Source organism: Pseudomonas sessilinigenes, from assembly GCF_003850565.1.
In the GTDB taxonomy this organism is placed as follows: Bacteria; Pseudomonadota; Gammaproteobacteria; order Pseudomonadales; family Pseudomonadaceae; genus Aquipseudomonas; species Aquipseudomonas sessilinigenes.
This window is the reverse complement of sequence record NZ_CP027706.1, coordinates 169,417-1,083,584: the sequence shown is the minus strand read 5'-3', so window position 1 is coordinate 1,083,584 and position 914,168 is coordinate 169,417. Positions and strand designations below refer to the sequence as shown.

812 protein-coding genes, 10 tRNA genes, 3 rRNA genes, 1 other RNA gene, 9 pseudogenes, 2 CRISPR repeat arrays and 1 riboswitch (2 of these 838 only partly in view) are annotated in these 914,168 nt (G+C 63.0%); of the genes and pseudogenes, 402 read left to right on the top strand and 433 right to left on the bottom strand.

All coding sequences use genetic code 11. The features are described from left to right. The 6 genes from C4K39_RS04940 to C4K39_RS04915 all read right to left on the bottom strand — a co-directional run. A protein-coding gene (locus C4K39_RS04940; protein ID WP_068584035.1) for an ExbD/TolR family protein crosses the window boundary here: on the bottom strand, positions 1-193 show its 5' portion. 215 nt of this gene lie to the left of the window's left edge; only the first 193 of its 408 coding nucleotides appear in the window; it begins with the start codon at positions 191-193; its stop codon lies off the left edge, out of view. A 168-nt stretch (positions 194-361) separates the two neighbouring features. After that, on the bottom strand, positions 362-1,351 hold the full coding sequence (locus C4K39_RS04935; RefSeq protein ID WP_124345783.1) for a FecR family protein: 990 nt from the start codon (positions 1,349-1,351) through the stop codon (positions 362-364). Next, complete coding sequence (locus C4K39_RS04930) at positions 1,348-1,923, bottom strand: RNA polymerase sigma factor (protein ID WP_068584041.1); 576 nt, start codon at positions 1,921-1,923, stop codon at positions 1,348-1,350. Before C4K39_RS04930 ends, C4K39_RS04935 begins: the two co-directional genes overlap by 4 nt. 14 nt (positions 1,924-1,937) lie before the next feature. Beyond that, a complete protein-coding gene (locus C4K39_RS04925; RefSeq protein ID WP_068584046.1) occupies positions 1,938-2,264 on the bottom strand; it encodes a DUF3325 domain-containing protein in 327 nt (108 codons plus the stop codon). Beyond that, positions 2,265-3,842 carry a PepSY-associated TM helix domain-containing protein gene (locus tag C4K39_RS04920; protein WP_124345782.1) on the bottom strand — a complete coding sequence of 526 codons (1,578 nt, stop codon included), beginning with the start codon at positions 3,840-3,842 and terminating at the stop codon, positions 2,265-2,267. Then, positions 3,839-4,144 carry a DUF3649 domain-containing protein gene (locus tag C4K39_RS04915; RefSeq protein ID WP_068584052.1) on the bottom strand — a complete coding sequence of 102 codons (306 nt, stop codon included), beginning with the start codon at positions 4,142-4,144 and terminating at the stop codon, positions 3,839-3,841. Before C4K39_RS04915 ends, C4K39_RS04920 begins: the two co-directional genes overlap by 4 nt. 212 nt (positions 4,145-4,356) lie before the next feature. On the opposite strand from C4K39_RS04915, the gene C4K39_RS04910 reads away from it, so the two are divergent. The 3 genes from C4K39_RS04910 to fecA all read left to right on the top strand — a co-directional run bounded on the left by C4K39_RS04910 (position 4,357) and on the right by fecA (position 8,414). Next, positions 4,357-4,845 (top strand): sigma-70 family RNA polymerase sigma factor, encoded by a 489-nt coding sequence (locus tag C4K39_RS04910; RefSeq protein ID WP_124345781.1) that lies wholly within the window; start codon positions 4,357-4,359, stop codon positions 4,843-4,845. A gap of 8 nt (positions 4,846-4,853) precedes the next feature. Continuing rightward, positions 4,854-5,819: a FecR domain-containing protein gene (locus C4K39_RS04905; RefSeq protein ID WP_124345780.1), complete on the top strand. Its 966-nt coding sequence runs from the start codon at positions 4,854-4,856 to the stop codon at positions 5,817-5,819. A gap of 234 nt (positions 5,820-6,053) precedes the next feature. Further along, the gene (fecA, locus tag C4K39_RS04900) at positions 6,054-8,414 is read left to right on the top strand and encodes a TonB-dependent Fe(3+) dicitrate receptor FecA (protein ID WP_124345779.1); all 2,361 of its coding nucleotides are present in this window, start codon (positions 6,054-6,056) and stop codon (positions 8,412-8,414) included. A 62-nt stretch (positions 8,415-8,476) separates the two neighbouring features. On the opposite strand, the gene C4K39_RS04895 is transcribed toward fecA, so the two are convergent. Beyond that, positions 8,477-8,884 (bottom strand): HPF/RaiA family ribosome-associated protein, encoded by a 408-nt coding sequence (locus tag C4K39_RS04895; protein WP_031320917.1) that lies wholly within the window; start codon positions 8,882-8,884, stop codon positions 8,477-8,479. A 212-nt stretch (positions 8,885-9,096) separates the two neighbouring features. After that, positions 9,097-10,044 carry a LysR substrate-binding domain-containing protein gene (locus C4K39_RS04890; RefSeq protein WP_068584064.1) on the bottom strand — a complete coding sequence of 316 codons (948 nt, stop codon included), beginning with the start codon at positions 10,042-10,044 and terminating at the stop codon, positions 9,097-9,099. A 135-nt stretch (positions 10,045-10,179) separates the two neighbouring features. On the opposite strand from C4K39_RS04890, the gene C4K39_RS04885 reads away from it, so the two are divergent. From C4K39_RS04885 to C4K39_RS04875, 3 genes are all read left to right on the top strand, one after another. Next, positions 10,180-11,556 carry an L-serine ammonia-lyase gene (locus C4K39_RS04885; protein WP_124345778.1) on the top strand — a complete coding sequence of 459 codons (1,377 nt, stop codon included), beginning with the start codon at positions 10,180-10,182 and terminating at the stop codon, positions 11,554-11,556. A gap of 63 nt (positions 11,557-11,619) precedes the next feature. Next, positions 11,620-12,921 carry a serine/threonine transporter gene (locus C4K39_RS04880; RefSeq protein WP_124345777.1) on the top strand — a complete coding sequence of 434 codons (1,302 nt, stop codon included), beginning with the start codon at positions 11,620-11,622 and terminating at the stop codon, positions 12,919-12,921. Positions 12,922-13,140: 219 nt separating this feature from the next. Further along, positions 13,141-13,458, top strand: a complete 318-nt coding sequence (locus tag C4K39_RS04875; RefSeq protein ID WP_124348315.1) for a DUF3509 domain-containing protein — start codon at positions 13,141-13,143, stop codon at positions 13,456-13,458. On the opposite strand, the gene C4K39_RS04870 is transcribed toward C4K39_RS04875, so the two are convergent. Next, on the bottom strand, positions 13,455-13,955 hold the full coding sequence (locus C4K39_RS04870) for a phosphate-starvation-inducible protein PsiE (RefSeq protein ID WP_068584076.1): 501 nt from the start codon (positions 13,953-13,955) through the stop codon (positions 13,455-13,457). The two genes, C4K39_RS04875 and C4K39_RS04870, sit on opposite strands and share 4 nt — an antisense overlap. A 281-nt stretch (positions 13,956-14,236) precedes the next feature. Here C4K39_RS04870 and C4K39_RS04865 point away from each other — a divergent pair. Beyond that, positions 14,237-14,491 (top strand): annotated as a pseudogene (locus C4K39_RS04865) (YebG family protein); the annotation flags it as partial. 186 nt (positions 14,492-14,677) lie between these two features. Here C4K39_RS04865 and C4K39_RS04860 read toward each other — a convergent pair. After that, complete coding sequence (locus C4K39_RS04860) at positions 14,678-14,932, bottom strand: hypothetical protein (protein WP_124345776.1); 255 nt, start codon at positions 14,930-14,932, stop codon at positions 14,678-14,680. 103 nt (positions 14,933-15,035) lie between these two features. After that, positions 15,036-16,055, bottom strand: coding sequence for a Leu/Phe/Val dehydrogenase (locus C4K39_RS04855; RefSeq protein WP_068584084.1), 1,020 nt, complete (start codon positions 16,053-16,055; stop codon positions 15,036-15,038). Positions 16,056-16,237: 182 nt separating this feature from the next. Here C4K39_RS04855 and C4K39_RS04850 point away from each other — a divergent pair, with 182 nt between their 5' ends. From C4K39_RS04850 to C4K39_RS04840, 3 genes are all read left to right on the top strand, one after another. Further along, positions 16,238-17,041 (top strand): SirB1 family protein, encoded by an 804-nt coding sequence (locus tag C4K39_RS04850; RefSeq protein ID WP_124345775.1) that lies wholly within the window; start codon positions 16,238-16,240, stop codon positions 17,039-17,041. Positions 17,042-17,113: 72 nt separating this feature from the next. After that, entirely contained in the window at positions 17,114-17,929 is an 816-nt protein-coding gene (locus C4K39_RS04845; RefSeq protein ID WP_124345774.1) for a class I SAM-dependent methyltransferase, read from the top strand. Positions 17,930-17,985: 56 nt separating this feature from the next. Beyond that, positions 17,986-18,453 (top strand): GNAT family N-acetyltransferase, encoded by a 468-nt coding sequence (locus tag C4K39_RS04840; protein WP_068584092.1) that lies wholly within the window; start codon positions 17,986-17,988, stop codon positions 18,451-18,453. 7 nt (positions 18,454-18,460) lie between these two features. On the opposite strand, the gene C4K39_RS04835 is transcribed toward C4K39_RS04840, so the two are convergent. The 4 genes from C4K39_RS04835 to hmgA form a co-directional block, all read right to left on the bottom strand. Beyond that, positions 18,461-19,831 (bottom strand): MFS transporter, encoded by a 1,371-nt coding sequence (locus tag C4K39_RS04835; RefSeq protein WP_068584094.1) that lies wholly within the window; start codon positions 19,829-19,831, stop codon positions 18,461-18,463. A gap of 148 nt (positions 19,832-19,979) precedes the next feature. After that, on the bottom strand, positions 19,980-20,618 hold the full coding sequence (gene maiA / locus C4K39_RS04830; RefSeq protein WP_124345773.1) for a maleylacetoacetate isomerase: 639 nt from the start codon (positions 20,616-20,618) through the stop codon (positions 19,980-19,982). A 12-nt stretch (positions 20,619-20,630) separates the two neighbouring features. Continuing rightward, positions 20,631-21,935 carry a fumarylacetoacetase gene (gene fahA, locus C4K39_RS04825; protein ID WP_068584099.1) on the bottom strand — a complete coding sequence of 435 codons (1,305 nt, stop codon included), beginning with the start codon at positions 21,933-21,935 and terminating at the stop codon, positions 20,631-20,633. 3 nt (positions 21,936-21,938) lie between these two features. Then, positions 21,939-23,243, bottom strand: coding sequence for a homogentisate 1,2-dioxygenase (gene hmgA / locus C4K39_RS04820; protein ID WP_068584102.1), 1,305 nt, complete (start codon positions 23,241-23,243; stop codon positions 21,939-21,941). Between the two features lie 167 nt (positions 23,244-23,410). On the opposite strand from hmgA, the gene C4K39_RS04815 reads away from it, so the two are divergent. Next, complete coding sequence (locus C4K39_RS04815; RefSeq protein ID WP_068584105.1) at positions 23,411-24,211, top strand: IclR family transcriptional regulator; 801 nt, start codon at positions 23,411-23,413, stop codon at positions 24,209-24,211. A 490-nt stretch (positions 24,212-24,701) separates the two neighbouring features. On the opposite strand, the gene C4K39_RS04810 is transcribed toward C4K39_RS04815, so the two are convergent. From C4K39_RS04810 to C4K39_RS04790, 5 genes are all read right to left on the bottom strand, one after another. Beyond that, positions 24,702-25,613 (bottom strand): SDR family oxidoreductase, encoded by a 912-nt coding sequence (locus tag C4K39_RS04810; RefSeq protein WP_068584108.1) that lies wholly within the window; start codon positions 25,611-25,613, stop codon positions 24,702-24,704. A gap of 127 nt (positions 25,614-25,740) precedes the next feature. Beyond that, positions 25,741-26,643 (bottom strand): alpha/beta fold hydrolase, encoded by a 903-nt coding sequence (locus C4K39_RS04805; protein ID WP_068584112.1) that lies wholly within the window; start codon positions 26,641-26,643, stop codon positions 25,741-25,743. Beyond that, positions 26,643-27,425, bottom strand: a complete 783-nt coding sequence (locus tag C4K39_RS04800) for a class II aldolase/adducin family protein (RefSeq protein ID WP_124345772.1) — start codon at positions 27,423-27,425, stop codon at positions 26,643-26,645. Before C4K39_RS04800 ends, C4K39_RS04805 begins: the two co-directional genes overlap by 1 nt. Before the next feature lie 143 nt (positions 27,426-27,568). Beyond that, the gene (locus C4K39_RS04795; RefSeq protein ID WP_053134186.1) at positions 27,569-28,255 is read right to left on the bottom strand and encodes an LrgB family protein; all 687 of its coding nucleotides are present in this window, start codon (positions 28,253-28,255) and stop codon (positions 27,569-27,571) included. Further along, a complete protein-coding gene (locus C4K39_RS04790; RefSeq protein WP_124345771.1) occupies positions 28,245-28,631 on the bottom strand; it encodes a CidA/LrgA family protein in 387 nt (128 codons plus the stop codon). The genes C4K39_RS04795 and C4K39_RS04790 overlap by 11 nt, the downstream gene beginning before the upstream one ends. Before the next feature lie 98 nt (positions 28,632-28,729). Between C4K39_RS04790 and C4K39_RS04785 the strand changes: the two genes are divergently transcribed. Continuing rightward, complete coding sequence (locus tag C4K39_RS04785; RefSeq protein ID WP_068584121.1) at positions 28,730-29,626, top strand: LysR family transcriptional regulator; 897 nt, start codon at positions 28,730-28,732, stop codon at positions 29,624-29,626. On the opposite strand, the gene C4K39_RS04780 is transcribed toward C4K39_RS04785, so the two are convergent. Then, positions 29,607-30,062, bottom strand: a complete 456-nt coding sequence (locus C4K39_RS04780; protein WP_124345770.1) for a flavodoxin — start codon at positions 30,060-30,062, stop codon at positions 29,607-29,609. The two genes, C4K39_RS04785 and C4K39_RS04780, sit on opposite strands and share 20 nt — an antisense overlap. Positions 30,063-30,216: 154 nt before the next feature. On the opposite strand from C4K39_RS04780, the gene C4K39_RS04775 reads away from it, so the two are divergent. Together C4K39_RS04775 and C4K39_RS04770 are read left to right on the top strand one after the other, a co-directional pair. Further along, positions 30,217-30,690, top strand: coding sequence for a PAS domain-containing protein (locus C4K39_RS04775; protein WP_068584125.1), 474 nt, complete (start codon positions 30,217-30,219; stop codon positions 30,688-30,690). Between the two features lie 53 nt (positions 30,691-30,743). Then, positions 30,744-31,349: a hypothetical protein gene (locus C4K39_RS04770; protein ID WP_068584128.1), complete on the top strand. Its 606-nt coding sequence runs from the start codon at positions 30,744-30,746 to the stop codon at positions 31,347-31,349. A gap of 17 nt (positions 31,350-31,366) precedes the next feature. On the opposite strand, the gene C4K39_RS04765 is transcribed toward C4K39_RS04770, so the two are convergent. Then, positions 31,367-32,323, bottom strand: a complete 957-nt coding sequence (locus C4K39_RS04765; RefSeq protein WP_068584131.1) for a MerR family transcriptional regulator — start codon at positions 32,321-32,323, stop codon at positions 31,367-31,369. Between the two features lie 211 nt (positions 32,324-32,534). On the opposite strand from C4K39_RS04765, the gene C4K39_RS04760 reads away from it, so the two are divergent. From C4K39_RS04760 to C4K39_RS04735, 6 genes are all read left to right on the top strand, one after another. Further along, a complete protein-coding gene (locus C4K39_RS04760) occupies positions 32,535-33,104 on the top strand; it encodes a putative antibiotic biosynthesis monooxygenase (protein WP_068584134.1) in 570 nt (189 codons plus the stop codon). A 117-nt stretch (positions 33,105-33,221) separates the two neighbouring features. Continuing rightward, on the top strand, positions 33,222-33,932 hold the full coding sequence (gene folM / locus C4K39_RS04755; protein WP_068584137.1) for a dihydromonapterin reductase: 711 nt from the start codon (positions 33,222-33,224) through the stop codon (positions 33,930-33,932). Positions 33,933-33,953: 21 nt separating this feature from the next. Continuing rightward, a complete protein-coding gene (gene folE / locus C4K39_RS04750) occupies positions 33,954-34,514 on the top strand; it encodes a GTP cyclohydrolase I FolE (protein ID WP_068584140.1) in 561 nt (186 codons plus the stop codon). Further along, a complete protein-coding gene (folX, locus tag C4K39_RS04745) occupies positions 34,515-34,886 on the top strand; it encodes a dihydroneopterin triphosphate 2'-epimerase (protein WP_068584143.1) in 372 nt (123 codons plus the stop codon). A 94-nt stretch (positions 34,887-34,980) separates the two neighbouring features. After that, positions 34,981-35,277, top strand: a complete 297-nt coding sequence (locus tag C4K39_RS04740) for a DUF1244 domain-containing protein (RefSeq protein WP_068584146.1) — start codon at positions 34,981-34,983, stop codon at positions 35,275-35,277. Continuing rightward, complete coding sequence (locus tag C4K39_RS04735; RefSeq protein ID WP_068584149.1) at positions 35,270-35,611, top strand: HopJ type III effector protein; 342 nt, start codon at positions 35,270-35,272, stop codon at positions 35,609-35,611. The genes C4K39_RS04740 and C4K39_RS04735 overlap by 8 nt, the downstream gene beginning before the upstream one ends. Positions 35,612-35,710: 99 nt before the next feature. On the opposite strand, the gene trxB is transcribed toward C4K39_RS04735, so the two are convergent. Next, positions 35,711-36,673: a thioredoxin-disulfide reductase gene (trxB, locus tag C4K39_RS04730; protein WP_068584152.1), complete on the bottom strand. Its 963-nt coding sequence runs from the start codon at positions 36,671-36,673 to the stop codon at positions 35,711-35,713. Between the two features lie 310 nt (positions 36,674-36,983). Here trxB and cysZ point away from each other — a divergent pair, with 310 nt between their 5' ends. Then, positions 36,984-37,739: a sulfate transporter CysZ gene (gene cysZ / locus C4K39_RS04720; protein ID WP_068584155.1), complete on the top strand. Its 756-nt coding sequence runs from the start codon at positions 36,984-36,986 to the stop codon at positions 37,737-37,739. A gap of 14 nt (positions 37,740-37,753) precedes the next feature. Here the strand turns inward: cysZ and C4K39_RS04715 are convergent, their stop codons facing one another. Then, on the bottom strand, positions 37,754-38,749 hold the full coding sequence (locus C4K39_RS04715) for a GlxA family transcriptional regulator (RefSeq protein WP_068584158.1): 996 nt from the start codon (positions 38,747-38,749) through the stop codon (positions 37,754-37,756). 121 nt (positions 38,750-38,870) lie between these two features. On the opposite strand from C4K39_RS04715, the gene C4K39_RS04710 reads away from it, so the two are divergent. After that, positions 38,871-39,581 carry a DJ-1/PfpI family protein gene (locus C4K39_RS04710; protein WP_124345769.1) on the top strand — a complete coding sequence of 237 codons (711 nt, stop codon included), beginning with the start codon at positions 38,871-38,873 and terminating at the stop codon, positions 39,579-39,581. A 39-nt stretch (positions 39,582-39,620) separates the two neighbouring features. Then, a complete protein-coding gene (locus tag C4K39_RS04705) occupies positions 39,621-40,892 on the top strand; it encodes a glycosyltransferase family 4 protein (protein WP_124345768.1) in 1,272 nt (423 codons plus the stop codon). Here the strand turns inward: C4K39_RS04705 and C4K39_RS04700 are convergent. The 3 genes from C4K39_RS04700 to C4K39_RS04690 form a co-directional block, all read right to left on the bottom strand. Continuing rightward, a complete protein-coding gene (locus C4K39_RS04700) occupies positions 40,889-41,992 on the bottom strand; it encodes an NADH:flavin oxidoreductase (RefSeq protein WP_124345767.1) in 1,104 nt (367 codons plus the stop codon). The two genes, C4K39_RS04705 and C4K39_RS04700, sit on opposite strands and share 4 nt — an antisense overlap. A 213-nt stretch (positions 41,993-42,205) precedes the next feature. Beyond that, positions 42,206-42,688, bottom strand: a complete 483-nt coding sequence (locus C4K39_RS04695) for a glutathione peroxidase (RefSeq protein ID WP_068584168.1) — start codon at positions 42,686-42,688, stop codon at positions 42,206-42,208. A 117-nt stretch (positions 42,689-42,805) separates the two neighbouring features. Continuing rightward, positions 42,806-43,291 (bottom strand): FKBP-type peptidyl-prolyl cis-trans isomerase, encoded by a 486-nt coding sequence (locus tag C4K39_RS04690; RefSeq protein WP_022642345.1) that lies wholly within the window; start codon positions 43,289-43,291, stop codon positions 42,806-42,808. On the opposite strand from C4K39_RS04690, the gene C4K39_RS04685 reads away from it, so the two are divergent. Genes C4K39_RS04685 through yihG form a run of 3 tightly spaced genes read left to right on the top strand, consistent with a single transcriptional unit; the run spans position 43,260 to position 46,662 of the window. Then, positions 43,260-43,598: a DUF3565 domain-containing protein gene (locus C4K39_RS04685; RefSeq protein ID WP_124345766.1), complete on the top strand. Its 339-nt coding sequence runs from the start codon at positions 43,260-43,262 to the stop codon at positions 43,596-43,598. The genes C4K39_RS04690 and C4K39_RS04685 overlap by 32 nt on opposite strands. A gap of 58 nt (positions 43,599-43,656) precedes the next feature. Further along, positions 43,657-45,756, top strand: coding sequence for a phosphate acetyltransferase (gene pta / locus C4K39_RS04680; protein ID WP_068584171.1), 2,100 nt, complete (start codon positions 43,657-43,659; stop codon positions 45,754-45,756). After that, positions 45,757-46,662: a 1-acylglycerol-3-phosphate O-acyltransferase, YihG family gene (gene yihG / locus C4K39_RS04675; RefSeq protein ID WP_124345765.1), complete on the top strand. Its 906-nt coding sequence runs from the start codon at positions 45,757-45,759 to the stop codon at positions 46,660-46,662. A 114-nt stretch (positions 46,663-46,776) separates the two neighbouring features. Here yihG and cysN read toward each other — a convergent pair whose 3' ends face one another. From cysN to C4K39_RS04655, 4 genes and pseudogenes are all read right to left on the bottom strand, one after another. Beyond that, a complete protein-coding gene (cysN, locus tag C4K39_RS04670; RefSeq protein WP_068584177.1) occupies positions 46,777-48,675 on the bottom strand; it encodes a sulfate adenylyltransferase subunit CysN in 1,899 nt (632 codons plus the stop codon). A gap of 53 nt (positions 48,676-48,728) precedes the next feature. Continuing rightward, a pseudogene (locus C4K39_RS04665) lies at positions 48,729-49,070 on the bottom strand (four helix bundle protein). Positions 49,071-49,174: 104 nt separating this feature from the next. Beyond that, the gene (gene cysD / locus C4K39_RS04660; protein WP_022642340.1) at positions 49,175-50,092 is read right to left on the bottom strand and encodes a sulfate adenylyltransferase subunit CysD; all 918 of its coding nucleotides are present in this window, start codon (positions 50,090-50,092) and stop codon (positions 49,175-49,177) included. Between the two features lie 213 nt (positions 50,093-50,305). Then, positions 50,306-51,064: a Nif3-like dinuclear metal center hexameric protein gene (locus tag C4K39_RS04655; RefSeq protein WP_124345764.1), complete on the bottom strand. Its 759-nt coding sequence runs from the start codon at positions 51,062-51,064 to the stop codon at positions 50,306-50,308. Positions 51,065-51,167: 103 nt separating this feature from the next. Between C4K39_RS04655 and algW the strand changes: the two genes are divergently transcribed. The 3 genes from algW (at position 51,168) to C4K39_RS04640 (ending at position 55,252) form a co-directional block, all read left to right on the top strand. Beyond that, on the top strand, positions 51,168-52,322 hold the full coding sequence (gene algW, locus C4K39_RS04650) for a Do family serine endopeptidase AlgW (RefSeq protein WP_068584184.1): 1,155 nt from the start codon (positions 51,168-51,170) through the stop codon (positions 52,320-52,322). An 83-nt stretch (positions 52,323-52,405) separates the two neighbouring features. Beyond that, entirely contained in the window at positions 52,406-54,511 is a 2,106-nt protein-coding gene (locus C4K39_RS04645; RefSeq protein WP_124345763.1) for a TonB-dependent siderophore receptor, read from the top strand. A gap of 12 nt (positions 54,512-54,523) precedes the next feature. Continuing rightward, positions 54,524-55,252, top strand: a complete 729-nt coding sequence (locus C4K39_RS04640) for a DUF4198 domain-containing protein (RefSeq protein WP_068584190.1) — start codon at positions 54,524-54,526, stop codon at positions 55,250-55,252. An 89-nt stretch (positions 55,253-55,341) separates the two neighbouring features. Here C4K39_RS04640 and hisC read toward each other — a convergent pair whose 3' ends face one another. The 10 genes from hisC to C4K39_RS04590 all read right to left on the bottom strand — a co-directional run bounded on the left by hisC (position 55,342) and on the right by C4K39_RS04590 (position 63,325). Beyond that, positions 55,342-56,394 carry a histidinol-phosphate transaminase gene (gene hisC / locus C4K39_RS04635; protein ID WP_124345762.1) on the bottom strand — a complete coding sequence of 351 codons (1,053 nt, stop codon included), beginning with the start codon at positions 56,392-56,394 and terminating at the stop codon, positions 55,342-55,344. Positions 56,395-56,396: 2 nt separating this feature from the next. Beyond that, complete coding sequence (gene hisD, locus C4K39_RS04630; RefSeq protein WP_124345761.1) at positions 56,397-57,725, bottom strand: histidinol dehydrogenase; 1,329 nt, start codon at positions 57,723-57,725, stop codon at positions 56,397-56,399. Positions 57,726-57,879: 154 nt separating this feature from the next. Further along, positions 57,880-58,515, bottom strand: a complete 636-nt coding sequence (gene hisG, locus C4K39_RS04625) for an ATP phosphoribosyltransferase (protein ID WP_068584199.1) — start codon at positions 58,513-58,515, stop codon at positions 57,880-57,882. A gap of 125 nt (positions 58,516-58,640) precedes the next feature. Next, complete coding sequence (murA, locus tag C4K39_RS04620; RefSeq protein ID WP_124345760.1) at positions 58,641-59,906, bottom strand: UDP-N-acetylglucosamine 1-carboxyvinyltransferase; 1,266 nt, start codon at positions 59,904-59,906, stop codon at positions 58,641-58,643. Between the two features lie 22 nt (positions 59,907-59,928). Continuing rightward, a complete protein-coding gene (locus tag C4K39_RS04615; protein ID WP_022642333.1) occupies positions 59,929-60,168 on the bottom strand; it encodes a BolA family protein in 240 nt (79 codons plus the stop codon). A 113-nt stretch (positions 60,169-60,281) separates the two neighbouring features. Next, on the bottom strand, positions 60,282-60,590 hold the full coding sequence (locus tag C4K39_RS04610; protein WP_124345759.1) for an STAS domain-containing protein: 309 nt from the start codon (positions 60,588-60,590) through the stop codon (positions 60,282-60,284). Further along, positions 60,587-61,240: an MlaC/ttg2D family ABC transporter substrate-binding protein gene (locus C4K39_RS04605; RefSeq protein ID WP_068584209.1), complete on the bottom strand. Its 654-nt coding sequence runs from the start codon at positions 61,238-61,240 to the stop codon at positions 60,587-60,589. Before C4K39_RS04605 ends, C4K39_RS04610 begins: the two co-directional genes overlap by 4 nt. An 11-nt stretch (positions 61,241-61,251) precedes the next feature. Beyond that, on the bottom strand, positions 61,252-61,719 hold the full coding sequence (mlaD, locus tag C4K39_RS04600) for an outer membrane lipid asymmetry maintenance protein MlaD (RefSeq protein ID WP_011059277.1): 468 nt from the start codon (positions 61,717-61,719) through the stop codon (positions 61,252-61,254). Beyond that, positions 61,719-62,516 carry a lipid asymmetry maintenance ABC transporter permease subunit MlaE gene (gene mlaE / locus C4K39_RS04595; protein ID WP_068584211.1) on the bottom strand — a complete coding sequence of 266 codons (798 nt, stop codon included), beginning with the start codon at positions 62,514-62,516 and terminating at the stop codon, positions 61,719-61,721. Before mlaE ends, mlaD begins: the two co-directional genes overlap by 1 nt. Beyond that, entirely contained in the window at positions 62,516-63,325 is an 810-nt protein-coding gene (locus C4K39_RS04590) for an ATP-binding cassette domain-containing protein (protein ID WP_068584214.1), read from the bottom strand. The genes mlaE and C4K39_RS04590 overlap by 1 nt, the downstream gene beginning before the upstream one ends. A gap of 263 nt (positions 63,326-63,588) precedes the next feature. Here C4K39_RS04590 and C4K39_RS04585 point away from each other — a divergent pair, with 263 nt between their 5' ends. The 10 genes from C4K39_RS04585 to C4K39_RS04540 all read left to right on the top strand — a co-directional run bounded on the left by C4K39_RS04585 (position 63,589) and on the right by C4K39_RS04540 (position 70,693). Further along, positions 63,589-64,563, top strand: coding sequence for a KpsF/GutQ family sugar-phosphate isomerase (locus C4K39_RS04585; RefSeq protein WP_068584217.1), 975 nt, complete (start codon positions 63,589-63,591; stop codon positions 64,561-64,563). Beyond that, the gene (locus C4K39_RS04580) at positions 64,564-65,088 is read left to right on the top strand and encodes a KdsC family phosphatase (protein ID WP_068584220.1); all 525 of its coding nucleotides are present in this window, start codon (positions 64,564-64,566) and stop codon (positions 65,086-65,088) included. A 9-nt stretch (positions 65,089-65,097) separates the two neighbouring features. After that, positions 65,098-65,670: an LPS export ABC transporter periplasmic protein LptC gene (lptC, locus tag C4K39_RS04575; RefSeq protein ID WP_068584223.1), complete on the top strand. Its 573-nt coding sequence runs from the start codon at positions 65,098-65,100 to the stop codon at positions 65,668-65,670. Beyond that, entirely contained in the window at positions 65,657-66,202 is a 546-nt protein-coding gene (gene lptA / locus C4K39_RS04570; RefSeq protein ID WP_068584226.1) for a lipopolysaccharide transport periplasmic protein LptA, read from the top strand. The genes lptC and lptA overlap by 14 nt, the downstream gene beginning before the upstream one ends. Then, a complete protein-coding gene (lptB, locus tag C4K39_RS04565) occupies positions 66,202-66,927 on the top strand; it encodes an LPS export ABC transporter ATP-binding protein (protein ID WP_058436531.1) in 726 nt (241 codons plus the stop codon). The genes lptA and lptB overlap by 1 nt, the downstream gene beginning before the upstream one ends. Positions 66,928-67,109: 182 nt before the next feature. Beyond that, positions 67,110-68,603: an RNA polymerase factor sigma-54 gene (locus C4K39_RS04560; protein ID WP_068584229.1), complete on the top strand. Its 1,494-nt coding sequence runs from the start codon at positions 67,110-67,112 to the stop codon at positions 68,601-68,603. Positions 68,604-68,761: 158 nt separating this feature from the next. After that, positions 68,762-69,067 (top strand): ribosome hibernation-promoting factor, HPF/YfiA family, encoded by a 306-nt coding sequence (gene hpf, locus C4K39_RS04555; protein ID WP_011059268.1) that lies wholly within the window; start codon positions 68,762-68,764, stop codon positions 69,065-69,067. A gap of 12 nt (positions 69,068-69,079) precedes the next feature. Next, positions 69,080-69,544, top strand: coding sequence for a PTS IIA-like nitrogen regulatory protein PtsN (gene ptsN, locus C4K39_RS04550; RefSeq protein ID WP_068584232.1), 465 nt, complete (start codon positions 69,080-69,082; stop codon positions 69,542-69,544). A gap of 2 nt (positions 69,545-69,546) precedes the next feature. Then, a complete protein-coding gene (gene rapZ, locus C4K39_RS04545) occupies positions 69,547-70,404 on the top strand; it encodes an RNase adapter RapZ (RefSeq protein ID WP_068584234.1) in 858 nt (285 codons plus the stop codon). A gap of 16 nt (positions 70,405-70,420) precedes the next feature. Then, positions 70,421-70,693, top strand: a complete 273-nt coding sequence (locus C4K39_RS04540; RefSeq protein WP_060837549.1) for an HPr family phosphocarrier protein — start codon at positions 70,421-70,423, stop codon at positions 70,691-70,693. A gap of 16 nt (positions 70,694-70,709) precedes the next feature. Here the strand turns inward: C4K39_RS04540 and C4K39_RS04535 are convergent, their stop codons facing one another. Genes C4K39_RS04535 through C4K39_RS04515 form a run of 5 tightly spaced genes read right to left on the bottom strand, consistent with a single transcriptional unit; the run spans position 70,710 to position 74,490 of the window. Next, entirely contained in the window at positions 70,710-71,603 is an 894-nt protein-coding gene (locus C4K39_RS04535; RefSeq protein ID WP_124345758.1) for a ZIP family metal transporter, read from the bottom strand. A 33-nt stretch (positions 71,604-71,636) separates the two neighbouring features. Further along, positions 71,637-72,248 carry a superoxide dismutase gene (locus C4K39_RS04530; RefSeq protein WP_068584241.1) on the bottom strand — a complete coding sequence of 204 codons (612 nt, stop codon included), beginning with the start codon at positions 72,246-72,248 and terminating at the stop codon, positions 71,637-71,639. Position 72,249: 1 nt separating this feature from the next. Further along, positions 72,250-72,699, bottom strand: a complete 450-nt coding sequence (locus tag C4K39_RS04525) for a DUF2753 family protein (RefSeq protein WP_068584242.1) — start codon at positions 72,697-72,699, stop codon at positions 72,250-72,252. A gap of 26 nt (positions 72,700-72,725) precedes the next feature. Further along, the gene (locus C4K39_RS04520) at positions 72,726-74,102 is read right to left on the bottom strand and encodes a class II fumarate hydratase (protein WP_068584245.1); all 1,377 of its coding nucleotides are present in this window, start codon (positions 74,100-74,102) and stop codon (positions 72,726-72,728) included. Next, positions 74,095-74,490, bottom strand: coding sequence for a FagA protein (locus C4K39_RS04515; RefSeq protein WP_068584248.1), 396 nt, complete (start codon positions 74,488-74,490; stop codon positions 74,095-74,097). Before C4K39_RS04515 ends, C4K39_RS04520 begins: the two co-directional genes overlap by 8 nt. A 661-nt stretch (positions 74,491-75,151) precedes the next feature. On the opposite strand from C4K39_RS04515, the gene C4K39_RS04510 reads away from it, so the two are divergent. From C4K39_RS04510 to C4K39_RS04495, 4 genes are all read left to right on the top strand, one after another. Continuing rightward, positions 75,152-75,688 (top strand): fimbrial protein, encoded by a 537-nt coding sequence (locus tag C4K39_RS04510; protein ID WP_124345757.1) that lies wholly within the window; start codon positions 75,152-75,154, stop codon positions 75,686-75,688. Between the two features lie 165 nt (positions 75,689-75,853). Further along, positions 75,854-76,636 carry a fimbrial biogenesis chaperone gene (locus tag C4K39_RS04505; RefSeq protein WP_124345756.1) on the top strand — a complete coding sequence of 261 codons (783 nt, stop codon included), beginning with the start codon at positions 75,854-75,856 and terminating at the stop codon, positions 76,634-76,636. Positions 76,637-76,656: 20 nt separating this feature from the next. Continuing rightward, the gene (locus C4K39_RS04500; protein WP_124345755.1) at positions 76,657-79,230 is read left to right on the top strand and encodes a fimbria/pilus outer membrane usher protein; all 2,574 of its coding nucleotides are present in this window, start codon (positions 76,657-76,659) and stop codon (positions 79,228-79,230) included. Between the two features lie 78 nt (positions 79,231-79,308). Next, on the top strand, positions 79,309-80,304 hold the full coding sequence (locus C4K39_RS04495) for a fimbrial protein (protein WP_124345754.1): 996 nt from the start codon (positions 79,309-79,311) through the stop codon (positions 80,302-80,304). A gap of 67 nt (positions 80,305-80,371) precedes the next feature. Here the strand turns inward: C4K39_RS04495 and pmbA are convergent, their stop codons facing one another. Next, on the bottom strand, positions 80,372-81,718 hold the full coding sequence (pmbA, locus tag C4K39_RS04490; protein WP_068575796.1) for a metalloprotease PmbA: 1,347 nt from the start codon (positions 81,716-81,718) through the stop codon (positions 80,372-80,374). 108 nt (positions 81,719-81,826) lie between these two features. On the opposite strand from pmbA, the gene yjgA reads away from it, so the two are divergent. Further along, positions 81,827-82,348: a ribosome biogenesis factor YjgA gene (gene yjgA, locus C4K39_RS04485; protein ID WP_068575794.1), complete on the top strand. Its 522-nt coding sequence runs from the start codon at positions 81,827-81,829 to the stop codon at positions 82,346-82,348. 52 nt (positions 82,349-82,400) lie between these two features. Here yjgA and tldD read toward each other — a convergent pair whose 3' ends face one another. From tldD to mreB, 8 genes are all read right to left on the bottom strand, one after another. Then, a complete protein-coding gene (gene tldD, locus C4K39_RS04480; protein ID WP_068575792.1) occupies positions 82,401-83,843 on the bottom strand; it encodes a metalloprotease TldD in 1,443 nt (480 codons plus the stop codon). Between the two features lie 26 nt (positions 83,844-83,869). Further along, entirely contained in the window at positions 83,870-84,709 is an 840-nt protein-coding gene (locus C4K39_RS04475; RefSeq protein ID WP_124345753.1) for a carbon-nitrogen hydrolase family protein, read from the bottom strand. A 58-nt stretch (positions 84,710-84,767) separates the two neighbouring features. After that, positions 84,768-88,571, bottom strand: a complete 3,804-nt coding sequence (locus C4K39_RS04470) for a YhdP family protein (protein WP_124345752.1) — start codon at positions 88,569-88,571, stop codon at positions 84,768-84,770. 75 nt (positions 88,572-88,646) lie between these two features. Beyond that, positions 88,647-90,104 (bottom strand): ribonuclease G, encoded by a 1,458-nt coding sequence (rng, locus tag C4K39_RS04465; RefSeq protein ID WP_068575787.1) that lies wholly within the window; start codon positions 90,102-90,104, stop codon positions 88,647-88,649. Between the two features lie 56 nt (positions 90,105-90,160). Next, complete coding sequence (locus tag C4K39_RS04460) at positions 90,161-90,757, bottom strand: Maf family protein (RefSeq protein WP_124345751.1); 597 nt, start codon at positions 90,755-90,757, stop codon at positions 90,161-90,163. 43 nt (positions 90,758-90,800) lie between these two features. Beyond that, a complete protein-coding gene (mreD, locus tag C4K39_RS04455) occupies positions 90,801-91,292 on the bottom strand; it encodes a rod shape-determining protein MreD (RefSeq protein ID WP_068575782.1) in 492 nt (163 codons plus the stop codon). Next, positions 91,292-92,374, bottom strand: coding sequence for a rod shape-determining protein MreC (gene mreC / locus C4K39_RS04450; protein ID WP_124345750.1), 1,083 nt, complete (start codon positions 92,372-92,374; stop codon positions 91,292-91,294). Before mreC ends, mreD begins: the two co-directional genes overlap by 1 nt. A gap of 142 nt (positions 92,375-92,516) precedes the next feature. Then, positions 92,517-93,554: a rod shape-determining protein MreB gene (gene mreB, locus C4K39_RS04445; protein ID WP_068575778.1), complete on the bottom strand. Its 1,038-nt coding sequence runs from the start codon at positions 93,552-93,554 to the stop codon at positions 92,517-92,519. Between the two features lie 211 nt (positions 93,555-93,765). Between mreB and gatC the strand changes: the two genes are divergently transcribed. From gatC to C4K39_RS04415, 6 genes are all read left to right on the top strand, one after another. Continuing rightward, positions 93,766-94,053, top strand: coding sequence for an Asp-tRNA(Asn)/Glu-tRNA(Gln) amidotransferase subunit GatC (gatC, locus tag C4K39_RS04440; RefSeq protein ID WP_022642307.1), 288 nt, complete (start codon positions 93,766-93,768; stop codon positions 94,051-94,053). Positions 94,054-94,069: 16 nt separating this feature from the next. Next, complete coding sequence (gene gatA, locus C4K39_RS04435; protein WP_124345749.1) at positions 94,070-95,521, top strand: Asp-tRNA(Asn)/Glu-tRNA(Gln) amidotransferase subunit GatA; 1,452 nt, start codon at positions 94,070-94,072, stop codon at positions 95,519-95,521. Positions 95,522-95,531: 10 nt separating this feature from the next. After that, positions 95,532-96,977: an Asp-tRNA(Asn)/Glu-tRNA(Gln) amidotransferase subunit GatB gene (gene gatB, locus C4K39_RS04430; protein ID WP_068575774.1), complete on the top strand. Its 1,446-nt coding sequence runs from the start codon at positions 95,532-95,534 to the stop codon at positions 96,975-96,977. Positions 96,978-97,058: 81 nt separating this feature from the next. Continuing rightward, positions 97,059-97,466 (top strand): septal ring lytic transglycosylase RlpA family protein, encoded by a 408-nt coding sequence (locus tag C4K39_RS04425; RefSeq protein WP_068575772.1) that lies wholly within the window; start codon positions 97,059-97,061, stop codon positions 97,464-97,466. A 51-nt stretch (positions 97,467-97,517) separates the two neighbouring features. Continuing rightward, positions 97,518-98,582 carry a calcium/sodium antiporter gene (locus tag C4K39_RS04420; RefSeq protein WP_124345748.1) on the top strand — a complete coding sequence of 355 codons (1,065 nt, stop codon included), beginning with the start codon at positions 97,518-97,520 and terminating at the stop codon, positions 98,580-98,582. Continuing rightward, positions 98,579-98,959 (top strand): carboxymuconolactone decarboxylase family protein, encoded by a 381-nt coding sequence (locus C4K39_RS04415; RefSeq protein ID WP_124345747.1) that lies wholly within the window; start codon positions 98,579-98,581, stop codon positions 98,957-98,959. Before C4K39_RS04420 ends, C4K39_RS04415 begins: the two co-directional genes overlap by 4 nt. Positions 98,960-98,994: 35 nt before the next feature. On the opposite strand, the gene C4K39_RS04410 is transcribed toward C4K39_RS04415, so the two are convergent. Continuing rightward, a complete protein-coding gene (locus tag C4K39_RS04410) occupies positions 98,995-99,936 on the bottom strand; it encodes an AEC family transporter (protein ID WP_068575765.1) in 942 nt (313 codons plus the stop codon). Between the two features lie 214 nt (positions 99,937-100,150). Between C4K39_RS04410 and C4K39_RS04405 the strand changes: the two genes are divergently transcribed. After that, the gene (locus C4K39_RS04405) at positions 100,151-101,791 is read left to right on the top strand and encodes a phospholipase (protein WP_124345746.1); all 1,641 of its coding nucleotides are present in this window, start codon (positions 100,151-100,153) and stop codon (positions 101,789-101,791) included. A 13-nt stretch (positions 101,792-101,804) separates the two neighbouring features. Then, entirely contained in the window at positions 101,805-101,996 is a 192-nt protein-coding gene (locus tag C4K39_RS04400) for a hypothetical protein (RefSeq protein WP_124345745.1), read from the top strand. A gap of 67 nt (positions 101,997-102,063) precedes the next feature. Here the strand turns inward: C4K39_RS04400 and C4K39_RS04395 are convergent, their stop codons facing one another. The 3 genes from C4K39_RS04395 to C4K39_RS04385 all read right to left on the bottom strand — a co-directional run bounded on the left by C4K39_RS04395 (position 102,064) and on the right by C4K39_RS04385 (position 105,702). Next, positions 102,064-103,791, bottom strand: coding sequence for an ABC transporter ATP-binding protein/permease (locus tag C4K39_RS04395; RefSeq protein WP_124345744.1), 1,728 nt, complete (start codon positions 103,789-103,791; stop codon positions 102,064-102,066). A gap of 95 nt (positions 103,792-103,886) precedes the next feature. Further along, positions 103,887-104,447 (bottom strand): response regulator transcription factor, encoded by a 561-nt coding sequence (locus tag C4K39_RS04390; RefSeq protein ID WP_068575759.1) that lies wholly within the window; start codon positions 104,445-104,447, stop codon positions 103,887-103,889. Next, a complete protein-coding gene (locus C4K39_RS04385; protein ID WP_068575758.1) occupies positions 104,440-105,702 on the bottom strand; it encodes an ATP-binding protein in 1,263 nt (420 codons plus the stop codon). The genes C4K39_RS04390 and C4K39_RS04385 overlap by 8 nt, the downstream gene beginning before the upstream one ends. A 259-nt stretch (positions 105,703-105,961) precedes the next feature. Here C4K39_RS04385 and C4K39_RS04380 point away from each other — a divergent pair, with 259 nt between their 5' ends. The 10 genes from C4K39_RS04380 (at position 105,962) to C4K39_RS04330 (ending at position 118,838) form a co-directional block, all read left to right on the top strand. After that, positions 105,962-106,681, top strand: coding sequence for an SIMPL domain-containing protein (locus C4K39_RS04380; protein ID WP_068575756.1), 720 nt, complete (start codon positions 105,962-105,964; stop codon positions 106,679-106,681). 218 nt (positions 106,682-106,899) lie between these two features. Then, positions 106,900-107,463, top strand: coding sequence for a helix-turn-helix domain-containing protein (locus tag C4K39_RS04375; protein ID WP_068575755.1), 564 nt, complete (start codon positions 106,900-106,902; stop codon positions 107,461-107,463). 672 nt (positions 107,464-108,135) lie between these two features. After that, positions 108,136-109,761 (top strand): ABC transporter substrate-binding protein, encoded by a 1,626-nt coding sequence (locus C4K39_RS04365; RefSeq protein WP_068575754.1) that lies wholly within the window; start codon positions 108,136-108,138, stop codon positions 109,759-109,761. Positions 109,762-110,065: 304 nt separating this feature from the next. Continuing rightward, entirely contained in the window at positions 110,066-111,667 is a 1,602-nt protein-coding gene (locus C4K39_RS04360; RefSeq protein WP_124345742.1) for an ABC transporter substrate-binding protein, read from the top strand. Positions 111,668-111,834: 167 nt separating this feature from the next. Further along, positions 111,835-113,211 (top strand): OprD family porin, encoded by a 1,377-nt coding sequence (locus C4K39_RS04355; protein ID WP_068575752.1) that lies wholly within the window; start codon positions 111,835-111,837, stop codon positions 113,209-113,211. A 78-nt stretch (positions 113,212-113,289) separates the two neighbouring features. Then, positions 113,290-114,885, top strand: coding sequence for an ABC transporter substrate-binding protein (locus C4K39_RS04350; protein ID WP_124345741.1), 1,596 nt, complete (start codon positions 113,290-113,292; stop codon positions 114,883-114,885). A 72-nt stretch (positions 114,886-114,957) separates the two neighbouring features. After that, positions 114,958-115,968 (top strand): ABC transporter permease subunit, encoded by a 1,011-nt coding sequence (locus C4K39_RS04345; RefSeq protein WP_068575749.1) that lies wholly within the window; start codon positions 114,958-114,960, stop codon positions 115,966-115,968. Between the two features lie 11 nt (positions 115,969-115,979). Further along, positions 115,980-116,891, top strand: coding sequence for an ABC transporter permease subunit (locus C4K39_RS04340; protein ID WP_068575747.1), 912 nt, complete (start codon positions 115,980-115,982; stop codon positions 116,889-116,891). A 10-nt stretch (positions 116,892-116,901) separates the two neighbouring features. Continuing rightward, the gene (locus C4K39_RS04335; protein WP_068575745.1) at positions 116,902-117,870 is read left to right on the top strand and encodes an ABC transporter ATP-binding protein; all 969 of its coding nucleotides are present in this window, start codon (positions 116,902-116,904) and stop codon (positions 117,868-117,870) included. After that, a complete protein-coding gene (locus C4K39_RS04330; protein ID WP_068575744.1) occupies positions 117,870-118,838 on the top strand; it encodes a peptide ABC transporter ATP-binding protein in 969 nt (322 codons plus the stop codon). Before C4K39_RS04335 ends, C4K39_RS04330 begins: the two co-directional genes overlap by 1 nt. A 105-nt stretch (positions 118,839-118,943) precedes the next feature. On the opposite strand, the gene C4K39_RS04325 is transcribed toward C4K39_RS04330, so the two are convergent. Next, positions 118,944-119,183: a hypothetical protein gene (locus C4K39_RS04325; protein ID WP_178083950.1), complete on the bottom strand. Its 240-nt coding sequence runs from the start codon at positions 119,181-119,183 to the stop codon at positions 118,944-118,946. 235 nt (positions 119,184-119,418) lie between these two features. Then, complete coding sequence (locus tag C4K39_RS04320) at positions 119,419-121,002, bottom strand: peptide chain release factor 3 (protein WP_068575740.1); 1,584 nt, start codon at positions 121,000-121,002, stop codon at positions 119,419-119,421. Positions 121,003-121,444: 442 nt separating this feature from the next. Between C4K39_RS04320 and C4K39_RS04315 the strand changes: the two genes are divergently transcribed. The 5 genes from C4K39_RS04315 to C4K39_RS04295 all read left to right on the top strand — a co-directional run bounded on the left by C4K39_RS04315 (position 121,445) and on the right by C4K39_RS04295 (position 126,754). After that, positions 121,445-122,161, top strand: coding sequence for an ABC transporter permease (locus tag C4K39_RS04315; RefSeq protein WP_068575738.1), 717 nt, complete (start codon positions 121,445-121,447; stop codon positions 122,159-122,161). Positions 122,162-122,184: 23 nt separating this feature from the next. Beyond that, positions 122,185-123,078: a glycine betaine ABC transporter substrate-binding protein gene (locus tag C4K39_RS04310; RefSeq protein WP_124345739.1), complete on the top strand. Its 894-nt coding sequence runs from the start codon at positions 122,185-122,187 to the stop codon at positions 123,076-123,078. 12 nt (positions 123,079-123,090) lie between these two features. Beyond that, positions 123,091-123,759 carry an ABC transporter permease gene (locus tag C4K39_RS04305; protein WP_068575734.1) on the top strand — a complete coding sequence of 223 codons (669 nt, stop codon included), beginning with the start codon at positions 123,091-123,093 and terminating at the stop codon, positions 123,757-123,759. Then, positions 123,756-124,913, top strand: coding sequence for an osmoprotectant ABC transporter ATP-binding protein OsmV (locus C4K39_RS04300; RefSeq protein WP_068575732.1), 1,158 nt, complete (start codon positions 123,756-123,758; stop codon positions 124,911-124,913). Before C4K39_RS04305 ends, C4K39_RS04300 begins: the two co-directional genes overlap by 4 nt. Before the next feature lie 677 nt (positions 124,914-125,590). Further along, the gene (locus C4K39_RS04295; RefSeq protein ID WP_068575730.1) at positions 125,591-126,754 is read left to right on the top strand and encodes a type III PLP-dependent enzyme; all 1,164 of its coding nucleotides are present in this window, start codon (positions 125,591-125,593) and stop codon (positions 126,752-126,754) included. Positions 126,755-126,838: 84 nt separating this feature from the next. Here C4K39_RS04295 and C4K39_RS04290 read toward each other — a convergent pair whose 3' ends face one another. The 4 genes from C4K39_RS04290 to C4K39_RS04275 are packed head-to-tail and all read right to left on the bottom strand — an operon-like array spanning position 126,839 to position 128,901. After that, entirely contained in the window at positions 126,839-127,117 is a 279-nt protein-coding gene (locus tag C4K39_RS04290; protein WP_068575728.1) for a type II toxin-antitoxin system RelE/ParE family toxin, read from the bottom strand. Next, positions 127,114-127,377 carry a CopG family ribbon-helix-helix protein gene (locus C4K39_RS04285; protein ID WP_083236103.1) on the bottom strand — a complete coding sequence of 88 codons (264 nt, stop codon included), beginning with the start codon at positions 127,375-127,377 and terminating at the stop codon, positions 127,114-127,116. Before C4K39_RS04285 ends, C4K39_RS04290 begins: the two co-directional genes overlap by 4 nt. 54 nt (positions 127,378-127,431) lie before the next feature. Next, complete coding sequence (locus tag C4K39_RS04280) at positions 127,432-128,217, bottom strand: tetratricopeptide repeat protein (protein ID WP_124345738.1); 786 nt, start codon at positions 128,215-128,217, stop codon at positions 127,432-127,434. 3 nt (positions 128,218-128,220) lie between these two features. Further along, the gene (locus C4K39_RS04275; RefSeq protein WP_068575723.1) at positions 128,221-128,901 is read right to left on the bottom strand and encodes a Fe2+-dependent dioxygenase; all 681 of its coding nucleotides are present in this window, start codon (positions 128,899-128,901) and stop codon (positions 128,221-128,223) included. Positions 128,902-129,109: 208 nt separating this feature from the next. Between C4K39_RS04275 and C4K39_RS04270 the strand changes: the two genes are divergently transcribed. Together C4K39_RS04270 and C4K39_RS04265 are read left to right on the top strand one after the other, a co-directional pair. Further along, the gene (locus tag C4K39_RS04270; protein ID WP_124345737.1) at positions 129,110-131,410 is read left to right on the top strand and encodes a TonB-dependent receptor; all 2,301 of its coding nucleotides are present in this window, start codon (positions 129,110-129,112) and stop codon (positions 131,408-131,410) included. 152 nt (positions 131,411-131,562) lie between these two features. After that, on the top strand, positions 131,563-134,094 hold the full coding sequence (locus tag C4K39_RS04265; RefSeq protein WP_124345736.1) for a PepSY domain-containing protein: 2,532 nt from the start codon (positions 131,563-131,565) through the stop codon (positions 134,092-134,094). Between the two features lie 111 nt (positions 134,095-134,205). Here the strand turns inward: C4K39_RS04265 and C4K39_RS04260 are convergent, their stop codons facing one another. The 11 genes from C4K39_RS04260 to ptsP all read right to left on the bottom strand — a co-directional run bounded on the left by C4K39_RS04260 (position 134,206) and on the right by ptsP (position 154,123). After that, positions 134,206-135,747, bottom strand: a complete 1,542-nt coding sequence (locus C4K39_RS04260; protein ID WP_068575717.1) for an alkaline phosphatase D family protein — start codon at positions 135,745-135,747, stop codon at positions 134,206-134,208. 230 nt (positions 135,748-135,977) lie between these two features. Continuing rightward, positions 135,978-136,906: a CRISPR direct-repeat array (repeat unit 29 nt; unit sequence TTTTCTTAGCTGCCTATACGGCAGTGAAC). Positions 136,907-137,036: 130 nt separating this feature from the next. Continuing rightward, complete coding sequence (gene cas6f / locus C4K39_RS04255) at positions 137,037-137,600, bottom strand: type I-F CRISPR-associated endoribonuclease Cas6/Csy4 (RefSeq protein WP_124345735.1); 564 nt, start codon at positions 137,598-137,600, stop codon at positions 137,037-137,039. Between the two features lie 3 nt (positions 137,601-137,603). Continuing rightward, on the bottom strand, positions 137,604-138,626 hold the full coding sequence (gene csy3, locus C4K39_RS04250; protein ID WP_124345734.1) for a type I-F CRISPR-associated protein Csy3: 1,023 nt from the start codon (positions 138,624-138,626) through the stop codon (positions 137,604-137,606). Positions 138,627-138,654: 28 nt separating this feature from the next. Continuing rightward, positions 138,655-139,644 (bottom strand): type I-F CRISPR-associated protein Csy2, encoded by a 990-nt coding sequence (csy2, locus tag C4K39_RS04245; protein ID WP_124345733.1) that lies wholly within the window; start codon positions 139,642-139,644, stop codon positions 138,655-138,657. Next, on the bottom strand, positions 139,637-140,983 hold the full coding sequence (gene csy1, locus C4K39_RS04240) for a type I-F CRISPR-associated protein Csy1 (RefSeq protein WP_124345732.1): 1,347 nt from the start codon (positions 140,981-140,983) through the stop codon (positions 139,637-139,639). The genes csy2 and csy1 overlap by 8 nt, the downstream gene beginning before the upstream one ends. Positions 140,984-141,116: 133 nt before the next feature. Further along, positions 141,117-144,503 (bottom strand): type I-F CRISPR-associated helicase Cas3f, encoded by a 3,387-nt coding sequence (gene cas3f / locus C4K39_RS04235; RefSeq protein WP_124345731.1) that lies wholly within the window; start codon positions 144,501-144,503, stop codon positions 141,117-141,119. Then, positions 144,500-145,477: a type I-F CRISPR-associated endonuclease Cas1f gene (cas1f, locus tag C4K39_RS04230; protein WP_124345730.1), complete on the bottom strand. Its 978-nt coding sequence runs from the start codon at positions 145,475-145,477 to the stop codon at positions 144,500-144,502. Before cas1f ends, cas3f begins: the two co-directional genes overlap by 4 nt. Positions 145,478-145,716: 239 nt before the next feature. Continuing rightward, positions 145,717-146,884: a CRISPR direct-repeat array (repeat unit 28 nt; unit sequence TTTCTTAGCTGCCTATGCGGCAGTGAAC). Between the two features lie 364 nt (positions 146,885-147,248). After that, the gene (locus C4K39_RS04225; RefSeq protein ID WP_124345729.1) at positions 147,249-147,626 is read right to left on the bottom strand and encodes a DUF6124 family protein; all 378 of its coding nucleotides are present in this window, start codon (positions 147,624-147,626) and stop codon (positions 147,249-147,251) included. Positions 147,627-148,551: 925 nt separating this feature from the next. Continuing rightward, positions 148,552-150,309, bottom strand: coding sequence for a PTS fructose-like transporter subunit IIB (locus tag C4K39_RS04220; protein WP_124345728.1), 1,758 nt, complete (start codon positions 150,307-150,309; stop codon positions 148,552-148,554). Between the two features lie 11 nt (positions 150,310-150,320). After that, a complete protein-coding gene (gene pfkB, locus C4K39_RS04215) occupies positions 150,321-151,262 on the bottom strand; it encodes a 1-phosphofructokinase (RefSeq protein WP_124345727.1) in 942 nt (313 codons plus the stop codon). Beyond that, positions 151,262-154,123: a phosphoenolpyruvate--protein phosphotransferase gene (ptsP, locus tag C4K39_RS04210; RefSeq protein ID WP_124345726.1), complete on the bottom strand. Its 2,862-nt coding sequence runs from the start codon at positions 154,121-154,123 to the stop codon at positions 151,262-151,264. The genes pfkB and ptsP overlap by 1 nt, the downstream gene beginning before the upstream one ends. Positions 154,124-154,421: 298 nt before the next feature. Between ptsP and cra the strand changes: the two genes are divergently transcribed. Both cra and C4K39_RS04200 read left to right on the top strand, forming a co-directional pair. Further along, positions 154,422-155,417: a catabolite repressor/activator gene (gene cra / locus C4K39_RS04205; protein ID WP_124345725.1), complete on the top strand. Its 996-nt coding sequence runs from the start codon at positions 154,422-154,424 to the stop codon at positions 155,415-155,417. 3 nt (positions 155,418-155,420) lie between these two features. Beyond that, complete coding sequence (locus tag C4K39_RS04200; protein WP_068585414.1) at positions 155,421-156,212, top strand: TatD family hydrolase; 792 nt, start codon at positions 155,421-155,423, stop codon at positions 156,210-156,212. On the opposite strand, the gene C4K39_RS04195 is transcribed toward C4K39_RS04200, so the two are convergent. The 5 genes from C4K39_RS04195 to C4K39_RS04175 all read right to left on the bottom strand — a co-directional run bounded on the left by C4K39_RS04195 (position 156,198) and on the right by C4K39_RS04175 (position 162,627). After that, positions 156,198-156,569 carry a hypothetical protein gene (locus C4K39_RS04195; RefSeq protein ID WP_124345724.1) on the bottom strand — a complete coding sequence of 124 codons (372 nt, stop codon included), beginning with the start codon at positions 156,567-156,569 and terminating at the stop codon, positions 156,198-156,200. The genes C4K39_RS04200 and C4K39_RS04195 overlap by 15 nt on opposite strands. Positions 156,570-156,734: 165 nt before the next feature. Then, a complete protein-coding gene (locus tag C4K39_RS32145; protein WP_416220674.1) occupies positions 156,735-157,439 on the bottom strand; it encodes a methyl-accepting chemotaxis protein in 705 nt (234 codons plus the stop codon). 1,502 nt (positions 157,440-158,941) lie between these two features. Then, complete coding sequence (ampE, locus tag C4K39_RS04185) at positions 158,942-159,778, bottom strand: regulatory signaling modulator protein AmpE (RefSeq protein WP_124345722.1); 837 nt, start codon at positions 159,776-159,778, stop codon at positions 158,942-158,944. Then, on the bottom strand, positions 159,775-160,335 hold the full coding sequence (gene ampD / locus C4K39_RS04180; RefSeq protein WP_068585425.1) for a 1,6-anhydro-N-acetylmuramyl-L-alanine amidase AmpD: 561 nt from the start codon (positions 160,333-160,335) through the stop codon (positions 159,775-159,777). Before ampD ends, ampE begins: the two co-directional genes overlap by 4 nt. Before the next feature lie 63 nt (positions 160,336-160,398). Continuing rightward, entirely contained in the window at positions 160,399-162,627 is a 2,229-nt protein-coding gene (locus C4K39_RS04175) for a DUF1631 domain-containing protein (protein ID WP_124345721.1), read from the bottom strand. A gap of 363 nt (positions 162,628-162,990) precedes the next feature. On the opposite strand from C4K39_RS04175, the gene nadC reads away from it, so the two are divergent. Further along, positions 162,991-163,839 carry a carboxylating nicotinate-nucleotide diphosphorylase gene (nadC, locus tag C4K39_RS04170; RefSeq protein WP_124345720.1) on the top strand — a complete coding sequence of 283 codons (849 nt, stop codon included), beginning with the start codon at positions 162,991-162,993 and terminating at the stop codon, positions 163,837-163,839. 63 nt (positions 163,840-163,902) lie between these two features. Here the strand turns inward: nadC and C4K39_RS04165 are convergent, their stop codons facing one another. The 18 genes from C4K39_RS04165 to rlmE all read right to left on the bottom strand — a co-directional run bounded on the left by C4K39_RS04165 (position 163,903) and on the right by rlmE (position 181,116). Next, positions 163,903-164,199 (bottom strand): DUF6388 family protein, encoded by a 297-nt coding sequence (locus C4K39_RS04165; protein ID WP_031320853.1) that lies wholly within the window; start codon positions 164,197-164,199, stop codon positions 163,903-163,905. A 434-nt stretch (positions 164,200-164,633) separates the two neighbouring features. Next, a complete protein-coding gene (locus tag C4K39_RS04160) occupies positions 164,634-165,155 on the bottom strand; it encodes a hypothetical protein (RefSeq protein WP_124345719.1) in 522 nt (173 codons plus the stop codon). A 454-nt stretch (positions 165,156-165,609) separates the two neighbouring features. After that, a tRNA-Thr gene (locus C4K39_RS04155) sits at positions 165,610-165,685 on the bottom strand. 128 nt (positions 165,686-165,813) lie between these two features. Next, a complete protein-coding gene (gene pnp / locus C4K39_RS04150; protein ID WP_068581177.1) occupies positions 165,814-167,919 on the bottom strand; it encodes a polyribonucleotide nucleotidyltransferase in 2,106 nt (701 codons plus the stop codon). Between the two features lie 198 nt (positions 167,920-168,117). Further along, positions 168,118-168,387 (bottom strand): 30S ribosomal protein S15, encoded by a 270-nt coding sequence (gene rpsO / locus C4K39_RS04145; protein WP_060837491.1) that lies wholly within the window; start codon positions 168,385-168,387, stop codon positions 168,118-168,120. A 140-nt stretch (positions 168,388-168,527) separates the two neighbouring features. Then, complete coding sequence (truB, locus tag C4K39_RS04140) at positions 168,528-169,445, bottom strand: tRNA pseudouridine(55) synthase TruB (protein ID WP_068581174.1); 918 nt, start codon at positions 169,443-169,445, stop codon at positions 168,528-168,530. A gap of 3 nt (positions 169,446-169,448) precedes the next feature. Beyond that, positions 169,449-169,850, bottom strand: a complete 402-nt coding sequence (gene rbfA, locus C4K39_RS04135; protein WP_068581172.1) for a 30S ribosome-binding factor RbfA — start codon at positions 169,848-169,850, stop codon at positions 169,449-169,451. A 159-nt stretch (positions 169,851-170,009) separates the two neighbouring features. Further along, complete coding sequence (gene infB, locus C4K39_RS04130) at positions 170,010-172,523, bottom strand: translation initiation factor IF-2 (RefSeq protein WP_068581169.1); 2,514 nt, start codon at positions 172,521-172,523, stop codon at positions 170,010-170,012. 26 nt (positions 172,524-172,549) lie between these two features. After that, positions 172,550-174,031, bottom strand: a complete 1,482-nt coding sequence (gene nusA, locus C4K39_RS04125; RefSeq protein ID WP_068581166.1) for a transcription termination factor NusA — start codon at positions 174,029-174,031, stop codon at positions 172,550-172,552. 47 nt (positions 174,032-174,078) lie between these two features. Continuing rightward, the gene (rimP, locus tag C4K39_RS04120) at positions 174,079-174,537 is read right to left on the bottom strand and encodes a ribosome maturation factor RimP (protein WP_068581161.1); all 459 of its coding nucleotides are present in this window, start codon (positions 174,535-174,537) and stop codon (positions 174,079-174,081) included. Between the two features lie 130 nt (positions 174,538-174,667). Then, positions 174,668-174,744, bottom strand: a tRNA-Met gene (locus tag C4K39_RS04115). Positions 174,745-174,840: 96 nt separating this feature from the next. After that, a tRNA-Leu gene (locus C4K39_RS04110) sits at positions 174,841-174,926 on the bottom strand. 29 nt (positions 174,927-174,955) lie between these two features. Then, complete coding sequence (gene secG / locus C4K39_RS04105) at positions 174,956-175,339, bottom strand: preprotein translocase subunit SecG (RefSeq protein WP_083235775.1); 384 nt, start codon at positions 175,337-175,339, stop codon at positions 174,956-174,958. A gap of 4 nt (positions 175,340-175,343) precedes the next feature. Then, positions 175,344-176,099 (bottom strand): triose-phosphate isomerase, encoded by a 756-nt coding sequence (tpiA, locus tag C4K39_RS04100; RefSeq protein ID WP_124345717.1) that lies wholly within the window; start codon positions 176,097-176,099, stop codon positions 175,344-175,346. A gap of 66 nt (positions 176,100-176,165) precedes the next feature. Continuing rightward, positions 176,166-177,503 carry a phosphoglucosamine mutase gene (gene glmM / locus C4K39_RS04095; protein ID WP_068577797.1) on the bottom strand — a complete coding sequence of 446 codons (1,338 nt, stop codon included), beginning with the start codon at positions 177,501-177,503 and terminating at the stop codon, positions 176,166-176,168. Between the two features lie 16 nt (positions 177,504-177,519). Further along, the gene (gene folP / locus C4K39_RS04090) at positions 177,520-178,371 is read right to left on the bottom strand and encodes a dihydropteroate synthase (RefSeq protein ID WP_124345716.1); all 852 of its coding nucleotides are present in this window, start codon (positions 178,369-178,371) and stop codon (positions 177,520-177,522) included. 8 nt (positions 178,372-178,379) lie between these two features. After that, positions 178,380-180,284: an ATP-dependent zinc metalloprotease FtsH gene (gene ftsH, locus C4K39_RS04085; protein WP_068577793.1), complete on the bottom strand. Its 1,905-nt coding sequence runs from the start codon at positions 180,282-180,284 to the stop codon at positions 178,380-178,382. Positions 180,285-180,486: 202 nt separating this feature from the next. After that, a complete protein-coding gene (gene rlmE / locus C4K39_RS04080; RefSeq protein WP_068577791.1) occupies positions 180,487-181,116 on the bottom strand; it encodes a 23S rRNA (uridine(2552)-2'-O)-methyltransferase RlmE in 630 nt (209 codons plus the stop codon). 105 nt (positions 181,117-181,221) lie between these two features. On the opposite strand from rlmE, the gene C4K39_RS04075 reads away from it, so the two are divergent. Further along, positions 181,222-181,530: a YhbY family RNA-binding protein gene (locus C4K39_RS04075; RefSeq protein WP_068577789.1), complete on the top strand. Its 309-nt coding sequence runs from the start codon at positions 181,222-181,224 to the stop codon at positions 181,528-181,530. A 12-nt stretch (positions 181,531-181,542) separates the two neighbouring features. Here the strand turns inward: C4K39_RS04075 and C4K39_RS04070 are convergent, their stop codons facing one another. From C4K39_RS04070 to grpE, 8 genes are all read right to left on the bottom strand, one after another. After that, positions 181,543-181,947: an MFS transporter gene (locus tag C4K39_RS04070; protein ID WP_068577787.1), complete on the bottom strand. Its 405-nt coding sequence runs from the start codon at positions 181,945-181,947 to the stop codon at positions 181,543-181,545. A gap of 28 nt (positions 181,948-181,975) precedes the next feature. After that, complete coding sequence (gene greA / locus C4K39_RS04065) at positions 181,976-182,452, bottom strand: transcription elongation factor GreA (RefSeq protein WP_068577785.1); 477 nt, start codon at positions 182,450-182,452, stop codon at positions 181,976-181,978. Beyond that, the gene (gene carB / locus C4K39_RS04060) at positions 182,449-185,670 is read right to left on the bottom strand and encodes a carbamoyl-phosphate synthase large subunit (protein WP_124345715.1); all 3,222 of its coding nucleotides are present in this window, start codon (positions 185,668-185,670) and stop codon (positions 182,449-182,451) included. Before carB ends, greA begins: the two co-directional genes overlap by 4 nt. Before the next feature lie 129 nt (positions 185,671-185,799). Then, positions 185,800-186,936, bottom strand: a complete 1,137-nt coding sequence (gene carA / locus C4K39_RS04055) for a glutamine-hydrolyzing carbamoyl-phosphate synthase small subunit (RefSeq protein ID WP_068577776.1) — start codon at positions 186,934-186,936, stop codon at positions 185,800-185,802. Positions 186,937-187,192: 256 nt separating this feature from the next. Beyond that, complete coding sequence (gene dapB, locus C4K39_RS04050; RefSeq protein ID WP_124345714.1) at positions 187,193-187,999, bottom strand: 4-hydroxy-tetrahydrodipicolinate reductase; 807 nt, start codon at positions 187,997-187,999, stop codon at positions 187,193-187,195. A gap of 10 nt (positions 188,000-188,009) precedes the next feature. Next, entirely contained in the window at positions 188,010-189,134 is a 1,125-nt protein-coding gene (gene dnaJ / locus C4K39_RS04045; protein WP_068577773.1) for a molecular chaperone DnaJ, read from the bottom strand. A gap of 321 nt (positions 189,135-189,455) precedes the next feature. After that, a complete protein-coding gene (dnaK, locus tag C4K39_RS04040; protein WP_068577772.1) occupies positions 189,456-191,372 on the bottom strand; it encodes a molecular chaperone DnaK in 1,917 nt (638 codons plus the stop codon). A 102-nt stretch (positions 191,373-191,474) separates the two neighbouring features. Next, positions 191,475-192,041 carry a nucleotide exchange factor GrpE gene (gene grpE, locus C4K39_RS04035; RefSeq protein WP_068577771.1) on the bottom strand — a complete coding sequence of 189 codons (567 nt, stop codon included), beginning with the start codon at positions 192,039-192,041 and terminating at the stop codon, positions 191,475-191,477. 251 nt (positions 192,042-192,292) lie between these two features. Here grpE and recN point away from each other — a divergent pair, with 251 nt between their 5' ends. Further along, positions 192,293-193,966, top strand: a complete 1,674-nt coding sequence (gene recN, locus C4K39_RS04030) for a DNA repair protein RecN (protein WP_068577769.1) — start codon at positions 192,293-192,295, stop codon at positions 193,964-193,966. 98 nt (positions 193,967-194,064) lie between these two features. Here the strand turns inward: recN and fur are convergent, their stop codons facing one another. After that, positions 194,065-194,469, bottom strand: coding sequence for a ferric iron uptake transcriptional regulator (gene fur, locus C4K39_RS04025; protein WP_011059185.1), 405 nt, complete (start codon positions 194,467-194,469; stop codon positions 194,065-194,067). 98 nt (positions 194,470-194,567) lie between these two features. Here fur and C4K39_RS04020 point away from each other — a divergent pair, with 98 nt between their 5' ends. Beyond that, positions 194,568-195,092, top strand: a complete 525-nt coding sequence (locus C4K39_RS04020) for an outer membrane protein assembly factor BamE (protein WP_068577765.1) — start codon at positions 194,568-194,570, stop codon at positions 195,090-195,092. 70 nt (positions 195,093-195,162) lie between these two features. Here C4K39_RS04020 and C4K39_RS04015 read toward each other — a convergent pair whose 3' ends face one another. From C4K39_RS04015 to C4K39_RS04005, 3 genes are read right to left on the bottom strand one after another with little or no spacing between them, the layout of a single operon-like run. Beyond that, positions 195,163-195,471, bottom strand: coding sequence for an RnfH family protein (locus tag C4K39_RS04015; RefSeq protein WP_124345713.1), 309 nt, complete (start codon positions 195,469-195,471; stop codon positions 195,163-195,165). Next, positions 195,464-195,898, bottom strand: a complete 435-nt coding sequence (locus C4K39_RS04010; protein ID WP_068577761.1) for a type II toxin-antitoxin system RatA family toxin — start codon at positions 195,896-195,898, stop codon at positions 195,464-195,466. Before C4K39_RS04010 ends, C4K39_RS04015 begins: the two co-directional genes overlap by 8 nt. A 7-nt stretch (positions 195,899-195,905) precedes the next feature. Continuing rightward, positions 195,906-197,309, bottom strand: a complete 1,404-nt coding sequence (locus tag C4K39_RS04005; RefSeq protein WP_068577759.1) for a sodium-dependent transporter — start codon at positions 197,307-197,309, stop codon at positions 195,906-195,908. A 116-nt stretch (positions 197,310-197,425) separates the two neighbouring features. Here C4K39_RS04005 and smpB point away from each other — a divergent pair, with 116 nt between their 5' ends. Further along, the gene (gene smpB, locus C4K39_RS04000) at positions 197,426-197,908 is read left to right on the top strand and encodes an SsrA-binding protein SmpB (protein WP_022642145.1); all 483 of its coding nucleotides are present in this window, start codon (positions 197,426-197,428) and stop codon (positions 197,906-197,908) included. A gap of 81 nt (positions 197,909-197,989) precedes the next feature. Here the strand turns inward: smpB and C4K39_RS03995 are convergent, their stop codons facing one another. Continuing rightward, complete coding sequence (locus C4K39_RS03995) at positions 197,990-198,757, bottom strand: GntR family transcriptional regulator (protein WP_068577757.1); 768 nt, start codon at positions 198,755-198,757, stop codon at positions 197,990-197,992. A 260-nt stretch (positions 198,758-199,017) separates the two neighbouring features. Between C4K39_RS03995 and C4K39_RS03990 the strand changes: the two genes are divergently transcribed. From C4K39_RS03990 to C4K39_RS03955, 8 genes are all read left to right on the top strand, one after another. After that, on the top strand, positions 199,018-200,712 hold the full coding sequence (locus C4K39_RS03990; protein ID WP_068577755.1) for a lactate permease LctP family transporter: 1,695 nt from the start codon (positions 199,018-199,020) through the stop codon (positions 200,710-200,712). Positions 200,713-200,848: 136 nt separating this feature from the next. Beyond that, positions 200,849-201,673 carry a (Fe-S)-binding protein gene (locus C4K39_RS03985; RefSeq protein WP_124345712.1) on the top strand — a complete coding sequence of 275 codons (825 nt, stop codon included), beginning with the start codon at positions 200,849-200,851 and terminating at the stop codon, positions 201,671-201,673. After that, positions 201,670-203,124 carry a LutB/LldF family L-lactate oxidation iron-sulfur protein gene (locus C4K39_RS03980; protein WP_022642142.1) on the top strand — a complete coding sequence of 485 codons (1,455 nt, stop codon included), beginning with the start codon at positions 201,670-201,672 and terminating at the stop codon, positions 203,122-203,124. Before C4K39_RS03985 ends, C4K39_RS03980 begins: the two co-directional genes overlap by 4 nt. After that, positions 203,124-203,795, top strand: a complete 672-nt coding sequence (locus tag C4K39_RS03975; RefSeq protein ID WP_068577748.1) for a LutC/YkgG family protein — start codon at positions 203,124-203,126, stop codon at positions 203,793-203,795. Before C4K39_RS03980 ends, C4K39_RS03975 begins: the two co-directional genes overlap by 1 nt. Beyond that, on the top strand, positions 203,792-206,602 hold the full coding sequence (locus C4K39_RS03970) for an FAD-binding and (Fe-S)-binding domain-containing protein (protein ID WP_124345711.1): 2,811 nt from the start codon (positions 203,792-203,794) through the stop codon (positions 206,600-206,602). The genes C4K39_RS03975 and C4K39_RS03970 overlap by 4 nt, the downstream gene beginning before the upstream one ends. 134 nt (positions 206,603-206,736) lie before the next feature. Further along, the gene (locus C4K39_RS03965; protein WP_068577741.1) at positions 206,737-207,024 is read left to right on the top strand and encodes a PA2433 domain-containing protein; all 288 of its coding nucleotides are present in this window, start codon (positions 206,737-206,739) and stop codon (positions 207,022-207,024) included. 87 nt (positions 207,025-207,111) lie between these two features. Then, positions 207,112-207,505, top strand: a transfer-messenger RNA (tmRNA) gene (gene ssrA / locus C4K39_RS03960). A 410-nt stretch (positions 207,506-207,915) separates the two neighbouring features. Further along, positions 207,916-208,485, top strand: coding sequence for a hypothetical protein (locus tag C4K39_RS03955; RefSeq protein WP_068577503.1), 570 nt, complete (start codon positions 207,916-207,918; stop codon positions 208,483-208,485). Positions 208,486-208,670: 185 nt separating this feature from the next. Here C4K39_RS03955 and C4K39_RS03950 read toward each other — a convergent pair whose 3' ends face one another. The 6 genes from C4K39_RS03950 to C4K39_RS03925 are packed head-to-tail and all read right to left on the bottom strand — an operon-like array spanning position 208,671 to position 214,851. Then, positions 208,671-210,185 (bottom strand): ABC transporter substrate-binding protein, encoded by a 1,515-nt coding sequence (locus tag C4K39_RS03950; protein ID WP_068577501.1) that lies wholly within the window; start codon positions 210,183-210,185, stop codon positions 208,671-208,673. Positions 210,186-210,213: 28 nt separating this feature from the next. Beyond that, the gene (locus C4K39_RS03945) at positions 210,214-211,185 is read right to left on the bottom strand and encodes an ABC transporter ATP-binding protein (RefSeq protein WP_124345710.1); all 972 of its coding nucleotides are present in this window, start codon (positions 211,183-211,185) and stop codon (positions 210,214-210,216) included. Continuing rightward, positions 211,182-212,168 (bottom strand): ABC transporter ATP-binding protein, encoded by a 987-nt coding sequence (locus tag C4K39_RS03940; RefSeq protein WP_124345709.1) that lies wholly within the window; start codon positions 212,166-212,168, stop codon positions 211,182-211,184. The genes C4K39_RS03945 and C4K39_RS03940 overlap by 4 nt, the downstream gene beginning before the upstream one ends. Continuing rightward, positions 212,165-213,016 carry an ABC transporter permease gene (locus tag C4K39_RS03935; RefSeq protein WP_124345708.1) on the bottom strand — a complete coding sequence of 284 codons (852 nt, stop codon included), beginning with the start codon at positions 213,014-213,016 and terminating at the stop codon, positions 212,165-212,167. Before C4K39_RS03935 ends, C4K39_RS03940 begins: the two co-directional genes overlap by 4 nt. Further along, positions 213,013-213,960, bottom strand: coding sequence for an ABC transporter permease (locus C4K39_RS03930; protein ID WP_124345707.1), 948 nt, complete (start codon positions 213,958-213,960; stop codon positions 213,013-213,015). The genes C4K39_RS03935 and C4K39_RS03930 overlap by 4 nt, the downstream gene beginning before the upstream one ends. Before the next feature lie 3 nt (positions 213,961-213,963). Continuing rightward, positions 213,964-214,851: a proline iminopeptidase-family hydrolase gene (locus C4K39_RS03925; protein ID WP_124345706.1), complete on the bottom strand. Its 888-nt coding sequence runs from the start codon at positions 214,849-214,851 to the stop codon at positions 213,964-213,966. A 164-nt stretch (positions 214,852-215,015) separates the two neighbouring features. On the opposite strand from C4K39_RS03925, the gene C4K39_RS03920 reads away from it, so the two are divergent. Together C4K39_RS03920 and C4K39_RS03915 are read left to right on the top strand one after the other, a co-directional pair. Further along, positions 215,016-215,777, top strand: coding sequence for a LuxR family transcriptional regulator (locus C4K39_RS03920; protein WP_068577489.1), 762 nt, complete (start codon positions 215,016-215,018; stop codon positions 215,775-215,777). Positions 215,778-215,867: 90 nt separating this feature from the next. Next, the gene (locus tag C4K39_RS03915; RefSeq protein WP_124345705.1) at positions 215,868-216,773 is read left to right on the top strand and encodes a proline iminopeptidase-family hydrolase; all 906 of its coding nucleotides are present in this window, start codon (positions 215,868-215,870) and stop codon (positions 216,771-216,773) included. A 52-nt stretch (positions 216,774-216,825) separates the two neighbouring features. Here the strand turns inward: C4K39_RS03915 and C4K39_RS03910 are convergent, their stop codons facing one another. After that, complete coding sequence (locus tag C4K39_RS03910) at positions 216,826-217,443, bottom strand: helix-turn-helix domain-containing protein (RefSeq protein WP_068577485.1); 618 nt, start codon at positions 217,441-217,443, stop codon at positions 216,826-216,828. A 164-nt stretch (positions 217,444-217,607) separates the two neighbouring features. On the opposite strand from C4K39_RS03910, the gene C4K39_RS03905 reads away from it, so the two are divergent. From C4K39_RS03905 to C4K39_RS03895, 3 genes are all read left to right on the top strand, one after another. Then, positions 217,608-218,744, top strand: a complete 1,137-nt coding sequence (locus C4K39_RS03905) for an NAD(P)/FAD-dependent oxidoreductase (RefSeq protein ID WP_124345704.1) — start codon at positions 217,608-217,610, stop codon at positions 218,742-218,744. Positions 218,745-218,771: 27 nt separating this feature from the next. After that, entirely contained in the window at positions 218,772-219,149 is a 378-nt protein-coding gene (locus C4K39_RS03900) for a RidA family protein (protein WP_124345703.1), read from the top strand. 101 nt (positions 219,150-219,250) lie between these two features. Then, a complete protein-coding gene (locus C4K39_RS03895) occupies positions 219,251-220,306 on the top strand; it encodes a YkvI family membrane protein (protein ID WP_124345702.1) in 1,056 nt (351 codons plus the stop codon). 244 nt (positions 220,307-220,550) lie between these two features. On the opposite strand, the gene C4K39_RS03890 is transcribed toward C4K39_RS03895, so the two are convergent. After that, positions 220,551-221,261, bottom strand: a complete 711-nt coding sequence (locus C4K39_RS03890; protein WP_124345701.1) for a hypothetical protein — start codon at positions 221,259-221,261, stop codon at positions 220,551-220,553. Positions 221,262-221,290: 29 nt separating this feature from the next. On the opposite strand from C4K39_RS03890, the gene C4K39_RS31470 reads away from it, so the two are divergent. Continuing rightward, positions 221,291-221,443: a hypothetical protein gene (locus C4K39_RS31470; protein ID WP_164487255.1), complete on the top strand. Its 153-nt coding sequence runs from the start codon at positions 221,291-221,293 to the stop codon at positions 221,441-221,443. Positions 221,444-221,492: 49 nt separating this feature from the next. On the opposite strand, the gene C4K39_RS03885 is transcribed toward C4K39_RS31470, so the two are convergent. Beyond that, the gene (locus C4K39_RS03885; RefSeq protein WP_068577476.1) at positions 221,493-224,651 is read right to left on the bottom strand and encodes an efflux RND transporter permease subunit; all 3,159 of its coding nucleotides are present in this window, start codon (positions 224,649-224,651) and stop codon (positions 221,493-221,495) included. A gap of 12 nt (positions 224,652-224,663) precedes the next feature. After that, positions 224,664-225,824, bottom strand: coding sequence for an efflux RND transporter periplasmic adaptor subunit (locus C4K39_RS03880; protein ID WP_225926557.1), 1,161 nt, complete (start codon positions 225,822-225,824; stop codon positions 224,664-224,666). A 132-nt stretch (positions 225,825-225,956) separates the two neighbouring features. Between C4K39_RS03880 and soxR the strand changes: the two genes are divergently transcribed. Together soxR and C4K39_RS03870 are read left to right on the top strand one after the other, a co-directional pair. Then, on the top strand, positions 225,957-226,442 hold the full coding sequence (soxR, locus tag C4K39_RS03875) for a redox-sensitive transcriptional activator SoxR (RefSeq protein WP_068577471.1): 486 nt from the start codon (positions 225,957-225,959) through the stop codon (positions 226,440-226,442). A 179-nt stretch (positions 226,443-226,621) separates the two neighbouring features. Beyond that, a complete protein-coding gene (locus C4K39_RS03870) occupies positions 226,622-227,560 on the top strand; it encodes a cyclase family protein (RefSeq protein ID WP_068577466.1) in 939 nt (312 codons plus the stop codon). Between the two features lie 68 nt (positions 227,561-227,628). Here C4K39_RS03870 and C4K39_RS03865 read toward each other — a convergent pair whose 3' ends face one another. From C4K39_RS03865 to C4K39_RS03855, 3 genes are all read right to left on the bottom strand, one after another. Then, a complete protein-coding gene (locus C4K39_RS03865; RefSeq protein ID WP_068577465.1) occupies positions 227,629-228,078 on the bottom strand; it encodes a GNAT family N-acetyltransferase in 450 nt (149 codons plus the stop codon). A gap of 66 nt (positions 228,079-228,144) precedes the next feature. Continuing rightward, positions 228,145-229,785, bottom strand: coding sequence for an ArnT family glycosyltransferase (locus tag C4K39_RS03860; RefSeq protein ID WP_124345700.1), 1,641 nt, complete (start codon positions 229,783-229,785; stop codon positions 228,145-228,147). Positions 229,786-229,897: 112 nt separating this feature from the next. Beyond that, positions 229,898-230,770: an EamA family transporter gene (locus C4K39_RS03855; protein WP_068577461.1), complete on the bottom strand. Its 873-nt coding sequence runs from the start codon at positions 230,768-230,770 to the stop codon at positions 229,898-229,900. Between the two features lie 115 nt (positions 230,771-230,885). Here C4K39_RS03855 and C4K39_RS03850 point away from each other — a divergent pair, with 115 nt between their 5' ends. Continuing rightward, entirely contained in the window at positions 230,886-231,668 is a 783-nt protein-coding gene (locus C4K39_RS03850) for an AraC family transcriptional regulator (RefSeq protein WP_124345699.1), read from the top strand. Positions 231,669-231,720: 52 nt separating this feature from the next. Here the strand turns inward: C4K39_RS03850 and C4K39_RS03845 are convergent, their stop codons facing one another. Further along, a complete protein-coding gene (locus C4K39_RS03845) occupies positions 231,721-232,038 on the bottom strand; it encodes a hypothetical protein (RefSeq protein ID WP_124348314.1) in 318 nt (105 codons plus the stop codon). Between the two features lie 363 nt (positions 232,039-232,401). Here C4K39_RS03845 and C4K39_RS03840 point away from each other — a divergent pair, with 363 nt between their 5' ends. Continuing rightward, positions 232,402-232,890 (top strand): hypothetical protein, encoded by a 489-nt coding sequence (locus tag C4K39_RS03840; protein WP_225926556.1) that lies wholly within the window; start codon positions 232,402-232,404, stop codon positions 232,888-232,890. A gap of 4 nt (positions 232,891-232,894) precedes the next feature. On the opposite strand, the gene C4K39_RS03835 is transcribed toward C4K39_RS03840, so the two are convergent. Next, the gene (locus C4K39_RS03835; RefSeq protein ID WP_124345698.1) at positions 232,895-233,929 is read right to left on the bottom strand and encodes a zinc-binding alcohol dehydrogenase family protein; all 1,035 of its coding nucleotides are present in this window, start codon (positions 233,927-233,929) and stop codon (positions 232,895-232,897) included. A 106-nt stretch (positions 233,930-234,035) separates the two neighbouring features. Here C4K39_RS03835 and C4K39_RS03830 point away from each other — a divergent pair, with 106 nt between their 5' ends. From C4K39_RS03830 to C4K39_RS03820, 3 genes are all read left to right on the top strand, one after another. Then, a complete protein-coding gene (locus tag C4K39_RS03830) occupies positions 234,036-234,386 on the top strand; it encodes a winged helix-turn-helix transcriptional regulator (RefSeq protein ID WP_068577450.1) in 351 nt (116 codons plus the stop codon). Positions 234,387-234,400: 14 nt separating this feature from the next. Further along, positions 234,401-234,769 (top strand): hypothetical protein, encoded by a 369-nt coding sequence (locus C4K39_RS03825; protein ID WP_178083949.1) that lies wholly within the window; start codon positions 234,401-234,403, stop codon positions 234,767-234,769. Between the two features lie 135 nt (positions 234,770-234,904). Beyond that, positions 234,905-236,371 carry an ArnT family glycosyltransferase gene (locus C4K39_RS03820; RefSeq protein WP_068577449.1) on the top strand — a complete coding sequence of 489 codons (1,467 nt, stop codon included), beginning with the start codon at positions 234,905-234,907 and terminating at the stop codon, positions 236,369-236,371. A 57-nt stretch (positions 236,372-236,428) separates the two neighbouring features. Here C4K39_RS03820 and C4K39_RS03815 read toward each other — a convergent pair whose 3' ends face one another. Next, positions 236,429-236,761 (bottom strand): hypothetical protein, encoded by a 333-nt coding sequence (locus C4K39_RS03815; RefSeq protein WP_068577446.1) that lies wholly within the window; start codon positions 236,759-236,761, stop codon positions 236,429-236,431. A gap of 317 nt (positions 236,762-237,078) precedes the next feature. Here C4K39_RS03815 and C4K39_RS03810 point away from each other — a divergent pair, with 317 nt between their 5' ends. Then, the gene (locus C4K39_RS03810) at positions 237,079-237,462 is read left to right on the top strand and encodes a transcriptional regulator (RefSeq protein ID WP_068577444.1); all 384 of its coding nucleotides are present in this window, start codon (positions 237,079-237,081) and stop codon (positions 237,460-237,462) included. Positions 237,463-237,560: 98 nt separating this feature from the next. On the opposite strand, the gene pmrG is transcribed toward C4K39_RS03810, so the two are convergent. Continuing rightward, positions 237,561-238,223 carry a lipopolysaccharide core heptose(II)-phosphate phosphatase PmrG gene (gene pmrG, locus C4K39_RS03805; protein ID WP_225926578.1) on the bottom strand — a complete coding sequence of 221 codons (663 nt, stop codon included), beginning with the start codon at positions 238,221-238,223 and terminating at the stop codon, positions 237,561-237,563. 507 nt (positions 238,224-238,730) lie between these two features. Here pmrG and C4K39_RS32140 point away from each other — a divergent pair. The 3 genes and pseudogenes from C4K39_RS32140 to gliR form a co-directional block, all read left to right on the top strand. After that, positions 238,731-239,609, top strand: a pseudogene (locus C4K39_RS32140) (methyl-accepting chemotaxis protein); the annotation flags it as partial. Next, entirely contained in the window at positions 239,598-240,515 is a 918-nt protein-coding gene (locus tag C4K39_RS32135) for a methyl-accepting chemotaxis protein (protein ID WP_416220673.1), read from the top strand. The pseudogene C4K39_RS32140 and the gene C4K39_RS32135, both read left to right, overlap by 12 nt. Positions 240,516-240,747: 232 nt before the next feature. After that, a complete protein-coding gene (gene gliR, locus C4K39_RS03795) occupies positions 240,748-241,776 on the top strand; it encodes an AraC family transcriptional regulator GliR (RefSeq protein WP_124345695.1) in 1,029 nt (342 codons plus the stop codon). Between the two features lie 6 nt (positions 241,777-241,782). Here gliR and C4K39_RS03790 read toward each other — a convergent pair whose 3' ends face one another. The 9 genes from C4K39_RS03790 to mdaB all read right to left on the bottom strand — a co-directional run bounded on the left by C4K39_RS03790 (position 241,783) and on the right by mdaB (position 252,180). Next, the gene (locus C4K39_RS03790) at positions 241,783-242,151 is read right to left on the bottom strand and encodes a glyoxalase superfamily protein (RefSeq protein WP_124345694.1); all 369 of its coding nucleotides are present in this window, start codon (positions 242,149-242,151) and stop codon (positions 241,783-241,785) included. 117 nt (positions 242,152-242,268) lie between these two features. Further along, positions 242,269-243,735 (bottom strand): N-acyl-D-amino-acid deacylase family protein, encoded by a 1,467-nt coding sequence (locus C4K39_RS03785; protein ID WP_124345693.1) that lies wholly within the window; start codon positions 243,733-243,735, stop codon positions 242,269-242,271. A 1-nt stretch (position 243,736) separates the two neighbouring features. After that, the gene (locus tag C4K39_RS03780; RefSeq protein ID WP_068577434.1) at positions 243,737-244,597 is read right to left on the bottom strand and encodes a MurR/RpiR family transcriptional regulator; all 861 of its coding nucleotides are present in this window, start codon (positions 244,595-244,597) and stop codon (positions 243,737-243,739) included. After that, a complete protein-coding gene (locus C4K39_RS03775; protein ID WP_053136819.1) occupies positions 244,598-245,947 on the bottom strand; it encodes a GntT/GntP/DsdX family permease in 1,350 nt (449 codons plus the stop codon). A gap of 215 nt (positions 245,948-246,162) precedes the next feature. Further along, positions 246,163-247,608 carry a SulP family inorganic anion transporter gene (locus tag C4K39_RS03770; protein ID WP_124345692.1) on the bottom strand — a complete coding sequence of 482 codons (1,446 nt, stop codon included), beginning with the start codon at positions 247,606-247,608 and terminating at the stop codon, positions 246,163-246,165. 157 nt (positions 247,609-247,765) lie between these two features. Beyond that, complete coding sequence (gene ggt, locus C4K39_RS03765; RefSeq protein ID WP_124345691.1) at positions 247,766-249,433, bottom strand: gamma-glutamyltransferase; 1,668 nt, start codon at positions 249,431-249,433, stop codon at positions 247,766-247,768. 135 nt (positions 249,434-249,568) lie between these two features. Beyond that, on the bottom strand, positions 249,569-250,462 hold the full coding sequence (locus tag C4K39_RS03760) for an NAD-dependent epimerase/dehydratase family protein (RefSeq protein WP_124345690.1): 894 nt from the start codon (positions 250,460-250,462) through the stop codon (positions 249,569-249,571). Positions 250,463-250,588: 126 nt separating this feature from the next. Further along, positions 250,589-251,500, bottom strand: coding sequence for a LysR family transcriptional regulator (locus C4K39_RS03755; RefSeq protein WP_068577428.1), 912 nt, complete (start codon positions 251,498-251,500; stop codon positions 250,589-250,591). An 80-nt stretch (positions 251,501-251,580) separates the two neighbouring features. Continuing rightward, positions 251,581-252,180 (bottom strand): NADPH:quinone oxidoreductase MdaB, encoded by a 600-nt coding sequence (gene mdaB / locus C4K39_RS03750; RefSeq protein ID WP_068577426.1) that lies wholly within the window; start codon positions 252,178-252,180, stop codon positions 251,581-251,583. A gap of 206 nt (positions 252,181-252,386) precedes the next feature. Here mdaB and C4K39_RS03745 point away from each other — a divergent pair, with 206 nt between their 5' ends. After that, a complete protein-coding gene (locus C4K39_RS03745; protein WP_124345689.1) occupies positions 252,387-252,698 on the top strand; it encodes a putative quinol monooxygenase in 312 nt (103 codons plus the stop codon). On the opposite strand, the gene C4K39_RS03740 is transcribed toward C4K39_RS03745, so the two are convergent. Beyond that, the gene (locus C4K39_RS03740; RefSeq protein ID WP_124345688.1) at positions 252,688-253,452 is read right to left on the bottom strand and encodes a sulfite exporter TauE/SafE family protein; all 765 of its coding nucleotides are present in this window, start codon (positions 253,450-253,452) and stop codon (positions 252,688-252,690) included. The two genes, C4K39_RS03745 and C4K39_RS03740, sit on opposite strands and share 11 nt — an antisense overlap. A gap of 108 nt (positions 253,453-253,560) precedes the next feature. On the opposite strand from C4K39_RS03740, the gene C4K39_RS03735 reads away from it, so the two are divergent. Genes C4K39_RS03735 through C4K39_RS03725 form a run of 3 tightly spaced genes read left to right on the top strand, consistent with a single transcriptional unit; the run spans position 253,561 to position 255,506 of the window. Further along, on the top strand, positions 253,561-254,442 hold the full coding sequence (locus tag C4K39_RS03735) for a LysR family transcriptional regulator (protein WP_068577421.1): 882 nt from the start codon (positions 253,561-253,563) through the stop codon (positions 254,440-254,442). 56 nt (positions 254,443-254,498) lie between these two features. Continuing rightward, the gene (locus C4K39_RS03730) at positions 254,499-255,074 is read left to right on the top strand and encodes an NAD(P)H-dependent oxidoreductase (RefSeq protein WP_124345687.1); all 576 of its coding nucleotides are present in this window, start codon (positions 254,499-254,501) and stop codon (positions 255,072-255,074) included. 60 nt (positions 255,075-255,134) lie between these two features. Further along, entirely contained in the window at positions 255,135-255,506 is a 372-nt protein-coding gene (locus C4K39_RS03725) for a MerR family transcriptional regulator (RefSeq protein WP_068577417.1), read from the top strand. A 21-nt stretch (positions 255,507-255,527) separates the two neighbouring features. Here the strand turns inward: C4K39_RS03725 and C4K39_RS03720 are convergent, their stop codons facing one another. Then, positions 255,528-256,931: an amino acid permease gene (locus tag C4K39_RS03720; protein WP_068577415.1), complete on the bottom strand. Its 1,404-nt coding sequence runs from the start codon at positions 256,929-256,931 to the stop codon at positions 255,528-255,530. A gap of 120 nt (positions 256,932-257,051) precedes the next feature. Next, complete coding sequence (gene kynU, locus C4K39_RS03715) at positions 257,052-258,302, bottom strand: kynureninase (RefSeq protein ID WP_068577413.1); 1,251 nt, start codon at positions 258,300-258,302, stop codon at positions 257,052-257,054. Between the two features lie 185 nt (positions 258,303-258,487). Between kynU and C4K39_RS03710 the strand changes: the two genes are divergently transcribed. Then, positions 258,488-258,961, top strand: a complete 474-nt coding sequence (locus C4K39_RS03710) for an Lrp/AsnC family transcriptional regulator (protein WP_124345686.1) — start codon at positions 258,488-258,490, stop codon at positions 258,959-258,961. A 14-nt stretch (positions 258,962-258,975) separates the two neighbouring features. Here the strand turns inward: C4K39_RS03710 and C4K39_RS03705 are convergent, their stop codons facing one another. Further along, positions 258,976-259,977, bottom strand: a complete 1,002-nt coding sequence (locus tag C4K39_RS03705) for an AraC family transcriptional regulator (protein ID WP_068577410.1) — start codon at positions 259,975-259,977, stop codon at positions 258,976-258,978. A gap of 405 nt (positions 259,978-260,382) precedes the next feature. Here C4K39_RS03705 and antA point away from each other — a divergent pair, with 405 nt between their 5' ends. The 5 genes from antA to C4K39_RS03680 all read left to right on the top strand — a co-directional run bounded on the left by antA (position 260,383) and on the right by C4K39_RS03680 (position 266,178). Continuing rightward, the gene (gene antA, locus C4K39_RS03700; RefSeq protein ID WP_068577408.1) at positions 260,383-261,768 is read left to right on the top strand and encodes an anthranilate 1,2-dioxygenase large subunit; all 1,386 of its coding nucleotides are present in this window, start codon (positions 260,383-260,385) and stop codon (positions 261,766-261,768) included. Between the two features lie 2 nt (positions 261,769-261,770). Next, a complete protein-coding gene (gene antB / locus C4K39_RS03695) occupies positions 261,771-262,262 on the top strand; it encodes an anthranilate 1,2-dioxygenase small subunit (protein WP_068577404.1) in 492 nt (163 codons plus the stop codon). Positions 262,263-262,279: 17 nt separating this feature from the next. Then, positions 262,280-263,302: an anthranilate 1,2-dioxygenase electron transfer component AntC gene (gene antC, locus C4K39_RS03690; RefSeq protein ID WP_124345685.1), complete on the top strand. Its 1,023-nt coding sequence runs from the start codon at positions 262,280-262,282 to the stop codon at positions 263,300-263,302. Positions 263,303-263,380: 78 nt separating this feature from the next. Beyond that, positions 263,381-264,781 carry an amino acid permease gene (locus C4K39_RS03685; RefSeq protein WP_068577400.1) on the top strand — a complete coding sequence of 467 codons (1,401 nt, stop codon included), beginning with the start codon at positions 263,381-263,383 and terminating at the stop codon, positions 264,779-264,781. Positions 264,782-264,969: 188 nt separating this feature from the next. Further along, complete coding sequence (locus C4K39_RS03680; RefSeq protein WP_068577398.1) at positions 264,970-266,178, top strand: benzoate/H(+) symporter BenE family transporter; 1,209 nt, start codon at positions 264,970-264,972, stop codon at positions 266,176-266,178. Between the two features lie 8 nt (positions 266,179-266,186). On the opposite strand, the gene pdxR is transcribed toward C4K39_RS03680, so the two are convergent. The 3 genes from pdxR to kynB form a co-directional block, all read right to left on the bottom strand. Beyond that, entirely contained in the window at positions 266,187-267,686 is a 1,500-nt protein-coding gene (pdxR, locus tag C4K39_RS03675) for a MocR-like pyridoxine biosynthesis transcription factor PdxR (RefSeq protein WP_124345684.1), read from the bottom strand. 171 nt (positions 267,687-267,857) lie between these two features. Beyond that, a complete protein-coding gene (gene kynA, locus C4K39_RS03670; RefSeq protein WP_068577394.1) occupies positions 267,858-268,709 on the bottom strand; it encodes a tryptophan 2,3-dioxygenase in 852 nt (283 codons plus the stop codon). A 91-nt stretch (positions 268,710-268,800) separates the two neighbouring features. Further along, on the bottom strand, positions 268,801-269,442 hold the full coding sequence (kynB, locus tag C4K39_RS03665) for an arylformamidase (protein ID WP_124345683.1): 642 nt from the start codon (positions 269,440-269,442) through the stop codon (positions 268,801-268,803). A gap of 283 nt (positions 269,443-269,725) precedes the next feature. Between kynB and C4K39_RS03660 the strand changes: the two genes are divergently transcribed. The 3 genes from C4K39_RS03660 (at position 269,726) to C4K39_RS03650 (ending at position 271,172) form a co-directional block, all read left to right on the top strand. Further along, positions 269,726-270,070 carry a cupin domain-containing protein gene (locus C4K39_RS03660; protein ID WP_124345682.1) on the top strand — a complete coding sequence of 115 codons (345 nt, stop codon included), beginning with the start codon at positions 269,726-269,728 and terminating at the stop codon, positions 270,068-270,070. Positions 270,071-270,171: 101 nt separating this feature from the next. After that, positions 270,172-270,657, top strand: coding sequence for an Xre family toxin-antitoxin system antitoxin (locus C4K39_RS03655; RefSeq protein ID WP_083235739.1), 486 nt, complete (start codon positions 270,172-270,174; stop codon positions 270,655-270,657). Next, on the top strand, positions 270,654-271,172 hold the full coding sequence (locus tag C4K39_RS03650) for an RES family NAD+ phosphorylase (RefSeq protein WP_068577389.1): 519 nt from the start codon (positions 270,654-270,656) through the stop codon (positions 271,170-271,172). Before C4K39_RS03655 ends, C4K39_RS03650 begins: the two co-directional genes overlap by 4 nt. Positions 271,173-271,289: 117 nt before the next feature. Here the strand turns inward: C4K39_RS03650 and mmsB are convergent, their stop codons facing one another. Together mmsB and C4K39_RS03640 are read right to left on the bottom strand one after the other, a co-directional pair. Next, the gene (mmsB, locus tag C4K39_RS03645; RefSeq protein ID WP_124345681.1) at positions 271,290-272,177 is read right to left on the bottom strand and encodes a 3-hydroxyisobutyrate dehydrogenase; all 888 of its coding nucleotides are present in this window, start codon (positions 272,175-272,177) and stop codon (positions 271,290-271,292) included. A 10-nt stretch (positions 272,178-272,187) separates the two neighbouring features. Beyond that, the gene (locus C4K39_RS03640; protein WP_068577385.1) at positions 272,188-273,714 is read right to left on the bottom strand and encodes a CoA-acylating methylmalonate-semialdehyde dehydrogenase; all 1,527 of its coding nucleotides are present in this window, start codon (positions 273,712-273,714) and stop codon (positions 272,188-272,190) included. A 147-nt stretch (positions 273,715-273,861) separates the two neighbouring features. On the opposite strand from C4K39_RS03640, the gene C4K39_RS03635 reads away from it, so the two are divergent. After that, positions 273,862-274,812: a LysR family transcriptional regulator gene (locus tag C4K39_RS03635; protein ID WP_068577383.1), complete on the top strand. Its 951-nt coding sequence runs from the start codon at positions 273,862-273,864 to the stop codon at positions 274,810-274,812. Positions 274,813-274,896: 84 nt separating this feature from the next. Here C4K39_RS03635 and yfiB read toward each other — a convergent pair whose 3' ends face one another. The 13 genes from yfiB to aptA all read right to left on the bottom strand — a co-directional run bounded on the left by yfiB (position 274,897) and on the right by aptA (position 295,464). Then, the gene (gene yfiB, locus C4K39_RS03630; RefSeq protein ID WP_068577381.1) at positions 274,897-275,391 is read right to left on the bottom strand and encodes an outer membrane lipoprotein YfiB; all 495 of its coding nucleotides are present in this window, start codon (positions 275,389-275,391) and stop codon (positions 274,897-274,899) included. Between the two features lie 14 nt (positions 275,392-275,405). After that, on the bottom strand, positions 275,406-276,674 hold the full coding sequence (gene dgcN, locus C4K39_RS03625; protein WP_068577379.1) for a diguanylate cyclase DgcN/YfiN: 1,269 nt from the start codon (positions 276,672-276,674) through the stop codon (positions 275,406-275,408). Then, positions 276,671-277,252 (bottom strand): regulatory sequestration protein YfiR, encoded by a 582-nt coding sequence (yfiR, locus tag C4K39_RS03620; protein ID WP_068577377.1) that lies wholly within the window; start codon positions 277,250-277,252, stop codon positions 276,671-276,673. The genes dgcN and yfiR overlap by 4 nt, the downstream gene beginning before the upstream one ends. A gap of 105 nt (positions 277,253-277,357) precedes the next feature. Then, positions 277,358-279,439, bottom strand: a complete 2,082-nt coding sequence (gene recD, locus C4K39_RS03615; RefSeq protein WP_124345679.1) for an exodeoxyribonuclease V subunit alpha — start codon at positions 279,437-279,439, stop codon at positions 277,358-277,360. Further along, the gene (gene recB / locus C4K39_RS03610; RefSeq protein WP_124345678.1) at positions 279,436-283,125 is read right to left on the bottom strand and encodes an exodeoxyribonuclease V subunit beta; all 3,690 of its coding nucleotides are present in this window, start codon (positions 283,123-283,125) and stop codon (positions 279,436-279,438) included. The genes recD and recB overlap by 4 nt, the downstream gene beginning before the upstream one ends. Further along, positions 283,122-286,574 (bottom strand): exodeoxyribonuclease V subunit gamma, encoded by a 3,453-nt coding sequence (recC, locus tag C4K39_RS03605; RefSeq protein WP_124345677.1) that lies wholly within the window; start codon positions 286,572-286,574, stop codon positions 283,122-283,124. The genes recB and recC overlap by 4 nt, the downstream gene beginning before the upstream one ends. A gap of 163 nt (positions 286,575-286,737) precedes the next feature. Then, positions 286,738-286,853, bottom strand: a 5S ribosomal RNA gene (rrf, locus tag C4K39_RS03600). Positions 286,854-286,988: 135 nt separating this feature from the next. Further along, a 23S ribosomal RNA gene (locus C4K39_RS03595) occupies positions 286,989-289,880 on the bottom strand. A gap of 218 nt (positions 289,881-290,098) precedes the next feature. Then, positions 290,099-290,174: transfer RNA gene (locus C4K39_RS03590), tRNA-Ala, on the bottom strand. Positions 290,175-290,184: 10 nt separating this feature from the next. After that, positions 290,185-290,261: transfer RNA gene (locus C4K39_RS03585), tRNA-Ile, on the bottom strand. A 123-nt stretch (positions 290,262-290,384) separates the two neighbouring features. Next, positions 290,385-291,921: ribosomal RNA gene (locus C4K39_RS03580) — 16S ribosomal RNA — on the bottom strand. Together the 16S, 23S and 5S rRNA genes with 2 tRNA genes alongside form the textbook arrangement of a ribosomal RNA operon. Before the next feature lie 625 nt (positions 291,922-292,546). Beyond that, on the bottom strand, positions 292,547-294,040 hold the full coding sequence (locus C4K39_RS03570) for a CoA-acylating methylmalonate-semialdehyde dehydrogenase (RefSeq protein WP_068585441.1): 1,494 nt from the start codon (positions 294,038-294,040) through the stop codon (positions 292,547-292,549). A 74-nt stretch (positions 294,041-294,114) separates the two neighbouring features. Next, entirely contained in the window at positions 294,115-295,464 is a 1,350-nt protein-coding gene (gene aptA, locus C4K39_RS03565) for an omega-aminotransferase AptA (protein WP_124345676.1), read from the bottom strand. Positions 295,465-295,587: 123 nt separating this feature from the next. On the opposite strand from aptA, the gene C4K39_RS03560 reads away from it, so the two are divergent. The 3 genes from C4K39_RS03560 (at position 295,588) to C4K39_RS03550 (ending at position 298,024) form a co-directional block, all read left to right on the top strand. After that, positions 295,588-296,508 (top strand): LysR family transcriptional regulator, encoded by a 921-nt coding sequence (locus C4K39_RS03560; protein WP_068585447.1) that lies wholly within the window; start codon positions 295,588-295,590, stop codon positions 296,506-296,508. A gap of 261 nt (positions 296,509-296,769) precedes the next feature. Beyond that, positions 296,770-297,438: a TetR/AcrR family transcriptional regulator gene (locus C4K39_RS03555; RefSeq protein ID WP_068585449.1), complete on the top strand. Its 669-nt coding sequence runs from the start codon at positions 296,770-296,772 to the stop codon at positions 297,436-297,438. Positions 297,439-297,442: 4 nt separating this feature from the next. Next, positions 297,443-298,024, top strand: coding sequence for an IMPACT family protein (locus tag C4K39_RS03550; protein ID WP_124345675.1), 582 nt, complete (start codon positions 297,443-297,445; stop codon positions 298,022-298,024). A 356-nt stretch (positions 298,025-298,380) separates the two neighbouring features. On the opposite strand, the gene C4K39_RS03545 is transcribed toward C4K39_RS03550, so the two are convergent. After that, complete coding sequence (locus tag C4K39_RS03545; protein WP_068585501.1) at positions 298,381-298,818, bottom strand: hypothetical protein; 438 nt, start codon at positions 298,816-298,818, stop codon at positions 298,381-298,383. A gap of 84 nt (positions 298,819-298,902) precedes the next feature. On the opposite strand from C4K39_RS03545, the gene C4K39_RS03540 reads away from it, so the two are divergent. The 4 genes from C4K39_RS03540 (at position 298,903) to C4K39_RS03525 (ending at position 302,637) form a co-directional block, all read left to right on the top strand. Continuing rightward, complete coding sequence (locus C4K39_RS03540) at positions 298,903-299,253, top strand: MerR family transcriptional regulator (protein WP_068585456.1); 351 nt, start codon at positions 298,903-298,905, stop codon at positions 299,251-299,253. A 25-nt stretch (positions 299,254-299,278) separates the two neighbouring features. Next, positions 299,279-299,962, top strand: coding sequence for an SDR family oxidoreductase (locus tag C4K39_RS03535; RefSeq protein ID WP_124345674.1), 684 nt, complete (start codon positions 299,279-299,281; stop codon positions 299,960-299,962). A 197-nt stretch (positions 299,963-300,159) separates the two neighbouring features. After that, positions 300,160-301,518, top strand: a complete 1,359-nt coding sequence (locus tag C4K39_RS03530) for an 8-oxoguanine deaminase (protein ID WP_124345673.1) — start codon at positions 300,160-300,162, stop codon at positions 301,516-301,518. Between the two features lie 282 nt (positions 301,519-301,800). Further along, a complete protein-coding gene (locus C4K39_RS03525) occupies positions 301,801-302,637 on the top strand; it encodes a formylglycine-generating enzyme family protein (protein WP_225926555.1) in 837 nt (278 codons plus the stop codon). Here C4K39_RS03525 and C4K39_RS03520 read toward each other — a convergent pair. After that, the gene (locus C4K39_RS03520) at positions 302,634-303,722 is read right to left on the bottom strand and encodes a calcium:cation antiporter (RefSeq protein WP_068585467.1); all 1,089 of its coding nucleotides are present in this window, start codon (positions 303,720-303,722) and stop codon (positions 302,634-302,636) included. The two genes, C4K39_RS03525 and C4K39_RS03520, sit on opposite strands and share 4 nt — an antisense overlap. 267 nt (positions 303,723-303,989) lie before the next feature. Between C4K39_RS03520 and C4K39_RS03515 the strand changes: the two genes are divergently transcribed. Continuing rightward, the gene (locus C4K39_RS03515) at positions 303,990-304,943 is read left to right on the top strand and encodes an adenosine deaminase (protein ID WP_053132184.1); all 954 of its coding nucleotides are present in this window, start codon (positions 303,990-303,992) and stop codon (positions 304,941-304,943) included. A gap of 85 nt (positions 304,944-305,028) precedes the next feature. On the opposite strand, the gene C4K39_RS03510 is transcribed toward C4K39_RS03515, so the two are convergent. Next, positions 305,029-306,399 (bottom strand): MFS transporter, encoded by a 1,371-nt coding sequence (locus C4K39_RS03510; RefSeq protein ID WP_124345671.1) that lies wholly within the window; start codon positions 306,397-306,399, stop codon positions 305,029-305,031. A 174-nt stretch (positions 306,400-306,573) separates the two neighbouring features. Further along, entirely contained in the window at positions 306,574-307,485 is a 912-nt protein-coding gene (vimR, locus tag C4K39_RS03505; RefSeq protein WP_068585471.1) for a transcription regulator VimR, read from the bottom strand. A gap of 117 nt (positions 307,486-307,602) precedes the next feature. Between vimR and C4K39_RS03500 the strand changes: the two genes are divergently transcribed. The 3 genes from C4K39_RS03500 (at position 307,603) to C4K39_RS31465 (ending at position 309,262) form a co-directional block, all read left to right on the top strand. Next, the gene (locus tag C4K39_RS03500; protein WP_068585474.1) at positions 307,603-307,896 is read left to right on the top strand and encodes a putative quinol monooxygenase; all 294 of its coding nucleotides are present in this window, start codon (positions 307,603-307,605) and stop codon (positions 307,894-307,896) included. A 31-nt stretch (positions 307,897-307,927) separates the two neighbouring features. Continuing rightward, entirely contained in the window at positions 307,928-308,941 is a 1,014-nt protein-coding gene (locus C4K39_RS03495) for a zinc-binding alcohol dehydrogenase family protein (RefSeq protein WP_124345670.1), read from the top strand. 144 nt (positions 308,942-309,085) lie between these two features. After that, complete coding sequence (locus C4K39_RS31465; protein WP_164487263.1) at positions 309,086-309,262, top strand: hypothetical protein; 177 nt, start codon at positions 309,086-309,088, stop codon at positions 309,260-309,262. 1 nt (position 309,263) lies between these two features. On the opposite strand, the gene C4K39_RS03490 is transcribed toward C4K39_RS31465, so the two are convergent. After that, a complete protein-coding gene (locus tag C4K39_RS03490; RefSeq protein WP_124345669.1) occupies positions 309,264-310,460 on the bottom strand; it encodes a multidrug effflux MFS transporter in 1,197 nt (398 codons plus the stop codon). A gap of 93 nt (positions 310,461-310,553) precedes the next feature. Then, entirely contained in the window at positions 310,554-310,751 is a 198-nt protein-coding gene (locus C4K39_RS03485; protein ID WP_124345668.1) for a heavy-metal-associated domain-containing protein, read from the bottom strand. A 146-nt stretch (positions 310,752-310,897) separates the two neighbouring features. Between C4K39_RS03485 and C4K39_RS03480 the strand changes: the two genes are divergently transcribed. The 3 genes from C4K39_RS03480 to cueR all read left to right on the top strand — a co-directional run bounded on the left by C4K39_RS03480 (position 310,898) and on the right by cueR (position 314,218). Continuing rightward, positions 310,898-311,281, top strand: a complete 384-nt coding sequence (locus tag C4K39_RS03480; RefSeq protein ID WP_068585484.1) for a hypothetical protein — start codon at positions 310,898-310,900, stop codon at positions 311,279-311,281. Between the two features lie 139 nt (positions 311,282-311,420). Further along, on the top strand, positions 311,421-313,817 hold the full coding sequence (locus tag C4K39_RS03475) for a heavy metal translocating P-type ATPase (RefSeq protein ID WP_124345667.1): 2,397 nt from the start codon (positions 311,421-311,423) through the stop codon (positions 313,815-313,817). After that, on the top strand, positions 313,814-314,218 hold the full coding sequence (cueR, locus tag C4K39_RS03470; protein WP_068585490.1) for a Cu(I)-responsive transcriptional regulator: 405 nt from the start codon (positions 313,814-313,816) through the stop codon (positions 314,216-314,218). Before C4K39_RS03475 ends, cueR begins: the two co-directional genes overlap by 4 nt. A gap of 170 nt (positions 314,219-314,388) precedes the next feature. Here the strand turns inward: cueR and C4K39_RS03465 are convergent, their stop codons facing one another. Together C4K39_RS03465 and C4K39_RS03460 are read right to left on the bottom strand one after the other, a co-directional pair. Then, positions 314,389-315,285: a PA4780 family RIO1-like protein kinase gene (locus C4K39_RS03465; protein WP_068585493.1), complete on the bottom strand. Its 897-nt coding sequence runs from the start codon at positions 315,283-315,285 to the stop codon at positions 314,389-314,391. A 131-nt stretch (positions 315,286-315,416) separates the two neighbouring features. Continuing rightward, positions 315,417-315,692 (bottom strand): annotated as a pseudogene (locus C4K39_RS03460) (acetyl-CoA C-acetyltransferase); the annotation flags it as partial. A 244-nt stretch (positions 315,693-315,936) separates the two neighbouring features. Between C4K39_RS03460 and C4K39_RS03455 the strand changes: the two are divergent. Continuing rightward, positions 315,937-316,413 (top strand): annotated as a pseudogene (locus C4K39_RS03455) (MaoC/PaaZ C-terminal domain-containing protein); the annotation flags it as partial. A gap of 6 nt (positions 316,414-316,419) precedes the next feature. Here the strand turns inward: C4K39_RS03455 and C4K39_RS03450 are convergent. After that, a complete protein-coding gene (locus C4K39_RS03450) occupies positions 316,420-316,869 on the bottom strand; it encodes a DMT family transporter (RefSeq protein ID WP_068585498.1) in 450 nt (149 codons plus the stop codon). Positions 316,870-317,280: 411 nt separating this feature from the next. On the opposite strand from C4K39_RS03450, the gene C4K39_RS03445 reads away from it, so the two are divergent. Next, complete coding sequence (locus C4K39_RS03445) at positions 317,281-319,056, top strand: collagen-like triple helix repeat-containing protein (RefSeq protein WP_124345666.1); 1,776 nt, start codon at positions 317,281-317,283, stop codon at positions 319,054-319,056. Between the two features lie 192 nt (positions 319,057-319,248). Further along, positions 319,249-320,922, top strand: a complete 1,674-nt coding sequence (locus tag C4K39_RS03440; RefSeq protein WP_124345665.1) for a ShlB/FhaC/HecB family hemolysin secretion/activation protein — start codon at positions 319,249-319,251, stop codon at positions 320,920-320,922. A gap of 141 nt (positions 320,923-321,063) precedes the next feature. Here C4K39_RS03440 and C4K39_RS03435 read toward each other — a convergent pair whose 3' ends face one another. The 3 genes from C4K39_RS03435 to C4K39_RS03425 are packed head-to-tail and all read right to left on the bottom strand — an operon-like array spanning position 321,064 to position 322,004. Continuing rightward, complete coding sequence (locus C4K39_RS03435) at positions 321,064-321,477, bottom strand: response regulator (protein ID WP_068577121.1); 414 nt, start codon at positions 321,475-321,477, stop codon at positions 321,064-321,066. A 57-nt stretch (positions 321,478-321,534) separates the two neighbouring features. Next, the gene (locus tag C4K39_RS03430; RefSeq protein ID WP_068577196.1) at positions 321,535-321,741 is read right to left on the bottom strand and encodes a Flp family type IVb pilin; all 207 of its coding nucleotides are present in this window, start codon (positions 321,739-321,741) and stop codon (positions 321,535-321,537) included. A 56-nt stretch (positions 321,742-321,797) separates the two neighbouring features. Then, positions 321,798-322,004 carry a Flp family type IVb pilin gene (locus C4K39_RS03425; RefSeq protein WP_124345664.1) on the bottom strand — a complete coding sequence of 69 codons (207 nt, stop codon included), beginning with the start codon at positions 322,002-322,004 and terminating at the stop codon, positions 321,798-321,800. Between the two features lie 328 nt (positions 322,005-322,332). On the opposite strand from C4K39_RS03425, the gene cpaB reads away from it, so the two are divergent. From cpaB to C4K39_RS03385, 8 genes are read left to right on the top strand one after another with little or no spacing between them, the layout of a single operon-like run. Then, positions 322,333-323,271 (top strand): Flp pilus assembly protein CpaB, encoded by a 939-nt coding sequence (gene cpaB, locus C4K39_RS03420; RefSeq protein WP_124345663.1) that lies wholly within the window; start codon positions 322,333-322,335, stop codon positions 323,269-323,271. Positions 323,272-323,290: 19 nt separating this feature from the next. Continuing rightward, positions 323,291-324,544: a type II and III secretion system protein family protein gene (locus tag C4K39_RS03415; RefSeq protein WP_068577127.1), complete on the top strand. Its 1,254-nt coding sequence runs from the start codon at positions 323,291-323,293 to the stop codon at positions 324,542-324,544. Next, a complete protein-coding gene (locus C4K39_RS03410) occupies positions 324,541-325,728 on the top strand; it encodes a CpaE/TadZ family protein (RefSeq protein ID WP_124345662.1) in 1,188 nt (395 codons plus the stop codon). Before C4K39_RS03415 ends, C4K39_RS03410 begins: the two co-directional genes overlap by 4 nt. Further along, on the top strand, positions 325,725-326,999 hold the full coding sequence (locus C4K39_RS03405) for a TadA family conjugal transfer-associated ATPase (RefSeq protein WP_124345661.1): 1,275 nt from the start codon (positions 325,725-325,727) through the stop codon (positions 326,997-326,999). The genes C4K39_RS03410 and C4K39_RS03405 overlap by 4 nt, the downstream gene beginning before the upstream one ends. 16 nt (positions 327,000-327,015) lie before the next feature. After that, positions 327,016-327,897 (top strand): type II secretion system F family protein, encoded by an 882-nt coding sequence (locus tag C4K39_RS03400; protein ID WP_124345660.1) that lies wholly within the window; start codon positions 327,016-327,018, stop codon positions 327,895-327,897. A gap of 1 nt (position 327,898) precedes the next feature. Beyond that, the gene (locus C4K39_RS03395) at positions 327,899-328,783 is read left to right on the top strand and encodes a type II secretion system F family protein (RefSeq protein ID WP_068577136.1); all 885 of its coding nucleotides are present in this window, start codon (positions 327,899-327,901) and stop codon (positions 328,781-328,783) included. Positions 328,784-328,793: 10 nt separating this feature from the next. Continuing rightward, on the top strand, positions 328,794-329,528 hold the full coding sequence (locus tag C4K39_RS03390) for a tetratricopeptide repeat protein (RefSeq protein WP_124345659.1): 735 nt from the start codon (positions 328,794-328,796) through the stop codon (positions 329,526-329,528). Continuing rightward, entirely contained in the window at positions 329,528-329,800 is a 273-nt protein-coding gene (locus C4K39_RS03385) for a DUF3613 domain-containing protein (RefSeq protein WP_068577139.1), read from the top strand. The genes C4K39_RS03390 and C4K39_RS03385 overlap by 1 nt, the downstream gene beginning before the upstream one ends. A 44-nt stretch (positions 329,801-329,844) precedes the next feature. Here C4K39_RS03385 and C4K39_RS03380 read toward each other — a convergent pair whose 3' ends face one another. Beyond that, a complete protein-coding gene (locus C4K39_RS03380; RefSeq protein WP_068577140.1) occupies positions 329,845-330,636 on the bottom strand; it encodes a response regulator transcription factor in 792 nt (263 codons plus the stop codon). Positions 330,637-330,761: 125 nt separating this feature from the next. Further along, on the bottom strand, positions 330,762-331,232 hold the full coding sequence (locus C4K39_RS03375; RefSeq protein ID WP_124345658.1) for a prepilin peptidase: 471 nt from the start codon (positions 331,230-331,232) through the stop codon (positions 330,762-330,764). 74 nt (positions 331,233-331,306) lie between these two features. On the opposite strand from C4K39_RS03375, the gene C4K39_RS03370 reads away from it, so the two are divergent. Beyond that, entirely contained in the window at positions 331,307-331,744 is a 438-nt protein-coding gene (locus C4K39_RS03370) for a TadE/TadG family type IV pilus assembly protein (protein WP_068577145.1), read from the top strand. After that, positions 331,741-334,509, top strand: coding sequence for a PAS domain-containing sensor histidine kinase (locus tag C4K39_RS03365; RefSeq protein WP_124345657.1), 2,769 nt, complete (start codon positions 331,741-331,743; stop codon positions 334,507-334,509). Before C4K39_RS03370 ends, C4K39_RS03365 begins: the two co-directional genes overlap by 4 nt. Here C4K39_RS03365 and C4K39_RS03360 read toward each other — a convergent pair. From C4K39_RS03360 to C4K39_RS03340, 5 genes are all read right to left on the bottom strand, one after another. Continuing rightward, positions 334,494-336,488 (bottom strand): pilus assembly protein TadG-related protein, encoded by a 1,995-nt coding sequence (locus C4K39_RS03360; protein ID WP_124345656.1) that lies wholly within the window; start codon positions 336,486-336,488, stop codon positions 334,494-334,496. The two genes, C4K39_RS03365 and C4K39_RS03360, sit on opposite strands and share 16 nt — an antisense overlap. A gap of 168 nt (positions 336,489-336,656) precedes the next feature. Further along, positions 336,657-337,214, bottom strand: a complete 558-nt coding sequence (locus tag C4K39_RS03355) for a DUF4136 domain-containing protein (protein WP_068577149.1) — start codon at positions 337,212-337,214, stop codon at positions 336,657-336,659. 21 nt (positions 337,215-337,235) lie between these two features. Beyond that, entirely contained in the window at positions 337,236-337,853 is a 618-nt protein-coding gene (locus tag C4K39_RS03350; protein WP_068577151.1) for a DUF4136 domain-containing protein, read from the bottom strand. Positions 337,854-337,864: 11 nt separating this feature from the next. After that, entirely contained in the window at positions 337,865-338,614 is a 750-nt protein-coding gene (locus C4K39_RS03345; RefSeq protein ID WP_124345655.1) for a methyltransferase, read from the bottom strand. Then, entirely contained in the window at positions 338,611-338,916 is a 306-nt protein-coding gene (locus tag C4K39_RS03340; protein WP_068577155.1) for a MazG-like family protein, read from the bottom strand. The genes C4K39_RS03345 and C4K39_RS03340 overlap by 4 nt, the downstream gene beginning before the upstream one ends. Before the next feature lie 189 nt (positions 338,917-339,105). Here C4K39_RS03340 and C4K39_RS03335 point away from each other — a divergent pair, with 189 nt between their 5' ends. Both C4K39_RS03335 and C4K39_RS03330 read left to right on the top strand, forming a co-directional pair. Beyond that, positions 339,106-339,399, top strand: a complete 294-nt coding sequence (locus C4K39_RS03335) for a hypothetical protein (RefSeq protein WP_068577157.1) — start codon at positions 339,106-339,108, stop codon at positions 339,397-339,399. A gap of 85 nt (positions 339,400-339,484) precedes the next feature. Then, entirely contained in the window at positions 339,485-340,831 is a 1,347-nt protein-coding gene (locus C4K39_RS03330) for an MATE family efflux transporter (RefSeq protein WP_124345654.1), read from the top strand. 94 nt (positions 340,832-340,925) lie between these two features. On the opposite strand, the gene speA is transcribed toward C4K39_RS03330, so the two are convergent. From speA to C4K39_RS03310, 4 genes are all read right to left on the bottom strand, one after another. Further along, a complete protein-coding gene (speA, locus tag C4K39_RS03325) occupies positions 340,926-342,839 on the bottom strand; it encodes an arginine decarboxylase (RefSeq protein ID WP_068577161.1) in 1,914 nt (637 codons plus the stop codon). Positions 342,840-343,061: 222 nt separating this feature from the next. Next, a complete protein-coding gene (locus tag C4K39_RS03320) occupies positions 343,062-343,433 on the bottom strand; it encodes a translation initiation factor Sui1 (protein WP_015634001.1) in 372 nt (123 codons plus the stop codon). Positions 343,434-343,629: 196 nt separating this feature from the next. Next, positions 343,630-344,166 (bottom strand): NUDIX hydrolase, encoded by a 537-nt coding sequence (locus C4K39_RS03315; RefSeq protein WP_068577162.1) that lies wholly within the window; start codon positions 344,164-344,166, stop codon positions 343,630-343,632. Between the two features lie 3 nt (positions 344,167-344,169). After that, positions 344,170-345,237 (bottom strand): DUF2333 family protein, encoded by a 1,068-nt coding sequence (locus C4K39_RS03310; protein ID WP_068577163.1) that lies wholly within the window; start codon positions 345,235-345,237, stop codon positions 344,170-344,172. A gap of 288 nt (positions 345,238-345,525) precedes the next feature. Here C4K39_RS03310 and C4K39_RS03305 point away from each other — a divergent pair, with 288 nt between their 5' ends. From C4K39_RS03305 to C4K39_RS03225, 17 genes are all read left to right on the top strand, one after another. Then, positions 345,526-347,196, top strand: coding sequence for a response regulator (locus C4K39_RS03305; protein ID WP_068577164.1), 1,671 nt, complete (start codon positions 345,526-345,528; stop codon positions 347,194-347,196). A 53-nt stretch (positions 347,197-347,249) separates the two neighbouring features. After that, positions 347,250-349,211: a methyl-accepting chemotaxis protein gene (locus C4K39_RS03300; RefSeq protein WP_068577166.1), complete on the top strand. Its 1,962-nt coding sequence runs from the start codon at positions 347,250-347,252 to the stop codon at positions 349,209-349,211. 297 nt (positions 349,212-349,508) lie between these two features. Continuing rightward, positions 349,509-349,961, top strand: coding sequence for a type II 3-dehydroquinate dehydratase (aroQ, locus tag C4K39_RS03295; protein ID WP_068577167.1), 453 nt, complete (start codon positions 349,509-349,511; stop codon positions 349,959-349,961). A 48-nt stretch (positions 349,962-350,009) separates the two neighbouring features. Then, positions 350,010-350,471, top strand: a complete 462-nt coding sequence (gene accB, locus C4K39_RS03290) for an acetyl-CoA carboxylase biotin carboxyl carrier protein (RefSeq protein ID WP_068577169.1) — start codon at positions 350,010-350,012, stop codon at positions 350,469-350,471. 17 nt (positions 350,472-350,488) lie between these two features. Next, positions 350,489-351,847: an acetyl-CoA carboxylase biotin carboxylase subunit gene (gene accC, locus C4K39_RS03285; protein WP_124345653.1), complete on the top strand. Its 1,359-nt coding sequence runs from the start codon at positions 350,489-350,491 to the stop codon at positions 351,845-351,847. Positions 351,848-351,913: 66 nt separating this feature from the next. Next, positions 351,914-352,774: an EI24 domain-containing protein gene (locus C4K39_RS03280; protein WP_068577173.1), complete on the top strand. Its 861-nt coding sequence runs from the start codon at positions 351,914-351,916 to the stop codon at positions 352,772-352,774. A 34-nt stretch (positions 352,775-352,808) separates the two neighbouring features. Beyond that, positions 352,809-353,687, top strand: a complete 879-nt coding sequence (prmA, locus tag C4K39_RS03275) for a 50S ribosomal protein L11 methyltransferase (RefSeq protein ID WP_068577175.1) — start codon at positions 352,809-352,811, stop codon at positions 353,685-353,687. Positions 353,688-353,717: 30 nt separating this feature from the next. After that, entirely contained in the window at positions 353,718-355,043 is a 1,326-nt protein-coding gene (locus C4K39_RS03270) for a DUF3426 domain-containing protein (protein WP_124345651.1), read from the top strand. Between the two features lie 195 nt (positions 355,044-355,238). Continuing rightward, the gene (gene dusB, locus C4K39_RS03265; protein WP_068577179.1) at positions 355,239-356,252 is read left to right on the top strand and encodes a tRNA dihydrouridine synthase DusB; all 1,014 of its coding nucleotides are present in this window, start codon (positions 355,239-355,241) and stop codon (positions 356,250-356,252) included. Continuing rightward, complete coding sequence (fis, locus tag C4K39_RS03260; protein WP_003186237.1) at positions 356,249-356,569, top strand: DNA-binding transcriptional regulator Fis; 321 nt, start codon at positions 356,249-356,251, stop codon at positions 356,567-356,569. Before dusB ends, fis begins: the two co-directional genes overlap by 4 nt. An 82-nt stretch (positions 356,570-356,651) precedes the next feature. Next, a complete protein-coding gene (gene purH / locus C4K39_RS03255) occupies positions 356,652-358,259 on the top strand; it encodes a bifunctional phosphoribosylaminoimidazolecarboxamide formyltransferase/IMP cyclohydrolase (protein ID WP_124345650.1) in 1,608 nt (535 codons plus the stop codon). Between the two features lie 154 nt (positions 358,260-358,413). After that, the gene (gene purD, locus C4K39_RS03250; RefSeq protein WP_124345649.1) at positions 358,414-359,703 is read left to right on the top strand and encodes a phosphoribosylamine--glycine ligase; all 1,290 of its coding nucleotides are present in this window, start codon (positions 358,414-358,416) and stop codon (positions 359,701-359,703) included. 99 nt (positions 359,704-359,802) lie between these two features. Continuing rightward, positions 359,803-362,589, top strand: a complete 2,787-nt coding sequence (locus C4K39_RS03245; protein WP_124345648.1) for a hybrid sensor histidine kinase/response regulator — start codon at positions 359,803-359,805, stop codon at positions 362,587-362,589. 41 nt (positions 362,590-362,630) lie between these two features. Beyond that, complete coding sequence (locus C4K39_RS03240; RefSeq protein ID WP_022642054.1) at positions 362,631-363,227, top strand: MarC family protein; 597 nt, start codon at positions 362,631-362,633, stop codon at positions 363,225-363,227. 26 nt (positions 363,228-363,253) lie between these two features. Continuing rightward, positions 363,254-363,712: a hypothetical protein gene (locus C4K39_RS03235; RefSeq protein WP_124345647.1), complete on the top strand. Its 459-nt coding sequence runs from the start codon at positions 363,254-363,256 to the stop codon at positions 363,710-363,712. 22 nt (positions 363,713-363,734) lie between these two features. Further along, positions 363,735-364,277, top strand: coding sequence for a CPCC family cysteine-rich protein (locus C4K39_RS03230; protein WP_124345646.1), 543 nt, complete (start codon positions 363,735-363,737; stop codon positions 364,275-364,277). Then, complete coding sequence (locus C4K39_RS03225; RefSeq protein ID WP_068577191.1) at positions 364,274-364,702, top strand: SMI1/KNR4 family protein; 429 nt, start codon at positions 364,274-364,276, stop codon at positions 364,700-364,702. The genes C4K39_RS03230 and C4K39_RS03225 overlap by 4 nt, the downstream gene beginning before the upstream one ends. A gap of 72 nt (positions 364,703-364,774) precedes the next feature. Here the strand turns inward: C4K39_RS03225 and cobJ are convergent, their stop codons facing one another. The 4 genes from cobJ to cobG are packed head-to-tail and all read right to left on the bottom strand — an operon-like array spanning position 364,775 to position 369,237. After that, positions 364,775-366,484 carry a precorrin-3B C(17)-methyltransferase gene (cobJ, locus tag C4K39_RS03220; protein ID WP_124345645.1) on the bottom strand — a complete coding sequence of 570 codons (1,710 nt, stop codon included), beginning with the start codon at positions 366,482-366,484 and terminating at the stop codon, positions 364,775-364,777. After that, positions 366,484-367,218: a precorrin-2 C(20)-methyltransferase gene (locus C4K39_RS03215; protein ID WP_178083948.1), complete on the bottom strand. Its 735-nt coding sequence runs from the start codon at positions 367,216-367,218 to the stop codon at positions 366,484-366,486. Before C4K39_RS03215 ends, cobJ begins: the two co-directional genes overlap by 1 nt. Beyond that, complete coding sequence (locus tag C4K39_RS03210; RefSeq protein ID WP_068577108.1) at positions 367,215-367,841, bottom strand: precorrin-8X methylmutase; 627 nt, start codon at positions 367,839-367,841, stop codon at positions 367,215-367,217. The genes C4K39_RS03215 and C4K39_RS03210 overlap by 4 nt, the downstream gene beginning before the upstream one ends. Further along, positions 367,834-369,237 carry a precorrin-3B synthase gene (cobG, locus tag C4K39_RS03205; protein ID WP_124345644.1) on the bottom strand — a complete coding sequence of 468 codons (1,404 nt, stop codon included), beginning with the start codon at positions 369,235-369,237 and terminating at the stop codon, positions 367,834-367,836. The genes C4K39_RS03210 and cobG overlap by 8 nt, the downstream gene beginning before the upstream one ends. A 48-nt stretch (positions 369,238-369,285) precedes the next feature. Here cobG and C4K39_RS03200 point away from each other — a divergent pair, with 48 nt between their 5' ends. From C4K39_RS03200 to ureC, 26 genes are all read left to right on the top strand, one after another. Next, the gene (locus C4K39_RS03200) at positions 369,286-370,530 is read left to right on the top strand and encodes a bifunctional cobalt-precorrin-7 (C(5))-methyltransferase/cobalt-precorrin-6B (C(15))-methyltransferase (protein WP_068577106.1); all 1,245 of its coding nucleotides are present in this window, start codon (positions 369,286-369,288) and stop codon (positions 370,528-370,530) included. After that, positions 370,523-371,620: a cobalt-precorrin-5B (C(1))-methyltransferase gene (locus C4K39_RS03195; RefSeq protein WP_068577104.1), complete on the top strand. Its 1,098-nt coding sequence runs from the start codon at positions 370,523-370,525 to the stop codon at positions 371,618-371,620. Before C4K39_RS03200 ends, C4K39_RS03195 begins: the two co-directional genes overlap by 8 nt. Beyond that, a complete protein-coding gene (locus C4K39_RS03190; protein ID WP_124345643.1) occupies positions 371,617-372,345 on the top strand; it encodes a cobalt-precorrin-6A reductase in 729 nt (242 codons plus the stop codon). Before C4K39_RS03195 ends, C4K39_RS03190 begins: the two co-directional genes overlap by 4 nt. 177 nt (positions 372,346-372,522) lie before the next feature. Continuing rightward, the gene (locus C4K39_RS03185; protein ID WP_068577099.1) at positions 372,523-372,825 is read left to right on the top strand and encodes a type II toxin-antitoxin system RelE/ParE family toxin; all 303 of its coding nucleotides are present in this window, start codon (positions 372,523-372,525) and stop codon (positions 372,823-372,825) included. Positions 372,826-372,828: 3 nt separating this feature from the next. Then, positions 372,829-373,119 (top strand): addiction module antidote protein, encoded by a 291-nt coding sequence (locus C4K39_RS03180; protein ID WP_124345642.1) that lies wholly within the window; start codon positions 372,829-372,831, stop codon positions 373,117-373,119. A gap of 99 nt (positions 373,120-373,218) precedes the next feature. Then, a complete protein-coding gene (locus C4K39_RS03175) occupies positions 373,219-373,617 on the top strand; it encodes a DUF2946 domain-containing protein (protein WP_124345641.1) in 399 nt (132 codons plus the stop codon). Positions 373,618-373,666: 49 nt separating this feature from the next. Further along, the gene (locus tag C4K39_RS03170; protein WP_068577093.1) at positions 373,667-374,161 is read left to right on the top strand and encodes a copper chaperone PCu(A)C; all 495 of its coding nucleotides are present in this window, start codon (positions 373,667-373,669) and stop codon (positions 374,159-374,161) included. A 22-nt stretch (positions 374,162-374,183) separates the two neighbouring features. Continuing rightward, positions 374,184-374,630: a DUF2946 domain-containing protein gene (locus C4K39_RS03165; RefSeq protein WP_225926554.1), complete on the top strand. Its 447-nt coding sequence runs from the start codon at positions 374,184-374,186 to the stop codon at positions 374,628-374,630. 88 nt (positions 374,631-374,718) lie between these two features. Continuing rightward, the gene (locus C4K39_RS03160; protein ID WP_124345640.1) at positions 374,719-376,851 is read left to right on the top strand and encodes a TonB-dependent copper receptor; all 2,133 of its coding nucleotides are present in this window, start codon (positions 374,719-374,721) and stop codon (positions 376,849-376,851) included. 171 nt (positions 376,852-377,022) lie between these two features. Beyond that, positions 377,023-378,405 (top strand): PepSY-associated TM helix domain-containing protein, encoded by a 1,383-nt coding sequence (locus C4K39_RS03155; protein WP_124345639.1) that lies wholly within the window; start codon positions 377,023-377,025, stop codon positions 378,403-378,405. 153 nt (positions 378,406-378,558) lie between these two features. Then, complete coding sequence (locus C4K39_RS03150; RefSeq protein WP_124345638.1) at positions 378,559-380,688, top strand: TonB-dependent receptor; 2,130 nt, start codon at positions 378,559-378,561, stop codon at positions 380,686-380,688. A 37-nt stretch (positions 380,689-380,725) separates the two neighbouring features. Continuing rightward, positions 380,726-381,514, top strand: coding sequence for an ABC transporter ATP-binding protein (locus C4K39_RS03145; RefSeq protein ID WP_068577086.1), 789 nt, complete (start codon positions 380,726-380,728; stop codon positions 381,512-381,514). Further along, positions 381,511-382,470 carry an ABC transporter substrate-binding protein gene (locus C4K39_RS03140; protein ID WP_068577085.1) on the top strand — a complete coding sequence of 320 codons (960 nt, stop codon included), beginning with the start codon at positions 381,511-381,513 and terminating at the stop codon, positions 382,468-382,470. The genes C4K39_RS03145 and C4K39_RS03140 overlap by 4 nt, the downstream gene beginning before the upstream one ends. Continuing rightward, entirely contained in the window at positions 382,467-383,477 is a 1,011-nt protein-coding gene (locus C4K39_RS03135; RefSeq protein ID WP_085595418.1) for a FecCD family ABC transporter permease, read from the top strand. The genes C4K39_RS03140 and C4K39_RS03135 overlap by 4 nt, the downstream gene beginning before the upstream one ends. 65 nt (positions 383,478-383,542) lie before the next feature. After that, a complete protein-coding gene (locus tag C4K39_RS03130) occupies positions 383,543-383,842 on the top strand; it encodes a 7(1) septoil knot domain-containing protein (RefSeq protein WP_068577081.1) in 300 nt (99 codons plus the stop codon). A 221-nt stretch (positions 383,843-384,063) separates the two neighbouring features. After that, positions 384,064-385,329 (top strand): urea ABC transporter substrate-binding protein, encoded by a 1,266-nt coding sequence (gene urtA, locus C4K39_RS03125; protein WP_068577079.1) that lies wholly within the window; start codon positions 384,064-384,066, stop codon positions 385,327-385,329. Between the two features lie 116 nt (positions 385,330-385,445). Continuing rightward, the gene (urtB, locus tag C4K39_RS03120; protein ID WP_164487262.1) at positions 385,446-386,942 is read left to right on the top strand and encodes an urea ABC transporter permease subunit UrtB; all 1,497 of its coding nucleotides are present in this window, start codon (positions 385,446-385,448) and stop codon (positions 386,940-386,942) included. A gap of 129 nt (positions 386,943-387,071) precedes the next feature. Beyond that, positions 387,072-388,151, top strand: coding sequence for an urea ABC transporter permease subunit UrtC (gene urtC / locus C4K39_RS03115; RefSeq protein WP_124345636.1), 1,080 nt, complete (start codon positions 387,072-387,074; stop codon positions 388,149-388,151). Further along, positions 388,148-389,008: an urea ABC transporter ATP-binding protein UrtD gene (gene urtD / locus C4K39_RS03110; protein ID WP_124345635.1), complete on the top strand. Its 861-nt coding sequence runs from the start codon at positions 388,148-388,150 to the stop codon at positions 389,006-389,008. The genes urtC and urtD overlap by 4 nt, the downstream gene beginning before the upstream one ends. A 185-nt stretch (positions 389,009-389,193) precedes the next feature. Continuing rightward, positions 389,194-389,892 (top strand): urea ABC transporter ATP-binding subunit UrtE, encoded by a 699-nt coding sequence (gene urtE / locus C4K39_RS03105; RefSeq protein ID WP_124345634.1) that lies wholly within the window; start codon positions 389,194-389,196, stop codon positions 389,890-389,892. Positions 389,893-389,922: 30 nt separating this feature from the next. Continuing rightward, positions 389,923-390,762: an urease accessory protein UreD gene (locus tag C4K39_RS03100; RefSeq protein ID WP_124345633.1), complete on the top strand. Its 840-nt coding sequence runs from the start codon at positions 389,923-389,925 to the stop codon at positions 390,760-390,762. 43 nt (positions 390,763-390,805) lie between these two features. Beyond that, positions 390,806-391,108, top strand: coding sequence for an urease subunit gamma (locus tag C4K39_RS03095; RefSeq protein WP_068577065.1), 303 nt, complete (start codon positions 390,806-390,808; stop codon positions 391,106-391,108). Positions 391,109-391,117: 9 nt separating this feature from the next. Next, the gene (locus tag C4K39_RS03090) at positions 391,118-391,651 is read left to right on the top strand and encodes a GNAT family N-acetyltransferase (RefSeq protein ID WP_068577064.1); all 534 of its coding nucleotides are present in this window, start codon (positions 391,118-391,120) and stop codon (positions 391,649-391,651) included. Positions 391,652-391,658: 7 nt separating this feature from the next. Next, the gene (locus tag C4K39_RS03085) at positions 391,659-392,192 is read left to right on the top strand and encodes a GNAT family N-acetyltransferase (protein ID WP_068577062.1); all 534 of its coding nucleotides are present in this window, start codon (positions 391,659-391,661) and stop codon (positions 392,190-392,192) included. Continuing rightward, positions 392,189-392,494, top strand: a complete 306-nt coding sequence (locus C4K39_RS03080) for an urease subunit beta (RefSeq protein WP_068577059.1) — start codon at positions 392,189-392,191, stop codon at positions 392,492-392,494. Before C4K39_RS03085 ends, C4K39_RS03080 begins: the two co-directional genes overlap by 4 nt. Positions 392,495-392,615: 121 nt before the next feature. Further along, entirely contained in the window at positions 392,616-394,316 is a 1,701-nt protein-coding gene (gene ureC, locus C4K39_RS03075; protein ID WP_068577057.1) for an urease subunit alpha, read from the top strand. A gap of 160 nt (positions 394,317-394,476) precedes the next feature. On the opposite strand, the gene C4K39_RS03070 is transcribed toward ureC, so the two are convergent. Next, positions 394,477-394,779 (bottom strand): chaperone modulator CbpM, encoded by a 303-nt coding sequence (locus C4K39_RS03070; RefSeq protein ID WP_068577054.1) that lies wholly within the window; start codon positions 394,777-394,779, stop codon positions 394,477-394,479. A gap of 23 nt (positions 394,780-394,802) precedes the next feature. After that, complete coding sequence (locus tag C4K39_RS03065; protein ID WP_068577051.1) at positions 394,803-395,741, bottom strand: DnaJ C-terminal domain-containing protein; 939 nt, start codon at positions 395,739-395,741, stop codon at positions 394,803-394,805. A 299-nt stretch (positions 395,742-396,040) separates the two neighbouring features. Here C4K39_RS03065 and C4K39_RS03060 point away from each other — a divergent pair, with 299 nt between their 5' ends. Further along, on the top strand, positions 396,041-397,306 hold the full coding sequence (locus C4K39_RS03060) for an Hsp70 family protein (RefSeq protein WP_124345632.1): 1,266 nt from the start codon (positions 396,041-396,043) through the stop codon (positions 397,304-397,306). Between the two features lie 96 nt (positions 397,307-397,402). Here the strand turns inward: C4K39_RS03060 and C4K39_RS03055 are convergent, their stop codons facing one another. From C4K39_RS03055 to C4K39_RS03045, 3 genes are all read right to left on the bottom strand, one after another. Continuing rightward, on the bottom strand, positions 397,403-398,413 hold the full coding sequence (locus C4K39_RS03055) for an AI-2E family transporter (RefSeq protein WP_068577047.1): 1,011 nt from the start codon (positions 398,411-398,413) through the stop codon (positions 397,403-397,405). A 337-nt stretch (positions 398,414-398,750) separates the two neighbouring features. Further along, on the bottom strand, positions 398,751-399,050 hold the full coding sequence (locus C4K39_RS03050; protein ID WP_068577044.1) for a PsiF family protein: 300 nt from the start codon (positions 399,048-399,050) through the stop codon (positions 398,751-398,753). A 71-nt stretch (positions 399,051-399,121) separates the two neighbouring features. Further along, on the bottom strand, positions 399,122-399,910 hold the full coding sequence (locus tag C4K39_RS03045; RefSeq protein ID WP_068577042.1) for an AraC family transcriptional regulator: 789 nt from the start codon (positions 399,908-399,910) through the stop codon (positions 399,122-399,124). Positions 399,911-400,006: 96 nt separating this feature from the next. On the opposite strand from C4K39_RS03045, the gene C4K39_RS03040 reads away from it, so the two are divergent. Next, the gene (locus C4K39_RS03040) at positions 400,007-400,894 is read left to right on the top strand and encodes a DMT family transporter (RefSeq protein ID WP_068577039.1); all 888 of its coding nucleotides are present in this window, start codon (positions 400,007-400,009) and stop codon (positions 400,892-400,894) included. 17 nt (positions 400,895-400,911) lie between these two features. On the opposite strand, the gene C4K39_RS03035 is transcribed toward C4K39_RS03040, so the two are convergent. The 3 genes from C4K39_RS03035 to C4K39_RS03025 all read right to left on the bottom strand — a co-directional run bounded on the left by C4K39_RS03035 (position 400,912) and on the right by C4K39_RS03025 (position 402,865). Then, positions 400,912-401,802 carry an esterase/lipase family protein gene (locus C4K39_RS03035; protein WP_068577037.1) on the bottom strand — a complete coding sequence of 297 codons (891 nt, stop codon included), beginning with the start codon at positions 401,800-401,802 and terminating at the stop codon, positions 400,912-400,914. Between the two features lie 109 nt (positions 401,803-401,911). Next, entirely contained in the window at positions 401,912-402,217 is a 306-nt protein-coding gene (locus tag C4K39_RS03030; protein ID WP_124345631.1) for a DMT family transporter, read from the bottom strand. Between the two features lie 9 nt (positions 402,218-402,226). Beyond that, a complete protein-coding gene (locus C4K39_RS03025; RefSeq protein ID WP_124345630.1) occupies positions 402,227-402,865 on the bottom strand; it encodes an FMN-dependent NADH-azoreductase in 639 nt (212 codons plus the stop codon). 137 nt (positions 402,866-403,002) lie between these two features. On the opposite strand from C4K39_RS03025, the gene C4K39_RS03020 reads away from it, so the two are divergent. After that, the gene (locus C4K39_RS03020; RefSeq protein ID WP_068577032.1) at positions 403,003-403,914 is read left to right on the top strand and encodes a LysR substrate-binding domain-containing protein; all 912 of its coding nucleotides are present in this window, start codon (positions 403,003-403,005) and stop codon (positions 403,912-403,914) included. 123 nt (positions 403,915-404,037) lie between these two features. After that, on the top strand, positions 404,038-404,568 hold the full coding sequence (locus C4K39_RS03015) for a ferritin-like domain-containing protein (RefSeq protein ID WP_068577030.1): 531 nt from the start codon (positions 404,038-404,040) through the stop codon (positions 404,566-404,568). 54 nt (positions 404,569-404,622) lie between these two features. Here the strand turns inward: C4K39_RS03015 and C4K39_RS03010 are convergent, their stop codons facing one another. After that, entirely contained in the window at positions 404,623-406,698 is a 2,076-nt protein-coding gene (locus C4K39_RS03010; protein WP_068577028.1) for an AsmA family protein, read from the bottom strand. A gap of 384 nt (positions 406,699-407,082) precedes the next feature. Here C4K39_RS03010 and C4K39_RS03005 point away from each other — a divergent pair, with 384 nt between their 5' ends. The 7 genes from C4K39_RS03005 to C4K39_RS02975 all read left to right on the top strand — a co-directional run bounded on the left by C4K39_RS03005 (position 407,083) and on the right by C4K39_RS02975 (position 412,372). Then, positions 407,083-407,634, top strand: coding sequence for a hypothetical protein (locus C4K39_RS03005; protein ID WP_068577026.1), 552 nt, complete (start codon positions 407,083-407,085; stop codon positions 407,632-407,634). A 163-nt stretch (positions 407,635-407,797) separates the two neighbouring features. After that, positions 407,798-408,430 carry a TetR family transcriptional regulator gene (locus C4K39_RS03000; RefSeq protein WP_068577024.1) on the top strand — a complete coding sequence of 211 codons (633 nt, stop codon included), beginning with the start codon at positions 407,798-407,800 and terminating at the stop codon, positions 408,428-408,430. Between the two features lie 270 nt (positions 408,431-408,700). Then, positions 408,701-409,201 carry an urease accessory protein UreE gene (gene ureE, locus C4K39_RS02995; protein WP_068577021.1) on the top strand — a complete coding sequence of 167 codons (501 nt, stop codon included), beginning with the start codon at positions 408,701-408,703 and terminating at the stop codon, positions 409,199-409,201. Beyond that, positions 409,198-409,872, top strand: a complete 675-nt coding sequence (locus tag C4K39_RS02990) for an urease accessory protein UreF (protein ID WP_068577019.1) — start codon at positions 409,198-409,200, stop codon at positions 409,870-409,872. The genes ureE and C4K39_RS02990 overlap by 4 nt, the downstream gene beginning before the upstream one ends. Positions 409,873-409,895: 23 nt before the next feature. Continuing rightward, positions 409,896-410,510: an urease accessory protein UreG gene (gene ureG / locus C4K39_RS02985; RefSeq protein WP_068577017.1), complete on the top strand. Its 615-nt coding sequence runs from the start codon at positions 409,896-409,898 to the stop codon at positions 410,508-410,510. 36 nt (positions 410,511-410,546) lie between these two features. After that, positions 410,547-411,119, top strand: a complete 573-nt coding sequence (locus C4K39_RS02980; protein WP_124345629.1) for a HupE/UreJ family protein — start codon at positions 410,547-410,549, stop codon at positions 411,117-411,119. A gap of 113 nt (positions 411,120-411,232) precedes the next feature. After that, the gene (locus C4K39_RS02975) at positions 411,233-412,372 is read left to right on the top strand and encodes an AGE family epimerase/isomerase (protein WP_124345628.1); all 1,140 of its coding nucleotides are present in this window, start codon (positions 411,233-411,235) and stop codon (positions 412,370-412,372) included. 25 nt (positions 412,373-412,397) lie between these two features. Here C4K39_RS02975 and C4K39_RS02970 read toward each other — a convergent pair whose 3' ends face one another. The 9 genes from C4K39_RS02970 to amaB all read right to left on the bottom strand — a co-directional run bounded on the left by C4K39_RS02970 (position 412,398) and on the right by amaB (position 423,467). Beyond that, entirely contained in the window at positions 412,398-413,303 is a 906-nt protein-coding gene (locus C4K39_RS02970) for a cation diffusion facilitator family transporter (RefSeq protein WP_068577011.1), read from the bottom strand. A gap of 275 nt (positions 413,304-413,578) precedes the next feature. Beyond that, a complete protein-coding gene (locus tag C4K39_RS02965) occupies positions 413,579-414,346 on the bottom strand; it encodes an SDR family oxidoreductase (protein ID WP_124345627.1) in 768 nt (255 codons plus the stop codon). Between the two features lie 816 nt (positions 414,347-415,162). Next, entirely contained in the window at positions 415,163-415,879 is a 717-nt protein-coding gene (locus tag C4K39_RS02960) for an ABC transporter ATP-binding protein (RefSeq protein WP_124345626.1), read from the bottom strand. Continuing rightward, positions 415,876-416,748, bottom strand: coding sequence for an ATP-binding cassette domain-containing protein (locus tag C4K39_RS02955; RefSeq protein WP_124345625.1), 873 nt, complete (start codon positions 416,746-416,748; stop codon positions 415,876-415,878). Before C4K39_RS02955 ends, C4K39_RS02960 begins: the two co-directional genes overlap by 4 nt. Next, the gene (gene livM / locus C4K39_RS02950) at positions 416,745-418,040 is read right to left on the bottom strand and encodes a high-affinity branched-chain amino acid ABC transporter permease LivM (protein ID WP_068577002.1); all 1,296 of its coding nucleotides are present in this window, start codon (positions 418,038-418,040) and stop codon (positions 416,745-416,747) included. Before livM ends, C4K39_RS02955 begins: the two co-directional genes overlap by 4 nt. A 2-nt stretch (positions 418,041-418,042) precedes the next feature. Then, entirely contained in the window at positions 418,043-418,957 is a 915-nt protein-coding gene (locus C4K39_RS02945) for an ABC transporter permease subunit (RefSeq protein ID WP_058433480.1), read from the bottom strand. A gap of 161 nt (positions 418,958-419,118) precedes the next feature. Further along, a complete protein-coding gene (locus tag C4K39_RS02940) occupies positions 419,119-420,255 on the bottom strand; it encodes an ABC transporter substrate-binding protein (RefSeq protein WP_068577000.1) in 1,137 nt (378 codons plus the stop codon). Positions 420,256-420,618: 363 nt separating this feature from the next. Then, positions 420,619-421,902 carry an L-pipecolate oxidase gene (amaA, locus tag C4K39_RS02935; protein WP_124345624.1) on the bottom strand — a complete coding sequence of 428 codons (1,284 nt, stop codon included), beginning with the start codon at positions 421,900-421,902 and terminating at the stop codon, positions 420,619-420,621. 74 nt (positions 421,903-421,976) lie between these two features. Further along, positions 421,977-423,467, bottom strand: coding sequence for an L-piperidine-6-carboxylate dehydrogenase (gene amaB / locus C4K39_RS02930; RefSeq protein WP_068576996.1), 1,491 nt, complete (start codon positions 423,465-423,467; stop codon positions 421,977-421,979). A gap of 170 nt (positions 423,468-423,637) precedes the next feature. Here amaB and C4K39_RS02925 point away from each other — a divergent pair, with 170 nt between their 5' ends. From C4K39_RS02925 to nadE, 3 genes are all read left to right on the top strand, one after another. Then, a complete protein-coding gene (locus C4K39_RS02925) occupies positions 423,638-424,531 on the top strand; it encodes a LysR family transcriptional regulator (protein ID WP_068576994.1) in 894 nt (297 codons plus the stop codon). A gap of 128 nt (positions 424,532-424,659) precedes the next feature. After that, complete coding sequence (gene pncB / locus C4K39_RS02920; protein WP_068576993.1) at positions 424,660-425,874, top strand: nicotinate phosphoribosyltransferase; 1,215 nt, start codon at positions 424,660-424,662, stop codon at positions 425,872-425,874. Positions 425,875-425,877: 3 nt separating this feature from the next. Then, the gene (gene nadE / locus C4K39_RS02915; RefSeq protein WP_124345623.1) at positions 425,878-426,705 is read left to right on the top strand and encodes an NAD(+) synthase; all 828 of its coding nucleotides are present in this window, start codon (positions 425,878-425,880) and stop codon (positions 426,703-426,705) included. 54 nt (positions 426,706-426,759) lie between these two features. Here the strand turns inward: nadE and azu are convergent, their stop codons facing one another. Beyond that, positions 426,760-427,206, bottom strand: a complete 447-nt coding sequence (gene azu, locus C4K39_RS02910; RefSeq protein ID WP_068576988.1) for an azurin — start codon at positions 427,204-427,206, stop codon at positions 426,760-426,762. Between the two features lie 350 nt (positions 427,207-427,556). Here azu and C4K39_RS02905 point away from each other — a divergent pair, with 350 nt between their 5' ends. Continuing rightward, entirely contained in the window at positions 427,557-428,144 is a 588-nt protein-coding gene (locus C4K39_RS02905) for a cytokinin riboside 5'-monophosphate phosphoribohydrolase (RefSeq protein ID WP_124345622.1), read from the top strand. A 30-nt stretch (positions 428,145-428,174) separates the two neighbouring features. On the opposite strand, the gene C4K39_RS02900 is transcribed toward C4K39_RS02905, so the two are convergent. The 10 genes from C4K39_RS02900 to rnr form a co-directional block, all read right to left on the bottom strand. Further along, positions 428,175-428,636, bottom strand: a complete 462-nt coding sequence (locus C4K39_RS02900) for a hypothetical protein (protein WP_124345621.1) — start codon at positions 428,634-428,636, stop codon at positions 428,175-428,177. Next, positions 428,633-429,565, bottom strand: coding sequence for an Ssp4 family T6SS effector (gene ssp4 / locus C4K39_RS02895; protein ID WP_053132331.1), 933 nt, complete (start codon positions 429,563-429,565; stop codon positions 428,633-428,635). The genes C4K39_RS02900 and ssp4 overlap by 4 nt, the downstream gene beginning before the upstream one ends. A gap of 178 nt (positions 429,566-429,743) precedes the next feature. Continuing rightward, entirely contained in the window at positions 429,744-432,041 is a 2,298-nt protein-coding gene (locus C4K39_RS02890; protein ID WP_124345620.1) for a YgiQ family radical SAM protein, read from the bottom strand. A 181-nt stretch (positions 432,042-432,222) separates the two neighbouring features. Further along, entirely contained in the window at positions 432,223-433,620 is a 1,398-nt protein-coding gene (gene dnaB, locus C4K39_RS02885) for a replicative DNA helicase (RefSeq protein WP_068577111.1), read from the bottom strand. Between the two features lie 123 nt (positions 433,621-433,743). Next, positions 433,744-434,190 carry a 50S ribosomal protein L9 gene (rplI, locus tag C4K39_RS02880; protein WP_007921484.1) on the bottom strand — a complete coding sequence of 149 codons (447 nt, stop codon included), beginning with the start codon at positions 434,188-434,190 and terminating at the stop codon, positions 433,744-433,746. Between the two features lie 21 nt (positions 434,191-434,211). Beyond that, positions 434,212-435,111, bottom strand: a complete 900-nt coding sequence (locus tag C4K39_RS02875; RefSeq protein WP_124345619.1) for a hypothetical protein — start codon at positions 435,109-435,111, stop codon at positions 434,212-434,214. Between the two features lie 36 nt (positions 435,112-435,147). After that, on the bottom strand, positions 435,148-435,378 hold the full coding sequence (gene rpsR, locus C4K39_RS02870) for a 30S ribosomal protein S18 (RefSeq protein WP_002551829.1): 231 nt from the start codon (positions 435,376-435,378) through the stop codon (positions 435,148-435,150). Positions 435,379-435,406: 28 nt separating this feature from the next. Continuing rightward, the gene (gene rpsF / locus C4K39_RS02865; protein WP_022641809.1) at positions 435,407-435,832 is read right to left on the bottom strand and encodes a 30S ribosomal protein S6; all 426 of its coding nucleotides are present in this window, start codon (positions 435,830-435,832) and stop codon (positions 435,407-435,409) included. Between the two features lie 241 nt (positions 435,833-436,073). Further along, on the bottom strand, positions 436,074-436,829 hold the full coding sequence (gene rlmB, locus C4K39_RS02860) for a 23S rRNA (guanosine(2251)-2'-O)-methyltransferase RlmB (protein ID WP_068576981.1): 756 nt from the start codon (positions 436,827-436,829) through the stop codon (positions 436,074-436,076). Next, positions 436,826-439,426, bottom strand: coding sequence for a ribonuclease R (gene rnr, locus C4K39_RS02855; protein ID WP_124345618.1), 2,601 nt, complete (start codon positions 439,424-439,426; stop codon positions 436,826-436,828). Before rnr ends, rlmB begins: the two co-directional genes overlap by 4 nt. Before the next feature lie 224 nt (positions 439,427-439,650). Here rnr and C4K39_RS02850 point away from each other — a divergent pair. The 4 genes from C4K39_RS02850 (at position 439,651) to C4K39_RS02835 (ending at position 442,772) form a co-directional block, all read left to right on the top strand. Beyond that, positions 439,651-439,737: transfer RNA gene (locus C4K39_RS02850), tRNA-Leu, on the top strand. 182 nt (positions 439,738-439,919) lie between these two features. After that, positions 439,920-440,006 (top strand) — tRNA-Leu (locus C4K39_RS02845). Positions 440,007-440,187: 181 nt separating this feature from the next. After that, complete coding sequence (locus tag C4K39_RS02840; protein WP_124345617.1) at positions 440,188-441,213, top strand: extracellular solute-binding protein; 1,026 nt, start codon at positions 440,188-440,190, stop codon at positions 441,211-441,213. After that, positions 441,213-442,772, top strand: coding sequence for an ABC transporter permease (locus C4K39_RS02835; RefSeq protein ID WP_124345616.1), 1,560 nt, complete (start codon positions 441,213-441,215; stop codon positions 442,770-442,772). The genes C4K39_RS02840 and C4K39_RS02835 overlap by 1 nt, the downstream gene beginning before the upstream one ends. Positions 442,773-442,823: 51 nt before the next feature. Here the strand turns inward: C4K39_RS02835 and C4K39_RS02830 are convergent, their stop codons facing one another. The 12 genes from C4K39_RS02830 to C4K39_RS02775 all read right to left on the bottom strand — a co-directional run bounded on the left by C4K39_RS02830 (position 442,824) and on the right by C4K39_RS02775 (position 457,168). Then, complete coding sequence (locus tag C4K39_RS02830; RefSeq protein ID WP_031320654.1) at positions 442,824-444,758, bottom strand: methyl-accepting chemotaxis protein; 1,935 nt, start codon at positions 444,756-444,758, stop codon at positions 442,824-442,826. A 139-nt stretch (positions 444,759-444,897) separates the two neighbouring features. Continuing rightward, positions 444,898-446,190 (bottom strand): adenylosuccinate synthase, encoded by a 1,293-nt coding sequence (locus tag C4K39_RS02825; protein WP_068576425.1) that lies wholly within the window; start codon positions 446,188-446,190, stop codon positions 444,898-444,900. Between the two features lie 54 nt (positions 446,191-446,244). After that, a complete protein-coding gene (locus tag C4K39_RS02820) occupies positions 446,245-447,432 on the bottom strand; it encodes an ATP phosphoribosyltransferase regulatory subunit (protein ID WP_124345615.1) in 1,188 nt (395 codons plus the stop codon). Positions 447,433-447,724: 292 nt separating this feature from the next. Further along, complete coding sequence (gene hflC, locus C4K39_RS02815; RefSeq protein ID WP_068576430.1) at positions 447,725-448,594, bottom strand: protease modulator HflC; 870 nt, start codon at positions 448,592-448,594, stop codon at positions 447,725-447,727. Then, entirely contained in the window at positions 448,594-449,772 is a 1,179-nt protein-coding gene (gene hflK, locus C4K39_RS02810) for an FtsH protease activity modulator HflK (protein WP_068576434.1), read from the bottom strand. Before hflK ends, hflC begins: the two co-directional genes overlap by 1 nt. 96 nt (positions 449,773-449,868) lie before the next feature. After that, positions 449,869-451,170: a ribosome rescue GTPase HflX gene (gene hflX / locus C4K39_RS02805; RefSeq protein WP_068576435.1), complete on the bottom strand. Its 1,302-nt coding sequence runs from the start codon at positions 451,168-451,170 to the stop codon at positions 449,869-449,871. 12 nt (positions 451,171-451,182) lie between these two features. Further along, positions 451,183-451,443 (bottom strand): RNA chaperone Hfq, encoded by a 261-nt coding sequence (gene hfq / locus C4K39_RS02800; protein ID WP_007921378.1) that lies wholly within the window; start codon positions 451,441-451,443, stop codon positions 451,183-451,185. Between the two features lie 94 nt (positions 451,444-451,537). Beyond that, complete coding sequence (gene miaA / locus C4K39_RS02795) at positions 451,538-452,509, bottom strand: tRNA (adenosine(37)-N6)-dimethylallyltransferase MiaA (protein WP_068576436.1); 972 nt, start codon at positions 452,507-452,509, stop codon at positions 451,538-451,540. Next, a complete protein-coding gene (mutL, locus tag C4K39_RS02790) occupies positions 452,509-454,422 on the bottom strand; it encodes a DNA mismatch repair endonuclease MutL (RefSeq protein ID WP_068576438.1) in 1,914 nt (637 codons plus the stop codon). Before mutL ends, miaA begins: the two co-directional genes overlap by 1 nt. After that, complete coding sequence (locus tag C4K39_RS02785) at positions 454,419-455,846, bottom strand: N-acetylmuramoyl-L-alanine amidase (RefSeq protein WP_206600595.1); 1,428 nt, start codon at positions 455,844-455,846, stop codon at positions 454,419-454,421. Before C4K39_RS02785 ends, mutL begins: the two co-directional genes overlap by 4 nt. 3 nt (positions 455,847-455,849) lie before the next feature. Further along, positions 455,850-456,320: a tRNA (adenosine(37)-N6)-threonylcarbamoyltransferase complex ATPase subunit type 1 TsaE gene (tsaE, locus tag C4K39_RS02780; protein ID WP_124345614.1), complete on the bottom strand. Its 471-nt coding sequence runs from the start codon at positions 456,318-456,320 to the stop codon at positions 455,850-455,852. Next, positions 456,308-457,168, bottom strand: coding sequence for an NAD(P)H-hydrate dehydratase (locus C4K39_RS02775; RefSeq protein ID WP_124345613.1), 861 nt, complete (start codon positions 457,166-457,168; stop codon positions 456,308-456,310). The genes tsaE and C4K39_RS02775 overlap by 13 nt, the downstream gene beginning before the upstream one ends. Positions 457,169-457,232: 64 nt before the next feature. Between C4K39_RS02775 and queG the strand changes: the two genes are divergently transcribed. Continuing rightward, a complete protein-coding gene (queG, locus tag C4K39_RS02770) occupies positions 457,233-458,312 on the top strand; it encodes a tRNA epoxyqueuosine(34) reductase QueG (RefSeq protein ID WP_068576446.1) in 1,080 nt (359 codons plus the stop codon). Here queG and C4K39_RS02765 read toward each other — a convergent pair. Both C4K39_RS02765 and orn read right to left on the bottom strand, forming a co-directional pair. Further along, positions 458,294-458,908, bottom strand: coding sequence for a trimeric intracellular cation channel family protein (locus C4K39_RS02765; protein ID WP_169893104.1), 615 nt, complete (start codon positions 458,906-458,908; stop codon positions 458,294-458,296). The two genes, queG and C4K39_RS02765, sit on opposite strands and share 19 nt — an antisense overlap. A 102-nt stretch (positions 458,909-459,010) precedes the next feature. Further along, entirely contained in the window at positions 459,011-459,553 is a 543-nt protein-coding gene (gene orn / locus C4K39_RS02760) for an oligoribonuclease (RefSeq protein ID WP_068576449.1), read from the bottom strand. A gap of 108 nt (positions 459,554-459,661) precedes the next feature. Between orn and rsgA the strand changes: the two genes are divergently transcribed. Continuing rightward, positions 459,662-460,693, top strand: a complete 1,032-nt coding sequence (gene rsgA, locus C4K39_RS02755; protein ID WP_068576452.1) for a small ribosomal subunit biogenesis GTPase RsgA — start codon at positions 459,662-459,664, stop codon at positions 460,691-460,693. A 52-nt stretch (positions 460,694-460,745) separates the two neighbouring features. Here rsgA and motB read toward each other — a convergent pair whose 3' ends face one another. Both motB and motA read right to left on the bottom strand, forming a co-directional pair. Then, a complete protein-coding gene (gene motB, locus C4K39_RS02750) occupies positions 460,746-461,864 on the bottom strand; it encodes a flagellar motor protein MotB (protein ID WP_124345612.1) in 1,119 nt (372 codons plus the stop codon). Positions 461,865-461,867: 3 nt separating this feature from the next. Next, positions 461,868-462,719, bottom strand: coding sequence for a flagellar motor stator protein MotA (motA, locus tag C4K39_RS02745; RefSeq protein ID WP_068576455.1), 852 nt, complete (start codon positions 462,717-462,719; stop codon positions 461,868-461,870). 166 nt (positions 462,720-462,885) lie between these two features. Between motA and C4K39_RS02740 the strand changes: the two genes are divergently transcribed. The 3 genes from C4K39_RS02740 to asd are packed head-to-tail and all read left to right on the top strand — an operon-like array spanning position 462,886 to position 466,162. Beyond that, positions 462,886-464,424 carry an HDOD domain-containing protein gene (locus tag C4K39_RS02740; protein ID WP_124345611.1) on the top strand — a complete coding sequence of 513 codons (1,539 nt, stop codon included), beginning with the start codon at positions 462,886-462,888 and terminating at the stop codon, positions 464,422-464,424. Positions 464,425-464,467: 43 nt separating this feature from the next. Then, on the top strand, positions 464,468-465,283 hold the full coding sequence (rhdA, locus tag C4K39_RS02735) for a thiosulfate sulfurtransferase (protein ID WP_068576459.1): 816 nt from the start codon (positions 464,468-464,470) through the stop codon (positions 465,281-465,283). Between the two features lie 18 nt (positions 465,284-465,301). After that, the gene (asd, locus tag C4K39_RS02730) at positions 465,302-466,162 is read left to right on the top strand and encodes an archaetidylserine decarboxylase (RefSeq protein WP_068576461.1); all 861 of its coding nucleotides are present in this window, start codon (positions 465,302-465,304) and stop codon (positions 466,160-466,162) included. 73 nt (positions 466,163-466,235) lie between these two features. On the opposite strand, the gene serB is transcribed toward asd, so the two are convergent. Beyond that, complete coding sequence (serB, locus tag C4K39_RS02725) at positions 466,236-467,450, bottom strand: phosphoserine phosphatase SerB (RefSeq protein WP_068576462.1); 1,215 nt, start codon at positions 467,448-467,450, stop codon at positions 466,236-466,238. 134 nt (positions 467,451-467,584) lie between these two features. Between serB and C4K39_RS02720 the strand changes: the two genes are divergently transcribed. Beyond that, entirely contained in the window at positions 467,585-469,114 is a 1,530-nt protein-coding gene (locus tag C4K39_RS02720) for an AhpA/YtjB family protein (RefSeq protein ID WP_068576464.1), read from the top strand. A 283-nt stretch (positions 469,115-469,397) separates the two neighbouring features. Here C4K39_RS02720 and C4K39_RS02715 read toward each other — a convergent pair whose 3' ends face one another. The 9 genes from C4K39_RS02715 to C4K39_RS02675 all read right to left on the bottom strand — a co-directional run bounded on the left by C4K39_RS02715 (position 469,398) and on the right by C4K39_RS02675 (position 478,659). After that, a complete protein-coding gene (locus C4K39_RS02715; RefSeq protein WP_068576466.1) occupies positions 469,398-470,108 on the bottom strand; it encodes a PqiC family protein in 711 nt (236 codons plus the stop codon). 167 nt (positions 470,109-470,275) lie between these two features. Next, the gene (parC, locus tag C4K39_RS02710) at positions 470,276-472,534 is read right to left on the bottom strand and encodes a DNA topoisomerase IV subunit A (protein ID WP_124345610.1); all 2,259 of its coding nucleotides are present in this window, start codon (positions 472,532-472,534) and stop codon (positions 470,276-470,278) included. Positions 472,535-472,541: 7 nt separating this feature from the next. Further along, a complete protein-coding gene (locus tag C4K39_RS02705) occupies positions 472,542-473,063 on the bottom strand; it encodes a retropepsin-like aspartic protease family protein (RefSeq protein ID WP_022641349.1) in 522 nt (173 codons plus the stop codon). Then, positions 473,060-474,043 (bottom strand): esterase-like activity of phytase family protein, encoded by a 984-nt coding sequence (locus C4K39_RS02700; protein WP_124345609.1) that lies wholly within the window; start codon positions 474,041-474,043, stop codon positions 473,060-473,062. The genes C4K39_RS02705 and C4K39_RS02700 overlap by 4 nt, the downstream gene beginning before the upstream one ends. After that, the gene (gene parE / locus C4K39_RS02695) at positions 474,043-475,947 is read right to left on the bottom strand and encodes a DNA topoisomerase IV subunit B (protein ID WP_124345608.1); all 1,905 of its coding nucleotides are present in this window, start codon (positions 475,945-475,947) and stop codon (positions 474,043-474,045) included. The genes C4K39_RS02700 and parE overlap by 1 nt, the downstream gene beginning before the upstream one ends. A gap of 43 nt (positions 475,948-475,990) precedes the next feature. Next, positions 475,991-476,599 carry a YqiA/YcfP family alpha/beta fold hydrolase gene (locus C4K39_RS02690; RefSeq protein WP_068576474.1) on the bottom strand — a complete coding sequence of 203 codons (609 nt, stop codon included), beginning with the start codon at positions 476,597-476,599 and terminating at the stop codon, positions 475,991-475,993. Between the two features lie 65 nt (positions 476,600-476,664). Next, on the bottom strand, positions 476,665-477,480 hold the full coding sequence (gene cpdA / locus C4K39_RS02685; protein ID WP_124345607.1) for a 3',5'-cyclic-AMP phosphodiesterase: 816 nt from the start codon (positions 477,478-477,480) through the stop codon (positions 476,665-476,667). Positions 477,481-477,598: 118 nt separating this feature from the next. After that, positions 477,599-478,051, bottom strand: a complete 453-nt coding sequence (locus C4K39_RS02680; protein WP_068576476.1) for a DUF1249 domain-containing protein — start codon at positions 478,049-478,051, stop codon at positions 477,599-477,601. After that, a complete protein-coding gene (locus C4K39_RS02675; RefSeq protein ID WP_068576477.1) occupies positions 478,042-478,659 on the bottom strand; it encodes an NUDIX domain-containing protein in 618 nt (205 codons plus the stop codon). The genes C4K39_RS02680 and C4K39_RS02675 overlap by 10 nt, the downstream gene beginning before the upstream one ends. A gap of 226 nt (positions 478,660-478,885) precedes the next feature. On the opposite strand from C4K39_RS02675, the gene C4K39_RS02670 reads away from it, so the two are divergent. After that, on the top strand, positions 478,886-479,632 hold the full coding sequence (locus C4K39_RS02670; protein ID WP_124345606.1) for a DUF3298 domain-containing protein: 747 nt from the start codon (positions 478,886-478,888) through the stop codon (positions 479,630-479,632). Here the strand turns inward: C4K39_RS02670 and cytX are convergent. Next, the gene (cytX, locus tag C4K39_RS02665; protein WP_068576540.1) at positions 479,601-480,887 is read right to left on the bottom strand and encodes a putative hydroxymethylpyrimidine transporter CytX; all 1,287 of its coding nucleotides are present in this window, start codon (positions 480,885-480,887) and stop codon (positions 479,601-479,603) included. The genes C4K39_RS02670 and cytX overlap by 32 nt on opposite strands. A gap of 117 nt (positions 480,888-481,004) precedes the next feature. After that, positions 481,005-482,894: a phosphomethylpyrimidine synthase ThiC gene (thiC, locus tag C4K39_RS02660; protein WP_068576481.1), complete on the bottom strand. Its 1,890-nt coding sequence runs from the start codon at positions 482,892-482,894 to the stop codon at positions 481,005-481,007. Between the two features lie 165 nt (positions 482,895-483,059). Further along, a riboswitch (TPP riboswitch) is annotated at positions 483,060-483,164 on the bottom strand. Positions 483,165-483,360: 196 nt separating this feature from the next. Here thiC and C4K39_RS02655 point away from each other — a divergent pair. Next, complete coding sequence (locus C4K39_RS02655) at positions 483,361-484,803, top strand: TolC family outer membrane protein (protein ID WP_124345605.1); 1,443 nt, start codon at positions 483,361-483,363, stop codon at positions 484,801-484,803. 66 nt (positions 484,804-484,869) lie between these two features. On the opposite strand, the gene waaA is transcribed toward C4K39_RS02655, so the two are convergent. Further along, entirely contained in the window at positions 484,870-486,150 is a 1,281-nt protein-coding gene (gene waaA / locus C4K39_RS02650) for a lipid IV(A) 3-deoxy-D-manno-octulosonic acid transferase (protein ID WP_124345604.1), read from the bottom strand. A 22-nt stretch (positions 486,151-486,172) separates the two neighbouring features. Next, positions 486,173-487,063, bottom strand: a complete 891-nt coding sequence (locus tag C4K39_RS02645) for a LysR family transcriptional regulator (RefSeq protein WP_068576487.1) — start codon at positions 487,061-487,063, stop codon at positions 486,173-486,175. Positions 487,064-487,167: 104 nt separating this feature from the next. On the opposite strand from C4K39_RS02645, the gene C4K39_RS02640 reads away from it, so the two are divergent. From C4K39_RS02640 to C4K39_RS02625, 4 genes are all read left to right on the top strand, one after another. Further along, positions 487,168-487,500 carry a DMT family transporter gene (locus tag C4K39_RS02640; protein ID WP_068576489.1) on the top strand — a complete coding sequence of 111 codons (333 nt, stop codon included), beginning with the start codon at positions 487,168-487,170 and terminating at the stop codon, positions 487,498-487,500. 112 nt (positions 487,501-487,612) lie between these two features. Then, complete coding sequence (locus C4K39_RS02635; RefSeq protein WP_124345603.1) at positions 487,613-488,788, top strand: NAD(P)/FAD-dependent oxidoreductase; 1,176 nt, start codon at positions 487,613-487,615, stop codon at positions 488,786-488,788. Further along, positions 488,785-489,597 (top strand): aldo/keto reductase, encoded by an 813-nt coding sequence (locus C4K39_RS02630; RefSeq protein ID WP_124345602.1) that lies wholly within the window; start codon positions 488,785-488,787, stop codon positions 489,595-489,597. The genes C4K39_RS02635 and C4K39_RS02630 overlap by 4 nt, the downstream gene beginning before the upstream one ends. A 41-nt stretch (positions 489,598-489,638) precedes the next feature. Further along, positions 489,639-490,610, top strand: a complete 972-nt coding sequence (locus C4K39_RS02625; protein WP_068576496.1) for a metal ABC transporter ATPase — start codon at positions 489,639-489,641, stop codon at positions 490,608-490,610. Positions 490,611-490,815: 205 nt separating this feature from the next. Here the strand turns inward: C4K39_RS02625 and hldE are convergent, their stop codons facing one another. The 4 genes from hldE to msbA all read right to left on the bottom strand — a co-directional run bounded on the left by hldE (position 490,816) and on the right by msbA (position 495,645). Beyond that, positions 490,816-492,249, bottom strand: coding sequence for a bifunctional D-glycero-beta-D-manno-heptose-7-phosphate kinase/D-glycero-beta-D-manno-heptose 1-phosphate adenylyltransferase HldE (gene hldE / locus C4K39_RS02620; protein ID WP_068576498.1), 1,434 nt, complete (start codon positions 492,247-492,249; stop codon positions 490,816-490,818). A 106-nt stretch (positions 492,250-492,355) separates the two neighbouring features. Then, positions 492,356-492,964: an adenylyl-sulfate kinase gene (gene cysC, locus C4K39_RS02615; protein WP_124345601.1), complete on the bottom strand. Its 609-nt coding sequence runs from the start codon at positions 492,962-492,964 to the stop codon at positions 492,356-492,358. After that, positions 492,957-493,661, bottom strand: a complete 705-nt coding sequence (locus C4K39_RS02610) for a sulfotransferase family 2 domain-containing protein (protein ID WP_124345600.1) — start codon at positions 493,659-493,661, stop codon at positions 492,957-492,959. The genes cysC and C4K39_RS02610 overlap by 8 nt, the downstream gene beginning before the upstream one ends. A gap of 178 nt (positions 493,662-493,839) precedes the next feature. Beyond that, complete coding sequence (msbA, locus tag C4K39_RS02605) at positions 493,840-495,645, bottom strand: lipid A export permease/ATP-binding protein MsbA (protein ID WP_068576504.1); 1,806 nt, start codon at positions 495,643-495,645, stop codon at positions 493,840-493,842. Positions 495,646-495,802: 157 nt separating this feature from the next. On the opposite strand from msbA, the gene C4K39_RS02600 reads away from it, so the two are divergent. Beyond that, a complete protein-coding gene (locus C4K39_RS02600; RefSeq protein ID WP_124345599.1) occupies positions 495,803-497,632 on the top strand; it encodes a bifunctional O-antigen ligase/aminoglycoside phosphotransferase family protein in 1,830 nt (609 codons plus the stop codon). 86 nt (positions 497,633-497,718) lie between these two features. Here C4K39_RS02600 and C4K39_RS02595 read toward each other — a convergent pair whose 3' ends face one another. The 15 genes from C4K39_RS02595 to glnE all read right to left on the bottom strand — a co-directional run bounded on the left by C4K39_RS02595 (position 497,719) and on the right by glnE (position 516,144). Next, positions 497,719-498,603, bottom strand: a complete 885-nt coding sequence (locus C4K39_RS02595) for a glycosyltransferase (protein WP_068576508.1) — start codon at positions 498,601-498,603, stop codon at positions 497,719-497,721. Continuing rightward, a complete protein-coding gene (locus C4K39_RS02590; protein WP_068576510.1) occupies positions 498,603-499,754 on the bottom strand; it encodes a glycosyltransferase in 1,152 nt (383 codons plus the stop codon). The genes C4K39_RS02595 and C4K39_RS02590 overlap by 1 nt, the downstream gene beginning before the upstream one ends. Positions 499,755-499,756: 2 nt before the next feature. Further along, positions 499,757-500,635, bottom strand: coding sequence for a DUF6625 family protein (locus C4K39_RS02585; protein ID WP_124345598.1), 879 nt, complete (start codon positions 500,633-500,635; stop codon positions 499,757-499,759). A gap of 52 nt (positions 500,636-500,687) precedes the next feature. Further along, the gene (locus C4K39_RS02580) at positions 500,688-502,100 is read right to left on the bottom strand and encodes a PIG-L deacetylase family protein (protein ID WP_124345597.1); all 1,413 of its coding nucleotides are present in this window, start codon (positions 502,098-502,100) and stop codon (positions 500,688-500,690) included. 8 nt (positions 502,101-502,108) lie between these two features. Further along, entirely contained in the window at positions 502,109-503,005 is an 897-nt protein-coding gene (locus C4K39_RS02575) for an antimicrobial resistance protein Mig-14 (RefSeq protein WP_068576516.1), read from the bottom strand. Next, complete coding sequence (locus C4K39_RS02570) at positions 503,005-504,135, bottom strand: glycosyltransferase (protein ID WP_124345596.1); 1,131 nt, start codon at positions 504,133-504,135, stop codon at positions 503,005-503,007. The genes C4K39_RS02575 and C4K39_RS02570 overlap by 1 nt, the downstream gene beginning before the upstream one ends. Beyond that, positions 504,119-505,876, bottom strand: a complete 1,758-nt coding sequence (locus tag C4K39_RS02565; RefSeq protein WP_068576519.1) for a carbamoyltransferase family protein — start codon at positions 505,874-505,876, stop codon at positions 504,119-504,121. Before C4K39_RS02565 ends, C4K39_RS02570 begins: the two co-directional genes overlap by 17 nt. 235 nt (positions 505,877-506,111) lie before the next feature. Further along, positions 506,112-507,566, bottom strand: a complete 1,455-nt coding sequence (locus tag C4K39_RS02560) for a lipopolysaccharide kinase InaA family protein (protein ID WP_068576521.1) — start codon at positions 507,564-507,566, stop codon at positions 506,112-506,114. Further along, on the bottom strand, positions 507,566-508,318 hold the full coding sequence (locus tag C4K39_RS02555) for a lipopolysaccharide kinase InaA family protein (RefSeq protein WP_124345595.1): 753 nt from the start codon (positions 508,316-508,318) through the stop codon (positions 507,566-507,568). Before C4K39_RS02555 ends, C4K39_RS02560 begins: the two co-directional genes overlap by 1 nt. Further along, complete coding sequence (locus C4K39_RS02550) at positions 508,315-509,049, bottom strand: lipopolysaccharide kinase InaA family protein (protein WP_068576525.1); 735 nt, start codon at positions 509,047-509,049, stop codon at positions 508,315-508,317. Before C4K39_RS02550 ends, C4K39_RS02555 begins: the two co-directional genes overlap by 4 nt. After that, positions 509,049-509,855 (bottom strand): lipopolysaccharide core heptose(I) kinase RfaP, encoded by an 807-nt coding sequence (rfaP, locus tag C4K39_RS02545; RefSeq protein WP_068576526.1) that lies wholly within the window; start codon positions 509,853-509,855, stop codon positions 509,049-509,051. Before rfaP ends, C4K39_RS02550 begins: the two co-directional genes overlap by 1 nt. Continuing rightward, positions 509,852-510,976 (bottom strand): glycosyltransferase family 4 protein, encoded by a 1,125-nt coding sequence (locus C4K39_RS02540; protein WP_124345594.1) that lies wholly within the window; start codon positions 510,974-510,976, stop codon positions 509,852-509,854. Before C4K39_RS02540 ends, rfaP begins: the two co-directional genes overlap by 4 nt. Then, the gene (gene waaC / locus C4K39_RS02535; RefSeq protein WP_124345593.1) at positions 510,976-512,037 is read right to left on the bottom strand and encodes a lipopolysaccharide heptosyltransferase I; all 1,062 of its coding nucleotides are present in this window, start codon (positions 512,035-512,037) and stop codon (positions 510,976-510,978) included. The genes C4K39_RS02540 and waaC overlap by 1 nt, the downstream gene beginning before the upstream one ends. Before the next feature lies 1 nt (position 512,038). Next, positions 512,039-513,073 carry a lipopolysaccharide heptosyltransferase II gene (waaF, locus tag C4K39_RS02530; RefSeq protein WP_068576533.1) on the bottom strand — a complete coding sequence of 345 codons (1,035 nt, stop codon included), beginning with the start codon at positions 513,071-513,073 and terminating at the stop codon, positions 512,039-512,041. 131 nt (positions 513,074-513,204) lie between these two features. Next, positions 513,205-516,144 (bottom strand): bifunctional [glutamate--ammonia ligase]-adenylyl-L-tyrosine phosphorylase/[glutamate--ammonia-ligase] adenylyltransferase, encoded by a 2,940-nt coding sequence (gene glnE / locus C4K39_RS02525; protein ID WP_124345592.1) that lies wholly within the window; start codon positions 516,142-516,144, stop codon positions 513,205-513,207. A gap of 380 nt (positions 516,145-516,524) precedes the next feature. On the opposite strand from glnE, the gene aceE reads away from it, so the two are divergent. From aceE to msrA, 4 genes are all read left to right on the top strand, one after another. Beyond that, complete coding sequence (aceE, locus tag C4K39_RS02520) at positions 516,525-519,170, top strand: pyruvate dehydrogenase (acetyl-transferring), homodimeric type (protein ID WP_124345591.1); 2,646 nt, start codon at positions 516,525-516,527, stop codon at positions 519,168-519,170. Positions 519,171-519,181: 11 nt separating this feature from the next. Then, a complete protein-coding gene (gene aceF, locus C4K39_RS02515) occupies positions 519,182-521,179 on the top strand; it encodes a dihydrolipoyllysine-residue acetyltransferase (RefSeq protein WP_124345590.1) in 1,998 nt (665 codons plus the stop codon). A 310-nt stretch (positions 521,180-521,489) separates the two neighbouring features. Beyond that, positions 521,490-524,183: a sensor domain-containing phosphodiesterase gene (locus tag C4K39_RS02510; RefSeq protein WP_068581526.1), complete on the top strand. Its 2,694-nt coding sequence runs from the start codon at positions 521,490-521,492 to the stop codon at positions 524,181-524,183. A 69-nt stretch (positions 524,184-524,252) separates the two neighbouring features. Next, the gene (gene msrA / locus C4K39_RS02505; RefSeq protein ID WP_124345589.1) at positions 524,253-524,900 is read left to right on the top strand and encodes a peptide-methionine (S)-S-oxide reductase MsrA; all 648 of its coding nucleotides are present in this window, start codon (positions 524,253-524,255) and stop codon (positions 524,898-524,900) included. Between the two features lie 69 nt (positions 524,901-524,969). Here msrA and C4K39_RS02500 read toward each other — a convergent pair whose 3' ends face one another. Continuing rightward, the gene (locus tag C4K39_RS02500) at positions 524,970-525,815 is read right to left on the bottom strand and encodes a 23S rRNA (adenine(2030)-N(6))-methyltransferase RlmJ (RefSeq protein WP_068581520.1); all 846 of its coding nucleotides are present in this window, start codon (positions 525,813-525,815) and stop codon (positions 524,970-524,972) included. A 256-nt stretch (positions 525,816-526,071) separates the two neighbouring features. Between C4K39_RS02500 and C4K39_RS02495 the strand changes: the two genes are divergently transcribed. Next, positions 526,072-527,343: an O-acetylhomoserine aminocarboxypropyltransferase/cysteine synthase family protein gene (locus tag C4K39_RS02495; protein ID WP_124345588.1), complete on the top strand. Its 1,272-nt coding sequence runs from the start codon at positions 526,072-526,074 to the stop codon at positions 527,341-527,343. A 129-nt stretch (positions 527,344-527,472) separates the two neighbouring features. Continuing rightward, on the top strand, positions 527,473-527,967 hold the full coding sequence (locus C4K39_RS02490) for a DUF2165 family protein (RefSeq protein WP_124345587.1): 495 nt from the start codon (positions 527,473-527,475) through the stop codon (positions 527,965-527,967). 231 nt (positions 527,968-528,198) lie between these two features. On the opposite strand, the gene putP is transcribed toward C4K39_RS02490, so the two are convergent. Beyond that, positions 528,199-529,683, bottom strand: a complete 1,485-nt coding sequence (gene putP / locus C4K39_RS02485) for a sodium/proline symporter PutP (protein ID WP_068581512.1) — start codon at positions 529,681-529,683, stop codon at positions 528,199-528,201. A gap of 461 nt (positions 529,684-530,144) precedes the next feature. On the opposite strand from putP, the gene putA reads away from it, so the two are divergent. Further along, positions 530,145-534,098 carry a trifunctional transcriptional regulator/proline dehydrogenase/L-glutamate gamma-semialdehyde dehydrogenase gene (gene putA, locus C4K39_RS02480; RefSeq protein ID WP_124345586.1) on the top strand — a complete coding sequence of 1,318 codons (3,954 nt, stop codon included), beginning with the start codon at positions 530,145-530,147 and terminating at the stop codon, positions 534,096-534,098. A gap of 253 nt (positions 534,099-534,351) precedes the next feature. Continuing rightward, entirely contained in the window at positions 534,352-536,154 is a 1,803-nt protein-coding gene (locus C4K39_RS02475) for an acyl-CoA dehydrogenase (protein WP_124345585.1), read from the top strand. A 90-nt stretch (positions 536,155-536,244) separates the two neighbouring features. Here the strand turns inward: C4K39_RS02475 and C4K39_RS02470 are convergent, their stop codons facing one another. After that, positions 536,245-536,547, bottom strand: a complete 303-nt coding sequence (locus C4K39_RS02470) for a cell division protein ZapA (RefSeq protein WP_068581499.1) — start codon at positions 536,545-536,547, stop codon at positions 536,245-536,247. Beyond that, positions 536,544-536,774 carry a hypothetical protein gene (locus C4K39_RS02465; RefSeq protein ID WP_068581496.1) on the bottom strand — a complete coding sequence of 77 codons (231 nt, stop codon included), beginning with the start codon at positions 536,772-536,774 and terminating at the stop codon, positions 536,544-536,546. Before C4K39_RS02465 ends, C4K39_RS02470 begins: the two co-directional genes overlap by 4 nt. Before the next feature lie 310 nt (positions 536,775-537,084). Here C4K39_RS02465 and C4K39_RS32130 point away from each other — a divergent pair. The 7 genes and pseudogenes from C4K39_RS32130 to selO form a co-directional block, all read left to right on the top strand. Then, positions 537,085-537,855: pseudogene (locus C4K39_RS32130) on the top strand (MCP four helix bundle domain-containing protein); the annotation flags it as partial. Further along, positions 537,838-538,710, top strand: a complete 873-nt coding sequence (locus tag C4K39_RS32125; protein WP_416220672.1) for a methyl-accepting chemotaxis protein — start codon at positions 537,838-537,840, stop codon at positions 538,708-538,710. The pseudogene C4K39_RS32130 and the gene C4K39_RS32125, both read left to right, overlap by 18 nt. 212 nt (positions 538,711-538,922) lie before the next feature. Then, a pseudogene (locus tag C4K39_RS32120) lies at positions 538,923-539,693 on the top strand (MCP four helix bundle domain-containing protein); the annotation flags it as partial. Further along, entirely contained in the window at positions 539,676-540,548 is an 873-nt protein-coding gene (locus C4K39_RS32115) for a methyl-accepting chemotaxis protein (RefSeq protein WP_437179376.1), read from the top strand. The pseudogene C4K39_RS32120 and the gene C4K39_RS32115, both read left to right, overlap by 18 nt. Positions 540,549-540,713: 165 nt before the next feature. Continuing rightward, the gene (locus C4K39_RS02450; RefSeq protein ID WP_068578618.1) at positions 540,714-542,456 is read left to right on the top strand and encodes a potassium/proton antiporter; all 1,743 of its coding nucleotides are present in this window, start codon (positions 540,714-540,716) and stop codon (positions 542,454-542,456) included. Between the two features lie 68 nt (positions 542,457-542,524). After that, on the top strand, positions 542,525-545,851 hold the full coding sequence (gene mscK / locus C4K39_RS02445; RefSeq protein WP_124345582.1) for a mechanosensitive channel MscK: 3,327 nt from the start codon (positions 542,525-542,527) through the stop codon (positions 545,849-545,851). Positions 545,852-545,920: 69 nt separating this feature from the next. Beyond that, positions 545,921-547,384: a protein adenylyltransferase SelO gene (gene selO / locus C4K39_RS02440; protein ID WP_124345581.1), complete on the top strand. Its 1,464-nt coding sequence runs from the start codon at positions 545,921-545,923 to the stop codon at positions 547,382-547,384. A 1-nt stretch (position 547,385) separates the two neighbouring features. On the opposite strand, the gene C4K39_RS02435 is transcribed toward selO, so the two are convergent. Beyond that, entirely contained in the window at positions 547,386-547,787 is a 402-nt protein-coding gene (locus tag C4K39_RS02435) for a helix-turn-helix domain-containing protein (protein WP_022640300.1), read from the bottom strand. Continuing rightward, entirely contained in the window at positions 547,784-548,080 is a 297-nt protein-coding gene (locus C4K39_RS02430) for a type II toxin-antitoxin system HigB family toxin (RefSeq protein ID WP_124345580.1), read from the bottom strand. Before C4K39_RS02430 ends, C4K39_RS02435 begins: the two co-directional genes overlap by 4 nt. A gap of 228 nt (positions 548,081-548,308) precedes the next feature. Between C4K39_RS02430 and trxC the strand changes: the two genes are divergently transcribed. Continuing rightward, positions 548,309-548,743, top strand: a complete 435-nt coding sequence (trxC, locus tag C4K39_RS02425; protein ID WP_068578626.1) for a thioredoxin TrxC — start codon at positions 548,309-548,311, stop codon at positions 548,741-548,743. 51 nt (positions 548,744-548,794) lie between these two features. On the opposite strand, the gene C4K39_RS02420 is transcribed toward trxC, so the two are convergent. Beyond that, complete coding sequence (locus C4K39_RS02420; protein ID WP_068578628.1) at positions 548,795-549,565, bottom strand: ParA family protein; 771 nt, start codon at positions 549,563-549,565, stop codon at positions 548,795-548,797. Positions 549,566-549,876: 311 nt separating this feature from the next. On the opposite strand from C4K39_RS02420, the gene C4K39_RS02415 reads away from it, so the two are divergent. The 22 genes from C4K39_RS02415 (at position 549,877) to C4K39_RS02310 (ending at position 569,117) form a co-directional block, all read left to right on the top strand. Continuing rightward, complete coding sequence (locus C4K39_RS02415; protein ID WP_124345579.1) at positions 549,877-550,605, top strand: beta-ketoacyl synthase chain length factor; 729 nt, start codon at positions 549,877-549,879, stop codon at positions 550,603-550,605. Next, entirely contained in the window at positions 550,581-551,402 is an 822-nt protein-coding gene (locus C4K39_RS02410) for a lysophospholipid acyltransferase family protein (protein ID WP_124345578.1), read from the top strand. The genes C4K39_RS02415 and C4K39_RS02410 overlap by 25 nt, the downstream gene beginning before the upstream one ends. Further along, complete coding sequence (locus C4K39_RS02405) at positions 551,371-551,643, top strand: phosphopantetheine-binding protein (protein ID WP_068578634.1); 273 nt, start codon at positions 551,371-551,373, stop codon at positions 551,641-551,643. Before C4K39_RS02410 ends, C4K39_RS02405 begins: the two co-directional genes overlap by 32 nt. A gap of 9 nt (positions 551,644-551,652) precedes the next feature. Beyond that, entirely contained in the window at positions 551,653-551,907 is a 255-nt protein-coding gene (locus tag C4K39_RS02400) for an acyl carrier protein (RefSeq protein WP_068578636.1), read from the top strand. Next, a complete protein-coding gene (locus C4K39_RS02395; RefSeq protein WP_124345577.1) occupies positions 551,904-552,449 on the top strand; it encodes a COG4648 family protein in 546 nt (181 codons plus the stop codon). The genes C4K39_RS02400 and C4K39_RS02395 overlap by 4 nt, the downstream gene beginning before the upstream one ends. Continuing rightward, the gene (locus C4K39_RS02390) at positions 552,446-554,119 is read left to right on the top strand and encodes an acyl-CoA synthetase family protein (protein ID WP_124345576.1); all 1,674 of its coding nucleotides are present in this window, start codon (positions 552,446-552,448) and stop codon (positions 554,117-554,119) included. Before C4K39_RS02395 ends, C4K39_RS02390 begins: the two co-directional genes overlap by 4 nt. Before the next feature lie 19 nt (positions 554,120-554,138). Further along, entirely contained in the window at positions 554,139-554,873 is a 735-nt protein-coding gene (locus C4K39_RS02385) for a glycosyltransferase family 2 protein (protein WP_124348310.1), read from the top strand. Then, positions 554,870-555,814, top strand: coding sequence for a lysophospholipid acyltransferase family protein (locus C4K39_RS02380; protein ID WP_068578645.1), 945 nt, complete (start codon positions 554,870-554,872; stop codon positions 555,812-555,814). Before C4K39_RS02385 ends, C4K39_RS02380 begins: the two co-directional genes overlap by 4 nt. Further along, positions 555,795-557,339 (top strand): HAL/PAL/TAL family ammonia-lyase, encoded by a 1,545-nt coding sequence (locus C4K39_RS02375; protein ID WP_124345575.1) that lies wholly within the window; start codon positions 555,795-555,797, stop codon positions 557,337-557,339. Before C4K39_RS02380 ends, C4K39_RS02375 begins: the two co-directional genes overlap by 20 nt. Further along, positions 557,332-557,757, top strand: a complete 426-nt coding sequence (locus C4K39_RS02370) for an acyl-CoA thioesterase (RefSeq protein WP_068578649.1) — start codon at positions 557,332-557,334, stop codon at positions 557,755-557,757. The genes C4K39_RS02375 and C4K39_RS02370 overlap by 8 nt, the downstream gene beginning before the upstream one ends. Continuing rightward, positions 557,754-558,359, top strand: a complete 606-nt coding sequence (locus tag C4K39_RS02365) for an outer membrane lipoprotein carrier protein LolA (RefSeq protein WP_068578651.1) — start codon at positions 557,754-557,756, stop codon at positions 558,357-558,359. Before C4K39_RS02370 ends, C4K39_RS02365 begins: the two co-directional genes overlap by 4 nt. Then, the gene (locus C4K39_RS02360) at positions 558,343-560,685 is read left to right on the top strand and encodes an MMPL family transporter (protein ID WP_124345574.1); all 2,343 of its coding nucleotides are present in this window, start codon (positions 558,343-558,345) and stop codon (positions 560,683-560,685) included. The genes C4K39_RS02365 and C4K39_RS02360 overlap by 17 nt, the downstream gene beginning before the upstream one ends. Then, positions 560,679-561,869, top strand: coding sequence for a sodium:proton antiporter (locus C4K39_RS02355; RefSeq protein ID WP_124345573.1), 1,191 nt, complete (start codon positions 560,679-560,681; stop codon positions 561,867-561,869). The genes C4K39_RS02360 and C4K39_RS02355 overlap by 7 nt, the downstream gene beginning before the upstream one ends. After that, positions 561,856-563,103 carry an NAD(P)/FAD-dependent oxidoreductase gene (locus C4K39_RS02350; protein ID WP_068578657.1) on the top strand — a complete coding sequence of 416 codons (1,248 nt, stop codon included), beginning with the start codon at positions 561,856-561,858 and terminating at the stop codon, positions 563,101-563,103. Before C4K39_RS02355 ends, C4K39_RS02350 begins: the two co-directional genes overlap by 14 nt. After that, positions 563,100-563,861 (top strand): class I SAM-dependent methyltransferase, encoded by a 762-nt coding sequence (locus C4K39_RS02345; RefSeq protein WP_068578659.1) that lies wholly within the window; start codon positions 563,100-563,102, stop codon positions 563,859-563,861. Before C4K39_RS02350 ends, C4K39_RS02345 begins: the two co-directional genes overlap by 4 nt. Continuing rightward, entirely contained in the window at positions 563,858-564,343 is a 486-nt protein-coding gene (locus C4K39_RS02340) for a DUF3261 domain-containing protein (RefSeq protein WP_124345572.1), read from the top strand. Before C4K39_RS02345 ends, C4K39_RS02340 begins: the two co-directional genes overlap by 4 nt. After that, entirely contained in the window at positions 564,340-565,536 is a 1,197-nt protein-coding gene (locus tag C4K39_RS02335; protein WP_124345571.1) for a beta-ketoacyl-[acyl-carrier-protein] synthase family protein, read from the top strand. Before C4K39_RS02340 ends, C4K39_RS02335 begins: the two co-directional genes overlap by 4 nt. Next, entirely contained in the window at positions 565,533-566,006 is a 474-nt protein-coding gene (locus C4K39_RS02330; protein ID WP_068578665.1) for a hotdog family protein, read from the top strand. The genes C4K39_RS02335 and C4K39_RS02330 overlap by 4 nt, the downstream gene beginning before the upstream one ends. Beyond that, a complete protein-coding gene (gene fabG / locus C4K39_RS02325; protein WP_068578667.1) occupies positions 566,003-566,731 on the top strand; it encodes a 3-oxoacyl-ACP reductase FabG in 729 nt (242 codons plus the stop codon). Before C4K39_RS02330 ends, fabG begins: the two co-directional genes overlap by 4 nt. After that, complete coding sequence (locus tag C4K39_RS02320; protein WP_124345570.1) at positions 566,731-567,957, top strand: beta-ketoacyl-ACP synthase; 1,227 nt, start codon at positions 566,731-566,733, stop codon at positions 567,955-567,957. The genes fabG and C4K39_RS02320 overlap by 1 nt, the downstream gene beginning before the upstream one ends. Before the next feature lie 19 nt (positions 567,958-567,976). Further along, positions 567,977-568,423, top strand: coding sequence for a hypothetical protein (locus C4K39_RS02315; RefSeq protein WP_068578672.1), 447 nt, complete (start codon positions 567,977-567,979; stop codon positions 568,421-568,423). A gap of 202 nt (positions 568,424-568,625) precedes the next feature. Then, positions 568,626-569,117: an excinuclease gene (locus tag C4K39_RS02310; RefSeq protein WP_124345569.1), complete on the top strand. Its 492-nt coding sequence runs from the start codon at positions 568,626-568,628 to the stop codon at positions 569,115-569,117. Here the strand turns inward: C4K39_RS02310 and C4K39_RS02305 are convergent. Continuing rightward, positions 569,085-569,984 carry a LysR family transcriptional regulator gene (locus tag C4K39_RS02305; protein ID WP_068578677.1) on the bottom strand — a complete coding sequence of 300 codons (900 nt, stop codon included), beginning with the start codon at positions 569,982-569,984 and terminating at the stop codon, positions 569,085-569,087. The two genes, C4K39_RS02310 and C4K39_RS02305, sit on opposite strands and share 33 nt — an antisense overlap. A 152-nt stretch (positions 569,985-570,136) precedes the next feature. Between C4K39_RS02305 and C4K39_RS02300 the strand changes: the two genes are divergently transcribed. Continuing rightward, positions 570,137-571,372: an MFS transporter gene (locus C4K39_RS02300; RefSeq protein ID WP_437179375.1), complete on the top strand. Its 1,236-nt coding sequence runs from the start codon at positions 570,137-570,139 to the stop codon at positions 571,370-571,372. Positions 571,373-571,462: 90 nt separating this feature from the next. Here the strand turns inward: C4K39_RS02300 and C4K39_RS02295 are convergent, their stop codons facing one another. The 12 genes and pseudogenes from C4K39_RS02295 to pilM form a co-directional block, all read right to left on the bottom strand. Continuing rightward, a complete protein-coding gene (locus C4K39_RS02295; protein WP_068578680.1) occupies positions 571,463-571,810 on the bottom strand; it encodes a YgiW/YdeI family stress tolerance OB fold protein in 348 nt (115 codons plus the stop codon). Positions 571,811-571,945: 135 nt separating this feature from the next. Beyond that, the gene (gene hemE, locus C4K39_RS02290) at positions 571,946-573,013 is read right to left on the bottom strand and encodes a uroporphyrinogen decarboxylase (RefSeq protein WP_068578682.1); all 1,068 of its coding nucleotides are present in this window, start codon (positions 573,011-573,013) and stop codon (positions 571,946-571,948) included. Positions 573,014-573,200: 187 nt separating this feature from the next. Beyond that, on the bottom strand, positions 573,201-574,619 hold the full coding sequence (locus tag C4K39_RS02285; RefSeq protein ID WP_124345568.1) for an FAD-dependent oxidoreductase: 1,419 nt from the start codon (positions 574,617-574,619) through the stop codon (positions 573,201-573,203). A gap of 122 nt (positions 574,620-574,741) precedes the next feature. Continuing rightward, positions 574,742-579,190 (bottom strand): glutamate synthase large subunit, encoded by a 4,449-nt coding sequence (gene gltB / locus C4K39_RS02280; RefSeq protein WP_124345567.1) that lies wholly within the window; start codon positions 579,188-579,190, stop codon positions 574,742-574,744. A 348-nt stretch (positions 579,191-579,538) separates the two neighbouring features. Continuing rightward, the gene (locus C4K39_RS02270) at positions 579,539-581,137 is read right to left on the bottom strand and encodes an AAA family ATPase (protein WP_124345566.1); all 1,599 of its coding nucleotides are present in this window, start codon (positions 581,135-581,137) and stop codon (positions 579,539-579,541) included. 9 nt (positions 581,138-581,146) lie between these two features. Then, positions 581,147-582,247, bottom strand: coding sequence for a 3-dehydroquinate synthase (aroB, locus tag C4K39_RS02265; RefSeq protein ID WP_068576281.1), 1,101 nt, complete (start codon positions 582,245-582,247; stop codon positions 581,147-581,149). 142 nt (positions 582,248-582,389) lie between these two features. Beyond that, a complete protein-coding gene (gene aroK / locus C4K39_RS02260) occupies positions 582,390-582,908 on the bottom strand; it encodes a shikimate kinase AroK (RefSeq protein WP_068576283.1) in 519 nt (172 codons plus the stop codon). 4 nt (positions 582,909-582,912) lie between these two features. Continuing rightward, positions 582,913-584,178 (bottom strand): annotated as a pseudogene (locus C4K39_RS02255) (type IV pilus secretin PilQ); the annotation flags it as partial. A 106-nt stretch (positions 584,179-584,284) separates the two neighbouring features. Next, a complete protein-coding gene (locus tag C4K39_RS02250) occupies positions 584,285-584,806 on the bottom strand; it encodes a pilus assembly protein PilP (RefSeq protein WP_124345564.1) in 522 nt (173 codons plus the stop codon). Then, positions 584,803-585,426 (bottom strand): type IV pilus inner membrane component PilO, encoded by a 624-nt coding sequence (locus C4K39_RS02245; protein ID WP_124345563.1) that lies wholly within the window; start codon positions 585,424-585,426, stop codon positions 584,803-584,805. The genes C4K39_RS02250 and C4K39_RS02245 overlap by 4 nt, the downstream gene beginning before the upstream one ends. After that, positions 585,423-585,983, bottom strand: a complete 561-nt coding sequence (locus C4K39_RS02240) for a PilN domain-containing protein (RefSeq protein ID WP_124345562.1) — start codon at positions 585,981-585,983, stop codon at positions 585,423-585,425. The genes C4K39_RS02245 and C4K39_RS02240 overlap by 4 nt, the downstream gene beginning before the upstream one ends. Further along, a complete protein-coding gene (gene pilM, locus C4K39_RS02235; RefSeq protein WP_124345561.1) occupies positions 585,983-587,038 on the bottom strand; it encodes a type IV pilus assembly protein PilM in 1,056 nt (351 codons plus the stop codon). Before pilM ends, C4K39_RS02240 begins: the two co-directional genes overlap by 1 nt. A 217-nt stretch (positions 587,039-587,255) precedes the next feature. On the opposite strand from pilM, the gene C4K39_RS02230 reads away from it, so the two are divergent. Further along, positions 587,256-589,688: a penicillin-binding protein 1A gene (locus tag C4K39_RS02230; protein WP_416220670.1), complete on the top strand. Its 2,433-nt coding sequence runs from the start codon at positions 587,256-587,258 to the stop codon at positions 589,686-589,688. A gap of 112 nt (positions 589,689-589,800) precedes the next feature. Here the strand turns inward: C4K39_RS02230 and C4K39_RS02225 are convergent, their stop codons facing one another. The 3 genes from C4K39_RS02225 to rpmE all read right to left on the bottom strand — a co-directional run bounded on the left by C4K39_RS02225 (position 589,801) and on the right by rpmE (position 592,305). Next, a complete protein-coding gene (locus C4K39_RS02225) occupies positions 589,801-591,069 on the bottom strand; it encodes a malic enzyme-like NAD(P)-binding protein (RefSeq protein WP_068576296.1) in 1,269 nt (422 codons plus the stop codon). 187 nt (positions 591,070-591,256) lie between these two features. Continuing rightward, positions 591,257-592,042, bottom strand: a complete 786-nt coding sequence (locus C4K39_RS02220) for a thermonuclease family protein (protein WP_124345560.1) — start codon at positions 592,040-592,042, stop codon at positions 591,257-591,259. 41 nt (positions 592,043-592,083) lie between these two features. Further along, positions 592,084-592,305 (bottom strand): 50S ribosomal protein L31, encoded by a 222-nt coding sequence (gene rpmE / locus C4K39_RS02215; RefSeq protein WP_011058815.1) that lies wholly within the window; start codon positions 592,303-592,305, stop codon positions 592,084-592,086. Between the two features lie 277 nt (positions 592,306-592,582). Here rpmE and C4K39_RS02210 point away from each other — a divergent pair, with 277 nt between their 5' ends. The 10 genes from C4K39_RS02210 (at position 592,583) to C4K39_RS02165 (ending at position 605,491) form a co-directional block, all read left to right on the top strand. Then, positions 592,583-594,802 carry a primosomal protein N' gene (locus tag C4K39_RS02210; RefSeq protein WP_068576299.1) on the top strand — a complete coding sequence of 740 codons (2,220 nt, stop codon included), beginning with the start codon at positions 592,583-592,585 and terminating at the stop codon, positions 594,800-594,802. 181 nt (positions 594,803-594,983) lie between these two features. Beyond that, complete coding sequence (gene argS / locus C4K39_RS02205; protein ID WP_124345559.1) at positions 594,984-596,720, top strand: arginine--tRNA ligase; 1,737 nt, start codon at positions 594,984-594,986, stop codon at positions 596,718-596,720. A 1-nt stretch (position 596,721) separates the two neighbouring features. After that, positions 596,722-597,429, top strand: coding sequence for an SPOR domain-containing protein (locus tag C4K39_RS02200; protein WP_068576304.1), 708 nt, complete (start codon positions 596,722-596,724; stop codon positions 597,427-597,429). Between the two features lie 195 nt (positions 597,430-597,624). Continuing rightward, positions 597,625-598,155 carry an ATP-dependent protease subunit HslV gene (gene hslV, locus C4K39_RS02195; protein ID WP_007968352.1) on the top strand — a complete coding sequence of 177 codons (531 nt, stop codon included), beginning with the start codon at positions 597,625-597,627 and terminating at the stop codon, positions 598,153-598,155. 78 nt (positions 598,156-598,233) lie between these two features. After that, positions 598,234-599,577 carry an ATP-dependent protease ATPase subunit HslU gene (hslU, locus tag C4K39_RS02190; RefSeq protein WP_068576306.1) on the top strand — a complete coding sequence of 448 codons (1,344 nt, stop codon included), beginning with the start codon at positions 598,234-598,236 and terminating at the stop codon, positions 599,575-599,577. Between the two features lie 139 nt (positions 599,578-599,716). After that, complete coding sequence (locus tag C4K39_RS02185; protein WP_068576308.1) at positions 599,717-600,094, top strand: gamma-butyrobetaine hydroxylase family protein; 378 nt, start codon at positions 599,717-599,719, stop codon at positions 600,092-600,094. A gap of 256 nt (positions 600,095-600,350) precedes the next feature. After that, a complete protein-coding gene (gene phaC / locus C4K39_RS02180) occupies positions 600,351-602,030 on the top strand; it encodes a class II poly(R)-hydroxyalkanoic acid synthase (protein WP_068605710.1) in 1,680 nt (559 codons plus the stop codon). Between the two features lie 127 nt (positions 602,031-602,157). Then, positions 602,158-603,018: a poly(3-hydroxyalkanoate) depolymerase gene (phaZ, locus tag C4K39_RS02175; RefSeq protein WP_068576316.1), complete on the top strand. Its 861-nt coding sequence runs from the start codon at positions 602,158-602,160 to the stop codon at positions 603,016-603,018. Positions 603,019-603,126: 108 nt separating this feature from the next. Continuing rightward, positions 603,127-604,809 carry a class II poly(R)-hydroxyalkanoic acid synthase gene (gene phaC / locus C4K39_RS02170; RefSeq protein ID WP_124345558.1) on the top strand — a complete coding sequence of 561 codons (1,683 nt, stop codon included), beginning with the start codon at positions 603,127-603,129 and terminating at the stop codon, positions 604,807-604,809. 61 nt (positions 604,810-604,870) lie between these two features. Then, positions 604,871-605,491 carry a TetR/AcrR family transcriptional regulator gene (locus C4K39_RS02165; RefSeq protein ID WP_068589298.1) on the top strand — a complete coding sequence of 207 codons (621 nt, stop codon included), beginning with the start codon at positions 604,871-604,873 and terminating at the stop codon, positions 605,489-605,491. 69 nt (positions 605,492-605,560) lie between these two features. Here C4K39_RS02165 and C4K39_RS02160 read toward each other — a convergent pair whose 3' ends face one another. The 3 genes from C4K39_RS02160 to C4K39_RS02150 all read right to left on the bottom strand — a co-directional run bounded on the left by C4K39_RS02160 (position 605,561) and on the right by C4K39_RS02150 (position 607,314). Next, on the bottom strand, positions 605,561-606,403 hold the full coding sequence (locus C4K39_RS02160; protein WP_124345557.1) for a phasin family protein: 843 nt from the start codon (positions 606,401-606,403) through the stop codon (positions 605,561-605,563). 10 nt (positions 606,404-606,413) lie between these two features. After that, complete coding sequence (locus C4K39_RS02155) at positions 606,414-606,836, bottom strand: phasin family protein (protein ID WP_083235673.1); 423 nt, start codon at positions 606,834-606,836, stop codon at positions 606,414-606,416. A gap of 202 nt (positions 606,837-607,038) precedes the next feature. Next, positions 607,039-607,314: a polyhydroxyalkanoic acid system family protein gene (locus C4K39_RS02150; RefSeq protein WP_068589307.1), complete on the bottom strand. Its 276-nt coding sequence runs from the start codon at positions 607,312-607,314 to the stop codon at positions 607,039-607,041. 155 nt (positions 607,315-607,469) lie between these two features. Here C4K39_RS02150 and ubiE point away from each other — a divergent pair, with 155 nt between their 5' ends. From ubiE to C4K39_RS32105, 11 genes and pseudogenes are all read left to right on the top strand, one after another. Continuing rightward, positions 607,470-608,240 carry a bifunctional demethylmenaquinone methyltransferase/2-methoxy-6-polyprenyl-1,4-benzoquinol methylase UbiE gene (gene ubiE, locus C4K39_RS02145; protein WP_068589310.1) on the top strand — a complete coding sequence of 257 codons (771 nt, stop codon included), beginning with the start codon at positions 607,470-607,472 and terminating at the stop codon, positions 608,238-608,240. Then, a complete protein-coding gene (locus C4K39_RS02140; protein WP_068589313.1) occupies positions 608,240-608,863 on the top strand; it encodes a ubiquinone biosynthesis accessory factor UbiJ in 624 nt (207 codons plus the stop codon). The genes ubiE and C4K39_RS02140 overlap by 1 nt, the downstream gene beginning before the upstream one ends. Further along, the gene (gene ubiB / locus C4K39_RS02135; protein WP_124345556.1) at positions 608,860-610,464 is read left to right on the top strand and encodes a ubiquinone biosynthesis regulatory protein kinase UbiB; all 1,605 of its coding nucleotides are present in this window, start codon (positions 608,860-608,862) and stop codon (positions 610,462-610,464) included. Before C4K39_RS02140 ends, ubiB begins: the two co-directional genes overlap by 4 nt. A gap of 80 nt (positions 610,465-610,544) precedes the next feature. Beyond that, on the top strand, positions 610,545-610,937 hold the full coding sequence (gene hisI / locus C4K39_RS02130; RefSeq protein WP_068589318.1) for a phosphoribosyl-AMP cyclohydrolase: 393 nt from the start codon (positions 610,545-610,547) through the stop codon (positions 610,935-610,937). Position 610,938: 1 nt separating this feature from the next. After that, positions 610,939-611,271, top strand: coding sequence for a phosphoribosyl-ATP diphosphatase (locus tag C4K39_RS02125; protein WP_068589321.1), 333 nt, complete (start codon positions 610,939-610,941; stop codon positions 611,269-611,271). A gap of 25 nt (positions 611,272-611,296) precedes the next feature. Next, complete coding sequence (locus C4K39_RS02120; protein ID WP_068589324.1) at positions 611,297-611,578, top strand: twin-arginine translocase TatA/TatE family subunit; 282 nt, start codon at positions 611,297-611,299, stop codon at positions 611,576-611,578. A 10-nt stretch (positions 611,579-611,588) separates the two neighbouring features. Beyond that, positions 611,589-611,999, top strand: a complete 411-nt coding sequence (tatB, locus tag C4K39_RS02115) for a Sec-independent protein translocase protein TatB (protein WP_124345555.1) — start codon at positions 611,589-611,591, stop codon at positions 611,997-611,999. Next, positions 611,996-612,790: a twin-arginine translocase subunit TatC gene (gene tatC / locus C4K39_RS02110; RefSeq protein ID WP_068589331.1), complete on the top strand. Its 795-nt coding sequence runs from the start codon at positions 611,996-611,998 to the stop codon at positions 612,788-612,790. The genes tatB and tatC overlap by 4 nt, the downstream gene beginning before the upstream one ends. Continuing rightward, entirely contained in the window at positions 612,787-613,494 is a 708-nt protein-coding gene (locus C4K39_RS02105; protein WP_068589334.1) for a 16S rRNA (uracil(1498)-N(3))-methyltransferase, read from the top strand. The genes tatC and C4K39_RS02105 overlap by 4 nt, the downstream gene beginning before the upstream one ends. 136 nt (positions 613,495-613,630) lie before the next feature. Next, positions 613,631-614,644, top strand: a pseudogene (locus C4K39_RS32110) (methyl-accepting chemotaxis protein); the annotation flags it as partial. Positions 614,645-614,674: 30 nt separating this feature from the next. Continuing rightward, positions 614,675-615,547: a methyl-accepting chemotaxis protein gene (locus C4K39_RS32105; protein WP_416220669.1), complete on the top strand. Its 873-nt coding sequence runs from the start codon at positions 614,675-614,677 to the stop codon at positions 615,545-615,547. 168 nt (positions 615,548-615,715) lie between these two features. Here the strand turns inward: C4K39_RS32105 and C4K39_RS02095 are convergent, their stop codons facing one another. The 15 genes from C4K39_RS02095 to hutC form a co-directional block, all read right to left on the bottom strand. Then, complete coding sequence (locus C4K39_RS02095) at positions 615,716-616,450, bottom strand: amino acid ABC transporter ATP-binding protein (protein WP_068589338.1); 735 nt, start codon at positions 616,448-616,450, stop codon at positions 615,716-615,718. After that, the gene (locus C4K39_RS02090) at positions 616,443-617,402 is read right to left on the bottom strand and encodes an amino acid ABC transporter permease (protein ID WP_068589588.1); all 960 of its coding nucleotides are present in this window, start codon (positions 617,400-617,402) and stop codon (positions 616,443-616,445) included. Before C4K39_RS02090 ends, C4K39_RS02095 begins: the two co-directional genes overlap by 8 nt. A 137-nt stretch (positions 617,403-617,539) precedes the next feature. Continuing rightward, entirely contained in the window at positions 617,540-618,337 is a 798-nt protein-coding gene (locus C4K39_RS02085; RefSeq protein WP_068589340.1) for a transporter substrate-binding domain-containing protein, read from the bottom strand. A gap of 216 nt (positions 618,338-618,553) precedes the next feature. Beyond that, positions 618,554-621,124, bottom strand: coding sequence for a glucans biosynthesis glucosyltransferase MdoH (gene mdoH / locus C4K39_RS02080; protein WP_068589343.1), 2,571 nt, complete (start codon positions 621,122-621,124; stop codon positions 618,554-618,556). Beyond that, entirely contained in the window at positions 621,117-622,967 is a 1,851-nt protein-coding gene (locus tag C4K39_RS02075) for a glucan biosynthesis protein G (RefSeq protein ID WP_124345553.1), read from the bottom strand. Before C4K39_RS02075 ends, mdoH begins: the two co-directional genes overlap by 8 nt. 276 nt (positions 622,968-623,243) lie before the next feature. Then, on the bottom strand, positions 623,244-623,681 hold the full coding sequence (dtd, locus tag C4K39_RS02070) for a D-aminoacyl-tRNA deacylase (RefSeq protein WP_068589346.1): 438 nt from the start codon (positions 623,679-623,681) through the stop codon (positions 623,244-623,246). Beyond that, on the bottom strand, positions 623,678-624,649 hold the full coding sequence (gene pip / locus C4K39_RS02065) for a prolyl aminopeptidase (RefSeq protein ID WP_124345552.1): 972 nt from the start codon (positions 624,647-624,649) through the stop codon (positions 623,678-623,680). Before pip ends, dtd begins: the two co-directional genes overlap by 4 nt. A gap of 180 nt (positions 624,650-624,829) precedes the next feature. Continuing rightward, on the bottom strand, positions 624,830-625,633 hold the full coding sequence (gene hutG, locus C4K39_RS02060; protein WP_068589351.1) for an N-formylglutamate deformylase: 804 nt from the start codon (positions 625,631-625,633) through the stop codon (positions 624,830-624,832). 10 nt (positions 625,634-625,643) lie between these two features. Continuing rightward, positions 625,644-626,849 carry an imidazolonepropionase gene (gene hutI, locus C4K39_RS02055; RefSeq protein ID WP_124345551.1) on the bottom strand — a complete coding sequence of 402 codons (1,206 nt, stop codon included), beginning with the start codon at positions 626,847-626,849 and terminating at the stop codon, positions 625,644-625,646. Positions 626,850-626,860: 11 nt separating this feature from the next. Further along, positions 626,861-628,273 carry an amino acid permease gene (locus C4K39_RS02050; protein WP_124345550.1) on the bottom strand — a complete coding sequence of 471 codons (1,413 nt, stop codon included), beginning with the start codon at positions 628,271-628,273 and terminating at the stop codon, positions 626,861-626,863. A gap of 100 nt (positions 628,274-628,373) precedes the next feature. Continuing rightward, positions 628,374-629,912 (bottom strand): histidine ammonia-lyase, encoded by a 1,539-nt coding sequence (hutH, locus tag C4K39_RS02045; RefSeq protein ID WP_124345549.1) that lies wholly within the window; start codon positions 629,910-629,912, stop codon positions 628,374-628,376. Between the two features lie 250 nt (positions 629,913-630,162). After that, positions 630,163-631,626 carry a purine-cytosine permease family protein gene (locus C4K39_RS02040; RefSeq protein ID WP_068589360.1) on the bottom strand — a complete coding sequence of 488 codons (1,464 nt, stop codon included), beginning with the start codon at positions 631,624-631,626 and terminating at the stop codon, positions 630,163-630,165. Between the two features lie 116 nt (positions 631,627-631,742). After that, the gene (hutU, locus tag C4K39_RS02035; protein WP_124345548.1) at positions 631,743-633,425 is read right to left on the bottom strand and encodes a urocanate hydratase; all 1,683 of its coding nucleotides are present in this window, start codon (positions 633,423-633,425) and stop codon (positions 631,743-631,745) included. Between the two features lie 427 nt (positions 633,426-633,852). Next, positions 633,853-634,425 (bottom strand): HutD/Ves family protein, encoded by a 573-nt coding sequence (locus C4K39_RS02030; protein WP_068589366.1) that lies wholly within the window; start codon positions 634,423-634,425, stop codon positions 633,853-633,855. Then, positions 634,422-635,090 (bottom strand): histidine utilization transcriptional repressor HutC, encoded by a 669-nt coding sequence (gene hutC, locus C4K39_RS02025; protein ID WP_241110101.1) that lies wholly within the window; start codon positions 635,088-635,090, stop codon positions 634,422-634,424. Before hutC ends, C4K39_RS02030 begins: the two co-directional genes overlap by 4 nt. A 218-nt stretch (positions 635,091-635,308) precedes the next feature. Here hutC and C4K39_RS02020 point away from each other — a divergent pair, with 218 nt between their 5' ends. Beyond that, on the top strand, positions 635,309-636,673 hold the full coding sequence (locus C4K39_RS02020; protein ID WP_068589372.1) for a formimidoylglutamate deiminase: 1,365 nt from the start codon (positions 635,309-635,311) through the stop codon (positions 636,671-636,673). A 97-nt stretch (positions 636,674-636,770) separates the two neighbouring features. Here C4K39_RS02020 and C4K39_RS02015 read toward each other — a convergent pair whose 3' ends face one another. After that, entirely contained in the window at positions 636,771-637,340 is a 570-nt protein-coding gene (locus C4K39_RS02015; RefSeq protein WP_068589375.1) for a lipocalin family protein, read from the bottom strand. A gap of 32 nt (positions 637,341-637,372) precedes the next feature. After that, positions 637,373-637,627, bottom strand: coding sequence for a hypothetical protein (locus C4K39_RS02010; RefSeq protein ID WP_068589378.1), 255 nt, complete (start codon positions 637,625-637,627; stop codon positions 637,373-637,375). Positions 637,628-637,907: 280 nt separating this feature from the next. Here C4K39_RS02010 and C4K39_RS02005 point away from each other — a divergent pair, with 280 nt between their 5' ends. After that, positions 637,908-639,800 carry a methyl-accepting chemotaxis protein gene (locus tag C4K39_RS02005; protein WP_217884166.1) on the top strand — a complete coding sequence of 631 codons (1,893 nt, stop codon included), beginning with the start codon at positions 637,908-637,910 and terminating at the stop codon, positions 639,798-639,800. Between the two features lie 138 nt (positions 639,801-639,938). Here the strand turns inward: C4K39_RS02005 and C4K39_RS02000 are convergent, their stop codons facing one another. The 5 genes from C4K39_RS02000 to C4K39_RS01980 all read right to left on the bottom strand — a co-directional run bounded on the left by C4K39_RS02000 (position 639,939) and on the right by C4K39_RS01980 (position 649,429). Next, positions 639,939-640,541, bottom strand: a complete 603-nt coding sequence (locus tag C4K39_RS02000) for a DUF924 family protein (RefSeq protein WP_124345546.1) — start codon at positions 640,539-640,541, stop codon at positions 639,939-639,941. A gap of 3 nt (positions 640,542-640,544) precedes the next feature. Then, positions 640,545-641,555 (bottom strand): class 1 fructose-bisphosphatase, encoded by a 1,011-nt coding sequence (locus C4K39_RS01995; RefSeq protein WP_068589392.1) that lies wholly within the window; start codon positions 641,553-641,555, stop codon positions 640,545-640,547. A gap of 187 nt (positions 641,556-641,742) precedes the next feature. After that, complete coding sequence (locus C4K39_RS01990; RefSeq protein ID WP_068589395.1) at positions 641,743-643,122, bottom strand: DUF3999 domain-containing protein; 1,380 nt, start codon at positions 643,120-643,122, stop codon at positions 641,743-641,745. Beyond that, positions 643,119-646,769, bottom strand: coding sequence for a DUF2339 domain-containing protein (locus C4K39_RS01985; protein ID WP_124345545.1), 3,651 nt, complete (start codon positions 646,767-646,769; stop codon positions 643,119-643,121). The genes C4K39_RS01990 and C4K39_RS01985 overlap by 4 nt, the downstream gene beginning before the upstream one ends. A 209-nt stretch (positions 646,770-646,978) precedes the next feature. Beyond that, the gene (locus tag C4K39_RS01980; RefSeq protein WP_068589401.1) at positions 646,979-649,429 is read right to left on the bottom strand and encodes a glycogen/starch/alpha-glucan phosphorylase; all 2,451 of its coding nucleotides are present in this window, start codon (positions 649,427-649,429) and stop codon (positions 646,979-646,981) included. 269 nt (positions 649,430-649,698) lie between these two features. Between C4K39_RS01980 and C4K39_RS01975 the strand changes: the two genes are divergently transcribed. Then, positions 649,699-650,142 (top strand): YkgJ family cysteine cluster protein, encoded by a 444-nt coding sequence (locus C4K39_RS01975; RefSeq protein WP_068589404.1) that lies wholly within the window; start codon positions 649,699-649,701, stop codon positions 650,140-650,142. 270 nt (positions 650,143-650,412) lie between these two features. Here the strand turns inward: C4K39_RS01975 and typA are convergent, their stop codons facing one another. Together typA and thiI are read right to left on the bottom strand one after the other, a co-directional pair. Then, positions 650,413-652,233, bottom strand: a complete 1,821-nt coding sequence (gene typA, locus C4K39_RS01970) for a translational GTPase TypA (RefSeq protein ID WP_068589407.1) — start codon at positions 652,231-652,233, stop codon at positions 650,413-650,415. Between the two features lie 139 nt (positions 652,234-652,372). Then, on the bottom strand, positions 652,373-653,827 hold the full coding sequence (thiI, locus tag C4K39_RS01965; RefSeq protein ID WP_068589410.1) for a tRNA uracil 4-sulfurtransferase ThiI: 1,455 nt from the start codon (positions 653,825-653,827) through the stop codon (positions 652,373-652,375). 331 nt (positions 653,828-654,158) lie between these two features. Between thiI and glnA the strand changes: the two genes are divergently transcribed. From glnA to C4K39_RS01945, 3 genes are all read left to right on the top strand, one after another. Further along, positions 654,159-655,565 carry a glutamate--ammonia ligase gene (glnA, locus tag C4K39_RS01955; protein ID WP_053132545.1) on the top strand — a complete coding sequence of 469 codons (1,407 nt, stop codon included), beginning with the start codon at positions 654,159-654,161 and terminating at the stop codon, positions 655,563-655,565. 150 nt (positions 655,566-655,715) lie between these two features. Then, positions 655,716-656,264 (top strand): chorismate mutase, encoded by a 549-nt coding sequence (locus C4K39_RS01950; RefSeq protein WP_124345544.1) that lies wholly within the window; start codon positions 655,716-655,718, stop codon positions 656,262-656,264. A 61-nt stretch (positions 656,265-656,325) separates the two neighbouring features. Then, the gene (locus C4K39_RS01945; RefSeq protein ID WP_124345543.1) at positions 656,326-656,775 is read left to right on the top strand and encodes a DUF4124 domain-containing protein; all 450 of its coding nucleotides are present in this window, start codon (positions 656,326-656,328) and stop codon (positions 656,773-656,775) included. Here the strand turns inward: C4K39_RS01945 and C4K39_RS01940 are convergent. Next, a complete protein-coding gene (locus tag C4K39_RS01940; protein ID WP_124345542.1) occupies positions 656,744-657,877 on the bottom strand; it encodes a bifunctional transcriptional activator/DNA repair enzyme AdaA in 1,134 nt (377 codons plus the stop codon). The two genes, C4K39_RS01945 and C4K39_RS01940, sit on opposite strands and share 32 nt — an antisense overlap. Positions 657,878-658,240: 363 nt before the next feature. Here C4K39_RS01940 and glnL point away from each other — a divergent pair, with 363 nt between their 5' ends. Beyond that, positions 658,241-659,326 (top strand): nitrogen regulation protein NR(II), encoded by a 1,086-nt coding sequence (gene glnL / locus C4K39_RS01935; RefSeq protein WP_068589422.1) that lies wholly within the window; start codon positions 658,241-658,243, stop codon positions 659,324-659,326. After that, positions 659,323-660,759, top strand: a complete 1,437-nt coding sequence (gene ntrC, locus C4K39_RS01930; protein ID WP_068589425.1) for a nitrogen regulation protein NR(I) — start codon at positions 659,323-659,325, stop codon at positions 660,757-660,759. The genes glnL and ntrC overlap by 4 nt, the downstream gene beginning before the upstream one ends. Before the next feature lie 508 nt (positions 660,760-661,267). Here ntrC and C4K39_RS01925 read toward each other — a convergent pair. Beyond that, entirely contained in the window at positions 661,268-661,708 is a 441-nt protein-coding gene (locus C4K39_RS01925) for a hypothetical protein (RefSeq protein WP_124345541.1), read from the bottom strand. Here C4K39_RS01925 and trmL point away from each other — a divergent pair. Then, positions 661,707-662,162: a tRNA (uridine(34)/cytosine(34)/5-carboxymethylaminomethyluridine(34)-2'-O)-methyltransferase TrmL gene (trmL, locus tag C4K39_RS01920; RefSeq protein ID WP_068589431.1), complete on the top strand. Its 456-nt coding sequence runs from the start codon at positions 661,707-661,709 to the stop codon at positions 662,160-662,162. The two genes, C4K39_RS01925 and trmL, sit on opposite strands and share 2 nt — an antisense overlap. A 167-nt stretch (positions 662,163-662,329) precedes the next feature. On the opposite strand, the gene secB is transcribed toward trmL, so the two are convergent. The 3 genes from secB to C4K39_RS01905 are packed head-to-tail and all read right to left on the bottom strand — an operon-like array spanning position 662,330 to position 663,521. After that, positions 662,330-662,812 (bottom strand): protein-export chaperone SecB, encoded by a 483-nt coding sequence (secB, locus tag C4K39_RS01915; protein WP_068589434.1) that lies wholly within the window; start codon positions 662,810-662,812, stop codon positions 662,330-662,332. Positions 662,813-662,853: 41 nt separating this feature from the next. Next, entirely contained in the window at positions 662,854-663,108 is a 255-nt protein-coding gene (gene grxC, locus C4K39_RS01910; RefSeq protein ID WP_068589437.1) for a glutaredoxin 3, read from the bottom strand. Next, positions 663,108-663,521, bottom strand: coding sequence for a rhodanese-like domain-containing protein (locus C4K39_RS01905; RefSeq protein WP_068589440.1), 414 nt, complete (start codon positions 663,519-663,521; stop codon positions 663,108-663,110). Before C4K39_RS01905 ends, grxC begins: the two co-directional genes overlap by 1 nt. A 150-nt stretch (positions 663,522-663,671) precedes the next feature. Between C4K39_RS01905 and gpmI the strand changes: the two genes are divergently transcribed. The 4 genes from gpmI to C4K39_RS01885 all read left to right on the top strand — a co-directional run bounded on the left by gpmI (position 663,672) and on the right by C4K39_RS01885 (position 668,873). Then, the gene (gene gpmI / locus C4K39_RS01900) at positions 663,672-665,201 is read left to right on the top strand and encodes a 2,3-bisphosphoglycerate-independent phosphoglycerate mutase (protein ID WP_124345540.1); all 1,530 of its coding nucleotides are present in this window, start codon (positions 663,672-663,674) and stop codon (positions 665,199-665,201) included. Positions 665,202-665,336: 135 nt separating this feature from the next. After that, complete coding sequence (locus C4K39_RS01895; RefSeq protein ID WP_124345539.1) at positions 665,337-666,623, top strand: murein hydrolase activator EnvC family protein; 1,287 nt, start codon at positions 665,337-665,339, stop codon at positions 666,621-666,623. Positions 666,624-666,654: 31 nt separating this feature from the next. Next, positions 666,655-667,965: a S41 family peptidase gene (locus tag C4K39_RS01890; RefSeq protein ID WP_124345538.1), complete on the top strand. Its 1,311-nt coding sequence runs from the start codon at positions 666,655-666,657 to the stop codon at positions 667,963-667,965. Positions 667,966-668,063: 98 nt separating this feature from the next. After that, positions 668,064-668,873, top strand: a complete 810-nt coding sequence (locus C4K39_RS01885; protein WP_068589452.1) for a divergent polysaccharide deacetylase family protein — start codon at positions 668,064-668,066, stop codon at positions 668,871-668,873. Between the two features lie 77 nt (positions 668,874-668,950). Here the strand turns inward: C4K39_RS01885 and C4K39_RS01880 are convergent, their stop codons facing one another. From C4K39_RS01880 to C4K39_RS01850, 7 genes are all read right to left on the bottom strand, one after another. Continuing rightward, positions 668,951-669,706 carry a substrate-binding periplasmic protein gene (locus C4K39_RS01880; RefSeq protein ID WP_068589455.1) on the bottom strand — a complete coding sequence of 252 codons (756 nt, stop codon included), beginning with the start codon at positions 669,704-669,706 and terminating at the stop codon, positions 668,951-668,953. A gap of 63 nt (positions 669,707-669,769) precedes the next feature. After that, positions 669,770-670,540 (bottom strand): imidazole glycerol phosphate synthase subunit HisF, encoded by a 771-nt coding sequence (hisF, locus tag C4K39_RS01875; RefSeq protein WP_068589458.1) that lies wholly within the window; start codon positions 670,538-670,540, stop codon positions 669,770-669,772. A gap of 87 nt (positions 670,541-670,627) precedes the next feature. Then, positions 670,628-671,365 (bottom strand): 1-(5-phosphoribosyl)-5-[(5-phosphoribosylamino)methylideneamino]imidazole-4-carboxamide isomerase, encoded by a 738-nt coding sequence (hisA, locus tag C4K39_RS01870; protein ID WP_068589461.1) that lies wholly within the window; start codon positions 671,363-671,365, stop codon positions 670,628-670,630. 102 nt (positions 671,366-671,467) lie between these two features. Next, complete coding sequence (locus C4K39_RS01865) at positions 671,468-671,728, bottom strand: DUF2164 domain-containing protein (protein ID WP_068589463.1); 261 nt, start codon at positions 671,726-671,728, stop codon at positions 671,468-671,470. Continuing rightward, positions 671,729-672,367 (bottom strand): imidazole glycerol phosphate synthase subunit HisH, encoded by a 639-nt coding sequence (hisH, locus tag C4K39_RS01860; protein WP_068589465.1) that lies wholly within the window; start codon positions 672,365-672,367, stop codon positions 671,729-671,731. Further along, on the bottom strand, positions 672,367-672,960 hold the full coding sequence (gene hisB, locus C4K39_RS01855) for an imidazoleglycerol-phosphate dehydratase HisB (RefSeq protein ID WP_010453482.1): 594 nt from the start codon (positions 672,958-672,960) through the stop codon (positions 672,367-672,369). Before hisB ends, hisH begins: the two co-directional genes overlap by 1 nt. 182 nt (positions 672,961-673,142) lie before the next feature. After that, entirely contained in the window at positions 673,143-674,804 is a 1,662-nt protein-coding gene (locus C4K39_RS01850) for an OFA family MFS transporter (RefSeq protein WP_068589470.1), read from the bottom strand. Between the two features lie 493 nt (positions 674,805-675,297). On the opposite strand from C4K39_RS01850, the gene C4K39_RS01845 reads away from it, so the two are divergent. From C4K39_RS01845 to C4K39_RS01830, 4 genes are all read left to right on the top strand, one after another. Next, the gene (locus C4K39_RS01845; protein ID WP_068589472.1) at positions 675,298-677,523 is read left to right on the top strand and encodes an AsmA family protein; all 2,226 of its coding nucleotides are present in this window, start codon (positions 675,298-675,300) and stop codon (positions 677,521-677,523) included. Further along, a complete protein-coding gene (mutY, locus tag C4K39_RS01840) occupies positions 677,520-678,587 on the top strand; it encodes an A/G-specific adenine glycosylase (RefSeq protein ID WP_068589475.1) in 1,068 nt (355 codons plus the stop codon). Before C4K39_RS01845 ends, mutY begins: the two co-directional genes overlap by 4 nt. Beyond that, the gene (locus C4K39_RS01835) at positions 678,584-678,856 is read left to right on the top strand and encodes an oxidative damage protection protein (RefSeq protein ID WP_068589478.1); all 273 of its coding nucleotides are present in this window, start codon (positions 678,584-678,586) and stop codon (positions 678,854-678,856) included. The genes mutY and C4K39_RS01835 overlap by 4 nt, the downstream gene beginning before the upstream one ends. Positions 678,857-678,962: 106 nt before the next feature. Next, positions 678,963-679,038, top strand: a tRNA-Phe gene (locus C4K39_RS01830). A gap of 194 nt (positions 679,039-679,232) precedes the next feature. Here C4K39_RS01830 and C4K39_RS01825 read toward each other — a convergent pair. From C4K39_RS01825 to C4K39_RS01805, 5 genes are all read right to left on the bottom strand, one after another. Beyond that, positions 679,233-679,757 carry a P-loop nucleotide/nucleoside kinase family protein gene (locus C4K39_RS01825; RefSeq protein ID WP_068589481.1) on the bottom strand — a complete coding sequence of 175 codons (525 nt, stop codon included), beginning with the start codon at positions 679,755-679,757 and terminating at the stop codon, positions 679,233-679,235. A 34-nt stretch (positions 679,758-679,791) separates the two neighbouring features. Then, positions 679,792-680,811, bottom strand: coding sequence for a MerR family transcriptional regulator (locus C4K39_RS01820; protein ID WP_124345537.1), 1,020 nt, complete (start codon positions 680,809-680,811; stop codon positions 679,792-679,794). A gap of 86 nt (positions 680,812-680,897) precedes the next feature. Further along, positions 680,898-681,353 (bottom strand): hypothetical protein, encoded by a 456-nt coding sequence (locus C4K39_RS01815; RefSeq protein ID WP_068589597.1) that lies wholly within the window; start codon positions 681,351-681,353, stop codon positions 680,898-680,900. A 232-nt stretch (positions 681,354-681,585) separates the two neighbouring features. Beyond that, positions 681,586-682,167 carry a hypothetical protein gene (locus C4K39_RS01810; RefSeq protein WP_124345536.1) on the bottom strand — a complete coding sequence of 194 codons (582 nt, stop codon included), beginning with the start codon at positions 682,165-682,167 and terminating at the stop codon, positions 681,586-681,588. Positions 682,168-682,282: 115 nt separating this feature from the next. Beyond that, entirely contained in the window at positions 682,283-682,603 is a 321-nt protein-coding gene (locus tag C4K39_RS01805) for an isochorismate lyase (protein WP_068589490.1), read from the bottom strand. A gap of 120 nt (positions 682,604-682,723) precedes the next feature. Here C4K39_RS01805 and C4K39_RS01800 point away from each other — a divergent pair, with 120 nt between their 5' ends. From C4K39_RS01800 to C4K39_RS01790, 3 genes are all read left to right on the top strand, one after another. Then, positions 682,724-683,053, top strand: coding sequence for a hypothetical protein (locus tag C4K39_RS01800; RefSeq protein WP_124345535.1), 330 nt, complete (start codon positions 682,724-682,726; stop codon positions 683,051-683,053). A 40-nt stretch (positions 683,054-683,093) separates the two neighbouring features. Further along, positions 683,094-684,068: an alpha/beta hydrolase family protein gene (locus C4K39_RS01795; protein ID WP_124345534.1), complete on the top strand. Its 975-nt coding sequence runs from the start codon at positions 683,094-683,096 to the stop codon at positions 684,066-684,068. Positions 684,069-684,202: 134 nt separating this feature from the next. Continuing rightward, positions 684,203-684,613, top strand: a complete 411-nt coding sequence (locus C4K39_RS01790) for a hypothetical protein (RefSeq protein WP_124345533.1) — start codon at positions 684,203-684,205, stop codon at positions 684,611-684,613. A gap of 80 nt (positions 684,614-684,693) precedes the next feature. Here C4K39_RS01790 and C4K39_RS01785 read toward each other — a convergent pair whose 3' ends face one another. After that, on the bottom strand, positions 684,694-685,014 hold the full coding sequence (locus C4K39_RS01785) for a hypothetical protein (RefSeq protein ID WP_068589502.1): 321 nt from the start codon (positions 685,012-685,014) through the stop codon (positions 684,694-684,696). A gap of 381 nt (positions 685,015-685,395) precedes the next feature. Continuing rightward, positions 685,396-686,787, bottom strand: coding sequence for a GABA permease (gabP, locus tag C4K39_RS01780; RefSeq protein WP_068589504.1), 1,392 nt, complete (start codon positions 686,785-686,787; stop codon positions 685,396-685,398). A gap of 555 nt (positions 686,788-687,342) precedes the next feature. On the opposite strand from gabP, the gene C4K39_RS01775 reads away from it, so the two are divergent. From C4K39_RS01775 to C4K39_RS01750, 6 genes are all read left to right on the top strand, one after another. Next, a complete protein-coding gene (locus C4K39_RS01775; protein ID WP_068589507.1) occupies positions 687,343-688,116 on the top strand; it encodes an ABC transporter ATP-binding protein in 774 nt (257 codons plus the stop codon). Positions 688,117-688,129: 13 nt separating this feature from the next. Continuing rightward, positions 688,130-688,891, top strand: coding sequence for an ABC transporter substrate-binding protein (locus C4K39_RS01770; protein ID WP_068589510.1), 762 nt, complete (start codon positions 688,130-688,132; stop codon positions 688,889-688,891). Between the two features lie 73 nt (positions 688,892-688,964). Then, complete coding sequence (locus tag C4K39_RS01765) at positions 688,965-689,660, top strand: ABC transporter permease (RefSeq protein ID WP_068589513.1); 696 nt, start codon at positions 688,965-688,967, stop codon at positions 689,658-689,660. Next, positions 689,657-690,346 (top strand): ABC transporter permease, encoded by a 690-nt coding sequence (locus C4K39_RS01760; protein ID WP_068589516.1) that lies wholly within the window; start codon positions 689,657-689,659, stop codon positions 690,344-690,346. The genes C4K39_RS01765 and C4K39_RS01760 overlap by 4 nt, the downstream gene beginning before the upstream one ends. A gap of 48 nt (positions 690,347-690,394) precedes the next feature. Continuing rightward, positions 690,395-691,606, top strand: coding sequence for a methyltransferase (locus tag C4K39_RS01755; RefSeq protein ID WP_124345532.1), 1,212 nt, complete (start codon positions 690,395-690,397; stop codon positions 691,604-691,606). A gap of 192 nt (positions 691,607-691,798) precedes the next feature. Further along, positions 691,799-693,430, top strand: a complete 1,632-nt coding sequence (locus tag C4K39_RS01750) for a BBE domain-containing protein (RefSeq protein ID WP_124345531.1) — start codon at positions 691,799-691,801, stop codon at positions 693,428-693,430. 353 nt (positions 693,431-693,783) lie between these two features. Here C4K39_RS01750 and C4K39_RS01745 read toward each other — a convergent pair whose 3' ends face one another. Continuing rightward, on the bottom strand, positions 693,784-695,367 hold the full coding sequence (locus C4K39_RS01745; protein ID WP_124345530.1) for a zinc-binding metallopeptidase family protein: 1,584 nt from the start codon (positions 695,365-695,367) through the stop codon (positions 693,784-693,786). Between the two features lie 303 nt (positions 695,368-695,670). On the opposite strand from C4K39_RS01745, the gene C4K39_RS01740 reads away from it, so the two are divergent. From C4K39_RS01740 to C4K39_RS01700, 9 genes are all read left to right on the top strand, one after another. After that, the gene (locus C4K39_RS01740) at positions 695,671-696,588 is read left to right on the top strand and encodes a LysR substrate-binding domain-containing protein (RefSeq protein ID WP_068589532.1); all 918 of its coding nucleotides are present in this window, start codon (positions 695,671-695,673) and stop codon (positions 696,586-696,588) included. 171 nt (positions 696,589-696,759) lie between these two features. Then, complete coding sequence (locus C4K39_RS01735; protein WP_124345529.1) at positions 696,760-697,851, top strand: ABC transporter ATP-binding protein; 1,092 nt, start codon at positions 696,760-696,762, stop codon at positions 697,849-697,851. A 198-nt stretch (positions 697,852-698,049) separates the two neighbouring features. Then, the gene (locus C4K39_RS01730) at positions 698,050-699,162 is read left to right on the top strand and encodes an ABC transporter substrate-binding protein (protein WP_124345528.1); all 1,113 of its coding nucleotides are present in this window, start codon (positions 698,050-698,052) and stop codon (positions 699,160-699,162) included. Between the two features lie 10 nt (positions 699,163-699,172). Next, positions 699,173-700,009 (top strand): ABC transporter permease, encoded by an 837-nt coding sequence (locus C4K39_RS01725; protein ID WP_068589540.1) that lies wholly within the window; start codon positions 699,173-699,175, stop codon positions 700,007-700,009. Between the two features lie 7 nt (positions 700,010-700,016). Beyond that, positions 700,017-700,835 (top strand): ABC transporter permease, encoded by an 819-nt coding sequence (locus C4K39_RS01720; protein ID WP_124345527.1) that lies wholly within the window; start codon positions 700,017-700,019, stop codon positions 700,833-700,835. A gap of 371 nt (positions 700,836-701,206) precedes the next feature. Further along, the gene (locus tag C4K39_RS01715; protein WP_022639215.1) at positions 701,207-701,683 is read left to right on the top strand and encodes a formate dehydrogenase subunit gamma; all 477 of its coding nucleotides are present in this window, start codon (positions 701,207-701,209) and stop codon (positions 701,681-701,683) included. Beyond that, the gene (locus C4K39_RS01710; protein ID WP_437179346.1) at positions 701,683-703,233 is read left to right on the top strand and encodes a formate dehydrogenase beta subunit; all 1,551 of its coding nucleotides are present in this window, start codon (positions 701,683-701,685) and stop codon (positions 703,231-703,233) included. Before C4K39_RS01715 ends, C4K39_RS01710 begins: the two co-directional genes overlap by 1 nt. Further along, the gene (fdhF, locus tag C4K39_RS01705; protein WP_124345525.1) at positions 703,230-706,127 is read left to right on the top strand and encodes a formate dehydrogenase subunit alpha; all 2,898 of its coding nucleotides are present in this window, start codon (positions 703,230-703,232) and stop codon (positions 706,125-706,127) included. The genes C4K39_RS01710 and fdhF overlap by 4 nt, the downstream gene beginning before the upstream one ends. Further along, the gene (locus C4K39_RS01700) at positions 706,124-706,345 is read left to right on the top strand and encodes a formate dehydrogenase subunit delta (RefSeq protein ID WP_124345524.1); all 222 of its coding nucleotides are present in this window, start codon (positions 706,124-706,126) and stop codon (positions 706,343-706,345) included. The genes fdhF and C4K39_RS01700 overlap by 4 nt, the downstream gene beginning before the upstream one ends. A 49-nt stretch (positions 706,346-706,394) precedes the next feature. Here C4K39_RS01700 and C4K39_RS01695 read toward each other — a convergent pair whose 3' ends face one another. Continuing rightward, positions 706,395-707,039 carry an amidase gene (locus C4K39_RS01695; RefSeq protein WP_124345523.1) on the bottom strand — a complete coding sequence of 215 codons (645 nt, stop codon included), beginning with the start codon at positions 707,037-707,039 and terminating at the stop codon, positions 706,395-706,397. Between the two features lie 217 nt (positions 707,040-707,256). Here C4K39_RS01695 and C4K39_RS01690 point away from each other — a divergent pair, with 217 nt between their 5' ends. The 7 genes from C4K39_RS01690 (at position 707,257) to C4K39_RS01660 (ending at position 715,398) form a co-directional block, all read left to right on the top strand. Continuing rightward, positions 707,257-708,642 carry a sodium:solute symporter family protein gene (locus C4K39_RS01690; RefSeq protein ID WP_124345522.1) on the top strand — a complete coding sequence of 462 codons (1,386 nt, stop codon included), beginning with the start codon at positions 707,257-707,259 and terminating at the stop codon, positions 708,640-708,642. 28 nt (positions 708,643-708,670) lie between these two features. After that, positions 708,671-709,627: an agmatinase gene (speB, locus tag C4K39_RS01685; RefSeq protein WP_124345521.1), complete on the top strand. Its 957-nt coding sequence runs from the start codon at positions 708,671-708,673 to the stop codon at positions 709,625-709,627. Positions 709,628-709,733: 106 nt separating this feature from the next. After that, on the top strand, positions 709,734-710,525 hold the full coding sequence (locus C4K39_RS01680; protein WP_124345520.1) for a LuxR family transcriptional regulator: 792 nt from the start codon (positions 709,734-709,736) through the stop codon (positions 710,523-710,525). 167 nt (positions 710,526-710,692) lie between these two features. Then, positions 710,693-712,120, top strand: coding sequence for an APC family permease (locus C4K39_RS01675; protein ID WP_124345519.1), 1,428 nt, complete (start codon positions 710,693-710,695; stop codon positions 712,118-712,120). Between the two features lie 15 nt (positions 712,121-712,135). Next, positions 712,136-712,729 (top strand): DUF3156 family protein, encoded by a 594-nt coding sequence (locus tag C4K39_RS01670; protein WP_068589568.1) that lies wholly within the window; start codon positions 712,136-712,138, stop codon positions 712,727-712,729. Positions 712,730-712,834: 105 nt separating this feature from the next. Next, positions 712,835-713,878, top strand: a complete 1,044-nt coding sequence (locus C4K39_RS01665) for an alcohol dehydrogenase catalytic domain-containing protein (RefSeq protein WP_068589571.1) — start codon at positions 712,835-712,837, stop codon at positions 713,876-713,878. 47 nt (positions 713,879-713,925) lie between these two features. Then, positions 713,926-715,398 (top strand): aldehyde dehydrogenase family protein, encoded by a 1,473-nt coding sequence (locus C4K39_RS01660; RefSeq protein ID WP_124345518.1) that lies wholly within the window; start codon positions 713,926-713,928, stop codon positions 715,396-715,398. A 66-nt stretch (positions 715,399-715,464) separates the two neighbouring features. Here C4K39_RS01660 and C4K39_RS01655 read toward each other — a convergent pair whose 3' ends face one another. From C4K39_RS01655 to C4K39_RS01645, 3 genes are all read right to left on the bottom strand, one after another. After that, on the bottom strand, positions 715,465-715,875 hold the full coding sequence (locus C4K39_RS01655) for an SRPBCC family protein (protein ID WP_124345517.1): 411 nt from the start codon (positions 715,873-715,875) through the stop codon (positions 715,465-715,467). Between the two features lie 85 nt (positions 715,876-715,960). Beyond that, positions 715,961-716,971 carry an aldo/keto reductase gene (locus tag C4K39_RS01650; RefSeq protein WP_103324651.1) on the bottom strand — a complete coding sequence of 337 codons (1,011 nt, stop codon included), beginning with the start codon at positions 716,969-716,971 and terminating at the stop codon, positions 715,961-715,963. A gap of 159 nt (positions 716,972-717,130) precedes the next feature. Beyond that, complete coding sequence (locus C4K39_RS01645) at positions 717,131-718,027, bottom strand: LysR substrate-binding domain-containing protein (protein WP_068589583.1); 897 nt, start codon at positions 718,025-718,027, stop codon at positions 717,131-717,133. A gap of 127 nt (positions 718,028-718,154) precedes the next feature. Between C4K39_RS01645 and C4K39_RS01640 the strand changes: the two genes are divergently transcribed. The 8 genes from C4K39_RS01640 (at position 718,155) to C4K39_RS01605 (ending at position 724,138) form a co-directional block, all read left to right on the top strand. Further along, positions 718,155-718,946, top strand: a complete 792-nt coding sequence (locus tag C4K39_RS01640; protein WP_022639205.1) for an SDR family NAD(P)-dependent oxidoreductase — start codon at positions 718,155-718,157, stop codon at positions 718,944-718,946. A gap of 130 nt (positions 718,947-719,076) precedes the next feature. Then, positions 719,077-719,152 (top strand) — tRNA-Thr (locus C4K39_RS01635). A gap of 299 nt (positions 719,153-719,451) precedes the next feature. Further along, positions 719,452-720,435: an AraC family transcriptional regulator gene (locus C4K39_RS01630; protein WP_124345516.1), complete on the top strand. Its 984-nt coding sequence runs from the start codon at positions 719,452-719,454 to the stop codon at positions 720,433-720,435. A gap of 136 nt (positions 720,436-720,571) precedes the next feature. Next, positions 720,572-720,904, top strand: coding sequence for a hypothetical protein (locus tag C4K39_RS01625; protein WP_225926553.1), 333 nt, complete (start codon positions 720,572-720,574; stop codon positions 720,902-720,904). Between the two features lie 164 nt (positions 720,905-721,068). Beyond that, positions 721,069-721,629, top strand: coding sequence for a hypothetical protein (locus C4K39_RS01620; RefSeq protein ID WP_068580256.1), 561 nt, complete (start codon positions 721,069-721,071; stop codon positions 721,627-721,629). Continuing rightward, a complete protein-coding gene (locus tag C4K39_RS01615; RefSeq protein ID WP_068580253.1) occupies positions 721,598-722,197 on the top strand; it encodes a hypothetical protein in 600 nt (199 codons plus the stop codon). Before C4K39_RS01620 ends, C4K39_RS01615 begins: the two co-directional genes overlap by 32 nt. A gap of 391 nt (positions 722,198-722,588) precedes the next feature. Next, the gene (locus tag C4K39_RS01610; protein ID WP_068580251.1) at positions 722,589-722,975 is read left to right on the top strand and encodes a c-type cytochrome; all 387 of its coding nucleotides are present in this window, start codon (positions 722,589-722,591) and stop codon (positions 722,973-722,975) included. 32 nt (positions 722,976-723,007) lie between these two features. Beyond that, a complete protein-coding gene (locus C4K39_RS01605; RefSeq protein WP_068580249.1) occupies positions 723,008-724,138 on the top strand; it encodes a lysozyme inhibitor LprI family protein in 1,131 nt (376 codons plus the stop codon). 70 nt (positions 724,139-724,208) lie between these two features. Here C4K39_RS01605 and C4K39_RS01600 read toward each other — a convergent pair whose 3' ends face one another. From C4K39_RS01600 to C4K39_RS01580, 5 genes are all read right to left on the bottom strand, one after another. Continuing rightward, a complete protein-coding gene (locus tag C4K39_RS01600) occupies positions 724,209-724,904 on the bottom strand; it encodes a tetratricopeptide repeat protein (RefSeq protein ID WP_068580247.1) in 696 nt (231 codons plus the stop codon). A gap of 5 nt (positions 724,905-724,909) precedes the next feature. After that, entirely contained in the window at positions 724,910-725,575 is a 666-nt protein-coding gene (locus C4K39_RS01595; RefSeq protein WP_225926552.1) for a hypothetical protein, read from the bottom strand. A gap of 156 nt (positions 725,576-725,731) precedes the next feature. Then, positions 725,732-727,018: an OprD family porin gene (locus tag C4K39_RS01590; protein ID WP_068580243.1), complete on the bottom strand. Its 1,287-nt coding sequence runs from the start codon at positions 727,016-727,018 to the stop codon at positions 725,732-725,734. A 238-nt stretch (positions 727,019-727,256) separates the two neighbouring features. Further along, positions 727,257-727,646 (bottom strand): nuclear transport factor 2 family protein, encoded by a 390-nt coding sequence (locus tag C4K39_RS01585; protein WP_068580240.1) that lies wholly within the window; start codon positions 727,644-727,646, stop codon positions 727,257-727,259. A 27-nt stretch (positions 727,647-727,673) separates the two neighbouring features. After that, positions 727,674-728,369, bottom strand: a complete 696-nt coding sequence (locus tag C4K39_RS01580; RefSeq protein WP_124345514.1) for a DsbA family protein — start codon at positions 728,367-728,369, stop codon at positions 727,674-727,676. Positions 728,370-728,653: 284 nt separating this feature from the next. Between C4K39_RS01580 and C4K39_RS01575 the strand changes: the two genes are divergently transcribed. Further along, a complete protein-coding gene (locus tag C4K39_RS01575; protein ID WP_068580237.1) occupies positions 728,654-730,744 on the top strand; it encodes a TonB-dependent receptor in 2,091 nt (696 codons plus the stop codon). A gap of 68 nt (positions 730,745-730,812) precedes the next feature. On the opposite strand, the gene C4K39_RS01570 is transcribed toward C4K39_RS01575, so the two are convergent. The 4 genes from C4K39_RS01570 to C4K39_RS01555 all read right to left on the bottom strand — a co-directional run bounded on the left by C4K39_RS01570 (position 730,813) and on the right by C4K39_RS01555 (position 736,428). Then, the gene (locus tag C4K39_RS01570) at positions 730,813-731,013 is read right to left on the bottom strand and encodes a hypothetical protein (RefSeq protein ID WP_068580235.1); all 201 of its coding nucleotides are present in this window, start codon (positions 731,011-731,013) and stop codon (positions 730,813-730,815) included. Between the two features lie 246 nt (positions 731,014-731,259). Then, entirely contained in the window at positions 731,260-732,366 is a 1,107-nt protein-coding gene (gene aguA / locus C4K39_RS01565; protein ID WP_068580233.1) for an agmatine deiminase, read from the bottom strand. A 5-nt stretch (positions 732,367-732,371) separates the two neighbouring features. Further along, positions 732,372-733,250, bottom strand: coding sequence for an N-carbamoylputrescine amidase (gene aguB, locus C4K39_RS01560; protein WP_124345513.1), 879 nt, complete (start codon positions 733,248-733,250; stop codon positions 732,372-732,374). Positions 733,251-733,509: 259 nt separating this feature from the next. Next, positions 733,510-736,428 carry an aminotransferase gene (locus tag C4K39_RS01555; RefSeq protein ID WP_124345512.1) on the bottom strand — a complete coding sequence of 973 codons (2,919 nt, stop codon included), beginning with the start codon at positions 736,426-736,428 and terminating at the stop codon, positions 733,510-733,512. A 237-nt stretch (positions 736,429-736,665) separates the two neighbouring features. Between C4K39_RS01555 and rfbB the strand changes: the two genes are divergently transcribed. The 7 genes from rfbB to C4K39_RS01520 all read left to right on the top strand — a co-directional run bounded on the left by rfbB (position 736,666) and on the right by C4K39_RS01520 (position 743,922). Further along, positions 736,666-737,748 carry a dTDP-glucose 4,6-dehydratase gene (rfbB, locus tag C4K39_RS01550; protein ID WP_068580226.1) on the top strand — a complete coding sequence of 361 codons (1,083 nt, stop codon included), beginning with the start codon at positions 736,666-736,668 and terminating at the stop codon, positions 737,746-737,748. Further along, positions 737,745-738,620 carry a glucose-1-phosphate thymidylyltransferase RfbA gene (gene rfbA / locus C4K39_RS01545; protein WP_124345511.1) on the top strand — a complete coding sequence of 292 codons (876 nt, stop codon included), beginning with the start codon at positions 737,745-737,747 and terminating at the stop codon, positions 738,618-738,620. Before rfbB ends, rfbA begins: the two co-directional genes overlap by 4 nt. Continuing rightward, on the top strand, positions 738,617-739,162 hold the full coding sequence (gene rfbC / locus C4K39_RS01540) for a dTDP-4-dehydrorhamnose 3,5-epimerase (RefSeq protein WP_124345510.1): 546 nt from the start codon (positions 738,617-738,619) through the stop codon (positions 739,160-739,162). Before rfbA ends, rfbC begins: the two co-directional genes overlap by 4 nt. After that, positions 739,159-740,040, top strand: a complete 882-nt coding sequence (rfbD, locus tag C4K39_RS01535; RefSeq protein WP_124345509.1) for a dTDP-4-dehydrorhamnose reductase — start codon at positions 739,159-739,161, stop codon at positions 740,038-740,040. Before rfbC ends, rfbD begins: the two co-directional genes overlap by 4 nt. Positions 740,041-740,132: 92 nt before the next feature. Continuing rightward, a complete protein-coding gene (locus tag C4K39_RS01530) occupies positions 740,133-741,941 on the top strand; it encodes a sensor histidine kinase (protein ID WP_124345508.1) in 1,809 nt (602 codons plus the stop codon). Between the two features lie 79 nt (positions 741,942-742,020). Next, positions 742,021-743,427: a sigma-54-dependent transcriptional regulator gene (locus tag C4K39_RS01525; protein ID WP_124345507.1), complete on the top strand. Its 1,407-nt coding sequence runs from the start codon at positions 742,021-742,023 to the stop codon at positions 743,425-743,427. 39 nt (positions 743,428-743,466) lie between these two features. Then, positions 743,467-743,922 carry a YiiD C-terminal domain-containing protein gene (locus C4K39_RS01520; RefSeq protein WP_124345506.1) on the top strand — a complete coding sequence of 152 codons (456 nt, stop codon included), beginning with the start codon at positions 743,467-743,469 and terminating at the stop codon, positions 743,920-743,922. 36 nt (positions 743,923-743,958) lie between these two features. On the opposite strand, the gene cysQ is transcribed toward C4K39_RS01520, so the two are convergent. Then, on the bottom strand, positions 743,959-744,786 hold the full coding sequence (gene cysQ / locus C4K39_RS01515) for a 3'(2'),5'-bisphosphate nucleotidase CysQ (protein ID WP_124348308.1): 828 nt from the start codon (positions 744,784-744,786) through the stop codon (positions 743,959-743,961). An 8-nt stretch (positions 744,787-744,794) separates the two neighbouring features. Further along, positions 744,795-745,361 carry an ADP compounds hydrolase NudE gene (gene nudE, locus C4K39_RS01510; protein WP_124345505.1) on the bottom strand — a complete coding sequence of 189 codons (567 nt, stop codon included), beginning with the start codon at positions 745,359-745,361 and terminating at the stop codon, positions 744,795-744,797. A 152-nt stretch (positions 745,362-745,513) separates the two neighbouring features. On the opposite strand from nudE, the gene yrfG reads away from it, so the two are divergent. Beyond that, a complete protein-coding gene (gene yrfG / locus C4K39_RS01505; RefSeq protein ID WP_068580205.1) occupies positions 745,514-746,182 on the top strand; it encodes a GMP/IMP nucleotidase in 669 nt (222 codons plus the stop codon). A 52-nt stretch (positions 746,183-746,234) separates the two neighbouring features. Here yrfG and lysM read toward each other — a convergent pair whose 3' ends face one another. Further along, a complete protein-coding gene (lysM, locus tag C4K39_RS01500; protein ID WP_068580204.1) occupies positions 746,235-746,675 on the bottom strand; it encodes a peptidoglycan-binding protein LysM in 441 nt (146 codons plus the stop codon). Positions 746,676-746,810: 135 nt separating this feature from the next. Here lysM and C4K39_RS01495 point away from each other — a divergent pair, with 135 nt between their 5' ends. From C4K39_RS01495 to C4K39_RS01485, 3 genes are all read left to right on the top strand, one after another. Next, positions 746,811-747,698 carry a LysR family transcriptional regulator gene (locus C4K39_RS01495; RefSeq protein WP_068580202.1) on the top strand — a complete coding sequence of 296 codons (888 nt, stop codon included), beginning with the start codon at positions 746,811-746,813 and terminating at the stop codon, positions 747,696-747,698. Between the two features lie 267 nt (positions 747,699-747,965). Beyond that, positions 747,966-750,314 carry an FdhF/YdeP family oxidoreductase gene (locus C4K39_RS01490; RefSeq protein WP_068580200.1) on the top strand — a complete coding sequence of 783 codons (2,349 nt, stop codon included), beginning with the start codon at positions 747,966-747,968 and terminating at the stop codon, positions 750,312-750,314. A gap of 204 nt (positions 750,315-750,518) precedes the next feature. After that, entirely contained in the window at positions 750,519-750,992 is a 474-nt protein-coding gene (locus C4K39_RS01485; protein WP_124345504.1) for a glycine zipper domain-containing protein, read from the top strand. A 170-nt stretch (positions 750,993-751,162) separates the two neighbouring features. Here C4K39_RS01485 and C4K39_RS01480 read toward each other — a convergent pair whose 3' ends face one another. The 5 genes from C4K39_RS01480 to C4K39_RS01460 all read right to left on the bottom strand — a co-directional run bounded on the left by C4K39_RS01480 (position 751,163) and on the right by C4K39_RS01460 (position 757,423). Continuing rightward, positions 751,163-751,597 (bottom strand): acyl-CoA thioesterase, encoded by a 435-nt coding sequence (locus C4K39_RS01480; protein ID WP_124345503.1) that lies wholly within the window; start codon positions 751,595-751,597, stop codon positions 751,163-751,165. 56 nt (positions 751,598-751,653) lie between these two features. Next, on the bottom strand, positions 751,654-752,880 hold the full coding sequence (locus C4K39_RS01475) for a 3-hydroxyacyl-CoA dehydrogenase (protein WP_124345502.1): 1,227 nt from the start codon (positions 752,878-752,880) through the stop codon (positions 751,654-751,656). A gap of 103 nt (positions 752,881-752,983) precedes the next feature. After that, positions 752,984-754,918: a RecQ family ATP-dependent DNA helicase gene (locus C4K39_RS01470; RefSeq protein ID WP_124345501.1), complete on the bottom strand. Its 1,935-nt coding sequence runs from the start codon at positions 754,916-754,918 to the stop codon at positions 752,984-752,986. A 137-nt stretch (positions 754,919-755,055) separates the two neighbouring features. Then, entirely contained in the window at positions 755,056-756,186 is a 1,131-nt protein-coding gene (locus tag C4K39_RS01465) for a polysaccharide deacetylase family protein (RefSeq protein WP_124345500.1), read from the bottom strand. A gap of 64 nt (positions 756,187-756,250) precedes the next feature. Then, a complete protein-coding gene (locus tag C4K39_RS01460; RefSeq protein WP_124345499.1) occupies positions 756,251-757,423 on the bottom strand; it encodes a YfaP family protein in 1,173 nt (390 codons plus the stop codon). A 209-nt stretch (positions 757,424-757,632) separates the two neighbouring features. On the opposite strand from C4K39_RS01460, the gene C4K39_RS01455 reads away from it, so the two are divergent. Beyond that, a complete protein-coding gene (locus tag C4K39_RS01455) occupies positions 757,633-757,986 on the top strand; it encodes a DUF1493 family protein (protein WP_068580187.1) in 354 nt (117 codons plus the stop codon). Positions 757,987-758,027: 41 nt separating this feature from the next. Further along, the gene (locus C4K39_RS01450) at positions 758,028-758,882 is read left to right on the top strand and encodes an EamA family transporter (RefSeq protein ID WP_178083978.1); all 855 of its coding nucleotides are present in this window, start codon (positions 758,028-758,030) and stop codon (positions 758,880-758,882) included. Positions 758,883-759,015: 133 nt separating this feature from the next. Here the strand turns inward: C4K39_RS01450 and C4K39_RS01445 are convergent, their stop codons facing one another. Then, positions 759,016-760,557 (bottom strand): phosphoenolpyruvate carboxykinase, encoded by a 1,542-nt coding sequence (locus tag C4K39_RS01445; RefSeq protein ID WP_068580183.1) that lies wholly within the window; start codon positions 760,555-760,557, stop codon positions 759,016-759,018. A 179-nt stretch (positions 760,558-760,736) separates the two neighbouring features. After that, entirely contained in the window at positions 760,737-761,639 is a 903-nt protein-coding gene (hslO, locus tag C4K39_RS01440; RefSeq protein WP_068580182.1) for an Hsp33 family molecular chaperone HslO, read from the bottom strand. 101 nt (positions 761,640-761,740) lie between these two features. On the opposite strand from hslO, the gene C4K39_RS01435 reads away from it, so the two are divergent. After that, positions 761,741-762,553: a phosphatase PAP2 family protein gene (locus C4K39_RS01435; protein ID WP_068580180.1), complete on the top strand. Its 813-nt coding sequence runs from the start codon at positions 761,741-761,743 to the stop codon at positions 762,551-762,553. Between the two features lie 58 nt (positions 762,554-762,611). Here C4K39_RS01435 and C4K39_RS01430 read toward each other — a convergent pair whose 3' ends face one another. Next, a complete protein-coding gene (locus C4K39_RS01430) occupies positions 762,612-763,022 on the bottom strand; it encodes an RNA-binding S4 domain-containing protein (protein WP_068580178.1) in 411 nt (136 codons plus the stop codon). Positions 763,023-763,412: 390 nt separating this feature from the next. Here C4K39_RS01430 and rimB point away from each other — a divergent pair, with 390 nt between their 5' ends. Both rimB and rimK read left to right on the top strand, forming a co-directional pair. Continuing rightward, complete coding sequence (gene rimB, locus C4K39_RS01425; RefSeq protein WP_068580177.1) at positions 763,413-763,895, top strand: retropepsin-like aspartic endopeptidase RimB; 483 nt, start codon at positions 763,413-763,415, stop codon at positions 763,893-763,895. Next, positions 763,892-764,797 carry a 30S ribosomal protein S6--L-glutamate ligase gene (rimK, locus tag C4K39_RS01420; protein ID WP_007931744.1) on the top strand — a complete coding sequence of 302 codons (906 nt, stop codon included), beginning with the start codon at positions 763,892-763,894 and terminating at the stop codon, positions 764,795-764,797. The genes rimB and rimK overlap by 4 nt, the downstream gene beginning before the upstream one ends. Positions 764,798-764,865: 68 nt before the next feature. Here rimK and C4K39_RS01415 read toward each other — a convergent pair whose 3' ends face one another. Continuing rightward, entirely contained in the window at positions 764,866-766,179 is a 1,314-nt protein-coding gene (locus C4K39_RS01415) for an ATP-binding protein (protein WP_068580175.1), read from the bottom strand. 101 nt (positions 766,180-766,280) lie between these two features. Further along, positions 766,281-767,021, bottom strand: a complete 741-nt coding sequence (gene ompR / locus C4K39_RS01410; RefSeq protein ID WP_022644207.1) for an osmolarity response regulator transcription factor OmpR — start codon at positions 767,019-767,021, stop codon at positions 766,281-766,283. Positions 767,022-767,369: 348 nt separating this feature from the next. On the opposite strand from ompR, the gene C4K39_RS01405 reads away from it, so the two are divergent. From C4K39_RS01405 to tauD, 7 genes are all read left to right on the top strand, one after another. Next, a complete protein-coding gene (locus tag C4K39_RS01405; protein ID WP_124345497.1) occupies positions 767,370-769,694 on the top strand; it encodes a Tex family protein in 2,325 nt (774 codons plus the stop codon). Next, positions 769,694-770,077 carry a PaaI family thioesterase gene (locus tag C4K39_RS01400; RefSeq protein ID WP_068580171.1) on the top strand — a complete coding sequence of 128 codons (384 nt, stop codon included), beginning with the start codon at positions 769,694-769,696 and terminating at the stop codon, positions 770,075-770,077. The genes C4K39_RS01405 and C4K39_RS01400 overlap by 1 nt, the downstream gene beginning before the upstream one ends. Before the next feature lie 215 nt (positions 770,078-770,292). After that, positions 770,293-771,876: a glutamate--cysteine ligase gene (gene gshA, locus C4K39_RS01395; protein WP_124345496.1), complete on the top strand. Its 1,584-nt coding sequence runs from the start codon at positions 770,293-770,295 to the stop codon at positions 771,874-771,876. A gap of 206 nt (positions 771,877-772,082) precedes the next feature. Further along, positions 772,083-773,060: a taurine ABC transporter substrate-binding protein gene (gene tauA / locus C4K39_RS01390; protein WP_068580162.1), complete on the top strand. Its 978-nt coding sequence runs from the start codon at positions 772,083-772,085 to the stop codon at positions 773,058-773,060. Positions 773,061-773,090: 30 nt separating this feature from the next. Beyond that, positions 773,091-773,882, top strand: a complete 792-nt coding sequence (gene tauB, locus C4K39_RS01385) for a taurine ABC transporter ATP-binding subunit (RefSeq protein WP_068580161.1) — start codon at positions 773,091-773,093, stop codon at positions 773,880-773,882. Continuing rightward, positions 773,879-774,715: a taurine ABC transporter permease TauC gene (gene tauC / locus C4K39_RS01380; protein WP_124345495.1), complete on the top strand. Its 837-nt coding sequence runs from the start codon at positions 773,879-773,881 to the stop codon at positions 774,713-774,715. Before tauB ends, tauC begins: the two co-directional genes overlap by 4 nt. Positions 774,716-774,808: 93 nt before the next feature. Next, entirely contained in the window at positions 774,809-775,648 is an 840-nt protein-coding gene (tauD, locus tag C4K39_RS01375; protein ID WP_068580268.1) for a taurine dioxygenase, read from the top strand. Between the two features lie 58 nt (positions 775,649-775,706). On the opposite strand, the gene lpdA is transcribed toward tauD, so the two are convergent. From lpdA to C4K39_RS01360, 3 genes are read right to left on the bottom strand one after another with little or no spacing between them, the layout of a single operon-like run. Continuing rightward, positions 775,707-777,161, bottom strand: a complete 1,455-nt coding sequence (gene lpdA, locus C4K39_RS01370) for a dihydrolipoyl dehydrogenase (RefSeq protein ID WP_124345494.1) — start codon at positions 777,159-777,161, stop codon at positions 775,707-775,709. Next, the gene (locus tag C4K39_RS01365; RefSeq protein ID WP_124345493.1) at positions 777,158-778,084 is read right to left on the bottom strand and encodes an alpha/beta hydrolase; all 927 of its coding nucleotides are present in this window, start codon (positions 778,082-778,084) and stop codon (positions 777,158-777,160) included. The genes lpdA and C4K39_RS01365 overlap by 4 nt, the downstream gene beginning before the upstream one ends. 54 nt (positions 778,085-778,138) lie before the next feature. Continuing rightward, positions 778,139-778,468 carry a hypothetical protein gene (locus C4K39_RS01360; RefSeq protein WP_068580156.1) on the bottom strand — a complete coding sequence of 110 codons (330 nt, stop codon included), beginning with the start codon at positions 778,466-778,468 and terminating at the stop codon, positions 778,139-778,141. 363 nt (positions 778,469-778,831) lie between these two features. On the opposite strand from C4K39_RS01360, the gene C4K39_RS01355 reads away from it, so the two are divergent. Next, positions 778,832-779,878, top strand: coding sequence for a GlxA family transcriptional regulator (locus C4K39_RS01355; RefSeq protein ID WP_225926551.1), 1,047 nt, complete (start codon positions 778,832-778,834; stop codon positions 779,876-779,878). 10 nt (positions 779,879-779,888) lie between these two features. On the opposite strand, the gene C4K39_RS01350 is transcribed toward C4K39_RS01355, so the two are convergent. After that, complete coding sequence (locus C4K39_RS01350; RefSeq protein WP_068580154.1) at positions 779,889-781,484, bottom strand: DHA2 family efflux MFS transporter permease subunit; 1,596 nt, start codon at positions 781,482-781,484, stop codon at positions 779,889-779,891. Between the two features lie 76 nt (positions 781,485-781,560). Here C4K39_RS01350 and C4K39_RS01345 point away from each other — a divergent pair, with 76 nt between their 5' ends. Then, the gene (locus tag C4K39_RS01345; protein ID WP_124345491.1) at positions 781,561-782,748 is read left to right on the top strand and encodes an HlyD family secretion protein; all 1,188 of its coding nucleotides are present in this window, start codon (positions 781,561-781,563) and stop codon (positions 782,746-782,748) included. A gap of 80 nt (positions 782,749-782,828) precedes the next feature. On the opposite strand, the gene mgrA is transcribed toward C4K39_RS01345, so the two are convergent. After that, positions 782,829-783,866, bottom strand: coding sequence for an L-glyceraldehyde 3-phosphate reductase (gene mgrA, locus C4K39_RS01340; protein ID WP_124345490.1), 1,038 nt, complete (start codon positions 783,864-783,866; stop codon positions 782,829-782,831). Between the two features lie 912 nt (positions 783,867-784,778). Beyond that, positions 784,779-785,669, bottom strand: a complete 891-nt coding sequence (locus tag C4K39_RS01335; RefSeq protein WP_124345489.1) for a LysR family transcriptional regulator — start codon at positions 785,667-785,669, stop codon at positions 784,779-784,781. 133 nt (positions 785,670-785,802) lie between these two features. On the opposite strand from C4K39_RS01335, the gene C4K39_RS01330 reads away from it, so the two are divergent. Both C4K39_RS01330 and C4K39_RS01325 read left to right on the top strand, forming a co-directional pair. Continuing rightward, positions 785,803-786,543: a glucose 1-dehydrogenase gene (locus C4K39_RS01330; protein WP_124345488.1), complete on the top strand. Its 741-nt coding sequence runs from the start codon at positions 785,803-785,805 to the stop codon at positions 786,541-786,543. 70 nt (positions 786,544-786,613) lie between these two features. Beyond that, complete coding sequence (locus C4K39_RS01325; protein WP_124345487.1) at positions 786,614-786,877, top strand: hypothetical protein; 264 nt, start codon at positions 786,614-786,616, stop codon at positions 786,875-786,877. A gap of 45 nt (positions 786,878-786,922) precedes the next feature. Here C4K39_RS01325 and betT read toward each other — a convergent pair whose 3' ends face one another. Beyond that, positions 786,923-788,884 (bottom strand): choline transporter BetT, encoded by a 1,962-nt coding sequence (betT, locus tag C4K39_RS01320; RefSeq protein ID WP_164487344.1) that lies wholly within the window; start codon positions 788,882-788,884, stop codon positions 786,923-786,925. 425 nt (positions 788,885-789,309) lie between these two features. Further along, complete coding sequence (gene epsC, locus C4K39_RS01315) at positions 789,310-790,236, bottom strand: serine O-acetyltransferase EpsC (RefSeq protein ID WP_068580140.1); 927 nt, start codon at positions 790,234-790,236, stop codon at positions 789,310-789,312. Positions 790,237-790,426: 190 nt separating this feature from the next. Here epsC and C4K39_RS01310 point away from each other — a divergent pair, with 190 nt between their 5' ends. From C4K39_RS01310 to C4K39_RS01260, 11 genes are all read left to right on the top strand, one after another. Beyond that, on the top strand, positions 790,427-791,422 hold the full coding sequence (locus C4K39_RS01310) for a D-cysteine desulfhydrase (RefSeq protein ID WP_068580139.1): 996 nt from the start codon (positions 790,427-790,429) through the stop codon (positions 791,420-791,422). 282 nt (positions 791,423-791,704) lie between these two features. Next, positions 791,705-792,502 carry a cystine ABC transporter substrate-binding protein gene (gene tcyJ / locus C4K39_RS01305; RefSeq protein ID WP_068580138.1) on the top strand — a complete coding sequence of 266 codons (798 nt, stop codon included), beginning with the start codon at positions 791,705-791,707 and terminating at the stop codon, positions 792,500-792,502. Then, positions 792,502-793,167: a cystine ABC transporter permease gene (tcyL, locus tag C4K39_RS01300; protein ID WP_022644179.1), complete on the top strand. Its 666-nt coding sequence runs from the start codon at positions 792,502-792,504 to the stop codon at positions 793,165-793,167. Before tcyJ ends, tcyL begins: the two co-directional genes overlap by 1 nt. Positions 793,168-793,171: 4 nt before the next feature. After that, on the top strand, positions 793,172-793,921 hold the full coding sequence (gene tcyN / locus C4K39_RS01295) for an L-cystine ABC transporter ATP-binding protein TcyN (RefSeq protein WP_053132714.1): 750 nt from the start codon (positions 793,172-793,174) through the stop codon (positions 793,919-793,921). A gap of 427 nt (positions 793,922-794,348) precedes the next feature. Next, complete coding sequence (locus C4K39_RS01290) at positions 794,349-795,590, top strand: SfnB family sulfur acquisition oxidoreductase (protein ID WP_124345486.1); 1,242 nt, start codon at positions 794,349-794,351, stop codon at positions 795,588-795,590. 39 nt (positions 795,591-795,629) lie between these two features. Then, entirely contained in the window at positions 795,630-796,829 is a 1,200-nt protein-coding gene (locus C4K39_RS01285; protein WP_124345485.1) for an SfnB family sulfur acquisition oxidoreductase, read from the top strand. After that, a complete protein-coding gene (locus C4K39_RS01280) occupies positions 796,829-798,196 on the top strand; it encodes an LLM class flavin-dependent oxidoreductase (protein ID WP_124345484.1) in 1,368 nt (455 codons plus the stop codon). Before C4K39_RS01285 ends, C4K39_RS01280 begins: the two co-directional genes overlap by 1 nt. Positions 798,197-798,322: 126 nt before the next feature. Then, on the top strand, positions 798,323-799,132 hold the full coding sequence (locus tag C4K39_RS01275) for a MetQ/NlpA family ABC transporter substrate-binding protein (RefSeq protein ID WP_068580135.1): 810 nt from the start codon (positions 798,323-798,325) through the stop codon (positions 799,130-799,132). Position 799,133: 1 nt separating this feature from the next. Continuing rightward, positions 799,134-800,258 (top strand): methionine ABC transporter ATP-binding protein, encoded by a 1,125-nt coding sequence (locus C4K39_RS01270; RefSeq protein WP_124345483.1) that lies wholly within the window; start codon positions 799,134-799,136, stop codon positions 800,256-800,258. After that, entirely contained in the window at positions 800,248-800,892 is a 645-nt protein-coding gene (locus C4K39_RS01265) for a methionine ABC transporter permease (RefSeq protein WP_068580131.1), read from the top strand. The genes C4K39_RS01270 and C4K39_RS01265 overlap by 11 nt, the downstream gene beginning before the upstream one ends. A gap of 179 nt (positions 800,893-801,071) precedes the next feature. Further along, positions 801,072-801,698: a class I SAM-dependent methyltransferase gene (locus C4K39_RS01260; RefSeq protein ID WP_124345482.1), complete on the top strand. Its 627-nt coding sequence runs from the start codon at positions 801,072-801,074 to the stop codon at positions 801,696-801,698. Positions 801,699-801,722: 24 nt separating this feature from the next. Here C4K39_RS01260 and C4K39_RS01255 read toward each other — a convergent pair whose 3' ends face one another. From C4K39_RS01255 to C4K39_RS01240, 4 genes are all read right to left on the bottom strand, one after another. Next, on the bottom strand, positions 801,723-803,978 hold the full coding sequence (locus C4K39_RS01255; RefSeq protein ID WP_124345481.1) for a glycoside hydrolase: 2,256 nt from the start codon (positions 803,976-803,978) through the stop codon (positions 801,723-801,725). 103 nt (positions 803,979-804,081) lie between these two features. Further along, entirely contained in the window at positions 804,082-807,147 is a 3,066-nt protein-coding gene (locus C4K39_RS01250; RefSeq protein ID WP_124345480.1) for an efflux RND transporter permease subunit, read from the bottom strand. Then, positions 807,144-808,214, bottom strand: coding sequence for an efflux RND transporter periplasmic adaptor subunit (locus tag C4K39_RS01245; protein ID WP_124345479.1), 1,071 nt, complete (start codon positions 808,212-808,214; stop codon positions 807,144-807,146). Before C4K39_RS01245 ends, C4K39_RS01250 begins: the two co-directional genes overlap by 4 nt. Continuing rightward, complete coding sequence (locus C4K39_RS01240; protein WP_124345478.1) at positions 808,211-809,305, bottom strand: efflux RND transporter periplasmic adaptor subunit; 1,095 nt, start codon at positions 809,303-809,305, stop codon at positions 808,211-808,213. Before C4K39_RS01240 ends, C4K39_RS01245 begins: the two co-directional genes overlap by 4 nt. 237 nt (positions 809,306-809,542) lie before the next feature. Between C4K39_RS01240 and C4K39_RS01235 the strand changes: the two genes are divergently transcribed. After that, positions 809,543-810,739, top strand: a complete 1,197-nt coding sequence (locus C4K39_RS01235) for an AAA family ATPase (protein WP_068580121.1) — start codon at positions 809,543-809,545, stop codon at positions 810,737-810,739. Positions 810,740-810,844: 105 nt separating this feature from the next. Here the strand turns inward: C4K39_RS01235 and C4K39_RS01230 are convergent, their stop codons facing one another. From C4K39_RS01230 to C4K39_RS01175, 12 genes are all read right to left on the bottom strand, one after another. Further along, positions 810,845-811,729, bottom strand: coding sequence for a transporter substrate-binding domain-containing protein (locus C4K39_RS01230; RefSeq protein ID WP_124345477.1), 885 nt, complete (start codon positions 811,727-811,729; stop codon positions 810,845-810,847). Next, entirely contained in the window at positions 811,726-812,508 is a 783-nt protein-coding gene (locus C4K39_RS01225; RefSeq protein WP_022644163.1) for an amino acid ABC transporter ATP-binding protein, read from the bottom strand. The genes C4K39_RS01230 and C4K39_RS01225 overlap by 4 nt, the downstream gene beginning before the upstream one ends. Then, positions 812,505-813,164 carry an amino acid ABC transporter permease gene (locus tag C4K39_RS01220; RefSeq protein WP_058438797.1) on the bottom strand — a complete coding sequence of 220 codons (660 nt, stop codon included), beginning with the start codon at positions 813,162-813,164 and terminating at the stop codon, positions 812,505-812,507. The genes C4K39_RS01225 and C4K39_RS01220 overlap by 4 nt, the downstream gene beginning before the upstream one ends. Beyond that, positions 813,145-813,810, bottom strand: coding sequence for an amino acid ABC transporter permease (locus tag C4K39_RS01215; RefSeq protein WP_068580113.1), 666 nt, complete (start codon positions 813,808-813,810; stop codon positions 813,145-813,147). Before C4K39_RS01215 ends, C4K39_RS01220 begins: the two co-directional genes overlap by 20 nt. 448 nt (positions 813,811-814,258) lie before the next feature. Beyond that, positions 814,259-815,041, bottom strand: coding sequence for a MetQ/NlpA family ABC transporter substrate-binding protein (locus C4K39_RS01210; protein WP_053132753.1), 783 nt, complete (start codon positions 815,039-815,041; stop codon positions 814,259-814,261). A 443-nt stretch (positions 815,042-815,484) separates the two neighbouring features. Beyond that, complete coding sequence (locus C4K39_RS01205; protein WP_068580111.1) at positions 815,485-816,405, bottom strand: sigma 54-interacting transcriptional regulator; 921 nt, start codon at positions 816,403-816,405, stop codon at positions 815,485-815,487. 58 nt (positions 816,406-816,463) lie between these two features. Continuing rightward, positions 816,464-817,045, bottom strand: coding sequence for an alpha/beta hydrolase (locus tag C4K39_RS01200; protein ID WP_068580109.1), 582 nt, complete (start codon positions 817,043-817,045; stop codon positions 816,464-816,466). A 296-nt stretch (positions 817,046-817,341) separates the two neighbouring features. After that, positions 817,342-817,743 carry an ExbD/TolR family protein gene (locus C4K39_RS01195; RefSeq protein WP_053132759.1) on the bottom strand — a complete coding sequence of 134 codons (402 nt, stop codon included), beginning with the start codon at positions 817,741-817,743 and terminating at the stop codon, positions 817,342-817,344. A 1-nt stretch (position 817,744) separates the two neighbouring features. Beyond that, positions 817,745-818,470, bottom strand: a complete 726-nt coding sequence (locus C4K39_RS01190; protein ID WP_068580107.1) for a MotA/TolQ/ExbB proton channel family protein — start codon at positions 818,468-818,470, stop codon at positions 817,745-817,747. Between the two features lie 41 nt (positions 818,471-818,511). Next, positions 818,512-819,327: an energy transducer TonB gene (locus C4K39_RS01185; protein WP_124345476.1), complete on the bottom strand. Its 816-nt coding sequence runs from the start codon at positions 819,325-819,327 to the stop codon at positions 818,512-818,514. A gap of 406 nt (positions 819,328-819,733) precedes the next feature. Further along, complete coding sequence (locus C4K39_RS01180; protein ID WP_068580103.1) at positions 819,734-820,057, bottom strand: hypothetical protein; 324 nt, start codon at positions 820,055-820,057, stop codon at positions 819,734-819,736. A gap of 178 nt (positions 820,058-820,235) precedes the next feature. Next, complete coding sequence (locus tag C4K39_RS01175; RefSeq protein ID WP_124345475.1) at positions 820,236-821,084, bottom strand: LysR substrate-binding domain-containing protein; 849 nt, start codon at positions 821,082-821,084, stop codon at positions 820,236-820,238. A 106-nt stretch (positions 821,085-821,190) separates the two neighbouring features. On the opposite strand from C4K39_RS01175, the gene C4K39_RS01170 reads away from it, so the two are divergent. From C4K39_RS01170 to C4K39_RS01135, 8 genes are all read left to right on the top strand, one after another. Beyond that, positions 821,191-821,853, top strand: a complete 663-nt coding sequence (locus C4K39_RS01170) for an ankyrin repeat domain-containing protein (RefSeq protein ID WP_124345474.1) — start codon at positions 821,191-821,193, stop codon at positions 821,851-821,853. Positions 821,854-821,881: 28 nt separating this feature from the next. Continuing rightward, a complete protein-coding gene (locus C4K39_RS01165) occupies positions 821,882-822,343 on the top strand; it encodes a nucleoside deaminase (RefSeq protein WP_068580097.1) in 462 nt (153 codons plus the stop codon). After that, complete coding sequence (locus tag C4K39_RS01160; RefSeq protein ID WP_124345473.1) at positions 822,330-823,535, top strand: CynX/NimT family MFS transporter; 1,206 nt, start codon at positions 822,330-822,332, stop codon at positions 823,533-823,535. Before C4K39_RS01165 ends, C4K39_RS01160 begins: the two co-directional genes overlap by 14 nt. Before the next feature lie 312 nt (positions 823,536-823,847). Then, positions 823,848-824,426 (top strand): hypothetical protein, encoded by a 579-nt coding sequence (locus tag C4K39_RS01155; RefSeq protein ID WP_068580093.1) that lies wholly within the window; start codon positions 823,848-823,850, stop codon positions 824,424-824,426. A gap of 9 nt (positions 824,427-824,435) precedes the next feature. Next, on the top strand, positions 824,436-824,642 hold the full coding sequence (locus C4K39_RS01150; protein ID WP_022643915.1) for a helix-turn-helix domain-containing protein: 207 nt from the start codon (positions 824,436-824,438) through the stop codon (positions 824,640-824,642). Between the two features lie 87 nt (positions 824,643-824,729). Then, positions 824,730-825,401: a hypothetical protein gene (locus C4K39_RS01145; protein WP_068580091.1), complete on the top strand. Its 672-nt coding sequence runs from the start codon at positions 824,730-824,732 to the stop codon at positions 825,399-825,401. 105 nt (positions 825,402-825,506) lie between these two features. Next, entirely contained in the window at positions 825,507-825,935 is a 429-nt protein-coding gene (locus C4K39_RS01140; protein WP_164487261.1) for an SMI1/KNR4 family protein, read from the top strand. Continuing rightward, the gene (locus C4K39_RS01135; protein WP_068580089.1) at positions 825,932-826,273 is read left to right on the top strand and encodes a hypothetical protein; all 342 of its coding nucleotides are present in this window, start codon (positions 825,932-825,934) and stop codon (positions 826,271-826,273) included. Before C4K39_RS01140 ends, C4K39_RS01135 begins: the two co-directional genes overlap by 4 nt. Positions 826,274-826,309: 36 nt before the next feature. Here the strand turns inward: C4K39_RS01135 and C4K39_RS01130 are convergent, their stop codons facing one another. Then, positions 826,310-827,650, bottom strand: a complete 1,341-nt coding sequence (locus C4K39_RS01130; protein ID WP_124345472.1) for an aryl-sulfate sulfotransferase — start codon at positions 827,648-827,650, stop codon at positions 826,310-826,312. 64 nt (positions 827,651-827,714) lie between these two features. Further along, positions 827,715-830,087, bottom strand: coding sequence for a TonB-dependent receptor (locus C4K39_RS01125; RefSeq protein ID WP_124345471.1), 2,373 nt, complete (start codon positions 830,085-830,087; stop codon positions 827,715-827,717). 153 nt (positions 830,088-830,240) lie between these two features. On the opposite strand from C4K39_RS01125, the gene C4K39_RS01120 reads away from it, so the two are divergent. Continuing rightward, positions 830,241-831,185: a LysR family transcriptional regulator gene (locus C4K39_RS01120; protein WP_085598095.1), complete on the top strand. Its 945-nt coding sequence runs from the start codon at positions 830,241-830,243 to the stop codon at positions 831,183-831,185. Positions 831,186-831,314: 129 nt separating this feature from the next. Continuing rightward, positions 831,315-832,931 carry an alkaline phosphatase family protein gene (locus tag C4K39_RS01115; protein ID WP_124345470.1) on the top strand — a complete coding sequence of 539 codons (1,617 nt, stop codon included), beginning with the start codon at positions 831,315-831,317 and terminating at the stop codon, positions 832,929-832,931. 201 nt (positions 832,932-833,132) lie between these two features. Here C4K39_RS01115 and C4K39_RS01110 read toward each other — a convergent pair whose 3' ends face one another. Next, positions 833,133-834,038 (bottom strand): TauD/TfdA dioxygenase family protein, encoded by a 906-nt coding sequence (locus C4K39_RS01110; RefSeq protein ID WP_068580079.1) that lies wholly within the window; start codon positions 834,036-834,038, stop codon positions 833,133-833,135. Between the two features lie 184 nt (positions 834,039-834,222). On the opposite strand from C4K39_RS01110, the gene C4K39_RS01105 reads away from it, so the two are divergent. After that, complete coding sequence (locus C4K39_RS01105) at positions 834,223-835,143, top strand: LysR family transcriptional regulator (RefSeq protein ID WP_068580077.1); 921 nt, start codon at positions 834,223-834,225, stop codon at positions 835,141-835,143. Between the two features lie 34 nt (positions 835,144-835,177). Here C4K39_RS01105 and C4K39_RS01100 read toward each other — a convergent pair whose 3' ends face one another. Next, on the bottom strand, positions 835,178-836,200 hold the full coding sequence (locus C4K39_RS01100; RefSeq protein ID WP_068580075.1) for an ABC transporter substrate-binding protein: 1,023 nt from the start codon (positions 836,198-836,200) through the stop codon (positions 835,178-835,180). Between the two features lie 336 nt (positions 836,201-836,536). On the opposite strand from C4K39_RS01100, the gene C4K39_RS01095 reads away from it, so the two are divergent. From C4K39_RS01095 to C4K39_RS01085, 3 genes are read left to right on the top strand one after another with little or no spacing between them, the layout of a single operon-like run. Next, entirely contained in the window at positions 836,537-838,129 is a 1,593-nt protein-coding gene (locus C4K39_RS01095; protein WP_124345469.1) for an ABC transporter permease, read from the top strand. Further along, on the top strand, positions 838,126-838,941 hold the full coding sequence (locus C4K39_RS01090) for an ABC transporter ATP-binding protein (protein ID WP_124345468.1): 816 nt from the start codon (positions 838,126-838,128) through the stop codon (positions 838,939-838,941). The genes C4K39_RS01095 and C4K39_RS01090 overlap by 4 nt, the downstream gene beginning before the upstream one ends. A gap of 14 nt (positions 838,942-838,955) precedes the next feature. Continuing rightward, positions 838,956-840,566: an arylsulfatase gene (locus tag C4K39_RS01085; protein ID WP_124345467.1), complete on the top strand. Its 1,611-nt coding sequence runs from the start codon at positions 838,956-838,958 to the stop codon at positions 840,564-840,566. 95 nt (positions 840,567-840,661) lie between these two features. Here the strand turns inward: C4K39_RS01085 and C4K39_RS01080 are convergent, their stop codons facing one another. Then, a complete protein-coding gene (locus C4K39_RS01080; RefSeq protein ID WP_124345466.1) occupies positions 840,662-841,735 on the bottom strand; it encodes a fatty acid desaturase in 1,074 nt (357 codons plus the stop codon). Positions 841,736-841,835: 100 nt separating this feature from the next. Here C4K39_RS01080 and C4K39_RS01075 point away from each other — a divergent pair, with 100 nt between their 5' ends. After that, positions 841,836-842,840, top strand: coding sequence for an AraC family transcriptional regulator (locus tag C4K39_RS01075; RefSeq protein WP_068580065.1), 1,005 nt, complete (start codon positions 841,836-841,838; stop codon positions 842,838-842,840). An 85-nt stretch (positions 842,841-842,925) separates the two neighbouring features. Here C4K39_RS01075 and C4K39_RS01070 read toward each other — a convergent pair whose 3' ends face one another. Beyond that, positions 842,926-843,615 (bottom strand): Crp/Fnr family transcriptional regulator, encoded by a 690-nt coding sequence (locus tag C4K39_RS01070; RefSeq protein ID WP_124345465.1) that lies wholly within the window; start codon positions 843,613-843,615, stop codon positions 842,926-842,928. Positions 843,616-843,715: 100 nt separating this feature from the next. Between C4K39_RS01070 and C4K39_RS01065 the strand changes: the two genes are divergently transcribed. Then, positions 843,716-844,240: an Mpo1 family 2-hydroxy fatty acid dioxygenase gene (locus C4K39_RS01065; RefSeq protein WP_068580061.1), complete on the top strand. Its 525-nt coding sequence runs from the start codon at positions 843,716-843,718 to the stop codon at positions 844,238-844,240. A 101-nt stretch (positions 844,241-844,341) separates the two neighbouring features. Here the strand turns inward: C4K39_RS01065 and C4K39_RS01060 are convergent, their stop codons facing one another. From C4K39_RS01060 to dibA, 6 genes are all read right to left on the bottom strand, one after another. Then, a complete protein-coding gene (locus C4K39_RS01060) occupies positions 844,342-845,331 on the bottom strand; it encodes a sulfate/molybdate ABC transporter ATP-binding protein (RefSeq protein WP_068580058.1) in 990 nt (329 codons plus the stop codon). 3 nt (positions 845,332-845,334) lie between these two features. Next, positions 845,335-846,204 (bottom strand): sulfate ABC transporter permease subunit CysW, encoded by an 870-nt coding sequence (gene cysW / locus C4K39_RS01055; protein ID WP_124345464.1) that lies wholly within the window; start codon positions 846,202-846,204, stop codon positions 845,335-845,337. Positions 846,205-846,217: 13 nt separating this feature from the next. After that, positions 846,218-847,036 carry a sulfate ABC transporter permease subunit CysT gene (gene cysT, locus C4K39_RS01050; protein WP_022643505.1) on the bottom strand — a complete coding sequence of 273 codons (819 nt, stop codon included), beginning with the start codon at positions 847,034-847,036 and terminating at the stop codon, positions 846,218-846,220. A 90-nt stretch (positions 847,037-847,126) separates the two neighbouring features. Then, a complete protein-coding gene (locus C4K39_RS01045; RefSeq protein WP_068578886.1) occupies positions 847,127-848,137 on the bottom strand; it encodes a sulfate ABC transporter substrate-binding protein in 1,011 nt (336 codons plus the stop codon). A 157-nt stretch (positions 848,138-848,294) separates the two neighbouring features. Continuing rightward, positions 848,295-848,477 (bottom strand): sulfur starvation response protein OscA, encoded by a 183-nt coding sequence (gene oscA, locus C4K39_RS01040; protein WP_022643503.1) that lies wholly within the window; start codon positions 848,475-848,477, stop codon positions 848,295-848,297. A 265-nt stretch (positions 848,478-848,742) separates the two neighbouring features. Beyond that, positions 848,743-850,662, bottom strand: a complete 1,920-nt coding sequence (gene dibA, locus C4K39_RS01035; protein WP_068578888.1) for a phosphodiesterase DibA — start codon at positions 850,660-850,662, stop codon at positions 848,743-848,745. 145 nt (positions 850,663-850,807) lie between these two features. Here dibA and desA point away from each other — a divergent pair, with 145 nt between their 5' ends. From desA to C4K39_RS01020, 3 genes are all read left to right on the top strand, one after another. After that, a complete protein-coding gene (gene desA, locus C4K39_RS01030) occupies positions 850,808-851,992 on the top strand; it encodes a delta-9 fatty acid desaturase DesA (protein ID WP_068578890.1) in 1,185 nt (394 codons plus the stop codon). 201 nt (positions 851,993-852,193) lie between these two features. Then, a complete protein-coding gene (locus C4K39_RS01025) occupies positions 852,194-853,186 on the top strand; it encodes a GGDEF domain-containing protein (protein ID WP_068578892.1) in 993 nt (330 codons plus the stop codon). A gap of 69 nt (positions 853,187-853,255) precedes the next feature. Further along, a complete protein-coding gene (locus C4K39_RS01020) occupies positions 853,256-853,504 on the top strand; it encodes a hypothetical protein (protein ID WP_068578894.1) in 249 nt (82 codons plus the stop codon). A 6-nt stretch (positions 853,505-853,510) separates the two neighbouring features. Here the strand turns inward: C4K39_RS01020 and C4K39_RS01015 are convergent, their stop codons facing one another. Beyond that, positions 853,511-854,725: a response regulator gene (locus tag C4K39_RS01015; protein ID WP_068578896.1), complete on the bottom strand. Its 1,215-nt coding sequence runs from the start codon at positions 854,723-854,725 to the stop codon at positions 853,511-853,513. A 348-nt stretch (positions 854,726-855,073) separates the two neighbouring features. On the opposite strand from C4K39_RS01015, the gene C4K39_RS01010 reads away from it, so the two are divergent. The 6 genes from C4K39_RS01010 (at position 855,074) to C4K39_RS00985 (ending at position 863,343) form a co-directional block, all read left to right on the top strand. Continuing rightward, positions 855,074-857,251 carry a TonB-dependent receptor gene (locus C4K39_RS01010; RefSeq protein ID WP_124345463.1) on the top strand — a complete coding sequence of 726 codons (2,178 nt, stop codon included), beginning with the start codon at positions 855,074-855,076 and terminating at the stop codon, positions 857,249-857,251. A 65-nt stretch (positions 857,252-857,316) separates the two neighbouring features. Then, complete coding sequence (locus C4K39_RS01005) at positions 857,317-858,693, top strand: alanine racemase (RefSeq protein WP_124345462.1); 1,377 nt, start codon at positions 857,317-857,319, stop codon at positions 858,691-858,693. A gap of 27 nt (positions 858,694-858,720) precedes the next feature. Then, positions 858,721-859,719: an ornithine cyclodeaminase gene (locus tag C4K39_RS01000; protein ID WP_124345461.1), complete on the top strand. Its 999-nt coding sequence runs from the start codon at positions 858,721-858,723 to the stop codon at positions 859,717-859,719. Next, positions 859,716-861,140 (top strand): MATE family efflux transporter, encoded by a 1,425-nt coding sequence (locus tag C4K39_RS00995; RefSeq protein ID WP_217884165.1) that lies wholly within the window; start codon positions 859,716-859,718, stop codon positions 861,138-861,140. Before C4K39_RS01000 ends, C4K39_RS00995 begins: the two co-directional genes overlap by 4 nt. Beyond that, complete coding sequence (locus C4K39_RS00990; protein ID WP_124345459.1) at positions 861,137-862,273, top strand: aminotransferase class I/II-fold pyridoxal phosphate-dependent enzyme; 1,137 nt, start codon at positions 861,137-861,139, stop codon at positions 862,271-862,273. Before C4K39_RS00995 ends, C4K39_RS00990 begins: the two co-directional genes overlap by 4 nt. Positions 862,274-862,329: 56 nt before the next feature. Further along, complete coding sequence (locus tag C4K39_RS00985; protein WP_217884164.1) at positions 862,330-863,343, top strand: PLP-dependent cysteine synthase family protein; 1,014 nt, start codon at positions 862,330-862,332, stop codon at positions 863,341-863,343. A gap of 74 nt (positions 863,344-863,417) precedes the next feature. On the opposite strand, the gene gabT is transcribed toward C4K39_RS00985, so the two are convergent. The 8 genes from gabT to C4K39_RS00945 form a co-directional block, all read right to left on the bottom strand. Continuing rightward, positions 863,418-864,698, bottom strand: a complete 1,281-nt coding sequence (gabT, locus tag C4K39_RS00980; RefSeq protein WP_068578908.1) for a 4-aminobutyrate--2-oxoglutarate transaminase — start codon at positions 864,696-864,698, stop codon at positions 863,418-863,420. Between the two features lie 175 nt (positions 864,699-864,873). Further along, positions 864,874-866,316 (bottom strand): NADP-dependent succinate-semialdehyde dehydrogenase, encoded by a 1,443-nt coding sequence (gabD, locus tag C4K39_RS00975; protein ID WP_068578910.1) that lies wholly within the window; start codon positions 866,314-866,316, stop codon positions 864,874-864,876. Between the two features lie 375 nt (positions 866,317-866,691). Continuing rightward, complete coding sequence (locus C4K39_RS00970; protein WP_068578911.1) at positions 866,692-867,006, bottom strand: RebB family R body protein; 315 nt, start codon at positions 867,004-867,006, stop codon at positions 866,692-866,694. Between the two features lie 56 nt (positions 867,007-867,062). After that, positions 867,063-867,377 (bottom strand): RebB family R body protein, encoded by a 315-nt coding sequence (locus C4K39_RS00965; protein ID WP_068578913.1) that lies wholly within the window; start codon positions 867,375-867,377, stop codon positions 867,063-867,065. A 103-nt stretch (positions 867,378-867,480) separates the two neighbouring features. Then, positions 867,481-867,984 (bottom strand): hypothetical protein, encoded by a 504-nt coding sequence (locus C4K39_RS00960; protein WP_124345457.1) that lies wholly within the window; start codon positions 867,982-867,984, stop codon positions 867,481-867,483. A 139-nt stretch (positions 867,985-868,123) separates the two neighbouring features. Then, entirely contained in the window at positions 868,124-868,756 is a 633-nt protein-coding gene (locus C4K39_RS00955) for a hypothetical protein (RefSeq protein ID WP_225926550.1), read from the bottom strand. A gap of 24 nt (positions 868,757-868,780) precedes the next feature. Continuing rightward, the gene (locus C4K39_RS00950) at positions 868,781-869,008 is read right to left on the bottom strand and encodes a RebB family R body protein (RefSeq protein WP_031321382.1); all 228 of its coding nucleotides are present in this window, start codon (positions 869,006-869,008) and stop codon (positions 868,781-868,783) included. A gap of 118 nt (positions 869,009-869,126) precedes the next feature. Further along, a complete protein-coding gene (locus C4K39_RS00945) occupies positions 869,127-869,669 on the bottom strand; it encodes an RNA polymerase sigma factor (protein WP_225926549.1) in 543 nt (180 codons plus the stop codon). Between the two features lie 188 nt (positions 869,670-869,857). Between C4K39_RS00945 and C4K39_RS00940 the strand changes: the two genes are divergently transcribed. The 3 genes from C4K39_RS00940 (at position 869,858) to C4K39_RS00930 (ending at position 871,375) form a co-directional block, all read left to right on the top strand. Beyond that, a tRNA-Arg gene (locus C4K39_RS00940) sits at positions 869,858-869,934 on the top strand. Between the two features lie 144 nt (positions 869,935-870,078). Continuing rightward, positions 870,079-870,930, top strand: coding sequence for a hypothetical protein (locus tag C4K39_RS00935; RefSeq protein WP_068576208.1), 852 nt, complete (start codon positions 870,079-870,081; stop codon positions 870,928-870,930). Further along, on the top strand, positions 870,914-871,375 hold the full coding sequence (locus C4K39_RS00930) for a hypothetical protein (RefSeq protein ID WP_022643479.1): 462 nt from the start codon (positions 870,914-870,916) through the stop codon (positions 871,373-871,375). The genes C4K39_RS00935 and C4K39_RS00930 overlap by 17 nt, the downstream gene beginning before the upstream one ends. Before the next feature lie 18 nt (positions 871,376-871,393). Here C4K39_RS00930 and C4K39_RS00925 read toward each other — a convergent pair whose 3' ends face one another. The 5 genes from C4K39_RS00925 to C4K39_RS00905 form a co-directional block, all read right to left on the bottom strand. Then, a complete protein-coding gene (locus C4K39_RS00925) occupies positions 871,394-871,576 on the bottom strand; it encodes a hypothetical protein (protein ID WP_124345456.1) in 183 nt (60 codons plus the stop codon). Positions 871,577-871,648: 72 nt separating this feature from the next. Beyond that, the gene (locus tag C4K39_RS00920) at positions 871,649-872,344 is read right to left on the bottom strand and encodes a hypothetical protein (RefSeq protein ID WP_124345455.1); all 696 of its coding nucleotides are present in this window, start codon (positions 872,342-872,344) and stop codon (positions 871,649-871,651) included. Then, positions 872,341-872,922, bottom strand: coding sequence for an RNA polymerase sigma factor (locus C4K39_RS00915; RefSeq protein ID WP_124348305.1), 582 nt, complete (start codon positions 872,920-872,922; stop codon positions 872,341-872,343). Before C4K39_RS00915 ends, C4K39_RS00920 begins: the two co-directional genes overlap by 4 nt. Positions 872,923-872,959: 37 nt before the next feature. Beyond that, entirely contained in the window at positions 872,960-874,708 is a 1,749-nt protein-coding gene (locus C4K39_RS00910; RefSeq protein WP_124345454.1) for a vWA domain-containing protein, read from the bottom strand. An 87-nt stretch (positions 874,709-874,795) separates the two neighbouring features. After that, entirely contained in the window at positions 874,796-875,356 is a 561-nt protein-coding gene (locus C4K39_RS00905; protein ID WP_068576218.1) for a YbhB/YbcL family Raf kinase inhibitor-like protein, read from the bottom strand. A gap of 436 nt (positions 875,357-875,792) precedes the next feature. Between C4K39_RS00905 and C4K39_RS31935 the strand changes: the two genes are divergently transcribed. From C4K39_RS31935 to C4K39_RS00890, 3 genes are all read left to right on the top strand, one after another. Continuing rightward, a complete protein-coding gene (locus tag C4K39_RS31935; protein WP_124345453.1) occupies positions 875,793-877,019 on the top strand; it encodes a PAAR domain-containing protein in 1,227 nt (408 codons plus the stop codon). Positions 877,020-877,024: 5 nt separating this feature from the next. Next, positions 877,025-877,486, top strand: a complete 462-nt coding sequence (locus C4K39_RS00895) for a hypothetical protein (RefSeq protein ID WP_124345452.1) — start codon at positions 877,025-877,027, stop codon at positions 877,484-877,486. Positions 877,487-877,570: 84 nt separating this feature from the next. Beyond that, a complete protein-coding gene (locus C4K39_RS00890; protein WP_124345451.1) occupies positions 877,571-878,164 on the top strand; it encodes a DUF4291 domain-containing protein in 594 nt (197 codons plus the stop codon). A gap of 965 nt (positions 878,165-879,129) precedes the next feature. Here C4K39_RS00890 and C4K39_RS00880 read toward each other — a convergent pair. The 3 genes from C4K39_RS00880 to C4K39_RS31650 form a co-directional block, all read right to left on the bottom strand. Continuing rightward, positions 879,130-879,342 (bottom strand): hypothetical protein, encoded by a 213-nt coding sequence (locus tag C4K39_RS00880; protein WP_124345449.1) that lies wholly within the window; start codon positions 879,340-879,342, stop codon positions 879,130-879,132. A 249-nt stretch (positions 879,343-879,591) separates the two neighbouring features. Next, the gene (locus C4K39_RS00875; protein WP_124345448.1) at positions 879,592-879,942 is read right to left on the bottom strand and encodes a hypothetical protein; all 351 of its coding nucleotides are present in this window, start codon (positions 879,940-879,942) and stop codon (positions 879,592-879,594) included. Positions 879,943-879,950: 8 nt separating this feature from the next. Further along, positions 879,951-881,288, bottom strand: a complete 1,338-nt coding sequence (locus C4K39_RS31650) for a VENN motif pre-toxin domain-containing protein (protein WP_178083947.1) — start codon at positions 881,286-881,288, stop codon at positions 879,951-879,953. An 83-nt stretch (positions 881,289-881,371) separates the two neighbouring features. Here C4K39_RS31650 and C4K39_RS32030 point away from each other — a divergent pair, with 83 nt between their 5' ends. Beyond that, a complete protein-coding gene (locus C4K39_RS32030) occupies positions 881,372-881,482 on the top strand; it encodes a SymE family type I addiction module toxin (RefSeq protein WP_164487260.1) in 111 nt (36 codons plus the stop codon). 65 nt (positions 881,483-881,547) lie between these two features. On the opposite strand, the gene C4K39_RS00860 is transcribed toward C4K39_RS32030, so the two are convergent. The 19 genes from C4K39_RS00860 to C4K39_RS00770 form a co-directional block, all read right to left on the bottom strand. After that, positions 881,548-881,913 (bottom strand): hypothetical protein, encoded by a 366-nt coding sequence (locus C4K39_RS00860; RefSeq protein WP_124345446.1) that lies wholly within the window; start codon positions 881,911-881,913, stop codon positions 881,548-881,550. Between the two features lie 4 nt (positions 881,914-881,917). Next, positions 881,918-882,202 carry a hypothetical protein gene (locus tag C4K39_RS00855; RefSeq protein WP_124345445.1) on the bottom strand — a complete coding sequence of 95 codons (285 nt, stop codon included), beginning with the start codon at positions 882,200-882,202 and terminating at the stop codon, positions 881,918-881,920. Positions 882,203-882,437: 235 nt separating this feature from the next. Continuing rightward, complete coding sequence (locus tag C4K39_RS00850) at positions 882,438-882,800, bottom strand: hypothetical protein (protein WP_124345444.1); 363 nt, start codon at positions 882,798-882,800, stop codon at positions 882,438-882,440. A gap of 4 nt (positions 882,801-882,804) precedes the next feature. After that, a complete protein-coding gene (locus C4K39_RS00845) occupies positions 882,805-883,371 on the bottom strand; it encodes a hypothetical protein (protein WP_124345443.1) in 567 nt (188 codons plus the stop codon). Positions 883,372-883,710: 339 nt separating this feature from the next. Next, entirely contained in the window at positions 883,711-884,091 is a 381-nt protein-coding gene (locus tag C4K39_RS00840) for a hypothetical protein (RefSeq protein WP_124345442.1), read from the bottom strand. Next, positions 884,091-897,506: a hemagglutinin repeat-containing protein gene (locus tag C4K39_RS00835; RefSeq protein ID WP_124345441.1), complete on the bottom strand. Its 13,416-nt coding sequence runs from the start codon at positions 897,504-897,506 to the stop codon at positions 884,091-884,093. Before C4K39_RS00835 ends, C4K39_RS00840 begins: the two co-directional genes overlap by 1 nt. Before the next feature lie 27 nt (positions 897,507-897,533). After that, a complete protein-coding gene (locus C4K39_RS00830) occupies positions 897,534-899,267 on the bottom strand; it encodes a ShlB/FhaC/HecB family hemolysin secretion/activation protein (protein WP_068576653.1) in 1,734 nt (577 codons plus the stop codon). A gap of 587 nt (positions 899,268-899,854) precedes the next feature. After that, on the bottom strand, positions 899,855-900,367 hold the full coding sequence (pgaD, locus tag C4K39_RS00825) for a poly-beta-1,6-N-acetyl-D-glucosamine biosynthesis protein PgaD (protein ID WP_068576655.1): 513 nt from the start codon (positions 900,365-900,367) through the stop codon (positions 899,855-899,857). Next, complete coding sequence (pgaC, locus tag C4K39_RS00820; RefSeq protein WP_124345440.1) at positions 900,367-901,716, bottom strand: poly-beta-1,6-N-acetyl-D-glucosamine synthase; 1,350 nt, start codon at positions 901,714-901,716, stop codon at positions 900,367-900,369. Before pgaC ends, pgaD begins: the two co-directional genes overlap by 1 nt. 3 nt (positions 901,717-901,719) lie before the next feature. Continuing rightward, entirely contained in the window at positions 901,720-903,717 is a 1,998-nt protein-coding gene (gene pgaB / locus C4K39_RS00815) for a poly-beta-1,6-N-acetyl-D-glucosamine N-deacetylase PgaB (RefSeq protein WP_068576230.1), read from the bottom strand. Between the two features lie 12 nt (positions 903,718-903,729). Further along, on the bottom strand, positions 903,730-906,207 hold the full coding sequence (gene pgaA / locus C4K39_RS00810) for a poly-beta-1,6 N-acetyl-D-glucosamine export porin PgaA (RefSeq protein WP_124345439.1): 2,478 nt from the start codon (positions 906,205-906,207) through the stop codon (positions 903,730-903,732). 284 nt (positions 906,208-906,491) lie between these two features. Beyond that, the gene (locus C4K39_RS00805) at positions 906,492-907,994 is read right to left on the bottom strand and encodes a YdgA family protein (RefSeq protein ID WP_068576234.1); all 1,503 of its coding nucleotides are present in this window, start codon (positions 907,992-907,994) and stop codon (positions 906,492-906,494) included. A gap of 217 nt (positions 907,995-908,211) precedes the next feature. After that, positions 908,212-908,847, bottom strand: coding sequence for an NADH:ubiquinone oxidoreductase subunit N (locus C4K39_RS00800; protein ID WP_068576236.1), 636 nt, complete (start codon positions 908,845-908,847; stop codon positions 908,212-908,214). Between the two features lie 90 nt (positions 908,848-908,937). Next, positions 908,938-910,383 (bottom strand): efflux transporter outer membrane subunit, encoded by a 1,446-nt coding sequence (locus C4K39_RS00795; RefSeq protein ID WP_124345438.1) that lies wholly within the window; start codon positions 910,381-910,383, stop codon positions 908,938-908,940. After that, positions 910,380-911,270 carry an efflux RND transporter periplasmic adaptor subunit gene (locus C4K39_RS00790; RefSeq protein ID WP_068576241.1) on the bottom strand — a complete coding sequence of 297 codons (891 nt, stop codon included), beginning with the start codon at positions 911,268-911,270 and terminating at the stop codon, positions 910,380-910,382. Before C4K39_RS00790 ends, C4K39_RS00795 begins: the two co-directional genes overlap by 4 nt. Next, positions 911,267-911,476 carry a DUF1656 domain-containing protein gene (locus C4K39_RS00785; RefSeq protein WP_022643266.1) on the bottom strand — a complete coding sequence of 70 codons (210 nt, stop codon included), beginning with the start codon at positions 911,474-911,476 and terminating at the stop codon, positions 911,267-911,269. Before C4K39_RS00785 ends, C4K39_RS00790 begins: the two co-directional genes overlap by 4 nt. Then, a complete protein-coding gene (locus C4K39_RS00780; RefSeq protein ID WP_124345437.1) occupies positions 911,473-913,560 on the bottom strand; it encodes an FUSC family protein in 2,088 nt (695 codons plus the stop codon). Before C4K39_RS00780 ends, C4K39_RS00785 begins: the two co-directional genes overlap by 4 nt. Beyond that, positions 913,557-913,985, bottom strand: coding sequence for a MarR family winged helix-turn-helix transcriptional regulator (locus C4K39_RS00775; RefSeq protein WP_068576245.1), 429 nt, complete (start codon positions 913,983-913,985; stop codon positions 913,557-913,559). The genes C4K39_RS00780 and C4K39_RS00775 overlap by 4 nt, the downstream gene beginning before the upstream one ends. A 131-nt stretch (positions 913,986-914,116) precedes the next feature. Continuing rightward, on the bottom strand, positions 914,117-914,168 hold the 3' portion of the coding sequence (locus tag C4K39_RS00770) for a type II toxin-antitoxin system RelE family toxin (RefSeq protein WP_124345436.1). Its footprint extends 230 nt past the window's final position; 52 of the gene's 282 nt are visible here — the last part of the coding sequence; the start codon falls outside the window, past its right edge — the gene reads right to left on this strand; its stop codon occupies positions 914,117-914,119.

Here is a 914,168-nt window from a genome sequence, read left to right as displayed (position 1 = left end):
TGATGACCGCCTTGTTTTGCGGTTTCAACTGTTGCGCGGTGCTGGCGACCGGCAACTGCGTCTTGATCCCCACGGCCGGGATCACGTTGAGACTGATGAGTACGAAGAACACCAAGAGAAACATCATCACATCGATCATCGGGATGATTTCGATATGGGCTTTTTTCTTTTTAGCTACATCCCAGCTGCGCATCGACTTGCTCCTGCTTCAGCCATCCCTCCCCTACGAGAGCTGAATCACAACCCTCTCCGATCCTGACCATGTACTCAGGAATGCGCAGATCATCCGCGCCTCGTGTAACGGTTTGGTGACAGAACGAAGTGATATCGATGAATGTTCGGGAGCTCTGGGACAGGCTTCTCAGCGCAGGACGATGAACCGGCCGAGCATCTTGTGCTGTTTGAAACCCAATACCGCCTGCAGGGAGTCCAGGACTGCCTGTGGGTCCTTGCTGGAGAAACTGCCACTGATCCGCCGCGAGCCCAGCTCATCGTTGAGCAGCAGGATGCGTCCGGGAAAATACCGGCGCAGGTCAGCGACCACCTCGGCCAGGGGCGCGTGATAGTAGTTCAACCAGCCCTGGCGCCAGGCCAGTTGTGTCGCGCTGTCGGCGGCGTGCAACGGATCGGCCTGGCCCTGGCCGTAGGCCACCTGCTGGCCGGCGCCGAGCACCTGCTGGGGCGCGCCCTCGGCCGGCGTGACCCCGACCCGCCCGGACAGGACCGTGACCTGGGCACCCCTGGGTTGCAGGCGAACTTCGAACTCGGTGCCCAGGACCCGGGCCTCGCCCTGCTCGGCACTCACCACGAAAGACTCGCCGGTATGGCTGACCTTGAAGAAAGCGACGCCGCGCCGCAGTTGGACATGCCGCTGGCCGTGGTTGAAATCCACGGCGATGGCGCTGTCGGCGTCCAACGTGACTTCACTGTGATCGGCAAGGACCACCGTGCGCACCTGCCCCTGGGACGAAACGTAGTCGGCCCCCAGGTCGTCGACCCAGTGGCGCGGTTGCCAGCCAGCTCCCAGGGCCACTGCCAACAGCACACTGGCAGCCATCGCCAGCCCCACCGACCAGCGTCGGCGGGCATGCCCCTTGGCCCCATCCATGCGCTGCAGCAAGCCTTGCAGGGCCTGGGCGTCTTCGGCGGCCAGGGTACGTGCCGGCTGTTCGCTCAACTCCCACAACACCTGGGCCTGGGCATAGGCCTCGACATGGGCCGGGTCGGCTTGCAACCACTGGCTGAAGGTGGCCTGGTCGCCACTGCTGGGCTGGTCGTGGAGCAGGCTCAACCAGGCCAGGGCGGCCTGTTCCTGGGCGGGCGTCGGGGTGACGGTGGAGCGCTGGTTCACGGGGCATTCCTTGGCGTACGCGTGGTCGAGGGTTCCCGCAGGCTGGCCTTGCAGGCTTCGAGGGCGCGCATCATATGTTTTTCCACGGCGCTTTGGGACAGGTCCATGGCCTTGGCGATCTCGGCGTACTTGCGTCCGTGGATACGATTGAGCAGGAAGATCTGTCGGGTGCGCTGGGGCAGGTTGCGCAGGGCAGCCTCCACATGACGCAAATCGTTGCCGGCCTCCAGCACGGCCTGGGGCTCCAGGCCATGCTGGTCCTGCTGCTCCGGGACCCAACCGGCGCTGACGCGCACCCGCGCGCCCTCGCTGCGCAAATGGTCGATGGCGATGTTGGCGGCGCAGCGCAACAGGTAGGTGCTCAGCTCCTCGACCTGCACCAGGGGGCGACGCCAGAAACGCAGGAACAGGTCCTGCACCAGGTCCGCGGCGGTCGCCCGGCAGCCGACCCGACGGCTGACCAGGGCTTCCATCTGCGAGCGTTGGGACAGGAATACCTGGAGAAAATGCGCGCGGCTTCCCAGGGGATCGTGGTGATCCAGCTTGCCGGGTTCCGGAGGCAGGGCATTCATCGGCTAGCTCCCGGTCAGAGCTGGGCCAGGGCCGCGAGCGGGCTGGCCAGCAAGCTGGCGCCCGCCATCGACAGCACCAGCCGCGGGCGGTACGGCAATAGCAGGACCAACAGCAAGGCACTGCACATCAACACCGCGCACCACTGCACCAGCCCCAGGCTCCAGCCGGTGCCCTGCACGGCAGCGACCAGGGACAACCCCAGCAGCAGCCAGCCGCCCAGGCGCAGCCCATGACGGCGACGGGGCGTCGGCTTGCTGCCCAGCAACTCGCCGTGGTGCCGATCCAGGGACAGGCACAAACCGGTGAAACCGGCATAACAGAGCAACAGCACCAGGAGCATTCAATCCACCTCGGTATCAATCAGCCGCGAACGAGCACGCCGCTTGTGGGAGTCGGGCGTCGGGGTTGCGCGCTGCATCTTGCGCGCCGCCCAGCCCAGGAACAGGCCACTGACCAGGCAAGCGAGGTCGAAGCCGGCCAGGGTCCAGTCTCCCCGGCTGAGGAAACCATCGGCCAGGTGTGGCCCTGTCAAGGCATCCAGCAACGGGATGCCGGCCAATAGCAAGGCCGCCAGGCTCAACTGCTCGATCCAGGCACGACGACCGCGGCGCACCAGGGCGTGCAGCAGGCTCAGGCCCCAGGCAATGAAGAAAGCGTTGACCTCCCAGTCCGCGCGACCGGCAAGACTCACCGGTAACAGGCGGTTGGCCCAGAAAAAGGCCGCCACCGCCAGCACCAGCCCAGGCATGCTGGCGATGTTCAGCACCTCCACCAGGCGCAGTTCGAAGGGCATGGCTGGGCTCTTGGCATGCTTGAGCTGGCGCTTGCCGAGCCAGATCACCAACCCGGTGCCGATCATCGCGGTGCTGGCCAGGCCGCAGATGAAGTACAGCCAGCGCAGCACCGGTCCGGCGAACACCCCCATGTGCAACCCATAGAAGCTGCCGCCAATGGCCTTGGGCAGCGACTGCCCGGGACTTTCCGACAATGGCTGGCCGGTGACGCCGTTGAACGCCAGCGCGCTGCCGAAGTTGCGGGCCACCTGGTCGGCCCCATGGCGCATGACCTGCACCGAGGCGTTCGCGTCTCCCGGATGGTTCACCACCACCCGCTGCGCACGCCCTCCCGACCAGTGCTGCAAGGCTTGCCTGAGCATCGGTTGCAAGGGCGCCAGCGGCGCCGGTTCACCTGCAGCCGGGGTGTTGCGCGCGGCCGGTTGCAGGTCCTGGAAGAAGGCATTGTTGTCACCCTTGTAGGCGATCAGGACACCCGCCGGCATGACCATGGACATGAAGATCACCAGGCTGCTGTAGGTGATCATCAGGTGGAACGGCAGCACCAGCACGCCCAGTGCGTTGTGCCCATCGAGCCAGGTGCGCTGGCCCTTGCGCGGGCGGAAGGTGAAGAAGTCCTTGAAGATCTTCTTGTGGATGATGATGCCGCTGACCAGGGCAACGAACATCACCATGGCCGCCATGGTCGACAGCCAGCGCCCCCATGGGTAGGGCATCTGCAATTGGAAATGGAAGCGATAGAAGAACTCGCCGCCCCGGGTCTCTCGCGCATGCAGCTCGCTGCCCGTGGTCGGGTCCAGCAGCTTCTCGCTGAAAGCGCCGCGCTCGCCCGGTTTACCCGGTGCCTGCCAGGCCACCGACAGGGCCGGCTCACGGGCATCGGGTAGGCCGATGAACCAGCGCTGCGCGCCCTGGCCATGCTGCTCCAGGTAGCGCTGGGCCAGACCCAGGCTGGCCTCGACATTCACCGCCCGCGCCGGGATCTCGGGCTGCATCCAGTGGCTGATCTCGTGCTTGAAATAGGACAGGGTCCCGGTGAGGAAGATGGCGAACAGCAGCCAGCCGAACAACAACCCGGTCCAGGTGTGCAACCAGGCCATGGACTGGCGCAAACCCTCTTTCATGGCAGGGCCACCCAATAGGCGCTACCGGCCACCAACGCCAGTAGCAGGCAAGGCAGGAGCAAGCCGAACCAGGCGTGCCAGGCCGTACGACAGGCGAAGCACCAGATCACCGCCAACAGGTAGAACAGGAACGAACTCATCATCCCACTGAGCACCGCGTCGACCTTGGACAACGGCAGCAGCAGGGACAGGCAGGCAGTGACCAGGGCTGCCAGCAGATAGCCGCCCAGGACCGCGGCGCAAACCCGCGATGCCACCGCCAGGCGATAGGAAGCGGAGATCCCGCCGGCCTTGCTTTTCATGTTCGGACCTTGCAGCGAAAGAAAGCCCGGACGCGCATGCCCGGGTACAGAAGGCGGACAATACTAATGATAAATATTCTCATACGCAAAAAGCGCTGAGGGTCACCGCCCTGCCCGTCCATCCGCGCCAATTGCCGAAGTTCATATCGCCCCACTACAATGCGAACAATTCTCGTTACCTTATGCGTCTTGTCAGTGCAGGAGCGTCCGGCTTGTCCCATTCCGCTACCGTCGAAGGCCTCTACCTGGCCCATCACAGTTGGTTGAACACTTGGTTACGGCGCCGCCTCGGCTGCCCCGACAGCGCCGCCGATCTGGCCCAGGACACTTTCATCCGGATCCTGGGCGCCCGGGAAACCCCGGCCCTGATCGAACCCCGGGCCTTCCTCACCACCATCGCCAAGCGCGTGCTGTGCAATCACTACCGGCGCCAGGACCTGGAACGCGCCTATCGGGAAGCCCTGGCGCAGTTGCCCGAGCAGGTCGCGCCATCGGAAGAAGAACGAGCGATCATCCTGCAGACCTTGCAGGAGCTGGACAGCCTGCTCGATGGCCTGCCAGCCCAGGTCAAGCGTGCGTTCCTGCTGTGCCAACTGGATGGCCTGGGCTACGCCGAGATCGGCCGCGAGCTGGGCATTTCCATCGCCACGGTCAAGCGCCACCTGAACAAGGCGGCCATGCGCTGCTACTTCGCCCTTTGAGAGCGCCGATGAATCCCCACCTCAATGCCCAAGCTGAGTTCAGCAACCAGGTCGCCGAGCAGGCGGTGCACTGGTTGATCGAGATGCAGGACGGCCCGTTGGACCCGCGCCAGCAGCAGGCCTGGCAGCAGTGGCACGACGCCCACAGCGAACATCAGCGGGCATGGGCCCATATCCTGCGGGTCAACCAGCGTTTGCGCGGCTTGCCCTCGCCCCTGGCCCATGCGGCCTTGAATGCCCCGAGGTCCAGCGGCCGACGCCAGGCTCTCAAGTTGCTGCTGGTCCTGGGGGTCGGTTCCGCGGCGGCCTGGAACCTGCGCGAGCACAACCCGCTACCGCCGTTGCTGGCGGACTACAGCAGCACCCGGGGCCAGCGGCGCAAGCTGCAGCTGAGCGACGGCAGCCAGTTGCAGCTCAACACCAGCAGCGCGGTGGATGTGCGCTTCGACAGCCAGCAACGGCTGATCCGCCTGCTGGAAGGCGAGATCATGCTCAGCGCCGGCAAGGACCCGCGGCCACTGCTGGTGCAAAGCGCCGAGGGCCTGGTGAAAACCAGCGCCGCGCGCTTGAACCTGCGCCAGTTCAGGGGCCACAGCCAACTGGCGGTGTATGCCGGCATCGCCCGTGTGGAACCCGGCACCTACAGCGTTGCGCCTCCCCAGGTAGCGGCCGGGCAGCAACTGGACTTTCGCCGCGATGGCTGGGACGCTCCCCACGCCCTGGAGGCCGGCAGCGGCGCCTGGAGCGAGGGCATGCTGGTGGCGGCCCATATGCGCCTGGAGGACTTCCTCGCCGAACTGGGACGTTATCGTCGGGGCCGCTTGCATTGCGATCCCCAAGTGGCGGACCTGCTGATTTCCGGCAGCTATCCCCTGGATGACAGCGAACGAATCCTCGACCTGTTGCAGGTCAGCCTGCCAGTCCGGGTGCGACGCTTCACCCGTTACTGGGTCAACGTCGAGGCTCGCGCCTGACCCCTGTAGCCGCTGTCGAGCCCCGGCGAGGCTGCGCACGGGCGCGCAGCGGCCGCCAAATCCAGCGGCTCGTGCCGAACCGTGCGCAGCTGCGGCAGCGGCTACACGAAGCGATAGGCAACAGCCGTCTGTACACACTGGCACATTTTTTTGATGAGACATGAGCCGTTTTGCCAGGCTCGGGTGACAAGAAGGGAAAGCCACCTTGATTCCTCCTTCTCAGGATCGCCATCGATGACTCAGCAACCCTCTCGCCCCACGCCCCTGGCCCGCTCACTGCGTCACCTGCTACTGGGGGCCAGCCTGGGCCTGGCCAGCCTGTCCCAGCTCCAGGCCGCCGAGGTAGCGGGCAAGTCCTACCACATCGCCCCGATGTCCCTGGAAAGCGCGCTGAACCAGTTCGGCCGTGAAGCAGGCGTGCTGATTTCCTTCGGCTCGCAAATCACCCATGGCGTGCAGAGCCACGGCCTGGATGGGCAGTACAGCACCGAACAGGCCTTGCAGATCCTCCTGCAGGGTACTGGTCTGCAAGCCCGGGCCGAGGGCGGCAATGCCTTCAGCTTGCAACCGGCAACAACCGGCGCAGCACCGGCCACCCTGCAACTGGGCGCCTCCAGCGTGGTTGGTGATTGGCTGGGCGATGCCCGCCAGGTCGATGTCTTCGAGCATGCCGGGGCGCGGGACGTGATCCGCCGTGAGGAATTCGAGCGCCAGGGCGCCACCCAGGCGCGGGACGTGCTCAACCGGATTCCCGGGGTCAACGCGCCGGACAACAACGGCACCGGCAGCCATGACATGGCGCTGAACTTCGGTATCCGCGGGCTCAACCCACGCCTGGCTTCGCGCTCCACGGTGCTGATGGATGGCATCCCGGTGCCGTTCGCCCCTTATGGCCAGCCCCAGCTCTCGTTCGCGCCCATCAGCATGGGCAACATGGACGCCGTGGACGTGGTGCGCGGCGGCGGTGCCGTGCGCTACGGCCCGCAGAACGTCGGCGGCATCGTCAACTTCGTGACCCGGGCGATTCCCGAGACGCCGACCTTCAAGGGCGGCTTCCAGACCGAGACCAGCCCCTCCTCCAGCCATGACGGCTTCAAGACCAACGCCAACCTGCTGGCTGGCGGCACTGCCGACAATGGCCTGGGCGGCGCGCTGCTGTACTCCGGCACCCGCGGCGGCGATTGGCGCGAACATAGCGGTACGCGGATCGACGACCTGATCCTCAAGGGCAAGTACCAGATCGACGAGGCCAACAGCCTCAACGCCATGGCCCAATACTATGAAGGCGAGGCCGACATGCCCGGCGGCCTCAACGTGGCGGACTACAAGGCCAACCCTTATCAATCGACCCGCCCCTACGACAAGTTCTGGGGCCGGCGGACGATGTTCAACCTCGGCTATCGCTACCAGGAGGATCGCCGCGAATTCACCGTCAACAGTTTCTTCACCAAGACCCTGCGCAGCGGCTACCTGGACCAGGGCAGCTTCCTCTCCCTGTCGCCCCGGGAATACTGGGTGCGCGGCCTGGAGACGCGCCTCGCCCAGGGTTTCGACCTGGGCAACAGTAGCCACGAAGTCGGGATCGGCTATCGCTACATCAACGAGGCCGGACACGAGCTGCGCTACCGCACGCCCATCAGCGCCAACCAGCAGTTGCCCACCAGCAACAGCCGCAACGACCGCGACACCCGTGGCGGCACCGAGGCCCATGCATTGTTCGTCGACGACCGCATCGATATCGGCAAGTGGACCCTGACCCCGGGCATCCGCTACGAAATGATCGAGTCGCAGCAAAGCAACAACCTCAGCAACGTCAAGTACAAGGGCAACTACAACACCGCGCTGCCAGCCTTGAACGTGATGTACCACGTCGACGAAAACTGGAATCTCTACGCCAACACCGAGGGCTCGTTCGGCAGCGTGCAGTACAGCCAGATGCCCAACCGGGTGGCCAGCGGTGAGGTGAAGCCGGAAAAGGCCCGTACTTGGGAAATCGGCACTCGCTACGACAATGGCACCCTGCGCGCGGAGTTGGGCGCCTTCCTGATCAATTTCGACAACCAGTACGACAGCAACCAGACCAACGATACGGTGATCGCCCGTGGGCAAACGCGGCACCAGGGCATAGAGAGCAGCATCAACTACGCCCTCGACGGCCTGGATCCGGCATTGGCCGGGTTCAATGTCTATGCCACCTATGCCTACGTCGACGCCACCATCCGCGAGGACGGGCCGAACAAGGGCAATCGCGTGCCCTTCTCGTCCAAGCACAAGGGCACCCTGGGGGTGAGCTACACCGAAGGTCCGTGGAAGCTCAACTTCGACAGCAGCTACCAGAGCAGCCAGTTCGCCGACAACGCCAACACCTCCCGCGAAAGCCTCGACGGCAGCAATGGACGCATTCCCGGCTACATGCTGTTCAGCACCCGCGCCGGCTATGACTTCGGGCCGCAACTGTCGGACCTGAACGTGGCGGTGGGGGTGAAGAACATCTTCAACCACCAGTACTTCACCCGCTCCTTCGACGACAACAACAAGGGCAAGTACGTAGGTGAGCCGCGGACCCTGTATGTGCAGACGTCGGTCGCGTTCTAAGGCCCCACAAAAGAAAACGGGCCTGCAATGCAGGCCCGTCGGGTTGAGGGAAAATCCAGCTATCAGCTATTGAGCGCAGCTTGCTGGTTTTCCAGGAATTCTTCTTCGAGCAGGGCGTCCGCCTCACTGCCGTCATTGTCGGACACTGCTGCCGGGCGCTTGGCGCGCAACTTGCCGAACATGTGCTCCAAGGCACTTTCCAGCTTGACGGTGGCGCCGTCGATGGCCTGCTCCAGGGTATCGGCCTTGTGGGTCACGGAAATCGGCTGGTGCCCCTTGGGCCGGGCCTCCAGCTGGCAACGCAGGTCATCGGGACCCGATTTGCCGCCGTTCTCGTCACGCAGATGGACCACCACTCGGGTCAGGTCTTCCTCGTAACGTTCGAGCGTGCTTTCAACGGTGCTGCGCACCCACTCCTCCATCCGAAGGCTGCTTTGAATATGGTTATCGCTATGGACTTGGATTTGCATAGTTCTTCCCTTATTTCAGCTTGCTCGCAAGAGGCCTGGAACCTGGCTTTGACCAGCATTTCGTGACCTCTTGATTACACAATTAGGCACGGCGAAGAACATTTCAACCCCTGGAAAAATATAAATATTCATACTCAAATAAAGCCGGACAAACCGCCAGGGCGCTGTTAGTGTGGGGAGTCAGCCGCGCTTGCGACACGACGCGAAACAGCTCATTCCTGCCCCTCTCCCAGGGGGTGCAGACCACGAAATATCTCCGCCTCCTCCACCAACCAGTCATGCACCGCCCGCACCCCGGGATGGCTCAGCGCACCGGGCGCATAGAGCAGCACATAGCGCTTGTGATTGGGCACCGCGACACCGAATGGCACGATCAGGGTGCCGCGCTCCAGCTCGTCGTTGAGCAGGGTGCGCCGGGCGATCGCCACCCCCATCCCGGCGATCGCCGCCTCGATGGTCAGGTGGTTACGGTTGAAGGTATGGCCACGACGCACATCCGCCCCCTCGAAGCCGATGGCATTGAGGTAGAACTCCCATTCGGCATATTCGTAGCTGCCACGCCAGGCGGTGATGTCGTGCAGCAGCGGAAAGTGCGCCAGGTCCGCCGGACCATGCAGCGGTGGTCGCCCGCGCAGCAGGCTCGGCGCGCACACCGGGAAGATCTGCTCGTCCAGCAAGGCCGTGGATTGCAGGCCCGGATAGCTGCCGTCGTTCAGGTCGATGGCCAAGTCGAAGTCGCCCTCGTGCAGGGCCACGCTGCTGTCTTCCGCCACCAGCCGCAGCTGGATCTCCGGATAGCGCTGCTGCAAGCGCGGCAAACGCGGGGTCAGCCACTTGCCAAGGAACGACGGGATCGAGCGCAGGCGCAAGGTACCGCCGATCATGCCCGCATCCAGGCGGCGCAATTCGGCATCGATGCTGCCGTAGGCCTCGCTCACCGTAAGGGCCAGGCGCTGGCCCTCGGCGCTCAGCTCCACCCCCCGGGCCCGGCGGTGGAACAGGCGAAACCCCAGGCGTTCTTCGAGCTGGCGGATCTGCTGGCTCACCGCCCCGGGAGTGATGTGCAACTCTTCGGCGCAGCGGGTGAAGGACAGGTGCCGCGCGGCACAGGAAAACACATGCAGCCAGACGTAGGTCTGGGCATGAAACTGACGACTCATCGTTTAGCCCTGCTAAAGGATCTCTTAGGAAATTTCGTTGGTCACTGCTGAATGACCGAGGCAGTATCGCCGACATTGCGCTTGGCCTACAAAAAATGGCAGCGATCTACCTTCCATTGCTTGTAAGGCTTTAGCATGGCTATCAGTGTTTTCGATCTATTCAAAGTTGGCATCGGTCCGTCCAGTTCCCATACCGTCGGCCCGATGCGCGCCGCCGCGACCTTTGCCCAGGCGCTGTTCGAGCAGGGCCTGCAAGGGCAGGTGCGGCGCGTGCAGATCCGCCTCTACGGCTCCCTCTCCGCCACCGGTGTCGGCCACGCCACCGACCGCGCCAGCGTCATGGGCCTGATGGGCGAATGGCCGGACAGCATCGACCCGCGCAGCATCGGTCCACGGATCCAGCAACTGCGCGAAAGCGGCCAACTGCTGCTGGGCGGTCGCTCGAGCATCGCCTTCGATTGGCAGCAGGACTTGCTCCTGCTGGACGAAAGCCTGCCCTACCACCCCAACGCCATGACCCTGGTCGCCCTGGGCGAACACGGCACCCTGCTGGAGCAGACCTACTACTCGGTGGGCGGTGGCTTCATCGTCGAGGCCGCGCAAGTCGAGGCCGGGACTGACGCCGGCGCCAGCGTGCAACTGCCCTACGACTTCAACAGCGCCGCCGAACTGTTGGCCCTGTGCAAGACCCACGACCTGCGGGTCGGCGAGTTGATGATGGCCAACGAGCGGGCCTGGCGCAGCGACGCCGAGATCCGCAGCGGCCTGCTGCATATCTGGTCGGTGATGCGCGAATGCGTGGAACAGGGCCTGAGCCACGAAGGCATCCTGCCCGGCGGTCTCGACGTGCCACGCCGCGCCGCCAAGCTGCATCGCAACCTGCTGGAGATCGGCAAGCCCAACGTCATCACCTCGACCCTGTCGGCCATGGAGTGGGTCAACCTCTATGCCCTGGCGGTGAACGAAGAGAACGCCGCCGGCGGACGCATGGTTACCGCGCCCACCAATGGCGCGGCAGGGATCATCCCGGCGGTGCTGCACTACTACATGAAATTCAACCCACAAGCCTGCGACGACGATGTCGTGAACTTTTTCCTCGGCGCCGCTGCGGTGGGCATCCTGTGCAAGAAGAACGCCTCGATCTCCGGCGCCGAAGTCGGCTGCCAGGGTGAAGTGGGTTCGGCCTGCGCCATGGCCGCAGCCGGCCTGGCGGAAGTCCTGGGAGCCACCCCGGAACAACTGGAAAACGCCGCCGAGATCGGCCTGGAGCACAACCTCGGCCTGACCTGCGATCCGGTGGGCGGCCTGGTGCAAGTGCCCTGCATCGAGCGCAACGCGATTGCCGCGGTGAAGGCGATCAACGCCACCCAGATGGCCCTGCGCGGCGACGGCCAGCATTTCATTTCCCTGGACCGGGTGATCCGCACCATGCGCGATACCGGCGCCGACATGCACGACAAATACAAAGAGACTTCACGGGGCGGCCTGGCGGTGAGCTGGGTGGAATGCTGAGGAGCGTTCCCTGACCGTCCGTAACACGTGAGCCCGAGCAAGAATAATAACGAGGCGATACCGATGACCGATGTACCCACACCTGCTACTCAAAATCCTGCCGTAGCGACACCCCGCGACAGCGCACCAGCCTCCCGGGGCTGGAGCAAGCACGACACCACCTGGATGCTCGGCCTGTATGGCACCGCCATCGGCGCCGGCACCCTGTTCCTGCCGATCAACGCCGGGGTCGGCGGCTTCTGGCCGATGATCGTACTGGCGCTGCTGGCCTTCCCCATGACCTTCTTCGCCCACCGTGGGCTGACCCGCTTCGTCCTGTCCGGACGCTCCGGGGACATCACCGAAGTGGTGGAGGAACACTTCGGGGTCGGCGCCGGCAAGCTGATCACCTTGCTCTATTTCTTCGCCATCTTCCCGATCCTGCTGGTGTACAGCGTGGCCCTGACCAACACCCTGGGCAGCTTCATGGAGCACCAGCTGCACATGGCCCCGCCACCGCGAGCGGTGCTGTCGTTGCTGCTGATCCTGGGCCTGATGGCCATCGTGCGCTGCGGCCAGGGCGTGATCGTGCGGGCCATGAGCCTGCTGGTCTACCCCTTCGTCGCCGCCCTGCTGTTGCTGGCCCTGAGCCTGATCCCCAATTGGAACGGCGCGTTCTTCGCCTCCGCCGGCGACGGCATGTCCATGCCGCTGTTCCTCAAGACCCTGTGGCTGGCAATCCCGGTGATGGTGTTCTCGTTCAACCACTCACCGATCATCTCGGCCTTCGCCGTGGACCAGAAGCGCCACTATGGCCAGCTGGCCGAGCGCAAGAGCAGCGGCATCCTGGCCATGGCCCACGGCATGATGGTGCTGACGGTGATGTTCTTCTGCTTCAGTTGCGTGCTGGCCCTGTCGCCGGCGGACCTGGCCGCGGCCAAGGCGCAGAACATCTCGATCCTGTCGTACCTGGCCAACCACTTCCAGACCCCGGTCATCGCCTACGCCGCGCCACTGATCGCGCTGGTGGCCATTACCAAGTCGTTCCTGGGCCACTACATCGGCGCCAGCGAGGGCTTCCAGGGGCTGATCGTGAAAAGCCTGCGCGGTCGCGGCCGCGCCCTGTCCTCCAGCCACCTGGAAAAGCTCACCGCGTTGTTCATGGTGCTCAGCTGCTGGGCAGTGGCGACCTTCAACCCGAGCATCCTGGGCATGATCGAGACCCTGGGCGGCCCGGTGATCGCCTGCCTGCTGTTCCTGATGCCGATGTATGCGATCCAGCGCGTACCGTCGCTGCGCCAGTACTCGGGCCAGCTGTCGAACCTGTTCGTGGTGTTGATCGGGCTGATCGCCCTGTCGGCGATCATCTTCTCCTTCCTGCCCTGAAACGGGGCGACAACGAAAAAGCGGACCTTGCGGTCCGCTTTTTTTTGCTCCCGGATTCATTGGTCGGCGCCGGCCGCGGCATGCCCCTTGCTTGATCACGCATGAGGAATACGGACGTTGGCAAGCCTCGACGAACGACCGGCCGACGGTCTGCAATCACGAACTAATTTCGCCCCAGGCCGGTCAATGACTGCACGATCCCAGCAGGCGGTGACCCTCATGGACAATCCATTGCAACTGATTACCGACACCTTCACCCCGCAGTATCAGGTCAACCTGAGCATCCAGGGCCTGGATGGCAACCTCATGCTGACCTTGTCCCAGGCGGGTCGGGTCGTGGCCAAGCGCATGATCAGCGCCGCCCAGCGCAACGATCCACGGCGTGTCGAGCGCCTGGTACAGAGCATTGCCTTCGGCATCGCCATCGAGCAGGGGCACAGCGCCATGGCCATCCTCGAAGCCATGACCAACGGCGACCCACTGCCCTTGCCGCCCGCGGCGGGACCGCAGGAGGCTCCCCGGGCATCGCGGCTCTAGAGTTCGCCCTTCTCCACTTCAGGATGCTCGCTGGAGCCCGCACCGAGCTTGCGCTGTGGATGCTCGATCTTCACCGAGGGAAACTGCGAAGAGGCGTAGCGCACCACCAGGATGGCAAAGGCCAGCAGCAGGATGCCGCCACACAGGTAGATGATCCCCAGGTCCGGCGGGTTGTGATGGGAAACGTTGGAAATCAGCAGGCGGGTCAGCGCCGTGATCGCCACGTAGATCAAGAAACGCACCGGCATGTGGTTGGTCTTGAAGTAGATACCGACCATCGCCCCCAATTCCAGGTAGATGAACAGCAGCAGGATGTCGTCGATCTTGATGTGGCCCGCCTCGATCATCTGCAGGAACTCCATCACCGCCGCCCAGGCGGTCACTGCGCCGATGGCGAACAGCGCCAGGTAGTGGAACGACTCGACGAACAGGTTACCCAGGGACTCGGCCAGCTGATGAACGCTCTGGCGCAGGTTTTCGGCCCAATTGATTTTCACGGTGATTATTCCTTAGGTCGTTTCGACCGGATGATGCGGATGGGACGTGACGGTTGTTCTGCATGCAGAAAAAAGGCCAGGGACACCTCGGTAAGATGGCGGTCATCACAGGCGAGGCACGTGCACCTGGCCCCAAGGAGCGGGAGGCACAACTCGGGGAAAAATTCCGTCTACATTAAAAAGCCACTATCCAAGGGAAATAGTTTCGCCTATTCTCTCGACCTGTATATGGATACAGTATTTGTACCGACCCATTATCGTGAAGGCATGTGAGGTGGTGAATGGCCGTCGAAGTGGTATACCGCAGCAGCCGAGATCTGGAGCGCTTGTTCATGGATAAAGCCGAAGCTGACCGTCATGACAAGATGCTCGAACTGGCTGAAGTGCTGGCGCAAGTGTTGCAAAAGGCTGTGCCATCGCTGACTGAGCAGCAAGTGGAAGAAGCCGGGATCTACATGGCCAAGAACCGCGATGTGTTCGCCAGGGCCTTCAAGAGCCAGCCAGACGCACTGGCCGAGCTGCTCAGCGAGCCGGCGCCAGTCGTGGAGACGGTCGAAAAAGAGCAACCTGCCGAAGCCGAGGCGCCGGTCAAGCCTGCGAAAGCGACCAAGGCCACCAAATAGGCAGCCCCTGATCGAACAAGCCCTGTGCCAATGGCACAGGGCTTTTTTCATGCCTGGCGACCGAGCTTGCGCCAGGCCACCTGGGGGCACGCATAACGGTCATCGTGGGGTGTCCCACACCCTGCAACCTGCCGGGCAATACCCGGATGCGATGTCCATGGCTTCCAGGATTCGGTCTTCCACGGCATCAACAGCGCCAGCCCTGGCCTGACCCAGATAGCGGTACACCGCCTGCGCTGAAAATCCCTTGCCCCTGTACAGCTCCAGCACCTGGCGAATCGCCTCAAGATCCGCGGCACCGTGCAATACGCAAGACAGCTGTTCGTCCAGCTCAGCATCCAGCACTTCAGGCATCGTCCAGTTCATTCCCGTGGTGGTTGAGCACTCCAGTGGCTGGCCTTCGCATGCCAACCCTCCAGGTGCCGATGTTACATAGACAGGGGCCGGGTGCGCGGACCTAGCGATAGAGCACTCGCTCCGCCAGTTCGTCGGCGATCCGTGCCGGTGAACGTTTTTCTGCCTGGGCATGGCCGAAGATCTCCGTCAGGCGCAGGCTGATCTGCGACAGATGGGCGGTGATCACTGGCAGCTCTTCGTTGTGATGCTTGAGCGACACGTAGATCAGCCCTCCGGAGTTGATCACGTAGTCCGGGGCATAGAGGATGCCGCGCCGCTCCAGCTGGTCGGCAACCTGCAGGTTGGTCAGTTGGTTGTTGGCAGAACCTGCCACCGCCGAGCAACGCAGTTGCGCCACGCTGCGGCTGTTGAGCACCGCTCCCAGGCCACAGGGCGCGAGAATATCGCAAGGTGTGCTGAGCAAGGCATCGTTGGCGATCGGGTGCGCACCCAACTGCTCCATGGCCAGTTGCACCTTGCCAGGATCGATATCACTGACCAGCAACTCGGCGCCAGCGGCATGCAGCTGTTCGGCCAGGGCATAACCGACATTGCCCAGGCCCTGGATCGCCACCCGCAGGCCCTCCAGGTTGTCGCTGCCCAGGCGCGCCATGGCGGTGCTGCGAATACCGGTGAACACGCCCATGGCCGCATGCGGGGCCGGGTCGCCAGCGGCACTGGTACTGGTGACGTAACGAGTCTCTTGGGCAATGCAATCCATGTCGGCTACCGAGGTGCCGCTGTCGATGGCGGTGATATAGCGCCCGTCCAGTTGCTCGACACAACGACCGAAGGCCTCGAACAACGCAGCGCGGCTTTCCACATGGGCCGGTCGGATGATCACGGCGGTCCCGCCGCCCTGGGGCAAACCGGCCAGCGCGGCCTTGTAGCTCATGCCCTGGGCCAGGCGCGCGGCATCGCCCACAGCGCTGGCATCGTCCGGATAGGGCAAATAACGACAACCGCCCAGGGCGGGCCCCAGGCGGTTGTTATGGATGGCGATCACTGCCTTCAACCCGGTTCGAGGGTCGACGCTAAGATGCAGCGATTCAAGGCGGGTGCTGTGCATGAGAGCGAACATCGACGGGCTCCCGAATCACTTCTTGTAGTCGCCAGTATAGGCTTGCGCCTGAAAATTGCTGCGCCACGCAGGAATAAGCCGCGCCGTCTTGCAACCCAGGGGAAATAACCCGCTACCCACTGCGCAGAGACTGGACGAAGCACGACGACGGGGCTAAAACGAGGCATCCGTCGGAGGTTGCCATGAAACCGCGTCAAGCTTTCTTCGCCTGCCTGCACCGCTCACCGCCTGCCTTGCTGGAGGCAGCGTTATGGATTGGTGCCGAGCATGAGCCAGCTCTGGTGCCCGGCCTGCTATTGGAAGAGTTCAGGCACATCCAGCAACAGGTCGGAGGCAGCCTGCCGTCACTGCCAGCCAACGAACTGGGACAACCGTTGTTGCGCCTGATGAACGACCTGGGGTTCCAGCAGGACGAATTCCTGCCGCTCAGGCCCCAGGCAGCCTTGATGGACAAGGTCCTGGAGCGGCGCCGGGGGCAGCCCCTGGCCCTGGCCCTGATCGCCCTGGAACTGGCGCAGCGGCTGCACATTCCCCTGGTCGGCGTGAATTTTCCCGGGCACTTCCTGCTCCGGGTACCCGGCACCGATTACCTGCTCGATCCCTGCGGCGGACGCCGGCTGTACCCCAACGATTGCCGCGAATTGCTGCAACGCCAATATGGCGCCCATCTCAAGCTCAACGCCGAGCACCTGCTCACCGCTGAACCACGCCAGATGTTCCAGCGCCTGTCGCGTAACCTGCGTCAACTGCACTTGTCCCATGACGATCACCTCGGCGCCCTGATCGACGCCGAGCGGGTACTGGAATTGGGCGATGGCAGCGCCGCCGACTATCTGGCCCGGGCCAGTCTCTACCAACGCCTGGAGTGCCCCAACGCCGAGCGCTTCGACCTGGAGCGAGCACTGCTGCTCAGCGACGATCCGATCCAGCGCCTGCGCCTGACCGAGCGCCTGGGGCACCTGCCGCCGAACAAGGTGGTTCACTGATTCCAACCTTGAATACGGCCCCGGTACTCTTGTGCCTTTGTCTAAAGCCCGCGCTTCAAGGATGAACAAAAAATGAACCCAGTCGAACGGTTTCTCCAAGACTTCCACCAGCGTCACCCTGGCACTACGCCGCTCGTGTTCTCCGCACTGGAGCTTCCAGGACGAGGCTCCTCCTACGACATACTGGCGAGCACCTTGCATAGCACTGCATCCAGCAAGTCACAATTACTGGATCTGGGCTGTGGCGATGGTTTCCTGCTCGATCTGCTGGCCAGGAAGTTTCCCCAGGCACAGCTATTCGGAATAGACATGAGTCCCACCGAACTGAAGGCTGCGCGCATTCGCCTGGGGCAAACCGGCACGCTGCTCAATGAACGGGCCCAGGAACTTTCCCTGAGCGACGACAGCATCGATGCGACGGTTTCACATCTATCCCTAATGCTCATGAGCGATATCGAGAAAGTGCTACAAGAAGTCCATCGGATACTGGTTTCGGGAGGGCAGTTCTCGGCTATTGTCGGTCGGGAATTTCTTCTGGGCGAGTTAGGGCCCTGCTACCTACGAGCCTTTCGTAATGCTGCTCATCGTGACCGATTGCCAACTCTACCGTTGGTGGATCCACGCACTCACACGCAAAGTGGGTGGCGACGACTGCTGGAAGATCATTTCACCTCGTTGCAGTTTGAAGAACTCAACCTGGAGTGGACTCCCGACTTCGACGAGTTATGGGAATCGCTGGCATACACCTACGACCTGGATCGTCTGACACCTACCAGTCAGACCCTAATGAAAAACGAGCTGCACAGCGCCACCCAGCCATTGCTGCGGGCAGATGGCACTCTGGTAACCGGCTGGGGGCTGCTACTGATTCAAGCCAAGGCCAAATGACAACATTTCCAGTTCTCTGGCAGGATGAGCGGCTCACTCCAGGGAACGGACACGCCATGCTGATCAGGAAAGCCCACGGCGAAGACGCACAACGGGTCTTCGACATTCGCAACCAGGCCATCAACCATCAATGCGCGGGGTACTACCCGGCTGCCGACCTGCAAGTGTGGACCGCTGGCAACCTTGGCCAGCCCTTCATCGAATGGCTGGAAAGCAGCGGGCATGTGGCGGTCATCGACGGCCAGGTCGCCGCCAGTGCCATCCTCGACCTTGAGTCAGGACAGGTCGACGCGGTCTTCGTCGACCCGGCCTACATGGGCCGTGGAATCGGCCGGCAGATGATGAACTACATCGAACAGCAGGCCGTGCAGGCCGGCTTGTCGCACCTGATCCTGGACTCGACCCTGAATGCCGCGGACTTCTACCGCCAGTGCGGCTTCGTCGGCGAACGCATCGCCCAGTACCAGTCGCCCCGTGGCCTGACCCTGGCCTGCGTACCGATGATCAAGCACCTGGCCTGCTGACCCCGCCTCAGGACTTGAGCGGTGCCTGCAACGGTTGCGCCGCGCCTGTGCCGCCGCCGGTCCCTTCGGAGGGTGCACGCACCCGGATGATCAGCAACGCGGCCAGCACGGCGGGCACCGCGCAAAAGAAGAAAATCTGCTGCACCGGGATATGCATCGCCAGCAGCATGCTGCCCAGCAGCGGCCCGAGGATCGAACCGAAGCGCCCTACCCCCAACGCCCAGCCGGTGCCGGTGGCGCGCACCTGGGCCGGATAGAAGTTACTGGCGAAGGCATTCAGGGTCAGTTGCCCACCAATGATGCAGAACCCCGCCGCGAATACGAACACCACCAGGTAGCGCGGATTGTCGTGGTTCAGCCCCAGCAGGACGGTACACAACGCCGCCACCGCCAGCACCGCCGACAACAGCCGCACCTTGCGCTTGAGGCGATCGGCGAGCCAGGCCATGCAAATGGCCCCCAGGGTGCCGGCGAACAGGAACATCGACGTCACCAGGTTGGCCTGTTTCAGGGCCAGGCCGCTTTCCAGCAACAGGGTCGGCAGCCAGCTGATCATGAAATACAGCAGGATCAGGCTGACGAAAAAGGTCGACCAGATCAGCAGTGTCGGCCGCGCATACCCCTGGCGGAACAACTCCACCACCGTGAATTTGCCAGCAGCCTGTTGCTGACCCTCATCGCCAGTCGCCGCTGGTGGCTGCCAGTCCGGCAACATCCGCGCGCTGACCTTGCGCAAGCGCGCATAGGGCGGAGCATCACGCAACAGCCGCGGCAGGGATTCGGGCAACCACCAGAACAGGAACGGAAACAGCAGCAACGGCGTTACGCCGCCCGCCAGGAACACCGCCTCCCAGCCGAACTGGTCGATGAAACCGGCCGCGACGAAACCACCGGCCGCGCCACCGAAGGAGAAACCGCAGGCAGCCAGGGTCACCATCAGGGTGCGCAGGCGCGGCGGGGAATATTCAGACATCAGCGCCATGGCACTGGGCATCGCCCCACCCATGCCGATGCCGCAGATAAAACGCGCGGCCATCAGGCTGTCCAGGGATTGGCTGAACACCATCAGCACCGTCAGGCTGGCGTAGATCAGCACGCAACACAGGAGGATCCGGCGTACGCCAAAACGATCCGCCAGGGGTGTCACTGCCAGGGAGCCCAGGGTCAGGCCCAGCAGGTTGGCACTGAACACCGGGCCGAAAGCGGCTTTTTCCAGCCCCCAGTCCTGGGCCAGGGCCGGCACCACGTAGCCCAGGACCTGGGCGTCATAGCCGTCGGTGACCAACAACAAGGCGAGCAGCAACAATAGCGACCACTGGTAGCCGGACACCGGGCGGGCGTCGAGCGCAGCACGAAAGCTGGCAATCTGGTTTTGCATCGCAAGGTACCTGTTCGGTTTCTTATGGTTATGGAAGGTGATGCGAGAGGCGCCTGGGCAGATCCTCTGATGGTGGGACTCAAGATCCTGCAGCCGCTCTAAGGCGGCTGCAGGGGCCGGGTGCGCCCTGGATCAGGGCGTCCAGGGGTCAGGCCGGAGTGTCGGGCTGGTTGGCCGGGTGGGCGGCCTGGAACGCCGGGTGCTTGGCGGCCAGCGCCGCTACCCGGAGAATCCGTGGATAGGCTTCCAGCGACACCTTGAAGCGCTCGGCGGCGTACAACTGCGGGATCAGGAACACATCGGCCAGCCCCGGCTGCTCGCCGAAGCAGAAGCCTTCATCGCCGATCAGCTGTTCCAGGGCCGCCAGGCCCTGGCTGATCCAGTGATCGATCCACACCAGCAGTTGCGCTTCCTCATGGCCCCACTCCCGCAGCAGGTTCTGCGTGCTGGAGTTATGCAGCGGATGCACGTCGCAACCGATGATTGCCGCCACTGCCCGGGCGCGGGCACGGCCGACCAGGTCCTCGGGCAACAACGGCACCTGTGGATAACGCTCCTCCAGGTACTCGATGATCGCCAGCGACTGGATCAGCAGGTCGCCCTCGTCGGTGCGCAGGGCCGGGACCCGGCCCTGGGGATTGATCTCCAGGTACTCCGGCAGGCGGTTGGCGCCGCCCTTGGGCACCAGCAGGTTGACCGGGACAGCCTGGTAGTCCAGGCCCTTGAGGCCCAAGGCGATGCGCACCCGGTACGACGCGGTGGAACGGTAGTAGGTATAGAGCTCCATGCTGCACTCCCCTTAGCGGGCTGGCTGGACGGTGCCCCGGCATTCGCCGAAGCCGATGGAGGCGAAGCCTTCGCGGCGGCAGCGCCCGCGCAAGATGATCTCGTCGCCATCCTCCAGGAACTTGCGTACCTCGCCAGAGGCCAGCTCGACCGGCTTCTTGCCACCCTCGGTGATCTCCAGCAGGCTACCGAACTGGCCGCTCTGCGGGCCGGACAAGGTACCCGAGCCGAACAGGTCGCCAGCCTGCAATTGGCAACCGTTGACGCTGTGGTGAGCCACCATCTGGGCCACGGTCCAATACATGTACTGGGTATTGCTCAGGGTCAGGCGATGGGCCGGCAAGCCCTGCTCGCGCATGGCCTGGGTGATCAGCAGCACCTCCAGTTCGATATCGAAGGCGCCTGCGGCCTGGTCACGCTTGTCCAGCAGATAGGACAACGGCTGCGGGTCGCCTTCGGGGCGCGCCGGCTGGGCCTGGCGGAAAGGTTCCAGGGCCTCGGCGGTCACCACCCAGGGCGAGATGCTGGTGATGAAACTCTTGGACAGGAACGGCCCCAGCGGCTGGTATTCCCAAGCCTGGATATCCCGTGCCGACCAGTCGTTGAGCAGGCAGAAACCGGCGATGTGCTCGGCGGCATCGCCGATGGCGATCGACTCGCCCATCTCGTTGCCCTGGCCAATCCAGATCCCTAGTTCCAGTTCATAGTCCAGGCGTGCGCAAGGGCCGAAGGTCGGCTCGCTCTGCCCCGCCGGCAGGGTCTGGCCCTTGGGCCGGCGCACGTCGGCACCGGAGGCGCGGATGGTCGAGGCCCGGCCGTGGTAGCCGATCGGCACGTACTTGTAGTTGGGCAGCAAGGGGTTGTCGGGGCGGAACAGCTTGCCGACGTTCTGCGCATGCTCGATGCCCACGTAGAAGTCGGTGTAGTCGTTGATCCTGGCCGGCACATGCATCTGGCAATCAGTGGCCTGGGGCAGCAGCTTCGCCCCCAGGGCCTGGATCTTGCCTTGCAGGCTGCTGCCTTCGGCCAGCAGTTCCAGCAGGCGCTCGCGCAGGGCCACACGAGCCGGGCGACCGAGCTGGAAGAAGGCATTCAACTGGCCGCCACGGGTAGCCTCCACCGCGGATTTGGCCAGGCCCTCGAACAGGCCGGCGTCCAGCGCCGCCTCCAGGTCCAGGATCTGCTCACCGATGGCCACGCCGCTGCGGGGGGCCGAACCCTGGGTGCTGAAGACGCCCAGGGGCAGGTTCTGCAACGGGAAGTCGGGGTGACCGTTGGCAGACTCGACCCAGCTACGGGTGATGGTGGACAAGGTCATGGGTTATCTCCGATTCGGGTTGAAGGTGACGGGCAGCGAAGCCCAGCAAGCATCGTAGTCGTTCTGCAGTTGCGCGCATTCCAGGGCGAAGCCGCTCGGGCGCAGCACCTGACTGGTCTCGAACATGAAGGCCATGGTGTTGTCGATCTTGGCCGGCTGCAACTCGACGTTGATCGCCTTGGTGCAAGTCTCGCCATCCGGGCCGTGGGCACTCATGCAGCTGTGCAGCGAAGCACCGCCGGGCAGGAAGCCCTCGGCCTTGGCGTCGTAGGCCCCCTGGATCAGGCCCATGAACTCGTTCATCAGGTTGCGGTGGAACCATGGTGGACGGAAGGTGTTCTCGGCCACCATCCAGCGCGGCGGGAAGATCACGAAGTCCAGGTTGGCCATGCCCGGCACGCTGGTGGGCGAGGTCAGGACGGTGAAGATCGACGGGTCGGGGTGGTCGAAGCTGACGGTGCCGATGGTATTGAAGCGGCGCAGGTCGTATTTGTACGGCACGTTGTTGCCGTGCCAGGCCACCACGTCCAGCGGCGAGTGGTCCAGCTCGCAACCCCAAAGCTCGCCGAGGTACTTCTGCACCAGGGCGGTGGGCTGGCGCAGGTCTTCGTAATGGGCCACCGGGGCCAGGAAGTCCCGGGGGTTGGCCAGGCCGTTGCTGCCGATCGGCCCCAGGTCGGGCAGGCGCAGCGGCGCGCCGTGGTTCTCGGCAATGTAGCCACGGGCTTGCGGGTCCAGCAGCTCGACGCGGAACTTCAGGCCGCGCGGCAGCACGGCGATCTCCAGCGGTTCGAGCTCCAGCACGCCCAGTTCGGTGACGATGCGCAGGCGGCCCAGTTCGGGCACCAGCAGCAACTCGCCGTCGGCGTTGAAGAACACTCGCTCCATGGAGCGGTTGGCGCGGTAGTGATAGACGCTGATACCCGCAGGTTTCTGCGCGGGCGAGTTGGCCACCATGGCCACCAGGCCATCGATGAAATCCGTCGGCTGCGCGGGGATCGGCAGCGGGCTCCAGCGCAGGCGGTTGGGCGTCACTTCGCCCAGCTCGCCACCGGCCAATTGGCGTTCCAGGCGGGCGAAAGCCGGATGCTTGGCCGAAGGCTGGATACGGTACATCCAGGTACGCCGGGCTTCGCTGCGGGTCATGGTGAACGCGGTGCCGGAAAACAGCTCGGCATACAGGCCGTAGGGGGCTTTCTGCGGGGAGTTCTGGCCGATGGGCAATGCGCCCGGCAGGGCTTCGCTGGAAAATTCGTTGCCGAAGCCGGATTGGTAGCTGAGGGCGGACGCCGAAGAATCGAGGTTCATGGAGCCTCCTGGAAGTTGGAGTAGGCAGGGGCCCACCACTCCCTCACAAGAGTTATCGGCACGCCTGGGTTATTTTTATCGTAATCCAATTACGCATAACGTAATTTGATTGCCCGGGAGCGTCAAGCTATAAAGACCGCCACTTGTCACGGGACCCCTACACCTCCATGGAAAAATCGCCCAGCAGCAGCGATAGCAACGGTAAACAGAAAGTCCGCTCGGCCGAGGTCGGGACCGACATCCTCAAGGCCCTGGCCGAACTGTCGCCGAGCACCTCCCTCTCGCGCCTGGCCGAACATGTGCAGATGCCCGCGAGCAAGGTTCATCGCTATCTGCAAGCGTTGATCGCCAGCGGTTTCGCCGAACAGAACAGTGCCACCAACCACTATGGCCTGGGGCGTGAAGCCCTGCGGGTGGGCCTGGCGGCCCTGGGCAGCATGGATGTGCTGAGAGTCGCCGCCCTGCCCCTGGCGGAACTGCGCGATGAATTGAACGAAACCTGTTTTCTCGCGGTGTGGGGCAACCGCGGCGCCACCGTGGTGCATATCGAACCGGCGGTGCGCGCGGTGACCGTGGTCACTCAATTGGGTTCGGTTCTGCCCCTGCTCAGCTCGTCCACCGGGCTGGTGTTCAACGCCTACCTGCCGCAGCGGGAAACCCTCGATCTGCGCCAGCAGGAATTGGCCGAAGCCAGTTCCCACACCCTGGCCGAGACACAGGCCCACGATGCCCTGGCCGAACAGATCCGCCAGCGCGGCCTGCATCACATCCATGGCCTGCTGATGCCCGGGGTCGATGCCCTGTCGGCGCCGGTGTTCGATGCCACCGGCAAGATCGCCGCCGTCCTGACGGTGGTCGGGCCGACATCGCTGTTCCATGCCGACGAGCATGGTCCGGCGGCGCAACGCCTGCTGGCGGCCTGCCGCGCCGCGAGCTGGCGCATGGGTTACCAGGCCCAGCCGGAATAACCCCCCAGCCCACTCGCCAGCCTCGGCACCTGGCCCCTGCTGCCAGGCCATCCACCGACTTCTGCACACGGGCGGTGGCGCCTGGCAAACAGCCTCGGCGCGCACCTGCCGAGCACCACGACTATTGCTCTGGCTGTAATAGTCCTTGTCCTGAATCGCTATTTTTCCAATACCGGCCAGGGCTTATTCTTCTTTCGCAGTCAGGGCAAACAGCCTGGCTCCACCCCCGATGAAAGTGCTGTCCAGGGCTTTTCGGCAACAGATTTCGGCAGGCTTGAAACGACCCGGTTCAAGCCGCCCACCCAGGTTCACCGACGTTGATTTTGTAGCTCCTTGATCTAACGTCTTACTTCGGCCGCTGCTCTTGCAGCGGCCTTTTTTATGCCTGGGAAATGACCGGGCAGGACGCCCGAGAAGAGCAATCGCGGCCGCCGTTCCAGAGAACTGGCGCGGCCTGCAAGAGAGTGTTCGAAGCGGCCGCCATGGGCACTCAGATCGCGTACTTTTGCAGATTCTGCATCATCTGCCCGAGCGCCTCGATGTTGTCCTTGGGGTGGACCGCGCCGTCGAAATCGCAGATCTCTCGCCAATGGGCCGCGACATCCTCCGGCGAGAAACCCTGGCGCGGATCGAAACCGGCCCCCAGGCTGCGCTCCCAGCGCACCTTGCCGATCCAGCCACCACCGACTTCGAACAGTCCGGAGGTTTCCTGGCACTGTTCGCTGCCCAGGTACACCACCAGCGGGCTGACCAGCTCCGGCTTGAGCTGCTCGAACACCTGGGGCGGAATCAGCCCCTCGGTCATCCGCGTGCCACCGGTGGGGGCAATGGCGTTGACCAGGATGTTGTTCTTGCGCCCTTCCAGCGCCAGGGTCCGGGTCAGGCCGTACAGGCCCAGCTTGGCCATGCCGTAGTTGGACTGGCCGAAGTTGCCGTAGATACCCGAGGTGGAAGCGGTAAAGATCACCCGCCCGTAGCCCTGTTCGCGCAGGTGCGGCCAGGCAGCGCGAGTGACCTTGTAGGCACCCTCCACGTGTACCCGGTACACCAGGTCCCAATCGGTATCGTCCATCTTGTGGAAGGTCTTGTCCCGCAGGATCCCGGCGTTGTTGACCACCACATCGACCCGGCCAAAGGCATCCAGCGCGTTCTGCACGATCTTCTCGCCATCGGTGACCGAGTCATGGTTGGCCTCGGCGATCCCTCCGGCCTCGCGGATCTGCGCCACGACCCGATCGGCCGCCGAGGCACTGGCGCCCTCGCCCTGGGCCGAACCACCTAGGTCATTGACCAGTACCCTGGCGCCGTGGCGAGCGAACAACAACGCATGAGCCCGTCCCAGGCCCCCGCCGGCCCCGGTGATGATCACTACTTTATCTTCCAAGCGCACAGACTCACTCATACCGAACTCCAGCAGGGCCAATGGACAAGGCCCTGAGTGTCAGGCAGCCGGCCGATGCCCACAACGAACACGCCCAGAGCTGAATGGTGCGCGATAAGACAGCGGGATAGTCGCCCCAACTGGCCGCTCAGGAGCCCACGACACGCTGCGCCGGGACCAACAGGCCGCCGCGAAAGGCCAAGTAGTGCTTGAGCACTGCCAGGGGCGCCTCGATCTGCGGGTAGTGGCCAATACCTGGCAGCAGCACGGTATCCGGTCGCGGAACCAGTTGCCGGTAGCGCTCCACCATATGCGCCCCGGAGATCGGATCATGGGCGCCGTCGATCACCCGCAACGGCACCTCGCCGCGCTGCATGGCCTCGACCCAGCGATCACGCCGCTGCCTGCGCTCAGGGATGTAGCCGATCAGCTTGTGCAGGATGCGCGGGCCATCGTTGCTCTGCACCAGGCTCCAGAAGTCGTCCAGTACCGTCTCGCTGGGACGGTTTTGCGGGCCCGAGATCTGGCGCAGGCTCCTGGCCAGCCCCTCGCGACTGAAGACCCGTCCGAGCATCCAGCCCAGCGGGCTGAGCAGCAGTTTCTGGGTCAACACCGGGCGATGGGTTTCCGGAAACAGGCCGCCATTGAGAAACACACAACTGGCGATCTCCAGGCGCTCCTCGTAGTGACGCGCCAGCAGTTCCTGGGCAACGCTGTCGCCATAGTCATGAGCCAACAGGTGCAGCGGCTCGACAATCCCCAGGTGCGCCAGCAGGGCCTGCTGCAGGTCCGCCTGTTCCAGCAGGCTGTAGTCATGCTCCAGGGGCTTGGCCGAATCGCCGAAACCGAGCATGTCGCAGGCGATCACCTGATAGCGCCGCGCCAGGGGTTGCCACAGGTAGTGCCAGTCCCAACTGGCGGTGGGGAAACCATGGATCAACAGCAGCGGCTCTCCCTGCCCTGCTACCCAATAGCGGATGGCCTGGCCACGGAACACGAAGTCCTGTCCGTGCGTACGCCAGACACTCAGGGGGATCTCGGCGATAGGCATCAGGATTTGTAACCTGTATCGAGTTGATCGAGCTTGCGCAGCAGGGCCGGCCAGGCCAGCACCCCGCCCATGCCCTGGGCACTGCGGGTGACTCCGGCGATCATTGCCTTGGCCCCGCTCAGGACCGGCGCGGGAATGGCAATCAACTCGGCACCGCCGTTCTGTGCCAGCACCTGGATCTCACAGGCACGCTGGAAGATGAACATCATCAGGAAGGTGTCGGCGATGCTCGCACCACAGGTGAGCAGGCCATGGTTGTGCAGCATCAGGAAATTGTTGTCGCCCAGGTCCGCCTGCAATCGGACCTTCTCCTCGGGGTTCAGGGCCACGCCCTCGTAGGGGTGGTAGCCGAGGCTGGCAAGGACGAACAGCGACTGCTGGCTGATGGGCAACACGCCCTGCTGCTGGGCCGATACCGCCACCCCTGCCGCGGTGTGGGTATGCAGCACGCAGAGCACATCGTGGCGCACGGCATGGACCGCACTATGGATGGTGTAGCCCGCCGGATTGATCTCGTAGGGGCTGTCCATCAGCTTGTTGCCGGCCTGGTCGACCTTCACCAGGCTGGACGCAGTGATCTCATGGAACATCATGCCGAACGGATTGATCAGGAACTCGTCGGTGCCCGGCACCTTGGCCGAGATGTGCGTGAAGATCAGGTCATCCCAGCCATGCATCGCCACCAGTCGGTAGCAGGCGGCCAGGTCCTGGCGGGTTTGCCACTCCAGGGCGCTGACCTGGTCTTTGACGCTCGCGGTGGATTGAACGGGGGCTAGGCTCACGGCAGGGACCTCATGTTGGCTTTTATTGGAAGGAGGACCCTCGGAGTCTAGACACCCCAGCCACACCACGGAGTCGCCTTGGCAGCCAGCTTGATGACCGAGCGGGTCAGCCGGCGGCCGGGTTGCGCCACGGCGCCTTCACGTCAAAGCAGCGACGCCAGCAAAGGAGCGGCAAACAGATTCAACAACCCGGTGAGCACCATCACCAGCCCCGCTACCGACCCTTCCTCACCACCGACTTCGTGGGCCCGGCTGACCCCGGCGCCATGGGCACCGACCCCGAACAGGGCGCCCCGGGCCAGGGCACTGCGCAAGGGCAGCCAACGCAACAGCACGCCACCGAGCATCGCTCCGAACACCCCGGTGAACATCACGAATACCGCCGTCAGTTCGGGTACGCCGCCCAAGTCATGGGCCAGGGGCATGGCGAATGGCGTGGTGATCGAGCGCGGCACCAGCGACAGGGTTACCGAACTGTCCAGGGCCAAGAGCCGGGCCAGGCCGAAGGAGCTGCCGATGGACGCCGCGCTACCGGCCAGCATGCCCAGCAACAGCGCCGACCAATGGCGCATCAGCAACTGGCGCTGCTGCCAGATGGGAATGGCGAAGGCCACGGTCACCGGACCCAGCACCAGCATCAGCCAGTGGGTATTGGCGGCATACTCGGCGTAGGCCGTATGCAGCGGCACCGCCACCGCCAGCAGCAACGCCGGCACCAGGATCAGCGGCGACAACAGGTAGCGCCCGGTGCGACGGTAGATCCAGCGGCTGAACAGATAGGCGCCAAGGGTCAGCGCCAGCCAGAACATCGGCATCGCCTCAAGCTTCATGGCGCATCCTCCAGCGGCACACCAGCTCCACGGTCAGCGCGGTCACCAGCATCACCAGCAAGGTGCTGACGCCGATCACCAGCAGGATCCGCCAGCCGTCCTGGCGCAGCAGGCCGCCGTAGTCCAGCAGGCTCATCAGCGCCGGGATGAAGAACAGCAGCATCTCCGCCATCAAGAGGCCAGCGCCCAGTTGCAGGGCCGCCGGCTTGACCCAGCCCAGGGCGAAGGCCAGCAACAGCATGGCCAGGCCGATGACCCCGCCGGGAATCGGCCAGGGCAACCAGGTAGCCAGTTGGCAGCCGAGAAAATAGATGGCCAGCAGCACCGCCAGCTCGCACAGCAGGCGGCCAAGGCGTTTGAAGGTGGGAATGTTCATGGGGGTTCGGTCCTCTCAGGGGCCTATTTTATGAAAAGCCCCGCCATCACCGAAGCGAATTGTTAGACTGGAAGCCATTCCAAACTGGAATTCCAACCATGGATTTCAAGCAACTGCGCAGCTTCGTCGAAGTGATCCACCAGGGCGGCTTCACCCAGGCCGCCAAGACCCTGCATATCAGCCAGTCGGCGGTGAGCAAGCAGGTCGCCCAGCTGGAACAGAGCCTGGGCACGCCGTTGCTGGAGCGCCAGGGCTCGCACATTCATCTCACTGCCGCTGGCAACGTGGTGCTGCAACGGGCCGAGGGCATGCTGCGCCTGCGCAACGAGTTGCTCAGCGAACTGGACGACCTGAGCCACATGACCCGGGGCGAGTTGCGCCTGGGCCTGCCGATGCTGGGCAGCGATACGCTGTTCGCCAGTCGCTTCGCCGAGTACCGGCGGCGCTATCCGAATATCCAGGTGCATTTGCTCGAGGGCGGCAGCCTGAACGTCGAGCAGGCGGTGCGCAGCGGCGAGCTGGAACTGGGCGGCAGCCTGACCCCCAAGGACCCGGCCTTCGCCTACCAGCCGTTCTGCGATGAGCCGCTGGATGCCCTGCTGCCCGCCGATCATCCGCTGGCGATGAATGCCAAGGTGCGCCTGGAGGAACTGGCCGATACCCCGTTCCTGCTGTATCAGCGCAGCTTCGTGCTCAACGACCGCCTGCTCCAGGCCTGCCAGCAAGTGGGCTTCACCCCCAGGGAAGGCGGGCGCAGCGGCCAGGCGGACTTCCTCGCGGCGCTGGTAGCGGCCGGCCAGGGTGTGGTGCTGCTGCCCAGCGTGGTGGCGCGGGCCCTGGTGCGCCCGGGGGTGGTGCGCCTGACCTTGACGGCCCCGCAATACCTGCGCTGGGACATCGCCTTCATCTGGCGCGAAGGCGCCTATCTGTCCAAGGCTGCACAGGCCTGGCTGGCGCTGCTACGGGAACAGCCGGTCAGCCCCGCAGTGCGCTGACCAGTTGTGCCAGCCAAGGCTCGGCGTCGGTTTCCGGGGTCACGCTCTCGCTGGCGTCCAGGCGTAGCATCGGCAACACCTCCTGCACACCCAGTTCGGCGAACAGTTCGCGCATCTGCTCGCCGCCGCCGCAGAAGGTGTCGCCATAGCTGGAGTCGCCCAGGCCGATCACCGCCCCGGGCAAACCGCGCCAGGCCGCTGGCAACTGATCGCGAATGCTCGAGTACAGGGGTTGCAGGTTGTCCGGCAACTCACCCATGCCAGTGGTGGAGGTCACCGCGAGAAATGCCTGGGGAGCGAATGCCTGGACATCCGCCAGGGTCGCGCGCGGATTGTGCCAGGCCTCGAAGCCCGCGGCGTCGAGAAGCTTGGCGGCATGCCGGGCGACTTCTTCAGCCGTGCCGTACACCGTGCCGGAAAGGATGGCGACTTTCATCAATCTGATCCTGAAGCTGACTAAAAGCCTGGGATATTAACAGCTACGGAGTAAAATCCCGTCGCTGGCGTGTCGTGCACTGCAAAGCACCTGTAGACACAATGCCAGCATGCCTTAGAATCCAGCCCTCGCCGATCGATGACGGACCCTCGGAATGATCAATGCACACTTGCTGCAACGGATGATCAACGCCTCCAACGACGGCATCGTGGTCGCCGAACAGGAAGGCGAGGACAACATCGTGATCTATGTGAACCCGGCGTTCGAACGACTGACCGGCTACAGCGCCGATGAAGTGCTCTACCAGGACTGCCGCTTCCTGCAGTCCGGCGATCGTGACCAGCCAGCCCTGCAGGTGATTCGCCAGGCGTTGAGGGAAGGCAGGCCGTGCCGCGAGGTGCTGCGCAACTATCGCAAGGACGGCAGCCACTTCTGGAACGAGTTGTCGATCACCCCGGTGTTCAACGATGCTGATCAGCTGAACTATTTCATCGGTGTGCAAAAAGATGTCAGTGTGCAGGTCAAGGCACAGCAGCGCTTGTTGCAACTGGAACAGCAACTGGCCGCAGCCCAGGCCGAACTGGCCGCCCTCAAGGCGACCAACGGCGCTAATAAGTCGCAGGTTTAGTGGTCTGTAGGGGTATCTCCTGCGGATCTGTCTTTCACCTTTCGAGCATCATCATGCAGCGCGACGCCCTTCTCACCCAGGATGAGCTGGACTTCATCCGGACCATGCAACACAACCCGCACCTCAATGTGCGCGACACCACCTCCAGCCTGCTGGTCAACGGCGGCTCGCAGATCCGTGACTTGCTGACCCGCCTGGCGGCCAACGAAAAGGTCACCATCCAGGCTCATTTCGACAATCAGCAGATGACCTTCCCCCTGCACCTGGTGGAGGACGAGTTCCACGCCCTGCACCTGCGCCTGGGGGTGCCCAGTATTTTCGAGGAAGGTCCCATGGTGCGGCCATGGCGCCTGGCGCTGCCGGAGCCCGTGGCCCTGGAAAACGCCAAGGGCCAGCCCGGGCGCCTATGGGTGCGTGAAGTGTCGTTCAAGGGCGTCCTGCTGGAAATCCGCAACAAAACCCGACCACCTCGGCAGTTCGCCCAGTGGTTCAGCCCTTCGGGATATGAGCGGATTGCCCTGCACGGGCAGTTCGAACGGGCGACCGAGGCCGGCTTCTATGCCTATCGCCTGGACCAGAGCGATACCGAGGAAACCGAGCGCTTGCGCCAGTTCATCCTCCAGCAGCATCGCCATACCCATCCTGCCCTGCACGCCTGAGACCAGCCGACTCGGCCTCAGGTATCCAGGTACCCGCCGAGAAACTGCCGCAGGCGCTGCTGCATCACGCGCCCTTCGCTTCCCAGGCACACCACCGGCGAATCGATGAAGCTGTCCTGGGCCAGGTCCGCGGCATCACCTGCCAGCATCAATGGACAATCCAGCGTCAGCGCCAGGCGCTTGAGACGCTTGGGCAACTCCGTCGTGGGTGCGTGGTTGGAAAACACCACCAGGGCTTGGGGCTTGAGCTGTTCACAGACCAGGGTCAGCTCCTGTAATGGCACGCCGGGCCCCAGCACGCGCACGCCCAATTGGTCATGCCCCAGCAACAGCGCTGCCACCAGCAGTTCCAACTCGCGACATTGCTGGTTGAATGCCGTCAGCAACAGGTGCTGCGGCGTCGCCCGTTGCAGTGCCAGGCGTTGCAGGATCCGCCCGCGCAAGAAGCCATCCAGGAACAGCCACTCGCTGGTTTGGCCAAACACTTCCCGATCCTGCAGCAACTGCTTCCAGAACGGCAGGAAGATTTCCTGGAACACCACCGGCAGCGCATAGCAGGAAAACACCTGGCCATAGAGGCGATCCAGTTGCGCTTCATCGAAGGCGCTCACTGCCAACTTCAACTGATCGCGCCACCGGCCGTATTCGCCCAGCAGCCCTTCATTGACAGGTGCCAGGCACTGGGACTGGGCCATCCGGCTCTTGGCCAGGATCTTGCCGACCTTGCTCACCGCCACGCCACGTTCGATCCAGCCGAGGATCTCGCGCACTGCCTCAACATCGTGCATGGAATACAGGCGATGCCCACTTTCGGTGCGTGTCGGCTGGATCAGACCGTAGCGTCGTTCCCAAGCCCGTAGAGTCACCGGGTTGATCCCGGTCAGGCGTGCAACTTCGCGAATCGGAAACAGCGCCTCCGGTCGAAGGGGATCGGGCGCTTGAGCGGCGACGGCAAGTTCAGTGGTGGCGGGCATCTGGAGGAGAAAACACCGGTAAACAAAATGGTCGCCATTCTACTCTGCCCGGGTAGCGATGCTTCAAGCATGGGAAAATCCGACCATTGTCTTTGGTACTCCAGTGCCAATCAGGAATAATCCTTGCTTGTCCCGAACGCGGCCCGACACCCCGGTGCCCCGTCAGCGATTGCCTTACCCAGGCAACGCATTGGTTTTACGGAGATACATGATGTCTACCTCACCTGTCACCCTGATGGTGGCCCGGCGCGTTGCCGACGGCCGCTACCAGGACCTGATCGCCTGGCTGCGCGAAGGCGAACAACTGGCCACCGACTTTCCCGGCTACCTGGGCTCCGGCGTCCTGGCCCCACCGCCCGGCGATGATGAATTCCAGATCATCTTCCGCTTCGTCGACGAACAGACCCTGCATACCTGGGAACACTCCGCCTCTCGCACCGCCTGGCTGGCCCGGGGTAGCGACCTGTTCGCCCATCCTTCGGAGCACCGGGTCAGCGGCATCGATGGCTGGTTCGGCGCCGCCGGACAACGCCCACCACGCTGGAAACAGGCCGTAGCCATCTGGCTGGCGTTCTTTCCGGTCTCGCTGTTGTTCAACTTCGTCCTCGGGCCGCTGCTCAACGACCTCGGCATGCTGGCACGGGTATTCGTCAGCACCCTGGCCCTGACCCCGCTGATGGTCTATTTCTTCATCCCGCTGTCCACAAGGTTGCTGGCCAACTGGCTCAACGCCGCCCCGGCCCGCCCACTGCCGGCGACACCCTCGACGCAGAACCCGTAAAGCCTGGTGCAGGCCGGTGCCACACCGCATGTGGCGGCACCGGCCCTCCAGCGATCCACCCCACGGCGCAGCACCGCCGCTGGTATAGTTCGGCTCTACCCGCGACGCGAGCCCACCATGAACGCCTCCACTGCCCCGATCCTGATCACCGGCGCCAGCCAGCGTGTCGGCCTGCATTGCGCCCTGCGCCTGCTGGAGGACGGGCATCCGCTGATCGTCACTTATCGCAGCCAGCGCCCGGGGCTCGAGACCCTGCGCGACAAGGGCGCGACCCTGCTGTTCGCCGACCTCTCCAGCGAGAACGGGATCATGGCCCTGATCGCCGAGCTCAAGCGGCACACCGATCGGCTGCGGGCAATCATCCACAATGCCTCGGAATGGCTGCCGGAAAACCCGGGCCAGGAGAGCGACGCCTTTGCCCGGATGTTCGGCGTGCACATGCTGGCGCCCTACCTGATCAACCTGCATTGCGCCGAGTTGCTGCAACACTCCAGCCCGGCGGACATCATCCACATCAGCGACGACGTGACCCGCAAGGGCAGCAGCAAGCACATCGCCTACTGCGCCAGCAAGGCAGGCCTGGATAGCCTGACCCTGTCCTTCGCCGCGAAATATGCACCGCAGATCAAGGTCAACGGCATCGCCCCGGCCCTGCTATTGTTCAATGCCGACGACGATGCGCAGTACCGCGCCAAGACCCTGGCCAAGTCCGCGCTGGGGATCGAACCCGGCGCCGAGGTGGTCTACCAGAGCCTGCGTTATCTGCTGGACAACCCCTACGTCACCGGTACCACCCTGACCGTCAATGGCGGGCGGCACGTCAAGTAGACCGCCCCGCGAGGACCTTGCATGAGCCTTTCCCTGTCCCAGCACTACCGCGCCATCCTCAAGGGGCTCGGTGAAGACCCCGAGCGCGAAGGCCTGCTCGATACCCCCAAGCGCGCGGCCAAGGCCATGCAGTACCTGTGTCATGGCTACAGCCAGTCCCTGGAAGAAATCGTCAACGGCGCGCTGTTCGCTTCCGACAGCGACGAGATGGTGATCGTCGCCGACATCGAGTTGTACTCACTGTGCGAACATCACCTGCTGCCCTTCATCGGCAAGGCCCATGTGGCTTATATTCCCACCGGCAAGGTGCTGGGCCTGTCGAAGATCGCACGGATCGTCGACATGTTCGCCAGGCGCCTGCAGATCCAGGAAAATCTCACCCGGGAAATCGCCGACGCCGTACAAAGCGTAACCCAGGCCGCCGGCGTCGCGGTGGTCATCGAAGCCAAGCACATGTGCATGATGATGCGCGGCGTCGAGAAACAGAATTCCACCATGCATACCTCGGTGATGCTCGGCGCCTTCCGCGACTTGAGCACCACTCGCCAGGAATTCCTGCAATTGATTGGACGGAGCAAGTAAATGCCACAACTTCAGCCTGGAATGGCTCGTATCCGAGTCAAGGACCTGCTCCTGCGGACCTACATCGGAATCAACGAGGAAGAGATCCTCAACAAGCAGGATGTGCTGATCAACCTGACCATCCTGTATCCGGCCCAGGATGCGGTGCGCGACAACGACATCGATCACGCGCTGAACTATCGCACCATTACCAAGGCGATCATCGCCCATGTCGAAGGCAACCGCTTTGCGCTGCTGGAACGACTGACCCAGGAATTGCTGGACCTGGTGATGGGCAATGCCTCGGTGCAGTACGCCGAGGTCGAAGTCGACAAACCCCACGCCCTGCGCTTTGCCGAATCGGTGTCCATCACGTTAGCGGCAAGTCGCTAGCGGCAAGCGGCAAGTAAAAGCGGTTCGGCTTTGACTTGCCGCTCGTAGCTTGTAGCTTGCAGCTGTTCCCACCCCTCTATGTGCAGAGAGTCTTATGTCCCCTCAACAACGCCTGGAACTGGAAGCGGCGGCCTTTCGCCGTCTGGTGGCCCATCTGGACAACCGCAAGGACGTGCAGAACATCGACCTGATGAACCTTGCCGGGTTCTGCCGCAACTGCCTGTCCAAGTGGTACAAGGCCGAGGCCGACCAGCGCCAGATCGAAGTGAGCCTCGATGAGGCCCGTGAAGTGGTGTATGGCATGCCCTATGCCGAATGGAAAAATCTCTACCAGAAAGAAGCCAGCGCCGAGCAGCAAGCGGCGTTCGCCAAAGGAAAACCCAATGACTGACCTCAACACCCTGCGCGCCAGCCTGAACAGCGGCGAACACCCGTTTGCCGATACCCTGGCCTTTGTCGCCAGCGGTTATGACTACCAGCCCCAGGCCTTCAACAACGGCGGCGTGGACAATGCCGCCGGGCAGAACGAAGGCTCGTGCAAGACCCTGGGCCTGGCCCTGCTCGAAGGCCTGAGCGACCAGGAGGCCTTGCTGGCCTTCGGCGAGCACTACCGCTCGGTACTGGCCACCCCTGAGGGCAGCGACCACGGCAATATCCGCGCCCTGATCGCCCATGGCCTGGCCGGAGTGAAGTTCAGCGCCCAGCCCCTGGTGCGCAAGGCCTGATCCGGCTACCACGCGCTGCCGGGCCTGCGGCAGCTGCGCGAGGCTTTCCATGAGGCATGAAAAAACCGGCTTGCGCCGGTTTTTTTCATTTCAGGACGATCAGAACGAAGCGTTCTGCAGACCGTCCAGGTAACGCTCGGTGTCCAAGGCTGCCATGCAACCGGCGCCGGCCGAGGTGATGGCCTGGCGGTAGACGTGGTCGGCCACGTCGCCGGCGGCGAAGATACCCTCGACGCTGGTGGCGGTGGCATTGCCTTCACGGCCACCTTGTACCACCAGGTAACCGTCCTTGAGCTCCAGCTGGCCTTCGAACAGCGAGGTGTTCGGGGTGTGGCCGATAGCGATGAACACACCGTCGACTTTCAGCTCGTCGAAGCTGCCATCGTTGTTCTTCAGGCGGGCACCGGTCACGCCCATGTTGTCGCCCAGCACTTCGTCCAGGGTAGCGTTGAGCTTGAGTTCGATCTTGCCTTCGGCAACCCGGGCGTGGAGCTTATCGATCAGGATCTTCTCGGCGCGGAAGGTATCGCGACGGTGGATCAGGGTGACCTTGCTGGCGATGTTGGCCAGGTACAGGGCTTCCTCGACAGCGGTGTTGCCGCCGCCGACCACGGCAACCGGCTTGTTGCGGTAGAAGAAACCGTCGCAGGTGGCGCAGGCCGAAACGCCCTTGCCCATGAACGCCTCTTCCGATGGCAGGCCCAGGTAGCGAGCACTGGCGCCGGTGGCGATGATCAGGGCATCACAGGTGTAGGTGCCGCTGTCACCGGTCAGGGTGTAGGGCTTGGCGGCGAAGTCCACGGCATTGATGTGGTCGAAGACGATTTCGGTTTCGAAACGCTCGGCGTGCTCGCGCATCCGCTCCATCAGCGCCGGGCCGGTCAGGCCGTGCACGTCGCCGGGCCAGTTGTCGACTTCGGTGGTGGTGGTCAGCTGGCCGCCGGCCTGCATGCCAGTGATCAGCAGTGGCTTCAGGTTGGCGCGGGCGGCATAGACCGCGGCGCTGTAACCGGCAGGGCCGGAACCGAGAATAATCACACGCGAATGACGTACATCAGACATGACTCACTCCTATCGACCGGCCCGGATGCCCTGGCGCGGAACGCCGGATTGCCGGCTGGAATAAAAAAGGACGGCGAAACCTTGGGGAAGGCTAAAACTCGTCCGTCCAAAAAATAATGGGTGCAGCGTATAGAGGGGGCGAAGATTAAGGAAATACGGTTTAACAATCCAGCTCATAGGCGGTCTCTATTCTCTGGCCATCTATTTGAAAGGGTCTTTGTTACCGTTGATGTCGCCCTGTGCGCCGTGCTTTCGCCCCTTGTGCAAAGCCGGTAAGGTCGGCGCGTTTTCCTTCTGCTCGGAGCCTTCTATGCCCGCCCCTGTCCTGTCCGGCCCGCAATACCTGCGCGAGGGCCTCAAGTTGATCCTCACGCCCGGCCTGCGCCTGTTCGTGCTCTTGCCACTGCTGGTGAACCTGGTGCTGTTCGTCGGCTTGATCTACTTCGCCGGCCACCAGTTCAGCCTCTGGGTCGACGCCCTGATGCCAACCCTGCCGCAGTGGCTGAGCTTTCTCAGCTACATCCTGTGGCCGCTGTTCGTGGTGCTGGTGGTGCTGATGGTGTTCTTCTCCTTCACCATGTTGGCCAACATCATTGCCGCTCCGTTCAACGGATTCCTCGCGGAAAAGGTCGAGACCGTGGTGCGTGGCACCGATGACTTTCCACCGTTCAGCTGGGGGGAGCTGCTGGCGATGATCCCTCGGACCCTGTCCCGGGAAATGCGCAAGCTGGGGTATTTCCTGCCCCGGGCCATCGGCCTGTTCATCCTCTCGCTGATTCCGGTGGTCAACCTGGTGGCCGCACCGCTGTGGCTGCTGTTCGGCATCTGGATGATGGCGATCCAGTACATCGACTACCCGGCGGACAACCACAAGATGAGCTGGCAGGACATGCTCGCCTGGCTACGCCAGAAGCGCTGGCAGAGCCTGGGTTTCGGCGGCATCGTCTACCTGGCGCTGATGATTCCCTTCGTCAACATCCTGATGATGCCCGCCGCCGTGGCCGGGGCGACGCTGTTCTGGGTCCGCGAGCGCGGTGTGGATAACTTGCCGGGCCAGCCACGCTGACCCCATCTTGCACCTCAGAGAACCTGCGCTTTGGCCTCATCGCGAGAGCTGAAGCGCTGGCGGTAATCCTGGGCGTTGATGCCGAAAACTCGCTGGAATGCACGACGGAATGTCGCCTCGCTGCCCAGGCCGCAACGCAGGGCGATCCGCTTGAGCGGCCACGGGGTTTCATCCAACAACTGCCGTGCCGCCTCCACCCGGATCCGCTCCACCGCCTTGGCCGGCGTAGTGCCGGTCTGCTCTCGGTAGTGACGCAGGAAACTGCGCTCGCTCATTCCCATCCGCTGCGCCAGCACCGCCACTGACAGATCCTGGGCGACATGTTCGGTGATCCAGGCATGCAACTGGGCAAAACCACCAGCACGATGCTGCAGGAACAGCGGCACACTGAACTGCGCCTGGCCGCCTGGACGCTTGAGGAAAACCACCAGGTAGCGGGCGATTTCCAGGGCCAGCTCATGACCCAGGTCCTCTTCCACCAGGGCCAGGGCCAGGTCGATGCCGGCCGTGACCCCGGCTGAAGTCCAGATCGGCCCGTCGTTGACGAAGATCGAATCGGGCTCGACCCGGACCAGGGGAAAGCGCCGGGCCAGCGCCTCGCAGCGGCTCCAGTGGGTCACGGCACGCCGGCCATCGAGCAGCCCGGCGGCCGCCAGCAGAAAGGCGCCATTGCAGATCGACACCAACCTGCGGGCCACCGGTGCCCGCTGTCCGATCCAGCGAGGCAGGGCGCCATCCCGGCAGGCCGCCCCCACTCCCTGGCCACCGATCACCAGCAAAGTGTCGCAAGGCGACTGGACATCAGGTAATGGCAGCGGGTTGAACTCCAGCCCCTCGCAAGACAGCAACGGTGCCTGGGCAGCAATCACAGTGACGTCATAGGCCGCGGCTTGGCCGGCAAATGCCAGCAACTCATTGGCGGTAGCGAACACCCGCAGGGGGCCCGATAGATCGAGCATGTTCACTGCGGGAAACACCAGAAACTGAATGAGCCTGGGTGGCTGCGACATGACCTGGATACCTGGAAGGAGTTGGCGTGAATTGTCGCATTTTTGGCAAAAACGCCAAGTGCAGGCTGATTAAGGTACATCCAGCCCGGCCCCCGCCGCGGCCCAATCCAAGGAACCTCAGATGCTGCTCGAACCAGGTACACCTCTAAAAGTCGGGATTCTCATCGCCCCGGGGTTCGCCCTGATGGATATCGCCGGCGCCCACTCGGTGTTCGGCATGGCGCCCAATACCGAACTGCATGTGCTGTGGAAGGATCGCCATCCGGTCATGGCCATGCCGGACTTCCCCTGCCATGCCAGCACGACGTTCGACGAATGCCCGCCCGACCTCGATGTGCTGGTGATAGGCGCAGTGGGCACATCAGCGATCGAAGACCCGCAATTGATCCAGTTCCTGCGTAAACAGTGCCCGCGTACGCGCTTCGTCATTTCCATCTGCGCCGGCGCCCTGCTGCTGGGCGCCGCCGGTTTCCTGCAGGGACGCCGGGCGACCACCAACCTGCACCTGATCCATACCCTGGAGGCATTCGGTGCCACGGCGATCAGCGGTGGCGAAGTGGTGATCGACGGCCCGCTGTACAGTGCAGGCCCCGCCACCGGCTCCTTCGAGACGGCGTTGATGGTTCTGGCCCGCTTGCGGGGCGAGCAGATCGCCAAGCTGTTGGAGCTGACCATCGAGTACCACCCTCGCGCGCCTTTCAATGTCGGCACCCCGGAGCTGGCCGGCCCCGAACTGACCCGCCAGACCCTGGAGTTGTACGCGGACTTTTTCCGCCGGAGCACCGAGACCGCCCTGGAGCACTATCGCAGCGCTCTGGAACCGCAGCGCTGAGCGGTCATAAATCCATCACTGCGAAGTCACAATGACGACATGGCCCCAGCCGACACTGGGGTCATGAGCCCAGCCCTGCATATCACCCTCATCACCGAGACCTTCCCGCCGGAAATCAACGGCGTGGCCAATACCCTTGGCCGCCTGTGCGATGGCCTGCGGGCCCGTGGACACCAGGTGGAACTGGTGCGCCCGCGCCAAGGCTGCGATCAGAGCCGGAGCAGCGACGAAGCCCTGCTGCTGTGCCGAGGTTGGCCACTGCCGGGGTATCCGGGGCTGCAATGGGGCCAGTCATCGATGCACAAGCTGCTACGCCGCTGGAAACGCCAGCGCCCGGATGTGCTCTATATCGCCACCGAAGGACCGCTGGGCCTGTCCGCGCTGCGGGCGGCCAAACGCCTGGGAATCTCGGTGGTCAGTGGCTTCCATACCAACTTCCAGCAGTACTCCAGCCAGTACGGCCTGGGCCTGCTGACACGCCTGCTGACCCACTACCTGCGTTGGTTCCACAACCGCTCGAAGCTGACCCTGGTACCCAGTGCCAGCCAGTGCCTGGAACTGGAGCGCCGCCACTTCGAGCGCCTGGCGCTGCTCTCCCGCGGGGTCGACAGCCAGTTGTTTCACCCGGCCAAGCGGGTCGCCGAACTGCGGGCCAGTTGGGGGCTGGATAACGACGACCTGGCGGTGATCCATGTCGGGCGCCTGGCACCGGAGAAGAACCTGGGCCTGCTCAAGCGTTGCTTCGAGCGCCTGCAAGCGAGTTATCCACAGCAGAGGATGAAACTGATCGTGGTGGGCGATGGCCCGCAGCGGGCGGCCCTGGAGAAAAGCCTGCCCGATGCGTTGTTCTGCGGTAGCCAGCGAGGCGAGGCGCTGGCGGCACACTATGCCTGCGGCGACCTGTTCCTGTTTCCCAGCCTGACCGAGACCTTCGGCAACGTGGTACTCGAAGCACTGGCCTCGGGGTTGGCCGTGGTGGCTTACGATCAAGCAGCAGCGGCTCAGCATATCCGCCACGGCTACAACGGCGTGCTGGCGATGCCGGGGGATGAAAATGCGTTCTGCGATGCCGCCAACTGGCTGCTCGAAGAAACTGAAACCTTGCGCCGGGTGCGCCTCAACGCTCGCCAGCATGCCAGCCGCCAAGGCTGGCCTGCGGTGATCGAGCAGTTCGAGGATCAACTGCGCAGCGCCTGCCAGCACTCGCTGGCGCCTTCCGGTACCAGCAGCATCGAGACCTCGGCCAGCGCCCTTGGCAAGCTCGGTGCGGCAAGGGGCTTGCCACCCTCGCCGCCCGGCAGCGCGCGTTAGACCAGGGTCATCAAGGCTTCGCGGCTGAACGGCCGGATGTCCTGCTCGCGACCTTCACGAACCTTCTGCGCCCAGTCCGGATCGACCAGCAGCGCGCGGCCCACGGCCACCAGGTCGAACTCGTCGTTGCCCAGGCGCTGCAACAGGTTCTCCAGGCTGGCCGGCTGGGCCACCTTGTCGGTATTGACCATGAACTGCAGGAACTCGCCATCCAGGCCAACGCTACCGACGGTGATGGTGGGCTTGCCAGTGAGCTTGCGGGTCCAGCCCGCCAGGTTGAGATCGGAGCCTTCGAACTCCGGCTCCCAGAAACGCCGGGTCGAGCAGTGGAAGATATCTACGCCAGCCGCCACCAATGGCTTGAGGAATGCCTCCAGGGCCTCTGGTGTCTGTACCAGCCGGGCAGTGTAGTCCTGCTGCTTCCATTGGGAGAAACGCAGGATAATCGGAAAATCCGCACCCACGGCGGCGCGGACCGCCTGGATCAGCTCGATGGCAAAGCGCGAGCGCTGGGCCAGGTCGCCGCCGTACTCATCGGTGCGCTGGTTGCTGCCTTCCCAGAAGAACTGGTCCACCAGGTACCCGTGGGCACCGTGGATCTCCACGCCATCCATGCCAATGCTCTGGGCGTCCTTGGCAGCCTGGGCGAACGCTGCGATCACCTCCTGGATATCCTGGTGGGTCATGCCGTGCACCACGACCTTGCCATCCTTGAGCTTCTCGCTGGGACCGTAGCCCGGCACGCTGGCATCCGGCTCGGTGCCCAGGCGCCGCACGTTGCCCACATGCCACAGCTGCGGGACGATCTTGCCGCCCTCGGCATGCACCGCATCCACGACTTTCTTCCAGCCCGCCAACGCGGCTTCGCCATGGAACTGCGGCACATTGGGATAGCCATTGGCCGCCTGGTGCCCGACGGTGGTGCCTTCGGTGATGATCAGGCCGACACCTGCCGCCGCCCGTCGACGGTAGTATTCGACGACTTTCGCATTGGGCACGCCACCCGGGGAGAACGACCGGGTCATCGGGGCCATCACGACTCGGGAGGGCAATTCCAACGCGCCCAGCTGAAAGGGTTTGAACAAGGCTTGGACAGACATGCTGCACTCCGACAGGAAAGGACTGGAGTCGAGAATCGACGCACAAGGCAACGCCAGGCCGGGGCCCGACGCACTTATGATGAGGATAATATTCTTCACTCAAGACCCTGCACAGCACTATTGATTTGAGTGATCTTGGCGCAAAAACGCCGCCATACGGCGGCGTGGATGAGGCGCGAACAGCGGGCGCGGCGACAAGCCCGCCAGGTCGCTTCAGCTCAAGGCTTTCTCGATGGCCTGGACCACCGTGGGGTCATCGGGAGCGGTACGCGGTGAAAAACGCGCCAGGACCCGGCCATCCTTGCCAAGCAGGAACTTCTCGAAGTTCCAGGTGATGTCCCCGGGAAACTCGGCGCCCTCGCCCGCCAGCAGGCGGTACAGCTGGTGGCGCTCCGGGCCGTTGACCTCGAGCTTGCTGCTCAGTGGAAAGCTCACTCCGTAGTTAAGGCTGCAGAACTCCTGGATCTCCTGTTCGGTACCAGGCTCCTGTCCGGCGAACTGGTTGCACGGCAGGCCCAGCACACTGAACCCCTGGCCCTTGTACTGCTGGTAGAGGTTCTCCAGCGCCGCATACTGGGGAGTCAGGCCGCACTTGGAGGCGACGTTGACCACCAGCACGACTTGTCCCTTGAAGGGCGCGAGCGGCAGTTCCTGACCATCCAGGGCTTTCAGTTTAAGGTCGTGAAAAGCACTCATGACGAACTCCAAATTCCCGTGTTCTTAAGACAGCCTCTCGACAGTACAGCCAAAAGCCGCGGACTAAAAAGGCGCCCTCGGGCGCCTTTCCAGCAATCTTGAGCTTAGCGCAGAAACTCAGTGGTGATGACCACCTTCGCCATGGACGTGGCCATGGGCAACTTCTTCCTGGCTGGCATCACGGATGGCAACGACCTTGACCTGGAAGTTCAGGCGCTGGCCGGCCAGTGGGTGGTTGCCGTCGACAGTCACGTCGTCGCCGTCCAGATCGCGAATGGTCACGATCTGCATCTGGCCGTCCGGAGCCGAAGCGTGGAACTGCATGCCCACTTCCAGTTCGTCGACGCCTTCGAACATGCTGCGGCTCAGGGTACTGACCAGCTCGGCGGCGTATTCGCCGTAGGCGTCTTCAGGCTCCACGGCGACCTTCAGCTCGTCACCGACCTGCTTGCCTTCCAGGGCCTTTTCCAGGCCCGGAATGATGTTGCCTGCGCCATGCAGGTAGACCAGCGGGGCGCCGCCGGCAGAGCTGTCGATGACCTCACCAGCGTCGTTGGTGAGGGTATAGTCGATGGAGACAGCCTTATTGGCGGCGATCAGCATGGGGCGGGACCTTTTGCATAAGAATGAAGAACGTCCAAGTTTAGCGAAGCAATCGCTCGAAAGCGAACGGAACCCGGACAAACGGAATCAGAAGCAGCCCTCGACAATCTGCGGCTTTCACCAGGATGAGGACGGCCACTGGGTGGTCGAACTGTCCTGCGGCCATACCCAGCACCTGCGCCACCAGCCGCCATGGCAATCACGTGCCTGGGTGCTGGACCCAACGCAGCGGGCAGAAAAAATAGGTCGCCCCTTTGCGTGTGGCTGGTGTGCTCAAGACGCGGGAAACGATAACCTTAGCCCCTGACTATCGCGGTAGGCGGCCATGGACCGTCGCCCTTGCCATGCACCCTTCGAGAATTCGCATGCAAACTTTCTTTATCGCGCCCACCGACTTTGGCGTGGGCCTGACCTCTATCAGCCTCGGGCTGGTACGCACCCTGGAACGCGCCGGCCTCAAGGTCGGTTTCTTCAAGCCCATTGCCCAACCACACCCTGGCGACACCGGTCCGGAGCGCTCCACTGAACTGGTGGCGCGGACCCACGGCCTGAAGCCACCACAGCCCCTGGGCCTGGCCCACGTGGAACGGATGCTGGGCGATGGCCAGCTGGACGAGCTGCTGGAAGAAATCATCACCCTCTACCAGCAGGCTGCCATCGGCAAGGACGTGCTGGTTGTCGAGGGCATGGTCCCGACCCGTGCCGCCAGCTACGCGGCCCGGGTCAACCTGCACCTGGCCAAGAGCCTGGATGCCGAGGTGATCCTGGTATCGGCCCCGGAAAACGAAGTGTTGACCGAGCTGTCCGGGCGGGTCGAGTTGCAGGCGCAGTTGTTCGGTGGCCCACGGGATCCGAAAGTGCTGGGGGTGATCCTCAACAAGGTGCGTACCGACGAAAGCATCGAGGCGTTCAGCGCCCGCCTGAAAGAGCATTCGCCACTGCTGCGCAGCGGTGACTTCCGCCTGCTGGGCTGCATCCCGTTCCAGCCGGAACTCAATGCTCCGCGCACCCGTGACGTGGCAGACCTGATGGGCGCCCAGGTACTCAACGCCGGGGACTACGAAAACCGGCGCATGACCAAGATCATCATTTGTGCGCGCACCATGCGCAACACCGTGGAGCTGCTCAAGCCCGGAGTGCTGGTGGTGACCCCGGGCGATCGCGACGACATCATCCTCGCCGTAAGTCTGGCGGCCATCAACGGCGTGCCCCTGGCCGGCCTGCTGCTGACCAGCGGCACCCTGCCCGATCCGAAGATCATGGAGCTGTGCCGTGGCGCCCTGAATGCCGGCCTGCCCGTGTTGTCGGTGAGCACCGGCTCCTACGACACCGCCAACCAGCTCAACGGCCTGAACAAGGAAATCCCCATCGATGACCGCGAGCGCGCGGAAATCATCACCGACTTCGTCGCCAGCCACCTGGATGCCGACTGGCTGCACCAGCGTTGTGGCACCCCACGGGAAATGCGCCTGTCGCCCGCGGTGTTCCGCTACCAGCTGATCCAGCGCGCCCAGCAAGCCGACAAGCGCATCGTCCTGCCCGAGGGCAGCGAGCCGCTGACCGTGCAAGCTGCTGCCATCTGCCAGGCCCGTGGCATAGCCCGCTGCGTGCTGCTGGCCAAGCCGGACGACGTGCACGCCGTGGCCAGGGCCCAGGGCATCGAGCTGCCCGAGGGCCTGGAGATCCTCGACCCGGACCTGATTCGCGAGCGTTATGTCGAGCCCATGGTGGCCCTGCGCAAGAGCAAGAGCCTCAACGCCCCGATGGCCGAGCAACAACTGGAAGACCCGGTGGTGATCGGCACGGTGATGCTGGCCCTGGACGAGGTCGACGGTCTGGTCTCCGGGCTCGTCCACTCCACCGCCAACACCATCCGCCCTGCCCTGCAACTGATCAAGACCGCGCCGGGCTGCACCCTGGTGTCCTCGGTGTTCTTCATGCTGTTTCCCGAGCAGGTGCTGGTCTACGGCGACTGTGTGATGAACCCGCACCCCAGTGCCAGCGAACTGGCAGAGATCGCCCTGCAGAGCGCCGATTCGGCGGCGGCCTTCGGCATCCCTCCACGGGTCGCGATGATCAGCTACTCCAGCGGCGACTCGGCCAGTGGCGAAGAGGTGGAGAAGGTCCGCGAGGCCACCCTGCTGGCCCATGAAGCCCAGCGCTCGCTGTTGATCGACGGCCCGCTGCAGTACGACGCCGCCGCCAACGAGAACGTCGCCCGGCAACTGGCTCCCAACAGCCAGGTGGCGGGCAAGGCCACGGTGTTCGTGTTCCCCGACCTGAATACCGGCAACACCACCCACAAGGCCGTGCAGCGCAGCTCCGACTGCGTCAGCCTGGGGCCGATGCTGCAAGGCCTGCGCAAGCCGGTGAACGACCTGCCCCGCGGGGCCCAGGTGGACGATATCGTCTACACCATCGCCCTGACGGCGATCCAAGCCGCCAACCGACCCATGGATGCCTGAATGCTGGACTTTCTACCGGGTGCCGTACGCGGCACCATCGCGTCGCTGTTGCTGGCGCTCAACACCATTTTGCTGTGCTCGTTCCTGTTCTGCGTGGCGATCTTCAAGGCCCTGCCCTTTGCCTTCACCCAGCGTTTCACCCACTGGCTGATGAACCATACCCATGAGGCCTGGATCAGTAACAACAAAGCCTGGATGCAGCTGGTGTGCCGCACTCGCTGGCATGTGCAGGGCCTTGAAGGCCTGGACTACCAGCACTCCTACCTGGTCACCAGCAACCACCAGAGCTGGGTCGATATCCTGGTATTGCAGTACGTGCTCAACCGACGTATCCGCCCATTGAAGTTCTTCCTCAAGCAGGAACTGATATGGGTGCCGGTGATCGGCCTGGCCTGGTGGGCCCTGGGCTTTCCCTTCATGAAGCGCTACTCCAAGGCCTACCTGGAGAAGCATCCGGAAAAAAGGGGCAAGGACCTGGAAACCACCCGCAAGACCTGCGCGAAATTCCGCAGCAATCCGGTGGGTATCTTCAACTTCGTCGAGGGCACGCGCTTCACCGAGGCCAAGCATGCCCAGCAGCAATCGCCATTCAAGTACCTGCTCAAGCCCAAGGCCGGCGGCATCGCCTTCGTGCTGGATGCCATGGGCGAGCAGCTGCAATCGATCGTCGACGTGACCATCCACTACCCTGCCGGCCGTCCCGGCTTCTGGGACTTGCTCAGCGGCAAGGTCAGGGAGGTGGTGGTGCATTTCGAAGAAGTACCGATTGCGCAGCAGTTCATCGGACGCAACTATGAACAGGACGCGGTTTATCGGCAGGCCTTCCAGGACTGGATCAACCAGCGCTGGCAAGCCAAGGATGCGCTGCTGGAGCAACTGCACCAGCATTATCCAGGCAAGCGATGAAGCGCCTGTAAGGGCCTCTTCGCGTTCGAACAGACACAAAAAGCCCGCAGACAGTCACCTGTCCGCGGGCTTTTTCTTGCAGCTTGCAGCTAGAAGCTCGCCGCTGCCCTTACCTTAGATCGCGCCACGGCTGCGCAACAGGTCCAGCACCTGCTTGACGCCCTCGTCCACGGTCAGCGCCTGGGTATCGATCACCAGGTCGGCATCCAGCGGCACGTCATACGGGAAGGACTCGCCCGGGATGTTATCGCCACCGGCCGCGTACAGGCCTTGGGGATCACGCTGGGCACAAACCGTTGGCGAGGCCTGGACATAGACCGTCAGCAGACGCTCCTTGCCGATCAAGTCCCTGACCTGCTCGCGCCCTTCGGCACTTGGGGCCACGAACGCTGCCAGGGTCAGCAGGCCGGCTTCGTTGAACTGACGGGCAACGTGAGCCGCACGCCGCCAGTTCTCGGTACGTCCGGCACGATCCTGGGGCAGCCCCTTGTTCAGGTCGTGACGCAGGTTCTGGCCGTCGAGGACGAACACCGCACGCCCCATATCGAACAGCTTGCGTTCCACGGCATAGGCCAGGGTGCTCTTGCCGGCGCCCGACAAGCCGCTGAACAGCACGGTGGCTGGCTGCTGGCCAAAGCGCTGGGCACGCTCCTGGGTGGCGACATGGGCCAGCTTGCCATGGTGGGTAGCGCTGCCGTGGGCCACTGGCTGGGCGATGATCATGCCCGCGCCGACGGTGCCGTTGGTCAGGCGATCGATGACGATGAAGGCGCCCGTGGTGCGATTGCTTTCGTAACCGTCCAGGGCAATCGATGCATCGAGGCTGACCTTGACCTTGCCGATCTCGTTCAGTTGCAGGGCACTGGCCGCGCCCTCTTCCAGGGTGTTCACATCGACCTTGTGAACAATGCTGGCGATCGAACCCGGCACATAGCTGGTGGCGCGCTTGATGTCGTACTTCTTGCCCGGCAGCATCGGCTCCTCGGCCATCCACACCAGCATGGCTTCGAAGTTATCGGTCACCGGTGGCACGCTGTCGGCGTGCACCAGCAAATCGCCCCGGGAGATATCGATCTCGTCTTCCATGGTCAGGGTCACGGCCTGGCCGGGCCCGGCCTGTTCCAACTCGCCCTCGAAAGTGACGATGGACTTGACGCGGCTGCTCTTGCCCGAAGGCAGCACCACCACTTCGTCGCCCTTGTGCACGATGCCGCTGGCCAGGGTGCCGGCGAAACCGCGGAAGTTCAGGTTCGGACGGTTGACGTACTGCACCGGGAAACGCAGGTCGGTGAGGTTGCGGTCGCCGGAGACCTCAACGGTCTCGAGAATTTCCATCAGCGACTGGCCGGTGTACCACGGCGAACGCTCGCTGCGGTTCACTACGTTGTCGCCCTTGAGTGCCGACATCGGCACGAAGTGCAGGCTGGTGGGCTGGATCTTCAGGCCCTTGGCGAACTGCAGGTAGTCGGCCTTGATCGACTCGAACACATCCTGGTCGAACCCCTTGAGGTCCATCTTGTTGATGGCCACGACGATGTGCTTGATCCCCAGCAGGGAGGCGATGTAGCTGTGCCGGCGAGTCTGGGTCTGCACGCCGTAGCGGGCGTCCACGAGGATGATCGCCAGGTCGCAGGTGGAGGCACCGGTGGCCATGTTGCGGGTGTACTGCTCATGGCCCGGGGTGTCGGCGATGATGAACTTACGCTTGGCGGTGGAGAAGTAACGGTAGGCCACGTCGATGGTGATGCCCTGCTCGCGCTCGGCCTGCAGGCCATCCACCAGCAAGGCCAGGTCGATGTCGTCACCGGTGGTGCCGACCTTCTTCGAGTCACGGGTGATGGCTTCCAGGTGATCTTCGTAGATCATCTTCGAATCGTGCAGCAGGCGCCCGATCAGGGTGCTCTTGCCGTCATCCACGTTGCCACAGGTAAGGAAGCGCAGCAGTTCCTTGCGTTCGTGCTGGCCCAGGTAGGCGAGGATGTCCTCGCTGATCAGATCGGATTGGTGGCTCATAGCGTTCAAGCTCCAAGCTGTAAGCTTCAAGCGGCAAGCTTGTCGGCGTACAGCTAGTCAGAAATTTTTTTGATCAAGCCGCTGAGCATCTTCGATAGCTCGCGGGTTTCTTTAATCCAATTCTCAGCCAGCGGGTTCGCGATGTAGGCAATTTCACGAGCGATAAGGATTTGAGTCCGGAGTTCGCCGCAGGAAGCTTTCGCGATCCAGAGAAAATGGACTTTTTCTCTATTGCTACGACGCTCCATGCCCTCGGCAATATTGGAAGGCACCGAAAGAACAGAGCGAGTGATCTGGTCCTTGAATCCAAAGTCCCCACACTACGCAAACTCTTTATAAATCCCCACCGCCAAAGCTTTGCTTCGCTGCCAAACAATCAGTTTCTCGAAATCCATGACGAGTGTTCCGATTCCGGCTCGCAACAACCGGCTGCAAGCAACAAACCACGACGTTACGCATACCGCCTTTAACTTGCTGCTTGCCGCTTGTAACTCGAAGCTTAAAAGTACCCTTGGCGTTTTTTGTCTTCCATCGAGCCTGCGCCATCGTGGTCGATGACCCGGCCCTGGCGCTCCGACGTACGGGTCAGGAGCATTTCCTGGATGATGTCGGTCAGGGTCTCGGCTTCGGACTCGACCGCGCCCGTCAACGGGTAGCAGCCCAGGGTACGGAAACGCACTTTCTTCTTGACGATGCGCGCCTTCTCCTCATCGCTGAGGTGCTCGAGGATGCGCTCGTCGTCGATCATGATCAGGGTGCCATTCTTCTCGATCACTTCGCGCTCGGCGGCGAAGTACAGTGGCACGATCGGGATACCTTCCAGGTAGATGTATTGCCAGATGTCCAGCTCGGTCCAGTTGGACAGCGGGAACACGCGGATCGACTCGCCCTTGTTGACCTTGCCGTTGTACACGTTCCACAGCTCGGGACGCTGGTTCTTCGGGTCCCAGCGGTGCTTGCTGTCGCGGAACGAGTAGACGCGCTCCTTGGCGCGGGACTTCTCTTCATCGCGGCGAGCCCCGCCGAACGCGGCGTCGAAACCGTGCTTGTCCAGGGCCTGCTTGAGGCCCTCGGTCTTCATGATGTCGGTGTGCTTGGCGCTGCCGTGGGTGAAGGGGTTGATGCCCTGGGCCACGCCATCGGGGTTGACGTGGGTAATCAGGTCCAGGCCCATTTCCTCGACCATGCGATCGCGGAACTTGTACATCTCCTGGAATTTCCACCGGGTATCGACGTGCATCACCGGGAACGGCAGCTTGCCGGGGAAGAACGCCTTGCGGGCCAGATGCAACATCACCGCGGAGTCCTTGCCGATGGAATACAGCATCACCGGATTGTCGAACTCGGCCGCCACCTCGCGGATGATGTGGATGCTTTCCGCCTCCAGCTGTTTCAGATGCGTCAGTTTGTCGACCATGGCTACTCACGAAAGCTTTCTTATGGACGGCCTGCGGGCCGTGTTCGAGCGGGGCATGCTAGCACAGCGACCTGCTTCTAATCAGGGAGCCAACTAGAACGAAACGGTATATGAATATACCCGCCTGTTTGCTGGATTCACGCCCTGCAACAGCGCCCCTGGCTGCGCAAGGACGCTCCTTCGAAGCCCCGGCGCAGCGGCGATGAAGCGCCCTCAGATCGGGTTCGGGCAATCGATGAACAGGTGCTCCAGGGCAAAGCGCCGGGCCAGGTAGTCACCCAGCGCCTGAACGCCATAGCGCTCGGTGGCGTGGTGCCCCGCGGCGATGAAGCTGATGTCGTTTTCCCGGGCACTGTGGAACGTCTGCTCCGAGGCCTCGCCACTCAGGTACAGGTCGACACCGGCCAGCACCGCCTGGTCGATGTAGCCCTGGCCGCCACCGGTACACCAGCCGACCCGACGAATCATCTCGCTGCCTTCGATCAGCAGCGGTTCGCGGCCCATCACCTCTTGTACCCGCCGGGCAAAGTCCCGCGGACTCATGGGTTCTTCCAGAGACCCGACCAGACCGACGACCTTGGGATTTTCCGGGTCCAGCGGGCCTTCCACGGTGATATCCAACTGCCGGGCCAGTTGCACGTTGTTACCCACCTCAGGGTGCAGGTCCAGGGGCAGGTGGTAGGCCAACAGGCTGATATCGTGCTTGAGCAGGGTTTTCAACCTACGCTGCTTCATACCCGTGACGCAGGGGTCTTCCCCCTTCCAGAAGTAACCGTGGTGCACCAGTACCAGGTCGGCCTTGGCCTCCACCGCGGCATCCAACAGGGCCTGGCTGGCAGTCACGCCGCTGACGATACGCATCACCTGCGGGCGCCCTTCGACCTGCAGGCCATTGGGGCAATAGTCGGCGATTCGCGAACTGCCCAGGTAGCGGTCCGCTTCTTCTACCAGTGTGCTCAGGGCAACGGCCATGAAAGACTCCTAAATATCCCGTCCAGAGGCACGTGCGGCCTCGTATAATGCGCGACATTATGGGGCCGTGCGCAGCCCTTCGTAACCACCCAGGACTTGCCCGATGCTCAAGGCTCTGCGTTTTTTCGGCTGGCCATTACTGGCCGGCGTGCTTATCGCGTTATTGATTATTCAGCGTTACCCGCAATGGGTCGGCCTGCCCAGCCTGGATGTGAATCTGCAACAAGCGCCACAAACCACCAGCACCCAACAGGGGCCGGTGTCCTACGCCGATGCGGTGGTCATCGCTGCCCCTGCGGTGGTCAACCTGTACACCACCAAGGTGATCAATAAACCGGCCCACCCGTTGTTCGAGGACCCGCAGTTCCGGCGCTTCTTCGGTGACAACCTGCCCAAGCAGCAACGCATGGAGTCGAGCCTGGGTTCCGGGGTGATCATGAGCCCCGAAGGCTACCTGCTGACCAACAACCACGTGACGTCCGGCGCCGAGCAAATCGTGGTGGCCCTCAAGGACGGCCGGGAAACCCTGGCTCGGGTCATCGGCAGCGACCCGGAAACCGACCTGGCGGTGCTCAAGATCGACCTGAAGAACCTGCCCTCGATCACTGTCGGTCACTCGGAAAACATCCGCGTCGGCGATGTCGCCCTGGCCATTGGCAACCCGTTCGGGGTGGGCCAGACCGTAACCATGGGCATCATCAGCGCCACTGGCCGCAACCAACTGGGCCTGAACAGTTACGAAGACTTCATCCAGACCGACGCAGCGATCAACCCGGGCAACTCCGGTGGTGCGCTGGTGGACGCCAACGGCAACCTGACCGGTATCAACACCGCGATCTTTTCCAAGTCCGGTGGCTCCCAGGGCATCGGCTTCGCCATCCCGATCAAGCTGGCCATGGAAGTGATGAAATCGATCATCGAACACGGCCAGGTCATCCGTGGCTGGCTGGGCATCGAGGTGCAACCGCTGACCCAGGAGCTGGCGGAGTCCTTCGGGCTGGCCGGACGCCCGGGCATCGTGGTGGCGGGCATCTTACGTGATGGCCCGGCGCAAAAGGCCGGCATGCAACTGGGCGACGTGATCCTCAGCATCGATGGCGAACCCGCCGGCGACGGTCGCCGCTCGATGAACCAGGTAGCCCGGATCAAGCCCACCGAGAAGGTGGCGATCCAGGTCATGCGTAATGGCAAGGAGCTCAAGTTGACTGCCGAGATCGGCCTGCGACCGCCCCCCGCGCCCGTCAAGGAAGAGGAATGACGTGAGCCCGGCCATGCCGGGCTAACAATATACATTCTCATTAGTCATGTTATATTGTTTCAATATCGCTATTGGAACAACCCATGACGCCCCGAAGAATCCTCCCCCTGGCAGGCCTGGCCCTGGGCCTGCTGACCGATCCTGTGTACGCCGAAGAACCGCAGCCGGTGGAACTGGAGACTATTCGCATCAGCGGCGAATCAGAATCCGCCACGGGTCCGGTCAAGGGCTACCGGGCCACCCGTTCCGCCAGCGCCACCAAGACCGATACGGCGATTCGCGAAATCCCGCAGTCCATCAGCGTGATCCCTGCCAGCGTGCTCCAGGATCTGGGCAGCAGCAATGTCGAGCGGGCCCTGGACTTCGCCGGCGGCGTGTCGAAGCAGAACAATTTCGGCGGCCTGACCCTGTATGAGTACAGCATCCGCGGCTTCACCACCTCGGAGTTCTACAAGGATGGTTTCAGCGCCAATCGTGGCTACCCCAGCACCCCGGACGCGGCCAGCATCGAACGTATCGAAGTACTCAAGGGCCCGGCCGCCAGCCTCTACGGACGCGGCGATCCCGGAGGCATGGTCAACATCGTCACCAAGAAGCCCCAGCCACAGGCCTTCGCCACCCTGCGCACCCGAGCCGGTAGCTGGGATCGCTACCGCACCGAACTGGACCTCAACAGCCCCCTCGACCACCAGGGTGACCTGCTGTCGCGGGTCAACCTGGCGGTGGAGGACAACCACAGCTTCCGAGACCACGTCGACAGTCGCCGGGTATTCGTCGCCCCTTCCCTGAGCTGGCAGTTGAACCCGGACACCAGCCTGCTGGTGGAAAGCGAGTTCGTCCGCCACAGCTCGACCTTCGACCGCGGCATCGTCGCCCCCGGCAACCGCTGGAGTGGCGTATCGCGCTCGACCTTCCTCGGCGAGCCCAGCGACGGCAACATCGACAACCACAACAACATGCTCCAGGCCAGCCTGGAACATTACCTCGACGACAACTGGAAGCTGCGCCTGGCCAGCCACTACAAGGAGGGCAAGCTGTGGGGCTTCGCCTCGGAAACCCGCCCCCTGAATGCCGAGCTGCATACCGTTGACCGGCGCTACCGCGAACGCGACAACAACTGGCACGACAGCATCACCCAACTGGAACTGCATGGCCTGTTCGACCTCGGCAGTTGGCAGCACGAACTGCTGCTAGGCAGCGAATACGAAAACTACCGCAAGAACGAGCGAGTCACCGCCATGGCCGGCAGCCCCTACGCCATCGATATCTACAACCCGATCTACGGTCAGGCCAAACCCAACGGCAAACGTTCCGGCACTGACTTTTTCGAGCACGTCGAAAGCCGCGCCCTGAACCTCCAGGACCAGATCATCTTCAGCGAACGCCTGCGCGGCATGCTGGGCGCGCGTTTTGAACATTTCGAGCAACGAATCGACGACCACGCCACCGGCCAGCGCAGCCGCCAGAACCACGATGCCCTGACCCAACGCGCCGGGCTCCTGTATCAACTGACTCCGCAGCTCGGCCTGTTCGCCAACGCCTCCACCTCGTTCAAGCCCAACAACGGCCTGGACGCCGCCGGCAAATCATTCAAGCCAGAAGAAGGCGTCGGATATGAAGTGGGGATCAAGAGCGAACTGTTCGACGAGCGCTTGAGCGCGACCCTCGCCGCTTTCCATATCGACAAGGAGAACGTGCTCGCCCTGGACCCGGGCACCGACTCCAGTCGCGCCATGGGCAAGGCCCGCAGCCAGGGCTTCGACTTGCAATTCAGTGGGCAGTTGACCGACGCCGTACGGGTGATTGGCGCTTATGCGCTGGTCGACGCCGAAGTCACCAAGGGCGACCAGGCAATTCCCGCCGGCAGCCGCATTCTCGGGGTGGCCAAGCACAGTGGCAGCCTGCTGGGGGTCTATGAATTCCAGGACGGTCGCCTCAAGGGCTCGGATATCGGCGCGGCCCTGACCTACGTCGGCGACCGTTCGGGCGAGGCCGGAGGCCGCTTCGAACTTCCCGCCTACCGCACCCTGGACCTGCTGGCCCACTACAAGGCCAGCGACAACCTGACCCTGGGTCTGAACCTGAACAACCTGTTCGACGAGAAGTACTACGAGCGCTCCTACAGCAACTACTGGGTCACCCCGGGAGAGCCACGCAACTTCACCGTCAGCCTGACACTCAACCTGTAGAAGAGAACCGCCATGCAACCTTTGCAAACCATTGCCCTGCTGGGCCTGCTCGGCACTCTGGGGGCCACCCAGGCCGTGGCCCATGGCCTGTGGACCGAACAGCGACGCGGCAACATCGAGGTGGTGTACGGCCACGGCGCCGAGGACGATGCCTTCAAGCCGAGCAAGATCAGCGGCGCCTGGGCCTATGACAGCCAGGGACGGATGATCCCGGTGACGGTGCAGCGCCTTGCCGATCACGCCCGGCTGCAACCGCTCAAGCACCCGGCCGTAATGGCCGTGGCCCTGGACAACGGGCCCTGGTCGCAAACCGCCGACAAACAGTGGGTCAACCAGGGGCGCAGCCAGGTGCCTGGTGCCATCGCCTCGACCCATACCTTCAAGTACAGCCTGGCGATCTATCAGCCTGGAGCGAAGCTGCCCAACCTCGAGCAGCTCAAGCTGGTGATCCTGCCCGAGACCGACCCGCTCCTTGTGGGGCCCGGCAAGAGCCTGCCAGTACGAGTCCTGCTCGACGGCCGACCTGCTGCGGGAGTGAAGCTGGTGGGGGATTACCGCAATGCACCCAATACCCTGAGCACCGAGACCGATGCCCAGGGTCGCGCCCAGGTGTTGGTGCGCAACGAGGGCTTGAATGTGATCGCCGCGCAGGTCGAGGTGCCCCTCAAGGACAACCCCGACGCTGCCTCCCGTGGCCTGTTCAGCTCCCTGACCTTCCTGGGAGAACCGCACCACGAATAAGCGCAGCCGCAGGCTGCAGTGGCAAGCGGCAAGCCTTTAGCTGCAAGGAAGAAGCCCCAGGCACATGCTCAGGGCTTCCAGCTTGCCGCTTAGAGTTGCCCCAATCCGTCGACCAGGGCCTGGTTCTGCTCCGGCGTGCCGATGCTGATCCGCAGGAACTGGGCGATCCGCTGCTGCTTGAAGTGACGCACGATCACGCCTTGCTCCCGCAGCTTGGCGGCCAGGCCCGCGGCATCGTGTTGCGGGTGGCGGGCAAAGATGAAGTTGGCCGCCGAAGGCAACACCTCGAAGCCCTTGGCCTGCAACTGCGCCACCAGCCATTCGCGACTTTCAATTACCTGCTGGCACGTCTTCTGGAAGTATTCGCGGTCCTCGAAGGCCGCGGCCGCACCGACGATCGCCAGGCGATCCAGGGGGTAGGAGTTGAAGCTGTTCTTGACCCGCTCCAGGGCCTCGATTAGGTCCGGATGCCCTACCGCCAGGCCCACCCGCAACCCCGCCAGGGAACGGGACTTGGACAGGGTCTGGGTCACCAGCAGGTTCGGGTAGCGGTCCACCAGGCTGATGGCCGTCTGGCCGCCGAAGTCGATGTAGGCCTCATCCACGACCACCACCGAATCGGGGCTGGCCTTGAGGATTTGCTCCACCGCCGCCAGGGCCAGCAGGCAGCCAGTCGGCGCGTTCGGGTTGGGGAAAATGATGCCGCCATTGGGCTTGGCGTAGTCGGCCACGCGGATCTGGAACTGCTCGTCCAGCGGCACCGCTTCGAAATCGATGCCATACAGGCCGCAATACACCGGATAGAAGCTGTAGCTGATATCCGGGAATAGCAGCGGCAGGTCCTGTTGCAGCAAGCCATGGAAGATATGCGCCAGGACTTCGTCGGAGCCGTTGCCGAGGAACACCTGGTTGGCCGGCACCCCGTAGTAGCTGGCCACCGCCTGCTTGAGCAGGTCGCTGTTGGGATCGGGGTACAGTCGCAGGTTGTCATTGAGCTCGGCCTGCATCGCGGCCAGGGCCTTGGGCGACGGACCATAGGGGTTTTCGTTGGTGTTGAGCTTGACCAGCTTGGTCAGCTTGGGTTGTTCGCCCGGCACGTAGGGCACCAGGTTCTTGACGAACGGACTCCAGAATTTGCTCATGCTCATTGCCCCTGATCTTGGTCGTCGACGATGCGGTATTCGGCGCTGCGGGCGTGGGCGGTCAGCGACTCGCCACGGGCCAGTACCGAGGCCGTGCGGCCCAGTTCGGATGCGCCCTGCTCGGAACAGAAGATGATCGACGAGCGCTTCTGGAAGTCATACACCCCCAACGGCGAGGAAAAACGCGCAGTGCCGGAAGTCGGCAGCACGTGGTTCGGGCCGGCGCAGTAGTCGCCCAAGGCTTCCGAAGTGTGGCGCCCCATGAAGATCGCCCCGGCGTGGCGGATCTGCCCCAGCCAGGCTTGCGGGTCGGCCACCGACAACTCCAGGTGCTCGGGAGCGATGCGGTTGGCCACTTCGATGGCTTGCTGCATGTCGCGGACCTGGATCAGTGCGCCCCGGCCATTGATCGAGGTGTTGATGATCTCGGCGCGCTCCATGGTCGGCAGCAGCTTGGCGATGCTTGCAGCTACCCGATCGAGGAACTCGGCATCCGGGCTGACCAGGATCGCCTGGGCATCTTCGTCGTGCTCGGCTTGGGAAAACAGGTCCATGGCGATCCAGTCCGGATCGGTCTGGCCGTCGCACACCACGAGGATCTCCGAGGGACCGGCGATCATGTCGATACCGACCTGGCCGAATACATGACGCTTGGCGGTGGCCACATAGATGTTGCCCGGGCCGACGATCTTGTCCACCTGGGGCACGCTCTCGGTGCCATAGGCCAGCGCGGCGACAGCCTGCGCACCACCAACGGTGAAGACCCGGTCGACCCCAGCAATGCAAGCAGCGGCCAGCACCAGCTCGTTGACCTCGCCACGAGGAGTCGGCACCACCATCACCACCTCGGAGACACCGGCGACTTTCGCCGGGATCGCGTTCATCAGCACCGAGGACGGATACGACGCCTTGCCGCCTGGCACGTACAAGCCGGCGCGGTCCAGGGGCGTGACCTTCTGGCCAAGCACGGTGCCATCGGCCTCGGTGTACTGCCAGGAGTCCTGCTTCTGGCGCTCGTGATAGACACGCACGCGATTGGCGGCCTTTTCCAGGGCCTCGCGCTGTACCGGGGTGATGCGGGTCAGGGCCAGCTCCAGGCGGGCACGATCGAGAATCAGGTCATCGATGACCTTGGCCTCGACGCCATCGAAGCGCTGGGTGAACTCCACCAGCGCCGCGTCACCGCGCTCGCGTACGGCCTTGATGATATCGAGCACACGCTGGTTGACCGCGTCGTCGGACACGCTTTCCCAGCTCAGCAGATGATCCAGATGTCGGGCGAAATCCGCATCGGCAGCGTTGAGTCGGCGAATTGCAGTGGGAGCGGTCATAGCGAAGGCCTCATTGATTGGCGAATGCACAAAAGGACAAGCTTGGTTTTGCATGACTCAGGCGCCGCAAGACTACCAGGCCATCCGCGTGGGCACCTGAGCATTCTGGTTATGACGCGGATAGATGGGCGCGGCTCGGGGCCACGCATGTGAGTCAGCCGCGGTGTCGCGATTCCACTGCCTTGCGCAGGGTATCGATCAGCGTTTGGATACGCGCGTGCTGCATCTTCATGGATGCTTTGTTGACCACCAGGCGGGAGCTGATGGTGGCGATCATTTCCTGGGGTTCCAGGCCGTTGGCCCGCAGGGTGTTGCCGGTATCGACCACGTCAATGATCTTGTCCGCCAGGCCGATCAGCGGGGCCAGCTCCATGGAACCGTAGAGCTTGATGATGTCCACTTGCCGGCCTTGTTCTGCGTAGTAACGCTTGGCCACGTTGACGAACTTGGTGGCGACCCGCAGGCGGCCCTTGGGCTCCTCGGCGCCGATGGCACCGGCGGTCATCAGCTTGCACTTGGCGATCTGCAGATCCAGCGGCTCGTAAAGGCCCTGGCTGCCGTACTCCATCAGGACGTCCTTGCCAGCCACGCCGAGGTCGGCAGCGCCATGCTCGACGTAGGTCGGCACATCAGTGGCCCGCACGATCAACAGGCGTACATCTTCCTGGGTCGTGGGAATGATCAGTTTGCGGCTCTTGTCCGGATTCTCGGTTGGCACGATGCCCGCTTCAGCCAGAAGCGGCAGCGTGTCGTCGAGGATACGGCCCTTGGACAGTGCGATGGTCAACATGAGTAACGTAAGTCCTTATGCGGCGACTGATGCCCGGACGCAAATGGCGCCAGACATGCGTCGAGCCTGAAGACAGGCTCGACGTGAAACAAAATCGTGTGGCACCTCCCTGTGCCCTTGGCAGGTTAGCCCGGTACGCGGCGAATCTTCGCGCCCAGCATCTGCAGTTTCTCTTCGATGCACTCGTAGCCACGGTCGATGTGGTAGATGCGATCGATCAGGGTGTCGCCTTCGGCCATCAGGGCCGAGATCACCAGGCTGGCCGAAGCCCGCAGGTCGGTCGCCATCACGGGCGCACCCTTGAGGATTTCAGCGCCGGTGACGATGGCCGTGTTGCCTTCGACCTGGATCTTGGCGCCCATGCGGTGCAACTCGTACACGTGCATGAAGCGGTTTTCGAAGATGGTCTCGATCACAGCGCCAGTGCCTTCGGCAATCGCGTTCAGGGAAATGAACTGCGCCTGCATGTCGGTCGGGAACGCCGGGTATGGAGCGGTACGCACGTTGACCGCCTTGGGGCGCTTGCCGTGCATGTCCAGCTCGATCCAGTCGCTACCGGTGGTGATCTCGGCCCCGGCTTCCTTGAGTTTTTCCAGAACGGCCTCAAGGATGGTCGGATCGGTGTCCTTGACCTTGACCCGGCCACCGGTGACAGCGGCAGCTACCAGGTAGGTACCGGTCTCGATACGGTCGGGCATGACTTTGTAGATAGCCGAGTGCAGACGCTCGACGCCATCGATGGTGATGGTGTCGGTGCCGGCGCCGGTAATCTTCGCGCCCATGGCGATCAGGAAGTTCGCCAGGTCCACCACTTCAGGTTCGCGAGCGGCGTTCTGCAGTACGCTGCGGCCCTTGGCCAGGGCAGCCGCCATCATGATGTTCTCGGTACCGGTCACGCTCACGGTATCGAAGAAGAAGTTAGCGCCGCGCAGGCCGCCTTCTGGCGCCTTGGCCTTGATGTAGCCACCTTCGACATCGATCTGCGCGCCCATGGCCTCCAGGCCGCGGATGTGCAGGTCCACTGGACGCGAACCAATGGCGCAACCGCCTGGCAGCGCCACTTCGGCTTCACCGAAGCGCGCGACCATAGGGCCCAGCACCAGGATCGAGGCGCGCATGGTCTTGACCAGCTCGTAAGGCGCCACCAGGGTCTTGATGCTGCGCGGGTCGATCTCGACGCTGAGCTTCTCGTCGATCACAGGCTCGATGCCCATGCGACCGAACAGCTCGATCATGGTGGTGATGTCGTGCAGGTGCGGCAGGTTGGCCACGGTAACCGGGCCATCGCACAGCAGGGTTGCCGCCAGGATAGGCAGCGCGGAGTTCTTGGCCCCGGAAATGCGGATCTCGCCATCAAGGCGAGCGCCGCCGGTAATAATCAATTTATCCATAAGAGTCTCGACGCCCTTGGGCTCAGGTGCGCTCGGCCCAGGCCGCGCGGCTGAAAAATTTCATGGTGATCGCGTGGATGCTGCCATTGGCAATCCATGGGTTCAAATGGGCATAGATGCTCTGCTGACGCTTAACCGGGCTCAAGGCCGACAGTTCGTCGCTAATCACGTTCAGCTGAAAGTTGCAGCCTTCGCCCTCAACTTCTACCTGAGTTCCGGGCAGCTTTCCCTCGAGAAAGCTCTTCACTTCGTTGGCCTGCATGCTCAACCTCAATCGGCGCCCTGTGCGCGCGGGTCGGACATCATACAAAAAAGCCCCGCGCCTGCGAACCCCGCATAGCAGGACTCTGACGGGGGGCTTCCATGTTTCTGGAGTCACTGGGGTTGCGCGAGAATCTCGGTAACGCCGGAAACCTCGGCAATCTCTTTCATGCCGTCGGGCAATGCACGAATGCTGACATTCTTGCCCAGGCCCTGGGCATCGCGCATGAAGGCCAGCAGCAAGGCCAGGCCGACACTGCTGGAGCGCTGGACCGCCGAGCAATCGAGCACCAAGGCTGGCGCCTTGCTCGACTTGATCAGCGCCTGGCCCTGCTTGCGCAGGCCCGGGCCACTGCGGTAGTCCAGCACGCCGCTGATCAGCAGCTCCCCAGCCTCACCCAGACGTACGCCCGCCTCGCTCATTGCTCGGCCTTTGGCGCAGCGTTATCGGTGGCTTCCTTGGCCTTGGCCACTTCGCCGGCCCAGCCGTCGATGGTCTTGTCCAGGTTGTTACCGTTGCGCTGCATCGCATCGGCGAACTGATCGCGGAACAGCTTGCCGATATTGATGCCATTGATGATCACGTTACGAATCTTCCATTCGTCGTTGATCTTCTCCAAGGTGTAGGACACCGGGTAGATCGCCCCGTTATTGCCTTTCACCTGCATGTCGACGCTGGTACGGGTGCCGCTTTCATCCTTGGGAGGAGAAATGGTGATGCCCTGGTTGTTGTACTCCAGCAACGCATTGCCATAGAACTGGATCAGGCTGCGCTTGAAGTTCTCCTGGAAGCGCGACATCTGCTCCGGGGTGGCCTTGCGCGAATACTTCACCGTCATGATGCTGCGGGAAATCCCGTCGGCATCCACCGCCGGGCCGACAATGCCGTTCAGGGCGTTATAGAAGTCGGATGGGCTTTGCTTGTACTTCTCTTTATTGGCTGCCAGATCGGCCAACAACCGATTGGTAGTGTCCTGCACCAGGTCATGGGCGGACGTGGGGCTCGCCGCATTTGCCAGCAACGGCAGGGCAGCGAGCAGCACCAACAGGCCACGTCGCAAGATAGAAATCATCGAAAAACTCCTCATTTGGCGTCTTTGCTAACGGTATTGAGCAGGAATTTACCGATCAGGTCCTCCAGCACCAGCGACGACTGGGTGTCGTGGATGGTTCCACCATCCTTGAGCAGAGCCTCTTCCCCACCCACGCTGATACCGATGTATTTCTCACCCAACAGGCCAGCAGTCAGGATAGATGCAGTGGAGTCGGTCGGCAGGTTATCCACGCGCTTTTCCAGTTGCATCGTCACCCGGCCGGTGAAGCTGTCACGGTCCAGATCGATCGCCGTGACCTTGCCGATGGTCACGCCGGCCATGGTCACTTTGGCTCTGACCGTCAAACCGGCGATATTGTCGAAGTAGGCGTAAAGTTTATAGGTATCGGTGCTAGCCGTCGGAGACAGGCCACTGACTCGCAGGGCAAGCAACAGCAAAGCCAGGATGCCAGCCAGCAGGAAAAGGCCGACACCGATTTCCAGGGTGCGGTTTTGCATCAGAAATCTCCAAACATCAAGGCGGTCAGAATAAAGTCCAAGCCGAGTACGGCCAACGAGGCATACACCACGGTCTTGGTAGTGGCACGGCTGATCCCCTCTGAGGTGGGCTCACAGTCGTAGCCTTGGAATACGGCGATCCAGGTCACTACAAATGCAAAGACAATGCTCTTGATCACACCATTGAGCACGTCGCTGCTGAAGTTCACGCTGTTCTGCATGTTCGCCCAGTAGGAACCTTCATAGACCCCCAGCCAGTCGACAGCCACCCACGAACCGCCCCAGATACCCACGACACAAAAGATCATCGCCAACAGCGGCAGGGAAATGAAGCCAGCCCAGAGGCGCGGGGCAATGATGTACTTGAGCGGATCGACACCGATCATCTCCAGGCTGGAGAGTTGCTCGGTGGACTTCATGTTGCCGATTTCGGCCGTCAGCGCCGAACCGGCTCGCCCGGCGAACAGCAACGCAGTCACCACCGGCCCCAGCTCACGCAGCAGGGTCAGGGCAACCATCTGGCCCACCGCCTGCTCCGAACCATAGCTGGAAAGGATATTGAATCCCTGCAGTGCCAGCACCATGCCGATGAAGATCCCGGACACGACAATGATCACCAGTGACATCACGCCCACTGAATGCAGTTGCTTGACCAGCAGGCCGAATCCGCCGCCGATGCTGCCGCGCCCGAGCAGCGCGTGAAACAGGAACAGGGTGGAACGCCCCAGTACCGCCAGGACATCGATGCCTGAGCGACCGAAGAGACGAACCCTTTCGATTAGCGATATCTTGCGCATCAGCGCTTCCCCAGAAGATCTGCGCGGTAATCCGGCGCTGGAAAATGAAACGGCACGGGACCGTCGGGATCGCCCTTCATAAATTGACGAATACGCGGATTGTCGGAGTCCATGAGCTCGGCAGGAGTTCCCTGGCCCAGTACCTGGCCATCACCCACTACATAGAGGTAGTCGGCGATGCTTGCGGTCTCGGCCAGATCATGGGAAACCACGATACTGGTGATACCCAAGGCATCGTTGAGCAGCCGGATCAGGCGTACCAGCACCCCCATGGCAATAGGGTCCTGGCCCACGAACGGTTCGTCGTACATGAGGATCTGCGGGTCCAGGGCAATGGCGCGAGCCAAGGCGACCCGACGCTTCATCCCACCCGACAGCTCGTCGGGCATCAGGTCAATGGCTCCTCGCAACCCCACAGCCTGTAGCTTGAGCAGGACGATGTCGCGAATCATTTCGTCAGGCAGCTGGGTATGCACCCGCAGCGGAAAGGCTACGTTTTCGAAGACATCCAGATCAGTGAACAGCGCACCGCTCTGGAACAGGACGCCCATCTGCTTGCGAGCATCGAACAGGTCACTGCGCGAAAGCTTCGGCAGATTCTGGCCGTTGACCCACACTTCACCAGCGCTAGGCCGCAATTGCATGCCCATCAGGCGCAGCAGGGTTGTTTTCCCGCAGCCGGAAGGTCCCATGATGCCGGTGACCTTGCCCCGCGGAATCTGGATATCCACGTTATTGAATATGCTGCGCGTACCGCGCTTGAAGGAAACGCCCTTCAGCTCGACCGCGTAAGCGTTATCGGCACTCATCTAAACTCCTTGCGATGCAACCTAACACTCGGACGCTAGGCTCCCTCCCGGGAGCTCGTGCCTCTGGGCAGGCCGAACTGGCGGCGAACTATATCACTGCTGATGCTTAGCCCCCAAGGCCGAAGCCGTCACCGTTCAGGTCGACGACAGGCAAAATAGTTCGATTCCTGGCAACAGTCGGCAAAGGCTGACGAACTTGCGTGAGGGATTTGTTCATTACCGCTATAATCGCCGCCTTTTCATCGGGCTATACGATTTCAGACATGAGCCAAACCAGCGACCTGATTCAATCAGCACAGCGCACCATCCGCCTCGAAATACAGGCCGTAGAAGGCTTGCTGCCCCATATCGACGCAGATTTCGTGCGCGCCTGCGAGATGATTCTGGCCAGCAAAGGCCGAGTGGTAGTGGTCGGCATGGGTAAGTCCGGGCATATCGGCAACAAGATCGCCGCCACCCTGGCCAGTACGGGAACCACGGCTTTTTTTGTCCACCCGGCTGAAGCCAGCCATGGCGACATGGGCATGATTACCCGCGAAGACGTGATCCTGGCCCTCTCCAATTCCGGCTCCACCAATGAAATCGTGACCCTGTTGCCGCTGATCAAGCGCCTGGGCATCCAGTTGATCAGCATCACCGGCAACCCGGACTCACCGCTGGCCAAGGCCGCCGACGTCAATCTCAACGTGCATGTCGAGCAAGAAGCCTGCCCGCTGAACCTGGCCCCCACCTCTTCGACCACCGCCGCCCTAGTCATGGGCGACGCCCTGGCCGTGGCACTGCTGGAGGCCCGCGGCTTCACCGCCGAAGACTTCGCCTTCTCGCACCCCGGTGGCGCCCTGGGACGTCGCCTGCTGCTGAAGGTCGAGAACGTCATGCACGCCGGCGAACAACTGCCTCAGGTCCAGCGTGGCACCCTGCTTCGCGATGCCCTGATGGAGATGAGCCGCAAGGGCTTGGGCATGACCGTCATTGTCGAGGCGGACGGGCGCCTGGCCGGGGTCTTCACTGACGGCGACCTGCGCCGCACCCTGGACCGCAGCATCGATATCCACCACACCACCATAGACGAAGTCATGACCCTCCACGGCAAGACCGCACGTGCCGAGATGCTGGCGGCCGAAGCCCTGAAAATCATGGAAGACAATCGAATCAACGCACTGGTCGTCGTCGACCAGGAGGATCGCCCCATAGGCGCGTTCAACCTGTCCGACCTGTTGCGCGCAGGAGTGATGTAAATGAATGAGAACCTGCTGCAGCGCGGCAAGAACATCAAGCTGGCGGTTTTCGACGTCGACGGCGTGCTGACCGACGGTCGCCTGTACTTCCTCGAGGACGGCAGCGAATTCAAATCCTTCAGTACCCTCGACGGCCAGGGCATCAAGATGCTCATGGCCGCCGGAGTACAAACCGCGATCATCACCGGGCGCAAGACCCCCGTGGTCGAGCGCCGGGCCAAGAACCTGGGAATCCCCCACCTCTACCAGGGCCGCGAAGACAAGCTGGTCGTACTGGACGAGCTTCTTGCACAACTGGGCCTAAGCTATGAAGAGGTCGCCTACCTGGGCGACGACCTGCCCGACCTACCCGTGATCCGTCGTGTCGGCCTGGGCATGGCAGTCGCCAATGCCGCCGCCTTCGTTCGCGAGCACGCCCACGGCATCACCGTGGCCCGCGGCGGCGAAGGAGCGGCTCGCGAATTTTGCGAACTGATCCTGCATGCCCAGGGCCGCCTCGAAGCAGCCAATGCCGCTTATCTATAGAGTCCGCCAATGCTGAGTAAAAAGATTCGCAACATACTGATCTTCGGGACCATTGCCTTGCTATTCGCTGCGGTGGGCTACTGGAATATCAGCCCCGAGCGCTTCCTCGACAAGCCGGTGGTCCAGGTCGATGAAAGCGCCATCGACTATTTCGCGATCAATGCCCACAGCGTGCAGTACCTGCCCGATGGGAAGCTGCAATACGAGATGACCTCGGACAAGGTCGAGCACATCAAGGCCAGCCAGGTAACCCTGCTGACCCAGCCGGACCTGCACATGTACCGTGGCACCGCCTATCCGTGGCACGTCCAGAGCGAACGCGGCGAAGTCAACCCGGATGGCACTCAGGTCGAACTCATCGACTCGGTACGGGTTTCGCGCACTGACGAGAAGAATCGCAACCTGCTGATCACCAGCAGTCGCATGACAGTATTCCCACAGAAGCAATATGCGCAAACCGAGCAAGCCGTTAGAATCGACGGCGCCGACGGCGTGACCACGGCTACGGGAATGAAAGCGTATTTGAAAGACGGCAGGATGGACCTGCTATCGAACGTAAGAGGACAGTATGAGGCTCATTAAAACCCTCCCTATTTTGCTCAGTCTGGGCGCAGCACTGGGAAGCGTGAGCGCCTGGGCTCTGCCGAACGATAGCCAACAGCCGATCCGCATCCAGGCCGACGATGCCCAGCTCGATGACAAGAATGGCGTAGCCACCTATAAAGGCGACGTGATCATCACCCAGGGCTCGATGAAGATCACCGGCAACACCGTGACCATCACCCGGGCCAAGAGTGGTGAAATCGACGTCGTGACCTCGGTGGGCAACCTGGCCTACTTCGAGCAACTGCAGAAGCAGACCGATCCCAAGCCGGTCCAGGCCTACGCCGTGACCATCCAGTACCACGCCCAGCAAAACCGCGTCGTACTGATCGACAAGGCCAAGGTCATCAACGACGGTAATACCACCGAAGGCGAGAAGATCATCTACGACACCGTCAAGCAAGTGGCCAATGCCGGTCGCGCCAACGGCAGCTCGATTACCGCTCCCCGTCCGCGGATCGACATGGTCATCCAGCCGAAAAAGAAAACCGACGAGCAAAAGGCCCAGTAATGGCAACTCTGAAAGCCCAGCACCTGGCCAAGAGCTACAAGAGCCGACAGGTCGTGCGCGACGTCAGCCTGTCCATCGACAGCGGCCAGATCGTCGGCCTCCTTGGCCCCAACGGTGCAGGCAAGACCACCTGTTTCTATATGATCGTCGGCCTGGTCCAGGCCGACCAGGGCCGGGTGCTGATCGACGACCTGGATGTCAGCCATCAGCCCATGCACGGGCGCGCTCGCGCGGGCATCGGCTACCTGCCCCAGGAAGCCTCGATCTTCCGCAAGCTGTCGGTGGCCGACAACATCATGGCTATCCTCGAGACCCGCAAGGAACTCGATAAAGCAGGTCGTCGCCAGGAACTGGAAAGCCTGCTGCAGGAGTTCCACATCAACCATATCCGCGACAACCTCGGCATGAGCCTGTCCGGCGGCGAGCGTCGTCGCGTGGAGATTGCCCGCGCGCTGGCCACCGCACCCAAGTTCATCCTGCTGGACGAACCGTTCGCAGGCGTGGACCCGATCTCCGTCGGCGACATCAAGCAGATCATCCATCACCTCAAAGCCAAGGGCATCGGGGTACTGATCACCGACCACAACGTCCGCGAAACGCTGGACATCTGCGAAACCGCCTACATCGTCAATGACGGGCAACTGATCGCCGAAGGCGATTCTGCGACTATCCTGGCCAATGAGCTGGTCAAGGAAGTCTACCTGGGCCACGAATTCCGCCTGTAAAGGCTGACGTGTTGGGCTAGTAGCCAGGGCGCCGAAAACAGTAAATCCCTACAAAGTTTATTGTTACGACGCTCTAGGCAAACACTTCAGTTTCAGGCATATAATTTGCTTATGTTTGGCGCTTCGGCGCCCTGTAGTGGATGGCGCATGTGCGCCGGCAATTAAGGTGTTAAGCCCCTGCCATGAAACCATCGCTAGTCCTGAGAATGGGCCAGCAGCTGACGATGACACCGCAGCTGCAACAGGCCATCCGCCTGCTCCAATTGTCGACCCTGGACCTGCAACAGGAAATTCAGGAAGCCCTGGAGTCCAACCCGATGCTCGAACGCCAGGAAGATGGCGACGACTTCGACAACAGCGACCCCCTGGCCGACAACACCGAGTCCAAACCCAATACCGAAATCCAGGAACCCTCCTACCAGGAAACCGCCCCAACGGTGGACAGCCTCGAGGATGGCGAATGGAGCGAACGCATTCCCAACGAACTCCCGGTGGATACCGCCTGGGAAGATGTCTACCAGACCAGCGCCAGCAGCCTGCCCAGCAGCGATGATGACGAGTGGGACTTCACCACCCGCACCTCCGCTGGCGAAAGCCTGCAGAGCCACCTGCTCTGGCAACTGAACCTGGCCCCGATGTCGGACACCGACCGCTTGATCGCGGTGACCCTGATCGACAGCATCAACGACCAGGGCTACCTCGACGAGACCCTTGAAGAAGTCCTCGAGGCCTTCGACCCCGAACTGGATATCGAGCTGGACGAAATCGAAGCAGTCCTGCATCGCATCCAGCAATTCGAACCCGCCGGCATCGGTGCTCGCAACCTGGGTGAATGCCTGCTGTTGCAACTGCGCCAGCTACCGACCAAGACGCCTTGGCTGAGCGAAGCTCAGCGCCTGGTCAGCGACTACATAGACCTGCTGGGCAGCCGCGATTACAGCCAACTGATGCGGCGCATGAAGCTCAAGGAAGACGAACTGCGCCAGGTCATCGAACTGGTGCAAAGCCTCAACCCGCGCCCGGGCTCGCAGATCGAATCCAGCGAAGCCGAGTACGTGGTCCCGGACGTCATTGTGCGCAAGGACAACGAACGCTGGCTGGTGGAGCTGAACCAGGAGTCGGTACCACGCCTGCGAGTCAATGCCCAATATGCGGGCTTTGTACGTCGTGCCGACACCAGCGCAGACAACACCTTCATGCGCAATCAGCTGCAGGAGGCCCGCTGGTTCATCAAGAGCCTGCAAAGTCGCAACGAAACCCTGATGAAAGTCGCCACCCAGATCGTCGAGCATCAGCGCGGCTTTCTCGAGTATGGCGACGAGGCGATGAAGCCCCTGGTCCTGCATGACATCGCCGAAGCGGTGGGCATGCACGAATCGACGATTTCCCGGGTCACTACGCAGAAATTCATGCACACCCCACGGGGTATATATGAACTGAAATACTTTTTCTCCAGCCACGTCAGCACCTCGGAAGGCGGTGAATGCTCATCCACCGCGATCCGCGCAATCATCAAAAAACTGGTGGCGGCGGAAAATCAGAAAAAGCCGTTGAGTGACAGCAAGATCGCTGGTTTACTGGAGGCACAAGGTATTCAGGTAGCCCGCCGTACCGTCGCCAAGTACCGCGAATCCCTTGGGATCGCGCCTTCTAGCGAACGTAAGCGGCTGATGTAGCCGTAGGGCTGGCCACAGCGTTTCGGAGTGTGTCTGAATGCTCGCCAAACGGCGACCAGGCAAACCGCCTGATCGATGCGCAGCAGGCTTCAGACACGGTCCAGGTGGCAGGCAAAATGGCCTGCCGCGTCATGCACTGGCAACGAAGGAGAAGCTGTATGCAAGTCAACATCAGTGGACACCAACTCGAAGTGACTGAACCTCTGCGCGTCTACATCGGCGAAAAACTCGACCGACTGGAACGCCATTTTGACAAGATTACCAATGTGCAGGTCACCATGGCCGTCGAGAAGCTGAAGCAGAAGATCGAGGCTACGCTGCACATTCACGGTGGGGAGGTCGTCGCCAATGCAGAACATGACGATATGTATGCCGCAATCGACCTGCTCACGGACAAGCTTGACCGCCAACTGAAAAAGCACAAGGAAAAGCAACTCCACCTTCTCCAAGGCACGGGTCGCTGATACTCCCCTCCCATGATCCGACTTGAAAGCATCCTGACCCCCGGCCGTTCCCTGGTGAACGTGCCGGGAGGCAGTAAAAAACGTGCCCTCGAACAAATTGCCAACCTGATCAGCCGTGAAGTGCCCGATCTGGAGATGCAGGATGTCTTCGAGAGCCTGATTGCCCGCGAAAAACTCGGCTCCACCGGTTTTGGCAACGGCATCGCCATTCCTCACTGCCGCCTAAAGGGTTGCGAATCGCCCATCAGCGCACTGATGCACCTGGACGCTCCGATCGACTTCGACGCCATCGATGGCGCTCCGGTGGACCTGCTGTTCGTTCTGCTGGTCCCGGAAGCTGCGACCGATGCGCACCTGGAACTGCTTCGGCAGATCGCCAGCATGCTCGATCGCAAGGAGGTTCGTGACCGGTTGCGCAGTGCTACCAGCAACGAAGCCTTGTATCAGGTCGTCCTGGACGAGCAAAACAGGCAGTAACCATGCGCTTGATCATCGTCAGCGGCCGTTCCGGCTCAGGCAAAAGCACCGCCCTCGATGTTCTTGAGGACCACGGCTACTACTGCATCGACAACCTGCCCGCCGGCCTGCTCCCAGAGTTGGCCGAACGTGCCTTGATCCACACCGAGCTGGCCCAGCCGTTGGTCGCGGTCTCCATCGATGCCCGCAACTTGCCCAGCCATCTGTCACGTTTCCCCGAGTTGCTCGAGGAAGTGCGCAGTCGGCATATCCAGTGTGATGTGCTCTATCTGGACGCCGACGAAGAAACCCTGCTCAAGCGCTTCTCGGAAACCCGGCGCCGCCATCCACTCAGCAGCGCCAACCGTTCCCTGGCCGAGGCCATTCGCGACGAGACCCATCTGCTGGGCCCCATCGTCGACCTGGCCGACCTCAAGGTCAACACAACCAACCTGAACCTCTATCAACTGCGCGACACCATCAAGCTGCGGCTGTTGAACCAGCCAGAACCCGGCACCGCCTTTCTGGTGGAGTCCTTCGGTTTCAAGCGTGGCATGCCCGTGGATGCCGACCTGGTGTTCGACGTGCGCTGCCTGCCCAACCCGTACTGGAAACCCGAGCTGCGCGCCCAATCAGGGCTGGATGCCCCCGTAGCCGAGTACCTGGCCGCCCAACCTGATGTCGAGGAGATGTTCCAGGATATCTCCAGCTACTTGCTCAAATGGCTGCCACGATTTGCCGCCAGCAACCGTGCCTATGTGACCATTGCCATCGGCTGCACCGGTGGGCACCACCGCTCCGTCTACCTGACGGAGCGCCTGGGCCAGGTCCTGCAAAAATCCCTGAAGAACGTCCAGGTTCGCCACCGCGACCTTAGCTGAAAGGACCCACCCCGCGATGCCAGCTTTGGAAATCGAGATCATCAACAAACTGGGCCTGCATGCCCGTGCCTCGGCCAAGTTCGTCGGCGTGGCCGGCCAGTTCCCCTGCCAGATCCGCGCCGGTAGAACGCCTGAGAGCATGGTCGATGGCAAGAGCATCATGGCCATGATGATGCTCGCCGCCGGCAAGGGCACCAAGATTCATCTCAAGACCGAAGGTGAGCAGGAGCAGGAAGCACTGGACGCACTGGTAGCCCTGATCAACAACTACTTTGACGAAGGCGAATGACGTCTTCGTACGGCACTCAAGAGAGCGCCGTATCCATCACCATCATCAGGCAGAAGCCGATACACAAGCCGAGACTGGCCAGTTTTTCGTGACCGTTGCGTCGGGACTCGGGAATCACCTCATGAGTCACCACCAGCAACATGGCACCAGCGGCCAGTGCCAGCCCCAAGGGTAGAAGCAACTCCGCCAGGCTCACCAGCCACGCACAGAGCAACGCGAATACCGGCTCTACCAGGCCTGAGGCAGCGCCGATCAAGAACGCCTTGGCGCGCGACACTCCTGCCCCTGCCAACACCAGGGCAATAACCAAGCCTTCCGGCACATCCTGCAAGGCGATGCCCATGGCCAGGCTATCCGCATCCGGCATGCCTCCACCGGCCGACACCCCCACCGCCATGCCTTCAGGAATGTTATGGGCAATGATGGCAAAGACAAACAACCAGATACGTGGGGCAATCACTGGATGCTCAGGTGTCCCAACAAGAGTTTCCGGGTTGCCGCCGGACACCTTGAGGTCCACGAGAAACAGGCCAAAAGCCCCGAGCATGATACCCACGCAGACCAGGCCGCTAGCTCCCCAGGCGGACAGCCCCAACCCCTGTGCCGCAGCAATGCCCGGTACGATCAACGAGAATGCCGTTGCGGCCAACATCACCCCAGCCCCAAAACCCAGCAAGGTGTCGCCTACGGCGATGGGCATCTTGCGAATCACCAACACCGGAACGGCCCCCAGCGCCGTACCCAGCGCGCAGATCGAGCCGCCCTGCAAGGCTCGCAGCAGCCTGGGCTCCAGGTTCAACCAGCTCAATCCTTGAGCCACCAGCAACGCGGTGCCCGCCAATAACAGGAGCGAACCGAAGGCGTAGCGAAACATTCGCCCACTGCTGATCGCCAATGTCTCAGTGCCCATAGTCGGCCTTATTGATTGTTTTCCAAGGAGGGATCAGGCCACCGCTGCCTGATAGCGCAGGGCGACTTCCGGCCAATTGATGACGTTATAGAACGCATTGATGTATTCCGGCCGACGGTTCTGATAACGCAGGTAATAGGCGTGCTCCCAGACGTCCAGGCCAAGAATTGGCGTATTACCCTTCATCAGGGGACTGTCCTGGTTGCCACTGCTCTCGACCACCAGTGTTTTCTCAGGCGTCACGCTGAGCCAGGCCCAGCCACTACCAAAGCGAGTCAGTGCGGCCTTGGTGAAGGCCTCCTTGAAACGCTCGAAACCACCGATATCCTGTTCGATCGCTTGCGCCAGCGCGCCACCGGGCTTGCCGCCTCCCGTCGGGGTCATGACCGCCCAAAATAGCGAATGGTTGGCATGCCCTCCTCCCTGATTGACCACTGCGGCCTGCAGTTGCTCTGGCAGCTGCTGGACACTGGCCACCAGCTTCTCCACTTCCCACTCGGCCCACTCAGTACCTTCCACCGCAGCGTTGAGATTGTTGATATAGGTCTGGTGGTGCTTGGTGTAGTGAATCTCCATGGTTTGCGCATCGATGTGCGGCTCCAGGGCATCGTAGGCATAAGGCAAGGCAGGCAAGGTAAAGGACATATCAGTGCACTCCATAAGAGGGGCTGCCGGGAAGCGAGCCATCGCACGACAGGCGCACGATGCTGCTCTCCAGCAAACGGTGGGAACGTGGGTATTCGCCGTGCTCACCAATGAAATTGAGCAGCTCGACATAGGTCTTGCTGCTTTGGCGCAAGGCAGCCTCGCGCAACATCAGGGGTAACCGGCCGTCCTGCATCGTCTGCAACAGGCGCTGGTGGATCGCACAGAGGTACTCCGCGCTTTCCTCCGGCTGGTTCAACTGCAAATGCAAGTCCGCCAGGTTGTGATGGGAAATCACACAGGCCGCCACTGCTTCATCGGCATTGGGCCAGCGCTCGAACAACACCTGGGCCAAGGCCAGTGCCTGCAGATAGCACTCACGGGCATCGACCAGCTCGCCCTGCATGAACAGGCGATTGGCCCTTTCGATCGTGCGTTTCCAATGTTCCATGGTGAGCCTCCAGAGCAGTAAGGGGGTTACACGCCACCCGCCGTAAGCTTCTCCGGGTCCAGCAGGACTTCAAGCTGGCTGCGGGGCAGGTCGGTATGCTCAAGCGCAACGTCTATCACCGGGCGCCCCTGCTTGTAGGCGGTCTTGGCGATTTCCGCTGCCTTCTGGTAACCAATGATCGGGTTCAAGGCCGTCACCAGGATCGGATTGCGCGACAGTGCTTCCTTGAGCTTGGGTTCGTTGACCTTGAAACTGGCAATCGCCTTGTCCGCCAGCAGGCGGCTGGAGTTGGCCAGCAACTCGATGCTACTCAGCAGGTTCTGGGCAATGATCGGCAACATCACATTGAGCTCGAAGTTGCCCGACTGCCCTGCCACCGTGATGGTGCTGTCGTTGCCAATGACCTGGGCCGCCACCATCGCCGTGGCTTCCGGGATCACCGGGTTGACCTTGCCTGGCATGATCGACGAGCCCGGCTGCAACCCTTCCAGCTCGATTTCCCCCAACCCGGCCAATGGCCCCGAGTTCATCCAGCGCAAATCGTTGGCGATCTTCATCAACGATACCGCCGTAGCCTTGAGCTGCCCGGAGACAGTCACCGCAGTGTCCTGGGAGCCAATCAGGGCGAACAGGTTCTTGCCCGGAGTGAATTGCACCTGGGTGAGCTTGCTCAACTGCTGACTGAAGCGCCCGGCGAACTCCGGATGCGCATTGATCCCGGTACCTACCGCCGTGCCGCCCTGGGCAAGAGACTGCAGGCTCGGCAGCAAGTCCTGCAGGTGCGCGATATTGGCCTTGAGCTGCTGCGCCCAGCCCTCAAGGACCTGGCTCATGCGCACAGGCATGGCATCCATCAGGTGAGTACGCCCTGTCTTGATAAAGGGGTGCACCTGCAGCGCCTTGTGCTCGATGACCTCCACCAGATGCACCAACGCTGGCAACAACTGCTCATGCAGGGTCAACGCAGCACTGACATGGATGGTGGTGGGAATGATGTCGTTACTGCTCTGGCCACAATTGACATGGTCATTGGGGTTGACTGCCTCACCCAGCAGGCGACTGGCCAGGGTTGCCAGCACTTCGTTGGCGTTCATATTGGAGCTGGTGCCGGACCCGGTCTGGAAGATATCCACCGGGAAGTGCTGCATGAAGTCCCCCTCCAGCAACCCTTGGGCGGCATCGACGATGGCCTTGCCCTGGGACTCGCTGAGCTGCCCGAGTTCGACGTTGGCCTTCGCCGCGGCAGCCTTGGCCAGGATCAGCGCCCGGATGAAGGCCGCCGGCATCCGTTGCCCACTGATGGGAAAGTTATCCACTGCACGCTGGGTCTGTGCGCCATACAGCGCCTGCTCCGGGACCTGCAATTCGCCCATGCTGTCGCGTTCGATACGGGTATTACTCATCGGGAAATCCTTGCACCAGTTCAATCAGAGGAATGGAAGGCAACAGCGAACACGTCGCCAATCGCCAGGCATGGCTTTGCCAACGCTCAAGTCGGCACTTGCACAGCGACAAACGCTCCATATCGCGCAGCGGACGCCAGGCCTGGTCCAGGCACAGGCTGCGCCAATGCCAGGGCAACGCGGTATCGGTAGCGGTATCGATCAATAAACGGAAGGAGGTTTCGGCAACGGTCCAGGCGGACATGGCAGTGCAACAGGCCAGGTATCGTCCCTCGGCCAGGTAATGCTCGATCAGACGCGGCTCGTCGGGATCCAGTGCGCAGCGGATCTGGCGGCTCATCCAGCGCCAGCTTTCAAGGTACGGCTGCTCGTGCAAGGCAGTGCTCATGACCTGGGCTCATTGAATAATGATTTTCATTATTAAATGATATTGAGAATCAACGCAATCTGGCTGTACGAATTTTGTCCATGTTTGCAACCGCCACCCTCGTGATTGGCCTAACGGCTGAAGCCCCTCGATTCATGCCGCCACGCTGAGCCCTACGCCCCTCCCATCCCATCCCATCCCATCCCAACATCCTGCAACAGAGCACGCAGCCGAGCAGACCACCGATTCAATGCCTGCGTCAGGACACCCACACCAACGACGTTATTCAGAGCAGGGGCTAGAGGCTTATCAAGGCAACCTCTGGCTCGATGAATTTTGATGCGCGACGCAAAAGTTCAACCTGAGTTTGCTGTGAAACATCCGCTTTAGTTTTGCCCTACGTTGCTTACAGCCTTTCGAGGAAAGTTCTACTCAAACATAAAGAATCGCCTCATATCGATAAAACAATAAAACCTCGATTCTTTCACCGCATCCAGACAGGCAGTTTAAAACACACTAAAAGCCCAGACTCTTCCATTACCAAATCAAAACTAAAAAGACATTTAAGTCCCTGCCTACAGAGTCATTCCCACCAACGAAACAAGCCATTTCCCAGGAGAAGTACACGCCATAGAACTTACCCTTCAAACCCACCCCAAGAACTTAATACGTCGAGAAAAAAATGAAGAAGCTCCTTATCACCAAACTTTCCGCCACCGCAGTCATTGCTCTCTTGTCACAAACAGCCTTTGCTGCCGACGGAACGATCAACTTCTTTGGAGAAATCGTCGATGCCCCATGCTCGATCTCTCCCAACAGCCAAGTCATGACTGTTCCACTAGGCAAAGTTTCACGTACTACCCTGGATGGCGGTGCGGGCAAGAAAGCCACACCGGCACGCTTCAACATTGAGTTGCTGAATTGCGGCGCAAGTGCCAAAGGGGCGACACTGACCTTTAACGGAACCACCGATACGACCGTAACAGACAATCTGCGCGTTGGCGTCGGTGAAACGGCAGGCGGGGCAGCCACTGGTGTAGCGATAGAACTCGGTGACTCCGCTGGCACCAAAATCCCGGTAGGTTCCGAATCGACCCAATACACCCTGGTCCAGGGTGACAACCCTCTGAAGTTCCAAGCGGTCTATGTTTCCACTGCCGAAAAAGTAACGGTCGGTACTGGTAACGCAACGGCGCAGTTCACAGTTAACTACAAGTAATACCGTATTCGCCCAGTTGTCTCGCAGACGACTGGGCGTTTTTTTGCGTATTAACAAGTACACACTTTCGCCAGATCGCTTTAACAAGTGGATATATAGCAACCCAGGAACCTTAACTCCTGCGATGACGCGTGTTTGGCGGCCAGCAACTATCGGGATAGATTCATGCTGAACAAGAATGGCTTGAGATTGGCCAACAAACTTTTATTGGGTGCCAGCTTAGTAGTTTGTGCAGCAGCACCTGTTTTCGCAAGCGTGACGCTTGGCGGTACACGAGTGATTCTCGGCGAGCAGGATCGAGAAGCCTCCATTCCGGTAAAGAACGCTGGTCGAGCACCCTATGTGATACAGGCATGGGTCGATGCCGGCGAAGGAAAGACCAAGACTCCATTCGTAGTCACCCCTCCGCTGTCACGCCTTGATCCAGGAATGGAGAACATTCTACGGATCATGCGGATCTCAAATAACCTGCCAACCGATCGAGAGTCCGTATTCTGGTTGAACGTCAAGGAAATTCCAGAAAAAGCAAAGGAAGACAACGTTCTTCAAATTGCAATGCGCACACGTATCAAATTGTTCTACCGACCATCAGCACTAGAAGGAAAACCTGCAGAATCACGCCATCAATTAAAGTGGGCAGTCATTCCCGGGAATAGCAGCACTGGCTCAGTACTTAAAATAGAAAACCCGACCCCTTATTACATTACATTCACCAGTTTTAAGATCAATCAGGGGCAGCAGGAAATCAATGCGCAGATGGTGCCACCCAAAGGGGAGTCTGTTTATTCATTAAGTTCCGTAAACATACAAAAAGACATCGACGTCAGATTTACCACCATTAATGACTATGGAGGAGAAACACCCGAAGAGCGGGCAACAGTACCTGTTGCAGTCCATCCGATTGTCCTACCACTAGAGCCGGTCAAGACACTGACCGTTAAACAATGACGGTTTGCAAGGTCATGGCGATGACCTCTTATCTCAGCCCTTGCTCCTCACGCACGGTGGGATTGCCGCTATGTGCCCTCGTCGTCGCAATGGCCAGTCCAAGTGCATTCGGCAAGAATCAGGCAGGAACTGTATTCAACGAACAGTTCCTCAACATCGGTGGCGACCAGCCAAGTGCCGACCTGTCGGTGTTCTCGTTTGGCAACCGCGTCCTACCGGGCACCTACACCGTGGATACGGTGCTCAACGACAGCAACATCGGGCAAAACGAAGTGCGCTTCAACAAACAGGCGGACGACGCACAAGATGCGACGCCTTGCCTGACGCCAGCCCTGCTCGACGATTGGGGCGTGAAGACGAGTGTCTTCCCCGCATTGGCAAACAGCTCGCCAGAGACCTGCGTTGATCTGGGCAAGGTCATTGCACAAGCCACTGTAAGTTACGACCCAGGTAACCAGCGTCTTTTCCTGAGCATCCCGCAAGCAGCCCTCAAGCGCTCTGCACGCGGTGCCATCAGCCCGGATCGCTGGGACAAAGGCATCAATGCGGCCATGTTGGATTATCAGCTCAGCTTCTCGCGCTACGACGGTAACAACCTGCGCGGAAATACAGTGAGCCCTGTGCAGCAAAATGTTTTCGACAATACATCGGCGCCTAACAAGTTGGAGCGCGATACTTACTTCGGCGGATTGCGTGGCGGCTTCAACATAGATGATTGGCGCTTCCGGCATTTCTCGACTTATAACCGCAGCCTGGATGGGCAGGGTCGCTGGCAAGCCATCAATACCTATTTGCAACGTGATATCGCATCAATTCGCGGTCAGTTGCTCATTGGCGACGGCAACACACCCGGCAACTTCTTTGACAGTGTGCAGTTTCGTGGCGTGCAGGTTAGTTCCGATGACGCGATGCTGCCGGACAGTCAACAGGGGTACGCGCCGACCATCCGAGGCGTGGCACAAACCAATGCGCGGGTAGAAGTACGCCAGAACGGCTACCTCATCTACAGCACCTATGTCGCCCCCGGGCCTTTCGTCCTGGACGACCTCTACCCTACTTCGTCGAGTGGTGACCTCGAAGTCATCATCACTGAATCCGATGGGCGCGAAACGCGTTATGCACAGGCATTTTCCGCCGTGCCAACACTGTTACGCGAAGGCACCTGGCGCTACAGCGCCACAGCTGGCCAGTATCGGAGTGGCTACGGGTCATCGCGAGGCAAAGAACGCCCATCTCTCGTACAGGGCACTCTGGCCCGCGGCCTGGCACAGGACTTCTCGATCTATGGTGGGACCATCCTCGCGGATAAATATCAATCCGCATTGTCTGGGGTAGGTAAGAACCTGCGCAGTTTCGGCGCACTCTCGCTCGACATCTCCCATGCCCGCACTACTGACCGAGATGACCAAACGTTCAACGGCCAGTCGTTGCGTTTTTTGTACGCCAAGACGTTCGAGAAGACCAATACCAACTTCCGCGTGGCCGGCTATCGATATTCCACCAGTGACTACCGCACGCTCCAGGAAGCGGTTCAGATGCAGGATATGCTGGATGGGCGCCCCTTCAACAACCGTCGCAACGAATTGCGTTTTGAACTGGCGCAATCGCTGGGCCAATGGGGAACGCTTCACACTTCGGCTCGCCAGCAGAGCTATTGGAACAGCAACTCCAGGGATCGCCTGGTCCAGATCGGTTACTCCGGCTCCTACCAGAAGCTGAACTTCAACCTGTTCTATAACCACAGTACCAACCTGGACGCTGCCTCCAATCGCCAGCTCATGCTGACACTGTCCATTCCACTGGGCGATACACGTGCCAGCGCGCAGTACATGGTGATGAAGGACAACAACGACCAGCTCGTCCAGCAGGCGAGCGTGTACGGCTCGGCCCTTGACGATAATCGCCTGACCTACAACGTGACGGGCGACGACTCGAATCAATCGGGCACCAGCAGTAGCGCGAACATGAGCTACCTCTCATCCATTGGCCGGCTTGACCTTGGACGCTCGCAAGGCCGTGGCTACGGCCAGACCACCGTAGGCATGGCCGGAGGTGTGCTGGTGCACGGCGATGGCCTGACTCTTTCCCAGCCACTGGGTGAAACCATTGCATTGGCCCAGGCTCCCAAGGCCAATGATGTCGGCTTCGAGATCCGCCCTGGCGTGCGTACCGACAAATCCGGTGATGCCGTGATTCCCAACCTGAGCCCATACCGAGTCAACCGCCTGGCACTGCTGACCGGCGATTTGGGCGACGAGGTAGAAGTCAAGAATGCGGCCCTGGACGTAGTACCGACCCGAGGCGCCGTGGTGAAGGCCAAGTTCGCTACATCGGTCGGCTACCGCCTGATGATGACACTGACAAACAAGGACGGCTCGCCGTTGCCATTCGGCTCCAAGATCGAGAATGAACTCGGGCAGGAAGTTGGGATTGTCGGTCCAGAGGGACAAGCCTTCGTTACCGGTGCGGGCGAGAAAGGAAAGTTAAGGGTGGTGTGGGGCCGCAACGAGAAAGATCAGTGCACGTTAGCATACCAACTGCCTAAGGAAGAGAGTTCAAAGCCGATTCGCGAGTTGAACGAGCAATGTGGCTGAGCATCTCGCACCAGAGTTTAGCTTTTCAATATAAAACCATTAAAACATTAATCTGATTTACACCAAGGCACCAATAAAATGGGTAATTTAATAATCAAATACTCAAAAGAAATTGCATTGCTTTTTTTTACCCTCATCGGAGCTGCTAGCGCTAATGCGAGTCCGGGCTGCTACTTATTCCAAAACTGGAAAATGAAAACGGTAACAATGGACATTGGAAGACTTAGCGTCTCCCCTTATTCAAAAGTAGGAGATGTCTTACTAAAAAAATACTTCTATCCATTTGACACCTACGAGACTGTATTTATCTGTGGTAGCGGAGGCCGATTTTCATTCAGATTAACCAAAGGTTATGGACTAGCACCAGGATTTCAAGATGTATACACAACAGATATCCCTGGAATTGGCGTTCGTCTTTCCTGGTTTACGGGAGTAGACTCACCAATACCATTTGACATATATTCATCTACATATCGAGTATATAAACCAGATCAAAAAACCAGCATTGAGATAATAAAAACTTCAAATCAGACAGGCTCTGGCTCGTTAGCGGCAGGTGTATATGCTGAACAGTTCGGCAACGGTGATAACAAGGTTGCTGTGCGATTAATGCTGGGAGGCGGAACCTCGTCAGTCATCGTCACCCCCGCATGCAGCGTACCCGATGGTTCAAAATTTGTTTCAGTTCCACTAGGTAAAGTTCCTCAGTCCGCGTTCAATGGTGTGAACAGTACCGCCGGAGGAAGCAACTTTAAAATCCGCTTACAGTGCAACACCAACTCCAGCGCGGTCATCAGCACGGTCTACTTAAAATTCGATGCCAATAAAAAAGACCCCAACGGCAGGGATGGCGTTATCTTGCTGGATGAAAGCCAAGCAAGTGCAAAAGGCGTGGGAATTCAAATATCAGACGCCCAACAGATCCCCATCAGGTTTGGGCAGGATATTCTAGTTGGCTCATCCACAGTCAACACATACGAGCTCAACTACACCGCAAAGTACATTCAAACACTCAGCTCAATTTCACCCGGTGAGGCAAAGGGCACAGCTTCCTTCACCATCGAATATAAATAGCCTGAGCCGGGCCGAATAAAAAACGCCACCTGCAAAGGTGGCGTTTGTTTATCGAGGCTTGCCGCAATCAACTACCGGCGACGGTCATGCGCTCGATCAGCACCGAGCCGGTGCGGATATTGCTGCGCAGCTCCAGGTCGTTACCCACGGCCACGATCTGCTTGAACATATCCCGCAGGTTGCCGGCAATGGTCACTTCCTGCACCGGGAACTGGATTTCCCCATTCTCGACCCAGAACCCCGCGGCGCCACGGGAGTAATCCCCAGTGACCATGTTCAAGCCCTGCCCCATCAGCTCGGTGACCAACAGCCCGCGCCCCATGCGTCGCAGCAGGGCTGCCTGGTCTTCATCGCCATGGGTGACGAACAGGTTGTGCACCCCACCGGCGTTGGCGGTGCTTGGCATGCCCAGCTTGCGTCCCGAATAAGTGCCCAATACATAGGACACCAGCTCGCCATCCTTGACGAAGGGCTTGGCGTAGGTGGCCAGGCCATCACCGTCGAATGCCGAGCTGCCCATGGCACGCAGCAGGTGCGGGCGCTCATCGATAGTCAGCCATTGCGGGAACAACTGCTGGCCCAGGGCGCCCTCGAGGAACGACGACTTGCGATACAGGTTGCCGCCGGAAATCGCCCCCAGGAAGCTGCCGAACAAGCCGCCAGCCAGCTCGGCAGAAAACAGCACCGGTACTTCGCAGGTTGGTACCGGACGGGCGCCCAGGCGGCTGGCAGCACGTTGGGCCGCACGCTGGCCGATGCTCACCGGGTCCGCCAACAGTTGGCCCTGGCGATTGACGTCATACCAGTAGTCGCGCTGCATCTGGCCGTCGGCCTCGGCGATCATCACGCAACTCAGGCTGTGGCGGGTGGACGCGTAGCCACCAATAAAACCGTGGCTGTTGCCATACACCCGACAGCCCTGGTGAGTGTTCAGCGTGGTGCCGTCGGCATTCTTGATCCGCGCATCCGCGGCGAACGCCGCTGCTTCGCAGGCCAGGGCCTGTTCGATCGCCTGCTCAGGGGTGATATCCCACGCATGGAACAAGTCGAAATCCATCAACTCACGGGCCATCAGGGACGCATCGGCCAAGCCCGAGGCTTCGTCTTCGGAGGTGTGCTTGGCAATTGCCAGGGCCGCGGCCACGGTTTCACGGATGGCGTCCGGGCCACTGGCGGAGGTACTGGCTGAGCCCTTGCGCTGGCCCACATAGAGGGTGATGCCAAAGCCCTGGTCGCGGTTGAACTCCACCGTCTCCACTTCCCGCTGGCGCACCGAGGTCGACAGGCCCTGCTCCAGGGATACCGCCACTTCACAGGCGCTGGCTCCCTGGCGTCGTGCTTCGGCGATGATCTGCTCGACCTGCTCCTGCAATGCCGGCAAAGCCTGTGGGCCGACGCTTTGTGCTGCACTCATGGTGTTCTCCACTCAAATTCTGCTTTCGATTAAGGCCGGCGAGCGACCGGGCCGGACAAGCGGCCCTCGACTGGTTATCATGGCGGCGTTTCTTTGCGGACTGCCACCATGGTTGATTCTTACGACGACTCCCTCGATGGGGAGAAAAGCAAATCCCAGGTCAAACGCGAGCTGCATGCTCTGGTTGATCTCGGCGAGCGCCTTACCACTCTCAAGCCCGACTTGCAGGCCAAACTGCCATTGACCGACGCTTTGCGCCGGGCCCTGGCGGAGGCGCCCAAGCATGTCGCCCATATCGCCCGTAAACGCCACTTGCAGTTCATTGGCAAGCTGATGCGGGACCAGGACATCGACGCCATCTTGCAGTTGCTCGATCAACTCGATGCCTCCACTCGCCAGTACAACGAACGCTTCCATAACCTGGAGCGTTGGCGCGACCGCCTGATCGGCGGCGGCGATGACGTACTGGACAAGTTCGTCAGCGAATACCCCGAGGCCGATCGCCAGCAACTGCGCTCGCTGATCCGCCAGGCCCAGCACGAGGTGGCCCATAACAAGCCACCCGCTACCAGCCGCAAGATCTTCAAGTACATCCGCGACGTGGACGAGACCCAGCGCGGCCTGCGCTGAGCCTTGCTGCGCAGGGGCTGCCCACGCAGCCCCTGCGCCGCTCGTCCTGCAATCACGCCCCCGTGCCGCCTACCGTGATCGCATCGATCTTCAGGGTCGGCTGGCCGACGCCTACCGGTACGGACTGCCCGTCCTTGCCACAGGTGCCGACGCCACTGTCCAGGGCCAGGTCATTACCCACCATCGACACCCGGCTCATGGCTTCCGGACCATTGCCGATCAAGGTCGCGCCCTTGACTGGAGCGGTGATCTTGCCGTCCTCGATCAGGTACGCCTCGCTGGTGGAGAACACGAACTTGCCGCTGGTGATGTCCACCTGGCCGCCCCCCAGGTTGGCGCAGTAGATGCCCTTCTTCACCGAGGCGATGATTTCCGCCGGATCGCTTTCGCCGCCCAGCATGTAGGTGTTGGTCATGCGCGGCATGGGCAAGTGGGCATAAGACTCACGACGACCATTGCCGGTACGCGCCACGCCCATCAGGCGGGCATTGAGCTTGTCTTGCATATAGCCCTTGAGCACGCCGTTCTCGATCAAGGTGGTGCATTGGGTGGGAGTGCCCTCATCGTCCACGCTCAGCGAGCCACGACGCCCGGCCAGGGTACCGTCGTCGACGATGGTGCAGAGTTTGGAGGCGACCCTCTCGCCAATGCGTCCGCTATAGGCCGAGCTGCCCTTGCGGTTGAAGTCGCCTTCCAGGCCGTGCCCCACGGCTTCGTGCAATAGCACCCCGGACCAACCGGAGCCCAGCACCACCGGCAAGGTACCGGCTGGAGCCGGTACTGCTTCCAGATTGACCAGCGCCTGGCGCAGCGCCTCGCGAGCGTAACCCATGGCCCGGTCCTCGCTGAGGAAATAGCGGTAGTCGGTACGCCCGCCGCCGCCATGACCGCCGCGCTCGCGCCGGCCGTTCTGCTCGACGATGACGCTGACGTTGAAGCGCACCAAGGGCCGTACATCCGCCGCCAGGCCACCATCGGTGGAGGCCACCAGGATTCGCTCCCAGACCCCGGCCATGCTCACGCTGACCTGCTGGATACGTGGGTCCAGGGCCCGGGTCGCAGCGTCCACCCGCTTGAGCAGCTCGACCTTCTCGGCACGACTGATGACTTCCAGCGGATTGTCCGGGGCATACAGCTGCGCCACATCCTGGGCACTGAAAGCCTGCACCTTGCCGTTCTGCCCGGCCCGGGAAATCGAACGCGCAGCCCGCGCCGCCTGCCCGAGGGCTTCCAGGGTGATGGCATTGCTGTAGGCGAACCCGGTCTTCTCACCGGACTGGGCGCGCACCCCGACCCCTTGGTCGAGGTTGAAGCTGCCTTCCTTGACGATCCCGTCCTCCAGGGACCAGGACTCGGAGATCTGCCCCTGGAAATACAGGTCGGCAGCATCGATGCCCGGACCGGCCAGATCGCCCAGCACGCCTTGCAGGCTTTCGATGGTCACGCCGCCAGGGGCTAGAAGGTGTTCACTGACTGAGGACAACAACCCGCTCATATGCTTTGGCCTTAAATTCGTCGTACTTATGCAAGCCGTTGAACGCCTTGCGAGAAAATGCGCCGGTGGCTGAACACCGGCATCCGCGTCCGGATGGACGCCTGTTCGCTGCTGTCACGCTCGGCCAGCAGCACGCCTTCACCCTGATCCTGCTCTGCCAACACCCGTCCCCAGGGATCGACGATAGCCGCATGCCCGTAGGTCTCGCGAGGGCCGGGATGGACCCCGCCCTGCGCTGCCGCCAGCAAGTAGCACTGGGTCTCGATGGCCCGGGCGCGAATCAATACTTCCCAGTGGGCCGCCCCGGTCACGGCGGTAAAGGCCGAGGGCGCAGTGATCAGCTCCGCTCCGGCAGCCCGAAGCTCGCTGTAGAGCTCGGGAAAGCGCAAGTCATAGCAGACCGTGAGCCCCAGGCGCCCCACTGGCGTGTCCGCCACCACCACCCGGTTGCCATGAGCATAGTCATCGGATTCGCGATAGCGCCCACGATTGTCCGCAACATCGACATCGAACAGGTGCAGCTTGTCGTAGCGCGCGACCACCTGCCCCTGGTCATCCACCAGCAACGAGCACGCATTGGACTTGGCTTCGGGCTGATCCTTTGGCGGCAGTGGCAGGGTACCGGCAACTATCCATAACTTGAGGTCGCGGGCGGACTGTTTCAACCAGGGCAGGATCGGCCCCTCACCCAGCGCCTCGGCGCGACCGATGGCCGCCATGTCCCGGCGGCCCATGGCGGCGAAGTTTTCCGGCAGCACCGCCAGCTTCGCACCACCGGCGGCGGCTTGCTCCAACAGGCGGCGAGCCTGTGCCAGATTGGCCAGCACATCGCTCTGGCTGACCATTTGAATCACCGCAAGAGACATGGCGAACTCCGTGTTGGGTAGATCGCCATGCTACTCCATGGACATGGAACGAGGATTCTCAAAATGGCTTGTCGAAGGTGATTTTCGGCTCTTTCCACGGGCCCTTGACGTTGTACTTGACGCTGGCGAAACGGGCCACGCGGTCACCGATCAGCTTGTCGATCAGGAACAACGCCCCGCCCACCGCCGGCGCTCCGACGATCAGTGCGGCAATCGGCAGGTTGTTGGTCACCGGCAGGGTCACCAGCAGCTTGGCATCTACCCGGTCGGCCACCATGTCCAGTGTGCCGTTGAGCTCCAGGTTGCTCGATGGGCCGGTGAGCGTGATCGGCTCGCGGGTGACATACACACCATTGCTCGCCGCCAGTACTCCGCGTACCCGGTCATAGCTCAGGCCCTTGCCGAACAGATCGGAAAAGTCCAGGCGCAAGCGCCGGCCAATGGAGTTGAAGTTGAGCAGGCCGAACACTCGCAATGCCTGGGCACCGCCCTCGACCTCGACGAACTGGCCCTTGTTCAACGTGGCGTCCAGGCTGCCGGAGAAACGCTTGAGCCCCACCCAAGCCGGCGAACCGGGCCAACGGCCATCGACGTCCAGATGGAAGTCTTCACTGGTCACCGTGGGTGCAAAGCCCCAGCCCTTGAGCACATCGGCCAGGTTCTTGCCGCCAATGCGGCCCCGGTACCAACTGGTGCTGGCACCAGCCTGGCCTTCCCAGCCCCCTTCACCCTCGAGCAGCATGCCCTTGAGGCCAAGGTTCAGGCCGCTGAACGTCATGCCCTTGGGCGTCGGCCGAACCTTGAGCGCCCAACGGCCGATCAGATCCGGCCCCTGGAACAGCTGGACAATGGAAATGTCCAGTGGCGGCACGTTCTTCGGGTCCACCGATGCCAACGGATCGGGTGCATTCTCATCGGCCTGTACCGTCGGGTCGACAGCCGGCAGGCGCACATACTGCATGTCGATGGCCATTGGCGCGGCCTTGGCGTCAGGAATGCCGACATTGCCCTTGGCCTGCTGGCTATCGATCTGCAGCTCCCATGCCGAAGGCTTGCGGGTCAGCAGCAGGTTGACCTGATCCAGGGTGGTACCGAAGGCACTGAGCTTGCCGACCTTGAAGTCCGCGCTGCTGAGCAACTGCTTGGCGCTGCCTCCCGGGTCCTGGCTAGCGTAGCGATCGGCCAGGGCCTTCCAGGGCTCGACATCCAGTTCGGACAGCACGCCCCGCACCCGCAGGCCCTTGACGGTCGGTAACTGGGCTTCGCCGCCTCCCAGGAACAACTCGCCCCGGCCTTCGGCGAACTTGCCGCTGGGCGCGGCGAAGGTGAAGCCGACCAGGTCGCCATAGCTGAACCAGTAGCGGCGCTCGGCGCCTTGCAGGGTCATGCGCAACACGCTGTTGCGCCCGGTACTGGCAGGCATGCCGAACGGCGCGGGCAAATCCACCGCAACGCCCTTGAGACTGGAACTGACCATCAGCTGGCTATCGGCGCCATCGAGGTTCAACTGCAACTGGAACGGCAACTCACCGGAGACCGGCAATGGCTGGCCTACCTTGAGCCAGTCGGTGAGTTTCTTGACCGTCACCTGCCCCTTGGCCACCACCCGGGTATTGGGCTTTCCAGGCCGGCCATCGGCAAAGATCTGCGCCGTCAGTGGCCGCTCGAAGGCCTGGGCACTGATGCCATCGCCGCTCAGGCCCTTGCTGCTGTCAAAGCGAAAATCGCCCTTGAGCTGGGTCAGCTCCAGCTCTGGCTCACTGAGTTTGAGGCGGGCCTTGTCGGTCTTGAAATCCACCACGATCTTCGGCTCTTCGCCCTTGGCCAGTGGAATATCCAGATCCACCTGGCCACGCAGGTCACCCTCGCCCTGCCAACCGGCAAAGGTCGAGCCCGTACCGATGGGCGCGTCCTGGAGAATCTTCAGGCCATCGCCAAGGCCCCCGGCGAAATCGCCGTCGATGTACATGTGGGAGCTCTGCCCCTCCGGCACATGGGGGATGTTGACGAAGACGTCGCGCACCTTGGTGTCCAGCAACTGCCCCTTGCTGGCGACGATGCGCACCCGGCTACCTTCGATGAACACATCGCCATCGACCTTGCTCAGGTGGGGCCAGCCCGGCTGGAAAGCCAGTTCGGCGTCATGCACCTTGAAGAACAGGCTGATGCTGCGAGCCGCCTCGATGGCGTCGTGGTTCAACGATCCCTGGTACTGGAAGAAGCCCTGGTCCACCGCGCCCTTGAGGATCGCCGTGCGCAGCCACTCGTCCACCGCTGGGTTGAGCACCTGGGGCAGGTACTTGGCGGTATAGCGCCCATCGCCATCCACCAGGCCGACCCGCAAGTCCATGTAGTCTTCCTGGTCATGCTCAAAGTGCAGGCGGATCAGGAAATCGCCGGCGATCTTGCCTTCCTCGCCCAGCACCTTCAGGTACGGCGCGATCAGGGTGAAGCCTTCCTTGTCGAGCTTCCAGGTCAGGGTGGCATTGGCTTGGATGTACTGCCAGGGCTTGGCGAAGATCGGATACAGGTGCAAGGAAAAATCCTTGCTGTCCATGCGCAACTCACCCTTGCCCAGGTTGCCGCTGATGCTGCCACTGACGTTACGGGCTGCGGGGGCACCGTGATAGGCATCGAAGCCCACCCGGTCGAGATTGGCGGCAAAGCTCAAGCGCTCGTCGCCCGTCACCTGGGGCCGATAGTCGAGCAATACGTTGCGCAAGCCACCGGTGACCTTGAGGTGATCGATGGCCGTAGCCAGGCCTTCGGGCAGTGGCGCCAGCGAATCGAGGATCGGGGTGATGGGAGTCAGGTCCAGGCGGTCAGCCTGGACATGCCATAGCTCCTCGCTCTGCGCGGTAGCGTTGCGCTGTTGCAACAACAAGCGTGACTCCCAGCGCGTTTGCCCGAAGTTCAGGGCCAGGGAATCGAGTTGTACCTGCAGGCCCTCGGCGCTGCGCTGGAAGTAAGCATTGAGGGCCAGGTTTTTCACGGTGGCCGGAGTGCGCTCGGCATAAGCGCCGGTCAGTTGCGGGGCATTCAGGCGCAGGGTCGCGCTTTGCACCGTGCCTTGGCCCCAACTGAGCCAGAGCTCGCCGCCCGCCTTGAGTTCGGACAGCTTCCATTGCTGGGTCAGGCCAGCCGGCAGCCAACGCGACCAGTCGCTTTGCGGCAAGCTCAGGTAGAGATCAGCCTGGGCGTCCCGCCAGGCATCGGCGCGGACCCGACTACGCAGGTTCAAGGCCAAGGGCTGGCCATCCGGCAGGGTCAGCCGCAGGTCCAGGCGCTGGCGACTCGGGCCACTGCGCACATTCAGGCCGACGTAAGTCAGGGTCATGGGCGGATGCTTCTGCGGCGACAGGGTGACCTGGCTGTCCAGCACCGAGAGTTCTGCCACTTGCTGCAGGCGGGTCAGCAACTGGCCGGGGTCCATCGGCTCGTCCTGCTGCGTCGGCAAGCCTTCGAGCTGCCACTGGCCGTCCGGATTCTCCTTGAGGCTCAGGCTCAACCCGCTGAGTTCCAGGTGACCGACTCGCAGATCGCGGGCCAGCAGGCTGCCAAGCACGTCCGGCACTACGCTCACCCGATCCAGGCGCAGGGCATTGGCGCCCTCGCCCACCATCACATCATGGGCCAGCAGGATCGGCGAGAAACCGCTCCAGCGTCCTTCCAGGCTGCCGATATGTACAGGCAGGCCGACGGCGTCCTGGATCCGGGTCTCGACCTCGGCCTGGTACTCAGCCACCAACGGGGTCAGCTCCCGCCCCAGGCTGACATACAGGGCTGTCATCACCAGCGCCAACGCACAGAGGCCCAGCCCCCAGCGGGTCAGTGTGGTGAACAAGCGCATCAGCCGCTCCATTTCAGTTGGCTCCCATGGCAAAAGTCATGCAAAAAGCTGAAGCCAGCCGTTTCCAATCATGTAGAACACGCGGAATCAGAGCAGCACCACGTCGTATTGTTCCTGGGAATACATGGTTTCGACCTGGAACCTGATGGTTCGGCCGATGAAACCCTCCAATTCCGCAACATTGCCTGACTCTTCGTCCAGCAGTCGATCAACCACTTTCTGATTGGCCAGCACCCGATATCCTTCCGCCTGGTATGCCCGGGCCTCGCGAAGGATTTCACGGAATATTTCGTAACATACGGTTTCCGGAGTCTTCAACTTACCCCGCCCCTGGCAACTGCTGCAGGGCTCACAGAGCACCTGCTCCAGGCTTTCCCGAGTACGCTTGCGGGTCATCTGCACCAGCCCAAGCTCGGTAATGCCAATGATGTTGGTCTTGGCATGATCGCGCTCCAGCTGCTTTTCCAGGGTCCGCAACACCTGGCGCTGGTGCTCCTCGTCCTCCATGTCGATGAAGTCGATGATGATGATCCCGCCCAGGTTGCGCAGGCGCAGTTGCCGAGCGATGGCGGTAGCCGCCTCCAGATTGGTCTTGAAGATAGTCTCTTCGAGATTGCGATGCCCGACGAAGGCCCCCGTGTTGACGTCGATGGTGGTCATCGCCTCGGCCGGGTCCACCACCAGGTAGCCTCCGGACTTGAGCGGCACCTTGCGTTCCAGGGCTTTCTGGATTTCGTCCTCGACCCCATACAGGTCGAAAATCGGGCGCTCGCCAGGATAATGCTCCAGGCGATCGGCGATCTCCGGCATCAGCTCGGCAACGAACTGCGTGGTCTTCTGGAACGTTTCGCGAGAGTCGATGCGGATCTTCTCGATCTTCGGGCTCACCAGGTCGCGCAAGGTACGCAGGGCCAGGCCCAGGTCCTCGTAGATCACATTGGGCGCACCAATGGTCTTGATCTGCGTGCCGATCTGGTCCCACAGCCTGCGCAGGTAGCGGATGTCCATCAGGATTTCATCGGCTCCGGCGCCTTCGGCCGCGGTGCGCAGGATGAAGCCGCCTGCCTCCTGGATACCTTCCTGGGCCACGCAATCGCTGACCACCTGCTTGAGGCGTTCGCGCTCGGCTTCATCCTCGATCTTCAACGAGATACCGACATGGGCGGTGCGCGGCATGTACACCAGGTAGCGCGAGGGAATCGACAGCTGGGTGGTCAGGCGCGCGCCCTTGGTGCCGATGGGGTCCTTGGTGACTTGCACCACCAGGCTCTGCCCTTCGTGCACCAGGGCGCTGATGCTTTCCACCGCCGTCCCTTCACGGGTGGAGATTTCCGAGGCATGGATGAAAGCCGCGCGATCCAGGCCAATGTCGACGAAGGCCGCCTGCATCCCCGGCAGGACCCGTACCACCTTGCCCTTATAGATGTTGCCAACGATGCCTCGGCGCTGGGTGCGCTCGACATGGACCTCTTGCAGCACTCCGTTTTCAACCACCGCCACCCGTGACTCCATCGGCGTGATGTTGATCAGAATCTCTTCGCTCATGGCAAGGTCTCGTTCGGACGTGTTCATGGAGGGCCGCATGGGTCGGGTTGAATGCCTTAGTGCGCTGGAATGTCTTGCCAGCAGGAAATGCCGAATTCACCGAGCAGTTCTGCGGTTTCACATACCGGCAAGCCGACCACGGCGGAGTAACTCCCATTGAGCCCTGCCACAAACACCGCTGCAAGCCCCTGGATCGCATAACCGCCAGCTTTGTCCCGGGGTTCGCCGCTAGCCCAGTAGCGCGCCGCCTCCTGTTCGTCGATCGTTCTGAACCGCACCAGGCTGCTCACCACTCGCGACTGGCAACGCTCGCCATCGAGCAAGGCAACGGCCGTCAGCACCTCATGCTCACGCCCTGAAAGAGCCATCAGCATCGCCAGGGCATGGGCCTGGTCCAGCGGCTTGCCAAGGATCTTGCCATCCAGGACCACCGCAGTGTCGGCCCCCAGCACGCAGGCCGTGGGTTGACCGACCAGCAACGCGCGACCGGCTGCGGCCTTGCCCCGGGCCAGGCGCTCGACGTAGGCAACGGGAGACTCATCGGCGAGCGGAGTCTCGTCGATGTCCGCGCCAATGACAGTGAATGGCACGCCGATCTGCGTGAGCAATTCACGCCGACGCGGCGAACCGGAAGCGAGGTAGAGCGGATTCATCAAGACATCTCCCTGTCGAGGTGCGGGCCAATGCCTGACCGGCTCAGTTGATCTTGAAACGTCGGCGCAGGCCGCGCAGGCCGAAACTGACCCATGGCCACAGCAAAGCGCTGACCAGGGCCGGGAGCACCACTGCCAGAGTAGGCTGGCGGTTGCCCGTCAGGGCGCTGAGCCATAGCTGCACCAGCTGGGCCAGGCCGAATATCACGAGGATCACCAGGCTCTGCTGCCACATGGGGAACATTCGCAGGCGCTGCTGCAAGGACAGCACCAGGAAGGTGATCAAGGTGAGGATCAGCGCGTTCTGACCCAGCAGGGTTCCGTAGAGCACATCCTCGAGCAACCCCAGGCACCAGGCGGTCGCCATCCCCACCTTGTGCGGCAGGGCCAAGGTCCAGAACGCCAGCAGCAGGGCCAGCCATAGCGGGCGCAGGATTTCCATGAACTGAGGCATCGGCGACACGCTGAGCAGGATGCCCACCAGGAACGTCAACCAAACGATCCAGCCATTACTCGAATAGGTCGTGCCCGCCATTATTCTCTTCCTCCGGTGGTGGCCGGTGCTGCCACCGGCGGCTTGGCGGCGGCCGGTTTCACAGGTTTATGAACCGGCCTGGCCGGGGCATGGGACGCAGGCTTGGCCGGGGCCGCCGGGGCTGCTTGAGCACTCGGCGCGGCGACTGGCGCAGCCACAGGCTTGGGCGCCGTAGCCGGTGCTGCGGGGGCGGTACTGCCTCCTTGCTGGTCCTGGGCCTCTTGGGCCTGGGCGGCATCATTGGCGCGTTCTTCGGCGGTGCGCGAGTCGCTGAAAACCAGCAGCAGGTAACGACTGCGATTCAATGCGGCAGTGGGAATTGCACGGACGATAGCGAACGGCTGGCCCGAGTCGTGGATCACTTCCTTGACCGTGGCCACGGGATACCCGGCAGGAAAACGCTGCCCCAGGCCGGAACTGACCAACAGGTCGCCTTCCTTGATGTCGGCGGTATCAGCCACATGGCGCAGCTCCAGGCGCTCGGGGTTGCCAGTACCACTGGCAATGGCGCGCAAGCCATTGCGGTTCACCTGGACGGGAATGCTGTGGGTGGTATCGGTCAGCAGCAGCACGCGCGAGGTATAGGGCATCAGCTCCACCACCTGGCCCATCAGGCCACGGGCGTCGAGCACCGGCTGGCCGAGGAACACGCCGTCACGCTCTCCCTTGTTGATCAGGATGCGGTGAGTGAAGGGATTGGGGTCCATGCCGATCAACTCGGCCACTTCGACCTTCTCGTTGACCAGTGCAGAGGAATTGAGCAGCTCACGCAGGCGTACGTTCTGCTCGGTCAGGGCCGCAAGCTTCTGAAGGCGCCCCTGCAGCAGCAGGTTCTCGGTCTTGAGTTTTTCGTTCTCGGCGACCAGTTCGGTGCGGCTGCCAAATTGGCTGGCCACGCCTTGCCATAGCCGTTGCGGCAGATCGGTGATCCAGTAGGACTGCATCAGCACCAGCGACATCTGGCTACGCACCGGCTTGAGCAGCGTGAAGCGCGCGTCGACCACCATCAGTGTGATCGACAACACGACCAGCACCAACAGGCGCACGCCCAGTGAGGGGCCTTTGGCGAAAAGCGGTTTAATAAGCCGCTCCTCCCAGGCAAATGTTGTGTCTATTCATAAGGCGTCGAACCGGCCTGGATGCAGATTGACAGAAGATAAACGCCACAGGCAGCACTGCAAAGTGCTGCCTGTGAGCGCAACAGCATAGATGCCAACAGCGAAGTTATTCGCTGGAGAGCAGGTCCATGGTGTGTTTGTCCATCATTTCCAATGCACGGCCACCGCCACGCGCAACACAAGTCAGCGGATCTTCGGCGACGATCACCGGCAGGCCGGTTTCCTGGGCCAGCAGCTTGTCCAGGTCACGCAGCAAGGCGCCACCACCGGTCAGCACCAGGCCACGCTCGGCGATATCCGACGCCAACTCTGGAGGCGATTGCTCCAGGGCGCTCTTCACTGCCTGAACGATGGCGGCCAGGGACTCCTGCAGAGCCTCCAGCACTTCATTGGAGTTCAGGGTAAAGGCACGTGGCACGCCTTCGGCCAGGTTACGGCCGCGCACGTCGACTTCACGCACTTCGCCACCTGGGTAGGCGGTGCCGATTTCCTGCTTGATGCGCTCGGCGGTGGATTCACCAATCAGGCTGCCGTAGTTGCGGCGTACGTAGGTGATGATGGCTTCGTCGAAACGGTCGCCGCCCACACGTACGGATTCGGCGTAGACCACACCGTTCAGGGAGATCAGGGCGATCTCGGTGGTACCACCGCCGATATCCACGACCATCGAGCCACGGGCTTCCTCGACCGGCAGGCCGGCACCGATAGCGGCGGACATCGGCTCTTCGATCAGGAACACTTCGCGAGCACCGGCGCCAAGGGCCGATTCACGGATGGCGCGACGTTCAACCTGGGTGGACTTGCATGGAACGCAGATCAGCACACGAGGGCTGGGCTGCAGGAAGCTGTTTTCATGAACCTTGTTGATGAAGTACTGCAACATCTTTTCACAGACGCTGAAGTCGGCGATCACGCCGTCCTTCATCGGACGAATGGCAGCAATGTTGCCCGGAGTACGACCGAGCATGCGCTTGGCTTCGGTACCAACCGCCACAACACTTTTCTGATTACCGTGGGTCCGGATGGCAACGACAGATGGCTCATTAAGGACAATACCGCGCTCGCGCACGTAAATAAGGGTGTTGGCAGTGCCCAGGTCAATGGAGAGATCACTGGAAAACATGCCACGCAGTTTCTTGAACATGGGAAAGGGACCCTAGGCAACGCGTGGGTAAAAAAGTGCGGCAAACTCTAACAACGACAGGGATTTTGGGCAAGGCGCCAATATGTTAAATTGGCCGCTTTTCTGTGCACCAAAGCCCACAATCGCGGCCGTAAGACCGTAGAACTGCGGTAGTGTTCCGACAATCTGACACGCGGACGATATCCGCTTTTGTTTTCCACTGGAGAATCCCATGGCGCTTGAACGCTCCGATGTGGAAAAAATCGCTCATTTGGCCAGCATCAAGCTCAATGAAGGCGATCTTCCACACATCACCTCCGCCCTGAACAGCATTCTGGGGCTGGTGGATGAAATGCAGGCAGTCGATACCGACGGTATCGAGCCCCTGGCCCACCCCCTGGAAGCCAGCCAGCGCCTGCGCGCAGACGTTGTGACCGAGTCCAATCATCGCGAGGCCTACCAGTCCATCGCGCCAGCGGTCGAAAACGGCCTGTACCTGGTTCCGAAAGTCATCGACTAAAGGGAAAGAGCCTGCAATGCACCACATGACCCTGGCCGAGATCGCCCGCGGACTCGCCGACAAGAAATTCTCCTCCGAAGAACTGACCCGGACCCTGCTGGCGCGCATCGCCCAGCTCGACCCGCAGATCAACAGCTTCATCAGCCTCACCGAAGACCTCGCGCTGGCCCAGGCCAAGGCCGCCGATGCCCGTCGCGCAAACGGTGAGAGCGGCGCCCTGCTGGGCGCGCCGATCGCCCACAAGGACCTGTTCTGCACCCAGGGCATCCGCACCAGCTGTGGCTCGAAGATGCTCGACAACTTCAAGGCACCCTACGACGCCACCGTGGTCTCCAAGCTGGCCACCGCCGGCACGGTAACCCTGGGCAAGACCAACATGGACGAATTCGCCATGGGTTCGGCCAACGAGTCGAGCTGGTATGGCGCAGTGAAGAACCCGTGGAACCTGGAACACGTACCGGGCGGCTCGTCCGGTGGTTCCGCCGCTGCCGTGGCCGCGCGCCTGCTGCCCGCCGCCACCGCCACCGACACCGGTGGCTCGATCCGCCAGCCCGCGGCCTTCACCAACCTCACCGGCCTGAAGCCGACCTATGGTCGTGTGTCCCGCTGGGGCATGATCGCCTACGCCTCCAGCCTGGATCAGGGCGGCCCGCTGGCACGCACCGCCGAAGACTGCGCGATCCTGCTGCAAGGCATGGCCGGCTTCGACCCGAACGACTCCACCAGCATCGATGAACCGGTACCGGACTACAGCGCCGGCCTCAATGGCTCGTTGCAGGGCCTGCGCATCGGCGTACCGAAGGAATACTTCAGCGCCGGCCTCGACCCGCGCATCGCCGACCTGATCCACGCCAGTATCAAGGAGCTGGAGAAGCTCGGCGCGGTCATCAAGGAAATCAGCCTGCCGAACATGCAGCACGCGATTCCGGCGTACTACGTGATCGCCCCGGCGGAAGCCTCCTCCAACCTGTCGCGTTTCGACGGCGTGCGCTTCGGCTATCGCTGCGAGAACCCCAAGGACCTGGAAGACCTGTACACCCGCTCCCGTGGCGAAGGTTTCGGCAGTGAAGTACAGCGCCGGATCATGGTCGGTGCCTACGCGCTGTCCGCCGGCTACTACGACGCCTACTACCTCAAGGCGCAGAAGATCCGTCGCCTGGTGAAGAACGACTTCATGAATGCCTTCAACGAAGTCGACGTCATCCTCGGCCCGACCACGCCGAACCCGGCCTGGAAACTCGGCGCCAAGAACAGCGACCCGGTCGCTGCGTACCTGGAAGACGTGTACACCATCACCGCCAACCTCGCCGGTCTGCCGGGCCTGTCCATGCCGGCAGGTTTCGTCGATGGCCTGCCGGTAGGCGTGCAACTGCTTGCCCCGTATTTCCAGGAAGGCCGCTTGCTCAACGTTGCGCACCAGTACCAGTTGAACACCGACTGGCACACCCGCACCCCAACCGGCTTCTGAGGAGACACACATGCAATGGGAAGTCGTGATCGGGCTGGAGATTCATACCCAGCTCACCACCCAATCGAAGATTTTCTCCGGTAGCTCCACCGCCTTCGGTGCCGAGCCCAACACCCAGGCCAGCCTGGTGGACCTGGGCATGCCTGGCGTACTGCCGGTGCTGAACCAGGAAGCGGTGCGCATGGCGGTGATGTTCGGCCTGGCGGTAGACGCCGAGATCGGCCAGCACAACGTGTTCGCCCGCAAGAACTACTTCTATCCGGACCTGCCCAAGGGCTACCAGATCAGCCAGATGGACCTGCCGATCGTCGGCAAGGGCCACCTGGACATCCCCCTGGAAGACGGCACCGTCAAGCGCATCGGCATCACCCGGGCGCACCTGGAAGAAGACGCCGGCAAGAGCCTGCACGAGGAGTTCAGCGGTGCCTCCGGCATCGACCTGAACCGGGCCGGCACGCCGCTGCTGGAAATCGTTTCCGAGCCTGACCTGCGCAGCGCCAAGGAGGCCGTGGCCTACGTCAAGTCGATCCACGCCCTGGTGCGCTACCTGGGCATCTGCGACGGCAACATGGCCGAAGGCTCCCTGCGCTGCGACTGCAACGTCTCGATCCGCCCCAAGGGCCAGGTCGAATTCGGCACCCGCTGCGAGATCAAGAACGTCAACTCGTTCCGCTTTATCGAGAAGGCGATCAACTCCGAGATCCAGCGCCAGATCGACCTGATCGAGGACGGCGGCAAGGTGATCCAGCAGACGCGCCTGTACGATCCGAACAAGGACGAGACCCGTCCGATGCGCAGCAAGGAAGAAGCCAACGACTACCGTTACTTCCCCGATCCGGACCTGCTGCCAGTGGTCATCGAGGACGCCTTCCTCGCCCAGGTGCGCGCCACCCTGCCAGAGCTGCCACCGCAGAAGCGCGAGCGCTTCCAGCAGCAGTTCGGCCTGTCGGTCTACGATGCCAGCGTGCTGGCCTCCAGCCGCGAGCAGGCGGACTACTTCGAGAAGGTCGCCAACATCGCCGGCGACGCCAAGCTGGCGGCCAACTGGGTCATGGTCGAGCTGGGCAGCCTGCTGAACAAGCAGGGCCTGGAGATCGACGAAGCACCGGTATCGGCCGAGCAACTGGGCGGCATGCTCCTGCGCATCAAGGACAACACCATCTCCGGCAAGATCGCCAAGACCGTGTTCGAAGCCATGGCCAACGGTGAAGGCAGCGCCGACGAAATCATCGACAAGCGCGGTCTCAAGCAGGTCACCGATACCGGCGCGATCTCCGCGGTGCTGGACGAGATGCTCGCGGCCAACGCCGAGCAGGTCGAACAATATCGCGCCGCGGACGAAGCCAAGCGCGGCAAGATGTTCGGCTTCTTCGTCGGCCAGGCGATGAAGGCGTCCAAGGGCAAGGCCAACCCGCAACAGGTCAACGAGCTGCTGAAAAGCAAGCTCGAGGGCTGATCGGGCATGAAGCCGTGGCTTGCCAGTCGAAACGCGGTCCGCGTACCGCCGTCTTCGCTGGCAAGCCCGCCTCTTCCATCGATGCCTGCCAGCTTTTCTCCCCTACGATTTTTAAGGCAGTACCTGCTCGGCGCCTGCGCCCTGCTCGTCCTGCTCAGCGGTTGCGCCAACCGTCACATCATCGACCCCAGGGGTTATGACGAGACCGGAACCGCCTCCTATTACGGCGCCCGCCATCACGGCAAGCACACTGCCAGTGGCGAGCCATTCGACCAGCACGGCCTGACCGCCGCCCACCGCCAATTGCCATTCGGCACCCGGGTGCAGGTCACCAACCTGGCCAACGACAAAAGTGTCGTGGTGCGCATCAACGACCGGGGCCCGCATACCCGTGGACGCCTGATCGACGTGTCCCGCGCGGCAGCACAGCAGTTGGACATGCTACAGAGCGGCACCGCCAAAGTGCGCGTCCAAGCCCTCAGCGACTGACCTTTCCGGAGCCTAGCCATCACTGCCTTTGCCGAACTGCCCCTGCTCAGCCTGATCCAGCTCATCAGCGGTTTGCTGATGCTGATCGCCGGCGCCGAGCTGCTGGTCCGCGCGGCCGTGCGCCTGGTGGCCCGCCTGCATGTGCGCCCACTGCTCATCGGCCTGACCATCGTGGCCTTCGGCAGCAGCGCCCCACAAATGGCCATCAGCCTGCAAGCGACGCTGGGCGGCAGCACCGATATCGCCGTAGGCAGCGTGATCGGCAGCAGCATCTTCAACATCCTGGTGACCCTGGGCCTCTCGGCACTGATCATTCCGCTGCGGGTTTCCCGGCAATTGGTACGCCTGGATATTCCACTGATGATCGGCGCCAGCCTGCTGGTATTCGCCCTCGCCTACAGCGAACACCTCACGCCCCTCGACGGCGCTGTACTGCTGGCAGCCCTGGTGCTGTACCTGGGCCTGTTGCTGCGCCAGTCACGTCACTCCACACGCCTGCACGCCCCCGAACCCAGCGGCCGCCGCAAGGCCGCGCCATGGTTCAGTAGCCTGCTGCTGATCCTCCTCGGCCTGGGCCTGCTGGTATTTGCCGGGCACTTGCTGCTGGGCGCCGCCGTGACCGTGGCCGACGACCTGGGCCTGTCGGAACGGGTCATGGGCCTGACCGTGATCGCCATCAGTGCTTCGCTACCCCAACTGGCCACCTCGTTGCTTGCTGCCCTGCGGGGCCAGCGCGATATCGCCGTGGGCAACGTGATCGGCAGCAATCTATTCAACCTGCTGGGCGTCCTGGGCTTCACCGCGCTGGTAGCCCCCACGCCGCTCTCGGTCTCACCCAACGCCCTGGACTTCGACCTGCCGGTACTGCTTGGCGTGGCCCTGTTGTGCCTGCCGGTGTTTTATTCCGGCTATCGCGTGACCCGCGCCGAAGGCTTGCTGTTTCTTGGCCTGTACCTGGCCTATGGGCTGCACGTGATGTCCTTCACGACCGGCATGCCCCTGGCGGGCAAGCTGGAACGCCTGATGCTGTTTTTCATCCTGCCGGCGCTGGTGGCGTTCCTGCTGTTCAGTTCGCTACGGGCCTGGCGCCGCCAACACAAGAAGGAAACGCCATGAGCGAGAACAATAAAAGCGGTCTAAAGATGCGTCGCCAGGTAATGGGCGATGCCTTCGTCGACCGTGCCCTGGGCAACGCCACTGAGTTCAGCCAACCCTTGCAGGACTTCGTCAACGAACATGCCTGGGGCGGGGTGTGGAACCGCGAAGGCCTGCCGCTCAAGACCCGTAGCCTGATCACCCTGGCGGCCCTGACCGCCCTCAAGTGCCCGCAAGAACTCAAGGGCCACGTACGCGGCGCGCTGAACAACGGCTGCACGGTCGAAGAGATTCGCGAAGCGCTGCTGCACTGCGCGGTGTATGCCGGAGTGCCAGCGGCCGTCGATGCATTTCGCGCCGCCCAGGAAGTGATAGACGCCTACCAGCAAGACCAGTGACAACTCCTCGCCGGCCACCTGGCCGGCGAGCCACCTTAGATCCAGCCGCCCCACTGCAACAGGAAAATCCCGATATTGGTGGTCACCGCCGCCATCACCGTAGTGATGACGATGATCGCCGCTGCCAGTTCATGGTTGCCATTGGCCGCCCGGGCCATGACGAAGCTCGCCGCCGCGGTGGGGCTGGCGAAGTACAGGAACAGGATCCCCAGCTCGGCACCACGAAAGCCGCACAACCAGGCACCGAAAGTCGCCAGTGTCGGCAAGCTGATCATCTTCATCAGGCTGGAACTGACGGCCATCCGCCCACTGTTGCGCAAGGCCGCCATGGACAGGGTGCCGCCGATGCAGATCAGCGCCAGCGGCAGGGTCATCTGCGCCAGGTACTGCCCTGAAGTCTCAAGCCAGCCAGGCAGGCCGATCTGCCAATAGGCGAATGGCCCGGCCACCAGCACGCTGACGATCAGCGGGTTGCTGATCACGTTCTTGAAGATGCTCCAGGGGTCGGACTTGATCACCGGGCTGTACACGGCCAGGACGATGGTCGACAGGGTGTTGTAGAAAAGGATCACCAGCGCCGCCAGCACCGCCCCCAGGGAAATGCCGTAGCTGCCATACATGCTGGCCGCCAGGGCCAGGCCGATGATCGCGTTGTTGCCGCGAAAGGCGCCCTGGGTATAGATGCCGCGATCCTCCCGCGGACAACGCCAGATCGCCCAGAGCCAGGCCAGGGCGAAACACGCCAGGGTCGCTACCGAGAAATAGACCAGCACCCCAGGCTTGAGCGACGAATGCAGGTCGGCGTGCACGATGCCCAGAAACAACAGCGCCGGCATGGTGACGTTGAACACCAGGGCCGAGGCGGTATGGATGAAGTTGTCATTGATCCAGCCCACGCGCTTGAGCATCAGGCCAAGGAACAGCATGGCAAAGACCGGCGCCGTGATCGTCAGCGTTTCGAGAAAAATAGCCAGCATGCGCAGGGAACCTTGAGCCTGTCGTTAGGGCGCTAATGATAATCCAATCCCCCGGGGGAACACCCCCCGATCAACGGCATCTGCGTGCCACGAAGAAAAACCGCCGGCCAGATCATTCCTGCCTTGACGGGAAATGGTTTTCGTTTATCCTCAAAACAACTGTATATACATACAGTTAAATATGAATATCCAATGACATATCAAGGAGCTAGAAATGTCAGGACTCTCTGCACAGACGCAGCAACAACCTCAACATGCAGGCAAGATCGTCGCCGATCTGGATCGCCTGTTCAGCGAACAAGGCATCGCCATCACTGGCGACGGCGATGCCCTGGTACTGGTCGCCGACGGTCACCACACCATCAAGTACCATCGTCCGGAACACCTGCCCCACAACCCGCAGAAACCGCTCGGCAACGCCCCCCAGTTGCGCTTCGAAGGCGGTGAGCACACCGCGATTGGCGACAGCACACTGCTGCGCTTCGTAAAGGATGCCGCCCCCGTCCCGGCCTGGCAGGTCGAGCTGCACCTGCCCAATGGCCTGGCCCTGACCTACGGCCAGGTGATCGCCCTGGGCGGTGACTTCTATGGCATTCCCGACCAGCCGATCTGCGATGGTGCGACGCCGGTGGATCGGGTACAGCGCTTCAGCGCCGCCTTCAACTCCCTGGCGGTACTCCCTGGCGCCAAGGACGAGGCCCGGCAAATCCTGGCCGTGATGCAAAAGGAAATCGTCGCCGCCAACCAGGCCATCCGTGATGGCAAGCAGCCCCACGAAGCCTATGACGCCCTGGGCGATACCTTGTCCGAAGAGTGGAACAGGATCACCGGTGGCGGCAGCGCCGTTTCCGCCCTGTTCCCCCTGGGCCGCTATCTCAAGCTTGCAGCCAACAACGCCGACCACTTTGGCGAGTGGGCCCTGGCGGCCTATATCGCCGGCCATACCGCCGCGCTGCAACAAGCGGTATTGGCAGGCAAGAGCGCGGACGACAAGCAGCTGGAGCTGGCCTATGCGATGAACGCCTTCGCCGACCACTTCCTGACCGACCTGTTCTCCGCCGGCCATGTGCGCGTACCGCGCAAACAGGTGGCCGCAGTGGTCACGCCCAGCGACCTGGGCTCGCTGATCACCCGATTCATGCACGATGAAGACAGCAAGTTCGGCCTCAATGTCAGCAATGGCCAGGGCGATCGCTGGCATTCCTATGGCGACAAGCGCTACTTCGATAGCGTCGACCACCGCAATCGCCAACAGGTGAAGCTCGCGGTACAACGCTCGGCGGACGAAATCTTCGCCAGTTACCTGAGCGGCAGCCTGCCGGCCCCGGCGAGTTACGCTGCGTTGAAAGTGGCGCCGGACCTGAATGCCGCCAAGACCGGCAACTTCTCGCCGCTGTTCGTGACCAAGGGCAGTGAGGTCCTGCGCCGCAGCGACGTCAATAACCTCAATGACAGCAAGACCATCGACAACTGGTGGGGCTGGAGCACCTACCTGCTGCTCAAGAACTACAGCCCGAACAAACCGGCAGGCTACCTGGATACGCCAAGCGCCGTACCTTCGATCCTCGCCGACGGCTGGCAGAGCCATGCTCCCAGCGAGCCCAACTGGCTGCCCGGGCATGCGGTGCGCTATGCCGTCAGCGAAACCAACGGCCTCAACGAGTCCTACATCGGTCCCTGGTCTAGCTATGTCGAGCTCGGCGACAGCTTCCAGCCGACCCTGGCCATCCCGGCCGGCATCACCAACAGTGCGGCCAGCGGGCGTAATGTCTTCCGCCAGTTCCGTGGCGGCTCACCGGAGCTGATCGGCTCCATCGACAAGAACGCCACTCGCTTCATCGACCGCAACGCTTGATAAGGAAATCACCATGGCTATCACTCTGAACCTGCAACTGGCCTCCGGCCAGTCCCTCAAGGACGCGCCACTGGAGCTACTGCTCAATGGCACCCCCATCGCCCGTGCCAGCGTCGATGAGCGCGGCAACGTCGCCTTCAACGCCAAGCCGGGCAAGGGTCAACTGGCGGTAAGGGTCGACCGCTCGATCCTGAAGAACGCCTGACTCATCCCCAAAAAAAGACCCGCCCGGCAATACTGCCGTGGCGGGTCTTTGTCCATGTAACCGCAGGTCAGGCGTTCTGTGCCTGCTCGACCAGATGCCCCTGGTCGATGCGGATATGCCGTGGATGGAAGTGCTTGAGGCTACTGCGGTGCCCGACACTGACGATGCTCAATCCCGGCAGTTGATCGATCAACGCCTGGTACAACGTGGCTTCGTCTTCCTCGTCCATCGCTGAAGTAGCCTCGTCCATGTACAACCACTGCGGTGCATAAAGCAGGGCACGGGCAAAGGCCAGGCGTTGCTGTTCCCCCGGCGACAGCATGCGCTGCCAGTGATTGCGCTCGTCCAGGCGTGCCACCAGGTGCGGCAAGCGGCAGGTCTGCAGTACCTGGTCGTAGCGCTCCTGGGGATAGCTGTCGCCCGACTGTGGATAACTCAAGGCGTCGCGTAGGCTACCGATAGGCAAGTAGGGCTTCTGCGGCAGAAACAGGGAACGCTGGTTCGGCAGGCGGATATTGCCATGACCTGTGGGCCATAGCCGGCCCATGGCGCGCAGCAAGGTGCTCTTGCCACTGCCGGAGCGGCCACTGAGCATCAGGCGCTCGCCGGGGTTCACGGTCAACTGTGCGCCGGCCAGCAAATGCCGGCCATCGGCCAGGTCCAGGCCCAGGTCACGCACCTGCAACTGCTCACCTTCGGCCTGTACGTCGATGGCTGCCGGACGCTCCTCGTTATCGCTCATGGCCTGGCGAAAGCTCAGCAGACGGTCGCAGGTAGCGCGCCAGGCGGCCAGGTCCGAATAGGCCGTGATGAACCAGCTGAAGTTCTCCTGGACGTTGCCAAAAGCCGAGTTGATCTGCATCAGCTCGCCCAGCTCGATCTTGCCGGAGAAGTAACGGGGAGCAGCCACGATGAACGGAAAGATGATCGCGATCTGGCCATAACCGGCGGTAAAGAACGTCAGGCGCTTGGACACCCTCATGATGTCCCAGAAGTTGTGCCAGACCTTGCTGAAACGACCGCTCAGGCGTTGGTTCTCGTTCTTCTCGCCGTCATACAAGGCAATGCTCTCGGCGTTCTCCCGGACCCGTACCATGGAGAAACGCAGGTCGGCCTCGAAACGTTGCTGCTGGTTGTTCAGCCCGATCAAGCGCCGCCCGATCAGATGGGTCAGCCAACTGCCGACCAGGGCATACACCAGGGCGCACCAGAACATGTAGCCGGGAATGGTATAGCCCAGCACCTCGATGCTGCCGGACACGCCCCAGAGAATGATGGAGAAGGACACCAGGCTGACCAGGTTGCGGATCAGCCCCAGGCCCAGCGCCAGGGTGTTGGTGGTGAAGCTGTTGAGGTCTTCGGAGATCCGCTGGTCGGGGTTGTCGGTGTAACCGCCCTGCTCCAGCTGGTAATAGTTCTTGCTGCCCAGCCAACGGACGAAGTGCTTCTCGGTGAGCCAGGCCCGCCAGCGGATGGTCAGCATCTGGGTCAGGTACAGGCGGTACACCGCGCCCAGGATCGCCACTGCGGCGATGCCGCAGAAATACAGGATCAGATGCCAGAACGCCGCTTCGTCCTTCTTCTGCAAAGCGTTGTAGAAATCCTTGTACCAGCTGTTGATCCACACCGAGATCGCCACACTGAACAACGACAGGCCGATCACCGCGGCCAACAGCAGCCAGGCCTTGCCCTTCTCTTCGCTGCGCCAGTAAGGCGTGATCATGGCCCACACCCGACGGAAGAATTGCCCGCGCACAACATCGTTGACCGCGGAGTATTCAGCGTTCTGATTCATTATCGAGGCTCTATTGGGAAGCGAAGAAGCGTTGAGCCGATCATAGTCGAACGGCTCGCTTTTTCCTGTCGAGAAGAGAGGGATTCAATCGCGTATCAGCGACGAACCGGACGCTTCTGCAATTTGCGCTGCAAGGTGCGGCGATGCATGCCCAGGGCTCGGGCAGTGGCGGAGATGTTGCCTTCATGCTCGGTCAGGACCCGCTGGATATGCTCCCATTGCAGGCGGTCCACCGACATCGGGTTTTCCGGCACCAGGCTATCCAGGTCGGCATGCTCGGACAGCAGCGCAGCCAGCACGTCATCGGCGTCCGCCGGCTTGCACAGGTAGTTGCAGGCACCGCGCTTGATGGCCTCCACGGCGGTGGCGATGCTCGAATAACCGGTGAGGATCAGTACCCGCATCTCCGGGTCCAGCTCCAGCAGCTTGGGCAGCAGAACCAGTCCGGAATCGCCATCCATCTTCAGGTCCAGCGCGGCATAGTCCGGCAAGTCCTGCTGGGCCAGGGCCAGGCCCTCCTCGGCGGAACCTGCGGTGCTGACGCGAAAGCCACGACGGCTCATGGCACGGGCCATCACTCGGGTAAAGGTAGCGTCGTCATCCACCAGCAACAGATGCGGCAGTTCTTCACCTTCGACTTGGATCTCTTCACTCATGGTCGTCTCCTCGGGCGGCACGGGGCAGGCGCAGCTCGGTGAGCGTACCGCCTTCCTCATGACTGTAGAGTTTTACTGAGCCACCGGCGCGGGTCACGCTGGCCTTGCTCAAGAACAGGCCCAGGCCGAAGCCTTTGCCCTTGGTGGTAAAAAACGGTTTGCCAATCTGCTCGGCGATAGCCAAGGGTACTCCAGCACCGTGATCGCGAATACTGATGGTCAGGTCTTCGGCATCCCAGTCCAGGCGCACCTCCAGGCCCTCCGGGCAGGCATCGGCAGCATTGTTGAGCAGGTTGAGCAGGGCCTGGGTCAGGTCCGGTGGCGGCGCCAGGCGCGGCATTTCACCCTGCCCCAGCAAATGGAAGCGATAGCTGGCTTCCGGGCGCATCAGGTGCCAGCGGTTCAGGGCCTCGTCGAGCCACTGGGTCACATCCTGCATCTCTACCGCCATCCGCCGGTTGGCCTCGGCGGCGCGCACCAGTTGTTGCAAGGTTTCCTTGCACAGCTTCACCTGGTCCTGGAGCACGCTGAGGTCGTCCTGCAGCAGCGGATCGGGATGGTCCTGGCGCATCTCCTTGAGCAGCACGCTCATGGTCGCCAGGGGCGTGCCCAACTCATGGGCGGCGCCGGCGGCCTGGGTAGCCACGGCCAGCAATTGCTGGTCACGCAGGCCCTCCTCGCGGCGGATCGCCCGTAGTTCTTCCTGGCGCCGCAACTCCTCGGCCATCCGCGCCGCGAAGAAAGTGATTACCGCCGCAGCCAGGGCAAAGCTCAGCCACATGCCGTAGACCTGCAGGTTTTCCCGGGCGATGGGCAAGGTCTGCAACGGGTAGAACCAGGCCAGCAACAAGGTATAGAGGGCCAGGGCGATCCCCGAGAGCGCCACGGAGTAACGCCAGGGCAAGGTCACCGCAGCGATCGTCAGGGGCACCAGGTAATAGGACACGAAGGGGTTGGTGGAGCCACCGGAGAAATACAGCAGCACGCTGTGGATAAACAGGTCACAGGCCAGCTGCAGGGCATATTCCAGTTCCGTCACCGGCCAGGAGGTGCGCAGGCGGATGGCCGTAAAGGCGCACAGCACCATGGAGAAGACCAGGGTAATCCCCAGTTGCAGCCAGGGCAGCGGCAGCAGTTCGAGCCAATAGGCAAGCCCCACCGAACCGGCCTGAGCGGCCAGAACCAGGGTGCGGATGAAGGTCAGGCGCCAGAGGTTCTGGCGGGTCGCAGACAGCAATTTTACGGGGGCGAGCATGAGCTCTCCTGATGAGCGCTCCAGGATAATCGGCGGGAGTATAACCATGCCGCCCCCGACACAGGCAAAACTGCGGCAAAGCGCCACAGGAAAAAGCAGCGGCAAGTGGCAAGCTTTCAGCTACAAGCAGAAGTCCCGGGATAAGGGAGGCCAAGGTGTATCAAAGTTGTAATGGGTGCAACTGGGAGTAAAAGCTAGAGTCTTATCGCTCAACGCAAGCGCGAACCTTTGGCTTGCGAACCGTACTCAAGGAGATCCCATGCAGCCTTTCAGTCGCAACCTCGCCCTTCTCGCCCTCGGCGTCGCCTCCCTCGCCAGCCTTCCAGCGCAGGCCGCCGATGAGCTGCACTACAACCAGGTTTCCCTGCGCGCCGAGGCCAGCCAGGAAGTGGCCCGCGACCTGATGATCGTGACCCTCTACAGCGAGTCGCAGAACGCCGATCCGGCCAAGCTGGCAGCAGAAATCAGCACCACCATGAACAAGGCCCTGGAACAGGCACGCCAAGTCAAGGGCATCACCCTGAGCCAGGGCAGCCGCAACAGCTATCCGATCTACGACAGCAAGGGCCAGAAGATCACCGGCTGGCGCGAGCGTGCCGAACTGCGCCTGGAAAGCGCCGACTTCGCCGCCCTGTCCAAGCTCACCGGCGAGTTGCTGACCGACCTGAAGATGGACGGCATGGACTTCGCCATCGCCCCCGCGACCCGCAAGGCCAGCGAGGATGCCCTGCTCAAGGATGCCGTGCAGGCGTTCAAGGCTCGGGCACAACTGGCAACCGAAGCCTTGGGCGGCAAGGGCTACAAGATCGTCAGCCTGAATCTCAACGCCGATGGTTATCCGCAGCCCTACATGCGTGGTCCCATGATGATGAAGGCTGCCAGCGCAGATGCGTCCTCCTCCGTCACCCCGCAAGTCGAGGCCGGTACCAGCAAGGTCAACATGACCGCCGACGGCGCCATCGAAGTGCTGATGCAGTAAAACGCTTCCGGCCTTCCTGCAAACGGCGGTAACCTCCAAAGCGAGGTTACCGCCGTTTTTCGTTACAGACTGTTTCAAGCCAGCTCAGGAGAATTCACCTTGCTGCCCATGAGTTTGGCGAGTTCGGGATGTTAAAGTGTCGAACCTTAGTATTGCGCCTGTCAGGTATTACTGACGCCTGACAGGTAAATTGCTTTTTTCCTATAAGAGTCTCCTCAATGACCGCTGACCGCATCGGCGAACGCCTGCGTCGCTATCGCCGCGCCGCCAAGAAAACCCTGCGCCAGATTGCTAGTGAATCCGGTCTGACAGCCAGTTTCCTATCCCAGGCAGAGCGTAATCTGACAGGCGTATCCATCTCTTCCCTGGTCAACATCGCCAAGTCGTTGAACGTGCCACTCAATGCCCTGTTCGACCAACCGAGCCAGGCCCAGCCCGACTCCCATGATGGCGAGCGAGTGCGCTATACCATTGAGGGCCAGCCCCTGGCCTACGAACGACTCTCCAGTTCCTTTCCCGGCAACCTGATCAACGCCGTGAAGATGAACATCTCGGTGGGCTACCAATCGGAATTGATTTCCCACGACGGCTCAGAATTTTCTTACGTTCTTTCGGGACAAATCGTCTACACCATCGAAGGTCGCCAATACCCCCTGGGCCCTGGCGACTCGGTGCACTTCGACGCCACCAAGACCCACTGCCTGGCCAACGTCGGCGACGGTCCGGCAGAAGTCCTGACCATTACCACCATGGGCCTTTTCGACGACCGCCCGGCCTCCTGATCCCTACATACAAGGGCTTGCCGAACATCCTGGGCAAACCTTCACACGATAGAAATGTTAGTCATGCTTAATTTTCGTTGACCACAATTTCAGCATGACTTAATTTCCGCACCAGCGAGTCGTCGATCAAGAACACAACAAGTACTCGCCATCGCCGCATAGGGTCCGTGGGGCTCCATCCATCCCCATCGAGATAGAAAGGCGAGTGACCACGGCCCACAAGGCCAATCCTCAGATGCGCCCTAGAAAAAGAAAAAAAGAGGTTTGCATGTGTAAGATTTTCCAGCACCAGTCCTGGCAGGCAACAGGCCCGTCTTTCGACTCTCCGCGCCCCCGCGCCACCCGTATTCCCCGTCATCGCCATCTGGCCGGCCAGCCCCGCCAGCTCGGGCAGAAACAGCTCGGCATCCGCCTGGACAACGCACCAATACGAGGCGTAACCGCCCCTGGCTGCACGCTAAAAAGGCAGCAAATGCACCATAAAGAACCGGCGCAAACGGTCAAATGCGTCAAGTTTTATACAAATGCGTCATTCCTGTACGTTCGTACCACTCTTTGAGGCTTGTGTCGGCCCCGCACCTTGCATTGGGTATGGGGCCTGCATAAGTATCGGCGGGTCGACTCACAAGGTCGCCCTCAACACAAACAATGACAACAAATCATGAGGCCACCATGTTCAAACAAGCAGTCATTCCGTTTTTAGTCAGCGCCGGTCTGCTGGCCAGCGCCCCCTTCGCCCAGGCCGCGACTAACCTGGTGTTTTGCTCCGAAGGCAGCCCTGCCGGTTTCGACCCGGGCCAATACACCACCGGAACCGACTTCGACGCCTCTGCGGAAACCATCTTCAACCGCCTGAGCCAGTTCGAACGTGGCGGCACCAAGGTCGTCCCAGGCCTGGCCACCAGCTGGGACATCTCGGAAGACGGCCTGACCTACACCTTCCACCTGCGCGAAGGCGTCAAGTTCCACACCACGCCGTACTTCACTCCCACTCGCAACTTCAACGCCGACGACGTGCTGTTCACCTTCAACCGCATGATCGACAAGAACATGCCGTTCCGTAAGGCGTACCCAACCGAATTCCCGTACTTCACCGACATGGGGATGGATACCAACATCACCAAGATCGAGAAGATCGACGACAAGACCGTCAAGTTCATCCTCAAGTCGGTTGATGCCGCGTTCATCCAGAACCTGGCCATGAGCTTCGCCTCCATCCAGTCCGCCGAGTACGCCGACAAGCTGCTCAAGGAAGGCAAGACCAGCGACATCAACCAGAAGCCGGTCGGCACCGGTCCGTTCGTCTTCAAGAGCTATCAGAAAGACTCCAACATTCGCTACACCGGCAACAAGGACTACTGGCGGCCTGAAGACGTGAAGATCGACAACCTGATCTTCGCCATCACCACCGACCCGTCGGTGCGCATCCAGAAGCTGAAGAAGAACGAGTGCCAGGTCACCCTTTCCCCACGTCCGGCCGACCTCAAGGCCCTCAAGGAAGACAAGGACCTGAAGATGCCTGAACAGGCAGGCTTCAACCTGGGCTACGTCGCCTACAACGTGATGCCGGTCCTCAAGGACCGCACCGATGCCAACCCGCTGGCCGACCTGCGGGTCCGCCAGGCGCTGGACATGGCAGTGAACAAGCCGCAGATCATCGACTCGGTCTACCAGGGCGCCGGCCAACTGGCAGTCAACGCCATGCCGCCGACCCAGTGGTCCTACGACACCACCATCAAGGATGCCAAGTACGATCCTGAGAAGGCCCGCCAGCTCCTCAAGGAAGCCGGCATCAAGGAAGGCACCCAGATCACCCTGTGGGCCATGCCGGTCCAGCGTCCATACAACCCGAACGCCAAGCTGATGGCCGAGATGCTGCAGTCCGACTGGGCGAAGATCGGCCTGAAGGTGAACATCGTCAGCTTCGAGTGGGGTGAGTACATCAAGCGCTCCAAAGGCGGTGAGAACCAGGCGATGATCATCGGTTGGAGCGGCGACAATGGTGACCCGGATAACTGGCTGGGCACCCTGTTCGGCTGCGATGCCATGAACGGCAACAACTTCTCCAAGTGGTGCGACAAGCCATACGACGCACTGATCAAGCAAGCCCGGGCCACCTCGGACGTGGCCAAGCGCACCGAGCTGTACAAGCAGGCGCAACATATCCTCAAAGATGCAGTCCCGATGACACCGATCGCACACTCGACGGTGTTCCAACCCATGCGCGCCAACGTGCAGGACTTCAAGATCAGCCCGTTCGGTCTGAACGCTTTCTACGGCGTGAGCATCGCCAAATAAAGCGCAGCCATGGCGACGTCCCTGACGTCGCCATGGCTGGACTGGCCCATTGAAAGAATCCAACCCGGACCAGGGAAAGGTGTCAATCGACACCCAGCCCAGTGAACTCCAAGGCGATTCGAACAAAGCTGCAGGCATGGAGCCGACCACGGCCCTCGTTTTCGCCCTCGAACCTCGACGCGAGGCAAGACCGTGCCTGCCAGCGGGCAATAGCTGACATGGTTTGGCATCAATGGCCTATACAGGCTCCAGGAAGGAGCCATGGCCCATTGATCATCACAACAAAAAATGGAGATGGATCATCATGCGTCACTCCTCGATTCTCCCGGCTTTGCTGGGCTGCGGCCTGTTGGCTGCCACCGCTTCAAGCGTCGCTGCCGAGCGCAGCCTGGTGTTCTGCTCCGAAGGCAGCCCGGCCGGCTTCGATACCGCGCAATACACCACCGCCACCGACAACGATGCCGCCGAGCCGCTGTACAACCGCCTGGTGGAATTCGAGAGAGGCGCGACCAACGTCTTGCCCGCCCTGGCCACCCGCTGGGACATCTCCGAGGATGGCCTCAAGTACAGCTTCCACCTGCGCGAGGGCGTGAAGTTCCACAGCACCTCGTACTTCAAGCCAACCCGTGACTTCAATGCCGACGACGTGCTGTTTACCTTCAACCGCATGCTCGACGCCGAACACCCGTTCCGTAAGGCCTACCCGACCGAGTTCCCCTACTTCAACGGCATGAGCCTGAACAAGAACATCGCCAAGGTCGAGAAAACCGACCCACTGACCGTGGTCATGACCCTCAACACCGTGGATGCAGCGTTCATCCAGAACCTGGCCATGAGCTTCGCCGCGATCCTCTCCGCCGAATACGCCGAGCAACTGCTCAAGGCCGGCACGCCCAGCCAGATCAACCAGAAGCCCATCGGCACCGGGCCCTTCGTGTTCCAGCGTTACCAGAAAGATTCGCAGATCCGCTACGCCGCCAACCCACATTATTGGGACCCGAGCCGGGTCAAGCTCGATCGGCTGATCTTCGCCATCAACACCGATGCCTCGGTACGCGTGCAGAAGCTGCGCGCCGGCGAATGCCAGATCACCCTGCATCCGCGCCCTGCGGATATCGAGGCCTTGAAGAACGATCCGAAACTGCAGGTGATCGAAAAGCCCGGGTTCAACCTCGGCTACATCGCCTACAACGTGCAGCACAAGCCCTTCGATCGCCTCGAAGTACGCCAGGCGCTGGACATGGCGGTGAACAAACCGGCCATCCTCAACGCCGTGTACCAGGGCGCCGGGCAACTGGCGGTCAACGCCATGCCCCCCACCCAGTGGTCCTACGACGACAGCATCAAGGACGCCGCCTACAACCCGGAAAAGGCCCGCGAACTGCTCAAGGCCGCCGGCGTCAAGGAAGGCACTGAAATCAACCTCTGGGCCATGCCCGTGCAGCGCCCCTACAACCCCAATGCCAAGCTGATGGCTGAAATGCTGCAAGCGGACTGGGCGAAGATCGGCCTGAAGGTGAAGATCGTCAGCTACGAATGGGGCGAGTACATCAAGCGCACCAAGAACGGTGAGCACGACATCAGCCTGATCGGCTGGACCGGCGACAACGGTGACCCCGACAACTGGCTGGGCACTCTGTATAGCTGCGACGCCATTGGCGGCAACAACTACTCCATGTGGTGCGACCCGCAGTACGACAAGCTGATCAAGCAAGCCAAGATCGTCACCGATCGTGAACAACGCAGCGTGCTGTACAAGCAGGCCCAGCAATTGCTCAAGCAGCAAGTGCCGATCACCCCGGTGGCCCATTCGACGATCAACCAACCGCTGAGCGCGAAAGTCGAAGACTTCAAGGTCAGCCCCTTTGGACGCAATTCCTTCTCCGGTGTCAGCCTGACCCCATAACCGACGAGCCTAGAACCGCGAGGACGATTTTCGTCCTCATGCAGGCGTATTGCCTGAATTCGGCGAACGAACCGAATGCAAACGTTTGCGATGCCTTGAATGAGTTCCAAAAACCAGCCGGCCGAAAAAAACCGGTATGTAAAAAATAAAACAAAGGAGCGTCACCCATGAAACTGAGCAACAGCGCGTTGTTAGCCCTGGCCATCAGCAGCATCACTGCTACGGCCTATGCAGAAAACGTCAGCCAGGACTTCGTCCCGACTGAACTGAACAGCAAGAATGCCCAGGCTGAGTCCAAGGGGTTCATCGAAGGCCAGAGCCTGTCCGGGAGCACCCGTAACTGGTACGCCAACGAGTTGAAGCGTCGCAACGACCGCTTCTCCTACAACCACAACGGCCAGCCGACCTCGACCCCACGCCGTATCAACTGGGTCCAGGGCACCATCCTCAACTACACCTCCGGCTTCACCGAAGGCACCGTTGGGGTCAGCACCGAAGTCGCCGCCTACAACGCCATTGCTCTGGACCGTGACCGCAAGGACATCGCCGGCAAGAACAACCGTACCCTGACCCACTCCGACGGTGACGCCGTAGGCCAGTGGAGCAAGCTGGGCCTGGCCAACGTCAAGTTCCGCGTATCCAACACCACCCTGACCGTCGGCCGGCAGAACGTCAGCACGCCGATCGTCGACGTCATCGGCAACCGTCCACTGCCTTCGAGCTTCGAAGGGGCCAGCATCCACAGTGAGGAATTCAACAACCTGTCGTTCGACGCCGGTAGCTATGACCGGGTATCGCCACGGACCGAGCAGAGCCTGTCGAAATTCCGCTCCGAATACACCAACAACAACGCCGAGACCGACCGCGTCAGTCTGATCGGCGCCAACTACCAGCCACTCAAGAGCCTGAAGACCAGCCTCTACGCCTCCAAGGTGGAAGACTTCTGGAACCAGTACTACTTCGGCGCCACCCACGAACTGGGTGACAGCTCGGTACTGGCCCTGACCACCGGCCTGAACTACTACAAGACCGTCGATACCGGCAAGAAAGAGATGGGCGAGATCGACAACGATACCTACTCCCTGTCCATGGGCCTGGCCCACCAGGCCCACAGCCTGACCTTCTCCTACCAGGCGGTGAACGGTAACGAGTACTTCGACTACCTGCACGAAACCAACGGCATCTACCTGGCCAACTCCCTGCTCTCGGACTTCAACGGACCGAACGAGAAGTCGTTCCAGATCGCCTACGGCCTGAACATGGCCGAGTACGGCGTGCCCGGCCTCAAGTTCAACATCTACCAGGCCCGCGGCTGGGGCATCGACGGTACCCACTACCGTGGTACCGCCTACGACGTGAACAAGATGGACGGCGAAACCCACTACGAATACGGCATCGGCGCCAGCTATGCCGTGCAGAGCGGCCCGCTCAAGGCCACCGCGATCCGCGCGACCTACACCACCCACCGCGCGAGCAAGTACCAGGCCGATGGCAACATCAACGAGTTCCGCCTGGTGACCACGGTTCCGTTCAACATTCTCTAACCCGCCAGTTGAAGGGCGGGTTCATGACGAATCCGCCGTTCAAGCTACTCTGGTTCATTCCTTTGCAGGGGGTCCATGATGAAAATGCTTCCCATGAAAGCGGCCTTGAGTGCCGCATTGTTGAGCGTCGCCATAAGCGCCGCGGCCAAACCCTTGGTGGTCTGTACCGAAGCCAGCCCGGAAGGTTTCGATATGGTCCAATACACGACCGCGGTCACTGCCGACGCAGTGGCGGAAACCATTTTCAACCGGCTGGTGGACTTCAAGCCGGGGACCACGGACATCGAGCCAGCCCTGGCCGAATCCTGGGACATCAGCCCAGACGGCTTGCAATACACCTTCCACCTGCGCAAGGGCGTCAAGTTCCACAGCACCGACTACTTCACCCCGACCCGCGACCTGAACGCCGACGACGTGCTCTGGAGTTTCCAGCGCCAGTTGGACCCGAAACACCCCTGGCATGACAAGTCCAGCGTGGGTTTCCCCTATTTCGAAAGCATGGGCTTCAAGGAACTGCTCAAGAGTGTAGAGAAAGTCGACGACCACACCGTGGTCTTCACACTGACCCGCCGCGAAGCTCCGTTCCTGGCCGACGTGGCCATGGCCTTCTCCTCGATCTTCCCGGCCGAATACGCCGACAAGCTGCTCAAGGAAGGCAAGACCTCTGAGCTCAACAGCAAGCCGATCGGCACCGGCCCATTCATCTTCACCCGCTATGCCAAGGACGCCCAGGTGCGCTTCAAGGCCAACCCGGACTACTTCCGCGGCAAGCCTCCAGCCGAAACACTGATCCTGGCGATCACCACCGACAACAACGTGCGCCTGCAGAAGCTCAAGGCCAACGAGTGCCAGGTCGCCCTGTATCCCAAGCCCGATGACATCCCCAGCATCAAGGCCGACCCGAACCTGCAGGTGCATGAGCTGGCGGCCATGACCACCGGCTACATCGCCATGAACACCACCCGCAAGTACATGAGCGACGTGCGGGTACGCAAGGCGATCAATATCGCCTTCGACAAGGAAGCCTACGTCAACAGCCTCTATGGCCCGGGCAACGCCCTGGTCGGCACCGGCCCGTACCCACCGACCCTGCTGGGCTTCAACACCAGCCTGAAGAACCCGCCACGGGACCTGGACAAGGCCCGCGCCCTGCTCAAGGAAGCCGGCGTGCCCGAAGGCACCGTGATCACCCTGTTCACCCGCAACGGCGGCGGCCCGACCAACCCCAACCCGCTGCTCGGGGCCCAGATGATGCAGGCCGACCTGGCCAAGATCGGCCTGAAACTGGATATTCGCGTGATGGAATGGGGCGAGATGCTCAAGCGCGCCAAGAACGGCGAGCACGACATGGTCTCGGCCGGCTGGGCCGGGGATAACGGTGACCCGGATAACTTCCTGACGCCGAACCTGAGTTGTGACGCGGCGAAAAACGGCGAAAACTATGCCCGCTGGTGCAACAAGACCTTCCAGGACCTGATCGACCAGGCTCGCTCCGACGCCGACTCGGCCAAGCGCGCCGAACTCTATGAAAAGGCCCTGCTGGTCTTTGAGCAGGATCAACCCTGGATCCCCATGGCCTATCCGAAAATGTTCACCGCCATGCGCAAGAACGTCGAGGGGTATCACCAGAGCCCCCTGACCACCAATAACTTCGCTACCACCCAGGTGAAGTAATAAGAAACGCCCGCCGTCCCTGACCCAGGGGCGGCGGAAACGCCTAACCGGCTGACTGAGGTACTTCAGAAGATGTTTAGTTTTATTGCCCGCCGTGTGGGGTTGCTGATCCCCACATTTTTCGGCATCACCTTGCTGACATTCGCCTTGATACGCATGATCCCCGGCGATCCCGTGGAAGTCATGATGGGCGAACGTCGGGTCGACCCCGAGATGCATGCCCAGGCAATGGAACGCCTTGGATTGAACAAACCGCTGTACGCCCAGTACCTGGACTACATCGGCAAGCTGGCCCACGGTGACCTGGGCGAATCCCTGCGTACCCGTACCAGCGTATGGAGCGAGTTCTCCTCGCTGTTCCCCGCGACCCTGGAGCTGGCCATGTCCGCCCTGCTGTTCGCCGGTGTCATCGGCCTGCTGGCCGGAGTCATCGCCGCCCTCAGGCGCGGCTCGCTGTTCGACCACGGGGTGATGGGGATTTCCCTCGCCGGCTACTCGATGCCGATCTTCTGGTGGGGCCTGATCCTGATCATGTTCTTCTCGGTGAGCCTGGGCTGGACCCCGGTTTCCGGACGTATCGACCTGCTCTACGACATCGAGCCCAAGACCGGCTTCATGCTGGTCGACACCCTGCTGGCCGGCGACACCAGTGCCTTCTTCGACGCACTGAAGCACCTGATCCTGCCTTCTATCGTGCTGGGTACCATTCCCCTGGCGGTGATCGCGCGGATGACCCGCTCCTCGATGCTCGAAGTGCTGCGCGAGGACTACATCCGTACCGCCAAGGCCAAGGGCCTGTCGCCCAACCGGGTGGTCTTCGTCCATGGCCTGCGCAACGCGCTGATCCCGGTACTGACCGTGGTCGGCCTGCAAGTCGGCACCCTGCTGGCCGGTGCGGTCCTGACCGAAACCATCTTTTCCTGGCCCGGCATCGGTAAATGGCTGATCGAAGCCATCGGCGCCCGGGACTATCCCGTGGTGCAGAACGGCATCCTGTTGATCGCCTGCCTGGTGATCATGGTCAACTTCGTGGTGGACATCCTCTACGGCTTTGCCAACCCACGCATCCGTCATCAGCGCTGAGGCCAAGACACATGAGTACTCCAACTTCCTCGGTAGCAGTCGATCAAAGCCTGCTCTATCCGTCCGTCTACAAAGAATTCTGGCAGCACTTCTCCCACAACAAGGGCGCCGTCGCCGGCCTGATGTTCATGCTGCTGATCGTGTTCTGCGCGATCTTCGCACCCTGGGTGGCCCCCCATGACCCCAGCGAGCAATACCGCGACTTCCTGCTGACCCCACCGGCCTGGCTCGAAGGCGGGCAGTTGCAGTTCCTGCTGGGCACCGACGAGCTGGGCCGCGACCTGCTCTCGCGCCTGATCCAGGGGTCGCGCCTGTCGCTGCTGATCGGCCTGTCGTCGGTGGTGATGTCGCTGATCCCGGGGATCCTGCTGGGCCTGTTCGCCGGCTTCTTCCCGCGCCTGCTGGGCCCAAGCATCATGCGCCTGATGGACATCATGCTGGCCCTGCCTTCGCTGCTGCTGGCCGTGGCCATCGTCGCCATCCTCGGCCCAGGCCTGATCAACACCGTGATCGCCATTGCTGTGGTCTCGCTGCCGTCCTACGTGCGCCTGACCCGCGCCGCGGTGATGGGCGAACTCAACCGCGACTACGTGACCGCCGCGCGCCTGGCCGGTGCCGGCCTGCCGCGCCTGATGTTCATCACCGTGCTGCCCAACTGCATGGCACCGCTGATCGTCCAGGCCACCTTGAGCTTCTCTTCGGCGATCCTCGACGCCGCCGCCTTGGGCTTCCTCGGCCTCGGCGTCCAGCCGCCTACCCCTGAGTGGGGCACCATGCTGGCCTCGGCCCGCGACTACATCGAACGCGCCTGGTGGGTAGTGAGCCTGCCCGGCCTGACCATTTTGCTCAGCGTGCTGGCAATCAACCTGATGGGCGACGGCCTGCGCGATGCGCTGGACCCGAAACTCAAGAATGCCGCCTGAGGAGATTCCCATGTCACTGTTAGAAATCAAGAATCTCAATGTCCGTTTCGGCGACGCCAAGGCTGTTCCCGTGGTGGACGGCCTGGACCTCAAGGTCGACAAGGGCGAAGTGCTGGCCATCGTCGGCGAGTCCGGCTCCGGAAAGTCGGTGACCATGATGGCCCTGATGGGCCTGATCGAGCACCCCGGCATCGTCACCGCCGACGCCATGAACTTCGACGGCAAGGACATGCTCAAGCTCAGCGCCCGCCAGCGCCGGCAGATCGTCGGCAAGGACCTGGCCATGGTCTTCCAGGACCCGATGACCGCGCTGAACCCCAGCTACACCGTGGGCTTCCAGATCGAGGAAGTGCTGCGCCTGCACCTGAAGATGTCCGGCAAGGCCGCCCGCAAGCGCGCCATCGAACTGTTGGAGAAGGTCGAGATCCCCGGCGCCGCCAGCCGCATGGACGCCTACCCGCACCAGCTGTCCGGGGGCATGAGCCAGCGCGTGGCGATTGCCATGGCCATCGCCGGCGAACCCAAGCTGCTGATCGCCGACGAACCCACCACCGCCCTGGACGTGACCATCCAGGCACAGATCATGGACCTGCTGCTGAGCCTGCAGAAAGAACAGAACATGGGCCTGGTGCTGATCACCCACGACCTGGCCGTGGTGGCCGAGACCGCCCAGCGCGTCTGCGTGATGTACGCCGGCCAGACGGTGGAAGTGGGCAAGGTGCCGGAGCTGTTCGACATCCCCGCGCACCCTTACAGCGAAGCCCTGCTGGCGGCGATTCCCGAGCACAGCCTGGGCGCCTCGCGGCTCTCGACCCTGCCGGGCATCGTTCCCGGTCGCTACGACCGGCCCCAAGGCTGCCTGCTGTCGCCACGCTGCCCCTACGTCCAGGAAAACTGCCGCCAGCAGCGGCCTAGTCTCGATCCGCAAGCCGCCAGCCTGGTGCGCTGCTTCTACCCGCTGAACCAGGAGGTGGCGTGATGGCCGTCGTTCTAACCGCCCGCGACCTGACCCGTCACTACGAAGTGTCCCGGGGCCTGTTCAAGGGCCACGCCACCGTTCGCGCACTCAATGGCGTGTCCTTCGAACTGGAGGCCGGCAAGACCCTGGCCGTGGTGGGCGAATCCGGTTGCGGCAAGTCCACCCTGGCCCGGGCCCTGACCCTGATCGAGGAGCCATCTTCGGGCTCGCTGCAGATCGCCGGCCATGAGGTCAAGGGCGCCACCAAGGAGCAGCGCAAGCAACTGCGCCGCGACGTGCAGATGGTGTTCCAGAGCCCCTACGCCTCGCTCAACCCACGGCAGAAGATCGGTGACCAGCTGGCCGAGCCATTGCTGATCAACACCAAGCTGTCGGCCACCGAGCGCCGCGAGAAAGTCCAGGCGATGATGAAGCAGGTGGGCCTGCGCCCCGAGCATTACCAGCGCTACCCGCACATGTTCTCCGGCGGCCAGCGCCAGCGTATCGCCCTGGCCCGGGCGATGATGCTGCAACCCAAGGTGCTGGTGGCGGATGAACCGACCTCGGCCCTGGACGTATCGATCCAGGCCCAGGTGCTGAACCTGTTCATGGACCTGCAGCAGGAATTCAATACTGCCTACGTGTTCATCTCGCACAACCTGGCGGTGGTGCGCCACGTCGCTGACCAGGTGCTGGTGATGTACCTGGGCCGGCCAGTGGAAATGGGCCCCAAGGAGGACATCTACACCCGTCCCCTGCACCCCTACACCCAGGCCCTGCTCTCGGCCACCCCGGCCATCCATCCGGACCCGGACAAGCCGAAGATCAAGATCGCCGGCGAGCTGCCCAACCCTCTGAACCCGCCGCCCGGCTGCGCCTTCCACAAGCGCTGCCCGTACGCCACCGAGCGTTGCAGCACCGAAGAGCCGGCCTTGCGCCAGCTCGACAGCCGCCAGGTGGCCTGCCACTACGCCGAGCAGTTCTTGTAACGAGCATGAAAAAGGCGCCCCCCGGAACCTGCGGGAGCGCCTGAACCTTGTTGCACCGGCCCCTCCCGACGGATTGCGCATCGATCCGTTGCGAGGGGCTTTTTTTCAGCCCTGGTCAGGCTCGCCGTCGTCGGTGGTCTGGTCGTCATCGCCCGAGCTGCCGCCCTGCCCTTCATCCCCCGGCTCCGACTCGGACTTGGCCAGCATCTGCACGGACGTGCCCTGGCTCGACGAGTATCCGGGCTCCTTGACCTGCAACAGGTTGTTGGCCCAGGCCGCCGACATGCCCACCGATAGCAGCACCAGCACTTTGATCAGCAACACCACGCGTTGAAAAATTCTCATAGCCGATTCCATCCCTTCAAAGGTGAATCATCGAAGGCTGCAAACCGTGCCTTGCAACGGCCACAGCACAACCTGAAACCTAGTCGCGATACCCGGGACTTTCCAGATAGCCAGCTATCGATCCCTTCACCAGGAGCCCCCGCCCGACTAACGGTGAGGGGTGCCATGAGCTTGCCAGCAGGCACAAAAAAGCCCCGCGGTCTGCACCGTGGGGCTTGGGGTGTGGCAGGCGAACTTAGTGGTGTTCGCGGGTCGCGCGGAATTTCACGTCCGGCCAGCGCTCTTCCATCAGCGCCAGGTTGACCCGGGTCGGCGCCAGGTAGGTCAGGTGACCGCCGCCGTCCAGCGCCAGGTTCTCCACCGCCTTGTTGGAAAACTCCTCCAGCTTCTTCTTGTCGTCGCAGCTGATCCAGCGAGCGGACCACACGGTGATCGGCTCGTAGGCGCATTCGACCTTGTATTCTTCCTTCAGGCGGCTGGCCACCACATCGAACTGCAGCACACCGACGGCGCCCAGGATGATGTCGTTGCTGCGCTCGGGGAAGAACACCTGGGTCGCGCCCTCTTCGGCAAGCTGCTGCAGGCCCTGGCGCAGCTGCTTGGACTTGAGCGGGTCCTTCAGGCGCACACGGCGGAACAGTTCCGGGGCGAAGTGCGGGATACCGGTGAAACCCAGGGCCTCGCCTTCGGTGAAGGTGTCGCCGATCTGGATGGTGCCGTGGTTGTGCAGGCCGATGATGTCACCGGCGAAAGCTTCTTCCAGTTGCTCACGCTCGGAGGAGAAGAAGGTCAGGGCGTCGCCGATGCGCACGTCCTTGCCGGTGCGCACATGGCGCATCTTCATGCCCTTTTCGTACTTGCCCGAGCAGATACGCATGAAGGCGATGCGGTCGCGGTGCTTGGGGTCCATGTTCGCCTGGATCTTGAACACAAAGCCCGAGAACTTCTCTTCCTGGGGCGCCACGCTGCGCTCGTTGGCCGCCCGTGGCAGCGGCAGCGGGGCCCAGTCCACTACGGCGTCGAGCACATGGTCGACCCCGAAGTTGCCCAGGGCGGTACCGAAGAACACCGGGGTCAGGTGGCCGTCGAGAAACTCCTGTTGGTCGAACTCGTGGCAGGCGCCCTGCACCAGCTCCAGCTGCTCGAGGAAACGCTCGTACTCGTCGCCCAGGTGGGCACGGGCTTCGGCGGAGTCGAGCTTCTCGATGATCTTGGTCTCGGTGCGCTCGTGGCCGTGGCCCGGGGTGTAGACGATGATGTAATCGCCCGCCAAGTGGTACACGCCCTTGAAGTCGCGGTAGCAACCGATCGGCCAGGTGATCGGCGCGGCCTTGATCTTCAGTACCGCCTCGATTTCGTCCAGCAGTTCGATCGGGTCGCGGATGTCGCGGTCCAGCTTGTTGATGAAGCTGACGATCGGCGTATCCCGCAGGCGGCAGACATCCATCAGGGCAATGGTCCGCGGCTCTACGCCCTTACCGCCGTCGAGCACCATCAGCGCCGAATCCACCGCGGTCAGGGTGCGGTAGGTGTCTTCCGAGAAGTCTTCGTGGCCGGGGGTGTCCAGCAGGTTGATCATGTGTTCGCGATAGGGGAACTGCATGACCGACGTCGTGATGGAAATGCCGCGCTGCTTCTCCATCTCCATCCAGTCGGAGGTGGCGTGGCGGTCGGACTTACGCGACTTGACGGTACCCGCCACCGCAATGGCCTTGCCCATCAGCAACAGCTTTTCGGTGATGGTGGTCTTACCCGCATCCGGGTGGGAAATAATGGCGAAAGTGCGGCGTTTCGCGACTTCGGCGGCCTGTTGGGTCATGGGAAATCGCCTGGCGGTGATCAAAAAAGGGCGGCGAGTATAGCGCAAAGCTGCCTCCCCGGACCACCGTTCAGCCCCGCTACGCCCTGTAGCCGCTGTCTAGCGCCAGCGCAGACTGCGACCCGGCGCGCAGCGCCCGCAACCCGGCCATCCCTCCCCTGGATCACCGCCTCGCGCCGCAAGGTAGCAGCCACAAGGGTGGCCAAACGCCGTTAACTATGGAACCTTTTAAAAGGTGGAGACGTCCACTTCCCTGCCAGGCGCGCATCAGATGCCTGGAATTTCAGCAAGTTAGCTTGACGAAGCTGCGCTCATGGTTCGTTCACCGCCGCCCTGCCGGCACTCGACGAACTGCTTTTCGCGGGGATTTTCCCGGCAGTCGGCCACGGCCCTGCCACAGGGGAAAGCGCCCGCCGACCGATAAGAAAAAAGGAGTCCGCCCGTGGCTATTCGCTATGGCAAAGGGCTGATAGGAGGGGCTGCGGTTATCGCCCTCCTGGCCCTGCTGGTCCACTGGATCGGCATCGATACGATCGAACACTACCGCGACGATCTGTTGTTCTACCTGCAAGCTCATCTGTTCCTGGTCCTGGCGTCCATGTTCGCCGCCCTGCTAGTGGGCCTGCCCGCCGGCATCCTTCTCAGCCGCCCTGCCATGGCCAGGCGCGCCGAGCGCTTCATGCAAGTGTTCAACATCGGTAACACCGTGCCTCCCCTGGCCGTCCTGGCCATCGCCCTCGGGGTCCTCGGCATCGGCAGCGGACCGGCGATCTTCGCCCTGTTCCTCGCCTCCCTCCTGCCCATCGTGCGCAATACCTATGAAGGCCTGAAGAACGTCCAGGGCTCGCTCAAGGAAGCCGCCATCGGCATCGGCATGACCCCGCGCCAGGTGCTGTGGAAAGTCGAATTGCCCAATGCCGTGCCAATCATCGTCGGCGGCGTGCGGGTAGCCCTGGCGATCAACGTCGGCACCGCGCCCCTGGCTTTCCTGATCGGCGCCAACAGCCTGGGCAGCCTGATCTTCCCCGGCATCGCCCTGAACAACCAGCCGCAACTGCTGCTCGGCGCCGCCTGCACCGCGCTGCTGGCGCTGCTTCTGGACGGCCTGGTGACCCTGGCCAGCCGCCTCTGGCTGGAACGCGGCCTGCGTCCGTCCTGACCAGCACGAGCCTTGGAGTGAACATGAAGAAAACAAGCCTGTTACTCGGCTGCGTCCTGCTGTTTGCCAGCCTGGCGCACGCCGCGGAAAAACCCCTGATCCGCATCGGCGCCCGGGTCTTCACCGAACAGACCCTGCTGGCGGAAATCACCTCCCAGTACCTGCGCAGCAAGGGCTACGACACCCGGGTCACCGGCGGCCTGGGCAGCAACCTGGCCCGCAGTGCCCAGGAAAGCGGCCAGCTGGACCTGATCTGGGAATACACCGGGGTGTCGCTGGTGGCCTACAACCACATCGACGAAAAGCTCGACAAGCAGCAGTCCTACGCCCGGGTGAAAGAACTCGACGCGAAAAAAGGCCTGGTCTGGTTGTCGCCGTCCAAGTTCAGCAACACCTATGCCCTGGCGCTGCCGGAAAACGTGGCCAAGGAACATCCACAAATCAACAGCATCAGCGACCTGACCCGGGCCCTGGACGAAAACACCCGGGAAAACCGCCTGGTGGCCCTGGACACCGAGTTCGCCAACCGTTCCGACGGCATGGCCGGGATGGTCAAGCTGTATGACATGGCCCTGACCCGCAAGAACACCCGGCAGATGGACGCCGGCCTGGTCTACACCGCCTTGCGCAATGGCCAGGTGTTTGCCGGCCTGGTCTACACCACCGACGGGCGTCTTAGCGCCTTCAAGCTCAAATTGCTGGAGGACGACAAGCACTACTTCCCGGACTACACCGCCGCTCCCGTGGTGCGCCAGGTCTACCTCGACGCCCACCCGCAACTGGCCGCCGAACTCGAGCCGCTGGCGGCGCTGTTCGACGACGAAACCATGCGCCAGCTGAACGCGCGGGTCGACGTCGACCATGAAAGCCCCTCCGCCGTGGCCGCAGATTTCCTGCGCCAGCACCCACTCGATTAAAGAGGAGAAGACATGGAATTCTTGAACGCCTTTTCCCATCTCGATTGGGCCCAGGTACTGCACCTGACCTGGCAACACATCACCCTGGTGGGCATCGCCGTCACCCTGGCCATCGTCTTTGGCGTGCCCCTGGGCGTTTTGATGACCCGCTTTCCCAGCCTCGCCGGGCCCTTGCAGGCCAGCGCCACGGTGTTGCTGACCATCCCGTCCATCGCCCTGTTCGGCCTGCTGCTGCCGTTCTACTCCACGTTCGGCCAGGGCCTGGGGCCGCTGCCGGCGATCACCGCCGTGTTCCTTTACTCCCTGTTGCCGATCATGCGCAACACCTACCTGGCACTGACCGGCGTTGAACCGGGCATTCGCGAGGCCGCCCGGGGTATCGGCATGACCTTCGGCCAGCGCCTGCGCATGGTCGAGCTGCCCATTGCGGTGCCGGTGATCCTCGCCGGAGTACGCACCGCGGTGGTGATGAACATCGGCGTCATGACCATCGCCGCCACCATCGGCGCCGGCGGCCTGGGGGTGCTGATCCTGGCCTCCATCAGCCGCAGCGACATGTCGATGCTGATCGTCGGCGCCGTGCTGGTCAGCCTCCTGGCCATCTTTGCCGACCTGCTTCTGCAATGGCTGCAACGTTCGCTGACGCCAAAAGGATTGAGCCCACTAGGAGCCCTGAAATGATCGAACTACAGAACCTGAGCAAGACCTTTCGCAGCAACGGCAAGGATGTCAAAGCCGTCGACTCGGTCAGCCTGACCGTCAACGAAGGCGAGATCTGCGTATTCCTCGGCCCCTCCGGCTGCGGCAAGAGCACCACGCTGAAGATGATCAACCGCCTGATCATGCCCACCTCGGGCAAGGTGCTGATCAACGGCGAGGACACCACCGGCCTGGACGAAGTGACCCTGCGCCGCAACATCGGCTACGTGATCCAGCAGATCGGCCTGTTTCCCAACATGACCATCGAGGAAAACATCACCGTGGTGCCACGCCTGCTGGGCTGGGACAAGCAGAAGTGCCACGACCGCGCCCGCGAGCTGATGAGCATGATCAAGCTCGAACCCAAGCAGTACCTGCATCGCTACCCACGCGAGCTGTCCGGCGGCCAGCAACAGCGGATCGGGGTGATCCGCGCCCTGGCCGCCGAGGCTCCGCTGCTGCTGATGGACGAGCCTTTCGGTGCAGTGGACCCGATCAACCGCGAGATGATCCAGAACGAGTTCTTCGAGATGCAGCGGGCACTGAACAAGACCGTGATCATGGTCAGCCACGACATCGACGAAGCCATCAAGCTGGGGGACAAGATCGCCATCTTCCGCGCCGGCAAGCTTCTGCAGATCGACCACCCGGATACCCTGCTGGCCCACCCGGCGGACGACTTCGTCAGCAACTTCGTCGGCCAGGACAGCACCCTCAAGCGCCTGCTGCTGGTCAAGGCCGAGGATGCCGCGGACAACGCCCCGTCGGTGAGCCCGGACACCCAGGTGACCGAGGCCCTGGAGCTGATGGACGAGCACGACCGACGCTACGTGGTGGTGACCTGCACCGAGAACAAAGCCTTGGGTTATGTACGACGCCGTGACCTGCACCGTCAGAACGGCACCTGCGGCCAATTCCTGCGGGAATTCAATGCCACCGCCGTCTACGACGAGCATCTACGGATTCTTCTGTCACGCATGTACGAGTTCAACCGCTCGTGGCTGCCGGTGATGGACGCCGAGCGGGTGTTCCTCGGCGAAGTGACCCAGGAATCCATTGCCGCCTACCTCAGCTCGGGCCGCTCCCGGGGGATGAAGACCCATATCGTCTCGCCGGCTGAAATAGCGGCCTCCTGATCAATAAATAACCAAAAGCGCCCCTATGGCGCAGTGGCCTGCTCGCGCTGGGCCATGCAGCGGCCCTTCTTTTCATAAAGGAAGGGAACCGCTGCGCGGTCCAGCGCAAACCAGCACCCTCGCCAACCGATTTTTGGCGCTCCCACGTGCCGAAAAAAAATATCAACAGTCGCGCCTCTGGCAGCCCTCCAGCGAGCGGTTGCGAAACAGTCAAAATCCCCCTTGCACCGCCCTCTCGCCGCTAACGTCGCCGATGTTGACGCCTTCATACTTACCAGCCACTTGGCACGCAAAAGAGTCGAACGTGCAGGTATTTTTAACACCTGGGAATTCTTCGGGAACATCTGTCCGTCATCTGTGTCGGCTACAAAGAGAGGCGTCTGCGACGCACGTCAGACAAGTGCAAAAACGCGACATTTTTTGTTGATCTAAGCCCCCTCACCGCCTAAAGTTCGCGCCGAACGTCCATGCTGGAAACGATCCATCCGGCTCAAGTACTGACGACGAGACAGCAAGGCCAAGGGCAGATTTCCCATGGCCTTTTTGCTTTCGGCGACATGCCTTGGGAAGTAGGCGAACCAAAGTGGGGATACGGAGGACGTTCACAAGGCGGTGTCGACCCTGGCATTGCCTGCCACCCATTGATTACCAACGTTTGCCATCAGGAGCTTCCACGCATGTCGATTAACGTCGAAGACTATTTCGCGCGCGAAACCTTTCAGAAAATGAAGGCGTTCGCCGACCAGAAAGAAACCCCGTTCGTGATGATCGATACCCAGATGATCGCCCAGGCCTATGACGACCTGCGCGCCGGGTTCGAGTTCGCCAAGGTCTACTACGCGGTCAAGGCCAACCCGGCCGTGGAAATCATCGACCTGCTGCACGAAAAAGGTTCGAGCTTCGACATCGCCTCGATCTACGAGCTGGACAAGGTGTTGGGGCGCGGCGTCAACCCGGCCAACATCAGCTACGGCAACACCATCAAGAAGTCCAAGGACATCCGCTACTTCTATGAGAAGGGCGTGCGCCTGTATGCCACCGACTCCGAAGCCGACCTGCGCAACATCGCCAAGGCCGCCCCGGGTTCCAAAGTCTACGTGCGCATCCTCACCGAAGGCTCCACCACCGCCGACTGGCCGCTGTCGCGCAAGTTCGGCTGCCAGACCGACATGGCCATGGACCTCCTGATCCTGGCCCGCGACCTGGGCCTGGTGCCTTACGGCGTGTCGTTCCACGTCGGCTCCCAGCAGCGCGACATCAGCGTCTGGGACGCGGCCATCGCCAAGGTCAAGGTGATCTTCGAGCGTCTTAAAGAAGAAGACGGCATCGAACTGAAGCTGATCAACATGGGCGGTGGCTTCCCGGCCAACTACATCACCCGCACCAACAGCCTGGAAACCTACGCCGAGGAAATCATCCGCTTCCTCAAGGAAGACTTCGGTGACGACCTGCCGGAAATCATCCTCGAGCCGGGCCGTTCGCTGATCGCCAACGCCGGCATCCTGGTCAGCGAAGTGGTCCTGGTGGCCCGCAAGTCGCGTACCGCGGTGGAGCGCTGGATCTACACCGACGTGGGCAAGTTCTCCGGCCTGATCGAAACCATGGACGAGTCCATCAAGTTCCCGATCTGGACCGAGAAGAAAGGCGAAACCGAAGAAGTGGTGATCGCAGGCCCTACCTGTGACAGCGCCGACATCATGTACGAGAACTACAAGTACGGCCTGCCACTGAACCTGGCCATCGGCGACCGCCTGTACTGGCTGTCCACCGGTGCCTACACCACCAGCTACAGCGCCGTGGAGTTCAACGGTTTCCCACCGCTGAAGGCCTACTACGTTTAAAGGCAGCTGCTAGCTGCTAGCGACAAGCGGCAAGAAAAAGCCCATGACCTGTCATGGGCTTTTTTATGCGTGCGATTCAGTGGCTCAACGATCTTCCCGGACATGCCAAATACGCAGGATGGACAAGACCATGCCTTGAATCTCATAACGCACCTCGTAATGCCCCACCAACAACCGTCGAACATCCTTCGGCTTGAACTCCTCCAACTGCTCTCCCAATCGAGGGTTAGATAGCAGCGCATCTGGAGCCCGCACGAGAGATTGCACGGTCCGAGCAGCAGCCGAGCGATTAACCTGAGCGAGAAATTCAAAAAGCCGAGCCAGATCGGATAGCGCCTTGCTCGTCCATTTCAGCTGTCTCATTTTGGTAAAGGCAGAGGGTTGTCGCCAGACAGACTCTCTGCCCAAGCCAGCACGGACTGATGATCGACAACCCTTCCAGCATCGACATCTGCCAAGGCCTCAAGCGTCAGTCGGCGGCGCTCTTCTTCCTGGTCAACCCAGGCTACCAATGCTTGCTTCACGATCCAGGCACGGGAGCGCTCCAGGCGAGAAGCCAGTTGATCGACCTTATCCGCCAGATCCAAGGGAATGTGGGCGGTCAGTACTTTTGTCGCGGGCATGAGGCAGACCTGCATCAGAATGATTAAAAGCGATTAGCTTTGAATCATAGTGATTTAATCCAACACAGCAAGCCGCTCTGCATCCCGTTCATCACCCAATTGCGCGGCGCGCTGATGATAAGCTTGGGCCAGTTGGCGAATCTCGGGATGCGTGGCATTGAGCAACTCGGCGCAAGCCACTCGCAGGAAATTCAGATTGCCGCCCGCCAGGGCCTGTTTCAGCCAATCCACCGCCTCGTCGATCCGCCCGGCATCGGCCAGTACCGCGGCATAGCTGAACTGTCCGCGGAAATCTCCACCCTCGGCCGAGCGACGATACCAATCCCGGGCCGCTTCGGGATCGGCCGGGCACACCAGCCCCTCTTCCAGGTAACGCCCCAGCAGGTTCATCGACTTGGCATGGCCCAGCTGCGCGGCGCGCTGGTAGCAGGCCAGGGCCTGGGCATGGTTCTGCTCCACGCCACGACCGGTGGCCAGCAGGTTGGCGTAGTTGTACAGGGCCCAGTCCAGCCCGGCTGTGGCGGCCTGGTGGTAATGCCCGGCGGCGATGCTGGCGTCCGCCGGGCAGCCCCAGCCGTGTTCGTGGCAGCGGCCGAGCATGTTGCGCGCCATCAGGTGGCCGCGCTGGGCGGCGATGCCGAACCAGCGCAGGGCCAGGGCCTGGTCCTGCTCGATACCCCGGCCGTCGAGGAGGATTTGCCCCAGCAGGGCCTGGGCATCCACCAGGCCTTCGCCAGCAGCCAGCAGGATTGCCTGGGCCGCGCGGGCCGGGCTCTCTTCGAGCATGGCGCTCAGTTGCCCGCCATCGAGGCTTTCCTCGCGGCGTAGTTGAAAAGTCACGCTCTACACCTCGACCCAGCGACGCAGCAGGTTGTGGTAGGTGCCGGTCAGGCGGATCAGCGAGGGGTGTTCGGGCATGTCCCGGGTCAGCTCCTGGATCGCCCCGTCCATCTCGAACAACAGTGCCCGCTGGCTGTCTTCGCGCACCAGGCTCTGGGTCCAGAAGAACGAAGCGTAGCGGGCACCCCGGGTCACCGGGTTGACCTTGTGCAGGCTGGTGCCGGGGTACAGCACCAGGTCGCCAGCCGGCAGCTTGACCCGTTGCACACCGTAGGTGTCCTGGATCTCCAGCTCGCCGCCGTCGTAGTCCTCCGGGTCGCTGAAGAACAGGGTCGAGGACAGGTCGGTGCGCACCCGCTCGGCGCTGCCCTTGGGCTGGCGCACGGCATTGTCGATATGGAAGTCGAAACTGCCCCCTGCGGTGTAGCAGTTGAACAGCGGCGGGAACACCTTGTGCGGCAAGGCGGCGGACATGAACAGTGGGTTCTGCCAGAGGCGTTCGAGCATCGCCTCGCCGATCTCCCGGGCCAGCGGGTGGCTCTCGGGCAGTTGCAGGTTGTGCTTGGCCTTGGCCGACTGGTAACCGGCGGTGATCTTGCCATCGGCCCAATCCGCCTGCTCCAGGGCTTCGCGAATGCGCCCTACTTCATCACGGGTGAACACGCCGGGAATGTGCAGCAACATGGCCAGGTACCTGGGAAGCGAAAGACCGGCAATGGTATTGATTCTTATTGCCCATGTAAAACGCCGGGGACGAACGAGAACGCAAAAACCGTAAAGAGAAATTGTAAAGAATGTAAATTCACTGCGAATAGTAATGTTTCGCAATTGATAACGAATGTTTCTTTCACCTATATTCCGCGGCCTCAAATCCTCGGGGAGGGGAAAAAACATGACACGCCAACAACCACTATCCGCTGTCAGTTCGCCACGCCTGCTGGCATCCGCCATCGGCGTCGCCATCACCGCCGGCTCTGCTGCGCACATGGTCCAGGCTGCCGAGGACACCGGCAAGAAAGCCTCGGGAGCGATTGCCCTGGAAGCCACCAGCATCACCGGTGAGGCCCAGGACGCGACGTCCTATCAGGTGGAAAAGGCTTCCTCGCAGAAGTACACCGCGCCGCTGGTGGATACTCCTCGTTCGGTGACTGTCATTCCCCAGCAAGTTCTCAAGGACACGGCGGCGACCTCGTTGCAAGATGCGCTGCGCACCGTGCCCGGCATCACCTTTGGTGCTGGTGAAGGTGGCAACCCCCAGGGCGATCGCCCGTTCATTCGTGGCTTCGATGCACAAGGCGATACCTACCTCGATGGCGTGCGTGACACTGGCGGCCAAAGCCGCGAGATCTTCGATATCGAATCGGTGGAAGTCAGCAAGGGCCCGAACTCCTCGTTCGGTGGCCGCGGCTCGGCAGGCGGCAGCCTGAACCTGGTGAGCAAGCTGCCCAAGCAGCAGGACTTCCTCAACGGTGGTTTCACCTACGGCTCCGACCAGACTCGCCGCTACACCCTCGACGTCAACCGCCAGTTCCTCGAAGGCGCAGCGTTCCGCCTGAACCTGATGAGCCACGAGCAGAACGTCGCAGGTCGCGACTCCATCAACTATGACCGCTGGGGTGTCGCACCTTCCCTGACCTTCGGCATGGGCACGCCGACCCGGGTCAACTTCAGCTACTACCACATGGAAAGCGACGACCTGCCGGATTCGGGCATTCCCTATGGCTACAGCTCCAACGGTGCAAAGGCACCGCATGTGCATGACAAGCCTACCGATGGCGGCGACAGCAGCAACTTCTACGGTCTCAAGCATCGTGACTTCCGCAAGACCCGCGCCGACATCAGCACCATCTCCATTGAGCATGATCTGAACGAAAACATGACGCTGAAAAATACCCTGCGTCATGGCAACACCGGCCAGGACTATATCCTCACCCAACCCGACGACAGCCAGCACAACGTCAACCAGTTCGGCACCGTCTGGCGTCGCGCCAACAGCCGTGTATCGACCACGGAAACCACCACCAACCAGACCGATCTGTTTGGTGAATTCCATGCACTGGGCTTCAAGCACAACTACTCCACCGGGCTTGAGTTCACCGGCGAAGAAACCCGGTTCAGTGGCTACACCGTATCCCCCAACTCCAACCCTACTTGCACCCCTGGCAAGGCGAGTGGCGGTAGCTGTACGTCGCTAGGCAATCCAAACCCCAATGACGACTGGACGGGCTCCATCGCGCGCAACTACAACGGCACCAACACCAAGGCCACCAGCCGTGCCGCCTATGTCTTCGACACTATCGAACTCGACCCGCAATGGCTGCTGAACGTTGGCTTGCGTTACGACACCTTCGACACCGAAGCCAATACCAATGCCGTACCCACGGCCACGGTCAAGGCCAGGAGCAAGATCAAGGATGACAGCCAGTTCTGGAACTGGCAGGCCGGCCTGGTGTGGAAACCCACCGAAAACGGCAGCATTTATGCCTCTTATGCCACCTCGGCCTCCCCGGCCGGTGGTTTGGTAGGTGAAGGCTCGGATGGCAACCCCTTGTCTGCCGGAGCTGCTGTCAGCGACCTGCAGCCGGAAGAGACCGTCAACTACGAGCTGGGCACCAAATGGAACGTATTCCATGATCGCCTCTCGCTGACCGCCGCGGTATTCCGTACCGAGAAAAAGAACACCCGTATCCTGGTGGACTCCATGACCTACCAGAACGCTGGTGAGTCCCGCGTCGACGGTATCGAACTGGGCGCCAGCGGCAAGATCACCGACAAGTGGCAAGTCTTCGCCGGCTACAGCTACCTCAAGAGCGAGCTGGTGGACGCAGGCCTGACAGGCCGTAACGGTGCTGTCACCGCTGGCGCTGCATCGGCCAGTGGCAACCAGATGCCAAACACGCCGAAGAACAGCTTCAGCCTGTGGAGCACCTACGACATCACCCCGAAACTCACCGTCGGTGGTGGCGCTTTCTATGTCGACCAGGTCTATGGCGACGCGGCCAATACTGTCTACGTACCGTCCTACACCCGCTACGACGCCATGGCCAGCTACAAGCTGACCAAGAACGTCGACCTGCAACTGAACGTGCAGAACCTGACGGACAAGACCTACTACGACAAGGCATACGCGGCGCACTTCGCCAACCAGGCAGCAGGCCGTACCGCCCTGATGAGTGCCAACTTCCACTTCTGATCCATCGCGACACCCTGTGGCCCCGGCCACAGGTGCCCAAGCCCCATGCATCCGCTGCCTGGGGCTTTTGCATGTAAAGAAGAATGCTTCTCGCTCACACACGGCATAATGCGCGCCGTGTTTCACCTCTTAGGACGAACAAGGCGGTCGATGTGTTGAAGAAAACCCTGTTCCAGCTGCACTGGTTCTTCGGCATCAGCGCCGGGCTGGTCCTGGCCCTGATGGGCATCACCGGGGCCACGGTATCGTTCGAGGACGAGATCCTGCGCGCGCTCAACCCCTCGGTGCTGCAGGTCGACAAGCTGCCCGCCGGCACCCTGCCGCCGGCCGAGCTGGTGGCCAAGCTCCAGGCGGCCGAGGGCAAGGACGTGTCCATGCTCTGGGTCGAGACCGACAGCGGCAATGCCGCGCGGGTGTTCTACACCCCGCCGCCCGGGGAACGCCGTGGGCAGATGCGCTACTTCGACCCCTACACCGGCCAGTTCACCGGCGAGGCTGTGGGCCAGGGCTTCTTCGGCTTCATGCTGCAACTGCACCGGTTCCTGGCCATGGGCGACAGCGGCCGGCAGATCACCGGCGCCTGCACCCTGATCCTGATCTTCTTCTGCCTGTCCGGGTTGTACCTGCGCTGGCCGCGCCAGGTCGCCAGCTGGCGCGCCTGGCTGACCCTGGACTGGGCCAAGAAAGGACGGGCCTTCAACTGGGACCTGCACGCGGTGTTCGGCACCTGGTGTTTGCTGTTCTACCTCTTGTTCGCCCTTACCGGCCTGTACTGGTCGTACGAGTGGTACAGCAAGGGGCTGACCCGCCTGCTGTCCGACTCGCCACACAGCGAGCGCGCCCGGGGCGGGCGTGGCGGCCCGCCGGCCAAGGGCCCGGCCCCGGTGGCCGACTACAACGCCATGTGGAGCAGCATCTACAGCGCCGCCGGCAAGGACCTTAGCGCCTACAACGTGCGCATGCCGCCCGTGGCCGGGCAGCCGGCGACGGTGTTCTACCTGCTCAAGGACTCGCCCCACGAGCGCGCCCTGAACCAGATCACCCTGGACCCGGCCACCGGCGTCATCAGCCGGCATGAGCGCTACGCCGACAAGAGCTTCAAGGCGCAATTGCTGACCAGTGTCTACGCCCTGCACGTGGGCAGCTACTTCGGCCTGGTGGGGCGCATCGTGCTGACCCTGGCCTCGCTGTGCATGCCGCTGTTCTTCATCACCGGCTGGCTGCTGTACCTGGATCGGCGGCGCAAGAAACGCCAGATCAAGGACGCCCGCCAAGGCCTGGAACAGGCCCCCGACGATACCAACGGCTGGCTGATCGGCTTTGCCAGCCAGAGCGGTTTCGCCGAACAACTGGCCTGGCAGACCGCCGGGCAATTGCAGGCCGCCGGCATCGGCGCCCGGGTCCGCCCTCTGGCAAGCCTGGGCGAGCAGGACCTGCGCAGTGCCCAGCGGGCGTTGTTCGTGGTCAGCACCTTCGGCGATGGCGAGGCACCGGACAGCGCCCGGGGCTTCGAGCGCAAGCTGCTGGGCCGTGAACTGGCCCTCGACGGCCTGGAATATGCGGTGCTGGGCCTGGGTGACCGCCAGTACCCGCAGTTCTGCGGTTTCGCCCGGCGCCTGCACACCTGGCTGTCGAGCCAGGGCGCCAGCAACCTGTTCACCCCGGTGGAAGTCGACAGTGGCGACAGCTACGCCCTGCGCCACTGGCAACAACAACTGGGCCAGCTCACCGGCCATGCCCCGGTGGACCTGTGGCAAGCCCCGGCCTTCGCCAACTGGACCTTGAGCCAGCGTCGCCTGCTCAACCCCGAGAGCAACGGCTCCGGGGTCTATTGGCTGCAACTGCAACCGCCCGGCACCAGCAGCTGGCTGGCCGGCGACCTGGTGGAAGTCATGCCGCGCAACTGCCCGTGGCTGGTGGAACACTTCCTCGAGGGCCTGGGGCTTTCCGGCGAGAGCCCGGTGCAGCTCGACGGCCTGGAAGAAAGCCTGGAACAGGCCCTGGGCAGCCGCCAGCTACCGGAGAACCGCGCCCACCTGGTGGGCCTGCATGCCCAGGCCCTGGTGGATGCGCTGGTGCCGCTGACCCAGCGCGAATACTCCATCGCCTCGATCGCCGCCGACGGCTGCCTGGAACTGCTGGTGCGCCAGGAGCGCCACGCCGACGGCAGCCTGGGCATCGGCTCCGGCTGGCTTACCGAGCATGTCCAGGTGGGCGCGAGCATCAGCCTGCGGGTGCGCCGCAACAGCGGCTTCCACCTGCCGGCCGAGCCCTGCCCGCTGATCCTGCTGGGTAACGGCACCGGCCTGGCTGGGCTGCGCAGCCTGCTCAAGGCGCGGATCGCCGAGGGCCAGCAACGCAACTGGCTGCTCTTTGGCGAGCGCAACGCCGAGCATGATTTCTACTGCAAGGACGAGCTGCAGGAATGGCTGGCCCGGGGCGACCTGAGCCGCCTGGACCTGGCCTTCTCCCGCGATCAGGAACACAAGATCTACGTCCAGGATCGCCTGCGCGAAGCCGCCAAGACCTTGCAACAGTGGCTCGACGACGGCGCCGCGCTCTACATCTGCGGCAGCCTGCAAGGCATGGCCTCGGGGGTGGACCAGGTGCTCAACGAGCTGCTGGGCGCCGAACAGGTCGAGCGCCTGATCGAACAAGGCCGCTACCGCCGCGACGTCTACTGACCTGCAGGAGCGAGGCCCGCCTGCGATAAGCGCGATGCGGTGTGTCCAGGACACCGCGTTAGCATTCATCGCAGGCGAGCCGCTCTCCTACCCCTGGGCCATAGGCGTGTATCAGGCCGGTTGCAGCTTGCGCTCGAACACCGCCACGCCATCGAGATCACGCAGGATCACGCTCATCTCCGTCGTCTGGCCATCGATCTGCACCTCGCCAAAGAACTGGAACCCGGCGAACGGCGAGGCGTTCTGGGTCGGCGGCGCCTTCTGGAACACCACCTCGGGGCCGAAGGTCTTGTCCAGCACGTTGGGCCCGAAGCTGCCGGCATTCAACGGGCCGGCGACGAATTCCCAGAACGGCTCGAAATCCTGGAACGCCGCCCGGTCCGGGTGGTAGTGGTGGGCCGCGCAGTAATGCACGTCGGCGGTCAGCCACACATGGTTGCGCACCCGGTGCTTGCGCAGGTAGGCCAGCAACTCGGCGATCTCCAGCTCGCGACCCTGGGCCGGGCCCGGGTCGCCGTTGGCGATGGCCTCCCAGCGCGCCACGCCGGGGCTGACCTCGCCGTCGGGCACGCCCAGGCCGATGGGCATGTCCGCCGCCACCACCTTCCACTGCGCCTGGGAGTCCTTGAGCTCGCGCTTGAGCCAGTCCAGCTGTTCACGGCCGAGGAACGGCTTCTCGCCGCCGAGGTTGTCGTCGTTGGGCCCGCGGTAGCTGCGCATGTCCAGCACGAACACATCCAGCAGCGGCCCGTAGCTGAGCTTGCGATAGATCCGCCCGCCACCATCGGCGCTCTGCCGGCGCATCGGCGCGTACTCCAGCCAGGCCTGGCGCGCACGGCCCACCAGGGTCTGGATGTCCTTGACCATGTAGCGCTCGTCCAGCTGCTTGCTCGGCGACCAGTTGTTGACCACCTCGTGATCGTCCCACTGCCAGATCTGCGGTACCTCGGCGTTGAACCGGCGCAGGTTCTCGTCCAGCAGGTTGTAGCGGTAGTTGCCGCGATACTCGTCCAGGGTCTCGGCCACCTTGCTCTTGGCCTCGGTGGTGATATTGCGCCAGATGCGCCCACCCTCGGTGGTCAATTGAGCCGGCACCGGGCCATCGGCGTAAATGGTGTCGCCGCTGTGGATAAAAAAGTCCGGCAGGCGCAGGCGCATTGCCTCGTAGATGCGCATGCCGCCGATGTCCGGGTTGATGCCGAAACCCTGGCCGACGGTGTCGCCGCTCCAGACGAAACGGATATCCCGGCGCTGGCTCGGGGCGCTGCGCAAATGGCCGAACCAGGGTTCGCTGGCCACCCCGGTGCGGGCGTCCTCGAAGGTCACCCGATAGAAGATCGCCTGGTTGAGCGGCAACCCGCTCAGGTCCACCCGGGCGGTGAAGTCGGTGCGGGCATCGGCCAGCGGCGAGACCAGGCGTCGCGGGTTGGTGAACATGCTGCGGGTGTCCCACTCCACCACCATCCGCGCCGGGCGGTCGCTGCGGCTCCAGATAATCGCCCGATCGCCCTGCAAGTCCCCGGACTGCACGCCATCGGTGAGCTTGGGCCGATCCTTGACCGAGGCGATCACCGCCGGCGCCAGGCTGGGCATCAACATCCCCGCCCCGGCGATTTGCATGATCCGTCGACGGCCGAGGTTGAACTCGCTCATGGTGACTCCCTGACATGGTCAAAAGAGGCCACCTTAGCCAGCGCCGATGAAGGGGATGTGACAAAGCCGCGTCCTGGCCCGGGAGTCCCAGGCCAGCCAGCGACGAGTGCATCAAGTCTCTCAAGCTGCCTCTACGGCAGTAACGGGTGCCGATGGATTGATGATGGATTGTGTTTTACCTGCCTGTTCGGCAATCGAGATGAACAGCACCGATGAACGCTGAAGGCCTGGTTTCTTAGCTGCCTGTGCGGCAGTGAACGCTGCGTCCGAGCTGGAGAATGTGCCGTTCGTTTTCTTAGCTGCCTATACGGCAGTGAACTTTGTCCATCAGCTCGCCATGGGACATTTCCTTTTCTTAGCTGCCTATACGGCAGTGAACCGCTGGATGCACCAGGATCAGCATTCCCTGGGTTTCTTAGCTGCCTATACGGCAGTGAACTGCCCTGCCGCCGACACGGCCTGGCTGTAGCCTTTCTTAGCTGCCTATACGGCAGTGAACGGCGTGTCCTCCAGCTATGGTGCGATCTTCCCTTTCTTAGCTGCCTATACGGCAGTGAACAAGGAGGCCAATCAGCCCTGGCTGCGCTGGGTTTTCTTAGCTGCCTATACGGCAGTGAACCGCATCACCTTCATGCCAACGCTGATCATCTTTTTCTTAGCTGCCTATACGGCAGTGAACCGGCAGCCGATGGCGTCTCCAGAGGCGCTGTTTTTCTTAGCTGCCTATACGGCAGTGAACGCCTTGAACTCGGTCAGGTAGTCGCCTTGTTTTTTCTTAGCTGCCTATACGGCAGTGAACTGTAGTACTTCCCTGATTCAGCTTTTGACGCTTTTCTTAGCTGCCTATACGGCAGTGAACAAGCTGGGCGGACGTCTCGCGGCGTTCGGCCATTTCTTAGCTGCCTATACGGCAGTGAACAGATTGATACCCAGTTGGAGCGGAACCGGGCATTTCTTAGCTGCCTATACGGCAGTGAACCGCCGCCCAGCGTCGTAAACAGGCCTCTCTTTTTTCTTAGCTGCCTATACGGCAGTGAACCGTCATGGACGCGATTCTCTACGGCCACAAGTTTTCTTAGCTGCCTATACGGCAGTGAACACCCTTCGCGGCATGCTGAAAGAGGTCGACATTTTCTTAGCTGCCTATACGGCAGTGAACTAGAGCACTTTCTCTATAACCTCCTGAATCTCAAAAGAAAGGCCGTTAAAAGTTGCTGTACACCCTTTTTTTGAAGCGCCTTGTAAGTCATTGATTTTACAAAGCGCTCCACTGCACCCGGAAAAAAGGGTCAGAACCAGGGCACTGTCGCACTGGAGCTCAGGCCATAGCCGTTGAACGTGCCGGGCTGTGGTTGTTCAAGCAACGGGCCGTGGCGGATGAACAGGTTGAACAGCTGATGGCTGGTATGGCTGCGCATCACCGCGAACGGCAGGTCGCAACGTTTCGCCGCGCTGTCGGGCAGGCGCTGGCGGGCTTGGTCCTCGGTCAGCCCATGACGCTTGATCAGGCGGCGACGCAGGCGTGCCGGGCTGCTGTCGACCTGTACCCGGCTGACATGGCGATGCTGCACCGGCGTCGGCACCGAGCAGGGCTGGCCGATCTGTACATGGTCACGCATGCCGGTCAGCCAATCGATGGCCAGCAACTGGTCCAGGGCCTGGCGATTGCCGTGGATGCGCAGGTGCGAACCCAGGTGCCTGATCGGTCGCCGGGTATCGGGAAAGCTGATGCCGATATCGTTGCGCCGCAGGTCATGCAGGGCCCGATGGAATTTACTGAGCAAGGCGCTCATCAACTGCGGCTCGGGAAACTCAGGGTCCGGCAGCAGTTTCAAATCCAGGTAATGGTCCATGGCTCAGCCTGCCTCGCCGAACACGCCGCCGCGAATCAGGGTGGCGATCACGAAGTGCTGCTGTTCCAGCGCGGGTACTCGATCCTTGAGCACCCAGCTGTCCAGCAGGGTGTAGAAATCATCCTGGCTGCCGCGGGGCTGGCGATAGGCCTTGCCCTGGGTGGTCACCGAACCATAGGGTTCCACCGCAATCGGCCCGTTGCTGTCGGCGCCCTGGTACCAGGTGTCGATACTGCGCAAGGCATTGCCGACTTTCTGCGAGTGGATGCCGGCGATGTTGCCCACGCTGTACAACGTCTTGCTCTTGTCACCGCGCCCACGGTCCAGGATCAGCTCCTGGGACGGGAACACTTCCTGCCCGGCGCCCATGCGCGCGTAGGCAGTGATGCGCAGCAAGACATGCTGCGCGCCGGCCAGGCCCCGGGCAATCAAGCCAGCCAACGACTGCAAGGCCTCGCCGTGCTCACCGGCAGCGTCGAATTGGCGCAAGGACAGGCTCAGGCTGTCGAAGCGCCATTGAGTCGCCGCCTGGCCCTCCACCAGATGCTCGACCTCCACCTCGACCTGCTCGGCGCCAATGCGGTTGCGCCACAGGAAGCGGCCGTTAGCCAGGTTATGGGCGTAACGACGGGCCAATTCGCCAAAGCCATTGGCCTGGACATACCCCTGTACAGTCTCCAGCAGTTTCTGCCGGTAGGCGAAATCGTTGCAGGCCGAAGGCTGGCCAGTACCGGCCAGCACCCGCAGGGTGAAGCTGACCCGCAGGGTGTCGGCATCGTGCGGCAGGGCGGCCACGTCCACGGTTTGCAGATTGGGATGCTCGATGGCGGCATCCAGCTTGGCGGGGTCCAGTTCCTTGGCCTTGAGTCGGTTGGAAATGGTTCCGCGTACGGATTTTTCCCGCACCACCACGGGCTCCCACTGACTGCGCGACTGCCAGTCGCCGGCATGGAACAGCGCATCGGATGGGTCGAGCTTGCGCTCGAAGGCCAGGACCGAAGCGGTTTTCAGGGCGTCATTGCTCATGTTCGTATTCCTTTGCTCAAAAGGGCTATCAGTCGAAGTGGGACATTGATTGCGCACGGTAGTCGTTGCGGCAGCGGTACAGACCTTCGTCACTTTGGTAGTCGGCGTACCAGAGCAACTGCTGCACCGATTGCAGGCGATGGGGGCTGATCCACTGGCCCACGCCATACAGGCTTTCTACGAAACGGAACGGGATCTGGGCATCACGTGCGCGAGCAACCGAACCGGCTTCCTGAAGTGGAGTCAGCGCGCCATAACCCACAGGGATGGGCACTATCCACCCCAGGCCCTTGCGATCGTTGCTCCATTCAGTGTGGCGTGGGGATTCGCATTCGCTCGCGGGGGTGACGCTGGACCAGTTGATCCGTGACAGCGACAGCCAGGCATCCAGTAACGTGGCCTGGGGTTGGCTGGCTTGCAGGTCTTGATGACGCTGTTGCAGAAGGTCTTGACGCTCTACCAGCACAAACCCAGGCAGCAGGCGCAGCTTGGTCTGATAGAACAATCGCTCACGCGCCTCTTCATCACCGGTCATGGGAATGGCATAAGGCTGCTGCTTGCGATGCGGGGCAGTCGAAGGGAGCACACTGCCTCCGGCGATGCGCATCTGCATCAACAGTTCACGTACCTGATGCGCGATGGCTCTGCCATCGCTCTGGTCATTGAGCGCTTGGCTTTGTACGGCAAACACCAGGCTGATCTGCAGGTGGATCCGACCTTCCTCAACGATTGCCGCGGTGCTGCCATCCCTGTTGAGTGGGTTACGGGTCAGGTGCAGGGTGTTGACGAAGTCGCCCTGGGTCACTTGTTCTTCGTGATGATGGGCAACCACGCTGACAGCGTTGAATTGCAAGTCCAGGCCCGCTGCATGAGTTTTCCTTTCCAGTGCCCACATCAACCCCAGGAAAGCCGTAATAGAGGGAAAACCATGGGTCAGGGGGCTGGAGAGGCTGTTGGCGTTTTGCACCCACAGATGAGGGATAACCAGCAGGTGTTCAAAGTGTGGACACTCAGCCATGCATCACCTCCACAGCGGTTTCATCAACTACCCAGGACTGTGATGCTTCGGCTTCGATAACCGCCTGTCTGGCCCAATGCGCCTGTTCGGTATCGCCTACCGGCAAGCCGCGTTGCAGCAAAATACCGTTCAGCCAGTTACCAAAGCGGTGAGCAACCTCTTCCGCCCAGGCCTGTCGGACGAAGGCTGCTGTAAAGGCCTGGTCTGCTTCCATGTACTCCTCACGCGGCGGCAATTGAGCCCGTTGCGGATCGAGCCAAAGCTGTTCGCACAGCGCTAGCCGGCATTGGTTATCACGGCTCCAGCCGGCGGGTAGAGAGGCACGAAAGCTCAGGCCAAAGGCCGCCAGGGCACGCCCCAACGCGCGTTCTATATGCTCACGTCGCAGGCGGGTGTGCATGGTGGGAGGAGAGTCGGCCTGGAGCAGTGTGCAAAGGGCTTCGACCAACTCATCCACGTCCTCAAAACGCCGCAGGCGGGTGAAGGCCGAATCCAGGTGCAGAGCGCTGCCGGGGTGCTGCTGCTTCCAAAGCGGCGGAAGAGAAGCCAATAGATAATTCACGCCCCCACGCTCACTGTTGAGCTGGCTGATGTTCTGCGGCTTGGTGCCCCCGAGTTTGCGCACCACCAGTTGTGGGTAATCGCCGTAGGTTCCTGTGTAGGGCTGGCGATTGCGCCGAGCCTGGCGTGCTGCCTTGTTGGCCTCGCCAAAGCGGCGCTCGTTGATATCTGCGTGTACGGCATGCACCAGGCTGCTGGGAAACATCGGTTGCAGTAATTCAAAGCCGGTATCGTCGCTTGGCTCGCCCGAAACACACCAGAAAACCTGCTTGGCCAAGCTGTGGGAAACCAGGGTTTCGTTCGAGCGAATCAACCCCTTGAAGGCCCCGGCCCAGCTTTGGGCCAAGATCGGATCCGGGCTCAGGGCGGCCAACAGATCGACGTCGTCCTGCTGAAGCCAGTCCAGCAACCGGCGCCCTTCTACCTCCAGCTTGAGAAACTTGTACACATCCAACGCCGCGGCATTACCTACGATGTCTTCAACGTAGTCGCTGGCCAGTACATGGGTACCAATCTCCTGATGTTGCGTCAGCGTTTGCGGAGCGGCATGGAGGCTGCTACCGCGAGCATCGGGGTGGGTGGCTTTGAGGACATGGGTGACGGCCTGGATTTGCGCTACGCGGCGGGCGGCGTCGGCGAGCCAGGTGCTGTATTCGTACTTCGTTGCATCACCTGCCTCATCACCTTTGAGTTTTGCGTCGCGCCGCTCATTGATGAACGTGGTGATTGTGTTGCGAAAAAGCGTGGAGCGTGCCGCTTGATTCGATCCTTCGTTCATGTCCCTTCCCTGCAGAGAGAACTTGCCGATGGCAAGCCCGTAACGGTTCGAGATAGCACTTGGCTATCGCGTTTTTTAACAATCTGCCCATCATCCTTCAAGAAACTTGTTACTCGTGAACATACGTCATAGGTCAGTGTTTTCTGCCAAACCCCAGCACCGGATGAAAATGCCAGCCCTGGGTGCTGTCGATCAGCTTGGCGGTGGTAAACCGCTCGGCACAGGCCCGCAGCGAAATACCCTGCACCTCGGCCTGTCGAGTCAGCAGTTGCATCAGGTCGTGCTGGCCCCAGGGGGCAATGCGCGGGCCTGACAGGCTATTCAGATCGATCTCGTCCAGCAGATTCGTCACGGGAACATACGCCTCGGTTGATCCTGGGGCGTATTTTTCATGGATGCGGTGCAACACCAGGTTTTCTTCATCCTCGTCCGGCAACCAGAGCGCCTCGATTTCCCTGACGGAGCTTTCGCGGAAAGGTTGCTGCTGTGGCAGGGCCCAGGTCAGGGCTGCCTGGGGGTACTGCCACGCACAGGCCGCATCCAGTTCGAAGGAGCCAGGCTTGACCCCGCGTGGCGTCGGTTTGCCCAGGCTGCTCCGATCCTTGGGCAACATCTGCGCACTGATCCGCGCATGCTCCAGATCCACCAGGTTGTGCCTTGGGCGCCAAGTCTCGGAGGCTCTGGGCTGGATTCGAGGGCGGGCACTGATGCACTGGTAATCGGCCTGATCCAGCAGTTGAGCAAGGCGATGGCTGGCCAAGCGCCAAGGGTGCTCGCGCTGGCCACTTTCACTCTCGAATCCAGGTCGGACAAAGGCCGCGGCTCCTGGCTGCTCGAAATGTCGCAGATTGCTATCGAACACCAACACATTGGCGCTCTGGCAGGGACGATCACGATGGCGCTGGACACGACCGGCGAGCTGGATCAATGAACGCATCGATGAGGGCTCGACCACTGCCCAGTCGTAGTCATGGTCGCGCCCTACTTCAGTGACCGGCGAACCCAGCACCACAAATAACTGGTCCTGCTCGGGGTACTGATCGATCAACTGGCGTATCTGCGGATGGGCATACAGTGCATTCGGCTGCCTACGGTTCAGGCAACTGTCCAACTGAGCTTCGATGGCCGAACGCAACAGCAGCGGAAAACGCGAGTGATAAACGCACAAGTGAATGCGCTGCCCCACAGGAGCCCCCAATGCGAATAGGGCTTGGGCAACGTCGAACAAAGGTTCGATGTTCGCCATGCGCACCAGGCCAACGCTGATTTTCTTGCCACTGTGCGGACATGCCTCGGCATGGCGTGCATGCGCTTGCAACATCGCCGCCTGAACGTGTTCAGCAAAAGCCCGACGCATGGCACCCACGGGCTGCGTATCGATCTTCAGAGGAATGAGCTCGCCGCGCCGGCGTGGCTCGATACCCTCAAGCGCCTGTACACGGCGCCCAACGAATACGCGGTGTTGCTGAACAAAGCTCTCGGCGCTGTTGCAAGTGCCCTTGTGGGCACCGAACTCATCGACCCACAGGCAAGGGATTTCGCTGACGGGAGAACCCGGTTCACCTCGATTGCGTCGGTAATGCAGACGGCCAGCACGATAAGCCTGGAACATCCCCTCCAACAGAGCCGGAGGAAGGGTCGCCGACGATAGCAGCACCCGGGTGCCCAACAGGCCGGCCCAATACACCAGGCGCGTTAGAGCAGGCAAGTCGACGAGGTCGAAGTCATCCAGCTCATCGAGAACCAGGTCACTGCTCAGCAGACGCAACATTGGCGCTATCTGCCGGCCGGCTCTCTGTGCTTCGGTCGCGGGCATCAGGTGGTCGATGGTGCACACCAGCATCGGCGCATTGAGCAGAGCCGTGATCTGGGGGTTATTCATTACTTTGGACAACAGGCCGTGGGCTTCCATAGCGCCCTCATAACGCACATGGCTGTCTTCTTCAATCAGGGCTTGGGTAGAGGCCGACCCGCAGGCTTCGGCCTCGGCTTGGTGGTAGTCGAATAAGGCCCGGCTTGCAGAACCTCCGACCCTGATGGCCAGGTCGTCTTCACCCAGGTTCAGATCCTCGCGGTAGCTGTGACCGGTTTGCAGGGTCAGGGTGCGCAAGCCCAGGGCGAAGGTACAACGCATCCCGATCTGTGGGTCGGTCAGGGCGTACATGATCCGGGCATTGGCCAGCGTCTTGCCGCATCCGGTAGAGGCCATATTGATGATAAAGGCGCCGTGCTGTTGTGCCTCCGCCCGCAGGCTTGTTGCGGCATCCGCAGCCTTGTCCTGCCAACTGAAACGAGGGGCACCGCTGCGTTTGCGCAAACCTGGATGACGGGCCAAGCGGGGTAAATGACGCTCGAAACTGGGCAAGCCGTGAACAACGCTGCGGGCCATGCGCGCCACCCCGAGCAAGTGTTCGTCCAGGGGCTGTTTGAGTTGGCCATCGGTGTGCGTGTTGGCAAACAAAGGATGCTGACCATCACCCTTTACCCGTTGGCCCGACTCGGGCGGCAAACTGGAGTAGTAGTGATCGCTCAACATCAGGCTCATGCGAGCCAGATGCATGACATAGGGGTTGTTCAGCCAATCACCACGACCGGGCTTGGCTTGCAGTGTCAGCAGGCGATTGGCGAGCTTGGCAGCCTGCGCCCGCCATTTGGGCCAAGTCACCGGCAGCCCATGTTCGAACTGCCAAAAAACCTCGACCTCCTCGATAGCGGCTGGGCGGCTGCACTCATTCCACTCGTGGGTGATGCCCTCGATCAGGTTGTCCAGCATCGACGGATTGAAGCGGAGAGACTTCTTGCCCAGCCATTGCTGTTCTGCGTTGTTGCTCTCATCCCAACTGGGCAGTGTGGGCAAACGGTGGTGACTGACCACAAGCCAGGCAATGGCAGCCGCCAACGGCGCAAGCTGTTTGAAGGGCGGGGTCGTCGCGGCATCGAGCCCATCGCGCTGATAACGGCCTGCCGCCAGCCAACTGCTGTCATCCTCGTCAGTGGGCGCCGCCAACCGCCGCAACCAGCTGGGATCATCATCAGAACCAACGAACGCCAGGAACAAACGCAGTGATACCCACTCGTGGCGATACAGATTCCTTTCCAGACTGCGCACGCGTAGTTTTTTCTGAAAGGCAATGCTGGCCTTGCCCAAGTCGTGCAGCAGCGCCGCCATCTGCGTCAGCAGCGAGATGTCTTCAGCACAATGCCAATCATTTTCATCGTCTTTGCGCAGCACATTGCGCGCAGTGGTATGAGTCGGTACCGCACCCTGTTCATTGAAACGCTTGGCGTCACCGACAATCCACAGCAGCTCGCTGTGATCCAGCCCGCGAATCCAGTGGCAGGCCACTGCAGTATTGCGACGGGCGCTTTTCTTGAGCAGGCGCCTAAGGGTATCCAGGCCGGCCTGCGTGATGGGTGTTTGCCAAGTACGCTCGCCACGTCGCTCGGCAAACTGATCGAGAATTCGCCGGCTTTGCACCAAGGCCTTTTTATCGCACTGACAGATCAGCATGACGTTCATAACGCCCGCTGCTCCATTTGCTGAGCGACAGCCTTGAGACTATCGATCATGAAATCCAGGGCTTCGCCACGGGTCAGGTTGTCAATGCAAGCCTGGCGAAAGGCCTGCTCGTCGTCGCCTCGCTTGGCCGACAGAAAGGCCTGAGGCAACACCAGCGCATCCTTCACCAAATCAGCCACATCAAAAACCAGGCCCCCACGGCGAGTCTTGCCATGCAGCACCGCCAGCCCATGAGGTAACCCCAACACCCAGGTGGCAGTCGCGGCCAAACCATAGGCCAGGTAGTTGCCGTGATCGAGAAAGCGATTGGCTGGGTCTACGCCACTGCCACCTTTGGCCCGGACGAAATCGCCATAGGCGGTTGCCGTAGCGGCCAACTTGAACAGGCGCTTGGTCAGGCGAGCCTCTTCGGTCAGCAGATAAGTCACGTCCAGAGCGGCATTCAATGAGCTCATAGATTGCGCCAAGGCAGACTCCAGCGCCGAAGAGTCGATGTCGAAACCGGCTTTTGCCAGAGGCCCCTGCGACCGCCAATGTTGCCGGATGCAGTCCAGGCGCAACCTTTGGAAAGCCTTGGCGGCCTCTAGACGTTGTTGCTCATCGAACCAGAACCGCACCCAGCGTTGCAGATACTCAGTGGGGCGATATTCGCTTTGCGGGCAAAACCAAGCGACTTCGATATCGATCTCATTGGCGCTGAACAACGGCGTACCACCGCCCCCGCAAAACCCCACCAGCACGCCCGCCTTGGCCAGTTCGCGCATGGCTGCCTGAGTAACTGACGTGCCAGTACCCAGTAGCACGGTCGTGGTATTGGCGATCGGGATATTCCAGTACAACGACTGTTTGCCGGCATCGGTTACATATTCGACCCGGCCACCATTAACCAGTACCCGACAGTGCTGCAGGTAATAGATATTGGCGCGCTTGGAATGAAGAATCGTTTTTAGATCTGCGGACCGGATGTCTTCCATGAGAGAGAACCGCCTGCTGTGTCGTCCATTGGGCGGTAAGGGTTATAAGCAATGTCCGGATGTTCGTCTATGTCGTACTGGAAGTTCAGATTTATCACATGACTAGTTCGGAGCCAGGCATAGCCTCAGAAGGACAAGAGGAGGGAGTGTTTCATGCGTGCGTTCCAGTGACGTGCAACTGAGGTGTAGGGGCAATTGCCTCTCTGATCTGGTGTCTGGGGCTAGATTCCCGTTGAGGGCTTTGTAGCTGCCTATGCGGCAGTGAACCATCCCAGAAGCGTCGCGGCTTTGGCGGCCTGTTTCTTAGCTGCCTATGCGGCAGTGAACAGCGTGATCGTTGCGTCAAGTTCGTTTTCGGTTTTCTTAGCTGCCTATGCGGCAGTGAACCGGCAACGCCGTACCAGGTGTGACAGTGACCTTTTCTTAGCTGCCTATGCGGCAGTGAACATCGTCCAAATCTGGCCGGGGTTCGTCGTAGATTTCTTAGCTGCCTATACGGCAGTGAACGTTTTCCAGTGCAGGGCAGGCACGCGGTGCATTTTCTTAGCTGCCTATGCGGCAGTGAACGCCACAGCGGCCACGCTCTACCAGTGCTACGTTTTCTTAGCTGCCTATGCGGCAGTGAACGAGCCGCAGCTGTGCGCGACTGCATTCGTCTTTTTCTTAGCTGCCTATGTGGCAGTGAACGGGCTGCCCTGCGCCTGGTGTCGCCCGTCCTGTTTCTTAGCTGCCTATGCGGCAGTGAACGGGAGCGGGCCGAACAGATGGTCCTACACCAGTTTCTTAGCTGCCTATGCGGCAGTGACCTACGTCCAGGCCAAGCGTACGGACATTGTCGATTTCTTAGCTGCCTATGCGGCAGTGACCGAAGTGGTATGCATGGTGCGAACCTGCCGTTTTTTCTTAGCTGCCTATGCGGCAGTGACCCAGATTTCGCTCGGCACCTCAGCCGTGTCACATTTCTTAGCTGCCTATGCGGCAGTGAACTTGCGCCAGGCTGCCGCCGCGCCCTTTTCGTATTTCTTAGCTGCCTATGCGGCAGTGAACGACGCGGCGACGCGCCTGGGCATTCAGTTGAATTTCTTAGCTGCCTATGCGGCAGTGAACAGTGAGACGCTGACAACCCTCAACACCATGATTTTCTTAGCTGCCTATGCGGCAGTGAACGGTGTAGCTTAGGGTGGCGCTGCCGCGTTGCATTTCTTAGCTGCCTATGCGGCAGTGAACATGGTGGAGGCCCGACATAACAGTGACGTCGTTTTCTTAGCTGCCTATGCGGCAGTGAACCCTTTAGCTCGTACTGCACCGGTTTTTCAGCGTTTCTTAGCTGCCTATGCGGCAGTGAACCGCTTTCGTCTGCAGGCGCTCGCGCCGGGCGATTTCTTAGCTGCCTATGCGGCAGTGAACTAGAGCACTTCTACTCTAACCCCAAGATTTTAAAGAAAGATACGACTCTACAGCGTGTTTAACCCTCTTTTTGTGGGTGCTTGTAACTTATTGATTTTACAAGGCGTACCCCACCACCTCAAAAAGAGGGTCGGCACCATGTGGGTAGTTATAGCGCTCTAGTCGTCTTGGCATCAGTAGGTTAGTGGTTCTTTTCCAACAACGATAAGCGGCAATTTAGCGCTAGGCCTATGCCTGACACGGTTTGTGGCCGTGGCGAGGATGCTGAATTCCACCCGAACAATCGAGGCGACCGCCTCTATCAGGTTTAGGGTCGCTATGCGCCCCAGCGGGAGCAAGCTCCCTCGCCACAGGTAGTGCGTATTCAGTCAGGGGAAAGACGATGGCCATCGAGCAAGGCATCCACCACGCCGCGAGCCATCTCCACCGAATGCACCAGGGACCAGATCAACCCACGCTCGACGCCGCTGGCCTGCTCGGTGATCTCATCGGACACCTCCTCGGCGGCCTTGAGCAGCATGGACACATGGACCAGCGCCTCCTCGGCACTGATACCGGAGCGGACGTCGAACAATGAATCGCGACCCGCCTGTGCGGCGACCGTGGGCTTAAGCGTCCGGACCAGCGAACCGGTACGGGTGTTAACCAGCGCATGGAGAATCACCTCGTTGGCCCGGTCATGCTCCGGGTTGCGACGTGAAACAGAAGAGAAAACGGGGGGATCGGGGACGAGCTTTTTCATGGTGGCACTCCTGACTATGGAGCTTTCACCCATCGCTGCTAAACGGAGGGTGGCAGCTGGACGCGGGTTAGCAGACCAGGCAGTCAGGCAAGCCCAGCGCACCCGAAGGTGCCCCGCGTACAGCTGCCATAACGCATTGACCAGCATTCGCATGCTGGTCGGATGGAGATGGAGCTTGGCGTGCCTGAGTTTGGTCGGGCTGCTAAACCCGGTCACTGATGATCAGTGACGACCGGAGACTAGCCAGCAGATTCTTCAGGCACAAGCGCACCGGAGTCTCTCGGAAACCCCTTACAAAAGAAAGAGATTTGGATGGGTTTTGAGCCTGTCGAAGGCTATGAAAAGGTCACTAAATCTTCGACGGATTCAAGATCCAGCGGCCGCTGCGCGCCCGTGCGCAGCCTGCGGCAGCGGCTACACGAAGCACGGGCCAGTAACCGCTGTCGAGCCAAGGCGAGGCTACGACAAGGGCCGAAGGACCTTCAACGGATTCAAGACCCAGCGGCCGCTACGCGCCCGTACGCAGCCTGCGGCAGCGGCTACACAAAACGATGCCAAACACGCACACCACACCCCACGATGCGCCGCCCGGTAGGGCGCGCCGTGGGGCTGGTGATCTTGACTCACCCGCCCCCTGGGAAGGCCGAGTGCAGGTGCTTATCAGGGGAATGGCGCGCAGCGCCCCTCGACGCAGTCGAGGACATCGCTGGAAGCGATGCCCCCTGAGAAGTACCGGAACGAGGGAACCCGAGCGCAGCGAGCGGCCGGACGTGGGGGCAAGCGTTTTTGGTTACTTTTTTGGCGTTTGAAAAAAGTGACTCGCCGTAAGGGCGAAACCGCCAGCCGCCACACCCGCAGCAACGGATATGTACCCAAAACCCCAAAACCCCAAGAGCCCAAGATCCCAAAGAGCCCGGGCCGGCTCTCAGGCCGCCCCGCCCACCTGCCCCGCCCCAGGCTCAGGCTCCACCCCCATATCCCCCCGCCTCACCACCGCATACACCCCCGCCGTCAACAAACTCCCCGCCACAATCGCCAGCAAATACAACACCCCATGATTGATCGCATTCGGAATCAACATCACGAACAACCCCCCATGGGGCGCCATCAACTTGCAGCCAAAATACATCGACAAGGCCCCGGTCAACGCCCCACCGGCAATGCTCGCCGGGATCACCCGCAACGGATCCTTGGCCGCGAACGGAATCGCCCCCTCGGAGATAAAGCACAACCCCAGCACCAGCGCCGCCTTGCCCGCCTCCCGCTCGGTCTGGGCGAACTTGCGCCGGGCGATGAAGGTCGCAATGCCCAGGCCAATGGGCGGCACCATCCCCGCCGCCATGGCCGCAGCCATCGGCGCATAACTCTGGGACGCCAGCAGCCCCACCGAAAACGCATAGGCTGCCTTGTTGATCGGCCCCCCCAGGTCCACGCACATCATCGCCCCCAGCAACACCCCCAGCAGGATTGCGTTGGTGGTGCCCATGCTGTCGAGGAAATGCGTCAGGGCCCCGAGCATGCCCGCCACCGGCTTGCCCACCACGTAGATCATCACCAGGCCGGTGAACAGGCTGGCCAGCAACGGGATGATCAGGATCGGCTTCAAGGCCTCCAGGCCCTGGGGCAATTGCAGGTAGCGGTTGATCAGCTTGGCCGCGTACCCGGCCAGGAACCCGGCGACGATACCGCCGATGAACCCCGCGCCCAGGGTGCTGGCCAGCAGGCCACCGATCATCCCCGGGGCCAGCCCCGGCCGGTCGGCGATGGAGTAGGCGATGTAGCCAGCCAGCAACGGCACCATCAGCTTGAAGGCGGTATCACCACCGATCTGCATCAAGGCCGCAGCCAGGGTGCCCTCCTCCTTGTAGGCCGTGATGCCGAAGACGAACGACAGGGCGATCATCAAGCCGCCCGCCACCACCATCGGCAGCATGAACGAAACCCCGGTCAGCAGGTGCTTGTAGACCCCGGCCTTGTCTGGCTTGGCCGGTGCCTGGGCGCCACTGGCCACGGACTCCGGCCGGCCTTCGGCCAGCGCCTTGTGCAGGGTCGCCTCGGCCTGCTTCAGCGCCACCCCGGTGCCGCAGCGATAGATGCGCTTGCCGGCAAAGCGTTCGGTGGCCACTTCGATGTCCGCCGCTAGCAGCACCACGTCGGCTTGCTCGATGGCCTCGGCGCTCAGCGGATTGCGCGCGCCCACCGAGCCCTGGGTTTCCACTTGCAGCTGGTAACCCAGACGCTTGGCCGCCTGCTGCAAGGCCTCGGCGGCCATGAAGGTGTGGGCCACCCCGGTGGGGCAAGCGGTGATCGCCACCACCCGTGGCATTGATGGTTCGATGCTGGGCGCGGGCTCGCCCGGCTCTTGCGCGGCCATCAGCACCTGGGCGTCCTCGGCGCCCCGGCGCAGCAAGGCATCCACATCCTGCAGGGCCTGGGACGGGCTGCTGCGATAGACCCGCTTGCCGACGAAACGCGACAGATCCACAGGCCCGCTGCTGACCACCAGCACCCACTCGGCCGCCGCCAGGGTCGCGGCCGACAGCTGGCGCTCGGGACGGGCCGGGTCGTGGACCTCGACGCTGGTGCTCCAGCCCTGGCGCTGGGCCGCGGCGTCCAGCAGGCGTGCGCAAAGCACGCTGGTGACCATGCCGTTGGGGCAGGCGGTAACGATGGCTAACTTCATGGGCACCTCTCTTATTGTTCTGCCAGGGGCTGCACGCGCACCGCCTGTTCCAGCCGGGCCAGTTGTGCCCGGTCGCCGATGCCGAAACCGATCTGGGTCACCGCCATGGCGGCGATGGCCGTGGCCGTGCGCAGGGCCTGGGCGGCGTCCTGGCCGGCGAGCAGGCCGTGCAGCACCCCGGCCAGCAACGAGTCGCCGGCGCCCACGGTACTGACCACCGCGACCTTGGGCGGCAGCGCCTGCAAGGCTTGGCCAGCGGCGAACCAGTGGACGCCGTCGGCACCGTGTGAGACCACCACATGCTCGACACCCTGGGCCTGCAACTGGCGCGCAGCGGCGGCTTGGTCGTCCGGCGTGGCCACCGGCCGGCCCAGGGCATCGGCCAACTCCTCGCCATTGGGCTTGACCAGCCAGGGCCCGGCCGCCAGCCCGGCACGCAAGGCGGCGCCGCTGGTGTCCAGGGCCAGCTTCAGGCCCATGGCCTTCAGCCGCAGCAACAGGGCCTGGAACCATTGCGGGCTCACGCCCTGGGGCAGGCTGCCGGCGACCACCACCGCGTCATGCCCGGGGGCGATCTGCTCCAGGCGCGCCAGCAGCGCTTGCTGGGCGACGGCGTCGACCAGCGGGCCCGGGCCGTTGACGTCGGTAACCCGCCCATCTGCCTCGGCCAGCTTGATGTTGCTGCGGGTTTCCCCCGGCACGCGGACGAAGGCATCGACGAACCCACAGCGGGCGAACAACTCATCGAAAGCCTGGGGATTGCCGGCCCCGAGAAAGCCGCTGACGGTCAGGCGATGGCCCAGGTCGGCCAGGACCTGGGCCACGTTCACCCCCTTGCCGGCGGCATGCACGTGCAGGGCCTGGCTACGGTTGACCTGCCCCACTTCCAGGCGCGCCAGGGGCACGGTCAGGTCCAGCGCCGGGTTGAGGGTCAGGGTGAGAATCTTCGCCATTACATGGCCTCCACTAAGGCGCGCACATCGTTGGCGCTGCCGACGGCCAGGGCCTGTTGAGCAAGGGTTCGGGCCTGGGCCAGGCTGAGTTCGCGAATGCGCGCCTTGACCTCGGCGATGCTGCGTCCGGAGACGCTCAGTTCATCCACGCCCAGGCCCACCAGCACCGGCACCGCCAGCGGGTCGGCCGCCAGCTCGCCGCAGACGCCGACCCACTTGCCCTGGGCATGGGCGGCGCGCACGGTGATGTCGATCAGTTGCAGCACCGCCGGGTGCAGGCCGTCGGCCTGGGCCGAAAGGGTCGGATGGCCGCGATCGATGGCCAGGGTGTACTGGGTGAGGTCGTTGGTGCCGACGCTGAAGAAGTCCACTTCCTTGGCCAGTACCGGGGCCAGCAGGGCCGCCGAGGGCACCTCGACCATGATCCCCAGTTGCAGGTCGGCCACTGGGATTTCCCGGCGCAGGCGCTCGGTCATGTCCCGGGCCTGGCGCCATTCCTCGACGCTGCCGACCATGGGGAACATGATCCGCAGCGGCCGGTTGTCCGCCGAGCGCAGCAGCGCCCGCAACTGCGCTTCCATGATCTGCGGACGTTGCAGGGTCAGGCGGATGCCGCGCACGCCTAAGAAGGGGTTTTCCTCCTGGGCGATCGGCCAGTAGGGCAGCGGTTTGTCGCCGCCCACATCGAGGGTGCGCACCACCAGCGGCCGCCCGTCCAGGCCATCGAGCACGCGGCGGTATTCGGCTTCCTGGGTGGCTTCGTCCGGGGCCTGGGGATGGGCCATGAAGATCAGTTCGGTGCGCAGCAGGCCAATGCCTTCGGCACCCTGCTCCACCACTGCGGCGACGCCGGCGCTTTCCCCGACGTTGGCGAACACTTCCACCGCGTGACCGTCGCGGGTCTGGGCCGGCAGGTGGCGCTGTTCGGCGGCGGCCTGGAGCCGCTGCTCGCGATTGTCGCGTTCCTCGACCGCCCGCTGCAGGGTCGCCGGGTCCGGGGCGACATGCAGCCGGCCGCGCTGGCCATCCAGCAGCAAGGCGGTGCCGGAGGCCATCAGCAGTACCCCGGCGCCAGCCCCCACCAGTGCCGGGATGCCCAGGGCCCGGGCGACGATGGCGCTGTGGGCCGTGGCGCCGCCACGGGCGGTGAGAATCCCGGCCACCCGGGCTGGGTCCAGGCGAGCTACGTCCGAGGGGCCGACCTCATCCATCACCAGGATGTAGGGTTGCTCCGGCTCCACCGGCGCCAGCACACCACACAGCTGGGCCAGCACCCGGCGGCCGATATCGCGCAGGTCGGCGGCGCGTTCGGCCAGCAGCGCATCCTGCAAGGACTCCTGTTGCCGGGCGGCGCTTTCGATCACGCTCATCCACGCGGCCTCGGCGCTTTCGCCCTGCTTGAGACGGGCCTGCACCTCGTCCACCAACTCGGGGTCGTCGAGCATTTCCAGGTGGGTGATGAAAATCTCGCGGATGGCCTTGGCCTGGCTGCACTGGATCAGGCCCTGGATGTCCTCGCGCACCTCGCCCAGAGCCTTCTGCAGGCGCTGGCGCTCGATGGCGGCGGACTCACCACGCAGCGGATAGTCGATGGCCTGCTGGACCTGCACATGGGCCGGGCCGATGGCGATCCCGGGGGCCGCCGGTACGGCCTGGACCAGGCTACCGGCAGCTGGGGCGCTGAACGGGGCGGCGAGTTCTTGCGGTACATCCACGGGCGCCGCGACGGTCGGCAAGGGCTCGACCTCTTCGCCCAGCCCTTGCTCGATGGCCGCCAGCAATACCGGCAAGGCCTCGGCGGCGATGCTCGGCTCGGCGATCAGTTCCAGCACCTGGCCACGCCGGGCGCCGAGGCTGAGCAGCTTGCTCAGGCTCTTGAGCGACACCGCCGGTTCGTTGCCGTCGGCGAGACGAATGCGGATCTCGCCGTCAAACCCCTTGGCCAGTTGCGCCAGCTCCTTGGCCGGGCGCGCGTGCAGGCCATGGGCGTTGGCCAGGGCGATCCGGGCGCTGGGCCAGTCCGCCGGCAACTCGCCGCCCAGTACTTCGAGCACCGCGCGGGTGCTGGTGGCGCGCCACAACTCCTGGCCACGCCCATCGATCAACAGGGCGCACAGGCGTTCGAGCAGGGCCTGGTGGGCTTCACCGAGGCTGGCCAGGCAGAAGAGGCCACTCAGCGGCTGGCCCAGGTAACGGATGGGTTTGTCCGGGGTGACGAAGGCCAGGCCCGGACGCAACACGGTCTGTTCGCTGTGCAGCCACCACAGGCCATCCCCCAGGGGCAGCGCCTCGACCTGCTGCAGTACGGCGGCAAAGCCGTTGCTCACGCACTCGGCCTGGCGCAGCAGGCGTGCGCCGCGCCACACCAGCTCTTCGAAATCTTCCGCCGCCACCCCGAGGCCAATCATCTGCGCATCCAGCGCCAGTTCCTGGGGCGCGCCCTGCAACAGCTTGAGCAACGCCTGCGGCGAGCTGGCGCGACGCAGGGCCTGGCCCAGGTCGGTCTCGCCCAGGGCGCGGGTCAGCAGTTGCAGCAGGCGCAGGTGCTCGTCGGACTTGGCGGCGATGCCGATGGCCAGGTAGACGATCTGCCCGTCGCCCCAGTCCACGCCTTCGGGAAACTGCAGCAGGCGCACGCCGGTGGCGAAGACCTGGTCGCGAGTTTCAGGGGTGCCGTGGGGGATGGCGATGCCTTGGCCGAGGAAGGTCGAGCCCTGGGCCTCGCGCTGTTCGAGGCCGCTCAGGTAACCCGCAGCCACCAGGCCGTCAGCCACCAGTTTGTCGGCCAGCAAGCGCAATGCTGCGGACTTATCCACAGCCGTCTGGCCCATGGATATCTGCTCTACGGTGAGTTCGAGCATGGGTTCTCCTATTTAGCGCGGGGGCAGCGCTAGGTATTGTTTTAAGTCAGCAGCGTAGGCGCTGTCATGGCCAAAAATGGGACTGGCCAGCGGGCGGAAGCGCTTCTACGTTTACGCTTTGGCCCAGAAAATACGCCTGCTGAAACGTTTAATCTAGCAGGATCGGCAAGTTACTCGATAATCTTCGCCTCTTGAAGTCCTGCTGGTCGATTGCCGGTTCCGACGTTGGTCGCGTGCCCAGATCAGGTAGGATTGGCGAAAATGTCGGGGCAAGCACCAAAAATAAGGAAATCCCGGGTTGAAACTCAGTGATATCGCTCGACTGGCCGGTGTGTCCGTCACCACCGCCAGTTACGTCATCAACGGCAAGGCCGAACAGCAGCGCATCAGCAACGCCACCGTGGAACGGGTGCGGGCGGTGGTCGAAGAGCACGGCTTCACTCCCAATCCCCAGGCGGCCGGCCTGCGCAGCCGCCATACCCGGACCCTGGGTTTCATTCTCCCGGACCTGGAGAACCCCAGCTACGCGCGGATCGCCAAGTTGCTCGAGCAAGGCGCGCGGGCCCGGGGCTACCAGTTGCTGATCGCCAGCTCCGACGATGCGCCGGACAGCGAACGGCAACTGCTGCAGCTGTTTCGCGCGCGCCGCTGCGATGCCTTGATCGTCGCCAGTTGCCTGCCGCCGGAAGACGACAGCTACCAGCAATTGCAGGCCCAGGGGCTGCCGATCATCGCCATCGACCGGATGATGCCGGCCGGGCAGTTCTGCTCGGTGATCAGCGACGACCTGCAAGCCAGCCTGCACCTGACCCAGAGCCTGCTGCAACCCGAGCCCCGACAGATCGTGCTGCTCGGCGCCCGCCCGGAGCTGAGTATCAGCCAGGAGCGGGCCGCGGGTTTCCGCCAGGCCCTGGAGGGGTTCGGCGGCGACGTGGTGATCGAGCACGGCGAGGCCTTCAGCCGCGATTGCGGCCGGCAGTTGATGGAAGAGTTGCTGCAGCGCCTGGGCCATCTGCCCGATGCCCTGGTGACCACCTCCTATGTGCTGCTGCAAGGGGTGTTCGATGCCTTGCACGACTTCCCGCTCAAGTCCCGGCCACTGCGCCTGGGGACCTTCGGCGACACCCAGCTGCTGGACTTCCTGCCGCTGCCGGTCAACGCCATGGCCCAGCAACATCAGCTGATCGCCGACACCGCCCTGCAACTGGCCCTGGCGGCCATTGAAGAAGGCCAGTACCAGCCCGGCGTACAGGCCATCGCCCGGACCTTCAAACAGCGTATCCAGCAGGGCTGAACCGTGGAGCTGATCGACAGCCACACCCACCTGGACTTTCCGGATTTCGACGCCGATCGTGGGGCGCTGCTGGCCGACAGCCGCGCCCGGGGCGTCGGCCGGATGGTGGTGCTGGGGGTCTACCAGGGTAACTGGCAGCGGGTCTGGGACCTGGTGCAAGGCGACCCGCAGCTCTACGCGGCCTTCGGCCTGCACCCGGTGTACCTGGACGATCACCAGCCTGCCGACCTGCAGCACCTGGGCGATTGGCTGGCGCGCCTGGCCGGGCATCCACAATTGTGCGCAGTGGGCGAGATTGGCCTGGACTACTTTCTCCAGCACTTGGACCGCGAGCGCCAGCAGGCGCTGTTCGAGGCCCAGCTGCAGCTGGCGGCGGACTTCCAACTGCCAGCGCTGTTGCATGTGCGGCGCAGCCATGCGGCGGTGATTGCCACCCTGAAGCGCTTCAAGCTCCAGCGCGGCGGGATCATCCACGCCTTCGCTGGCAGCCGCGAGGAGGCCCGGGAATACCTCAAGCTGGGTTTCAAGCTGGGCCTGGGCGGCGCCGCGACCTGGCCCCAGGCCCTGCGCCTGCGCAAGGTACTCGCCGAACTGCCGCTGGAAGCCCTAGTGCTGGAGACCGACGCGCCGGACATGGCCCCAGCGATGTACCCCCATCAGCGCAACAGCCCCCAGCACCTGCCGGAGATCTGCGCGGCCCTGGCCGAAATCATCGGCGTCAGTGCCGAGCACCTGGCCAGCACCAGCACCCGTAACGCCTGCGCAGTGTTCGGCTGGCCCTCAGCCGGCCTGTAGCAGCAAGGGCCGGCGCTGCCGGCGCCGGGCGATGGCCATCACCAGCAGGTACCCCACCAGCACCAGTGCCGAGATGCCCAGTTGCAGGCTCCGCTCCAGCAGCCCGATCCACTGCAATGTCAGGCTCACCAGTAGCACCGTGGCACAGAGCACGATCAACAGCGCCCGCAGGGTGGCGAACGAGCCCAAGGTCTTGAGGCGCTTGATCTGCTCCGGACAGTCGAGCTTGAGCGGCTTGTGGCAGTGCTTGCAGGCGAAGGGTTCCTGCATGGCCATGGCGTTGAGTTGCCAGGGTTCGAGATCGAGCAGAGCCTGGCAGTGGGCGCAGCGTCCCAGGACTCCGGAAGAAACGGTCATCGGCGTATTTCCTCAGGGCCATGGACACGCCATGGCTGACTGGCCGGGCGCAGGCGGCGCCCGGAAAAAACGCGCAGGAAAGCAGGAAAAACACCCCAGACAAAGCGATTAATTACTACAGCTTGTGGCAGCCCGGCCTGGGCAGGGCTGCACTGCAGGGCGGGCTCAGACCCGGAACGCGCCGATCAACTGCTTGAGCTGGACCACCTGGGCCGAGAGCTGGCGACTGGCATCCTCGGTCTGGTGCGCGCCTTCAGCAGTGCGCTCGCCAGCACGATTGATCTCGACGATGTTCTGGTCGATGTCGTGGGCCACCGCCGTCTGTTGCTCCACCGCCGCGGCGATCTGCTGGTTCTGGTCAACGATCATGCCCACCGCACCGAGGATGTTCTCCAGGGCCTGCTGGACCTTCTCCGACTGATCGACCGTGCCATTGGCCATGGCATGGCTGCTGCCCATGGCCTTGACCGCCGCACTGACCCCGCCGTGCAGCTTGCCGATCATGTCTTCGATTTCTTCGGTGGACTGCTGGGTGCGCTTGGCCAGGGTGCGCACTTCATCGGCCACCACCGCGAACCCGCGCCCCTGCTCGCCGGCCCGCGCCGCCTCGATGGCGGCGTTCAGGGCCAGGAGGTTGGTCTGTTCGGCGATGCTCTTGATCACCTCCAATACCCGGCTGATGGACTGGCTGTCGCTGGCCAGTTGGTTGATCACCCGCACCGACTGGTCGATCTCGCTGGCCAGTCGGGCAATGCTGCCCTGCTGGGACTCCACCAGGCCCCGACCATTGATGGTCTCGTCGTTGACGCTATGGGCACTGCTGACCGCTGCCGCGGCGCTGCGGGCCACTTCCTGGGAGGTGGCGGACATCTGGTTCATTGCCGTAGCCACCTGCTCGATCTGGCTGCGCTGGCCAGCCACTGCCTGGTTGCTCTGGGCCGAGACGTTTTCCACTTGCCCGGCCTGGCGCTCGACCTCGCTCACGGTATGCCCGACCCGCTCGATCAAATCGTGGATCTTCAGCACCGTGCCGTTGAACAGGCTGCCCAGGTCGCCCAACTCGTCGCGGCTGTGGGCGGTGAAGGTGACGGTCATGTCGCCGGCCGCGACCTTGTCCATCATCACGCCCAGGCGACGCAGGGTGGTGCGGGTCGAGGCGTAGAAACCGCCATACAGGTAGACGATCGACAGGAACACCAGGGCCAGGGCCGCCACCAGCAGCACCATGTGGCTGCGGTTCTGCGCCAGGCGCTTTTGCAGTTCGACATCGAGGAATTTCAGGGTGCTTTCGTTGAGCTGGTAGGTCTGGGCCATCAGCGTGCTGGCCTGGTCATAGAACGCCGGCCAGGGCGCCTCCAGGGTCTCGGCCATCACCACCTGCTCTTCGAACAGCTCGCTGGCCTGCTTGAGGCTGGCCTTGCTGGCATTGGCCACGCCGTCGAGGGCATCGTGGGCGGCACGGCTGGAGCCCAGGGCATCCTGCAACTTGAGGCCATACTCGGCCTGGAGTTTTTCGATCTGCACCAGCAATTCATCGAAACGGGTGCTGGAAGACGAATTGAGAAAGCCCTGGCCCAGGGAGAAGGCCCCCATGGCCCGCCCCTCGCCCAGGGTCTGGGTGACCTGTGGGGTGATACTGGTGATCAGTTCGCTGAGCTGGCGGATATCGCCCTGGCCGTCACGGCTGAGACCCGACTGGCTGGCGATGATCTGGCTGAACAACTGTGCACTGCTCAGCAGCTTGCCGATCAGCCCGCTCTTGTTCAGCAGCGAATTCTCCACTTGCTGGGCCTTGAAGGCTGCGACCAGCTCCTCGCGCTTGGCGTTGAAAACCTCCACCTGCTGGGGGTCGGCAGTCACGGCCTGCATGGCTTGCAGGCGCTGGAGCACGGATTGTTCCAGGGCGACGATCCTGCTCTCCAGGTCCCCTGCCTTGCCGGACTGGCCGAGGCCGGCGTTGATCTGCACCAGGTTGTTGAGGGTTTCCAGATCGCGGCGCAGGGCCAGGCTACTGCCCAATAGATCGAGGCTTTGCAGTTCGATCCGGGTGCCCTGGAATTCGCGATAGGAGTCGCGTACCAGGTAAAAATTGGTCACCAGCATGGGCACAAAGAACAGCACGCTGATCAGGCTGAACTTCATGCCGAAGCTCAGGCGATTCATCAGCGCTATGGAGGGATAGAGCAAGCTCTTCACAAAGAATTCTCCCTTTCTTTTATTTTTATTGGCAGGCAGGCGAAGGCAGCAGATAGCCACTATTCGGCGCTCCGTCTGTATAGCGTAATTTCGGGGGAGGTTTTGTAACTTAAAGTTAACCGCGCCGGGACCAAGCCCGTTGGGGGTGGCGAGGGAGGATTCCCTCGCCAGGTGCCTCAGAGCAGAACGGTGTACAGGGCAAAGCCGGCATACCAGAGCACGGCGGCGCGCAGCAGCAGCTCCCAGATGCGATCCAGGCTGTTGATGCCCTCGGGGCCGGTGACCGGTGCCGGGATTTCCCCGGCCACCAGGCCGACCTTTTCCACCAGTTGTGCGGCACTGATATGCCAGTTGAGCAACTCGTGGAGCATCACTCGGCCCACGGCGACGAAGTTGCCCACCAGGGCGAAACTCGCCGCCAACAGGCGCACCGGCAGCCAGTCGAAGGCATGCCGCAACTGCGCGGCACGTTCCACCAGGGCCGGGCTCTTGCCATGTTCGGCGGCCAGCGCCAACAGGCGATAGCTCAGGGCCGCCACCGGACCCAGCAGGAAGTACCAGAAGATCACCGCGAAGAAACTCTGGTAGGCCTGCCACAGCAGGTGGCCCTGGACCCGTTCCAGCAACTGCTCGCCGGAGTCGGCGCAGATGTCCAGGTCGCGCTTGGCCACATGCAGCGCCGCTTGCAGGTCTTCACGTCGCCAGGCATCGCGGAAGGGACCCAAGCCACCCAGCAGGTCGCCCCGCCCCAGGGCATAGATCACCACCAGCAGGTGCACCGGCAGCGCCAACAGGCCATAGGCCAGCGGTTGCAATACCAGCAACAACAGGCCGAGCACCACCGCCGGCAGCAGCACCAGCAACGCCAGTTGCCCCCAGGGATGCCCGGCCGTGCGCGGACTCGACTCCAGTCGTGCCAGGCGCGTCAGCCACCAGCCGTCGCGCTGCACTTTCTGGCGCAGGGCCGAGAACTTCTCGATCCACACCGCCAGCAGCAACACCAGAAAACTCATGGTCCTTCCCCCTCTTCCAGGGCGACACGATAGCGCGCCCAATCGAAAGCCTGGCCCGGATCGGTCTTGCGTCCGGGCGCTATGTCGCTATGGCCACAAATCCTGTGTGGCGTGATGGCGCTGAACGCCGCCTGCAATTGTCCGGTCAACAGGCTCAACGCCTGGTATTGGGCATCGGTGAATGGCAACTCGTCGGTGCCTTCGAGCTCAATGCCCAGGGAAAAGTCGTTGCAGGTCTCGCGCCCTTCGAAACTCGACACCCCGGCATGCCAGGCCCGGTCCAGGCAGGAGACAAACTGGGTGACTGCGCCGTCACGCTCGATCAGAAAATGCGCGGACACGCGCAAGTCGGCGATCCCGGCAAAATACGGATGCTCCGTGACATCGAGGCGATTCTGGAAGAATTCCTGCACCTTACCGGTGCCGAACTGCCCCGGCGGCAGGCTGATGTTATGAATCACCAGCAGCGAGATCTCGCCTGCCGGACGCTCATTGAAATTGGGTGACGGGCAGTGACGTACGCCATGACACCAACCCGTGGCAGGGTCCAGCCGCATACCGATTCCTTCAACTAAAGCCTTGAGAAGCCCAGTATGCCGCGATCCCTACCCTGGTTGCGATCACTTGCCGTGATTGAGTCGCCGCAGATTGCCAATCACCGACTCCAAGGCGCGATCGAACAACAGGGTGTCGTCCAGGGTACGTACCGCACCACGCTGAAATTCCAGGGCCAGGCCCATGCGCGTGCGCTCCAGCACCTTCATCCCGGTGCGATTGACGAACACATACTTGGCCACGGGATGGGGGACGACCGCCGCCAACTTGCAACGCAGGACGCTGTCTTCATCCTCCTGGAACTCGACCCAGGCCCCCAGGCGCAACTGATCCACCACCTGCAGGCTGGCGTCATTGGCCGGCAGCGCCAGGGGAGCGGCCTCCAGCGGGCCTTCCTCGGCACTGGGCAGGACGATCTCCTGGGCCACTTCGACCATTCCCGTGCCTGTGGGCGCCAGGCTGGACACCTGTGGCTGCACCTCCCGGGCTTGATGCTCGAAGGCCTGCAGGTGCAGCAGCTCCAACTGCGCGAAGAATTCGCTAGCGGCAAACGGATCGAACGCCGCGCCGCTCAAGCCCTCGCGCAGGCCCTTGAGCAAACCCGGCACCACCGCCAGCAAGCGCATGGCGGTGTCCGGCTGGGCATGTCGCTGCACGCTCCAGATCAACTGCTCCATGGTGTGTTCGCCAGCCCGCCATTCCTGCGACTCGTCACCGTGCTTGAGGTAGCTGAGCAGCAGTACCTGGCTCCAGGTATCCCGGACGAAGTCCACCACTGCCTGTGGCAGCACCTTGCCCAGCAACGCGGTATTGAGCGCCTGCTCCACCCGGCGTCGGGCCAGCTCCGCCTTGGCGCGACCTTCTTCGGCGTCGCGGGTGCGCTGCTCCAGCAGTTCGGCTCGACGTCGCTCGTCGGCGGTAAAGGCCAGGAAGTCGGCCAGCAGCTCGGAAAAGATCGCCGGATCGTCGGTGAACTCGCTCAACAGGCGCTGCACCACCTGCTCGATACGCAGGTACAGGCTGTCGCGCTGATGGTCATCGCAACTGCCCCAGCCCATGGCGGCAGCGGCAATCTCATTGAGTAACCGCCGGGCCGGGTGGCTGCCGCGGCTGAAGAAACTCTTGTCCAGTACCGCCACCTTGAGCATGGGGATCTGCAAGCGCCCGATCAGCGCCTTGAGCGAATCCGGCAGGTTGCGATCATCGAGGATGAACTCGAACAGCATGGCGATCAGGTTGATCACATCTTCGTCGGCCACATCCACGACCCGGGATTTACCGCTCTTGACGCTGACCCGGGTCAGCAGCTGTTCGAGCTGGTTACGCAGGTCGAAGTCATCCTGGACGCTGGGGGCCGGCACGTATTGCTGCAGATGCGACAACAGCCGCAGCAGGTCGCGGGTGGAGATCGGCTGGGTTTCGGCGCTGGCCTCCAGGGTCGGCGCCACGCTACCGCGCACGTGGAGCAGCAACGTCTGCAAGGCGGCGAAGACTTCCTGGACACTCTCGTCGAAGGGATGCTGCCCGGCCTTGCCTGGCCCGCCTGGCCCGGCCTCGCTCTGGATCTCGGCCCGGGCACGGTCCGAGGCCCGGCGGGCGGGAGCAGGAAGCAGGTCCGGGAGAATGCCGGTGGCGATCAGCAGTTGATTGGCCTCGGCATAGAGTTGTTCGGCATCGCTGAGCACGTAGCGCTCGAAAAGCTTGAGGATGATCAGCTTGACCTTGATCCCCACCCCCAGGTTGCGTCCGGCCTGCAGGAAGTAGTCGCAGAGCATGGCGGGCCCCAAGGGGTTTTCAGCGTCGGCCAGACGCCGCCCCAGCAGCATCCCCAGGCGTGTACTCAGGTGGCCCAGGGCAAAACCGCTGCGGTTGAGCACCTTGGCCACCATGGCATCCACGGCCACGGTTTTTTCCAGGTCGTCATGGCTCGGCTGCAGGTTCGGGTCATAGGAGGCGGCATGGGCGATGACCTGGGCCGGGTCGTACTGGACCAGGCAAGCAAAGGCCTCGAAGAACTTCTCGAGGAAGCCGCGCTCGATGCTCTTGCGTTTCAACCGCAGGTCGCGCATGGCCTCGAACAGGATGTTCTGCTCGACATTGTTCTGCGCCCGGTCGGCCATCTCGAACAGGGTATCGTCGGCGTTATCGAACAACTCCTGCAGGCCGTGGCGCAATTGTTGGGCAGCCTTGTCACGAACCTGAAGCAGAATCACCGGCAGGCGGGCGAGCGGCGAGGTCGTCGCTTGATCTGTAGCGACCTTGTGCAAAGGCACTACATTCCCGTCGTTGTGCATCCAAGCCTCCTGCAAAGGTGTTTCTTCGGTTCGATATCAAGGTTCTGCCGAGCCGCTGACGCTCACAGCCGGCTCTGAGCGGAGGCACAAATGCACTCCACTGCACTTCATGTAAGGGGAAGCCAAAGACACGTCAAAGCTATGACGTCAATTACAAGTCGCATTATCTTGTAAAACTCCCCTGTTGCGCCAGCAGACTCTGTCGACTCCTCGGAAATAACCCTTAGGTTTCTAGGAAAAATCTCTCATCTATTCAGACAAAGCGACGAAACACAGGTTCGGCCTGGGCTGGCCGGATTAGCCGCCTTGGGTTCGTCGATCCCATGCCTCTATAATCGGCGCACCTTGTTTGTGGAGTCCGTTATGCCGAATCTACGCCTCGCCGACCTGACCGCCGAAATCGAAGCCAACGTGCGCCGTGCATTGCTGGAAGATGTCGGCAGCGGCGATATCACAGCGCAATTGATCCCGGCCGAGCGGCTGGCCAAGGCCACCATCATCACCCGCGAAGCCGCGGTGATCAGCGGTACCGCCTGGGTCGACGCGGTGTTTCGCCAACTGGACCCAAGGGTCGCCGTGCATTGGCAGGTGGCAGACGGTGAACGGGTGGTCGCCAATCAAGTGTTGTTCCACCTGGAAGGCCCGGCCCGCTCGCTGCTCACGGGTGAACGCAGTGCCTTGAACTTCCTGCAACTGCTGTCGGGGGTCGCCACCCGCGCTCGCTACCTGGCGGACTTTGTCGCCGATACCCAGGTCAAGCTGCTGGATACCCGCAAGACTCTCCCCGGCCTGCGCCTGGCACAGAAATATGCAGTCACCTGTGGCGGCTGCCACAACCACCGCATCGGCCTGTATGACGCCTTCCTGATCAAGGAAAACCATATCGCCGCCTGTGGCGGTATCGCCCAGGCCGTAAGCTCCGCCCACAAGATCGCCCCGGGCAAGCCGGTGGAAGTGGAAGTGGAAAGCCTTGGGGAATTGAAAGAAGCGCTGGCGGCGGGAGCCGACATCATCATGCTCGACGAGTTGAGCCTGGACGATATGCGCGAGGCCGTGCGCCTGAATGCTGGCCAGGCCAAGCTCGAGGCCAGCGGCGGGATCAACGAGAGCACCTTGCGTCCGATCGCCGAGACTGGCGTGGACTACATCTCCATCGGCGCCATGACCAAGGACGTGAAGGCCCTGGACCTGTCCATGCGCCTGAGCCTCTGAAAACGGCGGCGGGCTTGGCGACAAGCTTCAAGAAGCGTTCTTGAAGCTGGTCGCCGCTAATGCTCAATCGTCGATTTCGTTGAGTTCCAGGTAGTCCTGAAGATCCATGCCCAGTGCTTCGGCAACCTCCTGGTGCACTTCCAGGCGCATGGCCTTCAGCTCCTCGGGTGTCTCGGCCACCAGGTCGAGCACCAGCTCCCACGGCTCGATGCCGCGAGACTCCGCCTCGTCTTCAAAGGCCCATTGCGCCTGCTGCTTCTGCTCCTCAGGGCTCAGGGCACTGATTTCTTCTTGCAAGGAAGGCGTGGCAGCCAAGTACCTTTCAAGCGCTACGTCGATTCTTGCCTCTTTAGGAATCATCTCGTTCTCTCTGATCTTGGGAATGGAAATGGATCGGGGTCGCTGGGATCTCTGGGCCGCTCGATTCAACCGGCCTGCAGAGCCATTCGGGATCATCTGAAAACAGCATGCTGGTACTCAGACAGGGACCGAATATAGGGGCTTTGGCCCACGATTTATATGACCTGATGCACCCATTGCAGAAAAATCGGAGGTTTTGCGGAGCATCGCCAAACACCAGCCCACCAGAACCTTGCGAAACAGGATTTCGCAGATCCCGCCAAAGCGATGGGCTCTATCGGTGTTTCAAAGAGAGTAATGCCCGTCAGTTAAGCGAGGTGGTCCCCTTTAGGAGCAGCCGGTCGACGCTTGTTAACGGTAGCGCGCATCGCGGGCAAGCCTCGCTCCTACAAGCGTCTTGACTGATCGGCATTAGCCAATCAGGACCACAAGAATCAACCCGTTACCGCTGCTTTTCTCAAGCAAGCGCCTGCCTGCCCGACTTCGATAAGGTCTCTCAGACGCTCAAGGATATCGACCTCCTTCACTTCCCCATCCTTGTTGATAATCATCTTTTCCTTGATCAGCCAAAGATGCCCTTCCTTGTTTTGATTGGGGATTACGGTAACGACGATAGTAAAGTCCGGATTCTCTGGAGGAACCCCGTACACCCTGGCTTTGCTGAAATTGAAAGTGAGCTGATTATCATCATTGGGCGAGACGTCTTGCGCACTGACAACAGGCAGCCCGGCGTTTGCCGCCGCTGGCAACGTGGCGGAATACATCACACGCCCCCAACTCACCTGTTTGGTTATCTCAAGAAGATAGTGTTCCAGGTCTTTCGTACTCACTGGAGTCGCGCACTCTTCGCCTTCAGTGGCGAAGTATTGCCCCTCGAACTCATAGGAAGGCCCTTTCTCACAGCCTGCAAGCAACAGCGACACCACACCGAACACAGCCAACTTCCACTTCTTCACACCGGACGCTCCATGATTCCTGGCTGTCATTATGCGTAATGCCCCTAGCGGCTACCATCCACTTCATGACCAACCCGAGCATGAACAACCAAGTCCAAAGCTCATCGAGCTACAAAGTGCATAACCCAATAGCATTGAACAAACTGCGGATCCCAGTACGTGATGCCGGTTAAGTACAAGCAAACGCTTAGTTGATGTATTTGTTTCTGGCTTATCGGCATCTGCAACATCAGACGCACTTCAACAGGCAACTAGAAGGCGCTCAACTGAATTGAGCAGGAAAGCTCTGGAGCTTACAGAGCAAGCTATGACGACCATTTAGCATGGTTTTTAGATATAACCTGCGAACTCGACATATTGGCTGAAGCGGCCTGGTGATGTTTTGTAGTTCGGTGTCTTTCGAGGGTGTTCATTTAGGGGCGTAGGCAGTCATGAACTGCCCTGGCTTGCTCTCTGGTGCCGGAGACAGGAATCGAACCTGCGACCTTCGCGTTACGAGTGCGCTGCTCTACCGACTGAGCTACACCGGCGTGGGCTAAACCTAGCACCGGCGCCTGGGGCGCGCCAGGCAAGAGGGCAAAGAGATATCAAGTGCAGATAGCAAAACGCCCCGAACCAGTCGGGGCGCTTGCTTGTTCAGCGTGAGGCTAAAGGGAGATTAAACGCCCGAAGCCTTGGCTGCTGCCACGTCCTTGATGGACAGCTTGATACGGCCGCGGTTGTCCACGTCCAGTACCAGCACTTCCACTTCCTGGCCTTCTTTCAGGATGTCGGTGACTTTCTCTACGCGAGCGTCGCTCAGCATGGAGATGTGCACCAGGCCGTCCTTGCCCGGCAGGATGTTGACGAAGGCGCCGAAGTCGACGATGCGCTCAACCTTGCCGACGTAGATCTTGCCGATCTCGGCCTCTGCGGTGATGCCCAGGACGCGTTGGCGAGCTGCCTCTGCCGCTTCCTTGGTTTCGCCGAAGATCTTGATCGAACCGTCGTCTTCGATATCGATCGAAGCCTTGGTTTCTTCGCAGATCGCACGGATGGTGGCGCCGCCTTTACCGATGACGTCACGGATCTTGTCGGTGTCGATCTTCATCGCGATCATGGTCGGAGCATTGGCCGACAGCTCGGTACGCGACTGGCCGATCACTTGGTTCATCTGGCCGAGGATGTTCAGGCGAGCTTCCAGGGCCTGGCCCAGGGCGATCTCCATGATTTCTTCGGTGATGCCCTTGATCTTGATGTCCATCTGCAGCGCGGTCACACCCTTGGCGGTACCGGCTACTTTGAAGTCCATGTCGCCCAGGTGGTCTTCGTCACCCAGGATGTCGGTCAGGACGGCGAACTTCTCGCCTTCCTTCACCAGACCCATGGCGATACCGGCAACCGGAGCCTTCATCGGTACACCGGCGTCCATCAGGGCCAGGGAAGCACCGCAGACCGAAGCCATGGAGCTGGAGCCGTTGGATTCGGTGATTTCCGATACTACGCGGATGGTGTAAGGGAACGAGTCGGTGTCCGGCAGCATGGCCTGGACGGAACGACGGGCCAGGCGGCCGTGACCGATTTCACGACGACCAGCACCACCCATGCGACCACATTCGCCTACCGAGAACGGTGGGAAGTTGTAGTGCAGCATGAAGGGGTCTTTCTTCTCGCCTTCCAGGGTGTCCAGCAGCTGTGCGTCACGGGCAGTACCCAGGGTCGCAACGACCAGGGCCTGGGTTTCGCCACGGGTGAACAGGGCCGAACCGTGGGTCTTGGCCAGGACGCCAACTTCGATATTCAGAGGACGTACGGTACGAGTGTCGCGGCCGTCGATACGTGGCTTGCCGTTAACGATGTTTTCGCGAACGGTGCGGTATTCGATCTCACCGAAAGCGGCCTTGACGTCGGAAGCCGATGGCTGGCCTTCTTCGCCGGAGAGCTTGGCGACCACTTGGTCCTTCAGCTCGCCCAGGCGGGCATAACGGTCGGCCTTGACGGTGATGGTGTAGGCCTGGGAGATGGCGTCGCCGAACTCGGCGCGGATGGCACCCAGCAGCTCGGTGGCTTCGGCGGCAGGCGCCCAGTCCCAAGTTGGCTTGGCGGCTTCGGCGGCCAGTTCCTTGACGGCCTTGATCACCGATTGGAATTCGTCGTGGGCGAACAGCACGGCGCCCAGCATCTGGTCTTCGGTCAGTTCCTTGGCTTCGGACTCAACCATCAGTACCGCTTCTTCGGTACCGGCTACGACCATGTCCAGGCTCGAAGCAGCCAGTTGCTCGTAGGTTGGGTTCAGCAGGTAGCCGGTGCTTTCGTGGAAAGCGACGCGGGCAGCGCCGATCGGGCCGTCGAAAGGAATGCCGGAGATGGCCAGGGCAGCAGAGGTACCGATCATCGCAGCGATGTCCGGATCGGTCTTCTTGCTGGTGGAAACCACGGTGCAGACAACCTGCACTTCGTTCATGAAGCCTTCTGGGAACAGAGGGCGGATCGGGCGGTCGATCAGACGCGAGGTCAGGGTTTCTTTCTCGGAAGGACGGCCTTCACGCTTGAAGAAACCACCAGGGATCTTGCCGGCGGCGTAGGTTTTTTCCTGGTAGTGGACAGACAGAGGGAAGAAGCCTTTGCCTGGATCGGCTTGCTTGGCACCGACTACGGTCACCAATACGCTGACGTCGTCGTCAACGGTGACCAATACTGCGCCGGAGGCCTGACGGGCGATACGGCCAGTCTCGAGAGTGACGGTCGACTGACCGAACTGGAATTTCTTGATTACCGGGTTCACGGTGTCCTACCTTCTTTGTGGCTCTTGGGGAAACTTGTGTTCTTGCGAAATTCTTGGGCAACGGTGGGAATCGGCCCAGCCTTTATTGTCCAGGTAAAACTACAGCCCAGATAAAACTTGAGGCTGGAAGCCTGCCATACGCCGGCGGAAAAACCGCTGACGCATGGCAAGCAACCAACCTCATAGCGCAATCGCTGATTAGCGACGCAGACCCAGACGAGCGATCAGGGTGCTGTAACGGCTCAGGTCCTTGCCCTTCAGGTAGTCCAGCAGCTTACGACGCTGGTTTACCATGCGGATCAGGCCACGACGCGAGTGGTGGTCTTTACCGTTGGCCTTGAAGTGACCTTGCAGCTTGTTGATGTTGGCGGTCAGCAGTGCAACTTGCACTTCTGGCGAACCAGTGTCACCAACAGCTTGCTGGTAGTCGGTTACGATCTGAGCTTTTTCTTCAACGCTGAGTGCCATGTGGGCATTCCTTATATCAGGAAACTGTTCAAGAACAGTTTCAACAGGCCAGGGACAAATCCCTGTATCAAAAAAAGAGTAGTGACCGTGCCTGCTGACAGCCACACTCGCCAACCTGCTGTGACACAGGCTGGTTTCGGTCACTCTGACCGAATCAGTCGACGCGGCGCGATGCGCCCGTCTTCGCTCACTTCACCGATACCGATGAAGCGACCATTGTGATCCTGTACTCGCACCATGCCGAACTTCGGCGCATCGGGGGCACGTACCGGCTGGCCATTGAGCCAGTAGAACGCACTGTGCTCCGAGAACTGCAGCAACGGCCAATCCAGCAGGCCACTGTCCGATGGCATCAGGAAACGATCCACCGCTTCGTTACCACCTTCGGCATGCACGGCCTCGAGCTCTTCCAGGGTGACCGTCTGGGCCAGGCTGAAAGGTCCGGCCTGGGTCCGTCGCAGTTCCGCGACGTACGCACCACAACCGAGTTTCTCGCCGATATCCTCCACCAGGGTACGGATATAGGTGCCTTTGCTGCAATCCACCGCCAAGCGGGCGGTGTCGCCTTCACAGGCGAGCAATTCCAGGCGCGCAATAGTAACAGAACGCGGTTCACGCTCCACCACTTCCCCTGCACGAGCCAGCTTGTAGAGTGGCTGGCCATCACGCTTGAGGGCAGAGTACATGGGGGGTATCTGTTTGATTTCACCACGAAATTCCGGCAATACCGCTTCAATATCGGTACGACCAACGGTCACCTCGCGGGTTTGCAGGACCTCGCCTTCGGCATCCGCCGTGCTGGTGGTCTTGCCCAACTGCATCAGGGTTTCATAACCCTTGTCGGAATCGAGCAGGTACTGCGAGAACTTGGTGGCCTCTCCAAAGCACAACGGCAATACGCCGGTGGCCAGGGGATCGAGGCTACCGGTGTGCCCGGCCTTCTCGGCATTGAGCAACCAACGGACCTTCTGCAACGCCGCATTGGAGGTAAACCCCAGGGGCTTGTCCAGCAGGATGATCCCACTGACATTACGACGGATACGCTTGACCTGAGCCACCGCTTACTCCTTGGTGTCTTCAGGGGCGGAGGCGTCGCCATGCTGGCTGTCTTCGGCCACGGCACGCTCGATCAAGGCCGACAGGTGGGCACCACGGGCCACGCTCTCGTCATAATGGAAGTGCAATTGCGGCACGCTGCGCAGCTTCATTTCACGCGCCAGTTGCATGCGCAGGAAACCTGCCGCCGAGTTCAGCACCTTGATGCTCTGGGCGATCTCTTCGGCACCTTCCTGGCCCATCACGGTGATGAAGATCTTTGCGTGACCGACGTCACGACTGACTTCCACGGCGGTGATCGTCACCAGGCCAACACGTGGGTCCTTGACTTCACGGCGGATCAGTTGCGCCAGCTCGCGCTGCATCTGGTCACCGATACGTTGGGTACGGCTGTATTCTTTTGCCATGTCTTGCTACCTGTTACTGCCTCACGGTGAAACCCGTGTGGTCTGAAAGCGGCAAACGCCCGGCCTGGAAAAAACCAGACCGGGCGTTGCGTTTAGAGCCCGCCAGCGATGCCGTGCATTTGCATGCAGCGATCCATCGGGGCTCTTGAAGTGCGCGAGTTAGAGGCTGCGAGCAACCTGGACCTTCTCGAAGACTTCGATCTTGTCGCCAACCTTGACGTCGTTGTAGCTCTTGACGCCGATACCGCACTCCATGCCGGCACGCACTTCGGAAGCGTCATCCTTGAAGCGGCGCAGGGATTCCAGCTCGCCTTCGAAGATAACGATGTCTTCGCGCAGTACGCGGATCGGACGGTTACGGTGCACGACACCTTCGATGACCATGCAACCGGCGATCGCACCGAACTTCGGCGAGCGGAACACGTCACGAACCTCGGCGATACCCAGGATGTTCTCCCGGACATCACTGCCCAGCATACCGGTCAGGGCTTTCTTGACGTCTTCAATGATGTCGTAGATTACGTTGTAGTAACGCATATCCAGACCTTCCTGCTCGACGATCTTGCGCGCACCGGCATCGGCACGCACGTTGAAGCCGAACACGACTGCATTGGAGGCCAGTGCCAGGTTGGCATCGCTCTCGGTGATACCACCGACGCCGCCGCCAACTACACGCACTTGCACTTCGTCGTTACCCAGGCCGTTCAAGGCGCCTTGCAGGGCTTCCAACGAACCACGGACGTCGGACTTGAGGACGATGTTGAGCGTCTTCTTCTCTTCCTGGCCCATGCTTTCGAAGATGTTTTCCAGCTTGCCAGCGTGGGCACGAGCCAGCTTGACTTCGCGGAACTTGCCTTGACGGAACAGGGCAACCTCACGGGCCTTCTTCTCGTCAGCCACCACGCTCATCTCGTCGCCAGCATCCGGAGTACCGTCCAGGCCGAGGATCTCGACCGGAATGGCCGGGCCCGCTTCCTTGATCGGCTTGCCGTTCTCGTCGAGCATGGCGCGCACGCGGCCATAGTTCGAGCCGACCAGCACCATGTCGCCTTGACGCAGGGTACCGTCCTGGACCAGCACGGTAGCCACCGGGCCGCGGCCCTTGTCGAGACGGGACTCGACCACCACACCACGACCAGGGGCCGAAGGGGTTGCGGTGAGTTCCAGTACTTCGGCTTGCAGCAGGACGGCTTCGAGCAGGTCGTCAACGCCGGTACCCATTTTCGCGGAGACTGGAACGAACGGAGTATCGCCACCCCAATCTTCCGGCGTCACGCCATGGGCCGCCAGTTCGCTGCGAATGCGATCCAGGTCGGCACCCGGCTTGTCGATCTTGTTCACCGCGACCACCAGCGGTACGCCAGCAGCCTGGGCGTGCTGAACGGCTTCGACGGTCTGAGGCATCACGCCGTCGTCCGCCGCGACCACCAGGATCACGATGTCGGTGGCCTTGGCACCACGGGCACGCATTGCGGTAAACGCGGCGTGACCCGGGGTGTCGAGGAAGGTGACCATGCCGCGCTCGGTTTCTACGTGGTAGGCGCCGATGTGCTGGGTAATGCCACCGGCTTCGCCCGCGGCCACTTTGGCGCGACGGATGTAGTCCAGCAGCGAGGTCTTACCATGGTCAACGTGGCCCATTACGGTCACGACCGGAGCACGGGCAACAGCCTCACCTTCAAACTTCAGGGACTCGGCCAGGGAATCTTCCAGGGCGGTGTCGCTGACCAGGGTCACTTTGTGGCCCAGTTCTTCGGCTACCAGCTGGGCAGTTTCCTGATCCAGTACCTGGTTGATGGTGGCTGGAGTGCCCAGCTTGAACATGAACTTGATGACTTCAGCGGCCTTGACCGACATCTGCTGGGCCAACTCGCCCACAGTGATGGTCTCGCCAATCTGTACGTCACGGATAACCGGCCCTGTCGGGTTCTGGAAACCGTGGGCATTACGCTTCTTCAGCTTGCCCTTGCTGCGACCGCCACGACGGAAACCGTCGCTTTCTTCATCGGTCGTGCGGGGCGCGACGCGAGGCGCCGGAGCCTTTTCCTTGACCGAAGCACGGTGCGGAGCGTTCTTGCGCTCACCATCGCTGCCACGACGGCTGTCGTCGTTACGGGTTTTGTCCGGACGGCGAGGCTCGTCTTTCTTACGGGCTTCCACTGCTGGTGCCGGGGCCGCTGCTGGCGCCTCCTGCACACGCTCGGCCGCGACAGGCGCAGGAGCGGCTACCGCCTCGACAACAGGCTCGACAACCGGAGCTGGCTGGCGACGTGCCTCTTCTTCGGCGCGGCGCTTGGCTTCTTCTTCGGCCTTTTGACGGGCAGCATTCTCTACTGCGCGACGTTCTTCCAGCTCACGCTGGCGCTCGGCCTCGATTTCTTCGGGGCTGCGCTGTACGAAGACTTTCTTCTTACGCACTTCAACGCTGATGCTCTTGCTGCCAGCGACACGCAGGGTACTGGTGGTCTTGCGCTGCAAAGTGATCTTGCGTGGTTCTTCCACCTTCGCCTTGTGACTGCTCTTCAGGTGAGTCAGCAACGATTGCTTCTCACTGTCGCTCACATGTTCCTCGGCGGCGGTGTGCGGCAGACCTGCCTCACGCATCTGCTGCAGCAGGCGCTCTACCGGTGTTTTGACCTCATCGGCCAGTTGTTTCACCGTGACTTGCGTCATGCACTTCTCTCCTCAGGCCGCGCCTATTACTCGAACCAATGGGCTCGGGCGGCCATGATCAACTTGCCGGCACGCTCGTCGTCGATGCCGTCGATGTCGAGCAGGTCGTCAATAGACTGCTCGGCCAGGTCTTCGCGGGTAATCACGCCGCGCACCGCCAGTTCCATCGCCAAATCCTTGTCCATACCCTCAAGCGAGAGCAGGTCTTCGGCCGGATGGGCGTCTGCCAGCTTTTCCTCAGTAGCGATGGCCTTGGTCAACAGGCGATCCTTGGCCCGAGCACGAAGCTCGTTGACGATGTCTTCGTCAAAACCATCGATGTTGAGCATTTCTTCCAACGGTACGTAGGCAATTTCTTCCAGGCTGGTAAAGCCTTCGTCAACCAGAACCTGTGCCAGCTCTTCATCGACTTCCAGCTCTTCGATGAAATTGCGCAGGATGTCGCCGGTTTCCGCTTGCTGCTTGGCCTGGATGTCCGACTCGGTCATCACGTTCAGGGTCCAGCCAGTCAGCTGGCTGGCCAGGCGTACGTTCTGACCGCCACGGCCAATGGCCTGGGCCAGGTTGTCTGCACCAACGGCGATGTCCATGGCATGGGCATCTTCGTCGACGATGATGGCCGCGACTTCAGCCGGCGACATGGCATTGATCACGAACTGCGCCGGATTCTCGTCCCACAGGACGATATCCACACGTTCGCCACCCAGCTCGCCGGACACAGCCTGGACGCGCGAACCGCGCATACCGATGCACGCGCCTTGCGGGTCGATGCGCTTGTCCTTGGAGCGGACGGCGATCTTGGCCCGCGAGCCCGGATCACGGGAGGCGGCCATGACTTCGATCAGGCCTTCGGCAATTTCCGGCACTTCGATACGGAACAGCTCGATCAGCATTTCCGGAGCGGTACGCGACAGGATCAACTGCGGGCCACGGTTCTCGGTGCGGATTTCCTTGAGCAGAGCGCGCAAACGCACACCAACGCGGAAAGTCTCACGGGAGATGATGTCTTCACGGGCCAGCAACGCTTCGGCGTTGTTACCCAGGTCGACGATCACGTTGTCACGCGTCACCTTTTTCACGGTGCCGGAAATGATCTCGCCCAGGCGCTCGCGGTAGGCATCGACCACTTGCGCGCGCTCGGCTTCGCGAACCTTCTGCACAATGACTTGCTTGGCAGTCTGGGCAGCGATACGGCCGAACTCGATGGATTCGATTTTTTCTTCGATCACATCACCGACTTTGGCATCGGGATGAGTTTCGCGGGCCTTGCTCAGCCAGGTTTCCACCGCTGGATCATCCAGATCGGCTTCATCGACTACCGTCCAGCGACGGAAAGTCTCATAGGAACCGTTGTGGCGATTGATTTCCACACGCAGGTCCACTTCGTCTTCAAAACGCTTTTTGGTAGCAGTGGCCAGGGCCAGCTCCAGCGCTTCAAAAATTACGCTTGCCGGTACACCTTTTTCATTGGATACCGACTCAACAACCAGCAGTACTTCTTTGCTCATCGTACGCCTCGCCTTTCGCAAGCCATTGGATCCGCGGGATCCGCGTCTCAGTCAAAACTGGGAATAATGTTGGCCTTGTCGATCAAATCGATCGGCAACAAGAATTCATGGTCATCCACCTGCACCACGACATCCTGTTCCTCCACCCCGCGGAGAAAGCCCTGAAAATTACGCCGACCTTCGAAGGGCGAGCGCAGCTTGATCTTCACTTGCTCACCGACATACTTGGCAAACTGTTCAAGGGTGAACAGCGGGCGTTCCATGCCAGGAGAGGAAACTTCTAGGGTGTACTCAACGGAAATTGGATCTTCAACATCCAGGACACCGCTGAGCTGACGGCTGACGATGGCGCAATCGTCCACCAGCACGCCGCCTTCCTTATCGATGTAAACGCGCAACAATGAATGGCGGCCCTGGGCCGAAAACTCGATACCCCAGCATTCATAGCCAAGGGCCACGACCACCGGGGCCAACAAGGCCTGCAACTGTTCTAGCTTGCTCGACACCTGAACCCCCTCGTGCATGCTTGTGCAAATAAAAAATGGGCGAAGCGCCCATCCCGGAAACGCCGTTGAACATCGGCGCTATAAAGTGTCCAGCTAACAAAAAGCCCCTGAAAAGGGGCTCCGCTAAAACTGGTTGCGGGGGCCGGATTTGAACCGACGACCTTCGGGTTATGAGCCCGACGAGCTACCAGACTGCTCCACCCCGCGACAAAGCTGGGGCGGAAGTATACGACTGATCCCAAATAGGGTCAATGTAACCTTCCACCTACAAGAAAGCCCGCAACAGCGGGCTCTCCTGATAATTGGTACCGAGAAGGGGACTCGAACCCCTACACCCTATGGGCACAACCACCTCAAGGTTGCGTGTCTACCAATTCCACCACCTCGGCATAGACTACGTTACTGCGTGAAACTCTTCTTACTTCTGCTCTGGAGCTGGAGGTACGTCAGTCGCACTGTTAGCCGACTTTTGCTCTTGGAGCACCGGTACATCATCAGAAGCCGGTTTTTGCTTTGGTACTTCAAGCACTGCTGGGTTTGGCAAACCTACTTGAGTCAGCTGATGAGCTTTCTCTTTAGCAAAGTAACCTAACCCCAAGCTGGTTATGAAGAAACCGGCGGCAAGTATAGCAGTAAACTTACTAAGAAAGGTAGAGGAACCTTGGCTTCCGAACACAGTATTTGAAGCACCTGCACCGAAAGACGCGCCAGCTTCCGCACCTTTACCCTGCTGCAGCAAAACCAGAGCAACTACGCCCAGGGCACCCAGCAGATGAAAAACGACTACGACTGTTTCCAGCATTTTCTCAGTTTCCCGCGGCGCGACAAATCGCACCGAATTCATCTGCATTCAGGGAAGCTCCACCAATGAGCCCCCCATCGATATCCGGCATGCCGAACAATTCGACCGCATTGGCCGCCTTCACGCTGCCGCCGTATAGAAGCCGCACACCTCGTGCCACTTCAGAATTTTCTGCCGCCAACTGCGCCCGGATGGCTGCATGCACATCCTGAGCTTGCTGCGGTGTCGCAGTCAGCCCGGTACCAATGGCCCAGACCGGCTCGTAAGCAATAACAGCATTGGCGAAAGCACCAACACCCAACTCTTCGATGATGCTGCCAAGCTGACGCCCGACAACCTCAAGAGTCTTACCGGCTTCGCGCTGCTCCAGGGTTTCCCCTACACACAGGATCGGCTTCAAACCGCAGGCCTGTGCCGCTGCGAACTTGCGATTGAGGACCACATCACGCTCACCCATCATCTGGCGGCGCTCAGAGTGCCCAACCAGCACCAGGGAACAACCTGCATCGACCAACTGACTCGGAGCGATCTCGCCCGTCAACGCACCCTGCATGGGTTCCACCGCGGAGTTCTGTGCGCCGACAAAAATCGACTTGCCTTTCAAGCCATCAATCACCTGATTGATATACAAGCAAGGCGGGAACACCGCGACGTCAACACCGCTTGGCAAGGCCAGATGACGAAGGCCATTGATCAGCTCAGCGACGCTGGCGCGGGTACCGTGCATCTTCCAGTTACCAGCTACCATAGGGCGACGCATGCTTTACCTCGTCGGTCAAAGTGGGCGCAGATGTTACCCAACCAAAACACCACTGGCAAGCTGAAATCAGGCAGAAACTTCAGCAACCAGTTTTGCCAGTTCATCGGCATAGGCGCGGACCTGGGTTTCATCGTCACCCTCGACCATGACACGCACCAGAGGCTCTGTACCGGACTTGCGCAAGAGAACTCGCCCTCGCCCAGCCATGGCAGCAGTAACACGCTCACAAGCCTCTTTCACCACAGGGTGCTCGACCGGATTCTCACCGCCACCAAAACGCACATTGACCAGCACCTGGGGGCACTTGCGCAACCCTTGCCGGCATTGAGCCAGGCTTTCGCCACGCGCCTTGAGCGCCATCAGCACCTGCAAAGCGGCAATGATCGCATCGCCAGTGGTGGCATGACGGAAGCACACGATATGCCCCGAATTTTCTCCACCCACCAACCAGTTCCGCTCTAGCAGCTCGGCGATCACATAACGGTCACCGACATTGGCCCGAACAAAAGGAATACCCAGTTCAGCCAAGGCCAACTCCAGCCCCAGATTGCTCATGAGCGTGCCGACCACGCCACCTTGGAGCTTGCCGCGCTCATGCAGGTCTCGGGAAATGATGAACAACAGCTCATCACCATCAACAATCGCGCCGGTCTGATCAACCATCAGCACCCGATCGCCATCGCCGTCAAAGGCAATACCCAGGTCGGCATGCTCAGCCAGGACCGCAGCCTGCAACTGCGCCATATGGGTAGAACCGCAGTTCTCGTTGATATTCAAGCCATTGGGTTGTGCCGACAGGACGGTAACCTGGGCCCCCAACTCACGAAATACACTTGGAGCCACTTTGTAAGTCGCGCCGTGCGCGCAATCGAGAACGACCTTCAGACCTGAAAAACTGGTACTGGAGGGCACACTGCTCTTGCAGAACTCGATGTAGCGCCCCGAGGCGTCATTGATTCGCGATACCTTGCCAAGCTTGCTGGATTCCACCACGGTCATCGGAGCATCCAGTAGCTCTTCAATCATCAGCTCGACTTCGTCGGGCAACTTGGTGCCCTCACCCGAAAAGAACTTGATGCCATTGTCATCATGGGGATTGTGCGAAGCACTGATAACAATACCGGCCTCGGCATGGAAGGTGCGTGTCAGGTAGGCGATTGCCGGAGTCGGCATAGGCCCCAGCAACATCACATCCGCACCAGCAGCGGATAAACCGGCCTCCAGAGCCGACTCGAACATGTAGCCGGAGATACGCGTGTCCTTGCCCACCAGGACGCGACAGGCACCCATGCTACGGAAAGCCATGCCCGCAGCCCAACCAAGCTTGAGCATGAAATCAGGAGTAATAGGGTATTCACCCACGCGGCCACGAATACCGTCGGTGCCAAAGTATTTCTTAGTCATAAGTACTCCATCATTCTTATTCGGCCGATTCCACTGCCGCAATCATTCGCACTACATCCACGGTCTCGGCAACATCGTGCACGCGGATAATTTTTGCCCCCTTGACTACCGCCAGCGCGGCTAGCGCCAAGCTGCCGTGCAGGCGCTCAGCTACAGGGCGATTCAATGCCTGGCCAATCATGCTCTTGCGGGATACGCCAACCAGCAACGGACACCCCAGCGAGTGCAAGGCTTGCATATGCTTGAACAGGCTCAGGTTGTGCTGCAAGGTCTTGGCAAAACCAAAGCCAGGATCAAGGACGATCCGCTCGGCACCAATTCCTACCGATGCACATGCCGCCATGCGCTCAGCCAGGAAGACACCTACTTCGTGGGTAACATCCTGATAACGAGGGTCATCCTGCATGTTTCCCGGCTCACCGAGCATGTGCATAAGGCACACCGGCAGCCCCGTGGCAGCCGCCGCATCCAGGGCACCATCACGACGTAGAGACCGAACATCATTGATCAACCCTGCACCAAGACGGGCGGTTTCACGCATGACGGCGGGCGTCGAGGTGTCAACGGAGATGATGACATCCAACTCGCGATGAATGCGCTCGACCACAGGAGCCACTCGCTCCAACTCCTCCAAAGGCGACACCACTCGCGCCCCGGGCCGGGTCGACTCGCCACCTATATCGATCAGCGTAGCCCCTGCCACAACCATGGCTTCAGCATGACGCAAGGCGACATCTAGCTGGTTGAAACGGCCGCCATCGGAAAAGGAATCAGGGGTGACATTCAAGATACCCATGACATGCGCACGGGCCAAATCAAGAACCCGGTTGCCGCAAGGCAACCGGGTAGAGGAAGAAACAGAAGTCATTTAGAACCTTAGTGGTCAGCCGCAGGGCCACCAATAGGAGTTTCCGGACGTTCGTTTTGTACCACTGGAGGAGTAGTACCCGAACCGCCCTCCCAATCACGAGGCTCACGCGGGGTGCGCCCCGCCATGATGTCATCGATCTGATCGGCATCGATGGTTTCGTACTTCATCAAGGCGTCCGCCATGGCATCCAGCTTGTCGCGGTTGTCAGTCAGGATCTGCTTCGCGGTGCCATAGCACTGATCGATGATGCTACGCACTTCGGAGTCGATGAGCTTTGCGGTCTCGGCAGACAGGCTCGCATGCTGGGAACCGGCACTGCGCCCCAGGAACACCTCGCCCTCTTCTTCCGCATACATCAGCGGACCCAACTTCTCGGAAAGCCCCCACTTGGTCACCATGTTCCGGGCAATTTGACTGGCCCGCATGATGTCGTTGGATGCCCCAGTGGTCACGCCATCGAAACCCAAGGTCATCTCTTCAGCGATACGACCACCGTAGAGCGAGCAGATCTGACTGATCAGGGCACGCTTGGACAAGCTGTAGCGATCCTCTTCCGGCAAGAACATGGTGACCCCAAGGGCTCGCCCGCGAGGAATGATCGACACCTTGTAGACAGGATCATGCTCAGGCACCACTCGACCCACAATAGCGTGACCCGCCTCGTGGTAAGCCGTGTTCTGTTTTTCCTTCTCGGACATGACCATGGATTTGCGCTCTGCGCCCATCATGATCTTGTCCTTGGCCAGCTCGAATTCCTTCATCTCGACAATTCGCTTGCCACCACGAGCTGCGAACAGCGAAGCCTCGTTCACCAGGTTGGCCAGGTCGGCACCGGAGAAACCTGGCGTGCCACGCGCGATAACCGCTGGAGCGACATCGTCACCCATCGGAACTTTGCGCATATGCACCTTGAGAATCTGCTCACGACCGCGAATGTCCGGCAGGCCTACCACCACCTGGCGGTCGAAACGACCAGGGCGCAGCAACGCAGGGTCCAGCACATCAGGGCGGTTGGTAGCAGCGATCACGATGATGCCATCGTTCATTTCAAAGCCGTCCATCTCAACCAGCAACTGGTTGAGGGTCTGCTCGCGTTCATCATGACCACCGCCCATGCCGGCACCACGGTGACGACCGACGGCATCGATCTCGTCGATGAAGATGATGCAAGGAGCATGTTTCTTGGCCTGCTCGAACATATCGCGAACACGGCTGGCACCCACACCGACGAACATCTCGACGAAGTCGGAACCGGAAATGGTGAAGAACGGTACTTTCGCCTCGCCAGCGATGGCCTTGGCCAGCAGGGTCTTACCAGTACCTGGAGGGCCGACCATCAGTACGCCACGAGGAATCCGGCCGCCCAGGCGCTGGAACTTGCCTGGATCACGCAGGAACTCGACCAGCTCGCCAACTTCCTCCTTGGCTTCGTCACAACCTGCGACATCAGCCAGGGTAGTTTTTACCTGATCCTCGGACAGCAGGCGCGCCTTGCTTTTGCCAAAGCTCATCGGGCCGCCCTTGCCGCCTGCGCCACCTTGCATCTGGCGCATGAAGAACATGAAGACCGCAATGATCACCAGGATCGGGAAGCTGGCCACCAGCAACTGGGTCCAGATGCTCTGCTGCTCAGGCTGCTTGCCCTCGACCACTACATGGTTATCAACCAGGTCGCCAATCAAGCCGTTGTCCTGGATCGCCGGGCGGATGGTCTTGAAGCTGTCGCCGTCGTTGCGCTTGCCGGTAATCACATAACCGTCAACGGCAACGCGCTCGACCTTGCCATCCTTAACTTGTTGAATAAAGTCTGAATAGTTGAGGGTCTGCGGCTCGTTAGGGCTGGAGAAGTTGTTCATCACCGTCACCAGGACAGCCGCGATGATCAACCAAAGGATTAGATTCTTTGCCATGTCGTTCAATTAACTACCCTCTGAAGCAAGCTCCGCTACTGGCGCGCGCTTCGCATGATATTCACCGGCCTAACTTACTACATTACCTACAGCTCTGGCAGGCGCTGTCTGTAACCCTATGTGAAACCTAGACTACACAATATGCGCTTAATACCGCGGGGGCGAAATATGAAAATCCTATCACCCCGCTCAAAACTCCTACTTACTCCGAACGCCCACGAAAGCCGCGCCCTAGCAGGTACTGCTCCCGAGAACGATCGCGGGAAGAGGTCGGTTTGCGCATCTGCACTTTCTCGAAGCTCTGCCGGACATTCTTGTGGAACTCATCAAAACCCTCCCCTTGGAAGATCTTGATCAGGAAATCGCCGCCTGGACGAAGCACCCGGCTCGCGAGATCCAACGCCAGCTCGCAGAGAAACATCGCTCGAGGCATATCTACGGCTGGTAACCCACTCATATTGGGGGCCATATCGGAAATCACAAGGTCGACCTCGGAATTTCCCACCGCTTCGAGAATTCGCGCGAACACGGCATCCTCGGTGAAATCCCCCTGAATGAAGGTCACATCGGGAATGCTGTCCATCTCCAGGATATCGGAAGCGATCAAGCGCCCCTGGCCGCCAATCAGACGACTGGTCACCTGCGACCAGCCACCCGGGGCAGCTCCCAGGTCGATAACGCTCATGCCCGGGCGGATGAGACGATCTTTTTCCTGGATTTCCAGTAGCTTGTAGCTGGCACGGGAACGGTACCCATCTTTTTGCGCCATTTTGACGAATGGGTCGTTGAAATGTTCTTTTAGCCAGTTATGGCTTGTCTTGGAACGGGCCACGGGCCACCTCAAAAATAAAACGCGTCGTGATTAACTGGGCGGTCCCGGACTCGCTCGGGTAAACTGGCCGCCGCTTTTTACAAGATCAGACGCAGGGGTCAGATTATGCCGCTCACTCAAGAGCAGAAGAAACAGTACAAATCCATTGGCCACCATCTGAAACCAGTATTGACTGTGGCTGACAATGGTTTGACCGAAGGTGTACTAGCCGAACTTGAACGCGCCTTGAGCGATCACGAGCTGATCAAGATCAAGCTCAATATCCTTGAGCGCGAGTCGCGCCTGGAAGCCATCGCCGAACTGTGCAAGACCGGCAAGGCGGATCTGGTACAAGTCATCGGCAAGATGGCGTTGATCTACCGCAAGAACGCCAAGGTAAACAAGCAACTCTCGAACGTCCATCGTTTCAATTGACGTCGATCCAGGTCAAGGGTGTGCCTGGCGCACCCTTCCACCCCACCCTGGCACTGGCTGCAAGACCAGCAACAGGCCGGAGAATCCCAGGACCAAGTAGCTGAACAACTGCCAGCGCTGAGCTTCCGGCAATAACTTGTGCACAGTGAAATACATTGCACACGCATACATCGCCATCAACAGCAGTTGCCCCCGAATATCCCGCCACACGCTCTGCAACCCCTCGGACTGGATCAAGACCAGAACCTGGAGAGCGACACAAACGGCGGCGAAAGCCACCAGCAATGCACTTAGTAGCGTCGAGATCTCATCGATCAGCAACGGTGCCAGACCGATTTGCCCCAAGGCAGGCAGCAACCCGAGATGCAATAACCATAAGCCGCCGACCCACAACATCTGGGTCAGCTGCCAAAGCATGGCGCCCGCATGCAGCGGGCGCCTTCTTTCAGATGTGACGGACTTCGACAATCTCGTACTCGATAACGCCGCCTGGCGTTTTGACGACCACCACATCACCCTCTTCCTTGGCAATCAAGGCACGGGCGATCGGAGAGGCAACGGAGATCTTGCCGAGCTTGATGTCAGCCTCGTCCTCACCAACGATCTGATAGGTCACGCTCTCGTCTGTTTCGACGTTGGCGATCTCGACCGTAGTGCCAAAGATAACCTTGCCAGTATGAGCAATGGTGGTGACATCGATAACCACCGAGTTCTGCAGGCGGCCTTCGATATCACGGATCCGAGCCTCGACCATGCCTTGCTGCTCGCGCGCGGCATGGTATTCGGCATTTTCCTTCAAGTCGCCCAGTTCTCGGGCCGTGCCGATGTCCTGGCTGAGCTTCGGACGCACGACCTTGGTCAAGTGAGCATGCTCTTCTTCCAGGGCGCGAGCGCCCTGGACGGTCATTGGGTATTTATTCATGCATTCAATCCTGCGTGTAGATCCTGCAAGCGCCGAACGGTTTTTTCAGGGCCGAACTTCAGCGCTTCACAGATAGCTTCGCCAGCAGCAATCGTAGTGGTGCAGTAGATCTTGTGCTGCAAGGCGTTACGACGAATGGAGTAGGAGTCAGCAATCGACTGGCGACCTTCAGTGGTATTGATGATCAAGGTGACTTCGTCGTTCTTGATCATATCGACCACATGCGGGCGACCTTCAGTCACCTTGTTCACGCGGCGCACTTTCAGGCCAGCGGCCTCGATCACCTTGGCAGTACCCGCGGTAGCCACCACTTCGAAGCCCAAGTTGATCAGATCACGGGCCACGCCGGCAACCAGGGGCTTGTCGTCATCACGGACACTGATGAACGCGGTACCGCCGGTCGGGAGCACTTCGCTGGCACCCATCTGGGCCTTGGCGAAGGCCTCGCCGAAGCTATCACCGACGCCCATCACTTCACCCGTGGACTTCATCTCTGGGCCGAGGATCGGGTCGACACCTGGGAACTTGGCGAACGGGAAGACGGCTTCCTTGACGCTGTAGAAGTTCGGGATGATTTCCTGGGTGAAGCCCAGCTCTTTCAGGGTTTTGCCGGCCATGACGCGGGCAGCGATCATGGCCAGCGAGGTGCCGATGCATTTGGAAACGAACGGCACGGTACGCGAAGCGCGCGGGTTGACTTCGATCACGTAGATCTTGTCGCCCTGCAGGGCCAGCTGCACGTTCATCAAGCCAACCACGCCCAGTTCCAAGGCCATTTTCTTGACCTGTACGCGGACTTCGTCCTGCACTTCCTTGCTCAACGAGTAAGGTGGCAGCGAGCAAGCGGAGTCACCGGAGTGAACACCGGCCTGTTCGATGTGCTGCATGATGGCACCGATGACCACGTCGGTGCCGTCGCACACCGCATCCACGTCCATCTCGATGGCGCAGTTGAGGAAGTGGTCGAGCAGTACCGGGCTGTCGTTGGACACCTGTACCGCTTCACGAAGGTAGCGCTTGAGCTCGTCCAGCTCGTAGACGATCTCCATGGCGCGGCCACCCAATACATAGGACGGGCGCACCACCAGCGGGTAGCCGATACCACCGGCGGCCTTGATGGCTTCGTCTTCGCTACGCACGGTGGCGTTTGGCGGCTGCAGCAGGTTCAGGCGCTGAACCATCTGCTGGAAGCGCTCGCGGTCTTCGGCGCGGTCGATAGCGTCAGGGCTGGTACCGATGATCGGCACGCCGGCTTCTTCCAGGGCGCGGGCCAGTTTCAGCGGGGTCTGGCCGCCGTAGTGAACGATGACGCCCTTCGGCTTCTCGACTCGGCAGACTTCCAGCACGTCTTCCAGGGTCAGCGGCTCGAAGTACAGGCGGTCGGAGGTGTCGTAGTCGGTGGAGACGGTTTCCGGGTTGCAGTTGACCATGATGGTCTCGTAACCGTCTTCACGCAGGGCCAGTGCCGCGTGCACGCAGCAGTAGTCGAACTCGATGCCCTGGCCGATACGGTTAGGGCCACCGCCGAGGATCATGATCTTGTCACGGGTCGACGGGTTGGCCTCGCACTCTTCCTCATAGGTCGAGTAGAGGTAGGCGGTGTCGGTGGCGAACTCGGCGGCGCAGGTGTCGACGCGCTTGTACACCGGGAACACTTCCAGCTTGTGACGGTGACGGCGCAGGTTCTTGTCGGTGATACCCAGCAGCTTGGCCAGACGCTGGTCGGAGAAGCCCTTGCGCTTGAGGCGCAGCATGTAGTCCTTGTCGATCGCCGAAAGGGCCAGGGTCTTGACCTTCTCTTCTTCCTTGATCAGATCTTCCATCTGCACCAGGAACCACATGTCGATACCGGTCAGCGCGAAGATTTCTTCACAGCTCATGCCCGAACGCATGGCGTCGGCCACGTACCAGATACGCTCGGCGCCCGGCACGGTCAGCTCGCGCTTCAGGATGCCGGCAGCCTCAGGGCTGGCCAGGTCGACTTTCGGGTCGAGGCCGCAGGCGCCGACTTCCAGGCCGCGCAGGGCTTTCTGCAGGGATTCCTGGAAGGTACGGCCAATGGCCATGACTTCACCGACGGATTTCATCTGGGTGGTCAGGCGGGCGTCGGCTTTCGGGAATTTCTCGAAGGCGAAGCGTGGCAGCTTGGTGACGACGTAGTCGATCGACGGCTCGAACGACGCCGGGGTACGGCCGCCAGTGATGTCGTTCTGCAACTCGTCGAGGGTGTAACCGATGGCCAGCTTGGCGGCGATCTTGGCGATCGGGAAGCCGGTAGCTTTCGAGGCCAGGGCTGAGGAGCGCGAAACGCGCGGGTTCATCTCGATCACGACCATGCGGCCAGTGTCCGGGCAGATACCGAACTGCACGTTGGAACCACCGGTTTCCACACCGATTTCACGCAGCACCGCCAGCGAGGCGTTGCGCATGATCTGGTATTCCTTGTCGGTCAGGGTCTGCGCCGGTGCAACGGTGATGGAGTCACCGGTGTGCACGCCCATCGGGTCGAAGTTCTCGATCGAGCAGACGATGATGCAGTTGTCCTTCTTGTCGCGGACCACCTCCATCTCGTATTCCTTCCAGCCGATCAGCGATTCGTCGATCAGCAGCTCTTTGGTCGGCGACAGGTCCAGGCCGCGGGTGCAGATCTCTTCGAATTCTTCACGGTTGTAGGCGATACCACCGCCGGTGCCACCCATGGTGAAGGACGGGCGAATGATGCAAGGGAAGCCAAGCTTCTCGAGCACCGCGTTGGCCTCTTCCATGCTGTGGGCGATACCGGAGCGCGGGCACTCCAGGCCGATGTCTTTCATGGCCTTGTCGAAGCGCGAACGGTCTTCGGCCTTGTCGATGGTGTCGGCGTTGGCACCGATCATCTCCACGCCGAACTTCTCCAGAACGCCGTGGCGCTCCAGGTCCAGGGCGCAGTTCAGTGCAGTCTGGCCGCCCATGGTTGGCAGCACCGCGTCCGGGCGCTCTTTCTCGATGATCTTGGCCACCGACTGCCACTTGATTGGCTCGATGTAGGTGGCGTCGGCCATGGCCGGGTCGGTCATGATGGTGGCCGGGTTGGAGTTCACCAGGATGACGCGAAAACCTTCCTCGCGCAGGGCCTTGCAGGCCTGGGCGCCGGAGTAGTCGAATTCGCAGGCCTGGCCGATCACGATCGGGCCAGCGCCGAGAATCAGGATGCTTTTAATGTCTGTACGTTTTGGCATGGTTGTCACTCAAATCCGCAGGTCAGTCGGCAAGCCGTCTTGAACAATCTCTGAGGCGCCTAAGGGGACTCCACCGGACTCGCCGGGGCCGCCCTCAGGCGCTACTCGCTACACTTTCAAGGCGAACGCTTAGCGTCGCTTGGCCATTTCGTTGATGAAGCGGTCGAACAGCGGCGCGACATCGTTCGGGCCTGGGCTGGCCTCTGGGTGGCCCTGGAAGCTGAACGCGCTCTTATCGGTACGCTCGATACCTTGCAAGGTGCCGTCGAACAGCGACTTGTGGATCGCCCGGACGTTACCCGGCAGGGAGGTTTCATCCACCGCAAAGCCATGGTTCTGGCTGGTGATCATGACCACACCGGTGTCCAGGTCCTGGACAGGATGGTTGGCGCCGTGGTGGCCATGGCCCATCTTCACGGTCTTGGCGCCGGAGGCCAGGGCCAGCAACTGGTGGCCCAGGCAGATACCGAACACCGGGATCTCGGTTTCAAGGACTTCCTTGATCGCCTTGATCGCGTAGTCGCAAGGCTCGGGGTCACCAGGGCCGTTGGACAGGAACACGCCATCAGGCTTGAGCGCCAGGACTTCGCTCGCCGGCGTCTGGGCAGGCACCACGGTGACGCGGCAACCGCGCTCTACCAGCATGCGCAGGATGTTCAGCTTGACCCCGTAGTCATAGGCGACCACGTGGTAAGGCAATTCGGAGGCCTCGATGGTGGCGTGGCTGTCGGTCTTCAGGTCCCAGACAGTCGAGCGCCATTCGTAGCTTTGCTTGGTGCTGACGACTTTCGCCAGGTCCATGCCCTTCAGGCCAGGGAAACCGCGAGCAGCGGCGATGGCTGCCTCTTCGGAGATGTTGTCACCCGCCATGATGCAGCCGTCCTGAGCGCCTTTCTCGCGCAGGATCCGGGTCAGGCGACGGGTATCGATACCCGCGATCGCCACCACATTGTTGGCTTTCAGGTAATCGGACAGGGACAGGGTGTTACGCCAGTTGCTAGCGACCAGAGGCAGGTCGCGAATGACCAGGCCGGCCGACCAGACGCGATCGGACTCGGCATCTTCCGGCGTGGTGCCAGTGTTGCCGATGTGAGGGTAGGTCAGGGTAACGATTTGCTGGGCGTAGGAAGGATCGGTAAGGATTTCCTGATAGCCGGTCATTGCGGTGTTAAACACCACCTCACCAACGGTTTGACCGTCGGCTCCAATGGCTTCGCCGCGAAAAATGCTGCCATCAGCAAGGGCGAGTATGGCTGGCTTAGTCAAGAGACCTCCCGTATATAGAGCCTGAAGGGGCGATCGCAGGTTGCAAAAAAGCGGAATGACGTATAGACACGTCACCCCGCTTCTTCATCGAATTATCTGCGCGCTTTTAGTGGACACACTAAAGCTGTAGCTTACAGAAAAAGGCTTTTTCGGTCCACCGCTAATGAGCCTTAAAGGCAGGGGAATGCGACAGGAGATCGCTTAGCGGCCGAAGACAGGACTGAAGCACAAACCCCAGCCCCGCCCCAGAGACATCTCAACGCAGGTCCAAAACGTCCTGCATGTCGTAAAGACCAGGCTCACGACCATCCAGCCACAAGGCTGCGCGAACCGCCCCCTTGGCGAAGGTCATGCGACTGGAGGCCTTGTGGGTAATCTCCAGGCGCTCACCCTCAGTGGCGAACAACACGGTGTGATCACCCACCACATCGCCACCACGGACCGTGGCAAAACCGATGGTTTCACGCTCGCGAGCCCCGGTGTGACCCTCACGACCGTACACCGCGACCTGCTGCAGATCGCGCCCCAGGGCACTGGCGATCACTTCACCCATGCGCAGGGCAGTACCCGACGGCGCATCGATCTTGTGACGGTGATGAGCCTCGATGATCTCGATGTCCGCATCATCGCCCAACACCCGGGCCGCCATATCCAGCAGCTTCAACGACAGGTTCACCCCGACACTGAAGTTGGCCGCGAAGACGATCGGAATATCCTTGCCCGCCTCCACCAGCAACTGCTTTTCCTTGGCCCCCAAACCCGTAGTGCCAATCACCATGGCCTTGCCAGCCTTGCGGCAGAAAGCCAGGTTCTTGAGCATCACTTCAGGCAGGGTGAAGTCGATCAGCACGTCGAACTCATCGACCACCTTCTCCAGGCTGTCGGACATTGGCACGCCAAGGCGCCCCAAGGACGCCAGCTCACCAGCATCCGCCCCCACCAGGGAACTGCCCGGACGCACGATGGCCGCAGTCAGGCCAGAGAGCGGCGAGCGCAACTGCACAGCCTCGACCAGAGTCTTGCCCATGCGCCCAGCGGCGCCCATCACAGCTATACGTCGCATGCATTACTCCTTACAGGTCGCCGAAGAAGCGCTTGACGCCCTCGAACCAGCCTGCGGTCTTGGGCGAATGCGAATTGTCGCCTTCCAGCGACCCACGCAGCTCTTCCAGCAGCTCGCGCTGGCGACGACTGAGGTTAACCGGAGTCTCTACCGCTACACGGCACATCAGGTCGCCCGCGCCACCGCCACGCACCGGCGCAACGCCCTTGCCACGTACCCGGAACTGCTTGCCCGTCTGGGTGCCCTCGGGGATCTTCAACTTGACCCGGCCATCCAGGGTCGGGATTTCCAGCTCACCGCCCAGCGCCGCATCGGCAAAGCTGATCGGCACTTCACAGAACAGATGCTTGCCATCACGCTGGAAGATCGCGTGCTCACGCACATTGATCACCACGTACAGGTCACCAGTCGGGCCACCCTGGGTCCCAGCCTCACCCTCACCCGACAGGCGGATGCGGTCGCCGGTATCGACACCAGCCGGCACTTTCACCGACAAGGTCTTGTACTCTTCGACACGGCCTTCGCCGTGGCACGAATCGCAAGGATCGGAAATGATCTTGCCCTGGCCATGGCAACGCGGGCAGGTCTGCTGCACCGAGAAGAAGCCCTGCTGCATGCGCACCTGACCGATACCACCACAGGTAGGGCAAGTAACTGGAGACGAGCCCTTCTTGGCCCCCGAGCCATCACATGGCTTGCAGTTGACCAGCGTCGGCACACGGATATTGACCGTGGTACCGCGCACCGCCTCTTCCAGGTTCAACTCCAGGGTGTAGCGCAGGTCGCTGCCGCGCTGGGCGCCGCCACGGGAGCCGCCACGACCACCACCGAAGAAGTCGCTGAACACATCACCGAAGATATCGGAGAAATTCTGCCCACCGAAACCGGCACCGCCGCCACCCATGCTCGGATCCACGCCAGCATGACCATACTGGTCGTAGGCAGCGCGCTTGCTGGAATCGGACAGTACTTCGTAGGCCTCGTTGGCCTCTTTGAACAGATCTTCCGACGCTTTGTCGCCGGGATTACGGTCTGGGTGGTGCTTCATCGCCAGGCGACGGTAAGCCTTCTTCAGCTCCGCCTCGCTGGAGCCTCGCTCCACACCCAACACTTCGTAATAGTCACGCTTTGCCATAAGTCTTTGCACTCTTAAGGACGTCCGGCAAACCCCTCCTGAGCTCCGCCAAACTCGCTGAGCCCCAATACAGGCCCGGACCCAACTCACGTCAATTCAACGATCCTGGTCTTGGAAGCCGACCCGATTGCAGGCCGACGATTGCGGTCATCGCAGCCGGAAAGCAGGAGCTTCTCCGAGCCGACCGCCAGCACGCAAACGGAGCTGCATGCCGTTGAAAATTCACTGACTCCAGACACGCCAACGCGGGAGCAAGCTCCCGCGCGGCGACATCCTACCAGTCACCGCCCAAAGGCAGTCAACCGGCCGACCAACAAGACATTACTTGTGATCTTTTACTTCTTCGAACTCGGCATCGACCACGTCGTCGGCTTTTTGAGCGGACTCGGCGTTCGGTGCCGCGCCTTCTGCAGGCTGGGCCTGTTCGGCGTACATCTTCTGGGCAACCGGAGCGGAGACCTTGGACAGCTCTTCGACCTTGGCTTCGATGGCAGCCTTGTCGTCGCCCTTGACGGCGGCTTCCAGGGCAACCACGGCAGCTTCGATAGCAGTCTTCTCTTCAGCGGTCACCTTGTCACCGGCATCAGCCACCATCTTGCGAGTCGAGTGCACCAGCGCATCACCCTGGTTACGGGCAGTGGCCAGCTCTTCGAACTTGCGGTCTTCTTCCGAGTTGGCTTCAGCGTCACGGATCATCTGCTGGATTTCTTCATCCGACAGGCCAGAGTTGGCCTTGATCACGATCGACTGGGTCTTGCCGGTCGCCTTGTCCTTCGCACCTACGTGCAGGATGCCGTTGGCGTCGATGTCGAAGGTCACTTCGATCTGCGGCACGCCACGTGGAGCAGGTGGAATGTCGGCCAGGTCGAACTTGCCCAGCGACTTGTTCTGCGCGGCTTGCTTGCGCTCGCCCTGCAGTACGTGGATGGTCACCGCGCCCTGGTTGTCATCGGCAGTCGAGAACACCTGCGACTTCTTGGTCGGGATGGTGGTGTTTTTCTCGATCAGCGCAGTCATCACGCCACCCATGGTTTCGATACCCAGGGTCAGCGGGCTAACATCCAGCAGCAGTACGTCCTTCACGTCACCGGCCAGTACGGCGCCCTGGATGGCAGCACCCATGGCAACGGCTTCGTCAGGGTTGACGTCCTTGCGAGCTTCCTTGCCGAAGAAATCGGTCACGGCTTTCTGCACCAGCGGCATACGGGTCTGACCGCCGACCAGGATCACGTCGTTGATCGAACCCACGTCGATACCGGCGTCTTTCAGGGCGATACGGCATGGCTCGATGGTGCGCTGAACCAGATCTTCGACCAGCGACTCCAGCTTGGCGCGGGAGATCTTCACGTTCAGGTGCTTAGGACCGGTGGCGTCTGCAGTGATGTACGGCAGGTTAACGTCGGTCTGCTGGCTCGAGGACAGCTCGATCTTGGCCTTCTCGGCAGCTTCCTTCAGGCGCTGCATGGCCAGCGGGTCACCCTTGAGGTTCATGCCGCTTTCTTTCTTGAACTCGTCTACCAGGTAGTCGATCAGGCGGATGTCGAAGTCTTCACCACCCAGGAAGGTGTCACCGTTGGTGGCCAGTACTTCGAACTGGTGCTCGCCGTCGACTTCAGCGATCTCGATCACGGAAACGTCGAAAGTACCACCGCCCAGGTCATAGACGATCACGGTGTGGTCGCCCTTGGCCTTGTCCATGCCGTAGGCCAGAGCGGCTGCGGTTGGTTCGTTGATGATACGTTTAACGTCCAGGCCCGCGATGCGGCCGGCGTCTTTGGTCGCCTGGCGCTGGCTGTCGTTGAAGTAGGCCGGAACGGTGATGACCGCTTCGGTCACGGCCTCGCCGAGGTAGTCTTCGGCGGTCTTCTTCATTTTCTTGAGGATTTCAGCCGAAATCTGTGGCGGAGCCATTTTCTGGCCGTTCACTTCAACCCAGGCGTCGCTGTTGTCAGCCTTGACGATCTTGTAAGGGACCATCTGGATGTCTTTCTGCACAACTTCTTCGTCGAAGCGACGACCGATCAGACGCTTTACCGCGTACAGGGTGTTGTGCGGGTTGGTCACAGCCTGGCGCTTGGCCGACTGACCTACCAGGATCTCGCCATCGTTGGCGTACGCGATGATCGACGGCGTGGTACGCGCGCCTTCGGCGTTTTCGATAACTTTTACGTTGCCGTTTTCAAGAATGGAGACGCACGAGTTGGTGGTCCCCAAGTCGATACCGATAATCTTGCCCATGTTAACTCTCCCGAAACTTTGGATTTGGATGCCGCAGCTGTCTTGGCAAACTGCGGTAGCACTTAAACGCTTGACTGATAAATGGGGGCTCTACAGCCGATTTCAAGCCTTCTCGTCAATCGAAGGCGAAACCGGTGCCGGGGCCTTGCTGACCACGACCATGGCCGGGCGCAGCAGGCGACCATTGAGCTGGTAACCCTTCTGGAACACCTTCAGAACACTGTTGGGCTCGACGTCCGCGCTTTCCTGCATGGCCATGGCCTGATGCTGCTCGGCATTGAAAGGCTCGCCGTGCGGGTCGATCGCTTCCAACTGATAGCGCTTGAGGGTGTCGTGGAACATCTTCAGGGTCAGCTCGATGCCTTCACGCATCGGACGGATGCTCTCGTCATCCGGATTGGACAACTCCAGCCCCCGCTCCAGGCTGTCGATGACCGGCAACAGGTCGCCCGCAAACTTCTCCAGGGCGAACTTGTGAGCCTTTTCCACATCCTGCTCGGCGCGGCGGCGGACGTTCTGCAGATCAGCCGCAACACGCAAAGCCTGGTCCTGCGCAGTAGCCAGTTGCTCTTCGAGCACTTGTACACGTGCCGCCAGATCTTCACCCGACGCCTCGGGGGCCTGGTTGGTGTCAGGGTTTTGCGTATCCAGGGTCTGTTCGTCAGCCATGAAACTCTCCTTTCAATATCGTCTGCGGGCCAAGCCCACTCTTCTGCCCAGCTATATGGGGACGTATTTTCAGGGTTCAAGCCCAAGCCCCGGGTAAAAGTCGCCCGCCCCTGACGAACAGCTCACGCTCACATTCCCGAACGCACTAACCAGCCCTTATCCATCAAGCGAATCGAGCTAAAGGAAGGCATTGTCAGCCCGAAACAAAACACTGTATAAATAACCAGACATCTAGTTTGGGAGCGGCCTTAATGCTGGTGCACCTGTCCGTACACAATTACGCCATCGTCGAACACCTGGACCTCGAGCTGGACCGCGGGATGAGCGTCATCACAGGCGAGACCGGTGCCGGCAAGTCGATCATGCTCGACGCACTCGGCCTGACCCTGGGTGATCGCGCCGACAGCGGTGTGGTACGACCCGGGGCAGACAAGGCCGATATCCTTGCCACCTTCGACCTTGCGGACATCCCCGAGGCCCGCACCTGGCTGGCGGAGCGAGACCTGGACAGCGACGGCCCCTGCATCCTGCGCCGGGTGATCACTGCCGAAGGCCGCTCCCGTGGCTATATCAATGGCACCCCCTGCCCGCTTGGCGATCTCAAGGCACTGGGCGAGCTCCTCATCGACATCCATAGCCAGCATGAGCATCAATCCCTGCTCAAGACCGATACCCACCGCCGCCTCCTGGACGAATACGCCGGCGCCACCGACCTGGCCCGCCAGGTGCAGCTCGCCGCACAGCGCTGGCGCCAGACCCGCCAGGAACTGGAACGGCTATCCAACTCCGGGGACGAACAGCGAGCTCGCCACCAACTGCTCAGCTATCAACTGGAAGAACTGGAAAACCTTGGCCTCGGCGAGAGCGAACTTGAGGACCTGGAGCAGGAACACAAGAACCTGACCAATGCCGAAAGCCTGCTGGGTATCTGCCGACAAGTGGTAGAACAATGCAGCGAGAGTGATTCCGGCAATGTCCTCAACGCCCTGACCGTCAGCCTCAACCGCCTTTCCAGTATCGGTAGTTCTTCAGGTTCCCTCGCGGAGGCCACCAACCTGCTGGCAAGCGCACAGATCCAGGTTGAAGAGGCCGTGGGCGAACTGAACCGTTTCGTCGACAACTTCGATGCCGACCCAGCACGCCTGCAACAGCTGGAGGAGCGCCTCGACGCCATCTACACCCTTGCCCGCAAGCACCGCATCCAGCCTTTCGAGTTAGCCGCGATGCAGCAAACCCTGCTCGAGGAAATAGAGACCCTGGATGCCAACGACGAATCCATCGAGCGCCTGGGCGAAGAGCTGCAGTCCTTCGCTCGCCACTACCACGAAAAGGCCCTGGAACTAAGTCAACTGCGCCAACAGGCCGCAACCGGGCTAGCCAGTGCGGTGGAACTGGAAATCCAGCGCCTGGGCATGCCCGGGGGGCGCTTCACCATTGAACTGCGCCCCAACACCAGCGACGAACTGCTACCCCATGGCCTGGAGCAGGTCGAGCTACTGGTCAGCGCCAACCCCGGACAACCACTCAAGGCCTTGGCCAAGGTAGCCTCGGGTGGCGAGCTGTCACGCATCAGCCTGGCGATCCAGGTCATTACCGCCCAGACATCGCGGGTTCCAACCCTGGTGTTCGACGAAGTTGACGTAGGGATCGGTGGCCCGACCGCCGAGATCGTCGGCCAGCTCTTGCGCCGCCTTGGCGAGCGCGGCCAAGTACTGACCGTTACCCACCTGCCACAAGTGGCAGCCCAAGGACACCAGCACCTGTTCGTACACAAGGTACGTGGCAGCGACGCGACCCACACCGCTGTATCCAAGCTGCACAAGAACGAGAGGGTCGAGGAAATTGCCCGGATGCTGGGAGGCATCGACCTGACCAAGGAATCCCTGGCTCACGCCAGGAAAATGGTGGTAACCACCAAAGCCTGAACCTGGACCTCTCCTATATATAGAAAGCTCCAGAAAACACGAAGGCGACCCTAGGGTCGCCTTCGATCGTTTCACGACCATGAAGGTCGCGTAAGGGCTTACTTCTTCTTGCGCACGTACAGCACAAGATTGTGATCCACCAATTCAAAACCGTGCTTTTCGACAATCGCCTTCTGAAGTTTTTCGATTTCCTCGTCGAAGAACTCGATCACTTCACCAGACTCCACGTTGACCATATGGTCGTGGTGGCCGCCGTCAGCCAGCTCGAATACAGCATGACCGCCATCGAAGTTATGGCGCACCACCAGTCCGGCGGCTTCGAATTGAGTCAGTACACGGTAGACCGTGGCCAACCCGACATCTTCACCAGCCTCCATCAGCGCCTTGTAGACATCTTCAGCGCTCATGTGCCGCTGCTCGGTGGAGTCGAGCATTTGTAGAATTTTGACCCGTGGCAGAGTCACTTTAAGGCCGGCTTTACGTAGTTCGCTATTTTCAACCATGGTCAGCTTTCTCGCCGATGCTGCTTCGCAGCTTCTCTTAATGCGGGTATGATCGGGGTTTACGTTGTCCCAGCCAAGATAGTGGAAGTCGCCCACCGATGCAAAACACCAAGCTCTTGCTAACCAGTTTCACCTTCGTGGGACTGCTCGCACTCGCCGGTTGTTCATTCCCCGGGGTTTACAAAATCGACATCCAGCAGGGCAATGTCGTGACGCAGGACATGATAGACCAGTTGCGCCCTGGAATGACCCGACGGCAAGTACGGTTTATCATGGGCAACCCTCTGCTGACCGACACGTTCCATGCCGATCGCTGGGATTATCTCTATAGCCTGCAACCTGGCGGCGGCGAGCGCCAACAGGAACGCGTCAGCCTGATCTTCAACAATAACGATCAGCTGGTCAGCCTCGCTGGCGATTTCATGCCAGGCGTAAGCCGCGACGAAGCCCTGCTGGGCAAGGAAAGCGGCAACACCGTTACCACCCCCGAAAACGCCGAGAAGCCCAAGGCCGAGAAACCGGTCAAGCCAGGCTCCCTGCTGGATCAGATCCAGAAGGACGTGGACGGTGTCGAGACCGTTCCCGTACCTACACCCGAGCCGCTGGACACCTCGCCGCAGTAAAACTGCAGCTCACAAAAAAGCCCGGATCTACCCGGGCTTTTTTATTGCCTGGCGAAACCGGTCACGGCTCTTAGCGCTTACGCGCCTCGGCAGCCTTGGCCGCCCGCATCCGGCGCACTTCCTTGGGGTCCGCCAGCAGCGGACGATAGACCTCGATCCGATCCCCTGCCTGGAGCACATGCCGTTCAGGGTCGTTGACCTGCCGACCGAAGATCCCGACCGGGCAAGCCATCAGGTCCAAACCGGGAAAATGCTCGCCCAAGGCAGAAGCCAATAATGCCCCTCGCAAGGTCGTACCCTCAGGCACCTGCACCTCGACCAGCAACTGGCGATCGAGCGCGGCATGCACCACTTCGATCCGCATCATCGCCTCAACCATGCAATTGCTTGGCGCGCTGGCAGAATGCATCCACCAGGGTATTCGCCGCCTGATTGAACAGCGGCCCCAGGGTGGCGCGCACCAGCGGCCCAGCGTAGTCGAATGACAGGTCCAGGCTGATCTTGCAGGCCTTCTCGCCCAGCGGCTTGAACACCCACAGACCGTGCAACTGATTGAACGGCCCCTCCTCCAGATTCATCTCGATGGACTGCCCCGGCACCAGAGCATTACGCGTGACGAAATGCTGGCTCAACCCTCCCTTGGCCACCTCCAGGCTGGCGCGCATATGCTCGGAGCTGCTCTCGAGCACCGTGGACGAAGAGCACCAAGGGAGAAACTCCGGATACCGGGCCACATCGTTGACCAGGTCATAAAGAAACTGCGCCGGATAAGGCAAAAGGGCCGAACGTTGAATATGGGTCGTCATGTGAGCTTCATTTCCACAACTGGGCGGCAAACACCACAAGAATGCCGACGGGCGCCACATAGCGCATCAAAAACAAGGCCAGGGCGAACAACAAGGGACTGCGCAGCGACAACTCATCACGCACTGCCTCACGGCCCATCACCCAACCTGCAAATACCACGAAGCACAAACCGCCTAGGGGCAACATGATCCGCGAGGTGAAGAAGTCGATCACGCCGAAGAAGTCCAGGCCGCCGGCCGCCCCCCATTGGTAGAGGTGGAAAGCGCCGCCATCGTTCACGAAAAACTTGGCCTGTTGCCAGATGTTGAAGGAAAACACCGTTCCCAACCCCACGAACCAGCAACTGAACGCCAACCAGAACGTCACCCAGGCGCGGCGGATTTTAGTCTTCTCCACAAGATAAGCCACCATGGGCTCCAGCAGGGAAATGGCTGAACTCCATGCAGCAATGGCCACCAGGATAAAGAACACTACGCCCATGAGCTGGCCGAACGCCACATTTCCAAAGGCGAATGGCAGGCTGATGAACATCAGCCCCGGCCCTTCACTGGGATTCAGTCCCGCGGCGAAGACGATGGGGAACAGCGCCATCCCGGCCAACAACGAGACAAAGGTGTCCAGCAGCGCCACGCCCACCACCGTTCCGGCCAGGGACGAATGCTTGGGCATGTAGGCGCCGTAGATCATGATCGAGCCAACCCCCACACTGAGGGAAAAGAAGGCATGGCCCATGGCAGGCAACAGGCCATCCAGCAGCCGCTCCAGGCTGAAGTCGAACATGAAGTGCAAACCCTGCATGAAGTGCCCGGTGGTCATGCTGTAGCCCAGCAGCACCAGCAGCATCACGAACAGCAGCGGCATCATGATCCGCAGGCTACGCTCGAGCCCGGCGACTACGCCCTTGGCAATCACCAGCGCCGACAGCAGCATGAACAACGTGTGCCAGAGCGTCAGGCGCCAAGGGTCGGCGGTCACGGAAGCGAAGTAGGCCCCTACCTGCTCCGCCGTGACGCCGCTGAAATCCCCACGCCCCATGTCGATGATGTAGTCCAGCGACCAACCACCCACCACGCTATAGAAGGAAAGGATCAACAAGGCCGTGATCATTCCGGCAAAAGCGCCCCAGGACCACTTGGCCGAATGCCCGGCCTCTTGGGCCAGGACTTTCAGCGCATTCGCCGGACTCTGCCGAGCCCGTCGCCCGATCAATGTCTCGGCCAGCATCACCGGCAAGCCGATCAGCGCGATACACGCCAGGAACACCAGGACAAAAGCACCGCCACCATAGACGCCGACCATATAGGGGAATTTCCAGATGCTCCCCAGGCCCACGGCCGAACCAGTTGCAGCGAGTATAAAGACCCAGCGGCTTGCCCAACCGCCATGGACAGAGACCCTGTCTGTCGACATCGTTAACACGCCCAACCGAAAAAAAGAGCGCGCATTGTCCGGGATTCGATCAACCTGCTCAAGCACGCTGCATCACCGTAGCGGGCGGCCGCGCAACTCCCTATAATGCCGCCCCTATGGCTAAACAGAAGAAACACCCAACAGGGACCATCGCGCAGAATAAAAAGGCGCGTCACGATTACTTCATCGAACACAGGTTCGAGGCTGGACTGGTCCTGGCCGGCTGGGAAGTAAAGAGTCTGCGGGCGGGCAAGGCGCAACTGGTGGACAGTTACGTGCTGCTCAAGGATGGCGAGGCCTGGCTGTTCGGCAGCCATTTCACCCCGCTGACCACCGCCAGCACCCACGTCATCGCCGACCCGACGCGCACGCGCAAGCTGCTGCTCAACCAGCGCGAGCTGGAAAAGCTGTTCGCCGCAGTGCAGCAGAAGGGTTATGCCTGCGTCTGCCTTTCGCTCTACTGGAGCAAGCACCTGGTCAAGTGCGAGATCGCACTGGGCAAGGGCAAGAAGGAATATGACAAGCGGCACACCGAGCGCGAGCGCGATTCCGACCGGGAATTGCAGCGCGCCGTGCGGACCAAGGGCAAGGAAGACTGACCGTCCTGCCCTGAAGCCGTCATCGCCGGTACTGCGGTTTCTGCGCCATCGCTGCAGGAACCGCAGTACCGGCGATTTGCATCAGATGCCCTTGCGCCGTTCGGCCCGGGCCACTCGCTGTACTTCCTGACGCACTTCCTCAAGCACCTCCTGCACATAGAGAATGTGCCGGCTGGAGACCTCACGCGCCTCCTCCGCACGCCCCTCGATAATCGCCAGGTACAGGTCACGGTGCTGGCTGATCAGCATCTCGCGGGTTTCCGTGCGCTGCTTGTACATGCCACCGATATTGGTCACCACGTTGCGCTTGAGCAGATCGAACAGCCCGCGAATGGTGTGCAACAGCACCGCGTTATGGCTGGCCTCGGCAATCGCCAGGTGGAACCGCGCATCCGCCGCCCCCTCCTCGCTGCGGCTGTCGTCATTGGCATGGGCATAGCAATCCTGCAGTTCTTCGAAGGCCTGGGTCAGACGCTCGCGATCCACCGGGGTCGCCCGCAACGCCGCGTAATAGGCGCAGGACGCTTCGAGGGTGTGGCGGAACTCCAATAGATCGCGCTGGGCCTCGGGATTGTTTTCCAGAAGATGCAGCAATGGGTCGCTGAAGGTCGAGCCCAGGCCTTCCACCACATAATTGCCGCCGCCCTGGCGGCTGATCAGCAACCCCTTGGCGGTCAGCTTCTGGATCGCTTCACGCAGCGATGGCCGTGAAACCCCAAACTGCTCGGCCAGGGCTCGCTCGGCCGGCAAGCGCTCGCCCGCCTTCAAGGTGCCCTCGAGAATCATCGCTTCCAGGCGCTCGACAATATCGTCGGACAAACGGCGCTGGCGTATCTGGTCAAACCCCATCACTCACTCCCCACCCTCCGACCCATCGTCGGGGGGCTCTATTCTGGCCTATTCAGACCCTGCCCACACCTAGCAGAACACTGCCATTTCCAGCGAACAGATGAGTCGCCCTAACGGCCTGCTACAAAAGTTTTAGGGCGGCAAATTGACACACCGAGCATCGGGCTTTTACCCTAGCCAACAGCGATTGTAAATTGGTCTTACCAATTAACCAAGACGCTAGCAGTGCCTGACCAACAACAATTAGGGGCCACCCCACTATGCAAACCTGGCAACAGCTCTATAGCCCGCTTGGCAGCCTCGGCCTGTCCGCTCTCGCTGCCGTCATCCCGATTGTGTTCTTCTTCCTGGCTCTGGCCGTGTTCCGCCTCAAGGGACATGTCGCCGGGAGCATCACCCTCGCCTTGTCGATCCTGGTGGCGATCTTCGCCTTCCAGATGCCCGCCGACATGGCCTTCGCTGCCGCTGGCTATGGATTTGCCTACGGTCTATGGCCCATCGCCTGGATCATCGTCGCCGCCGTATTCCTCTACAAGCTGACCGTGAAGAGCGGCCAGTTCGAAATCATCCGCAGCTCGGTGCTGTCGATCACCGACGACCAGCGCCTGCAGGTACTGCTGATCGGCTTCTGCTTCGGCGCCTTCCTCGAAGGTGCGGCAGGCTTCGGCGCTCCCGTGGCGATCACCGCCGCCCTGCTGGTGGGCCTGGGCTTCAACCCGCTGTACGCCGCGGGCCTGTGCCTGATCGCCAACACCGCGCCAGTGGCCTTCGGCGCCCTGGGCATCCCGATCATCGTCGCCGGCCAGGTGACCGGTATCGACGCCTTCAAGATCGGCGCCATGACCGGCCGCCAACTGCCCCTGCTGTCGCTGTTCGTGCCGTTCTGGCTGGTGTTCATGATGGACGGCCTGCGCGGTGTCAGGGAGACCTGGCCAGCGGCACTGGTGGCCGGCCTGAGCTTCGCCGTGACCCAATACTTCACTTCGAACTTCATCGGCCCGGAGCTGCCGGACATCACCTCGGCCCTGGCCAGCCTGATCGCCCTGACGCTGTTCCTGAAGATCTGGCAGCCCAAGCGCAGCGCCGGTGCACGCATTCCCGGAGTCAGCGCCGACATCGCCATCACCGCCAGCGCCGGCGGCTTCGGCCAGCCACGCAGGACCCTGGCCTCGCCCTACAGCCTGGGCCAGATCTTCAAGGCCTGGTCGCCCTTCCTGATCCTCACCGTGCTGGTCACCCTCTGGACCCTCAAGCCGTTCAAGGCGATGTTCGCCGCCGGCGGCGCGATGTACGCCTGGGTGTTCAACTTCGCCATCCCGCACCTGGATCAGCTGGTGATCAAGGTGGCGCCGATCGTCACCACGCCCACAGCCATTCCTGCGGTGTTCAAGTTCGACCCGATCTCGGCCACTGGCACCGCGATCTTCTTCTCGGCACTGCTGTCCATGCTGGTACTGAAGATCGACTTTAAAACTGGTCTGACCACTTTAAAGGAAACCTTCTACGAGCTGCGCTGGCCGATCCTGTCCATCGGCATGGTGCTGGCCTTCGCCTTCGTCACCAACTATTCGGGCATGTCTTCGACCATGGCCCTGGTCCTGGCGGCCACCGGCGCGGCCTTCCCGTTCTTCTCGCCGTTCCTGGGCTGGCTGGGGGTGTTCCTCACCGGTTCCGATACTTCGTCCAACGCCCTGTTCAGTTCGCTGCAGGCCACCACCGCGCATCAACTGGGGGTCAACGACACCCTGCTGGTGGCGGCCAACACCAGCGGTGGCGTGACCGGCAAGATGATCTCGCCGCAGTCGATCGCCGTGGCCTGCGCCGCCACCGGCCTGGTGGGCAAGGAGTCCGATCTGTTCCGCTTCACCCTCAAGCACAGCCTGTTCTTTGCCACTATCGTCGGTCTGATCACCCTGGCCCAGGCCTACTGGTTCACCGGCATGCTGGTGCACTAGACAATACTGATGGCGCCGCAAGGAGTCGCGGCGCCAGTCATTCACCACCCGGTCTGCAAGGCTGCTGAAAGCTTGCTGGTTTATCTTTCAGCCGCCGCGACAGACGAATAACCGGGACCACCCGGAGACACGCCTGATGAGCGAGCTTTTCTACAACGCCGTGCCCAATGCGACCCGTGTCGCGCCACCTTTGGCCGAGCCCCGGCAGTACCCTGGCGCCAAGCCCGCGCGGGTCTACCTGTTCGGCACTTGCGTGGTCGATCTGTTCTATCCCGAAGCCGGGATGGATGCGATCCACCTGCTGGAGCGCGAAGGCATTCGCGTGGAATACCCACAGGGGCAAAGCTGCTGCGGACAACCGGCCTACACCAGCGGTTACACCGAGCAGGCGCGCACCGTGGCCCGCGCACAACTGGCGCTGTTCGCCGGGGACTATCCGGTGGTAGTGCCCTCGGGCTCCTGCGCCGGGATGATTCGCGAGCACTACGCGGACTTGTTCAAGGACGAGCCCGAGACCCTGGCACAGGTGCAGGCCCTGGCCGCACGCACCTACGAGCTGGCCGAGTTCCTCCTGCATGTGTGCAAGGTGCAACTCAAGGACAGCGGTAAGCCGATCAAGGTGGCCTTGCACACTTCCTGCTCGGCGCGCCGGGAAATGAACACCCACCTGCACGGGCGTGAGCTGCTGTCACAACTGAGCAACGTGGAACGGGTAGAACACAGCCACGAAAGCGAATGCTGTGGCTTTGGCGGGACTTTCAGCGTCCGAATGCCGGATATCTCTGGCGCCATGGTCGCGGACAAGACCCGCGCACTGAAGGACTCCGGCGCGCACCAGGTGGTCAGTGCCGACTGCGGCTGCTTGATGAACATCAACGGCGCCCTGGAGAAACAAAGAGAGGCATTGCGCGGCCAGCACCTGGCGAGCTTCCTCTGGCAGCGTACCGGAGGTGCCCAATGAGCACTCCCGAGCTGATTCCGACCACGACGGTGGCGGACGATTTTCGCACCCGGGCCCACCAGGCCCTGGGCGACCAGCAACTGCGCAACAACTTTCGCAGCGCCATGGATTCACTCATGGCCAAGCGTGCGGCCTCGTTCAGCGATGCCTTTGAGCGCGAACACCTGCGCGCCCTGGGCAATGCGATTCGCGCCCGGGCGTTGTCCAAGCTGCCCGACCTGCTCGAGCGCCTGGAACAGAACCTGACCCGCAACGGTGTGACTGTGCACTGGGCGGAAACGGTGGACGAGGCCAATGGCATCGTTCTTTCGATCATCCGTGCTCACGAGGCACGGCAAGTGATCAAGGGCAAATCGATGGTCAGCGAGGAAATGGAAATGAACCATGTCCTCGCTGAACAAGGCATTGAATGCCTTGAGTCGGACATGGGCGAGTTCATCGTCCAGCTCGACCACGAGAAGCCTTCACACATCATTATGCCGGCGATCCACAAGAATGCCGGTCAGGTCGCGTCCTTGTTCCACGACAAACTTGGCGTGGAGTACACCAAGGACGTCGACCAACTCATCCAGATCGGTCGCAGGGTCCTGCGGCAGAAATTCTTCGAAGCCGACATCGGCGTCTCGGGCGTCAACTTCGCCGTGGCCGAGACCGGCACCCTGCTGCTGGTGGAAAACGAAGGCAACGGCCGCATGTCCACCACCGTGCCTCCGGTGCACATCGCTGTCACCGGGATCGAGAAAGTGGTCGAGAACCTGCGCGACGTAGTGCCGTTGTTGTCGCTGCTGACCCGCTCGGCCCTGGGCCAGCCGATCACCACCTACGTCAACATGATCTCCGGCCCGCGCAAAGAGCATGAGCTCGACGGCCCCCGGGAAGTGCACCTGGTGCTGCTGGACAACGGCCGCAGCCAGGCGTTTGCCGACAGCGAACTGCGCCAGACCCTGAACTGCATCCGCTGCGGCGCCTGCATGAACCACTGCCCGGTGTACACGAGGGTCGGCGGCCACACCTATGGCGAGGTCTACCCGGGGCCGATCGGCAAGATCATCACCCCGCACATGGTGGGCCTGGCCAAGGTCCCGGATCACCCCAGCGCTTCGTCGCTGTGCGGTGCCTGCGGCGAAGTCTGCCCGGTGAAGATCCCAATCCCGGCGTTGCTGCGGCGCCTGCGCGAAGAGAACGTCAAGGCCCCGGACAGCCCGCACCCGGTGATGCGTGGCCAGGGCAGCAAGTTCTCGCGCAAGGAGCGTTTCATCTGGAACGCCTGGGCGCGGCTGAACAGCTCGCCCACCCTGTATCGCCTGTTCACCCTGGCGGCCACCCGGTTGCGGGCGCTGGCCCCGAGCAACGTCGGCCCCTGGACCCAGAACCACAGTGCGCCAAAACCCGCCGCCCGGTCGCTGCACGACCTGGCCCGCGAGCACCTGGCCAAGCAGGAAGATCGCTGATGAGCGCCAAGCACAACATCCTCGCCAAGCTGCGTAACAGCCTGAGCGGCACCACGCCTATTGTGGATAACTTCGACGAGGCGCTGGTCACCGAGCCCTATACCTACACCGCCGAGCAACGCATCCCGCAGTTGCGCAAACAGATGGAAGCGGTGCACACCGAGATCCACCTGAGCCGCGCGGCCGAGTGGCCCGAATTGCTCGCCCGCCTGCTCAAGGAGCGCCAACTGCCCAGCCTGCTGATCGCCCCGGGTACCGCCCATGGCCAGCAGGTGCAGCAGCACTGGGCGGCGCATCCCGAGCTGCCCGAACTCAAGGCCTACGATCGGCCGGTGGAAGAATGGAAGGCCGAGCTGTTCAACGACACCCCGGCCAGCCTCACCGGCACCCTGGGCGCCATCGCCGCCACCGGCAGCCTGATCCTCTGGCCGACCCGCGAGGAACCGCGACTGATGAGCCTGGTACCACCGGTGCATTTCGCCCTGCTCAAGGCCAGCGAGATCCGCGACAACTTCTACCAGGTGCAGCAACAGATGAACTGGGCTTGCGGCATGCCGACCAATGCGCTGCTGGTTTCCGGCCCGTCGAAAACCGCTGATATCGAGCAAGTCCTGGCTTACGGCGCCCACGGCCCGAAAGACCTGGTGGTGCTGATCCTGGAGGACCAATGAGCCTGCCGGCCGCTTTTCTGCGTGATGCCCAGCGCCTGATTCCCCAGGAACGGCGCTTCGACGACCCGCTCTCGACCCTGGCCTTCGGCACCGACGCCAGCTTCTACCGGCTGATCCCCAAGCTGGTGATCCGCGTCGAATCCGAGGACGAAGTGGTCGCCCTGCTGCAACTGGCCCAGCGCGACCGGGTACCGGTGACCTTCCGCGCCGCCGGCACCAGCCTTTCCGGGCAGGCCATCAGCGATTCGGTGCTGATTGTCCTCGGGGATAACTGGAACGCCCGGGAGATCCGCGACCAGGGCGCGCAGATCCGCCTGCAACCCGGGGTCATCGGTGCCCAGGCCAACGCCTGGCTGGCGCCGTTCGGACGCAAGATCGGCCCCGACCCGGCCTCGATCAACGCCTGCAAGATCGGCGGCATCGTCGCCAACAACGCCAGCGGCATGTGCTGCGGCACCGCCCAGAACAGCTATCACACCCTGGCCGGCATCCGCGTGGTCCTGGCCGATGGCACCCGCCTGGACACCGAGGACGCCGCCAGCGTCGCCGCCTTTCGCCACAGCCACGCTGCGCTGCTGCAACGCCTGGCGGAACTGGGCCGTGCCACCCGCGCCAACAGCGAGTTGGCCAGCCGCATCCGCCACAAGTATCGGCTGAAGAACACCACCGGCCTGTCGCTCAATGCCCTGGTGGACTTCGACGAGCCGCTGGAGATCCTCAGCCACCTGCTGGTGGGCTCCGAGGGCACCCTGGGGTTCATCAGCGCGGTGACCTACGACACCGTGGTCGACCATCCGCACAAGGCCTCGGCCCTGATCGTCTTCCCCGATGTGGAGACCTGCTGCAACGCGGTGACCGTGCTCAAGAGCCAGCCGGTGTCGGCGGTGGAGCTGCTGGACCGCCGCAGCCTGCGCTCGGTGCAGGACAAGCCCGGCATGCCGGCCTTCGTCCAGCAGCTTTCGGCCAATGCCTGCGCGCTGCTGATCGAGTCCCGCGCCGCGTCCTCGTCACTGCTGCATGAGCAACTGGCGCAGATCATGGATTCCCTGGCCGCCTTCGCGGTGGAAAAACAGGTGGATTTCAGCGAGGACCCGCAGGAAAACGCCAAGCTCTGGGCGATCCGCAAGGACACCTTCCCGGCCGTCGGCGCAGTGCGCAAGACCGGCACCACAGTGATCATCGAGGACGTAACCTTCCCCGTCGAACAGCTGGCCATCGGCGTCAATCGCCTGATCGAGCTGTTCGACAAGCACCGCTACGACGAGGCGATCCTGTTCGGCCATGCCCTGGAAGGCAACCTGCATTTCGTCTTCACCCAGGGCTTTAACAGCACCGAGGAGGTGGAGCGCTACCAGGCCTTCATGGACGACGTGGCGCAACTGGTGGCCGTGGAGTTCGGTGGTTCGCTCAAGGCCGAGCACGGCACCGGGCGCAACATGGCGCCCTTCGTCGAGCTGGAGTGGGGCAGCGATGCCTACCAGCTGATGTGGCAGCTCAAGCGCCTGCTGGACCCCAACGGTATTCTCAACCCCGACGTGGTGCTCAGCGAAGATCCGCAGATCCACCTCAAGCACCTCAAGCCGCTACCGGCGGCCGACGAGATTGTGGACAAGTGCATCGAGTGCGGCTTCTGCGAGCCGGTGTGCCCGTCCAAAGGGCTGACCCTGAGCCCACGCCAGCGCATCGTCATCTGGCGTGATATCCAGGCCCGCAAGCGTGCCGGCATCGATACCAGGGAGCTGGAGGCGGCCTACCAGTACCAGGGCGTCGACACCTGCGCCGCCACCGGCCTGTGCGCCCAGCGTTGCCCGGTGGGCATCAACACCGGCGAGCTGGTGAAGAAACTGCGCAGCGAGCACGCCACTCATAACGGCACCGCCGACTGGCTCAGCACCCACTTCGCCAGCACCTTGCAAGGCGCTCGCTTTACGTTGCATGTGGCCAATGGCGCACGCCTGCTGCTGGGGGCACCGCGCCTGGGCAAGCTGTCGGCGGGCCTGACCCGGCTGTCCAAAGGGCGGGTGCCGCAATGGACCAACGCCATACCACAACCGGAGAAAGCCATTCGCTTCAGCCCGGCCGCGCAGGACTCACGCCCAAAGGTGGTGTACCTGGCGGCCTGCGTGTCGCGGGTGATGGGGCCGGCGGCGGGCGACAAGGAGCAAGGTTCGCTGTACGAGAAGACCCGCGGCCTGCTGGAGAAAGCCGGCTACCAAGTGGTGCTGCCGGACAACCTGGACAACCTCTGCTGTGGCCAGCCGTTCGCCTCCAAGGGGTATGCGACCCAGGCCGAGGACAAGCGCCAGGAACTGATCGGCGCCCTGCTCCACGCCAGCCGTGGCGGCCTCGACCCCATCTACTGCGATACCAGCCCCTGCACCCTGCGCCTGGTGCAGGACCTGGGCGACGTGCGCCTGGACCTCTATGACCCGGTGCGCTTCATCCGCACCCACCTGCTGGATCGCCTGGAGTTCACGCCCCAGGAAGCGCCAATCGCCGTGCACGTCACCTGCAGCACCCAGCACCTGGGGGAAAGCCAGGCGCTGATCGAACTGGCCCGGCGTTGCAGCAACAACGTGGTGATCCCCGAAGGCATCCACTGCTGCGGTTTCGCCGGCGACAAGGGCTTCACCACTCCGGAGCTCAATGCCCACTCGCTGCGCAGCCTCAAGGACGCGGTGCAGTACTGCAGCGAAGGCATCTCCACCAGCCGCACCTGTGAAATCGGCCTCAGCCAGCATGGCGGGATCGACTACCACGGGCTGGTCTACCTGGTGGACCGGGTCACCCGCGCCAAGTCCGCTTGAGGCCAAGGGTGCCCGGCAACGGGCGCCCGCGCCGGCCTTTTCGCACAAAAAGAGAACCCCGGCCCACGGGCGCAGTCCATTCTCCAGGCCCACGATAAAAGTGGGCCTCCCCCCTGTGATCCAAGGAGACGACCATGAAGCGCTCTGCACTGGCTGGACTGTTCATCACTGCTGCAATGTTGGCCTCACCGGCGTTCGCCGCCGGGCAAGAAGACCTGTGCCAGATCAACCTGCAAAAGATTCGCGACGCCAAGGTCAGCACCGAAGCCATGAGCTCGGACCTTAGCAGCGACATCGACTCCAAGGTCCAGCAAGCCACCGCCGAACAGGCCAAGGGCACCGAGCAGGGCACCAAGAACTGCATCTCCCTGACCACCCAGGCGATCCAGATGTTGCAGAACAACACCAAGGGCGATCAGTAGACCACCACCAAGGCCAACCTTCGGGTTGGCCTTCTGGCGACGATTAGCGTAGAATCCGCCAACCTGTTGTCGATGCATGACAGGCTCGGGGCCGTTTTGGATTCGACGCCGGTTGCGAAACTTTAGGTGCATGCCGAGTTGGTAACAGAACTCGTAAATCCACTGTTGCAACTTCCTATAGTTGCCAATGACGAAACCTACGGGGATTACGCTCTCGCTGCGTAAGCGGCGCTAGCCCTTCCCCCCTGGTACCTTCGGGTCCAGCAATCATCAGGGGATGTCTGTAAACCCAAAATGATTGTCATATAGAACAGAATCGCCGTGCAGTACGTTGTGGACGAAGCGGCTAAAACTTACACAACTCGCCCAAAGCACCCTGCCCGTCGGGTCGCTGAGGGTTAACTCAATAGACACGGCTAAGCATGTAGGACCGACAGCGGAGTACTGGCGGACGGGGGTTCAAATCCCCCCGGCTCCACCAAACAAGCGATACAAAAAGGCACTTGGCGAATCTCGCAAGTGCCTTTTTTGTGCCTGGAATTACCCCAGCAGCCCCCAGTACCACTCAACGGCTTGCCCATCGCCCCTCTAAGCCGCTACCGAACCTAAAAAAAAGCTCAAGCTACCCCCGACAACGAACCACCCTCCGACGACCTAGGCCACAGATGCTGGAGTGAGGATGACGATTAGCGGACGGGAACCGCATCGACGCAGGTCGTCACCTGGAACCTGGGCAAGCGTATTGACAACCGAGGCGCAGAAGCACTTTAATCCGTGCCGACCGCGCTGATCCCGAAAGGACAGCGCCGTAATTGACCATTACCAAGATTGCGCTGATCCCGAAAAGACAGCGTCGTAATTGACCATTACTAAATAAACAGGTGCCCTCCTATGCGCTTAAGCTCCCGCGTCGACCTTCCGCAGTACTCTGAATTCTTCCGCACCGAATATGACGAGCAACACAATGTTGGTGCGCTCGAAGCACATTACTCGATTATCTCCGCCCCCCTGCTTGCAAAGCCCGATAGCCCAATAGAACTGCAGCGCCTGGCTGTGATTTGGGACCAAGATCACGATGAACGTGTTATTGCCTTGCTGGAAGCCGCCTATTTCCAAGGGCTGCTCGCGCCCAGCATTTTTTGCATTGCTGAGCACAAAGGGCATGTAGCGGTCATTACCAACCCTGATTTGGGCGAATCAGAAAGACAACGCCAGAGCCGTTTTTGGCAGCGCATCAGTGATGCAGTGATCGTTGAAGATAAATTTGTCGTCACCGTCATGCTTGAGGAAGAGTACATCCTCGAGTTGAGCCCGCGTTTGCGCTCAACCTTCAAGACCTACTTTGAGCACATTGATAATGCCTGGACCCTGGGTCCCAATGCCTACCAGCCCCGGCCAGCAGCGAATCGGCGAGAAAACCTCCTGTCCAGTGGCCCGCGCCTTAAAAAACGCTCCTGGTAACCAGCCTGGGAAATAACCTTCCGCAACCCTTCCAGGCTGCTTCCAGCAAACAAAAAAGACGTCCTTGGACGTCTTTTTTTATGCCCGGAATCCGGCAAATCAGGGGTGACCGCAAACAGCGCCGCCCCCTCCAGGCCATCATGCAGGGACAACGCTGAGCGTTCTCCCTGCAGCGTCCATCACCCTCAGTTCTTCACCGTCTCTTCCAGCGACAGGCGGCCCAGCGGGCTTTGCTGGAAGTGCTCGATGTTCTTGCGCGAGATGTTGATGTACGGGCTGTAGTAGAGGTCGATCCAGTGGGCGTCCTGCTTGGCGATGGCCTGCAGCTCGGTGTACATCTGCTGGCGCTTGGCCGGGTCGGCCTCGACGCGGGCATCGGCCACCAGAGCCTTGACCTTGTCGTTCTTGTAGCGGGTCATGTAGTTCATGTTGGTGTCGTGCCCCAGGACGAAGGTGCTCTTCTGGTCGGGGTCGAGGATGTCGTTGGTCCAGTACATCACCGACAGGTCGTAGTCGCCATCCACCAGCATCTGCCAGCTCTGGGTCGGGTCGACTTTCTGCAGGTTGGTGGTCACGCCCACGGCGGCCAGTTGCTGCTGGACCAGGACGGCGATCTGCTCGTCGGCCTCGTTGCCGGCATTGACCACGTAGTTGAGTTTCAGGCCCGAGGCCCCGGCATCCTTCAACAGCTGCTTGGCCTTGACCGGGTCATAGGGGCGCTGTGGGTTGTTGGCGTTGTGATACAGCGCGCCCTTGGGGATGTAGGAATAGGCTACTTGGCCCAGGCCAAAGGTCACGGTGTCGACCAGGGATTTCTTGTCGATCGCCATGTCCAGGGCCTGGCGCACTTCGGGTTTGCCCAGCAGGCCGTGATCGTGATTGATCAACAAATGATCTTCACGGGTGGAAGGGTCGGTGTGGATCACCAGGTTCGGGTCTTTCTTCAGGGTCTCGACCCGGGAGAATGGCACGAAGATCGCCGAGTCCAGCTCACCGGCCTGGACCTTGAGCATGCGGGTGTTGTCGTCCGGGATGGAGATCCATTCCACGCCGTCCAGGCTCACCTTGTCGGCCTGCCAGAAATGCGGGTTCTTCTCCAGCACCACGCGCTCGCCGCGCAGCCATTCCTTGACGATGAAGGCACCCGAGGCCACGGGCTCCTGGGCGTAGGCGTCCTCGCCGATTTTCTCCATGGCCTTCTGCGACAGGATCGAGACGTTGGGCGTGGCCAGTTGCGCGAGGAAAGGCACGGACGGTGCCTTGAGGGTCACCACCAGGGTCTGCGGGTCGGTGGCTTGGGCCTTGTCGATGATCTTGTAGGAATCGCTCCACAGCGAGCCCTTGTTGTCGCGAATCCGCAGCAGGCTGAACGCGGCATCGCCGGCAGTGATCGGCGAGCCGTCGGAGAACTTGGCCGGGCGCAGCTTGAAGGTGTAGGTCAGGCCGTCGGCAGATACTTGCCAGCTTTGTGCCAAACCCGGCAGCAGCTTGGTGCCGGTGTTGTCGACCCGCACCAGCACGTCGTAGACGTTGGCAAAGACCCAGCTGTCGCGGTTCTGCGCGCTCTTGATCGGGTCGAAGGTGGTGCTTTCCTCACGGCAACCGATGGTCAGTACCCCAGCCGCCTGGGCGATACCGGCGGCCAACGAACAGAGGGTCAATGTGGCGGCGGTCAGCAACCGCAGGTGTTTCGAACGCATGGTCAAACTCCTTTTTGATGAACGTATTTCAAAGCACGGGTTCGGCGAGCACACAACGGTAGCTGTGCCCACCCAGGTCTCGGTTAGGTGGCGGTGTTGCGGTGCAGGCGGGTCGGGCCTGCCGGCAGCGCGGATGGAAGGCACAGCCGCCCGGCAGTGCCAACGGGCTGGGCGGCTCGCCCGGCAAGGGTTCACTCGCCAAAGGCCGATTGGGGTCGATATGCGGGATCGACTGGATCAACGCAGCGGTATAGGGATGACGCGGCGCGCCGAACACGGCATCGGTAGGCCCTTGCTCGACGATCTGCCCCAGGTACATCACCGCCACCCGGCTGCACAGGCGCTGGACGATCGCCAGGTCGTGGGCGATGAACAGGATCGCCAGGTTCATGCGCTGGCGCAGCTCCAGCAGCAGGTTGATGATCTGCCCCTGGATGGACACGTCCAGCGCCGCCACGCATTCATCGGCGACGATCAAGCGCGGCTCCACCGCCAGCGCCCGGGCAATCCCTACCCGCTGGCACTGGCCACCACTCAAGGCCCCGGGCTTGCGCCCAGCCAGCTCCGGCCGCAGGCCCACCAGGGTCAGCAATTCGTCGACCCGCTGGGGAATCAGTGGCGCCGCGACCACCCCCTGCACCCGCAGCACTTCGGCAATGGCCTGGCCAATGCTCAAACGTGGATTGAGCGCCGCATAAGGGTCCTGGAAGATCATCGCCGTCTCGTGACGCAGTCGCTCGAGATCGACCTTGCGGCCTTGAGTCACGTCCACGCCATCGAACAGCACCTGCCCCGAGCTGATGTCATTGAGGCGCAGGATGGCTCGCCCCAGGGTGCTCTTGCCGCTGCCCGACTCCCCCACCAGGCCGAGTACCTCCCCGGCCTCCAGGCTCAGCGACACGCCATTGACTGCATTGAGCCATTGCCTGTTGAGCCCGAACAGGCCGGTGCCGGGCGCGGCGAAACGCACCTGCAGATCCTTCACTTGCAACAACGTCATGACGGGCTTCCGGCCAGCAGCGGGTAATGACAGGCCACGTGCTGCCCCGTCGCCAAGGCCTGCATCTGCGGCAACGACTCGCTGCAGCGGCTGCCCGGTCGCGAACAGCGTGGACTGAAGCGGCAGCCCACAGGCAACTGGTCCAGCAGCGGCGGCTGGCCGGCGATGGTCCGTAACTGGGCCTCGCCACTTGCGCTCGTGGGCTGGCAACCGATCAGCGCCGCCGTATAGGGATGTTGCGGGCGAGCCAGCAGCTCATGCTTGCTGCCGTGCTCGCAGAGCCGGCCGGCGTACATCACCGCGATGGCATCGCAGGTCTGGGCGACCACGCCCAGGTCGTGGGTGATCATGATGATCGACAACCCATGCCGGTCACGCAGGTCCAGGAGCAGGCGCAGGATCTGCGCCTGTACGGTAACGTCCAGGGCTGTGGTCGGCTCGTCGGCGATCAGCACCTGGGGGTTGCAACCCAGGGCCACGGCGATCATCGCCCGCTGGCGCATGCCACCGGAAAACTCATGGGGATAACTGTCGACCCGTCGTTGCGGGTCGGGAATGCCCACCTGGCGCAACACCTCGATGGCCTCGGCCCGTGCCTCGCGCTTGGACGCCCCCTGGTGCAGGCGGATGCCCTCGCCGATCTGCTCGCCGATACGCATCAAAGGGTCGAGGTGACTGCTGGGGTTCTGGAAGATCATCCCCAGGCGCCGGCCGCGCACGCGGCGCATACCCGCCTCATCCAGCTGCAGCAGGTCCTGCCCGGCCAGGTGCACGGCCTTGCCCTGGGCCCGCAGGTTCGTCGAAGGCAACAAGCGCATCAGGGCCCGACAGGCCAAGGTCTTGCCCGAGCCGCTCTCCCCCACCAGGCCAAGGATCTCGCCTTCGGCCAGGTCGAACGACAAGCGGTCCACCAGCGTGACCTCACGCCCATGGTCATGGGCGATCACGCTGAGCTCGTCGACACGCAGCACCGGTGCGTTCATGGGCGTTCTCCAAAACGCTCGGCAATGCCATCGGCCAGCAGGCTGAAACCCATGGCCAGGGTCACGATCGCCAATCCCGGGAAGGTGCAGATCCACCAGGCCGAAGTGATGAAGCTCTGGCCTTCGGCGACCATGGTGCCCCACTCCGCAGTCGGTGGCTGCACGCCCAGGCCGAGGTAGCTGACCGCCGCACCGTTGAGCAGCACCAGCACCGCGTCGGACATGGAGAACACAATCGAACCGAACAGGGCATTGGGCAGCAAGTGGCGAAACAGGATGCGCCCATGGCCAAACCCCAGGCTCTTGGCCGCCAAGGCGAAATCGCTCTCCTTGAGGACCAGGATCTGCGAACGGATCAACCGCGCATAGGACACCCAGCCCACCAGGGCCATGGCGATGTAGAAGTTGCTCAGGCCCGGCCCGAGGATGGCCATGATCGCCAGCATCAGCACCAGGAACGGGAAGGCCAGGATCACATCGATCAAGCGCATGCACACGGTGTCGAAACGCCCGCCGATGTAACCGGCCAGGGCGCCGATGCAGGTACCGATGAGGAACGGCAACAACACGCCGATCACCGCCAGCTGCAAGTCGATGCGCGCGCCCCAGATCACCCGGGAAAGGATGTCGCGCCCGAAGTTGTCGGTGCCAAAGGGATGGGCCAGGCTCGGCGCCAACAGGCGGATGTCGGTGTCCTGCACGATAGGGTCGTAAGGGGCGATCCAGGGCGCGCAGAGCGCCAGCAGCAACCAGCCGCCGACAATGGCCAGGCCCAGCATCGTGGCCAACTGGCCATTGCGCAAACCCAGGCCCAAGCGCCTGGCGGGGATCGAGACCTGGACGCTCATCGCATGTTCACCCGGGGATCGATCGCCACCGTCACCACATCAGCCAGGAAGTTGACCATCACCGTGGCACAGGCCAGCACCATGGCCACTCCCTGTACCACCATGTAGTCACGGGTGAAGATGCCGCGCACCAGCAACTGGCCGATACCGGGAATGGCGAACAGGCTTTCGATGACCACGGTGCCACTGATCAGCCAACCGATATTGACGGCCAGCAGGTTAACGGTCGGCACCAGCGAGTTGGGCAGTACGTGCCGGCGAAAGACCACACGCTCAGGCAACCCCCGGGCCCGGGCGGCGGTCGCGTGGTCGGCTTGCAACTCCATGAGCATGCTGGCTCGCAGGTTGCGTACCAGCACGGCAGACAGTGCCAGGGCGATCGTCAGGCAAGGCAGCACCATATGATGCAGCTTGTCCGGCCAGGTACGGCCATAACCCGACACCGGGAACAGCCCCAGCTGCACGCTCAACAGCAGGATCAGCATGATCCCCAGCCAGAACGCCGGCAGGCCGAGGCCAGCGGTGGTGAACAGGCGGATCAGGTGATCGCTCCACCCCCCCTTGTTGCGGGCCGCCAGCGTTGCCAGGGGAATGGCAATCAGCAACGACAGCAACACACTGCCCGCTACCAGGAACAGCGTCGGCTCGATACGGGTGGCGATCAACTGCAAGGCATCGACCTTATAGAGCAGCGACTGGCCAAGATCACCCTTGAGCAGGTTCTTCAGAAAGTAGAAGTACTGCATCCACAACGGCTGGTCGAGACCGTACTGGGCACGGATCTTGATCAACGCATCCGGCGTGCTGCGTGAGCCCAGCAGCGCCCTGGCAGGGTCGCCGGGAATGGAGCGCACGAGCACGAAGGTGATCACGCTGATACCAAACAGCACCGGCAACAACTGCAACGGGCGCGACAGGATGAAGCGGTAACGCGCCAGGTTCATGGGCTAGCTCCGATGGCGCCGCAGGAAATCCAGCAGTACCGGGAAATAGGCCTGGGGCTCTTCGTAGAACGGCATGTGGCTGCTGTTGGGGAACACATGCAACTCGACATCCTTGAGCGCCATCTTCATGCGCATGGCGCAGGCGGGCGTCAGCTCGTCGTGCTGGCCAGTGGTGATCAGCACCGGCATCTGGAAGCCCGACATCTCCTTGATGCGGTTCCAGTCCTTGAGATTACCGGTGTAGAGGAATTCGTTGGGCCCCTGCATGGTGACGTACGGTCCCATGTTCCAATCGTCCAGGGAGCGGTTAAGTGGCGCCGGCACCTGGTCCAGGCGGCATACGTGCCGGTGGTTGAGCAGGGTGATAGCGGCCTGGTATTGGGGATGTTCCAGGGTGCCCATGGCCTCGTGGCGCTGCATCATCGCCACGGTCTCGCTGCCCAGGGCACTGCGCAGGCGCTCCAGCTCCAAGGACAGGTGCGGCAGGTCGCCGGCGGTGTTCTCCAGGATCAGCGTCTTGAGCGCCTGGGGATGATGGATGGCGTATTCGATCCCCAGCCAGCCACCCCAGGAGTGGCCCAGCAGGTGCACCCGGCCCAGGTCGAGGGCCTGGCGGACGGTTTCCACCTCGGCGACATAGCGGGTGATATCCCAGAGGGCCTTATCGGTGGGCCGGTCCGAGGCGCCGGTGCCCAGCTGGTCGAAGGCAATGACTCGCAGCCCATGCTCCTTGAGCCAGCCATGGCTGTCGCGAAGGTAATCGCAGGGCAGTCCCGGACCGCCATTGAGGCACAGCAGCACCTCATCGCCTTCGCCAAACCCATAGGCCACCACCTTGTGGCCATCGACCTGCACTTCATATCGCTGGTCCGGCTCTACTTCACGCCACATCCTTGTTCTCCATCTGGTCAATGCCCTTTTGGCGCAACCTTACCGAGGAAGCCGTACGTCCATAACCTAGTATTTCCTATAGGTTTGGTCTGGCAGTCCTTTGTCCGGGCGTGGCATTCTACCGGCCCAATTTCAGGATTGAAATTGCCAAGGGAGCTGAATGGATGCAGACCAAGCTGTCTGATTTCAATGCCCGTCTCATGTCCGGCAGGAGCCTGGACGAACAGATGGACAACGTATTGCGCATGGCCCAGGCGCTGGGCTTCGATACCCTGGTCTACGACTACAGTCCGGTACCGCTGGACCATGAGGGAATATTGCTCACCCCTTCGGTGGTCAGGCTGCGCAACACCCCCCGTGACTGGCAATCGCTCTGGTGCCAGGAAGGTTTCTATCAGATCGATCCCGTCCAGCATGTGGCGATCAACGCCGTTTCCCCTTTTGCCTGGTCCTATCGCCCGGACGACGAGACCGTGCTGCAATCGTTCATCGGGAAAAACCATGCCCCCGTGGTGGACTACCTGCACGACTCGCAAATGACCTGCGGGGTGACCGTGCCGATTCACTTGCCCAAGGGCGGCTTTGCCACGCTCACGGGCCTGAGATCGGACGGTAATGGCGACCCGCTGCAGGATGCCCGCCAGACCCTCGGCGACTTCACGCTGATTTCCCACGCCTTGCAGGAAGCCGCCTTCCCGTTGCTGGAAAAAGAATCCGGCACCAGCCCGGTCCACCTGACCAAGCGCGAACGCGAGTGCCTGCGATTCGCCGCCGATGGCCTGACCGCAGCCGAGATTGCCAAACGCCTGAACCGTTCCTTGGCCACCATCACCCTCCACCTGACCTCGGCCATGCACAAGCTGGGGGCCAAGAACCGTGTCCAGGCCGTGGTCAGGGCCGTGCACTACCGGCTGCTCGACAACTGAAGCCCGGCAAAACCTATCTGTTTCTCTAGTTATTCCCGGGACGCCGCCCCGGTATCGTGTGTTGCAGGGTTTTTCAGAGAGCGGCAAGAAATGGAACTTCTGGCAACACGCGAAGGCTTTGCACCTTTTGGTCCCTACCAGACCTGGTATCGCATCACCGGCGACCTGGACAGCGGCCATACACCGTTGGTGGTCATACATGGCGGCCCAGGCTGCACACATGACTACCTCGATGCCTTCAAGGACATCGCCAGCAGCGGCCGCCCGGTGATCCACTACGACCAGCTGGGCAACGGCCACTCGACCCACCTGCCGGAAAAGGACCCTGCGTTCTGGAACCTGCAGCTATTCCTCGAGGAACTGGACAACCTGCTGGACCACCTGCGCATCAGCAACGACTACACACTGCTGGGGCAATCCTGGGGCGGCATGCTGGCCAGTGCCCATGCGGCCCGGCAGCCGGCCGGCCTGCGCGCGCTGATCGTCGCCAACTCCCCGGCGGACATGCGCACCTGGGTCGAGGAAGCCAATCGCCTGCGCCAGCTCCTGCCAGAGGACGTGCAGCAGACGCTGCTCGAGCACGAGCGGGTAGGCCACTACGGGGCCGCCGAATACCTTGCCGCATCACGGGTGTTCTACGACCGCCATGTGTGCCGGATCAGCCCCTGGCCGGACGAAGTGGCGCGCACCTTCGCCCAGGTCGATGCCGATCCGACCGTCTACCACGCCATGACCGGCCCCAACGAATTCCACATCATCGGCAACACCAGGGACCTGTCCATCGTCGATGGCCTGCATCGGATCAAGGTGCCGACCCTGTTGATTTCCGGGCGCCACGACGAAGCCACGCCAACCGTGGTCAAGCCGTTCCTGGACCACGTCCCGGATATTCGCTGGGCGCTGTTCGAAGCCTCCAGCCACATGCCCCACATCGAGGAACGCATGGCCTGCATGGGCACCGTGGTGAAATTCCTCGACGAATCCCTGGCCCGCTGACCTCCTCCCTCGTCCCAGGCCTTTCCCGGGCCTGGGCCAGCAGGCGCCGGGCTCAGCGCTCGGACATCACCACCATCACCTCGGCGTCTTCCGCGCCTTCGGCCAGGTAGATATGGCCGATGCTGCTGTTGAAGTAGGCGGTTTCCTGCGGCCCGATGCTCACCTGCTCCCCCGTCTCGAACTGGATGCGCACCCGCCCGGACAGCACCAGGGCGAACTCCTGCCCGGGGTGGCGGATGTAGTCCTCGAACTGCTGCAACTCACGGGCGAAGATCCGCGCATACATGGGCGTCATGTTGCGCCCGGGGAAATCACCGGCCATGGGGTGGTAGTCATAGTTGCCGGTGCTGTAGCCCGGGGCGTCGGCGATGGTGGTACTGACCACCGTGGGCTGTACTGCCCGACTGGCCATGGCCGACGGGGCAAACAGCTGGGCGATGTCGACACCCAGGGCCCGGGCCGCCGCCGCAAGCTTCTCGTAACTCACCGAAACCTGGGCCAGCTCCATTTTCGACAAGGTCGACAGTGCCACGCCGGAACGCTCCGAGAGCTGCTTGAGGGTCAGTTTCTGCGCCTTGCGGATGCTGCGCAGGCGCGCGCCGACCTGGGTCCGGTCGGTCAGTGGATGGGCGGGGGAGCACGAGGCGGGCTGGGCTCGGTCGGCACTCATGGAGACTCTCTGTCTGGCGGATAAGGACTGCCGCGACAGGAGCCGGGGCCAATGGCGAAATATTACCCCATGATCTCCTGTTGACTGGAAAATTCTCATATCTTAGATTTCTCGTATGAGAGAATTTTCTCGCAACCCTTTCCGGACAATGAAGGTAGTTCGCCATGCACGACACCCAATGCTTCGATTTCGTCATCATCGGCGGCGGTATTGCCGGAGCCTCCCTGGCCTACCGCCTGGCCGGCCAGGCCAGCGTGCTGGTGCTGGAACGCGAATCGCAGCCGGGCTACCACGCTACCGGGCGCTCGGCGGCGATGTTCATGGAGGCCTACGGCACACCGCAGATCCAGGCCCTGACCCGCGCCAGCCGGGCCTTCTATCAACGGCCTCCGGAAGGCTTCAGCGAGCACCCGTTGCTCGAACCCCGGGGCTGCCTGTACGTCGCCAATCACGAACAGCTGGAGCAACTGCAGCAGACCTACGACGAAACCCGCGCCCGTTCGGCCAATGTGCGCCTGATCGATGCCGACCAGGCCCGGGCCCTGGTGCCCTGCCTGCGCCCCGAAGCCACCGCTGGCGCCATGCTCGAAACCGCCGCCCAGGACCTGGATGTGCACGCCCTGCACCAGGGCTACCTGCGGGCCATGCGCCGCTCCGGCGGAACCTTGCAGTGCGACGCCGAGATCGTCGAAGCCCTGCGTGAAGACCGTCATTGGCACCTCAGGCTCAAGGATGGCCGCCAGGTACAGGCCCGCAGCCTGGTGAACGCCGCTGGCGCCTGGGCCGACGAAGTGGCCCGGTTGTGCGGCGTAGCCCCCATTGGCCTGCAACCCTGCCGGCGTAGCGCCTTCACCTTCGAAGGCCCGCAAGACACCGACTTCAGCCGCTGGCCGGCGGTGATCGGCATCGATGAAAGTTTCTACTTCAAGCCCGACGCCGGCCAGTTGCTTGGCTCCCCGGCCAATGCCGATCCGGTGCCGCCCCAGGACGTGATGCCCGAGGAGCTGGACATCGCCACCGGCATCTATCACATCGAGAACGCCACCTCCCTGAGCATCCGCCGCCCGCGCCACAGCTGGGCCGGCCTGCGCTCCTTCGTCGCCGACGGCGACCTGGTGGTGGGCTGGGACGACGAATGCGAAGGCTTCTTCTGGCTCGCCGCCCAGGGCGGCTACGGTATCCAGTCGGCGGCCGGCGTCTCGCAACTGGCCAGTGCCCTGCTGCTGGGGCAACCGGTCCCCGAAGAGCTGTTGAGCCAAGGCGTCGATCCACAGCACCTGGCCCCTGCACGCTTGCGTTAATCCACCCCAGTCCACGAGGAAAGCCCCATGTCCAACGAAATCCAGCGTTACCCCAGCTCCCTGCCCCTGCCCTTCTCCAGGGCGATCCGGGTCGGCGGCTTCCTGTTTCTCTCCGGGCAGATCCCCATGAGCGCCGAAGGCGAAGTGGTACATGGCGATATTCGCGTGCAGACCGACGCGGCCATGCAGCGCATTGGCGACACCCTGACCGAGTGCGGCGCCAGCTTTGACCAGGTGGTGAAAAGCACCGTCTGGATCACCGACATGCAGCACTTCGCCGGCTTCAACGAGGTGTACCAGGGCTACTTCAAGAACGGTTTCCCGGTGCGTTCCACCGTCGCCGCGCAACTGGCGCTGGGCGTGGACGTAGAGATCGAAGTCCAGGTCTGGGTCGGGGATAACTGAGCCACCCGCCCAACCTTCAAGTGCGATGCCCAGGATGACCACGGCCCTCCAGCGCCGTGGCGTCCTCCTTACATAACAAGAACAATCCGAGGCCAATCGTCATGAAAGAAAGTCTGAAAATCGCCGGCGCCTTCGTCGGCGTAATTGTTGGGGCGGGGTTCGCCTCCGGTCGTGAACTGCTGCTGATGTTCGTCGATTTCGGTGTCTGGGGCCTGCTTGGCGCCGTGGTCAGTGCTGCGCTGTTCACCTTCCTCGGCATGGCCCTGGCCAGCCTGGGCAGCCGCCTGCGAGCCGCTTCGCATAAAGACGTGGTGCATGCCCTCTGCGGCCGGCGCCTGGGCACCCTGGTGGACTTGATGATCACCTTTTTCATGTTCGCCGTGACCGTGGTCATGCTCGCCGGTGGCGGCGCCCTACTGGAGCAGCAGTTCGGCATCCCGGCCATCACCGGCAGCGTGCTGGTGACCCTGGTGGTGGTGGCCATCGTTTGCCTCGACGTGCACAAGGTGATCGGCATGATCGGCGCGGTGACCCCGTTCCTGATCGTCACCGCCGTGGGTATCGCCCTGTACGGCGCCGCGACCCGCCACCTGGACTTCCAGCAACTCGACCAACTGGCCGGCCAGCAGCAGGCCGGTGCCAGTCACTGGCTGCTGGGCGCCCTGCTCTATGTCTCCTACAACATCGTCGCCGGAGTACCGATCCTGGCCATCATGGGCGGTGCGGCCAAGGGCGAGAAACAGGCGATGTGGGGCGGCATCCTCGGTGGTGCGATGCTGGGTCTGTTGATGCTGGTGATGAGTCTCGGCCTGTTGTCACGCCTGGACAGCGTGGCGGAGCTGCCGATGCCGATGCTGTCGATCGCCAGCGAAGTCTCGCCGACCCTCGGCCTGCTGATGGCGCTGATCATCTTCTGCATGATCCTCAATACCGCCGTGGGCACCCTGTACTCCTTCTCCGCCCGGCTGCTGCCCGCCGGCACCCGGCAGTTCCGCATCGGCTCGATCCTGGCCGGGGCCCTGGCCTTCGTCGGCAGCCTGGTGGGCTTCATCAGCCTGGTGGGCCAGGTCTACCCGTTCTTCGGCTACCTGGGCTTCCTGCTGATCGCCGCCGTGATCATCGGCTGGCTGCGCCCACGGCGACTGGCGCTGGCGTAGACGCAAGCGCGCCGACAAGCGGCCGGTGATCCTATCGGTCGCGGCCGCCTGGGCCGCGACTACAGCCCGACTCGACGCCCAATGCCAACCAGCCAAGGAACCTGTAGGAGCGAGGCTTGCCCGCGCTGGACCTCAGAGCGCCGGGTTTACCCTGTAAACACGCGCTATCGCTAACGACCCTCGTGAGCAATCGAGCGTCGACCGGCTGCTCCTACAGGGAATCACCTCGCTTGACTGACTGGCATCAGGCGTCGCTGGCCTGGCCAAGCCGACGCCAGCTCTTGTCCCACTTGGTCACCTTGTCCTCGGCATCCTTTTGCGCGGGGCGGAACACCCGCTGGTAACGCACCCCCTCCAGCTCGACGACATCCCGACTGCGGGCGTTGGGGAACTGCGCATCCAGCGCTTGCCAGGCGTGCTCCTCTTCGCTCAGTGGCAGCACCCCCAGGGCCTTCAAACGCCCTTCGATCAGCAGCACCTGGGCCTGGCGTCTTTGCAGCTCATGCTGGACGTCTCTATCGGACAACCGCTGCACACTGGCCCCCAGGCATTCGAGCAACTCTTCCCTGGCCCATTGCAGGTCATGCTCGGAGAACTCACTCAGGTAGTTCTCCCGCTCCAGGATCTGCAGCCCTTCCTGGTCCGTGAGCCGGCGGCTGTTGATCAAGGCATAGGCATAGGCGCCGGTCGGGCAGGCTCCACCTTCGTTGGTGGCGATACAGCGCAAGCGAATGTCATTGATCCGCCTGGGGTAGAAGAACTCGAACAGCTCGTCGAACTCTTGCTGCTTGAGCGCTTCCATGTGGCTGGAACACAGCCCGGCGCCCTCGGGAAAGTCCACCTCGGTGATATAGCCTCGCTCGCTCAACGCATCCACCAAGGCAGAAAAATCGATATCTCCCGTCAGGACCCTGGCCTTGAGATAACCGGAAAAGTTGAAATCGTCGGGATACATAGGCTCTCCAGTCCGTAGGGCGATCTGTTGTGTTCAGTGTCAGTGCCGATCACGGCATTGCACCAGAGGCCGTTGAGTACGATCAACCCTCTGCGCCCATGATCCAGGTGCTGGTGCAGGCACCGATGGCCAAGCCCCACTACCGCATCGAGATCATGGTGATCGCCGCGCAGCAGGCCTGAACCGGCAACGGGCGCCGCAGGCACCCGTTGCTTCCCTGTACCGCGCGCCTCAGCCCTCGACAGGCTCGGCGCCCAGGGCATGTACCGGGCCGCCGGCCAGCTTGCGCAGGGTGACGTAGAACACCGGGGTCAGGAACAAGCCCAGCAGCGTCACCCCGAGCATGCCGAAGAACACCGTGATCCCGGTGGCGGCGCGGATTTCGCTACCGGCGCCCGTGCCGATCAGCAGCGGCACCGCCCCGGCGATAAAGGCCACCGAGGTCATGACGATCGGCCGCAGACGCAGGCGACAGGCCTCCAGCGCCGCCTCGACAGTGCCCCGGCCCTGGGCCTCCAGCTCCCTTGCGAACTCGACGATCAGGATCGCGTTCTTGCACGCCAGGCCCATCAGTACCACCAGCCCGACCTGGACGAACACGTTGTTGTCGCCGCCACTGAGCCAGACCCCGCTCAGCGCCGCCAGCATGCACACCGGCACGATCAGGATCACCGCCAGGGGCAGGGTCCAGCTTTCATAGAGCGCCGCCAGCACCAGGAACACCAGCATCACCGCCAGGGGGAAGACCACCAGGGCCGCATGGCTCTGGGTCACCTGTTGATAACTCAGGTCGGTCCACTCCAGGACGATGCCCTTGGGCAGTACCCGGTCGGCGATCTCCTGCAACTTGGCCAGGGCCTGGGCCGAAGACAGCTGCTTGGGATCGGCATCGCCGATCATTCCCGCCGCGGGGTAGCCGTTGTAGCGCACCACCGGGTCCGGGCCGAAGGTATGGGTGACGGTGATCATCGCCGCCAGCGGCACCATCTCGCCGCGGTCGTTGCGTACCCGCAAGGCGCCGATATCCTCGGCGCTCTGGCGATAGCGGCTGTCGGCCTGGGCCATCACCCGGTACACCCGCCCGAACAGGTTGAAGTCGTTGACGTAGGCCGAACCCAGGTAGACCTGCAAGGTGTTGAACACATCGCTCAGGGCCACGCCCTGGGCCTTGGCCTTGACCCGATCCACCTGCACCTCCAATTGCGGGATGTTGGCCTGGTAGGAACTCACCGGAAAGCTCATGCCCGGCGTCTGCGCCACCGCCGCCTGGAAGGCGCTGATCGCCCCTTGCAGGGCACCGTAGCCCAGGCCTTCGCGGTCCTCCAGGTACAGGGCATAACCCGAACCATTGCCCAGGCCCTGGATCGGCGGCGGCAGCAGGGCGTAGGCAAAACCCTCGTGTACTTGCGACAGCTTGGCATTGAGTTCGGCATTGATCTGCGCCGCACTGCGGGTGCGTTGATCGAACGGCTTGAGGATGATGTAGGCCGCCATGACGTTGGGGGTGTTCGTTCCCTGCAAGGCATTGAGGCCACTGAAGGCTGGCGCCGTCTCGACGCCCTCGACCCCCAGGGCCGTCTCGATGACCTTGCGCGTCAGCTCATCGGTGCGCGCCAGGGAGGAGCCCTCGGGCAGCTTGGTACCGGCGAACAGGTAGAGCTTGTCCTGGGTCGGAATGAACCCGCCGGGCACGATCTGGAACAGCCAGACCGTGGCGACCAGCAGCAGGCCGTAGACCGCGAAGACGCTGCCACGATGGCGCAGGATTCCGGTGACCGAGCCCTGGTAGCGTTCCGAGCTGCGATTGAAGAAACGGTTGAACACCCGGAAGAAGCCGCCCAGCAGGCGCTGGATAAAACGCTCCAGGGGGTCCTTGGCGGCATCGTGGGGCTTGAGCAGCTTGGCCGCTAGCGCCGGCGACAGGGTCAGCGAGTTGATCGCCGAGATCACCGTGGAGATGGCGATGGTCACCGCGAACTGCTTGTAGAACTGCCCCGTGACGCCCGAGAGGAAGGCCATGGGCACGAACACCGCGCACAGCACCAGGGCGATGGCGATGATCGGCCCGGAGACTTCCTTCATCGCCCGATGCGCGGCCTCCCGCGGGCGCAGGCCCTGGGCGATGAAGCGCTCGACGTTCTCCACCACCACGATGGCATCGTCCACCACGATGCCGATGGCCAGCACCATGCCGAACAGGGTCAGGGTGTTGATCGAATACCCCAGCAGGTAGAGCCAGGCGAACGTGCCGACGATCGACACCGGCACCGCCAGCAGTGGGATGATCGAGGCCCGCCAGGTCTGCAGGAACACGATCACCACCAGCACCACCAGGATCACGGCTTCGATCAGGGTGTGCTGCACGGAGGCGATGGATTCGCGAACGAACACCGTCGGGTCCCAGACCGCCTTGTAGGCGACGTCCTCGGGGAAGTTCTGCGCCAGCTCGTCGAACTTGGCGTAGACCGCATCGGCCACCTGTAGGGCGTTGGCCCCGGGCAGCAGGAAGATCCCCACCGTGGCCTGCTCCTTGCCATCCAGGGAGGCACGCAGGGTGTAGTCGCCGGCCCCCAGTTCGATGCGTGCCACATCGGCCAGGCGCACCACCTGGCCGTCCTTGCCGGACTTGAGCACGATATCGCCGAACTCCTGCTCGCTGTGCAAGCGCCCGCGCACGTTGATCGACACCAGGAAGTCGGCGGTCTGCGGCGAAGGCTCGGCGCCCAACTGGCCCGCCGAGACCTGCACGTTCTGCTCGCGCACCGCCCCCAGCACATCGGCCGCCGTCAGGCCCCGGGTCGCCAGGGCGTCGGGGTCCAGCCACAGGCGCATGGCGTAGTCGCCAGAACCGTAGACCCCGACATCACCGATGCCGGGTAAACGCGACAGGGCATCCTTGACGTGCAGGATCAGGTAGTTGCGCAGGTACAGGGAGTCGTACTGGCCTTCCTTGGAGTACAGGCTGACGTACATCAGCGGGGTCGGCGACTGCTTCTGGGTGGTGACGCCGTATTGCCGCACCTCCTCCGGCAACCTCGACAACGCCTGGCTGACGCGGTTCTGCACCCGTACCGCGGCGGCATCCGGATCGATGCCCGGGTTGAAGGTCACGGTCAGGGCCAGGGTGCCGTTGGAACCGGCCACCGATTTCATGTACATGATGCCTTCGACGCCGTTGATCGCCTCCTCCAGGGGCACCGCCACCGACTCGGCGATTTCCTTGGGGTTGGCACCGGGGTAGGTCGCCCGGACCATGACGCTGGGTGGCACCACCTCGGGGTATTCCCCCGACGGCAGCAACGGGATCGAGATCAACCCCAGGGCAAAAATGATGATCGACAAGACAATGGCAAAGATCGGCCGGTCGATGAAGAACTTCGAGAAATCCATGTTCCGTCTCCGTCAATGGGCCGACAACGCCGGTGCATCAGGGCTCAATGGCGACTTGGCGGCAGCCGGCGCCACCTCCTTGGGCCGGATCGGCATGCCCGGGTAGAAGATCTTCTGCGCGCCGCTGACCACCACCTGGTCACCGACGGCCAGGCCCGACTCGATCACTCGCTGGCCATCGAGCAGGCGACCGAGGGTCACGTCCTTGCGCAGCGCCTTGTCTTGCGGGCCCAACACATAGACGTACTTGCGGTTCTGGTCGGTCAGGATCGCGCGATCGTCCACCAGCAATGCCTGGGTTTCCCCGGCCCCCTCCAGGCGTACCCGGGCATAGAGCCCAGGGGTCAGCTTGCCATCGGGGTTGGGCAGGACCGCCCGGGCGCGGATGGTGCCGGTGGTGGCGTCGACCCGGTTGTCCAGGAAGTCCACTTTGCCGGTATGGGGAAAGCTCTCGCGCTGGCTGGCCAGACCGACCCGCACCTGATGGGCAATGCCCGGGCGGGCGCCAGCTGCGGCCTGCTCGCTGTAGCGCAGGAAACTGTGCTCGTCGGCATCGAAGTAGACATACACCGGGTCCTGGGAAACCACCGTGGTCAATATCGTCTGATCGGCCTGGGCCAGGTTGCCGGCGGTGATCTGCGCCCGTCCGGCGCGTCCGTCGAACGGCGCCCGGACCTGGGTGAACCCCAGGTTAAGCCGGGCCATGGCGACGTCGGCGATGGCTGCGTTCACCTGTGCCGTTCCCTGGCCCAGGGAGGCGCTGCGAATATCGCTCTCTTCGCGGGAGATCGCCGCCTGTTTGACCAGCGCCTGGCCGCGCAGGTCCTGGGCCTTGGCCAGGCGCAGCGAGGCCTGGGCCTGTTGCAAACGCGCCTCGGCACTGGCCAGGGCCTCGCGATAGGGACGCGGATCGATCTCGAACAGCACCTGGCCCCGGCGCACTTGCTCGCCATCGCGGAACGCCACGCGATCGACGTAACCGCTGACCCGAGGCCGCAAGTCGACACTGTCCACCGCACTGATCCGGCCATTGAACTGATCCCACTCACGGATGCTGCGCAAGGCCAGGGTACTGACCTCCACTTCCGGAGCCTGCGCCGCCGGGGGCGCCTGGGTTTCACCACAGGCCGCCAAGGCCAGGACCACGCCGTACAACGCGACACCTCGCGACACACCACGGGCTCGAAAGAGAACTCGCTGGGCTGAATTCACGGACATGCACTCCCCGACAATCGAACGTTGATTTTTCAGTCGGCACGGTACAAGTTAAAGTGAACTTTAAGTAAAGCCCTCGATGGAGCAATCATGTATTCCCAAGGCGAGCCGCACCTGACCATTACCGAGATCGCCCGACGCAGTGGGGTCAATGCGTCGGCCTTGCGCTTCTACGAGTCCCGCGGGCTGATCAGTTCGGCCCGCGCCGGGAGCGGCCACCGCCGCTACCCTCGCTCGGTACTGCGCCGCGTGGCCTATATCGTGTTCGCCCAGCGCGTGGGGTTTTCCCTGGAGGAAATCAGCGAGCAGCTCAACGGCCTGCCCAACAACCACGCCCCCATGGGCCAGGACTGGCAGCGCCTGTCCGCCACCTGGAAAGCCCGGGTGCAACAACGCATCGCCGAGCTGGAACGGCTGAACATGAGCCTGGAGGAATGCATCGGCTGCGGCTGCATGTCCATGGACCATTGCAAGATGAACAACCCGGGGGACATCTACTCGCGCAACGGCTGCGGCGCCCGGCGCTGGATCGGCGACGAGAAGATCGATGTGGAGGAACTGCGGGGGGAAGCTTGAGAAAAGCCAGGAGCCGGATTTAAGGGGGAAAGAGCGATTCGAACACTCGCCACCCCACTCATGAGCCCCCCTTCCTGCATTCCTGACTTCTACGAACAAATGTATTGAGCATACCTGCCTGTTTCCCCCAGGCTGCGCCACGTACCTTGGCCCCACTGCAACTTGCCAAGGACTTTCCCATGTTCAATCGTTTGATCCTGCCCTTCACCCTGCTGTTTTCCATCGGTGCGGCCCATGCCGCCGATACCCAGAAGTGGTACCCCTCCAAATATGGCGCGCAAGACGAGATCGGCGCGGTCAACCTGCTGGATGCCCAGTCGGTGCTCGATGCCGCGAAGCTGATCAAGACCGGCAAGACCTACCCGCTGGCAGTGCCCATCGACAAGAACCTGCCGGCCTTCCGCCATCGCAGCTTCCACCTGACCAACGTGCAACCCGGCGAAGCCGGCGGCACCTCCCTGGGCCCCAACAAGTTCACCTTCAACGATGAACTGGTAGTGGGCTGGACCGGGGTCGGCACCCAACTCAACGGTATCGGCCATATCGGTATCGACAACGTCTACTACAACGGCAATCGCGCGGCGGACTTCGTCAGCGTCGAGGGCGTGAAGAAGCTCGGTATCGAGAAGGTACCGCCGATCGTGACCCGGGGCGTGGTGCTGGACATGACCGCCGTCTACGGCAAGGCCATCGTCCCGGAGAAGACCGAATTCACCGTCGCCGATATCCAGAAGGCCCTGGACTTGCAAGGCATCAGCATCCGCAAGGGTGACGTGGTGCTGTTCAACACCGGCTGGCTGGAGCTGATCGGCAAGGACAACCAGAAATTCCTCGCGGTCGAGCCCGGCATCGGCATGGAGGCAGCCAAATGGCTGGTGGACAAGCAGATCGTGGCCTTCGGCGGCGACACCTGGGCCTCGGAAATCTACCCGGCCAAAGATGGCCAGGAGTTCCCGGTCAACCAGTACATGCTGGCCAAGAACGGTATCTACAACCTGGAGCTGATCGACAGCCGCGCCCTGGTGCGGGACAAGGCCTGGGAGTTCATGTTCGTCCTCGGCCAACCGCTGTACAAAGGCTCGACCCAGGTCAACATCAACCCGGTAGCGATCCACTGATCGGCTGATCCAGACCTGAAAAAGCCGCGGACCTCCCTGGAGGCCGCGGCTTTTTTTGTAGCCACGTCTTAAAGCGGGCGCTCCATGATCAGCGTCCGCTCCTCGCCGTCGAGCTGCTCGCGCACCGTGCGAAACCCCAGGCGCGCATAAAATCCTTCGGCAGTGATCGAGGCCGGGACGATCAGCGACTGCTCGCCAGACTCCCTGGCCGCTTGCTGCAAAGCCAGCATCAAGCATCGGCCGATGCCTCGCCCCTGCCATGCCGGGTCGACGAACATCGTGCGTACCGCACGCCCATCCAGGCTCGCAGTGCCCAGCAGGGCGCCATCGACCAAGGCCACGAACATCCGCCGACTCTGCATCAGGTGCAGTACCCCATCCGCAGTGAAGCTGGCCTTGACCCGCTCGATCACACTGGCCGGGTAATCCTGGGCATTGCTGGTGAGCAAGGCTGCCAGGATCACCTGGCTGATCCGCGTTGCATCGGCCGCTTCGGCCTTCCGTACCTGACACTGCATGAGCGCTCCCTGCCTGCTCCTGGCCAAAGGTCCAAAATACGTTCTGCAGCGATGGCTGCCAAGCCGCTAGGGCAGCTTGAACACCAGGCAGGGATTATCGTTCAGGCGCCCCTCGTACACCGGTTGCAGGTGCTCCAGCGAAGTCCCCTGGAGCAGTCCTCGCTCCTTGCGCGCCACGATCACCCAAGCGCCATGCGGCAGCTCATCCAGCTGTTCCGGCGCGTCGCCACTGACAAACAACGGCCGCTCGTCATAGTCCAGGTTCATCATGTAGCGCACCGCCCAGGTGTCCTGGCCGAGCTTGAAGAACACCAGCGCACCTGGCTGCTGTGCACGCAAGCGCTCGACCTGGGAGACGAAGCCCTGGGTATCGAACTGCAAATCCTTGGCCGGGTCCACCACCGTCACCAGCAATAGCCATTGCGCCGCCAGCGCCAGGCCGCTGAGCAGCACCAGGCGCCTGCCCAGGTCCGCTGCGGTGCGCCGCCAGTGGTACAACACCAGCGCTTGCAGCAAGGCGAAGATCACGATCAACAGCGGCATCGACACCGGTGGCCAGTAGCCGTGTTTGCCCCAGCTGTGGCGCAGGATGAACAGCACCACGATGCACAACCCCGGCAACAGGGCCACCAGCCATTGATAGCCCTTGCCCAACCTGGCCATCCACCCCTTGGCATTGAGCAGGCCGTAGGCCGCCACGGCAGCGAACATCGGCACCATGGGCAGGATGTAATAGGCGCGCTTGAAGTTCGGTACGGAAAGCCCGAACAGGATCATCAGGCCACAGGCCCCAAGACGCAGGACCAGTTGCAGCTGCGCATCGACATGGCGTCGTGCCCACTGGCGCCGTAGAACCCAGAGCGTGGCCAGGGCCAATGGCACTACCGGGAAGTAGCGGTACAGCGATAGCTGGAAGTAGAAGTAGAACGGCTCACCGCTCTCATCCAGGCGCCCCCTCACCTGCATGTCATAGACCTGCTGGACAAAACCGTCGCCGCCACTGATGTAGGCGAGCTTCATCAACAACCACCAGCAACCGGCCAGCAGCACCAACCCCGCCATGCCGTAACCCACGACGCGCATGAACATCGCCTTGCGCGCTTGAGGCGTTCGAACATCGCCCAGCAGCCAATAGAAACAGGCCACGCCACAGACCTCCACCACCCCCAGGGGGCCACGAATGGCGAAGGCCAGCACCATCAGCGGCAGTACGGCCCACTGGCGCAGCCGCGAGCCAAGCTGCTCACCGCTGTGCAACAAATAGAAGCTGCCCAGGCACAACAGCGACACCATCTGGTCCAGGCAAACCGAACGTGACTTGTCCAGCAACTGGCTGGTCAGGGCCGTGAGCAAAACCGCCAGCAAGGCCCAGGTTCGCCCCATTGGCGCCAGCAGGCGGTACAACAACGCCAGGACCCCGGCCGACGCCAAGGCCGTGGGCAGCACATTGGCCAGGTGATTGGGCGCCCCGAAAGCCTGGGCAAACAGATAGCTGAAAAACGTCGCAGTGCCGGGGTAATCCGGGTAGGGCTGGCCATAGGTGGTGGGAAACAGGCTGGCGCCATGACGGAACATTTCCTGCAGGAACAGCGCCCAGCGGCCATCGAACCCCTGGGGTTGCTCGTCCCAGATGCCCCAGGTAAACAGCACCAGGGCCACCAGGTACACAGCCCAGGCCTGGGCCACGAAACGATTTTCTCGAAGCATCTTCGCTCTACCAGAAAGTGCCGTTCCAAAGACCCGGCGGAAGGCTGGCAATGTTGCAGGAGCGATCACTGAACGATGCCTGAACGAGGCTTGAAAAAACCTCCTCGCCCACTTATCGCCACACACCCCCAAACCGCCAGCGCACCTGGCCCACCAACAACGCCAGCAGCACCAGGAGCATGGACAGCCCGTCGTCGAGCGTCACCTGTTGCCCCAGCAACACTATCGAGCCTGCGGTACCGAACAGCGGAATCAGCAACGACAAGGGAGCCACTCGGGACACCGGGTACTCGCGCAATAGCAGGTTCCAGCCCCAGTAACAGAAATGCGTCGCGACATAGACCTGGAACAGCAGCGAAAAGATCGAAGTCCAGGAAATTTCTCCGACCAACTGCACGAAAGGAGCATTGCCGTGGCTCAGCCAGGTCAGCACCAGCAAGGGCAACGGGGCGAACAGGCTGGCCCAGACCACGAAGGCGAACACTTCCCGAACCCCGCAGCGCTTGATGATGACGTTGCCCAGGCTCCAGCTGAATGCACTGACCAACAGCAAGGCATAACCCAAGGTGGTGGCCTGCCCGGGACTGGCGCCGACGATCCGCAGCAAGCCCCAGGCCGCCAAGCCGGTGGCCAGCACCTGTGACAGGCGCAGGCGTTCGCCAAACAGCAGGACGCCCCAGCCCAGGGAGAAAAAGGCACTGAACTGGATCAACAGCGAAGCGGTTCCTGGAGCGACGCCCTGCTCGATGCCCAGGTTGATCAGAGCCCACATGGCCACGCCGAAAATCAAGCCATAGGCCACCAGCCAGCCCCAGGCCACCTGCGGACGCGGAATCAGGAACACCCAGGGCAGCGCTGCCAGGGTGAAGCGCAGCGCGGTGAGCAACAACGGATCGATATTGGCCAAACCGAGCTTGGTGACGGGAAAGTTGAGCCCCCATAGAGCTGTCACCAGCAAGGCCAGGAACAGGTGTTTGTTCTGCATATCGCACACTCCGGTAAAGACAGTCGCAGGTCATTCCCCGACCGGGAGCGAACTATCAACGTGTGCGGCCATGGCCCGCTTGTAGTATCAGGTCAGATTCAATTAAATTCGGGCCATGCACCCGACCGATATCGACCCCTACGAAAACACGCCTCGAGATGCCGTGGTGACCGCCACGCACTACCAGGACGGCCAACACTTTGGCGAGCATCGTCATCGACGCGGGCAGTTCGCCTACGCCGCCTCGGGAGTGATCAGCGTGTTCACCGAACAGGGCAACTGGGTCGTACCACCGCAACGGGCGATCTGGGTGCCGGCCGATGTCCCCCATGCCATGCAGATGAGCGGGCCGGTGCTGATGCTCAACACCTATGTACGGGTCCGTGCAGCCAACCGACTGGGCCTGCCTGGCCAGTGCCAGGTGCTGGAGGTGTCCGAACTGCTGCGCCAGTTGCTGATCCGTGCCGTGGACATTCCTCCCCGCTACGCCCCCCAGGGCATACAGGGTCAGTTGATGAACCTGCTCCTGCATGAGATTGGCGCCATGGTCGCCCTGCCGCTCAACGCACCACTGCCCGCCGAACCGCGCCTGATGAAGGCCTGTCGTGCCTTGCTGGAACAGCCATCACTGGAATGGACGATCGATGAGATGGCCCGGCGGGCCGGCATGAGCCGACGCACGTTCACCCGCCTGTTTCGCCAGCAGACAGGGGTCAGCTTCGTCCAATGGCGCCAGCAGGCCTGCCTGCTGGCGGCGGTGGTCCGCCTGGGCAATGGCCAGCCCGTGACCCGGGTGGCCACGGACCTGGGCTACAGCAGTCCAAGCGCCTTCAGTGGCGTGTTTCGCAAGGTATTGGGACAGGCGCCCAGCCGCTATTTCGCCCAGGCAAGGGACTGAGGGACAACGGCCCGGCAGATTGCCCGCCAGGCCGAAACGAGCGTCCCCCGGATTACAGGAACACCGCGGACAACATTCCCAGCGCGCCCAGGCAGAAGCCGATCAGCGCACCGCGCCCGGGCATCTGCTGGAACAGCGCCCAGATCACCAGCGGCTCCAGGAGCAGCAGCGAAGTCACCGAGACCACGGTGACGATCCAGATATCCCCCACCGCCATGTACCCCAGCCAGTAGGCCGCCAGCAGGCAAAGCCCGCCCAGGCACATGATCAGCACCGGCACCAGCAGCCCGCAGCTCCCCGTGTTGCCGGCATGGGCCAGCCGCGCCACCACCACTTCACTGTAGATGGCGCAGAACTCGCCCAGCACCATCAGCCCTACAGCAGAAACTCCGAGTAATTCTTTGGACATGAAACAAACCCCTTCGTATTGAGAGCCCGATTTTTCAGCTCCCAGGCATTGATCGCTCCGTTGACGGAGCCGGCATGGCAATGCACAGGGGTGCGGGGCAACTCGGTTACGTTGAGGAACTTGATCATCTCCATCTCCTTGGCTGGGCGAAACCACAAGGCCCGCGACTGGGGCCGCGAGCCGTCACCTGTATAGAGTATTTCAGCGACAGCTGTCATCCACCGGCAAACGCTCCCACACAAAACACACACAAACTCCACCCAGCGCAGCGGTCGCCATCGATAACCTGGCCCGGTCATCAACTCCCGGAAAGGGACTCTTCCCATGCCCCAGAACTTCCCGGCCATTCGCAGCGTGCACCCCCTGGAATGGTTTGCCACTTACTTCATCGGCATTGCGGTGCTGGCCCTGACGGTCGTCCTGCTGGTAGCGATATTGATCCTGGCCAGCAGTAGCGAGCCGCTGTGGCAGACCCTCGCGGATATCTTTTCCATCGCCGTGCAGGCAATGCTGCTGATCATCGTGCTGGTCAGCATCCTGGCCGCCTTTCCTTGCGCGCTGTTCTTCTGGCTGGCCCAGCGCTTCGCCTGGCGCCATGTGCTGATCTACCTGTTCTGCGGAGTGCTGGGTTCCTTGCCGACGATGCCCGTGGTGGCGAGCCTGTTTTCGCCCGACTTTTTCACCGACGCCCCCGACGATGAAGCCCCAGCCACCAGCCTGCAAAGCTACCTGCCGATGCTGCCGCTGTTCGCCGGTTCAGGGGCTTTCCTCGGGGCAGTGTTCTGGTGGCGTACCGGGCGCCACCTGCGCTGACCGGTCAGTGACCGAGACCGGCATCGGGATCATGGGCCACCACCACCTTGCCGGGCTGGCCACCCTGCTCCACCTGCCCATGGGCCAAGAGCAGGTTGTCCACGGTAAAAGGGCTCAAGACCTCGCGCAGGGTGCAGCGGATAACACCCTGGTCCAGCAGCTGCGCCACGCGCTCCAGGATGCGATGTTGCTCGTGCATGTCCGGGGTCTGGAACAGCGCCCGGGTGAAGACCATCTCCCAATGCAAGGACACGCTCTTGCTCTTGAGCGGTACGGCATCGAAGGACTGGTGATCGTCGATCAGCGCGATATGCCCATGGGGCTCGATGATCTCCACCAGTTCGGCGAAGTGCTCTGCGGTGTGGGCCAGGGCAGCGACATGGGTCACGCCCGGCAGTTGCAACTGCGCCAGCTGCGGCACCAGCGGGCGGGAATGATCCAGCACATGCTGGGCTCCCAACTCCAGGCACCACTGGCGGCTGGAGGGCCGCGAAGCGGTGGCGATCACCGTCATGCCGGTCAACTTGCGCGCCAGCTGGATCAACACCGAGCCCACGCCACCAGCCCCGCCGAGGATCAGCAAGGTCCCCTGGCTGGCCAGATCGCCGGGCACCCGGGCCAAGCGCTCGAACAACAACTGCCAGGCCGTCAGCGAAGTCAGTGGCATCGCCGCCGCCTGGGCGAAGGACAGGCTCTTGGGCTTGTGTCCCACCAGGCGCTCGTCGACCCGATGCAACTGGGCATTGGCGCCATCGCGAGTGAAAGTCCCGGCATAGAACACCGTGTCGCCCGGTGCGAACAGGGTCACCGCACTGCCCACTGCACGCACCACCCCGCTGGCATCCCAACCCAGGACCTGCACGCTATCGGGCACCGCCACCAGTCCCGCCCGGACCTTGGTATCCAGCGGGTTGACCGATACCGCGCGCACCTCCACCAGCAAGTCATGGGGGTCGAGCGACGGTACTGGTCGTTGCTGCTCGAAAAGGGCCTGGGGATCGGTCAGATCCGACCCTGAAAGATAATGGATGACGTGCATTGCAAGGCTTTCCCGAAGACTCAAAGCGCACACTTAAATCCTTCATGCCCCACCCGCACAAGTACGGTACTTTTGCGTACCAGCTACGCAAAAGGGTCGTCAGACGATGAAGAACAAACACTACCAGGACATTCCCGGATGCCCGGTCGAGGTCACCCTGGACCTGATCGATGGACGCTGGAAAGGCGTGGTCCTGCACCAACTGCTCAACAATGACTACCTGCGCTTCAACGAGCTGCAACGTCGCCTGCCCGGGATTTCCCAGCGCCTGCTGACCAAACAGCTGCGTGACCTGGAGGCCGCCGGCCTGGTGCTGCGCACGGTGTACGCCGAAGTCCCGCCGCGGGTGGAATATCGCCTGAGCGAAGAAGGGCGATCGCTGCAGCCGGTGGTCGAGGCACTGTCTGCCTGGGGCCAGGGACGCATCGCCCGTCTGCAACAGGCCGCGAGCGCCTGAACACTGGAGCCTGCATGTCCTCCCACTTGTCCCAGCCACCCAGGTTCGCCATTTTCCAGGATTCGACCCTGTTGGGCTGGACCGCACTGGAGTCCAGCGATCCGCCAATGGGCGTCGCTTGCGGCCAGTTTTTCGTTACCCCGGCCTATGCCTCGGTCCAGGAACAGGTGCGGGCACGCAATGGCACAGACCAGAGCGACCTGCACCTGGTGGCCTATCACCTGGGCCAACCCTTGCCGGCCATGGCGGTCAGCATCCTGGACCTGCGCCAGGAATGCGGCGAGGACGCCATCGAAGTCAGCGTCCTGGGCATCGCCTACCCGCTCTACCAGCAACTGTTTCCCGAAGCGGTCGCCGCCTACGAACAGCAGGCGCTCGACTAGGCCAACGTCCCTGGCCCATGGAATACCGGCGGCAAAACCTCCTACTTATTCACAATTCGTTAAGACTTGCCTCCGTATACTCCGGGGCTTGCCCGCAGCATTTGCCTGCGCTCCGGATCTGGTGGCCCATAACCCATGTCACGACCTGCCCCGCTGTTGTTCCTACTCGCCTGCCTGCTGTTTTTCTTTGCCCTGGGCAATCACCAGCTACAAGGCTCCACCGAAGCCCGGGTTGCCGGGATCGCCATGCAGATGCATCTGGATGACGACTGGGTCACGCCGCGCCTGTTCGGCACACCATTTTTGGAGAAGCCGCCCCTGAGCCTGTGGCTCGACGCCAGTGCCATTCGCGCCTTTGGCGGCACGCCGCTGGCGGTACGCCTGGCCTCGGCCTTTGCCGGGCTGTTCAGCGTGATGCTGCTGTATGCCATGTTGCGGCGTTTCGGACGGCCCGCCGGGTTGGCGCTCATCGCCGGCTTGATGCTGGCGACCATGGCCAGTTACTGGAGCAACGTGCGGGGTGTGGGAGAGGATGCCCTGCTGAGCCTGGGAGTGACCCTGGCCCTGCTGGCGTTCTTCCAGGCTCATCGCCGCCAGGCCTCTGGACATCCGGCCCTGCTGGCCTGGCTGGCCTTTGCCGGCGGGATCGCTATCGCCACCCTGAGCAAGGGCATACTCGGCCTGGCGATGCCTGGGGTGGTGATCTTCACCTACCTGCTGGCCGACAGCCTGATCGACAAGCGCCTGGCCCTGGGTCACTGGCTGCGTCCTGCGCTGCTGACGCTGCTGGGGCTGGTGCCCCTGGCCATATGGCTCGCCGTGCTGTACCAGCGCGGTGGCATGCAGGCCCTGGGGGAAGTGTTATGGACCAACAGCGTTGGGCGCTTTGACGGCTCCTTCGTGGAGGCCGGGCACTATGAGCCCTTCTATTACTACCTGGCCAAGCTGCCCCAGGCGTTCCTGCCCTGGAACATCCTGGTCTACCTGGGCCTGTGGCATTTCCGCAAAAGCCTGGCGAACAATCGCTACCTGCTGTTCATGGTCATCTGGTTGCTGGCGCAATTCACCCTCCTGTGCCTGGCGTCGAGTAAACGCACGGTGTATCTGATGTCACTGACTCCGGCGGCGGCAGTGCTGGCAGCCGAATATGGTGCCGTGCTGTACCAGCGCCTGGCACAGCGGTCGGCCAGTACAGGTTTCTGGAGCGCATTGGGGCAAAGACGCAAAGGCCTGGTCACCACGGTCATGGCTCTGGTGATCGGTGCCTATCTGGTCAACGCCCAATGGGCCGCGCCAAGAGCCGACCGCGAACTGTCGTTCGTGCCGGTTACGGACCAGATCATGGCGTTGCAGGCCAGTGGTCATCAAATGGCGCTGTACCAGGCCAACGAGCGTATTGCCGGAGCCAGCGTGTTCTATACCCGGAGCCTGCTCAAGGACCTGCAGACAGAGGAACAGCTCATCGCATTCCTGCGTGATTCACCTGGACATATGGCCGTGTTGGGTGGCGCCGAGCCTCCCAAGCCGCCCTTGCAGGTGCAGAAGACCATGATGGTTGGGCGCCAGCCCTATTACTTCGTCACCCTGGCACCGGCCCACTGAGACGAAAAAAAACGGCACCTGGTACAGGTGCCGTTTTCATTGGCGAACAGGGTTCGCTCAAGGAGTCTTCAGCTTGACCACATCACCGGAAACCTTGGTGGTGTAGCCGCTCAGGACCCAGGCCCAGAACCAGTTTTCCTGGATCTGGGTATTGATCAGTGCGTCGCCGCCCTTGGCCTGGATCGCTGCGGTCTGGGCACGGACGAAACGATTGTTCTGCTGGATCGGGATCAGGCCGAACAACATGATGCCGGTAGCGCTCGCCTCACTGTGACCGATGACGGTGTACTGGCTGCTGTCCAGTTGCTGGGTTTTCATCGGGGTACCGGTGCAACCTGCGAGAACCAGGCCCAGGCAGGCCGAGGCAACGACTTTGCTGATGTGCTTCACAACGCAACTCCATGGAAAAACGCCGGGAACTCATTTCCCGGGCGCCGGCACTTTACTCGCGACCAAGGCAGATGACCATTGCGCTGTGCCAATCCTTTGAGCCTTTATTGCCCCCATCATCTCTCCCCGACAGGCCAACGATCACCGACCTGGTACATGCCACCGGATCAACGCAGCGGCCCCATCGCACGGGCACCGGCACACCAGCGCCACAACACCTTGTGTAATAAATAAGGGGGAGATTTCCCACTGAACAAAAGATGAGCCACCTCCTTAGGATCGAACCGGCCTTACCCATAATTCCAAGGAGGTACCAAATGGACGTGAAAGACCTCAGCCTCATCGATGTAAGCCAACTCCCCCACTCGCTCCAGGCCCTTATCGAGTGCATCGGCCTGGAAAACGCCTACCGCCTGACCTGCGAGTATGGCGGGCGTCCCAAGTACATTCCCAAGCATGCCGAACGCACCACGCTGGCGCTGATCCTGCCCGCCGATGCCCTCGGTGCCCTGATCGAACGCTTCGCCGGGCTGGCGCTGGAGATTCCCAAGGCTGACCACTTCTGCCGGCAGATCCGCAACCAGCACATCCAGCTGGAAAGCATGGGGGGCATTTCCCGCAGCGTGCTGGCGGACAAGTACGGTCTGAGCCTCAGGCAAATCGGCAATATCCGCCGCCTGGATGCCAATCCTTCCCGTTAATCGAACGCCAGCATCCAGGACGTGCTCGGGGGAGTCAGAGCACGTCCTGTCCATAAGCCCACCAGGAATCAGGCCAGGGCCACTGCAGATCGACGATTTCAGGGCTTGAGGTTCACCGAGCGCCAGTCGCTGGCCTCGATCAACCCGAGCATCTTCGGGGTGCCGTTGAGGGTGTCGGTGGAAACGAACATGGCCGCGCCGTAGCCCAAGGTCGGAGTCGACAGGTTCAGGTCCTTGTCCATTTGCGTCATGCATTCGCTGTGGGTTACCAGCACCAGGTTGCGCCCGGCAACCTTATGCGCCAGCGCATCGCGCAGCATGCTGCCCCGGCAGTTGAACAACCAGTTGTCACCGCTGCTGACCTTGCTGAACATGAAGCCAGCGGTCTGCGCCGTACGGGTCAGCGGGCTGTTGTAGATATCGGTATGTTCCAGGCCCAGTTGTTCGAACCTGGCGCCTAGGGCAACCGCTACTTCACGGGCGCGGTCGGTGATGCCGTCGGCCGGCCCCAGGCATGGGGCATTGGAACGGTCGCAGCGTTCCACATGGCGTACCAGGACGATCATGTCGCCCTTGGCCCAACCGCTGGCCAACGCCTTGACCCCGGCCGCGTTGTCGCGGGTCAGGTCAGGCACCTGGGCCGGCCTGAACAGATACAGGCTCGATAAAAGCACCAGGAGAGCTCCCAGCAACAGCATCAGGGGCTTTTTGTAACGGGCCACGGCCCCCCGCAGGAAGGGACGCTTGGCCACCACGAACATCTGTCTTGTTGTCACAGTCCAGCCGCCCTTTCCAAAGTGATTCATTGCGTTGAGCAGCTCGTGCCAAGGCTACAAAAACCTGATGACAGTTGAGCGCTGCCGCCTGCCTTGGGCAGCGACGCAAAGACTCTAGGGCGGGCTCCGTGGGGGCGCGGTGAAATGAATGTGAAAAAAAGCTCAACGGACCGGCGGTTCATCCCGCAAAATAGCCGTCAAAACCTGAAACATTGTCTTGGCGCAATACCGACGAAATCGTTTCAGCTATGGCACATCCCGCCGATACATCCCCTACAAAACACCCTGCTGGTCACCAAGAACAACAATCTTCCGGCCAACTGAGATCAAGAAGCGCTACGTTCCTGGAGGAATTCAATGAATAGTTGGTTTGCCAACATCAGCGTCAACCTTAAGCTGGGCCTGGGCTTCGGCCTGGTCCTGGCCCTGACCACCGTTCTTGCACTGACCGGCTGGACCAGCCTGGGCGGTCTTATCGACCGCAGCAACTGGATGAGCGACATCACCCAGCTGAACATCGGCCTGACCAAGCTGCGGGTCACCCGCCTGCAGTACATGCTGGCCAACGGCGACGAAACTGCCGCCCAGGGCGTGCAGAACACCCTGGACGATTTCAGCGCCCAGCAGAAAAAGCTCCTGGCCTCGTTCCAGAGCCCGGAAAACATCAAGCTCCTGCAAGGCCTGGGCGCGACCATCGCCGCCTACCAGGACTCGCTGAACAAGATGCGCAACGCCTACCGCACCGGCAACGCCGCGCGCCAGGCCATGAACCAGAATGCCGACGACGCCAACGACCTGATCAACGGGATCAACGACCGGGTCAAGCAGATGCCCCTGAGCGACGAGCGCTTCGAGCAGTTCCAGGCCATCACCGAGGCCAAGGAAGCCTTCCAGCTGGCACGTTATGAAGTACGTGGCTATGTCACCACCAGCAATCCGGAAACCGAGCAGAAGGCGGTCACGCAGCTCAATGCCGCGATTGCCGAGCTGGAGCAGTTGAACAAACACTTCAGCCGTACCCAGGGCGATGTCCTGCAACGCCTGACCAGCGCCCTGACCGGCTACCGCAGCTCGCTGCAGACCTTCAAGGCCGCGTTCTCCGACGCCGTGCAGGCACGCAAGGAAATGACCGACCAGGGCGCCGATATCGTCGAGCGCAGCGATGCCCTGTATCAGATCCAACTGGATCGCCGCGACATCGAAAGCACCCAGGCCCGCAGCCTGCAATTGACCAGCACCCTGCTGGCGCTGCTGGTGGGCGTATTGGCCGCGGTGATCATCACCCGCCAGATCACCCGCCCACTGCGCGAAACCCTGACCGCTGTCGAGCGCATTGCCTCCGGCGACCTGACCCAGGATATGCACATCACTCGGCGCGACGAGCTGGGCGTGCTGCAACAAGGCATCGCCCGCATGGGCGTGACCCTGCGCGAGCTGATCGGTGGCATCCGCGACGGCGTGACCCAGATCGCCAGCGCCGCCGAAGAATTGTCGGCCGTGACCGAGGAAACCAGCGCCGGGGTCAACAGCCAGAAAGTCGAGACCGACCAGGTAGCCACCGCCATGCACGAGATGACCGCCACCGTGCAGGAAGTCGCGCGCAACGCTGAAGAGGCTTCCCAAGCGGCTTCGGCTGCCGACGGCGAAGCTCGCGAAGGCGACAAGGTCGTGGCCCAGGCCATCGAGCAGATCGAACGCCTGGCCAGCGAAGTGGTGCGTTCCACTGACGCCATGACCGTGCTGCAACAGGAAAGCGACAAGATCGGCAGCGTCATGGACGTGATCAAGGCCGTGGCCGAGCAGACCAACCTGCTGGCCCTGAACGCCGCCATCGAAGCCGCCCGCGCCGGTGAAGCCGGCCGCGGTTTCGCCGTGGTCGCCGACGAGGTCCGGGCCCTGGCCCAGCGCACCCAGAAGTCCACCGAGGAAATCGAGGAACTGGTGGCCGGCCTGCAGAACGGCACCCAGCAAGTGGCGACCGTGATGCAAAACAGCCGCGTGCTGACCGACAGCAGCGTCGAGCTGACCCGCAAGGCCGGTGCCTCCCTGGAAAACATCACCCGCACGGTGTCCAACATCCAGTCGATGAACCAGCAGATCGCCGCCGCGGCCGAAGAACAGAGCGCCGTGGCCGAGGAAATCAGCCGCAGCATCATCAACGTGCGCGACGTGTCGGAACAGACCGCCGCCGCCAGCGAGGAAACCGCTGCCTCCAGCGTCGAGTTGGCCCGCCTGGGCGGCCAACTGCAAATGATGGTCAGCCACTTCCGCGTCTGACTTGTGCCCCATGGCCGCCGCCTTTGAACAAGGCTGGCGGTCATGTGCAGGACGCCAGATACCCGGCGCACGCAAGGTGCGCCACGCCTGGATGCTCGACTTCTGTAGCCGCAGCCTGCGGCAGCGGCTACAAGAGGCGGGGTGAGCAGGCATTTACAGCGCGCGCGGTTTGCCCTTACCTTTCCCGGTCTGCATCCTGCTGTCCGAAGGATTCGTTGCCAGGAACCCAATCATGCCCAGCCTCGGTTTTACCTCGGTCCCGCCCCTGCTCAAGTACCTGCTCTATGCCGAGCAACTGGGCATCGCCACGGAACCGGCGCTGGCAGCCGCCGGCTTGCAAGCCGAGCAACTGAACGACACCAGCCTGCGCCTGCCGGTGGAGGTCCACGAACGCCTGCTGGACTACTTCTGCCTGCACTCGGGCGACCCTTTGTTCGGGCTCAATTCAGCACGTTTCGTCAAACCCAACTCCTGGAACGTACTGGGCTACATCACCATGAACTGCGCGACCCTGGGCGAAGCCATGGCGCGCATCATGCCGTTCGAAAAACTGGTGGGGGACATGGGTACCAGCCGCGCCGAGGTGGCAGGCGACGAGGTACGCCTGGTCTGGAGCTGCCGCCACCAGCGCCCGGACATCCGCCGGCACCTGGTGGAAAACGTGCTCGCCTCCTGGTTGCTGTATGCCCGCTGGATCGCCGATTCGCAGTTGTCGCCTCGCGCCGTGTGGTTCGAGCACCCGCTGCCGGAGCCAGCCCAGGTCGAGCAATACGAAGCGCTATTGGGCTGCCCGGTGCTGTTCCAGCAGCCCTGCTCGGCCCTGGTGGCGCCGCTGTACTACCTGCAACTGCCCTTGCGCCAGGCCGATGCGCGCCTGCTCAAGACCCTGGAAGACCATGCCCAGGCGATGATGGCCTCGTTGGCCGATGCACCGGTGGCGCTGCAGGTGCAGGGCGTCCTGCGCCAGTTGCTCAAGGATGGCCTGCCGCGCAAGGAACAAGTGGCCGAGCAACTGTCGGTATCGGTAAGCACCTTGCAGCGCCAATTGCTCAAGGACGGAACGTCCTACCAGCAGATTCTCGATGACCTGCGCCAAGAGTTGGCCGAGCACTATCTACGGCACAGCGAGCTGTCGATCCACGACATCGCCGATCGCCTGGGCTTCACCGAACCCCGTTCGTTCCACCGCAGCTTCAAGACCCGCACCGGCCTGACCCCGGGCCAGTTTCGCCAGGCCGCCCTCCCCACCACACAGGCCTGACCCGCATCAGGCACTGATGGTATTGGTGAATACCAACCGGTTACCGAAAGGATCGCTGATGGTCATGTCCTGGCTTCCCCAGGGCATGGCCTGGATCTGCGGGTGGGAGAATGGATACTGCTTGGCCAGCAACCCTTGCTGGAAGGCTTCCAGTTCATCGGTTTCGATACGCAGTGCCGCGCCAGGGGTGCAGTCGCCATGGTACTCACTCAGGTGCAGCACGCACTCGCCCCGGGAGACCTGCATGTACAGCGGCAGATCGGTCTCGAAGCGATACTGCCAATCGAGGCTGAAGCCCAGGAAGTCCAGGTAAAACTCCCGGGCCTTGGCTTCATCGAAGATCCGCAGGACGGGGGTGGTTTTGCCAAAGCTCATTGCGTGACTCCCTGACTGGAAACAGGTCGCTGAGAGCGACCCCGATTGCCAGCACTTCGGCGCCACGCGGGCTTTCTTTAATGTCAATACGCCACCATTGTGACGGCGATCAACAAATCAGCCTGGCATCCCGAACCCTTGGCGCAAATCGCCCTCCCGGGGCAGGAAGCGCCCATGGCGCTGCTCGCTGGCCTGGCCGGCGGCATAACTGCTCACGCCATTGACCCAGACCCCGTCGATCCCCTGGGCCGGGCGCCGTGGTTCCTGGAAGTCGGCCACGTCCCGGACCCGCTGGGGATCGAACAGCACCAGGTCGGCCCAATAGCCTTCGCGGATCTCGCCGCGCTGGCGCAGGCCGAAGCGCGCCGCCGACAGGCCGGTCATCTTGTACACCGCAGTGTGCAGCGGGAATAACCCCAGGTCGCGACTGAAGTGGCCCAGCACCCGGGGAAAGGCGCCCCATAACCGGGGATGGGGGAACGGGTCTTCCGGCAGGCCATCGGAGCCGACCATCGTCAGCGGGTGGGCGAGGATGCGCCGCACGTCGCTTTCGTCCATGCCGTAGTACACCGCTCCCGCCGGTTGCAGGCGCTTGGCGGCGGCCTGCAGATCCAGGCCCCAGTCGGCGGCGATCTGCGCCAGGTCGCGTCCGCCCTGCTCGGGATGCGGCGTGGACCAGGTGATGGTGATGCGATAGGCATCGGTGACCTGCTTGAGGTCCAGGGTCGAGGAACTGGCGGCATAGGGATAGCAGTCGCAGCCTACCGGATGCTCCTGCGCCGCCTGCTCCAGGGCCGCCAGCAGTTGCGGGCTGCGCCCCCAGTTGCCGGCGCCGGCGCACTTGAGGTGGGAGATGATCACCGGTGCCCGCGCCGAACGGCCGATCAGGAAGGCTTCGTCCATGGCCTCCAGCACCGGCTCGAACTCGCTGCGCAGATGCGTGGCATACAGCGCGCCGAAGGCCGTCAACTCCTCGGCCAATTGCCGCACCTCATCGGTTTTCGCGCAGAAGGCGCTGGCGTAGGCCAGCCCGGTGGACAGGCCCAGGGCGCCCTGCTCCAGGCTGTCGCGCAATTGCTCGCGCATGGCCGCGATTTCGCTAGCGGTGGCCGTGCGGTACAGGTCCGCCAGATGGTTGCTGCGCAGGGCGGTATGCCCCACCAGGGCCGCGACATTCACCGCCGGGCGGGCCGCATCCACCGCCGCGCGGTAGTCGGCGAAACGCGGGTAGACGAACATCTCGCGCTGCCCCAGCAGGTTCATCGGGTCCGGCGGATCGCCCTTGAGGGTCACCGGCGCGGCACTGATGCCGCAGTTACCCACCACCACCGTGGTCACCCCCTGGCTGAGCTTGGGCAGCATCTGCGGCTGGCGGATCACCACCGTGTCGTCATGGGTGTGCACGTCGATGAAGCCCGGGGCCAGCACGCGGCCGGCGGCATCGATCTCGACCTCGGCGAGCGCACCGGCCAGCTCGCCGATGCGCTGGATGCGCCCGTCGAGGATGGCCAGGTCGGCGCGATAGCCGGGACGGTCGCTGCCGTCGATGACCAGGGCATTGCGGATCAGGGTGTCGTAGCGCATGTCAGTCTCCCAGGGGCAGGCTGTCGGCGCCGCCACGGTAATGGTCCAGGGCCAGCTTGATCCTGCGCAGGCGCTCTTGATTGTCGTCGGGCATGGCCAGGGCCAGCTCCGTGGCCAACACGTCGATGGCCAGCAGCATGCCGTAGCGGGCGGCGGTGGGTTTGTAGATGAACGAGGTCTCGGCGCTGTGCAGTGGCAACAGCACGTCCGCCAGCCCGGCCAGGGGCGAGTCGGGCAAGGTAATGGCGAGCACGGCGGCGCCGTAGCTGCGGGCCAGGGTCACCGCGTCCAGCAGTTCCGGGGTGAGGCCGCTGAGGGAACAGGCGATCACTGCGTGTTGGGGCCCCAGGGAGGCGGCGGTCACCCGCATCATCACCGGGTCATGGCAGGCGGCGATGCAGTAGCCCAGGCGCACCAGGCGCACCTGCAACTCGGCGCTGCACAGGGTTGAACAGCCACCGGTGCCGAAGGCGTGGATCATCCGCGCGCGGCCCAGCAGGCGCACCGCATCGGCGAATTGCGCCCCCTCGAAACCCGCCAGGTGGTGGTGCAGCGTCGACTCGATATCGCCGACGATCTGCCGGTAGAAACCGGACGACTCGGTGCTCGCCCCCGGATCGAGGAAGCGGCTGCCCACGCCGCTGGCCTGGGCCAGTTGCAGGCGCAGCTGGCGCAAGTCCCGACAGCCGACGCTGCGGGCGAAACGCGACAGGGTCGCGGCGCTGACCTCGGCCCGCCGGGCCAGCTCCTCGAGGCTGGCGGAGGCGGCGAAACCCACGTCATCGAGCATCAGCCGGGCGATCCGCGCCTCCCCGGTACTGAGATCGTCCAGGCGCGAGCGGATCTGGTAAAGGATGTCCATCTAGAGAAACTCCGCGAGAACCAGGGTCAGGCCGAAGGCGATCAGCGAGATCAGGGTCTCCAGCACGGTCCAGGTCTTGAAGGTCTGGATGACGCTCATATTGAAGTATTCCTTGACCAGCCAGAAGCCGCCGTCGTTGACGTGGGAGAGGATCACCGAGCCGGCGCCGGTGGCGATCACCAGCAGTTCCGGATGGGGATAACCCAGGCCGACCGCCACCGGCGCCACCACCCCCGAGGCGGTGGTCAGGGCCACGGTGGCCGAACCGGTGGCGACCCGCATCAGCACCGCGAACAGCCAGCCCATCCACAACGGCGACAACTGGAACTGATGGGCCAGGCCGGTCACCTGCTCGGTCACCCCGGAGTCGATGAGGATCCGGTTCAAGCCGCCACCGGCCCCCACCAGGAGGGTGATGCCGGCAGTCGGCGCCAGGCATTCGTTGGTGAACCTGAGGATCGACTCGCGGTTCAGGCCCTGGGCCAGGCCCAGGGTCCAGAAGCTCACCAGGGTGGCGATCAGCAGGGCGATCACCGAGTTGCCGATGAACAACAAGAACTGGTTGAGCCCGGTACCCGGGGCGGCGATCAGGTTGGCCCAACCGCCCAGCAGCATCAGCACCACTGGCAGCAGGATGGTGCCCAGGGTCAGGCGAAAGCTTGGCAGCCGCACGCGCGGTTCACGGTTGATGAACTGCTGCTCCAGCGGGTTGTGCGCCGGCAACTGGATGTGCGGCACGATCAGTCGCGCATACACCGGACCGGCGATGATCGCCGTGGGCACGCCGATCAGGATCGCGTACAGCAAGGTCTGCCCCACCGGCGCCTGGTAGGCCTGCACCGCCAGCATCGCCCCCGGGTGCGGCGGCACCAGGGCATGCACCACCGACAGCCCGGCGACCATCGGCAGGCCAACCATCAGCAGCGATACCCCGACCCGCCGCGCCACGGTGAAGGCGATGGGCACCAGCAACACGAAACCCACCTCGAAGAACAGCGGCAGCCCCACCAGGAAGGCGATGCAGACCATGGCCCAGTGGGCGTTGCGCTCGCCGAAGCGGGCCACCAGGGTACGCGCCACCTGCTCGGCCCCGCCGGATTCGGCCATCAGCTTGCCGAGCATGGTGCCCAGGGCTACCACCAGGGCGATATGCCCCAGGGTCTTGCCGACCCCGGCCTCATAGGCCGCCACCACCCCGGAGGCCGGCATGCCGGCCACCAGCGCCAGGCCCACCGAGACTAGGGTAATGACGATAAAGGGATTGAGCCGGTAGCGAGCGATCAGGACGATCAACGCGATGATGGCGACTGCGGCGTAACCCAGCAGTCCGTAAGCCGATACAGGAGCCACGGATACCTCCTTGAAAACAGCGTCGTTTCGAATGGTTATGAAAGTTTTTAATCACTTTAGGCAGTGAATTTCAAACCATATGAAACTGATTTTCGTAAAGAGGCAGGCTTTGTCGTGCAGGACTATGCAAAAGCCCCGATGATGAAAATCGGCACCGGGTATTTTCATGCCCGTGCCGGGCGGACGGGCGAGCGCGACGGCTCGCCCGCAGGCCGTCAGTCGTGCTGGACCCGGGCGCGCTTGAGCAGCTTCTTGCAGCGCTCGGACAGGTGCAGCACCCGCAACTGCTTGCCGGCCTTGGCATAGCGCTCGCGCAGGGTCATGAGCGCGGCGATGGCCGAATAGTCGACGAAGCTCAGGTGCCGGCAGTCGATGGTCACCCGCGATGGGTCGTTGGCCGGGTCGAACTGGTTGAGGAACGGCGTGGTGGAAGCGAAGAACAAGGTGCCGTGCAGGTGGTAGAGCTTGCTGCCGTCGGCTTCCAGGTGGCTGTCGGCGTACAGCTCGCGGGCCTGCTGCCAGGCGAAGTTGAGGGCGGCGATGACGATGCCGCACATGACCGCGGTGGCCAGGTCGGTGAACACGGTGATCACCGTCACCGCGAGGATCACCAGCACGTCGTTGAGCGGCACCTTGTTGACCACCCGCAAGGAGGCCCAGGCGAAGGTCTGCTGCGACACCACGAACATCACGCCCACCAGCGCCGCCAGGGGAATGCGCTCGATCAGCGGCGACAGGAACAGTACGAACAGCAGGATCAGCACTCCGGCCACGACCCCGGACAAGCGCCCACGGCCACCGGAACTGAGGTTGATCACGGTCTGGCCGATCATCGCACAGCCGCCCATACCGCCGAAGACGCCGGAGACCATGTTCGCCGCGCCCAGGGCCACGCACTCGCGGTTGGTGTAGCCGCGGGTCTCGGTGATCTCGTCGGTGAGGTTCAGGGTCAGCAGGGTTTCCAGCAGGCCGACCATGGCCATCAGGAAGGCATAGGGCGCGATGATGCCCAGGGTTTCCAGGGTCCAGGGCACGTCCGGCAGCGCCAGCGCCGGCAAGCCGCCGGCGATGTGGGCCATGTCCCCCAGGGTGCGGGTCGGCAGTCCCAGCACGTACACCAGAAAGCCCACGCCGAGGATCGCCACCAGCGCCGGCGGCACCGCCCGGGTCAGGCGTGGCAGCAGGTAGACGATGGCCATGGTCAGCGCCACCAGGCCGGCCATCAGGTACAGCGGCTGGCCGCTGAGCCAGTGCTCGCCACTCTTGAAATGCTCCAGCTGGGCCAGGGCGATGACGATCGCCAGGCCGTTGACGAAGCCCAGCATCACAGGGTGCGGCACCATGCGCACCAGCTTGCCCAGGCGCAACAGGCCGAAGGCGATCATCACCAGCCCGCCCAGCAGCACCGTGGCCAGCAGGTACTGCACCCCGTGCTGCACCACCAGGGCGACGATCACCACCGCCATGGAGCCGGCCGCGCCGGAGACCATGCCCGGACGGCCGCCGAACAGCGCGGTCAGGGTGCAGATGAAGAAGGCGCCGTACAGGCCCATCAACGGGTTGAGGTGAGCGACCAGGGCGAAGGCGATGCATTCGGGCAGCAGGGCGAAGGAGGTGGTGAGTCCGGCCAGGACATCGGCACGCAGACGTTTTGCTTTCATGATTGACCTGATAGTTGGGCCGCGCAGGGCCCGGGGAATGGCGGGGGAAAACAGGCGGGAATGGTACGGAATCGAAACGCCGCCGACCAGCCGGCCGTCGGCGCGCAACCAAGCCCTTGCCGGAACCGGCGTACCGGTCCAGGCAAGGGCGCAGCGGTTACTTGACCACTTTGCCTACGCCACGCCCGCGCGGGTCGGAAGCGGTTTCAAGCTGGGGGCCATTGACCCGGATGGCCTGGATGTCGCCCATCTCCCAGCCCTGGTCCTCGAGGGTGTAGCCCATGGCCTTGAGTTCATCGGCGACCTGGCCGGTGAGCGGCGCATAGGCGTCGTAGTAGATCGTGTCCTTGGGCAGCAGTTGGTGATGCACCCGTTGCGCGGCCACGGCTTTCTCCAGGGGCAGGTGGAAGTCGTAGAGGTTGTTCAGCACCTGGAAGATCGAGGTGAAGATCCGCGACCCGCCCGGAGTGCCCAGGACCAGGGTGACCTTGCCGTCGCGGGTCACCAGGCTCGGGCTCATGGACGACAGCATGCGCTTGCCCGGGGCGATGGCATTGGCATCGCCGCCCACCACGCCGAAGGCATTGGCCACGCCGGGCTTGGCGCTGAAGTCGTCCATCTCGTCGTTGAGCAGGAACCCCGCGCCCTTGACCACCACGCCGCTGCCGTAGTCCCAGTTCAGGGTGTAGGTATTGCTCACCGCATTGCCCTGGGCATCGACGATGGAGAAATGGGTGGTCTGGTGCCGTTCCAGCCCCGGGCGCACCTTGTCGGTGGGCGAGATGGCGTCGGGGTTGACCTGGGCCGCACGCTGCTTGAGGTAGGCCGGGTCGGTCAATGGCTTGACCGGCACCTCGGAAAACGCCGGATCGCCCAGGTAGTCGGCACGGTCGGCGAATACTCGCTTCTCGATTTCCGCCAGCAGGTGGATGTACTTGGCCGAATTGAGCTCGACGCCCTTGAAGTCGGCGGCGCGCTCTTCCTTGATGCCGATCAGCTGGGCCAGGGCGACCCCGCCGGAACTGGGCGGCGGCGCGGTGTACAGCACGTTGCCACGGAAACTCACCTGCAGCGGCTGGCGCCACTTGACCTTGTAGTCCTGCAGGTCCTGCTTGGTGATCAGGCCTTTGTCGGCCTGCATCTGGGCCACCAGCAAGTCGGCGGTCTTGCCGCTGTAGAACTCCTTGGCGCCCTGGTCGGCGATGCGTTCCAGGGTCGCCGCCAACTCCGGCTGACGGAAGGTCTGGCCGGGTTGCATGCTGCCAAAATAATCACCGAAGTTGGTGCTGCCGTTGAACAGCTTCAAGGCATCCTCGCGGTACTGGTACTGCTTGTCCGCCACCTTGAAGCCGTTCCTGGCGTAGGCCACTGCCGGGGTGACGAGTTCGCTCCAGGGCAGCTTGCCGAACTTCTGGTGGGCCTCCCACAGACCCATCACGGTGCCCGGCACCCCGGCGGCGCGGGCGCCCACCAGGCTGAGGTTCTCGATCACCTCACCCTTGTCATTCAGGTACATGTCGCGGGTCGCGGCCTTGGGCGCGGTTTCCCGGTAGTCGAGGAAATACGGCTTGCCGTCGATGAACAGCGTCATGAAGCCGCCACCGCCGATATTGCCGGCTTCGGGATAGGTCACGGCCAGGGTGAAGGCCGTGGCCACCGCAGCGTCCACCGCGTTGCCGCCCTTCTTGAGGATCTGCGCCGCGACATCGGCGCCGTACTGGTTGGGTGCGGCCACCGCGCCGCCCTCAAGGGGCGCGGCGAAGACTGGAACGCTGGCAGCGAGCGCCAGGCCCAGGGTGAGGGTCGTGCACGGCAAGATACCCATGGAGTCCGTCCTTATCGTTGTTTTCAGACCAGACGAACCTTAGGCGCTTTGTCGCGCGGTGGGCAAACGCCCACAGCAAAACGGCCGCCCGCAGGCAGCCGTTTGTCGCAGATGGATCAGTGGAGCAGCCGCTCCTCAGACCATCTCGTGCTCGATCCACTCCAGCACCGACGTCCGCTGCGGCGCCCAGCCCAGCAGCTCGCGGGCCTTCTTGCCGCGTACCCGGCTGTTGGAGCCCAGGCCGTAGTTGGCCATCTCGTAGCCCCACTCGGCCTCGGCGGCAGGCAGCGGCCAGTCCTCGGGTTCGCCAAGGTGCAGGGCGCGGGCCATGGCGCGGGTCATGTCGATGAAGGATGCCTCGCCGCTCTCGACGAAGTAGAAGCTGCCCGGGGTGTTGCCGGTCAGGGCCAGGGCGTAGAGCGCCACCACGTCCTCGATATGCACGTTGGACCAGATGTTCTGCCCCGGCCCGACATGACGCACCACACCGCTCTTGCGCGCTTGCTTGAGCAGGCGCGGCAGCTGCACGCTGTCACGCTTGACGCCCAGGCTGTGGCCGTAGATCAGGGTGTTGCACAGCACCGCCGAGTTCACCCCGTCCTTGGCCGCCGCCAGGATCAGGTTATCGATGGCCACCCGGGCGGCCTTGTCCACGGTGGGCTCCGGCAACTGGTCTTCGTAGTAGACGGTATCGCTGGCCTTGCCGCCGGAAGCGTCGCCGACGATGCTCGAACCGCTGGTGTGCAGGAATGGCTTGTTCGAGCCCTTGAGCGCGGCCAGCAACACTTCCACCGCACCACGATGGTCGCTGCTGGCAGCGTTAATCACCGCATCGGCGGCCCGGGCCTGTTCGCTCAGCAGGGCGCTGTCGTCCAGGCTGCCTACCACGGGCTTGATGCCCAGGGCCGTCAGCTCGGCGGCTTGCTCGGCACTGCGCACCAGGCCAGTGACCTGATGCCCGGCCTTGACCAGGCCGGTGGCGATGGAACCGCCGATGAAACCCGCGGCACCGGTAACGAATACGTTCATGGAGAGACTCCCTGGGTGGATAAGTGATGGCGCCAGTATCGGCGCGCCTGCTTCGACGAAACAGCCGGGCTGGACCAAATCACTCTTGCGCAGGGATCACGAATCCCCAGCCAGGGAAGCAGGACCTCAGCCCTCGAAGCCCGGGTCAGCGTAGTCGGCCAGCTTGCCCTGGATGAAATCCAGGAAGCACTGGATACGCAGGGCCAACTGCGAGTTGCGGTAGTACACGGCGTTGATCGGCTGGCGATAACCGCTGTTGAACTCGCTGAGGATCGGTATCAGACGCCCGGCGCGAATATCATCGATGGTCATGAAGTGCGACAGGCAGGCAATGCCCTGCCCCTCCAGTACCAGATGGCGCAGGGTCTCGCCGCTGGAGGCACTGATGCCTGGCTGGATCTGCCAGCGGTCGCCATGGGGATGGCGCAGCGGCCAATGGTTGAGGCTTTCGGTCTGGGTGAAGCCCAACAGCGTGTGTTCGCTGAGCTCGGCGACGCTGCGCGGGGTGCCGTGGCGCTCCAGGTAGGCCGGGCTGGCCAGGATGCGCAAGGGGCTGCAACCCAGGGAGCGGGCATGCAGGGTCGAGTCGGCCAGGGTGCCGATGCGGATCGCGATATCGGTGCTCTGCTCCAGGAGGTCGATGATCAGGTCGTTGCTGTTGAGCTCGAGCTGGATATCGGGGTACAGGCCACGAAACTCGGCGATGTAGGGGACGATGGCGTGCAGCATGAACGGCGAGGCGGCGTTGATCCGCAGGCGCCCGGAGGGGGTCTGCTGGCGGGAGGACAGGCGCTCTTCGAGTTGGTCCATCTGATCGAGGATCAGCTTGGCCTGCTCGAAGAAATACTTGCCCTCTTCGGTCAGGTCCATGCGCCGGGTCGTGCGGTTGATCAGCGTGGTATCGAGCTTTGATTCCAGGCGCGACAGGGTGCGGCTGACCGCCGATGGCGTCTGCCCGACCTGCTCGGCAGCGGCGGAGATCGAACCGCACTCGATGACACAGACGAAGATCTGCAACTCGTCGGATCTGGCTTTCACGTAGAACCCTCTATCGATTGGTAGCTGTAGCCCCTGCGCAGGCTGCGACGCACGGCGGCTACAGGAACGGCCTATCGATATTAGCGGCTTTGAGCCTCGAGACCGAACACCTGGCGCAGATGCTGCTCGTAGCGCCGGACATCGTTTTCAACAGCCGGGCACTTCATCACATCGACACAGAGGAAGGTCGGCAGGGGGCTCATGCCCAGGAACTGGTTGGCCTTGTGGAACGGGAAATAGACCGCGTCCACCCCTTTGCCTTCGAAGAAATCGCTCGGGTCGTCGAAGGCCTGCTGCGGTGCATTCCAGGTCAGCGAGAGCATGTACTGCTTGCCCTGGACCAGGCCGCCACTGCCGTACTTCTGCGAAGCGTCGGAACGGGTCCGGCCATCGTTGGCATACAGGCTGCCATGGCCCTGGGTGAAGACCTCGTCAATGTACTTCTTGACGATCCAGGGCTCGCCCATCCACCAGGCTGGCATCTGGTAGACGATCACGTCGGCCCAGAGGTACTTCGCCACTTCTTCCTGGGCGTCGTAGCCCTGGTCGATGTGGGTGACCTTGACGTCCAGGCCGCCGCGATCCAGCACCGCCAGTGCAGTCTCGTGCAAGGTGGTGTTGTAGCGGCCGTCGGAGTGGGCGAATTGCTTGGCGCCATTGAGTAGCAGTACTTTTTTCATGAGCGGGCCCTGTCGCGGGAACGGCCCGTTGCAGGCGTCGTGCGACGCCAGGCCGTTGGGGTGGAAAACGAGGGCGGCAGGTTAGTGAAGGGCTCGCGCGGGAATAAGCCCCTGGCGCTCAAAATACATTTGCTGTAAAGGCACGAATCAAGCCTTTATTGTTGTCTTAGAATCCTTGGCAACTTCCTTTGTCACGAGCACATTCCATGACCCGCCAGGCCTTCATCCTCCACGCCAAGACGCGCCCCGAACGGGCTGCCGAATTCGAAGCGCTGTTCCTCGGTTATGTCGCCGCCAGTCGCGCCGAACCCGGCTGCATCGAGTACCACATGCTGCGCGACCAGCAGGACCCCAGCCTGTTCATCTTCTACGAAGTCTGGGAATCCCAGGAGGCGCTGGACGTGCACTCCAACCTGCCGCACATGAAGCAGTTCCGCGATGCGCGCATGGAGTACCTGGAGCGCGACTTCGAGATCCGCGCCATCGACATGCTCAGCCCGGCTTCTGCTATCCGCTGACCAGCAAGTGGCCCCCCAGCAGGCCCAGGCCGATGAAGAACACCCGTTTGAACAACGGCGCGCTGATGCGCTGGCGCAGCCACTGGCCCAGCCACATGCCCAGCAGCGCCGGGACCAGCGCCAGCAACGAGGCCCCCAGCTGCGCACCACCCAGGTGGCCGCCCCAGGCGAGGCCGGCGGCCAGGGCCAGGGTCGAGACGGTGAACGACAGGCCCAGGGCCTGGACCAAGGAATCCCGCGCCAGGCCCAGCGCCTGCAGGTAAGGCACCGCCGGAATCACGAACACCCCGGTGATCGCAGTAACCAGGCCAGTGGCCAATCCACACAAGGGCGCCAGCCAACGCTCATGGGCCGGGGCGATGTGCAGTTGCGGCAAGCACAGGCCCGCCAGGGCATAGAGCAGCAAGGCCGCCCCCAACCCTCGCACCACCCACGGCCCGCCATCGATGCCCAACCACAGGGAGCCGCCCAAGGTGCCGATGCCGATCGCCAGCAACAGCGGCCACAAACGCCTGAGCAAGGCCGACAGGTGCCCACCGAACGCCAGTTGCCAGAGGTTGGTCAGGGTCGCCGGAATGATCAGCAAGGCTGCTGCCTGCGCCGGAGCCATAGCCAACCCCAGGAGCCCCATGGCCACCGTGGGCAAGCCCAGGCCGATCACACCCTTGACCATGCCGGCCATGACGAAGATGCCGAGCACCCATAAAGACAGGCCAAGGCCCAGATCCTGATAAAACGCGAGGGAGGTATTCATGGGCCTATCCTGCTCTCGCCCGGCGGCGCTGAAAATCTGCCATATACTGAGCCAGCCTCTTGCCAGACAAGAGGCTGATCCTCGATGCCCTGGCTGTGGAGGCCCCGCATGCATTTCGACCTGGTGGACCTGCGCCTGTACCTGAATGTCTTCGACGCCGGCAATATCACCGCTGGCGCCGAGCGCAGCCACCTGTCTCTGGCCGCGGCCAGCGCGCGGATCCGCGCCATGGAAGCCAGCCTGGGCATCGGCCTGCTCGAACGTGGTCGGCGCGGCATCAGCCCGACGCCGGCCGGCAAGGCCCTGGCCCAGCACGCCCGGACGTTGCTGCTGTATGCCGAACACCTGCAACAGGACCTCGCCGAGTACGCCAAGGGCGTCAAGGGGCAGGTGCGCCTGCTGTGCAATACCAGCGCCCTGAGCGAGTACTTGCCGGAACTGCTGGCGGACTTCCTGCGCGAGCGCCCTCAGGTGGATATCGATTGCCTGGAGTTGCCCAGCCAACGCATCACCCATGCCCTGCGCCAAGGCGCGGCAGAGTTGGGCATCGTCTCCGATGCGGTGGACACCCGGGGCCTGCAGGTCCGGCCGTTTCGCGATGATCCGCTGATCCTGGCGATGCCCATGGATCACCCGCTGAGCCAGCAGTCCGCACCGAGCTTCGATGACACCCTGGCCTATGACTATGTCGGCCTGGCCAGTCATAGCGCCCTGGCGGTGTACCTTGAGGAGCAGGCCCTGCACCTGGGCCTGCGCATGCAGTTGCGGATTCGGACCGAGGGTTTCGACGCGGCATTGCGCATGGTGGCACGCGGCGCCGGGTTGGCCGTGGTGCCCCTGGCCGCCCTGGAGCGCAACCGGCAACTGGCCCTGCAGACCCGCCCCCTGGGCGAGCCCTGGGCCCGGCGGCGCTTGCTCCTGTGCGCCCGTGACTTCGCCACCCTGCCGCTCTATGCCCAGGACCTGTGCCAGGCCTTGCACAAGCCTTGACTCTGCCCTTAGGGGCAGACCTTAGCCTTGGCACTTCTTCCCCAAGGACCAAGGTAATGAGCAAACGCATTCTGGTGATTCTCGGCCATGCTTCCCGCGCCAGCCTCTGCGCGGCACTGAGCGAGCGCTACATCCATGCGGCGCAGCAAGCCGGGCATGAAGTACGGAGCCTGTACCTGGGCGACCTGCGCTTCGACCCGGTGCTGCACGAGGGGTATCGGCGAATCCAGCCACTGGAAGACGACCTGCAGCGAGCCCAGGCCGATATCCTCTGGGCCGAGCACCTGACCTGGGTCTTCCCGATCTGGTGGGGCGGCATCCCGGCCTTGCTCAAGGGTTTTCTCGACCGGGTGCTGTTGCCCGGCTTCGCGTTCAAGTACCGCCCCGGCAAGGCCTTCCCGGAACAACTGCTCAAGGGACGCACTGCCGACTTGCTGGTGACCATGGACACCCCGCCCTGGTACTACCGCTGGTTCTACCACATGCCCGGGCTGCACCAGATGCGCCGCACCACCCTGGCCTTTTGTGGTATTCGCACACGGCGTACCTTGACCTTCGGCCCGGTGCTGGGCGCCAGCGACCTCAGCCGGACCCATTGGCTGCACCAAGCAGAACAGCTTGCCAGGCGCTGACACTGTTCGATAATGCGCGGCATCCGGCGACCCTGCCCGGTACAGCACAAGGAAGCCGCCATGTACATCGGTCAAGCCGCGCAATTGTCCGGCACCACCATCAAGAGCATCCGCCACTACGAGGCCATCGGCCTGTTGCCCGAGGCCCCGCGCCAGGGTCGCTACCGACTCTATGACGCGCAGAGCGTCGAGCAACTGGTGTTCATCAAGTGCGCGCAACAGTTGGGGTTCAAGCTCAAGGAACTGCAACAGGTATTCGCCGCCCACCAGGGCCAGGCCTTTCCCTGGGACCAGGCCCAGGCGGCCCTGGCGCAGAAGAAACGCGAGCTGCAACTCAAGATCGATGAGCTGCAACAGCTGCATGCCCGCCTCGACGCCTTCCAGAGCAGCCTGCAACAGGCCCGCGATGAGTGTCCCTTGGGCAGCCTCTAGGGCCGCCCGGGAAGCGGCGTATCAGACTTGCGACAACGCGGCCGTGCTCCTGGGCCTGCGGAAGAACAACCAGTAGGCCAGGCTCAGCACCAGCAGGAAGGGCACCCCGAACACCAGGGTCATCTTGAAGGCGTCGGTAAAAAAGGTGGTGATCATCACGGCCCCCATCAGGAACAACCCGAGCAGGGTGCTGTAGGGAAACAGGCGCATGCGAAACGACAGCGGCTGCTCGCCATGGCGCTGGTGATAGCGCCGGAAGCAGTAGTGGGTGAGGAAGATCATGAACCAGGTGAAGATCGCGCCGAACATCGAGATCGCCATCATCAGGGCGAACGAGCTTTCCGGGTAGAACACGTTGATCAGGGTCGCCAGGGCGATACCGCTGCTCGACAGCAGCAGGGCATTGAGCGGAATCCCGGTCTTGCTCAGGGCCCCCATGGACTTGGGCGCATAACCGGCGCGGGACAGGCTGAACATCATCCTGGTGGTGATATAGAGCTGGCTGTTCATGGCCGACAGCGCAGCGATCAGGATCACGAAGTTCATCACTCCGGTGGCCCCGGGAATGCCGATGGTCTGCATCACCGTGACGAACGGGCTCTGGGCCTTGCCCGCCTGGACCCAGGGCACGATGGCCAGCATCAGTGCCAGGGTCAGCAGGTAGAACACCACCAGGCGCACGATGGTGGCGCGAAACGCCTGTTTCACTGCCCGTTGCGGGTCCTGGGCCTCTCCGGCCGCCACCGCGATCATCTCCACGCTCAGGTAGCTGAAGATCGACACGATCACCGCGATCCACATGCCCTGCAAGCCGTTGGGGAAGAAGCCGCCGTGGACGTTGTAGTTGTGCACGCCATAGTCGGGGTTGCCGGAGCCGAACACCACATACACCGCCAGGATGATGAAGCCGACGATGGCGGCGATCTTGATGGTGGAGAACCAGTATTCGAAATTGCCGAAAGTCTTCACGCTGATGGCATTGAGCAGGATCAGCACGCTGGAGAACGAGATGATCCAGACCCACTCAGGCACGTTGGCGAACCAGTACTTCATGTACATGGCGATGGCCGTGACCTCGGCGCCCACGGCCAGGACGATGGCCGCCCAATAGGCATAGCGCACCAGGAAACCGGCCAGGGGGCTGATATAGAACTCGGCATAGGCGCCAAAGGAGCCGGAGGTGGAATGGGCCACGGTCATTTCCGCCAGGCAGCCCATCAGCAGCAGGGTGATCAAGGCACCGATGGCGTAGCTGAGCAGCACGCTGGGCCCGGCATAACCAATGGCGTAGGCGCTGCCCATGAACAGCCCGGTACCGATGGCGCCGCCAATGGCGATCATGCTCATCTGGCCGGCGGTCAGCTGCCGCCTCAGGCCGTGCTCGCGATTGGAAATCGCTTCGAAACCCTTGTTGGTGGTGGTCACGTTCAGTGCCTCTTTATTGTTGTGTGCACGCGTTGATCGATCTGGCGGCTCGTCCCTGTGCCGCGGGGTGTTGCAGTGGCTGGCGCAGGATAGGGCTGCGCCAGCGGCTACAGGTTGTCTTCAGGTCACGCTGTGGCGCACCTGGAACTGCGCTTGGGCCCAGGTCTTGGCGTCGAGGATTTCGCCAAGGATCTGCACCGCCTCCCACACTTCAGTGAAGGTGGTGTACAGCGGCGTGAAGCCGAAACGCATGATCCGCGGCTCGCGATAATCGCCGATCACGCCCCGGGCGATCAGGGCCTGGATCACCGCATACCCCTCGGGATGCTCGAAGCTCACATGACTGCCACGCTTGGCGTGCTCACGCGGGGTCACCAGCGTCAGGTCATGCCCGGCGCAGCGTTGCTCGACCAGTTCGATGAACAGGTCGGTCAGGGCCAGGGACTTGCGCCGCAGGCTCTGCATGTCGGTCTGCTCGAAGATCTCCAGGCCGCACTCGACCATCGCCAGCGAGGTGATCGGCTGGGTGCCGCACAGGTAGCGGGCAATGCCACTGCTGGGTTCATAGCGGGTGGCCATGTCGAACTGCCGGGCATGGCCGAACCAACCGGACAGCGGCTGGGTCACCAGGTCGCACAGCGCCGGGGCGACCCAGGCGAACGCTTGGGAACCAGGACCGCCATTGAGGTACTTGTAGGTGCAGCCGATGGCGTAGTCGGCGCCGCAGCGCTTGAGTTCCACCGGTACCGCGCCAGCCGAGTGGGCCAGGTCCCAGATGCTCAGGGCGCCGGCCTCGTGGATCAACCCGGTCAGTTGCTGCATGTCGTGCATGTGGCCGGTCTTGTAGTTGACGTGGGTGAGCATCACCACCGCGGTGTCCTGGTCGATGGCCGCCGGCACCTGCTCGGGGCTGTCCACCAGGCGCAGCGAATAGCCCTGCTGGAGCAGCTGGGTCAGGCCTTCGGCGATGTACAGGTCGGTGGGGAAGTTGCTGCTTTCGGAGACGATCACCCGGCGCTCGGGGGCGCGTTCGGCCTGCACCAGCAAGGCAGCGCTGAGGACCTTGAACAGGTTGATCGAGGTGGTGTCGGTGATCACCACTTCCCCGGCATCGGCACCGATCAACGGTGCCAGGCGATCACCCAAACGCTGGGACAAGTCGCGCCAGCCGGCGCTGTTCCAACTACGGATCAGGCCATCGCCCCACTCCTGCTCGATGACTTGCCGAGCCCGTTCCAGGGAGGCCACGGGGCGCGCGCCCAGGGAGTTGCCATCGAGATAGATCACCCCCTCAGGCAAGGCGAACTGCCGGCGCAGCGGCGCCAGGGAGTCTTGTTCATCGAGACGCAGGCAGTGGTTTTTGTCGATCATTGGAAGTCCTGTCTTGGTCGATGCCCTGCCCGTTCCACGACGGAACGAACGGAGCAGGCAATGGATAAACCCGGAAAATAATGAACGAAGCCAAGAAGAATTTTCGTGCAAAGAGCAGCGCGATCCCGTACTAATCTCGAATAAAATTCTAATCCTTCAATAAAAAACATGGATTCATGCCAACCATGACGCTCGACTCCACCGACCTGCGCATCCTGCATCACCTGCAGCAGGACGGGCGCATCAGCAACCAGGAGCTGGCGGAGAAAGTCGCCCTGTCGCCCTCGGCCTGCCTGCGTCGGCTGCGCATGCTCGAAAGCGACGGCATCATCAGCGGCTACCGCGCCCAGCTCAATGCCGAACGCCTGGGGATCGAGCTGGAGGCCATTGTCCATGTGTCCCTGCGCCATGACGTGGAGGGCTGGCACGAGACCTTCATCGCCAAGGTCCAGCAGTGGCCGGAGGTGATGACGGCCTATGTGATCACCGGTGCCAGCAACTATGTGTTGCGCGTCCAGGCGCGCAACCTCAAGCACTTCTCGGATTTCATCGTCAATCACCTGAACCGCGCCGCCGGGGTCACCGATATTCGCTCGGAGATCGTCCTGCAGAAGATCAAGGAGCAGAACGGCCTGCTGGACCTGGTGCAGCGCAAGTAAGCGCCCTGTCGGAACTAAAACCGACTCGGATGGCGCTGGGCGGTCGCGCTCGGGGACTCGTCGAACAGCTTGCGGTACTCGGCGGAAAACCGCCCCAGGTGGGTGAAGCCCCAGCCCAGGGCGATCTCGGAGATGTTGCGCGCTGCACCATGTTCGAGAATCTCCTGGCGCACGCCATTGAGCCGATGGCGCTTGAGGTAGGCCATGGGCGATAGCGCGAAGTATTTGCCAAAGGCTTCGAACAGCTTGTAGCGCGAGACTCCGGCGGCCACTTCCAGATCCTCCAGGTGCACCGCCTCGCGGGCATGCTCCTGCAAGTATTGGCGGGCCCGTACCAGGTAATGCGGCAGCTTGACCCCAAGCACCTCGCGCAGCTCGCTGGAGTAATTGTTGGGTTGGGCCAGGATCAGGCCCTTGATCAGCGAACTCTCGATTTCCCGGGTAAAGGCCAGTTGCTCGTAGAGCTCGTTGCCCTGGGCCAACTCGCCGATGAAATGTCGGGCCATGCGCCACCAGGAGGCCGTCGCGCCATTGAGCGCGTCCATGCCCGGCTCGAAACGCAGCGGGTCCAGGATCGGGCGCTGCAACAAGGCTTCCAGGGCCTCGCTCATGGCCGGCCGGGGAATCACCACCTGCAACTTGCGACAATCGCCGGAGATGGCCAGCACCTGGCTTTCGTTGGGAGCGATGATCACGCCATGGTCGCTGTCGGAGCGCAGCAGGCGTCCGTCCTTGCTCAACTCCTGCTCGCCGCACAACGGCAGGCTCAGGCTGTAGCTGCTGAAGCGCTCGATGTCCTCGATATCCACCACCACGTCGGTGCCGTACTCGATGATGCCCAGGGTCGTGGCCCGCGACCTGAGCACATGGGCACTGTGGTGGAAACGGATCCTCTCGGGCGTCGCGGTCTCCAGGCGATGCGGGCCGCAAATGCCCGACATCCAGCTCCTGGCGCCCTCGAGGTCGTAGTGATCGACGCGAATATCGCGCAACTGCCCATCAGTCTTGCTATTCATCACGGCACACTCACGGCAATATTTTTTAGCGCGCTCTGACGGCGCGTCTTGTTTGGCAGGGCAAGTTTTGCGCCAACCGGTGCTGCTGCCAACCCAGTGGATAACAATAGCCGACTAAGTGGATAAACCTCCCCGCCACCCTGCTCGCTTTCACTCAACGGCTGGCGCCGACCGTGTAGAAAGTCCCCACCCTGCAGCCGCTGCCGCTGCCTGCGCATGGGCGCGTAGCGGCCATAGGCGGAGCTGGCCGAAAGGTCCCTGACGCGGCCTCGCACCCTCGGCAGCGGCTACCGCCACCCTGGCAATTTTGTGGATGCGCTTGGTCGACTAAGCGGATAGCCACCCCCGCCCTGCACTCACTCTAATGATCGTACCGATTGGCCCGAATAAAAAAGGTACCGACCCATGAGTGGCGCAAGAAACGTCGAGCAATGGCAGGAGTTCATCCACAGCTGCCTGGATTTTCGCCCAGCCGATGGCGTGTTCCGCATCGCCCGGGAGATGTTCACCGAACCCGAGCTGTTCGACCTGGAGATGGAACTGATCTTCGAGAAGAACTGGATCTACGCCTGTCACGAAAGCGAGCTGCCCAACAACCACGACTTCGTCACGATGCGGGCCGGGCGCCAGCCGATGATCATCACCCGTGACGGCGAGGGCCGGCTCAATGCGCTGGTCAACGCCTGCCAGCATCGCGGCACCACCCTGACCCGGGTCGGCAAGGGCAACCAGTCCACCTTCACTTGTCCCTTCCATGCCTGGTGCTACAAGAGCGACGGCCGCCTGGTGAAGGTCAAGGCCCCCGGCGAGTACGCCGAGGATTTCGACAAGGCCACCCGCGGCCTGAAAAAGGCCCGTATCGAGAGCTACAAGGGCTTCGTGTTCATCAGCCTGGATGTCGCAGCCACGGACACCCTGGAAGACTTCCTCGGTGACGCCAGGATCTTCTTCGACATGATGGTCGCCCAATCGCCCACCGGCGAGCTGGAGGTGCTGCCGGGCAAGTCCGCCTACACCTACGACGGTAACTGGAAACTGCAGAACGAGAACGGCCTGGACGGGTATCACGTCAGCACCGTGCACTACAACTACGTGGCCACGGTGCAGCATCGCCAGCAGGTCAACAGCGAGAACGGCACCGCCAGCGCCACCCTGGACTACAGCAAGCTCGGGGCCGGCGATGCGGCCACCGACGACGGCTGGTTCGCCTTCGCCAACGGCCACAGCGTGCTGTTCAGCGAGATGCCCAACCCGGCGGTACGTTCCGGCTACGCCAGCATCATGCCGCGCCTGGTGGAGGAGTACGGCCAGGCCCGGGCCGAGTGGATGATGCATCGCCTGCGCAACCTGAACATCTACCCCAGCCTGTTCTTCCTCGACCAGATCAGCTCGCAGTTGCGGATCATTCGCCCCGTGGCCTGGAACAAGACCGAGATCATCAGCCAGTGCATCGGGGTCAAGGGCGAGAGCGACGCCGACCGGGAAAACCGCATTCGCCAGTTCGAGGACTTCTTCAACGTCTCGGGCATGGGCACCCCTGACGACCTGGTGGAGTTTCGCGAGGCCCAGCGCGGCTTCCAGGCCCGCCTGGAGCGCTGGAGCGACGTTTCTCGCGGCCATCACCGCTGGGCCACCGGCCCGACCGCCAACACCCGGAACCTGGGCATCGCGCCGGCCATGACCGGTACCGAGATCACCCATGAGGGGCTGTACGTCAACCAGCACGAGAATTGGCAGCGCTTCCTCCTCGAAGGCCTGCAGCGCCAACCCCTGAAACTGCGGGAGGTATGAACATGAATGCGCAACTGCAATACCAGGTCGAGCAGTTTTTCTATCGCAAGTCCGAGCTGTGCGACGCCCAGGACTGGGACGCCTACCTGCAACTGTTCGCCCAGGACAGCGTGTTCCACCTGCCCCAGTGGGACTCCGAGCATGTCTACACCCAGGACCCCAAGCGCGGCATGTCGCTGATCTACTATGCCAACCGCTCAGGCCTGGAGGACCGGGTCTTCCGCCTGCGTACCGGCAAGGCGGCCTCCACCATCCCGATGCCACGCACCCTGCACCAGGTCAGCAACCTGCGCATCACCGAAGGCGAGCAAGGAAAGCTGCAGGTGCGCCTGAACTGGCACACGTTGTTCTACCGCCTGGCCACTTCCGAGCAGTTCTACGGTCATGCCACCTATGACCTCGTCCCCCACGGCGACAGCTGGCTGATCCAGCGCAAGCACGTGCTGCTGCTCAACGACACGATCAACTCGGTGCTCGACTTCTATCACCTCTGACTCGACGGACACTCCCCATGACGCACAAGGTCGCGTTCAGCTTCGCCGACGGCAAGACCCTGTTCTTCCCGGTGCAAGCCAATGAAATACTGCTCGACGCCGCCCTGCGCAACGGCATCAAGATCCCCCTGGACTGCCGCGAAGGGGTCTGCGGCACCTGCCAGGGGCGTTGCGAGTCGGGCCAGTACAGCCAGGATTACGTGGACGAGGAAGCCCTGTCGGCCCAGGACCTTGCGCAACGCAAGATGCTCAGCTGCCAGACCCGGGTGCAATCCGATGCGGCGTTCTACTTCGACTTCGACTCCAGCCTGTGCCATGCCGCCGAGCCGGTGCGCTACCGCGCCTCGGTCCAGGAAGTGCGCCAGGTTTCGGACAGCACGGCGATCCTGCGCCTGGACCTGGGCGGCAATCCGACCCCGCTGGACTTCCTGCCCGGCCAATACGCCCGCCTCGGCATTCCCGGCACCGACTGCAGCCGCGCCTACTCCTTCGCCAACCGATCCGCGGCGGACAATCAGTTGCTGTTCCTGATCCGCCTGTTACCCGATGGGACGATGAGCAACTACATCCGCGAACGCTGCCAGGTGGGCGACGCCTTGGAGCTGGAAGCGCCGCTGGGGGCGTTCTATCTGCGCCAGGTCAGCCGTCCGCTGGTCCTCGTGGCGGGCGGCACGGGACTCTCGGCCCTGCTGGCAATGCTCGAGCAAATCGTCGAGCAGGACTGCCAGCAACCGGTCCACCTGTACTACGGCGTGCGCCAGAGTGCCGACCTGTGCGAGCTGGAGCGCATCCGCGCCTACGGCGAGCGCCTGCCGGCGTTTCGCTTCACGCCGGTGATCAGCGACAGCGACCCGGCCTGGAACGGCAAGCGCGGTTACATCACCGAGCACTTCGATACCGAGGAATTGCGCAGCGGCGAGGCCGACATGTATGTCTGCGGGCCACCGCCGATGGTCGATTCGATCCGCACCTGGCAGCAAGAACAGGGACTTGGGCGTGTTCAGCTGTATTACGAGAGGTTTACCGAGAGTAATATCTGATCCCGTCGACACGATGCCGAGACCGACGCCTAAATCCCTGGGTCGGTCCTGATAACAACTAGAAGAGAGCGCAAGTTAGTGGATCAAACCTTGAAGCAGGGTGAACTCAAGCGCGGCTTGAAAAACCGCCATATCCAATTGATCGCCCTGGGCGGGGCGATTGGGACCGGACTCTTCCTCGGCTCGGCCGGGGTCCTGAAGTCCGCCGGGCCCTCGATGATCCTGGGGTACGCGATCGCTGGCTTCATCGCCTTCCTGATCATGCGCCAGCTGGGCGAGATGATCGTCGAGGAGCCAGTGGCCGGCTCCTTCAGCCATTTCGCCCATAAGTACTGGGGGGGCTACTTCGGCTTCCTCGCCGGCTGGAACTACTGGGTGCTGTATGTGCTGGTGGGGATGGCCGAGCTCACTGCGGTAGGTAAATACATCCAGTTCTGGTGGCCGGAGGTTCCTACCTGGGTCAGCGCGGCGGTGTTCTTCGTGCTGGTCAACCTGATCAACATGATGAACGTGAAGTTCTTCGGTGAAGCCGAGTTCTGGTTCGCCATCATCAAGGTCGTCGCCATCGTCGGCATGATCCTGCTGGGCTGCTACATGCTCTTCAGCGGCAGTGGCGGGGCCCAGGCCTCGGTGAGCAACCTGTGGTCCCACGGCGGCTTCTTCCCCAATGGCGGCAACGGCCTGTTGATGGCCATGGCCTTCATCATGTTTTCCTTCGGCGGCCTGGAGCTGGTGGGCATCACCGCGGCCGAGGCCAGCGAGCCGCGCAAGGTGATTCCCAAGGCCATCAACCAGGTGGTCTACCGGGTACTGATCTTCTACGTCGGCGCCCTGGCGGTGCTGCTCTCCCTGTACCCGTGGGACGAGTTGCTGGTCAGCCTCAACTCCGGCGGCGACGCCTACAGCAGCAGCCCCTTCGTGAAGATCTTCTCGCTGATCGGTAGCGATACCGCCGCGCAGATCCTCAACTTCGTGGTCCTGACTGCCGCGCTCTCGGTGTACAACAGCGGCGTGTACTGCAACAGCCGCATGCTCTACGGCTTGGCCGAGCAGGGCGATGCGCCCAAGGCGTTGACCAAGCTCAACAAGCAAGGCGTGCCGATCCTGGCCCTGGGTATCTCCGCGCTGATCACCTTGCTCTGCGTGCTGGTCAACTACCTGGCTCCCCATGAGGCCCTGGAGCTGTTGTTCGCCCTGGTGGTGGCGGCCCTGATGATCAACTGGGCGCTGATCAGCCTGACCCACCTGCGCTTTCGCAAGGCCATGGCCGAGCAAGGCGTGGTGCCGTCCTTCAAGGCCTTCTGGTCGCCACTGAGCAACTACCTGTGCCTGGCCTTCATGGTCATGATCATCGGCGTGATGCTGATGATCCCGGGCATCCGTGCCTCGGTGTACGCGATCCCGGTCTGGGTCCTGCTGATCTGGGTGTTCTACCGCCTGAGCCAGGCGAAAAAAACCGAACAGGCTGCCCTGCGCTAAGTTAGCGGGTGGCCCCTGCAAGACCTGAAAGCCCGGCCCTGGATCCAAGGCCGGGCTTTTTCATGCGCACCACAAAGTGGTCTGCCCCAACCCTCTCAAGCGGCCTGAAACGACCCTCCGCCAGCTCTCTAGAATCAGCGCCTCCCGGAGCTTCAGGACCGGGGCTCACCCTGGATGGAGAATGGCGCATGAATAGAACGACCGAGGGGCTCAGGCCTGCCGATTTTTTCTCACCCACCGTGGCCGCGCTGATTTCGGTGCTGGTGAACTACGGTGGAACGTTCGTCCTGGTGCTGCAGGCCGCCGAGCTGGCCCGCCTGTCGCCAGCCCAGACGGCCTCCTGGGTCTGGGCAGTGTCGGTAGGGGTCGGAGTCAGCGGCCTGTGGTTGAGCCTGCGCTATCGGGCACCGGTCATCACGGCCTGGTCGACCCCCGGAGCGGCCTTCCTGGCCACGGTCCTGCCTGTGACCCCCTACGCCGAGGTGATCGGCGCCTACCTGGTTTCGGCCCTGGGCTTCATCATCCTGGGTGCATGCGGGGCCTTCGAACGGCTGGTGCAGCTGATCCCCAAGGGGATCGCCGCCGGGCTGCTGGCCGGAATCCTCTTGCCGTTCGGCATCAATGCCTTTGGCGGCGCCAGCGTCGATCCCCTGTTGGTGACCGTGCTGCTGGGTTCCTATGCACTGCTGCGGCGCTTCACCTCGCGCTTTGCCGTAGTCGGCATCCTCGGGATCGGCCTGGCGCTGTTGATCGTCCAGCAACGGATCGACGGTGCTGGCGTGCAACTGAGCCTGGCCACACCGCTGTTCACCCCACCGCAGTTTTCTCTGCCGGCCCTGCTCGGCGTGGCCCTGCCACTGTTCGTCATTACCCTGACCGGGCAATACATGCCTGGCATGCTGGTGCTGCGCAACGACGGTTTCAAGACCAGTGCCAACCCGCTGCTGACGGTCACCGGCCTGGGCTCGCTGATCATGGCGCCATTCGGTGCCCACGCCTTCAACGTGGCCGCTATCACCGCGGCCATCTGCACCGGCCCGGACGCCCATCCGGACCCGGGCAAGCGCTACCTCGCCGGTATCGCCTGCGGGCTGCTGTACATCCTGGTGGGCACTTTCGGTGTGACGCTGGCGAGCCTGTTCATGGTGTTGCCCAAGGCCTTCATCGGCACCCTGGCCGGCCTGGCGCTGCTGGGTGCCATCGGTGGCAGCCTGGCCAATGCCATGGCCGATGCCAAGACCCGGGAAACAGCCTTGATCACCTTTCTTGCCACGGTCGCCAATGTCAGCCTGCTGGGCGTCGGCGGTGCCTTCTGGGGGTTGCTGGCGGGCCTGGCCGCGCACTGGCTGATGCACGGTCGGCCCGGGGCTCGCGACACCGCGAGCGCCCAGCCCTGAAAATTGCCCTAGGGCTTGCGCAGAACCTGTCCCAGGCGCTCCATCGCGGCTTCGATTTCATGGGCACTCAAGGAGGCGTAGCCCAGCAACCAGCCCTGTTCCCTGTGCTCGCCGACATACAGCCGGCCAAGGCCGGGTAACTGCATGCCGATACTCGCTGCCCGGCGCTGGGTGTGCTCCTCGCTCCAGCCCGGCTCCAACAGGCAGGGAATCTGCAGGCCTCCCGGCGGCGGCAAGGCCCTGGCGATGCCTTGCAAATGCCGCCCGATGGCGTCGAGCATGGCCTGCCTGCGTCCCGCGTAGAGCTTGCGCATGGCCCGCACGTGGGCGTTGTAGTGCCCCTGCTCCATGAACCGCGCCAGGGTCAGCTGGAGAATCTGCGGGGTATGGCCGTCCATGATGCTGCGGGCCGCACTGAAGGGGGCCACCAACTCCTCGGGCAGGACCATGTAGCCCATGCGCAGGCCGGGATAGAGGGTCTTGCTGAACGTGCCGATGTACAGGGTGCGCTGATACGCGTCCAGGCCCTGGACACAGGCGGTCGGCAGGCCGTCGTAATGGAACTCGCTGTCGTAGTCGTCCTCGATGATCCACCGATCGTGCTCGGCGGCCCAACGGATCAACTCCAGCCGGCGCTCCAGGGACAGGGTGACCCCGCTGGGATACTGATGCGATGGCGTGACATAGACACAGCGGGCACCACTGCGATCGGCCCGCAGCAGATCGGTGCGCAAGCCCTGTTCATCGACATCGATGGGGATGATGCGCACCTCGGCGGCCTCGAACGCCTTGCGGGCCCCAAAATACCCCGGGTTCTCCATCAGGATCGGCTTGCCAGCGTCCACCAGCAGTTGCGCGCACAGGAACAAGGCCTGGCGGGTGCTGCTCAACACCAGGATCTGCCCCGGCTGCACCTTGGCTCCACGCTCCAGGTTCAGATAGGCGGCGATGGCTTTGCGCAAGGGCTCGGCCCCCTGTGGGTCGCCATGCAGCAAGACATTGCCCCGGTACTCCTGCAGCACCTGGCGTTGCAAGCGCTCCCAGACCTGCACCGGGAAACTGCGGGTTTCCGGCAAGCCGGTGGCAAAGGCCTTGACCACCTGCTGGTCCGCGACCCCACCGCGTTCGAACAGCGTCCGCCCCCGACGACTCAAGCCGCCCCCAGGCTCCCGGATGCTGCGTGGCGGCTCCTGCAAGCGCAGGCGCCTGCGGGCCGCTCCGCGCAACTGCGCGCCAATGGCCTGGCAGACATAGCTGCCGGAGCCCTCGCGCCGGACGATGAAGCCATCGCGCTGCAACTGCACGTAGGCGTTTTCCACGGTATCGCGCGATACTCCCAGGGACTTGGCCAGGACCCGACTCGCCGGTAGCTTGAGCCCCGGCGCCAGGGCTCCATCGAGGATCAGCCCGCACAGCGCCCGCTGGATGCGCTGATGCAGGTCCAATGCCTGGAACTCCGGGTCGTTGAGCCGCATGTTCAGGGTTTCAAGTTCGAAGGTACGGCTCATGCGGTCTGCCCAGGAAAGTGAAAGCATCGATTTTGGGCAGCCACTTTAGCGCCGGCCACCTTTGCGGTCACCTCCTGCCTGGCCGCTGTCGCAGGCGCCAGGACAGGCACGAGAAGCGAATGGGCGATGCCAGGAATGAAAACGCCCCGGCTGGCGGGGCGTTGGTCTGGGTCATTGCGGGTAGCGCACTCGCCACAACTCGGGGAACAGCACGGTATCGAGCATCTTGCGCAGATAACCCACGCCCTCGGTTCCACCAGTGCCCGGCTGGAAGCCGATGATCCGCTCCACCGTGGTCACATGGCGGAAGCGCCATTGACGGAAGGAGTCTTCCAGGTCGATGAACTTCTCGCCCAGCTGGTACAGGTCCCAATACTTCGAGGGATCACCGTATACCTCGCGCCAGGCCGCTTCCACCGAGGGATCGTGCTGGGTCGCGCTGGTGCTGTTCAGCGCCAGGCGCTGCGGATCGATATCCAGGCCGCTGCGGGCCATCAGGGCGATCGCCTCGTCATACAGCGACGGGGTGGCGATGGATTCCTGCAGCGCCTGCAACAGCTCGGGACGGTGGGCATGGGGACGCAACAGCGCCGCACTCTTGTTGCCCAGGATGAATTCGATATCGCGGTACTGGAACGACTGGAAGCCCGAGGACTGGCCCAGGTACGGGCGGATGGACTTGTATTCCGAAGGGGTCATGGTGGCCAGCACCGCCCAGGCATGCACCAACTGGTCGAAGATCCGCGAGACCCGCGCCAGCATCTTGAACGCCGGCGCCAGCTGGCTCTGGCGCACCTGCTCACGGGCGGCCTTGAGTTCGTGGAGCATCAGCTTCATCCACAGCTCGGAGGTCTGGTGCTGGATGATGAACAGCATCTCGTTGTGGTCTGGCGACAACGGATGCTGGGCGCTGAGGATGCGCCCCAGATCCAGGTAGTCGCCGTAGCTCATGGAGTCGGAGAAATTCAGCTGGGCGTTATGCCATTCATCCGGTGGATTGCTTGAAAAAGGACATTGGCTCATCGCGTGGGCTCCTCGTCTCGGTCGGCTGGGGCCCACACCGTTGCCTGGGCAAGGGTGCACGAATGGCCCGCCGTCATAGTTATTGTAGGAATCAATCGGCCAACGGGCGCAGGATCGCCCGCACCGGACTGGCGTCCAGGTGGGCAAAGCGCAGTGGCAGGGCAATCAGTTCGTAGTCGCCTTCAGGCACCTCGTCGAGCACTACCCCTTCGAGGATCGCCATGCCATGCCGGGCGACCGCATTGTGGGCATCCATGGTCTTGGACTGCTGGGGGTCCAGGGAGGGGGTGTCGATACCGACAAGGCGCACACCGAGACGGGCCAGCAGCTCGATGGTGGCCTCGGCCACAGCGGTGAAGCCTGAGTCCCAGGTGTCCAGCGGAGCCTGGCGATAGGTCCGCAGCAGTACCCGTTGGGGCAGATTGTCCAGATGCCCCTGCAGGTCCTCGGGTTGCACCAGCGAACCGCTCTCCAGGCAATACAGGACCCGGCACGGCCCCATGTAGACATCCAGCGGCACCTCGCCAATAGGCAGGCCATCAGGGCGGTAATGCAGCGGGGCATCGACATGGGCGCCGGTGTGGGGCGACAGGGTGATCCGACCGATGTTCACTGGACACTCGGGCCCGAAATGCCAGACACGTTCTTCCTGGAATGGCGTGTCTCCCGGCCAGGTCGGGGTCGCGGTGCTCAAGGGCGGGCTGATATCCCACCAACGGGGTGTATGTTCCATGGGCATGGCTCTTGGTCGGTCCGGACTGCATGATACGAGCGAAGCCGGTAAAGATTCTTGCGAAATAACTCGGTCAGCTTCAGGTATTTCGCAAGAACTGCTAACAAAACCTGGTTTATCCGATGAATCTTTCAAGCCCGCAGGCCACCGGCTCCCCCTTTGCCAGTCATCGCGAGCAGGGCCGCAGCGCTTCTGGATACCCCGGTGTCGAGTACAGACAACCCCATGGGCGCCGGGCGCTATAGGGTGCGGCCTCTGGTTCTCGATCTGTCAGGAGCACAGCATGCCCAAGCCCATTACCGTTCTGCGCGATACCCATCCACTGCCGGTCCTGGACGCCTGCAAGTGGGAAAAACTCGAAGGCGACCCGCACACCGTCAACCTCAATGCCTACACCAGCGAAGATGGCAGCAAGATCATGGGCACCTGGATCTGCACTCCCGGCAAATGGCGGGTGGCCTATGAGAAGTGGGAGTACTGCCACTTCCAGGAAGGCTATTGCGTGATCACCCCGGACGGCCTGGCTCCCATCCACTTGCGCGCCGGCGATATCTTCGTGGTCGAGCCCGGCATGAAGGGCACCTGGGAAGTCGTGGAGACGGTACGCAAGTACTTCATCTTCGCCTGAGGCCTGCCAGCGGCGAGTCCGGGCCGCCGACGCCCGGCTCAGCGCTGCTTGCCAAATGTCTATATAATCCCTGCCAAATGGCAAAGGCAGGAGTAAGGCCCATGGTTGCACTGACCGGTAGCGACATCGCCGTGAAACGACGCGGCAAGCCCGTATTGAAGGATCGAACCTCGGACATCCTGCTCGGTGGCCGGGCACGGTTCGACGACCGTATCTCGATCTATCGCCTGACCGAGGAAGGCATTCCGCTGACGGCAATCGTCAAGTTCGTCTCCTCGGTCCCCATGCTCAAGGACGAACAGGTCCTGGCCAAGATCATCGGCCTGTCCGAGCGCACCCTGCACCGGCGCCTGAAGACCCCCGACGAACCGCTGAACCCGGAGCAGAGCGCCCGGGCGGTACGCTTCGCCCAGGTGCTGTCCAAGGCCCAGGAGGTCTTCGGCAGCAGCGAACAGGCCCAGGACTGGATGGCCAAGCCGGTGATGGCCCTGGACGGCCACAAGCCGGTGGACCTGCTGACCAACCCCATCGGATTCGAGCTGGTGGATGAGTTCCTCACCCGCCTGGAATACGGGGTCTATCAGTGATCAGCATTCCCGGCAGCAGTGCCGTTCACTTCTGGCGCCTGGACGCCGCGCAGCACGCCGACAGCTGGGACAGCGGCATCGGTGCCGAACTGTGCGGCGGGCGCTGGAACTCCAAGGGGGTCAAGGCCGTATATGGCAGCGCCGACCCTGCCACGGCGATCCTCGAGGTGGCCGTGCACAAGGGCTTTGCCGCGCTCGACCAGGTGCCCCATGTGCTGACCGGGGCGCTGATCCACGACCCGTCGACCATCTACCGCCTGGACGAAGGCAGCGTGCCCAATCCCAACTGGCTGGTGCCAGGCATTCCCAGCGCCGGCCAGCAGCAATTCGCCGACCAGTTACTGGCCGAGCATCCCTTCGTACTGGTGCCTTCCTCGGTCTCGCGCCACAGCTGGAACATCCTGATCAACCCACTGTTGGCCAAGGGGTTGTACCAGGTGGTGATCCAGGAGCGCTTCGGCCTCGACACCCGCCTCAATCCGCCGCCACGCACTCCGGCTGGCCGGCCCAACTGAGCGGGCAAAAAAAACGGGAAGCCGCCCGACGCGGATTCCCGGAAACGCCCCCACTCGGGGGGCTACGATCATGAGACAGTATTCGTGGCGAGGGCTTGGCCCCCGCCACGCAAAGGGCTACTGCGGCTTGCGGTAGCTGTTGACGATGGCCGAGAAGTCCTTGCCACCTTCCCCGCGCTGGCTCATGGCCTGGTACAGCTGCTGGGCCACCGCGCCCAGCACCACCGGCTGATGGGCCTGGCGGGCGGCCTCGGTGGCCAACCCCAGGTCCTTGAGCATCAGCTCGGCGCCAAAACCACCGGTGTAGCCACGCGCTGCGGGCGCGGTCTCGATCACTCCCGGCCACGGGTTGTAGGTGTCGGAACTCCAGCACCGCCCGGTGGAGCTGTTGATGATCCCGGCCAGCACCTTGGTATCGATACCCAGGGCATCGCCCAGGGCCATGGCTTCGCTGACGCCGATCATCGAGATGCCCAGCAGCAGGTTGTTGCAGATCTTGGCGATCTGCCCAGTGCCCACTTCCCCGCAGTGCACGATGTTGCGCCCCATCTGCGCCAGTACCGGCTGCAGGGCGGCGAACAGCTCGGTACCCGCGCCGACCATGAAAGTCAGGGTGCCAGCCTGGGCGCCGCCTGTGCCGCCGGAAACCGGGGCGTCGGCCATGGCCACGCCCTGCTTGGCCGCAGCGGCGGCAACATCGCGAGCGGTCTGCGGGTCGATGGTGCTGCAGTCCACCGCTGGCACGCCACGGGCGATGCCCGCCAGCACGCCGTCCTCACCCAGCCAGACGCTACGCACATGGGCGGCGGCCGGCAGCATGGTGATCACCAGTTCGGCGCCTTCGGCGGCGGCCTTGGGCGAGGCGGCAATGCGCCCGCCCAGTTGCGCCAGCTCGGCCAGCACGCTTTGGTTCAGGTCGAACAGGTTCAGCTGGTGGCCGGCCTTGATCAGGTTGCGGGCCATGGGCGCGCCCATGTTGCCCAGGCCGATGAATGCAATGTTCATGTCAGGCTCCTCAACGCAGGCTGATAGTGGTGTTCACACCGTCGTTGACGCTGTCATCGTCGAACCAGCGGCTGGTGACGGTCTTGGTCTGAGTGTAGAACTGCACCACTTGCTTGCCGTACGGACCCAGGTCGCCGAGCTTGGAACCGCGCGAACCGGTGAAGCTGAAGAACGGTACCGGCACCGGGATCGGGATGTTGATCCCCACCTGGCCAACGTCGATTTCGCTCTGGAACTTGCGTGCCGCCGCGCCGCTCTGGGTGAACAGGCCGGTGCCGTTGCCGAAGGGGTTGGCGTTGACCAGGGCGATGGCCTCGTCGAGGGTGTCGACCTCCAGCACCACCAGCACCGGGCCGAAGATTTCCTGGGTGTAGATCTGCATCTCGGTGGTCACCCCGGAGAACAGGGTCGGGCCAACGAAATTGCCCTGCTCGTAGCCCGGAACCTTGACGTCACGGCCGTCCAGCTCCAGCTTGGCGCCTTCCTTGATACCGCTTTCGATCAGGCCCAGCACGCGCTCCTTGGCCCGCTTGGAGATCACCGGGCCGACATCGGTACCCGGCTCGCAACCGGCGTTGACCTTGAGCTTGCTCGCGGCCTCCTTGATGTCCGGCAGCCATTCGCGGGCCTTGCCCACCAACACCGCTACCGAGGTGGCCATGCACCGCTGGCCGGCCGCGCCGAACGCCGCACCGGCCAGGGCGTTGACCGTCTGGGTACGGTTGGCATCGGGCAGCACCACGGCGTGGTTCTTGGCGCCCATCATCGATTGCACGCGCTTGCCGTGCTTGCCCGCCAGGTCATAGACATGGGTACCGACGGCGGTGGAGCCGACGAAGGACACGGCCTTGATGTCCTGGTGCACGCACAGGGCATCCACCACGTCCTTGCCACCATGGACCACGTTGAGCACGCCGGCCGGGACTCCCGCCTCCAGCGCCAGCTCCACCAGCAACATGGTGGACAGCGGATCTTGCTCGGAAGGCTTGAGGACGAAGGTGTTGCCGCAAACGATGGCCATCGGGAACATCCACAGCGGAATCATCGCCGGGAAGTTGAATGGGGTGATCCCGGCGCATACACCGATAGGCTGGCGCAGGGTGTAGGTGTCCACGCCGCCGGCGACGTTCTCGGCGAACTCGCCCATCTGCAGGGTGCCGATGGAGCAGGCATGCTCCACCACTTCCAGGCCGCGGAAGATGTCACCTTCGGCGTCGGCGATGGTCTTGCCCTGCTCGGCGCTCAAGACCTGGGCAATGCGTTTGGAGTGCTCACGGATCAAGGCCTGGAGCTTGAGCATGATGCGCATCCGCGCGCCGATCGGCGTCAGCTTCCAGGTCTGGAAGGCACGTTGGGCCGCAGCGATCGCGGCATCGACTTCGGCAGCGGTGGCAAACGGCACCTTGGCCAGGACTTCCTGGGTCGCCGGGTTGACGATGTCATGCCATTCCTGGGTCTGGGACTGGACCCATTGGCCGTCGATCAGCAATTTGACCTGCTGCAGGGTAGTGCCGCCGGACTGGAGGGGAGCGTTCATGGGGTCTCCTGACTTCTTGAGTTCTTATGCAGGGAACCAAGGCGTTGCAGCGCCTTGAAAGAGGGGAGTCGCGAGTTGGTATCGGACTGTTTTTGGAGTATAGATGTGCAAACTTCTAATAAGAACGCACATAAAATCCGGTCCATCATGCAAAAAAACATCACCTCGCTGAGCACCCTGAACTGGGACGACCTGAAGTTTTTCCTGGAGGTGGCGCGTACTCGCAAGGCCAGCAGCGCGGCCAAGCGCCTGGCGGTGGACTACACCACGGTGTCACGGCGCATCGGCTCGCTGGAAACCGCCCTGGGCACCCTGCTGTTCGAAAAGTCCCGTACCAACGGCTTCGTCCTGACTGCCGAGGGCCAGCGCCTGCTGGGGTATGCCGAGTCGATCGAAAGCACCCTGCACATGGCCTGCGAGCAGGTCTCGGGCTCCGGCGTGGCGCTGTCCGGGCATGTGCGCATGGGCTGCACCGAAGGTTTCGGCACCTTCTTCATCACCCCGCAGCTCAGCCATTTCCTCGACGCCTACCCGGCGATTTCGGTGGATATCCTGCCACTGCCGCACTTCATCAGCCTGTCCAAGCGCGAAGCCGACATCGTCATTGCCCTGGAGCGTCCGGAACATGGGCCCTACGTGTGCTGCAAGCTGTGCGACTACCGCCTGCAGCTATACGCCACCCAGGAATACCTCGATCGCCATCCGCCGATCCGCCGCCCCAGCGACCTGGGCGAGCATCAGTTCATCAGCTATGTCGACGACTTGGCCTTCAGCTCCGAGCTGCTGTACCTGGCCAACGTGGTCCCCGGGGCCAGCGCACACCTGCGCAGCACCAGCGTCATCGCCCAGTACGTGGCGGCGCAGCAGGGCCGCTCGCTGGCGATCCTGCCGTGTTTCCTGGCGGCCCAGGACCCACGCTTGCTGCCGGTGCTGCCCAAGGAAATCAACCTGACCCGGCAATTCTGGATGTACTGCCGCGAGGACCTGCGCAAGCTCAAGCGCATCACACTGCTATGGGATTACATCCGCGAGGTGACCGAGCAGAACCAGCCCTTGTTGATGGGGGACACTCGAAGCATGTCGTTCAGTGCCCCCTAGCCTTGTGCCGCCATGCCGTATCGGTCACCGATCGGCCTGGCGAAGCGGCCGTAGGACTACAGCCGCGACTGGATGGATCGCCGCTCAGTCGGCGATCACCACGATCGACACCCGACGATTCTCGGTACGCCCGGCCGGGGTGCTGTTGGAGGCCACCGGCTCGCTGCTGCCAAGGCCGCGCAACTGGATGTTCTCTTCGCGCATGCCAACCTGGGTCAGGACCTTGACCACGCTCTTGGCCCGGCGCATGGAGAGCTGCGTGTTGTAGGCCTCCTTGCCGGAGGCATCGGTGTGGCCGTCGACCCGGACTTTCTGGATATCGACACTGAGCAAGGCCTTGCCGATGCGCTGGACGATCTCGGTGCTGGCCGGGTTCAAGCTCTCTATATCACTGCCGAACAACACCTTGCCCGACAGGCCGAAGGCCCAGCCTTCATCCGTCAGTTCGAAGCCCTCCTGTTTCAGCACCGCGATCTGCTTCGGGGTCAGGCCCTTGGGTGGCACGCTCTGGCAGCCCGTCAAGGCCAGCAAGGCCATGAACACCAGGGCACCGAAAAGTCGAACCGAACGTTGTGTCATTGAGAACAAGGGAGTTAGCTCCTGTTTTGAACCTGGACGACGGGGGACTCCGCCCCCACTGTGTGCTGCCCGCCTCGCGCGCCTCGCTTGGCCTGGTACATGGCCGCGTCGGCGGCATTCAACAGACTGCCCGGAGTGGCGCCATGCTCCGGATACACGGCGATGCCGATGCTCAGCGATGTCAGGATCGACAGGCTGCCTGGCAACTGGATCGGCATCTCCATGCTGTTGATGATCTTGTCGGCGATGCGCTGGGCATCCTCCACCCGATGCAGGGGCGTCAACAACACCGCGAATTCATCGCCACCCAGGCGCGCCACCAGGTCATCCTCGCGCAGTTGCGCTCGAATCCGCGTGGCCACGGCCACCAGCACCGCATCCCCGGCGGCATGGCCAAAATTGTCGTTGATTTCCTTGAACCGATCGCTGTCCAGGAACAGCACCGCCATGTGTTCGTTGTGCTTGTTGGCACTGCGCAGGGCGCGGATCAGCCGTCCCTCGAAGAAGGCCCGGTTAGGCAGGCCGGTCAAACTGTCATGGCTGGCCTGGTGGGCCAAGGTCTCATTCTCGCTCTGCAGGTGGGTCTGCCAGACCTCCAGTTCATCGAGCAGGGCGTTGAAGTCATTGCCCAGGTTGTCCAGCTCGGCGATTTGTGCCGGCGGCACCCGTTGGTCGAAGGCACGCTCGCGTCGGGCCGCGTGGGCCACGTCCGCCAGGCTGCGTAGCGGGCCCGTGATATCGCGCAGTTGCCGGCGCGCCAGGTACAGGGCGGCCCAGGCACTCAGGGCGATGCACAGCACGATGCCCACCAACCCGCTGAAGAGGAAGCGCAACAGGCTGCCGCCATGGCCGGTGACATTGACGCTGCCGATCTCCTGGCCCTGGCGATAGATCGGCACGCTGATGGGTTTTTCCAGGAATGTGCTGGCGATGTGCATTTCCAGGTTGGTCAGGAAACCGCTGTCCGGACGCTGCCAACTGGCCAGCAACTGCCCCTGGCTGTCGTAGACCTTGGCGTCGGCCACCTCCTCGGTGGAAGCGATCAGCGCCAGGGCCTCGGTGGCCACGACGTTATCGTGGAACACCACGGCAGCTTCCACCGTATAGCTGATGGAACGGGCGATCAGGTGCAGGTTGTGGTCGGCATACACCCGCAGGGCCAGTACGCCAAGGCCGGTCAGGGACAGGCTGGCCATGGAGATCGCCAGCAGGGCAACGATCAGATGGCCGCGACCGATGACCGACCGCAAGGTAGGGCGGGAGTTGGACTTGAACAGTTTCATGGCTCCGCCGGACGCCGACGGGACAACTGCAACACACTGGGATGGATCTTCACCCCACTGCGCGCCACTGAGTCCAGATTGACTTCGAACGATACCTGGCTGTCGCTGACTCGCAGGCAGAACAGGCTGCCCACGGTGCATTGGTCGCCCCCCTCGCTGATGCTCAGCACCGGCTGCCCGGTCAACGAACTGAACAAGCGAGTACGCTGCTCAGTCCCCAGCTTGCCGACGTAGACCGAATCGCACTCACTGGCGATCGTCGCGTTACTGGCCAGTAAGCGACGCACCTGCACCGGGCGTCCGGTAGCCTGGGTGGCCCCCTTGAGCAGATCGTCGGTGTATTCGGTGGGACCTACCACGCAAAGACGCAACTGCGCTGGCTCGACCGGCCAGCGCGCATAGCTGAGGATGCCCAGCACCACTTGGGTCACTGCCTTGGCCCGCTGTTCGGCCAGGCTGGCCGGTGCCGAGGGCTCGGGCTGTGCGATGGCCAACAGGCTGAACAGGCAAAGGATGGTCGCCAGCACGTACTGCCGCCACCGCAAAATGCGCTCTGTCCTCAAGACAGCCACGTCCATGCAGGGAATCTCGTTGATTTTCACGAAGATGATGCCGCAACGATAGCACAGCCCTGGAAAATGCCGCGAGATCGACGCGGTGCAACCATGCCTGGAAGCCCGGCCTCAGTCCAGCTCCAGCATCAATCCGCTCAGGCGCTTGACCCGCCGTCGCACCGCCTCCTCGAAGACACCGGCACGGGGTTCGATCAGGCTGAACCAATCCTTGGCCCGGGTGATGCCGGTGTAGATCAACTCCTTGGTCAGTACCGGATTCAATGCATCGGGCAGGATCAGCGCGGTATGGGCGAACTCCGAGCCCTGGGACTTGTGCACAGTCATGGCGTAGACGGTTTCCACGTCGTTGAGCCGGCTCGGCAGCACCAGGCGCACGCCGCCCTGGCCATCGTTGCGCGGGAAGGCCACGCGCAGCACCTGGCGGCCCGCCTCGCTGCCGTCCTGTTCCGGCAAGCGCAGGGCAATGCCGATATCACCATTCATCAGGCCCAGGCCATAGTCATTGCGGGTCATCAAGACCGGACGGCCCTCGTACCATTGCTGGTCGCTTTCGATCAGCCGGGCCTTGAACAGTGCCTGGGTGATGCGCTGGTTCAGGCTCTCGACGCCCCAAGGCCCCTTGCGTACCGCACAGAGCAGCTGGAAGCGGTCGAAGGCCTGCAGGACGTTGCGTGCCCAATCGGTCCAACGCCGGTCTTCCAGGCCGGTACCAACCGGTGGACGCTGGCTGCGCAGCACATTCAGGTAATGGCGATAGCCTTGGGGCCCTTCGCCGTGGCCTTCGAGCAACAGCCGCTCCAGGGCCCGGTCCTGTTCACCCTTGAGGCTCAGGCCATGCAAGTCCCCATGGCTGCGGGCCGCCAGCAAGCGCCGGGCCTCGTCGGCCTGTTGCTGATTGACCCAGCGTGCCAGCTGGCCGATGCCACTGCCTTCGCCAAAGCGCCGGGAGTGACGCAGCATCACCACCTGCTGCGCCAGGGGGTGCTGGTGCCCGTGATCTTCCTGCAGGCCACTGGTGGCCAGGTCTTCACCACTGACCGTCTCGAGCCAGGCGCGGGTCTGCGGGTTGTACCAGCCCGCCTCGGCATCCCGGCACAAGTCACCCAGCACGGCTCCAGCCTCCACCGAGGCCAACTGGTCCTTGTCCCCCAGCAGCACCAGGCGTGCATGGATGGGCAAGGCATCGAGCAGGTTGGCCATCATTTCCAGATCGATCATCGAGGCCTCGTCCACGACCAGCACATCCAGTGGCAGGCGATTGCCAGCATGGTGGCGAAAGTGCCGGGTCCCCGGGCGATTGCCCAGCAGGCGGTGCACGGTGGTCACTTCGCTGGGGATCTTTTCCCGCACCTCATCGGCCACCGACAAGGAGCGCACCTGCAGGCTGATCGACTCCGTCAACCGCGCCGCGGCCTTGCCGGTGGGGGCTGCCAGGCGGATGCGCAGGGGCTTGCGAGCCTCCACTGCCGGCCCCTGGAGCAGGGCCAGCAGGCGGACCACCGTGGTGGTCTTGCCGGTGCCCGGGCCTCCGGTGATGATGCTGAAGGCCCCTCGCGTGGCCAGGGCACAGGCGAGTTTCTGCCAGTCGACCGGACCACTGGCCCTGGCTGCGCCGAACAACTCGTCAAGGCGCCGGGCCAGATGCTCGGGGGTTACCTCGGTTTGTGCCAGGCGCTGGCGCAGGGCGTTGTCTATGCGTCGCTCATAGGCCCAATAGCGCCGCAGGTACAGGCGCTTGCCCGACAGAACCAGGGGCCGCTGCCGCGCACCCTCGCCGTGGTCCGCAGCCAGGGCGACCAATCGGCTACCGGCCAGGACCTTGCACCAGTGTGCGCCCTCAAGGCCGGCCAGGACTTGGGAAGGCAGCGCCGGCGCGCCATTCTGCGCGTCCCCTTCGGGGGGCAATGACAGGGCGAAGTCCGGCTCCTTGAGGGTTTCGAACAGGTCCAGGCAGACATGTCCGTGCCCCAGTTGATGACTGCTCAGGGCCGCGGCCATCAGCACCAATGGGTCGCACTCCGGGTCCAGTTCATGGAGGAAGGCCACGAAGGCCTTGTCCAGGGCCCGCAGCCAACCCCGTGCCACCCATAGGTCGAGCAACTGCAGCAGGTCAGCGGCACGGCTCAAGGGGGCCTGGCCCTGGGAGGCCGGCTCCGGCTCGTCCAGGGAGGCGAACAGATCCGGGGTCATAGCAGCACTCCCTGTTCCCAGGCAGGTTCGACCCTGGGCGGCTCGGCCTGGCCCTGGAACATCAGGTCCAGGCGCTCGATCAACTGCCGCGGCGGGCGGGTGAAGTACAGGCCCCGGCTGGCCGCCTGAGTGCCCCGCAGGAACAGGTACAAAGCCCCGCCCATGTGCCGGTCGTAGTCGTAGTCGGCCAGGCGGGCCTTCAACTGTCGGTGCAGGGCCAGCAGGTACAGGACGTACTGCAGGTCATAGCGATTGTCGAGGATCGATTGTTCCATGGCCTGCTCGGTGTAGGCGGCGTCATCGACGCCCAGCCAGTTGGACTTGTAGTCGGCCACGTAGTAGCGGCCGTGGTGCTCGAAGGTCAGGTCGATAAAGCCCTTGAACATGCCATTGAGCAGCACGGGCTCGGCAGTCACCCGGGGCGCCCCCTGGTGCGTCTGCTGGCGCACCAGTTCGTCGAGCTTGAGTACATCGACCTTGTGGCTGGCGAACCAGAACTCCATCTCCACCCGATACTGGACCAACTGCCCGAGCACCACGGGCGGCTGCCCCTCTCCCGCCGGCAAGGGTACTTGCAGCACCTGCTGCAACCAATCGCTGAGGGTCGGGATCCAGCCTTCCCAGCCCCGGCGATTGCAACGGCGGGCGACCGCATCGGTGATCGCTTCGGGGGACGCACGAAAGCCTTCGCCACCCGCCCATTCCAACAGGCCATGAAGGAAGGTGCCGGGGTTCGGCCCGCGGGGAAAACGATGGATATCGCCACTGCTGGCGACGACCTCCCGAGGCGCCTCGGGGTCCAGGCGTTCATCATCGAACAACTTTTGTGCCTGGGGATCGTCCGGGGCCTGGCTGCCCACACCCAGGGTGTCACTGATCCGCAAGGCGCTATAGGAGGCGATCCACCAGTTCTCCGCGGCCCGGCGCACGGGAGCCAGCGCAGCCAGCAGGCGGGCTTCGTTGCGCGGCGGATAGAAACGCTGGTCATCGGCGGGCGGCAACTCGGCCACCGCGATGGCATCGCAGCCTTGCTGCAGATCCAGCAACCAGCGCTGCAAGCCAGTGGACTCGTTCAACTGCGCGCCGCCGCCCAACAGGTAGCCCAGGGCCGAGAGATTCAGGATCGAGTTGCTGTGGTTACCGCGCTTGAGGTCGGCGACTCCCAGCCAGCAGGCATGCCGGGCCCGGGTCAGGGCGACATAGAGCAGCCGCAGGTCCTCGGCCAGGCGCTCGTCGTCAGCCTGGGCGATCAGCTCTGCGCTAGGGCGCAGGCTGACTTGGGGCTTGCCGGCGGCATCGTGGTAATGCAGCGGCAGGCGGCTGCCGTCCACCGGCTTGGTGGAGCAAATGAACGGCAGGAACACCAGGGGGTACTCCAGGCCCTTGGATTTGTGGATGGTGACCACCTTTACCAATTGCTCATCGCTTTCCAGGCGCAGGATCTGCTCCTCACCCGCTTGCCCGGACAAGGCCAGGTGTTCGGTGAGGTGGCGGATCAGCGCCTGCTCGCCATCGAGCTCGGCGGCGTTCTGCTGCAGCAATTCGGACAGATGCAGGAGGTTGGTCAGTACCCGCTCGCCATCGCTGCGGGCCATCAGGGCCTGGGGCAACTGGAAGTCGTGGAGCAGGCGGCGCAGCATCGGCAGCACGCCCTGGCTCCGCCAGATCGCCCGATAGCCACGGAACTGCATGACTCGCGCTTCCCAGGCCAATTCGTCCTGGTTCAAGCGCTCCAGTTCCACCAGGGGCAGGTTCAGTGTCAAGGACGCCAGGGCGGCACGCAGCGGACGCTCCACGTCCGGCTCGGCACAAGCCTTGAGCCACACCAGCAGGTCGCGGGCTTCCTGGGCGGCAAACACCGAGTCCTTGTCCGAGAGGTACACGCTGCGCACCCCGCGGGCGGCCAGTTCGGCACGGATGGCCTGGGCCTCCTTGCCGTCGCGTACCAGGATGGCGATGTCCGCCGGCAGCAGGCCTTCGAGCTCTTGCGGGCCGCGGGCAAAACCACTGCGGCCCTGCTGGCCGCCATTGAGCAGGCCGACAATGGCACTGGCACAGGACGCGGCCTGGTGCTGGCGATACTGGGCTGCGGACAACGGTTGCTCCGAAGGCAGCAACCAGAAATTCAGTGCCGGTACGGCTTGGCCATCGACCAGCAGGCGCTCCTTGCGGTCCTGGGCCGCCACGGCCAGGAACGGCACCGGGTTCTGGCCATCGGGCTGGCGAAACAGGAAAGCGCCTCGCCCTTGCTGGCGCTGCTCGGCATGCAGGAACACGTGGTTGACCGCACTGACCATGGCCTGGCTGGAGCGGAAGTTGGTGCCCAGGCTATGCAGGCGGCCACTGGTGGCCTGGCGCGCCCGCAGGTAGGTATAGATATCGGCACCGCGAAAGGCGTAGATCGCTTGCTTGGGGTCGCCGATCAGGAACAGCCCGGTCGTCGGGTCGTTGTCTTCGATGCGATAGATGCTCTCGAAGATGCGGTACTGCACCGGATCGGTATCCTGGAACTCATCGATCAAGGCCACCGGAAACTGCTCGCGGATCAGGCTCGCCAAACGCTCGCCGCCATCGCTCTGCAAGGCGCCATCGAGGCGCAGCAGCATGTCGTCGAACCCCATCTCGGCACGGCGGCGCTTCTCTTCCTCAAAGCGTGCCCCGACCCATTGTGCAGCATGTTGCAGCACCGCCGCATCCGGGCTGGGCAAGGCCTCCAGGCTGGCCTTGAGTCCGGCCATCGCCTCAAGCCCGGGATGGCTTGGGGCGTCGCTCTTCCAGGCCTCACTCATGCCTTCTGGGGTCAGGCGACTGAAACCGGTGCCGATATCCAGTTGCTCAAGGCTCTCGTCATCGACCCACGCGTCGATCTTGTCGAACCAGGGCTCGAAATAACGCGCCTGCATCTTGCGTCCATCGACGCTCTTGCTGGCCACCCCTTGCAGGCAGATATCCCGCAATTGCGCAGACCATTGGCGCCAGGGTGCCTTGATCTGCACCAGGGCTTCGCGGCGCTCTTGCAGGCTGGCCTCGATCAACTCGGCTGGCGTCTGCTCCATCGGCCCGCGCCGCTCATTGCCGAACATCGCCCGGACCCGGGGCAGCAACTCGGCCGGCCCCACCCAATGGCTACGCACCCAGTTCAGTGCGTCGCCTTGCAGGGGGTAGCAGAACAATCGCCAGTAATCGCGCAGGACCTGGCCCAGCAAGTCGCTGTGGTCGGTCTCCAGGGTCTGGGTGAACAGGCTGCCGCTGTCGAAAGCGTGTTCGCGCAGCATGCGCTGGCACCAACTGTGGATGGTGGAGACCGCCGCCTCGTCCATCCACTGGGCTGCGATATCCAGGCGATTGGCACAGGCGGCCCATTGCTCGGGGGGGTATTGCTCGCGCAACTGCTCTATCAGGCTGTCCGGGGCCGGGATTTCTTCACGCAAGAAGCGTGCGGCCTCTGCCAGGCGGGTGCGGATACGCTCGCGCAGTTCCTTGGTCGCGGCGTCGGTGAACGTCACCACCAGGATCTGTGGCGGCAGCAGCTCGCGGCCAAAACCTTCGGCTTCACCGCCATGGCCCAGTACCAGGCGCAGGTAGAGCGCGGAAATGGTGAAGGTCTTGCCTGTACCGGCACTGGCCTCGATCAGCTGGCTGCCGTGCAGCGGAAAAGCCAGGGCCAGGGGGCGTTGTCCAGTCATGCTCCGGCCTCCTCGCCGAGGGCTGAACGCCATGGGGCGTTGAGTAGCGGGCGATAGAGCGTTTGGGCCCAGCCGCTGAAGGTTTCATCGGCGATCAATGCGTTGTAGTCGGCAAACTGGCGGGCCAGCGCCGGACTTTCGCGGCGCTCGCCCTGGCTATTCTGCCCATCACCGTCATAGGCCTTGCGCGCCGCGGCGGCGGCCTTGTCCGGATCGCTCTGCCCCAACCAGGCAAAGGCCGTCTTGACGGCCACGGGCAGGGGTTGGCGCATGCCCGCCTGCCAGGCTTGCAAGATCTCGCCCAGGACCTGGCGGGCCATCTCTTGCTCGAGCGGGGCGAGCAGCAGGCTGTCGTCGCTCGCCACCAGTGCCGTGGTCAGGCAGTAGCCACTGGCACAGGCCAGCAAGTGATTGATCCAGGGTTTGATCAGTCGGTGCCACTTGCGGGTCTTGCTGGAGCCGATGCCATTGGCAATGGCGGTCACGGCCAACAGCCCATTATCCGCACGCTGGTGCAAACCGCTTAACCACCCCTCCACTCGGACACCTTGCAAGTCCAGGCTCACCGGCAGTGCGCTGGCAAGCGGGGTTGGCCATAGGGCCAGCAATTGCTGGTAGCGCTGCAACAAGTCCGGCAGGGGTTCCATCAACTCCCGTTGCAGGCACTCACCGAAACCGGCCATGGGCAGCAAGCCGCTGGCCTGCAGTCGCTGGGCCTGAGCCTGTAGCGCATGCTCGGGTTGCCGGGCGTCGCCCAGTGCAGCCTCCAGCAAGCTGTCGCTCAGGTTGTAGCGTTGCAGGGCATCAAGGACGAAGGGTTCTTCATCGGCCAAGGGCGCCTCCATCGCTTCGAAGAACACCTTGAGCCGCTGGCTGAAGAAATGCCGTACCGGGTGGCGCAGGAAATCTTGCAACTGGGCCACACTCAGGGGCTCGTCCTGGGCATAGGGCTCCAGGCGCACAAGCGTGTCCTGCTCCTGTGGGGCCTGATGCAGCACTTGCCACTCCCGGGCGTAGCTGAACAGCGGATCGTCGTCATGAAAGTAGCGGGCACTGAAGGGTTGCAGCGGATGCTCCTGGGTCATTTCTTCCAGTAGGGCGCCAGGTGTATCCAGCGCTCGCCAGCCACTGGCCAGGTGATCGCGCAACTGGCCGATCAGCACGGAGGCCGGGCGCTCGCTATTGTCACGGATGCTGCGGCCGACCCAGCTGATGTAGAGCTGGTCACGCGCCGAGAGCAAGGCTTCGAGCAGCAGGTAGCGGTCGTCTTCACGCCGAGAGCGGTCGCCCGGGCGGTAGTCGCTGCCCATCAGGTCGAAGTCCAGGGGGGGCTGGGCCCGCGGGTAGTCGCCATCGTTCATGCCCAGCAGGCACACCAGCTTGAAGGGGATGGCACGCATCGGCATCAGGGTACAGAAGTTCACTGCGCCGGCCAGGAAGCGCTGGGACAGCCGCCCCTGGTCGAGGCCCGCTAACCAGGCCTCTCGTACCACGGTCAAAGGCAGTTCATCCTGCAGGCCCACCGACTCACAGGTTTCCAGCCAGGTTTCGCGCAGGTCTTCCAGTTGGCCCAGCAAGTAATCGTCATGCTCGGTACTGGCCAGGAAGAACTGCTCCAACAGGTGGTGCAAGCGTTCGCCCCACTGGCCAGGCACGGCAGGTTGGCACAGCTGCTCATGGGCCAGTTGCAGGGCGTCGAGCAAGGCCACCAACGGACCGATCAGGGCGGCATCCAGGCCACCGATCTCATCATAGGGCTCGATACCGGCGCAGGCATCGGAACGGCCAACGGCATATCCCAACAGCATGCGCCGCAGACCGAAACGCCAGCTGTTTTGCTCCAGCTCCTCGGGCAGCCCCAATTCGGCTCGCTGTTCGGCATTCATGCCCCAGCGGATACCAGCACCTTCGATCCAGCGATGCAGGGTCGGCAAGTCGGCTTCGTCGACACCGAAACGTGCGCGCAGGGCAGGGACATCCAGCAGATCGAGAATCTCGCTGACCGGGAAGCGGCTGTCCGGCAGTTTCAGCAAGTGTTCCACGGCGATCAGCAGCGGATCGCGGCCACGTTGCCCCTGGTCGGTCAGGGTGTAGGGAATGAAGCGTCGGTCATCGCGTTCCAGCTGGCCGAATACGGCGCGTATATGCGGAGCGTAACTGTCGATATCCGGAACCATGACGATCACGTCGCGAGGGCGCAGCTCGGGATCGGCGCTGAAGCGGGCCAACAGCTGATCGTGGAGAATCTCCACCTCGCGCTGGGCACTGTGGGCAATGTGGAAGCGGATCGACGAGTCCTGCTGGAGATCGACCTCGGGCCATAGCTCGCGGGTTTCATCGAGAGGGCGCAGTTCGAGAATGTCGTCCTGCAATTGCTGGAGCATGCTGAGGGGGCGGGTCTCGCTGAACAGGTCGATACGTCCATCGCGAAAGGCTGCGCGATAGCTGTTGGGGTCGTCGTGGCTGTCCAAGAGATTGATGTAGTCACGACCTTGCTTGCCCCAGGCGGCCAATAGGGGGTGTGCATGCTGGTGCAGGGTTTGCGGATCGAGCGCCAGGGGCATGCCGGTCTTGCGCGCCTGGCGCTTGTACTGATGCCGCAGCAGGTCCTTGTCGGCGACGATGTCAGCCCAGTGGTGGCGACAGGGGTTGTGCACGCAAAGCAGTACCTGGCTAAAGCGAGCCAAACCTGCCAGTGCCTCCAGGGCCTGGGCCGGCAGTGACGAGATCCCGAACACTATCACTCGCGGTGGCAGCCCCTGGGGGGTGGTGTCGAGGCTGTTGATTCGCTCGATAAAGCGCTGGTGCACACCTGCTCGACTCTGGGCCATGCCTTCGGTACCCACGTCCAGGAGCAGCGCTCGCCACAACTCGGCTTGCCAGCAGTTGGCGGCAGGCAAGGCCTTGGGCTCTCCTCGAACGTTGCGCAACTGATGCCGCCCGGCGGCCCAGTCCTCCAGCCAATCGGCCCGGTATACCTGGTATTGGTCGAACAGGTCAGCCAAGCGCTCGGCCAGTTGGTAGCGTTTGCGCAGATCGCTGTCATGGGTCAGGAAACGTTGCAGAGGCTCGAAATGCGGCTCGTCGATCAACTCCGGCAATAGACGCATCAGGCGCCAGGTGAGCGGGGCCTTGTCCAACAGAGATTTTGGGGGGATTTCATCCCGTCCCAGCACCAGGCGATACAGCTGCCACATGAAGCTGCCGGGCAACTGTACATCGATGGCAGCGGCTATGCCGCAGCCACCGGAATCATCATCTTCGGGGTCTTCGGCCAGGGCCAGCTTCAACCACTGGGCAATGCCATTGCTCTGAACCAGGGCAATTTCATTCTCCAAGGGCGCTAGCGGGTAGCGCCGCATCCAACTGACGACCAGGCTGCGCAACTCGTCCAGGCGGTTACCATGAACCACCATGAAACCAGGGTTGAGGGACGAGGCGTCCGGCATAAAGGATTTCCTTGGAGAATGCAAAAAGCCAGGGCGGAACCTTAGCACTGTCGCGGAACGCTGGCAGCCGGACCGATCAAAGAGCTGCGTGAACGATGGAAACTTTTCGTTCGCGCAAAGACAAAACCCCAACTGCTTTCGCAATTGGGGTTTCGGAATTTAATCTTGACGATGACCTACTCTCACATGGGGAAACCCCACACTACCATCGGCGATGCATCGTTTCACTGCTGAGTTCGGGATGGGATCAGGTGGTTCCAATGCTCTATGGTCGTCAAGAAATTCTGTAGCTGAGCCGTTGTTTGGGCAACGTTCCAGCGAATGGGTATGTAATAGGTTTGTGTGCTGCAAACTTTCGGTTCGTGCGTCTTCACACACCGCAACTCGCTCTTAAGCAAATTGCTTGGGTGTTATATGGTCAAGCCTCACGGGCAATTAGTATTGGTTAGCTCAACGCCTCACAGCGCTTACACACCCAACCTATCAACGTCGTAGTCTTCGACGGCCCTTTAGGGGATTCAAGATCCCAGTGAGATCTCATCTTGAGGCAAGTTTCCCGCTTAGATGCTTTCAGCGGTTATCTTTTCCGAACATAGCTACCCGGCAATGCCACTGGCGTGACAACCGGAACACCAGAGGTTCGTCCACTCCGGTCCTCTCGTACTAGGAGCAGCCCCTCTCAAATCTCAAACGTCCACGGCAGATAGGGACCGAACTGTCTCACGACGTTCTAAACCCAGCTCGCGTACCACTTTAAATGGCGAACAGCCATACCCTTGGGACCGGCTTCAGCCCCAGGATGTGATGAGCCGACATCGAGGTGCCAAACACCGCCGTCGATATGAACTCTTGGGCGGTATCAGCCTGTTATCCCCGGAGTACCTTTTATCCGTTGAGCGATGGCCCTTCCATACAGAACCACCGGATCACTAAGACCTACTTTCGTACCTGCTCGACGTGTTTGTCTCGCAGTCAAGCGCGCTTTTGCCTTTATACTCTACGACCGATTTCCGACCGGTCTGAGCGCACCTTCGTACTCCTCCGTTACTCTTTAGGAGGAGACCGCCCCAGTCAAACTACCCACCATACACTGTCCTCGATCCGGATAACGGACCTGAGTTAGAACCTCAAAGTTGCCAGGGTGGTATTTCAAGGATGGCTCCACGCAGACTGGCGTCCACGCTTCAAAGCCTCCCACCTATCCTACACAAGCAAATTCAAAGTCCAGTGCAAAGCTATAGTAAAGGTTCACGGGGTCTTTCCGTCTAGCCGCGGATACACTGCATCTTCACAGCGATTTCAATTTCACTGAGTCTCGGGTGGAGACAGCGCCGCCATCGTTACGCCATTCGTGCAGGTCGGAACTTACCCGACAAGGAATTTCGCTACCTTAGGACCGTTATAGTTACGGCCGCCGTTTACCGGGGCTTCGATCAAGAGCTTCGCTTGCGCTAACCCCATCAATTAACCTTCCGGCACCGGGCAGGCGTCACACCCTATACGTCCACTTTCGTGTTTGCAGAGTGCTGTGTTTTTAATAAACAGTCGCAGCGGCCTGGTATCTTCGACCGGCATGGGCTTACGGAGCAAGTCCTTCACCCTCACCGGCGCACCTTCTCCCGAAGTTACGGTGCCATTTTGCCTAGTTCCTTCACCCGAGTTCTCTCAAGCGCCTTGGTATTCTCTACCCAACCACCTGTGTCGGTTTGGGGTACGGTTCCTAGTTATCTGAAGCTTAGAAGCTTTTCTTGGAAGCATGGCATCAACCACTTCGTCACCTAAAAGGTAACTCGTCATCAGCTCTCGGCCTTAAGATCCCGGATTTACCTAAGATCTCAGCCTACCACCTTAAACTTGGACAACCAACGCCAAGCTGGCCTAGCCTTCTCCGTCCCTCCATCGCAATAACTAGAAGTACAGGAATATTAACCTGTTTTCCATCGACTACGCTTTTCAGCCTCGCCTTAGGGACCGACTAACCCTGCGTCGATTAACGTTGCGCAGGAAACCTTGGTCTTTCGGCGTGCGAGTTTTTCACTCGCATTGTCGTTACTCATGTCAGCATTCGCACTTCTGATACCTCCAGCAAGCTTCTCAACTCACCTTCACAGGCTTACAGAACGCTCCTCTACCGCATCACTTACGTGATACCCGTAGCTTCGGTGTATGGTTTGAGCCCCGTTACATCTTCCGCGCAGGCCGACTCGACTAGTGAGCTATTACGCTTTCTTTAAAGGGTGGCTGCTTCTAAGCCAACCTCCTAGCTGTCTAAGCCTTCCCACATCGTTTCCCACTTAACCATAACTTTGGGACCTTAGCTGACGGTCTGGGTTGTTTCCCTTTTCACGACGGACGTTAGCACCCGCCGTGTGTCTCCCATGCTCGGCACTTGTAGGTATTCGGAGTTTGCATCGGTTTGGTAAGTCGGGATGACCCCCTAGCCGAAACAGTGCTCTACCCCCTACAGTGATACATGAGGCGCTACCTAAATAGCTTTCGAGGAGAACCAGCTATCTCCGAGCTTGATTAGCCTTTCACTCCGATCCACAGGTCATCCGCTAACTTTTCAACGGTAGTCGGTTCGGTCCTCCAGTCAGTGTTACCTAACCTTCAACCTGCCCATGGATAGATCGCCCGGTTTCGGGTCTATACCCAGCGACTAAACGCCCTATTAAGACTCGCTTTCGCTACGCCTCCCCTATTCGGTTAAGCTTGCCACTGAATATAAGTCGCTGACCCATTATACAAAAGGTACGCAGTCACAGAACAAAGTCTGCTCCCACTGCTTGTACGCATACGGTTTCAGGATCTATTTCACTCCCCTCTCCGGGGTTCTTTTCGCCTTTCCCTCACGGTACTAGTTCACTATCGGTCAGTCAGTAGTATTTAGCCTTGGAGGATGGTCCCCCCATATTCAGACAAGGTTTCTCGTGCCCCGTCCTACTCGATTTCACTTCTAAGATCCTTTCGCGTACAGGGCTATCACCCACTATGGCCGCACTTTCCAGAGCGTTCCGCTAAAATCAAAGAAGCTTAAGGGCTAGTCCCCGTTCGCTCGCCACTACTAAGGGAATCTCGGTTGATTTCTTTTCCTCAGGGTACTTAGATGTTTCAGTTCCCCTGGTTCGCCTCTTACACCTATGTATTCAGTGTAAGATAACCATCTTATGATGGCTGGGTTCCCCCATTCAGAGATCTCCGGATCAAAGTCTGTTTGCCGACTCCCCGAAGCTTATCGCAGGCTACCACGTCTTTCATCGCCTCTGACTGCCAAGGCATCCACCGTATGCGCTTCTTCACTTGACCATATAACCCCAAGCAATCTGGTTATACTGTGAAGACGACATTCGCCGAAAGTTTGCAATATTCACAAACTTTACCTTAGCCTGATCCACTACCAGTGAAAGTAGTGTTCAGTCTATCTTTCTATCACATACCCAAATTTTTAAAGAACGATCTAATCAAAAGACTAGAAATCAACATTCGATTTGAATGCTCATTTCTAAGCTTTCAGAAGCAGTTTATGGTGGAGCCAAGCGGGATCGAACCGCTGACCTCCTGCGTGCAAGGCAGGCGCTCTCCCAGCTGAGCTATGGCCCCATAACAAAATTGGTGGGTCTGGGCAGATTCGAACTGCCGACCTCACCCTTATCAGGGGTGCGCTCTAACCAACTGAGCTACAGACCCAATTTCGAGCTTGTAACTGTTAGCTTGGAGCTATCAGCTTGGAGCTTAAAGCTGCTTCTATCGTCTTCTTCAATGAATCAAGCAATTCGTGTGGGAGCTTATGAAGCAGCTGATGTCGTCGATTAAGGAGGTGATCCAGCCGCAGGTTCCCCTACGGCTACCTTGTTACGACTTCACCCCAGTCATGAATCACACCGTGGTAACCGTCCTCCCGAAGGTTAGACTAGCTACTTCTGGTGCAACCCACTCCCATGGTGTGACGGGCGGTGTGTACAAGGCCCGGGAACGTATTCACCGCGACATTCTGATTCGCGATTACTAGCGATTCCGACTTCACGCAGTCGAGTTGCAGACTGCGATCCGGACTACGATCGGTTTTGTGGGATTAGCTCCACCTCGCGGCTTGGCAACCCTCTGTACCGACCATTGTAGCACGTGTGTAGCCCAGGCCGTAAGGGCCATGATGACTTGACGTCATCCCCACCTTCCTCCGGTTTGTCACCGGCAGTCTCCTTAGAGTGCCCACCATAACGTGCTGGTAACTAAGGACAAGGGTTGCGCTCGTTACGGGACTTAACCCAACATCTCACGACACGAGCTGACGACAGCCATGCAGCACCTGTGTCAGAGTTCCCGAAGGCACCAATCCATCTCTGGAAAGTTCTCTGCATGTCAAGGCCTGGTAAGGTTCTTCGCGTTGCTTCGAATTAAACCACATGCTCCACCGCTTGTGCGGGCCCCCGTCAATTCATTTGAGTTTTAACCTTGCGGCCGTACTCCCCAGGCGGTCAACTTAATGCGTTAGCTGCGCCACTAAAGTCTCAAGGACCCCAACGGCTAGTTGACATCGTTTACGGCGTGGACTACCAGGGTATCTAATCCTGTTTGCTCCCCACGCTTTCGCACCTCAGTGTCAGTATCAGTCCAGGTGGTCGCCTTCGCCACTGGTGTTCCTTCCTATATCTACGCATTTCACCGCTACACAGGAAATTCCACCACCCTCTACCATACTCTAGCTTGCCAGTTTTGGATGCAGTTCCCAGGTTGAGCCCGGGGCTTTCACATCCAACTTAACAAACCACCTACGCGCGCTTTACGCCCAGTAATTCCGATTAACGCTTGCACCCTCTGTATTACCGCGGCTGCTGGCACAGAGTTAGCCGGTGCTTATTCTGTCGGTAACGTCAAAACAGCAAGATATTAGCTTACTGCCCTTCCTCCCAACTTAAAGTGCTTTACAATCCGAAGACCTTCTTCACACACGCGGCATGGCTGGATCAGGCTTTCGCCCATTGTCCAATATTCCCCACTGCTGCCTCCCGTAGGAGTCTGGACCGTGTCTCAGTTCCAGTGTGACTGATCATCCTCTCAGACCAGTTACGGATCGTAGCCTTGGTGAGCCATTACCTCACCAACTAGCTAATCCGACCTAGGCTCATCTGATAGCGCAAGGCCCGAAGGTCCCCTGCTTTCTCCCGTAGGACGTATGCGGTATTAGCGCTCCTTTCGAAACGTTATCCCCCACTACCAGGCAGATTCCTAGGCATTACTCACCCGTCCGCCGCTGAATCCATGAGCAAGCTCACTTCATCCGCTCGACTTGCATGTGTTAGGCCTGCCGCCAGCGTTCAATCTGAGCCATGATCAAACTCTTCAGTTCAATACTGCTTGGGTTTTTAAGAAACCCTAAACTTGGCTCAGCAATCTCAAATGACTATTTGATTTCTCGAATGGTCACTTGTGATGCTGATAATCTTTTTGACTATCAGTCTAACTACACAAGCACCCACACGAATTGCTTGATTCAGTTGTTAAAGAGCGGTTGGTTAAGATCTTTCGTCTCAACCGAGGCGCGCATTCTACAGCAGCCTCATTTGCTGTCAAGTGATTTTTTTAAGAAGTTTTCAAAGTTTCCTTTGTAACTTCAACCACTTGCGCTTTCGATCTCTCGTTAGCGGGAGGCGAATTCTACAGCGTTACACGCTGCTGTCAACACCTCTTTTTAACCGCTTTCGATCGAGAGGATCGAAACGCTAACAAGGCCACTTTCGCTGCCTTATCAGCTCCTTTCGGGCTTCGATGAACTGAAGCGTGACCGCTGTCGAAATCTTGGTAACTCGTTGAATCTCAAGGAGTTTTCCGTTTCGACTGCGCCGGAAGTGGGGCGAATTATAGAGACATTAAACTCGCCGTCAACACTTATTTTCATAATTCTGTCACATCGGTCAAAAAAGCCCATAAATGCCAAGGCCGGCCCTTCCGGGCCGGCTTTGGCAGAGCCTTACTTAAAGGCTGGGGAAAGCGAATTGCGAAGCTTCATGGCTGGCCCGCTGTGGCCAGCGCTGGGTAATGGCCTTGCGCCGAGTATAGAAACGCACACCATCCGGGCCGTAGGCATGCAGGTCGCCAAACAGCGAACGCTTCCAGCCACCGAAGCTGTGGTAGGCCACCGGCACCGGCAGCGGTACGTTGACCCCCACCATGCCGACTTCAATCTCGTCGCAGAACAAACGCGCAGCTTCACCGTCACGGGTAAAGATGCAGGTGCCATTGCCATACTCATGATCGTTGATCAGTTGCATGGCCTCTTCCAGGCTGTTGACCCGCACGATGCACAACACCGGTCCGAAGATTTCTTCTTTATAGATGCGCATCTGCGGAGTAACGCGATCGAACAGGCAGCCACCCAGGAAGAAGCCCTCTTCGTGGCCGGCCACGCTCAGGCCACGACCATCCACCACCAGTTGGGCACCGGCAGCCACGCCGTCTTCTACATAACCGCTGACCTTGTCCTTTGCCTGGGCGGTGACCAGCGGCCCCATGTCCAGACCGCACGAAGTGCCGGCACCGATTTTCAGCGCCTTGATCTGCGGCACCAGCTTGGCCACCAGGGCATCAGCCACCTGGTCACCCACGCACACCGCCACCGAAATCGCCATGCAACGCTCGCCACAGGAACCATAGGCCGCCCCCATCAGTGCGCTGACTGCATTATCAAGGTCGGCATCCGGCATCAGCACCGCATGGTTCTTCGCCCCACCCAGAGCCTGGACGCGCTTGCCGCGCTTGGTACCTTCGGCATAGATGTATTCGGCGATCGGCGTCGAACCGACAAAACTCAAGGCCTTGACCTCCGGCGCCTCGATCAGCGCATCCACCGCCGCCTTGTCGCCATGCACCACGTTCAGCACCCCCTTGGGCAACCCGGCCTCATGCAGCAACTGGGCAATCAACAGCGTAGAGCTGGGATCACGCTCGGAAGGCTTGAGGATGAAGCAGTTGCCACAGGCAATCGCCAGCGGGTACATCCACAACGGCACCATGGCGGGGAAGTTGAACGGGGTGATACCGGCGACCACACCCAGCGGCTGGAAGTCGGACCAGGCATCGATGTTCGGGCCGACATTCCGGCTGTATTCGCCCTTGAGGATCTCAGGTGCGGCGCAAGCGTATTCGACGTTCTCGATACCGCGCTTCAATTCACCAGCGGCGTCTTCCAGCGTCTTGCCATGCTCTTCGCTGATCAACTGGGCGATACGTGCCTCGTTCTGCTCCAGCAACTGCTTGAACCGGAACATCACCTGGGCGCGCTTGGCCGCTGGCGTGTTGCGCCAAGCCGGAAATGCCGACTTGGCGGAATCGATCGCCTGTTGAATGGTTTCGCGGCTGGCCAACGGTACCTTGTGAATCGCCTGGCCAGTGGACGGGTTGAAGACATCGCTGCTACGACCGCTGTCGCTTACCAGCTCGCCATGGATCAGGTGTGGAATCAGACTCATGCGGGAACTCCTGGGAAGAAGGAAGGAGCCGGCGCGAACCACTTCGCACCGGCTGCTATATAAGAAGGATCGGATCAGTCGAGCTTGTTCAGCACCTCGCCAACCGCGTCGAACAAGCGGTCGAGATCCTGGGGCTTGCTGTTGAAGGTCGGGCCGAACTGCAGGGTGTCGCCACCGAAGCGCACGTAGAAGCCGGCTTTCCACAAGGCCATGCCAGCCTCGAACGGCCGCACGATCGCATCGCCATCACGAGGCGCGATCTGGATCGCCCCCGCCAGGCCGAAGTTCCGGATGTCGATCACGTTCTTCGCGCCCTTGATGCCATGCAGTGCCTGCTCGAAATGCGGCGCGACCTCGGCCACGCTCTGCACCAGGTTTTCCTTTTGCAGCAGGTCCAGGGCCGCCAAGCCAGCCGCGCACGCCACCGGGTGCGCCGAATAGGTATAGCCGTGGGGGAATTCCACCGCGTACTCGGGAGTCGCCTGGTTCATGAAGGCCTGGTAGATCTCGGAGCTGGCAATCACCGCGCCCATCGGGATCGCACCGTTGGTGACTTGCTTGGCCACGCACATCAGGTCCGGCGTCACGCCGAAGCTGTCGGCGCCGAACATCGCACCGGTACGACCGAAGCCGGTGATCACTTCATCGAACACCAGCAGGATATTGTGCTGGTCGCAGATATCACGCAGACGCTTGAGATAACCCTGTGGCGGTACCAGCACACCCGCGGAACCGGCCAGCGGCTCGACAAACACCGCCGCGATGTTGGACGCATCATGCAGCTCGATCAGCTTCAACAGCTCATCAGCCAGGGCAATACCACCCTGCTCCGGCATGCCACGGGAGAAGGCGTTGCTAGCGAGCAGGGTATGCGGCAGGTGATCGACATCCATCATCGCCTGGCCAAACAACTTGCGGTTGCCATTGACCCCGCCCAGGCTGGTGCCGGCGATGTTCACGCCATGATAACCACGGGCCCGACCGATCATCTTGGTCTTGGTCGGCTGGCCCTTCAGGCGCCAGTAGGCCCGCACCATCTTCACCGCGGTGTCAGCACACTCGGAGCCGGAATCGGTGAAGAACACATGGTTCAGGTTGCCCGGAGTCAAGGCGGTGATCTTTTCCGCCAGCTGGAACGACAGCGGATGGCCGTACTGGAAACCCGGCGAGTAATCCAGGGTGCCCAACTGCTTGCTCACCGCCTCCTGGATTTCCTTGCGCGAATGCCCCGCACCACAGGTCCACAGGCCGGATAACGAGTCATAGACCTTGCGCCCCTTGTCATCCACCAGCCAGCTGCCTTCGGCGCCCACGATCAAGCGCGGATCACGCTGGAAATTGCGGTTGGCGGTGTAGGGCATCCAGTGAGCATCAAGCTTGAGCTGACTGGCCAGGGACTGTTGAGCGTTTTCCGGCATGTTCATGGGCAAAACCTCGCAGGGCAATGAAGCGGCGTAGGAATGAAGCGTTGTTGCAGCTACGTTGCCACGGCTATAAAGTCGGTGAAATCCAACTTTAATAACCTTCAGTCAGCCCCCCACTAAACTATGAGCCTTCGTCGAGCCGATCCTCTGGCACAAGTCAGTGACTTTGATATCCGCCTCTTGCGGATCTTTCGCAGCGTGGTGGAGAGCGGAGGCTTCTCCGCCGCGGAAACCGTACTCGGCATCGGCCGCTCGGCCATCAGCCAACAGATGAGCGACCTGGAACAACGACTCGGCCTGCGCCTGTGCCAACGCGGGCGCGCCGGTTTTTCCCTGACTGAAGAAGGCCGCGAGGTCTATCAATCGACCCTGCAACTGCTCAGCGCCCTGGAAAGCTTTCGAACCGAGGTCAATGGCCTGCACCGCCATTTGCGCGGCGAGCTGATCATCGGCCTCACCGACAACCTGGTGACCCTGCCCCACATGCGTATTACCCACGCCCTGGCGCAATTGAAGGAGCGCGGCCCGGACGTGCAGATCCAGATCCGCATGATCGCCCCCAGCGAGGTCGAGCAAGGAGTGCTCGACGGCCGCCTGCACGTGGGGGTCGTACCTCAGGCCAGCGCCCTGTCCGGCCTGGAATACCAACCCTTGTACGACGAACGTTCGCTGCTGTACTGCGCGGTCGGCCACCCGCTGTTCTATGTGGATGACAAGCAACTGGACGACCAGCGCCTCAACGACCAGGAGGCCATTGCCCCGACCTTCCGCCTGCCAGCCGAGATCCAGGCCCGCTACCAGGCGCTGAACTGCACCGCCAGCGCTTCCGACCGCGAAGGCATGGCCTTCCTGATCCTCACCGGGCGCTACATCGGCTACCTGCCGGACCACTACGCCAGCCTATGGGTACAGCAGGGACGGCTGCGGGCCTTGAAGCCCAAGTCGCGCTTCTATGACCTGAACCTGTCGACAGTCACCCGCAAGGGACGACGCCCGCATCTGGTCCTGGAAAGTTTCCTGGAAAGCCTGGCGGCTACCCGGTAGCCAGCCAATGCCGATCAGTTAAAGGAAAGGGTAGGAGCGAGACTTGCCCGCGAGGGACTTCAGAGCGCTGCGTTTATCCAGTCGATACGTACTACCGTTGAGGACCATCGCGAGCAAGCTTCGCTCCCACAGAGGATCAACTCGATCAACCGGCTGGCATTAGGCGCCTTGCCCGGCTTTTGTCGCACCAAGGCTTGTCTGTTCCAGTGCGGTGCGCTATCAACGCACAGGCTGTCCCCACAGACTCGCTCGGAAACCCCCATGACCTTTGACGTCCCCGCCCACAGCGCTCACCTTCCAGGCAAACCCGCCAGCCGCATCCGGCAGAAGAATGAAGAAGCCATCATCCAGGCTGCCGAAGACGAGTTCGCCCGCCACGGCTTCAAGGGCACCAGCATGAACGCCATCGCGCAGAAGGCCGGTCTACCCAAGGCCAACCTGCACTACTACTTCAACAACAAGCTGGGTCTGTACATTGCGGTCCTGAGCAACATCCTCCAGCAGTGGGACAGCACCTTCAACAGCCTCACCGCCGAGGACGATCCCGCCGAGGCGCTGACCCGCTACATCCGCGCCAAGATGGAGTTTTCCCGGCGCCAGCCACAGGCCTCGCGCATCTTCGCCATGGAGATCATCAGCGGCGGTGAATGCCTCAGCGAATACTTCAGCCAGGACTATCGCACCTGGTTCCAAGGCCGGGCCGGGGTATTCCAGGCCTGGATCGACGCCGGCAAGATGGACCCGGTGGACCCGATGCACCTGATCTTCCTGCTGTGGGGCAGCACCCAGCACTATGCCGACTTCGCCAGCCAGATCTGCCGCGTCACCGGCCGCAGCCGCCTGACCAAGCAAGACATGGAAGCCGCCACCGACAACCTGCTGCGTATCATCCTCAAAGGCTGCGGCCTGCCCTCCCCCCAGAAAGATTGAGCCCATGCCCTTTACCCTGGCCGGCCTTTGCGAATACCGCGAGGAAATTCGCAAAAGCCGCTTCATCACCTTCGCCGCCCCCATCACCAGCGCCAGCGAAGCCCAGGCCTTCATCCAGGCGCACAGCGACCCGGATGCCTCGCACAATTGCTGGGCCTGGAAGCTGGCCGACCAGTACCGCAGCAGCGACGACGGCGAACCCGGCGGCACGGCCGGACGACCGATCCTGGCCGCCATCGAAGCCCAGGACTGCGACCAGGTGGCGGTCCTGGTGATCCGCTGGTACGGCGGTATCCAGCTGGGCACTGGAGGCCTGGCCCGGGCCTATGGCGGCGGCGCCAACAAATGCCTGCAAGGCGCCGAACGCATCGCCCTGGTCAACCGGGTGCCGTTGCGCTGCGCTTGCAGCTTCAGCGAACTGGCCCTGGTCAAGCTGCGAGTCGCCGAGCTGGGCGGCCTGCTGGTCCAGGAAGACTTCACCGCCAACGGCGTGGAACTGCAACTGGCCCTGGGCGAAGAACAGATCGACACCCTGCAGCAACAATTGGCCGACCTGAGCCGTGGACGCATCCTGCTGCAACGCTGAGCGCCGGCTTAGCGCTTGTGCATAACCGCGCCAGGCCACGGCAATTGCCCACATCTACTGTGCACCCGGCTGTGGATAACCTGAGTACACCAGGCTGCAGCCCTTTTGCACCGTGACTTTACCGGCATTGATCGTTTTTCGTCCAAAGCCCTGCCCAGAGAATTTTTTGCAACGCAAAACAGCGGCTTAGCTTGGTTTATCGCACTTGGAAGATAGCCCCGCCGGGCTTATGCCCAAGTTTCGCTCTTGCACACAAATACTGTGGAGCAAGCTGTGGATAACCCGTGCAACGCTGCGTGTACCGCAGGTTGCACAGGGCCTGAGCGCTACTGCTCACTTTTTATCCAACCCCAGGTTCACTGCGGCGAAGGCACCGGCGGGAACTCGCCCCCATGGCTATCGGCGCGTACTGGCAACCACTGGGCCACGCCCCAGGCCAGCTCGAAGAACAGGAACACACCAATCAACATCGTGCCCCCCTGGGCCAGGGCATACGCCATCCAGGTGGCGAACAGGAAGCGTCCCAGCGCGTCATAACGACCGAATGCCGGTTGTGGATCGCGAATCCGCAACAGCGACCACACGCAGACGATCGATCCCATCAAGTTGGCCAACAGCATATGCATGGGCTGGAATGGCGGCAGGTCCCCCGGCAGATTCAGTGCCAGGGCCAACTGCCCCAGCAGCCCATGCAAGGCCAGGAAGCTCCAGGGCGTCACAAAGGCCATCGTCATCAACAGGTCGTACCAACCGCTGGCCCGGACCAATTTTCGGTATTGCGCGTTCGTCCACATCATCAATCGCTCCATGGATTCAAGGAGCGCGCAGGCTAAAGCCTGGAGTATGCTCCAAGGTCAACCCCCTTCGAGTCCCCCTTAATGCGTATTGGAGAATTGGCCAGCGCCTGCGCCGTCAGCCGCGATACCCTGCGCTTCTATGAGCAGCGCGGGCTGATCGCCCCAAAGCGCAGCGCCAACGGCTATCGCGACTACCCTTCCGACATGGTCCAACTGGTGCTCTATATCAAGACCGCGCAACGCCTGGGCTTCAGCCTCGGGGAAATCAGCAGCAGCGTCGGTGCCCTGTGGCGCAGCACCAAGCCGGACCAGGCCGTTGCGCAATTGCTGCAAGACAAGCTCAACCTGATCGAAACCCGCATCAACGAACTGGACCACTTGCGCCGCGAGCTGCAACAAAGGCTCGGGCAAGCCTGTCCACTGAATCCCTGATCTTCATCCACCAAGGAGCCTCACTATGTCCACGGCAAAAACCGCACTGATCATCGGCGCCTCCCGGGGCCTGGGCCTCGGCCTGGTCCAGCGCCTGCTCGAAGACGGCTGGCAGGTCACCGCCACCGTGCGCAACCCGCACAAGGCCGAGGCCCTGCAAGCCCTGGGCAAGGTGCAGATCGAACAACTGGACATGGACGACCAGCAGGCCGTGCTCGCCCTGAGCCAGAAACTCAAGGGCCAGGTGTTCGACCTGCTATTCGTCAACGCCGGGGTCAAGGGCCCGGACAACCAATTGCCGGGCCAGGCCACCCAGGCCGAGGTCGGCCAGCTGTTCTTCACCAACGCCGTGGCGCCGATCAACCTGGCCCAGCGTTTCGTTGGGCAGATCCGTCCCAATACCGGCGTCCTGGCGTTCATGAGCTCGGTACTAGGCAGCGTGACCATGCCGGACGCTCCCGAGCTGGCGCTGTACAAGGCCAGCAAGGCAGCCCTGAACTCCATGACCAACAGCTTCGTCAGCCTGCTCGAACAACCATTGACCGTGCTATCGCTGCACCCGGGCTGGGTCAAGACCGACATGGGCGGCGAAGGCGCCGACATCGACGTGCTGACCAGCACTCGCGGCCTGATCGCCCAGGTCAATGCCTACACCGGTAAGGGCGGCCACCACTTCATCAACTACAAGGGCGAGACCATTCCCTGGTAACCCCGGAACAGGTGGCCGCCGCCACAACCTGCGGCCACCCTCGGCAAAGGCTCTGGAACCAGGCCCCGGACAGCGGTTTTGTCCCCCGGCAAAACTTTCGCTAGACTGCGCCACTCGCCCCACGGCGACCCTGGATCAGCAGACAGGGCAACACTGAGCTGGCTAACCTGAACCCACTTTCAGAGGAGCCGGCCACCATGCCTGCGACCCGTATCTGGTTAAAAAACCCCCTGGCCATCTTCACCGGCAACGCCCTGGACGCCCGCGGCGGCCTGGTGCTGCAAGACGGCCTGATCGTCGAGATCCTCGGCCTCGGCCAACAGCCCGCAAGCCCCTGCCAGGAAGTCTTCGATGCCCGCGAACATGTGCTGCTGCCGGGCCTGATCAACACTCACCATCACTTCTACCAGACCCTGACCCGGGCCTGGGCCCCGGTGGTCAACCAGCCGTTGTTCCCCTGGCTCAAGACCCTGTACCCGGTCTGGGCCCGCCTGACCCCGGAAAAACTCGCCCTGGCCACCAAGGTGGCGCTGGCCGAACTGCTGCTCTCCGGCTGCACCACCGCCGCCGACCATCACTACCTGTTCCCCGACGGCCTGGAAAACGCCATCGACGTGCAAGTCGAAGCCGTGCGTGAACTGGGCATGCGCGCCATGCTCACCCGCGGTTCGATGAGCCTTGGCGAAAAGGACGGCGGCCTGCCACCGCAACAGACCGTGCAGGAGGGCCAGGTGATTCTCGACGACAGCCAACGGCTGATTCAGCAGTACCACGAACGTGGCGCTGGCGCGCAGATCCAGATCGCCCTGGCACCCTGCTCGCCGTTCTCGGTGACCCCGCAGATCATGGCCGCCAGCGCCGAAATGGCCGAGGCCCTGGACGTGCGCCTGCACACCCACCTGGCCGAGACCCTCGACGAAGAAGACTTCTGCCTGCAGCGCTTCGGCCTGCGCACCGTGGACTATCTGGACAGCGTCGGCTGGCTCGGCCCGCGCACCTGGCTGGCCCACGGCATCCACTTCAACCCGGACGAAATCGCCCGCCTCGGGCAGGCCGGTACCGGCATCTGCCATTGCCCGAGTTCGAACATGCGCCTGGCATCCGGCATCTGCCCCAGTATCGAGCTGACCGACGCCGGCGCGCCGTTGGGCCTGGGCGTGGACGGCTCGGCGTCCAATGACGCCTCGAACATGATCCTCGAAGCGCGCCAGGCGCTGTACATCCAGCGCTTGCGCTACGGCGCCGAGAAGATCACCCCGGAGCGCGTACTGGGCTGGGCGACCCGGGGCTCGGCAAGCCTGCTGGGCCGCACCGACATCGGTGAACTGGCGGTGGGCAAACAGGCGGACCTGGCCTTGTTCAAGCTCGATGAACTGCGTTTCTCGGGTAGCCACGATCCGGTTTCGGCACTGCTGTTGTGCGGTGCGGATCGGGCGGATCGAGTGATGATTGGCGGCAAGTGGCGGGTGCTCGATGGCCAAGTCGACGGGCTGGACCTCAAAGGCCTGATCGCCGATCACAGCCAGGCAGCCCGGCAACTGATCGCCAATACCTGATCCATGCCTCCCGCGGCGAGGGAGCAGATCCCTCGCCTGCGCTCCAAACCGGATCGGCCTGGGGAAACATGGTAGTTTGCGCCCTCAAAATAGCTGTCATAGGGACATTACGTGAGACACAAGCACGGACTGGCGCTTTGCGTCGCGCTGCTGATTTCAGGCTGTAGTAAACAGGAGGTTGCAGGTCCCGCCAGCAAAGTACTGCCACCTGCAAAAGTTGCCGAAATAGCTTCCACCATCAACCGCAAGTACCCGGACCTCTCCGCGCAAAACCGCGCTGCCGTGCTGAGCACGGTCGTCCGCTCGCTGGACAACATGGTGCGGATTGAAGGTGGCGAATTCCAGATGGGCGATTTCGGTTGGCCCCCTGGCTTCGACCCACATGCCTTGTGCCAATGGCCCTGCGGCGTGGACCCGGCGAAAATGGAGCGGATCAGCCTCGAGGTCGATGACGACTTCGTCCACCCCGTCAAATTGAGCAGCTATTACCTGTCCTCGCTGCAAACCACCCTGGGCGATTTCGATCTGTTCTTCCTCGCGCAAGGCAAGCCGCCATTCGACGCGGCCCTGCGTAACCGCGCCGAAATGCAGCACCTCTACCAAGAGAACCTGCCCGCCCCGGCGTCTCGAGACTGGCAAGAAGCCAAGGATTACTGCGGCTGGCTGGCAGAACTCAGTGGTTATCCGGTCGATCTTCCGACCGAGGCCCAATGGGAATATGCGGCGCGCAACCGTGGCCAGCCGGTGATGTTCGCCACCGACAACGGCAACCTGGACTACGGCCGCAACTTTCCGGCACCCGACGACAACCAGACCTTCGCCGTGGACCGGTTCGTGCCCAACCCCCTGGGCCTCTACAACCTCACCGGCAATGCCAGCGAATGGGTCAACGATTGGTACGACAAACACTACTATCGCGAGTCTCCCGTGGAGAACCCGCAGGGGCCGCAAACCGGCATTTATCGGGCGCAACGTGGAGCGAACAACGTGTCTGCCAACGACCCGACCTTCTCGCCTTCGGCCAGCACCGTGCGTCGTTGGCGTTGGGGAGCACTCGCGGCCTGGAATGCCCCCGGTGTCAGCTTTCGCTGCGCCATCCAGTCGGCACAGCCGCTTTAAAGCCCGAGCAGCGAGAGCATGATGAAGGTGGCGAACAGCACGAAGTGAGTCATGCCTTCGATGGCGTTGGTTTCGCCATCGTTGAGGTTGATCGCGCTGACAATCAGGGTGATGAACACCATCACCGTCTGCACCGGCGTCATGGCCATCTGGAACGGCTGGCCGGTGTACAGGGCCATGGCCTCCATCACCGGCACCGTCAGGATTACCGTCGACAGGGAGGCGCCCAGGGCCACGTTGACTACCGACTGCATGCGGTTGGCCAGGGCTGCGCGCAACGCGGTGAGGATCTCCGGCGCAGCGGAAATCGCCGCCACCAGGATCGCCGTGATCACCGGTGGTGCACCGGTGCCTTCCAGGCCCAGGTCCAGGGTCTTGGACATCACCTCGGCCAGGGCGCCGATCACCACCACGCCGAACACCAGGATGCCGATGCTCCAGGCCAGGTTGACCGCATGGGGCTGCGCCTGGTCTTCCTTGGCCCGGCGTTTTTCCGGATAGCTGTAGCTGAAGAAGTAACTATGAGGCCCGACCTGCATGCGCAGGAACAGGGTGTAGAGCACCACCATCGCGCCGATGGTGAAGGCCGAGTAGACCTTCCAGTCGCTTTCGGGAATGAACTCCGGCACCACCATCGACACGCCCATGGCGGTGAGGATCATCACGCTGTAGGTCCGTGCCGAATCGTCGTTGTAGGGCTGCTCGCCATGCTTGATGCCACCCATCAGCGCGGCCAGGCCGAGGATGCCGTTGATGTCCAGCATCACCGCCGAGTAGATGGTGTCGCGCACCAGGGTCGGCGAAGCCTCGTTGCTCATCATGATCGCCAGGATCACCACCTCCACCAGCACCGCCGCCAGGGTCAGGATCATGGTGCCGTAGGGGTCGCCGACCTTTTCCGCCAGCAGCTCGGCGTGATGGGCCACCCGCATCGAAGCCACGACGATGAAGCCGATGAGCACCAGCCCAGCGAGCAGGGCGATGCCCTGGCCACTGTTGAGCAAAAGGTGTTCCAGGGGATAGGCGGCCAGGGCAGCCAGTAGCGCAAGCAGCAGGAGCTTTTCTTGCTTGAGGGAAGTGAGCATTGCAATCCTTTGACGGAAATAAAAACGGACATAGAAGATGAGCTGAAGACCGCCGCGAGTCACTAATGTTTCGTTACATACTCGCCCCTGAGTGCAAGTGAAGCCCCCTCGCCCTCGGTCAGGTTTTATCGGACATTCGCGCCGGCCACTGTAGAATGGCGGCTTTTTCACACCCGGCGAGCACCGCGAGCCAATGGCCAGGCCCCACAGAAGGGCACCGTCCAGCACCAGGCTTCTCGCCGCTCCCGCACCTGATGAGACAACACCATGTATGACTGGCTGAACGCCTTGCCCAAGGCTGAACTGCACCTGCACCTGGAAGGTTCCCTGGAGCCCGAGCTGCTGTTCGCCCTGGCCGAGCGCAACAAGATCGCCCTGCCCTGGAGCGACGTCGAGACCCTGCGCAAGGCCTACGCCTTCAACAACCTGCAAGAGTTCCTCGACCTGTACTACCAGGGTGCCGACGTGCTGCGCACCTCCCAGGACTTCTACGACCTGACCTGGGCCTACCTGCTGCGCTGCAAAGAACAGAACGTGATCCACACCGAACCCTTCTTCGACCCGCAGACCCACACCGACCGTGGCGTGCCTTTCGAAGTGGTGCTCAACGGCATCGCCAGCGCCCTGAAGGATGGCGAGCAGCAACTGGGCATCACCAGCGGCCTGATCCTCAGCTTCCTGCGCCACCTGAGCGAAGAAGAAGCGCAGAAGACCCTCGACCAGGCCCTGCCGTTTCGCGAAGCCTTCGTCGCCGTGGGCCTGGACAGCTCCGAGATGGGGCATCCGCCGAGCAAGTTCCAGCGGGTGTTCGACCGGGCCCGCGCCGAGGGTTTCCTGACCGTGGCCCACGCTGGCGAAGAAGGTCCGCCGGAGTACATCTGGGAAGCCCTGGACCTGCTCAAGATCCAGCGCATCGACCATGGCGTTCGGGCCTTCGAGGACGAGCGGCTGATGCAGCGGATCATCGACGAGCAGATTCCGCTGACCGTCTGCCCGCTGTCCAACACCAAGCTCTGCGTGTTCGATCACATGTCCCAGCACAACATCCTGGAAATGCTCGAGCGCGGCGTGAAGGTGACGGTCAATTCCGATGACCCGGCCTACTTCGGCGGCTACGTCACCGAGAACTTCCATGCCTTGTACACCGACCTGGGCATGACCCGGGAACAAGCCCAGCGCCTGGCCCAGAACAGCCTGGACGCCCGCCTGGTCAAGCCGTAAGGCCAGCCTGCCGGAGTCGCTGCCACAGGCAGCACCCTCCCCGGCGCCCTCTTGCAAGGGCGCCGGGGGCTACGCAACGCCCCCTCTACACCTCGCTCAATTCCTCCAGGGTCCGGCCCCGGGTCTCCATCCCGAAGCGCCAGACCACCGCCGCCGCGACCACGAAGCACGCCGCCCCCAAGGCGAACACGCCCCCTTGCCCGGCGACCGGCAACACCAGCCCCGTCACCAAGGGCCCCAGCAACGAACCAATACGGCCAACTGCCGAAGCGAACCCCGAGCCCGTGGCCCGGGCCGAGGTCGGATACAGCTCCGGGGTGTAGGTGTAGAGCACCGCCCACATGCCGAACAGGAAGAACTGCATCAGCAACCCGGTGCCGATCAGCAGGCTCGCATTGCCGCCGAACACCGCGCTTTGCCCATACAAGAAGGCCATGATCCCGCCACCGAGCAAGGTGACGATGCACACCGGCTTACGCCCCCAGCGCTCCACCAGCCAGGCGGCCATGAGGAACCCCGGGATCCCGCCCAGGGAAATCAGCACCGTGTAGTACACCGACTGGGTCACCGCGAAACCGGACTGCTGGAGCAACGCGCTGAGCCAGGAGGTCAGGCCATAGAACCCCAGCAGGGCGAAGAACCACAGGCTCCAGATCATCACCGTACGCTGGCGATACTGCGGCGACCAGATCTGGCGCAACGCAGAGAAAAACTGCCCTGGCGCGCTCTCTATGCGTGGCAGGCGCACTGGCTCGGGCAACTGGCTGGTGCCCAGGGATGCCCGCACTTTGTCCTCGATGCCTTGCAGTACCCGGTCGGCATCGGCATGGCGCCCGGCCTGCTCCAGCCAGCGCGGCGACTCGGGAATGAAGAAGCGGATCGCCAGCACGAACACCGCTGGGATCGCCAACACCAGGAAGATGTCGCGCCAGCCGATCAACGGCAGGAGGAAGTACGACAGCACCCCGGCGGCGACGAAACCCAAGGGCCAGAAACCATCCATCAAGGCGATGTAGCGTCCGCGTCGTTGCGCCGGAATCATCTCCGAGAGCATCGACTGGGCGATGGGAAACTCCATGCCCATGCCGATTCCCAGCAGCACCCGGAACAGGGTCAGGCTGTCCACATCCTGGGCCGTGGAGCACAGGTAGCTGGCCACGCCCCAGAGCACGATGCTCCACTGGAACACCGGCTTGCGACCGAAACGGTCGGCGAGCATTCCCGATAGTGACGCCCCCAGCACCATGCCGAAGAAACTCGAGCTGGCCAGCAGGCCGGCCTGGGCCGAGCTCAAGCCGAACTCGGCTTTGATCGAGCCCAGGAGGAAGGTCATCATCGCCAGGTCCATGGAGTCGAAGAAGAACGCCAAGGCGATGATGATGAAGATCAGCCGGTGATAGCCGCTGATGGGTAACCGCTCCAGGCGCTCCGCAGCGCTGTACTTCTGTATGCCCATGCCCCGTCCCCCACAGTCGAATGCTTGACCGTCGGAGTGTGCGGGATCGAGACCGGGGCTGATTGCCGAGGGCGACCTGCCCGCATCCACCAGCGACGCCCAGGGGCGAAGCGCCGGATGGCTGGGCGACGCCGTGGGAGGGTTATGTCCTGGGGGTGCTATGTCGTGGCAGAGCTATACCGGGCGGCGAGCGCTGATCTCGGCGCAGCGTCTTTGCAACAGATCGCGCAACAGCTTCACCGGTTTGCTCAGGTGCGCCCGATGGGTGCAGAGCAGGTTCAGCGACGCCCGCTCGCAGGTCAGCTCCGGCAGCAGCACCTGCAGGCGCCCCTCCAGCACATCGGCGGCCACGTCCAGCCAGGACTTGTAGACGATCCCGGCCCCGGCCAAAGCCCAGCGCCGGACCACATCGGCATCGTCGCTCAGGCGGTCGCCACTGACGCTGAGGCTCACCTCGCGCTTGCCGTCATGAAAGCTCCAGAGATCGTGGGCCCGGCTGTCGAGCATGTACAACAGGCAGTTGTGCTGGGCCAACTGCTCCAGTTGGCGCGGCTCGCCATGGCGCGCCAGGTAGCCGGGAGCGGCGCACAGCACCCGGCGGTTGTCCGGGGCTACCGGCAGGGCTACCAGGCTGGAATCCTCCGGTTCACCGTAGCGCAGGGCGATGTCCACTGGCTGGCGGAACAGGTCGGCAATCCTGTCCCCCAGCAACAGGCGCACGCTGAGCTTGGGATGCTCGCGCTGGAACTCGTCGAGCCAGGGCAGCAGCAAATTGCGCCCAAAGTCCGAGGGAGCGGAAAGCTGCAACACGCCACTGACCTGGTCCTGCCCGCTGGCCAGCAGGCGCCGACCTTCATCCAGGTTGCCCAAGGCGGCGCGGGCGTATTCGAGAAAACCCTCGCCCTCGGCGGTCAGACGCAGGCTGCGGGTGGAGCGAGCCAATAGGCGTGCGCCGAGGTGGTGCTCAATGCGCTTGAGGGCAGCGCTGGCCACCGCCGGCGAAAGGTCCATGACCCGGGCCGCCGCCGACAGGCTGCCCAGGTCGGCGGCACGCACGAACAACTGCAGATCATCGAATCGCAACACGGCCAGCCTCGGATTATCAAAAAAACATTGAAAGAGACTGCTCTTTTAGCCGGTTTTACCGTGCACAGAAATAGCCAATCATCTCTCCATCGTCCAATTCCACCGAGGAATACCCCGATGTCCGAGCCCTTCACCGCCATTGCCACCCTGGTCGCCCGGCCTGGCCAGCAGCACGTGTTGCAACGCGAACTCAGTGTCCTGGTGGCGCCCAGCCGCGCTGAAGCCGGCTGCCAGTATTACCAACTGCACCAGGATGCCGAGCAGCCAGGCACCTTCTACGTCCTGGAGCGCTGGGATAACCAGGCGGCCCTGGACCTGCACAACGGCACCGCACACTTCCAGGCCTTCCTGGAACATACCCGCGATGCCCTCGAACACTTCGAACTCAAGCGCCTGCAACTGATCGCCTGACCCTCTTCAATCGCCTTACAAGGAACCCATCATGAAAGCCATCGCCTACTACCAATCGCTGCCGATCGACGATCCACGCGCCCTGCAAGACATTGAACTGCCGGAGCCTACCCCCGGCCCTCGCGACCTGCTGGTGGAGGTCAAGGCCATCTCGGTCAACCCGGTGGACACCAAGGTGCGCCGCAACGTCCAGCCCGAAGGCGGGGCCGCCAAGGTCCTGGGGTGGGACGTGGCCGGAGTGGTCAAGGCCGTGGGCAGCGAGGTCAGCCTGTTCAAGGCTGGCGACCAGGTGTTCTACGCCGGCTCCATCGCCCGCGCCGGGGCCAACAGCGAAGTGCACGTGGTCGATGAACGCATCGTCGGCCACATGCCCAAGAGCCTGGGCTTTGCCGAAGCCGCCGCCCTGCCGCTGACGGCGATCACCGCCTGGGAATTGCTGTTCGATCGCTTGCAGGTCAGCCAGGACCCGCAGATCAAAGACCAGAGCTTGTTGATCGTCGGCGCCGCTGGCGGCGTCGGTTCGATCCTCACCCAGCTGGCGCGCCAACTAACCGGGCTCAAGGTGATCGGCACCGCCTCCCGCGAGCAGACCCAGGCCTGGGTGCGCGAGCTGGGCGCCCATGCCGTGGTGGATCACAGCCAGCCACTGAGCGCCGAGCTCAAGCGCATCGGCATCGAGCAAGTGACCCACGTGGCCAGCCTGACCCAGACCGACGCTCACCTGGACCAACTGGTGGAAGCCCTGGCGCCACAGGGCAAGCTGGGACTGATCGATGACCCGCAGAGCTTCGATGTGACCAAGCTCAAGCGCAAGAGCCTGTCGCTGCACTGGGAACTCATGTACACCCGCTCGCTGTTCGAGACTCCCGACATGCAACAGCAACACGTGATCCTGACGCGGATCGCCGAGCTGATCGATGCTGGCACCCTCAAGACCACGGTCGGGGAACATTTTGGCCGGATCGACGCCGCCAACCTGCGCCGTGCCCACGCGTTGCTGGAAAGCGGCAAGGCCAAGGGCAAGATCGTCCTGGAAGGTTTCTAGAGCCGTAATGGGCGGCCTCCCGCCGGCGATAAAACGCAGCGGCGGCCGCCAGTCCGAGAATTGATTTCGGTCATATTCATGACCGTATTCAGGTCTACACTGGGGTCCCTTGCAGCGCGCTCTTTTACCGTTAGGAGGTCAGCAATGAAGATCCTGATAAAAGAATTGGCAACCCCTCAAGGCTCCCAGTGGCAGGTGCGTCTCGACCAGCATGCGGTAGCGTTCCGCAGCGAAGCCGAGGCGCGGGCTTTCGCCCAGACCCTGCAAGCCAGGCTGCAGGCACCTCATTCGATTCCCCAGCCCCAGCGCGCCGTCGGTTGATTCAGAGCCCGGCGGTCTTCAGTGCCCGGGCATTCTGCAAACGCCGGGTCATGACTGCCATGCTCACGGCCAGCACGCCACATAGGCAGATGACCATCGCCATTGGCGTGGCGCTGCCATCGTGCAACACCCCCACCAGGTAAGCCGCTCCCGCGGCGACACTGAACTGCAGGCACCCCAGCAGCGCCGAGGCGCTGCCGGCCCTGGCTCCCTGGCCATTCATGGCGCAGGCCGCGGCGTTGGGAATGATGCAGCCCAGGCTCGCGATACACACGAACAGGGGCACCAGCAGTGGCCACAGCACCTCGGTGTGCAAGGTACTGACACCCAGCAGGGTCAGGCCCGCCGCCAGATAGATCCACACGGTGCGCGCCAACAGGAAAGCCGGCCCGCGCTTGGCCAACAGCCGTGCATTGACCTGGGCCACCAGGATGAATCCACCGGCATTGATGCCGAAGAACCAGCCAAAGTGCTCGGCCGGCACGCCATACAACTTGATGAGGACAAAGGGCGAACCGGCGATGTAGGAGAACATGCCGGCAATGGCGATACCGCCGGTCAAGGCATGGCCCAGGTACACCCGGTCCTTGAGTAGCAGGCCGTACTGGTACAGCGCACCGGACAACGGCAGGCGCGGCCGATCCGCCGGCATGCTTTCCGGCAGGCCCAGGGCGACGGCCAGTCCGGACAGCGCGCTGAATACCGTGAGCATGATGAAGATCGATTGCCAGCCATGCAGATTGACCAGCAGGCCACCGAGCATCGGTGCCAGGATCGGTGCCAGCCCCATGACCAGCATCAGTTGCGAGAACACCTTGGCCGACCCTACGGCATCGCATTTGTCGCTGACCACCGCGCGGGAAATCACCATGCCGGCGCATCCACCCAGGGCCTGGACGAACCGCGCACCGATCAGCCATTCAAGGCTCGGCGCATAGGCACAGGCCATCGACGCCAGGGTAAACAAGCCGACTCCGGCCAATAGCGGCAAGCGCCGGCCAAAACGATCGGCCAGCGGCCCATAGGCCAACTGACCGATGGACAACCCCAGGAAGTAGGCCGCCAGGGTCAACTGGACATGTTTTTCATCAGTGCCGAAAGCCTGGGCCATCGCCGGGAAAGCCGGCAGATAGAAGTCGATGGCCAATGGGCCGAAAGCGCTCAGGGCGCCGAGAATCAGGATAGTGCGCAGGTTCATGGCATCCAAACGAACGTCGGGTCAGCGGTCCGACAGTTTATCCGCGCTTGGACGCCTTGAACATTCAGGTAGGTCGCTAACGATTAAAAAGACTCAAGCTACCTGCACTGCATAACCTTCTTCGCTGATCAGGCTGATCACCTCATCGTTGGACAACCGGCTCTCGACCCCCACTTCCCTGGCCGCCAGGTCCACCCGTACCGTGGCCGCAGGGTCCTTGCTCTGCAGGGCCTGGGTGATGGCTCGCACGCAGTGGCCGCAGGACATGCCTTGAACGTTGAATACTTGCATTGCGCTTCTCCTGTATTGAGGTTGGGCAAGAGTCTTGTCCTTGCCACCATGGCAAGGTCAAGTTCCTGATCGACCTGCCGGGCTGGAAATCAGCGCCGCGCTCGGCCAAGCTGCACCATTAATGTCATCACAGCGGAGATTCAGCCATGCGCTGGTCAACTTTCAGTCTCGTCGGCCTGCTGGGCCTTTTCGCGGCAGCGCCACCGGCACTGGCCGCCGGAGAGGATTACGGCGTACTGATCATTTCCAGGGAGCGACTGGAGGTTGCCACCTCCTGCGAAATCGGCCTGTATATCCAGGACCAGCTCGCCGGTCGACTGTTCCAGGAGCAGAGCACGTCCTTCAACCTGCCTGCGGGCAAAGTAGCGCTGAGCCTGAAACTGCTGCCGAGCCAGGCACCGGGATGCAGCGCCGGCATGCTGGCCCCGAACACCCAGGAGATCAGCCTCAAGGCCGGCGACGTACTGAAGTTCCGCATCGCCACCAGCCCCTCGGGCATGTACCTCAAGCCCGCGGCCCTGGAATACTGACCGCCCGCCTGGCGCCCTTGGCGCCAGGCCTTTCCCGTCCCGCTCCTGGGACAAAATGAAGCACCCCTGCAATGCCCCTTGACCTTGCCTGCATGGCAAGGTTGATCCTGTGGCCACTTGTCTACAGGGAGTGCTCCCGATGTCCGATTCAATCACCTTCAACCTGCCGATCGCCGGCATGACCTGCGCCAGCTGCGCCGGACGCGTGGAGCGCGCCCTGGGCAAGGTCGCCGGAACCCGTGCGGTGAGCGTCAACCTGGCCACGGAACAGGCCCGTATCGAGGCACCGGACGGCAGTCTCCCGGACTTGCTGGCCGCCGTGGAGAACGCCGGCTACAGCGTACCGGTACAGAGCCTGGAACTGAGCATCGGCGGCATGACCTGCGCCACCTGCGCCGGTCGCGTGGAGCGCGCCTTGAACAAGGTGGCGGGAGTACGCAGCGCCAGCGTCAACCTGGCCACCGAGCGTGCCCACCTCGAGCTGCTGGGCCAGGTCGATCCGGCGCAGTTGATCGAAGCCGTAACCAAAGCCGGTTATTCCGCCAGCCTGTGGCAGGCCGAGCAACGCCATGACGGCGATCCCGGGCAACACCTGCGCCGCGAGCGCTGGAGCCTGGTACTGGCCATCCTGCTGGCCCTGCCGCTGGTATTGCCAATGCTGGCAGAACCCTTCGGCCTGCACTGGATGCTCCCGGCCTGGGCCCAATTCGCCCTGGCCACCCCAGTGCAATTCATCTTCGGCGCACGCTTCTACGTGGCGGCCTGGAAAGCCGTACGCGCCGGCAGCGGCAACATGGACCTGCTGGTCGCCCTGGGCACCAGCGCCGGCTACGGCTTGAGCCTGTACGAATGGGCCAGCGCCACGCCGGGCAGCATGCCGCACCTGTACTTCGAGGCCTCGGCGGTGGTCATCGCCCTGGTGCTGCTGGGCAAGTACCTGGAAAGTCGCGCCAAGCGCCAGACCGCCAGCGCCATCCGCGCCCTGGAAGCCTTGCGGCCGGAACGGGCAATCCAGGTGATCGACGGCCGCGAACAGGAAGTGGCCATCAGCGCCCTGCGCCTGGGCGACCTGGTGCTGGTCAAGCCCGGCGAGCGCTTTTCGGTAGACGGCGAAGTTGTCGAGGGCCAGAGCCATGCCGACGAAGCCCTGATCAGCGGCGAAAGCCTGCCGGTGCCCAAGCAGCCTGGCGACAAAGTCACCGGCGGTGCAATCAACGGCGAAGGCCGCCTGCTGGTGCGCACCCAGGCCCTGGGCGCGGAAACCGTGCTGGCCCGGATCATCCGCCTGGTGGAAGACGCCCAGGCCGGCAAGGCGCCGATCCAGAAACTGGTGGACAAGGTCAGCCAGGTGTTCGTGCCCACCGTGCTGGTGCTGGCGCTGATCACCCTGGTGGGTTGGTGGCTGTACGGTGCGCCCCTGGAAACTGCCGTGATCAATGCCGTGGCCGTGCTGGTGATCGCCTGTCCTTGTGCCCTGGGCCTGGCCACCCCCACCGCGATCATGGCCGGTACCGGCGTCGCCGCCCGCCACGGTATCCTGATCAAGGATGCCGAAGCCCTGGAGCGAGCCCATGAGGTGACATCCGTGGTCTTCGACAAGACGGGCACGCTGACCTCGGGCACACCTCGTATCGCCCACCTGCAGGCCCTGGAAGGTAGCGAAGACACCCTGCTGCAACTGGCCGGTGCCCTGCAGCGCGGCAGTGAACACCCCCTGGCCAAGGCCGTGCTGGACCTGTGCGAGGAGCGCCAGTTGCCAGTGGCCGATGTCAGCGCCAGCCAGGCCCTGACCGGCCGCGGCATCGCCGGCACCCTGGACGGCCGCCCATTGGCCCTGGGCAATCGCCGCCTGCTGGAGGAAAGCGGCTTGAACCCGGGTGACCTGGCCCAGGTGGCCAAGGACTGGGAACATGAAGGACGAACCCTGTCCTGGTTGATCGAACAGGGCGCCCAACCGCGCGTGCTGGGCCTGTTCGCCTTTGGCGACACCCTCAAGCCCGGCGCCCTGCAAGCGGTGCAGCAACTCAAGGCCCGGCATATCGATAGCCACCTGCTGACCGGTGACAACCGCGGCAGCGCTCGGGTGGTAGCCGAGGCCCTGGGCATCAGCGACGTGCACGCAGAAGTGCTGCCTGCCGACAAGGCCGCCACCGTGGCCGAACTGAAGAAAAGCGGCGTAGTGGCAATGGTTGGCGACGGCATCAACGATGCTCCGGCCCTGGCCGCCGCGGACATCGGCATCGCCATGGGCGGCGGCACCGACGTGGCCATGCACGCGGCCGGCATCACCTTGATGCGTGGCGAGCCGCGCTTGATTCCCGCAGCGCTGGAGATCAGCCGCAAGACCTACGCGAAGATCCGCCAGAACCTGTTCTGGGCCTTCGTCTATAACCTGATCGGCATCCCCCTCGCGGCCTTCGGCATGCTCAACCCGGTATTGGCCGGCGCCGCCATGGCCCTGTCCAGCGTCAGTGTGGTGAGCAATGCGCTACTGTTGAAAACCTGGAAACCCAAAGACCTGGAGAACGCCGGATGAACATCGGCCAAGCAGCGCGCAAGAGCGGCCTGAGCGCCAAGATGATCCGCTACTACGAGTCCATCGGACTGCTCAAGCCGGCCCACCGCAGCGACAGCGGCTATCGCCTGTACGGCAATGACGACCTGCACAGCCTGGCATTCATCAAGCGCTCCCGGGACCTGGGCTTTTCCCTGGAGGAAGTGGGCAAGTTGCTGACCCTGTGGCAGGACCGCCAGCGGGCCAGCGCCGATGTGAAGGCCCTGGCCCGCCAGCACATCGATGAGTTGAACCAGAAGATCCGCGAGCTGGCAGGCCTGCGCGACACCCTGCAGGACCTGGTGGAGCACTGCCATGGCGACCACCGCCCGGACTGCCCGATCCTCAAGGAACTGGCCTCCGGCAGTTGCTGCGGGCCTTGAGTGTGAAATGCTTCGTGTAGCCGCTGCCGCACAGGCGCGCAGCACTCGCAAGATCGAGTCCTGAAGGTCCTGCGGGCCTTGGCGCAGCCTCGCAGGCTCGACAGCGACTACAGGGTGCCAAGGTGGTCTGCAGAAATGAAAAATCCGGCCTGGGCCGGATTTTTCATGGGTCACTGCATCCAGGGCGGAGGCGGTGGCTCGTCGGATTTGCCCGGCGGTCTTTCGTCCTCCGCACGAGCGGCCCGGCGACGCTCCTCGTCGAAACGCGCCGCTTCGATTTCACGCATCACGCTACCGACATCCGCCTGCTCCTGGGCCTCGGCGAACTCGCCCGTGAGCACACTGTCCGGATGCAAGGTGCCGGCCTCGTAGAGCGCCCACATTTCCTTGGCATAGCGGGTGCGCTTGAGCTCCGGGGCAAAGCGCCCGAAGTAGGCGGCCATGTTGCCCACATCGCGCTCGAGCATGCTGAAGGCATGGTTGTTACCGGCAGCATCCACGGCCTGGGGCAGGTCGATGATCACCGGTCCTTCCGGCCCCAGCAGCACGTTGAACTCGGAGAGGTCGCCATGCACCAGGCCGGTACACAGCATCAGCACGATCTGGGAAATCAGGAAGGCGTGGTATTCACGCGCCTGCTCCGGCTCCAGCACCACATCGTTCAGGCGTGGCGCAGCATCGCCATACTCGTCGGCCACCAGTTCCATGAGCAGCACGCCTTCGAGGAAGTCGAACGGCTTGGGTACCCGGACCCCGGCATTGGCCAGGCGAAACAGGGCGGCCACCTCGGCGTTCTGCCAGGCCTCCTCGGCTTCCTTGCGCCCATACTTGGAGCCCTTGGCCATCGCCCGGGCCTGGCGGCTGTTGCGCACCTTGCGCCCTTCCTGATACTCCGCCGCCTGGCGGAAACTACGCTTGTTAGCCTCCTTGTAGACCTTGGCGCAACGTATCTCCTTCCCGCAGCGCACCACATACACAGCTGCTTCCTTACCACTCATGAGTGGGCGCAGCACCTCGTCTACCAGACCGTCTTCGATCAGCGGTTCAATGCGTTTTGGAGTCTTCATCAGCTTTTATTCTGGTTCCCTTGTTACCAAACACGCGAAAGTCACTCGTTATACGGCAATCCTCCCACGCCGGGAAAGAGCTGCCGATCAACGCCCCTCTACAATGCAGTCAATAAGCAGACCAACGCCCTTCAACGCTCGATGATCGCCGTCACGCCCTGCCCTCCCGCGGCACAGATTGAAATCAACCCGCGCCCCTGTCCCGCCACGCTCAACAACTTCGCCAAGTTGGCAACGATGCGCCCGCCCGTGGCGGCAAAGGGGTGACCGGCCGCCAGGGAACGGCCCTTGACGTTGAGCCGCGAACGATCGATATCGCCCAGCAGCGCATCGAGCCCCAGCCGGGTCTTGCAGTATTGCGGGTCCTGCCACGCCTTGAGCGTGCAGAGCACCTGGGCGGCAACTGCCGCCGATGCTCGCAACGCGACGTAGCCAAGTCACGGAAAGCGCCTTGTTTTGTAAGTGCTACTGCGCTGCCCCCCTAACGCAGCGTAGGTATTCCCCTGGTAGCGGCAGGACAAAGCCTCTGAGCGAACACCCCGGGGCCATTCGCGGTCCACTCTTTGAACCCCAGCTTGGGGAGTGCGTTCCATGTCCGATCGTTAAATCGACTTCGCCTTCGCCAACTCGGTCATCGGCAAGCGCCTGGTTGCGAGCTTCGACCTGGTGACCAGCATCGACGACCTGCTGGGCCCGCTCTGGGAAGCCCGGAGCCGATTCCTCTGCCGGGGCATCAAGCTGGCAGGAGAACCGCCGGGCTTATCCCTGCCCAGCCACCAGGGGCTGCTGGAAACCGATCACTGGACGGCCGAACACGATATCGGTCGCCTCTATGCCAAGGTATCCGGCAACTACAATCCCATTCACTTGAGCGCCTGGAGCACCCGCTTGTTCGGTTTTCCCCAGGCCATCGCCCATGGGCTATGGAGCGAGGCACGAACCCTGGCGGCGTTGCAGGAACATCTGCCCACAGCGAACCTTGAGATCACGGTGCGCTTCATCAAGCCCGTGCTGCTGCCCTCGCCGCTCCGGCTCCTGGCCAGTGCCGCCGGGTCCAGCGGCGAACTGCAACTGCTGGGCAAGGGCGAGTTGCAGCACATGCAAGGAGGTTGGCAACCGATTGCCTGAACTCCGTCAGCCGCGGCGGATCAGCACCACCCCGGCAACGATCAGCAGCAATCCGGCAATCTTGCCGAGGCTGATCGGCGCTTCACGAAATCCCACCCAGCCAAAGTGGTCCACAGCCAGGGCCATGCTCAATTGGCCGGCCAATACCAGTGCCATGAACAGCAAGGCCCCGATCCGTGGCCCGGTATACGCCGCAACGGTGATGAAGAACGCCCCCAACAAGCCGCCGCACAAGTGCCACCAGGTCAAACCCTTGAGGGCATTGAGCGACGGCACCTCACGTTGCAGCAGCACCAGCGCCAGCAGTGCCATCGTGCCGACAAAGAAGGAAATCATGGCCGCAGCCAGCACGCTGTCGACCTGTTTGGCCAACTGGCCATTGATACCGGCTTGCAAGGCAAGGAAGGCACCCGCGACAAACGGCAAGCACAACAGCCACCAGACGGGATTGGGCATCACAAGCTCCTGGAGTTTTTAGGGCGCGCATTATAGGCCAGGCCTTCGAGCCCACAAGCAGGCGGTAGTGAGCACCAGACTGCAGGCTTCAGGGGTATTGAAGAACCGTAAGGATGACTATTAATTGTGTGTATATAACTTTCGTTTTATGCGGGATTTTATTTTTTTAGGAAAATACAACATGTTGTTTTAAATGGCTTTTAAACAAAACACATCATTAAAAACACTTTAAGACTAATCCTTTACAACAGCCCTGGCGCTCAAAAAATAAGTCATTAATACCAAGTTCATAATTGTTCAAAGTTACTCCCGGGCCTTTCATCTAGATAACGGACGAAAACATCTCCAGCACAAGAACTGGAGAGCTATCGAAAACAACAACCGTTGTATCGGGTGCAAGGGATAACTGACATGAAAACTCAATTCGCTTGGAAAACAGCAACAGCCCTGGCCATGATCCTGACCCTCAGCCTGGCAGGCTGCAGCGGCGGTGGCGGCCACAAGAGCGGTGGCAGCAGCTCCTCATCCCCGGCCGCAAGCGGCGGCACAGATGGCGGCTCGGGCGGTACTGGTGGTGGAACCGGCGGGACCGGTGGTGGCACTGGTGGCACTGATGGTGGAACCGGTGGTACTGGCGGCGGCACCGGAGGCACTGACGGTGGAACCGGTGGTACTGGTGGCGGCACTGGAGGCACAGGTGGCGGCACTGGCGGTACTGGCGGCGGCACCGGAGGCACGGGTGGCGGAACCGGCGGTACTGGCGGCGGCACCGGAGGCACGGGTGGCGGAACCGGCGGTACTGGCGGTGGCACCGGAGGTACGGGTGGCGGAACCGGCGGTACTGGCGGTGGCACTGGCAGCACAGGCACCCCCCTAACGACCAGCAGCCTGGTGTCGGACCTGGGTACCACTGTCAGTGGCGTAGGTAGCGGCGTCAGCGGCGTGGGCAATTCCCTGGGCAGTACCCCGGTAGTAGGAGGAATAGTGCAAAGCGCCGTCAACACCGCCGGTAATGTGGTGGACAGCGTCGGCAGCGGCTTGACCAATGGCCTGGGCACACTCGGCACCAATCCCAACGCCCTGAGTACCACGACTGCCACCGCCGGCAACGTCGTCAGTGACGTCGGCACCGGTGTCACCGACCTCAGCGGCAAACTGGCCACCACCACCCAAAGCGTGCCGGTGGTTGGAGGCCTGGTCAGCCGGGTCGCACCGGCCCTGGGAGGCGTCGGCACCCAAGTGACCATGCTCGGCAACACCCTGAGCACGGCCACCAGTAGCGGCCCGCTAGGCACCCTGACCAACGATGTGGGCAACAAGGTCCTGGTGCCCGTGGTCAGCCTGGCAGAAGGCCTGACTGGCAAGGTCGGCAGCGCTACAGGCCTGGGTACCCCAGTCAGCGGCCTGCTCAATGGCGTGGCCCAGGCAGTCGACACCACCGGTGGCAAGGTCTCCGGTGCGGGCAATGGCAATCCCGTGACCGGCCTGCTGGGCAACACCTTGAGCAATGCCAGCACCGCAGTCGGGGCCGCTGGTGGCTATGTAAGCACCTCGGGCAGCGGCACAGGCGGTACAGGGGGTGTCGGTGGCAACACTGGCCTGCTGGAAACCGTGGGTGGCGCAGTGGCCAACCTGAGCAACGGCCTGAATGCCGGCAACACCAACGGTACCGTCAGCGCCGGTGGCGTCACCGGTGCCTCGGGCGGCGGCCTGGTGGCTTCGGTCGGTGGTGCACTGGGCGGCAGCGGTACTCCCAACCTGGCAGCCACTGCACCACTGGCCACCGTCGGCGCCAATGTCGGTGCAGCCTTGAACCCGGTCACGACTCAAGTAAGCGGCGTGACCCAGCAAGTCGGAGCGGCCACCGGCCTCGGTACTCCGGTCAACGGCCTGCTGGGCCAAGTGGGTGGAGCGGTCAGTAACGTAGGCACCGCTATCGCTGGCGGCACCGGAGGCAACCAAGTCGGCGCCGCGCTGGGCGGTACCGTGAACGCGGTGGGCAGCACCGTGGCCTCGGTGGGTGGCCTGGTAACCGGCGGCACCCCCAGTGGAGGCACTACCAGTGGCGGCCTGCTGGGCGGCCTGGGCGGCCTGGGTGCCACCGGCACCACCAACGGCAGCGCCGCTACCGGCCTGGGCGGTGTCGTCGGCGGCCTGACCGGAGCCCTGGGCGGCACCTCAAAATAATTTGCACCTGGCCGATTCGACGGCCCCACCTACAGCGCCTACGCTTGGTTGAAGGCGAGGGATTCAGAAGAGTCTCTCGCCTTTTTGTTATCAGGAGCACTGCAACCTAGCGTCAACCTCGGTTCCAGCACCGAACGAAAGATTTAGGGCGGGAGCTCCCAGCACCACCGCAGTTCGACCATGGAGTGTCCTATGCGTACGTTGGCCAGCTTGTTGTTACTCGGGTGCTGTTCAAGCGCCTATGCCGACTCTCTTCCCCGCTTTCTCAACAGCAACGACAGCATCCGTAACCTGCCCACGCCCAACCTGCCAGTGGATGCCTATCGCCCGGCAACCCCGAAACTGCAGCTCCCCGAACAGCCTGCCCCCCAGGGACAACAACCGCTGACCATGGGCACCAAGGTCACCGTACGACAGGTGCAGATCGAGGGCGGCACCATCTACCCACTGGAACAGCTGGCGACGATCTACCAGCCTCTGATCGGCCATGAAACCACTCTCGCCCAATTGATCGAGGCCACTCGCAGCATCACCCGGCGCTACCAGGACGACGGTTACCTGCTCTCCTATGCCTTCATGCCACAGCAGAGCTTCGACAAAGGCGTGCTGCGGGTGGTGCTGGTGGAAGGCTATGTCAAGGACTACCAGCTACAGGGCGACATCGGTCCGGTGTCGGCCTACTTGGACAAGCTGGTGGCCAAGCTCAAGGCCGAGCGCCCGTTGACCCGCAAGACCTTCGAGCGCTACACCACCCTGATGAGCCGCGTGCCTGGGGTGACGCTGCAAGCCGTGGTGCCACCACCGGGCACCACCGACGGTGCCACCCGGCTGGTGGCGACCGCCAGCCGCAAGCCCTTCACCACCACACTCAACAGTACCCAGGACAATCGCAATGGCCTGCAGGCCCTGGTGGGGGCCTCCAGCAACTCGCAGACCTCCCTGGGCGAACAACTCACCCTCAGCGGCCTGTTCCCCCCGGGCAAGGACAAGGAGCACTACTACCGCCTGGACTACAGCCAGTTGCTGGGCTCGGAGGGCACGCAACTGAGCCTTTACGGTGCACGTTATCGCAGTGAACCCCACAGCAACGTGCAGCTGGACAATGGCCTGGAACTCGAACCCCATCGCGAGAACGATCGCTTCTCCATCGGTGTCAGCCACCCCTTCATCGCGTCGCCCAATGAAATGCTCACCCTCGGCACACGCCTGTATGCAGTGAACGACAAGACTCGCTACAAGGTGGTCAACAGCCCGCAGAGCGTGGACGTGAAGACCGACATCCGCGCCCTGGCCCTGGAAGGCGACTGGAGCAAGTCCGACCAGCGCCAGCTGAGGATTCTCAGTGCCGGCCTGTACCGTGGCCTCGATAGCATGGGCGCCAAGACCAACAACGACCTCTATGACCTGGACTTCTTCCGCGTGCGCCTGGCCGGGGTCCAGAGCAATCGCTTTCTCGACAACTGGCAAGGCGTGCTGTCCGGGGCCCTGTACTGGAGCCGGGACAACCTGCCCGACAGTGAGCGGGCCAGCTTTGGTGGACAGAACTTCGCACGCGGCTATCCCGATGACCAGACCACCGGCGACAAGGGCTGGGGCGTGGCCTATGAAGTGAACTACAGCTTCAACCGAGAGGGTCCCTGGGTCAGGGTCGTACAACCTTATGTGGTCCTGGACCGGGCCAAGACCTGGTTCAACGAGCTACCGGTCAAGGGCAGCAGCCTGTCATCGGCGGCCTTCGGCCTGCGCTTTGGCGATACCAAGCACTACAACATCGCCCTGGAGGCCGCCAAGGCCCTGTCCGACGAAGCCCTGGACACCTACAACCGCAGGCCGCGCTATAGCCTGAGCTTCAGCTATCAACTCTGAACAGTTGCGTGACTGTGACCCGCTTCGGCGGGTCTTTTTTTACCTGCGGGGAACATCTGCAACATGGACTGCTGCTACCGGAAAACAGCAGGCCGCCAGGTGTACGGCTCCCGCCAGGCGGGAGCTGTACCGGCAAGCGGGTCAGGGACCGACGACTTGTAGCCGCGGCTCGGGGAATAGATTGTTGAGGGTTTCCAGCAAGCGCACGTGGTAGATCGGCTTGCGGAACAGATCCAACACCTGCAGGCGCAGCAAGTCGCTGACATCGTCCATGTCGGCATGCCCCGACATGACGATGACCGGCAGGTGCTGGCGCGAAGTGTGTTCACGCAGGCGCTTGATCAACGACATGCCGCTCTCCTCCGGCATGCGCAGGTCAGTGATGACCAGCGCGATGTCGGGGTGGCGGGTGAGATGATTCAAGGCCAGCTTCACCGATGTCGCGGTGAAGCAGCAGAAACCCTCGCCTTCCAGCAACTCGGCGAGCTCCATCAGCGCATCTTCTTCGTCGTCCACAAGAAGCAGTTGCTGGCGTAGGGTGGGAGGAGTGTTCATGAAACTTACCTTGAACGGGCTATTTGGCGGCCTTCGCTGCAGGTGCAGTCGCAGGCCTCAAGGTACAGGTCGTGTGACCGTAGCACCTCCCATGGCCACGAGAATATTGTTGAAGATCGCCATGACCCGGTCGCCCATCGGGGTAACGAACAGCACCGCGACCACCGCGACCATGGCCACCACGATCGCATATTCGATAGCCGAGGCACCCTCGGTACGGGCCAGCAACAGTCGAGCACGAAGTAAAAGATACTCAAGCAGCATCATGCACCTCCGCCAGGGGTTGCAACACTAGACAGCCATGCAGTTGACCGCCGATTTCACGGAACAGGGCGGGTGACAGCAGCGCCTCCAAGGGCTATCAGGACGTTGTTGAAGATGGCAAGTACCCTGTTACCCAACGGCGTGACGAACGCCACCACGATCACGGCGACCATGGCGACCACGATCGCGTACTCGATGGCCGAGGCACCTTCGGTGCGGTCAAAAAACAGGCGCGCCCTGAGCCACAAATATTGAAGGATCATCCTAGCTCTCCTTTGCGCCAGACGGCGCCGACGGAATGGCACCGGGAGAGAACTCCCAATGCCATTTGAGCATTGTCAACAAACCACCACCCAGCAACTGTAAGAACTGATTAATCACTAAGTATTAATTGGAAGACGGCGCCAAAAGTACAACCACAATTGAGAGCCTCCTACTTTTGTGCGCAATTTTTTGGCCAGTTAATGGCATTTCGTCCTAGCTCTACTACCTTCACATAGCGAAATAGTTGCATGTTCATAGCTGCCTGATTGCGAAGTTAACGCGTTTGGAATCACGGGCCGGTGGCGCAGTAGGAAAGGGAGAGCCTTCATGAACAGTCGCGTCACCATGGCTCTGGCAGGGCTTCTACTGATGGCTGCAGTGTTTTTCGGTTACTGGGGCCTGGTGCTCAGTCGCCAGCCCGAACCCGCCCCCGTGCAAGCACAACCAGTCGCTCCCAATGTCCTCGAATCCACCGTGTCCAGCACCGAAGACCAGACCCGCCAACCGGTCGTGGTACTGGTGCACGACGTACCCCCTTTCGTCCCCCTGGCCGCCACGGATCTGGCGCTGGAAAAACTGCGCACCGCGCCGCCCGGCAGCCTGAGTGCCATCAACCAGGCGGTGGGACGCACCCCATGGCGGCAATTGAGTGCCGGGACCTGGCTCAATGAGCAGAGCTTCGCCACGGGCGGAGCCCTGGCCCGAATGATCCACAGCGACGAACGCGCCCTGGCCGTGGCGGTGGACGAGGTGATCGGCGCGGCAGGGCAGCTGAGCCCGGGCGATTACGTCGATGTGCTGCTGTTCCTGCGCCAGGACAGTGCCAACCCGCAACAATCGGCGCAGATCGCGGTGCCGGCCATGCGGGTGCTGGCCGTGGGCGATCAGCTCGGGCTGACCAACGACGGCCAGCCCGCCTCGCCCGCCCTGAACAACGATGAAAAGCTCAAGCAGGACCAGCGTCGGATCAATGCTCGCACCGTGGTCCTGGCCGTCCCCGAACAGCTCCTGAGCCGAATGATGCTGGCCACCCAGGTCGGCGTCCTGCGCCTGGCGGTACGCAGCAGCGAAGAGCAGCGCCTGGCCCATTACTGGGCCGGTAGCGAAGAGGCGATCGAGCATCTGGATGCTGCCGACAGCAACCTGTTCCAGTTCACCCAACTGGCCCTGGGCAGTGCACCGCGCAGCCCAGGGGCCGCGGGCGCAGGCACGCGGCCGGCGGTGGAAGTGATCCGCGGCAACCAGGTCACCCAACAGACCCCCTGATCGAGCAAGGATGTACTACATGCGCAGTCGCTCCATCCCGACCTTCACCGTACTGCTGACCTTGAGCCTGGGCCCGTTGTTTTGCGGCCAGGTCCTGGCCGCCCCGGCAACAGGGTGCTCGGGCCTGCCACCATTGCCGGCGGTACTGGAAGTCGGCGAAGGCATGCAACAGGAACTGCAGTCTGCGGTGGCGATCACTCGGCTGGCGGTTGGCGATCCGAAGATCGCCGACGTCCAAGCCACCGGCAACAAGGCCTTCCTGCTCACCGGCATGGGAGCGGGGGCTACCAGCCTGATGGTCTGGACCTCCTGCTCCACTACCCCACGCCAGAGCATGGTGTTCGTCCAGGGCCGGGCCAGCACCCAAATGAGCGGTTCCACCCTGCCGGACAGCGACGATCCGCTGATGCCCAGCCAGGTACAGACCGATATCCGCTTCGTCGAAGTCAGCCGCACCAAGCTCAAGGAGGCCAGCGTCTCGATCTTCGGCCGCGGGCACAACTTCCTGTTCGGTTCGCCTGGTACTGCACCAACGAGCGGCGGCACCTCCTCGGGCACTCCCCCCACCTTCGGTGGCGCACGCACCAACATTCCGCTGAACAACAACTCCTTCAACATCGGCATCGGCAATGGCCGGGTACTGGCCCTGATCAACGCCCTGGAGGGCAGTGGTTTCGCCTATACCTTGGCCCGCCCTTCCCTAGTGGCCCTCAGTGGCCAGAGCGCGAGCTTTCTCGCCGGCGGTGAAATCCCCATTCCGGTCCCCAGCACCGGCAGCAACAGCGTGACCATCGAGTACAAGGAGTTCGGCATTCGCCTGACCCTCACGCCAACGATCGTCGACCGCAAGCGCATCTCCCTGAAGGTCGCCCCCGAGGTCAGCGAACTGGACTACAGCAACGTCGTGAGCATCGCCGGGGCCCAGGTACCGGCCCTGACCATCCGCCGCACCGACACCAGCATCTCCCTGGCCGATGGCGAGAGTTTCGTCATCAGTGGCTTGATCAGCACTCGCAACAGCTCCCAGGTGAACAAATTCCCGGGGCTGGGAGACATCCCGGTACTCGGCGCGTTTTTCCGCGACAGCACGATCAATCGCGAAGAGCGCGAGTTGCTGATGGTGGTCACTCCGCACCTGGTCCAGCCACTGGCGGCCGACGCCAAGCTGCCCTCCCTGCCCGGTGAGCGCCTGCGCAACTACGATCCGAACTTCTACCGCATGTTCCTTCTCGAGAACGGCAACTTCGACAAGCGCAGTGGGCTGTCGCAATGAACCAGAACCTGAGCCAGACCTTCCTTGCCATCACCCGCAACAGCACCGACCTGGAGTGGCTGCAAGGCGCCCTTGCCCCCCTGGGCCAGGTAGTGGGGGCCGACGGCAGCCTGGACGAACTGCTGGCCCTGGTGGACGTGACCTTCGCCAACCTGGTGTTCATTGGCCTGGACCGCGAGCATGTGGTGGCCCAGGCCGCGCTGATCGAAGGCGCCCTGGAGGCCAAGCCGATGCTGGCGATCGTCGCCCTCGGCGATGGCATGGACAACCAGCTGGTCCTCAATGCCATGCGCGCCGGCGCCAGGGACTTCGTCGCCTATGGTTCGCGCTCCAGCGAAGTCGCCGGGCTGGTCCGACGCCTGAGCAAGCGCCTGCCAGCGGTCACGCCCAATACCCAGCTAGGCGGGCTGACCGTGCTTTATGGCGCCCAGGGCGACGGCGATGGTGCGCTGCTGGCCGGGCATATGGCGCTGGTGGTGCAAAAGAGCGGGCAGCAGACCCTGCTGCTGGACCTGGGCCTGCCACGGGGCGATAGCCTGGCCCTGCTGGGGCTGGAAAGCTCGTTCCACTTCGGCGACGCCCTGCGCCACCTGCGGCGCCTGGATGCCACCCTGATCGACAGTGCGTTCACCAGCGCCGAGGCCGGCCTGCGCATCCTCGCCTACGCTAACCACGACGAGCCCCTGGAACACACCAGCGCGGCAGAGCTGTACATGCTGCTCAGCGCCCTGCGCCAGCACTTCCAGCACATTGTGGTGAACCTCGTCGGGCAGCCGGACAGCGAAGCCCTGCGCACCTTCGTCAGCCACTGCGACAAGCTGATCTGGTGCACCGACCAGAACGTTCTCGACTGCCGGCGCAACCTGGAGGTGCTCAACCGCTGGCGGGAAAAAGGCATGAAGCTTGAGCACGCACGTCTTCTGGTGGACCGCTACCTGCGTGCCGTGGCCCCGGACTCCGACACCCTGGGCAAGACCTTCGGCCTGGAGGTGATCGCCGTGCTGGCCTACAGCCCAGAGCTGCGCCTGAATGCCAAGAACCAGGGCGTCACCTTGTTCGAACTGGCGCCGCGCGACAGCCTGACGCAAAGCCTGCGAACCCTGGGCGAACGCTTGGCCAAGCGTTCCCAGGGGCTGCCTGCGCCCAAGACGGGCTGGCTCAACCGAATCATGGGGGGCCGATGAGCGGCGAGAAACTCTTTGGTGCCCCACCCCGTTCGGGCACCGGCAACAGCGACCACGAGGGCCTGAAGCTGGTCCTGCATCGCTACATCATCGATGCCATCGAAGAGTCGGGGAAAAACCTGCTGGAAAGCTCGCGGCAGAACCTTTCACAGTTCGTCACCGACAAGGTGGCGGAGTACATCGCGCGCATGCACCTGGCCATTTCCCGCTATGAAATGGAGCGGCTGGCGGAAGAAATCGTCGATGAGCTGACCGGTTTCGGTCCCCTGGAGGTGCTGCTGCGCGACCCGGCGGTGACCGAGATCCTGGTCAACGGGCCGCACCGGGTCTTCGTCGAGCGTGACGGGGTCCTGCACCAGAGCGACCTGCGCTTCATCGATGCGCACCACGTCGAGCGGGTCATGCAACGCATCCTTGCGCCCCTGGGCCGCCGCCTCGATGAATCCTCGCCGATGGTCGATGCCCGCCTGCCCGATGGCAGCCGGGTCAATGCGATCATCCCGCCCATTGCCCTGGACGGCCCCTGCCTGTCGATCCGCAAGTTCCGCAAGGACATGCTCAAGAGCAGCGACCTGATCGCCATGCAGACCATCGACCTGGCGATCTTCGAGTTTCTCCAGGACGCGGTGGGCAAGCGCTGCAACATCCTCATCAGCGGCGGTACCGGCACCGGCAAGACCACCTTGCTGAACATTCTCAGCCAATTGATCAATCCCTATGAACGCCTGGTCACCATCGAGGACGTGGCCGAACTGCAACTGGGCCATCCCCATGTGGTCCGCCTGGAAACCCGCCCGCCGAATGCCGAAGGCCATGGCGAGGTCAAGGCCAGCGACCTGATCCGCAACGCCCTGCGGATGCGCCCGGACCGCATCATCCTCGGCGAGATTCGCGGCGTCGAAGTGCTGGATGTGCTGACCGCGATGAACACCGGCCACGACGGCTCCATGAGCACGGTGCACGCCAACAATGCCCAGGATGCCTTGCTGCGACTGGAGACCCTGGTGGGCCTGACCGGGCGTCATGTGGCCGAGCGCACCTTGCGGCAAATGATCTGCGCGGCCCTGGATGTGGTGATCCAGTTGACCCGCATGCCCGATGGCCGGCGCTGTGTCAGCGAAGTCGTGGAGGTGGTAGGCCTGCGCGACGACATCTATGTCACCAATACCCTGTTCCGCCTGGATCGGCGCAGCGGTTTCGGGTTCCTGCGCGAGGCCATGAACCCGGCGGGAGACAAACTGCGCCGCGAGATCGGCCTGGGCGTCAATTGAACCGGCGAGGTGGCCCATGATCGGTCTGCTGCTTACCTTGATCTGCCTGCTCCTGCTGGGGTTGTCCGGCTGGATGTTCTATCACGGGGTGCGCAAGACCGAGCGTGAGCGGGTGCTCCAGCGGCTTGCCCAGGGACAGCCGGACCCGGCCCCCCAGCGCAGTTCATGGAGCGGCCTGGAACGCGCCTTTGCCCGCGCCGGCCTCGGCCAGCCCGGCGAGCGCCTGGGGCTGTGGCTGGCCGGGTGGGCCATGCTCATGTTGCTGGGCTATTGGCTGGCCCAGTGGTTCGGGTTGCTTGCCGGGATCTTCCTGCCCCCCTTGCTGGTGCGCCTGTACATCAGTTGGCTGTACCAGCGTCGGCTCAAGCGCATGATCGAACAGTTACCCCCCTTGCTCGATCACAGCGTGCGTAGCCTGAAGTCCGGACGCACCTTGGCCGATGCGGTACTGGGAGCCATCGACTCCAGCAACGACCCGCTCAAGGGAGCCATGGGCCGGATACAGCGCAACGTGCAACTGGGGGTCAACCTGCCGGAGGCAGTCAGCGACTTCGCCGAGTTCTACGAGCAGGATGAACTGCGCATGTTCGCCCTGGGGTTGAAGGTCAACCATCGCTACGGCGGCAACGCCAGCGAACTGCTGGAGAACCTCATCAAGCTGATCCGCGAGCGCGAGCAAGGTGCGCGGCAACTGAGCGCCATGACCGGGGAAACCCGCATGACGGCCTGGGTCCTGGGGCTTCTGCCATTGCTCCTGGTGGGTTACTTCATGCTCACCAATCCAGGCTACATGCTTGGCATGTGGCATGACTCCGGTGGACAGAAGATGCTGATCGCCGCCGTGGCCCTGCAGGTCTTCGGCTGCCTGGCCCTTTGGCGCATGCTGAGGAGTATCTGAGATGCTTCTACTGGCAGCGGCACTGCTGTTCCTGGGGGCCCTGCTCCTGCTCGGCAACCTGCTGCTGGAACAACGTCGGCGCGAACGCCAGGTCGCCCAGCGGCTGCAAGGCCACATGACCCGTGACAGCCGCTTGCGCAGCTGGCTACGCCAGCTGGGCGAGAGCCGCTTCGGCCAGCGCACGGTGAGCATGGACAGCGAGACCCAGACCCTCCTCAATCGGCTGGGCTGGCGCCGTGCCAACCAGCGCTCGCTGTTTGCCGCCCTGCAACTGGCCACGCCGCTGGTGGCCGTCTGCCTGGTGCTGTTCGTCCAGGAGGTGGCCTACCCCCAGGCCGGGAACAAATGGCTGCTGCCCATGCTCGCCGCCGGCGCCGGTTACCTGCTGCCCAAACGCGCCCTGGCCTATGCGGCCCAGCGGCGGCAAAAGCAGATCGCCCTGGAGATCTCCACTTTCATTCCGCTGCTGCGCATTCTGTTCGAGTCGGGCATGGCCGTGGAACAAGCCCTGCGGGTGCTGGGCAGCGAAGCCCAGAAGCTTTTGCCGGAGCTGACCCATGAACTGCGCCTGATCCTGGCCCGGGTCGACTCGGGCCTGGAGCTGGGCCAGGAGTTGAACCAGACCGCGACCCTGCTGGCGGTGGATGAGTTCACCGATACCTGTGTGATTCTCCAGCAACTGATCCTGCAGGGTGGCGGCGCGATGAAGTCCTTGCAGGCACTCAAGCAGTTGCTGGACGACCGGCGCCTGACACGCCTGCAGGAATACATCTCGAAAATGTCGGCCAAAATGTCGGTGGTGATGATGTTGTTTCTCTTCCCCGCCTTGTTGATCGTCCTGGCCGGACCGGGCTTCACCGCCATTGTCCGGGCCTTTGCTTCCTAGAGGGAACCTGATGAAAGCACTGATAGTCGTCGCCGGCCTGTTGCTGCTCGGCGGATGCGCCAGCAACGGCCAGGCGCCGTGGTCCACCCTGACCAGCTCCACCAGTTGCGCCAAGCTCAGTTCCGAGCAGGAACTGGCGGTGAACCTGGCCGATGAAATGGTCAACGACGGCAAGCTGCATGCAGGCCTGGCCAACCTGCAAAACCTGCCGGAGAACCTCGCCGAAGTCAGGGTACGCAAGGCACGGGTCTACCGTTTGCTGGGCCGTAGTGAAGCCGAGCCGTTGTATCGCAGCCTGCTCAATTCATGCCTGGCCGCCGAAGGCGAACACGGCTTGGGCCAGCTGGCGGCCGCCCGGGGCGACAACGGCCTGGCCCAGGCCCATCTGCAACGGGCCTCGAAGCTGGCGCCCACCGACGAGAAGATCCGCAACGACCTGGGCGTGGTCTACCTCAATCAACTGCGTCTTGAGGACGCACGCTTCGAGTTCCTCACCGCCATCGAGCTCAAGCAATCCTACCCCCTGGCCGCCATGAACCTGGTGACCCTGCTGCTCTATCAGGACAACTGGAAACAAGCTTCCGAAGTGGTCAGCCAGGCTGGCCTCACACCACAGCAATTCGCCCAGGCCCAGGCACGCGCCGAAGAACTCAAGGTGCCGTCGAAGACAACGGCCAAGGGTACCCAGGTCGCTAGCGGGTCCCCCCCTCTACAGGCTGCCGCCACCTCCACCCAGGAGCACTGATGATGAAACTGTCCATGCTCTGCTGCCCCCTCCTGCTGGCGCTGCCATTGCTGGCGCAAGCCATCGATGCCGGCCCGGCCTCGCCCCAGCAGCAGGAAACCGAAGGCTGGCTGTTGCTGCAAAGCCGCAACCTGGCGGCCTCGCCGCAACCACAAACGGCAACGCCCACCGAGCGGGAGCTGGCATTGCAGCGCTGGCTGAAGAAGTATCGGTACGAGATTCCGGATTTCTACGACCCGGATGCCGGAGGCAAGGTGGAGGTCAAGAAGTAGGCCTGGCGCACGGGCGGCGACACGTCGGTCACCGCCTCTTGCGATCAGTGCGCCGTCACCCGCTGGCGTAAACCCGAACTGCTGGGCGACAAGGCCAGGGCCAATTGCGTGCGGTTGTGCATATGGGTCAGGCGCAGTACCTGGGACACATAGAGCTTGACGGTGTTCTCGGTAATCCCCAGCTCACAGGCGATCTGATAGTTGGTCTGGCCCTTGCCCACCAGACGGGCCACATCCAACTGCCGGGGCGAGAGCTGGTTGAAGATCGCCGGGATCTCGATAGCGTCGGTATCGATGCCCTGCTCGCCCGAGGAATCCTGGGGCTGGCTGGCCTCAGGCGAGCGGCGAACCTTGTCCAGGTCCTGGTAGAGGTCGTCGATGGACTCCGAGAGAAATTGCAGCTTCTGGTTCAGTTGCCCCAGTTGCAGGTTCTTCTGCCGCTCCTGCAGGGCCACTTCCTGGCGCTGCAGGCCTTCAAGCAGCTCATCCAGGTCGATGGGCTTCTGGTAGTAGTCGGCGATGCCTGCACGCAGGGCCTTGATCACATCCTGCTTGTCGGACTGGCCGGTGAGCATGATGGCTTCGAATACCCGCTGCTTGCCTGCGAGCCGCTGCATCTCCTGCACCAGCTGGATGCCGTCCAGGCCAGGCATGTGCAGGTCGCAAAGCACCAGGGAGATATCCGGGTCCTTGTTGAAGCTATCCAGCGCCTGGCGACTGGACTCACAAGGCACGCAGCGATAACCGCTGCTTTCCAGGAACTCGCAGAGCTCCTCGACGATCAGCGGTTGATCGTCGACCACGAGCACTTTCATCGGTGAGGTGAGCTTGTTCACGTGTTACTCCGTGCGGGCCCGGCGCCGACCGGCCACTCCTTGTGATGTCTCGCATAATCCAGGCCGCTGAGCTAAAACCTAGACCTACTTTCCGACTATGTACATAGCATTAATCGGCCTGGCGACTAATGGAGCACGATGACAGTTAAGACCATTCCGGCCAGGACAAAAGGGGCAAATGGATATTTTTTTGACGAGTTCAAAGCACCCTCTGGCGCAGGCGGGCCAAGCTCCTGTTTCCGTGGTGCCTTGAGCCAGGAAACCAGCAGCCACCACAACGCTGTGGACAATCCCGCGCCAATGAACGTCCCCAGCAGATGCGGGATATCGGAGGCCAGGCCCAGGGCCGCCATCAGCTTCACATCCGCGGCCCCCATCTTGCCCATGGCGTAACCGGGCAGGGTCAGCAGCAGGGCCAGCACGAATGCCCAGCCGGCTTCGGAAACTGAGCCCCCCAGCCAGCTACTGCCCGTCCATGACAGGTACAGCGCCGCCAGCAATGCGGCCCCCAGGGTCAGGGGATTGGCGATATGCCGCTGGCGCAGGTCCTGCAGCGCACAAATTGCCAACCAGAACCACAAAACCAAGAAATGCATCAGCCAGAACAGTCCCTTTCAGCGGAATGATCCTATGCTCAATGGACATAGTGGTTGTCAGGGTAGACGCACTCATGAAACTGGGCCTCCCTAGAAAGCAGAAAGGCGCCGTAGCGATCGAGTTCGCGGTGGTCTTCGTGATCTTTTTCGCGGTGTTTTACGGCCTGGTCAGCTACAGCGTGCCGCTCTTGATGATGCAATCCTTCCACCAGGCCACCGCCGAGGCTCTGCGCCAGGCCCTGAAGGTCGACCCCAACACGCCCAACTATGGCACCACGGTACAGAACATCGCCAACAGCGTGGTGCAAGCCCAGACCGGGTGGATTCCGGCGCCTTTCAACTTCACCAGCACCGACTACTCCTCGGTCTACAACAGCGGCGTGCTGACGGTGACGGTGAACTACTCCACCAGCAAGCTGACCCGGGTAGTGCCCCAGCTGGTCTTGCCGGTGATCGGCCCGGTGCCCAACCTGCCCGACAACCTCAGCGTCCAGTCGAGCCTGCAATTTTGAACCCTGGCGACAAGCTTTTCGGGCGTTTCCTCGCGCGCCCGTCACAATCGAGCGAAGGACGCCCGCCAGTCGAGGCGCTCCAGGGCATCGGCTTGCTGCTGGTGCTGGATGAGCAGGGACGGATCCTCGCCAGCAGTGGGCAACTGCGCCATGCCCTGGCCCAGTTGCCGCCCAGCGCCGAACCTTGCGACCTGGTCGACTACGTAGTGCCCGGTAGCACCCAGGCCCTGGAAGGCCGCCCTGCAGACTGGAGCGGGCAAGTACTGGACCTGCAACTGCGTGGCCTGGCCGGCAAGACCCTGTACTTGCGCGGTGGAGTCCAGCGACAGGGCGAGCAATGGCTCCTGCATCTGCTGGACATCGGTGACCTGGTCCAGCAGCGCCAGCAAACCCTCAACCGCGAGCAATGCCAGGTGCTGGCAGCCCAGGTCAGCGAACAATTGCGCCTGTGCACCATGTCGCGCCTGCAAGAGGTACTGCACGATGCACTGGGCGACCTCGCACGTTGCTGGCGCATACCCTGCGTCGGCCTGGCCTTGCTGGACGAACAGGAGCAGGGCTGGATGATCCAGTGCTGCTATCACGCCCATGACGCGCCCCGGCTCTGGCACGACGGCCAGACCCTGGGCAGTGGCCTGGACAGCCTGGGCGGCAACACCGTACTGCGCCTGAACCAGATCCATGGGCTCAACGAACACCCACGCTTGCAAGGGATCTTCGCCCACCGCGAGGGGCTCCTGGTGCCCTACCGCGACGATCATGGCGTCGCCGCCTGGTTGCTGTGTGGCGACTACCCGGTGCAGCAGCATGCCCCTGGCCTGCTCGAGCGCGACTGGCTGATGCTGGCCGCAGCCTTGGCCGGCCCCTTGCTGGGGCGCTTGCGCGAGTACCGCAATCACTTGCAGATGGAGCGCCTGGATGCCTTGCAGGGACTGCTGGGCGCGGGTTGGTGGGAACTGCTGGCGGACACCGCCGAAGTCCAGTTGGCCAGTCAATTGGCCGCCAGCCTGGACCTGCCCGAAGGGCATACCCGCCTGGGTGTCGAGGCCTGGCTGGAGCTGATGCATCCAGCCGATCGCGCCGAACTCGCCAGCCGCTTGCAGGAGCTGAAACTGGGCAAGCCGCTGCTGCTCTGCGTGCGCCTGCACCAGAGCGAGCCAGGCGTCGCCACCCGCTGGTACCGCTTGCAGGGCCAGGCTCTGGGCCGCGGGGCGCAACAGCGGTTGGTGGGCTTCATGCTGGACATCAGCGATATCAAGAACCAGCAACAACAGGCCGCGGCAGCCCACGCCCGGCTGGACAACCTGATCGCCAGCTCGCCTGCAGTGATCTACGTCCAGCGTTATGTCGAAGGGGCGCTGTTGCCCAGCTTCTTCAGCGCCAGCCTGCAACCACTGCTGGGCTGGACCCTGGAGGACTGCAACGACGGCCAGTGGGTGCAATGGATCCATCCCGATGACCGCGACCTGTACTTCCAACGCTGCCGACAGTTGCTGCGCGAAGGCAGCGTCCATAGCCGCTACCGCCTGCAGGACCGCCAAGGCAATTTCCATTGGGTGCTGGACGAGGCCAGGCTGCTGCGCAACGACCTGGGCTTGCCAGTGGAGGCCGTCGGCCTGTGGCTGGATGTCACCGAGGCGACCCTGGCCGCCGAGCAGGTACGCCAGAGCGAGGAGCGTTACCGGATTCTGGTGGAGGACTCGCCAGCGATGATCTGCCGCTACCGCCCGGACCTGACCCTGACCTTTGGCAACCGACCGCTGGCGGCCTACCTGGAATGTGCTGCCCAGGACCTGCCTGGCAGCAACCTCGGGCAGTGGTTGTCGGCCGAGCAGCGCGAAGGCTTCGAGCGCCGGCTCAAACTGCTGAGCCCGGAGTTCCCGGTGAGTACCGCTGAAATCAGCCTGCAACTGCCCGGGCGTGAACATGCCTGGTGGGTGTGGTCCGATCGCGGAGTGTTCGACGAGCAAGGGCAACTGCTGGAGATCCAGGCCGTAGGCCGCGACAACACCGAAGTCCGGCGCTCCCAGCAACAGCTCACGCAAAGCGCGAAGATGGCGACCCTCGGGGAAATGGCCACCGGGCTGGCCCACGAGATCAACCAGCCGCTGAACGTGATGCGCATGGCCATCGTCAACGTCCTCAAGCGCCTGGGTAACGGCGATATCCAGATCGACTACCTGACCGACAAGCTCAACCGCATCGATGCCCAGGTCCAGCGGGCAGCGAGGGTGGTGGATCACATGCGGGTATTCGGCCGGCGTTCGGAAGTCGAGCAGAGACCCTTCAATCCGGCCCAGGCCATCGAGGGCACCCTGTCGCTGATGGCCGAAGGCATGCGCGGCAAGGGCCTGGACCTGCGGATCAGCGAACTGGGCTTCGAGGTCCAGGTCATGGGTTTCGTCGACCAGCTGGAACAGGTCCTGATCAACCTGCTGGTGAATGCCCGGGACGCCCTGCTGGAAAAACGCGAGGCCCAGAATGACTTCAAGCCCTGGATCGCCATCCATGGCCAGCGCGACGAGCAACGGGTACGCCTATGGGTCGAGGACAACGGGGGCGGGATCGACCCACGGTTGCTGGAGCGGATCTTCGAACCCTTCTTCACCACCAAACCCGTGGGCGTGGGCACCGGGCTCGGGCTGTCGGTGAGCTACGGCATCATCGAGAACATGGGAGGCCGCCTCAGTGTCAGCAACGGCCAGGAGGGTGCGCGCTTCTGCATCGAGCTACCGATAGTCCCGGCGGATCAGATCACCAGGTAGGCCTTGCCGGTGTCGCCACAGGTCATGTTGGCACCGACCTCGACATCCATGAGGTTGATGCCAAGGGCCGATAGCAGGTTGTTCAGCAGCGGGTCCAGCAACGGACTCAACAACCCGGTAATCACTGGCATGAGTAGATTGCTCACGCCGCTGATGGCCGAGGCCAGGCCAGTGACGATGCTGCCCAACGGAGTGTTGTTGACCGGTTTGTAGACCACCAGGTTGATACCCGCCAAGGTACCCGCGAGGCTGTTGACAATATTGCTGGTGGGAGCAGCGGTCTGGTAGCTGGGGGGCTGCTTTAGGTTGGGCGGTATCGGATAGGGGACCGTCGTGCTGGCATACACCAGGTCCTGGGAACTTTGCCCGACACTGGAATCGACCATGATGGCGATGCCGCCACCGGCATAGTGCACCACTGGATCGCAACGGCCCGGCAGGACCAGGAACTGGTAGCAGGTACGAATCCCCAGGTCCACCAGCGGCAAGGGGGTCACCGTGGGCTCGGCGGACGATGAGAAGGCATTGGTCGGATCGATCTGCCCCACCTTCAAATCGGCAATGGAACTGACGGTGTGGACAGTCAGGCTTTTGCTTCCACTGTTGCTCACCGGACAGCTGTAGTCAGTGACGTAGGCGACTGCACCACCGGCATCCAGGCTCAGATCGATCTCCGAGGACGGCGCCAGATTGGGGTACAGCTGTTCGCAGCCAGCGCCCAGCAGGCATAACGCCGAGCCCAGGGTCTGCACCAGGTTCAAGCTCAATAGGCTGTTCAATACTGGCGTCAGCGGCGCCACCAGGTTGCCCACAGCCGAACTCAGCCCCGACACCAGCGGCAGTGACAGGTTGATCTGCACCAGGGTTCGGATCTGCGCAGTGCGCACGTAGATCCGATTGGCTCCCAAGGGGCTCGCCTTGGCCAGTGCCGGGTTGCCGATAGCGGACAACTGCGGTGGTTCGATGACCTTGGTTTTCACGGTGATGTTGGCCAGGCCCAGGACATTGATCGGCACCGTCGCCGCCACCGCGCTGTTGCTGTTGGACAGCTGGATCATCGCCTGCAGCAACTGGAACAACTGCACGCTGGCATCCAGGGCGGTAGTGGGCAGTCCGGTTTGCAATTGCAGGATGTCCCCCAGCTTCAGCGGTACCGCATTCAGAGCGGCGATCTGCAGGTTGCCCAGGGCCGTGAGTATGTCGGCCGTGGCGCCATTGGCCTGGACCACGGTGATGGCCGCCTGGATCAGCTGAGTCAGGGTCGTGGTGGTATTGAGCAACTGGGTGTAGTTGCCCGCCGCCACATTGAGGTTGATCGCCAACTGGTTCAGATAGCTGAGCAAGTTGATGTTGGTATTGAGCAAGCCGTTCCAGCCTGCCGCACTGAGGGTCAGGCTGCCTCCCAGCAGGCCTCCCACCAATGGGTTGAGAATGCTCGACTGCGCGGTACTGACCGTCCCCAGGGTGCTCTGGATGCTCAGTTGCGCCACGGTCGGCAAGGGCGCCGCGGCGACCGCCGTAGCGCTCAACGGGGTGGTGAGGTTGGTCGGCCCCGGGGAAAACAGCGCGACAATACCCGCTGCCACGCTGATGGGCACGGTATTGCTGACCACCACTCGCACAGCGGCCGATTGCGTAGGGTCGACATTGAAACTGCGCAGGTTGTTGGCGCCGGTCGTCAGGAACCCGCAGCTGGCGGCCAGGGTACTGCCCGGCGCCACGCTGAAGCCGTTGCGGGCCGCACTCTGCCCGGCATAGGCAGCGGCCGTCAGGCCCGCCTGGCAAGTGCCGCCACGGCTGACGGCTTCCAGGGCCGCGGTGTCGGCAACCCGCTGCAACCGGCGCTGCTCCAGGTACAACCGACCGCTATCCACCACCAGCAACATCAACAGCAACGCCAGGCCCAGGGTGACCGCTGCCATCAGGCCAATGGCCCCGCGCTGGCGAGCCGGACCGGAAAACCGCTTGAGGGGAGACATCGAGGCACTCCTTTACCGGCGCGCAGGCCGAGCGCTATCTCCATCGATGCCAGCAGTGTAGTCAAGAGCCTGCCGCGACGCTGGCAGGGTGCCAGCTTGGCTGACTGACGGCGATTCGCCCAGCCGCCCGGACCCGGCGGCTGGGCGAATCGAGCGCCCTTGCAGGAACTAGCGTGGCGGATAGTTCTGCAGGATATGCGTCACCGTGGCACGCACAGCAGCACTGCGATCGGCGGGCTTGGGCGAACTGCTGAGCAGTTGCTCGTCGCTGCCGCGCCACACCAGCTTGCCGTCCTTGCCATCGAGCAGGTCGATCTGGATGGTCGCCACCTTGTAGGTGATGTTGCGTGTCTCGTTGTACATCGGACCGCCCCAATAGCCATTCCACGGGCCACCCCAGCCACCACCGTAGTTGGTGGTGACCTGCTGCTGGCGGTCCTCGACGATCAGGTAGGCCTGTACGTTCAGGTCGGCGCGCCCGCCCGCCGGTGCCGGGCGCAGGCCACGCTGGTCCAGCTGCTCGGCTACGGCCTGGCGGATGCGCTGCTCGGTCAGGTCGCTTTCGATCCGCGGATCATTGGGACGGTATTGCAGGGCTGGCTCCTTCCAGCTCCAGCTGCGGTAGGCGCCAAAATCCCTGCTGGCATCGAAGTCGTGATTGACCTGGTCGGTGGCACAGGCACTGAGCAAGGCGATACACACCAGTAATGCAATTCGATGGAACATGGCGTTTCTCCAGGTAAAGGACTAACTGGGAGGATAAGCAGCCAGGGCCTTGTGCACGGCTTCGCGCAGCGCATCGGCGCGCTCGCCCAGGGTGCCTCGGCTGCTGGTCTCGGCGCTGGCGCTCCATACCGGCTGGCCATTGCCGGCATCGAACAGGTTGACCCGTACCACGACGACTTCCACTTCATAAGTGCGCACTATGGGCGCACTGCCATACATGCCATAACCCGGTCCGTAGCGGTTGTAGCGGTTGTAGCCATAACCACCGCCATAGCCGTAGTCCTCCTGGACCTGGCGCAAGCGCTTCTCCAGGTGCAGGTCGGCGCTGACCCACAGGTCGGCGGGCCGGTTGTCATGCAATGGACGCAGGCCGCGCTGGTCCAGGGCATCGCCGACGGCTTCGGCGACCTGCGCCGAATCGGCCCAGGCCGTGCCCGCGGGCAAGCGACCATTGAGCCAGGCCCAACTGCGATAGCGCCCATAGTCCCGGGGCGGTGCCGGATAGGCGCTGCGGTCGAAGGTACCGGCCGCCTGGGCTGGCGCCGGTGGCAAGGGCCTGGAACTGGCGACATAGGGGTTGCTGCCCTGGCAGGCGGCGAGCCCCGAACACAAGAGGATCAAACCCAGGCGGCGTTTCATCGAGTACTCCGTCAGACCGGCCGGCACAGCCAATGCAGATAACGCCCAAGCCCGGCGAAACTTGGGTGTCGGCGGTGAGCCAGCTCCATCTCCAGCAGATCCGTGAGCTCGGCACGGGACTGGAACTCCACGGGCATATAGTCGTGGAATACCCGCACCCCGCTTTGGGTTTCGACTTGCCACTTGCCATCAAGTTGCGCCGCCAGCTCGCGAGGATCAAGCGGTTGTTGCGGGGTCAGGCTCTGTTTTTCACCCGCCATGTCATTCTTGCGCAACTTGCGAAAGTGCCCCTTGAGCAAGTTGCGATAGACCAGCGCATCGCGGTTGTAGAAGGCCAGCGACAACCAGCCTCCGGCAGCCGTCAACTGATGCAGTACCGGCAGGATCGCGTGGGGTTCGGCCAACCACTCCAGCACCGCATGGCACAGCACCAGGTCATAGGGTTCGGTCAGTTGTCCCAGCAGCTCCTGCCAGGGCGCCTGGATGAAGGTCGCCTGATGCCCGGCGTCGGCAAACCGCTGGCGGGCCCCATCGAGCATGGGTGCGGCTGGTTCGGCCAACGTCACCTGGTGCCCATGCTGTGCCAGCCACAAGGACATGTGCCCCAGGCCCGCACCAATATCCAGCACCCGCAACGGGCGCTCGGGCAGGGCCTCCTTGAGATCGGCCTGGAGCACCGCGAGACGGATCGCCCCCTTGGCGCCGCCATAGATCTTCTCGGCGAAACGTGTCGCCAACTGGTCGAAGTGCCGGTCGCTCATGAGCAGAACCGCCGTTCGCTGTCCGCCAGCTTGCTGCGCACCACCTGATCCATGTCCAGCCCCAGCTCGCTGCACAGCAACAGCAGGTAAAGGACGATATCGCCCACTTCCTGCCCGGCATGGGCCAGCTTGTCCGCCGGCAGCTGCCGCGACTGGTCCTCGGTCAGCCACTGGAAGATCTCCACCAGTTCGGCCATCTCGACACTGGCCGCCATGGCCAGGTTCTTGGGGCTGTGAAATTGCCGCCAGTCGTTGTGGTCACGAATGGCATGCAAGCGTTGGGTCAGTTGGTCTAGGTTCATCGAGGTCTCCTGAAGGCGTATAGCTTCCGGGGGTTGGCCGTGGGACGCAAGAGCGCTTTCGCCGGCAAGCGGGGTGCTCCAGAATGTGCGGCACCCGACAGCTTCTATGCTGATAGGGAACTCGTCGCCCTCGTTGGCGGCCCAAGGTTGCTCCCGGGTGACCGGCTCATCTTTCATCAGGATATGCACATGCAGGTAGAAAGCTTCTTCGAATGGCTTGGCCAGGCCATCGGCTCGGTCATCCGCTTCATCGTCGACCTGCTCAGCGGGTTGTTCAATACCCTGACCCACGCCGGCGGCAACTTTGTCGATGGCCTGTCCCGCGCGCTGGGCATGGACACCTCGATCATCAGCATCATCACCCTGCTCATCGGCCTGATGTTCCTCTACTCGGCCATCCGCGCCTTCATGCGCGCCTCGATCATCCTCGGGCTCATCTGGCTGGTTATCGGCCTCTGGCTGCTGAGCTGGATCATCCATTGACCCTGCAGGTTCTTGCCCCACCCCTTACGGGCCTCGGCGGCGCCGTATAGCGACGCTACAATGCCGGCTCTCGCAAGGAGCCCGCATGTCCCCCCTGATCACCGATTGGCGTCATCGCCCCACCCATCGTCGCGTCTGGGCCCTGGCCGCGCCGATGATCCTGTCGAACATTTCCGTGCCCCTGGTCGCCCTGGTGGACAGCACGGTGATCGGCCACCTGCCCCACGCCCATCAACTGGGGGCGGTGGCGGTGGGTGCCAGCCTCTATACCTTCCTGGCCTGGGCCATGGGTTTCCTGCGCATGGGGGCCACCGGCTTCGCCGCCCAGGCCGCCGGCCGCGGCGACGGTGCCGCGCTGCGGCAAGTCCTGCTCCAGGGGTTGCTGCTGGCCCTGGGCCTGGCGGTGCTGCTGGGGATCATTGGCGTACCGCTCAGCGGTGCCGCCCTGCAGCTGATGCAGCCCTCGGCAGACCTGGACCAGATGACCCGGACCTTCTTCCATACCCGCCTGCTGGGCCTGCCTGCCGCCCTGGCCAGCTTCGCCCTGGTGGGCTGGTTCCTCGGTACCCAGAACGCCCGGGCGCCGCTGGCCATCCTGCTCAGCACCAACCTGGTGAACATCGCCCTGAACCTGTGGTTCGTCCTCGGCCTGGATTGGGGCGTCGCGGGATCGGCACGGGCCTCGGTGATCGCCGAGTGGACCGGGGCATTGGTGGGCCTGGCCATGACCCGCCCGGCCCTGCGCGCCTATCCAGGACAGATCGCCTGGGCTGCCCTGCGGCGCTGGCAGAACTGGCGCCCACTGCTGGCGGTGAATCGCGACATCTTCATCCGCAGCCTGGCCCTGCAATCGGTATTTTTCCTGATCACCGTACAAGGCGCCCGCCTGGGCGATGCCACGGTGGCGGCCAACGCCTTGCTGCTCAACGGCCTCTTGCTCACCGCCCATGCCCTGGATGGCCTGGCCCATGCGGTGGAAGCCCTGTGCGGCCACGCCATCGGCGCCCGTGATCATCGGGCCCTGCGCCGTTCCCTGGTGGTCGCCGGAGGCTGGTCGCTACTGGCCAGCCTGGGATTCACAGCGCTGTTTCTCTTGGCGGGCCACCTGTTCATCGAGATGCAGACGGATATCGCCGACGTACGCCAGACGGCCTTCACCTACCTGCCCTACCTTGCCGTACTGCCGTTGATCGCGGTCTGGAGCTACCTGCTGGATGGGCTGTTCATCGGTGCGACCCGAGCGCGGGAGATGCGCAACGGCATGCTGCTCACCGTGCTCCTGCTGTTGCCTTGCGCCTGGGCCCTGCAGGGCCTGGGCAATCATGGCCTGTGGCTGAGCTTCCTGCTGTTCATGCTGTTACGCAGCCTGACCCTGGGCGCCCTCGCCTGGCGCCTGGAACGTAGCGGCGGCTGGTTCGCCAAGGCTCATTGAGCGCCAGGCGCCAGGCATGAAAAAACGCCGTTTCCCCGGCAAGGGAAACGGCGTTTTTCATTGGCCTGAAGGCATCACCAGGGATGCCCCGGCGTCAGGACGACAGGTAGGACGAGCGGGTCAGGCCCAGGCGCAGGGCGTCCAGGAACTGGGTGCGCTCGGCAGCACTGATCCGGGCGCTGGCCACCTTGTCGCGGTAGTGGGTCATCAGCTCTTCGGGCGACAGGTGCACGTAGCGCAGCATGTCCTCGATGGTGTCGTGGGTCTCGATGCCGGCGTGGTACACGCTGCCATTGGCCCGCTGGTAGATGTTCACCGAGTCGGTATCGCCGAACAGGTTGTGCATGTCGCCGAGGATTTCCTGGTAGGCGCCCACCAGGAAGATACCCAGCAGGTAGTCCTCGCCCTCGTTGACCGAGTGCACCGGCAAGCTGGTCTCGATGCTCTGCTCGTCGACGTACTGCTTGATCTTGCCGTCGGAGTCACAGGTCAGGTCTTGCAGTACCGCGCGACGCAGCGGCTCTTCGTCCAGGCGATGCAGCGGCAGGATCGGCAGCACCTGGCCGATGGCCCAGGTGTCCGGCAGGCTCTGGAACACCGAGAAGTTGCAGATGTACTTGTCGGCGAGCTTGTCGTTGAGTTCGTCCAGCACCTGGCGGTGGGAGCGCTGGCGGGCCTTGAGCGAATTGTGCAGGCGCCGGCACACGGCGAAGTAGCACTGCTCGGCCAGGGCTTTCTCGGCCAGGGTCAGCTTGCCGTCGGCGTACTGCGCGGCCACGTCGCTCATGTAGTGGGTGGCGCGCCAGTAAGTCTCGGTGACCATCTCGATGTCGGTCGGGCCCAGCAGGTCCACCAGCCACTGTACGGTTTCCGGCAACTCGTCCTTGTTCTCGATGGCCGGCACGTCGTCGTTGTGCTTCTCGACGTCGGTCACCTGCACCACCAGCATGGCGTGATGGGCGGTCAGCGAGCGGCCACTCTCGGAGAAGATGTGCGGATGCGGCAGGCTCTGCGCGTCGCAGAACTCCTTGAGCATGCCCACCACCACGCCGGCGTAGTCGTCCATGTCGTAGTTGATCGAGCTGGCATTGCGCGAGTGAGTACCGTCGTAGTCCACGCCCAGGCCGCCGCCGACGTCGATGTGGTCGACCGGCAGGCCGAGGTTGCGCAACTCGCCGTAGTAGCGGATGGCTTCCTTGAAGCCGTGCTGGTAGTCGGCCAGGTTGGCGATCTGCGACCCCATGTGGAAGTGCAGCAGGCGAATGCCCTGGTCCAGCCCGGCATCACGGAAGCGTTCCACCACCGACAGCAACTGCGCTGCCGACAAGCCGAACTTGGATTTCTCGCCACCGGTGTCGGCCCACTTGCTCGAAGCCAGGGACGACAGGCGCACCCGCAGACCGACTTGAGGCTTGACCTTGAGCGACGCCGCTTCTTCGATCACCAGGCCCACTTCGGACTCTTTCTCGATGACGATGAATACGTTGTGGCCCAGCTTCTGGCCCATCAGCGCGAGACGGATGAACTCACGGTCCTTGTAGCCGTTGCAAACGATGGTGCCGCCCTTCGGTGCCAGGGCCAGGACCGCCAGCAACTCGGGCTTGGAGCCGGCTTCCAGGCCGATCGAGACATTCTGGGTGGCGATGATGTTCTCGATCACCGCTTCCTGCTGGTTGACCTTGATCGGGTACAGGGCAGTGTATTTGCTCTGGTATTCCAGGCGCGCGATGTTGGCATCGAAGGCACCGGTCAGCTGGCGCACGCGATCCTGGAGGATATCCGGGAAACGCACCAGCAAAGGCAGGGACAAGCCGCTCTTGCGCAACTCCTGGACCTGTTCGAACAGATCGATCGGCAAACTGCTCGGACCATTCGGGCGAACTTCGACGCGACCGGCGTCATTGATCGCGAAATATCCGGCCCCCCAATGGCGAATCCCATAAACACTGCGGCTGTCCGCAACTGTCCATTGGCTGCCATCGTCTTTACGTGTGCGTCGTACGGACATCGAAGTCCCCTATAAAGAAGTCATAGAGCGCCGCCCCGATCCGGGGCCGGCGCAGTCTAAAGAATGAAAATGACGATTAGCCTGCAGGCGCTATAGACCGCGCATGCAGTGCTGAGTTTAGAAACCGTTCTTGAACAGGCTCTGTGAAAACCATGGAGACGACGCCAGGGTCCTGAATCGATCAGGACAGCATCCAGTCAGAGGTGGTTTTCACAGAGGCTGCTAGCCGCCGGACTTCTTCGCCTTGAAACCGTGCTTGACCAGTTCCGCCAAGAGTAGCTCGACATGGTCGCCCTGGATCTCGATGACGCCATCCTTCAAGGCGCCACCGGTACCGCAACGTTTCTTCAACGTCGTGGCCAGTTCCTTGAGGGCGTCTTCGGCCAGGGGCACGCCGGTGATGGTGGTCACCGTCTTGCCGCCACGACCTTTGCTCTCGCGACGCACACGGGCGATGCCATCACCGGCCGGAATCACGGTTTGTTTGCAGATACAGGCGGCCACCGGCTGGCTACAGTCCGGGCAATGTCGACCTGCGTCGGTGGAAAACACCAGGCCACCAAGGGCGGCGAAGGATGCGGCTTTTTTGGCCACCGGCAATCCTCTTGGGAGGACAAAGACTGGTCGGGGCACATGACCGTGCACCGACCGCGAAGCCCCACTCAGGCAGGGGCAGCGCTACTGGGCCAGGTCCCTTGCGGGGATAGCGCTGGCTCAGCTTGAAAAGGCGCGCAGTGTAACGGCAAAAAGCCGACTTGCTAAGAGCCAATCGGCGTCAATTTATGCAACTTTAACGACGTCGTGCCAGATAGCGCTGCAAGGCGGCCAGGGAGTCCGGGCAATAGGGCTTCTCGTGGATTTCCCGTAGCACCTGGTCCAGGGGAATGAAGCGCGCTTCCAGCACCTCTTCCGGCTGCAGGCGCAGCGGTCCGTCCCATACCGCGGAGAAGGCCGAGCACCACAGGCGGTTGTCCGTGTCCTCGAAAAAGAAGTGGTCGTGGGCGGCCAGCTCGACCCCACTCACCCCCAGCTCCTCTTCCAGCTCACGGGCCGCCGACTCGGCGTAGCTCTCAGTGGCCAGGACCATGCCGCCAGCCGCGACATCCCAATATCCTGGATAGATGGCCTTGCTCAAGGTGCGCCGGTGCACGCACAACTCACCAGCGGAATTGAACAGCATGATGTAGGTACCACGACCGATCAGGCCACGCTCGCGCAGCTCCGAGCGGGCCATGGCGCCCAGCAGTTGGTCCTCGCCATCGACCCAGGCGATCTGTTCGGCATCGGAGGCGGCGCGGTGCGCCGCCTCATTGGTGGTTGCGACCATGGATCAGCCCTGGTTGAGCAGTTGGCGCAAGTCGATGACCGCTGCGTTGGCTCGGGAAATATAGTTGGCCATGACCAGCGAGTGGTTGGCCAGGATACCGAAGCCGTTACCGTTGAGGATCATCGGGCTCCAGACGGTCTCCTGGGACGCCTCCAGCTCGCGAATGATCTGGCGCACGCTGACCGTGGCGTTCTTCTTCGCCAGCACATCGGCGAAGTCCACCTCGATCGCCCGCAGCAGGTGCGACAACGCCCAGGCCTGGCCACGCGCCTCGTAGAACACGTTGTCGATCTGCATCCATGGGGTTTCTTCGATTTCCTCGCCCACCTGCGGAACCTGGCCCGGAGCCGGGACTTCGGTCTTCAGCGCGGTATTGAGCTTGACCCGCCCGACGCTGGCCGACAGCCGCTGGGACAGCGAGCCCAGGCGCGTACCCACGTCACCCAGCCAGTTGTTCAGGTTGTCGGCACGGGCATAGAACTGCGCGGTCTTCTGGTTGGGGTCCGACAACCGGGCCTGGTAGCGGCTCAGGGAGTTGATGCCTTCCAGGTATTCCGACTCGCTGGAGGGCAGGATCCAGCTCTTGTTGTCGAAGTTGAAACGCGGTTCGGCCTTGGCCAGGTCGGCGTCCTCGGCGGACTGCGACTGGGACCGGGCGAAATCCTTGCGCAAGGCGCGGGTCAGGTCGCGAACCTGGACCAAGACCCCGTATTCCCAGCTGGGCATGTTGTCCAGCCAGATGCCCGGCGGAAAACGGTCGTTGGAGATATAGCCGCCCGGCTTGTCGAGCAGGGTGCTGACCACGGTCTTGAGGGTTTCCACGGTGGTGTAGCCCACCACCATCTGCCGGCCGTCCTTCTCGGCGGCGAGCTGGGCGTTCTGCTGGACGGGGAACAGCGCGGGCTCCTGGCTCCAATACCAGCCCAGGGCCCCGGTGACCAGCAGGTACAGGCCCAGCAAGGTAGCCAGGGCACGACTGAACAGCAGGCTACCGAAATAACTGCGCGTCGCCGACTTGGGTTGGGCTGCACGTTCCGGCGCGCTGTCTGCGCGGTTCTTCCAATCCAGCATGGCTATATCCTTTCAATCACTTGGGTTCATCGGTTCGACCACAACCCTACTCCATCGTGCCTTGCCCTGGCGGGAGAAATCTCCCGGCAAATGCGCGCCGCGCAATGATTGCGAATCAGGCGGCCACTATAAATGAAGCACACTCCAGAGCCTATGCGAGCAGTCGGTACAAAACCCGATCACGTCGCTTTGCACATTATTGACGTACGACACTCATGGGACTCGAAAGTGGTGCTAGCATAGAGCCACCAGTCGATCTCAGCATGCACCCTAACTAGTAGTCAGGATATGACCGAGCCAGAAGACCCCAGCCGTGAGCGCCTCAAGCACCACTTTGCCCAGCGGGTAATTCATCAGGCACGTCAGATCCTTGAGATATGGCAGCGGCTGCAGCGCAGCGAGTGGTCATCCACCGATATGTCGGAGCTTTGCGAGGCCAACCTGCGCCTGCTGCGTTTCGCCGAGCGCTTCGAACAGCCCGAACACACGCAACTGGCCCGTAGCATCAGCCAATCGCTGGAAGCCGTGGACGCCAATCGCGGGCGCCTGAGCAGCCACCTGATCACCGACCTCAATCGCTTGATGCAGCGCCTGTCGCGCACCGGGCTACGCCATGGCGACCAACTGGAACAGACCTTCCTGCCGCCGCTGCGCAAGCCGATCTACGTGATGCTGCAGGATCACGACCGGGCCGAGCGCCTGGCCAAGCAGCTGGAATTCTTTGGCCTCAGCGCCCAATCCCTGGACAGCATCGGCGCCTTTCGCTCGTCCATGGTGGAGCGCTTGCCGGCGGCCATCGTCATCGACGTGGACTTCTGCGGTCCCGGCATGGGCCTGACCCTGGCCGCCGAGGCCCAGGTCGGCCTGGAGCAGAAGTTGCCGCTGTTGTTCTTCAGCCTGCACGAAACCGATACCCCGACCCGCCTGGCCGCGGTGCGCGCCGGTGGCCAGGAGTTCCTCACCGGCACCCTGGAAGCCTCCAGCCTGCTGGAGAAGATCGAGGTGCTGACCTGCGTGGCCCAGTACGAACCCTATAAAGTGCTGATCATCGATGACTCCCGGGCCCAGGCGCTGCACACCGAGCGCCTGCTCAACAGCGCCGGGATCGTCACCCGCACCCTGATCGAACCGATCCAGGCCATGGCCGAACTGGCGGACTTCCAGCCGGACCTGATCATCCTCGACATGTACATGCCGGCCTGTACCGGCACCGAGCTGGCCAAGGTGATCCGCCACAATGACCGCTACGTCAGCGTGCCGATCATCTACCTGTCCGCCGAGGACGACCTGGACAAGCAACTGGACGCCATGAGCGAAGGCGGTGACGACTTCCTCACCAAGCCCATCAAGCCGCGCCACCTGATCACCACGGTACGCAACCGCGCTGCCAGGGCCCGCAATCTCAAGGCGAGGATGGTCCGTGACAGCCTGACCGGGTTGTACAACCACACCCATATCCTGCAACTACTGGAGGACTGCTGCTTCCGCGCCCGTCGCGAAAACAAGCCGCTGAGCTTCGCCATGCTGGACATCGACCACTTCAAGCGGGTCAACGACAGCCATGGCCACCCCATGGGCGACCGGGTCATCAAGAGCCTTGCGCTGTTCCTCAAGCAGCGCCTGCGCAAGACCGACTTCATCGGCCGCTACGGCGGCGAGGAGTTCGCCATCGTCATGCCCGACACCGACCAGGACGCGGCATGCAAGGTACTGGACGAAATCCGCCAACGCTTCGCCGAGATCCACTACCCGGCCCAGCCCCAGGACCTGTGGTGCACCTTCAGCGCCGGGGTCGTCGAGATGGAAGAGGGCTCCGATAGCCTGTTGATGGCCAGCCAGGCAGACGAGGCCCTGTACCGTGCCAAGCACAGCGGGCGCAACCGGGTGCAGAGCGCCCGGCAGTCAAGTCAAAGTGCCACCTTTTCATCCGAATCCACCGATTCGGTCATAACCTTGTAATACAAACGCAATAAATTCAGGCGCTTACCATTTAAGTCGTTGGTAGAGTCCCGATGCGCCTGAAGCTGCTGACCAATCTCAATACGCTATTGCTTGTCGCCGTCTGCCTGGCCCTGGGCGCGACGCTCTGGTGGTCGCAACGTGCCCTGGAGCGCCCTTACCTCTTGATGGAGCGCTACCTGGGCCTGTCCCAACAGTTCCAGAACCAGGCCGCACGCAACATCGAGGATTACCTGGCCAGCGGCGACGCCCTGCGCCTGAGCAGCGCCACCCAAGCCATCGAAGCCCTGCAAGGTGCCCTGCCCGAGCTGCCCCCTCAACTGGCACACAGCCTGCGCCCGAGCCTGGCCAGCCTCGACGAGTTCAGCAAGACCGACCTGCTGGCCGCCGGCAAGCTGGCGGGCGATCCCCAGGCCCTGTTGTTGCAGGCCGAACGCGAGCTGGGCGCCAGTCTCGAACAACTGAGCCAATACGCGAGCGGTGCCAAGACCGGCGAGGCCAATGCCTACCTGCCCCTGCTGCTGGCCGCTTCGCAGCACCTGGGCAAACTCTCGTTGGCCCGGGACAAGCTGGTCAGCAGCGGGCGCAGCGAACTGGCGGCCGATGTCGAGCGCGAGTTGCACAACATCCGCGCCCAGGCCGAACAGATCGAGGCCCTGCCGCTGTTGGGCGTGGCAGCCAGCAACGAATCCAGCACCGATGATTTCGCCGCCATGATGGGCCTGGAAAACACCCAGAAAAGCGCTGCTGAAGACGCCGGCATCGGCCTCAAGCGCGAGCTCAACAGCCTGCTCAATCGCTACCCAGCCGAACTGGCGCGAACCCGCGAACAGATCCAGAAGCGCGCCGACCTGAGTGCGGCCACCCTGCTGAAGATCACGGCCGTGCGCCAGGCGATTGCCGAGCTGGAACCTGAGGTGCGCGCCCAGCATGGACAGATCCAGGGCGAGGTGCGCCTGATGCAAGGCCTGATGATCGGCCTGATCCTGCTGATCGCCCTGGTGATCGACACTTTGCAGCGCAAGCTGGCACGGGTCCTGACCAATCTCGCCCCTGCCCTGTCGACCTGGGCCCAGGGTGATTTCAGCCAACCGATCCAGCTGGGCAAGACAAACCGTGAGCTGCACGCCATCGAAGAATCCCTCAACCGCCTGCGGGCCTACCTGGTGGACCTGGTAGGCACCATTCGCCAGAACGCCGAACAGGTAGCCGGCAGCAGCCGGGCCCTGGCCGACCTGAGCAGCGGCCTGCACAGCGGGGCCGAGCGCCAGGCGGGCGATACCGCACAGATCCGCGACGCCCTTGGCGAGCTGGAAGCGACGATCCAGCAAGTAGCGGGCGATGCCAGCCAGGCCGCCGATGCCAGCCGCAGCGCCGGGCTGGCCGTCCAGCAGGGCCAGACAGTCATCGGCCTGAGCCTCACGGGCTTGCATGCACTGGTCGGGGAAGTCCAGGGCAATGCACAGATGATCGAGCACCTGGCCCAGGAATCGGCCACCATCGGCGGCGTGCTGACGGTGATCCGCTCGATTGCCGAACAGACCAATCTGCTGGCCCTGAACGCCGCCATCGAAGCGGCCCGGGCCGGTGAAATGGGCCGGGGGTTTGCCGTGGTCGCCGAGGAAGTACGCTCCCTGGCCCAGCGTACCGCCGGCGCCACGGCAGAGATCCAGACCCTGATCGCCGGCCTACAGAGCGCTGCCCAACAATCGGTACAAGGCATGCGGGCGCAGGTCGAGCATGCCGAAGCCACCGCCAGCCAGGCCCAGGCTGCCGACGGCGCCCTGGATGAAATCGTCGGGGCGATCCAGACCATCGCCGACACCGCGGTGCGGATCGCCGACGTCACGGCCCAGCAAAGTGGCGCCGTCAGCGAGATCCGCGACCACAGTGAGCGTATCCATCAGTTGGGAGGCGACAATCTGCTGCGCATTGGCGAAGGCCGGGCCCAGGGCGAGAACCTGCTGGACCTGGGCGGACAACTGCATACCGCGGTCCAGGCCTTCCGCGTCTGACCCTGGCTCCGCGGCCACGGGCCGCGCCCTGGTCTTCGGGGCCAGCAGCTACCTTGGGGTCGCAACGATCTGCAGCCCCCGACTGCCACCATGGTCACGCCAACATCGGCGAAACCGGCACCATCCCTCCATCCGCCTCGTATTGCGCAGGCAAATGACTGGATTTCATTGCTCAGTCATATATTTCGCGCAAACATCGGTCATCGTGCTGGCTATTGCTGGGAACTGGACAGTCACAAAGTCTTTCCGGCATAGTCGCCGGGTTCTGACAACCGCCCCGATAACAAGGAACAACCGATGGCCACCCTACTGGTTCTCCACGGCCCCAACCTGAATCTGCTCGGCACCCGCGAACCGGGGGTCTATGGCGCAACCACCCTGGCCCAGATCAACCAGGACCTGGAGCAGCGGGCCCGTGCCGCCGGGCATCACCTGCAGTACTTGCAGAGCAATGCCGAGTACGAATTGATCGAGCGTATCCACGCCGCGCGAGACGAGGGCGTGGACTTCATCCTGATCAATCCAGCAGCTTTTACACATACAAGCGTCGCATTACGTGACGCGTTGCTGGCGGTGAGCATCCCATTCATCGAAGTGCATTTGTCCAACGTGCACAAACGCGAACCTTTCCGCCATCACTCCTACTTTTCAGATGTCGCTGTAGGAGTGATCTGCGGCCTTGGCGCCAGCGGTTACCGACTGGCCCTGGAGGCCGCCCTGGAACAGCTTGAAAGACAGGCAACAGCTTGAACAACAAGCGTTAAACGCCCCTGACCGACCCCTGGGAGTTGATGATTCATGGATATCCGTAAAGTCAAGAAACTGATCGAACTGCTGGAAGAGTCCGGCATCGACGAGCTGGAGATCAAGGAAGGCGAAGAGTCCGTACGCATCAGCCGTCACAGCAAGACTCCAGCCCAGCAATACTACGCACCGGCTCCTGTGGCCGCTGCTCCAGTGGCTGCCCCGGCCGCCGCTCCTGCTGCCGCTGCCGCACCTGCCGCTGCCGCCGCACCTGCCCTGAACGGCACCGTGGCCCGCTCGCCGATGGTCGGTACCTTCTACCGCAAGTCTTCGCCAACCTCGCCTGCTTTCGTTGAAGTCGGCCAGAGCGTGAAGAAAGGCGACACCCTGTGCATCGTCGAAGCGATGAAGATGATGAACCACATCGAAGCTGAAACCAGCGGTGTGATCGAATCCATTCTTGTCGAAGACGGCCAGCCGGTTGAGTACGACCAACCGCTGTTCACCATCGTTTGAACCGCGGAGAGTCTTTGATGAAGCCTGCGAAGTTGGAAAAAGTCCTGATCGCCAACCGCGGCGAAATCGCCCTGCGGATCCTGCGTGCCTGCAAGGAAATGGGGATCAAGACCGTAGCCGTCTACTCCAAGGCCGACAAGGAGCTGATGCACCTGGGCCTGGCTGACGAATCGGTGTGCATCGGCCCGGCGCAAGCTGCGCAGTCCTACCTGCACATCCCGGCCATCATCGCGGCCGCTGAAGTCACTGGCGCCACGGCGATCCACCCTGGCTACGGCTTCCTGGCGGAAAACGCCGACTTCGCCGAACAGGTGGAGAACTCCGGCTTCGCCTTCATTGGCCCGAAAGCCGAGACGATCCGCCTGATGGGCGACAAGGTGTCCGCCAAGCACGCCATGATCGCTGCCGGCGTACCGACAGTCCCAGGTTCCGACGGCCCACTGCCCGAAGACGAAGAGACCGCGCTGCGCATCGGCCGTGAAGTCGGCTACCCGGTGATCATCAAGGCCGCCGGCGGCGGTGGTGGTCGCGGCATGCGCGTGGTGCACAAGGAAGAAGACCTGATCGCCTCGGCGAAGCTGACCCGCTCCGAAGCTGGCGCGGCGTTCGGTAACCCGATGGTCTACCTGGAGAAGTTCCTGACCAACCCACGTCACGTGGAAGTCCAGGTCCTGTCCGACGGCCAGGGCAACGCCATCCACCTGGGCGATCGCGACTGCTCGCTGCAGCGCCGTCACCAGAAGGTCCTCGAAGAGGCCCCGGCTCCAGGCATCGACGAGACCGCCCGCCAGGAAGTCTTCGCCCGCTGCGTCAAGGCGTGCATCGACATTGGCTACCGCGGTGCCGGCACCTTCGAGTTCCTCTACGAGAACGGTCGTTTCTACTTCATCGAGATGAACACTCGCGTACAGGTCGAGCACCCGGTATCGGAAATGGTCACCGGTGTCGACATCGTCAAGGAGATGCTCAGCATTGCCGCTGGCAACAAGCTGTCCATCAGCCAGGACGACGTAGTCATCCGCGGTCACGCACTGGAATGCCGGATCAACGCAGAAGACCCGAAAACCTTCATGCCGAGCCCAGGCACGGTCAAGCATTTCCATGCTCCAGGCGGCAACGGCGTACGCGTCGATTCGCACCTGTACAGCGGTTATGCGGTTCCACCGAACTACGATTCGTTGATCGGCAAGCTGATCACCTACGGGGCAACCCGTGACGAAGCCATGGCGCGCATGCGCAATGCGCTGGACGAAATCGTCGTCGACGGAATCAAGACCAACATCCCGCTGCACCGCGACCTGACCCGCGACGAAGGCTTCTGCAAAGGGGGAGTGAACATTCACTACCTGGAGCACAAGCTGGCCGAGCAACACTGATCGCCCGCAGCACCCCGGACAAGGCCGCATCATGCGGCCTTTTCTCATTTTTGCAGGATGCAACCCATGACATTGAAAACCCGCTGCCAGGGCATTACCCGAGCCTGCGGCGAGGCATTGACCTGCCTGGCCCTGGCCCTGCGTTCCAGCCTGCGCCCTGGCATCCTGCTGCGCTCCAGCCTGCTCTGCCTGATTGTATTCGGGCTGTGGACCTGGGCGTTCTACAGCAACTTCCAGCTCATCAGCATCGTCTCCGGCGCGATCTCCCTGTTCGTCGTCTACGGCGCGGCCGTCATCGGCTTCGTTCCCGGCATCAGCGGTAGCGGCGGAGCCAGCGTTGCCGGCATGGGCGCCATCGCCCCGGCACTGGCCACCCTGCTGATCTATGCAGGCCTGCTGGCCGTCGCAGTCATAGTCGCCCTCTACACCGGCATGATCATCCTGAGCATCCGCCTGATGCTGCGCTGGGTGCTGATGGGCAGCCTGCGCCAACGAGCCTTGCGCCAGTATCCGCACCTGCAGGGCCGTACCCCGGCCCCCGGGAACATGCTGCGAGGTGCCCGCTACTACCTGATGCCCTGGCTGAGCCTGGGCCTGGGCCCACTGCTATGCCTGCTGATCCCGTTCGTGAACGGGATGCTGCTGATGCTCCTGCTGGCCTATCTCAATGTACGTTTTCTCACCGCGCCGGCCCTGGCCGGACTGGCCAGCGGCGAGGAACAGTTGCAAGCCATCCGGCAGCAACGTGGCGCCATGGCCGCCTTCGGACTGCTAATCTTCGTGATTGCGCTGGTACCGGTGCTCAACCTGCTGGTGCCGGCCCTGCTGGGGGCGGGTACTTGTCATCTCGCCTATCGCGGCCTGGAACGTACGCCAAGCCCGGCTGGCGCGGCCTGTGTACCTCAAGTAAGCTTGCCGCCCCTATAAAGGCTCATCTTTTTTCGCGTTCTGAGGTCCCGTCATGCCCTGGTTACAAGTCCGTCTCGCCATCACCCCGCAACAGGCCGAGACCTACGAAGACGCGCTGCTGGAAGTCGGCGCCGTGTCGGTGACCTTCATGGACGCCGAAGACCAACCGATCTTCGAGCCTGAATTGAACACCACCCCGCTGTGGTCCCATACCCATCTGCTGGCGCTGTTCGAGGGCGGCACCGAAGCCGCCAGCGTCCTGGCCCACCTCCAATTGCTGACGGGTAGCCCGCTACCGGAGCATCACAGCGAAGTCATCGAGGACCAGGACTGGGAACGCAGCTGGATGGACAACTTCCAGCCGATGCGCTTCGGCCGACGCCTGTGGATCGTTCCCAGCTGGCACGACGCCCCGGAGCCGGACGCGGTCAACCTGCTGCTGGACCCGGGCCTGGCCTTCGGCACCGGCACCCACCCGACCACCGCCCTGTGCCTGGAGTGGCTGGACAGCCAGGATCTGAGCGACTGCAACGTGCTGGACTTCGGTTGCGGCTCGGGAATCCTGGCCATCGCCGCCCTGCTGCTGGGCGCCAAGCAGGCCGTGGGCACCGATATCGATGTCCAGGCCCTGGAAGCCTCCCGCGACAACGCCGGGCGTAACCACATCGCCGAGGAGCTGTTCCCGCTGTACCTGCCGGAACAACTGCCGCCACAACAGGCCGATGTGCTGGTGGCCAACATCCTTGCCGGCCCGCTGGTTGCCCTGGCTCCGCAACTGTCGAGCCTGGTAAAGCCCGGGGGACGCCTGGCACTCTCCGGGATCCTCGCTGAACAAGGTGAGGAAGTGGCCGCCGCCTACGCCCAGGACTTCGATCTGGACCCGATTGCCACCCTCGACGGCTGGGTGCGCATCACCGGCCGTCGGCGCTAGAATGGCCGCCTGCATAATCCGGATGGCCGCATGACCGACAGTTTCGTCACCCAGTGCCCGCATTGCCAAACCAGGTTCCGTGTCAGCCATGCTCAGTTGAGCGTGGCTCGCGGGGTAGTGCGTTGCGGATCTTGCCTGCAAGTGTTCAACGCCGCACGCCAGCTGCTTGAGCAACGCGCAGCCAAGGAAGGCACGGTGCCCAAGCCCGTCGCCAAGCCGGCAGCCGAACCGACTCCGAAACCGGCACCGGCACCGGCACCGGCACCGGCACCGGCACCGGCACCAGTGGAACCGAAACTGCAACCACCGCCACCGGAGCCCGCACCGGCACAACGCGCCATCAGCCAGAAACAGTGGTCGGCCGCGGAAATGGACCTGGACCACCTGGACCTCGACGAGGAACTGGCCAAGCTCGAACAACGCGAGATCCAGCCTGCCAAGGCATTCGGTCGTGAGCACGCCCCCAGGGAAGATGGCCTCACCGCACGGCGCGACCCCCAGGACGCCGATGAGGGCAACTGGCCCGGCGGCCTGTTCGCCAGCGCCGCCGAGCACGATGAACCTGACTCCATCAGCCTCAAGTCCACGGACGATAGCGACGTCGAGCCACCGCGCTCCAGCCGCACCGAACCTTCGTTGTCCTTCAACCTGGCGGACCTGGACGACGAGCCCCAGCACCCGAGGCTGCTCCCGGATGATGAGCCGGAGCCGGTTGCACCTGTGGCCACCAACCATTCCGACTCCGACGACCAAGCGCCCACGGCGACCGCCGGCAAGAAGCGCCGCGAGCGCAATGAGCCCGGAGTCCAGGACGACGTCCTGCTGGATCTGGAAGACGACCCGCTCCATCTCGACTGGCAAAAACGTCGCTCACCCTGGGGACGTCGCCTGCTCTGGCTGCTACTGATCCTGCTGGCTGCAGGCGGCCTGGTAGCCCAGTACATCGCCTATCACTTCGACGAACTGGCACGCCAGGACCAGTACCGCCCCTGGTTCCAGCAACTGTGTCCGGAATTCGGATGTACGGTGCCATCGCGCGTCGACATCGACCGGATCAAGAGCAGCAACCTGGTGGTGCGCAGCCACCCGGAGTTCAGCGGAGCCCTGGTGGTGGACGCCATCATCTACAACCGAGCGCCCTTCTCCCAGCCCTTCCCGCTGCTGGAACTACGCTTCGCCGACCTCAACGGCCACCTGATCGCCAGTCGCAGCTTCAAGCCCGGGGAATACCTGGGCGGCGACTTGCAAGACGCTGCGGAAATGCCACCGCAGACCCCGATTCACATCGCCCTCGATATTCTCGACCCAGGACCCAAAGCCGTGAACTACAGTCTGAGTTTCCACTCACCCGAGTGAAACGGCTGGAGAGTTAACGGACGACTCTGGATTGACGACAGATTTATGACAGCCTCCCCCTGGGTCAATCCTGGGAACCGGCAGAATAACTGTTCAGATTTTATCCAATTCAGCCTTTATCCGGTCATCGAGAGCGGGTATCATGCCAACCCTTTTTCGAACTCTCATGATCCGGCCCCACAACAGGGAAGTCCTATGTCGGCGGTACGCATCGGCCCATACACACTGCAAAACGGCTTGGTTCTCGCCCCGATGGCGGGGGTTACCGACCAGCCCTTTCGTCAGCTTTGCAAGCAATTGGGTGCCGGCCTTGTAGTCTCGGAAATGGTCACCAGCGACATGAGCTTGTGGAACAGCCGCAAATCGCGGTTGCGCATGATCCACGAAGGCGATCCCGAGCCACGCTCGGTACAGATTGCCGGTGGCGATGCACAGATGCTGGCAGACGCCGCCCGCGCCAACGTCGAGTTGGGCGCACAGATTATTGATATCAACATGGGTTGCCCGGCGAAGAAGGTCTGCAACAAGGCCGCCGGCTCCGCGTTGCTGAAAGACGAAGTCCTGGTCAACGAGATTCTCCAGGCGGTGGTGGCCGCGGTGGACGTACCGGTCACCCTGAAGATCCGTACCGGCTGGGACCGGCAGAACAAGAATGGCCTGACGGTGGCGAAGATCGCCGAACAGGCTGGCATCACGGCACTGGCGGTCCATGGTCGGACCCGCGCCGACTTGTACACCGGCGAGGCCGAGTACGACACCATCGCCGCGATCAAGCAGGCGGTGTCGATTCCGGTCTTTGCCAACGGCGATATCGACTCGCCCGAAAAGGCCCGGCAGGTGTTGCATGCCACCGGAGTCGACGGGCTGTTGATCGGCCGGGCCGCCCAGGGGCGGCCATGGATTTTTCGTGAGATCGAGCATTTCCTGCGTACCGGTGAAACCCTCCCGGCACTGGAGCTGTTCGAGGTTGAACGTATTCTGCTGGAGCACCTGGCCGCGCTGCATGCCTTCTATGGGGATGTCATGGGCGTACGCATTGCGCGCAAGCATGTGGGCTGGTATCTCGCAACCCTGCCGGGCGCCAGGGAGTTTCGCGCCCACTTCAATCGTTTGGAAGATACGGAAGCACAGTGCGCCAACGTCCGTGAGTTCTTCGCCGGACGTTACAAGAGCCTGGAAACAGGGGACGGAGAGGGGGTGGCCGCATGACGATGATGACCGAGACTTTAGTGAGTGGAACAACACCCGTGAGCGACAACGTGAATTTGAAACAGCACCTCAATACCCCCAGCGAAGAAGGCCAGACCCTTCGCGGGAGTGTCGAGAAGGCGCTGCACAATTATTTCGCCCACCTTGAGGGCGCTGCCGTCACGGACGTGTACAACCTGGTGCTCTCCGAAGTCGAGGCCCCGTTGCTCGAAAGCGTGATGAACTACGTCAAGGGCAACCAGACCAAGGCCAGCGAACTCCTGGGTCTGAACCGCGGAACCCTGCGCAAGAAACTCAAGCAGTACGATTTGTTGTAAGCATTCACTCAAACCAGAAAGGCGCCCGCGTAAAAAACGGTCGCCTTTTTTGCTGACTCCCTTGCTTTTGATGGAAATTGAGATGACCGACCAGACTACCCGCCTGCCGATCCGCCGCGCCTTGATCAGTGTTTCCGACAAGACCGGGATCCTCGAATTCGCCAAGGAGCTGGAAGCCCTCGGCGTGGAGATCCTCTCCACCGGCGGGACCTTCAAGCTGCTGCGGGACAATGGCGTGTCCGCAGTGGAAGTCGCGGATTACACCGGTTTCGCGGAAATGATGGACGGCCGGGTCAAGACCCTGCACCCGAAAATCCACGGCGGCATCCTCGGCCGTCGCGGTATCGACGATGCCATCATGGGCGAGCACGGGATCAAGCCCATCGACCTGGTGGCGGTCAACCTCTACCCCTTCAAAGAAACCATCTCCAAGCCCGGCTGCGACCTGCCGACCGCGATCGAGAACATCGACATCGGCGGCCCGACCATGGTCCGTTCGGCCGCCAAGAACCACAAGGACGTGGCCATCGTGGTCAACGCCAGCGACTACGCCGACGTCCTGAAGAACCTCAAGGCCGGCGGCCTGACCTACGCCCAGCGCTTCGACCTGATGCTCAAGGCCTTCGAGCACACGGCAGCCTACGACGGCATGATCGCCAACTACATGGGCACCATCGACCAGACCCGGGACAACCTGTCTACTGAAGGGCGCAGCGAGTTCCCACGCACCTTCAACAGCCAGTTCGCCAAGGCCCAGGAAATGCGCTACGGCGAGAACCCGCACCAGAGCGCGGCATTCTATGTCGAGGCGCAGAAAGGCGAAGCCAGCATTTCCACCGCCTTCCAGCTGCAAGGCAAGGAGCTGTCATTCAACAACGTGGCCGACACCGATGCTGCCCTTGAGTGCGTGAAGAGCTTCGTCAAGCCAGCCTGCGTCATCGTCAAGCACGCCAACCCATGTGGCGTGGCCGTGGTCCCTGAAGACGAAGGCGGTATCCGCAAGGCCTACGACCTGGCCTATGCCACCGATACCGAATCGGCCTTCGGCGGCATCATCGCCTTCAACCGCGAGCTGGATGCCGAAACCGCAAAAGCCATCGTCGAGCGCCAGTTCGTCGAAGTGATCATCGCTCCCAGCGTCAGCGAAGCGGCCCGCGCCATCGTCGCAGCCAAGGCCAATGTGCGCCTGCTGGCCTGTGGACAATGGTCGCAGGACCGGGCTGCGGCCTGGGACTTCAAGCGCGTCAACGGCGGCCTGCTGGTACAGAGCCGCGATATCGGCATGATCACTGCCGATGACCTGAAGATCGTCACCCAGCGTGCCCCGACCGAACAGGAAGTCCACGACCTGGTGTTCGCCTGGAAAGTGGCCAAGTTCGTCAAGTCCAACGCCATCGTCTATGCCAAGAACCGCCAGACCATCGGTGTCGGCGCCGGCCAGATGAGCCGCGTCAACTCCGCCCGCATCGCCGCCATCAAGGCCGAGCACGCCGGCCTGCAAGTGCAAGGCGCGGTCATGGCTTCCGACGCCTTCTTCCCGTTCCGCGACGGCATCGACAATGCCGCCAAGGTCGGTATCCGGGCCGTGATCCAGCCTGGCGGCTCGATGCGTGACGCCGAAGTGATCGCCGCGGCCGACGAAGCCGGCATCGCGATGGTATTCACCGGCATGCGCCACTTCCGTCACTAAAAGCAGCGTCAAGCTGCAAGCTGCGAGCGCCAAGTAAAAGCGCGACCCTGTCGCCTCTGCTCGCGCTTGCAGCCTCTTTAATTGACAGCCGCCTGCTGCACTTGAATTTCAACTTGCAGCTTGCGGCTTGTAGCTTCCTCCGAAGGAGTCTGACTTGAACATTTTGATCATTGGTAGCGGCGGTCGTGAACACGCCCTGGCCTGGAAAGTCGCTCAGGACCCACGGGTCGAAAAAGTATTCGTCGCTCCCGGCAACGCCGGTACCGCCATCGAGGCCAAGTGCGAGAACGTGGCCATCGACGTGCTGGCCCTGGAGCAGCTCGCCGACTTCGCCGAGAAGAACGTTGCCCTGACCATCGTCGGTCCGGAAGTCCCGCTGGTGGCCGGTGTGGTCGATCTGTTCCGTGCCCGTGGCCTGGACTGCTTCGGCCCGACCCAGGGTGCCGCCCAGCTGGAAGGCTCGAAGGCCTTCACCAAGGACTTCCTGGCCCGCCACAAGATCCCTACCGCCGACTACCAGAACTTCACCGAGATCGAGCCGGCCCTGGCCTACCTGCAGGAAAAAGGCGCGCCGATCGTGATCAAGGCCGACGGCCTGGCCGCCGGCAAGGGCGTGATCGTCGCCATGACCCTGGCCGAGGCCGAGGAAGCCGTGCGTGACATGCTCGCCGGCAATGCCTTCGGCGACGCCGGTTCGCGCGTGGTGATCGAAGAGTTCCTCGATGGCGAGGAAGCCAGCTTCATCGTCATGGTCGACGGCAAGAACGTGCTGCCCATGGCCACCAGCCAGGACCACAAGCGCGTGGGCGACGGCGATACTGGCCCGAATACTGGTGGCATGGGCGCTTACTCGCCTGCACCGGTGGTCACCGCCGACGTGCACCAACGCGTGATGGACCAGGTCATCTGGCCGACCGTGCGCGGCATGGCCGAGGAAGGCAACGTCTATACCGGTTTCCTCTACGCGGGCCTGATGATCGACAAGGCCGGCAACCCGAAAGTCATCGAGTTCAACTGCCGTTTCGGCGACCCGGAAACCCAACCCGTCATGCTGCGCCTGCAGTCGAGCCTGGTCCTGCTGGTAGAAGCGGCCCTGGCCCAGGCCCTGGACAAGGTCGAAGCACAATGGGACCCACGCCCGAGCCTGGGTATCGTCCTGGCGGCCGGCGGCTATCCTGGTGACTATGCCAAGGGCGCGGCCATCAGCGGCCTGGACGCAGCCGCCGCACTGGAAGGCAAGGTCTTCCACGCGGGCACTGCACTCAAGGACGGCCAGATCGTGACCGCAGGCGGCCGCGTACTGTGCGCCACCGCCATGGGTGCCAGTGTCGATGAGGCACAGCAGCAAGCCTATCGCCTGGCCGCCCAGATCGACTGGCAGGGTTGCTTCTACCGCAAGGACATCGGCTACCGTGCCATTGCCCGCGAGCGCGGCCAGGAGTAAGGCTCCCCGTGACCCCGGCAAGGGCCACGCACCCTTGCCGTTCGGTCATTACGCCGCGCATAGTTATAATCAGGCATCAACCAATGAAGGGATTTCGCCGTGCGCTGGCTCAGGACTGCCCTAGGCTTCACCGTCACATTGCTGACTCTGCTCTGCCTGAACCCGGCCCTGGCCGCGCAAGGCAGTGGCTGGGCAGTTCTGCTCGACGATCAGGGCGACCTGCAACTCAGTGACATCCGCTCCCCGCGCTACACCAACCAGTTCAGCCCCATCGAGCTGGACAAGCTCACCGCCGCCGCGCCAGAGGGTGCCCTGTGGCTACGCTTCAAGCTGCAACCCGGGCCCCATGAACAGATCCTGCGGATCTTCGCCCCTGACCTGGCCCATCTGAATCTCTACGTGCTCGAAGGCGACACGCTGATCGAGCAGGCCAACAGTGGCTTCAGCCAGCCGCAAACACAGAGGCCGTTGCCCAGCAGCGACTTCATCCTGGCGCTGCCACAAAACGCCAAGCCGCTGGATGTGTATCTGCGCCTGGTGTCCGAGCACGAACTGCGCCCCTACATCACCCTGCAGTCGGCCGTGATGAGCGCCGCCAACCAGAGCCAGACGCTGATCTATGGCGTGCTCTTCGGCTGCCTGACGATGCTGATCCTGCACAACCTCACGCGCTTCGCCTATACCCGCTCGCGCAGCAGCCTGTGGCTGGCGATCTGCGAAGGCCTGCTGACCCTCAGCCTGATGCTGTTGCTCAACCTGCTCGGCCCCTGGCTGCCGCAGTGGCAGGCCCTGCAGACGCCCGGGGCGTACCTGGCCCTGCTGCTGACCGCGCCGGCCGGCATGATGTTCGCCTATCGCTTCTTCGCCCCGCTGGGCACGCACCCGCTGAATCGCCTGCTGCTGGGCAATATCCTGCTGATCGCCCTGAGCGGCTTGTTGCTGCTGTTCGTCAACACCCTGCCGCTGAATATCATCACCTATGCCCTGGTGGCCCTGGCCGGCCTGAGCATGTTGTTCGTGGGCGGCTACCACTGGCACAAGGGGTATCGTCCGGCACGCCTGTTCGTTGCCGCCATGGCGATCTTCAACCTCGGCACCCTGGTGATCCTCCCTGCCCTGCTCGGCCTGACGCTGGTGCCGCCGCAAGGGTTGATTGTCACCCTGATGAGCGTGGTCTGCGTGGCCGGCCTGCTGATGAGCGTGGCCCTGGGCGAGCGCCAGCGCAACATCACCGAGAACCGCTTCAGCGTCAGTCGCGACCTGGCCGCCAGCACCGCCGAGGTCAACGCCAAGGCCGAGTTCCTGGCCAAGATCAGCCACGAGATTCGCACCCCGATGAATGGCGTGCTGGGCATGACCGAGCTGCTGCTGGGCACGCCGCTGTCGGTCAAGCAACGCGACTACGTGCAAACCATCCACAGTGCTGGCAACGAGCTGCTGACCCTGATCAACGAGATCCTCGACATCTCCAAACTCGAGTCCGGGCAGATCGAACTGGACGACGTGCAGTTCGACCTCAACGCCCTGATCGAAGACTGCCTGAGCATCTTCAGGGCCAAGGCCGAACAGCAGAATGTCGAGTTGATCAGCTTCATCCAGCCCCAGGTCCCGCGGGTCATCGGTGGCGATCCGACGCGACTGCGCCAGGCCATGCTGAGCCTTCTGGAAAACGCCCTGAAGAAGACCGACGAAGGCGAAGTCCTGATTGTCGTCGCCCTCGACGAGCGCAGCAGCAAACCGCGCCTGCGCATCGCCGTGCAAGACAGCGGCCAGCCCATGGAAGCCGAGGAACGCGAAGCCCTGCTGCACACCGAACTGCACAGCAAGAACTTCCTGGCCAACACCCGCCTGGGCGGCAACCTGGGCCTGGTGATCGCCCGCCAGCTGATCCTGCTGATGCATGGCGAATTCGGCATCAAGAGCGGCAACCAGCAGGGCAGCACCCTCTGGCTGACCCTGCCTCTGGATGCCGAGCGCCTGGAACAACCTACCGCCGACCTCGACGGCCCGCTGCAAGGGGCCCGGGTACTGGTGGTGGACGACAACGACACCTGCCGCAAGGTCCTGGTCCAGCAATGCAGCGCCTGGGGCCTGAACGTCAGCGCCGTGCCCTCCGGCAAGGAGGCGCTGGCCCTGCTGCGCACCAAGGCACACCTGAAGGATTATTTCGATGTGGTCCTGCTGGACCAGAACATGCCCGGCATGACCGGCATGCAACTGGCGGCGAAGATCAAGGAAGACCCGAGCCTGAACCACGACATCCTGCTGATCATGCTCACCGGTATCAGCAACGCGCCGAGCAAGGTGATCGCACGCAATGCCGGGATCAAGCGCATCCTCGCCAAGCCGGTGGCCGGCTATACCCTCAAGACCACCCTGGCCGACGAACTCAGCCAGCGCAGCAGGGCCCCGGCCGCGCCCTACAACCTGCCGCTCAACCCCGCTCCCGCCCCGGCCGCAGTGACCGTGCCCAGCGACTTCCGCATCCTGGTGGCCGAGGACAACAGCATCTCCACCAAGGTGATCCGCGGCATGCTCGGCAAACTCAACCTGCAGCCCGACACCGCCAGCAATGGCGAGGAAGCCCTGCAGGCGATGAAAGCCAATCGCTACGACCTGGTGCTGATGGACTGCGAGATGCCGGTGCTCGACGGGTTCTCCGCCACCCAGCAACTGCGGGCCTGGGAAGTGGGTAACCAGCGAGTGCGCACGCCGGTGGTGGCCCTGACCGCCCACATCCTGGCCGAGCACAAGGAGCGCGCGCGCCAGGCCGGCATGGACGGGCACATGGCCAAGCCGGTGGAGCTGTCGCAACTGCGCGAACTGGTGGAACACTGGGTCACCCAACGCGACTTGCGCGAACGCAGCACCGCGCACACCAGCTGAGTTAAACTCTGGCTCGCCCTCCCTAGTCGTGAGCTCCCACCATGCTCCACGTGCTGTTCAGCGTTTACCTGAAGATGCTGGTGCTCTACAGCCCCTTCTTCGTCCTCTCGTGCTTCATCAGCCTGACCCGTGGCTACTCCCTCAAGGAACGCCGGCGCCTGGCCTGGAAAGTCGCCCTGGCGACCCTGGTCTCCAGCGTGCTGCTGTACCTGTTCGGGCGGGTGATCTTCGGCGTGTTCGGCATCACCGTGGATGCGTTTCGCATCGGCGCGGGCTCGGTGCTGTTCATCTCCGCCCTGGGCATGGCCCAGGGCAAGTCGGCGGTGCAGACCGACAACGTGCAGCAAGACGTGACCATAGTCCCGCTGACCATTCCCCTGACGGTCGGCCCCGGCACCATCGGTGCCCTGCTGGTCATGGGCGTCAGCCAGCCGCACTGGGACGACAAGCTCACCGCCATCCTCAGTATCGCCCTGGCCAGCCTCACGGTGGGCGTGGTGCTGTACCTGTCCAACCGCATCGAGCGCATCCTCGGCGACCAGGGCCTGCAGATCGTCAGCCGGTTGATGGGCCTGTTCGTCTGTGCCCTGGCGGCGCAGATCATCTTCACCGGAGTGCGCGGCTACCTGGTGCCCTAGCCAGCCCTCATCGCAACGGATTGCCCATGCCCTACAACGCCGACCAGGCCTTTATCCAGCAGCAATGGCGGGACGAAGCCTACCCGCGGGAAAACGTCCTGATCCTGGGCAATGGTTTCTACTGCCTGTTCGAGCTGCCCCACGGGGCAAGCCGACTGCAGGACAAGGCGTGGCTCCCGGCCCTGGATCACCAACCGGCAGAAGCCTGCGAAGGCCTGGCGACCCTGGGCTGTTCAGCCCCCGGCCCGGAACCTTGGCAGGCCCTGGCTGGCGAATGCGCGGCCCACGGCGGCGATGGCTTCCTGGCGCTGCTGGAGAAAGACTCGCAGCGCCTGATCTGGCTGCTGGTGCTCCGGGAAACCAACCCCTTCGCCCAGGTGCGAATCCGCGACCGGCATATAGAGGCTCAATCCACCAGCGGGGTCAGTGTTTGCATTCCCATCGAGCGGCCGGATCAGCTGACCCTGGCCTGGCCGGAGTGCTGATCCCCTTGCCGAGCACAACCCCATGAAGCCACTGACGCGCCCCGCGGCCATCGAGCTCTTGAGCCGGCACCGCCTGCTCGAACTTTCGGCGCAAGAACGCGCCGATCATCTGCTGAACGTCTGGACCCTGGCTCCACAAGCCCCGGAATTCGCCACCCTCCCAGCCAGCCTGGGGGAAGAAATACAGACTCGGGAACCTCCGGAAAACGCCCAGCCCGCGCGTTACGATGCGTTGATCCTGGTCAGCCTGCGCGCCGCCTACCATGGCGTCAGCAACCCCTACCTGAGCCGCTGCCTGGCCGAGGCCGGCTACCCGAGCCAGCCGGTCGAGGGCCCGGTGGAAACCCTGTTGGCCTGCCCCTGCTGCGGCTACCTGACCCTCGGCGCCCATGGCGAGTACGAGATCTGCGGCCTGTGCCACTGGGAAGACGATGGCTGCCAGGCACTGGATGTGCTGAGCGGCCCCAACCACAAGACCCTGGCCCAGGCCCGGGAACACTTTGCCCAGATCCAGGGCAGCCTGCCCCTGGACAAATGGCCACCTATCATCAAGGACCACCCATGATTCCCCCGCAGTTGGTCGCCCTGATCGAAGCCCAGCCCAGCTTCCGCCCGCGCCCAGATACCGCCGGGGTCACCCGAGCGCTGGCAACACTGGGCATTGCCCTGGACAGCGAGTTCGCACAGATCTACCTGGCCTACCACCCCGCCGACTTCGCAAGCCGGGCGAGCTACGAAGTGCTGATGAATATCGTCGAGCCCAGCGAGGAGATCCTTGTAGGCACCGAGTTCATTCATGAAGTATGGGAGCTGCCGCAGAACTTCATCGCCTTCACCTCATTGCAAGGCGAAGGAGGCTACTTGCTGGACAAGGACAGCGGCGGCGTCTGGGATTTCGACCTGGGCGACTGGGAAGCCTTCACCGCTGGCCGCATTGCCGCCAGATGGACCGGTTTCTTCGAATTCATCATCTGGTACTTGCAGCCCTAAGCGACAAGCTTCAAGCGACAAGCCGCAAGTTTTTAGCTTGCCGCTCAAAGCTCGAAGCTTGCCGCTGCCCCTCTAGTACCAGCGCGGCGTGTAGACCCACTCGCCGCCATCCGCCTTGGCAAAGGTGCAGGTGGTGGAGGAACCCACCAGCACCATGGTGCGCATGTCCACCTGCTCCGGGGTCAGCTCGCCCAGGGTGGTGACGCGCAGGGTCTGGCCCGGGCGACCGATGTCGCGCCCCAATACCACTGGGGTTTGCGCTGTGCGGTGCTGGCGCACGATCTCCAGGGCCCGCCCTAGTTGCCACGGCCGGGAACGGGAGATGGGGTTGTAGAAGGCCAGCACCAGGTCGGCCTGGGAGGCGAGGTCCAGGCGCTTCTCGATGATCTCCCAGGGCTTGAGGTTGTCCGACAGCGACAACACGCAGAAGTCGTGGCCCAGTGGTGCACCCGCCTGGGCGGCGGTGGCCAGGGAGGCCGACACCCCGGGCAGGATCTCCAGGTCGACGTTATGCCAGGCCGGGTCGCTGGATTCGTGCAAGGCTTCGAGCACCGCCGAGGCCATGGCGAACACACCCGGATCACCGGACGACACCACCACCACCGAACGGCCCTGGGCCGCCAGCTCGAAGGCGTGGCGGGCGCGCTGCATTTCCTCGCGGTTGTCGGTGCAGTGCATGACCTGGTCGGCGCGGAATGGGCCGGCCATGCGCACATAGGTTTCGTAGCCGAGGATGTCCTGGGCCCGGGCCAGTTCGGCCTTGACCGCCGGCACCATCAGTTCGGCGGCGCCCGGCCCCAGGCCGATCACGGCCAGGCGACCACGGGGCTGGCCGATCCGTTGCGGGTCCAGGGGTTCGCTGGCCACAGCGATGGCAATGTCCTCGCCCGCATTGAGGGGCGGCAGCAATTGTGGCACCGCTTGTTGCGCCAGCTCGGCCACACTGCTGGCCGCCGGAGCAAAACGCAGCGGCACGCCCAGTTCGGCGGCGGCGTCACGCAAGGCCGGGCTGGCCATTTCACTGTCGGCGGCCAGCAGGCAAGCGACGGACTGGCGAGCGATCCCAGCCTGGTGCAGAGCGGCCCGCAGATGCTCGGCCAACTCGGGGCCGCTATCGCGAGCAAGCTCGTTCCTGCAGGTGAGTGCGATGAGGACACTGCGCGGGTAGATCAGCAGTTCGTTGGCGGCGGGCTCACGCTCGGCGGAACCGACCCGGATGGTCAACCGGGCTTCGCGATCTTCCGGCAAGCGGGCTTCGGCCAGCCAGGGCGCGGCGCCTTCGATGCGCACGCTCTCGCCACCCAGCAAATCGGAGACAAAGCGCTTGCCCAGCTCCAGGTCGCCCAGGGCATAACCGCTGGGCGGGTTGAGCAGGCAAGTGCCGAAGCGCAGTTCACCGCTGGTGGTGATGGCCGCCGCCACGCCCAGGCCGGCAGCGATCTTGCGAGCCATGACGTTGACCCCACCCAGGCCGCCCAGCAATGGCACCACCGCGCTGCCGTCCTCGGCCACCGCCAGTACCGGCGGCTCGGCGCCCTTCTCCAGCAGCAGCGGCGCCAGGGTGCGGATCACGATGCCGGCGGCGCACAGGGCGATGATCGGCGTGTCTTGTTGATAGAGCTGGCGCAGGGTCGCGCCGAACTCCTGGTAACTGCGGTCGGCGCCCGTGGTGCGCTCGGCCAGGCCGTAGACCAGTGCGTCGGGGTACAGGCGCTGGATCCGCCGCGCGGTATCGAGGCTGCCTTGGCCAAGGATGACGATGGCCGGAATCGAACGGGCCATCAGCCTTGCCACCTTTGTCCGGGAACGATGATCAACGAGAAGTACGGCGACGACATCGGCTCCACCTCGTCCAGGGGCACGATCTTCTGGTTGGCCATGGTCGCGCGCTCGACATACAGCGCCCGCTGCGCCAGCCCCAGCTCATCCAGGACCTGGCGGACCTTGGGAAAATTGCGCCCCAGCTTCATCACCACGGCCGCGTCGGCATCGGCCAGGCGGCGCTTGAGCTCGTCATGGGGCAGCACCCCGGACAGCACCGACAGGCTCTGGTTGCGATACACCAACGGCGCCCCCAGCACCGAGGCGCCGCCGAGCATCGAGCAGACCCCCGGCACCACTTCGGCCTGGTAGCGCTCGGCCAGGCGGTCGTGCAGGTACATGTAGGAACCGTAGAAGAACGGGTCGCCCTCGCAGATCACCGCCACATCGCGGCCGGCATCCAGGTGCTCGGCCACTTGCACGCTGGCTTCGTCGTAGAAATCGCTGATCACCTGCTCATAGGACAACGGCGCCGGCAGCGCTTCGGTGGTCACCGGGTAGACCAGCGGCAGCAGGGTCTGCGCCTCCTGCAGGTGCGCCTCGATGATGCCGAAGGCATTGCCCTTTTTACCCTTGGCGACGAAGTAGGCCACCACCGGCGACTCGCGCAGCAGGCGCAGGGCCTTGAGGGTAATCAGTTCCGGATCACCAGGGCCCACGCCGAGGCCGATCAAACGTCCAGGTTGCTGCATCATTCGATCTCCGTGGCCAGGGCGTTGACGGCGGCGGCGGCCATGGCACTGCCGCCCAGGCGGCCTTGCATGATCACGAACGGCACGCCACGGCTGTCGGCGGCCAGCATCGCCTTGGATTCGGCAGCGCCGACGAAGCCCACCGGGAAACCAAGGATCAGCGCCGGTTTCGGCGCGCCGGCGTCGAGCATTTCCAACAGGTAGAACAGCGCGGTGGGGGCATTGCCGATCACCACCACGCTGCCTTCCAGGTAAGGCCGCCACAGTTCCAGGGCCACCGCCGAACGGGTATTGCCCAGCTCGCGGGCCAGCTGCGGCACGCTGTCGTCACGCAGGGTACAGATCACCGGGTTGTTGGCCGGCAGCCGTGCCCGGGTGATGCCCTCGGACACCATTCGCGCATCGCAGAGGATCGGCGCCCCAGCGGCCAGGGCCTCGCGCCCGGCCTTGCCGGCGCCTTCAGAAAACTGCAGGCCATCGATGGCCTCGACCATGCCGCAGGCGTGGATCACCCGTACCGCGAGTTTTTCCAGGTCGGCGGGAATGCGTTCTAGCTTGGCTTCTTCGCGGATGATCGCGAAGGAGTTGCGATAGATCTCCTGACCGTCGCGGATGTAATCAATCATCAAGGTGACTCCGTTGGCGGACATCAAGCAGCGCTTGTGCCGCTTCTATAGAAAGGTTGCGCGCCCGCAGCCTGCCGAACCCCGGCTGCGTGGCGTCGCGCACATACAAGTCGTAGCGTCCCGGGGCCACCGCCAACAGGGTGGTGGGCGCCACATGGGCGGCAGCGCAAGTGCGCAGGCAGCCAGAAAGGTGGACCGCCGCCTGTTGCCCCTGAGCCTGCAACAGGGCCGCCAGGCGCAGCGCATCGCCCTTGGTATCGGCCTGGGCCTTGGCGCAACCGCTGGAGCCGGTGCAGGCAATCAGGTGGGCCAGGGCCTGCTCGGGACGGCAAAGCAAACCCAGCTCGGCCAAGCCAGCGCTGACCGCCGGGGCATCCGCCACGGCAATGTCGGGCAACAGCAGGCTCTGCCAGGGCGTCAGGCGCAGGCTGGAATCGCCATAGCGCCGGGCCAACTGCGCGACGCCCTTGAGCATGGCCGGGTCGAGCCGCCCCAGGGGCGCGACCGCACCGACATAGACCCGCCCGGCCACGGCCTGTGGATAAGTTCCTAGGTGCAAGCCCTCGGCGGCTGCCGACCGGCGCCAGCCATCGACGTTCAGCAGCGGGCCGCCCAGGCGCTGTTGCACCTGGAGCAGAAATTCCGCCACCGACACCTGGGCCAGCAAGTGCCGCATACGGGTCTGCTCGGGGCTCGCCAGGTCGAGGAACGCCTCCAGCACCGCCACCAGCAGGTCATGGCCCTGCTCCAGCGGCACCGCCGCCAGCGGCGCATCCACCGGGCAACCGGCCAGGCCGAAGGCCAGCAACCGTTGGTCCTCGCGCTCACAGGCTGCCAGCCACAAATCGTGGTGATGCTGGAGCATGGCCAGGGCCTCGCCCCCGTCCAGTTGCACGGCGAACTTGGGCGACAACTCGTGGAACCGTGGATGACCTTGCAGGGTGTGCAGGATCTGCGCCGCCAGGGGCCGGGTATCGACCAGGCACTGGCGGTCGATACCGGCGCTGGGGCTGAGCATCAGGTTGCGTACATCGTCACCGGCCGCCGTGGTCGGCCCCAGGCCTGCCTCCAGCAGCTTGGCGATCAGCGCCTGGTGCTCGCCGCCGATGCCACGGATCTGCAGGTTGGCGCGGTTGGTGGCCTCGATCACCCCGCCGGCGAACACCTGCGCCGCCTCGGCCACGGCCACGGCCTGGGCCGCGCTGATGACCCCGCCGGCCAGTTTGATCCGGCAGATACCGCCGTCCAGGGCCGGGACGATACGCAACAACCCCGGACAGGCCGAGGGGCGGATGGCAGTGGACAGCGGACGTGGGTTCAAAGGGGTGACCGGCAGTGTGGGAAAAACGCTTCGCGGGCGAAGGCGCGGTATTATGCCTGCTTTGTCCGAAGGCATGAAAAGCCTGCCTGTCGGAACCCTGGCTTTTGTGTTCGAGGAATATCCATGTCGCCCTGGCTGACAGTAGTGGGAATCGGTGAAGACGGCTTCAAGGGCCTGGGCCGCAATGCCCGCCATGCCCTGTTGGGCGCTTCACGGATCGTCGGCGGGCAACGTCAGCTGGAGCTGCTGCCGGCTTGCATCCGTGGCGAACGCCAGCCGTGGCCCAGCCCGTTTTCCCTGGAGCCGGTGCTCGCCCAGCGTGGCACTGCGGTATGCGTGCTGGCCAGCGGCGACCCGATGTTCTTCGGCGTCGGCGCCAGCCTGGCACGGCAACTGCCCGCCGAGGAACTGCTGATCTTGCCCGCCCCCTCCTCCTGCGCCCTGGCCGCCGCGCGCCTGGGCTGGCCCCTGCAGGAAGTGGTCAGCCTGTCGCTGGTGGCGCGGCCATTGGCCGCACTCAACGCGCAGTTGGCCAACGGCCTGCGCCTGCTGGTGCTGAGCAATGACCGCCACAGCCCGGCGGCGGTGGCCGGACTGCTGCGCGAGCGCGGCTTCGGCCCGAGCCGGATCAGCGTCCTGGAACACCTGGGCGGCCCGCTGGAGCGGCGTATCGACGGCACCGCCGACGACTGGCAAGACCCGGCCATCGCCGACCTCAACCTGCTGGCCATCGACTGCCGCGCCAGCCTCGACGCGCCACGCCTGTCGCGCCTGGCCGGCCTGCCGGACTCGGCCTTTGCCCATGACGGACAGTTGACCAAGCGCGACGTACGCGCCATGACCCTGGCCCGCCTGGCCCCGATGCCCGGCGAGTTGCTGTGGGATGTCGGTGCCGGCAGCGGCTCGATCGGCATCGAGTGGATGCGCGCCCACCCCAGTTGCCGCGCCCTGGCCATCGAGGCCGACGCGGGCCGCCAGCAGCTGATCGAACACAACCGCGACACCTTGGGCGTTCCCGGGTTGCACCTGATCCGTGGCAGCGCTCCCCAGGCCCTGGCTGGCCTTGAGCGTCCGGACGCGATCTTCATCGGCGGCGGCGTGACCCGCGACGGGGTGCTCGCCACCTGCTGGGAACGACTCAAGCCCGGCGGCCGCCTGGTGGCCAATGCGGTGACCCTGCAAAGCGAGATGACCCTGATGGACTGGCGCCAGCGCCACGGCGGTGAGCTGACTCGCATCCATGTGGCCCAGGCCCAGCCGCTGGGGGAGTTCGACACCTGGCGCCAGGCTTTGCCCATCACCCTGCTGGAACTGCACAAACCCCAGGACCCAATCTGCACGCTATCCGGGGACCTGCCCCATGCGTGAGGAAACCGCCGAACAGCCCGCTCCGCTGCGCAGCGGCCTGACCACCGGCAGTTGCGCCACCGCCACCAGCCTCGCGGCCGCCCGCCTGCTGCTGGGCAACGTCGAGGCCGATGCGGTGGATATCGTCCTGCCCAAGGGCAAAGAGGTGCGGATGCGCCTGGAGTTCTGCCGGCGCACCAGCGACGGGGCCGAGGCCGGGACCATCAAGGATGCCGGCGACGACCCGGACGTGACCCATGGCGCCCTGCTCTACTCCCAGGTACGCCTGACCCATGAGCCGGGCATTCGCTTCGTGGCTGGTGCCGGGGTCGGTACCGTGACCCGCCCCGGGCTGGTCCTGGGGGTGGGCGAGCCGGCGATCAACCCGGTGCCGCGGCGGATGATCGGCGAGCACCTGCAACGCCTGGCCGAGGAGCAGGCCTACAACGGCGGCTTCGAAGTCACGGTGAACGTCGAGGGCGGCGAGGCACTGGCGCAGAAGACCATGAACCCGCGCCTGGGGATTCTCGGCGGGCTGTCGATCCTGGGTACCAGTGGCATCGTCCGGCCGTTTTCCTGCGCCGCCTACATCGCCTCGATCCACCAGGGCATCGATGTCGCCAGGAGCAACGGCTACCAGCACGTCGCCGCCTGCACCGGCAACGCCAGCGAAGACACCATGCGCCGGGTCTACGACCTGCCGGAAATCGCCCTGATCGAAATGGGCGACTTCGTCGGCGCGGTCCTCAAGCACCTGCGCAAGGCCCCTGTGGATAAACTCAGCCTGTGCGGCGGTTTCGGCAAGATCAGCAAGCTGGCCGCCGGGCACATGGACCTGCACAGCCGCCACTCCAGCATCGACCTGCCGCAGCTGGCGCAATGGGCCGCCGAAATCGGTGCCGACCAACCGTTGCAAGAGGCCATCCGCCAGGCCAATACCAGCCAGCAGGCACTGGCCATGGCCAGCGCCGCCGGAGTCGCCCTGGGCGATGCGGTGTGCCGCCATGCCCTGGACTTCGCCCGCAGCGTGGTACCGGCCCAGGTCCAGGTGGAAGTCTTCGCCATCGACCGCCAGGGCGGCATCGTCGGCCATGCCGGAGCCCAGCCATGAGCCGTATCCTGCTGCTGGGTGGGGTCACCGAGGCCCTGGCCATCGCCCGCACCCTGGGGCCTGAACATGTCTACAGCCTGGCCGGCATCGGCCGGGTGCCCACGGACCTGGCCTGCCAGGTGCGGGTCGGTGGGTATGGCGGAGCCAAGGGCCTGGCGCAGTTCATTCACGCCGAGAACATCGGCCTGCTTCTGGATGCCACCCATCCTTATGCCGCGCAGATCAGCGCCAATGCCCAGGCCGCCGCCCGGCTCGCCGGCATTCCCTGCTGGGCCCTGCGTCGCCCGGCCTGGCAAGCGCAGCCCGGGGACGACTGGCGCGAGGTGGCCGACTGGCCACAACTGATCCAAGCCCTCGAACCCTTCCAGCGACCGTTGTTCACCCTGGGGCGCGAACCCTTGCAGCATCTGGAGGAGATTCCCGCCAGCCAGTTCTGGACCCTGCGCGCCCTGGAAGCCTGCCCGGGCAATGAGCGCTGCGAAGTGATCGGCGCCCGCGGCCCGTTCCAGATCGACGACGAGCGCGAACTGTTCGCGCGCCGGCGCATCGATGTGCTGATCAGCAAGAACAGCGGCAGCAGCGCCACCGAACCCAAGCTGGAAGTGGCCCGCGAACGGGGAGTACCGGTGTTGATACTCAAGCGCCCCGACCTGCCCGAAGTCGATCGCCATTTTACCGAAGTGCCCCAGCTCCTGGCCGCCCTCGAGCGGCTGTCCAGCGCCTGACAGCAAAAAGCGCCGCGCCTCACCTCAACCTGGGAACTCCCTGGCTGTGCCCGCCAGTCTCCTGCCTTAACTTCCTTGGGAGCTCTGCAACGACCGGCTGCACGCCCGGTCGTCGCAGCGTTGCCTTTCATCTGGCAAATGAGTTGCCAGGAGTGTATCCCAGGGAATACAGTCGCGATGTTCGTCTTCGAGCAAACCCAGGAGTTCAGCCACTGGCTCACTCGCCTCAAGGACCCTCAGGGGAAGACCCGTGTACTGGCCCGGATCAGGGCAGCGCAACTAGGGCGGTTTGGCGACTGTGTATCAATAGGAGGTGGAGTCCATGAGATGCGTATCCACCGTGGGCCTGGCTACCGGGTGTACTTTTCACGGCGAGGCGAACGGATCTACCTGTTGTTGATCGGTGGCGACAAGAGCACCCAGAGTCGCGACATCCAACGAGCCCGGCAACTGGCTCACGACCTCAAGAACGAGGACTGAAACATGCGCACCCCAGTGACCCGCTTCGATGCGGCCGACTACCTCAAGACCCCGCAAGACATGGTGGCCTACCTCGATGCCTGCTTCGAGGAAGATGCCGGCGATGGCGTGCTGATCCGCGCCGCCCTCAACGACATCGCCCGCGCCCGGGGCATGACCCAGATAGCCCGGGACACCGGCCTGGGCCGCGAAAGCCTGTACAAGGCGCTGGGCAGCCAGGGCAATCCCGAGTTCGCGACTATCATCAAGGTGATGAAGGCGCTGGGACTCAAGCTTCAGGTCAGCCCGGCCTGAGCCAGCACTGCGACACCACACCGCACACGGTGTTTTTTTACTTATCCACAGCGATCAGGCTAAATACCCGCCTGATCGCTCAACCGACGGATCGTCACCATGTCCCGACAACGGCTCGCATTTGCCTGGATCGCCTGCTTCGCAGTGCTGTTCAACATGCTTGCCATGCCGCTTTCCGGGGCCATGCAGAGCAGCGACCAAGAGCTGGATGAACAACTGCTATGGGGCAGTTTCTGTTCCTCCAGCGGCACCAAGATGATCGCCATCTCCCTGGGCCAGCTCGAACAAAAAGCCCCGCAAAACGACGATCACTCGAACATGCAGCATTGCTGGTGCTGCTCCGGCTCGGCGCCCCTGGTGGCCCTGCCTGGCCATGCGCCGCAGCTGTACTTCACCCGCTTCATCGCCCAACCGGGCGCCCCGCAACCGCCGCTCGAACAACTCACCCCGCGCCAGCAATGGCCCAGCCTGAATCCCGGTGCACCGCCTCTGGCATGATTCCCTTTCGCAAGTGACCTGCGTTTTTGAATCGTTCTGGAGAACCACCATGCTCAAGTCTTCCCTGGTCAAGCACACTCTGCTGCTGGCCGCCCTGCTGTTGCCTGCCAGCTTTGCCAGCGCCCATGAATACAAGGCCGGCCAATTGCAGATCGACCATCCCTGGTCGCAGGAACTACCGCCGAACGCGCCGACCGTCGCCGCCTACTTCGTGCTGCACAACCCGGGCAAGAACGCCGACACCCTGCTCAGCGTCGAGACACCGATCGCCGGTCGCGCCGAACTGCATGAGCATGTGATGCAGGGCGACATGATGAAGATGCAGCAGGTGGCCAAGGTGGCCGTGCCCGCCGGTGGCGAAGTGCGATTCGCGCCCATGAGCTATCACGTGATGCTCATGGAGCTCAAGGACCGCAGCCTGCTCAGCGATGGCAAGCGCTTCCCGCTGACCCTGCACTTCGAGAAGGCCGGCGACGTCACCGTCGAGGTCGCCGTGCAGAAGCAGGCACCCGGCGCGGCGCAAGAGCATCAGCACGCTCACTAAGCACTGACCGCCGGTCCCATCCGTGAACGCCCCGCTCGCGCCTGGCCGCAGGCGGTCCGCAGCGCGCCGTACCTCCATAGGGGTGCGGCGCGGCAGCTGGATCAGCCTGTTCGCCATGCTGATGATCTTCATCGGTCCGCTGATTTCCCAGTCGATGCCGATGGATCACGCGATGCCGATGACCATGTCCGTATCCATGGACATGGGCAGCGGCGTGTCCGGCTGCCACGGCGATAACCCACACGCTTCGCACCCCGCCAAAGCCCAGGGCGAGCAGCATGTGCTCTGGGAGAAATGCGGTTATTGCAGCCTGCTGTTCAACTGTCCGGCACTGCCATCGGGGCTGTCATTCGCCCAGCTCGATGCACCGCTGGCCCAGCATTTCCTGATCCCCGCCACGCGCCTGGGCCACGCCCGGCAGACCGTGTTCCCCGGCGCGCTGACCCGCGCTCCGCCGATCGACGCCTGAGTCACCTGCTCACTCCACACGGCCGGCTGTCAGCACGACAGGCGTGCGCTCGCGGCCGTGTCATTCAAGACCGATCGATGGAACCATTATGTTTTCTGCTGACTCTCGCCTGGGCGTTGCCCAGCCATCCAAGCCTTTTGCCCTGAACCCATCGCGCCAGCACTTCAACCGTGCCCTGGCGGTGCTGTGTGGTGCCCTGCTGACGCCCCTGGCCGTGGCCGACGAGGCTTCGGCCGAGCACGCCCACCACAGCACCGAGCTGAGCCCGACGGTGATCACCGCCATCGCCCCCAGCTCGCCCCTGACCGTGGTGACCAACCCCAAGGACCCACGCCAACCGGTGCCGGCCAGCGATGGCGGCGACTACCTCAAGACCATTCCCGGCTTTGCCCTGGTGCGCAACGGCGGCACCAACGGCGACCCCGTGCTGCGCGGCATGTTCGGCTCGCGCCTGAACATCCTCACCAACGGCAGCATGATGCTCGGCGCCTGCCCTGGCCGCATGGACGCCCCGACCTCCTACATCTCCCCGGAAACCTACGACCGGTTGACCGTGATCAAGGGGCCGCAAACCGTACTCTGGGGCCCCGGTGCCTCCGCCGGCACCGTGCTCTTCGACCGTGAACCCGAGCACTTCGGCGAACTCGGCACCCGGGTCAACGCCAGCCTGCTGGCCGGCTCCAACGGCCGCTTCGACAAGACCCTGGACGCGGCCGCTGGCGGCCCCCTGGGTTATGTGCGGGTGATCGGCAACACCGCCCACTCCGACGACTACAAGGACGGCAACAACGACACCGTGGCCTCGCGCTACGACAAGTGGAACGGCGACATAGCCCTGGGCTGGACCCCGGACGCCGACACCCTGCTGGAGCTGACTGCTGGCAAGGGCGACGGCGAGGCCCGCTACGCCGGTCGTGGCATGGACGGCTCGCAGTTCAAGCGCGAGAGCCTGGGCCTGCGGTTCGAGAAATCCAACATCGGCGAGATCCTGGACAAGGTCGAGGCCCAGATCTACTACAACTACGCCGACCACGTGATGGACAACTACAGCCTGCGCACCCCGTCGGGCAGCGGCATGATGGGCATGCCCATGGTCAGCAACGTCGACCGCCGCACCCTGGGGGCACGGATCAAGGCCACCTGGCGCTGGGCCGATGTGCAGTTGATCGGCGGCATCGATGCCCAGACCAACGAACATCGCCAGCGCGGCGGTATGGGCGTGGATGCGCACAAGGGCCAGCCCTGGACCAAGGACGCCGACTTCCACAACTACGGCGCCTTCGGCGAGCTGACCTGGTACGCCGCCGAGCGCGACCGGTTGATCACCGGCGCCCGCCTTGATCGAGCCTCGGCCAAGGACTACCGGCAGAGCATCAAGTCGGGAATGATGAGCCGCCCCAACCCCACCGCCGGCGACACCCGTGCCGATACCCTGCCCAGCGGTTTCGTGCGTTACGAGCATGACCTGGCCGACAGCCCGACCACCTTGTATGCCGGTCTCGGCCACGCCCAGCGCTTCCCCGACTACTGGGAGCTGTTCTCGCCGAAGATGGGCCCAGCCGGCTCGTTGAACGCCTTCGATTCGATCAAGCCGGAAAAGACCACCCAGCTCGACTTCGGCCTGCAATACCAGGGCGCCGACCTGGAGGCCTGGGCCTCGGGCTACATCGGCCAGGTACGGGACTACATCCTCTTCGACTACAACTCGAAAATGATGGGCATGAGCACGTCCCGGGCCGAGAACATCGACGCCCGGATCATGGGCGGCGAACTGGGCGCGGCCTACAAGCTGACCTCCAACTGGAAGGCCGATGCCACCCTGGCCTATGCCTGGGGCAAGAACAGCAGCGATGGCAAGGCCCTGCCGCAGATGCCACCGCTGGATGCGCGCTTGGGCCTGACCTACAGCGAGGACGACTGGAGCGCCGGCGCCTTGTGGCGGGTGGTGGCGGCGCAAAACCGCGTCGACCTGAACAAGGGCAACGTGGTCGGCAAGGACTTCGGCAAGAGCGGCGGCTTCGGCGTGTTCTCCCTCAACGGCGCCTATCGCATCAACAAGAACCTCAAGCTCAGCACCGGGGTCGACAACCTGTTCGGCAAGGCCTACGCCGAGCACCTGAACCTGGCGGGCAACGCCGGCTTCGGCTACCCGGCCACTGATCCACAAGCCATCAAGGAACCCGGCCGCACCTTCTGGACCAAGGTCGACCTGAGCTTCTGACGAACCGTTGCGACCGCTGCACGACCGTACGCAGCCTGCGGCAGCGGCTACACCAGGCACCTGTAGCCGCTGCCGAGCTGGCGAGGCTGCGACAAGGCCCCCAGGGCCTTCAGCAGTGGTTTCAGGTGCCACCCATAACGACAGATCCACAGCCTTGCGGAGCGCTTCCCGATGAACCGACCCAAAGTGTCTTTCTACAACCTGGCCTGGCGCTGGCATTTCTACGCCGGGCTGTTCGTCGCCCCTTTCATGGTGATGCTGGCCCTGACCGGCATCGTCTACCTGTTCAAACCGCAACTCGACCCACTGATGTACCCCAGCTTGCTCAAGGTCCCCGCCGGGCAGCACAGCCTGGCGGCCGACGAGCTGCTGCAACGGGTCCAGGCGGCCTATCCCCAGGGCCATATCAAGCAGTACCTGCCACCTGTGGATGCCGGGCGCAGCGCCCAGTTCGTGGTGCAGCACAAAGGCCAGGAACTCAACGTCTTCATCGATCCCTACCATGGCGACGTGCTCGGCGAGCAGGATGCCAAGCGCAACCTGCAGGCGGTGGCCCGGGCCATTCACGGCGAGCTGATGATCGGCACCGTCGGCGACCGGCTGGTGGAGCTGGCGGCCAGCTGGGGCATCGTCCTGGTGGTCTCGGGCCTGTACCTGTGGTGGCCACGGGGCAAGTCTTCGGCAGGCGTGCTATGGCCACGCCTGAATGCCCGGGGCCGGCTGTTCTGGCGCGACCTGCATGGCGTGCTGGGGTTCTGGGGCGCGGCCTTCCTGCTGTTGATGCTGCTCAGCGGCATGAGCTGGACCGGCTTCTGGGGCAGGCAGTACGCCGACCTGTGGAACCGCTTCCCGGTGGCCATGTGGAACGACGTACCGACCTCCGACCAGCAGGCCGGCGAGCTCAACAGCGCCACCCGCCAGACCGTGCCCTGGGCCCTGGAGAACACGCCGATGCCGATGTCCGGCGACCATGCCGAGCACAGGGGCCACGCCATGGCCACAGCGGCCCCGGCAGCCCCGGCCATCAGCTTGCAACAGGTCCAGGACATCGCTCGCCAACGCCAGGTCGAGCCCGGCTACAGCATCACCCTGCCCAGCAGCGCCACCGGGGTGTTCACCATCGCCCTGTTCGCCGACGACCCGCGCAACGACGCCACCCTGCATGTCGACCAGTACACCGGCAAGGTCCTGGCTGATGTGCGCTGGCAGCACTACAGCAATGTGGCCCGGGCCACCGAGCTGGGCGTGATGTTGCATGAGGGCAAGATGTTCGGCCGCTTCAACCAGCTGGTAGTGCTGGTGGTGTGCCTGATGATCCTTCTGGGTGCGGTGAGCGGCATCGTCATGTGGTGGCAGCGTCGCCCCGCCGGCCGTCTCGGGGTGCCGCCGCTGCGCCACGATCTGCCACGCTGGAAAACCGCGATGCTGGTCATCGCCCTGTTGGCCGTGACCTTTCCCCTGGTAGGCGCCTCGCTGGTGGTGGTGTGGCTGCTGGATCGCCTGGTGATCTCGCGCTGGAACCGCGATCCTGAATCTGCCTCATCTTCAACATGAGTCAGCCGAGATGCTCATTGCAGAGGGCTCTGTACAATCCCCGCGCTTTAGCCGCGCACAGAAATAGTGTTACTTTATAACACTTGATGTAAGCTCCTTGCCCGCAGCCCCCCACTGCGGGCAACCCTCTCGAAGAAGCGATTCACCGCCCCGATGAACAAGTACCTGCTGTCCAGTCTCTGCCTGCTCGCCCTGCCGTCCCTGTCCCAGGCCGACGATGCCGCCCTGACCCTGCCCACCGGCACCATCTCTGCCGCAGCCAACGAAAGCGACGACAGCGTCAGCCTGAAGACCCCGACCACCGCCGGTTCACGCCTGGGCCTGAGCGCCCTGGAAACCCCGGCCAGCACCGACAGCCTGAGTGGCGAGCGCATCCGCGCCCGGGGCGATCGCAGCATCCAGGACGCGGTATCGCGCAGCGCCGGCATCAGCCGCACCGGCACCCCCGGGGACGGCGGCACCTCGTTGTCGGCCCGGGGCTTCACCGGGCAGAGTTCGGTGATGCAACTCTACGATGGCAACCGCATGTACACCGGCATGGGCACCGTGACCTTTCCGGTGAACAGCTGGGCCGTGGAACGGGTCGACGTACTGCGCGGCCCGGCCTCGGTGCTGTACGGCGAAGGCGCCACTGGCGCGGTAATCAACACCATCCCCAAGAAGCCCTTCAGTGGCGAGATCGAGAACCACCTGCGCCTGGGCTACGGTTCCTTCGATCGCCAGCAACAGGCCCTGGACAGTGGCGGTTCGCTGAGCGACAGCCTGAGCTACCGGCTCAACCTCAATCGCGAGCGCAGCAACGGCTGGGTCGACCGTGGCGATTCCTCGGGGGATTTCGTCAGCGCGGCCCTGCGCTGGCAGGCCCGCGATGACCTGGCCTTCACCCTGGCCCACGACTACGGCGACCAGAACCCGATGAACTACTTCGGCACGCCGCTGATCGACGGGCGCTTGCACAAACGCCTGCGGGACAAGAACTACAACGTCAGCAACGACAAGCAGCACTACAACGACCAGTGGACCCGCCTGACCAGCGAGTGGCAGATTTCCGATAACCTCAGCGCCAGCAACGAGCTGTACTACCTCAAGGCCCAGCGCCGCTGGCAGAACGCCGAGAACTACAACTGGAGCACGGCGGACCGGCAACTGAGCCGCAGCGGCTACTTCGGTATCAGCCACCAGCAGGAACAGGTGGGCGACCGCCAGACCTTCACCCTCAAGCACTCGCTGTTCGGCCTCGACAGCCAAACCCTGGTCGGGATGGACTACAACCGCATCCGCTTCCATATGAAGAGCAACTCGCCCTTCAATGACGTCACCCCCCATGGTGACTCCATCGACCTGTACCACCCAGCCAAGGGCGAGTTCATCAGCAACAGCCCCTACCGCGATCAGTTCAAGACCACCACCAGGCAGATGTCGGTCTTCGCCGAAAACCGCCTGCAACTCAGCGAGCGCTGGTCCCTGGTGACCGGTGTGCGCCGTGACTATGCGCATATCGATCGCGATGACTTGAAGGACGGCAGCCAGAGCGACAAGACCCTGACCGGCAACAACTGGAAGGCCGGCCTGGTGTTCGCCGTCACCCCGGATACCTCCCTCTATGGCCAGTACTCCACCAGCACCGACGGTGTCGGCGGGCTGATTTCCCTGAGCAAGAGCCAGCAGCAATTCGACCTGTCCACCGCCAAGCAGACCGAGATCGGCCTCAAGCAGGCGTTCTGGGACCAGCGGGGCGAATGGACCCTGGCGGCCTACCACATCGTCAAGAAGAAGCTGCTGACCGATGTGCCGGGCGACCCGGACCTGAAACAGCAAGTGGGCCAGCAATCCTCCAATGGCCTGGAGGCCAGCCTGGACCTGCAACTGCCCCACGCCTGGCAGCTGCAGGCCAACGCCGCCATCGTTCGTGCCCAGTACGACGACTTCCAGCAGGACGTCGACGGCGTGCAAGTCTCCCGCGATGGCAAGCGCCCGGTGGACGTGCCACGGCGCACCGCCAACCTGTGGCTGAGCAAGGCCATCAACGACGACCTGCGGGCCGGCGCCGGGGTGCGCTACGTCGATGCGCGCTACGCCGACATGGCCAACCGCAACCAGCTGCCCAGCTACACCGTGGTGGACGCCAACATCTCGTGGCAAGCCTTGCGCAATACCACCCTGGGCCTGCAATTGAATAATCTGTTCGACCGCCAGTACGCCCAAAGCCAATACAATGACGGCCAGCAATGGATTCTCGGCGAGCCGCGCTCGTTCTTCGTCACCGCCGACTATCGCTTCTGACCCCTTGCGGGACCACCGGCAACCACACGGACAAGGCATGACCTCGCTGAACCTCCTCGACCTGGCCTGGAGCCCCCTGGGCCAGGGCCACTGCCACCACCAGTTCCAACTGCGTGAGGCCAACCTGCACGTGCAGGCCGGGGAGTTCGTCGGCCTGATCGGGCCCAATGGCAGCGGCAAGACCAGCCTGCTGCGCTGCGCCTATCGCTTCAGCAAGCCGCAGCAGGGCGAGGTGCAACTGGCCCACCAGAATGTCTGGAAGCAGTCGCCACGCTGGTGCGCACAACGCATCGCCGTGGTGCTCCAGGAGTTTCCCGATGCCTTCGGCCTCACCGTGCAGGAAGTGGTCGCCATGGGCCGCACCCCGCACAAGGGCCTGTTCGACGGCGACACCCGGCACGACCGCGCCATCGCCCGCGAGGCCCTGGAATCCGTGGGCCTGCTGGGCTTCGAGGAGCATGCCTTCGCGACCCTGTCGGGCGGGGAAAAGCAACGGGTGATCCTGGCCCGGGCCCTGGCCCAGCAACCGCAGTTGCTGATCCTCGACGAGCCGACCAACCACCTTGACCCGCGCTACCAGCTGGAACTGCTGCAACGGGTCAAGCGCCTGGGCATCGGCACCCTGGCCAGCATCCACGACCTGAACCTGGCCGCGGCCTTTTGCGACCGGTTGTACGTCCTCGACCACGGACGCATCGTCGCCAGCGGCACTCCCGGCGAAGTGCTCACCGTCGAGTTGCTGCGCAACGTCTTCGGCGTCGAGGCGCTGATCGATGCCCACCCCCTGTCCGGCTACCCACGAATCACCTGGATCACCCAACCATGACCTTGCGCTCCCTGCTTCGCTCCAGCCTGCTCCTGGCCCTGTCACTGGGGGCCGCACAGGCCTTCGCCGAGGCCACCCGCTACCCATTGACCATCACCAGCTGCAACCGCGAAGTGACCTTCAAGCAAGCGCCCAAACACGCCCTGAGCCACGACATCAACATGACCCAGATGATGCTCGCCCTGGGCCTCAAGTCGCGCATGGTGGGCTACAGCGGCGTCAGTGGCTGGAAGGCCGTGACCCCACAGATGAGCGTCCTGCTGGACGGCCTGCCGGAACTGGCGGCCAAGTACCCGTCGGTGGAGACCCTGCTCAATGCCAACGTCGACTTCCTGTTCGCCGGCTGGGACTACGGCATGCGCGTGGGCGGCGACCTGACCCCGCAGACCCTGGCGCCCCTGGGCATCAATGTCTATGAGTTGACCGAGTCCTGCGCGTTCGTGATGAAGCGTCCGGCCGCCAGCCTCGACGACACCTACAACGACCTGCGCAACCTCGGCCGGATCTTCGACGTGCAGGATCGCGCCAATGCCCTGATCGCCCAGATGCAGGAGCAGGTGGCCCAGGTGCAACAGGACCTGCCCACGGACAAACCCCGGGTGTTCCTCTACGACAGCGGTGAAGACCGGGCCATGACCTCCGGCCGCCTGGGCATGCCCCAGGCGCTGATCGACGCCGCCGGCGGGCGCAACATCCTCGACGATGTCGAGGCCAGCTGGACCCGGGTCAACTGGGAGACCGTGGTGGAACGCAACCCGCAAGTGATCGTCATCGTCGACTACAGCGAAGTCACCGCCGAGCAGAAGCAGCGGTTCCTGCTGGACAACCCGGCGCTGCAAGGCGTCGACGCCATCAAGAACCAGCGCTTCATCGTCATCCCCTATGTGCAGGCCACCCCGGGCATCGACAACGTGCTGGCGGTGGAAACCCTGGCCAAGGGTTTCCACGGCGAATGACTACACGTCGCTACAGCTGGCTGCTTTTGACCCTCGCCGGCCTGCTCCTGGTCTCTTGCGTGCTGTCCCTGGGATTCGGCCCGGCGCGGGTGCCGGTGGACGTGGTGGGCCGGATCCTGCTGCACAAGACCCTGGGCCTGGGCGAGGTGGACTGGAGCCCCGGCCAGGAACATATCGTCTGGCTGATCCGCGTGCCGCGCATGCTCCTGGGCGCGCTGGTAGGCGCCGGGCTGGCGCTGATCGGCGCGGTGCTGCAAGCGGTGACCCGCAACCCGCTGGCCGACCCGCACCTGCTGGGCGTCACCTCCGGCGCCACCCTGGGGGCGGTGATCGTGGTCCTGCACGTGGGGCAGGTCATCGGCCTGCTGACCCTGCCCCTGGCCGCCTTCATCGGCGCCGTGGCGAGCATGATCCTGGTGCTGGGCATCGCCGCCCGCAGCGGTCGCCTGGACAGCGACCGCCTGCTGCTGTGCGGGGTGGCGGTGTCGTTCGTGATGATGGCGGTGGCCAACCTGCTGCTGTTCATGGGCGACCACCGGGCCAGTTCGGCGGTGATGTTCTGGATGCTCGGCGGCCTGGGCCTGGCGCGCTGGGAGCTGCTGGCGATTCCCGCGATCAGCGTGCTCCTCGGGTTGCTGTTGCTGCTGGGCATGGCCCGGCCATTGAACGCCCTGATGGCCGGCGAGCAGACCGCCGTGACCCTGGGCCTGAACGCACGCAACGTGCGCCTGAAGGTATTCCTGATCGCCTCGCTGATGACCGGGGTGCTGGTGTCCATCAGCGGTTCCATCGGCTTCGTCGGGCTGATGGTGCCGCACATCGCCCGGCGCCTGGTGGGTGCCGAACACCGTCGGCTGCTGCCGGCCTGCGTGCTGCTGGGCAGCCTGTTCCTGGTGTGGGTGGACGTTGCCGCGCGAACCCTGATCGCCCCCGAGGACCTGCCCATCGGCGTGGCCACCGCGGCCATCGGCGGCTTGTTCTTCATCGGCCTGATGCGCCGACGCTGAATCATGCACCCCAAGGGATCGCGGTCATCTAGAATGCCTGCTCTTCAATTCTCAGGATGAGTTCCATGTTGAAAACCCTGTGCCTGTCCCTGCTGGTGCTTGGATCCAGCTGCGCACTCGCGGACACCAAGGTCGACGTTTCGAAGATTTACGGCAAGATCCAGTTCGTCACTTCTTATCCCGACTACAAGGTAAAGATCGATGACTCCTGGCCGGACCTGAAAGTGCAGAAGGTCAGTCAGTGGCCAGACTCAACGGGTAAATGGCAGATCGTTGATCAATACCCCGACTACAAGATTCAAATGGTCGACTCCTACCCTGACTTCACGATTCGCTACGTGGACTCCTGGCCTGGAGTGAACTGAGCCTTGCATATCGGTGCTGCCATCCCACGGCAGCACCACAATGACGCACGCCCCCGCACCACCCTCCGCCCCGCGTCCCCTTCTAGTGCGCAGCACTCGCGCGAAACCGCTTTAAAACAGCACTTGGCCGCCCGAACCCTACTGGGCACAACCCTTGCAAAACACCCTTCACTCGTTCGCATCTACCTCTTAAAAATCCAAGAGTTCACGGAGATCGCACAATGAAGCGTCGTAGCTTGCTCAAGGCTTTCACCCTCTCGACCGCTCTTGCCACCCTGGGCCTGACCTGGACCGCCCAGGCCGCCGAGACCATCAAGGTGGGCATCCTGCATTCGCTGTCGGGCACCATGGCGATCTCCGAGACCTCGCTCAAGGACATGGCCCTGATGACCATCGACGAGATCAACGCCAAGGGCGGAGTCAACGGCAAGCAACTGGAAGCGGTGGTGGTGGACCCCGCCTCCAACTGGCCGCTGTTCGCCGAGAAGGGCCGGCAGTTGCTGAGCCAGGACAAGGTGGCGGTGGTGTTCGGCTGCTGGACCTCGGTCTCGCGCAAATCGGTGCTGCCGGTGTTCGAGGAGCTCAATGGCCTCTTGTTCTACCCGGTGCAATACGAGGGCGAGGAAATGTCGCCCAATGTCTTCTACACCGGTGCCGCCCCCAACCAGCAGGCGATCCCGGCGGTGGAATACCTGATGAGCGAAGACGGCGGCAGCGCCAAGCGCTTCTTCCTGCTGGGCACCGACTACGTCTACCCACGCACCACCAACAAGATCCTGCGTTCGTTCCTGCACGCCAAGGGCGTGGCCGACAAGGACATCGAAGAGGTCTACACCCCGTTCGGCCACAGCGACTACCAGACCATTGTCGCCAACATCAAGAAGTTCGCCGCCGGCGGCAAGACTGCGGTGATCTCCACGGTCAACGGCGACTCCAACGTGCCCTTCTACAAGGAGTTGGCCAACCAGGGCCTGAAGGCCACCGAGGTGCCGGTGGTGGCCTTCTCGGTGGGCGAGGAAGAACTGCGCGGCATCGACACCAAGCCACTGGTGGGCAACCTCGCCGCCTGGAACTACTTCGAGTCGGTGGATAACCCGGTGAACCAGAAATTCGTCGCCGCCTGGAAGGCCTACGCCAAGGCCAAGAACCTGCCGGGAGCCGACAAGGCGGTGACCAACGACCCGATGGAAGCCACCTACGTGGGCATCCACATGTGGGCCCAGGCCGTGGAGAAGGCCAAGTCCACCGATGTCGACAAGGTCCGCGAGGCCCTGGCCGGTCAGACTTTCGCCGCGCCTTCGGGCTACACCCTGACCATGGACCCGAGCAACCACCACCTGCACAAGCCGGTGATGATCGGCGAGATCCAGCCCGACGGTCAGTTCAACGTGGTCTGGCAGACCGAAGGCCCGGTCCGCGCCCAACCCTGGAGCCCCTACATCCCGGGCAACGACAAGAAGCCGGACTACGCGGTGAAGAGCAACTGAGCAGCGTATCCATTCCCCTGTAGGAGCGAGCGGGCGGCGATCCGATCTGCCCGCGATGGCGGTGTTCCTGCTGCCCCGCTCCTACAAGGTTCTCTGTTGTATCCAAGGACGTGACCATGTCGCTTTATCGCCTGCTCCTGGCTTGCTTGCTGTTGCTGCCAATCGCCGCCCATGCCGGTGACGCCGAAGACTTTGTCGCGGCCAATTCCAACCAGCAAGCGCAACTGCTGGAAGCCTGGGCCGCCCAGCCCGATCCGGCGCGCCTTGCCCTGCTCGGCAGCTTGCAACAAGGCCAACTGACGCTGGATGGCCAGGCCAGGCCCCTGCGCTTGAACAACCGCTTGCGCGGTTTGATCGACACCGCCCTGGCCAGCCACCAGCTGCTGGCCGCTGACCCCGGCACCCGCCTGGCCGGCGCCCGGCAATTGCAGAAAAGCGCTAAACCGGCGCAGTTGAAGTTCCTCGACACACGGCTGGCCGCCGAGCGGGACCCCGACGTGCACGACGCCCTGAGCCTGGCCCTGGCCAACCTGCAATTGGTGGACAGCAACCCGGCCGTACGCCTGGCCGCAGTGCGCCTGCTGGGCGAGACCGGCGAGCCACTGGCCCGTACCCGTCTCGAAGGCCTGCTGGAAGCGGGGGCGGAGAGCGACGCCGGTGTGCGCACTGCCGCGCAAACCAGCCTGGCCCAGGTCAAGCGCAAGCTGCTGGTGGGCGAGGTGCTCGGCCAGGCCTTCAGCGGCCTGTCCCTGGGTTCGATCCTGCTGCTGGCGGCCCTGGGCCTGGCGATCACCTTCGGTCTCCTGGGGGTGATCAACATGGCCCACGGCGAGATGCTGATGCTCGGCGCCTACGCCACCTACGTGGTGCAATCGCTGTTGCAGCGCTACCTGCCCCAGGCCATGGAGTACTACCCATTGCTGGCCCTGCCGGTAGCGTTCCTGGTCACCGCCGGCATCGGCATGGCCCTGGAGCGCACGGTGATCCGCCATCTCTATGGCCGCCCGCTGGAGACCCTGCTGGCGACCTGGGGCATCAGCCTGATCTTGATCCAGTTGGTGCGCCTGCTGTTCGGCGCGCAGAACGTCGAAGTCGCGAACCCGGCCTGGCTCTCCGGCGGTATCCAGGTACTGCCCAACCTGGTGCTGCCCTACAACCGCCTGGCAATCATCGGTTTCGCCCTGGCCGTGGTGCTGCTGACCTGGCTGCTGCTGAACCGGACCCGGCTGGGGCTGAACGTGCGCGCGGTGACCCAGAACCGCAACATGGCCGCCTGCTGCGGGGTGCCCACCGGCCGGGTGGACATGCTCGCCTTCGGCCTGGGCTCGGGCATCGCCGGCCTGGGTGGCGTGGCCCTGAGCCAGATCGGCAACGTCGGCCCGGAGCTGGGCCAGGGCTACATCATCGACTCGTTCCTGGTGGTGGTGGCAGGCGGCGTCGGGCAACTGGCCGGCAGCATCCTGGCGGCCTTCGGCCTGGGAATCGCCAACAAGATCCTCGAACCGGCGATCGGCGCCGTGCTGGGCAAGATCCTGATCCTGGGGTTGATCATCCTGTTCATCCAGAAACGTCCACAGGGGCTCTTTGCGTTGAAAGGACGGGTGATCGACTAGACAGCAAATGCTCACGCCCATTGACGAACGCGCCGTCGCCTCGCTGGCGGCGGCCCCGAGAAGGAACACCACTATGCTTGCCAACAGCCCTAGCGAAACCGTCCGTACCACCGTCGCGAGCACGCCGCGATGAACCAGCCACTGCTCATTACCGCCAGCCAGAAAGCCGGGCCCAGGGTCAGCATCGGTGTCGGCGTCCTGCTGCTCCTGGTGCTGCTGGCCCTGCCACTGCTGGCGCTGTTGCCGGCGGACAATCCACTGCATGTGTCGGCCTATACCCTGACCCTGGTGGGCAAGATCCTCTGCTACACCGTGGTCGCCCTGGCCCTGGACCTGGTCTGGGGTTATGCCGGGCTACTGTCCCTGGGGCATGGCCTGTTCTTCGCCCTGGGTGGCTACGCCATGGGCATGTACCTGATGCGCCAGGCCGCGGGCGACGGCCTGCCAGCGTTCATGACCTTCTTATCGTGGAGCGAGTTGCCCTGGTACTGGACCGGCACCGAGCACTTCCTCTGGGCCCTGTGCCTGGTGGTGCTGGCACCGGGGCTCTTGGCCCTGGTGTTCGGTTTCTTCGCCTTCCGCTCGCGAATCAAGGGCGTGTATTTCTCGATCATGACCCAGGCCCTGACCTTCGCCGCGATGCTGCTGTTCTTTCGCAACGAGACCGGTTTGGGCGGCAACAACGGCTTCACCAATTTCCGCAGCATCCTGGGCTTCGGCATCACCGAGCCCGGCACCCGGGCGGCGCTGTTCCTGGCCACGCTGGCGTTGCTGGTGGGCAGCCTGTACCTGGGCTGGCGCCTGTCGCGAAGCAAGTTCGGCCGGGTGCTGACGGCGCTGCGCGATGCCGAGAACCGCCTGATGTTCTGCGGCTACGATCCTCGCGGGTTCAAGCTTTTCGTCTGGGTCCTGAGTGCGGTGCTGTGCGGCCTGGCCGGGGCCCTGTACGTACCCCAGGTGGGCATCATCAACCCCAGCGAGATGTCCCCGACCAACTCCATCGAGGCCGCCGTCTGGGTCGCCCTGGGCGGACGCGGCACGCTGATCGGCCCGCTGCTCGGCGCTGGCCTGGTCAATGGCATGAAGAGCTGGTTCACCGTGGCCTTCCCGGAATACTGGCTGTTCTTCCTGGGCGTGCTGTTCATCGTGGTGACCCTGTACCTGCCCAAAGGTGTGATCGGCCTGCTGAAGAAAAGCAGCGAATCATGAGAATCACAGCAACGGTGGACTGCATGCTCGAACCCATTCTCGACAGCAACAAGGATGCCGGCAGCAGCCGCGATGCCATCGGTCTCGGCCAGGCCACGGGCAAGGACCTGGATACCCGCCATGGCACCATCCTGACCCTGGAGGACATCAGCGTCAGCTTCGATGGCTTCAAGGCCCTCAACGACCTGAACCTGTACATCGGCGTCGGCGAACTGCGCTGCATCATCGGCCCCAATGGCGCCGGCAAGACCACCCTGATGGACGTGATCACCGGCAAGACCCGCCCCACCCGGGGCAAGGCCTGGTTCGGCGAGACCCTGGACCTGACCCGCTTGAGCGAGGTGCAGATCGCCCAGGCCGGGATCGGCCGCAAATTCCAGAAGCCCACGGTGTTCGAGGCCCTGAGCGTGTTCGAAAACCTGGAACTGGCCTACCGCACCGACAAGTCGGTATGGGCCTGCCTCGGCGCGCGCCTGGGCAGCGAACAGCAAGATCGCATCGCCCAGGTGCTGGACACCATTCGCCTGGCCAGCTCGGCCCGACGCCCGGCCGGGTTGCTGTCCCACGGCCAGAAGCAGTTCCTGGAGATCGGCATGTTGCTGGTGCAGGAGCCGCAACTGCTGTTGCTCGACGAACCGGTGGCAGGCATGACCGACGCCGAGACCGAGTTCACCGCCGAGCTGTTCAAGGGCCTGGCCGGCCAGCACTCGCTGATGGTGGTGGAGCACGACATGGGCTTCGTCGGCGCGATCGCCGACCACGTCACCGTGCTACACCAAGGCAGCGTGCTGGCCGAAGGCTCCCTGGCACAGGTGCAGGAAAACGAGCGGGTGATCGAGGTCTATCTCGGGAGATAGGCGCACAAGCAAGCTTCAAGCTTCAAGCAAGAAGCCAAAGCCAAAGCCAAAGCCAAAGCCAAAGCCAAAGCCAAAGCCAAAGCCAAAGCCAAAGCCAAAGCCAAAACGTACACCGTCCCGCTCTTACTTGCAGCTTGCAGCTAACCGCTTGCATCTGCCGTTTTGCTACTGCCCGGAGGGCTTCCATGCTGCAAGTCGACAAGCTTCACCAGTACTACGGCGGTAGCCATATCCTGCGGGGCCTTTCGTTCGAGGCCAGGGTCGGCGAAGTCACTTGCCTGCTCGGCCGCAACGGGGTGGGCAAGACCACCTTGCTCAAATGCCTGATGGGCCTGCTGCCGGCCAGGGACGGTGCGGTTATCTGGGAAGGCCGGGCGATCACCGGCGACAAGCCGCACCAGCGGGTCCATGCCGGTATCGCCTACGTACCCCAGGGCCGGGAGATTTTCGCCCGCCTGAGTGTCGAGGAGAACCTGCTGATGGGGCTTTCACGCTTCGCGGCGCACGAAGCCCGGGAGGTGCCGGCCTTTATCTACGAACTGTTCCCGGTGCTGCAGCAGATGAAGCAACGCCGGGGCGGCGATCTTTCCGGCGGCCAGCAGCAACAACTGGCCATCGGCCGAGCGCTGGCCAGCCGCCCGCGCCTGCTGATCCTCGATGAACCCACCGAAGGCATCCAGCCGTCGGTGATCAAGGAGATCGGCGCGGTGATCCGCCAACTGGCGGCCCGGGGAGACATGGCGATCCTGCTGGTGGAGCAGTTCTATGATTTTGCCGCCGAACTGGCGGACCACTACCTGGTGATGTCCCGCGGGGAAATCATCCAGCAAGGCCGGGGTGAAAATATGCAGGCCGACGGTGTACGCGGCCTGGTTACGATCTAATCTGTAGCCTCCTAACAATATCGATTGCCCATGAACTCACCTGCCGCCAACGCCCTGTTCACCCCCAGCTGGCACGCCGAGCTGGAGCTGGCCTATGCCTGCTCGGGCAACGCCACGCGCCCGGTGCTGCGCCGCCACCAGGGCCCGCTGCGGGTGCAGAAGCACCTGTATGCCGAAGGCCCGCAGGTTTGCCAGCACATCATCGTCCACCCCCCGGGCGGCATTGCCGGCGGCGACCGCCTGGCCATCCGCGTCCGGGTGGATAGCGGCGCCTGGGCCCAGTTGACCAGCCCCGGGGCGGCCAAGTGGTACCGTGCCAACAGCCCTGCCAGCCAGGTCCTGGAACTTGCAGTGGCAAAAGGCGCGACCCTGGAATGGCTGCCCCAGGAAACCATTGTGTTCAGCGCGGCCCAGGCCGAACTGACCACCCGTATCGAACTGCACGGTGATGCCCGGTTGTTCTACTGGGACGTCGTCGCCCTCGGACGCCCGGCCAGCGGCGAGCGCTTCGCCCAGGGGCATTTGCGCGCCCATCTGGACATCCACCGCGATGGCCGGCCGCTGTGGCACGAACGCCAACACATCCTGGGGGACGATGGCTTGCTGGAATCGCCCATTGGCCTGGATGGCCAGCCGGTATTCGCCACGTTGCTGGCCACCGGTGAAATCGACAGTGAACTGCTGGAGCGCTGTCGCGCCCTGGAACACCCGGTGCGCGGCGACCTGACCCAATTGCCCGGCCTGGTGCTGGCCCGCTGCCTGGCCAGCGAGGCCCTGCAGGCCAGGGCCTGGCTGATCGACCTATGGCACTTGCTACGCCCCGCCCTGCTGGGGCGCGCAGCGGTGCCGCCGAGGATCTGGACCACATGACCCGTCTGCTTTTTTCAAACTGCCCAACCACGGACTACCCACGATGGACCTGACCCCACGCGAAAAAGACAAGCTGTTGATCTTCACCGCCGGCCTGGTGGCCGAGCGGCGCCTGGCCCGTGGCCTCAAGCTCAACTATCCGGAGGCCATGGCCTACATTTCCGCCGCCCTGCTCGAAGGCGCCCGTGACGGCCAGAGCGTGGCCGAACTGATGCACTACGGCACGACCCTGCTCAGCCGCGAGCAGGTGATGGAAGGCATCCCGGAAATGATCCCGGACATCCAGGTGGAGGCCACCTTTGCCGACGGCACCAAGCTGGTCACCGTCCACCAACCCATCGCCTGAGGCTGGCGCATGACTTATCAGATCCGCGACGCAGTACACGCCGACCTGCCGGCGATCCGTGACATCTACAACGACGCCGTGCTCAATACCACGGCGATCTGGAACGACAACCCGGTGGACCTGGGCAACCGCCAGGCCTGGTTCAGCGCCCGCCAGGCCCAGGGCTATCCGATCCTGGTGGTCGTCGACCCCGAGGGGCAAGTGCTCGGCTACGCTTCCTTTGGCGACTGGCGCCCCTTCGATGGCTTTGCCCGCACCGTCGAACACTCGGTCTATGTACGCAGCGACCAGCGCGGCAATGGCCTGGGTCCACAATTGATGGAAGTGCTGCTCGAACGAGCCCGCGCCTGCCACAAACACGTGATGGTGGCCGCCATCGAAAGCGGCAACGGCGCCTCGATCCGCCTGCATCAACGCCTGGGGTTCGTCACCACCGGGCAGATGCCCCAGGTGGGCACCAAGTTCGGGCGCTGGCTGGACTTGACCTTCATGCAACTGATGCTCAACCCCGGGGCGCAACCACCGGCTCCGCACAAGGAGTGACACTTCGATGAACGCCGCCCAACTGCGACGGGTCCATGTAGAGAGCTTTGCCCACTACCGCCAGGGCTTGATCGACCTATTGTTCGATTCGGTGCACCACGGCGCCTCCATTGGCTTCATGGCCGACCTGGACGACAGCCAGGCCCAGGCCTATATCGCCAGCGTGCAGGCCGGCGTCGAGGACGGCAGCCTGTTGCTGTGGGTGGTGGTCGATGAGGAAAAGGTCCTGGCCAGCGTGCAACTGGCGCTGTGCATGAAGGCCAACGGGCGTAACCGCGCCGAGGTGCAAAAGCTCCAGGTGCTGCACAGTGCCCGGCGCCGGGGCCTGGGCCAGCAATTGATGAACGTCCTGGAGCAGGCCGCGCACCATCTCAAGCGTGGCCTACTGTACCTGGATACCGAGGCGGGCTCGCCCGCCGAAGAGTTCTACCGGGCCCTGGGCTACACCCGGGTCGGTGAATTGCCCAACTACTGCCAGGGCCCGGACGGCCGCTACAGCCCCACCGCCATCTACTTCAAGACCCTGGAGCAACCCCAATGATCCCCGGCCAGTACCAGATCCAGCCCGGCGACATCGAACTCAATGCCGGACGCCGTACCCTGACCCTGAGCGTGGCCAACAGCGGCGACCGGCCGATCCAGGTCGGTTCCCACTATCACTTTTTCGAAACCAACGACGCCCTGGTCTTCGACCGTGCCGCCAGCCGCGGCATGCGCCTGAACATCGCGGCCGGCACCGCGGTGCGCTTCGAACCGGGGCAGACCCGGGAAGTCGAGCTTGTCGATCTGGCTGGGTTGCGGCGAATTTACGGGTTCGCGGGACGAATCATGGGCGATCTTTAAAGATCAGCCTCAAGCTGCGAGCCACAAGCTGCAAGAAAGAGCAGTGCGGTGGCTCTGGGCGGCTTTCTTTTACTTGTAGCTTGCAGCTTATGGCTTGCAGCTCTGTTCCGAGGAACGAGGAATGCGCATTTCCCGCGAGGCTTATGCCGACATGTTCGGCCCCACGGTGGGCGACAAGGTCCGACTGGCCGATACCGAGCTGTGGATCGAGGTAGAGAAGGACTTCACCACCTACGGTGAAGAAGTGAAGTTCGGCGGCGGCAAGGTGATCCGCGACGGCATGGGCCAGGGCCAGTTGCTGGCGGCCGAGGTGGTGGACACCCTGATCACCAACGCCCTGATCATCGACCACTGGGGCATCGTCAAGGCCGACGTCGGCTTGAAGGATGGGCGTATCGCGGCCATCGGCAAGGCCGGCAACCCGGATATCCAGCCCGACGTGACCATCGCCATTGGCGCCAGCACCGAGGTGATCGCCGGCGAAGGCATGCTGCTCACCGCTGGCGGCATCGATACCCATATCCACTTCATCTGCCCGCAACAGATCGAAGAAGCGCTGATGAGCGGCGTCACCACCATGATCGGCGGCGGCACCGGGCCCGCCACCGGGACCAACGCCACCACCTGCACCCCAGGCCCCTGGCACATGGCGCGCATGCTCCAGGCTGCCGACGCCTTCCCCATGAACATCGGCTTCACCGGCAAGGGCAACGCCAGCCTGCCGGGACCGCTGGTGGAACAGGTACGAGCCGGGGCCATCGGCCTCAAGCTGCACGAAGACTGGGGCAGCACCCCGGCCAGCATCGACAACTGCCTGAGCGTGGCCGACGAATACGATGTGCAAGTGGCGATCCACACCGACACCCTGAACGAGTCGGGCTTCGTCGAGACCACCCTCGGTGCGTTCAAGGGTCGCACCATCCATACCTACCACACCGAAGGTGCCGGTGGCGGTCATGCGCCGGACATCATCAAGGCCTGCGGCTTTTCCAACGTGCTGCCCAGCTCCACCAACCCGACCCGGCCCTTCACTCGCAACACCATCGACGAACACCTGGACATGCTCATGGTCTGCCATCACCTGGACCCGAGCATCGCCGAGGACGTGGCCTTTGCCGAAAGCCGTATCCGCCGAGAGACCATCGCCGCCGAAGACATCCTCCACGACCTGGGGGCGTTCTCGATGATCAGCTCCGACAGCCAGGCCATGGGCCGGGTCGGCGAAGTGCTGACCCGCACCTGGCAGACCGCCGACAAGATGCTGCGCCAACGCGGGCCATTGCCGGGGGACGGACCGGGCAACAGCAACTTCCGGGTCAAGCGCTACATCGCCAAGTACACCATCAACCCGGCCATCACCCACGGCATCAGCCATGAGGTGGGTTCCATCGAAGTGGGCAAGTGGGCGGACCTGGTGCTCTGGCGCCCGGCGTTCTTCGGGGTCAAGCCGAGCCTGATCCTCAAGGGCGGAGCCATCGCCGCCAGCCTGATGGGCGATGCCAACGCCTCGATCCCGACTCCCCAGCCGGTGCACTACCGGCCGATGTTCGCCAGCTTCGCCGGCAGCCGCCATGCCACCAGCCTGACCTTCATCAGCCAGGCGGCGCTGGACGCCGGGGTGCCGGAGCAGTTGGGGTTGAAGAAGCGCATCGCGGTGGCCAAGGGCTGTCGCAGCGTGCGCAAGGGCGACCTGATCCACAACGACTACCTGCCGAACATCGAGGTCGATCCACAGACCTACCAGGTCAAGGCCGATGGCGTGCTGCTGTGGTGCGAACCGGCGGATGTACTGCCCATGGCCCAGCGCTACTTCCTGTTCTAGCCGCTGTCGGGCGCAGCGCCCGCATAAGGAGGATTTACGAGGATCGGAACTGTACGCAACGCCCGCACTTGCGCCGAATCGACGAGGACTGCGTCCTGGGTCGCCGCTTCGCTGGCGCTCAGCAGCGGCGACAACATTCGGCAGATACGGCCGGGGCCGGTCAATCCACCAGCAGGCGGCCCAGGCGTTGCCTGAGCATCTGGTTTTCGGAGCGCAGTTGCTGCACTTCGTCGAGCAGGTCCAGCGCCAGGGCCACGCCTTCCCACTCCAGGTCCAGCTCGCGGTGCAACTTCGCCGCGCGCTTGGCCAATGACAATTCCTGATCGTTGAATCGCCACTCCCTGGGCGCCCGCCCCTGAGGTTCGAGGATGCCGTGTTCGACGATTTCGATCACGTAGGCCGCCGACAGGTCGGCCACTTCACAGAATTCTTCCATGTCCAGCTGAACGATCAGGGTGCTCATGGTCAGCGCCTCCTAGTGTCGAATCAGAAATGTTCCCGTGGGTCGAACGCCGCCTTCTTCGCCAACTCCTGCCACAAGGCCTTGGCCTCGTCGCTGGTGTGCTTGGGCATCACCGCCTTGAGCTGCACGAACAGGTAGCCGCGCTGGCCGGCCTTGTTCAGCAGGCCATGGCCCTTGGCGCGCATGCGCTGGCCGTTCTGGCTGCCGGCAGGCACCTTGAGATTGATCTTGCCGGTCAGGGTCGGCACCGCGACCTCAGTGCCCAGCGCCAGCTCCCAGGGTGCCAGCGGCAGGGTAATGATCAGGTTCTCGCCCTCGACATCGAATTTCGGATGGGGCGCGAAACGAATGGTCAGGTACAAGTCACCATTGGCACCGCCACCAACCCCTGGAGCCCCCTGGCCCTTGAGGCGGATACGCTCGCCATCGGTGACCCCGGCCGGAATCTTCACGTTCAGGCTCTTGCTGGTATTGCTCACATGTTGGCCGGACGCGTTGTACTGTGGCACCTGGAAACTGATCTTCTTGGACTCGGTCGAGAGGGTTTCTTCGAGAAAGATCGGCAGTTCCATTTCCACATCCTGTCCGCGACGGCCGCTGCTGCGACGCTGTTCCGGGCCGCCGAATCCTGGCCCCCGGTTACCAAAGATCGAACTGAAGAAGTCCGAGAAATCCCCACCGCCACCGCCGCCGAAACCACCACGGCTCTGCCAGCCCGGCGGCCCCTGGAACGGCTGGCCATGCTGGCCATACTTGCGCAGGTCGTCGTACTCGGCGCGCTTGTCGGCGCTCTTGAGCGCTTCGTAGGCTTCCGAGGCGTCCTTGAACTTGGCCTCGGCATCCTTTTCCTTACTGACGTCGGGGTGGTATTTGCGCGCCAGCTTGCGATAGGCGGCCTTGATCGCCTTGTCGTCCGCTGTCGGCTCCACGCCGAGAATCTTGTAATAGTCTTTGAAGTCCATCGAGGGAATCACCATCCGTTATCGAAGTCGCGCGGCGTGCAGCACAGCTGGCCCGGTCTGGCAGCATGAGAATCGACCCGTCTCGATTCTCTGACTGAACGGCGCATCAGAAGTTTATCGGCAGCCGCCGGCGGATCTTGCGACTCCTTGTGGCTACCAGGCTCATGCCAGCAAGTTTGGGGGTCAAGGATAGTCTTTCAAGGCAGCCCCGGGGGCGAATTAGCAGATATCCGGCCTTTGCAACGGCGGGCGACTGGCGTACGCTGCGCGGCCGTTTTTTTGACCGGAACTGGAAAGACATGAACAACGCCTCCCCGGCCCGCGGCTGCGGCATCGACTTCGGCACCTCCAACTCCACCGTCGGCTGGCTGCGCCCCGGGCAGGAGACGCTGATCGCCCTGGAGGACGACAAGATCACCCTGCCGTCGGTGGTGTTCTTCAACATCGAGGAACGTCGTCCGGTCTATGGCCGCCTGGCGCTGCACGAGTACCTGGAAGGCTACGAAGGCCGCCTGATGCGCTCGCTGAAAAGCCTGCTGGGCTCCAAGCTGATTAAGCACGACACCAGCGTGCTGGGCACGGCCATGCCGTTCAAGGATCTCCTGGGACTGTTCATCGGCCAGCTCAAGAGCCGCGCCGAAGCCACCGCCGGTCGGGAATTCACCGAAGTGGTGCTGGGCCGCCCGGTGTTCTTCGTCGATGACGATGCCGCCGCCGACCAGGAAGCCGAAGACACCCTGGTGGAAGTGGCACGCAAGATCGGCTTCAAGGACGTGTCCTTCCAGTACGAACCCATCGCCGCGGCCTTCGACTACGAGTCCAGCATCGAGCGCGAGGAGCTGGTGCTGATCGTCGACATCGGCGGTGGTACCTCGGACTTCTCCCTGGTGCGCCTGTCCCCCGAGCGCCGTGGCGTCGACAACCGCCACGACGACATCCTCGCCACCGGCGGCGTGCATGTGGGCGGTACCGACTTCGACAAGCAACTGTCCCTGGCCGGGGTGATGCCGTTGTTCGGTTATGGCAGCCGCATGAAAAGCGGCGCCTACATGCCCACCAGCCACCACATGAACCTGGCGACCTGGCACACCATCAACTCGGTGTATTCGCAAAAGTCGCAGCTGGCCTTGGGCAGCATGCGCTATGACATCGAGGACACTGGCGGCATCGACCGGCTGTTCAAGCTGATCGAGCAGCGCGCCGGCCACTGGCTGGCCATGGAAGTGGAAGAAACCAAGATCCAGCTGACCCACGCCGACAACCGCCTGGTGCCCCTGGACCGCATCGAGCGCGACCTGAGCGTCGACCTGACCCGGGCCCTGTTCGAATCGTCCATCGACAACCTGCTGGAGCGCATCCGCACCAGCGTCACCCAGCTGCTCGGCGATGCCAATGTCAGCGTGGGCCAGGTCGACACGGTGTTCTTCACCGGTGGTTCCAGCGGTATTCCAGCCCTGCGCCAGAGCGTGGCGGCCATGCTACCCAATGCCCGGCATGTGGAAGGCAACATCTTCGGCAGCATCGGCAGCGGCCTGGCGATCGAGGCCAGGAAGCGCTACGGGTAAAAGCAGCGGCAAGCTTCAAGCCGCAAGCCACAAGTAGAAGCAGGAGCGGATCGGCTTTAGCTTGCAACTTGAAGCTTGCGGCTTGTGGCTGCCGTCCTAAACCAGGCCCACCTGCTTCAATTCGCTTTTCAGGTAGGCGTAGTAGATCGGCCCTGCCACCACCCCCGGCAGGCCGAACGCCGCTTCGAACACCAGCATCGCCAGCAGCAGCTCCCAGGACTTGGCGCTGATCTGCCCACCGACGATCCGTGCGTTGAGGAAGTATTCCAACTTGTGGATCACGATCAGGTAGCCCAGGGCCGCCACCGCCACCCAGATCGACAGCGACAGCCCGACGATGGTGATCAGGGTGTTGGAGATCAGGTTGCCGATCACCGGCAGCAGCCCCAGCAGGAAGGTCAGCACGATCAGGGTCTTGGTCAGCGGCAGCTTGACCCCGAACATCGGCAGCACCAGGGCCAGGAAGATCCCGGTGAAGAAGGTGTTGAGCAGGGAAATCTTGATCTGCGCGAAGACGATGTTGCGAAACGCCTGGACCAACAGGTGCAGGCGGTCGAACAGGGCCGCCGCCAGGGGCTTGCGCTTGGTCAGGTCGGGGATGCGCTGCAAGGCGATGATCGCCCCCAGCACCATGCCGATCAGCAGCGTCACGAACATGTGCGCGGCGTCCTTGCCCACCAGTTGCAACTCGCTCAGGTGCTTGCTGGCCCAGGCGCCGATGGCCGCCTGGAACTCGGCAGCGCTGGCCGGCAGGTAGGAGTCGAGGAATGGCGGCAGTTGGCCCCGGGCCTTGTCCACCACCAGCATGAACTTGCCCAGCGAAGCACCGGGATTCTCCGCCTCATGCAACAGGAAACTGATGGCTCCGGCGAACAGCAGGGTCAGCAGGCTGACCACCAGGGTGCCGAGCAGGGCCACCGCCAGCCAACGCGCGCGCCGGCCCTCGATCAGCCGCTGCAGTTGCGGGGTCAGCATGTTCACCAGTTCGAACACCAGCAGGCCCGCCAGCAGGCTGGGCAACAGCCGCAACGGCAGGGCCAGCAACAGGCCGCCAAAGATAATGATCCAACTGATGAACAACAGGTGACGCTGTGAAAACGCTGGCATATAGCCTCAAGACAAACAGCGGGAAAAGATCGGCAGTCTGCCAGCCTTCCCCCCTCAGGAATAGTGGCAAGCACCCCAGGGGCAAGGGCTGCATGGGTACTAGAGTGATGTGGCAGGCGAAGGTTCAGTCGGCTTGGCCAGGGGCGGTGGGTACCTGGGCAGCGCCATGGACGAGGGTCCTGCCAGCCTTCACGGGAGGGCCGCGCAGTGCGTATACGGACCTGTCCAGGTCGGCATGCGTTCATGCCCGTGAACGACAGGCAACGGACGACCGCCCTGTCGAACAGGGGCCAGGGGCGAAGCCATTGCTCGGCACCCTGCCCCTATCGATCCGTGCTTACTTTTTCTTCAGGCAATCGCTCATGAACGCCTTGCGCGCATCACCCTTGAGCGTCTTGGCCGTGGCGTCGGCGTTGCAGGTCTTCATTCTTTCCTGAGGCGTGGAAGGCGTCGCGGCAGCGGCCGGGGCAGCCTTGAGGCAGGTGCTCATGAAGGCCTTGCGCTCGTCGCCCTTGAGGCTCTTGGTCGTGGCCTCGGCATTGCAGGTGGTCATCTTGTTCTGCTGGGCGGTGGCGGCAAAACCCTGGGAGCAGAGCAGCAGGCCGACCATCAGCAAAGGAATACGCAGCATCTTCATGGAGTTTTCTCCTTGTCACCGCACCGAAGGGCACGGCCTCCAGCGCAGTGTAGACAAAGCCTGTTACACCTTCACCTGTTCTGCAGGCCGGCCCGACGGTACTGCTCGGGAGTGCAACCGGCCTGGCGCTGGAACATGGCGATGAACGCCGAGGCCGTGCTGTAGCCCATGTCGAAGGCAATCTCCTGGACACTGCGCGTACTCTCCAGGGCCTGGATCGAGGCGAGGAAGCGCTGGCGCTGGCGCCATTGCCCAAAACTCATGCCCAACTCGCGGACGAACTGCCGGGCCAGGGTTCGCTCGCTGACATGGGCCTGTTGCGCCCAGTGGGCCAGGGGTTGGTCGTTGCCGGGCTCGGCCTGCAGCGCCTGGAGCACCCGCAGCAGGTCGGGGCTGCTGGCGTAGGGCAGGTAGCAGGTATGCACCGGGGCCTGGCGCAACTGGTCCAGCAGCACCTGGGCCAGGCGCTGGTCGGCTTCGCCCTCGGGGATCTGTACATCCCGCGCGGCGAAGTCCTTGAGGATCGCCTTGAGAATCTCGCTGATGCTCAGGGTACAGCCCTGTTGTGGCAGATCGCGGCACAGCTCCGGCGCCAGCAGTACCGCCCGGTAGTTGATCGGCTGGCTGGTGTAGAAACTGTGGGCGGTGTGCGGCGGTACCCAGACGGCGTACTGCGGCGGCGACATGAAGCGCCGGCCGGCGATCTCCATGTGCATCACACCGTGGGCCGAGTATTCCAGGCAACCCCAGGGATGACGGTGCTCCAGGGCGTGGCTGTGGGCGGCGAAGTCGGCATAGCGGAAATACACCGGCGCGGGCAGGCCGTGGAAATCCAGCAGGTCGATGTGTTTTTTACTCATGCTGTCCGGATGCAGGGGCGGGTTGTCCGGTTCGCAGTATAGGCCTTGATCCGGACAAGAGGATAATCAGCCCTCACCAACTTCCTGGCTGTTCCCATGCAATACGCTTATCCATTACTGGCCGTCTTCATCTGGGCCGGCAATACCGTCATCAACAAACTCGCCGTAGGCGCGATCTTTCCAGCGGAGATCGGTTTCTACCGCTGGCTGCTGGCGGGCCTGCTGTTCACCCCCTTCATGCTCGGGCCGCTGCGCCGCCACTGGTCGGTGATCCGTCCCAATCTGGGGCGAATTTTCGTTCTCGGGGTGCTGGGCATGGCGGTGTATCAGAGCCTGGCCTACTTCGCCGCAGCCCTGACCTCGGCCACCAACATGGGCATCATCCTTTCGCTGATGCCGCTGATGTCCCTGGCCATGGCCATTGCTGCCCTGGGCCAGCGCCTGACTGCCGGAGCCCTGGTGGGAGCGGTACTGTCCTTCGCCGGCGTGCTGGTGGTGGTGTCGTCCGGCAGCCTGGCCACGCTGTTGCAACACGGGCTCAACCTGGGGGACGCGATGATGCTGGTCGCTACCCTGGCCTATGCGGTCTACAGCACCCTGCTGAAGAAATGGCAGTTGCGCCTGCCGCCCCTGCTGCTGTTGTACCTGCAGGTACTGGTGGCCGTGCTGGTACTGCTGCCGCTGTTCCTGGCATCGCCGAAGGCAGGCCTGACTGCGCAGAACATTCCGCTGGTGCTCTATGCCTGCCTGCTGGCCTCGGTGCTCGCGCCACTGGCCTGGATGCAGGCGGTGGTGCGCCTGGGACCGAGCCGGACCACGCTGTTCTTCAACCTGCTGCCCTTGATCACCGCATTGATCGCCGCCGTGGTACTGCACGAGCAGTTGGCCTGGTTCCACCTGGTGGGAGGGGTCCTGACCCTGGGCGGGGTGCTGCTGTCGGAGCGCTGGACCCAGGTACTGGGGCGGCGAGCGTGCGAGGCCTGAAGCACCTGCGCAACCACTCAGAGCCCGGCAGCCTTGAGGCGCCGGGCGTGCTCGACGAACAGGCGGATCGGTTCGGCACCTTTGCCCACCAGCCCCAGGGATTGGTTGACGATGTCGAAGTGATCCAACGGGTAGTCGTCGCCGATCACCAGGCCCAGGTGCGAGCTGTAGCGCCCGACCATGCCATCGCACTGCCCGGCCTCACGCACGAAGGTCCGAGCGAACAGGCGACAACTGCGGCTGGAGCCGTCGAGCAGGTTCCAACCGCGATTGGTCCTCCCCGGTTGCAGGGTGCCGGACCAGGAGTAGTAGCGCACACCATCCACTTCCGCGGCCCCCTGGCCGCCCCAGGCCGGCGGCAGGCCCTGGGGATACTGGCGGTTGAACAGCGCCACGCCCTCGCTTGTCAGCGACTGGTGCGAGGCATGGATGTCCGCTGGCAGCTTCGGTCCGCGATAGCCGGTCTCAAGCAGCGTCATCAGCGCCGATAGCCCTCGCAACAACCTGCTCAGCATGCGCCCGCGCAGGCTATGGGCAGGCGAGTGCCGCTGCAGATAATCCGCCAGTTCGGAGCCATGATTGGGGCCGGCCACCGAAGTCACCGAGGCCACCCACTGCGGCTGCCTGGCCGCTGCGTAGCGAGCGGTGAGCGCCCCCTGGCTATGGCCGATCAGGTTGACCCGTGAAGCACCGGTCCGCGCCATGATCTGCTGGATCTGCAACAACAATTGTTCGCCGCGCACTTCACTTGAATTGAGCGGCGAAACCTGCACCGCAAAGACCTGGGCGCCACCACCGCGCAACGCCGGAATGATCCCGTACCAGTAGGGGTACAGCAGCAAGCGGACAAATCCGAGCATGCCGGGCACCAGGACCAGGGGATAACGCGTGGCAAGCTCTTGGGACATGCGGAACATCCTTGTACAGGGCGATGGGCCAGGCTGAAAACTAGACCATAACCAAGGCCGCCGTCAGTCCTTGTGACAGTCCGGCGACGGCGATATGACAAGGACTGGCCTACTTGAGCCCGATCACCCCGGCCACAATCAAAGCCACCGACACCAGCTTGACCGTCGACAGGCTCTCTCCCAGCAGCAAGCACCCCAACAGCACCGTGCCCAGGGAGCCGATGGCGGTCCAGATCGGGTAAGCCACGCTGACCGGCAGCTCACGCATGGCCAGGGTCAGGAAGTAGATGCCGGCGATGGCCGCCACCACCGTCACCACCGAAGGCCAGGGCCGGGTAAAACCCTCGGCGTACTTCATGCCCATGGCGAAGGTGACTTCGAAGGCCGCGGCCAATAACAGGAATACCCAGGCCATGGTCTCTCCTCAGAAGTGCCGGGCCAGGGCCAGCAACTGCTGCTGGGCCTCGGCGCAGGATTGCTGGAAACGCTCGGGCAGCGACTCCTCGCCTTCGGCGGCGATCACCGTGACATCCTCGATGCCAATGAAGCCCAGGGCCGTGCGCAGCCAGCGGTCGGCGTGGTTCATCGCTTCGTGCTCGCCTCCCGGCCCAAAGCCACCACCGCCACGGCTGGTGATGACCAGCACCTTCTTGCCGTGTACCAGCGGCTGATAATGGGCCACGCCGTTGTCCAGCTGGGTGTTGAAGGTCAGCCCCAGGCGCACGATGTGGTCGACCCAGGCCTTGATGCCGCTGGGAACGCTGAAGTTATGCATCGGAGCCGAGATCACCAGCCGCTGGTGGCCGAGCAACTCGTCCACCAGTTCGTCGCTCAAGGCCAGGTCGGCCTGCATCGACAGCGGGCGGGCCTCGGGCTGTGGATAAAACGCCGCCGCAATGAATGCCTCGCTGACATGGGGCAACGACCCGCGCCCGACTTCACGACGGGTCAATTGGCCTTGGGGGTTGGCGCGCTGCCAGGCCCCCAGGAAGGTGTCGGCCAAGCGCCGGCTATGGGAACGCTCCCCCCGCGGACTGCCATGAATTGCAAGAACTTTACTCATCTGACCTCTCTCCTGGCGAATAACCTAGGCGGCCTTGATACCGCCTCTGTTTCGCGCTAAAGCTAGGGCCAGCACACAGTCTCAACAAACGAATTTAAGTTGATATAGATGAATTCATATCATCCATGGAGCGTCCCATGTTTGCCCATCTGCCCCTGACCTCGCTGCGTACCTTCGAGTCCGCCGCGCGCTTGTCGAGCTTCAAGGAGGCCGCCGATGACCTGTCGGTGACGCCCACGGCGGTGTCCCATCAGATCCGCAGCCTAGAACACTGGCTGGGCGTACCGCTGTTCGAGCGCCTGCCACGCCAGGTACGCCTGACGGCGGCCGGCGAGCGCCTGTTCCATAGCCTGCACAGCGCCCTGCTGGACGTGGCGCAAAGTGTCGACACGCTGCGCCCCAAGCCCGACAACGCACAGTTGACGGTATCCACCACTGCGGCGTTTGCCGCCCTGTGGCTGGTCCCGCGCCTGGGGCATTTCTACGCCCAGCACCCCGGTATCAACCTGCGCCTGGATACCCAGTGCGAAGTGGTGGACCTGCAGCAGGACGCCAGCATCGACGTGGCGATCCGCTACAGCCTGGACGGCTACCTGAACCTTCATGGCCTGTGCCTGTTCGACGAACGCTTCGCGGTCTATGGCGCGCCACAACAGGTCGCCCTGGCCCGGCACGAGCGGCCGACCCTGATCAGCGTGCACTGGCGCAACTCCACGCTGTATGCCGATGGCTGGCAGGCCTGGTGTGCCCAGGCCGGGGAAAACTGGTTCGACGAACAGTCGCTGGTGCGCTCCTATGACGAGGAGCAGTACGCCCTGCAGGCCGCCATCGCTGGCCAGGGCCTGGTACTGGCGAGCAACATCCTGGTATCGCAAAGCGTCGCCAGTGGCCTGTTGCAGGCCTACCGGCCAGAAATCCAGGTCGGTGGCGCCGGCTACAGCGCTCTGTGCGTCCCCGGACGCGAACGCCACCCGCCGGTACGAGCGTTCCTCCACTGGTTGCAGCACCAAGCGCTGCATGCCGGACACCCGCCGCTGGCACGCAGTTGAGCCCATCCCCTTGCCCGCCGGCAGATCCGATAAAACTTTTTACCGCGCCCGCCACTCACACCCTAGGTAGCGACCAGGCCACCAGAGCCTGGCGCAAAACGGATCAGCCCCCAGGAGATCGAGATGAGCGAGATGCATTTGTCCGATGTGAATACCTTGCGCAAACGGGCGCGCAGCCATGTGGAAAACGGCGCCGTGACCGAGGGCTACAACGCCGATCGCGAAGAGATACTGCGCCTGCTCAATGAGTCGCTGGCCACCGAGCTGGTCTGCGTCTTGCGCTACAAGCGCCATCACTTCATGGCCAACGGCCTCAAGGCCAGCGTGGCGGCCAGTGAATTCCTCGAACATGCGACCCAGGAAGCTGAGCACGCCGACAAGCTGGCCGAGCGCATCGTCCAGCTCGGTGGCGCGCCGGAGTTCGACCCCGACCTGCTGTCCCGCCACTCCCACGCCCAGTACGTGGCGGGCAACACCCTCAAGGAAATGGTCTACGAGGACCTGGTGGCCGAGCGGATCGCCATCGACAGCTACCGCGAGATCATCCAGTACATCGGGGACAAGGACCCCACCACCCGCCGCTTGTTCGAGGAGATCCTGGCCCAGGAAGAAGAGCACGCCGACGACATGGCGGATATCCTCCAGGACCTGTAGGCCCTCCCCGCCCCTGCCAGCGCCAGCAGCAGGGGCGGGAGGCTCATCCCCGGCCTACTTGCTCGGTTTGACCGTGGCCGGGGCCTTGCCCGAACGCATTTGTTGCAACAGCGGCGCGCACTGGTTGGGCTCGTCGTTGCTTGGCGCCACCAGGGCCAGCAGCCCCGCCGCCGGGCCCGCGATCACCCCCAGCGCCACCATCCCCGCACCACGCAATACCAATGGCACGGCCTTGACCCCGGCGCTGGGCTTGATGAACTTGCCCTGGACATAGAGCGGCGAACGCAGGGAGAACAGGCGCAGCCCCTTGGATTCGGGGGTAATGGTCAGGTCCAGTTGCTCGGTGGCCATGTTGGCGGTGCCATCGATGTAGATGATGGCGTTCTCGGTATCGAAGACGAACAGCCGCGAGGTGGCCAGGCCGGTCTTGATGCCAAAGTCGGCAGCGGCACAATTGATCTTCACTTCCTTGTCGCCAAACAGCTTGCCAACCACATAGTTGCCGACGTTGAGCCCGGCGATCTCCATCAGGCTGCGGCTGATGGCGCCATCGTTGATCAGCATCTTCAGGTCGCCATTGGCACTGCCCAGCAGGGCCGCCACCGAGTTGCCGCGCCCGGCGATATCGGCGTCGCCGTTGAGTTCGCCGAAGCTGGTCTTCATGGGTTCGAAGGTGGGGAACAACTGCTTGAGCTTGAAGTTGCGAGCCGTCAACCGAGCCCGCCCCTCCAGCGGGGTGGCATGGCCGTTGAGTCGTATCTGGGCATCGAGCTTGCCACCGGCGACACCGAAGCGCAGGGGTTCGAGGCTGAGCTGGCCGTCATTGAGCACCAGGTGCGTGTAGAGGTCGGTGAAGGGCAGTTCGGCGCTGTGGACGATACGCTTGCCGGTGAATTCCACATCGGCGTCCATATCGCGCCAGCGCTCGGTACGGAACTCCTCGACCGGCAACACCCTGTCCGTCGGCTGCTTGCTTTCGCCTCCCCGGGCCTTCTGCTTGGCATTGGAGTCGGCACCGATCAGCGGAGCCAGGTCACTGAACAACAGTTGATTGGAAACCAGTGCACCACTGAGCTTGGGCCGCGGCTGGCTGGCCACGTAGGCCAGGCTGCCGTGGATGTCGCTCTCACCGATCTTGCCGTTGAAATCCTTGTAGCTGAAGGCCGCACCTGCCGGGTCGTGCAGTTTGGCGGTCAGGCGCCCATCGGTGGAGTACGGCGGCGAATCGGGCAAGGTCACCCCAGTCAACGGATAAAGGTTGCCCAGGCTGGAGCCTACCAACTTCAGGCGCAGGTCCAGGGCGCCGAGATTCAAGGGATCGGTCAGGCTGCCGCGCAGCTCGATGCGTGAATCACCGATCTGCGCCTGGGCCTGGAGCGGGAAGGGCTTGCTGGCATCCTTGAGCGCCAGCAGGCCACCGATCTTGCCGCTGCCAGCGAGCTTCTGCCCGTGGTACTGGCCCTTGACCTTGAGGGCAAAGGCATAGGCCTGGGGTTCCCCTCCTTGCTCGGCCACTCGCTTGGCTTCGCTCTCGCCGACGATATCGCTGAACGCAATGGGCTGGCCGAGCAGCTCCACTTGCAGGTCCAGGCGGGTCTTGAGGTTCTGGTCATCCAGGGTCACATGGCCCTTGTCGAAACCAATGGCGCCGATATCCACGCTCCACTTGGAGGGCTCGGCATCGGGCTCCTGCGGATCGAACTTGAAGGTCCAGTTGGCGCGTCCATCCGCCAGCCGCTGCAGGGCGACTTCCGGCTCGGTGAGATCGATACGCGGGATGCTCACCTGCTGCACCAGCAGTGCCAGGGGCGAGATTCGCAGTTCAACCCGCTTGAGGCTGACCATCTGCGGGGCCTTGGACCAGTCCGGGTTGCCCAGGGACAAGTCCTGGGCCACGACATGGGGCCAGGGTATCCACGCCCGCCAGCCGCCCTCGTCGGGTTCGCGCTGCCAGGCCACCGACAAATCGCCATTGATCGCGAACGGTCGGTGCAGCTCCTGGGACACCTTGTCATTGATGATGGGCTTGACCCGGTTCCAGTCGAAGAACGCGATGACCAGCACCAGCCCTGCCAGTAGCAGGATCAGGCCGGTGACGATCCAAAAGAGAATTTTACGAGTGCGCGTCATTGCACGAGGCTCCTGATGACAACTGAGCGCCCAACCACGACGCATAGGTGAAACGCCACTGGAAAACCGGTGGCCGTGAAACTACGACTGACAAACCCTGCCCAGGTTTAATCGAAACGCCCGAACAGGAGAAAAAGCATCGATTTCTGACCATTCGGACAACCATGTGTTACCGACTTTTGCCCCTCCCTGGCGCATCAGTGAGTCGAAACTACCCACTCCAGTGCAAGACCCCGCCAGCGAAGAAGCCCGGGCTAGAGCCTCAGAGGCAAACAATCAATTCTGTTGATTATCATCATTGTGTTTATGAACTTTTATATCGATTTTGTGGCGGTAACATTAGCTCCGTACCCAATTTTTCGCCCTCCCACGGAGCAACCGATCATGAAACGCCACATCCTTTTAAGCTTGACCTTATCGATCCTGGCCGCCAACGCCTTTGCCCTGCCTGCCGCTGAACAAGCGACTCCGCAAATCCAGGCCAGCCACAGCAGCGTGTTCACCCAGACCCTGGCCGAAGGTGGCTCGGATCGCCTGATCGAACGCAACGACAAAGTCGCAGCCGATGGCTATGACCGTACTCCACAGGGCCAGAACGTTGCCGAAGATGGCTACGATCGCACCCCTCAAGGTCAAAACGTAGCTGAAGGCGGCCGTGATCGCCTGGAAGAGAAAGGCCTGGTCGAAGATGGCTACAGCCGCACCCCACAAGGCCAGACCGTTGCCGAAGGCGGCCGTGATCGCCTGGAAGAAAAAGGCCTGGTCGAAGATGGCTACAGCCGCACCCCACAGGGCCAGACCGTTGCCGAAGGTGGCCGTGATCGCCTGGAAGAAAAAGGCCTGGTCGAAGATGGCTACAGCCGTACCCCACAAGGCCAGACCGTTGCCGAAGGCGGTGCCGATCGCCTGGCCGAACGTCATCAAGCTGCGAGCTGAGGCCATGGTGGCCCAGAAAAAAGCCCGGTCCCTGGATCGGGCTTTTGACTTTTCAAGAGGCTGACTCCAGCCCTTGCCTGCCCTGGCTCGACGCCAGTTCGACTCCGGCAAAGTTGATTTGCTAGAGTGCCCCGCTCTCCCCGAGCAAAGAATTTCCTCGCCGATGCTGCCCCGTGCCGAACAGAAGCAACAGACCCGCAATGCCCTGATGGATGCCGCCAGGCATTTGATGGAAGGTGGCCGAGGCTTCGGCAGCCTGAGCCTGCGGGAAGTGGCGAAAGCCGCCGGCATCGTCCCCACCGGGTTCTACCGACACTTCAGCGATATGGACCAACTGGGCCTGGAACTGGTCAGCGAAGTGGGCCAGACCTTCCGTGAAACCATCCGCCTGGTCCGCCATAACGAATTCGTCATGGGCGGCATCATCGACGCCTCGGTACGGATCTTTCTCGATGTAGTGGAAGCCAAGCGCGTGCAATTCCTGTTTCTCGCCCGCGAGCAATACGGCGGCTCGCTGCCGGTACGCCAAGCCATCGCCAGCCTGCGGGAAAACATCAGCTCGGACCTGTCCGCCGACCTGGGCCTGATGCCCAAGCTGCAACACCTCGATGCCGCCGACCTCAGCGTCATGGCCGACCTGGTGGTCAAGAGCGTGTTCGCCACGCTGCCGGACATCATCGATCCGCCGCCCCAGGCCTTGCCTGAACACCTCACGCCCCAAGCGAAGATGACCCAGCAACTGCGCTTCATCTTCATCGGGCTCAAGCACTGGAACGGCTTGGGCAGCACCGAGTAACGCCCCACCCCGGCAACGTCGCCAAACGAATGCTCCCCGCTCTGGAACGGGCCTTTTCGCCTGCCCGCAAGATCGGCACCGGATTGCCGCAAAAACATTTGCAGCGCACCAAGTCAGTGCTATAAATCAGCTCGACGCATCAATTTGTAACAAGATAAAACAAGGTTTTGCCCCTTTTTCAGGCGCAGTTCCAGGGGTTTTCCTTTTCTCCGAGCGATTGGCAAGGCCCTTGCTCTGGCTTGTGCATCGCTCATAGCTGGAAGCCTTCCGATGCTGGTGATCCACCGCCGAACCGCCCCCCAGGCCACCTGGTCCGCCGAACTGCACCTGACCTACGAGGCGCGTAGCAAAAGTCGCCTGCGCTGCTTCAGTGCCACGGGTGAAGATGTCGGCCTGTTCCTGGAGCGTGGCCAACCACCCTTGCATGATGGCGAGTTCCTGGTCGCCGAGGACGGACGCATCGTCAAGGTCTGCGCCCTTGCCGAAACCCTGCTCCACGTCACCTGCCACAATGCCTTCGAGCTGACGCGCGCGGCCTACCACCTGGGGAATCGCCATGTCGCCCTGCAAGTGGGCGATGGCTGGTTGCGGCTGCTGGATGACTACGTGCTCAAGGCCATGCTCGAACAGCTGGGCGCCAACGCCACTCCCCTCGAGGCGCCCTTCCAGCCAGAGCATGGCGCCTATGGCGGCGGGCACCACCACTCGCATCACGGCGATGCAGACTTCAACTACCCGCCGCGCCTGCATCAGTTCGGCATCCGTCCGTGAATCCGGCATGGGCCCTGCTGCGCCTGGCCAGCCCTCAACTGCCCATCGGTGGCTACAGCTATTCCCAGGGGCTGGAGATGGCCGTGGAACAGCGACAGGTCCGCGATCCGGACAGCGCCCGACGCTGGATCGGCGATCAGCTACTGCTCAACCTGGCGCGCTTCGAAGCGCCTTTGCTGCTGGCCCACTGTCGGGCCGCCGATGCGCAGGATTGGGAGCGCCTGCAGCAACTCTGCGAGGAGCATCGCGCCAGCCGCGAAACCCGCGAGCTGTATCTGGAAAGTCGGCAGATGGGCTACTCCCTCAAGCAACTGCTCGAAGGCCTGCCGGAGCTGGATGCCGACGCCCGGCGCCTGCTGGCGCAGCTGGACGAGCCACACCTGGCCCTGGGCTGGGCCCTGGCCGCCCGTGCCTGGCACATCGCGCCTGACGATGCCCTGGCTGCCTGGCTGTGGAGCTGGCTGGAAAACCAGTTGGCGGTGCTGATGAAGACCCTGCCCCTGGGCCAGCAAGCCGCCCAGCGCCTGACCAGTGAATTGCTACCACTGCTGCAGCAGGCCCAGCGGCAGGCCGCCAGCCTCGACCCCGATCACTACGGCAGCGCCGCCTTCGGCCTGTCCCTGGCGAGCATGGCCCATGAGCGCCAGTACAGCCGCCTGTTTCGTTCCTAGGGCCTGTCATCTTGGAGAATCACATGAACACACAACCTTTGCGCGTTGGAATCGGCGGCCCGGTGGGCTCCGGCAAGACGGCCCTGACCCTGGCCCTGTGCCTGGCCCTGCGTGAGCGCTACAACCTGGCGGTGGTGACTAACGATATCTATACCCGCGAAGACGCCGATTTCCTGGTGCGCAACCAGGCCCTGGCCCCGGAGCGCATCATCGGCGTGGAAACCGGCGGCTGCCCACACACCGCCATTCGCGAGGACGCATCGATCAACCTGGAGGCCGTGGATCAGCTGAACCGCCGCTTCCCGGGGCTGGACCTGATCCTGGTGGAGTCCGGCGGCGATAACCTCTCGGCCACCTTCAGCCCGGAACTCTCGGACCTGACCATTTACGTCATCGATGTTTCGGCCGGCGACAAGCTACCGCGCAAGGGCGGCCCGGGAATCTGCAAGTCCGACCTGCTGGTGATCAACAAGATCGACCTGGCGCCGCTGGTCGGCGCATCCCTGGACATGATGAACAGCGATACCCAGCGCATGCGTGGCGGCAAGCCATTCGTCTTCAGCAACCAGAAAACCGGCCAGGGCCTGGCGGACATCATCGCCTTCATCGAACGCCAGGGCCTGCTGACCGCCGCCTGACTCCACCCACTCGATACTCGAAAAGGAAAGCGCCCCATGACCCTCCAACGCATTCTCGCGGCCCTGGCCCTGTTGTTGGCTCCCACCCTGGCCCTGGCCCACCCCGGTCACGGCGACAACGGCCTGATGGCCGGCATTGGCCATCCCATCGGCGGCCTCGACCACCTGCTGGCGATGCTCGCCGTCGGCCTGTGGGCCGCCCAACAGCAGGGAGCGGCACGCTGGGCACTGCCCTGCACCTTCGTCGCCACCATGCTGATCGGAGGCCTGCTGGGCTTCGCCGGCCTGGACCTGCCCGCCCTGGAGAGTGGAATCGCGGCTTCGGTGCTGGCCCTGGGCCTGGCGGTCGCCCTCGCCGTACGCCCGCCGCTGGCGCTGGCGGTGGCCGCCACCGCGCTGTTCGCCTTGTTCCACGGCGTAGCCCATGGCCTGGAGCTGCCGGAGATGTCCAGCCCCTGGGCCTATGCTGCCGGGTTCGTTGCCGCCACCGCAGCCTTGCACGCAGTGGGCTATGCCGTGGTTCGGACATTGCCCCAGGCTGCCGCGCCATTGGTACGCATCGCCGGCGCGCTCTCTGCCGCAGCCGGTGTATGGCTGCTGGCAGGCTGACCGGCCCTCCTCCTGCGCCAGCCGGAGCGAGCGGCTGCGACGCAGGAGGCAATCGGGGTGGCCTTCTCTGCTAACATGTCGCGCATTCAAACCTGCCGTGACGACGCCAGCCAATGCCCGATGTATCCCACCCCGCCTCCTCGCCCGACGCCAATGCGCTGTTCCAATCCGTGCAGCAGCACTTCCAGCAGGTGATCGTGCCCCTGTGGCAGGGCCCGGGCTGGAATCCGCAGCTGGCGTTGCCTTTCGAAGCGCTGGATGCCGAACATCGCCCCTTGCCGCCCCAACGCTATCGGGCCATGGCCTGCGCCCGGCAGTTGTACGTATTTTCCCAACTGATCGGCGATGCCGCCGCCCCCTTCGCCCAGGAGCGCGCCGCGGCGCTGTTCCGTTCCTTGCAGCGGCATTTCCATGATGCCGAGCACGGCGGCTGGTTCTACAGCATCGACCCGCAAGGGGCACCACTGGATCGTCGCAAGGATCTCTATACCCACGCGTTCATCGTGTTCGCCTGTGCCCACTATTGGGCCAAGGTCCGCGAGCCCCTGGTGGAATCGACGCTCGACGCCGCCCTGGCAGTGGTGGCCCGGCGTTTTGCCCGGGACGATGGCCTCTACGAGGCCACTCTCGACGAGGACTGGTCTTCCCTGGGCTCGGGCCCACTGCAGAATCCATTGATGCACCTGGCCGAGGCCTTCCTCGCCACCCTCGCCGCCCGGGATGACCAGGCAGTGCAGGAAGCCTTGCTCGAGCTGTGCCAGGGCATGCAACGGTGCTTCATCGATCCGCAGCATGGCGTGATGATGGAAAAGCCGCTGGGCACTGTGGATAACTGGTTCGAGCCGGGGCATCAGTTCGAGTGGTACTTCCTGCTCGCCTCGTCATCGCTGCTGCGTGAAACGGCGCTGCAAACCTCCCTGGAACGGGCGTTCGCCTTTACCGAGCAGATGGGGGTCGATCCGCAGAGCGGCGCCGTGTGCGCCATGCTCGAACTACCGCCCCAGGCCGCCCCCAAGGATGCCACCCAGCGTATCTGGGCCCAGGCCGAGTACCTGCGGGCCCTGACCTTGCGCCCCGATGGCCAAGCCGCCCTGAAGCGCCAGCTGCAGGCGCTGCAAGGCAAGTTCCTGCATGCCGGTGGTTGGCATGAGTGCCTGGATGCAGGTGGCGCGGTCAGCCGCCGGGACATGCCCTCGACCACGCCTTATCACCTGGCCACCTGTTATCAGGGGCTGGCCGGCTACTTCGGCTGAAGCCCCTGCCTGGCATGGGGACCACTCAGGCAATCCACTTGCGATCCCCGGTGAAGCTGATGGTCAGCCAGCGTGCGCTATCGGCCCCTCCCAGTTGGCTGGAGATGTCCTCACGCATGCGGTCCAGGGTCGCCACATCGCGTAGCGGGTAATCGGCTGGCAATACCACGTGGATTTCGATGAAGCGCGCCCGTCCGTGCTTCTGCACATAGCTGACGTAGTCCTCGAAACCATGGGTGGCCTTGGCCTGCTCCATCACTGTGCGTACCGTCTCGTCCAGCTGGTCGGGCGCGATACCCAGCACCTCGCGCAGGGCCGGGCGCAGGATCTTCAGGGCCGGCGCCAGCATGCTCAGGGCCAGCACGATCAGGATCATCGGGTCGACATACACCGCCCATTGGCCATGGCCATAGTGCTTGAGCAGCAAGGCACTGACGAAGCTCACCAGCAGCCCCACCGAGAGCATGGCGTCCACCAGCCAGCTGATGTTGTCGAACTGGATCAGCGACGACTTGAGCTTGCGGTTGCGATGGCGCACGTAGAAGAAGTAGGCGAACTCCACCACGGTGAACACCGCGGCATAGACGATCACCAGGCCCAGCTCGATCTCACGGCCGCCGTTGATAATGCCGAACACGCCGTTGAGAAAGGCGTAGATGGCGATCAGTAGCAGGAAGCTGCCCTCGATCAACAGCACCATGGGCTCCAGGTGCCAGAAACCGAACTGGAAACGCTCGTTGCCCGGCTTGGTAATCAGCCTGGCGGTGATCAACATCAGCACCTTGATGAAGGTCGCGATCAGGGAAAAGAAACCATCGAACAGGATGGATTGGGCACCAGAAACAAAACCCGTGACGATACCGGCGATCGCCACGGCGAACATCAGTACGGTCGATTGCTTGAGCAGAGCCTGCTCACCTCGGTTACTCACGATTCCTCCCACGGAACTTGGCAAACACCGCCTCTATTGCTGCGGCAATACAAATTTAGGGGAGGAATTCTAGCGTGCTTCGGCTTCGACAAGCTGAAACGAATCAGCCTATATATTTCCGAGTGCGACCGCCCCCCCTGCGAAGCGGTTGGTCCGATCGCAGGGGCATGATCATGAGCGTCATGGAAGGTCCTGCGGACCTTGGCGCAGCTTCGCCAGCTCAGCAGCGGCTACAGGAGTGCAGTGCACTGCCCGCGAAACTGCGCCGTGACAGGTCAGGCCTTGGCGTTGCGGTCGATGGCGAAACCGGCCCAGGACTGGCTGACCGGCATCAGTTCCAGGCTGTTGATGTTGACGTGGGCCGGAGTGTTCATGACCCAGAAGATGGTCTCGGCGATGTCCTCGGGCTGGATTGGCTCGGCGCCGGCGTAGGTGGCGTCATAACGGGCCTGGTCACCGCCAAAGCGCACCAGCGAGAACTCGCTTTCGCACAGGCCAGGCTCGATATTGGTCACCCGCACGCCGGTGCCCTGCAGGTCGCAGCGCAGGCTCAGGGAGAACTGCTTGACGAAGGCCTTGGTGCCGCCATACACGTGGCTGCCGGGGTAGGGATAGTTACCGGCGACGGAGCCCAGGTTGACGATTCCGGCACCGCGACCATGGGCGATCAGCCGTGGCAGCAGCAGGCGAGTGCTGTACATCAGGCCCTTGATGTTGGTGTCGACCATGGTGTCCCAGTCGTCCAGCTCACACTTGGGCGCAGGGTCCGCACCCAGGGCCAGGCCAGCGTTATTGATCAACCCGCGCAGCTTGGCAAAGGATGGCGGCAGGTTGGCGATGGCATCCTCCATGGCCTTGCGATCCCGTACGTCGAGCACCAGGCCATGGACCTCGGTCTGCTTGGAGAGCTCCGCGCATAGGGCATCGAGGCGATCCTGGCGACGACCGGTCAGCACCAGCGACCAGCCGGCCTCGGCAAAGCGCCGGGCACAGGCCTCGCCAAAACCGGAAGTCGCGCCTGTGATGAACAGAGTGGAAGTCATGGTGTTCTCCTTGCTGGGGGCGGGCCGCCATTTCAATAAAAAAACGTTTCGCAGCATGCCCGGGCCGGCCCCGGGCAGCAACCGGACCGTTCATCTGCCGACTATCCGTGCGAGCGACACCCAAAAGAGCCGCAGGACCTGTACAAAAAACGCCCAATAGCCGCAAAACCGCTACCCACGTGGCCTGCAGCCAAGTGCACGCACCTTATCCACAGGCCGGTCCACAGTCTTTGGGGGCAACTGCCAAATACCCAAAGCCGCGATCCACAAGGCCTGCGCCGACAAATGCAAAGTTTTTCGCTTGACCTGGGCAAACACTCCATGCAGCCGCGACCGGAAAAGATGACCGAGCGGTCAAACTCCAGAAGGCCAGAGGCCAGCAACGACGCTGTCCCGGGAGTTCTTTCCAGAGTTTAATCACAGACTTATCCACAGGCTTATACAAGGCACCCTAGACACCTCGCTGCGACAATAAAAAGGTTGACAAAGTCGTTCTCAAGATCGCCAAAAATAGCTGATCAAAAAACACCCAACACCTTGAAAGCCACGTGTTTCAAGGCTTTCAGCCAGCTACTCCCACGTTACCCACAGCCCGCTCCACAACAAACGGGGACAAGTCAAAACAGTGAAAAAACAACTGTTTGCAGCCTCTTCATGCGGCGTTTTGGCAACTTGCCCAAGAGGTTTTCCACAATTGTCGGACGCAAATCGGCAGCCATTGCGCGGCCAGGCCCCAAAATGAACCTGAAGTTGCGGGTGTGGATAAAAAAGGCCCCGCCGGTGCTAATCGGCGGGGCCTTTTTATCCACAATGGGATCAGTGACCGCCCAGGTAGGCGTTGCGCACCTCCTCGTTGACCAGCAGTTCCTTGCCGCTACCGCTCAGGCGGATCTCGCCGTTGACCATCACGTAAGCTCGGTCGGACAGCTTGAGGGCATGGTTGGCATTCTGCTCCACCAGGAAGATGGTCATGCCGCTGGCCGCCAGCTCACGCAGGGTGGCGAAGATCTGCTTCACCACGATCGGCGCCAGGCCCAGGCTCGGTTCATCCAGCAACAGCAACTTGGGCCGGCTCATCAAGGCCCGGGCGATGGCCAGCATCTGCTGCTCACCGCCGGACATGGTCATGGCCCGCTGGTTGCGCCGTTCCTTGAGCCTGGGGAACAACTCGAACATGCGCTGCATGTCCTCGCTCGCGTACTTGTCGCCGATGGGGATGGTGCCCATCAGCAGGTTTTCCTCCACGGTCATGTCGGGGAACACCCGGCGCCCTTCCGGAGACTGGGCAATACCGTTGGAGGCGATGTAGTGGGACGACTTGTGGGTGATATCCACGCCGCGGTACAGAATCTGCCCGGATTCGGCCCGAGGCTGGCCGAAGATCGACATCAAGAGGGTCGATTTGCCGGCGCCGTTGGAGCCGATCAGGCTCACGGTTTCTCCTTCGTCGATATGCAGCGAGACTTTCTTCAGCGCCTGGATCGGCCCGTAGTACACGTCCAGGTCCTTGAGTTCGAGGATAGGTTGAGTCATGCCAGCTCCTCTTCGTCGGCACCCAGGTAGGCAGCGATGACCTTCGGATCGTTGCGGATCGCCTCCGGCCCGCCTTCGGCGATCACGTTGCCGTGATCCAGCACCACGATGTGGTCGGAAATGCTCATGACCATGCCCATGTCGTGCTCGATCAGCACCACGGTCAGGTCGTGCTCATCGCGCAGCAGCCGGATCATCGCACTCAAGGCTTCAGTCTCCTGCGGGTTGAGGCCGGCAGCCGGCTCGTCGAGGCAGATGATCTGCGGCCGGGTACACATGGCCCGGGCGATCTCCAATCGGCGCTGCTGGCCATAGGAGAGCTCGCCAGCCAGGCGGTTGGCGCAGTCCACCAGGTCCACCACTTCCAGCCAGTAGAAGGCCTGGTCCAGGGCATCGCTTTCCGCCTTGCGGTAGCCCCGGGTATTGAGGATGCCCGCCAACAGGTTGCAGTTGACCCACATGTGCTGGGCCACCAGCAGGTTCTCCACCACCGACATTTCCTTGAACAGGCGAATGTTCTGGAAAGTCCGCGCCAGGCCGGCCCGGTTCACCAGGTGGGTACCGCCGAACATCTTGTAGTAGAGGCGGCTGGAAAAGCTTTTCGGCGACACGAAGTCACTGGCTCGGAACGACTCGCCCAACAGCTTGATGACGTTGGTCTGCTGGCCCCGGGTATTGAGCTCGATACGCCCGCCGGAAGCCTTGTAGAAACCGGTCAGGCAGTTGAACACCGTGGTCTTGCCCGCACCGTTGGGGCCGATCAGGGCGAAGATCGAATTGCGCTTGACCTTGAGGCTGACGTCGCTGAGGGCCTTGATGCCACCGAAGTGCATCATCAGGTTCTCGACCGAAAGAATGTATTCGCTCATGGCGCGCTCCTTGGGGTCAAAACACCTTTGCGCGGAGTCACCCCGGTACGGCTGATGCGGATCAAGCCGCGCGGCCGCCAGATCATCATCAACACCATGAGGATGCCGAACAGCAGCACCCGGTACTCGGAGAAACTGCGCAGCAGTTCAGGCGCCACGGTCAGTACGAACGCGGCGATCACCACGCCTACGGTGGAGCCCATGCCCCCCAGTACCACAATGGCGAGGATCAGTGCCGACTCGAAGAAGGTGAAGGACGACGGGTTGACGAAGCCCTGGTAGCTGGCGAAGAACACCCCGGCCAGGCCCGCGGTGGAGGCACCGAGGGTAAAGGCCGAGAGTTTCACCAGTACATGGTTCAGCCCCATGGCGCGGCAGGCGATCTCGTCTTCGCGCAGGGCCTCCCAGGCTCGGCCTACCGGCATGCGGGTCAGCCGGTGCTTGATGTAGAGCACCAGCAGCACCACCAGGAACAGCACGATGTAGATGAACAGGAACTTCAGGTTGGGGTTGTATTCCAGGCCAAAGAACTCATGGAACGGCACTCCGCCGTCCTTGGCCTTGCGCCCGAACTCCAGGCCCATGAATGTCGGCGAGGGCACCGGCATGCCGTTGGGGCCGCCGGTGAAGGACAGCCAGTTATTGAGCACCAGGCGAATGATCTCGCCGAACCCGAGGGTCACGATGGCCAGGTAGTCGCCGTGCATGCGCAACACCGGGAAGCCCAATATGCATCCCGCCAGCGCCGCGGCGATCGCCGCCAGGGGCAGCACGGTCCAGAAGCCCAGGCCCAGGTACTGGTAGCCCAGGGCCAGGCCATAGGCGCCAATGGCATAGAACGCCACATAACCCAGGTCCAGCAACCCGGCCAGGCCCACCACGATGTTCAGCCCCAGGCCCAGCAGCACGTAGATCAGCCCGAGGATGACCACGGTCAGCAGGTACTTGTTGGCGAAGAACGGAAAGACGATGGCGATCACGATCAGCGCCGGGATGATCCAGCGCAGCCGCGACTTGTAGTCCGGCGCCAGCACATGCACGCCTGAGCCGGTGCTTTCGAAACCCTGGAGGATCTTCAAGCCCTTCGGGGTCTGCAGGAACAGGCTCAGGGCCAGGCGACCGGCCATGACGATGGCCACCAGCCAGGCGACCCGGGTCGGTTCCAGGTTGAAACTGTAGCCATCGAGCACCACGCCCACGATGGGGCCGAACACGATCAGCGAGATCAGCCCGGCGAGCACGGCGTCGATGACGCTCTTCTTGATGTCGATCGGTTTATTGGCAGCAGACATACTTACACCTTCGCCACGAGTGGGCGACCCAGCAGGCCTTGGGGACGGAAGATCAGGATCAGCACCAGCAGCGAGAAGCTGAACACGTCTTTGTAGTCGGAGTTGATCAAGCCGGAGAACAGCGACTCGGAGATGCCGAGGATGATCCCGCCTAGCATCGCCCCAGGCAGCGAGCCGATGCCGCCGAGTACCGCTGCCGTGAACGCCTTGATCCCGATGACGAAGCCGGCATAGAAGTCGAAGGTGCCGTAGTTCATGGTGATCAGCACCCCGGCCAGGGCCGCCATGGCGGCGCCGATGACGAACACGTAGGAAATCACCCGGTCGGTGTTGATCCCCAGGATCGAGGCCATCTTGCGGTCTTGCTGGGTGGCCCGGCACATGCGTCCGAGCTTGGTGTACTTGATGATGTAGGTCAGCAGCGCCATGCCGGCGAATGCCGCCACCAGGATGAAGATCTTGGTGTAGGTCAGCTGCACGAAGCCGCTGCCGATGTCGACCTTCCAGGCCCCGGCCAGCAGGGTAGGCACGCCCTGTTGCTTGGCGCCCTGGCTGATTTGCGCGTAGTTCTGCAGGATCAGCGAGATGCCGATGGCACTGATCAGCGGTGCCAGGCGGGTGGAGTTGCGCAGGGGCTTGTAGGCGACACGCTCGATGACCCAGCCGTAGATCCCCGTCACCACGACGGTGAAGATCAGGGTGCCGAGGATGAGTAGCGGGAAGGATTCGATGCCGAAATAGGCCAGCAGGGCCAGGCTGATTGCCGCAAGGTAGGCGGAAATCATGTACACCTCGCCGTGGGCGAAGTTGATCATGCCGATGATGCCATAGACCATTGTGTAGCCGATGGCGATCAGACCGTAGACGGACCCGAGGGTCAGTCCATTGATCAGTTGCTGCAGGAAAATACCATCCATAACGCAATCTCACGGACTTGAGAGACGGCACAGGGCGTCAACGCCGGACAGGGATCACCGGTCCGCGCAACACGTCCGTTGTGCAGCTCTACGAGAAAAGGCAAGTACTGCACGAGTACGGACCGATACCAGGGGCCGGTATCGGTCCGCGCGGACTCATGTCACTTCTGTTTTTCCAGCTGGTGGTATTTGCCGTCCTTGTCCCACTGATAGACCACGTAGTCGGAGATCTTCAGGTCGCCCTTGGCGTCCCAGGCCTTCTCGCCCATCACGGTTTTCACCGGGTTGGCCTTGAGCCACTTGGCAGCGTCCTCGCCCTTGTTGGACTTGGCGCCATTGAAGCCGGCGGCCAGGGCCTGGATCGAGGCGTAGGCGTACAGGGTGTAGCCCTCGGGCTCGGTACCGGCCTTGCGGAAGGCGTCCACCACGGCCTTGCTGTCAGGCAGCAGGCGTGGGTCGGCGCCGAAGGTCATGTACACGCCATCGACGTACTGCGGGCCACCGGCGGTGGTCACCAGCTCGTCGGTGACGATGCCGTCGTCGGACATGAACTTCACATCCTTCAGGCCCTGCTCGCGCAGTTGGCGCACCAGCGGGCCGGCCTCGGGATGCAGGCCGCCGAAATACACCACATCGGCACCGGCGGCGCGGATCTTGGTGACCACGGCACTGAAGTCCTTCTCGCCCCGAGTCAGGCCCTCATACAGCACCGGGGTCACGCCGCGCTTGGTCAACTGCGCCTTGGTCGCATCGGCCAGGCCCTGGCCGTAGGTGTCCTTGTCGTGCAGTACCGCGACCTTCTTGCCCTTGAGCACATCGATGATGTAGTCGCCGGCGACCACGCCTTGCTGGTCGTCACGCCCGCACATGCGGAACATCGCCGACAGGCCGCGCTCGGTGACCTGGGGGTTGGTGGAGCCGGGAGTGATGGCAATCACCCCGGCATCGCTGTACACCTCGGAAGCCGGGATGGTCGAGGAGGAGCAGAAGTGCCCGACCACGCCAGCCACCTTGTCCTGATCCACCAGGCGGTTGGCCACTGCGACCGCCTGTTTCGGCTCGCAGGCGTCGTCGCCCTTGACCAGGACGATCTTCTCGCCGTTGACCCCGCCCTTGGCATTGATTTCGTCAGCCGCTGCCTGTGCACCCTTCATGTACTGCTCGCCGAAAGCCGCATTGGCGCCTGTCATGGGACCCGCTACGCCGATCTTCAGGTCGGCTTGAGCAAACGCAGAAACACCCAGCGCAGTTGCCACTGCGAGGGCCAGAAAGCCTTTCTTGTAAAACGTCTGGGACATGAGGTGATGCTCCAAGGTTTTTTTAGTTGGCACTGCGACTTCACATCAATGCTCAGAGCAAGCGCCGTGCCAGTGGTTTTTTATTCTTCAAAAAGTCGCTGTCTTATTGTTATTTCGACTGTTTCGAGCCCATTTTCATTGGGCGTGCAACCGTCTAAACCGCGGAAGGTGAAACCTTGTATTTCAATGGGTACAACCCATGAGTGCCATCATTGCAACCGCGACACAATTCAACGTGCAACCCTCTTGTAACAGCCCGCGTCACCGAACTGCACACCCGTGGTGCGCAACTGCTACGAGCCGCACCACTACAGGCTAGTCGCTGCATCGAAAAGCGTCGTTAACGGCTGTCTATTTCCTCATTCAGATAACGATGCGCAGGCATTGGCCGGCGTGGTAGAGGGAGAATCCGGCCTCGTACAGGCAACTGCGCAAGGACGCCCCTGCCAGGGGTTGCATGGGCGCGAAGGGAATCGGCAGGGCCTGTGGGTCGCCGTTACACAGGTAGTCAGCGAAGGCCTTGCCCACTACGGTGCCGGTGGTCACCCCACGGCCGTTGTAACCGGTGACGGCCACCAACCCCGGGGCCGGCTCGAACAGGCGCATCAGGTGGTCGGGGGTGAAGGCGATGCAGCCGGTCCAGGTGCACTCCCACTCCACGGGCTTGAGGTAGGGGAAGTAATGCTGCTGCACCCGATCGGCCCAGGCCTTGAGGAACCACAAGGGTTTCTGGTTGCCGTTGCCCAGGCTGCCCAGCAGCAACCGGCCCTCGGCGTCCCGGCGGATGCTGCTCAGCACCTGGCGGGTATCCCAGGAACCCTGGCCACCGGGCAGGATCTGCTGGGCAGCCGCCTCGGTCAGTGGCACCGAGGCCACCTGGTAGTAGTAGCCAGGGAAGAAATTGCGCCGCAGTTCGGTCCAGTCGCCCTCGGTGTAGGCGTTGGAAGCGATCACCACTTGCTCGGCCAGCACCGAACCCTGGTCGGTCTGCACCGACCAGCGCTGGCCCTGGCGTTCCAGGCGGGTTACCGGGGAGTGGTCGAACAACCGGCCGCCCAGGTCGGCCGCGGCCTTGGCCAGGCCGCTGACATAGGCCATGGGGTTGATGGTCCCGGCCCGGCGATCGAGCAGGGCCGCGGCGATCTTCCGGGTCCCGGTGGCGGTTTCGCAGGCCGCCCCGGTGAGCAACTCCACCGGAGCGCCCCGACGCTTCCATTGCTGCTCGCGGCTGCGCAGGTCGGCCTCGCCCCGGGCGTTGTGAGCCATGTGCAGGGTGCCCTCACGGCGCAACTGGCAATCGATGCGGAACTTGTCCACCAGGCTGAACACCAGCGACGGCGCCGCCCCAAGCATGCGATTGAGCTGGCTGCCGACTTGTTCGCCGAAACCGGCCTCGATCTCGTCCGGTGGAATCCACATGCCGGCATTCACCAGGCCGACGTTACGCCCCGAGCCCCCCTGCCCGACACGCTGGGCCTCCACCACGCAGACCCGCTTGCCCTGCTCCAGCAGATGCACCGCCGCCGACAAACCGGTGAAGCCGGCGCCGATGATGCAGACGTCCGCCGTCTGTTCGCCCCGCAGCGGTGCGTGGTCAGGCCGTTGCGGAGTCAATCGTTCCCATAGACATTGTTCTTGTAGTGCCATCGCCAACTCCGAAATCAACCCACATGGACCAACCGACCCTGGCACGCCCGGCTGGCAGGCGTGCCACGCGGGGCTCAGTCGAAGGTAATGCCCTGGGCCAGCGGCAACTCGCGGGAGTAGTTGACGGTGTTGGTCTGGCGGCGCATGTAGCCACGCCAGGCGTCGGAGCCGGACTCGCGCCCGCCACCGGTTTCCTTCTCGCCACCGAAGGCGCCACCGATTTCCGCACCGCTGGGGCCGATGTTGACGTTGGCGATGCCGCAGTCGCTGCCCACCGCCGACATGAACCGCTCGGCCTCACGCACATCGGTGGTGAAGATGCACGAGGACAGCCCCTGGGGCACGGCGTTGTTCAGGCGCAGGGCCTCGTCGAAGTCCTGGTAGCCGATCACATAGAGGATCGGGGCGAAGGTCTCGCTGCATACCACGTCGCTCTGCTCGGGCATTTCCACGATCGCCGGCGACACGTAGTAGGCGTTGGGGTACTGGTCCTGCAACTGGCGCTGGCCGCCGAACACCCGGCCGCCCTCGCTCAGGGCCTGCTCCAGGGCGTCCTGCATGGCTTCGAAGCTGTGCTTGTCGATCAGCGGGCCGATCAGGTTGCCTTGCAGCGGATGGCCAATGCGCACCTTGGCATAGGCGGCCTTGAGGCGAGCGACGATCTCCTCCTTCACCGATTCATGGGCGATCAGCCGGCGCAGGGTGGTGCAACGCTGGCCGGCGGTGCCGACGGCGCTGAACAGGATCGCGCGCACGGCCATGTCCAGGTCGGCGCTGGGCCCGAGGATCATGGCGTTGTTGCCCCCCAATTCAAGAATGCTGCGGGCGAAGCGCGCGGCGACCTTGGGTGCCACTTCACGGCCCATGCGGGTGCTGCCGGTGGCGCTGACCAGGGCCACACGGGGATCGTCCACCAACGCGGCGCCCGCATCGCGGCCACCGATGATCACCTGGCTCAGGTACTCAGGGGCGTCCTGGAAGTTCTTCAGCACCCGCTCCAGCAGGGCATGGCAGGCCAGGGCGGTCAGCGGAGTCTTTTCCGAGGGCTTCCAGATCACCGGGTTACCGCAGACCAGGGCCAGGGCGGTGTTCCAGGACCAGACCGCCACCGGGAAGTTGAAGGCGCTGATCACCCCCACCACCCCCAGTGGATGCCAGGTTTCGCGCATGTGGTGACCAGGGCGCTCGGAGGCGATGGTCAGGCCATAGAGCTGGCGCGACAGGCCGACGGCGAAGTCGCAGATGTCGATCATCTCCTGCACTTCCCCCAGGCCTTCCTGGGTGATCTTGCCGGCCTCCCAGGACACCAGCTCGCCAAGGTCGGCCTTGTGCTCGCGCAGCACCTCGCCGAATTGCCGTACCAGCTCGCCACGACGAGGGGCCGGGACATTGCGCCAAAGGGCGAATGCATGCTCGGCGCGACTGACCTGCTGCTCCACTTCGGCGGCACCCTGCCAGTTCACCGCGGCGATCCGGCTGCCGTCGATGGGCGAATGCACAGGGTGTGCGCCCGACTGGTAGAGGGCCGGGTTCACGCCCAGACGATCAAGCAATGCGGCAACCATGGGTGACTCCTTACAAATGGCAAGCGAAAGACCAGGACCGCCGTAGCGGTCGTCGAGACCTGTAGTTGTAGCTGGCCGCAGACTTGCCAACAAACGACCTTTAAGCGAGATATCATTCCGTTTATTCATGCTGGAGCGGCCCCCGGCACCGATAAGAACAAGGACAAGCCATGCTGAACAAACGCTACCTGCCATCGATCACGGCCCTGCAATGCTTCGAGGCCGTGACCCGGCACCTGAGCTTCACCCGCGCGGCCGAGGAACTGAACCTGACCCAGAGCGCGGTGAGCAAGCAGGTGGCGCAGTTGGAGGAACTGCTCCAGCACTTGCTGTTCCGCCGCGTACGCCGGCGCCTGCAACTGACCCCGGCCGGCGACCTGTACCTGGTGGAAGTGCGCAAGATCCTCACCCAGGTGGAAATGTCCACTCACTACCTGCGCTCCTACGGCGGCGAGACCGAAGTGCTGCGGGTCTCCACGCCCTACACCTTCGGCGCGCGCTGGCTGGTGCCAAGGCTCAAGGGCTGGCGCCTGCGCCATCCGCATATCCACCTGGACCTGTGCAACGAACAGGAGCCCGACGAATTGCTCCAGGGCCACAGCGACCTGGCGTTCTACTTCGGCCAGGGCGCGCGCCCCGGTACCGAGAGCCTGAAGCTGTTCAGCGAGGAGCTGGTGGCGGTATGCGCCCCCGACAGCCTGCCGGCCGAACCTCTCACCGATCCCCGGCAGCTGGCCGACCTGGTGCTGCTGCAGAACGCCTCGCGCCCCCAGGGCTGGCACGAGTGGTTCGAGCAACAGGGCTACCAGACCGAGCACAGCTATCACGGCCCGCGCTTCGAGACCTTCTACATGTGCATTCGTGCCGCCCAGGTCGGCTGTGGCGTGGCCCTGCTGCCACGGTTCCTGGTGGAGGAAGAGCTGGCCGAGGGCAAGCTGGTGATCGCCTGGGAATACGCCATGCCCAGCCAGGATGCCTACTACCTGGCCTACCCCGAGCATTCGGCGGAAGTCCCCAAGGTCCGCGACTTCGTGCGCTGGATGCTGGAGCGGATCGATCAGTAGTCGTCCGATATGAACCCAGGCGCGAAAAAAAACTGGCAAAGCCCAGGACGTCTATGCGCCACTAGCGCCTTCACTGAAAGAGCTGAGCGCCGCACCTGTCAGTCGCGGCCAGCATGGAGATTCCCATTATGAGCGAGAGTGTGTTTGCCGATCGCATCGTGCAGAACCTGCTCGACACCGACTTCTACAAACTGACCATGATGCAGGCGGTGCTGCACAACTACCCCAACGTCGAGGTGGAATGGGAGTTTCGTTGCCGTAACAGCGAGGACCTGCGGCCCTACCTGGCGGAGATCCGCTACCAGTTCGAACACCTGGCCGAGCTGAGCCTGAGTGCCGACCAGTTGGGTTTTCTCGAGCGCATCAGCTTCCTCAAGCCGGATTTCCTGCGTTTTCTCGGGCTGTTCCGCTTCAACCTGCGCTATGTGCACACCGGTATCGAGAACGACGAACTGTTCATCCGCCTGCGCGGCCCCTGGCTGCACGTGATCCTGTTCGAAGTGCCGATGCTGGCCATCATCAGCGAGGTGCGCAATCGCTACCGCTACCGGGAAGTCCAACTGGTGCAGGCCCGCGAGCAGCTGTACCGCAAGTTCGACTGGCTGACTGCCAACGCCAGCAGCGAAGAGTTGTCCGAGCTGCAAGTGGCGGATTTCGGCACTCGCCGGCGCTTCTCCTACCGAGTCCAGGAAGAAGTGGTGAATGTGCTCAAGCACGATTTCCCCGGGCGTTTCGTCGGCACCAGCAACGTGCACCTGTCCCGGGAGCTGAACATGAAGCCCCTGGGCACCATGGCCCACGAGTGGATCATGGCCCACCAGCAGTTGGGACCACGGCTGATCGACAGCCAGATCGCCGCCCTCGACTGCTGGGTCCGCGAATACCGGGGCCTGCTGGGCATCGCCCTGACCGACTGCATCACCACCGATGCTTTCCTGGGGGATTTCGACCTGTTCTTCGCCAAGCTGTTCGACGGCCTGCGCCATGACTCGGGGGACCCGATCCTCTGGGCGGAAAAGGCCATCGCCCACTACCACAAGCTGGGCATCGACCCGATGAGCAAGACCCTGGTGTTCTCCGACAGCCTGACCCTGCCCCGCTCCCTGGAGATCTTCCGGGCGCTGCGCGGGCGGATCAATGTCAGCTTCGGCATCGGCACCAACCTGACCTGTGACATCCCCGGTGTCGAGCCGATGAGCATCGTGCTTAAAATGGCCGCCTGCAATGGCCAGCCCGTCGCCAAGATCTCCGACGAAGCGGGCAAGACCCATTGCAAGGACCCGAACTTCGTCGCCTATTTGCGCCACGTTTTCCAAGTACCTGCCCAACCTGGCAAGGAGTGAATCATGCAAGCCGTACAGCTTGAGATTGCGCAGCAGCTCAAGGTCCAAGCACCTTTTCCCGACCAAGCCGCCCTGGAAGCGGAAGTCGCCCGGCGCGTGCGCTTCATTCAGGACTGCCTGGTCAATTCCGGCCTCAAGTCCCTGGTACTGGGCATCAGCGGCGGTGTCGACTCCCTGACCGCCGGCCTGCTGGCCCAGCGAGCCATGCGTGAGCTGCGTGAGCGCAGCGGTGACCCGCATTACCGTTTCATCGCCGTGCGCCTGCCCTACGAGACGCAGTTCGACGAGCACGACGCCCAGGCCTCGGTGGACTTCATCAACCCCGACGAGCGCCACACCGTGAACATCGGCCCGGCGGTCAAGGCCCTGGCCCATGAAGTGGCAGCCTTCGAAGGCCAGCACGCGGTGTCCCGGGACTTCGTACTGGGCAACACCAAGGCGCGGATGCGCATGGTCGCCCAGTACACCATCGCCGGCGCCACCCAGGGCCTGGTGATCGGTACCGACCATGCCGCCGAGGCCGTGATGGGCTTCTTCACCAAGTTCGGCGACGGCGCCTGCGACCTGGCGCCCCTGAGCGGCCTGGTGAAAAACCAGGTACGGGCCATTGCCCGGTATTTCGGGGCCCCCGAGTCGCTGGTGGAGAAGATCCCCACCGCCGATCTCGAGGACCTGTCGCCGGGCAAGCCGGACGAAGCCTCCCACGGCGTCACCTATGCCGAGATCGATGCCTTCCTGCACGGCCAGCCGGTACGCGAGGAAGCCTTCAAGATCATCTGCGACACCTATCGCAAGACCCACCACAAGCGGGTCATGCCCTTCGCGCCCTGAACGACAGGCACAAAAAAGCGCCCCTCGGGGCGCTTTTTTTTGCAGCCGGCCTGATTACTTCACGATCACGGCGCCTTTCATCATCGAGTTGTGGCCAGGGAACGAGCAGAAGAACTGGTAGCTCTCGCCAGCGGTCAGCTTGGACACGTCGAAGGTCACCGAATCCTTTTCACCGGCACCGATGATCTTGGTGTGGGCAATGACGCGGGTGTCGCCTTCCTTCAGGTAGTTCTTGTCGATGCCAGCGGCCATGCCGTCGGCAGCGATGCCAGCCATGTCTGCGGTCTTGCTCAGTACCCAGTTATGACCCATGACGTTCTTCGGCAGGCTGCCGGAGTGGCCCAGGTTCACGGTGAAGGTCTTGCAGCTCTTGTCGATGGTGATTTCCTTGGTGCTGAAGGACATCTGGTCGGTAGAGTCGACGTCGATCTTGCACTCGGCGGCCATCAGTTGGCTGCTGGCCAGTGTCAACAGGGATGCTGCAACGAGTTTGGCAAACATGGTGAATCTCCAAGGCAGGGTTAACAAAATCCATCTGAATCCATGGGAGCCAAGACTGCCTGAATTTCTCGCTACTGCCTATGATTTGCATCAAGAAACTGTATACAACTCTCTGCTATCAGGCCGATCGAAACAATCAAGCAGCCAGCCCCGAGAGCCGTCCCTAGAATCACCGGCATCACCTCACCGGAGCCTGGATCATGTCGTTCAACAGCCTGTTTCGCAGCTTGCTCGCCGCCTACGCTTGCGGTGCCAGCGGTACTTACGAGACGCCACAACACGACGCTTAATGCTTGGACGCAGCTCATGGAGCCTTTACCCTGAGGCGATCTTTGAGCTGGGAGCAAGACATGCCGTTAACTTCAGTCTGTGTATTCTGCGGCGCCAGCGCTGGCGCCAATCCTGCCTATCGCGAAGCTGCCCAGGCCATGGGCCGGGCCATTGCCGAGCGCAACCTGACCCTGGTCTACGGCGGTGGCGCGGTGGGCCTGATGGGCATCGTCGCCGATGCGGCCATGGCCGCTGGCGGAGAAGTCGTGGGCATCATTCCGCAAAGCCTGAAAGACATCGAGATCGGCCACAACGGCTTGACCCGCCTGGAAGTGGTGGATGGCATGCATGCCCGCAAGGCGCGCATGGCCGAACTCAGCGATGCCTTCATCGCCCTGCCCGGGGGCCTTGGCACCCTGGAAGAACTGTTCGAAGTCTGGACCTGGGGCCAGCTGGGGTACCACCGCAAGCCCCTGGGGCTGCTGGAAGTGAATGGCTTCTATGAAAAGCTCGGCGGCTTCCTCGACCATATCGTCGGCGAGGGTTTCGTCAGTACTGCGCACCGCCAGATGCTGCAGATCAACCAGTCGCCGGCCGGCCTGCTGGATGCCCTGAGCGCCTGGCAACCTTCGGTTTCTGCCAAGTGGGTCGACTCAAAGCCGAGCTGAACCACTTCCCCAGGCGCCCCACCGTGATTATCAGGGGCGCTTGCGCTGGGGCTTCAACGACACCTTGAGCCGTTGACGCTGGTGGCGGATCTCCAGCAGCTTTTCACGCATCTGCCGATGGCGCCGGCTGTTGAGTAGCAACAGCCCCAGCAAGGGCAATAGCAGCCCTGCCAGATAGATGCCCTGGTGCGGATGGTATTGGAACATCGGCGCCACCAGGACCAGGCACAGGGCGAAGTAACCGGCCACCAGCCACACACCCCAGGCGATACCGCGCACCACCAGCAGGTTACCCACCACCAGCAACACAATCAGCACCAGCAGGCCCAGGCCCATGTAGTCGTTGCTCTGCTGCGGCGCGATGCCACGCCAGTAGGTGACTTGCGCCAGCGACAACAGCAACGATGCGCTGAAGCAGCCCAGCAGCACCGTAAGCATGAAGGTCGGGAAATACCGCGCCAGGAACTCGCGCATGCTGCCCCCGCCGATCATTCGTCGAACTCCTCATAGAGCCCTACGGCCAGGGTTTTCGCCGTGCCCAGGTTGCCGGAGCGGATGCTGCCGGTGGTGCTCAGGACCGCGCCCAGGGCATCTTGCATCTGCGTCAGGGTCGCGTGCCTGATCTGCGTCGTCGAATAGCGCTTGGTCAATCCTTCGGTGCGCTGCTTGAGCTTCAGCAACTTGGGGGTCAGGCTCGGATCGCGCAGGGTCAAGAGCTCCTTGGTCAGCCTGGCCCGCTCCTGGCGGTTGAGCCCCTTGAGCAACTGGGTCCAGCTCTTGCCGGTATTGGCCGCCTTGCTGGCCTTGAGCAGCTTGACCGTGGTCAGCGCGGAACCCCCGACGCCCACCAGGGAAATGCCATCGAGAATCGGCGAGACGATGGTGTACCACTCGGCATCGTCCATCCGGTCGTTGGCCGCCGGGTCCTGGATCTCGTTGATCACCCGCGCCCCGCCGATCACGCACTGGGCGGTCCCGGCTACCGCCGCCGACACCCCGAGCGCCACCATCCAGGCGCTGGCGCCGGCGGTGAAGGGCACGGCAACAGTGCCGCTGAATACCACCAGCCAGCCGATTACCGCGGCGGCACAGGACAGCGAGGTATTGAAGGACTCGGTCGCCAGGCGCGACTCGCGGGGGTTGTTCTTCACCTGGTCGACGAACTGCTGGGGCGCGATGTACCTCTTGGCTTCCCGCAGGACCACGCGCTTGGGCGTAATGCTGCAAATCGGCCTGAACTCACGCAGGGTGATCACGTTGAAGTCGGCGTCGATGTATACCACCCCCGCCCCGGCGATCGCGGGATCGGTATCGATGGCGGCGAACAGCCGTGGCAGGTTGAGTTGGCTTTCGATTCGCTGGCGGGCGAGGACCTGGGTGATGTTGAGGTCCCTGATGACTCCGTCGATAACGCTGGCCACGAGATTCGTCCTTGGTCTGGCGGTGGATGGTTGCCTGATGGCTTGAGGCCACCTGGGCGTCACGCTCAATGCAGGTCGTCAACCTTAACAAAGCGCCAGGCTTTTGTTGCCCTGTGCCCGTTAAAAATCCCTGGGAGAAAAAGCAAGACGCCAGCTTCATAGCTGGCGTCTTGTTGTATCAGCGCGGCACTACCGGCTTGCGGGTCGGCTTCTTGCCCTTGCCCTTGGCTGCGTCGGCACGCTCCTTGGCAGCTTGCTTGTTGCGGGCGAAGGCTGCGGCCTTGGCCTGTTCGCGCTTGTCCCAGGCGTTGCCACCATCGCTGGCACGCGGCGGCAAGCCGGTGTGCTGGGTCAGGATCCGGGTTTCCTTGGCTACTTTGTGGCTGCCGGCCGGTGTCGAGTTCTTGCGTCGGGCACTCTGGTAGCTGTCGGTAGACGGCTGGTGCGCCGGGATCAGCTGCTGCTTGCCCGAACCGATCAAGTCGCCACGGCCCATGCGCAGCAGGGCCTCGCGCAACATCGGCCAGCCCTTGGGGTCGTGATAGCGCAGGAACGCCTTGTGCAGACGGCGCTGTTCCTCGCTCTTGACGATGGTTACCGAGTCGCTCTTGTAGGTGACCTTGCGCAGCGGGTTCTTGCCCGAGTGGTACATGGCGGTGGCGCTGGCCATCGGCGACGGATAGAACGCCTGCACCTGGTCGGCGCGGAAACCGTTGCCCTTGAGCCATAGGGCCAGGTTCATCATGTCTTCATCGGTAGTGCCCGGGTGGGCGGCGATGAAGTACGGGATCAGGTACTGCTCCTTGCCCGCCTCCTTGGAGTACTTCTCGAACATCCGCTTGAAGCGGTCATAGGTGCCGATCCCAGGTTTCATCATCTGGTTCAGCGGACCTTCCTCGGTGTGTTCCGGGGCGATCTTCAGGTAGCCGCCGACGTGGTGGGTCACCAGCTCCTTGACGTATTCCGGCGATTCCACCGCCAGGTCATAACGCAGGCCGGAAGCGATGAGGATCTTCTTCACGCCAGGCAAGGCGCGGGCACTGCGGTACAGCTGGATCAGCGACGAATGGTCGGTGTTCAGGTTCGGGCAGATACCTGGGAACACGCAGGATGGCTTGCGGCACGCGGATTCGATTTCCGGGCTCTTGCAGGCGATGCGGTACATGTTGGCGGTAGGACCGCCAAGGTCGGAGATCACCCCGGTAAAACCCGGAACCTTGTCACGAATTTCTTCGATCTCGCGGATGATCGACTCTTCGGAGCGGTTCTGGATGATCCGCCCTTCGTGCTCGGTGATGGAGCAGAAGGTACAGCCACCGAAGCAGCCGCGCATGATGTTCACCGAGAAGCGGATCATGTCGTAGGCCGGGATCTTTTCCTTGCCATAGGCCGGGTGCGGAATGCGCTGGTAGGGCATGCCGAACACGTAGTCCATCTCTTCGGTGGTCATGGGAATCGGTGGCGGGTTGAACCAGACATCCTGCTCGCCATGCTTTTGCACCATGGCGCGGGCGTTGCCCGGGTTGGTCTCCAGGTGCAATACACGGTTGGCGTGGGCGTAGAGCACCGGGTCGTTACGCACCTTTTCCATGGACGGCAGGCGGATCACGGTCTTGTCCCGGGTCATCTTCGGGCTGGCCAGGATCTGCACGACCTTCGCTTCGTTGGGGTCCTCTACCGGGCCTTTTTCCTGCTCGATGGCGCAGGCGGCGGTGTCCTGGGTGTTGACGTAGGGGTTGATGATCTTGTCGATCCGGCCCGGGCGGTCGATGCGGGTGGAGTCCACTTCGTACCAGTCCTTGGGCGTGTCACGACGAATGAACGCGGTGCCGCGCACATCGGTGATGTCTTCGATTTTCTGGCCATAGGACAGGCGCTGGGCCACTTCGACGATGGCCCGCTCGGCGTTGCCGTAGAGCAGGATGTCGGCGCAGGCATCGATCAGGATCGAGTTGCGCACCCGGTCTTGCCAGTAGTCATAGTGGGCAATGCGACGCAGGGAGGCTTCGATGCCACCGAGGATGATCGGCACGTGCTTGTAGGCTTCCTTGCAGCGCTGGCTATATACCAGGCTGGCGCGGTCCGGACGCTTGCCCGCCAGGCCACCTGGGGTATAGGCGTCGTCGGAGCGGACCTTCTTGTCGGCGGTGTAGCGGTTGATCATCGAGTCCATGTTGCCTGCCGCGACACCGAAGAACAGGTTCGGCTCGCCGAGCTTCATGAAGTCGTCCTTGGACTGCCAGTTGGGCTGGGCGATGATCCCTACGCGAAAGCCCTGGGCCTCCAGCAGCCGGCCGATGATCGCCATGCCGAAGGACGGGTGATCGACGTAGGCATCGCCGGTGACGATGATGATGTCGCAGGAATCCCAGCCGAGCTGATCCATCTCCTCCCTGCTCATGGGCAGGAATGGTGCTGGCCCGAAACATTCGGCCCAGTACTTTGGATAGTCGAATAACGGCTTGGCTGCTTGCATGTCGATGACCGGTGTTGGCGCAGATAGGGACGCGCTGAATGACAGGGGAATTCGCGGGCGCGGAATATAGCACAAAAAATGACCAATTCCGACTGCGCCAGTCGGAATTCATGGTCGAGGCAATCAGCGGCGAGAAGACCAGTGCCCCCGCCCCATTCAGCCAGTGCCGGGCGAGATGCGGCTACTCGTCGTCGTCGAAGTTGTAGCTGCCCGGAGCCAGGTTTTCGAAGCGCGTGTATTTGCCGATGAAGGCCAGGCGGATGAAGCCGATGGGGCCGTTCCGCTGCTTGCCGATGATGATCTCGGCAATACCCTTGTGCTCGGTCTCCGGGTGATACACCTCGTCCCGGTACACGAACATGATCACGTCGGCGTCCTGCTCGATCGCTCCGGATTCACGCAAGTCGGAGTTCACCGGGCGCTTGTTGGGACGTTGCTCCAGGGAACGGTTGAGCTGGGACAATGCCACCACCGGACAGTTGAACTCCTTGGCCAGGGCCTTCAAGGAACGCGAGATCTCGGAAATCTCGTTGGTCCGGTTGTCACCACTGGAGCCAGGGATCTGCATCAACTGCAGGTAGTCGATCATGATCAGGCCGATATCACCATGCTCACGCACCAGTCGTCGGGTCCGGGCCCGCATCTCCGAAGGGCTGATACCCGCCGTATCGTCGATGAACAGCTTGCGGTCGTTGAGCAGGTTGACCGCGGAGGTCAGGCGCGGCCAGTCGTCATCGTCCAACTGGCCGGAACGGACCTTGGTCTGATCGATCCGTCCAAGCGAGGACAGCATACGCATGATCAGCGATTCGCCTGGCATCTCCAGGGAGTACACCAGGACCGCCTTGTCGCTACGCAGTACTGCGTTCTCCACCAGGTTCATGGCGAAGGTGGTCTTACCCATCGAGGGACGGCCGGCGACGATGATCAGGTCGGCCGGCTGCAGGCCACTGGTCTTCTCGTCAAGGTCGGTATAGCCGGTGGAAAGGCCGGTAATCGCATCGGAAGTATTGAACAGGGTGTCGATTCGATCGATGGCCTTGGTCAACAGCTCGTTGACACCGACCGGGCCACCAGTCTTGGGACGCGCTTCAGCGATCTGGAAGATCTGCCGCTCGGCCTCATCGAGGATCTCCTCGGCGGTGCGGCCTTCGGGGTTGAAGGCGCTGTCGGCAATATCATTGCTGATACCGATCAGCTGGCGCAGGGTCGCCCGCTGGCGAACGATCTGCGCATAGGCCTTGATGTTAGCCACCGAAGGGGTGTTCTTCGCCAACTCGCCCAGGTAGCCCAGCCCGCCCACCTGTGAGGTCTGGCCCTCCTTGTCCAGTTGTTCGGACAGGGTGACCACGTCGATGGGCATGTTCTGGTCGGCCAGCTTGGCGATGGCACGAAAGATCAAGCGGTGGTCATGCCGATAGAAATCGCCGTCGGAGACTTGATCCAGCACTCGCTCCCAGGCGTTGTTGTCCAGCATCAGACCACCGAGCACGGCCTGTTCGGCCTCGATGGAATGCGGCGGCACCTTCAGGGCGGCGGTTTGCAGATCGTATTGCTCGGGAGCGGAGATATCGTTCATGGCCACTTGGAATTCGGGGGTGAAAATCAGGTTCGGCAGAAAGACAAAGGGCACGACCTGTGAACAGGATCGTGCCCGATGTTAACCGTCAGCCACACAAGGTGCCAGACGATTTGGTACTGCTTAAGCAGCCACCACGACAACGCGTACGGTTGCTTCGACTTCAGCGTGCAGGTGCACGGCTACGTCGAACTCACCTACGTTACGGATGGTGCCGTTCGGCAGACGAACTTCGCTTTTCGCAACTTCAACGCCGGAGGCGGTCAGTGCGTCAGCGATGTCGTGGGTGCCGATCGAACCGAACAGCTTGCCTTCGTCACCAGCGGTGGCAGTGATGGTCACTTCCAGCTCAGCCAGTTGCGCAGCGCGAGTTTCGGCAGAAGCCTTCTTCTCTGCAGCCAGTTTTTCCAGCTCGGCACGACGCGCTTCGAACGCAGCCAGGTTGGCAGCGGTAGCAGCGGTGGCTTTGCCGAAAGGCAGCAGGTAGTTACGGCCGTAACCAGCCTTAACGTTTACCTTATCGCCCAGGTTGCCCAGGTTGGCGATTTTTTCCAGCAGGATCAGTTCCATTTGGTAATAACCTCTTAACTTTTAACCTTCACCGTTCGCGGAGCCGTTACCGGCATCTTTCGAGGCCAAACGTCCGCGAAAATCAATCAGGCTGTCGACAATGGCCAGGACCACGAGTAACGGATAGACCAGCTGCATGAATGGCAGCATCGTGATGTACACCCCCACCAGCCAGAACCTGGCCAGTCGCCCTTGCGCCACCAGCCCGTGAATCAGGGCCAGCCCGGCGAAAGCCAGCGGCACACTGCACATCGGCGTCAACATGGCCAGTTGAGGTCCGAAGTTCGGCCCAACAAGCATGCACGCCAGCAGGAGCATCGCTGGTGCAACGGGGATTCTGATGGCGCGGAACTCGCGCCCAAAACCACCCGGGTTGTACAACACAGCTTGCCAATAACGCCCAAGAATCAGGCTCAGCACGCTGATGGCTTGCAACAAGGCCGCAATCAGGCCGGTCAGGATCGGTGCGATCAGCGTAGCGAGGCGAGCTCGCTCTTCAACCGACAACTGCTGGTAGACCTCACCCAAGGCCATCGGCAGGATCTTGATCAGTTCCTGTGACAGCGCTTCGATCTGGGGGCGGAACGCCGCACCCAAGACACCAGCAAACACCAACCCCATCGCTATGCTGACCAGCAGCACGCGGGTCCAGGATTCGCTTGCGCGCAAAACCAACGCAAGACTCGAAGACCCCAGCAGCACAAGAAATGCCCGCGGGTCATCGAACGTCAGCCACCAGAGCAATGCCGGCAGCACTCCCAGAGCCAGGACACCCATGGCGCCCTGCAGCCCGCGCCGCAGCAGCACAAGGCTTGCAGCGGCAGCACCCAACCAATACAACAACGGCAATGCCGAACAGCCAGCCACTACCAGAGTGGCCTGCACACGACCGCGCATGATGAACTCAGCTAAGGCGCGCATGCATTCAATCCCTTACTACTTGTCGACTACCCGGTCTCAGCGGCCGTGGCTGTCGGTGTAGGCCAGCAGGGCCAGGAAGCGGGCGCGCTTGATAGCGGTAGCCAGCTGACGCTGATAACGAGCTTTGGTACCGGTGATGCGGCTTGGAACGATTTTGCCGGTCTCGGATACGTAGGCTTTCAGAGTGTTGAGATCTTTGTAATCGATCTCTTTCACGTCTTCAGCGGTGAAGCGGCAGAATTTACGACGACGGAAGAAACGTGCCATGTAATTGGCTCCTCAAAAGGTCCGTGGATTACTCGTCAGCGTTATCGCTGTTGTCGCTGTCATTGCTGTCGTCGCCATCGGCGCTGTCAGCATGCTCAGGACGGTCGCGACGCTCACGGCGCTCACTGCGGTTTTCTTCAGCCTTGAGCATCTCGGATTGGCCAGTGATGGCCTCTTCGCGACGGATGACCAGGTTACGGATCACTGCATCGTTGTAACGGAAGTTGTCTTCCAGCTCAGCCAGGGCTTTACCGGTGCACTCAACGTTCAGCATCACGTAGTGAGCCTTGTGAACATTGTTGATTGCGTAGGCCAGTTGACGACGGCCCCAGTCTTCCAGACGGTGGATTTTGCCGCCGTCTTCTTCGATCAGCTTGGTGTAACGCTCAACCATGCCGCCGACTTGCTCGCTTTGATCCGGGTGGACCAAAAAGATGATTTCGTAATGACGCATGAATGCTCCTTACGGGTTGTAGCCTGCCGCCTATAAGCGGTCAGACAAGGAGTGAATGACACTTGTGTGTCTTGCCTGGTAGTAGGCACATATGCGCCTGCCGTCACGGCAAGGGGCGCAATTGTAGAGAAGGGGGAACAGCGGTGCAAGGCAATTGGTGAATATTTGAACAACAACTGCAAGCCATGAGCCTCAAGCGACAAGCAGGAGCACTTGCCGCCCATGACTTGCCGATTGCTTGCTACTTGCGTGCGGCCTTGGCGTTGCGCTGGCGCGCAGCCTCGAACAGGCAGACCCCGGTAGCCACGGAGACGTTAAGGCTGCTGACGCTACCGGCCATCGGCAAGCGCACCAGGAAGTCGCAATGCTCACGGGTCAGGCGGCGCATGCCTTTACCCTCGGCCCCCATGACGATGATCGTCGGCCCGGTCAGATCCTGAGCGTACAGCTCCTGCTCGGCCTCACCGGCGGTACCGACGACCCAGAGGCCACGCTGCTGGAGTTTCTCCAGAGTGCGGGCCAGATTGGTCACAGCCACCAACGGGATCACTTCGGCAGCCCCGCAGGCCACCTTGCGCACAGCCGGGGTCAGGGTTGCCGACTTGTCCTTGGGCACCAGTACGGCCAGGGCGCCCGCTGCATCGGCGGTACGCAGGCAGGCTCCGAGGTTATGCGGATCGGTCACGCCATCGAGCACCAGCAACAGTGGCGCCCCTTCGGTACGGTCCAGCAGCTCGTCCAGCATGGCTTCGCCCCACACCTGGCTCGGGCTGACTTCCGCCACCACGCCCTGGTGCACACCCTCGACCCAGGCGTCCATTTCACGGCGCTCGGCCTGCCCTACGGCAACCCGGTTCTGCCCAGCCAGGTCCAGCAGCACCTGGACCCGCGGATCACTGCGCCCTTCAGCCAGCCAGATCTGCTTGACCCGCTTGGGATGATGGCGCAGCAACGCTTCCACAGCGTGTACGCCGTAGATTTTTTCCAACTGACTCATGACTTGGCCTTAGGTTTACGTGCACCACTGCTCTTTGCACCGGCCTTGGGCGGCCCCTTGCGATGCTTGCTCGGTTTCGCGGGTTTATCGGCGGCCGGCTTGCTGGACTTGCCAGCAGGGGCCTTGCCTCCACTCTTGGCCTCAGCCAACAACGCCCGTTTCATTTCCCGGCTCTTGCGCACTTCGGCGTTTTTCGCTGCAGCATCGCTTGGACGGTAGGCATCGCCCGCCTTTTCCTTGGCAGCGCCACGTCGTGCCGGCTTGCTGGAGGGCGCAGCCTCGGCAGGCTTGCTCGCCGACACATCGGGCGCGCCACGCTTCTTGCGGCCGATCGGGGCATTGATGGTTTTTTCCGCCATCTCGAAATCGATCTTGCGCTCATCAAGATCGACTCGCATGACGCGCACTTCCACGGTATCGCCCAAGCGGAAGCTGCGCCCCGTGCGCTCGCCCGCCAGGCGATGGTGCACAGGGTCAAAGTGGTAGTAGTCGCCAGGCAAGGCCGTCACGTGCACCAGGCCTTCGACATAGATATCGGTCAGCTCGACGAACAGCCCGAAACCGGTCACTGCCGTGATCACTCCCGGGAAGGACTCGCCCACGCGATCCTTCATGAACTCGCACTTGAGCCAGTTCACGACATCGCGGGTGGCTTCATCGGCACGACGCTCGCTCATCGAGCATTGCTCACCGAGCTGCTCCAGAGTGACTTCGTCGTACGGATAGATCCGCGCCTTGGGAATACTCGACGCCCCGGCACGACGCACATGAGGCGTATCTTGCCGGGAGTGGATGACACTGCGAATGGCCCGGTGGGTCAGCAAGTCGGGATAACGACGGATCGGCGAGGTGAAGTGGGTGTAGGCCTCGTAATTCAGGCCGAAGTGCCCCTGGTTGTCCGCGCTGTATACCGCCTGGCTCAAGGAACGCAGCATGACGGTCTGGATCAGGTGGTAATCCGGACGGTCCTTGATGTTCTCCAGCAACGCCTGGTAGTCCTTGGGCGTCGGCCCCTCCTTGCCCTTATGCAAGGACAGCCCCAGCTCGCCGAGGAAAGCCCGCAACTTCTCCAGGCGCTCCGGCGGCGGACCATCATGCACCCGATAAAGCGCCGGAATCTCATGCTTCTGCAGGAACTCGGCGGTGGCCACGTTGGCCGCCAGCATGCATTCCTCGATCAGCTTGTGGGCATCGTTGCGCGCAGTTGGGCGAATTTCGGCGATCTTGCGCTCAGAACCGAAGATGATCCGGGTTTCCTGGGTTTCAAAGTCGATGGCACCACGGGTATGGCGCGCGCCCAGCAGGACCTTGTACAGCGCGTAAAGCTGCTTCAGGTGCGGTACCACATCGGCATATTCACCGCGCAGCTGCTTGGCTTCGGAGGTCTTGGAATGCTCGAGCATGGTACTGACCTTGTTGTAGGTCAGGCGCGCCTTGGAGTGGATTACCGCTTCATAGAACTGGTAATCGGTCATCTCACCGGACTTGGAAATGGTCATCTCGCAGACCATGGCCAGGCGATCCACCTTGGGATTGAGCGAGCAGAGGCCGTTGGACAGCTCTTCCGGCAGCATCGGGACCACGCGCTCGGGGAAGTACACCGAGTTGCCACGCACCTGGGCTTCAGCATCCAGGGCCGAACCGATCTTCACGTAGCTGGAAACGTCGGCGATCGCCACATACAGCTTCCAGCCGCCACCGAACAGGCGCAGCTTGCCGGGCTTGGCTTCGCAATAGACGGCATCGTCGAAGTCGCGGGCGTCCTCGCCATCGATGGTGACGAAGGGCAGGTCGCGCAGGTCGATACGCTTTTCCTTGTCCTTCTCTTCCACTTCAGGCTTGAGCTTGCCGGCCTCCTTGAGGACGGCCTCGGGCCATACATGTGGAATATCGTAGGTGCGCAGGGCAACGTCGATCTCCATGCCCGGCGCCATATAGTTACCTACGACTTCGATCACATCGCCCTGTGGCTGGAAGCGCGGGGTCGGCCAGTGAGTGATCTTCACCTCGACGAACTGACCGATCTTGGCATTGGCATTGCGACCTGGCGTCACCAGCACTTCCTGCTGGATCTTCGGGTTATCCGCGACGACAAAGCCGATACCGCCCTCTTCGAAGTAGCGACCGACGATACTTTCATGGGCACGCGATACCACTTCGACGATCACGCCTTCACGACGGCCGCGGCGATCTAGGCCAGAAACACGGGCCAATGCCCGGTCGCCATCGAACACCAGGCGCATCTGGGCCGGACTCATGAACAGGTCTTCACTGCCGTCGTCCGGCACCAGGAAGCCGAAACCGTCGCGGTGACCGCTGATACGGCCGAGAATCAGGTCGAGCTTGTCCACGGGCGCGTAGGTGCCCCGGCGGGTGTAAATCAATTGAGCATCGCGCTCCATGGCGCGCAGGCGGCGACGCAAGGCTTCGAGTTGGTCCTCGGTGGTCAGGCCGAACTCGTCTACCAGTTGCTCGCGACTAGCAGGCGAGCCTCGGTCAGCCAGATGCTGGAGGATGAGTTCGCGGCTAGGAATAGGGTTTTCGTATTTTTCCGCTTCACGAGCGGCCTCGGGATCGAGGGACTGCCAATCGGCCATTAGATAAATTTCACCTTGTCTATATCTCGGTTAGTTTGGCATACACGTATTGAAACGGGAAATTTCAGGCTCAGACAACGCCCGAAATCCCTCCTCCCTGGCTCAGAAACAGACTCCTGTTTATCCCCAAGGACTTTTTTCAAACTTTTTCGAACCCAGGGGTTTACAGCTCAAAACAGCATCCGTATAGTGCGCGCCATCGACGACGGAGACGTCAACGATACGCCCAGATGGTGAAATTGGTAGACACGCCAGCTTCAGGTGCTGGTGGCCGCAAGGCCGTGGAAGTTCGAGTCTTCTTCTGGGCACCAATTCAAGAGCTTGAGATTAGATCAATTTCAAGGCTCCAACAAAAACCCGCGAAAGCGGGTTTTTGCGTTCTAAGCTCCTGATTTTCCTAAGTGCTTGATTTAATAAAAGCAAAACAGGGGTTTACAGATCAAAACACTGCCCGTATAGTGCGCCCCATCGACACGGCAACGATGTCGATACTGCCCAGATGGTGAAATTGGTAGACACGCCAGCTTCAGGTGCTGGTGGCCGCAAGGCCGTGGAAGTTCGAGTCTTCTTCTGGGCACCAATTCAAAACTTCAGCGCAATGCTCTGAAGCTTCACAAAAACCCGCGAAAGCGGGTTTTTGCGTTTCTAGCCCATGTAATTCCCTCCGCACAAAGCCTCCTCCCTCGCAAAGCGCACATGAGAAACGATATCGTTTATGATTGTTACAAGTTTTTGCGGCACAACAGTGAGGAAACCTGCGAATGATGTTTAGAAACACCCGCCTTTCAACATCCCTTCTGCGTGGCTTGACCATCACTTTGCTGGGACTGACCCTGGCATCTCCACTCACCCGGGCCGACGAGCCCGTATCGCTGACCCTGTACAACGGCCAGCACAAGGAAGTCGGCGAGGCGATCGCCAAGGCCTTCGAAGCCAAGACCGGGATTCACGTCAATGTCCGCAAGGGCAGCAGCAATCAGCTGGCCAGCCAGGTAGTGGAAGAAGGCGATCGCTCCCCCGCCGACGTGATCTATTCCGAAGAATCCCCACCCCTGAACAAACTGGGGGAACAAGGCCTGCTAGCCCAGACCGACAGCGCCACCCTGGCCGTACTGCCCAAGGAGTACGTGGCCAGCAACGGTACCTGGATCGGCATCACCGCCCGCGTGCGCGTGGTGGCCTTCAATCCCAAGCTGATCGCTGAAAAGGACCTGCCCACATCGGTACTGGAATTCTCCCAACCCCAGTGGCAAGGCAAGATCGGCTTCGTCCCCACCAGTGGCGCCTTCCAGGAACAGGCCGTGGCGATCATCAAGCTGCACGACATGGACGCAGCGGAAGAGTGGCTGACCGGGCTGCGTGCCTTCGGCAAGATCTACAGCAACAACATGGTGGCGCTCAAGGCCGTGGAAAACGGTGAAATTGCCGCGGTCCTGGCGAACAACTACTACTGGTTCGCCCTGCAACGGGAGAGAGGCCAGCTGGAGTCCAAGCTGCACTACTTCACCAATGGCGATGCCGGTGGCCTGATCACCGTCTCCAGTGCTGCGGTACTCAAGTCCAGCAAGCACCCCAAGGAAGCCCAGCAGTTCCTCGCCTACATGGCCAGCGAAGAAGGTCAGCGCGTGATCACCCAGACCACCGCGGAATACCCGCTGCACAAGGGCATGGAGTCCGACCGCGGGCTCAAGCCTTTCAGCGAGCTGAACCCTCCGCAGGTGACACCCGCCGACCTGGGCAATGCCGAACAGGCCCTGGAGCTGGAACGTGATGTCGGCCTGAACTGATGGGCCCTTCGCTTTCCGCTGCACGCGCCCAACGCGCACCGGGGCGCAAGCCCCCTCCCGCCTGGCTGCTACTGCCGGTCCTGCTACTGGTCTGCCTGAGCCTCTTGCCCCTGGCCTATGTCGCACTCAAGGCCTGGCAAGCTGGCTGGGCTGAGGCCTGGCATCTGCTGTGGCGCCCCTACGTGTTCCGGCTGCTGCGCAACACCCTGCTACTGATGCTCGGGACGACCGGCGCCTGCGCCATCATCGGCCTGTCCCTGGCCTGGCTGCTGGAACGCAGCGACCTACCGGGCCGGAGGATCTGGGGTGTGGTGCTGTGCCTGCCATTCGCCGTGCCGGCTTTCGTCAGCAGTTTCACCTGGGTATCCCTGAGCGCCAGCTTCGAGGGACTGGGCGGCGCGATCCTGGTGATGACCCTCTCCAAGTACCCGCTGGTGTTCCTGCCAGTGGCCGCCACCCTGCGCAATCTCGATCCTTCCCTGGAAGAATCGGCACGCACCCTGGGGCAAGGCCGCTGGGGAGTGTTTCTCAAGGTCACCCTGCCCCTACTGTGGCCTTCGCTATTGGCGGGATCGTTGTTGATCGCCCTGCACATGCTGGTGGAGTTCGGCGCCTTGTCGATCATGGGCCTGCAAACCTTCACCACGGCGATCTACCAACAATTCGAACTGGAGTTCAGCAACGCCAACGCGGCGATGCTCTCGGCTGTCCTGCTGCTGTTGTGCCTGACCCTGCTATGGCTGGAGTTGCGGGCCCGCGGCAAAGGCCGGCACGTACGCATCGGCCAGGGCGTGGCGCGCCGGGCCGAACAGGTCGGACTGGGCAGCTGGTCCGCCATCGGGCAAGTGTATTGCTTGCTGCTGGCAGTGATCGGCAGCGGTATCCCCCTGGGGATGCTGGGCTATTGGCTGGCAGTGGGCTCATCGGCCGCCTTCCCTATTGCCGCGATCGGTGAAGCCCTGCTCTCGTCCCTGGCACTGTCCTTGGGCGGAGCTGCGCTGTGTCTGGTGCTCGCGGTGCCGGTAGGCCTGCTGGTGGTGCGCTACAAGGGCCGCCTGGCGATCTGGGCCGAACGCCTGCCCTACTTGCTGCACGCTTTGCCAGGCCTGGTGATCGCCCTGACCCTGGTGTACTTCGCCTTGCACTATGTGCCGGCGCTGTACCAGACCTCGACCCTGCTGCTGATCGCCTACGCCTTGCTGTTCCTGCCACTGGCCCAGGCACCGATTCGCACAGCCTTGAACAAGGCAGCACCACAGCTGGAAGAGGCGGCACGAACCCTGGGGGCCTCATCGTTCGGGGCCTTTTGCCGGGTCACCCTGCCGATCATCTTCCCGGCACTGGGTGCGGCTTTCGCCCTGGTATTCCTGGATGCGATGAAGGAACTCACTGCGACCCTGCTGCTCAGCCCTACAGGATTGAACACCCTGGCCACTGCAGTCTGGGCCCATACCTCGAACCTGGAGTTCGCGGCAGCGGCGCCCTATGCGGTGCTGCTGATCCTGGTCTCGGGCCTGCCGGTGTACCTGCTGACGACGCGGATGTACCTGAGCCGCTGAGATCGACCGCCTCGGCAGGCGACTCCAGGGAGACGCCTGCCGCAGGATGCCTCAAGCGCGAAACTGGCCCAGGCTGGCCTTGAGCTGCGCCGCCAGGCTGTCCAGCACCTTGCCGCTGGCGGTGGTTTCCACCACCGCCTGGGCCGCACGCTCGGCCTGGGCATGAATGGTCTCCACCCGCCCACGCACCGCCTGCGCGCCCTGGGCTTGTTGCGCCGCAGCCTGGGTAGCCAAGCCAATGGCTGCGTGCACCTGTTCCACCGATGACTGCACCGACTGCTGCAGACGGGCGCTATCGCGCAACACCAACAAACCTTCACTGGCCTGGCGCCCAGCCTGGCCGATAGCCGCCACCGCTTCGCGTGCACCTTGCTGCAAAGCGCCGATATGGGCCTGGATATCGCCAGTGGAACTCTGGGTCTTGCTGGCCAAGGCCCGCACTTCGTCTGCCACTACCGCAAAACCGCGCCCGGTCTCGCCGGCCCGGGCCGCCTCGATCGCCGCATTCAGTGCCAGCAAGTTGGTCTGCTCGGCAATGCCATGGATCACCGTCAGCACCACCTCGATCTGCTCGCTCTGCTGCGCCAGCCGCTCGATCACCTTGGCCCCGGTATCCACCTGTCCGGCCAGGGCCTCGATCAAGCTGCCGACCTGCTCCGAAGTCCGGGTGGTCTCGTCGGTGGCCTGGCGGATCTCCACCACCTGTTGCAACGCGGCCTGCATGGCCTGGCTTTCCGCCTGGGCCTCGTCGGCCATGTGCGACAGGGCCCGCAGGCTCTCCGCCACCTCGTCGCGCTGGGCCTCGGCCGCCGCATCGGCGCCGGCATTACGCAAGCTCATCGCGCCAATCTCGACCCCGGTGCGCTGCGCCACATCGCCTGCCTCGCGGACGATCGGCTGCAACTTGTCGACGAAGCGATTCACCGCCGAAGCCATGTCGCCGATCTCATCGTTGCTATTGAGCGGCACGCGCTTGGTCAGGTCACCCTCCCCGGCCGCCAGGTCATTGAGCGCGGCAATCAGCAGGTGCAACTTGTTGACCACCCGCCGCCCCAGCACCACTGCCAGCAACAGCAGTAGCGCCAGGCCGACCAAGGCCAGGCCTACGCCAATCTGCCAACGCAGGGTGGCCGCCGCCTCTTGCACGGTACTGGCAGTGTTGGCCTGCATCTCGGCCGCCGTGCCCTGGGCCGACTGCAGCCGCGAACGCATCGCCGCCGAACTGTCGGCGGAGGCCCCCTTGAGACTGTCACCCACCAATTGGTCACTGCTGGCGATCAAGGCCGTGAAGCGCTGGTCCAGCGCCGCGATGTCGGCTTCAACGGAGGCCGTGGACACCCCCATCAGCACCTTGCCGATCTCCACCCCATTGGGATTGATCGAAGCCTCGATGTAGTAGACCGAGGGATCGTTCTTCGCCGCATCCAGGACCTTGTCCAGAGCCCGATCGCCCTTGCCCTTCTCCAACAGGGCGCGGTTGATGGGGTTTTCACGGTTCAGGTAGCGAGTCAGGTGCGCGCCCGTGGCATCGTCATACACCACGAAGAGCACGCTAGGGTTGCGCTGGGCCCGCCGTGCGAATTCGGACAAGGTTGGTACATCGTTGTCCCACATGGCTCGCGGCGCCACCGAGGCCAGCAACTGGGCCATATCGTTGGCGGAATCCTTCAGGTCTTTCTCCAGCGCATCACGCAGCTGTACCTGCTCCTCCTTGAGGCGCGACGACAAGCCAGCCGTGAGTCGTTGGCGAGTGCTGGCCGACAGGCTCTCCAGACTGGAGGTGACCTCCTTGCCCGCCTGCTCCAGCTCACCCGCGAGCTTCTGGCTGTCACCGCCCAGGCGCGAGGCCAGGTTTGCTTCCAGGGCTGTCACCGTGCTCCGGGTCAGGGCGACAGCGACCAGCACTTGCACCAAAAGGGCGATACCGAGAGTAACGAATACAGGCCGTAGTAAACGGCTTTGTAACAGTGAGAGAACGGCCGACACAGGAAATCCCTCTACTTTTGACGCCATTATTCTGATGGCACTCTAGAAGTGGATTTCCCAGCAAGGGTCGTGCCGTGCAGCAGGCAGAAACGACAAAGGGCCCCATGAGGGGCCCTTTGTTTGCTACATCAACAGCTTATCAGGCGAACGGATGACGCAGGACGATGGTCTCGTTGCGATCCGGGCCAGTCGAAATAATGTCGATCGGCGCGCCGACCAGCTCTTCGATGCGCTTGATGTAGGCCAGGGCAGCTGCTGGCAGCTCTGCCAGGGTCTTCGCGCCCAGGGTCGATTCGCTCCAGCCTGGCATCTGCTCGTATACCGGCTCCAGGCCGATGTAGCTGTCGGCGTCGGTCGGCGCGTCGATGACTGCACCATCCTGGTTCTTGTAGCCAACGCAGATATTGATGGTTTCCAGGCCATCCAGCACGTCCAGCTTGGTCAGGCACAAGCCCGAGATGCTGTTGACGTCGATGGCGCGACGCAGGATCACGGCATCGAACCAACCGCAACGACGGGCACGGCCGGTGGTAGCACCGAACTCATGGCCACGCTTGGCCAGGAAGGCGCCGACGTCGTCGAACAGCTCGGTCGGGAACGGGCCCGAACCAACGCGAGTGGTGTAGGCCTTGGTGATACCCAGGATGTAGTCGATGTACATCGGGCCCACGCCGGAGCCGGTAGCAATGCCGCCAGCGGTGGTGTTGGAGCTGGTGACGTACGGATAGGTACCGTGGTCGATGTCCAACAGCGAGCCTTGGGCGCCTTCGAACATGATGTCCTTGCCGGCGCGACGCAGTTGGTGCAGTTCGGCGGTGACGTCGAGCATCATCGGCTTGAGTTGCTCGGCGTACTCCATGCACTCGTCCAGGGTCTTCTGGAAGTCGATGGCCGGCTCTTTGTAGTAATTGACCAGGACGAAGTTGTGGTAGTCCAGCAACTCGCCCAGCTTGGCAGCGAAACGCTCGCGGTGGAACAGGTCGCCGACGCGCAGGCCGCGACGGGCCACCTTGTCTTCGTAGGCCGGGCCAATGCCACGACCGGTCGTGCCGATCTTGGCTTCGCCACGGGCCTTCTCACGGGCCTGGTCCAGGGCCACGTGGTAGGACAGGATCAGTGGGCAGGACGGGCTGATACGCAGGCGCTCGCGCACCGGTACGCCTTTTTCTTCCAGCTTGACGATTTCACGCATCAAGGCATCCGGAGCCACCACTACGCCGTTGCCGATCAGGCACTGCACGCCTTCGCGCAGCACGCCGGACGGGATCAGGTGCAGAACGGTCTTCTCGCCGTCGATCACCAGGGTATGGCCAGCGTTGTGGCCACCTTGGTAGCGCACTACGGCGGCGGCATGTTCGGTCAGCAGATCAACGATCTTGCCTTTGCCCTCATCACCCCACTGGGTGCCCAGGACTACGACATTCTTACCCATAACAATTGTCCTCATTCGCGCAAACTTGGTGCCGGCGAGCGCCGGCAGGAAAACTCAGGAAACCAGTGGCAATACTTGCCAAATACCATCGTGCTGAACCAATTGCCGGTCGCAGTCCGCTTCACGAGCAGCGGCCAGGGGCTGCCCAGGCAAGGCTTGGACCACGCGCTGGCCTTCGCTGCGCAACTGGCAGACGGTCTGCCAGAGTGCGGCGTCGGTGCGATCGGGCATCCAGATGCCACCTGACGGCAATTCGATCTCGGCACGCCCCAGGGTCACCAAGGTCTTGAGGTCGGTAGAGAAACCAGTGGCCGGCCGGGCACGCCCGAAGTCCGCACCGATGTCATCATAGCGACCGCCCTGGGCAATGGATTGACCCACACCCGGAACGAACACCGCAAACACCACTCCAGTGTGGTAGTGGTAGCCACGCAGCTCGCCGAGGTCGAAGTACAGCGGCAGGTCCGGGAATCGCACCGACAAGCGCTCGGCAATCGTCAGCAATTCATCCAGCGCCACCAGCACCGGGGTCGGGGCACCCGCCAGGCGACGACGAGCATCGCTCAGTACTTCGCGGCTGCCGCACAGGTCCACCAGGGAGCGCAACATTTCTGCCAGGTCGGCCGACAAGCCTTCGGTCAGGCTGATGACTTCATCGATCGCCTTGCGCTGCAGGGCGTCGAACAATTGTTGCTCCACGGCACCGGACAAACCGGCAGCCTGGGCCAGGCCGCGGTAGATGCCCACATGCCCCAGATCCATGTGCACATCCGGCACATCCGCCAGTTGCAACATCGCCAACATCAGGCTGATCACTTCGACGTCGCTGCTCGGGCTGGCGTCGCCATACAACTCGGCACCCAGCTGGATTGGGCTGCGGGAGGTCGACAAGGCCCGCGGCTGGGCATGCAGCACGCTGCCGGCGTAGCACAAGCGGCTCGGCCCTTCACGACGCAGGGTGTGGGCATCGATACGTGCTACTTGCGGCGTGATGTCGGCACGGAACCCCATCTGCCGACCCGATTGCGGATCGATGACCTTGAAGGTGCGCAGGTCCAGGTCCTGGCCGGCGCCCGTCAGCAGGGATTCCAGGTATTCGATATGGGGAGTGACGACGAACTCGTAACCCCAGCTCTGAAACAGATCCAACACCTGACGACGCGCCACTTCGATGCGCGCCGCTTCCGGCGGCAGTACTTCTTCGATGCCATCTGGCAGCAGCCAGCGGTCTACCGTTGCCATTACGCCATTCCCCTATGGTCCGGGCGGCAAGCCTGGGGCCAGCCTTAGAGTGAAGCAGAAAACAGTCGCATCCGACGCGAGCTCAGCCGGACAGGCAGCCAGAAATCGGCTGTACAGACCCTTTTCCTCGAAAAATCTCACCGGACTCTTGAACGAGCCACGGCTAATCAAAGATGCAGACGCAAAAAAGCCGGGAATTTCCCGGCTGCCGCATCATACACCCGTTTTCCCAAAGGATCACCCCGCCAGGCATTTTAGCCGCCCGGCGGGGCACCCCAGGATCAGGCCAGGATCAAGGCTTGGTTTTTTCCAGGTAGTGGAAAAAATCGCTGCTTGGGTCCAGGACCATGACGTCGGATTTGTTCGCGAAGCTTTCACGGTAGGCACGCAGGCTACGATAGAACGCGTAGAACTCCTGGTCCTGGCCGTAGGCCTTGGCATAGATAGCTGCCGCCTGGGCGTCGCCATCACCGCGAACCTCTTCGGACTCACGATAGGCTTCGGCCAACAGCACCCGACGCTGACGATCGGCGTCGGCACGGATGCCTTCGGCCAGCTCGTTACCCTTGGCGCGATGCTCGCGGGCCTCACGCTCACGCTCGGTGCTCATGCGCTCGAACACGCTGCGGTTCACTTCCTTGGGCAGGTCGATGGCCTTGACCCGGACATCCACCACCTCGATACCCAGTTCCTTCTCCGCCATCTTGTTCAGCGAAGCCGTGATATCGGCCATCAGCGCATCACGCTCACCGGATACCACTTCATGCAGGGTGCGCTTGCCGAACTGGTCGCGCAGGCCCGACTCCAGACGCCGCGATAGACGCTCGTCGGCAATCTGCTTGAGGCCGGAAGTCGCGGTGTAGAAACGCTCGGCATCCTTCACCCGCCACTTGGCGTAGGCGTCCACCATCACGGCTTTCTTTTCCAGGGTCAGGAAGCGCTGCGTCGGTGCATCCAGGGTCATCAGGCGCGCATCGAACTTACGCACCTGGTTCACGTAGGGCACTTTTACATGCAAGCCGGGCTGGACATCGGCCTGGACTACACGACCGAACTGCAGCAACACCGCACGCTCGGTCTGAGCCACGATGTAGAAGCTGTTCCAGGCAACCACCGCCACGACAACACCCACGATCAGGGCGATCAGCGATTTATTGCTCATCAGCGACTCTCCCTAGAACGCGTCTGCTGCTGTTGCTGCATATGCTCAACCGCCGCGCGCGCATTCGCTTCATTGCTGGAGGTAGACGCCGAGCCCGTTACCGGAGCACCGCCGCTACGACCACTGTCGATCATCTTGTCCAGCGGCAGGTACAGCAGGTTGTTCTGCCCACCCTTGCTTCCGGTCACCAGGACCTTGCTGGTATTGCTGAAGACTTCCTGCATGGTGTCCAGGTACAGGCGCTGGCGAGTCACCTCAGGTGCCTTGCGGTATTCGCCGACCAGCTTGGTAAAGCGGTCCGCCTCACCCTTGGCACGGGAAACCACTTCGTCGCGATAACCGTTGGCATCCTCGATGATGCGCTGGGCCTGACCACGAGCCTCGGGTACCACACCATTGGCATAGGTTTCAGCCTGGTTGCGCGAGCGCTGCTCATCTTCACGAGCGCGGATCACATCGTCGAAGGCTTCCTGCACTTCACGCGGTGCCGCTGCGCTTTGTACGTTGACCTGGGTCACGGTGATACCGGTGCGATAGTTGTCGAGGAAACGCTGCAAGCGCTCCTTGATCTCGCTGGCCATCTGCTCACGACCTTCAGTCAGCACCTGGTCCATGGCGGTGGAACCCACCACATGGCGCAGGGCGCTATCGGTCGCGTGCTGCAGGCTGATCTCCGGCTGATCGACGTTCAGCACGAAGTCCTGCAAGTTGCTGATCTTGTACTGCACGGTCAGCGGCACCTCGACGATATTCTCGTCCTCGGTCAGCATCTGGCCCTGCTTGGTATAGGCACGCTCACGCGTGACGTTTTCCATGTACTTGCGGTCGATCGGCGGGAAGTAGATGTTCAGGCCCGGACCGACAGTCTCATAGTATTTGCCGAAGCGCAGCACCACGGCCTGCTCCTGCTCATCGACGACATAGACCGCGCTGTACAGCCAAGCAGCCGCCAGCACGACCAGGCCAATGCCCAGCAAGCCAAAACCGCCGCCCTTGCCGGAGCTGGCGCCGTCATCACCACGTTTCTTACCACCACCGAACAACCCATTCAGGCTTTCCTGCAGCTTACGGAAGGCCTCGTCGAGATCTGGCGGGCCCTTGCGATCGCCGTTATTGCGGCGCTTACCGCCCCAAGGGTCCTGATTATTCGAGTTGCCACCCGGCTCATTCCAAGCCATAGCGCTCTCCATCTGATAAAGCAAAGACGCGCCCACGGCGCGCCGGCCAATGCTACAGAATGCCTGCTACAGCGGCACAACCGCCTGCCCAGGCTTTTATTGCAAAGTGTGTTGCTCGATGAAGTCCGACGGCTGCCAGCCTTCGCGACTGACCAGCCGGTTCAACTCGGCCCGAGGCAGGCGAACGGCCAGCAAACTGACACCTTCATCGTCATGATCTTCTTTCTGCACAGCATTCAACTGGAAAAACTGTGCTCGCAGTCGAGCAAAACGCTGGGGCAAGCGCAAGGTGCCAACGAACAAATCTTCACCCAGCAGCTCCGCAATGGCCTGCTTGAGCAAGTCCAGTCCCTGGCCATCACGGGCCGATAACCAGACGCGCTGCGGCTTGCCATCGGGATCACGCTGTATCTGTGGCTCAACGCCCTCGAGCAAATCGAGTTTGTTATAGACCTCCAGGATCGGCAAGTCCTGAGCCCCGATCTCCCCCAGCACGACCATGACCTGCTCGATCTGGGCCATGCGCTCGGGCTCATGGGCATCGATCACATGCAGCAGCAGGTCGGAATTGCTCGACTCTTCGAGCGTAGCCCGAAATGCTTCCACCAATTTGTGCGGCAAGTGGCGAATGAAACCCACGGTGTCGGCCAGCACGATCGGCCCCAGGTCGTCCAGCTCCAGCCGGCGCAAGGTGGGGTCGAGGGTAGCGAACAACTGGTCGGCCGCGTAGACATCGGACACGGTGACGGCATTGAACAAAGTGGATTTGCCGGCGTTGGTATAGCCCACCAGCGACACTGACGGGATATCGGCACGCTTGCGGCCACGACGAGCCTGCTCTCGCTGGCTGCGAACCTTTTCCAGGCGAGCCTTGATCTGTCGCAGGCGTACCCGCAACAAGCGCCGGTCGGTTTCCAGCTGGGTTTCCCCCGGGCCACGCAGACCGATACCGCCCTTCTGCCGCTCAAGGTGGGTCCAGCCGCGCACCAGTCGAGTGCTCATGTGCTCAAGCTGGGCCAGTTCGACCTGGAGCTTGCCTTCATGAGTCCGCGCGCGTTGGGCGAAGATATCGAGGATCAGACCCGTTCGATCAATCACGCGACACTCGAATGCACGTTCGAGGTTACGCTCCTGACTGGGCGTGAGGACGTGATTGAAAATCACCAGGTCTACCTGTTCGGCTTTGACCAGGTCGCGCAACTCCTCGACCTTGCCACTGCCAACCAGGTATTTGGCGGTTGGCCGATGACGCGGCACGTTGATAAACGCGACGGTCTCGGCGCCGGCCGATACTGCCAGCTCCTGAAACTCCTGCGGATCTTCGCGCGCCTCAGGGTCCTGACCTTCCAAGTGAACGAGAATGGCTCGCTCACCACCACCGTGGCGCTCAAAGAACAAAGGAGACTCCTATCAGGCGTTACCTGGTTCAGCGTCACCCTGTTCGGACTCGGATGCGCTAGGCAGGCGAATCGGGCGAACTGGAACCACTGTCGAGATAGCGTGCTTGTACACCATCTGGCTGACGGTGTTTTTCAGCAGGATGACGAATTGGTCGAAGGACTCGATCGTGCCTTGCAGCTTGATGCCGTTGACCAGATAGATGGAAACCCCAACTTTCTCTTTACGCAATGTATTCAAGTAAGGGTCTTGTAGCGAATGCCCTTTTGACATGTGCCGCACTCCTTTAAGGATCAATAATAAAAAATTCGGAAAACAGATGGCCAAAGCCGCCACACCCCCAAGGATAGACGGCAATTGCAAGGACTCAGCCCAATATGGAGATCGTCCCTAAGTATTTCAAGGCGCGTGGCAGATTGTCGCAATCCAAGCTGTCCAACCATTGCAGGTCGGACCAGCTGCGTAACCAGGTAAACTGGCGTTTAGCCAATTGGCGCGTGGCAATGATGCCCCGTTCCTGCATTTCGGCGAACGTCAACTTGCCATCCAGGTAATCCCAGACTTGGCGGTAGCCCACTGCACGTATAGACGGCAACCCGGCATGCAGGTCACTTCTCGAACGCAGAGCTACGACCTCATCGATGAACCCCTGTTCCAACATTTGTGTGAATCTTTGTGCAATACGTTGGTGCAGTACCTGGCGATTCGCCGGAGCGATGGCCAGATTGGCGACAGTATAGGGCAATTGACTGCGTCCCGATGCGCCTGCATCAGTACTTTGCGCCAATTGACGCTGACGATGGGCCGTCATTGTCAGGCCACTGACCCGATAGACTTCCAGAGCCCGAGTCAGGCGCTGGGGATCGTTGGGATGGATTCGGGCAGCGGATTCAGGATCCACAGCCGCCAACTGATCGTGCAATGCCTGCCAACCCAGGCGCTGCGCCTCATCCTCCAACTCGGCACGCACCTGAGGGTCCGCCGGCGGCATGTCCGCCAAGCCCTCGAGCAGCGCTTTGTAATAGAGCATGGTGCCACCCACCAGCAGCGGAATCTTGCCCCGTGCCGTGATATCGGCCATGGCCGCCAGGGCATCGGTACGAAAATCCGCCGCAGAATAGCTGTCAGCCGGGTCGAGGATATCGATCAAACGGTGGGGAAATTGCGCCAGTAACTCCTTGGACGGCTTGGCGGTACCAATATCCATGCCTCTATAGACCAGCGCCGAATCGACACTGATCAACTCGCAAGGAAGCACCTTGGTCAGCTCGATGGCCAGGTCGGTCTTGCCCGCTGCGGTCGGGCCCATCAGGAAAATCGCAGGAGGAAACTGAGTCATCAACGGCCGCGCAGAAAGAGTTTGTCCAAGTCATCCAGGCCCATTTGGGTCCAGGTCGGCCGGCCATGGTTGCACTGCCCACTGCGCTCGGTGTTTTCCATGTCACGCAGCAGTGCGTTCATCTCCGGGATCGCCAGGCGTCGATTGGCGCGTACGGCGCCGTGGCAAGCCATGGTTCCCAGCAGCTCGTTGAGGTGGGCCTGGATCCGATCGCTAGTGCCGTACTCCATCAGGTCCGCCAGCACATCCTGTACCAGTCGATTGGCCTCGGCCTGCTTGAGCAGGGCCGGGATCTGCCGGATCGCCAGGGTCTCGGGCCCCAGGCGCTGCAGTTCGAAACCCAGGCGCTGGAACCATTGGGCATGCTCTTCGGCGCAATCGGCCTCGCGCTGGCTCAACGCAAGCGACTCGGGCACCAACAATGGCTGGCCGCTGAGTCCCTCGCTGGCCATGGCCACCTTGAGGCGCTCGTACATGATTCGCTCGTGGGCCGCATGCATGTCTACCAGCACCAAACCGACGGCGTTCTCCGCCAGGATGTAGATTCCCTTGAGCTGCGCCAGCGCATAGCCCAGAGGCGGGATATCGCCCTGGCTTTCCGGCAGCGCGCCAGGCGCAGCCTGGGCATTTTCCAGCGGCGCATAGAACTCCCGGTAGACCGCCTGGGTCTCGCCGGTATTCACCGGCTGCGACGGCCTCGGCGTGTATTGATACTGATACCCTGCGCCCGAACCTGACGAAGAAAACGACGGGCGCTGCTCTCCCTGGGGTTGCTCCAGCACCGGCGAAGCCAGGCGCATCTCGCCTTGCGGACCGAACTCTCCGGCCTGCAGGCCACTGGGGCGCACCATCTCGGAAACCGCAGCCGGCGCCGCCAACTGGTCCTCGGGGCGCACATCCGCCAGGGCACGGTGCAAGGTGCCATAAAGGAAGTCGTGGACCATCCGCCCTTCGCGAAAGCGCACTTCGTGCTTGGTCGGGTGCACATTGACGTCGACCCCCGTGGGATCGAGCTCAAGGAACAGCACGAAGGTCGGGTGCCGGCCATTGAACAGTACATCGCGGTAGGCCTGGCGCACGGCATGGGCGACCAGCTTGTCGCGCACAGCGCGGCCATTGACGAAGAAGTACTGCAAGTCCGCCTGGCTGCGCGAGAAGGTCGGCAAGCCAACCCAGCCCCACAGGCGCAAACCGTTGCGCTCGACCTCGATCGGCAGCGCCTGCTCGAGAAAGCCAGGGCCACAGATTGCGCCAACACGCCGCGCCCGAGCCATCTCGTCGGCGGCTTCGTGCAGGCTGAAAATAGTCTTGCCGTTGTGGCGCAGGTGGAAAGCCACGTCGAAACGCGCCAAGGCCAGGCGCCGGATGACTTCCTGCAGGTGATCGAACTCGGTCTTCTCGGCCTTGAGGAACTTTCGACGGGCCGGTGTATTGAAAAACAGGTCGCGCACTTCGACCGAGGTGCCGACCGGATGCGCAGCCGGCTGTACACGCGGGGTCATGTCGCGCCCCTCGGTCTCTACCTGCCAAGCCTCAGTGGCATCGACGGTGCGCGAAGTCAGGGTCAGGCGGGCGACCGAGCTGATCGAAGCCAGGGCCTCACCGCGAAACCCCAGGCTAAGCACGCCCTCGAGATCTTCCAACTCGCGGATCTTGCTGGTGGCATGGCGCGCCAGGGCCAACGGCAGGTCGTCCGGGGCAATCCCGCTGCCGTTGTCGCGTACACGCAGCAGCTTCACTCCACCCTGCTCGACCTCGACCTCGATGCGCCGGGCACCAGAGTCCAGGCTGTTCTCCAGCAATTCCTTGGCCACCGAGGCCGGTCGCTCAACCACCTCACCGGCAGCGATCTGGTTGGCCAGGCGCGGACTGAGCAGCTCGATGCGCGAACCGCCGACGATCGACTCACTCATTCCTTGGCCGCCAGCTCGGTACCGGGGACGCTCAGAACCTGCCCCACTTTCAACTCATCGCTCTTGAGGTTGTTGGCGCTGCGCAACGCTGCCGCCGAAACCTGGTAGCGCACGGCGATCATGGCCAGGGTTTCTCCAGGATTGACCCGGTGCTCACGCGGGCCCTGGGCGATTTTCCCGGAGTCGCGCAGCCAGGCGATATAGGTGCCCGGTGGCGGGTTCTGTTGGAAGAACTGCCGCACGCCACTGCTGATGGAGCGCGCCAGGGCCTGCTGGTGGCTGGAGGTGGCCAGCTTCGAGGCCTCGTTGGAGTTGGAGATGAAGCCGGTCTCCACCAGGATCGATGGAATATCCGGGGACTTGAGCACCATGAACCCGGCCTGTTCCACGCGCTGCTTGTGCAATGGCGTCACCCGGCCAATGTTGTTCAAGACCTTCTGCCCCACATTCAAGCTGGATGTAAGGGATGCAGTCATCGAAAGGTCCAGCAGCACCCCGGCCAACATCCGGTCCTTGTCATCGAGGCTGACGTTGCCGGCACCACCGATCAAGTCGGAGCGGTTTTCGCTGTCCGCCAACCAGCGGGCGGTTTCCGAAGTCGCGCCACGCTCGGACAGGGCGAACACCGATGCGCCAAAGGCTGCCGTCGACGGCGCCGCGTCGGCGTGGATCGAAACGAACAGGTCGGCGCCCTTCTTGCGGGCGATTTCGGTACGACCGCGCAGCGGGATGAAGTAATCGCCAGTGCGGGTCAACTCGGCACGAAAGCCCTTGAGACCGTTGATCTGGCGTTGCAGCTCGCGAGCGATGGACAGCACCACGTCTTTCTCGTGCTGGCCACGGGAGCCGGAGGCACCAGGGTCCTCGCCGCCATGACCGGCATCGATCACCACGATGATGTCGCGCTTACCGGCCGGTGCCGGGGGCAGCTTGATGGCAGGTTCCGCTGGAGTGACAGGTACCGCAGGCACGGTCGCCACGGTTGGCGGTGGAGCAGCCGGTGGCGCGGCATCGGCCGGGTTGTCGAACAGATCGACCACCAGGCGGTTACCGTACTGGGCATTGGGCGCCAGGGTGAAGCTCTTGGGCGTGACGGCCTTCTTCAGGTCGATCACCACCCGCAAATCGGTCGGCGTACGTTGTGCCGAGCGCATCGCGGTGATCGGGGTGTTGGCCGTGGCGACATTCAGCGAACCACCCAGGGTTGCGCCGTTGATATCGATCACCAGGCGATCGGGGGCCGTGAGGGTAAAGACGCTGTGCTGAACCGGACCGGACAGGTCGAATACCAGTCGCGTGTTATCCGGTGCCCGCCATAGGCGGACGCTGCGAACCTGCGTAGCGGCCACAGCCTCGACGGCCAATGCCGTAAGCAACAGTCCTACGACAGCAACCAACGCGCGAATGCGCATACCTAACCCCATCAATTATTTGAATTCCAACGCCAAAGCGGCACACCAGGACTCGCCTCGCGAGCCTTGGGACAATAGATGTACGCAACGCCCATTGTTATGCGGGGTAATGGTAATGGTCAGGTCAGGCTTTGGCAAAAAGCCTGCACCGCGTGCAGGCCATTCCAGCAAGCACAGGGCATCACCCTCGAAATAATCACGAATCCCCAGGAATTCCAACTCCTCGGGGTCCACCAACCGGTACAGGTCGAAGTGGAAGGCTCTCACCGTACCAATTTCGTAGGGCTCCACCAGGGTAAAGGTCGGACTCTTCACCGCCCCCGAATGCCCCAGGCCACGGATGATCCCCCGAGACAGGGTAGTCTTGCCCGCCCCCAGGTCGCCCTCGAGAAAGATCACCCCTACCCCACGGGTGACCTGAGCAATGCGTGCACCAAATTCCACCATGGCCTGCTCGTCGGCCAGGTAAAGGGTTAACTCAGACACGGTGATTGCTCCTCCAACAACTGACGAATGACTGGAATCAGATCACTGGCCGCCAGTCCACGGCCCAATTTACCTTGCCGCTCGCCGGCGCTGGCATGCAGCCAGACCGCCAGGCAGGCAGCATCGAACACCGCCAAGCCCTGTGCCAGCAGCCCGCCAAGCAAACCTGCGAGAACATCGCCCAGGCCGGCCGTAGCCATCGCCGGATGCCCGGCATCGCAGCGGGCCAGGCGCCCATCAGGACTGGCTATCAAGCTGCCAGCGCCCTTGAGCACGACCACCGTTGCATATCGGAGGCTCAAGGCACGGGCTGCTGCAGGTCGGTCCGCCTGAACCTCAGCCGTGGAAATACCCAACAAGCGGGCAGCCTCTCCAGGATGTGGCGTCATGACACTTCCGGCCGGCATGCTCACATCCCCCAAGGCCAGCAGATTCAAGGCATCGGCGTCCCATACCTGGGGCAACACGGCATTGGCCGCCGCCGACAGCAGGCTGCGCCCCCAGGCCCCTTGCCCCAGGCCGGGACCGATCACTACCACCGAAGAACGCTCCAGCAACCCCATCAGCTGGTTGGCTGAATGAACGCCCAGGGCCATGACCTCAGGCAGCCGAGCTCCAGCCGCCGCTACATGTTCGCCACGAGTAGCCAGTGACACCAAGCCCGCACCGCTGCGCAGCGCGCTCTCGGCTCCCAGCAAGGCCGCCCCGGCAAAACCCAGGTCACCACCGATCAACAGCACATGGCCGAACTGGCCTTTATGAGCTTCTCGAGAACGGCAACTCAAGCGCGGCAACTGGCCAGCAGTCAGCAACTGAATCTCTGATAAGGGGTGTTTTGTCTGCGGCATGCGTCTTCCAGCTCCGATGTCTGGCAGAATTATACGCACCTCAGCACCCGGTTTCTCTTGCCTCATGTCCGCTATTACCCAGGATCTTCCCGCCCTCGCCCAATCCATCAAGGACTGGGGCCGCGAACTGGGCTTTCAACAGGTCGGCATCAGTGGCCTGGACCTGGCCGAACACGAACAGCACCTGGAGCGCTGGCTCGCGGCCGGCTACCACGGCGAGATGGAATACATGGGAGCCCACGGCAGCAAACGCTCCCACCCCGAGGAACTGGTGCCCGGTACCCTGCGCGTGGTGTCGCTGCGCATGGACTACCTGCCCGGCGATACCCAGATGGCCCAGCGCCTGGCCCAACCCTCCAAGGCCTACGTCTCGCGCTATGCCCTGGGCCGCGACTATCACAAGCTGATCCGCAAGCGCGTACAGCAATTGGCCGAGCGCATCCAGCAAGCCATCGGTCCCTTCGGCTTCCGCGCCTTCGTCGATAGCGCACCCGTGCTGGAAAAAGCCATCGCCGAACAAGCGGGCCTGGGCTGGATCGGCAAGAACACCCTGGTCCTCAACCGCAAGGCAGGCAGCTACTTCTTCCTCAGCGAGCTGTTCGTCGACCTGCCCCTGCCGGTGGATGCCCCCCACGCCAGCGAACATTGCGGGCGCTGCACTGCGTGCCTGGACATCTGCCCGACCAACGCCTTCGTCGGCCCCTACCAGCTCGATGCCCGACGCTGCATCTCCTACCTGACCATCGAGCTGAAGAACGCCATCCCCGAAGACCTGCGCCCGCTGATCGGCAATCGGGTATTCGGCTGCGACGACTGCCAGATCGTCTGCCCCTGGAATCGTTTCGCCCGCACCTCCGGGGAGGGCGACTTCAAGCCTCGGCACAATCTGGACAATGCCGAGCTGGCGGAGCTGTTCCTGTGGGACGAAGATCAATTCCTGAGCAGTACCGAGGGCTCGCCACTACGTCGCGCCGGCTATGAGCGCTGGCTGCGCAACCTGGCGGTAGGCCTGGGCAACGCCCCCTCCACGATCCCGGTGCTGGAAGCCCTCAAGGCCCGCCAGGACTATCCCTCGGAACTGGTGCGTGAACACGTGCAGTGGGCCCTGGCCCAGCACGCCAGCCGTCAATGCTCGTCGTTATAAACGAACTTGGGCATTTCCCAATGGAAACGGATCGCCAGCAAGCGCAACAGGAAGCCGCCGAACAAGGTGACCAGGATCGACTGCTCGCTGGGTAACTGCAGGTAGATGCACAACATGTAGCACCAGGCCGCGGCGAAGGACACGCTGGCGTAAAGCTCGCGCCTGAAGATCAGGGGAATGTCGTTGCAGAAGATATCCCTGAGAATCCCGCCGAACACCCCGGTGATCACCCCGCTGACCGAAGCCACCAGCATGCCGTGCCCCATCTCCAGGGCGGTCATGCAGCCAATCAGGGTAAAGGCCACCAGGCCAACGGCATCCAGCACCAGGAACAAGGAGCGCAGGTGGCGCATCAACGGCGCGATGAAGATCGTCACCAAGGCCGCCACTGACGTCAGCACCAGGTACTCGGGGTGCTTGACCCAGGTCAGCGGGTAATGCCCGAGCAGTACATCACGCACCGAGCCACCGCCCAGGGCCGTGACGCAGGCGATCAGTACGACACCGAACCAGTCCATGCCTCGACGACCGGCAGAAAGGGCGCCGGTCATGGCTTCGGCGGTAATGGCGATCAGGTAGAGCATCAACAGCATGATGACGGTCCTTGCAAGAAGGCGCGCAGTCTACTCAGTTGAAGCGAACGCCAAAAGAGGGCGGCAACGGGCATGACTCCTCGGCACACCCGCCGGCCGGCCTATTCAGAGCTTGATGAAGTGCTTGCGGTAGTGCTGCAGCTCGGCAATGGACTCGCGAATGTCGTCCAGGGCCAGGTGGGTACTGCCTTTCTTGAAGCTGTCGCGCACCTCTGGGGCCCAACGGGCGGCCAGCTCCTTGAGGGTGGAGACATCGAGATTGCGATAATGGAAGTAGCTTTCCAGGGCCTTCATGTGGCGATAGAGGAAGCGCCGGTCCTGGCAAATGCTGTTGCCACAGATCGGCGACTTGCCCTTGGGCACCCACTGCTCCAGGAAAGCGATGGTCTGGGCCTCGGCCTCAGCCATGCTGATGCGGCTTTCGCGCACACGCTGGGTCAGGCCGGAACCTCCATGCTGGCGCGTGTTCCATTCATCCATGCCGGCGAGAATCTCGTCGCTCTGGTGGATAGCGATGACCGGTCCTTCAGCCAAGGTATTGAGATTGCTGTCCGTGACAATGGTCGCCATCTCGATGATGACGTCGGTGTCGGGGTTCAGGCCGGTCATTTCCAGATCGATCCAAATCAGGTTCTGCGGGTTTTGCATGTGTGGGCTCCTCGGCGTAGTTGCGCAGTTTAGCCTAGAGGGCTGGCCCGGCGTGCTAAACTCGCCGCCGTTTTACCCAACCGCCGTAATTATCGACACGGAACATCAATGGCCAAACGCCAGCTCAATCGCCGCCAAAACTGGCGCATCGAAAAGATTCAAGGTGAGCGCGCAGCCCGCGCAGCCAAACGCGAGTCCTCTGCTGTAGAGGCACTGGAGGGCGGCGACCTGGGACCGGAGCAGACCGGCCTGGTGATAGCCCACTTCGGCGTCCAGGTCGAAGTCGAGGCCCGCGACGGTGAACTCGCCGGACAGGTGTTTCGCTGTTACCTGCGGGCCAACCTGCCAGCCCTGGTGACCGGTGACCAGGTCGTCTGGCGCGCCGGCAACCAGGGCATTGGGGTGATTGTCGCGCAACTGCCCCGCAGCACCGAGCTATGCCGCCCGGACAGCCGCGGCCAGTTGAAGCCTGTGGCCGCCAACGTCGACATGATCGTGATCGTCTTCGCCCCCATGCCGGAGCCCCACGCCAACCTGATCGACCGCTACCTGGTGGCGGCCGAGCACGCGGGGATTCGCCCTCTGTTGCTGCTGAACAAGGCCGACCTGATCGATGAGCAGAACGCTCCGGCGCTCAATGCCCTGCTGGCCGTCTATCGCCAACTGGGCTATCCGCTACTGGAGGTCTCGGCCCACCACGGCGACGGGATGGAGCAATTGCAGGCACTGCTGAACGGCCGCATCAGCGTCTTCGTCGGTCAATCCGGGGTCGGCAAGTCGTCCCTGGTGAACAGCCTGCTACCGGATGTCTTCACTCGGGTCGGCCCGCTGTCGGAGTTCTCTGGGCAAGGCACCCATACCACCACCACTGCGCGGCTGTTCCACTTCCCCGGCGGTGGCGAGCTGATCGACTCCCCGGGTATTCGCGAGTTCGGCCTGGGCCATGTCAGCCGCGCCGATGTCGAAGCCGGCTTCATCGAATTCAACGACCTGCTGGGCACCTGCCGCTTCCGGGACTGCAAGCACGACCGCGAGCCAGGCTGCGCCCTGCTCAAGGCCCTGGAAGAAGGACGCATCCAGCAACAACGGATGAACAGCTACCGCTCGATCCTCGCCAGCCTGCCCGACGACAGCTACTGAGCGATACCACGCAGAAACCACAAGGCCGCGATCATCGCGGCCTTGTGGTTTTTCACCTTGCTGTTCCCGGTGTCGCCGGAGTAGCCGGCGGCGCGGCCGGACTGGGCACCGCCGCAGGTGCAGGTGCAGGTGCAGGAGTGTGGCCCGCCGCGCCCTGCTCATCCATCTTCAATACACCATCTTCGAAGATGTTCAGGCGCTGGCGCACCTCATGGGCCGGCAATGGCTCGCTGCCAGGTGGCAGGGCATTCGGGTCGGCCGCAGCTCCCGGAACCTCGCCAGGAGCCCCACTACCCTGGGTGGGCGTTGGCGCCTTGGGATCGACCTGCTCGCCCTCGATGGCACGCTGGGCTTTCTTGGTCAGCACCACGATATCGATACGCCGGTTGACCGGATTGAACGGGTCCTTGCGATCGAACAGCGCCGATGAGGCGAAGCCCACCACTCGCGCCACTTGCGGATCGGGGTAACCACCGGCCACCAATGCCCGACGGGCCGCGTTGGCACGGTTGGCCGACAGCTCCCAGTTGCCGAATTCACCGGTACCGGCATAAGGAGTGGCATCGGTGTGGCCACTGATACTGATCTTGTTCGGTACCGCCTTGATCGTATCGGCCATGGCCAACAGGATGTCTTCGAAGTACGGTTTCAGACGTGCACTGCCGGAGTCGAACATCGGCCGGTTCTCGGCGTCCATGATCTGGATGCGCAAGCCATCAGGCGTGATCTCGAAGAGGATCTGGTCCTTGAACTTCTGTAGCTGGGGATTCTCCTCGACCTTGTTCTGCAGTTCCTGCAACAGCAGTTCGAGGCGTTCGCGCTCGACCTGCTCGGCCATGCCTTCCACCTGCTCGGAATCCACTGTGACCTTGTCCGGTTGTGGCTGGGACTTGATCTCGGGGTTCAGGGTGTTTTCCGGCGCCAGTTCCGGCGAGCCGCCCAGGTCGATGATGTAGGGCGTGCCGCTTTCGGAAAAGCCGATCGGGTCCTTGAAGTAACCGGCGATGGCGATCTTCTGTTCCGGGGTGGCCGTGGACAACAGCCACAGCACCAGGAAGAACGCCATCATCGCCGTGGCGAAGTCGGCGAAGGCGATTTTCCACGCCCCCCCGTGATGCCCGCCAGCGAAGCGCTTGACGCGCTTGATGATAATCGGCTGATTGTTCTCCATGACTTAGCGACCGCGAACCGCTTGTTCCAGCTCGGCGAAGCTAGGACGATGCGCCGGGTACAGGACCTTGCGCCCGAACTCTACCGCCAGCGAAGGTGGCATGCCGGAAGCGGAAGCCACCAGGGAAGCCTTGATAGCCTCGTAGACGTTCAGTTCTTCCTTGGCGTCGTGGGCCAGGGAGTGGGCCAGCGGGCCGAAGAAGCCATAGGCCGCGAGAATACCGAAGAAGGTACCTACCAGCGCTGCGCCTACGTGCAGGCCAATGGACTTCTGGTCGCCGTCCCCCAGGGACGCCATGGTCACCACGATACCCAGTACCGCCGCGACGATACCGAAACCGGGCATGCCGTCGGCAATACCGGTGACCGCATGGGATGGATGCTCGAGTTCTTCCTTGAGGCTGAACAATTCCATGTCGAACAGGCCTTCCAGCTCATGGGGAGCCATGTTGCCGGAGGACATGATGCGCAAGTAGTCACAGATGTAGGCCGTCATGCGCTCGTCTTTGAGCACCGCCGGGTACTTGGCGAAGATCGGGCTGGCGGCCGCGTCCTCGATATCGCCCTCGATGGCCATCATGCCTTCGCGACGACTCTTGTTGAGGATCTCGTAGATCAGGCCCAGCACTTCCAGGTAGAAGGTGTGGGTGAAGCGGGAGCTGAACATCCCCAGGGACTTCTTGATGACGTGCATCGTCATGTAGCCCGGGTTGGCCTGCAAGAATGCACCGAAGGCTGCACCGCCGATGATCAGCACCTCGAAAGGCTGGATCAGCGCTGCAATTTTACCGTGGGAGAGCACGTATCCGCCGAGCACGCTAGCGAATACGACGATGATGCCGATGATTTTAGCCATAGATAGGAGAGTACTTATTGGGTCGGGTTCAAGGTCATATTCGGAAGTTCTTAAAACTCTTCTTCTACTTATCGGCAAAACTGCGCCAGACTATAGCCAGTTAAGGCGAAAAGCCAGTTTGGCCCACTCCGGGCGTGTTCCCAGCAGACAATGATTGCGCCCGACCATGTCCAATGAAACCAGCGTCCCACAGACCCCGCCCACCTCTCTCGACGCCTGGGTAAGACTGCTCAATGCCGTGCGCTTGCCAGTGCCACAAACCAGCCATGACCGGGTCTGCAAAGCCATTGCCAACAACCGCAGTTCGCTGCGAGAAATCGCCGACCTGATGCAGAATAGCCCGGCCTTGGCACTGTGCGTGATCCGCGAAGCCAACCGGCATTCCCAAGGCAGCATGAGCGAGCCGGCGGAGAGCCTCGAGATCGCGGTCAATCGCCTGGGGCTCAAGCGCACCCAGGAATTGCTGGAACAACTGCCGACCCTGCCCGAAGAACAGATCCCCCAGGCCCTGCGACAGCTGCAACTGATCAGCCAGCACGCCACCCAGCAAGCCAACGGTTTTTTTGCCGGGCGCCTGGCCCGCCTGTGGCAGGACATCCACTGGGGCAGCCTGCTGTTTCTCTCGCCGCTATGGGCCATGGCCATGACCTACCCCAAGCTCATGGACGAATGGGAGCTGCGGGTCATCTATAAGCATGAGCCTGCACGCAAGGTCGAAATGCAATTGTTCGGCGTACGCCTCATGGAACTGTGCCAGGCCCTGGTACAGGCATGGCATCTGCCGATCTGGGTGCAACAGGGCTATCGGCTACTGACCCAGGAACAACACTTGCTGGCCAAGGTCATGCTGATCGCGCGCGATGGCGACAACCCATTGCGCCAACAGCAACGCCTGGATGCCGATCCGGAACTGCGCCGCTGGCTGAACCAGCCGGCCAATTGCGTATTGTTGGCCAACGGCATGGCCCTGGCAGCGCAGTACTCCTGGAACAATCCCCACGGCCAACGCTGGCAGAACCTCACCGCCCTGTATCTGCAGATCCCGGTCGCCGAGGTCCAGCAGCAGTTGCACCAACAAGCCGCCAACAGTGCCCGCAACGACAGCCAGCCCGATCTCTGGCATCCGGCCCAGGCCCTGATCTGGCCCTGGAATGTACGGCGCCTGCACAACGGCGAACTGCCGGCACCGCCGCCCACCGCCCTGGAGTTGACCCAGTGGCGCAAACTCTGTGGCGAGCTGTTGCTGGAGCCAAGCCCCTTCACCAACGCCGTGCATCTGACCGGTTTTGCCCGGGATGCCCTGGCAGCCTGCGGCATGCAGCGGATCATGTTGCTGATGGTGGACCGCAGTCACAGCCAGTTACGGGTACAACAGCTGTACGGCCTGCCCAAGGAAGCCGCAGGCCTGAGTTTCCTGGCCAAGCAGAGCCCCCTGCTGCAGCGCCTGCTGGAGAAGTCCGCACAGATCCGCCTGACGCCGGACAACTGCCGACAGTTCGCCGCGCACTTGCCCGGCGCCCTGCGCCAGTTGTTTCGTGGCGAGCACTTGCTGATCCGCTCACTGTCCTGCAATGACCGAGTACAACTGCTGGCGATCGCCGACCAGGGCGGCGTGCCGTTCTCGCAAACCAGTGTCCAGGCCTTCGGCAAGACCGCCCAGTGCATCGAAAAAGCCTTGCACAGCTTTACCAACCGCAGCCAGTGACGCTTGCGCTACAATTCCATCCTTTGTGCCCTGGGGACCTGACATGTCTGATTTTTCCGGCTTGCCGCTGGTCATCGAGCCTAGCGAGCTGCTCGCCCGCCTCGACGCCCGCCACCTGATCCTGGTCGACCTGACCAGCGCTGCCCGCTACAGCACCGGGCATATTCCCGGAGCACGCTTCGTCGACCCCAAGCGCACCCAGCTCGGCCAGGCGCCGGCCCCAGGACTGCTGCCACCCAAGGCGGCCCTGGAGACGCTGTTCGGTGAACTCGGGCACAACCCCGAGGCGGTCTACGTGGTGTATGACGACGAAGGTGGCGGCTGGGCCGGACGTTTCATCTGGCTGCTGGATGTGATCGGGCACCAGCGCTATCACTACCTGGATGGCGGCCTGCCGGCCTGGCTGGCGGAAAACCTGCCGGTATCCGTCGAAGTCCCGGCTTCCAATGGTGCTGCGGTCCCCCTGACCCTGCATGACGAACCCACCGCCACCCGCGAATACCTGCAAAGCCGCCTCGGCGCCGCCGACCTGGCGATCTGGGACGCTCGCGGCCCACTGGAGTACTCGGGCGAGAAAGTCCTGGCCGCCAAGGGCGGGCATATTCCCGGCGCAGTGAATTTCGAGTGGACCGCCGGCATGGACCAGGCCCGCCACCTGCGCATCCGCCGCGACATGCCACAGATCCTCGAGGACCTGGGCATCAGCAAAGACAAAGAAGTCATCACCCACTGCCAGACCCATCACCGCTCCGGCTTCACCTACCTGGTGGCCAAGGCGCTGGGGTATCCACGGGTCAAGGGCTACGCCGGTTCGTGGGGCGAATGGGGCAATCATCCCGATACGCCCGTAGAGATTTAAGGTTTTTAAGGACACCCAATGAAAAAGCGTTTGTTCATCATCAGCCAGTACCTGCTGCCTCACCACCTGCTCTCGCGCCTGGCCGGCTGCGTCGCCGAGTGCCGCGTGCGCTGGTTCAAGAATGCCTTCACCAGCTGGTTCGCCAAGCAGTACCAAGTGGACATGTCCGAAGCCCAAGTGGAGGACGTGACCGCCTACGAGCATTTCAATGCCTTCTTCACCCGCGCCCTGAAGGATGGCGCCCGACCGCTGGACCCAACCCCAGGTGCAGTGCTCAGCCCCGCCGACGGCGCCGTCAGCCAGCTCGGTCCGATCGAGCATGGCCGGGTGTTCCAGGCCAAGGGCCACAGCTACAGCGTGCTGGAGCTGCTGGGCGGCGATCCGGCCCTGGCCGCGCCGTTCATGGGCGGCGACTTCGCCACCATCTACCTGTCCCCCAAGGACTACCACCGGGTGCACATGCCACTGGCCGGCACCCTGCGCGAGATGGTCTACGTCCCAGGACGGATCTTCTCGGTCAACCAGACCACCGCGGAAAACGTCCCCGAGCTGTTCGCCCGCAACGAGCGCGTGGTGTGCATCTTCGATACCGAGCGTGGCCCCATGGCCCTGGTGCTGGTAGGCGCGATGATCGTGGCCTCGATCGAAACCGTCTGGGCCGGCCTGGTAACCCCACCCAAGCGCGAGCTCAAGACCGTGCGCTACGACGAGGCCGCCCGCGCCCCGATCCACCTGGAGAAAGGCGCCGAGATGGGCCGCTTCAAGCTGGGCTCCACCGCCATCGTGCTGTTCGGCCCAGACCAGGTGCAGTGGGCCGAAGAGCTGGCGGCCGGTTCGCCGGTCCGCATGGGCCAGGGCCTGGGCGCGCCCAAGGCCTGATGCCTGAATAACACCGCAAACAAAAAACGCCGCTGATCAGCGGCGTTTTTCATGGGTGAAGACTCGTGCGCGGTCAGGCCTGCCCGTCGCGATCACGCAAGCCCAGCAGATACAGCACGCCATCCAGGCCCAGGGTCGAGATCGCCTGCTTGGCCGACTGCTTGACCAGCGGCTTGGCACGGAACGCCACACCCAGCCCGGCAATGCCCAGCATCGGCAGGTCGTTGGCGCCGTCGCCAACGGCGATGGTCTGCTCCAGGCGCAGGCCTTCCTTGTGCGCGAGCTCACGCAGCAGGTCCGCCTTGCGTTGCGCGTCGACGATTGGCTCTACGGCCACGCCGGTCACCTTGCCATCGACCACTTCCAGTTCGTTGGCGAACACGTAGTCGATGCCCAGCTTGGCCTGCAACTGCTTGGCGAAATAGGTGAAACCACCAGAGAGAATGGCCGTCTTGTAGCCCAGTCGCTTGAGCTCGGCGAACAGCGTTTCGGCGCCCTCGGTCAAGCGCAGGGATGCGCCGATGGAGTCCAGGACATTGATGTCCAGCCCCTTGAGCAAGGCCAGGCGTTCCTTGAAGCTGGCGCGAAAGTCTAGTTCACCGGCCATCGCCCGCTCGGTGATCTCTGCCACCCGATCACCGACACCGGCTGCCTTGGCCAGCTCGTCGATGACCTCGGCCTCGATCAGGGTCGAGTCCATGTCGAATACCGCCAGGCGCCGGTTACGACGGAACAGCGAGTCCTCCTGGAAGGCGATGTCGACGTTCAGTTCCTGGGCCACGCTGAGGAACTCGGCTCGCAGCGCCTGGGGGTCGGCCGCCTCGCCACGCACCGAAAACTCGATGCAGCCCTTGCCCTGATCGGCCGGCATGTCCAGCGGCATGCGCCCCGACAGGCGATCGATATGGTCGATGTTCAAGCCGTACTGGGCAGTGATCGAACTCACCCGCTGCAGTTGCTCGGCGGTCACCTTGCGAGTCAGCAGGGTGACGATATGGCGCTTTTTACCCTGCCCCGCCACCCACTGCTGGTAATCCGCCTCGGATACCGGGGTGAAGCGCACCTGCTGGTCGAGCTTGTAGGCGGTGAACAGGATGTCCTTGAGCACCGAGGAGCTCTGCTCGTTGTCCGGGATCTCGACCAGGATGCCAAACGACAAGGTGTCGTGGATCACGGCCTGGCCAATGTCGAGGATGTTCACACCACCCTGGGCCAGAACGCCGGTAATGGCCGCAGTCAGACCGGGACGATCTTCGCCGGTGATGTTTATCAGGACAATTTCGCGCAAGGCGCACCCCCGAGGTGGAAAAAAAAGCGCATTCTACCCACTTTCGCTGACCATCGGGCACAGCCAGCGCTTTGCCGGCCTAGGGCCTGTCGCTATACTGCGCGTCAACTTCACGGACAAAAGAGCCGAGCTCAGTGAACCGGCCCACGCCAGTTAAAAACGACAACTTCTTCCTGCTGATCTTCCGTGCACTGCGCCACCGCCGTGTGCCGATTGCATTGCGCATCGCCAGCCATAACGTGATCCTGGTCGCCCTGGCCCTGGTGATCTATGCCGGCGTGATGGGCTTGCAGTTCAAGCAAGCCATGCACGAACAGGCCGACGCCCTGGGCCAGAGCCTGACCACGCAGACCGCCACTTCAGCCACTGAACTGCTGGTGTCCAACGACATCCTCAGCCTCAACGTCTTGCTCAATAACCTGACCAAGAACCCGCTGGTGGCCCACGCGGCGATCTATAGCGTCGACAACCGCATCCTCGCCGAAGCCGGACAACGCCCGAAGAGCAACCTGCTGGGCGAAACCGAAGGCGTGTACCAGACCAAGATCACCTTCCAGGATGTGACTGCCGGCAACCTGCGGCTCAGCCTGGACATGGCCCAGTTCCAGCAGCCGATGACCATCAGCCTGCAAAGCATGGGCATTCTCAGTGCCATCCTGCTGGCCCTGGCCCTCGCCTTGAGCCTGCGCCTGGGCCGCCATATCTCCACCCCGCTGCTGCAACTGCGGGTGTGGCTGCGCGACCTGGACGAGCACACTCCGGCCATCCAGCGCCAGGATGAGATCGGCGACCTGGCGCGCCAGCTGCACGCACGCCTGGCTCCGGAAATCCCCGAGCCCGAGCCTCAAGCCCAGCCTGCCCAGCAGGATGAAGAAGACGAGTTGCCCGCATTCGAAGTACGTAACCTGCGTGATCCGAGCTTCGATGAAAGCGCGCCCGTAGCCGGTCTGAAGCCTGCGCCACGGCATGTGGTCAATGCCGAGGAAGACGAGCTGGATGAAGAAGAGGACCCGTTCGCCGACCTGCGCGATCAATCCTCGGCCCCCGCACCCGCAGTGAAACCGCAACCCCAGATTCCGGCCGAGCCCCAGCACAGCGCGGTGCTTGCCGTGCAGCTCGGGGCCCAGGAACAGTTGCGACGCCTGCCTCGTGCCCGCCTGACGGAATTGCTCGAACGCTATCGCGACTGCCTGGACCAGGCTGCATCGCTGTACCAGAGCGAACTGCATACCCTGAACGACGGCAGCACGCTGATGTTGTTCCACAGCGAAGACAGCGGCGACGACTACCTGACCAATGCCATCTGCTGCGGCGAGCTGCTGCGCGCCCTGGGCCATGCCCTGCAGATCGAAGTGGCAGACAGCGGCATCACCCTGCAACTGCAACTGGGGCTGACCCTGGGCGAGGGCCTGTTCGGCCTGAGCCAGATCGACTTGCTGCTGACCGAGCCAGCCCAGGATGCCCTGGCCCTGTCCCAGCACAGCCGCAACCTGCTGCTGGTGGAGCGCAAGGTCAACGATGATGCCCTACTGCGCCAGCGCGCACGTATCCGCCCGATAGCCAGCCCTGAAGGCGCCTGCTGCGTCGAACGCCTGATGGAGCCTTACCCTTCGATGCTGGAGCGACAACTGGCCCGGATGCACGAGACCCGCGCCAAGCTGTAAGGCCTGCTCCATTCAACAAAGCCCGCCCTGTGCGTGATGCCGATCAGCCAAGCGAGGCGGTCCCTGCAGGAGCAACCGGTCGACGCTCGGTTGCTCGCGATGGGCGTTAACGTTTGCACGTGCTGACTGGATACACGCAGCGCTCTGCAGTCCATCGCGGGCAAGCCTCGCCCCTACAGCTTCCTTAACTGATCGGCATTAGCCCTGCGCGGGCTTTCTTGTGCCTGCCCCCAGAAACGACAAGGCCCACCATGAGGCGGGCCTTGTCTTGCAGCGGTTTGGCTCAGAAGCGGAACACTTCCATATCCGTACGGATAGGCGTTGCCATTGGGATCTTCGGCCGCTTTTCCTGCTCGGCAGGCTTGGGGGCCGGTGCAGCGGGCGCCTTGCGCGGCACTTCCGCCACGGCCGGCTGGTTGGCCAGCGGCTTGAGGGCGCCGGACAACTGCTCGGCCAGGCGCTGCAACAGTACGCCCTGGGCCTGGACCTGGGATGCCGTGGTGCCTGCATGCTGCTCCTGCAGGTGGACGATGCGGTTGTCACGTACCTGGCCGCGGCGATCGATCAGGCGCCACTGGGCATCCAGCACCGCCGGCTGGGTCTTGCCGGAATCCAGGCGGGTGATCGACAGCAGTACCTGCACATCCGGAGTAAAGCCGTTGGTGGCCGGGGCCAACACCACTCGCTGGCTGTCCAGGTGGCCGGCGACCTGGCGCAGCAGCAACTGGTCGATATCCGAAGAGAGGCTGCCGGCCCAACGGCCGTCGGTGGCGGCCTGCAGGCTGCCATCATCCTGGCGCTGCAGCAGGGTTTCACGCTGCAGGTAATCGGCAATCAGGACCGGCCCCAGCAATACCGACATGCCGGTGCTGGCCGGCTGGGCTGGACTTCCGCTGTCCAGCTGATACAGCGACACCGGCTGGTGAACGCTGCAACCCGCCAGGCCGAGAACGCCCGCGAGCAGGAAAATAAAAGGAAGGCGCAGAACAGTCATCATCCCATCCAGGTGGCGGCCACCAGACCAACCACAGTGAAAATACTCAAAAAAACAGAATAACGCCGGACCAGGCCGGCGTTTGAAAGCGCATATCATCCGTGAATATGCGCCATGACTCCAGTGTTCCAACAACGATCAGCCAGTTAAATGGCTGATCGTGCCTCTCAACTGAGAGGCTCTACCAACAACGCGTCCACTCGCTGGAAACCCCGTGGCAACTTGTTGCCACGACGCCCGCGCTCACCCTTGTAGTGCTCAAGATCGTCGGCCTTGAGCGACAGCGTGCGCTTGCCCGCTTGCAGCACCAGGGTCGCGCCTTCCGGCAGCACCGCGATGTCGGTCACATACTCCTCGCGACTGGCGACTCGCTCACCGGGAATACCGATGATCTTGTTGCCCTTGCCCTTGCCCAGTTGCGGCAGGTCGCTGATCTTGAACACCAGCAGGCGACCTTCGGTGGTCACCGAGGCCAGCCAGTTCTGCTCGCGATCGGCCACCGGCCGCGGCGCCAGGACCTTGGCATTGTTCGGCAGGCTCAGCAGCGCCTTGCCCGCCTTGTTCTTGGCCTGGAGGTCCTCGCCCTTGACCACGAAGCCATAACCGGCATCGGAAGCGATCACATACAGCGCCTCATCGTCCGGCAGCAGCACGCACTCGAAAGTCGCGCCCGGCGGCGGCGTCAACCGGCCGGTCAGTGGCTCGCCCTGGCCACGGGCCGAAGGCAGGGTATGGGCCGCCACCGAATAACTGCGCCCGGTGGAATCGATGAACACCGCGAACTGGTTGGAGCGCCCGGCAGCAGCGGTCTTGTAGCCATCGCCGGCCTTGTAGGACAGGCCGGTGGCGTCAATATCATGCCCCTTGGCACAGCGTACCCAGCCTTTTTCCGATAGAACGATAGTCACCGGTTCGGTCGGCATCAGCTCGTTTTCCGACAAGGCCTTGGCTTCGGCCCGGGCAACGATCGGTGAACGACGGTCGTCGCCATAGGTCTCGGCATCCTGCAGCAACTCGGTGCGTACCAGCTTCTTCAGCTTGGCTTCGCTGTTGAGCAGTGCCAACAGCTTGGCTTGCTCCTTGAGCAACTCGTCCTGCTCGGAACGCAGCTTCATCTCTTCCAGGCGCGCCAGTTGCCGCAGGCGGGTATCGAGGATGTAGTCGGCCTGGATCTCGCTGAGGGAGAAGCGCTCGATCAGCTTGGCCCGCGGCTGGTCCTCGGTCCGAATGATATGGATCACTTCGTCCAGGTTGAGGTAGGCGATCAGCAAGCCGTCCAACAGGTGCAGGCGGCGCTCGACCTTGTCCAGGCGGAACTGCAGGCGACGACGTACCGTGGCGACCCGGAACTCCAGCCATTCCACCAGCAGAGCGCGCAGGTTCTTCAACTGCGGCTTGCCATCCAGGCCGATGATGTTGACGTTGACCCGGTAGGTGGATTCCAGTTCGGTGGTGGCGAACAGGTGCTGCATCAGCTCGTCCGGATCGACCCGGTTGGAGCGCGGAATGATCACGATGCGGCACGGGTTCTCGTGGTCCGACTCGTCTCGCAGGTCAGCCACCATCGGCAGTTTCTTGGCCTGCATCTGCGCGGCGATCTGCTCCAGCACCTTGGCCCCGGAGACCTGGTGCGGCAGCGCCGACACTACGATGTCGCCGTCCTCGACCCGGTACACGGCGCGCATGCGCACCGAGCCACGACCCGTTTCGTAGATCTTCAGCAGGTCGGCACGCGGGGTGATGATCTCCGCCTCGGTGGGATAGTCCGGCCCCTGGATGTGCTCGCACAGCTGCTCCACCGTGGCCTTGGGTTCGTCCAGCAGGCGTACGCAGGCCGACGCCACTTCCCGCAGGTTATGCGGCGGCACGTCGGTGGCCATGCCCACGGCGATACCGGTGGTGCCATTGAGCAGGATGTTCGGCAGGCGCGCCGGCAGTACCAGCGGCTCCTGGAGCGTGCCGTCGAAGTTCGGCCCCCAGTCCGCGGTACCCTGGCCCAGCTCGCTGAGCAGGACCTCGGAGTAGCGCGACAGGCGCGCCTCGGTGTAGCGCATGGCCGCGAAGGACTTGGGATCGTCCGGCGCACCCCAGTTGCCCTGGCCGTCCACCAGCGTGTAGCGGTAGCTGAACGGCTGGGCCATCAGCACCATGGCCTCATAGCAGGCGGAGTCGCCGTGCGGGTGGAACTTGCCGAGCACGTCACCCACGGTACGGGCGGACTTCTTGTGCTTGGAATCGGCATCCAGCCCCAGCTCACTCATGGCGTAGACGATACGCCGCTGTACCGGTTTCAGGCCGTCGCCGATATGCGGCAGCGCACGGTCCATGATCACGTACATGGAGTAGTTGAGGTAGGCATTTTCGGTGAAGTCAGCCAGTGACCGGCGTTCTACGCCATCCAGGCTGAGATCAAGGGAGTCGCTCATGCGGGCCTCATTGGTTCGTGGTCTGGCGCAGCAGCATGGTGCCGCCGCGCTGAGTAAATTCAAGTTTCTTCAAAGCGCTCATGCCCAGCAGGACCTGGTCCCCGTCGAGCCCTGGAGCCACCAGGGCCCGGACATCGTGCAGGGTGATATCCCCCAGCTGCAGGCGCTCGATACGGGTCCGGTAACCCTCGCTGCGACCGTTGGCAGTGCTCAGGGTCACCGGCAGTCCTCGTTCCAGGCCCAGGCGCTCGGCCAGCCCGGAAGGGATCGAGACTTCAGTGGCACCGGTATCGAGCATGAATTGCACAGGCTGGCCGTCGATATGGCCGCTGGCGACGAAATGCCCCTGGCCGTTGCCGACCAGCTTCACTTCGATGTAACCCTCATGTTGTTGCGAACTGACGACAGTGTTGGGGTTCTCCTGGCGCGCTTCCCAATCGGCGAAGAATCGCGTGGCCAGGAACAGCCCCGCCGCCCAGGCCAGGATCAGCAACACCCGGCCGGCACTGCGCCCCGGTTGCTGGCTCACGGCTTGGCACTCCAGCCGCCTTGCGGCGCGGCAAAGCGCCAGACGATCGGGCGGGACTCGCCATCGGCACGGGCGCCATTGTTGTTGTCCAGGCCGATCCAGGCCCCCTCGGCATCCACCACCAGGGCCTCGGCCAGGCCGTAGGGCTGAGGATAACGTCGCGACTCCACCAGAGCCTCGGCAGCAAAGGACCAGCACTGCTCGACCTTGGCGCTCTGCGCATCCCGACGGCAGATCTGGTAGGCGTTGCGCTCCAGGGTGAACAGCTTGCCATCGAACAGCGAGAGGTCGGCGAAGTCACGGGTCACGGCCTTGGCATGGGGCACCTGCTCAGGCTGCATTTGCGAGCCGGCTTCACTAAGCAGCACGCAACCGCCATCGCAATCCCAGGTAGTCTGGCCCCGCTTGATCAGCAACAGGCCACGCCGTTCGCGCTCGGCCGCCAGCCAGATACGATCCCCCGCGGGGCTCACCGCCAGGCCTTCGAACAAGGCGTTGAAGTGCAGCAGCATGCCACTGGCCCGGGCCTCGCGAACCATCAACGCAGAGATCTTCAACCAGTTGGGCGCGCCCTGGACCGGCACCTGCAGCACCGAGGCATGGGCCTCGCTGACCACATACTTATTACCCGCGCCATCGCAGGAAATGCCTTCGAAATCCAGGTCGCCACCACGAATGAACGATGCTGCCCAGGTGCGCGACTTCAGCCCCCAGGGCAGCCCGGTATCGGGCACCGGCGGCACCTCCAGCTTGACCGTCTCGGCCTGCCAGACGGTGTCGCGGGTATCGAGCCGATAGATCTGGTCGTCGTCGCGGTCCGAAACGGTCCACAGCTCCTGGCCGCACAGGGCGAGTCCAGACAGGTTGCCACCGCGCATGCCCTCCACGGGATGTTCGGACAGCAAGCTCAGCTCGGGGACCGGCGCGGCCATCACCGAGGTTGCCGATAGCGCCAGGGCCAGGGCAAAACCTCTGTGCATCAGGCCAGCACCTCGGCCAGGTTGCCCTTGGACTCCAGCCAGGACTTGCGGTCACTGGCGCGTTTCTTGGCCAGCAGCATGTCCATGATTTCCGCAGTGGCCTCGGCGTCGTCCAGGGTCAACTGCACCAGGCGCCGGGTGTTGGGATCCATGGTGGTCTCGCGCAGTTGCGGCGGGTTCATTTCACCCAGGCCCTTGAATCGGGTGACTTGCGGCTTGCCGCGTTTCTTCTCGGCCACCAGGCGATCGAGGATGCCGTCGCGCTCAGCGTCGTCCAGGGCGTAGTAGATCTCCTTGCCCAGGTCGATGCGGTACAGCGGCGGCATGGCCACATAGACGTGGCCGGCATCCACCAGCGGACGGAAATGCTGGACGAACAGGGCGCAGAGCAAGGTGGCGATGTGCAGGCCGTCGGAGTCGGCATCGGCGAGGATGCAGATCTTGCCGTAGCGCAGCTGGCTCATGTCCTCGGCGCCCGGATCGACACCAATGGCCACGGCGATGTTGTGCACTTCCTGGCTGGCCAGAACCTCGCTGCCGTCCACTTCCCAGGTGTTGAGGATCTTCCCGCGCAGCGGCAGGATCGCCTGGAACTCCTTGTCTCGTGCCTGCTTGGCCGAACCACCGGCGGAGTCACCTTCCACCAGGAACAGTTCGGAGCGCATCGGGTCCTGCCCGGCACAATCGGCCAGCTTGCCCGGCAATGCCGGGCCCTGGGTGATGCGCTTGCGCTCGACCTTCTTGCTGGCCTTCAGGCGCCGACCGGCGTTGCTGATGGCCAGTTCGGCCAATTGCATGCCCAGTTCGGGGTTGGCGTTGAGCCACAGGCTGAAGGCGTCCTTGACCACCCCGGAAACGAACGCCGCGGCCTCGCGGGACGACAGGCGTTCCTTGGTCTGGCCGGAGAACTGCGCGTCCTGCATCTTCATCGACAGGACGAAGGCGATCCGCTCCCAGACGTCTTCTGGCGCCAGCTTGAGGCCGCGGGGCAACAGGTTGCGGAACTCGCAGAACTCGCGCATGGCATCCAGCAAGCCCTGGCGCAAGCCGTTGACGTGGGTGCCGCCCTGGGCGGTGGGAATCAGGTTGACGTAGCTTTCCTGGACACTGTCGCCACCCTCGGGCAGCCACAGCAGGGCCCAGTCCACGGCCTCCTTATTGCCCGCCAGGCTGCCGCAGAACGGCTCGGCCGGCAGGCGCTCGAACTCACTGACGGCATCCACCAGGTAGGAGCGCAGGCCGTCTTCGTAATGCCACTCGACCTTCTCGCCGGTGCCCTTGTCCTCGAAGCTGACCAGCAGCCCCGGGCACAGTACAGCCTTGGCCTTGAGCACGTGCTTGAGGCGGCTGACAGAGAACTTCGGCGAGTCGAAATACTTAGGGGCCGGTGCAAAAAACACGGAGGTACCGGTGTTGCGCTTGCCGACACTGCCAACCACTTCCAGCTCGGAAGCCTTGTAGCCGTCGGCGAAAGTCATCTGGTACTCGCTGCCATCGCGCTTGACCCGCACCCGTACCTGGCTGGACAGGGCGTTGACCACGGAAATACCCACCCCGTGCAAACCGCCGGAGAACTGGTAGTTCTTGTTGGAAAACTTGCCGCCGGCATGGAGCTTGGTGAGGATCAGCTCGATGCCGGACACGCCCTCTTCCGGGTGGATGTCCACCGGCATGCCGCGACCGTCGTCGGACACCTCCAGGGAGTGGTCGGCGTGCAGGATGACCTGTATCGACTTGGCGTGGCCGGCCAAGGCTTCATCGACACTGTTGTCGATGACTTCCTGGGCCAGGTGGTTGGGCCGCGTGGTGTCGGTGTACATGCCCGGGCGTTTGCGCACCGGGTCGAGTCCCGAGAGGACTTCGATGGCGTCTGCGTTATAGGAGCTAGCGCTGGGAGTGGCCATGGGTTCTCGTCGTTAGTCGTTCAATGAAATATGGGGCTCAGCTTCACAGTGCGGTGAAGTCGATCGCCTGGTACAGATCGGCAGTAATGCCGGCAAAACTCAATATCGCCGGCAGTTGGCCGGTAAAACCTTGGAAACTATGATCGCCGCCCGCCTGGATACGCAAGGCGCAAGCGCGGTAATACGCCTGGGCATGACGATAGTCCAGCGTCTCATCCCCGGTCTGCAGCCATACCTGATAACGCTCGGGGTCCTTGGGCGGCGCGACCTCCAATGCTTCCAGGGCCGCCACGTGATCGAGGGTCAGCTCCCAGGCTTCATCGGTATACAGGTTCTTCTGCGGTCCCAGGTAACCGTCGAACAGGCGGTGCGGATTGACCGCTGGGTTGATCAGCAAGGCGTTCAGACCATAGCGCTCGGCAAGGTGTGTCGCATAGTAGCCGCCGAGCGAGCTGCCGACCAGCAATGGCCGACCGAGTTCGGTGATCGCCTGCTCCAGCTGGCCGATGGCCTGGCGAGGATGATGATGCAGGGCCGGTACACGCAATTGTCCGGCCAGGCCAAGTTGCTCCATCACACTGCGCAACTGGCTGGCCTTGGTGGAAGCAGGGGCACTGTTGAAACCGTGGATATAAAGGATCGAACCGGACATGCGGACTCCCTGTACCTAGACAAAAGCCGCAGTCTACAGGGATGGCGCCAGGTAACGAAGTCGCTTCAGTAACCGTTGCTGCCGTAGTCGATGGTGAAATCGTAGCCCTCGACCCGCTGCACGCCGGTTTCCAGCCGCCCGTCGGCCAGCAACCGCAACCAGCGGTAGCCCGGAGCCCGTTCGTCGACCTTGAAATCGTCGCTACGGGGCTCGAACTGGATACAGGTGGATGGCGAGGCCAACAGCCTCACATCGCCGCGCATCCGGTCGATCTCCTGGTGCACATGCCCCCACAACAGGGCTCGGACCTGCGGATGGCCTTCGATGACCTCGAACAGGGCCTGGGCGTTGCGCAGCCCGATGGGCTCCATCCAGGCACAATCGATGGATACCGGATGGTGATGCAGGCACACCAGGTGGTGGCGCTGCGGCGCCTCGCGCAATGAACGCTCCAGCAATTGCAACTGGTCGTCCTGCAAAAACCCGGGCACCGAACCGGGCACGGAGGAATCGAGCAGGGTAATGCGCCAGTTGCCGATATCCACCACCTGTTGCAGCAGCACGCTATCGCCGGTCGCCAGCTGCATGACATGCGGTTCATCGTGGTTGCCGGGCAACCATCGAGCCGGCGCCGGGAGCTGCGCGCTCAACTGGCGAAAGCGCTGGTACGACTCCAGGCTGCCATCCTGGGACAGATCGCCAGTGGCCAGCAGCAAATCGATCTGCGGCTGTTGTACCAGCACCAGGTCGATGACCCGCTGCAGGCTGTCTGCGGTGTTCATGCCCAACAGCACGCCGTCCGTCTCGGCAAACAGATGGCTGTCCGACAGTTGCACCAGCAATACCGAGTCGTCGGCGGGCGAAGCGGATACGCTTGGCAAGGCGTTCTCCCAGGGCAGGATCAAGGCAGGATGAATGGGGCAATTATGCTGGGGAAGTCGCCAGGGGGAAACTGCCGAAGCGGACCCAGTTCACATCTTGATCCTGTACCGGGGCGAGCTAGCGCACGACTTCGAACTCATGGCCGCAGGCCAGGCAGTGACTGAGCCACTCCCCCAGGAACACGTTCAGCTGGGCCTTTTCATCCGGCTGGTGCATGAAGGCATTGGGGTAGGGATAAATGCTGCGAAAACGCCGGGCATGCTCGGCACTGACCACCTCGGCCATGCGGGCGTCGTGATAGACCTGCACTTCCAGCTGCGGCACCGGCAACCAGGGCAGGCTGTGCTCCTGGCGAACCTGCAAAGTGGTGGTATAGGGACAGGCCAACACCACTTCCAGGGCCAATACACCAAGCATCTGGTCGCCCTGGGTCACCGCGATACGCCGGGCTTCGGGCTGGTTGCGCATGTCGGGCAACAAGCGCATCAGCCGGGCGTAGTTGGCCTCGCAGGAAGCTTGCAGCCCCGCGAGGTCCACCCGGTAGCGATCACGCGCCTTGTTTACGACCATAACCCCCTCACTTCCACACGATTGAGCGCCAGCCACTGCAGCGCAATGATGCTGGCCGCGTTGCAGATCCGCCCGTCACGCACGGCCTGCTGCGCATCCTCGTAGGCCATGACCACAACCCGGATGTCCTCGGCCTCTTCTTCCAGGCCGTACAGCCCGCCGGCGGCGCTGCTGTCGCAACGCCCCAGGAACAAATGGACGAACTCGGTACTGCCGCCCGGAGACGGAAAATACTGGGTCATGGGCCACAATGCCGAGATGTCCAGGCCGGCTTCCTCCTGGGCCTCGCGACGGGCAACTGCCTCGGGTTGCTCGTCCTTGTCGATCAATCCCGCCACCAGTTCCACCAGCCAGGGCGAGGCAGCCTTGCCCATGGCACCGACGCGGAACTGTTCGATCAACACCACTTCATCGCGTTGCGGGTCGTACGGCAGTACGCAGACCGCATCGTGACGGATGAAGACCTCACGGTTGATTTCCTGCCCCATGCCACCGGCGAACAGCTCATGGCGCAGTTGCAAACGGTCGAGCCGATAGAAGCCCTGATGGCAGTTTTCACGCCCGATGATCTGGACGGCACTAGGCGTGGAGTTGGCAAAGTCAGTCATAACAATCCTCGTGTACAGCCTGTTCACTCCGAGGATCCTCCTCGACTTCGCGCAATCCTAACGCGCTCGCGCCTGCCGATGCAGCCCCTTTAGCCTCAGCGGGATAGACGGCGAGGGGCTAAACCTACTCTAATTGCCTCTATTGAGCTTAGTGGCGAACCGACTGCCCCGCCGACAGTCGAAGCCGGTAACTTTTGCCTCCCCTCCTGGTTTATGAAGGACGCCCATGTCGCTTGTAAAAATTGCCTCCGTGGCCTGCATCGCCCTGACCCTGGGCGCCTGTCAGAGCCTGTTCCAACCAAGCTACAAGACCCCGCTGGAAGTTACCCGAGACAAGTCCGAACAGCTCAAGCCCGGCTGCAGCGGCGCTGACTGCCCGCTGGTCAACCTCGATACCGTGCACTTTCCTGCCGAGCCGCAGCTGGACGCCATCATCGAGAAACGCCTGCTGCAAATGGCCCGCACCAGCCCCGACGCACCGCTGCCGGCCAGCCTCGGCGCCTATCGCGAGCAGTTCCTGCGCAGCGCCGCCGACCACCATGGCATCTACCTGCAATCCAAGGTACGCGAACAGCATGACGGCCTGGTGATCATCGAACTGGCCAGCTACCTGGACAATGGCACGACCAACGGCACGCCAGGGCGCGGCTTCATCAACTACTCACGCCAGCAGCACAAGGCCCTGGGCCTGGGCGACATCCTGCTGCCAGGCCAGGAAGACATGTTCTGGAAAGCCGCCCGGGTGGCTCACAACAACTGGCTGATCAGCACCCACCTGGATCGCGAGGCCGAGTTCGTGAAGGCCTGGCCATTCCAGAAAACCCCGAACGTGGCCCTGACCAGCCGTTCGGTGACGCTCAAGTACGACGTCGCAGCCATCGCGCCAGCGCCCCTGGGCCACGTCGAACTGCAGATTCCCTACGAGCGCCTGCGAGGCATCTTCAAGCCCGAGCTGCTTCCCGACGGTAACTGAGGCTCAGCAACCCGTGCATTAGCCCTGCCAGCAGCAACGACGGCAGGGTCGCCCCCAGCTCCGGGGCCAGGTTGGCCAGCAGGTGATAGGCAACCACTGCGCTCAGCCAGGCCAGCAGCGCGGGGCCGCGCAAGGCCACCAGCGACTCCGGAGCCCTGCGTCGACGCACGATGAAGTGATCCACCAGCACCACGCCAAACAGCGGCGCGAATAGCGAACCGATCAGCAGCAGGAAGTTCTGGTACTGGGCCAACGGCGCCAGGCACGCGATCAGGGTGCACAGCACGCCGATGGCCAGGGCCAGGTGCTCGACCTTCAGGCGCAACAAGATACCGCTGGAAACGGCCGCCGAATGAATATCGGCAAAGGCGTTCTCCGACTCGTCCAGCAAGATCAGCAATAACGGAATCCCCAGGCCGGCCCCCGCCAGCGCCAGCAGCAAGGCATTGGCCTCGCCACTGGGAGCGAATGCCAGGGCATAGGCGACCCCCAGGCCCATCAGCCAGAAATTGCCGATGAAGAACCCCAGGGTAGTACCGGCGAATACGCGCCTGGCGCTCTTGCCGAATCGCGAGTAGTCGGCAATCAACGGCAACCAGGACAACGGCATGGCAATGGCGATGTCGAAACCCACGGCAAACGGCATCGTGCCATCTCCGGCCCGGGCCCAGAGCGCCGCCAGGTCGGCCCGGACGAACAGGTTCCAGGTCAGCCACACACAGGCGGCCAGCAGCAGCCAGATCCCCCACTTGCGCAGGATCCGGCGAACGAAGGTCAAGGGGCCGCTGACCGCCAACAAGGTGGCCAGCGCCCCGAACAACAGGGTCCAGAGCACTGGACTGGTCCAGGCGCTGCCTTCGCCGAAGGCCCGGGCTCCCAGGAGGCTGGCGGCATCGCGCATGACGATGATCTCGAACGAACCCCAGCCCACCAGTTGCAACAAATTGAGTAACGCCGGTAACCGGGCGCCATGCCGGCCCAGGCTGAGCCTGAGGGCCGCCATGGCAGACAGGCCGGTATCACTACCGATCACCCCCACGGCCGCCAACAGCAGCACGCCCACCGCCGTGCCGAGCAGGATCGCCAGCAACCCGTGCGCCAGCCCCAACCCTGGCGCCAGCAGCGCGCCGGTTTGCAGCACCATCAGGCCGATACCGAGGGAGAACCACAGGGAAAACAGATCCCGGGCGCCCAATACGCGCTGGTCGGCAGTTACCGTGTGGTCGGGAGAGTAGGTACTGACTGGACTGCTCAAGGCGGTGATCTCGAAAGGAAAAGGGACAAAGGCAAGGAGCAGCGGCAAGCGGCAAGCGGCAAGCAAGAGCCGTGGGCCCTCGCCGGCTACTTGCCGCTAGCCGCGTACCGCTGCCTCTCAGACTTTCTTGTACAGCTGGCTGCCTTCCTGCTTGAAGCGCTCGGCCTGTTCGGCCATGCCCTTGGCCACCTCGACATCCACCGCCTCGATGCGCTGGTTGGCGGCGTATTCGCGCACTTCCTGGGTGATCTTCATCGAGCAGAACTTCGGCCCGCACATGGAGCAGAAATGCGCGACCTTGGCCGAGTCCTTGGGCAGGGTCTCGTCGTGGAACGCCCGCGCGGTGTCCGGGTCCAGGCCGAGGTTGAACTGGTCTTCCCAGCGGAACTCGAAGCGTGCCTTGGACAGCGCGTTGTCGCGGATCTGCGCGCCCGGGTGGCCCTTGGCAAGGTCGGCGGCATGGGCGGCGATCTTGTAGGTGATGATCCCCGTCTTGACGTCATCCTTGTTCGGCAAGCCCAGGTGCTCCTTGGGCGTGACATAGCAGAGCATGGCGCAACCGAACCAACCGATCATCGCGGCACCGATACCGGAAGTGATGTGGTCGTAGCCTGGGGCGATGTCGGTGGTCAGCGGGCCGAGGGTGTAGAACGGCGCCTCGTCGCAGCATTCCAGCTGCTTGTCCATGTTCTCCTTGATCAGCTGCATCGGCACGTGGCCAGGACCTTCGATCATGCATTGCACGTCGTGTTTCCAGGCGATCTTGGTCAGCTCGCCGAGGGTTTCCAGTTCACCGAACTGAGCTTCGTCGTTGGCATCGGCGATCGACCCCGGACGCAGGCCATCTCCCAGGGAGAAGCTGACGTCGTAGGCCTTCATGATTTCGCAGATTTCCTCGAAGTGGGTATAGAGGAAGTTCTCCTTGTGGTGGGCCAGGCACCACTTGGCCATGATCGAGCCGCCACGGCTGACGATGCCGGTGACCCGCTTGGCGGTCAGCGGCACATAGCGCAGCAGCACGCCGGCGTGGATGGTGAAGTAGTCCACGCCCTGCTCGGCCTGTTCGATCAGGGTGTCGCGAAACAGCTCCCAGGTCAGGTCCTCGGCCACGCCGTTGACCTTCTCCAGGGCCTGGTAGATCGGTACGGTGCCGATCGGTACCGGCGAGTTGCGGATGATCCACTCGCGGGTTTCATGGATGTGCTTGCCGGTGGACAGGTCCATGACCGTGTCCGAACCCCAGCGAATGCCCCAGGTCAGCTTGGCCACTTCTTCTTCGATGGACGAACCCAGGGCACTGTTGCCGATGTTGCCGTTGATCTTCACCAGGAAGTTGCGGCCGATGATCATCGGCTCCAGCTCCACGTGGTTGATGTTGGCCGGGATGATCGCGCGGCCGCGAGCGATTTCCTCGCGCACGAACTCAGGGGTGATTTCCTTGGGGATGCTGGCGCCGAAGCTGTGGCCAGCGTGCTGCTGCTTGAGCAGGCCAGCGGCGCGGGCCTCCTGCAGCTTCATGTTTTCGCGGATGGCGACGTATTCCATCTCGGCGGTGATGATGCCCTGGCGCGCGTAGTGCATCTGGCTGACGTTGGCCCCGGCCTTGGCCCGGCGCGGGTTGCGCACGTGGGCGAAACGCAGCTTGGTCAGCTCGGCATCGGCCAGGCGCTGCTGGCCGAAATCGGAAGACAGGCCAGCCAGGCGCTCGGTGTCGGCACGGTCGTCGATCCAGGCCGAACGCACGTCGCCCAGGCCCTTGCGCACATCGATCAGCACATTGGGGTCGGTGTAGGGGCCAGAGGTGTCGTAGACGGTCACCGGCGCGTTGATCTCGCCACCGAAGTCGGTGGGAGTCACATCCAGGGTGATCTCACGCATGGGCACGCGAATATCCGGGCGCGAGCCCTGGACATAGATTTTTTGCGAGCGGGTAAAGGGCTGCACCGACTGTTGGTCGACTTGGGCCGACTCACTGAGGTTGCTAGCGTTTTTTAGTTTTGTCGTCATCACGGGCTCTCCAGACAGCATCCAGGCAGTGGAATTTTGTCGGAGCGAACCTGTAGCGGACGGACGCACCCTGTCTAGGCGACTAGTGAGTGCAGTGCTTGGTACTCAAGAGGAATGTTCGATTGTCGAACAACATCCCGGACGAAGCACAAGAGGACTCGCCGGGTGACGAGAAATCTTGTTCCCTACGCAGGCCTTAACCTGATCAGGTTCAACGGGATCCGGATTATCCGATCTCAGCCTCATAGCAAGGCACCCCGACAAGAACCGGGCCAGTCTAGACAAAGCCGGGGCAGAACGCCAACACCCGTGCGATAAGCATGATGAATGGCGTAATCGGCGGATTGTTGCACCAAGGCGGCGCCTCTACACTGCATGTCCAGCGTCGAGCCTTGACGCTCTGGGGGGCGCACCTTAGCCTTGGCGCCTGGATTATCTCCATAATATCAACTCTAGGGATCGCCGAATGCTGCGCAAACTCTCACTGGCTATTGCCGTGTCTTGTGCGTCCAATGGAATGGCATGGGCAGCTGAAGCGCCTTTGACCACCACCAAGACCGACCTGGTCAGCGTCTACCAGGAAGCCGTGGACAACAATGCCGACCTGGCCGCTGCGCGCGCCCAGTACGGTGCCCAGAAAGAAGTCGTGCCACAGGCCCGCGCCGGCTTGCTGCCGAACCTGTCGGCCGGTGCGGACTTGAACAACACCCGCACCAAGCTCGACGAACCGGCAATGACCGCCAACCGCAGCGGTAATGTCTACCGGGCGACCCTGGCCCAACCGCTGTTTCGCGCCGACCGCTGGTTCCAGCTGCAAGCCGCCAAGGAAGTCAACGAGCAAGCCGCACTGCAACTCTCGGCCACTGAGCAGAACCTGATCCTGCAAAGCGCGGAAAACTACTTTGCCGTACTGCGGGCCCAGGACAACCTGGCCTCGACCAAGGCCGAGGAAGCCGCGTTCAAGCGCCAGCTCGACCAATCCAACGAGCGCTTCGACGTCGGCCTGTCGGACAAGACCGACGTGCTGCAATCCCAGGCCAGCTACGACACCGCCCGGGCCAACCGCATCGTTGCCCAACGCCAGGTGGACGATGCCTTCGAGGCCCTGATCACCCTGACCAACCGAGAATACAATTCGATCCAGGGTATCGTCCACACCCTGCCGGTGCTGGCGCCGGTCCCCAACGACGCCAAGGCCTGGGTCGACACCGCCGCCAAGCAGAACCTCAACCTGCTGGCCAGCAACTACGCAGTCAGCGCCGCCGAGGAGACCCTCAAGCAGCGCAAGGCCGGCCACGCCCCGACCCTGGACGCGGTGGTGCAGTACAAGAAGGGCGACAACGATGCCCTGGGCTTCAGCAACCCCAACCCCAACCCTTTTGCCCCGCCCTACCACGGCGATGTCGAGCAGCGCTCCATCGGCCTGCAACTGAACATCCCGATCTACAGCGGTGGCCTGACCAGCTCCCAGGTTCGCGAATCCTACTCGCGCCTGAGCCAGTCCGAGCAGCAGCGCGAGTCCCTGCGCCGCCAGGTGGTGGAGAACACCCGCAACCTGCATCGCGCGGTGAATACCGACGTCGAACAGGTCCAGGCCCGACGCCAGTCGATCATCTCCAACCAGAGCGCCGTGGAAGCCACGGAAATCGGCTATCAGGTAGGCACGCGCAATATCGTCGACGTGCTCGATGCCCAGCGCCAGCTCTACAACTCGGTGCGCAACTACAACAACAGCCGCTACGACTACATCCTCGACAACCTGCGCCTGAAACAGGCCGCCGGTACCTTGAACCCAGGGGACCTGCAAGACCTGGCCCGCTACCTCAAGGCCGACTACAACCCGGACCGCGACTTCTTGCCTCCGGACCTGGCCAAGGCCGCCGCCGAACAACTCAAGGCTCGCCCCTGAAGTATCCGCCCATGAAAAAGGCCACCCAAGCGGGTGGCCTTTTTCATCCTGCGTGAACAACCAGGCTCAGCGTGGCGGCAACAGACGCCCCAGGCCGTCGAGCAGGCGCTGCAGCGCACCCTGATTGGCCCGCATGACCGACAGCCCCGCTTCGCCCATCGTCCGGGCGTCCTGGGGCAACTCGAACAGACGCTGCACCGCCTCGGCCAGCCCCTGGGCATCATCCACCTCCTGCAAGGCCCCGGCCTCGCGCAGCATCGCGGCGATCTCCAGGAAATTGAACAGGTGCGGGCCGCTGATCACCGGCTTGGCCAGGGCAGCGGGCTCCAACAGGTTATGACCGCCGTTAGGCACCAGGCTGCCGCCGACGAAGGCGCTGTCGGCCAGGGCATAGAGGAACAACAACTCGCCCATCGTATCCCCCAGCAACACCGAGGTATCTGCGCTCACCGGCTCGGCGCTGGAGCGACGGATCGTCGCCATCCCTTGCTGCCGGCACAGTTCGAATACCGGGTCGAAGCGTTCCGGATGCCGCGGCACCAGGATCAACAGGGCATTGGGGTAGCTGGCCAGCAATTGCCGGTGGGCGTCGAGCACCACGGCATCTTCACCCTCATGGGTACTGGCGGCGATCCACACCGGTCGCTCCACGGCCTGCCATTGCTGGCGCAACTGCGCAGCACGTTGCAACAGCTGAGGATCGATGGTCAGGTCGAACTTGATCGAGCCGGTCACCTCCACCGTTTCAGGACGTGCGCCCAGCTGCAGAAAGCGCTCGGCCTCGGCCCTGGTCTGTACTGCGAACAGGCTCATCTGCGCCAGCATCGGCGCGCTCAGGCCAGAAAACCGCCCATAACCGCGCGCCGAGCGCTCGGACAGCCGTGCATTGGCCAGTGCCACCGGAATCCCGCGCCGGGCGCATTGATCGATGTGGTTAGGCCAGAGTTCGGTCTCCATGATCACCGCCAGCCTGGGCTGCACCCGCTCGAGAAACCGGGCAGCGGCACACGGCAGGTCATAAGGCAGGTAGCAGTGCTGGATCCGTGGCTCGTTGGCGAACAGCGCCTGGATCCGCTCCGAACCGGTGGGGGTCATGCACGTCACGGTAATCGGCAATTGCGGATAGCGGGCCAACAGTGCGCGGATCATCGGGGCGGCGGCAATGCTCTCGCCCACCGACACCGCATGCACCCAGATGCCACCGGGCTGCATGGCCGGCAGGCCAACGGAGAAACGCTCGCCAATGCGCTTGGCATAAGCCGGCGCCTTGCGCGAGCGCAGCCATAGCCGAATCGCCACCAATGGCAGCCCCAGGTAAAACAGTACGGTGTAGAGAGTTCTATTCATGGCGGCGGAGTTTATCGGTTTTTTAGCCGATCGCCTTCAGGTGCACGGCAAAACGTTCCGCCAGCCAGCAGGCAGCCAGCCCCAGGGGCTCATCACGGCGCCAGGCCAACTCCACCACCAGCGCCGGAGGCGTCCAATCACTGGCCAACTCCACCATCTGGTGCTGGTAGGCCGAATACTGCACCACATGCCGTGGCAACCAGGCCCAGCCCAGGCCACGCATCAGCCATTCCGCCAGGACATAGAAACTGTCGGCCCGCCAGACCTGGGGACTGACCTGATCGCCCCCGGGATAACCACTGAGCTGCGGCGCGATCAGCAATTGCCGATGCATGGCCAATATCCGCCGGTTGACCCGTTTCTCCCCGGCCAACGGATGACTGACCCCACACACCGTGACCATCTCGACGCTGCCCAGGGCCTGGCGTTCCAGGGTCTCGGGCATCTGCTCGTGGTGGAACAGCAGCCCCAGGTCGGCACGCCGCTCCACCAGCTTGCGCGCCACATCCCCCTGGGCACTGCTGGCCAATTGCACCTCCAGGCTGGGGAACCGCTCGGACAAGGCCTCCAGGCTGTCGAGCACTGGCTGATAGGGCATCGCTTCGTCCTGGGCCAGTCGCAAACGGGCTTCCTGGCCCCGCATCAGCGCCAGCGCCCGACCATTGAGGCGATCGCATTGGCGCAAGATCTCCCGGGCCTCCTGCAACAGGGCCGTTCCGGCCTCGGTCAGCTTCGGCTGGCGGCCACTGCTACGCTCGAACAGGCTGACCCCCAGGTCATCTTCCAACAGGGCAATGGCATTACTGATCGCAGACTGGGCCTTGCGCTGCTGGCGAGCCACCGCCGAAAACGAACGCAACTCGGCTACGCCAACGAACAAGCGCAACTGCTCCAGGCTCCACTGTGTGTTCATGACGCAACCTATCTCTTATCCAGATAGGAAATGACTTTACCCCATCCGGGCAAGCCCTAGAATGCCGACCTCAGAAAGCAGCCCCAGTTACGAGGACCCCTCCCATGAACGCTTACTACTACCTGGCTATCGCCATCTGCGCGGAAGTGATTGCCACTGTTTCATTGAAAGCGGTCAAGGGCCTTAGCACACCGCAACCCCTGCTGCTGGTCATCGCCGGCTATGGCGTGGCCTTCTGGATGCTGACCCTGGTGATGCGCACGGTCCCGGTAGGGGTGGCCTATGCCGTGTGGTCCGGCCTGGGGATCGTCATGGTCAGCATCGCCGCGCTGGTGCTCTACGGGCAGAAACTGGATATCCCGGCCATGCTCGGCATGGCCCTGATCGTCATCGGCGTACTGGTGATCCAGCTGTTCTCGAAAACCGCGGGTCACTAGAAAAACCCATGACCTGCGACGCCCCCAAGCGCCCGGCAAGTGCAGCAGGCTTGCAGCTTGAGGCTCAAGGCTTGAAACTTGCGGCTTCGTTTTTGTTTCCCGAGGTCGCTGCATGCCATCCGCTATTTCCACCGATGTGCTGATCGTCGGCGCAGGCGTCGCCGGTCTCTGGCTCAACGCCCGTCTGCGCCGCCAAGGCTTTTCCACCGTACTGGTGGAGAACGCCACGCTCGGCGGCGGACAGAGCGTGAAATCCCAAGGGATTATCCACGGTGGCGCCAAGTACGCCCTGCATGGCGCCCTCACCGGGGCCTCGGAGGCGATCGCCGACATGCCCAGGCGCTGGCGCGAGGCGCTGGCCGGCACCGGCGAGCTGGACCTGTCGGGTGTGCGCATGCTGTCCGAGGCTCACTATCTGTGGTCCCCGGGAACCCTGGCCGGCAATCTCACCAGCTTCTTCGCCAGCAAGGCCGTGCGCGGCCGGGTCGACCAGGTCAAGGGCGAGCAACTGCCGCCGGCCCTGCAGGACAAGCGTTTCAAGGGCAAGGTCTACCGCCTGGCCGAACTGGTGGTGGACGTGCCGGACCTCATTGCACGCCTGGCCGAACTGGCCGGCGACGGCCTGCTGGCCGGACAGAAGATCGAACCCCTGATGGAAGACGGCCACTTGGTGGGCCTGCGGGTCGATGAGCGGGATATTCGCGCGCAACGCATCGTGCTCAGCGCTGGTGCTGGAACCGCCGATGTACTCAAGGCCCTGGGCCTGAGCCAGCCGACCATGCAACGACGGCCATTGCACATGGTGCTGGTCAAGGGACCGACTCTCAGCCCCCTCTACGCCCACTGCCTGGGCGGAGGCCCGAAGCCACGGGTCACGGTCACCACCCATCCGGCCGCCGATGGCCAGTGGGTCTGGTACCTGGGAGGCGATCTCGCTGAAGCCGAGGGCGTGGCCCGGGAACCGGCGGCGCAAATCGCCGCCGCCCAGAAGGAACTGGCCCAACTGCTCCCCTGGATCGACCTGAGCCAGGCACAGTGGGCCACCTTGCGGGTGGACCGGGCCGAACCGGCACAATCGGGCCTGACGCGCCCGGACAATGCCTTCCTGGCCGAACAGGATCGCCTGCTGGTGGGCTGGCCGACCAAGCTGGCCCTGGCTCCCGACTTTGCCGACCGGGTCCTGGCAGCCCTGGAGCGGGACGGCATCAAGCCTGCCCACAACGAAGCCCTGCCGGAGCTGCCCAAGCCCGCCCTGGGACAACCGGCCTGGGAGCAGCTGCTGCCATGAGCCAAGCCACACTGCACGACCTGCACCGCCCACTGGGCAGCACCGGCCTGATGGTCTCGCCCCTGGGCCTTGGCACCGTGAAGCTGGGCCGCGACCAGGGAGTGAAATACCCCAACGGCTTCCAGATCCCCGACGATCAGCAAGCCCGGATGCTGCTCAAGCTAACCCGTGACCTGGGCATCAACCTGATCGACACCGCCCCGGCCTACGGTCGTAGCGAGGAGCGCCTGGGCCCGCTGTTGCGCGGCCAGCGCCACGAATGGGTGATCGTCAGCAAAGTGGGCGAAGAGTTCTGTGACGGCGTTTCCCGGCATGACTTCAGTGCCGCCCATACGCGCTTGTCCGTCGAGCGTAGCCTGCAGCGCCTGGAAACCGACTTCATCGACCTGGTGCTGGTGCACTCCGATGGCAATGACCTGGCCATCCTCGACCAGAGCGAGGTCTACCAGGCCCTGGCGCAGCTCAAGCAAGAAGGCAAGATTCGCGGCTTCGGCTTTTCCGGCAAGACCGTCGAGGGTGGGCTCAGGGCCTTGGAGCAAGGCGATTGCGCCATGGTTACCTACAATCTGAACGAACAGGCCGAGCGGCCAGTCATTGACTATGCCGCGACCCATGGCAAGGGCATCCTGGTGAAAAAGGCCTTGGCCAGCGGCCATGCCTGCCTGAGCCCGGGCATCGATCCGGTGCGAGCCAGCTTCGAACTGCTGTTTGACCGGCCCGGGGTCGCCAGTGCTATCGTCGGGACCATCAATCCACTGCACTTGGCCCACAACGTAACCATCGTGGCGCAAGTCCTGGGCAAGCACTGACGCCGCCGAGGCGGCCGCCCCCGACGCAGGAAGGAGCTGAGATGTCGCGACCGCTGATCAGAAAGAACCCCAGCAACTTCAAGACCCTGCCCCTGTTCGTCGAAGCCACTCCCGAAGGGCTCAGCTACCAGAGCGTAGGGATGCCCCTGAACTTCGCCCAGACCCTGCAACGCAGGCGCCCGGTGACTGTCGCCGACAACGAACGCTTTGCCCTGGAACTGGCCAACCTCGGGGTATCGGTGCGCCTGACCCTGCACTGGCAGAACCGCGACTACTGGGTCCTGGTGCGCCAGCGCCGCCAGGACCGGGGCGACGTGGTCCTGAAGCTGATCTCGGGTTATGTCCCCGCCCATGAGCTGAACCTGCCACTGCATACCGCCATCCAGGAAATCGCCGAGGAATGCCTGCTGGAGACGCCAGAGGGCTGGTTGGCAGGGCGCTTCAACGACACCTGGCTGCCCGCCCCCTATGCCGGGGCCCTGCATTATCGGGAGGCTCCAGCCTTTCGCCTGACGCCATTATCCGGCGCCGCCCGCCCGGTACGCTGCGCCAACCTGCAATTGCTGGAGCGCCCTCGGGCCTACGTGCACCTGCCGACAGCCTCGTTGCAGCTGATCTATGACCTGCGCCTGGATGTTCCCAAGGACGCCAAGTCCCTGAGCCTGTTCCACGTCGACGAACGCCTGGAGGGTGACCAACTGGTGGCCCGCCTGGATCGCAAGCGCCCCGACCTGTACCTGATGCCCCTGGAGAACGGCCAGCCCTGTGCCGAGCTGTACACCTTGAAGAAAGACCAACTGCACCCTGCCAGCACTCGTGGCCTGCACTTGGCGGAAAGCTTCGCCCAACAGGAAGGCTGGGTCGTGAGCGATGAACGAATTCGCTGGAAGGACTGGCTCAGGCAGCGAGGCCTGGACGAGCCGGAGAAAGATACCCAGCTTGCCCGCCTGACCGGCAGGGCGCGGCAGATCCTGCGCAGGATCGTGCCCGCCAAGACCCGGCGCCAGGGATAAAACGGCGCCCCAGGGGGCCGATCAGTCAAGGCAATTGTAGGAGCGAGGCTTGCCCGCGATGGGCTTCAGAGCACGGCGTTTACCCAGTAAACACGCGCTACCATTCGACCATCGCGAGCAATCGAGCGTCGACCGGCTGCTCCTGCAGGGGACCACCGATTAACTGACAGGCATTAACCAGGCGCCGTTTTCAGCTCTGGCGTGATTACTGGGTTTTGTCGGTCTTGCGGATCTTCTCGACGATGGCCGTGGTGGAACTGTTCTCCACCAAGCCCAGCACCTTCACGGTACCGCCATAAGCCGTGACGATATCGGCGCCCACCACCTGATCGATGCCGTAGTCCCCGCCCTTGACCAGTACATCTGGCCGTACCTGGGACAGCAGGTTTTCCGGGGTACCCTCGGGAAAACTGATCACCCAATCCACAGCGCCCAGTCCGGCCAGTACCGCCATGCGCCGATCGACACTGTTGATCGGCCGGCCAGGGCCTTTCAGGCGGCTGACCGAGGCGTCGTCGTTGATCGCCACGATCAGGCGATCTCCCTGGGCCCGGGCCTGCTCAAGATAAGTCACATGGCCAGCATGGAGGATGTCGAAACAACCGTTCGTGAAAACGATCTTCTCGTTGTGCGCCCGGGCATCGTCGATGGCCAGCAATAGCTGGTCGAGGCTCAGCACGCCACGCTCGGTACCTTCTTCGCGCTGGATCGCCCGGCGCAGCTCGGGTGCGCTGATGGCCGCGGTCCCCAGCTTGCCAACCACGATGCCTGCGGCCAGGTTGGCCAGGCCCACTGCATGGGGCAGCTCCTCACCCGCTGCGATGGCAGCGGCCAGGGTGGAGATCACCGTGTCCCCGGCGCCGGTGACGTCGAACACTTCACGAGCACGGGCTGGCAGGTGCAGGGCCGGGTGCCCCGGGCGCAGCAGCGTCATGCCGTGCTCGCCACGGGTCACCAGCAATGCCCCCAGCTCCAGGTCATGCATGAGCTTGGCGCCTTTGTTCACCAGGTCATGCTCATCGGTGCAACCACCCACGATGGTCTCGAACTCGCTGAGGTTCGGGGTGATCAGGCTGGCGCCACGGTAAATGGAAAAATCCTTGCCCTTGGGATCGGCCAGCACCGGAATGCCCCGCGCCCGAGCGGCGGCGATCAACGCCTGGTGGTTGCGTAGCGCACCCTTGCCGTAGTCGGACAACACCAGCACCTTGATGCCTTCGAGCAGTGTGTCGACTTCAGCTGCCAGGGCCAGGGCGTCAGTGGCGAAAGGTTCTTCGAAATCGATACGCAGCAATTGCTGGTGGCGGCTCATGACCCGCAGCTTGACGATGGTCGGCTGATGCTTGATGCGCTGGAACAGGGCGCGTACACCGGCGCCTTGCAGGCTATTGGCAAGGCTGTCGGCCGCCTCGTCGTCGCCCGTTACCCCGACCAGGGACGCGGGCGCACCGAGTGCAGCAATGTTCAGGGCAACGTTGGCGGCACCGCCCGGGCGGTCCTCGATCTGCTCGACCTTGACCACCGGTACTGGCGCCTCAGGGGAAATCCGTGAGGTACCACCATGCCAGTAACGGTCGAGCATGACATCGCCGACCACCAAGACGGGGGCTTGATCGAATCGCGGCATGGACAACTTCATGGAGCATCCCACATACAAAATGAACAGGGGCGCGATATTAGCACAGGGTTGGCGCCGCCTAGTTCTATGGCTTGCATGGGGCCGACGAAGAAATTCCCCCGTCTATTCAGCGCTGTAGAAGCTGCAACAGGCAGCGAATCGCCTCCGGTAGTGCCATGCTCGCCGTATCGATCTCGCATTCGGCTTGCAAAGGGGCCTCATAGGGGCTGTCCAGGCCGGTGAAATTCTTGATGCGCCCCTCTCTCGCCGCCTTGTACAGCCCCTTGGGATCGCGCTGGGCGCAAGTATCGAACGGTGTGCTGATGTACACCTCGAAGAATTGCCCGGTGGCGAACAATGCTCGTGCCGCATCACGCTCGACACGAAATGGCGAGATCGCCGAAACGATCACCACCAGCCCCGCCTCTACCATCAGCCGCGCCACTTCGGACATGCGTCGGATGTTCTCCTTGCGTGCCTGTGCATCCATCCCCAGATCCCGGCACAAACCGGTACGCACGTTGTCTCCATCGAGCACGAAGGTGTGCAGGCCCAGTTCATTGAGCCGCAGCTCCAGCAAGTTGGCCAGGGTCGACTTGCCTGCCCCCGACAAGCCCGTCAGCCACAGACAACACGGCTGCTGGTGCTTGAGGGCCGCGCGGGCGCCAGATGAAAGCGACAGGGTATAAGGGCGAATCTGCGGTTGTTCCATGGTCGCGCAGGCAGGCTTATTCATAACCGAGCATCTCGTAGTCGCGTTGATAAACCCGACGTACCAGGCGTCGGGTACGTACTGAGCATATTTCCCTGACTGGGGCCGTCTCACGTTGCTGGGTACCGTTGACATGCGGGAGCTGCGCCTCGACGCCCAGGCGCTCGCACAACAGCTGGAAGTCACGCGGCAAATGCTCCTGGTACCCCATGAAATCCAGGGACAGACGACCAAGGGAGTTAATGAGGAAATCGCTCTGGGGAGCAAAATGCATCTGCTTGTGGACATTTTCCGGATGCAGCCAGTGGCTGACGAAATCATCAAAGTCTCGATAATGCGTAACCAGGTCCTGAGCGGCTCGATCCCGGCGCCCTAGATCGTTGCTACGCAGGAAGGTGTAGGCCGAATAGGCCCGCTCGAGAGGATCGCGGACAAAAGCGAACTTGAAGCAGTTGGAAAATGCTTCCGGGAACTGGTGTTCATACCAGTACAACGGCAAGTGCCCTGGCATCCAGCCATCGAACAATGCCGAGCAGATGCTGCTGCCGGCACATTTGGGAACATGGATGAACAGGCAGGAATGTCTGGAAAAAGCTTCAGGAAAACGAACATTGGCGGACATGGACTTGTTTACCACCTGACGGTCCACCACCGACAGGCGCCCAAGCAAGAAGTGCCGCTGAGTCTTTGGCAATAACTTCCATACAAAGCGTTGCAACATTCCGACACCCGCACGAAAGGGATAGCCCTCTCGATCCAATCAAAGATTCAGGCGGGAAACATAACAAGCAGGTAATGGGAAATTATTTAGTCTTGGTCAAGACTGTAAGAAAGACGATACAAACTCAAGTAGGTGCCTTGACGGATAACCCTGGGGGGGCAAGCCCCCCAGGACAGGATCATACGGCTCCGGTAGGGGCCGGCTCCTCCAAGCCCATGGCATGAAGGCGCGAGTAATGACCGTTCTGAGCCAGCAACTCCACATGAGTGCCACGCTCGACAATCCGCCCCTGATCCATGACCAGGATCAGGTCGGCCTTCTCGATGGTCGACAGGCGATGGGCAATCACCAGGGTAGTACGCCCCTTCATGACCTTGTCCAGTGCCGCCTGGATATGCCGCTCAGACTCCGTATCCAGGGCCGAGGTAGCCTCATCAAGGATCAGTAGCGGGGCGTTTTTCAACAGGGCCCTGGCAATTGCCAAGCGCTGGCGCTGACCACCTGAAAGCAGCACGCCATTCTCGCCAACCTGAGTGTCCAGCCCGTCAGGCAACTGTGAGATGAAATCCATCGCATAGGCATCGCCGGCCGCCTTTTCGATGTCCTCACGCGGCGCACCAGCCAAGTCGCCATAGGCAATATTGTTGGCAACACTGTCACTGAACAGGGTCACATGCTGAGTGACCTGGGCAATATGCCGACGCAGATTCAGCAAGCGATAGTCTTCGATCTCCGTACCATCCAGAAGGATCTGACCTTTGTCATGGTGGTAAAAGCGCGGAATCAGATTGGCCAGGGTCGACTTGCCACTGCCTGAACGCCCGACCAACGCCACCATCTCTCCCGGTTCGACGCTGAAGCTGATGTCATCAAGCACCTGACGCTCAGTACCAGGATAGGTAAAGCTCAGATTGCGTACTTCCAGGCGGCCACTGACATTGGAGTTCTCCACGGTGCCGCGATCGACTTCCGGCTCGACATCCAGCTGCTCGAAAATACTTTCGGCACCGGCCACCCCTCGCTGGATGGTGGAGCTGACTTCGGACAACTGACGGATAGGCTTGGGCAGCAAGCCAGCCATCGTGATGTAGGCAACCATTTCACCCGCCGAAGCATCGCCGCGCAGGTAGAGCACCAGAAACATCAATATCGCCATGGCGCTGTAGATCACCAATTGCAGCAACGGCGTATAGATGGCTCCAGTGCGTGTCATACGCAACTGCTTATCGGTATTGCCCTGACTGGCAGCGAGAAACCGCTGCTGCTCATAGACCTCACCACCGAAACTGCGTACGACGCGATAACCCTGGATGGTTTCCGAAGCAACGTGAGTCACGTCACCCATGGCTACCTGGATTTTTTTGCTTTGCTTGCGGAATTTCTTGCTGGCAGTGCGGACCATGACGGCAATCAGCGGCAGGATGGCGATCATCACCAGGGTCAAGCGCCAGTTCATCCACAACAGGGAGGCAAACAGGAAGACCACTGTCATGCCTTCGCGGATCACCACTTTGATCGCATCCGTCGCCGCCCCTGTCACCATGGTTACGTTGAAGGTGATGCGCGAGATCAGGTGCCCAGAGTTATGTTTGTCAAAATAGCGATTGGGCAGGGTCAGCAGGTTGTTGAACAGCTCTACCCGCAGATCATGCACCAGCCCCAGGGACACCTTGGCCAGGAAGTAGTTGCCCAGATAGGAGCCGAGGCCTTGCCAGGCGGCAATCAATACGATCAACAGGGGCACGGCCTGCAGCAGCTGCATGTCACGCAGATAAGGCACGCTGGGGAACAGCACGGCTTGTGGATTGGACAGGCCATCGACGAAGTACTTGAGGATGTACCCAAGCATGGGTTGGGTCGAGGCGAAGATCAGGAACCCGATGATGCTGATGAGGAACAACCCAATATAAGGCCGCACATAGCCGAGAAGGCGGAAATAGATTTTCAGACTTGAAGGGCTTACGCCGGGGCTGGAGTCGGTCATATCACGCGAACGTAGTCAAAAAGGAGAGTGACTTTAGCACAGCTTATCTTTCGCACTGAAAATCCCCCTCTGTCAGTTATTGTTCAGCAGACAAACGACACCACTGGAGGTTAGCCGTTATCATGCCCGACCTAATTTTCGGAATGAACGTCTAAGCATGCCCTGCGCTCTTCGCAATTTATCCAATCGACTATTCGATTTTATTTGCCTATGGATTCTACCGACTGGCTATTTATTGCTGCTGTGCGCACTGTTTTTCCTCCCGGAACGCAGTCTCTTACATAAGCTTTATTACGGCCTGTTCAGCATTCCAACACTGATCGCGCTGTGCATACGACCTACCAAGTTGAAGAGCCTATTGCGCGAACCCATTTTCATTGCAGTGCTGCTGTTTTGTATCTGGGCCTTGATCAGCCTGGCTTGGAGCCCTCCCGTCGATAGCCTGCCCGGCGAGTTCAAACCCCCTGCGCACCTGCTGATGCTCTTTGTCGGTTGCAGCCTGTTAGTCAGCTATCGGCTTGATGTGCTACGACCCTTGTGCTTTTGCGCAGCGATGGTTGCGCTCGTCGCCTCGCTCTTCAATCTGTATACATTCAGCCTGGCCTACACGCCCGGAGCACGCATGATTGGCGGAGGGGCCTTTGATAATCCATTGTTGAGCTCCCACGTCTTCGGCTTCTTCGTGGTGTACTGGCTCTGGTTGAGCATGAGTTGCCAACGCATGCGGGTTCTGCTGCTCAGCATTCCGGCCATGGCCGTCATGTTCGCCGCCGTCCTTGCCACAGGCTCTCGAACGCCATTGGTAGCGCTGACGCTGGCGGTCGCCTGGATCTGCTTCATGTACTCGAACAAGCGTTCGTTGATACTGCTGACGACAATGCTGACTGGTGCAATGGCAGTATTGCTGATGTTCCCGCATATGCTGGGAGAACGCGGGGACTCCTATCGCCTTGAAATATGGGCGCTGGTCCTGAACTACATTGCCGAGCACCCTTGGATTGGCCACGGCTTTAACGCCAACCTCGCCGTGGATGTGAATATCGGCTATTTCCTGGACGAGCCTCATAACTTTGCCTTGGGCGTGTTGTACTACGTTGGCATCGTCGGCCTGGTCCCCTGGTTGTTCATGCAGGCCTGGGGATTGTTCAAGAGTTGGCAGCTACGCAGTACGCCACTGGTTGTTCTTGCCTCGAGCTGGTTGGTATTTGGTATCGGTGCGGGACTGACCGAAGGCGGCGGAGTGTTGTCACGTCCCAAGGAACACTGGTTCCTGCTATGGATACCCCTGGCCTTGATTGCCGCACTGTGCATTGCCCAAAGGGCTCGCCGCACACCTCCCCACGTCATGCAAACACTGGCACCGGCCGCCTTGGAACAACTCACTTGCGATGCCCGGGTGATCGAGTCCGATGGTCTTGGACCAAAGGTCATGCGCCTCAACGATGGCAGCTTCCTCAAGCTGTTCCGCCCACGCCGCTGGTACACTTCAGGTGGTTTCAACCCCTACTCGGAACGATTTGCCAGCAACAGCGAACAGCTGGGTGAACTGGGAATTGTCACGCCAAGCATCATGGACTTGTACCGTCTTGCCGACGGCAGTAGCGCCGTTCGCTACCAGCCGCTGGCCGGGCAAACCCTGCGCCATTGCCTGCAGGTCGCGGGATCTGCAGATGAACGCGCCAAACTGGTCAGGGCCTTCGGTGTCTACATGGCCAGCCTGCATGAACACGGCGTGTATTTCCGTTCACTGCACCTGGCCAATGTACTGGTCCTGGAAAGCGGTGGGTTCGGCCTGATCGACCTAGCCGACCTGCGGATCTATCCGTCGCCCCTGAGGTCTTCGTTACGCCAGCGCAACCTGCGCCATATGCAGCGTTATACCGAAGATAACCAGTGGCTTTTCCATGAGCATCTCGATGCACTGCGCTCTGGCTACGCTCAACTAACCTCCGCGAACCAGGCACAGGGACTGCTAAAAGCAGCATAACGATTTCACCCGCAAGCAAGAGTCAAAAAAAGACAGCCCAGTGGGCTGTCTTTTTTGTAGGGCGCGAACTCGGGCGAACCTTGAGGTCAGTCTTTCTCAAGTGCAGAAAAGTACAGGCGGGCCAGCCCGCGCCAGGTTTTCTTGTTCCAGGCCTTGAGCGGAATCTGTGCCAGCAGCTCACGAGCCAACGCTCGGTCGCGATTGGAAACCTTGAGAAACATCGAGTTCAAGGCCTTGTAGCGCACCTCGTCGTACAGCGGATGATCACTGAACAAGGCATAGGTACGCAGGATGTTGTCGATCATGAACCGGTGGTTCTTGTAGGAATTGGTGGCGTGCTTGCGATAGCGTGCCATCACCACGTTCAGGCCATCGATGAAGTAACCCGCATGGGTGACTTTCAACTCGATCAGCAAGTCTTCGAGGCGGATGTTCGGATCGAAGCCACCGACCTTGTCCAGCGCTTCGCGGCGAATCATCAGGGTCGGCGCCGGCGGATAGGGCTTGCGCTCCAGGAACATATCCTCGAAGTCCAGGCGCCGGAACGGCACGTCACGGCGCTGACGCTTCTCAGGGAACAGATTGCCATCGCTGTCGATCAGCTCGATGTTGCCCGCACAGATACCCACCTCAGGCTTGCCATCCATGTAGGCCACCTGGATGGCGATACGCTCGGGCATCATGATGTCGTCCGAGCCGAACGGCACGATCAAACTGCCCCTGGCCCGGGCTATGGCGCCATTGAGCGTGTTGGTCAGTCCCTGGTTCTGCTGGACCCGGAAATCAAAGCCATATTGCTCTTGCAGACGCTGGATGCGCTCGACGCTGTCATCCTTGGAACCATCATCCACCACCAGCAACTCGATGTTCGAGTAAGTCTGATTGATGACGCTGAGGATGCTCTGCTCGATGTAGGGCGCATGGTTGTAGGAGGCGATGATTACCGTCACCACAGGTTGCTGGTCTGTCATTACTGCCCCTTGCCCGCCTGACTCAAACCCGAGTCGATCAACTGCAGGTATTGCCCACGGAATACCTCGATATCATGTTCTTTTTGCAAATAGCGATAGGCTTGCTGTCCCTTGGCGACCAGTTCCTCGTCGGACAGTCCCAGGTAGGCATCCAGCGCCGCCGCCAGCGACGGCACATTGGCCGGCTCCACCGCCAGGCCGCCGGCTCCTTCGATCAAGGGCAGCATGGCCGGCACGTTGGAGGCGATCACTGGCAACCGCCCGCTCATGCCCTCCAGCAAGGCCAGGCCCAAGCCTTCGGCCAGCGACGGCATGGTCCAGATGTCGAAAGCCCGCACGTACTGCAAAGCATTTTCCTTGAAGCCCAGCAGGTGAGTACGGCCCTCCAGGCCCAGGCGCTGGATCTCGGCCCGCAGATTGGCCTCTTCGCGCCCGGCACCGATGATCGCCAACTGGGTTTGTGGATATTTGTCCTTGAGCTGGGCGAACGCCTGCAGCAGGTAGGTATGCCCCTTGACCGGCACCAGCCGCCCCAGGGCGCCAACCAGGCGGACTGTCGGATCCAGCCCCAATAACTCCCGGGAGCGCTCGCGGGAATGCTGCAGGGCTTCAGCCTGCTCGATATCGATGGCGTTGGTGATGGCCCAGGTGTTCTGGTCGGTAAAACCGCACCGGCAATCGAGCAGGTACTGCTTGACCGCTGGCGATACGCCGACGAAGCGCCAGTGCCGATCGATCAGGCGTTGGGTCTGGCGCCGCCGGTAGAACCGATCGTACTCGCCGAAACCGTGGGAAATGCCGATGCACAACGGCACCTTCAGCCAACGGTTGAGCGCCAGCATCATGTTCACCGGCTTGAAGCGGTTGCAGATCACCACATCGAACTTTTCCTTGCGGCAGAACTGGTACAGCCGCCACATGGCCCGCAGGCGCATGCCCTTGAGGGACTTGTCGGAAAACTCGAAATACACCGAGTGATCGGCCCGGCTCACCGGGTCGTTAGGCCCGGGACGGCCACGCAGGAACGCTGCGGTGACCTCATAACGCTCGTCGGGCAAGGCCTTGACGATCTGTTCGGCCAAGTCGGCGAAATCATGGGATTTGACGTTGTAGTCCGGCTGCAATTGCAGGACTTTGAAGCGCTGGCTCATAACTATCCCCGATGGAAACCTGTGGCATCGATGAGCCAGGACGACTCGTTGGCCAGGGCCTGGACCGCCTGTGCATCAGGCTCCGCCAGCTCCGACCATTCATTGCGCTTCCAGCACACGAAGTGAAAATAAGGAAAGGTACGAGCGCCATCGAGATCATTGGTCAGGCGCCCATCCTTCCAGTACCAGCACGTGGGGAAGTCGTGGCTGCCGTCATGCCATTTGATGACTCCACCCGGGGTGCTGAACGCCTCGGTGAACTCGCTGCGACGGCGCTCCGGGTTGAACTTGCCCACCAGCTTGAACAGCGGCTCCGGGAAATTCTTGCGCCAGAGGAAGATCCGCGTGAACGCTCCCTCGTCCAGGGCATGATGCTGCTGGTCGACAAAGCGCTCCTGCCAATTCTTGATCTTGCGGAACAACTCGCGCTGGTGGTCGTTGTTGCGAATCAGGCACAAGTGCCCGGCGATCCGCCGCTCGTGGGTGGAGAACAGGTCGTGCTTGGCCAGGCGTTCTGCCGTGAAATAAGCCCGCAGATCGCCATAGACCAGGTCGATATCGCCAAAGCCCCAGAAATCGTAGCCTTCCAGCCGATCGGCATGGATGAGCCCGAATGCCGGTCGGATATCGCAAATCTTGTAGGCGGCCTTGGGCGCGAAATCGATGCCCAGGCGCTGGGAAACCAGAGCGCAGTAGTCGGCGAAGCTCATGCTTTCATGCCTGACATTTGGCGGCAGATTGTCCGGGACGCCGCAGTCGCTGAAGAACAGCCAGTCGATATCCGGATTGCGTCGGCAGCTTTCCAGGAAGAACGGCATCCAGAAAGGCCAGCGCCCGAAGTAGGGCATGAGGAACAAGATTCGCGGACGAGGATTGATCACAAAAGACTCACTGTCGATTCGGGCTGTAAAGCGCCCCTTTGGTTATGTCTGTTTATCGCTGCCGCAGCAGCCAGAACAGCTCGTGCCGCCTGACCGCCTTGCGGAAAAACTCGTTCTCGCCCAAGGCCGAAGGCACCCTGCCGGCCAAGAGGCGTTGTATCGATCTGCGCAGGCGCCGCTTGAACGGCATCCTCGGTTGCAGGTCGTGCATCATGCCCAGGGCCATGGCCTTGTCATACTGCTCGGCCTGGGAAAGCGACAGGCACCAGGGCCGTAGCACGCTGCTCGCGTCGAACACCGGCGGCAAGGCAATACCGGCCCCCGAGTCACCCATCGGCCAGCGATCATTGTCGTGCAGGTGATTGGCGTAGCCGAGCACGGTGTCCGGCTGCCACTCCAGCCCCTCCAGCGCCTGCATCACGGCTGCCTGGGCACAGATATGGTCCGGGTGCGGGTCCAGCGAAGGATGGGGCAGCACTATGACGTCGGGACGGGCCTTGAGCAGCAACTCGCGCAGGTCGGCCAGCAGGTTGTTCCAGGTCGGCAAACCATCGTGGTCGGCGGGCAACGGGAACGGATTGAACTGGCGGAACAGGCGGATATCGCTCAATTGCGCCTCACGGGAAGCCACTGGCTGCTCTGGAGCCGCCTGCATCGCGGAAAGTTGCAGGCAGAAGTATCCCAATTGCACGCAATGGGCTTCGGGAACTCCGGCCCAGCGAGGCACGGCGATACTGTCCCAGGCTCGCAAGCGCCCCTTGAGCTGCGCCGCCGCAGCCGGCTCCAGGCCCATGGCCTGGTAGTGCTCGGCCTCGATCTCCCCTGCCGTCAGGGTCACGATCCAGGCTTCGTCCGCCTGGCTGTACAGGCCGAACGCCGCCAGCTCGGCATCGTCGGCATGGGGAGCGATAACCATGACCCGCTGGCAGCGATAATCGGGATCGCGCCACGCCAGCAACTGCGGCTGGATACGGATTCGGCAGTGACGCCCGCGCAACTGCAGCTCGCCACTGGCCAACGAATCGGTCAAGCCGCTCAGGTTGAGGTAGCGCAGGCCATCGACCCCGCGCTCAAAACCTTGGCGATCGAGGCTCTGGCCACCTGCGACCTCGATGGTCGGATCGAAGAACCGACCCAGCCAGGAACTCTTGACCTGCACCCCGAGAACCAGGGTTTCTCCAGGGGCCAGCTCCAACGGCGACTCCGGCACCAGGCGCCCGGACTCCAGGCGCACGGGGATCTGCCGAGCCTGATCGCCGAAATCGTAGAGATAGTCATCCTTGGGCGAATAGAACAGGTGATCGGCGAACCAGGCCTCGTGAGCCAGCCAGGCACCCACCGCCAGCAGCAATGGCAACCACCAAGCCACCAGGACGCCAGCCAGCAGCATCAGCACCAGGCCAATCAGCAAGGCGATTCGTTTATTGCGCCGGTGGCGCTTGAGCAGTTGCTGCTTGCGACTCATGGGCTGACTCACACCTGGAAAACCGGCACAGGATTGCACCAACGGTCCTTGTACTCTCGGTCGGCACGACCGAAGGAAAAGCGCAGAGGCTTGTTCAAGGCTCGAGCCTGTTCCCAGGCGCTCTGGGTATTGAGGAAACTCAGCACACTGCCTGGGCTGAACTCGCGAGTCTCGGGGTCGACGCCACCGTTCACATACTCGACGCTGATCCACTCCGGCGCCTCGACCCGATAGATCAACTGCACGGCAATCGGCGCATCATTGAGGAAAATCACCGAGCCGATCAACAACTCGCGCAGACGCTCCAGCACCTCGGCCATGCGCTCGGCACCGGTGGCGGCAAACCCCCAGCGACGCTGGAACAGATCGCAGTAGATAGCCGCCAGTTCAGGGCTGGTGAACTCGCTCACCGGACGCACCACACCGCCCGCCTCTTCCAGCAAGCGCAGTTCACGACGCTGGTTGTAGCGGAACTTCTTCGACAGTTCTTCGGGGGTCCTGGCCATGGCGAGCTGCTCGGCCTGGGGTCGCTGGCCGCTGAAGCGTCCTTCGTTCAGGGCCGAGAGGTAGCGCCCGCGATGGCGCAGTGGAACTTGAGCATCTGCGGCGGCCGGCAGGATCAACTCGGCATTGCCGATGTCGAACAAGCCCTTCTTGCCCGCGCGCTTGAGCACATCCTTGGACAGCGCCAAGTCCCGACCCCAGGTGGCGATGGCCGCCTGCAACTGGCCAGCGCATTCGAAGGCCAGGTAGCGCACTGGAATCTGTGCCAGGTCGGCCAACTGCGCAACGACCAACGGATGGGTCGCCACGCTGCCACCGAAACGCTGCCAGGCATCGGCATAGGTCGACGCGTCGATGACGGACCAGCCACGCTCGCGCCAGCCTTGGAATCGATTGAGCATCAGCCCCTCGCGGTCAGTTCGGTGACTTGTGGCAAGCGCCAGAATACGTCGCGTACGGCCCGATCGGAGAAACGCTCGCGCAGGCGATCGGACATCAGCTCGGCGCAGACCCGGCGCTGATGTTCATCCATCGCCGCCAGGTGCTGCAGGCCCTGGGCCAGGTGCTCGACATCACCCAGAGGGAACAGGATGCCCACCCCCTCGACCACTTCCTTGGCGCCACCACAGGCAGTGGCCAGCAAGGGCACGCCGGCGGCCATGGCCTCCAGCAGGACCATGCCGAAAGGCTCGTGGTCGGAACTCAGGGCGAATACATCGAACGCCCGGAAATAGCGCCGGGCCTCAGGGACCTGGCCGAGGAACAGCACGCGGTCGGCGATTCCCAACTCCCGGGCCAGGGACTTGAGGTCCTTGTCCAGGCGGCCGGTACCCAGGATCGCCAACTGGCTGCCCTGGGGGAGCTGCGCCACTGCCGCGGCGAAACCACGCAACAAGGTGGCCTGGTCCTTGTCCGGATGCAGGCGCCCGACGTTGCCGACGATCCAGGCATCGGCGGGCAGGCCCAGCTCGGTACGGGCTTCGGCCCGGCTCAACTGGCTGGCCTGCAAGGCCTCCAGGTCGATCCGGTTGTACAGGGTCTGGATCCGCTGCGCCGGCCACTTGGGCAGGCAGGCACGCATATCGTCGCGCACCGCGTCGGAGACCCCGAGCAGGCTCAGGCGCTTGCCGAACAGCCCGGCGAACAGCTTGCGGCTGCCGCGCTTGTAGTCGCTGAACGCATGGTGGACGCCGATCACCGGCAGGCGCGTCCCCAGCAGGGCGATGTAGATCGGCTTGAAGCGATGGGCGATGCAGAAGCTGAAGTTGCGCGATGCGGCGATCTTGCGCAGGTCACGGATAGCGCCCAGCTTCAGGCCACGAATGGCCTTGGAACTGTACTCCATGAACAGCACTTCGTCGGACGCGCAACCCGCGGCGACCTCGGCATCGGCGACCCCGGTCAGAAAGACCGTGGTCACCCGATAGCCGCTGCCCGCGAACAGGTTGGCATATTGCCGCGCGCAGTCCAGGAACGGCCCGTCATAGCCGTGGCAGAACTGCAGCACATGGCGTTCAGCCGACCGTGTCATAAGGATCCACGCCGTCTTTGACCACCAGGATGTCTTCCATGATCAGGTACTGCAGGTCGGACCCGTAGAACATGTTCAGGGCGTCGGTTGGCGAGCAGATCATCGGTTCGCCACGGCGGTTCAGCGAGGTGTTCAGCGACACGCCGTTGCCGGTCAAGACCTCCAGGGCCTTCATCATGTCGTAGTAGCGCGGGTTGTATTCGCGCTTGAGCACCTGGGCCCGGGACGTGCCGTCCTCGTGGACCACTTCCGGCACCCGGGTCTTCCACTCTTCAGCCACTTCGAAGGTGAAGGTCATGAACGGAGCCGGATGGTCGACCTTGATCATCTGTGGTGCGACGGTGTCGAGCATCGACGGGCAGAAAGGCCTCCAGCGCTCACGGAACTTGATCTGCTCGTTGATGCGGTCGGCCACGCCCGAGGCGCTTGGGCAACCGATGATCGAGCGACCACCCAGGGCGCGCGGGCCGAACTCCATGCGGCCCTGGAACCAGGCCACCGGGTTGCCATCGACCATGATTTTGGCGATGCGCTCGGGGGTGTTGTCGATCTGGCGCCAGGCCGGCTTGTTCGGATGCCGGGCACAGGCGGCGATCACGTCCTCGTTGGAGTACGACGGACCAAGGTAGACGTGCTCCATCTTCTCCACCGGTACGCCACGGGCGTGGGAGACGTAGGCCGCGGCACCGACGGCGGTACCGGCATCGCCGGAGGCCGGCTGGACGAACAGCTCCTTCACATCCGGACGGGCGATGATCTTCTGGTTCAGCTTGACGTTGAGCGCACAGCCGCCGGCGAAGGCCAGCTTGCCGGTTTCCTTCAGCGTGTCGCCCAGATAATGGTCGATCATCTGCAGGGCCAGCTTCTCGAACAGCGCCTGCATGCTGGCGGCGTAGTGGATGTACGGCTCGTCGGCGATGTCGCCTTCACGCTTGGGACCCAGCCACTCGATCAACTTAGGCGAGAAGTAGAAACCCTTGCCCTTCTCTTTATAGCGGCGCAGGCCAATGACGTTGGCGTAGTCGGTGTTGATCACCAGCTCGCCGTTTTCAAAGCTGGCCAGGCGCGAGAAGTCGTATTTGCTGGCATCGCCGTAAGGCGCCATGCCCATGACCTTGAACTCGCCATCGAGCATCTCGAAACCGAGGAACTCGGTGATCGCGCCATACAGGCCGCCCAGGGAGTCCGGGTCGTAGAACTCCTTGAGCTTGTGGATCTTGCCGTTCTCGCCATAGCCGAAGAAGGTGGTGGCGTACTCGCCCTTGCCGTCGATCCCGAGGATCGCGGTCTTCTCCTTGAAGCCGGAACAGTGGTAGGCGCTGGAAGCGTGGGCCAGGTGGTGCTCGACCGGCTCGATCTTGATCTTCTTCGGATCGAAGCCCAGCTGCTCCAGGCACCAGACGATCTTCTTGCGATAGCGCTTGTAGCGGCGGTTGCCCATCAGGATCGCGTCCAGGGCACGATCCGGGGCATACCAGTAGCGCTTGGCGTAGTGCCAGCGCGCCTTGCCGAACAAGCTGATCGGGGCGAAAGGAATCGCCACCACATCAACGTCGGAAGGCTTGATCCCGGCCTGTTCCAGGCAGAACTTCGCCGACTCGTAGGGCATGCGGTTCTTTGCATGCTTGTCGCGCACGAAACGCTCTTCTTCAGCGGCGGCAATCAGCTTGCCGTCGATATACAGGGCTGCTGAAGGATCATGGCTAAGGGCGCCGGACAGGCCAAGAATCGTCAATGCCACAGGGGTCTAGCCTCGTTTAGTCTGCATGCGGGCGCAAAGCGCCTTGAAAATAAAGTGTGCTCGCAAAGCGCGAGAAACAACGAAAGGGCGGGATTATAGCGTAAAAGCAGGGGCAAGCCTCTAGCGGCAAGCCACAAGCCAGACGACGTCGCGGCGCGCCCGTCCCATCGCCGCCACGCCCCTGGGAGATCCTCCAGGGCTCATCGCGGCGATGGCAGCGACCACAGGTCGCAGGTCAGGCCGCAGACGCGTCGGGAGCCTTGGGCAAGCGCTGATCAATCACTTGATACAACTTGCTGCTTTCAGGCCAGTTGCGCATGAAACGCGCGCGATCACGGGCATAAGCCGCAGCGAAGCTCCCTGGACTGGAATGCTGGCACATGGAGTCCAGGTCGATCAGGGCCCAACGATCCTCCTGCCAGAACAGGTTGTGCCCCTTGAGGTCGCCATGGCTGATGCGCTCTCGAATCAACTCGGCAAAAAGCCGGTCCAGGGCCTGCAACTCCTGCTCCGGGGGCGCACCGCTATCGACGAAAGGCGCGAAGCGCTCGATGACGTCCGGCCCCGCCAGGTACTCGGTCACCAGGTAGGCTCGCCGGCGCAACCAGAGGAAGCGTTGTTCCAGTACTGCCAAGGGCTTGGGGGTGGCGATCCCGAGGAATGCCAGGCGATTGCCCTCGCGCCAGGAATGCCAGGCCCGGCTCGGGCGCCAGAAACGCTTGAGCCAATGGGCGAAACCCTTGATGTTGTAGCGCTTGAGCACCAGCGTGCGCCCTGCAGACTCGATCCGGCCGACACTGGCCGCGCCGCCGGTCTTGTACAGGTGCCCCTGGTCCAGCAAGGTGTCGGCCTGCGCCAGCACTGGCAACATCGCCGCTTCCTCCTCACGGCGAATCGCCCTCAGGGCAAAAGGCCCGCGCTGCACGCAGAACAGCGTGCACTCACGACCGACCTTGGCCAGGAAATCCCGCAGGCGCCAGGCACGAACCTTGTCCACCTGCTTTTGCAGGGCCTCCAAGGGCAAGGCGTGCTCGGCGTTGCTCAGCAGGTAATGCACCAGCAGCTCTTCGGTGAATGGCTCCAGGCTCTTGGGCAACTGGGCGAAGAACACCCCGAGATTCTCCAGGACCTTCTGGCGAGACAAGGGCTTGCCTGCTTCCTCGACACAAATTCCCGCGCCATCGATCAAATGCAACTGGCCACCGTGGCGCAACAGGTTGTCCAGGTGCAGGTCTTCCTGCCACAACCCCTTGGCGTGCAACTGGCCGATCGAGCTCAGGGCTTCGGCCAGGACCGCGACCTGCTCATCGGCCAACACCGGCAATGCCTGCACCTGGTTCCAAGCGTCGCCCAGGCTCTGCGCGCCCTCCAGGAATTCGAAGAGCAGCCAACCACCCTCACCCTCCTGCAGACCATCGGCCAACAGTAGCGGCGTGGTCAGCCCCTGCTCTGCCAACAGGCGCACACCCTGCAATTCCCGCTGGAAATGCCTTGCGGCCTTGGGCCCCACCAACAACTTGGCCAGCACCGTACGCCCGCGCCATACGCCAGCGCCGACATAACGCTGCCCTGGCAGCACCCGCAGCAGGCTCAACAGCTGCAACTGTGCCGGGCCAGCGGCATCCGCCAGCTCCAGGCTCAGGGGCAGGGTCGGGTTGCGCCCGGCATTCTTCAGCTCGGACAAACGCATCAGCGAGATTCCTTGTGGCTGCTACGGGCACTGAGACGGGCGACCCAGGCATCCAACAGCGAGCTGTCCAAGGGTTGGTCCAGGTAGGTCGCCAACAGGCAGCGCACATCCTCGACACCCCACACCGAAGCTCGGCGCAACAGCGGCTCGAGATCCTTGACCCGGTCGCGCTGGCCGAACAGCAATGGCCGGGTTTTCTCCAGGTCGATCAGTTGCGCCTGGTAACCCGCCCCTTCCGGACGCAGGAAAATATGCTTGGGATAAAAGCAGCCGTGCACCTGGCGCAGGCCGTGCAGTTGGCGAGCCAAATGCCCACAGGCCTTGAGCACCGCCTGGCGCTGGAGCTCCGGCATCTGGGCCCATTGCGCCAACAACGCATCCAGGTCATCCCAGCCATCCAGGGCCCGGGTCATGAGGATCGCCCGGGACTCGCCATTGACCTTGCGCATCCCGAAAAACACCGCCTGCAGGGCTGGAATTCCCAACTGCTGATAACGGCGGATATTGCGAAACTCACGCGAGAAGCTCGGCTCGCCAAAAGGATGGCGCAAGGTGTGGGTCAGGTAATTGGTCTGGCGCTTGAGATAGAACCCTCGCCCTTCCACATCCAACCGATAGACGCTGCTATGGCCGCCACGTCCGGTATTGGGTTCGTCCACCGCATCCAGTTGCCTGGCCCACAGCTGATCGAAAGTGCCGAGCCCGTTGCGCTCCAGCAGCGCACGTTCCTCGGACGCCAGGAAATCAGTCATTCACGCCCCTCAAAAAATCTCACCACATGGCGAATACGCTCTTTGTCCGAAGCCGTCAGGCGATCACGTTGACGATACTGCATATAGAAACGTAGGCGCTGGGTAGCCGAAAGGTGATATTTGCCCACCTTGTCCAGGCAGGCCAGATCCTTGGTGATGCGGTACTTGAGCCAGAATCCCCGCCAGAAATCACCGTTCGGACAGTCGATCAGGTACAACCGGTCCTGGTCATCGACCAGCAGGTTGCGCCACTTCAAATCGTTATGGGTAAAGCGATGCTGGTGCATGGTACGGGTGTAGGTCGCCAACTGGCGACTGATGCCATCGACCCAGCGTCGGTCCTTGAGTCGCGGATCGCTACGATCGGCCAGCACCGACAAGTCTTCGGTCCGTGGCAGTTCGCGGGTAATCATCGCCCCCCGGGAATAGGCCAGGCAGCGACGCTCCAGCCCCCAGGCCACCACGTCGGCGGTGGGAATACCCCACTTGGCGAAACGCTTGAGGTTCTGCCACTCGAACTTGACCCGCGGCTTGCCCAGGTAGCGCCGCAGATTCTTGCCCGCTCCGGTATAGCGCTTGACGTAATAGTTGACCCCGTCACGCTCGACACGCACGACATCGGACAGCGGATCGCGGGTCAGGTGTTCGCCCTTGAGGGCAAACACCGCATCCAGGCTGCCGAAATCTTGTGCCAGGGCCTGGTAGGCCGGGTCCAGGTTCCAACTAGCCATCAGAGCGCATCTCCGTACCGTTGCTTGCGTGCGTAGAGCTTTTCCGCCTTGCCCTCGAGCCAGGACAGCAGCGCCGCTTCCTCGGCCAGGATCTGGCGCAGTGGCCGCTGGAAGTAGCCCTTGAGAAAACGCAATTTGTCGCGGCGGGTCAGGCCGATATCCAGGGCCGAAAAATACAGGGCCGCCAGGTCCTTGTTACGCCAGCGCTGGGTGATCTTCGAGCGGGTCTGCGCACGATGCAGGTCGATGACCGAGAGCTTCAGCTCGCCAGGACGAATCGGCCGGTCGGTATGCAAAAGGAAGTGGCAGATGTAGCAGTCGCGATGATTGACCCCCGCACGATGCATGGTGCCGGTCATGCGCGCCACTTCGGCGATGAGCGCTCGCTTGAGCGCCGGCTCTGGCGGCTGCTTGATCCAGTCGATGCTGAAATCTTCAAGGCTGACAGTGGGCGCCAGCTCCTCGGTGACGATGAAGGAGTGCTGGTCCGCCGGGTTGGCACCACGCTCACCATAGGCCACGGCCGTCATGGTCGGCACACCGACCTGATGCAGGCGCTCCAGGGCCTGCCACTCCTGGCCGGCCCCCAGCACTGGCAGCTTGGCAGTGACCAGGTTCTTGAGGATTTCGCCCCATCCGATCCCTCGATGGATCTTCACGAAATAACCGCGACCCTCGACTTCCGTACGCAGGGTACGACGCGCTTCCAGCTCACGGTAAACCTGGCCCTTGAGCTCCTCGACGGCGGCGAACGCATCGCGTCCGGCCCAGAGGCTCTTGAAGGGTTCGGCAAGCATCAACTTCATCGGTCTTGCTCCGCCAGAATCACATCCGCAGCGTGCTGCGGCATGCTGTAGAGGTCGGCCGTCTCGGCAAACGCCAGGCCATTTCGGCTCCAGGTCGCACGAGCGGCATCGTCGCTGAGCATGGTGGTGAGGTATTGATTGAGCTGCCCTTGCTCCAACGGCTCATCCAGCACCAGGCCACTCTCGGCCTCGGCAATGTAATGGGCATAACCGCAGACCGCGCTGACCAGCACCGGCAAGCCAGCCACCAGGGCCTCCAGCAACACGGTACCCGTGTTTTCGTTGTAGGCCGGATGGATCAGCAAATCGGCGCCCAGCAGGAAACGCGGGATATCGCTGCGCCCCTTCATGAACTGCACGTGTTCGCTCAAGCCCAGGGCAGCGCTCTGCACTTGGAATACCTTGGGGTCATCCTGGCCAATTACAAACAGCCGGGTGCGTTTCTTCAGCGCCGCAGGCAAGGCCGCCAGGGCCTTGAGGCTGCGATCCACGCCCTTGGTTTTGAACCCGGAGCCGATCTGCACCAGCAACAGGTCATCGTCCTTGAGGGCGAACTCACGCCGAAAATCAGCCCGGATCTCGGCCGCATTGGCGGGGGCTCGACGGTCCTGGGCAATCCCCGGCGGCAACAGGTGGAAGCGCGACAGCGGTGTGTCGTAGTGCTTGATGAACAAGGGTTGCTGGACCTCGGAGATCATCAATATCTCGGTCTTGGCATCCTTGGCGAACACGGCCCGCTCGTACTCGGCAAAATGCCGGTAGCGCCCCCAGCGACGGTACAGGGAGTGCCGCAGGTTCTGCGCCTTGTCCTCGAAACAGCCGTCGGCGGCATAGTAGACATCCAGGCCCGGCATCTTGTTGAAGCCGATCAGCCGGTCCACCGGACGCTTGGCCAGGTCGGCCTCCATCCAGGCACTGAGTTTTTCATTGCGGTGATGATTGAACAGCGCCTTGACCGGCGCCACCAGCACCTCGAAGCCAGGCGGGACATCACCTTCCCAGATCAGGGTGTAGACGCGAATCCCATGGCCGCGACGCTGGCACTCCAGGGCAATGCGCATGAAATCGCGCTGCAGGCCGCCGAAGGGGAAATATTTATACAGGACAAAAGCCAATTGCATCAGCGTGGCTCCTCAGCCAATAACAAGGTGCTCAGTCGGCTGGCGACACGCTCGGGATTCAGGCGCGTGAAGCACAGGGGCAACTCACGCGTAAGGTCATAACGCTGCCGGTCTACGGCAGTGGGCTGGTAGGTACATTGCTTTTGCAGGCAGGGCGCACAGGGGAAATCACTGCCCATGTGGATCTGCACTCGGCCATAGGCGCCGGTCAATCCCGGGTTGGTAGGGCCGAACAGGGAAATCGTGGGCACATCCAGTGCAGCGGCCAGGTGCCCCAATCCGGTATCCACGGCGACACAGGCCTGGGCATCGGCCAACACCTTGGCGACGCCAGCCAGGTTCAGCTTGGGCAAGACCGTGGCACTCTTGAGGCCACTGGCGATGCGTTCGGCACGGGCCTTCTCGGCTGCGTTGCCCCAGGGCAACCGGACCTCGACCCCAAGCATCCCCATGCGCTCGGCCAGCTCGCGCCAGTAGGCCTCGGGCCAGTGCTTGGTGTCCCAGGTGGTGCCGTGCAGGAACAACACGAATGGCTTCTTGCGTGGCAACTCCACCAGCTTCTCGACGTTCAGGCCGTAATCACCCAGGCCCTGGGGCAGGTCATAGCCCAGGGCCAAGGCGAACAACTGGCGCACCCGCTCTACCGCATGCTGCCCACGGGCCACAGCCAAACGCCGGGAGTAGAAACGCGAAGCCAGGGGCTCACGGGCCGAGTTCTTGTCCAGCCCCGCTACCGGAGCACGGACATAGCGGGTCAACCAGGCGCTCTTGAGCAGGCCCTGGGCATCGATCACCAGGTCGTACTTGGTGGAGCGCACGCTCTGCTTGAAGCGCCGCCACTCGCCGCTCTTGATGGTTTGCCAGATATTCTTGCGCCAGCGGCGGATCGCCACTGGAATCACCTTGCCCACTGCCGGATGCCAGGAGGGAATCTCGGCGAACCCCTCCTCCACGACCCAGTCGAACTTGATTCCGGGGATCGCTCGCATGGCATCGGTGAGTGCCGGCAAGGCATGGATCACATCACCCAGCGAAGAGGTCTTGATCAGCAGTACCCGCAACTTATTGGACCTCGACCGCAGAGCCCTGCAAACGCTGCAAGGCTTCGTTCACCGGCTGCGGCAACAATTGGCGCAGGCAGTTGTAATGGCCAAAACGACAGGTGCGATCGAAACATGGGCTGCATTCGATACCCAGCCGCACCACTTCGACCTGATCGGCCAAAGGTGGGGTGAAACCCGGCGAGGTGGAGCCGTACACCGCCACCAGCGGGCGGTTGAGCGCAGCAGCGACATGCATCAGCCCCGAGTCGTTGGACACCACCGAATCGGCGCAGGACAACAGGTCGATGGCCTCGGCCAGGGAGGTTTCACCACTGAGATTGACCGACTCCTCACGCAACCCGGGAATCAGCCGGCCACGGATATCCTCGCCCACGGCATGATCGTTCTTCGAACCGAACAACCAGACCTGCCAACCCTCACGGATCTTGGTCTCGGCCACCTGCGCGTAATGCTCGGAGGGCCAGCGCTTGGCCTCACCGAACTCGGCCCCTGGGCACAGCGCCAATACCGGGCGATCCAGGGCCAGCCCGAACTTGGCCAGGGCCGCATCACGACTGTGCATCTCGATCTGCAGGCTCGGCCGTGGATAAGGCTGCGGCAGCTCGGCGCCCGGCTCATAGGCCAGGGCCATGAACCGCTCGATCATCAGCGGATAGCGTTCCTTGTCGAGCTTGCGCACGTCATTGAGCAAGCCATAGCGGAATTCGCCACGCCAGCCGGTGCGCTTGGGAATGCCGGCGAAGAACGGCACCAGGGCCGACTTCAGCGAATTGGGCAGCAGGATGGCCTGATCGTACTGGCCGGCCAGGGACTTGCCGATGCCGCGCCGGGTCGCCAACTCCAGTGCGCCATGGCCCAGGGGGAAGCTCAAGGCCCGACGCACCTGGGGCATACGCTCGAGAATCGGCCGGCTCCATTCGGGGGCCAGCACGTCGATCTCGCATTGAGGATGACGTTGTTTCAGGCACTGGAAAAGTGTCTGCGCCATCACCATGTCACCGACCCAACTGGGCCCAACGATCAGAATATTCATGTGGTTTCCATAAACGAGCAGGGGAGGCATTCGCCTCCCCGCCTCGAGAATCCAGCACCGCGGGTTCACCGCCGGTTTAATTTAGGCAAGCCCGCAGGCTTGCCAATACATGGACAACCTTCTCAGGCTGTCTAGCTTAGCCCCAGCTCGTGCCAAATCCGCAACACTTCCCGCCTTTGGGTCACGAACTGATCACCGGTAATGATCCCGGCCTCATTCTGCAACGCCTGCCGATGAGCTGCGGAACGATAGGCCTTATAGACCTCGCGTAGCAGGCTGGCATCGCTGGTCGGCATCAAGCCGACGTGCTCCAGGCCTTCCAAAATGCGGATGTTATCGGTAAACCGTACGAGTGACGGGTGCTCTTCGGACCACGCCAGGGCCGCGTATTGCACCATAAATTCGATATCGACGATACCTCCGGCGTCCTGCTTGAGGTCGAACGGCGCACTGGCCTCGAAGGCATTCGCCGCGGTACCGGCAGCGGTCAGGCGAGTGCCCAGGTTGTCGCGCATCTTGGCCCGCATCTCGCTGACTTCCTGGCGCAGCTTATCCAGGTCACGATGCTTGCCCAGCACGGCGGCCCGTACCTTCTCGAACGCCTGGCCGACATCCTGGCTTCCCACCAGCACCCGCGCCCGCACCAGTGCCTGATGCTCCCAGGTCCAGGCTTCTTGCTCCTGATAGCGGGCGAATGCCCCCAGGGAGCTGACCAGCAGGCCCGAAGCCCCTGAAGGACGCAGGCGCATGTCCACTTCATAGAGCTGCCCCGAGTTGGTCTGGGTTGTCAGCAGATGGATGATGCGCTGCCCCAACCGGGTGAAAAACTGCGCCCCGTCTATAGGCTTGGGCCCATCGGTCTCCGCCTGAGGGTCGCCATCATGGATGAAGACCAGGTCCAGGTCGGAGCCATGGCCAAGCTCGATGCCGCCGACCTTGCCGTAGCCGACGATGATGAACCCCGGATCGCAGAGGCTGCCATCGGTGCGCAGCGGCGTGCCATGGCGCGCCACAGTCTGGCGCCAGGCCAGGGCCAGCACCTGTTCGAGAATGGCTTCGGCGAGCCAGGTCAGGTAGTCGCTGACCTTCATCAAAGGCAAGCTGCCGGTAATTTCCGAAGCTGCCACCCGCAAGCGGTGGGCCAGTTTGAAGTGACGCAGGGCCTCCATCTGCTGCTCCAGGTCGTCCTCGGGAATCCGCGTCAGGCGCTCGCGCAACTCCGCCGCCAGCTCCGGCGCCAGGGGCGGCTTGAACAAACGGCCCTCATTGAGCAGCTCATCCAGCAACAGCGGGAAACGGGCGATCTGCTCGGCGATCCAGGGACTTGCCGCGCACAAGGTCAACAGTCGGCGCAAGGCGCCTGGGTTCTCGGTCAGCAGTACCAGGTACGCCGAACGCCGCGCCACCGCCTCCACCAAGGGCAGCACCCGCTCCAGCACCAGATCCGGACTGGCGTGTTCAACCGCCTGGGCCAACAAACGCGGAATGAAGGCATCCAGGCGCTCGCGCCCCAAACGTTGCATGGCCCGCAGCTGTGGGCTACTGCGCAGGCCAGCGAGCGCCTTCAGGGCCCTGGGCGCATCGTTGAAGCCACCGTCCTGCAGCTGGCGGCAGGCGGCCTCTTCATCCTGGGCCTCTTCCCAGAGCGGCAGCCACTCGCCACCCACCACCACTTCGCTCTGCGCACCGTCATCTTCGTCAGGATCGGCGATCACCTGGCGGAAGTGCCACTCCACCCGGGCTCGCCAGTGCATCAGCCGTTCATGGAATGCCTCCCAATCGGCAAAGCCCAGCATGAAGGCGATTCGCGCCTGGTCCTGCGGGTTGTCCGGCAGCATCTGGGTCTGGCGGTCGGCGATGGCCTGGATCGCATGCTCGGTATAACGCAGGAACTCGTACCCCTCGCGCAACTCCCCAACCACCGCGGCCGGCAGATAACCTTGCCCCTCCAGGGTGCCCAGTACCTTTAATAAAGGACGCTGCTGCAGGCTCAGGTCACGACCGCCATGGATCAGCTGGAATGCCTGGGCGATGAACTCGACTTCGCGGATACCGCCCGAACCCAGCTTGATGTTGTCGACCATGCCCTTGCGCCGCACCTCCTGCTGGATCAGCTGCTTCATGGTGCGCAACGCCTCGATGGCGGAGAAGTCCAGGTAGCGCCGATAGACGAAGGGCCGCAGCATATCCAGCAATTGCGCACCGGCGGCCTGGTCCCCCGCCACCACTCGGGCCTTGATCATCGCGTAGCGCTCCCAGTCACGCCCCTGGTCCTGGTAGTACTGCTCCAGGGCATTGAAACTCAGGACCAGGGCACCGGAAGAACCATAGGGGCGCAGGCGCATGTCGACGCGGAACACGAAACCGTCGACGGTAATCGGGTCCAGGGCCTTGATCAGGCGCTGCCCCAGGCGGGTGAAGAACTCTTGATTGTCCAGGGCGCGCTTGGCACCCACGGTTTCGCCCCCCTCCGGATAAGCGAAGATCAGGTCGATGTCCGAAGACAGGTTGAGCTCCACCGCTCCCAGCTTGCCCATGCCAAGGATCACCATCTGCTGCGGTTCGCCGCTGCGCCCGCCCATGGGCACGCCGAACTGCTGGCTATGGCGCAGGTATAGCCAGGCGTAAGCCTGGTCGATACAGGCATCGGCCAGGCCGGAAAGATCGCGACAGGTCTGCACCAGGTCTGCGCGGCGGGTCAGGTCGCGCCAGATGATCCGTACCTGGTGCCGGGTACGCTGGCGTCGCAGCACTCGCCCCAGTTGGTCCTCGGTCTCGGCCGTTTGCACCGCAGTGGCGATCTGGGCACACAGCTCGCCCGGAGCGAAAGCACGATCCAGCTCGCCAGACTCCACCAGTTCCAGCAACATCAAAGGGTCACGCAAGCTCTGTTCAATGACGAAGTCGCTGGCCGCACTGACCCTGGCGAATTCCGCCCAACGCTCATCGTTCCAGCCCGCCAGGCCAGGACCTGCGTCCAGGGCCGCCACCGCGCTGCGCAGGGACTGCTCCGCACGGCTGGCCAGTGGCTGGAGAATCGCGGGGACTTGAACAAGCGCAGGCAGACTCATGGGCTATCCTTGATGGGCGTGAAAATGCAGGCTGAAGGAAATATGAAGGGCGGGCAGCAGGCGGAGTGTCGAACAAAGGTTAGAAATAGCTGAAAATAGCCATTCTTTGGCACCAAGAATCAAATATCCGCTAATTCCTGTCGACAAAAGACCAAGAGTAACGATTTTTCTCACAACGCAGCAGGAGGCCACAAGCCATTCCTCTGTAGTTTTACTACTCGTCTATACATTCGAAAGGCTGAAACGGCCGATGATTTGTAGTAAAACTACACATCGCTGGAGCAACCTCCGGCAATCCAAGAATTCATAACGTCTGCCCACAAGGCCAGTCGCAAACTCAGGCAACCGATTCTGGAAGCCTTTCCGCCCTGGAGCAAGCCATGCAAGACCTCGATCCCGTCGAAACCCAGGAATGGCTGGACGCCCTGGAATCGGTTCTCGACAAAGAAGGCGAAGACCGCGCTCACTATCTGATGACCCGCATGGGCGAACTCGCGACCCGCAGCGGCTCGCAACTGCCCTACGCCATCACCACGCCATACCGCAATACCATCCCGGTAACCCACGAAGCACGCATGCCTGGCGACCTGTTCATGGAACGCCGCATTCGCTCGCTGGTGCGCTGGAACGCGATGGCCATGGTGATGCGCACCAACCTGAAAGATTCGGACCTGGGCGGCCACATTTCTTCCTTCGCCTCCAGCGCCACGCTGTATGACATCGGCTTCAACTACTTCTTCCAGGCTCCGACCGACGAGCACGGCGGCGACCTGATCTACTTCCAGGGCCACACCTCCCCTGGCGTCTACGCGCGCGCCTTCATGGAAGGCCGTATCAGCGAAGAACAGATGAACAACTTCCGCCAGGAAGTGGATGGCAACGGCCTGTCGTCCTATCCACACCCATGGCTGATGCCTGACTTCTGGCAGTTCCCGACCGTATCCATGGGCCTGGGCCCGATACAGGCGATCTACCAGGCACGCTTCATGAAGTACCTGGAAGCTCGCGGCTTCATCCCGGCCGGCAAGCAGAAAGTCTGGTGCTTCCTGGGCGACGGCGAGTGCGACGAGCCAGAAGCCCTGGGCGCCATCTCCCTGGCTGGCCGCGAGAAGCTGGACAACCTGATCTTCGTCATCAACTGCAACCTGCAGCGCCTCGACGGCCCGGTTCGCGGCAACGGCAAGATCATCCAGGAACTCGAAGGCGTGTTCCGTGGTGCCCAGTGGAACGTCACCAAGGTCATCTGGGGCCGCCTCTGGGACCCACTGCTGGCCAAGGACGTCGACGGCATCCTGCAGCGTCGCATGGACGAAGTCATCGACGGCGAGTACCAGAACTACAAGGCCAAGGACGGTGCATTCGTCCGCGAGCACTTCTTCAACACCCCTGAACTCAAGGCGATGGTTGCCGATCTGTCCGACGACGAGATCTGGAAACTCAACCGCGGTGGCCATGACCCGTACAAGGTCTATGCGGCCTACCACCAGGCGGTCAACCACAAAGAGCAGCCGACCGTCATCCTGGCCAAGACCATCAAGGGTTATGGCACCGGTGCCGGCGAAGCCAAGAACACCGCGCACAACACCAAGAAGGTCGACGTCGACAGCCTGAAGCTGTTCCGCGACCGCTTCGACATTCCGGTCAAGGACGAGGACCTCGAGAACCTGCCGTTCTTCAAGCCGGAAGACGGCAGCGCCGAAGCCCGCTACTTGAGCGAGCGTCGCACCGCACTGGGTGGTTTCGTGCCACAGCGCCGCGCCATGAGCTTCAGCGTGCCGACGCCACCACTGGATACCCTCAAGGCAATCCTCGATGGTTCCGGCGATCGTGAAATCTCCACCACCATGGCCTTCGTGCGCATCCTCGCGCAACTGGTCAAGGACAAGGAAATCGGCCCGCGCATCGTGCCGATCATCCCGGACGAAGCCCGTACCTTCGGTATGGAAGGCATGTTCCGCCAACTGGGCATCTACTCCTCGGTCGGCCAGCTCTACGAGCCAGTCGATAAAGACCAGGTGATGTTCTACAAGGAAGACAAGAAGGGCCAGATCCTCGAGGAAGGCATCAACGAAGCGGGCGCCATGAGCTCCTTCATCGCTGCCGGTACTTCGTACTCCAGCCACAACCAGCCGATGCTGCCGTTCTACATCTTCTACTCGATGTTCGGCTTCCAGCGGATCGGCGACCTGGCCTGGGCCGCTGGCGACAGCCGTACCCGTGGTTTCCTGATCGGCGGTACCGCCGGCCGTACCACCCTGAACGGTGAAGGCCTGCAGCACGAAGACGGTCACAGCCACATGCTGGCCGGCACCATCCCGAACTGCCGCACCTACGATCCGACCTACGGCTACGAGCTGGCGGTGATCATCCAGGACGGCATGAAGAAGATGACCGAAGAGCAACAGGACGTCTTCTACTACATCACCGTGATGAACGAGTCGTACCAGCAGCCGGCCATGCCGGAAGGCGTCGAGGACGGCATCATCAAGGGCATGTACCTGCTCGAGGACGACAACCGCGATGCCGCGCACCATGTACAGCTGATGGGCTCCGGCACCATCCTGCGCGAAGTCCGCGAAGCGGCGAAGATCCTGCGCGAGGAGTTCAACGTTGCCGCCGATGTATGGAGCGTGACCAGCTTCAACGAACTGCGTCGCGACGGCCTGGCCGTTGAGCGCAGCAACCGCCTGCACCCAGGCCAGAAGCCGAAGCAGAGCTATGTCGAAGAGTGCCTGGCCGGTCGCAAAGGCCCGGTCATTGCCTCTACCGACTACATGAAGCTGTTCGCCGAACAGATCCGTCAGTGGGTTCCATCCAAAGAGTTCAAGGTCCTGGGTACCGACGGTTTCGGTCGCAGCGACAGCCGCAAGAAACTGCGTCACTTCTTCGAAGTCGACCGTCACTTCGTAGTGCTGGCAGCCCTGGAAGCCTTGGCCGACCGCGGCGAGATCGAACCTAAGGTGGTGGCTGACGCCATCGTCAAGTTCGGTATCGATCCGGACAAGCGCAACCCACTGGACTGCTGAGGAGACTTTTTGTGAGCGAACTCATTCGCGTACCTGACATCGGCAGCGGTGAAGGTGAAGTAATTGAACTGTTTGTGAAAGTCGGCGACCGCATAGAAGCCGACCAGAGCATCCTGACCCTGGAATCGGACAAGGCCAGCATGGAAGTGCCGGCCCCGAAAGCCGGTGTCATCAAAAGCCTGAAAGTGAAGCTGGGCGATCGCTTGAAAGAAGGCGACGAACTGCTGGAGCTGGAAGTCGAGGGCGCCGCAGCTGCGGCCCCGGCACCCGCTCCTGCGGCTGCAGCCAAGGCCGAACCGGCTCCGGCGCCAGCCCCTGCTGCCCCTGCTGCCCCTGCTGCCCCTGCTGCCCCTGCTGCCCCTGCGGCAAGTGCTGCGCCTGCCGCAGCCGCGTTGCAGCAAGTGCACGTGCCGGACATCGGCTCGTCCGGCAAGGCCCAGATCATCGAGATCCAGGTCCAGGTCGGCGATAGCGTCGAAGCCGATCAGTCGCTGATCACCCTGGAATCCGACAAGGCCAGCATGGAAATCCCATCGCCTGCCGCTGGCGTGGTCAAGGCCATCAGCGTCAAGCTCAACGACGAAGTCGGTACCGGCGACCTGATCCTGGACCTGGAAGTAGCCGGTGCAGCAGCCCCTGCCGCCGCGGCTCCAGCCCAAGCCCCTGCAGCGGCTCCAGCCGCTGCGCCGGCCCCGGCTGCCGCTCCAGCAGCCCCGGTGGCCGACAGCGTCCAGGACATCCACGTTCCGGACATCGGCTCGGCCGGCAAGGCCAAGATCATCGAAGTGATGGTCAAGGCTGGCGACAGCGTCGAAGCCGACCAGTCGCTGATTACCCTGGAATCCGACAAGGCGAGCATGGAGATCCCGTCTCCGGCCGCTGGCGTGGTGGAAAGCGTTTCCATCAAGCTGGATGACGAAGTCGGTACCGGCGACCTGATCCTCAAGCTGAAAGTCAAAGGCGCTGCGCCTGCGGCCGCTCCAGCCCCGGCTGCCGCTCCGGCCCAAGCCGCTGCGGCTCCTGCTGCTGCCGCTCCTGCCGCGGCCGCCCCAGTGGCTGCTCCGGCTGTCGCTCCGGCCAAGCCTGGCGCCAAGGTTCACGCCGGCCCGGCTGTGCGCCAACTGGCCCGCGAGTTCGGCGTCGAACTGAGCGCCGTGAGCCCAAGCGGCCCGCACGGTCGCATCCTGAAGGAAGACGTGCAGGTGTACGTCAAGGCGATGATGCAGAAGGCCAAGGAGGCTCCGGCCGCTGCGGCTGGCGCCACCGGCGGCGCAGGCATCCCGCCAGTCCCTGCTGTGGACTTCAGCAAGTTCGGTGAAATCGAAGAAGTGGCCATGACCCGCTTGATGCAGGTCGGCGCCGCCAACCTGCACCGTAGCTGGCTGAACGTGCCACACGTGACCCAGTTCGACTCGGCGGACATCACCGAGCTGGAATCCTTCCGCGTTGCCCAGAAGGCCGTGGCCGAGAAGGCCGGCGTCAAGCTGACCATCCTGCCGCTACTGCTCAAGTCCTGCGCGCACCTGCTCAAGGAGCTGCCGGACTTCAACAGTTCCCTGGCCCCAAGCGGCAAGGCGATCATCCGCAAGAAGTACGTGCACATCGGCTTCGCCGTGGACACTCCGGACGGCCTGCTGGTCCCAGTGATCAAGAACGTCGACCAGAAGAGCTTGCTGCAACTGGCCGCCGAGGCCGCTTCCCTGGCGGAAAAAGCCCGGACCAAGAAGCTCTCTGCGGACGAGATGCAAGGCGCCTGCTTCACCATCTCCAGCCTCGGCCACATTGGCGGCACCGGCTTCACGCCGATCGTCAATGCACCGGAAGTGGCGATTCTCGGCGTTTCCAAGGCAGCGATCCAACCGGTCTGGGACGGCAAGGCCTTCCAACCGAAGCTGATGCTGCCACTGTCGCTGTCCTACGATCACCGCGTGATCAACGGCGCAGCCGCCGCGCGCTTCACCAAGCGCCTGGGCGACCTGCTGGCAGACATCCGCACCATCCTGCTGTAACCAGCGAGCCGGCCCTTCTGCCAAGCAGGGCCGGCGACGCACCCCTTTCGAGCGCCACGCTCGTACCTCAACCCCGCCAGTTTGGCGGGGCTTTTTTTTGCCAGTGCCGTACCATCAACCGTCCGTCGCTCCAGGCCTGTAAACTGCCCAAAGTAACTTTGCAGAAATCCGCCTGCCTGCCGATACAGGTTTATAGCACTTAGCCTTCATCTTACTTGTCAGTCGATGCGCCATGATGCAACCTTGCCGCAGGCAACAGTAAAGAGGGCGTGAGCCCGGCGCGATCAGCAATTTCGAAGCGAGTTTCCCCATGAAAAGCCAACCCGATGCCGCCAGCCGTATGGTGGCCGAGGTAGTGACGCAGTTGCCTGTGCCTTCGCGGCTCGGCATGTTGCGTTTCGAACGGCTGAATGAAGCTAGCTGGGCACTGCTATTTCTCGATCCCAACTGCGAACGCCAGTTCGGCCTGCCCGCCGTGGAGCTCTGTGCCCTGGTCGGCTCGCCCTACGCAAGCCTGATGGAGCCCGAAGCGCGCTATCAGCTGCACGACAATATCCAGCAGCAACTGAGCAACAGCCCCCATTACCTGATCCGCTACACCCTGCACACCGGCCAGGGCCCGCTGAGCATCCTGGAGCTGGGTGAAGCCTACAAGCAGCACAACCGGCATCTACTGCGCGGTTATCTGCTGGTGGTCGAAGGCCTGTTCGGCCACGCCCCGCCAATGCCGACCCAGGATCTGGAAACCCAGAACAGCCGGCTGCAGATCGCCCTGGAGCTGAACCAGCGCGCGCAACAGGAACAACTGCAACATCTGGAGCGGGTACGTGCGCAGCAGGACCTGATCCTGCTCCTGACCCGCCAGCGCTACAGCACCGGCAATTCCCTGAAGGAAGCCGCCGAGCTGATCACTCGCAGTGCCTGCGACATCTACCAGATCGACTGCGCCAGCATCTGGAACCTGGAAGACCAGCAACTGGTGCCGATTGCCGCCTATCACCGTGCTTCCCAGGAATACAGCCTGCCCGAATCCATCGATGCCAGCAGCTTTCCCGATTACATGGAAGCTCTGCACAGCTGCCGGGCCATCGACGCGCAGAATGCCATGCGCGATCCACGCACCCGGGAAATGGCCGAAAGCCTGCGCCCGCGGGATGTGAACGCCATGCTCGACGCCAGCATCCGCATCGACGGGCAGGTCGTCGGCGTGCTGTGCCTGGAACAGACCGGCATGACCCGCGCCTGGCAGTCGGACGAGATCGCCTTCGCCGGCGAGTTGGCGGATCAGTTCGCCCAGGTCATCAACAACCACAATCGGCGGGCTGCCACCAGCGCCCTGCACTTGTTCCAACGCGCCGTGGAACAAAGCGCCAACGCCTTCCTGCTGGTCAACTGCGACGGCGTGGTGGAATACGTCAACCCAAGCTTCACGGCGATCACCCAGTACAGCACCGAAGAAGTCCACGGCCACCGCCTGTCGGAATTGCCGGCCCTGGAAAATCTCAGCGAGCTGCTGTTCGACGCCCCTTCCAGCCTGGCCAAGAGCAATAGCTGGCAAGGCGAGTTCAAGAGCCGGCGTAAAAACCTCGAGCCCTACTGGGGCCAACTGTCGATCTCCAAGGTCTATGGCGACAATCGCGAGCTGACCCACTACATCGGCATCTACGAAGACATCACCCAGACCAAGCTGGCCCAGCAGCGCATCGAACGCCTGGCCTACACCGACAACCTGACCAACCTGGGCAACCGCCCGGCATTTATCCGCAATCTCGATGAACGCTTCGCCCGAGACAGCGATACCCCGATCAGCCTGCTGCTGGTGGACATCGACAATTTCAAGCGGATCAACGACAGCCTCGGCCACCAGACCGGCGACAAGCTGTTGATCAGCCTGGCCCGGCGCCTGCGCAACAGCCTGAGCCCCAGCGGCAGCCTGGCGCGCTTCGCCAGCAACGAATTCGCCGTGCTGCTGGACAACACCGACCTGGAGACCGGCCAGCAAATCGCCAGCCAATTGTTGATGACCCTGGACAAGCCCATGTTCGTCGACAACCAGCTCATCAGCGTGACCGGCTCCGTGGGCCTGGCCAGCGCTCCCTTGCACGGGCGCGACCCACAGACCCTGATGCGCAATGCCGGGCTGGCCCTGCACAAGGCCAAGGCCAACGGCAAGCATCAGGTACAGGTGTTCACCGAGGCCCTGAACGCCGAAGCCAGCTACAAGCTGTTCGTCGAGAACAACCTGCGTCGCGCCCTGACCCAGAACGAACTGGATGTGTTCTATCAGCCCAAGCTGTGCCTGCGCAGTGGTCGCCTGCTGGGCATGGAAGCGCTGCTGCGCTGGAACCACCCGGAAAAGGGCATGATCCGCCCGGACCAGTTCATCAGCGTGGCGGAAGAAACCGGCCTGATCATCCCCATCGGCAAATGGATCGCCCGCCAGGCCTGCCGCATGAGCAAGCAACTGACCGCCGCCGGCATGGGCAACCTGCACGTGGCCATCAACCTGTCGCCCAAGCAGTTCTCCGACCCGGACCTGGTAGCCTCCATCGCCAACATCCTCAAGGAAGAGCAACTGCCGCCGTCGCTGCTGGAGCTGGAGCTGACCGAGGGCCTGCTGCTGGAGGCCACCGACGACACCCACCAGCAACTCGAGCAACTGAAGAAACTTGGCCTGACCCTGGCCATGGACGACTTCGGCACCGGCTACTCGTCCCTGAGCTACCTGAAGAAATTCCCCATCGATATCATCAAGATCGATCGCAGTTTCATCCATGACATCCCCGACAACCAGGACGACATGGAAATCACCTCGGCGGTGATCGCCATGGCCCACAACCTGAAGATCAAGGTCGTGGCCGAAGGCGTCGAGACCGCCGAACAACTGGCCTTCCTGCGGCGCCATCGCTGCGACGTGGGCCAGGGCTACCTGTTCGACCGGCCGATTCCCGGCAGCGAGCTGATCGCCCGGCTCAAACGATATCCTCGCGGTCCAATTGCCTGACAGCGTCGCGACACTCGGGCAAACTGCGTGTCTGAATAATGACTATCCCACTGACTGGAGGACTGCGACATGGTCTTGCGCTCGGAAATCCTGGTGAACAAAAACGTGCTTCCAACCAAAGAACAAGCCCTGCCTGGCCGTGAAACTCCCATGACCGTTCCGGAGGAACACTTCGTCAACGGCAATCCACTGCTGGGTCCATTCCCGGGCAATGTGGACTTCGCGATCTTCGGCCTGGGCTGCTTCTGGGGCGCGGAGCGGCGCTTCTGGCAACGCGAAGGCGTGTTCAGCACCTGCGTGGGTTACGCCGGGGGCTTCACCCCGAACCCCACCTACGAGGAAGTCTGCTCGGGCCTGACCGGCCACACTGAAGTGGTGCTGGTGGTGTACGAGCCGGAAAAGGTCAGCTACCAGCAGCTGCTGGCGATGTTCTGGGAGCTGCACAATCCGACCCAGGGCATGCGCCAGGGCAACGATATCGGCACCCAGTACCGCTCGGTGATCTACACCACCAACCCGACCCAGCTGCAGCAGGCGCTGCACAGCAAGGACGTGTTCCAGGCCGAGCTGACCAAGGCTGGCCTGGGCACCATCACCACCGAGATCGAAGAGGCGCCGACCGTCTACTTCGCCGAGGCTTATCACCAGCAGTACCTGGCGAAGAACCCGGAAGGTTATTGCGGTATCGGCGGTACCGGGGTGACCTGCCCGATCTAAAGCAGCTACAAGCTGCAAGCCTCAAGCGGCAAGTGGTAGCGCTGCAGCTTGCCGCTTGCCGCTTGCAACTTACCGCTGCTCTTCGGCGATCAACCAGTCCATCTGCCAGCCGCCCTGGGTCTGGCCGAGCTTTTTCGACAGCCACGGCAGCAGTTCGCGCAGTTCTTCTTCCAGGCCCCATGGCGGGTTGGCAATCGCCAGGCCCGAACCATTGAGGCTGTTGGGCGTATCCAGCGGATGCACCAGCAATTCCACCCGCAGCAGCTTCGGCGCACCGGTACCGGCCAGGTCCTGGTAGAAACGGCGCAGGGCGCGCTGGTCCTTGACCGGATACCAGATGGCCGCCACGGTCTGGCGCATGCGACCGATGGCTTCCTTCATCGACGCGGCGCAACGCTGCATCTCGTCGAGTTTCTCGAACGGCGGGTCGATCAACATCACCGCCCGTTTCTCCGCCACCGGCAGCAGCGCCCGGGCCACATGCCAACCCTCGCCCAGGTGCACCGCCACCCGCCGATCACCCTTCATGTTGTCCTTGAGCAGCAGGCCATCCTCGGGATGCTTCTCGTTGAGCAGCGCCCGATCCTGGTTGCGCATCAGGCGCCGGGCCAGCTCCGGGGAACCGGGGTAGTAGCGCAACTCGCCATCCGGGTTCAGCCGGCGCAGCACACGCATGTAGTCGGCAGTCAGTTCTGGCAGGTCGTCCGCGCCCCACAGCCGGGCGATGCCTTCCAGGTACTCGCCGGTGCGTGTCGCCTGGTCGCCCTTGAGGTCGTACAGGCCGATGCCGGCATGGCTGTCGATATAGGCGAACGGCTGTTCCTTGCGCGACATCAGGGCGATGAGGCGGGTCAGTGTCAGGTGTTTGAAGACGTCGGCATGGTTGCCGGCATGGAAGGCGTGACGATAGTTCATGGTTGCTCCTGCGCAGGAGCGCAAGTTTACCCTGTGCCAGGGACCGCGTCAGGACAGACCATCGCATTTGCTCCAGCGTGGCGCGGCCAGCTTGCCCATCCGCCACGCCTGTTGGACACTGACCCGCCTGCCGCGACCAAGCGGCAGCGCACCAAGCGGTTGCTGGCGACTCAGACACAAGGGACCACTGACTGCTGTACGGGCACGACCCTGCCTGGCTGTGCTCATTAATGGACTGCTACTGAGTTGAGAATTTATGAAAGACGCAACGATTGCGCTGCACCATGGATTCAAGTCTGACCCCGCCACCAAGGCCGTGGCCGTGCCCATCTACCAGAACGTCGCCTTCGAGTTCGACAACGCCCAGCACGGTGCCGACCTGTTCAACCTCGATGTACCGGGCAACATCTATACCCGGATCATGAACCCCACCAACGATGTACTGGAACAGCGCATGGCGGCCCTGGAAGGCGGCGTCGCGGCACTGGCGGTCTCTGCCGGTAGCGCCGCGATCCACTACGCCATCCAGACCCTGACCCAGGCCGGCGACAACATCGTCTCCACCCCCCAGTTGTACGGTGGCACCTACACCCTGTTCGCCCACCTGCTGCCCAGTTTCGGCGTCGAAGTGCGCTTCGCCCGCGACGACTCGCCCGAGGCCATTGCCGAACTGATCGACGACAACACCAAGGCGGTGTATTGCGAGAGCATCGGCAACCCGGCGGGCAACATCGTCGATATCGAAGGCCTGGCCCAGGTCGCCCATGCCCGTGGCGTACCGCTGATGGTGGACAACACCGTGGCCACGCCGATCCTGTGCAAGCCGATCCAGTTCGGTGCCGATATCGTCGTGCATTCGGTGACCAAGTACGTGGGTGGCCACGGCAATGCCCTGGGCGGGGTAATCGTCGACAGCGGCAACTTCCCCTGGACCGAGCACCCGCAGAAGTTCGCCAGCCTCAATACCCCCGAGCCGGCCTACCACGGCGTGGTCTACACCGAAAAGTTCGGCCCCGCCGCCTTCGTCGCTCGCGCCCGCACCGTGCCGCTGCGCAACACCGGCGCGGCCCTGGCGCCCATGAACGCCTTCCTGTTGCTGCAAGGCCTGGAGACCCTCGCCCTGCGCATGGAGCGCCACACCGACAACGCCCTCAAGGTGGCGCAGTTCCTCAAGGCCCACCCGCTGGTGGCCTGGGTCAGCTATGCAGGCCTGGAGGACCATCCGCACCACGAACTGGCGCGCAAGTACATGCAGGGCAAGCCGTCGGCGATTCTCTCCTTCGGTCTCAAGGGCGGCTACGAGGCGGGCGTGCGCTTCTACGACGCGCTGCAGATCTTCAAGCGCCTGGTGAACATCGGCGACGCCAAGTCCCTGGCCTGCCACCCGGCCTCCACCACCCACCGGCAGATGAACGAACAGGAACAGGCCAAGGCCGGGGTCAAGCCGGAGATGATCCGCCTCTCGGTGGGTATCGAAGCCATCGAGGACCTGCTCGAAGACCTGGACCAGGCCCTGCGACAAGCCTGATTCCGCACCGCCCCGCCTGTACCCGGCGGGGCCCTTGCTCCTCTTTCCCCGCGCCACTAAGCTGCCCTCGCTACACCCGCCCAGGATCCCCTCCCCCCAAGGATCGTTTCCCTATCAAAGGACCCTGACATGCTCGTGCGCTACGTAAAGATCACCATGACCCTCGCGGTCGCCGCCTTCGCCCTGCTGGTGGCCTATAACAACATCAGCGACTACGGTTCCAACTTCGCCTTCGTCCAGCACGTGCTAAGCATGGACAGCGTCTTCCCCGGCAACAGCGCCACTGGCCGGGCCATCACCCAACCATTGCTGTGGAATGCCGGCTACTGGCTGATCATCGCCGGCGAAGCTGCCACCGGCGTGCTGCTGGTGCTCGGTGCCGCCCGCCTGTGGCGCGCACGCTACGGCAAAGCCTGCGACTTCAATCGCGCCAAGCATTGGGCCATTGCCGGTTTCTGCCTGGGCTTCTGCGTCTGGTTCTTTGGCTTCATGGTGGTGGGCGGCGAATGGTTCATGATGTGGCAGTCCTCCACCTGGAACGGCCAGGAAGCGGCGTTCAAGTTCTACATGGCGATCCTTGGCGTGCTGATCTTCCTCAACCAGCCCGACGCTGAGCTGCACTGAGCCGTGCCCGCCACGGCCCGATAGCGGCATGTAGCCGCGACCGAGCCATGGCGAGGTTGCGCAAAGGACTGCAGGGCCTTGCTTGGCGATCTCCAGAGCCCCCCTGCCACCCTTCTCTACGTTCGCTTGCAGCCTGCTGCGGCTTCAGAAGGCGAAAAAAACGGCCCGCTGCATCACCGCAGCGGGCCGTTTTCATTGTTGCCCCAGGCAAACAGGGGCCGGATCAAGCACTCAGTGGTTGAGCTTGAAATCCTTCTCGGCAGCTTCGAAGCGTTGGACCATGCCAGCGCTCGGAGCACCCAGCTTGCTCACCAAAACGATCGCCAGGCTGGCGAAGATGAAGCCCGGGATGATTTCGTACAGGCCCAGCAGGGCGAAGTGTTTCCACAGGATCACGGTCACGGCACCGACCACGATACCGGCCAATGCGCCGTTACGGGTCATGCCTTTCCACAGCACCGAGATCAGCACCACAGGACCGAAGGCCGCGCCGAAACCAGCCCAGGCATAGCTCACCAGGCCCAGTACACGGTTTTCCGGGTTGGCGGCCATGGCAATGGCAATCACCGCCACCACCAGCACCATCGCCCGGCCAACCCACACCAGTTCCAGCTGGGAAGCGCTCTTGCGCAGGAAGGCTTTGTAGAAGTCCTCGGTCAGGGCGCTGGAGCACACCAGCAGCTGGCAGCTCAAGGTACTCATGACCGCCGCCAGGATGGCCGACAGCAGCACACCGGCGATCCAAGGGTTGAACAGCAGCTTGGCCAGCTCGATGAACACCCGCTCAGGGTTCTCGGTTACCGGGCCGGCCACATCGGGATGCGCCGAGAAGTAGGCGATGCCGAAGAAGCCCACGGCCACGGTGCCGCCCAGGCACAGGATCATCCAGGTCATGGAGATACGGCGGGCATTGGCGATCGACTTGACCGAATCAGCGGCCATGAAGCGCGCCAGGATGTGCGGTTGGCCGAAGTAGCCCAGGCCCCAGCCCATCAGCGAGATGATGCCGATGAAGGTGGTGTTCTTGAGCATGTCGAAGCTGGTGGGGTCCTTGGCCTCGATGGCCAGGAAGGTGGTGTCGACGCCACCGGTGGCCAGCAGCACGATGATCGGCGTGAGGATCAGGGCGAAGATCATCAGCGTGGCTTGCACGGTGTCGGTCCAGCTCACCGCCAGGAAACCACCGACGAAGGTGTAGGCGATGGTCGCTGCCGCACCCGCCCACAGGGCTGTCTCGTAGGACATGCCGAAGGTGCTTTCGAACAGACGGGCGCCGGCAACGATGCCGGAGGCGCAGTAGATGGTGAAGAACACCAGGATTACCACCGCGGAGATGATCCGCAGCAGGCCGCTCTTGTCTTCGAAACGGCTGGAGAAGTAGTCCGGCAGGGTCAGTGCGTCACCGTTGTGCTCGGTCTGTACCCGCAGGCGACCGGCTACGAACAGCCAGTTCAGGTAGGCACCGGCGATCAGGCCGATGGCGATCCAGCTTTCGGACAGGCCGGACATGTAGATGGCGCCCGGCAGGCCCATCAGCAACCAGCCACTCATGTCGGAAGCGCCGGCGGAAAGCGCAGTCACCACGCTGCCCAGGCTGCGGCCACCAAGAATGTAGTCGGAAAGGTTGTTGGTGGAGCGATAGGCCATGAAGCCGATCAGCACCATTGCCGCGATGTAGATCACGAACGTGATCAGGGTTGGATTGCTTGCACTCATGAATAACGCCCTGGCTTTGTTTTTATGGTGCGGCGGTCACTGCCCACGCCGCCAAACGATGACGCTTGGGAGACGTTCAGGCGTGCCGCGCATTTATGACCGATGTTTCCCCAGGAAAGCCATCGGCCGATGAACCAGTCCGACAGAACGGTTGCACCTTGGGCGCGAATCCTATGCAACAAAATGAACAAGGTGCAACCAATTTAAGGAGAATCAGTTGCACCTTGTCGATAAATCGCTGTTTCGTGGCGTTTCTTGCTCCCTTTTGGCGCAAGAAAAGACATTCTCAGAAGCAAATGCACCTATTCGAGGCCTGCATCCCATGCAGGAATTTTATTCCTGACAAGCTGCCGCTTTTTCCGCTCAAAAATGGGTTGCACCCGGTTGCACCCATTTCAGCGCGCGGATAATCTTGCCGCCAGCTGATGCCACACTCGCGTGGCAAACATGAGGATAAAAATATGGCTACCACCACTCTCGGGGTCAAACTCGACGACCCTACCCGCGAGCGTCTCAAGGCCGCCGCGGCCTCGATTGATCGGACTCCGCACTGGCTGATCAAGCAGGCGATTTTCAATTACCTGGAAAAACTCGAGGGTGGTGCAACCCTTACCGAACTGAGCAGCGCCATTGCCAAAGACGGCGACGACGCAGGCGAAGTGCAGACCGACCACGCACACCAGTGCTTCCTTGAATTCGCTGAAAGCATCCTGCCGCAATCGGTCCTGCGTGCTGCTATCACCGCCGCCTACCGTCGCCCCGAGCCGGAAGTGGTGCCCATGCTGCTGGAGCAGGCGCGCCTGCCGGCCGCCACCGCCGAAGCTGCCAACAAGCTGGCCGCCTCCATCGCCGAGAAACTGCGCAACCAGAAGAGCGCCGGCGGCCGTGCCGGTATCGTCCAGGGCCTGCTGCAGGAGTTCTCCCTGTCGTCCCAGGAAGGCGTGGCGCTGATGTGCCTGGCCGAAGCCCTGCTGCGCATCCCCGACAAGGGCACCCGCGACGCGCTGATCCGCGACAAGATCAGCACCGGCAACTGGCAGCCGCACCTGGGCAACAGCCCGTCGTTGTTCGTCAACGCCGCCACCTGGGGCCTGTTGCTCACCGGCAAGCTGGTGTCGACCCACAACGAGGCCGGCCTGACCTCCTCCCTGAGCCGCATCATCGGCAAGAGCGGCGAGCCGATGATCCGCAAGGGCGTGGACATGGCCATGCGCCTGATGGGCGAGCAGTTCGTCACCGGCGAGACCATCGCCGAAGCCCTGGCCAACGCCAGCAAGTTCGAAGCCAAGGGCTTCCGCTATTCCTACGACATGCTCGGCGAAGCGGCCCTGACCGAGCACGACGCACAGAAATACCTGGCCTCCTATGAGCAGGCCATCCACTCGATCGGCAAGGCTTCCCACGGTCGCGGCATCTACGAAGGCCCGGGTATCTCCATCAAGCTGTCGGCCCTGCACCCGCGCTACAGCCGTGCCCAGTACGAGCGCGTGATGGAAGAGCTGTACCCGCGCCTGCTGGCCCTGACCGTCCTGGCCAAGCAGTACGACATCGGCCTGAACATCGACGCCGAAGAAGCCGACCGCCTGGAGCTGTCCCTGGACCTGCTCGAGCGCCTGTGCTTCGAGCCGCAACTGGCTGGCTGGAACGGCATCGGTTTCGTGATCCAGGCCTACCAGAAGCGTTGCCCGTACGTGATCGACTACGTCATCGACCTGGCACGCCGCAGCCGCCACCGCCTGATGATCCGCCTGGTGAAGGGCGCCTACTGGGACAGCGAGATCAAGCGCGCCCAGGTCGAGGGCCTGGAAGGCTACCCGGTCTACACCCGCAAGGTGTACACCGACGTCTCCTACATCGCTTGCGCGCGCAAGCTGCTGTCGGTGCCGGAAGTCATCTACCCGCAGTTCGCTACCCACAACGCCCATACCCTGTCGGCGATCTATCACATCGCCGGTCAGAACTATTACCCCGGCCAGTACGAATTCCAGTGCCTGCACGGCATGGGTGAGCCGCTGTACGAACAAGTGGTGGGCAAGGTCGCCGATGGCAAGCTGAACCGCCCATGCCGCGTGTACGCTCCGGTGGGCACCCACGAGACCCTGCTGGCCTACCTGGTTCGCCGCCTGCTGGAAAACGGCGCCAACACCTCGTTCGTCAACCGTATCGCCGACCAGTCGATCTCGATCCAGGAACTGGTGGCCGACCCGGTGAGCCAGATCGAGCAGATGGCGACCCTGGAAGGCGGCTTCGGCCTGCCGCATCCACGCATCCCGTTGCCACGCGATCTGTACGGCGCCGAACGCGCCAACTCGGCCGGTATCGACATGGCCAACGAACACCGCCTGGCATCGCTGTCCTGCGCGCTGCTGGCCACCGCCCACAACGACTGGAAGGCGGCGCCGATGCTCGGCTGCCCATCCAGCGACGAGCCTGCGGCCCCAGTGCTCAACCCGTCCGATCATCGGGATGTGGTAGGGCATGTCCAGGAAGCCACCATTGCCGACGTCGACAACGCCATCCAGTGCGCGCTGAATGCCGCACCGATCTGGCAGGCCACTCCAGCGGCCGAGCGCGCCGCGATCCTGGAGCGCGCCGCCGACCTGATGGAAGGCGAGATCCAGCCGCTGATGGGCCTGCTGGCCCGCGAGGCCGGCAAGACCTACGCCAACGCCATTGCCGAAGTGCGCGAAGCCGTGGACTTCCTGCGCTACTACGCCGTGCAGGCCCGCAACGACTTCAGCAACGACGCCCACCGCCCTCTGGGCCCGGTGGTGTGCATCAGCCCGTGGAACTTCCCACTGGCGATCTTCAGTGGCCAAGTGGCCGCCGCCCTGGCCGCCGGCAACCCGGTACTGGCCAAGCCGGCCGAGCAGACTCCGCTGGTGGCCGCCCAGGCCGTGCGCCTGATGCTGGAAGCCGGCATCCCCGAAGGCGTGCTGCAACTGCTGCCCGGCCGCGGCGAAACCGTTGGTGCCGGCCTGGTTGGCGACGAGCGGGTCAAGGGCGTGATGTTCACCGGTTCCACCGAAGTCGCCCGCCTGCTGCAACGCAACATCGCCGGGCGCCTGGACAACCAGGGCCGGCCGATCCCGCTGATCGCCGAGACCGGTGGCCAGAACGCCATGATCGTCGACTCCTCGGCCCTGACCGAGCAGGTGGTGATCGACGTGGTGTCCTCGGCCTTCGACAGCGCCGGCCAGCGTTGCTCGGCCCTGCGCGTGCTGTGCCTGCAGGAAGACTCCGCCGATCGCGTGATCGAGATGCTCAAGGGCGCCATGGCCGAAAGCCGCCTGGGCAACCCCGAGCGCCTGGCCGTGGACATCGGCCCGGTAATCGACGCCGAGGCCAAGGCCGGTATCGAGAAACACATCCAGGCCATGCGTGACAAAGGCCGCACCGTGTACCAGATGGCCATCGCCGACGGCGAGGAAATCAAGCGCGGCACCTTCGTCATGCCAACCCTGATCGAGCTGGAAAGCTTCGACGAACTGCAGCGCGAGATCTTCGGCCCGGTTCTTCACGTGGTTCGCTACAAGCGCAAGGACATCGACCAGCTGATCGCCCAGATCAACGCGTCCGGCTACGGCCTGACCCTGGGCGTACACACCCGGATCGACGAGACCATCGCCAAGGTGGTGGACAACGTCAACGCCGGTAACGTCTACGTCAACCGCAACATCGTCGGTGCCGTGGTCGGCGTGCAGCCATTCGGTGGCGAAGGCCTGTCGGGCACCGGCCCGAAAGCCGGCGGCCCGCTGTACCTGTACCGCCTGCTGTCGACCCGGCCGGTGGACGCTATCGAGCAATCCTTCGTCCGCGCCGATGCCATCAGCGCCCCGGACCTGCGCCTGCGCGAAACCCTGCTCAAGCCACTCACGGCCCTGCAAGCCTGGGCCGACAGCAGCAAGCTGGCGGAACTGGCGACCCTGTGCAAACAGTTCAGCGGGCAATCGCAGAGCGGTATCTCCCGCCAGCTGACCGGCCCGACTGGCGAGCGCAACAGCTATGCCATCCTGCCTCGCGAGCACGTCCTGTGCCTGGCGGAAGTCGAGGGTGACCTGCTGGCCCAACTGGCGGCGGTACTGGCCGTCGGCGGTTCGGCGGTATGGCCGGAAAGCGCCGTAGCCAAGACCCTGTTCGGCCGCCTGCCCAGGGAGATCCAGGTGCGCATCAAGCGCGTGGCCGACTGGACCAAGGATGAGGTGGTGTTCGACGCGGTCCTGCACCACGGCGACAGCGACCAACTGCGCAGTGTCTGCCAGCAGGTAGCCCAGCGTGCCGGCGCCATCGTCGGTGTCCAGGGCCTGTCCCAGGGCGAAACCGCCATCGCCCTGGAGCGCCTGGTGATCGAGCGCGCCCTGAGCGTCAACACCGCTGCGGCCGGCGGCAATGCCAGCCTGATGACCATCGGTTAAAAGCAGCGGCAAGCTACAAGCTACAAGCGGCAAGCAGGGGCAACGGCCTTTGCTTGCCGTTTTTGCTTCTGGCTCTGGCTCTGGCTCTGGCTTGTAGCTTGCGGCTTGCGGCTTGCGGCTTGCAGCTTGCAGCTTGCAGCTTGCAGCTTGCAGTTTGGTTTCTCCTGCTTCATCACGCCTATCAATCTTCCTATCCCGCCTTCATTCACGCGTCTAGACTCGGCCCATCTCCTCAATCAACAGGTAGGCCGCCATGTCCGAGACCTTGCTCAGTTCCCGCAATCTGGCTTTTGAACTGTATGAGGTGCTCGACGCCGAGGGCCTGGCCCAGCGCGAACGGTTTGCCGAGCATAACCGCGAGACCTTCGATGCCGCCCTGGGCACCGCCCGCAGCATCGCCGAGAAGTATTTCGCCCCGCACAACCGCAAGGGCGACGAGCATGAACCGCGCTATGAAAACGGCCAGGCGGTACTGATCCCCGAGGTGAAGCCCGCGGTGGACGCCTTCCTCGAGGCCGGGTTCCTCAACGCCACCCGCGACTTCGAGGCCGGTGGCATGCAGCTGCCAACCCTGTTGTCCCAGGCCTGTTTCGCTCATTTCCAGGCTGCCAACGTCGGCAGCTCTGCTTATCCGTTCCTGACCATGGGTGCCGCCAACCTGATCGAGAGTTTCGGCAGCGAGGAGCAGAAACAGCGCTTCCTGCAACCGATGATCGACGGTCGCTTCTTCGGCACCATGGCCCTGACCGAGCCCCACGCCGGCTCCTCGCTGTCGGATATCCGTACCCGCGCCGAACCCGCCGGCGACGGCAGCTACCGGATCAAGGGCAACAAGATCTTCATCTCCGGCGGCGACCACTCGCTGGCACAGAATATCGTGCACATGGTGCTGGCCAAGCTGCCGGACGCGCCGCCCGGAGTGAAGGGTATCTCGCTGTTCGTCGTGCCCAAGTTCCTGGTCAACGCCGACGGCTCCCTGGGTCAGCGCAACGACGTGCTGCTGGCCGGCCTGTTCCACAAGATGGGCTATCGCGGCACGACCTCCACCGCATTGAACTTCGGCGATAACGGCGAGTGTGTCGGCTATCTGGTGGGCAAACCCCATGCGGGCCTGTCCTATATGTTCCAGATGATGAACGAGGCACGCATCGGCGTCGGCATGGGCGCGGTGATGCTCGGTTATGCCGGCTACCTGTACTCCCTGGAGTACGCTCGCGAACGCCCTCAAGGGCGCCTGCCGGATGGCAAGGACCCGACCTCGCCCCAAGTCGCGATCATCGAGCATGCCGACGTGCGCCGGATGCTGCTGACCCAGAAGGCCTATGTCGAAGGTGCCTTCGACCTGGGCCTGTATGCAGCCCGGCTGTTCGACGACACCACCACCCTTGAGGATGCGACTGGGCGCCAGCAAGCCCATGAGCTGCTGGACCTGCTGACCCCGATCGTCAAGTCCTGGCCTTCGGAGTTCTGCCTCAAGGCCAACGAACTGGCGATCCAGATCCTCGGCGGCCATGGCTACACCCGCGAGTATCCGGTGGAACAGTACTACCGCGACAATCGCCTGAACCCGATCCATGAGGGCACCCATGGCATCCAGTCCCTGGATCTTCTGGGACGCAAGCTGGCACAAAATGGCGGCGCCGGGCTCAAGCGCCTGATCCGCCTGATGGCCGAGACTGGCGCACGCGCCCAGACCCATGTCTCCCTGGATGCCCTACGCGTCCCCTTGGAGCAGTTGGTGGCGCGCCTGCAAACCGTGACCCTGGGCCTGCTGGAGGACCTGGTCAGCGGTAAGGTCACCACGACCCTGGCCAACTCGGCGCTGTACCTCAAGGCATTTGGCCACGCAGTCATTGGCTGGCGCTGGCTGGAACAGGCGATCCGCGCCGAGGAAGGACTGGCCCGGGGCGAAGCGGCAGATCGCGATTTCTACCAGGGCAAGTTGCAAGCCGCACGCTACTTCCTCACCTGGGAAGTGCCGGGCTGTCAGCATGAACTGACATTGCTGGAAGCCAGGGACGATACCTGCCTGGCAATGCGCGACGAGTGGTTCTGAAGCTCGCCAGCCCGAGGACCAGCAGGCCGGGGCCGTCCCGTCACATCCGTTGCAGCAACCTGCCTGCGTGGGTGACGGGACACAGCGCCATCAGTTCTGCTGGATGGTCTTGGCGATCACTTCGACCGTCGCGCTGACCTGCTCCTGGTAGCGCTCAAGCTCTTCGTCGTGACGCTTGCGCATCTCGATCTGCTGCGAGCACAGGTTCATCGCCGCCAGCACCAGCAGGCGCTCGCCGATCAGGGTCGGGAACTTCTTCTTGGTATCGGCCAGGGTGGCCTGGAGCATCTGCACCGCATCCATCAGGATCTGTTCCTGTCCGGCCGGCGCCTTGAGTGAATAATCCTCGCCGAGGATTTTGACCACCCTCACCCCATCGCTGTGATGTCTCATGGGTTGGCCGGGCTCGCAGTGACGCGCTCAACCAGGGCCTGGATGCGGGCAGCGGTGGCACCGTGCTTTTCTTCCTGCTCCATCAGGTTCAGCTGCAGGCTTTCGTTCTCATCCTTGGCCTGGGCCAGTTGTGCCTTGAGGGCTTCGTTCGTACCGAGCAGCTCCTGGTTCTGTACCACCAGGTCACTGACCAGCTGTTCCAATTGGCTGAGGGATGCTTCCAACATTTTGATCTTCCGGGCTTTTTGCAAAGGGCGCGTACGATAAAGAAAAGTCACCCTGGATGCCAGGGATATCCAGGCGCAAAGCCTTGATTTTGCTGGCGATGACCCTTCCACAAGAGCTGCTAGAGACTGCCATTTCGCCCCGGGGTTCCAAACGTCCTGTCGGACACCGGGAGTTTTCTAGAACCGTCCGACAAATGATCGGAAATTTCCTAAACCCCTTTTGGCGATTCAAGAAGCATTTTCTCGATGCGATAGCCCAGGTGCTGCACCACCCATACAGCGCGAATCGCGCCCAATACAGGTATGAACAATGTCCCTGCGCACCCTGAATATCGCCCCGCGAGCCTTCCTCGGATTTGCCCTGATCGGCTGCCTGATGCTGTTTCTCGGGACCTTTGCCCTGATCCAGATGGGCAAGATCCACGCGGCTACCGAACGGATCACCCAAGACACCCTGCCCAGCATCAAGAGTGTCGATGACTTCACCCAACTGAGCCTGCGCCTGCGGGTCCATGCCTACCGCCTGCTGGTCAACCGTGACCCCGTGGCGCAGCAGCGAACCCTGGATGCCATGGCCGAGCGCAACCGCAAGATCGACGAGGCGCGCCCGGGCTACGAGGCACTGATCAGCATGGCCGAGGAGCGCGCGGCCTATGACCAGTACATCGACATGCTGACCCAGCACCGCCAGCTGGAAAGCCGCTTGATCGAGCTGTCGCGCAGCAACCAGCTCGACACCATGCAAGAGCTGCTCAATACCCAACTGATGGACAGCGCCGAGAAAATCAACGCCACCCTCAACCGGCTGGTGCAAATCAACACCCGCTACGCCACCGAGGCGGCCGAGGAAGCAGCGCAGTTGTACCGCGATGCGTCGAACCTGGTGATGGCCCTGCTCGCGCTGGCCACCGCCCTGACCTTGCTGTTCGCCTGGCTGCTGACCCGCAGCATCACCCTGCCGATCGCCAAGGCCCTGGACGCCGCCGAGGAAATCGCCGAGGGCAACCTGACCCGGCCGATCCACGTCGATGGCAGCGACGAAGCCGGGCGCCTGCTGCGGGCCATGGCCAAGATGCAGGAAAACCTGCGCGATACCCTGCAACATATCTCCGGCTCAGCCACCCAGCTGGCCTCCGCCGCCGAAGAACTCAACAGCGTCACCGAGGAAAGTGCCCGCGGCCTGACCCAGCAGAACAACGAGATCGAGCAGGCCGCCACCGCGGTCAACGAAATGACCAGCGCCGTGGAAGAAGTCGCGCGCAATGCCGTCAGCACCTCCGAGGCTTCCAGGGAGGCCACCACCTCGGCCGGCGATGGCCGCGACCTGGTGCAGGAAACCGTGTCCGCCATCGAACGCATGAGCGCCGACGTCCAGAGCACCGCCGGGCTGATCGGTGACCTGGCCAATGAATCCCGGGACATCGGCAAGGTCCTCGACGTGATCCGTGGCCTGGCCGACCAGACCAACCTGCTGGCCCTCAACGCCGCCATCGAGGCCGCCCGGGCCGGTGAAGCCGGGCGTGGTTTTGCCGTGGTCGCCGACGAGGTCCGCGCCCTGGCCCACCGCACCCAGCAGTCCACCAGCGAAATCGAACGCATGATCGGCAGCATCCAGAACGGCACCGAACAGGCCGTGGACTCCATGCGCAACAGCACCGAGCGCGCCGAATCGACCTTGAACATCGCCCGGGGTGCCGGCCTGTCCCTGGACACCATCAACAGCGCGATCATCCAGATCAACGAGCGCAACCTGGTGATCGCCAGCGCCGCCGAAGAGCAGGCCCAGGTGGCCCGCGAAGTGGACCGCAACCTGGTGAACATCAGTGACCTGTCGGTGCAGTCGGCCACCGGCGCCCACCAGACCAGCGCCGCCAGCAACGAACTGTCGCGCCTGGCCGTAGACCTCAACAGCATGGTCGCCCGCTTCCGCCTCTGAGGGGACTCCAGACAGGCAGAAGCCCCGCCAGCCAGCTCCGCCCTGCGAATTTCACGGGCGGAGCTGCAAACGCCGGCCAGCGCGCAACCTGCCAGGGGCAATGGATGCCAGGTTAAATCCACGGCAAGACTCAAGACTTTAGTCGTACGACCGATAAGTCACGGTAGATCAGTCTCAAGCCCCGCACGGATGCGCCCTTCCTGGTACCTATCATGTCCCTTCGTAATATGAATATCGCTCCGCGGGCCTTCCTCGGTTTTGCCATGATCGGCGGCTTGATGCTGATCCTCGGGGTTTTCGCCCTGAACCAGATGAGCAAGATCCGTGGCGCCGCCGAAGACATCACCCTGAGCAGCGTGCCGAGCATCCAGAGCCTCGACGAGTTCACCCAGCTGACCCTGCGCCTGCGGGTGCTGTCCTATCGCCTGCTGGTGAACCGCGAGCCGGATGTCCAGCAAAAGACCATGGAGCTGCTGGATATGCGCAACCAGCAGATCCGCACGGCCCAGGCCACCTATGAAAAGCTCATCACTGGCCCGGCGGAAAAAGCCGCCTATGACCAGTACGTCCAGCTGCTGGGCCAGTACCGGCAGATCGAAGAGCGGATGAAGAGCCTGTCGCGCAACAACCAGGTGGATGAGTTGCGCAACCTGCTCAACTCCGAGTTGCTGAACAACTCAGAGGCGATCAACGCCGTGCTCAACCGCCTGATGGAGATCAACACCCAGCAGACAGTGGACACCAACCGCCAGGCCGCCGAGCAGTATTCGGCCGCGTTCAAGCTGGTGGTGGTCCTGCTGCTCCTGGCCACTGGCCTGACCTTGCTGTTCGCCTGGCTGCTGACCCGCAGCATCACCCAGCCGATCGCCAAGGCCCTGGAAGCCGCCGAGGAGATCGCCGAGGGCAACCTGACCCGCCCGGTCCAGGCCGACGGTAGCGACGAAGCCGGCCGCTTGCTGCGGGCCATGGCCAAGATGCAGGAAAACCTGCGCGATACCCTGCAACGCATCTCCGGCTCTGCCACCCAGCTGGCCTCCGCCGCCGAAGAACTCAACAGCGTCACCGAGGAAAGTGCCCGCGGCCTGACCCAGCAGAACAACGAGATCGAGCAGGCCGCCACCGCGGTCAACGAAATGACCAGCGCCGTGGAAGAAGTCGCGCGCAATGCCGTCAGCACCTCCGAGGCTTCCAGGGAGGCCACCACCTCGGCCGGCGACGGCCGCGACCTGGTGCAGGAAACCGTATCGGCCATCGAACGCATGAGCGCCGACGTCCAGAGCACCGCCGGGCTGATCGGTGACCTGGCCAATGAATCCCGGGACATCGGCAAGGTCCTCGACGTGATCCGTGGCCTGGCCGACCAGACCAACCTGCTGGCCCTCAACGCTGCCATCGAGGCGGCCCGGGCCGGTGAAGCCGGGCGTGGTTTTGCCGTGGTCGCCGACGAAGTCCGCGCCCTGGCCCACCGCACCCAGCAGTCCACCAGCGAAATCGAACGCATGATCGGCAGCATCCAGAACGGCACCGAACAGGCCGTGGACTCCATGCGCAACAGTACCGAGCGCGCCGAATCGACCTTGAACATCGCCCGGGGTGCCGGCCTGTCCCTGGACACCATCAACAGCGCGATCATCCAGATCAACGAGCGCAACCTGGTGATCGCCAGCGCCGCCGAAGAGCAGGCACAGGTAGCCCGCGAAGTAGACCGCAACCTGGTGAACATCCGCGACTTGTCGGTGCAGTCGGCCACCGGCGCCAACCAGACCAGTGCGGCCAGCAACGAACTGTCGCGCCTGGCCGTGGACCTCAACAGCATGGTGGCCCGCTTCAGTCTCTGAGGGGCCTTCCAGACAGGCAAAAGCCCCGGCGGATACCGTCTGCCGGGGCGCCCGCCGCCGCCATGAAAAGCCTTTGACAGCGGCACATTTCAACAGGTTAGAATCGCTGGCACGCAGACTGCATGGCCAGTTGGCGCCCGCCTTTTCCGCTCTGGAGTACAGCCTTTGAATGCAACGACCATCAACAGCCTGTTCTTGATCGGCGCGTTGCTGGTAGGTGCGAGCATTCTGGTCAGTTCCCTCTCTTCCCGCCTGGGCATCCCGATCCTGGTGATCATCCTGGCCGTGGGCATGACTGCCGGTGTCGATGGCGGCGGAATCATCTTCGACAACTACCCGACCGCCTACCTGGTGGGCAACCTGGCCCTGGCAGTGATCCTGCTGGACGGTGGCCTGCGCACCCGGGTCGCGAGCTTTCGCGTGGCGCTCTGGCCGGCGCTGTCACTGGCCACGGTGGGAGTGCTGATCACCACCGGGCTCACGGGCATGGCCGCGGCCTGGCTGTTCGACTTGAACTTGATCCAGGGCTTGCTGATCGGTGCCATCGTCGGCTCCACCGACGCCGCGGCGGTGTTCTCGCTGCTGGGGGGCAAGGGTCTCAACGAACGGGTGACCGCCAGCCTGGAGATCGAGTCCGGCAGCAACGACCCAATGGCCGTGTTTCTCACCGTGACCCTGATCGACATGCTGGCCAACGGTCATACCGGACTGCACTTGAGCTTGCTCGGGGAGCTGATCCGCGAGTTCGGCATCGGTGCGGTGATCGGCCTCGGCGGTGGCTGGCTGATGCTGCAACTGGTCAACCGCATCCACCTGGCCAACGGCCTGTATCCGATCCTGGTAATCGCCGGCGGCCTGGTGGTCTTTGCCCTGACCAATGCCCTGCACGGCAGCGGCTTCCTCGCGGTGTACCTGTGCGGCCTGGTGATCGGCAACCGCCCGGTGCGCAGCCGCCACGGCATCCTGCACATGCTCGACGGCATGGCCTGGCTGGCGCAGATCGGCATGTTCCTGGTGCTCGGGCTGCTGGTCACGCCTCACGACCTGTTGCCCATCGCCCTGCCGGCCCTGGGCCTGGCCCTGTGGATGATCCTGTTCGCCCGGCCGTTGTCGGTGCTGGTGGGGCTGCTGCCGTTCAGGGCTTTCCATGGCCGGGAAAAAGCCTTTATCTCGTGGGTCGGGCTGCGTGGCGCGGTACCGATCATTCTCGCGGTATTCCCGCTGATGGCCGGCCTGCCCAACGCCCAGCTGTACTTCAACCTGGCATTCTTCATCGTGCTGATCTCGCTGCTGCTGCAAGGCACCAGCCTGCCGTGGGTGGCCAAGTGGCTGAAGGTCACGGTCCCACCGGAGCCGGCACCGATTTCCCGGGCCGCCCTGGAGGTCCACGTCACCAGCGAGTGGGAGCTGTTCGTCTACCGCCTGGGGGCGGAAAAATGGTGCATCGGCGCCGCCCTGCGCGAACTGAAAATGCCCGAGGGCACGCGGATCGCCGCCCTGTTTCGCGGCCAGCAACTGCTCCATCCGTCGGGTAGTACGGTACTGGAAGCCGACGACCTGCTGTGCGTGATCGGCCATGAACACAACCTCCCGGCCCTGGGCAAGCTGTTCAGCCAGGCCCCGGAACGCGGTCTGGACCTGCGCTTCTTCGGCGACTTCGTCCTCGAAGGCGACGCCCAGCTGGGCGCGGTCTCGGCGCTCTACGGCCTCAAGCTCGACGGCCAGGACGCCGACATGCCACTGGCCGCCTTCATCGCCCAGAAAGTCGGCGGTGCGCCGGTGGTCGGTGACCAGGTGGAGTGGAACAACACCACCTGGACCGTCGCGGTGATGGACGGGAACAAGATCGGCAAAGTCGGCGTCAGATTCCCCGAAGGAAGTCGACCCGGCCCCGGACTCTTCCTCTAAACTCGGAAACGCGTCAGATTTTTACCGACGCATTCCCCCATTCCTACTTGCTTGCTCGACCGACCTCTATGCCGACCCTGCGTAAAATTTTCGCGATTGCCCTGCTGGGCCTGAGTCTCTCCGTCGGCGCCGCACAGGGCGGCGAGCCGCCCAGCGCCGAGGCGGTCCAGCAAAGCCTGGACAAGATCGCCGAGCGCAAGCTTTCCGAGGCCGATCAGAAGGCCCTGCAGACGCTCCTGCAGAACACCCTGAATCAGTTGGCTAACCAGCAGGACTACGAGCAGCGCCTGCCGGAACTCAAGCAACAGTTGGCCAGCGCTCCGCGCCAGACCCTGGAAAACCAGCGCGAGCTGGAGCGCCTCAAGGCCAGCAAGGTGGTGCCGGTAACCCAACGCTATGCCGCGCTGAGCGTGACACAGCTGGAGCAACTGCTGGCCGAGCGCACCACCGCCCAGGGTGAACTGCAAAAAGCCCTGGCCCAGGCCAACAGCCTGACCATCAGTGCCCAGACTCGCCCCGAACGGGCCCAGGCCGAGATCAGTAACGGCCAGACGCGGATCCTGCAGATCAACACCATCCTCAAGGCCGGCAAGGACAACGGCAAGCTGCTGAGCAACGACCAGCGCAACCTGCTCAATGCCGAACTGGCGGCGATCAATGCCTTGATCCCGCTGCGTCGCCAAGAGCTGGCAGGCAACAGCCAACTGCAGGACCTGGGCAGCAGCCAGCACGACCTGCTGGTGGAAAAGATCGCGCGCCTGGAGCAGGAAACCCAGGATCTGCAGACCCTGATCAACCAGAAGCGCCTGGCCCAGTCCCAGGAGACGGTCACCCAGCAGTCCATCGAAGCGCAGAAAGCCGGCGGTAGCAGCCTGCTGGCCACCGAGAGCGCCTTCAATCTCGAAGCCTCCGACTACTTGCTGCACTTCACCGACCAACTCAACGAACAGACCCAGCGCAACCTGCAGACCAAGCAGCAACTGGACAACGTGACCCAGGTCGCCGCGGCGCTGGACGAGCAGATCAGCGTGCTCAAGGGCAGCCTGTTGCTGTCCAAGATCCTCTACAAGCAGAAACAGGCCCTGCCCCGGCTGAAAGTCGACCGCGACCTGGCGAACAATATCGCCGATATCCGCCTCTACCAGTTTGAGGTCAGCCAGCAGCGCGAGCAGCTCAGCAGCCCCACCGCCTACGTCGACAACCTGCTCAAGAACCAGCCGCCCGAGCAAGTCACCCCGCAGTTGCGCAAGACCTTGCTGGAACTGGCCAATACCCGGGTCGACCTGCTGGACCGCCTGAACCGCGAATTGAGCGCGCTGCTCAACGAATCCATTACCCTGCAGTTGAACCAGAAGCAGTTGCTCAGCACCACCCAGACCTTGCGCTCGACCCTCGACGAGCAGATGTTCTGGATCCCCAGCAACAAGCCACTGGACACCACATGGCTGCGCCAGGTGCCCGATCGCTTGCAGTATCAGATCAACAACTTGCCCTGGGCCTCGAGCTTCAGCGAGCTGATCGACGCACTGGTGCAACAGCCCTTGCTGTTCCTGCCCTTGCTGCTGTTGATCGGCGCCCTGTTGTGGCGGCGCAAGAGCCTGTATGCGCGCCTGAGCAAGGTGCACAAGGATATCGGCCACTTCAAACGTGACAGCCAGTGGCACACGCCCCTGGCGATCCTGGTCAACGTCCTGCTGGCGATGCCCCTGGCCCTGGGCCTGGCGCTGTGCGGCTACGCCCTGCAGATCGACGCCCGGGGACAGAACGCCACCCTCGGCGCCGCACTGCTGCAGATCGCCCAGGCCTGGCTGGTGTTCTACACCGCCTACCGGATCCTCGCTCCCGGTGGTGTGGCCGAGTTGCATTTCCGCTGGGAAAAACCCCAGGTGGAATTCCTGCGTGGCTGGATCCGTCGCCTGGGCCTGGTGGTCCTGGCCCTGGTGGCGGTGGTCACGGTGGCCGAGTTGCAACCCGCGGCCCTGGCCGAAGATGTATTGGGCATCGCCGTGGTGCTGACCTGCTATGCCCTGATGGCCTGGTTGCTCAGCCGCCTGCTGCTGAGCAGCCCAACCCATGAAAACGCCTCGCTGTTCCGCAAGGCTGTCGGCGTGCTGTTCACATTGCTGCCGATCGCCTTGTTCATTGCCGTGTGCTTCGGCTTCTACTACACCGCGCTGAAGCTCAGCGATCGCCTGATCAACACCCTGTACCTTTTGATGCTGTGGCTGGTGGTCGAGGCCACCTTCGTCCGTGGCCTGGCCGTCGCGGCGCGGCGCCTGGCCTACCAGCGCGCCTTGAGCAAGCGCCAGGCAGCCAAGGAGGCCGGGGAAAACGGCGAGGCGGTGGTCGAAGAACCGACCATGGACATCGAGAAGGTCAACGAACAGTCCCTGCGCCTGATTCGCCTGGCCCTGCTGGGTGGCTTCATGGTCGCCCTGTACTGGGTCTGGGCCGACCTGATCTCGGTGTTCTCCTACCTCGACCGGGTGACCCTCTACGAGTACACCAGCGGCACCGGTGCCAACATGAGCATGGTGCCCATCAGCATCGGCGACTTGATCGGCGCGCTGATCATCGTCGGCATCACTTTCGCCCTGGCGCGCAACCTGCCGGGCCTGTTGGAAGTGCTGGTGTTGTCCAAGCTGAACCTGGCCCAGGGCAGCGCGTACGCCACCACCACCTTGCTCTCCTATGCCATCGCCGGGGTCGGTTTCGTCACCACCCTGTCGACCCTCGGGGTCAGCTGGGACAAGCTGCAATGGCTGGTGGCCGCGCTATCGGTAGGCCTGGGTTTCGGCATGCAGGCGATCTTCGCCAACTTCATCTCCGGCATCATCATCCTGTTCGAGCGACCGGTACGGATCGGCGACACCATCACCATCGGCAACCTGTCGGGCACAGTGAGTCGGATCCGCATCCGCGCCACCACCATCACCGACTTCGACCGCAAGGACATCATCGTCCCGAACCAGACCTTCATCACCGGGCAACTGGTCAACTGGTCGCTGACCGACACCATTACCCGCGTGACCTTGAAGCTGGGCGTGGACTACGGCTCGGACCTGGATCTGGTCAAGGAACTGCTGCTCAAGGCCGCCCGGGAGAACCCACGGGTGCTCAAGGAGCCGGAGCCCCAGGTGTACTTCCTCAGTTTCGGCGAGAGCACCCTGGACCACGAACTGCGCATGCACGTGCGCGAATTGGGCGACCGCAACCCGGTGATCGACGAGGTCAACCGCTTCATCAGCCGCGAGTTCAAGAAGCAGCACATCAACATCTCGTTCCGGCAGATGGAGGTCTACCTCAAGAATCTCCAAGGCCAGGAGTACAAGATGGTGCCCATTGGTCCGGAGAAGCCCCAGGACCCGCCAGCGCCGGAAAAGCCAGCACCCTAACGCCCGGCGAACTCGACGCGAACGGCTTTGCCCAGCAGAATACTCGGACATTCTGCTGGGAGATGGCCGTTGAAAGCCCTCGACGAACTGACCTTCGACAATCGTTTCGCCCGCCTGGGCGACGCCTTCTCGACCCATGTGCTGCCCGAGCCCCTGGACAACCCGCGCCTGGTGGTGGCCAGTCCGGCAGCCATGGCCCTGCTGGACCTGGACCCCGCCGTCGCCGAAAGCCCGGTGTTCGCCGAGCTGTTCGGCGGACACAAGCTGTGGGCCGAGGCCGAACCTCGGGCGATGGTCTATTCCGGGCACCAGTTCGGCTCCTACAACCCCCAGCTGGGAGATGGTCGCGGCTTGCTGCTAGGGGAAGTACGCAACGATGCCGGCCAATACTGGGACCTGCACCTGAAGGGTGCCGGCCAGACGCCCTACTCGCGCATGGGCGACGGGCGCGCGGTGCTGCGCTCCTCGATCCGCGAGTTCCTCGCCTCCGAGGCCCTGCATGCCCTGGGCATTCCCAGTAGCCGGGCGCTGTGCGTCATCGGCTCGGACACCCCGGTGTGGCGCGAGAAGCAGGAGCGCGGCGCCATGGTCCTGCGCCTGGCGCCCAGTCATATCCGCTTCGGGCATTTCGAATATTTCTACTACACGCGCAAGTCCGAACAGCACACCCAACTGGCCGAACACGTACTGGCGCAGCATTTCCCCGAATGCCGCAAACACCCCCAGCCCTATCTGGCGATGTTTCGCGAGATCGTCGAGCGCAATGCCGAGCTGATCGCCAAATGGCAGGCCTATGGCTTCTGCCACGGCGTGATGAACACCGACAACATGTCGATCCTGGGCATCACCTTCGACTTCGGCCCCTTCGCCTTCCTCGACGACTTCGACGCCCACTTCATCTGCAACCACTCCGATGACCAGGGTCGCTACTCCTTCAGCAACCAGGTGCCCATCGGCCAATGGAACCTCAGCGCCCTGGCCCAGGCCCTGACCCCATTGATTGCGGTTGACGACCTGCGTGAAACGCTGGGCCTGTTCCTGCCGTTGTACCAGGCCCACTACCTGGACCTGATGCGCCGGCGCCTGGGCCTGACCCATGCGGAGGACGCCGACCAGCAACTGGTGGAACGGCTGCTGCAACTGATGCAGGGCAGCGCCGTGGACTACAGCCTGTTCTTCCGCCGCCTGGGGGACACAGCGCCGGAGCTGGCCGTGGCGCAGTTGCGTGACGACTTCGTCGATCTCAAGGGCTTCGATGCCTGGGCCGAGTCGTACGTGGCGCGGGTAGCCCGCGATCCGCTGCAGGGCCAGGAACAGCGCCGGGTGCGCATGCACGCGGTCAATCCGCTGTATGTCTTGCGCAACTACCTGGCGCAACAGGCCATCGAAGCCGCGGAATCGGGCGACTACAGCGAAGTGCGGCGCCTGCACCAGGTGCTGAGCCGGCCGTTCGAAGAACAGCCCGACATGGACAACTACGCCAAGCGGCCGCCGGACTGGGGCAAGCACCTGGAGATCAGCTGTTCGTCCTGAGTCAGGCGAACACTTCCATTGCCACCTTGAAGCGCTCGGACAGCCAGCGCACCTGCCGCAGGTTGAGCTGGCGCTTGCCACTCAGCACTTCGGAAACCACCGATTGCGCCCCGACCCCGGGCAGGTCGCTCTGGGTCAGGCCGTGCTCGTGCATCAACGAGCGCAAGACCTCCACGCCACTGACGGGAGGTATCGGCCGATGCTCTTCGTCATAGGCCTCGATCCAATCACCGATGATGTCCACCAGTGAGGCCAGCGGATGAGCCTCATCCTCGCCCATGATGTCCAGCAATTCATCCAGGGCCAGGGCCAGAGCATCGTAATCGGCCTCGGTCCTGGGCTTGCGCAGCAGCGGCGCGACGAATTGCCAGTGCTCCGCCGCCTGGCTGACCAGTATGCTCATTCTATTTCCTCCTTCCACAGCCCCTTGTCGTAGCTGGCGTGGTCCAGTACATGCCTGATGTAGAGCCGCTGGACTCCATAGCGCACCAGTGCGATCAACCGCAGTTTGTTGCCGCCGATGTCGAAGACATGGAAGCGCCCGACCTTATCGACCGCCGGAAACAACGCCTTCATATCGGAAAAGTCCTCTGGCCTGGCGCCCTTGGCCTTGCGATACCAGGTATCCAGCGCTCGTGCGCTCTGCGGCCACTGCTCCTTGGCCTGCCAGATACGTTTTGCGGTGATGATATGCATGCAACCTCCCTATCGCATGTTGCTATCGAGGCTAATCAGCAAATCCGACCATAGCAATACGCTATGCAGTCGGTCGGACCGACGGTCCGCCTTCTGGCAAGACTAGAGATTGCGCAGCACCGACTGCCCGCCGATATGTGAGCGGATGCAACCACCGGCCCGGCGGCTTGATAAATCCACGCCACGACTCCAGATAGGTGCCATTGGCCACTGACCCGGAACCCGACCATGACCGACCCACTGTTGATCCCCTGCCCGCATTGCAACGGCCTCAACCGCATCCCCGCCGAGCGCCTGGGGGACCATCCCAAGTGCGGGCGCTGCAAGGCCGAGGTGTTGCTGGACAAACCCTTTGACTTGAAACAGGGCGACTACGCCAGCCAGATCAAGGGCGACCTGCCGTTGCTGGTGGATGTCTGGGCAGACTGGTGCGGGCCGTGCAAATCCTTTGCGCCGACCTTCCAGCAAGCCGCCGCGCAACTGAGCGGCAAATGCCGCCTGGCCAAGCTGGACAGCGAAGCCAACCAGCAGCTCTCGGCACAGTTGGGCATTCGCTCGATTCCAAGCCTGATCCTGTTCAAGAATGGCCGGGAGGTGGCGCGGCAAAGCGGCGCCCTGCCCTTGCCACAGTTGATCGGCTGGTTGCGCAGCCAGGGGATTTGAGAGAACGCCGTGAGCGCCGGCCAAAGCCTTGCGTTCACGGCAACAGCAGGGTCAGGCGTTTTCCAGCAGGTGGTGCAGGTCGACGAACTGCTGGGTCAGCTTGTGCCGTGGGTCGAGATGGATCAGCGGCAGGCTGGCCTGGTGTGATTCACGCATGCGCACCGAACTGGCCAGGTACACCGGCAGCACCGGCAGGCCCTCGCCAATCAGTTCGTCGAGCATCTGTTGCGGCAGGCTGGCCCGGGCCTGGAACTGATTGACCACGATGCCCTCGACCTCGAGCGCTTCGTTGTGGTCTTCCTTCAACTCCTCGATCTCAGCCAGCAGGCCGTACAGGGCCTGGCGGGAAAAACTGTCGCAATCGAAAGGGATCAGCACACGATCGGCCGCGATCAACGCCGATACCGCGTAGAAATTCAGGGCAGGCGGGGTGTCGAGGTAGATCCGCTCGTAATCCTCGGACAACTCGTCGAGCAACTTACGCAGCTTGTTGATCTTGTGCTTGGCCTCCAGCTTGGGCTGCAGGTCCGCCAGCTCGGCTGTGGCGGTCACCACATGCAGGTTGTCGAACGGCGTCTCGTAGATATCCACCTGGTTCTTCTTGGAGAACGGGCCAGAGGACAGGGTCTGCTTGAAGAAGTCGGCGATCCCCATCGGAATGTCCTCGCCGGTCAAGCCGGTGAGGTACTGGGTCGAGTTGGCCTGGGCATCCAGGTCCACCAGCAAGGTGCGATAACCCTCGCTGGCGCTGACCGCCGCCAGATTGCAGGCAATACTGGACTTGCCCACGCCACCTTTCTGATTGAACACCACACGCCGCATGTCAAAACCTCCGTGTATCAAAGATCCCCGAGTGTAGTAGCCCCCGCAGCCGCTTAGCTACCTCGGCAACACAAGATCCTCGGCCCGGCCCGGGGCCTGGCGGAGCGCTAGCCCGAGGCAGAAAGCCAATAGCGGCAAAACGACATCAACGAACACGGCACCATCGCCTCGATTTGCGACCAACAGCCCAACCAGCATTTGCTACAAGCCAGTCGCACCGGGATAATGCGCGCCACCGACGCACTCGCGTCCCCCCGGTCAGTCAGTATTTCCAAGCACTGCACCACATCAAGGAAGCCCGCAGGGGCGGGATGAACCAATTGATCAAGTTCAATATCGCCCAATGGCGTGCTTGGGCCCCTGGGCTCGAAAGCGTGGACGCCTGGCAGGCATGGGGCCAACATCCGGCCCTGCCCGAAACCAGCGATAGTGCCCCCGACGTGTCCTTCCTGCCCGCCATGCAGCGGCGCCGTCTCAGCCGCCTGGCGCGCATGGCGTTCAGCGTGGGCTGGCCCCTGGCCGAAGGCCTTGAGCAACTGCCCCTGGTGTTCATCTCCCGTCACGGCGAAACTCCGCGGACCTTCGAGATTCTCAGCGACCTGGCCGCCGAACAGCCGCTGTCCCCCACGCAGTTCAGCCTTTCGGTGCACAACGCAGTGATTGGCCTGTGGTCCATCATGCGCGGCGAAACTAGCGAGATGTCGGCCCTGGCGGCCGCCGGCGACGGCCTTGAGCACGGTCTGCTGGAAGCCGCGGCGTTGCTGGCCGAGGGCGCCCCCCACGTGCTGCTGGTGATTGCCGAGGAACAACCACCGCCCGTGTACGCCGACTGGATCGACGACGTGCCATTTCCCTACGCCCTGGGCTTGCTGCTGACCCCGGGCGACGACTGGCAACTGTCCCTGGGCCACCACGATGGCCAGCTCCCCAGGGCTCCCTGGCCCCACGCCCTGAACCTGTTGCGCGCCCTGATCGGTGCGCAGCATCAATGCCAACATGCCTGGATGAGTCGCGTATGGACCTGGCAACGCAACCGGTAGGCACCAAGGGCCGCGACGCCTATCTCTGGCGCCTGCTGGCCACGGCCCTGAGCTTCGCACTGTTCGGACTAGGTGGTTTATGCCTGCGCCTGGTGATTTTCCCCCTGCTTGCCTGCCTGCCCGGCGATGCCCGGCGCCAGCGCCTGCGTGCGCGCAAGACGGTCAGCCGGTTGTTCTGGCTGTTCATCCGCTTCATGGCGCGCAGCGGGGTGCTCACCTATGACGTCCAGGGTGCCGAACAGCTCGGACGCCCGGGACAAATGATCATCGCCAACCACCCATCGCTGATCGACGTGGTGTTCCTGATCGGCCTGGTCCGCGATGCCAACTGCGTGGTCAAGGAAAGCCTCTGGAACAACCCCTTCACCCGGGGCCCGGTGCGCGCCGCACAGTACATCAGCAACGATGGCAGCCTGGACATGCTCGATGGCGCCTCCCAGGCACTGCACGAAGGCCAGACGCTGATCGTCTTCCCTGAAGGCACCCGCACCCAGCCAGGCCAGGCCCCGACCTTTCATCGGGGAGCCGCGGCAATCGCCCTGCGCGGTGCCAGAGTGATCACCCCGGTGGTGATCAAGGTCAGCCCCAGCACCCTGACCAAGGCCGAACCCTGGTACCGAATCCCGCAGCGCCGCGTGCACTTCAGTTTTCACGTCGGTGCCGATATAGACCCACAGACCTTTGCAGCCCAGGGGCCCGCGCCCCAGGCTTCGCGCAAGCTCAATGAGCACTTGCACCACTATTTCACCAAGGAGCTCGCCAGAGATGAGCGATACACACCCGGACCTGATTCTTGAAATCAAACTGCTGATCATCGACGCCCTGGGCCTGGAAGACATCAGTGCCCAGGACATCGACAACGAGCAGACGCTGTTCGGCGAAGGCCTCGGCCTGGACTCGGTGGACGCCCTGGAGCTGGGCCTGGCGATCCAGAAGAAGTACGGCATCAAGATCGATGCCGACGCCAAGGACACCCGCAACCATTTCAGCAACGTGGCGAGCCTTGCGGCGTTCGTCAGCGCAAAACAGGCAGCTTGAGAACCGACCATGCAAACCCGTGACGACATCTTCAACACCCTGCGCGACGCCCTGGTCGAGCTCTTCGAGCTGGAGCCCGCCAGCATCAGCCTGGAGTCCAACCTGTACCAGGACCTGGAAATCGACAGCATCGACGCCGTCGACCTGATCGATCACATCAAGCGCCAGACCGGCAAGAAAATCGCCGCCGAGGAATTCAAGTCGGTGCGTACCGTCAACGATGTGGTCGAGGCGGTGTATCGCCTGGTCCAGCCGGCGGCATGAGCCGACTGATCGGCCTGGGCTTGTTGCTGGCCGGCCTGCTTTACCCCTTCGCCGTGTACTTGGGCATGGAGCATTTCGCGCCATGGCAGTTCGGCCTGTTGCTGGGCAGCCTGTGGCTGGCCCGTGCCTTGACGGGCGGACGCGATCGCGGCAGCCGGTGGATGGCGGCCATGGCCATTATCTTCTGCCTGCTGCTGGCGTGGTTCGATCACCCCGGGCTACTGCGCTGGTACCCGGTACTGATCAGCAGCTTCATGCTCGGCCTCTTCGGCCTCAGCCTGAAGTACGGACCGCCAGTGGCCGAGCGCCTGGCCCGCCTCAGCGAACCGGACCTGCCGGAGAAAGCCATACGCTACACCCGCCAGGTAACCATCGCCTGGAGCCTGTTCTTCCTCTGCAATGGCGCGCTCGCCGCCGCCCTGACGCTCTGGGCACCGCTGAGTTGGTGGACGTTGTACAACGGCCTGATCGCCTATGGGTTGATGGGCTTGCTGTTTGCCATTGAATGGCTTTTACGACAACGGGTACGAGGCCGTAGATGAACTGGATTCCCCTTGAGCAACTGCTGCTCAAGACGCACAGCCCACGGCCGGTCAGCGCCCATCCCGGCATCGACCTGCAGCGCCTGCAGGAACAGGCCTTGAGCCTGGCCGCAGCCCTGGAACAACGCGGCATCAAGCGGGTAGCGATCTACCTGGAAGATGCCGTGGAACTGGCGGTGGCCCTGCTCGGTGCCTGGCGCGCCGGGGCCAGTGTGTTGCTGCCGGCCGACCTGCAAGCCCAGACCCGCCAGCGCTGGGCGGCGGATGTCGACCTGTGGCTGACCGACCACGACACCCCTTGGCAACCGATGCAGGCCAGCCCGCTGGCTGCGACCGAACTCGATCTCGACCGTTGTCGACTGAGCCTGTGCACCTCGGGCTCCAGCGGCGAACCCAAGCGCATCGACAAGACCCTGCGACAACTGGCCAATGAAGTGCAGGCCCTGGAGCGACTCTGGGGCAACGACCTTGGCCAGGCCTGGATCATTGGCAGTGTCGCCACCCAACACATCTATGGCTTGCTGTTTCGCGTGCTCTGGCCGCTGTGCGCCGGACGCCCGTTCATGCGGCGCCAGTTGCCTTTCCCCGAGGACCTGCAGCGAGCCAGCCGCGAGTGCCCGGCGTTTGCCTGGGTCGCCAGCCCCGCCCTGCTCAAGCGCATGGGCGACAATCTCGACTGGCCGGCCCTGAGCCAGGTGCGGCGGGTGTTCTCTTCCGGCGGCGCCTTGCCGGCGGATGCGGCCAGCAGCCTGCAACAACGGCTGGGACAATGGCCCACCGAGATCCTCGGCAGTTCGGAAACCGGCGGCATTGCCTGGCGCCAGGGCCAGGCGCTGTGGCAGCCGTTCGCCGAGGTCGGCCTGAGCCTGGATGCCGACGGAGCCCTGCTGATCACCTCGCCCTACCTGCCAGCCGGGCATGTCGAGCACAGCGCCGACGCCGCACGGATTGCCATCGATGGCCGCTTCGAACTGCTGGGTCGCCTGGACCGCATCGTCAAGCTGGAGGAAAAACGCATTTCCCTGCCCATGCTGGAGCAGGCCCTGGAACGCCATGCCTGGGTCGCGGAAGCACGGCTGGGGGTGATCGAGGAAAACCGCGCCTACCTGGGTGCCCTGCTGGTACTGAGCGAGCCGGGCCTCCACGCCTTGCGCAACCAGGGCCGGCGCAACCTGACCCAGGCCCTGCGCCAGCACCTGGCGCAGCATTGCGAAGCCCTGGCCCTGCCTCGACGCTGGCGCCTGCTCCGCCAATTGCCACTCAACGCCCAGGGCAAGCTCCCCCAGGCGCAGGTCCAGGCCCTGCTTGAGGCACCGCGCCCGCAGCACCCCGAAGTGCTGGAGCGGGTACGCCATGAAGACGAATGGCGCCTGCAACTGGCCGTTCCCCCGGACCTGGCCTACTTCAGCGGCCACTTCCCCCTGACCCCGGTCCTGCCTGGGGTGGTGCAAGTGGATTGGGCCCTGGCCCTGGGCCAGCAGTTGCTTGAGCTGCCGGAACGCTTTGCCGGCATGGAAGTGCTGAAGTTCCAGCAACTGGTCCGCCCGGGCGATCGCATCGAACTGCACCTGCGTTTCGACGCCCAACGGCAGAAGCTGTACTTCGCCTACCTCAATGACGGCGCCCCCTGCTCCAGTGGACGTATTGTCCTGGAGCCAGCCTGTGGATAAATCATCGGCCAGCACGCCTGTGCATAACCCTTGTGCGGTGATTCCGGTCTACAACCATGAAACCGCCGTACCAGCGGTCGTGGAGGCGCTCCTGGCCCGGGGCGTGCCTTGCGTCCTGGTGGACGATGCCAGCAGCCAGCCATGCGCCGCAGTACTGGAACAATTGGCAGGTCGCGAGCAGGTGTTCCTGGTCCGCCTGGCGATCAACCAGGGCAAGGGCGGCGCGGTCATGGCCGGGCTGCGGGAGGCGGCGCACCTGGGTTTCAGCCATGCCCTGCAAGTGGATGCCGATGGCCAGCACGACCTGACGGATGTGGATAACTTCATCCAGCACTCACGCCTTGCGCCCCAGGCCCTGGTCTGTGGTTATCCACAGTACGACGCCAGCGTGCCCAAGGGGCGCTTGTATGCCCGCTACCTGACCCATATCTGGGTCTGGATCAACAGCCTGTCGCTGCAGATTCCCGACTCCATGTGCGGCTTCAGGGTCTACCCGCTGGCCCCGACCCTGGAGCTGCTCGACTCCGTGGCACTGGGCCGGCGCATGGATTTCGACCCGGAGATTCTCGTGCGCCTGTCCTGGCGCAACCAGGCCATGCTCTGGCTGCCGACCCGGGTCCACTATCCTCAGGACGGCCTCTCGCACTTTCGCCTGTGGCACGACAACGCGCTGATTTCCAAAATGCACGCCAAGCTGTTCTTCGGCATGCTGGTGCGCTTGCCGCTGATCCTCTGGCGCCGGTGGCGTCCATGAGCCAGGAACCCTCCAGCAGGCATTGGGCCGAGCATCGCGAGCGCGGCAGTTTCTGGCTGATGAAGCTCACCGCCTTCGGTGTACGGGTCCTGGGGCGCCGTGTGCTGAGCCCGCTGCTGTACGCCATCGTGTTCTATTTCTTCCTGTTCGGACGCAGCGCCCGCCGCAGTATCTGGCAGTACCAGGAGCGCCTGGCCCGCTTTGCCGGGCGCGACGACCTGCTGCCCAGCCAGCGTCGGGTGTTCGGCCAGTTCATGGCCTTTGCCGATGCCCTGCTGGACAAGCTCGATGTATGGAACGGCAAGCTGCGCCTGGAACAGATCGAGATCGTCGATCCGGCCGGCCTGCGCCAGCAACTGCGCAGCGAGCGTGGCCAACTGCTGGTGGGCGCGCACCTGGGCAACCTGGAAGTCTGCCGGGCGCTGGCCGAGCTTGGCGAGCAAGTGACCATGAACGTCCTGGTACACACCCGGCACGCCGAGCGCTTCAACCGCCTTCTGGGCGAGGCCGGGGCCAGCAACCTGCGGCTGATCCAGGTCAGCGAGCTGGACCCGGCGACCATGCTGCAACTGAGCCAACGCCTGGAGCGCGGCGAATGGCTGGCCATCGCCGGCGACCGCGTCCCCCTGCATGGCGGACGCAACGTGCGGGTGGACTTTCTCGGCCACCCCGCAGCCTTTCCCCAGGGCCCCTGGCTGCTGGCCGGACTGCTCAAGTGCCCGGTCAACCTGCTGCTGTGCCTCAAGCACCAGGGCCGTTACCAGGTGATCCTCGAACCCTTTGCCCAAGCCGTGCAGTGGAAGCGCAGCGACCGCCAGCAAGTGATCGCCCAGTGGACCGCCCGCTACGCCGAGCGCCTGGGCCAATACTGCCTAAAAGCCCCGCAACAATGGTTCAACTTCTACCCATTCTGGAAAACCGATGACAACCTCGACCCATGAGCCGGTAACCTTCGGCGAACACCCCTTGCGCATCGAAGACGTGCTGGCCCTGGCCAACCGCCAGGTACCGACGCGCCTGCAAAGCGACGCCGACTGGCGCCGGGGCATTGCCAAGGGTGCGCAGTTCCTCGACTCCCTCCTGGACAAGGAAGGGGTGATCTACGGCGTGACCACCGGCTATGGCGACTCATGCGTGGTGGCGGTGCCACTGGAACATGTCGAGGCCCTGCCCCGTCATCTGTACACCTTCCACGGCTGCGGCCTTGGCCAACTGCTCGATCCACAGGCCACCCGCGCCGTCCTCGCCGCGCGCTTGCAGTCACTGTGCCAAGGCGTCTCCGGGGTCCGCGTGGAACTGCTGGAACGCCTGCAAGCCTTCCTCGACCAGGACGTCCTGCCGCTGATCCCGGAAGAGGGCTCGGTGGGCGCCAGCGGCGACCTGACGCCACTGTCCTACGTGGCCGCGACCTTGTCCGGCGAACGCCAGGTGCTGTTTCGTGGCGAACGCCGCGAGTCGGCCGACGTCCACCGCGAGCTGGGCTGGGAGCCGTTGGTACTGCGACCCAAGGAAGCCCTGGCGCTGATGAATGGCACGGCGGTGATGACCGGCCTGGCTTGCCTGGCTTTCGCTCGCGCGGACTACCTGCTGCGCCTGGCAACCCGTATCACGGCGCTGAACGTGGTGGCCCTGCAAGGCAATCCAGAGCACTTCGATGAACGCCTGTTTGCTGCCAAGCCCCATCCGGGGCAGATGCAAGTGGCAGCCTGGTTGCGCCAGGACCTGGCGATCGACGCGCCTGCCGCGCCCCTGCACCGCCTCCAGGACCGCTATTCCCTGCGCTGCGCGCCCCATGTACTGGGCGTGTTGGGCGACAGCCTGGGCTGGCTGCGCTCGTTCATCGAGACGGAGCTCAATAGCGCCAACGACAACCCGATCATCGATGCCGAGGCCGAGCGCGTACTCCACGGCGGGCACTTCTACGGCGGGCATATCGCCTTCGCCATGGACAGCCTGAAGAACCTGATGGCCAACGTTGCCGACCTGCTTGACCGCCAACTGGCACTGCTGGTGGACGTGCGCTACAACCATGGCCTGCCGAGCAACCTGTCTGGCGCGGGCGCTGAGCGAGCGATGCTCAACCACGGCTTCAAGGCGGTACAGATCGGCGCCAGCGCCTGGACGGCCGAAGCCTTGAAGAACACCCTGCCGGCCAGCGTGTTCTCGCGCTCCACCGAATGCCACAACCAGGACAAGGTGAGCATGGGCACCATCGCCGCCCGGGACGCCATTCGTGTGCTGGAGCTCACCGAACAAGTGGCCGCCGCGAGCCTGCTGGCCGCCAACCAGGGTGTCTGGCTGCGCAGCCGAGAAGCCGATGCCCGGCCCCTGCCTCCGGCCCTCGCAGCTATGCAGCGGCAACTGGCCGAGGACTTCCCTCCAGTGATCGAGGACCGGGCCCTGGAGGGCGAATTGCGCCTGTGCCTGCAACGCATCGCCAACCGGCACTGGAGGCTGCATGCGTAGCCAGGGAGCGATATACGCCGATACCCAGATCCTGGTGCCGTTCTTCGACATCGACACCATGCACGTGGTCTGGCACGGGCACTACGTCAAGTACCTGGAGGTCGCCCGCTGCGCCCTGCTGGACAAGCTCGGGCACAACTACGAGCAAATGCGCGACTCCGGCTACGCCTGGCCGGTGATCGACCTGCAATTGCGCTACGTGCGTGGCGCGGTGTTCGGCCAGACCCTGAACGTGCGCGCCAGCCTGGTGGAATGGGAGCACCGCCTGAAGATCAACTACCTGATCACCGACCAGGCCAGCGGCGAACGCCTGACCCGCGCCAGTTCGGTGCAAGTGGCCGTGGACATCGCCAGCCGGGAAATGCAGCTGGCTTCACCCAAGGTATTCACCGACGCCGTGGAGCGCCTGCTGCCATGAATTTCTGCAAACCCTTGCTGCTGGCCTGCCTGCTGGTGCTGGGCCTGCCCTCCCAGGCCCAGGCCTTCGATCTGCAACAGCTGAGCGACCAGCTTGCGCGACCGGAGGTGATCCATGGCCGCTTCATCCAGGAAAAACACCTGCGGGCCCTGGCCCAGCCACTGACCAGCAAGGGCCACTTCGTCCTGGCCAGGAACCATGGCCTGCTGTGGCTGTTGCAGACGCCACTGCAGCAGGACTACCGCATGACGCCCAAGGGCATCGCCCGACGCGACGGCGCAGGTTGGCAGATGCTGCCGGGCAAGAGCGCCGGGGCCGAACAGAACCGCCTGTTCCTCGCCGTCCTGCAAGGTGACAGCAGCGGCCTGCAACGAGACTTCGAACTCAAGTTGCAAGGCAGCGCGCAAGCCTGGCAGTTGCAGCTGATTCCTCGCTCGCTGCTGCTCCAGCAGATCTTCACCCAGATCAACATCGAGGGCGGCAGCCTGGTGCAGCGCATCGAACTGCTGGAGACCCAGGGCGACCGCACGGTGATGACCATGCAGGACAGCACCAGCGCCCAGCCCCTGAGTGACACGGAGCAACATGACTTTGCCGAGTGAGCGCTGGTTACCGCGATGCTTCCTGATCCTGCTGGCGCTGGTCCTGGCCCTGGGTGCCTGGCAATGGCGCCATGGCGCGCCGCTGTCGGCCAATCTCATGGAGCTGGTGCCTGGCACGGCTCCCGACGCCCTGGAGCTCCAGGCCGAACAACGTATGCAGGAGCCGTTGAACCGGGAGATCCTGGTACTGGTGGGGCATGCCGAACGCCAACGGGCGCTGGACATGGCCCGAGAGCTGGGCGGGCAGTGGCAAGCCAGCGGCCTGTTCGACAAGGTCCAGTGGAACCTGCAAGCCGACCTGCCGGCGCTGCGCAAGCAACTGCTGCAAGGCCGCCTGGCGATGCTCTCGGCCAAGGATCGCCAACAGCTGCTCGAACAGCCCCAGGCCTTCATCCAGCAACGGGTGCAGAGCCTGTTCGACCCCTTCGCCGGCTTCACCCTGGTACCCAGCCAGGATGACTGGCTGGGCCTGACCGGGCGCATCCAGAACAATCAGCCGCAACACGGTGCGGTACAGCTGGACGTCGGCAGCGGTGCCCTGGTGGCCGAGGCCGATGGCAAGCATTGGGTGTTGCTGCGCGCCCACACCGGCGGCAACGCTTTCGACATGCAACTGCCCCTGCAAGTGGCCGAACTGCTGCAGCACAGCCGCGAGCAAGCGGCCACGCAGCAGGTGCAGCTATTGGCCGCCAGCGGCTTGCTGTATGCCGCCAACGGACAACAACAAGCCTCGCGGGAAATCACCTGGGTCGGCGGTGGTGCGACCCTGGGTATCCTGGCGCTGCTGCTCCTGGCCTTTCGTCGCTGGCGCGCGCTGCTGGCCTTTGTCCCGGTGCTGGTGGGCATGTCGTTCGGTGCCGTGGCCTGCGTCGCCCTGTTCGGCCACATGCATGTCATGACCCTGGTCCTGGGTTCGAGCCTGATCGGGGTCGCCGTCGACTATCCCCTGCATTACCTGTCCAAGAGCTGGAGCCTGAATCCCTGGCGCAGCTGGCCGGCCTTGCGCCTGACCGTGCCGGGCCTGACCCTGAGCCTGGTCACCAGTTGCATCGGCTACCTGGCCCTGGCCTGGACCCCCTTCCCGGCCCTGACCCAGATCGCTGTGTTTTCCGCCGCTGGCCTGCTGGGGGCCTACCTGTCGGCGGTGTGCCTGCTGCCGGCGCTGCTCAAGCATGTCGAGCCACGCCCGGCACGCTGGCCACTGCAGGTCGCCGAAGCCCTGCTCCGCCTCCGCGCTGCGCTACTGGCGCGAGTGCCGAGCCCGATCTTGCTGGTCCTGCTGGGGCTGTTCTGTGCCGCCGGCCTGTGGCAACTCCAGAGCAAGAACGATATCCGCCAGTGGGTGAGCGCGCCGCCACAACTGCTGCAAGAGGCCCAGGCCATCGTGCGGATCACCGGCTATCAGCCCACCAGCCAGTTCTTCCTGGTGCGGGCGAGCGACCAGCAGCAACTCCTGGAGCGCCTGAACGCCCTGGATGAGCGCCTCCAGGCATTGGTCAGCCTGGGCAAGCTCAAGGGCTACCTGGGCCTGAACCAGTTACTCAGCCCTCCCGAGGACCAACAGCGCGTGCGTGCGGCACTCGGCAAGCTGCCCGGTTTCTGGCAGCCACTGCTGGAGCTGGGCGTACCGGAACACGCCTTGCAGGCCGAACTCCAAGCGCTGCAACAGCTGCCCGTGGAAGACATCGACAGTGCCCTCGCCGGCCCCCTGGCCGAGCCATACCGACCGCTATGGCTGGGAGCGACGAGCGATGGCGTAGCGGCGATGGTCAGCCTGCAGGGCCTCAATGACGCGGCCCTGCTGCGGGTGCAGAGCGACGACTTGCCAGGAGTGCAGCTGGTCGACCGCCTGGGCGAGCTGAACCGGGTGTTCGCGGCCACCCAGGTCAGCGCCGCCGAGCTCAAGCTGGCCTCCTGCGTACTGATCGTGCTGTTGCTGATCCTGCCTTTCGGTATCGGTGGCGCCCTGCGCCTGGTGGCCCTGCCACTGTTGGCGGCCCTGTGCAGCCTGGCCAGCCTCGGCTGGCTGGGACAACCCCTGACACTGTTCAGCCTGTTCGGCCTGTTGCTGGTGACCGCGATCAGCGTCGACTACGCGATTCTCATGCGCGAGCAGATCGGCGGCGCCGCGGTGAGCCTGCTGGGTACCTTGCTGGCAGCCCTGACGACCTGGCTGTCGTTCGGCCTGCTGGCCATCTCCAGTACCCCGGCGGTGAGCAACTTCGGCCTTGCCGTGAGCCTGGGGCTGGCGTTCAGCTTCATCCTCGCGCCCTGGGCCGGCCACGGGGCGCATCCGGGAGCCACCACCGAGCAACCAACGTGCTGATCCTCCTGTTCTGGCTGCTGGTCCTGGCCCTGTTCGCCCTGGCCACGCACATCGGCCGACGCCTGGGCCTGATTCCGATCGTCAGCCAGCTACTGCTGGCGACCTTCGGCCTGCCTCTGCTGATGCTGCTTTGGGTCGAGCCCCATTGGGGGCTCAGTGGTGCGCAACTGGTGGCGCCGTCGTGGCTCAAGCACTCCTATAGCCTGGGCTTTGCCCTGCTGCTGGGACATATCCTGAGCGATGTCATCGACCTGCGCCTGGATCGCCAGAGCCTGAAGATCGCCCTCCCGAGCTTTTGCCTCCCCTTTGCCTGCGGCCTGGCCGCAGCCACCTGGCTAATACCGAAGCAACCCTGGCTGGGCACCCTGGCGCTGGGCTTGCTGTTCGCCATTACCGCCATTCCGGTGCTCTACCTGTACCTGCGGCATATCCAGTACCCGGCCCGGGCCACCCGGCGCCTGGTGCAGGCCGCGATCCTCATCGACCTGACCTGCTGGAGCCTGTTCGCCCTGGCCCAGGGCAGCCTGGAGCTGAACAGCCTGCTACTGCCCCTGGCCGGCGCCTGCCTGCCCTTGCTGCTGCGTCGCCTCGGCCTGCGCCACTCCATGGTCTACAGCCTGGGCTTCTTCGGCCTGCTGGTGGTCGCCGAGCACTACCGGCTCAATGCCCTGATATTCGGCATCGGCTACCTGCTGTGCATGGCGGCCCTCAAGCTACCGCTGGCGCTGCCGTTAAAGGCAGCCTGGATGGAACGCTTGCAGACCTTTGTCGCCATCCCGCTGATCCTGACCTTTGGCATCGTGCAGATCGATGTCCATGGGGCCATGGACAGTCTGGGCTGGGTGCAACTGCTGGCGCTGCTGCTCTTGCCGATCGCCAGCAAGCTGCTGGGCAACTGGCTGGGCCTGAGCTGGGCCGGCGCGTCTTTCGAAGGTGCCAGGCGCTGGCACGAAAGCCTGCTGCTGAACATCCGCGGCCTGAGCGAGATCGTGTTTCTCAACCTGCTGCTGCAACAGCAACTGATCAGCCCGGCGCTGTACTTCGCGCTGATGCTCATGGGCCTGATCGCCACCCTGCTACCGGCCCTGGCCGGCCTGCACCGAATACCTCCGGCCACGCAGAACGTGGCCTCCTCGAATCTGAACATCGCCAAACCGGCAAGGAGCCCTAGTGCCAACAGTTGAAATGGAACGTCGCCAGGTCGTGGTGATCGGTGCCGGCCCTTCAGGGGCCATCGCGGCCGCGCTGCTCAAGCGCCAGGGCCACGACGTACTGATCGTCGAGCGCCAACATTTCCCACGCTTCTCCATCGGCGAAAGCCTGCTGTCCCACTGCCTGGACTTCGTCGAGGAGGCCGGCATGCTCGAGGCCGTTCAAGACGCCGGTTTCCAGCTCAAGAACGGCGCGGCCTTCGCCTGGGGCGAGCACTACAGTACCTTCGATTTCGGCGACACCTTCAGCAACGGCAAACCCACCACGTTCCAGGTCCAGCGGGCCGACTTCGATCAGTTGCTGGCCGACCAGGCGGCCCTGCAAGGGGTACAGATCCGCTATGGACAGGAAGTCATCGCGGTGGACATCGAGCGAGCACAACCACAGCTGGAATGTCGCCGCGAAGACGGCAGCCAGTACCGTATCGAGGCCGACTTCATCCTTGATGCCAGTGGCTACGGCCGGGTCTTGCCACGCTTGCTGCAACTGGAGGCCCCCTCGAACTTCCCGGTACGCCGGGCGGTGTTCACCCATATCGAGGATCGCATCGACTGCGAGCACTTCGATCGCAACAAGATCCTCATCACCACCCATCCGGAACACCGCGACATCTGGTTCTGGAGCATTCCCTTCAGCAACGGGCGCTGTTCGGTGGGCGTGGTCGCCGCCGAGTCTCACTTCGCCGGGCGCGATAGCGACCTGGATGCCTGCCTGCGCGGCTTCATTGCCCAGACCCCGAGCCTGGCCAGGGTCCTGCAAAACGCCGAGTGGGACACCCCGGCCCGGACCATCGGTGGCTACTCGGCCAATGTCAGTACCCTGCACGGCCCGGGCTTCGCCTTGCTGGGCAATGCCGCGGAATTTCTCGACCCGGTGTTCTCCTCGGGCGTGACCATCGCCATGCGCTCGGCGAGCATGGCCGCCAGCGTGCTGCACCGTCAGCTGCAAGGCCAGAGCGTGGATTGGGAAGAGGAATTCGCCGAACCGCTCAAGCGCGGCGTGGACACTTTCCGCTGCTACGTCGAGGGCTGGTACGCCGGCACCTTCCAGGATGTGATCTACCACCCGGGCAGCTCCCAGGAGATCCGCCGCATGATCAGCTCGATCCTCGCCGGCTATGCCTGGGATACCCGCAATCCCTTCGTCAGCGAACCGCGCCGCCGGCTCAAGGCGCTGTCGGAAGTCTGTGCGAGGGCTTGCGCATGAATGGCCAGAACCCGCAGTTCCTGAGCGACAGCTACGTCGAGGAAACCCGCTTCGGTTTCTGGTTCCTGCGCAGCCAAACCTGGCAGCACCATGTGCTGCGGGTGGCTATCAACGATCTGCGCTCACTGTTCGATGGCGAGCCGCCGCGCAACCCGGTGCTGCTGGATGCCGGCTGCGGCCAGGGCAAGTCCTTCCAGTACCTGCGCCAGGTGTTCGCGCCCAAGCGCCTGATCGGTGTCGATGCCGACCCCCATAGCCTCAAGCTCAGCGCCGAGGAAGCCCGGCGCCAGCAGTGGGAAGTGGAATTGATCGGTAGCGATTGCGCCACCTTGAAAGTGGCGGACGCCAGCGTCGACCTGCTGTTCTGCCACCAGACCTTCCACCACCTGGTGGAACAGGAAAAAGCCCTGGCCGAGTTCTATCGGGTGCTCAAGCCCGGTGGCTACCTGCTGTTCGCCGAATCCACCGAGGCCTATATCGACACCTGGGTGATTCGCTGGCTGTTCCGCCATCCGATGCACGTACAAAAAAGCGCCGGTCAGTACCTGCAGATGATTGCCCGGCAAGGTTTCGAGTTCACCCAGGACAACGTGTCCTATCCCTACCTGTGGTGGAGTCGGGCCAAGGACTTCGGTCTGCTGGAACGCCTTGGCCTGCGCCAGCCGCCGCCGGTGGGCCAGCGCGAGGAAACCCTGGTCAATGTCGTGGCCCGCAAGCCACTCGATCCCCCTGTCGACGAGCAAGGTCCATCCGCATGATCCGTGCCCTGCTGCTCGGTTGTCTCCTGTTGCTGGGCGCGTGCGCCAGCCGGGCGCCGCTACCCGAGCACACGCCCTCGCTGCCATTGCCGTTGCAACTGCATGTGCAGCGACAACTCCAGGACCAGAGCCAGGACTGGCTACTGGTGGTCCAGGCCGAGGGCCAGGCCCTGCGTTGGTCGTTGATGGACCCCCTGGGCATTCCCCTGGCACGCCAGCGCCTGGTAGCAGGACAGTGGCAGGCCGACGGCCTGCTGCCCCCCAATCCGCAAGCCAGGGAGCTGTTCGCCGCACTGCTGTTCGCCCTGACGCCCGGGGAGCAATTGTCCGACAGCTACCCTAATGCCCACCAACAGGGCAGCCAGCGTCGCCTGGAGCCACGCTGGCAGGTCGACTATCGACAGGCGCTGGATTTCACCCTGGAGCTAACGGACGGCCCGCGTTACCACATCACCGCGTTGAGCGCCGAGGCCACGCCATGACCGCTTATCTCAATGCCCTGGGAGTGATCTGCGCCCTGGGACGCAATCGCCGTGAAGTCGCCCGCAGTCTGTTTTCCGGGGACTGCTCCGGGATGCGCGAGGAGCCCCGATGGGTGCCCGGTCGCAGCCTGCCGGTGGCAGCGATACAGGGGCCGTTGGCCGACATGCCGGCCGGCCAGGAGGCTCACCGCAGTCGCAACAACCAGTTGCTGCTGGAGGCCGCGCTACAGATCGAGGATGACATCCACCGGGCCATCCAACGCTATGGCCAGGCCCGCATCGGTATCGTCCTGGGCACCAGCACCTCGGGGATCGACGAAGCCAGCCAGGGAATCGCCCGTTACCTGCAGGACCACAAGCTCCCCGCAGACTACGACTATCGCCAGCAAGAGCTGGGGGCACCGGCAAACTTTCTCGCCGACTGGTTGCAACTGAGCGGTCCGGCCTATGTGATCTCCACCGCCTGCACCTCCAGTGCCCGGGCCCTGCTCAGCGCCCGGCGCCTGTTGGACCTTGGGGTCTGCGACGCGGTGTTGTGCGGCGGTGTCGACAGCCTGTGCAAACTCACCCTCAACGGTTTCTCAGCCCTGGAGGCGGTATCCGGCCAGCGTTGCAACCCGTTTTCCCAGCATCGCAACGGCATCAACATCGGGGAGGCAGCGGCGCTGTTCCTGATGAGCCGGGAGCCCACGCCCGGGTCTTCCAGCGCCCTGCTGGGCGCGGGTGCCAGCTGCGATGCCTACCATATTTCCGCGCCGGCCCCCGATGGTCGTGGCGCGTTGCAAGCCATGCGCCAGGCCCTGCGCAGCGCCGGGCTGGAACCGGGACAGATCGGCTATCTGAACCTGCACGGTACGGCCACCCAACACAACGACGCCATGGAAAGCCTGGCCGTGGCGCAGCTGTTTCCCGATGGCGTGCCCTGCTCTTCGACCAAACCCATGAGCGGCCATACCCTGGGTGCCGCCGGAGCCCTTGAAGCGGCGTTCTGCTGGTTGGCCTTGAGCCCCGACAATCCCGCCCGGGCCTTGCCGCCCCACGTCTGGGACAACCAGGCCGATCCGGCCCTGCCAGCACTGCGCTGGGTGACCGCAGCCGACCGCCTGGACGTCCACTTACCGCGCCGCCTGATGAGCAACTCCTTCGCCTTCGGCGGCAACAACGTCAGCCTGATTATCGGAGATGCCCCATGATTGACTGGCCCCTCGCCGAACTGCTGCCCCATGCCGGGGACATGATCCTCATCGACCACGTCCTGGACTTCGATGAAGAACAGATCCACACGCGCCTGGAGGTTCGCCCCGGCGGCCTGTTCAACCGCCCCGACGGCAGCCTGCCGGCATGGGTCGGCATCGAGCTGATGGCCCAGAGCGTCGCGGCCTACGCGGGCTGCCGCGCCCGCCAACAGGGCCAGGCAGTGGAACTGGGCTTCCTCCTGGGCACCCGCAAATTCCAGTGCAATGTCGAACATTTCCCGGTCGGCAGCATCCTGCAGATCCATGCCTTGCGCTCCCTCGAGGACGACAACGGCATGGGTGTGTTCGAGTGCCACCTGGATGGGCCCGGCATCACCGCCAGCGCACGCCTGAACGTGTTCCGTCCGCCCCAGGTCTCCGATTACCTGCAGGAAACACCTGCCCCCTCTACAGGAACCCCGTCATGACTGACTCCGTACTGGTCACCGGCTCCAGCCGTGGCATCGGCCGCGCCATCGCCCTGCGTCTGGCCCAGGCCGGCTATGACCTGGTGCTGCACTGCCGCAGCGGCCGCAGCGAAGCTGAAGCCGTCCAGGTCGAGGTCCAGGCCCTGGGCCGCAAGGCCCGCATCCTGCAATTCGACGTCTGCGACCGCGCGGCCTGCAAGGCCGTACTGGAAGCCGATGTCGAGACCCATGGCGCCTATTACGGCGTGGTACTCAACGCCGGCCTGACTCGCGACGGTGCCTTCCCGGCCCTGGGCGAAGAGGACTGGGACCAGGTGCTGCGCACCAACCTCGATGGTTTCTACAACGTCCTGCACCCGGTGATGATGCCGATGATCCGCCGCCGCGCCCCTGGCCGCATCGTTTGCATCACCTCGGTCTCGGGACTGATCGGCAATCGTGGCCAGGTCAACTACAGCGCGTCCAAGGCCGGCCTGATCGGCGCCGCCAAGGCCCTGGCCATCGAACTGGGCAAGCGCAAGATCACCGTCAACTGCGTGGCCCCGGGCTTGATCGACACCGCCATGCTGGACGAAAACGTGCCGGTGGAAGAACTGCTGAAGATGATCCCGGCGCAGCGCATGGGCACCCCGGAAGAGGTGGCCGGCGCGGTGAACTTCCTGATGTCCGCCGAAGCCGCCTACATCACCCGCCAGGTACTGGCGGTGAACGGGGGCCTGTGCTGATGAAACGCGTGGTCGTCACCGGCATGGCCGGCATCACTTCCCTGGGCAACGACTGGGCCAGCATCGTCGAGCGCTTCGCCGCCAACCGCAGCGGGATCCGGCGCATGGACGAATGGGACAGGTTCAGCGAACTCAATACCCGCCTGGCTGGCCCCATCGACGATTTCCTCGTGCCCGGGCACTGGACCCGCAAGCAATTGCGCAGCATGGGCCGGGTCTCGCGGCTCGCGGTCGGCGCCGCCGAACAGGCACTGGCCGATGCCGGGCTGCTGGGCGACCCCTCGATCAAGGATGGGCGCATGGGTGTGGCCTGCGGCTCGTCCACCGGTAGCACGGACGAGATCAAGGCCTTCGGCAACATGCTGCTGAACTCGGTGGCCGAAGGGCTCAACGCCAACTCCTACGTGCGCATGATGCCCCACACCACGGCGGCCAATATCAGCATCTTCTTCGGCCTTACCGGGCGCCTGATCCCCACCTCCAGCGCCTGCACCAGCGGCAGCCAGGGCATCGGCTATGCCTATGAGGCGATCAAGTTCGGCCGCCTGCCGCTGATGCTCGCCGGCGGCGCCGAAGAGCTGTGCCCCACCGAAGCCATGGTGTTCGATGCGTTGTATGCCACCAGCCTGAAGAATGACGCGCCCCACAGCAGCCCGCGGCCCTACGATTGCGATCGCGACGGTCTGGTGATCGGCGAAGGCGGCGGCATGCTGGTCCTGGAAGAGCTGGAGCACGCCCTGGCCCGGGGTGCGCGGATCCACGCGGAAATCGTCGGTTTCGGCAGCAACGCCGATGGCCAGCACACCACCCGCCCGGAGCAGGCCACCATGCGCCGGGCCATGGAGTTGGCGCTGGAGGACGCCGCCCTGGCGCCCGCCGCCATCGGCTACGTCAATGGCCATGGCACCGCCACCGAACAGGGCGATATCGCCGAGACCCAGGCCACCAGCAGCCTGTTCGGCAGCCGCATGCCCATCAGCTCGCAGAAGAGTTTCCTCGGCCACACCCTGGGCGCCTGCGGGGCCCTGGAGTCCTGGTTCAGCATCGAGATGCTCAACCGCGACCTGTACGTGCACACCTGCAACCTGGACCGGGTCGACCCTCGCTGCGGCGAGCTGGACTACCTGCAGGGTGGCCTGCGTGCCATGAGCCATGAATACGTGATGAACAACAACTTTGCCTTCGGCGGCGTCAACACCTCGTTGATCTTCCGTCGCTGGCCCTGACCCCACTGGAGAAAATGGAATGTCTTCCCTGCTTCGCGCCACCTTGATCGTCCTCGCCCTGCTGGGCACCGCAGCCTGCACCAGCAAGCCGATGTACACCCCCAACCGGAACATCCCGGCCACCATCCAGGCCGACCATGAGCAAGTCAAACAGGCGATCCTGAAGAACCTGGTAGCCCGCAAGTGGACCGTGCAGCAAATCGGCCCCGACCTGATCCAGGCCGATATCACCGTACGCCAGCAGTTCTACGCGAAGATCGATATCCAGTATTCCGCCAGCCACTACAAGATCGTCTACCGCGACAGCCGCGAGCTGGACTACAAGGACGGCAAGATCCACAAGAACTACATCCGCTGGGTACGCCTGCTGGACAAGGGCATCCTGCGGGACCTGCGCGACGGCCAGAACCAGCGCACCGCGCAACAACTGTCCAACTCGACCAAGGCCTTTCCCGCGGCCCAATGACCCCCTGTAGCCGCTGTCGAGCACCAGCGAGGCTGCGCACGGGCACAACGCGGGCGTAAGCCTGCGACCCCTGAAGGCCTGACGGCCAGGGTGCAACCTCGCCCGCTCGACAGCGGCTACAGGATCGATCAGCGTCTACACTCGCAACAGCGGGCCGACGCGCCATGACGGCTTGCCTTTCACATCCGTCAAGGAGCCGACCATGCAAGTGAAAGCGCTGATTGCCCTGGCCCTGTTATCCGTCTTCAGCCCTGACAGCTGGGCCACCAACCTGATGTACATGCCCTTCGAGAGCGTAGTGTCCGATGCCCTGCGTGCCGGGCGCCTGGACGGCAGCGTGAGTTTCTACCTGGCGGGCAACCCGCACCCGGCGGTGTTGCAGGTCAAGGCGATCGAACGGGCCACCAACAAAAAGACCAATGCCTTCAACAAGAGCGATATCGCTGCCTGCGAATGGGCCCTGCAATCGGCCCTGATTACCCTGCAGGCCGAAGCCAAGCGGGTCGGCGCCAACGCCGTGACCAATATCGTCAGCTACTACAAGCACCGTGTGCGCAAGGACCTCAACACCTACGAATGCCACGCCGGAGTGTTGATGGCCGGCGTAGCGCTGCGCGGCGACCTGGTGTTGCTGCAAACACCGCCCCGCGCCAATAGCCCTTCAGGGCATGGCCCCGGTCTTGCGCGTGAGTAGTTCGACAAAGGCCTTGGCCATGGGCGAGCACTGGTCCTTGCGCTGAACCAGCCACACCGCCGTCATCGCCTCCGGGTCCAGCAACCGGCGATAGACCACGCCATCGATGCGCATGCGCTGGTAGGACGCCGGCAACACCGAGACGCCCAGGCCCGCGGCCACCAGGCCGATGATGGTCATGGCCTCCGAAGCCTCCTGGGCGAAATGCGGGGTGAACCCGGCATCCCGGGACAGGTTCAGCAACTGGGCGTACAAGCCGCTGCCATAGCTGCGGGGAAAGAACACGAAGGGCTCGTGGGCCAGCTCGGACAGGTACAGGCCTTCTTCGCGCCCCTCGGCCAGCGGGTGCTTGGAACTGAGCACCGCCACCAGCGGCTCGCGCAACAGCTCCACCACCGACAGCGAATCCGGCAGGGGCAAGGGTCGCATGATGCCGACCTGGATGGCCTGGTCCACCAGCGCCTCGGCCACCTGGGTGCTGCTCATTTCCTTGAGCTTGAGGTGTACCGCGGCAAAACGTTGGCGAAAGGCGAAGATCGCCTGGGGAATCGTCGAGTTGAAGGGCGCCGAGGAGGTGAAGCCGATCTTCAACTCGCCCAGTTCGCCCAACTGCGCGCGCCGGGCCACGTCAGCTGCCTTGTCTACCTGGGCCAGCGCGAGGCGGGCCTCTTCGAGGAACAGCCGACCGGCCTCGCTGAGTTCGACCCGACGATTGGTGCGCTCGAACAAGCGTGCGCCGATCTCTTGCTCCAGGGCCTGGATCTGCTGGCTCAAAGGCGGTTGGGAGATGCCCAGGACCTGGGCCGCGCGGCCGAAATGCAGCTCCTCGGCCACGGCGATGAAGTAGCGCAGATGACGCAATTCCATGAAGGCTCCATTGAGTCGTAAAACCTATCAAACAGGTCGAACAATATATTGGAAAGAATCATTAGCCAGCTATATGCTTTTTTCATTGCCTGACCGGCTGCGTTCCCCCCGAGGTCCCCGTGAAATCCGCTGTCGCCCCGCTTGCCCACGAAATTCCCTCCACGCCCCTGGATGAGGTGGTCGCCCAACTCAACGACGCCTATATCGAGAAAGGCACGCCGATGTTCATGCGCACGGTGCTGGCCCTGTTCTCCGGCGGTTTCGCCACCTTCGCCCTGCTGTACTGCGTGCAACCGATGATGCCGCTGCTGTCCCGGGAATTCTCCATCAACGCGGCCCAGAGCAGCCTGGTGCTGTCGGTCTCCACCGCCTTGCTGGCTGTCGGCCTGCTGGTCACCGGGCCGATTTCCGATCGCATCGGGCGCAAGCCGGTGATGGTAGCGGCCCTCTTGGCCGCGGCCCTGTGCACCATTGCCAGCGCCCTGATGCCCAGCTGGCATGGCGTGCTGGTGATGCGTGCCCTGGTAGGCCTGTCCCTGAGCGGGCTCGCGGCGGTGGCCATGACCTACCTGAGCGAGGAGATCCACCCCCAGCACATCGGCCTGGCCATGGGCCTGTACATCGGCGGCAACGCCATCGGCGGCATGAGCGGGCGATTGATCACCGGGGTGCTGATCGATTTCGTCAGCTGGCACACGGCGATGCTGGTGATCGGTGCCCTGGCGCTGATCGCCGCCGCGGTGTTCTGGCGCATCCTGCCTGAGTCACGTAACTTCCGCCCACGCTCGCTGCACCCACGCAGCCTGCTGGACGGCTTCACCATGCACTTTCGCGATGCCGGCCTGCCGCTGCTGTTCCTCGAGGCCTTCGTGCTGATGGGGGCCTTCGTCACCCTGTTCAACTACATCGGCTATCGCCTGCTGGCCGCGCCGTACCACATGGACCAGGCGTTCGTCGGCCTGCTGTCGGTGGTGTACCTGTCGGGGATCTACAGCTCGGCCAAAGTCGGCGCCCTGGCCGATCGCCTGGGGCGGCGCAAGATGCTCTGGGCCACCATCGTGCTGATGCTCGCCGGCCTGGCCCTGACCCTGCTGGAGTCGCTGCCGGTGGTGATCATCGGCATGCTGGTGTTCACCTTCGGTTTCTTCGGCGCGCATTCGGTGGCCAGCAGCTGGATCGGCCGCCGCGCCACCAAGGCCAAGGGCCAGGCCTCATCGCTGTACCTGTTCAGCTACTACGCCGGCTCGAGCATCGCCGGCACCGCGGGCGGGGTGTTCTGGCACATGGCGGGCTGGAACGGCATTGGCCTGTTCATCGGCGCCCTGCTGCTGGTGGCCCTACTGGCGGCCTTGAAGCTGGCCAAGCTGCAACCCCTGGCAGCATCCTGAGCCCAAGACGAGCATGCCGGCGCCCGGTTCCTGCAGAGCATCTGCAAGGTCGGGCGCCGGCATCGGTATCGCGTGGAACGAGCGAGCGGCTTACTTGAGGATTTCCACCAGGTCGACGTCGATCTCGCGCTTCATCAAGCCCTTCTCCACCTCACCGGTGAGCTTGACCAGGGTCTTCTCGTTGAAGGCCACCGCTGGCAGGTTCTCGTCGTCGATCTCGACGGTGATGGTGCCGCTGGAATCCTTGAATTCGTACTTGTCGTCGTTATCCAGCTTCTTGGTGACATAACCCTGGAGCACTACCGGGGTGTCGTCCGAAGCATCCTTGGCGGCGGCAACGGTAGTGACTGCCTGGGCCCCGGGGCCGGTATAGCCGGTGGCCAGGGCAGCGGTGCTGAACAGCGGGGCGAGCAAGAGGACGAGGTAACGGGTTTTCATGGCAGTGATCCATTCTGGGTTTCGATGCAGACAAGGTTAACCACCCAGGCTGAATTGAAACTTAATCGGCGCCCTGGCCTTTTCACTCGCAAGAAAAAGCCCGGCCAAGGCCGGGCTCGATCGCAGCAGGTGCGGTTACTCGTGGTACTGCGCCGACAGCTCGTGCACTGCCCGCAAGAAGGCGCCGGCGTGTTCCGGGTTCACTTCCGGCGTGATGCCATGGCCCAGGTTGAACACGTGGCCGCTGCCCTTGCCGTAGCTGGCGAGGATGCGCGCGACTTCAGCGCGGATCGCCTCCGGGTTGGCGTAGAGCACGGTAGGGTCCATGTTGCCTTGCAGCGACACCTTGGCACCGACCCGGCGCCGGGCTTCGCCGATATCGCAGGTCCAGTCCAGGCCCAGGCTGTCCGCGCCGGCATCGGCAATGCTTTCCAGCCACAGGCCGCCGCCCTTGGTGAACAGGATCACCGGCACCTTGCGTCCTTCATGCTCGCGGATCAGGCCGCTGACGATCTTGCGCATGTAGGCCAGGGAGAACTCCTGGTAGGCCGCTGCCGAGAGGCTGCCACCCCAGCTGTCGAAGATCTGCACCGCCTGGGCGCCGGCCTTGATCTGGCCGTTGAGGTAGGCGGTGACCGACTGCGCCAGCTTGTCCAGCAGCAGGTGCATGGCTTGTGGGTTGTCGTAGAGCATGGCCTTGGACTTGCGGAAGTCCTTGGACGAACCGCCCTCGACCATGTAGGTCGCCAGGGTCCAGGGGCTGCCGGAGAAACCGATCAGCGGTACACGGCCGTTGAGTTCGCGGCGGATGGTGCTGACCGCGTCCATCACGTAACCCAGGTCCTTGTGCGGATCGGGGATCGGCAAGGCCTCGATGTCGGCCAGGGTGCTGACCACTTTCTTGAAGCGCGGACCTTCACCGGTCTCGAAGTACAGGCCTTGGCCCATGGCATCGGGGATGGTCAGGATGTCGGAGAAGAGGATCGCCGCATCCAGCTGTGGATAACGGTCCAGGGGCTGCAGGGTGACTTCGCAGGCGAACGCAGGATTCATGCACAGGCTCATGAAGTCGCCGGCGTTGGCGCGGCTGGCGCGGTATTCAGGCAGGTAGCGCCCGGCCTGACGCATCATCCACACCGGGGTGACGTCTACGGGTTGCTTGAGCAGGGCACGGAGGAAACGGTCGTTCTTCAGGGCAGTCATGTCGGCATCCGGAAAAAAAGTGGGGGCATTTTCTCAGAGCGCGACATAAAAGGCACGGCACGAGCCGTGCCTTTTATCTATAGGGGCAATTTGTCACATACAAGCAGCACCAAGTTTCAAGCTGCAAGCCGCAAGCGCCGTGGCCTTGAGCTTGCAGCTGATAGCTTGATGCTTGCCGCTGGCGCCGTCAGACGCCCAGGTAGTCGAGGATGCCTTCGGCGGCGTTACGCCCTTCGAAGATCGCCGTCACCACCAGGTCGGAACCGCGCACCATGTCGCCACCGGCGAAGATCTTCGGGTTGCTGGTCTGGTGCTTGTACTGGCCCTGCTCCGGCGCGACCACGCGGCCCTGGCTGTCGGTCTGGATCTGGAACTGCTCGAACCAGGGCGCCGGACTCGGGCGGAAACCGAAGGCGATGACCACGGCATCGGCCGGAATGATCTCCTCGGAACCCGGGATCGGCTCGGGGCTACGACGACCACGGGCGTCCGGTTCGCCGAGACGGGTCTCGACCACCTTCACGCCTTCGACCTTGTCTTCGCCGACGATGGCGATGGGTTGGCGGTTGTAGAGGAACTTCACGCCCTCTTCCTTGGCGTTCTTCACCTCTTTGCGCGAGCCGGGCATGTTGGCCTCGTCACGGCGATAGGCGCAGGTCACCGACTTGGCACCCTGGCGGATGGAGGTGCGGTTGCAGTCCATCGCGGTGTCGCCACCGCCGAGCACCACGACCTTCTTGCCCTTCATGTCGACGAAGTCTTCCGGCGACTTCTCGAAGCCCAGGTTACGGTTGACGTTGGCCACCAGGAAATCCAGCGCGTCATACACCCCCGGCAGGTCCTCGCCGGCAAAACCACCCTTCATGTAGGTATAGGTGCCCATGCCCATGAACACTGCATCGAACTCGGCGAGCAGTTGCTCCATGGTCACGTCCTTGCCCACCTCGGTGTTGAGGCGGAACTCGATACCCATGCCACTGAAGACCTCGCGCCGATTGCTCAGCACGGTCTTCTCCAGCTTGAACTCGGGGATACCGAAGGTCAGCAAGCCACCGATCTCCGGGTTCCTGTCGAACACCACCGGGGTTACGCCGCCACGCACCAGCACGTCGGCGCAGCCCAGGCCCGCCGGGCCGGCACCGATGATCGCCACGCGCTTGCCGGTGGGCTTGACCTTGGACATGTCCGGGCGCCAACCCATGGCGAAGGCGGTGTCGGTGATGTACTTCTCCACCGAGCCGATCGTTACCGCGCCGAAGCCGTCATTGAGGGTGCAGGCACCTTCGCACAGGCGGTCCTGCGGGCATACGCGGCCGCAGACTTCCGGCAGGGTGTTGGTCTGGTGCGACAGCTCGGCGGCGGCCAGGATGTTGCCCTCGGCCACCAGCTTGAGCCAGTTGGGAATGAAGTTGTGCACCGGGCACTTCCATTCGCAATACGGATTACCGCAACCCAGGCAGCGATGGGCCTGCTCGACCGATTGCTGGGGTTTGAAGGGCTCGTAGATTTCCACGAACTCTTTCTTGCGCTGACGCAACAGTTTCTTCTTCGGATCCTTGCGCCCGACATCGATGAACTGGAAGTCGTTATTCAGACGTTCAGCCATTTTTCAAAACCTCTTAACAGCAGCTGCAAGCTATAAGCTGCAAGCCGCAAGACGATCACTTGAGCCGGGCAAACCTCGAACTGCTTCGCTTGCAGCCTGAGGCTTGCCACTTGCTGCTGCTTTTATTGCGGGTTGGCCCGGGTGCTGGAGAGCAGGTTCTTCAGGTTCGCCGCCTTCGGCTTGACCAGCCAGAAGCGCCGTACGTAGTCGTCCAGGTTTTCCCAGAGCTCGCGGCCCCATTCGCTACCGGTTTCTTCGACGTACTCGCCCAGCACGCGTTGCAGATGGCTGCGGTACGCCTCCATCGCCTCGCCGGTGATCCGCTGGATCTCCACCAGTTCATGGTTCAGCTTGTCGACGAAGCTGTTGTCCTGGTCGAGCACGTAGGCGAAACCACCGGTCATGCCTGAGCCGAAGTTGTAGCCGGTCTTGCCCAGCACGCAGACAAAGCCACCGGTCATGTATTCGCAGCAGTGATCGCCGGTGCCTTCCACCACGGTGTGGGCACCGGAGTTGCGCACGGCGAAACGCTCGCCCGCTGTGCCGGCGGCGAACAGCTTGCCGCCCGTGGCGCCGTAGAGGCAGGTATTGCCGACGATCGCACTGTCCTGGGTCTTGTAGGCGCTGCCCTTGGGCGGAACGATCACCAGCTTGCCGCCGGTCATGCCCTTGCCCACGTAGTCGTTGGCGTCGCCTTCCAGGTAGAGGTTCAGGCCACCGGCGTTCCACACGCCGAAGCTCTGGCCCGCAGTGCCCTTGAAGCGGAAAGTGATCGGCGCCTGGGCCATGCCCTGGTTGCCGTGGACCTTGGCGATCTCGCCGGAAATCCGCGCGCCGATGGAGCGGTCGCAGTTGCAGATATCCAGTTCGAACTCGGCACCGCTCTTGTCGTTGATGGCCGCACGCGCCATCTCGACCATCTTCTCGGCCAACAGGCCCTGGTCGAACGGCGGGTTGCGGTCCACCTGGCAGAACTGTGGCTTGTCCGCCGGAATGTGGTCGCTGCCCAGCAATGGGGTCAGGTCCAGGTGCTGCTGCTTGGCGGTCTGGCCTTCGAGTACCTGGAGCAGGTCGGTACGACCGATCAGCTCCTGCAACGAACGCACGCCCAGTTTGGCCAGCCACTCACGGGTTTCCTCGGCCACGTAGGTGAAGAAGTTCACCACCATGTCGACGGTACCGATGTAGTGGTCCTTGCGCAGCTTGTCGTTCTGGGTGGCGACGCCGGTGGCGCAGTTGTTCAGGTGGCAGATGCGCAGGTACTTGCAACCCAGGGCGATCATCGGCGCGGTACCGAAGCCGAAGCTCTCGGCGCCGAGGATGGCCGCCTTGATCACGTCCAGGCCGGTCTTCAGGCCGCCGTCGGTCTGTACCCGGACCTTGCCGCGCAGGTCATTGCCGCGCAGGGTCTGGTGGGTCTCGGCCAGGCCCAGTTCCCATGGGGCGCCGGCGTACTTGATCGAGGTCAGCGGCGAAGCACCGGTACCGCCGTCGTAGCCGGAGATGGTGATCAGGTCGGCATAGGCCTTGGCCACGCCAGCGGCGATGGTGCCGACCCCGGCCTCGGCCACCAGCTTCACCGAAACCAGTGCCTGGGGGTTGACCTGCTTGAGGTCGAAAATCAGCTGCGACAGGTCTTCGATGGAGTAGATGTCGTGGTGCGGTGGCGGCGAGATCAGGGTCACACCCGGAACCGCGTAGCGCAGCTTGGCGATCAGGCCATTGACCTTGCCGCCGGGCAACTGGCCGCCTTCGCCGGGCTTGGCGCCCTGGGCCACCTTGATCTGCAGCACTTCGGCGTTGACCAGGTACTCCGGGGTCACGCCAAAGCGGCCGGTAGCCACCTGCTTGATCTTCGAACTCTTGAAGGTGCCGTAGCGGGCCGGGTCTTCACCGCCCTCGCCGGAGTTGGAGCGCGCGCCCAGGCGGTTCATCGCCTCGGCCAGGGCCTCGTGGGCCTCCGGCGACAGCGCACCGAGGGAGATGCCCGCGGAGTCGAAACGTTTGAGGATCGCTTCCAGGGGCTCGACTTCGCCCAGGTCCAGCGGCTGCTCCAGGGTCTTGACCTGGAACAGGTCGCGGATCATCGACACCGGGCGGTTGTCCACCAGCGCGGTGTATTCCTTGAACTTGGCGTAGTCGCCCTGCTGTACGGCTGCTTGCAGGGTGTTGACCACATCCGGGTTGTAGGCGTGGTACTCGCCGCCATGGACGAACTTCAGCAGGCCGCCTTGCTGGATCGGCTTGCGCGGGCTCCAGGCTTCGGCTGCCAGGGCCTTCTGCTCGGCCTCGATATCGACGAAACGCGCCCCCTTGATCCGGCTCGGCACGCCACGAAAGCTCAGGTTGCAGACTTCCTCGGACAGGCCAATGGCCTCGAACAACTGCGCACCACGGTAGGACGTAATGGTGGAGATGCCCATCTTCGACAGGATCTTGAGCAGGCCCTTGGTGATGCCCTTGCGGTAGTTCTTGAACACCTCATAGAGGTCGCCCAGCACTTCACCGGTGCGAATCAGGTCACCCAGCACTTCGTAGGCCAGGAACGGATAAACGGCGGAAGCACCAAAGCCGACCAGTACGGCGAAGTGATGCGGATCGCGGGCGGTGGCGGTTTCCACCAGGATGTTGGAGTCGCAGCGCAAGCCCTTTTCGGTCAGGCGATGGTGTACCGCACCGGTGGCCAGGGAGGCGTGGATCGGCAACTTGCCCGGGGCGATATGACGGTCACTGAGCACTACCTGAGTCCGACCGGAGCGCACGGCTTCCTCAGCCTGGTCGGCGACGTTGCGGATGGCCGCTTCGAGGCCGACGCTCTCGTCGTAGTTGAGATCGATGATCGCCCGCTCGAAGCCTGGACGATCGAGGTTCATCAGCGAGCGCCACTTGGCCGGGGAAATGATCGGCGAGCTGAGGATCACCCGCGAGGCATGCTCCGGCGACTCCTGGAAGATATTGCGCTCGGCACCGAGGCAGATCTCCAGGGACATGACGATGGCTTCGCGCAGCGGGTCGATCGGCGGGTTGGTGACCTGGGCGAACTGCTGGCGGAAGTAGTCGTAGGGGGTGCGCACGCGCTGGGACAGCACGGCCATTGGCGTGTCGTCGCCCATGGAGCCCACTGCCTCGTAGCCCTGCTCGCCCAATGGACGCAGCACCTGGTCACGCTCTTCGAAGGTGACCTGGTACATCTTCATGTACTGCTTGAGCTGATCGACGTCGTAGAAGGCCGAACCGTGGTCGTTGTCTTCCATGGTGGCCTGGATGCGCAGGGCATTCTTGCGCAGCCATTGCTTGTAGGGATGACGGGACTTGAGGCGGTTGTCGATGGCGTCGGTGTCGAGGATCTGCCCGGTCTCGGTGTCCACGGCGAAGATCTGGCCCGGGCCGACCCGGCCCTTGGCGATCACGTCCTCGGGCTGGTAGTTCCAGACGCCGATTTCCGAGGCCAGGGTGATGAAGCCGTTCTTGGTGGTGACCCAGCGCGCCGGGCGCAGGCCGTTGCGGTCCAGCAGGCAGACCGCGTAGCGACCGTCGGTCATGACCACGCCGGCCGGACCGTCCCAGGGCTCCATGTGCATGGAGTTGTACTCGTAGAACGCACGCAGGTCGGCGTCCATGGTCTCGACGTTCTGCCAGGCCGGCGGAATGATCATGCGCACGCCGCGGAACAGGTCGATGCCACCGGTGACCATCAGCTCGAGCATGTTGTCCATGCTCGAGGAGTCGGAACCCACGCGGTTGACCAACGGGCCCAGCTCTTCCAGGTCGGGAATCAGGTCGTTGGCGAACTTGGTACGACGAGCCACCGCCCAGTTGCGGTTACCGGTGATGGTGTTGATCTCGCCGTTGTGGGCAAGGAAGCGGAAGGGTTGGGCCAGCGGCCACTTCGGCAGGGTGTTGGTGGAGAAGCGCTGGTGGAACACGCAGATCGCGGTCTGCAGGCGCTCGTCACCCAGGTCCGGATAGAAGGCGGCGAGGTCCGCCGGCATCATCAGGCCCTTATAGATGATGGTCTTGTGGGAAAAGCTGCAGATGTAGTGGTCGGTATCGGCGGCGTTGGCCACCGAGGAACGACGGCGGGAGCTGAACAGCTTGATGGCGAAGTCCTGGTCGTTCAGGCCTTCACCGCCAATGAATACCTGCTCGATCTGTGGCAGGCGCTCCAGGGCCAGGCGCCCGAGCACGCTGGTGTCGATCGGCACCTTGCGCCAGCCCACCAGTTGCAGGCCGGCGGCCAGGATCTCGCGGTTCATGTTTTCCCGCGCGGCTTCGGCCTTGGCCGGATCCTGGTTGAAGAACACCATGCCCACGGCGTACTGCTTGGGCAGGTCGGTCCCGAAATGCTCCTTGGCGACGGCGCGCAGGAACAGATCGGGTTTTTGTATCAGCAGACCGCAACCGTCGCCGGTCTTGCCATCCGCATTGATCCCACCGCGGTGGGTCATACAGGTCAGGGCCTCGATGGCCGTTTTCAACAGGGTATGACTGGGTTCGCCCTGCATATGGGCGATCAGGCCGAAACCACAGTTATCCTTAAATTCATCGGGTTGGTACAGACCTGCTTTCATAGACACTTTCTCACCAGGCTGCCTCTTATCGAGGCAAATTTCTTTTCAATTCAACCTGTTACCTTCCACGTCGAACGTACGCCGACTTTGCAGGGGCAAAAGGGAGGTCATTGTACACACCGACACATAGCCCCACAAATTTGGCGACGATTTGTCGCAAATTCGTGTCGCATTTATGAACGTTTTAAAGCGATACGCTGTGCTAGTCAAAAAGTTTTGTCTTTGACTGCAGCGACTCAAAAACTACTGTGACGCAGACACCACAAGGCACGCGGCCTGTAGGGCAGCATGCCGATGCGGAAATTTGAGGTTGCCTGGAGAGGCGGCCTGGGTAAGGCCGCCGAATCTTCAGCGGGCTGTTGCGAGTTCTTGTTGAACGCTGGCGACAGTGCGAGGCCAAGGTTTACCAGCCTGAACCTTCGCTGGCAAGGATTTGATAGCGCTGACCGCTGCATCGCGGCTTGCGAAGTTGCCGTAGGTGATCACATACAGCGGCTTGCCGTTGAGGACTTTCTTGAAGTAGCGGTATTCGCCGCCCTGTTCCTTGACGAAACTCTGCGCGGTGGCTTCCGAGCTGGTCCCCAGGATCTGCACCACATAGTTACCGGGTGCCTGGCCGGCGTACCAACTGCCACCGGTGGCGGCCTTGGCTACGGTCAGCGGCTTCTCAGCGGGCTTGGGCGCCGGAGCAGGCTTGGCGGCCACAGGCTTCTCCACAGGCTTGGGCGCTGGGGCTGGCTTGGCGGCGGCCACCTGGGTCGGTGCTGGAGCTGGAGCAGGGGCCGGAGTAGGACGTGGCGCCGGAGTGGCGGCCGGGCCAGCCGGTACGCCAGCCGGTGGTGCAGTCGTCGTTACCGTTGGTGGAACGGCGCTCGAACCCGGCACAGGCACCCCATCGTCGCCTTCGGTGATACCACCTGCGGCTTCGGCCAGAGGCCCACGCATCACCGGTTGCGACTGGCCGACCAGCGGCAGTGGCATCGGTTGCGACGAACCGGCGAACTCTACAGCCGGGCCGCCATTGGCATTGGGCGCCTGCCCCAGCGGCAGTTGCGCCTGCTCGTTGGCCGGCGTGCCGGTTGCAGGCGCCTTGCCGCGCCCAGGCATCAGCCAGGCTGCCGCCACGGCCACAACCACTACCGCGGAAATGGCCAATACGTGTTTCTTAGGCATGTTGAACCCCATACTTGGACGCTTTACCGCAGAGCGGCTGGCGATCATGGCTTCGATCATTGCATCCCTGGCGACCTGGTTGATGTTGCCCGGCCAGCCATCGGAGCTTTCGTGAATATCACTGATCTGATCTGCGGAAAAAAGTTCGATGCCTTGCCCCGCGCCCTCGAGACGCTGGGCCAGGTATTCCCGGGTCTCTTCTTCGGTATAGGGCTGCAGTTCAATGACGTGGAATCGCTCCTCATCGGTACTGAACTGGTCCAGCACCGCAATCAGCGACGACTCGCCGAACAGGAAGACATGGGGACGCCCTTCAGGTGCGCCCGCTGCCAGGGCCAGCAGGGCCTCTAGGGCAGACTCGTCAAGTTGCTCGGCATCATCGACCAGCAGGTAGACTTCCTGCCCCGTCAGGGCGAGCTGCACCACCTGGGCCAGGATCGCTCCGATCTCGGCCTGGGCCACATTCAGTGCCTGCGCCACCTGGCGCAATACACCAGCGGCATCGCCAGCGCCACGGGCGGAAACCACCACGCTCTGTACCGATTGCTTGTTGGTGCTGGCGACCAAGGCCTGGCGCAGCAAGGTCTTGCCGCTACCCTGGGGCCCCGTGACCACCAGTAGCAACTGGCTGTAGCGAGCCAGGTGATGCAATTGCCCCAATACGGGCTTGCGCTGGGCAGGAAAGAATTTGAAGCCGGGAACCCGGGGAGCGAAAGGGTCGTGGCTCAACTGGTAATGGCCGAGGAACGCCTCGTCCGCGTGCAAACTAGTCATTGGATCTTATCAACCTTTAAGCTGAGCCAGGACGCGGTAGTCCGCCCCCAGCGTGGCCTGTAAAACCTCTTTCGGATAGTCGTCGGTGACTACGGCTTCGCCCATTCGGCGCAGCAATACCAGACGCAAACGACCGTCGATCACTTTTTTATCAATTGCCATGTGCTCGAGAAAATCCGCCTCGGTCATCTCCTCGGGCGGAATCACCGGCAAGCCTGCCCGCTGGAACAGGGCAATGCCACGGTCACGCTCCTGGCTGGTGATCCAGCCCAGGCGCGCGGACATTTCCAGGGCCATTACGGTGCCCGCAGCCACCGCCTCGCCATGCAGCCACACGCCATAGCCCATATGGGTCTCGATGGCATGGCCGAAGGTGTGGCCGAGATTGAGGGTGGCCCGCACCCCCGATTCACGCTCATCAGCCCCGACCACGGCGGCCTTGGCTGCGCAGGAGCGCTCGATGGCGTAGGTCAGGGCTTGCTGGTCCAGGGCTCGCAGGCGATCGACATTCTCTTCCAGCCAACCCAGGAATGGCTCGTCGCAGATCAGGCCGTACTTGATGACCTCCGCCAACCCCGCCGACAACTCGCGGCCCGGCAGGGTCTTGAGGCTGGCGGTGTCGATCAGCACCACGTTCGGCTGGTAGAAGGCCCCCACCATGTTCTTGCCCAACGGGTGGTTGATTCCGGTCTTGCCTCCCACCGAGGAGTCCACCTGGGACAACAAGGTGGTGGGAATCTGGATGAAGTCGACGCCACGCTGGTAGCAGGCAGCGGCGAAGCCGGCCATGTCACCGATTACCCCGCCCCCCAGGGCGATGATCGTGGTACGGCGGTCATGGCGGGCGGTCAGCAGACCGTCGAATATCAGCTGCAGGGTTTCCCAGTTCTTGTAGGCCTCGCCATCGGGCAAGACCACCGAGATCACTGCGAACTGCGCCAGGGTGCGAGTCAAACGCTCAAGGTAGAGGGGCGCGACGGTCTCATTGGAAATGATCGCCACTTGTCGACCGGCGATATGCGGCACCAGGAGTTCTGGCCGGTCCAACAGTCCTTCACCAATATGAATCGGGTAGCTGCGCTCGCCTAGGTCGACCTTAAGTGTCTGCATGTGTCCCCACGAAGATGGAAGCAGGCATCCTGCCTTTTATTGACGATGGGCCTCGTCTGTTCATCTGACGCAGCCCGATAGCTCTGCGCCACACTTTGAGGGCCTGGCGCGACGCCGAGAATAGCGTATTTCACCCGGTGTATTAACGGGGTGGCAGCTGCTGCAGACGCTCCAGGATGTCCAGCACCACCAATCGCGGTGGCCGCTCATCGGTTTCCACCACCAGGTCGGCGATTTCCCGATAAAGCGGATCACGGATTTCCAGCAGGTCGCGCAGTGTCTTGGCCGGATCAGCCGTTCGCAGCAGGGGACGATTGCGGTCCCTGGAAGTGCGCCCCACCTGTTGCTCCACCGAGGCATGCAGATAGACCACGCGCCCTCCAGCGAACAGCGCCCGACGGTTGGCTTCGCGCATCACGGCGCCACCACCGGTGGCCAGGACGACCCCATCATTGCCGCACAGCTCAGCGATCATCGCCTGCTCACGGTCACGAAAACCCGGCTCGCCTTCCTTATCGAAGATCCACGGGATGTTCGCACCTGTGCGCAGTTCAATTTCCTTATCGGAATCTTTGAATGGCAGGCGCAGCTCTTTGGCCAGCAAGCGGCCGATGGTGCTTTTTCCAGCCCCCATGGGCCCAACAAGTATCAAATTTCGCACAGAATCAACGACTCGCAGCAATCGCCTGGTTGTTCATGATACGCGGAGTGAGAAATACCAGCAGCTCGGATTTTTTCTCCGACACCACGTCACGCCGGAAAAAGCGGCCAAGATACGGTACATCGCCCAAAAATGGCACCTTATCTACAACCTTGCTTTGCGCATTGGAGAAAACACCGCCAATGACGATCGTCTGCCCGTCGCTGACCAGCACCTTGGCATTGACCTCGTTTTTCCTGATGGGTGGTACTTCCTGGACCTTATTCAGGTAGTCCGGCTCATCCTTGGTGACCTTGACCTCCATGACCACCTGATCGTCCGGGGTAATCTGCGGGGTGACCTCCAGAGACAGCGAGGCCTCCTTGAACGATACCGAGGTGGCACCGCTGGAGCTGGCCTCCTGATAGGGAATCTCGGTGCCCTTGAGAATCCTTGCTGTCTCCTTGTCGGAGGTCACCACCTTGGGCTGGGAAACGATCTCACCGTTGCCACTCTTCTCCATGGCCGTCAGCTCCAAATCCAGAAGGACGTTATCGGTGATATAGGCAATCCCCAGGCCCGAGTTACTGGTGACGACCCCCAGGTCGACAAAAGGCGCGAGGGTGCCACTACTGCCTGGCGCACCGATGGCCGTCGAGCCACTGGGACGGCCCTGGACTCCGGACAGGTTCCAACGCCCGCTCTTCTGCACCGATCCTCCCCAGCGCACACCCAGGCCCTTGTCATAATCGACGTTGACCTCGACGATCCGCGCTTCGATCATCACTTGGCGCACCGGAATATCAAGCTGCCTGACAATCCGCCGCAGCTCATCGAGACGCTCCTGGTTCTGGTAGGCAATGATGTTGTTGGTCCGCTCATCGACACTGATGGAACCGCGCTCGCCGATGCGCTCCTCTGCCCCCATTACAGACTGGAACAGCCTGGCAATATCCGCGGCCTTGGCGTAGTTCACCTGTAACAGCTCCCGGCGCAAAGGCGCCAGGTCCTCCAGTTGCTTCTGCGACTCCAGCTCCTGGAGCTCCCGGGCCGCGATCTCCTCCGCTGGCGCAACCAGCAGCACATTGCCAATCCGCCGCTGGTCCAGGCCTTTGGTTTTGAGCACCAGGTCCAGCGCCTGGTCCCAGGGCACGCCCTTCAGGCGCAAGGTGATGCTGCCCTGCACGGTGTCGCTGGCCACCAGGTTCAGACCGGTGAAATCGGCAATCAGTTGCAGGACCGAGCGTACTTCGATGTCCTGGAAATTCAGCGAGAGCTTTTCGCCATGGTAGACCGCACCCCCTTCCCCAGACATGGCACCTGCCGGCAAAGCCCAGAACACCAACCACAGCCATAGACCCCAGACTGGAACAATCCTGTTCATTTCCCCGATCTCACTAAGAGTGTTTTTTCAACAGCAGCGTCCGTGATCGCTCCAGCCAGCCCCCCAGACCGTCGGCAACCACCTCCAGCACATCCACCTGCAGGTCGCCGATGGCAATGATCCGCCCCTGGTCGCGCCCCAGGTAATCGCCGACCTGCAATCGATAAACGACTCCCGCACCGCGCAGCAGGACGAAGTTCCCGGCAACACCGGACAAAGTCCCGACCATCTGCAACTGCTCGATGTCCAGCTGTTCAAGCGGATGCAAGACCCGACCCGGCTCAGACCGACGGGCCCCGATCAGCCGTTGGCTGGCGAGCAGGTCGTCGGATAGCGGCTGGAATGGGTCGCGCAATGCACCCGCGCCATAGGCAAGCACCGGGAATGAACGAAGAGGTGGAACAGAATCGACCGCGGCAGGTGCTTGTCGACGCATTTCATCCAGATAAGCATCCAGATCGGCGAAGCCCGCAGCGCCCTCACACCCCCAAAGACACAGGCAAAATCCACCCAGTAACCAGTGCCCACCGTTCATGGGTGCGAGTCCTGTTTTGCAAGCCTGTAGATCCGCGCCTCGACATTCATGCGCAGGCGCACGGGTTCATGACCCTCCACGGGACTGATACGAAGATCATGCAGAGTGACCATACGCGGTAGCCCCGCCAGGCCAGCAGCGAATGTCGCCAGTTCGTGATAACCGCCCACCACGGATATCTGGATTGGCAGCTGGACATGGAACTGCCGGGGCACCCCCGGCCGCAGGCTGATCGCTTCGAACACCAGGCCTGCATCCTGTCCCAGGCGACTGATGTCCTCCAGCAGTCCCGGGATCTCGGCCCCCTGGAAAAACTGCTCCAGTGCCCGATCCAGGTTTTCCCGTACAAGCGCCACCTGCTCTCGCCAAGAATCCAGGCTGCCAGCCTGGCGAAACTTGCCAGCAATCCGCGCCTTGAGACGAACATGTTCCTGGCGCATTTGCTTCCACTGCTCCTGCCCCACCCCCAGATAGAAAACCTGGCCCACCGCCAGGACCAGGCACATCAACAAGATCAGCAGTACCCCCTTGAGCGCTTCGGGCCAAGCGCCGGGGTTACCCAGGTCCAACGTTCGCCAATCGAAGCCGCCTGCCTGGATCGCCCCAAGCCAGTGATTCATGGCCCAAGCTCCATCACTGGAACTTGCTGCACATTCAGTCGAAACAGATTGCTCGGCTGACGCCCCATCTGCGCGACATTCTTCACCTCAGTCAGCGCCGGTGCGGCAAATCCATCGCTGGCTTGCAGATTGCGCAACAGTTCGGAGATCCGATCATTGGCCCGCGCGACACCACTGATACCCAGGCTCTCGCCCTGCTGATCGATTTCGGTCAGGTAAGCACCTTCGGGCAAGCTGCGGGCCAACTGCTCGAAGACCCGCACGCCAGAGGCACGACTGCCCTGCAACTCCTCGACAACCCTGAAGCGCTCAAGCAACTGCTGGTGTTGCAGTTTGAGCGCCTCGACATCGGCAATCCGCTGGTCCAGCAGGGTCGAGGCCTGCTCCAGGTATTGATTACGCAGGTGCAATCGCTCGATCGCCCGGGCGATATAGGCATCCGCCAGCAAGACCACCCCACCACCCAGCATCACCGTCACGGCCAGAGCCCCGAGAAAACGCCGACGCCGCAGCTCCCTGGCAGCCTCGCGCCAGGGCAAGAGGTTGATCCGGGCCATCAGTACAGCCCTCTCAAGGCTAGGCCGCAGGCAAGCAACAAACCCGGTGCCTGGTCAGCGAGTTGCTGGCTGTCCAGCCGGTGGCTGACCGACATATTGCGAACAGGATCGGCAATCGCCGTGGCAACCCCCGAGCACTGCTCCACAGCCCGGGCCAGGCCATCCAGGGCACTGGCCGTACCAGCCAACAACAGCAAGTCCAGGGGCTGCTGCTGCGCTGAAGCGGAAAATTGCTGCAGGGCAAGGACCACCTGCTCCTGCACCTGCAACCCGAACGGTTGCAACACGTCCTCATTGCAGCCTTGGGGCAAGCAGCCCTTGCGCTGCGCCAGCAATGCCTCGTCCAGGGTCAGGCCATGGTGTCGACCAAGGGCCTCCATCAACTGGCGGCTGCCAAACAGCTGCTCTCGGCCATAAATGACCCGTTGCCCACGCATCACGCTGAACGTACTGATGTCCGCCCCCAGATCCAGCAAGGCCAGGGAGGCTTGCGGCAACGCCCTGGCGATCGTTAGCGCCAAACCTCGCTCCAGGGCCAGAGGCTCGCTGTCCACCACCCGGGCACGCAGGCCTGCCAGAGCCAGCACCGCCTCCAGGGACTCGACCTGCTCGTTGCGACAAGCCACCAGCAGCACCTGAACCCGTCGGGAGTTTCCCGGCACCGGCCCTTGCACCTCGAAATCGAGCGCAACGTCCTCCAGGGCATAAGGAATGTACTGGCTCGCTTCCAGGGCAATCTGGTTCTCCAGCTCTTCGTCGGAGAGCCCCGCCGGCACTTCTATCAGCTTGCTGATCAGCGCCTCCCCCGGCACCGCCACTACGCTGTCCCGAAGGCGACTGCCACTGCCGCTCCAGGCCCTGAGCAAGGCCATGCCCAAGGCCTCGGGATCAACGATTTGCCGGCCTTGCACCACGCCAGGCAATAGAGGCTCTCGGGCAAAGGCCTCGACCCGGTAACCTGCCCCCTGGCGACTCAAGGCTAGAACCGTGATGGCAGTCGCATTGATATCGATCCCTAACAGGGAACTCGACTTTTTCCTGAAGAGTCCAAGCACGGCCAATTCCCTATGACTATCCGTAACTTACGGATTCCCTGAGCGACGTTGTGTCCATGCGTCGAGTCTTGACAGACGGGCAAATGACGATCCCGGAGGAAAATGCTTATAATGCCCGCGTTTTTTTCCGCGTTTACCCGCTGCGTGGGTCGGTCCTGATCATCATGAATACCCCGACGCCTAATTCATTCCTTTCTCTGGAAATCCAAAAGCCTTGATTCGTCTGCTGAAGTTTTTCGGGTGGTCCATCGTAGCGGCGTTCTGCGGGCTGCTCCTCGCCCTCTCCGGCGCGTTTCTCTATCTTAGTCCTGGCTTGCCGTCGGTAGAGGCCCTGCGAACCATCCAGTTGCAAATCCCCCTGCGGGTGTACAGCAGCGACGGAAAATTGATCGCAGAATTTGGCGAGATGCGACGTAATCCCATACGTTTCGCCGAAATTCCCCCGAACTTCATCAATGCGTTACTAAGTGCTGAAGACGATAACTTCGCCAACCACTACGGCGTCGACCCCAGCAGCCTCATGCGGGCGGCCACTCAACTGGTCAAGAGCGGGCACATCCAGTCCGGCGGCAGCACCATCACCATGCAGGTGGCCAAGAACTTCTTCCTCACCAGCGAGCGCAGCTTCTCGCGCAAGGCGACGGAGATCCTCCTGGCCCTGCAGATCGAGCGCCAGTTGACCAAGGACGAGATCCTCGAGTTGTATGTCAACAAGATCTACCTGGGTAACCGTGCCTACGGGATCGAGGCAGCGGCACAGGTGTACTACGGCAAATCCATCCGCGATGTGAGCCTGGCGCAGATGGCGATGATCGCCGGGCTGCCCAAGGCCCCTTCGCGCTTCAACCCCCTGGCCAACCCGGCGCGTAGCAAGGAGCGTCGCGACTGGATCCTGGGGCGCATGTACAAGCTGGGCAAGATCACCGAGGCGGCCTACACCGAGGCGGTCAACGAACCCCTCAATGCCAGCTATCACGTACCGACTCCGGAAGTGAGCGCACCGTACATCGCCGAGATGGCCCGCGCCGAGATGGTCGGCCGCTATGGCAGCGACGCCTACACCGAAGGTTTCCGGGTGACCACCACGGTTCCCAGCGACCTGCAGGAAATGGCCAATACCGCGGTCCATGAAGGGCTGATGACCTACGACCAGCGCCACGGCTATCGCGGCCCGGAATCGCGCCTGCCCGGCAAGACCCAGGCAGCCTGGGCCAACGAGCTGACCAAACAGCGGACCATCAGCGGGCTGGAGCCGGCGATCGTCACCCAGGTCGAGAAGAATGGCATTGAGGTACTGACCCGCAACGGCCAGGAACATGTGGCCTGGGAAAGCATGAAATGGGCCCGCCCGTTCCTCAACACCAACAGCATGGGCCCCTCGCCTCGCCAACCTGCGGACGTGACCCAGGTCGGCGACCTGGTACGCGTACAGCGCCAGGCAGACAATTCCCTGAAGTTCAGCCAGATCCCGGTCGCCCAGGGCGCCCTGGTGACCCTGGACCCACAGAACGGCGCCATCCGCGCACTGGTCGGCGGCTTCGCCTTCGAGCAGAGCAACTACAACCGCGCGACGCAAGCCAAGCGCCAGCCCGGCTCGAGCTTCAAGCCATTCGTCTACAGTGCCGCCCTGGACAATGGCTACACCCCGGCCAGCCTGGTGAACGACGCCCCGATCGTGTTCGTCGACGAATACCTGGACAAGGTCTGGCGACCGAAGAACGACAACAACACGTTCCTGGGTCCGATTCGCATGCGTGAGGCGCTGTACAAATCACGCAACCTGGTATCGATCCGCCTGCTGCAAAGCATGGGGGTCGACCGCACCATCGATTACATCAGCAAGTTCGGCTTCAACAAGCAGGACCTGCCGCGCAACCTGTCCCTGGCCCTGGGCACAGCGACCCTGACGCCGATCGAGATCGCCACCGGCTGGAGCACCTTTGCCAACGGCGGCTACAAGATCACCCCCTACATCATCGACAAGATCGAAAGCCGTAACAGTGAGCTGTTGTTCAGCGCCAACCCGCCCAGCGCCCCCACTGGCGATACTGCCAGCAGTGGTATCGCTGCGCCGGAGAACGGCTTCACGATCAACACCGCGACCGGCGAAACGCCAGTCCAGCCAGCCGCCCAGGCGCCGGTGACTGCAGAACGGATTATCGATGGGCGCACGACCTACATCCTCAACAGCATGCTCGAGGACGTGATCAAGCTGGGTACCGGCCGCCGCGCGCTGGCCCTGGGCCGCTCGGACCTGGCCGGCAAGACAGGTACGACCAACGACTCCAAGGACGCCTGGTTCTCCGGCTACAACGCCGACTACGTCACCACGGTATGGACCGGCTTCGACCAACCGGAAAGCCTGGGGCGCCGCGAGTATGGCGGCACCGTGGCCCTGCCGATCTGGATGAACTTCATGGGCGCCGCCCTCAAGGGCAAGCCACCCCACACCCAACCCGAGCCGGAAGGCATCCTCAGCCTGCGTGTCGACCCGGTCAGCGGCCGCGCCGCTACCCCGGGGACGCCAAACGCCTACTTCGAGCTGTTCAAGAGCGAAGACACCCCACCCTCGGTCAATGAGCTGGGCAATGGCATGGCCCCTGGCAGCCCACTACCGGCAGACGAGGCCGCTCCGATCGACCTGTTCTAGAACAGCAGCGCAAGCTACGCGCTTCAAGCGACAAGGAACCCTTGCCGCTTGAAGCTTGAAACTTCTCCATAAAAAAACCCGGCTCGATGGCCGGGTTTTTTATGAGCTGCAATTAGCCGTTGAACACGTCGTTCACGCTTTTGAGCGGATAGTTCTTCGGATACGGCAGGGTGGCCACGCCAGTCTCGATGGCGGCCTTGGCCACGGCATCGGAGATCACGGTGATCAGGCGGGCATCCATTGGCTTGGGAATGATGTACTCACGACCGAACGCCAGCGCCTGGCCGCCGTAGGCATCGCAGACTTCCTGAGGCACTGGCAGCTTGGCCAGGTCCTTCAGGGCGATGGCCGCCGCGATCTTCATCTCTTCGTTGATACGCTTGGCGCGAACGTCCAGGGCACCACGGAAGATGAACGGGAAGCCCAGTACGTTGTTCACCTGGTTCGGGTAGTCCGAACGGCCAGTGGCCATGATCACGTCATCGCGAGTGGCATGGGCCAGCTCCGGGGAGATTTCCGGATCAGGGTTGGAGCAGGCGAACACGATCGGGTTCGACGCCATGGACTTCAGGCCTTCGGCGCTCAGCAGGTTCGGACCGGACAGGCCAACGAACACATCGGCACCCTTCAGGGCGTCGGCCAGGGTGCGCTTGTCGGTAGCGTGGGCGAACACTGCCTTGTACTGGTTCAGGTCGTCACGACCGGAGTGGATCACGCCGGTACGGTCAACCATGAAGATGTTCTCGATCTGCGCACCCATGCTCACCAGCAGCTTCATGCAGGAGATGGCGGCAGCACCGGCCCCCAGGCAGACGATCTTGGCATCGGCCAGGGTCTTGCCGGCGATTTCCAGGGCATTGATCATCCCGGCCGCGGTCACGATGGCGGTACCGTGCTGGTCATCGTGGAATACCGGAATGTCGCACTGCTCGATCAGGGCGCGCTCGATCTCGAAGCACTCAGGCGCCTTGATGTCTTCCAGGTTGATGCCACCGAAGGTGATGGAGATGCGCTTGACGGTATCGATGAAGGCTTGCGGGCTTTCGGAGTCGACTTCGATGTCGAACACATCGATGCCAGCGAAACGCTTGAACAGTACGCCCTTGCCTTCCATCACCGGCTTGGAGGCCAGCGGGCCGAGGTTGCCCAGGCCCAGAATAGCGGTGCCATCGGAAATGACGGCAACCAGGTTGCCTTTGCCGGTGTACTTGTAGGCCAGCTCCGGGTCGCGAGCGATTTCACGTACCGGTTCGGCTACGCCGGGGCTGTAGGCCAGCGCCAGATCACGAGCGGTAGCAGTGGCCTTGGTGAGCTCGACACTCAGCTTCCCTGGACGAGGATTGGCATGATATTCGAGAGCGGCAGTTTTCAAATCAGACATGTGGGCATTCCGCTTTTACTGTTGGACAGACGGACCGCCGAGGATACGCGTGTCGCATAGTCCCCACAAGACTGGCCAGTCACCCCTGTCAAGGCCCGTAGCCTACGACTTTGGGCCAAGAGCCGCGGCCCGCAAGGCTTTCAACTGTTCACAATCCAAATAAAAAATGTCTACAATTTACTCGTCATCAGAGCAATCTCAGCATCGAAGGGTCTTTGATCGAGATCATCCAGCGCGCAAGCGGCAGCGAGGAACGCCCCCGCTGATGACGATCCACGACCCAGCCACGAGCCTCGACGCGGCGCCCGACAAGGCCTTTGAGCCGCTCAGGGGGGAAGCGGCCACGGATATTGGGTGCAATGCGTAATACAACCGCTCCATTCAATGTGATCCAAACCCCGTTGCGATTGCGTTGCACCCCACTTACCCGCCCGCTCAGCACGGCAAAACCCGAGGAGCGAATCTGCTCCGGTTTCAGTACAGGCGAACGCCGCCAAAGCCCTAGCCTGGCCCTGCGCGCATGGTTTTCAGCAGCTTGCTGGCAGGCGACCAATGCGACATTCGGCGCCAGGGCGATATGGTAGGCGAGCCCCTCGGCAATCAACCGGGCTTCGAAGTTCACGCCATTGGCGCCATAGACATGGGCCAGGGTCCGCCCATAGCGATCGAACCTCTCGCGACCGGGCACCAGGCCAACCCGGCCACCATTGCGCGCGACCAGTTGCTCCAGGCGCCTGCGTGCCGCCACGGCCAACGGCTCGGCCAAACGCCCCTTTGCGGCCAACTCCGGTGCATTGAGGCCGATCATGCGTACGCTGCGGCCGTCCTTGAGACGCAGGGTGTCACCGTCCACCACTCGCGCCACCACCGCAGGAGTCAATGACGCCGGAGCCGGGGCCGGGCAAAACGCCTGGGCGGCTGTCAGCCAAATCGCAGGCACAAAAAAGGCGCCCACTAGGGACGCCTTTTTCATCAGCGAGGAAAGTCGGTATCGGCTTTCCAGAACGATCAGCCTCAGGCCTTTTTCGTTGCGCCGAAAGCACCGAAGCGCGACTTGAACTTGTCGACACGACCGCCAACGTCCAGAGTCTTCTGCTTACCGGTGTAGAACGGGTGGCACTCGTTGCACACGTCCAGGCTCAGAGGCTTGGCCAGGGTGGAGCGAGTTTCGATGACGTTACCGCAGCTGCAAGTAGCGGTAATGGCTTCGTATACTGGATGAATATCGGCTTTCATGATGTATTCCTCAGGCTAGCGTGCCGCCACCCAACACTATTGTTGAATACCGCACGAATTAGGGCGCGGATTCTACCAGACCCCATCAATCGCGCAAGAGATCCTGACTGCCCTCCATCAGAAAAACCCTCCACCACCTTGACAGCCCGCACCGCTCCCTACCCGGAATCGACAGCATGCACCCGTGAACAGGTGCCCACGCTTGTGCAGGACACCCCTGCGCTCGTCTGTTAGGCTCCAAAACCTACCGACTGCCCGCCCTGTGAGACCTCCCCGCGTGCCCGACGCCATCCTGCGCCTAGCCCTGCCTTCGCCCTTGCGCCGCTTGTTCGACTACCGCGCCCCAGCCGGGGTACTGCGCAGCCAGTTGCAACCAGGCATGCGCCTGCGAGTGCCATTTGGGCGCAGGGAAATGATCGGCATCCTGGTCCAGGTAGCGGATCACAGCGAAGTCCCGGCGGAAAAGCTCAAGCCGGCCCTCGCCCTGCTGGACCCCACCCCACCGTTGCCAGCAGCCCTGTTCAAGCTGTGCCTGTGGACCGCCCAGTACTATCAGCACAGCCTGGGCGACACCCTGAGCTGGGCCTTGCCGGTGCTGCTGCGCCAGGGTGAGCCGGCCGAGGCCCGCCAGGAACGCTTCTGGTCGGTCGCGCCCGGCGCTCGCCTCGACGATCCGCGAATAGCCCGTGCCCCCCGCCAGCGAGAAGCCCTGGCCACCCTGGCCCAACACCCCCACGGCGTCCCCCATGCGCTCTTGAGCAAGCTGATGCTGAGCAAGGACAGCCTGGACCTGTTGCTGGCCAAGGACCTGGTGCAGATAGAGGTACGCAGGCACGCCCCTGGAGCACGTCACGAACACTGGCTGGCCCAGCCGGAACTGCCGCTCAACAGCGAACAACGCGCCGCGTATGAAGCGATCCGCGCCGGGTTCGACAGCTACCATGCCTTCCTCCTGGCAGGAGTCACCGGCAGCGGCAAGACCGAGGTCTACCTGCAACTGATCCGCGAAACCCTGGAAGCCGGCAAGCAAGCCCTGGTACTGATCCCGGAAATCAACCTCGGCCCCCAGACCCTGGCCCGCTTCGAACAACGCTTCAATGCGCGTATCGCCCTGCTGCACTCGGCGGTCAATGATCGTGAGCGCCTGGACGCCTGGCTGGCGGCCCGGGACGGCGAGGCGGATATCATCATCGGCACCCGCTCGGCGCTGTTCACCCCGATGAAGAATCCCGGGCTGATCATCATCGACGAGGAGCACGACGGCTCCTATAAACAGCAGGAAGGCTTGCGCTACCACGCTCGCGACCTGGCCCTGGTCCGCGCCCGCCAGGAAGACATCCCGATCGTCCTGGGCTCGGCCACCCCATCCCTGGAAAGCCTGCATAACGCCTACACCGGCCGCTATGGCCTGCTGCGCATGAATGAACGGGCCGGCGGTGCAAAACCACCGCGTTTCCTGCGCCTGGACGTCAAGAGCCGTCCACTGGACAGCGGTATTTCCGGGCCCATGCAACAAGCCATCGGCCAGACCCTGGCCGCCGGGCAACAGGTCCTGGTGTTCCTCAATCGCCGCGGCTTCGCCCCGACGCTGCTGTGCCATGACTGCGGCTGGATGTCCGAATGCGAACGCTGCGACGCCCGCATGACCGTGCACCAGCGTTCGGGCGAACTGCGTTGCCATCACTGCGGCCATGTGGAACGTGTGCCACGGCATTGCCCACAGTGCGGCAAGGTCGACCTGCGGCCAGTGGGAGCCGGCACCGAACGGGCAGAGGAGCGCCTGGCCATCCTGTTTCCCGACTACCCGGTACTGCGGGTGGATCGCGACAGCACCTCGCGCAAGGACGCGATGAACCAGCTGTTCGCCACCATCCAGAAAGGCCATCCGTGCATCCTCGTCGGCACGCAGATGCTGGCCAAGGGTCATCACTTCCCCCGGGTCACCCTGGTATCGATCCTGGATGCCGATGGCGGCCTGTTTTCCGGGGACTTTCGCGCCAGCGAACGCATGGCACAACTGATCGTCCAGGTAGCGGGACGCGCAGGGCGCGCCGAAGAACCCGGCAAGGTGATCATCCAGACCCACCTGGCCGACCATCCGCTGCTGGTACAACTGACCGAGCAAGGCTACTTCGCCTTCGCCGAGCAGGCCCTGAGCGAACGGCGCAGCGCCGGCCTGCCACCTTTCGCCCACCTCGCACTGCTGCGCGCCGAGGCCCACAAGCCAGGCCAGGCCGAGGCTTTCCTGGACGAAGCCTGCAGCGAAGCCGAGCGCCTGCTGGCCGAACAGGAGCTGGGCGGCATCGAGCTGCTGGGGCCTGTACCCGCCCCCATGGAGCGCCGGGCCGGACGTTATCGTGCTCAACTGCTGCTGCAAGCCAGCGCCCGGGCCCCGCTCCACCGCCTGTTGAGCAGCTGGCTGCTGGCACTGGAGCAGATGCCTAGCGGGCGGCAAGTTCGCTGGTCGCTGGATGTGGACCCCGTCGACCTGTACTGACAGGCCAACTGCAGCCCCTGGTTTAAGCAGCAAGCAGAACCTGCCGATCCTTGCTGCTTGAAGCCTGGTGCCTGCCACTCACCCCCCAGAGGTTGGCAACCCGCCCCTGGCAACGGATAATGCCCAGTTTTTCCACCTGCGCATCGAAGCGCCGCCGCGCCAGCGGTCGAAAGAGAAGACCATGAAAGACACCATTCGCCAGCTCATCCAGCAAGCCATCGCCCAACTCGTCGCCGAAGGTGTGTTGCCAGAAGGTCTGGCGCCGGCGATCCAGGTCGAGAACACCCGCGACAAGACCCACGGCGACTTCGCCAGCAACATCGCCATGATGCTGGCCAAGCCCGCCGGCATGAAGCCTCGCGATCTGGCGGAAAAGATCATCGCCGCCCTGCCGGTCGACGAGAACCTGAGCAAGGCGGAAATCGCCGGCCCAGGCTTCATCAACTTCTTCCAGAACACCCAGGCCCTGGCCGCCCGCCTGGACGCCGCCCTCGACGACGCCCACCTGAACGTGCGCAAGGCCGGCCCGGCACAACGCACCGTGATCGACATGTCGGCGCCCAACCTGGCCAAGGAAATGCACGTCGGCCACCTGCGCTCCACCATCATCGGCGACGGCGTGGCACGGGTCCTGGAGTTCCTCGGCGATACCGTGATCCGCCAGAACCACGTGGGCGACTGGGGCACCCAGTTCGGCATGCTGATGGCGTACCTCGAAGAAAACCCCATCACCAGCGACGAGCTGTCGGACCTGGAGAATTTCTACCGCGCCGCCAAGCAGCGCTTCGACGAGTCCGAAGCCTTCGCCGATCGCGCTCGCAGCCTGGTGGTCAAGCTGCAGGCCGGCGACCCGGACTGCCTGGCCCTGTGGAGCAAGTTCAAGGACATCTCCCTGTCCCACTGCCAGAAGATCTACGAGCTGCTCAACGTCAAGCTGACCATGGCCGACGTGATGGGCGAGAGCGCCTACAACGATGACCTGATCAATGTGGTCAACGACCTCAAGGCCCAGGGCATGCTGGTGGAAAGCAATGGCGCCCAGTGCGTGTTCCTCGACGAGTTCAAGAACGCCGAGGGCGAGCCGCTGCCAGTGATCATCGTCAAGGCCGGCGGCGGCTACCTGTACGCCACCACCGACCTGGCCGCCGTGCGCTACCGCAGCGGCAAGCTCAAGGCCGACCGCGCCCTGTACTTCGTCGACCAGCGCCAGGCCCTGCACTTCCAGCAAGTGTTCGCGGTGGCCCACAAGGCCGGTTTCGTCACCCATCCGATGGACATGGAGCACATGGGCTTCGGCACCATGAACGGCGCCGACGGCCGCCCGTTCAAGACCCGTGATGGCGGCACCGTGAAGCTGATCGACCTGCTGACCGAAGCCGAGGAGCGGGCCTACGCTCTGGTGAAGGAGAAGAACCCGCAGTTGGCGGAAGCCGACCTGCGCCGCATCGCCAAGGTGGTGGGCATCGACTCGGTGAAGTACGCCGACCTGTCCAAGCACCGCACCAGCGACTACAGCTTCAACTTCGACCTGATGCTCAACTTCGAAGGCAACACCGCGCCCTACCTGCTGTACGCCTATACCCGTGCTGCCGGCGTGTTCCGCAAGCTGGGCAAGGACTTCAGCCAGGTACAGGGCAAGATCGAACTGCACGCCGCCCAGGAACTGGAGCTGGCGGCACGCCTGGCGCAGTTTGGCGAGACCCTCAACAACGTCGCCGAAAAAGGCACCCCCCACGTGCTGTGCAGCTACCTGTACGATGTGGCCGGGCTGTTCTCCAGCTTCTACGAAAACTGCCCGATCCTGGCAGCCGAGACTCCCGAGCAGATGAATAGCCGCCTGCGCCTGACCGAGCTGACCCGGCGTACCCTCAAGCAAGGTCTGGAACTGCTGGGCCTCGAAGTCCTGGAGCAAATGTAAGTTGGCTGCCAAGAAAAAACCTGCACCCAAGCGTGGCGCCAGCCGTTACCAGCCTCCGGCCAAGAAGCCGATTCCGGGCTGGTTGTGGTTGGCCATCGGCCTGACCATCGGCGCCTTCATCGTGTTCCTGATGAAGCTCGAGCCCGGCAAGGGTGGCGACAGCGTCAAGCGCGAGAAAATCGAGCAGCAGAAAGCCACCAAGATTGCCGAGGCCAACAAGACTCCGCCCAGCCCACAGCAGCCGGTGAAGCCCAAGTACGACTTCTATACGCTGCTGCCGGAGTCGGAAGTCATTGTGCCGCCTGAAGCCGTACCGGAAAAAACCCTGCCGACACCACAGGTGCCGCCAGTGCCAACTACCCCGGTAACCCCGGCGGAAGCGGCGAAGATCGATACTGCCCGGGCCCAGGCCGCCCTCGCCGGCATCACCCCGCCACCAGCGCCCCCCGTGGCCAAGGCGGCTCCGGTCACCAAGTTCTTCCTCCAGGCCGGCTCGTTCCGCAAGGAAGCCGATGCCGACAAGGTGCGCGCGCAAATCATCCTGCTGGGGCAGTCGGTCTCGGTCGAGTCCGGCACCGTCAAGGAGGAGACCTGGTACCGAGTACTGGTCGGCCCGTTCAGCAACCGCGAGCAACTGACCGTTGCCCAGAAGCAACTGGCAGGCGCCGGCTTCAGCAACCTGCTGTTACAACAGCGTCAAAGCCGCTGACACCCTATGGCGAGGGAGTTCGCTCCCTCCGGGCCGCCTCGCGGCCCCAGGGTTCCCCCCAAACAGCCGCTATCCCTTCCTCCCGGGACGCCCCACCACTCGTCTCTCTCCACACATTGCAGTTGAAAAACCTCGCACCACCCCCATATGAGTTTCCATCTGGGCACTTTCGCCCCGCTGCGTGGAGACTTCCCCTTGACCACCATCGTTTCAGTCCGCCGCCACGGCAAAGTCGTCATGGGCGGCGACGGCCAGGTTTCCCTTGGCAACACCGTGATGAAAGGCAATGCGAAGAAAGTTCGCCGCCTGTACCACGGCCAGGTCATCGCAGGCTTCGCCGGGGCCACCGCCGATGCCTTCACCTTGTTCGAACGCTTTGAAGGCCAGCTGGAAAAACACCAGGGCCACCTGATCCGCGCCGCTGTCGAGCTGGCCAAGGAATGGCGTACCGATCGCTCCCTGAGCCGCCTGGAAGCCATGCTGGCCGTGGCCAACAAGGATGCATCCCTGATCATCACCGGCAACGGCGACGTGGTCGAACCTGAAGACGGCCTGATCGCCATGGGTTCCGGTGGCGCCTACGCCCAGGCGGCGGCCAGCGCCTTGCTGAAAAAGACCGACCTGTCGGCTCGCGAGATCGTCGAGACCGCCCTGGGTATTGCCGGCGACATCTGTGTATTCACCAACCACACTCAAACCATCGAGGAGCAGGATCTCGCGGAATAAGCCTGTTCCGGCTCGGGCCTGCCGCCAGGCGGCAGGCGTGCCACGGCATTCATTCCTGCTTGAGAACCGCCAATTACTATGTCCATGACACCCCGCGAAATCGTCCACGAACTCAATCGCCACATCATCGGCCAGGACGACGCCAAGCGCGCCGTGGCCATTGCCCTGCGCAACCGCTGGCGGCGCATGCAACTGCCTGTCGAGCTGCGGGCTGAAGTCACCCCCAAGAACATCCTGATGATCGGCCCTACCGGCGTGGGCAAGACCGAAATCGCCCGCCGCCTGGCCAAGCTGGCCAATGCACCGTTCATCAAGGTCGAGGCCACCAAGTTCACTGAGGTGGGCTACGTGGGCCGCGACGTCGAGTCGATCATCCGCGACCTGGCCGACGCCGCGCTGAAGATGCTTCGCGAGCAGGAAATCGTCCGTGTGCGCCACCGCGCCGAAGACGCCGCCGAGGACCGCATCCTCGACGCCCTGCTGCCCCAGGCCCGGGTCAGCAGCTTTGCCGAGGAAGCCGCGCAGACCAGCAGCGACTCCAACACCCGCCAGCTGTTCCGCAAGCGTCTGCGCGAAGGCCAGCTGGACGACAAGGAAATCGAGATCGAAGTCGCCGAGAACATGGGCGTCGAGATCGCCGCGCCACCTGGCATGGAAGAGATGACCAACCAGCTGCAGAGCCTGTTCGCCAACATGGGCAAGGGCAAGCGCAAGACCCGCAAGCTGAAGGTCAAGGAAGCACTGAAAATGGTGCGCGATGAAGAAGCCAGCCGCCTGGTCAACGAGGAAGAACTCAAGGCCAAGGCCCTGGAAGCCGTCGAGCAGCACGGCATCGTGTTCATCGACGAGATCGACAAGGTGGCCAAGCGCGGCAACGTCGGCGGCGCCGATGTCTCCCGTGAAGGCGTGCAGCGCGACCTGCTGCCGCTGATCGAGGGCTGCACCGTCAACACCAAGCTGGGCATGGTCAAGACCGACCACATCCTGTTCATCGCCTCCGGCGCGTTCCACCTGAGCAAGCCGAGCGACCTGGTGCCTGAACTGCAAGGTCGCCTGCCGATCCGTGTCGAACTCAAGGCCCTGACTCCAGAGGACTTCGAACGCATCCTCAAGGAACCGCACGCGTCCCTGACCGAACAGTACTCTGCGCTGCTCAAGACCGAAGGCCTGGACATCGAGTTCGCCGACGAAGGCATCAAGCGCCTGGCGGAGATCGCCTACCAGGTCAACGAGAAGACCGAGAACATTGGGGCTCGTCGCCTGCATACCTTGCTCGAGCGCCTGCTCGAAGAGGTGTCGTTCAGCGCCGGCGACCTGGCCAGCGCCCACAGCGAGGAGCCGATCCGCATCGACGCGGCCTACGTCAACAGTCACCTGGGTGAGCTGGCACAGAACGAAGACCTGTCCCGCTACATCCTCTAAGCGCCAAGCTGCGAGCTGCAAGCGACAAGCTGATTCGCGTCGCTTGCAGCAACGCTTCGCTACTGTTTTATCCGCGATGGCTTGAATCTCCCTGCTCGTAGCTTGAAGCTTGCAGCTTGAAGCTCAAGAGAGAACGCCCATGGCCCGCCTGCCCACCGGCATCAACCTGCACAAAGCCTCCAAGACCCTGACCCTGACCTACGGGCCGGACGAGGTCTACCACCTGCCTGCGGAATTCCTGCGGGTGCATTCCCCCTCCGCCGAGGTCCAGGGCCACGGCAACCCCATCCTGCAATTCGGCAAGCTCGGCGTCGGCCTGAGCAAGATCGAAACGGCCGGCCAGTACGCACTGAAATTGACCTTCGACGACGGTCATGACAGCGGACTGTTCACCTGGGATTACCTGTACCAATTGGCACTGCGCCAGGACGACTTGTGGAGCGACTACCTGGAGCAACTCAAGGCCGCTGGAAAGTCCCGTGATCCGAACGAGTCCATCGTCAAGCTGATGCTCTAGCTCAAGCCTCTGGCTGTTTAGAGGGCATTTTCTAATTCCATCTGTTTGAATGCAGGGCTGCATGGTCAATGAATGGCCTGCTTGCGAAAAAAAATAAACTCGGGTAACCAATGGATCTGGCAGGTTCCCTGCAGAGCTTTCGGAACATAGAAGCAGCGGTGCGCAAATAACGGTCACCCGAGCAGTAGTACCGGCATCGTGCTGTGTAACTGCACAGCAAGCCCGGTACTCGTCTCAGGACAATGGAGCGTCGTAGATGAGTAACAAGAATAACGATGACCTGAAACGCCAAGCCTCGGAGAACACCCTGGGGCTCAATCCGGTCATCGGCTTGCGTAGAAAGGATCTGCTTACCTCTGCTCGAATGGTGCTTGCCCAGGCCATCAAACAACCCATCCACAGTGTCAAGCACGTTGCCCATTTCGGCGTCGAACTGAAGAACGTGATGTTCGGCAAGTCGAGCCTGCAACCAGAAAGCGACGACCGCCGGTTCATCGACCCGGCGTGGAGCCAGAACCCGCTGTACAGGCGTTACCTGCAAACCTACCTGGCGTGGCGCAAGGAGCTTCACGACTGGATCGGCAATAGCAACCTCTCCGAACAGGACATCAGCCGCGGGCACTTCGTGATCAACCTGATGACCGAAGCCATGGCCCCGACCAACAGCGCGGCCAACCCCGCCGCGGTCAAGCGCTTCTTCGAAACTGGCGGCAAGAGCCTGCTGGACGGTTTGTCCCACCTGGCCAAGGACCTGGTGCACAACGGCGGCATGCCCAGCCAGGTCAACATGGACGCCTTCGAAGTGGGCAAGAACCTGGGCACCAGCGAAGGGTCGGTGGTGTTTCGCAACGATGTGCTGGAGCTGATCCAGTACCGGCCCATCACCGAGCAGGTGCATGAGCGCCCGTTGCTGGTGGTGCCGCCGCAGATCAACAAGTTCTATGTTTTCGACCTCAGCCCGGACAAGAGCCTGGCGCGCTTCTGCCTGCGCAACAACGTGCAGACCTTCATCGTCAGCTGGCGCAACCCGACCAAGGCCCAGCGCGAGTGGGGCCTGTCCACCTACATCGAGGCCTTGAAGGAAGCGGTCGACGTAGTGACCGCCATCACCGGCAGCGAGGATGTGAACATGCTCGGCGCCTGCTCCGGCGGCATCACCTGTACCGCGCTGCTAGGGCACTATGCGGCACTGGGCCAGAAGAAGGTCAACGCCCTGACCCTGCTGGTGAGCGTGCTCGACACCACCGTGGACACCCAGGTCGCACTGTTCGTCGACGAGCAGACCCTGGAGGCCGCCAAGCGCCACTCCTACCAGGCTGGCGTGCTCGAAGGCCGTGACATGGCCAAGGTTTTCGCCTGGATGCGGCCCAACGACCTGATCTGGAACTACTGGGTCAACAACTACCTGCTGGGCAACGAGCCGCCGGTGTTCGACATCCTGTTCTGGAACAATGACACCACGCGCCTGCCTGCCGCGTTCCATGGCGACCTGATCGAGATGTTCAAGAACAACCCACTGACCCGGGCCAATGCCCTGGAAGTGTGCGGCACGCCGATCGACCTGAAGCAGGTAAGCGCCGACATCTTCTCCCTGGCCGGTACCAACGACCACATCACGCCGTGGAAGTCCTGCTACAAGTCGGCGCAACTGTTCGGCGGCCATGTGGAGTTCGTTCTCTCCAGCAGCGGGCACATCCAGAGCATCCTCAACCCACCGGGCAACCCCAAGGCGCGCTACATGACCAGCTCCGAGATCCCGGACTGCCCCGACCAGTGGCAAGAGAACTCGGTCAAGCACACCGACTCCTGGTGGCTGCACTGGCAAGCCTGGCAGGCACAGCGCTCTGGAGAACTGAAGCCGGCACCCGAGACCCTGGGCAGCAAGAAGTACCCGGCAGGCGAGGCATCGCCGGGCACCTACGTCCACGAACGCTGATCGGGCCTCGAGCACGGCGGTACCAAAAGTGCCGCCAAGCCCTATTCTTGATATGAGGCCTGGCCTCGGGAAATCCGGAGCGCGCCAGCAAGGGCGTCTCCAACGGTTCAATTCACAGGGCTACGGCATGCCACACTCTTTCATCTTCCGTACCGTCGACCTGGATGGCCAGACCATCCGCACCGCGGTACGTCCCGGCAAGCCTCACTTGACGCCATTGCTGATCTTCAACGGCATCGGCGCCAACCTGGAGCTGGTGTTCCCCTTCGTCCAGGCCCTGGACCCGGACCTGGAAGTCATCGCTTTCGACGTGCCCGGTGTCGGCGGCTCATCGACACCGAGCCGGCCCTACCGTTTTCCGGGCCTGGCCAAGCTCACCGCGCGCATGCTCGACTACCTCGACTATGGCCAGGTCAATGCCGTCGGCGTGTCCTGGGGCGGGGCCCTGGCCCAGCAGTTCGCCTACGACTACCCCGAGCGTTGCAAGAAGCTGGTACTGGCAGCCACCGCCGCCGGCGCCTTCATGGTTCCCGGCAAACCCAAGGTGCTGTGGATGATGGCCAGCCCACGGCGCTACGTGCAGCCTTCCCACGTCATGCGTATTGCACCGTTGATCTACGGCGGGGCCTTCCGCCGTGACCCGAACCTGGCGGCCGAACATGCGGCGAAGGTGCGTTCGGCCGGCAAGCTGGGCTACTACTGGCAACTATTCGCCGGAGTGGGCTGGACCAGCATCCACTGGCTGCACAAGATCCACCAGCCGACCCTGGTGCTGGCCGGCGACGACGACCCGCTGATTCCCCTGATCAACATGCGCATGCTCGCCTGGCGCATCCCCAACGCCCAGTTGCACATCATCGACGACGGCCATCTGTTCCTCATCACCCGGGCCGAGGCCGTCGCCCCGATCATCATGAAGTTCCTCCAGGAGGAGCGGCAGCGGGCAGTGATGCATCCGCACCCGTTGCCAGTACACCCGGCCAAATAAAAGAGCTCTGTCGACAGGACCGTCGCGCGCAGGAAGGGCCAGGACCGACTATGTTATCTGTCTTGAATTGGTCTGCTTGTTGGTGGTTTGACGAAGGAGTGTTGACTCATGCAAGACAAGCCTGCGCAGGGTGCGCTGCCCTCCCCTGCAACCTATATCACGGCACAAAGCGCGATTACCGGCTTGCGCGGCCGTGACCTGCTTTCCACCTTGCGCAGCGTCGCGGCCCATAGCCTGCGCAACCCATTGCACAGCGTCCGCCACACCCTGGCCCTGGGCAATCAGTTGGGTCGGGTACTCCTGGGCGAGACCCTGCACAAACCCAACCCCAAGGACAACCGCTTCACCGACCCGGCCTGGAGCCTCAACCCCTTCTACAAGCGCGGATTGCAGGCCTACCTGAGCTGGCAGACACAGGTCCGGAACTGGATCGACGACAGTGGCATGGACGAGGACGACCGGGCTCGTGCGCACTTCGCCTTCTCCCTGTTCAACGATGCCGTGTCTCCCTCCAATACCCTGCTCAACCCGCTGGCCATCAAGGAGATCTTCAACACCGGCGGCAACAGCGTGGTGCGCGGTATCGGCAACCTGGTGGATGACCTGCTGCACAACAACGGGCTGCCCAACCAGGTGACCAGGCACGCCTTCGAAGTCGGCAGGAACCTGGCCGTTACCCCAGGTTCGGTGGTGTTTCGCAATGAACTGCTGGAACTGATCCAGTACCGCCCCATGAGCGAGAAGCAGTACGCCAAGCCGCTGTTGATCGTGCCGCCGCAGGTCAACAAGTACTACATCTTCGACCTCAGCCCGACCAACAGCTTCGTCCAGTACGCGCTGAAGAACGGCCTGCAGGTGTTCATGGTCAGCTGGCGCAACCCGGATGTACGGCACCGCGAGTGGGGGCTGTCGAGCTATGTCGAAGCGGCCGAGGAAGCCCTGAATGCCGCGCGCTCCATCAGCGGCAGCCGCGAGGTCAACCTGGTGGGCGCCTGCGCCGGGGGCCTGACCATTGCCGCCTTGCAGGGCCACCTGCAGGCCAAGCGGCAGTTGCGCCGGGTGTCCAGCGCGACCTATCTGGTGAGCCTGCTGGACAGCCAGCTGGACAGCCCGGCGACCCTGTTCGCCGACGAGAAGACCCTGGAGGCCGCCAAGCGCCGCTCCTACCAACAGGGCGTCCTGGACGGTCGTGACATGGCCAAGGTATTCGCCTGGATGCGGCCCAACGACCTGATCTGGAACTACTGGATCAACAACTACCTGCTGGGCAAGGAGCCGCCGGTGTTCGACATCCTCTACTGGAACAACGACAGCACCCGGCTGCCGGCCGCCCTGCACGGCGACCTGCTGGACTTCTTCAAGCACAACCCGTTGAGCCATGTCGGGGGGCTGGAGGTGTGCGGGACCCCGATCGACCTGCAGAAAGTCACCGTGGACAGCTTCAGCGTGGCCGGGATCAACGATCACATTACCCCCTGGGATGCGGTCTATCGCTCGACCCTGCTGCTGGGTGGCGAGCGACGCTTCGTGCTGTCCAACAGCGGACACGTCCAGAGCATCCTCAATCCACCCGGCAACCCCAAGGCCAATTATGTGGAGAACCCCAAGCTGAGCAGCGACCCGCGAGCCTGGTACTACGATGCCGAGCATGTCGACGGCAGTTGGTGGGGCCAATGGCTGGCCTGGGTCCAGGCACGTTCGGGAACGCAGCGCGAATCCCTGGCCACATTGGGCAACCAGAAGTACCCCCCCATGGAAGATGCCCCTGGCACCTACGTACGCGTGCGCTGAAACGCCTTGCCCTTCGGCTCCAGAGCGGAGCCGCCCCTAAACGGACCGACAAGAAGTCAGGATGAAGACCCGCGACCGGATACTCGAATGTGCCCTGCAGTTGTTCAACCAGAAGGGCGAGCCCAACGTCTCCACCATGGAGGTAGCCAATGAAATGGGGATCAGCCCCGGCAACCTCTACTACCACTTCCACGGCAAGGAGCCATTGGTACTCGGCCTGTTCGAACGCTTCCAGAGCGAACTGACGCCGCTGCTGGACCCGCCGTCCAACGCACAACTGGAGGCGGAAGACTACTGGCTGTTCCTGCACCTGATCGTCGAGCGCCTGGCCCACTACCGCTTCCTGTTCCAGGACTTGTCCAACCTGGCCGGGCGCCTGCCAAAGCTGGCCAAGGGCATTCGCAACCTGCTCAACGCCCTCAAGCGTACGCTCGCCTCGCTGCTGGCCCGGCTCAAGACCATGGGGCAGTTGGTCAGTGGCACCCAGGCCCTGGGCCAGTTGGTGGAACAGATCACCATGACCTTGCTGTTCTCCCTGGACTACCAGCGGATTCTCGATCGCGAGGGCGAGGTTCGCCTGGTGGTCTACCAGATCATGATGCTGGTCGCCCCGCATCTGTTGCCACCGGCCAAGCTGGCCACGGAACAGATGGCCCTGCGCTACCTGGATGAACAGCAGTAGCCCGGCTTTCTCCCGCCAATAAAAAACGCCCGGTCTTCGCAGGCCGGGCGTTTCTGCATCCTGATGGAATCAGGACTGGCTGCTTGGCGTCGCAGGGGTCGATGTGGCCGCTGGAGTTACCGCTGGAGCCGGTGCGGCAACGGAGTTCGCCGAACTGGCCGATACCACTGGCGCTGCCGCGGCGGGCTTGGCCGCGACCGCAGGTTTGGCAGCGGGCTTCTTGGCAACAGGCTTTTTCGCCGCAGCCGGCTTCGCAGCGGGTTTGGCGGCAGGCTTGGCTGCTGCCGGTTTTGCTGCCGGTTTTGCCGCAGGCTTGGCGGCGGGCTTTGCTGCAACCGGCTTGGCTGCTGGCTTGGCCGCGGGCTTGGCGGCTGCGGTCTTGGCTGCAGGCTTGGCAGCAGGTTTCGCAGCCGCCTTGACTGCTGGTTTGGCTGCAGGCTTGGCCAGGGGTTTGGCCGCGGGCTTGGCGGCTGCGGGCTTGGCCGCGACCGGCGCAACCTTGGCACCTGTGAGCTTCTCGATCTGCTTGGTCAAGGTATCGACCTTGTCATGCAGCGCCTTCACTTCATTGCGGCTCGGGACGCCCAGGCGCGAAATAGCGCTGTTCAGGCGCTTGTCGAAAGCCCCTTCCAGCTCATCCCACTTGCCCAGGGCACGGTCCTTGACGTCGCTGATTCGCGACTTGGCCGAGTTCGCGGAATCTTTGGCGGCATCGACTTTCTTGCCGACTACATTCTTGGTCAGCTTCTCGGCTTTCTCGCCATCCTTGACCAAGGATTCGAAAAGCTTGCTGCCGTCAGAGTCGATTTTCGAGTACACGCCTAAACCAGCAAGCCAAATTTTACGGGAGTACTCTTCGACTTTCCCGATCCACGAGCTGCCTTCTTTTTCAGTATTCTTTTTACCAGCCATCCCGTTCTCCTTAATGTTTACGCGCGACACGTTCGAGCAATGCAGTCAGCTCATCGAGCTTAGCAGAGAGTGTCTCAACGTCATGTTTAGACGGAATGCCGATGCGATTCAAGGCACTGGCGACGCGCGTATCAAAAGCCTTCTCGACTTTATCCAACTGCACTTCGACCCGGCCTTTAAGCGTGCTGACATCCCCCTTGACGCTATCTATCTGACTATTGGCCGCTTCAAGTTGTTCAGTGACAGCTTTTTTGCCTTTCTTTTCAACGGATTGACCTGCCTTGATCAACTCCTGAAAGTAATCGCTGCCTTCCTGGCCGACTTTGGCGTAGGCGCCCAGACCAGCCAGCCAGATCTTGCGGGCATAGGATTTGACTTCGCTCAGAGCAGTCGATCGAACATCAACTTTTTTCTTCAGAATTACTTTGGTCATGGTGCACCTCACGCGCAGAAGGTTTGAGGAACTGCCCTCGACAAGAGGGCTTGAGGCACAACCTAGAGAGAAAAATTAGAATCGGCACCCTAACGAATGCAATAAAACCCTGCGCGCAGGTTCCGCCAGTCAATCGGCGGGCGATGCTCCCCGGGCACCCTTGCAGTGCCCGGGCACGCCGTCACCGGCGCAGGCAAAGGACTCAGGCCAGGGCCTTGTCCAAGGCCTTTTCGATCTCCGCCTTGATGGTGCCGCTCATGGCCGACATCAACATGCCCAGTTCCACATCGATGCGAATCGACTCATCGCCCACATGCACCGCGCCCTTGACCCCGGAGCGCTTGAGATTCAGCGTATCCCCCGCCCACTGCGGTTGCAGGCCGTACTGATCGGCAAGTTTCTGCGCCAGTTTATCGGCCTTCTCACGGGCAACCTGCTTACCCAGGCCATGGGCACGTTCAACACTAATACGGGCCATCTAAGGACTCCTGCTGTTTCGGGACTTGCCTGAAACATCTTGACCCTATGTGCGTCAAAACGTCCCGGCGGATGGCTATCTTACATTCAGGCTTGCCAAGACAAAGACCGCCACCGGCATTAGAATGTCCCGCATTCTCTTTTGGTGACAGCGATATGACTGACCAGCGCAAAGGCAGCGATGCCGAACCCACCACTCACTTCGGCTTCAAGAACGTTCCCGAGAGCCAGAAAGCGGAAAAAGTCGCCGAGGTATTCCACTCGGTAGCGGCCAAGTACGACCTGATGAACGACGTGCTGTCCGGTGGCATGCACCGCCTGTGGAAGCGCTTCACGATCGAGCTGTCGGGCGTTCGCCCCGGCAACCGCGTGCTGGACATCGCCGGCGGCACCGGCGACCTGACCAAGCGTTTCTCCCACCTGGTAGGCCCTACCGGCCAGGTCGTCCTGGCAGATATCAACGAGTCCATGCTCAAGGTCGGTCGCGACCGCCTGCTGGACCTGGGCGTGGCCGGCAACGTCGAGTTCGTCCAGGCCGATGCCGAAAAACTGCCCTTCCCGGACAACCACTTCGACTGCGTGACCATCGCCTTCGGCCTGCGCAACGTGACTCACAAGGAAGACGCCCTGCGCTCGATGCTGCGGGTGCTCAAGCCCGGCGGCCGGCTGCTGGTCCTGGAGTTCTCCAAGCCGACCAACGCACTGATGTCCAAGGTCTACGATGCCTATTCGTTCGCCTTCATGCCGCTGGCCGGCAAGCTGATCACCAACGACTCGGAAAGCTACCGCTACCTGGCCGAATCGATCCGCATGCACCCGAACCAGGAAACCCTGAAGTCGATGATGGTCGAGGCCGGTTTCGATCGCGTGACCTATCACAACATGACCGCAGGCATCGTCGCCCTGCACCGCGGCATCAAGCCCTGATGCTGCTCAGCGGCCTGCTCGCCAGCGTCGAGACCGGCATCAACCGGATGCTGCGCCTGGACAGCACGGCCTTGCCGCGCCTGCAGCACCTGACCGGCAAAGTGATCGCCGTGGACTGCCAGGGCCCGGCGCTGCAGCTGTTCATCCTGCCCAGCGATGAAGGCCTCATGTTGGCCTCGCGCTGGGCCACCGATCCTGACTGCACCCTGCGTGCACCGGCCTCGAGCCTGGTGCGCCTGGCCCTGAGCAAGGACAAGACCGGTGTGCTGCACAGCCCGCAGGTCGAGCTGGAAGGTGATAGTGGCGTGCTGCTGGACCTGGCGGCCATTCTCCAGGACCTCGAGCTGGACTGGGAGTACGAACTCTCGCGCTGGCTCGGCCCGGTGGCGACCCAGCTGTTCAGTGGCCACGTGCGCAGTCGCGCACGCTGGTACCAGCAGGGATTCGCCAGCCTCAACCAGAACCTCGCCGAATTCCTCGCCGAAGAGTCGCGGACCCTGGTGGGTCAGCGCGAAGCCGAGGCACGCTTTCGCGAGCTGGACCAGGCCAAACTCGACCTGGAACGCCTAGAGGCGCGCTTCGAGCGCCTTTCCCGATCCCTTGACCCAAGCGATAACGCATGAAGCTGCTTGCCGTCCGCCGTCTGTTGCGCATCCAGCGCGTCGTGATCCGCTACCGCCTCGATGACCTGCTGTTTGCCCTGCCCCTGCCCTGGTTCCTCCTGGCCCTGCGCTTCGCCCTGCCGTGGCGTTGGTTCCCACGCAAGCCACTGGAGCTGAGCCGAGGCGCACGCCTGCGCCTGGCGTTGCAGGACCTGGGGCCGATCTTCATCAAGTTCGGGCAGATCCTCTCCACCCGCCGTGACCTGTTGCCGGAAGACATCGCCGACGAGCTGATGCTGCTGCAGGACCGGGTGCCGCCGTTCGACTCGAAAAAATCCGTGGCCCTGATCGAAGAACAGCTGGGCAAGAAGATCAGCGACGTGTTCAGCCGCTTCGACATCGAGCCCCTGGCCTCGGCCTCGGTCGCCCAGGTACATGCCGCCAAGCTCAAGACCGGCGAAGAAGTAGTAGTCAAGGTGATCCGTCCGGGCCTCAAGCCGGTCATCGCCCAGGACCTGGCCTGGCTGTTCATACTCGCCCGGGCCGCGGAGAAGGTCTCCGCCGACGCCCGCCTGCTGCACCCGGTGGATGTGGTCAGCGACTACGAGAAGACCATCTACGACGAGCTCGACCTGCTACGCGAGGCGGCCAATGCCAGCCAGCTCAAGCGCAACTTCGAAGGCTCGCCGCTGCTCTACGTCCCCCAGGTCTACTGGGACTGGTGCCGGCCGAAAGTGCTGGTGATGGAGCGCATCTACGGGATCCAGGTCACCGACCTCGCGACCCTGGCCGACCAGCGCACCGACATGAAGATGCTTGCCGAGCGTGGCGTGGAGATTTTCTTCACCCAGGTGTTCCGCGACAGTTTCTTCCACGCCGACATGCACCCGGGCAACATCTTCGTCAGCACCGTACAGCCCTGGAGCCCGCAGTACATCGCCATCGACTGCGGCATCGTCGGCAGCCTCACCCCGGAAGACCAGGACTACCTGGCACGCAACCTGTTCGCCTTCTTCAAACGCGACTACCGCCGCGTGGCCCAACTGCACATCGATTCGGGCTGGGTCCCGGCGGAAACCAAACTCAACGAGTTCGAAGCGGCGATCCGCACGGTTTGCGAACCGATCTTCGAAAAACCGTTGAAGGATATTTCCTTCGGCCAGGTACTGATGCGCCTGTTCCAGACGGCCCGGCGCTTCAACATGGAAGTCCAGCCACAGCTGGTGCTGCTGCAGAAGACCCTGCTCAACATCGAAGGCCTGGGCCGCCAGCTGTACCCGGAACTGGACCTGTGGAACACCGCCCAGCCCTTCCTCGAGCGCTGGATGCGCGAACGTGTGAGCCCCAAGGCCGTACTGGGCAATATCCACAGCCAGATCGAGCAGTTGCCGCACCTGGCCAACATGACCCGCGACCTGCTCGAGCGCATGTCACAGCCCCATGCCGCCGATCCTCCAGCCCCCTGGAAGCGGCGCAAGGACGACTGGTTCCTGCGCCTGCTCGGTACCGCCCACCTGGGCGGCGGCTCGATCCTGGCCGCCGGCGGACCACTGCATGAGTTGGGACACTGGCCGGCTGGCATCATGATTGCGGTGGGCTTGTATCTGATCGTTCGCCGATAGCCAGTGGCGCGACCTGCTGGCAAACTGTCGAAATCGCCGAGGCATCACCAGCAGGTCGAGCCCGGTTGTCGGAGTCGAAAATGAAAGATTGGCTGGACCAGATCAAATGGGACGAGCACGGCCTGGTGCCGGCCATCGCCCAGGATCACAAGACCGGGCGCGTGCTGATGATGGCCTGGATGAACCGTGAAGCCCTGGGCCTGACCGCCGCTGAGCAGCGTGCCATCTACTGGTCACGTTCGCGTGGCAAGCTATGGCGCAAGGGCGAGGAGTCCGGGCATGTGCAGAAGCTGCATGAAATGCGCCTGGACTGCGACGCCGATGTGATCATCCTGATGGTCGAGCAGATCGGCGACATTGCCTGCCATACCGGCCGTCACAGCTGTTTCTACCGCGTCTACGAAGATGGCGAGTGGAAAACCGTCGAACCGGTCCTCAAGGACCCGCACGCGATTTATTCTGCAGGACACTGACATGAGCGATACCCTGACCCGTCTGGCCCAGGTACTGGAGGAGCGCAAGAACGCCGCCGCCGACAGTTCCTACGTGGCCAGCCTGTACCACAAGGGCCTGAACAAGATCCTGGAAAAGGTCGGCGAAGAATCGGTGGAAACCATTATCGCCGCCAAGGACGCCGCCACCAGCGGCGACTGCAGCGATGTGATCTACGAAACGGCTGACCTGTGGTTCCACACCCTGGTCATGCTGGCCCAACTTGGGCAGCATCCCCAGGCCGTACTGGATGAACTGGACCGCCGCTTTGGCCTGTCCGGGCACGTCGAGAAAGCCTCGCGTCCGTCCGCCTGAACAATTTTCTAAGAGGAAACGCAGCATGGGCATTTTTGACTGGAAACACTGGATCGTCATCCTGGTGGTCGTGGTACTGGTATTCGGCACCAAGAAGCTCAAGAACTTGGGCACCGACGTCGGCGAATCGATCAAGGGCTTTCGCAAGGCCATGAACGACGACGAAAAACCGGCCGAACCTGTGGTACCACCGGCTCCGCAAGCTGCCCAGCCAGCCCAGCCACAGCAGGGCGCACCGCTGAACCAGCCGCACACCATCGATGTGCAGGCGCAGAAAGTCGAAGAGCCGACCCGCAAAGACTCGTGAGCACTGACTAATGTTTGGTATCAGCTTCTCTGAACTGCTGCTGGTGGGCCTGGTGGCCCTGCTGGTGCTCGGCCCCGAGCGCCTGCCCGGCGCTGCGCGCACCGCCGGCCTCTGGGTCGGTCGCCTCAAGCGCAGCTTCAACGCGATAAAACAGGAAGTTGAACGTGAGATCGGCGCCGACGAAATCCGTCGGCAGCTGCACAACGAGCACATCCTGTCGCTGGAACAGGAGGCGCGGAAAATCCTCGCCCCGAACCAGCAACAGCCAGCGCCCGTGGAGCCGGTAGCCGAACAGGTCGCAGCGACGCCTGCCACCCCTGCAGGTGAAGCCGCTGCGCCGGCCGAAGCACCTGCGACGTCGACCGCAGAGCCTGCCACTGCGGCTCCCCACGACCCCACTTTGCCGCCGCGAGCACCATGAGCGATATTCCAGAGAACGACCAACACATGCCGCTGGTGTCGCACCTCACCGAGCTGCGGACCCGCCTGCTGCGCTGCGTAGCGGCGATCTTCATCATCTTCGCCGGGTTGTTCGCCTTCACCCAGCAGATCTACACCATCGTCTCCACGCCACTGCGCCAGTACCTGCCAGCAGGCGCGACGATGATCGCCACCGACGTTGCCTCGCCGTTCCTCACGCCGTTGAAGCTGACCATGATGGTCTCGCTGTTCCTGGCGATCCCGGTGATCCTGCACCAGATCTGGGGGTTCATCGCCCCTGGCCTGTACAAGCATGAGAAACGCATCGCCGTGCCGCTGCTGGTGTCGAGCATCCTGCTGTTCTACGTGGGCATGGCGTTCGCCTATTTCCTGGTGTTCCCGCTGATCTTCAAGTTCTTCGCCGCCGCCACTCCGGCCGGTGTGGAAATGATGACCGACATCACCAGCTACCTCGATTTCGTCATGACCCTGTTCTTCGCCTTCGGCGTGGCCTTCGAGATCCCGGTGGCAGTGGTACTGCTGGTGTGGATCGGCGTGGTCAACGTGGAGTACCTGAAGAAGATCCGCCCCTACGTGATCATCGGTTGCTTCGTGGTGGGCATGATCCTCACCCCGCCCGACATCTTCTCCCAGACCTTGCTGGCCGTGCCCATGTGGTTGCTGTTCGAGATCGGCGTGCTGTTTGGCGGGCTGATCAGCAAACGCGACGCACAGTCGGACGATACCCCGGCCGACGACCACAACGACCAGCCGCCAGCGACCCAAGCGTGAACCTGCTGTTGCTCGAGGAGGCCGACTTCATCGCGGCCGACCGTGTGGTGCTGCGCGACCGGCGCCTGGTACATATGCAGGAAGTGCATCGCGTGGCGGTAGGCGACAGCCTGCGGGTGGGCCGTATCGGTGGCTTGATGGGCAGCGCCCAAGTGCTGCGCCTGGAGCCTGCCGAGGCCGAGCTGCAAGTGACCCTGGAGCAAGCGCCACCGGCCAAGCTGCCGCTGACCCTGGTCCTGGCCCTGCCCCGGCCGAAGATGCTGCGCCGAGTGCTGCAGACCGTGGCGGCCATGGGCGTGCCCCGGCTGGTGCTGGTCAACAGCTACCGGGTGGAAAAAAGCTTCTGGCAAACGCCTTTTCTCGAACCCGAAGCCATTCGCCAGCAGTTGGTGCTCGGCCTGGAACAGGCTCGCGACAGCATCCTGCCCGAGGTGGTCATCGAGAAACGCTTCAAGCCCTTCGTCGAGGACCGCCTGCCGGCCCTGAGCGAAGGCACCCTGGGCCTGGTCGGCCATCCCGGCCCGTATCCAGCCTGCCCGCGTAACCTGGACCAGCCGGTGACCCTGGCCATCGGCCCGGAAGGCGGATGGATTCCCTACGAGATCGACCTGCTGGGCAAGACCGGCCTGCAACCGGTGCAACTGGGTGAGCGCATCCTGCGGGTCGAGACCGCCGTCACCGCCCTGCTAGCGCGCCTGTTCTAGAGTCCGCAACACCTCGCAGGCTGCGGCCAGCCTGACTTTTCAGTCGTAGTGGCAACCCGCCAGTCAGTTACAGAAAGCCCTGCTTTCGCCGATAGCCTATGGTTAAGCCCAAATTGCTAAAAAGGGAGTTCACAGCATGTACCGTTGGCTAGCCAGAAACCTGGGGAACGTGAGTGTCAGCCGCAAGCTTGGCATCGGCTTCGGCCTGGTACTGCTCCTGACCCTGCTGATCACCGCCACTGGCTGGAGCGGCCTGGGCCAGGTGATCGAACGCGGCGACAAGCTGGGCAACATCTCTTCGCTCAACGCCATGACCAAGGATCTGCGCATCGCCCGTCTCACCTACGAGATGAACCATGGCGAGCAAGGCCCGGCTGCGGTCAGCGACATGCTCAAGCAGCTCGACGAAGGGCTGCGTGCCGCCCGTGGACAACTGCAGCAACCTGAAAGCATCGCCCTGGTGGACCAGCAACTGGACGCCGTGGCCGGGTACCAGAAAGCCTTTACCGACATGACCCGCGCCACCGCCAGCCGCGAGACCGCGCGCTCCCAGCTCGGCGCCACGGCTGACAACGCCGTGGCTCGAGTGAGCGAGGTCGAGAAATCCCTGCTGCAGGGCGACAGCGTGGCGCAGTTCAACAGCGTCATCGATCTGTCCAAGCTGATCCAGCAAGCGCGCTTCCAGGTGCGCGGCTACACCTACAGCGGCAAGGCCGATGCCAGGCAACCCGCCCTGGATGCCATCGACAATGCCCTGGGCAACCTGGCCAGCCTGCCATCCCGGCTGCCCGAGCAGCACATCGCCAACCTGCAACAGGCCAGCGACTCGCTCAAGGCCTACCGCGTGGCCGTCAGTGCCTTCAGCGACGCCGAACAAGCCAGTGCCGACGCTCTCAAGCGCATGGCGGCCCAGGGCGACCGCCTGATGGACCTGAGCAAGCAACTGACCATCGAACAGACCCACAAGCGCGATGCCGACGCCAGCCAGGCCAGGAGCATGCTGCTGATTGCCACTGTACTGGCCCTGGTTTTCGGCCTGATCGCGGCCTGGGCCATCACCCGGCAGATCGTCCTGCCACTGCAGCAGACTCTGAAGGCCGCCGAGCGCGTGGCATCCGGAGACCTAAGCCAGAACCTGGCGGTGGACCGACGCGACGAATTGGGCCAATTGCAAAAGGCCATGCAGCGCATGACCCAAGGCCTGCGGGAACTGATCGGCGGCATCAGCGACGGCGTGACCCAGATCGCCAGCGCCGCCGAACAGCTCTCCGCCGTCACCGAGCAGACCAGCGCCGGGGTCAACAGCCAGAAGGTCGAGACCGACCAGGTGGCCACCGCCATGAACGAAATGGCCGCCACGGTACAGGAGGTGGCACGTAACGCCGAAGAAGCCTCCGAAGCAGCCGTGGCCGCCGACCAGCAGGCCCGCGAAGGCGATCGAGTGGTCAGCGAAGCCATTGCCCAGATCGAACGCCTGGCCAGCGAGGTGGACCACTCCACCGAGGCCATGAGCCATCTCAAGCAGGAGAGCGACAAGATCGGCAGTGTGCTGGACGTGATCAAGTCAGTCGCCCAGCAGACCAACCTGCTGGCCCTCAACGCTGCCATCGAGGCGGCCCGGGCCGGCGAGGCCGGGCGTGGTTTCGCGGTGGTGGCCGACGAAGTCCGCAGCCTGGCCCAGCGCACCCAGCAATCGACCGAGGAGATTGCCGAGCTGATCGTGGGCCTGCAAAGCGGCACCCAGCAGGTGGCCAGCACCCTGGACACCAGCCGCAGCCTCACCGACAGCAGCGTCGAGCTGACACGCCGGGCGGGCGGATCGCTGGACAACATCACCCGTACTGTCTCGGCGATCCAGGCGATGAACCAGCAGATCGCTGCCGCGGCTGAGCAACAGAGCGCGGTGGCCGAAGAGATCAATCGTAGTGTGCTGAACGTGCGCGATGTGTCCGAGCAGACCTCGTCGGCCAGCGAGGAAACCGCTGCCTCGAGCGCCGAACTGGCGCGCCTGGGGATTCACCTGCAAGGCCTGGTGGGACGGTTCAAGGTCTGACCCCTGTGGCCACTGCCGCAGGCTGGTAAAGAGCCTGCGGGGGCGGATCGACCGCTGGAAGGCCTTGCGGGCCTTGTCGCAGCCTCGCAAGCTCGGCAGCGGCTACAAGGCGCTGCGTACGGGCAACACAGGAGGCCCCAGGGGCCTTCCAGCGGTTACAAGGCCGGGTTACAGGACCTGGCGCAGGAAGGCCTGGGCCCGGGGATCTTGGGGGGCACTGAAGAACACTTCGGGCGCGGCATCTTCGAGCAACTTGCCGTGATCGAAGAACAGCACCCGATTCGCCACTTCCCGGGCAAAGCCCATTTCATGGGTCACGCAGACCATGGTCATGCCTTCCAGCGCCAGGGTCTTCATCACGTCCAGTACCTCGCCGACCATTTCCGGGTCCAGGGCCGAGGTCGGCTCGTCGAACAGCATCACCTTGGGTTCCATGGCCAGGGCCCGGGCAATTGCCACCCGCTGTTGCTGGCCACCGGAAAGCCGCGATGGAAACTCGTGGGCCTTGTGGGCGATGCCAACCTTCTCCAGCAAGGCCAGGGCCTTGGCCTCGCGCTCCTGCTTGCCGCGCTTGCGGACGATCTTCTGTGCCAGGCAGAGGTTGTCCAGCACGGTCATGTGCGGGAACAGGTTGAAATGCTGGAACACCATGCCCACCTCGCGACGGTAGGCGTTTACATCGGTCCTGGGGTCGGCCAGTTGCAGGCCGTCGATGCTCACCGAACCGGAGTCGAAAGTCTCCAGGCCGTTGAGGCAACGCAGGAATGTCGATTTACCGGAGCCGGACGGACCGATCACCACCAGCACTTCACCCTTGGCCACCTGGGTGGTGACGTTGTCCACCGCGCGCACCACTTGGCCACGGGTGTCGAAGACTTTTACCAGATCGCGGACTTCAATCACTTTGCGCGAGCCTCCGCTCAAGCCGGCTGGCCATCTTCGACAGCGGCAGGTTGATCAACAGGTACAGGGCCGCCACGCAGAACAGGATCTCGAATGGCGAAAACGAGGTGGTGATGACTTCCCGACCGCTCTTGAGCAGTTCGGTGATGGCGATGACCGACACCAGCGAGGTGTCCTTGACCAGGCTGATGAACTGCCCGGCCAGCGGTGGCAACACCCGCTTGAAGGCCTGGGGCAGCACCACATGGCGCATCGACTGGCCGGCGCTCAGGCCCAGGGAGCGAGCCGCTTCGTTCTGCCCACGGGCAATGGACTGCACCCCGGCACGGACGATTTCCGCCACATAGGCTCCGGTGAACAGCGACAGCGCGGCGATCCCGGCGAACTCCCGGGACAGGTTGAGCACCGTGCCGATGAAGAAGTAGAAAATGAAGATCTGCACCAGCAGCGGCGTGCCGCGCACCAGTTCGACATAGATGGCCGACAGGTCGCGCAGGGTCGGGTTGCTGGACAGCCGGCACAGGCCGGTAGCCAGGCCAATGACCAGGCCCAGTACGCCGGACACCACCGACAGCCACAGGGTGGTCCACAAGCCCCACAGCAATGGCCCTGCCGCCCAGTGCCGGGTCACGCCTATCACGTCGCCCTCGGCCACATCGTCGCCACTGGCCACCTGCAGGCTGCCCTCGTCGACGCTCAGGTGCTGCTCGCTGCCGGAGTCGCCCTTGAGGGTGACTTCAGCCTTGCCGCCCTTGCGCACCACCTCGGCGACGGTGGAAATCTCGGCCGCGCGCTGGGATTCCTCGGCCTGGTAGGCGAAGTACTGCGGGACGCGGTTCCAGCGCCATTCATAGGACATCAGCGAGGTGGCGTAGTACAGGGCGCCAGCCAGGCCGACCAGCACCAGCACGGTCAATACGTGCCAGGGCCATTGGGCTTTGTTCTGTTTCATTGGGTTTGCGGATTCCGAATGCTGGGTCGCCAGGGACACCGCCTTCGCCGGCAAGCCTCGCTCCTACATGGATTGCGCAAACCTGTAGAAACGAGGCTTGCCCGCAAGCGGGGCAGCCCGGTCTGGGTGAGCGAGTGTTATTCCATGTCCTTGAGCCACTCGGTGCTCTTGAACCACTTGTCGTGGATCCGATCGTAAGTGCCGTCTTCGTGGATCTGGTGCAGGAAGTTGTTGATGAAGTTGATGCTGTCGTAGTCGCCCTTCTTCAGGCCGAAGGCCAGCGGCTCGTAGGTGAACGGCTTGTCGAGGAATACCAGCTTGCCGTTGCCCACCTTGCTCACCGCCACCACGTTGTACGGAGCATCGTAGATGAAGGCGTCGGCCTTGCCATTGACCACGTCCAGCACCGCTTCCTGCTCGTTGTCATAGCCGTGGTACTTGGCCTTGGCGATCAGCTTCTTGGCCACCATCTCACCGGTGGTGCCCAGCTTGGAGGTAATGCGGTAGTCGGCGCTGTTCAGGTCCTTGTAGGACTTGATGGTGCCTTCCAGGTCCTTGCGGATCAGCAGGGTCTGGCCGACCACGATGAAGGGTTCGCTGAAGTTCAGGCGCAGGTTGCGCTCCTGGGTCAGGGTCATGCCGCTGCCGATCATGTCGAACTTGTCGGTCAGCAGGGCCGGGATGATGCCGTCGTAGCCGGTGGAGACCATCTCCAGCTTGACCCCCATGGACTTGGCCATGGCCTTGAGCAGGTCGACTTCGAAACCGATGATCTCGCCGCGCTTGTTGGTCATTTCGAACGGCATGTAGGTCGGGTCCATGCCCACCTTCAGCGTGCCGCGCTTGACCGCGTCGTCGATAGCGCCGGCCTGGGCCGTGCTGACCGCCAACATGGCTGCGGCCCCCGCCAGCAGCAGCGAAAAATACTTCTTCATCTCAAGTCCCCTGAAAGCCATTTTATTGTGGTGCCTGCGCGTTGCAGTCCATTGTTGGCGAACCTTCGGATACCAGGTCGTGGTGATCACGCACAGAAATTTGCGGGTGCGATGCTAACGCACTCGGGCATTTGCACAAGGTTTTTGTTGTAGGACGAGACTGGCGGGAAGGTAGAAAGCAAAACGCCCTTGAGCACAGGCTCAAGGGCGTTGGCTTCAAGCCGGTTGCGGCGCCGCGACTAACGGCTGCAACGGCAACAACGGGGCATGGGGGTCGGCGGTCACCGACTGGCGCCAGGCGCCGAGCCACTCGGCGTGACCCTCGCTCCAGACCAGTTGGTGCAGGCGTCCCAGGGCCACCGGATCGCTCAACAACGCCAGACGCTCGCTGTTGTTCAACGCAGCCGGGCCGGCCTTGAGGGCATGACGCACCCGCTCCTGGCGCAACCATTCGATCGGCTCGGCCTGGGTGTGGCGGGAGGTAGCCAGGGCACAGGCCAGGGCATTCTGCTGCGGATCCACCACGGCCCGGACGAAACCGTCGTTGAGCGCATGCCAGCGGTTCTCGTGGGTGTACTGGTCCGTGGCCAGCAGCGCCTGGGGCGGTGCATATTCCTCGGGGATCAGGAACAGGTTCTCGTCACGGGACTTCAGGCCCAGGCCGACGCGGCTGGAGATCACCGATACCGGGATCGACAGCATCAACGAGCCGACGATCGGCACCAGCCACCAGAGGAAGCTGGGATTCAGCCAGATCACCAGCAGCGCCCAGCAAAAGCCCAGCAGGGTCTGCGGACCGTGGCGACGGACCGCCTCGCTCCAGGGCGTGGAGTCGTCGTCACGTTGTGGCGAATTCCAGGTCGCTGCCCAGCCGAGGAACGCGGCCAGCACGAAGCGGGTGTGGAAGATCATCCGCACCGGCGCCAGCAGCATGGAAAACAGCATCTCCAACAGCATCGACAGGGTGACCTTGAACTTACCGCCAAACTCTTTCGCACCCTTGGCCCAGATCAGGATGATGCTGAGCAGCTTGGGCAGGAACAGCAGCACGATGGTGGTGGAGAACAGCGCGATGGCCTTGTCCGGATGCCACTGCGGCCACAGCGGATACAGCTGCCGAGGCTCCAGGAAGTACTGCGGCTCCATCAGCGTGTTGACCGCCAGCAGGGCCGTGGACAGCACCAGGAAGAAGAACCACAACGGCGCCGACAGGTACGACATCACCCCGGTGAGGAACACCGCACGGTGCACCGGGTGCATGCCCTTGACCAGGAACAGGCGGAAGTTCATCAGGTTGCCGTGGCACCAGCGGCGGTCGCGCTTGAGCTCGTCCAGCAGGTTCGGTGGCAGTTCTTCATAGCTGCCCGGCAAGTCGTAGGCGATCCACACGCCCCAGCCGGCACGACGCATCAGCGCCGCTTCGACGAAGTCGTGGGAGAGTATCGCACCGGCGAACGCACCCTTGCCCGGCAACGGCGCCAGGGCGCAGTGCTCGATGAACGGCTTCATGCGGATGATCGCGTTATGGCCCCAGTAGTGGGATTCACCCAGCTGCCAGAAGTGCAGGCCGGCGGTGAACAGCGGGCCATAGACGCGGGTAGCGAACTGCTGCATGCGCGCATACAGGGTGTCCATGCCCGAGGCCTTCGGCGCGGTCTGGATGATCCCCGCATCCGGCGTGGCTTCCATCAAGCGTACCAGGCTGGTCAGGCATTCGCCGCTCATCACGCTGTCGGCGTCGAGCACCACCATGTACTTGTAGTCACCGCCCCAGCGGCGGCAGAAGTCGTCGAGGTTGCCGCTCTTGCGTTTTACTCGACGGCGGCGACGACGATAGAAGATCTTGCCGAAACCCTTGGCCTCGCGGCACACGTCCAGCCAGGCCTGCTGCTCGGCCACGCAGATGTCACTGTCGTTACTGTCGCTGAGCACGAAGAAGTCGAAGCGATCCAGGTCGCCAGTGGCTGCTACCGACTCGAAGGTCGCGCGCAGGCCGGCGAATACCCGGGGCACGTCTTCGTTGCAGATCGGCATCACCAGCGCGGTGCGTGCATTCTCGGGAATGGGCTCGTTGCCGGCACTGGCCCCGGAAATACGATACTTGTCGTGGCCCGTCAGCAACTCCAGGAAGCCCATCAGTGCAGTCCAGAAGCCTGCCGAAACCCAGCAGAACAGGATGCCGAACAGGATCAGGATGCTGGTCTGCAAGGCGTAGGGCAGGACCTGCTGCGCGGTCTGCAGCAATGGCTGGTGCACCACTTCTTCCAGGTCCACGAAGGACCAGCCCTGGTACGGCATGATGCCTTTCATGTACCAGCCGGCGACGATGGTCTGGCCAAGCATCAGCAACAACAGGATATAGCGCCGGATCGAACCCACGGTGCGCCAGCGGGCAGCCGGCAGCACGCGCTCGTCCTTCTTCGGTGCAGGCGGGTTGGTGCGCCCGGTCATGCGCCGCCAGCCACGTACCAGGATGTTGGTACGCCATGGCTCAGGCACGACCCGGGTACGCCGGATGGGCGGTGCTGCCTTGAGGCAGATCCGCCCCTGGGCATCGACACCCAGCATCTGGGCATCGCTGAGTTCGTCCGCGGTGCTCAGGGCCAGGCGCTCGCCCACCGAGGCCTGGGCGGCATCGGCGGGTTCATCGAAGGCCTTGGACGACAGGCGTTGGTGCAGTTCGCTGAAGGACTTGCAGCCCGCGAGTTCCGCGCGCTGCTGGTCCGACATGGGCAAATGAGCCAGGTACTCGGCGAGAGACTCTGGCTGTAGTTGAGAGTTACTCATCGGCAGGCAACTGGTAGCTCCAGGTCTCGGTCAGGACTTGCTCGGTCTTGGCCGGTTCCGGTGTGGCTGGGGCCGCCTCGGCAGCTGCAGGCTGCTTGGCGTCTTTATGATCCTTGGCGTCCTTGTCCTTGGCGTGCTTGGCATCCTTGGAGTCCTTGGCTGGCTTGGCTTCAGCCTGCTTGGCCGCCGCAGCTGCCGCAGCGGCCGCCTCCTTCTCCTTTTTCTCCTGCTGTTTGGCTGCAAGCTTGTCAGCCTTGGCCACGGAGGAGTTGGAGTTCGGCGTCGAGGCCTTGGCCGGCTCGGCTTGCGGGATGTCACGCACCAGCGCAGCACGCAGCTCGGTAGCCTTGCTTGGGTCCTTGATCTTCAACCGCAGGGTCAGGCGCCAGCCTTTGGTTTCCGGGTTGAAGCGAACGCTGTTCTCCACCAGCTCGGCGTTGTCGCCCACGCTGACTTGGCTGCGAACATCGGCGTTCTCCGGCAATGCCGCCAGGGACGGGCCTTCGAAGTCCACCAGGTAGGCAACGCTGCCATCGGGTTGGCGAATCAGGTTGGACTGCTTGACGTCGCCAGTGGAACGCAGGGTCTGCTGGACCCAGGCGCTGTCAGGAGAGTGCAGGGCCGCTTCGTCCATGGTCCAGTGCAGGCGGTAGGCGAAGTCCAGCGGTTGGCCAGGCTCAGGCTGCTTTTCCGGGTTCCAGAAGGCCACGATGTTGTCGTTGGTCTCGTCCGCGGTCGGGATCTCCACCAGGTCGACGGTGCCCTTGCCCCAGTCGCCCTTAGGCTCGATCCAGGCACTTGGACGCTTGTCGTAGCGGTCATCGAGGTCTTCGTAATGGCTGAAGTCACGGCCACGCTGGAGCAGGCCGAAACCGCGCGGGTTCTCGACCGAGAAGTTGCTCACGGCCAGGTGTTTCGGGTTGTTCAGCGGACGCCAGATCCACTCGCCATTGCCGGCATGGATCGACAGGCCGCTGGAGTCGTGCAGTTCACGACGATAGTTGAGGACCTTGGACGGCTGGTTGGCGCCGAACAGGTACATGCTGGTCAGCGGGGCCAGGCCCAGCTTGCCGACCTTGTCACGCAGGAACACCCGTGCCTTGACGTCGACGATGGTGTCGGCACCCGGACGCAGGGTCAGGCGGTAGGCACCCGTGGCCCGAGGCGAATCCAACAGGGCGTAGATCACCAGGTGCTTGTCGGTAGGCTTGGGTTGCTGGATCCAGAACTCGCTGAAGCGCGGGAATTCTTCGCCAGACGGCAACGCGGTATCGATTGCCAGGCCACGGGCGGACAAGCCATAGACATGGCCCTTGCCGACGACGCGGAAGTAACTCGCGCCGAGCATGGTCATGATCTCGTCTTGCTTGTCGGCCTTGTTGATCGGGTACAGCACGCGGAAACCGGCATAACCCAGCTTCTCGGTGGCCTTGGGATCGAACTTGACGTCACCGAAGTCGAAACGGTTCGGATCGTACTTGATCTCGGAAACGTTATTGGCGCTGATCTCGTTGATCTTCACCGGCGTGTCGAAGTGCATGCCCTGGTGATAGAACGACAGCTTGAATGGGGTTTTCTGGTCGGCCCACTCGGCTTTTTCGGTGAGGAAGCGGATTTTCTGATAATCCGCGAACTTCATGTCGCGAAATTCGGTTGGCAGGTTACTGCGCGGAGCCTCGTACTTCTGCCCAGCCAGGTCCTTGGCCTTGGACGACACATCATCCAGATTGAATGCCATGATTTGGCCGGCACCGAACAGGCAGAACAGCGCAGAGCCCGCCACTAGTGCGTTTCGTAACCGTTTGGCAAACAAGTTTGGTGCATTACAGGGACTAACAATCACGAGCAACCCTCGCCGAAAACAGATCAAAAAACCAACGGCCAGCTATCTACATGCCAGGTTGGCGAGCATTGTTCCGACTCCGATGGGGCTAAATGATTCCCCAAACGGCCGTGGACAAGTCTCTACTTAAGTCAAAATGGACCAACGAACGCTGATCCCCGTAGCGCGCGATTATCTAGTAGCCCGCGTTACAACGCATCAGGGGTAACAAAGTATTTATCGCGAAAAACAGCAGTTTCCGGAGCAAATCGACGGAAAAAGATGTTTCAGGCACTTTCAAGTCTGTAACAGGAAGGTGACCGGGCCATCATTGACCAGATGCACCTGCATGTCCGCACCGAAGCGCCCTGATGCCACTTTGCCATGCAACTGTTGCGCCTTCACTAACAAGTAGTCGAAAAGCTCCTCGCCGAGGGCCGGAGGCGCCGCCGTGGAGAAGCTCGGGCGCAACCCGCTCTTGGTATCCGCCGCCAGGGTGAACTGCGAGACCAGCAGCAAACCGCCCTGCACATCGGTCAGGGACAGGTTCATCTTGCCCTCGGCATCACTGAACACCCGATAGTTAAGCAGCTTATGCAGGAGTTTGTCGGCGTTGGCCCGGGTATCCCCAGGCTCCACCGCCACCAGCACCAGCAGCCCCTGGTCCACCGAGCCGACGATTTCACCGGCCACTTCCACTCGCGCGCCGGCCACGCGCTGCAACAGGCCCTTCATGCTTCTTCGGGCGGCAGGTCGAGCAGGCGCCGGGCCATCTGGTCGGTAGCGCGCACCAGTGCATCGGTGATGCCCGGCTCGGATGCGGCGTGGCCAGCGTCGCGAATCACTTGCAGCTCGCTGTTGGGCCAGGCCTGGTGCAGTTCCCAGGCATTGTCCAGGGGGCAGATCACATCGTAGCGGCCGTGAATGATCACCCCCGGCAGATGGGCGATCTTGCCCATGTCGCGGATCAGTTGGTCGGGTTCGAGGAAAGCATCGTTGATGAAGTAGTGGCACTCGATCCGGGCAATCGACAGGGCCCGCTGCGGCTCGGAGAAGCGATCCACCACCAGAGGGTTCGGGCGCAGGGTCGCCGTACGGCCCTCCCAGCCGGACCAGGCCTTGGCCGCGTGCATCTGGGCGATCTGGTCATTGCCGGTCAAGCGCTTGTGGAAAGCGCTGACCAGGTCATGACGCTCCTCCAGTGGGATCGGCGCCACATAATCCTGCCAGTAGTCGGGGAACAGGCGGCTGGCACCGCACTGGTAGTACCACTGGATCTCCTGGGGACGGGCCAGGAAGATGCCGCGCACAATCAGGCCCAGTACACGGTCGGGGTGAGTCTGGGCATAGGCCAGGGCCAGGGTCGAGCCCCAGGAACCACCGAACAGCACCCACTTGTCGATGCCCAGGTGCTCGCGGATCCGCTCCAGGTCGGCTACCAGGTCCCAGGTGGTGTTGTTTTCGAGGCTGGCGTGGGGACTGGAGCGCCCGCAGCCACGCTGGTCGAAAGTGACGATGCGATACAGGTTCGGATCGAAGTAGCAGCGACTGGCACCATCGCAGCCAGCTCCCGGGCCACCGTGAATGAACACCACCGGCAAACCTTCCGGTGAACCACTTTCGTCGACATACAGCACATGGGGTTCGTCGACGGCCAGATCGTGCCGGGCATAGGGTTTGATCTGTGGGTACAAAGTCTTCATTACGCGCTCCGTGGAGGTCGGGATCATCCCTGAAGGGACTTCATTTATGCTGCCGTCCGGCATCATAAACCCGAATTACGCAATGAGCATGTCCTTGAGAAAAATGGGGTTGTTGGCTTCGCCTATCAACCCCAGGGGCCTGCCGCTGCTCGCATCAGCGGCAAGCTGTCACAACACCGCTCAGCGCCCGTAACGCTCCTGTCCCCAGGCCAGCAAGCCTTGCAGCAGCTCCTTGAGCACGAGCTGGGTCGGTGCTGCCAGGTCCTCGCGGTAACGGAACGGTTCGACCTCCTCCATATAGGTGCTTTGCGCCAACTCCAGTTGCACCGCATGCACATGCTCGGCCGGATTGCCGTAGTGACGGGTGATATGCCCGCCCTTGAAGCGCCCGTTGAGCACATGGGTGTAGTCGCCATGGCCCGCGCAGATCGATTCCAGGCGCCCGGCCAACTGCGCATCGCAGCTGGCGCCGTTGAACGTGCCGAGGTTGAAGTCCGGCAGCTTGCCGTCGAACAGGTGCGGGATCAGCGAGCGGATGGAGTGGGCATCGAACAGCAAGGCATAGCCGAACTCGGCCTTGAGTCGCGCCAGCTCCTGCTGCAGGGTGCGGTGGTACGGTCCCCAGACCTGCTCCAGGTACTGCCCACGTTCTTCCTTCGAGGGCTCCTGGCCCTCGACGAACAGAGGCTCGCCATCGAACAGGGTCGCCGGGTACAAACCGGTGGTGGCCCCGACATACAGCGGCTTGTCGTCGGACGGCCGGTTCAGGTCGATGACGAAACGCGAGTACTCGGCCGCCAGCACGCTGGCCCCCAGCGCCTGGGCAAACTCGTACAGCCGCGGGATATGCCAGTCGGTGTCCGGCAAGCTCTGCGCCTGGGGCACCAGGCCGGCGGCCACCGCCGGGCTCAGGCGCGTACCCGCGTGGGGCATGCTGATCAAGAGCGGCACCCGGCCTTGTTTGAAGTTCAGAACCTTATCCACAAGCCTTCTCCTACACAGTCACTTCGACGCCGTGGCGCACGACGCGTTTTTCCAGGTCGCCGCCCAGCCAGTAGGCCAGGTCGGCGGGACGATCGATCTGCCAGGCAATGAAATCCGCCACCTTGCCCACTTCCAGCGAACCGTGGCTGCGCTCCATGCCCAGGGCCTGGGCCGCATGCAGGGTGACCCCGGCCAGCGCCTCCTCGGGCGTCATGCGAAAACAGGTGCAAGCCATGTTCAGCATCAGCCGCACCGACAGGGCCGGCGAGGTCCCGGGGTTGAGATCACTGGCCACGGCGATCTTCACCCCATGCTTGCGCAGGGCGTCCATCGGCGGCAGCTGGGTCTCGCGCAGGAAGTAAAAAGCCCCTGGCAGCAGCACTGCCACGGTTCCGGAGGCTGCCATGGCAATGGCATCTTCCTCGGTCATGAACTCCAGGTGATCGGCGGACAGCGCTCGATAGCGGGCCGCCAGGCTCGAACCGTGCAGAGACGACAGTTGCTCGGCGTGCAGCTTGACCGGTAACCCGAGCTTCTGTGCGGCGATGAACACCCGCTCCACCTGGGCCGGGGAGAACGCCAGGTATTCACAGAATGCGTCCACGGCATCCACCAGCCCCTCGGCCGCCAGGGCCGGGAGCATCTCGTTGCAGATGTGGTCGATGTAGTCGTCGGCACGCTCGGCGTATTCCGGTGGCAGGGCGTGGGCCGCCAGGCAGGTGCTGCGCACACTGACCGGCAGTTCCTCGCCGAGCCGACGAATGACTCGCAGGATCTTGCGTTCGCTGGCCAGGTCCAGGCCATAACCCGACTTGATCTCGACACTGGTAACACCATCGCGCAATAGACTCAGCAGCCGTTTGCGGGCGCTAAGGAACAACGCCTCCTCACTGGCTGCACGCGTGGCCCGCACGGTGCTGGCGATACCGCCACCGGCAGCGGCGATCTCGGCATAGCTCACCCCTTGCAGGCGTTGCTCGAACTCACCGCTGCGGTTGCCACCGAATACCGTGTGGGTGTGGCAATCGATCAATCCCGGGGTCACCCAGGCACTCGCCAGGTCGTGGACCTGCTGGTAGTCGCCGGCCGGCAACTGCTCGCGTCGGCCGATCCACTCGATGTGCGCCCCTGACGTCACGATGGCCGCGTCCTCGATGATCGAGTAGCTACCCTGGGCCATGCTGGCGACGTTGCAGTGTTGCCAAAGAGTTTTCATCCAGGCCTCCATTAATGATCAGTAGGTAAAGAAGTATGGCCATCGACCGGGCCGACCGATCCAGGCACCGGCTTGACCCAGAGTTTGTAGGCCACCACCAGCAGGACGATCCACACCACGCCCACCAGCAGCGCGCCCTGGGTTTTCGGGAAATAGCCCAGGACCGCGAAGATGAACAACATGAAGGCAATGGCCGCTGCGGGAGCCCAGGGCCAGAACGGCACCTTGAACTGTAGCTGGGCCACCTGCTCGGCCGTCATGGAACGGCGCATGGCCACATGGGTCAGGAGAATCATCAGCCAGACCCAGACCGTGGCGAAAGTGGCCAGGGAAGCGATCAGCAGGAAGATGTTTTCCGGAATCAGGTAATTCAGCACCACCCCGATCAACAGGGTCACGGCCATCACCACCACGGTCATCCATGGCACACCATGCCTGGAGACCTGGGCAAACCCCTTGGGTGCCTGCCCTTGCTGGGCCAGGCCGTACATCATGCGCCCGGCACCGAAGATGTCGCTGTTGATGGCCGATATCGCCGCCGAGATCACCACGATGTTGAGGATGGTCGCGGCGGAGCTGATGCCCAAGCTATCGAATATCTGCACGAAGGGACTGCCCTGGGTGCCGATCTGCGGCCAGGGGAAGATGGCCATCAGTACCAGGAGGGTCAGTACATAGAACAGCAGGATGCGCAGCGGTACCGCATTGATGGCCTTGGGGATGACCCGTCGCGGGTCCTTGGCCTCGCCAGCGGTGACTCCGATGATCTCGATGCCGCCGAAGGCGAACATCACCACCGCGAAAGAAGCGATCACCCCACCAATACCGTTGGGCATGAAACCGCCATGGGCCCAGAGATTGCTCAGCCCGGTAGCCTGTTCCTGGCTCGCACTGCCAATGCCGAACAACATGATGCCGATGCCACCGAGGATCATCGCCACGATCGCCCCGACCTTGAGCAGCGACAGCCAGAACTCCATCTCGCCGAAGACCTTGACGTTGCACAGGTTCAAGCCGCCAATGAACAGCACGATGGACAGCACCCAGATCCAGCGCTCGACATCGGGAAACCAGAACCCCATGTAGATGCCGAAGGCGGTCACGTCCGCCAGGCAGACGATCAGCATCTCGAACGCGTAGGTCCAGCCCAGGATGAAGCCGGGCATCGGCCCCAGGTACTGGCTGGCGTAGTGCCCGAACGACCCGGACACCGGGTTGTGCACCGCCATCTCCCCCAGGGCGCGCATGACCATGAATACCGCCGCACCACCGATCAGGTAGGCGAGCAATACTGCCGGGCCCGCCATCTGGATAGCCGAGGCGGAGCCATAGAACAGCCCGGTACCGATAGCCGATCCCAGGGCCATGAAACGGATGTGACGAGCCGTCAGGCCGCGGCGTAGTCCTTTCTCTTGTGATTGCATGTCTTCGTCCCTTTTATTGTTATGGACAGCCGCCCGCACCACGGTGCGGGTGGCTGAAGCAGACGTTCCGCGTCGGGCTGGCCGGTAACCCGGACAGCCGTTACAGGCTCGGCAGCAGGCCAGCGGGCAGCAAGCCGGTCAGGCAGCGTGAAGCCAGCAAGTCACCGGCGGCGTTGATGTCCGGGGCGAAGAAACGGTCCTTCTCGTAGTAGGCCACCTGCTCGCGCAGCGTAGCGCGGGCCTTCTCCAGGGCTGGCGAGCTCTTCAGGCCTTCACGCAGGTCCAGGCCCTGGCAGGCCGCCAGCCACTCCACGGCGAGAATGCCGCGGGTGTTCTCGGCCATTTCCCACAGGCGCTTGCCGGCAGCCGGGGCCATGGACACGTGATCCTCCTGGTTCGCCGAGGTCGGCAGGCTGTCCACCGAGTGCGGGTGCGCCAGGGCCTTGTTTTCGCTGGCCAGGGCGGCAGCGGTGACCTGGGCGATCATGAAGCCGGAGTTGACCCCACCATTGGCCACCAGGAACGGCGGCAACTGGGACATGTGCTTGTCCATCATCAGCGAGATGCGGCGCTCGCTCAGCGAGCCGATCTCGGAAATGGCCAGGGCCATGTTGTCGGCGGCCATGGCCACGGGTTCGGCGTGGAAGTTACCGCCAGAAATCACATCGCCTTCGGCAGCGAACACCAATGGGTTGTCGGACACAGCGTTGGCCTCTACCACCAGCACCTCGGCGGCCTGGCGCAATTGAGTCAGGCAGGCGCCCATTACCTGGGGCTGGCAACGCAGTGAGTACGGGTCCTGGACCTTGTCGCAGTTCTTATGGGACGTGGAGACTTCGGTGCTCTCGCCCAGCAGAGCGCGGTAGGCGGCAGCGGTGTCGATCTGCCCACGCTGGCCACGGGCGCTATGAATCCGTGCATCGAAGGGCGAACGTGAGCCCAGCACCGCTTCGACGGTCAGGCCGCCACAAACCAGGGCACCAGCGAACAGGTCTTCAGCTTCGAACAGGCCGCGCAAGGCGAAAGCCGTGGAGACCTGGGTGCCATTGAGCAGTGCCAACCCTTCCTTGGCCGCCAGGGTCAGCGGTGTCAGGCCGGCGATCTTCAATGCCGCCGGGGCATCCAGCCACTGCCCCTTGTAGCGGGCCTTGCCTTCGCCCAGCAGCACCAGGGACATGTGAGCCAAGGGCGCCAGGTCGCCGGAAGCCCCCACCGACCCCTTGAGCGGGATATGCGGATAGACCTCGGCATTGATCAAGGCGATCAGGGCGTCGATCACCTGGCGGCGGATACCGGAAAAACCTCGGCTCAGGCTGTTGACCTTGAGCACCATGATCAGGCGTACCAGGTCGTCGCTGATGGGCGCGCCCACGCCCGCGGCATGGGACAGCACCAGGGAACGCTGGAGGTTTTCCAGGTCGGCGCTGGCGATACGAGTCGAGGCCAGGAGGCCAAAGCCCGTGTTGATGCCATAGGCCGTGCGTTTTTCAGCAAGGATCTGCTCGACGCAGGCGACGCTGGCATCGATCTGCGCCGAGGCGCTGTCGTCCAGGGTCAGGGTCAGTGGCTGTTGGTAGACGGTCCGCAGTTGGGCCAGGCTCAGTTGACCGGGAATCAGGTTTAGCGCAGTCACATTCATGTTCCTTCTGAGAGTTTTGGAATAACTGCCAGTCGCTCCGGAAACATCCGTTATCCGTCGTCATCCGCTGTGTCGAGCGGGTGGCGCCTTGGCACGCTGGCTGATGAAAAAACCTTTTATTGCGTCTTGAAACAGTCTCCGGGAAGCGCTGCGGGCCCTTGGAAAGGCTATCGCGCAAACGGCGCTGCTGACCATCCATCGAACTGGAGGCGGTCAGTAGCGCCGGGCTTCGCTCACGTTGCATGCGGACTCAAACCGTAGCAGCGTGCTGGGTTGTCGCGGTCTTCTGCTGGTCTGGCACACCCTGCTCTGCTGGCAGGATCAACTGCTCAGGCACCGAGCCGTGCCACTTCCTGGCACAGACGTAGTACAGCGCCGCCGGTACCACCAGGCCGATGATCCAGGAAATATCCACCCCGCCCAGGGCGTCCACCAGCGGTCCGGTATAGAACTTGGTGGAAATGAACGGCAGCTGCACCAGCACGCCGATCACATAGACACTGATACCCAGGACATTCCAACGGCCATAGCGCCCCTTGGGATCGGCCAGCGCGGGTACGTCGTAGTTCTCACGGGTGATGCAGTAGTAGTCCACCAGGTTCACCGCACTCCAAGGTGTGAAGAAGGCCAGCAGGAACAGGATGAAAGACTTGAATGCCCCCAGGAACGAGTGCTGCCCAAGCAGGGCGATCAGGGTCGCGGCGCCAACGATGACCAGCACGAACACCAGGCGCTGCAGGCGCGTCACCTCCAGGTGGCCACGGAAGCCGCTGATGATGGTGGCGATGCACATGAAGCTGCCGTAGGAGTTCAACGTCGAGATGGTGACCTTGCCAAAGGCGATGCTGAAGTACAGCAAGGCGGCGGTGGCACCGCTCCCGCCCAGGCCGACGATGTAGGCCACTTCCCGCCCCGCGAACTGCCCGTTGGCCATGGCCGCGGCGAACACGCCGAGGATCATCGCCACTTGCGCACCCACCACCGAGCCTGCGCCCACGGCAAGGAAGGTCTTCACCGACGAGGTCTGGCTCGGCAGATAACGCGAGTAGTCCGCCACGTAGGGGCCAAAGGCGATCTGCCAGGATGCCGCGAGCGACACCGCCAGCAGGAAGCTGCTCCAGCTGAAGTGACGAATTTCCAGGAGCGCGCCGACATCGGTCTGGCTCATCAGGCGGCTGAACAGGTAAACGAAGGCAATCACGCCAACGACGCTGGCGATGCGCCCGATCACATGGATCACCCGATAACCAAGCACGGTGACCAGGACGATTACGCTGGCGAAAATCAGGATACCGACACTGTCACTGACACCGAACAGTTGGCCCAGGGCCTGGCCGGAGAGCACCGTACCCGTGGCGGTGAAGCCCAGGTACATCAGGCATACCAGCACGATCGGAATCGCCGCGCCGTAGACGCCGAACTGTACCCGGCTGGAGATCATCTGCGGCAGGCCCAGCTTGGGCCCCTGTGCCGCATGCAGGGCCATCACACCGCCGCCCAGCAACTGACCGATCAGCAGGCCGATCAGCGACCAGAACACATCGCCGCCCAGCACCACGGCCAGGGCACCGGTGACAATCGCGGTGATCTGCAAATTGGCACCCAACCACAGGGTGAACTGGCTGTAGAGCTTGCCGTGGCGTTCGGCTTCGGGAATGTAGTTGATCGACCGCCGCTCGATCAGGGGTTTGGAGCTATCACTGGCCGTGGACATCGTTATTGTTCTCCCGGGGAGTTTTGTCATGTCAAAGCTCTGCTACACGGACCGAGCCGCCGTACTGCAAGGTACGGCGGCTCCTTCCCTGGTCCTGGCGGCGAACCGCCGGTGCGTCACTTGCCGGTGATCATCGGCAGGTTCAGGCCTTGCTCCTTGGCACAGTCGATCGCGATCTGGTAGCCAGCATCGGCATGGCGCATGACGCCGGTGCCCGGATCGTTGGTCAGTACCCGAGCGATACGTTCGGCGGCCTCGTCGCTGCCATCGCAGACGATGACCATGCCCGAGTGCTGGGAGAAGCCCATGCCCACGCCACCGCCATGGTGCAGGGAGACCCAGGTCGCACCGCTGGCGGTATTGAGCAGGGCATTGAGCAGCGGCCAGTCGGACACGGCATCGGAACCGTCCTGCATCGATTCGGTTTCACGGTTCGGGCTGGATACCGAGCCGGAGTCCAGGTGGTCGCGGCCGATGACGATCGGCGCCGACAGCTCTCCGCGCCGGACCATTTCGTTGAAGGCCAGGCCCAGCTTGGCGCGCTGGCCCAGGCCGACCCAGCAGATACGCGCCGGCAGGCCCTGGAAGCTGATGCGCTCGCGAGCCATGTCCAGCCAGTTGTGCAGGTGAGCGTCGTCCGCGATCAGCTCCTTGACCTTGGCGTCGGTCTTGTAGATGTCCTGCGGATCACCGGACAACGCCGCCCAGCGGAACGGACCGATGCCGCGGCAGAACAGCGGACGAATGTAGGCCGGGACGAAACCAGGGAAGTCGAAGGCATTGGCCACGCCCTCTTCCTTGGCCATCTGGCGAATGTTGTTGCCGTAGTCGAAGGTCGGGATCCCTTGCTTCTGGAACTCGAGCATCGCCTGTACATGCACCGCCATGGATTGCTTGGCGGCTTTCACCACGGCGGCCGGATCGGTCTGCGCGCGGTCACGGTACTGCTCCCAGGTCCAGCCGGCTGGCAGGTAGCCATTGAGCGGGTCGTGGGCGCTGGTCTGGTCGGTGACCATATCCGGGCGTACGCCACGCTTGATCAGTTCAGGGAGAACTTGCGCCGCGTTGCCCAACAGGGCGATGGAGATGGCGCGGCCTTCGGCGGTGTACTTGGCGATACGCGCCAGGGCATCGTCCAGGTCCTTGGCCTGTTCATCGACATAACGGCTGCTCAGGCGGAAGTCGATGCGGCTCTGCTGGCACTCGATGTTCAGCGAGCAAGCGCCGGCCAGGGTCGCCGCCAGTGGCTGTGCGCCACCCATGCCGCCGAGACCGGCGGTCAGCACCCACTTGCCCTTGAGATTGCCGTTGTAGTGCTGGCGACCGGCCTCGACGAAGGTTTCGTAGGTGCCCTGGACGATGCCCTGGCTGCCGATGTAGATCCAGCTACCTGCGGTCATCTGGCCGTACATGGCCAGGCCCTTGGCGTCCAGCTCGTTGAAGTGCTCCCAACTGGCCCAGTGCGGTACCAGGTTGGAGTTGGCGATCAGCACCCGCGGGGCGTTGGAGTGGGTCTTGAACACGCCGACCGGCTTGCCGGATTGCACCAGCAGGGTTTCGTCGTCGTTCAACTGGGTCAGGGACTCGACGATCTTGTCGTAGCACTCCCAGTTGCGCGCAGCGCGCCCGATCCCACCGTAGACCACCAGCTCCTTGGGGTTCTCGGCGACTTCAGGGTCGAGGTTGTTCATCAGCATGCGCAGCGGCGCCTCGGTCAGCCAGCTCTTGGCGGTCAGCTTGTTGCCACGTGCAGCACGAACTTCAACGTTCCGATACTTGGTGAATTTGTTGTCAGCCACGGAAAACCTCCTCGACGATAAGTCCAAGGTGCGAAGAGGATCCAATGACTCTTACGCACACATATTTACTTGTACATACAAGCATATGCAATCAAGCGGCCAACTCCACCAGAAGCGACTGGACAAACCTCCAAAAAGATCATGCAAGCCCTGTAGGACAAGCATTTGCCGGAGCAAGAAAAAAATCTCAGGGGATAGCCCACCCTCCTCCACAGCTGTTACCAGCAATGGCCTGCGTGCCCTTTTGGGGCATTCGGTAACAGATGAGTGCGCACAAGAAACAACCTTTGGCGCCCCCTCTGCCAGATAAGCGGGCGCAACTCTTCTCGCCTCGTTCCAGGGAGCGAAGCGCGGCGACAGGGATATAGATAGAGAGAGGGGGATGACGCTGGCAGGTCGTATCTTGACCTGCCAGCGCCCGATTCAATCAAAGGGCGGTGAGTTCGATTACGCAGCAGTGCCCATCGAGGGCCATCTCGAGCAGTCCGGCATTGCCGTCCAGGCGCAGGCAGTCAAAACGCCCCAGGGCCTGCACCGTGGCGCCGGTCACGTCCACCCACGCCTGCTCGGCGGCACTGAACACCAGCACAGTGTGTGCCTGGGTGAAGAAACGCTGTTGGCCGTCGAACCACTGCAGGCGTGCCAGGTAGCGCTCGGGGCTGTAGATCAGGTTGAAATCGCGGATCGCACCACCCAGCAAGTTGCAGCTCACCTGGCTGGCGCCGCTGAAGGCGAAGGGATCGAACGGCAACAACGGCCGCCCCTCCTGGCCATCCACCGACAATTGCATGCCCGCCCCCTGCAGCACGGTGATGATTCGCTGGTATCCGGCAAAGCTTGAGAATCCGCCGGACTCGCCGATGTCGGCGATCGACAGCCGCCAGCCGAAGCCTTCCAGGCCGGTTCCGCTGTCCCGGGTGATTTCCTCGGTGCTGCCGCCGCCGTTTTTCCAGGGCATGCGCGGATAATCGGCGGCACGTAACAGGGTGGACTGGATCATTTGTGAAAGCGTCCTTCCAGGCGATGGCGGGAACCGGGGTGGATCAGCCGCGCGGCGGTCACCGGCTGGCGCCCGGACCAGGTACGGCGACGGATCAGCAGGCAGGGTTCGCCCCGCTCGATTTGCAGGAGCTTGCATTCTTCAGCTTCGGCGAGGATCGCCTCGACCACATGCTCGCCCTCGGTCAGGGGGGCGACCTGGGACAGGTAGGCATAGGGAGTCTGCAGGGTGAAATCCTGCTTGAGGTATTCCGGCGCGACCAGGGCGTTGACGAAGCGATCCTCGATCTGCACCGGGATGTCGTTCTCGAAATGCACGATCAGCGAATGGAAGACCTTCTGCCCTTCGCGCATGTCCAGGGCCAGGGCACGCTCGGAACCGGCGGCCTCCTCGCCCAGGGTGATGACCTGGCAAGTGTGGCGATGACCGCGGGAGGCGATTTCGTCGGCGATATTGTGCACCTCGAACAATGCCGACTGGGTCTTGGGCTCGGCGACGAAGGTACCCACGCCTTGCATGCGTACCAGCATGCCTTCGGCGGTCATCTCGCGCAGTGCGCGGTTGATGGTCATGCGGCTGAAACCCAACTGGCTGACCAGCTCGCTTTCCGACGGCACGCGGTAGTGCGGCGGCCAGTTTCCGCTCTCGATCTGCTGGGTGATCATCTGCTTGACGCGGGCATACAAGGGCGCCGGACTATCGCTCAGGTGGGCGACCAGCGGCGAGTTGGCAGTCGGGGTCGGCACGGGAAATCCTTGTGGGTCGGTGAAAGTGATCAGGGCCTGATGTCCCTGGAGACAAGAGCTTAGCTTGCCGGAGTTTACCGAGCAGGCAAACGTCTGTATATGTATATACAAATAACACACAATGGGGTGCTCAAACCATGTCCGCCTTCTTTGCCGAACGCGCGCTATTGCCTGATGGATGGGCCAATGATGTACGTCTTGAAGTCAGTGCCGACGGCCAGCTGACCCAGATCCGGGCCAACGCCGACGCCGAGGGAGCGGAACGACTCAAGGGCCCCGTGCTGCCGGGCATGCCCAACCTGCACTCCCACGCTTTCCAGCGGGCGATGGCCGGCCTGGCGGAAGTGGCCGGCAATCCCAATGACAGCTTCTGGACCTGGCGCGACCTGATGTATCGCCTGGTGGGCAAGATCAGTCCCGAGCAGCTGGAGATCATCGCCCGCCAGCTGTATATCGAGATGCTCAAGGCCGGCTATACCTCGGTGGCCGAATTCCACTACGTGCACCACGACACCAGCGGCCAACCCTACGCCGACCCGGCCGAGCTGTCGCGGCGTATCAGCCAGGCCGCCGCCAGCACCGGCATCGGCCTGACCCTGCTGCCGGTGCTCTACAGCCATTCCGGATTCGGCGGCCAGGCTCCCAATGATGGCCAACGCCGCTTCATCAACAGCACCGAGGGCTACCTCAAGCTGCAACAGCAACTGCAACCCCTGCTGGCCGGACAGGCCAACCAGCAACTGGGCCTGTGCTTCCACTCCCTGCGCGCGGTCACGCCACAACAGATCAGCGAAGTGCTGGCCGCCAGCGATACCCATTGCCCGGTGCATATCCACATTGCCGAGCAGCAGAAGGAAGTCGAGGATTGCCTGGCCTGGAGCAACCGTCGCCCCCTGCAATGGCTGTATGAGCATGTAGCGGTGGATCAGCGCTGGTGCCTGGTCCATGCCACCCACGCCAACCCCGAGGAAGTCAGCCTCATGGCCCAGAGCCGGGCCATTGCCGGCCTGTGCCTGACCACCGAGGCCAACCTGGGCGACGGTATCTTCCCGGCGGTGGACTTCCTCGCCCAGGGCGGACGCCTGGGCATCGGCTCCGACAGCCATGTCTCGCTCAGCGTGGTAGAGGAATTGCGCTGGCTGGAGTATGGCCAGCGCCTGCGAGACCAGCGACGCAACCGCTTGTACCGGGCCGACCAGCCGATGGTTGGGCGCACCCTGTACGACGCGGCGCTGGATGGCGGTACCCAGGCCCTGGGCCAGGCCATTGGCTCCCTCGCCGTGGGCAAGCGCGCCGACTGGCTGGTGCTCGATGGCAACGACCCCTACCTGGCCACGGCCGATGGCGACGCAATCCTCAACCGCTGGCTGTTTGCCGGCAGTGATCGCCAGGTGCGAGACGTCATGGTGGGAGGCCAGTGGGTGGTACGTGACGGACGGCATCCTGCGGATGAAGAGAGCTGCCGCAGTTTTACCCAGGTACTGCGCGACCTCCTGGCCTGACTCGGCAAGGCTCGCCCCTTGACCGGCCGGGAAGCCCGCGGATGCTGGCGCCCCGGCCATTGCCCATGAAAACCATCGGCTCCCATGGGGCCAGTAACTACTTCGAGGTCTTGGCCATGGCCGAGTCCGATACCCGCCAGATCAGCCGCGTGGTGTCATAGCCCTGTTGGCGAGCCTTGCTCAGCAACTCCTCACGCACCGTTTCATTGACCTCCGGCGTACGCGACAACAACCACAGGTAGCGGCGGTTGGGGTTGCCCACGATCGCTGTCTTGTAGTCGTCGCTGACATACAACACCCAGTAGTCGCCCTTGATCGACCCTGGCAGCAATCGGGTGAACCAATTGTCGAACCGAACCCAGAGCTTGTCGGTCTTGCCCGGCACCTGGGGCGTCGCCGTACCTCGGGCTTCCTCCCACTTCCAGTCCGGGGTCAGGCAGCGGTTGAGCACCGCCATCGAGCCCTCGGGCAACAGGGTGTAGCGAGCCTCGGATTGAGCACAGTTACGCTGGAAATACATGGGTAGGCGCGCCAGCTCGTACCAGGTCCCCTGGTAACGCTTGAGCTCGACGTGATTAGCGGTCTTGGGCGCCAGCGAATCGTCCCGGGACGTGGCGCAGCCGGCCAAGAGCAGGCCGACCAGAAGAGTGACAACAAAACGCATCATTATTTTTCTCCCGTGGGCCCGAAGCCCCGGATTTACTTCAGGCCTTGCCCGGAAAACATCAGGACCTTCTCACCGGCATACTGCACGCTGATAAAGCTGTTCTTATCGCCCCAGGTACAGCTGGACATGCCCAGTGCGCCGGAACAGTCGGTCGGCTTGCCCAGAAGTTTTTCGACATCGGCCTTGGGCATGCCCGCCGAGAGCTTGGAATAGTTTTCCTGATTGACCTTGCTGCACGCGGCCAGTAGCACGCAGAACGACAACAGAGCGATGGAACGCAGGGACATGGTGAACTCCTGGACGAAAGGGGGAAGGCCTGTCAGCCAACCAGAAGCTTAGAAGAGAAAACCCCCATCTGGTTCCCCGCAGGGCCCGCTATTTCTCGCCGGGAGCCCAGGTATTTGCGTCGTAAATCAACCACCTTCGAAACCCCATAGGCAGTTCGTCGGGATTCCACTCTCTCGCCTCATCTTCAGTGATGGCCAGTCGACATAACTGCAGCGCAAAGCCCTCCACTGTGGCAAATTGACGCCCCTCGTTGACCAGCCCCTCGCGGTAGTTCACTTAATGACCAGCAATATGAAGTTCAGCCACAAGATCCTGCTAGCCGCTGCCCTTGTGGTAGCCGTCGCGTTCGCCTGTTTCATTCTGTTCAATGACTACCGTCAGCGCGAGGCCTTGCGCGGCAGTACCCAAGCAACGATGCAAGAACTGGGCAGCCTGACCACCCGCAACATCCAGACCTGGCTGGAAAGCCGTATCCAGCTCCTGCAATCGCTGGCACAGCAGGTCGCCGTGGACGGCAGCGGCGCCGACAGCCTCAAGCGCAGTGTCGGCCTGCCCGCCTACACCAGCAATTTCCAGCTCACCTACTTCGGTGGCCAGGACGGCGCAATGTTCTCCGTACCAGCCGGCAACCGCACGGCCGACTACGACCCCCGGAGCCGTGGCTGGTACAAGGCGGCCAATACCGCCCAGCAGACCATCGTCACCGAGCCCTACATCGCCGCCTCGTCCGGCAAGCTGGTAATCACCGTTGCCACCCCAGTGCAGCACCAGGGCCGGATGATCGGCGTCGCGGGGGCCGACATCGACCTGTCGAGCATCAGCGCCATCATCAACTCGCTGAACTTCGGCGGCCACGGCCATGCCTTCATCGTCAGTGCCGAGGGCAAGATCCTGATCCACCCGGACAACAAGCTGGTGCTCAAGAGCCTGGCCGAAGCCTATCCGGACGGCGCGCCCAACATCAGCCCCGGCCTCAAGGAAGCGCAACTGGGCGGCAAGGCCCAGTTCATTTCCTTCACCCACATCGATGGCGTGCCCTCGGCCAACTGGTACGTAGCCCTGGTCCTGGACCAGGACACCGCGTTCGCCATGCTCAGCGAGTTCCGGACTTCGGCGCTCATCGCCATGGCCATTGCCGTGGTGATCATCATCGGCCTGCTGGGCATGCTGATCCGCATCCTGATGCAGCCCCTGCACCTGATGGGGCGCGCGATGCATGACATTGCCGAAGGCGAAGGCGACCTGACCCGACGCCTGGTGATCCACGGCCATGACGAATTCGGCACCCTGGGTCTGTCGTTCAACCGCTTCGTCGAGCGTATCCACGGTTCGATCCGCGAAGTGTCCTCGGCCACCGGCCAGGTCAACGAAGTCGCCTTGCGGGTAGTCGCCGCCTCCAATTCGTCGATGCTCAATTCCGACCAGCAAGCCTCGCGTACCAGCAGCGTGGCCGCGGCCATCAACCAGCTGGGCGCGGCTGCCCAGGAGATCGCCCAGAACGCCGCCCTGGCCTCGCAACACTCCAGCGAGGCGCGCAACCTGGCGCAGGACGGCCAGCAAGTGGTGGACCGGACCATCGACGCCATGCACCAGCTGTCGACCAAGATCAGCAATTCCTGCGAGCACATCGAGACCCTCAACAGCAACACCGTGAACATCGGCCAGATCCTCGAAGTGATCACCGGCATCTCCCAGCAGACCAACCTGCTGGCACTCAATGCCGCCATCGAGGCAGCCCGTGCCGGTGAGGCCGGGCGCGGTTTCGCCGTGGTCGCGGACGAGGTTCGCAACCTCGCCCACCGCACCCAGGATTCGGCGCAGCAGGTGCAGAAGATGATCGAGGAGCTACAAGTGGGCGCCCGCCAGGCCGTAGGCACCATGACCGAAAGCCAGCGCGAGAGCGAAAGCAGCGTCGGCATCGCCAATCAGGCCGGCGAGCGCCTGGGCAGCGTGACCCAGCGCATCGGCGAGATCGATGGCATGAACCAGTCGGTGGCCACCGCGACAGAAGAGCAAACCGCCGTGGTGGAGTCGATCAACGTCGACATCACCCAGATCAACACCCTCAACCAGGAAGGCGTGGAGAACCTGCAAGCCACCCTGCGCGCCTGCGCCGACCTGGAACAACAGGCCCAGCGCCTGCAACACCTGGTGGGCAGCTTCCGGATCTGACGTCCTTTGCACTTCGTGTCGCCGCCGCAAGCTGCACACGGCCCGCAGGGACGCGGAAGTCACCTCGGCAGGAAAAGCGCCGCAAAGCCCTGGGGCCTTGGCGCAACCTCGCCGCTGGGCAGCGGCTACAGGGAGGGATTAGAAACTTGAGCCGGGCTGGCGCAGGAAGGCCAGTTCCTCGGCGCTGGATTCACGTCCGAGAATGGCGTTGCGGTGGGGAAAGCGCCCGAAGCGAGCGATGATCTTCTGGTGCCGTTCGGCATAGTCCAATTGGCTGGCGAAGACCGGGCGGTCCTGCAATGGTTGCTCGTCGTGCAAGGCAGCCAAGCGCGACACGGCTTCGTTCTGCACCGCCAGGTGCTCGCAATGCTCGAACACCAGGTAGATGAAGCAGCGCTGCATGGGCGTCAGGCGCCGATCGAAGTCTGCGGCAATACCCTGGGCCACCAGGGCCTGAGCGCGGGCGTCGCCGGAGAATGCCCCGGGGGTGTCGCGATGGATCATGCGCGGCAGCTGGTCCAGCAACAGCACCAGGGCCAGCCAGCCTTGGGGGCTTTGCGCCCATTCGGTCAAACCACCAGCCAGGGCCTGCTCCACCAGGTCGCCAAAACGCTCCTTCGCTTCACGATCCTGGCTGTCGCGCTTGCCAAACCACAAGCCACCCTTGGCAGCCACGATCTGCGCTGGCGTCTGGGCATCGCCGAACCACCAATCGAGCAGAGGCTGCCAGGGTGCGCTCATGATTTACTCCTGGTGGTAGGCGGTGACCCGGGCCACTTCTTCCTTGGAGCCCAAGAACACCGCTACGCGCTGGTGCAGGCCTTCAGGCTGGATGTCGAGGATACGCTGGTGACCGTTGGTGGACGCGCCGCCCGCCTGTTCCACCAGGAACGACATCGGATTGGCTTCGTACATCAGGCGCAGCTTGCCGGGTTTTTCCGGTTCACGGCTGTCGCGCGGATACATGAACAGGCCGCCACGGGTCAGGATGCGATGCACGTCAGCCACCATCGCGGCGACCCAGCGCATGTTGTAGTTCTTCTCCAGCGGACCGGTATCGCCGGCCAGCAGCTCATCTACATAGCGCTTGACCGGGGCTTCCCAGTGACGCTGGTTGGACATGTTGATGGCGAATTCCTGGGTGCTTTCAGGAATGGTGATGTTCTCGTGGGTCAGGACGAAGCTGCCCATTTCGCGATCCAGGGTGAAGCCCTTGACGCCATCGCCCAGGGTCAGCACCAGCATGGTCTGCGGACCGTAGATCGCGTAGCCGGCGGCCACTTGCTTGGAGCCTGGCTGCAGGAAGGCCTTTTCATTCAGGGCTTCGTTCTGGCTCAGGTATTCGTTAGGGCAACGCTGTACCGAGAAGATGGTACCGACCGGCGCGTTGATGTCGATGTTGGACGAACCATCCAGCGGGTCGAATACCAGCAGGTAGGCACCCTTGGGGTATTTGCCGGGGATCTGGTAGGCATTGTCCATTTCTTCGGACGCCATGCCAGCCAGGTGGCCGCCCCACTCATTGGCTTCGAGCAGGATCTCGTTGGAGATCACGTCGAGCTTCTTCTGTACTTCGCCCTGAACGTTTTCCGTACCCATGCTGCCCAGTACGCCACCCAGGGCGCCCTTGGACACGGCATGGCTGATTTCCTTGCAAGCACGCGCCACCACTTCGATCAGGAAGCGCAGATCGGCAGGAGTGTTGTTGCTGCGGGTCTGCTCAATCAAGTAGCGACTCAGGGTAACGCGGGACATGGAAGGCTCCGGAAGGAATGGGGGGCTAAAAAACCCGCGCAGTTTAACGCGAGTCGAAGCGCATTTCCTCATCTGAGACAGGGAACTGGCAGATAGAGTTCAGGCGCCGGTTTGAGCGTAGTCGGATTATGGCAAGGAGGCCCGTTCCCGTGGGACGTTCAATCGGGACAAACCTCCTTGCCCAGGCTCAGGGCTTGGCCTCGGGCTTGCGCAGCAGACTGAAGGCCATGCCCGCCAGGGCCAGCACCCCCAGCAACAGCACCGCCCACAGGCCGATCTTCTTCCAGTCAGGGCCTGCGGACGCAGGCGCGACCGGGTCCTTGGTCGCCACGGGCGCCAGTTGCGACGCGCCATCGACCCGGGCCTGGCCCAGGTCCTTGAGGCGCTGCGGGCTGTAGTCGGGAATCAGGGTGGACAACGGCAAGTTCGCTGCACTCACCGCGGAATTGCCCAGTGCCAGGGTAAAAGGCCCGTCGCCACGAGCCAAGAACACCAGCTGCACACCGCGCACGGCAAATTCCAGGTTGGGCGCCTCGGCCCCCAGGCCACCGCCCCGCTCGTCCACCACCAGCTTGAGTTGCTGCACGGTTTGTCCTGGCAGTTGCAGCTCATTGTGCTGCACATCCTGGCCATTCTGGGTCAGGCGATACAGCAAGCCATTACCCAGGGGCTGCCAGGGCAAGCTGCTTTCACGCCGCCCATAAAGCCTGGCCGGAGCCAGGCTGTTGGCCTGTTTGAGCTCGATTCGTACCCGTTCGACATTCAGCCCCATGGGCAACTGCCAACTGTACTCCCCCGGCTTGGCCACACTGCCTGCCAACGGTTGCGACCACGCCAGCGGCGATGGCTGGCTACTGGTGGTGCTGCTTTGCAACTGCGCAGCTGTCAGCGTCGGCGCTGCCTGCGGCGACTGCCACAACAAGCGCAGGTAGCGCGCCGTCTGCCCGGGCAAGGCCACTTCATGCTGTTCGATCCGTTCATCGGCGAACGACAGGCGTGCCACCTGGCCGTCCCCCCAGGGCTGCCAATGCTGCAAATCGTCGCTGGCTTCAATGCTGAAACGCTGGAAACCATCGTGTTCGCTGACCCAGTCCAGGACCAACTGCTGCAACGGCGCCTTGATCGCGCTGGCATCCAATAGCCATCCGCGCAGCACTTCCTCTCCCGCCTCCAGCTGGGTCGAAGGCTGGACTTGCACCAGGGTGCCATTGGCATTGGATTGCACCCGCACGCTGGGCGGGCTGTCACCGGCCTGCGCCGAGTTGTACAGCGGGAACCATTTCACCGCACTGAGGTTGCGCTGCTCGGTGGACTGCGCCTGCTGGCGAGCCAGGGCATAGGCCTGGAGCTCACCGGCGCCATTGAACACCCGCACATCCCGCAGGTCGGCCTGGCTGGCACGCAACTGCACGCCCAGGGGCAGCTCCAGGCGATACCAGGGCCCTTCGCCACTCAGGCTCAAGGGCACCAGGGACTTGAAGTCCGCCGGTCGCTCCTGGGCCATCGCGGACAACGCCACACACAGGCCCATGGCCCCCCACCAGCGCAGGCTCAACTTACGACTCAAGACGACACTCCTTCATTCAACGATTTGCCAGCCTCAGGCTCGACCTCCGCCCGCTTGGGCGGCAACGGGGCGAAATAGCCCACGACCAGCAACAGCACTCCAACACCGATGAACGAGACAATGCGTGCCAGCCCGCCACGGTTACTCAACTCCACCAGGAACAGCTTGGCCACCACCACGGCAATCAGCGCCGCACCGATCAGCCAGACCTCGCGACGATGACGCAGATGTCCGCCGATCATCAGGCTCAAGGCGATCAAGGTCCAGACAATGGACAGCCCGGCCTGGACCATCATCGACTCCAACAACGCATCAGGATGGAACGGCACCCCGCTCCAGTGATGGGCCGCGCGCATGACCAGCACGGTGAAGAAGGCGAACAGCGACACCCCGGCCACCAGTTGCGTACCACGCTCGGCGTAATCGCCGCGAATCGCCAGCTCCCGGACCGCACTGCGCGACCAGACATAGACCCCGAACAGGGCGAACAGCAGCCCCAGCTCCAACGGGTTGATCAATGGCAGGTACGGCAATGGCTCGGCGCGCCCGTCGCTGAACACGTTGGCCAGCCAGAACCAGCCAAGCATCAGCACCGCCAGGGGTAGCGCGGCATACAGGCGATACTCCCGGGAGTAACTGCCCACCGGCCATGGCCAGTTGCGAGGTACCGCCATCGCCACCAGGTACAGGCTCGGCAGGATCGCCCAGCCCAACCAGCGCCAGGCGTTGTACTGCTCGGACAACAACAGCAGGCCATAACGCAACTCCAGTGCCAGCACGCCGATCAACAGCCAGCAACCCAGCACATGAGCGACGCTTGCCACTCGGGCCGGCAGCAAACTCGCCAAGCGCCGCAGGCTGAAGAAGTGCACGACGAACAGCAGTGCCCAAGCCAGCCAGCCGAAGTTCGCCGCCGGATGGTAGCGTAAGGTCCAGGAAGCCATCAGCACCAGGGCCCCAGCCGGGATCAGCAGGCTGCCCAACAGGCCCAGGGACTTCCATTGCAGGCGCACCGCCAGCAAGGCCGCGAGCGCTACGCTGGCCGTGGCCAGTGCCAACAGCAGGGCCGGCTGCAAATGATCCGGAGCGAAGCGCAGCACTTCCTTGGTCCAGGTGAACGCCCACCAGCACGCGCCCCAGGCCAGCAGCAAGTCGGCCAGGTACCCCAGGCCCAGGGTGTCGAACGCCGAACCATGGTTGCCGCGTTGCAGGCGCCAAGCGCCCAACAGCGCTGCCAGTGCCAGCACCATCGGCGTCCAGAAGTCGCCATTGGCCAGGGGGCGCACGCCTTCGGCCACGGCGCCATGGAACCAGTCCGAACCGGCCAACAGGAAAGCGCTGCCACCGATTACCTGCAGGGCCAGGCCGAAGACAAAGCTCACCCGCTGCTGCAGGTACAGGCTCAGCCAGATGATCAGCAAGCCGCTGGCGGCCCACACACCGCTGGCGGTACGCCACGGCAGGACGAACAGCACCGCCAGGTTGATCAGCACCAGCCCCGCCAGCAGCACCAGCGACAGGCCGCGCAACAGGCGCGGATCGTCGCGCACCATGGCATCGCGCGATGCCACCAGCATGCCGCCGATCAGCGCCAGGCCAATCAGCGAAGCGCTCATCAATCCGCTCCAGCCACTACCGAACACCCCATTGGCCCCGGCATCCGCACCTTTGAGGCCCGTCAGGAACAATGCCCCACCGAGCAACTGGATGGCGAATGCGCTGAACAGGAACGTCCGCGACTGCAGGCGCAGGCCGACGAACAGGGTCGCCAGCCCCGCCAGGGCCCAACTGATGGCCGTGCCCTGGGTGAGGAAGAACAGCGGCGCCAGCAGGTACAGGAACCCCAGGCCCGCCACCGCCAGCAGCGGCCGGATGCCCTCCTTCAGCCAGTTCGGCAACAGGGCCTTTGGCGTGCGCCGCAACTGGTCGTAGCTGAACAGCAAGGCCCCGCCCAGCAGCAGCGCCCCCAGGGGCGCACCGGACAGCAGGCTGGTGCTGGCAAAACGCACTGAATCGAGGAAGGCCGCGGCCGAACCTGCTTGCAGCAGCAGGGCGAAGGCCTGGGCCAGCGAACGCTGCTGGCGCATGCCAAGCCAGAAGATCCCGGCGCCCTCGACCGCCCAGGCCGCAGCGGTCCAGCGCGCATCCAGCCCCAGGGGAATCGCCAGGCTGGCGAAAATCACGCCCAGGGCCAGGCAGGTCTCGCCCAGCAACACCGCCCGGCCCCCCAGCAGCAGGCGTGCCAGCACCATATAGACCAGGCCCAGGGCCAGGGCGCTGAAGGAGGCGGCAAATTCCAGGTGCTGGACCAGCGCCAGCTGCAGGCCGAAACCCACCAATGGCGGGCCGAAGAGCAGGCTGCCATCGACATAGTCGCCCTTGCGCACCGACCATTGCAGCAGCGCCTGGCGATTGCCGTCGGCCGGCGCATCGCTCATGTCCAGCAACTTGCGCCGGGTGAACAGCAGGCCGATAGCCAGGTACATGACGAAGAACAGGATCAGGAACGGCTCGGTGCTCCACAGCAGTTCCGGAGTGTAGGAGCGCATGCCCCAGGCGAAGCCGATACCGAAGGTACCCACGAAACCGATCAGGTTGAGCAGGCGCCAGGCCTTGAACCAGGCGATGGCCAGGATGCCGGCGTTGAGCAGGGCGAAATAGCTGAACAGGGCCACATGGCTGCCCGCGCCGGTGGAGGTGAGGATCGGTGCGGCAAACCCGCCCAGGGCCGCCGCAGCGGCCAGCCCCAGGGCATCCTGGGTGATGGCCAGGATCGCCGAGAACAGCGTCACCGCCACCAACAGCCCCAGCGCCGCGGAAGGATCGAGCAGTGGGTGCAGGCGCATGGCCGCGAACACCGTCAGGTACAGCACCGCGATCCCTGTGCCCTGGAGCATCAGGGCATAGGCACCGTTACGTCGGCGCAGCCACCACCCCAGGCCCAGTAGGCCCAGGGAACAGGCCGCGACCCCGGCATAGCGCAACTCGATGGGCACCACCACGCCTTCGGTGGCATAGCGCAGGAGGAATGCCAAGCCGAGGAACAACAGCACGACCCCGACCCGCAGCACGGTATTGCCGCCAAATAGCCAATTGCGGGCGCCGCTGATGGCGCGCTCGATCAGGTTGGGCTCATGGGTCTGGGGTACAGTCGATGGACGCGCCTCAGGCGCTTGCGGTTGTGGCTGCCACACCGAATCCGGCAAGGGTTCGCTGGCCATGGCAGTGGCTGGCTTGGCGGTCACAGGCAACTCCCAGATCAGGTCCGCGGCAGCAGGCAATGGCTGCACAGGCTGGACCTCATCGAGAACAAATTCCGGGGTCGGCTCGGGGGCTGGCACAAAACCGAGATCGCTCGTGGCCTCGGCAGCTGGCGCGCTGCTGGCGCTGGCCTCGGGCTGCACCACGGGCTCGGCGGGCGGGCTGGAGCCGGCCTCCAATAGCGCCAGGCGCTGGCCCAAACTCGACAGCGCCTCCTTGGCCCGTTCCAGCTCGCGCTGCTGCTCGCCAACCTGCTTGTGCAGGAGGCCCAGGCGAAAAGCCAAGCCAATGGCCAGGCCGATAAAGGCACCGATCAGAGCATCGCCGAAAGACTCATCGACTACCCACCCCAGCACCACCCCCAACAACATGAACATCCATTGCATGTGTCGACATCCCTAAACAGCCCGTTGACGGACAGATCCAGCCTTTCTTTTTATGCGGCCTTCGCACCAGCGCCGGCAAGGCTCGCCATTCCCTTTGGAAGCCAGGCACGAACGCCAAGGCACGAGCCGGGGAAAAAACGCCGCCAAGTATATCGACAAGGCCCAGCGCACGCTGGGCCTCGCTCACAGTTCCGGATATTCCCCGGGGTTCACTCCAAGGCCTTCCAGATCTGCGTGGCGTACTCGCGAATGGTCCGGTCCGATGAGAACCAGCCCATCCGCGCACTGTTGAGCACCGCAGAGCGCCACCACTCCTTGGAGTCGTGCCAGCGCTCCTCGACCCGGGCCTGGGCACTCCAATAGGCATCGAAGTCGGCACAGACCAGGAATCGATCGTAATCCACCAGCGAGTCGACCAGGCCGGTATAGCGCGACGGATCGTCCGGGGAGAACACGCCACCACGGATCGCCTGCAACACATCGTTGAGGCGATGGGAGGCGGCGATGTCCGGCCCGGCGCTGAATTCGCCATTGCGCTTGCGGGCCTCCACCTGCTGGGCGCTGAGGCCGAAGATAAACATGTGCTCGGCGCCGACCCGCTCGCACATCTCGACGTTGGCGCCATCCAGGGTGCCGATGGTCAAGGCGCCATTGAGGCCGAACTTCATGTTGCTGGTACCCGAGGCTTCGAAGCCGGCGGTGGAAATCTGCTCCGACAGGTCCGCCGCGGGAATGATGCTTTCAGCCAGGCTGACGTTGTAATTGGGTAGGAACACCACCTTGAGCAGGCCCCGCACCGTAGGGTCGTTGTTCACCGTACGGGCGATGTCGTTGGTCAGCTTGATGATCAGCTTGGCCTGGTGGTAGCTGGCGGCGGCCTTGCCGGCGAAGATCTTCACCCGCGGCACCCAGTCGGTTTCCGGCTCGGCGCGGATCGCCTGGTACAAGGCCACGGTGTGCAACAGATTGAGCAACTGGCGCTTGTACTCATGGATGCGCTTGACCTGGACATCGAACATCGCCGCCGGGTTGACGGCAATACCCAGGCGCTCGTGGATGATCGCCGCCAGGGCCCGCTTGCTGTGCAAGCGCTGCTCGGCGAACTGCTTGCGAAACGCCGCTTTCTCGGCAAAGGGCTCGATCCCCAGCAGCAGCTCCTCGGGATTGTCCAGCAGCTCGGGGCCCACGGCTTCCAGCATCATCTGGGTCAATTGCGGGTTGGCCTGGTACAGCCAGCGGCGAAAGGTGATGCCGTTGGTCTTGTTGTTGATCCGCTCCGGATACAACTTGTGCAACTCGGAGAACACCGTGCTGCGCATCAGCTGGGTATGCAGGCCGGATACGCCGTTGACGCTGTGGGAACCGAGGAATGCCAGGTTGCCCATGCGTACCCGGCGGCCGTTGTCCTCCTCGATCAGCGACACCGCCCGCAGCACGTCGAAATCGTGCATGCCCTTGGCCCGCAACGAGTCGATGTGCTGGGCATTGATCAGGTAGATGATCTGCATGTGCCGCGGCAGCAGGCGCTCCATCAACCCCACCGGCCAGGTCTCCAGCGCCTCGGGCAGCAGGGTGTGGTTGGTATAGGCCAGGGTTTCCACGGTGATCTGCCAGGCCGCGTCCCAGGCGATGCCGTGCAGGTCCACCAACTGGCGCATCAGCTCGGCCACGGCGATCGATGGGTGGGTGTCGTTGAGCTGGATAGCCGCGTGTTCGCCGAGGCTGAGTACCGAGTCATGCATGTTCTTGTGCCGGCGCAGCAGGTCCTGCAACGACGCCGAGACGAAGAAGTACTCCTGGCGCAGGCGCAGTTCCTGCCCGGCTTCGGTGCTGTCGGCCGGGTACAGCACCCGCGAGATGCTCTCGGCCCGGGCCACCTCCGCGACCGCCCCCAGGTGGTCGCCGGCATTGAAGCGCTCCAGGTGCAACTCCTCCATGGCCCGGGCACGCCACAGGCGCAGGGTGTTGACGCTGGCCCCGCGCCATCCCACTACCGGCGTGTCGTAGGCCACGGCCCGTACCGTCTCCGCCGCAGACCAGACTTGCCGGGTAGCGCCGGCCTCGTCGGCAACGGTCTCGACACCCCCGCCAAAACCGATGGAGTAGATCACTTCGGGCCGTTCGAACTCCCAGGGGTTGCCGAAATCCAGCCAGTGCTCGGTCTGCTCCTGTTGCCAGCCATCGACGATGGCCTGGCGGAACAGCCCGTGCTCATAGCGAATGCCATAGCCATGGCCGGCGATACCCAGGCTCGACATGCTTTCCATGAAGCATGCCGCCAGGCGCCCCAGCCCACCGTTGCCCAGGGCCGCATCGGGCTCCAGCAGGCGGATGCGTTGCAGGTCTACCCCCAGGTCCGTCAGGGCCTCTTGCGCCACCTCCAGCAAGCCGAGGTTGCTCAGGCTATCGATCAGTAATCGACCGATCAGGAACTCGAGGGACAGGTAGTACACCCGCTTCTGCCCCCGGCGATAGATCTGCCGGGTGTGATCCATCCAGTGATCGACCATGTGGTCCCGCGCAGCCAGGGCAATGGCTTCGAACCAGTCATGGTCGAAGGCATGGTCCGGGTCCTTGCCGACCGCGTAGGTGAGTTTGGTCAGGACGGCTTCACGAAAAGCCGCCACCTGCGTGTCGCGAACATGGGATTCCTGAGTCATCGTTACGACCTCTGACGAGATACACAGTGAGCATGGAATTGACTGAGCCTAGTCGGTCTGACACGGAGCGAAGGCCCTGGTTCGGCGCTATTGCAAACAGCTCGACCAAACGAGAGGAGCGGCTGCACCGATAGGAAAAAAGATGCAGGGCCTGTGCCGTCATGTACTGGCCGGCCGTATGCCAAGAAAAATCCGACACAAAGTTGTTCAAAAATCCAGCAGTCCCGGTATGATCGCGCGCCCCCGAAAACATGCTGGAAACCACCTCGATGATGAAGTCCAACCTGATCGCCGCCGCGGAAATCGACCGTCTCGATACCTGGGCCAAGTATTCCGCGCCCATGTGCGGTTCCTGCATGTCCAGCTGCTGCACCCTGCCGGTGGAAGTGAAGATCAAGGACCTGATCCGCATCGGCGTGGTCGATGAGTTCGAACGCGGCGAGCCGGCGAAGAACATCGCCAAGCGCCTGCAAAAGGAAGGCATCGTCGAGCGCTACAACCAGAAGTCGGAAATCTTCACCCTGCAGCGCATGAGCAACAACGATTGCCTGTATCTGGACCGCAAGAGCCGCCTGTGCACCATTTATGACAAGCGCCCCGATACCTGTCGCAACCATCCCAAGGTCGGCCCACGCCCAGGCTACTGCGCCTACAAGCCAAAGCCCCTGGAGCGTCCGACCAACACCAGCAGCCGGACCCTCGAACGCTTCTGATCCCCCGCCCTCTACAACTCTGCCACCACCGCCGTCCTAGCCGACGCCGAGCTTGCGAGGCCGCAATCGGCTGCTCCTACAGGGGATCACCTCGCTCAACTGACTGGCATTAGCCACTGCGGCCGTGTTACGCGGCTCCTGGGTTGATGGCCCCTGCGCGGCCAGTCGTAGCCTCGCGGACCCGGCAGCGGCTACAGGTTTTCTCCAGGCATAAAAAAACGCCCCCGACCGCAAGGCCGGGGGCGTTTTCATTCAGCCGGAACTAAAGACTCAGTTCTTGGCTTTCTTGGCAGCGCGGGTACGCTCGCCTTCGTCCAGGATCTTCTTACGCAGACGGATGGACTTAGGAGTCACTTCGCACAGCTCGTCGTCCTGGATGAATTCCAGGGCCTGTTCCAGGGTGAAACGAACTGGCGGAACCAGGGCGATGGTCTCGTCCTTGCCCGAAGCACGCATGTTGTCGAGCTTCTTGCCTTTAGTCGGGTTCACACCCAGGTCGTTGTCACGGCTGTTCAGACCAACGATCTGACCGTTGTAGATTTCCTGGCCGTGCTCGACGAACAGCTTGCCGCGCGCCTGCAGGGTTTCCAGGGAGTAGGTCAGAGCCTTGCCGGTCTCAACCGATACCAGTACGCCGTTCTGACGACCGGACATATGGCCGGACTTCATCGGAGCGTAGCGATCGAAGATCGAGGTCAGGATGCCTGCACCGTTGGTCAGGGTCAGGAACTGGTTACGGAAACCGATCAGACCACGGGCTGGAATGTTGTATTCCAGGCGTACACGGCCCTTGCCATCCGGAACCATGTTGCTCAGGTCGCCCTTACGCAGACCCATTTCTTCCATCACCTTGCCCTGGGATTCTTCAGGGATGTCGATGGTCACGTTCTCGAACGGTTCCTGCTTCACGCCGTCAACTTCACGGATGATCACTTCAGGACGGCCAACGCCCATCTCGAAGCCTTCGCGACGCATGGTTTCGATCAGAACCGACAGGTGCAGCTCACCACGGCCGGAAACCTTGAACTTGTCGGCCGAGTCGCCTTCTTCAACACGCAGGGCTACGTTGTACAGCAGCTCTTTGTCCAGACGCTCCTTGATGTTACGGGAGGTCACGAACTTACCTTCCTTACCGCAGAACGGCGAATCGTTGACCTGGAAGGTCATGGATACGGTCGGCTCGTCGACGGTCAGCGGCTTCATTGCTTCAACAGCAGTCGGGTCGCACAGGGTGTCGGAAATGAACAGCTCGTCGAAACCGCTGATGCAGACGATGTCGCCAGCGGCGGCTTCTTCAACGTCCACGCGGTGCAGGCCGTGGTGACCCATCAGCTTGAGGATACGGCCGTTGCGCTTCTTGCCTTCGGTATCGATGGCAGTGACCGGGGTGTTCGGCTTGACGCGACCACGGGCGATACGGCCAACGCCGATCACACCCAGGAAGCTGTTGTAGTCCAGGGCAGAGATCTGCATCTGGAACGGACCGTCACGGTCGACGCTTGGCGCTGGCACGTTGTCGATGATCGACTGGTACAGCGGGGTCATGTCTTCGGCCATGTCGGTGTGGTCCAGACCGGCGATGCCGTTCAGGGCCGAGGCGTAGACGACTTTGAAGTCCAGCTGTTCTTCGGTGGCGCCCAGGTTGTCGAACAGGTCGAAGATCTGGTCCAGAACCCAGTCAGGACGCGCGCCCGGACGGTCGACCTTGTTGATCACCACGATCGGACGCAGGCCGGCTTCGAAAGCCTTCTTGGTCACGAAGCGGGTTTGCGGCATCGGGCCGTCCTGGGCGTCGACCAGCAGCAGCACGGAGTCGACCATGGACATTACGCGCTCAACTTCGCCGCCGAAGTCGGCGTGGCCGGGGGTGTCCACGATGTTGATGTGGTAGCCGTTCCAGTTGATGGCGGTGTTTTTGGCCAGGATGGTAATGCCGCGTTCTTTTTCCTGGTCGTTGGAGTCCATCACGCGCTCGTCGTTGAGCTCGTTGCGCTCCAGGGTGCCGGATTGACGCAGGAGTTTGTCTACCAGGGTGGTTTTACCGTGGTCAACGTGGGCGATGATGGCGATGTTGCGTAGATTTTCGATCACTTGTGTATCTCGATCAGAGGATTCGGTGTGCTGACAAATGCTGGCAGCGATTAACAATAGATTCAGGCCTTGCCGTTACAGCTTGACGGCGGCGTCGGGGGGCCGGTGACGCAAGCCACAGGCGAACAGCCCCGGGCATTTAGCTCGGTCTATAAACGCGCACATTGGCATGTCCCTCACTGAGCAGATGGTGAGCATGCAGGCGACTCATGACGCCTTTGTCGCAATACAGCAGGTACTGGCGGTTAGGGTCCAGTTCCTTGAAGCGTGCGTTCACCGCATAGAACGGCAACGCCTTGACTTCGATGCCAGCCAGCTCCAGCGGTTCATCTTCCTGGGCATCCGGGTGACGGATGTCGATGACGATCTGGCCGGCCAGCGCTTCGCTGACTTCTTCAACTTGAACATCCTGGCCCAGCTCGTCGATCACTCGATCGATCGGCACCAGTTTGGCCCGCTCGATCGCACGCTCGAGCACGGCCATGTCGAATTCTTTCTCTTCATGCTCGACGCGATGGCGCTTGGCATTGGTCTTGGGGTTCACCGAGATGACCCCGCAGTACTCCGGCATGTGCTTGGCAAAGTCAGCGGTGCCAATCTGGTTGGCCAGGTCGATGATGTCCTGCTTGTGGCTGGCGATCAGCGGCCGCAGCACCAGCTTGTCGGTCACGCAGTCGATCACCGACAGGTTCGGCAGGGTCTGGCTGGACACCTGGGAAATCGCCTCGCCGGTGACCAGCGCATCGATGTGCAGGCGCTCGGCGATGCTCGAGGCGGCACGCAACATCATACGCTTCAAGATGACGCCCATATGACTGTTGTCGACCTTGCCGAGGATCTCGCCCAGCACTTCCTCGAACGGCACGCTGACGAACAGCACGCGCTGGGAGCTGCCGTACTTCTTCCAAATATAGTGCGCGACTTCCATCACGCCCAATTCGTGGGCACGACCGCCCAGGTTGAAGAAGCAGAAATGCCCCATCAGGCCGCGACGCATGATCTGGTAGGCCGCCACGGTGGAGTCGAAGCCACCGGACATCAACACCAGGGTCTGTTCCAGGGCGCCCAGCGGGTAGCCGCCGATGCCATTGTGCTGGCTGTGGATCACGAACAACCGTTGGTCGCGAATTTCCATCCGCACTTCGATTTGCGGCGCTTTCAGGTCGATTCCCGCGGCACCGCACTGTCGGCGCAACTGGCTACCGACGTATTTTTCCACGTCCATGGAACTGAATTCATGCTTGCCGGCGCGCTTGCAGCGCACAGCGAAAATCTTCCCCGCCAAGACTTCGCCGAAGTGCTGCTTGCACTTGGCGACGATGTCGTCGAAGTCCCCCAGGGGGTACTCGTCGACCTGCAGGAAATGCGCGATGCCGGGCATGCAGCTCAGGCGCTCGGTCATGTCCTTGAGCACCTTGGGCTCGGTGACGGCGGTTTCCAGCTCGAGGTTGTCCCACACACCATCGACCACCACAGCCGGGTCCAGGTCACGGAGCACGGCACGGATGTTCTTGGCCAACTGACGGATGAAACGCGTCCGAACCGGGCGGCTCTTGATGGTGATTTCCGGGAAAACTTTAACGATTAGTTTCATGAAAACAGCGTGCGCCGGGTCAGCCGAAAAAGGGGGGCGCGGATTATAGCGGAAATTGCTCAAGGTTTAACCAGTTAATGTGCAGAAGGTTTTCGATGCACCAAAACGGGTCATTTATTCAAATAAGCGCTACATTGCAGTGCGCAAAATGCCGGCACTCTTGCCCCTGAAGCGGAGAAAGCGTGATTTTGGGGCAAAAAACCCATCCCAGGGCACTGGCATGCAATTTGCTCCCTTGTGAGGCAGGTTGCCATGGCAGAGTATTCGCGCCGGCATTACCCACATTCTAAGGGCACTCCAACATCAAGCCCGAAGCCATCCGGAGGACACTATGTCGAAGTCGGTTCAACTCATCAAAGATCATGACGTCAAATGGATTGATCTGCGCTTCACTGACACCAAGGGCACTCAACATCACGTGACCATGCCGGCCCGTGATGCGCTGGATGAAGACTTCTTCGAAGCTGGCAAGATGTTCGACGGCTCCTCCATCGCTGGCTGGAAAGGCATCGAAGCCTCCGACATGATCCTGATGCCGGACGACGAAACCGCCGTGCTGGACCCGTTCACCGAAGAGCCGACCCTGATCCTGGTGTGCGACATCATCGAACCTTCGAGCATGCAAGGCTACGACCGCGACCCTCGCGCGATCGCCAAGCGCGCCGAAGAGCACCTGAAGGCCACCGGCATCGGCGACACCGTATTCGCAGGTCCGGAGCCTGAGTTCTTCATCTTCGACCAGGTAAAGTTCAAGTCCGACATCTCCGGCTCGATGTTCAAGATCTACTCCGAGCAAGGCTCGTGGATGTCCGACCAGGACGTGGAAGGCGGCAACAAGGGCCACCGTCCAGGCATCAAGGGCGGCTACTTCCCGGTTCCGCCGTTCGACCATGACCACGAAATCCGTACCTCCATGTGCAACGCACTGGAAGAAATGGGCCTGACCGTCGAAGTCCACCACCACGAAGTGGCGACTGCCGGCCAGAACGAAATCGGCGTCAAGTTCAACACCCTGGTGAAGAAGGCCGACGAAACCCAGACTCTGAAGTACGTGGTGCACAACGTGGCCGACGCCTACGGCCGCACCGCTACCTTCATGCCAAAACCGCTGTACGGCGACAACGGCTCGGGCATGCACGTACACATGTCGATCTGGAAAGACGGCAAGAACACCTTCGCTGGCGAAGGTTATGCCGGCCTGTCCGATACCGCCCTGTACTTCATCGGCGGCATCATCAAGCACGGCAAGGCCCTGAACGGCTTCACCAACCCGGCTACCAACTCCTACAAGCGCCTGGTTCCAGGCTTCGAAGCTCCAGTGATGCTGGCCTACTCGGCCCGCAACCGCTCCGCTTCGATCCGCATTCCTTACGTGTCGAGCCCGAAAGCCCGCCGTATCGAAGCGCGCTTCCCGGACCCGGCGGCCAACCCATACCTGTGCTTCGCGGCACTGCTGATGGCCGGCCTGGATGGTATCCAGAACAAGATCCACCCTGGCGATGCTGCCGACAAGAACCTGTACGACCTGCCGCCTGAAGAGGCCAAAGAGATCCCACAAGTTTGCGGCAGCCTGAAAGAAGCCCTGGAAGAGCTGGACAAGGGCCGTGCGTTCCTGACCAAAGGCGGCGTTTTCAGCGACGACTTCATCGACGCCTACATCGCCCTGAAAAGCGAAGAAGAAATCAAGGTCCGTACCTTCGTACACCCACTGGAATACGAGCTGTACTACAGCTGCTGATCCGGTAGCGCTCGCGCAAGCGGCGTGATCGAAAGGCCTCCTTCGGGAGGCCTTTTTCATGCCCGGCAGAAAATACCCGGGGATTTTCCGTGTGCCTCTGGCCAGCTTGCGGGCATCATGAACCTCCCCCTCCCAACCTTGAGCCTGCCGATGAAATCTTCCTTGAACCTGTGTCTCGCCCTGGCCTGCACCCTGCTCGCCAGCCTGGCCCGGGCCGACGATGCTCCGGCCAGCCTTGCTCCATTGCTGGGCAGCATCGCCGCACGCCTGGACATCGCCGAGCAAGTGGCCCTGAGCAAGTGGGACAGCCACAAGGCCGTGGAGGACCGGCCTCGCGAACAGCAAGTGATCGCAGCAGCCTCGGCCCTGGCCAACGGCCTGGATGAAACCACGGTAGGGCAGTTCTTCGCAGCGCAGATCGAGGCCAACAAACTAGTGCAATACGCCAGGCTTTCAACCTGGCATCTACAAGGCCAGGCACCGGATACTCCACGCCAGGACCTGGCCGGGCAAATCCGCCCGCAACTCGATCGGTTACAAGAACGCCTGCTGCAGCAACTGGCCGACTTCAGCCCCTCCCGTACCGACCCGCGCTGCCCGCAGTGGTTGGCCCGGGCCAACCACACCGGCGACATGGCGCCGCTGCGTCAGTTGGCGATGATCCGCGCCACTGCCGAGTTATGTGTGTTCAAAGGTTAACCAGGCCTGTCGCCTGCCCGGTGCGCCCCTATGCTGAGGGCTCTCCAGGAGGATCCGGACCATGCGTATCGCTGCCTTGTGGCTGCTGTGGATAACCCTACTGCCAGCTGATGCGGCCCCCGATCACCCCACCGACGACCATCGCCCCAGCAGCGACCGAGGATCCAGCGACTGGCCGCCCTCGAACAGGGCACCGGTCGCCTGCCAGACCAGCCAAAGGCAGGCCTACCAACGCCTGCAGCTCAACGGAGTGCAGGAGCAGGGCGCGCTGCGGGCCAATAACGGCAGCTTCAGCGTCCGGGTAGACCTGCACCCGCCGCTGCAACCGCCCCATCGCCTGCGCCTGCTGCTGGATGGCGAACCCCACGGCGCCCCTGGCCGTGGCCCGCAGTTGCATCTGTCGAACCTCGACCGCGGCCTTCATCGCCTGGCGGTGCAGGTCCTTGAGGGCGAGCAAATCCTGCAGCAAAGCCCGGAAATCAGTTTCTTCCTGCTGCGCGCCCATCGTTGAATGGCTCCTGGGCCAGCACCGGCTGTTCCCGTCCAGCCAGATGCATCCGTCGCTCGTGCTCCAGCAACCAGCGCTTGCGCCACAGGCCTCCGCCATAACCGGTCAGCGAGCCATCGGCGCCGATCACCCGATGGCACGCGATGACGATGGCGATCTGGTTGGCACCGTTGGCTCGGGCCACGGCGCGCACCGCCGTCGGCGAGCCGATATCCCGCGCCAACCCGGCATAACTGCAGGTGCTGCCCAGGGGAATGGCCCGCAGGGCCTGCCATACCGTGCGGGTGAAGGCCGAGGCCTGCATCGCCAATGGTGTCTGGAAAGACACCGGCTCACCGGCAAAGTAACGGCGCAGTTCGGCCTCGATCTGGTCGATGGGGGCAAAGCGTCCGAAGCCGATGCTCGAGCCACTGTTGTCCTGCAACTTGCGCAGCTCCCCCGCCAGGGCCGGGCGGTCGAAAAACTCCAGCACATGCAGGACCTGGGCATCGGCCACGGCCAGCATCACACCGATAGGCGTCTGCAACCAATCGGCCTTGAGCAGTTCACGCCCACGCAGGTTCGACGGTGGTTGGCCCGCAAGCCGGGCAAACGCATGGCGAAAACCACTGTCGGAATCGAAGCCGGCGCTGATCTGCGCCTCGATCACCGGCTCCCCTGAAGCCAACTGCTGCATGCCCCGGCCGATACGCCGCAGCCGGGCCATTTCCAGGAAGGTCACCCCGAAATGGCGCTTGAATGCTCGGCGGACCGTGGACGGGTCCAGCCCCTGGCGCACCAGATCCTCTTCATACCAACGGCGCTCGCCATCGCTGTGCAGTTGTTCGAGCAAGGTCTTGACCCAGGGTTCCTGGCCCCCTGCCGCCTCCAGGGGACGGCAGCGCAGGCAAGCACGAAACCCGCCCTCCAGGCACTCCCTGATGGAGCCGAAGAACACCGTGTTGTGACGCTTGGGCTTGCGCGCGACACAGCTCAGCCGACAGAACACCCCGGTGCTCTTCACCCCGACATAGGCAAAACCCTCATAGGCCGGGTCGCGCTCCAGGAGCGCCCGATACAAGGTGTCGTCGTCGGGAAGCTGGAACAGCAGAGGGGCGTTTTCCATGGCCGGATCCTGGACCTTCAAGCAAAGAGTCCGGCGCACTCTACCGGCTCTGGCACCCGGCTGCCGCTGAAAAACGGGCGTTGATTCTCGACGATCGGACAGCAGGCAAGCAGGCCAAGCACTCATGCACTATATTGGTGCAACACCTTGCACCCAGGGATGATTAGCAGCCCATTTTGGTTCGAAAATGCCCGTCGGGACTGGCAATACGCCATGCAATCGGCGTTCAAACACCTGTTTCAGGGGCGCGAACGCTTCTTTTCGGAGCCTTGGTTTGGTTTTTGCATTTTCTCCGTACCAGCGCTTCAACCCGTGCACGATCCGGGATCGACTCCGGATTGTCCTGCTTCAAAAGAGGTCCGAATGACCATCAGCGACCCACTGCATCGCCTGTTACTGGACAACCTGACCACCGCCACCATCCTGCTCAATGCCGACCTGCGCCTTGAGTACATGAACCCGGCGGCGGAAATGCTCCTGGCCATCAGCGGCCAGCGCAGCCATGGGCAGTTCATCAGCGAGCTGTTCACCGAGTCGGCCGAAGCCTTGAGCTCCCTGCGCCAGGCGGTGGAGCAGGCCCATCCCTTCACCAAGCGCGAGGCCATGCTCACCGCCCTGACCGGCCAGACCCTGACCGTGGACTATGCGGTGACGCCGATCCTCAACAACGGCGACACCTTGCTGCTGTTGGAAGTCCATCCCCGGGATCGCTTGCTGCGCATCACCAAGGAAGAGGCCCAGCTGTCCAAGCAGGAAACCAGCAAGATGCTGGTGCGCGGCCTGGCCCACGAAATCAAGAATCCCCTGGGCGGGATTCGCGGCGCCGCCCAGTTGCTGGCCCGGGAGCTGCCCGAGGAAAGCCTCAAGGACTACACCAACGTCATCATCGAAGAGGCCGACCGCCTGCGCAATCTGGTGGATCGCATGCTTGGCTCGAACAAGCTGCCGTCCCTGGCGCTGACCAATATCCATGAAGTGCTGGAGCGGGTCTGCAGCCTGGTGGAGGCCGAGAGCCAGGGTTGCATCACCCTGGTCCGGGATTACGACCCGAGCATTCCCGATGTACTGATCGATCGTGAGCAAATGATCCAGGCGGTGTTGAACATCGTGCGCAACGCCATGCAGGCCATCAGCACCCAGAACGAGCTGCGCCTGGGCCGCATCACCCTGCGCAGCCGCACCATGCGCCAGTTCACCATCGGCCATGTGCGCCATCGCCTGGTGACCAAGATCGAGATCATCGACAACGGTCCGGGAATCCCCGCCGAACTGCAGGACACCCTTTTCTTCCCCATGGTCAGCGGCCGCCCGGACGGTACCGGGCTGGGCCTGGCCATCACCCAGAACATCATCAGCCAGCACCAGGGCCTGATCGAGTGTGACAGCCACCCAGGCCACACCACGTTCTCGATCTTTTTGCCTCTGGAACAAGGAGCCCCATCGACATGAGCCGAAGTGAAACCGTGTGGATCGTCGATGACGACCGTTCAATCCGCTGGGTCCTGGAAAAAGCCCTGCAACAGGAAGGCATGACGACCCAGAGCTTCGACAGCGCCGACGGGGTGATGAGCCGCCTGGCCCGCCAGGCTCCGGATGTGATCATTTCCGATATCCGCATGCCCGGGGCCAGCGGTCTCGACCTGCTGGCACGGATCCGCGAACAGCATCCGCGCCTGCCGGTGATCATCATGACCGCCCACTCCGACCTGGACAGCGCGGTAGCGTCCTACCAGGGCGGCGCCTTCGAATACCTGCCCAAGCCGTTCGATGTCGATGAGGCCGTGGCCCTGGTCAAGCGCGCCAACCAGCATGCCCAGGAACAGCAAGGCCTGGAGGTCGCGCCGAGCCTGGCGCGCACGCCGGAGATCATCGGCGAAGCCCCGGCGATGCAGGAGGTCTTCAGGGCCATCGGGCGCTTGAGCCACTCCAACATCACGGTGCTGATCAATGGCGAGTCCGGCACCGGCAAGGAGCTGGTGGCCCATGCCTTGCACCGCCACAGTCCGCGTGCGAGTTCGCCGTTCATCGCCCTGAACATGGCGGCGATCCCCAAGGACCTGATGGAGTCCGAGCTGTTCGGTCATGAGAAAGGTGCCTTCACGGGTGCCGCCAACCTGCGGCGCGGGCGCTTCGAGCAGGCCGACGGTGGCACCCTGTTCCTCGACGAGATCGGCGACATGCCGGCCGATACCCAGACTCGCTTGCTGCGGGTGCTGGCCGACGGCGAGTTCTATCGGGTCGGCGGCCATACTCCGGTCAAGGTCGACGTACGAATCATCGCCGCGACCCACCAGAACCTGGAAACCCTGGTCCAGGCCGGCAAATTCCGCGAAGACTTGTTCCACCGCCTCAACGTGATCCGCATCCACATTCCCCGCCTGTCGGATCGTCGCGAAGACATCCCGACCCTGGCCAAGCATTTCCTCGGCCGCGCGGCCCAGGAGCTGGCGGTGGAGCCCAAGCTGCTGAAGAACGAAACCGAGGAGTTCCTGAAGAACCTGCCGTGGCCAGGGAACGTGCGCCAACTGGAGAACACCTGCCGCTGGATCACCGTGATGGCCTCCGGGCGCGAAGTCCATATCGGCGACCTGCCGCCGGAACTGCTGAGCCTACCTCAGGACTCGGCACCGGTGACCAACTGGGAACAGGCCCTGCGCCAGTGGGCCGACCAGGCCCTGGCCCGCGGCCAGTCCAACCTGCTGGACAGCGCGGTCCCGAGTTTCGAGCGGATCATGATCGAGACCGCCCTCAAGCACACCGCCGGTCGGCGTCGTGATGCTGCAGTCTTGCTGGGCTGGGGGCGCAATACCCTGACCCGCAAGATCAAGGAGCTGGGGATGAAGGTCGACGGTGGCGACGAGGAGGACAGCGACGAGGCTTGAGCGGCTGTTCTGCAACCCCTAGCGCGGGCAAGCCTCGCTTCCACGGACCTTGTGTTTCGTAGGAGCGAGGCTTGCCCGCGATGTTTTTCGTGCACCGAAATGGTGAGCCTGCACCGCCAAAAGGCTCGGCCAGACGCAAGACTCGCTTGCGAACGGCCGCACCAGGCCGGGCAAGGAAAACTCAACAAAACGGCGAAAGCCCCGAAAAACGGGGCCTCCAGCTTGACCCTGCAATTAACTGAACCGTTTAAGCCTGAATTGGCACGCCCCCTGCAATAACAAGATCACGAGCGCCACCGCTCACCCGTTTTGGGGACCTTGGTACAGGCAGGCCGAGGATTCCCCTCTTTAACACCCGGCCCACTCGCGTCAAGCGAGCAGGCCACGGTTTCGGGGACCCTGGTACAGGCAGGCCAGGGCTCCCCTCTTTAACACTCGGCCCGCCGCGTCAAGCGAGCAGGCCACGGTTTTGGGGGCCCTGGTACAGGCAGGCCGGGGTTTCCCTCTTTTATTGCTCTCGCAAGTGGATCTCCAGGCGCCAGCGCCCGTCCACCGCGCCCCCGCTCCATTCGCCCCGCAGGGGGCGCGCGGCCACCAGGTTCAGCAACAAGCCCTGGTCCGCCAGGCGTATCCGCCAATTCACCATTCGCTGATTGACCTGCAACTGGCCCTGCTGCGCCCGGCCCGAAGCATCGAACAGCAGCGCCACGGCCCCTTCGACATGCTCGCCATGCACCTTGGGCTCATGGTTGAACCAGATCACCAGGCCATCGGGCACGGTCTGCACCTCTTGCAACTGCACCGGCTCGGGCTGGGTCAGGCGACCGATCATCAGGCCGATCATCACCCCGACAATGGCCAGGGAGCCGAATACCCGCAGCATTAGCTTCGGCCGCGAGTCTTCTTCAGGCGTAGAATGCTGCCTGTCTTTCTCTTCGGAGCCGTGCATGTTTCACGTCATCCTCTTCCAACCAGAAATTCCGCCGAATACCGGCAACGTTATCAGGCTCTGCGCCAACAGCGGCTGCCACCTGCACTTGATCGAGCCGCTGGGTTTCGAAATGGACGACAAGCGCTTGCGCCGTGCCGGCCTCGACTATCACGAGTACGCCACCCTGCAACGCCATGCCGACCTCGCCAGCTGCCTGGAGAGCCTCGGCCATCCACGCCTGTTCGCCTTCACCACCAAGGGCTCGCGCCCCTTCCACGATGCCAGCTTCCAGGAGGGCGATGCCTTCCTGTTCGGCCCGGAAAGCCGTGGCCTGCCAGCAGAGGTACTGGACGCCCTGCCCGGCGAGCAGCGCCTGCGCCTGCCCATGCGCGAAGGCTGCCGCAGCCTTAACCTGTCCAACACCGTGGCGGTGGCGGTCTACGAAGGCTGGCGCCAATTGGGCTTCAAATAAGCGCCTGCTTGTGCAGGAGCCAAGCTCGCTCGCGATGACCGGTAACGCGGTGCTCAGGCGTTTCGCGTCGCCCTTGTCGCAGGCCAGCCTCGCGCCTACCTGGAGGTTTCACCCAGCCATGAAAAAAGCGCCGTCAAAGGCGCTTTTTTCATGGCTGGGTGAAGCACTTATTGAACGGTGTTCTCGCCAGCGGACTGCACGCGTTGCAGCTCCTGGGCGTACAGCGCGTCGAAGTTCACCGGAGCCAGCATCAGGGCAGGGAACGAGCCGCGGGTCACCAGGCTGTCCAGCGCTTCGCGAGCGTACGGGAACAGGATGTTCGGGCAGAAGGCACCCAGGGTGTGGCTCATGGAAGCCTCGTCCAGGTTCTTGATCAGGAAGATGCCGGCCTGCTGGACTTCAGCGATGAAGGCCACTTCGTCGCCATTCTTCACGGTCACGGACAGGGTCAGTACCACTTCGTGGAAATCGGCTTCCAGGGCTTTCTGACGAGTGTTCAGGTCCAGGGCGACGCTGGGCTCCCACTGCTGGCGGAAGATCGCCGGGCTTTTCGGCGCTTCGAAGGACAGGTCACGCACATAGATGCGCTGCAGGGAGAATTGCGGTGCGCTTTCGTCTTCGGCAGCAGCAGTGTTCTGTTGGTCAGTCATCTCAGATCCTTCTTGATCTTGGGTCTATAAGGTTAGGAATTTCAGGCCGCCAGCAACGCGTCGAGCTTGCCGGCGCGTTCCAGGGCAAACAAATCATCACAACCACCTACGTGGGTGGCACCGATCCAGATCTGCGGCACGGACGTGCGTCCGGCTTTCTGGCTCATCTCGGCGCGCACCTGCGGCTTGCCATCGACCTTGATCTCTTCGAAGGCTACGCCTTTGCTGGCGAGCAGATGCTTGGCCCGCGAGCAATAAGGGCAGTAATCACTGGAATAGACGATGACCTGGGACATTACTTCACCAATGGCAGGTTATCGGCCTTCCAGCTGGAGACACCACCGGACAGCTTGGCCGCGGTGAAGCCGGACTTCATCAGCTCGCGGGCCTGGGTGCCGGCGTGCTGGCCCTGGGCGTCCACCAGGATGATGGTCTTGGCCTTGTGCTTCTCCAGCTCGCCGATGCGGGCGGCCAGCTTGTCCTGGGGAATGTTCAGCGCACCGACGATGTGGCCAGCGGCGTATTCCTTGGATGGGCGGATATCGATCACCACGCCCTGCTCGCTGTTGACCAGCGCGGTCAGTTCGCCGGTGCTGAGGCTGCGGCCACCGCGGCTCAGTTCGTGAGCGATCAGCAGGGCCAGGAGAATGACGAAGGCGCCGACGAGCAGGTAGTGTTCAGTAGCGAATTGAATCAGGTGAGCAACCATCTAAGGAGGTTCCAGGGCGTGAAAATGCCGGCCAGTATACACAGCCCTCAAGGTCGGCCAAACCCCGCCCGGCGGTGACGCCGATTGAACTTGCCTTTAAACTGCCACTCCCTTTTTCAACACCTCCTTATCCAGCCACGAGTGGACGCCATGACTACCACGCCTAAACCTTTGGTCCTGATGATTCTGGATGGCTTCGGTCACAGCGAGAGCCACGAATCCAACGCTGTCTATGCCGCGAACAAGCCTGTCCTGGATCGCCTGTGCGCCAGCGTGCCCAACGGCCTGATCTCGGGTTCGGGCATGGACGTCGGCCTGCCGGACGGCCAGATGGGCAACTCCGAAGTCGGCCACATGAACCTCGGGGCCGGCCGCGTGGTGTACCAGGACTTCACTCGGGTGACCAAGGCCATCCGTGACGGCGAATTCTTCGAGAATCCGACCATCTGCGCCGCCGTGGACAAGGCCGTGGCCGCCGGCAAGGCCGTGCACATCCTCGGCCTGCTGTCCGATGGCGGCGTGCACAGCCACCAGGACCACCTGGTGGCCATGGCCGAACTGGCCTTCAAGCGTGGCGCCGAGAAAATCTACCTGCACGCCTTCCTCGACGGTCGCGACACCCCGCCCAAGAGCGCCCAGTCGTCCATCGAACTGCTGGACGAAACCTTCAAGACCCTGGGCAAGGGCCGCATCGCCAGCCTGATCGGCCGCTACTTCGCCATGGACCGCGACAACCGCTGGGACCGCGTGGCCCAGGCCTACAACCTGATCGTCGAGGGCCAGGGCCAGTTCAGCGCCGCCACCGCCCAGCAAGGCCTGCAAGCGGCCTACGAGCGCGATGAAAGCGACGAATTCGTCAAGGCCACCACCATCGGCGAACCGCTCAAGGTCGAGGACGGCGATGCCGTGGTGTTCATGAACTTCCGCGCCGACCGGGCCCGCGAGCTGAGCCGGGTCTTCGTCGAGAACGATTTCAAGGAGTTCGAGCGCGCACGCCAGCCGAAACTGGCCGGTTTCGTCATGCTCACCCAGTACGCGGCCAGCATCCCGGCCCCGGCGGCCTTCGCCCCCAGCAGCCTGGAAAACGTGCTGGGCGACTACCTGGCCAAGAACGGCAAGACCCAGCTGCGCATCGCCGAGACCGAGAAATACGCCCACGTGACCTTCTTCTTCTCCGGCGGGCGCGAAGAGCCGTTCCCGGGTGAAGAACGCATCCTGATCCCGTCGCCGAAGGTCGCTACCTACGACCTGCAGCCGGAAATGAGCGCCCCGGAAGTCACCGACAAGATCGTCGACGCCATCGAACACCAGCGCTACGACGTGATCATCGTCAACTACGCCAACGGTGACATGGTTGGCCACAGCGGCGTGTTCGAGGCTGCCGTCAAGGCCGTGGAATGCCTGGACCTGTGCGTCGGGCGTATCGTCGATGCCCTGGAAAAGGTCGGCGGCGAAGCGCTGATCACCGCCGACCACGGCAACGTCGAGCAGATGTCCGACGAAACCACCGGCCAGGCCCACACCGCCCACACCACCGAGCCGGTGCCCTTCATCTATGTCGGCAAGCGCCCATTGAAGGTCCGTGAAGGCGGTGTCCTGGCAGATGTGGCCCCTACCATGCTCAAGCTGCTGGACCTGCCACAGCCCGCGGAAATGACCGGCAAGTCGATCCTGGTCTGATAGCAAAAGGCCCAATAATGGGCCGGAAACGACTTTTTATGACGAACGCCTCAAAGCAGTTGGCTTTGAGGCGTTTTTTTTGCAGCGATGGGCGGGCATACTAGGCCGTCCCTTTCCCTGGTGTCGCCCGCCTCTATGCTTCGCGCCCTGATTGCCCTTGCTCTGACCTGCCTGCTCCAACCGGCTTTTGCCGACGAGCGTGCGCAAACCCAACAACAGTTGGACGCCACGCGTCAGGACATCACCGAGCTGAAGAAGCTGCTGGGCAAACTGCAGGAAGAAAAGTCCGGAGTACAGAAAGAGCTGCGCGGCACCGAGACCGAGATGGGCAAGCTGGAGAAGCAGGTCGAGGCCCTGCAGAAAGAGCTGAAGAAAAGCGAATCCGAGCTGCAGCGACTCGATGAGGAGAAAAAAAAACTCCAGAGCGCGCGCACTGAACAGCAACGACTGATCGCCATCCAGGCCCGGGCCGCCTATCAGAACGGGCGCCAGGAGTACCTCAAGCTGCTGCTGAACCAGCAGAATCCTGAAAAATTCGCCCGCACCCTCACCTATTACGACTACCTGAGCCAGGCCCGCCTGGAGCAGTTGAAGAACTTCAACGAGACCCTGCGCCAGCTGGCCAATGTGGAAAAGGATATTTCCCTGCAGCAGGCCCAGTTGCTGGTGCAGAAAAGCAGCCTCGACACCCAGCGCGAGGAGCTGGCCAAGGTCCGCAAGGAGCGCCAGCTGGCCCTGGCCAAGCTCAACGACGACGTCAAGGCCCGGGACCAGAAGCTGCAACAGCGCGAACAGGACCAGGCCGACCTGGCCAAGGTCCTCAAGACCATCGAAGAGACCCTGGCACGCCAGGCTCGCGAGGCGGAAGAGGCGCGCCAGAGAGCGCTGATCGCCCAGCAGGAAGCCGAAAAAAAGCGTTTGCGTGAAGCCCAGGCCGAGACCAGCGATGCACCGCGCAAGCCGGTCCATTCCACTCCCGGGGCCCTGGTCTCCAGTAACGGTCCCTCCTTTGGCGGAGCATTCGCTTCGGCCCGGGGCAAACTTCCATGGCCAGTCGATGGTCGACTATTGGCGCGCTTCGGTGAAACCCGTGGCGACGACTCCCGCTCCAAGTGGGACGGCGTGATGATCAGCGCTGCCGCTGGCAGCCAGGTGCATGCCGTACACGGCGGCCGGGTGGTGTTCGCCGATTGGCTGCGCGGTGCCGGGCTGCTGGTGATCCTCGATCATGGCAACGGCTACCTGAGCCTCTACGGGCACAACCAGACGCTGCTCAAGGAAGCCGGCGACGTGGTCAAGGCCGGAGAGTCCATCTCCACAGTGGGCAATAGTGGCGGACAGGACACTCCTGCGCTGTACTTTGCAATTCGTCAGCAGGGTCGCCCCAGCGACCCGGCACAGTGGTGCCACGCGCAAGGATAAGCGCTGCATCTAAATTAGGAGTTCGTTCGACATGCTGCATTTGTCCCGCCTTACCTCGCTGGCCCTGACGATCGCCCTGGTGATCGGCGCGCCTCTGGCGTTTGCCGCCGAAACCGCTCAATCGGCAACCGCCGCGACGACCAAGGCGCCTTTGCCGCTGGAAGAGCTGCGTACCTTTGCCGAGGTGATGGATCGCATCAAGGCCGCCTATGTCGAACCTGTCGATGACAAGACCCTGCTGGAAAACGCCATCAAGGGCATGCTCAGCAACCTCGACCCGCACTCGGCCTACCTGGGGCCGGAAGACTTCGCCGAGCTGCAGGAAAGCACCAGCGGCGAATTCGGCGGCCTGGGCATCGAGGTCGGTGCCGAAGACGGCTTCATCAAGGTGGTGTCGCCGATCGATGACACCCCGGCTTCCAAGGCCGGCATCCAGGCCGGCGACCTGATCGTCAAGATCAACGGCCAGCCGACCCGTGGCCAGACCATGACCGAAGCCGTGGACAAGATGCGCGGCAAGATCGGCCAGAAGATCACCCTGACCCTGGTCCGCGACGGCGGCACGCCATTCGACGTGACCCTGGCCCGCGCCACCATCCAGGTCAAGAGCGTGAAGAGCCAGTTGCTGGAGTCCGGCTATGGCTACATCCGCATCACCCAGTTCCAGGTCAAGACCGGCGAGGAAGTCTCCAAGGCCCTGGCCAAGCTGCGAAAGGACAACGGCAAGAAGCTCAACGGCATCATCCTCGACCTGCGCAACAACCCGGGCGGCGTACTGCAGGCCGCGGTGGAAGTGGTCGACCACTTCATCACCAAGGGCCTGATCGTCTACACCAAGGGCCGTATCGCCAACTCCGAACTGCGTTTCTCCGCCACCGGCAAGGACGAGAGCGAAGCCGTGCCGATGGTGGTGCTGATCAACGGCGGCAGCGCCTCGGCCTCGGAAATCGTCGCCGGCGCCCTGCAGGACCAGAAGCGCGCCGTGCTGATGGGCACCACCAGCTTCGGCAAGGGCTCGGTACAGACCGTGTTGCCGCTGAACAACGAACGCGCCCTGAAGATCACCACTGCGCTGTACTTCACCCCCAACGGTCGCTCGATCCAGGCCCAGGGCATCGTCCCGGACATCGAGGTGCGTCGCGCCAAGATCACCAGCGAATCCCAGGACGGCGAGTACTTCAAGGAAGCCGACCTGCAGGGTCACCTGGGCAATGGCAACGGCGGCGCCGACAAGCCAAGCGGCTCTGCCGGCAAGGCCAAGCCGATGCCACAGGACGACGACTACCAGCTGGCCCAGGCCCTGAGCCTGCTCAAGGGGCTAAGCATCACTCGCGGTAAATGATTGAACCCTCGCCGGCCCGCCGACTCCCAAGCAGGGAGCCGGCTAGCCGGCGAAGCGTCCGCCAGGGCGTCCCACTGCCAAGGCCATTGCTGATTCCCATGCTGCACTTTCCTTCGACGCACAGCCGCCAGCCGCTCTCCCGGCTGCTAGGCGGCTTGCTGCTGGCCCTGCTCTGCTGCCTGCCCGTCCAGGCCGCCGCCCCGCAGGCGCCCAAGGCCTACCTGAGCCTGATCATCGACGACCTGGGCCAGAACCTGCCTCGCGATCGCCGTGTGCTGGGACTGCCCGGCCCGGTGACCACGGCGATCATGCCCGATACGCCCCACGCCGCCGAGTTCGCCCGGGAAGCCCACCGGGCGGGCAAGATCGTTATCCTGCACATGCCCATGGACCCGGCCACCGGGCCCTTCGCCTGGCACCCGGACCTGCCGCAGGAAGAACTGCACAAGCGCCTGGATGCAGCGTTCCAGGCCGTGCCCTACACCAGCGGCATCAACAACCACATGGGTAGCCGCATGACGTCCCAGCGACCGGCAATGGCCTGGCTCATGGGCGAGCTGCAACGGCGCAACAAGTTCTTCGTCGACAGCCGCACCAGCGCCCAGACCGTGGCCGCCGCCGAGGCACAGAAAATCGGCCTGGCCAGCGTTTCCCGGGATGTATTCCTCGACGATGAGCGTACCGAGCCGGCGATCGCCCGGCAGTTGCAGACAGCCATCGACCTGGCCCGCAAGCAGGGCTCGGCGGTGATGATCGGCCACCCGTATCCGCAGACCCTGGCAGTGCTGGAACGCGAACTGCCCAAGCTCAAGGCCCAAGGCATCGAGTGGATCGATATCAAGTCGATGATCAGCCTGCGCAGCAACCAGGCCATGAGCGGCCATGGCAAGAACGGCAAGTACAGATAGGGCAGCGCTAAGCGACAAGCCTCAAGCTGCAAGCCAAAGCGCCGCCAACCTGCTGTTACTTATAGCTTGCCGCTGATCTAGAGATAGCGGCCCATGATCTCTTCCACCAGGCCTTCCTTGCGCATCTCGTCCAGGGCGGCCTGGAGCTTGGCCACCACTTCATCGGACACATCCTTGTTCAGCGCCAGGTACAGCTCGGCGCTGTTGAAGCGCAGCACCGTCTTGAGGCCGGTGATACCTTCCTGCTTGGCCAGGTAGCGCCCGGCCGGATCACCGGTGGCCCAGAGGTCGATCTGCCCCGCCACCAGCTTCCTGGCGTTGTCCTGGTCCCGTAGCACCACCTGCGGGGCCAGGCCCTGCTTGGCCAGGGTCTCGGCGATGGCATCGCCCTTGTAGGCGCCGATCTTGTACTTGCGCGCCTGCTCCAGGGATTCGAGGGTGATCTTGCTGCCGGCCTTGGCCAACATGATCCAGTCGTCCGGGCCGATGGGGCCGACCCACTTGAACAACGGCTCGCGGTCCGGCAGCCGGGCCGTGACGAACACGCCATAACCCGGTTGCTCCAGGGCCATCTTGTAGATGCGTTCCCAGGGAAAGCGCAGGGTCAGGCTGTAGTTGATGCCGGCGCGCTTGCACATCTCACGGACGATATCCACGGCGATGCCGTTGATATTCTCGCCCTGGGCGAAGTTCTTGCCGTTGATGGCCATGTTGTAGGGAGGGAAGTTTTCCGTCAGCAACACCAGGGAGGTGTCGGCGGGTTCAGCGGCGCGGGCGAGGCCACCGAGCAGAAAACCGGCGCTGGCGACAACCACAAGAAGACGTTTGAACATGACGGGCTACCCGAATCCATGGCGAACTCAAGAGTGCCGTGAGCCCGCCATGCTGTCCAGTGGCTATCGCACCACGATCCCGCGCTGGGCCATGTAGGCCTTGGCCTCGGGAACGGTGTACTCGCCGAAGTGGAAGATGCTGGCCGCCAGCACCGCGCTGGCGTGGCCCTCGAGGATGCCATCGGCCAAGTGCTGCAGGTTGCCGACACCGCCGGAGGCGATCACCGGAATACCCAGGGCATCGCTGATGGCCCGGGTCACGCCCAGGTCGAAGCCGTTCTTCATGCCGTCCTGGTCCATGCTGGTCAGCAGGATCTCGCCGGCCCCCAGGCCTTCCATCTTCTTCGCCCACTCCACCGCATCCAGCCCGGTGGGCTTGCGCCCGCCATGGGTGAAGATCTCCCAGCGCGGCACTTCGCCCGGGCCGGAAACCTTCTTGGCATCGATGGCGACCACGATGCACTGGGAACCGAAGTGCTGTGCGGCCTCGCCCACGAACTCCGGGTTGAACACTGCGGCGGTATTGATCGAGACCTTGTCCGCACCGGCATTGAGCAGGTTGCGGATGTCTTGCACGGTACGCACGCCACCGCCCACGGTCAGCGGGATGAACACCTGGCTGGCCATGCGCTCGACGGTATGCAAGGTGGTATCACGGCCATCGACGCTGGCGGTGATGTCCAGGAAAGTGATCTCGTCGGCACCCTGTTCATCGTAGCGCCGGGCGATCTCCACCGGATCACCGGCATCGCGGATGTTCTCGAACTTGACGCCCTTCACTACCCGGCCGTTGTCCACGTCCAGGCAAGGGATGATGCGCTTGGCTAGCGCCATAGACTTAATCTCCGATTAAGAAGCTTCAAGCTTCAAGCTGCAAGTAAGAGCAGGCCGAGACCGCGCTTTTAACTTGCAGCTTGCAGCTTATGGCTTGTAGCTGTCGCAGAACGCCTGAGCCTCTGCCACATCCAGCGTGCCCTCGTAGATCGCCCGGCCGGTGATGGCGCCGATGATGCCGGGGGCCTTGGCGTCCAGCAGGGCCTGGATGTCGCCCAGGTTGTGGATGCCGCCGGAGGCGATCACCGGGATCGAGGTGGCTTCGGCCAGGGCCTTGGTGAAGGGCACATTGCAGCCCTGCATCATGCCGTCCTTGGCGATGTCGGTGTAGACGATCGCCGAGACGCCATCGGCCTCGAAGCGCTTGGCCAGGTCGATGACCTGTACCGAGCTGACTTCGGCCCAGCCATCGGTGGCGACGAAACCGTCCTTGGCGTCCAGGCCGACGATGACCTTGCCCGGGAACGCGCGGCAGGCCTCGGCGACGAACTCCGGCTCCTTCACCGCCTTGGTGCCGATGATCACGTAGCTGACGCCAGCCTTGACGTAGTGCTCGATGGTTTCCAGCGAACGGATGCCACCGCCGATCTGGATCGGCAGGGTCGGGTAGCGCTTGGCGATGGCGGTAACCACTTCACCATTGACCGGCTGGCCCTCGAAGGCACCGTTGAGGTCAACCAGGTGCAGGCGACGGCAGCCACCCTCGACCCATTTGGCGGCCATGCTCACCGGGTCGTCGGAGAATACGGTGGAGTCTTCCATGCGACCCTGGCGCAGGCGCACGCAGGCGCCGTCTTTGAGGTCGATTGCGGGAATGATCAGCATGCTTTTTCCTTCGTCAAAAGAGCTGCAAGCTGCAAGCCATAAGCTGCAAGCGCGCACGCGTGTCTACTTCTTGCAGCCTGCAGCTTGAAGCTTGCCGCTGCCTTAATTCTTTTCGAGTGCCCACAGGTCGCTTTCAATGCCCTCGAACCGCTCCTTGAGGAGCAGCTGAACATCGGCAATCGCCCTGTTGTAGTAGTGGGGTGCAATGTCCTTGCTGAACAACTCGAGGACCTCGGCCACCTCGAACGACCCCAACTGCAGGTCGAAGCGGTCTTCGAGCAAGCGCTTGAGCTTGTCGAGCGCCTCGCGCTCCTGCTCGGGGGTCAGCGTCAGTATCGGCGCTTTGGTCCGCGACCTGTTCATTTACCAGCGACCGTCCCAGGCCGCGAAGTTCTGCAGCAGCTGCAGGCCATGGGTATGGCTCTTCTCCGGGTGGAACTGCACGGCAAAGCGCGAGCCTTCAGCCAGCGCCGCGGCGAAGTCCACGCCGTAGTGGCCGCTGCCCACCACCTGCCGGGCATTGCCGGCGGTGATGTAGTAGCTGTGCACGAAGTAGAAGCGCGCCAGGTCCGGGATGCTGTGCCACAGCGGATGGTCCACCGCCTGCTTCACTTCGTTCCAGCCCATGTGCGGCACCTTGAGGTGCTCGCCCTCTTCCACCAGGCCCTTGCCGAAGAACTTCACCTGGCCGGGAAACAGGCCGATGCAATCGACGCCGTCGTTCTCTTCGCTGTGCTCCAGCAGGGCTTGCATGCCCACGCAGATCCCCAGGAATGGACGGTCCTGGCTGACTTCACGCACCAGGGCATCGAAGCCCAGGCGGCGGATTTCGGCCATGCAGTCGCGGATCGCGCCCACGCCGGGAAACACCACCCGATCGGCTTCGCGGATCACGCTGGCGTCGCTGGTGATCAGCACCTTGCCGGCGCCCACGTGCTCCAGGGCCTTGGCCACGGAGTGCAGGTTGCCCATGCCGTAGTCGATGACGGCTACCGTCTGCATTACAGCACGCCCTTGGTGGAAGGCATCTGCCCGGCCATGCGCTCGTCCAGCTCAACCGCCATGCGCAGCGCACGGCCGAAGGCCTTGAACACGGTCTCGATCTGGTGGTGGGTGTTGTGGCCACGCAGGGTATCGATGTGCAGGGTCACGTTGGCATGGTTGACGAAGCCCTGGAAGAATTCCTGGAACAGGTCGACATCGAAGCCACCAACGGTGGCGCGGGTGAAGGGCACGTGCATCTGCAGGCCGGGACGGCCGGAGAAATCGATCACCACGCGGGACAGGGCTTCATCCAATGGCACATAGGCATGGCCATAGCGGCGGATGCCTTTCTTGTCGCCGATGGCCTTGCTGAACGCCTGGCCCAGGGTGATGCCGACGTCTTCCACGGTGTGGTGGTCGTCGATATGCAGGTCGCCCTTGCTTTCGATATCCAGGTCGATCAGCCCATGCCGGGCGATCTGGTCCAGCATGTGCTCGAGGAACGGCACGCCGATATCGAATCGGGCCTTTCCAGTGCCATCCAGGTTGATCGAGGCTTTGATCTGGGTTTCCAGGGTATCGCGCTCGACAGATGCCTTACGTTCGGCCATCACCAGCTCCGCAAAATCATTGGGCGAAAAAGGCGAGCAGTATAGGCCCGAGGAGGGCCAAACAGGAACACGTCGAACGACATCCTGACGGGCGCGAACCAGTGGCTGCGGGGTTGTACCTGTCATGACAAGCAACCCCGCGCGCGAAAGCGAGTGACCTCGCTCCCGCGCCAGGCAGGTTCCTAGTGGAACAGCACGGCAGTCTTCTGCAAGGTCACCCACACGCCCCATGCCAGGGGAATGCCCACCGCCAGCCAGGCGGCGATCACCAGCGGCTTGCTGGCAGGCGAGGCCTTCCATTCCAGGACGACGCTGCTGTCGGCGCCCTTGTCGTGGCCCAGGGCCTGCTCGGCCGCCAGTTGCTCGTCGGTCATGAAGTACTTGTCGGCCACCGGGCGCACCATCAGGTTGCACAGGAAGCCCAGCACCAGCAGGCCGGCGAGGATGTACAGGGTGATGTCATAGGCCGCGGCACGCTCGACGCCGATGCTCAACTGGTACTCGCGCAGGTAGTTCACCAGCACCGGGCCCAGCACGCCGGCAGCCGCCCAGGCTGTCAGCAGGCGACCGTGGATCGCGCCCACCATCTGGGTGCCGAACAGGTCCGCCAGGTAGGCTGGGACCGTAGCGAACCCACCGCCATACATCGACAGGATGATGCAGAACGCCGCCACGAACAGGGCGACGTTGCCCAGGTGGCCAAGGTTCGGAATCAGCGCATACAGGGCAAAGCCCAGGGCGAAGAACACGAAGTAGGTGTTCTTGCGGCCCAGGTAGTCGGAGAACGACGCCCAGAAGAACCGGCCACCGATGTTGAACAGGCTCAACAGGCCGGTGAAACCGGCGGCGATGGCGGCAATCTGCGCCAGTTGCCCGGCGTCCAGTTGGCTGAAGCTCAGGCCGTTGCCCAGCAGCTTGCCGGCGAACACTTCCTGCAGCAGTGGCGAGGCCATGCCAAGGATGCCGATACCGGCCGATACGTTCAGGCACAGCACCAGCCACACCAGGCGGAACTGCGGGGTCTTCCAGGCCACGTTCACGTGCACATGGCGGTGGGTGATCATGGCGTTGGCGGCTTTCTTCACCGGCGCGCTCCAGCCCTCGGGCTTCCAACCGGTGGGCGGTACGCGATACGCCAGGGCGCCGCCGATCATGAACACGAAGTAGATCGCGGCCATCACCAGGAAGCTCTGCCAGACACCGACGCTGGTCGGGGTGGCGAAGTGGCTCATCAATGCGGCGGCCAGGGGCGCACCGACCATAGCGCCACCCCCGAAGCCCATGATCGCCATGCCGGTGGCCATGCCACGCTTGTCCGGGAACCACTTGATCAGGGTCGATACCGGGGAGATGTAGCCCAGGCCCAGGCCGATCCCGCCGATCACCCCGGAGCCGATCCACATCAGCCAGATCTGGTGGGTATAGACCCCCAGGGCGGAAATCAGCAGGCCGCCGCACCAGCACAGGGCGGACACCACCCCAGCCTTGCGCGGCCCGGCATGCTCCAGCCAGCCGCCCCAGATCGCCGCCGAGCAACCCAGGAAGATGAAGAACAGGGTGTAGATCCAGCCGAGCATGGAGATCGGCCAGTCGCACTGGGACGAAAAGACCTGGGCGATGAAGCCCATGCCCGGCTCGCAAGCCACGGGCGCGCTGATACCCAGCGCCTTGGACAACGGCAGCCAGAACACCGAGAAGCCATAGGCCATGCCGATGCACAGGTGGATGGCCAGGGCGGCCGGTGGAACCAGCCAACGGTTGAAACCGGGCTTGGCGATAATGCGTTCTTTGGACAAGAACGCTGGCTGGGCGGCCGGGTTGGCGGCCGCGATGCTAGAGCTCATGGATGTTCCCCCAATTATTAGAATTGTTCATCGGCCACTCCCCTGCGACGACCTTGGCACGCAGGCGCGGTCGTTCTGTTGAGTAAAGCTTCCTTTGGGAAAGCGCGACATTAAGTCGCAGAAGGGCGGACGAACTGCGAGAGATTACCATCTGTGAAACATTAAGAAACCAAACCAGCAGGAGCTTTTTAGCGACGCCCTCATCGGCCAGCACCGGAAAACCTCCAGCCACTCTCCTCCTGTACCTGCCAACAAAAACTCAGCGCGCAGGATCGGCGCCCCATCCAGAGCGGGCAATGGCACTCGAGCGCCGGGCACCTGTCCCAGAACTATGCCTGGCGCCATGGCCACCACACACAGGCACAAGCCCCGGGTGCCGATATGCCGGCAGCTGCGACGCAAACGCCCACAAGCGGTTTGGGTCCACAGTCACAGGGGCCGGAGCGTTATACTGCCCCGCTAAATTTTGAATTCGACATACAAGGACTCGCCCATGAAAGCGTTCGGCAAAATCCTGGGTCTGGTAATCCTCGGGCTGTTATTGATCGTCGTGGCTCTGGGCTTCGCCCTGACCCACCTGTTCGATCCCAACGACTACAAAGACGAAATCCGCCAGATTGCCCGCGACAAGGCCCATATCGAGCTGACTCTCAACGGCGACATCGGCTGGAGCCTGTTCCCCTGGCTCGGCCTGGAACTGCACGATGCCGCGGTAGCCACCCTGGCCAACCCGACCCAACCCTTTGCCGACCTGCAGATGCTTGGCCTGTCGGTGCGCGTGTTGCCATTGCTGCGTCGCGAAGTACAGATGAGCGATGTCCGGGTCGAGGGCCTGAACCTGCGCCTGAACCGCGACAAGGACGGCCACGGCAACTGGCAGGACATCGGCAAGGCCGCGCCGGCCGACCGCCAGGCCGAGACGCCTGCCACCAGCACCGGTGAAACCGGCGAGGCTGCGGCTAGCGCGGAAAAACCCGCGCAGCCGATCCGCCTGGATATCGACAGCCTGACGGTGAACAACGCCCGGGTCGAATACAACGACGAGCAGACTGGCAAGCAGTTCACCGCCGAGAGCATCCAGCTCAGCACCGGGCCGATCCACGAAGCCACCAACACCCCGGTCAAGCTCACGGCCTTCCTGGCCAGCAACCAGCCAGCGGTACGCGTGCGCACCGAACTCAATGGCGAACTGCGCTTCGACCGCGCCCTGCAGCGCTACCAGTTCGAGGACATGCGCCTGTCCGGCGAAGTGGCCGGCGACCCCTTGCAAGGCAAGACCGTGACCTTCTCCGCCCAAGGCCAGTTGCTGCTGGACAAGGCCGCCAACGTCGGCCAATGGACGGGCCTGAAAGTCTCTCTCAACCAACTGCGCGCCCTGGGTGAACTCAAGGTCAACGACCTGGACAAGGTGCCCCAGGTCAGCGGTGGAATCTCCATCGCCCAGTTCGACCTGGCGAAGTTCGTCGACAGCATCGGCCAGACCCTGCCGGCCATGGCCGAAGGCAGCCTGAGCAAGGTCGAGCTGGCCAGCCGCCTGCAAGCCACGCCCACCAGCCTGGCCCTGGAGGACCTGAACCTGAAGCTGGACGACAGCACCTTCAGCGGCCGCCTGGCCGTCGAGGACTTCGCCAAGCAATCCCTGCGCGCCCAGCTCAAGGCCGATACCTTCAATGTCGACCGCTATCTGCCGCCCAAGTCCGCGGCAGCCAACAGCGCCGCCTCGGCGCGCAAGGCCGAAGTACAGAGCAGCGAGGCCGATGCGATGGCAGGCGCCGGCACCACCCCCCTGCCCAACGCTCCGACCAAGGGCGCCTGGAGCACTGACCGGTTGTTGCCGGTGGAGCGCCTGGCCAAGCTCGACGTGGACGCCGACCTGAACTTCGGCAAGTTGACCCTGGACAAGCTGCCGATCCAGAACGCCGCCCTCAAGGCGTCCGGCCAGGGTGGCCTGCTGAAGCTCGAGAACCTGCGGGGCGAGCTGTACAACGGCAACTTCGAGGCCAGCGGTACCCTGGACGTGCGCCAGAGCACGCCACAACTGGGCCTGCAAACCCGAATCAGCCGGGTGCCGGTGGAGCGCATCCTGGAGAGCCAGGGCCAGACCCCACCGGTCAAGGGCCTGGTGACCCTGAACAGCAATCTCACCGGCAGCGGCAACAGCCAGAAGGCCCTGGTCGACAGCCTCAACGGCAATGTCGGCTTCAGCATCAACAACGGCGTGCTGCTCAACGCCAACATCGAGCAGCAACTGTGCCAGGGCATCGCGGTGCTCAATCGCAAGAACCTGACCAGCACCCCGCGTGGCAAGGACACTGCGTTCCAGGAACTCAAGGGCAACCTGACCCTGCGCAACGGCGTGGCCAGCAACCCGGACCTGAAAGTGCGCATCCCCGGCATGAGCGTCAACGGCAACGGTGATATCGACCTGCGCGTACTGGGCATGGACTACCGCGTGGGCATCATCGTCGAGGGCGACCTGAGCGATAACCCGGACCCGGCCTGCCAGGTGGGCGAGCGTTTCCGTGGTATCGAGCTGCCGCTGCGCTGCCGTGGCCCGCTGGAACTGGGCGCCAAGGCCTGCCGCCTGGACAAGGACGGCCTGGGCCAGGTGGCCGCCAAGCTGGCGGGCGACCGCCTCAAGGAGAAGATCGACGAGAAACTCGGCGACAAGGTCAGCCCGGAACTGAAGAACGCGATCAAGGGGCTGTTCAAGCGATGAGAGCCGAGGCTTTTTCCAGCGCGGTGCTGGACTGGTACGACCGTCACGGGCGCCACGACCTGCCCTGGCAACAGGACATCAACCCGTACCGAGTCTGGGTCTCGGAGATCATGCTGCAACAGACCCAGGTCAGCACGGTGCTCAATTACTTCGATCGCTTCATGGCCTCCCTGCCCACGGTGCAAGCCCTGGCCGAAGCGCCGGAAGACGAAGTGCTGCACCTGTGGACCGGCCTGGGCTACTACACCCGGGCGCGCAACCTGCAAAAGACCGCGAAGATCGTGGTGGCCGAATACGGCGGCGAGTTCCCCCGCGACGTGGAGAAACTCACCGAGCTGCCAGGCATCGGCCTGTCCACCGCCGGGGCCATCGCCAGCATCAGCATGGGCCTGCGGGCGCCGATCCTCGACGGCAACGTCAAGCGGGTCCTGGCGCGCTTCACGGCCCAGGAGGGCTATCCGGGCGAGCCCAAGGTGGCCAAGCAGTTGTGGGCGACCGCCGAACGCTTCACCCCCCACGCACGGGCCAACCACTACACCCAGGCGATGATGGACCTGGGGGCGACCCTGTGCACCCGCAGCAAGCCCAGCTGCCTGCTGTGCCCCCTGGAACGACATTGCGAAGCGCACATGCTCGGCCTGGAAACCCGCTACCCAGTGCCCAAGCCGCGCAAGGAAGTCCCCCAGAAGCGCACCCTGATGCCGATGCTGGCCAACCGCGAAGGCGCCATCCTGCTCTACCGCCGCCCTTCCAGCGGCCTCTGGGGTGGGCTCTGGAGCCTGCCGGAGCTCGATGACCTGGACGACATCCGGCACCTGGCCCTGCAACATTCCCTGGAGCTGGGTCAACAACAGCAGATGCCCGCTCTGGTACACACCTTCAGCCACTTCCAGCTGGCCATCGAGCCCTGGCTGATCCGGGTCGAAGAGTCGGCCCTGCACGTCGCCGAGGCCGACTGGCTCTGGTATAACCTCGCCACCCCGCCGCGCCTGGGCCTTGCCGCCCCGGTGAAGACACTGCTCAAACGCGCGGCTGAAGTATTGAATGCAGGAGAGTCGTCATGACCCGCACCGTAATGTGCCGCAAGTACCAAGAAGAACTGCCAGGCCTGGAACGTCCTCCGTACCCGGGCGCCAAGGGCCAGGATATCTACGAGCATGTCTCGGCCAAGGCCTGGGGCGACTGGCAGAAACACCAGACCCTGCTGATCAACGAAAAGCGCCTGAACATGATGAACGCCGAGGATCGCAAGTTCATCCAGGCGGAAATGGACAAGTACTTCTCCGGTGAGGAATACGCCAAGGCCGAAGGTTACGTGCCGCCAGCGGAGTAAAACCGCTGCAAATCCGGGGGGCGGATCGTAAGCGGCGGTAATAATTAAACTTTTTTTCAAAACTTGCTTGACGCCCCCCTGAAAAACCCGTTTAATGCGCCCCGTTGCCCAGATAGCTCAGTCGGTAGAGCAGGGGATTGAAAATCCCCGTGTCGGCGGTTCGATTCCGTCTCTGGGCACCACCTTCAGTTTTCAGGTGGTGTCAAGCACACCTGAAGACACACAGAAAGCCCGCCTATTGCGGGCTTTTTGCTTTCTACGGTTTGCCAGCCGATTCGGCCTGGAGCCCCGCTCCCAGCAAGGCCGCGATACGCCCCACTGCCAGCATCAGGCAGCGCGCAAGCAGAGTGCTTGAGTGGCGCGCCGCACCTGGCACCTATTCACGATCGGTGAATACCACCCGCGCGCTGGCCAGCTCCTCCGCCTCCGGAGCCTCGAACACGCTTTCAGCAAAATCGAACATCGGCGGAGTGATCTCCATGACGTAGGTTTGCCCCCGCTGTTCATTGCGGCGTGCCACTCGACTGCGCCGCACTTCCGGCTCCGCGGTGACGTAGTGAAGTACGGCCGGGCTGGCATGCCGAGCAGCAAAGGCATAAGCCGTATCGCGTCGCTGGCGGCGAAGAAAGCCCAGGTCGAGGATGACGGAACCGCCGCAGCGCAACACCTCGCCAGCCATCGAGTAGATGACTGCCTCGCAACGATCCACTCGCTCGGCGAACCAGGCAGGGTTCATTGCCTGGACAGTGGTGCCCGGCGCAATGTCCGGCGCAAACAACTTGGCCATCCACGCATCCATCGAGAAAACCACGGCGCTACCGCCGCTCGAGAGTTCATGGGCATAAGTGGACTTGCCCGCTCCCACGGGCCCGCAAACCAGGTGGACAGCATTGTGTTCCATGATCAATTCCCTATTGAAAGTTCGGCAACACGATTTAGATCAGCGCCAGAGCGCGGCGGATGAATTGCGACAGCGAGTCGTCCAGGCCCGTGTATCGACTCAGGCCAGGTTCTTGCTCATAGGCATGGCGCACCTTGCGCTCAAGCTCCGGGTCGTCACCGTAATGGGAGGCCCGAAACAACCCCCACCACTGTCGAGCCAGTTCCTGCATGCCAGGGGATGCGGCTTCGAGGCCGTTGCGCTGATGCTCGCGGGCCAGCGCGATCAAGGGCTGCCACTGCCAGAGATGCTCGAGTTGGCGCCGGGTCAGGTCTCTCTGCTCGGTGGGGGTCAGGTAGTTGCCCAATAGCGCTACTCGAGCATGTGTGAATGCCGTCATGACCCAATCCAGCATGGCGTCATGAATGCCATTGAGTTGCTGCGCTCGCCGGGAGTTGCGCTGGAGCGCCGTCAGCTTGAAGGCCAGCCCGGTATCCTCTGCGACGGTCAAGTGCACCAGGCGCATCCAGCGCCATGCCAGTGCCTGCGCATGCGCACAGTGATCTGGCATCTGCGCCGCCATGGCTGACTGGACATCGGCCACCAGCACTTCCCAGTCCCGCTCAAGATCGTCCAGCCGCTCCTCTACAGCCAGCAAGGCAGCGATCTCGCTCTCGGACAAGACCTCCTCTTGCAGCACCAGCATCTCCAGCCTGTCGATCCAGTCGACGCCGAGGAGCACAGCACCTTTGCACACCGTCTGGTTCAGCCTCAGCAGGCGCACGCGCAGCTTCTCGATCTGGCGTTGCTGCACAGCCAGGGATTCGAGTTGCCGGGAAATGAGCTCTGCGGGAGACAGGCTGTCCGCTTGCAGCATCTGCTTGATCTGGTCCAGCGAATGCCCGCCCTGCTTGAGCAACTGGATACGCCCCAAACGAGCGGCGTCGGCTGGTGAATACAGCCGACTACCGCCATTGGAGCGTGCGGATGGAGAAAGCAGTCCCAGCCCATCGTAATGATGCAAGGTGCGCACTGTAACGCCAGCCCTGAGAGCCAGTTCACCGATCTTCAACATTCCTCACCTGCCTATCCATGCCGAGCAATGATTGAAGACAGCATAAATCCTCACGCTACGTCAGGTTCAAGCCCCCAGGGCCGCGCTCAAAAGCTATCCCAATGGACGTTGAGATCGCGCCGGGCGCTAGCGGCGACATCGATCGTGCTACGCCGTTCGAGGCCCTTGCGGGTAGTGACGACCTGGAACTTGCCGGGGGGCAGTTGCACATAGACGATCGGCCCTACCCCGGCCAGGTTCAGCAGGGAATGCCCCTGGGCATTCTCGATCGCCACGTCCACATCCGAGGTGTACTGGTTCTGCGGGCCGACGGAAAACGTCAGGTGCAGGTTGTAGCCCCTGACCTGCTGGATGGCCCGCGACTCGTCCAGGCCGATCCCGCCACTGAGATAGGCGATACCGTTCTGCTGTTGCGGCACCAGCTGGACGCCGGCCGGATCGATCGGCTCGCTGCTGGCGACGGCGCCCAGTGCGCTGGGCGATGCCAACGCAAGCAGCACCACGGCTAGCGCCGACATGACACTGATGGAAGAGCATTTCATGATGACCACTCCCGGGTTCGTTTCGAACCACTGCAATGGGACGCCACCATCAAGCCTCCAGCCCCAGGATCGGTAGCGCCCGGGCCTCCCCTATTGCATCTCGAATGGCCAAGCCACGGCGGCCTTGCACAGCCGGCCCGCCTCAAGCTCCCAAATGTCAGTGTACGCCCCGAGATCGGCGGTTTTAGACCGATTCGGCACCATGGCTTGAGCAAAGGCGCCTAAGGCCGACTCAGTCCGCCCCAGACGCCATCAATCCCTCGAGCGCGGCATCGGCCTCGGCCCGCTGCGCCGGGGTCGGTCCGCCGGCGAACCGGCTGCGCCCCTGGTCCAGGGCCAGGTAGGCGTTGTCGCCATCGCCCCAGATGTAGGAGTAGATGAACAGGAAGCTGTCGGAGTCGGGCTGGCAGAAGGCGGCGACGCCACGCAAGGGCGCCAGCAGCTGGATCATCTCGCCGTAGTTGTCGGTGAACTCCAGCAAGGCGAACTGCCAGCGGCCGGTGCGCGGATCATAGTGCGAAGCGCTACCCTGCCCCGCCCAGATCTGCACCACCTCCTGCAGGCTGCGCGCACCGGAATCCTGCAACCACTGGGCATCGACCCGCGCCGAGCCGTACATGTCCTTGCTGTCGAACCACTTCTGCCAATCGCCATAGGAGATCGCCGGGCGTGGCGCCGCCGCCATGGCATTGGCGTATTGCTCGGGAGTCATGGTGCAACGCAAGTACACCGAGGAGGGCTCGCTGGCCTGCGCCTGCCCGGTCACCATCAATAGCGCCGCCAGCGCCAGCCCTGTCCATGAGCGAAATTGCATCGTTGTCGTTCCTGATCGATCAAGAAAAAGCCGCCAGCATACCCGCACCGATACAGATCAAGCGCGCGTCTGGGCGCAGCACAACCCACTCAACACCGGGCACTGACCTACCATCTCAAGCAGGCGCCTGCGCCGCCTGCCAATGCTTCATCTCCTCGGCAATGAAATGCTGCACCAAGTCGCTGTACAGCTTCTCGATCGCGTCCGCGCTCAGGCCTTCGGCCTCGGCCCATTCGCGGCGGGTGGCGAGCATCGCCTTGAAGCGCTCCTCGGCCCGTACGGTGGCCGCCGAAGTCTTGAACTTCGACGCGGCCAGCACGTACTTGAAACGCGCGCCCAGCAACGCAATGACCGCCCGATCCAGGGTGTCGATTTCCCGACGGATATCGTCCATGCCCTGGCATTGTTCCGGGCTCATCTGGTGCTTCACTTCCATGCTCAAGGCTCCATTGACGTCTAGGGATACCCGGCCTTGGCCGGCCCGGATTATTCCCATGGCGGCGCATGGGAGTAAAGTTGCGGCTCGCGCCCATCCGACCGCCAAGGAACTGCTCGCGTGAACCAGAAGAGAACCCGAATCCCCCTGCCCCACCCCAAGCCCGGCAAGACTGGCAGGGGGGCCTGGGTATTCCTGCTGATCGGTAGCGTGCTGTTGGCACTCACTGCACTGCTGGGCTGGACCCTGGGGAGCGCGGTGCGCCAGGGCGTGATTGTCACCAGCAACCGCGCCGGCCCGAAGCTCGCCTATAGCCTGGAGCTACAGCCCACCCAGTTCTACGCCGAACTGCTCTGGCAGGGCACCACCACTCTGCTACTGGGCGCACTGGCAGTTGCCGCGCTGTGGATTGGCCGGTTATTAATGAGCACCGACAAACGCCGCCGCTGAACCTGAACCCCTCACTCCGGCCATCCAGGAACAACCTCCCATGTCCCTGCTGTCACCCCCCGAACAGCCCGTCTCGGACCCCGCCAAGGTCGAACCTGCCAGCGGCCCCAGCGAGAGTTTCAACGAACCTGCCGCAGACGGTTTCCTGATTGGTGGCTTTGCCTGGCGCCACGCCCAGCCTGATCCGCAGCGCCCGGTAGTGATCATCAGCGCCGCCACCTCGGTGCGCTGCCGTTATTACTTCCGCTTCGCCGACTACCTGTTCGCCCACGGCTTCGACGTCATGACCTATGACTACCGCGGCATCGGTGAGTCCCGCCCAGCGGCCCTCAAGGGCTTCAAGGCCTCCTGGTCGGATTGGGGCACCCTGGACTTCGAGGCCATGCTCAAACGCGCCCAGAGAGAGTTTCCCGGGCAACCGATCGACATTGTGGGCCACAGCTTCGGCGGCTGCGCGGCAGGCCTTGGCGAGTCGGCTGGACAAATCCGCCGCATAGCCACCATGGGGGCGCAATTCGCCTACTGGCGCGATTACGCCCCACAAGTGCGCTGGCGCATGCTGGGCAAATGGCACCTGGCAATGCCCCTGCTGACACGCCTCTACGGTTACTTCCCCGGCAAACGCCTGGGCTGGATGGAGGATACGCCGGCGGGGGTGGTCAGCGACTGGAGCACTCCCCACCCTCGTTACGAGGGACGTCCCAGCGGCCGCAGGATCGCCGCCGAGCGCAATGGCCAGCCCTTCGCCCACGTCACGGCACCGATCCTGGCCATCAGCCTCAGCGACGACCCGTTCGGCACCGTGGCCGCCATCGAGCGCTTGCTGGGCTATTTCCACAACAGCCCATGCACTCACCTGCGCATTTCCCCACAAGACATCGGCGAAACCGAGGTCGGCCACTTCGCGTTCTTCCACAGCCGTTTCGAAACCCGGCTCTGGCCGATCATGCTGGGCTGGCTGCGCCACGGCGAGCTGGACAGCCGCAGCCCTGGGCGCATCGTCCCTCGCCCCTGAGCGGCCCAGGACGCCACCTCCCGGCCGATGGCAGGTGCCCCGCCCTCGATTTACTGGCATCCTTGCCCGCCTGACCGGGCGCCACCCTGCGGCGCCCCATGCGATACACCTTCAGGCAACAAGGTAAGACGCCCATGGCATCTGCGAACAAGCAACAGAAAAGGGCCCAGCGGGCGAAAACCAAGGCCAAGCAAAACCGTACCAAGCGTACTGCACCGACCTCGGAGCTGGACCTGGACCCCAACGACAGCCGCATCGATTTCGAGTCGGTGGACCTGACCGAGCTGTTCGTGAAAATGCGCGAAGCCGAGAAAACCAGCCAGCAAGCCATGTGCGCGACGTTCCTGGCGGACCCGCTGCTGGAGTTGGTGTACGAACAGGAAGGCGAAGAAGGCGCCACCGACTTCATCCTCGCGGCACTGATCGAATACCGGAACTGGTCCACCGAGGCCGACGAAGCCACGGCGCTGGCCTGGATCGAATCCGAATCCTTCCAGGCCGACTATGTCGCCGCTTCCCAGGCACTGTTCAGCGACAAAGGCTGAGGGCTGCCGACAGGCATGAAAAAAGGGCGCATCCAGTGGATGCGCCCTTTTGCATTTCAGCTACGAGAGCTGCCCGATACTCAGGCCGCTTCCAGCCGCGGGATTTCCATGCCGATGCGCGAGCTGGCGAAGTTCAGGTCGCCGCTGGCAATGGACTGGGCCTTAAAGCCGGCACCGATCAGGTCACGGACGAACAGCTTGTTGTAGATGAACATGAACACCAGGTTGCTCAGGCCAAAGGTGAACATGGACAGCAGGAACATGATGGCTGCCCATTTCCAGTCGGCGCGGAACAGAGCCGGGATAAAGCCGAAGAAGAACACGGTCCAGGAAAAACCAACTGGTGCTTCCTTGATGGCTCCGGTGTTCGGGTTTTTGAAGATGATTTTAGTGAACGCCATGCGCGTCTCCTTGCCGCCCCATATTGAGGAACCAATGACCGGGCGATCACCATTGGAACCTGAATGCTCAGTTCTTCGAGATGGGACCATCGGCCACGCCAAAGACAGGCGCAGACAAGTCAGGAGCAGGAAAGGCGAAGCAGGTGCAAGGTAGGTGGCAACGGATCCGAAGTTCCGACAAGCGTTCAATCCCTTGTACTACAGCGCTATTCCATAGCTCCTCTCACGCTGGCACGCAAGAGCTCTTATCGAAGAGCGCGCAGGCTACTATTTCGCCTGCATGCTGTCCACGAAACGCCATGTAACAAGTCTCAAATCCAATAAAAAAGGCCGCTGTCAATGCTGGCAGCGGCCTTTTCCTGCTCTCAAGCGTTCAACCTGTCAACTCAAGGCCAGGGCACCGTTGCGCTCCAGCTTGCGTCGACGCGCCACCAGAAGTCCGGCAACCACCACGATGATGCTCAGCAAGCCGGTGGCGAGGATCTCGGTCTGGTGCTCCGGCTGGCACAGCATGATGCCCAGGATCGCCACAATGAATACGATCACCGCATAGGTCAGGCCGGGAAACAGCCACATGCGAAAGGCAATTTTCTCGCCGGCGGCCATGCGTTTTTGGCGCATGCGCAATTGCGATACCGCGATCACCAGGTACACCAGCAGAGCAATGGCACCGGAACTGGCCAGCAGGAACTCGAACACCGCAGCCGGGGCTACATAGTTGGCGAATACCGCAAGAAAGGCCGCGGCAGTGGACAGGATCACCGCCCAATAAGGCGTACCGCTGGCATTGGTGCGCTTGGCGGCAGCCGGCGCATCACCACGCTTGCCCAGGGAGAAGAGCATGCGCGAGGCCGTGTAGAGCGCCGAGTTCAGGCAACTGGTCACAGCCACCAGCACCACCAGGTCGACGATCAGCTTGGCATTGGGAATCCCCATGCGCTCCAGCACAGTCTGGTAGGAACCGACCTGGGCCAGGCTTGGGTCGTTCCATGGCACCAGGGCCACGACGATAAAGATCGACACCAGGTAGAACAGGCCGATCCGCCAGATCACCGAATTGGTGGCCTTGGTGATCTGCTTGCCCGGGTTGTGGGACTCGGCCGCGGCGATGGTGACGATCTCGGTCCCCATGAACGAGAACATGGTGGTCAGCATTGCCGCCAGCACCGCGCCCAGACCGTTGGGCATGAAGCCCTGGGTGTCGACCAGATGCGCGACGCCACTGACCTGGCTATTGGGCAACAGGCCACAGATGGCCGCCAGGCCCAGGATCACGAAACCGATGATGGCCACCACCTTGATCAGGGCGAACCAGAACTCGAACTCACCGTAGTTCTTCACGCTGAACAGGTTGGTGGCAGTCAGCAGCAGGGTGATCACCAGGGTAAACACCCAGATCGCCACACCAGGGAACCAAGCATGCAGGATGGTGGCGGCGGCATTGGCTTCCAATGGGATCACCAACACCCAGAACCACCAGTACAGCCAACCGATGGTGAAACCGGCCCAGTGCCCGATGGCACGGTCGGCATAGGTCGAGAACGAACCCGTGTCCGGCGAGGCAACCGCCATTTCCGCCAGCATGCGCATGACCAGTACCACCAGGGTACCGGCGGCGGCATAGGCCAGGAGTACGGCCGGACCGGCCTCGGCAATGGCATGGCCGGAACCGACGAAGAGACCGGCACCGATGACGCCAGCGATCGACAGCATCGTCACATGCCGTGGTTTGAGCCCCTGTTCGAGGTCATTGGAGAGTTGCGTACCGCTCATGGAAAGCACCTTTGCAACGAAAAAAGACTAACTCCACCCGGCTTGCATTCGTTCTCGTAAAAAGAAATCAACAGGGCGTGCTTTATTTCATACGCAAGATTTGCGCCAAAATGTTACAGAGCCCCAGGCATCGCGGGTTGGCCAACCGACCGGCGGAGATTCGCAAGTACTTGAGAACAATGGCATTTCGCCACGGCGTTACCAGGCAACCCAATTGCAGAGCGAAATCGCGCACCAGAAACACACCCGGAAAGTAGCGAATGCCCAATTAAGAAGCGGATCGATGACCTTTGGCCCGTTAACCCTTCCAACACCCGGCCAAAGCTGGCACCATCGCGCCTTTTTTTACGCGACACCCGCCGGATTCAGGGTTCAAACGGGCGTTCGGTTGTTGATGGGGCGACAGTCAGCTGTGCCGATGCGACAACCTGTCACATGCTCCCCGTTTACCTCCGGCAGTGCTGTTGGCTGCGATTCGAACCCTATGCTAGCTTGGCGCCTCGCCAGGAAGGCAGCCCAACAGCAGGAGCACAATGAACTCTATGAGGACCGCACATGGCTGAGGCCACGCCCGCGCTTGAAATCCGCAACTTGCACAAACGCTACGGCTCCCAGGAGGTACTAAAGGGTATCTCGCTGACCGCACGCGACGGTGACGTGATATCGATCCTGGGTTCCTCCGGTTCCGGCAAGTCCACTTTCCTACGCTGCATCAACCTGCTGGAAAACCCGCACCAGGGCCAAATCCTGGTGGCCGGTGAAGAGCTCAAGCTCAAGGCCGCGAAGAACGGCGAGCTGATAGCCGCCGATGGCAAGCAGATCAACCGCTTGCGCAGCGAGATCGGTTTCGTATTCCAGAACTTCAATCTCTGGCCGCACATGACGGTGCTCGACAACATCATCGAAGCGCCACGCCGAGTGCTGGGCCAGAGCAAGGCCGAGGCCATCGAGAGCGCCGAGGCCCTTTTGGCCAAGGTCGGCATTGCCGACAAGCGCCACGCCTACCCGGCCCAACTGTCCGGCGGCCAGCAGCAGCGTGCCGCCATCGCCCGGACCCTGGCGATGCAACCCAAGGTCATCCTGTTCGACGAGCCGACCTCGGCCCTGGACCCGGAAATGGTCCAGGAAGTCCTCAATGTGATCCGCGCCCTGGCCGAAGAAGGCCGCACCATGTTGCTGGTCACCCATGAAATGAGTTTTGCCCGCCAGGTCTCCAGCGAAGTGGTGTTCCTGCACCAGGGTCTGGTAGAAGAGCAAGGTTCGCCGCAGCAGGTCTTCGAGAACCCGCTTTCGGCACGCTGCAAACAATTCATGTCCAGCAACCGCTAACGGAGCTAAACGCATGCAGAGCTATAAGAAAATCCTCCTGGCCGCTGCCGTCACCCTGGCCTTCAGCGCCAGCGCTGCCGCCGAGACCCTGAAGATGGGCATCGAGGCAGCCTACCCACCGTTCAACAACAAGGACGCCAGTGGCCAGGTCGTCGGTTTCGACAAGGACATCGGCGATGCCCTGTGCGCCAAGATGAAAGTCGAGAAGTGCGAAGTGGTCACCTCCGACTGGGACGGCATCATCCCGGCCCTGAACGCCAAGAAGTTCGACTTCCTGGTGTCCTCGCTGTCGATCACCGACGAGCGCAAGCAGGCGGTGGATTTCACCGACCCGTACTACTCCAACAAGCTGCAGTTCATCGCACCGAAGAAGGTCGACTTCAAGGTCGAGAAGTCCTACCTCAAGGGCAAGGTGATCGGTGCCCAGCGCGCGACCCTGGCTGGCACCTGGCTGGACGACCGCAACATGGAAGACGACTACGGCGTCAGCATCAAGCTCTACGACACCCAGGAAAACGCCTACCTCGACCTGCTCTCCGGTCGCCTGGACGGCATCCTCGCCGACAAGTACGTGCAGTACGAATGGCTCAAGAGCAAGGACGGCCAGAACTTCGAGTTCAAGGGCGAGCCTGTGGTGGAAAGCGACAAGATCGGTATCGCCGTGCGCAAGGGCGACCCACTGCGCGAGCGCCTGAACAAGGCCCTGGCCGAGATCAAGGCCGACGGCACCTACAAGAAGATCAACGACAAGTACTTCCCTTTCAGCATCGAATGATCCTGAACTGCCTGGCCGGCGCACTCCCCTGAGTGCGCCGCTCCTCTGCAACGCCTTGCGATATGACTAGACCATGAATCTCGACCTTTACGGATTCGGCCCGGCGCTCGCCGCTGGCGCGCTGATGACCGTCAAACTGGCACTCTCGGCGCTGTGCCTGGGGCTGGTGCTCGGCCTGGCCGGTGCCCTGGCCAAGACTTCGCCCTACAGGCCCCTGCAATGGCTGGGCGGCGCCTATTCGACCGTAGTGCGTGGCGTTCCGGAGCTGCTCTGGGTCCTGCTGATCTATTTCGGCACGGTCAACGGCATGCGTGCCCTGGGGGAGTTTCTCGGCAACCCCGACCTCGAACTCAACGCTTTCTCCGCCGGGGTCATCGCCCTCGGCCTGTGCTTTGGCGCCTATGCCACGGAGGTGTTCCGTGGCGCGCTGCTGGCCATTCCCAAAGGCCATCGTGAGGCCGGCCTGGCCCTGGGCCTGTCGAAATGGCGGATCTTCACCCGGCTGATCATGCCGCAGATGTGGCGCGTGGCCCTGCCGGGCCTGGGCAACTTGTTCATGATCCTGATGAAGGACACCGCACTGGTCTCGGTGATCGGCCTTGAAGAAATCATGCGCCATGCGCAGATCGGCGTGACCGTCACCAAGCAACCGTTCACCTTCTATATGGTCGCCGCCTTCATGTACCTGGGCCTGACCATCCTGGCCATGATCGGCATGCACTTCCTGGAAAAACGCGCCGCTCGCGGCTTCGCAAGGAGCGCCCAATGAACTGGGAAGTGATCATCAAGTGGCTGCCGAAGCTGGCCCAGGGTGCAACCCTGACCCTGGAGCTGGTAGCCATCGCCGTCATCGCAGGCCTGCTGCTGGCGATCCCCCTGGGCATCGCCCGCTCGTCGCGCCTGTGGTACGTGCGCGCCCTGCCCTATGCCTACATTTTCTTCTTCCGCGGTACGCCGCTGCTGGTGCAACTGTTCCTGGTGTACTACGGCCTCGCGCAGTTCGACAGCGTGCGCGAAAGCTCCCTGTGGCCCTACCTGCGTGACCCGTTCTGGTGTGCCACCGCCACCATGACCCTGCACACCGCGGCCTATATCGCCGAAATCCTGCGGGGCGCGATCCAGGCCATTCCACCTGGAGAAATCGAAGCGGCACGGGCCCTGGGCATGTCCCGGCCCAAGACCCTGTTCTACATCATCCTGCCGCGAGCAACGCGCATCGGCCTGCCGGCCTACAGCAACGAAGTGATCCTGATGCTCAAGGCCAGTGCCCTGGCCAGTACCGTGACCCTGCTGGAACTGACCGGCATGGCCCGGACCATCATTGCCCGGACCTACCTGCCGGTGGAGATCTTCTTCGCCGCCGGGCTGTTCTACCTGCTGATGGCCTACATCCTGGTGCGCGGCTTCAAGTTGCTGGAGCGCTGGTTGCGGGTCGAGGCCTGCCAGGGACGCTGAGTCCCTCCCGCTTCCACCTGGAAGCGGGCCTGTTCCGGACGTCACGCCATGCCCCCGACTCTCCAAGGCCCCGCCCTGCTGACTCGCTTCCAGGCCCTGGACAGCTTTCTCCTGGAGCACCAGGACCTGTGGCGCCCGCGCCCCTTCCACCACCTGCAACTGCCCTGGGAAGCCCGGCATCCCGGGCTTGCACAATGGCTGCGGCAACGCTCCCTCGAGGACGCCGAGGCGGCCCACAACCACCCTGAACAGCTGGACGCACCTGCGCCCTTCGCCGAACTCACCGCCCAGTCCCAGGCCTTGGGCAACGTGGCAGAACTGCCCGGCGCAGGCTTGCCAGCCATGCGCCAGCGCCTGAGCGTCGATGTGCCCGGGCGCAAATGGCAGCAGATCGAGGCCTTCTCCGCCCGCCTGCAATTCGACCGCACACCCACTCACTGGCTCGACTGGTGCGCCGGCAAGGGCCACCTCGGCCGACGCCTGCTCCAGCCCGGGCAGCAATTGACTTGCCTGGAATACGACCCAGCGCTGGTGGCCAGCGGCGAACAACTGAGCCAACACCATGCCCTGTCCGCCCGTCATCTCCAGCAGGATGTGCTGGCGGCAGGCGCCGCATCGCACCTGAACCCGCAATGCGCCCCGGTGGCCCTGCACGCCTGCGGCGATCTGCATGTGCGCCTGATCCAGTTGGCCAGCCAGCAGGGTTGTCCACAGTTGGCCATTGCCCCGTGCTGCTACAACCGCACCAGCGCCAGCCACTACCAGGGTTTATCCACAGCCGCCCAGGCCTCTGCGCTGGCATTGTCCGTGGATGACCTGGCCCTGCCCATGAGCGAAACCGTGACCGCCGGCGCCCGCGTGCGTCGCCAGCGCGACACCTCCATGGCCCGCCGCCTGGCCTTCGACCTGCTGCAACGCCAGTTGCGTGGCGTCGATGACTACCTGCCCACCCCCTCGCTGCCCAGTCACTGGCTGGACAAGCCGTTCGCCGAATACTGCCGCGACCTGGCAAGGCTGAAAGAATTATCCACAGTGGGCGAGCAGGACTGGCCAGCACTGGAGGCCGCTGGCTGGCAACGCCTGGCCCAGGTACGCAACCTGGAACTGCTGCGCGGTTTGTTCCGCCGCCCCCTGGAGTTGTGGCTGGTGCTGGACCGGGCGCTGTTCCTGCAAGAGCAGGGGTATGCCGTACGCCTGGGAACCTTCTGCCAGGCCTCCTTGACCCCGCGCAATCTGCTGTTGCTGGCAGAACGCCGATAACCCGCCGCTGGGCCTGCCCCGACCCTTGCTGGTTGCACTTGCCCCCACGAAAGAAAAACCAAGTTCGTTGCAGCTACTAGTCTCTAGGCGTGCTGGCCACAAGCAGCGCTCGGGCAACCGATCCCGCGCAACCAGGGCGGTCATTTTCGACAGGAAGTCGCCAGGTTCACCATCACCTACAGGGAGTTATCCATGAACGTCATAGACCACCTGGCGCACACTTATGAAACCCTGCAGAAGGGTTTCAACCTGCGCTGGCCGCCCAGCATTGAACAGGGCGCACAGCGGATTTATGTGTGTACGACACCCGATGAAGTTCTGGCCGCAGCCAATACCGCACTGAGTGAGGGCTATCGCATCACGGTGCGCAGTGGCGGCCACTGCTACGAGGGCTTTGTTTCCAACAAGTTAAACGGCGAGACAGAAAACCTGGCGATTATCGACGTGGGGGAAATGAAAGGCCTGAAATACGATGAAAGCCAATCCATCACTTCTCCCTGGGACAGCCGGAACAAGAAGTATCGATTCATGATCTTGACCGGCAACCAGAACTGGGACGGCTACCTGTCGCTGTACAAGCAGGCCGGGCGCACCATTCCTGGCGGTTCATGTTATTCGGTCGGCGTGGGCGGCCATATCAGCGGTGGCGGTTATGGGTTGTTATCGCGCCTGCAGGGATTGACCGTGGACTGGGTCACTGGCGTCGACATTCTTGTACCTGTGGAAAACTCGCGGCAACTGGAGTTCCGGCATGTTCGCGCGGACAGTCCATCGAACAACGACAAGGCATTGTTCACTGCCTGTTGCGGAGCCGGCGGCGGCAACTTCGGCATCATCATCGGCTACTACTTCGACCAACTGCCCCAAGCCCCACAAAAAGCCTATTGGATTCCCCTGGCCTACCCGTGGAAAGAGCTGATCCCTAACTTCTCGAACTTCCTGCGAGCTTATTGGCAGTGGTTCGCCGATAACGACGCCGCCGCAACCAGCACGGTGGAAGGCATTGGCAACGGTGGCTTGTTCACCCTGTTGAAACTCAACCACGTGGACACCTCCGACCATGTGGTGCTGGCAATCCAGTACACCGGCCCCAATGGCCAGGTCGGTGGCGCCAACGACATACCGCTCAACGATTTCATCAACAAGATGAATGCCGCGGCGGGCCTGACGCCGACCCTGCATGACGGCTTCATCGAACCGAACATTGCCCCGCTCAGGCACCCTCATGCGGGCAGGAAATTCAAAGGAGCAGCCGCTCAACACACGGCGATGGACTGGCTGTACGTCACTCAAATGATCAACGGCTCAGGCAACAATCAACGGGGTAAATACAAGTCCGACTATCAGGTCGAACAGTTCTCCGAGCAGGCCTGCAACGCGTTGTTGGCGCACTTGACCGAAGCCACGCCAGACAAACGCTTCAGCCAGTCGCTGGTGCAGATTGATTCCTACGGCGGGGCGATCAACAAAAAGGGCATGGGCACCACTGCTGTTCCTCAACGCAGCTCGCTGCTTAAGGCCCAATACCAGACCTATTGGACCCATGCCGCCGATGACACGGTGCAGTTGGCCTGGATTCGCAACATCTTCACCGCCGTGCACGGCGGCAAGCCGCAAAGACCTGCCTACGATGGCTGCTACATCAACTACCCCGATGTCGACATGAAGTACACCGACACCGGCGCGCTAGACCCCAACTGGCTGAACCTGTACTACGGCTGGAATACCGAGCTCATCACCAAGCTTTCCAACCTCAAAGCCGCCGTTGACCCACACAACCTGTTTCGTAATGAACTGTCCATTCCGGCCACAAGGACCGAGTAGGTGCCGGCCTGGACACATCACACCGGCATGACCACAGCGTGCTCGATCTAGCCTCCCGGCGGCCCAGCGCCATCGGCTAGACGAGCAGGCTGCATGCCTCTGCGACAGGACGTCGCTACCTGTGGATAAGTCTGTTGATGGAATCTTGAGAATGCCCGTGATTACGGGGTGCGCAAGCGCAATCCGCAGTTGGTCATTTTTTGTTCATAAAATAAAATCCCGAAAAAACAGCCAGTTGCAAAAAGATGAGAATGGCTCCACAGATTCGTCATCTGCCTGGCCGAAAAACCCATCCATTGTGCATAAGCGCCCGAGCGAAGCGGCATAACGCCCCCTCGCCCTGGCACCGGCGGCTACTCGTCGGCCCGCGCCGGAATCCACCATTCCTCACCCCGCGCCGTGCGGATGTACTCCGGCCAGCGGAAGTCATGGGGCACCTGGAAGTCCTTGGGCAGCAGCGGCGCCTGCCAGCCACTGCCACCGATCCCGCCACCCGTGCGCTCGACGAACTCGGCCTTGGCCGCGGCCAGCAATGCCTCGTCGGTCAGCAAGTCCACCAGGGTCGCGGCGATGGTCTTGGCCGCTACCTCGATCATTGGGTCGATGGTCTGGCGAATCCCGCCCAGGGCGTTGGAGACCCAGTCCGGATAGACCGTCCCCGGCGGCGCGCTGAGCATCGGCCGAGCCACCAGCAAGCGTACGGTCGGGCAGTGCCAGGTGTATTCCGGGTAGTCGTCGGAGGTCAGGTAGTTCTGCCAGGCCGGCATTTGCAGGCGCAGTTGGCGCTCGCACTCCTGGGGTTCGATCAAGGCCTCGGTGGCCGGCAGGAAGGGCCGCTCCATGGCCTCAAGGCCCAGATTGCGCTGGATCTGGCGGGCGATCTCCCGGGCTTCTTCGTTCCACTTCGGGGCACCCACCGCCGCCAGGTTGTCGTAGGTGGCCTGGGCCATGACATGGTTGGGCAGGCCACCGCGGGACTTGCACACCCAGGTCTTCTTCCAGCGGCAGCCGGTGGCCATGGCCGCCGCGGCGGCGTTGTTGTCCATGACCTGGGAAATGGTCTCGGCCTGCTCGATGGAGTCGCAACGCAGCAGGTACTGGATCTGCGACAAGTGCGGCGGCAGGTTGTCGGCCGTGGCTTGGCCTGCGGTGAGGATCGCCTCGTTGTAGCTCCACAACCCGGTGAACGGCAGGGTCGAGCGGCGCAGGCTTTCGTTCAGGGTATAGAAATGCACCAGGGCATCGTTGGCCCCCGGGGCCCGGGCCGCCAGGTGGTTCTGCGGGATCGGGCTGTAGCGATCGGCGGCGATCCACTGCTCCGGCTCTTCGCAGGTGAAGCTGTAGATGTAGGCGTAGGCAATGCCGCAGTGAGTGTCCCAGGTGGTGGTGTTGTTCAGTGGCAGCATGTAGGTGGGGTGGAAGCTGATGGCCGCATCCAGGTCGTCGTAATAACCCTTGGCCGCGTGTACCGGCTTGGAGGCACGGAGCTTTTCCGCCGGCTCGCCGAAGAAGCGGATGCTGCCCTGCAGGCCGAATTCCACCATGGTCGCCTTGGCCGCCAGGGCCCCGCCCAGGGCGCTGATGCCCAGGGCCGAGTGCGGGTCGGTGTGCCCCGGGGCGAAGCGCGACAGACCGTCGCGCGGTTGTTTGCGGGTAGTGGCCGCCTGGCAGTTGCCTGGCACTGCGTCGTACTCGCCATAGGTGGCCAGCAGCGGCCCCTGGCCTTGGGTGAAGGTGGCGCAGAAGGCCGTGGGCATGCCACCGCTGCCACGCTCGACAGTGAAGCCCTCGGCCTCCAGCAACGCCACGTACCAGGCACTGGACTTGTACTCGCGAAACGCCGGCTCGGCGTAGTGCCAGATCACCTGGTGCCAGTCCGACAGTTGCTGACGGTGGCGTTCGACCCAATCCAGCGCGAATTCTTTGTAGCGGGACATCCTCGGCACTCCTGGTTATCCAGGTCCCGGCCAGTCGCGCGCTGGGCGCCTCGGCGCCCGCCCGGGCCAGCCGGACCTGTTGTTGTTATGGGAATGGTCCGGTCGGCTCAGCCCGGATCGAGGGCCAGTATTGGTGAAGCGCTGGCTACATCAATCAAATTATTTCGCCAGCAATGGTCAAAAAAACTAACCAATGCCACGCTGGCGCGACCCATACTTCGGCGCGACCTGATGCGCCGCAAGCGCCTGGACACACCAGGCCGGACGCATTCGAAGACCCGTTCCCCCCGCCCCGGAGGTTGTATGCGTTTTCCCACGATCAGCGCCTTGCGCGCCCTCGACGCGGTCGCCCGGCTGGGCAGCGTGACCGCCGCCGCCCAGCAGTTGAGCCTGACCCGCAGCGCCATCAGCCACCAGATCATCAGCCTGGAACAGAGCCTGGGCTTCGCCCTGACCGAACGGGTCGGGCGCGGCATCGGCCTGACGCACCAAGGCCAGTGCTATGCCCTCGAAGTTCGGCGCATCCTCGCCGACATCCAGGACGCCGGCCGGCTCTTCGATGGGCCCGCGGTGTCCGGCAAGTTGCGCATCAGTTGCAACCCGGGGTTTACCAGCTTCTGGCTGTGCAACCACATCAACAGCTTCCAGCGCCAATACCCCGAGGTACGGCTGCATGTGGTCAACCCGCGCTCCTGGGACGATACCAGCGATCCCGAGGCCGACCTGTTCATCACCTACGGCATCGGCGACTGGCCCGGGCTGCAGGTGGAGCCGATCTTCACCCTGCATTTCTCACCGGTATGCAGCCCGCGCCTGATCAACGCCATCGGCGGCTTGAAGACGCCCCAGGACCTGGCCGGCCTGCCCTTGATCCACATGAACGACACCAGTGACTGGCGCGCCTGGCTGGCCGCTGCCGGGGTCGAGCAGATCGACGCGGACAGCGGCATCACCTTCTCCGACGCCCACTGTGCGCAGTCGGCGTGCATCGCCGCCCAGGGCGTGGCCATCGGCGACAGCCTGCTCAGTGGCAATGCCCTGGCCCGGGGCCTGCTGGTACGACCCTTCGATATCGCCATCAGCGCCCGGCGCGGCTACTTCCTGGCGATCGATCCGGCCAAGGCTGAAAGGCCGGCGGTACGGGCCTTTTCGACGTGGCTTAAATACCAGCTGCAAAACACCACCCAAGGCATCACCGACAGTTTGCTGATCAAGCCTTAAACCTGGGAGAAGGCAGCAGCGGCCCCTGGCCAATGGATAATTTCACTCACCAATGAGGCAAAAATTATTCCATTGATGTGCCGTTGCTTTTGCCAATAATGAGCCGACCGCCTGCTGTTCCAACAATAAAAACTCCACAGCGCAGGTCGGTTTCCGCAGGAGAACTCTGTAGTGTCCAGCAGTCCTTCGACTCAACTCAGCGCCCAAGGAATCAGCCAGTATTACGGCAACTTCACTGCCCTGGACGGCATTGACCTCGACGTTCGCCAAGGCGAATTCCTCACCCTCCTGGGCCCCTCCGGCTCAGGCAAGACCACCCTGCTGATGATCCTCGCAGGCTTCCTTTCACCCAGCGCCGGCAAGCTCATGGAGCGTGGTGTCGACATCAGCCGGCGCCCGGCGGAAAAACGCAACTACGGCATGGTGTTCCAGGGCTACGCGCTGTTCCCGCACATGAGCGTGGCCGACAACGTCGCCTACCCATTGCGCATCCGCGGGGTCAAGGCCGAGGAGCGCCAGCGCCGGGTCAAGCACATCCTCGAAGTGGTGGGCCTGGGTGCACACCTGCACAAGAAACCGTCCGAGCTTTCCGGTGGCCAGCAGCAGCGGGTGGCCATCGCCCGGGCCCTGGTGTTCGAGCCGGACATGCTGCTGCTCGACGAACCGCTCTCGGCCCTGGACAAGAACCTGCGCGAACAACTGCAAGCCGAGCTGCAGCGCATCCATTGCCAGGTGGGCACCAGCTTCGTGTTCGTCACCCACGACCAGGGCGAAGCCCTGGCCCTGTCGACCCGCATCGCCATCTTCAACCAGGGACGCCTGGCGCAGATCGACTCGCCCCAGGACATCTACGACCGCCCCAGCAACCGCTTCGTCGCCGAGTTCCTGGGCAAGATGAACCTGTTCCCGCTGCGCGACATTGCCCGCAATGGCAGCCACGCCAGTGGCCGCTGTGGCGACGTCGCCCTGCATGCCGCGCTTCCCGGGGAACTGAGCAGCCAGCCACAGTTGCTGGCGGTACGCCCCGAGCACATGACGCTGCACACCGAACGACCGCAAGCAGGTGAGCACAACGTGCTGCCGGCGCACCTGGGCGAACGGGTCTACCAGGGTTCCAGCACGCATCTGGCACTGAACATCGCCCCGGAGCTGGCACCGGTGAACCTCTCGGTACCCGGCGATCACCCCGGCGCCCGATTGCCCAGCGGCACCCCGGTGTGGCTGAGCTGGCCGGTACGCCACAGCTTCCTGCTGGAAGCCTGAGCCCCGCGATCAGTCAGGCAATTGTAGGAGCGAGGCTTGCCCGCGATGGACTGCAGAGCGCTGCGTTGACCCCGTAACGTTCACGACCATCGCGAGCACGCTTGGCTCCTACAGAGGACCACCACCCCGGTTTTCGTACAGAACAACAACAATCAACGGCTGGCGCCTCGGGCACCGGCCTTGCGAGGACTTGCCCCCATGAGCGAGCACCACCAGCGCGACTGCATCGAAATCCTCATCGAAAAAGCCCGTGGCGGACAGATCAGCCGCCGCACCTTCGTCCAGGCCATGGGCCTGCTGGCGGCCGTGCCCCTGGCCCTGCGCAGCGGGATCAGCTGGTCGGCCGACAAGCCCCTGGTGCTGGTCAACTGGGGCGGCGATGCACTGAATGCCTTCCGCACGGCCTGGACCGACAGCTTCACCAAGAGCACCGGCATCCCGGTGCGCATCGACGGCGCCGGCCCCACCGAAGGCGCGGTACGCTCGCAACTGGCCAGCGGCCGGCCCAGCTGGGACGTGGTGGACATGGAAGGCTACAGCGCCCTGAACCTGGGCCGCGAGAAGATCCTGCAACCCCTGGACTACAGCGTGGTGCAGCGCGACCAGGTAGCCCCGGGGATGAGCCATGACTACGGGATTGCCGGCTACATGCTCAGCTACGTGCTGGCCTGGGACAGCGAGAAATACGGCGACAACGGCCCCAGGGACTGGGCGGATTTCTGGAACGTGGAGAAATTCCCCGGCAAGCGCACCCTCTACAAGTGGATGAACGGCATGCTCGAGGCCGCCCTGCTGGCCGACGGCGTACCCGTCGACAAGTTGTATCCGCTGGACGTACCACGGGCCCTGCGCAAGATCGACGAACTCAAGCCCCACGTCCTGTCGTTCTGGGGCTCGGGCGCGGAAAGCCAGCAACTGATGATCGAAGGCGAAGCCTCCATGGGCGTGCTCTGGCACACCCGCGCCACCTTGTTGCGCGAGGACAGCGGTGGCCGGATCAAATGGGGCTATGACAACGCCTTCCTCACCAACAGCAGCTGGGCCGTGCTCAGCGACAACCCGGCAGGTACTGCCCCGGCCATGCAGTTCATCCAGCATGCCCTGCAGCCGGCGGGCCAGTTCAAGCTGTTCGAGATCCTCGGCAACGGCCCATCCAACCCGGCCACCCAGAAGCTGATGAGCCCCGAGCAGCTGGAGCTCAACTGCGCGTCCGAAGCCAACATGAAGAAGCAGATCCTGCTGGACACCCAGTGGTACGCCGATCACTACTCCAGCACCCTGGAGCAGTACCTGACCCACCTGTCCAAGTGAGGCGCCGACCATGAGTGCGACCCAAACCGCGCGCCTGGAACGCAGCCTGCTGCTGGTACCGCTGCCGCTGTTGCTGGTGCTGTTCTACTTATTGCCCTTCGTCGGCGTAGTGAGCTGGAGCTTCACCCTGCCCGAACCCGGCATCGAGCAGTACCAGCGCATCGCCAGCGACCCGGCAATCCACGACATGCTGCTGCGCACCCTGCGCCTGTGCCTGACCGTCAGCCTGCTGGCCCTGGCGATCGGCTACCTGCTGGCCTACTGCTGGGTCTTCAGCCCGCCGTTCTGGCAGCGCATGGTGGAGATCTGCGTGTTCATCCCGTTCTGGATCTCGGTGCTGGTGCGGGCCTTCGGCTGGCTGATCGCCCTGCGCAGCAACGGCGTGGTCAACGACAGCCTGCTGTCCCTGGGCTGGATCGAACACCCCCTGCAACTGACCCGCAACGAATTGGGGGTGGTGATCGGCATGCTCCACTTCATGATCCCCTATGCCCTGTTCCCGCTGCTGTCGAGCATGCGCCAGCTGGACCAGCGGGTCCTCTTGGCCTCCCGCGGGCTGGGCGCCGGGGCCTTGCGCACCTTCTGGCAAGTGCTGCTGCCGCAGACCCTGCCGGGGCTGCTGGGGGCCTTCATCATGGTCTTCGTGTTCTGCCTGGGCTTCTTCATCACCCCGGTGCTGCTGGGTGGCGGACAGACGGTGATGATCGCCGAGTACGTGTTCCTGCAGATGTTCCAGACCAGCAACTGGGGCTTGGGCGCGGCCCTGAGCCTGGTGCTGCTGGCCCTGGTCAGCGCGCTGATCTGGCTGCTGATGCGCATCACCCGTGTCAATCGACTGGTGGGTTGAGGTCACTATGAATACACATCGCACTGCCTTGAGTACCCGGCTGATCGCCGTGATCGCCATGGCCTTCATGCTGTTCCCGTTGCTGACGGTGATCCCGGTGTCCTTCACCGCCAAGCGCTACCTGTCGATGCCCGAGGGCAACTGGTCGCTGCGTCACTACGAGGCCCTGCTGAGCAACCCCGACTGGCTGTCGAGCACCGGCCAGAGCCTGGCCATCGCCACGGCCACCAGCCTGATCGCCACCTTGCTGGCGGTCAGTTTCAGCCTGGGCATCTGGTACCTGCGCTCACGCCTGGCGACGCTGTTGATCGGCCTGGTGCTGCTGCCCATGGCGATCCCGCCGGTGATCTCGGCCCTGGTGCTGTACTTCATGGAAACCAAGCTGGGCAGCATCGCCCCGGGCTGGGGCTACGATACCCTGCCCGGGGTGGTGATCGCCCACGTGGTGATGGTGGTGCCCTACGGCGTGGTGACCATGCTGGTGGCGCTGAGCCAGGTAGACCGGCGCATCGAACTGGCCTCGCGCAACCTGGGGGCCAGCCTGATGCAGACCACCTTCCTGGTGATCCTGCCGAACCTGAAGCTGGGGATCTTCTCCACCGCGCTGCTGAGCTTCGCCCTGTCCTGGGAAGAGGTGGCAGTGACCCTGTTCATCACCAGCGTCGACGTCAACACCCTGCCCCGACGGATCTGGAGCGGGTTGCGGGACAACGTCGACCCCAGCGTGGCGGCCATTTCGGTGCTGCTGATCAGCCTGACCCTGCTGGCGCTGATCGGGCGCCTGGTCGTGCAGCACTACGCCCAGCGCCGCGCGCGTTCCTCCTGATCGTGGGTGGCGGGGGTAGGCTCCCCGCCACAAACACTGACCGAAGTCACTTCGGGACCCTCCGGTTTCGTTCCATAGTGCGCGCCCCATCCCACCGGCTTTCCCAGCCTCTTCTAGACTCAGTGAATGGTCGTATTCGGAACTGAGCAAGTCGCTTTGGTGCGGATCAATCAGAGGCAGCGTGTCAAGCTGCCCTTTATGCCCTGAACAGGTACGGCGACGACCGCACCGGGTACAACAAGATACCCATTCAGGGTGCATGGCTACCGGCCGGATCGCCGCGCTACCGTGACGTGGCAACCAGGGCCGCAGCCGAGACTTTCGGACAACCGACAACCACCAGGTGTGTCCGTGACCGTGAGGAATGCTGTATGCCTGATGAATCGCTGCACCTGCCTGTGATCCACACCCTGCTGGAGCGCTACAAGGACGTTCCCGGGGCGCTGCTGCCGCTGCTCCACCAGATCCAGGAAGAGCTGGGCTACATCCCCGACGTGGCCATCCCCGCCATCGCCCATGGGCTCAACCAGAGCCAGGCCGAAGTACGCGGCGTGATCAGCTTCTACCATGACTTTCGCACCGCGCCGCCCGCGCGGCACATCCTGCGCCTATGCCGCGCCGAATCCTGCCAGAGCCGGGGCGCCGAGCAACTGGCGGCGCAACTGCGCGAGCGCCTGCAACTGGACGACCATGGCAGCAGCGCCGATGGCCGCATCAGCCTGCGGCCGGTGTACTGCCTGGGCGCCTGCGCCTGCTCGCCGGCCCTGGAGCTGGACGGCCAGCTGCATGCCCGGCTCAGCGCCGAACGCCTGGACGCGTTGCTCGACAGCTGCCGGGAGGATGCGTGATGAACCTCTACCTGTCCTGTGACTCCCTGGCCCGGGCCGTGGGCGCCGACCAAGTGGCCGACGCCCTGCTGGCCCAGGCCAGCCAGCGCCAACTGCAACTGCAACGCACCAGTTCCCGTGGCCTGTACTGGCTGGAACCGCTGCTAGAAGTCGATACCCCCGAGGGCCGCCTGGGCTTCGGTCCGCTGAACGTGGCCGACGTACCAGCGCTGCTGGACGCCCTGCAAACCGATCCGGCCAGCCACCCCTTGGCCCTGGGCCTGGTGGAACAGATTCCCTACCTCAAGAGCCAGCAGCGCCTGCTGTTCGCCCGCGCCGGCATCACCCGGCCGCTGTCCCTGGAGGACTATCGGGCCCACGGCGGTTTCGCCGGCCTGGAGCGCGCCATCGCCCTGGGCGGCGAGCAGACCGTGGCTGCGGTGCTCGACTCCGGCCTGCGTGGCCGGGGCGGCGCGGCCTTCCCCGCGGGGATCAAGTGGCGCACGGTGCGCGAGACCCCGCCGCAGCAGAAGTACGTGGTGTGCAACGCCGACGAGGGCGACTCCGGGACCTTCGCCGACCGCATGCTGATGGAGGGCGACCCCTTCCTGCTGATCGAGGGCATGGCCATCGCCGGCATCGCCGTCGGTGCCAGCCAGGGCTATATCTATGTGCGCTCGGAGTATCCCCAGGCAGTGGCCACCCTGCGCGCGGCCCTGGACCTGGCCCGGGACGCCGGCTACCTGGGGGCCGATGCCGGCGGGAGCGGCCAGCCCTTCGACCTGGAAGTGCGGGTCGGCGCCGGGGCCTACATCTGCGGCGAGGAAACCGCGCTGCTCGACTCCCTGGAAGGCAAGCGCGGGATCGTTCGCGCCAAGCCGCCGATCCCGGCCCTGCAAGGCCTGTTCGGCCAGCCGACCCTGGTGCACAACGTGCTGACCCTGGCCTCGGTGCCGCTGATCCTGGCCAAGGGCGCACCGTTCTATCGCGACTACGGCATGGGCCGCTCCCTGGGCACCATGCCCTTCCAGCTGGCGGGCAATGTCCGCCATGGCGGCCTGGTGGAACGGGCCTTCGGCCTGACCCTGGGTGAGCTGCTGCATGACTACGGGGGCGGCACCGCCAGCGGCCGGCCACTGAAGGCGGCCCAGATCGGCGGCCCCCTCGGCGCCTGGGTCCCGCCCACGCAGTTCGACACACCGCTGGACTACGAGGCCTTCGCCGCCATGGGCGCGATGCTCGGCCACGGCGGCGTGGTGGTGGCCGACGACAGCCTCGACCTGGCCCACATGGCGCGCTTCGCCATGCAGTTCTGCGCCGAGGAATCCTGCGGCAAGTGCACCCCGTGCCGCATCGGCTCGACCCGTGGCGTGGAAGTCATCGACCGCCTGCTGGCGGCTCCCGGTCCCGAGGAGCGCCAGCACCAGGCGCTGATCCTCAAGGACCTGTGCGACACCCTGCAATACGGCTCGCTGTGCGCCCTGGGCGGCATGACGTCCTACCCGGTGGCCAGCGCCCTCAAGCACTTCCCTGCCGACTTCGGTCTGCACACCACGGAGGCCGACCAATGATCACGCTCTTCGACCCCGCCAAGGACATCGACCTCAACGCCGTGGACCTGGGTACCCCGGCCCGCGACAGCCAGGTACAGGTCAGCCTGAGCATCGACGGCCGCAGCATCAGCGTGCCCCAGGGCACCTCGGTGATGCGCGCCGCCGCGCTGCTGGGCACCAGCATTCCCAAGCTATGCGCCACCGACAGCCTGGAGGCCTTCGGTTCCTGCCGCATGTGCCTGGTGGAAATCGACGGCATGCGCGGCTACCCGGCCTCCTGCACCACCCCGGTCAGCGAGGGCATGGTGGTGCATACCCAGACGCCGAAGCTCTCGAGCCTGCGCCGCAATGTGATGGAGCTGTACATCTCCGACCACCCGCTGGACTGCCTGACCTGCTCGGCCAATGGCAACTGCGAACTGCAGACCGTGGCCGGCCAGGTGGGCCTGCGCGAAGTGCGCTATGGCTACGACGGCGCCAACCACCTGAGTGACCAGAAAGACCGCTCCAACCCCTACTTCGACTACGACCCGAGCAAGTGCATCGTCTGCAACCGCTGCGTGCGCGCCTGTGAGGAAACCCAGGGCACCTTCGCCCTGACCATCAGCGGCCGGGGCTTCGAATCCCGGGTGGCGGCGGCCGGCGGCGACAACTTCCTGGACTCCGAATGCGTGTCCTGCGGCGCCTGCGTGCAGGCCTGCCCCACCGCGACCCTGATGGAAAAGAGCGTGGTGGAAATGGGCCAGCCCGAGCGGGCGGTGATCACCACCTGCGCCTACTGCGGCGTGGGCTGTTCGTTCCGCGCCGAGATGAAGGGCGAGCAACTGGTACGTATGGTCCCGGACAAGAACGGCCAGGCCAACCATGGCCACTCCTGCGTCAAGGGCCGCTTCGCCTGGGGCTACGCCACCCACCCGGACCGCATCACCAAACCGATGATCCGCAAGCACATCAGCGACCCGTGGCAGGAGGTCAGCTGGGATGAAGCCGTGCAGTACGCCGCCAGCGAGCTGCGGCGCATCCAGCTCAAGTACGGTCGCGACTCCATCGGCGGCATCACGTCCAGCCGCTGCACCAACGAGGAAACCTACCTGGTGCAGAAACTGGTGCGGGCGGCCTTCGGCAACAACAACGTCGACACCTGCGCCCGGGTCTGCCATTCGCCCACCGGCTACGGCCTCAAGCAGACCCTGGGGGAATCCGCCGGGACCCAGAGCTTCGATTCGGTGATGCAGGCCGACGTGATCCTGGTGATGGGCGCCAACCCCAGCGATGCCCACCCGGTATTCGGCTCCCAGCTCAAGCGCCGCCTGCGTGAAGGGGCGCGGCTGATCGTCATCGATCCTCGGCGCATCGACCTGGTGGACTCGGTCCACGCCCGCGCCGAGCTGCACCTGGCCCTGCGCCCGGGAACCAACGTGGCCATGCTCAACGCCCTGGCCCACGTGATCGTCACCGAGGGCCTGGTGGACCAGGCGTTCGTCGAGGCCCGCTGCGAGCCCGAGGCCTTCGCCCTGTGGAGCGCCTTCGTCAGCCGTGCGGACAACTCGCCGGAGGTGCTGGGCGCCATCTGCGGGGTCCCGGCGGCCGACATCCGCGCCGCGGCCCGGATCTACGCCACTGGCGGCAACGCGGCGATCTACTACGGCCTGGGCGTCACCGAGCACAGCCAGGGCAGCACCTCGGTGATGGGCATCGCCAACCTGGCCATGGCCACCGGCAACATCGGCCGCGAAGGGGTCGGGGTCAACCCGCTGCGGGGTCAGAACAACGTCCAGGGTTCCTGCGACATGGGTTCCTTCCCCCACGAGCTGCCGGGCTACCGGCACATCTCCAACCAGACCGTGCGCCAGGAGTTCGAGCAAGCGTGGAACGTCAGCCTGCAACCCGATCCGGGCCTGCGCATTCCCAACATGTTCGAGGCGGCCCTGGGCGGCAGCTTCAAGGGCCTGTACTGCCAGGGCGAGGACATCGCCCAGAGCGACCCCAACACCCAGCACGTGACCGCCGCCCTGTCGGCCATGGAATGCGTGGTGGTGCAGGACATCTTCCTCAACGAAACCGCCAAGTTCGCCCATGTGTTCCTGCCCGGGGCCTCGTTCCTGGAAAAGGACGGCACCTTCACCAACGCCGAGCGCCGCATTTCGCGGGTGCGCAAGGTCATGGAGCCGCTGGGCGGCAAGGCCGACTGGGAAGGCACCCTGGCCCTGGCGGCGGCCCTGGGGTATCCGATGCATTACGAGCACCCATCGCAGATCATGGACGAGATCGCCCGCCTGACCCCGACCTTCACCGGCGTCAGCTATGCCAGCCTGGACCGTCACGGCAGCCTGCAATGGCCGTGCAACGCCCAGGCCCCGGACGGTACGCCGACCATGCACATCGATGAATTCGTGCGCGGCAAGGGGCGCTTCATGCTCACCGGCTACGTGCCCACCGACGAGAAGGTCAACAGCCGCTATCCGCTGCTGCTGACCACCGGTCGCATCCTCAGCCAGTACAACGTCGGCGCCCAGACCCGGCGCACCGACAACGTCGCCTGGCACGCCGAGGACCGCCTGGAGATCCACCCCACCGATGCCGAGAGCCGGGGCATCAGCGAAGGCGACTGGGTCGGCATCGGCAGCCGCGCCGGGCAGACCGTGCTACGTGCCCGAGTGACCGAGCGGGTAGCGCCGGGGGTGGTCTACACCACCTTCCACTTCCCCGAGTCGGGCGCCAACGTGATCACCACCGACAACTCCGACTGGGCCACCAACTGTCCGGAGTACAAGGTCACGGCGGTGGAGGTCAGCCGGGTCTACCATCCGTCCGAGTGGCAGAAGCGCTACCAGGCCTTCAGTGACGAGCAGCAGCGCTTGCTGCAAGCCCGCGACCGGTCCCGGGGCCACAAGGCGGAGGTGCGCCGATGAGCACCGCCAACCTGGTCAAGATGGCCAACCAGATCGCTTCGTACTTCGCCAACGAGCCGGACCAGACCCAGGCGGTAAGCAGCGTGCGCAACCACATGCAGCTGTTCTGGACCCCAGCCATGCGCCAGGAGCTATTGGCCTGGCACCAGCAGCAACGGCAAAGCGAGCTGCATCCTTTGGTGTGCCAAGCCATCGACGCCCCCGGCAAGGCCACCTAGCCCAGCCGCGCCCGGGCCTGCCATCGCGGCAGGCCCGGGCGTCATCCCCTCACCGGCCGGAACAGCGCTGCTGCGTCGGCGCGCTGGTGTGCAACGCCAAAGGCATGCTGGCCCCCGGCTTGCTCAGGGGCAGCAGCTGGTACACGGTGAATACGCACAGCGCCTCCACCTCGCCGCCGGCCACCGGAATGTAGTTCAGGCCGGCATAGACCTCGTAGCTCTTGCCCGGCTCGAACACCACCACCTTCTGTACCTGCGGGCAGGTGCGGTAGGCATTGCTGGTTCCCCCGGCCGCCACCCCGCCGCCCTCCAGCAGGAACGGACGTCCGGCGGGCACGCGGTATTCGGTGGCGATCTCGGAGTATTCGCCTTCACCGCGGCGAATGGCTCCGGGGTAGTCCGGCAGCTTCGGGGCGAATCGCGGCAGCATGTCGATCTGCCGCGGGGCCTCGGGAAACTGTGGATAGTTGACGTTCGCCCGGTGCTCGCTGCCAAAGCGCCCAGCCTTGGCCAGGCGCTGGTTGTCGCCGATGCAGCCGGCATAGGCCCCACCACGCACTTCACCGTTGGTGATCACCCGCAACTGCGCCACCGATGCGCCCAGGGGCGGCTCCGAATAGGGCTCCACCGGCTTGACGCTGCACGCGCCAAGCGAGCCCAACAACGCCACCAGGGCCAGACTTCTGACATTCATCGCTACTGCTTCCTTTGACTGATTGCGCCTCGTGGCCCGGGCAGGCTATCGGCAGGGATGGCACAGACTTCATGGCGGCCCGGGCAAAACCACGCCACCGGGCCACTTGCGTGAAAACACAAGCCAGCTTGCGCCTGCCGGGATGTATCCCGGCCAATCCACGATCTACCCTGCGCTCACCTGCCTGCACAACAAAAACAACCAGGGAGCACCCGTTATGGCACTCGATTATGCGGTCATGTTGGTCTACGTCCTGTTGATGGCCGGCCTTGGCTGGTGGGGCATGCGCAAAGTGCGTAACCAGGACGATTTCCTGGTGGCCGGGCGACGCCTGGGCCCGGCGCTGTACCTGGGCACCCTGTCGGCGGTGATGCTCGGCGGCGCCTCCACCATCGGCTCGGTACGCCTGGGCTACAGCTACGGAATCTCCGGGTTGTGGCTGGTGTTCATGCTGGGCCTGGGGATTATCGTCCTGAGCCTGGTGCTGTCGCGGCAGATCGCCCAGTTGCGGGTATTCACCGTGACCCAGATACTCGAACAAAGGTACCAGGCGTCGTCGCGCCTGATCGGCGGCTGCGTGATGGTGGCCTACGACCTGATGGTGGCGGTCACCGCGACCATCGCCATCGGCTCGATCACCGAGGTGGTGTTCGACATCCCGCGCATCCCGGCGATTCTCTGCGGCGGCGCACTGGTGATCTTCTACTCGGTGATCGGCGGCATGTGGTCGCTGACCCTCACCGACATCATCCAGTTCGTGATCATGACCCTGGGCATCTTCTGCGTCCTGCTGCCCATGAGCGTCGGCCAGGCCGGCGGCCTCGAAGCCATGCAGGCGAGGTTGCCGGCGGGGTTCTTCGAGTGGGGCAACATCGGCCTGGACACCCTCCTCGCCTACTTCCTGCTGTACTTCTTCGGCGCGCTGATCGGCCAGGACATCTGGCAGCGATTGTTCACCGCCCGCAGCGAACGGGTGGTGCGCTACGCCGGCCTCGGCGCCGGGGTCTACTGCATGTTCTACGGCGCCGCCTGTGCCCTCGTGGGGGCCGCTGCCAAGCTGCTGCTACCGGACCTGGCGGTGGCCGAGAACGCCTTCGCCGAAGTCACCCGCAACGTATTGCCGGCCGGACTGCGCGGGCTGGTGGTGGCGGCGGCTCTGGCCGCCATCATGTCCACCGCCAGTGCCTGCCTGCTGGCCTCGGCCACGGTGCTCAAGGAAGACATCTACAGCCGCTTCCTGACCCGCGGCCAGGAAAACCACCTGGCCAGCAGCCGCTGGATCACCCTCGGCCTGGGGGTGGCGATGCTGCTGATGGCCTGCCTGGTCAACGACGTGATCGCCGGCCTGAGCATCGCCTACAACCTGCTGGTGGGCAGCCTGCTGGTGCCGATCATCGGCGCCTTGCTGTGGCGCCGGGCCTCGGCGGCCGGGGCCATCGCCTGCATGGTCAGCGGCAGCCTGACGGTGATCGCCTGCATGGCCCGCGACGGCATCCTGGCCAACACCCCGATCTACTACGGCCTGGGCGTCAGCCTGCTGACCTTCGTCGCCGTCAGCCTGGTGAGCCAGCCCGCCCCGGCCCTGCGCAGCACCGCCGATTGATCCCTGAATCCACAACGAGGAATCGCCCATGTCCCAGTCTTTCCCGCAGCCGGTAGACGCTGCCCTGGTCCCGCGCTTCGCCGGTATTCCAAGCTTCATGCGCTTGCCGCTGTTCGACGACCCGGCGCAGGTGCAGATCGCCCTGGTGGGGGTGCCCTGGGATGGCGGCACCACCAACCGCGCCGGCGCCCGCCATGGCCCGCGGGAGGTGCGCAACCAGTCGAGCCTGATGCGCAAGGTGCACCACGTCAGCCGCATCGCCCCCTATGACCTGGTGCGGGTCGGCGACCTGGGCGATGCCCCGGTCAACCCCATCGACCTGTTGGACTCGTTGAAACAGATCGAGGGTTTCTTCAGCCAACTGCACCAGGCCGGCGCGGTGCCGCTGTCGGTGGGCGGCGATCACCTGGTGACCCTGCCGATCTTCAGGGCCCTGGCCCGCCAGCGGCCGATCGGCATGGTGCACTTCGATGCCCATTCCGATACCAACGACCGCTACTTCGGCGACAACCTCTACACCCACGGCACGCCCTTTCGCCGGGCCATCGAAGAGGGCCTGCTGGACCCCAGGCGCACGGTGCAGATCGGCATCCGCGGCTCGATCTACTCGGCCGACGACGAAGACTTCGCCAAGGATTGCGGGATCCGCGTGATCCACATGGAGGAATTCGCCGACCTGGGCGTCGAGGCGACCCTGGCCGAAGCCCGGCGGGTGGTGGGTGCCGAGCCGACCTACATCAGCTTCGACATCGATGTGCTCGACCCGGCCTTCGCCCCCGGCACCGGTACCCCGGAGATCGGCGGCATGACCACCCTGCAGGCCCAGCAGCTGATCCGCGGCCTGCGCGGCCTGAACCTGATAGGCGCCGACGTGGTGGAAGTCTCGCCGCCCTTCGACCTCGGCGGCGCCACCGCCCTGGCCGGCGCGACCCTGATGTTCGAGCTGCTGTGCATCCTGGCCGAGTCGGTGGCGAATCGGGGTTGAGCCGGATCCAGGTTTTTTTGCTCGCACCCGATACCCGGGGGCCAAGTTCCTGTGCACACTGCCGGGTATCTTCCCGGCAGGACCGCCAGGTCCCCAGGTACGCGCCATGCAGTACGACGAACTCAAGGCATGGACCCAGGCAATCACCCAGGTCCTGGGCCAGAACCCCGGCCCGGCACAGTTGCTGGCAACCAGCCAATGGTTGCAGCGACTGTGCCAGGTGGACCATTTCGTGCTGTTCATCTACCAGGGCAACTACCGCCCGCTGTCGCTGTTCGACACCTTCACCGCGCACAAGCGACAGTACTTCGTCGACGACTACCAGACCGGCCCCTATCTGCTGGACCCGCTCTACCTGGCCTGCAGCAACCAGCTGCATCAGGGCCTGCACAGCCTCAAGGAGCTGGCGCCGGACCACTTCTATCTCAGCGAATATTTCCTGAGCTACTACCACCGCCTGGGACTGACCGAGGAGATAGCCTTCTTCGTCGACCTGGATGACAGCAGCACCGGGGTGCTGTCGCTGATGCGCAGCAGCGAGCACAGCGACTTCAATGATCAGGAGCGCCAGTTGCTCGAATGCGCCGAGCAGGTGGTGAGGCTGGTGGTGCGCAGCGCCTGGAGCCAGCATCGACTGTCCAATCCACGTCCGGCCCTGGAAATGGACCATGCCATTCGCCAGGCCTTCGAACGCTTCGGCGAAGGCCTGCTCACCCTGCGCGAATGTGAAATCGCCAGGCTCTTGCTGCGTGGCCACTCCAACGACTCCATCGCCCAGCAGCTGTTCATCAGCAGCGGTACGGTGAAGATCCATCGCAAGAACCTCTACACCAAGCTCGAGATCGGCAGCCAGTCGGAGCTGCTGGGACTCTTCCTCGACAAGCTCACAGCCTGCTGATCCCTGCTTCCCGCGCCGCCCTGGGCAATCTATCCCTATCGGGATATGTACAGCCCGAAAGCCCTGCTGATAGCGTCCCTACATCCCGTCGCGCCAGTAGCCCCGGGCTTGCAACTGCAGTTGGGTCGTTACCAAGAACAACAAGAAACATCCACTGAGGTAGGCACATGAGCAACTTGAAACTGAACCGCAGCCTGGGTTTCTGGGCGGCCTACTCGACCTCCGTCGGACTGGTGGTCTCCGGCACTGCGATGGTGGCGCTAGCCAACGGCTACGGCGTCTCGGGGCCCGCATTCAGCATCGTCGCCCTCGGCGCACTGCTGGTGATCCTCTGCGTCGCGCTGTCCTATTCGGAGCTGGCGGCCATGCTGCCCGGGGCCGGCATGATCGGTGAATACACCCTGCCCGCCCTGGGCAAGCTGCCGGCCCTGTTCGCGGTGCTGGCCGGCTACATCGTCCTGGTGGGCACCGATGGCGGGACCAACATGATCATCGGCGGGCAGTCCCTGGAGCGCTTGACCGGCGCTCCCTGGTACCTGTTCTCCCTGGGCATCCTGGCCTTGCTGGTAGCGATCAACCTCAAGGGCATCGAGGTCTTCGGCCGGGTCCAGACCACCCTGGCGATTACCATGATGCTGCTGCTCGGGGCCGTCGGTGCCTGGGGCCTGACGGGCTTCGGCACCCTGGCACCGCTGGAGCAGCAACCGGCTTTTTCCCCGGTGCCGGTGAGCCAGCAGTTCAGCCACTTGAGCCTGGCCATCTGGCTGTTCATCGGCATGGAGTTCGTCGCTCCCCTGGCCGAGGAAGTGAAGAATCCGGGACGCACCATTCCCCTGGCGATGATCGTCGGTTGCGCCAGCATCTGGTTCGTCGACCTGTTGTTCGGCCTGAGCATCACCCGCTACATCGGCCTAGACGCCCTGGCGGCCTCGACCATTCCCCACGTCGATGGCGCAGCGGCCATGCTCGGCACCCCGGGCCTGATCATCATGGGGGGGATCTCCATCCTGGCCGCGGTCACCACCTGCGATACCTACCTGGTGGCAGTACCACGCATGCTCTACGGCCTGTCCCGGGAAGGCCTGCTGCCGAAGATCTTCTGCTGGTTGCATCCGACGGCGCGCACGCCATGGTTCGGTATCTTCTTCGTGGTGGGGCTGATCATGATCGTGCTCCTGTATGCCATGGCCAATCATGCGGACATCGCCCTGATCACCATGATGATCAGCGTGGCCTGTACGACCTGGCTGCTCAGCTACGTGATCGCCCAGATCGATGTGCTAGTGCTGCGCAGGCGTTATCCACAGGCGCGACGCCCATTCAAGACACCGTTCTATCCCCTGCCCCAGGTGATCGGTATCGGCGCCTGCCTGTACATGATCACTACCCTGGTCAGCGATCCACAGGTGCTGTTCATCGCCACCCTGTGCGCGAGCCTGATCATCCTGTTCGCCGTCCTGTACCTGAAAAGTACCGGGCAAGCCTTGTTTTCCCCGCCGTCCCTGGAAGAGGTGCTGCGGCGTATCGAGGAACGCGCCGAGTCGTCATCCGTGGGCAGCCACGGCAACAACTGCGCCCAACTGAAACTGCAGTAGCCGGGGATCATCGCCATGAACCTGTATGCCGCTATCGACCGTCATGCCCAGCTGGCTCTTAAAGGGACAGCCCAGCGCTTCAGCGCCTATCTCCAGCCTCGTGACTCGAACCGCCCCTACTGCCTGGAAAGCCACGGACACAAGCTGGCGGCAGACGACCTGAGCCTGCAACAGCAGTTGGCCAGCAAACTGTTCGGACGCATCTACAGCCTCAGTTGGCAGTGGCACGTGCCCATGGAGCTGGGCCGACGTTCCATGCACATCCGCCTGAACTACCGAGGCTGGCGCCAACGCAACCGCCAGGCCGCGTTTGTCGGCAAGGACTGTCCGGCGTCGTTGCTCGCCGCCCTCAATCGCAGTCCGGTGCTGTTGCCGCTGTGCCTGGCCATGGAACTGGGCGGGCTGGAGATTCACTACCGCGCCCAGGAGCGCCGTTGCGATGTGTTGCTGCGGCCAAACTACGGCGACTTCGTCTGGCTGCTGATGCCGCCGCTGAAGTACATCCGCCAGCCATCGCAAGCCGAAGTCGACAGCACCATGCTGCTGATCCATGAGCTCTCGACCCTGTTGCGCCACCACCTGGAACCGCCTTGCGCCGAGTGCGGCTGATTCGCTCCTTCGCTCCATGAATCCATGACAACCGGCTGCCGGGCCCTCGGCTACCGAGGCGGCCTGCTGCCCCTGCACAACACCACAATAACCAGGAGTACCACCATGAACGACCTGCAATCCAAAACCATGCAAGCCGCCGTGCTGCGCGAACTGGGCGGCCAGTTGCACCTTGAGCAGGTGGCGATCCCGCAACCTGGCGCCGGCGAGGTGCTGATCAAGGTGGTCGCCTGCGGCGTCTGCCACAGCGATGTGCACGCCTGCGATGGCGACTGGCCCAGCCCGCCGGTCCTGCCATTGATCCCCGGCCACGAAGTGACCGGCCACGTGGTGCAGCTGGGCGAGGCGGTGCAGGGTCTGGAGGTCGGGGACGCAGTGGGCGTCCCCTGGATGTTCAGTGCCTGCGGTGCCTGTGAATACTGCCGCGCAGGGATGGAGACCATCTGCAAGCATGGCGAAGCCACCGGCTACAGCAAACCCGGCGGCTATGCCGAGTACATGGTGGCGCCCGCGGCCTTCGTCGCCAGGGTCGACCCGGCTGCCGACCTCTACGCCCTGGCGCCGATCCTCTGCGCCGGGGTGACGACCTACCGCGGCCTCAAGCGCTCTGGGGCACGCCCCGGACAGTGGGTGGCGATCATCGGCATCGGCGGCCTGGGCCACGTGGCGGTGCAATACGCCAAGGCCATGGGCCTGCGCGTCGCGGCGGTGGATGTCTCACCGGAGAAACTCGAACTGGCCCGCAGCCTGGGCGCCGAGCGCCTGTATGACGCCAGTCGCAATCCCCAGGAAGCGATCCAGGCGCAGCTGGGCGGCGTGCACGCGGTGCTGGTGACGGCGGTGGCCAATCAGGCTTTCGAGCTGGCGGTGGAACTGCTGCGCCAGGGTGGCACGGCGATCTACATCGGCCAGCCCGGAGGCAAGGCCGATCTGGTACGCAACTCCATCGACCGGGTGGTCAATTGGGAGCTGACGATTCGAGGCTCCAACGTCGGCACCCGCCAGGACCTGCATGAAGCGGTTGAATTCGCCACCAACGGCCTGGTCAAGGCCACCGTGACCATGACACACCTGGGGGAAATCAATCAGGTGTTCGGGCAGATCCGCAGCGGCGCGGTGGTTGGACGCAAAGTGCTGAAGATCGCCTGAACCCAAGCATTGGGTACTTCCCCGCAGCAGCACACAAGGAGTCTTCCATGCTCAAGCAGCTCTACATCGACGGGCAGTGGGTAACCCCGGCCCAAGGTGGCCATTTTCCGGCCATCGACCCGGCCACGGAGGAAACCCTGCAGCAGGTGGCCGCTGCCACCGCAGAGGACGTCGACCTGGCGGCGCAGGCCGCGCGCCGGGCCTTCGACCAAGGCTGGGGCCAGACCAGCGGCGCCGAACGCGCCGGTTGGCTCGAGGCCCTGGCGGACGAGTTGGCGCGCAAACACGAGGCATTGGCCATTCTCGAAACCTGCGACAACGGCAAGCCATTGCCCGAGGCCCGACTGGATATCAGCGACAGTATCGATTGCCTGCGCTACTACGCCGGCCTGGCCAGGAAGCTGGACCAGCGCCAGGACCAGCCACTGGAGCTGCCCGATCCGCGCTTCAGTTGCCGCATCCGTCATGAACCGGTGGGCGTGGCCGGACAGATCATTCCCTGGAACTATCCGTTGCTGATGGCCGCCTGGAAAGTCGGCCCGGCCCTGGCGGCCGGTGCCACCTGCGTACTCAAGCCCTCGGAGCTGACCTCACTGACCGCCGTGGAGCTCGCCGTGGCAGCCAACGACATTGGCCTGCCCGCCGGCGTCCTCAATGTGGTGACCGGCCTTGGCCATCAGGCCGGAGCGGCGCTGAGTGCCCACCCACAGGTGGACAAGATGGCCTTCACTGGCAGCGTTCCCACTGGGGCGAAAATCATGTCGGCGGCGGCGGCCGAGATCAAGAACATCAGCCTGGAACTGGGTGGTAAGTCGGCATTCATCGTCTTCGACGATGCCGATGTGGAAGCTGCGGTGGAATGGATCATGTTCGGCATCTTCTGGAACCAGGGCCAGGTGTGCAGCGCTACTTCGCGCCTGCTGGTCCAGGAAGGCATCGCCGCCCGGCTGACCGAACGCCTGGTGGAAGCAGCCCGCGACATCCAGATCGGCCCGGGCCTGCAACCTGGCGTGCAACTGGGCCCGCTGGTCAGTGCCGGCCAGTATCGCAAGGTCATGGCGATGATCGAACAAGGTACCCGGGACGCCCGTCTGCTCAGCGGAGGCAAGCGCCCGGGGCACCTGCCCGCAGGTTTCTTCGTGGAGCCGACGATCTTTGCCGAGCCCGCCACCGATAGCAGCCTGTGGCGTGACGAGATCTTCGGTCCGGTGCTATGCCTGAAACGCTTCAAGACCGAGGCCGAAGCCTTGCAACTGGCCAACGACAGCCGCTTCGGCCTGGCCGCGGCAGTGATGTCCGCCGACCTGGAGCGCAGCGCCCGGGTAGCCAATGGCTTGCGAGCCGGCATCGTCTGGGTCAACTGCTCACAACCCACCTTCACCCAGGCGCCTTGGGGCGGGATGAAGCAGAGCGGCATCGGGCGCGAACTGGGGCGCTGGGGGCTGGAGAACTACCTGGAGATCAAGCAGGTGACCGAGTACCGCAGCCAGGAACCCTGGGGCTGGTATCTCAAGCCATAACCCCAAAAAAGCGCCTTGCCCGGCGACGAGTGATCGCCGCCGGGCAAGGCGCCTTGGGTGCCGCGATCAACCTTGCAGGGCTTGCTTGAGCGCTGCCAGGCCATCGGCGTAGATGGTGGTGAACAGCTCGATGGCTTGTTCGTCACTGATGCCGGCTGGCACGAACGAGCCGGACCACTCGACGCGCGAGCCCTTGCCGTTCTCTACCACGCGCAGGGTCGACTGGTAGTCGCGCACGGGAGCTGGCCCCTGGAGGATGGTGTAGCTGTAGCTGCGCCCGCCTTCGTTGAAGTCCAGCAGGCGCTCGATGATGGTGTCGCCTTCGGCGCTCTTGAGGCTGCGGACCCGGCCACCTTCGCTCAGGGCGCTCTGGGGGATGAAGGGCAGCCAGTCGGGCAGCGAGTCGAAACCGCCGATCAGTTGCCAGACGCGCGCAGCGTCGATGTTCAGTTCGATGGAAGCTTTGGCCTGGGCCATGATGATTTCTCCTGGGGCTACAGCCCCTTCAATAAGGTCGTAAACGCTTGCGACAGGGCCGCCAGGCGGCCCCGCGCGGGTAGGATCACTGGGCTGGAACAGGCGCCACTGGGTTGATCAGGCCCTGCTCGCGCAGGTTCTGCCAGAAGGCGGCCGGGATCACCGCGCTCATGGCGGCGTGGTCTTCATTGGCGTGCAGTGGGCGGGTCGAACCGGGGATCACCGAAACCACCGCCGGGTGAGCCAGGGCGAACTGCAGGGCAGCGGCCTTGACGTCCACATCGTGGGCACGGGCAACGGCGCGGATGCGCTCCAGCTTGGCCAGCACTTGCTGGTTGGCCTTCTGGTACTCGAAGTGCTCGCCACCGGCGGTGACACCCGAGCTGTACGGACCGCCGACGACGATGCCGACACCTTGCTCCACCGCTTGCGGCATGACCCGTTGCAGGGCGCGGTCGTGGTCCAGCAGCGAGTAGCGGCCGGCCAGCAGGAAGCCATCGGGACGTGGTTCGTCCAGGTCCAGGGTCAGTTCGATCGGCTCGACGCGGTTGACGCCCAGGCCCCAGGCCTTGATCACGCCTTCTTCACGCAGGCGGGAAAGCACGCGGAAGGCGCCGGTACGGGCGATTTCGAACTGGGTCAGCCATTCGTCGCCGTAGAAGTCCTGGGCGATGTCGTGGATCCAGACGATGTCCAGATGGTCGGTGCCCATGCGCTTGAGGCTGTCTTCGATGGAGCGCAGGGTGGCATCGGCGCTGTAGTCGTTGACGATGCGGTTGCGGTTGCCGTGTTCGAACAGGCCGCTCTTCTCACCCAGTTCACGGGCGGCAGGGTCTTCCAGTTCGTCGAGGATGATGCGGCCGACCTTGCTGCTCAGTACGTATTCGTTGCGTGGGCGCTTGGCCAGTGCGGCACCCAGGCGGCTTTCGGAGAGGCCGGCACCGTAGAAGGGTGCGGTGTCGAAGTAACGCACGCCGTTGTTCCAGGCAGCATCGACGGTGGACTGTACTTCTTCGGCGGATACGGCGCGGAACATGTTGCCCAGTGGGGCGCTGCCGAAACCTAGGCGGGTTGGGATCAAGGATTTGAGGCTCATGGATTGCTCCTGGTTGGGGGGAGTCGCTTGTGAACTCCAGTGAGCGCATCCTAAAACCGGCCAACCGAGACCGTCCAAGTCATAATTCGACAGACTTAAGACCAAACAGGTCAAATCGCTCTAGGACCGCTTCCCGCCCCCATCCAGGTCCCTCCAATTTCAGCTTGCCGCCCCCGCCAGCACCATCTCGCGGAAATCCCCAACGATCGGCCGCAGGTCGACACGGTGCCAGGCCGCCCACAGGCCGGTGCTCTGCTGCAACCAGGGCAGCTCGCGCAGGACCACGTTCGGGTTGCCTTCACCATTGATGCTCTGCTGGATCAGCGCCAGGCCCAGGCCGGCGGATACCAGGCCCAGGGCACTCAGCGGCTCAGCGGCTTCCAAGCGGATCTGCGGGGTGAAGCCCGCGGCCACGCAACTGGCCAGGAAGCGCTCGCGCCGGCTGGGCTGCAACTGGCCCTCGACCATGATCCAGTCCTGCTCGTGCAGGTCGGCCGGTTCGATGCTGGGCTTGTCCGCCAAGGGATGCCCCAGGGGCAAGGCCAGGCGCAACGGGTCGTCGAACACCCGGGCGGCCAAAAGCTCCGGATCGTCGGTGGCCGGCGGTTCGCAGACCAGGGCGATGTCCAGGCTGCGTTGGCGCAGCCCTTCGAACTGCTCCTGGGCCGACAGGTTGTACAGCGCGATATGGATACCCGGGCGCTCCTCGCGCACATGGCGCAAGGCACCGGGCAGCACTCCGGCATGGATCGCATGGCTGACGTAGCCGATGCACAACCCACCCGTCTCGCCACGCCCCAGGCGCCGGCCCAGGGACTCCAGGCGCTCGGCATGCTTGAGCAGGGCCCGGGTCTCGTGGAGGAAGGTGCGACCGTCGGACGTCAGGCGCAGGCGTTGTTGGCTACGCTCGAACAGTTGCAGGCCGAGGCGCTCTTCCAGCTGGGCGATCTGCCGGCTCAGCGGCGATTGGGAGATGTGCAGTTGCTCGGCCGCCTTGCCGACGTGCTCGACTTCGGCGACGGCAACGAAATAACGCAATTGTCTAAGATCCAGCATATGACCCTCAGGGACTCAAGTATGACAAATTAAGTCATATACGATCTTACTGGCGTTCAATAGGATGGCGCCATCTCGAATCGATCACCGGCACAGGTCTTGTGCCCCCAAGATGAGGAATCCGAACATGCAAATCGATCTGGGCGGCAAGACCGCCATCATCAGTGGCTCCACCGGCGGCATCGGCCTGGGCATCGCCCGTAGCCTGGCGGCCTCCGGCGCCAGCGTGGTCATCGTCGGCCGCAACGCGGCCTCGGTGGCAGAAGCCGTCGCCGGCATCCACGCCAGCAACGGCAGCGCCCGTGGCGTGGTCGCTGACCTCGGTACCGCGGCCGGCGCCGATATCCTGTTCGCCGCCGAGCCCCAGGCCGACATCCTGGTGAACAACCTGGGCATCTACAACGATGTCGACTTCTTCGACACCGACGACCAGCAATGGATGGATTTCTACGAAATCAACGTGCTCTCCGGCGTGCGCCTGTCCCGCCACTACACCCCGGGCATGGTCGAGCGCGGCTGGGGCCGGGTGATCTTCCTGTCCTCGGAATCGGGCGTCGCCATCCCGGCGCAGATGATCAACTACGGCGTCACCAAGGCCGCCAACCTGGCCGTCTCCCATGGCCTGGCCAAGCGCCTGGCCGGCACCGGCGTGACCGTGAACGCGATCCTGCCGGGCCCGACCTTCACCGAAGGCGTGGCCAACCTGGTGGCCGACGCGGTGCGCCAGTCCGGCCGCAGCCCGCGGGAAGAAGCCGACGCCTTCGTACGCCGCGAGCGCCCCAGCTCGATCATCCAGCGCGTGGCCGAAGTCGAGGAGGTGGCCTCCCTGGTGACCTACATCGCCTCGCCATTCTCCTCGGCTACCACCGGCGCGGCCCTGCGCGTGGACGGCGGCGTAGTGGACAGCCTGGCGATCTGACCGGGCGGCAGGGCATCCGCGCTCGATCCTGGAGCGCAGGTCCCTGCCCTCCCCTGGGACCTACGCAAAAATAGTCAGATTTCAGGGGTTTACAGAACCCCGCCAATCGCTATAATCGTCGCCCTAACACGCCGGTATAGCTCAGTTGGTAGAGCAACTGACTTGTAATCAGTAGGTCCCGGGTTCGACTCCTGGTGCCGGCACCATATAAGACAAAGCCCTCGCAGCGATGCGAGGGCTTTGTCGTTTCCAGGATCAAGAAATCCTGTCCCAATGCCTTGAGCACGGTTTTGATCTCGGTGCCCGAGAGCTTCAGATCCGCCCCTGCCCCTCGCCAGCCTCTGGCTTCACCTGTGAAGCCGCGCCCTGTCTGAAACCACGCGGATACCGTTGCCGGTTCGCCCCTTGTGGTTGCTGCACGGTCGTCGGTACGGCTGTGTCAAACGTTTTGCGCTAGTGTTTCCCTGCGGACCAGGACGGTCCTTTGACGCAGGTGCAAACGCTCATGGCCCACCCAACGCCCTCCATCAAACTCAGCACTCTTCAGCAACTCGCGCCCTACTTGAGCCTGCACGGGGTATCGCCGCTGGAGTTTTTTCGACGTTACGGTATTTCCCCGCAGGTTTTTCAATACCCGGATGCCTGGGTGCCGCGAGCGACCTGCTTTCATATAGCCAGTGAAATGGCCGCGCTCACACAGGACCCCTTCGCAGGTGCAACGGTGGGGCATTTGATCGAGGTACGCTCGCTCGGGGCCTGGGGCGAGTTGATCCTGGGTTCGTCCAATCTCGCTCAGACGTGCGCAGTGGCGGCGATCCATACGAACTTACTGCATCAAGGGAGCGACGTAAGAATCGTCACCGAAGGCCGTACGCTGAAACTAATTCGGCAATCCACCGGACAGCACGGGGCGAATCCGAAGCAGGTCATTCTCGGCACTCTGGCGCTGCTAAGAAAAGTACCGCTCATGTCCGGTGAGCCAAGCGCCGTCCGTGTGCATTTGCAAAACCCGAGGCAACGAGGAAATGAGGCGCTGGAGAAATACCTGGGGCCGAATCTGCACATGAACGCGCAGCACAACATGATCGAATTCGATCGCGAGCTGCTCGACATCTCTCTACCGCTCGGCCGGGATGACGCCTGGAAAGTCACCGAGGCCTTGAAGTCGACCGCGAAAGCCGCCGGCATGCTTATCGAACGGATCGGGGATCAGGATCGATCCACACTTGCCGCCATAGCAAGAAACCTCGGCTTGTCTTCCCGCACGCTACAGCGTCGCCTCAAATACTGCGGCATCGACTTCGAAGAGCTGCGGGACAAAACCCGTCGCAGCGAAGCGCTACAACTGATTGCCAGCGGCAAGTACAGCGCAACCGAGATTGCCTACATGGTTGGTTACAGTGACCAAGCGCACTTTACCCGAGCCTTCAAACGCTGGACCGGAAGTTCACCATCGCGCTACAGCGCGCTTTTGAAAGATGATCGTTAACCTCTTCGCCTGGCCCTCTCCCACTATCGGGCACCTTGCAATGGCGCACTTCGCGGTACTTGCTGGTTGTGCTTTTGGCATCAAATGGCAAGTTTCCAGAGGGGGGCTCTTATAAAGTCTGAAAGGAAATGCCCACTTGAAAGAGCTAGAGGTCTACATGCCCGATTTATCAACGGCCTGTATCGTCGCCCTGACGCTGGCCACTTTTACCAATGCACACGCTCAGTCATCCGCTGACGCGACGGTGCGGGTAGATGGCGATAACTTTGCTCGTGCCGAGTCCGATCTTTATATGGGGCGGGCTCAGGCGAGCCAGATACAAGTGCGTGATGCCCTGGCTGTTCTGGGTTCGTCCCCTCCCGACTACAACCAGGCCTTTGGCCCTAAAGGCAGGGTCGATCCGATCCGCCACCTGCTCGGTGGTTGCGACGCAAAGGTCGTTAATTGTCTGGTTACGACACCCGGCTGAACTATAGCGCCAGACTCTATCTACCAAACAACGAACTACTGCGCGGCAAAGGAGGTTTCCCAAACCAGAACCCGTCGATTTATAAGTTTGACTATTCGAGCAAAAGTGAGTTTGCCTGATCGATAGGCCACGGCCATCGGTGTTAATAACGAAAGGAGTTCACCATGAAGAAAGTAATGCTTTGTTTCGCCTTGTTATTTAGCTTTACATGCAGTTTTGCTATGGCAGCAGACCGTCCCAGCTATCCCTTTAATGATAAAATCGCCAGTGGCTTGTCGCGCCACCATATTATTCCGTGGGAAGAACTGGTCAAGTTTGGTACCGACAACTTCACCAGCGATGCAGACAGAACGGACTTGATCAATGCCATTATCGGTACCCGTACTGTCAATCTCGGCTCATTCAAGAACAATGTACCGCAGTTGGTCGCCGGACTGCATACGCCGCAAAACCCCGAGGCCGTAGAAGTCTGGCAATCATTACTGGCCTGGACTCAGGGTAATCTGGTCGTGGGAACCAATACTCGCCCAGATGACCCCGGTAGCAAGTTTGATCAGGTTGCCTATAACTGCCTGAAAGTTGTTAACCACGATGCGGCCTATACCGTTATTTTTGCTAACTGGGAAAAGCCGGCAGCGACCCCTGCAAAAAAAAAGGAGTATTTCCTGACCATGGCAGCGCATGACATCGCGGATGCCGCAGGCCAGCCATGCTGGAAACCTTGATCTCATTCATCATGACGCGCAGGAAAAAATCATGGCTAATATTATTACCGTAGGCAGCATTACAACCCCTAACCCTTTTCTTTGGTTGAATCCAGACACATTGGGCCTGCCCGATGTCGTCTACGTCATTCAATCAAATGCTCCCAAAGGTGACTGGGTAGATGTAGGGCAGTTCTGCGCTGTGCTATCCAGCGCTTGGCTCAATGATGCCAAACATCCGGCAAAGTTCGACATTAGCAGTTTTGACGATCCGGGCAAAATCCAGTTGGCTCAGCAAGTGATTGATGCATCCAATAGTTTGGCCTCACAAGTAAAAGCGGCGGAACAGGCGATACACGGAACTTTTAAGTCGGAGGCCCAGATCACTAAAGAATTTTCAGCATACAAAACCGGCACTAAAGTTTGGGCGGGAAATGATAGGCATGTCATTGGGATCTACATCATTAGCGCCACACAAATGCAGGTTTATGATTCGAATCTAGGCACCGCAACCCAAAAGTCGCGCACCGCCTTTGCGCAAGTAGTGGCGGATTATCAATTGAACGCTTTTGTAGTGGCTGCTGCTTAATGTTGACAGGCGATGCGCATGAAATGCGCATCGCCGTTTTTTTTATATTATTTGGTTAGTGTTTTAACAGCCGAGCGTGCTGCATTACAGGCAAGACCAAAACCGCTTTCCAATGCAGGAATGGGTGATGAGCGCATCCCCCTTCTTGCTGCATCACAAAGACAGCCATACCCGCACCGGCTCTATCCCAGCGACCGAGCGCTGCTGCGCTTACCAGACCAAATAACGCGAGTGATCAATAAGGTTAGTATTTCCCAGTGAAACTCTAACGGGCTGTATCCACATAAAACCTAAACATCCAAGAGTTGGGAGTGCCTACAGGGCCAGGCTCCCCCCAGGCATGCGCTTCATGCTCCAATAGCCGCCGATTCCAGTTGCACGCAGGCCCCCCATGAAACCCATCGCAGCATCCATCCTCGCCCTGTTGCTCCACTCCATGCTGTTCAGCGCCCCGGCTGTGGCCGGCGATGCCGAAGTCGGCGCCAAGCTGTTCAAGCGCCTGTGCAGTGGTTGCCACAATATCGGGCCCTCGGTGCGCAGCTCGTTCGGGCCAGAGCTCAACGGCATCATCGACCGCCCGGCCGGCAGCGCCCAGGACTACCAGTATTCGACAGCGATGAAGTCCTCGGGCATCGTCTGGACCCGGGACAAGCTCACCCAGTACCTGCAAGATCCCAAGGGCGTAGTGCCCGGCACCCGGATGATTTTCTGGGGCTTGAGCGACGAAGAGAAAATCGACAACCTGCTGGCCTATCTACAGACCTTTCCTAATCCCTGATCCCGTTTCGCTTCCCCCACAAGGATGTTTCGATGAAGCTTTCCCTGCTGTCCCTGGCGACCGCCGGCCTGGCACTGGCCGTGCTCGCGCCACACGCCAATGCCGCCGGCTTCGACTGTGCCAAGTCCTCGACCTCGGTCGAGAAGGCGGTCTGCAACGCGCCGAAGCTCTCCGCCCAGGACGATGAATTGAATCGTCGCTACAACGGACTCAAGCACCTGCAGGTGTTTCGCCTGCTGCAAGTGAGCTGGCTGCGCGAGGTCCGCGATACCTGCACATCGGACGACTGCCTGGAGGGGGCCTACCGCGCCCAGTTGAAGATGCTCGCGCCGCTGCCAATCCCCCCGGTTCCGAGCAAGAACGAGTTGCTGCCCATGGACCCGACGCGCCAGTACCGTCTGGATGAAGCCGAGCACTGGCAGCGCTTCCCGTTGGCGGCCTTCCCTGCCGTCCCCCCTCGGGGTGACAAGCAGATCGTCGACGCCCAGGTGATCGATGGCGTGTTGCGCGTGGTGCTGTTCACCGGCCTGTACCAGCGGGACCAAGGCGGCTTTGTCGGGACCTTGTATGAATATGCCGATGACCAGCCGGGCCTGTATCCCATCGCCCGGGACATCGCCTTCACCGGCTGGGCCGCCCAGGGCAACAATGACCAGGGCCTGCGCTTCGCCGGGTTCGACAATGGGCTGCTGTACTACCGCCAGCGTATCGGTGGCGACCTGCAGCAAAGCATGACCTACCGCCTGGGTTCACGCAGCGCGCCCGAGGCCAGCCTGAAGTCGTACCAGACGCCCTCCAATACCCTGCGCCATGCCCGGGCGCGGGTGGGCCAGGACCTGAATGTGGATAACTACAGCCTGTCCCTGGACTACGACCAGCAGAGCCACAATACCTACAGCGAGAATGTCACCGCGCACAACGACACCGAGGATGGCTGGAGCATCGTCAACCCGACCTGGAGCGCCACCCGCCCGATCATGTACTTCGATAACGAAGGACCGCGGGCCTGTATCTGGCGAGTCGACACGCAGTACAAGACCCTGTTCAAGATCGTGCCCGAACACGATGCCGTCTCGGCACGCCCGGTGGATATCCATGGCCGCGAGGCGGTGGTGTACCTGGAAGGGGACCAGCTGAAGTTCGCCTTCAAGTACGACGACTGAGGGCAGGCGCCAGGGCAAAAAAAGGCTCGTCAATGACGAGCCTTTTTTCATGGCGCGATCCGCATCCACCTCAAGGCAGGCTGATCTTGTACTCGGCCAGCTTGGCCTGGTGCTGGGGTTCGACGTATTGCTGGTCCACCAGCTTGGCGAACGAGCTGAAGTCGCCGCGGGCATCGTCGGCCAGACCCAGTTTTTCGTAGGCAAGGCCCCGGTGATAGAACGCCCAGGCATAGTCAGGCTGACGTTGCAGGCCAGCGCTGTAGGCCTCGGCGGCCTCGCGGTATTGCCCCAGGTCGTAGAGCGCCTGGCCCAGGTGGTAATAGGTCGGCATGTTGAAGCCGGCGCCCTTGCCGGCTTCGCCCAGGTTGGCATCGAGGTTGGACTGCACCAGTTCCAGGGCCTTTTGCGGATTGCCGGCCTCACGATACAGGCGGCTCAGGTCCAGCACCGCACGGGCATTGGGCGTGCCGTCCAGCTCGATGGACTTTTCCTTGGCCGCGATGGCTTGCGGGTAGCGCTTGAAATTGGCGTAGGCATCGGACTTGAGCCAGTAGACCAGGCTCTGCATGGGCTTGGACAACTGGTTCTTCTCAAGGCACAGGTCGGCCTCTTGCAGCACCACGTCGAACTTCTCGGCCTTGGCGGCCTGGCCCACCAGGCGGCAGTGAGCGTAGTTGATCTGATCCTGGCTCTGCAGGCCGGCACACCCGGCGAGGAGCAGGGAACCCAGGAGCAGGAGCGCTCCACGAACCATCGATGTAGGCATGTTGTTCAATCCAGCAGGTGAGCGTTGAGGTCGGGACGATAAACCTGCAGCAGCGGTGCGGTGACCGTGCCCTGCAGGCTGCAGAAGAGGGTGGTACGACCGGCGATAGGCCCCCGCTCGATACCCTTGTCGATGCTCAGGACACGCTCGACGAAACCGAACGGCGTAGCCACGCCGCCCCCGGCCAGGCCCTGGGTCCGCCATTGCAGGATCGGGTCGCCGATCCGCCTGATGTCCACACGGCTGAGCGCACTGCGATCGTCCTTCAGGCGGGCGTTGTCCACCAGCAGCGGCTTGAGGCTCGCCACCACCTCGCGGGGTTCGCCTTCGGCGACAAAGCCCCAGAACAGGAGGTTGCCCGCCGACTTCAGCGACATGGCTTCGTTGTAGTAGCCCACCAGGCGCACACCGTTGACCACCAGAGGCTGTTCGAACGCCTGGTAGCGACCACCTTCCTGCAACGGATTCAGGATACGGGGCGCCTTGACCGTGCCGTACTGGGCAAGGTCCAGGGTGCCAGCCGGCAACCGCGCGGTGTTCAGGCTCTGGAAGAACTGCGCATCGCAGCGGGAAAAATCGCTGAGCAATTGCTCGGGCGAGATCGCTTGCTGGCCCTGGGCGATGCTGGCGACACCCAGCAGGCACAGGCCGGGCAATAGGGAACGGAACATCGAGATCATCCGTGACGAAAAAGGGGACGGACTGTAGCAAGATTGATATCACCCAGCTACACAGCAGCGGGCAACTGCCCGGCATGAAAAAGCCCCGAACCAGTCGGGGCTTTTTTGCATTGCGCCACCTGCAACCAGGTGGTGATCAGGCGTTCATCAGAACACGTTGATCGGGTAGTCGACGAATACGCGCAGTTCGTTGCCGCCCACGTTGTAGTCGGAAGACTTCTGCGATACGCGCAGGACCGAACTGCGAACCTTCACGCTCAGGTCCTTGGCCGGGCCGCTCTGCACTACGTACTTGAACTGGTTGAAGATTTCCCGCTCGCTGCCACCGGAGGACGTTGCGGTGGTGATGTTGTCGCCACGCACATAGGCCACGTTGTAGGTCAGGCCCGGTACGCCGAAGGCGCCGAAGTCCAGACCGTAGCCCAGCTGCCAGCTGCGTTCGTCTTCGGCGTTGAAGTCGGACCAGTAGGAGTTGGCCAGGTAGATGGTGTTGCCGCCATCGCCCACGCGACCTTGATCACGCTGGTAGCCGCCATAGGCATAACCCAGGTGGCTGTCGCCCGTGCTGCGCTGGTGCGCCAGGGTGAAGGAGTGCGGGCCGGTGGCATAGGTGGCCGCCAGGCTCCAGATCTTGTTGTCCTGGCCGCCAGCCTTGGCCTTGGTCGCATAGGACTTGTCCAGCTTGGTCTGATAGCCGTTGAAGTCCAGGGTCAGGGACTGATCGGTGGCCAGCGGGAACACATAGTTCAGGTTCACGTACTGCTTCTTCAGCACGTCTTCGACGTCGGAAGCGTAGAACGCGCCCTTGAACTGTTCGGTGAACTGGTAGCTACCGCCCAACACGTTGATCGACTTCAGGCCACCGCTGTCACGACCTTCGTCGCTCTTGCGCGATTCGGCGGTGAAACGACCGGCGTTCAGCTCCAGGCCCTTGATCTCCTTGGAGGTGATCAGGGTACCGGTGTAGCTTTCCGGCAGCAGGCGCGCGTTGTCGTAGTTCAGTACCGGCAGGGCCGGCATCTGGTCGCCGTAGGTCAGCACGGTGTTGGAAATGCGGAACTTGACGGCAGCGCCGGCCTTGGCCAGGTCGTTGGCGGCCTTGCCGCTGTTGTCTTGTTTGAAAAAGTCGATGCCGCCGGCACCGCTGCGGCCCTTGCCGCCATCCAGGCGCAGTGCGTACAGGCCGAAGGCGTCAACGCCCACGCCCACGGTGCCCTGGGTGAAACCGGAGGAGAAGGTACCGATGAAGCCTTGGCCCCACTCAGCCTTGTCCTTGTTACCGTCTTTGTAGTCACGGTTGATGTAAGCATTGCGCAGCAGCACTTTCAGGCTGCTGTCTTCGACGAAGCCCTTGGCATCGGCCTGGCCGTCGGCCATGGCTTGTGTAGCGCTCAAAATCCCCAGTGCAATCAAGCAGATCCGCTGTTTAAACATTTTATTTTCCTTATTACGGTTTGATGACGCGCTGTGAGCTTGTGCGGCTATGGCGTTTGAACGCTCTTCTACCGTCGAAACAAAAAACCCGCCCACATGGGATGGTGGCGGGCCTTTTATCACTCTGAAATATGGCTCTTAGCCACAGGCGTTAAGACAAATCCTATCCGTGGCCTTAACAACGTGTCAATTTCGTGAATCGTCTTAAAATAGCTGAAAATATTCTAAGAACTGCGGGCTAGAGCATTGCCAGCTGCACGCTGTGACTATCAACGAACTGTTCGAAATGCGTGACCTTGCCATTCTTGAGTGTCCACAAGTGAGCCACTCGTACATCGATGGGTTTGCCAGAGGCCTTATAGATGCCCTGGTAATTGCCATAGGCGACCACTTTGTCACCCTCGGCCACGTAGCTGTCGACCTTGAACGTGAAGTCCTGCCACTCCGAGCCCAGGCGCTTGAAGACATGCTCCAGCACTTCGTCGAAGCCGACATAGGTGCCGGCATAGGGAAAGCCCGCCGCTTCGGTCCAGCGTGCATCGGGAGCCAGGGCCGCCGCGGTGTTACGCGCGTTTTCCTGGGAGTTGGCGCCTTCGTAGGTGCTTTTGATCAACGCAAGGTTATCCATGGGTGACTCCACTGGGTTCAGGTGAGATCAGGGCGTGCAACCGTCCAGGCCACAGCTTGGGGCAACGCCATCATGAGGGCCGCTACCGGCGCCCAGGGAGGTCTTCAGCCACTGGGCGAAGGCCTCGGGTTTACCCAGCCAGGGGCTGAGGTCAAGCAACTGGAAGTGCCCGTCGCGCTCCAGTGCCAGGGTCGGGAAGCCTTGCCCGCCAACCTGGGCCAGCAGTGCACGGCTGGCTTTTATATGCTCGTCAAGCTCCTGCGCCACGACCCGGTCGAGGCCTTCGGCGAATGCCTGCGGGGCAAAGCCCAGTTCTTGTGCCAGCTCCAACAGCACCTCGCGATCGGCGATCCGCCGCCCTTCAAGATAGTGCGCGGTCTGCAAGCGTCCCAGCAGCTCCAGGCCCTGGCCAGCCAAGGCTTGGGCCGTCAGCACGGCAGCGATGGGCGGCGCCGAGTCGAACACCGCCGAGTGGTCGCGCAGCAACCCCTCGAAATAGGCCTGGCCGAACGGCTGCCCGGTGTACTCGGCAATACGCCGATCGTGAGGCATGACGTAGTCACGCAATTGTGGCGATACCGGCTGGCGGTTGCGGCCGGTCATCATGCCGCCGGCATGGGCCACCACCGGTACCACTGCCTGGGCAGCCTGCACCAGCGGTTTGGCGCCATAGCACCAGCCGCACAGCGGATCGTAGATGTAATGAAGAGTGGCCGAGGACATACGAGGCTCCAGCAGGATCTTGGGAATTCGACAGGGCCCAGACTATGCCCCGCGGGCCAACGGAAAAACCTCGAAATGGCTTTTAGTCTGTTGCCGTAACCGGTCGAATCTTTCCATTTGAGTAGCGCCAGCGGACGAATCATTGGCTGGAATTGAAGTGATAGCGCTTTGAAATAATTTGAAACAATAGACCCGATCGTGTTTTAGCAAATAATTAACATACGTAAATAGCAAGCATTACCATTCGCACCCTTCGAATTTCCTCCTCTCGGATGCGCTTCATAATGCCTGCCCATTTCCGCCTCACCCCCCTGTCCCTGGGACTCTGCACCCTGCTGGCCAGCGGTTTCGCCTGCGCCGCCGGCACCACCCTGCCCACCACCTCCATTCGTGCCGAGGCAGGGAGCAGCCCCGACGACCCCCGGGTCAGGGAAGTGAGCACCGCGACCCGCACCTCGACGCCTGCCCGCTACGTGCCCCAGGCCATCGATACGGTGAAGACCAGCAACCTGCGCGATTACGGTACCAACGACCTGGGCAGCGCCCTGGGCGGTATTCCCAACGTCAGCAGTAGCGCCGACACACGCTTTGACAGCATCCGGATTCGTGGCTTCGACGCCAGCAACGACTTCTACCTGGATGGCATCCGCGACGACAGCCAGTATGTGCGCGACCTGCACAACATCGAGCGGATCGAGGTCCTCAAGGGCCCGGCAGCGGTGCTCTATGGCCGTGGCAGCCAGGGTGGCATCGTCAACCGGGTGAGCAAACTGCCCGAAGCCGGGCGCCGTTCCAGCGTCGAGGTCCAGGGTGGCAGCCAGGACCTGCGTAGCCTGTACGCCGACCTCAGCGCCGACCCGACGGACAACATCAGCTTGCGCCTGAACCTGGGCAACGAGGACAGGAACAGCTTCCGCGATGGTATCGACGGCAATCATCGCCAACTGTTCGCCCCCTCCATGAGCTGGCAACTGAGCCCGGACCTGAACTGGCTGGTGCAATACGAGTACAGCCGCTACGACCGCACTCCCGACCGTGGTATCCCGGGTAACCCGCTGACCGGACGCCCGGCCGATGTCAGCCGCAAGACCACCTATGGCGACACCCAGCGCGACTACATCAACGACCGCGCCCAATCGCTGCGCTCGCGCCTGAGCTATGACCTCAACGACCAGTGGCAACTGCGTCACAGCTTCAGCCTGTTCAAGCTGGAGAGCGATTTCGACAACACCTACCTCACAGGCTACAAACCGGCGACAGGCCTGGTAGACCGTCAGCGCTGGCAGCAGGACCTGAGTACCCGCAACCTGTACAACACCGTCGAGCTCGAAGGCCATGTGCAAACCTACGGCATCGAGCACACATTGCTGGCGGGCCTGGAAGTAGGCGAGCAACGCCGCCACTCGCTGCTCAATCAAGGCGTCGGCGTGCCCGGCGCTCCCCTGAGCGGCGCCACCGCACGCCAGCAGCACAACGGTGCGATGAAGGTATTCAGCAACAACCTGACCAACGTCGACAGTGCCGGCCTGTACCTGCAGGACCAGATCCGCCTGAACGACGAGTGGCAGTTGCTGGCCGGCGTACGCTTCGACCGCTTCGAAGTGGAAACCACCAGCAAGCTTTCGGGCCTGCAGGAAAAGCAGGACAGCACCAGCACCAGCCCACGTGTGGGGCTGGTCTACACGCCGTGGAAAGATCACTCGTTCTACGCCTCCTGGAGCAAGTCCTTCGCCCCGGTTGGCGGCGGTCTTATCGGCATCTCTCCGGGAGCCAAGGGCAATACCAACCAGACCGCTCCCGAGCTGACCCGACAGAAGGAAATCGGGGTCAAGAGCGAGTGGCTCGACGAGCGCTTGAGCACCACCCTCGCGCTGTACGAAATCGAACTGTACAACCGCCGTACAGAAGACCCGCTGAACAAGGGAACCTACCTGCTGACGGGGCTGCAGCGTTCACGCGGCCTCGAACTGACCGCCACCGGCAATGTGGTCGGCAATTGGTATGTACGAGGAGGCATCGGCCTGCAGGACGCCACCATCGTCAAGGACGACAACGGTAACGAGGGCAAGCGCATCAACGATGTGGCCAAGCGTAACGCCAGCCTGTTCGTGACCTGGAAACCCGAGCTGGGCTGGTATGCCGAAACCGGCCTGACCCTGGTGGGCGATCGTTTCGCCGACAACGCCAATACCGTGGCGCTACCCGGCTACGGCCGCTGGGACGCCCTGGCCGGCTACCGCCACAAGGACTGGGATGTGCGCGCGGCGCTGAACAACATCGCCAACCGCGACTACTACAGCTCCGCCACCAGCGCCTACCAGATCCAACCGGGCGACCCCCGCAGCCTGGTGGTCAGCGGGACCTACAGCTTCTGATCCGTGCGGATCACAGGCGAAAAAAAGCGCTGCCATCCTGGCAGCGCTTTTTACAATCCATTGTCGTTCTATCCTTTCACCACATCCCACAGTGCTTGCAGCTCCGCCTCGCTGAGCAATCCAGCGGGGTAACGCTCGATGATGATCCGGCGCGGATCAGGTTCCCTCATCTGACGCGTGCCATTGGATTTCAACCATTGCACCAGAACCTGCAGTGACTCATTACTCATTGCCAAGGGATGCGATGCCCGCTCGCTGACCATGTTCATTCCAGCGCTCTCTCCCGGTATCTGAGCGGCCTAACTTATCCAAGGTTTATGACAGAACATCAGAGTTCCACATGTCTCAGAATCACCACAGGTCCGATACAAGAGCTGTGCCAATGTGCCCGGCATACGGGCATGCGGCCATGAAAAAGCCCGCAACCCATCTGGGCTGCGGGCGCTCTGAAGAATCTCAGGATGGGCCGGGTTTGTTGACCGTCACGCAGTCGACAACTTCTGTTACAACGGCACTCAAATCCGGTGGGGGGCGGGCTGCTGTTGGGTAAGGCAGTGGATGTTGCCGCCGCCCAGTAACAGTTCGCGCCCAGGCACCATCACCACTTCGTGCTCAGGGAACAATTGCTGCAGGATCGCCTTGGCGGGTGCGTCCATCGGATCATCGAAACTCGGGGCGATGATCCCGCCATTGACGATCAGGAAGTTCACGTAGGAGCCGGCCAGGCGCACCGATGGGTTGCGCTCCTGGCTGCCTTCTACCGCATCGACTCCGGCGCACTCTTCCTCGGTGGCATACAGCGGCCCGGGGATCGGCATCTTGTGCACCTTGAACGCGCGGCCCTTGGCGTCGCGGGTGTTTTCCAGCACCTGCATGGCGGCCTGGCAACGAGGGTAGTTCGGGTCCTGCGGGTCGTCGGTCCAGGCCAGCAGCACTTCGCCCGGACGCACGTAGCAGCAGAAGTTATCCACATGGCCGTCGGTTTCGTCGTTGTACAGGCCGTCCGGCAGCCAGACGATCTGTTCCACCGCCAGGTGATCACGCAGCACCGCCTCGATCTGCTCGCGAGACAGGTGCGGATTGCGGTTGTGGTTGAGCAGGCATTCCTCGGTGGTGATCAGGGTGCCTTCGCCATCGACGTGGATCGAACCGCCCTCGAGCACGAAGCCCTCGGTGCGGTATTCCTGGCAACGCTCGATCTCCAGCACCTTGCTGGCCACCTGCTCATCGCGATTCCACGGCGCGTACAGGCCGCCCTCGAAGCCGCCCCAGGAGTTGAAGCCCCAGTGCACGCCACGTACTTCGCCGGTGTCGTTGATGACGAAGGTCGGGCCGGTGTCGCGGACCCAGGCGTCATCGCTGGACATCTCCACCACGCGGATATTGGGTACGTCCAGGCGCGCCCGGGCGTTTTCATACTGGGCCGCGGACACCGCCACGGTCACCGGTTCGAAGCGGGCAATGGCCTTGGCCACTGCGGCATGGGCCGCCTGGGCTGGCTTGCCGCCCAGGCGCCAGTTATCCGGACGCTCGGGCCAGATCATCCAGGCCTGGGTCTGGGTGGCCCATTCGGCCGGCATGTAGAAACCGTCGGCGCGCGGCGTGCTGTGCAAAGTACTCATAGTGTTCAGGACTCCAGGGAACCGTCGAGGGTTTTCAGGGCGCCATAGAGGTTCGGACGGCGGTCACGGAAACTGCCCCAGGCGCTGCGGATGTGCTCGAGCTCGTCGAGGTCGAAACTGTGCACAAGGATACCTTCTTCGGTCTGGTTGAGCTCCTGGACCTTCTCGCCGAACGGGTTGGCGATAAAGGACGAACCGTAGAAGGTGATGTCGTAGCCGTCCTGCTCCTCGTTGCCGATGCGGTTGCTGGCCACCAGCGGCATCAGGTTGGCGCCGGCATGGCCCTGTTGCACCCGCTGCCAATGGTCGCGCGAAGAAATGCTCGAATCGTGGGGCTCGCTGCCGATGGCGGTGGGGTAGAACAGGATTTCTGCCCCCTGCAGGGCCATGCTGCGCGCGCACTCGGGGAACCACTGGTCCCAGCAGATGCCCACGCCAATCTTGGCGTAGCGGGTGTTCCACACCTTGAAGCCGGTATCCCCCGGATTGAAGTAGTACTTCTCGTGGTAACCGGGGCCGTCCGGGATATGGCTTTTACGATAAATCCCGAGGTTGCTGCCATCGGCATCGATGATCGCGATGCTGTTGAAGCGCGCCCGGCCAGCCAGTTCGAAGAAGCTGATGGGCAGCACCACTTGCAGCTCCCGGGCAAGCTTCTGGAAGTGCGCGATGGCCGCATTGGCCTCGGTCGGCGTGGCCAGTTGCAGGTAGTCCGGATTGGGCTTCTGGCAGAAGTACGGAGTCTCGAACAGCTCCTGGATCAGGATGATCTGCGCGCCCTTGGCGGCGGCTTCGCGCACCAGCTTTTCAGCGGTGTCGAGGTTGGCCTCAAGGTCCCAGGAACAGGCCATCTGGGTAGCGGCGACGGTAACGGTACGGCTCATGGATCAACTCCTGGGCGAATGGACGCAGTCGAAGACAACGGATGAAAGCGTGCGGGCACGGCAAATTTCTGCCCGACGACGGCCACTTTATATCCGATAAAAATCGACTTTAGAAGCTAATAAGATCCATAGAATCAAAAAACATCGAAATAAATTCGATAATAATCGATTTAAGCCATTTCAATACCTAGGCTGTCCCCATGGGCCGGCTCCCGCCCAGCAACCTGGACATGCGGCGCCGGTCCATGAGGGTCCAGGCCTAGAGTTCTTCGCCCAACACCTTGGACAGCATGTCGACGAAGAAATCGACACTCTGCCGGGTGGTGACCATCGGTGGCTTGATCTTGAGAATATTCAGGTAGTCGCCGGTGGGCTGCATGAAGATGCCCAGCTCGCGCAGGCGCTCGCACAGCAGGGCGGTTTCCTCGGTAGCCGGTTCCAGGGTCTGGTGATCGCGAATCAGCTCCAGGCCCAGGTAGAAACCCGAACCATGCACCGCCCCCACCAGCGGATGCAGGGCCTTGAGTGCCTCCAGGCGCTGCCGGAAGTGCCGTCCCACGACCCGGGCGTTGTCCCAGAGCCCCTCTTCACGCATGACATCCAATACCGCGATGCCAATGCGGCAACTGACCGGGCTGCCGCCGGACGAGGAGAAGAAGTACCCTTCGGCCTCCAGCGCCTCGGCGATCTCGCGCCGGGTGATCACTGCCCCCAGGGGCTGGCCGTTGCCCATGCCCTTGGCCATGGTGATGATGTCCGGGACCACGCCTTGCTCCTGGAACCCCCAGAAGAATTCGCCCATGCGGCCATACCCCACTTGGACCTCGTCGGCGATGCACACCCCACCCCGCTCCCGGACCCGCTGGTAGACCTCACCCAAGTAGCCCTTGGGCAGCGAGATCCCACCGGCATTGCCATACACCGGCTCGCAGATGAAACCGGCCAACTGGCGCCCTGTTTCGTCGAGCTTGGCCAGTTGCTGGTCGACGCTGCGCAAGTACTGCGCGGTGGTGTCCGGGCCCCGGAACTCGCCACGATAAGTGTTGGGGGCGGTTACCGGGTGGACCCAGTCCGGGCGGCTGGTGAGGGCCTGGGGGTTATCGGCGATCGAGGTGGAAACCGCATCGGCAGCCACCGACCAACCGTGGTAGGCCTCCAGCACGCTGAGCATGTCGCGTCCACCGCTGTAGGCCCAGGCCAGGCGGATCGCCAGGTCGTTGGCCTCGGTGCCACTGTTGACCAGGAACACCCGGTCCATGGAGTCCGGCGCCAGCGCCAGCAATTGCTCGGAGAACTCGGCAATGGCCGCATAGTGAAAGCGCGAGTTGGTGTTGAGCAGCGACCACTGGCGCGCAGCTTCGGCGGCCATCCGCGGGTGGCCATGGCCGAGCACCGCGACGTTATTGAGCATGTCCAGGTAGGAGCGCCCCTGCATGTCGATCAGGTGATTGCGCCAGCCCCGCTCGATCCGTGGTGGATCGACGTAATAGTGCTTCTGGGTGCGGGCGAAACTGGCATCGCGCCGGGCCAGCAGGGCCTGGGCATCCACCTCCGGCTCAGCATCGCAGGCCAGCCCCAGCAGTGCCGCCGGCGAGGGGCACAGGGCCTGCCAGGCCATAGCCCGGGTCGGGGTGCAGAACAGCGGTGGATCGAGCTCGGCGCCACGGCACAACTGCACCTTGAGCCGACCGTCGGCCGCCACGGCCCCCAATACCTGGCCCTTGACCAAGGCGGCTCCTGGTTGCAGCGCCGCCTCGACACCCCACAGGCGCAAGCTCAGCCCTGGCCCATCAAGGCGCAGCAGGCCGCCAGCGGCCGTGTGCAGGACACCGGCGAACGGGGCTTCCACCGTGGTACCCGAAGGCACTTGCAATTGGACATGCACAGGACAGGTTTGCGGCTCCAGCGCGCTGTCGGGACGGGTCTGCGACAGGCGGTATTGGCCATAGCGACTGGCGGCCAGGCCATGGGCGGCCCCCGCTTCGGCCAGCAGGCGATCGTCGATTCCCGGTTGTTCCCAGTTACCGGCCTCGAAGTGCGGGCTCAACACCCCCAGGTCGATCAGGGCGAACTCACGCCCTACCAGGCTTGGCAACAGCGGAGCAAAGCCCTCGCTGGCGATGGCCGGCAGCGACTGGCCGACAGCCCCCAGAATCGCCGCCTCCATCAGTTCGAAAGGCACGGAAGAAGCGACCCGGAAGATTTCCCACTCGTGATTCAGGTTGGCGCGGCTGTATTCGTTGCCCGGATCGATACCGACCTGCTGCTCACCGCTGAGTACCAGCACCGCGGCCCGGGCAACGATCAGAGGCCACAGCGCCAGCAACTCCGAGCGCTGCAGCGGATTGACCTGGTGGTAGGCCTGGATTGCCGGCAGGATGCGCAACGGATCGCCCTCGGCGTGATGCAACAGCGACGCGCAAGTCACCGACAGGTCGGTGATGCGCCAGGTGCGGACCAGATCGCCGAAATCGATCACCCCCTGCAATTGCCAATGCCGTGCCGCGTCTCGGCGCCAGACGACGTTGTCGTCGGTGATGTCCATATGGATCGCCTGTACCGGCAACTGCTCGACCAACGGTCGCAGGTGACGCTCGGCGCGCTGCGCCGCCGCCGCGATCAAGGCGCGTTGCCGGGGATCCTCGATCACTGGCAGCAAGTGCTCGATCAATGCCTGGGCATGCCGGGCATCCCACTGCAGGGTGCGCTCGAGCCCGGGATGCTGGAAATCCGCCAGGGCCAGGTCCATCTGCCCGCAGAGCCGCCCCAGGCCCGCGACCAGCTCGATGCCCAGGTGTGGCAGATGGGTCAGGGAGCGGCCTTCTATATAGTCGAGCACGCGTACATGCAGGGTCTGTCCGGCAAGCTCCAGGGTCAGCAGGTCCGCACCGTTCTTGGCCGGAACGACCCGAGGCACCCGCAATTCGGGATGCTGTCGCAAATGCCCGAGGCCTTCATGCTGCGCCTGCAACTCCAGGGTGGAGTAGTCGCCACGGCAGATCTTCAGCACAAAGCGGCCTTGCGGGCTGTCGAGGCGGTAATTGAGATCCTGCTGGCTGCCCAGCGACTGCAAGGAACCTTGCAGGCCGTAGTGGGTCTGCAACAGCTCCAGCGCTTGCTGCTCGGTGACCTGTGGACTGGGCAGGCTGGCACGGTGGATCAAGGTGGCGAGCAACATACAACGACCCCGGTAATTGTTATTGGTCGCTTATATCGCCATTGGCCAGGGCGATACGCAAGTGCTCGCGCTCCTGAACAGCCTCCACCCAGGCTGCCACACGGCCTTACCAGACGGTATTCGATCCCTCATGGCACAAACGATGAGCAGTGCCTATTGCACCGCGAGCTTCGTGCCGACAAGCTATGCTGCATTTTTGCAGTAAATGATCTCTTTAAAGGACACAGGCCACCTCACATGCGCATTCTCGTCACCGGCGGAGCCGGTTTTATCGGCTCGGCTTTGGTCCGTCACCTGATTCAGCACACGGAACACGAGGTGCTGAACCTGGACAAACTGACCTACGCAGGCAACCTGGAGTCGCTGCATAGCATCGCCAGCAACAGCCGCTACGAATTCGTCAAGGCCGATATCATCGACCAGGCCACCGTCAGCGCAGTCCTGGCACGCTTCCAGCCCCATGCGATCATGCACCTGGCGGCCGAATCCCATGTAGATCGCTCCATCGATGGGCCATCGGACTTCATCCAGACCAATATCGTTGGCACCTACAGCCTGCTGGAAGCGACGCGCGCTTACTGGCAGCAGCTGCCCGAGGCGGAAAAAGCCGCCTTCCGCTTCCACCATATCTCCACTGACGAGGTCTATGGCGACCTGCATGGCGTCGACGACCTGTTCACCGAGACCACGCCCTACGCTCCCAGCTCGCCTTACTCCGCGAGCAAGGCTGCATCCGACCACCTGGTCCGCGCCTGGCAGCGTACCTATGGCCTGCCGGTGCTGATCACCAACTGCTCCAATAACTACGGTCCATTCCACTTCCCCGAGAAGCTGATCCCATTGGTGATCCTCAATGCCCTCGCGGGCAAGCCTCTGCCGGTCTACGGCAACGGCCTGCAAGTACGTGACTGGCTGTATGTGGAGGACCACGCACGAGCCCTGTTCAAGGTCGTGACCGAAGGCGTGGTAGGCGAGACCTACAACATCGGCGGCCATAACGAACAAAAGAACATCGATGTGGTGCGCGGTATCTGCGGCCTGCTGGAAGAGCTGGCCCCGGAAAAACCAGCAGGCGTGGCCCATTACACCGACCTGATCACCTTCGTCCAGGACCGTCCTGGCCACGACCAGCGCTATGCCATCGATGCCAGCAAGATCGAGCACGAACTGGGCTGGGTGCCAGAAGAAACCTTTGCCAGCGGGTTGCGCAAGACCGTGCAGTGGTACCTGGACAATCTCGAATGGTGTCGTCGGGTACAGGACGGCAGCTACCAGGGCGAACGCCTGGGTTCCACCAACATCAAGGATCTGATTGCATGATCAAGGGCATTGTTCTGGCGGGCGGTTCCGGTACCCGTCTGCACCCCATCACTCTCGGCGTTTCCAAGCAACTGTTGCCGATCTACGATAAACCGATGATCTATTACCCGATTTCAGTGCTAATGCTGGCGGGTATTCAGGACATCCTGATCATTTCCACCCCCCTGGACCTTCCTCAGTATCGAAATCTTCTCGGTGACGGCAGCCAGTTCGGGGTCCGTTTCAGCTACGCCGAGCAACCCTCACCGGATGGCCTGGCCCAGGCATTCCTGATCGGCGAGGAATTCATCGGCAACGATCCGGTCTGCCTGATCCTGGGCGACAACATCTTTCACGGCCAGTACTTTGGCGAACAGTTGAGCGTTGCTGCCAAACGCGCCAGCGGCGCCACGGTATTTGGCTACTGGGTCAAGGATCCTGAGCGCTTTGGCGTCATCGACTTCGACAATGAAGGTCGCGCACTGTCCATCGAAGAAAAACCCAAGCACCCCAAATCCAGCTATGCCGTCACCGGCCTGTACTTCTACGACAATGACGTGGTGCAGATCGCCAAGGCGGTCAAGCCTTCGCCCCGTGGCGAGCTGGAAATTACTGACGTCAACAATGCCTACCTCAAGCGTGGCGATCTACATGTGGAGCGCTTTGGCCGAGGCTTTGCCTGGCTCGACACCGGCACCCACGATAGCTTGCTGGAAGCCTCGCAGTACGTGCAGACCATCGAACACCGCCAGGGCCTGAAAGTCGCCTGCCTGGAAGAGATCGCCTACGAGAATCACTGGATCAGCCGTGAACATCTGCTGGAACGCGCCGCGTATTTCGGCAAGACCGGCTACGGCCAATACCTGTTCTCCCTGGCTGGAGAGGCCCAATGAAGGTCATTGCAACCGATCTGCCGGGCGTGCTGATCATCGAACCCAAGGTGTTCGGAGATGAGCGTGGTTTTTTTTACGAAAGCTTCAACGCTAAAGCCTTCGCCGAAGCAACCGGATTAAACGTTGAGTTTGTCCAGGACAATCACTCGCGCTCGCAGAAAGGCGTGCTGCGTGGCCTGCATTACCAAATGCAGAATACCCAGGGAAAGCTGGTACGCGTCACCCTGGGTGAAGTACTCGACGTGGCCGTCGACATCCGCCGCGGTTCACCGAACTTCGGTCAATGGGTGGCAGTACGCCTGTCGGCGGCCAATCATCGCCAGCTGTGGGTACCCGAAGGGTTCGCCCATGGTTTCGTGGTTCTCAGCGATTTTGCCGAATTTCTCTACAAGACCACTGACTACTACACTCCATCAGCAGAACGCTGCATTCGCTGGGACGATCCGACGCTGGCCATCGACTGGGAGCTCATCGAGCCCCCGCAACTATCTGCCAAGGACCTGGCAGGAAGCCTGCTAACGGAGGCCGAACTGTTTCCATGAACGCTCCCTTGAAAATCCTAATCAGCGGCCAGCACGGCCAGGTCTCCCGCGAGTTGCAACAGCGGCTCGGGGACCTGGGCGAACTGCTGGTCCTGGGGCGCGACCGGCTGGACCTGAGCCATCCGGATCAGATCCGCCAACAGGTCCGGGCACTGCGCCCGGACCTGATCATCAATGCCGCGGCCCACACCGCGGTGGACCAGGCTGAAAGCGAGCCGGACCTGGCCTTTGCCATCAATGCCACGGCCCCCGGGGTCTTCGCCCAGGAAGCCTTCGACTTGGGCATTCCGCTGATCCACTACTCCACCGACTACGTGTTCGACGGCAGCAAGGACACGCCCTACGTGGAAGAGGACGAGCCCAATCCGCTGAGCGTCTACGGCCAGAGCAAGCTGGCAGGCGAACGGGCGATCAACCTGGTCGAGGGCCAGCACCTGATCCTGCGTACCAGCTGGGTCTATTCCAGCCACGGCAAGAACTTCTTGCTGACCATGCAACGCCTGTTACAGGAGCGGCCGGAACTGCGGGTGGTGGCCGATCAGGTCGGCGCCCCGACCTGGGCCGGCACCATCGCCAACAGCACCCGAGCCCTGATCGAGCGCTGGCGGGCAGGTACTCCGGGGGCCTGGGGCACCTACCATCTCACCGCCCATGGTGAAACTTCCTGGTTCGGCTTCGCCCAGGCTATCGGCGAGCAATTGCTGGCCATGAACAAGCCTTGCGCGGTGCTGGAGGCCATTGCGTCCAGCGCCTATCCGACCCCGGCACCACGGCCGCTGAACTCGCGCCTGGACTGCACCCACCTGGCTCGGGAATGGGGCGTGATCCAGCCGGACTGGCACACCGCTTTGCGCGAGTGCCTTGCCGAACAGGGCTAAAGCCTGTCGACGTTTGGCCGGGCACCGCGGCCCGTTACCAAACGTCGACCGACCCTGGGCATAATGCGCCTCTGTCCACAGGCGCCATTTCCATGACCACAGCCCTCCCCCGTCGTCCCCGCTGGCGCAGCCTGGCCTTGCTGGCCCTGTGCCTGGCACCGCTGCTGTGGCCACTGGAGCACCTGGCGGAACGTTACTACCGCAATGAGCTGACCAGCCAGAACAGCCAGACCCTGGACCTCTACGTAGCCAACCTGCTGGGCACCCTGCATCGCTACGAAGTACTGCCGCAGATCCTTGGCGACTTGCCAGCACTGCGGGCGCTGCTAGGGGCCCCGGACGATGGCGTCACCCAGGGCAATGCCAACCGCCTGCTCAAGAACATCAGCGCCCAGACCGGCGCCGAAGTCATGTACCTGATGGACACCAGCGGCAAGACCCTGGCGGCCTCCAACTGGGACAAGCACGACAGCTTCGTGGGCCGTAACTTTGCCTTCCGCCCGTACTTCAGCGAGGCCATGGCCGGCCGCCTCGGGCGCTTCTTCGGCCTGGGGACCACCTCGGCCAAGCGCGGCTATTTCTTCGCCGCTGCGGTACGCGAAGGCGAGCGGATGCTCGGGGTCCTCGTGGTCAAGGTCGACCTGGACCACACCGAACGCTTGTGGGGCAAGACACCGGAACAGCTTCTGGTGACCGATCACAACGGTGTGGTGATTCTCACCTCGCGCCCGGAATGGCGCTTTCGCGCGACTCGCCCGCTAAACGAGGAAGAACGCCAGGCGATCGTCGCCATCCAACCCTATCCAACCCGCACTCCACGTCCTCTGGATCTCAATTCCAAGGCCTGGCTGGTGCAGACCCAGCAGATCGAGGAAACCGGCTGGAGCGTCAGCATCCTCGCCCCGCGCACCCTGATCGACCGCCCAGTACGCACCGTCCTGGCGATTGGCGCCGCAGCTCTATTGGTGCTGATGCTGCTGCTCGGACTGATGATGCAACGCCGCCAGCACTACATGGAACGGATCGCTTTCGAAGGCAAGGCCCGGCGGGAGCTGGAGATGCGCGTGGCCGAGCGCACCAGCGACCTGGAGAACCTCAACCGACGCCTGAAGCAGGAAGTGCTGGAACGCGAGACCGCCCAGCAGGAACTGGTACGTGCCCAGGACGACCTGGTCCAGGCTGGCAAGCTTTCGGCATTGGGCACCATGTCCGCCAGTATCAGCCACGAGCTCAACCAGCCACTGGCGGCGATCCGCAGCTACGCTGAAAACGCTGAGGTGCTGCTGGACCATCAACGCACCGACGACGCCCGGGGCAACCTCAAGCTGATCAGCGAATTGACCGGGCGCATGGCCTCGATCATCACCCACTTGCGGGCGTTTGCCCGGCGCGATCACCACGCACCGGAGAGCGTCGCCCTGCAGCCGGCCCTGGACGATGCCCTGGCCCTGTTGGCCAAGCGCCGTCGAGCCATGGACGTGGAGCTGATCCGCGACCTGCCGGCCGCTACCCTGTGGGTCGAGGCCGGGGAAACCCGCTTGCGCCAGGTACTGGGCAACTTGCTGGCCAACGCCCTGGATGCCCTCACCGAAAAAGGCCCGCCACGCAAGCTGTGGCTGAGTGCCGAATCCACCGCCACGGGCGTCAACCTGTACATCCGCGACAATGGCCCGGGTTTCTGCATGGAAGCCCTGGGACGCGCCGGAGAGCCGTTCTACACCACCAAGACGCGAACCCAGGGCCTGGGCCTGGGGCTGGCAATCTGCGACACCCTGATGCGAGCCTTCGGCGGTGAGCTGGCGTTCGCCAACCATCGCGAAGGCGGTGCCCTGATCACCCTGCGTTTGCGGGCCGGGGCTCCGGGAGTCAGCCCACAGCCATCCGAGGACCGCGGGGTATGAAACGCGACGCGCGCCACACGCGAACAAGCCATGGGCCGACCTTGCAGGGGCGGCCACGACACGACCTGGAAAGTGACCAATGACCCGTCCCGACAGCCTCGACCCCCAGTTGCAAGTGGTGTTGATCGATGACGACCCACACTTGCGCCAGGCCCTGAGCCAGACCCTGGACCTGGCCGGGCTCAAGGTCCTGTCCCTGGGAGAAGCCCAGGGCCTGGCCGAACGCCTGGAACGGGATTGGCCGGGGGTGGTGGTCAGTGACATCCGCATGCCGGGCATCGACGGCATGGAACTGCTCAGCCAATTGCATGCCCAGGACCCGGAGCTGCCGGTGCTGCTGATCACCGGCCATGGCGACGTACCGCTGGCCGTGCAGGCGATGCGCGCCGGGGCCTACGACTTCCTGGAGAAACCCTTTGCCAGCGACGCCCTGCTGGACAGCGTGCGTCGCGCCCTGGCCTGGCGCCGGCTGGTCCTGGACAACCGCAGCCTGCGCCTGGCCCTGAGCGACCGCCAGGAACTGAGCGCACGACTGGTGGGCCAATCGGCATCCATGCTGCGCCTGCGCCAACAGATCGGCGCCCTCGCTGCGACTCGCGCCGACGTGCTGATCCTCGGCGAGACCGGGGCCGGCAAGGAGGTGGTGGCGCGGGCCCTGCACGACCTGTCGGGCCGCCGCAACGGGCCGTTCGTGGCGATCAACGCCGGGGCGCTGGCGGAATCGGTGGTGGAGAGCGAACTGTTCGGCCACGAATCAGGGGCGTTCACCGGGGCGCAGAAACGTCGCATCGGCAAGTTCGAGTTCGCCAATGGCGGCACCCTGTTCCTCGATGAAATCGAAAGCATGAGCCTGGATGTCCAGGTCAAGCTGCTACGCCTGCTCCAGGAGCGTGTTGTGGAGCGCCTGGGGGGCAACCAGCTGATCCCGCTGGATATCCGCATCATTGCCGCCACCAAGGAAGACTTGCGCCAAGCGGCCGACCAGGGGCGCTTTCGCGCCGACCTCTATTACCGCCTGAACGTGGCTCCGCTGCGAATTCCACCGTTGCGCGAGCGCGGTGAGGACGTGCTGATGCTGTTCCAGCATTTTGCCGATGAAGCCAGCACCCGCCACGGCCTTCCCGCCCAGGAGCTGCAACCCGGGCATCGAGCCCTGTTGCTGCGCCACGACTGGCCGGGCAACGTACGGGAACTGCAGAACGTTGCCGAACGCTTCGCCCTGGGCCTGGAGCTGGCCCTGGACAATGGCGACCCGGGCCATGCCCCGACCGCTACGCCGCCGCTGATCAGTGGCGGCTTGAGCGAACAGGTGGAGCATTTCGAGAAGTCCCTGATCGCCGCGGAGATGGCCCAACCTCATGGCTCGATGCGTAGCCTCGCCGAGGCCCTGGGCATTCCCCGCAAGACCCTGCATGACAAGTTGCGCAAGCATGGCCTGAACTTCGCCGACAGCGGTGCCAGCCATTCCAGCGACGAATCCGAGTAAGCCATCGCTCCCAACCCCAATGACCCTTGAGGCCCGTGCATGAACCGTGACAGTCGCTACCTGGAATCCATCCTCCACCACGACATTCCCCTGACCCGGGACATGGGCCTGAAGGTACTCGACTGGCAAGCGCAACAACTGCGCCTGCAACTCCCCCTGGATGCCAACGTGAACCACAAGAGCACCATGTTCGGCGGCAGTCTCTATTGCGGCGCCGTACTGGCCGGCTGGGGATGGTTGCACTTGCGGCTTCGGGAGGAAGGAATCGAGGATGGGCACATCGTCATCCAGGAGGGGCAGATCAGCTACCCGTTGCCGGTCACCGGGGATGCCCAGGCGATCTGCGCAGCCCCCGAGGACAAGGTCTGGAAGAAATTCCTCGCGATGTACCAGCGCTATGGACGGGCCCGCCTGACCCTGCACACCCGAGTGGTGAATGCCGGCAGCAGCGACGATGCCGTGCTCTTCGCCGGACAGTACGTGCTGCACCGCTGAATAGTGCTCACCGAGGGCAGGACCTGCGGCTATCGGCTATTTACCGCACAGTTCCAGTAGCTTGGCGCGCCAGGGCGCTTTGGCCGGCAGCGCGAGGAAGAAGCCATTGAGCAACGACTCCCGGGGCGGATAGCAAAACGGTGCACCGGCCAGATCCAGCACCTCGCCACCGGCACCTTCGAGCACGCCCTGGGCGGCAGCGGTATCCCACTGCGAAGTGGGCGCCAGGCGCGGATAGCAATCCGCGGCCCCTTCGGCCAGCAGGCAGAACTTCAGCGAGCTGCCGATATTGGCCAGTTGCAACTCGCCCACGGCCGCACCCAAGCCAGCTAGCAGGCGCTCTTGATCGGGGCTGGAATGACGCCGGCTGGCCACCACGGTAAAGGCTTCGCCCGCTCCCGGCTGCTCACGTACCGCGATCGCCTGAGGCGCCTCGCCCCGATCGAGGCGCCAGGCACCAAGCCCCGCGCCGCCAAGGTAGCAGCGCCCGCTGGTGGGCATCGCCACCACGCCAAAGACCACCCGTCCCTGGTCGATGAGAGCGATATTGACGGTGAACTCCTCGCTCCCGGCGATGAACTCCTTGGTGCCATCCAGCGGGTCCACCAGCCACCAACGTTGCCAACCGGCACGGGTAACCTGGGGAATGTCGGCATCTTCTTCGGAAAGTACCGGGATCTCCGGGGCCAGGGCTTGCAGGCCCGCCACGATCAAGTGATGGGCGGCCAGGTCGGCGGCCGTCACCGGCGACTCATCGGCCTTGCGCTCGACCGCTACATCGGCGCGCCAGAACGGCAGGATCGCTTCACCGGCACGCAGTGCCAGGTCGACCACGGGCGCCAGCAGGGGATGGGGAAAGTTCATCATCTCGTTCATGCTTGAAAGACTCCACGCTGGCTCAAAAGATCGCGGGCCAGGTACAACGCAGCCAGGGCACGGCCTTCACTGAACTGCGGATTCTGCGCCAGCCCGGCCAGCTCCCGCAGGTTGATCTTGTCGACCCGCATCGGCTCGGGCTCATCGCCCTCCAGGCGCTCTTCATACAGATCGGTGGCCAGCACCACCTGGATCTTCTGGCTCATGTAGCCCGGGGACAGCGACAACTCGGTCAGGTGTTCCAGCTGCCGCGCGCCAAACCCGGCCTCCTCCTTGAGCTCGCGCTCGGCCGCCGCCAGCACGTCTTCGCCGGGCTCGATCAGGCCCTTGGGCAGCGACAATTCATAGGCATCGGTACCACCGCAATACTCTTCCACCAGCACGGCATGCTCGCTATCGAGCATGGCCACGACCATCACCGCGCCATAGCCTGCGCCCCGCCCCACCAGCCGCTCGTAGGTACGCTCGGCACCATTGGCGAAGCGCAGTTGAACCTGCTCGACACAAAACAGGCGACTGGTAGCGACAATCTCTCGGGCAAGTACGGTGGGTTTCTGACGCATGGCGGGCTCCTTGGCGATAGCTGGTTACTATACAGCCTGTTTGAAAGTGACTGGGTTGCAGATTGCAGCGGCGCGCGGCCGCTGCCGGACCTATTGTTTACTGCATGTGATCGCCCTTGCCGGTCGATTGTTTTCCGTTGGAGAAGTAGTCAATGACCCTGATGCCCTGGCGCGATATCGATACCGTCCTGCTGGACATGGACGGCACCTTGCTGGACCTGCACTACGACAACCATTTCTGGCTGGAGCACCTGCCCCGTCGCTATGCCGAGCTGCATGGGGTCAGCCGGGCCATGGCCGAACTGGAGCTGCAGCCCTTGTTCGAGCGTAACGCCGGACAGTTGCAGTGGTATTGCCTGGACTTCTGGAGCACCGAACTCAGGTTGCCAGTACGTGAACTGAAGCTGGAGACCGCCCACCTGATCGCCCTGCGCCCGGACGCCGATACATTCCTCGCGGCGCTCAAGCAGGCCGGCAAGCGGGTGATCCTGATCACCAACGCACACCGCGATTCGCTTTCGCTGAAACTGGAGCGGATCGAGTTGGCGCCGTACTTCGAGCGCCTGATCAGTTCCCACGACTATGGGTTCCCCAAGGAGAACCTGCAGTTCTGGGACGCCTTGCAGGCCGATATCCACTTCGACCCCAAGCGCAGCCTGTTCATCGACGACACCTTGCCAATTCTGCGCAGCGCACGGGACTTCGGAGTAGGGCAACTGCTTGCGGTGAGCCAGCCGGACAGCCGCAAAGGGCCGAAGGACACCGCGGAGTTCGCGGCAGTGGGGGATTATCGGGAACTGATCAAGGGCCTGCTGGACTAGCCAGGCCTACCCCCCGAAAGAGGCAGGCCTGACTGAGAAAGCCGCTATCCGATCACTCGGGGATGCGCAGGACCTGCCCCGGATAGATCTTGTCCGGATGGGACAGCAGGGGCTTGTTGGCCTCGAAGATCTTGTTGTACTTGTTGGCGTCGCCGTATTGGACCTTGGCGATGGCGCTCAGGGTATCGCCCTTCTTCACGGTGACGAATACGGCCGACACCACGGTTGGGCCAGTGACGGTGACCTGGTCCTCGACACTGCCGACACCGGCGATGTTGCCCAGGGCCAGAAGGATCTTTTCCTTCTCTTCCTGGCTCGCCACTTCACCCTTGACGATGACCTTGTCGCCTTCCACCGTCGCCTGGACGTTGGGGTTGCCCAGGCCGACCTTGGCGATGTGTTCCTTGAGCTGCTCGCTGGCGTTGGCGTTACCCGGGGTCAGCAAGTCGATCAGTTTCTCACCGGCTTCCTTCACAAAGCTGAAAATGCTCATGTCGCACACTCCTTGGTTGATAGATCCAGATGCGAAAGACTAGACCAGCCCGGCCGATCGAGGTTCCCGGCCGACCACTGACCAAGGCCACGCCGGCACGGTAGAATCCCGGCCTTTTGTCGCGCCGGAGCGAAGATGGACATCAAGCAGCTGAAATTCCTCATCGCCCTGGACGAAACCCGCCACTTCGGCCAGGCCGCCGCCCGTTGCCACATCACCCAGCCGACCCTGTCGATGCGCCTGCGCAACCTCGAGGAGGAGCTTGAGCTGCCGCTGGTCAACCGTGGCCAGCGCTTCGAAGGTTTCACCGCGCCCGGCGAGCGGGTCCTGGCCTGGGCCCGTACCGTACTCACCGCCTATGACGGTTTGCTGGCCGAAGCCGCTGCCTGCCGTGGCAACCTGGTGGGCACCCTGCGCTTGGGGGTGGTCCCGCTGTCGAGCTTCGACCCGCAGCCACTGATGCAGCGCCTGCACGCCGAACACCCGCACCTGCGCTTCGAACTCTCGTCCCTGAGTTCGGAACAGATCCTCGAGCAGTTGGCGAGTAATCGCCTGGACCTCGGGGTGTCCTACCTGGAACGCCTGGACGGCGAGCACTTCGACTCCCTGACCCTGGCCCAGACGCATATGGGACTGCTGTACGACCAACGGCACTTCAGCTTCGGCGAGCAACCGCTGAGCTGGGAAGCGCTGACCGAACTGCCCCTGGGCCTGCTGACCAGCGGCATGCATTTTCGCCAGTCCATCGATCACAACTTCCATATCCGCGGACTGCACCCACGCCCCGTCCTGCAGACCGATGCCGTCCATCAGTTGGTGCAGATGGTCCATGGCGGCCTGTGCTGCGCGGTGATGCCCCTGGACAGCGGCCTGGAGGCCATGACCGAGCATCTGCGCCTGCAACCCATAGAAGACGCCCAGACCCTGGCTCGCCTGGGCCTGATCATGCGTCGCAGCGCACCGCGCTCGGCCCTGGCCGAAGCCTGCTTCGCCCTCTACCAGAAACTGCTCGATGGCGCTTGATCGACGCCATCTATCAAAGGATCAGTACTAGCAATTAGACGCGACACAATGCCGCGCTTAGGCTTGCCTCCCAGTACGCCGCTGATCCCCCGATGACCGCCAAACGCCCGCCCTGCGCAGCGCCAGCTCCTGCGAGGCCCGCCCCCGTGCTCGCTTCTCGAGCTTCCGCCAGGCCCGGTGAGGGTCGCGTCATCACAGCCACTACCTTGTCCAGCTGCCGCATCGAAGCGCATTGCGGCCCGACAACCCCGCGATGGAGAGTCGCCCGTGAGTACACATAACCAAGCCGACCAGAAACCCGTAGCCCGCTACAAGCCCTACAAGGGGCCGGCCGGTGGTTGGGGTGCCCTGATCAGCGTGGCCCAGGCCTGGCTGACCAGCGACAACGCCCTGAAGAACATCCGCATGATGCTCAAGACCAACCAGAACGGCGGCTTCGACTGCCCGGGCTGCGCCTGGGGCGACTCGCCGGAAAGCGGCATGGTCAAGTTCTGCGAGAACGGCGCCAAGGCGGTGAACTGGGAAGCCACCAAGCGCCGGGTGGACGGCGCCTTCTTCGCCAAGCACAGCGTCAGTGCCCTGCTGGAACAGAGCGACTACTGGCTCGAGTACCAGGGCCGGCTGACCGAGCCGATGAGCTATGACGCCGAGACCGATCGCTACCGCCCCATCAGCTGGGAAGACGCCTTCAGCCTGATCGCCCGCCACCTGCTGAACCTGCCGAGCCCGGACATGGCCGAGTTCTACACCTCGGGCCGGGCCAGTAACGAGGCGGCCTATCTCTACCAGTTGTTCGTGCGGGCCTACGGCACCAACAACTTCCCCGACTGTTCGAACATGTGCCACGAAGCCAGTGGCGTGGCCCTGGCGCAGAGCGTCGGGGTGGGCAAGGGCACGGTAACCTTCGACGATTTCGAACACTCCGACGCGATCTTCGTCTGGGGCCAGAACCCCGGCACCAACCATCCGCGGATGCTCGAACCCCTGCGCGAGGCGGTGAAGCGCGGTGCCCAGGTGGTGTGCGTCAATCCGTTGAAGGAGCGCGGCCTGGAACGCTTCCAGCACCCGCAGAATCCCCTGGAGATGCTCACCAACGGCAATCGCCCGACCAATACCGCGTATTTCCGCCCGGCCCTGGGTGGTGACATGGCGTTGCTGCGCGGCATGGCCAAGTTCCTCCTGCAATGGGAACGCGACGCGCAGAAGGCCGGGACCGCGGCCGTATTCGACCACGACTTCCTCAACACCCACACCGCCCAGGTGCTGGAATACCTGGGCACCATCGACGACACCCCATGGGAGCAGATCGTCGAGCAGTCGGGCCTGACCCTGGTGGAGATCGAGCAGGCGGCGCGCATGTACGCCAAGGGCAAGAACGTCATCATGTGCTGGGCCATGGGCATTACCCAGCATCGCCATTCGGTGGCGACCATCCAGGAAATCGCCAACCTGATGCTGCTGCGCGGCAACGTCGGCAGGCCCGGCGCCGGCCTGTGCCCGGTCCGCGGCCACAGTAACGTCCAGGGTGACCGTACCATGGGCATCAACGAGCGGCCGCCGGTGGCCTTCCTCGACTCCCTGGAGCGGCGCTTCCAGTTCAAGGTGCCCAGGGACAACGGTCATAACGTGGTCGAGGCGATCCACGCCATGCTCGAAGGCCGTTCCAAGGTATTCATCGGCCTTGGGGGCAACTTCGCCCAGGCCACTCCGGACAGCGAGCGGACGTTCCAGGCCCTGCGCAACTGCGACCTCACCGTGCAGATCAGCACCAAGCTCAATCGCAGCCACCTGGCCCACGGCAAGGATGCACTGATCCTGCCGTGCCTGGGACGCACCGACATCGACCTGCAGGCTGGCGGCCCACAAGCGGTCACCGTGGAAGACTCCTTCAGCATGGTCCACGCCTCCAACGGCCAGTTGCAGCCGCTGTCGGCGCACATGCGCTCCGAGCCCTGGATCCTGGCGGGCATCGCCGCGGCCACCCTGGGCAACCGCCCGGTGGACTGGAACTGGCTGGCCGCCGACTACGGGCGCATCCGCGACCTGATCGCCGACACCATCCCAGGCTTCAAGGAGTTCAACGAGCGCCTCAAGCACCCAGGCGGCTTCTACCTGGGCAACGCCGCCGGCGCTCGCCAGTGGAACACTTCCTCGGGGCGCGCCAACTTCCGCGCCAACCTGCTGCCCAAGGACCTGATCGATGAACGCACCCGGGCCAGCGGCAAGCAGCCGGACCTGATCCTGCAGTCGATGCGCTCCCACGATCAGTACAACACCACCATCTACGGCCTCGATGACCGCTACCGCGGGGTGAAGGGCCAACGTGACGTGCTGTTCGTCAACGAAGCGGACATCATCCGCCTGGGGTTCAAGCCAGGGCAGAAGGCCGATATCGTGTCGCTGTGGAACGATGGCCGCGAACGCCGGGTCAAGGGCTTCACCCTGCTGGCTTTCGACATCCCGGCCGGCCAGGCCGCGGCCTACTACCCTGAGGTCAACCCGTTGGTGCCGCTGGAAAGCACCGGTGACGGCAGCCATACCCCGACCTCCAAGTTCATCGCCATCCGCCTGGAGGCTGCCAGCGACAACGGCCTGATCATGGCACGCTCGGCTTGACGGAATCGCGGGCACAAAAAAGGCCGCTCCTGCATGCAGGGCGGCCGTCTTCAAGTAACCGTAGACCGTTGAGAGTTGCTTAAGTTCCCTATCAAAAACAATAAGTTACGAGATTGTGTACAACTCGTGCTATTCGTCGGATTTCGTTTGTAAGCGCCGTGGTACAGCCTCAGGATCGCGCCGTCATCCCTTTGAGGCTCATGTATGAAGTTCTCCTCGATTCTCTTGTTGTCCCTTGGCCTGGTCAGCGGCGTCGCCTCTGCCGGTGGCACCACTGAAGCAGGTGTGGGCGGCGCATTGGGCGGGGTTCTAGGCTCGGTGGTCGGCCAGCAACTGGGCGGCAATACCGGTTCGGCCATTGGCGCAGCCATCGGCGGCGCAGGCGGCAGTGCGGTCGGCGCCGACAAGCGCAGTCGTGGCCAGGCGGCCATCGGCGGCGCCTTGGGCGCGGCAGGCGGCAACGTCGTGGGCCGCAGCATGGGCGGCAGCACCGGCAGCCTGATCGGTGCAGCGGCAGGCGGTGGTGCCGGCGGCGCACTGGGCAACTACATGGGCAACGAAAGCGCCCGGGAAGACCGCGACTATCGCCGCGATCGCGACCGCCGCTACTACCGCGACGGCCACCGTGGCCGTGGTCACGCCTACGGCCATCGCAAGCATCGTCACTACGACGACTGATCGACCGCCCCCTGTAGCCGCTACCGCACACTGGACGCGAGGCCAAGGGCCTCGCCAGACCAGAGGCTGCGGTACTGGCCCCAAGGATCGAGGTCAGGCCTCCCCTACTGGCGCCGATCGCAGCCTGCGGCAGCGGCTACAGTGTCCACAGGTCGATCAAGTCTCGAAGCTCAGGTCACCAGCAGCTGTTCCAGGGCTGCGCGCAGGACCACTGGAATCGGCACCGGCTGGTTCGATGCCCGGTCCACGAACACATGGACGACGCGCCCCACCGCGCAAGGCTCCTCCTCTCCCGACTTGAACACCGCCAACTCGTATTGCACCGAGCTGTTGCCCAACTTGCCGACCCGCAGTCCCACCTCGATACGCTCAGGAAATGCGATGGAGGCAAAGTAGTCGCAAGCCGAGCTGACCACGAACCCCACCACCTCACCGTCATGGATATCCAGGCCGCCCTGCTCGATCAGGTAGGTATTCACCGCCGTGTCGAAAAAGCTGTAGTAGGTGACGTTGTTCACATGGCCATAGACGTCATTGTCATGCCAACGCGTGATGATCGGCTGGAAATGGCGGTAGTCGCCGCGTTGCGGCATGGACTCGGACATCAGGGCGGTCTCCCTTGGATTGAGCGATTGATCGCCCGGCATTTCACCCCAGGCGACTAAGCCTGGGCAAACCCTTTTCCAGCGACCGCCAGTGCCTCGATCAACTTCGCCGGCCGCCAATGCTCACCCAATTCAGCTTGCAGGATCGTCAGCCGCCGCCGGACCTCTGCCAGCCCCTGGGTATCGGCCCAGCTCATCGGCCCGCCCTGCTCCCTGGGAAAGCCGTAGCCATTGAGGTAGACCAGGTCGATATCACCGGCCGAGCGAGCAATGCCTTCCTGGAGGATCTTCGCCCCTTCGTTGACCAGGGCCAGCAGGCAGCGCTCCAGGATCTCCTCGGGACCAATATCGCGCCTCCGGTAGCTCAGCCCCTCACTGACCTGCAGCACCAGGGCATCGACCTCCAGATCGTGCTCGGCCTGGCGGCTGCCTGGCTCATAGTGGTAATAACCGTCACCGCTTTTCTGGCCAAACCGCCCCAGCTCACACAAGCGGTTGTCGACCTGGATCTCTGGCGCATCCTGGCCGACGCCGCTCAGTTGCCGGGCACGCCAGCCCAGGTCGATGCCCACCACGTCGTACATGCGAAACGGTCCCATGGCAAAGCCAAACGCCTGCAAGGCAGCATCCACCTGATAGGGAAACGCGCCTTCCAGGAGCATCTTGCGGGCCTCGAGCACATAGGTATTGAGCATGCGGTTGCCAATGAAGCCGAAGCAGTTACCCGCCACCACACTGACCTTGCCCATGCGCTGGCCCAGGGCCAAGGCAGCGTCCAGCACCTCAGGCGAGGTCTTGGCGGCCCGCACCACCTCGAGCAGTTTCATGATGTGTGCCGGGCTGAAGAAGTGCAGGCCCAGGACCTGGGGCGCCCGTCGGGTAACTGCGGCAATGGCGTCGATATCCAGTGCCGAGGTATTACTGGCGAGGATCGCTCCCGGCTTGAGTGCAGCATCCAGCTGACGAAAGATCTGCTGCTTGAGCTCCAGGTTCTCGTACACCGCCTCGATCACCAAGTCCACGTCAGCCAGCTGTGGATAACCTTGGGCGACGCCGATCCGCGCCAGGCGTGCATCGGCTTCAGCCTGCTCGATACGCCCCTGGCGAACGTTATGGGCATAGGTATCGGCCACTGCCGCCAGGGCTTGCTGGAGCATCTGTGGATTGTTGTCCAGCCACAGGACCGGCAGGCCGGCGCTGGCCAGGCACATGACGATGCCGCGTCCCATGGTACCGGCGCCGATCACTGCGGCCTGCCGGATATCGAATGCTGCCTGGCTCATATGGACTCTCCCGTGGGTGTTCCAAGGACAGTCACCACCATAGTCAGGCGAGCATCATTTTTGAAATTTATTCCTGTGATGCACAGCATTCAGCAGATGGATTTCACTCAGGCAGCTGAGTGACGCACCACTCTCGCACTGCGCTGTAGGGGTAATCCTCCAAGGTCGCGAAGCCGGAAATGCTCCGTGCCTTGAGCTTGGTGAACAACGGCACGCTCAGGCCGCACAGAAAACGTGCCAGCCGTTCCGCTCCAGGCACCTCGCCCGTGTGCTGCTGGTGCCTGTGGATAAAATTGCCGCACAGCTCGGCAAAATTTTTATCCACAAGTGCGGGCAAGGCCGGCGGTGTCGGCAAGCACGCGACTCGTCCCTGGCAAACCGAACAATGCCCACATTGTTGCGGCGCCTGCTGGTCGCCAAAGTACTGCGCCAGGCGATACCCCAGGCACTGCTCACTGGCGAACAACTCGAGCATCCCGTGGATCCGGGCAATCTCGCTGCCCTCATGGCGCGCGAAATAGGCATGCAACTCAGTGCCCAGGGCAGCCGGATCGAAATTGTCCTGCAACAGGCTGTAGACCTCGGTCATCTGCTTGCTTTCCACTTCTACCCAGCCTTTTTCCTGGAGATAGTCCAGCGCCTTGACCACCCGTTGGCGCGGTGCCTGGTGCTGCTGGTAGAGCGCATCGAAATTCACGGTGGCCCAGGTCCGGGCACGGCTCGAGGTCTGGATGATGGCATCGACGAAATCACGCCTCTCCCCTTCGAAACGCTCCAGCAAGGTCGAGGGCTCAAGCAACAGCTTGAAGCGGTACTCGGCGAAATAGGCATAGCGCGGGGCAATCAGGCCACGCAGCTCCAATTGCACCAGCAAGGTCTTGAGCGGCAATTGGCGGATATTGCTCTGGTCGGCCAGTGGTCCCAGCATGAACTCCCACTGCCCTTGCGGTGCACAGGCCTGCAAATCGTCCAGCACGTAGCGGATTCCGCTCAACTCGGGAGTATCCCCGTAGACGAAGTTCTCCAAGACGTTGAGGCTGTCGCGGTTGGCCAGCACCAGGCAGTCGGAGGGCTGGCCATCGCGCCCGGCACGCCCGATTTCCTGGCTGTAGTTCTCGATGGACTTGGGCAGGTCGAAGTGCACCACATTGCGAATATCGCTCTTGTCGATACCCATGCCGAAGGCAATGGTGGCAACGATGCACTGGCTGTTCCCTGCCATGAAGCGCCGCTGGATCGACTCGCGCTCCTCGTGTGGCAAACCGGCGTGGTAAGCCTGGGCGGCAATCCCCTGCTGGCCCAGGTACTCGGCGATCTGCTCGGCAGTCTTCTGCAAGGTCACGTAGACGATGCTCGGTTGCCCGGCCCGTTCACCCAGCCACTGCACCAGGCGCTTGCGCTTGTCGGCACCCCGTACCGGCTCCACCAGCAGGTTGAGGTTGGGCCGGTAGAAACCGGTAGTGACCACATCGCCCGCAGCGATGGCGAAACGCGCCTGCATGTCGGCGATCACCTTCGGGGTCGCCGTGGCCGTCAACAGCAGGGCCTGGGGAATCTTGAACTGGCGCTGGTAGTCCGGCAGTTTCAGGTAGTCCGGCCGAAAGTTGTGGCCCCATTCGGAAATGCAGTGCGCTTCGTCCACCACCAGCAGGGAGATGGGCACCTGCTGCAAAAAGTTGCGGAAACGTTCGTTCTTCAGGCGCTCGACCGAGATCATCAGGATCTTCAGCTCCCCGGAACGGGCCCGGGCCATCACTTCGTTGGCCTCCTCCCGCCCCTGGGCCGAATCGATGCTCGCAGCGGCGATGCCATGCCCCTGAAGAAACGCCAGTTGGTCCTGCATCAGCGCCAACAGCGGCGATACCACCAGGGTCAGGTGCGGCAACAGCAGTGCGGGCAGTTGGTAGCACAGGGACTTGCCGGAGCCGGTGGGGAAGATCGCCGCCGCCGAGCGCCCAGCCAGGACCGCGCTGACCGTGGCCTCCTGGCCCGGGCGAAACTGTGGATAACCGAAGACCTGTTCAAGGGTACTGTGCATGAGGGTCACTCCTTTGACCGCTGACCGTTCCCTGAAGACTAGCGGGACGGGACAGCGGGTCGAGAAAAGGCCTTGGGAAAAGGGCTACCGGATGCTACCGGACAACGGGGCCGGCGCGTGGATGAAGGCACGCGGGCCTAGCGCAGGGTTCGGCAATCGAGCCATTGCACGCCGTTGTGCTGGTTATCCCGGATCAACGTCGGCACGGCCTGGGCCGCCTTGGGGTGGACGTCATGGAACAGGACGATCCCGCGCCGCCACAACAGCATCAGCGTTTGCACCCGCTGGGTCGTTGCCTCGGCGTCGAGCTTCTTGCTCCAGTCCTGGGAGTCGATGTTCCACAGCATCAGTTGCAGGCCATTGGCCTTGAAGAATCCGGCACTGTCACTGCGACGCTGTCCGTAGGGCGGTCGAAACAGCGGTAGGTAATCGCCCTCCAGGGTACGACTGGCCAGGTTGGCGCTGTCGAGCACGGACTTTTGCCAGGCGCCCCAGGAGGAATGGGACTTGTGCTCCCACCCATGTATCCCTACGCACTGGCCATCATAGGTCTCGCGCAATTGTCCCGGCGAAGAACGATTCAGGCGCGACTGCAGCGACTCTCCCAGGACAAAGAACAGGCCATGCACCTCATGGGCACGCAACAGCTCGGCCAACGCCTCGGTGTAGCCACCCTTCAGGCTCGGGCCGTCATCGAACGTCAGCAGGAACTGTCGATCCGCCAGCTCGTCGCCCAGCTTTTCCGCTGGGTCCATCCGCAGGATCTCGCTGCTGACCGTGGGGAACAGCGCGGCCAGGCGCAATTGTTCATCCAGGTATTGCAGGTGGAAGCGCTTGCTGGCCTCGGCCCAGGCACCGTAGGTGGCTTTGCTGGCACCGGTGAAGCCGGCTATCAGCTGGCGCAACTCCCCAAGGTTGCGTACTGGCTGGCAAAAGGGGGCGGCATCGCAATCCTGGCTGGCCCGTTGGTAATTCTCCAGGAGCCGCGCCCAGAACTGCTCGCGCACGGTGTTGAGTGACTTGAGATCCAGCTGGCGCACGCCGAGGCGCTGTTTCAAGGCCTTCTCGTCCAGGGCCTCGCTGGCCAGCAAAGCCTTGCCGAACATCAGGATCTCGCCCCGTGACGCTGTATCGAAATCAGCCGCGCTGTCCAAAGGATTCGGCCAACCACTGCGGTCGATGGTCGCGAAGACTAGCGGCCCGGCCGCCTGAACCACACTGCTGGACAAGCACAGCGCCAGCAACCAGGGGAAAACACGAATCCGCATATCAACCTCCATAAATGCACAACGCGCCGCTGCCGGCGCGTTGTGGAAAACTACTGCGGCCGGCTCAACGGCCCTGCAACCGCTCTATCGCCTTGTCATACACCGGATTGGCCTTTTGCTCACGGGCCTTGCGGTAATGCTCCAGGGCCGTAGCGAATTGCCCGGCGTCCTCGTAGATACGCCCCATGTCGTAATAGGCACTGGCACGTATGGTCGGTGCCGAAGCACCACTGGCCAGGGCAATGGCCTGGCGATCGGCAACCACGGCCTCGTCCGCACGCCTGTTCTTGCGATAGGTCAGCGCAAGATTGCTGTAGGCCTGGGCATAACCAGGGTCCAGCGCGATGGCGTCGCTGTAGAAAATGCTCGCTCCACCGAAGTCCCCCCTGCGGTAGTACTCCTCGCCCTTCTGGTTGAGGCTCTTGGCATCCACCGGCCCCAGATCCTTGCCCGCGACCTCGTCGATGGACTTGGTGTTTTCCAGCAATGGATCGAGATCGCTCATGGCCGACTCCGGCTCATGATTGCCTTGCAACACTCGATCGATGTCCTGCAATCGGCCATCGGCGGTCAGGCGAAACACCACCCACAAATTGCCCTGGCGATTCTTCGGCACCCGGTAGCTGCGAATCAGCGACGAGCCTTTATAGACATCGACCCGCGCCTGGCTGCGCCCCAGGTGCAACGACTCAGGGTTGTTGCCATTCGTGAAGTCGTGGACGGCAAAGACATAGGCGTCGCCAGGCACTCGCTCATCGATGGTAATGGTTTCCGGGGCTTGGCTATCGGCGCTGTCTGCCTCCAGGCGGGCACCTGGTCCCTTGCCAGTGGCGAAGTACAACAATTTGTGGGGATAGCTCAGGTGTGCATCCAGGTCCTGCCCCGGCGCACTCCAGCTCAACACCATGCGCAGGCTCTCGGGGTTTGGCAGGATCGGGCTCAAGGCATAGAGCTGTCCCTGGCAGGGGCATTGGCTACGCAGGTCGGCGTAACCCGGCTTGCGGACCAGCAATTCACTGGCCGCACTGTCGGCGACCTCAGTGGCCAGGCTCACTCGCCCCTGGGCATCGGTATGACCCGTGACGCGACTCGTCCCCTGCTGCAACTGCACCTGGGCATCAGCCAGCACCGCGCCCTTGCCCACGGCATCCACTACCTGGATCGACAACGCCTGAGCCTGCACAGGGCTCATCGCCAACCCCAGCCACACCATCGCCAGCAGGCGAAAAAAAGCCATAACCAAATCCCTGTAAACGAAGATTGTCCCAGCCCTTCGGCCCGCGGCGAACCATACACAGTTTTATCCGCCAATGCTTGGCCCCAAGCTCAGCAATGCCATGCGCGACCGTCATCCACGGCCAGGTCGCACTGCATTCGGGACTTGAAAAACAACCACCGAATCACCGTACACTCCTCCTCCCCAAGAGCCGCAGGCGAATCACCAGCATGTACCTGGCCCCCGGATTTCCCGATGACGCGAGCATGCGCCAGCTGATGCAATTGCTGCATGAGGAAATCGGCCTGCCCGAGCGCAAGACCCTGCGTCTTGAGACCGCCATCAACCTCGACCTGGGTTGCGACGGTAGCGATGCCCGGCACTTGCTGCAGGCCCTCGAGGAACGGTTCGAGCTGGATCTTGCCGACTTCGACAGCTACCGCTACTTCCAGCCCGAAGGCTTCGACCCGTCGCTCAAGCGCCGTGCAAAAGGCCGTGGCACCAAGCTGCCACTGACCATCGGCATGCTCTACCAGGCGATCAGGCTCCGTCGCTGGGATACCCAGGAGCTGGAAAACCTCTAGAACCTACAACAATAAACAAGGAAGAAACCGTGGATGTACTGATGGGGCTGCTTGCCGCCGTGCTCTGGGGTGGTACCGATTTTCTCGTGGGCTTGAATGTCCGCGCCGTAGGCGCCAAGCGCGCAGTGTTCTTCAGCCAGACGCTGGGCGTCGTCCTGATGAGCCTGCTGCTGGCGGTCTTCCCTGCCTTCCTGCTCAAGGCGTTGGCCGCACCGCTGGATGTCTGGCTGATGGGGGTGCTAGCCGCCTGCTTCACCCTCTCTGGCGCCCTGGCCCTGGGCAAGGCTTTCGCCCTGGGCAAGGCTGCCATCATCGCCCCGCTGGTCACCTCCTATGGCGTGGTGACGACCCTGCTGTCCTGGGCCAGCGGCGAACATATCAGCCTGGTCCAACTGCTGTGCATCCTGGTCTGCGTGGTGGGGGTGATTCTCTCCAGCATTCACTCGGACCCCAAGCTGCCCCATAGCACGGATGCCAGCCGCTCGATCGTCTATGCCCTGCTGTCGGCCTGCCTGTACGGCACCAGTTTCTGGCTGCAAGGCCGCTACACACTGCCGCAACTGGGCCCGGTCAGCATGCTCTGGTTGGGTTACGTGGTGGGATCGAGCGTATCGCTGCTGATGATGCTCAAGGTCCAGGACGGCTTGAAGCTGCCTCCCCTGAAGAGCTGCGGCACCCTGGCCAGCTCCAGCCTGATGAACCTCGGCGCGTTCTTCGCCTTCTCCTGGGGCGCCATGCACGGCTCGGTATCGGTAGTAACGGTGATCAGCACCTTGTCCGGCGGTATCGCTGCGGTGCTCAGCTACCTGTTCTTCAAGGAACGCCTGTCGAGGGTGCAGGTGATGGGCGTGGCACTGGTACTTCTGGGTGCACTGGCTCTGCATCTGAAGGGCTGAGCCGGTGGAGGTGGAATCGAGGTTTCCATCAGGTTAAATCCAGGACTGGCTGTTGCCACAGGCCATGACAGGACAGTTCGCCAGCCACAAAAAAGCCGCCCCGAAGGGCGGCTTTTTCATGGCAGGTCGAGGCTTACAGCTTCGGACCGGCAGCCTTGATGGCATCGCTCACTTCGAACTTCTTGAAGTTCTCGATGAACAGGCCAGCCAGGCCCTTGGCAGCTTCGTCGTAGGCAGCCTTGTCAGCCCAGGTGTTGCGTGGGTTGAGCAGCTCGGTCTCGACGCCCGGAACGGCCTTCGGCACGTCCAGGTTGATGATGTCCAGGTGCTCGGTCTCGGCACCGACCAGCGCGCCGCTCTGGATCGCGGCGATCACGCCACGGGTGGTCGGGATGCTGAAGCGCTTGCCAACGCCGTAGCCACCGCCGGTCCAGCCAGTGTTGACCAGGTAGACCTTGGAACCGAACGACTTGATGCGCTTGATCAGCAGCTCGGCATAAACGCCGGCCGGACGCGGGAAGAACGGTGCGCCGAAGCAGGTGGAGAAGGTCGACTTGATGCCGCCGCCAGAGCCCATTTCGGTGGAGCCGACCAGCGCGGTGTAGCCGGACAGGAAGTGGTAGGCCGCCTGCTCGTTGTTCAGGATCGACACTGGAGGCAGTACGCCGGTCAGGTCGCAGGTCAGGAAGATGACCGCGTTCGGCTCGCCGCCCAGGTTGTTCTCGGAGACCTTCTCGACGTGCTCCAGCGGGTAGGCGGCACGGCTGTTCTGGGTCAGGCTGCCATCGGCGTAGTCGGCATGCTTGTTGGCGTCCAGGACGACGTTTTCCAGCACTGCACCATGCTTGATGGCTTTCCAGATCACCGGCTCGTTCTTCTCGGACAGGTCGATGCACTTGGCGTAGCAGCCGCCTTCGATGTTGAAGACAACGCCCTCGCCCCAGCCGTGCTCGTCGTCACCGATCAGGTAACGGCTTTCGTCGGCCGACAGGGTGGTCTTGCCAGTACCGGACAGGCCGAAGAACAGGGTCACGTCGCCGTCTTCGCCAATGTTGGCAGCGCAGTGCATCGGCAGCACGTCGGCAGCCGGTAGCAGGAAGTTCTGCACCGAGAACATGGCCTTCTTCATTTCACCGGCGTAGCGCATGCCGGCGATCAGCACCTTCTTCTGGGCGAAGTTGAGGATGACGCAGCCATCGGAGTTGGTGCCGTCACGCTCTGGCACGCACTCGAAGTTAGCAACGTTGAGGATCTGCCACTCACCGCGATCGGCCGGGTTGTACTGGGCCGGGTTGATGAACAGGCAACGACCGAACAGGTTCTGCCATGCAGTCTGGGTGGTCATTTTCACCGGCAGGTAGTGCTCGGCGGCAGCCCCTACGTGAACGTGGGAAACGAAGTGTTCCTGAGCGTTGTTGAACGCCTCGACGCGAGCCCACAGGGCATCGAACTTGTCGGCCGGGAACTTGCGGTTGATCGGGCCCCAGCCAATCTGGTCCTGGGTGGAAGGTTCTTCGACGATGAAACGGTCAGCTGGCGAACGGCCGGTGCGATGACCAGTCTTGACCACCAGCGCGCCGGTATCGGCCAGCTCGCCTTCACCGCGGGACAGCGCTTCTTTTACCAGCTCATCGACGCTCAGGTCGGCGTACACGGTGTTTTTGGCTTGCGTCATGAGGTTCCCCGTCGGCCAATGGCCGAGTGCTCCAAACGTTTTGTAGTAGAAACTCGCGCACTACTACCGCGAAAAAAGTGCGCCGGATTATGCCAGAAAAGCCCAAAAATAGTAGGGTCCTCCCGTCAGCACGGCGTAATTCCGGCGTTCCCCAGGTGATTTACCTGAGCTGAAACGTTTTAGTGACGAGTATCTGACGGTGACTCGACGCCTGCCCCAGCGAACAATTGCGCAATATCAGCAGCATCGAACAGATAACGCTCGTTGCAGAACTGGCAATCGATCTCGATGCTGCCGCCATGCTCCACCACCAGCTTCTGGGCATCCTCCAGCCCCAGGCTGACCAGGGCATTACCCGAGCGCTCCCGCGAGCAGCTGCAGCGAAACCGCAGGGGCTGCACGTCGAACAGGCGCACGGCCTCCTCGTGGTACAGGCGGTGGAGCACGGTTTCGTTGTCCAGGCTCAACAGCTCATCGGCGGTCAAGGTGCTGGCCAGTGCCGTGAGGTGCTGCCAATTGGCTTCGCGCTCTTCAGGGTCACGCAGGCGATCGGCCGGCAGCTGCTGCAGGAGCAGGCCCCGGGCATTGCGACCGTCGGCGTACAACCAGAACCGAGTACCGGTTTGCTGGGACATGACGAAGTAGTTGGTGAAGCATTCCGCCAGGGTGGCCCCATCCAGGTCGACGATCCCCTGGTAGCGCTGGCCTTGCGTCGGGTCCACGGTCAATGCCAGGACACCATTGGGCATCAGGTCGGCCAGTGTCGCGTCCGGGGCGATCTGCGCCGCGTCATAACGAGCCAGGCCGCGGATCTCACGCTCGCTGGAGCACTCGATCATCAGCAGGGGTACCGGACCTTCGGAACGGGCCTGGAGAATCAGCAAGCCGTCGAACTTCAAGGTGCCGACCAGCAACGATGCCGCCGCCATCAGCTCGCCCAACAGTTGCGCCACCGGCTCGGGATAGGGGTGTTTGGCGAGGACTTCAGCGTAACTGCGCTCCAGCGCCACCAGTTCGCCACGGGCATCGCTCTCATCAAAGATGAAGCGTTGGGTGAAGTCGGTATCCGGCAAATCAGTCATAGGTCTGGGTATCTGAATGGTGACAAAAAGGTTACAAGCACCGAAAATTGCATTTTTGCGCACCATTACGGTGCAGTTTTTGCGGTGATTGGAGATATTTTATGAACAATCCGGGTTTGTTCCAAGCAAGGTGGAACCTCGGCAAGCTGGTCCTGTGCAATCTACTCCCTTTGGCCCTGCTGGGTTTCTGGTTATGGCCCACCGGGCAGATGCTCTGTGTAATGTTCGACGAATGGCTGTTCCGCCTCCTCAATACTCCCCTTGCCACCCACTCCACCTGGCTGCACATCTGGGCCGTGGCCAGCCTGCGTCCGTTCGACGTGGTCGTCGGCCTGATCATGCTCGGCCTGCTGATTCGCGGTGACTGGGTATTCAAGGCCGTGGACGTGCGCCGTGCGTTCTTCGGCTTCCTGTCGATCCTGATTCTCATGGTGGTGATTCGCGCGCTGTTTTCCAAGTTGGTGGCAGCCATGAACTGGCAGCACAACAGCCCATCCATGGTGCTGGAGGGAGCCGTGCACATGAGCGACTACTTCCCGACCTGGGAAAAGACCTGGGAACTCAAGGACCGCTCCAGCCAGAGTTTCCCGGGTGACCACGCCTCGGTGTTGTTGATCTGGGGCCTGTTCATGGGAGTCTTCAGCCGCAGCATCACCCAGTTCCTGGTGGTCTGGGGCTTGACCCTGCTGTTCATGCTGCCGCGCCTGGTAGCGGGTGCCCATTGGGGCCAGGACGACTACATCGGGGGCGTCTTGCTCGCCGTACTGGCACTGGGCTGGGGCTACTACACCCCGTATGCGGCGCGGATGTCGAACGTCCTGCTGCGCCTGACCCAACCATTGTTCAACCTGCTGAACCGGATACCGCTGCTGTCGAGCATGAGCGTGGTCCGCGCCAGCAGCCTGCTGCGCTGAGCAGGCCGAACGGGTAACGGCCGCAGAGGACAGCGCGGGCAAGCGGCCGCGCCATGCATCAGTCGTGAGCGCTGCCGTGGAACTTGAACAAGTCCCGGCGCTGTTTCTTGGTTGGCTTGCCATCGGTACTCACACCCAAGGCGCCCGCCTTGCGCTGGGCCGCGGCCGTTTCGCGCTTGGCGATACTGGCCTCGGTCTCGGCATAGAGCGCCTGCGCCTCGGGTGCTCCGCGACGCACGATGGACAAGGCCAGGACTTGTACCGTGCGTTCGTCGAAGCCGGTACGAATCTCGTACTCATCACCGATACGCGGCTCCTTGCCCGGTTTGCAACGCTCGCCACGGTGATGCACCTTGCCACTCTCGATGGCCGCCTTGGCCAAGGCACGGGTCTTGTAGAAGCGTGCTGCCCAGAGCCATTTGTCCAGACGGACCTTATCCTCTTCTTGCTGTTCCTGCTTGTGTGCCACTGGAGTTCCTCTTGGTGAAAAAAATCGCAACGGTACAGCCCGAACGAGGGCTCTCATAAACCTTGCCGCTCACCTAAAATACCTCAGGTTGCCCCTTGGGAACCGGCACCGAGATAACGGTCGCCATTTACCGCCGATTCTGCGTGAATACCGCGAACTCGGCCGATGGCACCGGCTCGGCGCCCGAGGACATGCTGCACGACTGTCACAATCTATGCGGAGTCGGCAGCTAAAGTCATCGCCGAAGATGCCCGCCAGCGCTATCGAGCCGGGCGCTCCCGGCAAGCATGGATTCATCCGGCGCAGTATCGGTACTGCGCCGGAGCTGTTTCAGAACCCTGGCCCAGGTTGCGACCTGGGCCAGTACCGGCCAACTATGGACGTTCCTTATTGAAGACCTTTGACCATTTGACCGTTGTCGGCCTGCGCGAGTGGGTGGCGCTTCCCGATCTGGGAGTCGCCGGACTGCGCGCCAAGATCGACACCGGGGCCAGCACCTCAAGCCTGCATGCCACTGAAATCGAGCCATTCGAGCGCGATGGTGAACAGTGGGTCCGCTTCAATGCCCACCTGGGCAGCGTGGTGCAATTGCGCCATCGACGTTGCGAGGCACCGCTGGTGGCGATGAAGACCATCAAGAGTTCCAACGGCCAGGCCCAGGTCCGCTATGTGATCAGCACCACCCTGGCCCTGGGCGATCACGTATGGCGAGTGGAGTTCACCCTCGCCTGCCGCAAGGCCATGCGCTACCGCCTGCTGCTGGGCTCCAAGGCCCTGATCGACGGCCAACTGGTGGTCAATCCGGGCAACAAATACGTACAAGACAAACCGGTGTTCCCGGTATCCACTACCTCTGCCACAGGTGCTGCATGAAGATCGCTGTGCTGTCGCGTAACCCGCGTCTGTATTCCACTCGCCGCCTGGTCGAAGCCGGCACCGAGCGCGGCCATGAAATGGTAGTGGTCGACACCCTGCGCGCCTACATGAACATCGCCAGCCACAAGCCGCAAATCCACTATCGCGGCAAGCCCCTGGAGGGCTTCGACGCAGTGATCCCGCGGATCGGCGCCTCGGTGACCTTCTATGGCTGCGCGGTCCTGCGCCAGTTCGAGATGATGGGGGTGTTTCCCCTCAACGAGTCGGTGGCCATCGCCCGCTCCCGGGACAAGCTGCGCTCGCTGCAACTGCTGTCGCGGCGTGGCATCGGCCTGCCCGTGACCGGCTTCGCCCACTCCCCGGACGACATTCCCGACCTGATCGAGATGGTCAACGGCGCGCCACTGGTGATCAAGGTGCTGGAAGGCACCCAGGGCATCGGCGTGGTGCTGTGCGAAACCGCCACTGCGGCGGAGTCGGTGATCGAGGCGTTCATGGGCCTGAAGCAGAACATCATGGTCCAGGAGTACATCAAGGAAGCCGGTGGAGCCGACATCCGCTGCTTCGTGGTAGGCGACAAGGTAATCGCCGCGATGAAACGCCAGGCCAAGCCGGGCGAGTTCCGTTCCAACCTCCATCGCGGTGGCAGCGCCAGCCTGATCAAGATCACCCCGGAAGAACGCATGACCGCACTGCGGGCGGCCAAGGTCATGGGCCTAAGCGTGGCCGGGGTGGATATCCTGCGCTCCAATCACGGGCCGCTGGTGATGGAGGTCAACTCCTCCCCAGGCCTGGAAGGCATCGAGACCACCACGGGCAAGAACGTGGCGGGGATCATCATCGAGCACATCGAGAAGAACGGCGGGCCGAACATGACCCGCACCAAGGGCAAAGGCTAAAGACAACTACAAGCGGCGAGCTTCAAGCGGCAAGGTAAGAGCTTGCCGCTTGAAACTGGTCGCTGCTGCTAATCCGCATCACGTGGCAGCAGCAGGCCCAGCGGCAGCCTTACCCGCGCTTCCAACCCGCCGTCCGGGCGGTTGCGCAGCTCGACGTTACCGCCATGCATGGCGGCGATTCGCTTGACGATAGCCAGCCCCAGGCCCGTGCCCTTGCCACCCCGGGCACGGTCGCCACGGGTGAAGGGGTTGAAGATCGCCTCCAACTCCGAAGGGTCGATCCCCGCGCCACGGTCCATCACGCTCAGCACCACATAGGGCGCGCTGACGTCGCCCGACAAGTGGGCGGCGACTTCCACGTCCGTCCCGGCATGGTTCAGGGCGTTGCCGATCAGGTTGTTGAGCAGGCGCTTCATCGATACCCGACGCAGGGGGAACGGCTGGATCGGCTCCAGTCGCAGGCGCACTCGCTCCTGGCTCTGGTTGTAGGGCGCCGCCACTTCCCGCACCAGCTCGTTCAGGTCCACCTCTTCCACCGACTCGTCGCGGCCATCGCGGATGAACGCCAGGAACTGGTCGAGGATGGCGTCCATGTCCTCGATGTCGCGCACCATGTCATCGGTCAGTTCGGTGTGATCGCCCATCAGTTCCAATGACAGGCGCAAGCGGGTCAATGGCGTGCGCAAGTCGTGGGAGACCCCGGCCAGCATCAGCTCGCGCTCGCGACCGGCCTGCTCCACATCCTCGGCCATCTGGTTGAAGGCGCGATACACCTCGGTCATCTCGCTCGGGGTGTCGCTGATGGGCAAGCGCACGCTACGCCCCTGGCCCAGTTGCCGGGCGGCGTAGACCAGGCGCTTGAGCGGCTGATTGAGCTGGCTGACGAAGATCCACGCCGATGCGGTGGACAGCAGGCCGATGGCCAGGAACCAGCCCAGCACGCTCCAGATCTTCTGGCCGCGCAACGGGTGTGGGTACAGCGGCACCTTGAGCCAGCCATCGCCCAGGCTCGGTGCCCGGACCCAGAGTGCCGGCGGAGCGTGCATGCGTAGCCGTACCTCGGTGTCGGCCCCCAGCTCCGCCTGCATCTGCCGCTGGTAGATCTCACTGTACGGCCAATGCTGTTCACCGGCCGGCACGCCGCTGCCGATCACCTTGATCAGGCCAGCGGCTTCAGCGATCTGGTCGCGGTTGGATTCATCCGCGGCCCAGTAGGCACGCAAGGTCAGGGCCACGCCATGGCTGTACTGCCGGTCCACCAGCACGTCCTCGTTCATCAGCAGATAAACCAGAGTCAATGCCTTGGAGAACAGCACCACGATCAGCACCAGCCACAGGGTGCGGGAGAAGAAACTCTGGGGGAACCACAGCGGAGTTTTCATGACAGCCAATACACACTTTGCAGGAGCGAGTCGCGCTCGCAGCGTTGCGGAATGCGAACGCCCGGACCAGGGCCCGGGCGCTCGCTCCTACAAATCACCGATCACTTGGTCGCTGTGCCATCCGGCACGAACACATAACCCACGCCCCAGACGGTCTGGATATAACGTGGCTTGGAAGGATCGGGCTCGATCATCCGGCGCAGGCGGGAGATCTGCACGTCGATGGAGCGCTCCAGGGCGTCCCACTCGCGGCCACGGGCCAGGTTCATCAGCTTGTCGCGGGTCAGCGGCTGGCGGGCATTCATCACCAGCGCCTTGAGTACCGCGAACTCACCGGTGGTGAGCATGTGCACCTCGTCGCCGCGCTTGAGCTCACGGGTAGCCAGGGACAGCTCGTAATCACCGAAGGTCACGCTTTCGTCTTCGCTGCCGGGGGCACCGGGGACAGGGGCCGACTGGCGACGCAGCACGGCCTTGACCCGGGCCATCAGCTCGTCGGGGTTGAACGGCTTGGCCAGGTAGTCGTCGGCGCCCAGTTCCAGGCCCTTGATACGGCTCAGCTCGTCGCCCTTGGCGGTCAGCATGATGATCGGGATCTGGTTGTTCGCGCCGCGCAGGCGGCGGCAGGCGGTGAGGCCATCCTCGCCAGGCAACATCAGGTCCAGGACGACCAGGTTGAACACTTCGCGACCCAGCAGGCGGTCCATTTGCTCGGTGTTCGGGACTGCGCGGGCACGGTAGCCCTTGCTGACGAAGAAACGCTCCAGCAGGCTGCTCAACCCTGGGTCATCGTCAACAATAAGAATTTTTTCGCCTTCAGCAGTTTGTGCAGTGCTGCTCATTGGATGCTCCTCTAATCTCGGTGCGCATTATGGCGTAGCTGCCGTTATACGCACCGTGTGCATTGTTAGCAGATTTTTCCTCTATCGCCAGCAAACCCGCTGTCGGCCTGAGGTCGGCGATCGTCCCGCAGGTGGGTATAATGCGCCGCCTTTTGTGTTGGGCAGTCTCTGATCGGTACCCTGCGTCGGCTTGTTTATTTGCCCCGGCCGGCAGTATTTCCACGATTACAGGGGTCAACAGGCAGCCTTTTGATCCAGGTGGCGGCGCGAACCAAGCCGCTCAACCAGACTCGCCGGGTCTTTTTTCGTTCCCGCGAGCCTGCTTTCACATATTTGTCAGGTGGTTTTATGGACAGCATCAACAGCCGCATTGCCGAGGAACTCGGTGTACGCCCACAACAGGTCGAAGCGGCCGTAGCCCTATTGGATGAAGGCTCCACCGTGCCCTTCATCGCCCGTTACCGTAAAGAAGTCACCGGCAGCCTCGATGACACCCAACTGCGTCATCTGGAAGAGCGCCTGCGCTACCTGCGCGAGCTGGACGATCGCCGCACCAGCATCCTGGCCAGCATCGAGGAGCAGGGCAAACTGACTCCGGAACTGGCCCGCGAGATCAAGCTGGCCGACACCAAGACCCGCCTCGAAGACCTCTACCTGCCGTACAAGCAAAAACGCCGCACCAAGGGCCAGATCGCCCTGGAAGCCGGCCTGGGCGAACTGGCCGACGGCCTGTTCAACGACCCGAGCCTGACTCCGGAAGCCGAAGCCGCGCGCTTCGTCGATGGGGAAAAAGGCGTGGCCGACATCAAGGCCGCCCTGGAAGGCGCCAAGTACATCCTCATGGAGCGCTTTGCCGAAGACGCCAGCCTGCTGGACAAGCTGCGCACCTTCCTCAAGCAGGAAGCCACCCTCAGCGCCCGCGTGGTGGCTGGCAAGGAAGAAGAAGGCGCGAAGTTCCGCGACTACTTCGAACATGACGAACCGCTCAAGAGCATGCCGTCGCACCGCGCCCTGGCGATCTTCCGCGGGCGCAACGAAGGCATCCTCAGCTCCGCGCTGAAGGTCGGCGACGAGCTACCAGGCACCATGCACCCCTGCGAAGGCATGATCGGCCAGCATGTGGGCATCCAGAACCAGAACCGCCCGGCCGACAAGTGGCTCGGCGAAGTGGTGCGCTGGACCTGGAAGGTCAAGCTCTACACCCACCTGGAGACCGACCTCTTGGGCGAGCTGCGCGACGGCGCCGAGACCGAGGCGATCAACGTCTTCGCCCACAACCTGCACGACTTGCTGCTGGCCGCCCCGGCCGGCCCGCGCGCCACCCTGGGCCTGGACCCGGGCCTGCGCACCGGCTGCAAGGTGGCGGTAGTGGATGCCACCGGCAAGCTGCTGGACCACGCCACCGTCTACCCCCACGTACCGCACAACAAGTGGGACCAGACCATCGCCACCCTTGCCGCCCTGTGCGCCAAGCACTCGGTGGACCTGATCGCCATCGGCAACGGCACCGCCAGCCGCGAGACCGACAAGCTGGCCGCCGACCTGATCAAGAAATACCCAGCCATGCGCATGACCAAGGTCATGGTCTCCGAAGCTGGCGCCTCGGTGTACTCGGCCTCGGAGCTGGCGGCCAAGGAGTTCCCGGACCTGGACGTGTCGATCCGTGGCGCGGTGTCCATCGCCCGTCGCCTGCAGGACCCGCTGGCCGAACTGGTGAAGATCGATCCGAAGTCCATCGGTGTCGGCCAGTACCAGCACGACGTGTCGCAGCTGAAACTGGCCCGTGGCCTGGACGCGGTAGTGGAAGACTGCGTGAACGCCGTGGGCGTCGACGTCAACACTGCCTCCGTGGCCCTGCTGGCACGCATCTCCGGTCTCAACGCGACCCTGGCGCAGAACATCGTCAACCACCGCGACGAACACGGGGCCTTCAAGACCCGCGCCGCCCTGAAGAAAGTCGCCCGCCTGGGTGAGAAGACCTTCGAACAGGCCGCCGGCTTCCTGCGCGTGATGAACGGCGACAACCCGCTGGACGCCTCCGCGGTGCACCCGGAAGCCTATCCGCTGGTGCAGCGCATCGCCGCCGATACCGCTCGCGACATCCGCTCGCTGATCGGCGACAGCGGTTTCCTCAAGCGCCTCGATCCATCGAAGTTCACCGACGAGACCTTCGGCCTGCCCACCGTCACCGATATCCTCCTGGAACTGGACAAGCCCGGCCGCGACCCGCGTCCCGAGTTCAAGACCGCCGAGTTCCAGGAAGGCGTCGAAGACCTCAAGGACCTGCAACTGGGGATGATCCTCGAAGGCGTGGTGACCAACGTCACCAACTTCGGTGCCTTCGTCGACATCGGCGTGCACCAGGATGGCCTGGTGCACATCTCGGCGCTGTCGGAGAAGTTCATCAAGGACCCGCGTGAAGCGGTGAAGGCCGGCGACGTGGTCAAGGTCAAGGTCATGGAAGTGGACATCCCACGCAAGCGCGTGGGCCTGTCGATGCGCATGAGCGACACCCCGGGCGAGAAAATCGATGGCGCTCGCGGCGCTCGTCCGGGGGCGGCACCACGCGCCTCCCAGGGCAATGCCCCGCGCAAGGAAACCACCGCTGCGGCGCCGACCAACAACGCCATGGCCTCGCTGTTCGCCAACGCCAAGCAGTTGAAGAAGCGCTGATGGAGATTCCAGCCGGCCTGACCGAGAGCGCCTTCAGCCAACTGCTCGGCTGCCGCCTGCAACGCCTGGAGGTGGGCGAGGCGGACGTGGCCCTGGAGCTGACCCCGCCATTGCGCAATCGCGGGCAGAAGCTCCACGGCGGGGCGATCTTCAGCCTGGTGGACATTGCCATGGGCCTGGCCTGTTCCAGCACCCATGGCTTCGACCAGCAGAGCGCCACCATCGAGTGCAAGATCAACTACATCCGCGCCGTGGCCGAGGGCGAGGTGTTGTGCCGGGCCAAGGTGATCCACCCCGGCCGCCGCACCCTGGTGGTCGAGGCGGATGTGATCCAGGGCGATAAACTGGTCGCAAAAGCACAAGGCACCTTCGCAGTCCTGTAGCTGCCTGTCATCGAATTGGGTTAATTTCGGCGCTGCGAAAGCGGCGTCGGAGTTTCTTGCCCGCGCTAAAGCCAGATTCAGGGATGAAGGATTGGCGTTTTCAAGCGAGTCGGCTTGACTCAAAAACCAGGCGAAAACGCCAGTTTTAACTTCACCCTTGTAGACCGTCCTGCCCACCCCCATATTGGGGCGACTGACGCGTGAAGGAATCCAACTTGAGCGAACTTCTCAACCGCCGCCTGGCCCTGCTCGGCGAGCGCGCTAACCTCTCCCTGCTCGAGCAGTGCCTGCACGGCATCGAACGTGAATGCCTGCGGGTCACCGGCGAAGGCCGCCTGGCCCAGACCCCGCACCCGGAAGAACTGGGTTCCGCGCTGACCAACGAACAGATCACCACCGACTACTCCGAGTCGCTGCTGGAGTTCATCACCCCGGCCCTCAAGGACCCGGCGGATACCCTGGCCAGCCTCGACAAGATCCATCGCTTCGCCTACAGCAAGCTCGGCAACGAGTACCTGTGGAGTCCATCGATGCCGTGCCCGTTGCCGGCCGAGCAAGACATCCCGATCGCCTACTACGGCACCTCCAACATCGGCCAGCTCAAGTATGTGTACCGCAAGGGCCTGGCCCTGCGCTACGGCAAGACCATGCAGTGCATCGCCGGGATCCACTACAACTTCTCCCTGCCGGAACAGCTGTGGCCGCTGCTCAAGCAGGCCGAGGGCTTCACCGGCACCGACCGTGACTACCAGTCCGCGGCCTATATCGCACTGATCCGCAACTTCCGCCGCTACAGCTGGTTGCTGATGTACCTGTTCGGCGCCTCCCCGGCCCTGGACGCCGGCTTCCTGCGTGGCCGCTCGCACCAGCTGGAGCAGTTCGACGCCCAGACCCTGTACCTGCCCTACGCCACCAGCCTGCGCATGAGCGACCTGGGCTACCAGAGCAAGGCCCAGGCTGGGCTGACCCCCTGCTACAACGACCTGAACAGCTACACCGACAGCCTGCGCAAGGCGGTGGCCACACCCTATGCCCCCTACGTGGAAGTCGGCACCCACAAGGACGGCGAGTGGGTCCAGCTCAATACCAACATCCTGCAGATCGAAAACGAGTACTACTCCAACATCCGCCCCAAACGCGTGACCTACACCGGCGAACGGCCGATCCAGGCGCTGATGGCCCGCGGCATCCAGTACGTCGAAGTGCGTTGCCTGGACATCAACCCGTTCATGCCCCTGGGCATCGACGTGCAGGAAGCCCGCTTCCTCGACGCCTTCCTGCTGTATTGCGCACTCAACGACAGCCCGCTGTTCGAGAACAACGAGTGCGGCAACGCCACCTCGAACTTCCTCAGCGTGGTCAAGGAAGGCCGGCGCCCTGGCCTGCAGCTGCAACGCCGCGGGCAAGCGGTGGACATGAAGGAGTGGGCCGCCGAGCTGCTGGAGGGCATCGCCCCGCTGGCCGCCCTGCTCGATCAGAGCCATGGCAGCGATGAGCACAGCAAGGCGCTGGACGCCCAGCTGGCCAAGGTCAAGGACTCGTCCCTGACGCCTTCGGCCCAGGTCCTGGCAACCATGACCGAGCGCAAGGAAAGCTTCAGCCAGTTCTCCCTGCGCCAGAGCCTGGCCCACGCCGAGCATTTCCGCAGCCAGGCCCTGGCCAAGGAAGAACAAGCGGCGTTCGAAGAGACGGCGCGCAAGTCCCTGGAACAGCAGGTCGAGCTGGAACAGAACGAAGTGGGCGATTTCGACGTCTTCGTCGGCGCCTACCAGGCCAGCATCCTGGCTATCAGCAACTGATAGACACACCGCGCTGCCTGAGCTTCGCTCCTACACAGCACCATCGCTGTAGGAGCGAGCGGGCAGCGATGCGACTTGCCCGCGCTTCCCCTCTTCAACTCGTTCTCTCTTTCTAAGCTAATTCTAAAACGTTATTTATTTTATAATTCTTAGATCATTTAGGCTCCTCCCACGCCGATCAACGGCCGCCTATGAGGAGCTTCATCGTGAAACTGCATTTCCCCCTTCGCCTCCTGGCGGCCGCCTCCCTGGCCGCAGCGAGTTTCCTTGCCCAGGCGGCCGATCTCACCGTCGCGTACCAGACCACCGTCGACCCGGCCAAGGTCGCCCAGGCCGACGGCAGCTACGAAAAAGCCACCCAGGCCAGCATCAACTGGCGCAAGTTCGACAACGGCGCCGACGTCATTGCCGCCATCGCCTCCGGTGACGTGCAGATCGGCTACCTGGGCTCCAGCCCACTGACCGCCGCCGTCACTCGCAAGGTGCCGGTGGAAACCTTCCTGATCGCCACCCAGATCGGTGCTGCCGAGGCCCTGGTGGCCCGTGACGGCTCCGGGATCAATACGCCCCAGGACCTGGTGGGCAAGAAGATTGCCGTGCCGTTCGTCTCCACCGGCCACTACAGCCTGCTGGCGGCGCTCAAGCACTGGAACATCGACCCGGCCAAGGTCCAGGTACTCAACCTGGCGCCCCCGGCGATCATCGCCGCCTGGAAGCGCGGTGACATCGACGCCACCTACGTCTGGGACCCGGCCCTGGGCGTGGCCAAGGAAAACGGCAAGGTGCTGATCACCTCGGGCGAGCTGGCCAAATCCGGCGCGCCGACCTTCGACGCCTGGATCGTGCGCAAGGATTTCGCCCAGAAGCACCCGGAAATCGTCAGCGCTTTCGCCAAGGTGACCCTGGATGCCTACGCCGACTACCGCAAGGACCCGCAAGCCTGGCTGGCCAACCCGGGCAACGTCGACAAGCTGGTAAAGCTCTCCGGAGCCAAGGCCGGCGACATTCCCCTGCTGCTGCAAGGCAACGTCTACCCGCTGGCCGCCGACCAGGTCGCCAGCCTCGGCGCGCCGACCACCAAGGCCATCACCGACACCGCGGTATTCCTCAAGGAACAAGGCAAGGTCGAAGCCGTGCTGCCCGACTACGCCCCCTACGTCAGCGCCCGGTTCATCAGTAACTGAGGCTGCGGGTTCGCAAAGGAGACAGCTGTCATGGCTTTGCTACAACTGGAGCGCATCAGCGCACAGTACCCCGGCGCCGCCGAACCGGTGCTGGCCGATATCTCCCTGACCCTGGGGCCACAGCAACTGCTGGTCGCCCTGGGCCCCTCCGGCAGCGGCAAGACTTCGCTGCTCAACCTGATCGCCGGTTTCGTCGCACCCAGCGCCGGGCGCATCAGCCTCGATGGCGTGCCGGTGCAAGGCCCTGGCGCCGAGCGCGGCGTGGTGTTCCAGGACGATGCCCTGCTGCCCTGGCAGGACGTGCTGGCCAACGTCGCCTTCGGCCTGGAGCTGGCTGGTGTGGCCCGCGACAAGCGCGAAGCCCGGGCCCGGGAGATGCTCGCCCTGGTGGACCTGGCCGGTTTCGACAAACGCCGCATCTGGCAGCTCTCCGGGGGCCAGAAGCAACGTGTCGGCCTGGCCCGTGCCCTGGCCGCCGATCCACGGCTGCTGCTGATGGACGAGCCTTTCGGTGCCCTGGACGCCTTCACGCGCGAGCAGATGCAGGAGCTGTTGCTGCAAGTCTGGCGACGCACCGCCAAGCCGGTGTTCCTGATCACCCACGACATCGAGGAAGCGGTGTTTTTGGCCACCGACCTGATTCTCCTGGCGCCCAATCCGGGCCAGATCGTCGAGCGCCTGCACCTGGACTTCGGCCAGCGGTATGCCGCCGGCGAGTCGGCCCGGGCGATCAAGTCCGATCCACGCTTCATCGAAACCCGCGAGCACGTGCTGGCGCGGGTGTTCTCCCAACGCAGCAGCCCGCAGCAGGAGCGCCCATGAGCAGCTACGAGATTCCCGCCACCGCCAGCCACGAGGCCCACTCCAGGCCGTTGCCGGCGCGGCGCACCCTGAGCACCCGCTGGATCAGCGTGCTGACCCTGGTCGGCCTGCTGGCGCTGTGGTGGGCGGTCACCGCCAGCGGCCTGGTGGAACCGCTGTTCCTGCCCTCGCCTGGGGCCGTGGTGCAAAAGGGCTGGTTGCTGGCCACCAGCGGCTACATGGACGCCACCTTGTGGCAGCACCTGGCCGCGAGCCTGCAACGCATCGGCCTGGGCCTTAGCCTTGCGGTGCTGACGGCGATCCCGGTGGGCATCGCCATCGGCGCCAACCGCGTCGCCCGGGGCGTGCTCGACCCTTTGATCGAGTTCTACCGGCCGATCCCGCCTTTGGCCTACCTGCCCTTGATCGTGATCTGGTGCGGCATCGGCGAGCTGTCCAAGGTGCTGCTGATCTACCTGGCGATCTTCGCCCCGATCGCCATCGCCACCGCCACCGGCGTGCGCACCGTCGACCCGGCCAAGCTGCGGGCGGCGCAGTCCCTGGGAGCGACCCGGGTCCAGCTGATCCGCCATGTGATCCTGCCCAGCGCCTTGCCGGACATCCTTACCGGAATCCGCATCGGCCTGGGCGTGGGCTGGTCGACCCTGGTGGCCGCCGAACTGATCGCCGCTACCAGCGGCCTGGGGTTCATGGTGCAGTCCGCCGCGCAGTTCCTGGTCACCGATGTGGTGGTGCTGGGGATCCTGGTGATCGCGGTGATCGCCTTCGCCATGGAGATGGGCTTGCGGGCCCTGCAGCGCAAGCTGGTGCCCTGGCACGGTCAGAGCCACTGAGCAGCCTTGAACGAAGCCAGCAACATTCAGATCGATACCGATAAAACCGAATCCGACCACGCCGACCGTTCGGCGCCGCACACGAGAGCCAGCATGAGCCTGACCATCACCCCCTTGAGTTCCGCCCTCGGCGCGCAGATCGACGGCATCGATATCAGCCAGCCCCTGGACGACAATCAGCGCGACACCATCGAGCGGGCCCTGCTCGAACATCAGGTGCTGTTCTTTCGCAACCAGCCGATCACCCCGCAGCAGCAGGCGCGTTTTGCCGCCAACTTCGGTGACCTGCACATCCACCCGATCTACCCCAACGTACCGGAACAACCGGAAGTGCTGATCCTCGACACCGCCGAGACCGACGTGCGCGACAACGCCATCTGGCACACCGACGTCACCTTCCTGCCGACCCCGGCACTGGGCGCGGTGCTCAGCGCCAAGCTGCTGCCCAAGTTCGGCGGCGACACCCTGTGGGCCAGCGGCATCGCCGCCTACGAGGCCCTGTCGGAACCCATGAAGAACCTGCTGCAGGGCCTGACCGCCACCCACGAGTTCATCAAGTCGTTCCCCCTGGAGCGCTTCGGCAATACCCCCGAAGACCTGGCACGCTGGGAAGAAACCCGGCGCAAGAACCCACCACTGTCGCACCCGGTGATCCGCACCCATCCGGTGAGCGGGCGCAAGTCGCTGTTCGTCAACGATGGCTTCACCACCCGGATCAACGAACTGTCGGACAGCGAGAGCGAGGCCATTCTCAAGCTACTGTTCGCCCACGCCACCCGCCCGGAGTTCACCATTCGCTGGCGCTGGCAGGAAAACGACGTGGCGTTCTGGGACAACCGCGTGACCCAGCACTACGCGGTGGACGACTACCGTCCACAGCGCCGGGTGATGCAGCGCGCGACCATTCTCGGGGATGCGCCGTTCTTCCGCTGAAACGCGGCGGCGCTGACAGATCCCGGCCCCGCTGAACCACGGGGCCGGGTACGGCTCGCTAGTTGGCGCTGGCGGCCGGTTTCTTCTTGCGGTTGCCGATATGGATGGCCTGGCCATTCACCGACAGCGCCGCCTCATGCAGGGCCTCGGACAGGGTCGGATGGGAGAACACCATCATCCCCAGGTCTTCGGCGCTGGTGCCGAACTCCATGCCGATGGCGCCTTCCTGGACCAGCTCCGCGGCGCCTGGCCCGATCACATGCACGCCCAGCACCCGGTCGGTGCCGGCATCGGCGATCACCTTGACCAGCCCGGCCGTGTCGTTGGCCGCCATGGCCCGGCTGCTGGCGGAGAAGGGGAAGGTGCCGATGTTCAGCTCGACGCCCGCAGCCTTGAGCGCCTGTTCGGTCTGGCCGACCCAGGCGATTTCCGGGTGGGTGTAGATCACCGACGGAATCAGCTCGTAGTTGAGCGGGTGCGAATGCCCGGCAAGGCTTTCGGCGACCATCACACCCTCTTCCGAAGCCTTGTGCGCCAGCATCGGCCCGCGCACCACATCACCAATGGCATACACCCCGGGAACGCTGGTCAGGCACTGGCCGTCGACATGGATGAAACCACGCTCGTCCAGTTGCACCCCGCTGTCGGCGGCCAGCAGGTCGGTGGTCAAGGGGCGCCGGCCAACGGCGACGATCAGCCGGTCGAAGGTCTGCTGCTTGTCCTCGCCAGCCTCGGTCAGGCTGACCTTGACGCTATCGCCCTGCACCTCGCAAGCGGTCACCCGGGCGCCGAGGCGGATATCCAGGCCCTGCTTGCCGAGGATCTTCTGCGCTTCCCTGGCGATCTGTGCATCCACCGCCGGCAGGAAGCTGTCGAGGGCTTCGAGCACCGTCACCTCGGCGCCCAGGCGGGCCCACACTGAACCCAGTTCCAGGCCAATGACCCCGGCGCCGATCACACCGAGGCGCTTGGGCACGCAGGTGAATTCCAGGGCGCCGGTGGAGTCGACGATCACCTCGCCGGTCAGGGGCGCCGCCGGGATGTCGATCGGGCGCGAACCAGGGGCCAGGATGACGTGCTCGGCGCTGATGTGCTGGGTGCTGCCGTCGGCGGCAATGACCTTCACTTGCTTGTTGGCCAGCAGCTTGCCGTGGCCTTCCAGCAGCGTCACGCCATTGGCCTTGAACAGCGAGGCGATGCCGCCATTGAAGTTGCGCACCACGTTGTCCTTGCGCGCCAGCATCGCCGCCACGTCGATCTGCGGGTTGCCGATGCCGATGCCGTGCACCTCGAAGCCGTGACGCGCCTCGTAGTAGTGATGGGAGCTGTCGAGCAGCGCCTTGGAGGGAATGCACCCCACGTTCAGGCAGGTACCACCCAGGGCGGTCTTGCCGTCCTTGCCCTTGTAGCGCTCGATACAAGCCGTCTTGAGTCCCAGTTGCGCAGCCCGGATCGCCGCTACGTAGCCGCCGGGACCGGCGCCAATCACGATCACATCGTAGGTTTCACTCATCGCTTGTCATCCTGTGCACACACAAAATCCACCACGGCGTCCAGGGTCGCCCGGTCCTTGAGAATCTTCAGGTGACCAAGCCCCGAGGTCTGCAAGACTTGCCGATGTGCCAGCTCCCGGGCGAAGGACTGCAAGTCGCCTATCGGAACCTCCTGGTCATGCCGGTCGTGGACCAGCAGCACCGGAATCTCCAGTCGGTGGCCATAGCGGCTGACCGCCAGGCTGCCCATGTCCTTGCGGTAGCGCTGTTCGACCAGGCGCTGCATGCGTTGCCTGGCAGCATCGCCAATCCAGAGAAAGGCCGCGAACCGGCGAACGACGTCTTCGATGTCTGCCGGTGCGGCCAGCAATACCGCTCGCTTGAAATCCTTGCCGGCCTCGGTGCTCAAGGCATAGCCGACACCCGCTGCGCCCAGGGAATGCCCGACCACCGTATCGAAGGGGCCCAACCGCTGCTGGACCTGCTCGAGCATGCTGACGAAAGTCGGCAGCGATGCCTGGCGGCCGCCACTGTAGCCATGGCCGATGCAATCGAAGGACAGCACCTCGCACCCCCGCTCCAGCAGCAACGGAACCAGGTGCTGCCATTGGCTGCTGGCGCCACCCCAACCATGGACCAGCACCACTCGCCGCCGGGGTTGCGGCGCCGCCCAGTGGAAGCAGCGCAAGCGGCCCTCGGCAGTCTCCAGGTCCGTTAGCGTGGCCCCGGCCAGGGCCTGCGGGAAATCTCGGCGCAGCCGCTGTGGGGTCGTGAATATCTTCAGCGCCCGTTGTGCCGCATACCGGGGAAACAGACGCGAGCCGAGCCAGAAACTGCAGCGCAGCGCACCCAGGACCATGTGGTAGATGCCCTTGAAAAGCGCTGGCCCGAGACGGCCACGCCGGTTGCCGGCAGCGCTGGGAATTCGCTCCTGGATCGTCATCTGTTGATTTCTCCTGGGTGCACGTAGCCGGTGTCCGACACCGAGCGCAATGGGCTAGATCATCAAGGGCGTCGCTATCCAGCGCGAACCCGGTACAGGCAATTTGCGTGGTCGCCCGCACCAATGCTCGATCAGCGCCCGGGAATGGGCCAGGCCAGCCTGCAATGCCGCCTCATGGGAGGGGTAGTCGTTGCCGTAGGGTGGGCAAACGAAATGCAACGAAAAACTCGGGTGCTGGCCATGCCCAACCAACCGCCCGACATAGCTGAACTTGGGTTCCGAACGCTGCTGGCAGAAGTCCGGCGGCACCGGCTCCTTGATGACCATCACGTAGATGTCATGGTCGTACTGGGTTTCCTGGTACCAATGATCGGGATAATCCATATTCCACCTCCTTGTTGCCCTTATTGAACCTGCCAGGCATCCGGAACCTGGAACAGGGCAGCCAGCCCGAGAACTGTAGATCCCGAGACTTGCTGCCTGAAAACATATATCTGGGTTTTGCAAATACAACTTTCAGCATCACGCGCAGCCGAAAACTCAGAAACCCCTTAAACATTCGACCTCGATCGATTAGCTTTAAAAGTATCTAAAACTCCAAAAAACAGAGCAAATAAAACAACCCAGAACTCGTCTCGGCCGCAAACTTAGTACAGCCACGACAACAAGTATTTATATTGTTAAGTCTGCCACCTGCTTGTATATTTTACTAATGCATGAATGGACACTTACCGGGAGAAAATGGACATGGCGACACTCACCCTCGTCGCACTCGAAGGCGCCATGGGGTCGAGCCTGGCAATCACACTGGATGTGTTGCGCACGGCCAACCAGGTCGCCGAAGCCATGGGTCGTCCAACCATTACCTGGCAGATTGTCGGCAGCGCCGAGTCAGTTCGCATGAGAAATGGCATGCACCTGCAGGCCGTACCGCTGGAACAGGCCAAAGCCCTGGAAAGCAGCATGCTGGTGGTGCCCGGGCTAGGCCTTGAGAACACCGCGGAACTCGATTCGTTCGGACGCCGCCAGGAGCCGCGCCAAAGCGCTCGGTCGCTTCCCGCCGACCTGCGCAACCGACTCGGACACGGCGATATCCGCAAACTGGTCAAGCTGGTGCAGGAATTCCAGCGCCAGGGAAAACCGCTCGCCGCCTCCTGCTCTGCGGTTTTCGTGTTGGCCGAGGCGGGTATCCTGCAAGAGCGGATAGTGACCACGCATTGGCAACTATATGAGGCCTTCGAACAGAACTATCCCGACACCACGCTCGATACCAAGCGCATGCTCGTACATGATGGAAACATAATAACTTCCGGCGCCGGAATGTCGCAGATGGATCTCATGCTTTATATAGTGCGCGACTGCATGGGCAACCAGATTGCCGAATCCATCATGCGCTACTTACTTATAGACGACCGTCCGGCGCAATATCACTACATGGCCTTGTCCAACTTGCAGACAGACAACCGTGAAGTATTGATGCTGGAGAAGTTCATCGAGGATTGCCTCCCGGAAGTTCCATCCCTCAAGGCCATTGCCGAACACCTGGCCATCACCGAAAAAACCCTGTCCCGCAGGATTCGCAATGCCACGGGAAAATCGCCCATGGCGTTCATCCAGAAAGTTCGCCTGCAGCATGTCCAGAGCCTGTTGGAAACCACCCATATGAGCATCGAGGACATTGCATTCAAGGTCGGATACTCCGACTCCACGGCCCTACGCCGGTTGATGTGGAAAAACATGGGCTGTACCCCCAGCCAGTTGCGCAAGGCGCGGGCCGGGTCGCCGATCACCTGACCCCTCCCGCTCATGCGGCGTCACCGGCGCGGGCAGTACTGGACGCAGGCCCCCGGCACAGCGGCACCAGCAGCAGCGCCACCACGAACATCATCGCCATCAGGCGAAACACATCGCCAAATGCCAGGGTCAGCGCCTCGCGCCCCACCAACCGGCCGAAAAGCCCCTGGGCCATCAGCAACGCCTGGCTGGAATCCGTGACTTGCGCACCGATTTTCGATGCCAATTGCCCCATCACTTCCTGGGCCGTCACCGCCTTGTTGCCCAGGGACTCGGAAAGATGCAGGACCTGGGCCCTGGCATCGTCCTGCAGCCAAGTGTTGACGGTAGCGATACCAATCGCCCCACCCAGGTTGCGCATCAGGTTGAACAGCCCGGAAGCCTGGCGCAACTGCGCACCCTGGAATGACCCCAAGGCCATGTTGACGCTGGGCACGATGCACAGCATCAGGAACAGCCCGCGCGCGACCTGGGGCACCAGCAACTCATCGAATCCCCAGTTCGAGGTGATCCTCGAGGTCAACCACAGGCTCAGGGCCAAGCCAAGAAACCCCACCGAGAGGATCAGGCGCAAATCGACCTTCTCCGACGCCCGGGCGGCGACGATGGTACTGACCAACTGCCCGATGCCCACCACGAATACCGTGGTGCCGATCTCCAGGCTGTCGAAGCCGCGTACCCGCCCGAGGAACACCGGCACCAGGTAAGTCGAGGAGTACAGGCCGAAGCCGATCACCAGGTTGAGCAGGCAGGCGATGGCAAAGGTCCGGTCCCGGAACGGCCGCAACGAGACGACCGGGTTGCTCGAATACAGCGAACGCTCGATGAACAAACCGAAGGACACCAGGGCAACCCAGGCGGCAATAACGATCCCGGTATCACCGAACCAGTCCTTGCGCGGCCCCTCCTCTAGTACGTATTCGAAGCACCCCAGGGCCAGGGCCATGGCCGTGAAATGCAGCCAGTCGATACGACGCAGCAGGGACGGCTCGGGACGGTCCACATCGATCAGCAACGCCGCACCGATACAGATCAAAAGCCCCGGCAACACATTGATGAAGAAGATCCAGCGCCAGTCCAGGTAATAGGTCACCAGCCCACCCACCGTGGGGCCCAGGGTCGGTGCCAGGACCGCGGTCATGCCGAGGATGGCCGGCACCAGCGCCCGCTGCTTGCCCTCGAACAGCACGAACCCCACGGCGAATACCGTGGGCACCATGGCGCCGCCGGTAAAGCCTTGCAGTGCCCGCAGCACGATCATCGACTCGATGTTCCAGGCCATGCCACAACCGACGCTGAACAAGGTGAAGAGCGCCGCGCTGGCACAGAACAGCCAGCGAGTGGAGAGCGCCTGGGCGAGAAAGGCGGAGAACGGAATCATGATCAGCTCGGCGATCAGATAGGCCGTCTGGACCCAGCTCACTTCATCGGGGCCGGCACTGAGCCCGGCCTGTACGTCATTGAGCGAGGCCGCCACGATCTGGATGTCGATCAGCGCCATGAACATGCCGAAAGCCATGACCGTGAAGGTCAGGAACTTGCGACGGGTGGAGTGCGGACGGGCCTGCGGGCCCCTGTCAGGGAGAGCGGATGCGCTGGTCGTCATGTGGATATCTCGCTATGGCATTGCAACCATCATGTGAATATTATGATCGTAATTTAAATCCCCGCGGAGTTTCAACATGGAGCAAAGCACCCAGGCCCAGAACGCCATTCTGCAAGCCGCCCAAGCGACGCAGACGCCGCGCAAACGCTCGAGGCGCCCCCTGGTCGCCGGGGCCATCGCCCTCAGCCTGGTGGCCGTTGGCGCAGGTTGGGTACTGACAGCGCCATCGAGCGAATCCACGGACGACGCCTATGTCGCCGCCGACGCGACGTCCGTCGCTCCACGCATCCATGGCCTGGTCACCGCGGTGCTGGTCAAGGATCACCAGAGCGTCAGCGCCGGGCAGCCCCTGGTCCGCATCGACAGCGAGGAATTCGACAGCCGGGTGACCCTGGCCACCGGTGACCTGGCCGATAGCCAGGCCCAGGTCGCCCTGGCCGAAGCAGCGCTGGCGATCCAGGACGCCGAGCAGCGCCTGGCCGGCACCCGGGTGCTGGCGGCCCGTACCTCGATCCGTGCCACCCAGGCCGAGTCCAGGCGCGCCGGAGACGAGCGCAATCGTTTCGACACCCTGGTCACCACCGGCGCCGTGGCCCGCAACGAAGTGGAGAAATACAGCACCCAGGCAATTTCCGCGCAGCAGAACCACGCCCATGCCCAGGCCATGCTGCAAGTGGCGCAGAACGATCTGGCCGTGACCTCGGCCCAGCGCGAGCGCCTGCAGGCGCAGCTACAAATGGCCAAGGCCAAGGTGGTGAGCGCCCAGGCCCGGCTGGAGCTGGCGCGCCAGGACCAGAGCCACACCACGGTCTACGCGCCCATGGACGGCACCGTGGGTAATCGCCAGGTCCAGGTGGGGGACTACGTACAACCCGGTTCACGCCTGCTGACCCTGGTCCCGCTGCACGAGCTCTATGTCCTGGCCAACTTCAAGGAGACCCAGACCCAGCACATGCTTGCGGGCCAGCCAACGCGCATCAAGATCGACGCCCTGCCGGGAGTCAGCATGACCGGCACCGTGGAAAGCCTGGCCCCGGGCTCGGGCTCGACCTTCGCCCTGCTGCCCTTCGAGCCGGGCACCGGCAACTTCACCAAGATCGTCCAGCGGGTGCCGGTGCGCATCCGCTTCGATGCCGACCAGCCTGGCCTGGAACGGCTGCGACCGGGCCTGTCGGTGATCGCCAAGGTCGACCTGGACGCCCCCCAGCGGCGCAACGCAGATGGTGCCCACGCAGAACTCAAGGTCAGCGCCAACAACCAGTGAAGCTCACCCCCACTGCCGGCCGCCATGCTCCAGGCGACCGGCAATGGGCGCCAGGACCATGGCCCTGGCGGCGGTACACACTACTCGGCGGTGGAAGGTTTTTCCCACAGGTTGATCCGCCCTTCCCGGGCGAAATGATCGATTTCCGCCAGCTCTTCCACGCTGAAGCCCAGGTTCTGCAAGGCCCCGACGTTCTCGATGATCTGCTCCGGCCGGCTGGCGCCGATCAGGGCCGAGGTGACCCGCGAATCGCGCAGGGTCCAGGCCAGGGCCAGCTGGGCCAGGCTCTGCCCACGATTCCGGGCGATATCGTTGAGGGCGCGCACATGGGCGATGTTGGTCTCGGACAAGTGAGAGGCCTGCAATGACCCGCCGCCAGGGCGGTTGACCCGCGCATCCTCGGGAATGCCGTCCAGGTACTTGTCGGTGAGCAGCCCCTGGGCCAGCGGGGTGAAGGCGATCACCCCCACGCCGAGCTCCTCGGTGGTCTCCAGCAGGTCCCTTTCCACCCAGCGATTGAGCATGTTGTAGGCCGGCTGGTGGATCAGCAGAGGCACCTTCCACTCCTTGAGCAAGGCCGCCATCTCCCGAGTCTTCGCTCCGGAGTAGGAGGAGATACCGATGTACAGCGCCTTGCCCTGCTGCACCGCGCTGGCCAGGGCGCTGGCGGTTTCCTCCAGGGGCGTGTCCGGGTCGAAGCGGTGGGAATAGAAGATATCCACATACTCAAGGCCCATGCGCTGCAGGCTCTGGTCGAGGCTGGCCAGCACGTACTTGCGCGAGCCGCCGCCCTGGCCGTAGGGCCCTGGCCACATGTCCCAACCGGCCTTGCTGGAAATGATCAGTTCGTCGCGATAGGCCCGAAAATCCTCGCGCAGCAGGCGGCCGAAGTTGATCTCGGCGCTGCCATAGGGTGGGCCGTAGTTGTTGGCCAGGTCGAAATGGTTGATACCCAGGTCGAAGGCCGTGCGCAGCAAGGCGCGCTGGGTATCGATCGGCGTGCTGTCGCCGAAGTTGTGCCACAACCCCAGGGACAGGGCCGGCAGCACCAGGCCACTGCGGCCGACCCGGCGATAGGGCATGGAATCGTAGCGATGTTCAGCAGCTGAATAAGTCATCGAATCCTCATCTGGACTGGGGCCACCTCTGGATGGCCGGTTCCGGCATGGCGGCTGGCGCAACGGCCAGCCTCCCCCTGTTGTTGTGAACCACCCGGTTCCTGGCAGTTCCGCAAACCTGAAACGATATGAAATGCCGTATTTCATACCGAATTCATACTTAATTTCGTACTATAAAATCGTTAAAAAACAACCTTTTGCTCAGTTTTCAGCCAAAAAGTGCTTGCCCACGAAGCATCAGCCCCAAGCTTCATACAGTAGCGAGAAACCCAGTATTTACTGGACGAAAACCCCATGAAGCAAATTGAGCGAGACGTAATGACTGGCGCTTCGTACCACGAAACCCAGATCGCACACCCTTGAAATCGACGGATCGAAGAATCACACCAAACAGCGCAAAAGAAATTAATTACGTACCACGTAGCACAATACGAAATCATCCTCAGTAGCTAATGGCAATTTGCCTTTTTACCCCCTGAACGATGCTCAAAAGTGGCCACACCGGCCCCTGAGGCAAAAGCCGCCGCCAACAACGGTCGTGGAGAAATACCCAGGGCTCGCAGTCGCTGACACTCACTTGCAGTGCACAAAAAATTCGTCGAAAGCCATACGCCAGTCGGTCAAGCGAGCTGATCCCTTGTGGGAGCAGCCGCTCGACGCTCGATTGTTCACGATGGTCGTTAACGGTTGCGCGTATTGACTGGATAAACCCAACGCCCTGAAGCCCATCGCGGGCAAGCCTCGCTCCTGCCATTGCCTTAACCGATCGGCATCAGGCAGCTCGTATCCATTGGTTATAGACGGCAAAAACCACTCCTGCCCGGGCCGCGGCAGCCACCGTCGGCAGGAAAAAACAGCCCTTGACGGGCCTGAGGAAGGGGCGCTCCAGGCGCCTGGAAGCGCGACAGTGGGTCAGCCGGCTTCGGCGAAGACCTGGGCCAGCCAGTCGACGAACACCCGCACCCGTGGCGACAGCTGGCGGTTATGGGGGTAGACCACCGATACCGGCATTGGCGGTGGTGGGGTGTCCACCAGGATCTCGCGCATCAACCCCCGGTCCAGGGAATCGGCCACGTGGTAGCGCGGGCATTGGATGATGCCCAGCCCAGCCAGGGCCGCAGCGCCGTAGACCTGGGCGCCGGACACCGAGAGCGCGCCATCGAGGGTCAATTCACGCCGCTCGCCAGCCACCATGAACTTGAAGGGAAACGGCCCACCGGCACTGCGCGAGACATAGTTCACCACCCGGTGCCGGGGCAGGTCCTGCAGGCTCCTGGGCTCACCATGGCGCGCCAGGTAGGCGGGGCTGGCACATGTCACCTGGGCCAGGTTCGCCACCCGCCGGGCGACCAGCGCGGAGTCGCACAGGGTGCCGGCCCGCAGCACGCAATCCACCCCTTCGGCGATCAGGTCGACGAAGTGATCGGCCTCGCTGAGGGCCAGCTCGATCTGTGGATAACTCTGCATGAACTGCCCCAGCCGCGGCATCACGAAATGCCTGGCCAGGGAGCCATGCATGTCGACCCGTAACCGGCCCTTGGGCTGCACTGCCCGAAACGCCAGCTCGGCCTCTTCCAACTGCGCCAGCAATTGCACACAGCGCGGGTAATAGGCCTCGCCGTCCAGGGTCGGCCGCACCCGCCGGGTACTGCGCTCCAGCAGCCGAGTGCCGAGCCAGGCCTCGAACTGGTTGAGGGTATGGGTCAGAGTCGCCCGGGGCAGGTTCAAGTCCTCCGCGGCCAGGGTGAAGCTGCTGCGCTCGTAGATCCGCACGAACACTTTCATCGCTTTGACTTGATCCACAGGCCGCTCCTTAGGCGAGATTGTTGGCGTTGCTTGAACAGTCAAGGCAACTCTGGCGCATTTATCCACAGGGGTAAATCGGTGAACCTGCGCCACATCCCATCACCGCCACACTTGCCCAGGAATACTCACCATGACCGTTCAATCCAACAAAGTCGCGATCGTCACCGGAGCCTCGCGCGGTATCGGCGCCACTATCGCCCGCCAACTGGCCAGCGCTGGTTATGCCGTGGCGATCAACTACGCCAGCAACGCCGAGGAGGCCTCCCGGCTGGTGGTGCAGCTGCGCCAGGCCGGCCACCAGGCCATCGCGGTCAAGGCCGACGTGGCCGACGCCGCCCAGGTACGCCAGCTGTTCGAAACCACTGAAACCCAGCTGGGCAAGGTCGATGTGCTGGTCAACAACGCCGGCATCCTCAAGGTCCAGGCCCTGGCCGAGCACAGCGACGAGTTGTTCGAGCGCACCTTCGCCATCAACACCCGGGGAACCTTCAATGCCTTGCGCGAGGCGGCCACGCGCCTCAACCAGGGCGGTTCCATCGTCAACTTCTCCAGCAGCACCGTAGGCCTCGACCTGCCCGGCTACGCGGTGTACATCGCCAGCAAGGCCGCGGTGGAATCCATGACCCGGGTATTCGCCAAGGAACTGCGCGGGCGCAACATCCGGGTCAACGCCGTGGCGCCCGGGCCGGTGGCCACCGAGTTGTTCCTGCAGGACAAGAGCGAGGAGCAGGTGCAGCACTTCGCCAAGCTGCCGCCCCTGGAGCGCCTGGGCCAACCACAGGACATCGCCGCCATCGTCGCCTTCCTGGCCAGCCCCGCGGCCTGCTGGATCAACGGCCAGGTGCTGCGGGCCAACGGCGGGCTGGTTTGAGACCTATGCTGGATAACAGGGCCGCCGGACTCTTTCCGGCCAGTCGGCTGGCGCCAGGAGATGCCCCCTCATGCACACCACCATCGTCATTGCCTTCGGCCTGCTCCTGCTGGCCCTGGTGCTGTATATCGGTGAACGGCTGGGCTTCGGCCAACAGACCCTGGGCTACGCCTTTTGCGGGCTGTGGCTGGCGTTGAGCGTGCTCAACGGTGCGGTGGGAGTGGTCAGCGCCAAGCAGCCCCTGGGTTCGGAACTGCTGGTCGGCTGCCTGGTGTTCGCCCTGCCGGTGGCCGCCCTGGGGCTGTACCTGGCCATGGGCGGAGCGAGGGCTTGAGTCGCCGGCCAGGGGCAGCAGCGCCCCCGGCCGCGAGGCTCTGGATCAACGCACCAGATGCAGGAACTGCATGTGGCGTTCGTACTGGTCGAGGATGTCGTTGATGATCTGCTCCTTGCTGTAGCCCATCAGGTCATAGTCCTGGCTACCCTCGGACAGATGCACCTCGGCACGGTAGTAACGGCGGTTGCGCAGCTCTTTCGGGCCCATGCCGCCCCGGGCGAAGGACGGGGTGAAATAACCGCGCATCTGCACCTGGTAGACGAACGGATGTTGGTCGCCGTGGCCGATCTCCAGGCTGACGCTGTCGTTGGCCGGGTCGGGCTGGGTGATGACGTTCAGTCCCTTCTCGACGAATACCGCCGTCACCTCCTCGATGGCCGGGCGCACGGTCTGGTCGAGGAAGCGATACACCTCGTCCCGCGACGGGAAATGCACCGCCTGGCTCAAGCGCTGGCGCCAACCGCCCCGGCCCCGGCGCGAGGCCGATACCGGCGCCAGGGAATGCAGCTGGGCGATGCGCTTCTGCGACTCCATGTAGAACGCCTTGTGCAGGCCCCACATCATCAACAGCAGGATCAGCGAGAACGGCAGCGAGGTCAGGACCACCGCCGACTTCAGCGAATCGATGCTGCCAGCGAACAACAGCGCGCTGGTGACCAGGGCGGTCATCGCCCCCCAGAACACCCGCAGCCATTTCGGGCCGTCTTCGTCCGCGCTGCCGCCTCGGGCCGACAAGGTGGAGAGCACCACGGTGCCGGAGTCCGCCGAGGTGACGAAGAACACGAAGCTGATGAACACCGTGACCGCGATCACGGTCTTGCTCCAGGGGTAGGTTTCCAGCAGCAGGTAGAGGGTCATCGATGGATTGTCGATGGCCGACATGCCCAGAGCGCTCATGCCGTGGTTGAGCACCTGGTCGATGGCGCTGTTGCCGAAGATCGACATCCACGCCAGGGTGAAGCCCAGGGGAATCAGCAGCACGCCGAAGACGAACTCACGAATGGTCCGGCCCCGGGAAATCCGCGCGATGAACAGCCCCACGAAGGGCGACCATGCAATCCACCAGGCCCAGTAGAACACCGTCCAGCCACCCAGCCAGTCGCTGGGCTTGTCATAGGCATAGACATCGAAGCTCTTGGCCGGCAGCGCGCCCAGGTAGTCACCCAGGTTCTGGATCAGGGTATTGAGCAGATGCTGGGTCGGGCCGGCGAACAGCACGAACAGCAGCAGCGCCACCGCCAGCAGCATGTTGATGTCGGACATCACCCGCACGCCCTTGTCGACCCCGGATACCGCCACGGTGATCGCCGCACCCATCATCAGGGTGATCAACAAGACCTGGATCCACTGGGTGTGGGCGATGCCGAACAGGTAGTCGAGGCCGGAGTTCAGGTGCAACACGCCAAACCCCATGTCGGCGCCCAGGCCGAATACCGTGGCGATGATGCCGAAGCCATCCACCGCATAGCCGATGGGGCCATTGATGCGTTTGCCGATCAGCGGGTACAGCGCCGAACGCAGGGCCAGCGGCAGGTTATGCCGGTAGGCGAAATACGCCAGGGCCATGCCGACGAAGGCGAACACACCCCAGCCATGCAGGCCCCAGTGCAGGAACAGCAACTGCATGCCCTGGCGCGCCGCCTCCACCGTGCCGGCCTCGCCCTTGGGCGGCTGGAGCATGTGGGTCAGGGGTTCGGAAACGCAGAAGAAGAACAGGGTGATGCTGATCCCGGCGGCGAACAGCATGCCGGCCCAGGACAGGTAGCTGAACTCGGGTTCGTCGTGGTCGGCACCGAGCTTGATCTTGCCGTAGCCGGACAAGGCGGTGACCACCACGAAGACCAGGTACAGGGTCATGGCCAGCATGTAGTACCAGCCGACCGTATTGGCCGCCCAGTTCTGCGCGGCCAGCAGCCAGGCACCGGCCTGTTCCGGCAGGCTGATCACCACCACGCCGAAGATCAGGATGAAGCTGGCGGCGAAGTAGAACACCGGGGGATTCATGCGAACCAGGCTGTTCGCGGGGGTGGATGATGCACTCATGAATGGCGCACCTCGAAGGGGTGAAACATGGCTGAAATGTACGGACTCAGCAAAGGCAAGCCTCCTGTTGTGAGCGGGCAGCGAACCACCGGTTTAACTTGAACAAGCGTTCAAGTTAAACATGGATAAGGGGTTCAGGACCAATTGCAGGGCTCAGCGGTACTGTCAGTACGCTAGCTCAAGGAAGGGTATGACGTATGCCGGACGCAATCGTTCAGCACGGCGGCCACATCGATGGCGAGAAAGCCCGGCCGGCCCCGGAAGGCCCTGCCGGGCATGCGTAGCCGCTTCGTGTAGCCGCTGCCGCAGGCTGCACACGGGCGCGCAGCGCCCGCATTGGGGGTGGCAGGGCCAGCGGGCCGCGCAGGCCCGCCAGCGGCCACAGGTTACTTCTGCGAGCCGTCGTCGTGCTGCAGGTTGGCCTGGGTCAGGTTGCAACCCGCCGGCACGCTGCGGGTCAACCAGACGTTGCCGCCGATGGTCGAGCCCTTGCCGATGGTGATGCGCCCGAGGATGGTCGCGCCAGCGTAGATCACCACGTCGTCCTCGACGATCGGGTGGCGCGGATGGCCCTTCTGCAACTGGCCGTCCTCGTCCGCCGGGAAGCGCTTGGCCCCCAGGGTCACCGCCTGGTAGATGCGCACCCGCTCGCCGATGATCGCGGTCTCGCCGATCACCACGCCGGTGCCGTGGTCGATGAAGAAGCTCTTGCCGATCTGCGCCCCCGGGTGGATGTCGATGCCGGTGGCCGAGTGGGCGATCTCCGAGCTGATCCGCGCCAGCAACGGCAGCCCGGCACCATACAAGTGGTGCGCCAGGCGATGGTGGATCACCGCCAGGATGCCCGGGTAGCACAACAGCACTTCGTCGACGCTGCGGGCCGCCGGATCGCCGTGGTAAGCGGCCAGCACATCGGTATCGAGCAATACGCGCAGGCCGGGCAGGGCCAGGGCGAAATCCTGGATCAGGCGAATCGCCCGGGCATTGACGTCGATATCGCTTTCACCGTTCTGCCGGGCCACGTAGCGCAGCTCCAGGCGCGCCTGGGCCAGCAGGGCGTTGAGCGCCGCATCCAGGGTATGGCCGACATAGAAATCCTCGCTCTCCTCGCGCAGGTCCACCGGCCCCAGGCGCATGGGGAACAGGGCGCCGCACAGGGCCTCGAGGATCTCCGCCATGGCCGCCCTCGACGGCAGCTCGCGGCCACCCTGCTCGCCGCTGACCCGACCGTTGCGGCTACGCCACTGATCACGGGCATCGCGCAGTTGACCGACGATGGTCTGCAATTGCCAATGGCTGGAACGCTCGCTCACGATAAGACTCCTAGACTCGGGCGGCCGGACTGTCAGGCCGCGCAAACGGCGATCACTTTACGCCCGGTCACGGCCACCCTTAAGAACTAATTGTGCGCACATAAGCACTTTTTTGCATAAGCGAGCAGCGGTTGCCCGGCCAAATATCGCTGCCTATAGTCGTTGCACCTTCCCTGTTCCGTGCGGACTCATGATCAAACAACAGCTCGCCCGTTTCGACCGCCTCGACCTGCTCGGCCACGCCACCGCCCTGGAAAAACTCCAACGCCTGTCGGCCTGGACCGGCCGCGACATCTACATCAAGCGCGACGACACCACGCCCCTGGCCATGGGCGGCAACAAGCTGCGCAAGCTCGAATACCTGGCGGCCGATGCCCTGGCCCAGGGTGCCGACACCCTGGTCACCGCCGGGGCCATCCAGTCCAACCACGTACGCCAGACCGCGGCACTGGCCGCCCAACTGGGCCTGGGTTGCGTCGCCCTGCTGGAAAACCCCATCGGCACCGACGATGCCAACTACCTGGGCAACGGCAACCGCCTGCTGCTGGAACTGTTCGATGCCAAGGTCGAGCTGGTGGACAACCTCGACCAGGCCGACGAGCAGCTCCAGGCCCTGGCCGCGCGCCTGCGCAGCAACGGCAAGAAGCCCTACCTGGTACCCATCGGCGGCTCCAATGCCCTGGGCGCCCTGGGTTACGTACGCGCCGGCCTGGAGCTGGCGCAACAGATCGAGGACAGCGGCCTGCGCTTCGCCGCCGTGGTCCTGGCCTCTGGCAGCGCCGGCACCCACAGCGGCCTGGCCCTGGGCCTGAGCGAAGCCTTGCCGCAACTGCCGGTGATCGGCGTCACCGTCTCGCGTACCGAGGAAAACCAGCGGCCCAAGGTCCAGGGCCTGGCCGAGCGCACCGCCGAACTGCTGGGCGTGCCGTTGCCGCCGAGCTTCAATGTGCAGCTGTGGGACGAATATTTCGCCCCGCGCTATGGCGAGCCCAATGCCGGCACCCTGGCCGCGGTCAAGCTCCTGGCCAGCCAGGAGGGCTTGCTGCTGGACCCGGTCTATACCGGCAAGGCCATGGCCGGGTTGCTGGACGGCATCGGTCGCCAGCGATTCGAGGAGGGCCCGATCCTGTTCCTGCACACCGGCGGAGCCCCGGCGCTGTTCGCTTATGCAGGGGCCTTCAGCTGAAGATCAGAGCAAGGAAATACATCGGCAAAGGCGAGCGCCTTGCGCTCGTGCGCAGCCTGCGGCAGCGGCTGCAAGGGATGAATTAGATATTCTTTTAGGAAATATAAATGTGAATTTATATTATTTTTACATCTATAAAAGAGTACTTATAGTCGCGGCGCAGGCGAATTTGCCGGGAGACGCATACGCTGCATTTAGGGCAGGATGAAACCTGCGTTCCGGCTCATCGATCGACCTGCATTTCCCACTCGCATCGTGCATAAGAAACCACAGGGGCTTGTCATGAATCTTTCCGTACTGCGTCGCAATCTGCTGATTGGCACACTGGGCCTGGCCCTCGGTGCCGGACTGATGGGGCAAGCGGTTGCCGGCGAGCAACTGCAGAAGATCAAGGACGCGGGCGTGATCAACGTCGGCCTGGAAGGCACCTACCCACCGTTCAGCTACGTCGACGAAAACGGCAAGCTGACCGGCTTCGAAGTGGAATTCTCCGAAGCCCTGGCCAACAAGCTCGGGGTCAAGGTCAAGTTGCAGCCGACCAAGTGGGACGGCATCCTCGCGGCCCTGGAATCCAAGCGCCTGGACGCCGTGGTCAACCAGGTGACCATCTCCGAGGAGCGCAAGAAGAAGTACGACTTCTCCACCCCCTACACCATCTCCGGCATCCAGGCCCTGACCCAGAAGAAGGACGAGGGCAAGTTCAAGACCGCCGCCGACCTGGCCGGGCACAAGGTCGGGGTGGGCCTGGGCACCAACTACGAGCAATGGCTGAAGGACAACGTGCCCAACGCCATCATCAAGACCTACGACGACGATCCGACCAAGTACCAGGACCTGCGTGTAGGCCGTATCGAAGCCATCCTGGTGGACCGCCTGGCGGCCTTCGAGCTGATCAAGAAAACCAAGGACACCCTGGTGGTCTCCGGCGACCCCTTCTCCCGCCAGGAATCCGGCGTGGCCCTGCGCAAGGGCGAACCGGAACTGCTGGCCGCGGTAAACAAGGCGATCGAGGAGCTGCGGGCCGACGGCACGCTGAAGAAACTCTCGGAAAAATACTTCAACGCTGACGTCACCCAATAATGGAAGCAGGCCTGCAACTGGCGCTGGACTCGGCGCCATTCCTGCTCAAGGGTGCGTACTACACGGTGATCCTGAGCCTGGGCGGCATGTTCTTCGGGCTGCTGCTGGGCTTCGGCCTGGCCTTGATGCGCCTGTCGCGCTTCGCGCTGGTGAGCTGGATCGCCCGGATCTATGTGTCGTTCTTTCGCGGCACTCCGCTCTTGGTGCAGCTCTTCGTGATCTACTACGGCCTGCCGCAACTGGGGCTGGAGCTGGACCCGTTGCCTGCGGCGCTGATCGGCTTCTCCCTGAACATGGCGGCCTACGCCTGTGAAATCCTCAGGGCCGCCATCGGCTCCATCGAGCGTGGCCAGTGGGAGGCCGCCGCCAGCATCGGCATGACCCGGGCCCAGACCCTGCGCCGGGCGATCCTGCCGCAAGCCATGCGCACCGCCCTGCCGCCGTTGGGCAACAGCTTCATCTCGCTGGTCAAGGACACCGCCCTGGCCGCCACCATCCAGGTCCCGGAACTGTTCCGCCAGGCGCAGCTGATCACCGCCCGGACCTTCGAAATCTTCACCATGTATCTTGCCGCCGCTCTGATCTACTGGGTCCTGGCCAGCGTGCTCGCGCACCTGCAGCACCGTCTGGAAGAGCGGGTCAATCGGCACGACCAGGAGTCTTGAAGCCATGATCGTGGTGGAAAAACTGACCAAGCAGTTCAAGGGCCAGACGGTGCTCAATGGCATCGACCTGGAGGTCAAGGAAGGCGAAGTGGTGGCCATCATCGGCCCCAGTGGCTCGGGCAAGACCACCTTCCTGCGTTGCCTGAATTTCCTCGAACAACCCACCAGCGGCCGGGTCCGCATCGGCGACATCGCCATCGACAGCAATGTCCCGCTGAGCCAGCAGCAAGGGCGGATCCGCCAACTGCGCCAGCAAGTGGGTTTCGTGTTCCAGAACTTCAACCTGTTTCCCCACCGCACCGCCCTGGAGAACGTCGTCGAGGGCCCGCTGGTGGTGAAGAAGACCCCACGCGAGCAGGCTCTGGCCCTGGGCCGCAAGCTCCTGGCCAAGGTCGGCCTGGCGGGCAAGGAAGACGCCTACCCCAGGCGCCTGTCCGGCGGCCAGCAGCAGCGGGTGGCGATTGCCCGGGCCCTGGCCATGGAGCCCAAGGTGATCCTGTTCGACGAACCCACCTCGGCCCTGGACCCGGAGCTGGTGGGCGAGGTGCTGGCGACCATCCGCGGCCTGGCCGAGGAGAAGCGCACGATGGTCATCGTCACCCATGAGATGAGCTTCGCCCGCGACGTGGCCAACCGGGTGATCTTCTTCGACAAGGGAGTGATCGTCGAACAGGGCGAAGCCAAGGCCCTGTTCGCCCACCCCCGGGAAGAACGCACCCGGCAGTTCCTCAGCAAGTTCCTCACCTCGGCCTGACCCGCCCCAAAACCCCAAGGCCGCTACGCAACCTGCGGCAGCGGCCACGCCAAACGCCACCCTCACCTGTAGCCGCTGCCGAGCAACGCGAGGCTGCGCCAAGGCCCGCAGGGCCTTCAAACCCCAAAATCCACGGCCGCTGCGCACCCATGCGCAGCCTGCGGCAGCGGCCACATACACCCCGATACCCACACGCCCTATCCCCGCCTGACGTATACGTAACCCTCTTCTATGCATATTCCTATAAGTTAGTTTATTTAATTTTTATCCACGCTTAGGGTATATGCCACCGGACCACCGGACATTCTTGATCCCGATTTCGCCGCATGACGCGGCCTATCCAAAGATGTGAGGTAGGTATGGTTCGGAACACAATCACCCCAGTGCAGATCGCCAGGGCATTGCGTGCAGCCAAGGAGTGGCACTGATGTCCAGTCTGGTAGAAGCACAGGTCCAGAGCGACCTGGACATTGCCCCCCTGTTGTTGCCCGCGCAGGTACTGCTCAACGACGCCCAGGCCTTGCAGGCCGCCCATGAACTGGCCGACGAGGCCCGCCAACAAGCCGCCCAGCGCGACCGCCAGCGCAAGCTGCCCTGGGCGCTGGTCGAGCAGTTCACCCGCAGTGGCCTGGGCAGCATCGCTATCCCCCGGGCCTATGGCGGCCCACAGGTTTCCTACGTGACCGTGGCCGAGGTGTTCGCGATCATTTCCGCGGCGGACCCGGCCCTCGGGCAGATCCCGCAGAACCAGTTCGGCATCCTCAACCTGATCCTCGGTTGCGGTACCGAGCGCCAGAAGAAACAGCTGCTGCAAAGCGTCCTGGAAGGCTGGCGCATCGGCAATGCCGGCCCGGAGCGCGGCACCAAGAACACCCTGGAACTCAAGGCGCGGATCAGCGCCGACGCCGACGGCCATGTGCTCAACGGCCAGAAGTTCTATTCCACCGGCGCGCTGTTCGCCCACTGGGTGGCGGTCAAGGCGCTCAACGACGACGGTCGCCAGGTCCTGGCCTTCGTCCGCCGTGGCACCCCGGGGCTGCGCATCATCGATGACTGGTCGGGCTTCGGCCAGCGCACCACCGCCAGCGGCACCATCTTGCTGAACAACGTGCGGGTGGACTCCGAGCTGGTGCTGGACAACTGGAAGATCAACGAGACCCCGAACATCCAGGGCGCCGCCTCGCAACTGATCCAGGCCGCCATCGACGCCGGGATCGCCCGCGAAGCCCTGGCCGATGCCATTCGCTTCGTCCGTGAACGCTCGCGGCCGTGGATCGACGCCAACGTCGAACGGGCCAGCGACGACCTCTATGTGATCGCCGACATCGGCAAGCTGCAGATCGAACTGCACGCCGCCGAGGCCCTGCTGCGCAAGGCCGGCCAAGTGCTGGACCAGGTCAGCGCGGCGCCGGTCACCGCCGAGTCCGCGGCCCGTGCCTCCATCGCCGTAGCCGAAGCCAAGGTGCTGACCACCGAGATCTCCCTGCAAGCCAGCGAGAAACTGTTCGAGCTGGCCGGCAGCCGCGCCACCCTCGCCGAATTCAACCTTGACCGCCATTGGCGCAACGCCCGGGTGCACACCCTGCACGACCCGGTGCGCTGGAAGTACCACGCCGTGGGCGCCTATCACCTGAACGGCACGCTGCCGGCCCGTCATTCCTGGATTTAACCGCCCAGAACGCTTTTGACCAGATCTCTGGAGAAACACATGTCTCTTTCTCAACACGTCGCGGTCATCACCAGCGACGAGCAAGCCCTGATTGTCGCCAGCGACCTGGCGGAAGATTTCAAGCGCGACAGCGCCCTGCGCGATCGCGAGCGGCGCCTGCCGCACCCCGAGCTGGAAGCCTTCAGCCGCTCCGGCCTGTGGGGCATCAGCGTACCCAAGGAATATGGCGGCGCTGGCGTATCCAACGTCACCCTGGCCAAGGTCACCGCGCTGATCGCCGAGGCCGACGCCTCCCTGGGCCAGATCCCGCAAAACCATTTCTATGCCCTCGAAGTGCTGCGGGTGAACGGCAGCGAGCAGCAGAAGCAACGGCTGTACGCAGAGGTCCTGGCCGGCCGACGCTTCGGCAACGCCCTGGCCGAGCTGGGCACCAAGACCGCCCACGACCGCACCACCCGCCTGAGCCGCGACCGCAGCGGCCAGGGTTACCGCATCGACGGACGCAAGTTCTACGCCACCGGCGCCATCTATGCCCAGCGCATCCCCACCTCGGTGGTGGATGAGGACGGCATCCAGCAACTGGCGTTCGTCCCCGCCGACAGCCAGGGCCTGAGCGTGATCGACGACTGGAGCGGCTTCGGCCAGCGCACCACCGGCAGTGGCTCGGTGGTCTTCGAAAGCGTGGCGGTGGACGCCGCCGACGTGGTGCCGTTCCAGAGCGCCTTCGAGCGTCCGACCCCGGTCGGCCCCCTGGCGCAGATTCTCCACGCCGCCATCGACACCGGCATCGCCCGCGCCGCCTACGAAGACGCCCTGCGCTTTGTACGGACCAAGAGCCGGCCGTGGATCGATTCCGGCCACGACAAGGCCACCGACGACCCGCTGACCATCAAGAGTTTCGGCCACCTGAGCATTCGCCTGCATGCCACCGAGGCCCTGCTGGAACGGGCCGGGGAGTTCCTCGACCGCGCCCAGGCCCAGACCAACGCCGAGACCGTGGCGGCCGCCTCCATCGCCGTGGCCGAGGCCCGGGCCCTGAGCACGGAGATTTCCCTGGCCGCCGGCAGCACCCTGTTCGAACTGGCCGGCAGCCAGGCGACCCTGGCCGAGTACGGCCTGGACCGCCATTGGCGCAATGCCCGGGTGCACACCCTGCACGACCCGGTGCGCTGGAAGTACCACGCCGTGGGCAACTACTACCTCAACCAGCAGAACCCGCCACTGCGGGGGACCATCTGATGAGCGCCCTCGCCCCCACCAAGAAGAAGATCCTGCTCAACGCCTTCAACATGAACTGCGTCGGGCACATCAACCACGGCCTGTGGACCCACCCACGGGACACCTCCACCCAGTACCAGAGCCTCGAGTACTGGACCGAGCTGGCCCAGTTGCTGGAGCGCGGACTGTTCGACGGGCTGTTCATCGCCGATATCGTCGGGGTCTACGACGTCTACCAGGGCTCGGTGGACGTGACGCTCAAGGAGTCGATCCAGCTGCCGGTCAACGACCCGCTGCTGCTGGTCTCGGCCATGGCCGCGGTCACCCGCAACCTGGGGTTCGGCCTCACCGCCAACCTCACCTACGAGGCGCCCTACCTGTTCGCCCGCAGGCTTTCCACCCTCGACCACCTGAGCCGTGGCCGGGTCGGCTGGAACATCGTCACCGGCTACCTGGACAGCGCCGCCCAGGCCATGGGCCTCAAGGAGCAGATCGAGCACGACCGCCGCTACGACCAGGCCGACGAATACCTGGAGGTGCTGTACAAGCTCTGGGAAGGCAGTTGGGAAGACGACGCCGTGGTCAACGACCGCGAGCAGCGCATCTATGCACGGCCGGACAAGGTGCACAAGGTCGAGCACCAGGGCGAGTTCTACCAGGTCAGCGGTTATCACCTGTGCGAGCCCTCGCCCCAGCGCACCCCGGTGCTGTTCCAGGCCGGCAGTTCGGAGCGCGGCCTGGTGTTCGCCGGGCGCCACGCCGAATGCGTGTTCATCAGCGGGCAGAACAAGGCCGCGACCAAGGCCCAGGTGGACAAGGTCCGCGCCAGCGCCGTGGCCGCCGGGCGCAACCCCGAGGACATCAAGATCTTCATGGGCCTGAACGTGATCGTCGGGGCCACCGAGGAGCTGGCCTGGAAGAAGCACGCCGAGTACCGCAGCCATGCCAGCGCCGAGGCCGGGGTCGCGCACTTCTCCGCCTCCACCGGCATCGACTTCGCCCAGTACGAGCTCGACGAACCTATCCAGTACGTGAAGAACAACGCCATCCAGTCGGCCACCAAGCACCTGCAGAACAACGACTGGACCCGGCGCAAGCTCCTGGAGCAGCACGCCCTGGGCGGGCGCTACTTCACCGTGGTCGGTTCACCGCAGCAGGTGGCCGACGACCTGGAATCCTGGATCGCCGAGACCGGCCTGGACGGCTTCAACCTGACCCGCATCGTCACCCCGGAAAGCTATGTCGACTTCATCGACCTGGTGATCCCGGAGCTGCAACGACGCGGGTCCTACAAGACCGCCTACGAGACCGGGACCCTGCGCGAAAAGCTCTTCCACCAGGACCGCAAGCTACCCGCTCGCCACACCGGCGCGGCCTACCGCCGCTAACGGCATCGCGGGCAAGCCGGATCGCCGCCCGCTCGCTCCTGCAGATGCCTGCGCAGGAGCGAGGCTTGCCGCGACAAGACCGTAACACCCCCAAAAACCTCGATGCACTGACTGGAACCCAAGACCATGAACACCAAGCTCCCGCGCCATCCGGTCAAAGCACTGGCCCTCGCCCTCGGGCTCTTCGCCAGCAGCGTCTTCGCCGCCGAACCGCCACTCAAGGTCGGCACCACCGCCGCCTTCGCCATTCCCCTGGAGGCCGCCGTCGCCGAAGCCGGCAAGCAAGGCCTGAAGGTGGAACTGGTGGAGTTCAGCGACTGGATCGCGCCCAACGTCAGCCTGGCCGCCGGCGACATCGACGTGAACTACTTCCAGCACATCCCGTTCCTGGAAAACGCCAAGGCCGCCGCCGGTTTCGACCTGGTGCCTTTCGCCCCGGGGATCATCAACAACGTCGGCCTGTACTCGAAGAAGTACAAAAGCTTCGACGAACTGCCCCAAGGCGCCAGCGTGGCCATCGCCAACGACCCGATCAACAGCGGTCGCGGCCTGCAGCTGCTGGCCAAGGCCGGGCTGATCAGCCTGAAGCCGGGGGTCGGCTACAAGGCCACCGAAGACGACATCATCGCCAACCCGAAAAAGATCAAGATCCTCCAGGTCGAGGCCGTGCAACTGGTGCGTGCCTACGACGACGCCGACCTGGTCCAGGGCTACCCGGCCTACATCCGCCTGGCCAAGACCTTCGATGCCGGCTCGGCGCTGCTGTTCGACGGCCTGGACCACAAGGAGTACGTGATCCAGTTCGTGATCCAGCCCAAGAGCAAAAACGATCCGCGGCTGATCAAGTTCGTCGATATCTACCAGCATTCGCCCGCCGTGCGCGCCGCCCTGGACCAGGCCCACGGCAAGCTCTACCAGGCCGGTTGGGAAGGTTGAGATGACAGTCGCCACGCATAAGCTTGCGCTCCCCGAACCCGAACCCCAGAGCGCCGAACGGACCGAGCTGCATCCGGACCTGAACCGCGCCCAGGTGCGCTTCATCGGCCTGGGCAAGACCTACCAGGGCCAGCAGGGTCCGGTCCAGGCCCTGCACGGCATCGACCTGGCGATCCAGCGCGGCGAGGTGTTCGGCATCATCGGCCGCAGCGGCGCCGGCAAGTCGTCGCTGATCCGCACCATCAACCGCCTGGAACGACCCAGCAGCGGCCGGGTGCTGATCGACCAGGTGGACATCGGCGAATTCGACGAAGACCGCCTGGTGGCCCTGCGCCGACGCATCGGCATGATCTTCCAGCACTTCAACCTGATGTCGGCCAAGACCGTGTGGCACAACGTCGAGCTGCCCCTGAAGGTGGCCGGGGTGCCCAAGGCCCAGCGCCAGCGCAAGGTCCGTGAACTGCTGGAACTGGTGGGCCTGAAGGACAAGCACCAGGCCTATCCGGCGCAGCTGTCCGGCGGCCAGAAGCAGCGGGTGGGGATCGCCCGCGCCCTGGTCCACGACCCCGAGATCCTGCTGTGCGACGAGGCCACCTCGGCCCTGGACCCGGAAACCACCCAGTCGATCCTCGGCCTGCTGCAAGAGATCAACCAGCGCCTGGGCCTGACCATCATCCTGATCACCCACGAGATGGCGGTGATCCGCGATATCTGCCACCGGGTGGTGGTCCTGGAGCGTGGGGGGATCGTCGAGCAGGGCCCGGTGTGGAAGGTCTTCGGCGACCCGCAGCACGAGGTCAGCAAGACCCTGCTGGCACCCTTGCAACATGAACTGCCCGAGGAGTTGCGCCAACGCCTGCGCAGCCATCCCAAGAGTGCCGCAGCGGCCGTGGTGCTGAGCCTGCGCTTTACCGGCGCGCAACGTGACGAGCCGGACCTGGCGGCGCTGTTCAACGCCCTGGGCGGACGCGTGCGGCTGCTGCAGGGCGGGGTCGAGCGCATCCAGGGCCATGCCCTGGGCCAGCTGCTGCTGGCGGTGCAGGGCTCGTCCCTGGGCGCCGAGGAACTGCGCCAGCGCGCCAGGCACTGGGCACAACAGGTGGAGGTGCTGGGTTATGTGGTTTGAACGTTTGCTCCAGGGTGCACTCGACACCCTGCTGATGGTCGGCGTGTCGTCGTTGATCGCCCTGCTGGCGGGGATTCCCCTGGCAGTGATCCTGGTCACCAGCGGTAAGGGCGGGATCTACCAGGCCCCGGCGCTGAACCGCGCCCTGGGGGCCTTCGTCAACCTGTTCCGCTCGATCCCGTTCCTGATCCTGATGGTGGCGCTGATCCCCTTCACCCGGCTGATCGTCGGCACCACCTATGGGGTGTGGGCGGCCGTGGTGCCGCTGACCATCGCCGCCACGCCGTTCTTCGCGCGCATCGCCGAAGTCAGCCTGCGGGAGGTCGACCACGGGCTGATCGAAGCGGCCCAGGCCATGGGCTGCCGACGCTGGCACATTGTCTGGCACGTGCTCTTGCCCGAGGCGCTGCCGGGCATAGTCGGCGGCTTCACCATCACCCTGGTGACCATGATCAACTCCTCGGCCATGGCCGGGGCCATCGGGGCCGGCGGGCTGGGGGACATCGCCTACCGCTACGGCTACCAGCGCTTCGACAGCCAGATCATGCTCACGGTGATCGTGTTGCTGGTGCTCCTGGTGGCGGCGATCCAGCTCGGCGGCGACCGCCTGGCCCGGCGCCTCAACAAGCGCTGAGCCGCTTCGCGCACCTGAAGGCCCTCTGGGCCTTGGCGCAGCCTCGCAGGCCCGGCAGCGGCTACAAGCGCGTACCCACAAGTCCCGCTTCGTGTCGCCGCTGCCGCAGGCAGCGCCCGCCAACCTTGCCTTTGCACCGGTGTATATTGAGCCGGTCCCCATCACGCCGTCCTGCCGCCATGAAACTTGCCCCCGACGATCTCGACACCATCACCGCCACCACCCTGGGCCACTACAACCAGGTGGCCGAAGGCTTTCGCGAAGGTACCCGCGACCACGACGTCAGCCAGAACATCGACGCCCTGCTGCGGCATATCCAGGGCACGGCGCCCTTCACCCTGCTGGACTTCGGCTGCGGCCCGGGGCGCGACCTGCGCACCTTCACCCGCCTGGGCCATGTGGCCGTCGGCCTGGACGGCAGCCAGGAGTTCGCCCGGATGGCCCGGCAAGACAGCGGCTGCGAAGTCTGGCAGCAAGACTTCCTCAAGCTCGACCTGCCAGCGGCACGCTTCGACGGGATCTTCGCCAACGCCGTGCTGTTCCACGTTCCCGGCCAGGAACTGCCCCGGGTACTCAAGCAACTGCATTGCACCTTGAAGCCCGGCGGGGTGCTGTTCAGCTCCAACCCCAGGGGCGACAACCAGGAAGGCTGGAACGGCGCCCGCTACGGCGCCTACCACGACCTGGCGGCCTGGCAGGCACTCCTGACGGATGCCGGATTTGTCGAACTGGAGCACTATTACCGCCCTGCCGGATTGCCCCGGGAGCAGCAACCGTGGCTGGCCAGCGTCTGGCGCAAAGCCTGAGGCCACAGCCTGCCGCCGGACGGCTCAGGGCTGGCGCGCGACCTGATACTCACGCACCTCGCCGTCCGCCAGCAGCGCCTTGATGCTCTGCCCCGGCAACCTCACGCCCTGCACTTCACGGGCTTGGGCATCGAAATTCGCCAGCAGCCGCGAACCGTCGGCAAAGGTGGTCTGCTGCACCTGGCGGTCCGCCGTCAGCCAGCGAAAATCCGTGAGGGCCTGGGTGCCCAGGCGCTGGTGCAAAGGCCGGAAAAATGCATCCTGGCGGACCATCGGCGGCAGGCGCTGACGCAGGGTGGCGGCACTCAGGTGATACAAGGGCGGCACGTTGTAGAGCAGCTGGGCCAATTCGTTCTCGACCCGCACATTGCTCAATTTGAGGCTGTCGAACAGCCAATGGTGGCTGGTCACCAGCGACCCGTGGAACACCGCCTGGTACAACGGCACACGTGTCGCCGGTGCGAAATACACCGTGCGGTAGGGCTCCTTGAGCGGCGCGCTCTTGAAGAACACCGCTGGCTGCTCCGGCGGGTACCAGTTGCCCAGGTAGTAGGGCGACTTCACCTCCTTGCTCATCTGCTCATCGCCCCAGCCCATGACTGGGGTCTGCATGCCATGGGCGAACAGCACGCCGCCGGCCGTCACCCCATTGCCGTCTTCGGAACCGCTGACCAGTTGCTGCTGCTCGGCAATCCAGCGCGAAGCATCGATATTGCCCTCGGCGTTCTGCGCCTGGGTCATCGGCCTCTCGGCGCGGTAGCTGTCGAACAGCATGCCGGTGGCGTAGGCATCGAGGAACCAACTGTTGAACCCGACCCGGGCCTGCACGGCCTTGACCCGGGCCTCCAGCAGTGGCCTGACGCAACGGGGGTCGGTGTAATGCCCGGACTGCTGGAAACCGCTTTTGAGCTGGCCGTTTTCCAGCACGATCGCGCACTCGCGGTTGGCCCGCGAGCCCAGGTGGGCGGTGCTCCAGTCGGGGTTTTCATTGCTGCGCAACGCGGTCTCGTAGGAGTCGTAGGGCGCCACCAGATACCCCGCGGCCACTCCGGCCCGCACCGCTTCGGGGTGCCAGAGCCCGCCCTCCCAACCTTCGCCGAGGCCTAGCCACAAACGGCTCAGCCCGGCCGCCTGCAAACGCTCCATGGTCGCCAGCGACAGGCTGCTGCCCCAACGCGCCGGGTCGGTGTTCAAGGCCTTGGCGAAGACCTTGGCCATCTGCGTGCGCAGCTCGCCGTAACCCTGGGCCAGGGCTTGCATGTCGGGCTCGTCAGCGCCCTGCCAGCCCAGGCGGGCCTGCTGGTTCAGCGCGCTGTTGAGGCTGCGCAGCAAGGTGGTGCGCTGATAGGCATCCAGGTTGGCCGCGGACGCCTTGAGGATCTTCGCGCTGTCCTTGTCCAGGCCGGCCCGCAGCTTCATCGCCAGCGGCTCGTTACCCTGCAAGTCCTGTAGCAACTGCGGCCAGTTGCGCACATCGGCGTCCCCCAGCAGATCGTTGCCCCACAGATAAACATGACTGGCCCCCAGCAACTTGCTGCCTTGCGGCGTGCGCGCCAGCTTGGCCTCCAGGGTCTCGTAGCGCCCGTTGTCGATCAGCCATTGACGATAGCGCTTGGCGCCCGCCAGCAGGTCGGCGTCCCCCAGGTACAAGGTCATGGTCAGCGGCGCATCGGGTTCCAGGCGGGTGAACTGATGCTGCCCCGTCAGCGCCATGGCCGGCCCTTCGGCGCTCAGGCTCAGGCGGTTGTTATAGGGTCGGGTCAGCAGCCAGCTCAGGGTGAAGGCGCCGTGATCCAGGGTCCACAGCGGCAGGCTCAGGTCCTGGGTACTGTTGACCTCGCCCTGGTCCAGTAGAAACCGTTGCCAGCGCAGGTCCCCCGTCGGTACGTAGTGCCCCTCGGCCAAAGGCCAGACCAGCCCCCTGCCCATGGCGCTGGCCGGCTGGCGCAGGAACGTCAGCGAGCCCGGCTCCCGGGCCTGGATGGAGAACACCAGGTCGCGCTGGCGCAGGGTCGCGCTAAGGCTCCAGGCGCCATCGTCCCATTGCCAACTCAGCTGCTGCGGCGTCTGTTGCAAGGCGCTGACCCGGTGGCTGTCCACACCCGCCGAGGCTTGCACGGCCGGATGACCGGCAGGGGTCACGCGAATCGCCAGGGTCGCCGGATCGATCTCGACCTGCCACAGCGAGTTTTCCAACAACGGCTGGGCCAGCGCCCAGGGCGACAGCAGCAGGGCGGCGGCGAGTAACAGGCCACGAAGAGGCCGGGCAACGCAGGACATGAGCAATCTCTTCTCCAATGAATGTCCAGAGTGTAAAGCCAAGCGCAGCCCGTCCGCCGGCATCCGGGAAAAGCCCTGTGCGCAACACGCGCAGGGCCCTGCCTCAACCGGCTTCTTTCTGCGGCTCGCGAATCTTGTACCAGGCCACGTACAGCGCCGGCAGGAACAGCAGGGTCAGCAAGGTGGCGACGATGATGCCGCCGATCATGGCGTAGGCCATCGGCCCCCAGAACACTTCCCGGGCGATGGGGATCATCCCCAGGCTGGCCGCCGCGGCGGTCAGCAGGATCGGCCGCCGCCGGTGGTGGGTGGCTTCCAGTACCGCATCCCAGGGGTCGTAGCCGGCCTGCTCGTACTCATCGATCTGGGTCACCAGGATCACCGAGTTGCGGATGATGATGCCGATCAGCGCCAGGATTCCGAGGATCGCCACGAAGCCCATGGGCGTCCCCGTCGGCACCAGGGCCAGGACCACGCCGATCAGCCCCAGGGGCGCGACGCTGGCCACCAGGAACATCTTCTGCACGCTGTGCAGCTGGATCATCAGGAAGGTCGCCATCAGGAACAGCATCAGCGGCACCACCTTGGCGATCGGCCCCTGGGCCTTGCCGCTCTCCTCCACGGTGCCGCCAGTGGCCACCGTGTAACCGGTTGGCAGGCCAGAGGCGAACCTGTCGATGGTCGGCTTGAGCTGCTTGACCAGGTCGGTGGGCTGGATCCCATCGCGCACCGCCGCCTTGATGGTGATGGTCGGCTTGCGATCGCGACGCCACACCAGGGGCTGCTCCAGTTCATAGCGCACGCTGGCAAAAGCCAGCACCGGGATCGAGGTGCCGCTGGGGGTGACGATCTGCAGGTTCTGCAAGGTATCCGGCGAACCGCGCTCGCTGTCGTCGGCGCGGCCGACCACCTTGATCAGGTAGATGTCGTCATGCACCTGGGTCACGGTGGAACCGCTGACGATGCTGTTCATCAGCTGCGCCACGTCTTCCGAAGACAGGCCCAGTTGCCGCGCCTTGTCCTGGGCGATGTCGATGCGCAGCACTTTGCCCGGCTCGTTCCAGTCGTAGATGATCTCGCCGACGTGGGAATTCTTGTCCAGCTCGGCCGCCAGGGCGATGGCGTGCTTGCGCACCTGGTCGATGTCCTTGCCGCTGACCCGGTACTGGATCGGCCGGCCCACCGGCGGCCCCATCTCCAGGGCCTGGACATAGCTGCCGATGCCGACGAAGTCCTGGCGCAGGCGCTTTTGCAGACGCTCGATCAAGGCCCCGCGCTGCTCCAGGCCCTTGCTGACGATCACCAGCTGGGCGTAGTAGGGGTTTTGCAATTGCTGGTCCAGCGGCAGGTAGAAACGGATCGCGCCTTCACCGATGTAGGTGCTCCAGCGCTCGATGTCCGGATCGTCCTTGAGGGTCGCCTCCAGGCGATCCACCGCCTTGCGGGTCTCGTTGATCGAGGCGTTCTGCGGCAGGTTCAGGTCCACCAGGATCTCCGGCCGGTCCGAGGACGGGAAGAACTGGTTCTGCACCAGGCCCATGCCGAACACCGAGGCGACGAACAACAGCACGGTGATGCCGATGGCCCACCAGCGGTTGCGCATGGCCCACAAGAGGCCATTGTTGAAAGCCCGGCCGATGCGGCCTGGCTCCTCGGAGTGGGGTTTGACGTCGGTGCTCAGGATATGCACGCCGACCACCGGGGCAAACAGCACCGCAACGACCCACGACACCAGCATCGCCACCGCGATCACCGCGAACAGGGTGAAGGTGTATTCCCCGGCGGAGCTGGCGTTCAGGCCGATGGGCACGAACCCGGCCACGGTCACCAGGGTCCCGGTGAGCATCGGGAAGGCCGTGGAGGTGTAGGCGAACGTCGCCGCCTGCTCCTTGCTCTCGCCCTTCTCCAGGCGCGTGACCATCATCTCCACGGTGATCATCGCGTCATCCACCAGCAGGCCCAGGGCGATGATCAAGGCCCCCAGGGACACCCGCTGCATGGTGATGCCGCTGTACTCCATGAACAGGAAGACCATGGCCAGCACCAGCGGGATCGAGCAGGCCACCACCAACCCGGCACGAAACCCCAGGCTGATGAAGCTCACCACCAGGACGATCACCACCGCCTCGAACAGTGCGCTGGTAAAGCCGCTCACCGCCTCTTCCACCACCTCGGCCTGGTCGGAGACCTTGTGCACGCCGACGCCCACCGGCAGGTCGGCGGTCAGTTGGTCCATGCGTGCATGCAGGGCCTTGCCGAAGTCCTGGATATTGCCGCCCTTCTTCATGGCGATGGCCAGGCCAATGGCCGGCTGGCCGTTGAAGCGGAACATCGGCGTCGCCGGGTCGACATAACCACGGCTGACCTCGGCGATATCCGCCAGGCGATAGAAGCGGTCGTTGAGCCGCAGGTTGACCGAGGCCAGGTCCTTTTCCGAGGCGAACTGCCCCGAGGTGCGCACCGAGATGCGCTCCGGCCCGGCCTCGATCACCCCGGAGGGGGTCACCGCATTCTGCGATTGCAGGCTTTGCAGCACCTGGCGCTGGTCGATCCCCAGGGCCGCCAGCTTGCGGGTGGAGAAGTTCAGGTAGATCACCTCGTCCTGCTCGCCGACCATCTCCACCTTGCCCAGGTTCGGCACCTCGCGGATCTGCGCCCGCACCTGCTCCACGTAGTCGCGCAGCTGGCGCATGCTCAGGCCATCGGCGGTGAAGGCGTAGATGGAACCGAACACATCGCCGAATTCATCGTTGAACCCGGGCCCCTGCAAACCCTGGGGAAAATCGCCACGGATGTCGTTGATCTTCTTGCGCACCTGGTACCAGATGTCGGGGATGTCCTTGCCGCTGGTGGTGTCGCGCAGGTAGACGAACACCGTCGACTCGCCGGGGCGGGTATAGCTCTTCACGTAGTCCAGGGAGTCGAGTTCCTCGAGCTTCTTCTCGATGCGGTCGGTGACCTGCTTGAGGGTTTCCTCCTGGGTCGCGCCGGGCCAGCGGGTCTGGATGACCATGGTCTTGATGGTGAAGGACGGGTCTTCCTCGCGCCCCAGGTTCATGTAGGAGAACACGCCCATCAACAGCGCCACGAACATCAGGTACCAGACGAAGGATTGATGCCTGATCGCCCACTCGGACAGGTTGAAGCTCCCTTTGCTGGCGGGCGTCATTGTGCATGGTCCTCATCGATTTTGACTTTCTGCCCCGGCTTGAGGCTGTTGACGCCAGCGCTGACGATCCGCTCGCCGGGCTGCACGCCCTGGCTGATCAGGACCGAATCGTCATCGCGGCTCAGTACCGTCACCTCACGGGGCGAGACGGTCAGGGCCTTGGGGTCGATGACCCAGATCCGGCTCTTGCCATCCACCTGTTGCAACGCACTCAACGGCAGCTCGGTGCGCGGCGCGATGGCCGAGCTCAAGGTCACGCTGATGGCGGTGCCCAGGCGAAATGCCTCGGGGGTGTCCTTGAGGGTCAGGCGGGCCCGGCGAGTGCGGGTCGCGCTCTGGGCCTGGGGTTCGATCTCGCGCACCGTGGCGCTGGTGCCGATGCTCGGGTCCAGTTGCGCCGCGACCTGGAACACCACGTCCGCCGGCAACTGGTCCACCAGGTTCGCCGGCAGGTCGATCACTGCTTCCTTGACCTCTGGCCGGGCCAGGGTCACCACCTGCTGGCCGGCGCTCACCACCTGCCCGGCCTCGGCCTTCCAGGCGGTGACCACGCCGCCGTGGTCGGTGTGCAACTCGCTGTAGCCGAGCTGGTCCCGGGCCTGCTGCACCGAGGCCTTGGCCTGGGCCAGGGAGGCGCCGGTGGTCTTCATGTCGGTCTGGGCCAGGTCCAGCTGGGCCTGGGCCCCGACCCCACGGTCGAACAGTTCCTGCTGGCGCCGGGCGTTGGCCTGGGCATTGATCCACTGCGCCTGGACCCGGGCCAGGTCGCCCTGGGCCGCACGCAACTGGTTCTGCTGGTCGGTGGGGTCCAGGGTCGCCAGCAAGTCCCCGGGGGCCACCTCGGCCCCGACGTCGACATTGCGCTTGGCGATGCGCCCGGGCACCCGGAAGCCCAGGTTGGTTTCGTAGCGCGCCTGGATATTGCCGGCAAAGCGTCCCAGGCTTTCCTCGGACTGCGCCGTCACCTGGATCCACAGCACCGGGCGCACCGGTTCCGGCGGCGCGTCGTGCTTGGAGCAAGCAGGCAGTAGCACAGCGGCGCACCACAACAAGGCCAGGCGCTTCATGGCTGCTGCTCCTGGCCGGTGGTCTTGCCGGCGATCTCCACTGGTACTCCCGGATACAGCAACTGCCCGCCGGCCACCACCACCTGCTCGCCGCCTTCGAGGCCTTCGCTGATGATCACCTTGCCGGTCAGGTAGCGCCCGACCTTGACCTTGTGCAACTGCGCCTTGCCGTCAGCGCCCACCAGCCATACCGCCGGATCGCGCAAATCCTTGGCCAGGGCCGACCAGGGCAGCACCACGCTGGCCTTGGCATTGGCGCGCGCGGTGGCGCTGACCACCGACCCCAACTCCATGCCCGCCGGCAACGAATCGAGCCTGACCTTGACCTGCACCGTGCCGCTCTGCGCCGAGACCACCGGGGTCACTTCGCGGACCTTGCCGGTGGTGGTCACCTTGGGGTTGTCCAACAGGGCGATGTGGATGGTTTCCTGGCCCGGTGGCTGCATCACCAAAGACTCATAGACGTTGAATACCGCATCGCGCTCGCCGTCCTGGGCCAGGCTGAAGATCGGCTGCGTCGCCTGCATCACCTGGCCGACCTCGGCCTGGCGGGCGGTGATCACCCCCGGGACCTCGGCCACCAGCGCGGTGTAGCCCAGTTGCTCGCGGGCGTTGGCCAACTGGGCCTGGGCCGCGCTCAAGGCGCTCTGGCTGCTGTGCAGGGCGGCCTGGGCCGAGTCGTATTCGCTCTGGCTGGTGTAGCCCTTGGGCAAGAGTTTCTGCTGGCGGACGAACGCGGCGCTGGTCTGCTTGACCCGCGCCTGCTCGGCGAACACCGCGGCATTGGCCGAGTCGACGTTGGTCTGCAGGTCCTTGGGATCGAGCCGGGCCAGCACCTGGCGGGCCGCGACCCGGTCGCCGACGTCCACCATGCGCTGGATGATCTTGCCGCCAACGCGAAACGACAGGTCGGTCTGGACCCGTGCCTGCACGTCGCCGGTGAGGGTCACCGACGCCGTGAACTCGCTGCTCTGCACTTGCTGGACCCGTACCCGCGGATGATTCTTTTCCGTGGGGTGCTCCGCCCCGCAACCAGCGAGCAAGGCCAACAGGCAAAGCCCCACTACCCACTTCGTATCGAGACCAGCCATGCAGGCTCCTTTTGCTTGATCGATGCGCCGTGACGTTTACGACTGTGAGCTTAGAACAGGGTTCAACCCTTGCACTGCAGGGCCTGGCATAGCGCACTTGAAGGCGTTGCGGGCCTTGGCGCAGCCTCGCTACGCTCGACAGCGGCTACAGGTTCGCCTCGTGTCGCCGCCGCAGGGATGGCGCGACAAGAGCCATGGGGATTGGGCACACTGCGCGGCACGCAAAGGAGATCCGGCATGCTCAAGACCCTGGCGGTGGCCAATTACCGCTCCATCAACAAACTGGTGATTCCCCTCGCTCGGCTGAACCTGATCACCGGCGCCAACGGCAGCGGCAAATCCAATCTGTACAAGGCACTACGCCTGCTGGCGGAAACCGCCCAGGGCGGGGTGGTCAACGCCCTGGCCGGCGAAGGCGGCCTGGACTCGACCTTCTGGGCCGGGCCGGAAACCATCAGCCGACGCATGAGCCGGGGCGACGTGGCAGTCCAGGGCGGCCCACGCAAGACGGTCAAGCGCCTGCAACTGGGCTTTGCCAGTGAAGATTTCGGCTACGCCATCGGCCTCGGACTACCCGACTCCAGTGGGCATTTCATGCTTCCCGGCCACAGCCTGCCGATTCCATCGCGCTTCACCCTCGACCCCAGCATCAAGCGCGAAAGTATCTGGGGCGGTGCGCTGTATCGGTCGGCCAGCGTGCTCGTGGATCGCCAGGGTCCGATGGTACGGGCTCGCGACGGGCGACAGTGGGAAGTACTGACGCAACACATCTCCAGCGGCGACAGTCTGTTCGACCAAGTGGGCAACCTGCGCTCATCGCCAGAAGTCTTGCACCTGCGCGAGCAGATCCGCGGCTGGCGCTTCTACGATCACTTACGCACCGACAGCCAGGCCCCCGCGCGCCGAGCGCAACTAGGTACCCGCACCCCGGTTCTGCACCATGACGGCCGGGACCTGGCGGCGGCCTTGCAAACCATCATCGAGGTCGGCGACCAACAAGCCTTGCACGACACCATCAGCGATGCTTTCCCGGGTTCCAGCCTGGAGATCGATGCTGTACCCGGAGGCTTGTTCGAGGTGCGTTTCCGCCAGGAAGGCTTGTTGCGCCCACTGTCGGCGGCGGAGCTGTCGGACGGCACCCTGCGCTACCTGCTGCTGGTGGCGGCCCTGCTGACCCCGAGACCGCCAACGCTGATGGTGCTCAACGAACCGGAAACCAGCCTGCACCCCGACCTGCTGCCGGCGCTGGCGCGCCTGATCATCCGTGCCTCGGAGCAGTGCCAGGTGTGGGTGGTGTCCCACGCCCGGCGCCTGATCGCGGCCCTGCAGGAAGACCCGGAGTGCAACTGCATCGTGCTGGAGAAGGAACTGGGCCAGACGGGCATCGTCGGCCAGCGCCTGCTCGACGAGCCCGCCTGGTACTGGCCCGATTGAGCAGCCCCAAAAGCATCACGGGCAAGCTCCGCTCCTAAGGTCTGCGTAGGAGCGAGGCTTGCCCGCGATGGCGTGCTCAAGAGCGCCTCAAGCGCCCGGGGCGGATCACCCCTGCCACTTGCCGCCTTCGACAATCACGCTGTCGGGGTTGGTGTCGTCGCTCAGTTCCTTGCGCACGTACTGGTCGTACAGCTTGAGCAGGTACTTCTGCTCGCCCAGCTTGGCCAGCTCGGCGTTGACCCAGTCACGCAGCTCGGTGTTGCCCTTCTTCACCGCCGGGGCGATCGGCGCCTGCTCGCCCAGGGTCTGGGGCAGTACGCGGTAACCCGGGTTCTGCTTGGACCAGCTGAACAGGATCAGGTTGTCCTGGGCGTAGGCATCGCCACGGCCATTGGCCAGGGCCTGCAGGGACTCGGTGTTCTTCTCGAACTTGAGCAGCTTCCAGTCCGGGTGGTTCTGGGTCAGCCAGATATCCGCGGTGGTGCCGGTGGTGACGATGGTGGTGCGGCTCGCCAGGTCATCCAGGCTCCTCACTGGACTGCCCTCGGGCACCAGGGCCTGGACCGCGACCTTGAGGTTGGGGTTGGTGAACTCCACCGCTTCCTTGCGCTCGGGGGTCACGGTCATGTTGGCCAGGATCAGGTCGACCTTGTCGCTTTGCAGGAACGGAATGCGGCTGGCCGGCTCCACGGCGACGAACTCCACCTTGTTCTCGTCGCCCAGCAGGTCCTTGGCGAACTGCCGGCCGATATCGGTATCGAAGCCCACGTAGCGCCCGGCCTCATCGACGAAACCGAACGGCGGCTTGTCGGTGAACACGCCGACGATCAGCTTGTCCCGGGCCTTGATCTTGTCCAGGTAGCTGGCCGCCGGCGCAGCGCTGGCGGCACTGGCCGCAGGCTTGGAGGCCTCGGAAGATTTCTCGCAGCCGGCCAGCAGGGCCAGGCCGAACAGCGGTAGCAACAGCAGTGAAGACTTGACGGTTTTCATAAGAGCTCCAGTTCCTTTCTAGGGGCTTTCTTGGGTAATGCTTCGACGAACGAGAACTTCTCCAGGAACTGCTGCGCGCGGACGGTCTGCGGGTTCGTGAAGAAAGCCTCGGGGGTGTTCTGCTCGAGGATGCGGCCAGCGTCCATGAACACGATGCGGTCGGCCACGGCCCGGGCGAAGGCCATTTCATGGGTGACGATCAGCAGTGTCATGCCGTCCCGGGCCAGGCCCTGGATCACCTGCAGCACTTCCTTGACCATCTCCGGGTCCAGCGCCGCGGTGACCTCGTCGAACAGCATCACCTGGGGGTTCATGCACAGCGAACGGACGATGGCGATGCGTTGCTGCTGGCCGCCGGACAGCTGCCGGGGAAACGCCTGGCGCTTGTCCGCCAGGCCGACCCGTTCCAGCAGTGCCTCGGCCTGGGCCTGGGCCTCGCGGCGCTGGCGCTTCTGCACCTTGAGCGGGCCGAGGAGGATGTTGTCCAGCACGTTCATGTGGGGAAACAGGTGATAGCTCTGGAACACCATGCCGATCTGCTGGCGTACCTGGCGCCAGTCGGTGGCCGGGTCCAGCAGCTCGCGGCCGGCAAAGCGCAGGTGACCGCCCTGGGCGCTTTCCAGGCCGTTGAGGCAGCGCAGCAGGGTGCTCTTGCCGCAGCCGCTGGGGCCGAGGATGACGATCACCTCGCCCGACGCCACGCTCAGGTCGATGTCGCGCAGCACCTGCTGCGAGCCGAAGAACTTGTTGAAACCCTGGAACTCGATCAATGCGCTCATGCTTGCGTCCAGCGCCGCTCCAGCACGCGGGAGGCGGCCGACAGCGGGTAGCAGATGAAAAAGAAAAACAGGAACAGGACGCCGTAGATCAGCACCGACTCGTAGGTACGCTCGATGATCTGCTGGCCGACCTTGATCACGTCCACCACGCCGATCAGCACCGCCAGGGAGCTGGTCTTGATGATCCGCGTGTAGACGTTGATGGTCGGCGGCGTCATGCGCTTGAGGGCCTGGGGCAGCAGCACGTGGCCATACAACTGCAACGTCGACAGGCCGATGGACAGCCCCGCCTCACGCTGGCCCCGGGGCAGCGAACGCAGCGCCCCGCGCACCACCTCGCCAACCTCACTGGCGCCCCACAGCGACAGCACCAGCACCGCACAGGTGAAGCTGGGAATGCTGATACCGAAGAAGATCGGGAAACCGAAGAACAGCAGGTACAGCCAGACCAGCACCGGGATCGCCCGGAACAGCTCCAGGTAGATGCGCAGCGGTACATCCAGCACTCGCCGCTGCAGGCTGCGCAGCACGCCATAGAGCACGCCGCCCAGGGTGCTGAAGACGATGCTCAGCAGCGAAATCGACAAGGTCTGCTCGGCGCCCCGGGCCAGTTGCGGCAGGGACACCAGCAGCAGCTCAAGACCCGAACTGGCCATGTTGCAGCCTCCTTTCCAGGTAGCTGAGCAACAGCGACAGCGGCAGGAACAGCAGCACGCAGATCAGCGTCAGTACCGCCAGCATCTCGTAGGTCTTGTAGTACAGGGCGATGTAGCTCTTGGTGGTGTAGAGGATCTCCGGCACCGCCACCGCCGAGACCACGGTGGTCTCCTTGAGCAGGAAGATGAAGTTGGCGAACAGCGACGGCAGGCTGAGGATGCCCGCCTGGGGCAGGATCACGTAGCGCAGCAGTTGCCAGCGCGACAGGCCGATGGAGCGCCCCGATTCCAGCTGGGCCAGCGGCACCGCTTCGACCCCGGCGCGCAGCACCTCGGTGAGATAGGCACCGCCGAGGAAGGTCATGGTGATGATCGCCGCGGTGAAGCCGGAGACCTTGATCCCCAGGGCCGGCAGGGCGAAGTAGACGAAGAACAGCTGGATCAGCAACGGCGTGTTGCGCGCCAGCTCCACGTACAGGCCGATCAGGCGGTGCACATAGGGCGTGCGGAACACCAGGAAGGTAGCGTTGATCAGCGCCACCAGCAGGGAGGTAGCGATGGCGATCAGGCCAACCTGCAGGGTCACCCCCACGGCCTTGAGGAACGCCGGCAGGGTGCTGAGGATGAAAGCGTAGTCGAGGGTCATTGAACGTCCTGGACGCCGCTGGGATACAGCGGCGGTGATGCAGTCCATGGGGCGATGGGTAATCGCCGGGGTGAGCGCGACTCTAAAGCTATAAAAAGCAGAATTTAAATACCGTTAAGGCATATTGATATCACCCAAAAACCTAACCCGCGGATTTGCCGGGCTGGCGTCGAGCGACTACCTTTTTTGCCTTGCCTGCCGGGTTCATGAGGGCCTAGGCATTTCCCAGGACGCGCAGCTTCACAAGGACGATGACCATGGCCGATGAAAAGACTCCGCAACCGCTCGATCCCCATGACTTGCTCAAATGGCTCATGGCCTTGCGCCGGGCCATGCAGCCGGCAGGCTGACGCTGGCCAAAGATTGCAGGCAATAAAAAACGCCGACGCTGGCCTAGCCGTCGGCGTTCGAACCTTGAAGGGGGTTGTCCGATGGACAAGCTAGCCCATCAGAAGGCCGGCAATACTGCGCCGCTGTATTTCTTCTCGATGAAAGCCTTCACTTCAGGGCTGGTCAGGGCCTTGGCCAGCTTCTGGATGGCCGGACTGTCCTTGTTGTCCGGACGGGCCACCAGGAAGTTCACGTAGGGCGAGTCGGCGCCTTCGATCACCAGCGCATCCTTGGCCGGGTTCAGGCCAGCTTCCAGGGCGTAGTTGGTGTTGATCATGTCCAGGTCAACCTGGTCCAGGACCCGTGGCAGCATGGCCGATTCCAGTTCCCTGAACTTGAAGTTGTGCGGGTTCTTGGCGATGTCCTTCGGAGTGGACACGGCGTTCTTCGGATCCTTGAGTTCGATCAGGCCGGCCTTGTGCAGCAGGATCAGCGCACGACCGCTGTTGCTGCCTTCGTTGGGGATGGCGATGCTGGCGCCGTCCTTCAGCTCGGCCAGGCTCTTGACCTTCTTCGAGTAGCCGCCGAAAGGCTCGACATGCACGCCGATCACGGTCTCCAGGTGGGTGCCCTTGCCTTCGTTGAAGTTCTTCAGGTACGGCAGGGTCTGGAAGTAGTTGGCGTCCAGGCGCTTCTGGTCCACTTGCACGTTGGGCTGCACGTAGTCGGTGAAGACCTTCACTTCCAGGTCCACGCCTTCCTTGGCCAGGGTCGGCTTGATCAGCTCGAGGATCTCGGCGTGCGGCACCGGGGTCGCGGCGACGACCAGCTTCTCGCCGGCCTGGGCGATACCGGCGCCCAGGGCTGCCGCCAGTGCGGTGAACAACAGAACTTTTTTCATGCGATGTCCTTAGGTGTCGGGGGACCGACGACGGCTTCAAACAGGGAGTGGATCGGGATACTGGTGAAGTGCCACTTTTGGCGTGGATCGGACAATACCGAGATTTTTTATTCCCGAACAATATCTTTTATTCAAGTTCATATTCCATTTTGTTCATACAGCCGGGAAGCCCCTGGCCAGAGCTCCCGCCTACCGCGGCGCCCGGTGAAGTGGTGTGGCCGCTGTCGAGCGCGGCAAGGCTGGGTCCAGGTAGGCTGGGCCTTCAGGTAGGCAATTGAGCGCACTTCTTGGCGGCCGCTACGCGCCCTTACGCAGCCTGTAGCCGCTGCCGAGCCTGCGAGGCTGCGCACGAGGACGCAGTCCTCGCGAAACGAACCCCTCCCAAAGCTCGTAGCGCCGGGATAGACAGGCGCTACGCACCCAGGCGCAGCCTGCTCCAGTGCCTACACCGCCAGCAGTTGCTTGAGGGCGGCGCGGTCCGCCTCGGTGCCGGACTCGAGAATCCCGCGTACCAGCAAGCGCACCTGCTCCAGGGGCGCGGCCTGGGATGGCAGGTTGAGGTGTTCCGGAAGGATTTCCCCACCATCGCTGACCAGCAGGGCGAAGTGAATGACGTTCTCCAGCTCGCGGGTATTGCCCGGCCAGCTGTGGCGCTCCAGGACCTGCTGCGCGGCTTCGCTGATCAGCGGCACCGGCAGGTCCAGGCGCTGGCTGTAGATCCCCAGGAAGTATTCGGCCAACGACTCGATGTCCCCCACCCGCTCACGCAGGGCCGGTAGCTCCAGCTGGCCCTCGCTCAGGTAGCGGTACAGGCGCTCGTGGAACTTGCCCGCCGCCACTGCCTGGGCCAGGTCGATGCTGGTGGCCGCCACCAGGCGCACATCCACCGGGCTTGGCTGCTGCGCGCCGACCCGGGTCACCTCGTGGTTCTCCAGGGCCGCCAGCAGCTTGGTCTGGATCGGCAGCGGCAGGTCGCCGATCTCGTCCAGGTACAGGGTCCCGCCATTGGCCGAGCCGAACCAGCCCGCCCGGCTGCTGGCCGAGCCGCTGAAGCTGCCCGCCGCATAACCGAATAGCTCGGCATCGGCGTAAGTCGGGCTGATGGCCCCGCAGTTGACCGAGACGAACAATCCACTGCGATCGCTGGCGCGGTGGATATGCCGGGCCAGCAGCTCCTTGCCGGTGCCGGTCTCGCCACGGATCAGTACCGAGGTCGAACGCGGCGCCAGTTGCTCCAGCTCCTCGCGCAGCTGGCGCGAACGCGGATCGACGAACACCAGCGCCTTGGCGCGGATGCTCAGGGGGCTTTTCTCGGCATCGGGAAAGGTCAGCAGCGGCTGGCCGAAGGGGGTATGCGAACTCATGGCGGACTCCCGCCCCAAGGCGCCTGGAGGCGGGGGCGTTTAAACGAAAAAAGAAAACTCAGGCACGACGCAGGGCGTGCTGTTCCATGCGGTTTTGCAGGCGATAGAGATAGGCGAAACCCTGTTCCCAGCGATGGTGGCCGGACTTGACGTTGATATGCCCGGCACCGGCCAGGATCCCGGCTTCGGCGCCCCAGTCCCGGGCCAGCTCCAGGGCTCGCGCCGCGCTGACCGCGCTGTCGTTGTCCGAGCTGACCACCTGGCTGGGGAACGGCAGCAGGCCCCGGGGGATCGGAGCAAAATTGCGCAGCGCCGGCACACAGGCCGGACGCTCCACATCCGCCGGCGCCACCAGCAGTGCGCCACGCACCTGGCGCAAGGCGGCCAACGGCGCCCGGGCCGCCCAATGGGCCACGGTGACGCAACCCAGGCTGTGGGCGATCAGGATCACCGGGGTGTCATCGGCGACAATGGCTTCGGCCAGCGCCGCTACCCAGTCTTCCCGGCGCGGCGTCAGCCAGTCGGCCTGCTCCACTCGCGCACTGTTGGGCAGGCTGCGCTGCCAGTGGCTTTGCCAATGATCTTCTGGCGATCCTTGCCAGCCCGGCACAATCAAGTAGCGAATGGATTCGTTGCGCATGGGGAACTCTCCTGCTGCGTGTCTGTTCCCGAACGAGTATAGGGAGGGGATTTATATTGGTTAAGGAATAAGAAGCTATTTATTAAGACTCATAAAGAATATGAAACCCACCCCGCTCCGCCTTGTGCAATCGCTGCCGCAGGCGTGCAGCGGCCGCCAGGCAGTCCGTTCGACCGCGCACTTGAAGTGCCCTGCGGGCCTCGCTGCGCTCGACAGCGGCTACAGGGCTACAACAAAAAAAAGGCCGCACCCTGCCAAGGAGACGGCCTGAAAAGTCGTGGCTTTGTTGCTCGGTATCAGCGGGCGGTGATCACCGACAGCTTGGTGATGCCCGCACGCTCGATGGACGCCATGGCCCGGGCCACCTCGCCGTAGTTGACGCCATCGTCGGCCTGCAGTTGGACGCGGACTTCCGGGTCCTTCTGCTTGGCCGCTTGCAGGTTGGTTTCCAGGAGATCCGGCTGGATCTCGTCCTTGTTGATGAACAGCTTGCCGGTGCCATCGATGCTCACCACCAGCGGGTCCTTCTGCTCCACCGGGGCCACGGCCTCGGTCTTGGGCAGGTTGATGGGAATGGCATTGGTCAAGAGCGGCGCGGTGACGATGAACACCACCAGCAGCACCAGCATCACGTCCACCAACGGGGTGACGTTGATCTCGCTCAGTACCTCGTCGCTATCCTGGGTCGAGAAGGCCATGTCAGGAGGCCTCCTTCACTTTGTGGCCGGAGCCCTGGGCCGCGACCTTGTGCGCAGCCGGATGGATCAGCACGCGGAACGAACTCTTCTGCGCCAGGCTGTAGAAGTCATGGGCGAAGTCATCGAGGTCGGCGGCGGTCAGCTTCAGGCGCCGCAGGAAGTAGTTGTAGACCAGCACCGCCGGCACCGCGACGGCGATCCCCACGCCCGTGGCCACCAGCGCCGCACCAATCGGGCCAGCCACGGTTTCCAGGCTCGCCGAGCCCGCGGCGCTGATGCCCTTGAGCGCTTCCATGATCCCCCACACGGTGCCGAACAGGCCGATGAAGGGCGAGGTGCTACCGATACTGGCGACCACCGCCAGGCCCGTCTCAAGGGAGCGGCGCTCACGCACGATCTGCTGGCGCAGGGCACGCTCGAGCCGGTCCTGGTGGTTGATCGCCTGGCTCAGGTCGGCGGCGTGGGGCGCATCGCCCACCTGGATCGCCGCATAACCGGCCTGGGCCACTCGGGCCGCCGCGCCGGGCTGGGTTTCGCTCAGGGGCGCGGCCGAGTCCAGGCTCGACGCCGCCCAGAACTGATTGTGGAACTTGCGATCCTGGGCCTTGAGGCGGGCGAACTGCACGCCCTTGACCAGGGCCAGGCCCCAGGTGGCGACGGAGAAGACCACCAGCAGCCAGATCACCGCGCTTTCGATCGATTCCAGTGGAGATGCCAGTAACGTCATGATGTGTTCCCTCTATAAGCGTGTGGATCGGGCCTTGTGGCTCAATGGATCTTGAAATCGATAGGTACGCTGACCCAGCCGTCCTGGGCCACGTCGCCCTGCTTGGCCGGGACGAAGCTCCAGCGCTTGACCGCGGCCAGGGCCGCATCGTCGAGTTGCTGGCGCCCACTGCTCTTCTGGATCTGGATCTCTCCCGGTTTGCCGCTGGCCAGCACATGTACCCGAAGCAACACCGTGCCTTCCCAGCCCCGGCGCTGGGCCAGGGACGGATACTCCGGTGCCGGATTCTTCAAGTACGCCGCATTGGCCGAAGCCGGCGTCACCGGAGCGGGGGCCGGTGGCGCAGGTGGAGCCGGGGCAGCGACCGGAGCAGCCGGCTGGGGCGCTGCCGGAGCCTGTTGCACCGGTTTAGGCGCAGGTTTGGGTTCAGGCTTGGGCACCGGTTTTGGCTTGGGTTTGGGCACCGGCTTGGGTGGCGGTGGCTTCACTGCCAGCTCATCCTCCACCGGCGGTGGTGGCTCCACTACCGGCTGGGCTGGCTGCGGAGGCGGTGGCTCGACCACCGGAGGCGCCGGATGCGAGAACTCGATGGTCATGGGCGGGATTTCCGGCGGTACCACCGGCAGTACCGGCGTCGACTTCTGGCTCAACCAGTAGATCACCGCGCCGTGCAATACCAGGGCCGCCGCACCCAGGAGGATCGCCTCGCGCCGGCGCAATACCCCCTTGGGCGTGCGCTGCAGGCGAGCCTGGCCCAACGGCGAGCGATGCGGCCGACCGAGGTCGACCAACTCGCCGCTGGGTGCCTGGCGCCATGGCACCTCCTGTGCACTGGCGACGGTCTGGACATTGCCCATTGATTCACTCCCTACGATCTTGTGCGGATAACCCGGCACCAGCGCTCTGACTCCCCCACGCAACGGTGCCGCAGACCAATGATCCGCGCCCCACTCTTATCTCTTAAAGTAATCTTTCAAGTTATATATAGATCGATATGGAATATTGAAAATCAGCGAAACGCTCCAGCCCTCGTGAATCAAGGGCTGTAGCCGTCACGCTGAAAACCCATGCTTTACCGGCATGAAAAATATTCCCTGAAGGCATCGAAAACACCCGCTCGACAGTACTCCCACAACTAACCAAGACACTTTCCCAGCAACTAACATCAGGACCATAAACCTCCAGGCACGACAAAGCCGTCGGAATATCACACTATTCAAAATCAAATAGCGGATATCCGACGGCTGCCGGACTTGCAACTAATTACTGCTTGAGAAATTCACCACTCAAGCCAACTACATCACCGCTGAAGTTGCTGCGGGCCCCGGATGCACGCAAGCGGGCATAGTTGTGGTCGGGAGAGAACAGCGCCCAGGCCTGGTAACCGTAGCCGTCGTTATAGCCGGAGACATTGATGATGGTCGGCTGCCCGGTGCTGTTCTGGAAGTGGTAATGACCGGCGACGCTGTACTTGACTCCGGCCTGGGTCAACTCACCGCTGAACGAACCGTTGGAATCGTTGCCGTCGGTCACGACCAGGCGGGCGTCAGCGTTGGAGTTTACATAGGTGCCATTGATGCTCGACATAGTGCTGGTTTCCTTATGCAATTAAAGGTTTCTTCCAATGAGGCAAGTTCAGATAGAACTCAAGAACCCAGCATGGTCGGCATTCATAAAGTTGTCCAAGCCAAACTATTGAATAAACTAATCAAATAGCTATAGAGCCCAGCACAGGACATATAAGCTATATCCATTTCAAGGCAACCTATAACTTTCCAGACGCCAGAACTTGCAACTTCTCCTGCAGTTCCTTACCTGCCCGGCTCAAGCCGCTGCCGGCATACAGGGCCAGGCGCACGCCCTGGATATCCGGCAGGCCGCTGTCGGCATCGAGGATGCGGTGCTGCTTGCCCAGCACCCGCACCGGCAACAGGCTGATCCCCAGGCCCGCGCCCACCGCCGAGCAGACACTGGCCAGGCTGGCGCTGGAATAGGCGATGCGCCAGGGCCAACCGCCCACTTCCAGGTGATGGAGCATTTCCTGGCGGTACAAGCCCCCCACCGGAAAAGCCACCAAGGGCAGCGGTTCGCGACCGAAGGCCGGCTGCCGGAGGCTGTCGGCCCAACACAGCGGCTCGGGCCAGGAGTCCAGGCAGTCCTCGCCATGGCCCATCTGCTTGACCAGCAACAGGTCGAACTCGCCACGCCGGTATTGGCGCAGCAACTCCGGCCCCAGGCCGCAAGTGACCTCCAGGCGCACCGCCGGGTAGTCGCGGCCAAACCGTGACAGCAACGGCATCAGGCGCTCGGCGGCATAGTCTTCCGGCACCCCCAGGCGCAGTACCTCTTCGCTGCGCTGGTTGATCAGCACGTCGCTGGCCTCTTCGTGCAGCGCCAGGATGCGCCGGGCATAGGCCAGCAGTCGCTCGCCCTCCACAGTCGCCACCACCCGGCGCTGGTCGCGGTCCAGCAACTGGCAACCCAGGCTCTCCTCCAGGCGCCGTACCTGCTGGCTCACGGTGGACTGGGTCAGGTGCAGGCGCTCGGCAGCGCGGGTGAAGTTCTGGCAGTCGGCGACCGCCACGAAACTGCGCAACAACACGGGATCGAACATTGCCAAACCATTCTGATAGCCACTGATTTGCATGATTATATTTAATTTCAGAATACCCATGGGGTTGCTCATACTCGCTGTTCATCAGCAGGAGCGGGAGGTTTCCATGACATTCAGCCTGTCCCTCAAACGCGGCCTGTTGGCCGCCAGTCTGTTCACGGCGGGGGTGGTAATGGCCAACGACAATGCGTTGCTCGATGCGGTACGCAACGGACAGTTGCAGCAGGTACGCGAGCTCGTCGCCCAGGGCGCGCCGCTCGACGACCGGGGCCTGGACGGCAGCAGCCCCTTGCTGTTGGCCACCCGCAGCAACCAGGTGGAGATCGCCCGGGTGCTGATCGAGGCTGGCGCCGACGTCAACCGCAAGAACCTGATGCAAGACAGCCCCTACCTGCTGGCCGGTGCCAGCGGCTACGACGAGATCCTCAAGCTGACCCTGGCCCATGGCGCCGACCTCAAGAGCACCAACCGCTACGGCGGCACGGCGCTGATCCCGGCCTGCGAGCGCGGCCACGAGACCACCGTGGAGTTGCTGATCGCCGCCGGGGTCGATCTGGACCACGTCAACCGCCTGGGTTGGACCTGCCTGCTGGAGGCGATCCTGCTCTCCGATGGCGGCCCGGCGCACCAGCGCATCGTCAGCCGGCTGATCGCCGCCGGTGCCGACCTGAACCTGCCGGACCGCGCCGGGACCAGCCCCCTGCGCCATGCCGAACAACGCGGCCAGGAGGCCACTGCCCAACTGCTGCGCGAGGCCGGGGCCTCCTGAATTCGCGTGGCGCACGCCGGAGATTTGCATGCATAACGATCAACACTTCCTCGAACGAGCCGTGGCCCTGGCCCGGCGCAATGTCGAGCAGGGCGGCCGGCCCTTCGGCGCCTTGCTGGTGCGTGACGGCCAGGTCCTGGCCGAGGCGGTCAACGAAATCCACCTCAGCCAGGACCCCACCGCCCACGCCGAATTGCTGGCGATCCGCAGCGCCAGCCAGCAACTGGGGCCGCGCCTGGATGGCTGCGTGATCTACGCCAGCGGCCAGCCCTGCCCGATGTGCCTGGCGGCCATGTACCTGTGCGGCGTATCCCGGGCAGTGTTCGCCGCCAGCAACCAACAGGCGGCGCCGTTCGGCCTGTCCACCGCGGCGATCTACGAACAACTGGGCCAGCCCCTGGCGACCCAAACGCTGCCTGTACAGCACCTGCCGCAGGCGGCGATGAACGCGATCTACCAGGATTGGCAGGACCGTCATGGCGCGCACTGAATCAGCGTTCAAGACCTTCGCTGGCTGGGCCTTGCTGGTGTGCCTGGGGCTGAACCTGCGACCGATCCTCAGCTCGGTCAGCCCGCTGCTGAACCAGATCCGCGAAGCCACTGGCATGAGTTTCCAGAGCAGCGCCTGGCTCACCAGCCTGCCGGTGATCTGCATGGGCCTGGTGGCCCTGCTGGGTGTGCGCATCGAAGCGCGCCTGGGGGAACGCCGTGGGGTCTCCCTGGGGTTGCTGCTGGTGCTTTTGGCCTGCCTGGCGCGCCTGTACTTCGGCCAGGCACAGGCCCTGCTGGCCAGCGCCTTGCTGGGGGGCGTCGGGGTCGCGCTGATCCAGGCCCTGGTGCCCGGGTTGATCAAGCGCCAGTTCCAGCAACGGGTAGCCCTGGCCATGGGCGTGTACTCGGCCTCGCTGATGGGCGGTGGCGGTCTCGCCGCGCTGCTCAGCCCGCAAGTGGCCCTGCACTTCGCCAACTGGCAGATGGGCCTGGGCGTCTGGCTGCTGCCGGCCATGGCGGCGCTGTTGCTGTGGACCTGCCTGCCCCTGGGAGCCGCCCGCCGCCCGGGTGCCCGATCCGTGACCGACAGCCTGTGGGGCAACCGCCGGGCCTGGCTGCTGGCGCTGTACTTCGGCCTGGTGAACTGCGGCTACATGAGCATGGTGGCCTGGCTCCCGGCTTACTACCTGCAGATGGGCTGGAGCGCCACGATGAGCGGTTCGCTGCTGGCGTTCATGACCGTGTTCCAGGTCATCGCCGCGCTGTTGATGCCCGCCTTGGCCCAACGCAGCGTCGATCGTCGGCCCCTGCTGGGCATCAGCCTCGCCGCCCAGGCCCTGGGGTTTCTCGGCCTGGTGCTGTGGCCGCTGCAAGCACCGCACGTGTGGGTGGCGCTGATCGGTTTCGGCCTGGGCGCCTGCTTCGGCCTGAGCCTGATCCTCACCCTCGACCACCGCCGCGATCCCCGGGCGGCCGGGCAACTGGCGGCCTTCGTGCAGGGCGTGGGGTTCTTGCTCAACGCCGTCTCGCCCTGGCTCACCGGCTGGCTGCGCCAGGTCACCGGTGACTTCACCAGTGCCTGGTGGGTGTTGGTCGCCGGTGCCGTGGCGATGCTGCTCCTGACCCGCATCTTCAGCCCGTCCAGCTACCAGCCCAGGGCCGGTTTCGACCCCGCCGCACAAGCCGCATGAGCCTGGGGCCGAGTCCATCAGGCGGCTCGTGCCGAGCCGTGCGCAGCCTGCGGCAGCGGCTACGCGCAACCCTGTAGCCGCTGTCGAGCGCAGCGAGGCTGCGACCGGGCGCACAGCGCCCGCAACACCCAGCGACGCGCTGCGGCAGGTCACCCATGAACAGCAAACAACGGCCACCGGCCGGGACTCAATGGAGTGGGCCAAAGCAATAGACGTTGGAGCGCGGGAAAATATTAGGGGAAATAAATTATTGTAATTCGATAATTATTTATCAATAATCCGCCACCCCCACAGTTTTTCAAGGAATACCGCATGCCCCTCCAAACCAATGGTTCCGCCCAATACCGGTTACGCCGGGTTGGCGTGCTGGCCGCGATCCTGGCCTGGGTCATGGGCGTGGTCGAAATCGGTGGCAACGCCGGGCTCTGGATCTACAGCAAGGACCAGGTTCTGGGTGCCCTGCTCGGGGTCTTCGCCGAACACTCGCCGCGCCTGCTGGAAGCGGACTTCAAACTCTCCACCCTGAGCTTCACCCTGCTGGTGATCCTGGACTTCCTGCCACTGCTGCTGACCAGCTTCGCCCTGTGGCTGACCGGCGTGTTCTTCCTGCGCCTGTCCCGAGGCGAAACCTGGAGTGATCGCAACATCCGTATCCTCTGGCGCGTGGGCATGCTGTGGATCGTCGCCCCGGCCACCTTCCCGATGATGGAGACCCTGCAAGGCCTGGCCCTGTCCATCGATCTACCGCCCGGCCAGCGCATCCTGCAGATCTCCGCAGGCTTCTCGTCCTACGCCGCTTACGAAGTGGTCAAAGGAATCTTGCTGTGCTCGTTTTCCATTATCATGCGCGACGCGAAAATCCTCAGTGATGAGCACAGTCACTACATATAGAACAATGAGATGACCATTATCGTTCGGCTTGACGTTGTCATGGCTAAAAACAAGATTCGCTCGAAAGAGCTGGCCGCCATCCTGGGCATTACCGAGGCCAATCTGTCGTTGCTGAAAAATGGCAAGGTCAAGGGGATGAAAATCGAAACCCTCGACAAACTCTGCGCCGCACTCGACTGCCAACCCGGCGACCTGCTGGAGTACCAGGCAGACTGAAACTGCGTCTCCCCCCTCGCGTGTGTTTGATCGAGTCCAGACCGTTAAAGCCTTTTCCAAGTCCTCACGTTGTTCAATGGCTGACTCATGACTCGTACCCTGCTCTACCCGCTGTTCCTGCTCGCCTGCCTGCTGACTGGCTGCGCCAACAAACTCGACGTGGCACTCAATGCCACTCCGGCCCCCGACTACTACTTCGACCACCAGGCCCCGGTGCTGGTGACCGTCAGCGGTGCCAACTCCGCCAACGCCCTCAACGCCCGCTACTACCTCAAGGACATGGTGGCAGCCCTGCATGGCATGGGCTTCAAGCAGGTGTTCACCGATGAACCGTTGCCCGAGAACCATCCGCCGTTTCGCATGAACATCGCCCTCGACGTGGGCAGCAAGAAATCCAGCTACCGCTATACCGCTACCGACTATGGCCAGGTTCCCAGCAGCTCCAAGATGGTCTGCAAACCGTCGTCGAAAAAGAACCAGAACATGGTATGCGACAGCACCCCGACCATGACCTGGGGCCCGGTAGGCAGCTCGGAACGCACCGGCTACACCACCCTCTCGACCTTCAACGTCGAGGCCAAGGATGCCAAGAGCCTGCGCACCGTGTTCCTGATGCGGGTCTCCTCGTCCAACGACGATTGCCAGGACACCAAGGTCGAGGACTTCCTGGTCCAGCAGGGCCTGGATCACCTGGACTTTCGCAATCGGGTGCACCGCAACTACAGCGTCACCCTGCCCGAAGGCCAGAGCTGCAAGTAGCTGCCTGCCAGGCGCTTTGCAACCGCTGCGGCGCCACGCCTACAATCGCCCCCGCCGCCCGCCCCCCAGGCGGGCGCAGCCCCTCGATCAAGGCGCAGGACAACCATGACCATGGACTGGAATGCCTGGGACATTGAACCCGGGTCGTCGGTAGACGAACAATTGATCGCCCTGGTGCAACAACGCCTGGGCGTCGAGTTACCGCCGCTGTACCTGGAACTGGTGCGCTACGCCGAGGCCGCCACGCCAGGAATCGGCACCTTCGCCTATGGCAACGGCTACGCCTGCATCAGCGAATTCTTCGATTTCAGCCTGAACGACGCCCCCTGGACCCTGCTCTGGTACGCCAGCCCTGGCCGCGTGCCAGGGCTCGCCGCCGGCAGCCTGGCGATTGCCCGGGATGCCGGCGGCCTGCTGATCTGCCTGGACTTCAACAGCCCGCGCGTGGCGGTGGAAATCTTCGACCCCGACAGCGCCAACCGCTACCCGGTGGCCGCCGACTTCCAGGCCTTTGTCGAGTTGTGGCAGCCATGAACACACCGCGTAGATGGATAGTCGTACCCACCAGCCAGGACGCCATGCAACGCCTGGACCTGGACCAGTGCCTGCCGGGCGACCTGGAGGAACTGGCCCTGTCCCCAGAGCAGTGGGCGAGCCTGTCGCGCAGCGACCTGCTGCCGAGCTTGAACCGCGCCCTGGGCACCCTGATCGACGACTACGAAGACGCCTCGATCCAGGGCCAGGCCGACCTCGCCACGGCGCTGGCGATCCTCACCCAGGCCGCGACCGCCGGGGATGAACTTATCCACAGGCTCATCGCCCTGAATCGACTGGCCCTGGAGCGGGACACCGGCCTGTACTTCTACTTCTGAGCGGGCAAGCGCCTTCGCCAGGGGGAGCTCGCGGGGTCAGATCCCGGCGCTGGCCTGTTTCAGCTGCGGCTCTGGCGCCTGCACGGCGGTTTGCGAACGCGGCGTGCCCTCCGGCACCCAGTCATAGTTCACCGGCAGCGCGCGATACACCCAGTTGCTCACCGCCTCGCTGCCCGGGGCCTTGCCCAGGTAGGGGCTGACGTATTCCCAGACGATCTCGCCGGCGCCGGTGACCTGGAAGAAACGCCCATTCATGCCCTCGTCGATCAGGGTGTTGCCGTTGGGCAGGCGCCGCGCGCTGCTGATGAACGAGCTGTAGAAGGCCCAGCCCGGTTGCCTGGAACTGGCGGCGCTGTATTGCCAGACGATTTCACGCTTGATCGGATCGATCTCCAGCACCCGGGAGCCGGCGATCAGCCCCAGGGGCACCGAGGGGTAGCCGGCCGTGCCCTGGTTGTCGAACACCAGCAGGTTGCCGGCCCCCGGCAGGCCAGCGGGGATGATGTGGGCATCGTGCTGACCGACGAACTGGTCCACCGGGCGCGGCAGCTTGCCGGCGCTCTTGGGCTCGATCGGCGCCAGGTTCGGTCCCAGGCGCCAGACCACCTTGGCGCTGTGCTTGTCGATGATGGCGATGAAGTTGGCGTTGCGTGAATCGATCAACAGGTTGTCCGGGGCGAAGCGTTTGTCGCCGGCGTCGAACCAGCGATTGGGGCCCACCACGCTGAGGTTGTTGATGTGCAGGTAATCCGGGTTGCTGGTGCCGTGCACCAATTTCAACTGGGCGGGAGTGAAGCCGAACTCCTTGAGGTGCTCGGAGGCCAGCCACTGCCATTTGACCTGGCCGTCGGGGCTGACTTCGTAGATCACGTCGTCGATCACCTGGGGCACCTTGAAGCCCGCCACCTTGTGCACCTTGTTGGCCAGCACCAGGGTGTTGCCATTGCTCAACCGGCGCTGGTCATGGTGCTGCTGGGCCGCGCCGCCGGGGGCCTGGTCGCCCCATTGCCAGACCAGCTTGCCGTTCCAGTCCAGCTCACCGACGCTCTGGTTGCCCAGGCCGTTGCCCGCCGAGCCGAGCGGGCCGGGGTCCTTGTCCTTGAGTTGCAACAGCACCCGGCCGCGCTCGCCGCCCACCAGTTGCGGATCGATGATGGCCGAGGGAAAACCGGCCTGGGGCCAGTTCCTGACCTCGTTGCCGTTCATGTCGATCAAGTGGGTCTGCTTGTCGGCACCGCTGAAGATCACGTACTGGTTATAGGCCTTGGCCGGGTCGTAGCGGGTCACGCCGGTGGGGTAGACGCTGGGCGCCGCGTGCAGCGCTCCGGCCAGCAAGGTGGTGGTCAACAAGACCAAGGGGGTTGTGGCGCGTGGCATGGCAGGCACTCCTGTTCGGGTTGAGGGGCGCCGGCAGTCCTGGCGCCAGGTGCAAAAGCGGATGTCAGAAGTCGTAGCGACCGGTCACGCCCAGGGTTCGCGGCGTGCCCAAAAGGCCCTCATAGCCGCCGTTGCCGCCGGTCCAGAGGGTGGTGTAGTAGGTCTTGTCGAAAGCGTTCTTCAGCCACAGCGAGACATCCCACTGGCCCTGCTCGTAGTTGCCCCGCAAGCCGGTGGAGAGGTTGACCACGGCATAGCTGGGGATCTGCCCGTACTGGGAATCCTCCACCGTGCCCACGGCCTTGGAACGGAAGGCATAGCTGGCGGTGACGTACTCCTCCAGGCCGTTGTCCAGGTTCCACTTGTATTCGCCGTTGGCGTTGGCGATCCATTTCGAAGCACCCACCACCTGGTGCCCGGTGAGATCGCAGGACGCCGGCGCCCCGGGACGCAAGCTGACCTCCGGCGGGCATGGGGCATCCTTGTAGGACAGGTAACGCACGTCGTTATAGGAGCCGTTGAGGTTCAGGGTCAGGCCGCGCAGCGGCACCAGGGTGCTTTCCACCTCGACCCCGCGTGAGCGCACCGAACCGGCGTTGGTCAGGTACTGCACGCGGTTGCCATAGTCGTAGGCGTTGGTCTGGTAGCCGTTGACCTGGGTCCAGAACAGGTTGGCGTTGAGTTGCAGGCGCCGGTCCCACAGGGTGCTCTTGAAGCCCAGCTCGGCGTTGTTGGCGCGCTCGGTGCCGATCAGCAACGAGTCGGCGCCGGCCGTGGGCGCCGAGCCTACCGCCAGGTTGACCCCGCCGGATTTCTCGCCGTGGGACAAGGTGGCATAGCCCAGCAGGTCATCGCTGAAGCGGTAGCTCAGGTTGAGCAACCCCGAGGGGCTGGTGCTGTACTGGTTCAGGTCGCCGGAATCGTAGGCCCCGGCCCGGCCACGCCGGGCATTGGCCGCAGCCCCGGTGACCGCTACACCGCCCAGGGGTGCGTCGCGGCCGACCGAGGCGGTTTTTTCCTCGTAGGTGCCACGCAGGCCAGCGGTGAAATCCAGGCGCTCGGTGAGGTGCCAGGTGCCCTGGGCGAACAGGGCAAAACTGTCGGTGCGGATCTTGCCCTTGCCGATGCTGGTGACGTCGTTCAACGCACCGTTGGGCGTACCGTTCCAGATGTCGGCCTTGGGCCCGTAGTAGGCGAAGGACTTGTTATCCAGGTCCGAGCCGAAGTAGTAGGCCCCCAGCACGTAGTCGAAGAACCCGCCGCTGGGCGAGGCCAGGCGAAACTCCTGGGACCACTGCTTATCTTCCACCGAGACCCCGGCGTTGTAGGTGGCCGGCACATTGAGGCCATCGTCGTTGCGCGGGGTGAAGTTCCACCAGCGATAGGAACTGACCGAGGTCAGGGTGAAGTCGCTGGGCAGGGTCCAGTTGGCTTCCAGCGAAGTGCCGCCCTGGAACACCGTGACGTGCTGGTCGTTGTCCAGGTTGACCTTGCGATGGCTGCCGTTGACCAGGGTCGCCCCCGCTGCCGCCGCGCGCGACTCATAGACATTGCTGCCGTTGATGGTCGGCCCGGTGCTGTACAGCACCCGGGTGCCGGCGCTGGAGTCCTCTTCGTTGTAGTCGCCGATCCAGCGCAGGTTGAAGCTCTCGTTGGGCTTGTACAGCAACTGGCCGCGAAAGCCCTGGCGCGAACCGCCATTGAGGTCGTGGCCGTCGTGCTCGTTCTTGATGTCGCCATCGCTGCGGGTGCGATAGGCCGAGAACCGCCCCGCCAGCTCATCGGTCAACGGTCCGGAAAGGGTGCCCTTGGTCTGGAAGTAGCCATCCTCGCCCAGGGAGGTCTCGATGCTGCGCTCGGGGGTGAAGCTCGGCGCGCGGGTGCTGATGTTGATCACCCCGGCGGTGGTGTTCTTGCCGAACAGGGTGCCCTGGGGCCCGCGCAGCACTTCCAGCTGCTCGATGTCCATCAGGTCGAACACCGCCATCCCCGGCCGTCCCAGGTAGACGTTGTCGATGTACAGCCCGACGCTGCCTTCCAGGCCGTCGCTGGCCGGGTTGTTGCCCAGGCCGCGGATCGACACGCTGGACTGGCGCGCATGCATGTAGGCGACGTTGACGCTGGGCACCAGCTGTTGCAGGTCCTGGATGCGATAGACCCGCTGGCTCTCCAGGGCCTGGCCGCCGATCACGCTCATGGGCGTGGGCACGTTCTGCGAGCTTTCCTCGCGGCGCCGGGCAGTCACGGTCACGGTCTGCAACTGGCCGCCATCGGCCTTGGCCTTGTTGGCGCTGCTCTTGGCCGGGCTCGCCTGGGGCACCGGCGCCTCCTCGGCCCAGCTCGCGCTCCAGCCGGCACTGCCGGCCAGCAGCAGGGCCAGGGGCAGGCGCTTGAGCCGCCGAGGCGTGAGGGGTGAAGCGATGGACAACGGGCTCATGGGCGGCTCCTGGTCAGAAAACATACAGCTCGTATATTCCCTAAAGTTATTTATTTATGTTTTTACAAAGATTTACTGCATAAGAGATTGCCTTTATAAGGAGTCGACCTAATGCATAGCCAATGCATTTCCCCGATATTTTTTATGTGAAAAATGCATATCGACCTGCGCCAGCTCCGCCACTTCATCGCCCTCGCCGAGCAGCGCAGCTTCGTTGCCGCCGCGGCCACGGTGAACCTCTCGCAATCGGCCTTCAGCCGCAGCATCCAGGCGCTGGAGCACAGCGTCGGCTGCCAGCTGGTGGACCGTGGGCGCAAGGACCTGGCGCCGACCAAGCAGGGCCAGCTGCTGCTGGAACACGCGCGGCGGCTGGTCAGCGGCGCCCAGCAGATGGCCAACGAAATCAGCCAGTTCAATGGCCTGGAAGCCGGGGAGTTGCGCTTCGGCTGCGGCCCGGCACCGGCGGCCGGGCTGATCCCCCGGGCCATCGGCAGCTTCATCGGGCGCTACCCCAAGGCCCGGGTGCAGTTCCAGGTGGAGGATTGGCAGAGCCTGGGCAAGCGCCTGCTGTGCGAGGAGTTCGAATTTTTCGTCGCCGATACCCGGCACTTCGAGGCCGACCCGGACTACCTGACCCAGCGCCTGCGCCCGCGCAAATGGCACTTCTGCTGCCGCGCCGGCCACCCCCTGGCCGGGCGCGACAGCGTCAGCGCCAGCGAGCTGATGAGCTACCCGCTGGCGGTGACCATCCGCCCGCCGAACCTGCGCAAGGTCATTGTCGATCTCAGTGGCAAGCCGGACTTCACGCCCAATGTGGAATGCGAGAACAGCTACAGCCTGCTGGGGGTGGTGCTGCGCTCGGACGCCATCGGCATCGTCGGCTCCTACAGCGATGCCCTGCACCAGGCCAAGGGCGAGCTGGTGTGCCTGAAAATCGAGGGGCTGGCCGACGACCTGGAGGAGCTCTACACCCGCTACGGCATCGTCAGCCGCGCCGGGTATCGGCTGTCGCCGCTGGCCCAGGCGATGATCGAGGAGATCAAGCACCTCGACGCACAGGATGAGGAGCTGTGCTCGCTGCACAAGCTCGCCATCTGATCCGACTTGCCGGCGATGGCGTCCTCAAGAGCGATGCACATCACGCATGAAAAGCATGCGGCAAATGCGCTTGCCGGCATCCCCTGGGGAAGGCGAAAACCCTCACCTGTCTTTCGATCGGTGAAGCCCATGTCCCCTACCCCCCAACCCGTGCGCAACGTGCTCTACATCATGTGCGATCAACTGCGCCGGGATTACCTGTCGTGCTACGGCCACCCGCACCTGCACACCCCCAACATCGACCGCCTGGCCGCCGCCGGGGTGCGCTTCAGCCGCGCCTACACCCAAGGCACCATCTGCGGCCCGTCGCGGATGTCGGCCTACACCGGGCGCTACGTCAGCAGCCACCAGGTGGCGTGGAACGCCGTGCCCCTGCCGCTTGAGGAACTGACCCTGGGCGACTACCTGCGGCCCCACGGCATCCGCACTGCATTGGTGGGCAAGACCCACGCCACGCCCAACCTGGATGCCCAGCAGCGGCTGGCCATCGCCGCCGACAGCCCCCAGGCCGAGCAGTTGAACGAAGTAGGCTTCGAGCCCTGGTTCCGCCACGACGGCATCTACCCCGACGACCCGCTGTTCGACGATAAGCGCGAGTCCGCGCCCTACACCCACTACCTGCGCGAGCTTGGCTACGCCGGGCGCAACCCCTGGCATGACTGGGCCAACGCCGCGGCCGGCGAGCAGGGGCAGATCCTCAGCGGCTGGAAGATGCGCCACGCGCACCTGCCGGCGCGGGTCGCCGAAGAGCATTCGGAAACCGTCTACACCACTGACCGCGCCATCGATTTCATCCACGAACAGGGCGAGCGCCCCTGGTGCCTGCACCTGTCCTACATCAAGCCGCACTGGCCCTATATCGCCCCGGCGCCCTACCACGCGCTCTACGCTGCAGAGCAGGTACTGGCGCCGGTGCGGGCCGCGCCGCAGGAAGCCAGCGACCATCCGGTGTACCAGGCCTTCCGCCAGCACGAAGAGAGCCTGAACTTCTCCCGCGATGAGGTGCGCGCCAACGTGGTGCCCACCTACATGGGCCTGATCAAGCAGGTGGACGACCAGCTAGGCCGGCTGTTCGATGTGCTGCACAGCAGCGGACGCTGGGACGACACCCTGATCGTCTTCACCAGCGACCATGGCGACTTCCTCGGCGATCACTACCTGGGGGAAAAGGAATTCCTGCTGGAGCCGGCGGTAGGCGTGCCGCTGATCGTCCGCGATCCACGGCCAGCGGCGCACAGCACCCGGGGCACGGTGGATGCACGCCTGGTAGAAACCATCGATGCCCTGCCGACCTTCCTCGAGGCCCTGGGCTTGCCGGGTGCCGAGCACCGCCTGGAGGGCCGCTCGCTGATCCCACTGCTGCATGGCGCCACGCCGCCCTGGCGCCGCTACGCCATCAGCGAATACGACTACGCCTTCCAGGCCCCGGCCCGGGAGCGCCTGGGCCAGCCCATCGACCGTTGCCGCATGACCATGGTGCGCAGCGAGCGCTGGAAGTACCTGGCCTACGACGGTTTTCGCCCGCAGCTGTTCGACCTGCAAAACGACCCGCAGGAGCTGCACGACCTGGGGGCCGATCCGGCCTATGCGTCGGTGCGCGAGGAGCACCTGGGGTATCTGCTGGAATGGCTGCGTGGCCTCAAGCGCCGGACCACCATCAGCCATGGGGAGATCGACCTGCGGGGCCAGCGTTTCCGCTACGGCGAGCCGGAGGCGGAGAAGGTGGTACAGATCGGCGTGTGGTGAAAGCGGGGGGGCGAAGGCCTCGTTCTTGCGTAGGAGCGAGCGGGCGGCGATCCGACTTGCCTGCGAAAAAAACGCCAATCCGCCACCGTCCCGAAGCCGCTGCGGCGATTGTGTGGCCCTCGGAACCCTTCGGGCCCTTCGCAGCCTCGCAAGCTCGGCAGCGGCTACAGGGTTGATGGTGACCTGCAACCGTCGGGGCGTTCACGCCCCCTTGGTGGTCTGGCTGCGCTGGCCCTGGACACCCACCGGGACGTCGCCCTTGAGGGTCACCCGACGCACGACGCGGTCCTGGCTGCCGTAGTCGTCGACGGCGTAGTGCTGGGTCGAGCGGTTGTCCCAGATCGCCACGTCACCGGCACTCCAGCGCCAGCGCACGGTGTTCTCCAGGCGCGTGACATGGCTTTGCAGCAGGTTGAACAGGTGCGCCGAATCGGCCTGGGAATAGCCCTTGATGCGCTTGACGAAATGCCCCAGCACCAGGCTCTTCTCGCCGCTCTGGGGATGCACGCGGACCACCGGGTGCTCGGTCTCGAACACCGTGGAGGTGAAGATCTTGCGGTAGCGCTCCAGCCGTTCCGCCGAAACGTCGGGCTTGACCGAGGCATAGTCGTACTCGTTGCTGTGCACCGCCCACAGCTGGTCCGCCAAGGCCCGCAGCTCCTCCGGCAGCTCGTTGTAGGCAGTGGCGGTGTTGGCCCATACGGTGTCGCCGCCGAACGCCGGGGCCACCACCGAGCGCAGGATCGAGGCCTTGGGATAGGCGTCGACGAAGGTCACGTCGGTGTGCCAGGAGTTGGCCCGCTGGCCCTGGGCGCCATCGAGTTCCATCAGGTAGCGGGTGCCGTCGCGCACCGGCACGGTGGGGTGGGCCACCGGCTCACCCAGCAGGTGGGAGAAGGCTTCCTGGCTCTGGTCGTCGAGGTGGGCCTGGCCACGGAAGAAGATCACCTTGTACTGCACCAGCGCCTGCTCGATGGCCTGCACGGTAGCGGCATCGAGCTCGCCGGAAAGTTGCACGCCACGGATCTCGGCGCCGATACGGCCGGCCACCGGGTGGATTTCAAGGGCCTGGACAACAGGTTTGACAGCTAAAGCGGCATTACTCATCGAAGACACCCTCAGCGGACTGCTCATGGTTGAAATCGCCGTGAAACAACGCTCTATCTATATTCATTTTAGATCTAATAGATAAATACATGCTTCATTGACGGAATAAGAGCTTGCATTTAAAACCTCATTCCTCACTCGTCGCAAATGCCTTCGAGCTATTTTTCGGATGCCGGGAAAGCATATGGATCTTCGCCAATTGCGTTACTTCATCGCCCTCAACGAGCACCGTAGCTTTGTCCGCGCCGCCGATGCCATGGGCATCACCCAGCCGGCCTTCAGCCGCAGTATCCAGGGCCTGGAGCAGGAGTTCGGCTGCGTGCTGGTGGACCGGGGCAACAAGGACCTGCGCCCCACGCCCGAGGGCCAGGTGGTGCTGCAGCATGCCTTGAGCCTGGTGCAGGGTGCGGCCCTGCTCAGCAGTGAAGTGACCCAGATGACCAAGCTCGATGCCGGCGAGGTGCGCTTCGGCTGCGGCCCGGCGCCTGCGGTGAAGCTGGTGCCCGACGCCGTGGCGCAGTTCACCAGCGCCCACCCGCGGGTGCGCACCTGCTTCGCCGTGGATAACTGGGAAAAACTCAGCCGCAGCCTCAACCGCGAGGAGATCGAGTTCTTCATCGCCGACATCCGCCACTTCGAGGCCGATCCCAACTACCAGACCCAGGCCCTGACGCCCAAGCGCGGGGTGTTCTTCTGCCGTCCCGGGCATCCGTTGCTGGCCAAGGAAAGCCTGTCCACCAACGATATGTTCGACTACCCCCTGGCCACCACCCTGATCCCGCCGGGCATTCGCAAGCTGCTGGCCAACCTGAGCGGGCGCATCGATTTTTCGCCGACCATCGAGACCGAGCATTTCCCGGCGCTGGTGAAGATCGTCCGCCAGTCCAATGCCATTGGCGTGGGCACCGCCGAGGCGTTCGCCGAGGATATCGCCCAGGGTTCGCTGGCCCTGCTGCACTGGCGCAACCTGCCGCAGAACATCGACAGCCTGAACGCCCGCTGCGGCATCGTCAGCCGCAGCGGGTTCCGCCTGTCGCCAGCGGCCCGCAAGATGATCGAAGTGCTGGTGAGCGTGGACCAGCAGCAAGTCGCCATCGCCCTGTAGCCGCTGACGAGCAGCGCGCGGCTGCGACCGGGCGCTACAGGCCGGCGGCGGCCAGTTGTGGGGCGACCCATTCGCTGACCTTGAACGGCTTGCGGATCAGCCGCTCCTTGGCCGCCAGGTCCACGGCATCCTGCAACCGGCCGAGGAACACCGGGTCCAGGGTCGAGGGGAAGATTTCGCTCAGGCGCTGGTCCTTGAGGTCATCCTGGAGAATCACCGGTGGATAACTGGCCAGCCCCGACACCAGCTGGATATAGGCCTCCTTGTTGCTGTCCTGGGTCAGCCATTGCACCGCCTGCTGCTGGGCCTTGAGCAGTTTTTCCACCGCTTCGGGATGCTCGTCGACGAACTTGCCCGACCCTACCAGCACCGCCTGCACACTGCCGGCATCGCCCAGGTCCTTGGTACTCAGGGGCAGTTCGGCCAGGCCTTTGCTGCGCAGGGCAGACAGCCCGGTGCTGCCCCAGGAGGCGTCGATTTGCTTGGCCGCCAGGGCCGCCACGGCGGCATTGAAGTCGAGGTTGACCACCTTCAGGTCCTTTTCGCTCAGGCCCCGGCTGGCCAGGGCCGCATCGAAGGACAACTGGGTGGCGGTGCCACGGAACACCGCCACGCGCTTGCCCTTGAGGTCTTCCAGGGTCTTGATCCCCGACCCCGGCGCAACGCCCAGGTAATGCTTGACCCCACGGGCCGTGGCACTGAGCAGGCGGGTATCCAGGCCATTGGACTTGCCGATGATGGCCGCCAGGTCGCCAAGGTAGGCCAGGTCCACCTGGCCATTGGCGAAGGCTTCGTTGATCACCGGCCCTGCGCCCTTGAAGAAATTCCACTGGATCTTGATGCCCTGGTCGGCGAAGGCCTTCTCCAGGATCTGCTGGTGGCGCAGCACATCCACCACCCCGCCGGAACTGTGCTGGGTACCGGCGCTGAGGTCGGGCACGGCGATGCGGATTTCCTTGAGTTCGCCAGCCTGGGCCAGCAGCGGCAGGTAGCCCAGCAGCCCGGCCAGGGCCGGCGCGGCCAACAGGCTGATCACACGTTTGAAGGGAAGGTTCATGGGGACGGCTCCTGGAGGGCAAAGGCGTTGAGGAGCCCAAGGTAGGCCCAGCAGGGCATGGCATTTAAATACTAAAAATTCACATTTTAATAGCCGAAAGAAATAAATCAGTCAGTACGGGGCTCCCCCGGGAACATGCGGAAAATGCATGGAAAATATTCTCCAAATGCATTGGATGCGTGACGACGGGAAGCCTTAAATGGCCTCTCTTATCGCTCAATAGCATTGATGTGATTTTTAATAGAACACAAATGCATATTGTAGGGGCGATCGGTTCCGCCACGCCTGGACGTGGCCCGCCCCATGCCATGCCGCACCCGACGACGGAGGTCACCCATGGCCCGTGTTTCTTTGCTCAGCCTGCCCCTGTGGGCACCCTCCGGCCCGCGCCAAAATTGGCCGGTGGCCAAGCACCTGTTGCCCTGGTTGCTGCCAATGGGGTTGTTCGGCCTGTGGTGGCTGGCCAGTCGCAACCAATGGATGAGCGAGCAGATCCTGCCGGCCCCGGAGCTGGTCTGGAACAGCGCCCGGGAACTGGCCGCCGGCGAACTCTGGAGCCACCTGGCGATCAGCCTGCAACGGCTGGGCTGGGGCCTGCTGGTCGGGATCGGCACCGGCGCCCTGCTGGGTGGCGCCATGGGCTTCAGCCGCCGCCTGGAGCGCCTGGTGTTTCCCACCTTCGGTGCCCTGGCACAGATCCCGACCCTGGCCTGGGTACCGCTGTTCATGGTGTTTTTCGGCATCGGCGAACTGCTCAAGCTGGTGGTACTGCTCAAGGCAGTGGTGGTCCCGGTGACCCTGCATACCCTGGTGGGCGTGCGCGACGCGCAACCGCGGCTGCGCGAAGCCGCCGCCGTACTGCGCCTGCCACCGATCCTGCTGCTGCGGCGCCTGGTGCTGCCTGCCGCGCTGCCGGCCTTCATGGCGGGCGTGCGCCTGGCCCTGGCCACCGGCTGGACCTCGTTGCTGGCGGTGGAGTTGCTGGCCTCCAGCGAAGGCATCGGCTACCTGATGGTCTGGGCCAGGCAGCTGTTCATGCTGGATATCGTCTTCGTCTGCATCCTGGTGATCGGTGTGCTGGGCATGGCCATGGATCGCGGCATCGGCTGGCTGGACCGCAAGCTGGTGTACTGGCCGCACCCGGCCACCGCCGAGTTTCGCCGTGGCCCGCGCTACCAGGGCTGGCAGCGCCTGCAACCCTGGCTGCTGCCCCTGGCGCTGCTGGCCCTGTGGCAGTTGGCGAGCGAGCGCCAGTGGCTGGACGCCAACATCCTGCCCAGCCCCCTGGTGGTGCTGGGCACCACCGTCGACGGCCTGCTCGATGCCAGCCTGCTGGGCGGCCTGGGCCTGAGCCTGGGACGTACCCTCACCGGGCTGTTGCTGGGCGGCAGCCTGGGCCTGGGGCTGGGACTGCTGCTGGGCCTGTCGCGCCTGAGCGAGCGCCTGCTGGGGCCGACCCTGGCCGCCCTGCGCCAGATCGCCATCTTCGCCTGGGTGCCGTTGCTTACCGCCTGGTTCGGCCTGGGCGAGCTGGCCAAGTGGGTCTTCGTCGCCCTGGCCGCCTTCTTCCCGCTGTTCATCGCCACCCAGCGCAGCGTCGCCCAGCTCTCGCCACAACTGGCGGAGGCGGCCCAGGTGTTGCGCCTGGGCCTCTGGCAGCGCCTGCGGCGCCTGGTGTTGCCCGGGGCCGCACCGGGGATCTTCGCCGGCCTGCGGGTGAGCCTGATCTACGCCTGGCTGGGCACCATCGGCGCCGAGTACTTCATGCCGTCCGACGGTGGGATCGGCAGCCAGATGATCAGCGCCCAGCAGCTGCTGCGCATGGACCTGATCATGGCCGGGATGCTGCTGGTGGGCCTGACCGGCGCCCTTATCAACTTCCTTGGGCAATGGCTGGAACGCCACGCCACCCGTTGGAGACACGCATGAACGCACCTCTGGTCAGCTTCAATCACGTGGGCAAGAGCTTTCCCGTCGCCGGTGGCGAGCTGGAGGCGATCCGCGAATTCAACCTGGACATTGCCGAGGGCGAATTCGTCGCCATCGTCGGCTCCAGCGGCTGTGGCAAGTCCACCCTGTTGCGCCTGCTGATCGGCCTGGACACCGAGTTCCGTGGCCAGATACGCGTCGACGGCAAGGCCATCAGTGGCATCGGCAGCGAACGCGGCATCGTGTTCCAGGAGCACCGGTTGTTCCCCTGGCTGAGCGTGGCCGAGAACATCGGCCTGGGCCTGGTCAACGAACCGCTGGGCGCCGCCGAGCGCCAACGGCGCATCGCCGAGTTCATCGAGCTGGTGGGCCTCAAGGACTTCGCCAAGGCCTACCCGCACCAGTTGTCCGGCGGCATGGCGCAGCGGGTGGCCATCGCCCGGGGGCTGGTGGCCAGCCCGCGCATCCTGTTGCTGGACGAACCCTTCGGCGCCCTCGACGCGCTGACCCGCCAGCAGATGCAGGACGAGCTGCTGGCGATCCGCGAGCGAGCACGGATCACCACGGTGCTGGTGACCCACGATGTCGAGGAAGCGATCTTCCTCGCCGACCGGGTGGTGGTGATGGAGCCACGCCCGGGGCGGATCAAGCGCGTGGTCGAGGTAGCCCTGCCCCATCCGCGCCAGCGTAGCAGCTTCGACTTCCATCAGTTGCGCGAGGAGCTGCTGCACGAACTGACCAGCGACGATCACTACCAGGCCCTGCCACCGGTACGGATCAGCGACCTGCCCTTGACCTTCATTGCTTGCTGAACAGGAGTGACTCGATGCCGCAACGTCCCAACTTCCTGGTGATCCTGGCCGACGACCTGGGCTTTTCCGACCTCGGCGCCTTCGGGGGCGAGATCGCCACGCCGAACCTCGATGCCCTGGCCTTCAACGGCCTGCGCCTGACTGATTTCCATACCGCCCCGACCTGCTCGCCGACCCGCTCCATGCTGCTCACCGGCACCGACCACCATATCGCCGGGATCGGCACCATGGCCGAGGCCCTGACCCCGGAACTGATCGGCAAGCCGGGTTACGAGGGCCACCTCAACGACCGGGTAGCGGCCCTGCCCGAACTGCTGCGCGAAGCCGGCTACCAGACCCTGATGAGCGGCAAGTGGCACCTGGGGCTGACCGTGGACCGCGCGCCCCACGCCCGGGGCTTCGAGCGCTCTTTCGCGTTGTTGCCCGGGGCGGCCAACCACTATGGTTTCGAGCCCACCTACGACGAGCACACTCCGGGCCTGCTCAAGTCCACCCCGGCGCTGTACATCGAGGACGATCGCTTCCTCGACGGGCTGCCCCAGGGGTTCTATTCCTCCGATGCCTTCGGCGACAAGCTCTTGCAGTACCTCAAGGAGCGCGACCAGAGCCGACCGTTCTTCGCCTACCTGCCGTTCTCGGCGCCCCATTGGCCGTTGCAGGCCCCTGAAGAGATCGTCGCCAAGTACCGCGGGCGCTACGACGCCGGCCCCGAGGCCCTGCGCCTGGAACGGCTGGAGAAGCTCAAGGCCCTGGGGCTGGTGGACGCCCAGGTCGAGCCGCACCCGCTGATCGGCCTGGACGTCGAGTGGGCCGCCCTCAGCGATGATCAGCGCCAGCGCTCGGCCCGGGCCATGGAGGTGTATGCGGCGATGGTGGAACGCATGGACTGGAACATCGGCCGGGTGGTGGATTACCTGCGCCAGCAGGGCCAGCTGGACAACACGCTGATCCTGTTCATGTCCGACAACGGGGCCGAAGGGGCGCTGCTGGAGGCTTTCCCCAAGTTCGGCCCGCAGCTGTTGAGCTACCTGGACCAGCACTACGACAACCGCCTTCAGAATATCGGCCGGGCCAATTCCTATGTCTGGTACGGACCGGCCTGGGCTCAGGCCGCCACCGCGCCGTCGCGGCTGTTCAAGGCCTTCACCACCCAGGGCGGGATTCGCGTGCCGGCGTTGCTGCACTACCCGCAGTTGCCGCTCAAGGGACAGGTCAGCCATGGCTTCGGCACGGTGATGGACATCACCCCAACCCTGCTGGACCTGGCCGGCGTGCGCCATCCGGGCAAGCGCTGGCGCGGGCGCGATATCGCACCGCTACGGGGCAAGTCCTGGCTGGGGTTCCTGTCCGGCGAGACGGCGCAGGTGCATGACGAGCACACGGTCACCGGCTGGGAGCTGTTCGGCCGCCGGGCGATCCGCCAGGGGCAATGGAAGGCGGTGTACATTCCAGGCCCCGTGGGCCCGGCCACCTGGCAGTTGTACGACCTTGGGCGCGACCCGGGGGAGATCCACGACCTGGCCGGCAGCCACCCGCAAAAGCTGCAAATCCTGTTGCAGGAATGGCAGCGCTACGTGGACGAGACCGGGGTGATCCTCAGCGAGTCGCCGTTCCAGCCGGATTGATCGCGGCCGGGCAATCGCCATCGCGGGCAAGCCTCGCTCCTACGCCAGTGGGTAGGTGCGAGGCTTGCCCGTGATTGGCCCTCAACCAACACACCTCAAGCCTTCACCCCCTGCACCGCCTCCGTCGCCGCCTGCTCCTTGGCGGCGAAGCGATTGGCCCGCGTGAAGGTGCCCAGGTCGTTGAAACGCACGCCCATCTGCGCCATCACCCGGTGGGCCACCGGCGCGGTCATCTGGCGGATGTAGAAAGGCTCCTTGACCACGAAGTGGTGGATGCCATGGGTGCTGCCGAAGTTGAAGCAGAACGCTTGCAGCGGCCACATCCACCAAGGGTTAAGCACCTGGGTCTGCTGGATCACGTTGCCCGGCTCGACATCACCGTAGTAGTGCATGTTGGAGCTGACGAAGTGCAGGCAAAAGGTACGCAGCACGTTCGGGCCAACGATCACCACCACGGCGATATCGATCACCTGCATCAGCGCCTGGGTGCTGGCCGACCACTCGATGGAAGTGCCCAGCAGCGCAGCGACGCCGTTGGCCCCATGGAAGCCGAGAAACACGTACCAGGCGCCCCAGTGCAGCTGTGCCAGCGGGGCATAGGCCGCCATCAGGCGGGCAAAGCGCTTGAGCTTGGCCTTCCAGCCGGGCGTGTGGAGCGTATGGACGAAGGCCGAGACCATGTTGTCGCCCACCATCAGCAACCGTACGACGCCCCAAGGCTCGCCGTTGGTGATGCCACGTTCTTCGAGATCGCCCGCGGAGCCCGAGACCTTGTGGTGGTTCAGGTGCAGGTGGCGGCGTATCCAGGGGTTGATGGTGCTCGGCCGGGCCAGCCAGACCAACCCCATCATCAGGTTGTGGGGCAACCGCTGCTTGCGAAAGTACATGCTGTGGATCAGGTCGTGCTCCAGCTCGTGGGTCAGCGAAGCGAAGAACGCATTGAGCAGCAGGCAGGCCCACCAGGCCAGCTGACCATTGAGATAGAGCGCTGCCGAACCGACCATGCCGGCCAGGGCGAAGGCCAGGATTGCGGCACCCAGGGCATCCTGGTGACGCAACACCGGGTAGCGCCTGCGCAGTTCGTCCCCCCGGCCCATGACAACCTCGCGAATGTGAGCGGCTCGCTGTTGCGCGTTCATCCGTTCGGGGCTTGCGGAAATACCCTGCATGATTCCATCCTCTGGGTCAGTGATGTGTGCATCCTGCCCCGGGCCCTGGCCCCGGGCGCTAGCCGTAAACGCCAACCTGTTGACCGGACGCGCCAAACGCATGACCGAAGCCACCTCTCTCGCCAGCTGGACCCGCGCTCTGCGCAAGCAGCTGGATGCCCTTGACCTGGATAGCGGCGCATTGTGCCGAGAGGCCGGGCTTGACCCCCAATTGATGGACAATCCCAACGCGCGCTACCCACTGTCGGCAACCACTCGTCTGTGGCAGCTGGCGGTCCAGGCCAGTGGCGATCCGGCCATTGGCTTGCGGGTGTCGCGCTTCGTCAGCCCTACCACTTTCCACGCCCTGGGGTATGCCCTGGTGGCCAGCGGCAGCCTGCGGGAAGTGTTCGAACGCATCCTGCGCTATCACCAGGTGGTCAGCGATGCCCTGGTCCCGCAGTTGATCCGCGAAGCGGATCGCTACCGGTTCGTCCTGAAGATGCCCGAAGGCGCCCAGCAGCCGGCATTCGAGGCCATCGATGCGTTTGCCGCGATCCATGTACGCACCTGCCGTAGTCGCCTGGGGCGCGACTATGCGCCCATGGCCGTGCACCTGCGGCGTCCGGAGCCCAAGGACCCCAGCCAGTGGCACCGGGTGTTCCGCTGCCCAGTGCATTTCGCGGCCAGTGAAGATTGCCTGGAGTTTCGCGTGCAGGATTTCGAGAGCCACCTGGACGACGCCAACCCGGAGCTGGCCGAACATAACGAGGAGGTGCTCAAGCGCGCCCTGGCACAGTTGCGACCTCTGACCTGGGAGCGCAAGGTGCGCGAGGTGATCGAGACCCAACTGCCCGATGGCGAGCCGTCCGCCGAGCGGGTGGCCCAGGCCCTGCACCTGAGTTTGCGCAGCCTGCAACGGCACCTGGCGGACGAAGGCACGCGCTTCGACACCCTGCTAAACGAATGCCGGGAAAACCTCGCCCTGCTGCACCTGCGGGACCCGGGTTGCTCCCTGGGCGAGATCAGCTACCTGCTGGGATTCGCCGACGCCAGCAGCTTCAGCCGGGCCTTCAAGCGCTGGACCGGCATGACCCCCGGGCAATTTCGCGACGGCCTGCGCTGATCCCCCGAACCGCCCCTGACCTGCATAGAACCAGGCACCGCCAGATGGCGGCTCGTGCCGAGCCGTACGCAGCCTGCGGCAGCGGCTACACGGAGTTGGCGAGCGCGCGCAGGCGTTCGGCGTCGAGGATCTCGATCTCGCCGTAGCTCAGGCGCAGGATGCCCTGGTGTTGCAGGTCCTTGAGGATCTGGTTGGTGGTCTGGCGCGACAGCGAGAGCATCAGCGCCAGCTGCTCCTGGGGCAGTTGCAGCAGGCGCCGGCTGTGGGTCACTTCGCCATAACCGGCGGCCATCGCCAGCAGGCGGTTGGCCACCCGCGCCGGGGCCGGCATCAGGCTCAGTTGCTCCAGGTTGATGAAGGCCAGGCGCAGCTTGTGGCTCATCAACAGGGCGAACTGGCGCCAGTAAGCGGGATGTTCGTCCAATAGCCGCTCCAAGCTCGCCTGGGGTACCTGGAGCAAGGTACAGGCGCCCTCGGCGCAGGCATCGTGGGTACGCGGCTGACCATCGAACAGGCAGATCTCGCCGAACCAGTGGGGCGCCTCCACCAGGCTGAGCAAGGCCTCCTTGCCCTGCTCGCTGACCGCGCCGACCCGCACCATGCCTTCGACCACCGCATACAGGCCGCAGGGCGGATCGCCACGGCGAAACAGGTACTGCCCCGGCGCCAGCCGCCGCAGGCGGGCACCGTCGAGCAGACTATCCTGTAGAGAGGCCGGCAAGTGGCTGAACCATTGGCCGGTCATCAGGCATTCACGCCATCGCTGCATATCCATGGACCGTGTTTCCCCAGGGCATCGCCATGATTGTCGCCTAGCCGACAGAACCGTGATCGGGCGTCCGGCATGATCCAGCCACCCCAACGGAGGAACAACAATGAAAAGCCTCGTCGATCATCTCAGTCAATACGCGACCTATCACCGCGATCCGCGCAATATCGCCAGCCACTTCATCGGCATCCCGATGATCGTGGTCGCCGTGGCCGTGCTGCTGTCCCGTCCGGCCTGGCCGGTGGCCGGGCTGATGCTTTCGCCAGCGCTGCTGCTGGCCCTGTTCTCGGCGGTGTTCTACCTGCGCCTGGAGCTGCGCCTGGGGTTACTGATGAGCGTGTTGATGGGGCTGTCGGTATGGATCGGGCAAGTGCTGGCGGCCCAAGCCACCGGGCTGTGGCTGAGCAGCGGCCTGGGGCTGTTCGTATTGGGCTGGGTGATCCAGTTCATCGGCCATTACTACGAGGGCCGCAAGCCGGCCTTTGTCGATGATCTGTCGGGCTTGATCATCGGGCCGTTGTTCGTGGTAGCCGAACTGGCGTTCCTGCTCGGGCTGCGTCATGACCTCAAGCAGCAGGTCGAGGCACGGGCGGGGGGTGTGCGGGCCAATCCGAAGCGTGCTGCGATCTAGATCGTTAGCGCGGACAAGCCTCGCTCCTACAAAAAGCCGATCGTGTGCTTCTGTAGGAGCCAGCGGGCGACGATCCGTCTTGCCCGCGCAGCTTTTGGCTTTTAGAGGTTGGCGACCTTCTGCCAGACCTTGGGCTTGAAGAACAGGGTCTCGCCCTTGGCCAGGCCCACCAGGCTGTCATGGTCCTTCACCACTTCGGCTTCGATCAGTTCACTCTGGCCCTCGACCTTGAGGGTCACCCGGGTGGTAGCGCCCAGTGGGCGGATATCACGGACCTGGGCGGCATGGTGATCTTCCAGTTCCGAACGCGACAGCGACACTTCATGGGGCCGGAACAGCACATGCTCGTCCTCTCCCAGGTGCAGGCGGTTGGAATCACCGAGGAAGTGATAGACGAAATCGCTGGCCGGATTCTCATAGACCTCGCCAGGTGAGCCGATCTGCTCGATCACGCCCTTGTTCATCACCACGATGCGATCGGCCACTTCCATGGCCTCTTCCTGGTCGTGGGTGACGAACACCGAGGTCAGGTTGATGTCCTCGTGCAGCCGCGCCAGCCAGCGACGCAGCTCCTTGCGCACCTTGGCGTCCAGCGCGCCGAAGGGCTCGTCCAGCAACAGCACCTTGGGCTCCACCGCCAGGGCCCGGGCCAGGGCGATACGCTGGCGCTGGCCGCCGGAGAGCTGCTCCGGATATCGATCGGAGAGCCAGTCCAGCTGCACCATGTTCAGCAGTTCATGGACCTTCTCGGCGATCCGGCTTTCGCTGGGGCGCTGGTTCTTGGGCTTCATGCGCAGGCCGAAGGCGACGTTGTCGAACACGCTCATGTGGCGGAACAACGCGTAGTGCTGGAACACGAACCCGACGTTGCGATCGCGCACATCGTGGCCGGAGACGTCCTCGCCGTGGAACACGATGTTGCCGGCATCGGGCGTCTCCAGGCCGGCGATGATCCGCAGCAGGGTGGTCTTGCCGCAGCCCGAGGGGCCGAGCAGCGCCACCAGCTCACCGCTGTGGATATCCAGGTTGATGCTGTTCAGGGCCTTGAAGGCGTTGAAGTTCTTGCTGACGTTACGGACTTCGATCGACATGTCTTATTCCTCCGCGGCGCTGGCGCGCAGGCGGTTGATTCGGGATTCGCTCCACTGCTTGAGCAGCAGGATGAACAACGCAAGGATCAGCAACAGGCTGGCCACGGCAAAGGCGGCGACGTGGTTGTACTCGTTGTAGAGGATCTCCACGTGCAGCGGCAGGGTGTTGGTGACCCCGCGAATGTGCCCGGAGACCACCGACACCGCGCCGAACTCGCCCATGGCCCGGGCGGTGCAGAGCACCACGCCGTAGATCAGGCCCCATTTGATGTTGGGTACGGTGACGTGCCAGAACATCTGCCAGCCGTTGGCCCCCAGCAGGCGCGCGGCCTCTTCTTCCTGGGTGCCCTGCTCCTGCATCAGCGGGATCAGCTCGCGGGCGACGAAGGGTACGGTGACGAAGATGGTGGCCAGGACGATGCCCGGCAGGGCGAACACGATCTGGATGTCGTGATCCGACAGCCACGGACCGAACAGCCCCTGGGCGCCGAACATCAGCACGTAGACCAGGCCGGCGATCACTGGCGACACCGAGAACGGCAGGTCGATCAGGGTCACCAGGATGCTCTTGCCACGGAACGAGTACTTGCTCACGCACCAGGCAGCGCAGACGCCGAACACCAGGTTCAGCGGCACCGAGATCAGCACCGCGATCACCGTGAGCTTGAGGGCCGACAGGGCGTCGGGCTCGAAGATCGCGTCGAAGAATGCACCCAGGCCAAGCTTGAGCCCCTGGGACACGACGATGAACAGCGGCAGTAGCAGGAACAGGGCAAAGATCAGCCAGCCCAGGCCAATCAATACCCGCCGCGAAGTGGCGTTGCCACGGCGGGCGGCGTTGGCCGACGAGGCGGCGATGGACGATTGGGACATGGTTCGCGCCTCCTTATGGGGTTTCGATGCGCCGCTGCAGCAGGTTGATCAGCAGCAGCAGGATGAAGGACACCACCAGCATCAGCACGCCGATGGCAGTGGCGCCGGTGTAATCGTACTGGTCGAGCTTGACCATGATCAGCAGCGGCAGGATCTCGGTCTTCATCGGCATGTTGCCAGCGATGAAGATCACCGAACCGTACTCGCCCACGCCCCGGGCGAAGGCCAGGGCGAAACCGGTGAGCCAGGCTGGCAGCAAGGCCGGCACCAGGATATGGCGGAACACCTGCCAGGGCTTGGCGCCGAGGCAGGCGGCGGCCTCTTCCACTTCACGGGGGATGTCCGCCAGCACCGGCTGCACCGTGCGCACCACGAACGGCAGGGTGACGAAGGTCAGCGCCAGGGTGATGCCCAAGGGCGTGTAGGCGATCTTGAAGCCCAGGTCGGTGGCGAACTGGCCCACCAGCCCGGTAGGCGCGTACAGCGCGGTCAGGGCGATGCCCGCCACCGCGGTGGGCAAGGCGAAGGGCAGGTCGATCATCGCATCGATGATCCGCCGCCCGGGGAAGCTGTAGCGCACCAGGACCCAGGCCAGCAGCGTGCCGATCAGGCCGTTGATGATCGCCGCGCACAAGGCGGTGCCGAAGCTGAGCTTGAGGGCCGCGAGCACCCGGGGCGCCGAGACGATGGCCCAGAACTGGTCCCAGGTGAGTTGTGCGGCATGGACGAACATCGCCGCCAGGGGGATGAGCACAATCAGGCTGAGGTACACCAAGGTGTAGCCCAGCGTCAGCCCGAAGCCGGGTATGACGGGGGAGATACGACGCGACATAAGAGTCCTTGGTTGAACGCAGGTGAAACGCACGAAGCCCCGAAGTGATTCCGGGGCTCCAAGCGATGGCGGTTAGAGTGGCTCCTCCTGTTACTGGGCCTGGTAGATCTGGTCGAACACGCCACCGTCATTGAAGAATTTCGGTTGGGCAGTTTTCCAGCCGCCGAAGTCCTTGTCGATAGTCACCAGCTCCAGTTTCGGGAACTGCTGGGCGTATTTGGCCGCCACGTCCTTGTCCCGTGGACGATAGAAGTTCTTCGCCGCGATCTCCTGGCCGGCCGGGCTGTACAGGTGCTTGAGGTAGGCTTCGGCGATCGCCGTGTTGCCCTTCTTCTCGGCGTTCTTGTCCACCACCGCCACCGGCGGTTCGGCGAGGATCGACAGCGACGGCACGACGATGTCGAACTTGTCGGCGCCACCGTCTTCCTTGAGTGCCAGGAAGGCTTCGTTTTCCCAAGCCAGCAGCACGTCGCCCTGGCCGTTGTTGACGAAGGTGATGGTCGAGCCACGGGCACCGGTATCCAGCACCGGTACGTGCTTGAACAGCTCTTGCACGTAGTCCTTGGCCTTGGCTTCGCTACCTCCGGCCTTCAGGCCGTAGGCCCAGGCGGCCAGGAAGTTCCAGCGGGCGCCGCCGGAGGTCTTCGGGTTGGGGGTGATCACCGAGACGTCCTTCTTGATCAGGTCGCCCCAGTCCTTGATGCCCTTGGGATTGCCCTTGCGCACCAGGAACACGATGGTCGAGGTGTAGGGCGTGCTGGCGTCGGGCAAGCGCTGCTGCCAGTCCGCCGGCAGGGTCTTGCCGAGCTTGGCGATTTCGTCGATGTCGCCGGCCAGCGCCAGGGTCACCACGTCGGCGCGCAGGCCGTCGATCACCGCCCGGCCCTGCTTGCCCGAACCACCGTGGGATTGCTGGATCTTCACGTTGTCGCCGGGGTGCTCCTTCTTCCAGAAGCTTACGAACTCGGCGTTGTAGTCCTGGTACAGCTCGCGGGTCGGGTCGTAGGACACGTTGAGCAGCTCATAGTCCTTGGCTACGGCGGAACCGGCAAAAACGGCGCTGGCGAGGGCAGCCAGGGCATAACGGCGAATCGACGACATGGTAGAGCTCCCGAAATTTTCTAATGTGCTGGCATTTTTCTTATGGCGAATCAGGCTCGCATTCGCGGGCGAACGCTGGGGGACGAACTGGGGGTCATGGGTGACGCCCTCCGGTTGACCAGTCGGGCCTCTCGCTCGCGAGAGGGTGATGCGCGATTCAGCTGGGCTTGTTGCCGGGTTGCTGCAGGCGGAATTTTTCCTTGCGCTCGATCTGCACGACCTGGGCGTTGTGCACGGTGATTTCCACTGCCCCGAAGCGCAGGTCCCGCAGTGCACTTTGAATTTCACGCAAGATGGTTGCTTCGTCCTGTCCGTCGACGCTACGTAGAGATGCGCTCATGGTGTTGCTCCTGAGTGGGATGTGCCGTGCAGTGGCGGCACTGCGGGTGGCGTGGAGCAATAGTAGATAGGCAGGGATATTCTTAAAAATACTATTTAAGAATGTTTATATAACCAGCGGAAATTATTCGACGGGGCGCGCAGTTACGGGCCCCATGGGTCCATGGCTAGCCTCTTGCGGCCGCTACGCGAAGCACCTGTAGCCGCTGTCGAGCACAGCGAGGCTGCGACCGGGTGCGCAGCGCCCGCCAGCTGCATCAGGCGCATCAGAGGATTTGCGGGGCGTTGTCCCAGTCCAGCAGCGAGGCCGGCATCGGCCGGCCGAACCAGTAGCCCTGGCCCAAATCGCAGCCATGGTCGAGGAGGAAGCGGGCCTGCTCCATCTGTTCGATACCTTCGGCATGGACCTGCATGCCCATGCTCTGGGCCAGGGCCACGATGACCCGGGAAATCGCCGCATCGTCCTCGTCCCACGGCAAGCCGGCGACGAAGCCCTGGTCGATCTTGAGCTTTTGCACCGGCAGGCGCTTGAGCCGCAGCAACGACGAATAGCCGGTGCCGAAGTCGTCGATGGCCAGGCGGATGCCCAGCTCCCGCAGGCGGTGCATCTGCTCCAGGGCCACCTCCGGGTCGTCCATCAGCGCACTCTCGGTGACCTCCAGCTCCAGGTAGGCCGGGTCCAGCCCGGTGTCGTGCAGCACCTGGGCCACCTGCTGGTACAGCTCGCTGCGCGCGAACAGGCGGGTCGAGACGTTCACCGCGATGAACGACAGCACCACGCCCTCGGCCTGCCACTGGCACATCTGCCGGCATGCCTCGCCCATGACCCAGGCATCGATCTCGGCAATCATCCCGGTGCGTTCGGCGATGGGGATGAACTCCGCCGGCGGCACCAGGCCCCGGTGCGGGTGCTGCCAGCGCACCAGGGCCTCGACGCCCACCAGGCGACTGCTGGCCAGGTCGTGCACCGGCTGGTAGTAGACCCGCAGCTCCTGGCGGTCCAGGGCCCGGCGCAGTTCGAAGGCGATCTCCACCCGCTGCTGGGCGTGGGCAGTGAGTTCCTCGGTATACAGGGCATAACCATTGCGCCCGGCGCTCTTGGCCTTGAACAACGCGGCATCGGCGTTGCGCAACAGCTGGCTGGCGCTCAAGGCATCGCTGGGAAACAGGCTGATGCCGATGCTGGCGTTGATCAGCACCTGGTGGCCATCCAGCTGGAATGGCTCCTTGAGACCATCGAGGATGCGCTGGGCCAGGGCCGCCGCCTGCACCAGCTGCGGGCAGCTTTCGGCCAGCACGGCGAACTCGTCGCCGCCCAGGCGCGCCAGGGTCACGCCCGGGCCGAACATGTCGCGCAGGCGTTGGGCAAAAGCCTTGAGCAACTGGTCGCCGACGTTATGCCCGAGGCTGTCGTTGACCATCTTGAAGTGGTCCAGGTCGATCATCAGCATGGCGCAACCGCGCTTGTGGATCTGCGCCGAAGCCAAGGCCTGTTCGGCGCGGTCGGTGAGCAGCAGGCGGTTGGGCAGGTCGGTCAGCGGATCGTGGTGGGCCAGGTGCGCCAGCTCGTGCTCGGAGTCCTTGATCGCGCTGATGTCGGAGAATACCGCCACATAGTGGGTGAGTTCGCCCTGCTCATCGTGGATCGCACGGATGGTCTGCCACTGTGGATAGATTTCCCCGCTCTTGCGCCGGTTCCAGATTTCCCCGCTCCACTCGCCGCTCTGGCGCAACGCACCGAACATCGCCTTATAGAAGTCCACCGAATGATGGCCGGACTTGAACATGCTCGGCTGGCGCCCCAGCACCTCCTCGCGCTGGTAGCCGGTGATCTCGATGAAGGCACGGTTGACGTGGACGATCTGCCCCTGGGTGTCGCTCACCAGTACCCCCTCGCGGGTACAGTCGAAGACCGCCGCAGCCTGGCGCAGGCGCTCGCGGTCCTTCTGCTGGTGGCGCAACCAGCGATCGGCGCCCAGCACCCGCAGCAAGCGGGCACGGGCAAAGAAGATCAGCACCGCACTGACCAGGGCCCAAGCGTAGCAACTGGCCCGTTGCCAACGAGCCTCATCCGGAGACCCATCGAAGAAACTGCTCAATAAATAACCACTGAGCTGGAGCCAAACCAGGGACAGCAGCAGGTAGAGCAAGGCCGCACGCAAGCCATTGCGATAAGAAACCGACATAAGCCCGTCTATTTCCACACGAAAAGTTTGGGATTATAGAGGAAGAAACATCCCGCCACTCTTATCTGAAAGGGCGACTGGTTTTCTCGACGTGCTTAGTGATAATGCCTGGGCTGTTTTTTCTCTATCGAGGGCCTTATCGCCTATGTGGTATGAAGGTTTACTTGGCTTGTCCGCCTGGCAACTGGTGGCAGTCACCCTGTTGATGACCCACGTGACCATCGTCGCGGTCACGGTCTATCTGCATCGCTATTCCGCGCATCGCTCCCTGGAGCTCAATGCCGGGCTCAAGCATTTCTTCCGTTTCTGGCTGTGGCTGACCACGGCGCAGAACACCCGCGAGTGGACCGCGATCCATCGCAAGCACCACGCCAAGTGCGAGACGGTCGACGACCCGCACAGCCCGGTGATCAAGGGCCTGTCCACGGTCATGCGCAAAGGCGCCGAGCTGTATCGCGAAGAAGCCCGCAACCCCGAGACCCTGCGCATCTACGGCAAGAACTGCCCGGAAGACTGGATCGAGCGCAACCTCTACAGCCGCTACAAGCTCGGTGGCGTGGCGCTGATGGCGGTGATCGACCTGCTGCTGTTCGGCACCATCGGCATCACCATCTGGGCGGTGCAGATGATGTGGATCCCGTTCTGGGCCGCCGGCGTGATCAACGGCCTGGGCCATGCCGTGGGCTACCGCAACTTCGAATGCCGCGACGCGGCCACCAACCTGGTGCCGTGGGGCATCATCGTCGGCGGCGAAGAGCTGCATAACAACCACCACACCTACCCCAACTCGGCCAAGCTGTCGGTGAAGAAGTGGGAATTCGACATGGGCTGGGGCTGGATCAAGCTGTTCAGCCTGCTGGGCCTGGCCAAGGTCCAGCGAGTGGCGCCCATCGCCCATCGGGTCGAAGGCAAGGGCCACCTGGACATGGACACCGCCATGGCGATCCTCAACAACCGGTTCCAGATCATGGCCCAGTACCGCAAGCTGGTGATCGGCCCGCTGGTCAAGCAGGAACTGGCCAAGGTCGATCACTCGGTGCGCCACCAGTTCCACCGCGCCAAGCGCTTGCTGTCCCGGGAAACCAGCCTGCTGGAAGACCGCCACCACCTGCGCATCCAGAACATGCTGGAACACAGCCAGGCATTGAAGGTGATCTACGAGAAGCGCCTGGCGCTGCAACAGATCTGGGTCAAGACCAGCTCCAACGGCCACGACATGCTGGCCGCGATCAAGGACTGGGTCCACGAGGCCGAGGCCAGCGGCATCCAGTCCCTGCGGGACTTCGCCAGCCAGCTCAAGACCTACTCCCTGCGTCCTAGCGTCGCCTGATCCACGCCCCTCGCCACGGCATTGGCTGTGGCGAGGGGGCCGGTGCCCTGCTCCCCCCCTCCAGAGCCTCGACCGTCCGGCGTATCGCCCGGGCAGCCGGGAACTTCATGTTCCATCCTCTATCTCAAACAACACTTCGCCATCCAGGCGGGCTTGGTTGTAGCCGCTGTCGAAGCGGCACGCCCTTCGAGATATGTGCCGATGGTCAACAAGAATCCAGACATTCCATCTTCGCTCCCCCAGTGGCCCGAGGCCGCGCAAACCCTACTGGCCCTGATGCATGCCCAGGGCGAAGTCGCCCGCCTGACCGAACGCGAGCAGCTGTTCAGCTCGCTGCTGGTCAGCGTCAACGCAGTACTCTGGGCCCTGGACTGGAGCAGCCGCCAGGTGCTCTACGTCAGCCCGGCCTATGAACGCATTTTCGGGCGCCCTGCCGGCCTGTTGCTGGCGGACTACAACCAATGGCGCGACAGCATCTATCCCGACGACCTGGAGTACGCCGAGCGCAGCCTGGCCCAAGTCCTGGAGAAAGGCGCCGTGGAAGACCGCGAGTACCGCATCATCGATGCCGCAGGCCAGGTGCGTTGGCTCAGCGACAAATGCTTTATCAACCGCAATGCCGAGCCCGGGCAGCGCCTGATCGTGGTGGGTATCGCCGAGGACATCAGCGAAAAGAAGCAGCTGGAGGCCGAGCTGCAGCGCCTGGCCACCACCGATGCGCTGACCCAGAGCAGCAACCGCCGGCACTTCTTCGAATGTGCCAACCGCGAGTTCGAGCAGGCCCGCCTGCAGGGTTCGCCGCTGTCTTTCCTGCTCTTGGATATCGATGACTTCAAGGTGATCAACGACACCTACGGCCATCCCGAAGGCGATGTGGTCCTGCAGCGCATCGCCGAGAGCGGGCGCGCCGCCCTGCGCCGGGGCGACCTGTTCGGGCGTATTGGCGGCGAAGAATTCGCCGCCCTGTTTCCCGGTTGTGCCGTCGACATGGCGCGCCAGGTGGCCGAGCGCCTGCAACGGGAAATCCAGCGCCAGCACTTCAGCCACCAGGGCCAGGCCTTCAGCATCACGGTCAGCCAGGGCCTGACGGGGCTGCTGGCGGAGGACGAGAGCCTGGACAGCCTGTTCGCCCGGGCCGACGCGGCGATGTACGAAGCCAAGCGCCAGGGCAAGAATCGCATCGTCAGTGGCTGATTCGCCGTCCGGGCCGGGCTAGACTGCGGCCCCCATGGCAATGGCGGCCCGCGCCGGACGCACGACCCGATGAACGAAGAACAACTGCTCAAGCGCATCAACAGCAAACGCAATGGTTGTCGGGGCAAGCGCCTGGTGTGCTTGCTGATCGGCGTGGCCCTGGTGGTGTTCGGGCTGGCCCTGGCCGTCAAGCTCGGGCCCCATCCAGCGCAGTTGCTGACCCTGCTGGCCGCCTGGCCGTTCTTCTACCTGGCCTTCCTGGCCGAAGACCAGACGGTCGATGGCTGGTTCGCGCTGTTCGAGCTTCTGGGCAACTGACCTCACTCACCCCTTGCGCAGGCGACTCAGCTCCGGCAGGCCGACCTTGAGCAGGCGCGCGGTCTTGCCCCGGGCCACTTCTTCCACTCCTTCCGAGGCTGGCAGGCGAGCCAACTGGCCGGCCAGGTTCATCACCAGGGCCTCGCGGGAATAGACGCCACCGCCGAGCTGATACACCGAGGCGATCAGCTCGCGCAGCTCCAGGGGCATGCGCCAGCGGGTGCGCAGGGCCGAACCGTAGGCGGCGCCAAAACGCTCCAGGGCATCTCCGACCTCCTCCTGATCGTCCAGCTCACCGCCCGCCTGCTTCCACTCTTGCAGGCAGCGCAGCAACGCCAGGTCGCCCAGGCGGTGCAACAGGCCGGCGCAGTAGCAACGCTCCTGGTCCAGGTCCAACAGGCGCGCCAGGGTCCGCCCATACTCCGCGGTGTGCAGCGACAGCCCCCAGTAGCGCTCGGCATAGTCGGCCAGGGCCGGATCGCTCAGGCGGGCACTGCGCTTGAGGGTCAGGCCGAGGATCAGGTTCATGCTCTGCCCGGTGCCGAGCCGCTGCAAGGCCTGGGACAGGGTCTGCACGCCGTCGCCATGGTGCTGGGCAGCGCTGTTGGCAGCGGCGATCAGCACGGCGGTGACTTGCGGGTCGGTGCGGATTTCTTCCTCCAGCAGGCGCAGGTCCAGCCCTTCGGGGTGCAGGCTGCGCTTGACCGCCAGTTGCACGTCGGTCAACAGGGGCGCGCCGTCGGCCAGCTCGCGGCGGTGTTCGAGAAAGCTGTACAAGGTCGTACCGGGCGTCAGGCTCGGGACCTCGCAGGAGACCTCCTGGCCAGCGTCCAGCAGCAAGCCCTGCAGGCGCTGGGTCAGGCCTTCCATGTTCAGGGGCTTGGTCAGGTAGGCAGTAGGCGCCAGGGGCAACGCCTCGCGCACGCTGGCACTGTCGCTACGCACGCTAAGGAGAATGAACGGCTGCAGCGGGTTGCGCTTGCGCTGGCGCACCGCCCGCAACAGCGCCAGGCCATCGATACCCGGCAGCTCCCAATCGGCAATGACCAGGTCGTAGGGCTTGGCGCTGAGCAGGTCCATGGCTTCCTGGCCATCGGCACACAGGTCCAGGCGCGCATCGCAGCGTACGTTGAGCAGCACTTGGGTCAGCAGGTCGCGGGACCAGGGATCGGCCTCGGCGATCAGCACGCGAGGTACAGCAGGTAGATCGACAGCGGTCATGCAGCACGCTCCGGTAACTATGGGTGCACCTTAGTCAAAGCCGCCGGATTCATACAGCCAAAAACACCGATGGCCTCGCAAAAACCGGGAAAAGTGCCCGGTAAACACCTCCCAACACATCAGCCCTTTGCATCGAACCCTGCGCACCAGAGCCCTGGAGCGACTTGCGGGGAAGGTCGTTGCGTGAAAAATAAAAACGTTATAATGTTTCATTCGAGAACAGTTCTCACACTTGGATCGAGTGTCAACGACGTTTTCAGCCTGGACAGAGCAAGGCTCATCGACGAGCCACGGCAGGCCGGTTGGACAGCGGCGAACTTCATGTTTCGTTGAGTTAAGGGACTACAGATGAACCAGTTGTACGGATCAGCACAACGTTGTGCGTGCACGGTCTTGGCCGGAGTGTTTTCAGCCTGTTGCAGCCTGCCCGCCGTCGAAGCGCAGGAAGTCCGGGAAGAGCGCAAGGCCGCTCCCTTGAGCCTGGACACCAGCCATATCGTCGCCCCGCCCCTCAACGATGCCTACGAGGTGAATGCCGGGGCCTTCGGCGCCAAGACAGCCATGGAGATCCCCCTGGTCATCCAGAGCTACGACGCCAAGACCATCGCCGACTCGTCGGCGCGTACCGCCGTCGATGTGCTGAGCCTGGACCCCTCGATCCTCAGTGCCTCCGCCGGTAGCGGTTTCGACAATTTCCGCCTGCGCGGCTTTGCCATGGACAACTTCAACACCATCCGTCGCGATGGCCTGGCATTGGCCCCGCACCATGACTTCCCCCTGGAGAACGTGGAGCGCATCGACGTACTCAAGGGGCCGTCGGGCTTCCTGTACGGGGTCAACTCCCCTGGCGGCACGATCAACTACATCCCCAAGCGCCCGACCCTCGATCCCTTGCTCAACCTGACGGTCCAGGGCTCGTCCCTGGCCGGGCGCTACGTCGCCATCGACAACAGCAACTCCACCGCCGACGGCGCCTTCGGCTATCGCCTGAATGCCGGCTACGAAAAGAACGGCGACTACGATCACGCCCGGGACATGGAGCGCAAGTTCATCGGCCTGGCCACCGACTGGCGCTTGAGCGACCGTGCGCTGCTGCAACTCAACGGCGACTGGTCGTGGAAGTCCACGGTGGCCGATCCCCTGCTGCGGGCTGACCAGAGCCACCGGGCCAACCCACTGGATGCGTCCAGCTACGTCAGGCCGCCGAAGATCAACCGTCGCGACCTGCTGACCGGTTCCTGGTTCCGCCACCAGACCGAGGGCAAGAACCTCGACGCCAAGTTCGAATACACCCTCAGCGACAACTGGACCTCCATCACCCAGGCCAACTATTCGCAGGTCGAGCGCCACGGCGGCTACAACGACCTGTTCAACATCCAGCCCAATGGCGACATCGGCACCGCCGACCTCTATGTTTCCCGTGGCGAGGTGTTCAGCACCTGGTCGCTGCAGTCCTACCTGGCGGGCAAGTTCAACACCGGCAGCCTCTACCACGATGTGTTCCTGGGCACCGGCTACAAGCAGTTCAAGGACCGTAGCCCGGCCTGGGACGATATCAACAGCGCCAATCCCGGGGTTCGCGTCAGCGACGTTTCGGTGGGCAACATCCGCCACCCGGTGCAGCCGCCCAAGCATCATTTCGGTCCGGAGAACGACATCGAGTTCGTCTCGCGGATCAAGGAAAGCTCGGTCTTCGCCAGCGACCTGGTGTCTCTCAACGAACAGTTCCAGGTGCTGCTCGGCGGGCGCTACATCTGGTACCGCGCCGATCATCTGTCGGCCAACGCACTGCCCCAGCGCCATGACGTGTTCGTCCCCAGCGGCGCCCTGATCTACCGCCCGCTGGACAACCTGATGACCTACGTCAGCTATTCGCGCGGCCTGGAGAAAGGCGACTACGCGCCCTGGAATGCCACCAACAAGAACCAGCCCACCGATGCCATCGAGTCCGAGCAATACGAAGTCGGGCTCAAGGCCGAGATCGACTCACGCGCAAGCCTGGGCCTGGCGCTCTTCGAGATCCGCCGCAATGCCAGTTACCTGGACACCAACAACACCTTCGTCAGCAAAGGCCAGTATCGCCACCGGGGCATCGAGCTCAACCTCAGCCACCGGCCCACCGACTCACTGACCCTGGACGCCAACCTGGCCTACCTGGCAACCCGCCTGGAAAACGTGGACGACCTCAGCGTCGCCGGCAATCGCACCGAAGGCGTGCCGAAATGGAAAGGGTCCTTCGGTGCCCAATACCAGCTGCAACGCATTCCCGGCCTGTCCCTGGACAGCACCTTGAGCCTGGTCGGCAGCCGTCCGGTGGATGCCCAGAACAGCGGCTACATCCCCGGCTATGCCCTGCTCGACGCGGGCGCCAGCTACCGCACCCGACTAGGCGAAACGCCGGTGACCTATCGGCTCCACGGCAAGAACCTGACCAACACCTATTACTACGCCAGCACCTATTACCAGGGCGGCCTGGAAGTGGGACGCGAACGCGAGGTGTTCCTCTCGGCGCGCTTCGAATTCTGACCTGACACGGCGTCGGCACAGGGTTGCCGGCGCCAGCGCCTCTGCCAAGGATGAAAACGCCAGTCATGCACCTGCCTTCACGCACCAACGCCAGCCAGCCTTCCAACCCATTGGCCAGCCTGCGCCATGCTCGCGTCGACGACCTGCTGCGCCAGCACCCGGCAGCCCTGCACGACCTGGTGCAGGGCCTGGGTTCGCCCCTGCACCTGATGCTGCCGCAGGTGTTCGTGGAGAACATCCGCCAGTTCCAACGCACCTTCGACCAAGCACCAGCCACGGGCACGCTGCTATTCGCGAAAAAAGCCAACAAGGCCGACTGCCTGATCCAGGCCTGCTCCCAAGAGGGCATCGGCGTTGACGTGGCCAGCGTCGGCGAGCTGGAAAAGGCCCTGGGCGGCGGCGTACCGGGCCATGCCATCGGGGTCTCCGGCCCGGAAAAAAGCGAGCGCTTGCTGGCGCTGAGCCTGAGTCACCAATGCCTGTTGGCCATCGATTCGCCCAGCGAGTTGCAACGCCTGCTGCACCTGGCGCGCCACCGTGACCAACAGGCCCGGTTGTTGTTGCGTTGCCTGCCCGAGAGCCAGCCCGAGAGCCGCTTTGGCCTCGACCCAGGGCAGTGCGCACAGGCCATTGCGCTGTGCCGGGAGCATCCCCGCTGGTTACGCCTGATGGGGTTTTCCTTCCACCTCGGCGGTTACTCCAGCGAGCAGCGCGCCCAGACCGCCAATCGCTTGCTCGACCTCTGCGTGAGCACCCGCGCGGCGGGCCTGGAACATTGTCGACGCCTGAACCTGGGGGGCGGCCTTGCCGTGCGGTACGTCAGCCCCGGGGCCTGGGCCCGCTTCCTCCAGCAGGACCGGCCCAACCACTACCACGGTGCCCGCACCTTCAACGGCTTCTATCCCTACGGCGCACCGCGCGCCACTGCCGACGCCCTGGCGGACATTCTCGCAACCCCGGTGGACACGGCCATGACCCTGGCGCAGAAGGCCGAGCGGCACGCCATCGAGTTGATGATCGAGCCCGGCCGGGCCCTGCTCGACCAGGCCGGCATCAGCGCCTTTCGCGTCCAGGGGGTCAAGGACCGGGGTGACGGCTACGCGCTGGTCACGGTGCAGGGCAGCAGCTTCAGCCTCTCCGAGCAGTGGTTCAACAGCGAGTTCCTGCCCGAGCCCTTGCTACTCCCCGCCGAGCCCCGCCCGGCCGCGCCCTTTCTCGCCTGTGTCGGCGGCTCGACCTGCCTGGAGTCCGACATGCTGACCTGGCGCAAGATCCGTTTCGACCAACCGGTACGCCCCGGCGACCTGCTGGTCTACCTCAACACCGCCGGCTACCAGATGGACTCCAACGAGTCGCCGTTTCACGAGGCCCGGTTGCCCTACAAGGTCGTCATCGAACTCGACGGCCCCACCCTGCGCTGGAAGCTCGATGGGCTGGCGTGAGGTTTTGCTTGCCAACAAGGAGTCAGGATGAACAGCTCAACGCAATACGCCGCGCCCGGCGAACTCTGGGTGCTTGCACAGGCCGACCTGGAAGACCTGGGGGTACGCCACGAGGATGTGCTCAAGGTGGTGGAGCAGGCCTACATCGCCCTGCGCAATGGCGACTCGCAGAACCCGCTCAAGACCATCGTCGAGCCGGCGGACCAGCGCTCCATCAGCTACTCGATGGTGGGGCGCGACGGCGCCAGCCAGACCCTGGGCTTCAAGGTGGTGTACGAGCACGACCCGCAGCGCCAGCGCGAGGCCTACCGCTTCCACTCCTTCATCTTTCTCTGTGACGATCGCAGCGGCCAGCCCATCGCCTTGATGGACGTGGCCCAGTTGGGGCCAATGCGCACCAGCGCGACCTCGGCGCTGATGGCCCGGGCCGCCTGCCCCGACGCCCGCACGGCACTGGTGGTCGGCAGCGGCGTGCAGGGGCAGATCGCCTTGCCGATGCTCCTGGCCGCCCTGCCCGGGCTGCAACGCCTGCAGGTCTACGGCCACTACACCGACGGCCTCAAGGCGGTGCGCGAGAATCTCCGGCGCCACTGCCCGGGGCGCGAGGTCGAGGTGGTCGAAGACTTGCCGCAGGCTGCTGCGCAAGCCGACATCATTCTCGGCGTGGCCGGCCTGACCGCCCGGCAGCAGGTCAAGCGAGCCTGGCTCAAGCCCGGGGCTGTGGCGGTGCTGGTGGGCTACGGCATCGATGCCGATGTGCTGCACGGCGCCGACTACCGCATCGCCACCGACAGCGCGCAGATGCGCGTCACCAGCGCCGACCTGGCCGCCGCCGACGGCAGCCTGCCGGACATGGACGCACAGCTGCCGGACATCCTCCTCGGCCACGCCCCGGCACGCCGCCATGAGCGGGATATCGTCTTCGCCTACAACAGCGGCATGGTGGTCACCGACGTGGCCCTGGGGCGCTACCTGGCGGACCTGGCCCTGGCCAGCCGACGCGGGCAGAGGGTCAAGCTATGGTGAGCCCGACTTCCCGCAGCCCATCGCCGTGGCGCCAGGAATTCCTGCCGCTGCTATTGCTGGCCGGCCCACTGATCCTCACCAACCTGGCCCACGTCGCCCTGACCACCATCGACATCGTGGTCCTGGGCGCCCTGGGTGCCCGGGAGATCGCCGCCGGTGGCCTGGCCCTGGCCCTGTTCAACCAGCTGCGCACCACCGGCACTGGCCTGGTGACCGGCGTCAGCAACCTGGTGGCCCAGGCCAACGCACGCCAGGACCACGGACAGATCCGCCAACTGCTGGTGGCCGGGCTGTTCTGGGCGACCCTCAGCGGCGTGCTGTTCATCGGCGTGCTGCTGCTTCTGGAGCGGCCTCTGGTCTGGCTCGGGCAAGACCCGCAGGTGGCCAGGGACACGGTGCAGTTCCTTGCCATCATTGCCCCGGGACTGTTGCCCTGCCTGTGGTTCCAGGCCCTGCGGCATTTCACCGTCGGCCTGAAACGCCCGGGGCCGCTGCTGGCCATTACCCTGGTGTCGATCGTGCTCAGCGCCGGGCTGAACTACGGATTGGTGTTCGGCAAGCTCGGCCTCCCGGCCATGGGTTTCCAGGGCGTGGCGCTGACCAGCAGCCTGGTGTTCCTGCTGTCGCTGCTGATGTTCCTCGGGGTGGTGCTCAAGGACCGCCAGCTCGCGCAGTACCTGGATCTCAAGCGACTGCGCTGCTCCTGGGCAACATTGGGCGCGGTGTGGAAGCTCGGCCTGCCGATTGCTGGAACCTACGCTTCGGAAGCCGGCTTCTTCAGCGTGCTGACCCTGCTGATCGGGACCCTGGGCATGGAAGCGCTGGCGGCACAAACGGTGCTCAACCAGATCATCTACATCGTCTTCATGTTTTCGGCCGGGGTCTCCCACGCGGCCTCGATCCACATCAGCGAAGCCCATGGCGCCGGCCAGTACCACCGCGCCCGCCAGCTGGGACACATGGGCCTGGCGGTCGGCGCCGCGCTGATGCTGCTGTTCGCGGTGCTCTACCTGCTGTTCGCGCAGCAAATCGTGACGCTGTTCATTTCCGCCGAACAGGCCACCAACCAGCAAGTACTGAGCCTGACCGCCAGCGGCCTGCTGATTGCCGCGCTGCTGCAGTTCTTCGATGCCGCGCAGAACATCGGCAACGGCATCCTGCGGGGCCTGGGTGACACCGCCGGGCCCTTTCGCCTGTCCCTGTACGGCTACTGGCTGGTGGGCCTGCCCGCCGCCTACGGGCTGGGCGTACTCGCAGCCAACGGCATCTTCGGCATCTGGATCGGCCTGGCCATCGGCCTTGCCGTGACCGCGCTGCTGCTGGTGTTGTCGTTCGAGCGGCAGATCAAGGCCCTGCTGGCCCAGCGCCATCCGAGCCAAACCCAAGCAGGCGGCATGCATGCTGCCAAGGAACCGACATGACCCGCGATCGATCCGCCGCTGTCCTCAAGCTGCTACGCCCCAGCGTGCAGGCCCTGCCCCTGTACGACCCCGGGGCGGACCCGGAGCAGGTGGCGCAGCACTGCGCCGGGCAGCCGCTGCTCAAGCTCAGCAACAACGAGAACCCCCTGGGTGTGGCGCCCGCAGCCCTCGCCGTGCTGCGCGACTATCGCCCGGAGCTGCTCGGCCTGTACCCCGACCCGGCTTGCCTGGCGCTGCGTCACGCCCTGGGCGAACGACTCGATACCCACCCCAGCCAGCTGATCATCGGCAACGGTTCGGAGAATCTGCTGGAGCTGCTGTGCCTGGCCTTTCTCGACCCGGGCGACCGGGTCGTGACCCAGTCACCGTGCTTCGGCCTGCACGAGATCTTTCCCCTGATGATGGCGGCGCAGGTGACCAAGGTCGCGCCGCACCCGGACTTTTCCTGCAACCTCGGCGCCTGGCGCAGTGCCCTGGCCGGGCCAAGCAAGATGCTGCTGATCAGCAACCCATCCAACCCCCTGGGCACCATCTTCGACCAGCAGGCCCTGGCCCAACTGATCGGTGCGGCCGCCAGCGATACCCTGCTGGTGATCGACGAGGCCTACTACGAGTACGCCTGCGCCGACCCGGACTTCCCCGAGGTACTGGGCCTGCTGCGCGCCCAGCATAGGCCCTGGATCGTCCTGCGCACCTTCTCCAAGGCCTATGGCCTGGCCGGACTGCGGGTGGGCTACGGGATTGCCAGCGATGCCAGCCTGGTGGCCGCCCTGGATCGGGTGCGCACGCCCTACAACATCAACCAACTGGCCCAGCAGGCCGCACTGGCGGCCCTCGGCGACCAGCAACACGTGGCCCGCAGCCGGGCCTTTGCCGCCCAGGTGCGGGCGCCAATGATCGAGGCCCTCGGTGCAGCCGGGTTCCAGGTCGCGCCCTCGCGTACCCATTTCCTGTTCATCGACACCGGAGTCGACGCGCAGGAGGTCAACCGGCGCCTGCTGGCGCAAGCCATGATCATCAAGGCCTGGCGTGAACCGGGTTACGAAACCTGCATCCGCATGACGCTGGCCCAACCTGACGACAACGCGCGCTTTCTCGCCGGCCTGCAACAGGCCGTACAGGCCCTGCGCTGAATCCACCTGCCCAGCCCGGGCGCCGCTGCCCGACCGTTCACTCTATGGAGGTCACCATGCACTCGCCACAAGCCGATTGCGCCATCAAGCACCAGGTTTCCGAGCTGATCGGCGCCTCTCCTTTGCTCCAGCTCCATGAAACCGCCAATGGCAGCCGGGTGCTGCTCAAGCTCGAACAATTCAACCCCACCGGCACCGCGAAAATCCGCATGGCCCGGCAGATGATCGATGAAGCCGAAGCCCTGGGCCTGTTGCAGCCGGGTGGGCAGATCGTCGAGTCCACCTCCGGCAATACCGGCCTGGGCCTGGCGCTGATCGCCGCCGAGCGCGGCTACCGCTTTACCGCCGTGGTCGATCACCACTCCAGCGTCGATAAACTGCGTGGCATGCAGGCCTTCGGCGCCCAGCTGGTTCGGGTCGGGAGCCCGGAGGGTGGACTGGCCACCGCCGACCGTGACGCCACCGCCGAGCGCATCGCCCGGGAACAGGGCGCCTACTGGACCCAGCAGCACCACAACCCGGCCAATGCCAATGGCTACCAGGCCCTGGCGCAGGAACTGCACGAGGCTCTTGGCGAACGCCTGGATTATCTGTTCGGTGCGGTAGGCACCGGCGGTTCTTTGTGTGGCACCGCCCGCGCCCTCAAAGCGTATCGCCAAAAGGTGCAGGTGGTGGGTGTAGAACCGGTAGGCTCGGTGATTTTCGGCGGCCCCGGCGGGCCCTACCTGCAGTCCGGCACCGGTACGCCGGAAGGCGCCGAGATCGGCGCCCTGATCGACTACCCGCTGATCGATCGCGGCTTGAAAGCCAGCGATGCCGAGGCCTTCGAAACCGCCCGCTACCTGGCGCGCCATCACGGCCTGCTGGTGGGCGGCTCCGCCGGCGGGGTGATCTACCACGCGCTGCGCCAGGCCCAGGATTGCCCGGCGCACAGCGTGATCGTCGCCCTGGTTTGCGATGGCGGGGAAAAGTACCTGGACACGGTATTCAACGATGAATGGATGGACCATCACCAACTGTTCGACCCCGGGGTCCAGCAACGCCTGGCCGGTTGGCTGGCCGGGGCCTGAAACCCGGGCAAGAAAAAGCCGCTGGGGCCAGGGGCGCCAGCGGCTTTTGCACAACGGGCCTTCAGGCCCCAAGGTCACGCCAGTTCAGCGAAGCACTCTTCGATGATCGCCAGGCCCTTGTCCAGCTGTGCATCCGGCGAGGTCAGCGGCACCAGCACCCGCAGGACGTTGCCGTAGGTGCCGCAGGACAGCAGGATCAGGCCCTTGTCGCGAGCCTTGGCCACGACCTGGGCCACGGCAGCGGCGTTCGGCTTGTGGCTGTCGCCGTTCTCGAACAGCTCCACCGCGATCATCGCGCCCAGGGCACGCACTTCACCGATCACAGGGTGCTTGGCCTGGATGGCCTTGAGGCCGGTCACCAGGCGCTCGCCGACGGCCTTGCAGCGGTCCAGCAGGTGCTCTTCCTCGAACACTTCCATTACGGCCAGGGCCGCGGCGCAGGCGATCGGGCTACCGGCGTAGGTACCGCCCAGGCCGCCTGGGGCGATGGCGTCCATGTACTCGGCCTTGCCGCATACGCCAGCCAGCGGGAAACCACCGGCGATGGACTTGGCGAAGGTGGTCAGGTCGGCGGCGACGCCCATCTGCTCCATGGCGAAGAAGGTGCCGGTACGGCCAGCGCCGGTCTGCACTTCGTCGGCGATCAACAGGATGCCGTGCTGGTCGCACAGGGCACGCAGGCGCTTCATGAATTCCTTCGGCGCAACGTAGAAACCACCCTCGCCCTGCACTGGCTCGATGATGATCGCAGCGATATCACGAGGCTCGGCGTCGTTCTTGAAGATGCGCTCGATGCTGGCGATGGAATCGTCGATGCTCACGCCGTGCAGCTCGTTAGGGTACAGCGCGCGGAAGATGCCGCCTGGCATCAGGCCCATGCCGGCCGAGTACGGCACGACCTTGCCGGTCAGGCCCAGGGTCATCATAGTGCGGCCGTGGTAGGCGCCGGTGAAGGCAATCACGCCGGCGCGGCCAGTACTGGCACGGGCGATCTTCACGGCGTTCTCGACGGCTTCGGAACCGGTGGTCACCAGCAGGGTTTTCTTGGCGAAATCACCTGGCACCTTGGCGTTGATTTTTTCGCACAGCTCAACGTAGGGCTCGTAGGCCAGGACCTGGAAGCAGGTGTGGGTCAGCTTGTTCAGCTGCTCGGTCACTGCGGCGATGATTTTCGGGTGCACGTGACCGGTGTTCAGTACCGCGATGCCGCCGGCGAAGTCGATGAACTCGCGGCCTTCAACGTCGGTGACGGTGGCGTTCTTCGCGCTGTCGGCGAAGATCGGGTGGATCTGGCCCACGCCACGCGGTACGGCGGCTTCACGGCGTTTCATCAGGGATGCGTTGGTCTTGCTCATAATGTCCTCATTCACCGCGGCGGCCGCGGTGCGGTTCAAGGGTTGCGGGGCGGGGAGGCAACGGTGGCAGCATGCGATGATCGACTGCCGCCGTGGTCCCGGGCCACCTTGAATAGTGCGGTTTTAAAACTGCGCGAGGGACAGCGCTCTCGTGCCCCGCGCGCTTGAAACCGGATCAGATACCCAGGCAGAGGTATTTGATTTCCAGGTAATCCTCGATCCCGTACTTGGAACCTTCGCGACCCAGGCCCGAAGCCTTGATGCCGCCGAATGGCGCCACTTCGTTGGAGATCAGGCCGGTGTTGACCCCGACCATGCCGTATTCCAGGGCCTCGGCCACACGGAATACGCGACCCAGGTCGCGGGCATAGAAGTAGGAGGCCAGGCCGAATTCGGTGTCGTTGGACATGGCGATGACTTCGGCCTCGTCCTTGAAGCGGAACAGCGGCGCCAGCGGGCCGAAGGTTTCTTCCTTGGCCACGGCCGCGCCCTTGGGCACGTTGACCAGGATGGTCGGCTCGAAGAAGTTGCCTTCCATGGGCTTGCCGCCGGCCAGCAGGGTGGCGCCCTTGTCCAGGGCATCCTTGATGTGTTCCTGGACCTTGGCCACGGCTTTTTCGTCGATCAGCGGGCCGGTGGTGGTGCCCTCTTCCAGGCCGTTGCCGATCTTCAGCTTGGCCACGGCGGCCTTGAGCTTCTCGGCGAAAGCGTCGTAGACCGAATCCTGGATGTACAGGCGGTTGGCGCAGACGCAGGTCTGGCCGTTGTTGCGGTACTTGGAAATGATCGCGCCCTCGACCGCCTTATCCAGGTCGGCGTCGTCGAACACGATGAACGGTGCGTTGCCGCCCAGTTCCAGGGAAACCTTCTTGATGTCGTTGGCGCATTCGGCCATCAGTTGGCGACCGATCTCGGTGGAGCCGGTGAACGACAGCTTGCGCACGATCGGGTTGCTGGTCAGCTCGCCGCCGATGTCGCCGGCGCTGCCGGTGACCACGCTCAGCACGCCTTTCGGGATGCCGGCACGGTGGGCCAGCTCAACCAGGGCCAGGGCCGAGAACGGGGTTTGCGAAGCGGGCTTGATCACCATGGTGCAACCGGCGGCCAGGGCCGGGCCGGCTTTGCGGGTGATCATGGCGGCGGGGAAGTTCCACGGAGTGATGGCCGCGGTCACGCCGATCGGCTGCTTGATCACGATCAGGCGCTTGTCGGGCTGGTGGCCGGGGATCACATCGCCGTAGATGCGCTTGGCTTCTTCGGCGAACCACTCGATGAAGGAGGCTGCGTAGGCGATCTCGCCCTTGGCCTCGGCCAGTGGCTTGCCCTGCTCCAGGGTCATCAAGCGACCGAGGTCGTCCTGGTTCTCGATCAGCAGCTCATACCAGCGGCGCAGCTTGGTGGCGCGCTCCTTGGCGGTCAGGGCACGCCAGGCCGGCAGGGCCTTGTCGGCGGCTTCGATGGCGCGACGGGTTTCGGCGGCCCCCATCTTCGGCACGGTACCGAGGATCTCACCGGTGGCCGGGTTGTTGACCTTGATGGTCTGGCCGCCGTCCGCATCCACCCAAGCACCATCGATATAGGCTTGTTGGCGGAACAACTGGGCATCTTTGAGCTGCATGTCGGATTCCTTAACAGCACCGCGCATACGCGGGGCAAATTGTGATTGTAGAAAAGGCGCCTTGTCGTCCGTCGAGCGCAGCAGCGCATGCAACGGACGGAGCAAAGCTGCCGTCAGGAAAATCGTTCACTGGGTCGAAGCATGAAAAATGTCGCACACAAGGATAGACGTGCGCTTGGGCACCCAGGCAAGAGCGTTTGAAATCTCAAACGAATCCTAGGAGCAAAGGGGGTAAAAGGACAATAGGGCGTTCGAAAAAAAGAACGTAAACGTCCCCAAGGCGAAAACTTTCGGATCAACGTCATTGCTGCGCCATAAAGACAACGCCCCCGCTGCCTGCTGGCAACGGGGGCGTTGGCATGCCGCCAGGAACAATCAGCTGTTGAGCGACTTGAGCACGGTCAACAGGCTGGCGAGGTTGTCGACCACGCCGCCTTGGGCGATTTTCTCGGTGGTGGCCGCTCCGGCGGTGGTGTCGACGCTGTAGATCTGCATTACGCCCTGGTTGGTAGCCGCCTGGGCCAGGGTGTTCTGCTGTTGCTGGGCCGAAACCGAGTTCTGGAACAGGATGGCCACGGACTGGCCCATAGACTGGAAGACAGTGCCCATGGCTACGGCGGGTGCCTCGGCGACCACCTTGACGTTGCTCTGGGTCACGGCATCGGTGATTTGCGGACTAACTGTGCTCATAAAAACTCCATTTTTTTAGCAAGATGAACTCAACTGGGGACTAAGCCGTCAGGCCTTCAGACCTGGAAGGACTTGAGTACGGTCAGCAGGCTGGTGAGGTTGTCGGCGACCCCGCCCTGGGCGACCTTCTCGGTTGCCGCGGCACCGGCGGTGGTGTCGACGCTGTAGATCTGCATCACGCCCTGGTTGGTCGCGGCCTGCGCCAGGGTGTTTTGCTGCTGCTGCGCCGAGACCGAGTTCTGGAACAGGATCGCGGTGGCCTGGGCCATGGATTGGTAGATGGTGCCCATTGCCATGGCCGGCGCTTCGGCGACGACTTTGACGTTGGTCTGGGTGACGGCATCGGTGATTTGTTCATTTACAAGTGGCATGGCTCAACTTCCTTTGTTTGATACACGGAGCATTCCGTGTCATTGAGTGAACGTGGCAGGCCATGGCCTGTGAACCGGCCCCGAAAGCCGCGCCCGAGCCGGCTCAGCGCGACCCCGGGCGACCATTGCCGGGACTGGACTGCCTGAGCACCTCCTCGACCTTTTGCGTGAGCTCGGCCAGCTGTTTTTCCACCGTGTTCTTCACCTCGGCCTGCACCATGGCGCTGACCATCGCCCTGAGCGTGGGGTCGTTCACCGGGCCGGCGGGTTCCGGCGGGGCTGGCGCCGCCTGGCCCTGGGCCGCGATGGCCGCCAGCAGTTGCGAGAGCACCAACTCACGGGCCTGGGGGTCGGCCCTGTCGGTGGCCCTGGGGCTGGTCACCTGGTCGAGAATGCTGCGGGTGCGCTGGCTGTCGGAGCGGATCAGTTCCATGGCCTGCTTGCGGGCCTGCTCGACGCTCTGCTGGGCGTTCTGGGAAAAGTCCAGGGGCTTGTCGCGGATGAACGCATCGAGCACCTGGCTTTCGACCTGGGTCAACGGACGTTTCAGGTAGGCTTCGGCAAAACGCTGGATCATTTCCAACGCATTAAGGTCTTCATTCGCCATCTCATGCTCCTTGTCGATGAATGGCGCTGAAGCACTGGGTATCGGGTGGGTCGGACTTCAGCGCCCAGGATGAAAAAAGAGGCCTCGCGGGGCCCCAGCACAACCTCCCCGGGTGCCTTGCGCGCCCGGGGAGCGATGTTCAGGATGATGCACGGTTGGCCAGGGTATCGGCGTACTTGGCGATGCTGGCATCGATCTTGTCGATGGCCCCGGCCGCCGCATCGGCTTCCATGGCCCCCGCGGCAGCCGCCACCGCCGCGGCCGCCCCCACCATCAGGTCGGTGGCCAGCACGCCCAATGCATCTTCGGCGGCCCCCGTGACGTTTTCCTTGACGATGTTTTCGGTCATCTGCTTGATCAGCACCGCCTGGGCCGCCAGGGCCAGCTTGCTGACCCCATCGAAGTATCCGGCGGCCGATTGCGCCACCAGACCGGCCGCCTGGCTGATCATCATGTCCGGAGGCACGGCGATCTGCGCCGGGGCATAGCTGAAGGCCTCGGCATTGGTGAACTGCACCGCCTGCACGATCTGGCTGTTCAAGGCAGAGGTGTTGCCGGTGTCCGGGTTGTTGGCCTTCTTGAGCAACTGATCGTTCAACATCCCCATGATCGAGACTTTGTCGCCGCCCGTGGACGGCGGCACTTGCGGTGCCGGCTCAGGCGGCGGCACCGGGTCGGGCGCCTTTTCCGGGCCCGGCTCCAGCGTTATCACGGGCTCGGGTTTTGCACCGACTTCATCCGTGCGAGGGGTTTTCTTCTTGAACCAAGCCATGACGCTTCTCCCGGGCCATCAGCCCTACTCGCCGATCGCCATGATCAGGGCCACGGCCTTGGACACCACCGCATTGGAGATCTGGTTCAGCGCCTGCTGACTGTTGACGGCGTTCTGCAACGACAAGCCCGCGGAATGGCTGGCCACCTGGTACAGCGAGGCAATGGACTGGGCGGGGGCCTCGGCCACCACCTTGACGTTGGTCTGGGTGACGGCATCGGTGATCTGCGAGTTGACCATGGGATCTGGCATACATCTCTCCTTAGATGGAATGGCCCACCGCAGGGGCGGCGGCGCCGGCTACAGCGTCGAAAACAGGCTCACTGAAAGAAAACGCTCCGGCAGGCCCATTGTGAATCCTCGTCATGCTTCAGCGCAGTTGCTCGCGCAGCAATTGCACATGCTTGCGGGCCAGGGGCTGGTTGATACCCAGCTCGGCGGCGATGTGCGGGTAGGGCAGATCTTCGATGAACTTCAGCTCAAACAGCCTGCGCTTCTTGAAAGACAGCTTGGCGACCCTGCGACTGAGCTGGACCAGGGCTTCCTGCAGCTCCACATGCTCGAGCACCGATATTTGCGGGGCCTCCAGTTGCTGCACCGGGTCCTGCTCGAAGTCGGCCAGGTCGACGAACAACCGCTGCTCCCGGGTTCGTCGCCGGCAACTGTCGAGAAACACATGCTCCAGGACCAGGAACAGGAAGCCCTGGGGGTCGCGAATCCGCTCCGGCGAGCGGCGAAAGAACAACAAGGCCTTGATCGCCGTGGCCGCCAGCCATTCCTGGGCGCCATCGGCATTGCCCCGGGCCAGTTGTCGGGCGCGGCGCTGCAAACCGGGCAGGACCGCGCGCCAGCTCGACTCGAACAGATGATCGGCCAGCGCCGCCTCCAGGCCACCTTGCATGGAACAGTTCATCTACCGCACCTCCCTGTGCCCCGTGATTGCACGGACATGGCTGCAGGGTGCGCCGGGGCAGAAGATCGGTTCAGCGGGAAAAACTACCGCTGGCCCCGGGGTTTCCGGGGATCGCGACCGGCAACCACACGCGCATGAAAACCAGCGTGGACGCCCCGGGTGGACATAGGTATGATGTCGCCCGCACTGCACTCGTAGCTCAGCTGGATAGAGTACTGCCCTCCGAAGGCAGGGGTCGTGGGTTCGAATCCCGCCGAGTGCGCCAGCTTCAACGAGAAAGCCCCAGGCCCATGGCCCGGGGCTTTTTTGTTGGCCCGGCCAAGGCCGGACGACAAGGGCATGGCCACCCGGGCCTGCCCAGGCGGTGGGCAACTTGCTACATTCCTCGCCCCCAGGACAGGAGGTCCCGATGCTGCGCCATCCCCTGCTCGACCAACCGTACCAGCCAACCTTGCAGAGCTGGATCGCCTGTTTCACCGGCTACCGCATGCCCGAGGCGCTGGATGCCGAGTTGAGCCGCTATGACCCCAATGATCCCGACGACCGTGAGCAGCTGATCCGCCGCTATTGCCTGGCGCGGGACGATGTGCGCGAGAACTTCCGGCATCGGCAGCAGCGGGTCCTGGCGCTGCAAGCGGCCGTGGCCGATGCGCACTACGACTTCGGGCAGGTCTGGGAACCGCCCGAGGACGACTACGAGGACCCGCAGTGGCCCAGCGGTTGGCCGGAGCGAGTGATCGATAGCCGCGACTTTTTCCAGCGCCTGCTGCGTGCTGCCCGCGAGCTGTGGCACGACGACCTGGCCCGTGCGCAGCTGCCCTCGCTCAAGCAATGCCAGGAGATTGCCGAACGGGATCGCGGCAGCCGTGACTGGCTGTTCAGCGTCGATAACCCCGAGGCCTGGAAAGCGCAATTCGGCCTCGCCGCCACGCCCTACGAACTGGAGACGCCCGGCCCACAGTTCCACGGCGAGCGACTGCACCTGGCCCTGTCCGGGGAGCTGCCCCGCCAACGGCTGCCCGCCAGCTGGAACAGCTCGCCAGGGCCAAGCCATTGCCGCTTGGTGCTGGAGATCCTGGGCATCAGCGAGCTGGCCATGAGCGGCACACGCTTCGATGGGCCCATGCGCACCCAGCTCACGCGCTTGAACCCCGGTTACTACGTGCGCCTGGAGATCGGCTTCGACAGCGTGATCGAATGCGTGGCGCTATCTGTGAGCATTGCCCAGGTCAAGGGAACACAAGATGAAAAGCAACTTTGAAGAGGCGCTGGAGCGCCAGGAAGTGCTGCAGTTCTTTCGTGGCCAGGGCCAGTACCTGACCCGGGACGGCGATTGGGATGAGCACCTGTACTGCATCAACTGGCCGGGAATCTTCAGCTACCTGCGCGACAACGCCGACGGCGCGCAGCAGCTCAGTGCCAGCTTCGAGCTGTACGCCTACAGCATCGAGCAAACCCTGGAAGACTGCTTCGGCCTGCGGGAAAACCTGTTCAACTACTACTCGACCCGAGCCCACCTGGCGCCTGGCAGCGCCGACCTGCTGGGGCAACTGCCGCCGGCCTGCAAGCGGCGGATCGTCCAACGCCTGAGCTGGTATCGCTGGCAAGTGGAAAACCACCATCGGCTGCTGCCGGAGCGGGCCCGGCGCATGAGCGCGGATGGCGCCTGCGCCGAGTTCCTCGACCTGCCTGCCATGCCTTCCTAAAGGTTCAGGCTGCCGGGTTCATTGAGCCTCGTCGGCCTTCGGCAGGTCTGCCTGGGCCTGCGGCGCCAGCGCTTCGGCATCGTCCTCTTCGGCCTGTTCAAGGTCGAAGTCCTTGCGACTCTCCTTGATGGCCTGACGGATCTGTGCGCCCTTGATCGGGCAGTTCAACATTGCCGCAATGCGGTCGATGCGAGGTGCCATGGACGGCCTCTCAAGTTCTGGAAACGGCCACGATAGTGCGCGTTTTCCGCCTTGAGGGCCAATCCTTGTGCTTCACCGCCGACGCAAGGCGTGCAAGCGGCTGTCCAGGTCCTCGTCCGGGTAGGCGGCATAGAGCTTGAGCAACAGCTCGGCCGCCTCTCGGTTATGGCCACCGTCCCACAGGCGCAATACCTCCTTCAGGACCGGGTCCAGCCGCTCGATGGGGCTCGGACCGAGCGTCGCGGCCATGCGCTTGGCCAGGTGCGATGCATGGGCCTCGGTGGGGACGTCCGATTGCGCGAGCCGTTCCTCCAGCCGGTTCATGTGCGGTGCCATGGCGAAGCTGCTGGTGGGCGCCGCCGGGGCGGGAGCGCTCAGGGCACCGGATGCTTCGGCTGGAGCTGGAGCCGGTACCGGGGCCATCTCGGCCTGTTCCATCGCCCGGGGCCTGGCCTTGGCTGCCGCAGGCACCGGGGCCGGGGCTCGCGCCGGGGCGAAGACCTGGGTCGGGTACTGCTCCGGAGTGCGCTGCACCATAGCGATGATCAAGGCCACGCCGAACAGGCTGGCAAAGGCCACCTGGTAACGCGGACGCTGGCAGGCCTGCAGCCAGCGCTGCCACCACCCGGTACGGGGGGCGGGAGCCTCGCGGCGGGCAGCAGCCAGGATCAGGGCGTCGAGATGGGCCGGCGGCTCCATCGCGCTGTGCTCGCGCACATGGGCCAGCATCTGCTCCTCGGCGGATGGGGTCTGTCGGGCGTCAGTCATGTGAGTACCTCCTCGGCCAGGAGCCGACGCAGTTTTTTCAGTGCATAACGAAAACGGCTCTTCACCGTCTCCAAAGGTGCCTGGGTCAGGCTGGCGATCTGCGGCAATTCCAGCTCGCCGTGGGCCCGCAGCAGGAACACTTCACGCTGGTCTTCGGGCAGGTCTTGCAGGGCCGCCTCGATGCGCTGCCGGTCGCGGCACAGGCTCAATTGCTGTTCGGGCCCAGGGGCCTGGTCAGCCTCGGCATGCAGTTGTTCGTCATAGCTGTCGTGCAGTGGGTTGCGCACACCGTGCTTGCGCCAGTGGTCGATCAACCGATTGCGGGCAATCTGGTACAGCCAGGTGCGGAAGCTGGCCCGGCCCGATGGCCCGCTGGTGCTGCGGATCAGGCTGAGCCAGGTTTCCTGGTAGACCTCTTCGGCCAGCTCCGCCTTGCCGGACAAACCGAGCAGGAAGCGGTACAGGCCCTGGCGATGGCGCTGGTACAGCAGTTCGAAGGCCGCACCTTCGCCAGCACGATAACGCGCCAGCAGCGCTTCGTCGCTGCTGGCGTCGGGGGACGGATGGGGAGCAGACATAGGGCGCTGGAACTCCTGTTCACTGCTCGTCATGGCTCTACTCAAGGCGGCTTTGCACGGCATGCTGGCCCAGCGCATCGGCCGCCCGATCTTTGGGGGCTTGAGTTTGCAGGCTTTGCGCCAGCTCCACCAGCTGTACGAACTCACCACGCAATCCGTAGGGGTCATCGCCCTTGGCGCCCCGCGCCAACTTGGCGGTGTCGGCCAGGCTGAAATCCGCGGTGTAGCGAGCGTCCTTGAGCTGCTGGGAGAACGCCGCCACGGCGGCGGCAAACCGCAGGTCGGGGCTGGCCTTGGCCAGCTCCGTCGGCTGCTGGGTGCTGATCGGCCGCTCGATCAACCGGCTGCTGCCCCCTTCCGGCGCCTTGTAGCGCACCCGCAGCATGGCCAGCTCATCGGCCTTGCCGCTGGTGGCGGAAGTCTTGGCCTGGCCATAGCGCAGCGGCTCCAGCCAGCCCTTCTCGCCCACCGGAACCACTTCATACAACGCCGTGACGGTATGCCCCGAGCCGATTTCCCCGGCATCGACCTTGTCGTTGCTGAAGTCTTCGCGCTTGAGCGCCCGGTTCTCATAGCCCAGCAGGCGATATTCGCTGACTTGGGCCGGGTTGAACTCCACCTGCAGCTTCACGTCCTTGGCCACCACCGCCAGGGTCGAGCTGAGCTGGTCCACCAGCACCTTGCGCGCCTCGCGCAGGTTGTCGATATAGGCGTAGTTGCCATCGCCGGCGTCGGCCAGCTGCTCCATCAGGTGCTCGTTGTAGTTATCCACGCCAAAACCCAGGGTGGTGAGGGACACGCCGCTCTTGCGCTTCTCGACCGCCATGGCCTTGAGGCTCTCGAAGTCGCTGACCCCGACGTTGAAGTCACCGTCGGTGGCCAGCAGGATGCGGTTGATGCCCTTGTCGATGAAGCCCTGCTGGGCCATCTGGTAGGCCATCTGGATGCCCGAGGCGCCAGCAGTGGAGCCTCCGGCGGTGAGTTGGTCGATGGCGTTGCGGATCTTGGCCTTGTCGCGGCCGGAGGTGGGTTCGAGCACCACCCGCGATTCACCGGCATAGACCACCAGCGATACCCGGTCCTGGTCACGCAGTTGGTCCACCAGCAGCTTGAGGGTGCTCTTGACCAGGGGCAGGCCTTCGCGGCGGTTCATGGAGCCGGAGACATCCACCAGAAACACCAGGTTGGCCGGGGCCAACTGGGCCACTGCGCGATCCGAAGCCTTGATGCCGATGCGCAGCAAGCGGGTATGGGGGTTCCACGGCGTGGGCGCCAGCTCGGTGGTCACGCCGAAGGGCGAGCCATCGCTGGGCAAGGCGTAGTCGTAGGGGAAGTAGTTGACCAGTTCTTCCAGGCGCACCGCGCCTTCGGGCGGCAGGCTGCCCTGGTTGAGCAAGCGGCGGACGTTGGCGTAGGCGCCGGTGTCCACGTCGACGCTGAAGGTCGATACCGGGGCCTCGGCCACGCTGTGGATCGGGTTGTCCGGCAGGGCCTGGTACTGCTCGCGCGGCTCGTCCCGGTAGGCCTGGAATGACTCGCGGTACACCGCCGGCGCCGGCATGGGCGCGATCATCGATACCGGGCGCAGGCCACGCTTGGCCAGGGACGTATCGGCACGCGGCATCTCGTACTGGGCCTCAGGCGCCGCCTGCAGCGTGCCCTGGGCCGCAGCCTCCGCAGTGGCATCAGGCTTGGACGACACGCCGCAACCGGCAATCGCCAACAGCAGGCCAGCGATGGCGAAACCCTGGGTGGCCGGGCGAAGGAAATGCAGAGGAAGGGACATGGGGGCTGACCTCGGGGAAGAAATGATCCATTCCCCCCTTCAGACGAAGCGCCTTGGCGATTCGGGTTAAGCCCCCTGAAAAAAACTTCAGCGCGAGTAGCGGCGCACCACGCTGCTATTGCGCAGTACGTGACCGTTGATCTTCTCCAGCAGCTGGGCGCGGGTCAGCCCGGCAGGCAAGGCCTCGGGGGGCAGGTCCAGGGCGAAGATCTGGATGATGTAGTGATGGGCGCTGTCGCCCACCGGTGGGCACGGCCCCATGTAGGTGGTGCTGTTGCGGCTGTTGATACCGGCCAGGCCTTCCAAGGTTGGCTTGGTGCCGGCGCCGGCCGGAAGCTGCCGGGTACTGGCCTTGATGCCGTAGTGCACCCAGTGATCGACACCCTGGCCCTTGGCGCCATCCGGGTCATGCATGACGATGGCGTAGCTCAAGGTTCCGGCAGGGCCGGCGGTCCAACTCAGCGCCGGGGAGTTGTTATGCCCGCCACAGCCCTTGGCATCACTGGCATTGCCAGTGGTGAACAGCCGGTCATCCGACACCCCGGGCACATTCAGGGTGAAACGCTCCTGGGCCTGCACGGGAAGTTGCAGGCACAACAGCACGGCACCAGCGGCCAGCCAAGTATTGCGGGAGGCAAAGCGAGACATACGAAAGCACCTTTTGCGGATGAAAGCGGGGTGAGCACCAGACTATAGCCGGAGTAAATGAATGCGCCCCTTCACGCAAGGCGCGGTGGGAGATTGAGCTTGAGTGCGGGGGTGGTTGTAAATTAAAAAATGCGGAATTTTCCAGCCAAAACCACCCTGGGCACCGGGGCCCAGCCGGTAACCAGGCGCAGAGCGCTCCTCAAGCAGGGTTTCATCAGCCGCGTGAATCTCCCGCCATCCCCACGGCTGGTGGTATTGGCCCGCTAGCGTTGCCTGCGCACTGGCGAGCCCTGGTCGACGCGATGGCGCTTTGCATTGGCAAATGCAGGACGACGTCCAGGACTTGCTGCCCCCGGACCGCTCTTCGATAATCCGATGATCACGACAATCAATGGCCCAGGAAAGGTGCTTGGAGCACCAAGGACGGAGCCTCAACATGGACGTACAGGCTGCAGCGCGGTTTGGCGATGAAATCGCCCATGGATTCGGAGTTGCAGCGATGATCGCCGGCGCGGTCGCCGGGGCTCTCATCGGTGCAGCCATCGTCGCGGCAACTGCCGCAACGGGCGGCCTGGCGGTGGTGATCCTGGCGGGTTCGGTCGCCGCTGGCGGCCTGTCGATGTTCCAACTGGTGAAGGGACTGTCGACCATCTTCGATTTGCCCGAGCCAACCACCGGCGAGCTCATAAGGGGCAGCCCCAATGTCTTCGTCAACCTGCGCAACGCCATGCGGGCCGGTGAGGATGTATCGAGTTCCTGTACCGGCTTTCCCCTGGGGCATCCGCCCTGGCCGCTCCCGGTCACCATCGCCGAAGGCAGCGCTACCGTGTACATCAACGGCAAGCCGGCGGCGCGCCTGACCAGCAAGATGACCTGCGGGGCACACATCAAGTCCGGTAGCCAGGACACCTTCATCGGTGGCCCGACGCTGCAGGTGGAGTTCGTGCTGGATATCGAGGGCTGGCTGCATACCGGCCTGGAGGTGTTGGGCCTGGTCGCTGCCGCAGGTGCCCTGGTGCTGGCGGCCATGGCTGGTGCGGCAGCCCTGCTGACCACCGTGGCGGTGGGCGCCGCGATCTATGGCGGCATGGAATTGCTCGGCCAAATCGGCGACCAGCTCGGCCCAGGCTACCGTGACCTGCTGCAAGGTATCGCCGGCCTGGCGCTGCTCGGCGCCGGGCCGAAAATGGCCAAGATGAGTGCGGAGCGCAACGCCGCGCGACTGGCCAACCAGTCGCAGGTACTGGAAGTGCGCACGGCCTCGGAGGTCAACAAGGTGATGATCGCCAAGGAGGAGTTGCCAGCGTGGCTGGAGGGAACTCTGGTCAAGACCGAGATAGTGCCGCCAGGAACGCAATACCAGATGGTGGTCGCCAAGGGCCAGGCCGAAGGCATCATGCAGGGCAAAAAGTTCTTCGGCGGATTCGCCACCCCCGATGCGGTTCCCAACCAGGCCTATGCCCGGGATAAACTGGTGATCCTCGAGCGATTCAAGCCAGACGTGTCCTATGTGATCACCGTCGAGACCACCGCCCCGCAAAAGATTCACAGTGGCATCACCGGCCCGCTGGAGAACTACAAGGGCGGGGTGAGACAAGTGGAGTTCCTCGGTGACAGGCTTGTGAAAATAGTCGGCACGCCTAAAGCGCTGCCTGTGGAGTGAAAATTGTGATCAGTGATTTCGAACGCATCCGGGAAGACGGCAAGGTCATCGACGAAAACATGACAGTGGACCGGATGATCGCCCTCGGGTGGTCTCCTTGCCTGGTCGTCGAGGCACGCTGGCGCTGGCAGGAACAGCTCCTTAGCGTGGCCAACAGCCGCGGCCTGCTGGCGATCGTGATACCGGATCGGCAACACCTCGCCATTTTGTGGAACGATGACGACACGGGCATGGCCGCGACCCTCTACGTGGTCTCCGGCGACCGCCAGCAACAGATCCGGATTACCGACCAGTTGCTGATCGATGGCCAGCTCGAGACCGGCGTCTACACCTGGTTCGAACAGTTCCCGCAGGATTCGCCTAGCGTCTTCACCTGCATGTTCAGCCGACAACGCGACCAGGCGATGTTCAGGGTGGATATCGACGCGGCGACCGGCGACATTCTTTTGATACAGCATTCCCGCTGAACACCCTTGTGCCTGGATGCCGCGCAACAGCACATGGCGCATCACGGGCGGCCACTCAGCCGCCCGTTTTCACAAGGAAACACCATGCTTGCAACAGCCGACAACACCCCCCTGCGCCAGATCCGGGCGGTCTACGACGCCAGCACCCTGCGCGTCTACCAGGCCTACTCGGCAAGCATTGCCGATGCGGCGCTGGCCCATGGCACCTTCGTCTCGCCACCGTTCAAGATGGAGCGCATGACCTGGATAAAGCCCTCCTTCCTCTGGATGATGTATCGCGCCGGCTGGGGCTTCAAAGACGCTGGGCAGAGCCGCATCCTGGCCATCGACATTAGCCGCGAAGGCTTCGAATGGGCCCTGGCCCACAGCTGCCCGAGCCACGCCGAGGAGGGGATGAGCAAGGAGCAATGGTTGCAGTTGAAAGACCAGTCGCCGGTGCGCATCCAGTGGGACCCGGAACGCGACCTGCACCTGCGGCCCCAGGAACACCGGGCCATCCAGATCGGCCTTGGCCAGGAAGCGGTGGGCTTGTACGTGAACCAGTGGATCCAGCGCATCAGCGACGTCACGCCGCTGGCGCATCGCATCCATGAGCGGGTGCTGGCTGGCGACCTGGAAGAGGCGCGGCGCCTGCTACCCCAGGAGCGCGAATACCCCATGGCGGGCCCTGCTGCGTAAACCGCCTGGCGCGCCAGGCCGGCGATCGGCATGGGCGTTTGCAGCTCGTCGAGCATTGTCGTCAGCGCCACCTCGGGCGGCGTTGGAGTGATAACCGATAGTTGCTTCTGAACCTGCCGTCTACCTTCGATGTATAACCTGACAGTTGCGACGCAGTTGTAAGGGAAAAACAAGCCCTTCTCTTTTCCAGTCAAGCTATTACCATTCAACATCTATCTTCAGGTCCAGCCCACAACAACTTACCTCTAAGTTCGTCAGGAACAAGCTCAAAAAGAGACTTTATGCTTTTCAAGTGCTCATGATAATTAGGCGATATCCGGTCGCTACAGTTCTCTAAATAGCTCTTAGCCTGATAATTAAGAAACCATATATCATGCTCAGAAAATTCAGAATCCAACAAACTATTTGTAAGGTTGTGCACCAACTCCGCCTCAAAAAAACATGACTGGTCCTTGCCTTTTACTCTCTCACCCAAAGACTGGATATTCCTTATATATGGTAGAACCAAAGATAACATCCTGACGTATATTAAGTTCTTTTTCATGAAACTATCACTTTCTCGTCGGCAAAGATCTAGCCCCAGCAGGCGCACTAGCTGTTTGAATCCAACTGTCATTTTCAACAACAGCTCGACAAATAAATCGCCTCCTGTATTTCTATATACTCCCTGGACTTCGACCAGCCGATGATTACCCTAAAGATATAAACCTCTGCTATCTATATAACCCAAAACACGCCCCTCAGAAGCTGTAAACCTGCAGTTATTCGATAGCATATCATGCTTCACTTGCTCTACCTTTCGCGGTTCCCAAAGACCAACTCGTATATTTTTATGCCAGATGACGACCCAATCTTATACTCGCTCATAAACGGCCTTTTACAAGGTTAACTGGCTTATTTTAGGCGGGCTGAACCCAAGCAATAAACCTATAACTTTTGCCTTATGCAAAATAAAACTGCCCTCCTCATAACGGAAGAATCTTATCCACTATAGAGAGCATAAAATCCGACTCAAAAAACTCAATTTTCTCGCCAGACTTATAGTCATCACAATATTCAAGAGGAATAAGAAAAATCCTAAAATCAATGATCACCAGCCATCCAGCTATCTCTACAGCCCCGTCTTCATCTATAGGTTTGCAAAAGAATTTCTCATACAGAAATCCTAGAGTTTTCATTATTATTTACCAATTAAAAAATAGCGCCAACACTATGCTCCATCGCGCAATACAAGAAGTGTTCAAGAGAACCTGTTTTAGGATCTCTCGCCATACAATACCTTTATGTTTTTGAGAATCTCCCACCATACTACCAAGCATAGATAGTAGACTCGTATCCTCTGCAGCTCCCAATCCAGAGTATTGAAGGGCTGCTTGGTAATTACAACGTTGTGAAAATAAATTGCCTCGGCAGTACTGGGGCTAGGTTTATAAAAGCTCTTGGTATCGAGGGTCCTCCCGCATAATCCTTAAAACTTCAGACCACCCAAATAAAACTCCAGGAACGCGACTCTCTGTAATAAGCTCCGCTCTCTCCGAAAGAGAAAAATCATCCATTGCTTTCTTGCAATATGAATAAAACAAGTTAAAGCAACTCTCATCAACATAATCCAAGACAATGAAACTTTGTCCCTGTTCATCAAGCGGCGTATAGATTGATTTCAGGCAACACTGCTCATCATCTTTGAACAGCTTTCTTGTCGCTTCAACAATGCAATCAAAAACCCCGCCGGAAGCGGACCAGCCAGTACCTTCACCTATAGAAATATACATACCCATGGGTCACCTCAAAAAATAAGAATCTTGATCTGCTGTTCATGAGTAAGATTCTTTATCCATAAATTAACCATGCTTTGGTTAACAGGGGTTAAATCCCTATAGTCTAGCGGAACAATGTCTGCCTTCCCTATTTGATCAACTAGTTGTTTCTGATTTTGAGAGGCATTATTTGAGAAGAATTTATTTATCTGAGCAGACCTTGTGCCATCAGTCCACATAAAATCCACAGTCTTTCCTGCATAAGGCCCATCAACAAACACGAAGTCGGGGTTCTTCTGTCCTGGTACTGTTGGTGGGTCAACCCTTTTCAGGGTTCCACCCAGGGAGTTCCCCAATTGAACTGCCGCCTGACCTTCATGCAACGCAAGCTTTCCTTTGTCTGGATCAAGACCCAGCTCCTGAATCCTACCTCTATTGTTAGAGACGATGGGATTAATTGCATTTAAGCCTGTATCAGTATCCTTAAATACAGGAGTCAACTCACGTCCAGGCGTTGCAGGTCCTTTTGTCGCTTGCCCCCCAGATCCACTCGATCCGTCTGTAACCTTTGAAAGCTTACTGCTACCACTGGCCGCCCTGCCAAAAGCGGCAATCATGGCAAACCGGATGAGCTCCTCCTTTGAGGCGCCATTATTTAGTAGGTTCGTGACACCATTAACATCTACGGGAGCCAGGACCGAACTGATAACACCGTCCTTAAGAGATAGCTCACGAATTTTTTCGTCACTTAAACCCTGCTTTTTCCACTCGGCAATCTGCTCACTGCTTCTGACCAGAGCCAGATACGGGTTGCTGATGGTTCCAATGGGAGTCCAGTCATTTCCGTTGAGGGTATAGATATCTCCAAGAATCCCGCCCCAACCCGAACTCAATTGCCCTTCTTTCGCACCCTCCATCATGATGCGTGCATATTTTCCAAAAAGAAGATTCAACTCCTCTTGGCTTAGTCCTCCTGCCTGATACAACGCAACCAGGTTTTCTCCAGACTCTTTTTCCCTCTGCCGGTACTCATTGCGTACCGCACGCTCACAACCTCCATCTCCAGCACAGGCAGAAAACTTGTCCTGCAAGTCGTTCATACCGCCGATTTTTGCGGCCACCAGTTTTTCATGAAGCGCTACCAAGCTGGCTTCATTCAACTTGTCGACGCCGTACTTATTCGCTAATAAGTTGTTCTCCACAGCATTCTTGCCAGCCCCAGCACCCGCAATAGCACCCGCGCTATCGCCCTTGGCAATTCCCCCCGCGAGCCCAGCGGCTAACGTCGATAGCGCGGCCACTGTCTGCTTTTGTTCTTCGCTGAGGGAGCTGGTATCGCTGGTGCCGTACAACTGCTGGGTGATCAATCGAGCTGCCAGCTCTCCACCTGCCGCTCCTGCGGCGCCCGCTATTGCCGAGTTACCTTGGGCCTGGGCTTACCGCCTGCCCCGTGCCCTGGATCAGGTTACGCGGGCTGTGGTTACGCCAGGCGGGGTTTGAAGTGAACGAGCGCGTGAAAGTGCGGGTGATGAAGGGCTGTTTGGTGATTACGGCGGAGTGAAGCGAGCGCGGCAGCGGTAAATCGCAGACAAGAAAAAGCCCCAGCTCATTGCTGGGGTTTCTTATTTACAGCGACTCTCTATATCTAGGGTCTTCCCTCATGCTCCTTAGAACCTCTGACCAGTTCCATAGAATTCCAGGAATGTGGCTTTCAGGAACAATCTTTGCCCTTTCTGAAAGAGGGAACTCTTCCATCGCCCTATTGCAATAAGAATAAAACAGGTTAAAGCAACTCACATCCACATAATCCAAAACAATAAAGTTCTGCCCCTGCTCATCAAGAGGCGTATATATTGCTTTCAGGCAGCAATGTTCGTCATCTTTGAATAATTTTCTTGTGGCTTCAACAACACAGTCAAAAACCCCGCCAGAAGTGGACCACCCAGCACCTGGCGGCCCACCACCTTCCCCAATAGAAATAAACATCGCCATAAAATCACCTCAAAATAAGAATCTTGCTCTGTTGCTCAGGAGCGAGCCCCTTAATCCATGAATTAACCATATTTTGGTTGGCGGGGGTTAAATTTCTATAGTCCAGCGGAACAATATCAGCCTTTTCAACATGAAGAATTAGCTGCCGTTGGTTTTGCACAGCATTATTGGAGAAAAACTGGTTTATCTGCCCAGACTTGGCAGCATCAGTCCACATGAAGTCCACAGTTTTACCTGCATAAGGACCATCAACAAACACGAAATCGGGGTTCTTCTGTCCTGACACCATCAGTGGGTCAACCCTTTTCAGGGCCCACTCAAGGACTTCTCCAACTAAACTACCGCCTGACTTTCATGCAACACAAACTTTCCTTTGTCTGGATCAAGACCCTGCCCCTGAATCCTGCCTCTATTGTTGGAGACAACGGGATTAATTGAATTTAAGCCTGTATCAGCGCCCTTAAATACAGGAGTCAACTCACTTCTAACCGTTGCAGTTCCTTTTGCCGCACAGCAATTTCCCTTTATGGCCCGATATAGATACCTTCAGCGGCTCCAGGCGAATTAATAGGCCAGTTCATCTTTTCAGCCACCACTACAGCCAGCCCTCTTATTTCCTCCCAGTGGTTAGACTCATACAAAGCCTTCTCAGCCCAAATTTGCGAATTAGACTCGCCACTAATAGATAAAATTTTATCGTCTAGTTTTCGAACTGCTAAGACAATATCTGCAGACACCATAGACTCCCAAAACTCACGACCATCTAAGACCTCTTCCCAAATCAATGCAAGTTCGTCTGCAACATTAACAAAGCCCGGAAATAGACGCACCTGCTCAGCTGCTGGAACAGCCAAAGCTTGAATTATCCACTTTAACTTAGACAACATAAAACTAACCTCCAAAAACAATCTTAGCCTTCTCTCCTGGAGTCGGCTTATAAGTAGAAGGATCAACTACCTTTATAGTCCCCTCTGTTGTCGTAGAGACTTTATAATAAGCTCCTTCATGCTGACCTCCACCAGGGTGAACCTGGATTTGCGAAATTTGGGGATGCCCTTTTACCTCCACAATTAGAGCCTGACCAGAACCACGAGTAGATTGACGCACATTTATCTCATAGCCGGCGGCTCTGAAGTCATTTGCTATTTCATCTGCCGAACGCCCCCAGATGGACTGAGGTTTACTAATAAAGTCCTTAGCAATATTTATGTTTGCTTTTGCCGCTTGCCCCCCAGATCCACTCGATCCGTCTGTAACCTTTGAAAGCTTACTGCTACCACTGGCCGCCCTGCCAAAAGCGGCAATCATGGCAAACCGGACGAGCTCCTCCTTCGAGGCGCCATTATTTAGTAGGTTCGTGACACCATTAACATCTACGGGAGCCAGGACCGAACTGATAACACCGTCCTTAAGAGATAGCTCACGAATTTTTTCGTCACTTAAACCCTGCTTTTCCACTCGGCAATCTGCTCACTGCTTCTGACCAGAGCCAGATACGGGTTGCTGATGGTTCCAATGGAAGTCCAGTCATTTCCGTTGAGGATATAAACATTGCCAAGAATCCCGTCCCAGCCCGAATTCAACTGCCTTTCTTTCGCACCCTCCATCAGGATGCGTGCATACTTTCCAAAATAAATGAGCCGCCCAGTCATTCTAAGAGAGACAAACTAATAATTATCAAACATGCTCTAAGGCATTGTAAAAATCCTCTCAAAAACTGGTATTTTTTTAGCCTAGGCAGGTTAACCATTCGAGTTATCTAGAGCACATAGTAAACCTCTCTCTCATTTTTTCACCCTATGAGTAACGTTCCTCTAGCTTATTAGCGGAACGTAGAACACTATCCCTTTGTTCAGGAAAGAAAGAAGAGTAAACGTCAGCTGCAATCTTCATCAAGAAGACATACTCAGCCACAGGCATACTTGAAGTTTCCGCTTCTCCCAGAAAAAAACTGACCTCATTGAATTCTTCAGGATCATCCCAATCTTGATCAAGAGAATAGAAATATCCCTCCGCGACAGAGAAACCAAAACCCTTCGAAGCCTCATAGATAAACGCAGGAAAATTAATTCTGCCCCTATCTACAGAAGACTTTATTACCTCATAAAGGTCTTCATAATTTAAACCCGTAGAGGCAAATGAATTTTTGAGTTCTTCAAGCCAAAACAAGCTACTCATTACTTAGTCCTAGGAGGGATAGTTATGAAAGAGTTTGTTATTTCTCCAGTTCTGCTATTACGTGTTACCTGAAAATAGTAGCCATCAATTTTAATGCTAGCCTCTCTCTCATTCGGTTTTGCTTTGAATATAGCATCAGCTTGGATTGCCGCACGACTAGACATGTCAGCCACTTTATCATCTGGTAAAACCCTTGGATCGTAAGTTGTTTTTGTGGACACAGGCTTATACCCACCTATTAATTCACGCTTAGTATTAGTTCTAGGTAACTGATAGCTATATTCAATAAGGCCAGGAAAACGGGCATCTGTGATTTTATTGGTGATTTTTGCACCTGTTAACTCGATCGATTCCAGAAACGCATCTCTGTTGTGAGCACCGGAAATCGTACCCGCTTTACTGTTTCTAACGCCGATCTGGGTGTTATGGCCGAGGACTGACTCGTTAAAATTCTTTGGAAGTGTAGGTCCTACATTCCCCCCAGATCCACTCGATCCGTCTGTAACCTTTGAAAGCTTACTGCTACCACTGGCCGCCCTGCCAAAAGCGGCAATCATGGCAAACCGGATGAGCTCCTCCTTTGAGGCGCCATTATTTAGTAGGTTCGTGACACCATTAACATCTACGGGAGCCAGGACCGAACTGATAACACCGTCCTTAAGAGATAGCTCACGAATTTTTTCGTCACTTAAACCCTGCTTTTTCCACTCGGCAATCTGCTCACTGCTTCTGACTAGAGCCAGATACGGGTTGCTGATGGTTCCAATTGGAGTCCAGTCATTTCCGTTGAGGGTATAGATATCTCCAAGAATCCCGCCCCAACCCGAACTCAATTGCCCTTCTTTCGCACCCTCCATCATGATGCGTGCATATTTTCCAAAAAGAAGATTCAACTCCTCTTGGCTTAGTCCTCCTGCCTGATACAACGCAACCAGGTTTTCTCCAGACTCTTTTTCCCGCTGCCGGTACTCATTGCGTACCGCACGCTCACAACCTCCATCTCCAGCACAGGCAGAAAACTTGTCCTGCAAGTCGTTCATACCGCCGATTTTTGCGGCCACCAGTTTTTCATGAAGCGCTACCAAGCTGGCTTCATTCAACTTGTCGACGCCGTACTTATTCGCTAATAAGTTGTTCTCCACAGCATTCTTGCCAGCCCCAGCACCTGCAATAGCACCCGCGCTATCGCCCTTGGCAATTCCCCCCGCGAGCCCAGCGGCTAACGTCGATAGCGCGGCCACTGTCTGCTTTTGTTCTTCGCTGAGGGAGCTGGTATCGCTGGTGCCGTACAACTGCTGGGTGATCAATCGAGCTGCCAGCTCTCCACCTGCCGCTCCCGCGGCGCCCGCGATTGCCGAGTTACCTTGGGCCTGGGCTACCGCGGCTCCCAGCACTGCGTGAGCCATGGCGTTGAGGGCTGTATTGTCGCCCGTGGTTTTCTTGATGAGCTGTGCCAGATACGGTGCGGAGGCACCGGCAAGTGCCGAGCCAATGTCCCCGCCTGCCAGCCCTTGCAGGGCCGCCGTTACCGCTTGCGCGACGCGCTGGTAGTCACCACCGGTACCGTACTTGCCCATGATCCGTTGGTACGCATCAGTGGCAATCAACTTCTGCTGGTAGTTATCGACCTCCTCTTTGCTGGCATTTTTTCCAGGTCGATGGATGCCTAGTTTCTCCAGCTCATCGCTCGCATCTTTGTCGGCCTTAAGCTGACCTTCGGTACGAACGATGTCCGTCACCTGAGTGCCAATCTCGCCAATCAGTTGCACCTGCCGCAGGCGCTTCTGCTCCTTCTCCTTATCGAAGATCGGACTGATGCTGCCGTTGGCATGTTCGACGTCATGGCTGAGGGTGGTTACGTCTTGCTTCTGCAGGCTGGGGTCACGGATTTCCAGAGTGCCGTTGGAGATCGCCGATGAAGTAGTGCCGCTGGCACTGCCACTGTGGTTGTAGGCGATCAACGTGCCACTGGGCATATTGCTGATAAAACCGTCCGTACCGCCGTTGCCGCTGCTGACGCTGGCGCTCTGGATCTGGCTTGTGTAATCGGCCTTGTTCTTGAGGTCACTCCAGCCCAAGGTGCCAGTACTCAGCCGGTTCTTGTCGGCTTCTGCTGTACTGGCAATAACACTGCCATCAAGTTGAGTGTGCTTGCCTACCTCAACCTGATAGCCGCCCTTACCGGCAAACAGCCCGGTTTGCTCCTGCACGCTCTGGTATTTGGAGTCGATCTTGCTCTGGCTGACACTGAGGGACCCGCTGCCCGTCATCGTGCCAATCGTAAAGCTCGCCCCTGCGCTGACATTGCTCTGTTTGGACTTGTAGTTGTCTGTGTCCTGCAAGCTTTGCAGTGTGAGGTCACGTCCTACATTGGCGGTGATCTTGTCGGCGTTGACCTGCGCGCCCTTGAGCGTGGCATCCCGGCCACTGACCAGGCTGGCGTGGTTACCGGCGTCTAGGGTGGTTTCGGTCCAGGTAGTACCGTTACCTTTCTCATTACCCGTTCCCTTGTTGCCGTTGGCGAAGATGCTCAGCCCGGCACCACTGGAGCCAAATCCGATGCTCGCCCCAACGGCGCCACCGCTGCTGCTGTTCTTGCCATCCAGCCTTTGGGTATTTGCCGCGGCATCCAGATTGATATCGCGATTGGCTACGAGTTTGAGGTCCTTGGCAGCCTGCAACTTGCTGCCATGAACATTGATGTCGCCATCGCTTCCAAGACTCTCCTTGCCGGTAGCCAGAATGCTGAGACTTCCTCCCGCATTCAGGCTGCTCCCCTGGCTCACTGTCTGTTCCTGGGTTTGCTTGGAACTGGACTTCTGCGACCCAAGGGACAGGCTGATGCCAACGAACTGCCCCACATTGTCAGCGTTCATCCCGCCATTTTGCTGCGCTGCCTGCCAGGCCTGGATACCTGTAAGGCCGGCCTTTATGCCTTGCAGGGCAGAGAGCCGACTGTCGTCTTCTTCCTTGGCTTGCTTGGTTGTCTGGTACGCCGTATCGATAGCGCTGCCAACGGTGCCGGAAAGAGCCAGGGTCAGGCCGCTGGTCTTGCTCTTGGAGGTCTGCTCGCTGCGGTTGTGATTCTCCGCCGCAAGGATGCTGACATTCTGCCCAACGAGGTTGATGTCCTTGCCGGCGACGACGTCAGATCCTTTTATGCCCAGGTCCTTGCCGGCCTGGATATCGACGTTGCCCAGCACACTGCCGATGGTACTGACCTTGGCATTCTCGCTGGAGCTGGTCGAGGTGTTCTGAAGCGAAGACGATCCCAAGGTGAAGCCGATACCGCCACTGCTCAACAGGCCGGATTTCTTCTTCGACGTCGAATGACTTTCTTCACTGGTTTGCGTAGCACTGTCGATGGCGACATTGCGCCCAGCGACCAGGCTGGTGGATTGGGTGGATACGACATTGCTGGCAGTAACGCCGATATCCTGCCCAGCGCGCACAACCACTTTATCGCCACTGACGGAGGATCCCTCCTGCGTGGTTGAACTGCTGCTGTCGATACGTGTTTTCTGAGTGCTGGAAAGCCCTGAGCTACTGGTCTTGGTCTTGCGGTAGTAGCTGTAGTCACTGTTCTGGGCCGCATCCAGGTTCACATCACCCACGGCATACAAATAAGCTTCATTCCCCGCCGTCACCCGGCTGGCAATCAATTGCAGATCTTCACCGGCCTTGAGCGTGACATTGCCGCCAGCGGCCAGGGTGGTCGACACCTGCTGAACATGATCCTCCTGGCTCGTCACCTTCTTGGTCTTGCTCGCCGAGTGCTGCTCATTGGCGGCTGAAACCAGGTTCAGGTTTTCCGTGGCCGACATCGTCACATCGCGCTTGGCCTCGATCTGGCTGGCGATGGCGGTGATGTCGCGCCCTGCGCTGATCGCAAGATCACGCCCGGACTGCAAGCTGGAGCCGTTCTGGGTCACGCTCAGGTCGTTGTAGCGTGTGCCCCGGTCGTTGCTGACCACCTGCTCCACCGCGCTGAGGTTGACGTCACGCCCCGCCTTGAGGCTGGTATCCGCACCGCTCTTGAGCACACCGCCGTTGTTGTTCAGGTCGCGTCCGGCGTTGATGACCAGGTTGTTCGCAGCCTCCACCCTGGCCGCGTTGTCGACGAAATCCCGTTGCTGGGCGTAGCTGCCGTTGCTGCTCTGGTGGCTGGTCAAGGTGCGCTCGTTGAGCACGTCGCCCCGGGTCGCGGTGAGGTTCACATCACGGCCAGCGATGATGCCTCCAGCCTTGTTCACCAGGTTGTTGCCCGCCAGCAGATCGAGGCGGTTGCCAGCCTCCACCAGGCCGCTGTTGACCAGGTTCTGTCCGGCCTGGGCCGAAAGGTTGTTGGTCGCCCGCAGGGTGCCGACGTTGTTCAGGTCTTGCCCGGCGATCAGGTTGACGTCGCTGCCAGCGATCAAGGCGCCATTGGGTGCCAGGCGATTGTTGGAGTGGGCCAGGTAGAGCACCGGCACCAGCACCTGCTCGCCATTCACTTCGGCATTTTCCAACCAGACGATGTCGTGGGTCAGGGCCGCCACCTGCTCGGAGGTCAGGCTCACTCCGACTGCCAGGTTGAGCTGCTGCTTGCTCTTGATGGCGTTGTCCATCAGGTACTTGAACAGCTTCTCGTCGGTGTCCTGGCCATTGATGAAGCGCTGGCCGGTGCGGGCGGTTACCGCTTGCTGGATCAGCTTCTGTTCGTAGAAGCCATCGCCCAGGCGCTTGGCGCTGTCGTCCGGGTTGTAGCCCAGGTTGGACAACAAGTAGTCGGAGCTCATGAACTGCTTGAGGTCGGTGAGGACCGGGTTGGTTTCGATCAGGTACTTGTGCGGATTGCTGCGCACGCTGCTGTCCGGCAGGCCCTGTACGCGCTCGACGCTGACCGGCATCTGCGACTGGCCGTTCAGGGTGGCGGGCTGGCTGATGCCTGCATCCGCCGTCGAACGCCCGGGCAGCACTGGCCCTGGTACCGTGCCGGTGGCAGGCAGGCTGCTGTCGACCACCCGGGCCTCGCCACCGACCTGGGCCAGGACCGGAGCGACCGCGTTCAGGTCGGCGGAACGGGCAGTCACCTGGGCGGTATCGGCCATGTTGATGTCCCGCACCTGGGGAGCCGCCTGGCCTTGCTGGCGCTGCGTGCTGCTCAGGCTCGCACCGCCCATGGTCCAGCTCTGTGGAGCCGTGGTGGCGGGCGTACTGCCGCTCTGGCCGCTGAGGCGAAACAGGCCGTTTTTACCCGTCGGCAGGCTGAAGCCGGGCAGGGCCAGGGGATTGACCTGCTGCTGGGCAAGGTCTGGTGGCAACTGCTGGTTGAGCGTGATACGGGTCGCGAAGGTGGTGCCGGGCGCGTCGGTGTTGGTCCGGGCGCCACTGCCAATGTAGGTATAGCCCGGGCGTACCACGCTGTTATCGATGCCGTTGCCAGCGTTGATGTTCACGGCGCCACCGGCTTGCATCACCGCCGCATAGCTCTGGTCGCCACCGGCGATTTTTACACTCTTGCCAAACTGCGGCAGCTCAGCCTCGGTCATGCCAATAAAGCCGGCCAAGGCACCTTCCAGGCCGCCCAGGTCATTGGGGTTGTAACCCGCGCTCTGGAACCAGTATTTGTTGGTGACGGCACTGGCGACGTTGTACCAGGACCCTGCGTTCTTGGTCCGTTGCGAGCGGAACACCCGGGTGGTTTCGGTCTCGCCGGTTTCGATGCCGCTGTTGGTCAGGTTGTTGACCGTGGCGACCAGGCCACCCCCGGCGGCGATGGTGCTGCTCTGGTTGAGCAGGTCGCCGCCCTTGATCGTCAGGTTGGCGCCAGCGGTAATGCTCGATGCGGCGCTAGCCTCGGTGACTTCGAACTTGTCACGCTGGACGACTTCCCAGACGTGGTTGCGCTTGCCCCCACAGTCCCCGGCGTTGACCCCCTTGATACAAGCGATTTCGCCGATGCGAGCGGTGTAGATGCCCTTGTTGTCGGTTTTCAGCACTGCCCGCACGTTCTCGATGGTACTGGCCGCCAGTGCCATCGACCCATCGCTTTGCAGCGAGCCGGAACGGTTGACGATACGGTTGGCCAGGGTGCCCTTGCCATCCCGGTCGATCGCCAGGTTGCCCAGGCTGTACACATCGGCATAGCTGTTGGTCAGGCTCTCGACCCGCAAGCCCATGTCGCCGCCACTGAATACCAGCCCATGGTCGTTGACCAGGGCACCGGTGGTCAGTACCAGGTCACCGCCCGCGCCGAGGGTTCCCTGGTTGGCGATACCGCCCGCGACCAGGTCGAGCCTGGCAGCGGAGGTCAGGCGCCCGGCATTGTTCAATTGGCCAGCCACCGACACCGAGGTGTCGCCACCGCCAGCGATACTGGCGGCACTGTTGAGGTCCAGTTGCCCGGCTGTCAGGCCCAGGGTGCCGCGGCTGCTCACGCGACCACTGCCCGAGTAGGCACCGTTCAGGTTGAGACTGAGGCTGGCATCGCTGGCGATCAGGCCATCGTTGCTCCAGTTGCCACCGCTGCCGACCAGCGCCTCGCTGGCCAGCAACTGGCCGCTGGCACTCTGGCTGAATTGCCCGACGTTGACCGTCAGGCGCCCGGCCTGGATCACGTTGCTGTTGTTCCAACTGTCGGCGTTGAGGGTCAGCCCACCGCGAGTGACGATACTGCCGCCGGCGCCGGTGACGTTGGCGGTGGCAATGTCGAAGGTGCCCCGGCCGACATGCAACAGGCTGCCGCCGCCATTGAGGAAGCTGCCCACGCCCAGGCTCAAGTCCGTGTTGGCGCTTTCCAGGGTGCCATTGCGATTGTCGAACTGCCCGCCGATCTCGAATCGGGTGCTGCCGCTGGTGCCCAGGGCGCGCAGTTGCCCGGCCTGGTTGTCGAGGCTGGCGGCCTTGATCGCCAGGGTGCTGTCGCTCTCGATGATGCCCAGGCGGTTGTTCAGCGCACCGCTGAGGTCGAGATCGATCTGCCGGCCAGCGATCTGCCCGTCCTGGTCGCCGCTGTTATCGAAGTTGCCGCCAGAGACCTTGACCAGGCCCTTGGCATAAAGACCACCGTTGCGGTTGTCGAAGTCGCCGGTGCTGATCAGCGCGTCGTCACTTTGTGCCGAAATGCGCCCACCGTAGTTGTCGATACCCGCCAGGGCCCTGAGGCTCAGGCGCTGGGCCTGGATCACGCCGCCCTGGCGTTTGTCATTCAGGTCGTAGCCGTTTTTCAGCACGCCATCCAGGTTGGCGGTCAGTGCTCCCTGGAGACTGGACAGCACACCACCGCGGTTATCCAGGGCCCCGGCGGCGAGGGTCAGGTCGCCGGCCTTGGCCACAAGGTGCCCGCCCTGGTTATCGATATCGCCCGTGGTCAGGTCCAGGGCACCCTGGCTTTGCAGGGTGCCCTTGGCATTGGCCAGGCTGGCGGCACGCAAATCGATAGCGGCATTCTGGCTGTAGATCAGGCCGTCGCCGCTGTTGTGCAAGGCGCCGTCGACATGCAGGGTCAGTTGTTCGTTGGCGGCCACCGTGCCGCGATTGCGGTTGTCCAGGCCGGCCGCGAACAGCTTCAACAGGCCCTGGCTGGCAAGCTGCCCGCCCTGGTTGTCGATCTGCCCGGCCCGCTCGATACGCAGCGGGCCACCACTGGCCAACTTGCCCTGGGTGTTGTCCAGGTTGCCCAGCAGGTCGAGGGTCACCGCGGCATTGCCCACCAAGCTCCCGTGGCTGTTGTCCAGGCGCGTGGCGTTGAGGCTCAGCGCCTGCTGGGCATTGATGGTGCCGCTGGCGTTGCCCAGGGTCATGGCGTTCAGCACCAGGGTCGCGCCGCTGTCGATCAGGCCTCCCTGGGCATTGCTCAGCAGGCCGCTGACGTTCAGGCTCTGCCCGGCACCGCTGGAGAGGATGCCGCCGTTACTGTTGTCCAGGTTGGCCGCCGCCACCGTCAGGGCTTTCTGGCTGACCAGGGCCCCGGCACCACTGTTTTGCAGGTCGCCGCTGACTTGGGCATCCAGTGCACCGCTGCGACTGGACAGGGTTCCCAGGTTGCGGTTGTCCAGGCTGCCCAGGTTGGCACTCAGGCCCTGCCAACCGGAAACCAGGCCGCCCTGGTTGTCCAGGCCTTGGGCCGTGAGGTTCAACTGCTGGTTGCTGATCAGCTTGCCGGCGCTGTTGTCCAGCTTGCGCGCCGCCAACTCCAGGCTCTGGTGGCTGGAGACTTCGCCGCGGCGGTTACTCAGGTCACGCAGGTGGGTGATGCGCAGTTGGCCGTCGGTGCTGATCAGGCCATCGTCGTTGTTCACGTCGCCGGTGGCGTTGCCCAGGTCCACGGCAATGGCGCCGCCCAGGAGCGAACCACCGCGGTTGTCCACGGCGCTGCTGTCGAGGTTCAAGCTACCGGTGGCGTTGATCAGGCCTTGCTGGCTGTTGTTCAAGGCGCCTGCCAATTGCAGGTCGAGATCGCCACGGCTGGTCAGGGTGCCGCCGCTGTTATCCAGGCTGGCGGCCCGGACATCGAGGGCCGCCGCTGCGATCAGGCCCTTGAGGTTGCCCAGGGCCTGGTCGATGCGCAGGGTCAGGGCCTGATTGCTCAGGACCTTGCCATTGCTGTTGTCGAGGTTTTGCGCGGCCAGGGTGAAGGCCTGGGCCGAGGAGATCTCACCGCCCTGGTTGTTCACCTGCCCAAGGTTCTTGAGCACCAGCAACGGTGCGTTGATCAGGCCTTTATGGTTGTTCAACGGCCCCTGGCCCAGGTCCAGGGTCAGGGCGGTGTTGCTGAACAGCTGGCCGCCCTGCTGGTCAAGACCGGTGAGGCTGGCGTCCAAGGCACCGGCGCTGGCCACGCGGCCGCCGTCCTGGTTGGTCAGGCGTCCGGTTTTCAGGGTCAGGTTGGCACCGCTGTTCAAGCGACCGTTCTGGCTGTTGTCCACAGCGGTGGTAACCACATGAGCGGCGCCTTTGGCGCTGATGTTGCCCGCGTTGCGGTTATCCAGGCCGGCACTGCCGAGCAGCAACGCGCCATCGGTGACGATCTCGCCCTGCTGGTTGAGCACGTCCCCACGCTGTTCCAGGGTCAAGGCTTGGGCACTGGAAACACTGCCCCGGCGGTTATCCAGGGCCTGGCCTTCGAGCGTCAGGTTGCCCTCGGCGCTGATCAGGCCCTGGCGATTGTCCAGATCGCCTTGCAGGCGCACCTTGAGGTCTTGCTGGGTCAGCAACAGGCCATCGGTGTTGTCCAGGTGGCTGCCATCCAGGCCCAGGCCGGCCTTGCCCGAGAGCAGACCCTTGTTGCGGTTGAGCACCTGGGCCACGACCAGGGCCAGGCGCCCCTCGCTGAGCACCTTGCCGCCATCGCCGTTGTCCAGGTGGCTGCCGCCCAGGGTCACGTCGGCCCGGCTCGACAATTCACCGCCACGGTTGTCCATGGCCGCGACCGTCAGTTGCAGCCCCTGGGTCGCACCCACCAGGCCACCCTGGCGGTTGTCCAGGGAATCGCCACGCAGCAGCAGGGTATTGCCAGCCACCAGTTGCCCGCCCTGGTTGTCCAGGCTGGCGATCCTGGCGACCACCTCGGCCTTGCCGGATACCTGCCCCTTGCGGTTATCCACGCCAGCGGCCTGCAGCTCCAGGCGTTCATCGGCGATCACGGTGCCGTCCTGGTTGAGCAGGCGAGTGTCGACCTTGAGTAATTGCGTACCGCGACTGCTGATCAGCCCGGCGCCGTTGTCCAGGCTTTGGCTGTGCAGATCCAGGGTCTTGGCCGACACCAGGCCCTTGAGGTTGCTCAGGGCCTGTTCGATGCGCAGGGTCAGGCCCTGCTGGCTGATCAGCTTGCCGCTGCCGTTGTCCAGGCTGCGAGCGGCCAGGGTGAAAGCCTGGGCGCTGGAGATCTCGCCATCCTGGTTGTCCACCTCGGCCAGGTTCTTCAGCACCAGCAGCGGTGCATTGATCAAGCCCTTGTGGTTGGTCAACCGGCCCTGGTTGAGGTCCAGGGTCAAGGCGCTCTTGCTGAAGAGCTCGCCGCCTTGTTGATCGAAACCGCTGACGCTGGCGTCCAGGGCGCCTTCACTGGCGATCCGACTGCCTTGGCCGTTGCTGAGCTGGGTGGCCTTGAGTTCGAGGCTGTCGCCGCTGACCAGCTTGCCACCCTGGGTGTTATCCAGGATGCCCGTGTCGATCCGCGTCGCACCCTTGCCGCTCAGCAGGCCCTGCTGACTGTTGTCCAGGTCCTGGCTGTGGATGAGCAACCCGGCGTCGGTGGTGATCGAGCCGTTGCGATTGACCAGTGCCGCGCTACTGGCCAGTTCCAGGGCTCCCACGCTCGACAGCTTGCCGTCGGTGTTGTCCAGGTTGCCGACCCGGGCGTTCAACAGGCCTTCGCTGCTGATCTGCCCTTGCAGGTTGTCCAGGGCGTGGTCCAGGCCAATGTCCAGCCCTTGCTGCGCCACCAGTCGGCCCCGGGTGTTATCCAGGGTTTGCCCTGTGAGGTTCGCCGTGCCCTTGGAAAACAGCAGGCCCTGGTTCTGGTTGAGCACCTGGCTCATGTGCAAGCCCAGGTCGGTCCCGGCCAGGAGCTTGCCGCTGTCGCTGTTGTCCAGGCGCGTGCCGTGCAGGGTCAGGCCCTGGCTGCTGGAAATCTCCCCTCCTCGGTTATCGACCTGCGCCACGTCCAGTTTCAGCGCTTTTGTGCCGCCTACCAGGCCACCCTCGCGGTTATCCAGGGAGGCCCCACTGAGCTCCAGGTCGCCTTCGGCCACCAACTCGCCATGCTGGTTGAGGACGCGGGTGAGCTGGGCGACCAGGGTGCTCTTGCTGGAAATCCGCCCTGTACCGTTATCCAGGCTGGCGGCCTCCAGGCGCAACGGCCCTGCGGCGCTGAGCAGCCCACCACGGTTGTCCAGGTGCGCGCCCTTGAAGCTCAGGGCCGCCAGGCTATGCAACAGCCCTTGCTGGCGGTTATCCAGTTGCTCGACGTCGAGTTGCAGCTTCTGTTGGGCCCGCAGCTTGCCGGTGCGGTTATCCAGGGCATCGGCGCGCAAGGTCAGCAAGTCCTTGCCATCGAGGCTGCCATGGCGGTTGTCCAGCCGACTGGCCTGCACCTCAAGCGCACCCTTGGCGTTGATCGTACCCTGCTGGTTGTCCAGCAGCCCCTGGAGATGGGCATTCAGACGGCCATCGCTGACCAGGCTGCCACCCTCGCGGTTGTCCAGGCTGGCGGCATTGAGGTCGAGGCTCAAGGCCGAGCCAAGCATGCCCTTGCGGTTGTCCAGGGCGCCGCTCAGGGTAATGTCCAGTGCCGCATCGCCGCTCACCTGGCCGTCGCCGTTATCCAGGCGGGTGCCCTTGATGCGAGTGGTCCCGAGGCTGGAAATCTCCCCACCCTGGTTATTCGCAGCGTCAGCCAGGCCCAGGGCCAGGTCGGCCTTGCTGGTCAGCACGCCGTCATGGTTATCCAGGCTGGCGGCCTGGGCATCCAGGCCAGTGGCAAAGATCAGGCCTTCAACGTTGACCAGCGCCTGGTCAAGACGCAGGGTCAGGGCCTGGTTGGCCAACAACTTGCCATGGCTGTTATCCAGGCTTCGAGCCATCAGGGTGAAGGCCTGGGCGCTGGAAATCTCGCCATGGCGGTTGTCCACGCTGTCGAGATTCTTCAACGCCAGCCTCGGGGCGTTGATCAGACCGCCCTGGTTGTCCAGGTGGCCGTGATTGAGGTCCAGGGTCAGTTCCGTGGTGCTGGTCAGGCGTCCGCCATTGCCCTGCTCCAGGCCCGAGACACTGGCATTCAGAGTTTGGTTGCTGGCGATGCGTCCCGCGTTGTTGTCAACCTTCGCGGCCTTGAGCTCCAGGGTTTGCAAGCTGGTGAGCTGGCCGGTGCGGTTGTTCAGCGTGCCGCTGGCGTCCAGGCGCAGGTGCTGGCCAGCGGATGCCAGGCCCGCCACGTTGTCCAGGCTGGTCACTTGCAGGGTCAGGTTGCCGGGGGTGGACAGCTCGCCGCCACTGTTGTCCACCCGCCCCACCTGGGCGTTGAGATTGGCGCCGCTGTTGACCAGGCCACCCTGGGTATTGAGCAGCTGGCCGGCAGTCAGGTCGGTGTTACCGGCACTGAGCACCCGGCCCTGGTGGCGGTTGTCCAGGGTCCCGGCATTGACCGTGACCTGGCGCTGCCCGCTGAGGGTGCCGCCCTGGTTGTCCAGGGTTTGCGTGGTGGTCACGCTCACATCACGGCTGGCCACCAGGCTCTTGCCGGCGTTGTTCAGGCTCTGCGCACTCAGGCTCAAATCGCCCTGGGCATTGCGGCTGTTGTCGGCATTGACCCCGGCCTCGATGATGCCCTGGTTGTTCAAGGCGCCGCCGCTGGTGAGCGTGATGCGGTCCCGGGCCACCAGGTTGTTGCGGTTGTGCAGGTCGCCCTGGGTTTCAACCTTCAGTTCGGTCCCGGCATACACCGCGCCCTGGGTCTCCAGGCCCTGGGCCTTGATCGCCACTGCGCCCTTGTCGGCCGTCACTTGGGCCATGCGCAACTGGCCGTTGGCGTCGAGCTGGATATCGCCACCGCTGGCGATCAGCTTGCCGTCGAGCTTCACCCCCACGCCGGCTTCGGTGCCCACCAGCTTGATCGCCCCGGCGTACATGCCGCCCAGGGCCGAGGAGTCGATGGCCAGTTGCGGTGCATCCGCCGGGTTGGCGGCCCGGGCGGTGGCCTTGAGGGTCTGGGCGTCGACGTCGTTGGCGCCCGTGACCAGCGCCAGGTGCCGGGCCTGGATCTGGGCGTTGACCTTGGCGCTGCGGGTGATGATCTCGAACTGGTCGATATTGCTCGCGTTGAGCCCTGCACCTTCGATGGCCACGCTGCCCTGGTCCACCTGGTAGCGCTGCAGCTGGCCATTCTCGATCACCGGCTTGCCGGTGGTCAGGGTGGTTTTCGGGGTGTTGATGAACCCGCAGCCATTGCAGGTGACGCCGTAGGGGTTGGCGACGATCACATGGGCCGATTGCCCCGCCACTTCGGTGTAGCCCTTGAGTTGGCTCGGACTGCCGCCGTTGACCTCGTTGAGGATCACATTGGCCGCGCGGCCACCCAGGTTGGGGTTGCCGAGGATGATCCCGCCCAGTTGCGTGGACTGGGTACGGTCGGTGGCGTTGTTGAGGATCACGCCCTGCTGGCCGACGTTGTAGTCGCTGAACTTGTTGTGGGACAACCCACCGCCATTGGGCGCGGCAATGTTGACGACAGGCACGCCATTGCCCGCCTGGCCGAGCGTGGTGCCGCTGCCGTTGACTACGATGCCGTCGGCCATCACCACCAGCGGCTGCCAGAACATCACGTTGGCCAGGATGAACGCCAGGCCACGCTTGGACAGGCCCCAGAACGAATCACGCGATTGCAGGGCGGCGGAGGGCTGGCGGGCCAGGAAGGCAAACTGACGAACGTCCATGTCGGGTATCTCGGGTAAAGAGCGAAATTAGAGAAAAAGATCCAGGCGGAAATAGATCGGGGCTTCGCGGTCACTCAGGGCATCTGGCCGCTCGAGGGAATGGGCGAAGGTCACGCTGGCGGCGAGGTGCTGGCCACGGGCGAACAACTCGATGGAGTCGCTGGACACCCGCCCGTGCTGCTCGGCGTTGTAGCGGTCGTGGCGAATGGCACCCACGTCATACCCCAGCCCCGTGCCGTACTCGGCGAACACCGGGCGCAGCCAGTCCCAGGTCACCGGGCGGCTCCAGCGCAGGTCGTTGCGCCAGTAGTAGCCGCTGTCGCCGTTGAGGCTCTGGTCCTTGTAGCCGCGGATTGAGGACTGGCTGCCCAGGCTCATGCGCTGGGAGCTGAACAGGATGTCTTCGCTGCGCTGGCTGGTGACCAGGCTGCTGAACACCAGGGACTCGTCCCACAGCTTGAACGGCTGCAGGTAGCTGGCGGTGGCGGTGTACTTGCGGTAGCGGGCGTTGGCCTGGCGGTTGCCGTACTGGTCGCGCTCGGACTGGCGCTGGGCATCGAACAGGCCGACCCCCTCTTGCAGGCCCAGGTCGAGGTTGACGAAGGCCCCGCCAATGCGCCGGCCATGGTTGATGCCCCACTGCATTTCGCTCAAGCGGTTGCTGCTGGTGCTCAGCTTGCTGTCTTCGATGTAGTTGTTGGTGCGCAGGTGGGTCAGGCCGGCGTTGAGCGAAGTCTTGCTCACCGAGTCGCGATGGATCACCCGCTCCACGCGCAACTGGTGGTTCTGGCTGTCGCCGGTCTGCTTGAAGTTGAAGCCCTGGCCTTGGGCCAGGGAACGGTACTCGCTCTGGCTGTAGCTGTAGTTCAGGTTCCACCAGCCCAGCGGCAGGTTGTAGTAGAGCATCGCATTGCGCGAGGTCTTCTGGTGATCGCTGATTGCGTCATGGCCGCCGCGCAGCACCAGCTGGTCAGCCAGGCCCAGGGGGCTGTCCCATTCCAAGGAGCTGCCCCATTGCTGCTCGCCGGTGCTCTTCTGCCCGTCGTTGCTGCGGGACAGACCGACCCGCCAGGGCTTTTGCGGGGTGTTCTTGACCAGCACCTCGCTGCCACCCACCGCCTGGCCGGGGGCCAGTTCCATCTGTGCCTGGTTCGACGGCAGGCGGTTGAGCTGGTCGACCATCTGCTCGATCTGCCGCAGGTTGAGCAGTTGCCCGACACTCCCGGGAAACGCCATGTCCAGCTCGCGCGCCGTGAGCTTGCTGCCTTCGGCCGCCTTCAGGCCTTCAAGGCGGCCCTCCACCACCAGCACCTGCAGGTGCCCGCGGGACAGGTCCTGCTGCGGCAGGTAGGCACGACTGGTGACCAGGCCTTTGGCGATGTAGTGGTCGGTAATGACCTTGAGCAACTCGTTGAGCTGGGCCACGCCCAGGCACTGGCCGATATAGGGTTTGAGCAGGCGCTCGCGCTCGGCGGCGGACAGGGCGTCGGCACCCTTGAGCTCGATGTGTTCGATGGGGAAGCAGCGGCTGTCGGTCGGGGCCGTCGGCGCCACCGGCAGCGCGCTCTTGCCAGGCAGGTCCTTGAGGTCTTCGAGGCGCCGTTGCTGCTCTTCCAGCAGGCGGTTCTGGCGCTCGCGAATCAGGTCCTGGTCACCAGGATTGTTCAGCGAGGCAGCAGAAGCACTGTTCAGTGAGCCGGCCAAAAACACCAGGCAGGACAACACACAACACAACCTCATCCCGAGGGTAGGAAAATACATGTTCGATCCTTCGAAACAGCAGCAAGAGTCAACAAAGCGGGCGATGCTAATTTGCCACCAGCCAGGCGTCAATTAACTATCGACAACTTAGACTGAACACTTTCTTGTCTATAAGAATGATCCATGGCGAATGATCGAATATTCAAAACAATCACCATGACTATGAAAAAATCATATATATCAAAGTGTTATCCGCCATTCGCGCCAGACCCCGCAAAACACCGGAAAACCCCTTGTTCCAGGGGATTTTCCCGCAAAAAAAGCGGTGCATTAACAACCGCATTTCGGTCTCAGGCACAGGCACTGCCAGGTTGTTTGAAACGCTGGCGTACACGTTACCGAACAGCGCTGCAGAGCATATCCGGGCAAATAGTCAGCAGTCATCCATGGCGTCAATAATTTACGGAATTTCGGAAACTTCCTAAAAATCAAACTAACTAGTTGATATAAAAAGAAATTATAAATTTCTCACTGCACACTTCATATTGCCGACGAACGGTAATAAAAAACCCGGGCCTCAAAGCCCGGGTTACTCATTTCAAACCAGCCATGCGGGTGCATGGGGTCATGGGGTCATGGTCATCGCACTAGGCCTTGTCCTCATCCCCCTCCGAGCGCAGGTGGATCACCCGTGGTGGCGGTTCGGCTACCAGGGGCGGATGGGGCTGGTCCTCGGGCTGGATGCGGTAGAACTGGGTGGTGACATGGCTGATGCCACCCTCCGCGTCGTTGTGCACGACCAGGCTGCCGGGTTGGCGCATCTGGGCGAAGGTGGCATCGCTGAGCTTGAAGGTCTCGCTCAGGCGCTTGTCGTCCACCGCCGGGGCCGGCAGACGCGGTGGGTAGTTGCGACTGCGCCGCTGGCGATAGCGGGCCCAGGAGATCAGCAGCACCGCGTTGATCACTGCTACCAACCCATAGAACTGCAGGGTGGTCAGGGCATCGAGCACACCGGCCTCGAACCTTGGCCCTTCATGGCTGGCAAGCAACGGCCAAAGCCCACGGATCAGCAAATAAAGGAGCGCGGCCCAGGCCAACAGGGTGAAGAAGACATCGACTATCACCAGGAAGGGGCGCTGGCGGGTGCGGATGATTTTCATCAGCGCGCCTCCTCTTTGTCATCGATGGGCTTGATCCCTCGGTCCGGGCTGATCCAACGCGCGCGCTTGCGGTGTTCGCTGAACAACACCTTGGGAAAGCTCACCAGGGTGGTGAACAGGCTGATGAACCAGAACGCCAGGGGGTACCAGACCACCCAGAACATGGTTTTCCACAGGTCCTTCTCGTAGCGGCGGTCGATCAGGATGCTCACCGCGAACTGGGCCAGGCAAACCATCGCCAGCACCAGGCCGGTGAAGGCCGGCGGCACGATGGTGTGCACCGCGATGGCCTCGGGCATGACGATGAACTTGCCCAGGGCCCAGAAGATCACCGACAGCAGGAAGGTGAAGGCCCAACCGGTGGACAGGCAATAGTCGAACAACAGGGTCCACAGGTAGCGATGCCGCCATTCCCAGATGCCACGGATGTTCTTGAACAACACCTCGGCACCACCCTGGGCCCAGCGCAACCGCTGCTTCCACAGGCCGCGCAGGGTTTCGGGCATCAGGATCCAGCACAAGGCGCGGGGCTCGAAGAACACGTACCAATGGTCCAGTTGCAGCTTCCAGCTGACGTCGATGTCCTCGGTGATCATGTCCGGGCTCCAGTAGCCCACCCGATGCAGGGCCGTGCGGCGGAAGGCGACGATCACCCCGGAGACCGTGAAGACTTTGCCGAACACCCGCTGGGTGCGCTTGATCAGGCCAATGATCGAGGAGAACTCGCCCACCTGCACCCGGCCCACCAGGGTCGAGCGGGTACGAATGCGCGGGTTGCCGGTCACCGCGCCCAGGCGTGGGTTATCCAGCATTGGCGCCACCAGGTAGGCCGCCGTGTTGGGCGCCAGCAACGCATCACCGTCGATGCACACCAGGTACTCGCTATGGGCTGCCACCGCGCCCATGCGCAGGGCCACCGCCTTGCCCTGGTTCTGCGCCAGGTGCAGCACCCGCAGGCGGGGGTCGAGGACGGCCAACTGGTCGAGGATCGGCCCGGTGTTGTCCTTGGAGCCATCGTTGATGGCGATCACTTCGATGTTCGGATAGTGCTGGGCCAGGGCCGCCTGGATGGTATCAGCGACGTTATCCCCCTCGTTGTAGCAAGGGATGAGGATGCTGATCAGCGGCTCGCCGGCCAGCGGAGGCGGCAGGGTATCGTCGTCCCACGGCCAGTGGCGCTCCCAGTGCAGCCAGAAATACAGGCCTCCGGCGATCCACAACGCCGACATGAACAATGGGTAGTAGAAGACGAAATCCATGAGGAATTCGCCAGTCACCACGAAGATCAGGCCCAGGGGTACCCCCATGACCAGCGCCAGGACCACCACAGCGAAGATACGATCCATCATGATTCATGGACTCCATTTGTTGGAGAGCGCGGGCCGCAAGGTCTTCAGGTCCGGTGAGTTCTCGAGGAAGTTGTCCGGGTAGTAACCGAAGTTGATGGCACCCTGGCGCTTGAGCCGGCCCATCCAGTCGGCCATCTGCGTGGCGGGCAAATCGCTGGCAGGCTTCTGGGTCCAGTCCCGGGCCTGGAGTTCGAAGACCGTGCGCTGCAAGGCACCGGGGCGGGTGCGCACCTGATCCACCAGGGCTTCCAGCCAGGGCCCGGAGTGCCGTGGGCTTTGCCCTTCCATCAACGGCATGGCCATGGGCGCGGTCCAGTCATAGCTGACGAGGAAATCGTCGAGGTTCTGGGCGAACCAGGTTTCGCTCTGGGGATTGATGATCGGCTCGGCGAACAGGTTGCGCGCGGTCTGCACCTGGGGCCCGCGGATCGCCCGGACCTTGGCCGCCAGTTCATGGGTGAAGTCGATCAGGTAACGGCTCTTGAAGCGGGTCCAGCGTTGCAACGCGGCGGGGTCGTCGCGCAGCCCGGCGATGGAACCCGGCAGCCCCTGGGCGGCATAGGCACGCAGAGCCTCGGGGCTGGCATCCTCGAAATCCGAGAGCACGGCGTCGTCATGGAACAGGATGCCGTCCACCGAGGTCATGCGCGCCACATCCTCGTACAGGTCGCCGATCAGGCGGCGTACCTGCGGGTCGAAAGGCGACAGGCGCCGGTATTGCTTCGGATCGACCGCCACCTGGCCGGTCTGCGGATCCCAGCGCGTGACCCGGGGCAGCCTGGCGTCCAGGTCGAAACTGAGCACCGGCATCCAGGCATAGACCTTGACGTGGGAGCGGGTGCGCAATTGCCAGGCGACCCGGTCGAACAGGTCGGCACGCATCGGCAGGTGGCGATTGGGGAAGTACAGCGACTGCACCAGCCCGTCGCCCTTGGGATCGGCGAAGGCCTGGAGGAACACGGTATTGGCCCCCAGGTCGGCCATGCGCTGCACCAGCTTGCCGAGGTTGATCTCCTGCTGCTTGGGGTCCGGGTCGTAGACGTTGTCCAGGTCCACGTGCACCACGCGCATGGGCGCCATGGTCTCGGTGCCGACGATGCTGTTGGAGAAGTGGATGCCGTCAGGGTCCGAGACCACCAGGAAACGCGGGCTGCTCATCAGGTTGTCGAGACTGTCCAGGCCATCGTCCAGGGTCAGCGCCAGCTTGAAGCCCTGGCTGTCGACCACTTGCAGGGTCGAGCCATCGGCCGTGCCATAGGGCCAGACCCAGACCCGCGGACGATAGCCGGTGGCCGCCAGGATCTTGTCCGAGATGGTGCTCACATCCTTGCGCATCCGCGCCTGGAACTGCGCCTCGCTTTCATAGCGTCCGGTGCGCGGGTCGTAGCGTCGGGTCGCGGCAGCGGGCTGCATGTTGCCCTGGGGGTTACCGAGGATGCCCAGGTGGCTGCTGTCGGTGTGGGCGGCGATCTCCACCAGGCCGGAACGGGAGATCTCGCGGATCTGCGCCCAGGTCAAGAATTGCGAGCGCGGCCGCAGGTCGCCGGCGAAGTTCACCGGCTGGTCGGCCGGGGTGTCGATCCAGGTGCCCACCGGGGCCAGGAGGGCCGGCCAGCGATAACTGCGCAGCACCGGCATGACCCGGGTATAGAAGCTCGAGTAGCCGTCGTCGAAACTCAGCAGGATGGCCTTGGCCGGCAAGTCCGGACCGCCCCGGCGTGCCGCCAGGATCTGGTCTACGGTGACCGGCTTGTAGCCGTTCTCCCGCAACCAGGCCAGTTGCTGGAGCATACGGTCGGTGCGCACCGCCACCACGCGCTGGTCCGGGTTGCGATCCTCGATATCGTGGTAGGCGATGCCCAGCACATGGTTTTTCGGCCAGGGCGCTTCGTTGTTCGGCAACGGTCGTTGCGCCGGGGTGACGAAGTCCGCGGCAGGCTGGGAACAAGCACTGAGCAGCAGCGCGCCCAGCAAGAGGATGCAACGCTCGATCAGGCTCATCGTCACCGTCCTCTAGAAGCGATAGGTAAGGTCCACGGCCAGGCGCAAGTCGGTTTCCCGCTCGCCGTCGTAGGGTCGGTTGATCACGCTCAGCACCGCGCCGATATCGAACACGTCGTTCCAGCTATAGCGCTGGCCGTAGCTGACCAGGCCGACACCGCCGGTGGAATAGTCGCGCTGGCTGTAGGTACCGACGCCGAACTGGAACTGCTGGCTCCAGGAGGTTTCGTAGCGGTGGTAGAGCACATGGTTGACGTTCACCGTCGGCAAGACGCTGAAGTCGGACTTGGGATTGAAGTACGGCGCGTCGTCCCGGGTGTTGTGGCTGGTACCGACCTCCAGGCCCAGGTCGACCTGGACTTCGGGAGAGCGGTACACCCCTTCGCGGCCGGTGAGCAGGGCTTCGAAACGGTTGTTGCCATCACTGAAGTGCGAGGGGCTCAGGGACAGTTTCCACTCCCGGCTTTCGTTGGCGCGCCAGCGCAGGAAGGCGCTGCCGCCGTTGGCGCTGATGTCGTTCTTGAGCGCCCGCAGCGGGGTCGCGGCGGTGAGGTAGTCAAGGCTGCCGCCGTACTGCCAGTGATCGTCGATGTCCCGGGCCAGGGCTATGCGGGCGCCGGTCTTGTTGCCGTAGCCATAGGAGTGGTTGGAGACCTCGGCCTCCAGGGTCATGTCGCGGGTGCGCCGTTCCACACCCAGCAGCTGCCAGCGGTGGTTGCCCTTGCCCTCCTGGAAGTCACCCATGGCGTAGCCGACGCCAGCGAACACGCGCCAGTCTTCATCGATGGGCGGGCTGTAGAGCCGACTCTCAATGCCGAAATCGCGGCTCCCGGAGACGGCCCCGGCGCCATTGCTGCCGCCGCCGTTGCTCTTGCCGCCATAGGTCGAGACCCGCAGCTCGGCCATATCGTGCACTTCACGCTCCCGGGCCAGACGTTGCACCGAGCGGTTCTCCGGATAGCGCTCGACCACATCGTCGGTCAGCGCATCCAGTTGCCGCCATTCCTGCAGATCCTTGGCGGTGTGCCCTTGGGCGACTTCCAGGGCGACATCGCGCGGCGCCACGCTCTCGACTTCCTTGAGCAGGTTTTCCGAGCGCCGCGGCCACTCCCGGGCCAGGTACAGGTTGGCCTGGGCCAGGCGCACGCTGACATCACCCGGGGCCTTGGTGGCCAGGTCGTCCAGGCGCTGCTCGCTGTCAGGCAGGTTATTGCCGTAGGTACCGGCCTGGGCGGCCAGCAGTTGCGCGTCCATCCAGTCGTCGTTGGGATCGCCCACCGTCTGCCCCACCAGCTGGATGCGCTGGGGCTCGCTGTTGGCCAGGTCGTTGGCCACCTTCAGCGCCGCCTCGGGCTGTTCGCTTTCCAGCAGCGAGTAGTACAGGCCGGTGGTGTCTTCGACGCGATTGCCTCGGTCGGCATCCGGGGCGCTCAGTACCTTGCGATACAGGTCGGCGGAAACCTCCGGCTGGCGCTGGTCGAGGTAGGCCGAGGCGACCCAGCGCAGGGCGTAGGTGGGAATGGCCACGCCGGCGGCGGTCAGTTGCTCGTACTCGCTGATCACCTCGGCGGTCCGCGCCCGGGACTTGAGCGCCCCCAGGCGGTCGATGCGCCAGCGGGTCACGTCGTCCTGGGCCTTGGGATCGTTGCCCCAGGCGGCGAACAGTGCGTCGTAGTCGGCCAGGGCGCGATCGGCCACCACGAAGCGCTCCTTCTCGCTGCGGCTGGCCAGCTCCGACAGGCGCACCCGCTCGGCAGCCAGGTCGGCCTCCATGCGCCGCTGGATGACCGGGTCGATCAACCCCGGATGCTGGTGCGCCAGGCGCACGGCCGGCTCCGGCAGGCGGGCGCGTTGCAGGGCATAGATGTACTCGCGCAGTACGTCGGGCCGCTCGCCGGCACGGACGAAGGCCTGGTCGTACTCCACCAGGGCATCCTGGGGTTGGTTGGCCCGGGTCAGGGCGTAGCCCAGGGCCAGGCGCCGGTTCGGATCCTCCGGCTTGGCGGCCACCAGCGCCCGGGCCCGGGCCACGGCTTCGGCGGGCTGGCCGGCGTCGGCCTGGGTCAGGGCCAGGCCCAGTTGCAGGTCGGCGTTCTTGGGATCGCGCTCCAGCGCCTGGCGATAGAGCCGGGTGGCGTTGTCCCACTGCTTGAGGTTGCGATAGGCCCGGGCGGTGGCGGTCAGTGCCTGCACTGGCAGCACGCGATTGCGCCCCTGGGTCTCGTAGACATTCACCACTTCACTATCCAGCCCGGCCCAGCTGGCGATCTGCAAATGGTCACTGACCAGCCCGTTGGTCAACTGGTTGGCCGGTACCTGGCGCAAGTGGCTCAGGGCCGGGGCATAACTGCCCGACCGGGCCTGGATGATCAACTGGTCATAGGCGGCGTCGGCGAATGCCAGCCCGGGCAACAGCAGCTGGCTGCACAGTGCCAGACGAAACAACGGGCGCAGGCCAAAGCGGCGAGCAGGATGAACAGTGCATTGCATTTCGTCAGCACCTTTACATGGCTGGCCGGAGTGCCGCGTCCACGCCTGTACACCCCCCGGCGACCGGGACCAAGCGACCCGGCGAAACTTTCCGGGAGAAGTCTTCCACGTAGGTTAGTTCAGAAATTGCAACGCAATAATTATTCAGAATCAGATTGGCAGAGCGTCCCCAAAGCCCCGTGCACCGGGGCCTTGGACAGCACGACGCCCGGGCTGTGGCATCCACGGCACCGGGCGTCGAGGGTGGTGCAGCCGATCACCAGTGGCGATCGGGCGGCGGTCGCTTATTGCTGTGCGCCGGCGCCGGCCACCTTGCTCATGACGAAGCCAATGAACTGCTCGACCGTCATCTTCTGGCCGTTGAAGTTCACTTCGTTGTTGGCGTAGTGCAGCGCCGAAACCACGTTGTTGCCTTCCAGCTTCGCCAGTTGGGTGGCCACGGCCATGGCGCTGAGCATTTCGGCGGTGGCCGCGCCCTGTTCGGCGATCTGCTTGGCGTCGGTCATGCCTTCGGCCTGGGCCTGCAATGCGGCCAGGTCCGCCACCATCGGCTTGGACAGCGACAGCTTGGCGTCGAGCTGGCTGATCAGTTGCTTGCCCAATTCTGCGGTGGGCAGCTCCAGGCTCTGCGGCTTGGCCAGGTTCAGGCCCAGGCTGAAGCGGCTTTCGCCGTTGCCGGTCTTGAGTGCCAGGCTTTCCAGGGCGATCTGTGGCTTGGCGGCCAGGACCTTGTTCACGGCCGCACGGACCTTGGCCTCCTCGGCTTCGCTCATTTGCAGCTCAGGTGCCTCTTCGCCCTTGGCCGAGGCCTCGGCGGCAGTTTTTTGGTACGGCTGCAAGACGTTCTGATAGACCTGGACCAGCTCCAGCATGCCCTGGCTGTCCAGGTCCTTCATGCTCCAGAGCATCTCGGCGGAACCCACGGCCTTGCCATCGAAGACAATCTCGCCCACGCGGTAATCCGCGCGACCGGCCACGCTGCTGCCGGTTTCTTCACTGGATGTCTTCTGTTCGAAGTTCTTCAGGGTCAGTACCGACTGCTTGTCGCCGAAGGTAGCCTTCAGGCCGCTGAGCTCCAGGGTGTTCTGGCCCAGGTAGTAGTCGAAGCTGCTCTTTTGCAGGTTGCTGGCAAGGGTCAAGCCTTTGATTTCCATCTTGAGCGGGGCTTTGTCCGGCGAGCTGAGGAACAGGTCCAGGCTGTCCATATAGCCGTCGACCTTGGCCTTGCGGCGATTCTCGCTGACGCTGAAGGTGGCGTTCAGGCCAGAGAACTTGAGGTTGTTCAGCTCATCCAGGGCCAGTTCCATCGGAGCGAAATCCAGGGTGCCCTCGGCGGACAGGTCATAGCCGACATTGACCACGCCGCTGAACGGTGCAGCGCCCTTGGTGGCCGCAAACCATTTGTCGGTCTGGGAGTTGTTCACCAGTTCGTAATGACTGGAAGCCATGACGGGTAGCCACTTGAAGCGAACCAGGCGCGAGAACGGCAGCGGGCCGTGCTCGATGTGGTCGGCGATCAGCAGTTCCAGGTCACCGTGGAACACCTCGCCCTGGCCCTTCAAGCGATAGCGGGCGTTGCTGCTGAACACACCGCGCTCCAGGGACACCAGCTCCAGGGTCGCCGTGGCGTCGTAGCCGATCAGCGCTGCCTGCAGCTCCTTGTTGCTCTCGACGATCTGCTGCTGCAGAACCCCTTCCAGCTTGGTGCCGGTGTACCAGGCGCCGCCGGCACTGATTGCACCCACTGCGACGACGATTCCTAACAGTACGCCTGCTGATTTATTCATGTTTGACCCGATCGATATCCATAGTTTGAAAGTGTGCTGGTCTTCCCTGAACCCATGACGGGTCGCGGCTCGACTCCGCGTGAAACCGGCGCAGATTAGCATTGGCAATGGGGCGCAGTGCAACAGTGGCGCAGCTGCAAGCGCCAAGCCGCAAGCTCCAAGCAAAAGCGAAAGGCAGGGGCCTGCTGGCTTGTGGCTTGTGGCTTGCCGCCTGTCGTTAGGAAAATTCGAGCTCGAGGGCATCGAGTTGATGGTCGAAGCTCTTGAGCCGGGCGCTCCAGGTGTAGACCAGCACTTCGAAGTCGCGATCGATCACCGCGCTGTTGCCTCGGGACTCGCCGCGGGGGTCGCAGAAATCCAGTTGGTAGCGCTCGCGGGCCATGGCTGTGGCGACATCCGACAGCTCCCGGGCATTGCTCAGCCAGTGGTGGCCGTCGTCGGCTTGCTTGTCGAGCCGCATGCACTGCGCCTTCAGCGCCTCCAGGCTTTTTTCCAGCGGGGTGCCGGTGAGTTCGCCCATGACCTCGGCGAAGGTCCGACCGGGCTGCCAGTAGCTGCCCCAGAAGTACCGGTCAAAGACGGTCTCGACCCGGCGCAGGGCCACCTTGGTGTCCCAGATGGCCACCAGGGTCTTGCTCTGCTCGAGCTGCCTCTTCTTGATTTTCTGGCCCTGGAACGAGGACCACGCCACCACGCCGATGGCCATCACCGCGATCAAGGCGCTGGCGCTGTCGAGAAACACCATGGCCTTGTCGATCTGGTGGGCCAGCATGACCCCGTAGAAGTAGGTGGCAGACAGCAGTATCAGGGCGCAGAGCGCGCACCAGAAGCCCGGAGCATAAGGGTTTTTCATTATTGGAATCCCCATGGCCATCACGCTTTGATCATGGCAAGGCGCCCGGCACTCGGCGTCTTGCCAACTGATCAAAGCATAGCAACGGCCTCAGGGTTTCGTGGCTGGCGGAGCTTGCGTTCGTCCGCTTTCCCAACCGCCGCCCAGGGCCAGGAACAAGTCGATCTGGCTCATCGCTACCTGGGTGTTGGCCGCCGCCAGCTGGGCGCGCATGTCGGTGTAGGTACGAGTGGCCTGCAAGTCGGCGAGGAACGACGCCCGTCCGGCCTGGAAGAAGCGGTGGGTCTGGTCCGCCGCCACCTGTGCCGATTGCTCGGCATCGGCCAGGGCGTCACGGCGTTGCAGCTGGGCGCTGTACTGGGCCAGGCCGGTCTGGGTTTCGCGGATGGCGTTGAGCACTACTCCGTCAAAATGCGCCAGGGCCGCCTGGCTCGTCGCCTCGGCTTCATGGATACGCTCACGGGCGCCATTGGCCGGTACCGTCCAGCTGATCACCGGGCCGAAGCCCCAGCGGTTGGTGGAAGCCTTGCCCAGGTTATCGAGAATGCCCACGGTACCAATGGTGGCGCCGATGCTGATGTCCGGGTACAGGGCCCCGGTGGCTACCCCAATTTGTGCGGTGGCGGCCGCCAGGTGGCGCTCGGCCTGGCGCACGTCGGGACGTCGCTTGAGCAGCGCGGCACCGTCGCCCACCGGCAGCAGCTGGGCGATATGCGGCAGCTCGGCGCAACTGGCGGTGCCGGCGGGCAATTGGTCCACCGGCCTGGCCAGCAGCATCGACAGGCGGAACAGCCCCGACTGGCGTGCCGCTTCGTAGCGCGGCAACTCGGCCCGCAAGGACTTGAACTGGGTCTGGGAGCGGGTGACCTGGGTTTCGTCGCCACGCCCGGCATCGCGCAGGCGCTGGGTCAACTCGGTGCTCTGGGCTTGCAGGTCCAGGGAGTGCTCGGCGATTTCCCGTTCTTCGTTGGCCGCGCAGACCTGGGTGTAGGCCCGCACCACATCCGCCACCAGGGTGATGCGGGCGATGTCCGCTGCGGCCTGGGTCGCATCGGCATTGGCCTTGGCCGCCTCGATGCCGCGCTGCAGGGTGCCGAACAGGTCGAACTGGTAGGAGGTGCTGATGGACAGGTTGCCGACGTTGGCCACCGGCACTTTCTCCGGCAGCAGGAAGGCCTCGCCGGACTCCTGCAAGCGCTCGACCCCGGCCTTGACCCCACCGCCCCAGCCACCGGCGGCCTGGGCTTCATCCACCTGGGCCCGGGCCCGGGCCAGGTTGGCCGCCGCTACGCGCAAATCGGTGCTGGAAGCCAGGGCCTGCTGCACCAACTGGTCCAGGCGCGGGTCGCGGTACAGGCGCCACCAATCGCCGGGCACCGGGGCCGAGACCACATTGGCCCCCTTGCCTGCCAACTCGCCTTGCAGGTCCGGGCGTTGCAGCGCCGCATCCTTGGGCAACTGGTAATCCGGCCCGACCTGGCAGGCCGAAAGCAGCAAGCCAAGCCCGAGCAGGGCCAAACGTGCGCCGTGGTTCATTGCCCGGGCTCCTGCTTGGCCTGGTCGTCGATGATCGACACCGTGGCGGTGCGCCCGGCGATCATGCGAAAGTCCGCCGGCACATCGTCGAAGGCGATGCGCACCGGGATCCGCTGGGCCAGGCGTACCCAGCTGAAAGCCGGGTTGACGTTGGGCAGCAGGTTACTGCCGCTGCTGCGGTCACGGTCCTCGATCCCGGCGACGATGCTCTCCACATGCCCGCGCAGGCGCGCACGGTCGCCCACCACGCGGATATCCACGGCCTGGCCGATATGGATGCCGTCGAGCTTGGTTTCTTCGAAGTAGCCGTCGATATGGAAGGAGTTGCTGTCCACCACCGACAGCACCGGGCGCCCGGCAGTGACGAATTCCTGGGGCCGTGGCGCACGGTCGTTGACGTAGCCGTCCACCGGGCTGCGCACCACCGAGCGGTCGAGGTTGAGCTGGGCACTGTCCACCGCCACCTGGGCCTCGGCCAGGGCCGACTGCGCCCGGGCCTCGCGGGACTGGCTCTCTTCCAGTTGCTCGCGCGGCACCAGGTTGCCCAGGCCGCGGTTGCGCTTGGCCTCGCGCTGGGCCTGGGCCAGGGTTTCCTGGCGGTCGGCCAGGTTCGCCCGGGCCTGGCGCAGGGCCAGGTGGAAGCGGTCCTGGTCGATGCTGAACAGCACCTGACCACGCTTGACCAACTGGTTGTCCTTGACCTCTACCTGCTGGATCAGCCCGGAGACATCCGGAGCGATCTGCACGATATCGGCACGGATATGCCCGTCCCGGGTCCAGGGCGCGAACATGTAGTACATCACCATGCGCCAGACCACCACGACCGCGAAGGTCACCACCAATAACGTCAGGACCACACGACCGATGGTCAATAAAGGTTTTTTCATGTCATCAGGTATCGGCTGAGAGAGTCGACGACGCCTAGCAACAAGGCGTAGAGACCCACGTTGAACAGTGCCCGGTGCCAGACCAGGCGATAGAAATGCAGGCGTGTCAGCAATCCGTGCACCAGCAGGTACACGCCATAGGTGATGCCCATCAGCACCAGCAGCGTGGGCAGGAACACCCCGCTGATATCCAGATCACCGATCATAGGGGCGCTCCATCGATGCCAGGGGGAAGGGGGGCTTCATGTTCGCCCGAGGCCACGAACTCCACGCCCGGCAACAGCGCCAGGCGCAGGCCACTGAGGGCGTGCAGCAGGTGCCGGCGGGTTTCGTCGTCGCCTTGCAGGCGTTGGCTGTCCAGGGCCCGGCGGGTGCGATCCAGGGTCATCAGCAAGGGGCTCGGCGCCTCGAGGCGCTCACCGGCCTTGAGGCAGGCCTTGAAGTACTCGCCCACCTCGGCCACCACCTGGCGCAACAGGCCCTGGGCCACACCCTGGACCCGGGGCGCATAGGCCAGCAGATCCAGCACGTTGAGTGCCACCCGCAATTCGCGCAGGGCGACGCCGGTGTCCTGGCCGGTCATGGCCAGGCGCGGCAGGTGCTGCATCAGCCGGTCGAGCATTTGCGCGCCCATGTGCCGGTGCTCGGCCAGGGTCGCCGGCTCCGAAAGGCTGACGATGTCGCGCCAGCTGAAGCGGGTCAGGCGCTTGGCCGCCAGCTCCGAACCGAACGGCCGGGCGACCAGGGTCCAGATAAAGGCGAACAGCAAGCCGATGGGGCCTGCCAGGTTGGAGTTGGAAAAGTTCAGGAAGTCGGCGTCGTAGGCACCCTGGATACTGATGAAGGACGCGGTGTTGACGATGGTCAGGAGCATGCCCAGGTAGAACCTGGGCTGCACGGTCAGGGTGCCGACGCAGATGAAGGGCACGGCGAACACCAGCACCAGCATGGCGAAATCGTGCAGGTTGGGCAGGATCAGGAACAGGTAGAGGCTGGCGAACAGCACTGATAGCGCGGTCCAGAAGAAGAACCGGTAGATCTGCGGCGCCGGGTCGTCCATGGCGGCGAAAAAGCTGCAAGCCACCGCCGCCAGGATCACCGCGCTGCCGCCGTCGGTCCAGCCCAGGAGAATCCACAGCACCGAGGCGACGATAATCGCCAGCACCGTGGAGCCCGCCGAATAGAGCATCAGCCCACGATCGAGGAACGGCGTCAGCCGGCCCAGGCGCCAATGGCGGTAGACCGCGCGCCAGGTGTCCTGGCTTTCGCACTGGATGGCGTGCTGCAGGCTACGGCAGTCCTGCCACAGGTCGATCCACTCGCCCAGGCGGTACAGGGTATTGGAAAACAACAACTGGCTCCGATCGTCCAGGGCCTGGGCATCGGGCTGCAGGGCTTCGAGCTCGCTGCGCAGGGCCTGCCAGCGCTGCGTCGAGGCATCCTGGGCGATACTTTCCAGCCACTCGTCGGCCTTGGCCAGCAAGGGCGCGAAGCGTTCGGCCAGCTCCGGCGCCCGACGCTCCAGGGCAGACAAGGCGTCGTCCAGGGCGTCCACCACCGGCAGCAGGTGGATCATTCGCCCACGCAGTTCCTTGGTGTTGCGCACCGTCTGCGGCCGCGCGCCTTCGTGGGGCAACTGGCCGATCATCATTTCCAGGGTGTTGAAGGTCGCCACCATCGAGGCGCGCAGGGCACTGACCTCTTCAGGCTGCACATTGCGGGTGAGGAAGCGCCGGCTGTAGGTCGCGGCATCGGCGAACCACTTGCCCGCCGACCCGACGAATACCGGGGCCAGGCGCCGGGGCCAGAACAGGCTGCCGACCACTGCAGCGCAGATGATGCCGAGGAAGATTTCCTCGGTTCGCGCTTGCGCCACGTCCCACACGGCCAGGGGGTTGTCCACCACTGGCAGGGCGATCATCGGCAAGGTGTAGCCGGCCAGCATCAGCGCGTAGTTGTTGGCCGTGCGCAGGTGCATGGACAGGAACAGCAGGATGCCGGTCCACAGGGCGATGATCACCACCAGCAGGTAGGGGCTCTGCACGAACATCGGCACCAACAGCACCGCGGCCGAGGCGCCGAGGAAGGTACCGATGGCGCGGTACAGCGCCTTGGAACTGGTAGGGCCGACGAACGGGCTGGAGACGATGTACACCGTGGCCATGGCCCAATACGGACGGGGCATCTGCATCAGCATCGCGATGTACAGGGCGATCATCGATGCGGCGAAGGTGCGCACGCCGTAGAACCAGTCTCGCGCAGGAGGCACGCCGGTGAAAAAGCCTTTCAAGATGGCTGCACCGGCGCGTGGTTGGCGGACTCGAAGGCCTGGATCACCCGCAAGGCCGCTTCCAGGTCCTGGGCACTGATGCCCGCCAGGACTTCGTGACGCAGGCGCACCAGTTCGCCCTCCACTGCCTGCACCAGCTCGCGACCGCTGTCGGTCAGGCTCAGGCATTTGGCCCGGCGGTCATGGGGGTCCTCGCTGCGACGCACATAACCGGCATGGCACAGCTGGTCCAGCAGGCGCACCAGGGACGGGCTCTCCATTCCGGCCGCATGGGCCACGGCCACCTGGCGTACACCCTCACCCAGCCGCCCGATCATCAACAGGGGCACTGCGCAGGCTTCGGAGACCCCGAAGTTGATCAGGGTGTTCTGGCAGATCCGACGCCAATGCCGCGCCGCGACCACCATGCCACTGCTGATGTTCATGTGAAGAGATTCAAGGGAATTGGACACAAGACTGTTCGCACACTGATAGTTTGCTAACTATCAATATGACATCGGCGGATAATTTCAGTCAAGTTTTGTAACAAATATCCGGGTCACGTTCCGAATGTGCTTCAACGCTTCCTGGCTTGCTCGTACACAGCCCCGCGCTCGCGCTTACCGACC

Excerpts from the sequence above, each read along its gene's own strand:
- recD (WP_124345679.1), bottom strand. The coding sequence starts at position 279,439 with ATGACCCCGGATCTGTTCGCCTCCCTGGACGAGCCGGAGCCGGCCTCC.
- C4K39_RS00920 (WP_124345455.1), bottom strand. The coding sequence starts at position 872,344 with ATGACTGACGCCCGACAGACCCCATCCGCCGAGGAGCAGATGCTGGCC.
- rfbA (WP_124345511.1), top strand. The coding sequence starts at position 737,745 with ATGATCAAGGGCATTGTTCTGGCGGGCGGTTCCGGTACCCGTCTGCAC.
- hisH (WP_068589465.1), bottom strand. The coding sequence starts at position 672,367 with ATGCAGACGGTAGCCGTCATCGACTACGGCATGGGCAACCTGCACTCC.
- C4K39_RS00785 (WP_022643266.1), bottom strand. The coding sequence starts at position 911,476 with ATGATCGGTGATCTGGATATCAGCGGGGTGTTCCTGCCCACGCTGCTG.
- csy3 (WP_124345734.1), bottom strand. The coding sequence starts at position 138,626 with ATGAGCAATGACGCCCTGAAAACCGCTTCGGTCCTGGCCTTCGAGCGC.
- ureE (WP_068577021.1), top strand. The coding sequence starts at position 408,701 with ATGCTGGTGATCCACCGCCGAACCGCCCCCCAGGCCACCTGGTCCGCC.
- C4K39_RS03415 (WP_068577127.1), top strand. The coding sequence starts at position 323,291 with ATGCGCAGTCGCTCCATCCCGACCTTCACCGTACTGCTGACCTTGAGC.
- rsgA (WP_068576452.1), top strand. The coding sequence starts at position 459,662 with ATGGCCAAACGCCAGCTCAATCGCCGCCAAAACTGGCGCATCGAAAAG.
- C4K39_RS00850 (WP_124345444.1), bottom strand. The coding sequence starts at position 882,800 with ATGTTGTCTAAGTTAAAGTGGATAATTCAAGCTTTGGCTGTTCCAGCA.
- C4K39_RS03950 (WP_068577501.1), bottom strand. The coding sequence starts at position 210,185 with ATGCGTTCGAAACACCTGCGGTTGCTGACCGCCGCCACATTGACCCTC.
- C4K39_RS01085 (WP_124345467.1), top strand. The coding sequence starts at position 838,956 with ATGCCGCAACGTCCCAACTTCCTGGTGATCCTGGCCGACGACCTGGGC.
- cobG (WP_124345644.1), bottom strand. The coding sequence starts at position 369,237 with ATGCCTTCGGACAAAGCAGGCATAATACCGCGCCTTCGCCCGCGAAGC.
- C4K39_RS01660 (WP_124345518.1), top strand. The coding sequence starts at position 713,926 with ATGCTCAAGCAGCTCTACATCGACGGGCAGTGGGTAACCCCGGCCCAA.
- C4K39_RS02560 (WP_068576521.1), bottom strand. The coding sequence starts at position 507,566 with ATGCGTTTGTCCGAGCTGAAGAATGCCGGGCGCAACCCGACCCTGCCC.
- putA (WP_124345586.1), top strand. The coding sequence starts at position 530,145 with ATGGCTACCACCACTCTCGGGGTCAAACTCGACGACCCTACCCGCGAG.
- C4K39_RS04300 (WP_068575732.1), top strand. The coding sequence starts at position 123,756 with ATGATCGAACTACAGAACCTGAGCAAGACCTTTCGCAGCAACGGCAAG.
- grxC (WP_068589437.1), bottom strand. The coding sequence starts at position 663,108 with ATGTCCCAGGTCATCGTCTATTCCAGTGATTACTGCCCTTATTGCTCG.
- C4K39_RS02670 (WP_124345606.1), top strand. The coding sequence starts at position 478,886 with ATGTCGCTTGTAAAAATTGCCTCCGTGGCCTGCATCGCCCTGACCCTG.
- C4K39_RS02405 (WP_068578634.1), top strand. The coding sequence starts at position 551,371 with ATGAGCGATACACACCCGGACCTGATTCTTGAAATCAAACTGCTGATC.
- infB (WP_068581169.1), bottom strand. The coding sequence starts at position 172,523 with ATGACGCAAGTCACGGTGAAACAACTGGCCGATGAGGTCAAAACACCG.
- C4K39_RS01000 (WP_124345461.1), top strand. The coding sequence starts at position 858,721 with ATGAACAGCTCAACGCAATACGCCGCGCCCGGCGAACTCTGGGTGCTT.
- C4K39_RS02245 (WP_124345563.1), bottom strand. The coding sequence starts at position 585,426 with ATGAATCACTGGCTTGGGGCGATCCAGGCAGGCGGCTTCGATTGGCGA.
- C4K39_RS01555 (WP_124345512.1), bottom strand. The coding sequence starts at position 736,428 with ATGTTGCTCGCCACCTTGATCCACCGTGCCAGCCTGCCCAGTCCACAG.
- C4K39_RS00910 (WP_124345454.1), bottom strand. The coding sequence starts at position 874,708 with ATGTCCCTTCCTCTGCATTTCCTTCGCCCGGCCACCCAGGGTTTCGCC.
- C4K39_RS00880 (WP_124345449.1), bottom strand. The coding sequence starts at position 879,342 with ATGAAAACTCTAGGATTTCTGTATGAGAAATTCTTTTGCAAACCTATA.
- C4K39_RS00805 (WP_068576234.1), bottom strand. The coding sequence starts at position 907,994 with ATGAATAAATCAGCAGGCGTACTGTTAGGAATCGTCGTCGCAGTGGGT.
- C4K39_RS04410 (WP_068575765.1), bottom strand. The coding sequence starts at position 99,936 with ATGCTGGCTATTTTTCTCGAAACGCTGACGATCACGGCGCCGGTCTTT.
- gliR (WP_124345695.1), top strand. The coding sequence starts at position 240,748 with ATGCCCAGCCTCGGTTTTACCTCGGTCCCGCCCCTGCTCAAGTACCTG.
- C4K39_RS04475 (WP_124345753.1), bottom strand. The coding sequence starts at position 84,709 with ATGTCTCTTGCGGTGATTCAAATGGTCAGCCAGAGCGATGTGCTGGCC.
- C4K39_RS01700 (WP_124345524.1), top strand. The coding sequence starts at position 706,124 with ATGAGCACCGCCAACCTGGTCAAGATGGCCAACCAGATCGCTTCGTAC.
- C4K39_RS02960 (WP_124345626.1), bottom strand. The coding sequence starts at position 415,879 with ATGACTCAACCTATCCTCGAACTCAAGGACCTGGACGTGTACTACGGG.
- phaC (WP_068605710.1), top strand. The coding sequence starts at position 600,351 with ATGAGTAACAAGAATAACGATGACCTGAAACGCCAAGCCTCGGAGAAC.
- C4K39_RS04285 (WP_083236103.1), bottom strand. The coding sequence starts at position 127,377 with ATGCCCGCGACAAAAGTACTGACCGCCCACATTCCCTTGGATCTGGCG.
- C4K39_RS04785 (WP_068584121.1), top strand. The coding sequence starts at position 28,730 with ATGGATTTCAAGCAACTGCGCAGCTTCGTCGAAGTGATCCACCAGGGC.
- C4K39_RS04175 (WP_124345721.1), bottom strand. The coding sequence starts at position 162,627 with ATGCACAACGACGGGAATGTAGTGCCTTTGCACAAGGTCGCTACAGAT.
- C4K39_RS32105 (WP_416220669.1), top strand. The coding sequence starts at position 614,675 with ATGCAGCGCATGACCCAAGGCCTGCGGGAACTGATCGGCGGCATCAGC.
- C4K39_RS04515 (WP_068584248.1), bottom strand. The coding sequence starts at position 74,490 with ATGAGCACTGCCTTGCACGAGCAGCCGTACCTTGAAAGCTGGCGCTGG.
- C4K39_RS03500 (WP_068585474.1), top strand. The coding sequence starts at position 307,603 with ATGTCCGAGCCCTTCACCGCCATTGCCACCCTGGTCGCCCGGCCTGGC.
- C4K39_RS01950 (WP_124345544.1), top strand. The coding sequence starts at position 655,716 with ATGAAATCTTCCTTGAACCTGTGTCTCGCCCTGGCCTGCACCCTGCTC.
- C4K39_RS01940 (WP_124345542.1), bottom strand. The coding sequence starts at position 657,877 with ATGGAAAACGCCCCTCTGCTGTTCCAGCTTCCCGACGACGACACCTTG.
- C4K39_RS01080 (WP_124345466.1), bottom strand. The coding sequence starts at position 841,735 with ATGCAGGGTATTTCCGCAAGCCCCGAACGGATGAACGCGCAACAGCGA.
- C4K39_RS02645 (WP_068576487.1), bottom strand. The coding sequence starts at position 487,063 with ATGAACACACAGTGGAGCCTGGAGCAGTTGCGCTTGTTCGTTGGCGTA.
- C4K39_RS03705 (WP_068577410.1), bottom strand. The coding sequence starts at position 259,977 with ATGAATAGCAAGACTGATGGGCAGTTGCGCGATATTCGCGTCGATCAC.
- C4K39_RS02420 (WP_068578628.1), bottom strand. The coding sequence starts at position 549,565 with ATGCGGCGTGTGGTGTTCAATCAGAAAGGTGGCGTGGGCAAGTCCAGT.
- pta (WP_068584171.1), top strand. The coding sequence starts at position 43,657 with ATGCAAACTTTCTTTATCGCGCCCACCGACTTTGGCGTGGGCCTGACC.
- C4K39_RS01100 (WP_068580075.1), bottom strand. The coding sequence starts at position 836,200 with ATGAACCTTCCCTTCAAACGTGTGATCAGCCTGTTGGCCGCGCCGGCC.
- secG (WP_083235775.1), bottom strand. The coding sequence starts at position 175,339 with ATGCTGGAAACAGTCGTAGTCGTTTTTCATCTGCTGGGTGCCCTGGGC.
- C4K39_RS01765 (WP_068589513.1), top strand. The coding sequence starts at position 688,965 with ATGAATCTCGACCTTTACGGATTCGGCCCGGCGCTCGCCGCTGGCGCG.
- C4K39_RS03965 (WP_068577741.1), top strand. The coding sequence starts at position 206,737 with ATGAAGCGCTCTGCACTGGCTGGACTGTTCATCACTGCTGCAATGTTG.
- C4K39_RS31935 (WP_124345453.1), top strand. The coding sequence starts at position 875,793 with ATGGACGTACAGGCTGCAGCGCGGTTTGGCGATGAAATCGCCCATGGA.
- C4K39_RS02600 (WP_124345599.1), top strand. The coding sequence starts at position 495,803 with ATGCCCTGCGCTCTTCGCAATTTATCCAATCGACTATTCGATTTTATT.
- rng (WP_068575787.1), bottom strand. The coding sequence starts at position 90,104 with ATGAGCGAAGAGATTCTGATCAACATCACGCCGATGGAGTCACGGGTG.
- mlaD (WP_011059277.1), bottom strand. The coding sequence starts at position 61,719 with ATGCAAAACCGCACCCTGGAAATCGGTGTCGGCCTTTTCCTGCTGGCT.
- ptsP (WP_124345726.1), bottom strand. The coding sequence starts at position 154,123 with ATGCTCGAACTCACCGTAGAGCAGATATCCATGGGCCAGACGGCTGTG.
- C4K39_RS02315 (WP_068578672.1), top strand. The coding sequence starts at position 567,977 with ATGTCTTCCCTGCTTCGCGCCACCTTGATCGTCCTCGCCCTGCTGGGC.
- C4K39_RS02270 (WP_124345566.1), bottom strand. The coding sequence starts at position 581,137 with ATGACTAGTTTGCACGCGGACGAGGCGTTCCTCGGCCATTACCAGTTG.
- C4K39_RS01475 (WP_124345502.1), bottom strand. The coding sequence starts at position 752,880 with ATGAGCCAGGCAGCATTCGATATCCGGCAGGCCGCAGTGATCGGCGCC.
- C4K39_RS01105 (WP_068580077.1), top strand. The coding sequence starts at position 834,223 with ATGGATCTTCGCCAATTGCGTTACTTCATCGCCCTCAACGAGCACCGT.
- grpE (WP_068577771.1), bottom strand. The coding sequence starts at position 192,041 with ATGGCTGACGAACAGACCCTGGATACGCAAAACCCTGACACCAACCAG.
- C4K39_RS04500 (WP_124345755.1), top strand. The coding sequence starts at position 76,657 with ATGACCTCTTATCTCAGCCCTTGCTCCTCACGCACGGTGGGATTGCCG.
- C4K39_RS01715 (WP_022639215.1), top strand. The coding sequence starts at position 701,207 with ATGCCTGATGAATCGCTGCACCTGCCTGTGATCCACACCCTGCTGGAG.
- C4K39_RS02005 (WP_217884166.1), top strand. The coding sequence starts at position 637,908 with ATGACCAGCAATATGAAGTTCAGCCACAAGATCCTGCTAGCCGCTGCC.
- amaA (WP_124345624.1), bottom strand. The coding sequence starts at position 421,902 with ATGGCACTACAAGAACAATGTCTATGGGAACGATTGACTCCGCAACGG.
- C4K39_RS02410 (WP_124345578.1), top strand. The coding sequence starts at position 550,581 with ATGGACCTGGCAACGCAACCGGTAGGCACCAAGGGCCGCGACGCCTAT.
- C4K39_RS02680 (WP_068576476.1), bottom strand. The coding sequence starts at position 478,051 with ATGGTCGTAAACAAGGCGCGTGATCGCTACCGGGTGGACCTCGCGGGG.
- C4K39_RS01785 (WP_068589502.1), bottom strand. The coding sequence starts at position 685,014 with ATGGCGTTCACTAAAATCATCTTCAAAAACCCGAACACCGGAGCCATC.
- C4K39_RS01810 (WP_124345536.1), bottom strand. The coding sequence starts at position 682,167 with ATGCAATTTCGCTCATGGACAGGGCTGGCGCTGGCGGCGCTATTGATG.
- C4K39_RS32145 (WP_416220674.1), bottom strand. The coding sequence starts at position 157,439 with ATGTCCGCCACCTCCCAGGAAGTGGCCCGCAGCGCCGCGGCAGCGGTC.
- C4K39_RS01610 (WP_068580251.1), top strand. The coding sequence starts at position 722,589 with ATGAAACCCATCGCAGCATCCATCCTCGCCCTGTTGCTCCACTCCATG.
- C4K39_RS04880 (WP_124345777.1), top strand. The coding sequence starts at position 11,620 with ATGACCGATGTACCCACACCTGCTACTCAAAATCCTGCCGTAGCGACA.
- tauD (WP_068580268.1), top strand. The coding sequence starts at position 774,809 with ATGAGCCTGACCATCACCCCCTTGAGTTCCGCCCTCGGCGCGCAGATC.
- pmrG (WP_225926578.1), bottom strand. The coding sequence starts at position 238,223 with ATGTTCGTGGTGGCCAAGCGTCCCTTCCTGCGGGGGGCCGTGGCCCGT.
- rimK (WP_007931744.1), top strand. The coding sequence starts at position 763,892 with ATGAAGATCGCTGTGCTGTCGCGTAACCCGCGTCTGTATTCCACTCGC.
- pgaB (WP_068576230.1), bottom strand. The coding sequence starts at position 903,717 with ATGAGCCTGATCGAGCGTTGCATCCTCTTGCTGGGCGCGCTGCTGCTC.
- C4K39_RS03080 (WP_068577059.1), top strand. The coding sequence starts at position 392,189 with ATGATCCCCGGCCAGTACCAGATCCAGCCCGGCGACATCGAACTCAAT.
- C4K39_RS04295 (WP_068575730.1), top strand. The coding sequence starts at position 125,591 with ATGTCGATTAACGTCGAAGACTATTTCGCGCGCGAAACCTTTCAGAAA.
- C4K39_RS04400 (WP_124345745.1), top strand. The coding sequence starts at position 101,805 with ATGGCTATCACTCTGAACCTGCAACTGGCCTCCGGCCAGTCCCTCAAG.
- greA (WP_068577785.1), bottom strand. The coding sequence starts at position 182,452 with ATGAATAAATACCCAATGACCGTCCAGGGCGCTCGCGCCCTGGAAGAA.
- C4K39_RS01415 (WP_068580175.1), bottom strand. The coding sequence starts at position 766,179 with ATGAAAACTCCGCTGTGGTTCCCCCAGAGTTTCTTCTCCCGCACCCTG.
- C4K39_RS03130 (WP_068577081.1), top strand. The coding sequence starts at position 383,543 with ATGTTGAAAACCCTGTGCCTGTCCCTGCTGGTGCTTGGATCCAGCTGC.
- C4K39_RS03370 (WP_068577145.1), top strand. The coding sequence starts at position 331,307 with ATGAAACTGGGCCTCCCTAGAAAGCAGAAAGGCGCCGTAGCGATCGAG.
- C4K39_RS03095 (WP_068577065.1), top strand. The coding sequence starts at position 390,806 with ATGGACCTGACCCCACGCGAAAAAGACAAGCTGTTGATCTTCACCGCC.
- C4K39_RS01250 (WP_124345480.1), bottom strand. The coding sequence starts at position 807,147 with ATGACGCCCGCCAGCAAAGGGAGCTTCAACCTGTCCGAGTGGGCGATC.
- C4K39_RS02825 (WP_068576425.1), bottom strand. The coding sequence starts at position 446,190 with ATGGGTAAGAATGTCGTAGTCCTGGGCACCCAGTGGGGTGATGAGGGC.
- C4K39_RS03915 (WP_124345705.1), top strand. The coding sequence starts at position 215,868 with ATGGAACTTCTGGCAACACGCGAAGGCTTTGCACCTTTTGGTCCCTAC.
- C4K39_RS04610 (WP_124345759.1), bottom strand. The coding sequence starts at position 60,590 with ATGAGCGAGGCGGGCGTACGTCTGGGTGAGGCTGGGGAGCTGCTGATC.
- mmsB (WP_124345681.1), bottom strand. The coding sequence starts at position 272,177 with ATGAACATTGCATTCATCGGCCTGGGCAACATGGGCGCGCCCATGGCC.
- C4K39_RS01190 (WP_068580107.1), bottom strand. The coding sequence starts at position 818,470 with ATGACGTTACTGGCATCTCCACTGGAATCGATCGAAAGCGCGGTGATC.
- tatB (WP_124345555.1), top strand. The coding sequence starts at position 611,589 with ATGTTTGGTATCAGCTTCTCTGAACTGCTGCTGGTGGGCCTGGTGGCC.
- C4K39_RS03890 (WP_124345701.1), bottom strand. The coding sequence starts at position 221,261 with ATGTATCCCGACGATTTCAACTTTTCCGGTTATCTCAAGGCCAGGGTC.
- C4K39_RS03360 (WP_124345656.1), bottom strand. The coding sequence starts at position 336,488 with ATGTCTCCCCTCAAGCGGTTTTCCGGTCCGGCTCGCCAGCGCGGGGCC.
- C4K39_RS04710 (WP_124345769.1), top strand. The coding sequence starts at position 38,871 with ATGCTGCTCGAACCAGGTACACCTCTAAAAGTCGGGATTCTCATCGCC.
- C4K39_RS04510 (WP_124345757.1), top strand. The coding sequence starts at position 75,152 with ATGAAGAAGCTCCTTATCACCAAACTTTCCGCCACCGCAGTCATTGCT.
- C4K39_RS02875 (WP_124345619.1), bottom strand. The coding sequence starts at position 435,111 with ATGCGCGCCTTAGCTGAGTTCATCATGCGCGGTCGTGTGCAGGCCACT.
- C4K39_RS03855 (WP_068577461.1), bottom strand. The coding sequence starts at position 230,770 with ATGCAGAACAAACACCTGTTCCTGGCCTTGCTGGTGACAGCTCTATGG.
- C4K39_RS02000 (WP_124345546.1), bottom strand. The coding sequence starts at position 640,541 with ATGAGCGCACCCTGGCAGCCTCTGCTCGATTGGTGGTTCGGCGATGCC.
- C4K39_RS03150 (WP_124345638.1), top strand. The coding sequence starts at position 378,559 with ATGAACAAGTACCTGCTGTCCAGTCTCTGCCTGCTCGCCCTGCCGTCC.
- C4K39_RS01275 (WP_068580135.1), top strand. The coding sequence starts at position 798,323 with ATGAACACCAAGCTCCCGCGCCATCCGGTCAAAGCACTGGCCCTCGCC.
- C4K39_RS03000 (WP_068577024.1), top strand. The coding sequence starts at position 407,798 with ATGCTGCCCCGTGCCGAACAGAAGCAACAGACCCGCAATGCCCTGATG.
- parC (WP_124345610.1), bottom strand. The coding sequence starts at position 472,534 with ATGAGCGACTCCCTTGATCTCAGCCTGGATGGCGTAGAACGCCGGTCA.
- recC (WP_124345677.1), bottom strand. The coding sequence starts at position 286,574 with ATGCCGGACGCCTCGTCCCTCAACCCTGGTTTCATGGTGGTTCATGGT.
- C4K39_RS02465 (WP_068581496.1), bottom strand. The coding sequence starts at position 536,774 with ATGTTGGAAGCATCCCTCAGCCAATTGGAACAGCTGGTCAGTGACCTG.
- C4K39_RS03300 (WP_068577166.1), top strand. The coding sequence starts at position 347,250 with ATGCGCCTGAAGCTGCTGACCAATCTCAATACGCTATTGCTTGTCGCC.
- C4K39_RS03545 (WP_068585501.1), bottom strand. The coding sequence starts at position 298,818 with ATGTGGACGAACGCGCAATACCGAAAATTGGTCCGGGCCAGCGGTTGG.
- pgaD (WP_068576655.1), bottom strand. The coding sequence starts at position 900,367 with ATGAAAATCATCCGCACCCGCCAGCGCCCCTTCCTGGTGATAGTCGAT.
- C4K39_RS02345 (WP_068578659.1), top strand. The coding sequence starts at position 563,100 with ATGAATGGCCAGAACCCGCAGTTCCTGAGCGACAGCTACGTCGAGGAA.
- C4K39_RS02635 (WP_124345603.1), top strand. The coding sequence starts at position 487,613 with ATGCCATCCGCTATTTCCACCGATGTGCTGATCGTCGGCGCAGGCGTC.
- motA (WP_068576455.1), bottom strand. The coding sequence starts at position 462,719 with ATGGCTAAAATCATCGGCATCATCGTCGTATTCGCTAGCGTGCTCGGC.
- C4K39_RS01895 (WP_124345539.1), top strand. The coding sequence starts at position 665,337 with ATGCTTCGCGCCCTGATTGCCCTTGCTCTGACCTGCCTGCTCCAACCG.
- C4K39_RS03790 (WP_124345694.1), bottom strand. The coding sequence starts at position 242,151 with ATGAGCTTTGGCAAAACCACCCCCGTCCTGCGGATCTTCGATGAAGCC.
- gatB (WP_068575774.1), top strand. The coding sequence starts at position 95,532 with ATGCAATGGGAAGTCGTGATCGGGCTGGAGATTCATACCCAGCTCACC.
- fis (WP_003186237.1), top strand. The coding sequence starts at position 356,249 with ATGACGATGATGACCGAGACTTTAGTGAGTGGAACAACACCCGTGAGC.
- urtE (WP_124345634.1), top strand. The coding sequence starts at position 389,194 with ATGCTGCAAGTCGACAAGCTTCACCAGTACTACGGCGGTAGCCATATC.
- C4K39_RS01645 (WP_068589583.1), bottom strand. The coding sequence starts at position 718,027 with ATGCTGGATCTTAGACAATTGCGTTATTTCGTTGCCGTCGCCGAAGTC.
- secB (WP_068589434.1), bottom strand. The coding sequence starts at position 662,812 with ATGACTGACCAACAGAACACTGCTGCTGCCGAAGACGAAAGCGCACCG.
- C4K39_RS03635 (WP_068577383.1), top strand. The coding sequence starts at position 273,862 with ATGCAAAAAAACATCACCTCGCTGAGCACCCTGAACTGGGACGACCTG.
- C4K39_RS04860 (WP_124345776.1), bottom strand. The coding sequence starts at position 14,932 with ATGCCTGAAGTGCTGGATGCTGAGCTGGACGAACAGCTGTCTTGCGTA.
- yfiR (WP_068577377.1), bottom strand. The coding sequence starts at position 277,252 with ATGGACGTGGCTGTCTTGAGGACAGAGCGCATTTTGCGGTGGCGGCAG.
- dgcN (WP_068577379.1), bottom strand. The coding sequence starts at position 276,674 with ATGAAACTGTTCAAGTCCAACTCCCGCCCTACCTTGCGGTCGGTCATC.
- C4K39_RS03215 (WP_178083948.1), bottom strand. The coding sequence starts at position 367,218 with ATGATGCAGCAACCTGGACGTTTGATCGGCCTCGGCGTGGGCCCTGGT.
- C4K39_RS04380 (WP_068575756.1), top strand. The coding sequence starts at position 105,962 with ATGCAGCCTTTCAGTCGCAACCTCGCCCTTCTCGCCCTCGGCGTCGCC.
- speA (WP_068577161.1), bottom strand. The coding sequence starts at position 342,839 with ATGTCCGTACGACGCACACGTAAAGACGATGGCAGCCAATGGACAGTT.
- nusA (WP_068581166.1), bottom strand. The coding sequence starts at position 174,031 with ATGAGCAAAGAAGTACTGCTGGTTGTTGAGTCGGTATCCAATGAAAAA.
- C4K39_RS01185 (WP_124345476.1), bottom strand. The coding sequence starts at position 819,327 with ATGGGCAATGTCCAGACCGTCGCCAGTGCACAGGAGGTGCCATGGCGC.
- C4K39_RS01445 (WP_068580183.1), bottom strand. The coding sequence starts at position 760,557 with ATGACGCAAGCCAAAAACACCGTGTACGCCGACCTGAGCGTCGATGAG.
- C4K39_RS03060 (WP_124345632.1), top strand. The coding sequence starts at position 396,041 with ATGAACAACGCCTCCCCGGCCCGCGGCTGCGGCATCGACTTCGGCACC.
- C4K39_RS01455 (WP_068580187.1), top strand. The coding sequence starts at position 757,633 with ATGTACCTGGCCCCCGGATTTCCCGATGACGCGAGCATGCGCCAGCTG.
- C4K39_RS01680 (WP_124345520.1), top strand. The coding sequence starts at position 709,734 with ATGCAGTACGACGAACTCAAGGCATGGACCCAGGCAATCACCCAGGTC.
- C4K39_RS01615 (WP_068580253.1), top strand. The coding sequence starts at position 721,598 with ATGCCGCAGGCCAGCCATGCTGGAAACCTTGATCTCATTCATCATGAC.
- mdaB (WP_068577426.1), bottom strand. The coding sequence starts at position 252,180 with ATGAAAAAAGTACTGCTACTCAATGGCGCCAAGCAATTCGCCCACTCC.
- C4K39_RS02150 (WP_068589307.1), bottom strand. The coding sequence starts at position 607,314 with ATGGCCCGTATTAGTGTTGAACGTGCCCATGGCCTGGGTAAGCAGGTT.
- C4K39_RS04895 (WP_031320917.1), bottom strand. The coding sequence starts at position 8,884 with ATGCAAATCCAAGTCCATAGCGATAACCATATTCAAAGCAGCCTTCGG.
- C4K39_RS04470 (WP_124345752.1), bottom strand. The coding sequence starts at position 88,571 with ATGGAGCGGCTGATGCGCTTGTTCACCACACTGACCCGCTGGGGGCTG.
- C4K39_RS03835 (WP_124345698.1), bottom strand. The coding sequence starts at position 233,929 with ATGCACGTCATCCATTATCTTTCAGGGTCGGATCTGACCGATCCCCAG.
- C4K39_RS03010 (WP_068577028.1), bottom strand. The coding sequence starts at position 406,698 with ATGACGCGCACTCGTAAAATTCTCTTTTGGATCGTCACCGGCCTGATC.
- C4K39_RS01130 (WP_124345472.1), bottom strand. The coding sequence starts at position 827,650 with ATGCCACGCGCCACAACCCCCTTGGTCTTGTTGACCACCACCTTGCTG.
- hisA (WP_068589461.1), bottom strand. The coding sequence starts at position 671,365 with ATGCTGATCATTCCCGCAATCGACCTCAAAGACGGCGCCTGCGTGCGC.
- pgaA (WP_124345439.1), bottom strand. The coding sequence starts at position 906,207 with ATGCAATGCACTGTTCATCCTGCTCGCCGCTTTGGCCTGCGCCCGTTG.
- C4K39_RS02360 (WP_124345574.1), top strand. The coding sequence starts at position 558,343 with ATGACTTTGCCGAGTGAGCGCTGGTTACCGCGATGCTTCCTGATCCTG.
- C4K39_RS00790 (WP_068576241.1), bottom strand. The coding sequence starts at position 911,270 with ATGAAAAAACCTTTATTGACCATCGGTCGTGTGGTCCTGACGTTATTG.
- C4K39_RS02590 (WP_068576510.1), bottom strand. The coding sequence starts at position 499,754 with ATGAGCCAGCGCTTCAAAGTCCTGCAATTGCAGCCGGACTACAACGTC.
- C4K39_RS01155 (WP_068580093.1), top strand. The coding sequence starts at position 823,848 with ATGCCCCTCCAAACCAATGGTTCCGCCCAATACCGGTTACGCCGGGTT.
- rfbB (WP_068580226.1), top strand. The coding sequence starts at position 736,666 with ATGCGCATTCTCGTCACCGGCGGAGCCGGTTTTATCGGCTCGGCTTTG.
- C4K39_RS03090 (WP_068577064.1), top strand. The coding sequence starts at position 391,118 with ATGACTTATCAGATCCGCGACGCAGTACACGCCGACCTGCCGGCGATC.
- maiA (WP_124345773.1), bottom strand. The coding sequence starts at position 20,618 with ATGGAGCTCTATACCTACTACCGTTCCACCGCGTCGTACCGGGTGCGC.
- C4K39_RS03350 (WP_068577151.1), bottom strand. The coding sequence starts at position 337,853 with ATGAAACGCCGCCTGGGTTTGATCCTCTTGTGTTCGGGGCTCGCCGCC.
- C4K39_RS02640 (WP_068576489.1), top strand. The coding sequence starts at position 487,168 with ATGAACGCTTACTACTACCTGGCTATCGCCATCTGCGCGGAAGTGATT.
- C4K39_RS02340 (WP_124345572.1), top strand. The coding sequence starts at position 563,858 with ATGATCCGTGCCCTGCTGCTCGGTTGTCTCCTGTTGCTGGGCGCGTGC.
- C4K39_RS03850 (WP_124345699.1), top strand. The coding sequence starts at position 230,886 with ATGCACCCGACCGATATCGACCCCTACGAAAACACGCCTCGAGATGCC.
- C4K39_RS01770 (WP_068589510.1), top strand. The coding sequence starts at position 688,130 with ATGCAGAGCTATAAGAAAATCCTCCTGGCCGCTGCCGTCACCCTGGCC.
- aceE (WP_124345591.1), top strand. The coding sequence starts at position 516,525 with ATGCAAGACCTCGATCCCGTCGAAACCCAGGAATGGCTGGACGCCCTG.
- C4K39_RS00840 (WP_124345442.1), bottom strand. The coding sequence starts at position 884,091 with ATGAGTAGCTTGTTTTGGCTTGAAGAACTCAAAAATTCATTTGCCTCT.
- C4K39_RS02955 (WP_124345625.1), bottom strand. The coding sequence starts at position 416,748 with ATGAGCGAATACATTCTTTCGGTCGAGAACCTGATGATGCACTTCGGT.
- cysD (WP_022642340.1), bottom strand. The coding sequence starts at position 50,092 with ATGGTCGACAAACTGACGCATCTGAAACAGCTGGAGGCGGAAAGCATC.
- hisG (WP_068584199.1), bottom strand. The coding sequence starts at position 58,515 with ATGTTGACCATCGCACTGTCCAAGGGCCGTATCCTCGACGACACGCTG.
- C4K39_RS02630 (WP_124345602.1), top strand. The coding sequence starts at position 488,785 with ATGAGCCAAGCCACACTGCACGACCTGCACCGCCCACTGGGCAGCACC.
- C4K39_RS02785 (WP_206600595.1), bottom strand. The coding sequence starts at position 455,846 with ATGGGGTTAGGTATGCGCATTCGCGCGTTGGTTGCTGTCGTAGGACTG.
- cysQ (WP_124348308.1), bottom strand. The coding sequence starts at position 744,786 with ATGAACTTTCCCCATCCCCTGCTGGCGCCCGTGGTCGACCTGGCACTG.
- recB (WP_124345678.1), bottom strand. The coding sequence starts at position 283,125 with ATGACTGGACAACGCCCCCTGGCCCTGGCTTTTCCGCTGCACGGCAGC.
- C4K39_RS02555 (WP_124345595.1), bottom strand. The coding sequence starts at position 508,318 with ATGACTGATTTCCTGGCGTCCGAGGAACGTGCGCTGCTGGAGCGCAAC.
- C4K39_RS00960 (WP_124345457.1), bottom strand. The coding sequence starts at position 867,984 with ATGGCGAATGAAGACCTTAATGCGTTGGAAATGATCCAGCGTTTTGCC.
- rfbC (WP_124345510.1), top strand. The coding sequence starts at position 738,617 with ATGAAGGTCATTGCAACCGATCTGCCGGGCGTGCTGATCATCGAACCC.
- C4K39_RS32135 (WP_416220673.1), top strand. The coding sequence starts at position 239,598 with ATGCACATCACTCGGCGCGACGAGCTGGGCGTGCTGCAACAAGGCATC.
- dnaJ (WP_068577773.1), bottom strand. The coding sequence starts at position 189,134 with ATGGCAAAGCGTGACTATTACGAAGTGTTGGGTGTGGAGCGAGGCTCC.
- trxB (WP_068584152.1), bottom strand. The coding sequence starts at position 36,673 with ATGTCTGATGTACGTCATTCGCGTGTGATTATTCTCGGTTCCGGCCCT.
- C4K39_RS03740 (WP_124345688.1), bottom strand. The coding sequence starts at position 253,452 with ATGAATACCTCCCTCGCGTTTTATCAGGATCTGGGCCTTGGCCTGTCT.
- fabG (WP_068578667.1), top strand. The coding sequence starts at position 566,003 with ATGACTGACTCCGTACTGGTCACCGGCTCCAGCCGTGGCATCGGCCGC.
- glmM (WP_068577797.1), bottom strand. The coding sequence starts at position 177,503 with ATGACTAAGAAATACTTTGGCACCGACGGTATTCGTGGCCGCGTGGGT.
- C4K39_RS02940 (WP_068577000.1), bottom strand. The coding sequence starts at position 420,255 with ATGTCCCAGACGTTTTACAAGAAAGGCTTTCTGGCCCTCGCAGTGGCA.
- algW (WP_068584184.1), top strand. The coding sequence starts at position 51,168 with ATGCTCAAGGCTCTGCGTTTTTTCGGCTGGCCATTACTGGCCGGCGTG.
- phaC (WP_124345558.1), top strand. The coding sequence starts at position 603,127 with ATGCAAGACAAGCCTGCGCAGGGTGCGCTGCCCTCCCCTGCAACCTAT.
- rfaP (WP_068576526.1), bottom strand. The coding sequence starts at position 509,855 with ATGAAGTTGATGCTTGCCGAACCCTTCAAGAGCCTCTGGGCCGGACGC.
- mreD (WP_068575782.1), bottom strand. The coding sequence starts at position 91,292 with ATGGCGGGCACGACCTATTCGAGTAATGGCTGGATCGTTTGGTTGACG.
- C4K39_RS02050 (WP_124345550.1), bottom strand. The coding sequence starts at position 628,273 with ATGCAATCACAAGAGAAAGGACTACGCCGCGGCCTGACGGCTCGTCAC.
- C4K39_RS02380 (WP_068578645.1), top strand. The coding sequence starts at position 554,870 with ATGAGCCAGGAACCCTCCAGCAGGCATTGGGCCGAGCATCGCGAGCGC.
- C4K39_RS02570 (WP_124345596.1), bottom strand. The coding sequence starts at position 504,135 with ATGACACGGTCGGCTGAACGCCATGTGCTGCAGTTCTGCCACGGCTAT.
- glnL (WP_068589422.1), top strand. The coding sequence starts at position 658,241 with ATGACCATCAGCGACCCACTGCATCGCCTGTTACTGGACAACCTGACC.
- C4K39_RS01695 (WP_124345523.1), bottom strand. The coding sequence starts at position 707,039 with ATGAATGTCAGAAGTCTGGCCCTGGTGGCGTTGTTGGGCTCGCTTGGC.
- C4K39_RS02165 (WP_068589298.1), top strand. The coding sequence starts at position 604,871 with ATGAAGACCCGCGACCGGATACTCGAATGTGCCCTGCAGTTGTTCAAC.
- C4K39_RS01725 (WP_068589540.1), top strand. The coding sequence starts at position 699,173 with ATGAGTGCGACCCAAACCGCGCGCCTGGAACGCAGCCTGCTGCTGGTA.
- C4K39_RS04560 (WP_068584229.1), top strand. The coding sequence starts at position 67,110 with ATGAAACCATCGCTAGTCCTGAGAATGGGCCAGCAGCTGACGATGACA.
- C4K39_RS03385 (WP_068577139.1), top strand. The coding sequence starts at position 329,528 with ATGATGAAACTGTCCATGCTCTGCTGCCCCCTCCTGCTGGCGCTGCCA.
- antC (WP_124345685.1), top strand. The coding sequence starts at position 262,280 with ATGACGCACAAGGTCGCGTTCAGCTTCGCCGACGGCAAGACCCTGTTC.
- C4K39_RS03070 (WP_068577054.1), bottom strand. The coding sequence starts at position 394,779 with ATGAGCACCCTGATCGTTCAGCTGGACATGGAAGAATTCTGTGAAGTG.
- C4K39_RS04005 (WP_068577759.1), bottom strand. The coding sequence starts at position 197,309 with ATGTCGACAGACAGGGTCTCTGTCCATGGCGGTTGGGCAAGCCGCTGG.
- urtD (WP_124345635.1), top strand. The coding sequence starts at position 388,148 with ATGAGAATCACAGCAACGGTGGACTGCATGCTCGAACCCATTCTCGAC.
- C4K39_RS03530 (WP_124345673.1), top strand. The coding sequence starts at position 300,160 with ATGCCTGCGACCCGTATCTGGTTAAAAAACCCCCTGGCCATCTTCACC.
- C4K39_RS03195 (WP_068577104.1), top strand. The coding sequence starts at position 370,523 with ATGCGTGAGGAAACCGCCGAACAGCCCGCTCCGCTGCGCAGCGGCCTG.
- ftsH (WP_068577793.1), bottom strand. The coding sequence starts at position 180,284 with ATGGCAAAGAATCTAATCCTTTGGTTGATCATCGCGGCTGTCCTGGTG.
- antB (WP_068577404.1), top strand. The coding sequence starts at position 261,771 with ATGAATGCGCAACTGCAATACCAGGTCGAGCAGTTTTTCTATCGCAAG.
- C4K39_RS04495 (WP_124345754.1), top strand. The coding sequence starts at position 79,309 with ATGGGTAATTTAATAATCAAATACTCAAAAGAAATTGCATTGCTTTTT.
- C4K39_RS04580 (WP_068584220.1), top strand. The coding sequence starts at position 64,564 with ATGAATGAGAACCTGCTGCAGCGCGGCAAGAACATCAAGCTGGCGGTT.
- C4K39_RS02690 (WP_068576474.1), bottom strand. The coding sequence starts at position 476,599 with ATGTCCGGTTCGATCCTTTATATCCACGGTTTCAACAGTGCCCCTGCT.
- ureC (WP_068577057.1), top strand. The coding sequence starts at position 392,616 with ATGCGCATTTCCCGCGAGGCTTATGCCGACATGTTCGGCCCCACGGTG.
- C4K39_RS01465 (WP_124345500.1), bottom strand. The coding sequence starts at position 756,186 with ATGCGGATTCGTGTTTTCCCCTGGTTGCTGGCGCTGTGCTTGTCCAGC.
- C4K39_RS03440 (WP_124345665.1), top strand. The coding sequence starts at position 319,249 with ATGCGTACGTTGGCCAGCTTGTTGTTACTCGGGTGCTGTTCAAGCGCC.
- C4K39_RS02335 (WP_124345571.1), top strand. The coding sequence starts at position 564,340 with ATGACCGCTTATCTCAATGCCCTGGGAGTGATCTGCGCCCTGGGACGC.
- C4K39_RS00775 (WP_068576245.1), bottom strand. The coding sequence starts at position 913,985 with ATGAACATCAGCAGTGGCATGGTGGTCGCGGCGCGGCATTGGCGTCGG.
- C4K39_RS01795 (WP_124345534.1), top strand. The coding sequence starts at position 683,094 with ATGTCCCTGCTGTCACCCCCCGAACAGCCCGTCTCGGACCCCGCCAAG.
- C4K39_RS01670 (WP_068589568.1), top strand. The coding sequence starts at position 712,136 with ATGAACCTGTATGCCGCTATCGACCGTCATGCCCAGCTGGCTCTTAAA.
- C4K39_RS03430 (WP_068577196.1), bottom strand. The coding sequence starts at position 321,741 with ATGCTGCTTGAGTATCTTTTACTTCGTGCTCGACTGTTGCTGGCCCGT.
- C4K39_RS04390 (WP_068575759.1), bottom strand. The coding sequence starts at position 104,447 with ATGAGTGAAGAGATCCAAGTCGAAGGTGAAGAACTGCCGCATCTGTTG.
- C4K39_RS03830 (WP_068577450.1), top strand. The coding sequence starts at position 234,036 with ATGAAGAACAAACACTACCAGGACATTCCCGGATGCCCGGTCGAGGTC.
- C4K39_RS04270 (WP_124345737.1), top strand. The coding sequence starts at position 129,110 with ATGACACGCCAACAACCACTATCCGCTGTCAGTTCGCCACGCCTGCTG.
- C4K39_RS03940 (WP_124345709.1), bottom strand. The coding sequence starts at position 212,168 with ATGAACGCACCGGTGCTGCGTGTCGACGAGCTCAGCGTGATCGCCCAT.
- C4K39_RS01745 (WP_124345530.1), bottom strand. The coding sequence starts at position 695,367 with ATGTCCCGCTACAAAGAATTCGCGCTGGATTGGGTCGAACGCCACCGT.
- C4K39_RS04885 (WP_124345778.1), top strand. The coding sequence starts at position 10,180 with ATGGCTATCAGTGTTTTCGATCTATTCAAAGTTGGCATCGGTCCGTCC.
- C4K39_RS01245 (WP_124345479.1), bottom strand. The coding sequence starts at position 808,214 with ATGAAGCGCCTGGCCTTGTTGTGGTGCGCCGCTGTGCTACTGCCTGCT.
- C4K39_RS02550 (WP_068576525.1), bottom strand. The coding sequence starts at position 509,049 with ATGGCTAGTTGGAACCTGGACCCGGCCTACCAGGCCCTGGCACAAGAT.
- folE (WP_068584140.1), top strand. The coding sequence starts at position 33,954 with ATGAGCCTTTCCCTGTCCCAGCACTACCGCGCCATCCTCAAGGGGCTC.
- C4K39_RS03030 (WP_124345631.1), bottom strand. The coding sequence starts at position 402,217 with ATGGCCTGGGTATTCCTGTTATTGGCCGCGGCCTTCGAAGTCACCTTC.
- hisF (WP_068589458.1), bottom strand. The coding sequence starts at position 670,540 with ATGGCGCTAGCCAAGCGCATCATCCCTTGCCTGGACGTGGACAACGGC.
- hisD (WP_124345761.1), bottom strand. The coding sequence starts at position 57,725 with ATGACCGCTCCCACTGCAATTCGCCGACTCAACGCTGCCGATGCGGAT.
- C4K39_RS00990 (WP_124345459.1), top strand. The coding sequence starts at position 861,137 with ATGACCCGCGATCGATCCGCCGCTGTCCTCAAGCTGCTACGCCCCAGC.
- C4K39_RS01240 (WP_124345478.1), bottom strand. The coding sequence starts at position 809,305 with ATGGCTGGTCTCGATACGAAGTGGGTAGTGGGGCTTTGCCTGTTGGCC.
- mdoH (WP_068589343.1), bottom strand. The coding sequence starts at position 621,124 with ATGAGTAACTCTCAACTACAGCCAGAGTCTCTCGCCGAGTACCTGGCT.
- hemE (WP_068578682.1), bottom strand. The coding sequence starts at position 573,013 with ATGACTGCCCTGAAGAACGACCGTTTCCTCCGTGCCCTGCTCAAGCAA.
- C4K39_RS04690 (WP_022642345.1), bottom strand. The coding sequence starts at position 43,291 with ATGCTGATCGCCGCCAATAAGGCTGTCTCCATCGACTATACCCTCACC.
- C4K39_RS01220 (WP_058438797.1), bottom strand. The coding sequence starts at position 813,164 with ATGGCCAGTTCGGGTCTTGAGCTGCTGCTGGTGTCCCTGCCGCAACTG.
- C4K39_RS04590 (WP_068584214.1), bottom strand. The coding sequence starts at position 63,325 with ATGAGTGCCGATAACGCTTACGCGGTCGAGCTGAAGGGCGTTTCCTTC.
- C4K39_RS04540 (WP_060837549.1), top strand. The coding sequence starts at position 70,421 with ATGCCAGCTTTGGAAATCGAGATCATCAACAAACTGGGCCTGCATGCC.
- C4K39_RS04645 (WP_124345763.1), top strand. The coding sequence starts at position 52,406 with ATGACGCCCCGAAGAATCCTCCCCCTGGCAGGCCTGGCCCTGGGCCTG.
- hisB (WP_010453482.1), bottom strand. The coding sequence starts at position 672,960 with ATGGCCGAACGTAAGGCATCTGTCGAGCGCGATACCCTGGAAACCCAG.
- C4K39_RS02125 (WP_068589321.1), top strand. The coding sequence starts at position 610,939 with ATGAGCGATACCCTGACCCGTCTGGCCCAGGTACTGGAGGAGCGCAAG.
- C4K39_RS02010 (WP_068589378.1), bottom strand. The coding sequence starts at position 637,627 with ATGTCCCTGCGTTCCATCGCTCTGTTGTCGTTCTGCGTGCTACTGGCC.
- C4K39_RS01165 (WP_068580097.1), top strand. The coding sequence starts at position 821,882 with ATGCATAACGATCAACACTTCCTCGAACGAGCCGTGGCCCTGGCCCGG.
- hslU (WP_068576306.1), top strand. The coding sequence starts at position 598,234 with ATGTCCATGACACCCCGCGAAATCGTCCACGAACTCAATCGCCACATC.
- pgaC (WP_124345440.1), bottom strand. The coding sequence starts at position 901,716 with ATGATGGATCGTATCTTCGCTGTGGTGGTCCTGGCGCTGGTCATGGGG.
- C4K39_RS03710 (WP_124345686.1), top strand. The coding sequence starts at position 258,488 with ATGACGCTCGACTCCACCGACCTGCGCATCCTGCATCACCTGCAGCAG.
- C4K39_RS03450 (WP_068585498.1), bottom strand. The coding sequence starts at position 316,869 with ATGCCCAATCCCGTCTGGTGGCTGTTGTGCTTGCCGTTTGTCGCGGGT.
- C4K39_RS01820 (WP_124345537.1), bottom strand. The coding sequence starts at position 680,811 with ATGTTGAAGATCGGTGAACTGGCTCTCAGGGCTGGCGTTACAGTGCGC.
- C4K39_RS02470 (WP_068581499.1), bottom strand. The coding sequence starts at position 536,547 with ATGAGACATCACAGCGATGGGGTGAGGGTGGTCAAAATCCTCGGCGAG.
- csy1 (WP_124345732.1), bottom strand. The coding sequence starts at position 140,983 with ATGAACGAAGGATCGAATCAAGCGGCACGCTCCACGCTTTTTCGCAAC.
- hisI (WP_068589318.1), top strand. The coding sequence starts at position 610,545 with ATGAAAGATTGGCTGGACCAGATCAAATGGGACGAGCACGGCCTGGTG.
- C4K39_RS04915 (WP_068584052.1), bottom strand. The coding sequence starts at position 4,144 with ATGAAAAGCAAGGCCGGCGGGATCTCCGCTTCCTATCGCCTGGCGGTG.
- C4K39_RS01790 (WP_124345533.1), top strand. The coding sequence starts at position 684,203 with ATGGCATCTGCGAACAAGCAACAGAAAAGGGCCCAGCGGGCGAAAACC.
- C4K39_RS00905 (WP_068576218.1), bottom strand. The coding sequence starts at position 875,356 with ATGTCTCGCTTTGCCTCCCGCAATACTTGGCTGGCCGCTGGTGCCGTG.
- C4K39_RS03390 (WP_124345659.1), top strand. The coding sequence starts at position 328,794 with ATGAAAGCACTGATAGTCGTCGCCGGCCTGTTGCTGCTCGGCGGATGC.
- C4K39_RS00875 (WP_124345448.1), bottom strand. The coding sequence starts at position 879,942 with ATGGGTATGTATATTTCTATAGGTGAAGGTACTGGCTGGTCCGCTTCC.
- aguB (WP_124345513.1), bottom strand. The coding sequence starts at position 733,250 with ATGAGCCGTACCGTTACCGTCGCCGCTACCCAGATGGCCTGTTCCTGG.
- C4K39_RS02945 (WP_058433480.1), bottom strand. The coding sequence starts at position 418,957 with ATGGATGGTATTTTCCTGCAGCAACTGATCAATGGACTGACCCTCGGG.
- C4K39_RS00855 (WP_124345445.1), bottom strand. The coding sequence starts at position 882,202 with ATGGTGTCAGGACAGAAGAACCCCGATTTCGTGTTTGTTGATGGTCCT.
- hmgA (WP_068584102.1), bottom strand. The coding sequence starts at position 23,243 with ATGAACCTCGATTCTTCGGCGTCCGCCCTCAGCTACCAATCCGGCTTC.
- C4K39_RS04845 (WP_124345774.1), top strand. The coding sequence starts at position 17,114 with ATGAACCCAGTCGAACGGTTTCTCCAAGACTTCCACCAGCGTCACCCT.
- C4K39_RS03540 (WP_068585456.1), top strand. The coding sequence starts at position 298,903 with ATGCGTATTGGAGAATTGGCCAGCGCCTGCGCCGTCAGCCGCGATACC.
- C4K39_RS04075 (WP_068577789.1), top strand. The coding sequence starts at position 181,222 with ATGCCGCTCACTCAAGAGCAGAAGAAACAGTACAAATCCATTGGCCAC.
- C4K39_RS00915 (WP_124348305.1), bottom strand. The coding sequence starts at position 872,922 with ATGTCTGCTCCCCATCCGTCCCCCGACGCCAGCAGCGACGAAGCGCTG.
- C4K39_RS02090 (WP_068589588.1), bottom strand. The coding sequence starts at position 617,402 with ATGAAACAGAACAAAGCCCAATGGCCCTGGCACGTATTGACCGTGCTG.
- cysT (WP_022643505.1), bottom strand. The coding sequence starts at position 847,036 with ATGTCGCGTCGTATCTCCCCCGTCATACCCGGCTTCGGGCTGACGCTG.
- murA (WP_124345760.1), bottom strand. The coding sequence starts at position 59,906 with ATGGATAAATTGATTATTACCGGCGGCGCTCGCCTTGATGGCGAGATC.
- kynA (WP_068577394.1), bottom strand. The coding sequence starts at position 268,709 with ATGAGCCAATGTCCTTTTTCAAGCAATCCACCGGATGAATGGCATAAC.
- C4K39_RS00925 (WP_124345456.1), bottom strand. The coding sequence starts at position 871,576 with ATGGCACCTCGCATCGACCGCATTGCGGCAATGTTGAACTGCCCGATC.
- ubiE (WP_068589310.1), top strand. The coding sequence starts at position 607,470 with ATGACTGACCAGCGCAAAGGCAGCGATGCCGAACCCACCACTCACTTC.
- ntrC (WP_068589425.1), top strand. The coding sequence starts at position 659,323 with ATGAGCCGAAGTGAAACCGTGTGGATCGTCGATGACGACCGTTCAATC.
- oscA (WP_022643503.1), bottom strand. The coding sequence starts at position 848,477 with ATGAGCGCATCTCTACGTAGCGTCGACGGACAGGACGAAGCAACCATC.
- C4K39_RS04330 (WP_068575744.1), top strand. The coding sequence starts at position 117,870 with ATGGCCGTCGTTCTAACCGCCCGCGACCTGACCCGTCACTACGAAGTG.
- tldD (WP_068575792.1), bottom strand. The coding sequence starts at position 83,843 with ATGAGCGGGTTGTTGTCCTCAGTCAGTGAACACCTTCTAGCCCCTGGC.
- C4K39_RS02700 (WP_124345609.1), bottom strand. The coding sequence starts at position 474,043 with ATGCACAGAGGTTTTGCCCTGGCCCTGGCGCTATCGGCAACCTCGGTG.
- C4K39_RS03230 (WP_124345646.1), top strand. The coding sequence starts at position 363,735 with ATGAAGCCACTGACGCGCCCCGCGGCCATCGAGCTCTTGAGCCGGCAC.
- C4K39_RS02305 (WP_068578677.1), bottom strand. The coding sequence starts at position 569,984 with ATGGAATTGCGTCATCTGCGCTACTTCATCGCCGTGGCCGAGGAGCTG.
- yrfG (WP_068580205.1), top strand. The coding sequence starts at position 745,514 with ATGACCCTGATGCCCTGGCGCGATATCGATACCGTCCTGCTGGACATG.
- C4K39_RS04020 (WP_068577765.1), top strand. The coding sequence starts at position 194,568 with ATGCAAAACACCAAGCTCTTGCTAACCAGTTTCACCTTCGTGGGACTG.
- nadE (WP_124345623.1), top strand. The coding sequence starts at position 425,878 with ATGCAAGCCGTACAGCTTGAGATTGCGCAGCAGCTCAAGGTCCAAGCA.
- C4K39_RS04685 (WP_124345766.1), top strand. The coding sequence starts at position 43,260 with ATGGAGACAGCCTTATTGGCGGCGATCAGCATGGGGCGGGACCTTTTG.
- C4K39_RS02250 (WP_124345564.1), bottom strand. The coding sequence starts at position 584,806 with ATGAACGGTGGGCACTGGTTACTGGGTGGATTTTGCCTGTGTCTTTGG.
- rpsO (WP_060837491.1), bottom strand. The coding sequence starts at position 168,387 with ATGGCACTCAGCGTTGAAGAAAAAGCTCAGATCGTAACCGACTACCAG.
- C4K39_RS00965 (WP_068578913.1), bottom strand. The coding sequence starts at position 867,377 with ATGCCACTTGTAAATGAACAAATCACCGATGCCGTCACCCAGACCAAC.
- phaZ (WP_068576316.1), top strand. The coding sequence starts at position 602,158 with ATGCCACACTCTTTCATCTTCCGTACCGTCGACCTGGATGGCCAGACC.
- C4K39_RS01230 (WP_124345477.1), bottom strand. The coding sequence starts at position 811,729 with ATGAAAACCGTCAAGTCTTCACTGCTGTTGCTACCGCTGTTCGGCCTG.
- C4K39_RS01730 (WP_124345528.1), top strand. The coding sequence starts at position 698,050 with ATGAGCGAGCACCACCAGCGCGACTGCATCGAAATCCTCATCGAAAAA.
- glnE (WP_124345592.1), bottom strand. The coding sequence starts at position 516,144 with ATGAGTCTGCCTGCGCTTGTTCAAGTCCCCGCGATTCTCCAGCCACTG.
- C4K39_RS02655 (WP_124345605.1), top strand. The coding sequence starts at position 483,361 with ATGCTGCGCAAACTCTCACTGGCTATTGCCGTGTCTTGTGCGTCCAAT.
- C4K39_RS03085 (WP_068577062.1), top strand. The coding sequence starts at position 391,659 with ATGAACGCCGCCCAACTGCGACGGGTCCATGTAGAGAGCTTTGCCCAC.
- C4K39_RS02155 (WP_083235673.1), bottom strand. The coding sequence starts at position 606,836 with ATGACCAAAGTAATTCTGAAGAAAAAAGTTGATGTTCGATCGACTGCT.
- C4K39_RS01575 (WP_068580237.1), top strand. The coding sequence starts at position 728,654 with ATGCCTGCCCATTTCCGCCTCACCCCCCTGTCCCTGGGACTCTGCACC.
- C4K39_RS01815 (WP_068589597.1), bottom strand. The coding sequence starts at position 681,353 with ATGAAATGCTCTTCCATCAGTGTCATGTCGGCGCTAGCCGTGGTGCTG.
- C4K39_RS03780 (WP_068577434.1), bottom strand. The coding sequence starts at position 244,597 with ATGGACATCCTTTACCAGATCCGCTCGCGCCTGGACGATCTCAGTACC.
- livM (WP_068577002.1), bottom strand. The coding sequence starts at position 418,040 with ATGTCTGCTGCCAATAAACCGATCGACATCAAGAAGAGCGTCATCGAC.
- C4K39_RS04585 (WP_068584217.1), top strand. The coding sequence starts at position 63,589 with ATGAGCCAAACCAGCGACCTGATTCAATCAGCACAGCGCACCATCCGC.
- fdhF (WP_124345525.1), top strand. The coding sequence starts at position 703,230 with ATGATCACGCTCTTCGACCCCGCCAAGGACATCGACCTCAACGCCGTG.
- C4K39_RS01460 (WP_124345499.1), bottom strand. The coding sequence starts at position 757,423 with ATGGCTTTTTTTCGCCTGCTGGCGATGGTGTGGCTGGGGTTGGCGATG.
- C4K39_RS01325 (WP_124345487.1), top strand. The coding sequence starts at position 786,614 with ATGCACACCACCATCGTCATTGCCTTCGGCCTGCTCCTGCTGGCCCTG.
- C4K39_RS01260 (WP_124345482.1), top strand. The coding sequence starts at position 801,072 with ATGAAACTTGCCCCCGACGATCTCGACACCATCACCGCCACCACCCTG.
- C4K39_RS02030 (WP_068589366.1), bottom strand. The coding sequence starts at position 634,425 with ATGATCCAGTCCACCCTGTTACGTGCCGCCGATTATCCGCGCATGCCC.
- C4K39_RS03895 (WP_124345702.1), top strand. The coding sequence starts at position 219,251 with ATGAAAGAAAGTCTGAAAATCGCCGGCGCCTTCGTCGGCGTAATTGTT.
- accC (WP_124345653.1), top strand. The coding sequence starts at position 350,489 with ATGAAGCCTGCGAAGTTGGAAAAAGTCCTGATCGCCAACCGCGGCGAA.
- C4K39_RS01655 (WP_124345517.1), bottom strand. The coding sequence starts at position 715,875 with ATGGCCCAGGCCAAAGCTTCCATCGAACTGAACATCGACGCTGCGCGC.
- amaB (WP_068576996.1), bottom strand. The coding sequence starts at position 423,467 with ATGGTTGCCGCATTGCTTGATCGTCTGGGCGTGAACCCGGCCCTCTAC.
- C4K39_RS02740 (WP_124345611.1), top strand. The coding sequence starts at position 462,886 with ATGTCCAATGAAACCAGCGTCCCACAGACCCCGCCCACCTCTCTCGAC.
- cysW (WP_124345464.1), bottom strand. The coding sequence starts at position 846,204 with ATGTCCCAATCGTCCATCGCCGCCTCGTCGGCCAACGCCGCCCGCCGT.
- C4K39_RS01885 (WP_068589452.1), top strand. The coding sequence starts at position 668,064 with ATGCTGCACTTTCCTTCGACGCACAGCCGCCAGCCGCTCTCCCGGCTG.
- C4K39_RS02185 (WP_068576308.1), top strand. The coding sequence starts at position 599,717 with ATGGCCCGCCTGCCCACCGGCATCAACCTGCACAAAGCCTCCAAGACC.
- mutL (WP_068576438.1), bottom strand. The coding sequence starts at position 454,422 with ATGAGTGAGTCGATCGTCGGCGGTTCGCGCATCGAGCTGCTCAGTCCG.
- hflC (WP_068576430.1), bottom strand. The coding sequence starts at position 448,594 with ATGAGCAATAAATCGCTGATCGCCCTGATCGTGGGTGTTGTCGTGGCG.
- lpdA (WP_124345494.1), bottom strand. The coding sequence starts at position 777,161 with ATGAGTGAAACCTACGATGTGATCGTGATTGGCGCCGGTCCCGGCGGC.
- aroQ (WP_068577167.1), top strand. The coding sequence starts at position 349,509 with ATGGCCACCCTACTGGTTCTCCACGGCCCCAACCTGAATCTGCTCGGC.
- dnaK (WP_068577772.1), bottom strand. The coding sequence starts at position 191,372 with ATGGGCAAGATTATCGGTATCGACTTGGGGACCACCAACTCGTGCGTC.
- kynU (WP_068577413.1), bottom strand. The coding sequence starts at position 258,302 with ATGATCGACAAAAACCACTGCCTGCGTCTCGATGAACAAGACTCCCTG.
- C4K39_RS04795 (WP_053134186.1), bottom strand. The coding sequence starts at position 28,255 with ATGAAGCTTGAGGCGATGCCGATGTTCTGGCTGGCGCTGACCCTTGGC.
- C4K39_RS01585 (WP_068580240.1), bottom strand. The coding sequence starts at position 727,646 with ATGGATAACCTTGCGTTGATCAAAAGCACCTACGAAGGCGCCAACTCC.
- C4K39_RS01925 (WP_124345541.1), bottom strand. The coding sequence starts at position 661,708 with ATGCACGGCTCCGAAGAGAAAGACAGGCAGCATTCTACGCCTGAAGAA.
- thiC (WP_068576481.1), bottom strand. The coding sequence starts at position 482,894 with ATGACGACAAAACTAAAAAACGCTAGCAACCTCAGTGAGTCGGCCCAA.
- C4K39_RS01355 (WP_225926551.1), top strand. The coding sequence starts at position 778,832 with ATGGCGACACTCACCCTCGTCGCACTCGAAGGCGCCATGGGGTCGAGC.
- C4K39_RS01620 (WP_068580256.1), top strand. The coding sequence starts at position 721,069 with ATGAAGAAAGTAATGCTTTGTTTCGCCTTGTTATTTAGCTTTACATGC.
- C4K39_RS01070 (WP_124345465.1), bottom strand. The coding sequence starts at position 843,615 with ATGGATATGCAGCGATGGCGTGAATGCCTGATGACCGGCCAATGGTTC.
- parE (WP_124345608.1), bottom strand. The coding sequence starts at position 475,947 with ATGGCCACTCCCAGCGCTAGCTCCTATAACGCAGACGCCATCGAAGTC.
- C4K39_RS03900 (WP_124345703.1), top strand. The coding sequence starts at position 218,772 with ATGTCCAACGAAATCCAGCGTTACCCCAGCTCCCTGCCCCTGCCCTTC.
- C4K39_RS01400 (WP_068580171.1), top strand. The coding sequence starts at position 769,694 with ATGGAGATTCCAGCCGGCCTGACCGAGAGCGCCTTCAGCCAACTGCTC.
- C4K39_RS04350 (WP_124345741.1), top strand. The coding sequence starts at position 113,290 with ATGAAAATGCTTCCCATGAAAGCGGCCTTGAGTGCCGCATTGTTGAGC.
- C4K39_RS04780 (WP_124345770.1), bottom strand. The coding sequence starts at position 30,062 with ATGAAAGTCGCCATCCTTTCCGGCACGGTGTACGGCACGGCTGAAGAA.
- gpmI (WP_124345540.1), top strand. The coding sequence starts at position 663,672 with ATGACTACCACGCCTAAACCTTTGGTCCTGATGATTCTGGATGGCTTC.
- ampD (WP_068585425.1), bottom strand. The coding sequence starts at position 160,335 with ATGCGGCTGGACCCTGCCACGGGTTGGTGTCATGGCGTACGTCACTGC.
- C4K39_RS03570 (WP_068585441.1), bottom strand. The coding sequence starts at position 294,040 with ATGAGTCTGATTCCACACCTGATCCATGGCGAGCTGGTAAGCGACAGC.
- C4K39_RS03745 (WP_124345689.1), top strand. The coding sequence starts at position 252,387 with ATGACCCGCCAGGCCTTCATCCTCCACGCCAAGACGCGCCCCGAACGG.
- C4K39_RS04735 (WP_068584149.1), top strand. The coding sequence starts at position 35,270 with ATGACTGACCTCAACACCCTGCGCGCCAGCCTGAACAGCGGCGAACAC.
- C4K39_RS03280 (WP_068577173.1), top strand. The coding sequence starts at position 351,914 with ATGACATTGAAAACCCGCTGCCAGGGCATTACCCGAGCCTGCGGCGAG.
- C4K39_RS04260 (WP_068575717.1), bottom strand. The coding sequence starts at position 135,747 with ATGAGCGAGTTCAACCTCGGCCGTCGACGGATCATGCAAATCGCCGGG.
- gatA (WP_124345749.1), top strand. The coding sequence starts at position 94,070 with ATGCACCACATGACCCTGGCCGAGATCGCCCGCGGACTCGCCGACAAG.
- azu (WP_068576988.1), bottom strand. The coding sequence starts at position 427,206 with ATGTTTGCCAAACTCGTTGCAGCATCCCTGTTGACACTGGCCAGCAGC.
- C4K39_RS02500 (WP_068581520.1), bottom strand. The coding sequence starts at position 525,815 with ATGAACTATCGTCACGCCTTCCATGCCGGCAACCATGCCGACGTCTTC.
- C4K39_RS02225 (WP_068576296.1), bottom strand. The coding sequence starts at position 591,069 with ATGTCTGATTTGAAAACTGCCGCTCTCGAATATCATGCCAATCCTCGT.
- C4K39_RS01405 (WP_124345497.1), top strand. The coding sequence starts at position 767,370 with ATGGACAGCATCAACAGCCGCATTGCCGAGGAACTCGGTGTACGCCCA.
- C4K39_RS03760 (WP_124345690.1), bottom strand. The coding sequence starts at position 250,462 with ATGAACGTATTCGTTACCGGTGCCGCGGGTTTCATCGGCGGTTCCATC.
- C4K39_RS04070 (WP_068577787.1), bottom strand. The coding sequence starts at position 181,947 with ATGCTTTGGCAGCTGACCCAGATGTTGTGGGTCGGCGGCTTATGGTTA.
- dibA (WP_068578888.1), bottom strand. The coding sequence starts at position 850,662 with ATGTCGGTTTCTTATCGCAATGGCTTGCGTGCGGCCTTGCTCTACCTG.
- hslO (WP_068580182.1), bottom strand. The coding sequence starts at position 761,639 with ATGACTGATTTGCCGGATACCGACTTCACCCAACGCTTCATCTTTGAT.
- C4K39_RS02575 (WP_068576516.1), bottom strand. The coding sequence starts at position 503,005 with ATGCTCAATCGATTCCAAGGCTGGCGCGAGCGTGGCTGGTCCGTCATC.
- C4K39_RS01600 (WP_068580247.1), bottom strand. The coding sequence starts at position 724,904 with ATGCCTACATCGATGGTTCGTGGAGCGCTCCTGCTCCTGGGTTCCCTG.
- trxC (WP_068578626.1), top strand. The coding sequence starts at position 548,309 with ATGACCGACCCACTGTTGATCCCCTGCCCGCATTGCAACGGCCTCAAC.
- C4K39_RS03990 (WP_068577755.1), top strand. The coding sequence starts at position 199,018 with ATGCAAACCTGGCAACAGCTCTATAGCCCGCTTGGCAGCCTCGGCCTG.
- C4K39_RS02320 (WP_124345570.1), top strand. The coding sequence starts at position 566,731 with ATGAAACGCGTGGTCGTCACCGGCATGGCCGGCATCACTTCCCTGGGC.
- rpsF (WP_022641809.1), bottom strand. The coding sequence starts at position 435,832 with ATGCGTCATTACGAAATCATCTTTTTGGTCCACCCGGATCAAAGCGAG.
- C4K39_RS02540 (WP_124345594.1), bottom strand. The coding sequence starts at position 510,976 with ATGCAATTGGCTTTTGTCCTGTATAAATATTTCCCCTTCGGCGGCCTG.
- C4K39_RS03225 (WP_068577191.1), top strand. The coding sequence starts at position 364,274 with ATGATTCCCCCGCAGTTGGTCGCCCTGATCGAAGCCCAGCCCAGCTTC.
- tatC (WP_068589331.1), top strand. The coding sequence starts at position 611,996 with ATGAGCGATATTCCAGAGAACGACCAACACATGCCGCTGGTGTCGCAC.
- C4K39_RS04850 (WP_124345775.1), top strand. The coding sequence starts at position 16,238 with ATGAAACCGCGTCAAGCTTTCTTCGCCTGCCTGCACCGCTCACCGCCT.
- C4K39_RS04605 (WP_068584209.1), bottom strand. The coding sequence starts at position 61,240 with ATGATTTCTATCTTGCGACGTGGCCTGTTGGTGCTGCTCGCTGCCCTG.
- C4K39_RS02495 (WP_124345588.1), top strand. The coding sequence starts at position 526,072 with ATGAAAGACGCAACGATTGCGCTGCACCATGGATTCAAGTCTGACCCC.
- C4K39_RS01360 (WP_068580156.1), bottom strand. The coding sequence starts at position 778,468 with ATGGATTATCCCGATCATTGGTACCAGGAAACCCAGTACGACCATGAC.
- C4K39_RS04305 (WP_068575734.1), top strand. The coding sequence starts at position 123,091 with ATGGAATTCTTGAACGCCTTTTCCCATCTCGATTGGGCCCAGGTACTG.
- mutY (WP_068589475.1), top strand. The coding sequence starts at position 677,520 with ATGAGAGCCGAGGCTTTTTCCAGCGCGGTGCTGGACTGGTACGACCGT.
- C4K39_RS02980 (WP_124345629.1), top strand. The coding sequence starts at position 410,547 with ATGACCCTCCAACGCATTCTCGCGGCCCTGGCCCTGTTGTTGGCTCCC.
- lptB (WP_058436531.1), top strand. The coding sequence starts at position 66,202 with ATGGCAACTCTGAAAGCCCAGCACCTGGCCAAGAGCTACAAGAGCCGA.
- C4K39_RS04395 (WP_124345744.1), bottom strand. The coding sequence starts at position 103,791 with ATGAATCAGAACGCTGAATACTCCGCGGTCAACGATGTTGTGCGCGGG.
- C4K39_RS01200 (WP_068580109.1), bottom strand. The coding sequence starts at position 817,045 with ATGCGCAACGAATCCATTCGCTACTTGATTGTGCCGGGCTGGCAAGGA.
- C4K39_RS04535 (WP_124345758.1), bottom strand. The coding sequence starts at position 71,603 with ATGGGCACTGAGACATTGGCGATCAGCAGTGGGCGAATGTTTCGCTAC.
- C4K39_RS02715 (WP_068576466.1), bottom strand. The coding sequence starts at position 470,108 with ATGACTGTTCTGCGCCTTCCTTTTATTTTCCTGCTCGCGGGCGTTCTC.
- C4K39_RS00830 (WP_068576653.1), bottom strand. The coding sequence starts at position 899,267 with ATGTATTTTCCTACCCTCGGGATGAGGTTGTGTTGTGTGTTGTCCTGC.
- C4K39_RS01160 (WP_124345473.1), top strand. The coding sequence starts at position 822,330 with ATGGCGCGCACTGAATCAGCGTTCAAGACCTTCGCTGGCTGGGCCTTG.
- C4K39_RS03200 (WP_068577106.1), top strand. The coding sequence starts at position 369,286 with ATGTCGCCCTGGCTGACAGTAGTGGGAATCGGTGAAGACGGCTTCAAG.
- C4K39_RS01005 (WP_124345462.1), top strand. The coding sequence starts at position 857,317 with ATGCACCTGCCTTCACGCACCAACGCCAGCCAGCCTTCCAACCCATTG.
- C4K39_RS00860 (WP_124345446.1), bottom strand. The coding sequence starts at position 881,913 with ATGGCGATGTTTATTTCTATTGGGGAAGGTGGTGGGCCGCCAGGTGCT.
- lptA (WP_068584226.1), top strand. The coding sequence starts at position 65,657 with ATGAGGCTCATTAAAACCCTCCCTATTTTGCTCAGTCTGGGCGCAGCA.
- C4K39_RS01110 (WP_068580079.1), bottom strand. The coding sequence starts at position 834,038 with ATGAGTAATGCCGCTTTAGCTGTCAAACCTGTTGTCCAGGCCCTTGAA.
- C4K39_RS01650 (WP_103324651.1), bottom strand. The coding sequence starts at position 716,971 with ATGAGCCTCAAATCCTTGATCCCAACCCGCCTAGGTTTCGGCAGCGCC.
- C4K39_RS00795 (WP_124345438.1), bottom strand. The coding sequence starts at position 910,383 with ATGAACCACGGCGCACGTTTGGCCCTGCTCGGGCTTGGCTTGCTGCTT.
- C4K39_RS01865 (WP_068589463.1), bottom strand. The coding sequence starts at position 671,728 with ATGAACAGGTCGCGGACCAAAGCGCCGATACTGACGCTGACCCCCGAG.
- C4K39_RS03945 (WP_124345710.1), bottom strand. The coding sequence starts at position 211,185 with ATGACGTTGTTGCAAGTGAAGGATCTGCAGGTGCGTTTCGCCGCGCCC.
- C4K39_RS03020 (WP_068577032.1), top strand. The coding sequence starts at position 403,003 with ATGTTTGCCCATCTGCCCCTGACCTCGCTGCGTACCTTCGAGTCCGCC.
- C4K39_RS03845 (WP_124348314.1), bottom strand. The coding sequence starts at position 232,038 with ATGGTGCTGGGCGAGTTCTGCGCCATCTACAGTGAAGTGGTGGTGGCG.
- C4K39_RS03425 (WP_124345664.1), bottom strand. The coding sequence starts at position 322,004 with ATGATCCTTCAATATTTGTGGCTCAGGGCGCGCCTGTTTTTTGACCGC.
- C4K39_RS00945 (WP_225926549.1), bottom strand. The coding sequence starts at position 869,669 with ATGAACTGTTCCATGCAAGGTGGCCTGGAGGCGGCGCTGGCCGATCAT.
- C4K39_RS04010 (WP_068577761.1), bottom strand. The coding sequence starts at position 195,898 with ATGACGACCCATATTCAACGTTCGGCCCTTTTGCCTTATCCGGCGCAG.
- C4K39_RS04460 (WP_124345751.1), bottom strand. The coding sequence starts at position 90,757 with ATGAATCCGCTCTACCTCGCTTCCGGTTCGCCGCGTCGGCGTGAATTG.
- C4K39_RS02905 (WP_124345622.1), top strand. The coding sequence starts at position 427,557 with ATGCCGTTAACTTCAGTCTGTGTATTCTGCGGCGCCAGCGCTGGCGCC.
- cueR (WP_068585490.1), top strand. The coding sequence starts at position 313,814 with ATGAACATCGGCCAAGCAGCGCGCAAGAGCGGCCTGAGCGCCAAGATG.
- dusB (WP_068577179.1), top strand. The coding sequence starts at position 355,239 with ATGTCGGCGGTACGCATCGGCCCATACACACTGCAAAACGGCTTGGTT.
- C4K39_RS01890 (WP_124345538.1), top strand. The coding sequence starts at position 666,655 with ATGCTGCATTTGTCCCGCCTTACCTCGCTGGCCCTGACGATCGCCCTG.
- C4K39_RS01310 (WP_068580139.1), top strand. The coding sequence starts at position 790,427 with ATGATCAAACAACAGCTCGCCCGTTTCGACCGCCTCGACCTGCTCGGC.
- C4K39_RS01835 (WP_068589478.1), top strand. The coding sequence starts at position 678,584 with ATGACCCGCACCGTAATGTGCCGCAAGTACCAAGAAGAACTGCCAGGC.
- C4K39_RS03015 (WP_068577030.1), top strand. The coding sequence starts at position 404,038 with ATGAGCGAGATGCATTTGTCCGATGTGAATACCTTGCGCAAACGGGCG.
- C4K39_RS02220 (WP_124345560.1), bottom strand. The coding sequence starts at position 592,042 with ATGAAAAAGGCGTCCCTAGTGGGCGCCTTTTTTGTGCCTGCGATTTGG.
- C4K39_RS02965 (WP_124345627.1), bottom strand. The coding sequence starts at position 414,346 with ATGACTTCCACTCTGTTCATCACAGGCGCGACTTCCGGTTTTGGCGAG.
- C4K39_RS01170 (WP_124345474.1), top strand. The coding sequence starts at position 821,191 with ATGACATTCAGCCTGTCCCTCAAACGCGGCCTGTTGGCCGCCAGTCTG.
- C4K39_RS01485 (WP_124345504.1), top strand. The coding sequence starts at position 750,519 with ATGAAGTTCTCCTCGATTCTCTTGTTGTCCCTTGGCCTGGTCAGCGGC.
- C4K39_RS01690 (WP_124345522.1), top strand. The coding sequence starts at position 707,257 with ATGGCACTCGATTATGCGGTCATGTTGGTCTACGTCCTGTTGATGGCC.
- C4K39_RS03145 (WP_068577086.1), top strand. The coding sequence starts at position 380,726 with ATGACCTCGCTGAACCTCCTCGACCTGGCCTGGAGCCCCCTGGGCCAG.
- asd (WP_068576461.1), top strand. The coding sequence starts at position 465,302 with ATGAAAAAGCGTTTGTTCATCATCAGCCAGTACCTGCTGCCTCACCAC.
- C4K39_RS01235 (WP_068580121.1), top strand. The coding sequence starts at position 809,543 with ATGCTCAAGACCCTGGCGGTGGCCAATTACCGCTCCATCAACAAACTG.
- C4K39_RS01880 (WP_068589455.1), bottom strand. The coding sequence starts at position 669,706 with ATGTTCAAACGTCTTCTTGTGGTTGTCGCCAGCGCCGGTTTTCTGCTC.
- C4K39_RS03310 (WP_068577163.1), bottom strand. The coding sequence starts at position 345,237 with ATGCTGGATTGGAAGAACCGCGCAGACAGCGCGCCGGAACGTGCAGCC.
- C4K39_RS01630 (WP_124345516.1), top strand. The coding sequence starts at position 719,452 with ATGGCCCACCCAACGCCCTCCATCAAACTCAGCACTCTTCAGCAACTC.
- C4K39_RS04705 (WP_124345768.1), top strand. The coding sequence starts at position 39,621 with ATGGCCCCAGCCGACACTGGGGTCATGAGCCCAGCCCTGCATATCACC.
- cobJ (WP_124345645.1), bottom strand. The coding sequence starts at position 366,484 with ATGGCCCGTTCGATTCCGGCCATCGTCATCCTTGGCCAAGGCAGCCTC.
- C4K39_RS04875 (WP_124348315.1), top strand. The coding sequence starts at position 13,141 with ATGGACAATCCATTGCAACTGATTACCGACACCTTCACCCCGCAGTAT.
- ureG (WP_068577017.1), top strand. The coding sequence starts at position 409,896 with ATGAACACACAACCTTTGCGCGTTGGAATCGGCGGCCCGGTGGGCTCC.
- C4K39_RS00835 (WP_124345441.1), bottom strand. The coding sequence starts at position 897,506 with ATGGACGTTCGTCAGTTTGCCTTCCTGGCCCGCCAGCCCTCCGCCGCC.
- mgrA (WP_124345490.1), bottom strand. The coding sequence starts at position 783,866 with ATGACTTATTCAGCTGCTGAACATCGCTACGATTCCATGCCCTATCGC.
- C4K39_RS02160 (WP_124345557.1), bottom strand. The coding sequence starts at position 606,403 with ATGGCTGGTAAAAAGAATACTGAAAAAGAAGGCAGCTCGTGGATCGGG.
- C4K39_RS01115 (WP_124345470.1), top strand. The coding sequence starts at position 831,315 with ATGTCCCCTACCCCCCAACCCGTGCGCAACGTGCTCTACATCATGTGC.
- hldE (WP_068576498.1), bottom strand. The coding sequence starts at position 492,249 with ATGAAGTTGTCCATGCCGCGATTCGATCAAGCCCCCGTCTTGGTGGTC.
- C4K39_RS04815 (WP_068584105.1), top strand. The coding sequence starts at position 23,411 with ATGGAAAAATCGCCCAGCAGCAGCGATAGCAACGGTAAACAGAAAGTC.
- C4K39_RS01075 (WP_068580065.1), top strand. The coding sequence starts at position 841,836 with ATGACCGAAGCCACCTCTCTCGCCAGCTGGACCCGCGCTCTGCGCAAG.
- C4K39_RS01640 (WP_022639205.1), top strand. The coding sequence starts at position 718,155 with ATGCAAATCGATCTGGGCGGCAAGACCGCCATCATCAGTGGCTCCACC.
- carB (WP_124345715.1), bottom strand. The coding sequence starts at position 185,670 with ATGCCAAAACGTACAGACATTAAAAGCATCCTGATTCTCGGCGCTGGC.
- C4K39_RS03550 (WP_124345675.1), top strand. The coding sequence starts at position 297,443 with ATGCCCTTTACCCTGGCCGGCCTTTGCGAATACCGCGAGGAAATTCGC.
- rfbD (WP_124345509.1), top strand. The coding sequence starts at position 739,159 with ATGAACGCTCCCTTGAAAATCCTAATCAGCGGCCAGCACGGCCAGGTC.
- urtB (WP_164487262.1), top strand. The coding sequence starts at position 385,446 with ATGTCGCTTTATCGCCTGCTCCTGGCTTGCTTGCTGTTGCTGCCAATC.
- C4K39_RS03035 (WP_068577037.1), bottom strand. The coding sequence starts at position 401,802 with ATGTCCCAAGAGCTTGCCACGCGTTATCCCCTGGTCCTGGTGCCCGGC.
- C4K39_RS03680 (WP_068577398.1), top strand. The coding sequence starts at position 264,970 with ATGAATAGAACGACCGAGGGGCTCAGGCCTGCCGATTTTTTCTCACCC.
- C4K39_RS03055 (WP_068577047.1), bottom strand. The coding sequence starts at position 398,413 with ATGCCAGCGTTTTCACAGCGTCACCTGTTGTTCATCAGTTGGATCATT.
- C4K39_RS02625 (WP_068576496.1), top strand. The coding sequence starts at position 489,639 with ATGTCGCGACCGCTGATCAGAAAGAACCCCAGCAACTTCAAGACCCTG.
- C4K39_RS01265 (WP_068580131.1), top strand. The coding sequence starts at position 800,248 with ATGTGGTTTGAACGTTTGCTCCAGGGTGCACTCGACACCCTGCTGATG.
- ompR (WP_022644207.1), bottom strand. The coding sequence starts at position 767,021 with ATGAGCAGCACTGCACAAACTGCTGAAGGCGAAAAAATTCTTATTGTT.
- C4K39_RS04195 (WP_124345724.1), bottom strand. The coding sequence starts at position 156,569 with ATGACCGTTTCTTCCGGAGTCCTGGGACGCTGCGCCCACTGCCAGGCT.
- C4K39_RS03305 (WP_068577164.1), top strand. The coding sequence starts at position 345,526 with ATGACCGAGCCAGAAGACCCCAGCCGTGAGCGCCTCAAGCACCACTTT.
- C4K39_RS02400 (WP_068578636.1), top strand. The coding sequence starts at position 551,653 with ATGCAAACCCGTGACGACATCTTCAACACCCTGCGCGACGCCCTGGTC.
- C4K39_RS03870 (WP_068577466.1), top strand. The coding sequence starts at position 226,622 with ATGTTCAATCGTTTGATCCTGCCCTTCACCCTGCTGTTTTCCATCGGT.
- C4K39_RS03515 (WP_053132184.1), top strand. The coding sequence starts at position 303,990 with ATGTATGACTGGCTGAACGCCTTGCCCAAGGCTGAACTGCACCTGCAC.
- C4K39_RS04840 (WP_068584092.1), top strand. The coding sequence starts at position 17,986 with ATGCTGATCAGGAAAGCCCACGGCGAAGACGCACAACGGGTCTTCGAC.
- C4K39_RS03050 (WP_068577044.1), bottom strand. The coding sequence starts at position 399,050 with ATGAAGATGCTGCGTATTCCTTTGCTGATGGTCGGCCTGCTGCTCTGC.
- folM (WP_068584137.1), top strand. The coding sequence starts at position 33,222 with ATGAACGCCTCCACTGCCCCGATCCTGATCACCGGCGCCAGCCAGCGT.
- tauB (WP_068580161.1), top strand. The coding sequence starts at position 773,091 with ATGGCTTTGCTACAACTGGAGCGCATCAGCGCACAGTACCCCGGCGCC.
- C4K39_RS03955 (WP_068577503.1), top strand. The coding sequence starts at position 207,916 with ATGCGCTTAAGCTCCCGCGTCGACCTTCCGCAGTACTCTGAATTCTTC.
- C4K39_RS03435 (WP_068577121.1), bottom strand. The coding sequence starts at position 321,477 with ATGAACACTCCTCCCACCCTACGCCAGCAACTGCTTCTTGTGGACGAC.
- C4K39_RS04335 (WP_068575745.1), top strand. The coding sequence starts at position 116,902 with ATGTCACTGTTAGAAATCAAGAATCTCAATGTCCGTTTCGGCGACGCC.
- C4K39_RS03345 (WP_124345655.1), bottom strand. The coding sequence starts at position 338,614 with ATGAGCGACCGGCACTTCGACCAGTTGGCGACACGTTTCGCCGAGAAG.
- cysC (WP_124345601.1), bottom strand. The coding sequence starts at position 492,964 with ATGAATAAGCCTGCCTGCGCGACCATGGAACAACCGCAGATTCGCCCT.
- tcyL (WP_022644179.1), top strand. The coding sequence starts at position 792,502 with ATGGAAGCAGGCCTGCAACTGGCGCTGGACTCGGCGCCATTCCTGCTC.
- C4K39_RS04655 (WP_124345764.1), bottom strand. The coding sequence starts at position 51,064 with ATGGCCGTTGCCCTGAGCACACTGGTAGAAGAAGCGGACCGCTACCTG.
- C4K39_RS02040 (WP_068589360.1), bottom strand. The coding sequence starts at position 631,626 with ATGTCCACGGCCAGTGATAGCTCCAAACCCCTGATCGAGCGGCGGTCG.
- C4K39_RS03490 (WP_124345669.1), bottom strand. The coding sequence starts at position 310,460 with ATGAACCTGCGCACTATCCTGATTCTCGGCGCCCTGAGCGCTTTCGGC.
- purH (WP_124345650.1), top strand. The coding sequence starts at position 356,652 with ATGACCGACCAGACTACCCGCCTGCCGATCCGCCGCGCCTTGATCAGT.
- C4K39_RS00970 (WP_068578911.1), bottom strand. The coding sequence starts at position 867,006 with ATGAGCACAGTTAGTCCGCAAATCACCGATGCCGTGACCCAGAGCAAC.
- C4K39_RS03180 (WP_124345642.1), top strand. The coding sequence starts at position 372,829 with ATGCGCACCCCAGTGACCCGCTTCGATGCGGCCGACTACCTCAAGACC.
- C4K39_RS04805 (WP_068584112.1), bottom strand. The coding sequence starts at position 26,643 with ATGCCTATCGCCGAGATCCCCCTGAGTGTCTGGCGTACGCACGGACAG.
- C4K39_RS01065 (WP_068580061.1), top strand. The coding sequence starts at position 843,716 with ATGAAAAGCCTCGTCGATCATCTCAGTCAATACGCGACCTATCACCGC.
- C4K39_RS02285 (WP_124345568.1), bottom strand. The coding sequence starts at position 574,619 with ATGGCTGAACGTCTGAATAACGACTTCCAGTTCATCGATGTCGGGCGC.
- C4K39_RS03885 (WP_068577476.1), bottom strand. The coding sequence starts at position 224,651 with ATGGATTTCTCGAAGTTCTTCATCGACCGGCCGATCTTTGCCATTGTC.
- C4K39_RS01750 (WP_124345531.1), top strand. The coding sequence starts at position 691,799 with ATGAACGTCATAGACCACCTGGCGCACACTTATGAAACCCTGCAGAAG.
- C4K39_RS02085 (WP_068589340.1), bottom strand. The coding sequence starts at position 618,337 with ATGAAGAAGTATTTTTCGCTGCTGCTGGCGGGGGCCGCAGCCATGTTG.
- C4K39_RS01120 (WP_085598095.1), top strand. The coding sequence starts at position 830,241 with ATGCATATCGACCTGCGCCAGCTCCGCCACTTCATCGCCCTCGCCGAG.
- C4K39_RS02595 (WP_068576508.1), bottom strand. The coding sequence starts at position 498,603 with ATGACAGACCAGCAACCTGTGGTGACGGTAATCATCGCCTCCTACAAC.
- fur (WP_011059185.1), bottom strand. The coding sequence starts at position 194,469 with ATGGTTGAAAATAGCGAACTACGTAAAGCCGGCCTTAAAGTGACTCTG.
- C4K39_RS01210 (WP_053132753.1), bottom strand. The coding sequence starts at position 815,041 with ATGAAAAAAGTTCTGTTGTTCACCGCACTGGCGGCAGCCCTGGGCGCC.
- C4K39_RS04525 (WP_068584242.1), bottom strand. The coding sequence starts at position 72,699 with ATGGAACATTGGAAACGCACGATCGAAAGGGCCAATCGCCTGTTCATG.
- thiI (WP_068589410.1), bottom strand. The coding sequence starts at position 653,827 with ATGAAACTAATCGTTAAAGTTTTCCCGGAAATCACCATCAAGAGCCGC.
- C4K39_RS03920 (WP_068577489.1), top strand. The coding sequence starts at position 215,016 with ATGCAGACCAAGCTGTCTGATTTCAATGCCCGTCTCATGTCCGGCAGG.
- C4K39_RS01850 (WP_068589470.1), bottom strand. The coding sequence starts at position 674,804 with ATGAGCTCTAGCATCGCGGCCGCCAACCCGGCCGCCCAGCCAGCGTTC.
- gatC (WP_022642307.1), top strand. The coding sequence starts at position 93,766 with ATGGCGCTTGAACGCTCCGATGTGGAAAAAATCGCTCATTTGGCCAGC.
- C4K39_RS01805 (WP_068589490.1), bottom strand. The coding sequence starts at position 682,603 with ATGGAAGTGAAGCACCAGATGAGCCCGGAACAATGCCAGGGCATGGAC.
- C4K39_RS01150 (WP_022643915.1), top strand. The coding sequence starts at position 824,436 with ATGACCATTATCGTTCGGCTTGACGTTGTCATGGCTAAAAACAAGATT.
- urtA (WP_068577079.1), top strand. The coding sequence starts at position 384,064 with ATGAAGCGTCGTAGCTTGCTCAAGGCTTTCACCCTCTCGACCGCTCTT.
- C4K39_RS01045 (WP_068578886.1), bottom strand. The coding sequence starts at position 848,137 with ATGTCGTCGATTCGCCGTTATGCCCTGGCTGCCCTCGCCAGCGCCGTT.
- C4K39_RS04015 (WP_124345713.1), bottom strand. The coding sequence starts at position 195,471 with ATGGTTGAGGCGATGATGCGGATCGAAGTGGTGCATGCCGCGCTCGAT.
- C4K39_RS01140 (WP_164487261.1), top strand. The coding sequence starts at position 825,507 with ATGACCATGGACTGGAATGCCTGGGACATTGAACCCGGGTCGTCGGTA.
- C4K39_RS04365 (WP_068575754.1), top strand. The coding sequence starts at position 108,136 with ATGTTCAAACAAGCAGTCATTCCGTTTTTAGTCAGCGCCGGTCTGCTG.
- mscK (WP_124345582.1), top strand. The coding sequence starts at position 542,525 with ATGCCGACCCTGCGTAAAATTTTCGCGATTGCCCTGCTGGGCCTGAGT.
- C4K39_RS01495 (WP_068580202.1), top strand. The coding sequence starts at position 746,811 with ATGGACATCAAGCAGCTGAAATTCCTCATCGCCCTGGACGAAACCCGC.
- C4K39_RS01010 (WP_124345463.1), top strand. The coding sequence starts at position 855,074 with ATGAACCAGTTGTACGGATCAGCACAACGTTGTGCGTGCACGGTCTTG.
- C4K39_RS03485 (WP_124345668.1), bottom strand. The coding sequence starts at position 310,751 with ATGCAAGTATTCAACGTTCAAGGCATGTCCTGCGGCCACTGCGTGCGA.
- C4K39_RS02840 (WP_124345617.1), top strand. The coding sequence starts at position 440,188 with ATGATGTTTAGAAACACCCGCCTTTCAACATCCCTTCTGCGTGGCTTG.
- C4K39_RS03025 (WP_124345630.1), bottom strand. The coding sequence starts at position 402,865 with ATGAGTAAAGTTCTTGCAATTCATGGCAGTCCGCGGGGGGAGCGTTCC.
- C4K39_RS03475 (WP_124345667.1), top strand. The coding sequence starts at position 311,421 with ATGTCCGATTCAATCACCTTCAACCTGCCGATCGCCGGCATGACCTGC.
- C4K39_RS03810 (WP_068577444.1), top strand. The coding sequence starts at position 237,079 with ATGGACGTGAAAGACCTCAGCCTCATCGATGTAAGCCAACTCCCCCAC.
- C4K39_RS01450 (WP_178083978.1), top strand. The coding sequence starts at position 758,028 with ATGGGGCTGCTTGCCGCCGTGCTCTGGGGTGGTACCGATTTTCTCGTG.
- C4K39_RS03465 (WP_068585493.1), bottom strand. The coding sequence starts at position 315,285 with ATGAAGACTCCAAAACGCATTGAACCGCTGATCGAAGACGGTCTGGTA.
- rplI (WP_007921484.1), bottom strand. The coding sequence starts at position 434,190 with ATGGAACTGATCCTGCTGGAAAAAATCGCCAACCTGGGCAACCTGGGC.
- C4K39_RS01015 (WP_068578896.1), bottom strand. The coding sequence starts at position 854,725 with ATGACCGCTGTCGATCTACCTGCTGTACCTCGCGTGCTGATCGCCGAG.
- msbA (WP_068576504.1), bottom strand. The coding sequence starts at position 495,645 with ATGACCGACTCCAGCCCCGGCGTAAGCCCTTCAAGTCTGAAAATCTAT.
- hflK (WP_068576434.1), bottom strand. The coding sequence starts at position 449,772 with ATGGCTTGGAATGAGCCGGGTGGCAACTCGAATAATCAGGACCCTTGG.
- C4K39_RS01255 (WP_124345481.1), bottom strand. The coding sequence starts at position 803,978 with ATGTCCTGCGTTGCCCGGCCTCTTCGTGGCCTGTTACTCGCCGCCGCC.
- C4K39_RS04700 (WP_124345767.1), bottom strand. The coding sequence starts at position 41,992 with ATGTCTGTCCAAGCCTTGTTCAAACCCTTTCAGCTGGGCGCGTTGGAA.
- C4K39_RS02580 (WP_124345597.1), bottom strand. The coding sequence starts at position 502,100 with ATGAGTCGCAAGCAGCAACTGCTCAAGCGCCACCGGCGCAATAAACGA.
- C4K39_RS01125 (WP_124345471.1), bottom strand. The coding sequence starts at position 830,087 with ATGAGCCCGTTGTCCATCGCTTCACCCCTCACGCCTCGGCGGCTCAAG.
- desA (WP_068578890.1), top strand. The coding sequence starts at position 850,808 with ATGTGGTATGAAGGTTTACTTGGCTTGTCCGCCTGGCAACTGGTGGCA.
- tcyJ (WP_068580138.1), top strand. The coding sequence starts at position 791,705 with ATGAATCTTTCCGTACTGCGTCGCAATCTGCTGATTGGCACACTGGGC.
- C4K39_RS01205 (WP_068580111.1), bottom strand. The coding sequence starts at position 816,405 with ATGAGTTCGCATACCCCCTTCGGCCAGCCGCTGCTGACCTTTCCCGAT.
- csy2 (WP_124345733.1), bottom strand. The coding sequence starts at position 139,644 with ATGGCTGAGTGTCCACACTTTGAACACCTGCTGGTTATCCCTCATCTG.
- C4K39_RS04310 (WP_124345739.1), top strand. The coding sequence starts at position 122,185 with ATGAAGAAAACAAGCCTGTTACTCGGCTGCGTCCTGCTGTTTGCCAGC.
- yjgA (WP_068575794.1), top strand. The coding sequence starts at position 81,827 with ATGGTTGATTCTTACGACGACTCCCTCGATGGGGAGAAAAGCAAATCC.
- C4K39_RS03175 (WP_124345641.1), top strand. The coding sequence starts at position 373,219 with ATGTCCCGACAACGGCTCGCATTTGCCTGGATCGCCTGCTTCGCAGTG.
- C4K39_RS03210 (WP_068577108.1), bottom strand. The coding sequence starts at position 367,841 with ATGATTGATTACATCCGCGACGGTCAGGAGATCTATCGCAACTCCTTC.
- C4K39_RS02890 (WP_124345620.1), bottom strand. The coding sequence starts at position 432,041 with ATGCAAGCAGCCAAGCCGTTATTCGACTATCCAAAGTACTGGGCCGAA.
- glnA (WP_053132545.1), top strand. The coding sequence starts at position 654,159 with ATGTCGAAGTCGGTTCAACTCATCAAAGATCATGACGTCAAATGGATT.
- C4K39_RS04320 (WP_068575740.1), bottom strand. The coding sequence starts at position 121,002 with ATGACCCAACAGGCCGCCGAAGTCGCGAAACGCCGCACTTTCGCCATT.
- C4K39_RS02140 (WP_068589313.1), top strand. The coding sequence starts at position 608,240 with ATGCTGCTCAGCGGCCTGCTCGCCAGCGTCGAGACCGGCATCAACCGG.
- C4K39_RS01710 (WP_437179346.1), top strand. The coding sequence starts at position 701,683 with ATGAACCTCTACCTGTCCTGTGACTCCCTGGCCCGGGCCGTGGGCGCC.
- C4K39_RS00955 (WP_225926550.1), bottom strand. The coding sequence starts at position 868,756 with ATGGCTTGGTTCAAGAAGAAAACCCCTCGCACGGATGAAGTCGGTGCA.
- lysM (WP_068580204.1), bottom strand. The coding sequence starts at position 746,675 with ATGAGCATTTTCAGCTTTGTGAAGGAAGCCGGTGAGAAACTGATCGAC.
- C4K39_RS04890 (WP_068584064.1), bottom strand. The coding sequence starts at position 10,044 with ATGAGTCGTCAGTTTCATGCCCAGACCTACGTCTGGCTGCATGTGTTT.
- C4K39_RS04360 (WP_124345742.1), top strand. The coding sequence starts at position 110,066 with ATGCGTCACTCCTCGATTCTCCCGGCTTTGCTGGGCTGCGGCCTGTTG.
- orn (WP_068576449.1), bottom strand. The coding sequence starts at position 459,553 with ATGCAAAACCCGCAGAACCTGATTTGGATCGATCTGGAAATGACCGGC.
- C4K39_RS01525 (WP_124345507.1), top strand. The coding sequence starts at position 742,021 with ATGACCCGTCCCGACAGCCTCGACCCCCAGTTGCAAGTGGTGTTGATC.
- C4K39_RS03170 (WP_068577093.1), top strand. The coding sequence starts at position 373,667 with ATGCTCAAGTCTTCCCTGGTCAAGCACACTCTGCTGCTGGCCGCCCTG.
- betT (WP_164487344.1), bottom strand. The coding sequence starts at position 788,884 with ATGAATCCCCCGGTGTTCTACTTCGCCGCCAGCTTCATCCTGATCTTC.
- recN (WP_068577769.1), top strand. The coding sequence starts at position 192,293 with ATGCTGGTGCACCTGTCCGTACACAATTACGCCATCGTCGAACACCTG.
- mreB (WP_068575778.1), bottom strand. The coding sequence starts at position 93,554 with ATGTTCAAGAAACTGCGTGGCATGTTTTCCAGTGATCTCTCCATTGAC.
- C4K39_RS04505 (WP_124345756.1), top strand. The coding sequence starts at position 75,854 with ATGCTGAACAAGAATGGCTTGAGATTGGCCAACAAACTTTTATTGGGT.
- dtd (WP_068589346.1), bottom strand. The coding sequence starts at position 623,681 with ATGAAGGGCCTGTTGCAGCGCGTGGCCGGCGCGCGAGTGGAAGTGGCC.
- C4K39_RS04355 (WP_068575752.1), top strand. The coding sequence starts at position 111,835 with ATGAAACTGAGCAACAGCGCGTTGTTAGCCCTGGCCATCAGCAGCATC.
- C4K39_RS03655 (WP_083235739.1), top strand. The coding sequence starts at position 270,172 with ATGGTTGCACTGACCGGTAGCGACATCGCCGTGAAACGACGCGGCAAG.
- smpB (WP_022642145.1), top strand. The coding sequence starts at position 197,426 with ATGGCTAAACAGAAGAAACACCCAACAGGGACCATCGCGCAGAATAAA.
- C4K39_RS03820 (WP_068577449.1), top strand. The coding sequence starts at position 234,905 with ATGTCACGACCTGCCCCGCTGTTGTTCCTACTCGCCTGCCTGCTGTTT.
- hisC (WP_124345762.1), bottom strand. The coding sequence starts at position 56,394 with ATGAGCAAATTCTGGAGTCCGTTCGTCAAGAACCTGGTGCCCTACGTG.
- C4K39_RS04770 (WP_068584128.1), top strand. The coding sequence starts at position 30,744 with ATGCAGCGCGACGCCCTTCTCACCCAGGATGAGCTGGACTTCATCCGG.
- C4K39_RS02775 (WP_124345613.1), bottom strand. The coding sequence starts at position 457,168 with ATGCCGCAGACAAAACACCCCTTATCAGAGATTCAGTTGCTGACTGCT.
- C4K39_RS03865 (WP_068577465.1), bottom strand. The coding sequence starts at position 228,078 with ATGCAGTGTCAGGTACGGAAGGCCGAAGCGGCCGATGCAACGCGGATC.
- C4K39_RS01985 (WP_124345545.1), bottom strand. The coding sequence starts at position 646,769 with ATGCAATGGATGTTCATGTTGTTGGGGGTGGTGCTGGGGTGGGTAGTC.
- C4K39_RS03270 (WP_124345651.1), top strand. The coding sequence starts at position 353,718 with ATGACCGACAGTTTCGTCACCCAGTGCCCGCATTGCCAAACCAGGTTC.
- C4K39_RS03330 (WP_124345654.1), top strand. The coding sequence starts at position 339,485 with ATGTCCCCCCTGATCACCGATTGGCGTCATCGCCCCACCCATCGTCGC.
- C4K39_RS03040 (WP_068577039.1), top strand. The coding sequence starts at position 400,007 with ATGCAATACGCTTATCCATTACTGGCCGTCTTCATCTGGGCCGGCAAT.
- C4K39_RS01520 (WP_124345506.1), top strand. The coding sequence starts at position 743,467 with ATGAACCGTGACAGTCGCTACCTGGAATCCATCCTCCACCACGACATT.
- C4K39_RS03825 (WP_178083949.1), top strand. The coding sequence starts at position 234,401 with ATGTCCTCCCACTTGTCCCAGCCACCCAGGTTCGCCATTTTCCAGGAT.
- C4K39_RS04695 (WP_068584168.1), bottom strand. The coding sequence starts at position 42,688 with ATGAGTGCTTTTCACGACCTTAAACTGAAAGCCCTGGATGGTCAGGAA.
- C4K39_RS01135 (WP_068580089.1), top strand. The coding sequence starts at position 825,932 with ATGAACACACCGCGTAGATGGATAGTCGTACCCACCAGCCAGGACGCC.
- C4K39_RS04740 (WP_068584146.1), top strand. The coding sequence starts at position 34,981 with ATGTCCCCTCAACAACGCCTGGAACTGGAAGCGGCGGCCTTTCGCCGT.
- msrA (WP_124345589.1), top strand. The coding sequence starts at position 524,253 with ATGGTCTTGCGCTCGGAAATCCTGGTGAACAAAAACGTGCTTCCAACC.
- C4K39_RS00950 (WP_031321382.1), bottom strand. The coding sequence starts at position 869,008 with ATGCCAGATCCCATGGTCAACTCGCAGATCACCGATGCCGTCACCCAG.
- accB (WP_068577169.1), top strand. The coding sequence starts at position 350,010 with ATGGATATCCGTAAAGTCAAGAAACTGATCGAACTGCTGGAAGAGTCC.
- C4K39_RS03480 (WP_068585484.1), top strand. The coding sequence starts at position 310,898 with ATGCGCTGGTCAACTTTCAGTCTCGTCGGCCTGCTGGGCCTTTTCGCG.
- C4K39_RS03910 (WP_068577485.1), bottom strand. The coding sequence starts at position 217,443 with ATGAGTGCCGACCGAGCCCAGCCCGCCTCGTGCTCCCCCGCCCATCCA.
- C4K39_RS01605 (WP_068580249.1), top strand. The coding sequence starts at position 723,008 with ATGAAGCTTTCCCTGCTGTCCCTGGCGACCGCCGGCCTGGCACTGGCC.
- soxR (WP_068577471.1), top strand. The coding sequence starts at position 225,957 with ATGTATTCCCAAGGCGAGCCGCACCTGACCATTACCGAGATCGCCCGA.
- C4K39_RS01845 (WP_068589472.1), top strand. The coding sequence starts at position 675,298 with ATGAAAGCGTTCGGCAAAATCCTGGGTCTGGTAATCCTCGGGCTGTTA.
- C4K39_RS02900 (WP_124345621.1), bottom strand. The coding sequence starts at position 428,636 with ATGATCGGCGGGGGCAGCATGCGCGAGTTCCTGGCGCGGTATTTCCCG.
- C4K39_RS03315 (WP_068577162.1), bottom strand. The coding sequence starts at position 344,166 with ATGGTCGCAACCACCAATGAGGCGGCGCACCGCGCCGCCTCCGATGCC.
- C4K39_RS03975 (WP_068577748.1), top strand. The coding sequence starts at position 203,124 with ATGAGCGCCAAGCACAACATCCTCGCCAAGCTGCGTAACAGCCTGAGC.
- hutH (WP_124345549.1), bottom strand. The coding sequence starts at position 629,912 with ATGAATGTGACTGCGCTAAACCTGATTCCCGGTCAACTGAGCCTGGCC.
- C4K39_RS03335 (WP_068577157.1), top strand. The coding sequence starts at position 339,106 with ATGCAGGTAGAAAGCTTCTTCGAATGGCTTGGCCAGGCCATCGGCTCG.
- rlmB (WP_068576981.1), bottom strand. The coding sequence starts at position 436,829 with ATGAGTCAGTTGGAAAAAATCTACGGCGTACACGCTGTGGAAGCGTTG.
- C4K39_RS01060 (WP_068580058.1), bottom strand. The coding sequence starts at position 845,331 with ATGTCGATCGAAGTCCGTAACGTCAGCAAGAACTTCAACGCCTTCAAG.
- rhdA (WP_068576459.1), top strand. The coding sequence starts at position 464,468 with ATGTCTGATTTTTCCGGCTTGCCGCTGGTCATCGAGCCTAGCGAGCTG.
- nadC (WP_124345720.1), top strand. The coding sequence starts at position 162,991 with ATGCCGAATCTACGCCTCGCCGACCTGACCGCCGAAATCGAAGCCAAC.
- C4K39_RS04920 (WP_124345782.1), bottom strand. The coding sequence starts at position 3,842 with ATGAAAGAGGGTTTGCGCCAGTCCATGGCCTGGTTGCACACCTGGACC.
- yfiB (WP_068577381.1), bottom strand. The coding sequence starts at position 275,391 with ATGACACAACGTTCGGTTCGACTTTTCGGTGCCCTGGTGTTCATGGCC.
- C4K39_RS01480 (WP_124345503.1), bottom strand. The coding sequence starts at position 751,597 with ATGTCCGAGTCCATGCCGCAACGCGGCGACTACCGCCATTTCCAGCCG.
- C4K39_RS03410 (WP_124345662.1), top strand. The coding sequence starts at position 324,541 with ATGAACCAGAACCTGAGCCAGACCTTCCTTGCCATCACCCGCAACAGC.
- C4K39_RS01180 (WP_068580103.1), bottom strand. The coding sequence starts at position 820,057 with ATGTCGAGCATCAATGGCACCTATGTAAACTCCAACGCTGACGCCCGC.
- mlaE (WP_068584211.1), bottom strand. The coding sequence starts at position 62,516 with ATGCGCAAGATATCGCTAATCGAAAGGGTTCGTCTCTTCGGTCGCTCA.
- C4K39_RS01345 (WP_124345491.1), top strand. The coding sequence starts at position 781,561 with ATGGAGCAAAGCACCCAGGCCCAGAACGCCATTCTGCAAGCCGCCCAA.
- C4K39_RS04855 (WP_068584084.1), bottom strand. The coding sequence starts at position 16,055 with ATGTTCGCTCTCATGCACAGCACCCGCCTTGAATCGCTGCATCTTAGC.
- C4K39_RS04405 (WP_124345746.1), top strand. The coding sequence starts at position 100,151 with ATGTCAGGACTCTCTGCACAGACGCAGCAACAACCTCAACATGCAGGC.
- aptA (WP_124345676.1), bottom strand. The coding sequence starts at position 295,464 with ATGAACATGCCGGAAAACGCTCAACAGTCCCTGGCCAGTCAGCTCAAG.
- C4K39_RS03240 (WP_022642054.1), top strand. The coding sequence starts at position 362,631 with ATGCTCCACGTGCTGTTCAGCGTTTACCTGAAGATGCTGGTGCTCTAC.
- C4K39_RS01145 (WP_068580091.1), top strand. The coding sequence starts at position 824,730 with ATGACTCGTACCCTGCTCTACCCGCTGTTCCTGCTCGCCTGCCTGCTG.
- miaA (WP_068576436.1), bottom strand. The coding sequence starts at position 452,509 with ATGACTCAGTTTCCTCCTGCGATTTTCCTGATGGGCCCGACCGCAGCG.
- C4K39_RS03980 (WP_022642142.1), top strand. The coding sequence starts at position 201,670 with ATGAGCACTCCCGAGCTGATTCCGACCACGACGGTGGCGGACGATTTT.
- C4K39_RS03395 (WP_068577136.1), top strand. The coding sequence starts at position 327,899 with ATGCTTCTACTGGCAGCGGCACTGCTGTTCCTGGGGGCCCTGCTCCTG.
- C4K39_RS02015 (WP_068589375.1), bottom strand. The coding sequence starts at position 637,340 with ATGATGCGTTTTGTTGTCACTCTTCTGGTCGGCCTGCTCTTGGCCGGC.
- C4K39_RS03495 (WP_124345670.1), top strand. The coding sequence starts at position 307,928 with ATGAAAGCCATCGCCTACTACCAATCGCTGCCGATCGACGATCCACGC.
- C4K39_RS03640 (WP_068577385.1), bottom strand. The coding sequence starts at position 273,714 with ATGAACGCTCCCCTCCAGTCCGGCGGCACTACCCTGCAGCAGGTCAAA.
- C4K39_RS03555 (WP_068585449.1), top strand. The coding sequence starts at position 296,770 with ATGACCTTTGACGTCCCCGCCCACAGCGCTCACCTTCCAGGCAAACCC.
- C4K39_RS03400 (WP_124345660.1), top strand. The coding sequence starts at position 327,016 with ATGATCGGTCTGCTGCTTACCTTGATCTGCCTGCTCCTGCTGGGGTTG.
- C4K39_RS00930 (WP_022643479.1), top strand. The coding sequence starts at position 870,914 with ATGAAAAGCAACTTTGAAGAGGCGCTGGAGCGCCAGGAAGTGCTGCAG.
- C4K39_RS03445 (WP_124345666.1), top strand. The coding sequence starts at position 317,281 with ATGAAAACTCAATTCGCTTGGAAAACAGCAACAGCCCTGGCCATGATC.
- C4K39_RS02365 (WP_068578651.1), top strand. The coding sequence starts at position 557,754 with ATGAATTTCTGCAAACCCTTGCTGCTGGCCTGCCTGCTGGTGCTGGGC.
- C4K39_RS03770 (WP_124345692.1), bottom strand. The coding sequence starts at position 247,608 with ATGAAAGCAAAACGTCTGCGTGCCGATGTCCTGGCCGGACTCACCACC.
- C4K39_RS01980 (WP_068589401.1), bottom strand. The coding sequence starts at position 649,429 with ATGACTCAGGAATCCCATGTTCGCGACACGCAGGTGGCGGCTTTTCGT.
- rpsR (WP_002551829.1), bottom strand. The coding sequence starts at position 435,378 with ATGGCACGTTTCTTCCGTCGTCGTAAATTCTGCCGCTTCACCGCTGAA.
- C4K39_RS01290 (WP_124345486.1), top strand. The coding sequence starts at position 794,349 with ATGTCCAGTCTGGTAGAAGCACAGGTCCAGAGCGACCTGGACATTGCC.
- C4K39_RS03905 (WP_124345704.1), top strand. The coding sequence starts at position 217,608 with ATGCACGACACCCAATGCTTCGATTTCGTCATCATCGGCGGCGGTATT.
- C4K39_RS01590 (WP_068580243.1), bottom strand. The coding sequence starts at position 727,018 with ATGTTTAAACAGCGGATCTGCTTGATTGCACTGGGGATTTTGAGCGCT.
- C4K39_RS03730 (WP_124345687.1), top strand. The coding sequence starts at position 254,499 with ATGAGCAAACGCATTCTGGTGATTCTCGGCCATGCTTCCCGCGCCAGC.
- trmL (WP_068589431.1), top strand. The coding sequence starts at position 661,707 with ATGTTTCACGTCATCCTCTTCCAACCAGAAATTCCGCCGAATACCGGC.
- pdxR (WP_124345684.1), bottom strand. The coding sequence starts at position 267,686 with ATGAGCCGTACCTTCGAACTTGAAACCCTGAACATGCGGCTCAACGAC.
- C4K39_RS04325 (WP_178083950.1), bottom strand. The coding sequence starts at position 119,183 with ATGAGAATTTTTCAACGCGTGGTGTTGCTGATCAAAGTGCTGGTGCTG.
- C4K39_RS02435 (WP_022640300.1), bottom strand. The coding sequence starts at position 547,787 with ATGAGCATACTGGTCAGCCAGGCGGCGGAGCACTGGCAATTCGTCGCG.
- C4K39_RS01775 (WP_068589507.1), top strand. The coding sequence starts at position 687,343 with ATGGCTGAGGCCACGCCCGCGCTTGAAATCCGCAACTTGCACAAACGC.
- motB (WP_124345612.1), bottom strand. The coding sequence starts at position 461,864 with ATGGAGAACAATCAGCCGATTATCATCAAGCGCGTCAAGCGCTTCGCT.
- C4K39_RS02370 (WP_068578649.1), top strand. The coding sequence starts at position 557,332 with ATGCGTAGCCAGGGAGCGATATACGCCGATACCCAGATCCTGGTGCCG.
- C4K39_RS01945 (WP_124345543.1), top strand. The coding sequence starts at position 656,326 with ATGCGTATCGCTGCCTTGTGGCTGCTGTGGATAACCCTACTGCCAGCT.
- C4K39_RS01090 (WP_124345468.1), top strand. The coding sequence starts at position 838,126 with ATGAACGCACCTCTGGTCAGCTTCAATCACGTGGGCAAGAGCTTTCCC.
- ubiB (WP_124345556.1), top strand. The coding sequence starts at position 608,860 with ATGAAGCTGCTTGCCGTCCGCCGTCTGTTGCGCATCCAGCGCGTCGTG.
- C4K39_RS03785 (WP_124345693.1), bottom strand. The coding sequence starts at position 243,735 with ATGCGCTACGACACCCTGATCCGCAATGCCCTGGTCATCGACGGCAGC.
- folP (WP_124345716.1), bottom strand. The coding sequence starts at position 178,371 with ATGACTTCTGTTTCTTCCTCTACCCGGTTGCCTTGCGGCAACCGGGTT.
- C4K39_RS03840 (WP_225926556.1), top strand. The coding sequence starts at position 232,402 with ATGCCCCAGAACTTCCCGGCCATTCGCAGCGTGCACCCCCTGGAATGG.
- ampE (WP_124345722.1), bottom strand. The coding sequence starts at position 159,778 with ATGAGTTTTCTGGTGTTGCTGCTGGCGGTGTGGATCGAGAAGTTCTCG.
- C4K39_RS32125 (WP_416220672.1), top strand. The coding sequence starts at position 537,838 with ATGGCCAAGATGCAGGAAAACCTGCGCGATACCCTGCAACATATCTCC.
- C4K39_RS01225 (WP_022644163.1), bottom strand. The coding sequence starts at position 812,508 with ATGAGCGCATTGATCGAGTTCCAGGGTTTCAACAAGTTCTTCGGCTCG.
- pmbA (WP_068575796.1), bottom strand. The coding sequence starts at position 81,718 with ATGAGTGCAGCACAAAGCGTCGGCCCACAGGCTTTGCCGGCATTGCAG.
- C4K39_RS00890 (WP_124345451.1), top strand. The coding sequence starts at position 877,571 with ATGCTTGCAACAGCCGACAACACCCCCCTGCGCCAGATCCGGGCGGTC.
- gabP (WP_068589504.1), bottom strand. The coding sequence starts at position 686,787 with ATGAGCGGTACGCAACTCTCCAATGACCTCGAACAGGGGCTCAAACCA.
- C4K39_RS04290 (WP_068575728.1), bottom strand. The coding sequence starts at position 127,117 with ATGAGACAGCTGAAATGGACGAGCAAGGCGCTATCCGATCTGGCTCGG.
- C4K39_RS04520 (WP_068584245.1), bottom strand. The coding sequence starts at position 74,102 with ATGAGTAATACCCGTATCGAACGCGACAGCATGGGCGAATTGCAGGTC.
- C4K39_RS03155 (WP_124345639.1), top strand. The coding sequence starts at position 377,023 with ATGAACCGACCCAAAGTGTCTTTCTACAACCTGGCCTGGCGCTGGCAT.
- C4K39_RS02240 (WP_124345562.1), bottom strand. The coding sequence starts at position 585,983 with ATGGCCCGGATCAACCTCTTGCCCTGGCGCGAGGCTGCCAGGGAGCTG.
- lptC (WP_068584223.1), top strand. The coding sequence starts at position 65,098 with ATGCTGAGTAAAAAGATTCGCAACATACTGATCTTCGGGACCATTGCC.
- C4K39_RS04715 (WP_068584158.1), bottom strand. The coding sequence starts at position 38,749 with ATGTCGCAGCCACCCAGGCTCATTCAGTTTCTGGTGTTTCCCGCAGTG.
- C4K39_RS04220 (WP_124345728.1), bottom strand. The coding sequence starts at position 150,309 with ATGAAGTTAGCCATCGTTACCGCCTGCCCCAACGGCATGGTCACCAGC.
- C4K39_RS04835 (WP_068584094.1), bottom strand. The coding sequence starts at position 19,831 with ATGCAAAACCAGATTGCCAGCTTTCGTGCTGCGCTCGACGCCCGCCCG.
- C4K39_RS04415 (WP_124345747.1), top strand. The coding sequence starts at position 98,579 with ATGAGCGAGAACAATAAAAGCGGTCTAAAGATGCGTCGCCAGGTAATG.
- pfkB (WP_124345727.1), bottom strand. The coding sequence starts at position 151,262 with ATGGCGAAGATTCTCACCCTGACCCTCAACCCGGCGCTGGACCTGACC.
- C4K39_RS03660 (WP_124345682.1), top strand. The coding sequence starts at position 269,726 with ATGCCCAAGCCCATTACCGTTCTGCGCGATACCCATCCACTGCCGGTC.
- fecA (WP_124345779.1), top strand. The coding sequence starts at position 6,054 with ATGACTCAGCAACCCTCTCGCCCCACGCCCCTGGCCCGCTCACTGCGT.
- C4K39_RS02475 (WP_124345585.1), top strand. The coding sequence starts at position 534,352 with ATGTCCGAGACCTTGCTCAGTTCCCGCAATCTGGCTTTTGAACTGTAT.
- urtC (WP_124345636.1), top strand. The coding sequence starts at position 387,072 with ATGAACCAGCCACTGCTCATTACCGCCAGCCAGAAAGCCGGGCCCAGG.
- C4K39_RS01995 (WP_068589392.1), bottom strand. The coding sequence starts at position 641,555 with ATGTCCCGCGTTACCCTGAGTCGCTACTTGATTGAGCAGACCCGCAGC.
- C4K39_RS01905 (WP_068589440.1), bottom strand. The coding sequence starts at position 663,521 with ATGGTTGCTCACCTGATTCAATTCGCTACTGAACACTACCTGCTCGTC.
- waaA (WP_124345604.1), bottom strand. The coding sequence starts at position 486,150 with ATGAATAGAACTCTCTACACCGTACTGTTTTACCTGGGGCTGCCATTG.
- C4K39_RS03985 (WP_124345712.1), top strand. The coding sequence starts at position 200,849 with ATGAGCGAGCTTTTCTACAACGCCGTGCCCAATGCGACCCGTGTCGCG.
- gabD (WP_068578910.1), bottom strand. The coding sequence starts at position 866,316 with ATGCAGCTCAAAGATGCCCAGTTGTTCCGCCAACAAGCCTATATCGAT.
- C4K39_RS04640 (WP_068584190.1), top strand. The coding sequence starts at position 54,524 with ATGCAACCTTTGCAAACCATTGCCCTGCTGGGCCTGCTCGGCACTCTG.
- waaF (WP_068576533.1), bottom strand. The coding sequence starts at position 513,073 with ATGAATATTCTGATCGTTGGGCCCAGTTGGGTCGGTGACATGGTGATG.
- C4K39_RS00935 (WP_068576208.1), top strand. The coding sequence starts at position 870,079 with ATGCTGCGCCATCCCCTGCTCGACCAACCGTACCAGCCAACCTTGCAG.
- folX (WP_068584143.1), top strand. The coding sequence starts at position 34,515 with ATGCCACAACTTCAGCCTGGAATGGCTCGTATCCGAGTCAAGGACCTG.
- gabT (WP_068578908.1), bottom strand. The coding sequence starts at position 864,698 with ATGAGCAAGACCAACGCATCCCTGATGAAACGCCGTGAAGCCGCCGTA.
- aroB (WP_068576281.1), bottom strand. The coding sequence starts at position 582,247 with ATGCAGACACTTAAGGTCGACCTAGGCGAGCGCAGCTACCCGATTCAT.
- C4K39_RS01825 (WP_068589481.1), bottom strand. The coding sequence starts at position 679,757 with ATGGAACACAATGCTGTCCACCTGGTTTGCGGGCCCGTGGGAGCGGGC.
- fahA (WP_068584099.1), bottom strand. The coding sequence starts at position 21,935 with ATGACCTTGTCCACCATCACCCGTAGCTGGGTCGAGTCTGCCAACGGT.
- C4K39_RS04530 (WP_068584241.1), bottom strand. The coding sequence starts at position 72,248 with ATGTCCTTTACCTTGCCTGCCTTGCCTTATGCCTACGATGCCCTGGAG.
- cysN (WP_068584177.1), bottom strand. The coding sequence starts at position 48,675 with ATGAGCCACCAATCCGATCTGATCAGCGAGGACATCCTCGCCTACCTG.
- C4K39_RS02390 (WP_124345576.1), top strand. The coding sequence starts at position 552,446 with ATGAACTGGATTCCCCTTGAGCAACTGCTGCTCAAGACGCACAGCCCA.
- C4K39_RS01435 (WP_068580180.1), top strand. The coding sequence starts at position 761,741 with ATGAACAATCCGGGTTTGTTCCAAGCAAGGTGGAACCTCGGCAAGCTG.
- C4K39_RS02375 (WP_124345575.1), top strand. The coding sequence starts at position 555,795 with ATGACAACCTCGACCCATGAGCCGGTAACCTTCGGCGAACACCCCTTG.
- C4K39_RS02120 (WP_068589324.1), top strand. The coding sequence starts at position 611,297 with ATGGGCATTTTTGACTGGAAACACTGGATCGTCATCCTGGTGGTCGTG.
- C4K39_RS04905 (WP_124345780.1), top strand. The coding sequence starts at position 4,854 with ATGAATCCCCACCTCAATGCCCAAGCTGAGTTCAGCAACCAGGTCGCC.
- ggt (WP_124345691.1), bottom strand. The coding sequence starts at position 249,433 with ATGGGTATCTTGCCGTGCACGACCCTCACCCTGGGCCTGGCGCTCGCT.
- C4K39_RS02510 (WP_068581526.1), top strand. The coding sequence starts at position 521,490 with ATGAAAAGCCAACCCGATGCCGCCAGCCGTATGGTGGCCGAGGTAGTG.
- C4K39_RS04790 (WP_124345771.1), bottom strand. The coding sequence starts at position 28,631 with ATGAACATTCCCACCTTCAAACGCCTTGGCCGCCTGCTGTGCGAGCTG.
- C4K39_RS04760 (WP_068584134.1), top strand. The coding sequence starts at position 32,535 with ATGTCTACCTCACCTGTCACCCTGATGGTGGCCCGGCGCGTTGCCGAC.
- C4K39_RS03235 (WP_124345647.1), top strand. The coding sequence starts at position 363,254 with ATGCCCTACAACGCCGACCAGGCCTTTATCCAGCAGCAATGGCGGGAC.
- C4K39_RS01675 (WP_124345519.1), top strand. The coding sequence starts at position 710,693 with ATGAGCAACTTGAAACTGAACCGCAGCCTGGGTTTCTGGGCGGCCTAC.
- C4K39_RS01350 (WP_068580154.1), bottom strand. The coding sequence starts at position 781,484 with ATGACGACCAGCGCATCCGCTCTCCCTGACAGGGGCCCGCAGGCCCGT.
- C4K39_RS03995 (WP_068577757.1), bottom strand. The coding sequence starts at position 198,757 with ATGGGGTTTGACCAGATACGCCAGCGCCGTTTGTCCGACGATATTGTC.
- tauC (WP_124345495.1), top strand. The coding sequence starts at position 773,879 with ATGAGCAGCTACGAGATTCCCGCCACCGCCAGCCACGAGGCCCACTCC.
- C4K39_RS03135 (WP_085595418.1), top strand. The coding sequence starts at position 382,467 with ATGACTACACGTCGCTACAGCTGGCTGCTTTTGACCCTCGCCGGCCTG.
- cysZ (WP_068584155.1), top strand. The coding sequence starts at position 36,984 with ATGCCCGCCCCTGTCCTGTCCGGCCCGCAATACCTGCGCGAGGGCCTC.
- C4K39_RS01975 (WP_068589404.1), top strand. The coding sequence starts at position 649,699 with ATGATGAAGTCCAACCTGATCGCCGCCGCGGAAATCGACCGTCTCGAT.
- nudE (WP_124345505.1), bottom strand. The coding sequence starts at position 745,361 with ATGCGTCAGAAACCCACCGTACTTGCCCGAGAGATTGTCGCTACCAGT.
- C4K39_RS04340 (WP_068575747.1), top strand. The coding sequence starts at position 115,980 with ATGAGTACTCCAACTTCCTCGGTAGCAGTCGATCAAAGCCTGCTCTAT.
- C4K39_RS01720 (WP_124345527.1), top strand. The coding sequence starts at position 700,017 with ATGAATACACATCGCACTGCCTTGAGTACCCGGCTGATCGCCGTGATC.
- C4K39_RS01740 (WP_068589532.1), top strand. The coding sequence starts at position 695,671 with ATGCGTTTTCCCACGATCAGCGCCTTGCGCGCCCTCGACGCGGTCGCC.
- C4K39_RS03065 (WP_068577051.1), bottom strand. The coding sequence starts at position 395,741 with ATGGACTTCAAAGACTATTACAAGATTCTCGGCGTGGAGCCGACAGCG.
- C4K39_RS03735 (WP_068577421.1), top strand. The coding sequence starts at position 253,561 with ATGCATTTCGACCTGGTGGACCTGCGCCTGTACCTGAATGTCTTCGAC.
- C4K39_RS03185 (WP_068577099.1), top strand. The coding sequence starts at position 372,523 with ATGTTCGTCTTCGAGCAAACCCAGGAGTTCAGCCACTGGCTCACTCGC.
- rapZ (WP_068584234.1), top strand. The coding sequence starts at position 69,547 with ATGCGCTTGATCATCGTCAGCGGCCGTTCCGGCTCAGGCAAAAGCACC.
- C4K39_RS03725 (WP_068577417.1), top strand. The coding sequence starts at position 255,135 with ATGTACATCGGTCAAGCCGCGCAATTGTCCGGCACCACCATCAAGAGC.
- C4K39_RS04345 (WP_068575749.1), top strand. The coding sequence starts at position 114,958 with ATGTTTAGTTTTATTGCCCGCCGTGTGGGGTTGCTGATCCCCACATTT.
- antA (WP_068577408.1), top strand. The coding sequence starts at position 260,383 with ATGAGTGGCGCAAGAAACGTCGAGCAATGGCAGGAGTTCATCCACAGC.
- kynB (WP_124345683.1), bottom strand. The coding sequence starts at position 269,442 with ATGGAACATACACCCCGTTGGTGGGATATCAGCCCGCCCTTGAGCACC.
- C4K39_RS02330 (WP_068578665.1), top strand. The coding sequence starts at position 565,533 with ATGATTGACTGGCCCCTCGCCGAACTGCTGCCCCATGCCGGGGACATG.
- C4K39_RS01270 (WP_124345483.1), top strand. The coding sequence starts at position 799,134 with ATGACAGTCGCCACGCATAAGCTTGCGCTCCCCGAACCCGAACCCCAG.
- C4K39_RS02820 (WP_124345615.1), bottom strand. The coding sequence starts at position 447,432 with ATGGCAACGGTAGACCGCTGGCTGCTGCCAGATGGCATCGAAGAAGTA.
- C4K39_RS03045 (WP_068577042.1), bottom strand. The coding sequence starts at position 399,910 with ATGAGTAAAAAACACATCGACCTGCTGGATTTCCACGGCCTGCCCGCG.
- ptsN (WP_068584232.1), top strand. The coding sequence starts at position 69,080 with ATGATCCGACTTGAAAGCATCCTGACCCCCGGCCGTTCCCTGGTGAAC.
- C4K39_RS01760 (WP_068589516.1), top strand. The coding sequence starts at position 689,657 with ATGAACTGGGAAGTGATCATCAAGTGGCTGCCGAAGCTGGCCCAGGGT.
- tpiA (WP_124345717.1), bottom strand. The coding sequence starts at position 176,099 with ATGCGTCGCCCTATGGTAGCTGGTAACTGGAAGATGCACGGTACCCGC.
- C4K39_RS03935 (WP_124345708.1), bottom strand. The coding sequence starts at position 213,016 with ATGAGCGTCCAGGTCTCGATCCCCGCCAGGCGCTTGGGCCTGGGTTTG.
- C4K39_RS03860 (WP_124345700.1), bottom strand. The coding sequence starts at position 229,785 with ATGCTTCGAGAAAATCGTTTCGTGGCCCAGGCCTGGGCTGTGTACCTG.
- C4K39_RS04425 (WP_068575772.1), top strand. The coding sequence starts at position 97,059 with ATGCCTGCCAGCTTTTCTCCCCTACGATTTTTAAGGCAGTACCTGCTC.
- tcyN (WP_053132714.1), top strand. The coding sequence starts at position 793,172 with ATGATCGTGGTGGAAAAACTGACCAAGCAGTTCAAGGGCCAGACGGTG.
- rnr (WP_124345618.1), bottom strand. The coding sequence starts at position 439,426 with ATGGCCGATTGGCAGTCCCTCGATCCCGAGGCCGCTCGTGAAGCGGAA.
- C4K39_RS31465 (WP_164487263.1), top strand. The coding sequence starts at position 309,086 with ATGAAGATCCTGATAAAAGAATTGGCAACCCCTCAAGGCTCCCAGTGG.
- C4K39_RS03405 (WP_124345661.1), top strand. The coding sequence starts at position 325,725 with ATGAGCGGCGAGAAACTCTTTGGTGCCCCACCCCGTTCGGGCACCGGC.
- rpmE (WP_011058815.1), bottom strand. The coding sequence starts at position 592,305 with ATGAAAGCCGATATTCATCCAGTATACGAAGCCATTACCGCTACTTGC.
- pip (WP_124345552.1), bottom strand. The coding sequence starts at position 624,649 with ATGAAGACTTTGTACCCACAGATCAAACCCTATGCCCGGCACGATCTG.
- aguA (WP_068580233.1), bottom strand. The coding sequence starts at position 732,366 with ATGAGTACTTTGCACAGCACGCCGCGCGCCGACGGTTTCTACATGCCG.
- C4K39_RS01095 (WP_124345469.1), top strand. The coding sequence starts at position 836,537 with ATGGCCCGTGTTTCTTTGCTCAGCCTGCCCCTGTGGGCACCCTCCGGC.
- C4K39_RS03930 (WP_124345707.1), bottom strand. The coding sequence starts at position 213,960 with ATGAACCTGGCGCGTTACCGCTTCATCCTGTCGCGCCCGTTGCAGTTG.
- C4K39_RS01470 (WP_124345501.1), bottom strand. The coding sequence starts at position 754,918 with ATGCACAGTACCCTTGAACAGGTCTTCGGTTATCCACAGTTTCGCCCG.
- C4K39_RS04930 (WP_068584041.1), bottom strand. The coding sequence starts at position 1,923 with ATGAATGCCCTGCCTCCGGAACCCGGCAAGCTGGATCACCACGATCCC.
- C4K39_RS01020 (WP_068578894.1), top strand. The coding sequence starts at position 853,256 with ATGAACGAAGAACAACTGCTCAAGCGCATCAACAGCAAACGCAATGGT.
- C4K39_RS01285 (WP_124345485.1), top strand. The coding sequence starts at position 795,630 with ATGTCTCTTTCTCAACACGTCGCGGTCATCACCAGCGACGAGCAAGCC.
- C4K39_RS03925 (WP_124345706.1), bottom strand. The coding sequence starts at position 214,851 with ATGTGGCGTGAAGTAGAGCCGGACCAGCGATATGAAGTGCAGGTCGAT.
- C4K39_RS04375 (WP_068575755.1), top strand. The coding sequence starts at position 106,900 with ATGACCGCTGACCGCATCGGCGAACGCCTGCGTCGCTATCGCCGCGCC.
- yihG (WP_124345765.1), top strand. The coding sequence starts at position 45,757 with ATGCTGGACTTTCTACCGGGTGCCGTACGCGGCACCATCGCGTCGCTG.
- C4K39_RS02295 (WP_068578680.1), bottom strand. The coding sequence starts at position 571,810 with ATGAAAACCCGTTACCTCGTCCTCTTGCTCGCCCCGCTGTTCAGCACC.
- C4K39_RS04615 (WP_022642333.1), bottom strand. The coding sequence starts at position 60,168 with ATGCAGGCCAACGAAGTGAAGAGCTTTCTCGAGGGAAAGCTGCCCGGA.
- argS (WP_124345559.1), top strand. The coding sequence starts at position 594,984 with ATGAAAGACACCATTCGCCAGCTCATCCAGCAAGCCATCGCCCAACTC.
- C4K39_RS03005 (WP_068577026.1), top strand. The coding sequence starts at position 407,083 with ATGAAACGCCACATCCTTTTAAGCTTGACCTTATCGATCCTGGCCGCC.
- gltB (WP_124345567.1), bottom strand. The coding sequence starts at position 579,190 with ATGAAAGCAGGTCTGTACCAACCCGATGAATTTAAGGATAACTGTGGT.
- prmA (WP_068577175.1), top strand. The coding sequence starts at position 352,809 with ATGCCCTGGTTACAAGTCCGTCTCGCCATCACCCCGCAACAGGCCGAG.
- C4K39_RS03535 (WP_124345674.1), top strand. The coding sequence starts at position 299,279 with ATGTCCACGGCAAAAACCGCACTGATCATCGGCGCCTCCCGGGGCCTG.
- C4K39_RS04275 (WP_068575723.1), bottom strand. The coding sequence starts at position 128,901 with ATGTTGCTGCACATTCCCGGCGTGTTCACCCGTGATGAAGTAGGGCGC.
- putP (WP_068581512.1), bottom strand. The coding sequence starts at position 529,683 with ATGAGTGCAAGCAATCCAACCCTGATCACGTTCGTGATCTACATCGCG.
- C4K39_RS03510 (WP_124345671.1), bottom strand. The coding sequence starts at position 306,399 with ATGGGCATACAGAAGTACAGCGCTGCGGAGCGCCTGGAGCGGTTACCC.
- C4K39_RS32115 (WP_437179376.1), top strand. The coding sequence starts at position 539,676 with ATGGCCAAGATGCAGGAAAACCTGCGCGATACCCTGCAACGCATCTCC.
- queG (WP_068576446.1), top strand. The coding sequence starts at position 457,233 with ATGTCCGCTATTACCCAGGATCTTCCCGCCCTCGCCCAATCCATCAAG.
- C4K39_RS01530 (WP_124345508.1), top strand. The coding sequence starts at position 740,133 with ATGACCACAGCCCTCCCCCGTCGTCCCCGCTGGCGCAGCCTGGCCTTG.
- hpf (WP_011059268.1), top strand. The coding sequence starts at position 68,762 with ATGCAAGTCAACATCAGTGGACACCAACTCGAAGTGACTGAACCTCTG.
- dnaB (WP_068577111.1), bottom strand. The coding sequence starts at position 433,620 with ATGAACGATATCTCCGCTCCCGAGCAATACGATCTGCAAACCGCCGCC.
- C4K39_RS01025 (WP_068578892.1), top strand. The coding sequence starts at position 852,194 with ATGGTCAACAAGAATCCAGACATTCCATCTTCGCTCCCCCAGTGGCCC.
- C4K39_RS01580 (WP_124345514.1), bottom strand. The coding sequence starts at position 728,369 with ATGTCCTCGGCCACTCTTCATTACATCTACGATCCGCTGTGCGGCTGG.
- C4K39_RS02415 (WP_124345579.1), top strand. The coding sequence starts at position 549,877 with ATGAACCAATTGATCAAGTTCAATATCGCCCAATGGCGTGCTTGGGCC.
- pncB (WP_068576993.1), top strand. The coding sequence starts at position 424,660 with ATGAGCGAGAGTGTGTTTGCCGATCGCATCGTGCAGAACCTGCTCGAC.
- C4K39_RS03520 (WP_068585467.1), bottom strand. The coding sequence starts at position 303,722 with ATGCTCACTTCCCTCAAGCAAGAAAAGCTCCTGCTGCTTGCGCTACTG.
- dapB (WP_124345714.1), bottom strand. The coding sequence starts at position 187,999 with ATGCGACGTATAGCTGTGATGGGCGCCGCTGGGCGCATGGGCAAGACT.
- C4K39_RS04225 (WP_124345729.1), bottom strand. The coding sequence starts at position 147,626 with ATGAAAAAGCTCGTCCCCGATCCCCCCGTTTTCTCTTCTGTTTCACGT.
- C4K39_RS02430 (WP_124345580.1), bottom strand. The coding sequence starts at position 548,080 with ATGCATATCATCACCGCAAAACGTATCTGGCAGGCCAAGGAGCAGTGG.
- hutC (WP_241110101.1), bottom strand. The coding sequence starts at position 635,090 with ATGATCACCCAGCAGATCGAGAGCGGAAACTGGCCGCCGCACTACCGC.
- C4K39_RS01365 (WP_124345493.1), bottom strand. The coding sequence starts at position 778,084 with ATGACGATCCAGGAGCGAATTCCCAGCGCTGCCGGCAACCGGCGTGGC.
- C4K39_RS04925 (WP_068584046.1), bottom strand. The coding sequence starts at position 2,264 with ATGCTCCTGGTGCTGTTGCTCTGTTATGCCGGTTTCACCGGTTTGTGC.
- C4K39_RS00985 (WP_217884164.1), top strand. The coding sequence starts at position 862,330 with ATGCACTCGCCACAAGCCGATTGCGCCATCAAGCACCAGGTTTCCGAG.
- C4K39_RS03340 (WP_068577155.1), bottom strand. The coding sequence starts at position 338,916 with ATGAACCTAGACCAACTGACCCAACGCTTGCATGCCATTCGTGACCAC.
- C4K39_RS01665 (WP_068589571.1), top strand. The coding sequence starts at position 712,835 with ATGAACGACCTGCAATCCAAAACCATGCAAGCCGCCGTGCTGCGCGAA.
- speB (WP_124345521.1), top strand. The coding sequence starts at position 708,671 with ATGTCCCAGTCTTTCCCGCAGCCGGTAGACGCTGCCCTGGTCCCGCGC.
- cas1f (WP_124345730.1), bottom strand. The coding sequence starts at position 145,477 with ATGGAAGACATCCGGTCCGCAGATCTAAAAACGATTCTTCATTCCAAG.
- C4K39_RS02975 (WP_124345628.1), top strand. The coding sequence starts at position 411,233 with ATGCCCGATGTATCCCACCCCGCCTCCTCGCCCGACGCCAATGCGCTG.
- C4K39_RS04385 (WP_068575758.1), bottom strand. The coding sequence starts at position 105,702 with ATGCTCGCCCCCGTAAAATTGCTGTCTGCGACCCGCCAGAACCTCTGG.
- C4K39_RS02925 (WP_068576994.1), top strand. The coding sequence starts at position 423,638 with ATGCTGAACAAACGCTACCTGCCATCGATCACGGCCCTGCAATGCTTC.
- C4K39_RS03560 (WP_068585447.1), top strand. The coding sequence starts at position 295,588 with ATGAGCCTTCGTCGAGCCGATCCTCTGGCACAAGTCAGTGACTTTGAT.
- C4K39_RS03190 (WP_124345643.1), top strand. The coding sequence starts at position 371,617 with ATGAGCCGTATCCTGCTGCTGGGTGGGGTCACCGAGGCCCTGGCCATC.
- cpaB (WP_124345663.1), top strand. The coding sequence starts at position 322,333 with ATGAACAGTCGCGTCACCATGGCTCTGGCAGGGCTTCTACTGATGGCT.
- C4K39_RS02490 (WP_124345587.1), top strand. The coding sequence starts at position 527,473 with ATGCTCGTGCGCTACGTAAAGATCACCATGACCCTCGCGGTCGCCGCC.
- C4K39_RS02310 (WP_124345569.1), top strand. The coding sequence starts at position 568,626 with ATGCAAGTGAAAGCGCTGATTGCCCTGGCCCTGTTATCCGTCTTCAGC.
- C4K39_RS01280 (WP_124345484.1), top strand. The coding sequence starts at position 796,829 with ATGAGCGCCCTCGCCCCCACCAAGAAGAAGATCCTGCTCAACGCCTTC.
- C4K39_RS03970 (WP_124345711.1), top strand. The coding sequence starts at position 203,792 with ATGAGCCTGCCGGCCGCTTTTCTGCGTGATGCCCAGCGCCTGATTCCC.
- C4K39_RS04810 (WP_068584108.1), bottom strand. The coding sequence starts at position 25,613 with ATGAGTGAGTCTGTGCGCTTGGAAGATAAAGTAGTGATCATCACCGGG.
- C4K39_RS03375 (WP_124345658.1), bottom strand. The coding sequence starts at position 331,232 with ATGCATTTCTTGGTTTTGTGGTTCTGGTTGGCAATTTGTGCGCTGCAG.
- cas3f (WP_124345731.1), bottom strand. The coding sequence starts at position 144,503 with ATGAACGTCATGCTGATCTGTCAGTGCGATAAAAAGGCCTTGGTGCAA.
- C4K39_RS03140 (WP_068577085.1), top strand. The coding sequence starts at position 381,511 with ATGACCTTGCGCTCCCTGCTTCGCTCCAGCCTGCTCCTGGCCCTGTCA.
- hutI (WP_124345551.1), bottom strand. The coding sequence starts at position 626,849 with ATGAAAACTCTTTGGCAACACTGCAACGTCGCCAGCATGGCCCAGGGT.
- C4K39_RS01330 (WP_124345488.1), top strand. The coding sequence starts at position 785,803 with ATGACCGTTCAATCCAACAAAGTCGCGATCGTCACCGGAGCCTCGCGC.
- C4K39_RS01755 (WP_124345532.1), top strand. The coding sequence starts at position 690,395 with ATGCCCCCGACTCTCCAAGGCCCCGCCCTGCTGACTCGCTTCCAGGCC.
- C4K39_RS01215 (WP_068580113.1), bottom strand. The coding sequence starts at position 813,810 with ATGACCCTCGACTACGCTTTCATCCTCAGCACCCTGCCGGCGTTCCTC.
- C4K39_RS04765 (WP_068584131.1), bottom strand. The coding sequence starts at position 32,323 with ATGCCCGCCACCACTGAACTTGCCGTCGCCGCTCAAGCGCCCGATCCC.
- C4K39_RS02675 (WP_068576477.1), bottom strand. The coding sequence starts at position 478,659 with ATGACTGACTTTGCCAACTCCACGCCTAGTGCCGTCCAGATCATCGGG.
- C4K39_RS01175 (WP_124345475.1), bottom strand. The coding sequence starts at position 821,084 with ATGTTCGATCCCGTGTTGTTGCGCAGTTTCGTGGCGGTCGCCGACTGC.
- rbfA (WP_068581172.1), bottom strand. The coding sequence starts at position 169,850 with ATGGCAAAAGAATACAGCCGTACCCAACGTATCGGTGACCAGATGCAG.
- C4K39_RS03160 (WP_124345640.1), top strand. The coding sequence starts at position 374,719 with ATGTTTTCTGCTGACTCTCGCCTGGGCGTTGCCCAGCCATCCAAGCCT.
- C4K39_RS01595 (WP_225926552.1), bottom strand. The coding sequence starts at position 725,575 with ATGTTCCGTTCCCTATTGCCCGGCCTGTGCCTGCTGGGTGTCGCCAGC.
- C4K39_RS01570 (WP_068580235.1), bottom strand. The coding sequence starts at position 731,013 with ATGAACATGGTCAGCGAGCGGGCATCGCATCCCTTGGCAATGAGTAAT.
- hfq (WP_007921378.1), bottom strand. The coding sequence starts at position 451,443 with ATGTCAAAAGGGCATTCGCTACAAGACCCTTACTTGAATACATTGCGT.
- C4K39_RS01195 (WP_053132759.1), bottom strand. The coding sequence starts at position 817,743 with ATGGCCTTCTCGACCCAGGATAGCGACGAGGTACTGAGCGAGATCAAC.
- C4K39_RS02395 (WP_124345577.1), top strand. The coding sequence starts at position 551,904 with ATGAGCCGACTGATCGGCCTGGGCTTGTTGCTGGCCGGCCTGCTTTAC.
- cas6f (WP_124345735.1), bottom strand. The coding sequence starts at position 137,600 with ATGGACCATTACCTGGATTTGAAACTGCTGCCGGACCCTGAGTTTCCC.
- C4K39_RS04775 (WP_068584125.1), top strand. The coding sequence starts at position 30,217 with ATGATCAATGCACACTTGCTGCAACGGATGATCAACGCCTCCAACGAC.
- C4K39_RS02835 (WP_124345616.1), top strand. The coding sequence starts at position 441,213 with ATGGGCCCTTCGCTTTCCGCTGCACGCGCCCAACGCGCACCGGGGCGC.
- C4K39_RS03355 (WP_068577149.1), bottom strand. The coding sequence starts at position 337,214 with ATGTTCCATCGAATTGCATTACTGGTGTGTATCGCCTTGCTCAGTGCC.
- C4K39_RS00800 (WP_068576236.1), bottom strand. The coding sequence starts at position 908,847 with ATGAAAAACCCTTATGCTCCGGGCTTCTGGTGCGCGCTCTGCGCCCTG.
- C4K39_RS02610 (WP_124345600.1), bottom strand. The coding sequence starts at position 493,661 with ATGTTGCAACGCTTTGTATGGAAGTTATTGCCAAAGACTCAGCGGCAC.
- C4K39_RS03100 (WP_124345633.1), top strand. The coding sequence starts at position 389,923 with ATGAACTCACCTGCCGCCAACGCCCTGTTCACCCCCAGCTGGCACGCC.
- C4K39_RS02020 (WP_068589372.1), top strand. The coding sequence starts at position 635,309 with ATGTCCGCCTTCTTTGCCGAACGCGCGCTATTGCCTGATGGATGGGCC.
- C4K39_RS04165 (WP_031320853.1), bottom strand. The coding sequence starts at position 164,199 with ATGATTCCTAAAGAGGCAAGAATCGACGTAGCGCTTGAAAGGTACTTG.